Here is a 916,656-nt window from a genome sequence, read left to right on the forward strand (position 1 = left end):
TCGGCCTGGGCGCTCGGCGCCTTCGACTCCGAGCCGAAGAAGCAGGCCGCCGAGGACACCTGCCTCTGGACGCCGCAGGACGCCACGGCCAACACCAACCTCAAGGACGTGGGCACCCCGGCCACCACCGGGCTGCCCACCGAGGGCACCCGGACCATGACGGTCACCACCAACCAGGGCGGCCCGATCACGGCCGACCTGGACCTGGCCGCTGCTCCGTGCGGCGCCGCGAGCATCTCGTTCCTGGCCGGCAAGTCGTTCTACGACAACACCAAGTGCCACGAGATCACCACCGAGGGGGCGTTGCGCTGCGGCGACCCGAGCGGCAGCGGCATGGGCGGCCCGACCTACTCGTTCTACAACGAGAACGTCCCCACCACGCCGGAGGCCAGCCCGTCCGCCTCGCCGGCGCCGGCGCAGCCCCCGGCGTACCCGAAGGGCACGGTCGCCATGATCGGCAACCCGCCCGGCAGCAACGGCAGCCAGTTCCTGATCTTCTTCAAGGACTTCAACCCGGCCACGCCGGCGTACACCGTCGTCGGCAAGGTCACCGGCGGCCTCGACGTGGTGGAGAAGATCGGCGCCCTGCCGACCGTGGACAATGGGGGTGGGGCCAAGGTCAAGCCGAAGACGGACGTGGTGATCCAGAGCCTCACCGTCGGCGGGCCGAACGCCGCGCCGGCCGCCACGAGCGCGCCCGCGGCGAGCCCCAGCGCCGGCTGACCCGGCCGCCCCACCCTGAGCAGCGGCGAGCACCGCCGCACCCGAAAAGCATGTGAGGAGTGACCGTGACGTCCACGAGAGAGCGGCAGCGCGCGGCGGCGCGGGCCCGCCTCGAGCGGGAGATGGCCGAGCGTGCCGCCAAGGCCCGCAAGCGTCGGCAGACCCAGGCCATCGTCGGCGCCGCGGCCGTGCTGGTGCTCGTCGTGGCCGGCACCGTCTGGCTCGCCACCTCGCTCGGCGGTGACGACAAGAAGCAGAACACCGCCGGCGGCGGCGGGTTCTCCCAGTGCACCTACACGGAGGTCCCCAAGGAGGGGCGCCCGAAACAGATCAAGGACGTCGGGCTGCCCGCGACCCAGCAGGCCAACAAGGGCACCCAGACCATGACGATCGACACCAACCTGGGCCCGATCACCACGAAGCTCGACCGGAGCCTGGTGCCCTGCACCGCCGGCAGCTTCACCCACCTGGCCAGCAAGGGCTTCTTCGACAACACCAAGTGCCACCGGCTGGTCACCCAGGGCATCAAGGTGCTCCAGTGCGGCGACCCGAGCGCGACCGGCAAGGGCTGGCGGGAGACCGACGGCACCGGCGGCCCGAGCTACAACCTGGCCGAGGAGAACCTGCCCACCGACAAGCGGCCCCCCTACCCGGAGGGCGTCATCGCGATGGCCAACTCCGGCCAGCCGGGCAGCACGGGCAGCCAGTTCTTCATCGTCTACGGCGACTCCCAGCTCGACCCGAACTACACCGTGCTCGGCACCATCACCGGCGGCATGGACCTGGTGAAGCAGGTGGCCGCGGCCGGTGACGACGGCGCCTTCGCCCAGCAGGCCGGCGGCGGTCACCCGAAGAAGGAGATCGTCATCAACAAGCTGAGCATGAGCGACATCCAGGGCTGACAGCCCCCGCAACGGAAAGCGCCCGCCGGCTCGGAGCCGGCGGGCGCTTCTCGTCGTGCGGTCAGGCGCCGGAGGTGACCCGGTAGGCGTCGAAGACGCCGTCGACCTTGCGGACCGCGGCCAGCAGGTGCCCGAGGTGCTTCGGGTCGGCCATCTCGAAGCTGAACCGGCTCACCGCCACCCGGTCCCGGGTGGTGGTGACCGTCGCGGAGAGGATGTTGACCCGCTCGTCGGAGAGCACCCGGGTCACGTCCGCGAGGAGCTTGTGCCGGTCGAGGGCCTCCACCTGGATGGCCACCAGGAACGTGGAGGCGGAGGTGAGCTTCCAGCTGACCTCGACCACCCGCTCGCTCTGCGCGCGCAGGTCCTCCGCGTTGGCGCAGTCGTCCCGGTGCACGCTCACCCCGCCGGACCGGGTGACGAAGCCGAACACCGCGTCCGGCGGCACCGGCGTGCAGCAGCGCGCCAGCTTGATCCAGACGTCGCTGACGCCCCGGACCACCACGCCCGGGTCGCTGCTGCTCTGCCGGCTGCGCGGCGGCCGGGTGGCGACGGCGGTCTCGGCGATGTCCTCCGCCGCGCCCTCCTCGCCCCCGTACGCGGCCATCAGCTTCTGCACCACCGACTGGGCCGAGACCTGGCTGTCGCCGACCGCCGCGTAGAGCGAGGCCACGTCGGCCAGGTGCAGGTCCCGGGCGATCGCCATGAGCGCGTCCGAGGTCAGCATCCGCTGCAGCGGCATGCCCTGCTTGCGCATCGCCTTGACGATCGAGTCCTTGCCGGCCTCGATCGCCTCCTCGCGCCGCTCCTTGTTGAAGTACTGGCGGATCTTGGTGCGGGCGCGCGGGCTCTTGACGAAACCCAGCCAGTCCTGCGTCGGGCCGGCCGTGTCGGATTTCGAGGTGAAGATCTCGATCACGTCGCCGTTGGACAGCGTCGACTCGAGGGGCACCAGCTTGCCGTTGACCCGCGCGCCGATGCACTTGTGCCCGACCTCGGTGTGCACCGCGTACGCGAAGTCCACCGGCGTCGACCCGGTCGGCAGCGGGATGACGTCACCCTTCGGGGTGAAGACGTACACCTCCTGGCTGGACAGGTCGAACCGCAGCGCGTCGAGGAACTCGCTCGGGTCGGCCGCCTCCCGCTGCCAGTCCAGCAGCTGGCGCAGCCAGGTCATCTCGTCGATGTGCGCCGGCGGGCCGACCACCAGGGTGCCCTTGTGCTCCTTGTACTTCCAGTGCGCGGCGATGCCGAACTCGGCGGTGCGGTGCATCGCGTAGGTGCGGATCTGCATCTCCACCGGCTTGCCGGTGGGCCCGATGACCGTCGTGTGCAACGACTGGTACATGTTGAACTTGGGCATGGCGATGTAGTCCTTGAACCGGCCCGGCACCGGCTGCCAGTTGGCGTGGATGACGCCCAGCGCCGCGTAGCAGTCCCGCACCGTGTCGACCAGGATCCGCACCCCGACCAGGTCGTAGATGTCGTTGAAGTCGCGCCCCCGCACGATCATCTTCTGGTAGATCGAGTAGAGGTGCTTGGGCCGGCCGGTCGTCTCCGCCTTGATCTTGGCGGCCTTGAGGTCGGTGGACACCTTCTGGGTCACCTGGCGCAGCAGCGCCTCGCGCTGCGGCTGGTGCTCGCCGATCAGCCGGTTGATCTCCTCGAACCGCTTCGGGAACAGCGTGCCGAAGGCCAGGTCCTCCAGCTCCCACTTGATCGTGTTCATACCGAGGCGGTGGGCCAGCGGGGCGAGGATCTCCAGCGTCTCCTTGGCCTTCTGCTCCTGCTTCGGGCGGGGCAGGAAGGTCAGGGTGCGCATGTTGTGCAGCCGGTCGGCCAGCTTGATCACCAGGACCCGCGGGTCCTTCGCCATGGCCACGACCATCTTGCGGATCGTCTCCGCCTTGGCCGCATCGCCCAGCTTGACCTTGTCGAGCTTGGTGACGCCGTCGACCAGCAGGGCCACCTCGCCGCCGAAGTCGGCGCGCATCGCATCGAGGGTGTATTCCGTGTCCTCGATCGTGTCGTGCAGCAGCGCCGCCACCAGGGTGGTGGTGTCCATGCCGAGGTTGGCCAGGATGGTCGCCACCGCGAGGGGGTGGGTGATGTAGGGGTCACCGGACTTGCGGTACTGACCCGAGTGCCACCGCGCGGCCGTGTCGAAGGCGCGCTGGAGCAGGCGGGCGTCGGCCTTGGGGTGGTTCTCCCGGTGGGTGGCGATCAGCGGCTCCAGCACCTCGCTGACCTGCGAGGTCTGCCAGGGCGCGTTGAAGCGGGCCAGCCGGGCGCGCACCCTGCGGCCGGTCGGCGCGTTGGAAAGGGCGAAGCCGGCGCCGGGCGTGGGATCCGCCGCGCCGTCGGTCGGGAACGGCACGACGACCGCCCCGCCGTCCGCCTGCCCGTCGGGCACGGGGCCGGTCACTCGCGCCGGCGGGTTGCCGCTGCGCTCGGTCACCGAGCCGTCCGCGTCGCCTGTCGGGTGCACCGTGCCCTCCACCGGAGGGACGACATCGTGGGACACCGGCCTCCTCACCGCTCGCCGGGAAGCGCCGGCCGTCCGGCCGACGTCCTGTCCAACCGGCCGAGGGGCCGGAGTTGTTCCGCGCCGGGCATCGGAACCTCGCGGCCCCGGCAACCCCGCGCCGCCGGACGGTCACCCGCCCGGTCAAGCAAAGGGCAATGCTACCCGTACGCAGGGTACGCCGCCGCTCCGCCGGACGGACCGCGCCAGGACCGTCCGTCGGGCCGGCGGCGTCAAACGGTCAGCAGGGCATGGACCGGACGTGGAGCGAGCCGCTCCCGCCCCTTGAGGAAGCCCAGTTCCAGGAGGACCGTGAAGCCGACCACCGTGCCGCCGGCCCGCTCCACCAGGTCCAGGGTGGCCTCCGCGGTGCCGCCGGTGGCGAGCACGTCGTCCAGGACCAGGATCCGGTGGCCGGCCGTGAAGGCGTCCTGGTGCACCTCCAGGGTCGCCTCGCCGTACTCCAGCGCGTAGGAGGCCGAGTGGGTGGCCCGGGGCAGCTTGCCGGCCTTGCGCACCGGCACCACGCCGACCCCGGTGGCGTACGCGACCGCCGCGGCCAGCACGAACCCGCGCGCCTCGATGCCGACCACCGCGTCGAACGAGTCCCGCCCGTGGTACGCGATGATCCCGTCGACCACCTCGCGGAAGGCCGTGCCGTCGGCGAAGAGCGGCATCAGGTCCTTGAACATGACTCCGGGCTTCGGGAAGTCCGGCACGTCCAGCACCCGGCTGGCGACCAGTTGGGCGACCTCTGGGCCGCTGTCTCCCCGTACTCCGGTGGTGTGGGTCTCCGTCACGGTGCGTCCCATGTCCTCTCGAACGACGGCGGCGTCCGTCATGCCGCTTTCACAGCATGGCGGACGCCGCCGGGTCGATCCCTACCGGGTGGGCGGTCAGCGGCGCTTCGCGCCACCGGGCCGGTTGCCCCCGCCGCCGGCCGGACGCCCGCCGCGGGCGCCGCTGGGGCGCTTGCCGGCCGGGCGCGCGCCGACCTTCGGGGCGGCGCCGGCCAGGGCGGCCGCCTCGGGGTCGATGGCCTCGTCGGCGGTGGCCGCCGCGGCCCGCGGCGCGCCCTTCGGTGTGACCTCGCCACGGGCGATGGCGCCCCGGCGGGCCAGCACCCGCTTGTTGTGCGCGCTGATCCGCGGCTCCTGGTTCTTGAGCAGCACCAGCAGCGGGGTGGCCAGCAGGATCGAGGTCAGGAAGGCCACTGCCATACCGACGAAGAGCACCAGGCCCAGGTCCTTCAGGGTGCCCGCGCCCAGCAGGCCGGCGCCGATGAAGAGCAGGCCGCCGACCGGGAGCAGCGCGACCACCGAGGTGTTCAGCGACCGCATGAGGCTCTGGTTCAACGCCAGGTTGGCCGCCTCGCCGTAGGTCTGGTTGTTGTTGGCGGTGATGCCCCGGGTGTTCTCCTGGACCTTGTCGAAGACCACCACCACGTCGTAGAGCGCGAAGCCCAGGATGGTGAGGAAGCCGATGATCGTCGACGGGGTGACCTCGAAGCCGACCAGCGAGTAGATGCCGGCCGTGAGCACCAGGTTCGTGAACAGCGACGCGATCGCGGCGACCGCCATCCGCCACTCGAAGCGGAGGATCAGGTAGATCGCCACCACCGCCACGAAGATCACCAGGCCGAGCAGGGCGCGGGAGGTCACCTGACTGCCCCACGCCTCGGAGACCTGGCTGCCGCTGATCTGGTCGGTCTGGATGCCGAACGACTGCGCCATCTCGGTCTTGACCTGGTTGGCCTGCTCCGCGGTGAGCTGCCCGGTGCGCAGCTCGTAGTACTCGCCGCTGGTGCTGCCGACCTTCTGGGCGGTGACCACCTCGGCGCCGCCGCCCTTGGCCGCGAGGGCCGCGTCGACCTTCGCCTCGGCCTGCTCCAGCGTGCCGACGCTGGCCGGCACCTGGAACGAGTTGCCGCCGGCGAACTCGATGCCGAGCTTGAAGCCGCTGATCGCGAAGCTCAGCACGGCGATCAGCACCAGCACGCCGGCGACGCCGAACCAGAGCTTGCGCTTGCCGACGATGTTGAGATCGGCCTCGCCCCGGTAGAGCCGGGCGGCCAGACCACTCTTAGCCATCTCAGGCCTCCTTGACGCGCGGGTTGCGGCCGGTGCCGGCCTCGGCCGACCGGGCCGGGAGCGCCCGGCCCAGGCCGCTGACCCGCGGGGACAGGAACGCCCGGGTGCGGGCGAACATCGTCATGATCGGGTGGCGGAAGAGGAACACGACGACCAGGTCGAGGACGGTCGCCAGGCCGAGCGCGAAGGCGAAGCCCTTCACCGCGCCGACCGAGACGATGTAGAGCACCACGGCCGACATCAGGGTGATGGCGTTCGCCGAGATGATCGTCCGCCGCGCCCGGACCCACGCCCGCGGCACCGCGCTGCGGGGGCTGCGCCCCTCTCGGATCTCGTCCTTGAGTCGCTCGAAGTAGATGACGAACGAGTCCGCCGCCACACCGAGCGAGACGATCATGCCGGCGATGCCGGCGAGGGTGAGCGTGAACCCGATCGACCGGCCGAGCACCACGAGCGCGCCGAAGACCAGCAGCGCCGAGAGCACCAGGCTCAGGAAGATGACCGAGCCGAGCAGCCGGTAGTAGAAGAACGAGTAGATGATGACCAGCAGCATGCCGATGCCGGCCGCCAGCAGACCCGCCTTGAGGTGGCTGTCGCCCAGGGTCGCGGTGACGTTCTGCTGCTCCTGCGGCTCGAAGGTCACCGGCAGCGCGCCGTAGCGGAGCTGGCTGGCCAGCGCGTTGGCGCTCTTGTTGTCGAAGCTGCCGGTGATCTGCGAGTCACCGGTCAGCACGCCCTGGATCTCCGGGGACGAGACGATCTCGTTGTCCAGCACCACGGCGACCCGGCACTTGCCGTCCGAGCCGAGCGCGGTCTGGTCGCAGGCCTGACCCTCGTTGTTGAACGCCTCGCGGGTCAGCGCGGTCCACTTCTCCTGGCCCTTGCCGGTGAAGTTCAGGCTGACCACCCAGGAGCTGGTCTGGTCGAGCACGGCGTTGGCGTCGTCGACGTCGGTGCCCAGCACCTTGGCCTTGTCGAGCAGGTACTTGGCGCCGGACTCGCAGGCCACCGCCTGCTGGTTCTCGTCCTTGATCGACGCGGCCGGGCGGTTGTCGAGCTGGGCGCAGGTGATGGTCGGGACGTTGAACTGCATCCCGACCGGCAGCACCGCGACCTCCTGCGGGGAGAGGGTGCCGAACGGCTTGAGCTTGTCGGCCAGCGACGGGTCCGCGGTCAGGTCCGCCGGCGCCTGGAGGCCGGAGGCGGCGGCCCAGGCGGCCGCACCCACCTTCTGCTCGATGGCCTTGCGCTGCTGCTCGACGCTCTGCGGCACCGGCTCGGCGCTGGCGCTCGGGCTCGGCGCGGCGGCGCTGGGCGTCGCCGACGGGGTCGGGGCGGCGGCGCTGACGCTCGGCGTCGGGGCCATGCCGCCCTGCCCGCCGGCGCTCGGCGACGTGGTGGCCTTCGCCCCGGCGCTCGCGGTCACCTTCGGCGAGGCGCTGCCGGACGGGGCCGGGGTGGCGCTGCCCGACGGGGCCGGGGTGGCGCTGCCCGAGGGAGCCGGGGTGGCGCTGGCGGTCGGGGCCGGCGCGGCGGCGGCGCCGCTGCCGTCGGTGGCCTTGAGCACCTTGCGGAAGCGCAGCTCGGCGGCCTCACCGACGTTCGTCAGGTCGCGGTTCTGGCCGGGCAGGGAGATGACGATGTTCCGGTTGCCCTCGGTGACCACCTCGGCCTCGGCCACGCCGAAGGCGTTGACCCGGTTCTCGATGATCTGGCGCGCCTCCTCCAGGTTGGCGGAGGTCGGGGGCTTGCCGTCCACGGTGTTGGTGGCCTCGAGCGTCAGCCGGGTGCCGCCGACGAGGTCCAGGCCGAGCCGGGGCTCCAGCCGATCCTTCCAGCCACCGCTGGCGCCGCCCGAGAAGAACACCAAAAGATAGAGGACGACGAAGATGAACCCGAGAACGGCGAGCTGCCGTCCGGGGCGCATCTGTCCCTGAGGTGGTGCCACGGCTGTCCTGTCTCCCTGTACGGTCGCGCCGCTTCGACAGCGGCGGGATTGTCGGGCCGGGGGTGTCCGCCCGACTGCTCCGGGGGGCCGGCGCCGCCGGACGGCACGCCTCCCCTGCGCACGACGCGGCGGCGTCGCGCGGGGTTCCCCGCGTGCCGGCGTCGGACGCCGACCCAACTATCCACTTGTGTGAGTGAATCCGCTGCCCCGTCCGGGGCCGGTGTCACTCCTTGACCGACTCGGCTTCCTCGGAGATCGTCTCGGCCTCCGGAGCCTCGACCCGCTTGACCACGCGGGCGATCGCCGGGCGGGCGTACCGGGTCTGCACGCCCGGAGCCACCTCGATCAGGACGGTCTCGTCCTCGACCCCGGTCACCGTGCCGTAGAGCCCGCCGATGGTGACCACCTCGTCGCCCACGCCGAGCGCGGACTGCATCTGCTCGGCCTCACGGCGACGCTTCTGCTGGGGGCGGATCATCATGAAGTACATGACGCCGAAGAGCAGAGCGATCATGAGGATCGGCGTCAGACCGCCGGCCCCTCCGCCACCTGCTGCAAGGTTCTGCACGGTTGTCGACCTTCCCATTGGCCTCTGCTCCCCCCAATGGGGTGCCGGAGCGGAGGCGACTTCTCACGTCCTGTACAAACCGCGGCGAAGTCTAATCCCTGCACCTGAGAACACCGAATGCGGCACAGATCACGTTCGGATCACGGCTGATCGGTCTGAGCCGAGAACAGATCGGGCGCCGGAGGGGCATCCATGCCAAATGTACCATTCGGCGGCGTACGCCCCAGATGGTGCCAGGCAGCCGGGGTGGCCACGCGGCCGCGCGGAGTCCGTGCCAGCAGCCCGGCCCGGACCAGGAAGGGCTCGCACACCTCCTCGACCGTGTCCGGCTGCTCCCCCACCGCCACGGCGAGGGTGGAGAGCCCCACGGGGCCGCCCCGGAACGAGTCGACCAGGGCCGTGAGCACGGCACGGTCCAGCCGGTCCAGGCCGAGCGCGTCGACGTCGTAGACGGTCAGGGCGGCCCGGGCGGTCTCCAGGTTGACGACCCCCTCGGCGCGGACCTCGGCGAAGTCGCGGACCCGGCGCAGCAGCCGGTTGGCGATCCGGGGCGTGCCCCGGGACCGGCCGGCGATCTCCGCGGCCCCGTCGGCGGTGATCGGCACGCCGAGGATCCGCGCGGACCGGTGCAGCAGCGTCTCCAGGTCGGCCGGGGAGTAGAAGTCCAGATGCGCGACGAAGCCGAACCGGTCCCGCATGGGGCCGGTGAGCAGGCCGGACCGGGTGGTCGCACCGACCAGGGTGAACGGCTCCACGTCGAGCGGGATGGCGGTCGCCCCCGGCCCCTTGCCGACCACCACGTCGACCCGGAAGTCCTCCATGGCGCTGTAGAGCAGTTCCTCGGCGGGCTTGGCGATCCGGTGGATCTCGTCGATGAAGAGCACGTCGCCCTCGGCCAGGCCGGTCAGGATGGCGGCCAGGTCCCCGGAGCGCTCGATCGCCGGCCCGCTGGTCACCCGGATCCCCGAGCCCAGCTCGGCGGCCACGATGTTGGCCAGGCTGGTCTTACCGAGGCCGGGCGGTCCCGACAGGAGGATGTGGTCGGGCGGAGAGCCCCGCCGCATGGCGCCCTGGAGCAACAGATCGAGCTGGTCGCGGACCCGATCCTGGGCGATGAACTCGGAGAGGCGCTTCGGCCGGACGCTGGCCTCCGCGTCCCGTTCCGCGTCGCTGACGTACGCCGAGACCAGGTTCTCGCCAGTCATGAGCTGATCTTCGTTCGCGACTGCGGGGCTCGCAAACCCGACTCACGCCTCGCGCTCGTCATCGGGTGCGGCCCAGGAGGCGGATGGCCTGCTTGAGCAGGACCGGCACGGGCGGGGTCTCCCCGTCGACGGTCTCCGCGACGGCGGCCACCGCCTGCTCGGCCTGGGCGGCGGTCCAACCGAGCCCCACCAGGGCCTGGCGGACCTGGTCCGGCCAGGCGCCGGCGGTCACCCCGGCCGCCCCGTCGACGCCCACCGGCACCGGGCCGACCCGGTCGCGCAGTTCGAGGACGAGCCGCTCGGCGCCCTTCTTGCCGATGCCGGGCACCCGGGTGAGCGCGGCGGTGTCGGCGTTGGCGATGGCCTTGCGGACCGCGTCGGGGGTGTGCACGGCGAGCACCGCCTGGGCCAGCCGCGGCCCCACCCCGCTGGCGGTCTGGAGCAGCTCGAAGAGCTGCTTGGCGTCGTCGTCGGGGAAGCCGTAGAGGGTGAGCGAGTCCTCCCGCACCACCAGGCTGGTGGCCAGCCGGGCGGGCTGGCCGACCCGCAGGTCGGCGATGGTGCCGGGGGCGCACTGCACGGCCAGGCCGATGCCGCCCACCTCCACCACCGCGTGGTCCGGACCGGTCGCGGTCACCGTGCCGCGCACGCTGGCGATCATCGCGCTCCTCCTCGTCGTGCCCGCTCGGCGGCGGCGGCCAGCTTGGACCGGGTGCCCCCGCGCCAGATGTGGCAGATGGCCAGGGCCAGCGCGTCGGCGGCGTCGGCCGGGCGGGGCGGCTCGGGCAGCCGCAGCAGCCGGGTGACCATGGCGGTCATCTGCGCCTTGTCGGCCTGCCCGGAACCGGTCACCGCCGCCTTCACCTCGCTCGGCGTGTAGGTCTGCACGGGCAGGCCGGCCCGCGCCCCGGCGAGCACGGCGATCCCGCTGGCCTGGGCCGTGCCCATCACGGTGCGGACGTTGTGCTGACTGAAGACCCGCTCGACGGCCACGGCGTCGGGGCGGTGCTCGGCGACCAGGTCGGTGAGCGAGCGGTCCAGGTGCAGCAGGCGCAGCGGCAGGTCGTCGCCGGGGTCGGTGTAGACCACGTAGTAGGCGACCAGGGTGCAGGGACGGCCCGGCACGCCCTCGACCACGCCGACCCCGCACCGGGTCAGCCCCGGGTCGACGCCCAGCACGCGCACGCCGCCTCCTCCCCGAGCCACCGGCAGTACGTGTGTTCGACACCCTACTGGTGCGCCCCGACGCCCGGCCGGGCGGACACGCCGGCAGCGGCGGACACGATCCGCGCCACACACTGAAGCGGTCGAGTATGTGTCGCCGCCCCATGTGCCGCCGGCCACACAGCTCGTAACTTCTTGCGCCATGACGGCAGAACCCGTGGCGGTCCCCCACGTCGTGAACGTCGACCTCTCCGGTCGCGCCGCGCTGGTGACCGGTGGTGGCAGCGGCATCGGACGGGCCTGCGCCCTGCGCCTGGCGGCGGCCGGCGCGGCGGTGCTGGTGGTCGACCGCAACGTGGAGGCGGCCAAGGCGGTGGCCGCCGAGGCGGGCGGCCGGGCGGAGGGGGTGGACCTGGCCGACCCCGAGGCGGTGGACCGGCTCGACGTCGACGTGGACATCGTCGTCAACAACGCCGGCCTGCAGCACGTCGCGCCGGTGCAGGAGTTCCCCGTCGAGCGCTTCGAGTACATCCAGCGGGTGATGGTGGAGGCGCCGTTCCTGCTGATCCGCCGGGCACTGCCGCGGATGTACGCGAACGGGTGGGGCCGGATCGTCAACATCTCCTCGGTGCACGGACTGCGCGCCTCGCCGTTCAAGGCGGCGTACGTCTCGGCGAAGCACGCCCTGGAGGGGCTGTCGAAGGTGGTGGCGCTGGAGGGCGCCGCGCACGGGGTGACCGCCAACTGCATCAACCCGGCGTACGTGCGGACCGCGCTGGTGGAGAGCCAGATCGCCGACCAGGCGGCCAGCCACGGCATCGGCGAGGACGAGGTGGTCGAGAAGATCATGCTGGCCCGGGCGGCGATCAAGCGGCTGATCGAACCGGAGGAGGTGGCGGAGCTGGTCGCATACCTGTGCTCGCCGCCCGCCGCGTTCATCACCGGCGCGTCGATCGCCCTCGACGGGGGCTGGACGGCCAACTAGTGGCCTCGCGCACAATGTCGGTCATGTCGTCGCCGGTCGAGTTCCTGGAGCTGCTGGCGCGGGAGGCCGCCGCGGTCGAGTTCGAGGGCCCGCTGGTCGCCGCCCGCGCCGCCGGCCTGCCCGCCGAGCGCCTCGCCGAGCTGGAGCAGGCGAAGCTGGTGGCGTTGCGGGTCCGCGCGCTGCTGGAGCGGCGGCGCCGCCGGGAGATCGAGCTGTCCGGCCTGTACGACACGGCGAGCGACCTGGCCGGGCTGCGCGACCTGGACGACGTGCTGCGCGCCATCGTGCACCGGGCGCGGATCCTGCTCGGCACCGACGTGGCGTACATGACGCTCAACGACGACGAGCGCGGCGACACGTACATGCGGGTCACCGACGGCTCGATCTCGGCCCGGTTCCAGCGGCTGCGGCTGGAGATGGGCGACGGCCTGGGCGGCCTGGTGGCGCAGACCGGCACCCCGTACGTCACCTCGAACTACCAGGAGGACGACCGGTTCAAGCACACCGGGGAGATCGACGGCGGGGTGGGCGAGGAGGGCCTGGTGGCCATCCTGGGCGTGCCGCTGCGGTTGGGGTCGAGCGTGATCGGCGTGCTGTACGCGGCCAACCGCTCGGCCCGGCCGTTCGCCCGGGAGGAGGTGTCGCTGCTGGTCTCGCTGGCCGCGCACGCCGCGGTGGCGATCGACACGGCCCGGCTGCTGGCCGAGACCCGGTCGGCGCTGGAGGAGCTGTCGGCGGCGAACAGCACGATCCGGGCGCACAGCAGCTCGGTGGAGCGGGCGGCCGCCGCCCACGACCGGATGACCGCCCTGGTGGTGCGCGGCGGCGGGATGGAGGACGTGGCCGCGGCGGTCACCGAGGTGCTCGGCGGGGCGCTGCTGGCGCTGGACGCCGAGGGGCGGCGGCTGGCCCGGGTGGGTGAGATCGAGGAGCCGGACCGGGCGGACATCGTGGAGGCGGTGGCCGCGTCCCGCACCGAGGGGCGCAGCGTCCGCCGGGGTCCGCTCTGGTACGCGGCCGTGGTGGCCGGCGCCGAGAACCTGGGCGCCCTCGTGCTGCGCCCGGACGGCGAACTCGTCGACGCCGACCAGCGGATCCTGGAGCGGGCCGCGCTGGTCACGGCGTTGCTGCTGCTGTTCCGCCGGACGGTGGCCGAGGCGGAGGGTCGGGTCCGGGGCGAGCTGCTGGACGACCTGATCGCCCGGCCGCTGCGGGACACCGACGCGCTGCGCAGCCGGGCCCGCCGGCTCGGTGTCGACCTGGACTCCCCGCACGTGCTGGTGGCGGTCGGCGACGACGCGATCGCCGCCACCGGCTCGGCCCGGCAGCGGGTGCTCTCCTGGGCCACCACCTACGCGTCGACGCGCGGCGGTCTGGCCGCGGCGCGCGACGGGCGGGTGGTGCTCATGCTGCCCGGCCGGGACGCGGGCGGGGCGGCGCGGGCGGTGGCCCGGGACCTGTCCCGGGTGACCGGGCGTCCGGTGACCGCCGGGGCGAGCGGGCCGTCGACCGGCCCGGCCTCGCTGGCCACCACCTTCGCCGAGTCGGAACGGTGCCTGACCGCGCTGGGCGCGCTGGGCCGGGCCGGGCAGGGTGCGAGCACGGCCGAGCTGGGTTTCGTGGGGCTGCTGCTGGGCGCGGTCGGCGACTCGGGCGACCGGGACGTGGCGGGTTTCCTCACCGCGACGGTGGGGCCGGTGGTCGACTACGACGCGCGGCGGGGCACCGCGCTGGTGAAGACGCTGGAGGCGTACTTCGGGGTGGGTGGCAGCCTGGCCCGGGCGGCGGAGCTGCTGCACGTGCACGTCAACACGGTGACCCAGCGGCTGGAGCGGGTCGGGCAGCTGCTCGGCGCGGACTGGCAGAAGCCGGAGCGCGCCCTGGAGGTGCAGCTCGCCCTGCGCCTGCACCGCCTGCGCACCCCGGCCGCCTGACCCGGCCGGGATGCGTCAGCGGGCGCGGAGGCCTTCGAGGACGGCGTCCACGACCCGTTCGGGGAGGATCTGGTCGTCCAGCTCGGGGTGCCAGCGCAGCACCCGCTGGATCAGCATGGGGCCGGTCAGCAGCGCCATGGCCAGCTCGATGTCGACGTCGGCGCGGAGCTCGCCGCTGTCCACCCCGCGGCGCAGCACCTCCCGCATCAGCTTCCGGCGCGGCGCGACGATGTTCTGGTAGAGCTGGAAATGGTCGGGGCTGCGGTTCACCTCGGGCACCAGGCACGGCATGATCTTCGCGGCCCGCGGGTCGACATTGTGACCGACCGCGCCGACCAGCAGCACCAGGTCGTCGCGGACGGAACGCCCGGCCGGCTGGGGCGGCACCCCCTTGAGCCGGCCCAGCGCGTCCATCAGCAACGCGTCCTTGCCGGACCAGCGGCGGTAGATGGTGGCCTTGCCCACCCCGGCGCGGGCGGCGATCGCCTCGATGGAGAGCGCCTCGAGCGTGCTGCCCTCGGCGAGCAGGTCGAGGGTGGCCTCCACGATCGCCTCGTCCGCGCGGACACTCCGCGGTCGCCCGGGCGACCGCGGAGCATCAGCCATGGAAGTCATGTCAGACATTGTCGCCGAACCTACGCGGTCCCGGCCAACTCCGGCTCGGCGGCCGGCCGGGACTCGGTCTCGGCGACCGGGCGGCCCGGCATCCAGCGCAGCACGATGGCCATCCCGAGCAGCGCCACCAGCGCGGAGATCCCCGCCGCCCAGTGCATCGCCGAGACGAACGAGTCGTTCGCCGCGTCGATGAGCCGGGGTGCGCCGGTCCCGAGCCGGCCGGCGACCGCGTACGCCCCGGAGATCGACTCCTGGGCCGCGTCGCGGACGGGGGCGGGCAGGCCGGACAGGGTCGAGGCCACGTCGTTGCGGTAGACCGCGGAGAGCACCGAGCCGAGCACCGCCACGCCGAGCGCGCCGGCCACCTGGCGGACGGTGTTGCTCACGGCCGAGCCCACGCCGGCCTTCTCCCGAGGCAGCGCCGACATGATCGACTCGGTGGCCGGCGGCATGATGTTGGCCATCCCGGCGCCCTGGACGAAGCCCAGCGCCGAGAAGATCCAGATCGGGGTGTCGGCGTCGATGAGCACGAACGCGCCGAGCGCGGCGGCGGTGAGCAGCAGCCCGACACCGGCGACCGCCCGGCCACCGTAGCGGCGGACCATGGCGGCGCTGCGCGGCGCGAAGATCAGCTGCGCGGCGGCGAAGGGCAGGAAGAGCAGGCCGCTCTCCAGCGGGCTGTAGCCGCGGACCAGCTGGAGGTAGAACGCGCCGAAGAACATCACGCCCATGGCGGCGAAGAAGACCAGGCCGACCAGCGCCACCGGCGCGGCGAACCGGGGCACCCGGAACAGCCGGACGTCCAGCGACGGGTGGTCGCTGCGCAGCTCGTGGGCGACGAACCAGCCGAGCACCGCGAGCCCGCCGAGGATCGCGACCCACACCGGCGCCCGGTCGAAGCCGTGCTCCCCGCCGTCGATGATGCCGTAGGTGAGGGCGACGAGGCCGACCACGGACAGCAGCACGCCGAGCAGGTCGACCCGGCCCGGCCGGGGGTCGCGGGACTCCGGGACGAGGGCCGCGACGAGCACCACGCCGAGCACCACCACCGGCACGTTGATCAGGAAGACCGAGCCCCACCAGTAGTGCTCCAGCAGGGCGCCGCCCAGCACCGGGCCGATGGCCACGGCCAGGCCGACCGCGCCGGCCCAGACGCCGATCGCCTTGGCCCGCTCCCGCGGGTCGAAGACGTTGGAGATGATCGACAGGGTCACCGGCATGATGGCCGCGCCGCCGACGCCCATGAGGGCGCGGGTGGCGATGAGCTGGCCCGGGTCGTGGGCGTACGCGGAGAGCAGCGAGGCCAGCCCGAACAGGGCCAGGCCGACCATCAGGAAGCGCTTGCGGCCGAGGCGGTCGCCGAGGACGCCGAAGGTGAAGAGCAGCCCGGCGAAGACCAGGGTGTAGGAGTTGATCGCCCACTCCAGCTCGCCCTGGGTGGCCCCGAGGCCGTGCACCGGGTCGGCGAGGGTACGCAGGGCGACGTTGAGGATGGTGTTGTCGAGGACGACCACGAGGAGGCTGATCACCAGCACTCCCAGGATCGCCCACCTCCTCGGGTGTCCGGTGTTCTCATGCGGTTCCACTCGGGTTCTCCCCCCGGCTCACCCGCGTCAAAATACGATACGGGACAGACTCGTAACGGAGTCGAGCGTAGGTGAGAGTGTTTCGATACGGAACCGGTCCGTATCGTTTGTGTGCCAGGTCACCTCCCGGCGGGGAGGTCGGTCGACGGGGCCTCCGACCGTCCGGCACGTCGCCGGTGGAGCAGCCAGAGCGCGGCGAGCGCGAAGAGCACCAGCGCGGTCAGCGCGTAGGAGTCGACCGCGAACCACCGCGGCCACCCGTCCATGTGGCCGGACTTCCAGATCAGCCCCCGCGGGATGATCTCGCCGGTCCGGGTCGGGCCCGGCCAGAGGACGAAGGGCAGGATCGCCGCGACCGCCACCACGCCCGCGAGCACACGTGACACGCCCGTGGAGCGCCGCACGACGTCGATGAGCACCACCGCCATCGGAGCGGTCCAGAGCCAGTAGTGCGACCAGCTGACCGGCGAGACGAGGAGCATGGTGCAGGCGACGACCACCAGGGCCATCGCCTCCTCACCGGTGCGTTGCAGCGCGGTCGCGAGCGCGAGGCCGACCACCACCACGACGACCGCGGACAGCATCCACCAGCCCGTGTTCAACTCGTTGGTCTCCAACTGGCGGGCGACGAATCCCTGCAGGGACTGGTTGCCGGCGTACTGCGGGCCCGACCCGCCCAGCATCGGCTGGTTGTTGAACGCCCGACCGGTCACCCAGTAGTCGAACGAGTTGCCCGGTTGGATGACGGCGCCCAGCAGCGTGAGCCCGGCGAAGGTGCCCGCCGCGACGACGGCCGCGCGGATTCGTCGCGTCAGCAGCAGGTAGACCACGAAGAGAGCGGGCAGCAGCTTGGTCGCGGTCGCCGCCCCGATGCCCATCCCCTTGAACCGGCTCCGGTCGGGCAGGGCGAGATCGGCCACGACCAGCAGCATGACGAAGATGTTGATCTGACCCAGGTCGAAATTGCGCTGCAGGGGCTCGGTCCACACCAGCACCGCGAGCACCGCGGCGGCGAGACCCAGCCGACCCCGCCCTCCCTCGTAGCCGAGGATCCCGGTGGTGAACCACAGCGCGGCCAGCATCGCGAGCAGGCCCGCCACGCTCCACACGTACAGCGCGACGCGGTCGTCCAGCAGGGTCAACGGCGTCAGGAACGGCAGCGTGACCGGCGGATAGGTGTACGGCAGGTCCAGCCCGCCGTAGTTGACCTGGTAGACCGGTCGGCCGTCCAGGAACGCCCGGGCGGCGCCGAGGTACATGTTGAAGTCCGTGCCGTGCAGCGGCCGGTCCCGCAGGAAGGCGCCATACGCCCCGAGCGAGACGGCCAGCAACGCGAGGCCGGGAACGAGCAGCCACTTCGGCAGGGACACCCGCGGTTGAGCCGGCTGCTCCGCCGGCATCTGGAGAACGAGCCGGCGGAAATCGTGAATGATCATGGTGCCCGGATAATAGTCCGAACGCCGTCGCGGCGGGGTACCGCGCACCCGGCACCCCGCTCGCCGACCCGCGCCGAGCTATTCCCGCCGCCGCGGGCGCCGCCAGCGCAGCGCCAGAGCGGACCCGGTGCCCCAGATGCCGCGCCGGAACAGCAGCACCACGAGGACGAAGATGCCGCCGGTGACCAGGCCGATGGCCTCGAAGCCGGAGAACGACAGCCAGTCCTCCAGCCGGACCACCAGGGCCGCACCGAGCACGCCGCCCCAGAGGGTGCCGATGCCGCCGAGCACCACCACGATGACCGCCTTGCCGGAGGTGGTCCAGTGCAGCACGTCCAGCGAGACGAACCGGTGGCCGACCGCGAAGAGCCCGCCGCCGAGCCCGGCCAGGAAGCCGGAGAGGACGAACGCGGTCAGCTTGTAGCGGTGCACCGGGTAGCCGAGCGCGCGGGCCCGGGCCGGGTTGTCCCGGATGCCGACCAGCACCCGGCCGAACGGCGAGTGCACGATCCGCCAGGCGGCGAGCAGGCCGAGCAGCACGATCGGCAGGATCGCGTAGTAGAAGTAGTAGTCGTCGGAGAGGTCCGCGCCGAAGAACTCCCGGGGCACGCCCTGGAGGCCGTTCTCGCCCTGGGTGACCGACCGCCACTCGTTGGCCACGTAGTAGACCATCTGCGCGAACGCGAGGGTGACCATGGCGAAGTAGATGCCGGTGCGCTTGACCGCGAGGTAGCCGATCGGCAGCGCGAGCAGCGCCGCGGCCAGGGCGCCGGCCAGCACGGCCGCCGGGAAGGGCAGGCCGGCGTGGATCGCCACCAGGCCGGTCACGTACGCCGAGGTGCCCCAGAACGCGGCGTGCCCGAAGGACATCAGCCCGGTGAAGCCGAGCAGCAGGTCCACCGAGACGGCGAACAGCGCCCAGCAGAGGATGTCCACGGCCACCGCCGGGTAGAGCCCGTTCGGCAGCCAGAGGGCCACGACCAGGCCGGCGGCGAGCAGCGCGTACCGGACCCAGCCGGGCGCGCGGGCGACGGTGAGCAGCCCCGACGGCGGGGCCGGCCGGGCCGACTCCTCGGCAGGGGTGTCGACGGCACTGGTCATGCCGGTGCCTCCTCTCGGCCGAACAGGCCGGCCGGCCGCCAGAGCAGCACCGCGGCCATCACCACGAACACGACGGTCTGCGACACGATCGGGAAGTCCGACAGGTACGCCTCGCCCCAAGCCTGGATCAGGCCGATGCCGAAGCCGGCGGCCACCGAGCCGAAGATCGAGCCGAGCCCACCGATCACCACCACCGCGAAGACCACGATGATCAGGTCGGCGCCCATCAGCGGGTTCACCGCCCGCATCGGGGCGGCGAGCACCCCGGCCAGCCCGGCCAGCGCGATGCCGAAGCCGAACACCGGGGTGACCCACCTCCCCACGTCGATGCCGAAGGCCCGCGTCAGCTCGGGACGCTCGGTGGCGGCCCGGACCACCATGCCGACCCGGGTCCGGCCGAGCACCCACCAGACCGCGACGCAGAGCAGCACGGTGAACCCGAGGATGAAGACCCGGTAGGTGGGGAAGTCGAACAGGCCGAAGTCGACGGTCCCGCTCAGCTCGGTCGGGGTGGCGTACGGGCTGGACTGCACGCCGTACCGGGACTTCACCAGGTCCTGCAGGATCAGCGTGAGGCCGAAGGTGAGCAGGAAGTTGTAGAGCGGGTCGAGCCGGGTCAGGCGGTGGATCACCGCCCGCTCCAGCACCATGCCGAGCAGGCCCAGCGCCAGCGGCATGATCACCAACGCGGCCCAGAACGGCACGCCCGCCTCGGCGAGCAGCACGTACGCCCCGAAGGCGCCGAGCATGTAGAAGGCGCCGTGGGCGAAGTTCACCACCCGGAGCATGCCGAAGATGACCGCGAGCCCGAGGGCGAGCAGGGCGTAGAACGCCCCGCCCACCAGCCCGTTGAACGTGTTCTGCAGGAAACCTGACATCAGCCGGTCACATCTTGCAATCCGCCGACGGGGCGCGGAACGCCTCGGCCGCCGGGATGGTCTTGAGGATCTTCACGTAGTCCCACGGCTCACTCACCTCGGCCTGCGGCTTCACCTGGGCCAGGTACGCATCGTGGATGACCCGGTGGTCCTCCGCGCGGATCTTGCCGTTGCGCAGGAAGAGGTCGTTGACCTCCTTGCCCTCCAGGCCCTTGACCACGGTGTCCGCGTCGTCGGTGCCGGCGGCCTGCACGGCCTCCAGGTACTGCATGGCCGCCGAGTAGTTGGCCGCGTGGGCGAACGACGGCCGGGTGCCGGTCTCCTTCTGGAACCGGTCGGCCCACTCCCGGTTCTGCTGGTCGAAGTTCCAGTACCAGGCGTCGGTGTAGGTGGTGCCGGCGAGCGCGGCCGGGGTGAGCGAGTGGATGTCGGTGATGAACATCAGGCCGACGGCCAGCCCGACGCCCTTGTCCCGCAGCTTGAACTCGTTGTACTGCTTCACCACGTTGACCAGCTCGGCGCCGGCCTGCATGGTGCCGAGCACCTGCGGCTTCGGGTTCAGCGTGGGGGCCTTGAGCAGGAACGAGGAGTAGTCGCCGCTGGTGTTCGGGAACGGCGCGCCGTCCTTGCCGACCACCTGCCCGCCGGCGGCGGTGATGGCGGCGGAGAAGCTCTTCTCCATGTCCTGCCCGAACGCGTAGTTCGGGTAGAGGATGTACCAGTTCTTGCCGACCTGCTGGGTGGTCACCGTGCCGGTGCCGTGGGCCAGCATGTAGGTGTCGTACGCGTAGTGGAACGTGTACTTGTTGCAGCTCTTGCCGGTCAGGTCGGTGGTCGCCGCGCCGATGTTGAAGTAGAGCTTTTTCTTCTCCTTGGCCACGTCGGCGACCTTGAGGGCGGCCGAGGAGGTCGGCACGTCGAGGATGGCGTCGACGCCCTTGCGGTCGTACATCTCCTGGGCCTTGCTGTTGGCCACGTCCGGCTTGTTCTGGTGGTCGGCCGTCTCCACGCTGATGTTCTTGGTGACCGCCTTGTCGCCGTACTTGGCCTTGAAGTCGGCGATGGCCATCTCCACGGCCTTGACCGAGTTCCGCCCGGACAGCTCCGAGTAGGCACCGGACTGGTCGTTGAGGACACCCAGCACGATCTTGTCGCCGGTCAGCTTCTGGTCGCCGCCGGACTGCGGCCCACCACCGCCGCAACCGGCCACCAGCACCGCCGCCGCCGAGGCGGCGGCCACACCCACGCTCCTGCGCATGTCGAATCCTTCCCTGCCGCGCGGTCCGCGCGGGTCAGCCGTCGTATGTCAGATTCCGAGGTACGCGAGCAGCTCGCGCTCCCGCGAGCGCACCTCGGAGTTGTCCATCGCCTCCGCGATCCGTCCCTCGGCCAGCAGGTAGTGCCGGTCGGCGACGCCGGTGGCGAAGTGCAGGTTCTGCTCGACCAGCAGCACGGTCACGCCGTGCTTCTTGGCCTCGCGCAACAGGTCACCGACCTGCTGCACGAGCAGTGGGGACAGGCCCTCGGTGGGCTCGTCGCAGAGCAGCAGCCGGGCGCCCATGCGCAGCACCCGGGCCAGCGCGAGCATCTGCTGCTCGCCGCCGGAGAGCATGGTGGCCGCCGAGTCCCGCCGGCTGTAGAGGGCGGGGAACGCCTCGTAGACCCGTTCGAGGGGCCACGGGTCCGGGCCGACCCGGGGCGGCAGCGTCAGGTTCTCGGTGACGGTCAGCGTGGCGTACGCGCCCCGGTCGTCGGGGACCCAGCCGAGCCCCAGCCGTGCCCGCTTGTACGCGGGCAGCTTCGTGACGTCCCGGTCGGCGAAGCTGACCGTGCCGCGCTGGCCGGGGTGCAGTCCCATGACGCAGCGCAGCAGCGTGGACTTGCCGGCGCCGTTGCGCCCGACCAGGGTGACCACCTCGCCGGCGGCCACCTCCAGGCTCACCTCCCGCAGCACCTGGGCCTCGCCGTACCAGGCGGAGAGGTTCTCAATGCGCAGCATCCGCGGCTCCCAGGTAGGCGGTGATGACCCGCTCGTCGGCGCGGACCTGCTCGTACGGCCCCTCCACCAGGACCTTGCCGGCCTGCAGGACGGTGACCGTGTCGGCGAGTCGGCCGACCACGCTCATGTTGTGTTCGACCATGACCACGGTCCGGCCCGCGCGGACCCGGGCGATCAGGTCGACGGTGCGGTCCACGTCCTCCAGCCCCATCCCGGCGGTGGGCTCGTCGAGCAGCAGCACCTTCGGGTCGAGGGCGAGCGCGATGGCCAGCTCCAGGGCGCGCTTGCGTCCGTACGCGAGGGCCTCGGCCGGGGCCTCGGCCAGCTCGGCGAGGCCGACCATGGCGAGCAGCTCGTCGGCCCGGTCGCGGTAGCGGCGCATGAGCTTCGCCGAGCGCCAGAACCGCCACCCCAGCCCGCTGGGCGCCTGGAGGGCCAACTCGACGTGCTCCCGCGCGCCCAGCTGGGGAAACAGGCTGGTGATCTGGAAGGAGCGGGCCACGCCGAGCCGGGCGACCCGTTCCGGGGGCAGGCCGGTGACGTCCCGGCCGGCCAGCTCGATCCGCCCGGCGCTGGGCGGCAGGAAGCCGGTGAGCAGGTTGAACAGGGTGGTCTTGCCGGCACCGTTCGGCCCCACCAGGGCGTGCACGGTCTCCGGCGCCACGTCGAGGTCGACCCCGTCGACCGCCCGGAACCCCCGGAAGTCCCGGGTCAGCCCTCGGGCCGACAGGATCGCTTGGCCGGCCATCGCCTCACCCTCCGCAGGTCCACCACCATCGCGCCGGCCAGGTCGGTGACCGGGGTCACAGGGCCGACGCGTGCAGGAAACCTACGGCGCAGCAGCGGAGTCGAGCCATGTCGGTCCCCCACATATTCACCCCCGATGGGACGGGCCCGCTCCCCATAGGGGGCGGGCCCGTCCACCGCCATCCGAACGGATCGGCGGCCGTCGACATGTGGTGGCGCCACCGTCAGCGGGCGGCCGCGTACTCCGGCAGGTCGATCCCGTCGGCCTTGCTGAAGAAGAGCCGGGTGGCCAGCCCGCGCAGCGGGCGGGAGGTCATCGCCCGCATCGACAGGTCGCGCATCCGGATCGCGGCCCGGCTGGCCGGCAGGAAACCGGAGATGCCGCCGCCCGGCAGCTCCTGGCTGCGCGCCACGTGCGGGCGCAGCAGCTCCTCGTAGCGGCGGTAGGCCACCGCGTGGTCGCCCCGCGCCGCCGCCAGCTCGCCGGCCAGCAGGTACGCGCCGACCAGCGCGAGGCTGGTGCCCTGCCCGGTGAGCGGGGACGGGCACCAGGCGGCGTCGCCGAGCAGCGCCACCCGCCCGGCGCTCCACGAGTCCATCCGCACCTGGCCGTACCGGTCGAAGTAGAAGTCGCCGGCGGCCGGCGCGGCGGCCAGCAGGTCGGCGGCGCGCCAGCCGACACCGGCGAAACGCTCGGCGAGCAGCCGCTGCTGGGCGGCCCGGTCCCGGCGGTCCACGTCGAGTTCGCCCGAGCGGAAGCTGAAGAACGCGGCGGTCCGGCCGTCCCGGGTCGGGCGGGTGCCGACCACTCGGCCGCCCGGCGCGTTGTGCAGCAGGAACCATCCGGTCTCGTCCCGGTACGGCGTGGAGAAGTAGGCGAGGTACGCGCCGAGCGGCCGGACGTACGCCGACTCGGGGCCGAAGGCGAGCGCCCGGGTGCGGGAGTGCGAGCCGTCCGCGCCGATCACCAGGTCGACGGTGCGCGGGGCGGAGCGGGTGAAGGTGAGCCGCACCCCGTCCCCGGTCTGGTCCAGGGTCTCGATCGAGTCGTCGAAGACGTACTCGACGTCGTCCCGGGTGGCCTCGTAGAGCAGCCGGGCCAGGTCGCCGCGCTCGATCTCGATGTCGGCGACGATGCCCTCCCCACCGAAGGCGTGCACCGGCAGCCGGGCGCGCGTCCCGCCCCGCTCGTCGACGTACGCCATGCCCTGCTCCCGGACGGTCGCGGCCCGGATCCGGTCGGTCAGCCCCATCCGCTCGACCACCTGGCGGGCGGTCCCCCGCACGTCGACCGTCTGCCCGCCGGGACGCAGCCCGGGGGCGTTCTCCACCACGGTCACGGCGAAGCCGTGCCGGCGCAGCCAGAAGGCGAGGGCCGGGCCGGCCACGCCGGCGCCGGAGATGAGCACGGTCCTGTCGTTCATGGTGTTCTCCCGAGATCGCGTGTACACCGTCCACCCGGACCGGGCCGGGCGCTGCGCGTCACGCTAGGTCCGTGCGGCTCCGCGCGCCCCCGGCGACCTAGTACGCTGCCCGTTCCGGAGTGCCCGGCGGCGCGGGTGTACTAGTACGCTGCCGGGATGTCGCCGCACGGTCAGGGTCAGGAGCCGCCGTACCGGCGGATCGCCGCGGAGATCCGCCGCCGCATCGACCTGGGCGAGCTGCAACCCGGTGACCGGGTGCCCTCGGCCCGGCAGCTCACCCGCGAGCACGGGGTGGCCATCGCCACCGCGACCCGGGTGCTCGCCCTGCTCCGCGCCGAGGGACTGGTGCTGACCCGCCCGGGCGCCGGCACCGTCGTCGCCGCGTCCCGGCCCGAGCCGCGGCGGGCGGAGCCGGAGCTGAGCCGCGAACGGGTGCTGCGCACCGCGATCGCCCTCGCCGACGAGGGCGGCCTGGCGGCGGTGTCCATGCGCCAGATCGCCGCCGAGCTGGGCGTGGCCACCATGTCGCTCTACCGGCACGTACGCGGCCGGGACGAGCTGATCCTGGCGATGGCCGACGCGGTGCTGGCCGACGCTCCGCTGCCGGCCACCGAGCCGGCCGGCTGGCGCGCCCGGCTGGACGTGCTCGCCCGGGCCCAGTGGGCGGTCTACCGGCGGCACCGCTGGCTGCCGCACGTCATCTCGATCGCCCGGCCGCAGCCGCTGCCGCACGGCATGGCGCACACCGACATGGCCCTGCGGGCCACCGCCGGGCTGGGCCTGGACCGGCAGGCGCGCTGGCACGTGGCGATCACCCTGATGGCCTACGTGAAGGGCATCGCGACCAACCTGGAGATGGGCGCGCAGGCGGTGCAGGACACCGGCCTCACCCACGACCAGTGGGTGGACCGGCAGCAGGCCACGTTCCAGCAGGTGATGGCCGGTGGCGGGCTGGCCACCATGGACGCCCTGACCAGCGGCGGCGTCGACCTCGACCTGGAGACCGTGTTCGACTTCGGCCTGCGCCGCCTGCTCGACGGCGTCGCCACGTTGATTGCGGGCGACGTCAGTCCGGGAAGGTGACCACCCAGCGGGCGCCCTCGCCCCGGGCCAGCCGGTCCAGCGCCGCGGGCGCCTCGTCCAGGGGGATGGCGCCGCTGACCAGCGGCGCCAGGTCCAGACTGCCGTCGGCGAGCGCGACGGCCAGCTCCGGCACCTCCCGGTCCGGGTCCGAGGAGCCGTAGACCGAGGACCGCAGGGTGCGGGCCGAGTGGAAGATGTCCAGCGCCGACAGGCTGAGCAGGTCGTCCTTGGCGCCCATGCCGACCACGGTGACCGCTCCCCCGCGCCGCGTCGCCCGCCAGGCGGCCCGGATGGTGACGGACCGGCCGACGCACTCGAAGGCGTGGTCGACGCCGCGCCCCTCGGTGCGCGCCCGGATCTCCTTGGCGAGGGTGTCGTCGGACAGGAGGAAGTCGGTGGCCCCGGCGGCCAGGGCGAGCTCCCGCTTCGCCTCGGCCACGTCGACGGCGAGGATCGGCGCCGCGCCGGCCCGCCGGGCGGCGGTCAGCACGGCGAGGCCGACCCCACCGAGGCCGATCACCGCCACCGACTCGCCGGGAGCGACCCGGGCCGTGTTGCGGACCGCGCCCGTGCCGGTGAGCACCGCGCAGCCCAGCAGCGCGGCCTGCTCCGGCGGCAGGCCGGCCGGCACCTCGATGGCGGCCCGCTCGGGCACCACCACCTCCTCGGCGAGCGCGCCGAGCCCGAGCGTGACCTGGAGCGGCCCGCCGTCGGCGGTCTCGCCCCGGGCCACCGAGGCCCCGGTGTTGGCCGTGCAGAGCCAGGGCTCGCCGTGCCGGCAGTGCCAGCACGCGCGGCAGGCGGGGGCCCAGTTGAGCACCACGGGCGTGCCGACGGCCAGCCGCGTGCCGGGCCCGGCCTCGGCCACCACGCCGGTCGCCTCGTGCCCGAGCACCAGCGGGTACGCGGGCGCCACCGTGCCGTCCACCATGGCCAGGTCGGAGTGGCAGATGCCGGCGGCCCGGATCCGCACCCGCAGCTCGCCGGGACCGGGGTCGGGCAGGCGTACCTCCTCGACGGCCGGGGTGGCGCCCCGACCGCGGACCACGAGCGCCCTCACCGCTGGATCGCCTTCAGCTCGGTGAACTCCTCGATGCCGTGGCCGCCCAGTTCGCGGCCGAGGCCGGACTGCTTGTAGCCGCCGAACGGGGCGAGCGGGTTGAACGCCCCGCCGTTGACGTCCACCTGGCCGGTGCGCAGCCGGCGGGCCACGGCCAGCGCCGCCTCCTCTTCGGCGGACCAGACCGCGCCGGCCAGCCCGTACCGGGAGTTGTTGGCGATGGCGACGGCCTCGTCGGTGTCGGCGAACGGGATGACCGCGAGCACCGGGCCGAAGACCTCCTCCTGCGCGAGGTCGCTGTCCGGGTGCACGTCGGCGAACACGGTGGGGGCGACGAAGTGCCCGCGCGGCGGCAGCGGCGCGTCCGGGCCGCCGGCGACGAGGCGGGCGCCGTCCGCGAGCGCCCGGTCGACGTGGCCGCGGACCCGCTCGGCCTGGGCGGCGGAGACCAGCGGGCCGAGCCGGGTGGCCGGGTCGAACGGGTCGCCGGGCCGGTATCCGGCCACGGCCGCCGCGACCAGGTCCAGCGCCTCGGCGTACCGGTCGCGGTGGACCAGCATGCGGGTCCAGGCGGTGCAGGTCTGACCCGAGTTGAGCAGCGCGTTGCCGACCCCGACCTTCACGGCGGTGGGCAGGTCGGCGTCGGCGAGGATCACGTTGGCCGACTTGCCGCCGAGTTCCAGGGCGACCCGGGCGATCCGGTCGGCGGCCAGGTGGGCGATCCGCCGGCCGGTGGCGGTGGAGCCGGTGAACGAGACCAGGTCGACGTCGGGGTGGGCGGCCAGGGCCTCGCCGACCACCGGCCCGGTGCCGGGCACCAGGTTGACCACCCCGGGCGGCAGCCCGGCCTCGGTGATCGCGTCGAAGAGCAGGTACGCGGTGAGCGGCGTCAGCTCGCTGGGCTTGAGCACCACCGTGCAGCCGGCGGCGAGGGCCGGGGCCACCTTGGCGACCACCTGGTGCAGCGGGTAGTTCCACGGGGTGATCGCGCCGACCACGCCGACCGGCTCGCGGACCACGAGGGAGTTGCCGATGGTCTCCTCCGCCGGCGGGCGGGCGGCCAGGTCGACCATGCCGCGCAGCACCGCCAGCGGCAGGCCGGCCTGCACCCGGGTGGCGAGCTTGAGCGGGGTGCCCAGTTCGAGGGCCACCGTGCGGGCGATGTCGTCGGCCCGGGCGGCGAGCGCGGTGTGCAGCCGGTCGAGGTGGGCGGCCCGTTCGGCGGGGGCGGTGGCGGCCCAGCCGGGGAAGGCGGCCCGGGCGGCGGCCACGGCGCGGTCCACGTCGGCCGGGGTGCCGGCGGGAACCTGCCCGAGGACCTCCCCGGTGGCCGGGTTCTCGACCGGGATCGTCCCGCCGTCCGCCGGGTCGACCCAGTCCCCGGCGATGTGCAGATGGCGGCGGACCAGCAGGGCGGGGGGCGCGTCGGCGAGATCCATGGCGTCCCTTCGGGGGCGGGAAACTAGCAGTGGGAGTTTTGACGCTACCCCGGACCGGTCCCGCGTTCCAGGGGGGTCACGGTCCGGGCGTACTCGGCGGCGAGGCCGTGCAGCAGCGCGTCGAGGCCGAGGGTGAACGCGCCCTCGTCGACGCTGCGCTGGTGGCCGCGGAGCCGGTGGGCCTGGTTGAGGTGCGGGTGGGCCGCGTACAGCTCCGGGTCCTCGACGAAGCCGCGGGCGAACGAGCCGAGCGCCGAGCCGGCCACGAAGTACCGCATCGCGGCGCCGATGTGGGTGGCCCGGGCCGGCGGCCAGCCCGCCCGGACCAGGGCGCCGTAGACGGCGTCGGCCATGGCCAGCGCGGCCGGCCGGCGCCCCGGCCCCTGCGCCAGGTAGGGAACGATGTTCGGGTGGACGGTCAGGGCCTCGCGGTAGGACCGGGCCCAGCGGCGCAGCGCCTCGACCCAGTCGTACCGGTCGAAGACGCTGACGTCGACGGAGGCCGTGACGCTGTCCGCCACCGCGTCGAGGATCTCGTCCTTGGTGGCGAAGTGGTTGTAGAGCGACGGGCCCTGCACGTTCAGCGCGGCGGCCAGCCGGCGGGTGGAGAGCGCGCCGAGACCGTCGGCGTCGATCAGCGCGAGCGCGGTCGCGACGATCCGCTCGCGGTTCAGCAGGGCCTGGCGGGGACGGGGCACCTCAGCCCACCCACGCCGGGCTCGCGCCGCACGCCCCTCGCCGGTCGAATCCCGCCACGCCGCCTCCCCCGTCGGAACACCTGCTCACGCACCCTAACCGGGGCGGGGCCGGGGAGCCTCACCGCGACGGGCGGAGGAGGGGTCTGGACGGATGAAAACTTACACCGCTAGTTTAAAGGGCGACCACCGCCACCCGCGGCGGTCCACCGTCACGCCGACCGAGGGAGCATCGTGGACTTCGCACTGTCCGACGAGGAACGGGCCGTCCGGGACACCGTGCGCGCCTTCGTCACCCGCGAGGTGCTGCCGCTGGAGCAGGAGGTGCTGCGCCGCGAGCGCGCCCACCAGCCCGGCCTGGACCGTTCCGAGCTGCGCGAGTTGCAGCTCAAGGCGAAGAAGTTCGGCTTCTGGGGCCTGGCCACCCCCGAGGAGTACGGCGGGATGGACCTGCCCGCGGTGCTCCAGTCGCTGATCTGGACCGAGCTGGGCCGCTCCTTCGTGCCGTTCCGCTTCGGCGGCGAGGCGGACAACATCCTGTTCCACGCCACCGAGGAGCAGAAGCGGGAGTTCCTCCTCCCCACCATCGAGGGGGAACGGATCTCCTGCTTCGCGATCACCGAGCCGGGCGCTGGCTCGGACGCGGCGAACATCAAGCTGCGGGCCCGCCGCGACGGCGACGACTGGGTCCTCGACGGGGAGAAGACGTTCATCACCAACGGCAACGACGCCGACTTCGCCATCGTGGTGGCCGTGACCGACCCGGAGAAGGGCGCCCGCAAGGGCGGCGCGACCGCGTTCCTGGTGGACCGGGCGATGGGCTGGCGGTCGGAGTTCATCCAGACCATGGGCGAGGGCGGCCCGGCGTCGCTGATCTTCGACGGCGTACGCGTGCCGCACCGCAACATCCTCGGCGAGATCGGCCAGGGCTTCACGCTGGGCATGGAGTGGATCGGCAAGGGCCGCTACACCATCCCGTCGCACGCCATCGGGATCGCCGAGCGGGCCCTGCAGATGGCGATCGATTACGCCAACACCCGGGAGACCTTCGGCGCGAAGATCGGCACCAACCAGGCGATCCAGTGGATGATCGCCGACTCGGAGACCGAGCTGGAGGCGGCCCGCTGGCTGGTGCTGAAGTCGGCCTGGACGGTCGACCAGGGCCTGGACCCGCGGCACGCCTCGTCGATGGGCAAGCTCTACGGCGCCGGCATGGTCAACCGCGTGGTCGACCGGGTGCTGCAGATCCACGGCGGCATGGGCTACACCCGGGAGCTGCCGATCGAGCGCTGGTACCGGCAGGTCCGGCTGTACCGGATCTTCGAGGGCACCGACGAGATGCAGCGGCTCATCATCTCCCGCGACCTGCTGCGCGGTTACACGAAGATCGGCGGCCACCTGGCCTGAGCCGGCGCGGCTCCCGCCCGGTCCCGGGGCGGGAGCCACCGCCGCCGCGCCTCAGCCGGTCAGCGCCGCCAGGGCCAGGTCGACGTCCTCCTCGGTGGTGTAGAGGTGGAACGCGGCCCGGACCCGCCCGGCGCGGACCGCCGCCCGCACCCCGGCCCGGGCCAGCTTCTCCTGCGCCCCCGGCACCTCGACGGCCACGATCGCGCTGTCACCGGGCGGCCGGCCGAGCCCGGCGAGGAACCGGTTGGCCAGCGCCACGTCGTGGGCGTGCACGGCGGGCAACCCGATCTCGGCGAGCAGTTCCAGGGCGGGGGCGGCCCCCACGTAGCTGAACCAGGCCGGCGAGATGTCGAAGCGCCGCGCGTCGTCGGCCAGCCGCAGCGGGGGGCCGTAGTAGGAGGCGTGCGGGTCGGCGCCCGCGTACCAGCCGGCGGTGTCGGGCCGCAGCCGCTCGCGCAGCGCCGGGGCCAGGTAGCCGAAGGCCGCCCCGCGCGGCGCCATCAACCACTTGTACGCGGCCACCGCCACCACGTCGGCCAGTCCCGCGTCGAAGGGCAGCCAGCCGGCCGCCTGGGTGGCGTCCACGGCGACGAGGGCGCCGTGCGCCCGGGCCGCCGCCACGATCGTCTCGTACGGGGCCACGGCCCCGTCGGCGGACTGCACGAGACTGAACGCCACCAGGTCGGTGTCGCCGTCGATCGCGTCGACCAGGCCGGCGAGCGGCACGGTCCGGACCCGGACGCCCCGCTCCTGCTGCACCAGCCACGGGAACAGGTTGGAGGTGAACTCCACCTCCGGGACGACCACCGTCGCGCCGGCCGGCAGGGCGGCGGCCACCGGGGCGAGCAGTTGCGAGGCCGTGCTGCCGATCGTCACGTCCGCCGGGGCCACCCCGACCAGCCGGGCGAACCCGGCGCGGGCCCGCTCGGCGGCCTCGCCCCAGCCCTCCCAGGAGATCCGGCCCACCCGCCAGGCGGCCAGCGCGTCCTGCAACGCCTGCCAGGCCGGCTCGGGCGGCAGCCCGTAACTGGCGGTGTTCAGCCAGCCGGGCTCCGGCTGCCACAGTTTCTGTGCCTGCTCCACGTCCATGCCACCGACGCTAACGATCACCGCCGGCCACCGGGACGGCCAATCCCGGCCTCGTGGTCCCCTCCGGCCACGCCGGCCGGGACCATCGGCCACACCGCCAGGGGTACGCCGGACGGGCCTGCCGGACGGGGGGTCCGGCAGGCCCGGGGCGCGGGTCGGCTCAGGCCGTCCGGTCGGCCAGGGCGGCGGGGGTCCCGGCCGGCTCGACAGCCTCGTCGTCCGGGTCCTCGTCGTCGAGCATGGTCGCCTCGTCGAACGGGCGCTGCCCGCTGAGCACGGCCTGGGCCTGTGCCCGGTCGAACTCGCCGGTCCAGGTGCCGACCAGCACGGTGGCCACCGCGTTGCCGGCGAAGTTGGTCAGCGCCCGCGCCTCCGACATGAACCGGTCGATGCCGACGATCAACCCGACCCCGTCGACCAGGTCCGGCCGGTGCGACTGGAGACCGCCGGCCAGGGTGGCCAGGCCCGCGCCGGTCACCCCGGCGGCGCCCTTCGAAGCGATGATCATGAAGGCCAGCAGGCCGATCTGCTCGCCGATCGCCATGGGCTTGCCCAGGGCGTCGGCGATGAACAGCGCGGCCATCGTCAGGTACATCGCCGTGCCGTCGAGGTTGAAGGAGTAGCCGGTCGGCACGGTGATGCCGACGACCGGCTTGCTGATGCCGAAGTGCTCCATCTTGGCGATGAGCCGGGGCAGCGCCGACTCCGACGAGGAGGTGGAGAGGATGAGCAGGAACTCCCGGCCCAGGTACCGCAGCAGCGCGAAGATCGAGATACCCGACACCAGGCGCAGCAGCGTGCCGAGCACCACGATCACGAAGATCAGGCAGGTGGCGTAGAAGCCGAGCATGATCTGGGCGAGGCTGGTCAGCGCGTCCACGCCGGTCGCGCCGACCAGCGCGGCCATCGCGCCGAACGCGCCGATCGGTGCCACCCACATGATCATCGCGAGGACCTTGAAGACGAGGCGCTGGATGACCTCCACGACCCGCAGCACCGGCTCGCCGCGCCGCCCCATGGCCTGCACGGCGAAGCCGACCAGCAGGGCGACGAGCAGCGTCTGGAGCACCGAGCCCTCGGTCAGCGCGGAGAAGAGCGAGGTGGGGATGATGCCGAGCAGGAACTCGACGGTGTCGCCGCTCTCCCCGCCGGCCGCGGACTTGCCCGCGTCGGCCACCTCCGGGCCGAGGTTCAGGCCCGAGCCGGGGTGCACGATGTTGCCGACCACCAGGCCGATGGCGAGCGCCACCGTCGACATGAGCAGGAAGTAGCCGAGCGCGAGGCCGCCGACCTTGCCGACCCGGGCCGCCTGCCGCACGGACCCGACGCCCAGGACGATCGTGCAGAAGATGACCGGGCTGATCATCATCTTGATCAGGTTCACGAAGCCGGTGCCCAGCGGCTTCAGCTCCTTGCCGACCTCGGGCGCGGCGAGGCCGACCACGATGCCGGCGACGACGGCCAGGATGACCGCCAGGTAGAGGAACCGGGTCCGGTCCCGGCGGGCGGGCCGGGCGGCCGCGGGGGTGGGTGCGGTGGTGGTGTCCATGCCGACAATGTGAGGCCGGTCTCACCGCGAGGCACGCTTGCGTTCATTCTGTTCACCCGCGCAGCGCACGGCCGACAGCGCGCCGGGAGGGTGCGCCAGACTTGCCGACGACCGGCGGCGGGAGGAGGGGAACGTGGCCCGACGGCAGTGGAGCATCGCGGGGCAGCTCTTCGCCCTCCAGGCGGTGGTGGTGACGCTGCTCGTGCTGGCCGGCGCGGCCGGCGCCGTCTGGCTGGCCCGCAGCGACTCCCATCAGGCCGCGAAGGACGAGGTGCTGGCCGTGGCGCAGGCCGTCGCCGGCTCCCCCAACGTCCGCGCGGCCCTCACCAGCACCGACCCTCCGGCCACCCTCCAGCCGTACGCGGAGGCCACCCGGGTCGCCACCGAGACGGACTTCGTCGTGGTGATGGCACCGGACCGGACCCGTTACTCCCACCCGAGCCCGAACCTCATCGGGCAGCCGTTCATCGGCGACATCGGCCCGGCGCTCTCCGGCGAGCCGTTCACCGTCACCAACGTCGGCACGCTCGGCGAGTCGGTGCGCGCGGTCGTCCCGGTGTACGACGACCAGCGCCGGATCATCGGGCTGGTCTCGGTGGGCATCACCACCCGGGCGATCAACCGGAAGCTGCTCGCCCAGGTGCCGGTGCTGCTCGGCGCCGCCGCGCCCGCCCTGGCCCTCGCGGCCACCGGATCCTGGCTGCTCAGCCGCCGGCTCCGCCGGCAGACCCACGGCCTCGGGCCGAGCCAGATGACCCGGATGTACGAGTACTACGACGCGGTCCTGCACTCCGTCCGCGAGGGCCTGCTGGTGCTGACCCGGGACCGCCGGGTGGCGCTGGTCAACGACGAGGGGCGCCGCCTGCTCGGGCTGGCCGACGACGCGACCGTGACCGACCGGCCGGTCGCCGGGATCGACCTGCCCCCGGCGGTGGCCGAGCTGCTCGACTCCGGCCGGGACGCGCACGACGAGCCGATCCTGGCCGGCGACCGGGTGCTGGTGGCCAACCAGCGGACCACCCGCTTCGAGGGCGCGGTGCTCGGCACCGTGCTGACCCTGCGCGACCAGACGGAGCTGCGCAACCTGGCCAGCGAGCTGGACTCGGTCCGCGCCCTCACCGAGGCGTTGCAGGCGCAGACCCACGAGTCGGCGAACCGGCTGCACACCGTGCTCACCCTGGTCGAGCTGGGCCGCACCGACGAGGCCGTCCGGCTGGCCACCCGCGACCTGGCGCTCGCCCAGCAGCTCACCGACCGGGTGGTCGGTGCGGTGACCGAGCCGGCGCTGGCCGCCCTGCTGCTCGGCAAGTCGGCGCAGGCCGGTGAGCGCGGGGTGGACCTGGTGATCGAGCCGGACTGCCGGCTCGACGACAGCCCGCTGCCCACCACGGATCTGCTCACCGTCGTCGGCAACCTGCTCGACAACGCTCTGGAGGCGGTCGCCGGCGCCCCGCCGCCGCGCCGGGTCCGCGTCTTCGTCGGCACGGTCGACGACGAGCTGGTGGTCCGGGTCGGCGACAGCGGCCCCGGGCTGGACCCGGACCGGGTGGCCGACGCGTTCCGGCGCGGCTGGTCCACCAAGAGCGCCGGCCGGGGGCTGGGCCTGGCGCTGGTCGGGCAGGTGATCCGCCGGCACGGCGGCGCCGCGGAGGTCGTCCGCACCGACGACGGGGAGACCGTGTTCACCGTCCGGCTGCCGCTCCGGCGGGAGGCGCGATGAGCGACATCCGGGTGCTCGTCGTGGAGGACGAGCCGCTGCTGGCCGAGGCGCACCGGGCGTACACCGAACGGGTGCCCGGCTTCGTGGTGGTCGGCGTCGCGCACACGGCGCGCGACGCCATGGCGGCGCTGCGCCAGCACGGCGGCGCGGGCGTCGACCTGGTCCTGCTCGACTTCCGGCTGCCCGACCTGCACGGCCTGGACGTGTGCCGGGCCCTGCGGGCGGCCGGCAGCAGCGTGGACGTGCTGGCGGTGACCTCGGCGCGGGACCTCGCGGTGGTCCGCACCGCGGTGTCCCTCGGGGTGACCCACTACCTGCTCAAGCCGTTCACCTTCGCCGCGTTCCGCGACAAGCTGGAGCGGTACGCCGACTACCGGCGGCAGGCCCTCGCCGACGGCGAGGTGGCCGCCCAGTACGAGGTGGACCGCATGTTCGCCACCCTGCGCGGCACGACCCGGCACACCCTGCCCAAGGGCCTGGACGAGCAGACGCTGCACAACGTGCTGGCCGCCCTCGGCGACGGCGGGCTGTCCGCCACCGAGGTCGGCCGGCGCACCGGGATCTCCCGGGTGACGGCCCGGCGCTACCTGGAGTACCTGGTCTCCGCCGACCGCGCGGTCCGGGTGCCCCGCTACGGGACGCCGGGCCGCCCCGAGGTGGAGTACCGGCCGACCTGACGCGGCCCTGCCCGGGGCGACGGACGCGGGTGACCGGGCCGCGGGGCTGGATCCGGTGGTGCAGGATCACGACGGACAGCGTCAGCGTCGCATCCACTCCGGAGGTCGTCGATGATTCTCGAGATCCGCACCTATCGGCTGAGGCCCGGCACGGCCGACGAGTTCGTCCGGGTGATGAGGGAGGAAGCCGCGCCGCTGCTCGGTGACTTCGGCATCCGGGTGGTGGCCGCCGGGGCGTCCCTGGTCCGGGAGGACGGCCACGAGGAGGCGTACCTGATCCGGGGCTTCCCGTCCCTGGCGGTGCGGGACGAGCAGGAGGCGGCCTTCTACGGCAGCGACGCGTGGCGGGACGGCCCCCGCGACGCGATCCTGTCGCGCATCGAGAGCTACCACACGGTCGTGCTGGAGACCTCCGACGCCGCCGCCGACGTGCTGGGCGGCCACCGCCCCTGAAGCAGCGGGATCCGGGCAGCCACGGTTGCCCGGTCGGCCCGCACCCGCAGCGGCCGGGTGGGAGGGCACGGGACCGGCGCTCAGCTCACGTTGGCCGGGCCGAGGACGCTCTTCAGGTCGCCCATCAGCGCGGTGGTGGCCGCCACCCGGAACGGGCCCAGCCGCAGCGTGGTGGTCTTGCCGCCGTTGAGCAGCTTGACGTGCACCTCGGTGTCGCCCGGATGCAGCACCAGCGTCTCCTTGAGCTTCTCGACCAGCGGCGGCGTGCAGCGGTGCACCGGGATGGTGAGGGTGACCGGCTTGTTCGCCGGGTTGCTGCTGATGTCCGGCATGGACATGTCCATGGCCATGATCCGCGGTGTGTCGTCGCGGCGGTCCACCCGGCCCTTCACCACGACGATGGCGTCCTCGGCGATGTACTGCCCGATCACCTCGTAGGTGTTGGGGAAGAACAGGGTCTCCACCCCGCCGGCCAGGTCCTCCAGGGTGGCCGAGGCCCAGGCCCGGCCCTGCTTGGTGACCCGGCGCTGCACGCCGGAGAGGATGCCGGCCAGGGTGACCACCGCGCCGTCGGGCACGGTGCCCTCCTCGGAGAGCGCGGCGATGGTGGTGTCGGCCGCCGCGCCGAGCACGTGTTCCAGCCCGAAGAGCGGGTGGTCGGAGACGTAGAGGCCGAGCATCTCGCGCTCGAAGGCGAGCTTGTCCCGCTTGTCCCACTCGCTGTCGCCGATGACCGGCATCACCGTGGTGCTGCCGCCGGTGTCCGCGTCGCCGAAGCCGGCGCCGAACAGGTCGTACTGGCCGACGGCCTCCTTGCGCTTGACGTCGGCGTACGCGTCGATGGCGTCGGCGTGCACGGCGAGGAGGCCCTTGCGGCTGTGCCGCAGCGAGTCGAAGGCGCCCGCCTTGATCAGCGATTCGATGGTCTTCTTGTTGCAGGCGACCGCGTCCACCTTGGACAGGAAGTCGTAGAAGTCGGCGTACTCGCCCTTCTCCTCGCGGCACCGCATGATCGCCGCCACCACGTTCGCGCCGACGTTGCGCACGGCGGCCAGGCCGAACCGGATGTCCTCGCCGACCGGGGTGAACGGCCCGGCCGAGGTGTTGACGTCCGGCGGGAGGACCTGGATGCGCATCCGGCGGCACTCGGAGAGGTAGAGCGCCATCTTGTCCTTGTCGTCGCCGACCGAGGTGAGCAGCGCCGCCATGTATTCGGCCGGGTAGTGCGCCTTCAGGTACGCGGTCCAGTACGACACCAGGCCGTAGGCGGCGGAGTGCGCCTTGTTGAACGCGTAGCCGGCGAACGGGACGAGGACGTCCCACACCGCCTGGATGGCCTCGTCGGAGTATCCCCGCTCGCGGCAGCCGTCCCGGAACGGGACGAACTCCTTGTCGAGGATCTCCTTCTTCTTCTTGCCCATGGCCCGGCGGAGCAGGTCCGCCTGGCCGAGGGTGTAGCCGGCGAGGATCTGCGCGGCGCGCTGCACCTGCTCCTGGTAGACGATCAGGCCGTAGGTGGGGGCGAGGATCTCCCGCAGCGGCTCCTCCAGCTCCGGGTGGATCGGGGTGATCTCCTGGAGGCCGTTCTTGCGCAGCGCGTAGTTGGTGTGCGAGTCCACACCCATGGGGCCGGGCCGGTAGAGCGCCAGCACGGCGGAGATGTCCTCGAAGTTGTCCGGCTTCATGAGCCGCAGCAGCGAGCGCATCGGCCCGCCGTCGAGCTGGAACACGCCCAGGGTGTCGCCGCGCGCGAGCAGCTCGTAGGCCGCCTTGTCGTCCAGCGGCAGGCCCAGCAGGTCCAGCTCCTTGCCGTGGTTGAGCTGGATGTTCTTCACCGCGTCGTCGATGATCGTGAGGTTGCGCAGGCCGAGGAAGTCCATCTTCAGCAGCCCGAGCGACTCGCAGGTCGGGTAGTCGAACTGCGTGATGATGACGCCGTCGGCGTCACGCCGCATCAGCGGGATGTGCTCGATGATCGGCTCGGCGGACATGATGACGCCGGCGGCGTGCACACCGGTCTGGCGGATCAGGCCCTCGATGCCCTTCGCCGTCTCGATGACCTTCTTGACGTCCGGGTCGGACTCGTAGAGGCCGCGGATCTCCCCCGCCTCGGCGTAGCGCGGGTGCTTCGGGTCGAAGATGCCGGACAGCGGGATGTCCTTGCCCATGACGGCCGGGGGCATCGCCTTGGTGATCCGGTCACCCACGGCGTACGGGTAGCCGAGCACGCGGGCCGAGTCCTTGATCGCGGCCTTCGCCTTGATGGTGCCGAAGGTGGCGATCTGCGCGACCTTGTCCTCGCCCCACTTGTCGGTGACGTACCGGATCACCTCACCGCGCCGGCGCTCGTCGAAGTCGATGTCGACATCCGGCATCGAGATGCGCTCGGGGTTGAGGAACCGCTCGAAGATCAGGCCGTGCGGGATCGGGTCCAGGTCGGTGATGCCCAGGGCGTACGCGACCAGCGAGCCGGCGGCCGACCCGCGGCCCGGGCCGACCGCGATGCCCTGGCTCTTCGCCCACTGGATGAAGTCGGCGACCACGAGGAAGTAGGACGGGAAGCCCATCTGGATGATGACGCCCAGCTCGTACTCCGCCTGGACGACGTGGCCCTCCGGGATGCCGTTCGGGAACCGGCGCTTCAACCCCGCGAAGGTCTCCTTGCGGAACCAGGACTCCTCGGTCTCGCCCTCGGGGATCGGGAACCGCGGCATGAGGTTGTGGAACTCGAACATCCCGGCCGGGTCGACCTTCTCGGCCACGAGCAGGGTGTTGCGGCAGCCCTGCTGCCACAGCTCGGACGAGTCGACGGCGCGCATCTGCTCGGCCGACTTCACGAAGTAGCCGCCGCCCTCGAAGCGGAACCGGTTGGGGTCGGCCACGTTGCTGCCGGTCTGCACGCAGAGCAGCACGTCGTGCGCCTCGGCCTGCGCCTCGTGGGTGTAGTGCGAGTCGTTGGTGACCACCGGCGGGATGTCGAGCTTGCGCGCGATCTCGGTGAGCCCGTCCCGGACCCGGCGCTCGATGTCGAGGCCGTGGTCCATGATCTCCAGGAAGTAGTTGTCCTTGCCGAAGATGTCCTGGTAGGCGGCGGCGACCTTGAGCGCCTCGTCGAACTGGCCGAGCCGCAGCCGGGTCTGCACGGCGCCGGACGGGCAGCCGGTGGTGGCCATGATGCCCTCGGCGTGCTCGGCGATCAGCTCCATGTCCATCCGGGGCCACTTGACGTAGTGGCCCTCCATGGAGGCGCGCGAGTTGAGCTTGAACAGGTTGTGCAGGCCGTCCCGGTTCGCGGCCCACATGGTCATGTGGGTGATGGCGCCGTTGCCGGAGACGTCGTCGCTCTTCTGCTCCGGGCGACCCCACTTGACCCGCTGCTTGTGGAAGCGCGACTCCGGCGCCACGTACGCCTCGACGCCGAGGATCGGCTTGACCCCGGCGGCCATGGCCTGCTTGTAGAAGTCGTTCGCGCCGTGCATGTTGCCGTGGTCGGTGATCGCCACCGCCGGCATGCCGAGCCGCGCGGCCTCGGCGAACAGGTCCTTGAGCCGGGCCGCCCCGTCCAGCATCGAGTACTCGGTGTGTACGTGCAGATGCGCGAACGAATCGCCCATGCGTGGCGCCCCCCAGCTATGGATCTTGGGCGGTCGGAACCGACCGGGACCCACCCTACCGAGGTCAACTCCGCGGCTCCACCGGCCGCGCCGACGGTGGTCGGCGTCTCCCCCACACCGTTGCGCGCGACACGATGTTATAGGGCTGGACAACAGTGTGTGGCACACACTATCGTGTGATGCATGGTCACCGACGAGCTCCTCCGGACCCACCTCCAGGAACTGCGCCGGGGCACCGTCGTGGTGGCGAGCCTGGTCGCCCTGCGCCGTCCCGACTACGGCTACGCACTGCTCCAACGGCTCACCGGCCACGGCTTCCCGGTGGACGCCAACACGCTCTACCCGCTGCTGCGCCGCCTCGAGGAACAGGGGCTGCTGACCAGCGAGTGGAACACCGAGGAGAGCCGACCGCGCAAGTTCTACCGGACCAGCGACGAGGGCGAGGGTCTGCTCCGGCGACTCCTCGACGACCTGGCCGCCGTCCAGACCTCTCTCACCAGCCTGATCGAAGGAGTGGAGCGATGAGCTCGCTGACCGACCGTTACCTCGCCGCCACCCTCCGGACGGTGCCGGCCGCCCGGCGCGCCGAGATCGAGACCGAACTGCGGGGATCGATCGAGGACATGATCGACGGCCGCCGGGCCGACGGCCGGGACGCCGGCGCCGCCGAACGCGAGGTCCTCACCGAGCTGGGCAACCCGGCGCAGCTCGCCGCCCGGTACGCCGACCGGCGCCTCCAGCTCGTCGGCCCGACCTACTACCTGGCCTGGGAGCGGCTGATGAAGCTGCTGCTCAGCTTCATCCCGGCCACCGTGGGGATCATCGTCGGCCTGCTGGAGGCCACCGACGGGGGGAACCCCGGCGGCGCCGTCGGCGCGGGCGTCGCCACCGCCCTCGAGGTCGCGATCCAGATCGCCTTCTGGGTCACACTGGTCTTCGCGGTGCTCGAACGGACCAACACGTCGTTGCACCTGCCGGCGTGGAGCGTCGACCAACTCCCCGAGGTGCAGGCCAACCGCCAGATCACCCTGGTCGACGTCACCGCCGCGATCGGCTGGCTGGCCCTGGTCATCGCCTACCTGCCGATCCAGCACTTCCACTCGTTCGTGCCGAGCGGCGGCGGGGACAACCTGCCGATCCTCGACCCGGCGCTGTGGAGCTTCTGGCTGCCGTTCCTCATCGCCGTACTCGTCGCCACCGTCGGCCTGGAGATCGCCAAGTACCGGGCCGGGCGCTGGACCTGGCCGCTGGTCGCCGTGAACGCGGTGCTCGACCTGGCGTTCGCGGTGCCGGTCGTCTGGCTGATGTCGACAAACCGGCTGCTCAACCCCGACCTCGTCAACCGCTTCGCGTGGCTCGGGCGCGAGGAGAACCTGAACACCGTCGCCACGATCGTGGTGGCCGGCACCGTCCTGGTCGTGGTCTGGGACGTCGTCGACAGCGTGATCAAGGCGTACCGCAACCGCCGCTGATCTCCGATGACCGGCGTGGCCCGGCACCCACGGGGGTGCCGGGCCACGCCTGGTCAGGTGGTCGGGGTCCGGGCCCGCCACTCGCGGGCGAGCAGGGCGTACACCGCCTCGTCGGTCCACTCGCCCTTGACGAACTCGTTCTCCCGCAGGTGCGCCTCGCGGCGCATGCCGAGACGCTCCAGCACCCGGGCCGACGCGGTGTTGCGGGCGTCCAGCCGGCCGACGATCCGGTGCAGCCCGAGGCCGTCGAAGCCGAGCCGCAGCATCTCCCGGGCCGCCTCGGTGACGTACCCCCGGCCGGTGTGGTCGGGATGGGCGACATAGCCGATCTCGCCCTGCCGGTGCTCCCCGCTGGTCCAGCTGAGCAGCACGTCGCCCACGAACTCGCCGGTCTCCGCCAGGACGACGGCCAGGTTGAGCACGTCACCCGGCTGGCGCAGCGCCGTGCGGCGCACCATCCGGTCCGCCGCGGCCCGGGCGGCGGCGTCGGTGTAGGGCTCGTGGTAGAGGAACCGGGTCACCTCCGGCCGGCCGCGGTAGTCGCGGAGGACGGCCAGGTCGGCGAGGGTGAAGGCACGCAACAGCAGGCGCTCGGTGCGCAGCGGCAGGTCGGGAACGAGCATGCCGGCAGGGTACGGGGGCGCGGGCCGGCAGGTCAGCCCGGTTTCCCGGCGATCCCGTCGGACCCGGACACGCCGGCGACCGTGCGTCGGCTGCCGGACTCCTCGGGGGCCCCCGGGCGGCGGCGGGCATAGCCTGGAATCCCGGCCCACCGGCGAGCACTGGACGAGCTGATGCCTCTCCCCGACGGTACCGACGAGCTGGCGCGGTCAGCCGCGCGCGGCGACCCGGGAGCGCTCGACGCGCTGCTGGTCGCCGTGCGGCCCGAGGTGCTGCGCCAGTGCGCCCGCCTGCTGCCCCACCGCCAGGACGCCGAGGAGGCCTGCCAGGACGCGCTGCTCGCGCTGGCGCGAGGGATCACCCGGTTCGAGGAGCGCTCGTCGTTCCACACCTGGCTGTACCGGCTCACCGCCAACCGGGCGCGCTCCACCTACCGGGTGCTGCGCCGGCGCTGGCAACTGGAGGCCGACGGCGTGCCGCTGCCCGACCCGCCCGACCCCCGGCGGACCAGCGTGGTCGCCGGCACCCGGCTCGACCTGCTCGACGCGCTCGACGCGGTCGCGCCCGACCTCGCCGAGGCGGTGACCCTGCGGGACGTGCTCGGGCTCAGCTACCGCGAGATGGCCGGCCTGCTCGACGTGCCGGAGGGGACGGTCAAGTCCCGGATCCACGAGGCCCGCCGGCAGGTCCGGCGGCGGATGTCCGATGGGTGAACCGCCCCGCCGTGGCCGCCGGCGCCCCGCCGCGCTCGCCGTCCTCGCCGTCCTCGCGGGTGTGCCGGCCTGCGCCGCCGACCGCCCGGTCTCGCCGCTACCGGTCCGGCCGCCGACCCCGGCGACCAGCACCGTCGGCGCCGCCGCGCCGCCCACCCCCGCCGCACCGGCCCCGGAGCCGTCGACGGTCACGCCGCCGAGCCGGCGCCCCACGCCGCCCGCGCCGACCCGCAGCCGGACGGCCCGGCCGACCGCGTCGACCGCGCTGCCGGAAGCGTGTCTCGGCGCGGTCCGCTACGACCTGGTACTCGCCGAGACCGAGCTGGCGCTCCTGAAGTCGCTCTGCTTCGCCACCGGCGGGGTGCTGCGCATCCGGGGCATCGGGCCGGGTCAGGTCACCGTGGACCGGGAGGACCAGGTCTCGCGCAGCTACGAGGCCGGCGTCGTGGACATCCGGTTCGTGCGGACCGGCACCGTCGTGGTGACGATCCCGCAGGACGGCCGGACGTACCCGATCACGGTGGTGGTGGTCTGACCCGGCGGCCTACCCGACCCACACCCCCGCGAGCAGGACGTCGACGAACTCCGGGCCACTGCCCGGCGGCGGGGTGACCTGCACGTAGAGCAGGCCGGCCGCACCGGCGGCCCGGCCGGCGGCCTCGACGATCACCGGTCGGCCGGCGGGGCAGGCGAACGCGGCCACCACCCAGTCGACGTCGCCCTGCCGGGTACGCCGCACCGGCGCCGCGGCGCAGTCGGCGTGCGGCCGTTCGGCGAGGAAGCCCTCCGGGGTGGTGCGGCGGGCCGTGCCGGCGGAGAGGCCGACGAAGGCGCCGGGCACGCTCGAGTCCGCCGCCCAGCGGCCCGGGTCCGGGGACACCACCAGCGCCGGTTCCAGCTCGCCGTCGTCGCCGTACTGCCCGGTCCAGCCGGTGCCCTCGGCCCGCCAGCCGGCCGGGAGGGCGACGGCCAGCGGCCCGCTGCGGCCCATGGCGCCGGTCCGGGTGCGGCCGGCGGCGTCGCCCGCCGTCGCACCCGCGGCGGCGAGCACCACCGCGACCGCGCCCGAGACGGCGAGCCGCCGCCGGCGGAGCGGCGAGGCGGCGGGGCGGCCGGCGGCGGGCGCCGCGGCGGGCCCGGCGCGGGCCGTGGGTGCCAGCCCGCCGGCGGCCGGGGCGGCTCGCCGGAGGGCCGCCCGGAACGACGCCGCGTCCGGGTAGCGGTCGGCCGGCCGGACGGCGGTGGCGGTCCGGAGCACCGCGGCGACCGCGGGCGGCACGCCGGCCCGCAGTCTCGGCGGTGCCCGGCCGGGCCGGGAACCACCGGTCGGCGTGGCGTCACCGAGCAGCCGGAGCCCGAGGCGGCCCAGGCCGAACACGTCCGCGCGGGTGTCGACGACCGCGAACGGGTCGTCCTGCTCCGGCGCCATGTAGCCGGGGGTGCCCGCCCGGGCGGTCAACCCGGACGCGGCGGCGAGCGCCTTGGCCAACCCCAGGTCGGCGATGAGCACCCGCTCACGGCCCGGCCCCGACCGGAAGAGGATGTTGCCCGGCGTCAGGTCCCGGTGCACCACGCCGTGCCGGTGCAGCACCGCGACCCCTGCCGCGATCTCGTCGAGCAGCGTCACGGCCGCGGCCACCGGCAGCGGGCCCCGCGCCAGCCGGTCCCGGAGGCTGCCGCCGTCCGCCCAGGCCAGCACGGCGTACGGGCGGCCGTCGGGCAGTTCGCCCACGGCATGCACCCGGACCACGCGGTCGTGGTCCAGCCGGCGCAGCAGCCGGGCCTCGTCCAGGAAGCGTTCCCGCACCCGCAGGTCGTGGCTCCAGTTCTCGGCCAGCACCTTGACCGCCACCCGGCCGTCGAGCACCGGGTCGTACGCGAGCCAGACCGTGGCGAAGGACCCCGCCCCGAGCAGCCGCTCCACCCGGTAGGCCCCGATCCGCGTCGGCGCCGTCATCGCATCACCACCCCGGCCGCCGTTCCCTCGACGGTAGACGCCGTGACCGGCCGGGGGCACTCCCGACGGCCTCCCCCGGGGCGGTCGGGAACCCGACGAACCGAACCGGCCGGGCCGGAGACCAACAGGGCAGGAGAACCGAACAGAAGGAGAACCGCCATGAACCGTCTCTGGCCCACCATCCTCGCGGGGCTGCTGGCCCTCGCCACCGTCGCCCCGGTGACCGCCGCCCCGGCCTCGGCCGGTGTGCCGGCGGGCCGGGCGACCGCCGACCCCGCGCCGGCGGCCCCGGTGGGCGCGTCCGCCGCGGAGGTCGAGGTGCTCAGCGTCCGCGGCGCCGGGCCGTACCGGATCGGCGTCCGGCTGGACCGGCTCGCGGCGGCCGGCCTGATCGACTGGACGGCGGCCGGGTGCGCCGGGGTGCAATACGCCGGCGTCACCGGGGCCTGGGCCGGAAAGATCATGCTGGCCTTCCGGGACGGCCGGCTGGTGTCGGTGGGTACGGCCACCGTCCCGCCCCGCTCCCCGGCCGGCGCGTCGGTCGGCATGTCCTTCGCCGAACTGGAGCGCATCTACGGGCGGCGCGGGGCGCTGATCCGCAACGACGCCGGGGACGCCGAGGCGTACCTGGTCCGGTTCGGGTCCCGCGTCGAGCTGTTCACCGGTCACCCGATCCGCCCCGGAGTCGGGTTCTACGAGGCCGGCGTGGCGTCCCACGTCGAGCGGGCCTTCCGGCAGGGGACGTCCTGCTGACCGGGACCGGAGACGACTTCGCGCCGGGCGATCTGGTCGCCCGGCGCGAAGTGCGCGTACCTGCGGTGGAGGTCAGCCGACGGCGGCCATGACCTCGTCGGAGACGTCGAAGTTGGCGTAGACGTTCTGCACGTCGTCGCAGTCCTCGAGGACGTCGATCAGCTTGAAGATCTTGCGCGCGCCCTCCTCGTCCAGCGGCACGTTGACGCTGGGGATGAGGGAGGACTCGGCCGACTCGTACTCGATGCCGGCGTCCTGCAGGGCGGTGCGGACCGGGATGAGGTCGGTCGGCTCGGAGACCACCTCGAACGCCTCACCGAGGTCGTTGACCTCCTCGGCGCCCGCGTCGAGCACGGCCATCATCACGTCGTCCTCGGTGGTGCCCTCCTTGGGGACGATCACCACACCCTTGCGGGAGAACATGTACGACACCGAGCCGGCGTCGGCGAGCGAGCCGCCGTTGCGGGTCAGCGCGGTGCGCACCTCGGTGGCGGCACGGTTGCGGTTGTCGGTGAGGCACTCGATGAGCATCGCCACGCCGTTCGGGCCGTAGCCCTCGTACATGATGGTCTGCCAGTCGGCGCCGCCGGCCTCCAGGCCGGAGCCGCGCTTGACGGCGCGGTCGATGTTGTCGTTCGGCACCGAGCTCTTCTTCGCCTTCTGGATGGCGTCGTAGAGGGTCGGGTTACCGGCGGGGTCCCCGCCGCCGGTCCGGGCCGCGACCTCGACGTTCTTGATCAGCTTGGCGAACATCTTGCCGCGCTTGGCGTCGATGACGGCCTTCTTGTGCTTGGTGGTCGCCCACTTTGAGTGGCCGGACATCTCATACCTCCGTCTGTTGACCCACGCCTGCGTCGACTGTCCGCGCCCGCGCCGAACCGGGACCGCCGGGCGGTCGGCTGGGGGGCGGCGGCGGGCGGTGAGCCCTGCCGAACCGCCGCAATCCTACCGAGGTCGCGTCCCCGCATGTCACACCCGCACCGGGGGCGGTGCGGCGACAGCTCAGGCGGCGGCCCGGACGAGATCCACGAAGTAGCGGTGCAGCCGCAGGTCGCCGGTGAGTTCCGGGTGGAAGGAGGTGGCCAGCAGGTGGCCCTGCCGCACCGCGACGATCCGGTCGGCGGCCGGCCCGGACGACGGCTCCAGCTCGGCGCGTCGGACGCCACGCTGCGACCTGGAGTCGTCTTCGGTGACCCGGCCGAGCACCTCGACGCCCGCGCCGACCCGCTCGACCCACGGGGCGCGGATGAAGACCGCGTGGAACGGGGGTCCCCCGACCCCGGTGATCTCGACCGGCGCCTCGAACGAGTCGACCTGCCGGCCGAAGGCGTTGCGCCGGACGGTCATGTCGATGCCGGCGAAGCCGCGCTGGTCGGGGCGGCCGTCCAGCACCTCGGCGGCGAGCATGATCATGCCGGCGCAGGAGCCGTAGACCGGCATGCCGCCGGCGATCCGCTTGTCGATCGGCTCGCGCATCTCGAAGATGTCGGCGAGCTTGCTCATGGTGGTCGACTCGCCGCCCGGGACCACCAGGCCGTCGACCGCGTCCAGCTCGGCCGGGCGGCGCACCGGACGGGCGTCCGCGCCGGCACCGGCCAGGGCGGCGAGGTGCTCGCGCACGTCGCCCTGGAGGGCGAGCACACCGATGACGGGTGCGGTCACTCCGCGCTCCTTCCGCTCGTCGGACGGGACCCGGGCCGGGCCCCGTCCGGTCGCCGTCACCAGCCGCGCTCGGCCAGGCGGTGGGGCTGCGGGATCTCGTCGACGTTGATGCCGACCATCGCCTCGCCCAGGCCGCGGGAGACCTTGGCCAGCACGTCCGGGTCGTCGTGGAAGGTGGTGGCCTTCACGATCGCGGCGGCGCGCTGGGCCGGGTTGCCCGACTTGAAGATGCCCGAGCCGACGAAGACGCCCTCGGCGCCGAGCTGCATCATCATGGCCGCGTCGGCCGGGGTGGCGATGCCGCCCGCGGTGAACAGCACGACCGGCAGCTTGCCGGTCTCGGCGATCTCCTTGACCAGCTCGTACGGCGCCTGCAGCTCCTTGGCGGCCACGAACAGCTCGTCGGCCGGCAGCGACTGGAGCCGGCGGATCTCCTTGCGGATCTTCCGCATGTGGGTGGTGGCGTTGGAGACGTCGCCGGTGCCGGCCTCGCCCTTCGAGCGGATCATGGCGGCGCCCTCGGTGATCCGGCGCAGCGCCTCGCCCAGGTTGGTCGCGCCGCAGACGAAGGGGACGGTGAACGCCCACTTGTCGATGTGGTTCTCGTAGTCGGCCGGGGTCAGCACCTCGGACTCGTCGACGTAGTCGACACCGAGGGCCTGGAGGACCTGCGCCTCGACGAAGTGGCCGATCCGGGCCTTGGCCATGACGGGGATCGACACGGCGTTGATGATGCCGTCGATCATGTCCGGGTCGCTCATCCGGGAGACGCCGCCCTGGGCGCGGATGTCGGCGGGCACCCGCTCCAGCGCCATGACGGCGACGGCGCCGGCGTCCTCGGCGATCTTGGCCTGCTCGGGGGTGACCACGTCCATGATCACGCCGCCCTTGAGCATCTCGGCCATGCCCCGCTTGACGCGGGCGGTGCCGACGACCGGGTTGGCGTTGGTGTTCGGGGAGGTGGATTCGGGCACGGGTCATCGCTCCTTGGACGTGCTCGGGGGGTGGCTGCGCACAGGCTACGACGGTGTCAACGCCGGTCCGACAGCCAATCAGACCCCCGGTGGCCTGCTCTGTGGTCGGCGTCACCGGGGCTCGGGCCGCCGCCCGGCTCAGCCCGTGGTGACGTCCGCCTTCGAAGTGAGCGTCGGGTCGTCGACGTCGAAGTAGCGGGGCCACTCCCGCCCGCGTCCCATCCGCAGCAGGCGTACCAGCGGGCGGCCGCGGGCCGCCCGGGCGTCGCGGACCAGGTCGGTGTGCACCTGCCGGGCCAGGGCCAGCCGCCGGCTCGCCGCGATCACCGCCTCGCAGGCCGGGTCCGCCGGGTCCAGCTCCACCGTGCGCAGCTGCCGCGTGAGGTCGTTCTCCGCGGCCTCCCGCTCCTCGCCGACGGCGTCCAGGGCGATCCGGGCGGCCGAGTACAGCTCGACGCCGTAGCGCTGCTCGGCCAGCACCGCGGCGGCGGCCGCGCGGCGCAGCAGGTGCGCGTCGAGCGCCCGGGCCGCCGACTCGGCGCGGGCCTGCAGCCGCTCGACCCGGCCGGCGGTCCAGATCAGGTACGCCGAGACCAGCCCGAGCGCCAGCGCCCCGCCCACCACCCACCACATGCCCGGCATCGTAGTGCTGCCCCTCATCCCGCCCGGCCGGCGCGGGCACCGGTCGACGCGCTCGTCACAGCGGCCGCACCGGCCACCGGATTCAGCCCAGCCCCACCCATTCCTGGTCCATGACCCGACCGTCGGTGGCCTCGATCGCCGCTGCGTATACCTCCAGAACGCGCCGGGCAACCACGGGCCAGTCGAAATTCGCCACCACCTGGTCGCCGGCGGCGGTCAGCCCGGCCCGCTGCCCCGCGTCGTCGAGCAGTTCGCTCAGGGCGCCGCGCAGCGCCGCCGCGTCCCCGGTCGGGAAGAGCCGGCCGGCCCGCCCGCCGTCCAGCACCCGGCGGAACGCGTCCAGGTCGCTGGCCACCACGGTGGTGCCGGCGGCCAGCGCCTCGGTGAGGATCATCCCGAAGGACTCCCCGCCGGTGTTCGGTGCGACGTAGAGGTGCAGGCTGCGCAGCATGCGAGGTTTGTCGGCCTCGGAGACCATGCCGAGGAAGGTGACCCGGTCCCGCAGCTCGGCCGGGAACTGCCCGTACAGGTCCTCGGCGTCGCCCGGCCCGGCGACCAGCAGGCGCAGGCCCGGCCGGTGCGGGGCGAGCGCGACGAAGGCGTCCCGCAGGATCGGGAAGCCCTTGCGCGGCTCGGTGAACCGGCCGAGGAAGCCGAGCGTCCCGCCGGTGCCCGGCGCGCACTCCCCCGGCCAGCCGGGCAGCGGCTCGACACCGGCGAACTTCGCCACCGCCACCCCGTTGGGGATCTCCACGGCGCCGCCGTCCATGTGCTCCACCTGGACCTTGCGGGCCAGCGCGCTCACCGCGATCCGGGCGGTGAGCCGCTCCAGCAGGATCTGGAGCACCCCCTGCGCGGCGGAGAGCACGCGCGACCGGGTCATCGCGGTGTGGAAGGTGGCCACCACCGGGCCCCGGGCGCAGAGCACGGCGAGCATCGACAGGCTGGGGGTGAGCGGCTCGTGCACGTGCAGCACGTCGAAGTCGCCCCGGGTGATCCAGCGCCGCACCCGGGCCGTGGAGACCGGGCCGAAGGCGATCCGGGCCACCGAGCCGTTGTACGGCAGCGGCACGGCCCGGCCGGCCGACACCACGTACGGCGGCAGCGCCGCGTCCTCGTCGGCCGGGGCCAGCACGCTCACCTCGTGGCCGAGCCCGAGCAACGCCTCGGCCAGGTCCATGACGTGGTTCTGCACCCCGCCGGGGACGTCGAAGGAGTACGGGCACACGATGCCGATCCGCATTGCGCCCCGCTCCCTCAGATCGTCCCGGTGGTGGCCGGCGGCTGCGACATGGTGCCGGCGGTGCGCTGGTCCAGCCACATCCGCTGCAACATGTGCCAGTCTTCCGGATGCCGGGCGATGCCCGCCGCCAGACCGTCGGCAATCCGCTGGGTCACCGCGCGCACCCGGGCGTTCAGCGGGGCGCTGTCCTCCGCGGGCAGCTCCAGGGGGCCCTCGATGGCGGCGCGGGCGCCGTCCGGCTCGTACCACAGCGAGGCCACGTAGAGCGGCGCGCCGGTGCGGATGGCCAGCAGCGCCGGGCCGGGCGGCATCCGGGTGGGGCCGCCGAAGAACTCCACGTCCACGCCCCGGGCGGAGAGGTCCCGGTCGGCGAGCAGCGGCACCACGGCACCCGCCTGCAGCCGGTCCACCAGCACGTCGAACGCCGGCCGGTCACCCCCGGAGGTGGGCAGGATCTCCATGCCGAGGCTCTGCCGGAAGGCGAGGAAGCGCTTGTAGAGGCCCTCCCGCTTGAGCCGCTCGGCGACCGTGGTGATCGGCCAGCCGTTGGCCGCCACCCAGGCGCCGGCGGCGTCCCAGTTGCCGGCGTGCGGCAGCGCGACCACGGCCCCCCGGCCGGCCGCCACGTCGGCGGCGAGCTTCTCCTGGCCGTCGAGGTGGAACCCGGCGAGGATCTGCTGCCGGCTCAGGCTCGGCAGGCGGAACGCCTCCAGCCAGTACCGGGCGTACGACCGCAGGCCGTCGCGGACCAGCCGCTCCAGCTCCGCCTCGGGCAGGTCGGGGCCGACCACCCGGCGCAGGTTGGCGCGCAGCCGCCGCGTACCCCGGCCGTTGCCGCGGTGGGCGCGGTCGGCGCCCGCCCGGAAGGCGGCGGCGACCACGGGCCGGGGCAGCGCGCGGACCAGCCGCCAGCCGGCGACGTAGCCCGCCTCGGTGAGGTTCACTCCCGGCCGACCAGCTGCGCCTGCCGGTACACGTGGGCCATCCGCTGCCCGACCGTGAAGATCGAGACGGCGGCGAGCAGCCAGAGGGCGATCTCCAGGGCCGGGTCGACGCCGAGGCCGGTGAGGAGGCCGCCCACCCCGACGATCAGCAGCCGCTCCGTGCGCTCGGCGATGCCCACGTTGCAGGTCATCCCGAGCCCCTCGGCGCGCGCCTTGACGTAGGAGACCAGGCCGCCCGCGGCCAGGCAGAGCAGCGCGGCGGCCACCGCCGAGTAGTCGTGCTCGGTGGCCAGCCAGTAGGCGACCGCGCCGAAGACCGCGCTGTCGGCGATCCGGTCCATGCTCGAGTCGAGGAAGGCCCCGAACCGGGTGGAGCCGCCGCTCATCCGGGCCATCGTGCCGTCGAGGAGGTCGGTGAGCGCGAAGACCGTGACGATCAGCGCGCCGGCGACCAGATGACCGCGGGCGCCGAAGCCCAGGGCGCCGACGAGCACGCCGAGGGTTCCGGTCACGGTGACCGCGTTGGGGGACACACCGGCGCGGAGCAGGCCGCGCGCGACCGGCTCCACGACGCGGGTCATCCCCGCGCGGGCCGTCACTTGGAAGATCTTCGCCATGGCGGTCCCACGATAACGGCCGGCAGCGGTCGGGGACACAGCCGGTCGTCCCGACCCGCCTGGCGCTCTTGTGTCGGCCCGGTTGCCGGTGTGAGATCGAGCGTGGGAGGTGAGCCAGCTCACCGGACCACCCGTCCGCCTACCCGTCGTCCAGGAGATCACCGGAAGATATCGCCGCGGTGCCCGCCCCGGGCCGCTTCCCGTCGCGCGCGGCGGTCGCCACCACCACCGGTTGAGGGAGGTGCGCCGCGATGGCGCAGAAGAATCAGGAGAAGGGTGTCACCGGCGGCGCGCCGGTGGTGACCGAGCCCGGCAGGGTTCGCAACGTGGTGCTCGTCGGGCACTCCGGAGCGGGCAAGACCACCCTGGTCGAGGCGCTGCTCGCGGCCAGCGGCACGATCGGCCGGGCCGGCAGCGTCACCGAGGGCACCACCGTCTGCGACCACGATCCCGCCGCCGTGCGCCAGCAGCGCTCGGTGAGCCTGGCCTGCGCCCCGCTGCTGCACCGCGACGTCAAGGTCAACCTCCTGGACACCCCCGGGTACGGCGACTTCGTCGGCGAGCTGCGCGCCGGGCTGCGGGCCGCCGACGCGGCGCTGTTCGTGGTCTCCGCCGTCGACGGCATGGACGCCGCCACCGCCGCCCTCTGGGAGGAGTGCGCCGCGGTGGACATGCCCCGCGCCGTGGCGGTGACCCGGCTGGACCACCCGCGCGCCGACTTCGACGAGGCGGTGGCCCTCTGCCAGCGGGTCTTCGGCGACAACGTGCTCCCCCTCTACCTGCCGATGCTGGGCGACGACGGCGAGTCGGTCGCCGGCCTCATGGGGCTGATCACGCGGCGGGTCTTCGACTACTCCGCGGGCCTGCCGGCGGCGGTGCGCGAGCCGGACCCGGAGCACCTGCCGGCCATCCTGGAGTCCCGCAACGAGCTGATCGAGGGCGTCATCGCCGAGAGCGAGGACGAGACCCTCATGGACCGCTACCTCGGCGGCGAGGAGATCGACACCGAGGTGCTCATCACCGACCTGGAGACGGCGGTGGCCCGCGGCCACTTCTACCCGGTGGTGCCGGTCTGCGCGGAGACCGGCGTCGGGCTGGACGCGCTGCTGGACGGCCTCGTGGCGGCGTTCCCGTCACCGCTGGAGCACGAGCTGCCCGCGGTCACCGGGGTGGACGGCTCCCCCCGGCCCCCGCTGGCCTGCGACCCCGAAGGCCCGCTGGTCGCCGAGGTGGTCAAGACGACGGTGGACCGGCACGTCGGGCGGGTCTCCCTGGTCCGCGTCTTCTCGGGCACGCTCCGCCCGGACCAGGTGGTCCACGTGTCCGGTCACGGCATGGCCGAGCGCGGTCACCCCGACCACGACGCCGACGAGCGGGTCGGCCACATCTACAGCCCGCTGGGCGCGACGCTGCGGGAGGTGCCCACCGCGGTGGCCGGTGACATCTGCGCGATCACCAAGTCGGGCAGCGCGGAGACCGGCGACACGATCTCCGCCAAGGAGGAGCCGCTGCTCGTCGCCCCGTGGGAGATGCCGGAGCCGCTGCTGCCGGTGGCCATCGTGGCGAAGAGCCGGGCCGACGAGGACGCCCTGGCCCGCAACCTGGCCCGGCTGGTCGCCGGCGACCCGACGCTGCGGCTGGACCGCAACGCCGAGACCCACCAGCTGGTGCTCTGGTGCATGGGCGAGGCGCACGCCGACGTGGTGCTCGACCGGCTGCGCGCCGGCGGGGTGGAGCTGGAGACCGAGCCGGTCCGGGTGGAGCTGCGCGAGACGTTCACGGTCGCCGCCAAGGGCCACGGCCGGCACGTCAAGCAGTCCGGCGGCCACGGCCAGTACGCGGTCTGCGACATCGAGGTGACGCCGCTGCCCCGGGGCGCCGGCTTCGAGTTCGTGGACAAGGTGGTCGGCGGCGCGGTGCCGCACAACTACATCCCCTCGGTGGAGAAGGGTGTCCGGGCCCAGATGGAACGCGGCCTGGTCGGCGGCTACCCGGTGGTGGACCTGCGGGTGACCCTGTTCGACGGCAAGGCGCACAGCGTCGACTCCTCCGACGCGGCGTTCCAGACCGCGGGCGCGCTCGCCCTGCGGGACGCCGCCGAGAAGGGACAGCCGACGCTGCTGGAGCCCGTCGACGAGGTGACCGTGCGGGTGCCCGACGCGTCGGTGGGCGCCGTGATGGGCGACCTGTCCGGCCGGCGCGGCCGGGTGCTCGGCACCGAGCCCGACCCGGACGCCGAGGGTCGCACCCTGGTCCGCGCCGAGGTCCCCGCCACCGAACTGCTCCGGTACGCGGTCGAGCTGCGCTCGATGACCGCCGGCACCGGCACCTTCCGCCGCGAGTTCGCCCGCTACGAACCGATGCCCGCCCACCTCGCCGAGCAGGTCCGCAAGGAGGCCGGCGGGCGATCCTGACCACGCCACCACCCGGGCCGCCCGGGCCCGTCCCGGTCCGATCCGGGTGGGCGGCGGGTGCGGCGGGGCGGGCGGGTCAGGGGCGGGCGGCGGGGACGGGCGGCATCGGCCAGTGCGGGCGGTCGGCGTCGCGCAGGGCGGCCGCGCGCAGGGCCGCGAGCTGGCGCTCCACCTCGGCGAACTGGTCGGGGGCGAGCGGGCCGCGGTCCAGCGCGGCGGCGTTTTCCTCCACCTGCGCGACGGTGCGGGCGCCGGGGATCGGCACGGCCCGGCCGCTGCGCGCCCAGATCCAGCCGAGCGCGCCCTGGGCCAGGGTCCGGCCGTCGGCGGTCAGCGCGCCGCGGACGGCGGCGACCCGGCGCAGCCACTCCGGGGCGGGCCGGCCGCTGCGGAACCACTCCAGCCAGGTCGGCGCGGTGCCGCGCACGTCGTCGCGGGGCAGCGTGGACTCCGGGGTGTACTTGCCGGTGAGCAGCCCCATCCCGAGCGGCCCCCGGGCCAGGCTGGCCAGGTCGTGCTTCTCGCAGACGGCCAGCATGGCCGGGGCGTCCCGGAGCACCGACAGGCCGTGCTGCACGGCGGCGGCGCCCCGGGCGACCTGGGCGAAGGCGGCCGCCCGGTCGGCCCGGTCGGTGCTCCAGCCGTACGCCCGGACGAGGCCCTCGGCGACCAGGTCCTCACACGTGCCGATCAGCGCCTCGGCGCGGGGCAGCGGCAGGTCGGCGAGGTGCAGCTGGTAGAGGTCGATGCGGTCGGTGTCCAGTCGGCGCAGCGAGTCGACCACGGCCCGCCGCAGGTACTCCGGTGAGGCGTCCTCCCCGGTGGCCTGCCGCGCCCGCTCGTCGAAGGTGTAGCCCCACTTGGTGGCGATCACCGCCTCGTCGCGCCGGCCGGCGAGGGCCCGGCCGAGGATCCGCTCACCGTGCCCCGCGCCGTAGGTGTCGGCGGTGTCGAAGAGCGTCACCCCGAGGTCGAGGGCGCGGCGGACGGCCCGGATCGACTCCGCGTCGTCCACGACGCCCCAGCCCAGCGGCCGGGCACCCTCGGCCCACGGGCCGCCGATCGCCCAGCAGCCCATGCCGAGGGCGCTGACCGCGATGCCGCTGCGGCCCAACGGCCGCGTGCTGACTGCCATCGCCGCATCCTGCCACCTTCCCGGGACCCGTGGGCCGCTTCCTCACCCCGGGTGCCCGGCCGGCCGGCGGACGGTCAGCGGGCGTACGCCAGCAGCACCGGGTCGGCCTGTCCGGCCCAGGCGCCGGTCAACCGGGCCGGCGCCGGGGCGTCGGCCGGAGCCGGCCGGCGGACCAGGGCCAGCTCGACGTCGCCGGCCCGGATCAGCGTCGGGTCGCCGTCGACCACCTCGTCGACGGCGCCGAGCGCCGGCGCGGCGCCGGTCCGGGTGCCGGCCAGGGTCATGTTCGGGGCGCGCACCTCGCGCCGGCCGTCGACCTCGAAGTACTCCTCCGCCTGGCCGGCGTCGGCCAGGACGGCGGCGGCCAGGGCCGGCGCGTAGACCGGGTCGCCGCAGGCGTCGTACACCCAGCGCGGGCCGAGCGCGGAGTGGTCGGTGGTGCCGACCAGCCACCGGTCGGCGCCGGCCAGCGGCGCTCCGCGGTAGGTCAGCGGCACCTGGAGGACCGGCCCGTCGCCGGCCCGGACCAGCATGGTCTCGATGCCGACCTCGCCGGCCGGGTCGTCGAACCGGTAGGTCGCCACGCGGGTGACCTCGGCGCCGGGGGTGCCGGCGAACCAGGGCCGGCCGGGCAGCCAGGCGGCGAGCAGGTCGAGCTTCGAGGGGCGCAGTTCCGCGCGGTGCAGCAGGGCCATGCCCAAGATCGTACTGTCGGAGCCGGACCGGGGTCGCCCCCGGCCGTCAGGCCGGCCAGGCCTTGGCGAACAGGTCCCGGGTGTCGGCGAGGAGTTGCGGCAGCACCTTGGTGCGGCCGATCACCGGCATGAAGTTCGCGTCGCCGCCCCAGCGCGGCACCACGTGCTGGTGCAGGTGCGCGGCGATGCCCGCGCCGGCCACGCCGCCCTGGTTCATGCCCAGGTTGAACCCGTGCGCGCTGGAGACGTGCCGGACCACCCGCATCGCGTCCTTGGTGAACGCGGCCAGCTCGGCGGTCTCCGGCGCGTCCAGCTCGGTGTAGTCCGCCACGTGCCGGTAGGGGCACACCAGCAGGTGTCCCGGGTTGTAGGGGTAGAGGTTGAGCACGGCGAAGACGTGCTCGCCCCGGGCCACCACCAGGCTCTCGTCCGGCGGCAGGCCGGGGGCGAGGCAGAACGGGCAGCCGGTCGGCTTCTCGTACCCGCCCTCGGGCCGGTCCTCGCCCGAGATGTAGGTCATCCGGTGCGGCGTCCAGAGCCGCTCCAGCCCGTCCGCCAGACCGTTGTCGCCGCCGCTGCCGGCGCCGTCGAAGTGCCGTTCCGCCCCAGTCACACGCCGATCCTACGGTCACCGCGCCGGACCCCACCCGTCCGGACCAGCCGGGCGGGTGGGATCGCGACGGGCGGCTCAGGTGTTGGGCGTGCCCTCCGCCGACGGGCCGGAGTTGGTGCGGGACTTGACGACCTCCCGCACGTGGGCCACCGCCTCCTCGATCGGCACGCCGTTGCGCTGCGACCCGTCCCGGTAGCGGAAGGAGACCGTGCCGGCGGCCACGTCGTCGTCCCCGGCGATCACCATGAACGGGATCTTCTGCTGCTGGGCGTTGCGGATCTTCTTCTGCATCCGGTCGTCACCCGCGTCGACGTCGGCCCGGATGCCCTGCTTGCGCAGCGTGGTGACGAAGTCCTGGAGGTAGTCGGTGTGGTCCTCGCGGATCGGGATGCCGACCACCTGCACCGGGGCGAGCCAGGCCGGGAACGCGCCCGCGTAGTGCTCGGTGAGCACGCCGATGAACCGCTCGATCGACCCGAACTTGGCGCAGTGGATCATCACGGGCTGCTGCCGCGTGCCGTCGGCCGCCTGGTACTCCAGCCCGAAGCCCTTCGGCTGGTTGAAGTCGTACTGGATGGTCGACAGCTGCCAGGTGCGGCCGATGGCGTCCTTGGCCTGCACGGAGATCTTCGGGCCGTAGAAGGCCGCGCCGCCCGGGTCCGGCACCAGGTCGAGCCCGGTCTCCACCGCGCACTGCTCCAGCACGGCGGTGGCCGTGGCCCAGTCCTCGTCCGACCCGACGAACTTGTCCAGCCGGGCCTCGTCGCGGGTGGACAGCTCCAGGTAGAAGTCGTCGATGCCGAAGTCCTTGAGCAGGCTCAGCACGAAGTTGAGCAGGTGCTTGATCTCGGCCGGCGCCTGCTCCCGCGTGCAGTAGGAGTGCGAGTCGTCCTGGGTCAGGCCGCGGACCCGGGTCAGCCCGTGGACCACGCCCGACTTCTCGTACCGGTAGACCGACCCGAACTCGAACAGCCGCATCGGCAGCTCACGGTAGGACCGCCCGCGCGACCGGTAGATCAGGTTGTGCATGGGGCAGTTCATGGCCTTGAGGTAGTAGTCCGCGCCCTCGAGCTCCATGGGCGGGTACATCCCGTCGGCGTAGTACGGCAGGTGCCCGGAGGTGTGGAACAGGCCCTCCTTCGAGATGTGCGGGGTCCCGACGTACTGGAAGCCCTCCTCGATGTGGCGGGTGCGGACGTAGTCCTCCATCACCCGCTTGAGCACGCCGCCCTTGGGGTGGAAGACCGCCAGGCCGGAGCCGATCTCGTCGGGGAAGCTGAACAGGTCCAGGTCCGCGCCGAGCTTGCGGTGGTCGCGCCGGGCGGCCTCCTCCAACAGCCGCAGGTACGCCTTCAGCTCGTCCCGGGTCGGCCACGCGGTGCCGTAGACCCGCTGGAGCTGCGGGTTCTTCTCCGAGCCCCGCCAGTAGGCGGCGGCCGAGCGCATCAGCTTGAACGCGCCGATCAGCCGGGTGTTCGGCAGGTGCGGGCCGCGGCACAGGTCCGACCAGCAGACCTTGTCCTCGTTGGCGGCGAGGTTGTCGTAGATGGTCAGCTCGCCGCCGCCCACCTCCATCACCTCGGAGGAGTCCAGCCCCTCGCCCTTGACCTCGATCAGCTCCATCTTGAACGGCTCGGCGGCCAGCTCGCCGCGCGCCTCGTCGAGGCTGCTGAACCGGCGCCGACGGAACCGCTGGCCGGACTTGACGATCTCCTGCATCCGCTTCTCGAGCTTCGCCAGGTCGTCCGGCTGGAACGGCTTGGCCACCTGGAAGTCGTAGTAGAAGCCGTTCTCGATGGGCGGGCCGATGCCGAGCTTGGCCTCGGGGAACACGTCCTGCACGGCCTGGGCCAGCACGTGCGCGGTGGAGTGGCGCAGCACGTTCAGCCCGTCCGGGCTGTCGAGGGCGACCGGCTCGACGGCGATCTCCTCGGCCGGCTTCCAGTCGAGGTCGCGCAGCACGCCCTTGGGGTCGCGGACCACCACGATCGCCTTCGGGCCGCTCATCGGCAGCCCGGCCGCGGCCACCGCGTCGGCCGCCGTCGTCCCGGCGGCGACGACGACGGGGTCGGCCACGACGGGGGTACGGGGTGCGGACACGGTGACTCCTGTCGTCGAACGGGTGCGAATGTGCCGGGTACCGGCTCCTGCGATGCTATCGGTCGCCCGGACCCGCGCCGTCGGCGACGCCGTGCTCCCCCGTCCGAACAGTTCCGTCCCGCGTTGAACCTTTCCGCCGTCCCGCCCGAACTACCGGGTGGGGCCGGAGCCGGTTGCCGGCCGCGTCGACACGGATGGGGACGACCATGACGATGATCCGTCGGGGCCGGTGGTGGGCGGCCGCGCTGCTGGCCGCCACGGTCGGCGAGACGCTGGGCTGGCCCGGCGCCGCGAGCGCCGCCGAGGTGACCCTCACGACCTCACCCGCCCAGGTGCACCAGGGCGACGCCATCGAACTGGCCGTGGTGCTGCCCGAGGAGCGGGCCGGCAGCCGGACCAGCCGGATCGAGCTGCGGATGCCCGTGGACGCCCCGATCGGCGAGGTCTACCCGCTCTCCGTGCCCGACTGGGCACCCACCATCACCACCCGCACCCTGGACCAGCCGGTCGCCGGCATCCACTCCTCCGAGCTGAACCAGGTGACCGACGCGGTGTCCTGGATCCGCGTGCCCGGCACCACCAAGCCGGCCCGGCTCTCGCTCGGCATGGGCCCCATGCCGGCCACCGACAAGCTGACCTTCACGGTGATCCAGACGTACACCGACGGCACCGTGGTCCGCTGGGCCGACCCGCCCGGCGGCGCGCACCCCGCCCCGACGGTCACCCTGCTGCCCCCGGTGGCGGGTGCCGCCGCGCACGCCGGGCACGGCGAGCCGGTCGCCGAGGCCCCGGTCGAGGCGGCCGCCCCGGTACGGGCCGAGGACGACGGACCGAGCGCGGACCTGCTGCTGGGCGGCGGGCTGCTCGCCGGGCTGGCGGGCGGCGCGGCGATCGGCTGGCTGCTCAGCCGCCGCCGGCGCGACACCCTGGCGCTCCCGCCCGACTCCGCCACGCCGACCGACGGCACGCTCGCCCCGGCCGCCGGGGACGACCCTGCCGAACCCCGCCCCACCAGCACCGGCCCGGCGCCCCTGACCCCCACCGCCTCCCGCTGAGCACCGCGGGCGCGAGGCGGCCGGGCGGCACGTCAGGCGGAGGCGGTCAGCCAGGACGGGAGGGGTTCGCGGGCGGCGAGCCAGCCGTCCGGGACCCCGCCCGGGGTGCCGACCCCGGTGTGCGCGGCCACCACGCCGCCGGCGATCGCCGCCGTGGTGTCCACGTCCCCGCCCGCCTCGACGCAGGCGCGGATCGCCGCCGGATAGTCGTGCAGGTGGGTGGCGGCCACCCAGAGCGTGAAGGGAACGGTGTCCTGCGCGGTCACCCGGGAGCCGTTGCCCAGCGCCTCGGCGACCTCGCCGGCCGGGTGGCCGAGCAGCGCGGCGGCCCGGCGTACGCCCCGGTGCACCTCGCCGGCCGAATCGACGGCGCCGGCCACCACGGTGAGCAGCCGGGCCGGCTCGGGGCGGACCCCGTCCAGCCGGGCCCGCGCGGCCAGCGAGGCGGCCACCGCCACGGCGACCGCACCGGCGATCCCCTCCGGGTGCGCGTGGGTCACCTCGGCCGAGGCGCGGGCCTGGTCGGCGGCGCGCCGGGTGGAGTCGGCGTACCAGGCGCCGAGCGGGGCCACCCGCATGGCCGCGCCGTTGCCGCAGGAGCCCTGACCGTCGAACGCGGACGCGGCCGCCACCGGCCACGGCGTGCCGGCGCGGATCACTTCGAGCAGTTCCACGGCGCCGGCGCCGTAACGGCGGGCCGGGTCGTAGTGCGCCGCGAAGGCGAGCGCGAGGGCGTCCCGGTCCACCCGTCCGTGCGCGGCCAGCACGGTGAGCACCGAGCAGGCCATTTCGGTGTCGTCGCTCCACGGCCACGGGCCGTGCGGCAGCGCGTCGGCCCAGGCGGCGGCCGCGCTGCCCGGCACGAAGAACCGCGCGCCGAGGGCGTCGCCGACCGACAGGCCGGCCAGCGCGTCGCGCGCGAGCGTGAGGCGGGTGTCGGGGAAGAGAGTGAACGCCATCGTCGTCCCAGCTTGCCCGGTTCGCAGGAGCGCCGCAACGCGATCAACTTGCCACGCCGAGTACGGTGCTGACGTGGCAACCGTCCTCCTGGTCGAAGACGACCACGTCGTACGCGGTGCGATGTTGCGGTCCCTGACCGACCGGGGGCACGCGGTGCACGCCGTCGGCACGGCGCTGGACGCGCTGCGCCGGGTCGCCGCCGAGACACCCGACCTCGTGGTGCTCGACCTCGGCCTGCCCGACCTGGACGGCTCCGACGCGCTGCGGATGCTGCGCGGCATCACCGACGTGCCGATCATCATCGCGACCGCCCGGGACGACGAGCAGTCGGTGGTCCGGCTGCTGCGTGCGGGCGCCGACGACTACATGGTCAAGCCGTTCACCGGCGCCCACCTGGATGCCCGGATCACCACCGTGCTGCGCCGGGCCGGCCGGGCCAGCCGCACCGTCCAGCCGGCCGTGCACACGGTCGGCGGCCTGCGGGTGGACGTGGGCGAGCGCAGCGCCGTGCTGGACGGCGAACCCCTGGCCCTGACCCGCAAGGAATTCGACCTGCTGGCGTATCTCGCCGCACGTCCCGGCCGGGTAGTGTCCCGGCGGGAACTCTTGGAGGAGGTATGGCGGCAGCCCTCGGTCGGCGAGGACCAGACCATCGACGTTCACCTCTACTGGCTCCGCCGCAAAATGGGCGAGTCCGCGGCGAAGCCGCGTTACCTGCGCACCGTGCGGGGGGTCGGCTTCCGGCTGGTGGCGCCGGACTGAGGCACTCGCTGGCCTGGCTCACGGCCGGCATGTGCAGCCTCGTGGCGCTCGCCTTCCTGATCCCGCTCGGGATCACCCTGTCCGACCAGGCGCGGGAGGAGAAGCTGGCCGACGCGGCCCGGCGCAGCGCGCTGGTCACCGGGGCGCTCGCGGTCAGCACCGACCCGGAGATCGTCCGCCGGGCCGTGGCGGCCAGCGGCGACGACCCGGCGCTGCGGCCCGTCGTACACGGGATCGGGGTCGACGAGGGCGCGGGCCGTGCCGACGCGGCGGCGCTGGAACGGGCCGCCGCCGAGCGGCGTTCGGTGGTCAGCGACGTGCCCGGCGGCGTCCTCCGGCTGGACCCGGTGGTGCTCGGCGACCGCGTCGCCGTGGTGGAGGTCTTCGTACCGGACGAGGTGCTCGACGCCGGCGGCGGCGGGCGGTGGCTGCTGCTGCTCGCGGTGGCGCTGGCGCTGGTCGGCGCCGCGGTGATCGTGGTGGACCGGGTGGCCGCCCGGGCCGTCGACGCGACCGGCGAGCTGGTGAAGGCGGCCCTCGCGGTCGGCGACGGCGAGCTGGGCGTCCGGGTCGAGCCGACCGGGCCGCGGGAGCTGGCCGAGGCCGGGCACGCGTTCAACCGGATGGCGGAACGGCTGGTCGCGCTCCGCGCCGACGAGCGGGAACTCGTGGCCGACCTGTCGCACCGGCTGCGGACGCCGCTGACCGCGCTGCGCCTGGACGCCGAGGCGCTGGAGTCCGACGACACCAGCATCGGCACGTTCAGCGAGGCGGAGCTGGACCGCCGCCGGGGCATCCGGCGGATCCGGCAGGCCATCGTGACCCTGGAGGGCGAGGTCGACCAGCTGATCACGACCACCCGCAAGGCGGTCAGCCAGGAGACCGGGCCGGCGACCTGCGACGTCAGCGAGGTGGTCCGGGACCGGATGGTCTTCTGGTCGGCCCTCGCCGGCGACCAGAACCGGCCGCACCGGGTGGTGGGCGCGCAGCTGCGGATCCCGGCGCCGGTGCCCCGGGCCGAGCTGGCCGCCGCGCTGGACGCGGTCATCGGCAACGTCTTCCGCTACACCCCGCAGGGCACGGCGTTCGAGGTGGCGGTGAGCCGGCGCGACGGCTGGGTGGCGATCCGGATCGACGACGCCGGCCCGGGGATCACCGACCCGGACCGGGCGCTGCGCCGGGGCGCCAGCGACCAGGGCTCCACGGGCCTGGGGCTGGACATCGCCAAGCGGGTCGCGTTGCAGGCGAACGGTTCGGTGAGCATCGACCGGGCCCGGCTGGGCGGGGCCAGCGTGGTGATGCTGCTGGCCGATCCGGAGGCGACGCCCCGGCAGGTCAACCGGTTCGGCCTGGTCGGCCGGATGGCCCGCGACGCCCGGGAGCCGCGGGCCGGCCGGCGCTGGCCGCGCCCGCGCTGAACCGGTGGCTGTGGGCCGCCGCAAGTCTTCCTTAGGTGTCGGTTAACGACGGCCACGACGCCGGGTCGGGCTGTCAGGATCAGGACCGAACCCATCAGTTCCGCCGCCCGGGGACGCCCCGTAACACCTCCGGTCGGCGGAGCAGTGCGCGCGGCGGGAGTTCGGTCCCCCCACACCTCGCTCCCGCCGCGCGCCGCTTCTCCCGTCGAGCCGCACCCCGGGCGTGAGGTGACCGTGATGACGCCGACCGTCAGCCGCCTGCTCCGCTGGGCCGCCGTGATCGGCCTCGGCGTCGCCCTCACGCTCGCCGCCTGGCAGGACCCGGTGCACGCGGACGGCCCCGGCCGGTCCGCCGACGAGCTGCCCGGTGCCGCGGTCGCCCTGGCCGCGGTGGTGGGGTTCGGGCTGGCCCTGGCCGGGCGGCGCCGGCCGCTGCGGGTGTCCCGGCGGCCGGTGCCGTCCCGTCCGCTCAGCGCGTCGCGGCCGCCAGGTACGCGTCGATCTCGCCGCTGATCCGGGCCTGCTCCCCCGGCTCCAGGAACGCGGCCGTCACCGCGTCGCGGGCCAGCGCGGCCACCCCGGCCGGGTCGAGGCGCAGCAGCCGGGCGGCCACCGCGTACTCGTCGTTGAGCGTGGTGCCGAACATCGGCGGGTCGTCGGAGTTGACGGTGACCAGCACGCCGGCCTCGACGAGCTGCGGCAGCGGGTGCTCCTCGATGGTCGCCACGGCCCGGGTCCGCACGTTGGAGGTGGGGCACACCTCCAGCGGGATCCGCCGCTCGGCCAGGTGGGCGAGCAACGCCGGGTCGAGGGCGGCGGAGATGCCGTGCCCGATGCGCTCGGCGCCCAGCTCGCGCAGCGCGTCCCAGACGGTCTCCGGGCCGGTGGTCTCGCCGGCGTGCGGCACCGATCGCAGGCCGGCCGCCCGGGCCTGGTCGAAGTACGGCTTGAACTGCGGCCGCGGCACCCCGATCTCCGGGCCGCCCAGGCCGAAGCTGATCAGCCCGTCGGGCCGCTCGTCGAGGGCGATCCGCAGGGTCTGCTCGGCGGCCGGCAGCCCGGCCTCGCCGGGGATGTCGAAGCACCAGCGCAGCGCGATGCCGAAGTCTGCCTCGGCCCGCTTGCGGGCGTCCTCGATCGCCTCGCAGAAGGCCGGCGCCGGGATCCCCCGGTGCACGTGGGAGTACGGCGTGACGGTCAGCTCGGCGTACCGGACCTGCTGGCGGGCCAGCTCCCGGGCCACCTCGTGGGTGAGCAGCCAGACGTCGTCGGCGTCCCGGATGAGGTCCACCACGCTCAGGTAGACCTCGATGAAGTGGGCGAAGTCGCGGAACGCGAAGTAGTCGGCGAGCGCCTCCGGGTCGGCCGGGACGGGGGTGCGCCCCTCGTGCCGGGCGGCCAGCTCGGCCACGATCCGGGGCGAGGCGGAGCCGACGTGGTGCACGTGCAGCTCCACCTTGGGCAGTCCGGCGATGAAGGTGGGCAGGTCGGTCACAGGTTCTCCTCTGCGCGGGCGCCGGTGCGGGCCACCACGAAGATCCGGCGGAACGGGAAGTACACCTGACCCTGCCGCACCGGGTACGCCCCGGCGAGGCGTACCCCCAGCTCGGCGCGGAAGTCGGCCCAGCCGGCGGCGTCGAGCGCGGCGCGGACCGGGCGCAGCGCCGTCCCCTCCATCCAGCTCAGCACCGGGTGGTCGCCGCCGGCGGCCGGGAGCAGGTGCACGTAGGTAGTCTCCCAGGCGTCCACGGCGCAGCCGGCACCGACCAGCAGCGCGGCGTAGTCGACCGGGTCCTCGACGGGCGCCTCGCGCAGCAGCGGGGCGAGGGTGTCCCGCCACCGGTCCCGCCCGGCGACCTCCCGCAGCGCCCGGTGCGACGGGGCGGCGAAGTTCCCCGGCACCTGGAACGCCAGCCAGGCGCCGGCCGGCAGGGTGGCGGCCCAGCGGGTGAGCAGTTCCTGATGGCCGGGCACCCACTGGAGCACCGCGTTGCAGACGACCACGTCGACGTCGGGCTCCGGATGCCAGGACCGCACGTCGCCGACCGAGAAGGAGACCGGCTCGGCCAGGACGCCGGTCCCGGCCAGGCTGCGGACCCGGGCCAGGGCGCGGGCCCGTGCGATCATCTCGGCGGAGGAGTCCAGGCCGGCGATCCGGCTGTCCGGCCAGCGGCCGGCGAGGCTCGTGGTCAGGGTGCCCGGGCCGCAGCCGAGGTCGACGACCGCGCGGGGCCGCTCCGCCGGGACCCGGGCCAGCAGGTCGTGGAAGGGGCGGGAGCGCTCGTCGCCGTAGCGCAGGTAGGTGCTCGGGTCCCACATGACAGCCTCCAAACCGTACGTACGTCTTGCTAGACGGTACGGCCCGGCGGGCGTCCCGGCAAGCGGCTCACTAGGCTCGACCGGGTGGAACAGCGCAGCTTCGACCGGCTCGGCCGGCACGTCGGCATCATCGGACTCGGCGCCTGGCAGCTCGGCGCGGACTGGGGCGAGGTCAGCGAGAGCACCGCCCTCGACGTCCTGGGCGCCGCCGTCGACGCCGGGGTCACCTTCCTGGACACCGCCGACGTGTACGGCGACGGCCGCAGCGAGCAGCTCATCGGCCGGTTCCTGCGCGCGCGCCCCGGGCACGGGCTGACCGTGGCCACCAAGATGGGCCGGCGGGTGCCGCAGACGCCGGAGGCGTACACCCTGGACAACTTCCGGACCTGGACCGACCGGTCCCGGGCCAACCTCGGCGTGGACACCCTCGACCTGGTGCAGCTGCACTGCCCGCCCACCGCGGTCTTCGCCGACGACCGGGTCTTCGACGCCCTGGACACCCTGGTCGCCGAGGAACGGATCGCCGGGTACGGGGTCAGCGTCGAGACCACCGACCAGGCGCTCACCGCGATCGCCCGGCCGGGCGTGGCCAGCGTGCAGATCATCCTCAACGCGGTGCGGCACAAGCCCCTGGAGCGGGTGCTGCCCGAGGCCGCGAAGGCCGGCGTCGGCATCATCGCCCGGGTGCCGCTGGCCAGCGGCCTGCTCTCCGGCCGGTACGACGAGCACACCACCTTCGCGCCGGACGACCACCGCACCTTCAACCGGCACGGCGAGTCCTTCGACGTCGGCGAGACCTTCTCCGGCGTCGACTACGACCTCGGCCTGTCGGCGGTGCGCCGGCTCGCGCCGCTGGTCGGCGAGGGCCGGACGATGGCCCAGTTCGCGCTCCGCTGGATCCTCGACCAGCCCGGCGTCACCGTGGTCATCCCGGGCGCGCGCACCGCCGAGCAGGCCCGGCGCAACGCCGCCGCGGCCGACCTGCCGCCGCTGACCGAGGTGGAGCTGGCCGCCGTCCGCGCCACCTATGACGAGCTGATCCGCCCGCAGGTGCACGACCGGTGGTGACCCCGGACCGGCGGCCCGTCGGCGCGGCGTCGCCCCGGGCCGGCGGCCGCGGGCATGCTGGAGCCGGGCGTACGTCGGCGGAGGGGGCACGATGAGGGGCTGGTTCCGGCTCACCGTGGGGCTGCTGGCCGTGGTGCTCGGTGCCCTGTGGACCGTGACGGGCCTGGGCCGCGTCGAGGGCAGCGTCCTGACCGGTCACCGGATCTGGGCGGTCGCCGGCCCGGTGCTGGTCCTCATCGGACTCGTCGCGCTGTGGTTCGGGTTGCGGGCCCGGCGCCGGCGCGGCTGAGCCCCGGCGGGTCCACAGTGCGGAAAAGCCCCGCCTCCCGGAAGGGACGCGGGGCTTCTGCACACCGGCCGGCGCGGCCGGTGCTCCGACAGCTCAGATGGGGCGGACCTGCTCGGCCTGCGGACCCTTCTGACCCTGGGCGATCTCGAACTCCACCCGCTGGTTCTCCTCCAGCGTGCGGTAGCCGCTGGACTGGATGGCCGAGAAGTGGACGAACACGTCAGCACCCCCGCCGTCGACGGTGATGAAGCCGAAGCCCTTGTCAGCGTTGAACCACTTCACGGTTCCCTGCGCCATGTGTATCTCCTTCTAAAACTGGCGGCCGAGCACGCCGTGCGGCCGATTGGCCGTTTTCGAGCAGCGGCGCCTGAGGCGGCCCCCGGTGAAGGAGACTTCTCTCAACCCACGCGTCTCTCAACAGCGTGAGACAGCAAACCACGTACGCAAAAACTTCGCACAGCCTACCGGACGAAATTCTCCGACATGTGACCTGACGGATGCGGTAGATCCACTGGCCGGGCCGGTCGGGCCGTGCGAAAGGCCCCTGTCCATCGAGGTGGAAAGGGGCCTTTCGTGCGTATGGAATCAGTCGGGCCAGCGGCCGGTGAGCCGGCGTACGCCGACCGCCCCGCCCCGGTCCACGGCGGCCCGGACGACCGCGAAGATGGCCCCCTGCAACGCCGCGGCGGCGAGGATCTCGCCCCAGCGGCGGTCCTCGTCGGTCGCGATGGGCGCCTCGCCGTCGCCGGCCGTCATCTTCCAGACCTGCCGGAAGATGACACCGGCGACGGTGCCGGCGGCTAGACCCATCAGCACCCCGACCGGCTTGTAGACAACCCTGCCGATGCCCTTGCTCACCTGCGCCTCCCACGGACGATCAGCAGCACCACCGCGGTGGCCACCGCGCCGGCCGCGACGGCCGCCCACGGCACCGGGTTGCGCCCGACCGCCCCGCCCTTCTCGTACGCCTGCGCCCGGACCAGCCGGGCCTTCTCCGCCGCCTGCCCGCGCACCCGGGCCACGGTCAGCGCCGCCTGCTTGCGCATCCGCACCTTCGCCTGCTCGGCGGAGTGCCGCACCAGGGCCTTGACGTCGGCCCGGGCGGCGAGCAGTTCCATCGTCTCACCCAACTCCACCCGGGTCCGGCGGATCTCCTCCCGGAGTGCCGCCACGTCCCCGGTTCCGTTGCCGGTCATCCCCGCCTCCCGTCCTTCACCGCGGCGGTGACGGTGTCCACGTCCGCCCGGACGCTGCGGACCGTCGCCTCCGGCACCGGCGGGACGGCACGGCTGACCTGCTTCTTGCCGACCAGCGCCAGGACGCCGGCGAGCAGGAAGAGCGCCACCGCGACGATGAGCGCGGCGAGCCACGCCGGCATGACCAGATCCAGCAGCAGGATCACGGTGGCGACCAGCGCGCCGGCGCCGTAGAGGGCCATCACCCCGCCGCCGCCGAACAGACCGATCCCGATCCCGGCGTGCTTGCCCTTCTGGGTCAGTTCCGCCCGGGCCAGCGCCAGCTCGTCCCGCACCAGGCGGGTGACCTGTTCGGTGGCCCGCTGCACCAGTTCCGCGGTGGACGGCTCCTGCCCGGTCCGGGACGCGCTGCGACTCGCGACGTCAGCCATGCTGTCCTCCTTTCATCATCACCGCGCTGTATGCCCGGAGTCGCCGCCCGTCAATCCTGCGCGGAGCGGCCGGTCGACCCGGCCGCACACCATGTCCTCGCCCGGCCGCCGGGCGGCGGCCGGATCCGGGGCGTGCGCAGCAGGTCCCCCGGAACGGGCCGATCAAACCCGGTCGCGCCCACCTGCCTCCGCTCCACCGGCATCCGGCAGAGGCGCGGGCGGGCCGGGGCCGAGGTCACGAGCGGGGACCCGGGCACGGAACCCCCGGCGCCGCGCGGGGCCGGGGGTTCCGGGGGGTACGGGGTCAGCGGCGGGCGTCGGCGTGGTCCTCGCGGCCGACGAACGCCTCGCTGCGGGCCTCGCCGTCGTCGCTGCCGCCGAAGACCCGCGCGTCGTCGGGGACCTCGGTGTCGGGCCGCCGGCGGGCCGGCCGGCGCGGCTGCACCGCCTGCCAGGGCAGCGGGCCGCCGGTGTCGCCCACCTCGGCGCGCAGCCGGGGCAGCGCGGTCGGGCGCTGGTCGCGCACCCAGGCCACGAGGTGCTCGCGCACGAGGCAGCGCAGGTCCCACAGGCTGCCGGCGTCGGCCGCGCTGACCAGGGCCCGGACCTTGACCATGCCGCCGGTGGCGTCGGTGACCTGGAGTACGCAGACCCGGCCGTCCCAGAGCTCGGTGCCCTCGCAGAGCCGCCGCAGCTCCTCCCGCATGGCCTGCACCGGGATGGCCCAGTCCAGGTCGAACTCGGCGGTGCCGAGCACCGCCGCCTCGGTGCGGGTCCAGTTCTGGAACGGGGTGCTCGTGAAGTAGGAGGTGGGCAGGATCAGCCGGCGGTCGTCCCAGACCTGCACCACCACGTAGCTGAGGGTCAGCTCCTCGATCCGCCCCCACTCCCCCTCGACCACCACCACGTCGTCGAGGCGCACGGCGTCGCTGAAGGCGAGCTGGAGGCCGGCGAAGACGTTGCCCAGCAGGCTCTGCGCGGCCAGCGCGGCGACCACACCGACCACACCGGCGCTGGTCAGCACGCCGGCGCCGATGCCACGGACGGCGGGGAAGGTCATCAGCATCACGCCGAGGGCGAGCACCACGATCACCGCGATGGTGAGCCGGCGCAGCAGCACCACCTGGGTACGCACCCGGCGGGCGTGCCGGTTGTTCGGCACGTCCACCCGGAACCGGGCCAGCGCGGTGTCCTCCGCCACCACCAGGAGCGAGGCCACCAGCCAGGCGGTGGCGGCGATCAGGGCGAGCACCAGGACGTGCAGGACGAGCTGCCGCCACGGGCTGCCCACCGCGTACAGGGTGGTGAAGCGCACGGCGAGCTGCACGGCGAGCACGGTCGCGGCCACCTGGAACGAGCGGTGCGAGTGCTCGGTCAGCTCGGTCATCAGCAGCGAGCGCCGGCCCAGCCGCCGGGTGGCCCGGTGCACCACCTCGACCAGCAACAGCGCGACCGCCGCCGCGGCGAGCGCGGCGACGGCGGTCACGAGGTAGGTCTGCACGGTTCGTTGTCTCCCTCCGCCCGGGCGCGAATCGGGCAAAGGCCCAATGGTGCCCGGACTATCGCGTATCGACCAGGATCACACCCGGCGATACCGCGACTGGAGGAAGCAGTAGAGGCCGAAGGCGGCGATGCCGAGCGCCATGAGCGTGAGCAGCACCGGCCCGTACGACTGGTCGCGGAGGGTACGCAGGGCGGCGTCCAGGCCGCGGGCCTTCTCCGGGTCGTACGTCACGGCGGCGGTCACGATGAGCACACCGGCGATGGCGAAGACGGCGCCCCGGGCCGCGTACCCGGCCATGCCGAGGCGGCGGGCCAGGGTGTGCGTCTTCGGGCTCATCTCGCCGGTCTTCAGGTTGCGCTCGAACTTCTTCTTGAGCCCGTAGATCACCATGCCGATGCCGACCGCGGCGAGCACCAGGCCGGCCAGCCCGACCAGCCACCGGCCGCCCTCGGACGCCATGAGCTTCTCGGTGAACTGCTGCTGCTGGTCGGCGGCGTTGCTGCTGGCGTCCTGGAAGACCTTGATGGCGGTCCAGCCCAGCCAGACGAAGACGATCACGCGGACGACGGAGGCGATCCGCTCGAACAGCTTTTCCTTGCCACGCAGGAAGCGGTGGCCGATGACCGCCTCGAACGCCTGCCAGATCGCCATGGCGAAGAGCCCGACGGCGATGGCGACGAGGAGGAACTTGCCGAGCGGCTGGGCGCCCAGGGTGCGCAGGGCGCCGTTCTGGTTGCCCTCCTCCCCCGACTTGCCGAAGGCGATCTGCACGGCCAGCCAGGCGAAGAGGAGGTGCACGATCCCGTAGCCGATGAAGCCGGCCCGGGTCAACAGTTCGAGCCACCTGCTGTTCGCGGCCTGGGCGGCGGTGGCTCCGGCGTTCCGGGTGAGAGACATGGCGCCTCAATCTCCCGGTGCGAGGTTTTCCAAACGTCGGCCGCCACCGCCCGGCGCGGCGATCAGGCGTTCGGGTCGCGGGCCACCCGCACGACGACCTGCTGGTCGGTGACGCTGTCCAGGGTCACCGAGAAGCCGCCGGCCTGGGCGGCCTGCTGCCCGACGGTGAGCGAGAGCTGCTCCCCGGCCACCTCGACGGTGACCTGGTCGCCCTCGGCCCCGACCAGCTTCGCCTCGACGCCGAGGATGGTGGCGCTGGCGTCGACGCCGCGCTGGAAGGTGACGGTGCAGGCGTCCAGGCCGCAGTCGGTGGAGGCGTTCTCCGAACTGCACCCGGCCAGCAGCGCGGCGCCGAGCGCGAGGCCGGCGAGCAGGCCGGCGGCCCGGCGGGTGGGGGTCAGGGAGGGGGAAACGCGTCGGTTCGTCACCCCGCCAAGGGTACGAGACGACGACCACACCGCCACCCACCGGTTAGGAAGGGCCCCTTTACCCCCACCAGGCGTTAAGAAGGGGCCCTTCCTTGCGCGTTAGGGTCCCGGCATGCCCTTCGACATCGCCCGCACCCGGGCTGCCTACCCCGCCCTGACCGAGGGCTTCGCCCACTTCGACGGCGCCGGCGGCACCCAGACCGCCCGGTCGGTGATCGAGGCGGTCACCGCCGCCATGACCGCCGCCACCGGCAACCGGAGCACCGCGTTCGTCCCGGGCCGGCGGTCGCTGGACCTGGTGGCCGCGGCTCGTGCCGCGGTGGCCGACCTGCTCGGCGCGGAGCCGGGTGGCGTGGTGCTGGGCCCGAGCGCCACGGCGCTGACGTACACCCTGGCCCGGACGCTCGGCGCGGGCTGGCGGCCGGGCGACGAGGTGGTGGTCTCCCGGCTGGACCACGACGCCAACGTCCGGCCGTGGGTGCAGGCGGCCGAGGCCGCCGGGGCCACGGTGCGCTGGGCCGAGTTCGACCCGGCGACGGGCGAGCTGCCCGCCGGCCAGTACGCCGACCTGGTCACCGAGCGCACCCGGCTGGTGGCGGTGACCGCCGGCAGCAACGCGATCGGCACCGTGCCGGACGTGGCGGCGATCGCCAAGACAGCGCACGCGGCGGGCGCGCTGGTCTGCGTGGACGGGGTCCACGCGGTGCCGCACGGCCCCACCGACCTGGCCTCGCTCGGCGCGGACTTCCTGGTGACCAGCGCCTACAAGTGGTCCGGGCCGCACCTGGCCGCGATGGCCGCCGACCCGGCCCGCTGGGCGTCGCTGCGCCCGGCCAAGCTGCTCCCCTCCTCCGACGCGGTCCCGGACCGGTTCGAGTACGGCACCCCGAGCTTCCCGCTGCTGGCCGGCGTGGTCGCGGCGGTGGACCACCTGGCCACCCTGGATCCGGCCGCGACCGGCGACCGCCGGGACCGGGTCCGGGCCGGGCTGGCCGCCGCCCAGGCGCACGAGGAGGCCGTCTTCGAGCGACTGCTCGCCGGGCTGGCCGCCCGCCCCTTCGTCACCGTCTACGGCTCGCCGGCCCGGCGTTGCCCGACGGTGTCGTTCCGGGTGGCCGGGTCGACCCCGGCGGACACCGCGGCGGCGCTGGGCGCGGCCGGCGTCTGCCTCTCCTCCGGCGACTACTACGCCTACGAGTACTTCCGGACGATGGGCCTGCGGGACAGCGGCGGCGCGGTCCGCGCGAGCGTGTACCACTACAACACCGTCGAGGAGGTGGACCGCTTGCTGACCGAACTCGACCGGCTGGCCGCCGCCGGGGAGAGAATGGCCGGGTGAGCTTCCTGGTCGAGGAGAACCCCGCACGGCGCCGCTTCGAGATCCTGGTCGACGACGCGCTGGCCGGCTTCACCGAATACGTGCCGCGCGGTGAGGTGCTGGTCTTCACGCACACCCAGGTGGACGAGCGCTACCAGAACATGGGGGTGGGCTCGGCGCTGATCGGGGGCACGCTGGACCAGATCCGCGAGCGCGGCGGCCGCATCGTGACGCAGTGCGAGTTCATGACCCGGTTCATCCAGCGCCACTCCGAGTACGCCGACCTGGTGGTCGCCGAGCCCTGACCGGGCGCCGGCCGGCTGGGCTCAGCGGGGGCCGGCGAGCAGTTCGGCGGCGGCGAGGGCGGAGGCCCGGGTCGCGCCGTGGGTCGCCACGTGCACCGCCCCGGTGACTAGCTCGGGCACGCCCAGCTCGACCACCACCGCGTCCGGGCGGGCGGTCAGGGCGCGGGACACGGCGTCCCGCATCCAGTCGTGCCGGTGCAGGTCCCGCACCACCAGCACCAGCGGGCGGCCGGCCGCGGCGGCGGCCGGGTCGGCGGGGACCTCGTCCCGGGCGTACCGGGCGGTCGTGGTGCCGGGCGCCAGGTCGGTCAGGGGCGCCGCGATCCCCCACGGGGTCTCCTCGCCGATGGCGATGTTGCGGGGCGGGGCGAACTCCACCACGTGCGCCGGGCCGGCCAGCGGCAGCCCGCCCGCGGCGGCGACCACCCGCAGGGCCCGGCGGGCGGCGGCCAGGCCGACCGCCGAGCCGGCGTCGCCGGGCCGGGCGCCGGACCGGCCGGACCGGGCGGCGACCGTCCAGGCGGCGAGCTGCCCGACCCGCTTCGCCGCCTCGGCCAGCCGCTCCTCGGGCAGCTCGCCCGCGACGACCGCGGCCACGATGGCGTCCCGCAGCTCGCGGGCGTCGGCCTCGGTGGCCCGCTCGCCGCCGACGCAGATCGCGTCGGCCCCGGCGGCGAGCGCGCGGACCGCCGCCCCCGCGAAGCCGTACCGGTCGGCCACGGCCCGCATCTCCACCGCGTCGGTGACCACCACGCCGCCGAAGCCCAGCTCCTCGCGGAGCAGGCGGCCCAGGATGCGCGGGCTGAGGGTGGCCGGCAGCTCCGGGTCCAGGGCGGGCACCAGCAGGTGCCCGGTCATCACCGCCTGCGCCCCGGCCGCCACGGCGGCCCGGAACGGGGCCAGCTCGACGGCGTCCAGCCGGGCCCGGTCGCCACCGATGCGGGGCAGGTCGTGGTGGGAGTCGACCCGGGTGTCGCCGTGCCCGGGGAAGTGCTTGGCGCAGGCCGCGACGCCGCCGGCCTGCAGGCCGCGGACCCAGGCGGCGGTGTGCCGAGCGACGAGGGCCGGGTCGGCGCCGAACGAGCGCACCCCGATCACCGGGTTCTCCGGGTTGGAGTTGACGTCGGCGTCCGGGGCGTAGTTGAGCGTGACGCCGACGCCGGCCAGCTCGGCGCCCAGGTCGCGGGCGACCGCCTCGGTCAGGGCCGGGTCGTCGACCGCGCCGAGGGCCAGGTTGCCCGGCCGGGAACTGCCGCGGACCGACTCGATCCGGGTGACGTCGCCGGCCTCCTCGTCGATGGCCACGATCACGTCGGGCCGCTCGGCGCGCAGGGTCGCGGTCAGCGCGGCGACCTGCTCGTGGTCGACGACGTTGCGGGCGAAGAGGACCACCGACCCGAGCCCCTCGGCGAGCCAGCGGCAGACCCACGGCGGCGGTGTGGTGCCGACGAACCCCGGTTGCAGGACGGCGGCCGCCAGGGCCGCCAGGTCTCCGGTCGCTCCCACGGTCCGCTCACTCATGCGCTGTCGTACCCCCGTCTTCCCCACGGCCCGCCGCCCGGCGGTGCTGACATGGTCACACCGCGTCCCTAAATAGTCAACAATCCTTACTGTTAGCGGCTGGCACCGCCGGCGGGCCCGTGGGAGAGTGCGGACATGCCTCCCGCCCTGCTCGCCGACGCCACCAGCGCCGCGGACATCCCCGGCGTACGCCTGCTCGGCCTGGTGGTCGGCGGCCTGTTCCTGCTGATCGCCATCCGGGCGATGTTCCGCCGCTGACCCGCCGCGTTCGGATCCCGTCTCCCCGGGGTAGGGCTGCCGTTGTCCGTCGCGTGCGCCCGGCACGCGAATCCGGCGAGGGGGAACCATGAAGATCGGTTACTTTCTGTCCAGCGAGGAGTACACCCCGGCGGAGCTGCTGGAACAGGCGCGCGGCGCCGAGCGGGCCGGCTTCGAGGCACTGTGGATCTCCGACCACTACCACCCCTGGGTCGACGCGCAGGGCCAGAGCCCCTTCGTCTGGTCGACCATCGGCGCCCTCAGCCAGGTCTGCCGGCTGCCGGTGACCACCGCGGTCACCTGCCCGACCGTCCGCATCCACCCCGCGGTGATCGCCCAGGCCGCGGCCACCAGCGCGGTGCTGCACGAGGGACGGTTCGTGCTCGGGGTGGGCAGCGGCGAGGCGCTGAACGAGCACATCTTCGGCGACCCGTGGCCGCAGGCCGACGTCCGGCTGGAGATGCTGGAGGAGGCCGTCGAGGTGATCCGGGAGCTGTGGACCGGCGACTTCGTCAACCACCACGGCAAGCACTACACCGTGGAGCACGCCCGGATCTACACCCGCCCCGACACGCCCCCGCCGATCTACGTCTCCGGCTTCGGTGGGAAGTCGATCGAGCTGGCCGCCCGGATCGGCGACGGCTACGTGAGCACCATGCCCGACGCCAACATGGTGCGCCGGTTCCGCGACTCCGGCGGCGGCGACAAGCCCTGCCAGGCCGGGTTCAAGGCCGCGTACGCCGACAGCGAGGACGAGGGCGCGCGGATCGCGTACGAGCGGTGGCCCAACGCCGGCGTGCCGGGCGAGCTGTCCCAGGTGCTCCCGTCACCGCGCCACTTCGAGCAGGCCGCGCAGCTGGTCAAGCCCGAGATGATGAAGGAGTCGTTCGTCTGCGGCCGGGACGCCGACGCCCACCTGGAGATGATCGACAAGTACGCCAAGGCCGGCTTCGACGAGATCTACGTGGCCAACACCGGCCCGCACTGGCAGGGCCTGTTCGACCTCTACCAGCGCGACGTCCTCCCCCGGCTGCGCTGACGTCCGTGCCCCGGCGGCGGTGAGCCGGTGCTCCCTCGGGCTCCGCTCACCGCCCCGCAGGGTACGGATGTGACGGTCGGCGCGGCGCGGTTTCGGCGGTGATCGCCAGGGGTACCTGCGGCCACTGATGAGACTGACCACGCACTCCACGACCCTGCGCCGCGCGGCCAAGAGCCTCTTCGGCTGGACCGCCCTCCGGCCCAACCAGCTGGCCGCCATGCGGGCGGTCATGAAGCGCCGCGACGCCCTGGTGGTGCTGCCCACCGGCGCCGGCAAGTCGGCGATCTACCAGATCCCGGCCAGCCTGATCCCGGGCCCCACGGTGGTCATCTCCCCGCTGCTCGCCCTCCAGCAGGACCAGATCGCCGCGCTGAACGAGCGGCAACGGCCCGAGCTGCGGGCGGTCCGGATCAGCTCCGACGAGAGCGCGGCCCAGCAGGCCGAGGCGATCGAGGAGATCCGGGCGGGTCGCGCCGAGTTCCTGTTCATCACCCCGGAGGCGCTGAGCAACCCGGAGCGGCTGGCCGAGGTCCGCGCGCTCAAGCCGGCGCTCGTGGCGATCGACGAGGCGCACTGCATCTCCGCCTGGGGGCACGACTTCCGCCCGGACTACCTGGCGCTCGGCCACCTCATCGAGGGCATCGGCCGGCCGCCGGTGGTGGCGCTGACCGCCACCGCCTCCCCGCCGGTGCGCGACGACATCGTGGCCCGGCTGCGGCTGCGCGACCCCGAGGTGGTGGTGTCCGGGCTGGACCGGCCCAACCTCTTCCTGGAGGTGGCGCACTGCCCCACCGACGACTACCGGTGGCGGCGGCTGCTCGCCCTGCTCCGCGACGACGAGCGGCCCGGCATCATCTACGTGCCGACCCGGCGGGCGGCCGAGGAACTCGCCCAGCGGCTCACCGAGGCCGGCTTCCCGGCCCAGTACTACCACGGCGGGATGCCGACCGGCGCGCGCAACGAGCTGCACGAGGCCTTCCTCGCCGACCAGGTGCCGATCATGGTGGCGACCTCGGCGTTCGGCATGGGCATCGACAAGCCGAACATCGCCTGGGTGGTGCACATGGCACTGCCCGACTCGCCGGACAGCTACTTCCAGGAGATCGGCCGGGCCGGCCGGGACGGCGCGCCCGCCCGGGTGCTGCTGCTCTGGCGCGCCGAGGACGTCGGTCTCCAGCGCTACTTCAGCGGCGGCCTGCCCGACGAGAACGAGCTGGCCGAGCTCGCCGCCCTGCTGCGCAAGCAGCCCCGCACCAAGAAGGAACTGCGCGAGCTGACCGGCCTCGGGCCGCGCAAGCTCGGCCAGTACTTGTCCCTGCTGGAGCAGGTGGGCGCCGCGGAACCCCGGGCCCGCCAGCGGATCGCCGCCCCCCGGTACGCCCCGGCGGCCGCCGAGTCCGGCCGCGCCGCCCTGGCCGAGGCGGAGCGGCAGCAGACCGTGACCCGGTCGCGGACCGACATGATGCGCGCCTTCGCGGAGACCACGGGCTGCCGGGGGCAGGCGCTGCTGGCGTACTTCGGTGAGCAGATGAGCGAGGTCTGCGGGCACTGCGACAACTGCCACGCCGGCACGAGCGTCGCGTCCGAGGGCGCGGTGGGGCCGTTTCCCGTGCACAGCCAGGTGCGCCACCCCGAGTGGGGCACCGGCCTGGTGCTCAGCTACGAGGAGGACCGGATGACGGTGCTCTTCGACGAGGTGGGCTACAAGACGCTGTCCGTCCGCGTGGTGTCCGAACAGGGCCTACTGGAGCTGGACTAGCCTGACCCGGGCGCCGCGGTGACGGCGCCCGTCGACAACGACGACCACGGCGAAAGGGGCTTGATCGTGATCGAGCAGCCGGCGTACACCGGGTTCGGTTTCTCCGACGAGGAGTGGGGGCTGCTGGTCGGTCTGCCGCAGTCGGTCCTCGCGGCGGCCGCCGCGGCCGAGTCCGACGGCACCCGGCGCACCATGGCCGAGAACGCCGCCGGGCTGGAGACGATCGCCGCGGGCCGCGAGTCGGCCAGCCCGCTGGTGGCCGCCGTCGCCGGCGAGATCGTCTCCCGGGTGGGCGACCCCGAGGCCGGTGAGGAACTGCCGGTCATCACCCCCGACGACCCCCAGGCGATGATCGAGGACGTGCTCGGCCGGGCCGGGCAGGCATCCGTGCTGCTGTCCGCCAGGATCGACGAGGGACAGGCGGGCGCCTACCGCCACTGGCTCGTGGAGATCGCCGAGCAGGTGGTGGGCGCCGCGTCCACGGGCGGCATCCTGGGCCTCGGCGGCGACGTGGTGAGCGACTCGGAGCGGCGTTTCCGGGACCGGCTCGCCACCGTGCTCAACGACTGACCGGACTGTTAACAGAACATTTCACGTCCGTCAATGACGGATAGTTCACGCCCCACGGGTGCCAACTTCCGGCCTCGTGGGGCGTCCTGCTTCATGACGGCTGGACGAACCACCGGGGGTCGGGCATGGACACGGAACTCAGGCGGCAGGTCTTCGACACCGAACAGGTGCCCGCCGCCGACCGCTTCGGACTGTGGCTGGACATGCTCGCCAGCACGCCCGGGCTCATGCGGGTACGCACCGAGCACGCCGACAACTTCGTCGCCCGGTCGGAGTTCCTCGACCTGGGTCAGATGCAGCTCGTCCGCCACCGCTACCCCTCGCTGGACGGGACCCGGACCCGGAAGCTCATCCAACGCTCCGACGCGGACTACTACGTGCTCGCGCTGACCCTCGCCGGCACCGGCATCGCGGACCAGGACGGGCAGCGCGGCATCTGCACCGCCGGCGACTTCACCTTCTACGACTGTGCCCGGCCGCAGGAACTCAGCCACCACGGCGACGACGGGGACCAGCCCGTCAGCTCGATCGTGGCCTTCATCCCGTACGAGGCGCTGCCGCTGGCGAACCGCCGGCTCGCCCCCCTGTTCGCCGGCCGGATGTCCGGCGCCGAGGGGATCGCGGCCCTGCTGGCCGACTACCTCATCCGGCTCACCGACCATCCCGAGCAGTACCACGCGGCGGACGCGGAGCGGCTGGGCGGCATCGGGCTCGACCTGATCTCCACCATGCTGGGCCGGCACCTGGTCTCCGAGGACGCGGTGCCCACCGAGGTCCGCCGTCGGGCCCTGCTGGCCCAGGTGCGCTCGCACGTCCGCCAGCACCTCGGCGACGCCGCGCTGAGCCCGCAGTCGATCGCCGACGCGCACCACGTCTCGGTCCGGTCGCTGCACCGGCTCTTCGAGGCCGAGGAGACCACCGTGGCGGCGTACATCCGGGACGAGCGGCTGGAGCGGTGCCGCCGGGACCTCGCCGACCCGGCGCTGGCCGACCGGCCGATCCAGCTCGTCGCCGGCCGCTGGGGCTTCCGGGACAAGGCCCACTTCAGCCGGGCGTTCCGGGCCGCGTACGGGGAGACCCCGCAGGCGTACCGGGCGCGCCACCTGCATGCGGCACGGATCGTCAACACGGCGGCGTCCGCAGTCAACTCCGGCCGGACATACTGAGTGCGGGCCGGCAGCCGGGCGACCGGCACGGCCCACTGGTATCGGGGGCCGTGGCGAGGCGCCCGCGGCGGTTCCGTCGCGGGCGGCCGCCCGGTGGCGGCGCCCCGAACGACACGGGCCATCGGCGGCCACACCGGTTTCCGGCCCCGTCGTTCTTCCCCCCAGGACCGACGGCGGGGCCGGTCAGCCCGCCTCCTCCTCCAGCAGCACCAGAACGGCCTTCTCCACGGCCTCGCGCGGCATGTCCGGCTGCACCGGGGCCAGCACCCCGTCGTGATAGAGGTCGACGATCCGGGGGTCCACGTAGGACGTGCGGGCCACGGTGGGGGTGTTGCCGAGCAGCTCGGCGACCGCGCGCATCACCGCCGCCACCGCCCGCCGGCGGGCCGTCGTGGAGCGCTGCGGGCCGGCCGTGGCCAGCTCGGTCGCGGCCAGCACGGTGGCATGCCAGGTGCGGAAGTCCTTGGCCGTCATCTCCCCGCCGCTGGCCTCGCGCAGGTAGTCGTTGACCTCGTCGCTGCGCACGTCCCGCCAGGTCCGGCCGTCCCAGTAGCCGAACAGGCGCTCCTCGGCCCGCCGGCGGCGGCGCAGGTTGGTCAGCACCCGGCACAGCTCCGGGTCCTCGATCCGGCGGACCTGCTCGATGCCGCCCTTCGCCGGGAACTCGAAGACCACGCAGCCGCCGCGCGAGCGGGCGTGCTCGGGGCGCAGGGTGGAGACGCCGAAGGTCGCGTCCTCACCGGTGGCGTACTGGTCGCTGCCGACCCGGAACATGCCCATGTCGAGCAGGCGGGCGACGGTGGCCAGGATCCGCTCCCGCCGCAGGCCGCGCAGCGCCAGGTCGTGCTCGACCCGGTCACGCAGCACGGGCAGCCGGTGGGCCACCTCCAGCACGTGGTCGAACTTGGCCTCGTCCCGCTTCTCCCGCCACTTCGGGTGGTAGAGGTACTGCTTGCGGCCGGCCGCGTCGATCCCGGTGGCCTGGATGTGCCCGTTCGGGTGCGGCGAGATCCACACGTCCTGCCAGGCCGGCGGGATGACCAGCTCGCGCAGCCGGGCCAGCGCGTCGGGGTCGCGCACCGCCGCGCCCTTCGCGTCGACGAAGAGCCAGCCCTTGCCGCGCCGCCGGCGTCCGTAGCCCGGCCCGCCCGGATCACTACGCCGCAATCGCACCGGAGACCCGCACCGCCCGTTCCGCCTCGTCCACGGCGGCCACCACCTCGTCGACCTCGATGGCCGCCAACGTCGGGTGGGTTCCTACCCCGCCGGAACCGGCCCAATCCCGGTCGATCCCGTCGTGGGGCGGGAACCCGAGCACCCGGTGCCGGGGCCGGTCGGGCGGCGGGCCCCAGTGCGCCGGCGGCACCGGCCCGAAGAGGACCACCGAGGCGGTGCCGTAGCCGGTGGCCAGGTGCGCGATGCCGGTGTCCCCGCTGACCACCAGCCGGGCTTCGGCCACCAGCGCGGCCAGCTCGGCCAGGCCGGTCCGGCCGGCGAGCACCGCGTCCGGTGGCAGCCCCGCGTCCCGGGCCACCCGGGCGGCCAGGTCCCGCTCGTCGGTCGAGCCGGTGAGCACCACCCGGTGTCCCCGGGCGGTGAGGATCCGGGCCAGCGCGGCGAAGCGACCCGCCGGCCAGCGCTTCGCGGGGATCTTGCTGCCCGGGTGCAGCACGGTGGCCCGGGCCGGGTCGGCGGCGGCGGGCGGCCGGCGCAGCGCCAGGTCGCCGGGGTCGGCCGGGAGGCCGTACCAGTGCAGCAGCCGGCACCAGCGGCGCACCTCGTGCTCGTCGTCGTCCCAGGCCGGGCCGGTCAGGTGCCCGGCCTCGGCGTTGCGGTAGGCGAGCAACCGGCCCGGCCGGGCGGCGGCGAGCATCCGGTGCGAACCCGGCCCCCGCCCGTGCAGGTTGACCGCCACCTCCGGCGGCGGGCCGGGCCACGCCGCCCGGTCGGCCAGCCCGGTGGTCGGCAGCACCCGGTCGATCGCCCCGGTCAGCGCGGCCAGCGGCGCCAGCCAGGCCGGCGCGGCCAGCACCAGCTCCCGGCCCGGGAGGCCGGCGCGCAGGCCACGCAGCGCCGGGACCGCGGTGGCCAGGTCGCCGACCCCGAGCGCCCGCAGCACCAGGATCACGGGTACGACGACTCCTGCTGCGCGCAGACCACCATCTCGCGTACGGCACAGCCGGCCGGCTGGGAGAGGGCGAACATCACCGCGGCGGCGGTGTCGGCCGGCTCGTTGAGCACCGCGTCCGGCCCGGGGCGGTACTGGGCGTCCCGCTCGTCGAAGAAGGCGGTGCGCATGCCGCCGGGGATGAGCAGCGTGACCCCGACCGTGCCGGCCAGCTCGGCGGCGAGCGCCCGGGTGAAGCCGACCACCCCGAACTTCGCCGCGCAGTACGCGGTCGCGTCGCTGACCGCCTTCACCCCGAGCGTGGAGGCGACCGTCACGACGTTGCCCCGGGACGCCTCCAGGTAGGGCAGCGCGGCCCGGATCACCGCGGCGGTGGCGAGCAGGTCCACCGTGACGATCCGCTCCCAGGTCTCCGCCGGCACGTCGACGAGCTTGCCCGGCACGTCCATGCCGGCCGCCGTGACCACGGCGTCCAGGCCGCCGGAGCGTTCCGCGAGGTCCCGGGTGGCGGCCTCGGCGGCCCGGGTGTCGGCCAGGTCGCACTCCACCCAGGGCACGCCGTCGGCGGGCCGCTGCCGGTCCAGCACCAGGGGACGGCCGCCGGCCCGGGCCACGGCGGCGACCACGGCCGCGCCGAGCCCGCTCGACCCGCCGGTGACCAGGACGGTGGTACCGGTCCCGGGTGGACTGCCGCTCATGCCACCGCCTCCTCGCGGCCGGCGACGGCACGGGGCCGAGCCGCGCCGAGCCGGACGGTTCGCTCGCTGCGCACGCTCATCGTGCTCCCTCCGCCGTGGACCGGACGACCGTCTCCCGGGCGCGCCCGGTGGCCGCGGGCCGGCCGCGCCCCGCCCGGGCCGCCGCGATCATGTCGGTGGTGGACCGGCCGTCCAGGTACGGCACGACCACCGTGTGCCCGCCCCAGCGGGCGAGGATCTCCGCCTCCGGGAGGGTCTCCGCGCCGCCGCCGCTGGCGTAGTCGCCGCCCTTGACCCAGATGTCCGGGCGCAGCCAGGACAGCGCCGCGCGCGGGGTGGGCTCGTCGAAGATGAGCACGGCGTCGACGCAGCCCAGCGCGGCGAGCAGCCGGCCCCGGTCACCCTGCGGCACGACCGGTCGCTCCGGCCCCTTCAGCCCGGCCACGCTGGCGTCGGAGTTCAGGCAGACCACGAGGCAGTCGCCGAGCTGGCGGGCCGCCTGGAGGGTCGCCACGTGCCCGGCGTGCAGCAGGTCGAAGCAGCCGCCGGTGGCCACCACCGTGCCGCCGGCCGCGCGTACCCGGGACACCACCTCGCCGGCCGCGGCGGCGCCGATCCGGTCCCCGCCGCCGACCATCAGCGCCGGGGCGGCGGTCCGCACCGGGGCGGGCAGCGCGGCGGCCACTCCCCCGTCGGCCACGTACGCGGACGCCTCGGCCACCGCCTCCTGCACCGCCTCGGAGACCAGCGCACCCCCGGCCAGGGCCAGGGTGGCCGCCGCGGCGAACCGGTCGCCCGCGCCGCAGGTGTCCCCCTCGGCGGCCGGGGCGGGCACCACCAGCGGGGTGGAACCGGCGTGGCAGAGCAGCGCGCCGTCCCCGCCCAGGGTCACCGCCACGGCCCCGGCCTGCCAGCGCCGGCGCAGCGCCTGCGCGCCCCGGGACGCGGTGACCAGCCGGGACGCGCCCGGTGGCGCCTTGGCCAACTCCCGCGCCTCGGACTCGTTGGGGGTGGCCAGGCTCACCCCGGGCACCGCGGCCGGGCCGCGCGGGTGCGGGTCCCAGACCACCGGCGCCCGGGTCGCGGCGAGCGCGGCACGCAGGGCGGGATGCCGGGCGACACCCCGGCCGTAGTCGCTGACCAGCACGGCGGAGGCGGTGGCGAGCAGGCGCAGCACGGCCTCGCTCGGCTCGCCCGGCTCACCGGCCGGCCCGCCCCGGTCGTGGCGCAGCAGCACCCGGCCGCGGGCCCGCAGCCGGATCTTCTCCGGGGTGGCCCCGGCCAGCGGCAGCGCGTACAGCTGCACGCCGGCGGCGGCGAGCAGGGTGCCGAGCCGCGCCCCGCCGGCGTCGTCGGCGACCGCGGTGACCAGCGCGACCTCGGCGCCCTGCGCGGCGGCGAAGACGGCGGCGAGGCCGGCGCCGCCGGGGCGGTCGACGTGCGTGGTCTCCTCCAGCACCGGCACCGGGGAGTCCGGGCAGAGCCGGTTCACCACGCCCTCCACGTCCCGGTCCAGCAGGGTGTCACCGAGCACCACCACGGGTCCCGTCATGCTCGACCTCCTCATCGGGCCTGCACCTTCCCGTCCGGGCCGTCGCCGAGCACCACCTCGACGCCGGTGCGCACCGTGTCGGCCGGCGTCGTGCCCGCCGCGCGGGCGGCGAGCGCCGCCGGCAGCGCCCGGTCGACGTACTCGCAGAGCACGTGGGTGGCGACCAGGTGCAGCTCCTGGACCACCTGGCTGTCCGGCGAGTCGATGGCGAGGGTCTCGTGGCAGGTTCCGGCGAGCGGGTTGGGGGCGGGGCCGGTGAAGGCCCAGCAGCGTAGGCCGGTGTCGTGTGCGGCGCGGGCGGCGGTGAGCAGGTTGGTGCTGGTGCCGCTGGTGGACATGAGCAGGAGGATGTCGTCGGGTCGGCCGTGGGCGCGGACCTGGCGGGCGAAGACCTCGTCGTAGCCGTAGTCGTTGCCGATGGCGGTGAGGGCGGAGGTTTCGGCGTGCAGGGCGATGGCGGAGAGGGGTTCGCGGTCGTCGCGGAGTTTGCCGACGAGTTCGGCGGTGAGGTGTTGGGCCTCGGCGGCGCTGCCGCCGTTGCCGGCCACCAGCAACCGCCCGCCGGAGGCCAGCCGGTGCGCCAGCTCCCCGCCCCAGCGGGCCAGCAGCAGCTCGGCGTCGCGCAGCGGCAGCAGCGCGGCGGCCAGCCGGGTCAGGTGGTCCTCGAGGACCGTCCCGCCGGCGGCCGGCGTGGGCGCCGCCATCAGGCGACCACCCGGGTGGGCCGGCGCACGGTGGCCACCTCGGCGTACAGCTCGGCGAGCCGGTCGGCCGTGGTGGACCAGGAGTAGCGGGTGCGGGCCCGCTCCAGGGCCGCGGTGGCGTAGGCGAACCGGCGGATCCGGTCGCCGAGCAGCCCGCGGACCGCCGCGCCGAGAGCCGCCGGGTCGCGGGCGGGCACCAGGTCACCGGTCCGGCCGGGCACCACCGTGTCGATCAGCCCGCCGACGGCGGTGCCGATCACGGGTACGCCGCACCCCATCGCCTCCAGCGGCGTGAGCCCGAACGGCTCGTACCAGGGGGCGGCCACCAGCACGTCCGCCGACCGGTACCAGCGCCCCATCTCCTCCCGGGGCACCGCCCCGATCAGCTTCACCCGGTCGGCGATCCCGAGGGACGCGGCGAGCGCCCGCAGCCGCAGCGCGTACGGGTCGGTCTCCAGCAGCCCGGCCGGTGGGCCGCCGACCACCACGCACTCGGCGTCCGGCACCAGCGCGGTGGCCCGGACGACGTCCTGGAAGCCCTTGCGCTCGACCAGCCGCCCCACGGTGAGGATCCGGGGCCGGGTCCCGTCCCGGTCGGCGACCGGGCCGAGCGGCGCGAAGGTGGACAGGTTCACCCCGGACGGCACGACGGTCATCCGGGACCGGGGCACCCCCATCCGGACCAGCTCGGCGACCTCGTCCTGGCACTGGGCGACCACCCGGTCGACGGAGCGCCCCAGCCGGCGCTCGTGCGCGACCCGGCCCGGCGGGCTGGTGTCCTGCGCGCCCTGGTGCCGGCGCTTGACCGTGCCGAGCGCGTGGAAGGTCTGCACCACCGGCACCCCGGTGCGCCGCGCGGCGGCCAGCCCGGCCAGCCCGCTCATCCAGAAGTGCGCGTGCACCACCTCGGGCTGCCAGTCGCCGGTGCGCCACCGCTCGGCCAGCCACTCCCCGAACGCCGGCATGTACGGCAGCAGGTCGTCCTTCGCCACCGGCTCGGCCGGCCCGGCGGGCACGTGCACCACCTCGTACCCGTCCGGGGCGCGGACCGACACGGGCAGGTCCACCGCGTCGAGCCGGGTGTACACCCGGACGTCGTGGCCGGCGGCCGCGAGCGCGGCGGAGAGCTCCGCGACATGCGTGTTCTGGCCGCCGGCGTCCTCCCCGCCGAGGACGGCGAGCGGGCTGGCGTGCTCCGAGATCATCGCGATGCGCATACTTCCTCCTCCAGCAGCCGGTCCCAGTCGGCGAGGAAACGCTCCAGGCCGTAGCGGTCGCGGGCGGCGGTCCGGGCCGCGGCGCCCGCCCGGCGGGCCGCCGCCGGGTCGTCCAGCAGGCCCCGGGCCGCGTCGACCAGCGTGTCGACCCGGGTGGAGAGGGCGCCGGCGGCCGGCGGGACCGCCTCCACGGCCTCGGTGGTGGCCAGCGCGACCACCGGCATGCCCATGGTCATGGCCTCGACGAGGCTCAGCCCGAGCGAGGTCCACCGGCACAGGTGCAGGTACGCCCGCCGCTTCGCCAGCTCGGCGTGCATGGCGTGCTGGGGCACGTCGTCGTGGCTGGTCAGCCGGTCCGGGGGCAGGCCCAGGTGCTCGGCGAGCCCGGCCACCTTCATGCCGTAGACGTCCAGCGGGGCGAGGTCGGCGAAGCGGGCCAGCAGGTCGGTGCCGGTGACGCGCCAGCGGCGCACCGGCTCGTTGATGACCACGGCGAGGCGGTCCAGTTCGCCGGTCCACTCGACGGCCGGGGCGACCACCCCGTGCTCGACGACCGCGGTGCGGGTGCCCCCGTTGTCCCAGAACAGCTCGTTGAAGTGGGTCACGTGGGTGAGCAGCAGGTCGTCCCGGTCGGCCATCGGGTGGCGGGTGTTGGGCACGTCGCCCTTCGGGGTGTTGTGCTCGACGTAGATCGCCGGCACGTCCCGGCCGACGCGCCGGCCCAGCCACTCGCAGGCCAGGTCGAACTCCTCGGGCCGCTGGAGCAGCACGACGTCCACGTCGGCGCGGCGCAGCTCCGCCGGGGTCACCTCGACGGCGCTGTCCGGCCACGGATAGGTCCGCGCCCGGCCCAGCCCGTACGCGCCGCGCTCCGGGGTGACCGGCACCAGGTAGCGGTGCTTGCCGTGCACGAACGACGTGGTCCACGACCCGTGCACGTGCCAGACCAGGACGTTCATGCGACCACCCCGCCGGGGGCGCTGACCAGCGGCTCCGGCGCGTCGGCGGGCACCCCGAGCAGCCGCAGCGCCTCCAGCACCCGGCCCGGCTCGACGGCCGAGAGGCAGGGGTGGCCGGGGACCGGGCAGCGCGTGGCCCGGGTGTCCCGGCAGGCCGCCCCGGCGTCGCCGAGCCGGACGGTGGGCACCCGGTAGGGCCCCCACTGTCCGAACGGGACGGTCGGGGCGAAGAGGCTGACCACCGGCACGCCGAGCGCCGCCGCCAGGTGCGCCGGCCCGGTGTTGCCGACCACCAGCGCGCCGGCCCGGGCGACCACCGCGGCCAGTTCGCCGAGGCCGGTGCGCCCGCCCAGGTCGAGACCGCCCGCGGCGGCGACCTGCGCGGTCAGCTCCCGCTCGTCGGGCCCGCCGGTGACGACCACCCGGTAGCCGGCCGCGCTGAGCACCCGGACGATGCGGGTGGCCAGCTCGAAGGGGCAGGCCCGGGTCTCCGCGGAGGAACCCGGGTGCAGCACCACGTAGCCGGGCTCGCCGGCGGCCGGCGCGGGCGGCAGCCGGTCGGCGCGCAGCCGCAGCCCCGGCTCGTCGCCGGCGGCCAGCGCGAAGCCGGCCGCCGCGGCCAGCGACAGGGCCCGCTCCGGCTCGGGCACCCCGACGGGCACGCGGTGCCGCACGTCCAGCAGGGCGCCCGGGTAGTCGTCGCTGATCGCACTGATCCGCGGCACCCCGGCCATGCGCAGCAGCAGCGCCAGCGGCAGCGCCGACTGGTGGAAGGAGGTGAAGACGACCGCCTCCTCCGCGCCGACCGCCGCGAGCCGGTCGACCAGGGCGCGCATCCCGGCCGGGTCGACCGCCGGGGCCGGGGCGTCGATCCACGGCAGCGGCCACTCGATGATCTCGTCGACGCCGGGCAGCAGTTCCGCCGCCGCCCGGCCGCGTGGCCCGCAGAGCAGCACCACCCGTTCCGCCCCGGCCGCCACGGCGCGGATGCCGGGACCGGTGACCAGCACGTCGCCGGCCGCGTCGCTGCGCGCCACCAGCACGGTGCCTCGCCGGGGCGCCGGCTCCGGCGCGGCCACCAGCCGCATCCGGCCGAGGATGGTGCCCACGGCGTCCGGCAGGTCGGCGGCGACGGTCGGCGCGGCGGCCACCTCGGCGGCGCGCGTGGCCGGGGTGGGCACCATGATCCCGGCCGCTCCGGCCGCCGCGGCGGCGGCCATGTCGGCGCCGATGTCGCCGACCAGGACGCACCGGGCCGGTGTGGTGCCGAGCGCCCGGGCCGCGGCGTGCACCAGCCCGGGCGCCGGTTTGCGGCAGGCGCAGCGGTCCGGCTCGCCGTGCGGGCAGATCTGCCAGCAGTCGAAGGGGCCGAGCAGCTGCTCCACCCGGGCGTTCACCCGGCGCAGGTCGTCGGCCGTGAAGCAGCCCCGGGCCAGGCCGGACTGGTTGCTCACCACCGCCAGGCGCAGCCCGGCCGCGCGCAGCCGGTCCAGCGCCTCCCGGGCGCCGGGCAGCGGCCGGACCTTCTCCGGGTCGCCGTTGTAGGGCACGTCCTCGATCAGCGTGCCGTCCCGGTCCAGCAGCACCGCGTCGTACAGGCCGGACGGGAACCGGCCAGCACCCGGGTCAACCCGGGCTGACCTGCACTGATCCCGCTCGTGGTCCCGTCGCACGGGCGGCGGGTTCCCGACCCCCCGAGGAGTAAACATCAACTTCGGCGGGGCAGACCCCTCCGGCGCCGTACGCCGGTCCGCACCGCGCTGCCGCCGGCCCGGTCCGGCGTTACCCGCCGCCCCCGAGAAGCTAACCCGGCCGGTCGTTAGCGGAGGTCCGGGCGGGGGTATGGGATTGCGGTGGCGATTGTGGAGAAAGTGATCGACGCGTCCCCGCAGCAGGTGTTCGACGTGCTCGCCGACGGGTGGACGTACAGCGACTGGGTGGTGGGCACGGTGCACGTCCGGGACGTGGACGAGACCTGGCCCCGGGTGGGCAGCCGGCTGCACCACAAGGCCGGCCCGTGGCCGTTCTCGCTCCAGGACACCTCCACGGTGCTGGAGTGCGACGCCCCGCACAAGTTCGTCGTGCGGGCCGGGCTGTGGCCGGCCGGCGAGGCGATCGTGGTGTTCCGGCTCGAACCGCTGGCCGACGGCCGGACGCGGGTCACCATCGGCGAGGACTTCGCCGCCGGGCCGCTGCGGTGGGTCCGGAACAAGCTCAACGACCTGGTGCTGCACCAGCGCAACAAGGAGACGTTGACCCGGCTCGCCGACATCGCCACCCGACAGAAGGCGGACCGGTGACCCAGCGCGTGGTGATCACCGGGGCGAGCGCGGGCGTGGGGCGCGCGGTGGCCCGGGCGTACGCGGCCCGCGGCGCCCGGCTGGCCCTGCTGGCCCGGGGCGCGGCCGGGCTGGCCGCCGCCGAGCGGGACTGCCGCCGGCTCGGCGCCGCCGAGGTGCGCACCTACCGGCTGGACGTCGCCGACGCGGGCGCGGTGCAGGCGGCCGCCGACGACGTGGCGCACCACTACGACGGGCTCGACGTCTGGATCAACGACGCGATGGTGTCGGTCTTCGCGCCGGCCTGGGAGATCACCGCCGCCGAGTTCCGCCGGGTCACCGAGGTCAACTATCTGGGCACCGTGCACGGCACGCTGGCCGCGCTACGCCACATGCGCGGCCACCGGCGCGGGGCGATCGTGCAGGTCGGCTCCGCGCTGGCCTACCGGGGCATCCCCCTGCAGTCGGCGTACTGCGCGAGCAAGCACGCGGTGCAGGGCTTCAACGACTCGCTCCGGGCCGAACTGCTGCACGACTGCCCCGGTGTGAAGCTGTCGATGGTGCAGCTCCCAGCCCTCAACACCCCCCAGTTCTCCTGGGTACGCACCCGGCTGCCCCGGCATCCGCAGCCGGTGCCGCCGATCTTCGCGCCCGAGGTGGCCGCGCGGGCGGTGCTCTGGGCCGCCGACCACGGGCCGCGCGAGCTGAACGTGGGCGGCCCGACCTGGCGGGCCCGGCTGGGCAACGTCCTCTTCCCCGGGCTGCTCGACCGGAAGCTGGCCCGGGACGGCTACGACAGCCAGCAGACCGACGGCCCGATCGACCCGGCGACCTGGCGCGACAACCTGGACCGGCCGGGCGACGACGAGCGGGACCGGGGCGTCGAGGGTGTCTTCGCCGACTCGGCCCGCCGGCGCTCGGCGGCACTCTGGGTGAGCACGCACAAGCCCGCGGTGTCCGTGCTGGCGGTCGGCGCGCTGCTCACCGCGGCCGGCGGGCTGGCCCGCCGGTTACGCTGACCGCCCACGCCGGCGAACCGTCCGGAATCCTCCGCACGGGCGTCTGTGCGGACCGCGCGGAGGGTACTGGCTACCCTCTCAGGTGAACCTGTCGGCCGACCGAGGATGTCCGTGATGATCGAACCCGTGCAGTTGCCCTCCCCGTGGCGCGACGCACGCCTGACCGTCGTCGTTCCGACCTACAACGAGGCGGGCAACCTCCCGGTGCTGGTCGAGCGCCTCCTCGCGCTGCCGCTGCCCGGGTTGAAGGTGCTCGTCGCGGACGACAACTCCCCGGACGGCACCGGGGAGGTCGCCGACAAGTTGGCCATCGAGCACCCGGACCGGGTGCTCGTGGTGCACCGACCGGGCAAGGAGGGCCTCGGCCGGGCGTACGTGGACGGCATCGGGCGGGCGCTCGACGACGGCGCGGAGTACGTGGCGCAGATGGACGCCGACCTGTCGCACCCGCCGGAGGCGCTGCCCGGCATGCTCGGCGCGCTGCTGTCCACCCAGTCCGGCGTGGTCATCGGCTCGCGCTACGTGCCGGGCGGCGAGCTGGACGAGAACTGGCCGCTCTACCGGCGCGCGCTCAGCGGCTGGGCCAACCTCTACGTGCACACGTTGCTGCGGGTGCGGATCCGCGACCTGACCGCCGGCTTCAAGATCTGGCGGGCCGACGCGCTGCGCGACATCGGCCTGGAGCGGGTGCAGTCCAACGGCTACAGCTTCCAGGTGGAGATGCACTACCTGGCCACCAAGCTGGGGCACACCATCCTGGAGGTGCCGATCCGCTTCGAGGAGCGCCGTGAGGGCGCCTCGAAGATGACCACCGCCACCAAGATCGAGAGCGCGCTGATGCCGTTCAAGCTGCGCACCCGGCACCGCAACCTGGACACCTGACCCGCGTTCGCACGGACAGTGGCCTCACGCTGCGTCATGACGACGCAGCGTGAGGCTGTGCGCCAGGCCGGGTGGCCGGTCAGCGGTAGACGGCGCGGTGCGCCGCGCCGATCACGCCCGCGTACACGCCGCCGGTGAGCGCCCGGTCGCGGGCCAGGGCGGCCCGGGCCGCGTTCGCCCCGGGCGCGCCGTGCACCCCGCCGCCCGGGTGCGCCGAGGCGCTGGCCAGGTAGAGCCGGTCCACCGGGGTGTCCGCGCGGCCCAGGCCGGGGATCGGCCGCAGGAAGAGCTGCTGGTACGCGGCCGCGGTGCCGCCGCCCAGCGCGCCGCCGACCAGGCTCGGCTCGGCCGCCTCCAGGTCGCCGGGACCGGCCACGTGCCGCCCGACGATCAGCGAGCGGAAGCCCGGGGCGGCCTCCTCCAGCACCTCCTCCATCCGCTCCACGTGCCCGACGACGTCCTCGGTCCGCCAGTGCCGGCGGAACGGCAGGTGCGTGTAGGACCACAGCGACTCGGTGCCCGGCGGGGAGTGGCTCGGGTCGGCCACCGACATCTGCCCCACGAGCAGGAACGGATCCCGGGGCACCTCGCCGCGGGCCAGCGCCCCCGCGTACGCGGTGAGCCCGTCCAGGTCGGCACCGAGGTGCACGGTGCCCGCGCCGGCGACCGCCCGGTTCTTCCACGGCACCGGCGCCGAGAGCGCCCAGTCCACCTTGAGCGTGGAGCCGTCCCACCGGAAGTGCGCCAGGTCCTCGACCAGCCGGGGTGGCAGGGCGGCCGGGCCGACCAGGTCCAAATAGAGCGCCGGGGCGGGCACGTCGGCGAGCACCGCCCGCCGGGCCCGCCAGTCGGTGCCGCCGGCGGTGCGCACACCCATGGCGCGGCCCCGGGCGGTGAGCACCCGCTCGACCCGGGCGCCGTACTCGATGCGCCCGCCCCGCTCGACGAGCCGGGCGACCAGCGCGTCGGTGATCCGCTGCGCGCCGCCGACCGGCACCGGCCAGCCGACCTGCTGGCCGAGCATGGCGAGGAGCCAGCCGTACACGCCCGAGCCGGCCTCCTCGGGCGACAGGTCGGTGTGCAGGGCGCAGCCGGCCAGCAGCACCGGCCCGCCCTCGCCGGCGAAGAGTTCGTCGCCGAGCTTGCGCACCGGCACGACGAGCCGGCGGGCGAGCCGCAGCGCGCCGGAGACCTTCAGGCGGCGCAGCAGGGTTAGCCCGCCGCGCACCGGCGGGAACGGGCTCGTGATGGTGTCCAGCATCGGCTCGGCCACCTGGCACCAGTCGGCGTACGCGTGCCGCCACCGGTCGCCGTCGCCCGGCGCGAACGCCTCCAGCGAGGCGGCCGTGGCGTCCAGGTCCCGGTTGACCACGGCCGCGCGCCCGTCGGGCAGCAGGTGGGCCAGCACGTCCGGGGCGTGGGTCCAGGACAGACCGTGGCGCTCCAGGCCCAGGCCGCCCAGCACCGGCGAGGCGAAGCCGAGCGGGTAGAAGGAGCTGTAGAGGTCGCTGAGGTAGCCGGGGGCGGTCACCTCGGCGGAGCGCACCGCCCCGCCGGGGACCTGGGTCGCCTCCAGCACCAGTACGTCCCAGCCCGCGTCGGCCAGCAGGTTCGCGGCCACCAGCCCGTTGTGGCCGGCCCCGATGACAACGGCGTCCGCGGTGGAAATCATCCGACCCGCCTACCCGGCCGGTTACCGGGCGAAACGCGTTTGCCCGGGCCGGGTCGGGGCATCCACTGCCGCATGTACACGGTTGCACAGCTCATAGGTGGAGTGTGGGGTGCCGGGGGTTCGGGGGGCGAGCTGGTCGTACACGATCCGGCCGACGGCTCCCCGGTGACCACCGTGCCGGTGGCGACGGCGGACGAGGTGGCCAAGGCCGTCGAGGCGGCCCGGGGCGCGGCGGCGGAGTGGGCGGCGACCGCCCCGGCGGAACGGGCGGCGGCGCTGCACCGCGCGGCGGACGCGGTCGAGGCCGTCGCCGACGAGCTGGCGCGGGCCACCACGGCGGAGATGGGCAAGCCGCTGGACGACGCGCGCGGTGGCGTGGCGGCGGGCATCGGCACGCTGCGACAGTACGCCGAACTCGGCCCGGTACGGGGCGGCCGGACCCTGCACGGCGCCCCCTCCGCGCTGGACTTCATGGCGCCCGAGCCGCGCGGCGTGGTCGCCGCCATCACCCCGTGGAACGACCCGGTGGCGGTCTCCTGCGGCCTGCTCGGTGCGGCCCTGGTCACCGGCAACGTGGTGCTGCACAAGCCGAGCGAGCGCACCCCGGCGACCGGCTGGCTGCTGGCCCGCGCCCTGGACTCGGCGCTGCCGGCCGGGGTGCTGTCGCTGCTCACCGGCGGCCCCGAGGTCGGCGCGGCGCTGGCCGGGCAGGAGGTGGACGTGGTCGCCCACGTCGGTTCCACCGCGACCGGCCGGGCGATCGCCGCCGCCGGCGCGCGCACCGGCGCGAAGGTGCTGCTGGAGAACGGCGGCAGCGACCCCCTCGTGGTGGACGCGGACGTGGACCCGGTCTGGGCGGCCGAGCAGGCCGCGCTGGGGTGCTTCGCCAACGCCGGGCAGATCTGCGTCGCGGTGGAGCGGATCTACGTGCACCGGGATGTGGCCGAGGACTTCGTCGACGCGCTGGTGGAGCGGGCCGAGGCGCTCGTCGTGGGCCCGGGCCGGGACCCGGGGACCCAGCTCGGGCCGCTGGTCGACCGGCGGCACCGGGACCACGTGCACGGGCAGGTCACCGCGGCGGTGGCCGAGGGCGCACGGCTGCGCACCGGCGGCGGCCTGCCGGACGGGCCGGGGGCCTTCTACCCGGCGACGGTGGTCAGCGACTGCCGGCACGAGATGACGCTGGTCCGGGAGGAGACCTTCGGGCCGGTCGCCCCGGTGGTCGTGGTCGACTCGTTCAGCGAGGGGCTGCGCTGCGCGGCCGACTCCCCGTACGGGCTGGCCGCCACGGTGCTGACCGGCTCGATGAGCCACGCCCACCGGGCCTGGCGGGAGCTGCCGGTGGGCACCGTCAAGGTCAACGCGGTGTTCGGCGGCGCGCCGGGCGGCGCCGCGCAGCCGCGCCGCGGCAGCGGCCAGGGCTTCGGGTACGGCCCGGAGCTGCTCGACGAGTTCAGCACGGTGAAGGCCGTGCACATCGAGGCGCCGGGCGGCGGCCACTGGTGAGCGGCACGACGGGAGCCCGGGACCTGCCTGGTCCCGGGCTCCCGTGTCGTGGTCGGCCGGTCAGCGGCCGCCGCGGGCCTTGCGGGTGGCGTTGTTGTTCGCCTTCTCGATCGCCTTGACCAGCTCCGGCTTGGTCATCCGGGACCGGCCCGGCACGTCGAGCTTCTTGGCCACCTCCATGAGGTGCTCCTTCTTGGCGTTGGCGTCCACCCCGCCGGCCGTGGGGGCCCGCCGGGTCGGCCCGCCGCCGGCCGCCTGCCGGTCGCTCGGGCCCTTGCGCCCCTTCGGCTCCCAGTGGTCGCCGACCTTCTCGAACTCGTGCTTCACGGCGGCGAAGGCGGCGCGGTGCGCCCGCTCCCCCTCGCCGTACGTCTCGACCGCCGAGTCGTGTGTCTTCTCCCAGGTCCGCTGTGCCTTGTCCGGGGAGCGCTTCAGCGTGCTGGGCAGTACCTCGCGCCCGGGCATCTCGTCCTCCTCCGTCTCGGTGGGATCCTCTACCGATTCCCCCCGCCGTCCAGGACAAACCGGCACCGGTTTGCCGACTTCCCCCACCGGGTACCGCCCGGGCCACCTGCCGGGGGTGCGCCCGGTGCGGCGGAGGAGGCGGTCATGACGGCGACGACGGATGCGGCGGCCGGCGGCCGGCCCCGGGCCCGGATCCCCCGCCGGGTACGGCAGTTGAGCTGGGCCACCTGGCGCGGGGTGCTGGTCCGCGCCGGGCGCAGCTTCGTCAAGGACAACTGCGCCGACTGGGCCGCCGCGCTCACCTACTACGGGGTGCTGGCGCTCTTCCCCTCGACCATCGTGGTGGTCGCCCTGGTCGGGCTGGTCTCGGACGGGCCGCGCACCGTGGACACCGTGATCGACCTGGCCCGGGAGATCGGCGCCGGCTCGGTGGTCGGCAACGACGCCTTCGTGACCGTGGTGCGCGGCGTGGTGGAGCAGCAGGGCCCGGCGAAGGCGCTGCTCAGCTTCGGTCTGCTCGGCACGCTCTGGTCGGCCTCCGGCTTCATCGGCGCGTTCACCCGGGCCTCCAACGCGATCTACGGGGTCGAGGAGGGGCGGCCGTTCTACCGGCTGCGGCCGATGCAGATCGGGCTCGCCGCGGTGTCGCTGGTGCTGTTCGCCGTGGTGGCCCTGGCGCTGATCGTCAGCGGCCCCGTGACCGACTTCGTGGGTGACCGGCTGCACGCCGGCGGGCTCACCCGCCAGGTGTGGACGGTGGCGAAGTGGCCGGTCCTCGCGCTGGTGGCGATGACCCTGCTGTCCCTGCTGTTCTGGATCGCCCCGAACGTGCGCCAGCCCCGGTTCCGCTGGCTCACCCCGGGCGGCGCGCTGGCCCTGCTGGCGTGGGTGCTCGCCTCCTTCGGCTTCGGCCTCTACGTGGCCAACTTCGGCTCGTACGACGTGACCTACGGCAGCCTGGGCGCGGTCATCGCCTTCCTGGTGTGGCTCTACCTGTCCAACTGCGCGCTCATGCTCGGCGTCCAGGTCAACGCCGAGCTCCAGCGGGGCCGGGTGATGCAGGCGGGCGTCGACGACCCGAGCGAGCCCGTCCTGCCGCCGCGGGCTCCGGCCGACTCCTGACCGGCTTCGCCCGGTTCGGGGGCCGGTGACCGGCTCCACCGGCCGCCGCCGGTTTACCGGCGGCCCCCTCGGGCATGTCTGTCGGCATGGAACGTGGCAGCAGCAAGCACTCACCCAGGCTCGACGAGCAGATGAGCAGCGAGGTGAACGGCCTGATCCAGGGGCCGGGCACCGGCGGCTCCCGGGTGGAGGAGCACCGCGTGCCGGAACCGGCCGGGGAGGACCAGCCCGAGGCCACCACGGCCCCGGCGGGCGAGCTGCGCACCGGCGCCCCGAAGGGGATGAGTTCGGAGGACGTGGAGGGCCGCAGCCGCCTCGGCCGGTTCATCACGATGTCCGCTCTTCCGGGCGACCGGGAGGCGCTGGTGGCCAACGCCCGGGAGAACGAGGCGCCGGACGACATCGTGGCGGCGCTGCAGGGCCTGCCCGAGGGCACCCGGTACCAGACGGTGTCCGAGGTGTGGGCCGCCCTCGGGCACAAGAACGAGACGACGCGCTGGTGAGCGGACCGGCCCACGGTCCGCGAGCAGACACCGGCGGAACAGGAGGAACACCGAGATGAGCGGCGTCATGGAACACGTGGACGTGTCCGTCCCGATCCGCACCGCCTACGACCAGTGGACGCAGTTCGAGGAGTTTCCGCACTTCATGGAGGGCGTCCAGGAGGTCCGGCAGCTCTCCGACACGATGACCCACTGGACCGTGGAGATCGCCGGCGTGAAGCGCGAGTTCGACGCCGAGGTCACCGAGCAGCTGCCCGACGAGCGGGTGGCCTGGCGTTCCACCGGGGGCACCGAACAGGCCGGCGTGGTGACCTTCCACCGGCTGGACGAGGGGCACACCCGGGTCACACTGCAGCTGGAGTTCGAGCCGCACGGCGCGGTCGAGAAGGCCGGCGACAAGCTGGGCGTGGTGGACCGCCGGGCCAAGGGCGACCTGGCGCGGTTCAAGCAGTTCATCGAGCGGCGCGGTCAGGAGACCGGCGCCTGGCGCGGCAAGGTCGACCGGCCGGCCCCCTGAGTCGCCGACCCCCGGACAACGCGAACCCCGATGGCCGCCGGTGCTCCGGCGGCCATCGCCGCGTCCGGGGGCCGTTTGCGATCATCCGGCCCGGGTACCGCAGGGGAATGACCGACAACGACAGTCACGTGTGGCGCGACGAGGAACGCACGCCCCTGCGCGAGCTGGAGCGGGCGATGTCCGGGTCGACCCTCGACGGGCAGGCGGACGACGCCACCGGCAACGACGCCGGCGAGGAGGCCGCGTTCGGCCACGGGCCGGAGGCGGTGGACCGGGGCGCCGGCCCGGAGGCCGAGCGGCGGGAGATGACCGACGCGGACCGGGCGTACCGGCCGTCGACCACCGGACGGACCGGCCCGGACAACATCTGAGCCGCCCCCGGGGCGCCCGGAGTGCGCGCCCCGGGGTTCAGCCGGCCCGGGAGACCGGGGCGGCCTGGCGGGCGCCGGCGGCGTGCAGGGCGACGAGCGCCACCGCGAGCACCACCAGGGTCGGGCCGAGCGCCGCCACCGAGACCCGGGCCAGCAGCACCCCCACGGCGGCCGGCACCAGGGCGGCGCCCAGGCCGGCCGCGCCGATCTGCAGGCCGATGGTCCGGTCCGCGTGGTCGCGGCCCACCCGTTCCGCCGTGGTCAGGGTGAGCAGCGGGAACACCGGCGCCGCCGCGAAGCCCACCACCAGCAGGCCGGCCACGGTCACCCAGCCCGGGGCGGGCAGCGCGATGAGCACCGCTCCCCCGGCCATGCCGAGCAGGCTGCCGCGCAGCACCCGGGCGGTGCCCAGCCGCTCCGCCACCACCCCCTGGACCACCCGCCCCACGAAGAGGCTCCCCCAGTAGCCGGAGACGCAGAGCCCGGCCACCGCGGCGGAGAGCTTCCGCCCCTCGGTGAGCAGCAGGAACGCCCACAGGCCGGTGGACACCTCGATGGCCACGTAGACGGCGAAGGCGGCCCCGCCGAGCCACACGGCCGGCAGTCGCAGCGTCGCGCCGATCGAGGTCGGCCGCGCCGGCCCCGCGCCGGCCGGCTCGCCGGGCACCACCTGCGGTGCGACCGGGTCCGGCGGCAGGGCCGCGCCGGCCTGCGGGTCGCCGCGCCAGAGCCGCACCGTGAACGCGAACGCGGCGGCCAGGGTGAGCTGGGCGGCGGCCACCAGCGCGTACCCCCAGCGCCAGCTCAGTCCGGCGCCGAGCGCCGCGGTCATGATCAGCGGACCGATGGCCACGCCGAGCCCGAAGAACGCGTGCATCCAGTTCATGTGCCGGGGACCGAAGGCGGCGGCCGCGTACGCGTTGAGGCCGGCGTCGATCGCCCCGGAGCCGAGCCCGAGGACCAGCGCGAAGCCGACCATGACGGCGAGCGCGGGGGTGGACGCGTACCCGGTCAGGGCGGCGCCGGCCAGCAGGGTGCTGCCGGCGAGCAGCCAGCCGACGCCCAGCCGGGCCAGGGTGAACCCGGCGAGCACGCTGGAGGTCAGGTAGGCCACCGTGCCCGCCGTGAGCACGACCCCGACGGCCTCGGTGGGCACGCCCAGGTCCCGCCGGATGGACGGCCAGCCGACCCCGATCAGGCCGTCGGGCAGCCCGAGGCTGACGAAGGCCAGGTAGGCCAGGAGCAGCAGGGCGGGGCGGGGCGGAGCGGGGACGCGGGACACGAGGCCCCATCCTGCCCAGCCGCCGCCGGCCGGGACCGATCGGGGCTACCCGCCCGGCGAGGGTCATGCTCAGCCGAAACGACAAAAAGTGCGATACGGACGGTCGGGAAAACGGACAGCCCATCCAGAATCGGCCGAACGGCTGACGGCGATGCCCCTGCCCCGCGTAAGACTTTCGGGATGCAACAGGGCTCCGGTTTCCTCTCCCAGCGTCAGCGCCGCCTGGCATGGCTCGGCTTCCTGCTCGCCGCGGTTCAGGCCCCCGTCGCCGCCCGGCTCGTCGACGACAGCTCCTGGCTGTTCAGCCTCGTGGTGGCGCTCATGGTGGCGACTGTGATCATCGCCGACGACGGCGTACGCCGCACGGCGCAGGCCCGCTCCTCCGACTGATCAGCCCTCGGCGGGGCGCGCCTCGTGCCCCGGCCGTCCCGGGCTGCGGCGCCGTTCCTTCATCTCCGCCTCGTAGAGGTGCCGCCGGCCGCCGACGAGCTCGTCGCGGGCCCGCCGGTCCAGCTCCCGGAAGAGCGCGTAGTACCCGTCGTCGAAGTCCTCGACGATCTGGAAGGTCCAGCGTCCCGCGATGACGTTGCGCCCGAGCAGGTCCTCCTCGACGCGTGCGGCCAGTTCCGGGTGCCCGGCGGAGCGGAACAGCTCCACGGCGTCGTCGAGCATCAGGTCGGCATGCCCGATGAGCTGGTGCAGCGAGTAGAGGTGCCCCCGGGCCCGCTCGACGCACTCCAGCGCCTCGCTGAGCTTGCCCAGGGCCTCGACCGTGGCGTCACTCACGCCGGCCGGCCGGCGGTGCACCTGGTCCGGCCCGTCCACCTGCTGTCCCATTCCGTTCCTCCGCGGGGTCTGCTGGGCGGTCTGCGCGGTATCCCTTCTGCCCCGCGGCGCACGGCTCAATCCCGCCGGGCGGAGCGCCGCATCGCCCGGAGGACCCGGGCATCGGCCGGTCGGCCGAGGCCGCCCCGCTCCCGGCGGGGCTAGCCTCGGTCACCATGCGCGTGCCGAACAACCGGGTGGCGACCCGTTCCGCGGCGCTGGCCGCGAGGTCCAGCCTCACCACGCTCACCGCCGTCGTCGGCACCGCCGGCCTCGCCGCGGCTGCCGCCAACCCCGGCCTGCTGGCCGCAGTCGACCAGCACGCCGCCGGCGTACGCGACAGCCTGGACGGCGACCGCCGCCCGCTGACCGTGGCGGCGCTCGCCGGATACGCCGAGGGCGTGCGCGACGCGGCGCGGGAGCACGGCTGGGAGCCGCCGGTCGAGCCGGTCGACTGGTCCGAGCCGGACTGGGTGCTCACCCGCCTGCTCGCGGTCTGCCTGCTGACCCGCGCGCTGGACCCTCGCGACCTGGCCTGAGACACGGCGGAGGGTGCCCGCGATTCGCCCCGCGGACACCCTCGTCGCCCCGTTGTCGCTCAGCCGTTGGGCCGGCGGAACTGCTGGGTCTCGTCCCCGGCGCCGGAGCGGTACGTCCCCTGCGCCCCCGACATCGACGACTGCGGCGTGGCCGGGGCGGGCTGGCCGCCCCGATCGGCCATCTGCCGCTCGTAGTCGCTGCGACCGGCGCCCTGCGCCTGGCGCTGCTGCTGGATCGCCCGGGACTCCGCGGCGGCCCGGTCGAGCCACCGGTCCCAGCGGGCCTGCATGGGCTTCACCAGACCACCGCCCACGCCGACCACCAGGATGCCGGCGATGGTGCCGAGGAACGCGATGAGCACCGGCGTGGTGACCGTGGTGGCGATGCCCACCTGGTTGAGCGCGGCGATGACGCCGAGCGCCAGGACGAAGATCGCTGCCACGTCGGCCAGCACCCGGCCGTACGAGAGCCCACCGAGGGCGCCCGAGACCAGATCCCGCACCGCGTTGGCGATGGCGGCCGCGATGACCACGATGACGATCGCCACGAAGGCCCGCGGCAGCCAGGAGACCACCCCCCGGATCAGGTCACTGATCGCGTTGGGTCCCCACACCCCGAAGGCGAACTGCAGGGTGAACAGCAGGACCGCGTAGTAGGCCAGTTTGGCCAGGATGTCGCTGGCGTCGTATCTCGTGCGTTCGAGCGCGCGTTTGACGCCGCCGCGTTCGACGGCGCGGTCGAATCCCACCCGTTCCAGTGCCGCGTCCACGATTTTGAGGACGGCTCGGGCGATGAGCCAACCCACCACGAGGATCGCGATGAACGCGATGGCCCTCGGGATGAAGAGCAGGATCGACCTCCAGAAATCGGTCAGGGCGTCACCGATGTCGGCCTGCCCGACCGCGAGGGTTTTCGGCATGTTGTCCCTCCTGTCGCGTGAACTGCGCCGCCCGCATACCCGGTCGCGTCGGCAGCACGCCGGGCCGACCCGGGGCAATTTCCCGACATGGCCGGGCGAACTACCCCTGACCTGCACTAACCCCCGCGATCGGGCCGGTTTGGGGCCGACGCGCGCGCGTGCTCGAAACCTGACCGCCAGGCTCCGGTTAGGCTGCGGTCATGCCAGGCACCGTCGGGCGGGTCCCCACGCCATCAGCCCCCAACCCGGGAGCGAGCGCCGGACCGGGCGCGACCGGCGCGGCGACGGTCCTGGCCCACCCGTGGGCGGACACGCCACTCGGTCCGCCGGACGGCTGGGATCCGGCGGTCCGTGCCGTGGTCGACCTGGTGCTGGCCTCCCCGGTGCCGATGGCCCTGCTCTACGGCGAGGACCTGGTCCTGCTCTACAACGACGGGTACGCGGAGCTGATCGGCGACCGGCACCCGGCGGCGCTCGGGCAGCCGGCGGCGGAGGTGTTCGCCGACCTCTGGCACGACCCCGCCGCCGGGCAGGTGGTCACCCGGGTCTACCGGCGGGGCGAGCCCTACCTGGAGCGGGAGGCGGTGCTGCCGGTCGACCGGCACCAGGGGGGCCACGCCGAGCCCGCCGTGTTCACCCGCGGCTACTCCCCGGTCCGCGACTCGACCGGGCAGATCATCGGCGTGCTCACCGTGGCGGCCCAGACCACCCAGGTCACCCAGCAGCTGCAGAGCCTGAGCGACTTCGCGGCGGCGCTCTCCGGCACGCTCACCCTGGACGACGTCGCCCGGGTCACGCTGCGCTACTGCCTGCACTCCTTCGACGCCGACCGGGTCTCGTTCGTCGTCGACGAGGGCTCCGCCTGGCGGATGGTCCGCCGGGTCCGGGGTGAGCTGCTGGACGAGGCCGACGAGCGGCTGCCGCCGCTGTGGCGGCGGCTGCCCGCCGACTCGGCCGTGCCGAACGCGGTGACCGCTCGCAGCGGGGTGTCGTCCTTCGTGGGCGACGGCCAGCCGCTACGGGACAGCGCGGCGGACCGGCACGACGAGAAGATCCGGGCGATCGCCTCGCTGCCGCTGCGCTCGACCGTCATCCGCGGCGCGCTGACCGTCGGCTACCAGGCCGCGCACCCCTGGTCGCCGGCGGAACGGGCGTTGCTCGCCGCCTCGGCCGAGCTGGTCGGCCAGGCCGCCGAGCGGGCCCGCCGCTTCGAGACCCAGCACGGCACCGCCCAGCTGCTGCAGCGCAGCATGCTCCCGGAGCAGCTGCCCGACCTGCCCCGGCTGCGGATCGCCGCCCGCTACGACCCCGGCGTCGACGGCAACGCCGCCGGTGGCGACTTCTACGACGCGTTCGTGCTGCCCACCGGCGCGCTCGGCGTGGTGCTCGGCGACGTGGCCGGGCACGACGTGCAGGCCGCCGCCCGGATGGGCCAGGTACGCGCCGCGCTGCGCGCGCTGGCCCTCTCCGACCCCCGGCCGGACGCGGTGCTCGGCGGCCTGGACCGGCTGGTCGCCAGCCTGGGCACCGAGGGCGGCACGCACGAGCTCTTCGTGACCGTGGTGTTCGGCGTGATCGAGGCCGACCGGGAACGGGTCACCCTGGCCAGCGCGGGCCATCCCGCGCCGCTGATCCGGCGCTGCCCCGCCGAGGGCGACCCGGTCGCCGAGTACGTCGAGGTGCCGCCGGCGCCGCCGCTGGGTCTGGGCGGCCGCCCGCGGACGGTCACCGTGCCGTTCCGCCCCGGCGACACCCTGCTGCTGTTCAGCGACGGGGTGGTGGAGCGGCGCTGGCAGGACCTCACCGCCGGCCTGACCGGGCTGAGCGCGGCGGTGACCGCCGCGAGCAGCGGGGACCCGCGGGCGCTCTGCGCGGTGGCGACCGCCGCGGTTCCGGGCGCCACCGAGGACGACGTGGCTGTGCTGGCCGTCGAGCACGCGGTCAAGCCGAGCCGGTCGGCCCGCATGGAGGTGCCGGCCGAGCCGACCGCGCCGAGCCGGGTCCGGCACTGGCTGACCGCCCAGCTCACCGACTGGCAGGTGCCCGAGGCGGTGGTCGGCGCGGCGGTGCTCTGCACCAGCGAGCTGACCACCAACGCCCTGCTGCACGCCGGCACCGCCGCCCGGGTCGAGATCGACCTGAGCCCGGAACGCCTGCTGGTCTCGGTCGCGGACTCCGGCACACGGGGGCAGGTGACCCGGGCGCAGACCGACACGCTGAGCAGCCGGGGCCGCGGGCTGGGGCTCATCGAGGAGCTGAGCGACGCCTGGGGCACCGACCCCACGGTGCGGGGGTCGACGGTCTGGTTCGAAATCCTCATCCCACCCGGGTGAGTCGCGCGTCGGGGCCGGCCCGGACGGGTAGGAGGGGAGCCATGCCTGACGACAACCGCTGCGGCGTCCTCTTCGACGTGGACGGCACCCTGGTCGACACCACGTACCTGCACACGGTGAGCTGGTGGGAGGCGCTCCGCCAGGGCGACCACCGGGTGCCGATGGCGCGGATCCACCGGGCCATCGGGATGGGCTCGGACAAGCTCCTCGACCACCTGCTCGGCGCGGAACGGGACCGGGACGCGGACGGCAAGCTGCGCGACACGCACGACGCGCTGTACGCCGAGTACTGGGAGCGGCTGGTGCCGCTGCCCCGGGCGGTGGACCTGCTGCGCGCCTGCGCGGCCCGCGGGCTGCGGGTGGTGCTGGCCACGTCGGCGGCCGAGCACGAGGTGGCCGCCCTGCGGGCCGCCCTCGACGCCGACGACGTGATCGACACGGTGACCTCCTCGGCGGACGCGGAGGAGAGCAAGCCGGCTCCGGACATCCTGGCGGCCGCGCTGGCCCAGTCGGGGCTGGCCGCCGAGCGGGCGGTGTTCGTGGGCGACTCGGTCTGGGACGTCGCCGCCGCCGGCAAGCTGGACGTGCCCTGCATCGGGCTGACCTGTGGCGGCACCAGCCGCGGCGAGCTGGCGGGCTCGGGTGCGGTGGCCGTCTACGACGACCCGGCCGCCCTGCTGGACGGCCTCGCCGACAGCGCGATCGCCGCCCTCACCGACCCGGCCAGGTCGGTTCGCGCCCCGCGCCGGGCCGGCGACACGGTGACCGGTCCCACGGGCGAGAAGACGGACGCGGAGGCATAGCCGGTACCGCTTCGGGGCACTGGTGACCACCTGCCCGCACCGCCGGGCGGCGGAAGGGTGGTGCCGTGGAACCGGTCGATGTCGCGTTCGCCCTGCTGGGCGTCGGCGCCCTGCTGGCGGGGATCCTGCCCCGGGTGCTGGAACGCCGGCCGCTGTCGATGCCGATCGCGTTCCTCGGCCTCGGCATGCTGGTCTTCGTGCTGCCCACCGGGCTGCCGACCCCGGACCCGCTGCGCTGGCCGGAGCTGACCACCCACCTCACCGAGGTCGGCGTGATCGTCGCGCTCATGGGCGCCGGCCTCAAGATCGACCGGCCGTTGAGCTGGGCGCGCTGGTCGTCGACGTGGCGGCTGCTGGCCATCGCCATGCCGCTGTGCATCGCCGCGGTGGCGGTGTTGGGCTGGTGGTGGGCCGGCCTGGTGCCGGCCGCGGCGCTGCTGCTGGGCGCCGCGCTCGCCCCGACCGACCCGGTGCTCGCCTCCGACGTGCAGGTCGGCGAGCCGACCGACGTGGAGGACTCGGAGGACGAGGTGCGCTTCGCGCTCACCTCCGAGGCCGGGCTGAACGACGGCCTGGCCTTCCCCTTCGTCTACGCGGCCATCGCCATCGCCACCACCAGCCTCGCCCCGGCGGACTGGCTGGCCCACTGGCTCGCGGTCGACGTGCTCTACAAGCTCGCCGTCGGGGTGGGCGGCGGCCTGCTCGTCGGCTGGCTGCTCGGCAAGCTGTTCTTCCGGGCCCCGAGCAACCTGCGGCTGGCCCGGCACGCCGAGGGCTTCCTCGCCCTCGCCGCGACCTTCCTGGCGTACGGGCTGGTCGAGGTGGTCGGCGGGTACGGCTTCCTGGCCGTGTTCGTGGCGGCCCGGGCGATCCGCGCGGCCGAACGCACCCACGAGTTCCACTCCGTGCTGCACGACTTCGCCGAGCAGGTCGAGCGGCTGCTCACCGTGCTGTTGCTGCTGCTCTTCGGCGGCGCGGTGATCGGTGGGCTGCTCGCCCCGCTGACCTGGCCGGCGGCCCTGGTGGGGCTGGCCCTCGTGTTCGTGGTCCGGCCGCTGGCCGGCTGGCTGTCGCTGCGCGGCGCGCCGGGCCGTCCGGCCGAGCACTGGGTGATCTCGTTGTTCGGCATCCGCGGCGTCGGCTCGTTCTACTACCTGGCGTACGCCACCAGCAAGACGGAGTTTCCGCAGGCCGAGCTGATCTGGGCGACGGTCGGCCTGGTCGTGGTGATCTCGGTGGTGGTGCACGGGATCGCGGCCACCCCGGTCATGCAGCTGCTGGACCGGGCCGGCGAGCGGACCCGGGAGGCCTCAGAGCGGGGCCGGGCGGACGAACCCGCCCTGGACGGCGTCCGGGGCTGATCGGGGCGCCGGCACCAGCCGGGCGGCCGGCAGCTCCAGGTGCAGCCGCACCGTGGTCACCCCGTCGGCGACGTGCACGTCCACCAGGTCGCAGAGCCGGTGCACCAGCAGCAGCCCCCGGCCGCGCACGCCGGTCACCGGCGGCGGGATCCGGCCGGCCAGCGGGTCGGCCAGCTCGCCCGGGCCGCTCACCTCGCAGACGAGGTCGCCCGAGGCGGCCCAGCACCGGGCGATGGCCGGCCCGGCGCCGTGGGTCAGCGCGTTGGAGGCCAGCTCGGTGACGGCGATCCGCAGGTCGTCGACCCGTTCCGCGGCGAGCCCGGCGGCCTCGGCAACGGCGGCCACCGCCGCGCGCAGCGCCCCGAGGCCCTCCGGCCGGACCGGCTCCACGTGCGCGTCGTCGGGTGGCGAGGGCAGCGGACGGGCCAGCCGGCGCAGCACCGCCCGGGGCGGCCGGTAGCCGGCGCTGGGTCGGGCCACTCCCCCGCTGACCAGCCAGGGATGGGTCCGGGCGATGTCGACGAGCATCGCCGCCGGCAGCCGGGACCGGTCGAACAGGCAGCGCACGGTGAGCGGCCGCTCGGCGAGGCCCAGGTTGATCATCGCCTCGTGCTCGACGCAGTGCCGGTGGGTGGCCGGGCGCCGGCCGGGCCACAGCGACTCGGCCACGACGCGGACCCGGCGGCCGGGGAACCGGTCGGCGAAGTCGTTCAGCGTGGTGATGATGGCCGCCGGGTTGCGCCCCAGCACCGCCATGTCGGCCACGTCGACACCGTCGAGCGGGTCGAGCAGCGGCCGGACCAGGGGCAGCCGGTCGGTGGGCACGGCGACCAGCACCGGCTCGCCGGCGGCCCGTCCGGCCTCGACGAACCTGCCCACGGCGGCGCCGTAGTCCCGGTCGTCGGTGTAGAACAGGGCGTCGTGGCGCAGCCCGCCATCCGGGAACGGCGACCGGTCGACGCCGGTCCTGCCGTCCCGCGGCCGACCGCCGGCACCGCTCACTGCCCCTGCACCTCCCCGCCGAACGATACCCGTGGGTGACGGGCCGCCTGCGCGCAGTGGCACCGGTCAGCCACGGTCCGCGAGCAAGCGGGCGGCCAGGGCACGGCCCAGGTCCCGGCCGGAGCGCCAGGCGCCCTGTACCCGCGGCCGCCCGAAGGCGTCACCGGCGAGGCCGATCCCCTCGTCGTCCAGGTGGTAGGGGCCGTCCACGCGGGCGGCCGGTTTCGCGTACGTCCAGCGGTGCACGTGGGTCAGTTGGGCCGGCTCGGGCAGGCCGAACAGGTCGCGGACGGCCTGCTCGATGGCGGGGCCGGCGGAGGTGGGCTGGAGCAGGTGGCCGGAGGCGAACTCGGCCGTGGTGTGCGCGACCAGCACCGGGGCGCCGTCGCCGCGCCGGTCCCCGTCGTCACAGACCGAACTCAGCACCGGGTGCTCGTTGACGAACGCGCCCCGGAAGTCCGGCCAGCGGCGGGCCGGGAAGCGCAGCACCCCGGCCAGCGCGGAGGACCAGCGCTGGGCCGCCACCGCCCGGGTGGCCGCCGCCAGCGCGGGGTCGAGCAGCAGGGCGGCCTGCGGGCCCGGCATGGCCAGCACGACCGCCTCGGCGGCCCGCCCGTCCACGCGGGGACCCGGTTCGACGGTCATGACCAGCCGGTTGTGCGCCACCGGCAGGCCCTCGGCCAGGTGCTCCACGAGCGAGCGGAGCCCGCGCGGGGCGGCCCAGCGCACCGGACCGGCCACCTCCTCGCGCCCCCGCGGCCCGTACGCGACGAGCGTGTCGGTCCACTCCCGGGCCAGGCCGGCGGCCCGCCACCCCTCGACCACCGCGGCGAAGTCGGGGTCGTCGACGGTGAAGTAGGCGGCGCCCAGGTCGGCGGGGCGGCCCTCGAAGCGCTTGCTGGCCATCCGCCCGCCGGTCACCCGGGCGCGTTCCCGGACCTCCACCGGGATGCCGGCCCCCGCCAACTCGGCCGCGCAGGCCACCCCGGCGATGCCCGCGCCGACCACCACCACACCCGCCCGGTCCGCAGTCACGCGGATGATCGTAGGGGGGCGGCCGGCATGAAGACCGCGCGACGGGGGTAGTGGTACACCTGTTCGAGGAGAGGTGATCACCATGGCCGACCGCAGCAACGGCAGCAAGGACAACGTCAACCCGGACGCCGCCGTGAAGGACCCGGACGACTGGGTCACCGGCGACGAGCCGCCGACCGCGGCGCAGGAGTCGTACCTGCACACCCTGGCCCGGGAGGCGGGCGAGGAGGTGCCGGACGGGCTGACGAAGGCCGAGGCGTCCCGCCGGATCGACGAGCTCCAGGCGGAGACCGGCCGCGGCCGGTGATTCAGCGCGGGGGCAGGCGGTGCAGCTCGACCCCGTCGAGCCGTCCCGCCGCCACCCGCGCCGTCAGGTAGGTGGCGTGCGGCTGGGCCCGCCGGTCGGTGGGTGAGCCGGGGTTGAGCAGCCGCAGGCCGCCCGGGGCCACGCTGTCCCACGGGATGTGGGAGTGCCCGAACACCAGCAGGTCGCAGTCACCGAAGGCGGCGGCGGAGCGCTCCTCCCGGCGGGTCTTCGGCCCGGTCTCGTGCACCACGGCCACCCGCAGCCCGTCCAGCTCGACCCGGGCCACCTCCGGCAGCCGGGCGCGCAGGGCCGGCCCGTCGTTGTTGCCGTACACGCCGACCAGCCGGCGGGACCGGGCCTCCAGGGCGTCCAGCAGCGACACGTCCACCCAGTCGCCGGCGTGCAGCACCACGTCGGCGGCCTCGACCGCCGTCCAGAGCGCCGCGGGCAGGTCCCGCGCCCGCTTCGGCACGTGCGTGTCGGCCATGATGACCAGCTCCATCCCCCGATCCTGCCCTCCGGCGGTCCCGCTGTCGCGGTGGCGCCCGCACCGGACCCGGGCTCGGGCTCAGGCCCCCTGGTCCTCCATGAGGTCGGTCGGCGCGGCCGGCTGGCCGCCGTGCCGCCCGGCGGCCGCGGTGATCCGGCCCGCGGCGTTGATCAGGCCGATGTGGGAGAACGCCTGCGGGAAGTTGCCCAGCTGCTCACCGGTGGTGTCGTCGATCTGCTCGGCAAGGAGTCCGAGGTCGTTGACCTGTGCGGCGAGCTGCGCGAACAGCTGCCGCGCCCGGTCCAGCTCGCCGGCCTCGGCCAGGCAGGCCGCCAGCCAGAACGAGCAGATCAGGAAGCCCGCCGGGTCGTCGTTCCAGCGGCGTAGCAGGCCGTTGCGGGACAGCCGGCGCTCCAGCAGGTCGATCGTGGCGCGCATTCGCGTGTCCCCGGCGCGCAGGAAGCCGACCAGCGGCATGATCAGCACCGAGGCGTCCAGCTCGTCGGAATCGAAGGCGCCGGTGTACGCGCCGACCCGGTCGTTCCAGCCCCGGCGAAGCACCACGGCGCGCACCTCGTCGCGGGCGGCCGCCCAGCGCGCCACGTCGGCGGGTTCGCCGATGCGGGCGCCGAACCGGACGGCCCGGTCCAGCGCGGTCCAGCACTGCACCTTGGACGACAGGTAGTGCCGCTCGCCGTCGCGCGCCTCCCACATCCCGGCGTCGGGCCGGCGCCACTCCTCCACCGCCTGGTCGGCGAGGGCGTGCAGCAACTGCCGCACCTCGGCGGACATCGGGTCGAGGTAGTACCGCATCAGCCACGCCGCGTCGAGGACCTCGCCCAGCACGTCGGACTGCCGCTGCCGCCAGGCGTCGTTGCCGACCAGGACCGGCCGGCTGCCGGCGTATCCGGCGAGGTGGTCGAGGCGGTGCTCGGTGAGGTCCCGCTCGCCCTCGACGCCGTACATGATCGGCACCGGCTCGTCGCCGATCCGGCCCACGGCCCGGGCCACCCAGCTGAACTGCCGGTCCGCCTCGTCCGGGCAGGCGGCCAGCCAGAGCGCCTGGAGGGTGAGGCTGCAGTCGCGGAGCCAGACGAACCGGTAGTCGTAGTTGCGGTCACCGCCCAGCTCCTCCGGGATCGAGGTGGTGGCCGCCGCGACCACCGCCCCGCTGGGCGCGTAGGTCATCCCCTGCACCACCATGGCGCTGCGGCGGACCAGGTCGCGGTAGTCGCCCTGGTAGTCGTGCAGGGCGGCCCACGACCGCCAGCCGGCGACGGTGTCGGCCAGCACCCGGTCGGCGTCGGGCAGCGCCGGCGCGCCGCCCTGGTAGGTCGGGGCGGACCCGAGGGTGAAGTGGTGGGTGCTGCCGGGGCGGGCGGTGAACCGCCCGGACGCGGTGCCCTCGCCGCAGGTCAACGGCACGTTGGCGCGCAGCTCCAGCCGGCACGCGCCGCCGGTCGCCGCGATCACCCCGCCGGTGTCGATGAGGTAGCCGGTGACCCGGCCGTACTCGAAGCGCGGCGCGTAGTCGACCCGCATCGGCACCTCGCCGGTGAGCCCCTCCACCACCCGGGCGAGCACCCGCGGTGACCGCAGCCCGATCCGGTGCCCGCGCGCCCCGGGCTCCAGCGCCAGGGCGTCGGTGACGGCCGCCGTCCCGGTCTCGGTGGTGAAGACGGTACGCAGCACGAGCGTGTCGTCCAGGTAGGCCCGCGTGCTCGTGAACCCGCCCACGGGCCGGATGCTCCAGTGCCCGGCCGCGTCGTCGAGCAGCCGGCCGAACACCGACGGGGCGTCGAAGCGGGACGGGCACCACCAGTTGACCGCGCCGGCCCGGTCGACCAGGGCGGCGCTGTGCCCGTCGGCGAGGAAACCGTGCTCGCTGATCCGTCCGGTCCGCACGGGGTTGGCTACCCGGGCCGGCGGCCGCCATGCCCCGGCACCCGGTCCGGACGGCCGCGTTACCGCCCGACGGGGGCGGGAACGCGGCGGGTTGACGAAGGAGGATGCTCATGACCAGTTCCTCGAGTCCCACCGCGGCCTGGCGGCCCGGCCTGCCGGGCAGCGACAACCTCCCGTCCGGCCCGAGCGGCCGCCCGTCGCCGCCCAGCGGGGACGGACACGGGCCGCATGCCGGCCCGCCGACCGTCACGATCGGGTCGTACCCGGACTATCCGTCCGCGCAGCGGGTGGTGGACTATCTGGCCGACAACCGGTTCCCGGTGGAACGCACGGCGATCGTGGGGACGAACCTCACCCTGGTCGAGACCGTGATGGGCCGGTTGACCACGGGCCGCGCCGCCCTGGTCGGCGCGGGCACGGGCGCCTGGTTCGGCCTGTTCATCGGGTTGCTCTTCGGCATCTTCACCGCGGGGAACTGGCTCGCGGTGATCGTGGTGGGCCTGGTCATCGGCGCGATCTGGGGTGCCGTGTTCGGCGCGGTGGCCCACGCCATGACGGGGGGCCAGCGGGACTTCACCTCGGCCAGTTCGCTGCGGGCCAGCCAGTACGCGGTCACCGTGGACGCGGAGCTGGCCGACCAGGCCCGGCCGCTGCTCGGCCGGATGCACCTGACCCCGACCGGCGCCACCGCCCGCTGACCGGTCGGTCCCTGACGCCCCGGCGCACCGTCGCGCCGGGGCGTCACGCCGTCAGTGGTACGACCGCTCGCCGGCCCGGATCGGCACGTCGACCCGGTTCTCCGGTGGGGCCAGCGGGCAGGCCCACCGGTCGTCGTAGGCGCAGCTCGGGTTGTAGAGGTAGTTGGCGTCGAGCCGGACCCGGTTGCCGGGCAGCACGGTCAGGCCGCGCCCGAAGGTCCCCTTCACCGTGTCGGTGAGGTAGCGCCCACCGCCGTACGCCCCGGCGCCGCAGGTGGCGTCGCGCACCGGGAGGAACAGCCCGCCGCCGTACGCCTCGATCCACCACAGGGTGAGCGGCCCCCAGGGCGTCTCGGCGACCGCCACCCGCCGGTACCGCACCACCCCGTCGGGCCCGCCGGTGTCGATGCTCTCGGTGCCCGAGGCAGGGCGCAGGGGTGCCTCGACCACGGCCGACGGGTCGGGTGGGAACCAGCGCAGCCCGGTGAAGCCGGGCCGGTCGGCCGGGGGCAGAGGGCTGCTGGGGTGGCTGCGGAACAGCTCGTCCCGGGCGGCCCGGAAGCCGGCCAGGTCGAGGTCGGAGAGGTAGAGCCGCGCCACCCGTTCACGCCAGTCCTGCACGTCGAGATCATCCACCCTCCGACCCTAGCCCGGCACTGTGGTTCAGATTCAAAAATCACCGCCGTACGAGATCACTGTCGCGCGGGTCACCATGGCAGCAGCGGGCTTGTTTAAATTTTAAATAGTGCTACTGTCGTGGCCATGACGGAGAGCCTGGACCCCGAGCGGCTGGCCTGCTGGCGCGCCTACATCGAGGCGAGCCAGCGGCTGTTCACCCAGCTCGAGGACGACCTGCGCGCCGACAGCGAGCTGAGCTTCGCCGACTACCACGTGCTGGTGCTGCTCTCCGAGGCGCCCGGGCAGCGGCTGCGGATGGGCGAGCTGGCCGGCCGCCTGGTGTTCTCGCCCAGCCGGCTGACGTACCAGATCTCCTCCATGCAGAAGCGCGGCCTGGTGGCCCGGGAGTCGTGCCCGGACGACCGGCGCGGCAGCGAGGCGGTGCTCACCGCCGCCGGGCTGCTGACCCTGCGCGAGGCCGCGCCGCACCACCGGCGCTCCGCGCGCACCCACCTGATCGACGACCTCGACGACGCCGAGGTCGCCTGCCTCACCCGGGTCTTCGAGCGGCTCGGCCGGCGCCTCCGCGCCGACCGCGACGCGTCGTCCACCCCGGCCGACAAGTAAGGAGACCCGCGATGCCCGCGATCACCGTCGACGACGTCCTCGTCCTGCCCCGCCTGCCGGAGCTCGCCGAGTCCACCACCTACCGGCCGGTCCGCCGGCTGACCACCGCGCCCAGCGGCTACGAGGGCGAGGGCTTCCCGGTCCGCCGGGCCTTCGCCGGGGTCCCGATGACCGAGCTGGACCCGTTCATCCACCTCGACCAGATGGGCGAGGTCGACTACGCGCCGGGCGAGCCGAAGGGCACCCCGTGGCACCCGCACCGGGGCTTCGAGACGGTGACCTACATGATCGACGGGATCATGGACCACCAGGACTCGCAGGGCGGCGGCGGCACGATCACCGACGGCGACACCCAGTGGATGACGGCGGGTCGCGGCCTGCTGCACATCGAGGCGCCGCCGGAGCACCTGGTGATGAGCGGCGGCCTCTTCCACGGCCTCCAGCTCTGGGTCAACCTGCCCCGGGTGGCGAAGATGAACCCGCCGCGCTACCAGGACATCCGCGGCAAGGAGTCGGCGCTGCTGACCACGCCCGACGGCGGCGCGCTGATCCGGGTGATCGCCGGCGAGATCGCCGGGCACCAGGGCCCCGGCTCGACCCACACCCCGATCACCATCGCGCACGTGACGCTCCAGCCGGGGGCCGAACTGAACCTGCCCTGGCGGCCGGACTTCAACGCGCTCGTCTACGTGCTGGCCGGCCGGGGCACCGTGGGCACCGACCGGCGGCCGGTCCACCTGGGCCAGCTCGCCGTGCACGGGCCGGGCGACGCGCTGCGGGTCACCGCCGACGCGCGGCAGGACGCCAACACCCCGGCGCTGGAGCTCTACATCATGGGCGGCCAGCCGATCCGCGAGCCGGTGGCGCACTACGGCCCGTTCGTGATGAACACCCGCGCCGAGCTGGTCCAGGCGGTCGAGGACTACCAGGCCGGCCGGCTCGGAGTGATCCCGGCCGAGCGGCTGCCGCACAGCGGCGGCGAGGGCGACCGCCCCTGACCCGCTCCGTCCGACGGGCGTCCCGGTCCACCGGGGCGCCCGTCGCCGGTCTCAGGAGACGGCGAAGATCCCGGCCACCCCGAGGATCACCATCAACAGGACCGCCACCAGCGCACCCCGTTCACCCTCCACCGCCTGCTCGCGGTACTCGGTCACGGTGTTCGGCGTCTCGGCGGGCATGCTGTGGCCTCCTCGGTTTCGCGATCCAGGGGTCCGGCGCACCCCCACGCGAGCACCCGGCCGACCGGGGACGGTCGGCGTGCGGGGCCGTGCCGGGGGTCCTACCGTGAGGACGATGTCGACCTCGGGAGGCTGGAACGTGGCGATGCGGGACTGGTTCCTCTCCGCACAGGAACGCGCCAACCCACGGTCAGAGTTACCCGTCTGGACGAGCGGAAACCTCGTCGAGCCGTTGATTCACGGCAGCGCGTACTTCGACCGGCTGGTCAGTGAGGTGGAACACCTCCGGGCCGGTGACCACCTCTTCTTCACCGACTGGCGCGGCGACCCGGACGAGCGGATGCGGCCGGACGGGCCGACCGTCGTGCAGCTGTTCGCCCGGGCCGCCCAGCGCGGGGTGGTCGTCAAGGGGCTCATCTGGCGCTCCCACCTCGACGCGCTCTCCTACAGCGAGGAGGAGAACCGCGACCTCAGCGAGGCGATCTGCGCCGCCGGCGGGGAGGTGCTGCTCGACCAGCGGGTCCGCCGCGGCGGCTCACACCACCAGAAGCTGGTCGTGCTGCGCCGCCCCGGCGACCCGGAACGGGACATCGCCTTCGCCGGCGGGATCGACCTCTGCCACAGCCGGCGGGACGACGCGACGCACGGCGGCGACCCGCAGCCGGTCGCCATGTCCCCGCGGTACGGCCCGCACCCGCCCTGGCACGACGTCCAGGTCGCGCTCCGCGGCCCGGTCGTCGGCGCGCTGGACACCACCTTCCGGGAGCGGTGGACCGACCCGATGCCGCTGGACTCGGAGAACCCGATGGCCTACCTGCGGGACCGGCTGCGCGGCTCGGACCTGAGCCCGGACCCGCTGCCCGACCAGCCCGCCGACCCGCCGCCGTGCGGGCCGCACCACGTCCAGGTGCTGCGCACCTACCCGGCGGTACGCCCGCGCTACTCGTTCGCCCCGGACGGCGAGCGGACGGTGGCCCGGGGCTACACCAAGGCGGTCCACCGGGCCCGCCGGCTGATCTACCTGGAGGACCAGTACCTCTGGTCGACCGAGGTGGCCGACCTCTTCGCCCGGGCGCTGCGCGAGCAGCCGGAGCTGCATCTGGTGGCCGTGGTGCCCCGGCACCCGGACGTGGACGGCCGGTTGGCGCTGCCACCGAACATGGTCGGCCGCGCGCAGGCCCTCGAACTCTGCCACCGGGCCGCCCCGGACCGGGTGCACGTCTTCGACGTGGAGAACCACGAGGGCACCCCGGTCTACGTGCACGCGAAGGTCTGCGTGGTGGACGACGTCTGGGCCAGCGTGGGCAGCGACAACTTCAACCGCCGCTCCTGGACCCACGACAGCGAGCTGTCCTGCGCGGTGCTGGACGACACCCGGGACGAGCGGGCCCCGACCGACCCGGCGGGGCTGGGTGACGGGGCGCGGGTGTTCGCCCGGGACCTGCGCCTGCGGCTGTGGCGGGAGCACCTGGACCGGGACCCGGACGGCGGGGATGACCACGACCTGCTCGACCCGGCGGACGCGGTCGCGACGATCACCTCGGCGGCGGCGGAGCTGGAACGGTGGCACGACTCCGGGCGCACCGGGCCCCGCCCGCCGGGGCGGTTGCGGCCGCACCGGCCGGAGCGGCTGCCCTGGCGGACCCGGCTGTGGGCGCTGCCGGCGTACCGGCTGGTCTACGACCCGGACGGCAGGCCGCTGCGGGCCCGGCGCGCCGGCACCTGGTGAGCCGCCGCGACCGGGTCGCCGCCGGGCAGCGGCTCGTCCAGCGCGTTCGGCCGGGCCGGGTACGCGAACGACACCCGGGGCGAGTAGAAGCCCCAGCAGACCTGTAGCGGGTTGGCCGGCCGGAGCGCGTAGACCGGGTGCTCCGGGGCGAGGAACTCCACGGACTCGACCTCGAACGGCGACACCGGCTCGGCCACGTACGGGTAGTCCGCGACGATCAGCTCGCCGTCTCGGGCCGTGAGGTAGCGGTGGTGGCCGCTGTGCGCCTCGGTGCCGGTGTGCCCGACCCCGGCGGTCACCTGGATGAGCGGCCGCCCGTCGGCCCAGGTCTCGGCGGCGAGCCGCCCGCCCCGCACGTCGAGCAGGGTCTCTCCGGACGTGGCCGGGGCGCCCCGGGCGGAGGCGTACTGCCGGACCCGCGGGCTGGAGGCGAGGTAGTGCGTCCACCAGCCACCGGGCGTCCCGCCGTCGGGCGGGCCCATGTCCGCGAGTGAGACACCGAGGAAGGTGAGCGAGTACGCGCCGAACCCGGAGGTCTGGGTCTCGTCGTCCACCACGTACTGGCAGAGGAACACCTGGCGGTCGGGACGCGGGCGGAGACCGGCCGGGACGAGCGCCGCGACCGCGTCGGGGTCCGCCGGGAGCCAGCTGAACAGCAGGGTCCGGGCGTTGACGACGAGTTGCGGAGCGGCGGGATCCAGCACGGTGCCTCCGTAGACGTGTACACCCTGGACGCTACGGGCGGTCCCGTCTGCGGGACAACGACGGAAAGGCGACAGTGTGAGCCAACTGTCGGGTTTCACGTTGACCGGTCGGCCTCGGACATCGGCCGTCCGGTCAGTCGGGTCCGGCCGCCTCGTTCCACCGCACCGCCGGCCATCCGAGGGTTTCTGCCCCGGTTCAAGCCCTTCATGCCGGGACACGGCATAAGTACATCGTACTTTCGGCTAGATTTCCTCCGGCTGATCAGGCTAAGGTGACTTCCGAACGGCTTAACTGAAGCTAAACCGAAGCGTCACGTCTTTTTGTTTCGCGGACGAGGTGCAGGGAGGACCACCCATGACCGCGCACACGATCAGCGAGCCGGCGACGACAACACCGTCCACCTCCGAGAAGCTCGACCCGCGGGCGCTCACCGACAGCGCCGCGGACCTGCTCAACGCGATGGCGGCGCTCCCCGCCCACCACCCGTCGCGCGCCGCCCTGCGCGACCGGGCGATCGAGGCCTGGCTGCCTCTCGCCAACCACCTCGCCCACCGTTACAGCGGCCGGGGCGAGCCCACCGACGACTTGGCCCAGACCGCCGCGGTCGGCCTGATCAAGGCGATCGACAAGTTCGACCCGTCCCGCGGCGTCGACTTCGCCGGCTACGCCATCCCGACCATCATCGGCGAGCTGAAGCGCCACTTCCGCGACCGGACCTGGGACATCCGGGTGCCGCGCCGCCTCCAGGAACTGCGGCTGGCCATCTCCGACGCCAACAGCACGCTGCTCCAGACCCTGGGCCGCTCCCCGACGGTCGCCGACATCGCCACCCACCTCAACCTCACCGAGGAAGAGGTCCTGGAGGGCCTGAAGGGCGCCCGCGCCTACAACGCGGTGTCGCTGTCCACCCCGACCGGCGACGGCGACCGCGCCACCGAGCTGGGCGACATGCTCGGCGGCGAGGACGGCGAGTTCGAGCTGGCCGAGCTGCGAGTCGCCCTCGGGCCGGCGCTGGCCACGCTCGACGAGCGCGAGCAGAAGATCCTCACCCTGCGCTTCTACGGCAACCTGACCCAGTCGCAGATCGCCGAGCAGATCGGCGTCTCGCAGATGCACGTGTCCCGGCTGCTGGCCCGGGCGCTCACGAAGCTGCGCGGGCAGCTCGACGGAACGTACTAGGGGGTGGCGGCGGTGACCGGGTCGGCGGGCCCGGTCACCGTTGACGACCACTCGGGCCCGGCCGGCGGTGCGCCGGCCGGGCCGTTCCGTGTTCAGCGCAGCACCAGCAGGTCCAGCGCGTCGACCACCGGGGCGTGCGGGGTCCGCCGCGCCGCCGCGCGCAGCCGGCGCACCCCCCGCTCGTAGTCGGCGTCGTCGAGCAGCGCCAGCGGGGTGTGCGCGGCGCGCCGCAGCCCGTCGGCCGCCACCCGCAGCGAGCGGGCGCTGACCTGCGGCACCGGCTCCAACGCGACCGGGGCGAACCCGGCCGGCTCGAACGCCGCACACACCTCGGCCACCGAGGGATAGCCCTCCACCACCCGCAACGCCTCCGGGAACCAGCGGAACAGCGAGACGCCGCCGCCCCGGCCGGCGAAGACCGACCGGATCAGCACCGGCGCGCCGGGGCGCAGCACGCGGCGCAGCTCGGCGGCGACGACCGGCAGGTCGGGCAGGTGGTGCACCACCGTGGAGAGCCACGCGCCGTCCAGGCCGGCCGCCGCGAGCGGCAGTGCCTCCGCCCGTCCGGCCACCATCCCCGGGTACGCCGAGCGGGCCCGCATCGCCGCCGCCGGCTCGACCGCCACCACGTCCACCCCGTACCAGGCCCGGAAGGCGGCGGCCCACGTGCCGGTGCCCGCCCCCACGTCGAGCACCCGGTCGCCGGGCCCGACGGGCAGATGCCGGGACACCGCGGCGCGCCAGCTCGCCAGGCCGTCGGCCGGCAGGTGCCGGGTGGCCGCGAAGGCGGCCGCCGAGGCCTCGTCGTACGCCATCATCGCCATGACCGTCACTCCACGCGAGGAAGCGGTCACGGTCAATGTGAGATGTCGAACAGGGCCCCGCGCCGTCGGCCGGGCCGGGGGTGCGAGAGTGGGTCCGTGCTCTCCGACGTCTCCCTGGACCTGCCGGTCCGGCCGGTCCTGGCGGCGCTGGTCGAGGCGCTGGACGCGGCCGGCGCGGCGGTCCTGGTGGCGCCTCCCGGCACCGGCAAGACCACCCTGGCGCCGCTCGCGGTGGCCGACGAGGTTCCCGGCCGGGTGGTGATCGCCCAGCCCCGCCGGGTGGCCGCCCGGGCCGCCGCGCACCGGATGGCCGCCGTGCTCGGCGAGCGGGTCGGCGACCGGATCGGGTACGCGGTGCGCGGCGAGCGCCGGGTCGGTCCGCGGACCCGGGTCGAGGTGGTCACCACCGGCCTGCTGGTCCGCCGGCTGCACCACGACCCGGAGCTGCCCGGCGTCGACGCCGTGCTGCTCGACGAGTGCCACGAGCGGCAGCTCGACGCCGACCTGGCGCTGGCGTTCACAGTGGAGGCCCGTGGCACGCTCCGGCCCGACCTGCGGCTGCTGGCCATGTCGGCCACCCCGCGGGCGGACCGGTTCGCCGCGCTGCTCGGCGGGGCCGCTCCCGCGCCGGTGATCCGGGCCGAGGCCGCCCTGCACCCGGTGGAGCGGATCTGGACGCCACCGTCCCGCCCGGTCGCCGCCCCCGGCGCGGGCCGGGTCGACCCGGCGCTGCTGGACCACGTGGCGGCGACGGTGCGCCGCGCGCTGCGCGAGCGGGCCGGGGACGTGCTGGTCTTCCTGCCCGGTGCCGGCGAGATTGCCGCCGTCGCGGGCCGCCTGGCCGACCTGCGGGACGCGGTCGCCGTGCTGCCCCTGCACGGCCGGCTCCCCGGCGCCGCGCAGGACGCCGCGCTCGCGCCGCTGCCCGGTCGGCGCCGGGTGGTGCTGGCCACCGCCGTGGCGGAGAGCAGCCTGACCGTGCCCGGGGTCCGCGTCGTGGTGGACGCCGGGCTGAGCCGGGTGGCCCGCACCGACCTGGCCCGTGGGCTGGGCGCCCTGGTCACCGTGCCGGTGTCCCGGGCGGCCGCCACCCAGCGGGCCGGCCGGGCCGGGCGGGAGGCGCCGGGTGCGGTCTACCGGTGCTGGTCGGAGGCGACCCACGCCCGGCTGGCTCCGCAGCCCGAGCCGGAGATCGCCTCCGCCGACCTGACCGGGTTCGCGCTGGAGCTGGCCGCCTGGGGCACCCCGGACGGTGCCGGCCTGGCGCTGCCCGATCCCCCGCCGCCCGCCGCGCTGGCGGTCGCCCGGGACACGCTGACCACGCTCGGCGCGGTCGACGGGGACGGCCGGATCACCGCGCGCGGGCGGGCCATCGCGGCCGCCGGAGCCCATCCCCGGCTGGCCCGCGCGCTGCTCGACGGCGCGGAGCGGGTCGGCGCCGACCGGGCCGCCGAGGTGGTGGCACTGCTCGCCGAGGAGACACTCGGCGGCGCCGGGGACGACCTCACGGCGCTGTGGCGCCGGCTGCGCACCGGCGCCGACCCGGCGGCGACCGCCCGCTGGCGGACCGAGGTACGCCGCCTGCGCACCGCCCTGCCCGGCGGTCCGGGCTCCGGGCGCTCCGGGCGGGACCGCCGGCCCGGCGACCGGACCTCCGGGCGCGCCGCACCCGACCTGCCCGCCGACCGGGCTCCGGGGCGCTCCGGACAGGACCGCCTGCCCGATGACCTGGCCGCGGGGCTGCTGGTGGGGCTGGCGTACCCGGAGCGGTTGGCGCGGGTGCGGCGGGCCGGCGGGTCCGCGTACCTGATGGCCGGCGGGACCGCCGCGGAGCTGGCCGCCGGGTCGGGGCTGGCGGGCTCGGCGTGGCTGGCGATCGCGGTGGCCGACCGCTCCCCCGGCGCGCCGACCGCCCGGGTCCGGCTGGCCACCCCGGTCGACGAGGCGACCGCCCGGGAGGCCGGCGGGCCGCTGCTGCGGGCCGACCGCGAGGTCGGCTGGTCCGGCGGGGACGTGGTGGCGCGGGAGGTGGTCCGGCTCGGCGCGATCGAGCTGGTCGACCGGCCCCTCGCCGCGCCCGAGCCGGCGCGGCTCACCGAGGCGGTGCTCGCCGGGCTGCGCCAGGACGGCCTGACCCTGCTCACCTGGACGCCCGAGGCCACGGCCCTGCGCCGGCGGCTGGCCTTCTGCCGGCAGGCGCTCGGCGACGACTGGCCGGACGTCTCCGACGCCGCGCTGCTCGCCGCCGCACCGGCCTGGCTGGGCCCGGAGCTGTCCCGCGCCCGCCGCCGGGCCGACCTGGCCCGGATCGACGTGGCAGCGGCGCTGCGCCGGCTGCTGGACTGGCGGCAGGCGGCCCGGCTGGACGAGGTGGCACCCGAGCGGCTCCCGGTGCCGAGCGGTTCGCGGATCCGGCTGGACTACGCCGACCCGGCCGCCCCGGTGCTGGCGGTGAAGCTCCAGGAGACGTTCGGCTGGGCGGCCGCGCCCCGGATCGCCGACGGCCGGGTGCCGGTGCTGCTGCACCTGCTCTCCCCCGCCGGCCGGCCGGTGGCGGTCACCGCCGACCTGGCCTCGTTCTGGCGGACCGGCTACCCGCAGGTGCGGGCGGAGCTGCGCGGGCGCTATCCCCGCCACCCGTGGCCGGACGACCCGACCAGCGCCGAGCCCACCCGCCGCGCCAGCCCCCGCCGGCGCTGACCCCGGCTACTCCTCGACGACGTCGGCGATCACCACGGTGACGTTGTCCGGGCCGCCGGCCCGCAGCGCCAGGTCGATCAGCTTGGCCGCGCACGCCTCCCGCTCCGGGTAGCCGCCGAGCACCTCCGCGAGGGTGTCGGGGCGGACCACGTTGGAGAGCCCGTCGCTGCACAGCAACCAGCGGTCGCCGGCCCAGGGCACCATCGTCGCGTAGGTCGGGGAGACCTCGTCGCCCTGCAACGCCTGGGTGACCACGGCCCGGCGGGGGTGGCTGCTCGCCTGCTCGGCGGTGATCACGCCCTGGTCGACCAGCATCTGCACGAAGGTGTCGTCCCGGGTGACCTGCTTCAGCACGCCCTCCCGGAACAGGTAGGCCCGGGAGTCGCCGACGTGGGCCAGCGCCAGGCAGCTGCCGGTGCGGGCGAACAGCAGCGCCGTGAGGGTCGTGCCCATGCCCTGGCGTTCCGGGTCCTCCTCGACCGCCTGCCAGATCCGCGCGGTGGCCAGCTCGATGCTGCCCTGGAGGGCGGCGACCAGCGCGTCCTCCGGTGTCTCCACGTCCAGCGGCGCGAACGCGTCCATCGCGATGCGGCTGGCCAGGTCACCGGCGGCCATGCCGCCCATGCCGTCGGCGACGGCGACCAGCCAGTTGCCGGCGTGCTGGGCGTCCTGGTTGCCACTGCGGATCAGCCCACGGTCGCTCGCCCCGACGGAACGAAGCTTCAGGGTCATGGGACGCAGCCTGCCAGTTGTAGGGCTCGGTTGTCTCTAGGAGATCAGGACCATGCTACGTGGCGCGGCGAATCTCACTGTCGGCGGCGGCGCGCGGCCCATCGGACCGGATCGATTGACAGCGGGGGAACGCGCTGGAAACATCGGCCTGGTATTGGGAGCGCTCCCAGCTCCGACCCGTCCCCCTGCGCACGGAAGGAACCTCCGTGACCCCACCCCGACGTCGGCTCGCCGCCCTCGCCGCGGCCACCACCCTGGCGCTCACCGGCGGCACCGCCGGCCCGGCCCGCGCCGAGGTGCCGCCGGACGCCCCCGAACAACTGCGCAACGGCGACTTCAGCGCCGGCACGTCCCCCTGGTTCTCCTACGGCACCGGCGACCTCGGGGTGACCGACGGCCGGCTCTGCACGACCGTCCCCGGCGGCCTGGCGAACCCCTGGGACGCCGGCATCGGGCAGGACGCCGTGCCGCTGATCGCCGGCGCCGAGTACGAGCTCTCCTTCGACGTCTCCGCCACCCCCGGGGCCGCCGTCCGGGCGGTGCTCCAGCTCGGCAGCGCCCCCTACACGACCTACGCGAGCGTCGACGCCACCGCGAGCGCCGCCGCCCGCCACGTCACCACGACGTTCACCGCACCGGCCGACAACGCCGGAGCCCAACTGATCTTCCAGGTCGGTGGGAGCGTCGAGGCGCAGACGTTCTGCCTGGACGACGTCTCGCTGCGCGGCGGCGAGGCGGCCCCGCCGTACGAGCCGGACACCGGGCCGCGGGTGCGGGTCAACCAGGTGGGCTACCTGCCCGGCGGGCCGAAGAACGCCACCGTGGTCACCGACGCCGCCGAGGCGCTGCCCTGGCAGCTCCGCTCGGCCGCCGGGACCGTGGTGGCCGACGGGACCGCCACCCCGCGCGGCGTCGACCCGGCGTCGGGGCAGCGGGTGCAGACCGTCGACTTCTCCGCGTACCGCACCCCGGGCACCGGCTACACGCTTGTCGTCGACGGGGAGACCAGCCACCCGTTCGACATCACCGGCACCCTCTACGACCGGCTGCGCGCCGACTCGCTCCAGTTCTTCTACGCCCAGCGCAGCGGCGCCCCGATCGACGGCGACCTGATCGGCGCCGGCTACACCCGCCCGGCCGGCCACCTCGGCGTGGCGCCCAACCAGGGCGACACCGACGTGCCCTGCCAACCCGGCGTCTGCGACTACTCCCTCGACGTGCGCGGCGGCTGGTACGACGCCGGCGACCACGGCAAGTACGTGGTCAACGGCGGCATCGCCACCTACCAGCTGCTCAACGCCTTCGAACGCACCAGGACCGCCGAGAGCGCCGGCGGCGGGACGGCGCTGGGCGACGCCACCCTGCGGGTGCCCGAGCGGGGCAACCAGGTCCCGGACATCCTCGACGAGGCCCGCTGGGAGCTGGAGTTCCTGCTGCGCATGCAGGTGCCGGCCGGTCAACCGCTGGCCGGGATGGTCCACCACAAGATCCACGACCGGAACTGGACCGGGTTGCCGCTCGCCCCGCAGGACGACCCGCAGCCCCGCGAGCTGCACCCGCCGTCCACCGCCGCCACGCTCAACCTGGCCGCCGTGGCCGCCCAGTGCGCCCGCCTCTACGCCCCGTACGACGCCGCGTTCGCGGCCCGCTGCGGCGCCGCCGCCAGGACCGCGTACGCGGCGGCCAAGGCCCACCCGGCGGTCTACGCCTCGGCGTCCGACGGCACCGGCGGCGGCGCCTACGACGACACGAACGTGACCGACGAGTTCTACTGGGCGGCCGTCGAGCTGTGGCTGACCACCGGCGAGGCGGCGTACCTGACCGACCTCACCGCCTCGCCGCTGCACACCGCCGACGTCTTCGCCGCCGGCGGGGCGTTCGGCTGGCAGAGCGTGGCCGCGCTGGGCCGGCTCGACCTGGCCACCGTGCCCAACGGCCTGCCGGCCGCCGAGCGGACCCGGATCCGCGCCTCGGTCACCGCGGCGGCCGACCGCTACCTGGCCACCGTGCGGGACCAGGCGTACGGGCTGCCGCTGCCCGGCGCCGCCGACGCCTACGTCTGGGGCAGCAACAGCAACCTCGTCAACAACGCGGTCGTGCTGGCCACCGCGTTCGACCTGAGCCGGGACGCGAAGTACCGGGACGGGGCCGTGCAGAGCGCTGACTACCTGCTCGGCCGCAACGCGCTGAACATGTCCTACGTGACCGGCTGGGGCGAGCAGCACGCGCGCAACCAGCACAGCCGGATCTTCGCCCACCAGCTCGACCCCGACCTGCCGAACCCGCCGGCCGGTTCGCTGGCCGGCGGCCCCAACGCCGCCCTCCAGGACCCGTACGCGGCCAACCTGCTCGCCGACTGCGCGCCGATGCTCTGCTACGTCGACGACATCAACTCGTACGCGACCAACGAGGTGGCGATCAACTGGAACTCCGCGCTGGCGTGGCTGGCGTCGTTCCTCGCCGACCAGGGCGACGCGGCGGCCGTGCCGGCGCCGGCCTGCGCGGTCACGTACACCACCCACGGCAGCTGGCCGGACGGCTTCACCACCCAGGTCACCGTGAAGAACACCGGCAGCTCGGCGGTGAACGGATGGAGCCTCCGGTGGGCGTTCACCGGCGACCAGAAGGTGAGCGGCTACTGGTCGGCGAAGGTCACCCAGTCCGGCGCCACGGTCACCGCGAAGAACGAGTCGTGGAACGCGAGGATCGCCCCCGGCGGCACGGTCACCTTCGGGTTGAACGGCTCCACGTCCGGCGGCCCGAACCCCAACCCGAACCTGATCACCCTCAACGGCACCGCCTGCACCATCTCCTGACCGGTGCGGTGGCCTCCCGGTTCGACGGGAGGCCACCGCCGCCGGACGGGCGATCATGGAGGCATGGCCTACCTCTTCCTGCTCGGCGCGATCACCGCCGAGGTGATCGGCACCAGCCTGCTCAAGGCGACCGACGGCTTCACCCGGCTCTGGCCCACGCTCGGCGTCGCGATCGCGTACCTGTCGTCGTTCGGGCTGCTCTCCCTGACGGTCAGGGACATCCCGGTCGGCGTCGCGTACGCGGTCTGGTCCGGGCTCGGCACCGCCGCCATCATGGCGATCGGGGCGGCCTTCCTGGGTGAACCGCTCAGCGTCGCCAAGGTGATCGGCGCGGGCCTGGTGATCGCCGGAGTGGTCGTGCTGAATCTCGGCGGCACGCACTGACACCGAACCCGGTGGACGCCCGCGGCGCGCGTCCGCGAGGGTGGCGGCCATGGACGGGGATGGACTATCCGGCGCGGAGCGTCGGGTGTGGGCGGCGCTGATCTCCTGCCTGGCTACCGAGCGCCTGGTGCGGCCGTGAACGGTCTCGTGGTCCAGCGGATCCGGATCCGCTGGACCAGCCGGGACGCCGCCGCGGCCACCGTCCGGGGCCGGCTCCCTCAGGCGTACGCCCTGCCGCCCCTGCCGGCCGGCGGGCTCACCATGCACGAGGTGCTGCGGGACGAGGCCGCCGGCTACCGGCCGATGGAGGAGGTACGGGAGGGCGAGGCCGGGGCCCGCGAGGCGGGGCTCTGGATCGAATGGCGCGACGGCGTGGCGCTGGTCGACCGGCTGCCGAGCCATGCCTCGTTTCCGGTGCGGCGGGCCGACGCCCGCCTCTTCACCCTCGCCCCGGGCCAGCTCGGACGGTGGCGGGCGAACTTCCGTTTCACCGGCTGCCAGTGCTCCGCCCGCTGGTGGTACGAGCAGTGGACGGTGCACGTCGCCCACGCCCCGGCCCACGCCGACCCGTTCCGGGAGGCTCGCTGGTCACGGGACCGGGACGAGCGGGTGCACCTCTACGGCGGCCCGCGTCACGGCCGCCGCTGAGCCGGCGTCAGGACACCGGCCGCCGCATGGCGATCCGGTCGGCGGGGTCGAGCCCGAGCGCCGCCTCGGCGGCCAGCAGCGCGGCCAGCCCCGGGGTCACCTCGGCGCCGGTCAGCTCCTGGAACCCGCAACGCGCGTAGTACGGCCCGTTCCACGGCACGCTGCGGAACGTGGTCAGGGTCAGGGCCGGCAGTCCCGCCCCGGCGGCCCACCCGGCCACCTCGTCGAGCAACCCCCGGCCGATCCCCCGCCGGGCGTACGCCGGGTCGACGCTGAGCTGCTGGACGTGCGCGCAGCCGTCGACCAGGTCGACCACGGCGAAGGCCACGGGCCGGTCCGCGGCGTCGACCGCGACCCGGAGCCGGCCAGCCCCCTGGGCGGCGGCCAGCACGTCCAGTGGCAGCGGTGGCATGTCGGCCACGTCGGTCATGCCGATCTCCCGGAACGGGATGCCGGAGGCCACCTCGATCCGCTGCACCTCGGTCACCTCGTCGGCCCGGGCGGTCCTGCTGCGCTCCACGGCCCCGAGCCTGACAGAGCGGCACCCGGGCCCGCGAGCCGGTTTCGCGTCGCTACCTCCCCGACCCGGTGCCGGTCGGCTCGGCGGCGGTGTGACCGGGGTCGCGTGGCACGGGGCCGTCCACCCCGCGGCGCCAACCCTAGGGTCGAGGTCATGACCGTCAACGACGACGTCAGCGTCGACCTCGGCGCGGTGCGCGCCGCCGTCGCCCGACAGGCCGCGCGGGTGACCGAGGGTATCGCCGACATGGACCGCTACCTTGCGGCGCAGGTGGCTGACGAGTCGCACCGCGAGGTGACCGGGCCGTTGCTGGCGGGCGCCGGGGCGAGCGGCGTGATCCGCCACCGGGGCGAGGTGATCGACACCTGGGGCGACCCGGCGACGCCGGAGATGCTGTTCAGCGGCACGAAGGCCGTCGTCGCCACGGTTGCCGGGGTGGCCTTCGACCGGGGCCTGCTCGACCCGGCGGCGCGGGTGCTCGACACCGTCGAACACCCGTTCCTCGCCGGCCTCGCGGTCGAGGGGATCACCTGGGAGCACCTGCTCCAGCAGACCAGCGGCTGGAACGGCGAGCTCTGGGGCAAGCCCACCGGGGTGGACGCGCAGAGCCGCCGCGAGGGCTTCGAGCGGGAGGGCGCGCCCGGCACCGGGTGGGCCTACAACGACGTCCGGGTGAACCTGCTCTGCCTGGCGCTGACCCTGCTGTTCCGCCGGCCGCTCGGCGACGTGCTCCACGAGGCCGTGCTGGGTCCCCTCGGTGCCTCCTCTTCCTGGTCCTGGCACGGGTACGCGGACTCGCTGGTCGAGCTCGACGGGATCCGGGTGCCAGTGGTCAGCGGCGGCGCGCACTGGGGTGGAGGGCTCTGGATTCCGGCCACCGATCTGGCGCTGTTGGGCGAGGTCTACCGGGGCGGCGGGGCCTGGCGCGGCCGGCGGCTGCTCAGCGCGGAGTGGATCCGCCGCACGTGGGCGCCGTGCCCGCTCAACCCCGACTACGGCTACCTCTGGTGGCGCAACGACTCGGGTCGGGTGCAGCCGGGCGCGCCCCCGACGGGCCGCTGCGCGCGGGGTAACGGCGGCCGCCACCTGCTCTGGGTCGACCCTGCCCGCGAGCTGGTCATCGCCTCCCACTGGGGCGACCGCGTCGCCGAGCTGATCACCGAGGTCTCCGCGGTCCTGCCCGCACACCGCTGATGGGTCGGATCTCGCGGATCCCGCCGCCGGGCGCGCTGCGCACCCTCTCCCTGGCCACCCTGGCCAACACGGTGGGCTCCGGGCTCTGGCTGGCCGGCGGCGCCCTCTACCTGACCCGTGACGTCGGGCTCTCCCCCGCCGCGGTCGGCGCCGGCCTCACCGTCGCCTGGCTGGTCGGGCTCTCCGCCAGCGTGCCACTCGGCGCGCTGGCCGACCGACGTGACCCGCGGAGCCTCCGCGCCGCCATCCAGCTGGGCCAGGCGGTCGCGGCGGCGGCGTACCTGCTGGTGGGGTCGATGCCGGTGTTCCTCGCGGTCGCGATCCTCGAAACCCTGCTGGCCTCCGGCAACCTGGCGGTCCGCGCCACGCTCGTCGCCGCGGTCGCCGGCCCGCGGGGCCGGGTGCACGCCTTCGCCACCCTGCGCGCGGTGGCCAACCTGGGCATCGCGGTCGGCGCCGCGCTGGCCGGGTTCGCCCTGGCCGTGGACACCCACCGGGCGTACCAGGTGCTGGTGGTCGGGAACGCGGCCACCTACCTGCTGTCGGCGGTGCTGCTGATGCGACTCCCGGCCCACCGGCCGGCGCCCCGCGCTCCCACGGCCGGCCGACCGCGACGGGCGCGGGCGCTGCGGGACGGAAGGTTCCTCGCCGTGAGCGGCGCGTCGGCGGTGCTGGCCCTGCACCTGACCGTGCTCACGCTCGTGGTGCCGCTCTGGACGGTCACCCGGGCCGGCGCGCCGCCGCCGGTGGTGTCGGCGGTGCTGCTGACCAACACGGTGCTCACCGTGCTGCTGGCGGTCCGGCTGAGCCGGGGCGCGGACACCGCCGCTCCCGCCGCCCGGAAGCTGCGCCGGGCCGGCCTCGTGCTGGCGGCGGCGACGCCGCTCTACGCGGCCACCGCGGGCCTGCCCACCGTCCCGGCGGTCGTGCTGCTGCTGTTCGCCACGGCGGTCTGGACGTTCGGTGACCTGTGGCACGGCGCCGCCGGGGCGGGGCTCGCCTACGACCTGGCCCCGCCGGACGCCATCGGCGCCTACCAGGGGGCCGACGGGCTGCTCGCCGGACTGGCCCGGGCGGTCGGCCCGGCCCTGCTCACCCTGCTGGTGCTCGACGGCGGGGTGCCGGGCTGGCTGGCGCTCGGCGCGCTCTTCGCCGGCGTCGGCCTGGCCGCCCCGGCGCTGACCCGGTGGGCGCTGGCGAACCGGGAGCCGGCCCCGCCGCTGGCCGGCGATCGTCCGGCCGCGCCCGTGTAGCAGCATGGCGGCATGACGGACCAGCAGACCATCGCGATCCGCCCCGGCGGGCCGGACGACGCCGCCACCGTGCTGCGGCTGCTCGACAGCGCCACCGCGTGGCTGGCGGCGCGCGGCCGGACCGGCCAGTGGGGCACCGAGCCGGCCTCGACCGACCCGCGCCGGATCGCGCAGGCCGACGCGTGGGCGGGCGGCGGCGGGCTGTACCTGGCCCGGCTCGGCGAGGCCACGGTGGGCGCCCTCGTGGTGGGATCGGCCACCGCGTACGTGCCGCCGGCCACCGAACCGGAGCTGTTCGTCAACCTGCTCGTCACCGACCGGGCGTACGCGGGCCACGGGATCGGGGCGCGGCTGCTCGCGTACGCCGCGGAGCTGGCCCGGGACCGTGGCCTGGGGCTGCTCCGGGTGGACTGCTACGGCGGGGACGACCGGGCGCTGGTCCGGTTCTACGAGGGCTGCGGCTTCACGGCCACCGACCGGTTCACCGTCGAGCGCCCGGGCCGGCCGCCGTGGCCCGGGCAGGTGCTGGAACGCCGCCTGGGCTGAGCGGTCAGCCGATCTCCTCGTCGACGAAGCACCAGCGCCAGGTCTCGCCGGGCTGGACCGAGCGCATCACCGGGTGCCCGCTCGACTCGAAGTGCTTCGTGGCGTGCTGGTAGGGCGAGGAGTCGCAACAGCCCACGTGCCCGCAGGTCAGGCAGGCCCGCAGGTGCACCCAGTCGTCGTTGCCGATGGCCACGCAGTCGGGGCACTCGGTCGTGGTCGTCGGCTCGGCGTCGCCCGCCTCGGTCAGGTGCTGGCAGCTCACTCGTCGGTCTCCTGTCGCAGCAACGACTCCTCCAGGTCCAGGTCGCGGTAGGCGCGGACCAGCACCTCCTCCGGGATCTTCCCGGAGTCACGGGCGGCCCGGAACACCTCCCGCTCCGCGTCGATCATCTCCTGCCGCAGTCGACCGTACGCCCGCGAGGGGGTCTCCCGCTCCTCACCCCCGAGCCGTTCCCACGCCAGGTTGGTGCGGCTCTGCACCAGCCCGCGCAGCCGTTCCACGACAGCGTCCGGCGCCCCGCCCGCCAGCTCCTCCAGCCGTTCCCGGGCGGCCCGGCCGGCCTGCTGCTGCACGGCGGCGGCGGAGAGCGCGTCCTGCACCGGGTCGTCCGGCGGCAGTTTCGCCGCCCGCGCCACGGCCGGCAGGGTGGCGCCCTGCCCGACCAGCGTCACCACGATCACCGCGAACGCGAGCCAGATGAACAGCTGCCGCGGGTACGCCCGGTCGTTGGCCAGGGTGAGCGGCAGCGCGAGCGCGGCGGCGAGGGTGACCACGCCGCGCATCCCGGCCCAGCCGATGACGAACGGGACCTGCACCGGGGTCGGCGCCTCCCGGCGGCGGGCCTGCGGCACCAGCCGGGCCAGGTAGGTGGCGGGGACGAGCCAGACGAACCGGGCCAGCACGACGGCGGCCAGCACCGCGGCGGTGACCCCGACCAGCCGGCCGACCGGCTCGTCCAGGTCCCGGACCACCTCGGGCAACTGCAGGCCGACCAGCAGGAAGACCAGCCCCTCCAGCAGGAACTGGATCAGCCGCCAGAACGCACCCACCTGGAGCCGGGACGCGGCGGACATCAGCAGCGGCTGCTTGTGCCCGATGCCCAGCCCGGTGACCACCACGGCGACCACCCCGGAGGCGTGGATCTCCTCGGCGGCGAAGACCACCGCGAACGGCACGATCAGCGACAGCGCGTTGTCCAGCACCGGGTCGGTGATGCGCTTGTGCAGGGAGCCGAAGAGCACCACGCCGAGCAGCCCGACGAGGACGCCGCCGCCGGCGGACACCAGCACCTCCCAGGCCACCGCGCCGACCCCGACGTGACCGCCGGCCGCGGTGGCGGCGGCCACCGCCACCCGCAGCAGCACCAGCGCCGTGGCGTCGTTGACCAGGCTCTCCCCCTCCAGGATCGTCACGATCCGCCGGGGCAGGCCCACCCGCCGGGCCACCGCGGTGGCGGCGACCGCGTCGGGCGGCGCCACGACCGCGCCGAGCGCCAGGCAGATCGCGTACGGGACGCCGGGCAGGATCAGGTGGACGACGGTGCCCACCACGAACGCGGTGAAGAGCACCAGCCCGACGGCGAGCAGCAGGATCGGCCGGAGGTTGAGCCGGAACGCCGGCACCGACGTCTTCAGCGCGGCCACGTAGAGCAGCGGCGGCAGGATGCCCACCAGCACCAGTTCCGGGTCGAGGCGGACCTGGGGGAAGCCCGGCACGAAGGACAGCACGAGGCCGAGCACGACCAGCAGGATCGGCGCCAGCAGGCCGAGTCGCCGGGCCAGCGCCGCGCCGAAGGTCGCGATCGCGAGAAAGGCCACGACCTCGATCAGAGCTTCCATGGAGTACGAGCCTAGGCGGCCGGCGGCCCCGACGTGATCACGAGGCGGTACGGAGCTTCGGCAGCACCTCGGCCCCGAAGGTGTCGATGAAGGCGCGCTGCTCCTGCCCGACGTGGTGCAGGGCGATCTGGTCGAAGCCCAGGGCGAGGTACTCCTCCAGCCAGCCGACGTGCCGGCCCAGGTCGGCGGAGACGTTGACCACCGAGGTGACGCGCTCCATCGGCACGTTCTCGCTGACCGCGTCGAAGTGCTCGGCCAGTTCCAGATCCCAGCAGACCGGCGGGGCGAAGACGTTGCTGCGCCACTGGTCGTACGCGACGGCCTCGGCCTCGGCCTGCTCGGGCGCCCAGCTCACGTGCACCTGCAGGTGCAAAGGCCCGCGCCCGCCGGCGTCCCGGTAGGCGTCGATCATGCGCCGCAGGTGCGCCACCGGCGCGTTGACGGTGATCAGCCCGTCGGCCCACTCGGCGCACCAGCGGGCGGTCTCGACGCTGACCGCCGCGCCGATGAGCGCGGGCGGCTGCTCGGGCCGGGTCCACAGCTTCGCCCGGTCCACGGTGACCAGGCCGTCGTGGCTGACCTCCTCGCCGGAGAGGAGCGCCCGGATCACGTCCACGCACTCGCGCAGCCGGGCGGCGCGGACGTCCTTGCGCGGCCAGCCGGTGCCGGTGATGTGCTCGTTGCTCGCCTCGCCCGTGCCAAGCGCGGCCCAGAACCGGCCCGGGTACATGGCGGCCAGGGTGCCGATGGCCTGCGCGACGACGGCCGGGTGGTAGCGCTGGCCGGGCGCGTTGACCACGCCGAACGGCAGGTTGGTGGCCTGGAGCGCGGCGCCGAGCCAGGACCAGGCGAAGCCGGAGTGGCCCTGCCGGGCGCTCCACGGCGAGAAGTGGTCCGAGGACATGGCGGCGTCGAAGCCGGCCCGCTCGGCGTGGATCACCGCCGCCAGCAGTTGGGCCGGGTGGATCTGCTCGTGGGACGCGTGGAAGCCGAACACCGTCATGGGCGCACCTCCTACCCATGACGGCGTCCGGTCAATCGCGACTACTCCGAGTGCGCCCCGGCCCCGGCGCCGGCCTCCCCCTCGCCGACCCAGACGGTCTTGGTGTTGCAGAACTCCCGCATGCCCACGGCGGACAGCTCGCGCCCGTACCCGGAGTTCCGCACCCCGCCGAAGGGCAGCTCCGGGTACGACGTGGTCATGCCGTTGATGAAGACGTTGCCGGCGTCCAGGTCGACGGCGAAACGCTCCTGCTCGGCCGGGTCCTCGGTCCACGCGTTGGAGCCGAGGCCGAAGTTGGTGCCGTTCGCGATCTCGATGGCCTCCTCGTAGGAGTCGGCCCGGTAGAGGCCGGCGACCGGCCCGAACACCTCCTCGGACCACATCCGCATCCCCGGCCGCAGGTCGGTGACCACGGTCGGCGGGTAGTACCAGCCGTCGCCGGACGGCTTCTCCCCGCCGCACAGCACGGTGGCGCCGTTGTCGACCGCGTCCTGCACCTGGGCGTGGATCTCGTCCCGGCCGCTCTCGCTGGCCAGTGGGCCCACGTCGGTGTTCTCGTCCATCGGGTCGCCGACCCGCAGCGCCGACATCCGGGCGGCGAACTTCTCGGCGAAGGCGTCGAAGACGTCGGTGTGCACGATGAACCGCTTGGCGGCGATGCAGGACTGGCCGTTGTTCTGGCAGCGGGCCGTGGTGGCCACCTCCGCCGCCTTGTCCAGGTCGGCCGAGGGCATCACCACGAACGGGTCGCTGCCGCCGAGCTCCAGCACGGTCTTCTTGAGCTCCCGGCCGGCGATCTGGGCGATCGAGCGGCCGGCCCGCTCGCTGCCGGTGAGCGTGGCGGCCCGGACCCGGGGGTCGCTGAGGATGCGGTCCACCTTCTCGGAGCCGACCAGCAGGGTGGTGAAGGCGCCCTCCGGGAAGCCGGCCCGGCGGAACAGCTCCTCCAGGTAGAGGGCGGTCTGCGGGACGTTGGAGGCGTGCTTGAGCAGGCCGGTGTTGCCGGCCATGAGGGCCGGTGCGGCGAACCGCATCACCTGCCAGAGCGGGAAGTTCCACGGCATCACGGCCAGCACCGGGCCGAGCGGCTGGTGGCGGACGTACGCCCGCTTGGCCTTGACCGCGGCGGCGTCGGCGGGCTCGTCGGCGAGCATCTTCGGGGCGTTGGCGGCGTAGAAGCGGCAGGCCGTGGCGCACTTGGTCACCTCGGCCTTCGCCGCGGCGTAGGTCTTGCCCATCTCGGTGGTCATCAGCCGGGCGGTCTCGTCCCGCTCGGCCTCCAGCAGGTCGGCGGCGGCGATCATCCACCGGCCGCGCTCGGCGATCGTGGTCCCGTGCAGCTGGTGGAAGGCCAGGTCGGCCCGCTCGATCGCCGCGTCGATCTGCTCGTCCGACATGGGGTCGTACGTCTTGAGCACCTGTCCGGTGGCGGGATTGGTGGTGGCGATGGACATGTCGTACTCCTGTCACTCGAACAGCGAGTGCCGCACGCCCGGCTCCTCGCGGCGGCGCGCGGCGCGGCGGCGCTGGATGACGACGAGGTCGACCACGGCCACCACGGCGAGGATCGCGCAGACGACGCCCAGCCAGGTCACGCCGGCGGCGAACGCGAGCACCGCGAAGACGGTCATGACGACGAGGCCGAAGAGGGCGAGGGCGAGCCGCAGGTTCAGCGCGCTGTACGCGTGGCCGACCGTGCCGCGGGCACGGCGGGGCTGTGATCGCGTCATTCCCCCGGGCTACCCCGGCACGGCCCGGCCTAACCAGGTCCCCCCGGTCGTAACACGGGGATGTGAACGACGGTTGTCGATGCCGAAAAGGCGACAGTGCCCCCGTCCGGACGGCCGGGGCGCATAGGGTCGACGCGCCGCTTCTGCCGCCGGACGGGGGACGGTATGCCTCGACGTTGGATCGCCGCGCTGGCCTGCCTCGCGGCGCTGGTCGCGCTCGCCTGCGACGGCTCGGGCTCGGCGTCGCCCCGCCCGTCGGGCTCCGCGCCCCCGGGCACGGCGACGGTGCTGACCGCGCTCGGCGACTCGATCACCAGCGGCTTCGGCTCCTGCCTGGTGCTGGTGACCTGCGAGCGCAACTCCTGGTCCAGCGGGGACGGCCTGCGGGTGCGCAGCCTCTACCGGCGGCTGCACGAGGACGACCCGGCGCTGCGGGCCCACAACCGGGCGGTGCCGGGCGCCCGCGCGGCCGGCCTCACCGACCAGGCCCGTGCGGCGGTACGCGACCGGGCCGACCTGGTCACGGTGCTGATCGGGGCGAACGACGCCTGCCGGAACGACATCGACGACATGACCGCGCCGGCCACCTTCCGGAGACAGGTCGACGCGGCGCTGGCGGTGCTGCGCAGGGGCCGGCCGAAGGCCCGGGTGCTGGTGGTCAGCCTGCCCGACCTGCACCGGCTCTGGGAGCTCGGGCACACCGAGCCCCGCGCGGTGCGGGCCTGGTCACGTGGCGTCTGCCCGGCCCTGCTGGCCGACGCCACGTCGACCGCGCCGGCCGCGGTGGCCCGCCGGGTCCGGTTCCGGGAGCGGATCGACGCCTACGACGCGCAGCTGCGCGCCGCCTGCCGCGCGTACGGGTCGCGCTGCCGGTGGGACGGCGGCGCGGTGCACCGGACCCGGTTCGGCCTGGACGAGGTGAACGCGCTGGACTGGTTCCACCCGAACGCCGCCGGCCAGGATCGCCTCGCCGACGTCACCTGGGACGCCGCCGGCTGGGCCGGCTGACCCGGGGGCCGGCCGATGGCACCGCGCTGACCACCGCAGGCCGGCGCCCGCCCGCGGCGGTCAGGGCCGGCGCGGGCCGGGGAGCTGGCGCGGGCCGCCCCGGTAGAGGGCGCGGGCCCGGTCGGCGAGGTCCCGGGTGGCCGACGAGTTGGCCCAGGTGCCCAGGATGATCGCGGCGCCGGGGATCACCTTGGCGAACATCCGCTTGGCGGCCCGCACCCCGGCCATCCGGGCCAGCCGGACGCCGAGCTGGAGCATCACCCGGCCGAGCGGGCGCTGCCCGCCCATGCCGAACAGCGCGCCGGCCCGCTCCCGACCGGCGGCCACCCCGAGGGCGAGCCGGGCGCTCTCGGCGACCTTGTGCACCCGCTGAAGCACGAGCAGGTCGGTGGCCCGGTCGGGGTGGACCGCGTCGACCCCGTACGCGGCGGCCACGTGCAGCACGAGCCGGGCCTGGGTCCACGCGAGCACGCCCACGTCGATCACCGCGCCGGGCAGCCCGGCCGCGCCGGAGACCGCGCCGGAGAGCCGGGCGTGGTTGACGAACTTGCGCACCGCCTGGTCGGCCAGCTCGTCGGCGGGGACGTCCGGATGCTGCGCCCGCTCCCGCTCGGCCCACTGCGCCGCCTCCGCCCCGAGCCGGCGCACCGCCTCCAGGGCCAGGTGCTCCGGCGCGTACTGCGGGTCGTCCCGCATCCGGTCCCAGAGCCGGGCCGGGGGCCCCTCCGGCGCCTCCACCGGCGCGGTCGGCTTCGGGGGGTGGGTGGGTTCGCCGTCGACGGGGGCGGAGTCGGTCACGAGGGGGCTCCCGGGGGTCGTTGCTGCGGGGGCGGAGCGGTCAGCGTCGGCGGGACAACAGCCGGGTGGCGAGCTGCTTGAGCCTCGCCTGGTTCTCCGGCTTGGCCAGCTCGCGCCGGCCGCGGTCGACCAGCTGCTGACCGCGGGGCGATCGCAGGAAGGCGGTGAGTCGTTGCATCAGCGCCATGACGTCCTCCTGTCCGCGGCCCCCCTCATGTTGTACCCGGGACCGGCAAGTCCCTGGTACCCGGCCCGGCCCGGCGGCAACCCCGGCCGGGCGTCAGCCCAGGATCTCCTTGACCACCGTGTTGGCGCGCCACTCGTGCTGGGCGTACGCGTCGGGGAACGCGGAGACCTGGACGGCCTGGGCCGCGACGGTGAGCGGCAGGTCCTGCCAGCCGGGGATCTCCTCCAGGGCGGAGAGGAACGCCTTGGTGGCGTACTCCGGGTCCATCAGCTCCTCGACCGTGCCCCAGCCGCTGCTCGGCCGCTGCTGGAACAGCCCGACCGAGTCGTGGTCCCAGCCGATGGCCTGGTGCGGGTAGTTCTGCGACTCGGGCAGCACGGCGCTGGCGTAGTTGAGCAGGGTGCTCTCCTGCATGGCGGTGGCCACGGCGATGACCAGGCCGCGGCGCGGCACACCCATCTCCCGGCCGGCCTGCACGATCTTCTTGGCGTTGTTCATCTGGGTCTGGTCCAGGCCGGCGACCGGGACGATCCGGCGCGGCTTGGGCTTGGCCTTCGGCTTCGGCTTGGTGGTCGCCGACGGGCTGGCCGAGGGGGCGGCGCCGGGGGTGGCCGGTGCGGTGGTCTCCCGGGTCAGGCCGCGGGAGGCGGCGTCGACGGCCGCGCGCTGGGCGACCTCGGCCGAGGCGGCGGGGTTCGGGGTGTCACCGGCGGGGCGGGCGCCGATCTGGCTGAAGCCGCCGACCAGGCCGAGGCAGCAGACCGCGCCGGTGGCCACGGCCATCTTCGTCCGGCCGGGCCGGGCGGCGAGGGGGTTCAGCAGGGCGGTGAGGCGGGTACGCAGGGAACCGCGGGCAGTGGATGCCTCCGCGCAAGCGGTCAACTGATCGGTCGAGGGGGTATCGTCCGAACGGTCAGCCGAGCCGTCGAGGCCGTACTGGTCGTCGAGGGTGCCGTCGTCACGCATTCGACGAGGCTAGACAGGGCAAACCGGGATCACCCAGGCCCATGGGGTGGTCCTCGCCACAGTCTGCGCCCGCAGAACCGGACAGCCGTCGCCGCCCCGGGCCGGCCGGTGACGGACCTCGCGACCCGGGAAAACCTCCGGTGTGGCCCGGGTCGCACCGGCCCGGGCAGGAACCTCGCAGCCTTCCCGGGCCCGCCCAGTGATCGACTAACTCGTCCTTTCGGTGGACCCGCACCCGGACCGGGAGGAGGAGCGATCCCGGGCCGTCGCCGAATTGTGATCATCGGTCGGCCCGTAACGGAATGGACCACGGCGGCCGGTACGTTGGCCGAACGGGGTGCCCCGTGCGCGCGGCCCGCCCCGTACGCGTCGACAGGAAGGTCCGAACCGGTGCTCGACCCACACGAGCTCTACGAACTCAGCGACGATCTGCCCGATCTCGGCCAACCGGTGCTGATCCAGGCCCTCACCGGTTTCGTCGACGCCGGCAGCGCCACCCGGCTGGCCCGGGAGCAGCTGCTCACCTCCCTGGAGGCGCGGCCCATCGCCCGCTTCGACGTCGACCAGCTCTTCGACTACCGCTCCCGCCGGCCGGTGATGACCTTCGTCGAGGACCACTGGGCCGACTACGACGCCCCCGCGCTGGAGCTGCACCTGCTGCACGACGACGACGAGACCCCGTTCCTGCTGTTCACCGGCCCCGAGCCGGACGTCCAGTGGGAACGTTTCGTGGCCGCCGTGGCCGCGCTCTCCGCGCGGCTCGAGGTCCGGCTCACCGTCGGGCTCAACTCGATCCCGATGGCCGTCCCGCACACCCGGCCCACCGGCGTCACCGCGCACGCCACCCGGCGCGAGCTGATCTCCGGGTACGAGCCCTGGCTCCAGAAGGTCCAGGTACCCGCCGGCGTGGGCCACCTGCTGGAATATCGCCTCGGCGAGCGGGGTCGCGACGCCCTCGGCTTCGCCGCGCATGTGCCGCACTACGTCGCCCAGACCGAGTACCCGGCCGCCGCCGAGGCGCTGCTCGCCGCGGTGTCCCGCAGCACCGGGCTGCTGCTGCCCCGCGACGGCCTGCGCGCCGCCGCCGAGGTGGTGCGGGTGGAGATCGACCGCCAGGTCGCCCAGACCGAGGAGGCGGCCACCCTGGTCCAGGCCCTGGAGGAGCAGTACGACGCGTTCGCCCGCGGGCGCGGCGAGAAGAGCCTGCTCGCCCCGGAGACCGGCCCGCTGCCCACCGCCGACGAGCTGGGCGCCGAACTGGAACGCTTCCTCGCCGAGCAGACCCGGCCCGGGGACACCCCGGAACGCTGACCGGCGGCCGGGCCGGCGCGGCACCCGGGAAGCGACGGCGCGACACCCCGCGGGCTGACCCGGCGGGGTGACCGCCGATGCGGCAGGCTGGAGACATGCGCCTGGCGACCTGGAACGTCAACTCGGTGAAGGCCCGCCTCCCCCGCCTGCTCGATTGGCTGGCCACCACGAAGCCCGACGTCGTCTGCCTGCAGGAGACCAAGTGCCCCGACGGGGCCTTCCCGGTCGCCGAGGTGGGCGAGCTGGGCTACGAGGCGGCCAGCCACAGCGACGGCCGGTGGAACGGGGTGGCCGTCCTGTCCCGCGTGGGGCTGGCCGACGTGGCGGTCGGCTTCCCCGGCGAGCCGGGCTTCCCCCTGCCCGAGGCCCGGGCCATCTCGGCCACCTGCGCCGGCCTGCGGGTCTGGTCGGTGTACGTGCCGAACGGCCGCTCCCCCGACGACCCGCACTACGCGTACAAGCTGGCCTGGTTCGCCGCGCTGCGCGACGCCCTGGAGCCGGAGGTGGCCGGCGGGCTGCCCGTTGCCGTCTGCGGGGACTTCAACGTCGCCCCGACCGACGCCGACGTCTGGGACCCGAAGCTCTTCGTCACCTCCACCCACGTCACCCCGGCGGAGCGGGCCGCCCTGGCCGCGCTGCGCGACCTCGGCCTCAGCGACGTGGTGCCGACACCCATGAAGGGGCCGCACCCCTACACCTACTGGGACTACCGGGCCGGCATGTTCCACCAGAACAAGGGCATGCGGATCGACCTGGTCTACGCCACGGCGCCGTTCGCCCGCGCGGTCACCTCCGCGTACGTGGACCGGGAGGCCCGCAAGGGCAAGGGCCCCTCCGACCACGCCCCGATCGTGGTCGACGCCGACCTGGTGCCGGCCGTCGAGTCGTTCTGACCCGGCTCGTTAGGGTGGAGCCATGGCAGTCGTGAAGATCAACGCGATCGACGTCCCGCCGGGCGCCGGCGAGGAGCTGGAGAAGCGGTTCGCGGCCCGGGCCGGCGCGGTGGAGAACTCCCCCGGCTTCCTCGGCTTCGAACTGCTCCGCCCGGTCGGCGGGGAGAGCCGCTACTTCGTCTACACCCGCTGGGAGACCGAGGAGGCCTACCAGGCGTGGGCGCAGGGGCCGTCCCGGGCCGCGCACGCCGGCGGCCAGGGCGGCGAGCCGCGCAAGCCGGTGTCCACCGGCGCCACGCTGCTGGAGTTCGAGGTCGTCCAGCAGGTCCCCGCCAAGGGCTGAACCCTCCTACTTCCGAGATGGTCGACGCCACGTCGGCCATGAGCTTGAGGGCCCAGTCGAGCTGCGGGCAGGTGTCCTGATCGCGGCACTCCAGGCAGCCGCCGGCCCGCCAGGGCTGGTCGAGGGCCCCGGTCCAGTGCGTGTCGATGATCCGCATCATCGCGAACAACTCGTCGGCGGGCGTGATGTCGCCGTCATCCATCGGCATGGCCGACGCCTACCGACGCGTCGCCGACGACATCGAAGCCAAGATCCGTGCCGGCGAATACGGGCCTGGGCAGCAACTGCCGTCCGTGTCGGAGATCGGCGAGATCTACAACGTCGCCAGGTCGACGGCCTACCGGGCCGTCAAGGAGCTGCACGCGCGCAATCTCGTCTACGGCCAGCAGGGCCAGGGCGTCTTCGTCGCCGAGGCGGAGTAGCCGAACACTCCTGGCTTGAGTCGTTGCTGACGTCAGCACCCAGGGCGTCCGCGATGCACGCGTCGCTCGCCGCCCCCTCTCCAGCCCCTACGAACTTGATGCCGCAGGTGAATCACCCCGGCGCCGCTGCCGCCACGAGTGACTCATCTACGTCATCAAGTTCCTAGCGGCTCGTGGACCACCGCCGACCCGTCCACGGCGCCGCCGTCGCGGGTGCCCGGCGCGCGAGACCCGCGGTCTTCAGGGGTTGCCGGTGTCGAGGAGGGAGGCGAACGCGATCACGTTGTCCTGGTAGCCGGTGTGGCCGCCCACCCACTCGCCGCCGCAGGTGATCAGCCGCAGCTCGGCCGGCCCGGCGTCGCCGTACACCCGGTCGGCGGGGAGGTTGGCCTTGTCGAAGTACTCGACGGTGTCGACCTTGAAGGTCACCACGCTGTGGTCCGCCCGGGTCACCTCGATCCGGTCCCCCGGCTTCAGGTCGTGCAGCCGGTAGAAGACCGCCGGCCCGCTCTTGGTGTCCACGTGCCCGACGATGATCGCCCGGCCCGGGTCGCCGGGCACGGCTCCGCGGTCGTACCAGCCGGTCTGGTGGTGCTGGGTCAGCGGCGGGACCGCGATCGAGCCGTCCCGGGCCTGACCGACCGGGGTGACCGGGGCGGTGATCTTGATGGCCGGCACGGCGAGGCGGACCGGAAGGCTGGTCGGCTCCCGCGCCCGGGTCGGCTCGGCGGTGCGGTGGCTCGACCCGGTCGCCGCGTCGGCCCAGTCGAACGGCCCGGCGGTCCGGCCCAGCCCGGCGCCGGTGGCGAAGACCCCGACCAGCACCAGCAGCACGGCGAGCGGCACCGACCACGGGCTCCGGCCGGTGGCCCGGGGGCTGGGCTGGGGGGTGGGGTTCGCGGCCATGGCGGGGCTCAGCGCCGGGCGGCGCCACGGAGGGTACGGGGCTGCCGGCGGGACGCGGCCACGCCGACCACCGCGCCGGCCACGGTCAGCGCCAGCCCGACCGGCACGAGCAGCCCACCGCCGAGCCCGCCGCCGGCCGTGCCGCCGAAGCCGGTCGCCGGCCCCCGGCTGGGCTGCACCCGCTTGACGACCTGGAGCATGGTGGACGCCGTCTGCCCGCTGGGGCACTCCAGTTTCACCCGGTAGTTGCCGGGGCGGGTGCGGTCCCGGACCATCGGCGAGGCGGTGAGCAGGCCGCGCTGCGGCTGCACCTGGACCCGGCCGAACGCGTCGGACACCACGGTGGCCGGCACCGAATTGTCCCGGCAGCTCGCCCGGATGCCGACCAGGAAGCCGGCCTCGACGGTGCTCGGCGTGACCTCGACGAAGATCAGGTCGGTCGGGGGTTGCGTGCCGGGCTGGCCGGGCACCGGCTCGGCGGCGGGGGCGGCCGCTCGCACCGTCGCCGCGGCCGACCCCGGGGCGGCCTGGGCGGGCAGCGCGCCGACCAGCGGGGCGGTGCACGCGGCGGCCGCGACCAGCAGCGCCGCACGTCCCGTGACTGACACCATGCCCCCTCCCGGCGTCGGGGTCGGGCGGCGGGCCACCCGTCCTGCCGTACGGGATGAATCCTCTCACCCCGGGCCGCCCACCACATCCGATCCGCTCCGGCGGTCGCGTACGCTCGGATCGCTGTGACCTCCACCGACTTCAGCGCCGCGCCGCCGGCCCACGCCGCCCGTATCCGCACCTTCCACCCGCGTCGCGGGCGGATGAGCGACCGGCAGCGCGACGCGCTGGCCCGGCTCTGGCCCGCGTACGGCCTGGAGATCGACGACCTGGACGGGCCGTGCGATCCGGCGGCGCTGTTCGGACGGCGGGCGCCGCTGGTGCTGGAGATCGGTTCCGGCATGGGCGACGCCACCGCGGCGATGGCGGCCGCCGACCCGGACCGACACTATCTGGCGGTTGAGGTGCACACGCCCGGAATCGCCAACCTGCTCGACCTGGTCGAACGGCACGGGCTGGGCAACGTGCGGGTGGCCAAGGGCGACGCGCTGGACCTGGTGCGGGTCATGCCGGAGGGCTGCCTGGACGCGGTGCACGTCTTCTTCCCCGACCCGTGGCCGAAGGCCCGGCACCACAAGCGGCGGATCATCCAGCCGGGCCACGTGGCGCTGCTGCGCTCCCGGCTGGTCCCCGGCGGGACGCTGCACTGCGCGACCGACTGGGCCGAGTACGCCGAGTCGATGCGGGAGACGCTGACCGCCGACCCGGAGCTGGTCGACGTGCACGGCGGCTTCGCGCCCCGCCCGACGCACCGGCCGGTGACCAAGTTCGAGCGCCGGGCGCTGACCGCCGGGCGGGAGATCTTCGACCTGATCCACCGGCGGCGCTGAACCCGGTTGGCGCGGCGGCCCATGATCCAGGCACGATGGGAGCCGCCATGACTCTCACCGCCGCGCTGCCGAAGAGCGCCGACCCCGACACCCTCTACGACGCGTTCGCCGGCTGGGCGTCCGAGCGCGGTCTCGACCTCTACCCCCACCAGGAGGAGGCGGTCATCGAGATCGTCTCCGGCGCGAACGTGATCATGAATACGCCGACCGGCTCGGGCAAGAGCCTGGTGGCGATCGCGGCGCACTTCGCCGCGCTGGCCGACGACCGGACCACCTTCTACACGGCGCCGATCAAGGCGCTGGTCTCGGAGAAGTTCTTCGCCCTCTGCGAGGTCTTCGGCGCCGAGAACGTCGGCATGCTCACCGGCGACGCCAGCGTCAACGCCGACGCCCCGATCATCTGCTGCACGGCGGAGATCCTGGCCAACCTGGCGCTGCGCGAGGGCGCCCGCGCCGACGTCGGCCAGGTGGTCATGGACGAGTTCCACTTCTACGCCGAGCCGGACCGGGGCTGGGCCTGGCAGGTGCCGATCATCGAGCTGCCGCAGGCCCAGTTCGTCCTGATGTCCGCGACACTCGGCGACACCACCCGCTTCGTGGACGACCTGACCCGGCGCACCGGGCGGCCGACCGCCGTCGTCCGCTCGGCCGAGCGGCCGGTCCCGCTCCTCTTCTCGTACGCGATGACGCCGCTGCACGAGACCCTGGAGGAGCTGCTGGCGACCAAGCAGGCCCCGGTCTACGTCGTGCACTTCACCCAGGCCGCCGCGCTGGAACGCGCCCAGGCGCTGATGAGCGTCAACGTCTGCACCCGCGCGGAGAAGGACATGATCGCGCAGGCGATCGGGAACTTCCGGTTCACCTCGGGCTTCGGCAAGACGCTGTCCCGGCTCGTCCGCCACGGCATCGGCGTGCACCACGCCGGCATGCTGCCCAAGTACCGCCGCCTCGTGGAGACGCTGGCCCAGGCCGGGCTGCTCAAGGTCATCTGCGGCACCGACACCCTCGGCGTCGGCATCAACGTGCCGATCCGCACGGTGCTCTTCACCGGCCTGTCGAAGTACGACGGCACCCGGACCCGGCTGCTCAAGGCCCGCGAGTTCCACCAGATCGCCGGCCGGGCCGGCCGGGCCGGCTTCGACACCCTCGGCCGGGTCGTGGTGCAGGCTCCCGAGCACGTCATCGAGAACGAGAAGGCCCTCGCCAAGGCGGGCGACGACCCGAAGAAGCGCCGCAAGGTGGTGAAGAAGAAGCCGCCGGAGGGCTCCATCGGCTGGGGCGAGCCGACCTTCCAGCGCCTGGTCGAGGCCGAGCCGGAGCCGCTGACCTCCAGCTTCCAGGTCAGCCACTCGATGCTGCTCAACGTCATCGGCCGCCCCGGCGACGCGTTCGCCTCGATGCGGCACCTGCTCACCGACAACCACGAGGACCCGGCCGCCCAGCGCCGGCACATCCGCCGGGCCATCGCCATCTACCGGGCGCTGCGGGCCGGCGGCGTGGTCGAGGAGCTGCCCGAGCCCGACGAGCAGGGCCGCCGGGTGCGGCTGACCGTCGACCTCCAGCTCGACTTCGCGCTCAACCAGCCGCTCTCCCCGCTCGCCCTGGCCACCGTCGAACTGCTCGACCGGGAGTCCCCGTCGTACGCGCTGGACGTGCTCAGCGTGATCGAGTCGATCCTGGACGACCCGCGCCAGGTGCTCTCCGCGCAGCAGTTCAAGGCCCGCGGCGAGGCGGTCGCCGCCATGAAGGCCGAGGGCATCGAGTACGAGGCCCGGCTGGAACTCCTCGACGAGGTGACCTGGCCGAAGCCCCTCGCCGAGCTGCTCGAGTCGGCGTACGAGATGTACCGGCAGGGCCACCCGTGGGTCGCCGACCACCAGCTCTCCCCCAAGTCCGTGGTCCGGGACATGTACGAGCGGGCCATGACCTTCACCGAGTACGTCCAGTTCTACGGCCTGTCCCGCTCCGAGGGCCTGGTGCTGCGCTACCTCGCGGACGCGTACAAGACGCTGCGGCAGACCGTCCCCGAGGACGCCAAGACCGAGGAGCTGGTCGACCTCATCGAGTGGCTGGGCGAGCTGGTCCGCCAGGTCGACTCCAGCCTCATCGACGAGTGGGAGCGGCTGCGCAACCCGTCCGACGTGGCGGAGGTGGCCGCCTCGCTGGACGACCGGCCGCCGGCGGTCACCCGCAACGCCCGGGCGTTCCGGGTGCTGGTGCGCAACGCGCTGTTCCGCCGGGTCGAGCTGGCCGCGCTGCGCCGCTGGGACCTGCTCGGCGAGCTGGACGCCGAGCACGGCTGGCACGCGGACGCGTGGGCGGACGCGCTGGAGCCGTACTTCGAGGCGTACGACTCGATCGGGGTGGGGCCGGACGCGCGCGGGCCGGCGCTGCTCATGATCGAGCAGGGTCGGGAGCGGTGGACCGTACGCCAGATCCTGGACGACCCGGAGGGCGACCACGACTGGGGCATCAGCGCCGAGATCGACCTGTCCGCCTCCGACGAGGCGGGCGCCGCGGTCGTCCGGATCACCGACGTCGGGCAGCTCTAGATCGCTTCTCCCCCACCGGCCAGTTGGTCACCGAGCGGGCTGCGGCGATACAGCACGTGCCGTCCGTCCCGGGCGCGGGTGACCAACCCGGTCGCGTGGAGGACGCGCAGGTGTTGGGACACGGCGCTGGGCGTCACGGTGAGCCGGCGGGCGATCTCCACCGTCGCCAGGGGCTCGTCGAGGAGGCCCAGCAGTCCCGCTCTGGGCGCGCCGAGCAACGCGGTGAGGGCCCCGGCGTCCGTGGTGGGCGCCGGGAGCCACAGCGTGGCCACCCCGCGACAGGGGTAGGCCAGCAGCGGTGGTTCCTCCGCGCTGACCGGCGGGGCGGGCTTGTGGGCGAAGACGGACGGCACCAGCAGCAGCCCCCGGCCGGCGGCCGCGACCCGGTGCCGGCCGATCATCCTGTCGATGTGCAGCACGCCGTCGTGCCACCGCACGTTGGGGTGCATGTCGGCGAAGAGCAGGCGGGCGCCGCCGACGGCCAACTGCCGGGCGCGGTAGGTCATGTCGGCTTCCAGCACGAGTCGCATCTGGGGCCAGGTCGGCCTCACGGCGATCTCCCAGTAGGCCGCCAGGAGGCTGCAGACGGCCTCACGGAGCCGCACGATGTCCGCATCGCCGCCCGTGGTGACCTCGCTCAGGACGTCGGGCAGCCGGCGCCGCCCGTAGACGGCCAGCAGGTCGCGCCGCACCACGTCCGGCGGCGTCCGGCGTACCCGGGCCAGTTCCTCGTCGAAGGTCGGGGCGAAGCTCGCCGGCCGGGGGGTGAGGAAGTCCGGCACCGCGCGGTCCGGCCCGACCAGCGACATCAGCAGGGCGGTGTCGAGCCCGTCGAGCCGGCCGAGCACCGACCGGCGCCATGGCAGGTGCAGCGCGTACAGGCCCGGCTCGCGCAGCACCCGGAGGCTGAGGACGGTCTCGTGGATCGGTGAGATCCCGAACCGGGTGTCGGCGAGGTCCTCGACGCCGAGCTCAAAGCTGATCATTAAGCGATATGCTACATCTCTGGGCCGTGGTCGACGTGTGCGGTGGACTTCCGGGCATGACACCGCAGATCAACACGACGGACCACGGGAACCTGCAACGCACGGCGATCGTCACGGGTGCGGCAGGCGGCATCGGCGCCGGGGTTGCCAAGCGGCTGGCGCGCGACGGCCTCGCGGTCGCGGTGCTGGACCTGAGGGAGGAGGACTGCGCCGCCACCGTGGCAGCCATCACCCGCGACGGGGGGACGGCCGCGGCGTTCGCCGCCGACGTCAACGACGAGACCGCGGTGGCCACTGCCGTCGCCCGGATCGCTACCGCGCTGGGAGCGCCGACGGTGCTGGTCAACAACGCCGGCATCGGCGGGCCCAATGCCGGCGTCGAGGAGACGAGCACCGAGCAGTGGGACGCGGTCACCGGAGTGAGCCTGCGGGGCGCGTTCTTCCTCACCCGGGCCGTGGCTCCGCACATGATGGCGGCAGGCTGGGGACGGATCGTCAACATGTCGAGCATCTCCGCGCTCGGCGATTCCGGGCGCGTCGACTACGCGGCCGCCAAGGCGGGTCTGATCGGTTTCACCAAGTCGCTCGCGCTCCGGCTGGGACGGCACGGCGTGACCGCCAACGCCATCGGCCCGGGCTTCGTGGTGAGCGACATGACCAGGGTCGCGGCCCAGCGGCGCGGCCGCAGCTTCGAGGAGCACCAGCGGATCGTGGCGGAGACGATTCCGGTCGGCCGGGTCGGCCAGCCCGAGGACATCGCACACACCGCGTCGTACCTGGTGAGCGAGGGGGCGGGCTTCGTCTCCGGCCAGGTCATCTACGTCGCAGGCGGGCCGGTGGACTGACGTGGCCGACGATTCCGGGCCGGACGTCGGCCGATGAGCCGCCGACTGCTGGCACTCCTCACCCTCGCCTGCGGGGTGGCCGTCGGGAACATCTACTTCCCGCAGACCGTCGCCCCACTGATCGCCGCCGAACGGCACGTCTCCCCGGACTCGGCCGCGCTGGTGGTGACGGCCGTGCAGCTCGGGTACGCGGCGGGGATCTTCCTTCTGGTGCCGCTCGGCGACCGGCTCCCGCACCGGCCGCTCGTCGTCACCCTGCTCGGCCTGACCGGGCTGGGACTGCTCGCTGCCACCGTCGCCCCGGCGCATCCGCTCCTCGTGTCCGCGAACGCCCTCGTCGGGATCACCACCGTGGTCGCGCCGATCATCGGGCCGATGGCGGCCGGCCTGGTCCCCGCGGACCGGCGCGGGGCGGTCAGCGGCACGCTCCTGAGCGGCTCGATCGGTGGCATGCTGCTGTCCCGCACGGTTGCCGGAACCATCGGCGACTGGTGGGGCTGGCGGGCGCCCTACCTCACCGCGGCGGCGTCCGTGCTGCTCATCGCGGTCGTCATGGCCCGCGTACTGCCGGCGACGCGACCGGCGTCGGCGCACCCCTACCCGGCCCTGCTGGCCGAGTCGCTGCGCCTCCTGCGCCGGGAGCCCGAGCTGCGCCGATCCTGCTGGTACCAGGCGACGATCTTCGCCGGTTTCTCCGCGGTCTGGACCGCCCTGGCGCTGCTGCTGACCGGTCCGATCTACGGGCTGGGAGCCCCGGCGGTCGGGCTGCTGGCCCTGGTCAACGCGGCGACCATGGTCTGCACGCCGCTGGCCGGACGGCTGGTGGACCGGCACGGCAGCGACGCGGTCAACCTGGTGTGCATCCTCGGGGTCGACGCGGCGGCCGCGCTGCTCGCGTTCGCCCGGCTGGGCGGCGCGGCAGGGCTGGTGGCGCTGGTGGTGGGGACACTGCTGCTCGACGTGGCCATGCAGTCGGGGATGGTCGCCAACCAGGTACGCAACTACGCCCTGCGCGCGGATGCCCGCAGCAGGGTCAACACCGCCTACATGACCTGCGCCTACCTGGGCGGAAGTGCCGGGTCCTGGCTGGGCGTCCAGGCGTACACCCACGTCGGCTGGCTGGGGGTGTGCGGCCTGCTCGCCGTGCTCGCCGGAGTCGCGCTGGCCCGTTTTCCGCTGCCCTCAGTTCGCCGGCTTCCGCCCCTGGGCGATGTCAGACCCGTCGATTAGAATGTATGTACTAATCGAGCTTTTGACCTGGGAGGATGCTCGTGACTGCGCCCACCTCCGCCGCCCCTGTCACCCCCTACGCCACCCTCCTCGGGTTCACCCGCTACGTGGACCGCACCGGGCCCACCAAGGCCACCTTCGTGGGCGGCCTGCGCAAGCAGCGGGCGAGCCGGCACGGGTTCAACCCGCACGGCCAGTTCGTCAAGGCGCTCAAGGCCGACGTCGCCTTCCACACCGGCGGCACCCACCTGGCCCAGGTGGCCGACCTGGTCAAGCCGCGCTGGCGCCCGCTCTACGAGGCGCTGGTGCCGGGGGCGACCACCTGGCTGCACTCGCTCGGCGAACCGGCCGGCGTCGACCTGGCCCAGACCCGCGACGCGCTGGCCATGCTGGGTGACCTGCCCGTGAAGATCAACCCGCAGTTCGGGGTGCGCTACGCCGACGGTCGCGCCGAGGCGATCCGGCTGCACTTCGACGAGGCCCCGCCGAGCGAGGAGACCACCCTGGCGACCCTGCACCTGATGGCCCGGCACATGGACGCGGTCCTGCCGCACGCCGAGCCGGTGCTGGTCGACGTCCGGCGCGGCGAGTCCTACCGGATGCCGACCGACGTCAAGCCGGAGCAGGTCGAGCAGTGGCTGGCGGGCGAGGCCGCGGCGTTCCGCGCCATCTGGTCCACCGCCGCCTGACCCGGCCCGCCCCGACGAGCGGCCGCCCCTTCCCGGGCGGCCGCTCGTCCGTGTCCGCGGGTGGTCACCCGGCACGGGCAGCCCGGATGATCCCGTCTCCAACTGTTTCTCTCTCTTTCGGGGAGATGCGGGACGTATGCGAGCTGATGTCGGGAAGCTGAACTCGTGAGAGTTCCTCAGCGTGTGCCCGCCGCATGCCGGCAGGGCCCGCTGACGCCCCGGCGAGCCGCCGGACCGGGAACCCACTGGCAACGGCACCCGTGAATCCGAGGAGACGTGATGTTCACGCACATGAAGGACCTGCAGTTCGAGGCGAAGCCGGACGGGCCGGACGCCGCGTTCGCCCGCCGGCTGCAGGAGATCCTGGGCGGCAAGTGGGGCGAGATGACCGTGGCCAACCAGTACCTGTACCAGGGCTGGAACTGCCGGCTGCCCGGAAAGTACAAGGACCTGCTGCTCGACGTCGGCACCGAGGAGATGGGCCACGTCGAGATGATCGCCACGATGATCACCCGGCTGCTGGAGAAGGCGCCGCTGTCGCTCTCCGAGGCGGCCGAGGACAACCCGATGGTCGGCGCCATCTACGGCGGCTCGAACCCGGCGCACTTCATCCACGGTGGTGGCGGCGCCCTGCCGGTCGACAGCTCCGGCGTGCCGTGGAACGGCAACTTCATCACCGCCAGCGGCAACCTGATGGCCGACTTCCAGCTCAACGTCACCGCCGAGGCCCAGGGCCGGCTCCAGGTCTCCCGCCTGTTCAACATGACCGACGACCCGGGCGTCAAGCAGATGCTCCGCTTCCTGCTGGCCCGCGACACCATGCACCAGAACATGTGGATGGCGGCCATCGAGCAGCTCAAGGAGGACGGCCTGGAGGAGATGCCGGTGCCGGACGCCTTCACCGACTCGAAGGAGTTCACCGAGGAGTTCAGCTACACGTACCTGGACTTCTCACCGGGGCAGGACGCGGCCGAGGGCCGGTGGGCCTCCGGCCCCTCCCCCGACGGCAAGGGCGAGTTCCGCTACGACCACAGCCCGCGGGCGCACGCCCCCGAGCCGGTCCTGCCGCCGGGCGACCCCCGCCTGTACGGCACCAACCCGGGCATGGCCGGCAAGGTCGCCACCAAGGTCAAGAGCAAGGTCACCTGACGCCACCGGCGCCGGGCCGGTCGGGCGGCCGGCCCGGCGTCGCCTGATCCGGGAGGTGACATGTCCACCGCCAACCGCACCAAGCTGGCCGTCTTCGCCCTGCTCACGGTCGGCGCGGCGAGCGCCGGCACGGCCGCGCCGGCGGTCCTCGCGCTGGCCGCCGTCACGGCGCTCATCCCGGTCGCCGACGCGCTGGACCGGAAGCCCGCGGCACGGCCGGACCGCCGGCCGGCGCCCGAGCGCGAACCCGTCTGATCCGTCCGCCCCGCCGAGGAGCACACCGTGGTCACGAACGACCTCACCATCGCGTCACCGCTGCAGACCGCCCGTGCGCGGGGCCGGGTACGCGGCCGCCTCATCCTGCTCGGGCCGGCCTTCGTCGCCGCGGTCGCCTACGTCGACCCGGGCAACTTCGCCACGAACTCCACCGCCGGCGCGCGCTACGGCTACCTGCTGGTCTGGGTCGTCGTGGCGGCGAACCTGGCCGCCATGCTGGTGCAGACGCTCACCGCCAAGCTCGGCCTGGCGACCGGCCGCAGCCTGCCCGAGCTGTGCCGCGAGCACCTGCCTCGGCCGGTCAACCGGGTCATGTGGGTCCAGGCCGAACTGGTGGCCATGGCCACCGACCTGGCCGAGGTGATCGGCGGCGCCGTCGCCCTCTACCTGCTCTTCGGCATCCCGCTGCTGGCCGGCGGCCTGATCGTCGGCGCGGCCGCGTTCGCCGTCCTCGCGTTGCGCGCGCGGGGTTTCCGGGCGTTCGAGATCGCGATCGCCGTGCTGCTCGGCGTGATCGTCCTGGCCTTCGCCGTGAACCTGCTCAGCGCGCGGCCCGACGTGTCCGCCGCGGCCGGCGGGCTGCTGCCCCGGATGCAGGGCACCGACAGCATGATGCTGGCCGCCGGCATCCTCGGCGCGACGGTGATGCCACACGTCATCTACGTGCACTCCGCGCTGACCCCGAACCGCATCCCCGCGGCCGACGAGACCGAGCGGCGGATCGTGGCGAAGGGCCTGCGCACCGACGTGCTGCTCGCCCTGAGCGCCGCCGGCGCGGTCAACCTGGCCATGCTGCTCGTCGCGGCGTCCACCTTCCACGGCAGCGGGATCCCCGGCACCGACACCCTGGAGGGCGTCCACGCCGGTCTTGCCGGCAGCCTCGGCGCGGTGGCGGCGCTCGGCTTCGCGGTGGCGCTGCTGCTGTCCGGGCTGGCCTCGACCAGCGTCGGCACCTACGCCGGCGAGGTCATCATGCAGGGCTTCCTGCGCCGCCGCGTACCGCTGGTGGTGCGCCGGCTGGTCACCCTGGTGCCCGCGCTGCTGGTGCTCGCCGTCGGCGTCGACCCGACCCGGGCCCTCGTGCTGTCGCAGGTGGTGCTGAGCTTCGGCATCCCGTTCGCGCTGATCCCGGTGGTGGCCTTCACCCGCCGCCGGGACCTCATGGGGAGCCTGGTCAACCGCCCGGCCACGACCGCCGTCGCGTCGGTGATCACCGCGCTCGTGGTGGCGCTCAACCTGTTCCTGCTCTGGCAGCTGGTCGCCTGACCGGCCGGGCCGGGCCCGGCGCCGTCACCGGTGCCGGGCCGCCCGGTGCAGCCAGGTACGCGGTGACCAGGCCACCGGCCAGCACGGCCGCCGCCCCGGCCGTCTGCCCGGTCTCCAGCGCCACCCGGAAGGCGTCCCGGACCAGGACGCGCTCGCCGTCGGTGCCGGCGGCGGCCAGCGCGGCCGGGAACGAGCCGGCCCCGGCCAGCGCGGCGGGCAGCAGGGCGGCGAACCGCGCGTTGAGCACCGCGCCGAGCACGGCCACGCCCAGGCTGCCGCCGACCTCGGTCATGGTGCCGTCGACACCCGCCCCGGCGCCAGCCCGCTCCGGCGGCAGCGCGCTCACCACCGCCTCGACGATCGCCGGGTTGGCCAGCGCGCAGCCGGCGCCCATCAGCAGCAGGCCGCCGAGCAGCACCGGATAGCCGTCGCCCGGGGTGTACGTGACGGCCAGCAGCCCGACGGCGAGCAGCGCCATGCCGACGGCGACCGCGGCCGGCCGGCCCATGCGGCGGATCAGCGCGGCGGCCACCCCGGTGAGGTTGAGCACCACGATGGAGAGCGCGAACGGCGCCATCCGCAGCCCGGCCTCCCAGGCCGGGTAGCCGCGGACGAACTGCAGGTGCTGGGTGAGCAGGAACAGCGCGCCGGTCGCGCCGAAGGTGATCAGCACGACCCCGGAGACCGCGCCGGTGAAGCGGGGGTCGCGGAACAGCCCCATGTCCAGCATCGGGTCGGCGACCCGGTGTTCCCAGGCGACGAAGAGGCCGAGCAGCAGCACGCCGGCCACGGCCGCGGCGAGCACCGCCGGAGCGGCCCAGCCCTCCTCCGGCCCGGCCGTGATGGCCCAGACCACGCCGGTGAGCCCGGCCGTGGAGAGCAGCACGCCGGGCACGTCGAGGCGGCCGGTGACCGCCTTGCGGGACTCCGGCACGAGCAGCCGGACGGCCACCAGGCAGACCAGCACCACCGGCACGTTCACCAGGAAGATGGCCTGCCAGGGCAGGTGGGCGAGGATCGTCCCGCCGACCGGCGGTCCCACGGCGAAGCCCAGGGCGCTGGTCGCCGCCCAGACCCCGATGGCCCGCTGCCGCGCGGGCCCCTCGAAGACCTGCACGGCCACCGCGAGGGTGGCGGTGACCAGCAGTGCGCCGCCGACGCCCATCGCGGCCCGGGCCGCGATGAGCTGGCCGGTCGTGGTGGCCAGCCCGGCGGCCAGCGAGCCGGCCCCGAACAGCACCAGCCCGGCCAGCAGCATCCGCCGCCGGCCGTACCGGTCGGCCGCGCTGCCCGCGCTGATCAGCCGGCCGGACAGGACCAGGGCGTACGCGTTGATGATCCACTGGATGTCGCTGGTGCTGGCGCCCAGCTCGGTGGTGAGCACCGGCACCGCCACGGTGAGCACGGTGTTGTCCAGCACCACGGTCACCTGGGCCAGGCAGAGCACGGCCAGGATCCACCAGCGGTGCCGGAGAACCGCCGGCCCGACCGGGGCGGCCGGTGCGGCGAGGGCACTCACGGCCGCGGGGCGTACGGGGCGAGGGGGTTGGCCAGCGTCCCGACGAACTGGAGCGCCGCCGAAGGGTCCGCCAGGTCGACCATCTGCTGGTTGTTGCGCAGTTGCAGCCGGTTCAGACAGGACAGCGCGAACTCCGGGGCGAACAGGTCGTGCCGGTCGGCCAGGTGCGGCACCGACTCCGTGTACGCCCGGACGCACTCGGCCACGGTCCGCCAGAAGTCCTCCTCGTCGAGGATCCCCTCGGTGGTCAGGATGGCGTTGAGGTGGCGCAGGAACGAGTCGAACACGTCGGTGAAGACGGCGAGCACCTTCTCGTCCTCGGGCACGGCGGCCCGGATCCGGCTCACCGCCTCGGGCAGGTCGGCCGCCGGGTCCATCACCACGATCTCCTCGGCGATGTCCTTGAAGACCACCCGCTCGACCACGTCGTCGCGGAGCACCAGGATGACGTTCTCGCCGTGCGGCATGAACGCCAGGTCGTACGCGTGCAGCGCGTGCAGCACCGGCACGAGGTAGGCGTCCAGGTAGCGGCGCAGCCAGTCCGCGGGGGCCAGCCCGGAGCCGGCGATCAGCGCACCGGCGAACGAGCGGCCGGCCCGGTCGACGTGCAGCAGCGACGCCATGGTGGCCAGGCGCCGGCCGGGCTCCAGCCCGGGCACCGGGCTCTCCCGCCAGAGGGCGGCGAGCATCTTCCGGTACGGCGAGTACCGGTCGGTGGCCGCCTCGAACTGCCGGTGCCGGTAGCCGATCGCGGCCCGCTCCCGGATGATCGACAGCCCGGCCCGCGCGAACACCGGATCGGCGGCGATCAGGCCGGCCAGCCAGTCGTTGATGGCCGGGGTGTGCTCCATGTAGGCGGCGGACAGCCCGCGCATGAAGCCCATGTTGAGCACCGAGAGCGCGGTCTTCACGTAGTGCCGGTTCGGGTCGGTGACGTTGAAGAAGGTACGCACCGACTGCTGCGCCAGGTGCTCGTCCGGTCCCTCCCCCAGCGGCACCAGGTGGCGCCGGGCCACCTCGCCGGCGAAGGTGACGGCCAGCTTGTTCCACCACTGCCAGGGGTGCACCGGCAGCAGCAGGTAGTCGGCCGGGTCGAGGCCGAGCCCGGTGAGGGTACGGGCGAATGCCGCGAGGGTCTCCTCGCCGAGTTCGGCCCGGACGTGGGTGTCGTAGTCCAGGTCGGCGGCGCAGGTGAAGGTGGTGTGGTCGCGGTGGGCGGCGAGCCAGAGCAGGCGGACCGGCTGCCCGGCCTCCGGGGCGTACCGGTGGTGGTCGTGCACCCCCCAGCCGATCCGGCCGCTGTTGGCCACGAAGCACGGGTGACCCTCGGTCATCGCGGTCTCGATCCGCTGGAAGTCCGCCTCGACCAGCTCGGCCACCGTCAGCTCGGGCCGGGCCAGCTTGTAGGCCAGCCCGGCCAGGGTGGAGGTGATCTCCTCGAGGTAGACGGGCAGGACGGCGTCGGTGAGGCCGAGCGCGCCGCGCAGCTCCAGGCAGAGGTCGACCGCGTCGAGCGGGGCCTCCCGCCCGTCGACGTGCCGGGTCAGGCCGGCCGGGTCGATCCACCAGTGGTTCAGGGCGAGCTGCCGGGCCGCGAAGCGGTACTGGGCGCTGCCGTCGTCGCTGCGTACCCGGTAGTGGCCGGAGCCCTGGGGCTCGGGGGTGACGAGCCGTTCGTGGGCGAACTCGGCCAGGGCCTTGCGGACCAGGTGGCGGTTGGCGGCGGCCCACAGCTCGGGGGTGAGGTGGTCGACGGCGGCGGAGGGGGTGGTCACGCGGGTACCTCTCAACGGGTGGCGGCCAGGAACTGCGCGCGGGTGCAGACGCTCAGCAGGGCGGTCTTCTCGGGCTTGGCGATCGGGCCGACGACGGTGAAGCCGACGGCCGCGTTCAACGCGTGCACGGCGGTGTTGCGCACGTCGGGCTCGACCACCACCCGGCGGGTGGCCGGATCGGCGAAGAGCCAGTCCAGCACCGTGGTGAGCACGGCGAGGGTGAAGCCGTGCACCGGCGCCTCGGCGGGCGCGCAGAGGAAGTGCATCCCGACGTCGCCCTCGACCGGGTCGTAGAGGCCGACCAGCTCGACCTCGGCGGGGTCGTAGCGCTCGGCGAGGAAAGCCGGCCGGCCCTGCCAGAACCCGAGGTACGCGTCGTGGTGCGGGTGCGCGGCGATCCGTCGGTACTCCGCGGCCACCCGGGCGACGTCGGCGTCCTGCATCATCCAGAACACCGCCTTGGGGTGGGTGACCCAGCCGTGCAGCAGCGCGGCGTCGACGTCCGGGTCGAGCGGGCGGAGGCCGAACTCGCCGAGGCGCGGGTCCTGCCGGCGGTGGATGGCCACGGTCATGAGGCCACCCCGGCCGGTGCGCCGAACTCCTGGAACGCGATGCTCTTCTCGATCGGGTAGTGCTCGCGGCCGGTCAGCTCCCGGATGATCCAGGAGTTGCGGTAGGCGCCCATGCCCAGGTCCGGCGAGGTGACGCTGTGCGTGTGGGTGCCGGCGTTCTGCAGGAAGACGCCGCGTCCGGTGTGGTCGATGCTGTAGTTGCGGGCCACGTCGAAGCGGCCGTGTCCGTCAAAGCGGAGCCGGTCCCGGATCGGGTCGAGGAACGCGGGCACCCGGTAGCGGTAGCCGGTGGCCAGCACCAGCCCCTCGGTCTCCAGGGTGAAGTCGCGCCCCTGCTCGACGTGGTGCAGCCCCAGCGTGTACGTCCCCAGCGCCGGGTCGTGGGCGGCGTCGGTCAGCTCGGTGTTGGTGAGCAGCCGGGTGGGCACCGGGCCGCCCACGCTCTTCACGTAGAGCAGGTCGAAGATCGCGTTGATCAGCTCGGCGTCGATGCCCTTGAACAGGCCCTTCTGCTCCGCTTCGAGGCGGTAGCGGGTCGGCTCGGGCAGGGCGTGGAAGTAGTCCACGTAGTCCGGGGAGGTCATCTCCAGGGTGAGCTTGGTGTATTCGAGGGGGAAGAAGCGCGGCGAGCGGGTGACCCAGTTCAGCTGGTAGCCGTGGGTGTCGATGTCGGCGAGCAGGTCGTGGTAGATCTCGGCCGCGCTCTGCCCGCTGCCGACCACGGTGATGCTCCGCTTGCCGCGCAGTGCCGTCCGGTGCTCCCGGTACCGCGAGTTGTGGATCACGTCGCCGCCCAGCCGCGCGCACGCGGGCGGCACGTGCGGCGGGGTTCCGGTGCCGAGCACCAGCCGCCGCGCCCGGTGGGTGACCTCGCGGCCGTCCACCCGGACGTGCACCACGTACCGGTCGTCCGTCGGGTCGTACTCGATGGCGGTGACCTCGTGGCCGAACCGGACGCCGGGCAGCTTCGCGGCGGCCCACCGGCAGTACGCGTCGAACTCGCTGCGCAGCGGGAAGAAGTTCTCCCGGATGTAGAACGGGTAGAGCCGGCCGGTCTCCTTGAGGTAGCTGAGGAAGGAGAACGGGGAGGTCGGGTCGGCGAGCGTGACGAGGTCGGCGAGGAACGGGGTCTGCAGGTGGGCGCTCTCCAGCAGCATGCCGGGATGCCAGTCGACGTCGCCGCGGGCCTCCAGGAAGAGGCCGTCGAGGTCGGCGATCGGGGCGGTCAGGCAGGCCAGGCCGAGGTTGTACGGGCCCAGCCCGACGGCGATGAAGTCGTGGGTCGACATGGGGTTCTCCAGGGCGGGGCCGGTCAGCCGACCGGGCAGGACAGCTCGTCGGCGGTGCGGGTGCGGGCGTACCAGCCGGCGTGTTCGGCGATCAGGTCGAGCACCGCGGCGACGTCCTCCCCGGTGGTCTCGGGGTTGAGCAGGGTGAACTTCAGGTGGTGGGCGCCGTCGACCCGGGTGCCCGCGACGAGCGCGGCGCCGGAGGCGGCGAGCGCCTCGCGGGCGTACAGGTTGGCGTCGTCGACGAGGTCGGCGGCCAGTCCGGCGGGCCGCCAGCGGAACACCAGGGTGCTCAGCGTCGGCCGGGTCACCACCTCGAAGCGGGGGTCGGCGTCGAGCAGGCGCCAGGCCTCGTCGGCCCGGTCCACCACCTCGTCGAAGAGCGCGCCGACCGCGTCGGCGCCCATGATCCGCAGGGTGAGCCAGAGCTTGAGCGCGTCGAAGCGGCGGGTGGTCTGGAGGCTCTTGTCGACCTGGTTGGGGATGCGCTGCTCGACGGCGCGCGCCGGGTTGAGGTAGTCGGCGTGCCAGGTGGCGTGCCGCAGCGTCCGGCGGTCGCGCACCAGCACGGCGCTGGAGCTGACCGGCTGGAAGAAGGACTTGTGGTAGTCGACGGCCACCGAGTCGGCCCGCTCGATGCCGTCGAGCAGGTGCCGGCGGGTCGGCGAGACCAGCAGCCCGCAGCCGTACGCGGCGTCGACGTGCAGCCACACGCCGGCGGCCGCGCAGATGTCGGCGACCTGCGGCAGCGGGTCGATGCTGCCGAAGTCGGTGGTGCCGGCGGTGGCCACGACGGCCATGACCAGCTGCCCGTCCGCCCGGCAGCGGGCGATCTCCCGGGCCAGCGCGTCGGGACGCATCCGCCGCTGCGCGTCGGTGTCGACGGTGCGGACCGCGTCCGGGCCGAGACCGAGCAGCCGGGCCGCCTTCTGCACGCTGAAGTGGCCGGCGGCGGAGGTGAGCACCCGCAGCCGGGACAGCGCCTCCGGTCCGGGCCGCAGCCCGGCCCGTGCCCGCGTCTCCTCCCGGGCCAGCAGCAGCGCCTGGAGGTTGGAGTGGGTGCCGCCGCTGGTGAACACCCCGTCGGCGGCGGGCCCGAGGCCGATCCGCTCGGCCGTCCAGTCGATCAGGCGGCGCTCGATGAGGGTGCCGCCGGCGCTCTGGTCCCAGGTGTCCAGTGAGGAGTTGACCGCGCTGAGCACCGCCTCGCCGAGCAGCGCCGGGATCACCACCGGGCAGTTCAGGTGGGCCAGGTACCGGGGGTGGTGGAAGAACACGGCGTCGCGCAGGTAGACGTCGTGCAGTTCGTCGAGGGCCGCGCCGGTGTCGCCGAGCGGCCGGTCGAGGTCGACGGCCGCGACGCGCGGGGCCAGGTCGTCCGGGCCGACCCCGGTGAACGGCCGGTCGGCGCTCGCCACCCGGCGGGCCACCCGCTCGATCCCCTCGGCCAGCACACCCCGGTAGCGGTCCAGCGAGCGGGCGGTGAACAGGTGGTCCCGGGCGGCGGCCGGGCCGGCGCCGGCCGAGGGGGCCGGAACCGTTGCTCCGGACAGACTCATGGGCAGTCCTCAGTGGTCGGAATCGGACACGGCGGCGACGGCGCGACGGCGCCTCCGCGATCCCGCACGGTCCGGAAGTGATCGCGAAGTTAGGTTACCCTAACCTAACTCGCGGGGGTCAAGAGATCGGATGACGACACGCCGGCGCGGGTCACCTCTGCCGGTCCCGGCCCGGCCGGGAAGCGTCGCTGGTGGACCACGCCGGCCACCACGGCGAGGCCGACCAGCACGACGCAGCCGAGGGCGACCGCCGGATATCCCAGCCGGTCGGCCGCCGCCAGGCCGGCCGAGGCGGCCACGAACGAGCAGACCAGCCCGAACGAGGAGAGCACCGTGAAGTCGGTGCCGCCGGTGTCCGGCCGGGAGTAGCCCATGTTGACCGTGTAGAGCACCACGTTGGCCACCGTGTACGCCGCCAGGAACAGGCCGAGCGCGACCACCGTCCCGGCCAGCGGCGCGCGGCCGGTGAGCAGCGGCAGCAACAGCAGCGTGGACACCACCAGCGAGGCGCCGGCCACCACCAGCACGCGGGCGCGGCCGTACCGGCCGATGCCCAGCCCGGCCAGCAGGCCGGCCGCGATCGCGGGCACGCTGGTCACCACGCCGGTGACCACACCGATCCGCTGAAGCGACCAGCCGGCGTCCACCAGCGCCGGGCTGACCAGCGCGTACGCCGCACCGGCCCCGACATAGAGCAGCGGCACCACGCCGAAGGTCCACCACCGGCAGCCCGGCTGGGCGAACACGGACAGCAGCGCCCGGTACGCGTGCGCCGTGGAGAGCACCCGGTCGGTCCGGGGCGGCTCGCGGAACCGCCACACCACCAGCAGGCCGACCGCGGTCAGGGCGGCCAGCAGCAGGATCGCCGGCCGCCAGCCGTACCGGTCGTAGACCACCACGCAGGCGCCGCCGCCGAGCAGGTTGCCCAGGTAGCTCGCGGCGACCTGGATGCCGTTGCCGGTGCCCCGGGCGCCGGCCGGGAGCAGCCGCACGGCCACGGCGTCCACCGCGATGTCCTGGGTGGCGGAGAGCAGCACGTACGCGAGGCAGACCGCGACGACCGGGCCGAGCTGGTCGGCGGGGCGGTCGAAGGGCAGCAGCGCGGCCAGCGCCAGCACCAGCCCGGTCTGGAGCACCAGCAGCCAGGAGCGGTAGTGGCCGCGGTCGCGCGAGCCGTACCGGTCGAGGATCGGGGCCCAGAGGAACTTGACCGGCCACACGAGACCGACGATCTGCAGCAGCGCGAGGGTCTCCAGCGAGGTGCCGCCGTCGCGCAGGATCGCGGTCAGCCCGACGGTGATGAAGCCCACCCCGAGGTACTGGGTGACGTAGAGCGTGGTCAGCGTGCCCAGGCGGCCGGTCACCGGACGCTCCAGTAGCCCAGCGAGGTCACCTGGTGCTTCCCGACGCCGAGGGTGCGGCGCAGGTGCCGGGTGATGTCCCGGGTGCTGGCCGCCTCGGCGGCCACCCAGTAGTGCGCGTCGTCGGCGGCCGGCAGCGCGTCCCGGACGGTCTTCACGAGGCCCTCGCCGTCGGCGCCGCGCGGGATCCAGGTGACCTCGTGGTGCTCGCGGGCGCGCGGCTCCAGCGCCCGCTCGCCATCGTGGGCGTACTCGAGCCAGACCGTGGCCGGCACGTCGGCGGCGGCGTCGAGCAGGCTGTTCACCGCCGGCAGCGAGGCGGCGTCGCCGACCAGGTAGAGGTGGCGCGGGGCCGGCTCGGGCAGGGCGAAGGCGCTGCCCTGGACGGTGGCCTCGATGGTGTCGCCGGCGGCCGCGGTCTCCGCCCAGCGGGCGGCGCACCCGTCGTGGAGGGCGAACTCCAGGTGGAACCGGCCGGTGGCCGGGTCGGGATCGACCAGGGTGTACGCCCGCTGGTGCGGCTTGCCGTCGTTGTCGAACCAGAGCCGGATCCACATGGTGGGGTGCACGCTGCAGGCGTCCAGCAGGTCGCCGCCGTCCATCAGCAGCCGCCGGTACCGGTCGCCGACCGGCTCGGTGTCGAGCACGGTGAGCCGGAAGTTCCGCCCGCCCATGGCGCGCAGCACGAGCGCTTCCCAGTTCCGCTTCACGTGACGCCTCCAGTAAGGTCTGCCTTAGTTAGGGGAGGGTAACCTAAGTTGATGTTCACGATGTGGCCGGCCGGTGACGTGTCCGCGACGGCCGGCCCGTGACCGGCATCCGGCGTGACGCCTGGGGCGTGCCGCAGCTGTGGGGAGACACCGTCGAGGAGCTGGCCCGGCTCCAGGGCCGCGCGGCCGCGCTCGACCGGGCCTGGCAGATCGAGGTCGAACGGTGGCGCGCCGAGGGCCGGCTGGCCGAACACCTCGGCCCCGCCGAACTGGGCTGGGACCGGTTCGCCCGGCGGGCCCGCCTCGCCGACACCGCCGCCCGCTGCTTCCGGCGGCTCTCCCCCGCCACCCGCCGCTGGGTCACCGCGTACGTCGACGGGGTGAACGCCGGGCTCGCCGAGGGCGCGGCCGGTGCCCCCGAGTTCGCGGCGACCGGCTGCGCCCCCGGCCGGTGGCGGCCGTGGTCCCCGCTCGGCGTCTTCCTGGTCCAGCACGTCCTCTTCGGCACCTTCCCCAACAAGCTCTGGCGGGCCCACGTGGAGGCCACCCTCGGCCCGGCGGCGACCGGCCTGTTCGCGGTCGAGGGACCGGGCGGGTCGGGCAGCAACGCCTGGGTGCTGCCCGGCGACCCGGCCGCCGGCCGGGGGCCGGTGCTGGCCGGCGACCCGCACCGGGTGCTGGAGCTGCCCGGGATCTACCAGCAGGTCCGGCTGGCCTGCCCCGAGTTCGACGTGCTCGGGTTCGCCTTCCCCGGCGTGCCGGGACTGCCGCACTTCGGCCACGCCGGCGAGGTGGCCTGGGCGGTCACCAACGCGATGGCCGACTACCAGGACGTCTACCGCGAGCGATTGCGCCGCGAGGGCGGGCGGGTGCTGGTCCGGGACGCCGACGGCTGGCTGCCGGCCCGCCACCACGTCGAGCGGATCCGGGTCCGCGGCGCCGCCCCGGAGCCGGTCGAGGTGATCGAGACCCCGCGCGGCCCGGTGATCGACCACGACCGGCACACCGGCGAGGGGCTCAGCCTGCGGGTCCCGGCCCGGGTCGAGGCGGACCTCGGCTTCGACGCGCTGCTGCCGCTGCTGCGGGCGCGGACCGTGGACGACGTCACCGAGGCGCTGCGCGGCTGGGTCGAGCCGGTCAACAGCGTGCTGGTGGCCGACCGGCACGGCGGCGTGCGGCAGCTCGTCGCGGGACTGGTGCCGCTGCGCGACGACCGCTGCCGGTGGGTGCCGGTGCCCGGCTGGGAACCGCGCTACCGGTGGTCCGGCCGGTACGCCGAGGCCAAGCCGGTCGAGGTGGCCGGCGTGGCGGTCTGCGCCAACGACCGCCGCGACGACGTGGCCGACCTCGGGATCGACTTCGCGCCCCCGCACCGCGCCGCGCGGATCCGGGACCTGCTCGCCGCGGACGTACCCTCCGACGCCGTGCACGTGGACAGCCGGCTGGCGGCCGGCCCGCTGCGGGCGGTGCTCGACCGGCTCGACCCGGCGGCCCTCGACCCGGCCGCGCGGACGCTGCGGGACCGGCTGCGCGCCTGGGACGGCCGGATGGCCGCCGACAGCACCGACGCCGGCGCCTGGGCGGCCTGGCGGAGCGCGCTGGTCCGCCGGCTGCACGAGCATCCCCGGCTGCGCCCGCTGCGCACCCCGGCCCGGTACGACGCGCTGTTCGCGCCGTGGACCGACCCCCTCGCCCGGCTCGGGCACGCCCTCGACGGCCTGGTCGCCGGGGCGGACCGGCTCGGGGTGGACGTCGGCGCGGTCGCCGCGGCGGCGCTGGCCGAGGTGGCGGCCGCCGGCCCGGCCCCGGCGTGGGGCGCGCGGCACCGCCTGCACCCCGTGCACCTCGGCGCGGCCCCCGAGGTCGACGCCGCCGTGGCGGTGATGCGCGAGCGGGTGACCCTCGGCGGCGACACCGACTGCGTGCTCGCCACCTCCAGCGTCCCCGGGGTCTCCGACGCGTGCTGGCGCGGCCCGGTGGCCCGCTACGTCTGGGACCTCACCGACCGTTCGCGCAGCCGCTGGGTGGTGCCGTTCGGCGCCTCCGGCCGTGCCGGCGACCCGCACTTCGACGACCAACTGCCGCGCTGGGCGGCCGGCGAGCTGATCCCGGTGCCCGACGCGGACCTCACGCGAGAAGGAGACCCGTCATGACGTACCAGGAGAAGCTGCCCGGCCTCGGCGAGCTGCGGCTCGTCCCGGTCGAGCCGGCGACCGACGCGGCGCTGCTGCACGGCTGGGTGACCCAGCCGTGGGCCCGGTTCTGGGGCATGGGCGAGCACACCGAGGCGGAGGTGCGGGAGGTCTACGCGTTCCTCGACGGGCTGGCCACGCACCACGCGTACCTGATCACGCTGGACGGGACGCCGGTCGGCCTGTTCCAGACCTACCGGCCCGAGGCCGACCCGGTCGGCGAGCGCTACCCGGTCCGCACCGGCGACATCGGGATGCACCTGCTGCTCGTGCCCGGCCGGCAGCTCCCCGGCCTCACCTCGGCGGTCGGGCCGGCCCTGGCCCGCTTCCTCTTCAGCGACCCGACGCGGCAGCGCATCGTCGTCGAGCCGGACGTGCGCAACGAGCGCGCGCTGCGCCGGCTGGAACGGGAGGGCTTCACCTTCGACGCCGAGATCGACATGCCGGACAAGCGGGCCCAGCTCGCCTTCCTCACCCGGGACCGGTTCGAGGCCGACCACCCGCTCCCGGCCTGACGACGACAGCGCCCGCCCGGCACGGGGCCGGGCGGGCGCGGACGGTCGTCGGTGGCTCAGGCGGCCAGGTACTTCTCCAGGTCGTCCAGGATCTTGTTGGCGGCGCCGACACCGATGCCGGTCATCCAGACCTCGTCGGAGACCACGTGCGCCTTGCCCGCCTTCACCGCGGACAGGCCCTGCCACAGGCTGCCGGCCGTGACCTTCGTCTGCTCCGCGGCGGCCTTCTCGCCGTACGCGGTCACGAAGACCACGTCGCCGTCGACCTCGTTGACCCGCTCGGGGCTGACCAGGTCGAAGCGCTTGTCCTCCTTGCCCTCCAGCAGCTGCCGCGCAGGGCGGCCCAGGCCGGTGTCACCGACCACGATGCCGGAGAACGAGTCCGGGCCGTAGACCCGGATGTTGCCCGGGATGAACCGCACGATGGAAATCTTCCGCGACGAGGCGTCGCCGAGCTTCGCGCCGAAGTCCCTGGCCCGCTTCTCGTACGCGGCGAGCTGGTCCTTGGCCTGCTGCTCCTTGCCGAGCGCCTTGCCGTCGAGGAGGAAGTTCTCCTTCCAGGTGATGCCCACCTTCTCGGTGAACACCGTCGGGGCGATCGCGGACAGCTCGTCGTAGAACTTCTCCTGGCGGAACTTGCTGCCGAGGATCAGGTCCGGCTTGAGCGCGTTGATCGCCTCCAGGTCGGGCTCGGTGAGCACCCCGACCTCCTTGATGCCGGCCAGCTTGTCCGCGCCGAAGTAGGTGGGCCAGCTCTTCGCCTCGCCGGCGGTGGCCGCGCCGACCGGGGTGACGCCCAGCGAGAGCGCCGTGTCGATCTTGTCGGTGTCGAGCACCACGACGCGCTTCGGCTCGGCGGGCACCTTGGTGGTCCCCATGGCGTGGGTGATCTCCCGGGTCTCCCCGGCGCTGGTGCCGGAGACGGGATCGCTCTCCCCGCAGGCGGTGAGGCCCACGCCGAGGGCGAGGGCCGCGGTGAGAGCGACGGCGAGACGGCGCATCAAGGGTCCTTTCATGACGGGTACGGGCCGGCGCGCGGTCACGCGTCGCCGGCGGAGGCGCCGGCCGGGGCCGGCGTGGCGGCCGGAGCGGCCGAGGTGTGCGTCAGGGCCGGCACCACGAGCGGGGCGCCGGTGACCGGGCAGGGCACGACCACGCAGTCGAGCCCGAAGACGTCGCGGACCAGGTCGGCCGTGAGGATCTCGCGCGGCGGCCCGGCGGCGACCACCGCGCCGGCCCGCATGGCGACCAGGTGGTCGGCGTAGCGGGCGGCCTGGTTGAGGTCGTGCAGCACGGCGACCACCGTCCGGCCCCGCTCGGCGCGCAGCCGGTGCAGCAGGTCCAGCACCTCCACCTGGTGGGCCAGGTCGAGGAAGGTGGTCGGCTCGTCCAGCAGCAGCGCGTCGGTGTCCTGGGCCAGGGTCATGGCGATCCAGACCCGCTGCCGCTGGCCGCCGGAGAGGGTGTCCACCGGCCGGTCGGCCAGCTCGGCGACATCGGCCATGGCCATGGCCTCGTCGACGGCCCGGCCGTCCTCCGCGGACCACTGCCGCCACCACCGCTGGTAGGGCTGGCGGCCCCGGCCGACCAGGTCGGCGACGGTGATCCCCTCGGGCACCAGCGGGCTCTGCGGCAGCACGCCGAGCCGCCGGGCCACCTCGCGGGTGGGCACGTCACGGATCGCCGTGCCGTCCAGCAGCACCGCGCCGCGGCGCGGGGTGAGCAGCCGGGCCATGGTGCGCAGCAGGGTGGACTTGCCGCAGGCGTTCGGCCCGACGATCACCGTGAACGCGTCGGCGGGCAGGTCGAGGTCCAGCCCGTCGAGCACGGTCCGGGTCTCGTAGCCGACGACCAGGTCGCGGGTGGACAGCAGCGCGGTCACGACCGCCTCCCTCGGGTCCGCAGCAGCAGGAAGATCAGGTACGGGCCGCCGATCGCCGCGGTGAGCACGCCGCCCGGAAGCTGGGTGGGGGCGAACAGCCGGCGGCCCGCCAGGTCGGCCAGCACCAGCAGCAGCGCGCCGAGCAGGGCGGAGCAGAGCAGCGGCGGTCGCTCCGCCCGCACCAGCCGCCGGGCCACCTGCGGGGCGACCAGCGCCACGAAGTCCACCGCGCCGACCTGGGCCGTGACGGTGGCGGCGGCCAGCACACCGGTGGCGGCCAGCCCGACCCGGCGGGCCACCGGACGCAGCCCGATCCCCCGGGCCGTGTCGTCGTCCAGGGCGGTGCTGCGCAGGGCCCACCCCGCCCAGAGCAGGACGGGCAGCAGCGCGGCGAGCGTGCCGGCGATCCAGGCCGCCTCGGTCCAGCCCTTGCCGGCCAACGTGCCGATCAGCCAGAGCTGGGCGCGCAGCCCGTCGATCGGGTCGGCCGAGAGCATCACCACCTCGGTCAGCGCCCGGAGCGCGAACGCCACCGCCACGCCGGCCAGCACGAAGCGCTGCGCGGCCAGGCCGTGCCGCGCGCCGAGGGCGAACACCAGGACGGCCGCCACCAGGCCGCCGACCAGCGCGGCCGGCGCCACCAGGACCGCCGCGGCGCCGCTGGTCAGCGCCACCGTGGCGGCCAGGCCGGCGCCCTGGGTCACCCCGATGACGTCGGGGCTGGCCAGGGGGTTGCGGGCCACACTCTGGATCAGGGTGCCCGCCACGCCGAACGCCGCCCCGGCCAGCGCCGCGAGCACCGCGCGGGGCAGCCGCAGGTCGAGCACCACGAGGTCGTACGGGGTGCCGGCGCCGGAGAGCGCGCGCACCACGTCGGCCGGGGCCACGTACGGGGTGCCGAGCGAGAGGCTGAGCACCACGGCGGCGGCGAGCAGCAGGACGAGCGTGACGGCGACCAGCACCGGCCGGCGGCGCACCGGGACGGCCACCGGACCGACCCGCAGCAGCGACCGCCCCGCCAGGGCGCTGGACGTACTCAGCGCTTCCCTCGTTCGCGGCTGCGGGGCGCGCAGACCCGGCGCGCTCATGCCGTCACGACCTTGGCGCGGCGGACCAGGAAGGCGAGCAGCGGCGCGCCGACCAGCGCCGTGATGATCCCGGCCGGGACCTCGCCGGGCGGGGCGACGAGCCGGCCGGCCACATCGGCCCCGAGCACGAGGGTCGGCCCGAGCAGCGCGGCGACCAGCAGGGTCCACCGGTGGTCGGCGCCGACCAGGGCCCGGGCCAGGTGCGGCACGGCCAGCCCGACGAAGGCGATCGGCCCGGCGGCGGCCACCGCGGCGCCGGTGAGCAGCACCCCGCCGACCCCGGCGGCGAGGCGGACCAGGGCGATCCGGTGGCCGAGGCCGCGGGCGACGTCGTCGCCGAGGGCCAGCGCGTCCAGCCCGCGGGCGGCCAGCGCCGCGAGGACCGTGCCGGCCAGGACGAACGGGAGCACCTGCCCGGCGACGCCGACGTCCCGGCCGGTGAGGCCGCCGACCACCCAGAACCGGTACTCCTCGAAGGTGCGGGCGTCGATGCTGAGCAGCGCGTACACGACGGCGCCGAGACCGGCGTCGAGCGCCGCGCCGACCAGCGCGAGGGTGACCGGGCTGGCGCCCTCGCGGGTGCGGTTGGCGACGGCGAAGACCAGCAGCCCGGCGAGCAGCGCGCCGGCGATGCCGAACCAGACGTACCCGGTGAGCGTGCTCACGCCGAAGACGGCGATGGCCAGCACCACCCCGAACGACGCGCCCGCACTGACCCCGAGGATGCGCGGCTCGGCGAGGGGGTTGCGGGTGACGGCCTGGAAGAGCACCCCGGCCAGGGCCAGGGCGAGCCCGACGACCAGCCCCAGGGCGGTCCGCGGCAGCCGCAGCTCGCGGACCACGGTGGTGGCGTCGCCGCCGTCCGGGGCGACCAGGGCGTGCCACACCTGGTCGACGGGGAGGTGGCGGCTGCCGAGCGCCAGGCTGGCCAGCAGCGCGACGACGAGCAGGAGGGCCGCCGCCACGGTGACCGCGAGGCGGCGGGGTGTGCCGCGGCGGGTGGGGGCGTCGGCCCGGGCGGACCGGACGGCGACGGTGGTCACAGGGGGTGCTCGCCTCTCGGATTAGGTACGCCTTACCTTAACCGAGCTGGTTAGGCAGGCCTAACTCGGTGTCGTCGATGCGCGGTTGCGCCTCCACCGGGGGGAGGCGGCAGGGTGGGCGGCATGGACGGTGTGACGCGCTATTCGATCGGCGACCTGGCCCGGCGGACCGGGTTGCCGGTGAAGACCATCCGCTTCTGGTCCGACCGCGGGATCGTGCCGCCGACCGACCGCGGCCCGACCGGTCACCGCCGCTACGGCGGGGAGGCCCTGGCCCGCCTGGAACTGGTCCGGACGCTGCGTGAGCTGGGCGTGGACCTGCCGACGGTGCGCCGGGTGGTGGAGCGGGAGGTCGGGCTGGCCGAGGTCGCCGCGGCGCACGCCGACGCCCTGGCCACCCAGATCCGGGTGCTGCGGCTGCGCCGCGCGGTGCTCACCGTGGTCGCCCGGCGCGGGTCCACCGCCGCCCAGGCGGAACTCCTGCACCGGCTGGGCGGGCTGGCGGCGGCGGAACGGCGGCGGCTGGTCGACGAGTTCCTCGACGCCGCCTTCGCCGGCCTGACCGAGCCGGGATTCGCGGGGATCCGCCGCTCGCTCACCCCCGAGCTGCCCGACGACCCCACCGGCGAGCAGGTCGAGGCGTGGGTGGAGCTGGCGGAGCTGGCCCTGGACCCGGGCTTCCGGGCCGGGCTGCGGCGGCTGGCGGAGCAGCACGCGGCCGACCGGGCCGGCGCGCCGGGGGTCCGCCGGGACGCGGTGGCCCTGGTCCGGGAGGAGGTCACCCCGGCGCTGGCCGCCGGCGTCGACCCGGACTCGGCCGAAGCCGACCCGGTCGTCGCCGCGGCCGCGAGCCGGTACGCGCGGCTGTGCGGCCAACCGGACGGCGCCGACCTGCGGCGGCGGCTGCTGGACCGGCTGGAGGCGGCCGGCGACCCGCGCCGGGAGCGGTACCTGCGCCTGCTCTCGGTGGTCAACGGCTGGCCGCCGGTGGAGAGCCTGACCCCGGTGCTCGACTGGTCGATCCGGGCGCTGCGGGCCCGGCAGCCCCTACCCTGAGGGCATGCGATTCGACCAGCACACCGTGGTGCTCCTGGTCCGGCCGGACGACGCGCCCGACCTGCCTCAGGACGCGCTCGACCGGCTCCAGGACGCGCACCTGGCCCACCAGGCCGGGCTCGTGGAGCAGGGGGCGGTGCTCGCGGCCGGCCCCTTCCTCGGTGGTGACGACGAGCGGATCCGCGGGATCGCCGTGCTCTCGGTCGACCCGCAGATGGCCCGCGACCTCTACGCCAACGACCCGGCCGTCCGCGCCGGGCGGCTGGAGGCGCAGGTGCTGAGTTGGATGGTGCCGGAGGGCAACGTCCGCTTCGAGCAGGTGCCGGTGCCCCGCTCGATGCTGGAGGCGGCGGCCGGCGACTGACCGCCCGCCGCGGGCGCCCTCACTCGGCGCCCATCACCAGCCCCTCGATGGTGTGCTTCTGGCGGATCGGCACGAGGGTGTCGACCACGGGACAGTGCAGGTGCGCCCGGACCGGTTCCGGCAGGCCGGCCCAGTAGTCCCGGGTGACCGCCATGTCGTGGTGGGCGGCGTTACCCGCGCCCGGCGCGTCGACGCCGAGCACCAGCACGGGCCGGGCCAGCCGGCTGACGTTCGGGGTGCCCCGGTGGATGGTCAGCGCGGAGCGCGCCGAGATGTCGCCGCGCTTCGGGTACTTGCGGACCGCGCGGGCCTCGTAGCGGGGGTACCGGTCCTTCGACGGGAACATCTCGTGGTCGAAGTCGCGGCCGTCGTCCCACTGGGTGCCCGGAGCGATCTCGAACGGCCCCATCTCCTCCACGGTGTCCACCGTGGTCAGGTTGAACGCCAGCGAGGTGAGCCGGCGTCGCAGGCGGGTCTCCTCGGGCATCGGGAAGTCCCGGTGCCACGGCTGCGTCTTCGCGCCGGGGAACGGGATGTCGAACCCCAGCTCGACGATCTCGTAGTCGGGGCCGAGCACCGCGCGGCACACCGACACCACCCACGGGTGGGTGACCAGGTCGACGAAGCCGCGCAGCTGCTCCGGGTGGATCTCGACGTACCAGCGCTCCGGACCTCGGCCGACCGCGCCGCCGGGGCGGGCCCGGGCCTCCCGGAACGCGGCGTGGATGTCCTCGTCGACCCGCGCGACCCAGTCGACTCCGAAGGCGCCGCGGCACGCGGTGATGCCGTCGCGGTAGAGGTCACCGAGGGCCTCGACGGGGGTCTCGTCCTCGATCAGCTGCGATGTCATCGGGCCTCCTCGTCACGGGGACGCCCCGAGTATTACAACGTTGTAGAAGCCCCGCAAGACCGGCCGACGGCGCTCCTGTGAGCGGGCTCAGTCCTCGGCGGCCTGGCGGCTGCCCGGCACCACCGGCATCGGCCACACCCCGGTGCGCGGCGGCCCGACCGGCACCTCCACCTGGTGGTCCGACCAGACGTACGTCTCCGGCAGCAGGTCGGTCACCGGGACCGCGCGCAGCGCGTCCGGCGGGCCGACGATCACCCGGATCGACGGGAAGTAGTCGAGGAGCACCTGCCGGCACCGGCCGCACGGCGGGATGACGCCCCGGCCCCGGTCCCCCACCGCGACGATGGTCTCCAGGTCCCCCGCGCCCTGCGTGGCGGCGGCGCCGATGGCCACCACCTCGGCGCACGGGCCGCCGGTGAAGTGGTAGACGTTCACGCCGCTGAAGACCCGGCCGTCCGTGGTCCGCGCGGCCGCCGCGACGGTGTGGTTGTCGCTGCGGCAGCGCAGCTTGGCGACGGCCATCGCGGCCTGCACCAGCGCCCGGTCGGTGTCCCGCATGATCATCCTGTCCCGTCGTCGACCTCGCCTCGGCGGAAACTCTAGCCCGGCCACCCGCTGCCACCTGGGAGGGCGCGCGGGGGGCCGCGGTCGCCGGTAACCCGGGGGCGTTCCGCCGCACGCCTGCCTATCCTTGGCGACGTCATGCAGAATCCAGCCGCACCCGCCGTACCCGAGACCGCCCGCGACCTGCACCGCCGCCTCCCCGCCCTGATGTTCCGCGACCAGCGCCGGCTCCAGCGGCGGCTCGACGGGGTGCGGAAGCTGCGCGACCCGCAGCGGCGGGAATCGGCGCTGGCCGAGATCGCGGCCGACGTGGCCCGGGCCGAGGCGCGGCTGACCGCCCGGCGGGCCGCCGTGCCGACGATCACCTATCCGGCGCAGCTGCCGGTCAGCGAGCGCAAGGACGACATCGCCGCCGCCATCCGCGACCACCAGGTGGTGATCGTGGCCGGCGAGACGGGCTCCGGCAAGACCACCCAGCTGCCCAAGATCTGCCTGGAGCTGGGCCGCGGCGTCACCGGGCTGATCGGCCACACCCAGCCGCGCCGGCTCGCCGCCCGGACCGTGGCGGACCGGATCGCCGAGGAGCTCGGCACCGAGCTGGGCGACGTGGTCGGCTACAAGGTGCGCTTCACCGACCAGGTCGGCGACAACAGCCTGGTCAAGCTCATGACCGACGGCATCCTGCTGGCCGAGTTGCAGACCGACCGGATGCTGCGCCAGTACGACACGTTGATCATCGACGAGGCGCACGAGCGCAGCCTCAACATCGACTTCATCCTCGGCTACCTCCGCCAGCTGCTGCCCCGCCGCCCCGACCTCAAGGTGGTCATCACCTCGGCGACCATCGAGACCGACCGGTTCGCGAAGCACTTCGCCGACGCCGAGGGCAACCCCGCGCCGGTCGTCGAGGTGTCCGGCCGGACCTACCCGGTGGAGGTGCGCTACCGCCCGCTGGTCGAGGTCGTCGAGGGCGAGGAGGAGGACGACGGGGACGAGGAGAACGTCCGGGACCAGATCCAGGCCATCGGCGACGCGGTCGAGGAACTGGCCGCCGAGGGGCCCGGCGACATCCTGGTCTTCCTCAGCGGCGAGCGGGAGATCCGGGACACCGCCGACGCGCTCGGCAAGCTGGTGCAGAAGAAGCGCTCGCTGCTCGGCACCGAGATCCTCCCCCTCTACGCCCGGCTCTCCACGGCCGAGCAGCACCGGGTCTTCGCCCCGCACGCCGGGCGCCGGGTGGTGCTCGCCACCAACGTCGCGGAGACCTCGCTGACCGTCCCCGGCATCAAGTACGTGGTGGACCCCGGCACGGCCCGGATCTCCCGCTACTCCAGCCGGCTCAAGGTGCAGCGGCTGCCCATCGAGCCGGTCTCCCAGGCCTCGGCCAACCAGCGCAAGGGGCGCTGCGGGCGCACCTCGGACGGCATCTGCATCCGCCTCTACGACGAGTCGGACCTCACCTCCCGGCCCGAGTTCACCGACCCGGAGATCCTGCGCACCAACCTGGCCTCGGTCATCCTCCAGATGACCTCCATCGGGCTGGGCGACATCGCCGCCTTCCCGTTCATCGACCCGCCGGACCGGCGCAACGTCACCGACGGCGTGAACCTGCTGCACGAGCTGGGCGCGCTGGACCCGGCCGAGACCGACCCGGCGAAGCGGCTCACCCCGCTGGGCCGGCGGCTGGCCCAGCTCCCGGTCGACCCGCGGCTGGCCCGGATGGTCCTGGAGGGCGAGCGCAACGGCTGCGCCACCGAGGTCGTCGTGATCGCGGCGGCGCTGTCCATCCAGGACCCGCGCGAGCGGCCCGCCGACAAGCAGGCCCAGGCCGACCAGGCGCACGCCCGGTTCGCCGACAAGGAGTCGGACTTCGTCGCGTACCTGAACCTGTGGCGCTACCTGCGCGAGCAGCAGCGGGCCCTGTCCTCCAGCGCGTTCCGGCGGATGTGCAAGGCGGAATACCTGAACTACCTGCGGGTGCGCGAATGGCAGGACATCGTCAGCCAGCTGCGCCAGGTTCTGCGTACCTCGGACAAGGGTGACGGCCGGCGCGGGGCCGGCGCGGACCTGCCCGAGGAGATCGACACCCCGAAGGTGCACCAGTCGCTGCTGCCCGGCCTGCTCTCCCACCTCGGGCTCAAGGACGCGCAGAAGCACGAGTACCTGGGGGCGCGCGGGGCGAAGTTCGCGATCTTCCCCGGCTCGGCGCTGTTCAAGAAGCCGCCGCGCTGGGTGATGGCCGCCGAGCTGGTCGAGACCTCCCGGCTCTGGGGCCGGGTGGCCGGCCGGGTCGAGCCGGAGTGGGTCGAGCCGCTCGCCCAGCACCTCGTGAAGCGCAGCTACAGCGAGCCGCACTGGGAGAAGAAGCAGGCCGCCGTGATGGCCTACGAGAAGGTCACCCTCTACGGCATCCCGCTGGTCACCTCCCGCAAGGTCAACTTCGGCCGGATCGACCCGGTGCTGAGCCGGGAGCTGTTCCTCCGGCACGCCCTCGTGGAGGGCGACTGGCAGACCCACCACCAGTTCTGGGCGGACAACCAGCGGCTGCTGGCCGAGGTGGAGGAGCTGGAGAACCGGGCCCGCCGCCGGGACATCCTGGTCGACGACGAGACCATCTACCACTTCTACGACCAGCGGATCCCCGCCGACGTGGTGTCCGGCCGGCACTTCGACACCTGGTGGAAGAAGACCCGCCGGGAGCAGCCGGACCTGCTCACCTTCACCCGCGAGCTGCTGGTCAACTCCGGGCGGGGCGGGGTGGACGAGTCCGACTACCCGGACGAGTGGCGGGCCGACGGGGTCGCCCTGCCGCTGACGTACACCTTCGACCCGGGCACCCCCACCGACGGCGTCACCGTGGACATCCCGCTGCCGCTGCTCAACCAGGTGCCGGCGGAGAGCTTCGACTGGCAGGTGCCCGGCCTGCGCGAGGAACTCGTCATCGCGCTGATCCGGTCGCTGCCCAAGGCGATCCGGCGCAACTTCGTCCCGGTGCCCGACTACGCCCGGGCGGCCCTCGCCGCGATCACGCCCGGCGAGGAGCCGCTGCTCGCCGGGCTCACCCGGCAGCTGCGCCGGATGACCGGGGTGACCGTCCCGCCGGACGCCTGGGACCCGGGCAGGCTGCCGCCGCACCTGCGGGTCACCTTCCGGGTGCTCGGCGAGGACGACAAGCCGGTCGCCGAGGGCAAGGACCTGCCGGCCCTGCAACGCGAGCTGCGCCAGGAGGTACGCCAGCTCGTCGCCGCCGCCGCGCCGGACGTGGCCCGCACCGGCCTGACGGAGTGGTCCATCGGCACCCTGCCGCGCACCATCGAGCAGGTCCGCGCGGGCTACGCGGTGACCGCGTACCCGGCCCTGGTCGACGAGGGCACGACGGTCGGGGTGAAGGTGTTCGACTCCCCCGCCGAGCAGGAGGCCGCGCACTGGGCCGGCACCCGGCGGCTGCTCCGCCTGACCGTGCCCTCCCCGGCGAAGTTCCTGCAGGGGCGGCTGAGCAACGAGGCCAAGCTGGCGCTGTCCCGCAACCCGCACGGCGGGGTGCCGGCGCTGATCGAGGACGCGGCCGGCGCGGCCATCGACAAGCTGATGGCCGACGCGGGCGGCCCGGCCTGGGAGGCCGAGGGCTTCGCCGCCCTGCGGGAGCGGGTCCGCGCCGACCTGGTCGACACGGTGGTCGAGGTGATGGGCCGGGTCCGGCAGGTGCTGGCCGCCGCGTACGCGGTGGAGCAGCGACTGGGCGCCACCCGGAACCTGGCCGTCGTGGCCGCGCTGGCCGACATCCGCAACCAGCTCGGCGGCCTCGTGCACAAGGGCTTCATCACCGAGGCCGGGTACGCCCGCCTGCCCGACCTGCTGCGCTACCTGACCGCGATCGAGCGCCGGCTGGACCGGCTGGCCGGCAACCCGCAGCGGGACAAACAGCAGCAGGACCGGATCGCCGTGGTGCAGAAGGAGTACCAGGACCTGCTCGCCGCGCTGCCCCCGTCGAAGCGGCAGTCCGCCGCGGTCCGGCAGATCCGCTGGATGATCGAGGAGCTGCGGGTGAACGTCTTCGCCCAGGCGCTCGGCACCCCGTACCCGGTCTCCGAGCAGCGCATCTACCGCGCCATGGACGACGCCGAGGGCCGCTAGAGCGGCTCCACGCCGGCCGGGAGCTGGTCGGCGGCGGTGGCGTCGTGCACGTACTCCAGGAGGATGCGGCGCAGCTCGCGGCCGGCGTGGGTGGGCACCACGTCGCGGCGTCGGGCCACCGCGATGGTCCGGCGGACGCCGGGCGGGGCGAGCCGGGTGACCCGGATGCCCGGCCGGCGGGCGACCGCGATGCCGGGCACCAGCGCGGCGCCGAGGCCGGCCTCGACGAAGCTGAGCACGGCGTCCAGCTCGCCGCCGTCCACCGACAGGGTCGGCTCGAAGCCGGCCGCCCGGCACGCCTGGAGCGTGGCGTCGCGCAGGTCGTAGCCCTGGCGGAACATCACCAGCGGCTGATCGCGCAGGTCGGTGATGCGCACCTCGCCCCGGTCGGAGGCGGCCGGCAGCGGGTCGACCGAGGCGACCACGAGGCTCTCGCGCAGGATCGGGTCGGCGCGCAGCCCCGGGTCGGTGCCGGCGGACGGCATGATGATCAGCGCCAGGTCGAGGTCGCCGCGGAGCAGGTCGCGGACCAGGTCCTGCGAGCCGCCCTCCTCCACCCGGAGGTCCACCGTGGGGTGGGCGTCGCGGAACCGGCGCAGCACCGGGGGCGCCAGCGAGGTGGCCAGACTCGGGGTGGCGCCGAGCCGGACCCGGCCCCGGCGCAGCCCGACCAGCTCCTGCACCTCCCGGGTGGCGGTGTCGACGTCGGCGAGGATCCGCTTGGCCAACGGGAGCAGCACCTCGCCCGCCGCGGTGAGGGCGATGTTGCCCCTTACCCGCTCGAAGAGCGGGGCCCCCAGGTCGGTCTCCAGGGCGTGAATTTGCTTACTCAGCGAGGGCTGTGTGATGCCCACCAGATCGGCAGCTTGGGTGAAATGTCGTACTTCTGCGACCGCGACGAAGTACCGGAGCTGATGGAGCTGCATCTGTATAGCTTATGGCTATCAAGACTGCGAGGTCGATGCATTGGACGACTGATCAAACTGCTCCTAGCGTCGGTCACGTGGTAATCACGAAAACTCGGTCGCCCATCCGCTCGAACGTCGGCCTCAAGGCCGTCATGGCGGTGACGGGCATCATCCTCGTGCTGTTCCTGATCGCGCACATGCTCGGCAACCTGAAGATCTTCACGGGCGAGACCTCGTTCGACCACTACGCGCACTGGCTCCGCGAGATCGGAACGCCGCTGCTGCCGTCGACCTGGTACCTGTGGATCCAGCGCACCGTGCTCACCGTGGCGGTGGTGGCGCACATCGTCTCGGCCACCGTGCTCGCGATGCGCGCCCGGGCCGCCCGCCCGGTGGCGTACGCGCACCGCAGGAAGATCCACGTGAACTACGCGGCCCGCACGATGCGCTGGGGTGGTGTGATCATCCTGCTCTTCGTGATCTACCACATCCTGGACCTGACGACCGGTCACCTGAACCCGCAGGGCGACCCGGCCAACCCCTACGGCAACGTGGTCCAGGACTTCGCGGCGGACCGCTGGTACGTCACGCTCTTCTACACCCTGGCGATCGTCACGCTCGGCTTCCACCTGCGGCACGGCGCGTTCAGCGCGTTCCGCAGCCTCGGCCAGCAGACCCCGAAGGGCGAGCGCCGGGCGCGCGCCGCGGCCCTCGTCTTCGCCGTCGCCCTCTGCGTCGGCTACCTCGTGGTCCCGTTCGCCGTACTCACCGGATTGGTGGCCTGACATGGATCTCTTCACCACCGGCGACCCGATCGCCGACACCAAGGCACCCGACGGCCCCATCGAGACCCGCTGGGACCGCCACCGGTTCGAGATGAAGCTGGTCAACCCGGCCAACCGGCGGAAGCTGACCGTGATCGTGGTCGGCACCGGCCTGGCCGGCGGCTCCGCCGCGGCGACCCTGGCCGAGCAGGGCTATCACGTGAAGTCCTACTGCTACCAGGACAGCCCGCGCCGGGCCCACTCCATCGCCGCGCAGGGCGGCATCAACGCCGCCAAGAACTACCGCAACGACGGCGACTCGGTGCACCGGCTCTTCTACGACACCGTCAAGGGCGGCGACTTCCGCTCCCGCGAGTCGAACGTGCACCGGCTGGCCGAGGTCTCGGTCAACATCATCGACCAGTGCGTCGCCCAGGGCGTCCCGTTCGCCCGCGAGTACGGCGGCCTGCTCGACACCCGCTCCTTCGGCGGCGCGCAGGTGCAGCGCACCTTCTACGCCCGGGGCCAGACGGGTCAGCAGCTGCTGCTCGGGGCGTACCAGGCCCTCGAACGGCAGATCGGCCTGGGCAACGTGGAGATGAACGCCCGGCACGAGATGCTCGAACTGGTCGTCGTCGACGGCAAGGCCCGCGGCATCGTGGTCCGCGACCTGGTCACCGGCGAGATCAGCACCGAGATGGCCGACGCGGTCGTGCTCGCCTCCGGCGGCTACGGCAACGTCTTCTACCTCTCCACCAACGCCAAGGGCTGCAACGTCACCGCCTCCTGGCGGGCGCACCGCAAGGGCGCGTACTTCGCCAACCCCTGCTACACGCAGATCCACCCGACCTGCATCCCGGTCTCCGGCGACCACCAGTCGAAGCTGACCCTGATGAGCGAGTCGCTGCGCAACGACGGCCGGGTGTGGGTGCCCAAGGCCAAGGGCGACACCCGCAGCCCGAAGGACATCGGAGAGGACGAGCGGGACTACTACCTGGAGCGGATCTACCCCTCCTTCGGCAACCTGGTCCCCCGGGACATCGCCTCCCGCGCCGCCAAGAACGTCTGCGACGAGGGGCGCGGTGTCGGCCCCGGCGGGCTCGGCGTCTACCTCGACTTCGCCGACGCGATCAACCGGCTCGGCCGCAAGGCCATCGAGGCGAAGTACGGCAACCTCTTCGAGATGTACGAGCGGATCACCGGCGAGGACCCGTACGAGGTCCCCATGCGGATCTACCCCGCCGTGCACTACACGATGGGCGGCCTCTGGGTCGACTACGACCTCCAGTCGACCATCCCGGGCCTGTTCGTGATCGGCGAGGCGAACTTCTCCGACCACGGCGCGAACCGGCTCGGCGCCTCGGCGCTCATGCAGGGCCTGGCCGACGGCTACTTCGTGCTGCCGAACACCATCGCGAACTACCTGGCGTCCGGCGGGCTGGAGAAGGTCGACGCCAGCCACCCCGAGGCGGTGGCCGCGCGGACCGAGGTCGAGGAGCGGCTCCAGCGGCTGCTGGCGATCAACGGCGACCGCACGGTGGACTCGTTCCACCGGGAGCTGGGCCAGATCATGTGGGAGCACTGCGGCATGGAGCGCTCCGAGGCCGGGCTGCGCAAGGCGATCGACGAGATCCGCACCCTGCGCGACGAGTTCTGGCAGCGGGTCCGCGTCCCGGGCGACGGCGAGGGGCTCAACCAGTCGCTGGAGAAGGCCGGCCGGGTGGCCGACTTCTTCGAGCTGGCCGAGCTCATGTGCATCGACGCCCTGCACCGCGAGGAGTCCTGCGGCGGCCACTTCCGGGCCGAGCACCAGACCCCCGACGGTGAGGCGCAGCGCGACGACGACCGGTTCTCCTACGTGGCCGCCTGGGAGTACACCGGCACCGGTCAGCCCGTGCTGCACAAGGAAGACCTGACCTTCGAATACGTCCACCCCACGCAGCGGAGCTACAAGTGAACCTGACCCTGCGCATCTGGCGCCAGAAGGGCCCCGAGGACAAGGGTCAGATGGTGACCTACCCGGTGCAGGACGTGTCCCCGGACATGTCCTTCCTGGAGATGCTCGACGTGCTCAACGAGCGGCTGATCCTCGACGGCGAGGAGCCGGTCGCGTTCGACCACGACTGCCGCGAGGGCATCTGCGGCATGTGCAGCCTCATGATCAACGGTGAGGCGCACGGCCCGCAGCGCGGCACCACCGCCTGCCAGCTGCACATGCGGCAGTTCTCCGACGGGGACACGATCGACATCGAGCCGTGGCGGGCCCGGGCCTTCCCGGTCGTCAAGGACCTCGTGGTCAACCGCAACGCCTTCGACCAGATCATCGCCGCCGGCGGGTACGTCACGGCGCCGACCGGCAGCGCCCCGGAGGCGCACTCCACGCCGGTGGCCAAGGCCAACGCGGACGCGGCCTTCGAGTCGGCCGCCTGCATCGGCTGCGGCGCCTGCGTGGCGGCCTGCCCGAACGGCTCCGGCATGCTGTTCACCGCCGCCAAGATCACGCAGCTCTCGCTGCTGCCGCAGGGCCAGCCCGAGCGGTACACCCGGGTGATCGGCATGGTGGACGCGCACGACGAGGCCGGCTTCGGCGGCTGCACCAACATCGGCGAGTGCGCGGCGGCCTGCCCGAAGGGCATCCCGCTGAACACCATCGGCCGGCTCAACCGGGACTACCTCAAGGCGACGGCCAAGCGCGCCGGCACCCCGGGGTCCTGAGCCACCCGCCGTCCGACCCACCCGACCGCCGCGCCCCGCACCCGGGGCGCGGCGGTCGCCCTTTTCCGGGGGTACGCGGGCCGCCCCGCCGCCGGTTCAACCCCTCTCCCGCGGGTAGCAGTCCGATGGACGGCACGGAGGAGGGACATTCAGGCATGAAGGCACTGACCTGGCACGGCAAGCGTGACGTCCGCGTCGAGGACGTACCGGACCCCCGGATCGAGGAGCCGACCGACGCGGTCATCCGCGTCACCTCGACCGCCATCTGCGGCTCCGACCTGCACCTGTACGAGGTGCTCGGGCCGTACCTGAAGCCCGGCGACGTGCTCGGGCACGAGCCGATGGGCGTCGTCGAGGAGGTCGGGCCGGGCGTCACCCGGCTCAAGCCCGGCGACCGCGTGGTCGTCCCGTTCAACATCTCCTGTGGCTCGTGCTGGATGTGCGACCGCCAGCTCTACGCCCAGTGCGAGACCACCCAGGTGACCAGCCAGGGCAAGGGCGCCGCGCTGTTCGGCTACACCTCGCTCTACGGCTCGGTCCCCGGCGGGCAGGCCGAGTACCTGCGGGTGCCGCAGGCCCAGTTCGGCCCGATCAGGATCCCGGAGACCGGGCCCGACGAGCGCTGGCTCTACCTCTCCGACATCCTGCCCACCGCCTGGCAGGCCGTGAAGTACGCCGACACCCCGCGCGGCGGCACCCTGGCCGTGTTCGGCCTCGGCCCCGTCGGGCAGTTCTGCGCCCGCATCGGCCGGCACCTCGGCGCCGACCGGGTGATCGGGCTGGACCTGGTGCCGGAGCGGCTGGAGATGGCCCGCCGGCACGGCATCGAGGTGCTCGACGTCAGCGAACTGGACGACGTGCCCGGGGCGCTGATCGACCTGGTCGACGGGCGCGGCCCGGACGCGGTCATCGACGCCGTGGGCATGGAGGCGCACGGCGCGCCGCTGGGCAAGGTCGCCCAGGCGGCCGCCGGCCTGCTGCCGGACAAGCTGGCCCAGACCATGACCGACAAGGCCGGCGTGGACCGGCTCGTGGTGCTGCACGCCGCGCTCAAGGCGGTCCGCCGCGGCGGCACCGTGTCCGTCTCCGGCGTGTACGGCGGCGAGCAGGACCCCATGCCACTCATGGAGATGTTCGACCGGGGCGTCCAGCTGCGCCTGGGCCAGTGCCACGTGAAGCGCTGGGTCGACGAGATCATGCCGCTGCTCGCCGCCGACGACGACCCGCTCGGCGTCGAGGACCTGCGCACCCACCGGCTGCCCCTGGCGCGGGCGCCGCAGGCGTACGAGATGTTCCAGAAGAAGCAGGACGGCTGCGTCAAGGTCGTGCTCGAACCGTGAGCCGGACGGTGGTGATCACCGGCGCGACCAGCGGGGTCGGCCGAGCGGCGGCCCGGGAGTTCGCCGGCCGCGGGGACCGGCTGGTCCTCGCGTCCCGCTCCCCCGCCACCCTGGCGCAGGTACGCGACGAGTGCCGGGCGGCCGGCGTCGACGTCCTGGTCGTACCGGTGGACATCACCGCGCCCGGCGCGGTGGCCGCGCTCGCCGACCGGGCCGAGGCGGAGTTCGGCCGGATCGACGTCTGGGTGCACACCGCCGCTGTGATGGCCTACGGCCGCTTCGACGAGACCCCCGCCGAGGTCTTCGACCAGGTGATCCGCACCGACCTGCTGGCCGCGGCCGAGGTGGCCCGGGTGGCGCTGCGCCGCTTCAGGGACGCCTCGGCCGGCACCCTGGTCCTCACCGGCTCGGTCCTCGGGCACATCACCGCGCCGTACATGAGCGGTTACGTGGCGGCCAAGTGGGGCCTGCAGGGGCTCACCCGGGCGTTGCAGCAGGAGGCCCGGGAGACCCCCGGCGTGCGGATCTGCCTGGTCAACCCGGGCAGTGTCGACACGCCGGTCTACCGGCAGGCGGCCAACTACCTGGGCCGTATCGGGCGCCCGCCGCCGCCGATCACCACCCCCGAGCGGGTGGCCCGGGCCATGGTCGACTGCGTCGACCGGCCCCGCCGGGAGGTCTCGGTGGGGCGGCTCAACGTCGTCATGCGGTTCGGCTTCACCGTGCTCCCCGGCGTGTACGACGTGCTGGTGGGGCCGCTCATGCGGCTCGCCGGGCTGAGCGACCAGCCGGTCGCGCCGCACCCGGGCATCGTCTTCGCGCCCAACCCGGCCGGCGAGGCGGTCCGGGGCGGCTGGCTGCCCGACGTGTCGCGGGCGGTCCGGTCGGTGGGCGGGGTGACCGCGGCGGCCGGCTCGGCGCTGCTGCGCCGGCTGCGCTGAGCGGGGCGCCGGCCGGGTGCGTCGTCGCCCGCGCGGGGTGGCGGGCGGATGGCTACCGTGTACTGCGGGACACGGCGGAGGGACGGGACATGCGGGAAGCGGACCGGGAACTGGACCGGGCGGTCGGCGGGCGCCTGTGGCGGATGGCCGGGCTGGCCGCGGTGGCCGGGCTGGCCTGGGCGGCGCGGGACGTGCCCGCCCAACTCGGCGGCCGGCTCGCCGGCGCCCGCGCGGAACGGGCGGCCCGCTCGCCGCGCTTCCGGGACGGCACCTTCCACAACCCGTCGGGCACCCGCAGCACCATGGTCGCCGACCCGGGTCGCAACCTGGTCAAGGAGCTGATCTTCGGCAAGCAGAAGCGGCGACCGGGCAGCGCCGTGCCGGTGCTGCGCCCGGCCGACCCGGCACCGGCCGACCCGGCCCGCGAGCTGAACATCGTCTGGTACGGCCACGCCTCCACGCTGGTCGAGATCGAGGGGCACCGGGTGCTGCTCGACCCGGTCTGGAGCGACCGCTGCTCCCCGTCGGCGCTGGTCGGCCCGCGCCGCATCCACGAGCCGCCGGTCCGCCTCGAGGAGCTGCCCCGGCTCGACGCCATCCTCATCTCGCACGACCACTACGACCACCTCGACCTGGCGACCGTCCGCGGGCTGCTCGCCCACCAGTCCGCGCCGTTCCTGGTGCCGCTCGGCGTCGGCGCCCACCTGGACCGGTGGGGCGTGCCGGAGGACCGGATCGTCGAGCTGGACTGGTCGGAGAGCCACCGCGTCGGCGGGCTGACCCTCACCGCCACCGCCGCCCAGCACTTCTCCGGGCGGGGCCTGCGCCGCGACGGCACGCTCTGGAGCTCCTGGGTGGTGGCCGGCGCGCAGCGGAAGGTCTTCTACACCGGCGACTCCGGCTACTTCGACGGCTACGCCGAGATCGGCGCCGAGCACGGCCCGTTCGACGTGACGCTCATGCAGATCGGCGCGTACGACCGCGCCTGGCCGAGCATCCACATGTTCCCCGAGGAGGCCGTCGCCGCCCACCTCGACCTGCGTGGCGGGCTGTTCGTCCCGGTGCACTGGGCCACCTTCAACCTGGCCCTGCACGACTGGTCCGAGCCGGTGGACCGGCTCTGGGCCGAGGCGAAGGCCCGGGACGTCCGGCTGGCCGTGCCGCGTCCCGGCGAGCGGGTGGTGGTGGACGAGCCGCCGGCGGTGGACGGCTGGTGGCAGGCGGTCGCCTGAGCCACACCGAAAAATCGGATAACGCCTTCTTGTGTGGGATATGTGACTACTCTGTCCGCTGACGAATCAGCCGTCGGAGGACAAAGATGCAGATCCGCCTCTCCCCAGGCGTCGAAGAGTCCGCGACATTCTCCCGCCCCCGCCCGCCCGGCGGCGCCTTCGGCGCGGCCTTGAAGCGGGCGGTCGACCTCACCGTGGCGCTGGTCGCGCTGCTGGTGGCGGCGCCGGTGCTGGCCGCAGTGGCGATCGCGGTGCTGCTCACCATGGGCCGCCCCGTGCTGTTCCGGCAGGCGCGGATCGGGCGGAACGGCCGGGAGTTCACCATCCTCAAGTTCCGGTCGATGGCAGCCGGCGCCGACCGGTTCTCCACCGCCGACGACGCCATGCGGCTGACCCCGCTCGGACGCTGGCTGCGAGACACCAGCCTGGACGAGCTGCCGAGCCTCTGGAACATCGTCCGGGGCGACATGAGCCTGGTCGGCCCCCGTCCGCTGCCCACCAGCTACCGCTTCCGCTACACCCCCGAGCAGTTCCGCCGGCACGAGGTCCGACCCGGACTCACCGGGCTCGCCCAGGTCAACGGGCGCAACGAACTCGGTTGGGACGAGAAGTTCGCCTACGACGTCCGGTACGTCGACCACCACGGCCTCCTGCTCGACCTGCGCATTCTGGTCCGCACCGCGAGGGCCGTCCTGCGCCGGCAGGGGATCAGCGCGCCCGGCAGCGTCACCGCACACGAGTTCCGCGGCCTCACCGCGGAGCAGCCGATTCCGGCGACCGCCGGGAGTGGGGCCCGGTGAGGCTCGATCTCGTCGTCGTCGGCTGCGGCGGCCACGGCCGGGAGATCGCCCAGCTGGTGGCGGCGGTCAACGACAGCGCCGCCCGGCCGCCCTGGCGGCTCGTGGGCTTCGTCGACGACAACCCGTCGGAGCGCAACTGCAAGCTGGCCGAGGCGGGCGGCACGCCGTACCTCGGGACCCTGGCCGCGCTCGGCCAGCTGTCCCCGCAGGCCCACGTGGTGCTCGGTCTGGGCGACCCCCGGGTCCGCCGGGTGGTCGGCGCGCGGGTCGACGCGCTCGGCAGGCCCCCCGCCAGCCTGGTCCACCCGGACGCCACCGTCGGCGCCGACCTGGTCGCCGCCGAGGGTCTCGTGGTGTTCGCCGGCGGCCGGATCACCACCAACGTCGTCGCCGGCCGGCACCTGCACGTGAACCAGAACGCCACCCTGGCGCACGACTGCGTCGTCGGGGACTACGTCTCGCTGCACCCGCTCGCGGCCGTTTCCGGCGACTGCCGCCTGGACAGCGCCGCGTTGATCGGCGCGGGCGCCGTGGTCCTGCCCGGGCTGCGCGTCGGCGCCGGCGCGACGGTCGGCGCGGGCGCCTGCGTGGTGCGGGACGTGCCACCCGCCACCGTGGTCAAGGGCGTACCGGCCCGCTGACTCAGAGCACGAAGGCGTCCGTCCAGAGGGCGCCGGAGCGACCGGAGAGCGCGTCCAGCATCGCCACCGCCTGCCCGTCGGTGAGCTGCGCGACGAAGTCGACGATCGCCCGCCCCCGGGCCCGCCCGATCCGGTCCGGCGTACGCGGGTGCAGCTCCGCCTCGGCCAGCTCGACCAGGTCGTGCAGCCGGCGGGGCAGCCGGGACTCCTCCTCCGGGTCGAGCAGCCACTCCCACAGCGCCTCCACCAGCGTGCCGAGCAGCCGTGCCTGACCCCGTTGGTGCAGGGCCAGGTCCGGGCGGGCCAAGACGAACCGGTGGTGCACGAACTTGAGCACCTGCACCTCGTGCCACTGCGGCTTGGCCAGCAGCACGTACCCGGAGCGGACGTCCGGCTCCGGGGTCACCGTGATGGCGTCGACGAACCGGGTGGACCAGCGGGCGGAGAACCGGGCCACGTACTGCTCGGCCTCGATCGAGCCGTCGAAGGGCAGCGCCAGCAGCCCCTCCACCAGCTCCTCCCGGACGTGCTCCACGGCGGCGGCGAACGCCTCGTCGTCGGCGATCCAGGCGTCCTTGCGGTGCAACTGGCGGCGCAGCCGCTCGATGGCCGCACCCGGGCGCCGGCCCGCCGCGGCCAGCGCCGAGGAGGTGATCGCCCGGAAGTGCCCGCACTCGCGCTGCCAGGCCGACAGCTCGGCGGCCACCGCGCCCTGCTGGAGCACCCCGACCCGGTAGAAGTCCTCCACGTCGTGGATGGCGTACGCGATGTCGTCGGCGGTGTCCATGATCGACGCCTCGGGCGTCTGCTGCCAGTCCGGGATCCGCCCGGCGAACGGCTCCCGGGCCTGCCGCAGGTCGTCCAGCTCGGTCCGGTACGCGCCGAACTTCGCCGACCCGCTCTCCGGGTCGTCGGGCGGGCCGGCCGCGCCGCGCGGGGCCGGGTCCAGGTGCCGCGGGTGCGGGTCCGGGTGGTCCAGCCGGGTCCACGGGTACTTCAGCATCGCCGCCCGGACCGCCGCGGTCAGGTCCAGGCCGGTGGTCGCCGCACCGCGGATCTCGGTGCTGGTGACGATCCGGTACGACTGGGCGTTGCCCTCGAAGCCGTCGGCCAGCCCCAGCCGCTGCCGGGCCAGCCGGTCCAGCACCCGCTCCCCCAGGTGCCCGAACGGCGGGTGCCCGAGGTCGTGGGCGAGCGCGGCGGCCTCCACCACGTCCGGGTCGCAGCCGCCCAGCTTCTCCAGCAGGTCACGGTGCGCCGGGTCGGCGGTCAGCCGCTCGGCGACCGCCCGGGCCACCTGCGCCACCTTGAGGCTGTGGGTGAGCCGGTTGTGCACGAGCAGCCCCGACCCGCCCGGGCTGATCACCTGGGTCACCCCGTTCAGCCGGGCGAAGAAGGGTGACCCCACGATGCGGTCCCGGTCGGCCCGGAACGGGCTGGCCGCCAGGTCGCCGAGCGCCCGGGCGCTGCCGCCGAAGAGCCGCCGGGCCCGCGGATCCGCAGGTTGTTCCATGATCGCCACGCTAGCGCAGGGCACCGCGGGTCGCGATGCGCCGGATACCCTCTGGGGCCCTTGCGACGAATGGGGTCCGGCGGGTGCCGCGCGGCCGGCGGCGACGCGACCGGCACAATGACTGCCGAACCCACCCGAGAAGGCGGATCAGATCGTGACCCAGTCTGTGCACCAGCGGATCGCCGAGGAACTCGGCGTCGCCGAACGTCAGGTGCGGGCGGCCGTGGAGCTGCTCGACGGCGGCGCCACCGTGCCGTTCATCGCCCGCTACCGCAAGGAGGCCACCGGCCTGCTCGACGACGCGCAACTGCGCACCCTGGAGGAGCGGCTGCGCTACCTGCGGGAGCTGGACGAGCGGCGCGCCGCGGTGCTGGAGTCCATCCGCGGGCAGGGCAAGCTCGACGAGGCCCTGGAAGCGCAGATCATGGCGGCCGACTCGAAGTCCCGGCTGGAGGACATCTACCTGCCCTACAAGCCGAAGCGCCGGACCCGCGCGCAGATCGCCCGCGAGGCCGGGCTGGAGCCCCTCGCCGACACGCTCCTGGCCGACCCGACGCGGGACCCCCGCGCCACAGCCGCCGACTTCGTCGACGCCGACCGGGGGGTGGCCGACGCCGCCGCCGCGCTCGACGGCGCCCGGGCCATCCTCATCGAGCGGTTCGCCGAGGACGCCGACCTCATCGGCACGCTGCGCGAGCAGATGTGGTCGCGGGGCCGGCTGGTCTCCCGGGTACGCGAGGGCCAGGAGACGGCCGGCGCCAAGTTCGCCGACTACTTCGACTTCGCCGAGCCGTACACCAGGCTGCCCTCGCACCGGATCCTCGCCATGTTCCGCGGCGAGAAGGAGGGCGTGCTCGACCTGACCATGGACCCGGAGGCCGACGGCGACTCCGACGCCGTGGTCACCGGCCCCACCCGCTACGAGGCGGCCATCGCCGGCCGGTTCGGGGTCAACGACCAGGGACGGCCCGCCGACCGGTGGCTCACCGACACGGTGCGCTGGGCCTGGCGTACCCGGATCCTCATCCACCTCGGCGCCGACCTGCGGCTGCGGCTCTGGCAGGCGGCCGAGGAGGAGGCCGTCCGGGTCTTCGCCACCAACCTGCGCGACCTGCTGCTGGCCGCGCCGGCCGGCGCCCGCCCCACCATGGGCCTCGACCCGGGCCTGCGCACCGGCGTGAAGGTGGCGGTGGTCGACGCCACCGGCAAGGTGGTCGCCACGGACACCATCTACCCGCACGAGCCGCGCCGGCAGTGGGACGCCTCCGTGCACACGCTGGCGACCCTGGCCGCCGCGCACGGCGTCGAGCTGGTCGCCATCGGCAACGGCACGGCCAGCCGGGAGACGGACAAGCTCGCCGGCGACCTGATCAAGCGGCACCCCGAGCTGAAGCTCACCAAGGTGGTGGTCTCCGAGGCGGGCGCGTCGGTCTACTCCGCCTCCGCGTACGCCTCCCAGGAGCTGCCCGGGCTGGACGTCTCGCTGCGCGGCGCGGTCTCCATCGCCCGCCGCCTCCAGGACCCCCTCGCCGAGCTCGTGAAGATCGACCCGCGTTCGATCGGCGTCGGGCAGTACCAGCACGACCTGTCGGAGGTGAAGCTGTCCCGCTCCCTCGACGCGGTCGTCGAGGACTGCGTCAACGCGGTCGGCGTCGACGTGAACACCGCCTCCGCCCCGCTGCTCACCCGGGTCTCCGGCATCGGCGCCGGGCTGGCCGAGAACATCGTGCTGCACCGGGACGCCAACGGGCCGTTCCGCACCCGCGGCGAGCTGCGGAAGGTGCCCCGGCTCGGGCCGAAGGCGTTCGAGCAGTGCGCCGGCTTCCTGCGCATCCCCGGCGGCGACGACCCGCTCGACTCCTCCAGCGTGCACCCCGAGGCGTACCCGGTGGTGCGCCGGATCCTCGCCCACACCGGCCAGGACCTGCGCGCGCTGATCGGGAAGTCGACCATCCTGCGCGGGCTCCGGGCGACCGAGTTCGTCGACGACACCTTCGGCCTGCCCACCGTCACCGACATCCTCGCCGAGCTGGAGAAGCCCGGCCGCGACCCGCGGCCGGAGTTCCGCACCGCCACCTTCGCCGAAGGGGTGGAGAAGATCAGCGACCTCACCCCGGGCATGGTGCTGGAGGGCGTGGTCACCAACGTGGCCGCGTTCGGCGCGTTCGTCGACGTCGGGGTGCACCAGGACGGCCTGGTACACGTCTCGGCCCTGTCGCACACCTTCGTCAAGGACCCGCGCGACGTGGTGAAGTCCGGCGACGTGGTCCGGGTCCGGGTGCTCGACGTCGACGTGCCCCGCAAGCGGATCTCGCTGACCCTGCGGCTGGAGGACGAGGCACCGGCCGGACGCCCGCAGGGCGGCGACGGACGCCGCGACCGCGGCGGCCAGGGCGGCGGGCCGCGCGGCGGCCGTGACGATCGGGGCGGCCAGCGCGGCGACGGTCAGGGGGCTCGTGGCCAGGGCGGCGGTCCTCGCGGTGACCGGGGCGCCGGTGGCCAGGGCGGCGGCCCTCGCGGTGGCCAGGGTGCCGGTGGCCAGGGCGGTGGCCCTCGGGGTGACCGGGGCGGTTCGCGTGGCGGGCCGCAGCAGCGGCCGGGGCGCGGCGGAGGGGCTCCGGCACCGGAGAACAGCGCCATGGCGGACGCGCTCCGCCGCGCCGGCCTGGCCTGAGGTTGCGCGCGCTGTCGAGCTGGCGTCACGAACGACCCGGCTCGGCGGCGCACCCGCCTCGGGGCTGATCCGGGCGAGCGGTTGGCGCTTTTCAATCTTGGACAGTTGCCGTTCGCGGCGAACGGCAACTGTCCAGGATCCCTCGGACCATCGACATGGCGGGGCGAGGCGCGGCGCGTACCCTCGCGGGCGTGGGTGGGGACGACGGCCTGGAGTGGCGGGAGCGGCAGCGCCGCGCGGTGCGGGCACACGCGGCGGCCGACGCCCGGCAGCGCGCCGCCGAGCAGGGGCAGGCCGCGGAGTTGGTGGCCCGGTTCGCCGCCGAGGCGCTGCGGCGCGGGCTGCGCACCGAGCGGCTGACGGCGGCCGGCTACGACGGGCGGGGCCGCTACCGGACCCGGATCACCGGCTGGTACGTGGATCGGGCGCGCAGCCGAGCGGTGGACACCGAGGGCCGCTTCTACCTGCTCACCGTGCCGCCCAGCCTGCGGTCGCGCCTGTTCGGGGCGGACCCCGAGCCCGCCCCGGCGCCGCTGGTGGTCGGGCGGGGCGGCCGGGACGGCGAGTCGGTGCCCCTGGCGACGCTGCTCAACCTGCGTCTCGAGGCGGGCGACGACTGGCGCTGACCGAGCCCAGCCGATCGGCCCGCTGCCGCGGCACGCCCCGTGCCGACCGCCGCTGCACCCGCCGCCACCAGCAGAGTTGCACGACCAGGGTGAGCAGGCCGGCCAGCACGATGGCGGCCAAGTTGATGACGAGTTGGAGGGCTGAGCCGGCCGCCTCGTGCCAGACCCCGTAGGCCGCCGCGACCGCCACGTTCGCCGCCGCCGGCACGGTGGTCACCGAGATCAGCACGCCGACCAGGGAGCCGGACTTCTTCGAGGTCAGCGAGAGCATGCCGGCGACCCCGGCGAGTAGGCCGACCACCCAGGAGAGCGCGTCCGGGCGCCAGATGAAGTCGGTGAGCGGCCGGTCGGCCAGCAGCATGTCCCGACCGACCAGCCCGGTGGCGGTGAGTGCCCAGGTGCTCAGCACGGTGACCAGCATGGCGGCGAGGAAGCCGACCACCAGCGCCTGCACCGACCGGCCGATGATGCGCGGCTGCCGGCGCAGCAGCGCCACGCAGAGCGCGGCGAGCGGGCCGAACTCCGGGCCGACGACCATGGCGCCGACGATCAGGATGGGCTGGTCGAGCAGCACGCCGATGCCGGCGATCATGGTGGCGACGATGATCAGCGCGAGGAAGGTGCCGGTGAGCACCGTCTGCTCACCGGTCTTCGCGGCGATCTCGTCCCAGACCACGGCGTCCTCGCCGTGCCCGGGGGCGTCCTCGGCGGCCTTGTCCGCCGCCGCGGACAGGGTCAGCTCGACGTCGTCCGCGGCGATCGCCCCGTGCGCCTCGACGCCCAGTTCCTGGAGCCCGCGCAGGACGCCGTCGGCGCTCTCCCGCACCACGTCGCAGGTCACGTAGTCGCCGGCCGGCTGGCGGGCTGCCCCGGGGAGCACCACGAGGTGGGTGACGCCGGGATCGGCCGCCAGCAGGTCGACGACCGCGCTCGACTGGCCCGGCGGCGCGATCACCCTCAGGTGCAGCACCGGCCACCTCCCCCTGCCGTTGCGGCGGCCCAGCACCGCCGGCCGCCGCACTCTACTCGTCCCGCCGGAGACCGGGCCGGATCAGGTGGTTTGGGACGAGAGCCAGGGAGCGGCATTACCTAAGTGCCTTGTTGTCCGTTTTACCGGCCGTGACCAGTCGCAGCGATCACCGTTACCCACCGTCCCGGTCGGAGGCCCGATGAGCGGCCGTATCTACCTGTCGCCGCCCGACGTGGGGCCTCTGGAGGAGTCCTACGTCCTCCAGGCGCTCCGCTCCGGCTGGGTCGCCCCCCTCGGTCCCGAGGTCGAGGCATTCGAGCGGGAGATCGCGGAGCGCGTCGGGACCGGGCAGGCCCTGGCCGTCAACTCCGGCACGTCCGCCCTCCACCTGGCGCTGCTGTCCCTCGGGGCAGGGCCGGGCACCGTGGTGGTCGCACCGACGATGACCTTCGTCGCGACGGCCAACGCGGCGGTCTACACAGGTGCCGAGCCCGTCTTCGTCGACTGCGACCAGGCGAACGGCAACATGGACGTCGCCGCGCTGGAGGAGATGCTGCAGCGGTTGAGCCGGGCGGGCGAGACGGTCGCGGCGGTGCTCGTCGCGGACATGTTCGGCAGTTGCGCCGAGTACGACGACCTGCTGCCGGTCTGCGCCGCCGCCGGGGTGCCGGTCGTGGAGGACGCGGCGCAGGCCCTGGGTGCGACGTACCACGGACGTCCGGCCGCCTCGTTCGGCCGGCTCGGCGCCCTCTCGTTCAACGGCAACAAGATCATCACTACCTCCGGCGGCGGCATGCTGGTCTCCGACGACGCCGCGCTGCTCGCCCGCTGCCGGCACCTGGCCACCCAGGCGCGCGAGCCCGTGCCCCACTACGAGCACGCGGACGTCGGCTACAACTACCGGCTGAGCAATCTGCTCGCCGCGCTCGGGCGGGCGCAGCTGCACCGGCTGGACGGGATGATGCGCCGCCGCCGGCTGGTCCGGGAGCGGTACGCCAAGCTCTTCTCCACCGTTCCGGGCGTACGCCTGCTGGCGGACGGCGACGAGGGCTCGAACTGCTGGCTGACCAGCATCGTGGTCGACCCGGAGCGGTCGGGGTGGCGGGCGGCGGAACTCGGCACGCACCTCGGCGCGCAGGACATCGAGACCCGGCCGGTGTGGAAGCCCATGCACCTGCAGCCGGTCTTCGCGGGTTGCCGGGCGGTGATCACCGGAGCTGCGGAGAACCTGTTCGCGCAGGGCCTCACGCTGCCCAGCGGTTCCGTCCTGGACGACCGCCGGATGGCGCGGGTCGTCGGCGCCATCGAGGAGTTCCTGGACCGCCGGCGATGACGGGCACCGCCGCCGCGGAACGTTCCCGACCTGGACGACGAGGAGGTAGGCGTGCGACCACTGCGAATCGCCGTCCTGTTGAAGACCAACCAGGGCGGGCTCTGGATCATCCCCCAGGTGGAGGAACTCCGCCGTCGCGGGCACGAGGTGGTGATGATCCTCCCGCCCGGCGCGGGCCGGCTGACGGAGGAACTGCGGCGGAGTGGCTTCGAGGTGCGCGATTCACCGTTCGACTTCCGCTTCCGGCCCGGGATCGAAACGGTGCGCGGACTGTGGCGGCTCCGGCAGCTCGCCCGTCGGCTTCGCCTCGACGTACTGAACTACCACCTGTACGCGTCCGCGCTCGCCGCGCGCTTCGCCACCGTCGGCCTGCCGTTGCGGCGGGTGCACATGGTGGCCGGACCGCTCTACCTGGAGTCCCGGCTGATCCGGGCGGCGGAACGCCTTCTGTGGCGGCTGGACAGCGTGACCATCTGCGGCACGGGCTACACCTCCCGGCTTTACGGGGCGCTCGGGTGCCCGGCGGACCGGCGACCGGTGAAGTCCTACGGGGCACGGACCGCGCACTTCGCCGCCCTGGAGGGCTCGGCCGGTCGGGAGGAGACCCGCGCCAAGGCCCGCGCGGAACTCGGCATCGAGGAGGACGTGTTCGTCGTCATCATGGTGGCGTACGTCTATCCACCTCGGAAGATGGTCTTCCAGGGACGCGGCATCAAGGGCCACGACGTGCTGCTTACGGCGTGGCAGGCGTTCCACGAGCTGCACCCGCGCTCCCGGCTGCTGCTCGTGGGCGCCGGATTCTCGCCTGCCGGTGAGGCCCACCGGCAGGAACTGGTTCGGCAGTTCCACCTCGACCGGGACGACAGCGTCTCCTGGCTGACCTCGGTCGCGGACGTCCGCGACTGCTATCGGGCAGCCGATGTCAGCGTCAGCCCATCGCTCTCTGAGGGGCACGGCGCAGCCTGCGAGGCCAGCGCGTCGGGGGTGCCGTGCATCGTCAGCGATGCCGGTGGGTTGCCCGAGACGGTGGACGAGACGACCGGCTGGGTGGTGCCGCGGGGGGACGCGACGGCGCTGGGTGCTGCGTTGCGGAGCGCGTACCGCGAGTTCGTCGACGGCGACCTCCGGACGCGCGGTGAACGGGCACAGCGGTTCGCCATCCGGCACTTCGACAACCGGACGACGGCGGTCGGGGTCGCCGACATCGTTGAGGCCGCGTGCGGGACCACCGCCGGGAGGCCCTGATGCGGGTCGTCGTGACGTCGGAGTCCCGATTCAGTCGCACGCCGGACGGGCGGGTGTGGGTGGAGGCCGGCCCGGCCAACCCGGTCTGGCGCCGCTACCTGGTGGCCTTCGACCAGGTGCGGATCGCCGCCCGGGTCCGGGACGTGCCGGAGATACCGGAAGCCGCCGCCCGGGTGGATGGAGACGGGGTCGAGGTCTGGCCAATGCCCTACTACCTCGGCTTCCGCGGGTACCTGCGACGGCGGTGGGCCGTCGCCCGGGCGGTGACCGCCGCGGCGGACCGGCGAGACGCCGTGATCCTCCGGGTGCCCTCCCCGATCGGCTCGCTGCTGGCGGCGGCACGGGACCGCGCTCGCCTGCCGTACGCCCTGGAGGTCATCGGCGACCCGTACGACGTGCTCGCTCCCGGCGTGGTCCGGCATCCGCTGCGGCCGCTGCTGCAGGTCGCGTCGACCCGGCGGCTCCGCCGGCAGTGCCGCGCCGCCGCCGCCGTGGCGTACGAGACGGAGCGGCGCCTGCAGAGCCGGTATCCGACCCTGCCGACGACGCCGACCGCGGGCATCTCCAGCGTCGACCTGCCGCCTCCGGCGTTCGTGCCGCAGGCCCGTGCGGTCCGACCGCCACTGCGGGAGGCGACCCTGGTCTCGGTCGGGTCCCTGGAACAGCTCTACAAGGGCATCGACACGCTGATCGAAGCACTCGCGCTGATGCCCGCCGCCGGGCTCCACACGCGCCTGGTGCACGTGGGCGTGGGCGCCTACCGTCACCACCTTGAACAGCTCGCCGCCCGGCTGGGTGTCGCGGACCGGGTGACGTTCATCGGGCCGCTGCCCACCGTCGAGGCGGTCCGCCACCAGCTGGACGCCGGGGACCTCTTCGTGATGCCCTCGCGCACCGAGGGCCTGCCGCGAGCGCTCATCGAGGCGATGGCTCGGGCGCTTCCGGCGGTCGGCTCCACCGTGGGCGGCATACCGGAGCTGCTCGCCGCGGAACACCTGGTTCCGCCCGACGATCCCGCCGCTCTGGCCGCCGCCGTCACGGGCGTCCTGACCGATCCCGAAGCGCTGGCCGCCGCCTCGGCCCGCAACCTTGCCCGGGCCCGCGACTTCTCCGCCGAGACCCTCGACGCACGGCGGGCCGCGTACTACCGGGCGGTCGCCGAAGCCACCGAGCGGCGGCGGATGTACGCCGGCACGCCGGTGACTCTGTCCCCCTCCCGCTGACCCGGCCACGAAAGCGATGGGGCGTCCCGCACCGGTCGGCGCGGGACACCCCTTTTCGGCGACTACCGGCCGGCGGCTGCCCAGCGCCCCGCGACCTCGCGGAGGATCTCCAGGTAGCGGCCGAGCTGGTCCTCCCGGAACAAGCCCTCCAGTGCGTTGGGCGGCACAGCCGGGAGCCGGCCGGTGCGCTCCTTCACGGCGAGCCATTCCCGCAACTGGGCGGCGATGGCGTGCGGGTCGTTGCGGGTGACTCCCGCACCACGGTCCCGCAGCAGCTTCGCCGCCACGCCGCTCTCGTATCCGAGAAGGAGGATCGGGCGGTGCGCGTACAGATAGTCGAAGATCTTGCCGGTCATCGTGCCGACGTCCCTGGGGTCGTTCCACATCAGCAGAACGAGGGCGTCCGCGTCCGCCTGGATCCGCCAGGACTTCTCCGGGGACACCTGCCCGAGCAGGGTGACGGAGTCGGCCACCCCGGCACGCTCGACCGCAGCGCGCACTATCCCGTTGTCCTCCCCGGCGAAGATCACGTGTACCCGGGCGGCGTCGGGGCCGAGCAGGGCGATTGCGTCGAGCAGCGGACCGGCATCGCGCCTGCCCGGGTAGACATAACCGGTGTGGGCCAGGGTCAGTGTGGTCGCGGGCAGGTCATGGCCGACCGGACCGGGGTCGGCAGGCCCCGCGGGCGCCGGCACCGGCCTGCGATCGATGCCGTTCATGATCACGTGCGTGTCCACACCGAACGCTCGCCGCAGGGTCTCCGCCAGCGGCTCGGAGACGGTCACGCAGGCGGCGACCGACCGGAGCACCCGCCGTTCCAGCCTCCTGTCGACCGCCAGTCGCGGCGCCGACCGTACCCAGTACTCGTTTCCCACCGACCAGAGGTCACGGTAGTCGCCGACCCAGGGCACCCGGAGCCGGCGCGCGAGCGACGCTGCCACCGCGAAGCCGGAGAAGGGCGGACCGGACACCAGGATGACGTCCGGCCGCCAGTCGCCGGCGGTGTGGCGGAAGCCTCGGACAGCTGGCCGGATCCAGTTGAGCTGAGGGTCCGGCAGGAGCAGCTCCATCCCGGCCTTCACGACCAGGCGCCTCATGCCGCCGCGGACCCTGGCGAGCCCCGGGCTTGATCGCGCCGGTCCACCAGCGGCGCCGGGCGCCGCGGGTCGGTTGAGCCGCGGAAGTTTCGGCGACGGCGCGACCCGGATCACCCGCTCCTCGGGCACCGGCGTCGGCTCACCGCCCTGGTCCGCGCCGACGGCGGTCAGCACGCGGACGTCCCACCCCTGGCGCAGCGCCAGGGCCGCGAGCGCCGCCGGTCGGCGCGCGCCGACCGTCTCGGCGGGCGGGAAATGGTAGGAGACGACCAGCAGCCGCAGCGGTGTCTCGGGATTCCGTTGACTGTCGGTCACGGTCGGCCCCCGGACCATCCGCAGCATGAGCCCTGCATTGGGCCACACTCCTTCCTAGCCTGCTACGTGCACCAACGAGTTGTACCGACCGAAGACGTGGCAAAAGGGTTAGGTACGCGCGGGGAGCTGTCGCCGGCGGCGGCGCGAGCCGCCAACGCTCTGTCAGGTCGGCGTAGGCGCCGGATCGAGGAACGGCCGCAACGCCTCCGCCGCAGCCCTCCCGTCATGCCATCGCCGCACAAACCCCGGTCCCGACGCGGCCACTGCCGCATACCCATCCGGTGACGTCAGAATGTCATCGAGTACTGCCTCGAACTCGTCCGGTGCGGCGTTGACGATCGGTGGGCGTTCCGGCATCAACCCGGCCGTCTCCTCACCGACGAACCCGACGACCAGCCGGCCCGCTGCCATCGCCTCCACGGCAGCGACCCCGTAGCTGCCGGTGAGGATCTGGTCCACCACGACGTCAGCGCCCGCCACCAGCTCCGGCATCGCCGCGTTCGGCACGACACCTGGATCGACGTACCGGATGTGACCCTTGGCGTCCAGCCGGCGCAGCACCGGTTCGATGACCTCCGTGCCCTTGATGGGCGGGACGGTTCGGCTGGGCCGGTGCACCACTATCGGCACCCTCCCGGCCAGCGGTGGCCTCGACGCCACCCACCTGTCCGGGTTGATCGTCACCGGCAGCCACCGCGCCCAGTCAGCGTCGAGCAGCAAATCTGGGGTGGACACGAATAGCGGCGTCCCCAACTCCCGGGAGATCTGCCGGTTCGCGCGGGCCCGCTCCCCCGTCACCGTCACCCAGCCAGGCGGGGCCGACGCGAAATAGGAAAACGGGTAGCGGCGCATGTGCGCCTCCGGGTCCCGAAGATCAGTGCCGTGGGATATCAACGCCACCTGCAAACCCTCGCGGCGCAGCTGATCGAAGTCAGCGTCGATGTGCGCGACCCCGGGCCTGCTGTACACCGGCAGGAATGCATCCACCGCCAAGTGCGTCACCCCGCGCAACACCCGATGCCGCATCCACGCCGCTCTCGCCGGGCCGGGCAGCATCCGCGGGTGCGGCAGCCGTCGGTCGGTAGGAAACCGGAACCCACCCCGCTGAAACGGCATTCCCATGGGCAGGGCAAACGCTATGGAGGGTAGCCCGTGCGCCCGTTCCACCGCTCGGGCCCACTGGTGGGCCTGCCCGGCGTAGTTTGCCGGGCCAACCGCGAACCGGCGAGCCGTGACTCCTCTGTCCACCCCGCGCATCCCCTCTGATCAACCCGTCACCGTGGCCGCAAGACCCGCGACAGCCGCTTCCGGCCGTCGCCCGGGCATCTGCCGCCACAGCCAGCCAACGGCCCACGCGAGCAGTCCCACCGTCACCGCCGCCACCCCGACGGCGAACACCGCAACCGGGACGTGACCCTTCGCCCCCAACAAAACCGGGTAGCTCAGCGCGGCGGCGACGAGGAACGGTCCACGGCGCCGCAGCCACGCCCGCAGCGGCACCCCCGCCAGTTGCATCGACCACCGCACGTACCACAGGCTGATCGCGGTGCCGACTATCGCGTAGCTGGCCACTCCCACGAGCGGACCGCCACCAGCAACACCCGCGGCCAGCCCACCTACCCGCAGCACGGTTTCCACCCCTGACAACACCAACAGCCGCCGTAGTTGGTGCTTCACTGTCATGAGGGTGCTCAACGGGCTCGACACGAATGATGCGGCCAGCCACGGCGCGAGGACCGCCGCGAATAGGCCCGCCGGCCGCCAACGATCTCCGAATGCCATCGCGAACAACTCCGGGCCGGCTACCGCCACGAGCCCAAAACAAGGCACGGCCAACATCACCAGCCCAGCGGACACCCGTTCGACCGCGGTCCGCAGATCACCACCGTCCCGATCGAGTTGGGCGAGTTTCGGGTACAGCACCGCGCTGACGGCCTGCCCCACCAGCGCTGTGGGCAACGTGAGGATGCGGGCGGCGAACGCGAATAGCCCTGACACGGCCACCCCGTAGCAGGCCGCCACGATCGGCGCGACGGCGGCGACGCTCGCCGTGTTCAGCACCGCTGGCACAGTGGACAGTAGGCTGAACGACCGCCATCGGCGCGCAGTCGCCCACCAGGCCTGCCAGCCGCCTCGTGGCACACGGTCGAGCAGCAGCATCGCAGACCACAGCCGCCCGGCCAGGTAGCCTCCCGCCAAGCCGAGCGCCCCCCACCCGGCCAACCCACCCGCGACCTGGCCTGCGCCCTGCACCAACGACGACGAGACGGTGGACCGGGCCACCACCGTGAACCGGTCACGGCGGGACTGCACCATCCGGCCGACCGACGCCGCACCGGTCACTGCGGTCGCTACCGGCGCCAGCCACACGGCGAGCCCGACGCCGGTCGACAAAAGCAGCGCGTACACCGCCACCGCCACCGTAGCGGCCACCGACACCATGATCACCGAGGCGACCGCGGCGGACGCAACTGCGTCGGCTTCCTGATCATCTCGCGCCAATGGGACGGCCATCTCCAACCGCAACGTCGCCGCCGTCGCGGCGATCATCGAAACGGCGAGGAGGACGGCGAATTCACCGAACTCGCGAGGGGTGTAGAACCGGGCCAGCAGTATGGAGGTGACGACGGCGACGGCCTGGGACACGGCAGTGCCGGTAGCCAGGTGCGAGACATGCCGATAGAACCCGAGGCCGCGCACTTTCATCCCCGCGTGTGCTGGGCTGTGTCAGCGTAGCGGTGCAGCAGCCACCCCAACGCGGCAATCTGCCCCAACATCAGCCACCACCACGGCCAAGTGAGCACGCTGCTGCTGGCGAGGCTCGCCGCAACGAACCCGACCACGCTGAGCAGGATTACCATGCGAAGGTCGAACGCTGCCGCCCGCACGGTCGGAGGGACCCGGGTGAACAGAGCGGCGCGGCAGGCCACCACGAGCACGGCCAGCAGCGGCAACAGCAGCGGCAATCCGAACTCGGCGGCCGTCTCCAGAAGGGTGTTGTGAGGGTCGACCAGCCCCGCCAGCTCCAGCGTGTGAGTTCGCGCGGCGATCGACTCGAAAGCGCCGGCGCCTCGCCCAACGCCGTGGGATTCAGTGAAGATCTGCCACGCAAGGCGGGTCAGGTTGAGGCGGGCGTCGTCGGAATAGACGGTACTCGGGTCGGCAGCAAACGGTGACTTGTAGTCGGTGATGAGCTGCCGGCCCGGTCCGGTGCGGGAGAACAGCCACAGGGCGGAGCCGACGGCGATGGCGCTGTGCACGGCCATGACCGCGATGGGGCGTGCCCGGATCCGAGCGGCTCGGGCCAACCACACAACGACCAATGGCACGGCGATCAGGGCGCCAAGCAGCGCGGTTCGGCTCTGGGTGGCGACGGCGAGGACGAACCACAGCAGCAGGAGCGGCACATGAGCGTGGCGAGCCAGCACGGTTCGGGAGTCGATGGCACCCCACACCAGGAACGGCAGTGTGGACAGTAGGTAGCCGGCGTAATTGTTGGGGTTGTAGAAGGCACCAGTGACGAGATAGTCGCCGGTGACGGACCAAGGGCCCTCTACGAGATGTTGACGTGTGGCGAGTTCCCATACCGCAATGGCAGCGGTCATACAGAACCCGAGGACCCATCCACGTCGCATTGCCCGCAGGTGATCGGGATGCGCGCCGCAGAGACCGATGAGGCACAGCGACCCGGCGAGGGCAAGGGTCATGAACCAGACCTTCTGGTTGGCTGCTGCCCGATCGGGTGCCCATGTGGTGGTGAGTGGCGCCCATACGACCCAGACAGCGGTGAGGATGACCACCGCAGTGCGGGTCCCGGCCGGGTGTTGCGCTGTTCGAGTGATGGCCGCCAGCGCGGGGAGGATCGCCATGGCAACGAGCAACCAGTAGAAGTTGGGGAATAGGGATGGTCGGAGAGTGGGAGTGGCGAACATGCCGAGGGATCCGAGGGCGGGAAGTGCGCCGAGGGCCAGGCGACGTACATCGGCGGCGAGGGCGCTGGCGGTGAGTTCAGGGGCGGACTGCGGCAGGGGGACGCTGAGGGTGGCGTGATGCCGTCCGATCACCCTCGTTGAGGTGTCGATCATGGCCGTCTTGGGCCATCCTTCCGTGTGGGACCGCCAGGAGTGCCGTCCGTGAGGCGGGGTGTGATCCGGGCCGGTTCAGACCGCCCGGTCCGTGCGGTAACGGGCGAGGTTGCCGGGATCGAGGAACCACTCCACGGTCGCCTTCAGCCCGTCGTCGATGCCGGTGGCCGGCTGCCAGCCGGTGTGCGCCCGGAGCAGGCAGGCGTCGCCGACCAGGCGTTCCACCTCGGATTCCGCCGGACGCAGCCGAGAGTCCGTGACGACCACCTCCGGCTGGGCGCCGAACATGGCGGCGATCCGACGCACCAGCTCACCGATGGCGGTCTCCCGCCCCGTCGCCGCCTGGAACACCCGGCCCACGACCTCGTCGTGCGACGCGGTACCGACCGCCTGGAAGGCCGCCACGGTGTCCGTCACGTAGAGCAGATCGCGGGTGGTCCGCAAGGCGCCCAGCTCGACCATCCCGCTTCCCTTGGCGAGCTGGCTGATGATTGTCGGGATGACGGCACGGGTGGACTGCCGTGGTCCGTACGTGTTGAACGGCCGGAGCGTGACCACCGGCAGGCCGAAGCTGAGGTGGTAGCTCTCAGCGAGCTTGTCCGCCCCGATCTTCGAGGCCGCGTACGGGGACTGGCCCCGCAGCCGGTGGGCTTCCGTCATCGGCACCGTGGTCGCTGTTCCGTACACCTCGCTGGTGGAGGTCACCACCACTCGGCCCACGCCCGCCACCCTGGCGCTCTCCAGCACGTTGAGCGTGCCGGTGATGTTCGTGTCGATATAGGACTGGGGCGCCAGGTACGAGTACGGGATCCCGCCCAGGGCGGCGAGGTGGTAGACGACGGACGCGCCGTCGACCAGCCGTTGAACCATCCCCCGGTCCCGGATGTCCCCGGCGACCACCTCGACGCCCGCGAGCTGGTCCGGGCCGAACGTGTCCAGCCAGCCGTGCGAGCCGGCGCCGTTGTAGTGCACGAAGGCGCGCACCCGGTGGCCGGCGCCGACGAGAGCCTCGACCAGGTGGGACCCGATGAAGCCGCCGGCTCCGGTCACCACCACCGGCCCTTCGGGCGTGTGTGCCGTCATGTTCTCTGCTCCTCCACTGTGCCGGTCCAGCCGTGCCCGGTCCCGCGCCGGGACCGCCCGACATGGATCAATAGGACGCCGCCGGATCCGGAGCCGCCGCGTGCCAGATCCCCCGGACCGAGTCGTTCAGGTCGTGCCGGGGCGACCACCCCAGCACCGAGGTCACCCGCGTGAGGTCGGCCCGCATCCAGCCCACCTGGGCGGATCGCGGGGACGGCGAGCAGTCCTCGCGGATCCGGACCGTCGCGCACGCCTCCTCGACCAGGAGGCGGACCGCGGCTCGCACCGGCAGTGCGCGCCCGCTTCCGACGTTCAGGACGCGGGCCGCGGGAGCCCGTACCGTCAGGGCGTGCCGGACGGCCCTCGCCACGTCCCGCACGTCAACGAAGTCACGGTGGGCGTCCAGCGGACCCGTGCGCAGGTCTTCACCGGGGGCGAGCCGCGCGAGCCGCGCCGCCACCCGGCCAAGCAGGGTTGTCCGAGGCATGCCGGGGCCGATGGGATTGAACACACGCAGCACGACGGCGTCCACGAGTCCGGCCCGGGCCGCCAGGGCGGTGAGCCGGGTTGCGGCCGCCTGGCTCACGCCGTACTCGCTGACCGGCGCCGGCACCGTGTCCTCGCTGACCGAGGCGCCGAACGGCACAGGGCCGTACTCGGCGGCCGAGCCGAGGCGGACCAGCCGCGCTCCGGGCGCGGCGACGGCGACGGCGTCCAGCAGCTTCGCGGCGGCCAGCGTGTTCGACAGCACCAGCTCCTCGGCAGTGCCGGTCACCGCTCCCGCGCAGCACACGACCGCGTCGGGCCGTACGGCACCGATCAGTTCCCGGAGCGTCTCCCGCGTTGATCCGGCGAGGTCGCACTCGGCCCGCGAGAGGCACACGAGGTCCATGTCGGCTTCCAGCTCCCGGCGGACGTGGCCGCCGATGAAGCCGGAGGCGCCGACCAGCAGCACACGGGTCATACCGGCACCGGCGTGCCGGCCGGCAGGAGCATGTCCCGGACCTCGGCGAAGCATCTGTTCGCCTCGTCGTAGTCCTCGGGACGGCCGATGTCGAGCCAGTAGCCGTCGAACTCGTAGCCGGTCGGCGGCTCACCCCTGCCCAGGAGGTCCAGGACGAGTTGGTCGAACCCGAACGGTTGGCCCACCGGGTAGTGGGCGATGGTGCTCCGGGAGAGCCCGTAGACACCCATGCTGACCCGGTAGTGGAGGACGGGCTTCTCGGAGAACGAGGTCACCTTGTCCCCCGCCAGCTCCAGGACACCGAAGTCGATTTTCACGCTCCGCCGGTAGGTGGCGACCGTCAGCGGCGCGCCGGAGCCCGCGTGTCTGGCCAGCACGTCCGCGTAGTCGAGGTCGGTGAGGACGTCACCGTTCATCACGAGGAAGTGTTCCGGCAACCGTTCCCGGATGCCGAAGAGCGGACCGATGGTGGACAACGGCTGCTGTTCCTCGACGTAGTCGACGGCGAGGCCGAACCGGGAGCCGTCCCCGACGAAGGCCCGGATCAACGAACCCAGGTGGTTGATGGCCAGCGTTACGTGCGTGAACCCGCGGGCGGCGAGCTGGCGCAGAACGATCTCGAGGATGGCGTAGCTCTCCCCGATGGGCACCAGCGGCTTCGGCAGGGTCGAGGTGTACGGACGCAGCCGCACCCCGGCACCGCCCGCCATGATCACGACGTGCATCGGCTCTCCCGTTCGTCCCCCGCCATATCGCGCTGACCAACGAACGGAACCTTCTCGAGGGTACGGAGTTGACATGTCGGGCGGGCATGGCCGTGACCTGAATAAACATCGCAAACACGCCCGAACAACCCGTTCAAGGCGAAACCCTGACAAAAGTCCGCTCCTACCGGTAAGCAGGGAAGGGCAAGAGGCCGCCCTGGTGGGCGGCCCAAATGCGGGTGATCCAACAGGGGAGAACAGATGCCGCGGGAAACAACCACCGCCGAAAGCGCAGGCCGGGCCGGTAGACGGCGGAGGGCCGCCCAGCTGCTGGGCGCCGACACGGCGGCATGGCTCGGCGGGAGCGTGGCGGCCGTTTGGGCCCGGTACGAGTTCGATCTGACCCCGGACCAACTGGCCAAGGCGGTCGGGGTCGGCGTCGTCGCCGCCGCGCTGCACCTGGGTGGCATGGCCGTACGCCGCCGGTACGCGGGGCGCCACCCCCTCGGCAGCCTCGGTGAGATCCGCGGCCTCGCCGCGACCACCGCCGTCACCCTGGCCCTGCTGCTGCTCGCGCTCGCGCCGCTCCCCCAGCGCCCGGTTCCGGCCAGCACGCCGGTCGTCGGGGCGGCTCTGGCGCTGCTGCTGATGTTCGGCACCCGCTCCGTCTACCGCCACCAGCGGGACCGCGCCCTGCGCCCCCGGGCCGCCGACGCTCAGAAAGTGCTGCTCTTCGGCGCCGGTTCCGCGGGCGAGGGCCTGCTGCGCTCGATGGTGAGCGACCCGGCCAGCGCCTACCTCCCGGTCGGCCTGCTCGACGACGACCCGGGCAAGCGGGACCTGCGGATCTACGGGGTACGGGTGCTCGGCGGCCGGCACGACGTGGCGGACGCGGTGCGCCGGACCGGCGCGAGCACCCTCATCCTCTCGGTCGCCAACGCCGACGCGGACCTGGTCCGGCAGATCCGGGAGGCCACTCTGGCCACCGGCGCGGCGTTCAAGGTGGTCCCCCCGATGCGGGAACTGGTCAACCACCGGATCACCGTGAACGACGTGCGGGACCTGCAGATCAGCGACCTGCTCGGCCGGCGGCAGGTGGTCAGCGACCTGACGCTGGACCACGACGGGCTGCGGGGACGCCGGATCCTGGTCACCGGCGCGGGCGGATCGATCGGTTCGGAGCTCTGCCGGCAGATCATGCGGGCCGACCCGGGCGAGCTCATGATGCTGGACCGGGACGAGTCGGCGCTGCACGCCCTGCAGATGTCGCTCGCCGGCCGCGCCCTGCTCGACAGTCCCGACCTGATCCTCGCCGACCTGCGCGACGACGAGGCGATCCGGCGGATCTTCCAGGAGCGGCGGCCGGAGATCGTCTTCCACGCGGCGGCGCTCAAGCACCTCACGCTCCTTCAGCGGCACCCGGGCGAGGCGGTCAAGACGAACGTGTGGGGCACCCTGAACGTGCTCGACGCCTGCCGGGACGTGGCCCGGTTCGTGAACATCTCCACCGACAAGGCGGCCGATCCGATCAGCGTGCTCGGCTACTCGAAGCGGATCACCGAGCGGTTGACGGCGCACGCCGGCGCGAACCACCCCGGCACGTTCCTGAGCGTGCGCTTCGGCAATGTGCTGAGCAGCCGCGGATCGGTGGTGACGGCCTTCCAGCGGCAGATCGAGGCCGGACTGCCGGTGACCGTCACCCATCCCGACGTGACCCGCTACCTGATGACCGTCCAGGAGGCGGTGCAGCTGGTCCTGCAGGCCGCCGCCATCGGCCGCGACGGTGAGGCGCTCGTGCTGGACATGGGCGAGCCGGTCCGCATCCAGGACCTGGCCCGGGAGATGATCGACCGGGCCCAGAATCCCACCCCGATCGTCTTCACCGGACTCCGGCCGGGCGAGAAGCTGCACGAGGACCTGCTCGGCACCGGTGAGGTCGACGTCCGGCCGCTGCACCCGCTGATCTCCCACGTGCCGGTGCCGGTGCTGGACCCGATCGAGGTGGTTGGACTGGATCCGTTCGACGACCCGCAGAAGGTCATCGCGCACCTCGTCCAGCTGTGTGACCGGGCGGTCGACCCGGCGGACGACCGGCCGCTCGACGTCGAGCTGTCCCACTGACCGCGGTCCGCACGGCCCGCCCCGACACCGGGGCGGGCCGTCTCGCGTCCGCGACGCCTCGCCGCCCTCGGGGCCGGGGCATCCTGGCTCTCGGCGTCTTCCTGGACGGCGCCCGGGCGGGTGATCGGAACGGGTCGGTGGTCTCGGCGACCTCGCTCGAGACCACCGACCTGGGCGGCTGGACGGCGGCCGCGCCCCTGAGCGCGGGGCGGGCACGCCGACGGTGATCCCCCTGCCGGCGTGCCTGCCCGTACGCCCCGCCGACCGAGCCGGGATGTGGTGAGCTGTACGGGTGGCGGGGCTGGGTCTGGTGTTGCACCCCACCCGGGACGTCTCCGAGGTGGTCGGGATCATCGAGCGGTGGGCGTCGCGCCACCGCAAGACGCTGCTGGTCCGGGCCGAGGACGAGCACCGGGTGCCGTCCTGCGTCGAGCCGGTTCCCGCCGACGAGCTGGCCGTCCGCGCGGACGCGCTGATCAGCATCGGCGGCGACGGGACCATGTTGGGCGCGCTGCGCATGGCGGTGCGCGACCCGAAGCCGGTGCTGGGCGTGCACCTGGGCCGGCTCGGTTTCCTCGTGGAGGTGGAGCCGCCGGACCTGCCGAACGCGCTGAGCCGGCTGCTGGCGAAGGACTTCACCGTCGAGTCGCACGCCTGCCTCGCCTGCGACGTGTGCGGCGATGACGTGGTGGCCTTCAACGACATCGCTCTGGTCCGCCAGCCCGGCTCCGGGTTCGTCACGGCCACCCTCGCGGTGGACGGCCAGCGGTACGGCTACTACCGCTGCGACGCGCTGGTGGTCAGCACGCCGACCGGTTCGACCGCCTACAGCTACGCGGCGGGCGGGCCGCTGATCTCGCCGGCGGCGGACGCCGTGGTGGTGACCCCGTCGGCGCCGATGGCGGGCATCTCCCGGGCGGTGGTGCTCGCCCCGGAGGAGGGCATCCGGCTGGACCTTCAGCCGCACTCGGCGGCGGTCGCCGTCGAGATGGACGGGCTGGTGATCAAGGAGGCGGCGACCGAGGGGGCGGTGGAGATCCGCTACCGCCGGGACGCCGGCCTGGTGGTCCGCCTCGACCCGAAGCGCTACCAGGAGCGCAACCAGTTGAAGCTGAGCCTGCTCGACCTACCGTTCCTGCCCGACCAGCTCCGCGAGCTGCTCCCTGAGGAGCTGCGGCGCGAGCGCGACCAGCGGGAGCTGGAACCGCCCTGCTGACCGGCCCGGTCAGGCCTGTTGGAGCACCTCGGAGACCAGCGCCCGCGCCTCCTCCTGGATCCGGGTGAGGTGGTCCGGGCCCTGGAACGACTCGGCGTAGATCTTGTAGACGTCCTCGGTGCCGGACGGCCGGGCGGCGAACCAGCCCGAGGCGGTGGTCACCTTGAGCCCGCCGATCGGCGCCCCGTTGCCCGGCGCGGTGGTCAGGGTGGCGGTGATCGGCTCCCCGGCCAGCTCGGTCGCGGTCACCTGCTCGGGCGACAGCTTGGCCAGCACCGCCTTCTCCTCGCGGGTGGCCGGGGCGTCGATCCGGGCGTACGCGGGCGCGCCGAAGCGCTCGGCCAGGTCGGCCCAGTGCTCGCTCGGCGTCTTCCCGGTGGTGGCGACGATCTCCGAGGCGAGCAGGCAGAGCAGGATGCCGTCCTTGTCGGTGGTCCAGACGCCGCCGTCGCGGCGCAGGAAGGAGGCGCCGGCGCTCTCCTCGCCGCCGAAGCCGACCGCCCCGTCGAGCAGGCCGGGCACGAACCACTTGAAGCCGACCGGCACCTCCAGCAGGGGGCGGCCCAGGTCGGCGGCGACCCGGTCGATCATCGAGGAGGAGACCAGGGTCTTGCCGACGGCCGCCGCCGGCCCCCACTGCTCCCGGGTGCGGAACAGGTGGCCGATGGCCACGGCCAGGTAGTGGTTGGGGTTCATGAGGCCGCCGTCGGGCGTGACGATGCCGTGCCGGTCGGCGTCGGCGTCGTTGCCCGTGGAGATCTGGAACCGGTCGCGGGCCGCGATGAGCGAGGCCATGGCGTTCGGCGAGGAGCAGTCCATCCGGATCTTGCCGTCGCCGTCGAGGGTCATGAACCGCCAGGTCGGGTCGACGGTCGGGTTGATCACCGTGAGGTCGAGGCGGTGCCGTTCGGCGATCTCCCCCCAGTACGCCACGCTCGCCCCGCCCATCGGGTCGGCGCCGATGCGCACCCCGGCGTCCCGGATCGCGGCGATGTCCAGCGCGGCGGGCAGGTCGTCGACGTAGCGGGCGAGGAAGTCGTACTCCCCGGTGGTGTCGGCGGCGCGTGCCCGCGCGTACGGGATGCGCTTCACCTCCTTGAGCCCGGCGGCGAGGATGCTGTTCGCGCGGTCCTGGATCCACTTGGTGACGTCGCTGTCGGCGGGCCCGCCGTGGGTGGGGTTGTACTTGAAGCCGCCGTCGTCCGGCGGGTTGTGCGACGGCGTGATCACGATGCCGTCGGCGAGCCCGGCGGTGCGGCCCCGGTTGTGGGTGAGGACGGCGTGCGACAGCGCCGGCGTGGGGGTGTAGCCGTCGCGGCTGTCCACCAGCACGGTGACGTCGTTGGCGGCGAGCACCTCCAGCGCGCTGGCCTCGGCCGGGGCGGACAGCGCGTGGGTGTCCCGGGCCAGGAACAGCGGGCCGTCGAGGCCCTGCTCCCGCCGGTAGTCGCAGAGCGCCTGGGTGACGGCGAGGATGTGGTCCTCGTTGAAGGCGTTGCGCAGGCTCGACCCGCGGTGCCCGGACGTGCCGAAGGAGACCTGCTGCGCCGGGTCGCTCGGATCGGGGTGCCCGGCGTAGTAGGCGGTGACCAGGCGGGGCACGTCGACGAGGTCGGCGGGCTCGGCGGGCTGGCCGGCACGGGGGTGGGCCACGGTGGGAACCTCCTGGGACGGTGCGGGTGGATCAGGCTTCGACGCGCTGGCCCTTGCCGATGACGACGATGCCGTTGTCGGAGACGGTGTACCGCTGGCGGTCCTTCTCCAGGTCGACGCCGATCTCGGCGCCCTCCGGAACGTAGACGTTCTTGTCCAGGATCGCCCGGCGGACCACCGCGTGCCGGCCGATCTCGACACCCTCCATGAGCACCGCGCCGTCGACGTGCGCCCAGGAGTGCACCTTCACCTTCGGCGAGACGATCGAGTTCTCCACCAGCGAGCCCGAGACCACCGCGCCCGGCGAGACCATCGAGCCGACCGCGCGGCCGACCCGCTCGCCCCACTGGTGGACGAACTTCGCCGGGGGGTACGGCGGCTGCATGCTGTAGATCGGCCAGTCGAAGTTGTAGAGGTTGAACACCGGGTGGACGTTGATGAGGTCCATGTGGGCGTCGTAGAAGGAGTCGAGCGTCCCGACGTCCCGCCAGTAGCCGCGGTCCCGGTCGGTGCTGCCCGGCACCTCGTTGTCCTTGAAGTCGTAGACGTTGGCCTCGCCCCGCTCGACCAGCATGGGGATGATGCTGCCGCCCATGTCGTGCTTGCTGGTCTTGTCCTCGGCGTCGCGCTCGACCGCCTCGCAGAGCGCCTTGGTGCTGAAGACGTAGTTGCCCATGGAGGCGTAGATCTGGTCGGGCGCGTCGGGCAGCCCCACCGCGTCGGTGGGCTTCTCGCGGAACGCGCGGATCCGCCGGCCGTCCTCGCCGACCTCGATGACGCCGAACTGGTCGGCCATCGACAGCGGCTGCCGGATGCCGGCCACGGTGACCGCCGCGCCGGAGGCGATGTGGTCCTCGACCATCTGCCGCGGGTCCATCCGGTAGATGTGGTCCGCGCCGAAGACGATCACGTGGTCGGGCTGCTCGTCGTTGATGAGGTTGAAGCTCTGGTAGATCGCGTCGGCCGAACCGGCGAACCACCACGGGCCGCGGCGCTGCTGCGCCGGCACGGGGGTGACGTAGTTGCCGAGCATCGTCGACATCCGCCAGGTCTGGGTGATGTGGCGGTCCAGCGAGTGGGACTTGTACTGGGTCAGCACGACGATCTTGAGATAGCCGGCGTTGGCCAGGTTGGAGAGGACGAAGTCGACCATGCGGTACATCCCGCCGAAGGGGACGGCGGGCTTCGCCCGGTCGGTGGTGAGGGGCATCAGGCGCTTGCCCTCCCCGCCGGCAAGGACGATCGCGAGCACCTTGGCAGCCATGCCCAGACGCTATCCATACCGCACCGACTTCACCACTCGTACGGGCACGTTTCCGCACCCGGTGCCGGGCGGGAAAGCGCGCTAGGGTGCCGGTCATGAGCGATTCCGCACGGCTGCGCGTCGACCTGCTCACCCGGGAGTACCCGCCGGAGGTCTACGGCGGCGCCGGGGTGCACGTCGAGTACCTCGCGCGCGAGCTGCGCCGCCTCGCCGACGTGCGGGTGCACTGCTTCGGCGCGCCCCGCGACGAGCCGGGCGTCACCGCGTACGCCGAGCCCGCGGCGCTGGCCGGCGCGAACGCCGCGCTGCGCACCATGGGCGTCGACCTGGAGATGGCCGCCGGCACCGCGGGCGCCGACGTGGTGCACAGCCACACCTGGTACGCGAACCTGGCCGGGCACACCGCCAAGCTGCTGCACGGGGTGCCGCACGTGGTGACCGCGCACAGCCTGGAGCCGCTGCGCCCGTGGAAGGCCGAGCAGCTCGGCGGCGGGTACGCGCTCTCGTCGTGGTGCGAGCGGGTCGCGTTCGAGGCGGCCGACGCGATCGTCGCGGTGAGCGACGGCATGCGGCGGGACGTGCTGACCGCGTACCCGGAGGTCAACCCCGACAAGGTGCGCGTCGTCCACAACGGCATCGACACGGCGCAGTACACCCCGGACCCGGGCACCGACGTGGTGGAGCGGCTGGGCATCGACCCGACCCGGCCCAGCGTGGTCTACGTGGGCCGGATCACCCGGCAGAAGGGCCTGCCGTACCTGCTGCGGGCGGCCCGGGAACTGCCCGCCGACACCCAGCTCGTGCTGCTGGCCGGCGCCCCCGACACACCGGAGATCGCCGCCGAGGTGGAGGGGCTGGTCGCCGAGCTGCGGGCCGGCCGCTCGGGTGTGGTCTGGATCGCCGAGATGCTGCCCAAGCACGAGGTGATCCAGGTGCTCACCCACGCCACGATCTTCGTCTGCCCGTCCGTCTACGAGCCGATGGGCATCGTCAACCTGGAGGCCATGGCCTGCGAGACGGCCGTGGTGGCCACCGCCACCGGCGGCATCCCCGAGGTGGTCGCCGACGGCGAGACCGGGCTGCTCGTCCCGATCGAGCAGGCCGGCGACGGCAGCGGCCGGCCGCTGGACCCGGAGCGGTTCGTGGCCGACCTGGCGGCGACCATCAACGACCTGCTGGCCGACCCGAAGCGGGGCGAGGAATTCGGTCTGGCCGGCCGCCGCCGGGCCGTCGACCACTTCTCCTGGGACACCATCGCCCAGCGGACGCTGGAGGTGTACCGGTCGGTGGGCGCCGCCGGCTGACTTGAGCGCGAAGCGATCTCGGGCAGTAGGTTGAACCGGTGACTGGACGGTTCCCGATCGAAGACGTCTCCCCCGTCGTCTCCTGCGGTCGCTACCCGGCCAAGGCGGTGGTCGGCGAGATCGTGCCCGTGTCGGCCCGCGCCTACCGCGAGGGCCACGACGCGCTCGGCTGCGACGTGGTCTGGCTCGGCCCGGACGGCGCCGCCCGCCCGTTCACCCGGATGCGCCCCGGTGAGCCCGGCCAGGACCGATGGCACGCCACCATCCGCCCCGACGCGGTCGGCCTCTGGCGGTTCACCGTCGAGGCGTTCCAGGACCCGTACCTGACCTGGCAGAACGCGGTCACCAAGAAGGTCGCCGCCGGCCAGGGCCCGGCCGAGCTGGCCAACGACCTGGCCGAGGGCGCCCGGGTGCTGGAAGGCGCCCTCGACCTCGTGCCGGCCGCCGACCGGGAGCGGGTCCGGGCGGCGGTGACCGCGCTGCGCGACGAGGACGCCGAGCTGCCCCGCCGGGTCGGCCCGGCGCTCGACCTGGCCCCGCTGCTCTGGGACCATCCGGTCCGCGAGCTGGTCACCACCGGCGACGAGCACACCCTCTGGGTGGACCGGCCGCGGGCGCTCTTCTCCGCCTGGTACGAGTTCTTCCCCCGCTCCGAGGGCGCCATCCCGGCCACCGTCGACGCGCCCGCCCGGTCCGGCACCTTCGTCACCGCCCTGGACCGCCTGCCGGGCGTCGCGGCCATGGGTTTCGACGTGCTCTACCTGCCGCCGATCCACCCGATCGGCCGGGTCAACCGCAAGGGCCCCAACAACGCGCTCACCGCCGGGCCCGACGACGTCGGCTCGCCGTGGGCGATCGGCGCCGCCGAGGGCGGCCACGACGCCATCCACCCCGACCTGGGTACGCCGGAGGACTTCCGCGACTTCGTCGCCGCCGCCGCCGAGCAGGGCCTCGAGGTGGCCATGGACCTGGCGTTGCAGTGCGCCCCGGACCACCCGTGGGTGACCGAGCATCCGGAGTGGTTCACCACCCGGGCCGACGGCACCATCGCGTACGCGGAGAACCCGCCGAAGAAGTACCAGGACATCTACCCGCTGAACTTCGACAACGACCCGGAGGGCATCCGGGCGGAGATCCTGCGGGTGGTGCTGCACTGGGTCGGCGAGGGCATCCGGATCTTCCGGGTCGACAACCCGCACACCAAGCCGTTCGACTTCTGGCACTGGCTGATCTGGGAGGTCAAGAAGGTCGACCCGGACGTGCTGTTCCTGGCCGAGGCGTTCACCCGCCCGGCGATCATGCACGGGCTCGGGAAGATCGGCTTCACCCAGTCGTACACCTACTTCACCTGGCGCACCTCCGCGGCCGAGATGCGGGAGTACTGCGCGGAGCTGGTCGCGGCGGCCGACTACATGCGACCGAACTTCTGGCCCAACACCCCGGACATCCTGCACGAGTCGCTGCAGCACGGTGGTCCGCCGATGTTCAAGATCCGGGCGGTGCTGGCCGCGCTGCTCTCCCCCTCCTGGGGCATGTACGCGGGCTACGAACTGTTCGAGCACGTCGCCCGCCCCGGCGCCGAGGAGTACCTGGACAACGAGAAGTACGAGCTGCGCCCCCGCGACTGGGCCGGCGCGCAGGAGCAGGGCCGCTCGCTCGCCCCGTTCATCGCCACCCTCAACCGGGTCCGCCGGGACAACCCCGCCCTGCACCGGCTGCGCAACCTGCGCTTCCACGACATCGACAACCCGGCGCTGCTCTGCTGGTCCAAGCACGACCCGGACACCGGCAACACGGTGATCGTGGTCTGCTCGTTCGACTCCCGCGCCGTGCAGTGGGGCAACACCACCCTCGACATGCCGGCGCTCGGCTTCGACTGGCACGAGCGGTTCACCGTGCACGACGAGCTGACCGGCACCGACTACGACTGGGGGCAGCGCAACGCGGTGCGGCTCGACCCGTTCCTGCAGCCCGCGCACGTGTTCACGGTGCGGCGGCCCGCCGCGCCGGCCGAGCCCGACGCCGCGCCGCCGGCCCCCGCGGCGGCCGACCTGACCGTCGAAGACGTACCCGCCGACCTCTCCGGCGGCACCGCCCCGACCGCACCGGCCGCGAAGGACGACGCACGATGGAGCAGCTGATCGCCGGCCAGGCGCACGACCCCCACGCCGTGCTCGGCGCGCACCCCGCCGACGGGCGCACCACCATCCGGACCCTGCGCCGGGGCGCGGCCGACGTGGCCGTGCTCGCCGGCGACGAGCGGCACCCCATGAAGCGGGTGCACGACGCGGGCGTCTTCGAGGCCGTGCTGCCCGGCGAGGTGCTCGACTACCGGATCGAGGTGGACGGCGCGGCGCACGACGACCCGTACCGCTACCCGCCCACCCTCGGCGACCTGGACCTGCACCTCATCGCTGAGGGCCGGCACGAGCGGCTCTGGGAGGCGCTCGGCGCCCGCGTCTTCGACGAGGGCGTGGCGTTCACCGTCTGGGCGCCCAACGCCCGCGGCGTCCGCGTGGTCGGCGACTTCAGCGGCTGGGGGCCGGACGACGGCTGGCCGATGCGCTCGCTCGGGTCCAGCGGGGTGTGGGAGATCTTCGTGCCCGGCGCCACCGTCGGCAGCCGGTACAAGTACCGGATCCTCGGCGCCGACGGGCACTGGCGGGACAAGGCCGACCCGCTCGCGGCCCGCACCGAGGTGCCGCCGGCCACCGCCTCCGTGGTGCACCACTCCCGGTACGCCTGGGGCGACGCCGACTGGCTGACCCGCCGGGCCCGCCGGGCGCCGCACCAGGAACCCATGAGCGTGTACGAGGTGCACCTCGGCTCCTGGCGCCCCGGCCTCGGCTACCGGGAGCTGGCCGAGCAGCTCACCGCGTACGTCACCGAGCTGGGGTTCACCCACGTCGAGTTCCTGCCGGTCATGGAGCACCCGTTCGGCGGCTCCTGGGGCTACCAGGTCACCGGCTACTACGCCCCCACGGCCCGGTTCGGCGACCCCGACGAGTTCCGCCACCTCGTCGACCGGCTGCACCAGGCCGGCATCGGCGTCATCCTCGACTGGGTGCCGGCGCACTTCCCCAAGGACGAGTGGGCCCTGGCCCGCTTCGACGGCACCCCGCTCTACGAGCACCCCGACCCGCGCCGCGGCGAACACCCCGACTGGGGCACGTACGTCTTCGACTTCGGCCGCCGCGAGGTGCGCAACTTCCTGGTCGCCAACGCCCTCTACTGGCTGGACGAGTTCCACGTCGACGGGCTCCGGGTCGACGCGGTCGCCTCGATGCTCTACCTGGACTACAGCCGCCAGGAGGGCCAGTGGGCGCCCAACGTGCACGGCGGCCGGGAGAACCTGGAGGCCATCGCGTTCCTCCAGGAGGTCAACGCCACCGTCTACAAGCAGCACGCCGGGGTGGTGATGGTCGCCGAGGAGTCCACCGCCTGGCCGGGCGTCACCCGCCCCACCGCCGAGGGCGGGCTGGGCTTCGGCTTCAAGTGGAACATGGGCTGGATGCACGACACCCTGCTCTACACCTCCAAGGACCCGATCTACCGGCAGCACCACCACCACCAGCTCACCTTCTCCCTGGCGTACGCCTGGAGCGAGAACTACGTGCTGCCGATCAGCCACGACGAGGTGGTGCACGGCAAGGGCTCCCTGACCGGCAAGATGCCCGGCGACACGTGGCAGCGGCTGGCCAACGTGCGAGCGCTGCTCGCGTACATGTGGGCGCACCCCGGCAAGCAGTTGCTCTTCATGGGCTGTGAACTCGCCGACGACCGCGAGTGGAGCGAGGAGCGCGGCCTCGACTGGTACCTGCTGCACGACCCGGCGCGGGCCGGCGTGCACCGCCTCGTCGGGGACCTGAACCGGGTCTACCGGGAAACCCCGGCGCTCTGGGCGCAGGACACCGACCCGGCCGGCTTCCGCTGGATCGCCGGGGACGACGTCGCCAACAACACCGTCTCGTTCATTCGGATCGCCCCCGACGGGCAGACCCTGGTCTGCGTGGCCAACTTCTCCGCGACGCCGCTGGAGGGCTACCGGGTCGGCCTGCCGGCCGGCGGCACCTGGACCGAGGTGCTCAACACCGACGCCCACCACTACGGCGGGTCGGGGGTGGGCAACCTCGGGACGGTGCAGGCGGAGAGCGTGCCGTGGCACGGGATGCCGGCCTCGGCGGCGCTGCGGGTGCCGCCGCTCGGGGTGCTCTGGCTCCGCCCGGCCTGAGACCTGGACACCGCTGCCACCTTCGCGCCGCTCGCCGTTCGCCGTTCGCCGGCGCGCTGTTCGCCGCTCGCTGTTCGCGGTTCGCTGATCGCCGCTGGCTGTTCGCCGCTCGCTGCCTGCCGCTTGTTGCCTGACCTTGGCGAGTTGCCGTTCGTGGCGGACGGTAACTCACCAAGATCTGGGCGCCCTGCGCACGATCTGTGCGGAGAGTAGCGCCGGCACCCGTAATCCTTACGCTGCGTGGAGATGTCGCGCGAAGCCGCGATCGACCTGAACGGACGTGCATCACCCTCCGTACCGCTGATCGGATGTCGGAACCCGTGACGGACGAGGCGGAGGAGCTTCGATGGCGTGGAGCAGAGGCACAACCAGGCGACGGACGACGGTGAGCCCGTCCCGGAACCGGAAGATCGCGGGCGGGGTGGCCCTGGCACTGACGGCCGGGGCGGCGTTCGCGGTCGCGACCGGCACCGGCCAGGCCGCCGAGAACTGCCAGGGCCTGGACACCGCCCTGCGCAACAACCTGACCTTCATCGCCGACCAGCGCCGCAACCCGGACGCCAACTCGGCCGCCCGGATCGCCAACCGGCAGGCCGTGGTCGACCTCATCCAGCAGCGCCGGGCCACGGCCGGCTGCACCGGCACCGTCGAGGTCGCCGGTGCGGCCTGCCCGGAGGTGCCGTGGGAACAGGCGATGGGCACGCAGCTCGACCGGGCCTGGGCGATCACCGGACAGATGCGGGGCGAGCGCTCCGGCCAGCTCGTCGACCCGCGACTGACCGAAGCGCGGGTGAAACGGCTCGCCGGCCTCTTCAGCGGAGTCCGCGACATCGTGCAGGGCGCCCGGAAGGCACAGGCCGGCGGAGCCGAGGCGCCCGGGGCGGAGGCCGACGAGACCGCGGCTCCCGGGGCCGCTGCCGGCGGAGCCGAGGCCCCGGGGGCTGGGGCCGATCAGACCGGGGCTTCCGGGGCCGGTGCCGCTGAGGCCGGGGCTTCCGGTGCCGGTGAGGCCGGGGCTTCCGGTGCCGGTGAGGCCGGGGCCGGTGACGGCGGGGCCGGTGAGGGCGGGGCGGCCGGTGCCGGTGAGGCCGGTGGCGCGGCCGGTGGCGCCGAGCGGGCCGCCGACATCATCAACGCGATCGGCGGTGTGCTGCAGCAGATCGCCGCGATCATCCAGGCCGCCCAGCAGCAGGCGGACGGTGGCCAGCAGGCAGGCGACGCCCAGGACGACCAGCAGGCGGGTGGCGAGCAGGGTGCCGGCGGCCAGGAGGGCGCGGATCAGCAGAACGGCGACGCCGGCGCGGCAGCGGGCCAGCAGGGCGCGGCCGAGCAGCAGGACGATCAGGCGGCCGACGGGCAACAGGACGCCGGTCAGGCCGCGGGCGGTCAGCAGGCCGCAGACGGTGAGCAGGCCGCAGACGGGCAGCAGGGTGCCGCCGGTCAGCAGGCCGGGAAGCGGGTCGCGGACCGGCTTCAGCAGATCCGGGCGCGCATCCAGCAGCTCCGGGCGATAGTCAAGCAGATCCGTGCCGCCCGCCAGGTCGCGCGCGACCAGCGCGGCCAGGGCCAGGGCACCGGCCAGGCGGGCCGCGGCCAGGAGGCCGGCCAGGGTAAGAACGGCCAGGGCGGCCAGGGCGGCCAGGGCGGCCAAGGCGCGAACGACCAAGCAGGCCAGGGCATGGACGACCAGGCGGGCCAGGGCATGGAGGACCAGGCGGGCCAGGGCATGGACCAGGCCGGTCAGGGTGAGGTCTACATGGTGGCCGACCCGAGCGTGCCGGGCTGCGCCCCGGGCGACGCGGGCCAGGGCGCGGGCAACGCCGGGGCCGGAAAGCAGGACAAGGCGACCGGCGCCAACCAGCAGGAGGGCGACGGGGACCGCAAGGGCACGGACCCCGCCGACTCAGCCGACACCGGCGCCAACATGAAGGGCACCGGCGCTGCCGCCGGCACAGGCGACGCGGACATGAACGAGGCCGGCCCGAACACCAACTGACCACCAGCACCCAGCAGGTCGCGGACCCGGGAACCGGCGTGACCCACGAGCCACCGGCAGAACGGCGACCCGGCCAGACCGACCCCACAGCGCGGGTCGCCGTTCCTGCCACAGCCCCACCCTCCGGCGACCGCGTCCCCCGGCCGCCATCCAGAACCAACACCCATCCCGTCGATCATGAGGTTGGCGGCACAAAAAGAGATCAACTTCGCCGTCAACCTCATGATCGACCGCGAAGGCCGGCCGGGATGTCGGCCGAGACAGCCGGCCGGGAAGGCCGGCCGAGAAGGTCGGCCGAGAAGGTCGGCCGAGGCCGAGGGGGGACCGAGCTAGACCAGGCCGGCTTCGCGGAGGAGTTTCCAGAGGCCGGCGCCGTCGGGGGCGGCCAGCCACTTCTGGCCCACCGGGCCGGCGGCGGGGCGGCCCGCCGGGGTGGGCAGGCTGCCGGCGAGGACCGACTGGGTGGGTGAGAGCCGGCGGATGGCCACGCCGGCCACGTTGTCCGGGTGGGCGGCGGCGAACTCGCGGTAGATCTCCTGGTCGTGCTGGCCGTCGTCGCCGATGAGCAGCCAGCGGACGTCGGGGAACTCGCGGGCCAGCCGGGCCAGGGTGGCCCGCTTGTGTTCCCGGCCGCTGCGGAACCAGCGGTCGGCGGTCGGCCCCCAGTCGGTGAGCAGCAGCGGCCCGGCCGGGTAGAGGTGCCGGGAGAGGAACCGGGTCAGCGTCGGCGCGACGTTCCAGGCGCCGGTGGAGAGGTAGAAGACCGGGGCGCCGGGGTGGGCGGTGACCAGGCGTTCGTACAGCACGGCCATGCCGGGGACGGCGGCCCGGGCGTGCTCGTCGAGGACGAACGTGTTCCACGCGGCGAGCAGGGGCCGGGGCAGCGCGGTCACCATGACCGTGTCGTCGATGTCGGAGAGGATGCCGAACCGGACCTCCGGGTCGAGGATGCGGACCAGCGCCTCCACCGGTTCGGCGTCGGCCACGCTGAGGCGTACGCAGCCCCAGCCCGGGGTGAAGTCGGCCTTGACGACGGTGTCCACGAAGCCGCTGCGGTCCGCGGTCGCCTCCTGGCGTTCCCCGCCGGCCTCGATGGTGACCTTCGCGTACTTGGCGGGCAGGGTGGTGAAGCTGCGCCAGCCGCGGACCTTCTCCAGCCGGCCCCGCTGCCGGGTGTCGGGACGGCCGAGCAGCACCCGGCAGAGCACCCGCGCCCAACCGGGTGCGCCGTACCCGGCGTACGCGATGATGTTGGCCTGCCACCCGGTGCGCCGGAGCCGGCGTTCGACGAGGCCGTGCAGGGCGTCCTCGATGCGTGCGGCCCGGTGCAGCTGCGGCACGGCCAGTTGGTCCGGTGGTGTGGGTGGCACGCTGTCACCCTGCCACAACCCACGCGGGCCGGCCACGCGAGTGGTCTGCGCCGATCCACCCCGCCGCCCGGCACCTCCGTGACAGACTGCGGTCGAGGCGACGACGGGGGCGTTGGTCGTGTCGACACCAGAGCGGGACCCGGGACGGTGGCGTCCGGCGCTGGACCGGCCGGCGCTGGTGGCGCTGGTGCTCGGCGCGGCCGGGGTCGGCTACCGGCTGGTGCTGACGCTGCTCACGCTGCCCACCTCGAACAGCGACGAGGCGACCTTCGGCCTGGCGGCGCTGCACATCGCCACCGGCGACGAACGGCCGGTCTTCCTCTACGGCCAGCGCTACATGGGTGTGTTGGAGTCCTACCTGGCGGCCCCGCTGGTGGGCTGGGCGGGGGCGAGCTGGCCGTTGCTGCGGTTGCCGTTGCTGGCCCTGTTCGCGGTGTTCCTGTGGCTGGCGTACCGGTTGACCCGCCGGTTGTTCTCGCCGTGGCTGGCCGCCTTCGTGGTGGGCCTGCTGGCGCTCGGCTCGGAGCGCGTCGTCCGGGACCAGCTCACCGTGGTCGGCGGCCGGCCGGAGGTGAAGCCGGCGGTGCTGGCGATGCTGCTGATCGCGGTCGCCCTCGGCGAGCGCCGGGTCCGGCACCGCTGGCTGGCCACCGGCCTGTTCGGCCTGCTGGCCGGGCTGGCGCTGTGGTCGGACTGGCTGATCGTGCCCTACCTGGCGGTGGCGGGCCTACTGCTGGTCTGGGCCGCACCCCGGGATCTGGTGGGCTGGCCGGGGGTGCTGCTGGTGGCGGGCTTCGTGCTCGGTGTCGCACCGGTGGTGAAGGACAACCTGGTCGCCCCGGACGGGCAGGACTCGCTGTCGGTGTTCCGCGAGATCAGCACCAAGGACGGCGTGACGCCGTCGCTGTCCGAGCGGCTGCACGGCGGGCTGCTGGAGGGGGTGCCGCTGGCCTCCGGGCTCTGCCCGATGGACGGCTGCGCCCGCTGGGCGCAGTGGTTCGGGCTGATCTACCCGGTGTTGCTGGTGGCCGCCGCCGTGCTCGGGCTGGTCGCGTTCCGCCGGGCTGCGGATCCCGCCGCGCGGGTCCGGGCCGTGGCGATCCTCGCCCTGGTGGTCGGTGCGGCGTTGACCCTGCTGGCGTACGTGCGCAGCCCGCTCGCCGCGACCGATCCGCTGGGCAACTCCCGGTACCTGTCGGTGCTCCAGATCTCGCTGCCGGCGGTGCTGTGGCCGCTGTGGCGTGCCGCCGCGCACGCGGTCCGGGCCACGGCCGGCGCGGCGGCGCGGTCCGGCGGGGCGCTGGCCGGCCTGGTGCTGGTCGCGCTGGTGGCCGCCACGGTCGCGGGCACCGTGGCGTTCGTGCGGGACGCCCCGTCGCTGCGGGCCGAGGAGCGGCAGGCGCGGGAGCTGGCCGAGACGGTGCGCCGCGCCGGCCTGCGCGAGGTGTACGGGGACTACTGGACCTGCAACCGGCTGATCTTCAACACCGGCGAGGCGGTGGTCTGCGGGGTGCTCGACGGCGACCTGAGCCCCGGGCAGAACCGCTATCCGGCGTACTGGAAGCGGGTGGGGCGGGCGGCCCGGCCCGGCTACGTGGTGGCCGTCGGCTCGTCGGCGGAGCGCGCGCTGCGCCGGCTGCTCGGCGACCGGGCCGATGCGGCGGTGGTGGGCGAGGTGGGCGGCTATCGGGTGTACCACCCGGATGCCGCCGTGCGGCCGTGGCGCTGAACCCGCGCCGTACGCTGTGCCGATGCTCATCCTGCTGCCTCCGTCGGAGGGGAAGGCCGAGGCCGGCACCGGCCGGCGGCTGGACCTGTCGAAGCTCTCCCTGCCGGAGCTGAACCCGGCCCGGGAGGAGGTGCTGGCCGCCCTCGTCGACCTCTGCGCCGGCCCGGACGAGGCGGCGGCCCGCGACGCGCTGGGCCTGAGTGAGGGGCAGCGCGGCGAGCTGCGGCGCAACGCGCGGCTGCGGGCGGCGGCCACCGCGCCGGCCGGACGGATCTACACGGGCGTCCTCTACGAGGCCCTCGACCTGGCCACGCTGCCGCCGGCGGCGGAACGGCTGGCCCGCCGTGCGGTACTGGTCAGCTCGGGCCTCTGGGGCGCGGTCCGCCTCACCGACCGGATCCCGCCCTACCGCTGCCCGATCGGGGCGCGGCTGCCGGGGGTCGGGGCGCTGGCGGCGTACTGGCGCCGGGCGCTCGCGGAGGCCATGGCGACGGCCGCCGGGACCGGCCCGGTGCTGGACCTGCGCTCCGGCGCGTACGCGGCAACCTGGGCGCCGCGCGGGGCGGTGGCCGAGCGCACCGTGACGGTGCGGGTGCTGCACGAGCGCGAGGTGGACGGGGTGCCGACCCGGTCGGTGGTCAGCCATTTCAACAAGGCCACCAAGGGCCGGCTGGTCCGCGATCTGCTCACCGCCGGCGCCCGCCCGCGTACCGCCGACGCGCTGGTCGGGGCGCTGCGCGAGCTGAAGTATGCAGTTGAGGAGCAGCCGCGGGCGGCGGGCCGGCCCCGCCAGCTCGACGTGGTGGTCACCGAGCTCTGAGGGCGGGTTGCCGCAAATTTTGCTCAAGGCTCGGCCGCAGCGGTTTCGCGGCGCGGACGCCGGGGGTCACGGTTAGGGCACCCCGATTCCGACCAAGGAGCTGTTCCGATGGCCCCCGAGTCCACCACCCTGCTCGACCGGCCCCGCCAGCCGTGCCCGCCTCCGCCACTGGACTGGCTCACCCTGGCCGACGCCTTCGAGGTCGCCTGCCTGGTGCGCTGCACCCCACCCCCGGCCACCGACGCCCGCCGGGTCGACGCCGGCACGCACCGCGGCGGGATCGCCGAGTTCAACCGCCAGGACGCGGCGCAGCGGATGCGGCAGCTGCTGCAGCGGCTGGACGTGCCGGTGGAGCACGAGCTGACCACGGGCGGCCTGCGCCGCCGGTACGAGCTGCACCGGCTGTCGGTGCCCCGGGAGCACCGGTCGGCGTACGCGGCCCTGCTGGAGGCCGGCTGGCGGCAGGGTCGCCGGGAGCTGCTCGGCGGTCCCTTCCCGGGCGCCTCCACGGCCCGCCGGGTGTGGCGGCCCCGGCTGGCCGCCGCGGCGTGGCGGGCGGCGCTGCTGGCCGGCGGGCGGCACGTGCGCCGGCACAGCCTCGGCATCCGGCTGGCCGACCGGGACCTGGCCGCGGTGCTGGTCCGGGGCGCGGCGCTGCTGGAGGTCCCCGCGGTGCTCCGCCCCGGCGCGGGCTGCTTCCTGGTGAGCGTGGCCAACGGCGCGCACCGGGCGCGGATCGTGGACAGCGCGACCCTGGTCCCCGCGGCGACCGCCTCCTGAGCGGTACGCCCCGGCGGCAACGTGCCTGCAACACTGCCCGGATAAGGTCCAGACTGCCCGGATGGCGTCCGGTCGTGGCGCCGCGATCCCCGGGCAGTACGTCCACGGGAGTGTTGATCTGCGCTTGCCTCGCCCCATCGCCGACCATGTCGCCCCGTCCGCACCGGGGTGGCACACCGGCGACGTGGGCCAGCTGGCAACCCTGTTGCACGGGCACAGGATCGCGGCGCGGCTCAGCCAGGAGGCACTCGCCGAGGCGGCCGGGGTCGCCGTGCGGACCGTGCGCAACCTGGAGGGCGCCCGGATCGCCCGGCCGCGCCGCCGGACCGTGGAGGAGATTGCCAACGCCCTGGGCCTGACCGGTGAGCCGCGCGCCCGGTTGCTCCAGACCGTGCACGCGGCTGGTGCGGCACCGGCGTGGCAGCACAGCAGCCTTCCCCCGGTGGTGCCGGACTTCGTCGGTCGGCGGGCCGAGCTGGACCAGTTGATCGCGCAGGCACGGGGCCTCGCCGCCCGGTCGGGCAACGCCACCGTCGTGGTCAGCGGCCAGCCCGGGGTCGGCAAGACCAGCCTGGTGGTGCGGGCGGCACACCTCCTCGCGGCGGAGATCGCCGGCATCGCGTGCCACATCGACCTGCGCGGGACGGACCTGGAGCCGCTCTCGGCCGACCAGGCGATGGACCAACTGCTCGCGGCCCTACGCGGGACCGGGGGCGGATGGACACCGCACAGCCCGGGGGAACGGCTCGCGCTCTACCGGATGCTGACCGCCGACCGTACCGGGCTGCTGGTCCTCGACAACGCGGCCACCGAGACCCAGGTGCGACCGTTGCTCCCGACGGGCCCCGGCTGGCTGACGCTGGTGTCCAGCCGGTTCAACCTCGGCGGGCTGGACAGCACCTGCCGGCTGCGCCTGGAGGATCTCGACGAGGCCAGCGCGACGGGTCTGATCGAGGAGATCGTCGGGGCCGACCGGGTGTCGGCCGAGCCGGAAGCCACCCGCGAGCTCGTGCGGCTCTGCACCGGGCTGCCGCTCGCCCTGCGGGTGGCCGGGAACCGGCTCGCCTCCCGGCCGTCCTGGAGCGTCGGCTGGCTGGTCGAGCGGATCCGCGACGAGAGCCGCCGCCTCGACCTGCTGCATCCCGGGGACACCCGGGTCCGGGCCGGGCTGAGCCTGTCCTACGGGCAGCTGCCACAGCTCGCGCGGCAGACCCTGCGCCGGCTCGCGTTGTTGCCCTGGCCGGAGTACTCCGTCGCCGCCGTGGGCCAGTTGTTGGCGGTCGACGTCGACGAAGCCGAGGCGACGCTCGAGATGCTGGTCGACGCCAGCCTCCTGGCCCCGGCGGCGGCACCCGGCCGCTACGTGTTGCACGACCTGCTTCGCGTCTTCGCCGCCGAACGTCTCGCCGCCGAGGAGTCGCCGGCGGACCGCGACGAGGCCGCCGACCGGGTACGGGCCTGGCTGCTCGGGATGGTCGAGGTCGCCGGCAGGTGGCTCGACCCGGACCCCGGGCGGCAACCGGCCGCCGGCGCCGAGTTCGGCAGCGGCCAGGGCGCCATGGCCTGGCTCACCGCCGAGCGGCACGGCTGGTGGTGGGCTGTGCGGCAGGCCGGGGCGGCAGGGCGGCACCGGGACGTGATCGCGGCCGCCGAGGCGCTCTACTGGTACTCGGACCGCTACCACCACGTGATCGACTGGCCCGAACTCTTCGGCCTCGCCGTCGCCGCGGCGCAGGCCAGCGGCGACCCGGTGGCGGAGGCCGCGCAGCGCAACGCCCTGGGGTGGGCCCAGAGCGTGGTGCTCGGCCGGCCGGCGGACGCGGTCACGCAGCACCGCCGGGCCTACCGGCTGGCCGCCGCGGCGGGTGACCGGCGCACCCTCGGCTGGGCGTGTTTCTACCTCGTCGGGGTGCGCTACCGCGACGGAGACCTGGCCGGCGCCGCCGAGACCTGCGCCCGGGCGCTGCGGGAGTTGACCGAGGCGGGGGACCTGACCGGACGGCTGATCACGTCGTACAGCCTGGCCGACATCCGGCGGGAGCAGGGCGACGCGGCTGCGGCCGTGACCCACCTGCGGCGCGCGCTCGACGACTGGCGGGCCGCCTCGGCGGCCCAGCCGGCCAGCCGGCAGTTCGCCAGTCGTCCCCTGACGGGTTGGATCCGGCATCGGCTCGGGCGTGCCCACGCCGACCTCGGGCAGTGGACCGAGGCGATCGCGTCGATGGGGGCGGCGGCCGCCGACTTCACGGCCGGGGGCGACCCGTACGGTTCCGGCGAGGCGGCGCTGGGTCTCGCCGAGGTGCTGCTGCGGTCCGGTGACTCGCGAGGTAGGCGGGTCCTGCTGGACGCGATACGCGACTTCGAGGCCGACGGTGACCGGAGGCGGGCGGCCCGGGCCCGGAAGCTGCTCGGCTCCCTCTCGGACCTCGACACGTCAAATTGCCGGTGATCTTGCCTGGTTGACCGGCGTCGTCGCCCCTAGCGTCTCCCTGGGTGTCATCCGCCCGTTGCCGGGCGAGGAGAAGTCGCGGCCCGCCGAGGTTGGCGAACCGGACGGGTGGCGCCGGCACCTCCTCCGGATCGAGGGGTGCACCGATGCTTGGGAGCGCTCCCGAGCAGTAATTCTGGAAGGAGCCTCGTGGCTACGAGCACGAGTGGAACCCGTCGCCGAAGAGGACTGGCGATACCCCTGCTGGTCCTCACCCTGGTCGGCGGCGGGACGGTCGCCGCCGGGGGCACGGCGTCGGCAGCACCGGCGAACCCGGCCGGGGTGACGGACAGCGGCCTCGACTTCGGACGGACGAAGACCGGTGACCGGGTGGACCTGACCGGCGGGGCCGGCCGGTTCGACGCGGGCCGGACCGGGAGGTCCGAGCCGCAGCAGCAGAGCAGGCCCACCGGTCCCGCCCGATACGTCGTCGAGTTGGCCGAGGATCCGGTGACCACGTACACCGGCGGGATCTCGGGGCTGCCCCGGACCCGCCCGGCAGCCGGCAGGCGGCTGGAGCCCCAGTCCACGGCGGCCACGGCGTACCGGAAGCACCTGGGCACCCAGCGGAACGCCGTGGCCGAGGCGGCCAAGATCAAGGTCGACCAGGTCTACACCACCGCCTTCGACGGGTTCTCCGCCACGCTGACTCCCACCCAGGTCGACGCGCTGAAGCGGGACAAGCGGGTCCGCTCGGTCACCGAGTCCCGCAAGGTCAGCATCGACCGGGCGACAGCGGGCGAGGCCACGCCGACGCCCGCCGCGCCGACCGCCGCCGCGCCGACCGCCGCCGCGCCGACCGGCGACGCGGCAACGGGCGCCGAGGTGGCCGCCGCGCCGAAGCCCACCGGGCCGAAGCCGGGCAGCGGCACCGGCGCCGGGACCGTGATCGGCGTCCTGGACACCGGCATCTGGCCGGACAGCCCGTCGTTCGCCAGGGCCATGCCGGCCCCGGCGGGCTGGCACGGCACCTGCCAGACCGGGTACGCCTTCGCGGTCGAGCACTGCAACGGCAAGATCGTCGGCGCCCGGTACTTCGCCGACACGTATCTCGCGGCTGCGGGCGAGCTGCCGGAGGGCGAGGTCCTGTCCCCCCGGGACATGGTCGGGCACGGCACGCACACCGCTTCGACCGCGGCCGGACTGCCGGTCGGGGACGTCACCATCTCGGGGCGGCACTTCGGTCCGATCTCCGGCGTGGCGCCGGACGCTCAGATCGCCGTCTACAAGGTCCTGTGGGGCGGTTCCGGGTACGACGCCGATATCATCGCCGGCATCGACGCCGCGGTCGCCGACGGCGTCCAGGTGCTCAACTACTCGATCGGGAAGCAGTTGGGGGACTGGGAACCGAACACCCCCATCGGCACCGCCTTCCTCAACGCCACGCTCGCCGGGGTCTTCGTCTCGGCGTCCGCCGGCAACGACGGCTTCAGCGGCGCGATCAGCAACGCCCAGCCGTGGGTGACCACGGTCGGCGCGGCAGTGACCAACGTGAACGAGGGAACGGTCCAGGTCGGCAACGGCACCAGGATCGTGGGCGCCTCGCTGGACGTCCTTCCCGGTGGTAAGCCCCGCCCGCTGGTCTTCGGCGAGCAGGCCGGCACGTTGGAGGACGGCTCGGCGTACTGCTACGGCCTGGACCCGGCGAAGGTGAAGGACAAGGTGGTCGCCTGCGCGCTGGACCACCCGTACGACCAGGTGGCGGAGGCCAAGGCCAACGGTGCCGCGGCGGTCGTCCTCTTCGACCCCGTGGGCAACTTCCGGGTCAACTCGATCTACGACTTCCCGGTGCTCTACCTGAACACCAAGGAGCAGGCCGGCAAGATCTTCAACTACCTGATGCGCCACCCGACCGACGGCACCGCGCTGCTCACCTCCGGCGGTGACGGGTCCAGCGTCCCCGGCGTGCCGAGCGTCGCGGACTACTCGTCCACCGGGCCGGACAAGACGCACAACGGGCTCATGAAGCCCGACCTGGTCGCCCCCGGCAGCGACATCATCGCGGCCGTCTCCCCGCCCGGGAACTTCGGCCGGCAGTACGACGCGTACTCGGGCACCTCGATGGCGGCCCCGCACGTGGCCGGCGCGGCCGCGATCCTGCGGGCCGAGCACCCCGACTGGTCGCCCGGGGCGGTGGCCTCGGCACTGCGCACCACCGCCATCGACACGGTGGGCACCGACAACCCGCTGACCCAGGGCAGCGGCCTGCTGACCCTGGACCGGGCCGGCGACCCGGGGCTGGTCATCGAACCGGCCGCCGCCGACCTGGTCGCGTTCAGTACGGCGGCCCAGCCGGACGGCCGGGACCTGAACCTGCCGTCGATCTCCCTGCGCGAGTACGACGGGACCAGGCAGGTGACGCTGACCCGCAAGCTGACCAACGTCGGTGGCACGAAGGAGACGTACCGGGCCTCGGTCACCGGGCTGCCGGGCATGCAGGTCAGCGTGACGCCGACGGTGGTGACGATCCCAGCGGGCAGGACCGCCACGGTCACCATCAGGCTCCGGCGCGGCAGCGCCCCGTGGGACCGCTACGTCACCGGCGCGATCACCTGGCGCAGCGATGCCCACCAGGTGCGGATTCCGGTCGCCGCGCGCCCGTGGGGCATCTCCCCCAGGCCGTACGACGACAACCTGGAGGAGTTCGGCCGGATCGTCAACGGCGCCTACGGGCTGCTGGAGCCGGGCTTCACCGGCACGATCTCCGGCCGGTCGACCGGCTACGCCCCCATGCGGTGGGACTCGTACTCGATGCCGGCGGGCGTCAACGGCGGGGTCTTCGATCGGGAGGCCCTCGGGGTCCGGGCGCACACCTTCACGGTGCCGGCGGGCAGCGCCGGGATCGTGGTGCAGACCGCCGCCGACGACCCGAACACCAACCTCGACCTCTGGCTGTACAAGGGTGACAAGCTGGTGTACCGGAGTGCCAGCGCCTGGCACAGCAGCGAGCGGGCCTGGACCTTCATGCCGGAGGCCGGCACCTACACGGCGTACGTCTTCGCGCAGGCCTCCGGCAGCCCGGTCGTCGACTACCGGCTCGGCCACGTGATCCTCAGCCGCGACGGCCACTACGCCCCCGCCACGCTGGAGCTGCCGGCCAGGGTGGAGCGGGGTACGACCCCGTCGTACAAGCTCCGGCCGAACGCACCGCTGGAGGAGGACCTCGAGTACTGGGCGTACACCGAGTTGTCCACCAACGGGGCGGTGATCCCCGGGCAGCTGGTCTCCACCACGCAGTACTTCTGGCAGTGACCCACTGGTTCCGGGCTCGGGTGGGTGGAGCGCGCAGCTCCCCCACCCGGGGCCGGACCGGCCGGGTGGGCGCCGGATCGGCCGGGCTTGCGCGGCGGGTGCCCCACGGCGCAGAGTGCTGCCCGTGAGCCGACACTGGTCTGTGCGCGGCCGGCGCCGGACCGCCGCCCCGCTGGCGCTCCTCCTGCTGCTCGTGGCCGGTCTGTCCGGCTGCCGGGACGAGCCCACCGAGCCGGTCCGCATCCGGATCGCCACGGGTAGCCCCACGGCCGTCTACCACGCGTTCGGCCAGTCGCTGGCCGCGCTGCTCAACCGGGAGCTGCCCGGTGTGCAGGCCAGCGTGGAGATCACCGCGGCGTCCGCGCAGAACGTCCGGCTGGTCGGCTCCGGCCAGGCGGAGCTGGGCTTCACCCAGGCCGACGTGCTGCCGCCGCGTGCGCCGGAGCACCCCGCGGTGCTCGCCGTGGCCCGGGTCTACGACGACCTGCTGCACCTGGTCACCACGGCCGGTGGTCCGGTACGCACCCTGGCCGACCTGCGGGGCCGGCGGGTGTCGGTGGGCGCCGACGGCTCCGGCACCGAGGTCACCGCCAGCCGGCTGCTGGCCGTCGCCCAGCTCGGCGGCGACCGGGTCCACCAGGAGCATCTCGGCCTGGACGCCTCGGTGACGGCGCTGCGCGCCGGCCGGATCGACGCCTTCTTCTTCTCCGGCGGCCTGCCGGTGCGCGGCGTCACCGAGCTGGCCGGCAGCACGTCGTTGCGCATGGTCGACCTGGGCGACTGGACCGAGCCGCTGCGCCGCGGGTACGGGCAGGTCTACGTGACCCGGGACATCCCCCGCTCGGTCTACGGGGCGGACCCGGTCAGCACGGTGGCGAACCCGAACTACCTGATCGCCAGTGCCGGCCTGCCGGCGGCGCTGGTGCGCGAGGTGACAAGGCTGTTGATGGAGCGGCGGGAGGAGCTGGCCGCGGCGCACCCGGCGGCCGGCCGGATGAGTCCCCGGTCGGCGATCGTCACCACCCCGCTGCCGCTGCATCCGGGCGCGGCCGACTGGTACCGCGCCACCAAGCCCTGAGGCGGGCTCAGCGGCGCCCGGCGTCGGAGCCGACCGGTTCGACCGGGTCGTCGCCGAGCGCGGGAGCGGGTTCGTCCGGCTCGACGGGCTCGTCGTCCGGGGCTGGGAACCACACCTCGGCGACCAGCCCCCGCGGCTCGCCCTGACGCATGGTGAGCCGGCCGTCGGAGGCGTCGACCAGCACCGCGACGATGGTCAGCCCGAGCCCGGCGCCGTCGACGTTCTGCACGTCCGGTGCCCGCCAGAACCGCTCGGTGGCCTGGTCGAGCTGACCGGCCGTCATGCCGGGGCCGGTGTCCCGCACCTCCAGCGCGATGCCGCCGTCGGCCGGACGTACGGTCACCGTCACCGCTCCCCCGGCGCCGCTGAACTTGACCGCGTTGTCGATCAGCGCGTCGAGCGCCTGGTCGACGGCGGTCGGCACGGTCCGGGCGTAGGCCGGCGTGCCGGCGCCGTGGAGCGCGAGGGTGACCGACCGGTGGCGGGCGAGCGGCAGCCAGGCCGCCACCCGGGAGGCGGCGATCGCGGCGGCGTCCACGGTGACCCGCTGGTTCTCCTCCCGCTCGGCGCGGGCCAGGGTGAGCAGCGCGTCGAGCACGGTGGCCAGGCGGTCGGTCTCCTCCAGCGCCAGCTGGTGCTCGGCCCGGCCGTCGGGGTCGGTGAGGCTCGGCCCCAGCTCCTCCACCCGCAGCCGCAGCGCGGTGAGCGGGTTGCGCAGCTGGTGGCTGGCGTGCGCGACGAACGCCCGCTGCCGGTCCATCACGTCGGAGACGGCGTCGGCCATGGCGTTGAAGCTGGTGGCCAGCCGGCGCAGCTCCGGCGGGCCGAGGCGGGGGCGGACCCGGGCCCGCCGGTGTCCCTCGGCGATCTCGTGGGTGACCGCGTCCAGCTCGGTGACCGGGCGCAGCACCCAGCCGGCCAGCCCGAACGCGGTGGAGACGCAGGCCAGCACCGCGAGCAGGCCGATCCCGGCGAGCAGCAGCCACCAGGCCGTGACCGTGCGGCGCACCTTGGCCGCCGGGGTGGTGGTGACCACGGCGCCGAGCACCTCACCGCCGTCGTTGATCGGGACCGCCACCACCAGCGGCCCGCCCACCCACGGGCGGACCGCCTCCGGCCGGCTGAACTGCTGCCCGGCCAGCGCGGTGTCCAGGGCCAGGTCGGTGCCCGCGCCGAACTCCCAGCGCGTCGAGGCGACCACGGTCCGGCGGTCCCGGTCGACCACGGCCGCACCGATGCCGTAGAGGTCGTCGTAGGCGGCGAGTTCCGCGTCCAGCGGGCCGGGGGTGCCGCCACGCAGCGCCGGGCCGGCCAGCGAGGCGAACCGGGTGGCGTCGGCGAGCCGGTCGGCGCGGACCCGGTCGGTCTCCCGGGTGGCCAGGGTGGCCGCCAGCGGGGTCTCCAGGGCGAGCAGCACCAGCACCATCAGCAGCAGGTAGCTGATCACCAGCCGGCGACGCACGGCGGCCTCCTCACTTGCCGCGGAGCCGGTAGCCGACCCCGCGGACGGTTTCCACCAGCGTCGGGTCGCCGAGCTTGCCGCGCAGCGACCCGACGTGCACCTCCACGGTGTGCCGGTCGGCCCAGGTGGTGCCCCAGACGTCGAGCAGGATCCGGTCCCGCGGGACGGCGACCCCGGGCTGGCGGGCCAGGGAGAGCAGGATGTCGAACTCCTTGCGGGTGAGCGCCACGGGCCGGCCGGCGACGCTGACCGTCCGGCCGCCCACGTCGATGCGTACGGCGCCGGCCTCGATGAGACTGCGCTCCGGCGCGGTGTGCGCGGCCCGGCGCAGCACCGCCTCGATCCGCGCCTGGAGCTCCACCATGGAGAACGGTTTCACCACGTAGTCGTCGGCGCCCAGCCGCAGCCCGAGCACCCGGTCACGTTCCTCGCCTCGGGCGGTCACCGCGATGATGCCGAGCTGGCTGCTGCGCCGGCGCAGCTCCCGGCACAGGTCGGTGCCGTCCCCGTCGGGCAGGGTCAGGTCGAGCAGCACCAGGTCGCAGGGGGCGGCGGAGAGCGCGGCCTCGACGGTGGCGGCGTGCTCCACCTCGTACCCGCGCCGGGTGAGCGCCGACGACAGGGCGGCGGCCACCCGACGATCGTCCTCGACCAGGAGGATCCGCACCCGTGCCTCCATCCGCTCGACGTGCTGCCCTGCGAATGGTGGCAGACGACGCGGCGGGACGGGAGGCCCGGTGGGCTTCTAGGCTGCGGTGGTGATCTACAAGATTCTGGCCGACAGCGAGTGGGAGCAGGCGCGGGCGGACGGGCGGTTCGCCGGCACCGCGATGGACCGGCAGGACGGCTACATCCACCTGTCCGGGGCGGACCAGGTGGTGGAGACCGCCCGCCGGGTCTTCGCCGGGGCCACCGGCCTCACCGTCCTCGCCGTGGACGAGACGCGGCTCGGCGACGCCCTGCGCTGGGAGGTGTCCCGGGGCGGCGCGCTCTTCCCGCACCTCTACGCGGCGCTGCCGGTGGAGGCGGTGGTGGCCGCGCATCCCCTGCCCGCCGACCGGCCCGCCGCCGACGCGGTGGCCGAACTGGTGGCGTGACGGCTCGCTATGCTGCGACGTGCCCGCCCGCCGGCTCCGGGAGCCCGGCGCGGCCGGGTGGCCCTGGCCCGGCCGGGCGCGCGGCGGTCAGCCGGCGCGGCCGTCCGGCACCGACGGCGCGACGACGCGCCCTGCCACGATGCGAGTTGACATGACTGACACCAACGACCGGTCCGCCTCCGTCTTCGTCCACCCGACGGCCGACGTGGAGGACGGCGCCAAGGTCGGCGACGGCACCAAGGTCTGGCACCTGGCCCACATCCGGTCGAGCGCGCAGGTCGGCGCCGGCTGCGTCATCGGCCGCAACGTGTACGTCGACGCGCAGGTCACCGTCGGCGACCGGGTGAAGATCCAGAACAACGTGTCGGTCTACCAGGGCGTGACCATCGAGGACGAGGTCTTCGTCGGCCCCTGCGCCGTGTTCACCAACGACTTCCGCCCCCGCGCCCAGAACCCGGACTGGACCATCACCCCGACCATGGTCCGCCGGGGCGCCTCGATCGGCGCCAACGCGACCCTGGTCTGCGGCATCGAGGTGGGCGAGTACGCGATGATCGCCGCCGGCTCGGTGGTCACCCGGGACGTCAAGCCGTACCAGCTGGTGGCCGGCAACCCGGCCCGGCCGAAGGGCTGGGTGGACGAGAAGGGCGAGGTCGTCTCCCGGGACGTCGACAACCCGCCGCACCAGGGCTGAGCGCGCGGCGCCGCCGCGACGCGAGCGGGCCCCGGCCGTCACACGGCCGGGGCCCGGAATTCGCGGAAGGGTCAGCCGCCGATGACCACGCGGCGGACGCCGGCCCACCGCGCCGGGTCGGTGACCCGGCGGCCGTCGACCAGCACCGTCACGCCCGGCAGGTCGGCCGGGGTGAGGTTGCGGTACTCGGCGTGGTCGGCCTGGATGACCGCGGCGCCGACCGGCTCGCCCTCGTAGCCGGGCAGGCCGTGCGCGGCCAGCTCCTCGTTGGTGTACATCGGGTCGGCGACGTACGGGACGGCGCCCCGCGCGCGCAGCGCCTCGACGGTCGGGAAGACGCCGGAGAACGCGGTCTCCTTGACGCCGCCCCGGTAGGCCGCGCCGAGCACCAGCACGCCCACCCCGGTCAGATCCCCGTACGCGGCCGCGAGCAGATCGACGGCGTATTCCGGCATGGCGGCGTTGGCCTCGCGGGCCGAGCGGACCACGGTGGCCGCCGGGTCGTTCCACAGGTACATCCGCGGGTAGATCGGGATGCAGTGGCCGCCGACGGCGATGCCGGGCGAGTGGATGTGGCTGTACGGCTGGGTGTTGCAGGCCTCGATGACCTTGGTGACGTCGACGCCCACCGTGTCGGCGAAGCGGGCGAACTGGTTCGCCAGGCCGATGTTGACGTCGCGGTAGGTCGTCTCGGCGAGCTTGGCCAGCTCGGAGGCCTCGGCCGAGCCGAGGTCCCAGACGCCGTTCGGGCGGTCGAGGTCGGGCCGCTCGTCGAAGTCGAGCACCGCCTCGTAGAAGCGCACGCCGTGCTCGGCCGACGCCTCGTCGATGCCGCCGACGAGCTTGGGGTAGCGGCGCAGGTCGGCGAAGACCCGGCCGGTGAGCACCCGCTCCGGGCTGAACACCAGGTGGAAGTCCTGGCCGGCGGTGAGGCCGGAGCCCTCCTCCAGCATGGAGGCCCAGCGGTTGCGGGTGGTGCCGACCGGCAGGGTGGTCTCGTAGCTGACCAGGGTGCCGGGCTTGAGCCCGCGGGCGATGGCCCGGGTGGCGTCGTCCATCCAGCCGAAGTCCGGCACGCCCTCGGCGTCGACGAAGAGCGGCACGACCACGACGACGGCCTCGGACTCGGCGACCGCGGCGGCCGTGTCGGTGGTGGCCGACAGGAGCCCGGCGGCGACCGCCTCCTTCAGCTTGACGTCCAGGTCGGTCTCGCCGGGGAACGGCACGGCGCCGTCGTTGACCAGCTGGACGACCCGCTCGGAGACGTCGGCACCGATCACGCGGTGCCCCTTCGAGGCGAACTGCACGGCGAGCGGCAGACCGATCTTGCCGAGCGCGACGACGCAGATGTTCATGAAACTACTTTCCTCCAGAGGGCCACATTCGGCGCAGGCGGGCAAGGAACCGACCGGGGGTCACCGGCGTGATCGCGACGATCACCTGGCCCTTGTGATTGGTGGTGGGCGTGACGAGGTGGAGCCGGACGCCGCGCCGGGCCAGCCGCCGGGGCGCCGCGACGCGGCGGTCCGTCCGGAGCGGCGCCGAGGCGATCCCGCCCAGCGCGGTCACCTCGGCACGCACCACCCGACGCCCCCCGTTCGCCGCGGCGACCGCGAGCAGCCGGTCCACCGCGAAGTCCGTCCGTACGACGGTACCGGTGCCGTCGGGCGCGACCGACGTCACACCCGCCACCTCGCCCACGCTGACCCGGACCGCCCCGGGGGCCAGTTCGGACAGCACGGCCCAGGGGCTGCGCGCGGTGACCACCAGGGCGCGGGCGCCGGCGGCGTCCCGGCCCCAGGCCAGCCCGGTCGCGGTCAGCTTGGCCAGTACCTTGCCGGCCCGGTCGGTGACGTCGTACCAGTCGTCCGGGTAGCCGAACGCCGGGTCGCGGAAGCCGACGTGGTGGGCGTACCAGCGGCCGTCGGCGATGGTGACCTCGGGCAGCGCCTTGTCGGCCTGCTGCCCGATCAGCTCCCGGAGTTGCGCCAGGTCGCCGTCGCGCGCCACGGCGAGCCGCAGCCGCAGGTCGGGCGCCATCCGGGCCAGGACGCCCTCGGTCAGGTACGCCTCGGCGAGCTTGCGGATCCGGTCGTGGACGTGCTGCTGGACGTCCGGGGAGAGGCCCAGGAACTCCGTCCGGAGCAGCTTCGCGACCTCCCAGCTGAAGTGGCGCAGCAGCACCGCGTCCCGGTGCGGGCCCGGCTCGATGAGCCCGGCCACGAACCCGACGAGTTCCTCGGCGCAGCGCAGCCGCTCCTCGAAGCGGCTGGCGTAGGTGATGTTCTGCGCGTTCTCCCGCTTGACCGCGTAGTAGTACTCGTAGTCGGCGAGGACGGAGATCTTGTTCGCCCGGAAGCAGGCCTCCAGCGTGAACGGCTGGTCGCTGCCCATCGGCATGTCGGTGCGGAACCGCAGGCCGTGGCGCTCCACCAGGGCCCGCCGGAACAGCTTGGTGTTCGACAGCGACCAGGGCAGCGCGCTGTCGAAGAGGTCGAGCCGTTCCTGGGTGCTCCCGTAGACCGCCTGGTGCACGTAGCGCTTGTTGGTGCCGACCATCCGGCCGAGCACCACGTCGGAGTCCCAGCGGTCGGCGGCGGCCACCAGGCGCTCCAGCGCCTCGGGGCCGAGGTGGTCGTCGGAGCCGATGAAGAAGACGTACCGGCCGCGGGCGTGGTCCAGGCCGAGGTTGCTCGGTGCGGCCGGGCCGCCCGAGTTGGCCTGGTGCAGCACCCGGACCGTCTCCGGGTAGCGGGCGGCGTACCGGTCCAGCTCGGCGCCGCTGCCGTCGGTGGAGCCGTCGTCGACCGCCACGACCTCCAGCCGGTCCAGCCCGATGGTCTGCCCGACCAGCGACTCCAGGCAGGTGGTCAGGTACGGCATGGTGTTGTAGACGGCGACGACCACCGTCACGTCCGGCTGACGGCTCACGCGCCGACCCCCACCGAGGTCGGGAGCGGGTCGCCGGCCGGCCGGGACGAGGCGTCGGGCAGCAGCCGGGAGTAGACGGCGTCGAGCACCTGCGCCTGCGCCTCCCAGGTCCAGCCGGCCAGCAGACCCGGCCGGTCGTACGCGGCGCGGTAGCGCGCCGGGTCGGCGAGCACCGCGGTGACCGCCCGGACGAAGTCGGCCACGTCCTCGGCCGTGAACACCTCGCCCTGCCCGGTCTCCCGGACAGTGTCCGCCATCGTCCGCACGTCGGAGACGACCAGCGGGAGGCGGGCGTGTGAATACTCGAAGAACTTGGTGATCAGCGCGATCTCGTGGTTGGGCCAGTGCTGGATCGGGATGACGCCGACCTGCGCGCCGGACAGGAACCGGACCACCTGGTGGTGCGGGACGTAGGGCAGCAGGTGCACGCGGTCCGCCACGCCCAGCTCGCCGGCCCGGGTGACCAGACCCTTGACGTACGCCGAGGTGGGCTTGTTGACCACGAACGCGACGTGCGCGCCGGGCAGCCGGGGCAGCGCCTCGACCATCACCCCGAGGCCACGCTTGGCGGCGGCCACCCCGCTGTAGACCAGCAGCGGGGTGTCCGGGCCGATGCCGCAGAGCGCGCGGATGTCCGGAACCGGCTCGCCCGCGTCGGCCGGCAGCTCGTCCACGGCCGGGGCGTTGAGCACCACCGCCGGGCGCTCCGCCAGCCCGTGCTCGCGGCGCAGCAGGTCGGCCAGGCCGCCGGAGACGGTCATCGTGGCGTCCGCGTACGGCACGTACTCCCGCTCGTGCGCCACGTTGCCGGGCAGCCAGCGGGCGTTGTCCCGCCACGGCTGCACACCGGGCAGGTACTCGTGGGCGTCCCAGACCAGCGCGACCCGGCGGCCCTTGGCGGCGGCCCGGATCTTCGCGCGGGCGCCGACGCCGATCATCCGGAAGTCGTTGGCGTGGATCAGGTCCGGGGCCAGCTCGTCGACGACCGGGCCGTAGGCAAGCTCGTAGTCCCACAGCCCCGGTTCGAGGCGGCGCCACGCGCCGTCGCCGCGCAGCCGCTGCCAGAACAGCGTGTACGCCCGGTCCCAGGGACCGTCGAGCTTGCGGCTCTTGCGGGCCTGGTGGAGCTGCCGGTTGCGGAAGCCCACCCACTTGCGGGTCAGGCCGGCGAGCTTCTCCTCGGCCCGCAGCGCAGCCCAGGGCAGCCCGCCGGGCCGGCCGGCGCCGGACTCCCGGGCCGCGGTGGTCAGCGCCGCCCGCCGGACCGCCAGGTCGGCCCGCCAGGCCTTCACCGCCTGGGTGCGGTGGGCGGCGATGCCGGACGGCGGGTAGGCGAACGGCCGGCGCAGCCACACCCGCCGGAACTCGTGCCGGCGCTTGGCGAGCGGCTCGGGCATCGGGATCAGGCGGACCTCGGCGTCGCCGAGTCGCCAGCGCTGCGGCTGCCCGACGGGTGCGCGCCCGAGGAGGACGACGTCCCAGCCGGCCTCGGCCGCCGACCGTGCGGCCTTCTGCACCCGGGAGTCACCGATGACCCCGTTGTCCACCAGCATGACGACCCGTCCCCGGGTGGCCGCCGGGGCGGTCGTGCCGTCAGATCCCATTCCTGCCCGTCTCCGTTGTCACCAGCACCGCACCCGCGGACCCGAGCGAGTCTACGACAACGGGTCCGCGGAAACGCCCGCCGCCGTCGGCGGTCCGCGGCCTCCGGCGTCGATTGCTACCCTCCATGCTGTTCAACGACCGGCGACCTCGTCCGTTCGCGGGCCGGGCCGGCGTCGCGCCTCTCCGACGGGCCGCGCCCGCCGTCGGATCATCCCAGCTGAGCGCGGACAGGATCGCAGCATGGACGTGGTGACGACCAAGGAACCGAGCCGGCCGACGCCGGCACCGGAGCCGGGCCGCCCCGGCGCGGGCGGGCGGCTGTGGGCCGCCGCCCGGTACGCCCTGCCCGCGCTCGCGGTCTACGCCGTGATCCGCCTGGTCGGTGTGCTCAGCGTCTCCCTCTGGGCGCGCAACGTGGGCATGTCCCTGGGTGAACGGCTCACCCGGGCCGACGGCAACTGGTACCTCGCGATCGCCCAGCACGGGTACGACGGGTACGAGAAGACGCAGAGCAACATGGCGTTCTTCCCGCTCTATCCCGGTCTCACCGCGGGCCTGGACCGGATCTCCCCGTTCAGCCCGCGCGAAGCGGCGCTGATCGTGGCCTGGCTCGCCGCACTGGCGGCCGCCTGGGGGCTCTTCGCGATCGGCGCCCACCTGCACGACCGGCGCACCGGCGTCCTGCTCGCCGCGCTCTGGGCAGCCATGCCGCACGGCGTCGTGGAGTCGATGGGCTACAGCGAGAGCCTGTTCACCGCCCTGGCCGCCTGGACGCTGTACGCGCTGCTGCGCCGCCGGTGGCTCACCGCGGGTGTGGTCTGCCTGTTCGCCGGCCTGACCCGGCCGACCGCCTCGTCGCTGATCCCGGTGGTGGTGTTGGCCGCGCTGCTGGCGATCGTCCGGCGCCGCGACGGCTGGCGGCCCTGGGTCGCCCTGCTGCTGGCCCCGGCCGGCTGGCTGGCCTACCTGGCCTGGGTGGGCGCGCGGACCGGGCGGCCGGACGGCTGGTTCCACATCCAGTCGGCCGGCTGGGGCACCACCTTCGACTTCGGCGTCTACACGGTGGAGCGGGGGCAGCAGGCCCTGGTGCAGGTGGCCGCGCTGCCGCTGCTGGTGGTCACCGTCGTGGCGCTACTGTCGATCATGTTCTTCGTGCTGAGCGCGCTCGACCGGCAGCCCTGGCAACTGCTGCTCTACAGCGGGCTGCTGCTGCTCACCACGCTCGGCGCGGCCGGCTACTACCACTCCAAGGCGCGGTTCCTGCTGCCGGCGTTCCCGCTGCTGCTGCCGGCCGCCGTCGGCCTGGCCCGGGCCGGCTGGGCGCGGGCGGCCACGGTGCTGGTGACGCTGACCGCGTTCTCCGCCTACTTCGGCGGCTACCTGCTGCTGATCTGGACGAAGTCGCCCTGACAGGTCACCCGGTGACGGGCCGGACGGCCGTCACCGGGTGAACGGCCGGACGTCCCAGAGCCAGACGTCGTCGACCCGCTGCCCCGGGCCGTACAGCGCGTCGAGCACGGTCTTCAGGTCGTCGTGGCGGCGGGCTCCCCGATCGGGCAGCGCCACCGCGTCGGCCTTCCAGTACCGGACGTCGGCCCGCGCCTGGGCGATCTCGGCCGGGCCGACCGCGGTCCCCCGTTCGCCGAGCGAGACGGCGGTGAGCAGCTTGGCGGTCGGCTGGGGGTCGACGCCCCACCGGCCGGTGGCGTCGGTGGCGGAGACCGGCGCGAGGAAGTAGCCCTCCGGCACCGCGAAGCCGGCCACCGCCGCGGAGCTCCAGTAGAGCGACGTCATGCCGTTGACCGGCACCGGGACCAGGGTGCGACCAGGGGCCACGTGGTCGTGCCAGGCGCCGCTGGTGACGAAGTCCGGCACCGGGTTACGGCCGCGGGCCTCCAGCGGCATGGGCAGGATCGGCAGCAGCGCGGCGGCCACCGCCACGGCGCCCACCCGGGCCGCCAGGCGGCCGGACGGCTGGTCCCGGTGGGCGGCGAGCCGGTCCCCGGCGACGGCCAGCAGCACGCCGAGCGCCACCGTGGTGATCAACGCGAACCGGGACACCACCACGGAGTCGAACACCGGCAGGTTCTGCACCAGCGCGAACGGCGCCGGGATGTCGGTGCGGCGGGTGCCGGAGGTCCAGGTGGTGCCGATGGAGAACAGCGCCGAGACGAGGCCGACGGCCCCGAGCACCCGGACCGTGATCTCCCGGCGCAGCCACCAGAGCAGGCCGAACGCGACCACCAGCATCGACCATCCGTAGAAGCTCGCCTGCTCGGTGGTGTTCGGCGCCCAGCCGACCGCGCTGGTCGGGCCGCCGGCCACCGACTGGGTGGCGAACTTGACGAACGAGCCGAGCTTGAGGGCGTAGATGTCCGGGGTCCCCGGGTGACCGACCCGGTGCTGCGGTCCGGCGAACTGCATCCACAGCGGGTACGCGGCCGCGATCGACACCAGCACGGCGGTGATTGCGAGGCCGGGCAGCATCGGGCGCAGCCGGCGCACCGCGTCGCGGGGCCGGAAGGCCAGGTATGCCAGGACCAGCATCAGGCAGCCGAGCGCGGTGAGGAAGAGGATCTCCAGGCTGATGAAGAACTGGGCCACCACCAGGCCGCCCAACACGAGGCCGTCGCGGACCACCCGCCCGCCTCGGGACAGGGCGATCACCCGCCACACGATGAACGGCACCAGCCACTGCGCGGTGATGTGCGGGTGACCGTTGCTGTGTGAAACCAGCGCCGGCGCGAAGGCGCAGAACAGGCCGCCGATGAAGGCCGCTCCGCGGGACTCCACCACATGCCGGGAGAGCACGTAGTACCAGGCGTAGCCGGTGCCGGCCAGGTTCAGCGTGATGAACAGCAGGTAGGAGAAGGACGCGCCGAAGAGCAGGGTGACCGGGGTGAGCACGAGCCCGGGCAGCTGCATCCCGACGTTGGTCATCAGGTTCACGCCGGACGGGGCGTTCTGGAGCGTGGTGAAGAACGGGTTCTCCAGGTGGCTGACCGCGTGCGCCGCGTAGGCCAGCATCCACTCGTTGAAGCCCTGGTCGTTGGGGCGGCTGCCGAGCAGGCGCCCGTCGTAGTCCCGCCAGCCCCGGGCGGTGACCCAGAACGCGCCGGCCAGGTAGACCAGGGCGACCAGCGCGTCGACCCGCCGCCACCGGCCGCCGCCACGGCGGCCCTCGGCCGCCGCGTCCGGACCCGACCCGGTCGATGGCGCGGTCGCCGTCGGGCGCGGGGTGGACGACCCCGGATCGGACGAGTCGTCGCCCGCCGCCTCGGCACCGTCAGTGCGGACGGGCTCACGGTCGCGGGTGTCGGGCGCGGGCGAGGTCATGGCGTAGGAGTCTACGAAAGCCGTCGCTCCGGTCGGGGACCGGCCGAGGCGACGTCGTCGTGTCGCGGGCACCACGGGTGACCTGGGCCCCGGTGACCCGGGGCACGGTGCCCGGGCGGCCCGCCGGGCGGCGACAGGTCCGGCGCGCGGGACGGCGTTATTGTAGTGTCCGCACGCTGTCCGAGGGTCGTTACCTGGCCGTCGGCGGAGCAGGCACCGCATCCGGCCGATCCGTCCAGGTCGCGACGCGGCATCTCCCCACCTCCCCAGGATCGGAATCGATGAACAACGGGCGAACTCTCTGGGACTCGTTGAAACTCCCCCGGCCGCGACGGTCCGGGTCCCGACCGCACATGGTCTACCTCGCGATCGGCTTCCCGCCGGCGGCCAAGAGCTGCGCCTACCGCATGCGGGAGACGGCGAACCAGTTCGCCGCCGCGGGCTGGGACGTGACCGCGGTCACCATCGCGGACGAGGCCTGGGAGCGGGAGTACGGACTCGACCACACCCTCTCCCAGGGCCTGGACTCCCATGTCCGGGTGGTGAAGCTGCCGCTGTTCCGGGACGACCTGGAGACCGACATCCGCTCCTTCACGGAGCAGCGTGCCCTGGCGCACCTGGACTACCTGGCCAACCTGCGCAAGCAGAACCTGAAGGTCTTTCCCGAGCCGGTCTTCGGCGGCTGGCGCCCCGCGCTGGAGAAGGCGCTGCTCCAGATCCATCGGGAGCGGCACGTCGACCTGCTGGTGACGACCTGCGCCCCGTACGTCAACCTGGCCGCGACCTGGAAGCTGTGGGAGACCCACCGGGTGCCCTACGTGGTGGACTTCCGCGACGGCTGGTCCGTCGACGTGATCAACAACGGTGAGGCGTTCCCCAAGGAGTCGGTCTCCGGGCAGTGGGAGATCAAGCTGCTCACCGACGCCGTGGCCATCTGGAACGTGAACGAGCCGATCTCCCGCTGGTACCGCGAGCGCTACCCCGAGCTGGCGCACAAGATGCGGATCGTGCGCAACGGCTACGACGCGGCCAGCATCCCGGCCCAGGTCCGTCCCGCTCCCCCGGACCGCCCGCTGACCTTCGGTTACCTCGGCGCCCTGAACCTGCCCGTACCGCTGCTGAAGGCCGTACTCGAGGGCTGGCGGACGGCGCGCGCGGAGGACCCGGCACTGGCCGACGCCCGCTTCGAGGTGCGCGGCCACATCGGTGCCGCCTGGGCGCGCGGCGACAACGCGCACGCCGAGCTGCTCAAGGCCGCCGCCGCCGACGGCGTGCTGGTCGGCGGCTCGGTGCCCAAGGCCGAGGTGGTCGACCTCTACTCCCGCTGGGACGCGGTGGTACTCATGGTGACCGGCGGCCGGTACATGACCTCCGGCAAGGTCTACGAGTACATGGCGACCGGCCTGCCGGTGGTGTCGGCCCACGAGGCGGACCACGACGCCTCCACCGTGCTGTCCACCTATCCGCTCTGGACGGGGGCGGTCGGACTGGATCCGGCCGAGCTGGCCGGCGCCTTCCGGCGGGCCGCCGCGATGGCCCGCACCGCCGACGAGGCCGAGCGGGAGAAGGCCCGGGCCGAGGCGCGGCAGTACGCCCGCGAGGAGCAGCTCATCCCCGCCGTCCGGGAGGTCACCGAGCTGGTGCTGGGCGCCGGCGGACCGACCGGCACCCCGCAGGTGTCCCCCGCCGGCGCGCGCGTCCTGGCCCGAGAAGGTAGGTCATGATCGAGGTCCTGATGGTTATGGGAACCGTCCCCGGCCGGGTGGCGGTCCTGACCGACGCGCTGGAGCAGTTCCGCGCCAAGGGCGTCACGGTGCGGGTGGCCACCACCTTCGACCCGGTGGAGAAGATCCCGGCGGCGACGGAGCTGGCCGAGGTGCACCTGCTGCCCACCTCCACCGAGCTGGGCCCGCGGTTCGGCCGGATGGTCAAGCGGGCGAGCCCGGCCCGGCGGCCGTGGCTGCGCGCGCAGCGCGACCCGTGGGTCCGCCGGCACGCCAAGCGGGCCGACGTCCTGGTCGCCTTGGACGCCCAGGCGCTGCACACCGTGTGGCAGCTGGCGCAGCGGTACCGGCGGGCCGACGCGGTCTACGGCATCGCACCGGCACTGCGGGCGGTGGAGAAGCGGTCCGCGGAGCCGGCGCGCTACCGCCGGCCCCGGCTCACCACCGTCGGCCCCTCCCCGGCCGTACTGGCGAGTGCCACCCGCAGCCAGACCGTCGACCTGGCGAAGCGGGTGTTCGAGATGAGCACCGGCAAGAGGGCCATGAAGCTCAGCCCGGTGCGCTGGTTCTGGCAGGGGGCCGTCACGGCGCCCGGCCTGCCGGAGCGGCACCGGGGCAAGATCGCCCGGCGGGTCAGCGGCAGCATGCTCAAGACCGGGCACGGCGCCAGCGCGAAGCGGTTGGCGCTGGCGGCGCAGGGCCGCCTGACGAGCGCGACGACCAAGGGGCAGCTCCTCGGCCCGATCGTCGACGCGGAGCTGAGCCAGGGCAAGGTGCCCGAGCACCTCATGACCGTGGTGCGGGGCCAGCTCAAGCTGGCCGACGGCTTCCTCAAGAAGCGGAACCCGGGCAAGGCCGCGCCGCACGTGCTGCGCGCCTTCAACCTGATGTTCCACCGGATCGTGCAGTTCGACGGTCCCACCTCGCCGCTGGCCGAGGATCCGGAGAAGTTCCTCGCGCCGCTGCACAACAGCGAAGCCGGCAGGGCGATGGCGACACCGCGCGGCCGGCAGAGCCAGGCGGAGTTCCCGCCGGCCGGCCGGCCGCACCGGATGCTCTTCTTCACCGGGCTGAACGACAACTTCCTCGGGCCGATCCTCGAGCGCTACGAGGCGATGCCCGAGGTGGAGGTCCGCCGGCTGAACCTGATGGAGGAGTCGATCCTCCCGGTGCTCAGCAACGGCCGCACGAACGTGGTGCACCACATGCTCGCCGGCACCTCCAAGCGGGCCGGGGAGGTCCAGGAGGCGTGGGGCCCCCACCTCGCCTGGGCGGACACGGTCTTCGTGGACTGGTGCAACCTGGGTGCCGCGATGCTGACGATGATCGACCCGGGCACCACCCGGGTGATCGTCCGCCTGCACAGCTTCGAGGCGTTCAGCTGGTGGCCGCACCTGACCGACTGGTCCCGGGTGGACGATGTGGTCTTCGTCTCCGAGCACCTCCGCGACCTGGCGCTGGCTGCGGTGCCTCGGCTGCGCGCCCCGCAGGGGCCCCGGACGCACATGATCAGCAACGCCATGGAGCTGCACCGGTACGTGGCACCGAAGGTCTCCGCCGACAGCCGGTTCACCCTCGGGCTGGTCGGGTTGAGTTCGCTGGCCAAGGACCCGCGCTGGGCCCTGGCCGTGCTGCGGGAGCTGCGCCGGCGGGACGAGCGGTACCGCCTCAAGCTGATCGGCGACGACCTCAACCCCGAGCTCAGCCCGGCGATCGCGGCGTACGTCCGGGAGCTCGACGCCGAACTGGCCGAGCTGGAGGCGTCCGGCGCCGTGGTGCGGACCGGCCGCACGGATGATGTCCCCGGTGCGCTCACCGACGTCGGGGTCATCCTCAGCACCTCGCTGCGGGAGAGCTTCCACTGTGCACTCGTCGAGGGTGCGGCCAGCGGCGCCGTGCCGGTGGTGCGGGACTGGCCGTTCTTCGCCGGCCGGGCGCACAGCGCGCGGAGCCTCTTCCCCAGCGACTGGGTGGTGGGCACCCCCGAGGAGGCCGCCGAGCGGATCCTGGCCCTCACCGCGTCGGAGGAGGTCTGGCGCGAGGCGGGCCGGGCGGCGGCGTCACACGTGCTGAGCACCTGGGACTGGTCGGTCACGCAGAAGGACTTCGACCGACTGCTGCTGGAGCCGCCGGCCACCGCCGGCTGACCGCCGGATCCGCGGAAGACAATTCGGCCGGCTCCCGAGGGGAGCCGGCCGAACCGTTTGTCGGGTCAGGTGGTGCTCGCCGGCGTCCGCCCGTCCTCCGGCCGCCGCGCGGCCGGAGGACGTGCCCCGCCGTCCGCCGGAACGCCCAGCAGTGAGCTGTACACCTCGTCGAGGATCCGGGCCTGGGCCTCCCACGTCCAGGCCTCCAGCAGGCCGGGCTTGTCATAGGCGGCCCGATACCGCTCCGGGTCGGCGAGCACGGACCGCACGGCCCGGACGTAGTCGGTCAGGTCCTCGGCGGTGAACACCTCACCCTGGCCGGTGGCCCGGGCGGTCTGCGCCATGGTCTTCACGTCGCTGACCACGATGGGCAGCCGGGCGTGCGAATATTCCAGGAACTTGGTGATCAGCGCCAGCTCGTGGTTGGGCTTGTGGTGGATCGGGATGACGCCCGCGTCCGCCGCAGACAGGAACGGCACCACCTGCCAGTGCATCACGTACGGCAGCAGGTGCACCCGGTCCGCGACGCCCAGCTCGACGGCCCGCTCCCGCAACTCCTCGGAGAACTGGTTGTCGCCGTTCGGGTTCATCGTCACGAACGCGACGTGCACCTCGGGCAGCTCGGGCAGCGCCTCCACCATGATCTGGCAGCCGCGGCTCGGGTTCACCGCGCCCGAGTAGACGAGCACCGGCGTCCGGTCGTCCACGCCGCAGAGCGCTCGCAGGTCCGGCACGTCGCCGTCGGCCTCGGCCGGCGGGGCCATGGGCGCGTTGAGCACCACGGCCGGCCGGTCGGGCAGGCCGTGGGTCTCCTGGAGCAGGTCGGCGAGGGTGTCGGAGACCGTCACCACCGCGTCCGGGTAGGCGGCGTACTCGGCCGTGTAGGCGATCTGGGCCGGCAGCCAGCGCGGGTTGTCGGCCCGGCCGGTGATGCCGCCGACGAACTCGTGGGCGTCCCAGACCAGCTTGGTGTCCCGGCCGGCGGCCCGCGCCCGCAGCGTCGCCCGCGCCCCGATCCCGAGCATCCGGAAGTCGTTGGCGTGGATGATGTCCGGCTCCAGCTCGTCGATCGCCGTGCGGAAGGCCAGCTCGAAGTCCCACAGGCCCGGGTCCAGCCGGCGCCAGCTGCGGTTGCCCAGCAGGCTCTGCCAGAACCGGACGGGCAGCCGGTTGAGCAGCGCCTCCGGGTCGCCCTGGGCCTTGCGCAGGCGGCGGGTCTCCCCACTGCGGAACCGCACCCACCGGGCCAGTGCCGTGGCGGCGGCGCGGGACGGCATCTGGGCCGCCCGGCCCACGGCGGCGGGAAGCCGGCCGCCGAGTGCCTGGGCGCGGACCCGGCGCTCGTAGAGGTCGGCCTGCCAGGCCTTGATCTCCTGAACGCGATAGGCGGCCTTGGTGGTCGAGGCGTACGCCAGGGGCCGCCGCAGCGAGCGGCTGTAGTCCCGGGGCAGCCGGTGCAGCGGCTTCGGCACCCGGAGCAGCCGCACCTCGGCGTCGCCGATCCGCCAGTTGTCCGACTCGGAACGCGGGTTGCGGATGCCGAGGAGGACGACCTCCCAGCCGGCGTCGGCTGCCGACCGGGCGGCCTTCTGCACCCGGGAGTCGCCGTGCACGCCGTTGTCGACCAGCATCACCACCCGTCCCCGGGTCGGTCGGGCGTTGCTGTTCGGGCCTGCTTGCATCGGGTGCTTCTCCTGGTTGACGGGGTGGGGCACGGGCGGTCGGCGGGTCACCGGAGGAAGGCGTCGAAGGCCTCGGCGGTCCGTCGCCCGTCGTGGTGGTCACGGACGTATCGCGCGCCCTCCGCGGCGAGGGCGACCGCGGCGCGCCTGTCGTCGAGCAGCGACTCGATCGTCTTGACCAGCGTGCTGGGCGTGGCGTTGGCGATCGGCGGCTGGACGCCGGCCGCCCGGTGCGGCCCCTCGCTGACGTACGCCACCACGACCTTGCCGGCGGCCATCCCCTCGCAGGAGAAGGTGCCGTAACTGCCCATCACCAACTGGTCGACCACGATGTCGCAGTCCTGCACCAGGCGACGCATCTCGCTGTGCGGCAGACCCTCCACCAGGCGCAGTTCGATGATCCGTCGATCGTGCAGCTCCTGCAACTGGGGCAGGAGCCGGTCGGTGCCCTTGGTCCACCGCTTCGACGGCGCGTGCAGCACGACGGGCCGGGCGCGTTCCAGCACCGGGCGGTCACAGGACCAGCCGTCCACGTCGACGATCAGCGGTGCCCAGGTGGCGAACGGCAGGTCGTCCAGCAGGTCGGGGGTGGTCACGAAGATCGGCAGGCCGCTCTCCTCGGCGGTGCGCCGGTTCCGCTCGGTCACCGTGGTGAGCTGTTCGCGCAGTTCCTCCGGGGCGTCCCGGAACGCGGACTCGGCGTGCCGCTCCAGGTGCGCGCCCGGGTGGCGGATCTCGCTGCCGTGCGCCAGGAGCGCGACCTTGATCCGGGCGCGGCGCAGCGCGGGCAGGTCCGCGGAGATGTCGTCGCCGTTGACCCGGCCGAGCACCGGGCGGAAGGCGTCCACGATCAGGTGCGTGTACCAGCCGAGCACCCGCCGGGCCTGCTCCAGCTGCACGTCGAGCCGGTGTTCCCCGGGGTAGTGCAGGTACCGGTCGGCCGGGTAGCGGTACGTGGCCGGTGGCTTGGCCATCACCAGCTCGACGCCGACGTCCGCTCGCGCGGCGCTGATCGCCACCGCCAGGGCGGACAGCTGCCCGGCGTAGTTCGCGGTGCCCAGCCCCAGCCGGACCGGACCGGCGCCGAGTGCCCGCCAGGGACCCGGGGCGCCGGCCTCGATCGGCGCTGCCGGGGGTTCCACGGGTGCGGGCATCTCGTCGCCGCCGCGCTGCCAGGCCCGCTCCACCGCCTTCGCGAACGAGGGCAGCGAGCCGGGCGCGAAGAAGTCGCCGGCCTGGTGCCGGGCCAGATGCTCGCGGACCACCCGGTTGTCCGCCGCGACGACCCGCAGCCCGGCCGCGAGGAAGGTATCGAGCAGCGCGAGACCGGCGTCCGGTTCGAATCCGAAGACGGCCACGTCCGCCGAGGCGAGGAACGCGGCTGTCACCGTACGGGGGCGCGGCACCTCGTGGACCCGGCGCCGGGCCTTGCCGGCCCGGCGGATCAGGTCCTGGGCCGCCGCCCGCTCGGCTTCGCCGCAGACCAGCGCCAAGTGGAACTCGGGCAGCCGGGCCAGGGCGCGTACCACGCCGGCCAGGGCCCGGTCGCCCGCGATCCCGCCCGCGTGCACGAGCAGGGGCACGGTGGCGGGCAGCTCGCAGAGCTCACGTACCGAAGGGTTCTCCCAGGGCCGGTCGCCGGCGGCGGCCCGGCGGAGCGCGATGCGCCACCGCCGGGGGAGCCGCCGCTTCACCGCGGAGACCGTCCGCCGCACCGGCGCCGGGCTCATCGCAGTGCCGGCTCCACGTCACTGCCGCTGGACGCGACGGACACGACCTTGCCGTCCGAGGCGGACTCCAGCAGGCCGGCGGCGACCTGCACGGTACGCAGGCCCTGCCGCAGGGTGACGATGTCGCTCTGCTTGCCCTCGACCGCGTCGCGGAAGCGCTCGTGCTCGACCAGCAGCGGCTCGCGCTTCGGGATCGCGTACCGGACCATGTCGCCCTCGGCCACGCCGCGGAATGCGCGCAGCGCCTCCCACTCGGTGTCGATGGCGGCGTTGGCGTAGAAGGTCAGGTCGGCCGTGAGCGTGTCGGCGACGAAGCAGCCCTTGTCACCGGTGACCACGGTGGACCGCTCCTTGAGCGGGCTCAGCCAGTTGACCAGGTGGTTGACCATCGTGCCGTCGGCGAGCTGGCCGACCACGGCGACCATGTCCTCGTGCAGCCGGCCGCTGCGCGAGACCGTCCGGGCCGACACCGAGCGGTATTCGCTGCCGGTGACCCAGGCGGTCAGGTCGATGTCGTGGGTGGCCAGGTCCATCACCACGCCGACGTCGGCGATCCGGTGCGGGAACGGCCCCTGGCGCCGGGTGACGACCTGGAAGACCTCGCCCAGCTCGCCGGCCTCCAGCCGGGTGCGCAGGCTCTGCAGCGCCGGGTTGTAGCGCTCGATGTGCCCGACACCGGCGACCAGGCCGGCCGACTCGAACGCCTCCACCAGCTTCGTGGCGGCCTCGACGGACTGGGCCAGCGGCTTCTCGATCAGCGCGCAGACACCGTTGGCGGCCAGCTCCAGGCCGACCTGCTCGTGCAGGGCGGTCGGGCAGGCGACGACCGCGTAGTCGACACCCATGGCCAGCAGGTCACCCAGCGTGGGAACCACCGGCGCGCGCAGCGTGCCGGTCACGTCGCCGGCCGGGTCGACCACGCCGACCAGCTCGACGCCGTCGAGGTTGGACAGCACCCGAGCGTGGTTGCGCCCCATCGCGCCGAGGCCGATCAGGCCGGCGCGCAGCTTGCGGGCCTCGCTCATCGGGCACCCCCGGCGAGGTTCGCGCCCTCGGCGATCCGCTCCAGGTCGGCCGGGCTCAGCGACGGGTGCACCGGCAGCGAGACCACCTCGGCGGCGGCGCGCTCGGTCTCCGGCAGGTCCCACGGGCCCGGCTTGCCCTCGGAGTCGAGGTAGGGCTTGAGGCGGTGGATCGGGGTCGGGTAGTAGACCGCGTTGCCGATGCCCAGCTCGGTGAGGCGGGCCATGGCCGCGTCCCGGTTGCCCTGCACCCGCACGGTGTACTGGTGGTAGACGTGCTTCGCGGCGTCCGCCACGGGCGGGGTGACCATCCCGGTGATCTTCGAGTCGAGGAACTTGGCGTTGGCCCGGCGCTGCTCGGTCCACTCGGCGAGCTGGGTGAGCTGCACCCGGCCGATCGCGGCGGCCACGTCCGTCATCCGCATGTTGGCGCCGACGATCTCGTTGGCGTACCGCTGCTCCATGCCCTGGTTGCGCAGCAGCCGCAGCGTGCGGGCCAGCTCGGCGTCGGCGGTGGTGACCATGCCGCCCTCCAGGGCGTGCATGTTCTTCGTGGGGTAGAAGCTGAAGCAGCCCGCGGTGCCGAAGGCGCCGACCGGGGTGCCGTGCAGGGCGGCTCCGTGCGCCTGGGCGGCGTCCTCCACCACGGCGAGGCCGTGTCGCTCGGCGATGGCCATGATCTGGTCCATGGCCGCCGGGTGACCGTAGAGGTGCACCGGCATGATGGCGACGGTGCGGGGCGTGACGGCGGCGGCGACGGCCTCCGGGTCGACGCAGAAGCTGCCCGGCTCGATGTCCACGAAGACCGGCTCGGCGCCGACCAGCCGGACCGCGTTCGCGCTGGCGGCGAAGGAGAACGAGGGCACGATGACCTCGTCGCCCGGGCCGAAGCCGAGCGCCATCAGGGTGAGCTGGAGCGCGGAGGTCCCGGAGTTGACGGCCACGCAGTGCCGCCCGGCGACCAGCTCGCCGAACTCCTCCTCGAACGCCGCGACCTCGGGGCCCTGCACGACCCGGCCGCTCCGCAGCACCCGGACAGCCGCCTCGATCTCGGCCTCACCGATGATCGGTCGTGCTGGGGGAATGAACTCTGGATGCGGCCCGACCATGGGGCTTCCTCCTGTCGACAGGGTTCTCACGTGGGGGACGGTTTCGGGGGATGGTAGCGGTTGATGCTCAAAACAACCCGGTCGCACCCATTGTCCGACCAGTTGTTGTCCTGGTGTTCATGATCGACTGGCGGGCCGCGGACGGGGACCCGGGGGTCACACTTCCACCTCGCCGCGGACAGGCCCCAAGCATGCTACCCGGAGGGCCGCGACGATCGCGGAGGCCAGGCGGGGCACCTCGTCGAGATCCAACGGCGCCCGGGAGATGGCCATCCGCCAGTAGACCGGACCGACGATCAGGTCCACCGCGGCGCGCCGGTCGGTGTCCGGGGAGAGCTCACCCCGCTCGACGGCCCGGCCGATGAGGATCCGGCCGACGGCCTGCTGGTAGTCGTCCAGCGCCGCCTGGAGCTTCTCCGCGATCTGCGGATTGCGGGCAGCCTCGGCCAGCAGGTCCGGGATGATCTGCGAGGCCAGGCGGTGACGCAGCGCACGGGCCATCACGTGGAGCAGGATCTCCAGGTCGCCCAGGAGGCTCCCGGTGTCCAGCAGCGGCAGGTTGCGGCCCGCCGCCGCGGAGACCATGTCCAGCACGAGGTCGAGTTTCGAGCGCCAGCGGCGGTAGATCGCGGTCTTGCTGACCCCGGCCCGGCGGGCCACCGCCTCGATGGAGAGGCGGCCGTAGCCGACCTCGGCCAACTCCTGCATCACGGCGGCGCGGATGGCACTGGTGATCTCCCCGCGCAGCACCGCCGCGCCGGCCGGGGCACGCCTCTTCTCGGTCGTCACGTGGGACAATGTAGCGCAACGACGATACGGTTGCGTCCCGACGTGTTTTCGACTACCTTCCACGCATCAGCGAGGCACCTCCCCGCCCGGCCACGCTAGATTTCCACGCCGCGACACACATCTCCTGCTCCCCATCGGCACGAAAGATCGGAGCGCCTCACCATGGCCAACACCGCGGTGGCCGACCCCGAATCCGGGCTGACCCGGGCCCAGCTCGCCCAGCGGTACGGGCTCCGGGTCGCCGGGGAACGCCCGCCTCTGGCCGAGTACGCCCGCCGGCTGTGGGCGTACCGACACTTCATGACCGCGTACTCGCGGGCGAAGGTCGCCTCCTCGTTCAGCAACACTCAGCTCGGCCAGCTCTGGCAGGTGCTCACCCCGCTCACCAACGCGGCGGTCTACTACCTGATCTTCGGCGTGATCATCTCGCAGAACCGGCACGTGCCGAACTTCATCGCGTATCTCTGCACGGGTGTCTTCATCTTCACGTTCACCCAGAGCGCGGCACTCCAGGGCACCAGCGCGATCACCGGCAACCTGGGCCTGATCCGGGCGCTCCAGTTCCCGCGTGCCGCGCTGCCGATCACGGTCACCCTCGTGCAGCTCCAGCAGCTGCTCATGTCGATGGTGGTGCTGGCCGGGATCGTGCTGTTCACCGGCGAGCCGATCACCTTCCGCTGGCTGCTGATCGCGCCGATGCTGGTACTCCAGTCGATCTTCAACGTCGGGCTGACCATGATCATGGCCCGGATCGGCTCCAAGGTCACCGACCTCAAGCAGGTCATGCCGTTCGTGCTGCGGACCTGGCTCTACGGCTCCGGTGTGCTCTACAGCGTCAAGCTCTTCGAGGACCGGCTCCCTGGCTGGGCGGCGACCGCCCTGGAATCCAACCCGATCCTGGTCTACATCGAGCTGGCCCGGTACGCGCTGCTCGACTCGGCGTACCCGGCACACATCGCATCCTCGCCGCCGCGGCTGTGGACCCTCGCGGTGCTCTGGGCGGTGGTCTTCGGTGTCGGCGGATTCGTCTACTTCTGGCGCGGAGAGAAGGAGTACGGCCGTGGCTGACCTCACGCAGCCGGCGGGCAGCACCGCCGTGGAGGACTCGGGGCGCATTCCCACCGTGGTGGTGGACGACGTGCACGTGATCTACAAGATCCACAAGGGCGCCACCGGGGGCACCACCCCGGTCTCCGCGCTCAAGCGCATCGTGTCCCGCACCAACGCGCCGAACATCCGTGAGGTGCACGCGGTCAAGGGGGTGAGCTTCACCGCGTACGAGGGTGAGGCCATCGGCCTGATCGGCAGCAACGGCTCCGGCAAGTCCACCCTGCTGCGGGCCATCGCCGGCCTGCTCCCGCCGGCCCGGGGCGCGGTCTACACGCAGGGCCAGCCGTCCCTGCTCGGCGTGAACGCGGCGCTGCTCAACGACCTCTCCGGTGAGCGCAACGTGGTGCTCGGGTGCCTGGCCATGGGCATGTCGCCCGAGGAGGTCAAGCGGCTCGCGCCGGAGATCATCGAGTTCTCCGGGATCAACGAGCGCGGCGATTTCGCCTCGCTGCCGATGCGCACCTACTCCTCCGGCATGGGCGCCCGGCTGCGCTTCGCCATCTCCTCCGCGAAGAAGCACGACGTGCTGCTCATCGACGAGGCGTTGGCCACCGGTGACCGCAAGTTCCGGGCCCGCAGCGAGCAGCGGGTGCGGGAGCTGCGCGACAGCGCCGGCACCGTTTTCCTGGTCAGCCACTCCATCGGCTCGATCCGGGACACCTGCGAGCGCACCATCTGGCTGGAGAGCGGCGTCCTGAAGATGGACGGCCCCACCCAGGAGGTCTGCGACGCCTACGAGAACCAGAAGTAGCCGTCCGGGAGCGCACCGGTCCCGGGCTCGCCCGGGTCGGTGCGCTCCGTCGTACGCGTTAAGGTTTCCCTCGGCGCCGACCAAAATTCACCACCCGGTCACCGAACCCCAAACCCCCCGCAGAAGTGAGGAACGGCAATGACGCAGGACCGCACCCCCGCACCGGACGCCGCGCCGGCGAGCCCGGCTCCCTGGCGCCCCTCGCGGACGGTGGCCGTGATCCTCGCCGGGGGGACCGGGACACGTCTGGGGCTGGGCATCCCGAAGCAGCTGCTGAAGATCGCCGGCAAGCCGATCATCGAGCACACCCTGGCCGTGTTCGAGGCGGCACCGGAGATCGACGAGATCATCGTGCTGATGGCGGCCGGGCACGTGCCCGACGCGGAGCGGATCGTCGCCAACGCGGGCTTCCGCAAGGTCAGCAAGGTGATCGAGGGCGGTGACACCCGCAACGACACCACCCGGATCGCGCTGGACGCCGTCGGCGAGGGCGACGTCAACATCCTCTTCCACGACGCGGTGCGCCCGCTGGTCAGCGCCCGGATCGTGCGCGAGTGCGTGAACGCGCTCTGGAGCTACTCGGCGGTGGACGTGGCCATCCCGTCCGCCGACACGATCATCCAGGTCGACCAGGACGAGTGCATCACCGACATCCCGGTCCGCGCCACCCTGCGCCGCGGCCAGACCCCGCAGGCGTTCCGCTCCGGCATTATCCGTGAGGCGTACCGGCGGGCCGAGGGCGACCCGGACTTCGCCGCGACCGACGACTGCGGCGTGGTGCTGCGTTACCTGCCCGGCACGCCGATCAAGGTGATCGACGGCTCGGACGAGAACATCAAGGTCACCCACCCGGTCGACGTGCACCTGGCGGACAAGCTCTTCCAGCTCGCCGCCGCCCAGGTGCCCAAGGTCAGCGGCCACCGCGGCTACACCGAGGAGCTGACCGGCCGGACCATCGTGGTCTTCGGCGGCAGCTACGGCATCGGCCACGACCTCACCGAGCTGGCCCGCCGCTACGGCGCCCAGGTCTTCCCATTCAGCCGCTCCACCACCGGCACCCACGTCGAGCGGGCCGAGGACGTCTCGGCCGCGCTGAAGACCGCCTTCGAGGCGACCGGCCGGATCGACCACGTGGTGGTCACCGCCGGGATCCTGGAGAAGGGCGCCCTGGCGGAGATGGACGAGGAGACGATGGACCGCCTCCTGCACGTCAACTTCGTCGGCCCGGTCACCATCGCCCGGCAGTCGCTGCCCTACCTGCAGCAGACCAAGGGCCAGCTGCTCCTCTACACCTCCAGCTCCTACACCCGGGGCCGGGCCCGCTACGCGCTCTACTCGGCCACCAAGGCCGCCCTGGTCAACCTGACCCAGGCGCTCGCCGACGAGTGGGCCGAGTTCGGCGTACGGGTGAACTGCGTCAACCCGGAGCGCACCGCCACCCCGATGCGCACGAAGGCGTTCGGCGAGGAGCCGGAGCACACGCTGCTCTCCGCCGAGGCCGTCGCCCAGGCCTCCCTGGACGTGCTGATCTCCGAGCTGACCGGCCAGGTGATCGACGTGCGCCGGGCGCCCGGCGAGCCGGTGGTCGCGGTGCCCGCCCAATCGGGCGCGCAAGCGTCTGAGCAGATGCCCACCGGCATCGACGCCTGAGTCGCGGGACAGGACGAGCCAGATGCGCGGTGACCTGGTCCGGAAGCTGCTCGCCCGGGTGCTGACCACCGGGCTGGCAGTGCTGGCCTTCCTCGTCGTGGCGCTCACCGGGGCCACCGGCTGGGGCCTGACGGTCGCGGTCGCCGCGCTCGCCGCCGCCGCCTGGGAGCGCCGGGTCCGGCCGACCGCCGACGGCCTCGCCGAGTCGGTGCTGGTCGCCGCCGGCATCCTGGTCGGCTACGCCCGCCGGCTGGACGCCGGCTTCGACCCGGCGCTGGCGGCCACCGCGCTGGTCCTGCTCGGCCTGGTGCTGCTGGTCGGGCCGCTGCGCGACGCCGGCGCGCTGGAGATCCGGGCGGCCAACCTGCCGGTCCGGTCCTGGACGCCGATGGTCGCCGCCCGGCTCGGCGACGCGCTGCTGGTGCTGCTCGCCCTGGTGGCGCTCGCCGCCGGCCTGGCCCTGCCCGCCTGGGTGGCCCTGGTGGCCGCGCTGCTGGTGGGGGCGGGCTGCGGCGCGGTCGGCCTCGACCTGGCCCGGCGCCGGTTCCGGCCGCCGGCCGGCGGCGGCCCGGTGGGCCGGGCGCTGCGCCGGCACCAGCCCGAGTTCCTGCTCTACTTCTCCGCCCCGCCCGGCTCCGAGTACCAGGTCACCATGTGGCTGCCCTACCTGGAGCGGATCGGCCGGCCGTTCCTGGTGCTGCTGCGCGAGCCCGAGTTCCTCCCGACGGTGGCCGCGGCCACCAGCGCGCCCGTGGTCTTCTGCCCCACGCTGAAGACCATGGACGAGGCGCTGGTGCCGAGCCTGCGGGCGGCCTTCTACGTCAACCACGGCGCGAAGAACAGCCACTGCATCCGCTTCGCGCAGCTCACCCACGTGCAGCTGCACCACGGCGACAGCGACAAGGCGCCCAGCGCCAACCCGGTCTCGGCGATCTTCGACAAGATCTTCGTGGCCGGGCCGGCGGCCATCGAGCGGTACGCCCGGGCCGGCGTGGAGATCCCCGCCGAGAAGTTCGTCGTGGTGGGCCGGCCCCAGGTGGAGGCGATCGAGGTACGCCGGGAGCCGGTCACCGGGCTCGCCCACCCGACCGTGCTGTACACCCCCACCTGGACCGGGCACCACGCCGACGCCGACTACTGCTCGCTGCCGGTGGCCGAGACGCTGATCCGCCGGCTGCTCGACCGGGGGGCCACGGTGATCCTGCGGGCGCACCCGTACACCACCCAGAACCCGGCCTCGGCCCGGCAGTTGGCCCGCCTCACCGAGCTGCTCGCCGCCGACCGGGCCCGGACCGGGCGGGCGCACCTGTGGGGCGCGGCGGCCGCCCGCGAGCTGACCCTGACCGAGTGCGTCAACCGGGCCGACGCCCTGGTCTCGGACGTCTCCGGGGTGATCTCCGACTGGCTCTACTCGGGCAAGCCATACGCGGTCACCGACATGGGCGTCGACGGGGACGACTTCGTCGCGCGGTTCCCGCTGGCCGGCTCCGGCTACGTGCTGCGCCGGGACATGTCCAACGTGGACGAGGTGCTGACCGGGCTGCTGGACACCGACCCGAAGGCGGCGGCGCGCTGGGCCACCCGGGCCCGCTACCTGGGCGACTTCCCGGCCGAGTCGTACGCCGAGGTCTTCCTCGACGCCGCCCGCCGGCAGCTCGCGCCGGTCCCGACCGCGCCCGCCCCGCGCGACGGCTCCCCGGTCCCCTCCCCCGCCGCCTGACCCGACGGTCAGAGGTACGCGTCGAGCAGGGCGAGCACCGCCGCGGGGTCCTCGACGTGCGCGTTGTGGCCCAGGCCGGGCAGGGTGGCGACCGGGACGCCCAGTTCCTTGAGCTGCGCGTCGGTCACCATCGGGTCCTGCTCCCCGCGGGCCAGCAGCACGGGGACGTCGACGGCGGCGAGCAGCGCCGGCAGCCGGGGCTCCCCCACCGCGAAGGCGGCCGGATCCATGGCCAGCCGCCACCGGCCGTCCTCCCGGCGCAACCCCGCCTCCACCACGGGGTGGTCGGGGGCGAACAGCCCGGCCAGCCCGGAGACCCGCAGGTAGCGGCGGGCCGCCTCGTCCCGGGTGGCGAACCAGGTCACCGGACGGGCGGCCAGCTCGCTGGTCTTCTCCAGGTCGGCCGGGGACCAGACGGCCTTGATGCCGAGCCCGACCACCGCGTCGACCGGCAGCCGCCGCGACCGCGCGGCCAGCGCCAGCGCCACCACCCCGCCGAGCGAGTGGCCGAGCAGCACGAGCCGGTCCCGGGGGCCGAGCCGCTCGGCCACCGGGCCGAACCCCTCGACCACCCGCCGGGCCAGGGCCTCGAAGGAGTATTCCGGCAGCGGAGACGACCAGCCGTGCCCGGCCAGGTCGGGGGCGAGCCAGCGCCCCGCCCAGTGGCGCTCCAGCAGCGGCGCCCACGGCAGCCACACCTCACCGGTGGCGCCCATGCCGTGCAGCAGCAGCTGGCGGGTACCCGTCGTGTCGCCCATAGGGCGCAGTGTGCCACCGGACGGACACGACGCGCGAGAGCGGCCGGCACGACGACGTCGGGCACCGGCTCGGTGGAGCCGGTGCCCGACGGGGAAGGGTGCGATCAGGCGGAGTAGCCGCGGGTGGCCGCCCAGTTCGCCAGGTCGATGGTGCTGACCCAGTACGCGGGCAGCGCCGGGTTCGCCGAGTCGGCGATCCGGACGGTCCGGCCGTCGTTCTTGTAGCCGACCACGGCGATGTAGTGGCCGCCCGGGAACGAGTGCCAGCCGCCGTCGGTGTCGGTGGCGTCGCCGGCCACGTTGACCACCACGCCCCGGCCATCGGTGATCGCCTTGACCACGTCCGCCTGGAGCTGGTCCATCTCGGCCGGGCTCGCCGAGCCGCCGAACATGTGGGTCCGGTACGGGTTGCCCTTGACCATCTGGTTCAGGCCGCGGGTGGTGTCCTCGGCCGAGTTGGTGCCGCTCTCGGTGGTGCCGAGCGGGCCGGCCATCGCTTCCTGGGTGGTCTCGACGCCGCTCGCGCTGAGCGCGTTCCGCACCGCGGCCGGGCCGCAGTTCCAGTACTGGGTCTGCGCCTGGTACTCGTAGTCGAGGACCTTGGTCGACGGCGGCTTCGGCTTCGCCTTCCGGGTGGTGTCCGGGTCGGTGGTGGCCTTGGCGGCGGCCTTCGCGACCAACGGCGACGCGCTCGGCGAGGCGGACGGCGACGGGATGGCGACCCGGGCCTCGCCCCGGCTGGCGACCTCACCGAGCCGCGAGCCCAGCTCGGCGACCGCGGCGGTGTTCTCCCGGTGGACCGGGGCCTCGTCGGCGGCGGTGAGGGCGGCGCCGGCGCCGCCGGCCAGCACGAGCGCGGCGGCCGAGCCGGCGATGATCTGGTACGGGCGCTCGGTCACGAGACGCCGCAGCTGACGCTTCAGGTGATGCTTCACGGGTTCCTCCACGGGAGCGTGCGCGGCACACACCGGCCCCACGCGCGGAGGAGCTCACGCGCGCTGGCGGGGCGGCGGGTCGCCGCGGAAGGGGAGCGCCCGGGGGCCGGGCGGTCGGGGGGTGGCCGGGTCAGGTCGCCGTCAGGCGAGCGCCGGCACCACGATGCCGTGGAGGCGGGGGGACGAGCGGGGGGTGGTGAGCACGAGGAATGGCACTCCTTCCGTGACCGCCGACCGGGTTAGCTGACGGATTCGGGCGGGAAGTACGCCCTACCGCGAGCCGTGGCCCGCGGATTCACCCCGGTGTTGCTGTGGGTCCCCGGTTCGTGTGAGCACGATTAGGCGGGTCGGCGCGGCGTCGCCTCTTGCGATCGGAAACCGCTCCGGACGCGCCGACACTACCGGTGGGCACTCCTGCTGCCAAGCGCTCCCACCTGCGTAAACCTCGTGCACGACTACGGATACCGGAGCAGTCGTCACTCACTTCACTCAATGGGACGAGCAGTTACGGCGGCACCGCACGGCGGAAAGCGGACATTCGGTGGCGACCGGCGCGGAATTGCGGTCGTCGATCGGCCGCTCTGTCCTCGATGACCGTTTCCGGGATGCCCGTGATCGGGCTCACCACATTTCGGATAACAATTCGGTCGACGTCGCTCCGCCCGGGGCGGCACCGGTCGGGCCCGGCGTGCCGCCGTCCCGGGCGGTGTCCTCGCGAGTGGGTCCGGGTCAGCCGGCACGGGCGGGGCGCCAGCGGGCGCCGGGCACCGCGGCCGGCACCGGGACCGGGAGCCGGGTCGTCGCCGCGTCGTCACGGCCCTCCACCGCCGCGACCGGGTCCTCGGCACGGCCGGGACGGAGCGCGGTGGCCGCCGCGTAGGACTCGGCGGACAGGGTCCGCGCCGCCTCGGCCGCCAGCTCGGCGTCCCGCCAGGCCCGCCGCTCCCGCTCCGCGGCCGCCGCCCAGGCCGCCCGGCGGCTCTCGCGTACCGCTCGGGCCAGGACGATCTCCTGCTCGGCCGGGTGCCGGCGCGGGTCCCACCCGTTGCGGTGGGCCAGCACGTCGGCGAGCTGCCGCGCGCTCAGGTCGCCCCGCCAGTGCGCGGTCATCGCCGCGTGGTGCAGCCAGCGCTCCCGGGCCGCGTACTCGGCCGGGGTGCGCGGGGTGTGCGGCGCGGGCAGGGCCGCCGCGGGGGCCAGGCGGCGGGCGGCGGCCTCGGCCTCGTCGTACGCCCGCCAGGCCCGGTCGGCCTCGTCCTGGGCGGTGAGCCACTGCTCCCGGCGCCGCCGGGCGGTCTGCGCGGCGCCGGCGGCGGCCACCGCCACCTCGTCGGCGTAGCGGCGCAGGTCGGCCCGGCGGGCGGCCGCCTCCACGGCCGGGTCGGGGGCCGGATCGGAAGCGCCGTCCCGCTCCGGGCGGGCGACCAGCACGGCGAGCAGGCCGAGGGCGAGCAGGAGCAGGGCCGACCAGATGGCGGCGGCCTCGGGCACCTCGGTGAGGAAATGGTAGAGAACGGTCTGCGGCATGGTCGGCACCTCACGGGAGAGAACGTGGTGGAGAGGTGTCCGCACGACCGCGCAGGGCGGCGGGCGCGGCGGCAACGGGTGCCGCCGGGCCGCCCGGCGGGCGGGTGCGGGGGTGAGGTTCGGTGCGTGCGGCGGGCGCGGGCCGTCGGCCCGCGGGCGGGGTCAGCGGGCGGGCGGCGCCCGGGAGCCGACGGTGGCCGGGACCAGCCCGGCGAGGGCGAGCGACCGGTCCGCCGCGCGGGTCACGGCCCCGGGCGTCGCCGCCGGCCGGGGCTGACCCGCCGGCAGGGCCGGCGCGTCGACGGCTTGGCCCCGGACGTCCTGCCCGGTGCCGGGGGTGGCGGGGTCGGCTGCGGCCCGGAGCTGCCCGGCGGCGTCGGCGCGCAGGGACAGACCCTCGGCGGAGGCCACCACGGTGGCCGCCACCGGTGCGGTCGCGGGCCCGCCGAGCGGCAACGTGGCCGCGCCGAACGAGCAGGCGACGAGCACGGCCAGCGTGGCCAGCGTCCGGGCGGTCCAGCGCGCCACCCACCACACGGGACAGGTGAGCGCGATCGGCAGCACGGGTACAAACTACCGCCGATGACGCCACATCGCACCGTCGCGCGGGCGTGTCGCGGTGCCGCACCGGGCACTCGGCACCGGCCACGGTGGACAGGCGGCGGGTGCGAGAACCGGGCCGGCGGACGTGCCCGGCTCAGCCCGGGTCGCGCCGTCCGGCGTACTCGACGGGTCTGGTCGGGGTGCCGGGGGCCGCGCGCGGCGCGGGGATCCGCGGCGCCGGCGCCCGGCGGGCCCGGCGCGGCGGGCCGAGGCGGCGCATCAGGGGCATCTCCACCCACCGGTGCAGGGCGGCGGCGAGCAGGAGGTTGACCAGCAGGAAGGCGAGCACCGCGAGCGGGCCCGACCAGCCGCCCAGGCCCGTGCCCCAGTCGCCGGTGAGCCGCAGCACGGTCCTCATGACCAGCACGTGGACCAGGTAGAAGGCAAAGGAGACCTCGCCGAGCCAGACCATCGCGCGGGACCGCCACGGCGTGGGCCGGCCCCGCACGTCGGCGTCCGCCGCCGCCGTGATGACCAGCAGGTAGGCCGCCGCGAGCAGGGCCGCCCAGAACTCGGCGCGGATCCACAGCGCGGCCACCACCCAGGTGGCCACGAAGAGCAGGCTGGCCACGGTCAGGTTGGGGCCGCGCCAGCGGCCTCGGCGCAGCAGCTCGGCGGCCGCCACCCCCAGCCAGAACTCGAAGGAGCGGGTGACCGGGAAGATCTGGGTGAACCACCAGCGGCTCTCCTCCGGCACCAGCTGCTGCGCGGGCCAGAGGGCCAGGATGAGCAGCGGCACGGCGACCACGACCGCCCACAGCGCGCCGGTCCGGGCCCGGCGCAGCCACGGCAGCACCAGCGGCAGGCAGAGGTAGAAGGCCAGCTCGCAGGAGAGCGACCAGCTCACGTTGTTGACGCTGTAGAAGTAGCCGTCCAGGGGGATCCAGGCCTGCAGCAGGAAAAGGTTGCCGACCGCGGCCCACGGGGCGACCGGGTCGGCGAACCAGAGCGCGACGGCCAGCGCCACCACGAAGGTCACCAGGTGGTTCGGGTAGATCTTGGCGAGCCGCCGGCGCAGGAAGGTGCGGCGGGCCTCGCCGTCGCGGTACGACCAGACCAGCACGAATCCACTGAGGATGAAGAAGAACTCCACCCCGGAGAGGCCGAGGCCGAACGCCGTGCCCACGAAGGCCTTCAGGTCGGGCTGGGCGACGATCCCCATGGTGCCGACGTGGAAGGCGAAGACCAGCAGGGCGGCGATCCAGCGCAGCCCGGTCAGCGACGGCAGGCGGGTGGCGCGGGGGGCGGCCGGGGCACTCGTCACGCCGGGCACCCTACCGGGCGCCCGAGGTCGCGACCCCGAGCGCCGCCGGTCCTCGTACGCCTGTTCGAGAGCAGGGTAGGATCGGCCGCGTGTCCGACATCGCGTACCAGCCCTCGATGCTCGACTTCGCCGCCCAGGGTCCCACCCTGGGCCCGCTCGCCGGCCGGGTGCGCCGGCACGAGCTGAGCCGGGGCGCCTGGGTCGACCACCTGCCCGGCTGGGTGGCGGGCTCCGACGCGGTGCTCGACACGCTGCTGCACGAGGTGCCGTGGCGGGCCGAGCGCCGCACCATGTACGACGCCGAAATCGACGTCCCCCGCCTGCTCTGCTGGTACGCCGCCGGCCGGCGACTGCCGCATCCGGTGCTCACCACGGCGCGCGACACGCTCACCCGGCACTACGCGGCCGAGCTGGGCGAGCCGTTCGTGACGGCCGGGATGTGCCTCTACCGGGACGGCCGGGACAGCGTGGCCTGGCACGGCGACACCCTGGGCCGCTCCGCGCACACCGACACCCTGGTGGCCATCGTCTCGTTCGGGTCGCCCCGGCCGCTGCTGCTGCGCCCCCGCGGCGGAGGGGGGACCAGCCTGCGCTTCCCGCTCGGCCACGGCGACCTCGTGGTGATGGGCGGTTCCTGCCAGCGCACCTGGGAGCACGCCATCCCGAAGACCGCCCGGCCGGTCGGCCCCCGGGTCAGCGTCCAGTTCCGCCCGGCCGGCGTGGCCTGACGCCGAGCCGGCCCCGGGCCCGGACCGGCGCCGTGCTAGAAACAACTCTCAGGGTCGATCACGCCCCCGTCACCTGACGACGCGAAGGGCTGCCATGACCCAGTCCCCCACCACCTCCCGCTGGTCCCCCTGGACCCGGCACGGCGACGGCCGCTCCGTGACCCCCGGCGACGTGGTCCACCCCGGCGAGCGGCTGTCCTGGCCGCGCACCGTCGGAGTCGGCGTGCAGCACGTGGTCGCCATGTTCGGCGCCACCTTCACGGTGCCGCTGATCACCGGCTTCCCACCGGCCACCACGCTGTTCTTCTCCGGGCTGGGCACGCTGCTGTTCCTGCTGATCACCGGCAACCGGCTGCCCTCGTACCTGGGGTCGTCGTTCGCCTTCATCGCCCCGGTGCTGGCCGCGAAGACCGACGGCGGCATCGGCGCGGCGCTGGGCGGCATCGTGGTGGCCGGCGTCGCGCTGGCGCTGGTCGGCGTGGTGGTGCAACTGGCCGGGGCGCGCTGGATCGACGCCCTCATGCCGCCGGTGGTGACCGGCGCCATCGTGGCCCTCATCGGGCTCAATCTGGCCCCCGTGGCCTGGGACGGCGGCGGCAGCGGCACCGGCGTCAAGGCGCAGCCGCTGATCGCGGTGATCACCCTGGTCGCCATCCTGGTCGCCACGGTGCTCTTCCGCGGCTTCCTGGCCCGGCTGTCGATCCTGCTCGGCGTCGTGGTCGGCTGGGTGCTGGCCGCGCTGCTCGGCCAGCTCGACCCGACGGCGGTCACCACGCTGAAGGAGGCCGCCTGGGTGGGCCTGCCGCAGTTCCACGCCCCGAGCTTCGGCCTACGCGCCGTGGTGCTGGTCATCCCGGTGATCCTGGTGCTGATCGCGGAGAACGCGGGGCACGTCAAGGCGGTCGCCGCGATGACCGGGCGGAACCTGGACCGGGACATGGGGCGGGCGTTCCTCGGCGACGGCGTCGCCACCGTGCTGGCCGGCTCCGGGGGCGGCTCCGGCACCACCACGTACGCGGAGAACATCGGCGTGATGGCGGCGACCCGGGTCTACTCGACGGCGGCGTACTGGGTGGCCGGGTTCGCGGCGGTGCTGCTCGGGCTCTGCCCGAAGTTCGGCGCGCTGATCCTCACTGTGCCGGCCGGGGTGCTGGGCGGCGCCACCACGGCCCTGTACGGCCTGATCGCCGTGCTGGGCGCCCGCATCTGGATCGAGAACCGGGTGGACTTCCACGACCCGGTCAACCTCATGACGGCCGCGGTCGCCGTGATCGTCGGCGCCGCCAACTACACCCTGACCGCCGGCGACCTCTCGTTCAACGGCATCGCCCTGGGCACCGCCGCCGCCCTGGTGATCTACCACGGCATGCGCCTGATCGCCCACCTCCGCGGCACGACCCCCACGACCCGCCAAGGCCCCGAACCGGAACTCTGACCGCACCCCCGGATGTGGGAAGGGGCCGCGGCGGCAGCCGCGGCCCCTTCCTCCGTGGGGTCAGTCGCGGTCGATCTGGTGGCCGACCACCGTGGGGCCGAGCATCACCGCGAAGCCGGAGCCGTCGCGGCGGGGGTCGGCCGGGGGCAGCTCGACCGGGTCGCCGGTGGCGGTGGCGCCGACCGGGCGCGGGCCGATCCAGGCCACGGCCAGGTCCAGCTCACCCTTGAGCAACCGCTGGGCGCGCACGCCGCCGGTCGCCCGGCCCTTCGCCGGGTACGCCTTGAAGGGCGTCACCTTGACCGTGGCGCCGGTCGAGGTGACCACCATCGGCTCCCCGTGGCCCGGGTCGTCGGTGCGGATCGCGCCGAAGAAGACCACCCGCGCCCCGGCCGGCAGGTTGATGCCGGCCATGCCGCCGCCCTTGATGCCCTGCGGCCGGACCACCGACGCCGCGAAGCGCAGCAGCGACGCCTCCGAGGAGACGAACGCCAGGGTCTCCGCCCCGTCGGTGAGCCAGGTCGCCCCGACCACCTCGTCGCCGTCGCGCAGCGAGATCACCTCGAACTCGTCCGAGCGGACCGGCCACTCGGGCGCGCAGACCTTCACCACGCCGTGGCGGGTGCCGAGCGCCAGGCCGGGCGAGCCCTCGGCGGGCGGGCCGAGCGGGGCCAGCCCGACGACCGTCTCACCCTGCTCCAGCGGCACCAGCTCGGCGGCGGACATGCCGCCGCGCAGCGACACCGTGCCGGACTGCTCCGGCAGCACCGGCAGCGGGAGCACGTCGATCTTGAAGGCCCGCCCGGCGCTGGTCACCAGGAGCACCCGGCCGCGGGCGGTCGAGTGCACCACGGCGCGTACCGCGTCGTGCTTGACCCGGCCGCTGCGCCGGCGCGCCTCGGCGGCCTCCTCCGACTCGGCCGCCGTGCGGGCGACCAGCCCGGTGGCGGAGAGGATGACCTGGCAGGGATCGTCGGCGACCTCCAGCGGCCCGGCCGGCACGGAGGCCGCCAGGACCTCCTTGAGGTCGCCGTCGACCAGGGTGGTGCGGCGGTCGGCGCCGAACTGCTTGATCACGGCGGCCAGCTCGTCGGAGACCAGCTTCCGCAGCACCTTCGGGTCGTCGAGGATCTTCGACAGCTCGGCGATCTCGCCGCGCAGCTTCTCCTGCTCGGCCTCCAGCTCCAGCCGGTCGTACTTCGTGAGCCGGCGCAGCGGGGTGTCCAGGATGTAGGTGGCCTGGATCTCGGAGAGCTTGAACTTCTGCATGAGGCCGTCCTTGGCGGCCTGGGCGTCCTCGCTGGCCCGGATCAGCTTGACCACCTTGTCGATGTCGAGCAGGGCGATCAGCAGGCCGTCGACCAGGTGCAGCCGCTCCTCGCGCTTGCGCTTGCGGTACGCGCTGCGCCGGGTGACCACCTCGTAGCGGTGGGCGAGGAACACCTCCAGCAGCTGCTTGAGCCCCAGGGTCTGCGGCTGGCCGTCGACCAGGACCAGGTTGTTCACGCCGAAGGACTGCTCCAGCGGGGTGAGCCGCCAGAGATCGGCCAGCAGTGCCTGCGGGTTGACGCCGACCTTGCACTCGATGACCAGCCGGGTGCCGTTCTCCCGGTCGGTGAGGTCCTTGACGTCGGCGATGCCGGTCAACCGCTTGGTCTTGTTGACCTCGTTGGTGATGGCGGCGATGACCTTCTCGGCGCCCACCCCGTAGGGCAGCTCGGTGACCGTGATGGCCTGCCGGCCCCGGCTGCCCTCCAGCGGGCCGGTCTGCACCCGGGCCCGCATCCGCACCACGCCGCGCCCGGTCTCGTAGGCCCGGCGCACCTCGTCGAGGCCGAGCAGCAGCCCGCCGGTGGGCAGGTCGGGGCCGGGGACGAACTCCATGAGCTTGTCGAGCGTGGCGTCCGGGTGGTTGATCAGCCAGCGGGCGGCGTGGACGACCTCGGCCAGGTTGTGCGGGATCATGTTGGTGGCCATGCCGACCGCGATCCCGGACGCGCCGTTGACCAGCAGGTTCGGGAAGGCCGCCGGCAGCACGGTGGGCTGGGTCAGCGAGCCGTCGTAGTTGGGCTCGACGTCGACGGTGTCCTCGCCCAGCTCGCCGACCAGCAGCATGGCCTCGCGGGACATGCGCGCCTCGGTGTAGCGGGCGGCGGCCGGGCCGTCGTCGGGCGAGCCGAAGTTGCCGTGCCCGTCGATCAGCGGCACGTTGAGCGAGAAGTCCTGGGCGAGCCGGACCATCGCGTCGTAGATCGCCGTGTCGCCGTGCGGGTGGTACTTGCCCATGACGTCGCCGACGATCCGGGCCGACTTCACGTGCCCCCGGTCGGGGCGGTGGCCCTGCTCGTACATGGACCAGAGGATGCGCCGGTGCACCGGCTTGAGCCCGTCCCGGGCGTCGGGCAGGGCCCGGGAGTGGATGACCGAGAAGGCGTATTCCAGGTAGGAGTCCGACACCTCGGTGACCAGCGGGTTGTCGAAGACCCGGGCGCCGGCCTGGTCGAAGGCGGAGAGGTCCGCCTTGGCGCGGTCGTCCTTGCGGCGTGCCATGGTTCAGCTTTCCCTTCGAAGAACCCGGTGGTCAGGCGTCGATGGCGTCGCGGTCGACCCGGTCGGCCGAGTCGATGAGCCAGTTGCGGCGGGGCTCGACCTTCTCTCCCATGAGCAGTTCGAGGATCCGCTCGGCGGCCTCGACGTCGTCGAGGGTGATGCGGCGGACCGCCCGCGTTGCCGGGTTCATGGTCGTCTCCCACAGCTCGTCGGCGTCCATCTCACCGAGACCCTTGAACCGCGGGATGGGGGTCACGATCTGCTTGCCGGCCTTCTCCAGCTTGCGGACCGTCGCCTCCATCTCGGCCTGGGTGTAGGTGTAGACCGTCTGCGGGTTGCGCCCCTTGGTGGTGATCTTGTGCAGGGGCGGCATGGCCGCGTAGAGCCGGCCCGCCTCGATGAGCGGTCGCATGTAGCGGGCGAAGAGCGTGATGAGCAGGGTCCGGATGTGCGCCCCGTCCACGTCCGCGTCGGCCATGATGAGCACCCGGCCGTAGCGCAGCGCGGTGAGGTCGAAGGTGCGCCCCGAGCCGGCGCCGAGCACCTGCACGATCGCCGCGCACTCGGCGTTGTCCAGCACCTGCTGGAGGTTGGCCTTCTGCACGTTGAGGATCTTGCCGCGGATCGGCAGCAGGGCCTGGTATTCCGAGGAGCGGGCCATCCGGCTGGTGCCCAGGGCGCTGTCACCCTCCACGATGAACAGCTCGCTGCGGTCCACCCCGGTGGCCCGGCAGTCGACCAGCTTGGCCGGCATCGACGCGCCCTCCAGGGCGGTCTTGCGCCGGGCGGCGTCCTTCTGCTGCTTCTGGGTGAGCCGGACCCGGGCCGCGTCGACGATCTTCTGCAGCACCGTGCGGGCCTCGGCCTTGGTCCGCCGGTCCTCCAGCCAGGCCTTGAGGTGCGCCTCGACCAGCCCCTGGAGCACCTTGGTGATGCCCGCGGTGGACAGCTCGTCCTTGGTCTGCGAGGTGAACTGCGGCTCCGGGATCCGCACGTGGACCACCGCGGTCATGCCCTCCAGGACGTCGTCCAGGGTGGGCGCGTCCTCCTTGGGCTTGAGCAGGCCGCGGGTCGTGCGGGCGGCCTCGGCCAGGGTGCGCGCCAGGGCCCGCTCGAAGCCCTTGCGGTGGGTGCCGCCGTGGGCGTTGCGGATCGTGTTGGTGAAGCACTCGACGGTGCGCTCGTAGCCGGTGCCCCAGCGGAAAGCCACCTCGATCTCGGCCCGGCGCTGCACGTTGGACTGCATGACGCCGTTGGCGTCGGCGGCGTTCTCCCGGTAGGTCCCCTCGCCGGTGACCAGCAGAGTGCCGGAGACCGGGCGGTCGCCGGCCGGGGCAAGGTAGTCCACCATGTCGGTGAGGCCGTTGGGGAAGTGGAAGTTCTCCTCGACGGCCTTCTCGCCGGTCTCGTCGCGCAGCCGGTAGGCCACGCCGGGGACGAGGAAGGCGGTGTTGCGCAGCTTGAGCCGGACCGCCTCGGTGTCCAGCGCCGCGCCGGTCTCGAAGTAGCGCGGGTCGTGCCACCAGCGGATGGAGGTGCCGGTGCGCTGGCCGCGCTTCATGGCGCCGACGATCTGCAGACCGGGGCCGGGCGTGAACGGCGCCTCCGGGCCGTCGCCGTCGAAGATCCCGGGTACGCCGTGCCGGAACGACATCGAGTGGATCTTGCCGCCGCGGCGGACCGTGACGTCGAACCGCCGGGAGAGCGCGTTCACGGCCGAGGCGCCCACACCGTGCAGGCCGCCCGAGGTCTTGTAGCCGGACCCGCCGAACTTGCCGCCCGCGTGCAGCCGGGTCAGCACCAGCTCGACGCCCGAGATCCCGGACTTGGCGTGCACGTCGGTCGGGATGCCGCGGCCGTCGTCGTCGACCCGCACCGAGCCGTCGGCGTGCAGGATGACGTCGACCTTCGTGGCGTGACCCGCGACACCCTCGTCGGTCGAGTTGTCGAGGATCTCGTTGACGAGGTGACCCACGCCACGGCTGTCGGTCGAGCCGATGTACATGCCGGGGCGCTTCCGGACGGCGTCGAGGCCCTCCAGGTGCGTCAGGTCGTCGGCCCCGTACAGGGTCTCAGGCTGTGCGGTCAACTGGTCGTACTCCCAGGTCTCGGCGGTGTCGTGCCGTTCACCGTGCGATCCCCCACGTCGATCGCCGGGCGCGGCGCGCCGGAGCGAGCCTAGCCCGGCACTCCGACAGACCCGCGGCACCCGGTGCGGTGCGGCGCGGTCGGCCGGCGCCGCGGGGGCGAGGAGGCGTCCGTGCAGGACAACGACGTGCCCCGCCGGTGTCTTCCCGCCGGGCGCCGCGGGAGCGAACACCCGGGATGTCCATCCATTGACGTGCGTCACACGGCCGTGATCTGATCGCCTCCTCAGAGGATCTTTCACATTTCGATGTGTGAGGGGGTCGGCCCATGTCCCTGTTCCGTCGTGCCGCGCTCGCGGCGGCGTTGGCCGTGGCCGCGGTGGCGCTGCCGGCCGCCGTGGCGCCCGCCGGGCCCGCCGCGGCCGCCCTGCCCACCGCCGCCGTGGCGCTGGGCGACAGCTTCATCAGCGGCGAGGGCGCCGGGGCGTACGCGCCGGTCGTCGACGTCAACGGGGTGGCCCAGGGCTTCCCCGGCTGGTCGGCGCCGAACAGCAACGCCTACTTCTGCCACCGCTCGCCCAACGCCTCGCTGTTCCAGGCCGACCTGCCGGGCATCGCCGCCCGGTTCAACCTGGCCTGCTCGGGCGGGCAGCCCTACGACATCGCGGCCGCCTCGGCGAGCCGGACCAAGGGCCGGCAGGTCGGCGCCCAGCTCGACCAGCTCCGGGCGGTGGCACGCACCCACGACATCGACCTGGTGCTGGTGGGCCTCGGCTCGAACAACAGCTCGTTCACCTTCGGCAGCGTGGCGGAGAAGTGCGCCAACCGGTTCATCGCCGACGCCTGGACCGGCTGGTGGGAGTTCTGGGCGTACCTCGGCGGGCCGGTCGAGCAGGAGCCCTGCACGGACGCCGACCTGGCCACCGCCGCCCAGTTCGCCGCCGCGACCGCGGAGACCACCACGGCGGTCCGGCAACTCCTCACCACGCTCGACCAGATCGACGCCGACGGCCAGCACCGAGTGGTGCTCCAGGACTACACCAACCCGCTCCCCGCCGAGCTGGCCCCGGGCTACTGGAGCGAGGACGACCGGGACGACACCCGGGACAAGTTCCGCGCCCTCGGCGCCGAGCGGTACGCGGCCGGCTGCCCGATCCACCGCGGCAGTCTCGCCCCGGGCCAGCGCTTCTCGCAGGGTCTCGGCACCCTGGTCAGCTCGGTCCGGAGCACCCTGGCCGCCGAGTTCCCGCAGGACGACCTGGTCTACCTCAACGTGCAGCGCGCCTTCGACGGCGCCCGGCTCTGCGAGTCGGCGGGCAGCCCCGGCAACGCGCTGGCCACCCCGATCCGGCTCATGGACGGCCCGACCGGCGTCTTCGTGACCAGCCTCTCCGGTTACGACAAGCTCGACATCCAGCGGATCGCGAACGCCTGCGGCACCTACTTCCAGACCTGCCAGGAGTCGTGGCACCCGAGCGCCGCCGGCCACCGGGTGCTCGGCCGCTGCCTGGCCGGCGCCGCCACGACGGGCTCCCGGGCGGTCTCCTGCGTCCGCGCCCCGGACGGCACGATCACGGTGGGCTGACCGGCCACGACCGCGAGGCGTCCCGGCCCGGGGGCGCCTCGCGGTGGGTCAGGGGCGGACGGCCGCGCCGAGCACGTGCGGCGACGCCGGCCCCGGCATTCCGCTCGGCGGGAAACGGAACCGGTCCAGCTCGACCACGGTGAAGCCGGCGGCCTTGATCGCCGCCACGGTGTCCCGTCCGGTGTGGCAGCCGGCGCAGCACAGCGGCCAGAGCGTGGCGTCGGCGAAGCGCTGGGCCCGGCGCAGCCCGGGGGTCTCCGCCACGACGTGCTCGTAGAAGCGGAGCTGTCCGCCCGGGCGGAGCACCCGGCGCGCCTCGCGCAGCGCCACCGCCTGGTCCGGCACCGAGCAGAGCACCAGCGACAGCACCACCGCGTCGGCGCTCGCGTCGGCGACCGGCAGGGCCTCGGCCAGGCCGGCGGCCACGGTCACCGGCACGCGGGCGTCGGGCGCGGCGGCCCGGACGAGGGCGCGCAGCCGCGGCTCGGGCTCCACGGCGAGCACTCCGGTCACCGGCGGCGCATAGTGCGGGAGGTTCCGCCCGTTGCCGGCGCCCACCTCGACGACCCGGCCGCGCAGCCCGGCGACCAGGCGCCGCCGGTGCGCGGCGGCGCCGGCCCGGTCCATGGCGACGCTGGCGCGGGCGAAGACCCGGGCGAAGATCGGATGCGAGACCGCCATCAGGTGTGAACCACCGGAACGCCGAGGGTGAGCAGCAGCGGGCCGGCCGCGCCGTCGACCAGGTCGCCGAGGCGTACCCCGTCGAGCACGGCGAGGAAGGCGGCCTGGGCGCGGCGCAGTTCGCCCCGCAGCCGGCAGCCGGCGACCAGCGGGCACGCCGGCTGCTCACAGTTGACCACCTCGTCGCCGCCCTCGAAGGCCCGTACCACGTGGCCCACGGTCAGCTCCCCGGCGGGCTCGGCGAAGGCCACCCCGCCGGAGCGGCCCCGGGTGGTCACCAGCACGCCGAGCCGCTGCAGGCGCTGCACCACCTTGGCCACGTGGCTGCGCGGCAGCGCGAGCTGGGTGGCGAGTTCGTCCACGGTGGTCCGGGCCGGGGACGCGGCGGTCAGCATGGCGATCCGCAGGGCCATGTCGGTCGACCGGTTGAGCTTCACGCCTCGACCCTAGCCAGGGTGTGCACGCCGCGACACGGGCCGACCAGCCCGTTCGCGGCAGTGACGCCGGCCACGCGGCTCTCGGGACCTTCGGCCCTGAAGAGGCATCTGCCATTCCTGTTCAGTGGTGATCAACCCGTTCGACGCCCGAAGGAGTAGTCGTGCTCTCGGAATCCTCCGCAGCCGTGGTGACGGCGACGCTGCCCGCCGTGCAGGCACACGGCGAGACGATCACCGGCCGGTTCTACCAGCGGATGTTCGCCGCCCACCCGGAGCTGCTGAACATCTTCAACCGCAGCAACCAGGCCACCGGCACGCAGAAGGCGGCGCTCGCCGACGCCGTGGTCGCGTACGCCGAGCACCTGACCGGGGGCAGCGCGGTGCCGTGGGGGCCGGTCCTGGACCGGATCGCGCACAAGCACGTCTCCCTCGGGATCACCGCCACCCAGTACACCATCGTCGGCCGGCACCTGATGGCCGCCGTGGCCGAGGTGCTCGGCGAGGCGGTCACCCCGGAGGTCGCGGCCGCCTGGGACGAGGTGTACTGGCTGCTGGCCTGCGAGCTGATCGCCCGGGAGGCGCGCCTCTACACCGAGGCCGGGGTGCCGGAGAACGGCTCGGTGTGGCGCGAGTGGCGGGTCACGGCGAAGACCGCGGAGACCCCGGACGTGGTGTCGTTCACCCTGGTCCCCGCCGACGGCGGGCGGGTGCCCGGCTTCACCGCCGGCCGGTACACCTCGGTGGCGGTCGACCTGGACGGCGGTCGCGGCCAGCAGATCCGGCAGTACAGCCTCTCCGGCCGGCCCGGCGCCGACCACTGGCGGATCACGGTGAAGCGGGTACGCGGCACCGCCGGCACGCCCGACGGCATCGTCTCCGGTTTCCTGCACGAGCGGGTCGCCGTCGGCGACACGCTCCGGCTCAGCCCGCCGTTCGGTGAGGTCAGCGCGCTCGGCGACGGCCAGCCGCTGCTGCTGGTCAGCGCCGGCATCGGGCTGACCCCGGCCATGTCGGCACTCGCCTACCTGGCGGCCACCGAACCCGACCGGCCGGTGACGCTCGTGCACGCCGACCGGACCGGCGCCGCGCACGCGCTGCGCCACGAACTGCCGGCGCTCCAGGAGCGGCTGCCGAACCTCGCCGTCCACCTCTGGTACGAGGACACCGCCGGCGGCGACCTGGCCGGGGTGAAGGCGGAGATCACCGAGGGGCTCGTCGACCCGGCGCTGGTCCCGCTCGCCCCCGGCGCGTACGTGCACCTGTGCGGGCCGGTGCCGTTCATGGCCCTGGTCCGGGGCGGCCTGCTGCGCCGGGGGGTGCCGGCCGAGCGGATCGCGTACGAGGTGTTCGGGCCGGGCATGCTGCGCTGAGGCCCGCGGGAGGGGCCGGGCGCCGCTTTGCCCGGCTTCGCCGCTTACCGCCGCGCCGACCAGCGGCTTTGGTCCCGTGCAGGGGCGTCCACAACGGAGATTCGACTTCTCGGGAGAAGTCGATGATCTACAGGTTAGGTCGTGGTCGCCGGGGTAGGGACCACTCATGCGCGTCCTTGGAATCAACGCCATCTTCCATGACCCCGCGGCCGCCCTGGTGGTCGACGGCCGGGTGGTGGCCGCCGCCGAGGAGGAGCGGTTCAGCCGGCGCAAGCACGGCAAACGCCCGGTCCCCTTCTCCGCCTGGGAGCTGCCCGAACTGTCCGCCGCGTGGTGCCTGGCCAGCGCCGGGATCGACGTGGACAGCCTCGACGCGGTGGCGTACTCGTTCGACCCCGGCCTCTGCCGGGACGCGGCCGAGCTGGGCCTCAGCGACCCGTGGGACTGGCTGCGGGTCGACTACGCCCGGCGGGCCCCGCAGTTCCTCGCCGCCGCCCTGCCCGGCCTCGACCCGGACCGGGTGCGGTTCGTGCCGCACCACGTCGCGCACGCCGCCTCCGCCGGCCTGGCCGCCCCGCCGGCCGGGGACGACACCGCGGTGCTGGTGCTCGACGGCCGCGGCGAGGTGGCCAGCCACCTGGCCGGCGTCTACCGCGACGGCCGGCTGTCGCCGCTGTACTCCCAGCAGCTCCCCCACTCGCTCGGCCTGCTCTACGAGGACCTCACCCGGCACCTGGGCTTCCTGCACTCCAGCGACGAGTACAAGGTCATGGCGCTGGCCTCCTACGGCCGGCCGAAGCACCTGGGCCTGCTCCGCGACCTGGTCCGGGTCACCGACGACGGCGGCTTCCAGGTCGAGCGGATCGACTGGGCCGGCCTGGCCAAGACGGTCGCCGCCGGCGGCGAGCTGACCGAGGAGCACGCCGACCTGGCCGCCAGCGTCCAGGCGCGGCTGGAGGAGGTCATCCTGGACCTGTCCCGCTGGCTGTACGACGCCTCCGGCGGGGCCCGCACCCTGGCCATGGCCGGCGGCGTGGCGCTGAACTGCGTGGCCAACGCCCGGCTCGCCGCCGAGGGGCCGTACCGGGACGTCTGGGTGCAGCCGGCGGCCGGCGACGCGGGCACGGCGCTCGGCGCGGCGCTGCACGTGGCCGGCGAGCTGGGCGACCGGTCCACCCCGATGGCGGGCGCGGACCTGGGCCGGGGCTGGTCGGACGAGGAGCTGGAGGCGGAGCTGCGGCGGGCCGCGCTGCCGTACACCCGGCCGGCGTCGATCGCCGCCGAGGCCGCCCGGGTGCTCGCCGACAACGGCATCGTGGCCTGGTACCAGGGGCGCAGCGAGTACGGCCCGCGGGCGCTCGGCCACCGGTCGCTGCTGGCGCACCCCGGCGACCCGGACACCACCCGGCGGATGAACGACGTCAAGGGCCGGGAGCAGTTCCGGCCGATCGCCCCGATGGTCCGCGCGGAACGCTTCGCGGACCTGTTCGACGGGGTCTACCCCAGCCCGTACATGCTGTTCGTGCACCGGGTGAAGCCGGAGTGGCGGGACCGGATCCCGGCGGTCACCCACGTCGACGGGACCGCCCGGGTGCAGACCGTGCACCCGGAGACCGAGCCGCTGGTGGCCGAGCTGCTGGCCGAGTTCGAGCGGCGCACCCGGCTGCCGGTCGTGGTGAACACCTCGCTCAACACCGCCGGACGGCCCATGGTGGACACCCCGCGCGAGGCCATGGAGCTGTTCGGCTCCGCCCCGGTGGACCTGCTCGCCGTCGGCCCGTTCGCGGTGCACCGCCGCGCCCTGGGCGGTGGTGCCCGGTGATCAGTGTGGTCGTGCCCACGCTGGGGCGGCCGAGCCTGGCCACTCTGCTGGACGCCCTCGCCGGCCAGCTCGACGAGCTGCCCGGGGTCGAGGTGCTGCTGGTGGACGACCGGCGCGACGACACCGGGGAACTGGCGGTGCCGGGGGCGCTGGCCGCGTACACGAAGGTGCTGACCGGGCGCGGCGCGGGCCCGGCGGCCGCCCGCAACCTGGGCTGGCGGGCCGCCCGCGGCGAGTGGGTGGTCTTCCTCGACGACGACGTGGTGCCGGCGCCGGACTGGGCCCGGCGGCTGCGCGCCGACCTCGCGGTGGCCGGCCGGGTCGGCGGTGTGCAGGGCGTGGTGGAGGTGCCGCTGCCTGCGCACCGGCGCCCCACCGACTGGGAACGCGGCACCGCCGGCCTGGCCGAGGGGCGGTGGATCACGGCGGACATGGCCTACCGCCGGAGGGCTCTGGCCGCCGTCGGCGGGTTCGACGAACGCTTCCCGCGCGCCTACCGGGAGGACGCCGAGCTGGCCCACCGGGTCCGCCGCGCCGGCTGGGACCTGGTCCGCGGGCGGCGCCGGGTGACCCACCCGGTCCGCCCGGAGAGCCGCTGGGTCAGCCTGCGCACCCAGCGCGGCAACGCCGACGACGCGCTGCTGCGCCGGCTGTACGGCCCGGGCTGGCGGGCCGACCTCGACCTGCCGCCGGGGCGGCGGCCCCGGCACGTGGCGGTCGCCGCGGCCGGCGCCGTGGCGCTGGCCGCCGCGGCGCTGCGGGCCGCTCCCCCGCGTGCCGTCCGCGCCCGGCGGGCGGTCGGCGTGGCCGGCGGGCTCGCCGCGCTGGTCTGGGCGGCCGGCACCGCCGAGTTCACCCGGGCCCGCGTCGCCCCCGGCCCGCGCACCCCCGACGAGGTCGCCACGATGCTGGTGACCAGCGCGCTCATCCCGCCGCTCGCGGTCGTCCATTTTGTACGGGGCTGGTGGCGCGCCCGCGCCGTCCCCGCCGGGGCGCTGGTCACCGCGCGCGATCCCGGGGCGCGACGGTGATGTTTAGTTCCTTGCCCCAGGGCAATTGTCCGGCCATGAATCCGGCCGGTCCCGCCCTCTACGACGCGGTGCTGCTCGACCGGGACGGCACGCTGGTCGAGGACGTGCCCTACAACGGCGACCCGGAGAAGGTGCGGCCGCTGCCCGGTGCCCGGGCGGCGCTGGACCGGCTGCGCGCGGCCGGGCTCCGGCTGGCCGTGGTGACCAACCAGTCCGGGCTGGCCCGGGGACACTTCACCGAGCGGCAGATGCACGCCGTGCACGCCCGGATCGAGGAGCTGCTCGGCGCCTTCGACCACTGGGCGATCTGCCCGCACGACGACACCGACGGCTGCGCCTGCCGCAAGCCGGCCCCCGGACTCGTGCACGAGGCGGCCCGGGCGCTGGGCACCACGTCCCGGCGGTGCGTGCTGGTCGGCGACATCGGCCGCGACATGGCCGCCGCGCTGGCCGCCGGCGCCACCGGAATCCTCGTGCCCACCCCGGTCACCCGCCCCGAGGAGGTCGCCGAGGCGCCGGCCGTCGCCCGGGACCTGCCCGGCGCGGTGGCCGAGATCCTGCGCCGGGACCGGGCGGTACGACCGGAGGCGCCGCGCGCCGGGCGGGCCGGCACGGTGCTGGTGGTGCGCAGCGACTCGGCCGGCGACGTGCTGGTCACCGGCCCCGGCATCCGCGCCGTGGCGGCCGGGGCGGAACGGGTGGTGCTGCTCTGCGGGCCACGCGGCCGGGCAGCGGCGGAACTGCTGCCCGGCGTCGACGAGATCATCGAGTGGCCGCTGCCCTGGATCGACGGCTCCCCCGGGCCGGTCGACCCCGACGACATGCGCCGGCTCACCGGCCGGCTGGCCGCGGTGCGGGCCGACGAGGCGGTCGTCTTCACCTCGTTCCACCAGTCACCGCTCCCCCTCGCCCTGCTGCTGCGGATGGCCGGCGTCCCCCGGATCAGCGCCATCAGCGACGACTACCCCGGGTCCCTGCTCGACGTCCGGCACCGGGTGCCGGTCGGAGTGCCCGAACCGGAGCGGGCCCTGTCACTGGCCGCCGCGGCCGGCTTCGCGCTGCCCCCCGACGACGAACCGGGGCTGCGGCTCCGCGCCGACCTGCCCGCGCCGGCCGTCGACCTGCCCGCCGGCGACTACCTGGTGGTGCACCCCGGCTCGTCGGCGCCCGCCCGGGCCTGCCCGCCCGACCGCTGCGCCGAGATCGTGGCCGCCCTCGCGGCCGACGGGCACCGGGTGCTGGTCACCGGCGGGCCCGGCGAACGCGAGTTGACGGCCCACGTCGCCGCGGCCGGCGGCACCGACCTCGGTGGCGCCACCGACCTGGCCGGGCTCGCCCGGATCCTCGCCGGGGCCCGCTGCCTCGTCGTGGGCAACACCGGACCGGCCCACCTGGCCGCCGCCCTCGGCACCCCGGTGGTCAGCCTCTTCGCCCCGACCGTCCCGTTCGGACAGTGGGGGCCCTACCGGGTGCCCACCGTCCGGCTCGGCGACGCCGGGGCGGCCTGCCGGGACACCCGGGCCGCCGTCTGCCCGGTCGCCGGACACCCCTGCCTGAACAGCCTCGACCCGGCCCGGGTGGTCGCCGCCGTCCGCCGGCTCGTCCCCGGCTGAACCCACCGCCCGCCCCCGCACCGTCGCCGACGAGGAGAGAGATGAACGTTCTGCTGTGGCACGTGCACGGCTCCTGGACGACGTCCTTCGTGCACGGGAGACACCGGTACCTCGTGCCGGTCACGCCCGACCGCGGCCCGTACGGGCGGGGCCGGGCGCGGACCTACCCGTGGCCGGAGAACGCCGTCGAGGTGACCCCGGAGGAGCTGGGGCGGGCCGAGGTCGACCTGGTGCTCCTGCAACGGCCCGAGGAGCTGGACCTGGCCGAACGGTGGCTGGGCCGCCGGCCCGGCCGGGACGTGCCGGCGATCTACGTCGAGCACAACACCCCGAAGGGCGACGTGCCCAACACCCGCCACCCGATGGCCGACCGGGACGACCTGCTGCTCACCCACGTGACCCACTTCAACGAGCTGTTCTGGGACAACGGGGGCACCCGCACCGCGGTCGTCGAGCACGGCATCGTGCCGCCGGCCGTCGAGTGGATTGGCGAACTGGACCGCCTCGCCGTGGTCACCAACGAGCCGGTCCGCCGCTGGCGGGTCACCGGCACCGACCTGATGCCGCGCTTCGCCGCGGTCGCCCCGCTCGACGTCTTCGGCATGGGCGTGGCCGGGCTGCCCGACCGGCTCGGCCTGCCGGCGGACCGGCTCGCCGTCCACGACGACCCGCCGCAGCACCGGATGCACGCCGAGGTGGCGCAGCGGCGGGCGTACCTGCACCTGTGCCGCTGGACGTCGCTGGGGTTGAGCCTCATCGAGGCCATGACCATCGGCATGCCGGTGGTCGCGCTGGCCACCACCGAGGCCGTGGACGCCGTGCCACCCGACGCGGGGGTGCTCTCCACCCGGGTGGACACGCTCGTCGAGGCGGCCCGCTGGCTGACCGAGGACCGCGACGCCGCGTACCGGCTGGGGGCGCGGGCGCGCGAGGTGACGAAGGAACGCTTCGGGCTCGACCGGTTCCTCGCCGACTGGGACCGGCTCATGGAGGAGGAGACATGCGCATCGCGATGATTTCAGAGCACGCCAGCCCTCTCGCCGCCCTCGGCGAGGAGGACGCGGGCGGGCAGAACACCCACGTGGCGGAACTCGCGGCCGCGCTCGTCGGCGAGGGGCACGACGTCCGCGTCTACACCCGCCGGGACTCCGCCACGCTGGCCGAGGTGGTGTCCAGCCCGGACGGCTACCAGGTGTGCCACGTGCCGGCCGGCCCGGCGCAGCGGGTGCCGAAGGACGAGCTGCTGCCGTACATGGGCGAGTTCGGCAGCTGGCTGGCCGACTCGTGGCGGCGCGGCGGCTGGATCCCGGACGTGGCGCACGCGCACTTCTGGATGAGCGGCCTGGCCACCGTGCACGCCGGGCGGCGGACCGGGGTGCCGACGGTGCTGACGTACCACGCGCTCGGCACGGTCAAGCGCCGGCACCAGGGCGCGCGGGACACCAGTCCACCAGGGCGGATCGGCTACGAGCGGGCGCTCGGCCGGACCGTGGACCGCGTGATCGTGCAGTGCGAGGACGAGGTCGCCGAGCTGGTCCGGATGGGCGTGCCCCGGTCCCGGATGGCGCTGGTCCCGTCCGGCGTCAACCAGGCCGTGTTCCGCCCCGACGGCCCGGTCGCACCCCGCGACCCGGCCCGCCCCCGCGTCCTCACCGTCGGCCGGATGGTGGAGCGGAAGGGCTTCCTGGACGTGGTCCGGGCGCTGCCCGCCGTGCCGGACGCCGAGTGCGTGGTGGTCGGCGGCCCGCCGGCCGAGCTGCTCCCCGCCGACGCGTTCGCCCGGCGGCTGTCCGCCCTGGCCGAGTCCTGCGGCGTGGCCGACCGGGTGAAGCTGGTCGGCGCGGTGCCGCGCGAGGACATGCCCACCTGGTACCGCTCGGCGGACGTGCTGGTCGCCGCCCCCTGGTACGAGCCGTTCGGGCTCACGCCCCTGGAGGGGATGGCCTGCGGCGTGCCGGTGATCGGCACCAACGTGGGCGGCATCGCGGACAGCGTCGTGGACGGGCTGACCGGCGACCTCGTGCCGCCCCGCGATCCCCGCGCGCTCGGCACCGCGCTGCGCCGGCTCCTCGCCGACCGGGTCCGCCGTTTCGCGTACGCCACGGCGGCGCTGGACCGGATCCGCAGCCGGTACTCCTGGAAGCGCTGCGCCGAACAGCTCGGCGCGGTCTACGCCGCGCTGACCACGGCGTCCCGGCCGGCGTCGGCGGTGGCGTGATGACCCGCCACGACGCCCTCGACGCCCACCTCTCCGGGCTGGCCGCGGCACTCCTGCCGTACCGGCGGGAGGCCGAGCGGCTGGCGGGCTGGGGCACCGAGCTGGCCTGGACGCTGGCCCGGGGCGGGCGGTTGCTGGTGGCCGGCAACGGCGGCAGCGCCGCCGAGGCCCAACACCTCACCGCCGAACTCGTCGGCAAACTCCGCGACGACCGCGAACCCCTCTCCGCCATCGCCCTGCACGCCGAAACCTCCGCCCTCACCGCCATCGGCAACGACTACGGCTACGACGAGGTCTTCGCCCGCCAGGTCCGCGCCCACGGCCGACCCGACGACATCCTCCTGCTCATGTCCACCAGCGGCACCAGCACCAACCTGCTCACCGCCGCCCGCGCCGCACACGACACCGGCCTACGCTGCTGGGCCTTCACCGGCCCCGCCCCCAACCCGCTCGCCGAGGAGTGCCACGACGTGCTCGCCGTGCCGTCCCCGGACAGCCAGGTCGTGCAGGAGCTGCACCTGGTCTCCACGCACCTGCTCTGCGAGTACGTCGACCAGGCCCTGCCGCTGATCCGGCAGCTCCCCACGGCGCCCGTCCCCGCGCCGCGGCCGGGGGCCGTCGCCCGCTGGGCGGCCCCGTCCGTCCCCGCCGGAGGTGACCGGGACGGCGGTGACCGCCACCTGTTCGCCGGGGTGGGATCCGGGCCGCACCTGGGCGTCGGCCGGGCGCTGGACGGGCACGCCCGGGACGGGGCGCGCCGGTACCGCCCGACCGACGGCCACGGCGTCAACGGGCACAACGGACACTCCGCCGACGGGCACGGCAGCGCCGGGCAGCCGGCCGACGGGCACGGGTCCGCCGGCCCGGGGTCGGTGCGGTCGTGACCCGCCCGCTGGTCGTGGTCGGCGACGCGCTCCTGGACCGGGACGTCAGCGGCGTGGTCGGCCGGGTCGCCCCGGACGCGCCGGTGCCGGTGCTCGACGAACGGTCCGCCGCCGAGCGGCCGGGCGGGGCCGGGCTGGCCGCGCTGCTCGCCGCCGCGCAGGAGACCGAGGTGGCGCTGGTGACCGGGCTGGCCGACGACGCCGGCGGGGCCCGGCTGGCACAGCTGGTGACCGAGGCGGGCGTCGAGCTCTTTCCGGTCCGCCTGCCCGGCGCCACCGCCGAGAAGATCCGGCTCCGGGCCGGCGGGCAGACCCTGCTCCGGCTGGACCGGGGCGGTGACCCTCAGCCACCGGGCGAGCCGCCGGAGGCGGTGCTGGAGCTGCTGTCCCGGGCCCGGGCCATCCTGGTGAGCGACTACGGCCGCGGGCTGGTCCGGCAGCCGACGCTGCGCGCGGCGCTGGCCGACGCCACCGCCCCGGTGGTCTGGGACCCGCACCCGCGCGGCCCCGCCGCGGTGCCCGGGGCCCGACTGGCCACCCCGAACCTGGCCGAGCTGCGGCAGCTCACCGGCGACGCCGGCGCCGGTTCGGCGCTCTCCACGGCCACCCGGGCCGGGCAGGAGCTGCGTCGCCGGTGGCGGGTCGGTGCGGTCGCGGTGACCACGGGACCGGACGGGGCGGTGCTCTGCCACTCCGGCACCGCGCCGCTGGTCGTGCCGCCGCCGTCCACCGTGGCGCACGTCGAGGACACCTGCGGCGCCGGGGACCGGTTCGCCGCCACCGCCGCGCTGGCGCTGGCCGACGGCGCGTCGGTAGCCGAGGCCGTGCAGGCGGCGGTCGGTGCCGCGTCCGCGTACGTGGCGGCCGGCGGTGCGGCCGGCCTGCACCGGGAGCCGGAGCAGCCCGAGCACCGGGTCGCCGGCCGCACCGGCGAGGAACTCGTCGCGAAGGTACGCGCCGACGGCGGCACGGTGGTCGCCACCGGCGGCTGCTTCGACATCCTGCACGCCGGTCACCTGGCGACCCTCCAGGCGGCCCACCGCCTCGGCGACTGCCTCGTGGTCTGCCTCAACTCCGACCGGAGCGTCCGGGGCCTCAAGGGGCCGGAGCGCCCGGTCAACCCGGAACAGGACCGGGCCCGGCTGCTGGCCGCCCTGGACTGCGTCGACGCGGTGGTGGTCTTCGACGAGCCCACCCCGCACCAGGTGCTCGCCCGGCTGCGCCCGGACGTCTGGGTGAAGGGCGGCGACTACGCGGGCGACGGCGCGCCCGAGCTGCCCGAGGCGGAGTTGGTGCGCCGCTGGGGCGGGCGGGTGGTCACCGTGCCCTTCCTGGCCGGGCGGTCCACCACCGGCACCATCACGGCCGCGCGCCAGCGTGGTCTCCACCTCGTCAAAGGAGCGGTATGAGCAGGGATGTCAACGGACGGGCCGTCCTCGTGACCGGCGGGTCGAGCGGGCTCGGCGCGGCGGTGGTGGCCGCCGTGGCCAAGGCCGGCGGCCGGCCGTACGTGCTGGACCGGCGGGCGCCGGCCGACGGGGTGCCGTGGGTCGAGTGCGACCTGGCCGACACCCGGGCCGCCGAGGCGGCCACCCGGCAGATCGCCGAGCAGGCCGGGGGCCTCGACGGCCTGGTGACCGCCGCCGGCATGGATGTGCCCGGCCGGCTCGCCGACGTCGTCGGCGCGACCTGGGACCGGATCGTGACGATCAACCTGCTCGGCACCGCCGCGGTGATCCGGGCCGCGCTGCCGCACCTGGAGCGGGCGCACGGAACCGTGGTGACCGTGGCGTCCACGTTGGGCGTCAAGGCGGTCAGCGACGCGACCGCGTACTGCGCGGCGAAGTTCGGGGTGGTCGGCTTCACCCGGGCGCTCGCCGCCGAGCTGGCCGGCACGGTCGGGGTGACGCTGCTCATCCCGGGCGGGATGCGGACGGCGTTCTTCGACGACCGGGACGAGCGGTACAAGCCCGGCCCGGACGCGATCCTCAACGACCCGGCGGACACCGCCGAGGCGGTCATGTTCGCCCTGGCCCAGCCGCCCGGCTGCGCCGTACGCGAGCTGGTGGTCTGCGCCGAGCAGGAGTCCTCGTACCCGTGATCCTCGTGCTCCGGGCGCTCGGCGTCGGCGACCTCGCGACCGGGGTGCCGGCGCTGCGCGCGTTGCGTGCCGCGTATTCCGGCACCGAGCTGGCGCTCGTCGCGCCGCGCTGGCTGACCCCGCTGGTGGAACTGGCCGGGGTCGTGGACCGGCAGGTCTTCGCGGACGGGCTGGGCCGCCTCGGGTGGTCCGGCCCGCCGCCGGAGGTGGCGGTGAACCTGCACGGGCGGGGACCGCAGTCGCACCGGATGCTGGCCGCGGTCCGGCCGCGGCGGCTGCTGGCCTTCGCCAACGCCGACGCCGGGTGGCACGACGGTCCGCCGTGGCGGGCCGAGGAGCACGAGGTGGACCGGTGGTGCCGGATGCTCGGCTGGTACGGGATCCGCGCCGACCGCGGCGACCTGGCGCTGCGCCGCCCCGGGCCCGGCGGGCTGCCGACCAACGTGACGATCGTGCACCCGGGCGCCAAGGCGGCGCAGCGGCGCTGGCCGCCGGAGCGTTTCGCGGCGGTGGCGCGGGAGCTGGCCGGCCGGGGCCACCGGGTGGTGGTCACCGGCGGTCCCGGCGAACGGGACCTGGCCGCCGACGTGGCCCGCCGGGCGGGGTTGCCGGCCGACGCGGTGCTGGCCGGCACGACCGACGTCGGCGAGCTGGCCGCGCTGGTCGCCCACGCCCGCCTCGTGCTCTGCGGGGACACCGGCATCGGCCATCTGGCCACCGCCTACGCCACCCCGTCGGTGCTGCTCTTCGGCCCGGTGCCGCCCGCCTGGTGGGGGCCGCCGCCGGACCGGCCGTGGCACGAGGCGCTCTGGGCCGGTCCGCGCCCCGCCGGGGACGGCCCGGCGGTGCACCCGGCGCTGGCCGAGTCGGACGTGCCGGCGGTGCTGGCGGCGGTAGACCGGGTGACGGCGGCCGCCCGGACTCGGACGACGGCCGGGAGGCTGGTTCCGGGGCAGGCGGCGGCGCCCGAACCGGCGCGCTCCGGTGGCCGGCCCACCCTTGCTACCAGCCGGTAGCTTCGCGGCCGTACGCTGAGCCGGTGAGCGGGGACTACGCGCAGGAGTTCGTGGACGTCGACGGGGCGCGCATCGGCGTCCAGGTCTACCCGGAGCCGGACGGGCCGCCCGGCGCGCCCGTCGTGCTGATCTGGCCCGCCATGGGCGTCCGCGCCCGCTACTACCGGCCGTTCGCCGCCGCGCTGCGCGACGCCGGCCTGGCCGTCGTCGTGGCCGACCTGCGGGGCACCGGCGAGAGCACGCCGTCCCCCGCCCGCAGCTGCCGGTACGGCTACGCCGAGCTGGCCACCGACATCGGCGCGGTGCTCGACGCGCTCAAGCCCCGGCTGGACGGCCGGACCCGGCTGCTGCTCGGGCACTCGCTCGGCGGGCAGGCCGCGGTGCTGCACCAGGCGCTGCACGACGCCGAGCGGGTGGACGGGCTGGCCCTGGTGGCGGTCGGCATCCCCTGGTGGCGCGGGTACCCGGGGCTGCGCGGCTGGGGCGTGCTGCCGTACACCCAGGGCATCGCGGCGGTCGCCCGGCTGCTCGGTGTCTGGCCCGGCTGGGGGTTCGGCGGCCGGCAGGCGCGCGGGGTGATCCGGGACTGGGCGCACACCGCGCGGACCGGGCGCTTCCCGGTGCTGGACGGGGTCGACGCCGAGGCGGCCGTGCGGCGGGTCCGCACCCCGGTGCTCGCGGTCAGCGTGGACGACGACCAGTACACGCCGCACGAGACGATGGACCACCTCTGCGGCAAGCTCGTCGCCGCCCCGGTGACCCGGCACCGCTACACCGTCGCGGAGGCCGGTGCCCCGCTGGACCACTTCACCTGGGTCCGCGCCGCCGCCCCGCTGGCCGCCCGGGTCGCCGCGTTCGCCGCCGCACTGCCCCGCTGACCTCCGGCCGGCCCGGCGACCCGGCGGACGCGGCCGTGGCCGAAAACGGGTGCGTAGCCGCGCGAAAGGTGGGTAAGCCGCACCGCCCGAACACGGCGGAGGGGGATCACATGTCCGAACAGCACACCGCGTTGCGCTCGATGCACGACCTTGGCCTGGCGGCCTGGTTCGGCGGCTCACTGATGGGCGCGCTCGGCGTCAACGGCGCAGCGGCACGAATCGACGACTCGACCCAGCGGCTGCCGGTCGCCTCGGCCGGTTGGGCCCGGTGGACCCCGGTCAACGCGGCCGCGATCGGCGCGCACCTGGCCGGCGCGGTCGGCGAGCTGGTGACCGAGAGCCCACGGGTGGCCTGCCAGCCCGGGGTGGGAAGGATGAGCACGATCAAGACCGCGCTGACCGTGGGCGCGCTGGCGGTGACCGGCTACAGCCGGCTGCTCGGCATGCGGCTGCAGAAGGCGGGCGGACCGCCCGTCGAGGGGACCACCGAGCCGAATCACCAGACGCCGGCGAACGTCGCCTCCTGCCAGCGGCAGATGAAGCTGCTCCAGTGGGCCGTCCCGGCGCTGACCGGCGCCCTGGTCGTGGTGTCGTCCTACATGGGTGAGCAGCAGAAGACGGGGCCGATGTTCCGGGGCCTGCTCGGCCGCGCCGGAACGGGGCTGGGCCCGATGTCCATCGGCAAGGTCGTCGGGATGGCCGCGGCCAAGCGACCGATGGCCATGGCCGGCAAGTGACCCGCAGATGACCGACGCCCGGGGCGACCGCCCCGGGCGTCGACTCACCGGTCAGGAACCGGTGCCGTCCTCTTCCCCCGGCCGGCCCAGGGTCGACGGCTCGTTCTCCGGCACGGGTGGCTGGGCCACCGGGTGCCCGGTGTCGTCCACCAGGTCCGGGGCCATGCTGCCGCCATGCGCCTCCTCGGCCTCCCGGGTCGCCCGGGGATCCCGGCCGTCCCGGGTCAGGCCGCCGGGCTCGTCCCGTCGCTCGTCCACGCGTCCCCCTCGGTGTCGGTCCTCGGGACCGCCGGTACCCGGGAGGTGCCGGCGGAAACCTCAGGCGGGGGTGGTGGCGGGCGCGACGCCGAGCAGTCCGGCCAGCGCCCCGGCGTCCCGCTGGGCCTGGTCGCCACAGCAGTTGTTCAGCAGCACGTGCAGCTCGGCGCACTGGTCGGCGAGTTCCCGCAGCAGCACGGACCAGCGCCGCAGCTCCTCCTCGCCGTAGGCGTAGCGGAACCTCTCCTGCTTGTCGCCGCTCTCCCAGGCGGCGCTGTGCCCGTGGAACCGCACCACGGCCAGGTCGGCGGTGGCCACGAGGATCGGCGGCACCGAGGAGGCGTGCCCCTGGGGCATGTCCACGCAGACGTAGCCGAGCCCGTGCTCGCGCAGGAAGGTCACGGTCTCGACCACGGCGTCCTCGGTGAACCAGGAGGAGTGCCGCAGCTCGACGGTCACCGGCCAGGGCCGGCAGCGCCCCGCCGCGGACAGGATCCGCTGCCGGGCCGCCTCGCCGCGGGCCAGCCAGGGCGGGAACTGCAGCAGCACGGCGCCGAGCCGGTCGGCCGCCGCGAGCGGCGCCAGCGCCGCGTGGAACCGGTCCCACAGCGCGTCGTACGCCCCGGCGGACAGGTCCCGCCAGCGGATCCGGGTCGGGCCGCCGGCCGGGCGCAGGTCCCGGGGCAGCGCGTCGACCGGGGTGTGGTGGCCGGTGAAGAGGCGGAACGCCTTGACGTCGAAGGTGAAGCCCGGCGGGGTGGCCGCCGCCCAGCCCGCAGTGATCTCCGGCGCCGGGATCGCGTAGTACGAGGTGTCCACCTCGACCAGACCGAACCGCTCGGCGTACCAGCCGAGGCGGCCGGCCGGGGTGTTGACCGCCCGGGGATACCAGCCCGAGCGGACCAGCATCTGGTCGGCCCAGGAGGACGTGCCCACCTTGATGACACCCATGTAATTCAGTGCACCGCGATCCGGACGAAACGGCAACCCGGGGACGGTCCGGTGCGGAGCCGGAAAAGTGTCGCTGGATGGTCGTACGGTGTCCCCGGTCCTCACGCGAAAGGCGGGCGGCATGAGCGTCTCCGACCAGGTCCTCACCGGCGAGCGGGCCGATCTGCTCGCCGCCCTCCAGCGGCACCGCGGCTTCCTCCGGCAGACCGTGGCCGGGCTCGACGACGAGCAGGCCGCCAGGCGCAGCACGGCCAGCGAGCTCTGCCTCGGCGGCCTGATCAAGCACGTGGCCGGCACCGAGCACCGGTGGATGCGGTTCGCGGTGGGCGGTGCCGAGGCCATGCGGAGCGAGCCGATCGACTGGGCCGGCCAGTTCCGGATGACCGAGGGCGAGACGCTCGCCGGGCTGCTCGCCGAGTTCGACCGGGTGGCCGCCGAAACGGACGCCCTGGTCGGCACGCTCGACCTTGACGCCGCGCACCCGCTGCCGAGCGCACCCTGGTTCGAGCCGGGCGCCAGTTGGTCGGCGCGCCGGGTGCTGCTGCACCTCATCGCCGAGACCGCGCAGCACGCCGGGCACGCCGACATCATCCGGGAGTCGATCGACGGGACGAAGACCATGGGTTGACCGGCACGCGGTGACCGACATCACCCACCCGAACGGGGCGGGTGGCGGGTTCCGGTGTGACGCCACGACTGGGGGCGACGCTGAGGGACACGAGATGAACGGACACCGCATGGACCAGGAGACCGCCGAGCGCCTGCTCGTCGGCACCCTCACCGAGGCTCAGGACGGTCCGCAGGTGCTCGTCGGGTTCCTGGCGGCCGTCCGCGCCGATCCCCGCCCGCACGAACTCACCGGCGAGGGGGCGGCCCTCCAGGCGTTCCGGATGGCGCGGGCCGGGGGCGCGGTCCCCGTGGCGGTGTCCCGTCCCCCGCGACGGCTGCACGCCGGGCTGTTCGGCGCCAAGCTCGCCCTGGCCGCCCTGCTCGCCACCGCCACCGGTGGTGTGGCCCTGGCCGCCGTCACCGGCAACCTGCCGATCCCGCCGCGCGGGGGTGGTGGCGCCTCCCTCACGCCGTCCCCGCACCCGGGCACCGACGGGCAGGCCACGCCGACGGTCGACCCGGGTCGAGCGACCACCCCGGCCGCCCCTCCGTCCGGCCGGCCGGGCAGCCCCGCCGCCCTGGCCCGGCTCTGCACCGTCTACCGAGGGAAGAACGACGCGGACCGGGGCCGGGCGCTGGAGGCCCCGCCCTTCGCCGAACTGGTGGCGGCGGCCGGTGGTCGGGAGAAGGTTCCCGGCTACTGCGACGCGCTGCTCACCGGGAACGGCAAGCCGACCGCCTCCGGCGCTCATCCGAGACCGCCGCAGCCGAGCGCCGTCCCCACCACACGGCCCGGCGTCGGACCGACCGCCCGGGTCACCGGCCAGCCGGAGGCCACGCCCAGCACCCCGGGGACTCGGCTGGCGCCGACCACCCGCCCGGCCAAGCCGCCGGCGCAGAAGACCGCCTCGGTCCGCCCCTCGCGGCGCTGACCGGCCCCGGCGGATCCGCACCGGGCGGCAGCGAACGGGCGATCGCGCGGGCCGGTGGTCGGCACCGGACGTGCTGGTAGCGTGCGCCGGTGACTCCGCGGCGTCCCCGACTGGCGATCCCCTTCCGCCTGGCCGTCGTGCTCGGCGTGGTGGCCGGCATCGTGCTCACCGCGCTCGGCCCGGCCACGGTGACCGGCCTGCTGCCGTACTTCACCATCCAGAGCAACGTGGCGGTCGCCGTCTTCGCCGGGTACGCCGCCTGGCGCGCCGGGCAGGGCCGCCCGGAGCCGCCGAGCGCGGTCAAGGGCGCGGTGACCCTGTACATCACGATCACCGGCACCGTCTACCACCTGGTGCTGGCCAACCCGGCCAGCCCGTTCGCGATGGTCCAGCCGCACCGCGCGCCCGGCGAGTGGTGGGGCAACCAGCTCCTGCACACCGTGGTGCCGCTGCTCGCGATCGCCGACTGGGCGCTGTTCGACCGGCGCGGCCGGCTGCGCCCGCGGTACGCCGCGTGGTGGCTGGCGTTCCCGGTCGCGTACCTCGGCTTCGTCCTGGTGCGGGGGCTGGTCGTGCACCGCTACCCGTACCCGTTCCTCGACGTCGGCCGGCTCGGCTACGGGGGCGTGGGGTTCAGCGCGCTCGCCTTCGCTGTCGCGTTCTGGCTGCTCGGACTCCTCTTCGTCGGCATGGACCGGGGGCTCGCCGGGCGGGCCCGCGGCGTGCCGGCCGAGCCGGCGCCGGCCGTCGCGCCGGAGGAGAGCGCCGCCCGGCCCCGCTGACCGGCGACGCCGGAGCGGCCGCCGGTCACGCCTCGCCGAGCCGCTGATCGATCGCGCCGCCGACCCGGACCCGCCGCGCGGTGGTGCGGTCGCGGCCGTAGGCGTCCGCCCGCCCCCAGCGGCCCGGCACATCCAGCAGCTCGATGCGGCCGTAGCCGTCGGGGACGTACGGTTTCACCAGCAGGTTCTCCCCACACGGCTGCAGCCCGAGCATGGTGGCGAGCAGCATCAGCAGCCCGCCGGAGGACCACGACTGGGGCCGGCCGGCCACCGGCAGCTGGACCGGGTACTTGGTGACGTCGCGCGGGTAGCCGGCGATCACCTCCGGCACCGAGCCGCCGAGCGTCTCCACCGCGGCGAACATGCCGGCCGCGACCTGGGCCGCCTCGGCGTCGTACCCGTAGCGCCGCAGGCCGGCCGCGACGAGCGCGTTGTCCGACGGCCAGACCGCGCCGAGGTGCGCCCCGACGGGGTTGTACGGCCGCTGCCCGCTGGCGTAGGTGCGCACCCCCCAGCCGGAGAAGAGTTCGGGGCCGCACAGGTGCGCGGCCAGCGCGTCGGCCCGCTCCGGCTCGACGATGCCGCTCCAGAGCAGGTGCCCGAGATTGGAGGTGAGCGCGTCGACCGGCTCACCGTCCGGGGTCAGGGCCAGCGCGTAGTAGCCCCGGTGCGGCAGCCAGAAGTCCCGGTGGAACCGCTCGCGCAGCCGCGCGGCCTCGGCCTCCAGCCGGTCGGCGTAGCCGGGGTCGCCCCAGAACTCCCGGGCCAGCCGGGCGCCGCGGATCTTCGCGTCGTACGCGTACCCCTGCAGCTCGCAGGTCGCCCGCGGGTACGGCGGCGCGACGGCGTGCCGGTCGACGATGGCCTCCGGCGAGTTGCGCCAGGCCTGGTTGGCCACCCCGTTGACCGTGTTGCGCGGCTGGTAGCGCAGGTAGCCGTCGCCGCACAGGTCGCCGTACTCGTCGAGCCAGTCCAGCGCCATCCGGGCCGGATGACCCAGTTCCCGGACCAGGTCGGCGTCGCCGGACCAGCGCTCGTACTCGTCGAGCAGGATCACGAACAGCGGCGTGGTGTCGGCGGCGCCGTAGTAGAACGCGGTGGGCTGCGCACCGAAGGCGGCCGACTCGCCGTAGCGCAGCTCGGAAAGGATCTTCCCGGGCTCCTCGTCGTGGAAGTCGTCGAGCTGCCCGCCCTGGAGCAGGGCCAGCAGGCGCAGCGTCGCCGGGGTCAGCTCCGGGGTGAACGGCAGCGTCTCCAGGCAGGTGACGAGGGCGTCCCGGCCGTACACCGCCATGGCCCAGGGCAGCCCGCCCACCGGCACCCGATCGGTGAACGACAGCGGCGTGTACCGCAGCGAGGCCAGGTCGATCAGCGCCTGCTCGTAGGCCGCCGCCAGCGCGTCGCGCTCGGCGACGAGCTGCGGCGCGTGGTCGAACCACCGGGCCAGGTCCTCGCGCATGTCATGGTGGACCTGCCGGCGGTGGGACTCGAGGCTGGACCGCAGGTCCCGGCCCCCGGCGCCCTGGATGATCATCGCGACGTGCAGGTCGGTGTGCCAGGCTTCGTTCGGACCGATCCGGATCCGGAAGGTCATGCCCTGCTGGTCGACGTCCACGGGAGCGGTGCTGGAGACGATCGTCTCCCGGGTGAACCGGTCCCGCTCGTGGCAGATCCGCAGCTGCCGGTGCTCCGCGTCGGCGACCACCACCGGCCGGCGCGGTCCGGGCCGGAGGATCTCGGACGTGTCGGCGAAGTCGCTGCCTATCTCCATGCGCACGATGAACTCGGCGGGCTCGGCGGAGTGGTTGAGCACGGTGAGCCGCTCGTTGAAACTGCTGTCGATGGACCGGTGCCGGAGCACCGAGACGTCGGCGTCGACGTAGTGGCTGGCGGTGCCGGGGACCAGCACGAACCGGGTCTCGAAGTAGGCCAGCTCGTCCCGGGACAGGGCGTTCAGCCGCTGGCCGTCGACGGTGAGCACCCAGCGGGACAGGAAGCGGGTGTCGAACGAGAACAGGCCGATCGGTGCGTACGGCTCGACCTCGATGTCCCCGTGCGCGTCGCTGAGCGCGAACACGTTGCCGGCGAGGACACCCACCAGATCCTTCATCGCGTCCCCACCCTGGCGCAGCCCAGGTCGCGGGGGTGCCTCGCGTCGGGCGGCCCTGGGAAGATCCGCCGCAGCGACAGGAGCAGCCGCAGGTCGCCCTGGGCGGTGAGGTCGTTGCGCAGCAGCGCGGCGGCCACGTGCAGCCGGCCGGCGGCGATCCGGTCGAACACCTGCCGGTCGGCGCGGACCACCAGGTCGGCGTCCTCCGCGACGCGGGTCACCCGCACCTCCTGGCGCTCGATGGTCAGGTACCAGTGGTCGGTCCGCGGCCCTTCCCCCAGGTCCAGCCGGATCGTGCCGCAGGTGGTCTCCGGCAGGTCGGGGTGCCGGCCGGCCACCCGCCGGGCCAGGTACTCCGCCGCCGAGGCGCTCATGGGTCCTCCCCGTGTCGTCCTTCACGGCCGGTCGCCGGGCGGCTCCGCCCGCTCCCGCAGGGTCCCCACCGGTCGGGTGAGCCCAACTCACCCCGTCCGGGTGAGCCGGGCTGGTGCGCCGGGCCGGAGGTCGGGTACTGCGGAGGAATGGGGATGACCGGGGACGCCACGACCGACCGGGTGCTCGCCGCGCTGCTGACCATGCAGCGCCAGTCCTGGGAGCAGGGGGTGACCGGGCACGCCCTGCTCGACCTCGGGCTGGGCGAGCTGGCCCTGCTGGTCGCCGACGCCGCGGTGACCCGGCAGCACCCGGACGGGCGGCTCGGCGACGTGTCCGGCGAGGCCGGCGCGGTCAACGGCGCGGCCTGCGGCGAGGTGGTCCGCCACGCGGCCACCACGGACGGGGACCCGCGCTACGCCGCCGCGCTGGACGCGCAGCTCGACTGGCTGGTCACCCGGGCGCCCCGGGCCGCCGACGGCACCCTGTTCCACCTGCTCGACAGCCGCCAAGTGTGGGCGGACACGGTCTACATGGTGGTGCCGCTGCTCGCGCTTGCCGGCCGGACGGACCTGGCCGCCGGGCAGCTCGACGGGCACCGCCGCCGGTTGTTCGACCCGCGCACCGGCCTCTACGCGGCCCGCTGGGACGAGGACCGCGGCGAGCTGGCCCAGCCGTGCCCCTGGGGCACCGGCAACGGCTGGGTGGTGGCCGGGATCGCCCGGGCGCTGCGCCTCGCGCCGGACTGGCCGGACGGGTCCCGCGCCGAGCTGGCCGGGCACGCCCGCACGGTGCTGGACGCCTGCCTGGCGTACCGGACCGACGACGGGCTCTTCCCCGACGTGCTCGACGACCCGGGCTCGTTCCGGGAGGCGAACACCGCCCAGCTCCTCGCGTACGCGGCGCTGACCGGGGTGGCCGACGGCTGGCTGCCGCCGTCCTGGCTGGGCACCGGCGCGGATCTGCTGGCCGCCGCGGGCCGGCGGGTCGACCGCCACGGACGGGTGACCGGGGTCAGCGGCGCACCGGACTTCACCGCGCCGGGCACCTCCCCCGAGGCGCAGGCGTTCCACCTGCTCGGGCACGCGGCGCTGGGCCGCGCCCGGGCGGCGGTCAGCCGCCCTGGATGAGCCCCCGCACGTACGCGGCCTGGCCGGCGTGCTGGACGTCGTCGTCGAGCACGCTCACCAGCCGCACGCCGAGCGTGACGGGCGGGTCCCAGTTCTCGTCGACCACCCGGTCCAGGTCGGCCGGGCGCAGCCCGCGCAGGTACGCGCAGGTCCGGTCCACCACCGCCCGGTGGTAGTCCAGCAGCACCCCGCCGTTCTCCGGCCGCACGCGGGCGACCTGCTCCGGGCCGTGCCCGTAGCCGGTGTCGTCCGGGTCGGCGGTCAGCCCGCAGCGCCCCGCCCACTCGCCGCCGACCCAGAGCTGCTCCTCCCCCAGCACGTCGCTGACCTGCTGGTCCTGGATCCGGGTGAGATGCCAGACCAGCCAGCCCACCGGGTTCGCCCCGGCGGCCGGCGCCTGCCGCAGCTGTTCCGGGCTCAGCCCGTCCAGCGCCCCCGCCACCAGGTCGGGCAGCCGGCCGTACGCCTCGGTCAGCAGGTCGTTCACGTCCACGCGTCCCACGCTCCTCCGCCGTCGGTGCCACCGGAGGCAGTACCGCCCAGGACGGGCGGCAAACCTCGCCCCCTTAGGGTTGATCGCGTGGTCGCGGCGCTGGAGCTGTATCTCGACACCGACGCCACCCGGCGGATCCGGGTGCTCTGGGACGCGTTGGAGGCCGAGGGCGTGCAGAGCATGAGGTCGCTGCTGGAGCAGCGGCACCGGCCGCACGTCTCGCTGGCCGTCGCGCCGCGTCTCGACCCGCACCGGGTCGCCGAGGCGCTCACCGGGATGGTGGTGGCCGCCCCGCTGCGGCTGGAGTTCCAGCACGCCGGGCAGTTCGTCGGGCGGGTGCTCTGGCTCGGGCCGGCCCCCACGCCGGAGCTGCTGGCCCACCACGGCGCCGTGCACAAGCGGCTGACCCGGGCCGGCATCGGGCTGGTGGAGCACTACCAGCCGGGCCGGTGGGTGCCCCACTGCACGCTGTCCATGCGGGTGCCGAACACGCTGATGGCCGCGGCGGTGCGCCGCTGCCTGGAGGTGCTGCCGGTGACCGCCACCGTGGTCGGCGCCGCCGTCACCGACCACGCCCGGGGCATCTCCCACCCCCTCGGCTGACCCCGTCCCCTGCTGCCGGGACCCGGTTTTGCGCCATCTGTCGCCGCTGATGGCGATGCCGCCGGAACGACGCAAGCTGGTAAAAGAGCAGGTCAGAGCCGTCCTGGCCACCCGAGGACGTGCGGCCGGAGCGCCCGCGAGCACGCCTGGAGGCATCCCATGGCCGCACCCGTCATCCGTTCCGTCACCGCCGACCCGACCGTCCTGCTGCCCGGTCAGTCCACCACCGTCCGGGTGGACACCTACCATCCCGACTCGCGACTGCTGACCCTTTCCGGCCGGGTCAGCGACCCCACCGGCGCCGCCTGGGACAGCCCGGTCCGGGTGGATCTCAGCGTGCCGCTGACCGTCCAGCTCGGCAGCACCTCGCCCGGCGTGACCGTCACGCCGTATCCCGGCGACCCCACCCGTTTCACGGTCACCGTGCTGGGCGGCCGGGGCACGGTCACGCTGACCGCCACGGCCCGGGACGCCGCGGGCCGGACCGGCACGGCCGCCACCACCGTGACGGTGCCTTTGCTGGTGGGGATGAGCACGGAGAAGGGTGCGCCCACCCAGCGGGCGGTGGCCGCGTACCCGGGTATCCGCTACATGCGCGACTTCGGCGCGGACGGCGGCGACGCGGACGCCCTGCCGGAGCTGCCGCCGCTGAACGCCGGCAAGTTCGTCGACGCCCCGTCGGCCGTCATGCACGTGTCGTGGAAGGACGACGTCGAGCAGTTGACCGGCTGGCTGGACGGGCTGAGCCGGCCGATCTACCTGACCTGGTACCACGAGCCGATGGGCGACGTGGCGCCGGGGACGTACCGGACCACCGCCACCCGGGTGGCGCAGATCGTCGCCGCCCACCGGAACCGGCGCTGGGTCCTCGGGCACGGCCCGATCGTCACCCGCTACTGGCTGGACGAGGGGCGCGGCAACCCGACCGACTGGGGCTACCCCGGCATGACCCACTACGGCGTGGACTGCTACTCGCGGGACACGGCGACGTACTGGCCGGTGGCGCGGATGTTCGGGGTGGCGTTCGGCAAGGTGCGCGCCGCGTACCCGGGGATCCGGCTGCTGGTGCCCGAGTACGGGCTGAGCCGGACCACGGCCGACACCACCGGCGCGGGCCGGGCGCAGGCGATCCGCGACCACGTGACCTGGCTGCGGCAGCAGAACGACGTGGACGCGGTCGCCTACTGGAACAACTGGGCCGAGTTCGAGCTGGGCGACCCGCCACTGGAGTCGACCGCCTGGCGGAACCTCCAGCTCGTGTGACCCTCCCGCCCGGCCCGGTGGCGGCCCCGCCGGGCCGGGGTGGGGCGGCGGCCGAGAGGTGGCCGGGCGCCTAGTGGACCTAGACTGGCCGGGTGAGGGAGGCCGAGTGACCGGCGCGAGCGCGCCGTCGACGACGTACGGTCACGCGTGCCTGGTCTACGACGACCCGGCGGTCCTGGACGCCCGGGCGGTCGCCCACCTGGGTGCCGGCCTCGCGGCCGGCGAGCAGGCCTGGCTGGTCGCCCCCGGGGACCGTGACTCCCTGGCCCGCCGGCTGGACCGCCTCCCCGGTCTCGACGCCGCGCTGCGCCGGCGCGCGCTCCGGCTGCTCCCGGTCGAGGACGCCTACCGCCACGACGAGATCGTCGACCCGGCCAAGCAGGTCCGGGCGTACGCGGCGGCGACCGGCGATGCGCTGGCCGCCGGCTACACCGGCCTGCGGGTGGTGGCCGAGGCCACCACGCTGGTCCGCTCCCCCGCCCAGCGGGACGCCTTCGCCCGGTACGAGCACCTCATCGACCGCTGGATGCGGCACCAACCGATGTCGGCGGTGTGCGCCTACGACCGGCGCGAGCTGGGCGACGCGGCGATCGCCGAGCTGGCCTGCATGCACCCCGAGACGAACGCCGACGTGCTGTTCCGGCTGCACGCCGGTGGCGGCGACGCGATCGTCGAGCTGGGCGGCGAGCTGGACCCGTCCAACCACCGGCTCTTCGCCGCCGCGCTGGACCGGGCCGACCCGCGACCGGTGGACGGCCGGCTGGTGCTCGACGCCACCGGGCTGCGCTTCGTCGACCACCGCTGCCTGCTGCACCTGCGCGACCACGCCCGCCGGCACGACGGCAGCGCCGTGCTGCGCACCTCGCGCTCCGCCGCGGCCCGGCTGGTCGAGCTGCTCGACCTGGCCGAGGTAAGGGTGGAGGTGGTCCGGTGAGGACGGGCGCCGCCGCCGGCCACGTCGGCTACTACCACGAGGCGATCCTCTACGACTCGGACGAGCACCTGCTCGCCGTGGTGCTGCCGTTCCTGCTCGGCGGGGTCGAGGCCGGCGAGCCGACCGTGGTCGGCTTCGGCGGGCGCAACGCCGAGCTGGTCCGCCGCGCCCTCCCGGCCGGCTCCGGGGTCACCTTCCTGCCCGGCGGCGACGTCTACGCCCGCCCCACCTCGGCCATCCGCTCCTACCGCAGGCTGCTGGGCTCGTACGTGGCCGACGGCGCCCGCCAGATCCGGATCGTCGGCGAGCTGCCGCCGGCCGCGCTCGGATCCACCTGGGACTGGTGGGCCCGCTACGAGTCGGCCATCAACCACGCCTACGACGACTTTCCGCTGTGGAGCATGTGCGCGTACGACGCCCGGACCACGCCGGCTCGGGTGCTGGCGGACGTGGCGCGGACCCACCCCCGGGTGGCGCTGCCGGACGGCAGCCACGTGCCGACCGACGTCTACACCGAACCGGCGCGCTACCTGGCCGAGCAGCGCCCGATGCTCCCCGACCCGGTGCAGCGGACGGCGCCGGCGGTCGAGCTGGTCGACCCGGCCCCGGCCGAGGCGCGCGACGCGGTCCGCGCCGCCTACCGGGGGCAGTTCCCGGTCGACCACCTCGACGACCTGGTCGTGTCGGTCAGCGAGGTGGTGAGCAACGCGCTGCGGCACGGTGCGCCGCCGGTGCGGATGCGGCTGTGGAGCGCACCGGACCGGATGGTGGTGACCGTGGACGACCGGGGTCCCGGCCCCGGCGACCCCTACGCCGGCCTGCTGCCCGCGGGCAACGGCGCGGCGGGCGGCCTGGGCCTGTGGATCAGCCACCAGTCGTGCAACCACGTGGCGCTGCACCGGGACACCGACGGCTTCACCATCCGGCTGACCGCCGGAAATCCGTACTTCCCGGTCTGAGTCGGATCGCATTCGCGGTCGTGGGCGGGGCGGGGCGGAACCCGCGCGCCGACGGCGGTACCGTAGCGCCTCATCATGCCCTGCGGGGCGGTCATCCGCCGGCCTGGCGCTGGCGAACCGACGGAGGATGGCGCATGTCCAACGGCGAGGAACCGTTCGCACCCCACGACGACGTATCCGCGCGGCCGAGGTTCGACCAGGCGCTGCGCGGCTACGACAAACGCCAGGTGGACCGGTACGTCGAGCAGATGGACGGCGAGCTGACCGCCGTGACGGCCGACCGGGACCGCGCGTACGCCCAGATGCGGGAGCTGACCGCGCAGGCGCAGCGGGCGCAGACCGAGGCCGCCGAGCTGCGCCAGCGCCCCACGCAGGTGGACCGGGCGTCCTTCCGCGACCTCGGCCCGATGGTCGACCAGATCCTCGACCTGGCCGAGAAGCAGGCCGGGCAGATCACCGAGGCGGCCTCGAAGCGCGCGGCCGACCTCCAGGCGCAGGCGGAGAAGGTGCTGGCCGCCGCTCGGGACGAGGCGGAGCGGGAGCGGCGCGAGCTCGCCGAGGAGCTGTCCACCCGCCGGGCCGAGCAGGACCGGGCGGACGAGGAGCGGCACGCCGCCGCGCAGGCGGAGCTGACCGCGATCCGGGAGCTGACCGAGAAGCTGCGCGCCGAGGGGCAGGCCGCCCACGACCGCGCCCAGCAGGAGGCGAAGCGGCTCGCGGAGCAGAGCGCCCAGCAGGTCGAGCAGGCGCGCTCCGCGTCGGAGGCGCTGGTGAAGGCGGCCCGCACGCAGATCCAGCAGGAGGTGCAGGCCAACCGCAGCAAGGCCCAGCAGGAGCTGGCTCAGTGGCAGGCCACCATGGCCCGGGAGCTGGACGAGCAGCGGGCCGCGGCCGAGCAGGAGCTGGCCGACCGGGCCAGCGCCGCCGAGCGGGACATCGCCGCCCTGGTCGCCGAGGCCCAGCAGTACGCCACCGAGGTCCGCGAGCGGGCCGATGAGGAGAACGCGGCGCACCAGGAGCAGCTCGGTGCGGTGCAGCAGGAGATCCAGCAGCGGCAGGAGGCGCTCACCCAGCTCCAGGCCGAGCTGGAGACGGTCGGCCAGCAGCTGGAGCACACCCGCCGGGAGATCGCCACGGTCGAGCAGGAGGGCGCCGCGCTGGAGGAGCAGCTGGTCGCCGTACGCCGGGACCTGACGGCGGAGACCAAGCGGCTGGAGGACGCGCGCCGGGCGGCGGACCTGGCCGAGCAGCACGCGAAGGAGACGCGGGCCCGGGTGCAGCGGGAGGCCAAGCGGGTCGCCGACCTGGCCGCCGCGGCGGTGATGGCGGCCGCCGCGGGCGGTGTGGAGACGGCCGAGTACCCGATGGTCGCGCCGCGTCCGGCCGCGACGCCCGCGGAGGCCACCCCGGTGGTGGTGCCCGCACCGGCCCTGGTGGCCGTCCCCGTCGTGCCGGCCGCTCCCGCCGTGCCGGCCGACCCGGAGCCCGGCGAGCCGGCCGACGGCGACCGGCCTACCGCCGAGCCGTTCCTGGAGCGCGCCTCCCTGGACCGGCCGAGCTTCGACGCGTTCGCGGTGCGCACCCCGGTCCAGCGGTCCGCCCCCGAGGCGGAGGTCACCGGGGAACCGGCGGCCGGTCCGGAGGGTGGCGTCCCCGCCAACGCCTGACCCGTCCCCGCCGCCCGCGCTCAGGGAAGGGCGGCGGCGAGGTCGGCGAGGTGCCGGGCCACCGGCCCCACGGTGAGCACGCCGCTGCCGGCGCCGGCCAGCTCGTCGGCGGCGGGCAGCAGGGCGGCGTGCAGCCGCGCCATGGTGGGGCGGTCGTCGAGGGCGAGGGCGGCCCGGGCGGCGACGCAGAGCCGGGCCTCGCGCAGCAGGTCGTGCGGCGAGGGCGGCAGGGCGCGCAGCGCGGCGGCCGCCTCGTCCCGGCGCCCGGCCGCGAGCAGGGCCAGCGGCCGGACCCACGGCGCGTACGGGCCGTGGGCGGCGTCGGCCAGCGCCGGCCCGGGGTCGTCGCCGGTGGACAGTCGCAGGCAGAGCAGGGCGAACGGCAGCAGCCCGGCGGCCATGCCGGGCATCTGCCCGGCGTCGAGCCGCACGGCCGCCGCCCGGTACGCCGCCTCGGCCTCGGCGCCGCGTCCCGCGACGGCCAGCCGGAGGGCGGCGTACCAGTCGGTGAAGACGCCGACCAGGGGCAGCTCGTAGCGCGCGGCGAGGCGGTCGGCGGCGGCCGCGTGGGTGTCGGCGGCGGCCAGGTCGGCGCGGGCGCAGTGCGCCTGGAGCGCGACGAGGTGCCCGAGCACCTCGAAGGTGACCAGCCCGTGCCGGGCGGCCAGTTCGACCAGGTCGGCGCCGATGCGGGCGCGTTCCCGAGCCCGGCCGGCGCGGTCGAAGGTGTGCATGAACCGGGCGTTGAGCGCGAAGGCCAGCAGGGCCGGGTCGTCGAGGCGGCGGGCGATCTCCTCCGCCTCGGCCGCCGCCCGCCGGCCCCGGTCGCCGGTGTCGCCGCGCAGTTCCAGGGCCAGCGTGCAGAGCAGCCGGCCGCGCCGGGTGGCCTGGTCGGCGGGGAGCGCGGCGAGGGCGGCTTCGGCCGCGGTGACGATCCGGCGGGACAGCTCCTCGTCGTCGTTGCGGGTCCAGACGGCCGGCACGTCGAACGCGGCCAGCACGTCCGCGGTGAGCTCCGGGTCGGCGAGGCGTTCGACGGTGGCGACCGCCTCGGCCCGCAGCCGGCGGGTCCGGTCGAGGTGGCCGGTGACGGCGAGGGCGCGGCCCCAGCCGATGACCGCCGCGAGCCGCCCGCGTACGTCGTGCCCGCCGGCCCGGTCGTGGGCGGCGACGGCCTGCTGCCAGAGCCGGGCCGCCTCGTGCGGGTGGCAGCGCCGCTCGGCCCGTTCGGCTCCGGCCGTGGCGTACCGGGCGGCCCGGGTCGCGGCGTCCGGGCCGGGGGCCTGTCCGAAGTGGTGGGCCAGGGCGGCGACGTCGTCCGGCCGCAGGCGTTCGAGCACCGACCCGACGGCGGCGTGCCAGCGGGCCCGGCGTGGCGCCGACAGGTCGGTGTAGAGGGTGTCGCGGACCAGGATGTGGGCGAACCGGGTGCCGTCGGGGGTGAGGAACCCGGCCTGTGCGGCCCGCTCCACGGCGTCCAGTGTGGCCTCCTCACCGGCCAGCGCGGCCAGCACGTCGGCGTCGAGGTCGCGACCGAGCACGGCGGCCTGCGCCAGCACCGCCCGGGTCGGCTCGGGCAGCTGCGCCAGGCGGTGGCGGATGACGTCCCGCACGCCGGCCGGTACGCGTTCCAGCGCGGCGGCGCCCTCGGCGGCGAGCAGCCGGGCCAGTTCCCGGACGAAGAACGGGTTGCCGCCGCTCCGCCGGTGCAGCGCCCGGACGGTGTCGGGATCCGCCGCGCCGGCCACGGCCCGGACCAGGTCGCCCGTCTCCGCCTCGGTGAGCCCGCCCAGGTAGACGCGGACCGGTTCGGTGCGCGCCAGGCGGGCCAGGGCCCCGGTGAGCGCCGGAGTGATCCCGGTGGCCCGGTAGGTGCCGACCGCCAGCACCGGCCCGGTCACCGGCTCCGGGCCGGTGAACAGCGCGGTCAGCAGGTCGAGGGTGTCCTCGTCGGCCCGGTGCAGGTCGTCGAGGACGAGCAGCACGGGCCCGCGCCGCGCCGCCGCGCCGACCCGGGCGCCCGCGATCCGGTGCAGCCGGTAGCGGGCCACGGCCGGGTCGCCGCCGTCCGGGAGGGCCGGCCCGGCCGGCGGTTCCCCGGCTTCGGGCAGGGCGGCGGCGAGCTGCGTCCACGGCCACGCGGCCGGGGCGCCCTCGTACTCGGGGACCCGGCCGACGGCGCGGGTCCAGCCGGTGGCGGCGAGCCGGTCGGCCAGCGCCTCGACGAACGCGGTCTTGCCCGCGCCGGCGTCGCCGGAGACCAGCGCGAGGGCGGGCCGGCCGGCCCGGGCCACCTCCTCGGCCAGCCCCGTCAGGCTCGCCAGTTCGGCCGCGCGCCCCACGAACGGGCGCCGCTCCTCCCCCGCTCCTCCGGCCGGCGGCGGGGCGGCGGCCGGGTCGAGGTGCGGGGCCTGGGCGAGGATGTCGGCCTCCAGCCGGCGCAGCCGGGGGCCGGGATCCACCCCCAGCTCCCGGACCAGCACGCCCCGGGCCTCCCGCAGCGCGGCGAGCGCGTCGCCCTGCCGGCCGGCCCGGTAGAGGCCGGTCGCCAGCAGCCGCCAGGTCTCCTCCCGCAGCGGCTGCGCGGCGGCCTGGGCGCGCAGGTCGCCGGCGGCCTCGGCGGCCCGGCCCAGGGCCAGCAGCGCCTCGGCGCGCCGCTCGACGGCGAGCATCCGCAGCTCGTCCAGCCGGTCGATCTCCGCCCGTGCCCACGGCTCGTCGGCGAACTCCGCGTAGGCGGGGCCGTGCCAGAGGGCGAGCGCGCCGTCCAGGGCGGCCAGCGCCGGGCCGGCCCGCCCGGCCGCGAGCGACTCGCCCGCCGCACCGACCGCCGCCTCGAACCGCCCCGCGTCGACCGCCTCGGGGGCGGCCGCCAGCGCGTACCCGGGCGGGGCGGTGACCAGCAGCCGGGCCGGCTGCCGCGGGGGCCGGTCGGGCTCCAGGGCCCGGCGCAGGTCGGCCACGAAGGTCCGCACGGCCCCGACGGCGCCCTCCGGCGGCTCCGCCCACAGGTCGCCGACGAGCCGGCCGACCGGCACCACGCGGCCCCGGGCGACCAGCAGGCGGGCCAGCACGGCCCGCTGCCGGGGGCCCTTGAGCGCCACCGGGCCTCGCTCGCCGGCCGCGACCAGCGGCCCGAGCACCCCGAACGTCACTCCGGGTACGCGCGGCGGGCTGGTCACCCCGCCCACTCTAGGCAGGCCGGCGCGCGCGCACCGGCGGCCCGGCCAGGGCACTCATCCGATGCTGACCGGCCACTGACCGGCGCCAGGCAGGCTCGACGGGACCCGATCACACCCGGAGAGGACCACTCATGATCAACGGATTCGAGTCGCGCCGCGTCACCGTCGCCGACGGCGTCGCGCTGCACGCCGCAGTGGGCGGCAGCGGCCGCCCGGTCGTGCTGCTGCACGGCTTCCCGCAGACCCACCTGATGTGGCGGCACGTCGCCGCGGACCTGGCCGCCGACCACACGGTCATCTGCCCCGACCTGCGGGGGTACGGCGACAGCGACAAGCCCGCCGACACCGACGGCACCGCGTACGCCAAGCGGACCATGGCCGCCGACGTGGTGGCGCTGGCCCGGGCGCTGGGGCACGACCGGTTCGCCCTGGCCGGGCACGACCGGGGCGCTCTGGTGGCGATCCGCGCCGGCCTGGACCACCCCGGGACGGTCACCCACCTGGCCGCGCTGGACGTGCTGCCCACCCTCGACACCTGGGAGGTGATGCACGGCGTCACCGCCGCGGTCGGCTTCCACCTCTATCTGATGGCCCAGCCGCCGGGGCTGCCCGAGCGGCTGATCGGCGCCGCTCCGGACGAGTTCTTCGGCCACTTCCTCGACCTCTGGGCCGGCGACCCGGACGCGATCCCCGCCGACGTGCGGGCCGCGTACCTGCGGGCCTGCCGGGCGGCGGTGCCCTCGATCGTGGCGGACTACCGGGCCTCGGCCGGCGTCGACATCGCGCACGACGAGACGGACCGGGCGGCGGGCACCGTGCTGCGGATGCCGGTGACCGTGCTGCAGCAGGACTGGGGCGCGGCGCTCGGCTTCGACGCGGCGGCGCGCTGGCGGGCCTGGGCGCCGGACCTGCGGCACGTGCCGGTGTCGTACGGCCATTTCATGGCCGAGGAGGCCCCGGCCGAGGTGGTGAAGGAGCTTCGCGCGCTGCTGGCCCGCTGAGGCGCCCTTGCCCTCGACCGTGGAAGATGCAAATATTCAGATCACTGTACGTGTGGGGGTTCTCACGTTCGGGGGTTGATCGGCATGCGGAAGGTTTCCTCGATGGCGGCGGCGGTCGCGCTGACGCTGGGCTGCACCGGTGTGGCGGTGGTGAGCGCGGCGGGCCCGGCGAGCGCGACGTGCAGCCATTCGCACTCCAACATCGACACCAAGTTGGGCTCGCTCTTCAACGCCAGCAACGTCAACATCCGCTCCGGCCCGCACACGACCTGCGGCTCACTCGGCTACGGCCAGCTCAGCCACAGCGTCGACTTCCACTGCTACACCAACGGCGACCGGGTCAGCGCCAACGGCCACACCACCTACACCTGGACCTACCTGAGGGACAGCACGACCGGGGTGTCCGGCTGGGTGGCCGACGCCCTGCTCGACAACCTGGGCAGCAGCGTCGCCTGCTGACCGTCCCCGCACGACCCGCCCCGAGGGGGCAGGATGGTCCGGCATGACCGAGCCACGCCTGTACCCGCCCGTCGAGCCGTACGCCACCCACCGGATCGCCGTCGGTGACGGCCACGAGCTGTACGTGGAGGAGGTGGGGCGGCCGGACGGCGTACCCGTGGTCTTCCTGCACGGCGGGCCGGGCGGTGGCCTGGTGCCGGCGGCACGGCGGTTCTTCGACCCGCGGCGCTACCGCGCCGTGCTGTTCGACCAGCGCGGCGCGGGGCGCAGCACCCCGTTCGGTGAGCTGCGGGCCAACACCACCTGGCACCTCGTGGCCGACCTGGAGACGATCCGGGAACGGCTGGGGATCGACTCCTGGCTGGTGTTCGGCGGATCGTGGGGCGTCACCCTGGGCCTGGCGTACGCCCAGACCCACCCGGACCGCGTGACCGGGCTGATCCTGCGCGGGGTGCTGCTGCTGCGCCGCAGCGAGCGGGACTGGTTCTACCAGGGCGGCCTGCGCCACCTCCAGCCGGACGAGTGGGAGCGGTTCGTCGCCCCGATCCCCGCCGCCGAGCGCGACGACGTGCTGGCGGCGTACCACCGGCGGCTGCACGGGCCGGACGAGGCGCAGGCCCGGGCCTGCGCGGTCACCTGGGGGCGCTGGGAGGCGGTCAACTCCTCCCTGCGTCCCGACCCGGGGGTGCTCGCCCACTTCACCGCCGAGGAGCAGGCGCTGCCGATCGCCCGGATCCTCTCCCACTACGCCCTGCACGGCGGGTTCCTCACCGGGACGCAACTGCTCGACGGCGTGGACCGGATCCGCCACCTGCCCGCCGTGATCATCAACGGCCGCTACGACCTGTGCTGCCCGCCGGTGTCCGCGTACGACCTGGCTCGCCGCTGGCCGGAGGCCGACCTGCGGATCGTGCCCGACGCCGGCCACTCGGCCGCCGAGCCGGGCATCGCCCGGGAACTGCTCCGCGCCACCGACCGCTTCGCCGACCTGCTCGCCTGACCGTTCCGCGTCGGACCTCCGACACCGCCGCGTCCGCGCCTACCGGACGGGCGGCGGCGCTGGCAAGATCGGCCGGGTGACGGGTGCGCTGTTCGCGGTCAGTGACCTTCATGTGTCGTACGCCGAGAACCGCGCGGTGGTGGACGGCCTGCGGCCGGAGTCCCCGGACGACTGGCTGATCGTGGCGGGCGACGTCGGCGAGGTGTTCGCGGACGTCGAGCGGACGCTGCGGCAGCTCCGCGACCGGTTCGCCCGGGTCGTCTGGGTGCCCGGCAACCACGAGCTGTGGACCCACCCGGCCGACCCGGTGACCCTGCGCGGCCGGGCCCGGTACGACGCGCTGGTCGCGATGTGCCGCGACCTGGGCGTGCTCACTCCCGAGGACGACTATCCGGTGTGGCACGGCGCGGACGGGCCGGTCACCGTGGCGCCGCTGTTCCTGCTCTACGACTACTCGTTCCGCGCCCCCGGCACCGACACGAAGGAGGAGTCGCTGCGGGCGGCGTACGCGGCAGGGGTGGTGTGCACCGACGAGATGCTGCTGCACCCCGACCCGCACCCCGACCGGGAGTCCTGGTGCGGGGAGCGGATCGCCGCGACCGAGCGGCGGCTGGCCGCCGTCGACCCGGCGCTGCCGACCGTGCTGGTCAACCACTGGCCGCTGGTCCGCCAGCCCACCGACGTGCTCTGGTACCCGGAGTTCGCCCAGTGGTGCGGCACCGACCGCACGGCCGACTGGCACCTGCGGTACCGCACCGCCGTGGCGGTCTACGGGCACCTGCACATCCCCCGGACCACCCACTACGACGGGGTCCGCTTCGAGGAGGTCTCGCTGGGCTACCCGCGCGAGTGGGGCCGGCGGGGCGGCGAGCCCCGGCCGATGCGGCGCGTCCTCGGCGGCGCCGCGTGATCGAGGCGCTGCTCCCGCCGTCGGCGGTCGCCGTCGAGGCGTTCGCCGACGTCCCCGGCGAGGTTCCCCATCCCGGCGAGGCGGACCTGCTCGCCCGGGCCGTGGAGGCCCGCCGCCGCGAGTTCGTCACCGCCCGTCGTTGCGCCCGGGAGGCCCTGACCCGCCTCGGCTACGCCCCGGCGCCGATCCGCCCCGGCCCGAAGCGGGAGCCGCGGTGGCCGGCCGGCGTGGTGGGCAGCATCACGCACTGCGACGGTTACCGGGCCGCGGCCGTCGCCCGGGACACCGCGCTGGCCGGGCTCGGCATCGACGCCGAGCCGCACGAGCCGCTGCCCGACGGCGTGGCCGGGGTGGTCACCACGGCCGGCGAGCCGGCGTCGCTGGCCCGGCTGCGCGCCGCCCGGCCGGACGTGCACTGGGACCGGCTGCTGTTCAGCGCCAAGGAGTCGGTCTACAAGGCGTGGTACCCGCTGACCGGGCGCTGGCTCGGCTTCGACGACGCCGAACTGTTCGTCGACCCGGCCGGGGGGCGCTTCACGGCCCGGGTGCTGGTCGACGCCACCCGCGTCGACGGCGGCCCGCCGCTGGCCGAGCTGCACGGCCGGTGGCTGGTCGCCGACGGGCTGGTGGTCACGGCCGTGGCCGTGCCCCGGCAGCCCTGACGGGTCGCGGTTCTCGGGCCGGGAGCGAACGCTCCCGCCCGCCCGAGTGGTCCGCGTTTGCCCACCTGAGGCGAGGGTAGGGCCTTGAGGGCCTGGTCGTTTACCCCGCATGGAGGACAGGTCCTGATGGATTCCAGCAAGCCCGCCAAGGTCGTCAAGGACGTCGTGGAGGCCGCCGCCGGAAAGGTCGCCGACGTCCTGACCCCGGACGTGCCCGGCGCTCCGGGCAGCGTCCCACCGTCCTTCGAGGAGCCGACGACGCCGCACGGTCCGTTGCCGCCGAAGGAGGAACAGGGTGCCCCGGACACCCGCACCCCGACCGGCGCGGAGACCGGCGTGCCGAAGATTGCCAAGGGGCAGCAGGGCGCCTACCTCACCACCGCCAACGGTGCCCGGCTGCGCGACACGGACCACTCGCTCAAGGCCGGTCCGCGCGGCCCGGTGCTGCTCCAGGACCACCACCTGCGCGAGAAGATCACCCACTTCGACCACGAGCGCATCCCGGAGCGGGTGGTGCACGCGCGCGGCGCCGGGGCACACGGCGTCTTCGTCGGCTACGGCACGGGCGAGGAGGTGACCCGTGCGGGCTTCCTGAAGAAGGGCCGGGAGACGCCGGTCTTCGTCCGCTTCTCCACGGTGCTCGGCTCGCGCGGGTCGGCGGACACGGTCCGCGACACCCGCGGCTTCGCGACGAAGTTCTACACCGACGAGGGCACCTTCGACCTGGTCGCCAACAACATGCCGGTGTTCTTCATCCAGGACGCGATCAAGTTCCCGGACATCATCCACGCCGGCAAGCCGCACCCGGACCGGGAGATCCCGCAGGCGCAGAGCGCGCACGACACGTTCTGGGACTTCGTCTCCCTGCACACCGAGGCGCAGCACCACGCCATGTGGAACATGTCCGACCGCGGCATCCCCCGCTCCTACCGGACCATGGAGGGCTTCGGGGTCCACACGTTCCGGCTGGTCAACGAGGCCGGCGCGACGGTACTGGTCAAGTTCCACTGGAAGCCGAAGCTGGGTGTGCACTCCCTGACCTGGGAGGAGGCGCAGCTGATCAGCGGCATCGACCCGGACTTCCACCGCCGCGACCTCTACGACGCCATCGAGGCCGGCGCGTACCCGGAGTGGGAGCTGGGGATCCAGGTCTTCCCGGACACCCCGGAGGAGACCTTCGCCGGGATCGACCTGCTCGACCCCACGAAGATCGTGCCGGAGGAACTGGCGCCGGTGCAGCCGGTCGGCCGGCTCACCCTCAACCAGACCCCGCGGAACTTCTTCGCCGAGACCGAGCAGGTCGCCTTCCACCTCGGGCACCTGCCGCCGGGCATCGACGTCACCAACGACCCGCTGTTGCAGGGGCGGCTCTTCTCGTACCTCGACACGCAGCTCACCCGGCTGGGCGGGCCGAACTTCACCCAGATCCCGATCAACCGGCCGCACGCCGAGGTCAACGACATGCTCCGGGACGGCTTCCATCAGCACGCGGTGCACGCGGGCGTGGCGCCCTACCGGCCGAACTCACTCGACGGCGGCAACCCGTTCCCGGCCGGCGACCGCGAGAACGCGTTCGTCGACACGCCGGTCACGGTCGCGGAGGCCCCCAAGGTACGCGCGGCCCCGGCCTCGTTCGACGACCACTACAGCCAGGTACGGCTGTTCTGGCTGAGCATGTCGCCGGTGGAGAAGGAGCACATCATCCGGGCGTACACCTTCGAGCTGGGCAAGTGCCACCACCAGGCGATCAAGGAGCGCCAGCTCCAGTGCCTGGCCAACATCGACCCGGTGCTGTGCGAGCAGGTCGCCACGGGCCTGGGCCTGCCGGCGCCGAAGCCGACCGTGCCGCTGGCCGAGGTGCAGCCGAGCCCGGCCCTGTCGCAGGTCGGCCGGGAGTGGCCGGCGGACGGTCGGATGGTCGGCATCGTGGTGGACGCGGACAGCGACCTCGACGGGGTGGGCGAGGTCCGGCGGGCGGTGTTCGCCGCCGGCATGGTGCCGCTGCTGGTCGCCGCGCACGGCGGCACGGTCGGCGACCTGCCGGTGCAGCGCACCTTCGCCACCGGCCGGTCGGTGGAGTTCGACGCGGTCCTGCTGGCCGGGGCGCCGGCGCCCGCGCCGGACGCGCTGCCCGCCCGGGACGCCAAGGCGGGAGCGGCCGGCTCCGCCACCATCGACCCCCGGGTGCTGCTGCTGGTCGAGGAGGCCTGGCGGCACGCCAAGGCGATCGGCGCGTGGGGCGCCGGGGCCGAGGTGCTGCGCCAGGCCGGCGTGGCGGGCACGCCCGGTGTGGTCACCGGCGACTCCGCCGCCGAGGTCTTCGGGACGGTGCAGCAGCTGATGGCGGCGCACCGGGTCTGGGAGCGGTTCCCCGCCTCGGTCTCCTGAGCGACGCCGAGGGGCAGCCCCGATCCGGGGCCGCCCCTTCGGCGGTTTGGGACATCCCCGTTTGCGCCCCGGTTCGGCGGGAAGGCCGAGGGCCTCACACAGTCAGGAGCGGCGGATGAACGGACCCATGGGCGGCGAGCCGGTCGGCGACCTCGAACTCGTGCACACCTTCACCGGGCCGATGCCGACCGGGGTCAGCGTGTCGCACACCGGCCGGGTCTTCGTGAACTTCCCGCAGTGGGGGGACGAGGTGCCGGCGACCGTCGTCGAGCTGCGCGACGGCCGGGAGGCGCCCTTCCCGGACGAGTCCTGGAACAGCCCGTCCGGGGACGACGACGCGCACGCCTTCGTCTCGGTGCAGAGCATCGTGGTGGACCCGGCGGACCGGCTCTGGGTGGTGGACACCGGCAGCCCGATGTTCCAGCCGACGAAGCCGGGCGGGCCGAAGCTGGTGCGGGTCGACCTGGACACCGACACCGTCGGGCAGGTGATCACCTTCCCGACCGACGTGGTGCTGCCCACCACGTACCTCAACGACGTGCGCTTCGACCTGCGCCGGGGCGACGCCGGCCTCGCGTACCTCACCGATTCCTCCGACTCGGGGCCGAACGGGATCGTCGTGGTGGACCTGGCCACGGGCGCGTCGTGGCGGCGGCTGCACGACCACCCGTCCACGAAGGCGGAGCCGCTGGACTCGTTCCGGCCGGTCGTCGAGGGCCGGCCGTTCCTGGAGCGCCCCGCCGACGGGCCGCCGAAGCCGGTCGCCATGGGCTCGGACGGCATCGCCATCTCCGCCGACGGTTCCCGGCTGCACTACTGCCCGCTCGCCTCGCGCCGTTGGTACAGCGTGGCGACCGACGCGCTCGCCGACCGGACGCTGCGCGAGGAGCAGGTGGCGGCCACGGTCGTGGACGAGGGCGACAAGGGCGGCGGCTCGGACGGTCTGGAGACCGACGACTCGGGGGCGTTCTACCTGACCTCCTACGAGCACAACGCCGTGCTGCGCCGCCGGGCGGACGGCGAGTTCGAGACCGTGGTGCACGACCCGCGGCTGCTCTGGCCCGACACGATGTCGGTGGCCGCCGACGGCCACCTCTACGTCACCGCCAACCAGCTGCACCGGCAGGCGAAGTACCAGGGCGGCACCGACCTGCGGCGCAAGCCGTACGCCCTGTTCCGCGTGCGCATCGACGCCGGACCGGTACGCCTGCGCTGACTTTTCATCGATTTGTTTAAGTATTGCGATCGAGTGTCGCGCGCTGCCATGATGACCGTCAATTTCTTCCTTCCCCGAAGGAGCGGTCCTCATGGCGCTCACCCGCCGTACCCTCATCCGGTCCGTGGCGGCGGGGTCCGCCCTCGCCGCGCTCCCCGACCTGGCGCCCACCCTCACCCGGGCCGCCGCCGCGGCCAGCCCTCCCGGCGACGTGGTCGGCAAGGTCTCCGTCGGCTACCAGGGCTGGTTCAGCTGCCCCGGTGACGGCGCGCCGATCGGCGGCTGGTGGCACTGGAGCCGGGACCGGTTCCAGGCCCCCTCCCCGGCCAACACCACGATCGTGTCCTGGCCCGACATGCGGGAGTACGCCCGCGGCTACCCCACCGCCTACCCGAACCTGGGCAGCGGCCAGCCCGCCACGCTCTTCTCCTCCTACGACCAGCAGACCGTGGACACCCACTTCCGCTGGATGCAGGAGTACGGCTGCGACACCGCGGCGCTGCAACGGTTCAACCCGTTCGGCGACGAGGGACCGACCCGCGACGCGATGGCGGCGAAGGTCCGCTCCGCCGCCGAGCGGTTCGGCCGCAAGTTCTACGTCATGTACGACGTCACCGGCTGGACCGCGATGCAGTCCCAGCTCAAGGAGGACTGGACGACCCGGATGTCGGCGCACACCGCCTCACCGGCGTACGCGCGGCAGAACGGCCGGCCGGTGGTCTGCGTCTGGGGGTTCGGGTTCAACGACGACGGCCGCCCGTTCACCCCGGCGGCCTGCCTGGACGTCGTGCAGTGGCTCCGGGCGCAGGGATGCTACGTCATCGGCGGGGTGCCCACCTACTGGCGGCAGGGCATCAACGACTCCCGGCCCGGCTTCACCGACGTCTACCACGCCTTCCACATGCTCTCGCCGTGGATGGTCGGGCGCACCGGCACCCTCGACGGGCTGGACTGGTTCCACACCAACGTCAACGTCCCCGACCTGGCCGACTGCGTGGCGCACGGCATCGATTACCAGCCCTGCGTGATGCCCGGCGATCTGTCCGCCGGTCACCGCCGGCACGGCGACTTCTACTGGCGGCACCTCTACAACATGGTGCGGCTCGGCGCGCAGGGCCTCTACGTGTCGATGTTCGACGAGTTCAACGAGGGCAACCAGATCGCCAAGACCAGCGAGACGGCGGCGATGATCCCGGCCGGCGCCGGCATCCGGGCGCTCGACGAGGACGGCACCTTCTGTTCGGCCGACTACTACCTGCGGATCACCGCCGACGGCGGGCGGATGCTCAAGGGCCAGCTCGCGCTGACCGCGGTGCGGCCGACCCCGCCGGTCGCCGGGGGCGGCCAGCCGCCGGGCGGCAACCTGGCCGCCGGCCGCCCGGCATCCGCGAGCAGCCAGAACGGGCCGTTCGTCGCCGGCAACGCCGTCGACGCCGACCGGGGCAGCTACTGGGAGTCCGGCAGCAGCGCCTTCCCGCAGTGGTGGCAGGTGGACCTGGGCGCCGCCCACCCGGTGACCCGCCTGGTCCTCGCCGTGCCGCCGGGTTGGGAGGCGCGGACCCAGATGCTGTCGGTACAGGGCAGCACCGACGGCGCCACCTTCACCACCCTGGCCGCGTCGGCCGGCGTCCGGTTCGACCCGGCGTCCGGCAACACCGCCACCGTCACCGTGCCGGCCACCACGGCCCGCCACGTCCGGGTCACCGTCGCCGGCAACACCGCCTGGCCCGCCGCCCAACTCGCGCAGGTCGAGGTGTACGCGGCCACCGGCACGTCCACCCCGCCGACCGCCCCGGGCAGCCTGGCGGTGACCGGGCGGACCGCCACCAGCGTGTCGCTGGCCTGGGCCGCGGCCACCGACGCCGACGGGATAGCCGGCTACCAGGTACGCCAGGGCGGCGGCACGGTCGCCTCGGTCACCGGCACCGTGGCCACGGTCAGCGGGCTCACGCCGGCCACCACGTACACCTTCACGGTCGTCGCCCGGGACACCGCCGGCGCCGTCTCGGCGCCCTCGAACGCGGTCACGGTGACCACCGACCCGGCGGCGCCGACCGACCTGGCCCGGGGCCGGCCGACGACCGAGAGCAGCCACACCCAGAGCTACGGCAGCGGAAACGTGGTCGACGGCAACCCCGACACCTACTGGGAAAGCGCCAACAACGCCTTCCCGCAGTGGGTCCAGGTGGACCTCGGCGCGGCCACCCCGGTCGGGCGGGTCGTGCTCCGGCTCCCGCCGTCGGCGGTCTGGCAGGCGCGGACCCAGACCCTCTCGGTGCTGGGCAGCACGGACGGCGGAGGCTGGAGCACCCTGGTCGCCGCCGCCGGCCGGGTGTTCGACCCGGCGACCGGCAACCAGGTGACGCTGGCCTTCGCCGCCACCCCGGCCCGGTACGTGCAGGTCCGCTTCACCGGCAACACCGGCTGGCCGGCCGGCCAGCTCGCCCAGCTGGAGGTCCACTCCGGCTGAGCCATCGAAAGACATCGTTGACGACTTAGTTAATGTTCTTTAATATTTGGCCTACCTCGAGGAAGACCACCCCTGTCCGACCCGTACGTCCGGCCGGCGCCGGCCCCGACCGGCGCCGGCCGGGCGGTACGGCGCCCCCTGCACCGGGAAGGCCCTCGATGACCGCACCGCGCCCCCGCCGTTCCTCCGTGGCCGCCGGCCTGCTCGCGCTGGCCACCGCCACGGCGACGCTCGCCCTCACGCCGACCGCCGCCGAGGCCGTCGTCCTGCCGAACAACTTCAAGAGCGTCGGCTACATGCCGTCCTGGAGCGGCAGCGTCAACAGCATCCAGTACGGCAAGCTCACCCACATCAACTACGCGTTCGCGCTGCCCAACAACGACGGCAGCCTGCGCCCGGTGGAGAACCCCAGCAAGCTCTCCTCGCTGGTGTCGCTCGGGCACGCCAACAACGTCAAGGTGTCGATCGCGATCGGCGGCTGGAACGACGGCAACGACTCCGCGTTCGAGGCGCTCGCCGCGAACTCCGGCGCCCGCGGCGCCTTCGTCACCAACGTGGTCAACTTCGTCAACCAGTACAACCTCGACGGCGTCGACATCGACTGGGAGTACCCCGACCCGGGCGCCTCGGCCAACAACTACACCGCGCTCATGCAGCAGCTCGGCAGCGCGCTGCACAGCCGCGGCAAGCTGCTCACCGCCGCCGTGGTCTCCGAGGGCTACTACGTCGACGGTGTGCCGCCGGCGGTCTTCGGCTCGGTCGACTGGCTGAACATCATGGCGTACGACGGCGGCAGCCCGCACGCCAACTACGACTGGTCGATCAGCAGCGTCAACCTGTGGAAGTCGCGCGGCCTGCCCGCCGCCAAGGCGGTGCTCGGCGTGCCCTTCTACAGCCGGCCCGGCTACTACACCTATTCGGCGCTGGTCGGCATGGACCCGGCCAACGCCAACCGGGACTGCACCACGGTGAGCGGCGCCCAGCAGTGCTACAACGGCGTACCGACCGTGAAGCGCAAGACCCAGTGGGCGCTGGCCAACGCGGGCGGGATGATGAACTGGGAGCTGTCCCAGGACACCACCGGCGCGACCTCGCTGGTCAGCGCCATCTACGACACCGTCATGGGCGGCGGCACCCCGTCGCCGAGCGGGCGGACCGGGCCGATCACCGGCATCGGCGGCAAGTGCGTCGACGTCGCCGCGGCCGGCACGGCCAACGGCACCGCGATCCAGCTCTACACCTGCAACGGCACGGCCGCGCAGAGCTGGACGGTGGCCGGCGACGGCACCCTGCGGGCGCTGGGCAAGTGCGCCGACGTGACCAGCGGCTCCACGGCCAACGGGGCGAAGGTGCAGCTCTGGGACTGCAACGGCAGCGGCGCCCAGGTCTGGCAGGCGCAGTCCAACGGCACCCTGCGCAACCCGCAGTCGAACAAGTGCCTGGACGCCACCGACAACAGCTCCGCCAACGGCACCCGGCTGCAGATCTGGGACTGCTTCGGCGGCGCCAACCAGGTCTGGCGGCTGCCGGCCTGAGCACCGGCCGTGATCCCCGTCGCGCCGGCCCGGGCGCGGCGGGGATCCGCCGTCACCAGCGGTTGCGGGCCTCCTCCGCCCAGCCGACCAGGCCGTCGAGATCCACCCGCTCGCCGTCGTCGGTGGCGGCCCATCCGGAGAAGTGCCCGAAGCACTGGTGGGTCTCCCCGGCCAGCACGCCGAGGTTGGTGCGCGCCACGCGCTCGTGGAAGGGGTGGAACGTCACGTCGACCCGGTCGCCGGTGACGCGCCACGGCCGCAGCCAGTCGGCGCGGTCGTAGCTCCAGGCCAGGTCCGCGCCGATCTTGTGCAGCCGCCCGTCGAGGAACAGGGCGTTCTCCGTCACGCCGGTCCCGTCGGTCCACCGGCCACCGAGCTGGATGGCCCGGCCCGGCCCGCAGCCGGCGGCCCAGTTCCAGCTCACCGCGTACCGCCACTTGCCGCGACCGTGGTCGAGCACCGCGAACGACTCGCTGTCGACCGGGTACGCCGTGCCGTCCACCCGGAGCGTGCCGCGCACCGGTCGGCCGACGTCCTTGTGCGTGTACTGGAACCGCCGGGTGCTCCACGGCACCACCACGCCCAGCGACTCGTGCCCCGGCGGCAGGGGCACCACCAGGTCCACCTCGACGCCGGGCGCCGTGGCCCGGACGGTGCTGCCGTCGGGGCGCTGGTCGACCTCGACGACCAGACCACCGCCGCGGGCCCGCACGGCGCCCGCGCCGCTGACCGGCGGGAGCACCGCGCCGCGGGCGAACGGGACGACCGCCTCGATGGTCCGCTCGATCCCGCTGCGGCGGTCGAGCAGGTAGAGGCTGTGCACGCCGGCGTAGTCCAGCGACGACGCGACGAGGCCGACGATGTGCGTCGGGGTGACGACGCCCCAGTGCTCCCAGCGCTTGCCCCGCCCCCAGCCGCGCAGGTTGGCCCGGTGCAGCGGCCGGCGGCTCCAGCCCACCGCCGCCGGGTTCAACCGCCCGTCCGGCCGGCACAGGTCGACCGGCTCGGTGATCTCCCGCTCGTGCGTCATCGACGCAGGCTACCGGCACGGGCCGCGCCCGCGACTCGTCAGCCGACCCGGTTCAGGTTCGGCCGGCCGGTGCGGACCCGCTGCCGGTCCGCGGGAATCCGCGGGCCCTCCGCGGCGAGCAGCTGGTCGGCCGCCGCCAACCCGGTCAGCGCGGCGCCGTAGGCGGCCAGCTCGCGCTGGAAGTGCTCCACCTTGGCGTACCAGAACTTGAGCTCCGGGTTCAAAGCCTTGGCGTTGACGTAGCCGACGATGTCGGTCTCGGGGGTGATGCCCCGGCGCGCGTAGCGGCGGTCGAAACCGGCCTTGGTGCGCTCGTACCGCTCGCTCATCGCCGTGAGGCCGGCCTCGGCCTCCAGCAGCCGGTCGCGCAGGTACCGCACGTACATGGGCGGGACGCCGGCCGGTGGCGGGGTGGCCCTCCGGTGTCCGTCGGATCCGTTGGGATACGGCATGACCGCCCTCCTTCCCGCGGTCGAGATGCAGAGATGTCCTTCTACCCCCAATTCGGACGGATCATGCCGGTCCACGCACGTAAGTGATTGACGTCAATGCTTGATATCGATGCAGGTCGATATATAGGCTGGGCCGGTCCCCGCTCGACCCCGTCCCACAAGGAGAGTGAGCGATGCGTCTACCCAAGGTCACCCGGTTCTTCGCCACCGTCGCCACCGCGGCGCTGGCGGCGCTGGGCACCGTCACCGTCGACGCGGCGCCGGCCGCCGCCGCCGTCCGCAACGTCTGCTACAACACCAGCCAGGCCGGGCCGTTCGCCAGCTACGCCGTCCAGGCCGCCTCGATCTGGAACAACCGCACCAACAACATCAACATGGCGCAGTGCGGCTCGAACCTGATGATCTACTACACCTACGGCGGCGGCTCGTACGCCCAGCGCACGAGCCTCGGCAACGGCCGCGTCGTCATCGACTACTACCAGGCGCAGCAGTACTCGCCGCTGCGGATCGTGACCCACGAGATCGGGCACATCCTCGGCCTGCCCGACAACTACAACGGGAACTGCGCCATCCTGATGTCCGGCGGCAGCGCCGGCACCAGCTGCACCAACCCGTACCCGAGCTCGGCCGAGGCCGCACGGGTCGACCAGCTGTTCGGCTTCGCCGCCGCCCGCAGCGCGACGACGCCGCAGATCTTCACCGGCAGCTGGCCGGCTCCCGCCACGGCGGGCGCCCAGCGCTGACCCACCGCACCGAGGACGCCCGGCCTGGGCGGCGGAGAGCCGACCCGGCCGGGCTTTCCGCGCCGGGCGCGGGTCAGCGGCCCCGGGTGGCCTTGCAGATCTCCACCGGCAGGGCCGGCGCGCCGTCGACCGGCGCCGGGTCCTCCGGCGTGGCGGCGATCCCGCCGGCCGCGATGCGGTCCAGCGTGGCCAGCCCGGCCGCGTCGATCGAGCCGAAGACGGTGTAGTTGGGGCGCAGCGCCGAGTCGGACTGCACCAGGAAGAACTGGCTGCCGTTGGTGTCCGGGCCGGCGTTGGCCATGGCCAGGGTGCCCCGGGCGTAGAGGCGGCGGACCCCGGTCGGGTCGGTCGGCGCCGGCGGCAGGTCCGTGGGCAACTCGTCGGCGTACCGGTAGCCCGGCCCACCCTCGCCGGTGCCGGACGGGTCACCGCACTGGAGCACCGTCAGCGTCGGGTACGCGGTGAGCCGGTGGCAGGGCGTCCGGTCGTAGAACCGGTGCCGCGCCAGGTGCAGGAAGCTCTGCACGGTGCACGGGGCCTGCTCGCGGTCGAGGGTCAGCCCGATCGGCCCCTGGTTGGTCCGCAGCGTGACCCGGACGGTGCCCCGGTCCGGCGTGCGGCGGGGGTCCGGCGGCAGCGGCACCGGCCGGGCGGCCGGCTCGTCCGGCGTCGGCGTGTACGCGCACGGGCCCTTCGTGGGCGCCGGCTGGGCGGTCGCCGCCGAGGCGGCGACGCCACCGGTGGCGACCAGCGCGGCGGAGACCACCGCCACCCCGGCGAGACGGGCCAGCAGTGGTGATGCGACGTGCGGTCGGGTTTCGCTCGACACGTGGGTCCTCCCTGGACTCGTGGTACCAGAAAGACCGGAGTCTATGGAGGTGGCGACCGGATGTCGATGAGGGTCGACGCCGCATCGTCGCGATCGACGCGAACCCGCGCGCCACGGGCCGGCGACCGGCGCCCCGAAAGGTGGCATGATGGCGCCGACCAGGCCGGTGCCGGCGAGAGAGCGTGGCTGCCCATGGCGTCCTTCCAGGCGAGGACCTCCCGCGAGCCGGGACGGACGGTGGTCCGGCTGGCCGGCGAGTGCGACCTGGCCGCCCGGGACCGGCTGACCGGCACGCTGCTGGCCGCCGTGGACGACGCCCCGGTCGTGGTGGTCGACCTGGCCGCGGTGGAGTTCCTCGACTCCACCGGCATCCACGCGCTGGTGACGGCGCACCACCGGGCGCGGGCGACGGACGGCCGGCTCTACCTGGTCAACGCCACCGGACCGGTGGCCGCCCTGCTGGAGCTGACCGGCGTCGGCGACCTGCTCCGGCATCCCGGGGACACGACCGGCTGACCGCCGGCGCGCCGAGGACACCCGGTGCGCCGAGGACGTTCAGGGCAGCACGCGGACGGCCAGGGTGCAGGTGTCGTCGTCCGGGCTGGGCCGGTGCAGGGCGTCGCGCAGCCGGGCCAGGTGTCGCGGCCCCGGCCGGCCCGAGAACCCCGACAGGGCCGCACGCACCGCCGCCACCTGGTCCTCCGGGTTCCCGACGCGGCGTTCCGTCAGGCCGTCGGTGTAGAGCAGCAGCACGTCGTCACCGCGCAGCTCGGTGGTGAGCATCGGGTAGCGGGCGGCGGGGTCGGCGCCCAGCAGCATCCCGGCGGGCCGGCCCAGGTCGCCGGTCGTGCCCGCCCGGGACAGCATCGGCAGCGGGTGCCCGGCCCGCGCCCAGGCCAGGCGCCGGGTCGCCGGGTCGAAGACGGCGAGCACCGCCGTGGCGGTGATCTCCAGCTGGCCGCAGAGCCGGTTCATGTGCCCGAGCAGCGCCGCCGGGTCGCGGATGCCGATCGACAGCCAGGCGACCAGCGCGAAGCGCAGGTGGGCCATGCCGCTGGCCGCCTCCAGCCCGTGCCCGGCCACGTCGCCGACCGCCAGCACGACCGATCCGTCCGGCATCGTCTCGGCGTGGTACCAGTCGCCACCGACCCGCAGCGCGCTCTCCGCGGGCAGGTAGCCGACCAGCACCTCCAGGCCGGCCAGGGCGACCGGCTCGCGGGGCACCGGTTGGATGAGGTTCTGGAGCTGCCCGGCGAGGCGGTGCTCGGCCAGCGCGGTCGTCTCCCGGCTCCGCAGCTGGTCGCGGAGCTGCTCGATGGCGCTCCGCGAGTCCTCCCGCCCGGTCACGTCCTGGACCACCGCGTAGACCTTCACCGGCGTGCCGGCCTCGTCGCGGGCCACGTCCGACAGGATCCGCAGGTGCTTGACGGTCCCGCCCGCGCGGAACCGCACGGTGACGTCCGACGCCGCGCCGCTGTCCAGCGTCTGCCAGGCGGCCTCGCGCAGACCGTGGTCGGCGGGGAGGAGCGCGGCGCGCTGATCGGCCCGGGACAGCGGGCCCAGCGCCGGATCCCGCTCGAAGATGCGGTACATCCCCGGTGACCACTCGGTGCCGCCGGTGACCAGGTCGTACTCCGCCCAGCCCAGGCTGCCGAGCAGCTCGGTGCGGGCCAGCCGGAGCCGGTGCTCGTCCAGCCGCTGCCACCAGACCAGCAGGCCGCCCAGCACCCGGTGCACGCTCACGTCGAAGACCGAGTCGGCCACGACCCCCGCGCCGTGGCCGGCGTAGCGGAAGTCGGGCAGGTGGGCGGGCTCGCCGGTGGCCAGCACCTCCTGGTACGCCTGCCACAGCACGCCGGCGACCATCCCGGGATACAGCGTGCTCAGCGGTTGGCCGACCCGCCCGGCGCCCCGCCCGTGGACGTCGCGCCCCTGTGCGCTGACGGCGGCCACCACGAAGTCGACCACCGTGCCGTCCGGTGCCCGTACCGGCAGCAGCCAGGTGCAGCCCGCCGGGATCGTCGCCAGCACCTGCCGGACCGCCGCCACCACGGAGTCGGCGGTCGACGGGGCCGACGGCTCGGCGGTCGACAGTGCGGCCGGCTCGGCGGCCACGCGCGGCAGGGTGTCGTCTGCCATGCCGGCAGCCTAGCCAGCTCTCCCGGCGGATCCGAGCCCCGCCGTTCCGGGACCCGCCGGCGCGGCGTCTCAATGGGCCGGCGACGGCCGCTCCGGCGGGCGGCCGGCCGCGTTCCGGGCGTCGGCGACGGCGACGCCCAGCAGGACCAGCAGGGCCACGACCGCGGCGGCCAGCGTCGCGGCGAGGTACAGGGGTACCGCGGCGGCGGCCAGGGCCACGATGGCCCCGACGCGCCGGATCGAGAGCCGGTCGAACACCACCCGCTCCAGGCGGATGCGCCCGTACAGGAAGAGGGCCGGGCCGCCGAGGATCACGGCCAGCCAGGCCGGCTGGGGCCGCCCGGCGGGATGCTCCAGGACGACCTCGAAGCCGACGGCGGTGGCCACGATGCCGATCACCATGACGATGTGCGCGACACCGGTGGCGCGGCCGGCGGCCAGCCGGTCCCCCGCGGCGGCCACCGCCTCGGCCAGGACCTGGCCGGAGCGGTAGAAGTAGATGCGCCACAGGAGCACCGTCGAGACGTACGCGACCACCAGCGTGGCCGCGGTGTCCGGGCCGATCGGCTGGTCGGTGAAGGTGATGCCGACGGCGAGGACGGTCTCGCCGAGGGCGATCAACAGCAGCTGCTGGTAGCGCTCCGGCAGGTGGTGGCCGCTGTCCATGGCCCAGGCGCTGACCGGCGGACGGGCCATCCCGGGCACCGGCCACCGGAGCTGCGCGGCGACGATGTCCACGGTCACCGCGATCCCCCAGAGCGCGGCCCGGGCGCCGCCGCTGGCCAGCACTCCGGCGACCCAGATCACCGCGCCGCCGCCGCACCAGAGCAACGAGCGCAGGTAGAGCCGGCCGAGCGGGTGGCCGCGCACACTCGGCAGGAGCACGAGCGGCCGGCCGCAGAGCAGGATGACGTACGGCAGCACGAACGCCCAGCCACGGCCGATGAAGGCGGCCGGCAGGGACGCCGCCATGACCAGCAGGCCGAACGCGCTGACCAGCACCAGCCACTGGATCTTGCGGCGGCGGGGGTCGAACCAGCTGGTGATGTGCGCCGTGGTGATCCACAGCCAGACGAGCGGCATGGCCAGCACCAGCAGGTAGGTCAACGACCGCCAGCGGACGACCGGGTCGTCGGCGGTGATGTCGCGGACCACGCGGCGCACCACGCCCGACAGGGCGAACACCAGCACCAGGTCGACGAAGAGCTCCAGGAAGTTGGCCTGCCGCACGTCCTCGCGCCGTTCCAGCAGGTCCTGGCCACCTCCCGCCCGAAATCCCATGGGGTTCATCGTCGCCCGGACCGGGCCCGTCCACCGCCGGGATCGGCGCCCGCCACCCGCACGGACGCCGACGCGCGTCCCCGGCGGGGCATGGCCCGCGGGGCAGCGGGTACGGCGCCGGGATGGGACGCTACGACGACGAGGTGGCCGCGCTGGCGACCCCGCTGACCGGCCCGGGCAGCCTGGACGCGCTCCTGGACCGGGTCGGCGACGCCCGGGTGGTGATGCTCGGCGAGGCCACCCACGGCACGCACGAGTTCTACACCTGGCGGGCGGCCGTCACCCGCCGGCTCGTCGAGGAGCGGGGCTTCTCGTTCGTCGCCGTCGAGGGCGACTGGCCCGACTGCGACCGGGTGGACCGCAGCGTCCGCTGCCGCCCCGAGGCACCGGCCGACCCGCGCGCGGCGCTGGCCGCGTTCGAGCGCTGGCCGACCTGGATGTGGGCGAACGAGGAGGTCGCCGACTTCACCCGCTGGCTGCGGGACCACAACGCGCGGGTGGGCGAGGCCGAGCGGGTGGGTTTCCACGGCCTCGACGTCTACTCGCTCTGGGAGTCGCTCCGGGAGATCCTCACCTGGCTGCGGGAGCACGACCCCGACCAGGTGCCGGCCGCGCTGGCCGCGTACCGCTGCTTCGAGCCGTACGACGAGGATCCCCAGCGGTACGCCCTGGCCACCCGCCTGGTCCCGCACCGCTGTGAGGAGGAGGTCGTCGCGCTGCTGGCCGGGCTCCGCGAGCGGGCGGCGGCGGACGGGCCGGACCACTTCGGCGCCTGGCAGAACGCCGAGGTGGTGGCCGGCGCCGAGCGCTACTACCGGGCGATGGTCCGGGGCGGTCGGGAGTCGTGGAACGTCCGCGACCGGCACATGGACGACACCCTCGACCGGCTCCTGGACCACTACGGCCCGGGCGCCCGGGCCGTGGTCTGGGCGCACAACACCCACGTCGGTGACGCCCGGGCCACCGACATGGCCGACGCGGGCGAGGTCAACATCGGCCAGCTGGCCCGGGAGCGGTACGGGCCGGAGCAGGTGGTGCTGGTCGGGTTCGGCACCCACGCCGGCACGGTGACGGCCGGCCCGGCCTGGGGCGCGCCCATGGAGACGATGATGGTCCCGCCGGCACGCCGCCACACGCTGGAGGACGCCCTGCACGCCGCCGCACCGGACCGGGCGCTGCTGGTCTTCCCCCGCCACGGCCGGCCCGACCTGCTGACCCACGAGATCGACCACCGGGCCATCGGCGTGGTCTACCGGTCGGGGCGGGACAGTCCGGGCAACTACGTGCCCACCGTGCTCGGGGAGCGCTACGACGCCTTCTGCTGGTTCGACACCTCCCGGGCGGTCCGGCCACTGCCCACCCGGCCGGTGCCCGCCGAGGCCGAGAGCTGGCCGTCGGGCGTCTGACCGGCCGCGACGGGTGGTTTCGGCGGGACCGTCCCGGGCCGCGCCGCCGGCGGCGCCCGTCCGGCGGCGCCGGACGTTCGCCCGCCCGCCGCCCGGGTAACCGCGCCGGAGCCGACCGGGGGCCCGCACGGGCCCCTCGCCCGGTGTCGACCGCCGGGCGGTTCCGCACGCCGGAGGCCCGATGCTGCGTCCACCGCTCACCCCGATGCTCGCCGCGCCGGTCGCGGAGCTGCCCACCGGCCGGCAGCTGGCGTACGAGCCGAAGTGGGACGGCTGGCGGGCCCTGGCCTTCCGCGACGACTCCGGTGTGCGGCTGCAGTCCCGGGCCGGCCGGGACCTCACCGGCTACTTCCCGGACGTCGCCCGGACGCTCGGGTGGCTGCCCGCCGGCACCGTGCTCGACGGCGAGCTGATCGTGTGGGCGGAGGGCCGCACCGACTTCGCCCTGCTCCAGCGGCGCGTGACCGCCGGGCGTGGGCTGGCAGCGCTGGTCGACCGCCATCCCGCGCACTTCGTGGCCTTCGACCTGCTCAGCGGCCCGGACGGGGAGCCGCTGCTCGACGTCCCGCTGGCCGAGCGGCGCCGGCGGCTGGCGGCGCTGCTCGGCGACGCACCCGCGGGGCTCGTCCTCTGCCCGCAGACCGGCGACCCGGCCGAGGCCCGGGAGTGGCTCCGGACGTGGACCGACGCGGGCGTCGAGGGAATCGTCGTCAAGCGGTGCGACGGCCGGTACGAGCCGGGGCGGCGGGGCTGGCAGAAGGTCCGCGCCCACCACACCGTGGAGACCCTCGTCGGCGGGGTCACCGGCCCGGTGTCCGACCCGGACACCCTCCTGATAGGCCGGTGCGACGAGCGGGGCCGGCTGCGCTACCTGGGGCGGACCCACCCGCTGCGCCGGCAGCAGCGCCGCGAGCTGGCGGGGTTGCTCCAGCCGACCGCCGCGCCGGGTCACCCCTGGCCGCAGCCGCTGCCGGGTGGATGGACCGGCCAGCTCAACCCCGCGCCGCCGCTGCCGTACACGCCGGTGCGCCAGGACCTCGTCGTCGAGGTCGAGGCCGACACGGCGTACGAGCACGGGCGCTGGCGGCACCGGGTCCGGCACCTGCGACCCCGGCTCGACCTGGCCGCCGACGACCTCCCTCCGCTGACCGACGGCCCGGAGGCGCTGGGCGCCGGCGGGACGGACGGTGTAGCGACGGACCGGCCGGGTAGGCGCACCGGGTGAGCGACTGGCAGAGGCTGCTGGTGCCCGACACGCCGCTGTGGGAGATCGCGGTGCGGGGCACGGTCATCTACCTGGCGCTGTTCTTCCTGCTGCGGGTGCTGCTGAAGCGCGAGAGCGGCAGCACCGGCATGACCGACCTGCTGGTCATCGTGCTGATCGCCGACGCCGCGCAGAACGCCATGGCGGACGACTACACCTCGATCACGGACGGCGTGGCGCTGGTCGCGGTGATCATCGGATGGGCGTACCTGCTCGACCTGCTCGCGTACCGCTGGCCGGCCGTCGCCCGGATCATCCAACCGGGGTCCCTGGTGCTGGTGCGCGACTGGCGCATGCTGCGCCGGAACATGCGTCGCGAACTGGTCACCGAGGACGAGTTGTACGCCCAGATCCGGCAGCAGGGCATCGAGCACCTCACCGACGTCAAGGAGGTCCGGATGGAGTCCCAGGGCCAATTCAGCGTCATTCCTCGCGGCGGTCGGCGCAGCCGGGATTGAAGCCGTTTGTTACCGACCCGCCCGGGAAGCCGACGACGGAGTGGCGCGCGGAGCCGCCCGCGCCAGCCCACGGAGGGAGCTCGACATGGGTGACCGTGATCGATTGCACGAGCTGCGGCAGCAGGCCCACAGCGCGGGCATCGAGGGGAACTCCAAGATGACCGAGCAGCAGTTGCGCGACGCGCTGCGGCGGGTCGGCAAGGGTGAACAGCCGCAGATGGCGAAGCACCAGGCCCGGCGGTGACCGGGCGGGCGGGCGCCGGTACCCGACGGGTGCCGGCGCCCGCCCTCAGCTCAGGGTGATCCGGGCGCTCCCCTGCGTGAAATGAACGGCTGGTTAACGACTCGTCTCTTGACGGCCGGTTCACGCAGGTCATTGAATTTCGACGTGGTGAGCTGCCTCATCCGAGTGGCGTCCACACCGGCGGTCGGCGCGATCGCACCGGCTGAGCGACGCCGTGCCCGCACGGGTGCGCGCGACCGGCGGTCGGGGGCACGGTGGACGGTGGGATGAGAGAGCGCCGCCGCCGCACGCTGATCAGCGCGGCCCTCCACGCCGTCTCCCACTCGGTCGCCGTCGTCTACTGTCTCCTGACGCTCGGCGCGCCCAACCGGGACCTGATGCTCACGGCGTACGGCTGCGGCCTGGCGGCGGGTGTCCTCGGCACGTGGGCGGCCACCCGGGTGACCACCAAGGCGTCCAGCTACCGGCTCTCGTTCAGCCTCCTGATGCTCACGCTGGTGATGGCGGCGCTCGGCGCGTACTGGGACGGCGGCGTGACGTCACCGGCCGCGCTGGGGTTCGTGACCACGTCCGTGTTCGTCGCCGGCTACACACCGCACCTGCGGCTCATGGTGGGGCTGGAGGTGCTCACCGTCGGGGCGTACCTCGTCGTCGCCGTCGCCGGGCGGCCGGCCCCCGCCGGTCACGTGTTCGTCTACCTGGCCGGCATGCTGGTGCTGGCCTCGGTCTGCTCGACGCAGACCCGGGCCCTCGCCCGGCAGCGGTCCCAGCTGCGCGCCCTGGCGTCCCTGGACCCGCTCACCGGCGCGTTGAACCGGCGTGGCCTGGCCGAGCTGGCCACGTTCCTGTTCCACGCCGGCTGCCGTCCCGGCCCGTCGCTGCTCTGCCTGGACCTGGACGACTTCAAGCTCGTGAACGACCGCCTCGGGCACGCCGCCGGTGACGACCTGCTCCGCCGGGTGGTGGCGGCGACCCGGACCGTCCTGCGGGCCGAGGACGCCCTGGCCCGCATCGGCGGCGACGAGTTCGTGGTGGTGCTGTCCGACGCCGACCGGGAGTCGGCGCGGGCCGCGGCGGCCCGGATCGAGGCGGCCGTCCGGGGCCTGGCCGGCGTCAGCGTCGGCTCGGCCACCGCCCCCCACGACGGTGACACCCTCGACCGCCTGCTGCACGTCGCCGACCAGCGGCTCTACCTGGTGAAGCAGCAACGCCGCCGGACGGCGGGACGCCTGCTCGCGGACGGCACCGGTCGCGGCTGACCGGACCGGACGCCCCGGGCGGCCGGCCCGGCCGGATCCGCCGGGACGCCGGGCCCGGATACCGTTGCCGCGGCGCGGGTGGCCGCGCCGGGGCCGTCGAGCGGTGGGAGGGTCGGATGCGCCTGCACGTGGGCTGCGCCATGTGGACGCACAGGGCCTGGCCGGGGCGCTACCTGACGCACCCGCTGTCGGCCCACGAGCGGCTGCGCGCCTACGCCGAGTGGTGCACCGCGGTCGAGGGGAACACCACCTTCTACGCCACCCCGTCCCCGGAGACGGTGGCGTCCTGGGCGCGGCAGACCGAGCCCGACTTCCGCTTCGTGCCCAAGCTGCCGAAGGTCGTCACGCACGAGCGCCGGCTCACCGGCGCCGACGCGGAGCTGCGGGCCTTCCTGAACGCCGTCGAACCCCTCGGCCCGCGCGCGCACGCCCTCTGGGTGCAGCTGCCCGGCTCGTTCGGCCCCGGCGACGTGCCCACGCTGGCCCGCTTCCTGCGCGGCCTGCCCACCACCCACCGGTACGCCGTCGAGGTCCGCCACCCCGCGTTCTTCACCGACGCCGGCGCGGCGCGCGCCCTGGAGGACGCGCTCGCCCGGGTCGGCGCGGAGTGGATCCCGTTCGACACCACGGCGTTCTTCCGCACCCCGCCGACCAGCGACGCGGAACGGGAGGCGTGGCTGAAGAAGCCCCGCCTCCCGCTGCGGACCCGGGCGCTGACCGACCGGCCGATCGTCCGCTACCTCGGGCGCGACGACCCGGCACGCACGGTCGAGGGCTGGCAGCCGTGGCTCGACGTGGTGACCGGCTGGCTGCGCGAGGGCCGCTCCCCGACCGTGTTCGTGCACACCCCGGACAACGCCGACGCGCCCGACCTCGCCCGCCGCTTCCACGACCAGGTCCGGGCGCGCCTGCCCGGGGTCGCGCCGCTGCCCGAGCCGGCGCCGGTCGCCCCCTCGACGCTGTTCTGACCCGACCGCGCCCGGTCAGGCCGGCGTCAGCGGCAGCAGCACGACGAACCGCGTGTCGCCCGGCTCGGACCGCACCCGGATGTCCCCGTGGTGCTTGTTGACGACGATCCGGTAGGAGATGTCCAGCCCGAGGCCGGTGCCCTCACCGACGGGCTTCGTGGTGAAGAACGGCTCGAAGATGCGCGGCCGGATGTCCGGCGGGATGCCGCCGCCGGTGTCACCGATCTCCACGATCAACCGGTCCTCCTTGCGGCCGGTCCGGATCGTCAGCGTGCCGGCGTCACCCATCGCGCCGAGCGCGTTGTCGATGAGGTTCGTCCAGACCTGGTTCAGCTCGGCGGCGTACGCGGGAACGGCCGGCACCGTCCGGTCGTACTCCTTCACCACCCGCACCCCGGCCGGGATCTTGGCCTGGAGCATGACCAGGGTGGCGTCGAGCAGGTCGTGCACGTCGACCGTCTGGTAGGGCGCCCGGTCCAGCTGGGAGTACTGCTTCGCGGCGCCGACCAGCCCGGAGACCCGGGTGACCGCGTCGTCGATCTCGCCCATGAGCAGTTCGGTGTCGATGGTGTAGGTGATCCAGTGGATCGCCGACTCCAGGTCGTCGGCGCCGACCGCGGCGTCCACCTGGCTCAGCCAGCCGCTGTCGATGCCCCCGGCGACCAGCGTCGGGGCCAGCTCCCAGGCGCCCCGGACACCGTGCTCGTCGAGCCAGTCGGCCAGCTCGTCCTCGGCGTCGCTGGCCGCCAGCGGGGTCAGCGCGGGCGCGGCGGCGGCCCGCTTCACCGCCTCCTCCTGCAGGGAGACGAGGTCGTGCAGGCGCCGGCCGTCGAGCCGGCCGTCCGCGATCATGGCGAGCTTGTGCCGCATCTTGGCGACCCGGCCGCGCAGCGCCGAGGTGGCCCGCACCGCGGCCGCCGCCGGGTTGTTGAGCTCGTGGGTGAGCCCGGCCGAGAGGGCGCCCAGGGCCAGCAGCCGTTCCCGCTCGCCGACGATGGTCTGCGAGTTGCGCATCCCGATGAACAGCCCCTCCAGCAGGTGGGTCGCCATCGGGAACCAGCTGCGCATCGCCTCGGCGATGATCTGGGCCGGGAGCGCGAAGACCGCGCAGTCGGTCACCGCGAAGAGGCTGTTGAGATAGCGCTGCTCGGCCAGGTCGCCCACGTACGCCTGCATGGCGCCGCCGTAGACGCCGGGCTGGCTGGTCCGGCTGACCTCCATGTCGTCGCCCTGGACCCGGCGGTGCAGCGTCACCGTGCCGTGCAGCAGCACGTAGAAGCAGCTCGCCGGCTCGCCTTCCACGTAGACGGCCTCGCCGGCGCGGCGCCGCTCCACCCGGCCGTGCTCCGTCAGGTGCGCGAGCTGCTCCGGGGTGAGCGACTCGAAGAGGAAGAGGCGCCGCAGCTCGTCGGGCGTGAGCCGGTCGGTTTCGCTGGTCACTGGGCCTCCCTGGTTCGCGACTGCGGGGCTCGCAGACCCGGCTCACTCCTCGCGCTCACTGGGCCTCCAGGTAGCGGTGCACGAGCGAGACCGCCATGGCGCCCTCGCCAACGGCCGAGGCCACCCGCTTCACCGACTCGGCCCGCACGTCACCGGCGGCGAAGACGCCCGGCATGCTGGACTCCAGGTGGTACGGGTCGCGGGGCAGCGCCCAGCCGGCGGGCCGGCCGCCGCCCCGGGTCAGGTCCGGCCCGGTGAGGACGAAGCCCCGGCTGTCCCGGGCGACCGCGCCGTCGAGCCAGTCGGTGCCCGGCTCCGCGCCGATGAACACGAACAGCCACGAGGTGTCGACGCGCCGCGTCTCACCGGTGCGGGTGTCGCGCAGGGTCACCTCCTCGAGGTGCTCCTGGCCGGCGCCGCCGACCACCTCGGTGTGCGGGTGGACCTCGATGGTGTCGATCCGGGCGATCTGCTCGATCAGGTAGCTGGACATCGAGCGGGTCAGGTCGTCCCCGCGGATCAGCAGGTGCACCCGGCGGGCGTACCGGGAGAAGTGCACGGCGGCCTGGCCGGCGGAGTTCGCGCCACCGACGATGTAGACGTCCTCTCCCGAGCAGCTCGGCGCCTCGCTGGCCACCGAGCCGTAGAAGCAGCCCCGGCCGGTCAGCTCGGCCAGCCCGGGCGCGGGCAGCATCCGGTAGGAGACGCCGGTGGCCAGCACCACCGTGTGCGCGGCGACGCTGCTGCCGTCGGCGAACCGCAGGACCCGCGCCCCACCGGCGTCCTCCAGGGCCACCACCTCGCGGGCGCTGAGCAGCTCGGCGCCGAACCGCAGCGCCTGCCGGCGGGCCCGGTCGGTCAGCTGGGCCCCGGAGACGCCGTCCGGGAAGCCGAGGTAGTTCTCGATCCGGCTGCTCTGCCCGGCCTGGCCGCCGGTGGCCCGCCGCTCGATCAGCACCGTCCGCAGCCCCTCCGAGGCGCCGTAGACGGCCGCCCCGAGCCCGGCCGGACCGGCGCCGACCACCACCAGGTCGTAGAACTCCGCGGCCGGCGTCGTGGCCAGCCCGACCTGCGCGGCCAGGTCGGCCGTCGTCGGCTGCACCAGCGACTTGCCGTCGGCCGTCACGACCAGGGGTACGTCGTTCGCGGTCACCCCGGCCGCCGCGAGCAGCCCGGCGCCCTCCGGCTCGTCGGCGGGCACCCAGCGGAACGGCACCAGGTTGCGGGCCAGGAAGTCGCGCGCGGTGAACGACGGGGCCGACCAGCGGTGCCCGACCACGCGCAGCTCGGGGGCGGCCGTGGCCGCGCCGGCCGTCCACGACTCCAGCAGCTGGTCCAGCACCGGGTAGAGCTTCTCCTCCGGCGGGTGCCAGGGCTTGAGCAGGTAGTGGTCGAGGTCGACCACGTTGATCGCGTTGATCGCGGCGTCGGTGTCGGCGTACGCGGTGAGCAGCACCCGCCGCGCCGTGGGGAAGAGGTCCATGGCGGCCTCGAGGAACTCGATGCCGTTCATCTGCGGCATCCGGTAGTCGGCGATCAGCACCGCCACCTGCTCGCCGCGGAGTTTCAGCTCGCGCAGCGCCTCCAGCGCCGCCTCGGCGGAGTCGGCCCGCACCACCCGGTACCGGTCGCCGTAGCGGCGCCGCAGGTCGCGGGCGACCGCCCGGGAGACGGCCGGGTCGTCGTCGACGGTGAGGATCGCGGGGTTGGGCATGGCGTCTACTAAAGCACCATCGCCGGTCGACCCCCACCACGCGCCGTCGCCGTCCCGTTTCAACCGGGCCGGCCGCGCTCGCGGGGCGGCACCGGGTCGGCGTACGTCCCCGGCGGTCCGGCGTACCGCCGGCCGTGCGGGTAGGGCAGCGCGTTCGGCGTGCAGCCGTGCAGGCCCAGGGTCTGCTGCTGCATCACGGGCGCCGGCCGGCCCCGCCCCGGGCACCGCTCGTGCCCGTGGCCGAGCCGGTGGCCGACCTCGTGGTTGACCATGTACCGGCGGTAGGTGGCGAGTCCCGCGCCGTAGCCCGGCACCCCGCCGGCCCAGCGGGCGACGTTGAGCACCACCCGGTCGCCCCGGCGGCAGGAGGTGTAGCCGTCCGGCCGGTCCTGGCACAGCTCGTCCCGGGTGCCGGGGGTGGCGAGGTAGACGGTGAAGTCGGCCGGCTGGTCCCGCCCGACCCGGCGCAGGGTGAGGACCCCGTCCGCGGTCCAGCCCTGCGGGTCGCTCAGGGTGCGGGTGACCTCCGCGGCGAAGTCGGCCGGCGGCACCCCGCGGATGTCGCCCTCCACCGCGACGCGGTAACGCAGCAGCCGGCGCGTACCCGTCGGGGTCGCGGGCTCGCCGGCGGCGAACCGCCACCGGCCGTGGCCGTGGCCGGGATAGCCGATCCGGACCGGAGGCTGCCGGGCGGACGCCGGCGCCGCCGCCCGCGCGGTGGCGGCCGGAACGGCGGGCGGCGGGCCGGCGGCCCGGCCGGCCGCGGGCGGCGCGCAGCCGGACAGCAGCGTGGCCAGCAGTAGCATCGTCCCGCCACCGCGAGCCCGGTCCACGGTCCTCGTCATCGTCGGTCTCCCTCGCCGTCGCCGGGTGGTGCGCAGGGAGGAGGACGGGTGACCCGGTGACAAGGTTGATCCGGCGGGGACTCAACCTTTCACCCGCCTCACCCGTCCTGTACCAGGTGGGACGTGGAGAGGCTGGGCATGGCCCGGGGTGACGCGGAGTTCGTCGAGTTCGCGACGGCGGCGTCCGCGCGGCTGGTGCACGCCGCCTTCCTGATGACGGGCAACCATCACCAGGCCGAGGACGCGGCCCAGACCGCGCTGGTCCGCACCTACGCGTCGTGGTCGCGGGTCCGCAACGGCGACGCCTACGGCTACGCCCGGTCGGTGCTGGTGAACCATCTCGTGGACGCCTGGCGGCGGCCGATCCGGGAGTACCCCACCGAGGACCTCCCGGAGCCGCACGGCGGTGACGTGGCGGACGAGGTGGCGACCCGGCGCTGGCTGCTCGCCATCCTCGGCACGCTCACCCCGCGCGAGCGGGCCGTCGTCGTCCTGCGTCACTACTTCGACCTTCCGGAGGCCCAGGTGGCCCGCGAACTCGACGTCTCGGTGGGGACCGTCAAGAGCACCGCCTCCCGGGCCCTGGAGAAGCTGCGCGCCGCGGGCCTCACCGCGCGCGAGCCGGAGGGGACGCGGCGATGAACGAGGTGGACGAGCTGCGCCGCGCCATGCGGGCGACCGAGCGGGCCGACCGCAACGGTCCCGACCTCACCGGGATCATGCGGGAGGGCCGGCGGGTGCGCCGCCGCCGGCGGGTCGCCGGTACCGGCGCGGTGGCGGTGGCGGTGGCCGCGGTGGTTCTCGGCGTGGGTGGCGCCGTGGCGCGGACCCGCCCGCCGGAGCCTCTGGGGACCGGGCCGGCCGCCACCGCGCCCGTCGCGGCCCCCACGGCGACTGCCGTCCCCAGCCCGACGGCGACCGCCGACCCCGGCCCGGTGGAGCCCCGGCCCCGACCGGTCGGCGCCGTGGTGGGCAGCGGCATCCGGTACGGCGGTGACGAGCGGGTGTTCTACGTCGTTGCGGTCGACGTGCCCGAATTGCCCGGGGTGACGATCGGCCTGGCCGCCGGCCGGCGCTCCCCCGCCGGGGAGCTGACCACCGACTTCCTGGTCAACGACGTGTCCGGCAGCGATCGCCGGCCGGGGTTCCACCAGATCGGCTACGACTCGCAGGGCCCGGTGCCCGCCAACGCCCCCGTGCCCACCTTCGGGTACTTCGTCGGGCCGGCCGCCCGGATCGTCGGCACGGTCGACGGCCGCCACGTCGAGGCCCGGCTGGCCCGGTGGAGCGAGGACCCCCGACTGGTGATCTTCTGGTTCGACCCGGGGGCGCTCGCCCCCGGCGAACCCCTGGACGGGATCAGCGCCCGCGACGCCCGGGGCCGCAGGCTGTGACCGACCCCCGTGTCGTCGCCGGTCCGGGCGACGGCTCTAGGCTGGGTGGCAGCATCGGGCGTTGACCAGGGAGGATCGCCATGAGCCAGACCGAGCGGACCGACATCGCGGACGAGTGGAACGTGGCGGAGGACGACGGCGTCCTGGACGCCTCGGACACCCTCGACGACGACCGGACGGGCGACCCCCTCGACACCGGCATCGTCGCCGCCGACCACTGGAGCGCGGCGAACCGGTTCGGCACCACGCCCGCCGAGGAGCGGGCCGGCGAGTCCCTCGCGCAGCTGCTCGCCCAGGAGGAACCGGACCTCGACCCGTACGCCGAGGCGCCCGACGACGAGGACGAGCTGACCCGCCGGGGCTACGAGCGGGAGGCGCGCACCGGACGCCTGGTGGCCGACGACGAGGGCCTCGGCGAGGACGAGCAGGCGGACTCGGTCGCCTGGGACGCGGGCGTCGACGGGGGCGCGGCCAGCGCCGAGGAGGCCGCCATGCACCTGGTCGACGACCCGAACGGCCCCGGAGACGGCCCGCTGCGCTGACGCCGACGGTCGGAACGCCCTCGTTCCGTCGCACCGTCAGCAGTGCTCGCCGGTCTCCCAGTGCATCTTGCTGCCACCGAACGGCACCACGCCCGGCTTCAGCGTCCGCGGGATGCTCGCGCCGCCGGAGACCACGTACCAGGGCCCGCAGGTGTCCGGGGTGACCAGGTGCATGGTCCAGGTCGGCGACGACCGGTCGAGGTAGCGCACCTCGGACCGGTACAGCGTCGCGCCGCCGTCCGCGGTGCGGCGGTAGGTGGCCCAGAAGACCCGGATTCGCTCACCCGGGCAGAGCTGGTCGGACCACTCGCCGTCGGTCCGCGCCGCGACCTTCACCTCGCCGTCGGTGAACACCTGGACCACGTCCACCACCCCCGCCGGGGTGCAGCTCGGCCTCGGAGCACGGGTCGTCGCGCGGGGCCGCGGGGCGGCGCCGGTGGTCGACCGGGCCGGCGCGGGCCGCCGGGTCGGCGTCGACGCGCGGGCGGGCGTGTCCGTGGGGCTCGGCGGACCCGCCGGGACCGGAACGGTGCTCGGGGTGGTGGTCGCGGCGGTCGGCGACAGCGCGGTGGGCGCGGCGACGGGCCGGGCGGCCGGCGGCTCCGGATCGGGCCCGGTCACGGCGACCACGGCGAACGCCACGGCGAGGGCCGCGGCGAGCCCGGCGGCCGGCAGCAGCCAGCGCCGCCGGGGCCGACCGGTCCCGGGCACGTCGGTGGTGGCGTCCTGCGGCTCGGACATGGGGGCTCCGGAGAGGGCGGAGGCGAGGACTCTCACCAGGGTGCGTGGATCTTACGGCGTTGGCGCAACGCTCGCGTTCCGGACACGTCAGGTCCATCTGGCGCCAATAGCGTGCCACCGGCCAATCGTTCGGCGTCAGTCAGGTGGTGCTCTGTCATGGCAAGTGTGGACCGTCGAAATTTCCTGAAGATGATGAGTGCTCCGGTGGCGGCGGCCGCCCTGCCGGTGGACTTCAGCAAGGCCCTCGCCATCCCGGCTAACAACCGGACCGGTTCGATCGAGGACGTCGAGCACGTCATCTTCCTCATGCAGGAGAACCGCTCCTTCGACCACTTCTTCGGCACCCTGCGCGGGGTCCGGGGCTTCGCGGACCCGCACCCGGTGACGCTGCCCTCCGGCCGCAGCGTCTGGCACCAGCCGAACGGCTCGGCCGACCTGCTGCCGTTCCGGCCCGAGGTGCCGGACCTCGGGCAGACCTTCCTGCCGGACCCGCCGCACGGGTGGGCCGACACCCACGGCGCCTGGAACGGCGGCCGGTACGACCGGTGGGTGCCGAACAAGGGCGTGGTCACCATGACCCACCACACCCGCGGCGACCTGCCGTACCACTTCGCCCTCGCCGACGCCTTCACCGTCTGCGACAACTACCACTGCTCGGTGCTGGCCTCGACCGACCCCAACCGCTACCACATGTGGACCGGCTGGGTCGGCAACGACGGCAAGGGCGGCGGCCCGGTCATCGACAACGCCGAGGCCGGCTACGACTGGTCGACCTACCCGGAGCGGCTGGAGCGCGCCGGGGTCTCCTGGAAGGTCTACCAGGACGTCGGCCTGGGTCTGACCGCCGACGGTTACTGGGGCTGGACCGGGGACCCGTTCATCGGCAACTACGGGGACAACTCGCTGCTCTACTTCCACCAGTACCAGAACGCCCGGCCCGGCACCCCGCTGGCGGACCGGGCGAAGACCGGCACCGAGATCTCGAAGCAGGACCGCTCCCCCGAGGCGCTGCTGGCCGACTTCCGGCGGGACGTGGCGAACGGGACGCTGCCGCAGGTCTCCTGGATCGTCGCGCCGGAGGCCTACAGCGAGCACCCGAACTGGGGGCCGGACTACGGCGCCTGGTACATGTCGCAGGTCGTCGACATCCTGGCCAGCCACCCCGAGGTGTGGAGCAAGATGGCCCTGTTCGTCACGTACGACGAGGAGGGTGGCTTCTTCGACCACCTGGTGCCGCCGACGCCGCCGCAGAGTCGCGCCGAGGGCCTGTCCACCGTGCCCACCACCAACGAGATCTTCCCCGGCGACGGTCGGCGGGCCGCCGGCCCGTACGGCCTCGGCGTCCGGGTGCCGATGATCGTCGTCTCGCCGTGGACCCGGGGCGGCTGGGTCAACTCGCAGGTGTTCGACCACACCTCACTGATCCGCTTCCTGGAGGCCCGGTTCGCCAAGGGCCGGGCCGACCTGGTCGAGTCCAACATCACGCCGTGGCGGCGCGCGGTGGTCGGCGACCTGACCAGTGCGTTCGACTTCCGGACCCCGAACGCCTCGCCGCGGGTGACGCTGCCGGACACCGCCGATCTCAAGCCGGTCGACCTCACCCGTCAGCCCGACGAGGTGCCGGTGCCGCCGGCCGACCCGCGTCTGCCCGGCCAGGAGCGGGGGGTACGGCCCGCGCGGGCCCTCCCGTACACCCTGCACGTGGACGGGCGGGCCACCGGCACGTCGTTCCAGCTCGACTTCCGCAACTCCGGCGGCGTCGCCGGCGTCTTCGGAGTGCGCTCGGCCGACCCGGCGCAGGCACCCCGCACCTACACGGTCGAGCCGGGCAAGCAGGTGAGCGACACCTGGGACGCCACCGCCGGCTACGACCTCGAGGTGCACGGCCCCAACGGCTTCTTCCGCCGCTTCACCGGCGGCGCGGGCGCGGGCATCGACGTCCGGGCCCGCTACGACGAGCGCGACCACCACGTCGGCCTGACCCTGGTGAACCGCGGCGCGAAGCGGGTCGAGGTGGCCGTCGCGGACCGCTACTCGTCGCGGCGGACCCGGCTGTCGCTCAAGCCGGGCGAGGCGGCGTCGCCGTCGTGGTCGCTGTCGCGGGCGCACGGCTGGTACGACCTTCACTGTGACCGTCTCCGCGGACCCCGCGTTCACGGTCCGCTACGCCGGTCACGTCGAGAACGGCAAGCCCAGCATCAGCGACCCGGCCATGGGCGGCCTGATCTGATCCTCGTCGCATCGCGAGGTGACCGTCCACCCCGGGCGGGGCGGGCGGTCACCTCGGGCAGCGGTGCGGCGTCGCCTATCCGACGCGGGTGTTCCCTCGCCGGGCCGTCAGGTCGTTCACTGTCGCCACACCGCACCAGTGGAAGGGGCCCGCACATGACGATCAGCCACCTCACCGTCGGTCACGGGCCGCACCGGGTGCTGGCCCTGCACGGGTGGTTCGGCTCGGCGGAGGGCTGGGGCTGGCTGCCGGAGCTGATCGACGCCGAGCGCTTCACCTGGGCGTTCCCGGACTACCGGGGCTACGGCGCGCGCAGGGACGTGGCCGGCGAGCACACCATCGCCGAGATCGCCCGCGACGCCCTGGAGCTGGCCGACTCCCTCGGCTGGGACTCCTTCTCGGTGGTCGGGCACTCGATGGGCGGCAGCGCCGCCCAGCGGGTCCTCGCCGACGCCCCCGGGCGGGTGACCCGCCTCGTCGGCATCAGCCCGGTCCCGGCGAGCGGCGTGCCGTTCGACCTGCAGGGCTGGACGCTGTTCGACGGGGCGGCGACCAACCCGGCCAACCGGCGCGCGATCATCGACCTCACCACGGGCAACCGGCTGTCCGGCCGCTGGCTCGACGACATGGTGCGGTTCTCCCTGGCCCACTCCACCCCGAAGGCGTTCGGCGCGTACCTCACCGCGTGGGCGCGGACCGACTTCACCGACGAGGTGAAGGGCAACCCGGTGCCGGCGCTGGCCGTGGTCGGCGAGCACGACCCCGCGCTGGGCGCCGACACGATGCGCGAGACGTGGCTGCGCCACTACCCCAACGCCCGGCTCGAGGTGCTCGCCAACGCGGGCCACTACGCCATGTACGAGACCCCGGTGCGGCTGGTCACGGTGCTGGAGGAGTTCCTCGGGCGGTAGCGGCGGGACGGCGCTCACCGTGCCGCCGGCCGCCGTCCCCGGGTCGACACGAACTGGTACGACATCACGGCGAACCCCGGGTCCCGCAGCAGCCGGCGGAACGCCTCCATCTGACCGGGCGACAAACCGGCGTCGAGCAGCTCCGGCTCCAACTGCCGGGAGTTCGTCCCGTACAGCGACGCCCCGAGGGAGCCGCCGGGCCAGCTCTGCGCGTGGACGACCGTGTCCACCTCGACCAGCCCCGCCGCCACCAGTTCGCCGTGCACGTCCTGCGCCCAGGCCAGGTCGGCGCCGTGGTTCTGCAGGATGTCGAGCATCGCGTCGGTCACCTGGGCGAAGAGCTTCGCCGCGTCGTCGCTCGGCGCGGCCAGCACCCGCAGCGGCGCCGTGCAGTCGAACTCCTCGACGACCAGCCAGCCGCCGGGGGCCAGCGCGCCGGCCAGCGAGGCCAGCACGCGCCGCCGCTCCGGCAGGTGCAGCAGCACCAGCCGCGCGTGGATCAGGTCGAAGGCGTCGCCGGGCGGCGGCTCGGTACGCACGTCGTGCCGGCGTACGTCGAGGTTGCCGGCGGGGGTGAGGTGCGCGGTGTCGAGGTCGGTGGCCAGCACCCGGCCGCCCCGGCCGACCGCCCGGGCCAGGCTGCGGGCGACCGAACCGCCGCCGGCGCCGACCTCCCAGCACACGCCGTCGGGGGCGAGCACCGGCGGGGCGATCCGGCGCGCGGTGATCGGATCCAGGAAGGACTCCAGCGCCCGCATCTGGGGCACGGCGTCCGGGGCGCCGTTGTCGAAGGCGTAGTCGGTGTCGTGGACGTGGGTCGGCATCGTTCCTCATCCCTGTCGCTGCGGGTCGGGTCAGTGCCCGGCGTCGGACCAGAGCCCGGGCACCGGTCGGGGAGCCGACGGCTCCGGGACCGCGGCGACGCTGAGCATCGCCGCCAGGACGTCCGGGTCGGCCCGGACCTCGTGCACCGGCCGGTCGTAGACGACCCGGCCGTACTCCAGCACCGCGATCCGGTCCCCCACCTCGACGGCGTGCCGGAGCTGCTGTTCGACGAGCAGCACGGTCAGCCCGGTGCGGGCCAGCGTGCCGACGAGCTCCCGCACCCGGGCCGCCAGGTCGGGGGCCAGGCCCTCGCACGGCTCGTCCAGCAGGAGCAGCCGGGGCTGGCCGAGCAGGGCCCGGGCGATGGCCAGCATCTGCTGCTCGCCGCCGGACAGCTGGTCGCCGCGGTGGCGCAGCCGGTTCCCGAGTCGGGGCAGCAGCTCCAGGATCCGGGCCACCGTCCAGCCCTCGCCGCCGGGCGTCGCGGCCCGCCACGGCGCGGCCGCCAGGACCAGGTGCTCGGCCACGGTCAACCGGGAGAAGACCCGCCGGCCCTGCGGGACCAGGCCGACCCCGGACCGGGCGATGCGGTGCGGCTGCCGGCCGGCGACCTGCACGCCGCCGATCTCGATCCGGCCGGCGTACGGCCGCACCAGGCCGGCCACGCTGTGCACGAGCGTGCTCTTGCCCGCGCCGTTGCGCCCCACCACCGCCTGGACGGTGCCGGCGCGCACGTCGAGGCTCACCTCGTGCAGCACGGTGCCGCCCGCGTAGCCGGCGCACAGCCGGTCGATCCGCAGCATCAGGCCACCCCCTCGGCGTACGCCTCCCGGACCGGGCCGGAGGCGCGGATCTGGGCGGGCGTCCCGGTGGCCAGCGTCCGGCCGTCGCGCAGCACGGTCACCGTGTCGCAGAGCGCGTAGACCAGGTCCAGCCGGTGCTCGACCAGCAGCACGGCGACCGCGCGGGGCAGCGTCCGCAGGAACTCCGTGAGCCACCCGACCTCGACGGCGGACAGCCCGGCGGCCGGCTCGTCGAGCAGCAGCAGCCTGGGCCGGCCGGCCAGCCCCATGGCGATCTCCACCTGCCGGCGCTGCCCGTGCGCCAGGTGCCCGGCCGGGACCCCGGCGATCCCGGCGAGGCCCACCCGGGCCAGCAGCGCGTCCGCCGTCCGGGCGGCCGCCCGCCGCCGCGCCGACGGGTGCCACCGGCCGGGCCGCACCGCCCGCGGCAGCGCGGCGACCAGCACGTTCTCCCGTACGGTGAGCGTCGACCAGACGGCGGGGCGCTGGTGGATCCGGCCGATGCCCCGGCGGGCCCGGGCGGCCGGGCCCAGCCGGGTGACGTCCCGGCCGGCCAGCAGCACCCGGCCGCCGCCGGCCCGGGTGCGCCCGCCGAGCACGTCCAGCAACGTCGTCTTGCCGGCGCCGTTCGGCCCGATCAGCGCGTGCCGCTGGCCCGGCATGATCCGCAGGTCGACGCCGTCGAGTGCGGCCAGCGACCCGTACCGGACGGTGATGCCGTGGGCGGACAGCAGCGGGGTCATGCGCGCACTCCCGTCGGCGTCGGGCTCTCCGGGGCGGGACGGCGGGCCGGGACGGTCGGGAGCAGCCGGCCGCGCACCGGCGGCCGGCGCCCGCCGTCGGGGAGCAGGTAGACGGCGGCGACGAACGCCAGCCCGAGCACCAGGGGCGCCTGCCCGGGGAGCACGCCGAACAGCCAGTCCCGGGCGGCCACGACGAGCGCGGCGCCGACCAGCGCGCCGCCGACCGAGGCGGTGCCGCCGATCACCACGCCGAGCAGCAGCAGGGCGGAGGTGTCGAAACCGAAGTCGGCCGGGGAGACGAACTGCTGGGCCACGACGAGCAGGGAGCCGGCGGCGCCCGCCACCGCCCCGGCGGCGACGTGCACGCCGGCGACGTGCACGGCCACCCGGTGGCCGCCGGCCCGCAGCCGCGCCTCGTCGTCCCGGCCGGCCCGCAGCAGCAGCCCGACCCGGGTACGCAGGACCAGCAGCACCACGCCGACCAGCGCCGCGACGACCACCAGGGTGTAGAGGTAGCGCGCCCGGTCGGTGGCCAGCACCGGCAGCCCCCACAGTGGACGGGACGCCGCGACGCCGGCCAGCCCGTCGGTGCCGCCGGTCACCGACCGCCAGCGCCCCACGACGGTCACCGCGAGTTCGCCGACCGCCAGGGTGATCATCAGGAGCACCACGCCGCGTGCGGAGACCACCAGCGGCACGGTCACCGCGGCCAGCGCCGCCCCGGCCGCCGCCGCGACGGCCAGGTGCACCAGGCCGACGTCGGAGAGGTGGCTGCCGACGACCGCGCTGGCGTAGGCGCCCGCCGCGTAGGGGGCGGTCTGGCCGAGGGTGGGCAGCCCGGCGACGCCGGTGAGCAGCGCGACGCTCACCGCCACCAGGCCGAGCGCCAGGGTGCGGGCGAGCAGCGCGACGGTGTAGTCGTCGACCGTCCAGGGCGCCAGCACCAGGGCGGCCACCACCATCGCGGCGACGCCGCGGCGCAGCGCGCGGACGGCTCCCCGCCTCACGTCGCCCTCCGGGCCGTGGCCAGGCCCCGCGCCCGCACCGCCAGCACCGCCGCCATGGCGGCGAAGAGCAGGAACGGGGCGGCCGACGGGGCGAGCGCGACGCCCAGGGTCTGGATCTGCCCGACGGCCAGCGCGGCGAGCAGGGTGCCGGCCATCGAGCCGAGTCCACCGAGGACGACCACCACCAGGGACAGCAGCAGCACGGCGTCGGCGGTGTCCGGCCCGGGGCCGATGATCGGCGCGCCGAGCACCCCCGCCGCGCCGGCCAGCGCCCCGGCGGCCGCCAGCACGCCGACCCGGATCCGGGCCGGGCTCACCCCGAGCACGGCGACCATCTCGGCGTCGTCGACGGCCGCGCGGACCAGCATCCCGGCCCGGGTGCGGCGCACCACGAGGTGGAGCAGGCCGGCGAGCAGCGCCGCCACGACGATGAAGACCAGCCGGTACGCGGCGTAGCGGTGCCCGGCGACCGCCACCGACCCGTCCAGCGCGGCGGGGAGGCGCACCGGCGGATCGTCCGGCCCGAAGGCGCTCACGAGCAGGCTCCCGCCGGCCAGGGCCACCCCGAAGGTCAGCAGCGCCTGGGTGAGGTGGCTTCGCGCGGCGAGCCGGGTGAGCAGCCCGGCGACCAGCGCGCCGGACGCGGTGGCGGCCACCACCCCGACGGCCAGCGCGAGCGCCAGGCTCGGCCAGCCGCCGTCCAGCAGGGCGGCCGCCGTGTAGCCGCCGATCGCGTAGAGGGTGCCGTGCGCCAGGTTCAGGATGCCGGCGACGCCGAAGCAGAGCACCAGCCCCGCGGCGGCGACGAAGACCAGCAGGCCGTAGGCGACCCCGTCGAGGGCGGGGACGACGTACGGGTCGAACCGGATGCCGGCGGCCACCGCGGTCACCCGCCGACGGTGGCGAGGTCACCCACCACGGTGTTGGACAGCGCCCGGCCGTCCTGGCGCACCTGGCGCAGGTACCACTTCTGCACGGGCGCGTGGGTGGTCGGCGAGAACTGCCAGGTGCCGCGCGGGCTGGCGATCTGGCCGAGCTGGCCGATGGCCGCGTTGACGCGTTCCGGTGTCGCCTCGTCCCCGGCGGCCGCGATGGCCCGGTCCAGCACGGCCGCCGCGTCGTAGGAGGCCATGGCGTACGTCGTCGGGGAGCCGTCGTGCTCGGCCTTCCAGGCCGCCACGAAGGCGCGGTTCTCCGCGTTGTCGAGGTCCGGCGAGTAGTTGAGCACCGAGTAGATGTCGCGGGCGGCCTCGCCCTGGGCGTTGAGCACCCCGCCCTCGGTGAGGAACCCGGCGGCGTAGAGCGGCAGGTCCTTCACCTCCGACTGGGCGTACTGCTTCACGAAGTCGACGGCCGCGCTGCCGGCGTAGAACGTGTAGACGGCGTTCGCCCCGGACGCCTTGATCCGCGCGAAGTACGGGGTGAAGTTGGTGGTCGCCGGGAACGGGGTGAAGGTCGCCTTGCCGTCCGGGTTGGCCAGCCTGCCGCCGGCCTTGGCGAAGGCCTCGGTGAAGCCGCGCAGCTCGTCCCAGCCGCCCTGATAGTCGGGGCCGATGGCGTAGACGCTGCCCTTGACGTCGTCGCGCACGTGCTGCGCGATCGCCTCTCCCGGCTCGTCGGACAGGTAGGACGTGTGCCAGACCCGGGAGACGTCCTTCAGCTCGGGCCGGCCGTTGGAGCCGACGAACGGCACCTTCGTCTCGTTGAGCAGCGGGTAGACGGCGGCCACCGAGCCGCCGCCGACGACGCCGGTCAGCGCGACGACCCGGTCCTGCTTGAGCAGCTTCGTGGCGGCGGGCACCGCGGTCGCCGCTCCGTTGCCCTCGTCGGCGACCACGAGTTCCACCTCCCGGCCGCCCAGCTTGCCGTCGTGGCTGGACAGGTAGAGCTGGAAGCCGTCGCGGATGTCCTTGCCGACCGCCTGGTAGGTGCCGGAGAGCGACGCCAGCAGGCCGATCTTGACGGGTGCGCCGGGGCCGGCGCCGCCCTCGTCGTTCGCGCACGCGGGCGCCGCGAGCAGGACGAGGGCGAGCAGCGCCGCGGTGCGCGCGCGGCCGCGCCGGGACATGGTGAGGGACATGTGTGCTCCTACGTGAGGGGTGAGGTTCCGGCGTGGGGGCGCCGGGGTCAGCGGCTGCGGCTCAGGGCCGCGCGGGCCGCCGGGGTCAGGGCGTCGCCGATGCGGTTGGCCAGCTCGGTCATCTCGTAGGAGACCTTGCCGACGTCGCACTGCGGGTCGGCGAGCACGAGCAGCGAGGCGCCGTCGTTGAACGCCATGGAGAACATGAAGCCGCCTTCGAGCTGGGTGACGTTGGAGATCACGGCGCCGGCGTCGAAGAAGGCCGCCGCGCCGCGGAGCAGGCTCACCAGCCCGCTGCCGGTGGCCGCCAGCTGGTCGGCCCGATCGGGTGGGAGCCCCCGGGTGGCGGCCACCATGAGGCCGTCGCTGGAGATGGCGATGGCATGGCTGACCTCGGTCGCGCGCTCGGCGAAGGCGTCCAGCAGCCAGCCGAGATCCTGGTGGTCGGTCACGTGCACTCCCTGTCCGGTCAGTTGGTGATCAGGTTGGGCCGGCGGCCGGCGACCCCCCGTGCGTACGCGGCCATCGCGGTGGCCACCCGGGCCGGGTCGCGGTGCTCCGAGCGCTGCCGCGGCATCGTGACGCCGCCCGGCACCAAGTGCTGCTGCGGCTGCCGTTTGGGCAGGCCGGAGGTGGTGGTGCCGGCGACCTCGGGTGAGTCGGCCCGGGCCGCCGTACGCCAGGCGTCGTCGGCGGGGCTGGCCCACGGCGTGCCGTTGTCGCCGCCCGGGCGGTCGGCCTGGAACCAGTGGTTGAGCTGGTGGTAGATGACGAGTTCCTCGGCGGGCACGGTGCCGCGGTCCGGCGCGGTGGCGGGCTGGAACACGGGAGCCACCGGCAGCACCGGGTCGGCCGGCGGGCTGCCGGCCCACGGCTCGGGCGCCGCGCGGTAGGGCGGCGCGGCGGCGGTCCGCGCCGCCCGCCGGGACGGCCGGCCGGGCGTGAGCAGGAATTCCTCCGGGGGCAGCGGCCGGATCATCGACCCCGGCAGCGCCACCTCGGCGATGGTGCCGCGGCGCGGACCGGGACGGAGCTGCACGGCCACGCCCAGCCGCGTGGCGAGCTGCCCCACCACGACCAGCCCCATCGCCCGTACCGCGGCGACGTCGACGGCGGGCGGGCGGGCGAGCAGGTCGTTGAGCTGTTGCCGGCGCTGCGGGGACAGCCCCACGCCCTCGTCGCTGATCTGGACGATCACCCGGTCACCCAGGCTGCGGCCGGTCACCCAGGTCTCGGTCCCCGGCCGTGAGTAGCCGGTGGCGTTCTCCATGAGCTCGGCCAGCAGGTGCACGACCTCGTCGACGGACTCGGCGCTCACGGCGACGTCGCCGTCGACCAGGCCGAGGCGGATGCGGGCGTAGTGCTCGATCTGGCTCTGCGCCGCCTGCAGCACCTGTTGCAGCGGCACGTCGTGGTGGCGTACCCGCCCGACGCCGACCCCGCCGAGCACCAACAGGCTCGCGTTGATCCGCCCCATCCGGGTGGCCAGGTTGTCCAGTGTGTAGAGCTGGTGCAGCCGGTCGGGGTCGGTCTCGTCCCGCTCGACCTTGTCGACCTGGGCGAGCACCGCGTCGACGAGGCGCTGCTCCCGCCGGCTGAGGTGGATGAAGATCTCGGCGGTGTTGGCCCGCATCACCGCCTGTTCGGCCGCGGTGCGCACCGCCGCCCGGTGCACCGCGGTGAAGGCCTGCCCCACCTCGCCGATCTCGTCGTCGCTGGACGGCTCCAGCCCGTCGCCGGCCTGCCGCCGGGCCAGCTCGTCGGGGTCCACCGAGGAGCTGTCCGGATGCTCCAGCCGGGCCACCACCTGGGGCAACCGCTCGAAGGCGACGGCGTTCGCGGCGTCCCGCAGCCGGCGCAGCCGCCGGGTGATCTGCCGGGCCACCGCCCACGTGACCAGCGTGGTGAGCACCAGGGCCACCACGACGGCCGCCGCCTCCAGCACGGCGCGCCCCCGCTGCTCGGCGTGCGCGGCGCGGACGTCGTCGAGCACCACCGCGTCGACCCGCTGGCGCAGCTCGGCCAGCCGCACCGACCACTGGCGGGTGGCGGTGACCCAGGTGTCGAGGTCCAGCTCCAGCGGGCTGCCGGCGACGCTCCGCGACACCTGGTCCTGCATCCGTTGCAGCAGCAGCGCGCTCTCGCCGCTGGCGGCCTGCTCCCACCAGCCGCGCCAGGCGGGCCGGGCCAGCGCCAGGAAGGCGAGGCTCGACTCGGTGAAGCCGGCCCGGGCCGCGGTGATGTCCTGCTGCATGGCGGGGGTCAGCTGGTCGGCCGCGATCGCGCGCAGGACGGCGACCTGCTGCTGGCCGATCGCCTCGGCCACCTCGGACAGCGCCGAGGAGGCCCGGATGCCGTCCGCGATCCGGGCGTTGACCACGCCGAGCGTGACGCTCTCGCGGAGGCTGAGCAGGTCGGCGATGGCGATCCGGTAGCTGAAGGTCATCGCCGACACCGAGGCGCGCTCCGCCGTGCGCACCTGGGCGCGCAGCGGCGGCAGGCCGGCCAGCGCCGCGTCGATCCGCGGCAGGACGGCCCGGACGGCGGCGGAGTCGGCGGGCAGCCTCGCCCGCTGCCGCCGGTAGTGGGCGACGGCGGCGTCGGTGGCGGTGGTGGCGTCGGCGAAGGCGTCCTGCTGCTCCGGCGCGCCCCGGGTGAGCAGGTCGGCGGCGACGATGCGCTCGTTCTGCAGCCGGTGGGCCAGGTCGCCCGCCTCGGCACCGAGCTGCGCCAGGAGGCCGAGGTCGCTGGCGCGGGTGGTCTGGCGGGCGCTCTCGGTCAGCCCCAGGCCGGCGAAGCCCAGCACGGCGACCAGTGGAGCCGCGACGATGAGGCGCATCCGGGCGGCAATCTTCCAGCCGCGGCGGCGGGTCGGATAGGGTCGGGCCGCGTGGGATCTCGTGCTCGACGCCAAGGCTGACTCCCCGCACTCATCAACAACGGTCTATCTGCATTTGCGGATTGCACGTTTCATTGCGCCGGAAGCCGTGCGCTCAGACCAGCCCTGAGGGTGGTACAAACAGCCCGTACCAGCATCTGTACCCAGAGTTGGCAGCGCCGGCGGTGCGCGTCCGCCGGGCCTCCCGGCGTCAGCGCCGGGCGGGCGGTGCGGGCGGCGGCCCGTCGACCTCGGGCTGGCCGAGCACCTGGCCGATCAGCTCCCGCAACTCGTCGATGGCCGCCACCACCGCCTCCGGATCGCGCGCGTCGCGCCGGGCGGCCGGCGCCGGCTCCAGCCGCGCGACCTCGCCGAACCGGGGGCCGCGGCGGCCGTCCGCGGCCAGCTGCTCCGCCGCGACCTGGGGCCACAACGCCGCCAGCCGGCCACCGGTGCCGAGCACCTCGTCGCAGCGGACGGCGAACTCCTGGCTGCCGAACCGGCGGCCGGACTCGACCGCGGCGACCGTCTCCCGGCTGAACCGCACCCGCTCCGCCAGCGCGCGCTGGGTCAGCCCCTGCCGCGTCCGCCAGCGCCGCAACTCCGCGCGAAAGTGATGGCTGGCAGCGGAGTGAGCGGCGCTCGACGGGGGCGTGCGATCCATGTGCTCACCTTCGCGACGCCGGGTCGGCATCGACAGGAGATCGGGGCGGGGTGATGACTGGGCATTCGCAGGGGACAATTCTTAACCCATTCCCCGACGGGTGTGAAGACACGGCTCCGCTCCGTGACCGCCTCCGCAGGTCAGCGCCGGGCACGGCCACGCCGGTCAGGCCGCCGGACGCCGGACGGCGGGCACCGCCGTGTCGACCACGACCGGTAGGCCGCGGTACGCGCGGAACGCCACGTTGGGCTGGAACGACCGGCGGTGCCCCGGTGCCAGCCGCAGCCCGGGCACGGCCGCGGCGAGCCGGGTGAGGGCGAGCCCGGCCTCCAGCCGCGCCAGTGCCGCGCCGATGCAGAAGTGCGGCCCGCGCCCGAAGGAGAGGTGGTCGGAGCCGTCGGTCCGTCCCGGGTCGAACCGGTCCGGGTGGGCGAACACCGCCGGGTCCCGGTTCGCGGCCCCGATCAGCAGCAGGCACCGCGCCCCGGCCGGGATGGTGACGCCGCCCAGCGTGACCGGCCGGTGGGTCACCCGCAGCCAGCCGTCGATGGCGGGTGCGAAGCGCAGCGTCTCGGTGAGGAACCCGGGCACCCGTTGCGGCTCGGCGGCGAACGCCCGCCACCGGTCGGGGTCGGCGAGCGCCCGCTCCAGCGCGTGGGCGAGCAGCCCGGCCGTGGTCTCGTGCCCGGCGACCAGGAGGTTGAACACGATGCTCGACACCTCGGCGATCGTGAGCACCTCGTCGTCGCCGTTCCGGTACGCGATCAGCTGGTCGACGTAGCCGTCGCCGGGCCGGTCGCTGTCGAGCCGGTCGCGCACGAGGCCCTGGCAGTAGCGCCAGAACTCCAGCAGCCCCCGGGCGAGGCGGACCTGTTCCGCGGGCTCCGGCCGCCCCCAGACGAGGGCGATCTGACCGTCCGCCCAGGCCCGGACCCAGGCGATGTCCCGCTCCGGCACACCGAGGAGGTCCAGCAGGACCAGCAGGGGCAGCTCGGTGGTGAACTCGCGCACGAGGTCGACCTGCTGGCCGGCACGGGCGGCGAGGCGGGCGACCAGCTCGTCGACCCGGCGCCGGACGATCGCGCCGTACCGCTGCTCGACCCGGTCGGCGGTGTTGGCGAAGGTGGCCCGCAGCGCGCGGCGGGTCCGCGGGTGCACCGGCGGGTCGGCGGCGGCCGTGGTCGGCGGGGCGTCGATCTGCGTGATGACGGCCATCGCCTCCGGGCAGACGTCGTAGACCGGCGCGAGCGTGAGGGCGTTGCCGAAGGTCTCGGTGTCACCGAGCGCCCGGCGCACGTCGGCGTGCCGGGTGATCAGCCACAGCCCGAGGTCCTCGTCGTGGTGCACCCCGCCCGGGGAGTCGAGGAGTTCCCGCCAGACCCGCGCCGGGTCGGCGAGGTACGCGCCGGCGAACGGATTCCACCGCATGACCGCCTCCTGAAATGGCGACCCGGCGACCCGTCGGGTGCCGGCGCCTTTCACGGTGCACTCCCCGACGATTCACGTCAAGATTTGTCGGCGTCAATGAAATTGGCTTGGGAATTGCGTTACAACGGCCTTGCGAATTCCTTGCCGGCCTGCAATTTGCGGCCCGCCCGTTGCGCAAATACACCCGCGATGAGCAGCGCGAACGACCTTACCCTGCGAGCCGGCAAAAGGGGGATTCCGCACCGCTCACCCATTGACCGCCCATCACGAAATCGGATTGTCGACGGGGTCGGACAGGAGCCGGCGCAGCAGCGCGACCAGCGTCGCCGCGTGGCGGCCGTCCGGATCCAGGTCCGGGCGAAAGTCGGCGATGCTCACGCCGAGCAACCGGGGCGAGGCGAACAGCGGCGCCAGCAGGTCGGCGAGCTGGCCGGGGGTCGGGCCACCGGGCTCCGGGTAGCTGACGGCCGGCAGGTCCGCCGGATCCAGGACGTCGCAGTCGACGTGCAGCCAGACGCCGCCGTCGATGTCGGCGAGCATCGCCGCGGCCCGCTCGCCGCACCGGCGCGGCGCGTCGACGACCGCCGGGGCGTCGAACCGCCGGATGCTGTCGGGCAGCCGGGCCACCTCCGCGGCGGCCTCCGGGTCGAGATCACGGGTACGGTGGCCGACCAGCACCACGTCGTCGGGCGCGACGAGCGGCGCGGTCACCCCGGCGGGCGCGGTGAGCTGCTCGGGACCGGCGCCCGTGAGGAGGGCCAGGTCCAGGTCGGCCGTCTCCCCCGTCGGCGAGGAGGCGCCGTCGAGAAAGTCGGGATGCCCGTCGACGAACCAGAGCCCCACCCGGCTGCGGCTCCGGCGCAGCCAGGGCAGCACCCCGAGCAGCAGGCTGCAGTCACCACCGACCACCAGCGGCCGGCCGCCGGGCCGGCGCCGGGCGGCGTCGTCGAGCCCGTCGGCCAGCACCCGCGCCGCCCGGGCGGTCTGTCGCAGCGCACGGACGCCGGTCGCCTCGTCCCGCCGGGCATCGTCGATGACGATCGGCGCGTCCCCGGCGTCGTCGGGGACGAGATCGGACAGCCCGGCCGCGCGCAGGGCAGCCGGCGCGAGCCGCTCACCCCGACCGAGCGCCGAGCAGTCCCACGGCGCCCCCACCAGATACCAGCCCGGCGCTGTCACGCTCACATCGTGGCACCCGTCGCCCGCGGGAGCGGCGGTATGCGCCGGCTCACCCACCAGGGCAGGATCTGGGCGAGGCCGAACGCCACCTCGACGGCGAGGAACAGCCACAGCAGCCGCGTGGCGCCGTGGGCCATCGCGTACGCCTGCCAGGTCGCGAAGAGGGCGCGCGCGACGGCGTCGTACCGGCCGTGCACGGGCTGCGGCCGGACGAGGCGCAGGAGCGCCCACACCACCACGACCGAGCCCATCAGGTTCGCGTACAGAATCTGGATCGGGTCGAGGGCGGGCAGGCCGCCCAGTCCGAGTGCGCCGCCCAGCCGCGACAGCGCGCTGTGCAGCAGCGCGTAGGTCCACGGCGTCGCGAAGCCGGCCGTGACCACAAGGTCGTATCCGGCACTCACGCGGACGAGGCGGAGGTAGGCGGGGTGGGAGGGGGTGGGAAGGCGGATCACGACGAGGGCTCCTGCGGGTCTGGCTGCGGGACGCCCGACGCTAAACCCTGGAGTACGCTCCAAGGTCAAGTCCACGAGCCGGCGGGGTGTCTCATGCGTATCGGGGAGCTGGCCGCGCAGGCGGGGATCAGCACGGACACCGTCCGGTACTACGAGAAGGTCGGTCTGGTCTCCGGTCGGCGGCTGCCGAACGGCTACCGCGACTTCCCGCCCGAGACCGTGGCGTGGCTGCACTACATCCGCACCGCGCAGGCGCTCGGCTTCTCGCTGGCGGAGATCTCGGGCAACTGCGCGAAGCTGCGCGCCGCGCCCGACACCGCGACGGCGCTGTCGGCGCTGTTCGAGGAGAAGATCACCGTCATCGACGCCCGGATGGCCGAACTCGCCGAGCTCCGGGCCGACCTTGCCGCCCGCGTCGGCACGGGGTGCCCGTTGCGGGCGGCCGCGTCACCGCCGTGAGCCCGGGCCCGGCCGCCGGCCGGGCGGGCGGCGTGTGAGGATGCCGAACATGCGTGCCGTGATCTTCGACGAGTTCGGTGCCCGGCCCGAGGTCCGCGACGTCCCCGACCCGGTGGCGCCGCCCGACGGCGCGGTCATCCGGGTCGAGGCGACCGGGTTGTGTCGCAGCGACTGGCACGGCTGGCAGGGGCACGATCCCGACATCCGCCCGCCGCACGTGCCCGGGCACGAGTTCGCCGGTGTCGTGGCGGCGGTCGGCGCGGGCGTCCGCGACTGGCGGGCCGGCGACCGGGTCACCGCGCCCTTCGTCTGCGCCTGCGGGCGGTGCCCCACCTGCCTGGCCGGCGACCAGCAGGTCTGCGAGCGGCAGACGCAGCCCGGCTTCACCCACTGGGGCTCGTTCGCCGAGTACGTGGTGGTGCGCCACGCCGACGTCAACCTGATCCGGCTCCCCGACGAGCTGGACCACCCGACCGCGGCGGCGCTCGGCTGCCGCTTCGCCACGGCCTTCCGGGCCGTGGTGAGCCAGGGACGGGTGGCCGCGGGCGAGTGGGTGGCCGTGCACGGCTGCGGCGGCGTGGGCCTGTCGGCCGTCATGATCGCGGCGGCCTGCGGCGCGCGGGTGGTGGCCGTCGACATCTCCCCCGGCGCGCTGGACCTCGCCCGGCGCTGCGGGGCGACGGTCTGTCTGGACGGCGGTGCGCTCACCGGCCCCGGCGCGGTGGCCGCGGCCGTCCGGGAGGCGACCGGCGGCGGCGCCCACCTGTCCCTCGACGCGCTGGGCAGTCACGCCACCTGCGCGGCGTCCATCGAGGGCCTGCGGCGGCGCGGCCGGCACGTGCAGGTCGGCCTCCTCCCGGCCGCGCAGGGTCGTCCGGCGCTGCCCATGGAGCTCGTGATCGCGTACGAGCTGGAGCTGCGGGGCAGCCACGGCATGGCGGCGCACGCCTACCCGGAGCTGCTCCGGCTGGTCACGGCCGGGGTGCTGCGCCCCGGCGAGCTGATCACCCGGACCATCGGCCTCGACGAGGTGCCCGACGCACTGTCCACGATGGACGGCCCCGCCGCGGGCGGGATGTGCCTCATCGCCCCGCGCTGAGCCGGCGTCGGACCGCCGGGGCTGCGGTGGGCCGCGCCGCCTGCCAGAGTGAGGGCATGTCGGAGATCGGCACCAGCGATTCGAGCGACGGCAACGCGTCCGTGCACATCGAGCCCTACGACGACCGATGGCCGCAGCGCTTCACCGCGGAGGCCGCTCTGATCAGCCGGACCATCGATCCCTGGATCACCGGCGGCATCCACCACATCGGCAGCACCGCCGTACCGGGGCTCGCCGCCAAGCCGGTCATCGACATCATGGTCGGCGTCGCGGACCTGGCTTCGTCGCGTCCCTGCATCGAGCGGTTGGAGCCCCTGGCGTACTGCTACTGGCCCTACCGCGCCGAGGTCATGCACTGGTTCTGCAAGCCACGCCCCAGCCACCGGACCCACCACCTGCACCTGGTGCCGACGGGCTCACCGCGCTACCTCGACGTCCTGGCGTTCCGGGACCACCTTCGCGCCCGTCCCGACGCCCGCGCTGACTACGAAGCGCTGAAGCGGGACCTGGCACGCCGCCACCCGAACGACCGGGAGGCGTACACCGAGGGCAAGACGGACCTGATCGGGCAGCTGACGGAGGCGGCCCGGGCGTACGGCCGCGGACCGGTCCGGCGTCGGGACTGAAGCGATTCCCGACCCTGGACCGGTCCGCGACCGATCGGCTCAGCTGACGGTCACCGAGACGGTCCGCGGCGGCTGCTGCACCTGCCCGTACGTGTCGACGCCCCGGATCGAGACCGTGTAGGTGCCCGCCGGGATCGCCGGCGAGGTGTACGCGAAGTTCGACCCCGGGGAGCCCGGGCTGGTGAGGAAGGACGCGATCCACGGGAAGTTGCCCGGGGTGCCCGGCGTGCTGAACGTGCCGGCCGCGTTCATCCCCTGACCCGCGCTGTTGGAGATCTGGATCTCCACGCGGAGCATCCCGACGTCGTCGACGGCGCGGCCGGTGACCACGATCCGGCCGCCGGTGTAGGCCTCGCCCTCCACCGGGGTGATGCTCGGCTCCAGCCGCGGGTCGAGGTCACCCGGGTAGACCAGGTACCGGGCGGTGGCCCCGGAGGTCGAGCCGTCCTGCTGGCCCGCGGTGTCGACGGCCCACGCCTCGACGCTGTACTCGCCCTTGGTCGGCAGGTCGATCGACAGGGTGAACGCGGTGCTCGTCGCGCCCGGCGCGGCCAGCGTGGCGTTCACGGTGGCGAAGGCGGCGGCCACGGTGCCGTTCGGCTGCACGTACCGGCCGGTGTCCAGGTCGCGCAGGGCCACGCGGACGCTCTGCACGCCCTTGTCGTCGGTCGCCGTGCCGGCCAGGTTGAGGTGCAGCTGGTCGACGTTCTGGTCGACGCCGGTGACGCTCAACCGGCCGTCCGGGAAGGCGTCGCCGGGCACCTGCGCCGTGATGCTGAGCCGGCCCTGGCTGCTGCCCGAGGTCGTCAGGCCCAGGCTGTCGGTGGCGCGTACCCGGAAGTCGTAGACGCCCGGGGTGAGCGGCACGCTGGTGAACGACCAGGCGTACGACGCGGCGTTGAGGTTGGTCGGGGAGATCCGGTAGTAGGCCGCCACCGAGTCGGCGCCCCACGTGCCGTCGGCGGCCAGCGCCTCCCGCGTGGTGTTGTTGCGCAGGTAGATCTCGACCGACCGGACGGCGTCGTCGTCCTGGGCGGTGCCGGCGAAGGTGACGGTGCCGCCCGGCCCGACGGTGACCGGCGCGGCCGCGGTCGGCGGGGTCATCGCCACGGGCGCGGTGATGGCGACGGTCGGCGGGACGCCGGTCGACGAGACGGTCCAGTCCCGGGTGTCGCCGCGCAGGTCGCTCTGGCCCGCGGTGTCGGTGGCCGTGGCGGTCATCTTCCACTGGCCCTCGATCGGCAGGGCCACCTCGAACTGCCAGGTGGTCGACAGCGCGCCGATCACGTCCGGCTCGCCGCGGAAGGTGTTGTAGACCGGCGCCACCGATCCGTCGTCCTGGAGGTACCGGTTGTCGGGGGTGCGGAACGAGTAGGTCAGCGCGCTGACGCCCTTGTCGTCGGTGGCCGTGCCGGTGGCGACGAAGGTCTTCGTGGCGAGCAGCCCGCCGGGCGGCGAGTCGATCCGCGTCGACGGCGGCAGGTCGTCGAACCGGAACGTCTCGATCTTCTTGGCCGCCTTCGTGGGGTCGCTGGTGCTGTTGCGGCCGAAGGTCTTCGCCTGGATCTGGTAGGCGCCGGAGGGCAGCGACACCGGGAGCGTCCACGTGGTCGAGGTGGCGTTCACGGCGGCGACCGTGGCGTTGATGCTGTTGGCCGCGCCCCACGTCGTCAGGTTGTCCTGGAGGTACTGGCTGGTGTTCCGGTTCTGTATCTCGATCTGGACCCGGGTGACGCCGGCCGGGGCGAGCGCCTGGCCGCCGAGCGTGAACGACTCGTTGGCCGGCTTCACCGCACCCTCGATGGGGGTGACGATGGTGGTGTCGACCGCCGCCGGCGCCGGCACCGTGTTCAGGTCGAAGAAGCCGACCCGGCCGACGGTCTTGCCGCCCTTGACGTTGCCGTCGCCGCCGACGATGAGGCCGCGCGCGGTGGCCAGCATGGCCTTCTCGCCCTCGTAGGAGTTGGAGCCGGGGTTCCACTCCAGCGCCGTGCCGGTCGTCGGGTCGAGCGCGCCGAGGTGGTCGCGGCGGACCACCTGGTCGCCGAGGCCGTAGCCGCTCAGACCCTGGCCGGTGCCGTACCCGACGTTGTCCAGACCCGGCCAGGGGACGTTGGAGGTCGGCGACTCCTGCCAGCTGAAGTGGCCGCCCACGTACACGGCGGTGGCGGTGATGGCGACCGAGTAGACGCTGTCGAAGTGCCGCGACACCCAGAGCGGCTGGACGTTGTCGGTCCCGGTGAGCGGGTACGCGATGGCGGTGTCGTTGATCGGCGGGCGGTCGCCGCCCGAGCCGCTGGTGACGACGAAGTAGGAGTCGTCCGGCGCGATGTCACCGGCGAACACCCGCTGGATGCCGCCGACGAAGGAGAGGTTGTCCTCCCAGAGCCGGGTACGCCACGGCAGCAGGGCCTTGGTGGCCGTGTTGACCAGCGCGACGCCGTAGCGGTCCTGGCCGGCGATCTGCCGGCCGGTGTGGACGACGAGCAGCTTGCTGCGGTCGTGGGTCAGCTTGAGCTGCTGCACGGTGAGCATGCCACCGACCCCGATGCCGCCGGTGAGCGGCAGGTTGAAGCCGGTGTCCACGGCGCCCGTGGTCGGGTTGAGCGCGACGAGGCCGCTGCGGCTCACCCCGTTGACCGTGTTGAACTGGCCGCCCACGTAGACCGCGGTGGTGCTCACGGCCAGCGCGGTCGCGCGGGCGTTCGCGGTCGCGGTGAACGCCGCGACCGGCGCACCGGTGGTCGGGTTGAGCTTCACGATCTTCCGCTTCGTGACGCCGCCGACGGTGTTGAAGGATCCCGCGACGTAGAGCGCCGACCCGTCCGGCGAGGCCTCGACGGCCTCGACGGACCCGTCGAACGTCGGCTTGAAGCCGGTGTCGACCTTCCCGGTGTCCAGGTTGTACGAGGCCAGCGACTTCTGCGCGATGGCCGTCCCGCCGACGTTGGCGATCGACGTGAAGGTGCCGGCGATGAAGACCCGGTTGCCGATCACCTCCAGGTCCTTGATCTCGCCGTTGGTGATCCGCGGCGTGTCGGTACGCGGCGCCGTCGGCACCAGCCGGGTGTCCCCCGGCACCACCTGCGCCGCCGTGGCGACCGTGCGCGCCGCGCCGAGCGCGGCGCCGCCGCCCGTCGCCGCCGCGCCGGTCTTCGCGACGGTTCCGGCGCCCGTGGCGGTGAGCTTGGTCGCCACGGTGCCCGCGACCGCCGGTACGCCCATCACCACGACGGCCCCGGCGACCAGACCCGCGACGGTGCGACTCCAGACCTGCATCCAGTCAACTCCCTGTGAACGCCCGAGACGGCACCACCGGGTCGGTCCCCGGCAACGTCCACCCGCCCGCGTGCCGGACGTCACCGTAGAAGGCAGGGTCCTCTCGCGGTACCGCGCCGCACCCGGATTCCACCGCACGGCCTCAATTCCGGCCACACCGGCGTGCCACCCCACCTTCCGATACCGGCCCGCTCCCCCGATCGGATGGCGGGGCCCTGCTCACCGGAGCCCTCGCCGCCTGATCGGCGGATCAACCGGCCGGATCGACGTGGTCGCGCCAGGAGTGTCGCGGCTCGTAGCCCAGCACCCGGCGGGCCTTGTCGATGCTCAGCAGCGTCTCGTGTTCGCCGAGTTCCCCGCGGATCTCGACGTCCGGGTAGACCTCGGCCATCAGGGCGGCGCTGGACCTGGTCATCACGGTGTCGGCGTTGGCGATGATGAAGACGTCGGCGCCGGGGCGGTTGTGGGCGAGCGCCCGCTCGACGGCCCGGGCGCCGTCGCGGGCGTCGATGTAGCCCCAGAGGTTCCAGCGGCGCAACCGCGGGTCGGCCTGGAAGGCGGGGAATCCCGCGTAGTCCTCGACGTCCATCACGTTGGAGAAGCGCAGGCCGACCATGACCAGCTCGGGGTCCCAGCGGCAGAAGTGCCGCGCCATCTCCTCCTCGAGGGTCTTGTTCAGCGAGTAGGTCGACTCCGGGCGCGGCGGGTACTCCTCGTCCACCGGCGCGTACGGCGGCGGGGTGTCGAACGGCAGGCCCAGCACGGTCTCGCTCGACGCCCACACGACCCGCTTGATCCCGGCCGCCCGGGCGGCGGCGAAGACGTTGTACGTCGCGGCCGAGTTGTTCGCGAAGGTCACCGCGTTGGGCAGCAGCCCGGGCGCCGGGACCGCCGCCAGGTGCACCACCGCCCCCACACCGCCGGCGTGCTCGTCGGCGCCGCCGGTGAACGCCTCCACCACCTGCCCGTAGTCGGTGAGGTCGACCAGGAGGAACTCGCCGTCGACGTCACGCGGGTCGCGCCCGCCGGCGCGGTCGACCGCGAGCACGTCGACGCCCGCCGCGCGCAGGTGCGCGACCACGGCGCGACCGAGCTTTCCGGCCGCGCCGGTGACGACGACACGCCGGGGAACTTCTGCTTCGAGACCACTCATGGTCACATCCTCCCCCGCGCCCAGGACCGGTCATGCGGTGCGATCCCGTGACCACGTGACGGCGCCTCCGCGTCCCGCCCGCCACTGCCTCAATTCATCACCGAACTGCCGGAAATGCTCATTGCGCGCCCGTCCCGGGAAATCGCCGCCGGCCGCCCTGTTCACCACAACCGGCGCCTGCCTCAAGTCGACATAGGAGAGGCACAGCCGCATAGAGAGGATATGGCCGTGCGCATCCGACCAAAACCGCGCCGACAGGACAGCCACGGCCCGGAGTCGGATTGTCAACAGTGGCGCCCGCAAGCCGCGACAGGGCCGGAGGCACCGCCCTCCGAGCCAGCCCGGGGAGGTCAAATCCCCTGGTACGGGCCGTGCCGCGCCGTCGCGGAGGCGACGTCGACGGGCCCGTGCAGTCGCCTAGGTTACCGCCGCCGAAAAAATAGACGAACGTGCGAGGCCGTCGGCCGAACGCATCGACGGCCGTCCGATCCGGGGATCCCGCCGAAGATCACGGCTGCCGATGATGTGGACAGGAAATTCCTATCGAGGGATCTGCACCTGTCTTATGAAAACACTGATCACAAGGGTCGAGGCCGGCAATTTTCTGGCCGATGCGGCCCCTGCTCCAGCCTCCGCCGCGCAACGCCAGATGTGGCAGCTGAGCCGCCTCGACCCGGGGACGACCACCTACCTCGTGCCGCTGGCGTACCGGCTGCACGGCCCCCTGGACGTGCCGGCTCTGTCGGCCACACTCGACGACCTGGTCGCCCGGCACGCCGCCCTGCGCACCACCCTCGCCCCGGCCGCGGACGGTACGCCCGGCGACGACGCCGCGGCGGTGCGCCTGGTCCAGGTGGTCCACGAGGCGCGTCCCGGGCTCCTGCGGGTGCACGACCTGAGCGGGCTGCCCACCTGGCAGCGCGACCAGGAGCTGCGGGCCCGGACGCACGCCGAGGCGCACAGCCCGATGGACCTGGAACGCGGCCCCGTGGTGCGCGCCCTCCTGCTGCGCTGCGCCCCGCAGGAGCACGTCCTGCTGCTGACGTTCCACCACGTCGCGGTCGACGAGTGGTCGCTGGGCATCCTCCACGACGAGTGGGAGCGGCTCTACGCCGCGCACCGCGCGGGGCGGCCGGCGCACCTCGACCCGGTCGACACCGACTGCCGCGACCACGCGGCCCGGCAACGGGACTGGCTGCACGGTCCGGAGGCGGCTGCCCAGCTCGACCACTGGCGCGAGCAGCTCACCGACGCGCCGGCCGTGCTGGAGCTGCCCACCCGCGGGCCGCGGCCCGCCGTGCCCTCCAGCGCGGGCGCCACCCTGTCCGTGCCGCTGGACGTCCCCGGCGAGACGCTCGCTGCGCTCTGCCGGCGGATGCGGGTCTCCCCGTACATGGTCATGCTGGCCGCGCTGCCCGTGCTGCTGGCCCGCTGGACGGGGCAGCGCGACATCGTGGTGGGCACGCCCGTGGCCAACCGGCGGCGGCCCGACACGCAACGGCTCGTCGGGCTGCTGCTGAACACCGTGGCCGTCCGGGCCCGGCTGGACGACAACCCGTCGTTCGAGACGCTGCTCGGGCGCGTGCGCACCGCCGCCCTGGACGGCCTGAGCCGGGAGGAGCTGCCCTTCGGGACCGTGCTGGAGGCGCTGCGCCCGCCCCGCCGGCCCGGCTTCACCCCGCTGTTCCAGGTGATGTTCGTCTACGGCCGCGAGGCGACGCCCCCGCGCCTGGACGACCTCGAGGTCACCCCGGTCGAGGTGCCGATCGACACCGCCAAGTTCGACCTCACCGTCTCGGTCCGGGAGAACGTCGACGGCCTGCGCACCGCGCTGGAGTACCGCACCGAGCTGTTCGACCGCGACGCCATGGCCCGCCTCGCCGGGCACTTCCAGACGCTGCTGCGGTCGCTGCTGGCCGACCCGGGCGCGCCGGTCGGCGCGGCCGCCATGCTCACCCCGGACGAGCTCCGGCAGCTCGTCGGCGAGTGGAACCGCACCGCCACCCCCGCCGAGCCCGACGAGCTGGTCCACCTGCTGATCGAACGGCAGGCGCGGGAGACGCCGACCGCCGTGGCGGTGACCGACGGCGACGCGGCGCTGAGCTACCAGGAGCTGCACGCCCGGGCCGAGGCGCTGGCCGAGACGTTGCGCGGGCGGGGCGTCGGCATCGGCAGCCTGGTAGGGGTGCTCCTGCCCCGCGCCGTCCCGTTCGCGGTGGCGGTCCTCGCCGTGCTGCGGACCGGCGCGGCCTACGTACCCATGGATCCGGCCAACCCGCCGGCCCGGCTGCGGCACCTCATCGCGGACGCCGCCGCCCCGGTCGTGCTCACCTGCGCCGAGCTGGCGCACCTGGTGCCCGACGGCACGGCGCTGCCGGTGCCGGGTCCCGACACGCCGGTCCCGGCCACCGAACCGGCTCGGGCTGCCGGCCCGCGGCGGCGTGCCCGCCGCCCCCGGCAGCCGTCGGCGGACGACCTGGCGTACGTCATCCACACCTCCGGCTCCACCGGCCGCCCCAAGGGCGTCATGGTCACCCACCGCGGCGTCTGCAACTACGTGCGCTGGGCGGCCCAGGCCTACCGGCTGCGGCCCGGCGACGTCGTCCCGCTGCACTCGTCGATCGGGTTCGACCTGACCGTGACGAGCCTGCTGGTCCCTCTGGTCAGCGGGGCCACCGTGCGGATGATCGGCGAGCACCTCGGCCCCGAGGCGCTGGGCGAGGCGCTGCGCGAGCAGCGGACGCCGTTCGGGCTCGTCAAGATCACTCCGGCGCAGCTCGACCTGGTCCGCCACCAGCTCCGCCCCGCCGAGCTGGCCGGCCGCACCCGGTGCTTCGTGATCGGCGGCGAGAACCTGCGCGCCGACCAGGTGGCGCCGTGGCGGGCCCACGCGCCCGGCACCGCGCTGGTCAACGAGTACGGGCCGACGGAGACCGTGGTCGGCTGCGCCGCGTACGAGGTCGACCCGACCTCGCCGGACGACGGCTCCGTCCCCATCGGCCGGCCGATCGCCAACACCCGGTTGTACGTGCTCGACGGGTGGCAGAACCCGGTCCCGGCGGGCGCGGTCGGCGAGCTGTACGTCGGCGGGACCGGTGTGGCCCGGGGTTACCTGCACCAGCCGGGGTTGACGGCCGAGCGGTTCGTCCCGGATCCGTTCTCGGCCGTCCCCGGCGCGCGGCTCTACCGCACCGGCGACCTCGTCCGCCTGCGCCCCGACGGGCACCTCGAGTACCTCGGCCGCACCGACCGCCAGGTCAAGCTGCGCGGCTACCGGGTGGAGTGCGGCGAGGTCGAGGCGGCCGTCCGGCGCTGCCGGCCGGACCTCGACGTGACGGTGCACCTGCGCCGGGACGACCCCGACGACCCGCGGCTCGTCGCGTACCTCGCGGGCGCGGCGGAGGCCGACGTCGCGGACCTCCGGGCGGCGCTCGCCGCCGACCTGCCGTCCTACCTGGTGCCCTCCGCGTTCGTCCGGCTCGACGCGTTGCCGCTGACCGGCAACGGCAAGGTGGACGTCGACGCGCTGCCCGCGCCCGGCCGCGCGGCGGACGTGCCCCGGCCGCGGCCCGCGCCCGAGCCCGTGGCCCCGGAACCGCCAGCGCCGGCGTCCGCGCCCGGCCCGGCCCGGTGGGACGCGACCCGGGTACGCCTGGAGCGGCTCGTCGTGGACGTGTGGCGCGACGTCCTCGGCGTCGACCGGATCGGGCCGCGGGACAGCTTCTTCGACCTCGGCGGCCACTCGATGCGGCTGCTGGCCGTCCTCGAACGGCTGCGCGACCGGCTCGGCGACGTCGTCACGGTCACCGACCTGTTCCGGCACCCCACGGTCGACGCGCTGGCCACGTTCCTCACCACCGCCACCACCGGGGCGACCGCGCCGGCCGTCGCGCCGGCCCGGATCGTCCGGCCCCGCGCCGGCGCGACCGCGGACACCGGGCAGCCGACCGGCCTGGTCGCGGTCGTCGGCATGGCCTGCCGCTTCCCCGGCGCCCGGACCGTCGACGAGTACTGGCACAACATCCGCACCGGGGTGGAGTCGGTCCGGGAGTTCAGCGTCGAGGAGATGCTCGCCGACGGGGCCGACCCCGGCCGGCTGGACGACCCGGCGTACGTGCGGGCCGGGACCTGGCTGCCCGGGATCGACGAGTTCGACGCCGCCTTCTTCGGAATCACGCCCCGGGAGGCGCAGACCCTCGACCCCCAGCACCGGCTGCTGCTGGAGTGCGCCTGGCACGCGCTGGAGCACGCCGGTCACGACCCGTCCGGCCACCCGGGCCGGATCGGCCTCTTCGCCGGGTCGGGCCGCAGCAGCTACCTGCTCGACCACCTCAGCAGCCACCCGGAGCTGGCCGGCGCCGTCGGCGAGCACCAGCTCTCCATCGGCAACGACAAGGACTTCCTGCTCAGCCGGGTCGCCTACAAGCTCGACCTCACCGGCCCGGCCGTCACGGTCGCCACGGCCTGCTCGACCTCGCTGGTGGCCGTGCACCTCGGCCGGCAGAGCCTGCTGACCGGCGAGTCCGACCTGGTCCTGGCCGGCGGGGTCAGCATCTTCCCGGCGCAGCGCCGGGGCTACCTCTACCACGACGGCGGGATCTACTCCCCCGACGGGCACTGCCGCCCGTTCAGCGCCGACGCGCGCGGCAGCATCGAGTCCAGCGGGGTCGGCATCGTCGCGCTGAAGCGGCTGGAGGACGCGGTCGCGGACGGCGACACGGTCTACGCGGTGATCCGCGGTTCCGCGATCAACAACGACGGGGCCCGCCGCACCGGCTACACGGCGCCGGGCGTCGCGGGTCAGGTCGAGGTGGTCAGCAGCGCGCTGGCCACGGCCGGCGTGGACCCCCGCTCGGTGAGCTACGTCGAGGCGCACGGGACGGGCACCAGCCTCGGCGACCCCATCGAGGTGGCCGCGCTCACCGAGGCGTTCCGGCGCGGCACCGACGAGCGCGGCTTCTGCGCCCTCGGCTCGGTCAAGGCCAACATCGGGCACACCGACGCCGCCGCCGGTGTGGCCGGTCTCATCAAGACGGTCATGGCCCTGTGGAGCCGTACGCTGCCGCCGACGATCAACGTGAGCCGGCCCAACCCGGCGATCGACTTCGCGGGCAGCCCGTTCTACCTCACCGACAGCGCCCGCCCGTGGGTCGCCGACGGCCCGCGCCGGGCCGGGGTCAGCTCGTTCGGAATGGGCGGCACCAACGCGCACGTGGTGCTGGAGGAGCCGCCGGCCACACCGGTGCGGGCGACCGCCGCGCCGGCCGCGGGGCCGCACCTGCTGGTCGTGTCGGCGCGCACCGGCGAGGCGCTGGACGGGCAGGCCCGCCAGCTCCGCGACTGGCTCGCCGGGCGTCCCGACGTGGACCTCGCCGACGTCGCGGCCAACCTGGGTCGCCGCCAGCCCATGACCCACCGGCGGTTCCTCGTCGCGGCGGACCGGGCCGACGCGCTGGCCGCCCTCGACGCGCCGGAGCGCCAGTTCAGCGGCGTCCACCCCGGCGGCCGGCGCCCGCTGGTGTTCGCGTTCCCCGGGCACGGCGCGCAGCACGTGGCGATGGGCGCGGGCCTGCACCGCGCCGAGCCGACCTACCGGGCCGTGGTGGACGAGTGCGCCGAGCTGGTCCGCGACGACCTGGGGCTGGACCTGCGTACGCTGCTCTGCCCGGCGCCGGACGGCCACGCGGAGGCCGAGCGGCTGCTCGCCCGGCCCCGGCTCGTCCAGCCCGCGCTCTTCGTGAGCGAGTACGCGCTCGCCCGGTCGCTGCTCGCCCGGGGCGTGACCCCGGACCTCATGATGGGGCACAGCCTCGGCGAGTACGTCGCCGCCTGCCTGGCCGGCGTCTTCTCCCTGCCCGACGCGCTGCGCCTGGTCTGCGCCCGCGGCGCCCTGGTCGAGCGGACCCCGGCCGGGGCGATGCTCGCCGTGAGCCTGCCCGAGGCCGCGGTGGCCGAGCTGCTGGACGACCGGGTGTCGCTGGCCGCCGTCAACGCCCCGGAGCTGTGCGTGCTCTCCGGCGACCCCGAGGCCATCGGGGCGCTGCGGGAGCGGCTGACCGGCGACGGGGTCGACTGCCGGCCGCTGCGGGTCGCCCGCGGCTACCACTCCGCCCTGCTCGACCCGGTGCTGGACGAGTTCGCCGACCACGCCACCCGGGTCACCCTCCACGAGCCCGAGCGCCCCTACCTGAGCAACCTGACCGGCGGCCCGGTCAGCCCCGGGCAGGTCACCGACCCGGCGTACTGGGTGCGGCACATGCGCGAGCCGGTGCGGTTCGCCGAGTCGGCCGCGCTCCTCGCCGAGCAGGACGTGGTCCTCGCGGAGCTGGGCCCCGGGCACGCCCTCGGCGGCCTGACCCGGCTGGCCGGCCTGCGACCGGGCCAGGCCGTCGCGGCGATGCGGCATCCGCGCTCCGACGCCGACGACCTCAGCACGCTGCTCGACGCCGTGGGCCGGCTGTGGCTGGCCGGCGCATCGGTCGACTGGGCCCGGTTCCACGGGGGCGGGCGCCGCCGGCTGGCCCTGCCCGGCTACCCGTTCGAGCGGCAGCGGTACTGGGTGGACGCCGCCCCGCGCACCGGCGCGGCGGCCCTCCCCGCTGCCACCGCGCCGGAGGCGCCGGCCGCCCCCGAGCCCGTCGACGCCGGCAACCGGCCGACCCTGAGCACCGCCTACGTGGCGCCGGGCACGCCGACGCAGGAGCGCGTGGCGGAGATCTGGTCCGAGCTGCTCGGCATCCGGCCGATCGGGGCGCACGACAACTTCTTCGAGCTGGGCGGGCACTCGCTGCTCGCCACCCAGGTCGTGGTGCGGCTGCGGGCCCGGCTGGGCGTGGCGCTGCCGCTGGAGACGGTCTTCGCGCAGCCGACCGTCGCCGGGATCGCGGCGGCGCTGCCGGCGACCGTCGACGCACCGGCCGCGCCGGCCGCGGTCGAGCCGGCCCCCGCCGCGCCGGCCGAGCCGACCATCCCCCGCGCCGACCCCGGCGCCGGACCGGCGCCGCTCTCCTCCGGCCAGCACCGGCTCTGGTTCCTCGACCAGGCGTACGCGCAGAACGCGTACACGGTCAGCACGGCGCTGCTGCTCGACGGCGACCTCGACCTCGACGCGCTGCGCGGGGCGCTGGCCGGCCTGGTCCGGCGGCACGAGTCGCTGCGTACCGTCTTCCCGCTCGGCCCCGACGGCGACCCGGTGCAGGAGGTACGGCCGGCCGGGCCGGTCGACCTGCCGGTGGTGACCGCGCCGGACGACGCGGACGACGCGGCGCCCCGCAGCATCGTGGAGTCGGCGGTCGCCGACGCGGTGCCCGGGTGGGTGCACGCGGCCCTCGCCGCCGACGTCCGGCGCCCGTTCGACCTGGCCGGCGGGCCGCTGTTCCGGGCCGTGCTGCTGCGGGTCGCCGCCGACCGGCACGTGCTCTCGCTGACCATGCACCACAACGTCTCCGACGGCTGGTCGCTCGGCATCATCGCGGGTGAACTCGCCACGCTCTACGACGCCGCCCGCGCGGGCCGCCCCGCGCCGCTGCCCGACCTGGCCGTCCAGTACGGCGACTACGCGCGCTGGCAGCGCGGCCGGCTGGCCGACCCGGACAGCGACGACCTGCGCTGGTGGCGCCGGCAGCTCGACGGGGTGGCGAACGTGCTGGAGGTGCCCACCGACCGGCCCCGGCCGCCGGTGCAGACCTTCGACGGCGCGGTCAGCACCCGGGTCCTGCCGCCGGAGGCCGCCGACGAGCTGCGCCGGTTCAGCCAGGCCCGGGGCGCCACCCTGGCCATGACCGTGCTGGCCGCGCTGAAGGCCCTGCTCTGGCGCTACACCGGCCAGCGGGACATCTGCGTCGGCACGCCGGTGGCCGGCCGGGTCCGCGCCGAACTCGAACCGATGGTCGGCTTCTTCGTCAACATGCTGCCGCTGCGCACCGTGCTCGACGGCGACTGGACCTTCGCGGAACTGCTCGGCGAGGTGCGGCGCACGGCCCTGGGCGCGTACGACCACCAGGAGGTGCCGTTCGAGCGGCTCGTGGACCTCGTCGACGCGCCCCGCGACCTCAGCCGGAACCCGCTGTTCCAGGTGATGTTCAACCTGCTCAACGTGCCCGAACAGCGGGACCTGGGCACGGCCGGCCTGCGGATGGTGCCGTTCGCCGTCGAGCCGGGCATCGCCCAGCAGGACCTGGCGCTGTACGCCTACGAGGTGGCCGAGGGGCTGCGGTTCCGGCTGGAGTACAACACCGCGCTGTACGACGCCGAGACCGCCGAGCGGATGATGGGGCACCTGGAGACGCTGCTCGCCGCGGCCGTCGCCGACCCCGGCGTCCGGCTGGCGGACCTGGCAGTGCTCACCCCCGCCGAGCGGGACCGGGTCGCCGCGTGGAACGACACCGCCACCGAGCCGGGCTGGGCGGTGCCGGGCCGGCCGACCCTGGTCGAGCTGATCGCCCACCAGGTCGCGACGCGGCCCGACCGGCCCGCCGTGACCTTCGGGTCCACCACGCTCCGCTACGCCGAGCTGAACGCCCGGGCGAACCGGCTCGCGCACCGGCTCCGCCGGGCCGGCGTCGGCCCGGACGTGACGGTGGCCGTCTGCCTGCACCGCTCGGCCGAACTGCCGGTCACCCTGCTCGGCGTGCTCAAGGCCGGCGGCGCGTACGTCCCGGTGGACCCGGACTACCCGGTCGAGCGGCAGCGGTATGTGCTGACCCACAGCGACGCCCGGGTGCTGGTCACCGAGGCGGGCCTGGCCGACCGGTTCGCCGGCTTCGCGGGCGAGGTGGTGTGCGGGGGCGCGGCGCTGGACGCCGAGCCGGACACCGACCCCGAGCCGTCGGCCGGGCCGGACGACGTCGCGTACGTCATCTACACGTCCGGCTCGACGGGCCGCCCGAAGGGTGTCCGGGTGAGCCACGCCGCCGTGGTGAACACCCTGGCCACCATGCGCGAACGGCCGGGCCTGACCGCCGACGGCACCATGCTCGCGATGGCGAGCTTCGCCTTCGACATGTCGGTGCCGGAGCTGTTCCTGCCCCTGGTGGTCGGCGCCCGGATGCTGCTGGTGGGCCGCGACGTCGCCTACGACGCGCCGCGGCTGGCCGAGCTGCTGCGGGCGGAGCGGGTCACCCTGGCCCAGGGCACGCCGGCGACCTGGCGGCTGCTCGTCGAGTCCGGCTGGACGGGCACCCCCGGCCTGACCGCCGTGTGCGGCGGCGAGGCGGTGTCCGCGCCGCTGGCCCGGCAGCTCGCCGAACGGGTGGAGGCGCTGTGGAACCTCTACGGCCCGACGGAGGCCGCCGTCTGGTGCGCCATGGACCGGATCGAGCCGGGCTTCACGCACCTCACCGTCGGCCGGCCGATCGGCAACATGCGCGTCCACGTGCTCGACGCGCGGCTCTCCCCCACGCCGGTCGGCGTGCTCGGTGAGCTGTACCTCGGCGGCGCCGGGCTGGCCCGCGACTACCACGGCGACCCGGCGCTGACCGCCCAGCGGTTCGTGCCGGACCCGGGCGGCGGCGGCCGGCTCTACCGCACCGGCGACCTGGGCCGGCGCCTGGCCGACGGCCGCATCGAGTTCGCCGGCCGCAGCGACTCGCAGGTCAAGGTGCGCGGGTTCCGCATCGAGCTGGGCGAGATCGAGGCGGTGCTGCGCCGCCACGAGTCGGTCCGCGACACCGCCGTGGTGGTCCGCGAGGACGGCGCCGAGAAGTCGATCGTGGCGTACCTGACGCTGGCCGGACCCGGTGGGGACGCCGACCCGGAGCAGTCGGAGGTCACCGCCGACTTCGACGTCGACCCGGCGCCGTGGCGGGCCTTCGCCCGCACCTACCTGCCGGACTACATGGTGCCGTCGGCGTTCGTGGTGCTCGACCGGATGCCCCTCAACGCCAACCGCAAGGTCGACCGGGCGGCGCTGCCCGCACCCCGCCGCGGGGGCGGCGCCGTCGGCGCCACCCCGCCGGACACCCCGCTGCGGAAGGCGCTGGCGCAGCGGTGGGCGGCGGTGCTCGGGTACGACAGCGTCGGCATCGACGACGACTTCTTCGACCTCGGCGGCGACTCGTTCAAGGCCATCAAGGCCCTGGCCGGCAGCGACCCGGCGATCAGCGTCCTCGACCTGTTCCGCCACCCGACGATCCGCGGCCTGACCGAGCACCTGGAGGCGACCGGAGGCTCCGTCGGGCGCCTGCTGCACGAGCTGACCCCGGCGCGGCCGGGCACGCCGACGACGCTGACGCTGGTCTGCGTACCGTTCGGCGGCGGCAGCGCCATCACCTTCCAACCCCTCGCCGACGCACTCCCGCCGGGCGTCGCGCTGTACGCGCTCGAACGCCCCGGCCACGACGTGAACCGCCCGGACGAGCCCCTGCTCGACCTGGACGAACTGGTGGACGGCTGCGTGGTCGAGGTGGTCGAGGGGATCACCGGCCCGGTGGCCGTGTACGGGCACTGCGTGGGCGGCGCCGAGGCGGTCGAGCTGGCCCGCCGGCTGGAGGCGGCCGGCGTCGAGGTGACCGGCTTGGTCATCGGCGCCCACTTCCCCGCCCCTCGGTTGCCCGGCCGGCTGTTCGGCTGGCTGCGGCGGTGGTTCCCGGTGGAGCGCTGGACGTCGAAGCGGCGCACGCTTGAGTCGCTGCGCGCCATGGGCTTCTTCACCGAGGTCTTCGACGAGAACGAGAAGGACTTCGTGATGCGCGTGGTCCTGGCCGACGCGGCGCGGGGCGAGGACTACTACACCGACGCCTACGCCGAGGGCCTGCCCCGGAAGCTGTCCGCGCCGCTGGTCAGCGTCGTGGGCAGCGGCGACCGCGCCACGGAGTTGTACCAGGAGCGGTACCTGGAGTGGGAGTTCTTCGCCGACCGGGTGTCGCTGGAGGTCATCGAGGGCGCCGGGCACTACTTCGCCAAGCACCAGCCCGCCGAGCTGGCGGACATCATCCTGGCGCACTGCGCCGCGCCTCCCGCGGAGCCGGCGGCCGAGCGCGAGCCCGCGCCCGCGCCCGAGCCGCCCCGCGAGGAGCCGGCGGCCCCGCGCCGCGCCATGCCCAGCCTGGCGGTGTTCTACCTGATCGCGATCGGCCAGCTCGTCTCGCTCATCGGCAGCGGGCTGACCGGCTTCGGCATGAGCCTCTGGGTCTACCAGCGGACCGGGTCGGTGTCGCTGTTCGCCACGGCCACGGTGCTGGCGCTGCTGCCCGCCGTGGTCCTCTCCCCCGTCGCCGGCGCGCTCGCCGACCGGTGGGACCGAAGACGGATCATGATCCTCGCGGACTGCCTGGCCGCCACCGGCACGGTGAGTCTCGCGCTGCTGCTCTGGCTGGGGCAGCTCCAGCTCTGGCACGTGTTCACGGCGATCACCGTCACGGCGGTGGCCACCGCCTTCCAGCAACCCGCCTACCTGGCGGCCGTCACGCAACTGGTGCCGAAGCGGTACTACGGGCGGGCCAACGGCATCGTCTCCCTCGCCACGGCGACCAGCACGGTGCTCGCGCCGCTGGTCGGTGGCGCGCTGGTGCTCGCGGTCGGGCTGCGCGGGATCGTCGTCATCGACCTGCTCACCTTCGCCGTCGCGGTGCTCGTCACCCTGTCGGTCCGCTTCCCGGACACGCTGTTCGTCAAGCGGGAGGAGCCGTTCCGGCGGGAGGTCCTGGGCGGCTGGCGGTTCATCGTCCGCCGGCACGGCCTGGTCGCCCTGGTCGTGCTGGTCGCGTCGCTGAACTACTTCTTCGCCATGGTCGAGGTCCTGGTCACCCCGCTGACCCTGTCCTTCGGCGACCCGGCGGTCCTCGGCCGGGTGCTCGCCGCGAGCGGCGTGGGCATGCTGGTCGGCTCGGTGCTCATGGGCGTGTGGGGCGGCACGGCCCGGCGGACCACCGGCATCCTGGCCAGCGTCGTGCTGCTGGGCGCCTCGCTACTCACCGTCGGGCTGCGCCCCAGCCCGCTGTTCCCGGCGGTCGGCCTGTTCGGCATGGGCCTGGCCACGGCGCTCGTGAACACGCACTGGCTGGCCATCGTGCAGGCCAAGGTGGGGCTCGAACTCCAGGGCCGGGTGCTGTCCATGGGGCAGATGCTGTCCTGGCTGATGGTGCCGGCCGGCTTCCTGAGCGCCGGCCCGCTCGCCGAGCACGTCTTCGCCCCGCTGGTGACCCCCGGCGGGCTGCTGGCCGGCGTCGTGGGCGCCGGGCCGGGGCGGGGCATGGCCCTCGCGGCGATCGTGGCCGGGCTCTGCGCACTCGGCCTGGCCGCCGTCGGCATCGCGTACCGGCCGATCCGCGACGTGGAGGACGAACTGCCCGACAACGACCCCGGCACGGTCATCCTCGCCGACAAGGACCGGCTCCAGGAGGAGGCCGACCGGCGGCTCGCGCTGCTCCGCAGCGGGGGGTCCCGCCGGTGAGCGCCCCCACCCGACCCGGCCCGACCCGCCGGAGCGCCGGCCGGCGCACGACCGGCGGCCCGGCCACCGTCGACTGTCTGCACCGGATGGTGGCCGCGCAGGCCGCCCGCACCCCGGACGCCGAGGCGGTCCGGCACGGCGACCACGCGCTGTCCTACCGGGAGCTGGACGAGGCGGCCAACCGGCTGGCCCGGGTGCTGCTGCGGCACGGGGTGACCCGGGAGGACCGGGTGGGCGTCTGCCTGCCGCGTACCCCCGAGCTGGTGGTCGCCCTGCTCGCCGTGCTCAAGGCCGGCACCGCCTACGTGCCGCTGGATCCGGCGTACCCGCCGGCCCGGGTGGCGTTCATGACCGCCGACTCCGGGGTGCGGCTGGTGCTGACCCGCGCCGACCTCGCCGGCCGCTTCCCCGACACGGCGGTCCCGGTCGACCGGCTCGACCCGGTGGGGGACGGCACCGACCCGGGGGTGCCGGCCACGCCGGCGGACCTGGCCTACGTCATCTACACCTCCGGCTCGACCGGGCGCCCCAAGGGCGTGGCCATCGAGCACCGCTCCGCCTCGGTGCTCATGCACTGGGTCCGGCAGACCTTCGACGACGCGGAACTGGGCGGCCTCCTCGCCGCCACCTCGGTCTGCTTCGACCTGTCGGTCTTCGAGATCTTCGGCCCGCTCTGCTGGGGCGGCCGGGTGCTGCTGGTCGACGACGTGCTGGCGCTCGCCGCGCCGGGCGCGGACCGGCTGCCGGTCACCCTGGTCAACACCGTGCCCTCCGCGATGGGAGAGCTGCTCACCGCGTCGGCCCTGCCGGCGAGCGTGCGGACGGTCTGCCTGGCCGGCGAGCCGCTGACCGCCGCGCTGGCCGCCCGGGTCTGGGCCCGCCCGCACGTCCGCCGGCTCTGCAACCTCTACGGCCCGTCGGAGGACACCACCTACTCGACCTGGGCGGAGGTGCCGCCGGACAGCGGGGAGCCGCCGATCGGCCGGCCGCTGCCGCAGACCCGCGCCTACGTCCTCGACCCGGACGGCCGGCCGGTCCCGCCCGGCGAGCCGGGCGAGCTGCACCTGGCCGGGGCGGGCCTGGCCCGGGGCTATCTCGACCGGCCGGAGGAGACCGCCGCCCGGTTCCGGCCCGACCCGTTCCGGCCCGGCGAGCGGATGTACCGCACCGGCGACCGGGTCCGGCTGCGGCCGGACGGGCAGCTCGCGTACCTGGGCCGGCTCGACGACCAGGTGAAGCTGCGGGGCTACCGGATCGAGCTGGGCGAGGTGGCGGCCCGCCTCGCCGCCCTGCCCGGCGTACGCGAGGCGACCGCCGCCGTGCGGCCCGGACCGAGCGGGGACCCGCTGCTGGTCGGCTACCTGGTGGGCGAGCGGCGCGACGACGTCCGGGCCCGGCTCGCCGAGGCGCTGCCCGCCCCGCTGGTCCCCGCGACCGTGGTCTGGCTCGACCGGCTGCCCACCCTGCCCAACGGCAAGGTGGACCGGGCGGCCCTGCCCGTACCCACCCTGGGCGACGGCACCGCTGCGCACACCACACTCGACGGCACGGCCGGGACGGTCGCCGCGGTCTGGCGGGAGCTGCTCGGGGTGCCGGTGACCGGTGCCGACGCCGACTTCCTCGCCCTCGGCGGCGACTCCCTGCTCGCCGTCCGCTGCGCCACCCGACTGGCCGCCGCCACCGGCCGGCCGGTCCGGCCGGCCGACCTCTTCGCCCACCCGACCGTCGCCGCGCTGGCCGCCCACCTCGACGGGCTGGCCGCCGACCCGGATCCGGTCGCCGAGCCGCCCGGTGTCGCGCCGGCCCGTCCCGCCCCGCTCTCCGCCGCGCAGGCCCGGCTCTGGTTCCTGCACCGGCTCGACCCGGCCGACACCTCGTACCTGCTGGCCTTCGCGGTCCGGTTCGGCACGCCGCTGGACCCGGACCGGCTGGCCCGCGCGGTGCGCCGGGTGGTGGACCGGCATCCGGCCCTGCGCACGGTCTTCCCGTCCGGACCCGACGGGCCGGTGCAGCACGCCCGCCCCGCCGCCCACGGCACGCCGGTCGTCGCGCCGGCCGACCCGGGCACACCGCTCGACGCCCGGCTGCGCCGGCTCGCCGCCGAGGCCACCCGGATGCCCATGGACCTGGCCACCGGTCCGCTGCTCCGCACCCACCTCGTGCCGGACGGTGCCGGCCGCGCGCTGGCGCTGCTGCTGGTCGTGCACCACATCGTCTGCGACGACTGGTCGTTCGGCGTGCTGGTGCGGGACCTGGCGCGGGCGTACGACACCGAGGGCGACCCCGCGGCGGCGCCCGCACCGCCGGCGGCCGGCCCGGCGACGTTCGCCCTGGCCCAGCGGGACTGGCTGGCCGGGCCGGCGGGGCGGCGGGCCGTCACCGAGGTGCTGGACGAGCTGCGCGGCGCACCGGACCTGCTCGACCTGCCCGCCACCCCACCCCGGCGCGGCTGGACCGCTCCGGCCCGGCCGGGTCCGCCGCCCGGCGACGGCCGGCCGGCCGGTGCCGCGCTGCGGACCACCGTGGACGCCGCCACCGCCGCAGCGGCCCGCGAGCTGGCCCGGGCCGGGCGGGCCAGCCTGCACATGGTCGGGCTGGCCGCGTTCGCCACCCTGCTCGGCGCCGCCACCGGCCGGCGTGACCTACTCGTCGGCGTCGCCTTCGCCGGCCGGACCAGCGTCGCCGCCGAGCAGAGCGTCGGCTGCCACGTCAACACGCTCCCGCTGCGGCTGCGGCCGGCGCCCGACCGCGGCTTCGCCGACCTGCTCGCCGAGGCCCGCCGGGTCACCCTGTTCGCCGCCGCCCACCAGGACGTCCCCTTCGACCTCCTGGTGCAGCGGCTGCGGCCCACCCGGCGGCCGCGGCGCAACCCGCTGGTCCAGGTCGCCTTCGGGGTGCAGAACGCCCCGCCGGCCCGGCACCGCGGCGCGGCCGGGGTCGAGTTCACCGGCATGGAACTCACCCCGGACACCGCCCGGCTCGACCTGACGCTCTGGCTCGACGAGCGGCGGGACGGGCTGGCGGCGCTCTGGACCTACCGCACCGACCTGTTCGACCACGACGGCGTGGCCGCGTGGCACCGCCGGTTCGGCGCGGTGCTGCGTACCGCCGCCGCCGACCCCCGGCGCAGTCTCGCCGACTGCGCCGACACCGCTGGGAGTGAGAGAGATGAGTGAGCAGAACCGGGTCGCGCGGACCATCCCCCGCCGCGGCCGCGAGCGGAACCTGGTGGACGTGCGCCCCGACTGGCCGGGCGGGCCGCTGCCGGCGCTGGTGCGCGCCAACGTGCCCGACGTCGACCTGACCGGCTGGCTGGCCGGCCACCGCGACGAGGTCGACGAGCTGGCCCGGCGCGCCGGAGCCGTGCTGTTCCGCGGCTTCGCCGTGGCCGGCGCCGACGACTTCCGCGCCGTCATGGCGGCCCTCTCCGGCGACGTGCTCTCCTACGGCGAACGTTCCTCACCGCGCAGCCAGGTTACCGAGGGGGTGTACACCTCCACCGAGCACCCGGCCGACCAGCCGATCGTGCTGCACAACGAGCAGTCGTACACGGTGAACTGGCCACTGCGGATCGTCTTCCACTGCGAGGTCGAGCCGGCCGCCGGCGGGCGCACCCCCCTCGCGGACAGCCGCCGGGTGCTGGCCCGCCTCCGCCCGGAGACGGTCGCCGGGTTCGAGCGGCGCGGGGTGCTCTACCGGCGCAACTACCTGCCCGGCATCAGCCTCTCCTGGCAGACCGCGTTCCAGACCGAGCGGCGCGAGGAGGTCGAGGCGTACTGCGCCCGGGCGCTCATCGACGTGGAGTGGGTGGGCGACCGGCAGCTGCGGACCCGGCAGGTCCGGCCGGCGGTGCGCCGGCACCCGGTCACCGGGGAGCGGACCTGGTTCAACCACGCGCTGTTCTTCCACGTCACCTCGCTGCCCGACGACGTCAGCGCCGGCCTGCGGGCCGCCCTCGGCGAGGAGGACCTGCCCTACCAGACCGCGTACGGGGACGGCACACCCATCCCCGACGACGTGCTGGCCGAGCTGCGGGCCGCGTACGCCGCGGAGACCCGCTCCTTCGCCTGGCAGCGCGGCGACGTGCTGCTGGTGGAGAACATGCTGGCCGCGCACGCCCGGGATCCGTTCACCCCGCCCCGGCGCATCCTCACCGCGATGTCCGACCCGGTCGCCGCACCCGAGCTGGCCGAGGCGCTGCGGGCCGGCACCGTGGCCGCCCCGGCGGGAGGCCCGGCATGAGCGGGCCGGCGCCCCGGCGGCGCTCCACCGGCACGGTCACCGCACCGGTGACCCGGCGGGTGCTCGTGGACGAGGAGTTCGTGCTGCTCGTCGAGGCCGCCGTGCCCGACCTCGACCTGGCCGGCTGGCTCGCCGGCCGCCGCGACGAGCTGCTGGCCGACCTGGACCGCCACGGCGCGGTGTTCTTCCGCGGCTTCGAGGTACGCACCCCCGACGACTTCAGCCTGGCCGCCCGGGCGGTCAGCCCGGACCTGCTCGGCTACCTGGAGCGGGCCGCGCCCCGGCACGAGGTCGCCGACCGGGTGTTCACCTCCACGGAGTTCAACGCCGAGCAGTGGATCCCGCTGCACCACGAGATGTCGTACTCGCACAACTGGCCGACGCACCTCTACTTCTGGTGCGCGCAGCCGGCCACGGGCAGCGGCGGCGCCACCCCGCTGGCCAGCGAGCGGGTCATCACGCCGCTGATCCCGGCCGACGTGCGGGAGCCGTTCCTCCGCGCCGGCGTGAGCTACGTGCGCAACTACGGCCCGCACCTGGACCTGCCCTGGCAGGAGGCGTTCCAGACCAGCGACCGGGCGGAGGTGGAGGCGTACTGCGCCGCCTCGGCGACCGAGTTCACCTGGCTGGGCTCCGACGGGCTGCGGACCCGGGCCCGCCGGCAGGCGGTGGCCACGCACCCGCGTACCGGGGAGACGGTCTGGTTCAACCACGCCCACCTGTTCCACGTCTCCAACATGCCGGCCGAGGTGTCCGGCGCGCTACTGCGCGAGTACGGCCCGGACGGGCTGCCCCGCAACGCCTACTACGGCGACGGCGAGCCGATCCCCGACGAGGTGGTCACCGGCATCCGCGAGCTGTACCGGCAGCACGCCGTCTCGGTGCCCTGGCAGCGCGGCGACGTGCTGGTGGTGGACAACTTCCTGGCCACCCACGGCCGGGAACCCTTCCGCGGCGACCGGCAGATCCTGGTCGCCATGTCCGACCTCTACGTGAACCGGAGTGTGGTGTGAACGGATACCGTCTGTCGCCGATCCAGCGCCTGGCCTGGGCCGGCAAGCAGGACCTGGTCCGGGCGCGGGTCCGGCTCGACCGGCCGCTGGACCGGGCCCGGTTGCAGGCCGCCGTCGACACGGTGGTGGCCCGGCACGAGGCGCTGCGGCTCACCCTGGTGCACCACCCCGGGCTGCGGGTGCCGTTGCAGGACGTGGACGACGCCCGCGCCGTGACGGTCGGGGCGCAGGGCGACCTGTCGGTCACGCTGACCGACGACGCGCTGGAGGTGGCCGCCACCCCGCTGATCGCCGACCCGGCCAGCCTGCGGCTGCTCCTCGCCGACCTGGCGCGGGCCTACGCCGGCGAGGCGCTGCCGGAGGACCCGGAGGCGTTGCAGTTCCTGGACGTGGCCGAGTGGCAGCTGGAGGAGCGGGAGCAGGCCCCGGCCGCCGAGCCGGCCGCACCGGCCGCCCGGCTGGTCACCCCGCACGGCGACGACCCGAGCGCGGTCGTCACCGCCACGGTGCCCGCCACCGTGCTGGCCGACGCCGCGCGGGACGGGGGCGTCGCGCCGGGCACCGTGCTGCTGGCCGCCTGGGCCGTCGCCGTGTCCCGCCGGGCCGAGGCGCCGGACGGGGCCGACGAGGCGGACCTGGTGCTGGCCCGGTGGAGCGACGGCCGGCAGGCCGACGGCACCGCCGGGGTGGTGGGCCCGCTGGGCGGCTACGGCCCGCTGCGGCTGCCCCTGCCGCTGCCGGCCTCCGCCGCGGACCTGCTCACGCTGGTCGGTGCCGCCGAGGCCGCGGCCGACGAGACGTTCCACCTGGTCGACCCGGTGGACGAGCAGTCCGGTGCGGTCGCCGGCTTCGCGCTGCGCCCCGCCGTGGGTCCGTCCACCGTGGCCGGTCTCGGCGGGACCACGGTGACCGTCGCCGACCCGGCGTCGGCCACCGGCCCGCAACTCACCGCGCTGTCCGACGGCGACCTCGTCACCCTGCGGGTGGTCGGCGGGCAGTGGCTGCTCGACGCGCTGCTGGCGGTCCTGCGCACCCTGCCCGCCGCGCTCACCGGGGACGCCCCGCTGTCCCTGCTCGGCGACGCGGAGGCCGGCTGGCTGGCCGACGCGGCGGGGACCCCGTCCGAGGCGCCCGGCCGCACCCTCGTTGACCTTCTGGACGCGGGCCTGGCCGGGATGGCCGGGGACGCTCCGGCGGTGGTCGCCGCCGACGGCGCGTACACCGCCGGTGAGCTGCGCGACCGGGCCGCGCGGGTGGCCGGCGCCCTCGCGGCGCGCGGCCTGGCCGGCGTGCCGGTCGGGGTGCTCGCCGCCCGGTCCCGGGACACCGTGGTGGCCTTCCTCGGCGTGCTGCGGGCCGGGGCGGTGTTCGTGCCGCTGGACCCGGACGCCCCGCCGGCGCGCCTCGCCGCCCAGCTCCGGGCAGTCGGCGCGGAGGTCGTGATCGGCGCCGGCGGCCCGGCGACCGTGAGCGTCGCGGACCTGGTCGCGGCCGGCGGCCCGCCGCCGGCCACGGCGCCGGTCCCGGCCGACCCGGCCTACGTGATCTTCACGTCCGGCTCCACGGGGACGCCCCGCCCGGTGCGGGTGTCCCACCGCGCTGCGGCGCACCTCGCCGGCGCGCTGGAGCAGACGGTGTACGCGGGCAGCCGCCCCGGCCTGCGCGTCGCGGTCAACGCCCCGCTCACCTTCGACGCCTCGGTCAAGCAGCTCGTGCAGCTCGGCCACGGGCGCGGCCTCTACCTGGTGCCCGAGGAGGTCCGCCGGGACGGCGCGGCGCTGGCCGCCGCACTGGCCGACCAGCGCGTCGACGTGCTCGACCTGACCCCCGCCCAGCTGCGCATCCTGCTCGCCGGCGCCGGCGACACCCCGCTGCCCGGCCTGCTGCTGCTCGGCGGCGAGGCGGTCCCGCCGGACCTGTGGGAGGCGGTGGCGGCGCTGCCCGGCGTCCGCGCGGTCAACCTGTACGGCCCGACCGAGTGCACGGTGGACACCAGCGCCGCGGAGATCCGCGCCGGGGACGCCCCGAGCATCGGCCGGCCGCTGCCCGGCGTCGCGGTCTGGGTGCTCGACGAGCGGCTACGGCCGGTGCCGCCGGGCGTGGCCGGGGAGCTCTGCGTCAGCGGCCCGCAGCTCGCCGACGGGTACCTGGGCGACCCGGAGACCACGGCCCGGCGGTTCGTGGAGGTGGCCCTGCCGACCGGGCGCACCGCGCGGGTGTACCGGACCGGCGACCGGGTCCGCTTCGACGCCGGCCGGCGGCTGCGCTACCTGGGCCGCCTGGACGACCAGGTGAAGATCCACGGGTTCCGGGTGGAGCCGGGCGAGGTGGCGGCCGTCCTGCGCGGGCACCCCGAGGTCGCCGACGCCGCCGTGGTGGCCCGCGACGACGACGGGTACGGCGACCGCCTCGTCGCCTACGTCCGGCCCGGCGCCGGCCCGGCCCCGACCGTCGACGTCGACCGGATCGCCGGGGTCAACCCGCACGAGACCCGCTACCTGTACGACGAGATCTTCGTCCAGCAGGTCTACCTGCGCGACGGCATCGTGCTGCGGCCCGGGGCGACCGTGCTCGACGTGGGCGCGAACATCGGCATGTTCTCGCTCTTCGTCCACGCCGTCTGCCCGGACGCGACCATCCACGCGTTCGAGCCGGTGCCGTCGGTGGTCGACGTGCTGCGGCGCAACGTCGCCGAGTTCGGCGTGCCGGCCACGGTGCACGGGTTCGGGCTGTCCCGGGCGGCCGGGGAGGTCTCCTTCACCTACTACCCGGGCTACTCGATGATGTCCGGCCACGCCGCGTACGCCGACCCGGCCGCCGAGGTGGCGGTGATCAAGCGGTACCTGACCAACGAGCGGGACGCGGGCGCGGGCGAGCGGGACGTCCTGCTCGGCCGGGTCGACGAGCTGCTCGCCGAGCGCTTCGCCGGCCGGCGGCTCACCGTGCCGGTCCGGCCGCTCTCGGCCGTCCTGGACGAGCTCGCCCCGGAGCGGATCGACCTGCTGAAGATCGACGTGCAGCGGGCCGAGGCGGACGTGCTGGCCGGGCTGGAGGACCGGCACTGGCCGCTGATCGCGCAGGTCGCCATGGAGGTGCACGACGCGCCCGGCACCGACACCGCGGGCCGGCTGGCCGAGCTGGTCGCGATCTTCGAGGCGCGCGGCTTCACCGTGGTCACCCGGCAGGACGACCTGCTGGCCGGCACCGACCGGCACACCCTGCACGCCGTGCGCCCCGCGTACGCCGCCGACCCGCGCCCGCCCGTGGTCACACCGGCCGCGCCGGCGGCCGGCCCGCTGTCCGAGCGGCTGCCCGGCTGGCTGGCCGACCGGCTCCCCGCCCACCTGCTCCCGGCCGCCGTGGTGCTCCTCGACGAGCTGCCGCTGACCCGCAACGGCAAGCTCGACCGGGCGGCGCTGCCCGCGCCGCGCCTCGGCCGGCCCGGCGCCGGCGGGGGCGTCCCGCCCGCCAACCGGGCCGAGGAGATCCTGGTCGAGGCGTGGCGCGAGGTGCTCGGGGTGGCGGACTTCGGGGTGACCGACAGCTTCTTCGCCCTCGGCGGCGACTCGATCCGCAGCATCCAGATGCAGGTGGCGGCGCAGAAGCGCGGGCTGTCCTTCCAGCTCAACGACATCTTCACGCACCAGACGATCCGGGAGCTGGTCGCGCACGGGCAGCTCACCCTCGACGGCGTCGAGACGGCGCCCGGCGGGGCGGAGACCGGCCGCTTCGCCCTGGTGGCCGCCGCCGACCGGGAGCGGCTGCCGGACGGGCTCGCGGACGCGTACCCGATGACCGCCCTCCAGCAGGGCATGGTCTACCACGGCGAGCTGACCGGCGACCCGGCCATGTACCACAACGTCACGGCGCACCGGATCGCCGCGCCGCTGGACGCGGCGGCGCTGCGCCGCGCGCTGGCCGGGCTGGTGGCCGCCCACCCGGTGCTGCGGACCGGGTTCGCGCTGGGCGCGTACTCGGAGCCGTTGCAGCTCGTGCACGCAGACGTGCCGGTCGAGGTGCCGGTGACCGACCTGGCCGCCGCCGACCCGCAGGCCCGGCGGGCGCGGATCGACGACCTGATGGCCGAGGAGCGGGTACGCCCCTTCGACTGGACCCGCCCGCCGCTGCTGCGGCTGCACGCCGTGCGGGAGGACGCCGACGCGTTCACGCTGGTCGTCGCGGAGTACCACGGCATCCTCGACGGCTGGAGCCTGCACCGGTTCCTCACCGACCTGCTGGCCGCGTACGACGCCGAACGGGCCGGCCGGGCGCGCCCGGCCGACCCCGGCCTGCCGTTCCGGGAGTACGTGGCGGCCGAGCGGCGCGCCCTGGCCGACCCGGCCACCCGCCGGTTCTGGCTGGACGGCGCCGGCGCGGCGCGGCCGCTGCTGCTCGGCGGGGCGCAGCCCCGGACCACCACCACCCAGCGGGTGCCGCTGAAGGCGGGCACCACCGAGGTCGTCGCCGCGGCGGCCCGGGCCGCCGGGGTGCCGGTCAAGTCCTGGCTGCTCGCCGCCCACCTCCGACTGATCGGCGAGCTGGCCGGCCGGGACGACGTGGTCAGCGGCCTGGTGGTCGGGGGCCGGCCGGAGGGCGAGGGCAGCGACGCCACCCTCGGGCTGTTCCTCAACACCCTGCCGGTGAGCGTGGCGCTGGGCACCCGGTCGCCGGCCGAGCTGGCCGCCGAGGTGTGGCGGGCCGAGCGGGAGCTGATGGGGCACCACCGCTTCCCGCTCGCCGAGATCGTCCGCGCCGGCGGGGGCGTCCCCCGCTTCGACCACTTCTTCAACTGGACCCACTTCCCGCCCGGTCCGGCCGGCGGCGGCAGCCGCATCGCGGACAGCCGGGGCATCACCGTCGACGTGGCGTTCAGCCTCGCCGTCGACGCCGAACTGGACGCCGGGACCGGACGGCTGGCCCTCACCGTCCAGTACGACCACCGGCACGTGCCCGCGGAGCGGGTGGACGCGCTCGCCGACGGCTTCCGCCGGCTGCTCGCCGCCGATCCGGCCGCACCGCTGCCGCCCGTCGCCGACGCCGGGCCGGCCGGCGACGCGCGCGGCGAGTGGGCCGCCCGGGTGGCGGGGGCCTGGCGGGAGGTGCTCGGGACCGCGCCGCGCGACCCCGCCACCGACTTCCGGGCCGCCGGCGGGGACTCGCTGCGCGCCCTGCGGCTGGTCACCGTGCTGCGGCAGCGCCACGGCAGCGACCTCACGCTGCCCGAGTTCACGGCGCTCGGCAGCTACGGCGCGCTGGTGGACCGGGTGGCGCGCTCGTGACCGGTTTCAGCACGGCCGCCGTGCACGGCGACGACGGTCTGGTCCCCGGTGGGGCGGTGGCGCCGCCCATCGTGCAGAGCGCGACGTTCAGCGCCGAGTCCGACGAGCGGTTCACCGAGATCGCCACCGAGGCCCGGGGCAGCGCCTTCTACACCCGCTACGGCAACCCCAACCACGCGCAGGTGGCCGCCGTGGTGGCCGAGCTGGAGGGGGCGGAGACGGGCCTGGTCACCGCCTCCGGCATGGGCGCGATCAGCACGGTCGCCCTGGCACTGCTCTCGGCCGGCGACCACGTGGTGGTGCAGCGCAGCACGTACGGCGGCACCACCTCGCTCGCCACCGGCCTGCTGGCGCGCTTCGGGGTGTCCTGCACCCAGGTCGACCAGACCGACAGCGGAGCCTTCGAGCGGGCGCTGCGCCCGGAGACCCGCCTGGTGCTCGTCGAGACGCCGAGCAATCCGCTGCTGGAGCTGACCGACCTGGCGGCGGTGGTCGCCTCGGCCCACGCGGCGGGCGCGCTCGTGGTGGTCGACAACACCTTCGCCACGCCGGTCAACCAGCGCCCGCTGAGCGCCGGGGCGGACCTGGTCTGGCACAGCGGCACCAAGTTCCTCGGCGGTCACTCGGATCTGTCCGCCGGGGTGGTCGTCGGCCCGGCCGGGCTGGTCGAGCGGGTGTGGCGGACGGCGATCGTCACGGGCAGCACGCTCGGTCCGGTGGACGCGTGGCTGCTGCTGCGGGGCATCCGGACGCTGCCGCTGCGGGTGCAGCGGCACAACGACAACGCCCTCGCCCTGGCCCGGGCGCTGGAGGGGCACCCGGCGGTCGCCCGGGTCCGCTATCCGGGGCTGCCGTCGCACCCCCAGCACGATCTCGCGCGCCGGCAGATGACCGGGTTCGGCGGGGTGCTCGGTGTCGAGCTGGCGGCGGGCCGGGCGGGGGCGGCCGCCCTGCTGGCCGGGCTGGGGCTGGCGAAGCGCGCGGCCAGCCTGGGCAGCGTCAGCACGCTCGTGGTGCATCCCCGGTCGATGTGGGCGGGGATCGTGGACGCCGGGCAGCTCGCCGCCACCGGCATCGGGGAGGGGCTGGTCCGCGTCTCCGCCGGCATCGAGGACACCGCCGACCTGGTGGCCGACTTCCTGGCGGCGCTGGACGGGGCGCCGACCTGACGCGGGGCGGACGTCGGCGCATGGTCCGGGCCGCAACGGGAATCGGAGTGCCGCCAGCAGCACCGACGGACGCCAGGAGCCACGCCATGACGGACCTCTCGCCCACCGGGCCGCCGCGGGCCGGCGACGGCGGCTTCGCCGTCGTGGAGATGTTCACCTCGCAGGGCTGCGAGAGCTGCCCACCCGCCGAGGAGGTGCTCACCGAGATCGAGCGGGACGCCCGCACGCGGGGCGAGCCGGTCTTCGCCCTGGGCTTCCACGTCGACTACTGGGACCACCTGGGCTGGCCCGACCCGTACGCCGCGGCGGCGTACACCGCCCGGCAGGAGGCGTACGCCCGGGCCTTCGGCACCGGACACCTGTACACCCCGCAGATGGTCGTCAACGGCACGGCCGAGTTCGTCGGCTCCGACCGGCGGCGGGCCGCCGAGGCCATCACGTCCGCGCTGTCGGCGCCGGCCACCACGCCGCTCGCCCTGTCGGTCGGCGACGCGGGCGGTGGGCACGTGGTGGTGGACTACCGGGTTGAGCGGCCGCCCGCGCACGGCATGCTGCACGTGGCGGTCGTCGAGCGGGGCCTGGAGAACGACGTCCCCCGGGGCGAGAACGCCGGCCGCCGGCTGCGGCAGGACAACGTGGTGCGCGCCTTCACGTCGGTCGGCCTGGGCGCCGAGGAGGGCCGGGTGGACCTGGCGGTGCCGCCGGATCTCGACCCCGCGCAGGCGTCGGTGGTCGGCTACGTGCAGCAGGAGGGTGAGCGGGCCGTGGTCGGCGCCGCGGCCGTGGACGTGTCCGCCTGAACCCGCCCGCGCGCCGCCCACCCGAGGAGCACGCCCGATGAGCACCGCTGAGCCGAGGCGCCCCGCATCGAGGGCCGCCCTGTTCCTGCTCGCCTCGATCATCGTGTCCTTCGTCGCCGCGTCGACGGCCCCCAGCCCGCTGTACCCGATCTACCAGTCGCGCTGGCACTTCTCGCCGATCACCACCACGCTGGTGTTCGCCGTCTACGCCGTCGCGGTGCTGGCCGCCCTGCTCACCGTGGGCAAGCTCTCCGACCATGTCGGGCGGCGCCCCGTCCTGCTCGCCGCGATCGCGGTCCAGGTCGTCTCGCTGGTCATCTTCGTCCTCGCCGGCGGCGTACCGGCGCTGGTGGCCGCCCGTGTCGTGCAGGGCGTCGCGGCCGGCGCCGCCACCGGCGCGGCGGCCGCCGCCATGCTCGACATCGACCGTGCCCGCGGCACGCTCGCGAACTCGATCGCCCCCGGCATCGGAACCGGGGTCGGTGCCCTGCTCTCCGCGCTGCTCGTCCAGTACCTGCCCGCGCCGACGCGCCTGGTGTACGTCGTCCTGGTCGTGGTCCTGCTCATCCAGGGCGTCGGGGTCGCGCTGATGGCGGAGACGGTCACGCCCATGTCGGGGGCGCTGCGGAGCCTGCGGCCGGAGATCCGGCTGCCCCGCGCGGTACGCGGGCCGCTGCTGGTCGTCGCGCCGGTCGCCTTCGCCGTCTGGGCCCTCGCCGGGTTCTTCGCCGCGCTCGGCCCGGCGCTCGTGCGTGCGCTCATGAACTCCTCGACCGTGGCCGGAGGCCTGAGCATCTTCGTCTTCGCCGTCTTCGGGTCGGCCGCCATCCTCGTGCTGCGCGACCGGTCCGCGCGGACCGTCATGCTCACCGGCATCGCCGCGCTCGTGGTCGGCATGATCATCACGCTGGTGTCGGTCTCCGCCGACTCCATCGCCGGCTTCTTCGTCGGCCTCGCGTTCGGGGGCGTCGGCTTCGGGGGCGGCTTCCAGGGCAGCCTCAAGACCCTCACGCCGCTGGTCGAGGCGCACGAGCGCGCCAGCGTGCTCTCCCTGCTCTACATCGTCTCCTACGTCGGCTTCGGCCTGCCCACGGTGATCGCCGGCTTCCTCGTGGTCCACGGCGGCGGCCTGCGCCGGACCGCCGAGGAGTACGCCGTCGCCGTCATCGTGCTCGCCGTGGTCGCCCTGCTCGGGCTGCGCGGGACGACCCGGACGGCCCCGGCGGGCCCGCGATAGCGTCGAGGGTGATGCTCAACCCGTCCGGACCGGCCGCCCTGACCACGGCCGAACGCGCCATCGACACCCGCTCGCGCGCGATTCTCGCCCGGCTGCCCCGGCACGGGCCGGCCGGCTGGCTCATCGAGTTCGCGGTCTTCGGGCTCAAACAGGCCTGGGCCTGCGTCTTCGGCGGGGCGATGCTGGCGGTCATCTTCGCGGCGCATCTCTGGTATCCGCGGGACCCGGCGTTCGCCCGCAACGACTTCCTGACGCTCGCGGCCGTCGCCATCCAGGTCGCGATGGTGGCCGGCCGCCTGGAGACCCTGCGCGAGCTGCGGGTGGTGGTGCTGTTCCACCTCGTCGGCACGGCCATGGAGTTGTTCAAAACCGAGGTCGGCTCCTGGTCCTACGCGTCCGACGGCCTGCTGAGGGTCGGCGCGGTGCCCCTGTTCAGCGGCTTCATGTACGCCGCGGTCGGCTCCTACCTGGCCCGGGTGAACCGGCTGTTCGACCTGCGTTTCACCCGCTACCCGAGGCGCTGGGTGACGGCGGTGCTGGCCGCGGCGATCTATGCCAACTTCTTCACCAACCACTACGTCGTCGACGTGCGGTGGCTGCTCATCGCCGCCGTCGCGCTCGTGTTCGGCCGCTGCGTCATGCAGTTCCGCATCTTCCGGTTCCGGTGGCGCATGCCGCTGCTGCTGGCCTTCCTCCTCGTCGCCTTCTTCATCTGGCTCGCCGAGAACATCGCGACCTGGTCGAACGCCTGGCTCTACCCCAGCCAGCTGGGCGGTTGGCACCTGGTCTCGCCGGCGAAGCTCGCCTCGTGGTTCCTCCTCATGATCATCTCGGTGGTGCTGGTCACCTGGATCTCACCGCCCCAGCCGCCCGACCCGCCGCAGCCGCCCGACGACCCGGGGCCGGCCACGGCGGCGGGCCCCGGTGCGGCCGACGTACCGGGCGGGGCGCCTCCCGCCACCGTCACGCGACGGACGCCGGTGCGCTGAGCCCGCCCTCGTTGCCGCTGCGGTCCAGCCCGGAGACGCAGTAGGTGAGGGGTGCGCCGGCCGGAGCGGCCGGATCCACCCAGTCCCGACCACGGGTGGTGCCGACGAGCCGGGCCGTGCCGCCGTCCACCCGGTAGACGGCGAAGCCCACGGCGTCGTCGCCGCGCCAGGTCAGCGCCACACCGCCGGTGTCCTGACGCCGCACGCCGGTGAGGGCGGGTGCGGGCGGCGGCGCCGCCGGCAGCTGGGCCATCGTGGGCAGCAGCGCGGGGGCGGCGTAGTGCGCCCGGCTGTACCGGCTGACCGCCCCGAGCCGGTCGGCGCGCACCTGGCGGGCGCTGAAGTGCACGCTCCCGCTCACCCCGTGCCGCCGGTTCAACGCGAGCTGCCGGTCCAGCTCGGCCGGATCCCGCCAGGCGCCGCGCTCGCCGACCCGGTAGTCGGCCTGGCCGATGTAGAGCTGCACCCGGGTGCCGCGCACCGTGGCCGCCCACCACGGCAGCAGCTTGGCGTAGTCGGCCTTGCCGAATCCGATGTGCCAGTAGAGCTGCGGCACGACGTAGTCCAGCCACTGCCGCCGTACCCACAGCCGGGTGTCGGCGTAGATGTCGTCGTAGCTCTGCAGGCCGGCGGTGGGTGAGCCGGCCGGGTCGGTGCGCTTGTTGCGCCAGATGCCGAACGGGCTGATGCCGAACTTCACCCACGGCTTGATCGCCTTGATCCGCTCGCTCATCTCCCGCACGAGGGTGTTCACGTTGTCCCGGCGCCAGGCGTGCCGGTCGGCGAACCGCCCGCCGTAGCGGGCGAACGCCGCGTCGTCCGGGAAGTCCTGCCCGGCCTCCGGATAGGGGTAGAAGAAGTCGTCGAAGTGCACCCCGTCGACGTCGTACCGCTGGACCGCCTCCAGCATCGCGTCCTCGACGAACCGGCGCGCCTCGGGGATGCCGGGGTTGAAGTAGAGGCGGCTGCCGGGCTTGTCCGCGCTGGGATAGGTCACCACCCAGTCGCGGTGCCGCCGCAGCGGGTGGGTCGGCGCGAGCTGGTCCAGGTGGGGGCCCGGTCCGCCCACGGTGGCCGGTTGGCCGCCGCGGTAGGGGTTGAACCAGGCGTGGAACTCCAGGTTGCGGGCGTGCGCCTCGGCGACCATGAACTCCATCGGGTCCCAGCCCGGGTCGCGGCCGTCGCGGCGCCCGGTCAGCCACTCCGACCAGGGCGCGTAGTTCGACGGCCAGAGCGCGTCCCCGCTCGGCCGCACGTGCACGAAGACCGCGTTGTGGTGGCGCCGCACCGCCAGGTCCAGCCACCCGCGGAACTCGGCCCGGGCGGCGTCGGCCGGCAGCCCGCGCCGGCTCGGCCAGTCGATGTTGTTCACCGTCGTGATCCACATGCCGCGCAGCTCGCGGGTCGCCCGGGCCGGCCGGCCCGCGCAGTCCCGGCCACCGCCCGCCGGGCCGGCGACCGCGGCCACCCCACCCGGTGCCGCCGCGCCACCGTCGCCGGCGACCCGGTCGCGCAGTGCCCAGGCGCCGACCCCGCCCACCACGGCGAGCGCGACGGCCACCGCGACGAGCGCCCGGGTGCGGCGGCGGGGCACGGGCGGCGAAGTCGTCTCGGCGGAGGGCATCGCCCCAGTCTGCCAGCGCCGCCCGGCGGGTGAACCGGCCGGAACCGCTTCTTGACGGCCGCCCAAGGCGCCGGCGTGGGCCGGTCCCGGATGGACCGGCCCACGCTGTTCGGTTCCGCGGTACGCCGGCGTTGCGGCGTCGGGGCCTCAGCCCTGGATGAGCGAGGCGCCGTAGTAGGTCAGCGACCCGATCTGGGCGTCACCCACGGGCCGCAGCAGCGGGGCGTACCAGACGGTCCGCGAGCCGTTGGGGCTCACGCCCGGGCAGGTCGCCGTGCCGAGCACGCCGGCGGAGACCGTGCCGCGCGCGTCGACCCGGCCGTCCGACCGGTACGAGTACACCGGTCCGCCGCTGTCGCCCGGCGCGGCGGCGCAGCCCCCGGCGACGATGTGGTTGGCCTGCGTCACCGGCCCGATCACGTACCCGATGTTGACGAACTGGTTGACCACGTCGACCCGCAGGCTGCAGTGCTCACCGCTGGAGGAACCACCGGTGCAGACGTAGTTGCCGACGTAGTCCGAGGCGGCGCCGCCGACACCGATGCTGGTGGCCGCGTTGTACGGCCCCGTGTAGATCCGGCCGCCGGCCGCGACCCTGATCATCAAAGTGTCCCGCGGGTTCCAGTCGTTGATGATCGGGCCCATGGTGTTGGTGGGGCCACCACCGTCGTACGCGACCTGGCCGTTCGCGCCGCAGTGCCCGGCACTGAGGATCTGCCGGGCGTCGTTCCAGTACACCCCGAAGCCCGTGGTGCAGCCGCCGCCGGCGTAGTAGCGCGCCCCGCCCCAGTAGGGGGCGAAGTCGTTCTGGCGGTTGAGCGGCGTGGCGCTCGGCGTGGTGCTCACGCTGAGCGGCAGCCGCGCGGTACGCAGGACGTCCCGCCTGCCCGACGCCAGCGCCTTCCCGGAGACGGTCACCGCGAGCCCGCTGCCGTCGACCTTGGCTGCCACCGAGACGGCCCGCGGGTCGGCGGCGAGCCGCTGCGCCTCGGCGACCATCTCGCGCTGGTGGAACCGGGCCGGCTTGAACGTCACCGGCACGGAGAGCCGCCGGGCCAGGTCACGGACCGACCCGGGCACCCGACCCTTCCAGTAGACGGTGAGCCTCCGGGCCTCGGGCGCGGCGACCACGCCGGCGAAGCCCTCGCCGCGGGCGGCCGTGATCTCGCCGGCCGCCGCGTTGAGCCGGTCCTGCTCGGCGAACAGCGCACGCCAACTGGCGAACCCGCCCGGCACGGCCTCGGCCGGCTGGGTCGACGGTGTGACGGGTTTGCCGTCGGCCATGGCCGGCGCCCCGAGGGCGCCGGTGGCGACGATCGCGGCGGCCAACGCGAAAAGGGTACGGCGCATGACCGTCCCCCCGCGTCCGCCCGATGTCATTGGACTCATGCGGTGTTACCTCCTGAAGATGAGAGCCGCCGGGTCGACAATTCCCCCGGTCGCCCTCGAATTCTGCGGCGCTGAATTTCCTTCACCAGGCTCCTGCTACCAAACAGACTCAGCCATTTACCCCGAGGGGGTCGGCGTGCGACCATTGCCGGTTCTCTCCGCACTGGCGATACCTGGGCCATGAGCAGGGGAAATACCGTGCCTCCACTGCTGTTCGGCAATTCCGGAACACTGTCGGAAAAGCGCTTCCACATTGGTTGGCTGTTCACTTTCCGCGGGGCCGTCGCGCACCTGTCACCCGCATTTCACAAAGCTCCTTCCCGTCCTCATTTCGAGCCGATCTCGCCATGTCGCAAGGCCGACAAAGGAGACCGGAGCGCCACTTCCACCGGGGGCCGGGTCCGCTCGACTTCTGCCCTGAGGCGATTTCGTTGTGGAGCGGCGCCCCGGTCGTGTCGGGTGGGCCCATGCCCCCGGACGCCGTGCCGCCCCGCTTTCCGCGATCCTCGCCCTACTGGCCGGTGGTGAGTCATCCGCTGCTGCGCCGGGTCCTGCCCGGGCTGGCGGTGTCCGCCCTGGGTGACGGCATGGCCCTGGTCGCGGTGACCTGGCTGGCGTTGCAGCTCGCGCCCCAGGGTCAGCGCGGCACGTGGACGGCCGTCGCGCTGGCGGCGTACACCCTGCCCAGCGCCGCCGGCACCATCGCCTTCGGCCGGCTCCTGGCCGGTCGGAGCGGGGCGCAGCTCGCCGGCTGGGACGCCGTCCTGCGCGCCGGCGCCCTCGCCGCCATCCCCGCCGCCCACCTCGCCGGGGCACTCAGCATCGGCGTGTACGTGGCCCTGCTCGCCGCGTCCTCGCTGCTGCACTCGTGGGGCTCCGCCGGACGCTTCACGCTGATCGCCGAGCTGCTGCCCGAACGGGATCACCTGCCGGCCAACGCGGTGTTCGCCATCCTGGGCCAGGCCGCCACCATCGCCGGCCCGCCGCTGGCGGGCCTCCTGATCGGCGTGGCCGGGCCGGTGTGGGTCCTCGCGCTCGACGCGCTCAGCTTCGCCGTGCTGGCCCTCACCTACCGCCTCGTCGTTCCCGCCGGCAGGCGCGCGGCGCCGACGGAGGCGATCCCGTCCCGCACGGCCGGCTTCGGCGTCATCCGCGAGCACCGGGCCCTGCGCGGCCTGCTGGCCGTGACCTTCGGGTTCTTCCTGCTCTTCGGCCCGTTCTACGTGGCCATGCCCGTCCTGGTCACCGAAGAGCTGCGCGGCTCCGCGACGACCCTCGGGCTGTACTACACGGCGTTCGGCGCCGGTTCCCTCCTCGGCGGTCTCGCCACCGGCCACCTGCGCCGCTGGCCGCTGTGGCCCACCATCATCGGCATCGTGGTCGGGTTCGGCGCCGCCATGCTGCCGCTCGGCCTGGACGTGCCCGTCGGCCTCTCGCTGCCGGCCTTCGCCCTGGCCGGCCTCCTCTGGGCTCCCTACACGTCCACGTCGATGGCGCTGTTCCAGCGCAGCGTCACCGGCGCGAGGCTCCCGCAGGCCCTGGCCGCCCACGGCGCGGTGGTCGTCCTGGCGGTGCCACTCGGCACCATGCTCGGCGGCCCCCTGACGGCCGCGCTCGGCGCCCGGCACACCCTGCTGCTGTGCGCCGCCGCGACGATCGCTCTCGGCGCGGTCGCCGCCGGGCTCGCCCGCCCGCACCGCGGGCCGCCCCCGACCGGCGACGAGCCGGACGGGACCGGCCCGGCGCCCGAGCGGCGACTCCGACCGGACGACGCCGTGGGCTCGGGCACCCCCTGAGCCCAGCGCCCGACCGGGGTAGGAGGGTGGGGCTATGGTCGGGCGGTGGATGAGCTGTTCGAGCCGGCAGGGACGCTGCGCTCGGCGTACCGCGAGGTGGACTGGGCGTCCACGTCACTGGGCCCGGTGCGCGACTGGAGCCCGACGTTGCGTGCGGCCGTCGACCTCACCCTGCACTCCCGGTTCCCGGTGACGCTGTTCTGGGGCCCGGAGTTCGTCATGGTCTACAACCAGGCCTACGTCGAGTTGATCGGGCAGAAGCATCCGGCCGCGCTCGGCGCCCCCGCGGCGCGGGTGTTCGCCGAGATCTGGGACGTCATCGGGCCGATGCTCCGCTCGGTGCGGTCGACCGGGCGCGCGACCTGGACGCGGGACATGCGGCTGCTCATGGACCGGCGCGGCTATCCCGAGGAGTGCTTCTTCACGTTCTCCTACTCCGCGGTCCGCGGCCCGGACGGCCGGGCCGAGGGCGTGATCGACATCGCGACGGAGACCACCACGCAGGTGCTGTCCCAGCGGCGGCTGATCATGCTGGTCGGGCTCAGCGACGCCCTCAGCGGCCTCGAGGACCCGGCGGAGATCCTCGACCGGGCTCTGCGGGTGCTGCGCACCGATCCGCAGGACCTGCCGGACGTCGACATCCTCGTCGCAGACGCCGCCGGCGACGCCGGTCGCCCACCGCTGCCCGCGCTGTCGTCGACGATCCTCCGCGACGGGGACTTCGCGCTGGAGACGACGGCCGACGTCCCCGTGATGCGGATGCGCCTGCCGGGCCCGGCACCGTCCGCGGAGACGGTCCTGGTGGCACGGCTGAGCCAGCACCTCCCCCTCGACGACGGCTACGTGGGGTTCGTGCGGCTGCTGGGCGCGACGGTGGCACAGGCGCTGCAGCGGGCCCAGGCGCGCCAGGCCGAGCGGCGGGTCGCGATCCTGGAACGGGACCTCTCCGAGCGGCTGCAACGCAGCCTGCTGACCCCACCCGCCCAGCCGCCCGGGACCGAGGTGGCGGTCCGCTACCAGCCCGCGGCGGAACGCGCGCGGATCGGCGGCGACTGGTACGACGCGTTCCTGCTGCCCGACGGCGCCCTCACCCTGGTAATCGGGGACGTGGCGGGCCACGACCAGCAGGCCGCCGCGGCCATGGCGCAGATCCGCAACGTGCTGCGCGGGGTCGCGTACACGGCGGGGAAGCCGCCGGGCGGGGTGCTGGAGGGCCTGGAGGCGACGACGCGGGGCCTGGGCGTGAACGTGTTGGCGACCGCGGTCCTGGCCCGGCTGGAGCAGGCCGGCAACGGCGTACACACCCTGTCGTGGTCCAACGCCGGGCACCCGCCGCCGGTCCTGGTCGCCCCCGACGGGACCGCGACCCTGCTGCGCACGCCGCCGGAGATGCTGCTGGGCGTCCAGGCCGGCGTCGCGCGCGGCGACCACCGGGTCACCCTCGCGCCCGGCAGCGCCGTCGTCCTGTACACCGACGGCCTGATCGACCGGCGCGACGCGATCATCGACGACGGGTTGGCGGAGCTGGTGCGGAGCCTCACCGGCCGGCACGGGTCGACCGCCGAGCAGCTCTGCGACGAGTTGCTGGCCCGGTTCGCCGCCAGCAGCGACGACGACATCGCCCTGCTCGTGCTGCGGATCCCGCCGGAGCCCGCCGGCACACCGGGGTAGGGCGGCCGGGCCGGGGTGAGGCGGGCGGATAAGCGGAATGCAGGTAGCCTCTTTTCCCATGGGCGGTTCCGGACCGCCGGCCGACATCAACTCCACGGGGGCCGGGCACGCGCGAGGGGAGACGTCGTCTCTGCTCTCCCGGGCCTTCACGGCGGCCACCATCACGGAGCTGCGGCATGCCGTCGCCGCGGCCCTCGCGGCGGCGGGGCTGGCGGGCGAGCCCGCCGAGGACTTCGTCCTGGCGGTCCACGAGCTGGCCACCAACGCCGTACGCCACGGCGGCGGCGCGGGCCAGCTGCACCTGCGGCGGCAGGGCGACCTCCTGCTCTGCGACGTCGTCGATCATGGGGCGGGCGTCGACGCGCCGCCGATCCGGCAGGTCGCCGGGGACGCGGCGGGCGGCCGGGGCCTCTGGCTGGCGGACCACCTGGCCGACTCGCTGAGCCTGCACCGCCGCGTCGACGGCCTGACCGCCACGGTCACCATCGCGCTGCGCTGACCGGATCGGTGCGGGACCGGCACCCTCAGTCGACGTCGACCCAGTCGAGGGTGCGGCCGACCGCCTTCTTCCACCGGGCGTAGCCGGTCTCGCGCTGCTCCGGCGACCAGGTCGGCTGCCAGCGCCGGCTCTCGTTCCAGTTCTCGCGCAGTTCGTCGGTGCTCTTCCAGAACCCGACGGCGAGCCCGGCCGCGTAGGCGGCGCCCAGGGCGGTGGTCTCGGCGACCACCGGGCGGCTGACCGGCACACCGAGGATGTCCGCCTGGAGCTGCATGCAGAGGTCGTTGACCGTGACGCCGCCGTCGACCTTCAGGCACTCCAGGGGCACCCCGCAGTCCTGCTCCATGGCCTCGGCCACGTCGCGGCTCTGGTAGCAGATCGACTCCAGGGTGGCCCGGGCGATGTGCGCGTCGGTGTTGAACCGGGACAGTCCGACGATCGCGCCGCGGGCGTCGGAGCGCCAGTACGGGGCGAACAGCCCGGAGAACGCCGGCACGAAGTACACGCCGCCGTTGTCCTCGACCTGACGGGCCAGGATCTCGCTCTGCGCGGCGCTGCTGATGATCTTGAGCTGGTCGCGCAGCCACTGCACGGCCGAGCCGGTGACCGCGATCGAACCCTCCAGCGCGTAGACCGGCGCCTCGTCGCCGAACTGGTAGCAGACCGTGGTGAGCAGCCCGGCCGTGGACCGCACGATGTCGGTGCCGGTGTTGACCAGCATGAAGTTGCCCGTGCCGTACGTGTTCTTCGCCTCGCCCGGCGCGAAGCAGACCTGCCCCACCGTGGCGGCCTGCTGGTCGCCCAGGTCACCGGTGATCCGGACGGGGCTGCTGAACGGCCCGTGCGGCACCGTGCTGCCGTAGGAGCGCGGGTCGGAGGACGGCCGGATCTCGGGCAGCATGGCCCGCGGGATGCCGAAGAACGACAGCATCTCGTCGTCCCAGTCGAGCGTCTCCAGGTTCATGAGCATCGTGCGGCTGGCGTTGGTGGGGTCGGTGACATGCACGCCGCCCTCGGTGCCGCCGGTCAGGTTCCACAGCAGCCAGGTGTCGGTGTTGCCGAAGACGGCCTCGCCCCGCTCGGCCGCCTCCCGGACCCCGTCGACGTTCTCCAGGATCCACTGGATCTTCCCGCCGGAGAAGTACGTCGCCGGCGGCAGCCCCGCCCGGCTCCGGATGACGTCGCCCCGGCCCTCGCGTTCCAGCGCCGAGGCGATCCGGTCGGTGCGGGTGTCCTGCCAGACGATCGCGTTGTAGTAGGGCCGGCCGGTCCGGCGGTTCCACACCACCGTGGTCTCACGCTGGTTGGTGATGCCGAGCGCGGCGAGGTCGGAGCCGGCCAGGCCGTGCTCGTTCATCGCGGTCTGGACCACCGTCTGGGTCCGTTCCCAGATCTCCAGAGGGTTGTGCTCGACCCAGCCCGCCCGCGGCAGGATCTGCTGGTGTTCGAGCTGGTGGCGGCCGACCTCGTTGCCGCCATGGTCGAAGATCATGAAACGGGTGCTGGTGGTGCCCTGGTCCACGGCGCCGACGAAGTCAGCCATGCGGGGGTCTCCTCACTACGGGCGGCGCGGGTGTCATCGTGACGTGAACCGTAGGAAAGGTCGCGAGGCCGGGTCAACGAAACCCCCCTCACACGAGCCGCGCCATGCGCACCGACGGCCGCTCACCCCGCAGATGCCGCTCCTGATGCTGCGCACCGCCCCAGGTTCCGCACGGGTGGCGGGAGATCGTGGGATCAGTCGGTCGGCAGGAGTGGGCGCATGAAGGTGCGTTCGTAGCGCAGGACGCAGCCCGACTCGTCGCGGATCCGGTCGGCCGCCACGAACTCCGGGTCGTCGCCGAACCGTGCGCGGTAGCGCTCGTACGCCGCCAGGCTCTCGAAGCTGAACAAAGCCTCGGCCCGGTCGCTGGCTCCCTCGGCGGGCAGGAAGTAGCCGTGGTGCACGCCGCCGTGCTTGGCCACCAGCCGCATCCACTCGCGGGCGAAGCGTTCGAACGCCTCGATCTGCGCGGGGTCGACGGTGTAGTGCACGACGCAGGTGATCACGACGCCCACCCTACGGGCCGCCGTGCCGGCGCTCCCGCGGCGGGAGCGCCGGCACGGCCGGGACAGGGAGTGTCAGCCGCAGCCCAACGCCTGGTCGTAGCCGCGCGGCACGTCCCCGGCGACGACCTTGTCCGCGGTCTCCCAGAACACCTCCGGCCAGTCGCCCTCGTCCTTCATCTGGTGCAGCACCTTCCAGTTGTGGCTGCTGCGCAGCGCGTCGGCGGCCCGCCGGAGGGCGGCGTCGTCGCCGGCCCGCTTGGCGCGCTGCCATTCGGCGATCCAGGCGCAGCCGATCCGGGACGTCACCTGGGCACCGAACTGGTACGCGTCGTTGGTCCCGAGGCCGGCCAGCGCGGCCTTGTCGAAGTCCGGCGGCAGGGGAATGTCGGCGAGCACGACGGTGGCCCGCTCCTCCACGCGGGCCGGCGTGACGATCTCCGGCGGGAGCGCGGCCAGCCAGGTCCGCACGTCAACGCGGACGACGTGGGTGAGGGTCCGGTCGAACTCGGTCCGGTTCCCGCCGCCGGCGCGGAGTTCGACGAAGACGCCGTCGCGGGGGCGGAGCATGACCGCGAAGTCGTCCGAGCTGTAGCGGAACAGGTCACCGTCCCACCCGTCTACCTTCACCGCCTCCGGTGCGCTGACGTGGCGCCGGTCCGCGTGGTAGCCGTCGTACTGGTCGGCCGGGTACCAGTTCATGTCGAACTGCCGTCCGCCCTTGCCGAACGCGATGGTGCCCTGCTTCTCGGCGAACCCGTAGACGGTGATCACCCGCCAGCCGGGCTCGTCGATCAACAGTCGGGGGTTCTGCTCGGCGGCCTTCAACGCCACCGGCGAGTAGACGACGGAGGTGGCCGGCCCGGCGGTCGGCCCGGCGGAGGTGCCCCCCGGGGCGGCCTGGCGGTCGCCCGGCGGCGCGCCGAACATCGTGGACACGGCGATGAGGCCGACGAGCGCCGCGGCCGCGGTCAGCGGGCCGGCGAGGCGGCGGACCAGGCCGCGACGCGCCCGGGAGCGGGGCTGCGGTGCTTCGGCGACGCGGTCGAGCGTCGGTTCGGACATGATTTCCTCCAGGAGGGCCTGCTTCGCCCCTTCGAGGCGCCCGATGACATCGGGTCGGTAAGGGTCGGCGTCTCGGACCATCCGGTCGAGGTGCTCCTCGGTCATCTGCCCTCCTTCGGGGCGGGTGCGGTCACGACGTCGAGTACATGTCCGGGTCGTCCGAGGTCGTCACCGACGAGTTCGCGGAGCCGGGCCCGCGCCCGCGAGAGGCGGGTACGCACGGCGGCCGGGCTCACCCGGAGGACCTCGGCCGCCTCGCGCGGTTCGAGTCCCTCCCAGACGGTGAGCAGCAGCACCTCCCGGTCCAGCTCCCCCAGCCGGGTCAGCGCGGCCCGGATGGCGAGCCGTTCCGGCACCTCGCTGCCCGGGTCGCCGCCGATCACCGCGGTGATCCGTTGGCGTAGCCGCTCCCCCAGCCGCTGCCGGCGTACGCCGCCGCGGTGGTGGTTGGCGAGCACGCGGCGGGCGACGCCGTACAGCCAGAGCCGGGCCTCGCCGTCGGCCGGCAGGTCCCGTCTTCGGCGCCAGGCGACCAGGAAGGTCTCGGCGACGACGTCGGCCGCGTCCTCGGGCTGCGCGACGCGGCGCAGGGCGTACGCCAGCAGCGGCCCGAAGTCGGCCGCGTAGACGCGTCGGAAGCGTTCCTCGTGCTCGGTCCCGGAGCTCACGTCCGTCCCATGTCCGGTCGGGCCCCCATCGTGACAGGGAATCCGTCAGCCGGGATGCAGGTGCGTGCGCCGGGTCTTGCGTCCCGCCTCGTACGCCGCCCGGGCGGCCCGCCCCTCCACGGTGGTGGAGACCTCGGCGACCGGCACGTCCCACCAGGCGCCGGCGTCCGGTCCGGCCTCGAACCGGTCGGTCCGCACGTGCACCACGGTGGTCCGGGTGACCGCCTTCGCCGTCGCCAGCGCCGCGCGGAGCTGCGCCATGGTGGACACCCGGATCAGGTCGGCGCCGAGGCTCGCCGCGTTGGCGCCGAGGTCGATCGGCAGCGGCTCCCCGGACCGGTCGGCGTAGGCGGTGCCGAGCCGGTGCGCGCCGACGCTCTCCGAGAGCCGGCCGATCGAGGCGAAGCCGGAGTTGTCGACCAGCACCACGACCAGCTTGACGCCCTCGGCGACCGCGGTGGCCAGCTCGCTGGGCAGCATGAGGTAGGAGCCGTCGCCGACCAGCACGAACACCTCGCGCTCCGGCGCGGCCAGCTTCACCCCGATCCCGCCGGCGATCTCGTAGCCCATGCAGGAGTAGCCGTACTCGACGTGGTAGCTCTTGGGGTCCTCGCTGCGCCACAGCCGGTGCAGGTCGCCGGGCATCGACCCGGCGGCGCACACCACCACGCCGCGCGGGCCGGCGGCGTCGTTGACGGCGCCGATCACCGCGGTCTGGGTGGGCGGCGCGTCCGGGTCGGCGTGCCGGGCGCGGTCCGCGACGGCCGTCCACCGCTCGCGCAGCCGGGTCACCGACTCCCGGTACGCCGGCTCGGTGGCCCAGCCGGCGCAGGCCTCGCCGAGGACCGTGAGGCTCTCCCGCGCGTCGCCGACGACCTGCGTGCCGGACAGTTTCGCCGCGTCGAAGCGGGTGACGTTGAGGTTGACGAACCGCGTGCCGTCGCCGAACAGGGTGCCGGAGGCGGTGGTGAAGTCGCTGTAGCGGGTGCCCACCCCGATCACCACGTCCGCGCCGGCCGCGATCTCGTTGGCGGCGGTGGTGCCGGTGACGCCGACCGCGCCGAGGGCGAGCGGATGGTCGTGCCGCAGCGCGCCGGTGCCGGCCTGGGACTCGGCGACCGGCACGCCGTGCTCCTCGGCGAACCGGCGCAGCGCCTCGGTCGCCCCGCTGTAGATCACCCCGCCGCCGGCCACCAGCAGCGGCCGGCGGGCCGCCCGCACGATCCCGGCCGCGCGGGCCAGCGCCGCCTCGTCGGCGCGGGGCCGCGGCACGTGCCAGACCCGTTCGGCGAACAGCTCGTCCGGCCAGTCGTACGCCTCGGCCTGCACGTCCTGCGGCAGGGCGAGGGTGACCGCGCCGGTCTCCGCCGGGTCGGTGAGCACCCGCATGGCGGCGAGCAGCGCCACGGGCAGCTGCTCGGGCCGGTTGATCCGGTCCCAGTAGCGGGAGACCGGCCGCAGCGCGTCGGTGACGCTCACGTCGTAGGAGCGCGGGTCCTCCAGCTCCTGGAGCACCGGGTTGGCGACCCGGGTGGCGAAGATGTCGCCGGGCAGGAGCAGCACCGGCAGCCGGTTGATGGTGGCGCCGGCGGCGCCGGTGACCAGGTTCGTGGCGCCGGGGCCGATCGAGGTGGTGCAGGCCAGGGTGCTGAGCCGGTCGGTCATCCGGGCGTACGCCGCGGCCGTGTGCACCATGCCCTGCTCGGTGCGGCAGAGGTGGTACGGCAGGTCGGCGCCGGCGGTGGCCAGGGCCTCGCCGAGCCCGGCGACGTTGCCGTGGCCGAAGATGCCGAAGCAGGCCGGGACGAGCCGCTGCCGCCGCCCGTCGCGCTCGGAGAACTGCCGGGCCAGGAACGTCACGACCGCCTGCGCCACCGTCAACCTGGGCATCACGCCTCCTTCGTCCCGGGCCGGGTCAGCGGCAGCCGCGGGTCCACCGGTTGGCCGACCCAGCTGCCCCGGATCCAGCCGTGCCGGGGATCGTCCACACAGGCCATGGTCCGGGCGGCGCCGGGTCCGGCCAGCACGTTCAGGTAGTAGAGGTCGTAGCCCGGGGCGGCCATCGACGGCCCGTGGTAGCCGTAGGGGACGAGCACCACGTCGCCGGTGCGCACCTCGGCCAGCACGTCGATGGGCCGGTCGGCGGTGCCGTAGACCCGCTGGTAGCCCACCGGCCCCTCGCCGGGCGCACCGCCGGCCACCTCGAAGTAGTAGACCTCCTCCAGCGCGGCCTCGACCCGCCCGTCGTCGTACGCCCGCTCCTGCTCGTGCTTGTGCGGCGGGTACGACGACCAGTTGCCGCCGGGCGTGAGCACCTCCACGGCGACCAGCCGGTCGCAGTCGAAGGCGTCCGGCGCGCAGAAGTTGTTGACCTGCCGGCTGGCCGGGCCGGCGCCGCGCAGTTCCACCGGCACGTCGCGGGCCGCGCCGTAGCGGGGCGACAGCCGGCGGGTGGCCCGCGCCGACGGCAGCGCGAAGCGTCCCGCGCCGCGGATCGTCACGTCGGCGTCCCGAGGCAGGTAGGCGAAGTCGGTGACCGCGGCGAACACCGACTCGCGCCCGGTCAGCGCGAGCCGTAGCCCGTCGCAGTGCACGGTGGCGGCGCCGGCCAGCGGCAGGACCAGCATCTCCTCGTCGCCGGTGGTGAAGCTGACCTCGCCGCCGGCGGGCAGGGTGAGCACCCGCAGCCCGGCGTAGGTCCAGCCGGCTCGCTCGGGGGTGACCTCCAGCGCCCACGGCGCGCGGGCCGTGCCGCCCCAGGGCAGGTGCGCGTCGGGGGTCCTCACGCGTCCTGCCCGGTGGGCAGCAGCGACCCGGCCAGGTCCACGGCGGCGGCCACGTCGTCGGCGGGCGGGTAGAGCAGCGCCCGGCCGACCACCAGGCCGCGCACGCCGGGCAGCCGCAACGCCCGCGCCCACCGGGCGTACACGACGTCCGGCGCCTCCACCGGGTCGCCGCCGAGGAGCAGGACCGGCAGCGTGGTCGCGGCCATCACCCGCTCCATCTCGTCGACGGCCGGCAGCTTCAACCAGGTGTACGCGCTGGTCGCGCCGAGCGCCTGCCCGACGCTGACACCCTTGATGACCGCCTCCGGGCGCAGGTCGGCGCTGACCCGGCCGCCGTCGCGGGCCACCCACAGCGGTTCGACGAGCGCCACGGTGCGGTGCGCGGCGAGGGCGGTGACCGCCTGGGCGCAGGCCTGGAGGGTGGAGGCGGTGGCCGGGTCGTCCGGGTCGATCCGGCAGAGCATCTTGCCGCCGTCGTAGCGCATCGCGGCGATGCTGTCGGCGTCGTAGGCGGTGAACCGGTCGTCGAGTTCGAAGGTGGCGCCGGAGAGGCCGCCGCGGTTCATCGAGCCGATGGCCAGGCGGTTCTCCAGCGCCCCGAGCAGCAGCAGGTCCTCCAGGATGTCCGGGGTGCCGAGCACGCCGTCGACGCCGGGCCGGGACAGCGCCACGCGCAACCGGTCGAGCAGGTCCACCCGCCCGGCCATGGCCATCGGCCGATCGCGTACGCCGAGGGCGCCGCGGGCCGGGTGGTCGGCGGCGATGATGAACAGCGGCCGGCCGGGTTCGGGCCAGGGCCGGCGGGTACGGCGGGCGGCGGCTTCGGCGATCGCCTGCGGCCGGTGCGCGCGGGTGCGGGTCAGCGCGTCGTACTCGGTGCTCACCGGTCTTCTCCTGTCAGGGCGGCGGTCGACGGCGCCGGACGCGGTGTGGCGTCCCCGGCCAGCGCCGCCGTCTCGGCGTAGTCGGGCATGGCGGCGGAGCAGGCCAGTCGGGAGGCGACGATCGCGCCGGCGGCGTTGGCGAAGCGCATGGTCCGCTCCAGCGGCCAGCCGCGCAGCAGCCCCAGGCAGAGCGCGCCGCCGAAGGCGTCGCCGGCGCCCAGCCCGTTGACCACGTCCACCGGCACCGGCGGCACCCGTACGCTCTGCTCGGCGGTGCGGGCCAGCACGCCCTCCGGGCCGAGCTTGACCACGGCGAGCCGGGGCCCGCGTTCGAGCAGCAGCGCGGCGGCCCGGTCCGGGTCGCGGGTGCCGACCGCGATCTCCACCTCGTCGAGGTTGCCGACGGCGACGGTGACCCGGGGCAGCGCCTCGGCGACGGCCGCGGTCGCGGCCGCCGGGTCGGGCCAGAACATCGGCCGGTAGTCGAGGTCCAGCACGGTGTGCGGGCGACCGGCGCGGGCGGCGAGCGCGGCGGTGTGCGCGTCCCGGCTGGGCTGCTGGCACAGGCCGGTGCCGGTGAGCCAGAAGACGCGGGCCGAGGTGACGGCGTCGAGGTCCAGCTCCTCGGGCCGGATCTGGAGGTCGGGGGCCGTGGGCGTGCGGTAGAACCACAGCGGGAAGTGGTCCGGCGGGAAGATCTCGCAGAAGGTGATCGGGGTGGGCAGCCCGTCGACCGGGCGGACCTGGCTGTCGTCCACACCGAACTCGCGCAGCGCCCGGTGCACGTAGCCGGCGAAGGCGTCGGCGCCGGTGCGGGTGATCAACCCGGCGCGCAGGCCCTGCCGGCTGGCCGCGACCGCCACGTTGGTGGGGCTGCCGCCGAGGAACCTGCCGAACGTCTCGACCTCGGCCAGCGGCGTGGCGACCTGCAACGGATAGATGTCCACCCCGACCCGGCCGATGGTGAGCACATCGAGCATGCGGCGCCCTCCGTCCCGGCCGGCGTCGGCGTGTCCGCCAGCTCGATTCCGTCCCTGATTGGTAACAGTGCCTACGAGTTGTGTCAATGTGTTGTCATGACAACCGTGCTCTGCGCTCCGTGATCGCTTCGGTACAGTGACGCGCATCAGCACGCCGATCCCGCGCAGCCGCAGCGAGGAGGATTCCGTGACCGGCCCCGAGATCGCGGTCGACCGCAGCAGCCCGGTCCCGCTCTACTTCCAGGTCGCGCAGCAGTTCGCCGCGGCGATCCAGCGCGGTGAGCTGGCCCCGGGTGACCGCCTGGACAGCGAGTTGCAGCTGGCCGACCGGCTGGGCCTGTCCCGGCCCACCGTGCGGCAGGCCATCCAGCACCTGGTCGACAAGGGACTGATCGTCCGCCGGCGGGGCGTGGGCACCCAGGTGGTGCGGGGCGAGGTCCGCCGGGCCGTCGAGCTGACCAGCCTGCACGACGACCTGGTCCGCGCCGGCCAACGGCCGTCCACCTCGGTGCTGGAGCTGGCCACCGTGGCCTGCCCGCCGGCGGTCGCCGCCGCCCTCGGCGTGCCACCCGGCGGCGAGGTGCAGCACCTGCGCCGGCTGCGGTTCTCCGACGGGGAACCGCTCGCGCTCATGGAGAACTGGCTGCCGGTCGACCAGCCGCGGCTCACCATGGCGGCCCTGCAGGCCGACGGCCTCTACGCGATCCTGCGTGCCGGCGGGCGGCGGATCCGCGGCGCCCAGCAGCGGATCGGGGCGCGGGCCGCCACGGCCGCCGAGGCACAGATGCTGGGCGAGCGGCGTGGCGCGCCCGTGCTCACCATGACCCGCACCGCGTACGACGACCAGGGCCGCTACGTCGAGCACGGCGCCCACATCTACCGCGCCAGCCGCTACTCCCTCGAGGTGACCGTCGCCGAGCGGTGACGGTGGATGTTTCGCGCTCATTTCACTGACAGGTATTTACGTCGTCAGGCTGTCATGACATTGTGGCCGCAAGCACCGCCGGCGGCGGACGTGCGGCCGGTGGGGCGACCCCGCGAGTCTCTTCGAAGTTCCTCCTTGCGAAGGGAAACAGCCCATGTCAGCCAAGCCGAGACGCGCCGCCGGCGTGCTCGCCGCCTTCACCGCCGTCGCCCTCGCCGCCACGGCCTGCGGCGGCTCGGACGAGCCCGCCGGTAAGGACGCCAAGAACATCACCCTCACCATCTCCGCCAATTCCATCGTCGGCGGCAAGAACTCCGCCGGCGCGGAGTGGATCGAGAAGTGGGTCATCCCCAAGTTCGTCGAGGCGCAGAAGGCCAAGGGCGTCACCGCCAAGGTGACGTTCGTGCCCAGTGGCGTCGACGACGAGCAGTACAAGACCAAGCTGGCCCTGGACCTGCGCTCCAAGGGCGGCGCCGACGTGATCGCCGTGGACGGCATCTGGGTCGGCGAGTTCGTCCAGGCCGGCTACCTCAAGCCGCTGTCCGAGGTGGCCGGTGACCAGGTCGAATCCTGGGAGGGCTGGTCCCAGATCCCGGAGACCGTGCAGGGCCTCGGCTCGTTCGAGAACAAGCGCTACGCCATCCCGCTCGGCACCGACGGCCGGGTCCTCTACTACAACAAGAAGCTCTTCGCCCGGGCCGGCCTGCCCGCCGACTGGCAGCCGAAGAGCTGGCAGGAGATCCTCGACGCCGGCGCCAAGCTCAAGGCGCTGCCCGGGGTGACGCCGATCCAGATCAACGCCGGCACCGCGATGGGCGAGGCCACCTCCATGCAGGGCGCACTGCCGCTCCTGGTCGGCGCGGGCGGCGAGATCTACAAGGACGGCAAGTGGTCCGGCGCCACCCAGCCGGTCAAGGACATGCTCGACTTCTACGGCAAGGTCTACGGCGGCGGCCTGGGCGACCCGAAGCTCCAGCAGGAGGCCAAGGGCCGCGACAAGTCGTTCGCCGAGTTCGCCGCCGGCAAGATCGGCATCCTCGCCGAGGGCGACTACTTCTGGCGCAGCGTCGTCAACCCGAAAACCGGCATCGCCAAGATGGCCGACCGGGACACCACCGTCGGCTACGCGATGATCCCGGCCAAGCAGCCCGGCGCCGGCATCCGGGGCCAGGACTTCGTCAGCATGTCCGGTGGCGGTGTGCGGACGCTCAACCCCAACTCGAAGTTCCCCTCGCAGGCGTGGGAGCTGCTGTCGTTCATGCACTCGGCCGAGGCGGTCAAGGCCGAACTCGCCGGCGAGGCCCGCATCACCGCGCGGCAGGACGTCAACAAGGAGGTCCTCGCGGGCGACCCGATGCTGAGCTTCGTGACCGAGAAGGTGCTGCCGGTGACCGCGTACCGGCCGCCGCTGGCGGTGTACCCGCAGGTGTCGGTGGCGCTGCAGGAGGCCACCGCCGCCGCCACGGCCGGCAAGAGCGCCGACGAGGCGGCCGCCGAGTACCAGAAGAAGGTCGAAGGGTTCGTCGGTGGTCCAGGTAACGTCACCTCCTGACGAGGTGGTCGAGGGAGTGCGCCCGGTCACGGGCGCCTCCCCGGCCCCCGACGCCGCCGGGCTCGGCCGGGCCCGGGCCACCGGGTTCCTCGTCCCGGCCATGGTGCTCATCCTGGTCTTCCTCGTGGTGCCAGCCGCCTGGACGATCTACCTGGGCGTGACCAACTACCGGCTCACCGGCCTGGCCGCCGCCCACCCCGAGGTCGTCGGCCTGGACAACTACACCCAGGCCCTCGGTGACGAGCGGTTCCGCACCTCCCTGCTGCTGACCCTGCAGTTCGTCCTCGGCTCGGCGGTGATCGGCCAGGCCGGTCTCGGCTTCGCCATCGCGTTCGCGCTGCGCGACCGCCGCGGCCCGCTGCGCCGGGTGGTCGAAGGGTTCGTGCTGCTCTCCTGGATCCTGCCCAGCTCGGTGGTCGCCTTCCTCTGGATCGCCCTGCTCGACCGGGACGCCGGCACGCTCAACGCGCTGCTCGGCATCCCCGGGACGGCCTGGCTGCTGGACCACCCGATGCTGTCGATCATCGTTTTCAACACCTGGCGCGGCACCGCCTTCTCGATGATGCTCTACGCCGCCGCGCTGGAGAACGTCCCCCGCTCGCACCTGGAGACCGCCCGGCTGGCCGGCGCCTCGACCTGGCAGCAGCTGCGCGACGTGGTCTTCCCCCGCATCCGCGGGCACGTGCTGACCAACCTGCTGCTGATCAGCCTCTGGACGTTCAACGACTTCGCGCCGTTCCTGATCACCGCCGGCGGGCCCGAGCAGCGCTCGGAGATCCTGCCGGTCTACGTCTACAAGGTGGCGCTCTCCGGCGGCGAACTCGGCTTCGGCGCGGCCATCTCGTTCATCATGCTGCTGATCAACCTGGTCATCGCGCTGGTCTACCTGCGGATGCTGGGCCGGCGGAAGGAGGCGGCGTGACCACCGACACGGCGACCGCGCCCACCACCGAGTCGACCCGGCCCACGGTCGCGGTACGCCACCTGCTCGCCCAGATCGGCCGCTACACGTTCCTCTGCGCCGTGCTGGGCTTCTTCGCGCTGCCGCTGCTGTGGCTGGCCACCGCCCCGTTCGACGACACCCCGACCGTCACCGCCTCGCTGCCGCGGTTCACCCTGGACAACTTCCGCGCCCTGCTGGACAACCCGTACGCGCTGAGCTCGCTGCTCAACTCGGTCTACCTGGCCGCCGGCACGGCGGCGCTGGTGGTGACCTTCGCGGCCCTCGCCGCGTACGCGCTGAGCCGGGTCCGGGTGCCCGGCCGCGACGCCCTGCTCTACGGCCTGCTGCTGCTGTCCTCGATCGTCACCGGCACCGCCACCATGGTGCCGCTGTTCGAGCTGGCCTTCCGGCTCAACCTGATCGACTCCCGGCTCGGCGTCATCCTGATCCTCAGCGGCGGGCTGCTGCCCGCGGCCATCTTCATCCTCAAGGACTTCATGGACTCCACCCCGACGTCCTACGAGGAGTCGGCCCGGGTCTTCGGCGCCAGCCCGTTGCAGATCATGCGGCACATCGTGGTGCCGCTGGTCCGTCCCGGCCTGGCCACCGTCGGTGTGTGGGCGGTGGCCAACGTCTGGGGCAACTTCCTGGTGCCGTTCCTGCTGCTGCGCGGGCCGGACAAGGCCCCCGCCGCGGTGATCATGTACACCCTCTACACCGAGGGCGGGCAGGCCGACCTGCGGCTGCTCTCCACCTTCTCGCTGCTCTACTCGCTGCCGGTGGCGCTCATGTTCGTCTTCGTCAGCAGCCGATACGGGTTCCGCTTCCACGGAGGGATCAAGCGCTGATGTCCGCCATCACCATGCGCGAGCTGACCAAGGTCTACCCCGGTGGGGTACGTGCCCTGGACGCCCTCGACCTGGAGATCGCCGACGGGGAGTTCTTCGCCCTGCTCGGCCCGTCCGGCTGCGGCAAGACCACCCTGCTGCGCACGATCGCCGGCCTGGAGGTCGCCTCCGGCGGCAGCGTGCGGATCGGCGAGCGGGACGTCACCAACCTGCCGCCGGGCAAGCGCGACGTGGCCATGGTCTTCCAGGACTACGCGCTGTTCCCGCACATGACCGTGCGGGACAACATCGCCTACCCGCTGCGGATCAAGAAGGTCGACCGGCGCAGCCGCGGCAGCAAGGCCGCCGACACGGCCGACGAGCTCGGCCTGTCCGGGCTGCTGGAACGCCGCCCCGGGCAGCTCTCCGGCGGCCAGCAGCAGCGCGTCGCCCTGGCCCGGGCGATGGCCTGCCACCCGCAGGTGTTCCTGCTCGACGAGCCGCTGTCCAACCTCGACGCCCGGCTGCGGCTGGAGGCCCGGACCTTCCTCAAGCGCCTCCAGCGGGAGCTGGGCGTCACCACCGTCTTCGTCACCCACGACCAGGCCGAGGCACTGGCCCTGGCCGACCGGATCGCGGTGATGGAGGGCGGCCGGATCCGCCAGGTCGGCACCCCCACCGAGGTGTTCCGCCGCCCCGCCAACACCTTCGTCGCCGGCTTCATCGGCTCCACCCCCATGAATCTGATCGACGCGCGGGTGCGGGGCGACGAGCTGGCCGTGGCCCGCGCCCGGCTACCGCTGCCCGACGACGCCCGCGACCGGGTCGCCGACGGCGAGCGGCTGGTCTACGGCATCCGCCCCGAATACCTCGACTACTCCCCCACCGCGGTCCCCGGCGCGCTGACCGGCGAGGTCGTCGTCGTGGAGAACCTCGGCAGCGTCTCCCTGGTCTCGCTGGACGTGCCCACCGACGACGCCGAGGCGGGCGACGCGGCCGGCGACCCGGGCCGGACCAGCGTGCAGGTCGTGGTGCCCGAGGGCGGCGAACCGGAACCGGGCGACACCGGCTGGGCCGTGCCCCGCCCCGGCCGGTCACTGCTCTACCGGGACGGCAACCTGGTCACCGCCGCCGCCGGTGTGCCCGCCCCCCGGGCCGACGCGGCCGTCCGGAGCTGACCGTGGTCGTGCACCGCGGCAGGTGGACCCTGCAGGACCGGGCCGACGACGTGCTGCGCGCCCTGCCGGTCACCGTCGCACCCGGCACCGCCGCGCTCACCGTCCGGCTGGACTATCCCCGCGAGGCCGGGGTGCTCGACCTGGGCTGCGTCGGTCCGGACGGCTTCCGCGGCTGGTCCGGCGGCGCCCGCGACGGCTACACCGTGGCCGCCGACTGGGCCACCCCCGGCTACCTGCCGGGCGAGCTGGAACCCGGCGAGTGGCAGGTGCTGCTGCGGTTGCACCGCATCCCACCGGACGGGCTGGACTACGAGGTCACCGCCACCACCACCAGCACGCCGCCGCCGGCGCCGCCCGCACCGGCGGCGCCACCGCGCCCCGACCGCCCGCCCCGCCGCGACCTGCCCACCGTCGACGGCCGGCGGTGGCTCGCCGGTGACCTGCACGCGCACACCGTGCACAGCGACGGCAGCCAGACCATCGACGAGCTGGCCGCGCTGGCCGCCGCCCGCGGCCTGGACTTCCTCGCCGTCACCGACCACAACACCGTCAGCCACCACCCGTGGCTGCCGGACGCCTCCGCCCGCTACGGCATCAGCCTGCTGCCCGGCCAGGAGGTGACCACCGACCGGGGGCACGCCAACGTGTTCGGGCCGGTGGGCTGGATCGACTTCCGCCGCCCGCCGGACGAGTGGCTCGCCGCCGCCCGGCGCGGCGGCGGGCTCATGTCGGTCAACCACCCCCTGGGCGGCGACTGCGCCTGGCGCCAACCCCTGGCCGACCGCACCCAGCTGGTCGAGGTGTGGCACTCCGGCTGGTGGGACCGCACCTGGGGCGCCCCCCTCGCCTGGGCGCGGGCCTGGCGGCCGGACGTCGTGGCGGTGGGCGGCAGCGACTTCCACCGCCCGGGCGACGACGCGCCGCCCGGCTCCCCCACCACCTGGGTGCTCGCCGACCCCGACCGCGCACCCGGCGACGCCGTGCTGGACGCGCTGCGCGGCGGCCGTACCGCCGTCTCCGCCGACCCAGGCGGGCCGCTGCTGCTGCGCCTCGGCGACGAGCTGCTGGCGCTCGACGCCGACGGCGCGCTGCTGGCCGACCCGGACGGCCGGCACCGGGTGGTCCGCGGCGACCGGTGCCTGCTGCCGGCCGGCGACGGGCTGCACGTCCTGGAGTCCCACCGCATGGAGGTGATCGCACTGTGCAGCTGACCGCACGCACGCGGGTGGCCGGCGCCCCCGTCAACTACGGCATCTACCAGCCCACCGGCGCACCCGTCGACCCCGAGGACCTGCTCGCGGCACTGGCCCGCGACGGCTACACCGGGGTGGACTCCGGCCCGATCGGCTACCTCGGCACCGGCGAGACCCTGGCGCGCCGGCTGACCGCGGCCGGCATCGGGCTGGCCGGCGGCTGGGTCGACCTGCGGTTCGCCGACCCGGCCGGCTTCGCCGAGGACCTGACCCAGCTCGACGCCGCGCTCGACGTGTTCACCGCCGCGCCGGTCGACGACCCCCGGTTCGCGCCCCGGCCGACCCTGGCCTGCCCCGGCAACCCGGGCCGGATGGCCCGGCCGGGCGTCCCGACCGACCTGGCGTCGGCGCTGCCCGCCGCGGCCTGGCCCGACTTCGCCGCCCGGGTGCAGCAGGCCGCCGACCGGTGCCGCGACCGTGGCCTGGAGCCGGTGTTCCACTACCACCTCGGCACCGACGTGGAGACCGAGGCGGAGGCCGACCGACTGCTCGAACTGACCGACATCGCCATCTGCCTGGACACCGGGCACCTGGCGCTGGCCGGGGGCGACCCGGTGGCCGCCGCGCGCCGCTGGGCCGGCCGGATCGGCCAGGTGCACCTGAAGGACGCCGACCTCGCCGCCCACGCCCGGGCCCGGGCGGCCGGCGGGGGCCTCATGGACGTGGTCGCGGCCGGCGGGTTCTGCGCCCTGGGCCGCGGCGACGTCGACCTCGCCGGGGTGTTCGCGGCGCTCGACGACACCGGCTACACGGGCTGGCTGGTGGTCGAGCAGGACGCCCCCGAGGACGGCCGGGACCTCGACCGGATCCGCGCCGACCAGCACGCCAACCGGCGGTGGCTCGAGGAGGCGCTGCGATGACCGAGCCCGGCAAGCGGATCCGGATCGCGGTGGCCGGGCTGGGCGTCATCGCCCGCACCGTGCACCTGCCGCTGCTGCAACGCCGCGCCGACCTGTTCGAGATCGTCGCGCTGGCCGACCTGTCCCCGTCCCGGCTGACCGAGCTGGGTGAGCGGTACGGCGTCGAGCCCGCCCGCCGCTACACCGACGCGGCCCGCATGGTCACCGACGGCGGCTGCGACGCCGTGCTGCTGGCCACCTCCGGCTCGCACGGCGACCTGGCCGCGCTGGCGCTGCGCGCCGGCCTGCCCGTGCTGTGCGAGAAGCCGCTGGCCTACACCCTGCGCGAGACGGCCCGGCTGGCCGAGCTGGGCGCCGGCAGCCCGGCGCTGATGGTCGGCTACATGAAGCAGTACGACCCGGCGGTGGCCGAGGCCGCGCGGCTGCTGGCGGACCTCGGCGGCGCGGAGCGGGTGCATGCCGTGGAGGTGACCGTGCTGCACGCCGGCGGCGACCGGCAGCTGCGCTTCGCCAACCTGCCGCCGGCCGCCGGCGACGTGCCGGCCGAGGAGGTGGCCCGGCTGTCCGCCGCCGACCGGGCGCTGCTCGACACCGCCGTCGGCGCCGACCCGGGCGCCCGCGCCCTCTACCAGATCCTGATCAACAGCATCTCGCACGACCTGTCCCTGCTGCGCCTGTTCACCGGGGCGCCGGCCACCGTGGAGCAGGTCGCCACCTGGCCGCTGCGCCCCGACGGCCCCGTGGAGCCGTCGGTGGAGATCAGCGGGCGGCTGCCGGGCGGGGCACGCTACGGCATCCGGTGGCTCAACCTGCCGGACTACCCCGCCTACCGGGAGACGGTCACCCTGCACCACGCCCGCGGCTCGCTGGAGCTGGTGTTCCCCTCGCCGTACCTGCTGAACGCGCCGACCACGCTGACCGTGGTGGACGAGCACGGCGGCGGCGAGCGGCGGGCCGCGTACCGGTCGGTGACCGAGGCGTTCGAGCAGGAACTGGTCGCGTTCCACGCGATGGTCACGGCGGGTGCCGCGCCGCTGACCGGCATCGCCGAGGGCGCGGCCGACGTACGGACCAGCCAGCAGGTGGTACGCCGCTACGGGGAGCTGACCGGGGCGGCGATCGGCGGAGAGGCGGCGAGCTGATGACGCGACCGACCGAGATCATCGTGGTCCCGCACACCCACTGGGACCGGGAGTGGTACGAGCCGTTCCAGCGGTTCCGGCTGCGGCTGGTGGCGCTGCTGGACGACGTGTTCGACCGGATGGAGCGCGACCCGCGGCAGCGGTTCACGCTCGACGGGCAGCTCGCCGCGGTCGACGACTACCTGGAGGTGCGCCCCGAGCGGCGGGAGCAGGTGATCGACCTGGTCCGGGCCGGCCGGCTGTCGGTGGGCCCCTGGCAGATCCTGCTCGACGAGTTCCTCTGCTCCGGGGAGAACATCGTCCGCAACCTGGAACGCGGGCTGGCGCGCAGCGCCGACCTGGGCGGCGCCATGCCGGTCGGCTACCTGCCCGACATGTTCGGCCACATCGCCCAGATGCCGCAGATCCTGGCCGGCGCCGGGCTGGCGCACGCCTGCGTGTTCCGGGGTGTGCCCGAGCGGGTGCACACTCACGCCTTCGCCTGGCAGGCGCCCGACGGCACCACGGTCCGCACCCAGTACCTGCCCGGCGGCTACGGCAGCGCGGCCGGTCTCATGGAGGACGCCGCGCAGGTCACCCGCCGGGCCGGCGACCTGGCCGACCGGCTCGCCGGGTGGCGCCCGGCCGGCGACGACACCCCGGTGCTGGCCATGTACGGCACCGACCACGCGGCGCCGGCGCCGGACGCCCCCGACCTGCTGGCCACCGCCGACGTCGCGGGCACCCGGCTGCGGCTGGGCACCCTCGCCGAGTACTTCGCCACCCAGCCGGCCACGGTCGACGGCCTGCCCGTGGTGCGCGGCGAGCTGCGCTCGCACGCCCGGGCCAACATCCTGCCCGGCGTGATCTCCGTCCGGGCGCACCTGAAGCAGGCGATGAACCGCGCCGAGCGGCGCGTCGAACGGTACGCCGAACCGCTCGCCGCGCTCACCCACGACGGGTCCGTGCAGCGCTTCCTCGACATGGCCTGGACCCGGCTGATCGACGCGAGCTGCCACGACTCGGTGACCGGCTGCGGCTGCGACGAGACCGCCGAGCAGGTCGCCGCCCGGCTCGCCGAGGCCGACCAGCTCGGCCGGGCGGTCTGCGACCTGGTCGGCACGCGGCTGTCGACCGCCGTGCCCCGGGACGGCTACCTGCTGTTCAATCCCACTCCGGCGGCGCGTACCGCGCTGGTGTGCCTGGACGTGGAGACGCCGGCCGACGGCGCCGTGGCGCTCGCCGACGCCGCCGGCCGCCGCGTGGCCACCCAGGTGCTCGACCGCAACCGCACGCTGCTCGCCGACGACGTCGTGCCGGCGGCCGACCTGCCGGCCGTGCTCACCCGGGTGCACGGTCGGGAGCTGTACGGCCAGGAGGTCACGGCCTGGTCCGTCTCACCCGACGACGCCACCCTCACCTTCCAGGTGGCCCGCCACGGCGACCCGGCCTTCGACGTGGAGGACGTCCGCCTGGCGCTCGCCGCCGCCGCGCAGCCCGACCGGTGGCGGGTACGGATCCTCGCCGCTCCCCGGGCCACCGTGGCCGCCCTGGTCGACGTGCCCCCGCTGGGGCGCGCCGCGGTCCGGCCGGCGCCGCTGCCGGCGACCGCGACGCCCGCGTCCGACCCGGTCACGGTGGCCGGCCGCAGCCTCGACAACGGCCTGCTCCGGGTCGACGTCGCCGAGGACGGCACCCTGGCGCTGTCCACCCCGGACGGGGTGACCGTGGACGGGGTCGGCCGGATCGTCGACGGCGGCGACGTGGGCGACAGCTACAACTACGCCCCGCCGGCCGCCGACGAACTGGTCGACAAGCCGCGGGCCGTGCGGACCGTCGTGCGCCACGACGGTCCGCTGGTGGCCGTCCTGGAGGTGGTACGCGAGTACCGCTGGCCGGTGGCCGCGGACGTCGACGCCGGCTCCCGCGCCGTGGACCGGGAACCCGTCACCGTGACCACCCGGGTCGAGCTGCGGCGCGGCGAGGGCTTCGTCCGGCTGCGCGTCGAGTTCGACAACCGTTGCGACGACCACCGGGTGCGGCTGCACCTGCCACTGCCGTCACCGGCCGACACCTCGTACGCCGAGGGCCAGTTCGCCGTCGTGGCGCGCGGCCTGACGGCCGAGGGCGGTGGCGGCGAGGTGCCACTACCCACCTTCCCGGCCAACGGGTTCGTCGCGGCCGGCGGGCCGGACGGCGCGCTCGCCGTGCTGCTGACCCAACCCACCGAGTACGAGCTGACCGACGCGGGCCGCGAGCTGGCGGTCACCGTGCTGCGGTCGATCGGGATGCTGTCGCGCAACCGGCACGCGCTGCGCGACGAGCCCGCCGGGCCGCAGCTGCCCACACCTCAGGCGCAGTGCCGGGGCACCCGCACGGTCGAGCTGGCGGTGCTGCCGTACCGGGGCGCCTGGCACGAGGCGGGGGTGCTGGCGGCGGCCGAGGCGTACCGGCACGAGGTGCTGGCGTTCCCGGGCACCGCCGACCCGGCCACCGCGCTGCCCGCGCCGACGGTCGGGCTCTCCGTCGACGGTCCGGGCGTCGCGGTGACCAGCGTCCGGGACCGGGCGGGCCGCACCGAGGTGCGCCTGGCGGCGCAGACCCCGGTCGACACCACCGCCGTGCTCGGCGGCGCGCCGGTCCGCGGGGCGTGGCGGGCGGACCTGCTCGGCCGGACCGGCGAGCCGCTCGCCGTCGGCGGGGACGGGCTGGTCCGGTTGCCGCTGCGGGCCTGGGAGATCGCCACGGTGCAGCTCGATCTGACCTGACGCCGCCGGGGCGTGGCCGCGCCGGGCTCAGTCTCGGCGCGGCACGGCGTTGTCGACATCGAGCAGTCCGGCGGCGACCACGGCCCGGCTCAGCGGCCGGGTCAGCTCGGCGAGGCGGGCGCACCCGTCGGCGCCGAGCACCGCGTACGCGGGCGTGGCGAGCCGGTCGGTGGCCGCCTCGATCCACGCGCGCTGCGCCCGTCCGCTGTCGGTCAGCGCGGGCTCGTCGCCCTCGACCAGCCCGCGCCCGCGCAGCCGGTCGATGGCGTCCGCCCACTGCTCGCCGGTCCAGCCCCGCGTGCGGCGCAGGAAGCGGACCGACACCTCGCCGGAGGCGGCGTGCAGCACCAGCGCCTCCAGCCCGGTCAGGCCGGCGAGCACCAGGGCGGCCACGTGCCCGTCGCCACGGAACTCCCGCAGGAGCGTCTGGGCCTGCCAGAGGATCAGGTGCGGCTGGTCCGGCCAGGGCAGCGCGGCGTGGGCGGCGAACAGCGGCCGCCCCTCGGGGTACGCGGTGGCGGACTCGGCGGCGCGCCGGGCCAGTTCGGCGGCCTCGACCAGCTCCGGGGACCGCACGGCGTCGTCCAGCGCCCGGGTGAGGGCCGCGTCGGCGGCGTCCCGCCGGGCGGCCAGCACGGCGGCCGGCGCCGCCCGCTCCCAGGCGGCCGGCAGCACTCGGGCCACGAGGTCCGGGTTGAAGTTGAAGAAGCTGGCCACCACCGGGCCGGGCCCGACCGGCCCCAGGGCGGCCGCGCGGGAGGCGAAGTAGCCGGCCGGCGCGGGCAGGCCGAGGGCGGCGTACCGCTCGTGCGCCTCGGGCACGAAGTAGATCATCGCGTGCAGGGGCTCGGTCACCCGCCAGGCGCGGCGCACGGCGGCCGGGTCGAGGGCCGCCGGCTGCTGCCCGCCCGGATCCGTCAGCGCTGTCAGGTCCGCCATCTCACTGCCTTCCGCCGGGAACGTTACCGACCGGTAGGTTCCCATGCCGGCGGCGGCGTGTCACCCGCCGGGTGCGCAGGCGGCCCGATGGGGCCTTTTGCTCAGGTCAGCGGCGTGTTCTCATACCGGAACGACGACAACCTGCTGGCGGCCGCGTCCGTCCATCCAGGTCGGTGACACCATCCCGGCGAAAGGTGCAACGATGCACAGAAGACCAACCTTCCAGCTGGCGGTCCTGACCGCCACCGCGGCGACATTCCTGGGGGCCGGCGGAGCATCCGCGGCGGCGGGCACGGCAGTGTCCGCGACCGCCTCCGCGGGCGTGACGGCGTGCGCCCCGGGCGACGGGCACGGCGCGGCGCGGGTGAGCGAGGGCGCCACCGCCCAGGAGCCCGAGCTGTATTCCAAGAACGAGGCGAACGCCTACGGCGTGATCAAGGATTCGCCGCGCCTGCCCAACGGCAGCGTCACCGTGCCCACGGTCTTCCACATGGTCTCCGACCACGCCCTCAGCGCGGCGGAGACCACCAGGTGGAAGACCCTGATCGCGGCGCAGATGACCGTGCTCAACGACTCGTACGCCGGCCGCACCGCGGCGGACGCCTCCGACACCCCGTTCCGGTTCTCGCTCGTCGGGACGACGTGGACGGTGAACAGCGACTGGTACACGGTCGTGCCCGGCAAGAACGAGCGCGACATGAAGAAGGCGCTGTACACGGGCGACGCCCGCACGTTGAACGTGTACGCGGCCAACATCGGCGGCGGCCTGCTCGGCTGGGCGTACTTCCCCAAGGGCTACAACAACGGCCGGGACTACATCGACGGCGTGGTGATGCTCGACGAGTCGATGCCCGGCGGGACGGCGGGCAAGTACGCCCTGGGTGACACGCTGACGCACGAGGTCGGGCACTGGCTGATGCTGGAGCACACCTTCGCGCACGGGTGCTCGGCCTCGGGCGACTTCGTGGCGGACACCCCGCGGGAGGCGGCGCCGCAGTTCAACTGCCCGATCGGCGCGGACACCTGCACCGCACCCGGGCTGGACCCGATCCACAACTTCATGGACTACACGCAGGACTCCTGCATGAACATGTTCACCGCCGGACAGGCGGACCGGATGAGTGACGCCTGGGTGGCGTTCCGGTCCGGCGGCGTCAAGTAGCACCAGGTAGCGGGGGTCGACGGACCGCTTGTCGCGGCCCGTCGACCCCTTCCGGGTACGACACCGCGAATTGCCGCCCGGCGTGCGTGTCCCGCCGGGGTCGGTGCCGGATGCTGGGACCGTGCCAGAACCCGCCCGCACGCCGGGAACCTCGTCACCGTTCGGCATCGAGCGGAATCCGTCCCGGGTCGTCGCGTTCACCGACGCGGTCCTCGCCATCGCCGTCACGCTGCTCGTCCTGGAGATCCGCCCGCCGCAGGACAGCCGGCACCTGCTGCACGGCCTCGTCACGCTCTGGCCGTCCTACCTGGCCTACGCCGTCACGTTCATGTTGATCGGGCAGGTGTGGGCCAATCACCACGTCATGTTCGACCAGATCCGCACCGCCGACCGGACGGTGCTGTTCCTCAACACCGTGCTGCTCATGGACATCGCATTCCTGCCCTTCGCCGCCTCGGTGCTGGCCCAGGCGTTCCGCGAGGGGCACGGTGAGCGCGTCGCCGTCGTCCTCCACGGCCTCACGTTCGAACTGGCGGCGGTCCTGTTCAACGCCATCTGGGCGTACGCGCGCCGCCGTCCCCGGCTGCTCGTGGCCACCCTCGACGCCGCCGGCGCCAGGGCCATCGGCGGGCGCTTCCGGCTCGCCCTCACCTGGATCGCCGCCGGCACCCTGCTGGGCGCCCTCGTTCCCGCCCTCGGCGTCACGGTGATCGCCGCGTTCATTCCCTTCTACTGGCTGCCGATCCGGGGCGAGAACCGCCCGGCGGGCGCCCGCCGTGGTCGGGCCGATCCGGTGTGACCGCGGGGGCCGGAACGGCAACCGGACGGACTCACCCGGGCGGTGGCGAAGTTCCCGAAACGTCCCGATCGGCCGGTCTGGCGCCCTCATCATGACAACGAGACAGAACGCGAGCGTCAGGAGGCAAGGACATGAAGCGTCGACGGAGCAGGCGGCGGTCACTGCTGCAGGCAGCGATGATCACAGTGACGGCGATGGTGGCGGCGGCAGCGGTGGTCCGCGCCGGGCGCCGGCACGCCGCGGGAGACACCCCGGCGGGCATCCTTCCGGTCCGCGGCGGTGACGGCACGGAAGCGAAGATCCCCGCGGCGCCGCTCGGCGCGTCGCCGCTCCTCACCCGCTCAGCGGACTGAGGGAGCCGCTACTTCACCTTGCGGGTCGAGCGGGCCACGATGTCGTCGTACTCGGGGTGCTTCTCCAGCCAGCCGGCCAGGAAGGGGCAGATGGGCACCACGGTCCGTCCGTTGGCCCGCGCGTCGTCCATGACCGCCCGGGCCAGGAGCGAGCCGACGCCGTGCCCCTCGAACTCCGGGACGACCTCGGTGTGGGTGTAGGCGATGATGTTGCCGGTCAGCTGATAGGTGACCAGCCCGGCCATCGTGCCCGTCTCGTCCCGCGCCTCGAACCGGTCCCGCTCGGGCACGTCCGTCACCGTGAAACCCATCCCGCCATCCAACCACGGTGCGCCGGGATCCACCGCCGGAAGTGACCGCCGCGACACGGCGTCCTGGACAGTTACAGTTAACAAACCTAATAATTGTGCATCCGTCGATGTCTCCGACGGCCCACCCCGTATCGGGAGGACCGGATGCACCGCACCGCCCGTACCCCGTTCCTGGCCGCTCTCGCGGCACTCGCCACCGCTGCCGCGACCGTGGTGCTCGCCGCCCCGGCGCTGGCCGCCGGGCCCACCGCCGCCTTCACCAAGACCTCCGACTGGGGCACCGGTTGGGAGGGCAGGTACACGATCACCAACGGCGGCGCCAGCACCATCACCGGCTGGCAGGTGGCCTTCACCCTGCCGGCGGGCACCACCCTCGGCTCGTACTGGGACGCCACGGTCAGCAGCGTCGGCCAGCGGCACACGTTCACGAACCGGTCCTGGAACGGCACCATCGCGCCCGGCGCCTCGGTGTCGTTCGGCTTCCTCGCCACCGGATCCGGCTCGCCCACCGACTGCACCCTCAACGGCGCCCCGTGCGGCGGCGGCACCCCGACCAGCCCGCCGACGACCACCGCGCCGCCGACGACCAGCCCGCCGCCCACCACGACCCCGCCGACCACCACGCCACCGACCACCACGCCACCGCCGACGGACCCGCCGGCCGGCGGGCTGCCGAAGCACGCGTTGATCGGCTACCTGCACGCCAGCTTCGCCAACGGCTCCGGCTACCTGCGGATGGCCGACGTCCCCCCCGACTGGGACATCGTGAACCTGGCCTTCGGCGAGCCCACCTCGGTGACCTCCGGGGACATCCGCTTCCAGCTCTGCCCCGTCGCCGAGTGCCCCAACATCGAGACCGAGGCGGAGTTCACCGCCGCCGTCCGGGCCAAGCAGCAGCAGGGCAAGAAGGTGCTGCTGTCCATCGGCGGCCAGAACGGGCAGGTCCAGCTCACCACGCCCGCCGCCCGGGACACCTTCGTCCGGTCGGTGTCCGCGATCATCGACCGGTACGGCCTCGACGGCCTGGACATCGACTTCGAGGGCCACTCCCTCTACCTGAACCCGGGCGACACCGACTTCCGCAACCCCACCACCCCGGTGGTCGTCAACCTGATCGCGGCGATCCGGGCCCTGAAGCAGCGCTACGGCGCCGGGTTCGTCCTCACGATGGCTCCGGAGACGTTCTTCGTCCAGCTCGGCTACCAGTTCTACGGACCGGGCCCGTGGGGCGGGCAGGATCCCCGCGCCGGCTCGTACCTGCCCGTGATCCACGCCCTGCGCGACATCCTCACGGTGCTGCACGTGCAGGACTACAACTCCGGCCCGATCGTCGGGCTGGACAACCAGTACCACACCATGGGCGGAGCGGACTTCCACATCACGATGACCGACATGCTGCTCGCCGGCTTCCCGGTCGCCGGGAACGCCACCGCCGTGTTCCCGGCGCTACGGGAGGACCAGGTGGCCTTCGGCGCACCGTCGTCGACCAGCGCCGGCAACGGCTACGTCGCTCCGGCGGGCGTGCAGCAGGCGGTCACCTGCCTGGTCAAGGGGCAGAGCTGCGGCGGCTACACGCCGCGCAGCGGCACCAACCCGGGCTTCCGCGGCCTGATGACGTGGTCGATCAACTGGGACCGGTACTACGGCGGAGAGTTCCGGCTCCAGCACGGCCCGTTCCTGAAGGCGCTGCCCTGACCCCGCGCCGGCGCCCCGGGTCGCACCGACCGGGCCCGGGGCGTCCGGCCGGCGGTCGTCCGTGGACACGAAAAAAGGGAGCATCTGCTCCCTGCCACTTTCAACATATATCGCACCGGGGGGCTTGCGGCAAGACCCCGGTGGTGCCGCAGAATCACCGGCCGAAGCCAGCTACCTGCGGAAACGGGGTGGCGGAACGGCGCCGGTGACCCCGTGGCGCCGCCGCGGCCCCAGATCGGAAACGGTGCGTTGAATCCCCAGACCAGCAGCGTGTTCGACCTTCCCGACCGCCTCTCGCTCAAGGCCGACCCGACCCTGATCGCCCGCGACGAGGAGCACTTCGCGGCCATGGCGGAGAGCCTCGAGCGGCTGTCCGCCGACCTGTCCGACCGCCTGGACGCCGCGCGCCGCGCGCCCGGCGGCAAGGGCCGGCAGGCGTCGGACCGGGACGAGGAGGTCCGCCGCCTGACCGCCCGGCTGCGCAGCCTGCACCGGTACGGCGTGGACCTGTGCCTCGGGCGCATGGTCGGCGCCGACGGCAGCGAGCCCGTGTACGTCGGCCGGCGTGGCCTCACGGACAGCGCGGGCCGCCGGCTGCTGCTCGACTGGCGCTCCCCCGCGGCCGAGCCGTTCTTCGGCGCGACCCACGCCAACCCCATGGGTCTGGCGAGCCGCCGCCGGTACCGCTGGACGCAGGGCCGGATCACCGACTACTGGGACGAGGTGTTCACCTCCGACGGCTGGGAAGGGCACGCCGCGCTCGACGACCAGTCGGCCTTCATCGCCAGCCTGGGCGGCAGCCGGTCGAACCGGATGCGGGACGTGCTCGGCACCATCCAGGCCGACCAGGACGCCATCATCCGGGCGGGATCCCGCGGCGCTCTCGTCGTGGACGGCGGTCCGGGCACCGGGAAGACCGTCGTGGCCCTGCACCGCACCGCGTACCTCCTCTACGCCGACCCGCACCTCGGTCACCGCCGGGGCGGCGTGCTGTTCGTCGGTCCGCACCAGCCCTACCTCGCGTACGTCGGCGACGTCCTTCCCAGCCTCGGCGAGGAGGAGGTGCAGACCTGCACCCTGCGCGACCTCGTCCCCGAGGGCGCCACGGCAACCGTCGAGGCCGACCGGGACGTGGCGCTGCTGAAGTCGTCCGCGAGGCTCGTCACGGCGATCGACGCGGCCGTCCGGTTCTACGAGGAGCCGCCGGTCAGGGGGATGACGGTCGCGACCGACGAGTCCGAGATCTGGCTGAGCGCCGACGACTGGGCCGCCGCGTTCGACGCGCCGGATCCCGGCACCCCGCACAACGAGGCACGCGACCAGGTCTGGGAGGAGCTGCTCACGATCCTGACCGACAGGCACGACGGCGACGAGCCGGCCGACCAGCTCCGCCGGTCCCTGCTGCGCAACCGGGAGCTGCGGACGGCCTTCCACCGCGCGTGGCCGCTGCTCGAAGCGACCGACCTCGTCGGGGACCTGTGGTCGGTCCCCGCCTACCTGCGCAGGTGCGCCCCCTGGCTCAGCCCCGACGAGGTCCGGCGGTTGCAGCGTGCCGACGCCCGGGCCTGGACGGTATCCGACCTGCCGTTCCTGGACGCGGCACGGCAGCGTCTCGGCGACCCCGGGGCGTCCGGGCGCCGGCGCCGGCACGACGCCACGGTGGCGGCCGAACGCGCGCGCATGGCCACGGTCGTCGACGAACTGATCGAGGCCCACGCCTATGACGACGGTGAGGGTGTGCTGTCGAGCCTGCGTCAACTCGATCTCCAGGATGCCCTGGTCGACGAGGCCGGTCTGCCCGGCGCCGACCCGGACCTGCTCGCCGGCCCGTTCGCGCACATCGTCGTGGACGAGGCGCAGGAACTGACCGACGCGGAGTGGCAGATGCTCCTGCTCCGCTGCCCGTCCCGGAGCTTCACCATCGTCGGGGACCGCGCCCAGGCCCGGCACGGGTTCACCGAGTCGTGGCAGGAACGGCTCGAACGGATCGGTCTCGACAAGATCCGCCTGGCCACCCTGAGCATCAACTACCGGACACCGAAGGAGGTCATGGCGGAAGCCGAGCCGGTCATCCGGGCCGTGCTCCCGGACGCCAACGTGCCGACCTCCATCCGCGGCGGCGTCCCCGTCGTACACGGATCCGCTTCCGATCTCGGCTCGATCCTCGACACCTGGCTCGCCGCGCACGCCGAGGGGGTCGCCTGCGTCATCGGCGACCCCACGTTCCGGGAGACGTCCCGGGTCCGGTCGCTGACCCCGGAGCTGTCGAAGGGCCTCGAGTTCGACCTGGTCGTCCTCGTCGACCCGGGGGCGTTCGGCGACGGCATCGAGGGCGCGGTGGACCGCTACGTCGCGATGACCCGGGCGACCCAGCAGCTCGTCATCCTCACCAGCACCGGACCGGCGGTCGCCACGCGACGATCATGAGCGCCGCGGGAGATGTCACCGCACGGCCCGCTCGCCGGTCGTACCGGGTGAAGTGATGACACGGGAGGGGACGATGTGGACCCACAGCAACAGATCAGACAGGTGTACGCCACCTCGGCGGCCCGCCTCGTCGCGCAGGTGTACGCGATGACCGGCGACTACGCCGAGGCGCAGGACGTGGTGCAGGAGGCGTTCGTCCGGGCGCTGGCCCGGCCGGGGCGCTTCCGCGAGGTGACCAACCCGGAGGCCTGGCTGCGGACGGTGGCGTTGAACGTCGCCCGGTCCCGGCACCGCCGCCGGGTGCTGCTGCACGGGCTGGTCCGCTCCGGTCGCCTCGACCCGGCGCGGCCCAGCGCTCCGGCGCTGTCCCCGGATCACGTCGCGCTGGTGGCGGCGTTGCAGAAGCTGCCGCGGACGGCCCGGGAGACCGTCGTGCTGCATCACCTCGCGGACCTGCCCGTCACCGAGGTGGCGTCCACCATGGGCTGCTCGGTGGAGGCGGTGAAGACCCGGCTGGTCCGGGCCCGCCGCGCCCTTGCCGAGCATCTCGGCGAGGACGACCCGGCCCCGCTGGTGCCGGCGGCCTCCCACGGTGTCCCGACCCGCCCCGACCGGAAGGCCCGCCATGCCTGAGCTGAACTTCGCCAGCCTCAACGCCGCCGCCCAGGCCGGGTTCAAGCCGCACTTCGAGCAGGTCGTCGCCTCGGCGCGCCGGCGCCGTCGCCGGCGTCAGGTGGTGACCGTCGCCACGGTCGCGCTGCTGCTCGCCGGCTCCGGGGCCTCCGTGGCGGCCCGGTCCGGCGACTCGGGCCCGCCGGTGGGCCGGTTCGCCACCGACCGTACGCCGGAGTTCATCCCCACCCCGGGTGGCACACCGACCCCGGGCGCCGGCCCGCAGATCGCCACCGGCCGGCCTGCCGCCGGCGACCTGACCCACGTCTACCTGCGCTGGACCGAGTGCCGGGGCTGTCCCCCGAAGTGGGCGGGCACCGACGACGGCGGCCGGCACTGGCGCACCGGTCCGCTACCCGTGCCGGCCGACGCCATGGTGGACCTGCGGGCGGCCGGACCGCGCACCGTGGTGGCCCACTACGTGCCGCGGTCGGCCCCGGACAGCAGGTCCGGCCGGTGGATCGCCAGCGCCGACGGCGGGACCACCTGGCGCGAGGTGACCGTGCGGCCGGTGGATGCCCTACCGGCCGGCTGGCGGGTCCTCGGCCGCCAGCCCGGCCCCACGCAGGACCCGATCATCGCCGCCGACCCGGCCACCGGCGACCTGGCGCAGCTCACCCGGCCGTCGACCCTGCGCAATGCGGCGGTGGTCGAGACCGTGCCCGCCGGGGCCGGGCTGTGGGTCAGCGGGTTCACCGGTGAGCGCATCGCGCACGACGACCGGATCATCGGCACCGGCGGTGCCGTCGAGGTGAGCCGCGACGGCGGTCGGACCTGGTCCCGGCACGAGTTCCCGGACGACCTCGCGGCCTCCGACGACGTCGGTGGCCCGGCGGTCGCCACCCGGGACGGCCGCACCGTCTACGCGCTCGGCCGGGTGCGCGGCTCCCTGGTGGTCTGGCGCAGCACGGACGGCGGCGGCACCTGGACGCGGACCGCCGCGACGGCCCGGGTCGGCGACCGCACCATCCGCGCCGCGGTGCGGCCCGACGGTGTCCTGGCGGTGCAGGCCGGCATCTCCGCCCGGGAGGACCCGCTGATGTTCGCCAGCTCCGACGCCGGCGCGACGCTGCGCCCGGCGCCGCTGGGGCCCGGCGCCGACGCCCGCCCCGTGCCGGACGGGTACGTGCAGACCGGCTGGCCGGACAGCAAGGGCGCCTGGCTCTCCACCGACGGCGTCACCTGGACGTGGCTCGACCCGCCCGAGCTGCCTTGAGCGGAGCGGGTGCTCCCGGCGGTCCGACCGCCGGGAGCACCCGCCGGGTGTACGCCGGCGCAGAACGGGTAATCCCGGGCGCTCAACCGCCGTGTCGATGCGCCAGGGGGACGTGTGTTCGCCAATCCCGAGGAACTGCTGCGCTACCTCACCAACGAGGACGTGAAGTTCGTCGACGTACGTTTCTGTGACCTGCCCGGCGTGATGCAGCACTTCAACCTGCCGGTCGAGTCCGTCGACGACAGCCTGTTCACCGACGGCCTCGCGTTCGACGGTTCGTCGATCCGCGGCTTCCAGACGATCCACGAGTCGGACATGCTGCTGCTGCCCGACGTCGCGTCGGCGTTCATCGACCCGTTCCGGGCGCAGAAGACCCTCGCGTTGAACTTCTTCATCCACGACCCGTTCACCCGCGAGGCCTACTCCCGGGACCCGCGCAACGTGGCCAAGAAGGCCGAGGCGTTCCTCGCCGCCAGCGGCATCGCCGACACCGCCTACTTCGGCGCCGAAGCCGAGTTCTACATCTTCGACTCCATCCGCCACGAGACCTCCGCCCACCAGTCGTTCTACTACATCGACTCGATCGAGGGCGCCTGGAACTCCGGCCGGGAGGAGGAAGGCGGCAACCGCGGCTACAAGACCGCGTACAAGGGTGGCTACTTCCCCGTCCCGCCGGTGGATCACTACGCCGACCTGCGCGACAGCATCGTGCGCCGCCTGGTCGACACCGGCTTCACCGTGGAGCGTTCGCACCACGAGGTCGGCACCGCCGGCCAATCGGAGATCAACTACAAGTTCTCCACCCTGCTGCACTCCGCCGACCAACTGCAGCTGTTCAAGTACATCGTGAAGAACGAGGCCTGGGCCAACGGCAAGACCGCCACCTTCATGCCCAAACCCCTGTTCGGCGACAACGGCTCCGGCATGCACACCCACCAGAGCCTGTGGCTGAACGGCGAACCCCTGTTCTACGACGAGACCGGCTACGCCGGCCTGTCCGACACCGCCCGCTGGTACATCGGCGGCCTGCTGCACCACGCCCCGTCGCTGCTGGCCTTCACCAACCCCACGATCAACTCCTACCGGCGGCTCGTGCCCGGCTTCGAAGCGCCGGTCAACCTCGTCTACTCGCAGCGCAACCGCTCCGCCTGCACCCGGATCCCGGTCACGGGTAGCAACCCGAAGGCCAAGCGGGTCGAGTTCCGGGTGCCCGACCCGTCCAGCAACCCCTACCTGGCGTTCTCGGCGATGATGATGGCCGGTCTCGACGGCATCAAGAACAAGACCGAACCGCCGGCGCCGATCGACAAGGACCTGTACGACCTGCCCCCGGAGGAGTGGGGCGACGTCAAGCAGGTGCCGGGCTCGCTGCCGGAGGTGCTCGACGCCCTCGAGGCCGACCACGACTACCTCCTCGACGGCGGCGTGTTCACCCCCGACCTCATCTCCACCTGGGTGTCCTACAAGCGGGCCAACGAGGTCGACCCGGTGCGCCTGCGCCCCACCCCGCACGAGTTCGCCCTGTACTTCGACTGCTGACGGCGCCCGCCCGGGTCAACGGATGCCGTGGGACTGGAGCCAGAGTTCCAGCAGACCGAGCTGCCAGAGCTTGTTACTGCCGGCGGCCGCCTGCGCCCGGTCCGGTTCGGCGAGCAGCTCGGCGACGTATTCCGGCCGGAACAGGCGGCGTTCACGGGCGGCCGGGGCGGCGAGGGCCTCCGTGACGAGGTGCCGCACCGGCCCGTCGACGTTGCGCAGGGCGGGCACCGGAAAGTAGCCCTTCGGCCGGTCGATCACCTCCGCGGGCAGCGTCTCCCGGGCCACCTCCTTGAGGATCCCCTTGCCGCCCTGCGCCACCTTGTGCTCCGGTGGGCAGGCGGCCGCGAGGGCGACGAGGTCCTGGTCCAGGAACGGGGTACGCACCTCCAGCCCCCACGCCATGCTCATGTTGTCCACCCGCTTCACCGGGTCGTCGGGCAGCATCAGGTGCGTGTCCAGGCGCAGCACCGCGTCGAGCGCGGTGTGCGCCCTGGGCGCGGCCAAATGCGCGGCGAGCAGCTCGCGGCTGGCGTCGTGGTCGCAGGCGTACGCGGGGTCGACCACCAGGTCCAGCTCCGCGTGGCTCCGGTCGAAGAAGGCGTCGGCGAACGCCTCGGCGGCGTCCTCCCGGGGCACCTCCGTGAGCGGCTGGTGGTAGCCGTAGCCGGCGAACACCTCGTCGGCGCCCTGGCCGGACTGCGCCACCTTGACGTGCCGGGCCACCTGCTCGGAGAGCAGGTGGAAGGCGACGACGTCGTGGCTGCCCATCGGCTCGCTCATCGCCACGATCGTCCGCCGGACCGCGGGCTCCAGGTCGTCGTTGCTCAGCTGGATGCGGTGGTGGTCGGTGCCGAAGGTACGGGCGACCAGGTCCGAGTAGTGGAACTCGTCGCCGCTCTCGCCGCCCCGGCTGTCGAAGCCGATGCTGAACGTCTGCAGGTGGTGCTGCCCGGCCTCGGCGAGCAGGGCCACGATCATGCTGGAGTCCAGCCCGCCGGAGAGCAGCACCCCGACCGGCACGTCGGCCACGAGCCGCCGCCGCACCGCCGTGCGCAGCGCGTCGCCGATCGCGGCCCGCCAGTCCCGCGCCGCCGTGCCGACGTGCGCCGGGTCCCGCTGGTAGTCGGGTCGCCAGTAGACACGCTCGCGGCTGCGCCCGTCGGCCTCCACCACCCGCACGGTGGCCGGCGGCAGTTTGCGTATCCCCCGCAGGACGGTCCGGGGCGCGGGCACGATCGAGTGCCAGGACAGGTAGTGGTGCAGCGCCACCGGGTCGATGCCCGTGTCGACGTCGCCGGCCGCCAGCAGCGCCGGCAGGGTGGAGGCGAACCGCAACCGCCCCGGGGACTCGGCGAGGTAGAGGGGCTTGATGCCGAGCCGGTCCCGCGCGAGCACCAGCCGGCGCCGCTGCCGGTCGACCAGCACGACCGCGAACATCCCGACGAGGTGGTGGACGAAGTCCTCACCCCACTGGGCGTACGCCACGAGGATGACCTCGGTGTCGCTGGTCGAGCGGAAGGTGTGCCCGGCCTGCCGCAGCTCGTCCCGCAGCTGCGGGTAGTTGTAGATGCAACCGTTGAACACCAGCGCCAGACCCAGGTCCTCGCGGACCATCGGCTGCGCTCCGGCGTCGGAGAGATCGATGATGGTCAGCCGGCGGTGGCCGAGGGTGATCCATCCGTCGTTCCACAGGCCCTCCCCGTCGGGACCCCGGGACCGCATCGCCTCGCTCATCCGGGTCACCGCGCGGCCGTCCGGCACCGAGCCGTCGAACCGGGCCTCCCCGCTGATCCCACACATCCTCGGGGCACCTCCTCTGGCCTGCCGGTAGACACGAACATCGCTTGCCCGTCACCGCCGGACCGGTGGCACGGCCCATGAGAGGCCGCGACTACCCGTTGGGCGGGTGGCGAAACCGGCGGGGCGGGTGGGGGCACACCCGCCCGATCAATTCCGGAGCTGGGATATCATCGCCCTGTGGCGATCGATTCCTGTGCGGCATCAGCCCCGGCCGTGGCGCTGTTCCGCTCCCTCGGTGACCCGACCCGGCTGGCCATCCTGCGCCGGATCGCGACCGGCGAGGCGCGCGTGGTGGACCTGACCGGCGAGCTGGGCCTGGCGCAGTCGAGCGTGTCGAAGCACCTGGCCTGTCTCCGGGACTGCGGCCTCGTCGACTACCGGGTCGACGGCCGCCAGTCGTTCTACTTCCTGACCCGGCCGGAGCTGCTCGACCTGCTGCGTTCCGCCGAGCAACTCCTGGCCGCCACGGGCGAGGCCGTGGCGTTGTGCCCGGTCTACGGGTCGGCGGCCGAGTCGCGGGCGGCGGTGACGCGGTGAACGTGTCGCTGCTGCCCCCGGAGCGCCGGGCGGCGCTGTCCCGGCGCAGCCTGTGGCTGGCCTACGCCACCGCCGGCTACAACCTCCTGGAAGGCCTGGTCGCCCTCGCGGCCGGCACGGCGGCCTCCTCCACGGCGCTGATCGGGTTCGGCCTGGACTCCTTCGTCGAGGTGTCCAGCGCCGCCGTCGTCATCTGGCAGTTCCGCTCGCGGGTCCCCGAGGAGCGGGAACGCGTCGCGCTGCGGCTCATCGGCGTGTCCTTCTTCGCCCTGGCCGCGTGGGTGACCGTCGACGCCGCGCGCTCGCTGCTGGCCGGAGGCGACGCGGACGCCAGCCCGGTCGGCATCGGCCTGGCCGTCGCGTCGCTGGTCGTGATGCCGCTGCTCGTCGCGGCCAAGCGGCACACCGGCCGGGAACTCGGCTCGGCGACGGTCCTGGCCGACTCCACGCAGACCATGCTGTGCACCTACCTGTCCGCGGTGCTGCTCGCCGGCCTGGTTCTCAACGCCCTGTGGGGCTGGTCGTGGGCCGACCCGATCGCCGCGCTCGTCATCGCCGGGGTGGCGGTCAAGGAGGGTGTGGCGGCCTGGCGCGGCGAGCACTGTGACGACTGCGCGTCCCTGCCCGTGTCCGACGCCCCCGGCGGGCGCGGGAGCTGCGCGGACGGTTGCTGCGCCGACGAGACGGTGTGAAGCGGCGCGCCGTGACCTTCCCGGAGGCCGCCGCTGGCGCTCTCATCGTGGCTCGCCGCTGACTTTCCCGCTCCGGCATCCCCACGGCTACGTGCGCAAACGGCAGTTCTCGCAGGTGGTGGGGCCGTAGGCTGCAATCGGGCGGGGGCAGGGGCATGAGCGATGGCATCGAGGCGTTCTTCGTGGCACTACCGGCGCGGAGGCGGGCCATGCTGCCACCGCGCGTTCGCGGGACGCTGCGCGTGGACCTGGTGACCCACGGCTCGACCGACCACTGGTACGTCGACCTCCGCGCGACGGATCAGGTGGTGGTGAACCGGAACGCCGGGACGGCCGACGCGGTGCTGACGACGACGCCCGCGGTGTTCGCCCAGCTCGTGCGGGGCGAGTCCCCCGCCACGGCCGTGCTGCTGCGCAACGACGCCACCCTGGTCGGCGACTCCCGGCTGGTCCTGGCCTTCCGGCGGTACTTCCCGCCCCCGGGCGGCACCGGCGATCCCCGGGAGGGCGCGCAGCGGCGGGCTCCCCACGGGCAGGCGTGGCGCGAGCGCCTGCGAGCCGGGATGGGTTGACGGCATGCCGATGCGGAAGTCGATCAGCATCCTGGACGGGAACACCTTCCTGGTCTGCGACGACCGTGGCGACGTGGATCCGTCGCCCAGCGTGCCGACCGGGCTGTTCTCCTACGACACCCGATTCCTGTCCACCTGGCGGTTGAGCGTGAACGGGGAACGGCTGCACGCGTTGTCGGTGGACGACATCCGGTACTTCGAGAGCCGCTTCTTCCTCGTGCCGGGCGAACCGACCCACTACGTCGACGCGACGGTGTCGGTGATCCGCGACCGCAGCATCGGCGGCAGCTTCACCGAGAACCTCGCGGTGCTCAACCACACCGACACGGAGACGACCCTGACGGTACGCGTCGACATGGCCTCCGACTTCGCCGACATCTTCGAGGTCAAGAACCCGCAGGGCAAGAAGGCGCCGGTACAGGCGATCGTGGAGGAGGGGCAGCTGCGGCTGCGCTACCGCCGGGACAGCTTCCACCGGGAGACCGTCATCTCCAGCTCCGCACCCGCCCGCGTCGACCCGGAGGGCATGACGTTCGAGGTGCGCGTACCGGCGCAGTCGGAGTGGCAGACCCGGTTGCACGTACGCACGCTGGTCCTGGGCGCCCACGAGCGCGACTTCCGCGACAGCCTTGAGCTGCGCCAGGCCCGGTCCCCGGCCGAGCTGGACGAGCAGCTGCGGCAGTGGACGGCGACCGCGCCGCGGCTGAAGTGCGACAGCTCGTCCATCACCACCGCCTACCGCCGCAGCCTCGTGGACCTGGCCGCGCTGCGCTACACCTCCATCACGATGGCGGAGGAACTGGTCGCCGCCGGGCTGCCGTGGTTCATGACCGTGTTCGGCCGGGACAGCATTTTCACCTGCCTGCAGGCCCTGCCGTTCACCCCGCAGCTCGTGCCCGCCACCCTGGGCACGCTGGCCTACGGGCAGGGCAGCCGCCTCGACGACTTCCGGGACGAGGAGCCCGGCAAGATCCTGCACGAGCTGCGCTACGGCGAGTCCGCCGGATTCGAGGAACAACCCCACTCGCCGTACTACGGCGCCGCCGACACCACTCCCCTGTTCGTCGTCCTGCTCGACGAGTACGAACGCTGGACCGGCGACGGCGCGGTGGTGCGGGCCTACGAGTTCGAGGCCCGCGCCGCTCTCGACTGGATCGACACCTACGGCGACCTGCTCGGCACCGGCTACGTCTGGTACGAGACCCGCAACCGCGACAACGGCCTGGTCAACCAGTGCTGGAAGGACTCTCCGGACTCGATCTGCCACCGCGACGGGCGCCTGCCCCCGTTTCCCCGCGCGACCTGCGAACAACAGGGCTACGCCTACGACGCCAAGATCCGGGGCGCGCGTCTGGCGCGCCTGTTCTGGAACGATCCCGCCTACGCCGACCGCCTCGAACGGGAGGCCGCGGAGCTGAAGGCCCGGTTCAACGAGGAGTTCTGGATCGCCGACGGCGAGTACTACGCCCTCGCGCTGGACGCGGAGGGAAACCAGGTCGACGCGCTGTCCTCGAACATCGGGCACCTGCTGTGGAGCGGCATCGTCGAGGAGTCCCGGGCCGGTCGGGTCGCCGAGCTGCTGCTCGGCGACCGGCTCTTCTCCGGCTGGGGCGTGCGCACCCTGGCCACCGACTGCGCCCGCTACAACCCGCTCGGCTACCACGTGGGCACCGTGTGGCCGTTCGACAACTCGATCATCGCCTGGGGTCTCTGGCGCTACGGCTACCGCCGCGAGGCGGCCACCATCTGCCAGGCCATGTTCGACGCCGCCGACTACTTCCAGGGCCGGCTGCCCGAGGCCTTCGCCGGATACCCCCGGGCCCGCACCACCTACCCCGTGGAGTACCCGACCGCGTGCAGCCCGCAGGCCTGGTCGGCGGGAACCCCGCTGCTCCTGCTGCGGGTGATCCTCGGCCTGCAACCCCACGACGAGCACCTCATCATCGACCCGGTGCTCCCACCGGGGCTGGGCCGGCTGGAACTGCTCGACATCCCCGGACGGTGGGGCCGGATCGACGCCCTGGGGCGCAGCCGCACGGCGGCCGACGGGGTCCCGCCGGGCTCGGGTGGCCAGCCGGCCCCCGGGGTGTGGTGAGGCCGGCGCTCCGCGGTCAGGGGTGGTCGGAGAGGACCGCGCCCACCGCCCGCTGGGCGAGCGCGTACATGGCGGGGTTGGTCTCCCGGTAGTAGGTCAGCGCGCTGATGAAGGTCAACGCCCAGCCCTTGCCGCGCGCCCAGGTCGCGTCGTCGAACCCCGCCGTCTCGCGGAAGACGTCGCGCGCGTCGGGGTCGAGGAGGGTCCACGCCGCCATCGCGTCGCAGGCCGGGTCGCCGACGCCCGCCGCGCCGAAATCGATCAGGCCGCGGAGGCGGCCGTCGCGGACGAGCACGTTGCCGGGGAGCAGGTCGCCGTGGGTCCAGACCGGCGGACCGTGCCAGACCGGCGCAGCCAGCGCCTCCTCCCAGATCGCCAGGACCGCGTCGACATCGACCATGCCGCGGGCGGCCTCGGTCCACTCCCGCAGGTACGCGTCACGGCCGCGCAGCGGACCGCTGCGGTATCCGGCACGGGCGCCGGCGGTGTCCGCCCGCCGCAGGCCCGCCACCAGATCGCCGAGGTCGGCGGCGAAGCCCCGCGGGTCGGTGTTGCCCTCGGTCGGGTGGTCGCCGTCGACCCAGCGGTGGACCGCCCACGGCCACGGGTACCCGTCGGCCGGCCGGCCGACGGCGCACGGCTGCGGCACGGCCACCGGCAGGTGCTTCGCGAGGACCGGTAGCCACTCGTGTTCGAACGCGACCTGCTTGACCGCGCTTTCGATGCGCGGCAGCCGGACCGTGAGCGCGTCGCCGAGCCGGTAGATCGCGTTGTCCGTGCCGCCGGAGGGCACCGGCGTGACCGGTCGGTCCGCCCACTGCGGGAACTGTCCGGCGATCAGCCGTCGGACCAGGGCGGCGTCCGTGCGTACCTCGTCCTTGTGCATCTGGCCGCCGGCCAATTCGAACCCTCCCCGTACGCGGTGTCCGTGGAGGTTAACCGCCCGCGCCGTCGGTGTCCCCGGGATTTCGGCAGCGCCGCCGCCGGTCGCGGTAGGTTGCTCAGTCATGGCCACGACCGCCGACGTCCGTCACGATCTCGCCAGCCTCGCCGACCCACGACGGGTGGCGGCACTGAGCCGGTTCCTCCAGATCACCCCGGGCGGGTACGGCGAGGGCGACCGGACCATCGGCGTGCCGGTGCCGGAGCAGCGCAGGGTGGCCGCCCGGTACTGGCGCGACCTCTCCCTGGCCGAGACGGCGGAACTGCTGGCCAGCGGCGTTCACGAGGAGAGGCTGACGTCGCTGTTCATCCTGGTGCGCAAGTTCGCCAGGGCCGACGAGGAGGAACGGGGCCGGATCTTCCGCCTCGTCCTGGCCAACACGGCCCGCATCAACAACTGGGACCTGGTGGACTCGTCCGCTCCGTACATCGTCGGGCCCTGGTTGGTCGACAAGGACCGCGGCGTCCTGGACCGGCTGGCCGGGTCGAGCCTGGTGTGGGACCGGCGCATCGCCGTCATGGCGACCTTCGCCTTCATCCGGGCCGGCGACTTCCACTGGACCTTCCGCCTCGGTGATCGGCTCCTGGCCGACCCGCATGAGCTGGTGCAGAAGGCGGTGGGCTGGATGCTGCGCGAGGTGGGCAACCGGGACCGGGCGGCGGAGGAGGAGTTCCTGGCCGGACGGTACCGGGCCATGCCCCGGGTCATGCTGCGGTACGCGATCGAGAAGTTCGAACCGCAGCGACGTCGGGAGTACCTGTCCGGCACGGCCCGTCAGTGAGCGCGCCAGCCGGAGGCGAAGGTCCTCCTGGTCGGACTGGCGGTCATCGATCGGGAGGACACGGACATGCACGATCTTTCTCGTCGCAAGCTGCTCAAGGCGAAGTACGACCCCCACAACGTCTTCCAGTACGAGCAGAGCATCCCGCCCGCGGCATGCTGACCTACGAGGCCGTCCGTACCCAGGTCGGCGTCCAGACCTCGCTGTCGGGTGTCTCCGCCCGCCTGGAGGCCAGGTGATCGCGAAGTGTGGTGAGCGCGGGATGCCGGTTGTCGTCGCGCCAGATCAGTGACATCGGGTACACCGGTGCGGGGCCCCGCACCGGTATACGCCGCAGGTCATAGCTGTCCGGCCACAGGTATCGCGTGCGCTCCCCGGCCAGCGTCGCCAGTTCCGGGGAGTCGGCGAGCTCGGCCAGCAGCGCCTCGTTTCCGAAGGCCGGCCCGGCCCGGTCGATGGTGAGGCCGAACGCGGCGGCGAGCTCGTCGTAATAGTCGGCCCATTCGGTACCGGCGGCCATTCCCGGCATCCAGATGCGGTGCTCGGCGAGCTGGGCGGGCGTGACGGCGCGGGCGTCGGCGAGCGCGTGGCGGGGCCCGACGAGAAGCTCGTGGTGCTCGTCGATCACGCGGGCGGCCCGGATCGCGCCGGGCAGGTGGCGCGCGGCGACGGTGACGGCGTGGAAGGTGGCGTCGACCGTCCCCGCCTCGACCGCGGCGATCGCGGCGTGGACGTCGGCGTCCAGGGTCACGACATCCAGCTCGATCCGCGGATGGGTGCGGTGGAAGTCCTGGAGGAGCACGGCCGGCGCGGTCCGCCGGCTGTGCACGTCGACGCGGAGGGCGCGCCGGCCGGGACGCACCGACGCGTCGGCCCGGTCCGCCACCCGGAGGAGCTCCCGGGCGTGCGGCAGGAACGCCTGGCCGTCGACCGTGAGCCGCACCCCCCGGGGCGTACGGGTGAACAGGCGCACGGCCAGGTCCCGCTCCAACCCGGCGACCCGCTTGGAGACGGCCTGCTGCGTGATCGACAGCGCGGTGGCCGCCACCTGGAACTGGCCGGCGTCGGCGGCGGCGACGAAGGTGCGCACGGCGTCGAGATCCACCCGCCGACCCTAGTCGCACAACGAACCGTTGTGGCTCGCCGCCGGCCCGGTTGTTTGATCCCGCCTCCCCGACCCTGCTGTGATCACGGCCGTCAACGGCACGGGGCCGAGGCGGGAGGTGCGAGCCTGGTGGTCAGACGATCCCTCGGCCGGCAGTTCGGCTGGCTCTGGGCGGCCTACGCGGTGAGCGCCTACGGCTCGGCGCTGGGTTTCGGTGCGATGCCGCTGATCGCCCTGCTGGCGCTGGACGCCAGCCCCGCTCAGGTGTCCGCGCTGTCCGCGGTGGGGCCGGCCGTCGGCGCCCTGATCGCCGTGCCGCTCGGACCCTGGGTGGAGTTCCGCCGCAAGCGACCCGTGATGATCGGGATGGACCTGGCCCGCTTCGCGGTCCTCATGACGATCCCGGTCGCCTACGCCGCCGGCCGGCTCAGTTTCGTCCAGTTGCTGATCGTCTCGGCCGTGGTCGCCGCCGCCAAGATCACCTTCCAGGCGGCCGGCGGCGCCTGTCTCAAGGCCCTCGTCCGGCCGGACGACCTGCTCGTGGCCAACGCGAGGTTCGAGTCGACCACGTGGAGCGCCATCGCCGTCGGGCCACCGCTCGGCGGCGCGGCCGTCGGCCTCTTCGGGCCGGTGACCACCGTGGTGGCCGACGCGCTCAGCTACCTGTTGTCCGCGCTGGGCATCACGGCGATTCGCGGCCGGGAGGACCACCGGCGGCGAGCCGACCGGCAGCCGGTCCGGGCCGGCGAGCTGCTCGACGGCTGGCGCCACCTCCTGACCCACCCCGGCCTGCGCGCGCTCTACCTCAACCAACTGCTCGTCGGCGGGCTGATCATGGCCACCGAGCCGCTGCTCGCCGTGCTCCTGCTCGGCCAGCTCGGGTTCCCGCCCTGGCAGTACGGCCTCGCCTTCGCCGCCCCGTGCGTCGGCGGCCTCATCGGCTCACGGCTCGCTCGCCAGGTCGTGGCGCGGTACGGCCAGCACCGGGTGATCCGGACGGTCGGCACGCTGCGCGCCGTCTGGCTGATCGGCCTCGCGTTCGTCCAGCCCGGCATCGCCGGCCTCGCGACGGTGATCGCCGTCGAGCTGGCGATCATCATCAGCATGAGCCTGTACAACCCGGTGCTCGCCACCTACCGGCTCGAACACACACCCGGCGACCGCACCGCCCGCACCCTGTCGGCCTGGTCGATCAGCAGCAGCGCCTCGATCGCCATCCTCAGCGCGCTCGGCGGACTGCTCGCCAACGCCACCAGCCCCCGCGCGGCGATCGCGATCGCGGGCCTGCTGATCCTCGCCAGCCCGCTGCTGCTGCCCCGCCGCCAGGACCCTCCGGTCGTGCCCGAGCGTGAGCCGGCGACGGCGCACGCCGGATCGTCGGCGGCCCCGTCGCGCGGGGCCGACGCCCCCGGTGCCCTCAGGCCAGGAGCGTCTCCCGCATCGTCGCCCCCGGGTTGATCCGGCCGACGACCCGGGGGCCGTTCGGGTCGTACACGTCCAGGGTGTTGTTGCGGCGCATCAGCTCGCGAACGGCGGGCGGCAGCCGGGGCGGGTCGTCCATGGCCGCGAGGACCTGCCCGGCGGTCGAGATGAGTCGAGCGGCCAGGGCCGCGGAGTCGGCGTCGATCCGCACCCGGCCGTACTCCCAGCCGGCGGTGGTGAGGTCGAGCAGCTCGAACACGCGGGTCACGACCGGGGTCGGGTCGGTCACCCGGTCGAGCCGGGTCGCCCCGCCGCCGACCACCGCGACGGCGGCGGCCACCTGCGCGTACGGGTGGAAGCCGCACGGGAGCGCGTACAGCGGCCACCGCAACCCGCGGCCGGCCTCCTTCCACAGCGGCCGGTAGTTCCGGCGGTGCACCAGGAGCCGCCGGCCCGTCCGACGGTGGACGTCGTGAGCCTGGGCCCGCAGGTCGTCGTGGGCCTCGTCGGCGACCTCGCCCACGATCCGGGCCGCCACCACGAGGCCGTCGTCACCGTCCAGCATCCGGGTGACGGCGTCCACCTGGTCGGCGAACCGGATCTGCGCGTGTGCACCGTACCGGTGCCGGACCTCGGCCAGCAGCGTCTGCTGCCGCTCCGGATCGAGCTGGACCCGCCCGCCACCCAGCAACCGCCGGAGCCACCGCATGTCGCCTCGTTTCAGCAGAGCCGTCCCGGACCGCGGCAATGCTATGCGTCGGACCGCCCTCGTATGGTGATGGGGTGGCAGACAGATCCCTGACCTTGATGGCGGTGCACGCGCACCCCGACGACGAGGCGACGAGCACCGGCGGCATCCTCGCCCGCTACGCGGCCGAGGGGGTCACGACGGTCCTCGTGACCTGCACCGACGGGGGGTGCGGCGACGGCCCCGGTGGCAGCAAGCCGGGCGACCCGGGGCACGACCCGGCGGCCGTGGCGGCGATGCGCCGGGCCGAGCTGGAGGCCAGCTGCGAGGCGTTGAAGGTCACGCACCTGGAGACGCTCGGCTACGCCGACTCCGGGATGATGGGCTGGGCGACCAACGACCTGCCCGACGCGTTCTGGAACACGCCGGTGGCGGAGGCGGCCGACCGGCTGGCCGAGTTGATCCGGCGCTACCGGCCCGACGTCGTGGTCACCTACGACGAGAACGGCTTCTACGGCCACCCGGACCACATCCAGGCGCACCGCATCACGATGGCCGCCGTCGAGCGGACGGGCATCCCCGCGAAGGTCTACTGGACGACCGTGCCGCGCAGCGCCTTCCAGGAGTTCGGCCGCGTCATGAAGGAGATCGGCGTCGAGTTCCCCGAGCCGGACGGGCCGGCGGAGGAGATGCCGCAGCTCGGCCTGCCCGACGACGAGATCACCACGTGGGTGGACACGAGCGCCTACGGCGCGCAGAAGTTCGCGTCGTTGGCCGCGCACGCCAGCCAGGCCGAGAACATCTTCTTCCTGCAACTGGGGCAGGACCGGTTCACCGAGCTGATGGGCGTGGAGACGTTCGTCCGGGTTCACGACACCACCGGCGCGCCGGCACGCGAGGACGACCTGTTCGCCGGGCTGCGCTGAGCACACCGGCGGCCCTGGCCGGTCCCAGCGGCGGCTCCCGCCGTGTCACAGTTCGCCGCGGGCCAGCCGGATCAGCCGGTCGAGGACCCGGCCGCCGCTGACCCGCAGACCGTCGTGCTCGTACTCGTTGGTGACCCAGGTGCGCAGGCCGCGCACCGCGCGGGCGGTGGCGAGCGAGTCGTCGGCGTCGACGTACATGTCGTCGTGGTAGACGGCCGCGGCCACGGGGACCTCGTTGCGCGCCAGTTGCCCGGGGTCGTACAGGTCGGGCCAGTCCTCCCGCTGGGCGAGCAGGTCCGCCACCTCGTCCAGCGGGGCCAGCGCCGGGTCGGTGGCGAACATCCAGGGATAGATCATCTCGCCGGTCAGCAGCACCGGCACGCCGTCGGCCAGGGCCCGGTCGACGTCGAACCGCGGGAACTCCGGGCGTACCGACTGGGCCGCCCATCCGGTGCCGCACGGCGACACCGACCGCTGTCCGTAGATCGACTCGTGCAGGACGGCGTAGAGCGGCCGGCCGGCGAACGACAGGTGGCCCTCGACCTGGGCGAGGAACGGGTCGGAGAGCCGGCGATCGAGCGGGACAGCGTCCTCGAGCAGGTAGTGCAGCGTGTGTGAGCCGCTGCCGGTGCCCAGCATGATGCCGAGCGCCTGGAACGCCTCGGCGGTCAGCAGCCCGCCACCGGGCAGCCGTACCTCCTGCTCCCGCAGGTGCCGCACGAGGGCGCGGACGGTTTCGACGTCCTCCGGGTAGCGGGCGTAGTGCGCCTCGACCTTGCGCCGCACCCGGGGGTAGGCGGCCCGGTAGACGGCCTCGGGCGCGCTGCGCAGGCCCGGGAGACCTCCGGTCACGAAGGCCTCGCGGACGCCCTCCGGCGCGTACGACAGGTAGGTGAGGGTGCAGAAGCCGCCGTAGCTCTGGCCCAGGAGGCTCCACCGCCCGGCCTCGCCGAGGAGTTCCCGGCGGATCAGTTCGCAGTCCCGGACGATCGAGTCGGCCCGGAAGTGCGCCAGATACCGGGCCTGCGCGGCCACGTCACCCCGCAGCGGCAGCGTGTGCCGGTCGGCGGGCGTGGAGCGGCCGGTGCCACGCTGGTCCAGCAGCAGCACCCGGTAGTCGTCCAACGCCCGGTCCAGCCAGCTGTCGCGGCCCACCGGGCGCGGTGACCGGCCACCCGGCCCGCCCTGCAGGAACAGCAGCCACGGCAGTGACTCCCGTTCCCGGCCGGCGGCGACGACCTCGCGGGCGTACACCTCGATCCGCTCGCCGGCCGGATCCGCGTGGTCGAGTGGGACCCGGAAGGTGTGGTCGGTGATGACGGTGCCCGGCTGGCGGTAGGTCGGCACGCGGTTCTCCCTCCCACGCCGGGCGGCGCACTCGTCGACTCTAGTGGCGGACGCGGCATCGATGCGGTCAGAGTGGGCATAGCGGGAGGAAGCCGGGACGCGGTTCGCGACAGTGTTTCCCGGTGAGGCCCCGGGCGGTAAGAAAATTCCGCCCGGGGTCGACCGAGCGCAGGAAGGGCCCTCCGCACCCCACGAGGGGTGCGGAGGGCCCTTCCTTCTTGGCTGTGCCGCCGCGAGACCTAGCGGTGCCGCATCTCCCCGGCGGCCTCCCGCGTCTCGTCCTGCATCTGGTGTGCGGTCGATCGGCCCTGGTCACGGACCGCCGATGCGCCCTGCGCGGCGGTGGACCGCACCGACTGGGCCGCCTGCTGCGCGGGCTCGCGCATCTGGTCCCGGAGCTGGTTACCGACCTGGCTGGCCTGCTGGCGCAGCCCGGCGGAGTGCTCCCCGACCATGCCCCGGGCCTGGCCGGCCCATTGCCGCTCGGGGCGGCTGGGCGGGATCAGGGAGGAGACCAGCAGCCCGGCGCCGAAGGCGATCAGGCCGGCCGCGAGCGGGTTGCCCTGCGTCTGTGCCCGGGACTGCTGCCCGAGCGACCGCGCCTCGTCCCGGACCGAACCGGCAGTCTGCGACATCCGCTGGCCGGCGCCGTGCCCGTCCATCTGCGCGCCCATCACCTTCTCCTTGACTCGGGTCAGCGCGCCGCGAGCCTGCCCGACACGCTCACCGGCGATCCGACGCGGGTTCATCTTGTCGGTCAGAGCATCCACGTCGCTGCTCAACTCGCTCCGGGTGCTCTCGATCTCTGATCGGATCCGATCCGGATCGGTGGACATGATCCGCTCCCTCCTGGCGCGGTCACCGGCCTCGCATGGCGTGCGGCATCTCCCGCGCGGTCTGTTTCGTCCGCGGCAGGACCTCACGGAGCTGCCGCATCTTGGTCCGGGCGTTGGCGAGCAGGATGGCGGCGACGACCGCCCAGATGACCGCCACGATCAGTGCGGCCCATCCCTCGTCCATCACGTTCGACAGGCCCCACCACACCGCGTACGACACGAACAGCACGGCCAGGAAACCGGCCAGCGCCGCCCCGCCGAACATGCCACCGGCCTTTCCGGCCTGGCTCGCCTCCTCGCGCAGCTCGGCCTTGGCCAGCTCGACCTCCTTGCGGACCAGCGTGGAGAGATCCCGGGTCACGTCGCCCAGCAGCTCACCGACTGAGGACTGCGTCCGCTCCTTCTCCGGGGCGCTCACGGCGCCACCCCGCCCGGGATGTCCGGCTCCGGCCGGCCGGCCGGCGACACGTTCTGCACCCGGGCCACCCCGGTGTAGGGCTGCTCTCCGGTGTACGGCGCCTCGACCGGCCGCTCGGACGACGGCGCCACCGGCTGCGCGGGCTGGGCCGGCGCGGCGCCGGAGCCCGACCAGTCGGAGGCGGTCAGGTTCCGGGTGAGCCGGCCGACGAGCAGGCCCGCCACCACGGCACCGGCGAGGAACGTCCCGGGATGCTGCCGGGCGTACCCTCGCACCTCGTCCAGAACGTCGCCCGGCTCCCGCTGGTCGAGCCACCCGGCGGCGCGCTGCGCCGCGTCGGCCGCCCGGCGGACCGCCTCGCCGGCCATCCCCGACTCCCCGCTCTGCTCGGCCATGGAGCCGAGCCCACGGCCCAGGTCGCGCAGCCCTTCGGCGGCCCTGTGCTGCTGCGTCCGCGCCTGGTCCCGCAGTTGCGTGGTGGCCTGGCCGGTCAGGTTCCGTGCCTGCTGCGCCGCCTCCGCGGCCACCTGCCCGCCCTGCTCGGTCGCGGCGTGCGCGACCTGTCCACCCGTCTGCATCGCGTGTTGCCCGACCCGGGACGCCTGCTGCCGGGCCTGCTCCCCCGTGCCGCCGGGGGGCCGGCTCTGGTTGGTTGCCGTCATGGCCCTACTTCCTCCCTCGCGACGGGCCGGCGAAGCTTCTGCTCCGCCCGCCCGGTCACAGCAGATCGGCCGCCAATTGCGGGAGCGCCATCCGGATGAACCGCGAAACCAGCTGTCTTTCGTCGAGATGCGCCTTGCAGTGCGGCCGTGGACTACTGCACGCTTCGGCCTCTCCCGTCTCCGGCAGGTGAGTGCCCACCGGACCTGCCGTTATGCCCGCCCACCCGAACCCAGGTGAACGGCCGGGACCACGTCGGTCAGACCGGCTGAGGCGGCGAGACCCGACTGTCCGTTCCGACCCGCGCTCAGCCCACCCCGGCGGTCGCGACGGGTTCGAACGGTTTGTCCGCGGGCGTGATGGACCGCGCCATCCGAGGGTCGCGGGGCGGGTTGCGTGCTGTGCGCGTGCCGGGACCGGTGAAGAAGACGATCGGGTCGCCGTGCGTGCCGACCGAGGTCACCGGACCACCTCGTAGTGGAGGTGGGTCACGCCGGGGGCCGGGACGGCCTCGACGAGGCGGAGCCGCACGTGCGCGGGAAGCGACTGGAAGTAGGGCCGGCCGCCGCCGAGCAGGACCGGCACCTGGTGCAGGATCACCTCGTCGACCAGTCCCGCGGCGAGGGCCGCCGTCGCGACGCCGCCGCCCATGAGGGCGACATCCTTGTCGCCGGCGGCCTCCCGCGCGACCGCGACCGCGTCCTCGATCCCGGTGGTGACCAGCGTCTGACGGTCGTCGCTCATACCCGGCACCGGCCGGTTGCTGAGCACGATCAGCGGCGCCGTCGGGTGCGGCGTCCCGCCGTGCACCCACCCGGAGTAGTCGTACGTGTTGCGGCCGGCCAGGCTCGCGCCGACGCGCCCGGCCACGGCGTCGAGCACCCGGGCACTGGGCTCGCTCAGGTGGAACCCGTCGAACACCTGGCTGGGGGTGTCACCGTCGAAGAACCAGTCGAACAGCATCGTCCCGTCGCCCAGCCCTCGCCCGGCGCCGGGGTCGCGTCCGGTGATGTATCCGTCGACCGAGACCGACAACGCGATGAACACCTTGCTCATGCCGTACCCCCTCCTCAGTTCCTTCAAGAGACTCCGCGACCGTAACAGCTCAAGTTCCTTAAGGGAACTCAAATTGCTACACTGGCCCCATGCAGCGCACGAACTTCGGCGAGATGGCCTGCTCGATCGCCCGCACGCTCGACGTGATCGGCGAGCCCTGGTCGCCGCTGGTCCTGCGTGACGTGTACGCCGGGCTCACCCGGTTCGAGCAGATCCAGGCGGACCTCGGCATCTCGCGCAAGGTCCTGACCGAGCGGCTGAACCACCTCGTCGACCAGGGGGTGCTCGAGCGCCGGCCCTACGACCAGCGACCCCGGTTCGAGTACGTCCTCACCGAGAAGGGCACCGAGCTGGTCGACCTACTCATGGTCATGGTCCGCTGGGGCGACAAGTGGCTCGCCGGTCCGGCCGGCCCGCCGGTCCTGTACCGCCACCACGCGTGTGGCGAGGTCAGCAGCGTCGACCTGCGCTGTGCACACTGCGGCGAGCCGATGCACGCCGGCGACGTCGACCTGCTTCCCGGCCCCGGTGCGGCGAACTGACGCCGTCCCGGCCACCGCCCCGTCACTGACCGGCGTGCCACGGGCCGCTCAGCGCCCCGCCGCCGGAGCCGGTCGAGGGGCTGACGACGCGCTGGCCGTGGCCCGCCACCAGCGCGGCCAGCCCGGCGCCGGTGGTGTTGAGCAGCACGTCGTGGATGGAGGACACCCGGTCCAGCCGCAGCACATACTGCGCGACCTCGACCAGGACCGAGCAGCCCGCCCAAATCTACCGGGCCCTGGGCCGGGCAGGAGGCGGGCGAATTCACCGTGCGGCGCCCGGCTCCGGCCGAGCGCCGCCGTCGTACTCCGCCGCCTCGCACGGCGAGAGGCCGCCGGCGGCGATGATCGACAGGCGGTCGTCGGAGACCTGGCCCACGCGCCACCGAACTCGGTGCCGCGGCCCGGGCACTAACCCGTACCGGTGCGGCGCGTCGTGCTGAACCGACGCTGGTACGCGGCGGGGCTGATCGACAGTTTCCGGGCGAAGACCCGTCGCATGCTCTCGTAGCTGGGGAACCCGGCCAGGGTCGCGGCCTGCGTCGCGCTGTGCCCCTGGTCGAGCAGTGCCCGGGCCATGTCGAATCGGATGTTCTCCACGTAGCGGGCCGGTGTGGTGGACAGCTCGTCATGGAAGAGCCGGGTGAGGTGCCGGGTGCTCACGTTGAGGTGTTTCGCGAGCTCACCGAGCGAGTGGTCCCCGCGCGGGTTCGCCGTCACCAGGTCGGTGATCGTGCGCAGAGCCGGCGACCGGGGCGGCGGTCCCTGCAGCGGCGCCGAGAACTGGGACTGGCCGCCCGCGCGCTGCATGTACACCACCAGGGCGCGGGCGACCTCGCGCGCCACGTCGGGCCCGTGATCCTCCTCGACGAGCGCGAGCGCCAGGTCGATCCCGGCCGTGACCCCTGCCGACGTGTACGTCGTGCCGTCGCGAACGTAGATCGCGTCGGGCTCGACGCGGGACGTCGGATGCCGCGCGGCCAGCTCGTGCGCGACCTTCCAGTGCGTGGTCGCGCGCTTGCCGTCGAGGAGGCCGGCGGCGGCGAGGACGAACGCCCCGGTGCAGATCGACGCGACCCGACCGGCCGCGGCCGCCGGTGTGCGTACGGCGTCGGCCAGGTCGGCGGGGACACGGTCGCGCGGAAAGCGGTCGGACCCGGCCACCAGCAGCGTGTCGAAAGCCGGCTCCGACGAGACGGCGCCGTCGACCGCGATCCGGACGCCGAGGTTCGTCGTGACGTCCGCACCGGTCGGCGACAGCAACACGATGCGGTAGTCGGCGCCGAACCGGTTCGCCTCCTTGAACACCTCCGCGGGACCGGCGACGTCCAGCAACGTCACCCCGTCGTAGACGAGCATCGCGACGCGATGGGTGCCGCCGGTCACCACTGCGGTCCCTTCCCGGCCGGAGCCGCGTCGGGTCGGCCGGACGCCGGCGGCACCGACCGCCGTCGGGTCGGCGCAGCGGGAGGCTCGGACACCGCTCATTGGTAGCACGCCGGCACCGGAGACGGCGGGCTCTTCGTGGTCAAGATCGCTCACGGTGTGACGTCCAGGTAGCCGATCTCTCCGTGATCTTGAGCCGCTCACACGCTGTCCGGATATGAGGGATTCCTGGCCGGACGAAGGCGGCGCCGTACGACGATCGGTGGGCAGCATGGAGGCCGGAGACAGCAAGCGCGAACATTTCCGGAAGGTCAGAGATCATGCCAGAGGTCATCGCGGGGTTGGAGATTCCGGAGACAGCGGCGGTCGCCGAGGCGACCAGGCGCATCCAGGAGACGACCAGCCCGCTCATCTACCACCATTCCCGACGGGTCTTCTTCTTCGGCCTGATCCACGCGGACCGGCTCGGCATGAAACCGGACCCGGAGCTGCTCTACCTGGCGGCCATGTTCCACGACACCGGCCTCCTGACCCCCTTCTCCGACGTCGAGCAGCGCTTCGAAGTCGACGGGGCCGACCACGCGCGCAAGTTCCTCCTGGACCGGGGTTTCCCGACCGCCGCCGCGGAGACCGTCTGGACGGCGATCGCGCTGCACACCACCCCGGGCATCCCGGACCGGATGGCCCCGGAGATCGCGACCACGTACCTCGGTGTCCTGACCGACGTGCTCGGCCTCGGCCTGGACGGACTGGTACGCGATCAGCTGGACGAGATCCTCGCCGTCCATCCGCGAGGCGACTTCAAGAACGAGTTTCTGCGGACCTACGTCGACGGTCTGAAGGACCGGCCCGAGACCACGAACGGCACCGTGAACTCCGACGTGCTCGAACACTTCATCCCAGGCTTCCGCCGGGTGACGACGGTCGAGCGCATGCTCGGTTCGCCCTGGCCGAGCTGATCGGGCACACGACCACCCCGCACCGACGAACATCCTGGAGAGGATTCGAGCATGCGAGCGATCACCGTACGCGACCGTGAGGCGGGTGTCGGCGGGCTCACCCTGACCGACATGCCCTACCCGCACGCCGCAGAGAACGACGTCATCGTGCGCGTACACGCCGCGGGCTTCACCCCCGGCGAGCTCGACTGGCCGGCAACGTGGACCGATCGCGCCGGTCGCGACCGGACACCCAGCATCCCCGGGCACGAGGTGTCCGGAGTGGTGGTCGAGCTCGGCTACGGAACGACCGGCCTCACCGTCGGCCAGCGGGTGTTCGGGCTGACCGACTGGGCCCGCAACGGCTCCCTGGCCGAATACACCGCGGTGGAGGCCCGCAACCTCGCTCCCCTCGCGGCCGACATCGACCACACCGTGGCCGCCGCGTTGCCCATCTCCGGGCTGACCGCATGGCAGGGGCTGTTCGACCACGGCCACCTCACGACCGGCCAGACCGTCCTCATCCACGGCGCGGCGGGCGGTGTCGGCTCGCTCGCCGTCCAGCTCGCGCGGGAGGTGGGCGCCCGCGTGATCGGGACCGGCCGGGCCGGGGACCGCGATGTCGCGCTCGGCCTCGGTGCGCACACCTTCCTCGACCTGGACGCCGACGAGCTGCCGCACGCCGGCGAGGTGGACCTGGTGCTGGACGTCATCGGCGGCGACATCCTCGCCCGATCGACCGAACTGGTTCGGCCGGGCGGCACCGTCGTCACCATCGCCGCGCCGCCCACCGTGCAGCCGAAGGGCGGGCGAGCCGTCTTCTTCGTCGTCGAGCCTGATCGCGTCCGGCTGGCCGACCTCGCCCAACGCGTGCGGACCGGGCGGCTCAACCCCATCGTCGGCGCCGTGCGCCCGCTCTCCGAGGCGACCTCCGCGTTCGCCCGCCGCCGCCGCACGCCGGGCAGGACGATCATCCAGGTCGCGGACGACCAGGGCACGCCGCAGTCGTGATCAGTGCGCGGATGCCAGCGGCTCGCCGGCGCAGCTTCGGCGAATCGCGACGGTGGGCGCCCTCGCCACCGGTGGGGTGCTGACGTTCGTCGCGCCGGCCCCGGCTTCCGCGCCGTCGATGCGGCCGGCGGCAAGCCCGCCGTCCGTCCGTCGCGAACTACGACGGGCGAGTGAGGCGTCACCGAGCTCCCGGACCATGGCACACCGCTCGGCGTCCTGACCTGATGATTCTCCGCGACCAGGGACGACATGAGGCCGGCAGCCGTCGCACGGCGGAGGTCCCGTCAAAAAGTCTTCTGGCATAGCGTCGGATCCGGAGCGAGTCGTTCGTAGAACAGGTGAGAGGCGGCCGGAGGAGGCCGCCGGGACAAGGGAGTCATGGGATGACGCGGTACTTGATCTCGTTCAATGCCGGCGCGATGGACCACATCCCCGACGAGGAGATTCCCGACGTGGCCAAGGCCTCGCACGCGGTGGTCCAGGAGGCCGTGAACGCCGGCGTGTGGGTGTTCGGCGCCGGACTGCAGAGCCAGCAGGCGAGCGTCGTTGCCACGGACGGGATGGTCACCGACGGCCCTTACCCCGAGACCAAGGAGGTCATCGGCGGGTTCTCGATCGTGGAGGTGGACTCACGCGAGGAGGCGCTGGCGTGGGCTGCCAAGATCGCCGCCTCGTGCCGCTGCGCGCAGGAGGTCCGGCAGCTCATGCCCGACCCCGAACAGGACGCGATGCTCCGCCAGGCCGACAGGCGATGGTGAGGTGCGTGGCCGCGGACCTGAGCCGGCAACAATGATCACCCAGGCATGAGCAGCCGGCCTTCAGCTGTTGTCTGCGCTGCTGGCCGGTAGGTCGAGATAGGCCAGCAACCGCAGAACGCCGGGGAGGTGTTGGAGGACGACAGGGCTTTGCCGCGTCATCGACATCTCACGCTGTCTTGTGCCCCATCTGCCGTTTTGCCAGGGTGGCAGCGAGATAGGCGTTGCGACGTGCGATGAGGCGTTGCAGGTACGGCCGCAGGATGAGGCTCGCCACCAGGCGGCCGACGGGTCCCATCGGCGCGGTGAAATCGATGACATCGCGCATGACGGTCGCCGAGGAGTCGGCCAGGTGTGGCGTGAAGCTGTGCTCGTGGTGCCATCGGCCGAACGGACCGCTGATCTGCTCATCCGTGAAGCCGTGCGGCCGCCGGTAGTCGGTGATCCGAACGGTCATCCTCCAGGGGAGGCCGAAGTGTCTGGCTTCCCACGTGACGGCGTCGCCGGCCTTCAACCGGCCGGCCGTCACGCCGCCGACCGCCCGTTCGGCGCTGGTTCCCATGGACTCGGTGTGCATACCGACGTCGAGGCAGGCATCGAAGACAGCCTCCGGGACTGCCCGGACGTCCGTGGTCAGCTCGATGCGTGGCACCCCGTCACCGTAGGCGCTGGTCGCGCCGCGTACGGCAGCAGGACGACCGCCCCCCGAAGTACCGCTCCCGCTGCCACCCGGCCGCCGATCGCAACCGTCAGGGGCGGGCGACCTCGATCTGGAACTCGTGCACCCAGTTCACCGGGTTCTCCGGGTCGAACTCGAGGCAGACCTCGCGGGCGTACCCGACCGGCGTGTAGCCGTTGTCGTCGATCCACCGGGCCAGGATCTGCATGCTGCGGAACGCCTCGTCCATCGGGCCCCGGTGCACGATCGTGGCGGCGGACCGGAGCCCGGGCAGGTTGAGGATGTCGAGCGTGCCATCGCCGGTAGGCGTGTCAGCGGCCACCTCGACGGCCGCGTGCACCCGAACCTCCTGGCCGTCGCCGTCCCCGCCGGGTTCCGGCACGTAGTAGGCGATCGGCGGACCGGTCACCGTCGCGCCGGTCTGATTCAGCCGCCGCCACACCTCCTGGTACAGCGGCCCGATCACCGGCCCGATGTCCGGCCCTTCGTAGCTGGCGGCCACCGCCGAAAGCTCGGCGACGCGCGCCTGCGGGATGCGCTTCAACACGACGTCTTCGGTGCTCATGTGCCCCTCCTGTTCGATCATGCGCAGCCGCGCCTCGATGCCGGCCAGTCGGGCGGCATCGGCGCTGAGCTGCTCCTCCAGTTGTGCGCGCCGCAGCCGGAGCATGCCGTGCAGCTCCTCGACGGTGACCTTGTCGTCGAGGATGTCGGCAACCTGCGCGAGCGTGAGTCCCAGGTCCTTCAGCGCGATGATCCGGTTGAGCCGGCGCAGCTGGTCGGCGCGGTAGTAGCGGTACCCGCTGACCGGATCCGTCGCGGCGGGCCGCAGGAGGCCGATCGCGTCGTAGTGGCGCAGCATGCGCACCGACACGCGGCCGAGTGCGGCGAAGTCTCCGATGCTGAACACCGCCTCATCCTGCGGCCTGACACGGTGTCAGGGTCAACACCGGACACGAGGGAGCGCCGGCAGCGGGTACGCGGTGAACCGGCGGTTGACCATCACAGCCCGCGCTCGCAGACGTCGGTCCGAGCCGCCGTCACCACCCGGATGGCCGGAAGTGCCGCCCACGTCTTGAGACTGATCCGGCACGGACGTCCTGAGACCCGACGTTCGCCGGCAGCCGGCTGTCCTGCCGGGTGAGGGTCGCCGCGTCGTGGAACAGGGCGTGGTCGAGAATCACGCCCGTGAGCGACTTCTACGTCTCCCTCATCCCTACCGACGTCAACTGGCAGCCAACGAAGGAGGCCGCGACCGAGGTTGAAACGTACGTCCGGCGGGTGTTTCCCGACCCGGACGGCGTCCAGCAGGACGTGACGGTCGAGTTCTACGACCGGATCACCGTCGTCGACGCCGGCGAGAACATCCGGCAGATCACGTGCCCACGCTGCGACCAGAACATCCCGCTGGACTGGTACGGGGACCTCGTCGAGGAGACCGAGGGCGAGTTCGACAGCCTGATCGTGACGGTTCCATGCTGCGAGACGGCGGTCGCGCTGGACACCCTGACGTTCGACTGGCCCAGCGGCTTCGCCCGCTTCGAGATCGCCGTCGCCAACCCGGCTCGCACGGAGTACACGTTCACCCGCGACGAAATCAGCGCGGTCGAGGCGATCCTTGGCCATCAACTCCGGCAGATCGTCGCGCACATCTAGCCGGCGTGCGGCAGCCGCCTGCCAACTGGCCCACAACGCCCGACCTCGTCGTCCTGGCCACGTACGCGTCCTGCTGCTCAGCGCCCGAGGACGTCCACCAGTTGCTGCCCCAGGCCGGTGCAGGCCTCCATGTCCAGCCGGTAGGTCACGTAGCGGCCGCGGCGCGCCGGGATCAGCAGCCCGGCCGCCTTCAGCACCGCGAGGTGCCTGGACACCTCCGGCGCCGTCACCCGCCACAAGTCGGCCAGCTCGCCGGTCGTGTGCGGGCCTCGGGCGAGCGTGCGACAGAAACGTAGCCGCAGCGGGTGCGCCAGCGCGGTCAGCCGAGCATCCAGCTCGTCCACCCGCAACACCGGGCGCGGGTCCCAGCCCGGTGCCGGGTACTGCAGCACGGGCAACCAGCCGGGCGCGTACACGACGGTCATATGCGGTGCGCCGTACGCGCTCGGGATAAGCGTCATCCCGCCGCCGCGACCGTCTGCCGTCTGGTCCTGCAGCTTGTCGATCGTCAGAATGCCGCGCTCGGTGTCGACCCCGATCGCGTGCGAGATCCGGCCGAGGGCGCCGATACCCTCGCGGGCCAGGTCGAAGCGTCGACGGTCGGCTTCCTCGGCGAGCGCTGGGCGGACGCGGTTCCAGACCGCGCCGAAGAAGGCGGACTCGCAGGCGAGCAGAAAGCGTCGTACCCGCTCGCGCTCGGCGGCCGGATCGGCGAGCACCCGCTCGGCCCACGCCGCCTGCCGCGGCCCTCGGGCGCGGGCCGCGGCCAGCGCCCGCTGCCGCACGATCGGGTCACGCAGCGGCGACCACACCCGCGGCGCCGGTGAGACGGCTCGATGCGCGGCGAGCGCCGCGGCGACCCACCGCTCGTCGTCCAGGCGGTCGACGTCGTCCAGTTCCTCGCGCAGGCTCGGCCGTGGATCGGACGGGAACAGGAAGTCGGCCCGGCCGGAGTGCCAGAGCAGACCGAATTCCTCGAGGTCCGGCGCCAGCTCCGCGGGAAGGGCCGCCGCCATCATCGCCACCGCCGCGGCGGTGTCCGGATGATGCTGCGGCTCCGCGAGCACGTGCAGCACCGCGCCGAGCTCCGCGAGCGGCGACGGCGTTATCCGGATCCGATCGGCTGGTACGCCGGCGATGTCGACCGAGGTAACCACAGTACCGATCATGGCAGGGGTCCGCGCCCGGGCAGACCGATTGACGACGTTTGTCAATCGACGGGGCATGGATTGACGAGGCTGGGCAACCCGGGTCGCTTCGCCGCCGTACGGCCGGACGATCGGAGCCGTGACGACCACCCGTACGACGCTTCGTGAGCTGGTCCGCATCCCGGGCGGCGGCCGCTACGCGCTCAGCGCCACAGTCGAGGCAGCGACCTCCGGGATGCTGCGCCCGTTCATCGTGATCTACGCCGTGCTGATCGGGCTCGGCGCGCGGCAGGCCGGTATGACGCTGACCGTGGGCATGCTGGCCGGCCTCGGCGCCGTCCCGCTCGCCGGATGGTGGATCGACCGCGGAGCGCGGCGGGCCCCCGCCGTCGCCGCGCTACTGGTGCGGGCGGTGGGGTCGCTGCTGCTTGCCCTGGTGCCCGGCATCGCAGGATTCGCCATGGGTGCGGTGCTCATCGGCGTCGGCACGCAGATCGCTCCACCCACCAGTTCCGCGCTGATCGCGGCGCTCGCCGGCCCGGCCCAGCGTGCGGCGGCGCTGGCCGCGGGACGCTCACTGCGCAACGCCGGCCTGGGCGCCGGCGCCCTGCTCGGCACGGTTCTGGTCGCGACCGGGCCGGAGGTGCTCCGCTGGCTCGCGCTGGCGACGGCGCTCGGGTGCGCGTTCGGCGCGGCGGTGATCGCCCGGGTGCCGCTGCCCCGTCACGATGTTCCGGCCCCCGCCCCGACTACGGCAACGAAGGAAACGGGCGGTGCTGGCCTACGCACCGTCACCGTCCTGGCCCTGGCCGGCATTCCGTACGCCTTCTACGCCGACATCCTCGAGATCGCCCTGCCGCTGCTGCTGGTGCAGGGCCTGCACGCGTCCCTGGCGTGGCCCTCGGGCATCTTCGTCGCCAACACCGTCATGGTGATTGCGCTGCAACTGGTCGTGGTGGTGCGCCTCGCGAAGTGGCCGCACCGTACCGTGCTCTTCTGGTCCGGCCTGTTGCTCGCCGCCTCCTACCTCGCCTTCTGGCTCGGCGGGGCGACGGGCGGCGGCCCCGGCACGGTGCTCGTCGCGCTGGTCATCGTGCCTTACACGCTGGGTGAAATTCTCTACACCAGCAGCAGCGTGCCGCTGGTGATCGAGTCGGCACCGCCGCACCTGATGGGGCGCGCGCTCGCCCGCTGGCAGCTCAGCTTCGGCCTGGCCCGGGCCGTCGACCCCGTCATCATCACCGGTCTGCTCAGCCTGGGCGCGGCGGCGCTGTGGCTGCCGCTGGCCGCCGCGACCCTGGTGGGCGCAGCGACGGTGCGCCTGGGCACGCGACGGCGTCGTCTGCACCGTTCGCCTGGGCAGTCGATGAGTCATGCCGCAGATGCCGGGAGCCCGGCCGTCGGTGGCCGGCCCGGTTGGACCCACCCGTTGCTCAACTCCGCTCAAATCGACTGGTCAGCTCGGTCACGATCTCTTCTGTTGCGCGGGCGGCGTCGACGTTGATCAAGAGACCCGCGGCGCGGTAGTGGGCCAGGACGGGCGCGCTGTGCTCGTGGTAGACGCTCAATTGACGGGCGACGGCGGCCGGGGCGTCGTCGTCACGAAGGAACAGTTTGCTACCGCACCGGTCGCAGACACCGTGGACGAAAGTCGGTAGCGACTCGATGTGCCAGATCTTCCCGCAGCCCCGGCACGTGCGGCGTCCCGTCAAGCGCCGCGTTGCCTCGGCATCGACCAGGACCAGCTCGACCGCTTGAATCCCCAAGGTCTCCAGCGAACGCATCACCGACAGCGTCGGGAACTCCGTCCAGTACACGAAGCCGTCGACCGCGTCGGGTTCGCCAAGCCGGCGCTGCACGATCGCGGCGATGAGCTCGGGCGGTGGCAGCTGCTCGGCGTTCATGAACCGACGCAGATCGTCGCCGAGCTCCGATCCCGCACGCACCGCTGACTGAATCGCGTCCCGAATGGAGATCGAGGGAAGTCCGAGCCGGGCGGCGAGATGATCGGCCACCGCAGCCGTCTCCGCACCGGGTGACCCGATCAGGACCAGCCTGGCCCCCGCCAATGCCACGACTCGATCCTATTCCGCTGGAGTCGATGGCACTCCGCCAGCTTGGCTACTCGCCAGGGTCGCGGACCTCTCGATGTCGCAGCCGGATCTGTCAGACCGCAACGGCGGCCATCTGGGTGCACGAGTCGGCGCATCGGCGGCACTGCTCGGCGCAGCGCATCATCTGGTCGTCCCCGCTGAACTGCGCGCAGTCGACCGCGCACGCCTGGCAGATCTGAGCACAGATACGCGAGATCTCCGCGTTGAACCGCGACCCACGCCCCATGAACGCGGCCGCCGTCCGGCATATCTCCGCGCAGTCCACCATCAGCTTGAGGTGCTCGGCCTCGACGTGCCGGCCACCTTGACGCAGGCAGTAGGCCAACGTCTCTTCACAGATCCGCGAACACTCCAACGCGTCGGTGATCGCCCGGTCCATCACGTCACTGCTCATGCCCTGCGCCGCCATCTCGACACCAACCTCCCCCACACGTCTCGTCGGCGCTGCGGGTACCCGCCATGGCTCTGGCTAACCGGGACCGACGCCTACCGCCGCCATCCCGCGGAACTGGGCCGATGTGGTCGCCAGTAGTACCAGTCGGGCCAGCACCGTCGGACCCGCCGTACATAGGCTCCGACCGTGCATGGGTTCACCGACGTCGACCACCAGTCCGACCCGACCTCGTGGGTTGCCGTCCTGGACCGCCTCGGCGAGGAGCCGTTCTACCAGGCATACCAGCGGCGGGTACGCGAGTTGCTCAGTTCGTCGCCTGGTCGCCATTATCTCGAAGTAGGCGCCGGGACAGGGGCAAGCGCGGTCCGTCTGAGGGATGACCATGGCGTCAGCGTGGCCACGGTCGACCACGCCCGGACGATGTCCGATGCGATGCGAACCCGCGGCTTGACCGAGTGCGTTGTTGCCGACGCCCATCACCTGCCGTTTCTCAGCCGCTCCTTCCATGGCGCATGGGCCGATCGCACCCTGCAGCACGTTGCCGATCCCCACGCCGCGATCAGAGAGCTCGTCCGCGTCGTCCGGCCGGGTGGCCGCGTCGTTCTCGCAGACCCCGATTACGACACTCAGGTACTCGACATCGCCGACCAGAGCCTGGCTCGGAGCGTCCTGCGCTTCCGGGCTGATGCCCTCCTCCGCAACGGCACCCTGGCTCATCAACAGGCCGGCCTCCTCGCCGCACAAGGCCTGGTCGACATCAACGTCGAAGCCCGAACCCTCGTGGTGCGCAGCCCGACCGCCGTCGACAACGTGCTCGGCCTCCGAAGCTGGGCCGCCACAGCTGCCGAATGGGGCGCGCTCGACCCCGCCGAGGCGCGTGCCTTCACGGAGCAGTTCGACGATGCCGTCGCCGCGCACCGGTTCACCTACGCAGTCACGTTCTTCCTCACCGCCGCCACCGTCAACTGACCCGAGCACCCCGCCGGGCGCGAGCCTTGACACCCAGACGCGGCCACTGCCGCACCGACGAGTCTTCACATCTTGGCAGCGGCGCGCGCCTCCGCTACCGTCCATGGGAACGCTCCCATACACTTAGACGCATCTATGCGACCAGGAGGAAACACGTCGTGGCTATCCTCTCCCCCCGGCGCCGCAGATCGGCGGCCATCAGTGCGGCGGCAATCGCGGGCACGGCCGCCGCAGGCGTCTGCCTCGCCGTCGGCGGCGCGTCCGCCGGCACCGTGTCCGGATCGCTCTACCGCGACCCGAGTTCCGCCGTTGTCCGCTGGGTCGCCGCCAACTCCGGCGACTCGCGTGCCGCCATCATCCGGGACAAGATCGCGAGTCAGCCGCAGGCCCGCTGGTTCGCCAATTTCAACCCGTCGACCGTGCAGTCCGAGGTCTCCGGGCTCATCGGTGCCGCCAACGCGGCGCAGCAGATCCCGGTGCTGTCGGTGTACGAGATCACCAACCGGGACTGCGGCGGGGCCAGCGCAGGTGGGGCGCCGGACCTCAACCAGTACCAGACGTGGGTGTCCAACTTCGCCAGAGGACTCGGCAACCAGACGGTCATGATCATCCTGGAAACCGACTCGCTCGCCCTGCAGACGTGCCTGAGCAGCGGCGAGATCAGCGCGCGAAACCAGGCGATCACGGCGGCCACCCAGACCATCAAGTCGGCCAACCCCAACGCCAAGGTGTACCTCGACGGCGGCCACTCCACCTGGAACAGCGCGGGCGAGCAGGCCAACCGGCTCCGGGCGGCCGGCGTGCAGTACGCCGACGGCTTCTTCACCAACGTGTCGAACTTCAACTCCACCTCCGGCGAGGCGAACTTCGGCCGGGCGATCATCTCCGCCCTCAACGGCATGGGCATCCCGGGCAAGCGGCAGGTCATCGACACCAGCCGCAACGGGGGTGCCAGCGGGGACTGGTGCGCCGACGACAACACCGACCGGCGCATCGGGCTGTACCCGACGACCGGCACCGGCGACGCCAACATCGACGCGTACCTCTGGGTGAAGCCGCCGGGGGAGGCGGACGGCTGCCGCTACACGGCCGGTTCGTTCCAGCCCGACCTGGCCTACAGCCTGGCCAGCGGTGCGCCCAATCCGCCCACCACCGCGCCGCCGACGACCACGCCGCCGACCACCGCTCCCCCGACCACGACGCCGCCGACGACCGCGCCGCCGACCACGGCTCCCCCCACCAGCACGCCGCCGACCGGTAACGGCTGCTCCGCGTCGGTGACGGTCAACCAGTGGTCCGGCGGCTTCACCGCGAGCGTGACGGTCACCGCCGGCTCCGCGGACATCAACGGCTGGTCCGTGACCATCACGCTGCCCGGCGGCGCCGCGGTCACCGGCGCTTGGAACGCCCAGGCCAGCGGCACCAGCGGAACCGTCCGGTTCACCAACGCGAGCTACAACGGACACGTCGGCGCCCAGCAGTCGACCAACTTCGGCTTCCAGGGCACCGGCACCGGCCCGGGCGCGACGGCCACCTGCGCGGCCGGCTGACCCCACCCGATCCCCGGGCCCGGCGCGGAGGACCACTCTCCGCGCCGGGCCCGTCCCCGTCCTGCGGTACGGGCCGGACCGGCCGGCGCCGGAATGACGGTGAGCGAACGTCGCCGTACGGCGGCCAGGACGACGGCCGCGACGCACCCGATCGGGAAGGCGATGCTTCCTCGCACATCGTGCCCGGGGTATCTGCCGACGACGGCGGCACGCCGGCGTAGCCGCTCCTGCGGGACTGGGGTGGATGGTCACGGCAGTTGTTCCAGCGCCACCCGCCGCGGGCGCGTGACCAACGCCGTCGCGGGAAGGCCCGGGTCGCTCTCGATGTGTACGCCTCACCGGCCAGGAACCAGTCAGGCCCCGTCCTCAGACGGCCGGCCGACACAGGCGCAACGCGGATGCGGTCAGGACCGAGGTGAACTGCGGACTGTCACTGCGCACCCCCGACGGAGCGCTTCCCACGATAGATAAGTTAGCAACGATGTTGCCCGAGCGGTATCGGGCGGACGACCGACTGCGCAGGTCAGCGGGGATGGCTAAATTCGCCCGATGCCCATCGACATGATCACTGCGGGGTCCGCAGGCACCTGGATGCTCGGCGACCTGACCGTCAACCGGATCGGATTCGGCGCCATGCGCCTGACACACAACGGCAGCGCGGCAAGCGACCGCGACCGGGTCATCGGCGTGCTGCGCCGGGCGGTCGAGCTCGGCGTGAACCACATCGACACGGCCGCGTTCTACTTCTCGCCGCTCCGGTCGGCGAACGAGTTGATCAACACGGCCTTGTCGCCGTACGCCGACGACCTGGTCATCACCACGAAGGTCGGTCCGGGCCGCGACCCCTCGGGCGAGTGGCTGCCGCTGGCCCGGCCGGACCAGCTGCGCGGGCAGGTCGAGGAGAACCTGCGCCAACTCGGCCGCGACCACCTCGACGTCGTGAACCTGCGCCAGCACGGGCTGGACTCGGTCGCGGAGCACTTCGGCGCGCTGGCCGACCTGCGCGACGCCGGCCTTATCCGGCATCTGGGTCTGGCGAACATCCGCCCGCACCACCTCGCGCAGGCACAGGCGATCGCCCCGGTGGTGTGCGTGCAGAACCCGTACGGCGTCGACACCCGACGCATGCACGACCAGTTCGTGCGCACCTGCGGCGAGCAGGGCGTCGCGTTCGTGCCGTTCTTCGCGATCGCCGGCGACGGACGTGAGGCCGGCGGCGTGGCCACCAACGAGGCGGTGGAGGTGATCGCCCGCACACACGGCGTGACCCCAGCGCAGGTGCGGATCGCGTGGACCCTCAGCCGCGGGCCGCACCTGCTGGCCATCCCCGGCACCGGCAACCCCGATCACCTGGTCGAGAACGTCGCCGCCGGGGCGCTGCGCCTGTCTCCCGAGGAGTTGGCGACCCTCGAGTAGCGGCGCCCGACAGGGCGCAGCCCTGCCACAAGTCCACCATCGTCGACGAGAGGCCCCCGTCACTTTGCAGGCAGCGACAACGTCCATTCCCATCCCGCCGCCGAACAGCTCATGGCTCGTTGCCCGAGGACTCATCCCCCCTCACGGCCCCCGGCGCGTCCTCGCCGTCGCCACCTTCGTCAACATGCTCGGAAGTGGCATCTTCATGGCCAGTGCCGTGCTCTTCTTCACCCGCTCCGTCGGGCTCCCCCTCACCCAGGTCGCTCTGGGCATGGGCATCGCCGCACTCGTCGGGATGCTCGCCGGGATTCCGATCGGGCATCTCGCCGATCGGCGGGGCCCGCGCGAGATCTATCTGCTGACTCTGGTCATCCGAGCCGCCACGATGGGGGCGCTGGCCTTCGTCCACACGTTCTGGCTGTTCGTCGTCCTGGTCTGCCTGACCCAGCTCGCTCACTCAGCCGGCGGGGCCTCCCGCGGCCCGCTGGTGCGTGGGTTCGGCGGCACAAACCTGGCCCGGTACCGTGCCTATCTTCGTTCGGTGGCCAACCTCGCCGGAGCTTGCGGTGCCCTCGTGGCCGGCGCCGCGGTGCAACTGGACACCCGCGCCGCCTACCTCGCCCTGGTCGTCGGCAACGCCACCAGCTTCGTGGCATGCGCCGCCATCATCACCCGGCTGCCCTCACTGCCGCCGATCCCCGCACCCCAGACGACCGGGCGTTGGATCGCACTGAAGGACAAGCCCTATCTGGCCGTCACCGTGCTCGACGCCATCATGGGAATTCAGGGCCAGGTACTGGTCTTCGCACTTCCGGTGTGGATCATCTCGCAGACCAACGCGCCGCGCTGGTTCGTCGGGGTAGCCGTGCTGGTCAACACCGCCCTCGTCGCGGCGCTCCAGGTCAGAGCCAGCCGGGGCATCGACACCAGCCCAGCGGCAGGTCGAGCCATGCGCCGCTCCGGAATCGCGTTCCTGATCGGGATGGCCCTGATCGCCGCCACCTCGTCGATTCCCGGGTGGCTCGCCGTCACGGTGATGACGCTGGGGGTCGCCGCGCACACCGTCGGCGAGCTGTGGCACGCGGCCGGCTCACTCGAGCTGCAATTCCGACTCGCGCCTCCACACGCGCAGGGGCAGTACACGGGAGTCTCCGGGCTCGGCACAGGCCTGGCCAACGTCGCCGCCCCCTCCATCCTGGGCCTGCTCTGCATCGCCTGGGGAGCCCCCGGCTGGCTGCTGATGGGCGGCATCTTCGTCGCGGTCGGGCTCGCCGCCCCGGCAGTCGTCCGTTGGGGCGAGCGAACACGCCCAGATCCGGCGCACGCCGTCTAGCTCGGCGGTTTCGTCGCTGCGTCACCGCCAATCGTGCGCCACCGCCCGCCTCGACTTGCTCGCCAGTGACGCTTGAGGGGCTGCAGAAGACACCCGCACCAGGCGAGCCATGGTTCATTCGGCCGCCCGGTTCAGGTTGCCGAGTGGACCGGCGTGTGGGCGGCCCACCGGACCGACGGCCATCGCCACTGGGCCAAAACCCGGGGCCTCTCGTCAGGTGGGTGCCCGTAGCGGTACGTCCGACTCCTTGATCAGCCGGCAGGGCGGTGGGAGCCTGCCACCCAGTAGCAGCCGCCGGCCCGCCTACCGGGTCGGCCACCAAGGCCGAGCGCCCTGCTCCCAATCGGCTCCCAACTTAAGGGGCAAGACGGCAGAAGCCCGTTACCGGAGGTTCCGGTGACGGGCTTCTGACCTGTACATACGGTGGGCGATTCTGGGATCGAACCAGTGACCTCTTCGGCGCCTCTCTGTGTCAAGAGAAAGTCCCGAACGAGGTGTTGGCGTCCTAGAGCAGGGTTCGATAGACCACGTCGGCGAGGCGGCGCTTCAAGCAGCGTAGTGCTTCTCGGTGACTCTTCCCGGCTTGTCGTTTGCGCTGGTAGTAGGCCCTGCCTGCGGTGTCGCCGCGGATTTGGGTGATGGCGATGACGTGCAGGGCACGGTTGAGTTGGCGGTCCCCTGCCCGGGAGAGTCGGTGGCGCACGACGTCGCCGGAAGAGACTTCGATCGGGGCGACGCCGGCGAAGGACGCGAAGTGCGCTGAGGAGGCGAACCGGCTGACCGAGCCGGTGCGCGCGAGCACGATGGCGGCGACGATGTCGCCGACGCCGTAGAGACGGGTCAGGGTGCTGCCGGCTGCGGCGACGGCAGCGGCGATGGCGTCACCGGCCGCGCTGATGCGCCGGTCGAGGCGTCGGATCTCGGCGACGAGGTCGACGGCGATCTGGCGCTGCGTGCGGGCCAGCAGCTCGCGGGGACGCACGGTTCGCAGCAGGGCCGCCGCGCCGTCGGCCGTGAGGTTGGCTGCGGCGCCGGCGGGCAGCAGCTGAGCGAGCAGGACGTGCAGCCGGTTGACGGTCTGGGTGCGGGTGCGCGCACCAGGTCCTCACGGTGCTCGGTCAACGCCCGCAGCGCCGCTGTGGTCTGGTCTGTCTCAACGCTACGCAGGCCTTGCGCGGTCAGCGCGGCGACCGCGACGGAGACGGCGTCCGCCTGATCGGTCTTCCGGTTGTGGCCGGTGGACAGCAGGCGCACCCGGGCGGCGAGCTTGGCTGGCACGTCGACGGCGCGTATGTCATCGGCTGCCAGCCGCGTCACCAGCGGCGCACCCAGTCCACCAGCACCCTCAATCGCCCACACCGAACGAGGGAATCGGCGGGCGAAGCGGCGCAGTTGCTGGTAGCCGTCGCGATTAACCTCTACACGCACCACAGCCAGCACCCGCTGCGAGCTGTCGACCGCCGCCGCGGTCCAGCTCGCCTTGTGCGGATCGACGCCGATGACGACCTTGCCAGCCATCCGTATCCTCTCCTCGTCCGTAACCTGTGACGAGCGAGGAGGGCACACCGACTTTCAGCACCACAGGCCTCTCTCAAGCCACTCCCCGCCAGCGGCGATGGCCGGGACGCAGGCCGAAGAAAAGCCAGCCCACAGGCGGCAGGTGTGAAGCGAGCGACCCCGACCACCGCCTCGAAGATCCTGGCTGCAGACCGTGATCTCCGGCCACCATGAAACAAGTCGGTGTGAACTCTCGGCGAGCGGGCCGGATCGGGCTTGATACGAGGTCAGATGGCCTGCTGGGGCTCTTCTCGGCTCGGTTTGGCTGGCACGGTTGCTGTACTTCACTGCTGTACTGCTGGCATCACACGAGGCGCTGAATGCGGACCTTCGGGCGCTCGTTCTTGAGGTGGCCTTGCTTGTGCTGGCGTACTTGCTCGTCCCAGACCTCCTGGTCGTAGTCGGGGTCCGGCGGGATCCACCTGTGGGAGCTGTCGCTGTAGTGGAACTTCTCGTCGCCGGGTCGCAGGATGCTCATCGGGTCCAGCCGAGGAACCGCCGATGCAGCGTGCCGGCGGGTGCCCAGGTCAGGTCGGCGGTGGCGCGGACAAGCTGCGCCCCCATGTAGAGGGAGAGGGACACCGGGGCGTCCTCGAACTCTGCTCGCAGTTCCCGGCGTCGGGTCACGCATGGCCATGGTGCGCCACAGCCACCGCAACTCCAGATCGGCAGCACCGGCCCGTGGGCGGTCACTCGTCACGTCCCGCGAGCCGATCCCGGTCGTGGTCAAGCGGCCCACTGTCCGCCGTCGGTTGATGCTCCGCACCTCGCGCCTGATCCAGAAGCCGCCGCCGGGCCGCTTCCTGCTCCCCGGCCTGGGTGCGCTGACCGATTCCCGGCACAGCCGGCGTCGAGGGGAGGCACCGGCCGCTGATCAGTCTCAGAAGTCCGACAGTCACCGTCACGTCCGGCCCCTCCCTGTTAAGGGAGCGCAGGTCACCGGCCGATGTGCCGTGTCCGCGCTCCGATGCAGTGAGGACCAGAGTCGCGCCGCAAACGTCGTCGATCCAGACGGTGATCGTCCGCTAACCGGTTGTGCTGTCCGCTGATTGCCGGCGTCGGGGGGCGTACTCGGCGCACAGTTCACGTAAGGCCGCCGCCTCCGGCACCCCGGCCTGCTCCACCTTCGCCAGCAGTTCCGTCGCTCGCCACCAGTTCGACGGCACCACCCGCCCGGACACGACAGCCTCCGTCCCGAGAGCGACCGCCTCGTCCGGCTGCCCGGAGGCAACCAGGGCAAGACCGAGGTCGAGACGCGCCGACGCAGAGCGGCGTGGCCGTGCACCTCCGTCGCCGTCGGGGTCCAGGTCGGCCAGCACCGCCCTTGCCACCTGCTCGGCGCCCGGGTCGCCCGCCCATGACAGGGTCGTTGCCGTGTACGCGGCAGCCTTGGCCGGGTCGTAGCGATAGTGGTGCTCGGCACGCTCTGGAACCGGCAGGTTGGCCGTCAGCTGCTCCACGCGGTCCAACGCTCGTCTGGTCTCACCGACGTCACCCATCCGCGCCCAGGCGCGCGCCTCCTGGGCAGTGGCCTGAATGTAGGCGGAGCTGCCTTGCGGGGCGATCCGTTGGGCCTGTCGGGAAAGGTCGAGCGCTGCCTGGTAGTCGCCCTGGGTCAGCACGTCCCAGGCGCGGGTCTCCAGGCACCATCCCCGGATCTCCGCATGCTCCGCGTGCTCGGCGAGGTCATGAGCAGCCCGCAGATGGGCAGCTGCCGCGGCCCGCTGTCTCAGGTCGATGTGCACGGTGGCCCGCAGCACCGCGAGCCACCCGCCGGCCACCAGCAGCCGGCGTTGCTGCGCAAGCGTGACGCGTCCGTCCAGCAGCCGGCCCACATATGCCAGATGCCGCCGTACCAGCGGCAGGAGATCAGCCGGGGCCGTCGTCGGATAGGCACTGGCCAGATCATCGACGCCCTGCTCGATACGGTCGAGCACATCCTTGCCGACGTCGCTGGCCATGACCCTCGCACGCAGCTCGCCGGCCTCAGCAGCATGGTCGATCGGCGCATCGACCATGCCAGCGAGCACGCCTCCGGCATCGAGAACCCGATCCAGGTGGCGCGCGGTGTCGGCGGTCGGAGCCTTGACCCCCGTCTCCAGCTCGTGCAGGTGGCTCTTACTCCGATGGGCGAGCTGCCCGAGCGACCGAAGCGACAGACCCCGTCGCTCCCGAAACCCACGCAGAGCTACGCCGAAGCGCGGGTCGACGAATGAAGCCATACGCCGCTCCAAGCTGAAGGGTCAGGCGGACTCACCCGGCCGCAATACGGCAAGCCACCGATGTCGACGGTACCCCGATAGCCAGCGCACCGATGACCCCTCGCTTGTAAGTTCTGGGCGCTCCGCCCGGCGGAGTCCGTACACGTCCGCGACCTCGGGCAAGTGTCCGCGCTCGGCAGCCGGCGACTGCCCTCGTCCCGGCCAGTTGCTGTCAGCACTGCTGTCGGCGCTGCTGCCGCACACGGCTCTATCTGGTCGCCGCCACACGGCCCAGGCGGCCTAGATTCGGTCCAGTGGGGGATTCCCGTGTCGGCCAGCGACCGTCGGCATGGAAGGTGCTTCGACCTTTGGATAGGTCCTTGCGGCGGTGTTAGGAGCCGCCTGAGTCCTCTCCGCCGAAGTGGGGGCGCCCGCTGATGCCGCCTGTCGTAGTCCCTCGTTGACTCGTCCAGCAAGCGCGCCTCAGCCCTGGCGTCGCGTCCGTCATCACTGGCGGCTCGTTCTATGATGAAGTGGGACTTAAGGCGGACTCCGCACGTCGCGGTGTCGGTCTCTGCCGATGATCGCTGACCAGCGAATCTGCAGGTCGCTGACAGCGGTGACGGATCAAAGGTGCCCAGGGATGACCTAGACCGGGGAAGCGGAATCACCTATGATTCGAGCTTTAGACAAGCGGTCTTGGAGCTTTGGATGACTCAGGTAGCCGCCGATGACTGGGAAGCTGAGTATCGCGCCGCACGCGGCACATACGAAGCATTCAGCTTACGCCTTCAATCTCTGATTATTGATCTACTTGAAGACGCTAAAATTGATGTTATTCAAGTCGAGGCTCGCGCCAAGGACGTGGATAGCTTCGTCGAGAAGATTGGACGGAAGGGTGCAAAGTACGAGAATCCAATTGAGGAAATTACGGATCTCGTCGGCCTGAGGATCATCACCTATTACCTTGAAGATGTTGTCCGAGTAGGTGAAATTCTTAAGGCCCAGTTTGTGATTGACGAGTCAAACTCGGTCGACAAGGCCGCAGGATTCGATCCCGACCGATTCGGCTACACCTCGGTACATTACGTGCTAGGACTTGCTCCTGCCCGTGGCGAGTTAGCTGAATGGCGACCGTTCAAGGGAATCCGTGCTGAGATTCAGGTTCGAACCGCGCTACAGCACGCTTGGGCAGCCGTCAACCATAAGCTTGATTATAAATCGACAACCGAAGCCCCGGCAAAGCTTAGGCGGCGGCTGTTTCGCCTCAGTGCACTGTTTGAGCTTGCCGATGAGCAGTTTTCTGAGCTGCGCGATGAGCGCGAGCGGATTTCGTCTCAGTATGAGGGTGAGGTGCGCGAAGGGCACCTGGAGATTCCTCTCAATGAAGCATCCCTGCTCGCCTATCTAAGCGACAGTGATACTATTAGCGCGTTCACTGAACGGCTTCGTCAGCTAGAAGCAACCGTCAGGATGCATGACGAAAAGCGGATGGCAAGAGACCGCAGGGATCTCCTTGAGGTCCTGGATCTTTATAACATTGAAACCGTGGCCGAACTTGACAAGTACATCAAGTCTGACATCTTTCCCCATATGAGCATACCTCCCTACACTGGATATGCAACCAGCGTGCCAGACTGGCTGACGGCATACATCCTCATAGACAAGAAAGCAAGCAAAGAAACCGTTGTTGCTATCTACACCGAGGCGGTCTGGGACAAGCTTTCGAGAGCCGGAAAGATTTGGCACGAAAAGAAGCGGCAGAACGTCACCCGGAAAGCTGCACGGCCATCCCGTATGCCATCGACCCGCCCTCCTGGGGAGCGGGCCGCCGCCCGACCCGCCACGTCAAGCGGACATTGACGCCCGTACGGGCGCTGGCGGGTCGGGCGGTGGTCTGCTCGGCTTGCCCGGGTCGATGGCAGGCGGGATGGCTCACCGCAACCACCTACGGCCTCCGGCAAGGTCCGCTGGGTGCCGCCCGTGCGGGTGTCCCACGGCAAGGTCGCCGAAGTGCAGCGCCGGGCCGCGGTGCACTTCCACGTTCTGCTACGCCTCGACGGCGTCGACCCCGACGACCCGGACGCTCTCGTGCCGCCGCCGGCCGGCACCACCGTCGACGACCTGGAAGGGGCGGTCCGCGTCGCCGCCCGGCAGATCACGGTCACCACGCCCTCGCACTCCGACCAGCCCGAAGGGTGGCTGATCGCCTGGGGCGAGCAGGTTGACGTCCGGCGCATCAACACCGCCGACGGCGAGCTGACCGACGACAAGGTCGCCTCCTACCTCGCCAAGTACGCCACCAAGGCCACCGAAGCCACCGGCCAGTGCTCCACCCGGCTCACCCCGGCCACGATCGACGACTACGCCGACCCCGAAGGCGACCACCTCGCCCGCCTCATCGACGCCTGCGGGCACCTCGGCAGGCCCACCCACACTGACACGGCCAGCGGCGCCGCAACCGCCGACGACCGTCAAGACAGCCTTGACACCAAACCCAACATCTACGGCGGCTTGCGCCGCTGGGCGCACATGCTCGGCTACGGCGGCCACTTCCTCACCAAAGCCCGCCGCTACTCCGTCACCTTCGCACTGCTCCGCGACACCCCCGCCAATTACCGCCGCACCGACGATGACGAAAGCGCCGACACGATCACTGTCGGCACCCGGACCTACATCGGGTCCGGCTGGCTCACCGAAGGTGATGCCCTGCTCGCGAACACCGCCGCCCGACAGCGACGTGAGAGCAGGCGCATCGGTCGGGAAGAACTCGCCTACGAAGCGTGGCTTGCCGGGGCCGCCGCATGAGCCGAGACCTCACCCCGCGCCGGTACTCGCCCGCCGAGGTCGCCGCTCTGCTCGGCTTCGGTATTTCCAAGGTCAAGGTGAAGATCGCCACCGGCGAGCTGCGCTCCATCAAGGATGGCAAGTACCGCCGCATCCTTCCCGAATGGGTCGACGACTACATCCGCGAACAGGTCGAACGTCAGGAGGCTGCCTGATGCCCGGACGCGCACGAGCCAACGGCGAAGGCTCCATCTTCCCCTACCGCAACGGCTACGCCGCCTACGTCTGGGTCACCAAGCCCGACGGCAAGCGCACCCGCAAGTACGTCTACGGCAAGACCCGCGAAGCCGTCTACGACAAGTGGATCAAGCTGCACCAGCAGGCCAAGGCCGGACCCGTGGCGACCAGCGTCCCGACGGTCGGCAGCTTGCTCACCTGGTGGCTGGCCGAGATCATCCAGCCGAACCGGGCACCCTTGACGTACGCGACCTACGAGACGTTCGTCCGCCGCTACATTGCCCCCTTTCTCGGGGCCAAGCGGCTCGACCGCCTCCAGTCGCGCGACGTGCAGACCTGGATCAACCAGGTGGCCCGCACCTGCCAGTGCTGCGCCTAGGGCAAGGACGCCGCCCGGCCGAAGCACAAGCGGCGCTGCTGTGCGGTCGGCCGCTGCTGCCAGGCCGTCCCGTCGATGCGGACGGTCAGCGACATCCGGGCTGCGCTGCGGGCCGCCCTCACCCACGCCCAGGCCGAAGACCTCATCGCCAAGAATCCGGCCGTGCCGGTCACTCTGGCCACGGTCCGCCGCCGCCGGGGCAAGTCCTGGTCTAGCGACGAGGCGCGGAAGGTCCTGGAGTCCGCCAGAGCAGACGAGGACCCCTCTACGCCGCCTACGCCCTGGTCCTCGTCACCGGCCTACGCAAGGGCGAGGCCCTCGGACTGACGTGGGAAGACGTCGACCTCGACGCCGGAGAGCTGACCATCGGCCGGCAACTGCAACGCGTGCGCGGGCAACTCCTGCACCGCGACACCAAGACCCAGGCGTCCGACGCCACCCTCCCCGCCCGACATATGCCTGACCGCCCTCAAGCTGCGACAAGAACAACGTGACGAGGCCCGAGCAACAGCCGGCAACGCGTGGCACGAAACCGGACTTGTATTCACCACCCGCTATGGCACACCCATCGAGCCGCGCAACTTCCAGCGCTCCTGGCAGACGCGGTGCGACAAGGCGGGGGTCAAGCCAATCACGGTGCACGACGCCCGCCGTACCTGCGCCACGCTCCTGGCCGACCTCGACGTCCACCCCAGAGTCGCCATGCAGGTGCTCCGGCACGCCCGGTTCTCGGTAACGATGGAGATCTACACCCAGGTCTCATCGAAGGCGACGAGAGAAGCATTGAAGCGTCTCGGCGATTCACTCGGCCATTGAGCACCGCTGCTGTACTTAGCTGCAGTACGACAGCAGAAAGGCCACCTCCCGAAGCCGGGAAGTGGCCTTTGACATGCGTGGGCGATACTGGGATCGAACCAGTGACCTCTTCGGTGTGAACGAAGCGCTCTCCCGCTGAGCTAATCGCCCTCAGCGCCGATGACTCTACCTGATCGAGACCGCGGACCAAAAACCGGGTCTCAGTGCGTCGCGAGGTAGTGCAGGGCCCGCGCCACGAGGTCGATCCCGAGGCTGTACTTGAGCGACAGCCACAGCACGACCGACACGAACACCAGCCCGGCGGCCCCCAGGGCGCACCGCACCGGCAGTGACCGGCTGGTCGCCCAGCGCGTCCAGGCGTTGACGTGGCGGCGGGTGAAGGCGAGCAGCCGCCGCGCCCAGTGGAACTCGACGGCCCAGACGCCGAGGCCGGCGATCACCAGCAGCCAGCCGGGGCCGGGCAGTGGGATGAGGGCGATGCCGATGGTGACGACGATGGCGCCGAGCAGGCCGATGAAGATCTTGAGGGCGACCCGGCCGGTGGGGTTGGCCCGGATCAGTTCGAGGGTGGTGTGCAGGCGCCCTCGCCATCCGGTGTGGCGCCGCTCGGCGAGAGCGGTCCTCGGACCCCCTTCGACAGGCACCTCGTACCCCCGCCTTTTGGCTGCTCGGGCCGCACCTTTCGGTGGGCCGGCCGTGGTCCTCGCTTCCACCGAGGAACCCCTCGTGACCATTTCCACCCCCAGTGTCGCCCGGGACCGTCACCCCTGCTGAGGACTGGACGTTACCGGAGTAAGTCGACGACTGAACCACCCGTTGCCGGGCGGGATGACGGATCGGGCGGAAGCGGAAATCCTACAAGAATTTTCATGTTCTCGAAGGCTTTCCGACCCCCTTCCCACCACTGGGTGAAGTCAGCGTATGGCGGAGCGTAGCCAGGAGCAGCACCTGAGTATGGGAAAAGCGGGACACGCGCGTTCCGCAGCGGTGCCGGGGGGAGAACGTCCATGAGTGTCATCCGACCGACGACCGTAGAGGTCGAGACGTCGCTAAGGCTCGTCGCGCCTGACGCCACCGCCTTGCCGGTGCGTGCCAGTCTGCGTTACGACCCTGCTGACCCGTATGCGGTCCATGTCCTGTTCCACGCCGAATCCGCCGGCGGCGAGGCGGTGAGCTGGTCGTTCGCGCGCGAACTGCTGGTCACCGGTCTCGACGAGCCGGCCGGCATCGGCGATGTCCGGGTCTGGCCGTGGGCCACCCCGCGCGGCGACTTCGTCGCGCTCGCGCTGTCGTCGCCGGACGGCAACGCCCTCTTCGAGGTCCCGCGCAGCGTGCTCGTGCGCTTCCTGCGCCGGACCTACGTCGTCGTCCCGCGCGGCCGCGAGGCCGAGCACCTGGACGTCGACACGGCGGTGAACCGGCTGCTCGCCGGTCGCTGACACGGCACACCCGGGGCCGCGCGGATCTGCCGAGTCCGCGCGGCCCCGGGCCGTCAGTTCCCGGGTACGCCTCAGCCGTGCGTGGTGATCCCACCGTCGACCGGGATCACCGCCCCGGTCAGGTACGCGCCGGCGCGCGACGACAGGTAGATCGCCGTGCCCGCCATGTCCTCGGGGCGGCCGATCCGGCCCAGCGGCACCTGCTGCTCGATGGCGGACCGGGAGGCCGGGTCGTGCAGCGCGAAGGCCATCATCTTGCTCTCGAACGGCCCGGGCGCGATGGCGTTGACGGTGATCTGCTCGCCGGCGAGCTGGTGGGCGAGGCTGCGGGTGAGCATGTGCACGGCCGCCTTGGTCGCCGAGTAGGCGTACACCTCCATCCAGGGCACCCGGATGCCGTCGATCGAGCCGATGTTGATCACACGGGCCGGGTCGTCGGGGGTCGCCGCGGCGCGCAGCGCGGGCAGCAGCGCGGTGGTGAGCCGGAAGACGGCCTTGACGTTGACCGCCCACAGCTTGTCGAACGCGGCCTCCGGGTAGGACTCCAGCGGCGCGCCCCAGGTGGCGCCGGCGTTGTTGACCAGCACGTCGAGCCGGTCGGTGCGGTCCCGCACGGCCTGCGCCAGCCCGAGCGCGCCCTCGTCGTGGCCCAGGTCGGCGGGGATAGCCTCGCAGTGCCCCTCGGCGGAGAGCTCCTTGGCCACGGTCTCGCAGACGTCGGCCTTGCGCGAGGAGATGATGACCTTCGCGCCGGCCCGCACGAAACCCCGGGCGATCATCAGGCCGATACCCCGTGAGCCGCCGGTGACCAGCACCGTCTTGCCTTCGACCGAGAACAGATCCGTCATGCCCATCCCATCGCCGGTGTGCGGGGCCGCGGGTCGGTCGGGCGACCCCGGCGCTACCGATCGGTAACCTAACCGTCCCTGGTCAGTGCCGACAAGCCGGCCGAAACCGTCGAGATGCAACGTGCGCGCCGGGCGGTTACCGTCGGGACGATGGTCACTACCGGTCAGCCCTCCCCGGCAACCCGCACCGACCTGTCCGCTCGCGTGGACGCCGACGAGATCGTCACCGGTGCGCTCGCCGACCTGGCGCCCGCGTCCGGCTGGTCCCGGCCGGTCCTGCTCGACGCCGACCTGCTGATCCTGGTCACCCATGGGCACGGCACCGCCGAGCTGGACTTCCGCGCGCTGCCCTGCCGCCCTGGCACGCTGCTGCGGGCCCGCCCCGGTCAGGTGCTGCGCTGCCTCGGTCCGCAGCTCGACGCGACGGTGGTGCGGTGGGGTCCGGAGACGCTACGCGGCCTGGACGTCGACCCCGACGCGGTGCCGGCGTACCGGCAGCTCGCCGGCGAGGACGAGGACGCGGTGATCAGCGAGGTGACCCAGCTGGCGGTGGACGCCGACCGGCACGCCGGCATCCCGGCCGCGGTGGCGCTGCTGCGCCACCAGCTCGCCGTGCTGCTGCTGCGGTTGAGCCTGCTGCCCGGCACCGGGGAGCGCGCGACGCCGCGGGCCGAGACGGAGACCTTCCGCCGGCTGTGCCGGGAGGTGGAACGCGGCTACCGGCACACCCGGCGGGTGGAGGACTACGCCGCCCAGCTCGGCTGCTCGGTTCGTACCCTCACCCGGGCCTGCCTGGCGGTGACCGGCCGCAGCGCCAAGCAGGTGATCGACGAGCGGGTGGCGTTGCAGGCCAGCCGGCTGCTCGCCGCCACCGACGAGCCGATCGCCCGGATCGGCCGGCGGCTCGGCTTCCCCGAGCCGACCAACTTCGGTCGGTTCTTCACCCGGGAGGTGGGGGTGAGCCCCGGTGCCTTCCGGGCCGCCCGGGAGCAACCACTGCCCGTCCGCATGGTGCGCCCTCGCCCGCCCGCCGACTCCCCCGCCCCCGCCGGGCGGGCATGATGGCAGTGTGCAGATCTCCGCGCGCGGCGACTACGCGGTCCGGGCCGCTCTGAGCCTGGCCACCGCGTACCCCACCCTGGTGTCCACCCAGGCCATCGCGGCCGAGCAGGACATGCCCCGCAAGTTTCTCGAGGCGGTCCTGGCCGACCTGCGCCGGGCCGGCGTCGTCCGGGCCCAGCGCGGCGCCGAGGGCGGCTACACTCTGGCCCGCCCGCCGCGCGACATCACCATCGGGCAGATCCTGCGCGCCGTCGACGGCCCCCTCGCCGGGGTGCGCGGGCTGCGCCCCGAGGAGACGCATTACGAGGGCGCGGCGGAGAACCTGCCCCGGCTCTGGGTGGCCGTCCGGGCCGCCGTCCGGCAGGTGGTGGACGAGGTGAGCCTGGCCGAGATGGCCAGCGGGAAGCTCCCGGGGCACGTCCGCAAGCTGATCGCCCGCCCCGACGCCTGGGAGCCCCGCTGACGCCTCAGAGGGTGCGGACCGCCTCGGCGTAGTCGAGCCGGGGCAGCCGCTCCCGCCAGGCGTCCGGCGCCGGCCGGCCGATGTTCATGAGCAGCAGCACCCGGTGCCGGCCGTCCGGAAAGAAATCCCGCTCCACTCCGGCCGTGTCGAACCCGGCCATCGGTCCGGCGGCCAGCCCGGCCGCGCGCACCCCGACCAGCAGGTAGCCGATCTGCAGCGCGGCGTTGAGCCGGGCCTGCGCCTCCCGGCCGGCCGGGTCGCCGGTGAACCAGTCGCGCGCGCCGGGCCGGTGCGGGAACAGCTCGGGCAGCCGGTCGTGCCAGTCCACGTCGGCGGCGAGCACCGCGGTCAGCGGGGCGGCGGCCGTCTTGTCCCGGTTACCGGAGCTGACGTACGGCAGCAGCCGGGCCCGGGCCGGCGCGGAACGCAGCAGCAGCACCCGCAGCGGCTGGGCGTTCAGCGCGGTCGGGCCGTTGCGGACCAGGTCGTGGATGGCCCGGACCTGCTCCTCGTCGACCGGTTCGTCGGTGAACGCGTTGGCCGTGCGGGCCGCCCGGAACAGCAGGTCCTGGGCGGCCCGGTCGAGCGCGAGCAGCTTGGTGGCGGGTGCGTTCACCACGTCTCCGGCCAGCCCCCGAGGGTGGTGGTGTACCCGCCGCGGTGGTGCACCAGCGGGTCGCCGTCCTCGCCCGCGCCGAGCGCCAGGGGCTCGGCGAGCACGAGGGTGTGGTCACCGGCCTCGATCCGGCGGACCACCCGGCAGAGCAGCAGGGCCAGGGCGTCGCCGATCAGCGGCACCCCGAACGGTCCGGTCTCCCAGCCGGGGTGGGCGGCGAACCGGTCGATCCCGCTGGTGGCGAAGATCTTCGCGACCTCCTGCTGCCCGGAGGCGAGCAGGTGCACGGCCACGTGCTCGGCGTGGGCCACGGTCGGCCAGCTCGACGACTCCCGGCCCAGGCAGAACGACACCAGCGGCGGGTCCAGCGACACCGAGGTGAACGAGGTGGCGGTGAAACCGGCCGGGGGCAGCGACGGCAGGCGGCGGCCGGGGTGCAGGCCGGGGGTGGTGACCACGGTGACCGTGGACGCCTGCCGGCGCAGCAGGCCACGGAACGTGCCGGTGTCGACCGGACGCAGCTCGACGGTGCCGGCCCCGGGCCGGTCCACGGTGGTCACGCGCCCACCAGCTCGCGGTCGGCCCAGGTGCTGGCCGGGCGGGCCAGGCCGTAGTGCTCGCGCAGGGTCCGGCCGGTGTACTCGTGCCGGAACAGGCCGCGCCGGCGCAGCAGCGGTACGACGTGGTCCACGAAGGCCTCCAGTCCGTGGGGCAGCAGGGGTGGCATGACGTTGAAGCCGTCGGCGGCGCCCTGGGTGAACCAGAGCTCGATCTCGTCGGCGATCTGCTCGGGGGTGCCGGCGACGACGCGGTGCCCGCGACCGCCCCCGAGCCGGCCGATGAGCTGCCGGATGGTGAGCTTCTCCCGCCGGGCCAGGTCTACGACGAGCTGGTAGCGGCTCTGGTGCGACTGCACGGCGGTGGCGTCGGGCAAATCGGGCAGCGGCCCGTCCAGCGGCAGTCCGGCGAGATCGAGACCGGTCATGCCGGAGAGCTGGGCGAGGGCGTGCTCGGGCACGATCAGCGCCTCCAGCTCGTCGGCGAGGGCACGGGCCTCGGACTCCGTACCCCCGATCACCGGCGCGATTCCCGGCAGCACCTTCACCCCGTCGGGGTCGCGGCCGGCGGCGGCGGTCGCCCGCCGCAGCTCGGCGCGGAACGCCTGGCCGTCGGCGAAGGTCTGCTGGGCGGTGAACACGGCCTCGGCGTAGCGGGCGGCGAACGCGACGCCGTCGGCGGACGAGCCCGCCTGGACCAGCAGCGGCCGGCCCTGCGGTGGCCGGGGGGTGTTCAGCGGACCGTGCACCTGGAACCGGTCGCCGCGGTGCGCGATGTCGTGCACCCGGTCGGTGTCGGCGAAGACGCCGGCCGCGGTGTCGAGGACCAGCGCGCCGTCCTCCCAGCTGTCCCAGAGCTTGATCGCCACGTCGACGAACTCGGCGGCCCGGCGGTACCGCTCGGCGTGCGCCGGGTGGTCGTCGAGGTTGAAGTTGCGGGCCTCCCGGGCCTGTGCCGAGGTGACGATGTTCCAGCCGGCCCGGCCGCCGCTGAGGTGGTCCAGCGAGGCGAACGCGCGGGCCAGGTTGAACGGCTCGTTGTAGGTGGTGGAGGCCGTGGCGATCAGGCCGATGTGCTCGGTGACGGTGGCCAGCGCGGCGAGCAGGGTGAGCGGCTCGAAGACGGCCTGGATGTTGTGCCGGACGGCCGGGCCGACGGCGAGCGAGTCGGCGAGGAACACCGAGTCGAGCGTGCCCCGCTCGGCGATGCGGGCCAGCTCCTGGAAGTGCGTGACGTCGGCGATCCGGCGCGGGTCGGTGCGGGGGTGCCGCCAGGCCGCCTCGTGGTGGCCGACACCCATCAGGAACGCGTTGAGGTGCAGGGTTCGGGACATGGGGGGTCCTCTCAGGCGGTGACGTCGACGCGCCAGGTGGAGAAGCGGCGTTCCCCGGCGACGAGGAGTTGGTTGACGACCAGGCCGATGGCGGAGATCGTGATGATCCCGGCGTACATGTCGGGGATCGCGAAGTTGTACTGCGCGTAGTTGATGAGGTAGCCGAGGCCGGCCTTCGCGCCGACCATCTCGGCGGCGACCAGCACGAGGATCGAGTACGCCCCGGCGAGCCGGACGCCGGTGAAGATGGTCGGCACGGCCGCCGGCAGGATCACCTTCTGGAACAGGCGCAGGTGGTTGAGCCCCATCGAGCGGGCCGAGCGGACCAGCAGCGGGTCCACTCCCTTCACCCCGGCGATGGTGTTCAGCAGGATCGGCCAGGAGCAGGCGTAGACCACCAGGGCGATCTTGGAGGTCTCGCCCAGGCCGAGGATGAGCACGAAGACCGGCAGCAGCGCCAGCGCGGCGGTGTTGCGGAACACCTCCAGCAGCGGGCTGAGCAGGTCGGCGAGCGGCCGGTACCAGCCGATCAGCAGGCCCAGCGGGATGGCGGCGGCCACCGCCAGGGCCAGCCCGGTGAGCGAGCGGGTCAGGCTCGCGCCGACGTGGTCGGCGAGCTGCCCGGTGCGCAGCAGCGTCCACCAGGCGGTGAGCACCTCGGACAGCGGGGGCAGGAAGACCCGGTCGACCAGCCCGGCCCGGGGCGCGGTCTCCCAGATCCCGGCCAGGGCCAGCAGCGCGACGCCGCGGTGCAGGGCCCGACCGCCGAACCCGAGCAGCCGCCCGGGCAGGGTGGGCGCGGCGGCGGGGGCCGCCGGGGGCCCGGCGGGCCGGGCCGCCGGTGCTGGGGGCGCTGCGGGCCGGCCCGCCGCCCCCGCAGGCCGTTCGGCGATGTCAACCAACGCGGGCCTCCTCCCGTACGGCGGACTGGGCGGCACGCACCTCGTCGCGCAGCAGCGTCCAGATCTGGTGCCGGTGGTGCCGGAACGCGTCGGAGGAGCGCAGGTCCTCCTCCGCCTCCCGGTCGCCCAGTTCGATGTCGATGACCTCCTTGATCCGCCCCGGGCGGGAGGTCATCACGGCGACCCGCTGACCGAGGTGGACGGCCTCGTCGATGCCGTGGGTGATGAAGACGACCGTCTTGCCGGTGGCCTGCCAGATCCGGACCAGCTCGTCCTGGAGCGAGTCGCGGGTCTGCGCGTCGAGCGCCGCGAACGGCTCGTCCATGAGCAGCACGTCGGGGTCGTACGCGAGACTGCGGGCGATGGCCACCCGCTGCTTCATGCCGCCGGACAGCTCGTGCGGGTAGCGGTCGGCGAACCCGGCGAGCCCGACCAGGTCGAGGTGGTGGGCGATCAGGTCGGCGGGGTGGGCGCGCGGCACGCCCTTGGCCTCCAGTCCGAACGCGACGTTGCCGGCGGCGGTGCGCCAGGGCAGCAGCGCGTACTGCTGGAAGACGATGCCCCGGTCCAGGCCGGGCCCGGTGACCGGGCGACCGTCGACCAGCACCTGCCCGCCGGTGGGGGCGGAGAGCCCGCCCAACAGGTCGAGCAGGGTGGACTTGCCGCAGCCGCTGGGGCCGACGACGACCAGGAACTCGCCGGGGCGTACGCCGAGGGTCAGCTCGTCGAGCGCGGTGACCGCGCCGCCGCTGCCCCGCCGGCCCGGGAAGACCTTCGTCACCCGGTCGAAGAGGATCTTGTCGGTGCTCACGCGCCACCCCCACCGGCGGCGAACTCGTTGAACCGGTTCGTGTAGAGGTCGGCGGGCTTCGGCCGGGCGCCCTTCAGCTCGCCCGAGTCGGCCAGCCAGTCGATCCAGGTGCCGAACTCGCGGTCTCTGATCACGCCGCCCGTGCCGGCGACGCCGGTGGACTTCCAGTACCGCACCAGCGAGGGGTCCTCGTTGCGGCCGCGCTTCGCGATGATCGCCTCCAGCCGGGCCACGACGGTCTCGCGGGGCTGGGTGCGGGCCCACTCGACGGCCTTGCCCACCGCGCTGACGAACGCCCGGACGGTGGCCGGGTTGCGCCTCATGAAGTCGTCCCGGAAGACGTAGCTGCCCCCGCTGAACGCGCCGAGCAGCTCGTAGTCGGTGAAGACGGTGCGGACGCCGCCGGCCGCGACCGCCTTGTCGCGGATGACGCCGCCGAGCACGGCGACGTCGATCTGCTTCTGCCGCAGCGACTGCTCGGTGTTGACCGGGGGCAGCGCGACCAGTTCGACCTTGGCGATCTCGGCGGGGGTCAGTCCGCCCTTGACGAGCCAGGTCTTGAGCACCGCCTCGGCGTGCGCGCCGAGCGTGTTCATGCCGACCTTCTTCCCGATCAGGTCGCGGGGGCCGCGGATCGGGCTGTCCTGCAGCACGTAGTAGCCCTGGAAGGTCTGCGCGTCGGAGCCGTAGTAGGCCACCACGGCGGTGATCGGCGCGTGCGCGGCCCGGAGCTTGACGATGGCGCCGTTGAAGGCGCCGCCGAAGTCGGTCTGGCCGGTGGCGGTGGCCTGGATGTCGGCGGGGCCGCCGGTGACGTTGCCGATCCAGTCGAGCCTGACGTCGCCGAGGTAGCCGAGGTCGGCGGCGAGTTCGGGAAGGGTCACCTGGCCGACCGAGCCCTGGTAGCGCAGCTCGGTGGTCTGCCGGCCGCCGGCGCCGTCGGCGCCGCAGCCCGCGGCGGCGGTGAGGGCGAGCAGGGTGACGGCGGCGGCGAGGGTACGCCGCGGCGACTGACGGGTCGAGGGCATGGAGAGGTCTCCTGATCTGTCCACGATGCGGTGGCGAGGGCCCGCGAGGGGCGCGAGAGCACGCCGCTGCCGGCCGGGCCACGATGCGCCGGCGACGGGAGCGGACGGGCGGAGGAGATGCGACGACCGGAAGCGGTCAGCTCAACAGAGCGCGCTCGCGTGCCGGACCAGGTCGACGTGCACGCGAGCGGTGAGGAGAAGCTCGTCCCGCTGCGACATGACCTCATGCTGCCGACCGTTCTCTGCGCCGGTCAACGCCCTTCCACAGAGTGAGACTTGCGTCGCTGGCTTTGTTAACACCCGTTGCGACCAGCATTTACCGCCCCTTAACACCTACCCGTTGGATAGAGATTGTGACGGGTGGGACAGGCACCGTCCAGACCGGATCGGAGCGGGTTTCGCGAACCGCCGTTTCGGGCATGTTCGATCCCGCAGACGCAGGGAGACAAAGGAGGACCCCATGGGCATCCAGTTCCGCAAGCGCAAGAAGTACGGTCCGGTGATCCTCCACTTCACGGAGAACGGCTTCTCGTCCTGGAGCCTCAAGATCGGCCGGTGGTCGTGGAACTCCAACACCCGCGCCCACCGCGTGGACCTGCCGGGGCCGCTCTCCTGGAAGCAGGACAAGACCCGGGCGTGACCTCCCGAGGTCGCGCGGGGTGCCGGTGTTTCACCGGCACCCCGCTCGGCGTCGGGCGGGCTTCCCCGTTCGGCCGACGGGAATGCCGCCACGGCGGAGAATCGCGGGGTGGCGGACCAGTCCTTCCGGCGGGAGCGGCGGCGGGCCGCGGCGGCCGTCGCGCTGCTGCTGCTCGCCTACTTCGTGGTCCCCGTCGAGCCGGACCCGAACGGCCTGCGCCTCGCCCTGCGTTCCGCCGGCACCCTGATCCTCGTGCTCGTGGTCGCGTTCCTGGTCACCGGCCAGGTACGCCGCCAGCTCGCCGCCACCCCACCGACGGGTGACGCGGAGACCCGGGCGCTGATCCGGCTCACCGTCGCCCTGATCGCCGGGCTGCTGGTCTTCGCCCTGGCCGACTACGTGGTGGCGAACAGCCGACCGGCCGAGTTCAGCGGCCTGCGCACCCGGATCGACGCGCTCTACTTCGCGCTCGCCACGCTCACCACGGTCGGCTACGGCGACGTCAACGCCGAGGGGCAGATCGCCCGGGTGGTGGTCTGCGCGCAGATGGTGTTCAGCATCGGGGTGATCGCCACCGGGGCGTCCATGGTGGTCAGGCAGATGTCCCAGCGGCCCCGCCCGACACGGCGCTGATCAGCACGTCCCCGCCGAGCCGGCCGTGTTCGGGGTCGCGGGACACCGCGCCGGCGGCGAGCAGCGAGGCGAGCGCCCGGTTGGCGTCGGCGGCCCGGTAGACCGTCGAGGTGGCGGCGAAGCGGCGCAGCTCGGTCACCGTACGCGGGCCGGAGCGGGCGAGTTCGGCCAGCAGTTCACGGCGCAGCGGGCCGGGTTCCGGGTCGAGGCTGATGTCGAGCAGCCGCCCCGCCGGGTCGGCCGGGTCGCGGTAGCGCACCCCCGCGTACTCGTCGACCGCCCAGAGCGCGTCCTTGACCGCCTCCAGACCCCGGTCGGAGCCGGTCGCGTAGCCGAACAGCCGGGCCGGCCCGCCGTCGGCCGGCACCAGCTCGACCTCGGTGACCAGCGGGAAGCCGGCCCCGGTCAGCGCCGCGCGCAGCGACCGGCCGGGCGCGGTGACCAGCAGCACCTCGGCCGGGCGGCCGGACGCGGCGGCAGCCAGCAGGGCCCGGTCGGGCTCGCCGCCGTCGACCACGGTGAACAGCGGGGCGCCCGCCGCGCCGGCCGCCTTGAGCGCCACCGGCAGCCGGTCCGGCCGGCCCGGCACCACGTGCACGGCGACGTCCGCGGGCAGGGCGGCCTCGGCCGCGCCCAGCCGGGCGGGCAGCTCCGCGCCGCCGTCGGCGACCACGAGCACGGTCAGCCGCCGGCCGCGCAACCGGTCGGCGAACTCGGCCACCACCCGCAGCGCGGCCTCCGCGCCACCGACGTCACTCCCGGCGTACGCGAGGGCGAGGGTGGCCCGCCGCGAACGGTGCAGCGCGGCGGGCAACCAGTGGTCGAGTTGCCGGACGAGCAGCTCGCGCAGGACGGCGTCGGTCGACATGCTGCCGTTCTACCGCATGGACGGTCAGGCCGGAACGGAGATCCCCACGCCGCCGCGGGTCTGGCCGCCGTAGCGCTGCCGCTCGCGGTCCAGGTCGAGCCGGCCGATCCGCTTGCGGGCGGCGAGGGCCGCGTCGTCGAGCAGGGCGGCCGGAACGATCCACACGATCTCGAACTCCAGCCCGTCGGGGTCGCGGCCGTAGAGGCTCTTGGTGGTCCCGTGGTCCGAGGTGCCCACCAGGGCGCCGGCGGCGGCCAGCCGCTCGGCGGTGGCGGCCAGCTCGTCCAGGGTGTCCAACTCCCAGGCGAGGTGGTAGAGGCCGACGGTGGCCCGGCCGGCCGGCGAGGGTCCGGCGGCCGCGCCGATCTCGAACAGCCCGAGGTCGTGGTCGTTGGTGGAGTCGGGCGCCTGGAGGAACGCGGCGCCCCGGAAGCCGTCCGGCGTCATCGGCACCGGGCGGAAGCCGAGCACGTCGCGGTAGAAGGCGACGCTGCGGTCGAGGTCACGGACGTAGAGGACGGCGTGGTTGAGGCGGTGGATTCCCATGACACCGACCGTAGCGCGGTTTTGTTGAGCGTTCAACAACTTGCGGTATGATGGCCGTCATGACCCGGTGGCTGGACCCCGACGAGCAGCGGACCTGGCGGGCGTTCCTCACCGCCTCCCGCGCGCTGATGGACACCCTCGACCGCGAGCTGCAACGCGACGCCGGGATGCCGCACGCCTACTACGAGATCCTGGTCCGGCTCTCCGAGGCCCCCGACCGGCGGCTGCGGATGAGCGACCTGGCCGACGCCACCGGCTCCTCCCGCAGCCGCCTCTCGCACGCCGCCGCCCGCCTGGAGGCCGCCGGGTGGATCCGCCGGGAGGAGTGCCCTACCGACCGGCGCGGCCAGCTCGCCGTCCTCACCGACGCGGGCTTCGCCACCCTGGCCGCCGCCGCGCCCGGCCACGTCGCCGGGGTACGCCGGCACCTGTTCGACGCGCTCAGCCCGGCCCAGGTCGACCAGCTCCGGCGGATCAGCGAGACCCTCGCCGACCACCTGACCGGATCGCGACCAAACTGATCCACAGCGGGGGTTGTACTTACCGTCGTCGGATGAGCACGATGGGGCGTGTCCTCCGGCTTCGCTGACCTGACTGTCCAGGCGCACCACCTGGTGTCCGAAGGCGACCTCACCGGTGCCCAGCAACTGCTCGCCGACGCCCTGAGCGACGCCGATCCCCGCCCCGCCAACGCCTCCGCCGAGCTGGCCGAGGCCGCCGGCCTGCAGGCCCGGGTGCTCGTGGCGCTCGGCGAACCGCACTCCGCGCGCGGCTGGGCCGCGTTCGCGTACGCGGCGACCACCCGGCTGTTCGGGCGCTCCGACGATCGCACGGTCACCGCCGCCGCGACCCTGGCCGCCGTGCTGCACCGGGTCGGCAGCGACGCCCGCGCCGCGCGGCTCTACTCCGACGTCATCATCGAGCTGACCGCCCGCGACGGGCCGGAGTCGCAGCGGGTGCTGGCCGCGCACGCCGACCTGGCCACCGTGGAATACGCCCGCGGCCAGTGCGACGTGGCCCGCGACCGGTTGCAGGACGCCTGGGAGCTGCACCACGAGGTCTACGGCGACGGCCACCCCAGCGGCATCAAGATGCTGGCCAAGCTCGGCGCCATGGAACGCGACTGCGGCCGCTATGCCGAGTCCCACGAGCACCTGACCCTCGCCGAGGAGCTGTGCCGGGAGCACCTGGCCGCGGACGACCCGCTGTGCACCCAGGTCGCCGGGCTGGTCCGGGCCGCCGCCGACCCGGACCACGTCTGCGGCGCGGCGGAGCCACCGCCCCGGGAGACCCCGGTGGTGCCGGCCGCCCGCGTCCCCCCGCCCGCCGAGGGGCCACCCGACCTGCCGCCCTACCAGCCGCCGACGCTCGACGACCCGGTCGAGACGCCGCTCTACCGCCCGCCGGACCGGGCCGAGGGCCCGCACGTGCCGACGCCCCGCACCCCGCCCGACGCGGACGACGAGGCGTTCGCCGACTACCCGTGGCCGCCGGACGAGCCGGCCGACGAGCCCTGGCGGCCCGGGGAGAGCGCGCTGCCGCCGACCGTGGTCGGGCTGACCGACTCCGAGCCGGCGGGCGTACGCCGGGTGTCCCCGGCCGCCGAGCCCGAGGCGCCGTCGCGCTACCTGCCGGTGCACGTGCCCCGGCCGCCCACCGCCGAGCGCCGGAACACGCCGTGGCTGCCACTCGTGGTGGCCGGGGTGGTGGTGGCGCTGCTGCTCGGCACCATCGCGGTGATCGCCGGGGTGTCCCGGGTGGACGGCGGGCGGGACAGCCCGGCGCCCGCGCCGACCGGGCGGGCCTCCTCGGCGGGTCCCACCGCCGGCACGCCGATCGCCGCGCCGGCCGCCACGCCGGGCACCCCGCCCGGGCAGCTCGCCCTGACCGACCGGCGGGACAGCATCGTGCTGAGCTGGACCTACCCGGCCGGGGCCGAGGGGCCCGTGGTGATCGCCGGTGGTCGCTCCGGGCAGCCGCAGCGCACCTTCCTGACCCTGCCCGCCGGCTCCGTCGACTACATCGCCTACGGCCTCGACCGCACCACCGACTACTGCTTCACGGTCGCGCTGGTCTGGTCCACCGACAGCGTCGCGCGGACCGGCCCGGTCTGCACGAAACGGCGCCGCTGACCGTCGGGTTGTGCCGTATCGGCGGTGCGCCCGCCGTGGGTCTGTGACCCTGTCGTCGTGGACACCGGACCGGGGGGCGACACCGTCGAGCTGAGGGTGCACGGGGTGTCCGGCGGGACCGCGGAGAAGATCCTCGACCATCCGATCGTGGACCGGGTCGCCGGGGACGGCCACGCCGGGTTCTACCGGCCCCGGCCCGGAGCCGGGCCGGCGGGCGGGGCCACCGCCGGGATCGCCGTCGAGGCGTACCGCTGGGGTGCGCTGACGGCCGGCACCGCCGTGCGGACGGCCTCCATGCTGTTGCTCCTGCCGTTCATGCTGAGCAACCTCGCGATCCGGTTGCGCCCGGCATCGACCGACCGGTCCGCCCTGTTCGCGGTGCTGTGCCGGCTGCTGGCCGGAACCCTCACGGCCGCGTTCGTGCTCTCCCTCATCGGGGTGACGCTGGACCTCGTCGCCTGGCAGTGCGTGCCCTACCACCGGTGCCGCGAAGGCCGCCCCTACCTGTCCTGGCTGCACGCCCTGCCGATGGGCCCCCGGCTGGCCCTGCTCGCGCTCGTCCCGCTGTTCGCGCTGCGCGTCATCTGGAGCCTGGGCGCCCGCTCGGCGCGGGCGTTCGAGGGGTTCGGCACACCGCCGTCCCGCCCCCGGCCCTTCCTGGTCGACGAGAGCCTCAGCCTGCCGGGATTCTGGGACGACGAGCGGACGCCGGCGTGGCTTCGGCGGATCCACGTGGCGATCGGCGCCGGCACGCTGGATGCCAGCCTGCTCGCCGGGATCTCCTCCGCGGACGGCGTGGCCGGCCCGATCCTGTTCGGCGCGGCCCTCGGCCTGCTCGCCTGCTGCGCGGTGCTGCTCTGCCTGCCCGTGCCGACCACCCCGCGGACGGTCCGCCGCGTGCTGCGCGCGTTGTCGGCAGCGACCGCCGCGGTGACCCTCCTGAGCCTCGGCTACGCCGCCCTGGCCCGCGACATCCGTCCGCTGCCCGGGCAACTGCCCGGCTACGAGGGGACGGTCGGTGGCCTGATCGCGGCGCAGGGCCTCCTCCTGGTGGCGCTCGCCCTCGTCACGGCGGCGCCCCGGGCGACCGGCAGCCGGCCCTTCCTGGCCGGGCTCGGCATGCCGGTCGTGGCGGCGGCCTCGGTGACGGTCGCCGGCGCCCTCGCCGCCGCCCTGGTCTTCCGGGTCGCCGACTTCCTCGACCGTGCCTCCGTCCCCGGCCCGATCCGGCCCGACCCGTCGGACACCGCTCCCCTGGACCCGCCGGTCGCCTACTGGTGGGCCGCGCTGGCCGGCCTCGCCGCACTGGTGATCGCCACCGCCTCCGCCTCCCTCACGCTCCTGGCCACCCGCCGCAGGAGGCGGCGCCGCGCCGCGCAGATCGTGGAGCGGGACTACCCGGAGGTCCCGGCCCGGGAAACGAACAGGCGCGAGGAGGTCCGGGAGACCATCGCCAGATCCCGGGTGGCCGAGGAACTGGGGCCCATCCTCATCACGTTCCTCGTGATGTCCTCGCTCGGCCTGGCCACCATCGCGTTCGACGTGATCGGCATCGGGCCCACCCAGCTCGTCGGCAGGCTCACCGCGGAACCGGAGCACGCGACCCTGCTGACCGCGTACGTCACCGACGGCGGGGTCTGGCTCATCAGCCTGCTCGTCATCGGCCTCATGATCCTCGCCTTCCGCTCCTACCGGTCGGCGCAGACGCGGCGCACCGTGGCCGCCCTGTGGGACCTCGGCGACTTCTGGCCCCGTACCGTCCACCCCTTCGCGCCGCCCTGCTACGCCGCCCGGGCCGTGCCCGAACTCGCCAAACGGGTGTCCGCGCTCGGCGCGCACGGCAAGGTGGTCATCTCGGGACACAGCCACGGCTCCGTCCTGGCCGCGGCCACGATCCTGCAACTGCCGCCGGACGTCCTGCGCCGCGTGGCGCTGCTGACCCACGGGTCCCCGCTGAGCCGTCTCTACACGCGCCTCTACCCCGCCTACCTCGGCCCGCGGACACTGTGCGCCCTGGGCGACCGGCTCGACTGGCGGTGGCGCAACCTGTGGCGCGACACGGACCCGGTCGGCGGGCCCATCTTCGACCCGTCCGAGGGCGGGCCCGCGGCCTGCGGGGTGCCGGAGACGCGGTCCGTCGACGTCCGGCTCCGCGATCCGAGCAGCCTCACCATCGATCCGGCGGACACCGTGCCGCCACCGCTGGAGCGGCACTGGCCGTACCACACCCGCACGGCGTACCAGACCGCCGTACGGGACCTCGCCGCCCGGATCGGCTGACGCCGGGGCGTTCAGTCCACCTCCGGGTCGGCCAGCGCCGGCAGCCGTACCGTCACGCGCAGCCCCGGGGCGGCCGCCGCCGGCTCGGCGTCGGCCAGCTCGACGGCGCCACCGGCCCGGCGGACCAGCTCCCGCACGATGGCCAGGCCGAGGCCGGCGCCGCCGGCGTCGCGCGCCCGGGCGTCGTCCAGCCGGGTGAAGCGGGCGAAGACCCGCTCCCGGTCCGCCGCCGGGATGCCCGGCCCGTCGTCGGTCACCGTGACCAGGTGGTACGCCGAACCGCCCCGCTGCCGGGGCACCGGCGGGTCGGCGTGCGGGCCGGTGACCGCGAGCCGCACCTCGCCGTGCGCGTGCCGCAGCGCGTTCTCCACGAGGTTGACCAGCACCCGACGCAGCTCCCCCGGGTCCCCCTCGGTCCAGAGCGGCCCGACCGGCGGGGTGTGGCGCAGCGGCGGGGACGGATAGCGCTCCGCCACCCCGCGCAGCAGCTCCCCCAGCTCCACCGGGCCGACCGCGTGCGGCGCGGGACGGTCCGGCCGGGCGGCCTGCTCGTCGAGGCGGGCCAGCAGCAGCAGGTCGTCGACGAGCCGGCTGAGCCGCTCGGTGTCGGCGAGCAGGTTCTCCGCCACGGCCGGCCAGTCCGGGTCGCCCAGCCGCCGGGCCACCTCCAGCTCGGTGCGCATGTTCGTGAGGGGGCTGCGCAGCTCGTGCGCGGCGTCGGCGACGAACGCCCGCTGCCGGTCCCGGGACGCGGCCAGCCGGTCCAGCATGTCGTTGAGGGTGACCGCCAGCCGCTGGATCTCGTCCCGCCCGGCCGGCACGGGCAGCCGCTCCGCCCCGGCCCGGCCGGTGATCTCGGCAGCCCCGCTGCGCAGCGCCTCCACCGGGCGCAGGGTCGCCCCCACCACCCGCCAGGCCACCACGGCCAGCCCGGCCACCAGCAGCGGGAAGCCGACCAGCAGCAGGTTCCGGACCACGTGCAGGCTGTGCCGGACGTCGGACATCGACTTCGCCACCAGCACGGTGCGCGGCTCGTCCGGCGTGCCCGCCGGCACGGTCACCACCCGCACCGGCCCGGTGAGGCCGACCCGCCGCCCGTCCACCACCAGCCGCTGGCGCTCCCCGGCGCGCAGCTGGTCGGCCCCGAGCATCGGCACCAGCCGGTCGGCGTCGATGGAGGCGGCCCGGATCCGGCCCTGGCCGTCGATCACCTGGACGCGGAGCTGCCCGCCGGCCACCGGCAGCGGATCGGGCAGGGCGTCCTCGGCGGCGAGCAGCGCGACGGCGTCCGCGGTGCGGAGCGCCTCGGCGTCGACGGAGCGCTGCAACGTCCAGCCGAGCGCGCCGAGCAGCAGCGCCCCGCCGAGCGCGAACCCGAGGACCAGCCCGAGCACCCCGAGCGCGAGCAGCCGGGACCGCAGCCCGAGGTCCGGCAGGAGCGCGCTGAGCCGGCGCCTCATGTGGCGAGCCGGTAGCCGGCGCCGCGGACCGTCTCCAGCCGGTCCCGGCCGATCTTGCGCCGCAGGTAGCCGACGTAGACCTCGACCGCGTTCGGCGCGGTCTCCACCGAGGCGTCCCAGACGTGGTCCAGCAGCTCGGTCTTGGAGACCACCTCGCCGGGGCGGCGCATCAGGTAGGCGAGCAGGGCGTACTCGCGGGCGGTCAGGGCCACCTCGGCCTCGGACCGGGTCACCCGCCGCCGCGCCGGATCCAACCGCAGGTCACCGACCGCGAGCACGGCCGGGCGCTCCGGCGCGCCGCGGCGCAGCAGCGCCCGCAGCCGAGCCAGCAGCACCACGTACGAGAAGGGCTTGGTGAGGTAGTCGTCGGCCCCGCAGTCCAGACCGTCGGCCTGGTCGTACTCACCGTCCTTGGCCGAGAGCATCAGCACCGGCAGCCAGCGCTCCTCGGCGCGCAGCCGGCGCACCACCTCGTACCCGGACAGCCCGGGAAGCATCACGTCGAGGATCATCGCGTCGTAGTCGCCGTGCCGGGCGGCGTCCAGCCCGCCGGGGCCGGTGGGCTCGACGTCGACCACGAAGCCCTCCGCCTGCAGACCCCGCCGCAGCGACGCGGCCAGCCGCGTCTCGTCCTCCACCACCAGCAACCGCACGGGTCAAGGGTGCCATCAGGTGACACCCCCTAGGGAATCTCCTCAGCGCTCTCACAGCGGCGCTGGTGCAGCATCTACCGTCAGGAGGTGCACATCATGTCCGTACTGAAGAACCACACCGTGCTCCGCTGGCTGGTCCCGGTGACCGCGGGGGTCGCCGTGATCGGGGGCGGCGCCGCCGTCGGCACGTTCGCGGCGGGCGCCGACCCGGCGCTGCCGCCGCGCACCGCCGCCCAACTCCTGGAGGACCTGCGGACGTCCCGCCTCGACGGGCTCTCCGGCACCGTCGTGCAGCGCGCCGACCTCGGGCTGCCTCCGATCGCCGGGCTGGTCGGGCAGGCCGCCGGTAACGATCTGGCCAGCCTGGTCAGCGGCACGCACACGCTGCGGGTCTGGTACGCCGGCCCGGAGCGGCAGCGGCTCGCCCTGGTCGACACGCTGGGCGAGCGGGACGTGGTGCGCGACGGGCGCGACGTCTGGACCTGGGACAGCCGGGCCAACACGGCGTCCCACCGGAAGCTGCCGGCGGACGCCAAGGACCTCGAGTCGGCGCCGGCCACGCCGGCCGACGCCGCCGACCGGGCGCTCGAGGCGATCGACCCGAGCACCGCGGTCACCGTGGGCCGCTCCGCCACCGTCGCCGGGCGCAGCGTGTACGAGCTGGTGCTGACCCCGCGCGACCGGGACTCGCTGGTGCACCAGGTGCGGATCGCGCTGGACGCGAAGGAGCACGTGCCGCTGCGCTTCGAGGTGCTCGCCGACGGCGTGGACGAGCCGGCGTTCGAGGTGGCCTTCACGCAGGTCGACTTCCGCACCCCGGACGCCGACCAGTTCCGGTTCAACCCGCCGCCCGGCGTGACGGTCAAGGAGGAGCCGGCGGGTGACGAGCGCGGGCCGGCCGGCCGGCAGCGCCCCGAGCGGGGCAAGGCCGACCCGGACGTGCGTACCGTGGGGACCGGCTGGACCACCGTGCTGGTGGCGAAGCTCGACGCGGCCGGCGCCGCGGGAGCGGCCGGCGGAAAGCCGGGTGCGAAGCCGGGTGAGGCGGCCGGGCCGGACGTCGACATGATGGCGAAGGTGCTCGGCGGGCTGCAGCGGGTGAGCGGCGACTGGGGCAGCGGCCGGCTGCTCACCGGCAAGCTGTTCAGCGTGCTGCTCACCGACGACGGCCGGGTGCTGGCCGGTCTCGTGCGGCCGGAGCGGCTGTACCAGGCGGCGAAGGGCTGAGATCCGCAAGGGGACTCTTCGGGGTCCGGTCGGCGTGCGCCGGCCGGGCCCCGCTTTCGTGTGCGAGCCTGCGGGTGTGACGTGGTCGCGGGTGCCGGCGGGGCTTGGTCCAGCGGCCGGCCGCGCGGTATCTTTCTCAGTTCAAACACAAAAAGGAATGGCTCCGAAAGCCATTCCTGCCGCAATTCTAGGCAATGAGGAGCCGGCTTGTCAACGCACTCCGACGTGTCGGGTGAACTGGACCAGGACGACGAGATCGGTCGCGAACAGACGTACGTCTCGATGCTCTACGACCGGTTGGACGACAAGCGGGACCAGGCCGCCCGGCGGCTCACCGAGGAGCTGCGCGCCACCGGCGGCACGAAGCAGGCCCGGTCGCAACGCGACCACGCCGTGCGGATGTACGCCGACCAGGTCGAGCAGCTCTCCGCGGTGGAGAGCGGCCTCTGCTTCGGCCGCCTCGACGGCGACGACGACTCGTGCCGCTACATCGGCCGGATCGGCATCTTCGACACCTCCGGCGACTACGACCCGCTGCTGATCGACTGGCGCGCTCCGGCCGCCCGCGCCTTCTACCTGGCGACCGCCGCCAACCCCCAGGGGGTCCGCCGGCGGCGGCACCTGCGTACCCGGGAGCGGAAGGTCACCGGGCTCAACGACGAGGTGCTGGACATCGCCGCCGCCTCCCCCACCGCCCACGAGGAGGTGACGGGCGAGGCGTCGCTGCTCGCCGCGCTGAACGCCGGGCGTACCGGCCAGATGCGCGACATCGTCGAGACCATCCAGGCCGAGCAGGACCAGATCATCCGGGCCGACCTGCCGGGCGTCATGGTGGTGCAGGGCGGGCCGGGCACCGGGAAGACCGCGGTGGCGCTGCACCGGGCCGCGTACCTGCTCTACACCCACCGCCAGCAGCTCTCCACCCGGGGCGTGCTGCTGGTCGGCCCGAACCCCACCTTCCTGCGGTACATCTCCCAGGTGCTGCCGGCGCTGGCCGAGACGGGCGTGCTGCTGCGCACCCAGGCCGATCTCTTCCCCGGCGTGCACGCCCGGCGCACCGAGCCGGCGGCCACCGCGGCGCTGAAGGGCCGTGCCGTGCTGGCCGAGGTGCTGGCCAACGCGGTGCGGGACCGGCAGTGGGTGCCGGACGAGCCGCTGGAGATCGAACTGCCCCAGCGGGAGATCCTCACCCTCGACCCGGAGACCGTGCGCCAGGCGCGGGAGCGGGTCCGCCGCACCGACCGCCCGCACAACCTCGCCCGGGCGCTGTTCGACATCGAGATCGTGCACGCGCTCGCCGACCAGGTGGCCGAGCGGATCGGCGCCGACCCGCTCGGCGGGGAGAACCTGCTCTCCGAGGCCGACCGGGCGGAGATCCGCCGGGAGCTGCGCGACGAGCCGGGGATCCGGGCCGCGCTGGACGAGCTGTGGCCGGTGCTCACCCCGCAGCGGCTGCTCGCCGACCTGTTCGAGTCGCCGGAGCGGATCGCCGCCGCCGCGCCGATGCTCACCGACGCGGAGCGGGCCGCGCTGCACCGCGAGCCGGGCGGCTGGACGCCGGCCGACGTGCCGCTGCTGGACGAGGCGGCCGAACTGCTCGGCGAGGACGAGCGCGCCGCCGCCGCCCGCCGGGAGCGGATCCGCGCCCTGGAACGCGAGTACGCCGAGGGCGTGCTGGAGATCTGGCGGGGTTCGCGCTCGATCGACGTGGAGGACGAGGCGGACGGCGGCGAGATCCTCGGTGTCACCGACCTGATCGACGCCGACCGGCTCTCCGAGCGGCAGGAGGAGGCCGACCGGCTCACCACCGCGCAGCGTGCCGCCGCCGACCGCACGTGGGCGTTCGGGCACGTGATCGTCGACGAGGCGCAGGAGCTGTCGCCGATGGCCTGGCGCCTGCTCATGCGCCGGTGCCCGAGCCGGTCGATGACGATCGTGGGGGACGTGGCACAGACCGGGGCGCTCGCCGGCACGCCGTCCTGGCAGGAGGCGCTGGCCCCGTACGTGGCGGACCGGTGGCGGCTGGAGGAGCTGACCGTCAGCTACCGCACCCCGGCCGAGATCATGGCGGTCGCCGCCGAGGTGCTGGCCGAGATCGACCCGGCGCTGCGCCCACCCCGCTCCGTACGCGCCAGCGGCGTGCCGCCGTGGGACCGCACGGTGCCGGCGGACCGGCTCGCCGCCGAGCTGGTCGAGGCGACCGCGCGGGAGGCCGCCCGGCTGACCGACGGCCGGCTCGGGGTGATCGTGCCGGCCGGCAAGGTGGACGAGCTGGGGGCGGCGGTCGTCGCGGCGCTGCCCGAGGCGACGGTCGGCGAGCAGCCGGAGCTGGCGAACCGGGTGGTGGTGCTCACCACCGAGCAGGCCAAGGGCCTGGAGTTCGACTCGGTACTGGTGGTGGACCCGGACGAAATCGTCGCCGAGTCCCCCCGCGGCCACAGCGACCTCTACGTGGCCCTGACCCGAGCCACCCAACGCCTGGGCATCCTCCGCGCCCCCTGACCCCCCCGGCCCCCCACCCCGGCGATCATGAGGTTGGCGGCGAAAACGGAGATCCACACCGCCGTCAACCTCATGATCGACGCAGGCGGGAGGGGCGGGCGGGTGCCGGCCCGGTGGGCGCGCGCGGAGGGGGCGGCCAAGGCCGCCCCCTCCGCCTCTTTGTGCCGGGTGTCAGCCGGGGTTGGCCTGGTCGTTGGTGAAGTTGCCGACCTGGCTGCCGGTCGACGAGGCGTCGCTGGTGGAGCCGCCGGCCGGGGTGCTCAGGCCGCCGGTGGTGGCGTCGCCCGTGGTCGTCGGCGCCACCGTGCCCCGGTGCTGCTCCGGCTGGCGAGCCACCCGGCGGACGCTGGCCGGACCGGCGGTGCCGCCGGTCGTGGTGACCGCGCCCTGGCCCCGGGTCGGGCCGCCGTCGCGCAACATGTTCGGGTCGACCGGGGCGTGCGCCGGGTCGTCCGGATCCTCCTCCTGGATGACCCGCAGCACGTCGGTCTGCGGCACGGTGACCTCGTCGAGCGCGCCCTCGCCGTAGACGCCGCCGGCGACCCGCTCCTCGGCCCGCCGGGCGGCCTGCTGCCGCATGTCGTCCTCACGCACGTGAACCACCTCGCAGATTTCTCGGGATCTTCCTTGCGTGCCCGACGACCGCAGGCTGAAACCGGCCGGCCCCCGACTGCGCCGGCTATCCGCCCGGATGTCCGTTTCCCGGCATCGCCCCGGCGTCCTGGCGCCTGCGCTCCTATTCGGCCGGGAGGTGGCGTTACCTCACCGGGGCCAGGGGTAGACGGTGGGTGCCCCCGCCACAGTGCGCGAACCGTGCCGTGGCCGACCTGCGGCAGCGGGGCGGGTGGTGTGCAGAGAACGACTCATCAAATCCTGAGGAGGACAGATGAGCACGCAGGCTGCATCCGCCAGGCCGACGAACCGGCCGGCACAGGACATGTCCAACCGGGCCGCCATGCAGGAGACGCCGACCCGCCCCATGCCGATGATGCACGACGGGCACCGGGAGCAGGCGATCGCGGCGCCGGGCACCGAGACCAAGCCGTCGCTCCGGACGACCGAATTCTGGGTCTACATCGCGTCCGTGGTGGCCGTGCTGGCGGCGTCCTTCCTGGTCGGCAAGAACTCGGTCGGGGTGGACATCTTCCGCGCCAACCAGGCCTGGTTCTTCATCACGCTGCTGACCATCGGTTACCTGGGTAGCCGTGGTCTGGCCAAGGCCGGAAGCAACTTCCGCAGCGGCGAGGAGCGCAAGGCCCGGCACTGACCGGAGCCACTCCTGAGACGATGCCCCCGGGGAACTCCCCGGGGGCATCGTCGCGTGTGGTCACTCTCCGCCGAAATCGCCGAAATCGCCGAAATCGCCCTCGAAGGCGTCCTCGATCAGCTCACCGGCGACCAGGCCGCCCGCCACGCCCAGCGCGGCGCCGGCCACCATGCCGCCCATCCCCGCGCCGCGGTGGCCGTGGTGCCCGCGCGGCGCGCCGAAGCCCTGCGCGCGCAGGTTGCCGTAGCGCGAGGTGGTCTCCCGCAGCCAGCCGTCGACCACCTGCACCCAGTCGGTGCGGCCCGCGTCGCTGTGCGGGACGGCGTAGCGGCCGAAGGCGTCGTGCCCGGGGGTGAGGAAGCCGCCGCGCTTGTCGCACTCCAGGATCACCTCGACGCCGTGCTGGCTGGTCACGAAGGTCAGCTCGACCTCGTTTGTGACCCGGGCGTACTGGGGCGCGGCGAAGAACTCGATCTCCTGGTAGAAGGGCAGCGTCTGCTGCACCCCACGGATGTGGCCGCGCTCCAGGTCGGCGTGCTTGAAGCGGAAGCCGAGCGCCTGGAAGGCGTCGAGGATGCGTTCGTGGATCGGCAGCGGGTGCACCGCCACCTGGTCCAGGTCGGACTTGTCCACGGCCCGGGCCACCGCCAGCTCGGTGCGCAGACCCATGGTCATGCCGTGCAGCCGCTGGCCGTACACGTCGGTGACCGGGGTCTCCCACGGCACCGGGAGCTGGAACGGGATGGACAGCTGCTGCTTCGGGGCCAGCTGCAGCGGCCCGCTCACCGACATCCGGTGGAACTCCATGACGCCGGCGTACTCGGTGTCACCGCTCTCGATCTCGACCCGGGTGACGAGGCCGACGGTGATCTGCTCGATGCTCGCCGGCGCGTCGCCGCCGACCAGGTTGACGTGCCCGTCCAGGGTCAGGCCCGGCCGGGTGTTGGGGTTGGTCAGCACGGTGTCGACGCTCGGGCCGCCCACGCCGAACGCGCTCAACATCTTCTTGAAGACCATGCTCACCCCTGCGGGACGGCGCTCTCTGAAGAGCGTCGGACGCTTGCTCGCGGCAGCCTAAACCCGCCCGCTGTGAGATGCCTGTGAGCGACCCCAGCCCTAACCGTCCGACAGGCCTTCGGGCTCGCGACTCGACGGCTCGCGGTCTCCGTCCGCCCGCTGCGCCGGTATGGCCGGATTCGATGGCCAATCCTGCTGGTCGACACGGTTCCTGACGCAGGCGGGCGGGCGGGTCTCCCGAACGTGTCCGGTGTAGTCGATCCGGTCGAAGGCATCGGCCGCGAAGGTGAGTTGACGCACTGCGGCGATGAGGGCGGCAACAGCTCTCGACCCCGACAGCCCGGCCCGGGTGCCCTGCCGGATCAGTTCCTTGGCTAGTGCGGCGTGCCACTGCCAGTGCCACTGCTCGGTCGTCATCTGCAACGCCTCGGCGCGAACGTAGCTCGGCAGTTTGTCGACCACCTGGCCGACGAACGCATCGACCGGGTCCGCATTGATGGCCGGTTGCACGGATCGAGCCGGCGCGCACAGTCCATCGAGATAGGCCGACACCTCGGCCGTATCCGACCACTGCAGTGGCGCGGCGCCTGCTCGCCGCACCGACAACACGAGATCGACCACCAGCCGGGCAGCGTCGACCGCCCAATGGTTCGGCCCGTACATGGACGCGTCCACCAACACCGGTCGGCTGTCCGGACTCGGATACACGAGGACGTTCGTGGAATGAAGGTCTCCGAATGCGTCAATGAAGACCGTCTTCCCTTCGGGTTTCCGGCCACCCGGCAGCGCGCCCTGGTCGACGAACGCGCTGAGGATCTCGCGGTGCTCGGCCTCATCCGACGCCTGCTCCTCACTTCCCCATACCGCTGCCAGGATTTCCTCGTAGAGATTGAGTGTCTCGCGGAGGCGCAGGCGAAGCACTGGCGTGGCCACGAGCCACTCGGCGAAGGACCTTGTCTCCCGCTGCCCGGGTTCGAACAGCTTGGTGAGCTGAGCCCCGAACAGGATGTCGGCGACACTCTCGGCCTGCCGGCCTGGCGGGCCGGACAACCACTCAGCGAGCGTCACCGCTCCAGTGGCGAGGCGGGCGGCGACGGCATGATAGCCGGAGGTCCGATGTGTGCGAATTTGCCCGGAGAAACCCACCAGGTCACCCGCTCCGAGCAGATGCAACGCCCGCTCGTTGGCGCTGAGCTCGAATTCGAGCGCGCGCCGATCCAGCCCGATTTTGAGTACGTAGGAGGTGATGGACCTGCCCTCCATGTGATCGACCCGGCACACATGCGCTCCGGATCGACCAGACGCGAGGTAGCTGACCGCCAGGGTCGTCGCGTCCGGCCGGTAGTTCGGAGCGAGACAGTCGATGGCAAGGCTGCGGACGATGCTCTTTCCGATGGCCACCGAATCAACTCCTGGCGGATTCGGACTGCCAATGGTGTGCAGGGTGGACTCCAGTGCCAGGTCGCCGTCGGTGAACGTCACCTTCAGACCGTCGAAGTCGCGCTTGCGTGCCAGGTGCAGGCGGATTCTGTTCGCGAGAGCCCGAAAGGTCATGCCGCCCTGGCGTCCCATGTTGAGGACGAACCGGATGACCGCGTCGTCCGCGCCTGCCCGGAGTGCCTCGTCCCGGAAGTTCGGGTATTTGTTTCCCAGACCGGTGATGACCAGCACGTACGTGTTTCCGCCTCGAGCCCGGATCGCCTCGACTACTGCAATCCCACTCTGCTGCCCTTCACCGAGCCCGTAGTCGACGATGGCGAAATCGAACGGAGGGCTGTCACGGATGGTCTTTCTTGCCGAGGTCGCATCCGGCAGGACGGTCCAGCCGACCTTCATCCCGATATCCTCGAACTCCAGGTCCATGGAGCCGCGGATGATAGGGGTGTTGGGTGCCTCGTCGTCGACGAGCAGTCCGCGGATCTCCAGCGTCATGTCGACAACCTCCACCGTTCGAATCTGGCCTCGACACAGAAGCTGGCCCACTCCACCGGGGGCCGGACCGGCTGGAGATCAGCGCCGAACGCGGTGAGCTCGTCCGCGAGGGAACTCAGTCCTCGGCCTCCTCCCCTACCCGACGGCCGGCTGCCATCGTTGCGAACCGAAACCGTCACATACCCGGGCGCGCGGTCCTCAACGACAACCTCGATGCGCTGGTCGCCGCCGCCGACCCGATGCACCTTGACCGCGTTCATCTGAATGTGGGTGAACACGTCCTTGACGATGCGCTCACTGCAGAAGACCAAGAGGTGCTCCTCCGATCCGGCGTGTACCTGCTGATCCGGAAAGGTGCTGCGGAGAATCCTCAGCAGATCCGTGGGGCACCGGTCGACAACCTGGTGGATCCCCGCCCCGTTCGCCGGCAGGAAGAAGTCGTTCCACCACTGCAGGTCGCGAAGCAGTTGATCCACATCGTGCGGGGCCCTCCCCGCACTCGCGCGCACCCGCTCGATCAGGGCGTCGAGCTGCACTGTCGTTTCGTCCAGCGCGCTGCGCCCCGGAGCGGCGTTGAGCACCTCGGCGAAGCGGTCCGCATCATCTCTGCCCAATCTTGCGGCGGCGTCGCGGTTCAACAGAGCGTTGCGCAGCAGATAGATGTTGGGCAACACGTCGAGGTTGAGGAAGTTGCTGCACACCGCCCAGTCTTCGCGCATGCCATCCAGGTCCTCTGGGCGCCGGCCCCGGCCGATCAGCGCGACGCTCTGGATGACCCGCCACATGGCGTTCTCGTAATCGTGGTCGGCGACCGACCGCCGGTGTTCACGCAGCGCAGCCCAGGCTGTCTGTCGATCGGCCGGCTCGGGCGCGACCGTGCGCTGCCCGTGGGAAAGGACGTAGCGCACCAGGTTGCGACTCAGCACGACAGTTTCCCCAGCGCTGTCTGCCCGCGAGCCACGCAGCTCGTCCTCGAGCCGGACTAGCCGCTGCACGATCGGATGGATCACCAGATCGCGGGAGTACCGGTTCGGGGAACGCGTGGCAGCCACCAGCCGCAGGGCCTCCAGCATCGCCTGCAACACCACCGGCTCGTCGTGCCTGTTCTCGTTCAGGATACGACTGAGCTGATCGGCGAACGTGATCGCCGAGACCCGCGCCAAGAGGATCACCGCCTGCACCCGCAGCATCGCATCGGCAGCCGGCGCGGAATCGCCGACCAGCAACAACAGCGCCAGATCCGCGACGGTTGACTGGCACTCGGGGAACCAGAGCGGAGCCGAGCGCAGCCAGTGCGCCTCGGCCACCAGCAGCCGCACCAATGCGTCCCGGACGACCGGCTGCTGGCGGGCACTGGCCAGTTTGTGGGTGACCTCAAGCCGCTGGAGCGTGTCCAGGTCGGCCTCGCGCAGCTCGTAGCGCCAGCGTAGGTACTCCGTGCAGTCTTTGGGGCCGACGTGCGCGCCGAAGAGATCGGTGGCCTGCTCCTCGAAGGCCGCGCGCTTGGATCGCGGCTCCAACAGCCGCAGCAGCCAGTCCCGGTGCGCCTCCAACACGACGGGAATGGGCACGAGCATGGCCAATCCCTGATAGGCATCGCGTAACTTGCAGATGTCGCACCCCTGGCGGCTGCGGCCGCTCATAGCGGTCCGGGCGACGTAGTGCAAAGCGACAGGAATCGAATCGCGCCGGGGGCCGTGGTTCGACCGGGCAATGGTCGTTGTCTGGTGCAACACCAGTGCGTCGTCACCGGTCAAGCCGTTGAGCAGGAGGAATCCGCTGATGGCAGCGATATCGCCGGTGGCCGCTATCCGTTGCAGGTGACCGATGGTACGGGTGCTGCCGGTGCCGGCGTCGACAATGACCGCATGCCGCGCCCCGGCGGGCAGGGTCACTGAACCGGGGTACCGCCACCATTCACGTAGCGGAGCGCGCGGAATGCCCAGAGTGGCGATCACCGGGATGCGGGCGCTGACCAGGGCAGTGCCCAGCGCCTCAGCAACCCGCGGCAGGTCGTCCAGCGTCCCCTCGGGATAGAGCACACAGGCCGCGACGGCTTCGGCGTCGCCGCCGAAAGTGGCATGGTGCATCTCGGTGACCCGTTTGGTCAACAGGCGGGTCACCAGCTCGGCCCAGTCGCGCTGGCGAAACAGGCGGGTCGGGTCGACGTATGCGGTGTAGTGCCGATCGGCTGGCCGCTCGATGTGACCGAGGCGGGCGGCGCTGGAGCGCTCCATGGCGGCGACGTAGGCCCGCTGCGTCACGAGAGCCTTCGGTATCGTGCGCGTACCCGTCCTGGGCTGGCGGAGCACCGGATCGATCGGGTCCGGCTGACGGTTGAGGGGTGGCTCCACCCGCACGTCGACATCGGCGAGCTTGATCATTGGCACCCGACGGTTGAGGAAGAGAACCTCTCCGGGCTCGCTCGTGTCGTCGGCGGTGCCGGTGTCGACTCCGGCGGCAACCGCGAGGGGCACCATGTCCCGGTCGACGATCTGCAGCAGCGCGTGCTTGAGCGTACGGCGGCTGGACGCCAGGTCGGTGACCAGCAGGACCTGGGCCGCGCCCTCGGCTCCCCGGCGGGCGCGCTCCAACCGCACGTCCTCCAGCGAGTCGGCGTAGCTGTCGTGACCGGTGAATGACCGCGCGAATGCTGCGACCATGGCGTGCGGCGCGTCGCCGACCCGGACGACCAGCGGAGCTGCTGCCCGGTCGAATCGACCGATGCGGTCCTCCATCCGAGCGGCGAGGGCGTAGCCTGCCAGGCTACCGAGGTTCAGGCCGGCCAGGATCCGGCTGAGATCGCACCAGCGGCTGGCCACCTCCAGGTTCGGAGTGAGGAAGACGCCCTCCTCGACGCCCTCGGTCGTGCTGTTCTCAATCGCGTTCTGCAGCTCGTGGCCGACGTAGCTGGCCAGCGCGCTCATCGCGTCCTGCGGCTTGATCCGCAAGTGGATCGCATCGTTCTCGGCGTGCAGCACCCCCGTCCGGTCCTGCAGTTCGCGAACGGCGGGTAGCGCGTCAGCGGGGTTACGACCGCTGGTGGCGAGGTCGTGCAGATGCACCGGATGCTGCGCCGCGGACAGCCGCCGCAGGATCTCCCGCCCGCCTGCGGTGCCGCCGACCCAGAAGTGTCGGTTGTCCGGGCCGAGAGCCAGAACCGGAGCCCGCATGTCAGGGGGAACATCGGCCGATCGCGGCCCGCACTCGGCGTTGAGGAACTCCACCGCAACCGACATCATCTGGCGGCTGACGCCAGGAAGGGCGATCACCACCGTGGCCAGATCGTCCGGAGCGTTGGCTATGCGCAGCACCTGTGCGATCGCGGTGCCGATGTCGACGTCGTCAGGACGAACGTCGCGGTCCAGTGCGGTGATCGCGACGACCAGGCCACCCGTGGCCGTCGGACGTCGACCCAACTGCCGACGGATACGGAGCAGGTCCGCCTCGGTCAGCCCGCATCGACGACGCAACGAGACCGCCACGCAATCCAGGTCAGGTCGCCCGTCCTCGCGGCCGGTGGTCCGTGGTGGCGTGATCACTTCCTCCGCCCCGAGCTGCGCCTCGTCGTCCGGCTGCAGGAGCAGGTCGCACTCGACGATCGTGCCCGCTGTGACCACGGTGCAAGCCCGAGCCGTGTCGTGCGGATCCGGCGATTGCCCGAAGACGCGGGTGATCAGCTGTCCACTCGAGGTGATCAGGAGGCCACCCTGGTAGCCGCGCGCGAGACGGGCCACCTTCCACAGCCCTCGGGCATGATGATCAGTCAGCGCGGTCGGCTTGCGGGCTGGCGGCCGGCGGTCCAGCGCGGCCAGGATCGCCTGCTGCGCCTCGCCCGGGTCGAGGTCGACCTCCACCGGATTGGCCGTCGCAAACGCTCTGATCATGCCGCGGCCGGCATCTGCGACCACGAGGCGGACCAGCGGGCTGGGCACCTTGGCCGCCCACTTGACCAGATCGCGGATGCTCTCGTCGAGATCGTCGCCGCGGTCCTTGTACGTCTCCGGCGGCACGATGACACCGCCAAGGAGGATCCGCTGCCGGCCCGGACTTCCACTGCCGCCGCCGTCGCGCAGGCCGGAATGCTCGGCGGCGTTCTCCAGGAGTTCGGCGATGATGCCGGTGCCGATCGCAGCGGCCTGCTCGTCGGACAGCCCGAGGTCCTTCAGGTCGGCCACCCACCGGAAGGCTTCGTCGGACTCGGTCAGACCGCGTGCTTCACCGACGCCGACCCAGCGGTATGGCAGGATTCGGCGACGTCGCTTCGGCAGCTGACCGCCTTCACCACCGCCGTCCGAGCGGCGCGGAACGTCGGTGACGGGTGAGAGTCGTCCCACGCCGTCCGGCGCCACGAACTCGACCTTCCCGTCCATGTCGGCGTAGGCGGCCTGGAAGCCGGTCTGCTCGAGGTAGAGCTGACAGTTGCGCCGGGCCAGCCGCCGCACCCCGGTGGCGGCCTCCTGTGGCGACTCGTGCGCCAATGCGTCCGGCTGGGGCGACACCACGGAGAACTGCGCGCCCGCGTCGGTCACCGCTCGCAGGAAGATAAGCAGGTGGCCCAGCGTCACAAAATCGGCGAACCCGACCTCGGACAGGTCGACGACAATGTGCTGGCCCGCGAACTCTCCGGGAGCGAACGTGGTGTCGGCAAAATACTCGGCGTGGGCGCTCAGGGCGTCCATCCAGGATCGGGCGTTGAGACGAATGCCGAAATTGAGGAGAATCATGCCGCATCCCCGCTCGATCGCTCGTGTGGAGACTTGTCTGCCAATCACGCTACCGAGTGAAATCGATATCGCAAGCCGCTGTTCCTCGGGCCGTGCGAACGGCGCGGGGGTCCCTGCCGATCGAAGGACGAGCCGTGACCGATATTGACGTCCAAGGAGCATTGGCCGAGTACCAGTCACTCCGCGCGGAGATAGATTCGCGGGCCAAGTTTCAGCAGCAGATTGTCGGCTTACAGCTGACCCTGACCAGCGCTATCATCGCTTTCGGACTGTCTCGTCCGGGTTTCCTGGCGGTGTTGCTGATTGTGCCGCTGAGCTCCTATCTGCTATGTGGGCGCTATGTCGGGCAGCGCACGGCGATGCGCTGGACGACGAGATACATCGATGAGGAACTCGCTCCGCGGGTGCCGGGCGGACTCGGCTGGGGGGCCTGGTCAACGGCCAACCGGCGGCCGGCCCGACTCCTGGACTGGTTCCTACCACTGCTGATCTGCTTTCCCGGGGCGAGCCTGCTGACGCTGGGGTGGACCGTACGGCTCATGTTCGCGCACCAGGCTTGGTACACGACGGCCGGCTTTGTCATCGTCTGGTTGGTCGGTTTCCTCACCACCGGCATCTCGGTCTACCTACTCGTGGATGTGCTCCACCGCTCGGCTCCGGTGCAGGCACCGGTCTCCCGGAACGCGGGCCTGCCCTCGGCACCGGCTACTCGCCCCACACGTCCGGGTGCCCCCGAACCGATGTCGTCAGCACCACCGGCACCCGGGGAGCACGTGCCGCCGGTTCGATAGGCGCGAGCGGTACGACCGGGTGTGATCACGCACCGAACGCGAGTCCGTTTCCCGACAAAGCGCCGGGCGCCGTTACCCACCCACCGCACGGGGTGCCGTGCCGCAGCCGCGTAACCTCCACCCCCGCCGCGCGTAGGGCGTGTTTCAGAACTTGTCGCGGGGGCGGGCTTGCGGTCGTCCGGGGTAGCCGCGAGCGGCTAGCCAGATGGTGAGGTCGGTGGCGATGCGGCTGACGTCGGTAGCGGTAGTGAGGTCGTGCTCGCGCCAGCGGGGGTCGCGGCGTTCAACCTCGTAGCTGCCGTCGTCGAGTAGGGATATCGAGGCGTACCAGTCGCTGTCGTCGGCCGGGGTGATGGTGACGAAGGTGTTGTCCGGGTGGCCCAGCTGATTGATCAGCATGAACAGGGCATCTTCGGATGGGTCGTCGATGTGGTCGCCGTTTTCGGTGTCGGCGGCGTGGTACTCGGCGGTCATCGGCACCCCCTCGTCCCGGTTGGAGATCAACGGGTTGAGCATCTCACGGTCCGCGGTCACAGCCACTCGTTGATCGCGGCGATGTGCAGGACGGCATCGAACCGCACGGCGAGCTTGTCGTAGCGGGTGGCTACCGCCCGGTACCGCTTGAGCCGGTTGATCCCGCACTCCACGGCAAGTCGGTCTTGTAGTCCTCCCGATCGAAGCGGGCGGCCGTCCACCGCCGCGGCCGCGGTTGCGGCGGTGGGCGGCCTGATCGGCCGGTTCGGCGAGGGCCGCGCGGATGCCGTGCCGGCGCAGGAACTGCCGATTGGCCCGGATGAGTAGGCCTTGTCCGCCCGCACCGGTCGCGGGCGCCACCGCGGCCGTCCCGGCCCGAGCCGCGGTACCCGGATCGCCTGCAGCACGGGGAGGAACTGCGGGCTATCCCCGCACTGCCCGGCGGTGATCAGCAGTGACAACGGCTTCTGCCGCTGCTCACAGGCGAGGTGGGTCTTCGTAGTCAGGCCACCACGCGAGCGGTCCAACGCATGATCTGTCGGCTCCACACTCGTACCACCGGGAGGTTCCACCTGCGCATCACCGTTGCGGCGCGCCCTGGCGGCGCAACTTATGAAACACGTCCTAGTCGACGTCGACCACGATGAGCTCACCGACCTGCTCGCCGATCTGCTGGCGCCCCTCCGGCGGCAGCCCGCCGTCGGTGACGAGCACGTCGGCCGCCTCCAGCGGCGCGATGGTGGCGATGCCGATGGTCTCCCACTTGGTGTGGTCGGCGAGCACCACGAGCCGCCGGGCCGCGCCGATCAGCCGCCGGTTGACGGCGGCCTCCAGCAGGTTCGGGGTGGTGAACCCGGTGCGCGGGCTCATCCCGTGCACGCCGAGGAAGAGCAGGTCGACGTTGAGCGCCGCGATGGCCGCCTCGGCCACCGGCCCGGTCAGCGCGTCCGAGGGGGTACGGATGCCGCCGGTGAGCACGACGGTCTGGTCGGCCCGCGGGTTCTGGTAGAGGGCGTCGGCGACCGGGATCGAGTTGGTGACCACGGTCAGCCCCCGGACGTCGGCCAGCCGGGCGGCCAGGGCGGCGGTGGTGGTGCCGGCGGAGAGCGCGATGGCCATGCCGGGCTCGACCAGGTCGGCGGCCCGCTCGACGATGGCCCGCTTCTCGGCCTGCTGCCGGATCGACTTGGCCGCGAAGCCCGGCTCCTCGGCGGAGCCGGGGCCGGCCAACGTCGCTCCCCCGTGGACCTTGTCGACCAGGCCCCGCTCGGCGAGCACCTCCAGGTCCCGCCGGATGGTCATGTCCGACACCCCGAAGCGGCTGACCAGGTGGCTGACCCGGACGCCGCCGCGCTGGCGGATCAGCTCCAGGATGGCGCTCTGCCGTTGCTGGGCGAGCATCGGACCTCCTTCAGGCGCGGCACGGTACGCGGGATCAGGCGACCTCGGGACGGCCCGAGGCTTCCTCGCGGACCACCGCCACCTCCCCCGCGCCGATGACCAGCTCACCGTCGCACCGGCCGCCGTCGAGCAGCTCGGCTCCGGTGACCGCCAGCCGGGCGTCGGCGTCGGTGTGGTTGATGACGAACAGCCAGCTCCGGTCGCCGGCCCGGCGGCGGACCACCTCCACCCCCTCGGGCGCGCTGACCGGCGGCCGGACGTCGGCCTCGGCGAGCAGCCGGGCGACCAGCCGGTCGGTGGCCGCCTGGTCGAGCCGGGTGCCGAGGTACCAGGCCGCGCCCGCGCCGACCGCGTGCCGGGTCAGCGCCGGCACGCCCGGCAACGGCCCGTCGGCGTACGCGGCGAGCACCTCGGCGCCCTCGGCGTGCAGCCATTCGGTCCACACGTCGGCGGTCGAGCCGTCGTCGAGGCGTACCGACTCGCCGGACCGGAGCGGGAAGAACTCCTCGGTGCGGACGCCGAGCAGGTCGCGGAACGCGCCCGGGTAGCCGCCGAGCCGGATGTGGTCGTGCTCGTCGACGATGCCGCTGAAGTAGGTGACCAGCGCGGTCCCGCCGGCCTCGACGTACCGGCGCAGCGCGGCGGCGTCGGCGTCGCGGACCAGGTAGAGGGTGGGCGCCAGGACCAGCCGGTAGCGGGACAGGTCGGTGGACGGGTGCACCACGTCGGCGGTGACCCCGGCCCGCCAGAGCGCGCCGTGCAGCGCGGTGAGCCGGTCGACGTAGGTGACGTCGACGCTGGGGTGGGAGTCGAGTTCGGCGCCCCACCAGGCCTCGTAGTCGAAGAGGATGGCCACGTCGGCGTCGACCCGGCTGCCGCGCACCTCGGCCAGGGCCCGCAGGTCGGCGCCGAGCCGGCAGACCTCGCGGAACACCTTGGTCTCCGGGCCGGCGTGCGGGACGAGCGCGGAGTGGAACTTCTCGGCGCCGGCCCGGGACGCCCGCCACTGGAAGAACAGCACCCCGTCGGCGCCGCGCGCCACGTGGGCGAGGCTGTTGCGGCGCAGCTGGCCGGGGGTCTTGGCGACGTTGCGCGGCTGCCAGTTCACCGCGCTGGTGGAGTGCTCCATGAGCAGCCACGGGTCGCCGCCGGCGACGCCCCGGGTGTGGTCGGCGGCCAGCGCCAGGCCGACCTGCGGCTGCGGGTCGGCGGCGGTGAGGTAGTGGTCGTTGGCGACCAGGTCCACGTCGGCGGCCCAGGAGTGGTAGTCGAGGTACTTGATGCCGGTGCCGATCATGAAGTTCGTGGTGACCGGCTGGGTGGTGAGCCCGGTCAGCAGCTCCCGCTCGGCGCGCAGCTGGGCGCGCTGCTCGTCGGAGGAGAAGCGCAGGAAGTCCAGCTGCTGGGTGGGGTTGGCGAAGGTCGGGGCGGTCCGCGGCGGGTTGACCTCGGCCCAGTCGTGGTAGCGCTGGCTCCAGAACGCGGTGCCCCAGGCGGCGTTGAGCGTGTCGAGGTCGCCGTAGCGGTCGCGCAGCCAGGTTCGGAACGCCTCGGCGCTGACGTCGCAGTAGCAGTGCACGTTGTGGCAGCCCAGCTCGTTGGAGACGTGCCACATGACGACGGCCGGGTGGTCGGCGTACCGGCTTGCGACGGCCTCGACCAGGGCGAGCGAGCGCTCGCGGAACACCGGCGAGCTGGGGCAGTACGCCTGCCGCCCGCCGGGCCAGAGGATCGTGCCGTCGGCGCGGCGGGGCAGCGTCTCCGGGTGCCGGTGGGCCAGCCAGGGCGGCGGGCTGGCCGTGGCGGTGGCGAGGTCGACGCTGATCCCGCCGGTGTGCAGCAGGTCGAGCGCGCGGTCCAGCCAGCCGAACTCGAAGCGGCCGGGGGCGGGTTCCAGCAGGGCCCAGGAGAAGATCCCGACCGAGACGAGGTTGACCCCGGCACGGCGCATCAGCTCGACGTCCTCGGCCCAGGTCTCCTCGGGCCACTGCTCCGGGTTGTAGTCCGCGCCGTACCAGATCTGCTCGCCGTGCCAGTTCCGCATGACAGCAGAGCGTGCCGCCGAACGCCACCCAAGTCAACACTTTCCAACATCGACAGAAATTCCAACGTTTACCTTCTCCCGCCGTTGTCACAACTGGGTTATCGCTGTCCTTCTGCCCTCTTGACAGCGCCGAAGCAAGGGGTAGCTTCAACCGCCACCGGCTGTTTGTGTTCGGACGTGTGGATTCTCGGTGGATCTATGCCGGCCGGCACGAACACCTATCCCCGCCACCCATCACGGCCCTTGGGCGCAGCGCACCTCTTCCACGCAGGAGGCACAATGTCCCGTCCCCGTACCGAAGCCGAGTACCTCGCTCGACTCGTACCCCCGTCCGTCGCCGGCCTGAACCGCCGCTCGCTGCTCGCCGGCGCGGCCGGCACGGGCGCGCTGCTCGGCACGGGACTGCTCGCCGGCTGCGGCTCCGACTCCGACTCCGGCGCGGACTCGAAGACCGTGTCGATCGGCTCGAACGCCTCGGACCCCACGCCGAAGGACGTCCTCGCCAAGCTGGCGGCCGGCTTCCAGACCAAGTCCGGGGTGACCGCCAACATCAACACGGTCGACCACAACACGTTCCAGGAGAACATCAACAACTACCTGCAGGGCAAGCCGGACGACGTGTTCACCTGGTTCGCCGGCTACCGGATGCGGTTCTTCGCCGCCAAGGGCCTGGCCGGCGACGTCAGCGACGTCTGGGGCAAGCTCTCCGGATTCTCCGACGCGTTCAAGAAGGCGTCGACCGGCGACGACGGCAAGCAGTACTTCGTTCCGGCGTCCTACTACCCGTGGGCGGTCTTCTACCGCAAGTCGGTGTGGCAGCAGCGCGGCTACCAGGTGCCGAAGACGCTCGACGACTTCACCACGCTCGGCACGCAGATGAAGAAGGACGGCTTGAACCCGATCGCCTTCGCCGACAAGGACGGCTGGCCGGCGATGGGCACCTTCGACATCCTCAACCTGCGGATCAACGGCTACCAGTTCCACGTCGACCTGATGGCCGGCAAGGAGGCGTGGACCTCCGACAAGGTGAAGAAGGTCTTCGACACCTGGGCGGGGCTGCTGCCGCTGCACCAGCCGGACGCCCTGGGCCGGACCTGGCAGGAGGCGGCCCAGTCGCTGCAGCAGAAGAAGAGCGGCATGTACCTGCTCGGCCTCTTCGTCGCCCAGCAGTTCAACGAGAACGAGCAGGACGACATCGACTTCTTCACCTTCCCGGAGATCGACTCCACCATCGGGGCCAAGGCCCTGGACGCGCCGATCGACGGCTACATGATGGCCCGCAAGCCGAAGTCCGAGGCCAACGCCAAGAAGCTCCTGGAGTACATCGGCGGCGTCGACGCTGCGAACATCATGGTGAAGGGCGACCCCGGCACCCTGGTCGCCAACACCGGCGGGGACACCAGCGGCTACACCGCGCTGAAGAAGAAGGCCGCCGAGCTGGTCGGCTCCGCCACCGAGATCGCCCAGTTCCTCGACCGGGACACCCGGCCGGACTTCGCCTCGACCGTGATGATCCCGGCGTTGCAGCAGTTCATCAAGGACCCGAAGGACATCGGCGGGCTGCTCACCAGCATCGAGAACCAGAAAAAGTCGATCTTCACCAGCTGACGGCGGAAGGGGGAGGACAGCCATGTCCGACCTGCCCCTGATCCAAGCGGATCGCGCCGTGCCGCCGCCGGCCGCGACCACCACCACGCGTGGTCGCGGCCGCCGGCTACGGCTCCTGTCCGGCACCGACCGCGTGGTGATCACGCTGATGGTGCTGGTGCCCCTGCTGCTCGTCGTCGGCCTGGTCTGGCTGCCGGCGGGAGCGACCGTGCTGCTCTCCGGCACCAACTGGGACGGCATCGGCCCGCTGGGCGAGATCGACTGGGTCGGCCTGAAGAACTACGACGACGTGGTGAACATCTACCCGCCGTTCGTGCCGGCCGTGCAGAACAACCTGCTCTGGCTGGCCGCGCTGTTCGTGGTGGCCACCCCGTTCGGGATGTTCCTCGCCGTGCTGCTGGACAAGGAGATCCGCGGCAGCCGGTTCTACCAGACCGCGCTCTACCTGCCGGTGGTGCTGTCGCTGGCGCTGATCGGCTTCGTCTGGCAGCTCATCTACAGCCGCGACCAGGGCCTGCTCAACGCGCTGCTCGGCACCCAGACCGACTGGTACGGCGACCCGAACGTCAACATCTGGGCGGTGCTCCTCGCCGCCGGCTGGCGGCACGTCGGCTACATCATGCTGCTCTACCTGGCCGGCCTGAAGGGCGTCGACCCGTCGTTGCGCGAGGCCGCCGCCGTGGACGGCTCCTCCGAGGCCAGCACGTTCTTCCGGGTCGTCTTCCCGGTGATGCGACCCATCAACATCATCGTGCTGGTTGTGACGGTGATCGAGTCACTGCGCGCCTTCGACCTGGTCTGGGTCATCAACAAGGGCCGCAACGGCCTGGAGCTGATCAGCGCCCTGGTCACCCAGAACGTGGTGGGCGAGGCGAGCCGGATCGGCTTCGGCTCGGCGCTGGCGACCATCATGCTGGTCGTCTCCCTGGTCTTCATCACCCTCTACCTGTTCACCGTGATGCGGGAGGACCGGCGATGAGCAGCGCGACCCTGACCCGTGCGGCCGACACCGCGCCGCCGCCCGCCCGCCGCCGGCCGCTGCGGCCGGCCCGCGTGGTCCTGCACGTCTTCCTCGCCGCGGTGGCGGTCGGCTGGCTCTTCCCGATCCTCTGGGCGGTGCTGACCTCGCTGCGCTCCTACGAGTACACCGCCACCCACGGCTACGTCTCGCTCGGCGGCTGGACCCTCGACAACTACCTCACCGCCTGGCGGACCGCCGAGTTCGGCAAGCACTTCCTGAACTCGGTCTACATCACCGTCCCGGCGGTGCTGCTGACCCTCTTCCTCGCCTCGTGCGTGGCGTTCGTGATCGCCCGGTTCAGCTGGAAGTTCAATATCGCGCTGCTCGGCCTCTTCACCGCGGCGAACCTCCTGCCGCAGCAGGCCCTGCTCATCCCGCTGTTCCGGATGTTCACCGAGATCCCGCTGCCGGCCTGGATGAGCGACTCGGAGCTGCTCTACGACAGCTACTGGGGGCTGATCCTGGTCAACGTCGCCTTCCAGTGCGGCTTCTGCGTCTTCGTGCTGAGCAACTACATGAAGGCCCTGCCGCACGAGCTGTACGAGGCGGCCATGGTGGACGGTGCGAGCGTCTGGCGGCAGTACTGGCAGGTGACCATGCCGCTGTGCCGGCCGGCCCTGGCCGCGCTGGCGACGCTCGAGGTGACCTGGATCTACAACGAGTTCTTCTGGGCCACCGTGCTCATGCGCACCGGCGACAAGTTCCCGGTGACCAGCTCGCTGAACAACCTGCGCGGCGAGTTCTTCACCGACAACAACCTCGTCTCGGCCGGCTCGGTGCTGGTCGCCATCCCCACCCTGGTCATCTTCTTCCTGTTGCAGAAGCAGTTCGTCCGGGGCCTCACCCTGGGAGCTTCCAAGGGATGACCATCGTTCACCTGCGCCGCGCGCGGACCAGCCTGGTGCTCGACGCGCGCGGCCACGGCCTGCCCCGGGTCGTGCACTGGGGTGCCGACCTCGGTCCGCTGCCGACCGCCGACCTGCCCGCGCTGGTCGACGCCACCGTCCCGCCGGTGGTGCCGAGCAGCTTCGACGCGCCGACCGTGCTGTCGCTGCTGCCCGAACCGAGCGCCGGCTGGAGCGGCCGCCCCGGCCTGGCCGGGCACCGGGACGGCCGGGACTGGTCGACCGCCTTCCAGCTCACCGGGCTGGACGTCGTTGACGACGGCGGGCTCGGCCCGGAACCGAGCCGCGTGGCGGCGGGTGGGGACGCGGTGCGCGTATCCGGGCAGGAGCGGGACCACGGCGGCGTCGGGGCCGCGCGGGTGACCGTGCGGGCCGCGGACCCGGGCGCCGGGCTGTCCCTGACCGTCGAGATCACCCTGACCACCGCGGGGCTGCTGACCGTGCGGCACCGGCTGCGCAACGACGGCGACCGGCCCTACGAGGTACGCGAGCTGACGCCGGTGCTGCCGGTGCCGGCGGTCGCCACCGAACTGCTCGACCTGACCGGGCGTTGGTGCCGGGAGCGCGCGCCGCAGCGGCACCCGTGGCCGATGGGCGCCTGGGTACGCGAGGGGCGGCACGGCCGGACCGGGCACGACGCCACCCTGCTGCTGGTCGCCGGCACCGCCGGGTTCGGCTTCGGGCACGGCGAGGTGTGGGCGGTGCACACCGCGTGGAGCGGCGACCACGTCACGGTCGCCGAGCGCCGGCCGACCGGGGAGGCCACCCTCGGCGGCGGTGAGCTGCTCGCCCCCGGGGAGATCCGGCTCGGGCCGGGCGAGGAGTACGCCACTCCCCTGCTCTACGCGGTGCACTCCGCCGCCGGGCTGGACGGGCTCAGCGACGTGCTGCACACCCACCTGCGGGCCCGTCCGGAGCACCCGCGCGGCCCGCGCCCGGTGACCTTGAACGTCTGGGAGGCGGTCTACTTCGACCACGACCTGGACCGGCTCCGGGGTCTCGCCGACCGGGCCGCCGAGGTGGGCGTCGAACGCTTCGTGCTGGACGACGGCTGGTTCCGCGGCCGGCGGCACGACCGGGCCGGCCTCGGCGACTGGTGGGTGGACGACGAGGTGTGGCCGGGCGGGCTGCAACCGCTCATCGACCACGTCCGCGGGCACGGCATGCAGTTCGGGCTCTGGGTCGAGCCGGAGATGGTCAACCCGGACTCGGACCTGTTCCGCGCACACCCGGACTGGGTGCTCCAGGCCCCCGGCCGGCTGCCGCCGGAATGGCGGCACCAGCAGGTGCTCGACCTCGCGCACCCGGACGCGTACGCCCACCTGCTCGGCCGGCTGGACGCCGTGCTGAGCGAGCACGACGGGATCGCGTACCTGAAGTGGGACCACAACCGGGACCTCACCGAGGCCGGGCACGGCGGGCGGCCCGGCGTGCACGCGCAGACCGTGGCCGTCTATCGGCTCCTCGACGACCTGCGCGCCCGGCACCCCGGCCTGGAGATCGAGAGCTGCTCCTCCGGTGGCGCCCGGGTCGACCTGGAGATCCTGCGCCGCACCGAGCGGGTCTGGGCCAGCGACTGCAACGACGCCCTGGAGCGGCTGTCCATCCAGCGCTGGACCGGCCTGCTGCTGCCGCCCGAGCTCATCGGCACCCACATCGGACCGGAGCGCTCGCACACCACCCACCGCGTGCACGACCTGGGCTTCCGGGCGGTCACCGCGCTCTTCGGCCACCACGGCATCGAGTGGGACATCAGCGGGATCGGCGCGGCCGAACGGGCCGAACTCGCCGCCTGGGTGGCGCTGCACAAGCGGCTCCGCCCGCTGCTGCACGGAGGCCGGGTGGTCCGGGTCGACCACCCGGATCCGGCCGTCCAGGCCCACGGCGTGGTCGCCCACGACGGCTCCCACGCGGTGTACGCGGTGTCCCGGTTGGCCACCTCGGCGGCGCAGGTGCCCGGCATGGTGCGGCTGCCGGGCCTGGACCCGGGCCGGCGCTACCGGGTCCGGCCGCCCGCGGGGGTTCCCGAGCCGGCACTGCTGGAACTGGCGCCGCCGGCCTGGCTGGCCACGGGCGGCGGGGTGACGCTGAGCGGGTCGGTGCTGGGTTCCGTGGGACTTCAGCTGCCCGCCCTGCACCCGGAGCAGGCGCTGCTGCTGGAGGTCGACACGGCCGGCTGAGGACGGCTCCGGGGAGCGATCGGAACAGGCTCGAAACTTCCGGGCTGACGGTCCGGTGCGAGCGCGGTCGGTCACCGCCTGTCCCGGCTCGGACGGCGCGTGGGACTTCCGGAAATTCTTGACTCCGCATCGGCGGTGGGCCAATACTTGCGCCGCCCGCCGGACCTCGATGGCTGTCGATGTGAGGACCGGCAACCCGCCACCACGAGGAGGGCTCAGCCGCATGTGGAGCAGAACACCGTCGAAGCGATCCCTGGCCGCGGGATTCGCCGCGGCCGCGCTGGTCGCGGCGAGCAGCCTGGCCGTCACGCTCACCGTGGCGGCCGCCCCGGCCCGGGCCGCCGCCTGCAACGGGTACGTCGGGCTCACGTTCGACGACGGCCCGTCCAACGACCACACCCCCGCCCTGCTCAACGCGCTGCGGCAGAACGGGCTGCGGGCCACGATGTTCAACGAGGGCCAGTACGCGGCCGCCTACCCCGCCCAGGTGCGGGCGCAGCGCCGGCATGTGGGTCGGTAACCACAGCTACACGCATCCGCACCTGATCCAGCAGAGCCAGTCGCAGATCGACTCCGAGGTATCCCGGACCCAGCAGGCCATCGCCAACGCCGGCGGCGGCACACCCCGGCTGTTCCGTCCGCCGTACGGCGAGACCAACTCGACCCTGCAGTCGGTCCTGGCGAGGTACGGCCTGACCCAGATCATCTGGGATGTCGACTCGCAGGACTGGAACGGGGCGAGCGTCGACGCGATCGTGCAGGCCAACGCCCGGCTGGCCAACGGCCAGATCATCCTCATGCACGAGTGGTCCGCCAACACGCTGGCGGCGATCCCCCGTATCGCGCAGGGGCTGGCCAGCCGCGGCCTGTGCGCCGGCATGATCTCCCCGCAGACCGGCAGCGCCGTGGCGCCGGACGGTGGCGGTGGTGGCGGTGGCGGTGGCGGTGGGGGCAGTTGCACCGCGACGCTCTCGGCCGGGCAGCAGTGGAGCGACCGCTACAACCCCAACGTCTCGGTGTCCGGGTCCAACACCTGGACGGTCACCATGAACATCCCCACCCCCGCGAAGGTCATCGCCACCTGGAACGTCAACGCCACCTGGCCCAACGCCCAGACGATGGTCGGCCGGCCGAACGGCAGCGGGAACACCTTCGGGGTCACCATCCAGCACAACGGAAACCGGACCTGGCCGACCGTCTCCTGCGCGGCCGGCTGACGCCGGAAATTTCTTCTGGACGGATGTCGAGGGGCGGGGTGGCAGCTTCTACCGGAGGGTGGAAGCATCGACAATCGGTGCTCGGGCGTGAGGAGCCAATCGTGAAGTACATGCTGCTGATGCAGTTCAGCGCCGCCGGGACCGACTTCCCCTCGATCGACACCTGGACGCCGGAGGAGATCCGGGCGCACATCGGGTTCATGGGGGAGGTCAACGCGAAGCTCGTCGCCGACGGGGAGTTCGTGCAGGCCGAGGGCCTGGGCGGGCCGCAGCAGGCGCGGATCGTCCGGGCCGGCGAGACCGGCGCGCCGGTGGTCACCGAGGGGCCGTTCGCCGAGACCAAGGAGTTCCTCGCCGGCTGGTGGATCGTGGACTGCGAGACGCCGCAGCGGGCCGTCGAGATCGCCGCGCACATCTCCACCGCGCCCGGGCCGGGCGGTCGTCCCCTCAACATGCCCATCGAGGTGCACCCCGTCATGTCGGCGCCGTCCCAGGATCTGTGACCCCTGGGCGTCCCGGACCACACCGTCGAGGACCTGCTGCGCGAGCTGGCGCCGCAGGTCCTCGGCGTGCTCGCCCGCCGGTTCGGTGACTTCGCCACGGCCGAGGACGCCGTGCAGGAGGCGCTGCTGGCCGCGGCCACCCAGTGGCCCGTCGAGGGGCTGCCCGACCATCCGCGCGGCTGGCTGGTGCAGGTCGCGTACCGCCGGATGATCGAGCTGGTCCGCGGTGAGGCGGCCCGCCGGGACCGGGAGGACCGGGCCGCCCGGCGCGGCGGTGACGACCGGCGGACCGCGCCGGCCGCCGACGAGCCGCTGACCGCGGACCGGGACGACACCCTGGTGCTGCTCTTCCTCTGCTGCCACCCGACGCTTTCCACGGCGTCGGCGATCGCGCTGACGCTGCGCGCGGTCGGCGGGCTCAGCACCGCCGAGATCGCCCGCGCCTTCCTCGTCCCCGAGGCCACGATGGCGCAGCGGATCAGCCGGGCCAAGCAGCGCATCAGATCCTCCGGCCTGCCGTTCCGGATGCCGGCGGAGGAGGAACGGCAGGCCCGGCTGGCCGCCGTGCTGCACGTGCTCTACCTGATCTTCACCGAGGGGCACACGGCGAGCCTCGGCGACGACCTGCGCCGGGTCGACCTCTCCGAGGAGGCGATCCGGCTGACCCACGCCATGCACGCGCTGCTGCCCGACGACAGCGAGGTGGCCGGGCTGCTCGCCCTGATGCTGCTCACCGAGGCCCGGGCGGCCGCCCGCACCGGCCCGTCCGGTGAGCTGATCTCCCTGGCCGAGCAGGACCGTTCCCGGTGGGACGCCGCCGCGATCGCCGAGGGGACCGCGCTGGTCACCCGCGCCATGGCCCGGGGACCGGTCGGGCCGTACCAGATCCAGGCCGCCATCGCGGCCCTGCACGACGAGGCGCCGACCGCCGAGCGGACCGACTGGCCGCAGATCCTCGCCCTCTACCAGGTGCTGGAGCGGCTGGCGGAGAGCCCGGTGGTGGCGCTCAACAGGGCGGTGGCGACCGCCATGGTGCACGGCCCGGCCGCCGGGCTGGCGGCCCTGGCCGCACTGGCCGCCGATCCCCGGCTCACCGAACACCACCGGCTCGACGCGGCCCGGGCCCACCTGCACGAGATGGCCGGCGACCGGGACGCGGCGGTGGCGCACTACCGGGCCGCCGCCGGCCGCACCACCAGCCGCCCCGAACAGGAGTACCTCCGGATGCGGGCGGCGCGGCTGGCCACCAGCCGTCCAGGCGGCGGCGGGCAGTCAGGCCCACTCGAGGGCTCGACGTCACACCAGCCGGATGCGGGTACGACAAACGGTCCCTCTGGTGCAGAGGGACCGTGAGACGAGGTGATCAGGCCAGCGTCCGCTTGCCGTTACCGCTGGTTGTTCTGGTTGTGCCGGAGGGCTTCTTCGAGTTGGTCCTCGAGAATGATGATCCGGCAGGCGGCTTCCAGGGCGGTGCCCTGATCGACCATCTCCCGAGCCCGCGCGGCAAGGCGGAGCTGGTAACGGGAGTATCGGCGATGGCCACCGGCCGACCGGACCGGGGTGATCAACTTTGCCTCGTCGAGGCGACGCAGAAAGTCCTGCGATGCGCCGGTGATCTCCGCGGCGCGACCCATCGTGTATGCGGGGTAGTCGTCGTCACCGAACATGTCGTCGGGTTGGGCCATACACGTACCTCTTCATGGACGAGGGCCCCGGCGCTTCTCAGCGCCGGGGCCCGGGGTTACGGGTCAAAACACCATCTACCGGCAGGTTCGTCGGGTTGTCGTATCCGCACCTACCGCCGTCGGCGGCTTGGGGTGCGAGGATCGCATAAGCGTGACCGGAGACCACCTCTCGTTCGATGGAAACTGCGGTGTCCGGCTCCAGCGTTGAACTGCCTTCTGGAGACGGGCGATCCAACGGTGTTCGGGCCCTCCCTTTCCTCTGCTTCCGATTTCTGTGGTGCTTGTCGTGCTGCCCGCCGGCGCCGGAGCCCCACTCGACTTCATGGCCCCGCGCACGTGCGACGGACTGTCCTGCCAGGCGAGCCCTGAACCAGCATCGGCCCGCCTGTCCGCCCTGACCTGGAATGACGTCAGGGTCTTCACTGCTTCGTCCGCGTCTTCAACGACCTCTGCTGTCAACGACAGGAACACTAGCCAGCTACGGCGAGAATGTCTAGCGCTTCGGACCTAGATTTTCTGGGCCGCCGCGCCTGCTTTCGGCGGACGACACCAAAGGGTGGTGGCCGGGTCCGCGCGGACCCGGCCACCGGTGGTGCCTCAGCTCGCCGTGCAGGTCACCGCGGGGATCGGGTTGCTGCCGTTCCAGCTGCCGATGAAGCCGAACGAGGTGCTGGCCCCGGCGCCGAGCCGGCCGTTGTAGTCGACGTTGCGGGCGGTGTACGCCGAGCCGCTGCCGCTGACCGTGGCATTCCACGACTGGCTGACGGTCTGGCCGTTGGCGAGCGTCCACCTCGCCGTCCAGCCGGTGATCGCCGCCGCGCCCGCGGTCACCCTGACCTCACCCTGGAAGCCGCCCTGCCAGGAGTTGACGATCGTGTAGCTGGCGGTGCAGCCACCGGGCGGCGGCGCGGTCGTCGGGCTGGTCGTCGGGCTCGGGCTGGTGGTCGGGCTCGTCGTGGGGCTCGTGGTCGGGCTCGGTGACGTGCCGGCGTAGACCGAGGCCTCGCGGGCGGTGGCCCGGATGCCGTTCGCCCCGTTGAAGATCCGCTGGCCCCAGGTGGTCAGCTGGTTCGGGTCGAAGTTGGTGACCATGTCGAGGTACTCGACGCCGCCGCCGTTGCCGCTCCACGACCAGCCGAGGTAGCCGATCCCGTTGGCCTGGCTGTAGGCCAGGATGGTGTCCTCGTCGGGGTTGCCGTCGGAGTGGTTGAAGCCGAACTCGCCGACCACGATCGGCAGGCCGGCGGTGCGGAAGCGGCCCAGGTAGTCGGTGATCTCGGCGGCGGTGTCGAAGACGCCGTACATGTGGATCGAGAAGACGGTGTTCTTCTGCGGGTCGGCGGCGAAGACCGACGCGGCGTTGTCGCGCATGGTGAAGGACCAGTCCTGGCCCCAGTTCGGGGCGTCCACCATGATCGTGTGGGTCAGGCCGCCGGCGCGCAGCCGCTTGACGGCGTTGGCCGTGTCGGTGGCCCAGGTGCTGTAGTCCTGGTTGCCGTACGGCTCGTTGCCGATGTTGACGATGACGTACTTCTCCTGGCCCTGGAGCGCGCTCGCGATGCTGAGCCAGTAGTCCACCGCCCGGTCCAGGGTGATGGCGCCGCTCTGCTCGCCGTACCCGGTGGTGTCGTGCACCTCCAGGACGCAGATGAGCCGGTTGGCCCTGCAGAGCGAGATGACGTTGGTGACGTCGGCGGCGCTGTTCTTCGGCCAGCGGTCGCCGCTGGCCAGCACCACCCGCACGGTGTTCGCGCCGAGCGCCTTGATGTTGGCGAACGAGGTGGTCTGCTGCGGGTACCAGGTGTGCGCGTGGTTGACCCCGCGCATGACGAACTCGGTGCCGTTGGCGTCGTAGAGCCGGCCGTTCGCGACGGAGAAGCCGGCGGCGGCGTGGGCCGGCTGCCCGAAGGCGAAGACGGCGGCCAGGACCGTCAGCAGGGCGGCGCCCGCGACGGAGAGCAACTTCTTCATGGCTGTCCTCAGGGAGGTCTGCCCCGTGCCCAGGTGGGGGTGCGGTGATGGTGACGAGGGCGTGGCGGCTGAGCCCGGCAGCCGCCGCCCGACTCCGGCGGACGCACGCATCAGCGTAGGCCGATGGAATGGGGAAGGCAACCGGTTAAGCAGGTCGGTCGGGCGACCCAAAAGCCTGCGGCGGCCCATGTCGCCACGGGCCGCCGCAGGGGCGGTCATCCCCACCACAGGATGGTGCGCCACCGGAGTCTGAACCGGTTAAGCCGGACTGTAGGCAGCATCCCCACCGGCGTCAAGACGCCCGGCCGCCGAAGCGGACACCAGGGTTGACCGTCGCCGCGCGGGGTATCCGGTGACGATCCCGCCCGGAAGGAGAGGTGTCATGGTCAACGTCGGCTACACCCTCATGTGCGAGCAGGCCGGCCCCAAGCAGCTGGTCGACCACGCCGTCCGCGCCGAGGCCGCCGGCTTCGACCACCTCGTCACGTCCGACCACTACTACCCCTGGCTCGACTCGCAGGGCCACTCCCCGTACGCCTGGTCGGTGCTCGGCGCGGTCGCCCACGCCACCAGCCGGGCCGAGCTGCTCTCCTTCGTGACCTGCCCGATCCGGCGCTACCACCCGGCGGTGGTGGCGCAGAAGGCCAGCACGATCGGGGTCCTCTCGGACGGGCGGTTCACCCTCGGCCTCGGCGCCGGGGAGAACCTCAACGAGCACGTGGTGGGCGGGTGGCCGCACGTGCAGCAGCGGCACGAGATGTTCGAGGAGGCGCTGCAGATCATCCGGCCGCTGCTCAACGGCGAGACGCTGACCTTCTCCGGCAACCACTTCGACGTGCCGGACGCCTACGTCTGGGACCGGCCGGAACGGCCGGTGCCGATGGCCGTGGCCGCCTCGGGCCGGCAGTCCGCCACCCTCGCCGCCGACTACGCCGACGCCATGATCGCCACCGACCCGCTGCCGCACCTGGTCGAGATGTACGAGGAGGCCGGCGGAGCGGGCCGCCCCCGGTACGGGCAGGTGGCCATCTGCTACGGCCCGGACGAGGCCGAGTGCCGCAAGATCGTGCACGACCAGTTCCGCTGGTTCGGCATGGGGTGGAAGGTCAACGCCGACCTGCCCGGCCCGGACGCCTTCGCCGCGGCCACCCAGTTCGTCCGCGAGGAGGACGTGGCCGAGGGCATCTCCTGCGGGCCGGACGTGGACCGGCACGTCGAGGCGTTCAAGAAGTTCGTCGACGCGGGGTTCACCCACGTGGCGCTGGTCCAGGTCGGCGGGGACAGCCAGCCGATGTTCCTGGACTGGGCGCAGGAGGAGCTGCTGCCCCGGCTCCGCGAGCTGTGACCGGTCGCGGCGTCCAGCTCACGCCACCGGGACGCTTCGGGCCGGCGGAGCTGCGGCTGGCCCTGGCCGCGCCCCACCCGGCCGCGGGCCTGACCAGCGAGTTCCGGCTGGTCGACGGCCTGCGGACGCACACCCGCCGGTCGGCCGACCCGGGCGGCGACGGGCCGCCCGTCGTGCTGGTGCACGGCCTGGCCGTCTCGCACCGCTACCTCACCCCGCTGGCGGTGGCCCTGTCGGCTACCCATCCCGTGTACGTGCCGGACCTGCCCGGCTTCGGGCTGACCGAGCGCCCCGGCACGGCGTACGACGTGCCCCGGCACGCCGCGTTCCTGGCGGACTGGCTGGCCGCGTACCGGCTGGGGCCGGTCTGCCTGCTCGGCCACTCGTTCGGCGCGGAGGTGGCCGCGGCGCTCGCCGCCCGCCGCCCCGACCTGGTGAGCGCGCTGGTGCTGGCCGGCCCGACCAGCGACCCGGCCGCCCGTTCCCGGCGCGGTCAGGTCGGGCGGTGGCTGCTGGACACCCTGCGGGAGGCGAAGTGGCAGGCACCGATCCTGCTGCGCGACGTCCTCGACGCCCGTCCCTGGCGGGTGTTCGCCACCCTGTCCCACTCGGTGCGCAACTCGATCGAGGCGGACCTGGTCCGGGTCACCGCGCCGACGCTGGTGCTGACCGGCAGCCGGGACCCGGTGGTTCCGGCCGGCTGGCGCGTGGAGGCGGCCCGCCTGGTCCCGGGCGGCCGGACCGCCGCCGTGCCGGGAGCCGCGCACAACGTCGCCACCACCGCCCCCGGCCAGGTCGCCGACGCGATCCGCGACCTGCTGGCGCCCGTCCTGCGAAGGTGAGTCCATGCGCATCGGAAACACGGAGATCCGGCCCCTCGGCGGCGGTCTCGGCTGCCTGCTGATGATCCTCTTCTCGATCGTCGCCTCGGTCGTGCTGACGGTGCTGCTGAACCTGCTCGTCTGAACCCGCCCCGCACCGCGACGGGCCTCCGCAGAATGCGGCCGCGGACCTGCGGAGCGTGCTGCCGCCGGCGACCGTGCTGACCGGCGGGTGCGGTCAGCACGGCGCCAGCGCCAGGTCGGCGACGACCGGGTAGTGGTCCGAGGCGCTGTCCGCGTCGCCGCCGCGGACCACCCGGACCGCGCGTGCCGTCGCGGCCAGCGCCGGGGTGGCGAGCAGGTAGTCCAGCCGCATCCCGGCGAACTCGGCCCCGCCGTGCCGGGTCGGCACGGTCAGCCCGGCCGGCTCGCCCCCGCCGGTGTGCGGCCAGAGGTCGACCAGGCCCGCGTCGAGCAGCCGGGCCACCGCGCGGGTGTCGACGGTATGGCCGTCGCGGCGCAGGTGACGCCGCCGGTGCAGGGGGTCCAGGCCGGCGAGCCGGGTGCGGTGGTCGACGGCCGGTTCCAGGGTGTTCAGGTCACCGGCGAGCAGGGTCAGGCCTCCCCCGGCCCGCCGCACGGCCACCGCCAGCCAGTCGGCCTCCATGCGCCGCCGCCCACCGGAGTACGGGTCCAGGTGGGCGCTGAACACGGTCAGCGGGCCGTCCGCCGTGGCCACCTCGACCCGGGCCGCGGCGTGGTGGAACGGGCGGCGTACCCGGCCCGCGCGGAGCACCCGCAGCGGCGGGCGGACCAGCACCGCCACCGGCTGCCCGAAGCAGGACCGGGCGAGGTGCGGCACCATGCCCATCCGCTGCGCCAGTTCGGCCAGCCGGCCGTCCCGGTGCAGACCGCGCAGCTCCTGCAGGGCCAGCAGGTCGGGGCGCTGGTCGGCGACCACCGCGACGATCCGGTCCCGGCGGTCGGTGCCGTCGCGGTCCCGCCCGCCGGTCCGGATGTTCCAGGTCATCGCCCGCAGCATCGGCGCCCGATCACTCCTCGCGGCCGGCCCGGGCCAGCTCGTCGTCCAGCTCGTGCACCTGCTCCGACTCGATGGCCGGCCGGTTGCCGTCGCGCACGTCCGCGTTGGGGCGCACCACCCACCAGAGCAGCGTGAGCCAGAGCGCGCCGAGCAGGATCGCGCCCATGAAGTCGGTGGGGTGGTGCATGCCCCGGTACATCCGGGAGGTGGCCACCCCGACCGGCATGATCACGGCGAGGGCCACGAACAGCCAGCGCCACCAGCGGTCGGTGCGGGGCAGCACGATGATCGCCATGGCGGTCCAGAGGCAGATGGTCGCCGCGATGTGCCCGGACGGGAACGACGAGGTGGGCATCTGCCCGTCCAGGTTCTCCACCGGCGGGCGCGGCCGCTCGACCACCCGGGCGCTGGCCAGGAACAGGCTCAGTTCGCCGAACATCGCCAGCACCACGAACAGCACCGGTCGCCATCGCCGCCAGATCGCCAGCACGATCGGGCAGAACACCAGGGAGACCAGCAGGATGGCGTGGGTGTCGCCGAACTTGCTCCACCACCAGCTCAGGTCGGTGAGCGCGTCGGTGCGCCGGTCGGCGAACCAGTGCGGCACCTCGGTGTCCAGGGTGTCGAAGACGGTGCCCTTGGCGTGGTAGCTCACGTACATGCCGAACGCGTAGAGGGCGCCGAAGACGAGCACCCAGCCGACCAGCAGTTCGGCCACCGACGAGCGGGGATGCTCCAGCACGTGCTCCTCGGCCGGGGCGGGCGTGATCTCCTCCCCCGCCTCCGGCTCCAGGCCCTCGGTCAGCGGCGGCACCGGCCGGCCCCGCTCGCGCCGCCACAGCCGGAAGGCGTACGCGGTGACGCCCAGCCAGGCCGCGCCGAGCAGCCAGCCGCCCAGCACGTCCGAGACGAAGTGCACGCCCAGCGCGATCCGGGTCAGCCCGATCAGGACGACCAGCAGGCCGGCGACGGCAATGGCCGGTTTACGCCAGCGCGGCGCGACCGCCGGCAGGAACACCAGCAGCAGCGCCCCGTACGCGACGAACGAGCCGAGCGCGTGCCCGCTCGGGAAGCTGTTGCCGGGGGCGCTGGCCACCGGCACGTCCACCACCGGGCGCAGCCGGCCGACCAGCGCCTTGAGCGACGGGTCGAGGATCAGCCCACCCACCCCGGTGATGATCAGGTAGACGGCCAGCCGGGACTGGCGGCGGATCAGCAGGCCGACCACCGCGATGGTGACCAGCCAGATCAGCACGGGCCGCCCGCCCAGGTCGGTGACCGCCTGGAGCACGGTGACCAGCGGGTGGTGCGGCGCCACGAGGCCGTTGAACCATTCGGCCGCCTCGTGGTCGGCGTGGTAGAGCGGGCCCCAGTGGAACCGGACGAGCATGAGCAGCACGCCGAACCCGACGCCCGCGCCGGCCACGACGAGCAGCCCCGCCACGCTCCGCTCGGCGAAATGGCCGAGCGGGCGGCGCGTCGCCTCCTTGACCGCGGTCACCCCGCACCTCCCTTGTCTTCTGCGAGGCGCGCTGTACCCGATTCCCGCCCCGCGTACACGCCCGGGCGGGTCGGCGCGGCGTCAGAGGGCGGTCATGTCCCCGGTGTCGACGAGCTCCTCGCGCTCGGCCTCCGGCTGCCAGAGGTCGGGCTGGGCGGGCTCCTCCACGCCGATCCGCATCGCCTCCAGCTGGGCGGCGAACGCCAGCCCGCCGAAGAGCGCCACCCCGGTCAGGTTGGCCCAGAGCAGCAGGGCCATCATCCCGGTCAGGGCGCCGTACGTCTGCCCGAATCCGCCGCTGTACTTCACGTAGGCGGCGAGCAGCAGGCTGGCCAGCCACCAGAGCGCCGTGGCGATGCCGGCGCCGAAGAAGAGCCAGGACAGGCCGGGCTGCTTGCGCCGGGGCGCGTGCCGGAACAGCACCGCGACGGCGAGCACGGTCAGGCCGAGGCTGAGCGGCCAGCGGATCACGTCCCAGGCCGCGTGGGCGAAGTCGCCCCACTCGTAGTGCCGCCGTACCGAGTCGCCCATGGCCCGGCCGCCCACCAGGATCAGGAACCCGGCCAGCGCGGGCACGCCGGCGACCAGCGCGAGGACCGCCGCGCGCAGGTACTTGAACAGGGCGGGGCGGTCCCGCTCGACGCCGTAGATCCGGTTCGCGCCCCGCTCGATCTGGGCCATGGTGGTGGTGAGCGCGACCAGGCCGGTCAGCAGGCCGAGGGTCAGCGCCAGCTCACCGGCGTCCTCGGTGCGCTCGGTGTCGGCCAGCAGTTCCTGCACCATCGACTCGCTCTGGCCCGGCGTGATCGCCAGCACGGTGTCGGCGACCACCTTGCCGCCCTCGTCGACGCCGAGGTCGGTGATCAGGCCGGTGAGCGCGATGAGGAACGGCACCACGGCGAGGCAGAGCTGCAGGGCGAAGGCCCGCGAGTGGCTGAAGCCGTCGCCGTAGCGGAACCGGATGAAGGCGTCCCGGAGCAGGCACCAGCCGCCGTGGCGGCGCAGCGTGTGCCAGGCGTCGTCGGCGGAGAGTTCCTCCTGCGCCATGAGCCGGGTCTCGGGGACGAGCTTGGTGCTACTCATGGCGGACCTCCTCGACCAGCCGTTCGCCCCGCTGGGCGGCGGCGTCGGCGTCGACCGACAGGTCCGGGTGGCCCGCCGGCCGCGGCACGCAGAGCCAGAGCGACCCGGGCCGGATCTCGGCCTTGAGCGACCGGCCGGGCTCGATGAGGTCGCCGTCGAGCTGCCGCGGCTGGGCCCGGTTGCTGGTGATCTCGACCCTGCGGCCGCGGAACACCTCCATCCGGGGCACGCTGCCCCGCCGCCGCAGCACCGCCCAGCCGAGGGCGAGCCAGTGGCCGAGGGTCCGCGGGGTCAGCACCGCCACGTCGAGCCAGCCGTCGTCCGGCTCGGCGTCGGTGAGCAGGCGTACCCCGCCCTGGAGCCGGCCGACGTTGCCGACCAGGACCGAGCGGGCCCGCCGGCGCAGCGGCGGCCCGCCGTCGATCCGGATGGAGACCCGCATGGGTCGGTCCCGCAGGTGCTTGGCCGCTCCCACCACGTAGGCCGGCCAGCCGAACCGCTTCTTGGTCGTCTCGGAGGTGGAGTCGAGCATCTGCGCGTCGAAGCCCATCCCGGCCATCACGGCGAAGCACCGGTCGCCGACCGCGCCCACGTCGAGCCGGCGGACGCCCCGCTCGACGGCGACCTCCAGCCCGGCGGCGAGGTCGCCGGAGAGGCCGAGGTTGGCGGCGAGCAGGTTGCCGGTGCCCTGGGGCAGCACGGCGAGGGCCACGTCGGTGCCGGCCAGCGCGGTCACGCAGGCCATCACGGTGCCGTCCCCGCCGCAGGCGAAGACCACCTCGGCGCCGCCCTCGACGGCCGCCTCGGTCTGGCCCCGCCCCGGGTCCTCCACCGTCGTCTCGTACCAGGCGGGCTCCGGCCAGCCGGCGGCGGCGAGGGCGTCGTCCACCGTCCGGCGGAACTCGTCGAGATCGGTCACCTTGACCGGGTTGACCACCACGGCCGAGCGTGGTGCCTTGTTGTCCGCGGTCAACGGGCGCTTCTCGTCTCCACCGTCCACGGCGCAAGTGTGCAGCAACCGGGGCGGCTGGGCGACCCGACGGCGGCGGACGTCGCGAGGACCGCAATCAGGTTTGAACCGGGCCGGCCCCGTGGCAGCGGCCGGCCGGCGCCGGTCAGGCCGCCGTGCGCAGCGCCGCCTCCACCCGCCGGCGCAGGTCGTCGAGGTCCGCACCGGCCTCGGTGAGCACCAGCGCGGCCAGCCCGTTGCCCTCCCGGAGCAGGCCGAGCAGGATGTGCTCGGTGCCGATGTGGTGGTGGCGCAGCCGCACCGCCTCCCGCAGGGACAGCTCCAGCACCTTCTTGGCCCGCGGTGAGAACCGGCCGTCGTCGGGGCGGCGCCCCCACCAGCGGCGCGGCGCGGGGGCCGCCTCGCGCAGCGCGTCCGGGCCGAAGGACTCCTCGATCCGGGCGACGATCGCGGCGAGGTCGATGCCGATCTCGCGCAGCGCCGCCGCGTCCGCCTCGCTGAGGCCGTCGACCCCGTGCGCCGTGTGCCGGGTCACCGCGGCGCGCAGGTCCTCGGCCCGGATGCCGCCGGCCGACAGCACCCGGACGGCCAGGTTGTCGCCGTCGGCGAGCACGCCGAGCAGCAGGTGCTCGGTGCCGACCGGGCGCCGGCCCTCGGTGCGCGCCTCGTCGACCGCGTGGTGCACCACCGCGCGGGCCCGGTCGGTGAATCGTTCGAACATCACGCCTCCCAGCTTCCGCGGACCGCCGGTCGCCCGGCGTGCTTCTTGTGGACCGCCTGCCGGCTGACCTCGAGGGCGTCGGCGATCTCCTGCCAGGACCAGCCCTGCCGTCGGGCGTTGTCCACCTGGACCACCTCCAGCCGTTCGAGCAGCCGGCGCAGGGCGAGCACGGCCCGCAGCCCGACCTTCGGGTCGGTGCTGCCGGCCGCCGCCGCGAGTTCCGTCGCCTGACTCATGCTGTCAACGTAGGTTGACGCGGCCCGTTTGTCAACCCCGGTTGACAAGCCGACACGTCGCCGCGACCTGCCGATCCCCGGCCCGCACCGGTGCTACGGTCCGCAGGTGTTCCGCCGCCGCCCGCTGGATCAGCCCGTCCAGGCCACCCGCCGGCTGACCGTCGGCCGGCTCACCCTGGAGATCGCCGGGGGCAGCGTGGTCGGGCACCGCTACGCGGAGAACTTCGACGTGCTGCACGTCGACCCGGAGCTGCCGCTGGCCGCGGTCGCCGACGGCATGGGCGACGGCGAGGGCAGCCGGGTCGCCGGCACCACTGCCATGACCACCTTCGTGGCGCAGGTCCGCGCCGGCTGGCCGGCCGTCGACGCCGCCCGCCTGCGCGCCGCGACGGCCGAGACCCAGCTCCGGGTGCGCCGGGCCGGGGCGGGACTCGCCGGGCTGACCGGCTGCACGCTCACCGCCCTGATCGCCGAGCCCGACGGCGGGCAGGGCTGGCTGGTCCAGCTCGGCGACTCGCGGGCGTACCGGCTGCGCGACGGCCTGCTGGAACTGGTGACCGTCGACCACACCATGGCCTGGCTCGGCCTGCTGCACGGGTGGTGGCCGCCCGACTCGCCGGAGGCGGCCCGGGCCCGCTACCAGTTGCTGCGCTACGTCGGCCACCCGGACAAGCCCGAGCCGGACCTGCTCGCCGTGCCGCTGCGCAGCGGGGACACCTGGCTGCTCTGCACCGACGGGGTGAGCGACCAGCTCGGCTACCACCGGCTGCGCGACCTGCTCTCCGCACGCCGCGACCCGGCCCGGACCGCGCAGGCCCTGCTCGCCGCCAGCCTGACCGAGGGCGGCGAGGACAACGCCACCGCCGTGATCGTCCGCGTCCATCCCACCCTGCCCGGTCCCCGCTGACCGTTCCCGCCGGCGCCAGTTCCGCCGACCCGCTCCGGGCGGGCGCCCGCCCGACTACCGTGGGTGAGGAGATCGCGGTCGGGAGGTGAGCCGGGATGCCCGCACCCACCCACGGCGCGGTGGTGGTCGGCGTGGGCAGCTCGGCGGAGGACCTCCAGCTGGTCCGGACGGCCGCCGGGGAGGCCGCCGCGCACGACCGGCCGCTGCACCTGCTGCACGCCTTCAACTGGGCGGCGGCCCTGGAGTCGTTCTCGGTGAGCGGCCCGCGCGCCGCCGCCGAGGACCTGCTGGAAAAGGCCGCGCGGGTCGCCGCCGAGGCCGCGCCCGCGGTGCCGGTGACCGACGAGATCGTCGAGGGCGACCCGATCGAGGCGCTGGTCCGGGCCTCCGACTCGGCGTTCCTGCTGGCGGTCGGTGACGGCGGCGTGGCCGGATGCCCGTCCTGCGTACCGGCCAACGCGCCGTCCGTGCAGCTCGCCGCCCGGGCCGGCTGCCCGGTGCTGGTCGGCCGGGCCGAGCCGCCCCCGCAGGGGCCGCTGCTGGTCGGGTTCGACGGGTCGGAGAGCTCCCGCGCCACCCTGGCGTACGCCCTCGACTGCGCCGAGGGCCGGGGCGCCCGGCTGCTCGCCATCCGGGTGCTGGAGCCCGACGAGCACCCCGACGGCGACGACGGCCTGCTCGACGAGGCCGTCGCCCGGTACGGCAGCCGGCATCCCCGGGTGGCCGTCGAGTGCCACACGATCCGCGGCGACCCCGGTGCCGTCCTCGTCGAACAGTCCCGTTCGGCACAGGTGGCGCTGGTCGGGGCGCGCGGCGACGAGCCGCTGCGGGGCATGCTGGGCGCGGTCAGCCAGACGTTGCTCTACCACTCGCCGGCCCCGGTGATCGTCGTTCGTGGACTCGACCCGGACGACGAGGACGGGCCGTGACGCCCGCCCGGCCCGGGACCTACGGCCCTGCTCGACCCGCCGGCCCATGGACGAGGCTGGACGTGCCGGAGGCGGCCGATCCGCTCCCGGGTGGCAGAAGACCCCGAGCCGCGAGAGGCTAACGCAGCATGGACACCGCGCTGGACGTGCACAGCCCACTGACCGAGGACGAGCTGCGCCGGCTCGACGCCTACTGGCGGGCGGCGAACTACCTCACCGTCGGGCAGATCTACCTGCTCGACAACCCGCTGCTACGTGAGCCCCTGAAGCCCGAGCACATCAAGCCTCGGCTGCTGGGGCACTGGGGCACGAGCCCCGGCCTCAACCTCCTCTACACGCACCTCAACCGGATCATCGTCGGCCGCGACCTGTCCGCCATCTTCATCACCGGCCCGGGCCACGGCGGCCCCGCCCTGGTGGCGAACACCTGGCTGGAGGGCACCTACAGCGAGCTCTACCACCACATCGCCCGCGACGAGACCGGCATGCAGCGGCTGTTCCGCCAGTTCTCCTTCCCCGGCGGCATCCCCAGCCACGTGGCGCCGGAGGTGCCGGGTTCCATCCACGAGGGCGGCGAGCTCGGCTACTCGCTGAGCCACGCGTACGGCGCCGCGTTCGACAATCCGGACCTGCTGGTCGCCTGTGTGATCGGCGACGGCGAGGCGGAGACCGGGCCGCTGGCCGGGAGCTGGCTGTCCAACGTCTTCCTCAACCCGGCCCGGGACGGGGCGGTGCTGCCGATCCTGCACCTCAACGGCTACAAGATCGCCAACCCGACGGTGCTCGACCGGATCCCCGCCGAGGACCTGCTCGACCAGATGCGCGGCTTCGGCTACCAGCCGTACGTCGTCGAGGGCGACGACCCGGCCCGGGTGCACCAGGCCCTCGCCGCCACGCTGGACCGGGCGGTCGACGAGATCGCCGAGATCCAGCGCCGGGCCCGCTCCGGCGGCGAGGTCGAGCGCCCCCGCTGGCCCATGATCATCCTCCGTACGCCGAAGGGCTGGACCGGGCCGGCGGACGTCGACGGCAAGCAGGTCGAGGGCACGTTCCGCGCCCACCAGGTGCCGATCGACGGGGTCCGCGACAACCCGGCACACCTGGCCGAGCTGGAGCGGTGGCTGCGCAGCTACCGGCCGGAGGAGCTGTTCGACGCCACCGGCGCGCCGGTCGCCGAGCTGGTCGACCTGCCGCCGCGGGGCGACCGGCGGATGAGCGCCAACCCGGTGGCCAACGGCGGGCTCCTGCTGCGCGACCTGGAGCTGCCGGACTTCCGCGACTACGCGGTCGACGTCAAGGAGCCGGGCTCGCCGATGGCCGGCGCCACCGGCGCGCTGGGCCCGTGGATCCGGGACGTGATCACCCGCAACCCGCAGTCCTTCCGCCTGTTCGGCCCCGACGAGATCGCCTCGAACCGGCTGGGCGCCGCCTTCGAGGTCACCGACCGCGCGTTCGTCGGCAGCCGGCTCCCCGGCGACGACCACCTCTCCCCCGACGGCCGGGTCATGGAGGTGCTCTCCGAGCACCTGTGCCAGGGCTGGCTGGAGGGCTACCTGCTGACCGGGCGGCACGGCATCTTCACCAGCTACGAGGCGTTCATCCACATCGTCGACTCGATGGTCAACCAGCACGCCAAGTGGCTCAAGGTGACCCGGCAGATCCCGTGGCGGGCCCCGGTGGCCTCGCTGAACTACCTGCTCTCCAGCCACGTCTGGCGGCAGGACCACAACGGCTTCTCCCACCAGGACCCCGGCTTCATCGACCACGTGGTCAACAAGAAGGCCGAGGTGGTGCGGGTCTACCTGCCGCCGGACGGCAACACCCTGCTCTCCACCATGGACCACTGCCTGCGCAGCCGGCAGTACATCAACGTCGTGGTGGCCGGGAAGCAGCCGGCGCCCAACTGGCTGACCATGGACGAGGCGATCCAGCACACCCGCCGCGGGCTGGGCATCTGGGACTGGGCCAGCACCGACGACGGCAGCGAGCCCGACGTGGTGCTCGCCTGCGCCGGCGACGTGCCGACCCTGGAGACCCTGGCCACGGCCGACCTGCTCCGCCAGCACCTGCCCGACCTGAAGGTCCGGGTGGTCAACGTGGTCGACCTGATGCGCCTGCAGCCGCCCTCGGAACACCCGCACGGCCTGCCGGACAGCGAGTTCGACACGATCTTCACCCGCGACAAGCCGGTCATCTTCGCCTACCACGGCTACCCGTGGCTGATCCACCGGCTCACCTACCGCCGCACCAACCACGACAACCTGCACGTCCGCGGCTACAAGGAGGAGGGCACCACCACCACGCCGTTCGACATGGTGATGCTCAACGACCTGGACCGCTTCCACCTGGTCATCGACGTCATCGACCGGCTGCCCGGGCTGCGCTCGCGGGCCGCCCACCTGCGCCAGGAGATGGTGGACCTCCGGCAGTCCTGCCGCGACTACACCCGCCAGCACGGCGAGGACGACCCCCGGGTCGCCGAGTGGCGCTGGATCCGGGAGACCGAACCAGGTATGCGGGGTGGACAGTGAGCGTGCGGTGTGAGCCTGCGAGCCCCGCAGTCGCGAACGAAAGGCCGGCACCGTGAGCGGCGACGAGATCCTGGTCGGCTACGACGGCTCCGCCGACGCGTCCGTGGCCCTGGACTGGGCGCTGGACGAGGCGGGCCGCTCGGGCCGGCCGGTGCGGCTCGCGTACGTCTTCGAGTGGTTGACGGTGGCCGGCTGGATCGGGCCCGGGGTCGCCCCCGGGGTCTGGCCCGACGAGACCGCCCGGCGGCAGGTCGAGGAACTGGTCCATCGGGCGGCGGCGGACGCTGCCGCCGACCGGCCCGGGCTGACCGTGCGGGGCGAGGTGTTCGACGGCCCGCCCGCGCTGGTCCTCCAGGAGCGCTCCGCCGAGGTGGCCATGCTGGTGCTGGGCAGCCGGGGCCACGGCGGGTTCGGCGGGCTGCTCGCCGGCTCCACCGCCGTGTCCGTCAGTGCCCACGCGCACTGCCCGGTCATCGTGGTCCGGGACGGCCGGCCCGTCACCTCCGGGCCCGTGGTGGTCGGCGCGGACGGCTCGGCGTCCTCGGTGCAGGCGCTCGGCTTCGCGGTGGAACGGGCCGCGCAGCGGGACGTGCCCGTGCGGGCGCTGCGGGTGTGGGAGCCGCCCGCCGAGGGGCGGGTGCCGCCGGGCTTCGACCCGGAGGAGGCCGCCGCCACCGAGCGGGCGGCCGTCGAGGCCGACCTGGCCCCCTGGCGGGAGTCCTTCCCGGACGTGCCGGTCGAGGTGCTGGCGAACCCGGGCAACCCCGCCGCGCTGCTGGTGGAGGAGAGCCGGACGGCGCAGCTCGTGGTGGTCGGCAGCCGGGGCCGGGGCGGGCTGCGCGGGATGCTGCTCGGCTCGGTCAGCCAGCAGCTCATCCACCACGCCCAGTGCCCGGTCGCCGTGGTCCGCGAACGCTGACGACGCGTGCGACCGCCGCGGACATGGTCGAGGATGGAGCGGGCAAGCCCACCCGGACGACCCGGGCCTGGGGCACGATGGGGGAAACAGGAGAGGTCGTGACGATGAGCCACGAGACGCCGGCTACGGACCGTCCGCTGACCACCGCGCTCGCGGAGGCCGCCGGGATGGCCGGCCACGCTCCCTCGGTGCACAACACGCAGCCGTGGCACTGGACGGTGCTGCCCGACGCGCTGGAGCTGCGCGTGGTCCGGGAGCGTCACCTCAGCGCCCTGGACCCGGAGGGCCGGCTGCTGGTGCTGAGCTGTGGCGTCGCCCTGCACCACGCCCGGGTGGCACTGGCCGCCGAGGGGTGGACGCCGGTGGTGGAGCGCCTGCCCGATCCCGGCCAGCCCGAGCTGCTCGCCCGGCTGACCGGATTCAAGCCCACCGGCAGCGATCCGGACGCCATGCGCACGGTCCAGTGCATGCAGGTCCGGCACACCGACCGCCGGCCGGTCAGCGACGAGCCGGTCCCGACCGACGTGCTGGGCGAGATCGACCGGGCGGCCACCCGGGAGGGCGTCAACCTGCAGGTGCTGGACGACGACCAGAAGATCGAGCTGGCCGCCGCCGCGCAGCGGGCCGCCGCGGTCGAGAAGGGCAACCCGGACCTGCAGGAGGAGCTGGCCTACTGGACCAGCCGGGCCGCCGCCGGCACCGGGCTGCCGCCGGAGGTGCTGCCGGAGCGGGCCCCCCAGACCACCGTTCCGGCCCGCGACTTCGGCCCCGGCGGCACCCTCCCGGTGGGTGAGGGGCATGACCGGGCCGCCGTCTACGGGATCCTCTGGGGCACCGACGACGAGCCGGACAGCTGGCTGCGCGCCGGCGAGGCGCTCTCCGCCGCCTGGCTCACCGCCACCCGGCACGGCGTGTCCGTGGTGCCGCTGTCCGGCGTGGTGGAGGTCGAGAGCACCCGCCAGACGCTCCGGCAGATGCTGTCCGGCCTCGGCTTCCCGTACATCTCGATGCGCCTCGGCCTGGCCGACCCGACGCACGCCGGCCCCCCGCACACCCCGCGGCTGGAGATCGCGCAGACCGTCGACACCTCCGCGGTGCGCGACCAGCTCTCCTGACGGATCTCGGCCCCGCGGCCACCGGGCGATAGCATCGCCCGGTGGCCAGCGCACCGAACCCCCGCTCCGAGCACGGCACCCCGTCGCTCGGGCTGACCCCGCTGTCGCGGGTGCGGCTCGACGAGCTGCTCCAGGAGATGCTGGACCGGGTCGGTGAGGTGGTCACCAACCGGGAACGGCTCCGCGCCCTGCTCGACGCGGTGGTCGGCATCGGCTCCGACCTCGACCTGCGCAGCACCCTCCAGCGGATCGTGGCGTCGGCCTGCGAGCTGGCCGGCGCCCGCTACGGCGCGCTCGGCGTGATCGGCGCCGACCGGCTGCTGCACGACTTCATCGTCCACGGCATCAGCCCCGAGCTGCACGCCGAGATCGGTGACCTGCCGCACGGGCGGGGCGTGCTCGGCCTGCTCATCGACGACCCCCGCCCGCTGCGGATGCCGGACATCACCCGCCACCCGCAGTCCTACGGCTTCCCGCCGAACCACCCGCCGATGCACAGCTTCCTCGGCGTTCCGGTGCGCATCCGCGACCACGTCTTCGGCAACCTCTACCTCGCCGAGAAGCAGGGGGCCGCCGAGTTCACCGAGGACGACGAGGAGATCGTGGTCGCGCTCGCCGCGGCGGCCGGCGTGGCCATCGAGAACGCCCGCCTCTACGCCCTGGCCCACCGGCGGGAACGCTGGCTCGCCGCGACCGCCGAGATCACCTCGGTGCTGCTCGGCGAGGTACGCCGCACCGACGCGCTGACCCTGGTCGCCCGGCGGGCCCGGGAGGTCGCCGGGGCCGAGCTGGCCCTCGTGCTGCTCTACGACGAGGACGAGCGCCAGTTCACCGTCGAGGTGGTCGACGGCGCCGACGACGACGCCGCCCGGAAGCTGGTCGGCGCGGTGCTCCCGGCCGACGACACCACCTTCGTCGGCTCGGTCACCGAGCGCCGCCACGAGCTGCTGGAGAACCTCGCCGAGTCGGCGCCCTGGGCGCACCCGGTCGTGGCCGGGCCGGCGGTGGTCTCCCCGCTCGCCGCGGCGGACACCCTGCACGGCGTGCTGGTCATCGCGCACGGGCCCGACCACGGTCCCGCGGCCGAGGACGACGTGGCCCTGCTGGGCAGCTTCGCCGGCCAGGCCGCGCTGGCCATGGAACGGGCCCGGGGCCAGGAGGAACGGGAGCTGCTCGTGGTCCTGGAGGACCGCGAGCGGATCGCCCGCGACCTGCACGACGTGGTGATCCAGCGGCTGTTCGCCACCGGCCTGCAGCTGCAGAGCGGGGCCATGAACGCCCGCCCCGAGGTGGCGAAGCGGATCAACCAGGCGGTCGACGACCTGGACGCCACCATCCGCGACATCCGCCGCACCATCTTCGAGCTGCGCACGCCGATGAGCGCCGCGCTGCGCACGGAGATCCGCGAGGCGATCGAGGTGGCCGCCGAGTCGCTGGGCCACCGGCCCGACCTGGAGCTGGTCGGCCCGATCGACAGCGCCGTCCCGGACCAGCTCCGCCCCGAACTCACCGCCGTGCTCCGCGAGGCGCTGTCCAACGCGGTACGCCACGCGCACGCCGACCGGGTGTCGGTGCTGGTGCGGGTCGACGCCGGCTGGGTGAGCGTCACGGTCACCGACGACGGGGTGGGCTGCGACCCGGAGCAGGCCCGCAGCGGCCTGGTGAACCTGCGCGAGCGGGCCGAACGGCTGGGCGGCGACTTCCAGCTCGGCCGGGTCACGCCGCACGGCACCGAGCTGCGCTGGAGCGTCCCGCTGCGCGACTGAGCGGGTGTGGCGGCCCCCGCCTCAGTGGCTCTTGCCGAGCAGCCGGGTGGCCAGCACCGCGGCCTGCGTACGCCGCTCCAGGCCGAGCTTGGCGAGCACGCTGGAGACGTAGTTCTTCACCGTCTTCTCGGCGAGGAACATCTTGCCGGCGATCTCCCGGTTGGTGAGACCCTCCGCCACGTACTCCAGGATCCGCCGTTCCTGCTCGGTGAGGGACTTCAGCTCCCGCGGCTGCTCGACGCCGCTGCGGATCCGCTCCAGCACCCGGGTGGTGATCGCCGGGTCGAGCAGGGACTGCCCGGCCGCCACCCGCCGGACCGCGTCCACCAGGTCGGTGCCGCGGATCTGCTTGAGCACGTAGCCGGCGGCGCCGGCCATGATCGCCGCGAAGAGCGCCTCGTCGTCCTCGTACGAGGTGAGGATCAACCCCTTGATCGACGAGTCCACGGCACGGATGTCCCGGCAGACGTCGATGCCGTTGCCGTCGGGCAGCCGCGCGTCGAGGATCGCCACGTCGGGGCGGAGCGCCGGGATGCGGCGCGACGCCTCCTGCGCGGAGCCGGACTCGCCGACCACCTCGATGTCGCCGCTGCTCTGCAGCAGGTCGGCCAAGCCACGACGGACGACCTCGTGGTCGTCGAGCAGGAACACCCGGATCATCCGTCCTTTCTACCCTCCCGCCGGGAGGTCCCGCACGGGCCGAAGGTCCCGACCGTCACGCGCCGGCGGCGGGCAGAGGGACCCGCCCAGGTGGGGACCTCCGGCCCTGCTCACCGCCCCGCCCGCTGACGGACGGTGGGGGTGGACCGGCCGGCCGGGCGGCCCGCACGGAGGGAGCAACGCCATGACCACGGGCTACACCGTCGACCAGCTGCGGGCCGCCATCTCGGACGCGGTACGCGCGCCGTCGCTGCACAACACCCAGCCGTGGCGGTTCCGGCTCGTCGACGGCGGGATCGAACTCGCCGTCGACCCGCTGCGCCGGCTGCCGGCCACCGACCCGAGCGGCTGGGGCGCCCGCATCGCCTGCGGGGCGGCCCTGTTCAACCTGCGGCTGGCCCTTGCCGTGGCGGGCACGCCCGCCTCGGTCCGGCTCCGCCCGTACCCCGGTGACCCGGACGTGGTGGCCCGGCTCGTCCCCGACGTGCCGCGCCGCCCCACCCCGACCGAGCAGAGCCTGCGCGGCGCCATCGCCCGCCGGTTCAGCAACCGGGCGCCCTTCTGGCCCGACCCGGTGCCCGCCGACGCGCGCTGGCGTCTCGGCGAGGCCGCCCGCGCCGAGCAGTGCTGGCTGGAACTGGTCATCGGCACCACCGCGGTCAACGCCTTCGCCGAGATCGCCCGCAGCGCCCACCGGGTGCTGGAGCGCGACCCCGCGTACGTCACCGAGCGCACCCGGTGGATCCGCTCCGAGCCGTCCCCCGACGGCGTGCCGACCGCTGCCGGCGGACCGCAGAGCGAACCGCAGGACCTGCTGCCGCAGCGCGGCTTCGGCGGCCGCGACCGCGCCCCCGGCCGCGACTTCGAACCGGAACCGCTGGTCGCCGTGCTCGGCTCGACCGGCAACACCGCCACCGACCAGGTCGTCGCCGGGCAGGCCCTGCAACGGGTGCTGCTCACCGCCACCGACGCCGGGCTGGCCGTGTCGATGCTCTCCCAGCCGATCGAGGTGCCCGGGGCGCGGGAGGCCCTGCGGCTGTCCCTGGGCCGGTTCGGCACCCCGCAGATGGTGATGCGGATCGGGTTCGGCCAGCCCGGCCGCACCACCCCGCGCCGCCCCGTCGACGAGGTGCTCGACCTGCCGGTGGTGCACTGACGGCCGGCGTCGGGTCGGCGGTCGTCGCGCCGGCGGTCAGGCCGGTAGCGCGGCCAGGAGGGCCGCCTCCCGCTCCGGGGCCAGACCGACCGCCGCCCGCGCCGGGCGTCCCGCCCGGGCCGGCACCCGGCCGACCTCGCGCAGCCAGCGCCAGGTGTCCGCGACCGTCTCGACCGCCGGCCGGCAGGCCAGACCCGCCGCGTGCGCCCGCTCGACGTCCCGCTCCTGCAACCAGCGGTACTCGTGCCCGAGCGGGACCCAGATCGGCAGGTCGTTCCACGGCTCGACGCCCGCCGCCAGGAGCGCGTCCGGCTCCGTCCAGCGCGGCGTCGCGTCCGCGCCGGTCACCGCCACGGCCGCGTCGAGCAGCTCGCCCATCGTCGTGTGCCCGGTCCGACTGACCACGTTGTACGCCCCACCGGCGCCCTCGACCCCCCGGTCCAGCAGCCAGATCGCCAGGTCCCGCGCATCGACGTACTGCACCGGCAGGTCGCGCGGGCCGGGAGCGAGCACCTCCCCACCCCGGGCGACCCGGTGCAGCCACCAGGGCAGCCGCCCGATGTCCTCGCCCGGGCCGAGGATCAGCCCGGCCCGCACCAGCAGCGCCCGGTCACCGAACACCGCCACGGCGGCCCGCTCACCGCCCGCCTTGTTCTGCGGGTAGTCCCCGTCGGCCGCGTCCGCCTCGGCCGCGACGACCGGCGCGTCCTCGCCCGTGCCCAGCCCGACCGGCGGCGCGTAGACCGAGCCGCTGGAGACGTAGACGTAGTGCGGCACGGCACCGGTCAGGGCGCGCGCCGCGTCCCGGACCGCCCGGGGCGCCCCGTCCCAGGTGTCCACCACCAGGTCCCACTCGCCGCCCGCGAGGGCCGCCAGCCCGTCCGGCGAGGTGCGGTCACCCCGCAACCGGTGTACGCCCTCCGGCACGTCGCCGTGCAGCCCCCGGTTGAACACCGTCACCGACCAGCCGCGGCGTACCGCCTCGGTCACCACGGCCCCGCCGACGAATCCGGTACCACCGAGCATCAGAAGTCTCATGCGTCCCACCCTGCCGCCTGGCGTCCGCTCCGGTGAACGCTGTTCACGGTGAGCGGATCTGCCCAGGGCAGAAGCCCGGCCACCTGCCGCCCTCGCGGGTCGGTTCTGGGGGTGTATGTCCGTTCCCGCGCTGGCCGGAGCCCAGTGAGTGGAACGCTGTGGGTGTCTCCGGTGCCGGGATACACCCATACCGTTCCACCGACCGTCCCGCCTTGGGTGTGGTGTCCGGTTCGGGGAGTGACCGGCGGCATCCCGGCGGTGGAATGGCCGGCGGGTGGGCGTCGTTATACCCGGTGCATGACCGAGGACCACGCCCCGCCCGACGGGGTGCCCGGTCCCGCTACCCGCCCGCCGAGGCGGAACTCCCCGAGCGGGACTGCCCGCCGAGGCGGGTGCCCGGCCGCCGGGAATGATGGTGGCTGGCCGGTCGTTGCACATGGTCCCGGCGCGACGAAGAGGCCCCCGCCCCGTCCGCTGGATGATCCCCCTGAGACTTTCTTGAGCGCCTGACGGTGCTTGCGCCCACCAGCTAAGAGCCGACCCCCCCGTCGGTGTGGTGGTGCGCCAACCCCCGAATGGAGCCATCCCCCATGAACACGATGCTGCGTAAGAGCGTGCTGGGTATTGCTGGTCTGGCCTTCACCGGTGGTGTCTTCGCCGGTCCGGTCGCCGCCCACGCCGACGCCCGCCCCGTGCAGGGCAAGCCGGCCGCCGTGGCGACCGTGCAGGGCGCCCAGTCGCACATCGACCTGAACGACGAGCAGCTCGCGAACGCGAAGGCGATCATCGCGGCGACGAAGAAGGCCGGTCTGCCCGAGCGGGCCGCGGTGATCTCGATCGCCACGAGCCTGCAGGAGTCGAAGCTGGAGAACCTCGGCCACCTCGGCGACGCCAACGACCATGACTCGCTGGGCCTGTTCCAGCAGCGCCCGAGCTCGGGTTGGGGCACGCCGGAGCAGATCACCAACCCCGAGTACGCCACCCTGGCCTTCGAGAAGGGTCTGAAGCAGGTCGACGGCTGGGAGACCATGCCGCTGACCGAGGCCGCGCAGACCGTGCAGGTGTCGGCCTACCCGGACGCCTACGCCCAGTGGGAGCAGCAGGCCACCGACATCGTCGCCCAGCACTGGAACAGCTGACCCGAACAACACGACCACTGGCCGGCACCCCCAACACCGGGGTGCCGGCCAGCGGCGTATCCGGGTCAGGCCGGGCGCAGGACGAACGTCCAGGTCGTGGTCGTCGTGCTGGCCGCCGCGCCCACCGCGGCGAGGCCGCCGTAGGTGCCGGCCGGCACGCTGCTGCCCGAGTCGGCGAGGAGCGCGGTCACCCGTCCGCCACCCGTCTGGGAGCTGTTGCTGCGCACCTCCACGCCGGCCGGCGGGGTCAGCGCCGTGGACGCCCCGTCGCCGTGCAGCCAGTACGACACGGCCCAGCTCTGCTCGGCGGTCACCGGGACGTACGGGGTGATGCGGGTGGCGGTGCTGGCCGGGTCGGTGGCCCGGGCGAAGACCGGCGCGCTCGGGGCGGCACCCCGGTACGCGGCCACCACCAGGTTGCCCTTGGCCTGGCTGTCGAGGGCGACGCGTACCGCCGTTCCGGCGTCGCCGGCGGCGGCGACCTTCCACCAGGCGGTCGTGGTGGCGAAGCCTCCGTCGAGCCGGTCGAGGCGGGTCCAGCCGGTGACCCCGGTGGGCTCGCCGGTGCCGGTGTGGGTGTTCTGGCTGAGCAGGAGCAGCAGCGTGTCGCCCGGCTGGACGGTCGGCGGCACGGTCACCGTGTGGCTGGTCCAGTTGGCGTTCGCGGTGGCCTGGCCGACGAAGGCGATCCGTTCGGGCACCGGCGCGACGGTGACGTCGACCGTGACCGTGCCGGTGGCGCCCCGGTCGTCGGTGACCGTGAGGGTGACCGGGTAGGTGCCAGCCGTCGCGTACGTGTGCGAGGTGGTCGGCACGGAGACGGTGTCGGTGGTGGACCCGTCGCCGAAGGCCCAGTGGTGGCCCTGGATCGCGCCGTCGGCGTCGGTGGACCCGGCCGCGGAGAAGGTGCAGACCAGCCCGGAGCAGGACGGGACGAGCTGCGCCACCGGCGGCTGGTTGACGGGACCGCCCGAGCCCTTGAGGATCTTCACGTAGTCGATGTCACCGGCGAAGTAGTCGCAGGTGACCTCCACCCCGTCGCACTGGCTCTTGCCGCCGATGGAGAGCTGCTTGGTGTTCGCGATGGTGCCGGTCGGCCCGTTCAGGCGGCTGGTCCGCACCCCGTCGACGTACATCTCCACGTAGCTGGCCGTGCGGTTGCAGGTGACCGTGTGCCACTGCCCGTCGGAGATGGGCACGTCGGTGTAGCCGGTGCGAGAGGCGCCGTCGCCGCCACGGAACAGGCACTTCGGCTTGCCGCCCGGGGCCTCGAACTTCCAGTAGCCGCCGACGGTCGCGCCCTGTCCCTTCTGGAGGATGTTCCCGAAGGAGTACGTGGTCCGGTAGCGGATGGTGAGGGAGAAGTCCCCGGCGTCCGGGTTGAAGTCGGTGGTGTGCGGCACCACGTTCACGTGGCCCGGGACGTACTCCTGGTCGGTGGGCAGGTGGGTGGCGAACCGGTGCCCGGTCGCGCCGGCGTAGAGGGCGCCCGTGACGACCTCGGCCCCGATGGCGCCGTTGCGGCCGTTGCCACTGCTGTCCTTGAGCACGGTCGCCCTGGCGGGTTCGTCCATGCTCCAGAACGCGACGGTCCGGGTGGCGGTCGCCTGCGCGGGCGCGGCGCCCAGCGCCACCCCGGTGGCCACGAACAGGGCGGCCACGCCCAGCCGGGCGGCTGTGCGCCGCCACCGTCCCTGCCTGACTGACCGCATACGATCGCCTCCCAGCTCCACGGGCCACCACCCTGTCACGCTGCGGGCCAGCGGTTCCATAACCCGTTGGGCGGATCCGTACCAGTTCCTCCGTGCGGCCGAGCGACCGATGTGGCCAGTGGCCGGCGACCCGGCGGACCGCGGGCGGCGGCGACCGGCGGCGCGATCCGCCCGATGTCGGCGGTCGATGGCACGATGGCCACCACCGCCCGTACCCCTCGGAGCCAGACGTGATCCTCGTTCGACGTCCCCGTGCGGCGCCGGCCGCCGCGAGGACAGCCGGCGCGTGACCGGGGATCCGGCCGCCCCGGGTGCGCAAGGGAGAAGGCCCGCCACCGCGTGCGGTGACGAGCCTTCGTGCTGTTCGGACAGCTGGTGGGCGATACTGGGTTTGAACCAGTGACCTCTTCCGTGTCAAGGAAGCGCGCTCCCACTGCGCCAATCGCCCGGGCACCCGCCGGATCACCGGCGACGGTCGGCCCGCGAGGGGGCGGATCGCGAGCGGACGACGGGATTCGAACCCGCGACCCTCACCTTGGCAAGGTGATGCGCTACCAGCTGCGCTACGTCCGCGTTGTCACCGGCTCGCGCCGGCGACGGCTGCAACTGTACCCGATGACAAGATCGCCGCGCGGCAGGGCCCCGGCGCGCCCCGGGTCGACGATCGGGTGACCGCCGTCACGGCCTGGTGGTTGCGCCGCTCGTCGCGGGGGTACTGACTGCTGCGACAGCACAACAATCCCCTGAAGGAGGCTGTCGTGGGTATCGGAACGAGCATCTTCCTGATCGCGGTCGGCGCGATCCTCACGTTCGCGCTGAACGCCAGCGTCGGCGGGGTCGACCTGGACGTCGTCGGCTGGATCCTCATGGCGGCCGGCGTCCTGGGTCTGATCATGACGTCCCTGGTGTGGGGCCGTCGCCGCCGCGAGGTGGTCACCACGGCCGAGCCGGTCGAGTACCGCCGGGTCGAGGAGCGCCGGGACGTCGCCCCGCCGCTGTGACCCGCCGGGGCCGACGGAGCTGATCTGTCCCTGATCGGGTGTGACGGGGGCGCCGCCGTGCGCCCCCGTTCCGCGTACCCGGTCAGCGCATCAGCTCGTTCAGCGTGCCGTAGTCGAGCGCGTCGGCCAGCGCGCCGTACGTCCCGGCGGTGAACGCCTCCTCGGCGGCTCGCCGGGCCACCGCGTACGCGGCCTCGGCGACCGCGGAACCGAGGCTGACCCGGGCCACCCCGAGCTTCGCCAGCGCCGCCACCGGCGGGGCGCCCGGCCCGGCCAGCACGTTCAGCGGCGCCGGGATGGCGGCGACCAGCGCGGCCACCGTGTCCGGGTCGACCACCCCGGGCACGAAGATCCCGTCCGCGCCGGCGGCCAGGTACGCCCCGGCCCGCGCCACGGTCTCCTCGATCCCGCCGGCCCCGCGGAGGAAGGTGTCGACGCGCGCGTTGACATACAGCGGGATGCCGGCCCGGTCGGCGGCGGACCGGACGGCGGCCAGCCGGGCGGCCTGCTCCTCGACCGGGCGCAGTGGCGCACCGCCGTCGTGGCGGGCGTCCTCGACGTTCACCCCGACGGCGCCGGCCGACAGCACCGCGGTCACCGTCTCGGCGACCTCGTCGGCGCTGTCGCCGTACCCGGACTCGATGTCGGCGGTGACCGGCAGCGGCACCGCGGCGGCGACGCGGCGGACGACGTCGACGGCGGTCTCGCGGCCGAGGGCGTCGCCGTCGGGTACGCCGCGGCTCCAGGCGACGCCCGCGCTCGTGGTGGCCACGGCGCGGGCGCCGGCCGCGGCGACGATCCGGGCGCTCGCCGCGTCCCAGGCGTTGACCAGGACCAGCGGCTCGCCGGGGACGTGCAGGGATCGGAGGTGCAGGGCTCGGGTGTGCTGTTCGTTCACCCGCCCAGTCTCGGGCGGCGGCGCCGGCCGTCGTAATGTTTCAGTCCTGGCTGAAACGACGGGGGGCGGCGTGGTCGCGATCGGGCTGTCGGCGGGCGGGGTGGCCCGGGTCCGCTTCGCGCTCTCCTGCCTCTGGGAGGTGATGGCCGGCGTCCGGGTGCTCCGCGACCCGGGCCGGCACGCGCTCCACCTGCCCTGGGCCAACCGGGTCCGGCCGCGGCTCGCCGAGGCGGGGCTGCTCGACCCGGACACCGGCCTGCTCGGGCACCTGGTCCCGCCCGCGCCGGGCTACCTGCCGGACTTCCTCACCCCGCCGCCGGCCGGCCTCACGCCGGACCTGGACCAGGAACTGGCCGTGCTCCGCGCCACCCCGTCGGACACGGTCCGCGCCCAGCTCGACCTCTGTCCCGGGCCGCGGCCCGCGGCGGTGGCCGCCCTGTACGCCGACCCGGAGGCCGGGCTGCGCCGGCTCGCCGACGAGATCGCGGCGTACTGGCGGGTGGCCGTGGCCCGCGACTGGCCCCGGATCCGGGCGGTCCTCGACGCCGAGGTGTTCCACCGGGCCCGCCGGCTGGCCGAGGACGGCGCGGCGGGGCTCCTCAACGACCTGCACGAGCGGGTCCGCTGGGAGGGTGACGCCCTGCTGATCAGCCAGCGCCACTGCGCCGCGCCGGACGTGCCGGACGGCCGCGGGCTGGTTCTGGTGCCCTCGGTGTTCGTCTGGCCGTCGGTGCTCAGCATCGCGGCCGGCGACGTCCCGCAGCTGGCCTACCCGGCGCGGGGGATCGGTGGGCTGTGGGAGTGCCCGGCGGAGGCGCCGGACGCGCTGGGCGCGGTGCTCGGGCGGGGCCGGGCGCGGCTGCTCGCCGCCCTGGACGCGCCGCGGTCGACCACCGAGCTGGCCCGGTGCACCGGGCTGTCCCCGGCCGGGGTGTCGCAGCATCTCACCGCGTTGCGGGCGGCCGGCCTGGTGGTGACGCACCGGCAGGGGCGGTCGCTGCTGAGCAGCCGGACGGCCGTGGCGGAGGCGCTGCTGGGCGCCTCGGCGTGACGGAGAAACAGGAAAGGCCGTGTCGAATGATCGACACGACCTTTTCCGCTGGTGGGCGATACTGGGTTTGAACCAGTGACCTCTTCCGTGTCAAGGAAGCGCGCTCCCACTGCGCCAATCGCCCTCGTCAACTGCCGAGGTGGAGACGGGATTTGAACCCGTGTACACGGCTTTGCAGGCCGTTGCCTCGCCTCTCGGCCACTCCACCGAGGTTGCCCCCGACATGCGTGGCGGCAGCTCCGAGCGGACGACGGGATTCGAACCCGCGACCCTCACCTTGGCAAGGTGATGCGCTACCAGCTGCGCTACGTCCGCGTGCCCCCGGTGTTATCCGGTGACGGATGAGAACTTTAGCCGAGCCCGGGAACGGTTGCCAAATCGGGTCCCGCTTCCGGGCGCGTCCGGGTGACGGAGTTCCGGCCGCCCGAAGCTTCCTAGGAGCCTGGGTGGAAGACGATCAAGCGTGGTGCAGGGCGCGGACCTGGGGATTGTCGCCCCGGACGCACTGTCCGGAAGCCGACTGTCGGGCGCCCGACCAGCCGCCTCGGTAACTCCTCGTGGTCACTCGGATGGGCTACGGTAACGGCGTGACGAGACGTGCCGCCGAGATCCGCCTGGACGCGCTGCTGCGCACGGCCTGTGAGGTGATCGCGGAACGGGGACTCGCCAACACCCGCACGGCTGACGTGGCCGAGGCCGCCGGGGTCAGCCAGGCCCTGGTCTTCTACCACTTCGCCACGAAGGACCGGCTGCTCGCGCAGGCGTTCGCCTACGCCGTCGAGCAGGATCTCAACCGGCTCGACACGGTGATCCGCTCCAGCGCCCCGCCGCTGGCCAAGCTGCGCCGGATGCTCCGCCTCTACGCCCCGACCGGCCGGTCGACCTCCTGGTCCATGTGGATCGACGGGTGGGCCGAGTCGCTGCGCACCCCCGAGCTGGAGAAGCTGTCGCGCCGGCTGGACCTGCGGTGGCGGCGGGACCTGGCCGCGGTCATCGCCGACGGGGTGGCCGACGGCACCTTCGACTGCCCCGACCCGGCCGGCGCGGCGTGGCGGATCAGCGCCGTGATGGACGGCCTGGCCGTGCAGCTCGCGGTGCACGAGCGGGTGATCACCCGCCGGCAGATCGCCGAGTGGGTCCGCCTCGTCGCGGCGCGGGAGCTGGGCCTGGAGCCGGCTCAACTGGACTGAACGGGCCGGGCGCGGGCGGTGTCGCGCCGCCGCAGCCGGTCCCGGGCCGGCGGATGCACGTTGGCCAGCTCCGGGTCACCGCCGTAGTGGGCGAGCACCCGGTGGTCCATGACCCGCCGCCAGACCGGCGGCAGCAGCGCGGCGACGACCATGGTGGCGTAGCCGGCCGGCAACTGCGGGGAGGCGTCGAAGCTGCGCAGCGTCTGGTAGCGGCGCAGCGGGTTGGCGTGGTGGTCGCTGTGTCGCTGGAGCTGGAAGAGGAAGACGTTGGTGACCGTCCGGTCGCTGTTCCAGCTGTGCCGGGGATCGACCTTCTCGTAGCGGCCGGCGGCGGTGCGCTGCCGGGCCAGCCCGTAGTGCTCCAGGTAGTTGACCACCTCCAGCAGCGAGAAGCCGACCACCGCCTGGAGCGCGAGGAAGACCAGCACCCCGGGGCCGAAGGCGACCGCGAGCACGGCGTAGAGCAGCACGGTCATCGCCCAGGCGTTGAGCACGTCGTTGCGCCAGGTCCACGGGCTGCGGCCCCGCAGGCGCAGGCGGCTGCTCTCCAGCCGCCAGGCCGAGCGCAGGCTGCCCCAGACCGTACGCGGCCAGAACGCCCAGAACGTCTCGCCCAGCCGGGAGCTGGCCGGGTCCTCGGGGGTGGCCACCCGGGTGTGGTGCCCCCGGTTGTGCTCGACGTGGAAGTGCCCGTACCCGGCCGGCGCGAGGGCGATCCGGGACAGCCAGCGTTCCGCCGCCTCCCGCTTGTGGCCCAGCTCGTGGGCCGTGTTGATGGCGATGCCGTCGACCACCCCGATGGTGGCGACCAGGCCCGCGGCGGCCGCCCAGGACAGCCCGCCGTGGGTCCACACGGCGCAGCAGAGCACCAGGGCCGCGTACTGGGCCGGCAGGTAGAGGTAGGTGAGCCAGCGGTAGTAGCCGTCGGCCTGGAGCGCCGGCACCAGCTCCTCCGGCGGGTTCTCCCGGTCGTCGCCGATGAGCAGGTCGACCACGGGGATGACGCCGAAGACGACGGCCGGGGTGAGCCACCAGGCCCAGCCGGCGCCGGTCGCGTGCCAGACCCACCAGCCGAGGAAGGGCAGCGCGGGCACGAGCAGGGCGAGCGGCCAGAGCGGCTTGCGGGTGTCCCGCCAGGGGACGGTGTCGGTGCCCATCGTCAGCCTCCGATCCGTGAACTCCTGCCCAGACTGTGGCAGCGGTCACGCCGTTTTATAAGAGGCAGACTTTTGTAAAGTGCGATTACCAGCCCCCGCGGGCGGGCCGCTCGAACTGCGGCGCCTCGCGGGCGGGGCGCAGCAGGCGCCGCATCCGCAGCAGCAGGCCCGCGCCGAGGAAGACCAGCAGCCCGCCGAGCAGGAAGGCGACCTGGACCACGCCGAAGCCGCCCGAGGTGGCGACCGGCCGGCCCGCCGCGCCGGGCGGCGGGGGCTCGACCACCGCCGCCTCGCTCGACGGCTCCTCCGCCGCCGGCTCCCCGGTGGCCGGGTCGGTCGGCTCGGCGCTGCGCTCCGTGGGCTCCGGCGTCGCCTCGGTCGGTGCGACCGTCGCCTCCTCCCCCACCACCGGGCGGTCGGCGGTCCGCCGGGCCAGCAGGCGCAACCCCGGGTCGTACGCCTCGGCGGCGAAGCTCACCTGCCCCCGGGCCACGTCCTCGGCGAAGGCCACCCGGTAGCGGGCCGTGACGGTGCGGCCCGGGCACAGCAGCCCCGGGTCCAGGTCACGGTCGGTCAGCCGGGCCGTGTCCCCGTCGGTGCGGATCTCCAGCGGGAACGAGCCGTTGTCCTCGACGCGGTCCACCTTGACCTGGTCCAGCCGCAGGCCCTGCACCCGCAGCAGCATCGACCAGCGCACCTTGACGCAGCCGCCCCCGTCGATGCGGGACACCACGGCGGACAGGGTCTCCACCCGGTCGCCGGCGGTGAACTCGTCCGGCAGGCCGCTCAGCTCGGTCGAGAAGGCCGCCGCCGCTCCGGCCGGCGCGGCCGCGCCGAGCCCGGCCCCCGCCAGGCAGCCCAGCACCACCCCGATCCGCAGCGCGTACCGCCACCCGCTCACCACCGTCTCCTCCCGTCGGCCGCGTCCACCCCGAAACGCTAGGAGCGCCACGGGCGACCCGGTAGACGGGCGTGTTCGCACGCACCGCCAACACCGGGGGCCCTTCTCACCGAGCGTGGTGAACCGGTCACGCCGCCGCGGCGACACGCCCGGGATCGCCCGCCGGCCGCCTCCGGGCGTACGACAGAATCACCCGGTGTCCGACCTGTCCGCGGCCTTCGTCCGGCTGCACGCCCGGCTCACCCCGGTCGCCTTCGTCCCGGAGGTGCGGCTGCACCAGGCCGACGAGCCGATCGGCCTCTGGGAGCTGACCGAGGGCGAGTTCCACAGCGCCCAACCGCCGCCGTTCTGGGCGTTCGCCTGGGCCGGCGGCCAGGCCCTCGCCCGCTACGTCACCGACCACCCCGACCTGGTCGCCGGCCGGCGGGTGCTCGACCTCGCCTCCGGCTCCGGCCTGGTCGCCATCGCCGCCGCCCGGTGCGGCGCGGCCGCCGTCCGGGCCGTCGAGGTGGACGAGCGGGCCGTCGCGGCCGTCGCGCTCAACGCCGAGGCCAACGGGGTACGCGTCGACGCCGAACTCGGGGACATCCTGGACGGCGACGCCGGGGACGCCGAGGTGGTGCTGGCCGGCGACGTGTTCTACAGCGAGGCGATGGCCCGGCGGGTGCTGCGCTTCCTGCTCCGGGCGGCCCGGTCCGGGGCCCGGGTGCTGGTCGGCGACCCCGGCCGGGCGTTCCTGCCCCGCGAACGCTTCCACGAGCTGGCCGCCTACGAGGTGCCGGTGCCCGAGGCGCTGGAGAGCGTACGGGTGAAGCACACCACCGTGTGGGAGCTGGACCCGGCTCCGCCGGGAGCCGCCCGCTAGCGTGGCGCCGTGCTGTTCCGGGGCTGGGGCGAGTCCGTCGACGGACCGTGGCCCGACGCGGCCACCGTGGTCGACCACGTCGGCGTGCCGCACCTCGTGGTGACCCGGCACGCCCTGGTCCGGCGGCTGCTCACCGACCCGGCGACGTTCCGGCCGGACAACGCCCTCGACGCGGTGACCCCGATCCCGGTGTCCGCGCTGCGGGTGCTCGCCGGGCACCGGTTCCGGCTGCCCCCGACGCTCGCGAACAACGCGGCGGCCAGCCACCCGGAGATCCGCGCGATCGTCGCCGACGCGCTGCACCCCGACCGGGTGGCCGCCCAGCAGCCCTGGCTGACCGGCCTGGTGCGGGAGCGGGTCACCCGGCTGGCGGCCGCCCTCGCCGCGAGCGGGCCGGTCGACCTGTACGCCGAACTCGCCGCCGACCTGCCGCTGCTGGTGCTGGCCCGGCTGGTCGAGCTGCCGGACGCCCCGGTCGGCGCGGTCAAGGACTTCGCCCGGGCCGCCCTGGAACTGTTCTGGGCGCCGCTCGACTCCGCGCGCCAGCTCGCCCTCGCCGCCGAGGTGGGCCGGTTCCACACGGTGCTCCGCGCGTTCGCCGCCACCGGGGGCGGGCTGGCCGCCCGGCTGCGCGACGCCGGGCACTCCCCCGACGTGGTGGTCGGCGCGCTCTTCTTCCTGCTGGTCGCCGGCCAGGAGACCACCTCCCAGTTCCTCACCCTGCTGCTGCACCGGCTGGCCGGCGAACCGGCGGTGCGGGCCGGCCTGCGCGCGGGCGAGGTCGCGGTGGCCGACGTGGTCGAGGAGGGGCTGCGGCTGGAACCGCCGATCGTCACCTGGCGGCGGGTGGCCGCGGTGGACACCACCCTGGGCGAGGTCGCCGTGCCGGCGGGCACCAGCATCGTGGCCTGGCTGGCCCGGGCCGGCCGGGACCCGGCCGTGGTGGCCGCCCCCGGCGAGTTCCGGCCGGGGCAGCGGGGCTCCCGCCGGCACCTGGCCTTCGGGGCGGGCCCGCACCGGTGCGTCGGGGCGCAGCTGGCCCGGATGGAGGCGGCCGTGGTGGTGGCCGAGGCGGCGCGGCTGCTCGACGGGGTGACCGTGGTCCGGCCGCCGTGGTGCCCCGACAATCTCACCTTCCGGATGCCCGACGCGTTCGTGGTCCGCCGGACCTGACGAAAGTCAGGGTGGGGCGGTGCCGTTCGGTGGCGGTGCGCCACCCGCTCCGCTGCCTACCGTCGGCGCATGATCACACTTCGTGCGTTGACGAAACGGTTCGGCGCGGCCACCGCGGTCGACGACCTGACCGTCGAGATAGGACCGGGGCAGGTGACCGGCTTCCTCGGCCCGAACGGCGCGGGCAAGTCCACCACCATGCGGATGGTGCTCGGGCTGGACCGGCCGACCGCCGGGCAGGCCCTGGTGAACGGCCGCCCCTACCGGCAGTTGCGGTACCCGCTCCACGAGGTCGGCGCGCTGCTCGACGCCACCGGCGTGCACCCGGCCCGCTCCGGGCGGGCGCACCTGCGGGCGATGGCCCGCAGCAACGGCATCCCGGCGCGCCGGGTGGACGAGGTACTCGACCTCGTCGGGCTGGACGAGCGCGCCGCCGACAAGCCGGGACGCGCCCTGTCGCTGGGCATGGGCCAGCGGCTCGGCATCGCCGGGGCGCTGCTCGGCGACCCGCCGGTGCTGCTGCTCGACGAGCCGGTGAACGGGCTCGACCCCGACGGGGTGCGGTGGATCCGCCGGTTCACCCGCGGCCTCGCCGACGAGGGGCGGACCGTGCTCATCTCCAGCCACCTCATGAGCGAGATGCAGCAGACCGCCGACCGGGTGGTGGTGCTCGGGCGGGGCCGACTCGTCGCCGACGCGCCGCTCGCCGACCTGATCGCCGCCCGCCCGGCCAGCTCCGTCCGGGTACGCGGACCCGAGTCGGCCGGCCTGGCGACGCTCGGGGCGCGGCTGGCCGCCGAGGGCGCGACGGTCAGCCCGGACGACGGCGGGCTGACCGTCACCGGCGTCCCGGCCGGCCGGGTCGGTGACCTCGCGTACGAGCTGAGGGTGCGGCTGCACGAGCTGACCCCGGTGGCCGCCTCCCTGGAGGAGGCGTTCCTGGAACTGACCGCCGGCAGCGTGGAGTTCGCGGCCGGCCCGACCGGAGGCGAGATCCGATGACCGCCCTGTCCACCGTCACCCCGACCCGCCCGGCGTCCCGGCCCGCCCCGACCAGCGGCCCCTTCACCGGGGCGGTGGCCGCCGAGTGGACCAAGCTCTGGTCGGTCCGCTCCACCTGGTGGACGCTGCTGGCCGCCGTGCTCACCATGGCGGCCACCGCCGGCCAGCTCGCCATCTACGCGGTGAACGCGAACACCGACGACGACCCGACCGTGAACCCGGGGATCGTCGGCGTCGGCGAGATCGTCACCGGCGCGCTGGAACTCACCCAGTACGTCGTACTGGCCCTCGGCCTCTTCGCGATCACCAGCGAGTACGCCACCGGCACCATCCGGACGACGCTGCGCTGCACCCCGTCGCGGGGACGGGTGCTGGCGGCCAAGGCGGTCGTGGTGGGCGGCGTGACGTTCCTGACCGGGCTGCTCATCGGGGCGGTCGGCGCGGCCGTCGCCTGGCCGGTGCTCGGCGAGTGGGGCCGGGCCCCGCTCGGCGGCACCGTGGCCGACGTGGTCGCCTCGGCCGCGTACCTGGCGCTGCTGGGCGTGCTGGCGCTGGGCCTGGCGGCGGCGCTGCGCGGCGCGGTGCTCACCCTGACCGTGCTGTTCGCGCTGCTGATGATCGTGCCGCTGTCCCTCCAGGAGCCGGGGATCACCGTGCTCACCCGGATCGCCGACGCGTTCCCCGGTGTGGCCGGCAACCACTTCCTCGCCGGGGACACCGAGCCGTACCCGGCGGCGGTCGGGCTGCTGGTGCTCGCCGGCTGGGCCGTCGCCGCGCTGGCGCTGGGCCGCTGGGCGCTGCGCCGCCGGGACGCCTGAGCGGGGCGGGGCTGGTCAGCCGGTGGGCGGGACCAGCCCCGCCTCGTACGCGAGGATCGCCGCCTGCACCCGGTTGCGCACGTCCAGCCGGGTGAAGATGCTGGTCAGGTAGCTCTTCACGGTGCCCTCCACGAGGTGCAGCCGGCGGGCGATCTCGGCGTTGGACAGCCCCGCCCCGACCAGGGCGAGCACCTCCCGCTCCCGGTCGGTGAGCCCGGCCAGCCGGTCCCGCGCGTACGGGCCGCGGGCCAGCCGGCCGCTGCTGAGCGCGATGACCCGGCGCGCCACCCGCGGCGACAGGTACGCGCCGCCGTCGGCCACCGCCCGCAGGCCGGCGAGCAGTTCCCGCGGGTCGCCGGACTTGAGCAGGAATCCACTCGCACCGTGACCGAGCGCCCGGGCGATCAGGTCGTCGTCGCCGAACGTGGTGAGCATGACCGTGGCGGTCTCCGGCACCAGCCGCCGGATCTCCGCCGCCGCGGCCAGCCCGTCCTGCCGGGGCATCCGGATGTCCAGCAGCGCCACCCGGGGCCGGTGCGCCCGGACCAGTTCCACGGCCGCGTGACCGTCGCCCGCCTCGCCGACCACCTCGATGCCCGGGTCGGCGGCCAGGATGGCCCGCACCCCGGCGCGCACCATCGCCTCGTCGTCGGCGAGCACCACCCGCAGGGGGTGCCCGTGGTCGTCGTTCACTGCGCGATCCGCTCCTTGCTGACCAGCCGGCCGTCGGTGAAGCAGAGCCGCCAGGTCGGCTCCGCGAACGGGAAGTTCCCGTCGGTGTAGTACTCGCAGCCGGCGGTCGCGCCCTCGGCCGGCGGGTCGGCCCGCCGGCGGGGCAGCCCGAGGGCGTCCCGCTCCTCGCCGAGGCGCAGCCGCTCGTACCCGGACCGGTCGAGGACCGCGCCCGCCGTGGCGAGCGGGTAGTAGACCAGCGCGAGCACCAGGGCGAGGCCGGCCGGGGCGCCGAACGCCACCAGCAGGCTGCGGCGGGCCCGCCGCCGGGCCTCCCGCAGCCGCCGCGCCGCCTCCGCGGGCCGGCCGTCCGCGGTCCCACCGGGCCGGGGATCACCCGCGCCGCCGTCCTCGGGCCCGCCGGACCATGCCACGCTCCGGGCCGGGTCATCCGCCGGCCCGTCCTCGACCTGCCCACGGATCAGGCCGTCCCCGACCAGCACCCCGCTCGGCCCGTGACCGCCCGTTGCCCGGCTCGGTTGGTGACCGACCGGCGCCCGGGTCGGCTCGTGACCGACCGGCGCCCGGGTCGGCTCGTGACCGACCGGTGCCGGGGCGGTGATGATCGGCAGGCGGGCCGTGACGGCGAACCCGGCGTCGCGGGGGCCGGCGTCGAGCACGCCCCCGGCCAGGCGGACCCGCTCGCGCAGGGCGAGCAGCCCCGAGCCGTGCGACGCCGGCCCCGGCAGCGGTCCGGCCGGCGGCCGCCCGTTGACGACCGACACCGCCACCTCCCCGCCGGCCCGGTCGACGGTGACGGTCAGCGGGGCGCCCGGGGCGTAGCGGGCGGCGTTGGTCAGCGCCTCGCGGACCACCCGGTGCACGGCGTGCGCGACCAGCGGCGGCAGGTCCCCGCCGTCCGGGCCGGCGCGCAGCTCCACCGCCATCCCGGCGTCGCGGGCACCGTCGACCAGCTCCGCCACCGTCTCGCCGGCCGGCCGCAGCGACCCGGACCGCTCCTCCCGGAGCACGCCGATGATGTCGTGCAGCCGTTCGGTGGCGGCGGACACGCTGGCCCGCAGCTCCCCGGCCGCGCTCCGGTGGGCGGGCGGCAGGTCGGCGGCCAGTTCCAGCGCGGCGGCGCGCAGCGCGATGAGGCTCAGGTCGTGCCCCAGCGAGTCGTGCATGTCCTGCGCGATCCGGGCCCGCTCGCGCAGCCGTACCCGCTCCACGGCGGCCCGCCGCTCCCGCTCCTCGGCCTCGGCGTGCCGCTCCCCGGCCTCGGCGAGCGCCCGCTGCTGCCGGCGCAGCCGCCCGAGCAGCCAGGGGAAGACCCCGGCGAACAGCAGCACCGAGGCGAGCAGGAACCAGGTGCCCGGGTTGGTGCCGAACAGCCCGAGGTTGAGCGCGGTGCCGGCGACCGCGATGGCGCCGAAGACGGCGGCCACCCGGCCGGCGCCGGCGCTGCGCCGGCCGGCCAGGTAGCTGAACACCGGGATGCCGAAGACGAAGTTGCCGTCGACCAGCGAGCCGAGCACCACGGCCAGCAGCGCCGCGAGGGGCCAGCGGCGGCCGAACGCCACCGCGAGGCCGAGCAGCGCCAGCGAGGCGGCCAGCAGCGGCACGGCGTGGCGCGGCCAGGGCGGGGTCAGCCCGGCGTACGCCACCGGGGCGGCGAGAACGGCCCAGAGCAGCAGGTCACCGGCCCGGCGCCGGGCGGGCGGCAAGGTTCGCGGCGCTTCCACGGCGGCCAGGCTACCCACGGCCGGCCGGGTGGCACACCGACGAAAGTCAGGTGCTCAGCTGATCTCCTCGGCCCAGGCGCGCCAGTCGTCGAGCACGCCGTAGAGGGCCGGGGTGAGCCAGCCCGGTGCGGACCGGCGGAACACCCCCGGATCCATCCCGCCGGCGCCCATCGGCACCGCGCCCAGCAGGTTCGGTACCAGGTCGGACAGGTTGAGCCAGTGCACCAGCTCCGGTTCGCCCGGCCAGGCGCCGATCACCACGCCGGCCGGGACGGCCCGCCGTTCCAGCGCCTCCAGGGTGAGCGCCGTGTGGTTGAGGGTGCCCAGCCCGGCGCGGGCCACCACCACGGCCGGGGCGCCCAGCGACACGGCCAGGTCGGCCACCGTCCACGGCTCGCCCGACGGGCGCAGCCCCATGGGTACGAGCAGCCCGCCGGCCCCCTCGACGAGCACCAGGTCGTGCTTGTCGGTCTCCTCGCGGATGGCGTCGACCGCGGCGTAGAGCTCCAGCGGCTCCAGCTCGGCGACCCGGGCGGCGGCGAGCGGGGCGAGCGGGTCCGGGTAGCTGGCCAGGGTCCGGCCGGTGAGCGGGGCGGCCAGCCGGGTCACCGAGTCGACGTCGCCGGGCTCCCCGGTGGCCGTACCCGTCTGGCCGGGCTTGACCACCGCCACCCGCAGCCCGGCGGCCTGCGCGGCGGCGGCGATCGCCGCGGTCACCACGGTCTTGCCCACCTCGGTGTCCGTGCCGGTCACCAGCACCGGCCCGGTCCAGCCGTTGCCGTTGCTCATGGTGCACACTCCACGATCACGTCCAGCGCCCGTTCGAAGTCGGCCCGGTCGACCCCCGCGCTGATGGTCAGCCGGAGCCGGGACCGGCTGTCCGGGGTGGACGGCGGCCGGAAGCAGCCCACCGCGACGCCCCGGTCCCGGCAGTCGGCCGCCCAGGCGGTCGCCGCCTCCGGGCCGGGGGCGGTCACCGAGACCACCGCCCCGTCGGGCGCGGAGACCTCCAGGCCCGCCCCGCCCAGCCGGCGCACCGCGAGGGCGGCCCGCTCGGCCAGCTCGGCGCGCAGGCCGTCGCCGGAGCGGGCCAGCCGCACCGCGACGCGTACCCCGGCCACCACGGCGGGCGGTGGCGCGGTGTCGAAGATGAAGGTGCGGCCGGTCTCCACCAGGTGCCGGACGAACTCGGCCGGCCCGGCCACCACCCCGCCGGCGCCGCCGAGCGCCTTGGACAGGGTGGCGGTCACCACCACGTCCGGCTCGCCGGCCAGCCCGGCCGCGGCCACCCCGCCGGCGCCGGCCGGCCCGGTGACGCCGAGCCCGTGCGCGTCGTCGACCAGCAGCAGCGCGCCGTGCCGGCGGGCCACGGCGTGCAGCGCCGCGAGGGGGGCGAGGTCGCCGTCGACGGAGAACATCGACTCGGTCACCACGACGGCCGGGCGGCCCGGGGCGGCGGCCAGCGCGGCGGCCACCGCGTCGACGTCGGCGTGCGGAGTGACGATCGTCTCGGCGCCGGAGATCCGGCAGCCGTCGATCAGCGAAGCGTGGTTGTGGGCGTCGGAGACGAGCAGCGTACGCGGCTGCACCAGGCCCCGGACGGCGGCGAGGTTGGCCAGGTAGCCGGAGGAGAAGACCAGCGCCCGGTCGACGCCGAGCCAGCCGGCCAGATCGTCCTCGAGGGCGTGGTGCAGATCCGTGGAGCCGCGCACCAGCCGCGACCCGGTGGCGCCCAGCCCGTACGCCGACAGCGCCCGCCCGGCGGCGGCCGTGACCTCCGGGTGGGTGGCCAGGCCGAGGTAGTCGTTGCCGGCCAGGTCGACCACGGCGTCGGCGGCGGCGCGCGGGCGCAGGGTGCGGGTGAGCCCCGCCTTGGCCCGCAGCTCGGCGCGGCGGTCGAGGGCCGCCAGCCAGTCCGCCACCGTCACGTTCCTTCCCCAGACCCCGTCGCCCACCGGGCGCTTCCGCGGGGCGAAGTTACCACCCGGCCGGAGAGCCCCGGCGTGGCGCTGTCCGGCTCGCCGGGCCTGCTCGCGGGGCCCGACGCGGCCGTTTCCCGGGCTCGGGGCGGCCTTGTAGGGTACGAGCCATGCCAGAGATCCTCGACCAGGCCCGGACCCAGGTGCTGGAGAACGGCGTCGGCCTCGACGAGGCCGGTGTCCTCGCCGTGCTGAACCTGCCCGACGAGCACCTGCCCGCCGCCCTCCAGCTCGCCCACGAGGTGCGGATGCGCTGGTGCGGCCCGGAGGTCGAGGTCGAGGGCATCGTCTCGCTGAAGACCGGCGGCTGCCCGGAGGACTGCCACTTCTGCTCGCAGTCCGGCCTGTTCACCTCGCCGGTCCGCTCGGTCTGGCTGGACATCCCCGCGCTCGTCGAGGCCGCGAAGCAGACCGCGGCGACCGGGGCGACCGAGTTCTGCATCGTGGCCGCCGTGCGCGGCCCGGACGCGCGGCTCATGAAGCAGATGCGCGAGGGTGTGGCCGCCATCCGGGCGGAGGTGGACATCCAGGTCGCCGCCTCGCTCGGCATGCTCACCCAGGAGCAGGTCGACGAGCTGGTCGAGATGGGCGTGCACCGCTACAACCACAACCTGGAGACCTGCCGCTCCTACTTCCCGAACGTGGTCACCACGCACTCCTTCGAGGAGCGCTGGGAGACGTTGAAGATGGTCCGCGAGTCCGGCATGGAGGTCTGCTGCGGCGGCATCCTCGGCCTCGGCGAGACGGTGGAGCAGCGCGCCGAGTTCGCCGCGCAGCTCGCCGAGCTGGACCCGCACGAGGTGCCGCTGAACTTCCTGAACCCCCGCCCGGGCACCCCGCTCGCCGACCGCCCGGTGGTCGAGGGCAAGGACGCGCTGCGCGCCATCGCCGCGTTCCGGCTGGCCATGCCGCGCACCATCCTCCGCTACGCGGGCGGCCGGGAGCTGACCCTCGGCGACCTGGGCACCCGCGACGGCCTGCTCGGCGGCATCAACGCGGTGATCGTCGGCAACTACCTGACCACGCTGGGCCGGCCGGCGACCGCCGACCTGCAGCTGCTGGACGACCTGAAGATGCCGGTGAAGGCGCTCTCCGCCACCCTGTGAGGACGACGTGACCGAGCTTGTCGAGCCCGCCGCCGGCCCGCTTCGCCCCCGCGGCGCGGGACACCCGGGCGACCAGCGCGGGCCCGCCGCGGCGCCACGCTGGTGCGACCGCTGCGGCGAGTCCGTGGCGGCGGGCCCGCACGAGGCGTGCGCGGCGGCCCGGGCGCTGGAGCCGCCGCGCTGGTGCGCGCACTGCCGGCGGCGGATGAAGGTGCAGGTCGTGCCGACCGGCTGGTCGGCGGTCTGCGTCGAGCACGGCGAGATCCGGGGCTGACCGTGCTGCGGGGGCGGGCGGTGACGTTGCGGCCGGCGACCGACGCCGACGTGCCGGCCCTCGCGGCGATCCGGGCCGCCCCGGAGGTCCGCCACTGGTGGCGGGGCGGGGACGACCTGGCAGAGGCGGTCCGCGCCGACCTGGCCGACGGCGACCTCACCACCTACGCCGTCGAGCACGACGGCCGGCTGATCGGCGCCATCCAGTGGTACGCGGAGACCGACCCCGACTACCGCCACGCCAGCCTCGACATCTTCCTCGACCCGGCGGCCCGCGGCGCCGGCCTCGGCGGGGACGCCATCCGCACCCTGGTCCGGCACCTCGTCGACGAGTACGGCCACCACCGGTTCACCATCGACCCGGCGGCGGCCAACACCGCGGCGATCCGGGCGTACGCGAAGGTGGGGTTCCGGCCGGTCGGCATCATGCGCCGCTACGAGCGGGGCGCGGACGGCCGCTGGCACGACGCCCTGCTCATGGACCTGCTCGCCGACGAACTCGCCGACTGAGCCGGCCGGGATCGCCGCGTTCAGCGGGTCTGGATCCAGTAGCGCCGGAGCCGGCCCAGCTCGGTGTCCCGCACGTCTTCCAGCACGCCGCCGTGCCGCTCGATGGTCCGCGCCGACGCGGTGTTGTCGACGTCGCAGGTGACCAGGACGGGGTCGATGCCCCGCCGGGCCGCCTCGGCGAGCGTCTCGCCGAGCGCGAAGGTCGCCAGCCCGCGCCGGCGGGCCGCGGGCCGCACCCCGTAGCCGATGTGGCCGCCGGCCTGGAGCAGGAAGTCGTTGAGGCGCAGCCGCAGGGTGACGGCGCCCAGCACCTCGTCGCCCTCGACGATCCACCAGTAGAGCGCCGGGACCAGCCCCGCCGGCAGCCGGGACTCGTCCGTTCCGTCCTGGAGCTGGCGTACCCAGGTCGCGAAGCCCTCCGGCGAGTCGACGTCGTCGCTCGGCCTCAGTCCGCTGCCGTCCTGGTGGACGCCCCGCCCCCAATCGTCCCTGGCGGCCAGCCAGGACCGGTGCAGGCGGGTGGTCGGGGTGATCAGCTCCGGCATGCGGGCAGGCTAGCGGCGTGATCCGTGGCTCGGCCACCGTGTTTCCGGCGCTCAGCCGTCCCAGAGCAGGTGGCCGTCGGGGAGGCGGCGGGCGCCCTCGGCGGGGCGGTGTGGGCTGAGCCGGCCGTCGGGCATGAGGTGCGCCACCGGCACCCCGCGACCGAGCACCGCCACGTCGGCGATCAGCCGCCGGTGGCAGCGCCACCACACGCTCTCGCTGCACATCACCGCGGTGGTCCGGCGTTCCGCGTCGGCGAGCACCTCGTCCAGGGCCGCGTCGAACTCCGGCGTGCGGGTGTACGCGGCATACGCCCGGAACGCGGCGACGGTCCACCAGGTGTCCGGCTCCGGCTCCCCGGCGCGGACGTGCCGGCGGCCGCCGAGGCGGGGCTCCCAGCGATAGTCGATCCCCCGCTCAGGCAGCCAGTGTTCCAGCGCTTCGCGCCGGACGTCCGCGTTGGTCCGGCTGGCCGGATACCGCCGCACGTCCACGACGAGCGCCACCCCGGCACCGGCCAGCAGCTCCCCCAACCGCTCCCGATCCGCCGCCCCGTGGCCCACCGTCACCAACACGCCCCCAGGTTTCCCCCGAATCTTGGCGACTTACCGTCCGCCACGAACCGTAAGTCGCCAAGATCGCTGTGGGTCAGGAGACGGTGCAGGGGGAGCCGTTGAGGGTGAAGGTGGTGGGTCGCGGGTTGGTGCCGGTGTGGGTGCCGTTGAAGCCGAAGCTGGTCGACGCGCCCGGCGCCAGCGTCCCGTTGTAGGAGACGTTCGTCGCGGTCACCGCCGTCCCGCTCTGGGTGACGTTGGCCGACCAGCCCTGGCCCACCTTCTGCCCGCTGCTCGGAAACGTGAAGGCGAGGCTCCACCCGGTGATGGTGCTGGTCCCGGTGTTGGCGATCGTGATGTTCGCGGTGAACCCGGTGTCCCAGCCGCTCGTCGTCCAGGTCACCGCGCAGCCACCCGTGGCCGGGGGGTCGGCGGTGGTGACGGTCAGGGCCGGTGAAGACGCCGACCGGTTGCCGGCGCCGTCGCGGGCGCGCACTGTGAACTGGTACGTCCGCTCGGGCAGCAGCCCCGTCACCGCGAGGGTGTTGGTGGTGGCCTCGGTCAGCACGAGCGCGTCGCTGCCGGCCTGCGCCCGGGTGACCTCGTAGCCGGCCAGGCCGCTGCCGCCGGTGTCGGTGGCGGCGGGCCAGGTCAGGGTGAGGCCGGTGGCGGTGACGGCCGAGGCGACGGGGGCGCCGGGCACGGTTGGCGCCGTGGTGTCCGGGGTGGCCGGTCCGGGCTCCTCGCCCCAGACCCGCGTCCCGCCGGAGTAGAGCGGCACCTTCCGGTTCGGGCCGGCGGTGGCCTGGTACGACGGGTCGTTGGTCGGGTCCCAGGTGCCGCCCTCCGGCACGCCGACCTTGAACTGCACCTCCATCCGGTGCTGCGACTGCCCGGCGGGCGCGATGGTCCAGCCGGTGCAGTCGACCTCGACGTACCAGATGTCGGCGGAGAACTGCCTGGCCGTGGTGGGTGACGGGCAGCCCTGGGTGTAGCCGGGGGTCACCTGGACGGGGCCGGCGCCGTCGGGGCGGAAGTAGTAGCGGAACTTCCCGGTGGTCCGTGCCCGGGCCGGGAAGGCGGACTTGTTGTAGATGATCGCCTTGAGCCCGGTGGCCCGCGGCTCGGCCTGCATCACCGTGGTCTCGACGGTCAGCTCGTCGAGGTCGGGCTGCTCGGCGGTCGGGAAGCCGGCGAGCGGGCTGCCGCCGTACTCGCTGGTCAGCCGGGCCAGGGCGGAGGTGAAGCCGGCGTTGTAGTCGGTGGCGACCTCGTTCATGACGTAGTCGGAGCGGCTGTCGGTGTAGGCGTCGTTGGCCGAGGACGGGCCGCCGACCAGCGCGCCGTAGAGCACGTGCCGGGTCTCGGTGGGCACGGTCTGGCTGTCCCACCAGGAGCCGTGGGCGGTGCGGTGGTGCGGGTTCTTCGGTGAGTTGGCCCCGAAGCCGATCACGTAGCTGGAGCTGCGCGGGTTGTCGCCGAGCGCGTAGTTGATCTGCCGGACGGCGAAGTCGTGGTACCGCGCCTTGCGGGTGGTGTCGCTGGTCCGGTCGCTGTAGACCAGCGCGGCGAAGGCGGTGTTGGCGGCATAGCGCAGGGCGCCCCAGGAGTCGAGGACGGCCATGCCGCCGGGCGAGTAGGGCACCCGCTGTCCGTTGACGCCGACGGTCCAGTAGTCGAGCCAGCGGTTGGCGTCGTCGACGTACTTCTGCTTGCCGGTCAGGTTGGCCAGCAGCACGTACGCGCCGAACTGCTTGTTGTCCCAGGCGATGGTCCACTTGTAGGAGCGGGTGGTGGACTGCGGCTCGGTGCCGAGCCTGTCGTACTCGCTCTCGGCCTTGGCCAGGTAGGTGGCGTCGCCGGTGGCCCGGTACAGCCAGACCGCGCCCCAGACCAGCTCGTCCTGCCACCCGCTCCACGACCGGTAGAAGCTGGTCGCGTCGGTGATGCACTCGTGGTAGCTCTTCCGCACCGTGTCGGCGAAGGTGTAGAGCTGCTTCGCGTGGCCGAGCAGCTTGTCGGCGTAGGCGGCGTCGGTGGGGCGGAAGACCATCGACGAGGCGGCCATGGCGGCCGCCGTCTCCCCCGCCAGGTCCGCCCCGCCACAGCTCGCATCGATCCGGTACGCGGCCCGCGCCATCGGCAGCACCTCGGCCGGTCCCCACCACTTGTGGTCGTCGTCGCCCTTGCCGACCTGTCCGTAGAGGACGTTCGGCGCGGGGTGCGCCTTCACGAAGTAGTCGTTCACCCAGCGCAGGTTGTTCAGCAGGTGCGGGAGCTGCCCGGAGGTGGCGTAGCCGTCGCGGTACTCGACGGCGCCCCAGGCCAGCATGGTGGCGCTGAACGCCATCGGGAAGCCGAACTTCACGTGGTCGCCGGCGTCGTACCAGCCGCCGGTGAGGTCGAGGCCCACGTCGGCGCCGTCGGTGAGCGCCGAGTCGCCCCGCCAGGAGACCCGGTTCCAGGCCGGCTTCTTCCCGGACTGCTGGGCCTCGTAGAAGAACAGCGACTTCTGCAACGCCTCCGGATAGTTGAACGCGGGCGCGGCCAGCGCGCTTCCGGTCCGCGCTCCGGCCGCGGCGGGGACCGAGCCGTCGTTGACGGCGGGGGCCGCGGCGGCCGGTGGTGGCGCGACGGCGACGGTCGCGGCCAGGCCGGCGGCGAGCGCGGCGCCGGCGGCGAGCAGCCGGCGGAGCCGGGGCCGGCCACGGGGTGGCGGGGTCGGACGGGGCATGGCGAGCTCCTGTCGGTGGCGCCGCGCGGCAGCCCGGACCGGACGGGATGGCGGTCCGGGCTGCCGGCGACGGTGGTGGTGGGGGGCGACCGAGGGGCGCGGGAGCGCTCCCATGGATAGTCGACAATGTAGTGGCGGTAGCGACGCTTGGGAAGACGGCGCCCGGCAGCGAGGGTGGCGGAGCGCCGAGCGGTCATTCGGCGTTACGCCGACACGCCTGGAAAGTGGCCCCATTTCCGCCTCGGCACGAACGTCTTCGCAGCTCAGGTCGCTCGTCCGATCTCGACTAAAGCGGATCGACGTGTGATCATGTGGCGTCCCCTCTCCCGATCTCGGAGGATTCCTCATGCCACAGCGTCGGCACGTGGCGCGCGCTGCCCTCACCGCAGCCGCCGCCACGGCCATGCTCGGGCTGGTGGCCGCCCCGGCGTGGGCCACCGGCAAACCGCACAACCCCAAGGGCGACAACGGCACCGTCAAGATCGACGGCGCCCCCTTCTCCGACAAGGTCGACAACCAGCCGCACGTCACCTGCGACTTCGAGCTGGAGTTCTTCAACTTCGACCAGGACCAGAAGGCGAACATCACCCTCTGGGCGCAGGCACCGTCGGCCACCCCCAAGGACACGGTCGTCTGGTCCAAGAAGGACGTGGTGATCAGCACCGACCCGGCCTCCGGCGCGGAGAACGACCACGACGAGGTCATCCGGCTCTCCGCCGCGGACCTCGACCTGGCCGGGCTGAAGCTGCACCCGAAGCAGGGCTACCACCTCAAGCTCGACGTGGACCTGACCGACGGCAAGGCGTTCGACGACAAGCACAAGGTCTTCTGGCTGAAGCCGTGCGAGTCGCCGGAGAGCCCGACGCCGACCCCGTCCACCCCGGGCGAGGAGACGCCGACCCCGACACCGGGTGGCTCGGAGAACCCGTCGGGCACCCCGGCGCCCGGCACCTCGGTCGGCGGCGGCCAGGGCGGCGGCAGCGGCACCGAGGGCGGCCTGCCGCTCACCGGCGTGGCCGCGACCAGCATCTCGCTCACCGGCCTCGCCCTGATCGGCGGCGGTGTCCTCCTGATGGTGCTGCGGCGCCGCCGGGACCGGATCACCTTCACGAGTTGAGCCGGCTCGGGAACCGGCCGTCGGACCCCGGTCCGGCGGCCGGTTCCGCCGTTCGGGATCGCCCGGGCGGCCCCGCGCCGATATGATCTTGGGGTGGACGCTCTCGACCCGACCCGTACCGCCGTCGTCCTGATCGACCTCCAGCGTCGCATCGTGGACCTGCCGACCGCCCCGCACACCGGCCCGGAGGTGGTCGCGCGCTGCCTCGCCCTCGCCGAGGCGGCCCGCGCCGCCGGCGCCACCGTCGTGGTGGTCCGCGTCGACCGGCCCGGCCCCGATCCGCAGCCACCGGGAAGCGAACTGCTGCCCGAGGTGGCGCCCCGCGAGGGCGACGTGGCGGTGGTCAAGCACACCTGGGGCGCCTTCCACGAGACCGGCCTGGACGCCGCCCTGCGGGCACGCGGGGTGGACACCCTGGTGATCGGCGGGATCGCCACCAACTTCGGCGTGGAGCAGACCGCCCGCATCGGCGACGAGATCGGCTACCGGGTGGTGCTGCCGCACGACGCGATGTCCGGGCTGGACGCGTACGCCCACGAGTTCGCCGTCGACTACGTCTTCCGCCGGCTCGGCACGGTGTGCACGACCGCGGAGGCGATCGCCGCGCTGGGCGGTTGAACCGGTCGAGGCACTGATCCGTACTGACGGGTAACCCGGTCGACGCCGCCCGGAGCTGGATCACATAATCGACAACACTCTATATGCTTCCCGCGTACCCCCAGGTCACGCCGCTGATGGTCGGGCCGCGACGCGTCGCGGCGGCCGGCCGGGCGTCCTGGCATACGAGCGTACGGTTGCCCGCCCGCTCGGCCACGCGGGACAGTACGCGACACCAGCGGTGCCATCGACGCCGCCGCTCCCCCGGACAACCCTGAGGAGAACGCGATGGCTCTCAGACTCGCCGACGGCACCTCCTGGTCCGACACCCTCGCCCGCGCGGTGGCCGCCACGCCGGAGGCCTTCGGCACCGCACCCGACGGCACCGCCACCCTGCACAACCTGGTCGAGGGCGGGTGGCGGGCGGTCGGCGCGCCGACCCCGGTGCGCACCCCCGTCGACAACACCGTGCTGGTCAACCTGGCCCGCCTCGACGCCGAGGCGGCACGCGCCGCGGTCGCACACGCCGCCGCCGCGCACCGCGAGTGGGCGCAGACCCCGCTGGTCGAACGCAAGGCCCGGGTCGACGACGCCCTGGACGCGCTCACCGCCCACCGCGACCTGCTCGCCCTGCTGCTGGTCTGGGAGATCGGCAAGCCGTGGCGGCTGGCCTGCGCCGACGTCGACCGCGCGCTCGACGGCGTCCGGTGGTACGTGCAGGAGATCGACCGGATGCTCGCCGACGGCCGCGAGCCGCTGCCCGGCCCGGTCAGCAACATCGCCTCCTGGAACTACCCGATGAGCGTGCTCGTGCACGCCGAGCTGGTGCAGTTGCTCGCCGGCAATGCGGTGATCGCCAAGACCCCGTCCCAGGGTGGGGCGGTCTGCCTCACCGTGGCGCACGCGCTGATGCGCCGCGCCGGGCTGCCCGCCACCCTGCTCTCCGGCAGCGGCGAGGAGCTCTCCGAGGTGCTGGTCCGGGCCCCGGAGATCGGCGCGGTGGCGTTCGTCGGCGGCCGCTCCAACGGCGGCAAGGTGGCCGCGGCGCTGCTCGACTCCGACAAGCGGCACTTCATCGAGCAGGAGGGCCTCAACGCCTGGGGCATCTGGAACTTCTCCCGGTGGGACCTGCTCGCCGCGCACCTCAAGAAGGGCTTCGAGTACGGCAAGCAGCGCTGCACGGCGTACCCGCGGTTCGTGGTCCAACGCGACCTGGTCGACGAGTTCCTCGACATGTACCTGCCGGTGGTGCGCTCCGTCCGGTTCGGACACCCGCTCGCCGTGGGTGACGACTGGTCGGCCGGTGATCCGCTGCCCGAGCTGGACTTCGGCCCGCTGATCAGCGCGGCCAAGGCCGAGGAGCTGCGCCGCAAGGTCGACGAGGCGGTCCGCGGCGGCGCGGTGCCGCTGCAGCGGGGCAAGCTGGACGGCGCGCCGTTCCTCGACGGGCAGGACACCTCGGCGTACGTGGCGCCGGCGGTGCTGCTCGCCCCGCCCGGCCGGTCCCGGCTCATGCACGCCGAGCCGTTCGGCCCGGTGGACACCATCGTCGTGGTGGACACCACCGACGAGCTGCTGGCCCAGATGAACGCGTCCAACGGCGCGCTGGTCGCCTCCCTGGCCTGCGACGACGAGGAGCTGGCCGGCAAGCTCGCGGTCGACCTCCAGGCGTTCAAGGTGGGCATCAACAAGCCCCGCTCCCGGGGCGACCGGGACGAGCCGTTCGGCGGCCGGGGCGCGTCCTGGAAGGGCGCGTTCGTCGGCGGCGACCTGCTGGTGCAGGCGGTCACCGTGGGCGGCGACGGCCGGCTCTACGGCAACTTCCCGGACTACAGCAGCTACCCGGCGACCTGATCGGGGCGGGCCCGGACACGGTCAGGGCCCCCGCACCGGGGGCCCTGCCCGCGTCAGTGCGACCGGCGTGCCCGCGCGGTCGCGTCAGCCGGCCGGAGCGGCGCGACCGGTCGGGGTGCCAGCGGCACCGTCACGGTCAGCACGGCGCCGTCGCGCTCCACCGAGGTGGGCCGGTCCACCCCGCGCACGGTGCGCAGCATCGGGGTGTTCTCGGCCTGCACGTGCAGCAGGACTGCCGCGTAGCCGGCCCGGTCGGCGTGCCCGAGCAGGCGCCGCAGCAGGGCCGAGCCGAGACCCCGGCGCTGCCAGTCGTCCCGCACCAGCAGCGCCGCCTCCGCCTCGTCCCCCTCGCCCAGCAGGTTGGCCATGGCCACCACCGTCGCCGCCGTCCCGGCGGGGCCGGCCGTGGCGACCAGGGTCAGCCCCCGCGCCGGTTCGAGCAGCCGGCGCAGCCGGGCCGGCGCCGGGTGGCCCGCCCCGCTCAGGTAGCGCCGCTGGCGGCTCCGGTGCGAGCACCCGGCGTGCAGCTCCAGCACGCCCGCCAGATCCTCGGCGGTGGCCGGCCGGACCAGCACCTCGGCCGCGTCGGGCAGCACGAGGGTGACCCGGTCGGCGTCCCGGCGGGCCACCGTGGCGGCCAGCTCGACCAGGGCCTGGGCGCGGGCGTACTCGGCCGGGGTGAAGCTCGGCTCCCGCCGCCGCAGCTCGTACGAGCCGCCGGCCGGGTCGGCCAGCAGCATGGTGGTCCCGTCCACGCCGCCCGGCGCGGCGGCCGGCGTCGGCCGCCAGGTCACCGCGTCCGCGCCGAGCAGGACGCGCAGTGTCTCGCCGGCCGCGTCCGGGTCCCGGACCAGCCGGCCGGCCAGGCCGAGCACCCGGGTGGGCTGGTCGGCCAGCCCGCGCGCCTCGCTGCGCGCGACCCAGCAGTTCCGGCCCCGTCCCCGTTCGACGGCCGCCCGCAGGTCGGCCTCGGTGAGCCGGTCCGGCGCGTCGACCAGGAAATCGTCGACCGCCCCCAGCTCGGTGGTGTGCACCTGCACGGCGAGGATGTTGACCCCACGCAACGCGAGGCTCGCCGTGAGCACCGACAGGTAGCCCGGCCGGTCGTCCACGGTGGCACGGATCCGCCACAGCGCCATGGTTCGCTCCCTTCCTCACCACCGACCCTGCCGGCCGCCTGTTGCGCCCCCGTTGCCCACCGGTGAAACGGCGGGACCGGTCAGGTGACGGTGGTCACGGGCGGAACGCCGACCAGGTCGAGCCGGTCACCGAGGATCACCGCGCCGGCCCGGACCAGCTGGGCGAGCCGGTCCACCTCCGTCGAGTGGAACCCGGCCGCGGCGAGCGGTTCGCTGTGCTCGCGGGCCACCACCAGCACCAGGCCGGCCCGGCCGAACGGCGCGACCGCGTAGTGGTGCCCGTCCGGCGTGGTCATGGCGCGGGCACGCAGCGGGGTCACCTCGGGCAGCCGGGGCGGGACCGGGGCCCGCCAGCTCGCGTGCCCGACCGTCGCCCCGCCGGTGCCGGCGCCGCGCGCGGCCCAGTCCAGCGGGACCACCGCGGCCACCGCCCAGTCCGCGGCGAGCAGCCCGGGCACCGCGTCGACCAGGGTGGCCACCCCGTCGGTCGGGTTCGCCGCGACCTGGGCGAGCAGTTCGGCGTCCTGGCCCGTGGTGGTCGGTGCGCCGATCGCCCGCCACACCCCGTCCACGCGGACGCCGGGGATCGCGGCCAGGCCGGCGAGCAGGCGCTCCACCCGTGCCGCGCCCGGCCAGACCACGGTGAAGTCGTCGACCGCCCGGCCACCGAGCCGCTCCAGCACCACCACCTGGACGATGTCGGCGCCGGAGACGCCGAGCGTCCGGGCCACCTGGCCGAGGGTGCCCGGTCGGTCCGGCAGCGTCACCCGAACTCTCAGCAGCATGTCTGGTCCCTCCGCTCGGCGGGCCGGCCGTCGCGGCCGGCAGGCTGGGCCCCAGCCTGCCGGTTGACCATTTCGCCCCCGTTGCAGCGGCATGTCCCGCCGGGAACATCCCACCTTGACAACAAAGCTGAGCTGCCATCAACTAACCGGATGACCGATCCGGCCGTCGACGCACCGCAGACCCCGACCGGTTCGGCCCCGCGCGGGCTCGACCTCGACCGGCTCGCCGCGTACCTGGCCGCGCACCGGCCCGAACTGGCCGGGCCGCTGTCGGCGCGGTTGATCGCCGGAGGCAAGTCCAACCTGACCTACCTGCTGCGCGCCGGCGACCGCGAGGTGGTGCTGCGCCGGCCGCCGCTCGGGCACGTGCTGGCCACCGCCCACGACATGGCCCGCGAGTACCGGGTGATCTCCGCGCTCGCCCCCACCGCGGTGCCGGTCCCCGAGGCGCTGCTGCTCTGCCCCGACCCGGACGTGCTCGGCGCGCCGTTCTACCTCATGGAGCGGGTCGACGGCGAGGTCTACCGGCGGCGGGAGCAGACCGACGCGCTCAGCACCGGCCAGCGGCGCGACCTGGCCATGGCGATGATGGACACCCTCGCCGGTCTGCACATGGTCGAGCCGGCCGCCGTCGGGCTGGCCGACTTCGGCCGCCCCGAGGGCTACCTGGCCCGGCAGGTGCGCCGCTGGGCCGGCCAGCTCGACCGCTCCCGCAGCCGCCCGCTGCCCGGCATCGACGAGCTGTGCGACGCGCTCGCCGGCAGCGTGCCGGAGGGCGCGAACGCCGGGCGGATCGTGCACGGCGACTACCGGCTGGACAACCTGCTCGCCACGGTGGAGCCGGTGGCGGTGCGGGCGGTGCTCGACTGGGAGATGGCCACCCTCGGCGATCCCCTCGCCGATTTGGGGCTGCTGCTGACCTACTGGGACGTGCTGGGCGACAGCGACAGCGCCGAGGGCAACCCGGTCGCCGACGGCATCGGCCCGCGGGCCGGCTTCCCCACCGGCGCCGAGCTGATCGACCGGTACGCCGGCCGCAGCGACGTCGACGTGGGCCCGCTGCACTGGCACGTGGCGCTCGGCTGCTTCAAGCTCGCGGTGATCTGCGAGGGCATCCACTACCGGCACACCCTCGGGCAGACGCTCGGCGGGGGCTTCGACCGGATCGGCGACATGGTGGCGCCGCTGGTCGAGCACGGTCTGCACGCGGTGAGGGAGAAGTAGTGGACTTCGCGTACGACGCCCGGACGGTCGAGCTGCGTGAGCGGGTCGAGGCGTTCCTCACCGAGTGCGTCTACCCGGCCGAGCCGGTGCACCACGAGCAGGTGCTCGCGGCCGGTGACCCGTGGGCCCGCCCGCCGGTGCTGGACGAGCTGAAGGCCGAGGCCCGCGAGCGAGGCCTGTGGAACCTGTTCCTGCCCGACCCGCGCTACGGCGCCGGGCTGACCAACCTCCAGTACGCCCCGCTGGCCGAGCTGACCGGGCGCAGCCCGCACCTGGCCCCGGAGGCGCTGAACTGCGCCGCCCCGGACACCGGCAACATGGAACTGCTGGCCGAGTTCGGCTCCGACGCGCAGCGCGACCGCTGGCTGAAGCCGCTGCTGGCCGGGGAGATCCGGTCGGCGTTCTGCATGACCGAGCCCGAGGTGGCCTCCTCCGACGCCACGAACATCGGCACCCGCATCGCGCGGGACGGCGACGCGTACGTAATCAACGGCCGCAAGTGGTGGTCGTCCGGGGCCATGGACCCGCGCTGCGAGATCTTCATCGTGATGGGCAAGACCGACCCCGGTGCCGACCGGCACCGCCAGCAGAGCATGATCCTGGTCCCCCGGGACACCCCGGGCGTGACGGTGCGCCGGGGCATGACGGTCTTCGGCTACAGCGACGCCCCGCACGGCGGGCACGCCGAGATCGACTTCACCGACGTCCGGGTGCCGGCGGAGAACCTGGTCGGCGCCGAGGGCGCCGGCTTCGCCATCGCCCAGGCGCGGCTCGGCCCGGGGCGGATCCACCACTGCATGCGGCTGATCGGCATGGCCGAGCGGGCCCTGGAGCTGCTCTGCAGGCGGGCCCTGACCCGGGTCGCGTTCGGCCGCCCCCTCGCCGAGCAGGGCGTCATCCGGGAGTGGATCGCCGAATCCCGGGTGCGCATCGAGCAGGCCCGGCTGCTGGTGCTCAAGACCGCCTGGCTCATGGACACCGTGGGCAACCGGGGCGCGCACACCGAGATCCAGGCCATCAAGATCGCCACGCCGGCGATGGCCGAGTGGGTGATCGACAAGGCCATCCAGGCGCACGGCGGGGCCGGCGTCAGCCAGGACACCCCGCTCGCCGCCCTCTGGGCGCAGGCCCGCACCCTCCGCCTGGCCGACGGGCCCGACGAGGTGCACCGGGCGTCGCTGGCCAAGCGGGAACTGCGCCGCTGGGCCTGAGCGCGCCTCAGGCGGAGGCGCGGTGGATGAGCTTGGTGTCCAGCAGCACGTGTGGGCTGGGCAGCTCCTCGCCGCGGATCCGGGAGACCAGCAGCCGGGCCATCTGGCGGCCCATCTCCTCAACCGGCTGGAAGACCGTGGTCAGCGGCGGCTCGGCCTGCCGGGCGATCGGGGCGTCGTCGAAGCCGATCACCGCCACGTCCTCGGGCACCCGGCGGCCGGCCTCGCGCAGCGCGCGCAGGGCGCCGAAGGCCATGAGGTCGGAGGCCACGAAGACCGCGTCCAGCTCCGGGCAGACCTCCAGCAGCCGGCGCATGCAGGCCGTCCCGCTGCCCTCGCTGAAGTCCCCGTACGCGATGAGGTCCGGGTTGAGGTCGACGCCCGCCGCCCGGACCGCCTCCTTGTAGCCGGACAACCGGGCCAGGCCGGCGCCCATGTCCTGGGTGCCGGCGATGGTGGCGACCCGCCGCCGGCCGCGGGCGAAGAGGTGCTCCACCGCCTGCCGGGCGCCACCGACGTTGTCCACGTCGACGAACCAGGCCGGCTGGGCGTTCGGGTGCAGCATCCGGGCCGGCCGGCCGCCGAGGACGGTGGGCAGGCCGCGCTCCTCCAGCAGGGTGGGCAGCGGGTCCGCGTCGTGCAGCGAGAGCAGCAGCACGCCGTCCACGTGCTGGTTGGTCAGGTGGTGCTCCACCCGTTCCCGTTCGATCTGCGACTGCGCCATGGCCAGCCAGAGCTGCATGGGGGTTTCCAGCAGCGCGGAGCTGACGCCCCGCACGATCCCGGCGAAGAACGGCTCGGTGAACACCCGCTCCCCCGACTCGGAGACCACCAGCGCCACCGAGTCGGTCCGCTGGGTGACCAGCGCCCGGGCCGCGCGGTTGGGCACGTAGCCCAGCTCGGCGATGGCCGCCTGGACGGCGGCGCGGGCCTCGGGGCTGACCTGCGGCGAACCGTTGACCACGCGGGAGACCGTGCCGCGCCCCACGCCGGCGCGGGCCGCGACCGCGTCGAGGGTCGGGCGCCCGAGCGACCGTGTGCGCTGGGTTGTCATCGTCTGTGCTCCTCCGACATCGGGCGGGCCCGGCACCTGTCGAGGCGCCGGCGCCGGGCCGCCCGTCACTGGCTGGCTCAGCCTATTGTGCGGCCAGGCCGTTGCGTCGGATCACATCGGCGTACCACCTGGCGCTGGACTTCGGGATCCGGCCCTGGCTGTCGTAGTCGACGTAGACCATGCCGAAGCGCTTCGTGTAGCCCCACGCCCACTCGAAGTTGTCCATGAGTGACCAGGCGAAGTATCCCTTCAGGGGCACCCCGGCGCTGATCGCGGCGTGCGCGGCGCGCAGGTGCGCGTCGAAGTACGCCAGCCGGTCCGGGTCGTCGACCCGGCCGTCGACCACCGCGTCGACGAACGCGGAGCCGTTCTCGGTCACGTAGAGCGGCAGGTCGGTGTACTCCTTGTGCACCCGCTCCAGCGTCTCCACCAGGCCGGGCGCGTCGATCTCCCAGCCCATGTCGGTCACCGGGACGCCCCGGGTGACGAACTGGACGTCCTGGCTGCCCGGCCAGCACGAGGGCGCCCGCCAGTAGGCCTCCGCCGGCGGGGTCTCCGCCGGCGCGGCCACCACGTACCGGCTGTAGTAGTTGACCCCCACCATGTCCAGCGGGGTCGAGATCACCGCCAGGTCGCCGTCCCGGACGTGCCCGAAGTCGGTGACCTCGCGCAGGTCGGCGGCCAGGTCGGCCGGGTACGCCCCGCGCAGCACCGGGTCGAGGAAGAACCGGTTGGCCAGCGCGTCGATCCGGCGGGCGGCGTCGGCGTCCTCCGGGGACCCGCTGGCCGGGGTGACCGGGTAGAGGTTGACCGTGATGCCGAGCTGCGCGTCCGGGCGGGACGCCCGCAGCGCCTGCACGGCCAGCCCGTGCCCGAGCATGAGGTGGTGCCCGGCCCGGACCGCGTCCGCCCCGTCCGACCGGCCGGGCGCGTGCGCGCCGGAGCCGTAGCCGAGGAAGGCCGAGCACCACGGCTCGTTGAACGTGGTGAAGTACTTGACCCGGTCGCCGAGGGCGTCGGCGACCAGCTGGGCGTAGTCGGCGAAGCGGGCGGCCGTGTCCCGGGCCGGCCAGCCGCCCGCGTCCTCCAGCGGCTGCGGCAGGTCCCAGTGGTAGAGGGTCAGCCAGGGCTCGATGCCGTGGCCCAGCAGCTCGTCCACCAGGCGGCGGTAGAAGTCCATCCCCTCGGGGTTGACCGCCCCGGCGCCGCCGGGCTGCACGCGCGGCCAGGAGACGGAGAAGCGGTAGGACTTCAGCCCGAGGTCGGCCATCAGCCGCACGTCGTCGGGCATCCGGTGGTAGTGGTCGCAGGCCACGTCGCCGGTGTGCCCGGCCACCGTCCGCCCCTCGGTGTGGCTGAAGGTGTCCCAGATCGACGGCGTGCGGCCGCCCTCGGTCGCCGCGCCCTCGATCTGGTACGCGGCGGTCGCCGCGCCCCAGAGGAAGCCGGGCGGGAAGGTGGCTGCCGCACCCTCGTCGAGGACGCCGACGGCGGGCGGGCTGGCTGGGTTGCTCACGACTTGACGGCGCCTTCCATGATTCCGCCGATGATCTGGCGGCCGAAGATGATGAACACGATCAACAGTGGCAGGGTCGCCAGTGCGGTGCCAGCGAACAGTGCCACGTAATCTGTCTGGTAGAGCCCGGACGAGAGGATCTTCAGGGAGTACTGCACCGTCGGGGTGTCCGGGGTGAGCACGATGAACGGCCAGAGGAACTCGTTCCAGGTCTGCATGAAGGTCAGCAGGCCGAGCACCGCCGCCGCCGGCCGCAGTGCGGGCAGCACGACGTTCCAGTAGATCCGCCAGGTGGAGCAGCCGTCGAGCCGGGCCGCCTCGATCAACTCGTCGCTGATCGCGGACATCGCGTACTGGCGCATCATGAACACGCCGAAGCCCTGCACCAGGAACGGCACGATGACCGCCTGCAGGGTGCCCGTCCAGCCGAGCTCCACCATCATCAGGTAGAGCGGGATGACACCGAGTTGGGTCGGCACCATCATGGTCAGGATGATGATCAGCAGCAGCGCGTTGCTGCCCCGGAACTTGAGCTTGGCGAAGGCGAAGCCGGCCAGGCTGGAGAAAAAGATCACCGAGATGGTGACGACGGTCGACACCACGGCCGAGTTGACCAGACCGTAGAGGAACGCGGCGTCCTCGTTGGCGAGCATCCGGTCGACGTTGGTGAACAGCTGGTCGCCGGGGGTCGGCGGCATCTCGTAGACCGCACTGTTGTCTCGCGAGGCGATGATGAACGACCAGATGATCGGGAAGATCGACAGCACGCCGCCGAGGATCAGCGCGAGGTAGGTCAGCGGACTGGCCTGCCAGAGCTGGGCGCCGGGCAGCCGACCGCGGCCGCGGCGGCGGGGCGCCGGCGGGAGCGGGGCGACCGAGCGGGGCAGGGTCTGGGTGGTGGTCACTTCTTGTCCCCCTTCACCGACCGGCGCACCAGCACGAAGTTGATCAGCGCGAAGATGATGATCATCATGAAGAGCAACCAGGACATCGCGGCGCCGTACCCGTACTCGGAGTTCCCGGTGAAGGTCTTCTCGTAGATGTACATGGCCAGGGTCTGGAACTGGTGGTCCACGCCACCGCGGACCAGCCCGTTGCCGTACATGAGGGGCTCGGTGAAGATCTGGAAGCCACCGATGGTGGAGATGATGACCGTGAAGAGGATGGTCGGCCGGATCAGCGGCACGGTGATCGTCCAGAACTGTCGCCAGGTCGAGGCACCGTCCAGCGACGCCGACTCGTACAGGTCCTTCGGGATGGCCTGCATGGCGCCGAGGTAGATCAGCGCGTTGTAGCCGGTCCACCGCCAGTCGACCATGAAGGCGATGGCGAACCAGGAGGCGAAGCGGTTGTCCCGCCAGGCGATGGGATCGAAGCCCACCGTGCCGAGCAACCAGTTGATGAGGCCGTACCGGTCCGCGAAGATCAGCGCGAAGATGATGCCGACCGCGGCCACCGAGGTGATGTTCGGAATGACCACACCCATCCGCAGCAGCGTGCGGGCCCTCATCTGCCGGTTCAGCAGGTTGGCGAGCATCAGCGCCACGATGAGCTGCGGCACGGTGCTGAGTAGGAAGATGCCGAGGGTGTTGTAGGCCGCATTCCAGAACTGGGCGTCCTGCATCAGGAGGCGGTAGTTCTCCAGCCCCGCGTACTCCTTGGTTCCGCTCAGCAGTTCGTAGTCGAAGAGCGAGACGTAGACCGTGTAGAGGACCGGGAAGAGGCCGAAGACCCCGAAGAGGACGAAGAACGGGGTCACATACAGGTACGGGGAGTACTTGAGGTCCCAGCGGCCGAGCCGGTACGACCGGCGGCGGTGCAGCGGGGCGGACGGGGGCGGCGAAGCGGCACGCGTTGGTGGTACCGCGCCGACAGTAGAACTCATTGCGGGTCCTTCCGGGAGGTGGGGCGGCGGCGACCTCGACGCGGCGCCCACAACCCTGGGGCGGGTGTGGGCGCCGCCGCCGAGCCCACGGGCAGCGAATCCCCGTGGGCTCGGCCGGTCACCGGCGACTCAGCTGGTCGCCTTCTTGGCCTCGTCCACCGCCTTCTTCCAGGCGGCATCCGAACTGAGCCGGTTGCGCTCCGCCGCCTGCATCTGCGGCTCGAAGATGGTCTCCCAGACCTGCTGGTGCTTGGCGCCGAGGAAGACGGGCTTCATGTTCTTGACGCTCTCACCGAAGATCTTGCCGATGGGGGCGCCGCTGAAGTACTCGCTCGTCTTGTCCTTGAACGCCGGGTCGTCGAGGGCGGCGATGTCGGACGGCATCGCGCCCGCCTCCTTGAACGCCGCCAGGTGGCCCTCCTTGCTGGTCAGGTACTTGGCCAGCTCGTACGCCTCCTTGGGGTGCTTGCTCTGCGCCGGGACGGCCAGGTAGGAACCGCCCCAGTTGCCGCCGCCGCCGGGGATGTTGGCGATGTCCCACTTGCCGGAGTTCGCCGGGCCGGACTTCTGGGCGATGACACCCTCGGTCATCCAGGACGGGCAGGGGAGGGTGGCGAACGCGGAGTTCTTGAAAGCCCCGTCCCAGTCGGCGCTCCACCGCTGCGTCTTGGCGGTCAGCCCGTCCTTCGCCATCTGCAGGCCCAGGTCCCAGGTCTGCTTGACGACCGGGTTGGTGTCGCCGATGAACTTGTTGTCCTTGTCGAAGAAGAAGGTCTGCGAGTTCTGCATGACGTACGGCTGCATCAGGCTGGTCGCGCTGTCGAGCCAGGCGGCCTTGACCTTGCCGCTGGCCTTGAACTCCTTGCCCAGCGCGATGTAGTCCTGCCAGGTGGTCATCCGCTTCGAGACCTCGTCCCGGTCGGTGGGCAGACCGGCCTTCTCGAACATGTCCTTGCGGTAGCACATGGCCAGGCCGCCGACGTCGGTGCCGAGCGCGATCAGCTTCTTGCCGTCCGGCGTCATGGCGTTGTTCCACTTCCACTCGGGGAAGTTGGCCTTCAGCTCGCCGGCGCCCAGGTCGAGCAGGTTGGCGAACTTGTCGGGGTTCTGGACGTACCCGAACAGGACGCCCTCCTCCAGACCGACCACGTCGCCGGCGCCGCTGCCGGCGGCGAGCCACTGCACCAGCTTCGGCTGGAAGTCGCGCAGCTCGCCCATCTTCTGGTGCTCGACCTTGATGTTCGGGTGCGCCGCCTCGAAGTCCTTGATGGCCTGGTCGTAGCCGAAGTTCTGGAAGGTCTGCAGGACCAGCTTGATCTGGCCGCCCTCGCCGGTGGACCCCTCGTCGTCGTTCTTCTTGCTGCACCCGGCGCTGCCGAGAGCAACGCCCGCGGCGAGCACGGCGGCCGCAGCAATCCGGAGCCGGCGCCTCATGACGCTCATCCCTGACCCCTCTCAGGTGGGTAACTCGTGTGGTGGGTTCTGACTCGCGCCCGCCCGTCGGCCGGGCAGGTCGCGTGGTGAGGCCTTGGTTCTGGGGCGCCGCCGCGACGAGCGATGTGGCTTGAGACACACGTCCGGGAGCGCTCCCATGAGATTGCCGGGAGGTGTCAGGGGTGTCAATAGACCGCTGGGAGCGTTCCCAGATCGTTACCGCGTTGCTCCCGGGCGCACGCCTGGAGGCGCGGTCAGCAGAAGCGGCGCAGCAGGGTCGTGGCCCGGTCGGCGGCGAAGAACTCCGGCGCGAAGCCCGGGCCGGCCCACTCCCGCATCATCCGGTGCTCGGCGTGCCCCGGGTCGGCCAGCGCGGCCAGCAGGACCGCGTACCCGGTCGGGCCGCCCACGTCCTCGGGCGGGCAGGCGCGCTCCCCCTCGACGCAGGCCGGGTAGCGCTCGTCCGGATCGGCCGTGCACACGTCCTCGACCAGCAGGTCGTGCTCCCACCAGTCGCCGAAGTCGTAGGTGTAGTGGAACCGGTCGCCCTTGCCCACCACCGCGTCCAGCCGGACGTCCAGCTCGTCGCGGAGCGCCAGCTCGCCGTCCGGATCGGGCTCCCCGTACTGGCGGCCGTCGATGTCGAACGAGTGCAGGTGACAGTCCCGCCAGCCCATCGCGTGCTGGATCACCCGGTGCAGCCGGTCCAGGGTGTAGCCGCCGGGCACCAGCACCCGCCGCCACACCGGCGGGCGGACCCCGGCGAGGGAGACCTTCAGCTGGAAGATCTGACGCGGCATGCTGTCCCATCCTTCCTCGGCATAGGCTGCCCACATGATCTGCCGAGCCTGCCGGGAGCGGCGGCACGACGAGTGTCCAGGCCGGAAGTGGTGCGACTGCCAGCACCGTACCCCCGAACCCACCCCGCCGGTCACCGGTCCGGCCGGCGAATGAGCGTCGGAACCCCGATCGAACGGGTCTGGCCGACGCCCGGCACCGGGCCGCTGACCGACCCGGAGCTGACCGCGCTCTACGGCCGCGCGCCCGGTCCCCACCTGCGGGTGAACTTCGTGGCCAGCGCCGACGGCGCGGTCACCCTGGACGGCTACTCCGCCGGGCTCTCCGGCGAGCCGGACAAGCGCGTCTTCGGCCTGTTGCGGATGCTCTGCGACGGGCTCGTGGTGGCCGCCGGCACGCTGCGCCACGAGGGCTACCGGGCGGTCCGGCTCGGCGAGGCGCGCCGCGCCTGGCGACGCGAGCAGGGCCTGGCCGAATACCCGACCCTGGTGGTGGTCTCCGGCTCGCTCGACCTCGACCCGGCCCAGGCGTGCTTCGCCGACGCGCCGGTCCGGCCGCTGGTGCTCACCCACGCGGCCGCCGACCCGCCGCCCGGGCTCACCGACGTGGCCGAGCTGGTCCGCTGCGGCACGGAACAGGTCGACCTGGCCGCCGGCCTGGCCGAGCTGCGCCGGCGCGGGCTCGGCCAGCTGCTCTGCGAGGGCGGTCCGCACCTGTTCGGCGCGCTCACCGCGGCCGACCTGGTCGACGAGCTGTGCCTGACCGTGGCACCGCTGCTCGCCGGGGCCGGCCCGGGCCGGATCACCGCCGGGGCCGGCAGCGCGCCGCGGCACCTGCCGCTGCGCCACGTGCTGGCCGCCGCCGACGGCGTGCTGATGCTGCGCTACGCCCGCGAGGCCGACGGGGCGCCGCCCGCCGGCGCCGCGCCGGCCGCCTGACCGAGGGCGCCGCGCCCGTTCCACGACCGGAGGGGGTACGCGGACAGCCGGCCACGGCGGAGCGGACGGGCCCGCGCCGTAGCCCGGCCGGCTCGGCCCGCACCGCGTTGCGGGCAGGGGTCAGCGGGCCGGCGGCAGGGAGTCCGGCAGCCCGAACGCCGCGACCTGTGCCGCGCCCACGAACGAGGTGATCCCCGCGATCCGGTCACCCCGCAGCGTCAGCACGTCGACCGACCACGGCAGGTACCGGCCGGTCCCGCCCCGGCGCAGGTAGCCGGCGACCGCGGGCTGGCCGTTCGCGGCGGCGGGCAGGTGCCGCCAGCTGCCGCAGGGGCCGAGCGGCGCCGACCGAGCGAAGTCCAGCACGGCCGCGACGCCCCGGTACCAGTGCGGCATCGGCGGCATGGACCAGGTGACGTCCTCGGTGAGCAGGGCGACGAGGGCGTCCGCGTCACCGTTCTCCAGGGCGGTGGCGTAGCCGGTGACCACCTCGCGCAGCCGGACGTCGTCCAGCATCCGCAGGGTGCGCTGCTGGGTCGCGGCGGGCACCCGCTCGGCCAGCACCCGGCGGGCCCGGGCGAGGGCCGAGTTCACCGACGTGGTCGAGGCGCCCAGCATGGCGCCGATCTCCGCGGCGGAGTAGCCGAGGACGTCGAAGAGCAGCAGCGCGGCCCGCTGGTTGCCCGGCAGGTGCTGCACCGCGGCCACGAAGGCCAGCTCGACCGCCTCACGCTGCTCGTACCGCGCGCCGGGGGCCACCGGGCCGGGCGCGAGGCCGCTGTCCGGGTACGGGCCGAGCCAGGCGACGTCATGGACCGGGCGGTTGTCGGGCACGGCGCGGTCGCTGGCCGGGCCGAGGTCGACCGGCAACGCCCGGCGGGCCCGGCCGGCGATGGCGTCGAGGCACACCCGGGTCGTCACGGTGTAGAGCCACGAGCGCAGCGAGCCGTGCCCGGCGAAGGTCGGCAGCCCGCGCCACGCCCGCAGCAGCGCGTCCTGGAGGGCGTCGTCGGCGTCGTGGACCGACCCGAGCATCCGGTAGCAGTGGGCGTGCAGCTCCCGGCGCAGCGGCGCGACGAGCGCGGTGAAGGCGGCCTCGTCGACCGGGGCCCGGTCGGAAGACCCGGCGGCGGCCGGGGAACTGACGCTCACGACCGACGATTCTGCCGCAGCACCGGAGTCAGGAAGGTGAACGGCTCGCCCGTCACGACCCTGGAGGACCCGATGAGCAGCATGTCCACCGCGCCCGTCACCACCGGCACCCTGGCGGTGCCCGACGGGCGGCTGTACTACGAGGTGCGCGGCCGGGGCCCGCTCGTGGCCCTGGTCGCCGCCCCCATGGACGCCGACGCCTTCGCGCCGCTGGCCGACCTGCTGGCCGCCGAGCACACCGTGCTGACCACCGACCCGCGCGGAATCCGCCGCAGCGTCCTGCACGACCCGCACCAGGACTCGACCCCCGAACTGCGCGCCGACGACGTCGCCCGGCTCCTCGCCCACGTCGACGCCGGTCCGGCCGCCGTGCTCGGGTCCAGCGGCGGCGCGGTGACCGTCCTGGCCCTGGCCCAGGCGGGACCCGCGCTGGCGCACACGGTCGTCGCGCACGAACCGCCGCTGCTCGGCCTGCTGCCCGACCGCGCGGACCTGCTGGCCCGCGAGGACGACATGATCGCCACCTACCGCGCCGGGGACCGGCTCGGCGCCGGGCGCAAGTTCCTCGCCAGCGCGAACATCCACCTGCCGGAGGAGGTGGTGCTGGGCATGTTCGGCGGTGAGCCGGACCCGCAGGCGGCGGCCGACGAGCACTTCCAGTACCTGCACATGATCCGGGGGACCACCCGCTTCCGCCCCGACGTCGACGCCCTGCGCGACGGCCCGACCCGCGTCGTCGTCGGTCTCGGGGAGCGGTCGACCGGCGAGGTCTGCGACCGCGCCTCCCGGGCGCTCGCGGCGGCGCTGGACACGTCGCCGACGATGTTCCCGGGCGGGCACATCGGCTTCGCCGAGGACCCGCCGGCCTTCGCCGCCCGGCTGCGCGCGGTGCTCGCCGACGGCTGAGGCAACGACGCGGGGCGCGGCTTCCGGCACCGGAACCGCGCCCCGCCGGGTCGGGCTGCGCCGTCTCGCGAACCCGCCGTTGATCAGCGCCGTAACCTCGGGGAATGCGTACACCGCAGGCGACCGGGACGGCGCCGGAGCGGACCGATCGCCCGGTCCTCGCCGGTGGGCTGCTGGTCGCCACCGGCCTGGTCGACATGCTGGCCGCGTACGGCATGCTCCGGTCCGGGGTCTTCGTGGTGCTGGGCGAGGGCGGCATGCACCAGGTCGACCTCACCTTCTGGGCGTGGCTGCAGCTGACGGTCGGGGCCGCGGTCGCGGTCGCCGGGCTGGTGGCGGTCACCGGCCGGCGGGGCGCCGCCACCGTCGCGATCGGCTGCGCCGCGCTGGCGATCGCCCTGGACCTGCTCATGCTGCCGTACGCGCCGATCCGGTTGCTCATCGTGGCGGCCGTCGACGCGGCGGCGATCCGGCTGCTGCTCCGGCACCGCCGGATCGCCGGCCGGGCGGGGTGAGGCCGCCGGTCAGCGGGGCTCGCAGATCCGGCCGGTGAAGGCCGGGTCGCCCTCCCGGGCGGCCGCCCACACCGGGTTGAGGGCCAACGGCAGCGGTGGGGCCTGCCAGGCGGCGCCCAGCCGCTGGAACAGGCGGTACTCCCGGCGCGGCTCGTCGACCCGGTCGCCGGCGAGGAAGTCGACCAGCCGTTCCTGGGCGAGCCGCTCGCCGATCAGCCCTCCGTGCAGGGCGGGCATCTGGAACACCGGGATCCGGCTGTACTCGCCGGGCGGCGCCTCCGCCGCGCTGACCGTGGGCAGGAAGGCGATCATGCGGACGCCGGCCACCGGGCAGAGCGTGCGGTTGCGGTAGAAGGGCGCGTTGACCAGCACCGAGCGGACGAAGGGCTCGTCCGGGGTGCTCTTCACCTCGCGGCCCAGGTTGGCCAGCCAGAAGATCCCCCGCAGCTCCCAGCCGGCGGCCACGCCCCACCCGCGGTAACCCGGGGGTGGGTAGTAGGCCCGGCCGGGCTGGATGAGCGGGCTGAACAGCAGCACCGCCTCCACCGGTAGGGGCTGCGCCCACCGGTCCAGGTAGGTCCGCGCCACCATGGCCCCCTCACTGAACCCGAGCAGGGCGATCGGCCGGCCGGTCCGGCGGTGCAACTCGTCGATCTGCGCGGCCAGCAGCACCGCGCTGGAGTCGAGGGACTGGTGGGTGTCCTGCGGCCGGTAGGGCAACGGACGCTTCTGCCGGTCGAGACCCCGGTAGGAGAAGCGCTCCACCCGAGGGTCCGCCGGTTGCCGGCCGTTCCACTGCGAGTCGTGTCCGGCGATGGCGATCACCGCGTGCGGCACCCGGTCGGGTAGCCGCTCGGTGAGCAGCGGGGGCAGCCACTCCGGCGGTGGACCCGTCGCCAGGCCGACGAGGGACTGCGACCCGACGGCGGCGGCCATGGTGAGGGCGATGGCCACCGGCGCGACCGGGGCCCGGGCCAGGCGGATCCGGGCCGGCAGCACGGCCGCCGACACGGTGCGCTGCCAGAGCAGGCCGTTGGCCAGGCCGGCCAGCGCGGCCACCGGGACGCCCCACCAGCCCGACGTGCTGGAGATGACCGCGCCCGCGACGGTGAGCACCACGAAGTTGAGCACGGACCAGCCGAGCAGCTCGATGGTGGGCAGGCCGCGCCACCAGTTCCCGACCACGCCGGCGCGCTGGAGGAACGGGGCGAGCACCAGCATCGGGGCGAGCGAGGCGAACAGGTAGAGCGAGAGCGCGACCGCCGAGAAGGCGACCGAGATGGCGGCCCACGGCGAGATGATGACCAGCGCGAGGGCGGCCACCTCCAGGTTCCGCCGCAGCAGCCAGCCGAACGGTGGGCGCGCCACCCGCGCGGGCCAGGCCAGCGCGGTCAGCCCGGCGGAGAGCAGCCCGCGGAACACGGTGAGTACCACCAGGCCGAGCCCGAAGTTCCACCAGGAGTCGTGGTAGACCAGCAGCCACCGCAGGTCGTGGAACGAGTCGTAGGGCCAGACCGCGGTCACCTGGGGCGCCAGCCCCCGGGCGCCGTGGAAGCCGATGCCCACCACCACCGTTTCCTGCAGAACCGGCGGCAGCACGGCGAGCGCCAGCAGCAACGCGGTCCGGTTCCGGACTGCTTCCACCGCCGCTCCTCGTGCCTTCCGTCCTCCGGCCCCTTGCAGGATCCCCCGGGAGACGACCCGGTGGTGCCGGAATGGCCGACCGGGGCGTACGGAGAGTCAGCGGGTGGCGTCTCTGCGCACGGTCGGCGGACCGGCGAGGTGGCGTCCGCCGCGTCGCGTGGCAACCTGTCGCATCCCTCGGGCAGGATGCACGACGTGCGCCGCGAACGGGACGACCAGCCGACCGGAGACCGCCGATGACCGACGACCTGCTCGACGGCCCCGGCGACGGGGTCGGCCGGGTGCTCGGCACCGCCGACGCCACCCCGCTCACCTTCTGGACGGCGGTCGCCCCGGGCAGCTACCTCCAGCTCGACGACGTCGTGGTGACCCGCCGCGAGCTGCCCGACCGGGAGCCGGTCACCATCGCCGGGGTCGTCACCCAGGTCCGCGCCCGCCACGAGGGCGCGCAGTTCGACTCCGACGTGTTCGCCATCGCCGACGGCACCCTGCCGGCCCAGGTCCAGGAGGCCGCCGAGATCACCACCACCCGCGTCGACCCCGAGTTCTACGTGCCGCCCACCCCGGGCGCCGTGGTGCACCGGGCCGAGGGCGACGCGCGGGCCCGGGCGCTGCACTTCGACCGGATGGAGCGGCGCATCCCGATGGGCATGGGTCGCGACGGTGTGCCGGTCTACCTCAACGCCGACTTCCTCGACGGCACCCGGGGCGCGCACGTGTCCATCTCCGGCATCTCCGGCGTGGCCACCAAGACCAGCTTCGCCACCTTCCTGCTCTACTCGGTCTTCCGCTCCGGCGTGCTCGGCGGCGACGCGGTCAACGCCAAGGCGCTGATCTTCAACGTCAAGGGCGAGGACCTGCTCTTCCTCGACCACCCCAACACCCGGCTCGACGACGCCACCCGGGCCGGCTACGCGAAGCTCGGGCTCGACGCGGGCGCCTTCCCCGACGTCCGGGTCTACGCGCCGCCCCGGGTCGGCGACTCCTCCGGCACGCCGGACGTGAGCAGCCGGCTCACCGGGGTGGACAGCTTCTACTGGACGCTGAGCGAGTTCTGCGCCGACCGCCTGCTGCCCTACGTCTTCGCCGACGCCGACGACGAGCGCCAGCAGTACACGATGGTGGTGCACTCGGTCGCCGCCCACCTGGCCCGATACGCCCAGCCGGCCGACGGCGGGGTGAGCATCGACGGGGTGCGGCTGGGGTCCTACGCCGACCTGGTCGACCACGTCGTCGGGCAGCTCAACGACGACGAGACCCGCAGCGAGTGGGCGGGCAGCGCGGTGGGCCTCGGCACGGTCAACGCGTTCGCGCGTCGGCTGATCGGCAGCAAGAAGGACCTCGCCCGGCTCATCCGGGGCGACCTCGCCACCCGCCGGCCGCACTCGATCAACACGGCCGAGTCCGCCCAGGTCACCGTGGTCGACCTGCACAACCTCCCGGACCGGGCGCAGCGCTTCGTGGTCGGCGTGACGCTCAAGAGCGAGTTCGAGCGCAAGGAGAAGGCGGGCACCGCGAAGCCGCTGCTCTTCGTGGTCCTCGACGAGCTCAACAAGTACGCGCCCCGGGAGGGCTCCTCCCCGATCAAGGAGGTGCTGCTCGACATCGCCGAGCGGGGCCGCTCGCTCGGGGTGATCCTGGTCGGCGCCCAGCAGACCGCCAGCGAGGTGGAACGGCGGATCGTCACCAACTCGGCGGTCCGGGTGGTCGGGCGGCTCGACCCGGCCGAGGCGTCCCGACCGGAATACGGCTTCCTCCCGCCCGCCCAGCGCCAGCGGGCGCTGCTGGCCAAGCCGGGCACCATGTTCGTCAACCAGCCCGACATCCCGGTCCCGCTCTGCCTGGAGTTCCCCTTCCCGGCCTGGGCCACCCGGGTCTCCGAGGCCGGCCGGGCGCCCTCGGAGACGCTGCGCTCGATCACCCAGGCGGCCGACCCGTTCGCGGTGGTCGGCTCCGGGACCTCCGACGACGACATCCCGTTCTAGAGGGCTGACCATGAAGATCCTGCACACCTCCGACTGGCACGTCGGCAAGGTCCTCAAGGGGCAGTCCCGGGCCGAGGAGCACAAGCAGGTCCTCGCCCAGGTGATCGAGATCGCCCGGGTCGAGCGGCCCGACCTGGTGATCGTGGCCGGCGACCTCTACGACACGGCGGCGCCCACCCCGGAGGCGACCCGGCTGGTCACCCGGGCGCTGACCGCGCTGCGCCGCACCGGCGCGGACGTGGTGGCGATCGGCGGCAACCACGACAACGGCGCGGCGCTCGACGCGCTGCGCCCCTGGGCCGAGGCCGCCGGGATCACGCTGCGGGGCAGCGTCCGGGAAAACCCGGCCGAGCACGTCATCGACGGCGCCACCCGCGACGGCGAGCGCTGGCAGGTCGCCGCGCTGCCCTTCCTCTCCCAGCGCTACGCCGTCCGCGCCGTGGAGATGTACGACCTGACCCCCGCCGAGGCCAACCAGACCTACGCCGACCACCTCGGGCGGGTGCTCGCCCGGCTGGCCGAGGGGTTCACCGAGCCGGACCGGGTGCACCTGGTCACCGCCCACCTCACCGTGGTCGGTGCGAGCACCGGCGGTGGCGAGCGGGACGCGCACACGGTGCTCGGCTACGCGGTGCCGGCGACCGTGTTCCCCGGCAACGCGCACTACGTGGCGCTGGGCCACCTGCACCGCTCGCAGCGGGTGATCGGCCCCTGCCCGGTCCGCTACAGCGGCAGCCCGCTCGCCGTCGACTTCGGCGAGCAGGAGAACGTCGCGTCGGTGACGATCGTCGAGGTGACCGCGACGACCGCCGCGCAGATCCGGGAGGTGCCGGTGCCCGGCGCCGTCCCGCTGCGCACGGTCCGCGGCACCCTGGCCCAGCTCGCCGAGATCGACGCGCCCGACGGCTGGCTGCGGGTCTACGTCCGCGAGCAGCCCCGCGCCGGGCTGCGGGAGGAGGTGCAGGAGCTGCTCCCCCGGGCGCTGGAGATCCGGATCGACCCGGAGCTGGTGCCCGCACCGGGCAGCGGCACCCGCACCGCCCAGCGGGCCGGGCGCTCGCCGCGCGAGCTGTTCGCCGACTACCTGGGCAGCCGGGGCCACGCCGACGAGGATGTCCGGCACCTCTTCGACGAGCTGCTCGAGGAGATTGATCACTGATGCGGCCGATGCGGCTGGACATGGCGGGCTTCACCGTCTTCCGCGAGGAGACCACCGTCGACTTCACCGACGCGGATTTCTTCGCGCTGGTCGGGCCGACCGGCTCGGGCAAGTCGACGGTGCTCGACGCGATCTGCTTCGCCCTCTACGGCACGGTCCCCCGCTGGGGCGGCACGCGTGGTCTGGCCAACGCCCTGGCCCCGTCCGCCACCGAGGCGCGGGTGCGGCTGGTCTTCGAGTCCGCCGGCGACCGGTACGTGGCCACCCGGGTGGTCCGCCGGGACGGGCGGGGCACGGTGAAGACGGCCAACGCCGGGCTCCAGCTCATGCCGCCCGGGTTCGACGTCACCAAGCTCGACACCGGGCTCAGCCCGGAGGACCTCGGCGAGGTGGTGGCCGGCACCCCGGCCGAGATGGAGCAGGCGGTGCTCGATGCGGTCGGGCTGCCGTACGAGCAGTTCACCAGTTGCGTGGTGCTGCCGCAGGGGCAGTTCGCCGACTTCCTCCACGCCAAGCCGGCCACCCGGCAGCAGATCCTCGTCAACCTCCTCGGTCTGGGCATCTACGAGGAGGTGCAGAAGAAGGCCACCGAGCGCGCCGGGCAGGCCGAGGCGAAGCTGGAGGCGGTCGACAAGGTGCTCGGCGGGCTCGCCGACGTCGACGACGGGAGCCTGGCCGCCGCCCGGGAGCGGGTCGACCGGATGCGGGAGCTGGCCGGGGCGGTCGCGGCGGCCGTACCGGAGCTGGAGCGGGTGCGGGCGACGGCGCGCGAGCAGGCGGCGGCGCTCGCGGCGCTCGACGCCGAGCTGACCGTGCTGGCCGGGGTCCGGCCGCCGGACGGGATCGCCGAGCTGGCCCGGGCGGTGTCCGCCGCGCGGGCGGCCGCCGACGAGGCGGCCGCCGCCGTCGGGCTGGCCGAGGAGCGCGAGGAGAAGCTGCGCGGCGAGCTGACCGCGGCCGGCGACGAGAGTGCGCTGCGTCTCCAGCTGAAGGCCCATGCCGACCGGGAGCGGCTGACCGGCGAGACGGCCGCGGTCCGCGCGGCGGTGGACGCGGCGCAGGCCGAGCACGACGCGGCGGCCGGGGCGCTCGCCGCGGCCCGGGCCGAGGCCGAGCGGGCCGAGGCGCAGCTGGAGGCGGCGTTCCGGGCGCACGAGGAGGCGAAGGCCGTCGACCAGGCGGTGGCGCTGCGGGCGCACCTGGTCGACGGCGCGCCCTGCCCGGTCTGTGAGCAGCCGGTCGCGCGGGTGCCGGCCGTGCCGAAGGGGTCGGCGGTGACCCGGGCGCTCGCGGCCGGCAAGGCGGCCCGGGCGGCCAGCGAGGCCGCCAAGCGGGTGGTGCAGGAGCGCGACGCGGCCGCCCGCGAGCTGGACCGGGTGCTGCTGCGCGCCCGGGCCGAGCACGACCAGCTGGGGGCCCGGCTGGCCGAGCTGGACGGCCAGCTCGCCGGCGCCGCCACCCCGGAGGCGCTGCGCGGCGCCCTGGCCGAGCACGCCCGGTTGCGCCGGGCGCTGGAGGAGGCGGCGGGTGCGGTCCGCGCGGGCCGCGACGCCGCGCGCCGGGCCCGCAGCTCGCTCGACGGGGCGCAGGAGCGGCTGCGCCGGGCCTGGCGCGACTTCGACACGGTCCGCGACGGGCTGGCCCGGTTCGGCCCGCCGGCGGCGGACCGCGACGACGTGGCCGCCGCCTGGGGTGTCCTCGCCGAGTGGGCCGGCGAGCAGGCCGGCCGGCGGCGCGGCGACCGGGACGGGCTGGCCGCCGCCGTCGACGCCGCCGAGGCGGCGGCGGGCGAGGTCGCGGAGCGGATCGGCGGGCTCTTCGACGCCGCCGGGCTGCCCGCCCCGCGGGACGCGCAGCGCGACGCCGCGGTGGCGGTGGAGCGGGCCGAGGCGGAGCTGCGCCGGCTGGAGGAGCGCCGCGAGCAGGCCGCCGAGCTGCGCGAGCAGCGGGCCGGCCACGAGCGGGAGGCCCGGGTGGCCCGCGCCCTCGCCGGGCACCTACGGGCCAACAACTTCGAGCGCTGGCTGCTGGCCGAGGCGCTGGACCTGCTGGTCGACGGCGCCTCGCGGATCCTGCGCGAGCTCTCCGGCGGCCAGTACGACCTGGTGCACGACAAGGGCGAGTTCTTCGTGGTCGACCACCACGACGCCGGGCTGCGGCGCGGGGTGCGCACGCTCTCCGGCGGGGAGACCTTCCAGGCGTCGCTGGCGCTGGCGCTGGCCCTCTCCGAGCAGCTCGCCGGGATGTCCACGAGCGCGGCCAGCCTGGAGTCGATCGTCCTGGACGAGGGCTTCGGCACGCTGGACGCGGCGACCCTCGACACGGTGGCGGCCACTCTGGAGAACCTGGCCGCCCGGGGCGACCGGATGGTCGGCGTGGTCACCCACGTGCCGGCGCTCGCCGAGCGGATCCCGGTCCGCTTCGAGGTCCGCAAGGACGCCCGCACGGCCCGCGTCGAACGCACCGGCCTGTGAGCGCGGGAAGGGCGGCCCGGTGACGAGGTTCTTCGTCGACGCGTGGGACCCGGCCTACGGGGCGTCGTTCGAGGCGGGTGGGGGCGGCCCGGCGGCGCCGAGCAGCGCCCAGGTCGACGCCGACGTCGAGCTGCCCGCCACCGACTGGCGGGCCGTCGACGTGCGGCGCGACGTCGCCGCCCCGGACGTGGTACTGCTGGTCGACGGGGTACGCCGGATCGACGCCAGCGTCTGGACGGCGGAGGACGACGGCGGGTCGTTCCCGGGCATCGCCGCCTCGTACGCGGCGGGGGTGGTCCGCTGCGACCTGGAGCGGGGCGTGGCGGAACTGGCCGGGTCGCGGGTGGACCGGGGCCTGTTCACGGCCAGCCCGTCGGCGCAGGACGTGGTGGCCGGCGCGATCCACTACCCGGTGCACCGGGTGAGCGGCACGGGCGAGCTGAGCAAGCTCCCCGCCGCCGTGCAGGGCCCGCTGACCGCCCTGGAGGTGGCGGTCTCCGACGCCGTGCGGGCCGACGGCGACCTGCTGGTGGTGGACGGGCCGCTGCGCAGCCGGCGGAACCTGCCCCGCACCCTCGGCTACATCAAGACCCAGCACAGCCAGTACCTGGACGGGCGGCTCACCGCCGTGGTCACCGGGCTGGCGCCGGGGCAGCGCTGCCCGGTGTTCCGGCTGGGCACCGCATGGGGTGGCTACTCGTGGTATCTGCGGCTGCCGGTGGCCGGCGGCGCCCCGTGGGCCGGCATCGTGCGGGTCGAGTGCTCCGCCGAGCTGACCGAGACCGAGGCCATCGGGCTGGCCGACCTGTCCCTGGTCACGCTGCCCCGGTTCGCCTCCAGCCCGTACAAGGATCCCCGCGCCCCGCAGAACCTCATCCCCATCGCCGGCCTGGAGCGGCGGCTGCGCGGGATGCTCGGCGACGCCCGCCTGCTGCACCGGGTGCTCACCGCGGCGGCCCGGGGGATCCGGCGCTGATGGGCCGCCGACGCGGCGCGGACCGGGCGGTCACGCAGGTCGACACCGGCCAGGCCGAGCTGGTGCCGGACCCGGACCGGCCGGGCTCCTGGACGCTGCTGCTCGACGGGGCCCCGCAGTCCCATGTGGACCTCACCGACCCCACCCACCTGGAGTTCGAGTACGTCCGGCGGCTGGCCGCCGCCATCGACCTGGTCGCGCCGGCGGGCGCGCCGCTGCGGGTGCTGCACCTGGGCGGCGGCGCGCTCACCCTCCCCCGCTACGTGCAGGCCACCCGTCCCGGCTCCACGCAGCGGGTGTCCGAGGTGGACGGCGCGCTGGTGGAGCTGGTGCGGCGGGAGCTGCCCTGGCCGGCCGACCCCCGGCTGCGGGTCCGGGTCGCCGACGCCCGGGCCACCCTGGCGTCGAGCCGGGACGGCAGCTACGACGTGGTGGTCGCGGACGTCTTCGCCGGCGCCCGCACCCCCGCCCACCTGACCTCGGCCGAGTACGCCGCCGAGGTGGCCCGGGTGCTCCGGCCCGACGGCTGCTACCTGGCGAACATCGCCGACGGCCCGCCGCTGCGGCACGCCCGCGGGCAGGTCGCCACGGTGCGCACCGTGCTGCCCCGCGCCTGCCTGGTCGGCGACGCGGCGGTGCTGCGCGGCCGGCGCTACGGCAACCTCGTGCTCGTCGCGTCCCGGGTGGAGCCGCCGGTGCCGGAGCTGACCCGGCGGGCCGCCGGCGACTGGTTCCCCGGCCGGGTGCTGTCCGGCGCCGAGCTGGACCGCTTCGCCGGGGGCGCCCCGGTGGTCCACGACGCCGACGCCACCGACTCCACACCGCCCCCGCCCGGAATTTTTTCCGTCCGGCGTTGATCCGCCCGGCGGGCCGATCCGTATCACCGGGCGGCCATGCCCGTGGGGGGTCGGCTGAGTCATTGGACACCGGAGGTCTTGCATGCACGCGGTGGCGGCCGGCTGGCACGGCGAGGTGGCGAGGCCCGAGTGGATGTTCGCCCGGGCACAGCCCCGGTCGCGCGCGTCGAGGTCGGGTCGAGGGGTCGACGCCTGTCCCTCGGATCGCCAGAATGACCCGGTGACGCCGCGACCGGCGCCCGGACGCCACCAGGCCACGTCCACCGAGGCGAGCCACTCCGACCAGCTGATCCGCCTGCTCTACGCCGAGCACGCCGGGCCCCTGCTGATGTTCGTGATGCGGCTGACCGGCGGTGACCGGCAGCGCGCCGAGGACATCGTGCAGGAGACGCTGCTGCGGGCCTGGCGCAACGCGCACCGGCTGGGCACCCATGGTCAGGGCTCGCTGCGCCCCTGGCTCGTCACGGTGGCCCGGCGCATCGCCATCGACGAGCACCGCAGCGAACAGGCCCGCCCCGCGGAGACGTACGACCGGGACCTGACCGCGTTCGCCGAGGCGGACAGCACCGACCGGGTGCTGCGCACGATGACCGTGGCGGACGCGCTGCGTACGCTGAGCCAGTCCCACCGGGAGATCCTGGTGGCGACGTACTTCCGGGGGCGTACCGTGCCCGAGGCGGCCGAGGAGCTGGGCCTTCCGCTCGGCACCGCGAAGTCGCGGGTCTACTACGCGCTGCGCGCGCTGCGCACGGCCCTGCAGGAGAGGGGGGTGACGGAATGAGCCGCGCGGACCACATGGACGTCGCCGCGTACGCGCTGGGCGTGCTGGACCCGCAGGACGCGGAGCGGTTCGAGGAGCACCTCGCCACCTGCTGGGCGTGCGCGGCGGAGCTGGAGACGATGGTCCCGGTGGTGGGGATGCTGTCCGGCATCGACGGCGAGGCGATGGCCGCGCTGGAGCAGACGCACACCGACCCGGCGCTGCTGGACCGCACCCTGGTGGCGGTCCGCCGGGACCGGCGGCGCACCCGGATGCGGCAGGTCTTCGCCGCCGCGGCGGCGGTCGTGGTGTTCGGCGGCCTGAGCGGCGTCGGCATGGCCGGGGTGTTCGGCGGCGACGACAAGCCTCTGCCGCAGGCCGAGCCGACCCTCACGGCGCCCGTCACGGCCCCGCCGGCCAGCGAGCCGTCGGACCCCAACGACCCGAACGTCGGCGGCAACGAGCAGGAGGGCGACCAGCACAACGCCGTCGACCCGGGCACCGGCGTGAAGACCACCATGTGGCTGGCGTCGAAGGAGTACGGCACGCAGATCGACCTCCAGCTCACCCGCCTGCCCGGGCCGCGCACCTGCCGGCTGGTCGTGGTCCGGAAGAACGCCACCAGCGAGGTGATCGGCACCTGGTCGGTGCCGGGCGGCGGCTACGGCACGAACACCAACCAGCTGCCGCTGGAGCTGAGCGCGTCCACCTCGGCCCCGCTCAAGGACATCGAGAAGATCCAGGTGCAGTCGGTCGACGTCAACGGCATCGCCAGCCCGCTGGTGACGGTGAGCGACCTCTGATCCCGCCGGACCGCCGGCGCCGGGCAGCGACACCGCCCGGCGCCGTTCCGTCGTGCCCGGCCACGCCGATCCCGACGTGCTCCCCCACGCGCCGCCGGCCGGATCGGTTCAACGGATCCACTGTGAAATGGAGCACCCTTTTCTCTTCAACCTTGACAGCGCACCGCCCGTACTACTCGGCGAACTGCCAAGAACGAGGAGGGCACGTGGCAAACCTGAAGCGGACGACCGTCATCGTCGCGAGCGCGATGGTCGCACTAACGGCCTGCGCCCCCGCGGGCTACGACGGGGCGAACTCGAGCGCGGCCGAGCCGGTCGCCGTCGCCGCGGCCGAACCCACCGCGTCGGCCGAACCGGAAGCCTCCGCGTCTCCGGACGCGCCGGCCGACAAGGCTCCCCCGTCCGACGTGCAACTCACCGACGAACTGGTCGGCAAGAAGCTGCCCCGGATGGGCAAGGTCGTCACCGACCAGGACGGCTGGGTGCTGTACCGGTTCGACAAGGACTCGGCCGACCCACCGCAGTCCAACTGCGTGGACAAGTGCGCCCAGGTCTGGCCGCCCGCGCTGACCGACGGCAACCCGCAGCTCCAGGGCGTCTCCGACGACAAGGTCAGCACGGTCACCCGGCAGGACGGTACCCGGCAGATCACCATCGGGGGCTGGCCGGTCTACCGCTACATCGGGGACAAGAAGCCCGGCCAGTGGAAGGGCCAGGGCGTCGGCGGCACCTGGTTCGTGGTCGACCCGAACGGCAAGAAGAACCTCACCTGCCTGCCCTCCGGCACCCCCAAGGCGGTCGCCCCGCCGGCGTCGGGCGACTCGGGCGGCGACTCGGGCTACTCCTACTGACGGACCCCGGACACGGTGGCCGGTCGCAGCCGGGGAGGGCGCGGCCGGCCACCGTCGTGGTTCCGGGACGACGGCTATCCGGCAGCCCCGCGTCCCGACGCGGCGCCGGCCCGATGCGGGCCGGCGCCGCACCCCACACGCCGGACCCCCGAGACACATACGGGCCGGCGCCGCACCCCACACGCCGGACCCCCGAGACACATACGGGCCGGCGCCGCACCCCACACGCCGGACCCCGAACACATGCGGGCCGGCGGCGCGCCGTGTTCCGCGCAGGTCATGGCAGAGTGGCGGGGTGACCTCCCCCGCCGCCCGCCGCACGCTGCGCCCCCCGGCCGGCTACCGGCTGGCCGCCTCGGTCCGCGCGCTCACCTTCAGCCCCTACGACCCGTGCGCCCGGATCGCCGCCGGCAGCTTCTGGTGGGCCACCCGCACCCCGGCCGGACCGGCCACCCTCGCGCTGCGCCCCGAGGCGGGCGACCTGGTCGCCGAGGGCTACGGCCCAGGGGCGGACTGGGTGGTCGAGCGGGCCGACGCGGTGGCCGGGCTCCGCGACGACCTCACCGGGTTCGCCGCGCTGGCCGGCGCGCACCCGCTGGTGGCCCGGCTGGCCCGCGAGCACCACGGGCTGCGGATGCCCGCCACCGGCCAGGTCTTCCCCCGGCTGCTGCGCGCCGTCTTCGAGCAGAAGGTCACCGGCAAGGAGGCGTACCGGGCGTACTCCGCGACCGTGCGGCACTTCCGGGAGCCGGCGCCGGGCCCGCTGCAGCCGCTGCTGCTGCCGCCCGACGCCGCCGCGGTGGCGGCCACGCCGTACTGGGTCTTCCACCCGTTCGGGGTGGAGCAGCGGCGCGCCGACACGCTGCGCCGCGCGGCCGCTGTCGCGGACCGGCTGGAACGCTGCGCCGACGCCGCCGAGGCCACCCGCCGGCTCACCGCGATCGCCGGCATCGGGCCGTGGACCGCCGCCGAAGTGGTCCGGATCGCGTACGGGGACCCGGACGCGGTCAGCGTCGGCGACTACCACGTCCCGAACACGGTGGCCTGGGCCCTGGCCGGGGAGCCGCGCGGCGACGACGCCCGGATGCTGGCCCTGCTGGAACCGTTCCGGGGCCACCGCGGCCGGGTCTGCGTGCTGCTGGAGGCCGCCGGCATCCAGGCGCCGAAGTACGGGCCGCGCGCCCCGATCCGCTCCTTCGCCGGCTACTGACCCCGGGCGGTCGCCTGATGGCCGGCGCAGAGCCGGCGCAGGGTCCGGCCGAGCCACCAGGCGTACGCCCGCTGGACGGCCCGGGTGAGCGGCCCGGCGGCGCGCACGTACCAGCGGGCCGGCCGGCTGAACGCGGTCACCTCGAACCAGACCCCGCCGGCGGTCCGGGTGACCAGGAACGCCTCCTCGCCGATCTCCGGGTGCCCGGGCAGGGTGCCGTAGCCGAACCCGGCCCGGTCCGGCTCGTCGACCGTCCAGACCACCTCGGTCGGGCCCCAGACCCGCAGCGGGCCGACGCCCAGCCCCGGGGTGACCCGCACGCCGGGGGCGGCACGCGGCGCGTCGGTCCGCATGACGACGCCGGCGGCCCGGTGCAGCCGCCAGCCGAGCACCGCGTCCGCCGCGGTCGGGAAGCCGCCGTCGGGCAGCCGGACCCGGTGGCGCAGGTGGTCGTAGCCGGCCGGCAGGCGCCCGTCGCGGGTCGCGCCCACCTCGGGGTACGTCAGCTCGGGCACGTCGGCCTCCTCCTCGCGGAAACCCCGCCAGCGTACGGCCGGGCGGGGTGGCCCGCCCGGCGCCGGTGCGGCGGGCTGTGGTGGGCTTGTCGGGTGACCGACCAGCTGACCGTCGCCCCGGCCGGTGTCGCGGACGCCGGCGAGATCCTCACGGTGCAGCGCGCCGCGTACCTGGTGGAGGCGCAGCGCTACCGCGACCTGTTCCTGCCGCCGCTGACCGAGACCCTGGACGAGGTGCGCGCCGCCCTGGCCGGGCCCACCGTGGTGCTGGCCGCCCGGCTCGGGCCCCGCCTCGTCGGCTCGGTACGCGCCCGCGTCGACGGCGACACCGCCCACGTCGGCCGGCTCTCGGTCGCCCCGGACCAGCAGGGACGGGGCATCGGTGGCCGGCTGCTGACCGCGGTGGAGGCCGCGTGCGCCGGTCGGGTGGCCCGGTTCGCCCTGTTCACCGGCGCGGAGAGCGCCGAGAACCTGGGCCTGTACGCGCGGCGCGGCTACCGGGTCGTCACGCACCGGCCGGACGAGAACGGCAACCGCCTGGCGGTGCTGGAGAAGGTGGTCGCGCCCGGCGGGGTCAGCCCTGCTCGCAGCGGCGCCTGAGCCCGTCGGCCTCCTGCCGCAGGTAGCGGCGGATGGTCCGGCCGGCGAGCAGCCCGACGAGCCCGGCCAGCGGGCCGGTCTGGGCCATCACCAGCTCGGCGCGGACCCGCCCGTCGGCCAGCGGGACGAGCCGGTGCTCGCCGCGGCTGTGCACGCCCGGGCTGTCGGACTCCCAGACGAAGAGGTGCGGCGGGTCGAACTCGGTGACCCGCCAGACCGCCGGGCGTAGCCGGGGCTGCGCCAGCCGGGCCGTCGCCCCGAGGGTGAGCGGCCCGGGCTCCTGCCGCCGGGCGGAGGTCACCGAGGGGGTCCACTCCGGCCAGCGCTCCACGTCGGTCTGCACCGCCCAGACCCGGTCGACGTCGGCGGCGATCTCGACGGACTCGACGAAGCGCATGCCGCTCCCCTCCCTGACGTGATCAGGGTCAGGCTACGCCGGGGATCGACCGCGGGTGATCCCGGTCAGGCCGCCTCGCGGAGGTCGGCCAGGCCGACCGGGGCGTACCGGCGGAGCAGCAGCTCCAGCTCGGCCACGGAGGCCACCTCGCCGACGACGTTCGCGCCGCCGCCGTGCTCGGCCGGGTAGCGGTGCACGAGCCGGTAGCGGTAGCGCCCGCGGATCAGCTCCACGCTGACCCGCCAGCGACCGCAGCATCCGCAGCTCCACTCCGGCACGCCGCGACCGTAGCGCTGACCTGCGGTTTCACCATCCGGGCGCGGGTGACGAACGGGACCGGGACGGGACACGCCGCCCGGCGGCGCCGGTGATCCGGCTCACCACCGTCGGTGGGGTCTGATTGACTGGTCGCCGTGGACCTGCCGATCAATCCGCCGGTCGAGCCGATGCTGGCGAAGAGCGTGCCCCAACTGCCCACCGATCCCGGCCTGACCTACGAACCCAAGTGGGACGGCTTCCGCTGCATCATCTTCCGCGACGGCGACGAGGTCGAGTTGGCCAGCCGCGGCGGCAAGACGATGACCCGCTACTTCCCGGAGGTGGTCGAGCAGGCGCGCCGCCAGCTCCCGGAGCGGTGCGCGGTCGACGGCGAGCTGATCGTGATCCGCCGGGACGGCCCCGGCGGCAAGCCTCGGCTCGACTTCGAGCTGCTCGCCCAGCGGATCCACCCGGCCGCCTCCCGGGTGAAGCTGCTCGCCGAGACCACCCCGGCCGACTTCGTCGCCTTCGACCTGCTCGCCCTCGACGACGAGCTGCTGACCGACCGGCCCTACCCGGAGCGCCGGGGCCGCCTGGAGAAGGCGCTGGCCAAGGTCCGCCCGCCGGTGCACGTCACCCAGGTGACCACCGACCCGGAGACGGCCCGGCGCTGGTTCGACGTGTTCGAGGGGGCGGGGCTGGACGGGCTCATCGTCAAGCCGGCCGACCTGCCCTACGAGCCGGGCAAGCGGCTGATGTTCAAGGTCAAGCACGCGCGCACCGCCGACGCCGTGGTGGCCGGGTTCCGCTGGCACAAGTCCGGCCCGGTGGTCGGCTCGCTGCTGCTCGGCCTCTACGACGACGCCGGGGTGCTGCACCACATCGGGGTCAGCTCCTCGTTCACGGCGGCCCGCCGCAAGGAGTTGCTGGACGAGCTGGAGCCCTACCGGGAGGTCGGCGGCGACCACCCGTGGGTGCACGGCGACCACGAGCGGGGGCAGCGCATCCCGGGCGGGGTGAGCCGGTGGACCGGCGGCAAGAACCTGGAGTGGGAGCCGCTACGCCCGGAGCTGGTGGTCGAGGTGGGCTACGACGCCATGGAGGGCGACCGGCTGCGGCACACCGCCCAGTTCGTCCGCTGGCGTCCCGACCGCGATCCCCGCTCCTGCACCTACGAGCAGCTGGAGCGCCCGATCCGCTACGACGTCGACGAGGTGCTCCGGGGGGACCCGGCGGCAACCGCCGGCGAGGGGACGGGCCGGGCGTAGCCTGGCGGTCCACACGATCATGGAGGGCTCCCACGTGACCCGCTTCTCCGTCCGGCTCCGCCGCCGGCCCACCCTGGCCGGGTTCCTCGCGGCGCTGGTGCTCACGGCCGGCTGCACGCTGCCGGCGTTCGCCCCGCGGGCCGAGAGCCAGGGCGAGGCGGCCGCGCCGGGCAGCGCGCCGACCTGGCGGCCCTGCCCGGAGGTGCCGGACGAGCTGGTCGGGCGGGGCGCGACGGGCATGCGCTACGACTGCGCCCGGATCGCCGTCCCCCGCAACTGGGGCACCGGCGCGACGACCGGCGCGACCGCCGGTCCGGGCGCCGGGGAGACCTTCGAGATCGCCTTGATCCGCATCCGGTCGGACAAGCAGCGCGACCGGATCGGGTCGCTGGTGGTGAACCCGGGCGGGCCCGGCGCGTCGGGCGTGGACACCGCGGTCTACCTGTCCTTCGGGCCGGGGTTCGGCGGGCTGCCGGCCGAGGTGACCGACCGGTTCGACATCGTCGGCTTCGACCCGCGCGGGGTGGCCCGGTCCAGCCCGGTGAAGTGCATCTCCGACGCCGACCTGGACGCCAGCTTCGGCTACGACCCCGACCCGGAGAGCCAGGCGTCCTTCGACGGCTTCGTGGACCTCAACCGGCGGATCGGCCAGCGGTGCGGCGCGAAGTACGGCGCCCAGCTCCCGCTCTACGGCACCGAGCAGGCCGCGCGGGACATGGACGCGGTGCGCGCGGCCGTCGGCGACGACAAGCTGACCTACCTCGGCTACTCCTACGGCACCCTGCTCGGCGCGACCTACGCCCAGCTCTACCCGCAGCGGGTGCGGGCGCTGGTGCTCGACGGGGCGGTGGATCCGCGGCAGAAGCTCATGGCCGGCTCGGAGAGTCAGGCGAAGGGCTTCGAGCGGGCGTTCGACAACTTCGCCCGCTGGTGCGCGGCGAACGCCGGTCGCTGCCCGATCGCGCCCGACGCGCGGGCCGCCGTGACCACGGCCATCGACAAGGCCAGGGTCTCTCCGGTGCGCGGCCGGGACGGGCGGGAGGCCACCGCCGGCTGGGTGTTCTACGCGGTCATCTCCTCCCTCTACACCGAGCAGGGCTGGCAGGAGCTGGCCCGGTCGGTCGACGCGTTGCAGGGCGGCGACCCGAGCGGCGTGTTCAAGCTGGCCGACGCGTACGCGGGCCGCGAGGACGACGGGCACTACTCCAACATGTTCGACGCGAACATGGCGGTGAACTGCGCCGACGAGACCGAGAAGCCGACCCGGGAGCGGATCCGGTCGGTCCAGTCGCAGTGGCGGCAGAAGTACCCGCTGTTCGGCCCGGCGCTGGCGGTCGGGATGCTCGGCTGCGTGGAGTGGCCCGGCGGGCGGGACCCGTACCCGACCGGGAAGGCGGCGGGTGCCCCGCCGATCCTGGTGGTCGGCACCACCGGCGACCCGGCCACGCCCTACGAGCAGACCGCCGCGCTGGCCTCGATGCTGGGCGTCGGCCGGGTGCTCACCTGGGAGGGCGAGGGGCACACGGCCTATCCGCAGACCGCCTGCGTGACGGGGGCCGTCGACGCCTACCTGGTCTCGCTCACCGTCCCCCGGGAGGGGCTGCGCTGCCCCGCCCGGTGACGGTGCGCGGGCCGGTCAGCCGGCCGCCGGGGGCGTCCAGTCGAGCGGCAGGTGCCCGATGCGGACCCGCTGCGGGTGGTCGCCGACCGGCACGCTGGCCACCTTCTGCCCGGTGGCGAAGCTGATCGCGGTGACCCGGTCGGCGCCGGACTCGGAGATGACGCAGTCCCGGCCGTCCCCGCTGACCGTGGCCCAGTACGGCTTGCTGGCCGGCACCAGGGTCCCCTCGCGCAGGGTGGCCCGGTCGACGACGGTGGCGTAGTCGTCCATGGTGCCGGCGACGCAGAGCCGGGCGCCGTCCGGGCTGACCGACAGGCCGTGGTGCCGCGAGTCGTTCACCCAGGTGGTGCGGTCCTCGCTGGTGGCGGGGTTCTTCGGCAGGGTGGCGACCCGGGTGACGCGGTCGGTGGCGACGTCGTACTCGACCAGGCCGTTGAAGAACGAGACCTGGAAGTAGAGCCGGCTCCCGTCCGGGGTGAAGACCGCCGGGCGGACCGCGTCGGAGAGGTCGCGGCGACCGGCGGCATCCAGCCGCGACCGCATGTCGATCACCTTCACCACGCCGAAGGTGGTGGTGTCGGCGACGGTGATCCGCCGGTCGCCCTTGGTCCAGTCGAGCCAGGGGGCGTCCAGGTCGGTGTTCACCTCGCCGATGGACATGTTCCACAGCAGCCGGCCGCCGTCGGTGAAGATGTTCTCGTGCGGCTTGTCCCCGGTGGGGAAGGAGCCGACCTGCTGGCCGGTGCGGATGTCGAGCACGTGCACGGTGTTGCCGGTGGAGGCCGACACGGCCACCCGGCTGCCGTCCGGTGACACGGCCATGTGGTCGGCGCGGTAGCCGGAGACCGCGAAGCGCCAGCGGATCTGGCCGGTGGCCAGGTCGATGGAGACGACGTCGGCGAAGCTGGGCCGGGACACCACCAGGGCGGTGCCGTCCGGCGTGGTGTACATGTCGTCGACGAGCTGGTCGTGGCCCTCCCCCGGGCCCTGCCGGATGCCGAGGAAGAACGCCAGCCGGATCGGGTTCAGGTAGATCTCGCGCAGCCGCTCGGTCCGGTCCGGGACCACGTTGATCCGGCCGAGCCGCGCGTAGTCGCCGCGGGACCGGATGACGTCGGCCGTGCCCTCCCAGTTGTTGCCGACGAACATCACCTCCTGCAGGCCGGCGGCGGCCGCGGCGGGGCGGGGTGCCGCCGCCGGGGCCGGCACGGCCAGGGCGAGGGCGGCCAGCGCCGCGAGGGCGGCGCGGCGGCCGCGGCGACGGGGCGGGCGGGTCGGGGCGGGAGTCATGGACGCCTCCTGGTGGCGGGTTGCGACATCAACGTTTCTCTCTGCGCCGGGCGGTGTTACCTTGCGGTAACAATCAGGAGAGCAACCCGCCGGCCGCACCGGATAGGGACCGGACGCCAACGCCCGGCCGGCCCGGTTGTGCCGCGACGACAACGGGAGGCGGCGGAAGCCGATGACCCGGACCGGGAGCGCACCTTCCTTCGGCGCGCTGCTGCGCGACCTGGCCGCCGACCCGGTCGCCGTAGGGGAGGTGGTCGGGGCCGCCCGCGCGCACTCCCCCGAGGTGGCCCGGCTCCCGCCCGCGGAGGTCCACCGCCAGGTTGTCCTCCTGCTCACCAGCGGGCTCGGCGCGCTGGAGCGGCGGGAGGACCCGGGTGAGCGCGACTTCACCGAGGCGCGCCGACTGGGCGCCGACCGGGCCGCGCAGGGTGTCTCCGTGGCGGGGCTGCTGTGCGGCGTGCAGGGCGGTCGGGACCGGGCCGTGGAGCTGGTGGTCCGGCACGGGCGGGCGGCGGGGATCCCCGACGAGGTGCTGCTGGAGGGGCTGCTCACCATCGGCCGGTACGCCGCGGCCGTGGAACGCGCCGTGGTCGACGGTCACCGGGCGGCCGAGCGCGAGCTGGCCGCCACCGGCGCGCCGGCCCGCGCCCGGCTGCTGCGCCGGCTGCTGCTGGGCGGGCCGGCGGGCGTGCCGCCGGCCGAGCTGGCCCGGTTCGGGCTGCGCCCGGACGGGCGCTACCACTGCCTCGTGGCCGAGCAGCCCGACCCGGTCCGGGCGCACGCGCTGCACCGGCAGTTCGCCGGGTGCGGCGGGGTGCTCGGCACGGTCGAGGACCGGCTGGCCGGTCTCACCCCCCGGCTCCCGGCCGCCGGCCCGGTCGACCTGCTGGTGGTGGTCGCCCCGGTCCGGCCGCTGGACCGGACCCCGGCCATGTACGCGCTCTGCGCGGCCGCCCTGCGCACGGCGGCGCACCGGCGGCTGCGCGGCCTGCACCTGGTGACGGACCTCGCCGTCCCGACCGCGCTGGCCGCCCAGCCGGCCCTCGCCGAGCTGCTCCGGGGCGTGCTGCTCGGCGGCCTCGACCCGGCCGACGAGTTCCACCGGGAGCTGGCCACGACCGCGCTGGCCTGGCTGGACCACGGCCAGCGGCTGGACCAGACCGCCGCCGGACTGCACGTCCACCCGAACACCGTGCGCTACCGGCTGCGCCGGCTGCGGGAGCTCACCGGCGGGCCGCCGGTCGAGGAGGGCGCGCGGTGCCCGGTACCGGAGACCGTCCGCTGGTGGTGGGCGCTGCGTACCTGGCTCGACCGGCCCTGACGGCCGGCCGTGCTCACCGGGTCCGGCGGCGCCGGCGCCGTCGTTCCCAGGGCGGGGTCGGGCTGGCCGGTTCGGGGCGTCCCAGCTCGGGCACCTCGATGCCCTGCCGGGCGGCCATCTCCTCCACCAGCGCCCGCAGGCGCCGCACGTCCGCCTTCAGCTCCTCCTGCTCGGCGTGCTCGAAGGCGTCGTCGTCCACGATCAGCCGGCTGGCGAAGTGTGCGGTGATCAGCGGGATGACCAGCAGCACCATGGTGGAGATGAGCAGCGCGGCGAGGAAGCGCCCGGCGAGGGAGGTCGGGGAGATGTCGCCGTAGCCGACGGTGGACGCGGTCACCACGGCCCACCAGATCGAGTCCGCCGCGTTCTTGTGCTCGGCCTGGCTGTACAGCACGCCGGCCACCATGATCATGAGCAGGTACGAGGTGATCAGCGTGCGGGGCGAGTTGGCGAACCAGACCAGGCCCCGGTAGATCCACCGGAACGGCAGCAGCAGGTCGTCCATGGCGCACATGCTGCCCGGTGCCGGCAACCGGCGCGACCGCATCGCCGGGCGTGACTGTGCGAGGCTGCCCGGCATGACCGACGTGATCTTCCGGGAGGCCGTCCGGGCCGACCTGCCCGCCGTCATCGCCCTGCTCGCCGACGACGTGCTCGGCAAGGCCCGCGACTTCACCGAGGTGGACGAGGCGTACGAGCGGGCGTTCGCCGCCATCGACGCCGACCCGCGCAACCACCTGGTCGTCGCGGAGACCGGCGGCGAACTGGTCGGCTGCATGCAGATCACCTACATCCCGGGGCTGGGCCGGCACGGCGCCGAGCGGTCCCTCATCGAGTCGGTCCGGGTCCGCTCCGACCTGCGCGGCCGGGGGCTGGGCCGGGAGATGATGGTGTGGGCGATCGACCGGGCCCGGGAGCGGGGCTGCGCGCTGGTGCAGCTCACCACCGACAAGAGCCGCGCCGACGCGCACCGCTTCTACCGCAACCTCGGCTTCGTGGCCAGCCACGAGGGCATGAAGCTGGCCCTCTGACGAGGTAGCTTGGCGGCGATGGCCACATTCGGTGCTCCGTTGTCCCGCCGACGGCGGCTCGGGGCCGCCCTGCTCGGCGCCGGCCTGCTCGCCGTCCTCACCACCGCGGCGTTCCCGGCCTGGCACACCGTCTACCCGGACCGGGTCGCGCTGCGGCCCGGTTCGCAGCTGCTGTGGATCGCGCTGCCCTGGGCGCTGGTGTGCGGGCTGGTCGCCGTGGTCTCGCTGGCCCGGGTGGGCCCGTCCCGCTCGCTGTGGCGCGATGTCAGCCGCGGGCTCCTGATCTCGACCGTGCTCGGCGGCGGCGCCCTCACCGCCGCCTGGTGGTACCTGTCCGCCACCGATTCGTACCGGATCGAGGACGGGATGTTGTCGACAGGCCCCGGCGCGGGGACGCTGTTGGCCCTGCTCGGCTGCCTGCTTGTCCCGTTGGCGGGAGCGCTGCCGGACGATCCCTCCCCGGCTCGGGGGAGCTGATTCCCCGGTCGGGGGGAGGACCCGGGCCGGACCGCTCGGCAGGCTGGAGGGCAGTTTCCAGCACCGGGAGGTCAGATGACCAGCGCCACCGTGTCCGGCACCGTCCACTGTCCCGCGGGCCGGCCCGTGCCGGCCTGGGCGGTTCGCGTCGCCCACCTGATCCCGTTGGTCGTGCTGCCGTCCGGGCTGTGGCGGATCGCCCTGGTCGCCGGCCTGCCGATCGGCGCGTCGGTCGATCCCGGCCTCGGTGAGAGCCTCTACATCGTCTCGCTGAGCCTGGTCTCGGAGGGGTTGGCGCTTCTCGCGCTCGGCCTGGTCCGCCCGTGGGGCGAGGTGTTCGCGAGCTGGCTACCGCTGGTCGGGGGCCGGCGGGTGCCGCCCCGGTTCGCGGTCACGGCCGCTACCACCGGCGCCACCGCGCTCACGCTGATCTGGGGCTACGCCGCCTGGGGCGTGGTCGTGCAGGGCAACGACCTCGCCTTCACCACACCCGGCTTCACCCTCCTGCTGGCGTGCTATTCCCCCCTCCTCCTCTGGGGCCCCCTCCTCCTGGCCCTCACCTGGTCCTACCACCGCCGCCACCCCGCCCCACCCCGTCGATCATGAGATTGGCGGCGCGACACGCCGTGTCCGACTGCCGTCAACCTCATGATCAACGAGGCGCGGGGTGGGTCAGTCCGGGAGGAGGCGGCCGTCGCGGAGGGTCAGGGTGCGGTCGGCCATGTCGATCAGGGCCGGGTCGTGGGTGGCGACCAGGGCGGTCATGCCGCGGGCGTGCACCACCGCCCGGAGCAGGTCCATGATGGACCGGCCGGTCTCCGAGTCGAGCTGGCCGGTCGGCTCGTCGGCGATGAGCAGGTCCGGCTCGTTGGCCAGCGCCCGGGCCACCGCCACCCGCTGCTGCTGGCCACCGGACAGCTCGTACGGGCGCTGCGCGGCGTGCCCGCCCAGGCCGACCAGCTCCAGCAGCACAGCCACCCGCTGCTCCCGCTCGGCGGCCGGCAGCTTGGCCAGCCGCAGCGGCACCCCGACGTTCTCCGCCGCCGACAGGATCGGCACCAGGCCGAAGGTCTGGAAGATGAACCCGACGGTGCCCCGGCGCAGCGCCAGCAGCTCCCGCTCGCTCGCGGTCGTGACCTCGTGGCCGGCCACCCGCACCCGCCCGCTGTCCGGCCGGTCCAACCCGCCGACCAGGTTCAGCAGGGTGGTCTTGCCGGCGCCGGAGCGGCCCCGGACCGCGACCAGCTCACCCCGGCCGGCCACGAAGGAGACGTCCCGTACGGCGTGGACGGCGTGCTCGCCCCTGCCGAAGGTGCGGCTCACCCTCTCCACCCGGACCACCTCGTCGACGGCGACGCGGGCCGGCGCCACGGTCAGCTGCTCGGTCATCACTCACTCTCCTCGTCGTGCGCCCGGTCGCCCGGCCGCACCTGGACGTGGTCGGGTTCCAGGTTGAGCCGGACCCGGTCGCGCAGGGACAGGCTGTCCACGAAGGACGCCGGCAGCTGCATGCGGCCGGTCCGGTCGAGCACCGCGTACTCCTCGCTGACCAGCTCCGTGCTGCCGTCGGCGGCGACCCGGGCGGTGCGGCGTACCTCGGAGGCGGTCCGGCCGTCGCGGATGGCGACCGTGCGGCGGACCTGACCGGCCACGGCCTGGTCGTGGGTGACCACCACGATGGTGACGCCCAGCTCGGCGTTGATGGTGCGCAGCGCGGCGAAGACCTCGGCGCCGGTGGCCTCGTCCAGCTCACCGGTCGGCTCGTCGGCGAAGAGCACCTCCGGGTCGTTGGCCACCGCCACGGCCACCGCGCAGCGCTGCTGCTCGCCGCCGCTCAGCTGGCCCGGCCGGCGGTCCGCGCAGTAGCCGACCCCGACCATGTCGAGCAGCTGGCGGGCCCGTTCCCGCCGGGCCCGCCGGGAACGGCCACCGGCCAGCTTCATCGGCAGCTCGACGTTCTCCAGCGCGGTCAGGTACGGCAGCAGGTTCCGGCCGGTCTGCTGCCAGACGAAGCCGACCATCTGGCGCCGGTAGGCGAGCCGGCGCCGGTTCGACAGGGCGAGCAGGTCGTATTCGGCGACCCGGGCGATGCCGGCGGTCGGGGTGTCCAGCCCGGAGAGGATGTTCAGCAGGGTGGACTTGCCGGACCCGGAGGCGCCGACGATCGCCACCAGCTCACCCCGGTCGATGACCAGGTCGAGGCCCTGGAGGGCGACGACCTCCACCCCCTCGGTCTTGAAGATGCGGACCAGCCCGTCGCAGACGATGTGCCCGCGCAGCCGGTCCCGCCCGCCGGCCCGTTCGGCGGCGCGCTCCGCGGCGCGCTGCTGAAGGGCAGCCAGGTCCGGTACGGCCGACGCCTCGGCGATCGCGGTCATCTCAGCTCTCCTCTCCGAGCCGGAGCGCCTCGCCGAGGCGCATCCGACGGTTGTTCAGGGTCTCGACGGCGACGGCGAAGCCGAGGGCCACCACGGCGAGGCCCAGCACCCCGGCCACCAGGCCGGGTTCGAAACGTGCCCGCACGGCCATCCCGCCGGTGAAGGCGGACAGGCCGAGCACGGGGGTGAGCAGCACCGGCAGCAGCGCGCCGACCACCGCGCCGGTGAGCACGGAGACCAGCACGAGCGGGGTCAGCTCCACCAGCAGCAGACCGCGCCACTGCCGGCGGGACAGGCCCATGGTGCGCAGCCGGGACAGCACCTGACCGCGTCCGCGCGCCCCGGCCAGCACCGCGAAGGCCAGCGCGAACAGGCCCAGCACGGCCCCGCCGGCCGCGCCGATGGTGAAGCCGAAGACGAGCAGCCCGTTCACCCCGCTGCCGCCCAGCTCGGCGCGGACCGCCGACCGGGTGGTGACGGTGGGCTGGGTGGGTCGCTCCCCGCCGGTCACCACCCCGGTGCGCTGGTAGCGCTCCTGCCCCTCGGTGGCCACCCGGGCCACCGAGGCCGGGTCGACCCGGTCGCCAGCCAGCAGGAAGCCGGTGGGCGCGAGCGGGTGCAGAGCGTCCGCGGGCAGCGCCGGCCAGGGCAGCACCACGAACCGGGTCACGCTCCGGTCGACCAGCACGAACTCGTCGACGGTCGCGGCGGTGCGCACGGGGAACCGGTTGCCCTGCACGTCCAGCCAGGCGGGGCGCCGGCCGGCCGGGTCGGCCAGCCCGGCGTCGGTGAGCTCGTCGGCGAGCGCCGGGGAGACCAGCGCCGGCAGCGGGGTGGTGCCGTCGCCGGTGGCGCGCAGCGGGTCGGGGACGGTCACCGGGACGCCCGCGCGGCGGGCCACCTCGGCGAACCGGGCGCCGTCGACCAGCAGCACCCGGGCGTCGCCCACTTCGGCGAACCGGCCGGCCTGGTCGGCGTACGGGCGCTGGCCGGCCTCGACCAGCAGCGGGGTGACCGCGCGGACGCCGGGCAGCGCGGCGAGCGCGTCGGTGGTGTCCGGGGCGAACCGGTCCCCGTCGACCCGGACGTCCCCGGGCACGGCGGCCGCGGCGGCGCGGTCCCGGCCGTTCTCGATGCCGGTGGCGACCACCCCGCAGAACGCGGCGGTCGCCACGGACAGCACCACCACGACCAGCGGGCCGGTGGCGGCGGCCCGGCCGGCGCGGGCCGTGCCGAGGAACGCGACGCTCCCCCGGGCGCGGGCGGCGGCCCGGCTGAGCAGCCGCAACGGCCACGGGTAGGCGCGCAGCGCGACCAGCGCGGCGGCGACGGCCAGCAGCACCGGCACCGAGACGAGCAGCGGGTCCACCGTCCCGTCGAGGGTGAGGCCCCGCCGGCGCACCAGGAACGCGCCGAGCGCGGCGACCGCCAGCACGGTCCCCTCGACGGTGAGCCGCACGGCCGGGGACCGGGCGCCGACCAGGTCGCTCCGGCCGCCACCGCCGCGGCCGGCGGTGAGCGCGGCGAGCGGCGGGACCAGGGTGGCCAGCAGCGTGGCGAGCAGCACCCAGCGCAGCTCGGCGCCGCCACCGGGGACCAGCCCGCCGACCAGCCAGCCCACGCCGGCGGCGAGGGGCAGCACCAGCAGCGACTCGGCGAGGCCGCGGCCCAGCACCGCGGTCGTCGCGCCGCCCCGGGCGCGCAGCAGCGCGTACTCGCCCTGGCGGCGGCGGGCGGCGAGGCGGGCGGCGAGCAGGATCAGACCGGCCAGGGTGGCGAGCAGCCCGGCCGCGATGACGGCGAGCAGCGTACGGGCGGCGGCGAGCGACTCGGCGAAGCGGCGCAGCGGGATGTCGACGCCCTGGGTCAGGGTGAGCCCGGCGGGCCGGGTCCGTTCCATCGCGGCGAGCCCGGCCACGGCGGCGGGGAGCTGCCCCGGGCTGAACCGGTCGGGGGCCACCCGGTAGCGCCAGCTGAAGCTGACCGGCCAGCCGGAGGTGGCCGCCGCGTCGAAGGCGGCCTCGGAGGTGTACGCGACGGACAGGAACGGCTTCCCGTCGCCGGTGGGCGCGGCGAGCCGCAGCATCGACGGCAGCGCGTCCCAGATCCCGCCGTGCGGGTCGGTGGGCCGGAAAACGCCGACCAGGGCCACCCGGATGCTCCGCACCGGCTTGCCGCGCTCGTCGAGGACGGACAGGGCGAAGGTGCTGCCGGCGCGGATCCCGAGCCGACCGGCCACGGTGTCGGCGAGGGCCATCTCGACGGTGGCGCCGGCGCCACCGGCCGGCCAGCGCCCGTCGACCAGGGTGGCCGCCTCGGGCAGGCCGGTCACGCTGCGCAGGCTGACGTCGATCAGGCCCTTGTCGGCGCTCAGGGTCGGCCCGGTCAACCGGGTGAACCCGGTCTCCGCGGCGTACCACCGCTCGCCGATGACCTCCCGCACGGCCGTAGGCATGCGCGCCTCGAGGGCGTCCAGCTCGGCGGCGCGGGTGGCGGCGACCCGGGAGGCGGTCCGGGGCACGATCATCTGCTCGGTGCTGTAGGTCAGGTCTCGCCGGGCCACCGGCTGGGCGGCCACGTGCTCCCGCAGCCCCTGCCCGGTGAGCCGGTCGACGACCCGGGGCAGGGCGGTGATCAGCAGCGCGGTGACCAGGGTCAGGACGGCGAGCAGCAGGAAGTGCCCCCCGTACGCCCGGACCCGCCGCGGCGCACCTGACGGACTCATCGTTCTCCCCCGATCCGGAGCTGTGCGGCGGCCACCCGGCGGCGGATGCCGGTGGTGATGAGGGCGGCGAAGGCCAGCGCGGCCAGCAGCAGCCCGACGGCGGTCAGCCCGACGGGCGACCACGGCACCGTGAACACCGCCTCGGGCACCGGCCGGCCGGCGGCCGGGGTGAGGATCACCAACGGCACCATGGTGGCCGCGACGCCGGCCCCGACCAGCAGCCCGACGCCGACGCCGATGCCGGCCAGGAACGCCTGTTCGGCGAGGAGCGCGCGGGCCAGGAGCCGGGCGTTCGCGCCGAGCGTGTGCAGCACCGCGAACTCGGTGAGCCGGTGCCGGGTGGTGGCCCAGACGTCGACGGCCAGGCCGACCAGGGCGAGCAGCACGGAGCCGAGCGCGGCGGCGAGCAGCCCGGTGCGGGCGCCCCGCCAGTACGGGTCGCGGGCCGCCTCCGCGGCGACCTGCCGCCGGTCCAGCAGCGTGGTGCCGGGGAACCCGGCCAGCTGCTCCGCCGCGGCGGCGTGCCCGCCGGCGTCGGTGCGCAGCCACCACTCGGCCACCGGCCGGACGGTGCCCTGCTGGCGGAGCAGCAGGTTGGTGGCGGCGGGCAGGTCGAGCAGCACGCCGTCGCCGGCGGTGCCGGGCACGGCGGTCACCTGGCCGACCACCCTCACCGGCAGCGACACCCCGGACAGCTGCAGGGGAACGGTGTCGCCGGTGTGGATGTTCAGCGCCGCGGCGACGCCGGGGGTGACCAGGGCGGGCACCGGCGGGTCGTCGGCGGCGGGCACCACGGCGAACCGGGAGGACGGCTGGCGGGCGAACTCCAGGGCCCCGTCCGGCAGGTCGATCTTGTGGGTGGCGTCGACGGTGGTCGGAGCGACCCGGGCCGGGTCGTGCGGTCCCTGCGCGGTGTCGGTGACCCGCCAGTCCCCGGCGAGGGGCAGCGGCAGCGCCGCACCGGCGGCGTCGGTGAGCCGGAGCCCGTCGATCTTCAGCCGGTAGGTGAAGCCGACCGCCTCCCCGCCGTCGGCCTCGAACCCGGCCAGCCGCAGCGGTGCGCCCCCGGTCGCCGGCAGTGGCACCGCGAAACGCACCGGGTGACCGTCGCCTCCGGCGATGCCGAGCGGCACCCGCCAGGCGGCGCCGGCATCGGTGGCGAGCAGCGCGGACACGGTCAGTTGCGGGTTCGCGAACGGGGTGTCGACCGGGGCACGGACGGTGCCGGCGAGGGCGTGCGCGCCGGCCGGCAGGACCACCCCGGCGGGCGCAGCCCGCCCCTTGACCAGCCGGTCCAGCAGCGCGGCGGTGGACGCCCCGCCGGTCGCGTCATCGAGGGTGAGCATCCCGGTCGCGGCGGCGGCGTCGAGGCTCACCACGCTGGCCGGCCGGTCGTCGCGGCCGAGCCGGACATCGTCCCGCCAGGCCGGCAGCACCCGGTCCAGCCCGGCCGTGGCGGCCAACCGGCCGGCCCGGTCGGTGGGCGCGGCCCCGCTCCGCTCGACCAGCCGCAGGTCCGCGCCGACGGTGTGCCGCGCCTGGTCGCTCTGCGACCGTTCCCAGGAGGCGACCAGCGACCAGGCCAGCGTGCTGCCGCCGACGGCGAGGGCGAGCAGCAGCACCGGGCCGGCGTGCGGCCGGCGGCCGGCCTGCCACATGCCGAACATGGTGGCCGTCCACGGCCGCCGGTCCACGAAGCGTTCGGCGACCCGGGTGGCCGGGGGCAGCAGCCGCAGCGCGATCACCGCGCCGGCCAGCACGCCGATGATGGGCGCGGTGGCGAGCAGCGGGTCGATGCCGAGCCGCCCGCCGGCCCCGGCCAGCGGCGAGGAGTACTGCCGCAACTGGGTCCAGGCGAGCACGGCCAACGCGACCAGGGCCACGTCGACGCTGGCCCGCTGCACGGCCGCGCCCCGGGTGGGACGGGAGCGGGCCGCCATGTCCGCGACGTAGGTGCCGGCCCGGCGCAGCGCCGGCAGCACCATGGCGAGCAGGCAGCCGATCGCGGCGGCCACGGCGACCAGCCAGATCCGGGCCACCCCGCCGTCGGCCAGCCGCAGGTCCCCGCCGAGCCGGTGCACGGCCTGCCCGGTCAGCGCCGGGGCGAGCAGCACGGCCGGGGCCACCACCAGGGTCGCCTCGCGGACGGCGAGTCCGGCGAGCTGGCCGCGGGCGGCGCCACGGGCGCGCAGCAGGGCGGTCTGCCCGCGGCGGTCCTCGTTCAGCAGCGCGGCGACGAGCACCAGCGCGTACCCGCCGAGCACCATGATCAGCAGCAGCGGAGTGAGCAGGGCGGACCGGCCCACCAGGTCCGCCCGGCCGAGCCGGTCGACCAGCCGGTCCAGGTGGCTCACGGTCTGCGTGGAGGAGCCGAGGCCGGTGGCGTCGGGGATCTCCTCGACGACGGTGGCGAGGGCCGCCGTCACCCCGGTCAGCCGGCTCGGCTCGACCACGGCGAGGTCGGGGGCGACCAGCCAGGCGCCCGAGGTCGAACCCGGAAAGGTGCGCGCGAAGTCGGCCGGGTCCAGCGCGAACGGCCCGTACGAGTCGCTCGCCGCGTCGCCCTGGCTGTCGCCCACGCCCGGAGCGAGACGCCAGTACGCGTCGCCCGGATCGCGGGCCCGCCAGGTGCCGGACAGCACCACGGCCCCGGCCCGCTCGGCGCTGCGGTCGTAGAGCGGCACCCGCTCACCGACCCGCAGGCCGAGCTGGCCGGCGATCTTCTCGGGGAGGGTGACCTGCAACGGCGACGCGCCGGGCGCCGGCCACGACCCGCCGGTCAGCTCGGCGTGCGCCGGCAGGTCGGCCAGCGTGGCGAGGTTGGCGAACATCGGGTCGTCGTCGGTGCGGGCCGGCCCGAGGTCCCCGGTCAGCTCCCGACCGGTGCCGTAGCGGGCCGCGGCCACCGAGACCGGGACGCCACCGAGGCCGTCGGCGAACTGGGCGCGGACCGCCCGGTCCCGGTCGGCGTACGCGTTGGCGTCCCGCCCGCCGGAGCCGCTGATCAGCAGGCTGCGCTCCTCGGCCGGGGCGGCGTCCAGCACCGCCCGGGCGCCGGCGCCGACCGCCCGGCGGTTGTAGTCGGAGAGCCCGGTGACCAACGCGACCGCGACCAGGGCCGCGACAGCGGCGGCGAGCAGCAGTCCACGAGCCTCGACCGCCCGCCTCCACACCAGCTTCATCCGACATCCTCCCCTGGCCCCGGTGGGCCGACGACCAGGTAGACCAGTCAGGGGGCGGGAAAGGTTCGCGCGCGTTACGTGATCGTTATCCGCGCCGCTCGCGCCGATCTGCTTCGCTGATCGTCATGGTGACCGAGATCCTGCTCGTCGCGGTCCTGCTGCTGCTCGCCGGTCAGCTGGCCGCGGGCCGTCGGCCCGGCCCCGAGGAATACCGGCTGGCGGAGATCGAGCGGCGGCTGGACCTGGTGATGAGACATCTGGGCGTGACCGACCCCGGCCGCCAGCTGCCCGAGGTGCACGCGCACCTGGCCCGGGGCGAGAAGATCAAGGCGATCGCGGCGTACCGCCGGGCGACCGGCGCGGACCTGCGCACCGCCAAGGCGGCGGTGGAGGCGCTCGCCGGCCGCTGACCGCTCAGGCGCGCGGCCGGTCCCGGTCCTTGGAGGGCTGCACCCGCTTCGGCTCGCCGGGCATCTTCGGGTATTCCGGTGGGTAGGGCATGTCGCCCTGCCCGGCCGCGGCGTCCCGCTCGGCCCACTCCAGCAACGGGGTGATGTCCCACGGGGCGTCGTCGATGCCGGCGTGCGGGTCGCCTCGCTCGGCGAAGCGGGCCGGGACGCTGCCCAGGTGGAGGTCGTCCGGGTCGACGTCGGGCAGCTCGGCCCACTCGACGGGGGTGGAGACGGTGGCCCGCCCGTTGGCCCGCAGCGAGTAGGCGCAGGCGATGGTGCGGTCGCGGGCCATCTGGTTGAAGTCCACGAAGACCCGGGTGCCCCGCTCCTCCTTCCACCAGGCGGTGGTCACCAGCTCGGGGCGGCGCCGTTCCAGCTCGCGGGCCAGCGCGATGGTGGCGCGGCGCACCTCGACGAACGTCCAGCGCGGCTGGATGCGCAGGTAGACGTGCACGCCCCGGCCGCCGGAGGTCTTCGGCCAGCCGGTCACGCCCAGCTCGTCGAGCAGCCCGTGCAGCTCACCGGCGGCGGTGGCCGCGTGGGTGAAGTCGGTGCCGGGCTGCGGGTCCAGGTCGATGCGCAGCTCGTCGGGACGGTCGACGTCGGCGGCGCGCACCGGCCACGGGTGGAACACCACGGTGCCCATCTGCGCGGCCCAGGCCACGTGCGCCAGGTCGGCGGGGCACAGCTCGGCGGCCTTCCGGCCGCTGGGGAAGCTGATCTCCGCGGTGGACACCCACGGGGGTACGCCCCGGGCCGGCACCCGCTTCTGGAAGAACGCCTCCCCCTCGATGCCCTCCGGAAAGCGCTGCAGGGTGGTGGGCCGGTCGCGCAGGGCCCGCATGATCCCCTCGCCGACCGACAGGTAGTAGTGGAAGACGTCCGCCTTGGTGAAGCCGCGCTGCGGGAAGATCACCCGGTCGGGGCTGCTCAGCCGTACGGTGTGCCCGGCGACCTCGATCTCCTCGACTGCGGCCTTGCTGCCAGCCATTGGGCGACCCTATGCGATGCCACCGACGGCCGACGTACCGTTGACCGGTGAGTCTTTCCGACAATGAACTGCCCCGCACCGAGGACGAGTGGCGGGTCCGGCTGAGCCCGGAGGAGTTCCGGGTGCTCCGCGAGGCCGGCACCGAGCGGCCCTGGACCGGCGAATACGTCGACACGAAGACCCCCGGCGTCTACCACTGCCGGGCCTGCGGAGCCGAGCTGTTCCGCAGTGAGGACAAGTTCGACTCGCACTGCGGCTGGCCGAGCTTCGACGACGCCATCCCCGGTGCGGTCAAGGAGATCCCCGACAACACCCTCGGGATGCGGCGGGTCGAGATCCGCTGCGCCCGCTGCGACAGCCACCTGGGGCACGTCTTCGAGGGCGAGGGCTTCACCCCGAAGGACACCCGGCACTGCGTGAACTCGATCTCGGTCCGGCTGGAGCCGAAGGGCTCCTGAGACGGCCGTTTGCCCGGCCACGCTACTGATGGGGTCATGCCCCATCTCGACGTACGGCGGCTCGCCGCCGTGGACATGTACGGCTCGGTCGGCTCGCCGGTCCGGCGTTGGGTGATCCTGGCGGAGTTCGTGGTCGGCGTGGTGGGCTGCGTCGCGCTCGGACTCTGGGCGGCGCACGGGGGCGGTCCGGTCCGGACCGCCCTCGGCGTCTACCTGGCGCTGGTCGGCCTGAACTACGTGCCGCTGGCGCTGCACGCGGTCACCCTGAGCCGCCGGGGCGCGCTGGCGCGGGAACTGGCCGGCGTCGACGTCCCCGCCGAACTGCGCCACTACACGCCGCGCCAGCTGTGGATCTTCGTCCCGCTGCTGCCGCTCGTGCTCGCGGTCCGGCAGGCCCGCGGCCGCTGACGGCCGGTCAGAGCCGGAGGGTGCCGCCCCGGTCGTCGACGTGGTCGGCGGACTCGTCGTCCAGCCAGACGCCGCCGGTGGCCAGGTAGCGGAAGCGGTACTCCCCCGGGCCGAGCCGCACCGTCACCGTGCGGGTGCCGTCCCGGCGGGCGACCAGCTCGTGCCGGCCGGGCTGCCAGTCGTTGAAGCAGCCCACGACGCTGACCGTGCCGGGCGGGGTGTCCCGGGGCAGGCAGAAGGTGACCCGGGTCTGGTTGCCGAAGAGCCTGTTGCGCTTGATCAAGGGGGTTCCTCCGAGGTTCGAGGCGGTCACCAGGTCTAACGCGCGACACGCCGGGGGCGACTCGCCGTCGAGCCGGATCAGGTTCGCCGGTTTCGGTTGCCGGGACGTGTCCGCTCGCCGACCCTGGGATGACGGGTCCGTTTTCGGGAGGTTTCGTATGGCTACCTGTGAGGTCTGCGGCAACGACTACTGGATGGCGTTCGAGGTGCGCACGGTCAACGGGGCCACGCACACCTTCGACTCCTTCGAGTGCGCCATCCACAAGATGGCGCCGATCTGCGAGCACTGCCAGATCAAGATCGTCGGGCACGGCGTCGAGGTCTCCGGCCGCTTCTTCTGCAGCGCCCACTGCGCCCGCGCGGTCGAGGGCGACCAGGGCGCCGAGATCCGCGACGCGGTCGGCGCCCGCCCCGCGTAAGCGCTCCGGGGGCGGGCCTACCATCGCGGAATGCCTACCGAGTCCCACCTGGCCGCCTTCGCCGAGCTGGACGCGCGCACCTTCCACGACCTGCTGCGGCTGCGCATCGACGTGTTCGTGGTCGAGCAGGCCTGCCCGTACCCGGAGCTGGACGGCCGCGACGTCGAACCCGGCACCCGGCACCTCTGGCTGACCCGGGACGGCGACGTGGTGGCGTACCTGCGGATCCTGGCCGACCCGGGTGGGGTGGCGCGGATCGGCCGGGTGGTGGTGGCGCCGGCGGCCCGCGGCGCGGGCCTGGCCGGCGCGCTCATGACCGAGGCCCTGGCGGTGGTGGGCGACCGCCCGTGCGTGCTGGAGGCGCAGACCCACCTGGTCGGCTTCTACGCCGGCCACGGCTTCACGGTCAGCGGCCCCGGCTACGTCGAGGACGGGATCCCGCACACGCCGATGCGGCGGGAGGGCCGGGCCGCCGCCTGAGCGGACATTGACGGATACCGCTTTCCTGTGGCAGCGTGCCAACGGAGCCGCCACGCGAGCCGCGGGAGGGGGCAACTCCCGCACCGTCCGGGCGTCGTGCAACCGACATCCCCACCCGGAGGCTCACCATGTCCACTCCGCACCGCCGCCGCGTCCCGATCGTGGCGGCGATCCTGAGCGTCTGCGCGGTCGTCGCGGCGCTGCTCACCACCGCCCTGTCCGGCCCGGCCTCGGCGCACGGGTCGGTGGTCGACCCGGCCTCGCGCAACTACGGCTGCTGGCAGCGCTGGGGTAGCGACTTCCAGAACCCGGCGATGGCCACCCAGGACCCGATGTGCTGGCAGGCCTGGCAGGCCGACCCGAACGCCATGTGGAACTGGAACGGCCTGTTCCGGGAGGGCGTCGCCGGCAACCACCAGGCCGCCATCCCGGACGGCCAGCTGTGCAGCGGCGGGCGCACCGCCAGCGGGCGCTACAACGCCCTCGACACGGTCGGCGCCTGGAAGACCTCGCCGGTGACCACCAACTTCCGGATCAAGCTCTACGACCAGGCCAGCCACGGCGCCGACTACATCCGGGTGTACGTGACGAAGCAGGGCTACAACGCGCTCACCACGCCGCTGCGCTGGAGCGACCTGGAGCTGGTCGGCCAGATCGGCAACACCCCGGCCAGCCAGTGGACGCCGGAGACGCAGGGCGTGTCGATCCAGGTGCCGGCGAACGCGCCGGGCCGGACCGGCCGGCACGTCGTCTACACCATCTGGCAGGCCAGCCACCTGGACCAGTCCTACTACCTGTGCAGCGACGTGGACTTCGGCGGCGGCTCGACCACCCCGCCGACGACGCCGCCGCCCACCACCACCCCGCCCACGACGCCGCCCCCGACCACGACCCCGCCGACGACCACCCCGCCCACGACGCCGAACCCGGCCGGCGCCTGCACGGCGACCTACCGGATCACCGGGCAGTGGAGCGGCGGCTTCCAGGCCGAGGTGCAGGTGACCAACGGCGGTTCACCGGTCCGCGGCTGGTCCGTGAGCTGGAACTACGCCAACGGCCAGCAGGTCAGCTCGGCGTGGAACGCCACGGTGAGCACCAACGGGACGCTGGTCACCGCCCGCAACGTCGCCTACAACGGCACCCTCGCCGCGGGAGCGAGCACCACGTTCGGCTTCGTCGGCTCGTCGGGCGCGAGCAACCCGGTGCCCGGGATCGACTCCTGCACCACGGTCGCCTGACCGCCGTCCGGCCGGGGTCGCCGCTCGCGGCCCCGGCCGGGCACGGTCAGACCAGGCAGGTCACGAAGTCGGCGATCGAGCGGCGGCGGCCCGTGTAGAAGGGGATCTCCTCGCGCACGTGCCGGCGGGCCCCGGAGGCGCGCAGGTCCCGCATCAGGTCGACGATCCGGTGCAGCTCGTCGGCCTCGAAGGCGAGCATCCACTCGTAGTCGCCCAGCGCGAACGAGGCGACCGTGTTGGCCCGCACGTCCGGGTAGCCCCGGGCCATCTTGCCGTGCTCGGCCAGCAGCTCGCGCCGCTCGGCGTCGGGCAGCAGGTACCACTCGTACGACCGGACGAATGGGTAGACGCAGAGGTAGGCGCGGGCCTCCTCGTTGGCCAGGAACGCCGGGATGTGGCTCTTGTTGAACTCGGCCGGCCGGTGCAGCGCCATCTGCGACCAGACGGGGGTCAGCGCCCGGCCCAGCGTCGTGCGCCGGAACCGCAGGTAGGCGTCCTGCAGGGCGTCGCTGGAGGACGAGTGCCACCAGATCATCAGGTCCGCGTCGGCCCGCAGGCCCGCCACGTCGTACGTGCCGCGGATGGTCACGTCCTTGCCGGCCAACTCCTCGAAGAGCGACTCGACCTCGGCCACGACGTTCTCGCGCAGCGACGGGAGGGGGCTGGTGGCCCGGTAGACCGACCACATGGTGTAGCGGATGGTGTCGTTGAGCTCCCGCAGCCGGGCCGCGTTGGTCTGCTCCGTCATGCTGCCGATCCTCCCAGTGCAGTGATGATCTCTTCGGCCGCCGTCTCGCCGGAGCGGACGCAGACCGGGATGCCGACGCCGTCGTAGCCGGCCCCGGCCAGGGCCAGCGTCGGCTGGGCGGCCCGCAGGGCCGCCCGGACCGCCGCCACCCGGCCGAGGTGGCCGGGGGTGTACTGCGGCAGGGCGCCGCCCCACCGCTGCACGTGCTGGGCCGCCGGCGCGGGCAGCGGCGTGCCGAGCACCTTCGACAGCTCCCGGTGCACGGTGGCGACCAGGTCCTCGTCGGTGAGCTGGAGCGAGGCCTCCTCGCCGTACCGGCCCACCGAGGCGCGGACCAGGGCGAGCCCGTCCGGCCGGCGCAGGTGCCCCCACTTCGTGGTGAAGAACGTGGACGCCTTGATGAGCAGCCCCTCGGTGGCGGGCACCAGGAAGCCGGACAGCTCGGGCAGCTCCGGCTCGGGCAGGGCCATGGTGACCAGCGCGACGCTGGCGTAGTCCAGCCCGCCGACGGTCGCCGCGACCTCCGGGGCCGGGCCGGCGAGCAGCCGGGCGGCGGGGCGGGCCGGCACGGCGAGCAGCACGGCGTCGGCCTCGACGACCTCCGCGTCGCGGGTGGGGCCGACGGTGAGGCGCCAGCCGGTCGGGGTGCGGTGCAGCTCGCGCACGGCGGCGTCCCGGCGGATCGTCGCCCCGCTCTCCCGCGCCGCCGCGTCGACCAGCGTGCTCAGCCCGCCGGCCAGGGTGCCGAAGACCGGGGCACCGGGGGCGCGGGGCGCGGCGGCCTGCGCGGCGCGGACGGCACCGACCAGGGTGTGCTCGACCCGGGCCGCGCGGGCCAGCGCCGGCATGGTGGTGACCAGCGACAGGTCGTCGGCCCGGCCGGCGTAGACGCCGCCGAGCATGGGGTCGACCAGCCGGTCCACCACCTCGTCGCCGAACCGGTCGCGGACCAGCGCGCCGACCGACACGTCGGCGTCCGGCGGGAGCAGCGGCGCGCCGCCGTCCCGGTCGGCCGCCGCGGCCGGCCGCGCCACGGCCGCCACCCGGTCCAGATCCCCGGGTACGCCCACCAGGGTGCCGCCCGGGACCGGGCGCAGCCCGCCGTCGACCAGCAGAGCCGCCTGCCCGACGGTGGGGTGGACGATCGCGCCGGCCAGGCCGAGCCGGCGGACCAGGGTCACCACGGCCGACTCCCCGCCGGCCGGGTCGCGCATCAGGAACGACTCGGCGCCGAACTCGACCGGCCCGCCGGCCAGCTCACCGGTGCGCAGCTTGCCGCCGAGGCGGCCGGACTGCTCGTACACGGTGATCTCGGTGCCGGCGGGGGCGCGGTCGCGCAACCGGACGGCGGCGGCCAGCCCGGTGATCCCGCCACCGACGATCGCCACCCGCCACGGTCGCGCCATGGTCGTCCCCTCCCTACGCGGCCGGCCGCGCGGACAGCTCGTGCACCAGCGCGACCACCCGGGTCAGCACGTCGGGGTCGGTCTCCGGCAGCACGCCGTGACCGAGGTTGAACACGTGGCCGGGGGCGGCCCGCCCCTCGTCGAGGATCCGGCGCACCTCGGCCTCCACCACCGGCCACGGTGCGAGCAGCACGGCCGGGTCGAGGTTGCCCTGCACGGCCCGGTCCGGGCCGATCCGGCGGGTCGCCACGTCCAGCGGCGTACGCCAGTCCACGCCGACCACGTCGGCGCCGGCCTCGCCCATCGCGCCGAGCAGCTCCGCCGTGCCCACCCCGAAGTGGATGCGGGGCACGCCCGCGTCGGCCAGGCCGGCGAGCACGTACGCCGAGTGCGGCAGCACGTAGCGGCGGTAGTCCGCCTCGGAGAGCGCCCCGGCCCAGGAGTCGAAGAGCTGCACCGCGGAGACCCCGGCGTCGACCTGCACCCGCAGGAACGCCAGCGTCACCTCGGCGAGCCGATCGCAGAGCGCGTGCCACAGCCCCGGGTCGCCGTACATCAGCGCCTTGGTCTTCGCGTGGGTCCGCGACGGGCCGCCCTCGACCAGGTAGCTGGCCAGGGTGAACGGCGCGCCCGCGAAGCCGATCAGCGGGGTGTCGCCCAGCTCGGCGACGAGCAGCCGCACGGCCTCGTCCACGTACGACACCTCGTCGCGGCCGATCGGGTTGATCCGCTCGACGTCGGCGGCGGTGCGGACCGGTTCGGCCACCACCGGGCCGGTGCCGGGCACGATGTCCAGGTCGACCCCGGCGGCGGCCACCGGCACCACGATGTCGCTGAAGAGGATGGCCGCGTCGACGCCGTGCCGGCGGACCGGCTGGAGGGTGATCTCCCGGACCAGCTCGGGGCGGCGGCAGGAGTCCAGCATCGGCACGTTGGCCCGGATGTCGCGGTACTCCGGCAGCGACCGGCCGGCCTGGCGCATGAACCAGACCGGGGTGTGCGGGCCCGGCTCGCGCCGGCAGGCGCGGACGAAGGGCGAGTCGGCCGGCCCGCCGCGGCGGGATTCTCCGTCTCGGGCGGCAGTGCCCGTGGTGTCGGTGGTCATCGCGGCAATCGTGCCACGCGCCCGGACACCCCCCGCCACCACCGCCGCCTTTTGTGACGTGAAAGGAAGAGGCCCTTGGTGACGCCTGCGGCAGCGACGTGTCCCCTTCTCACGCGATCCCGGCGCAAGATCGGGATGACCGCCCGGCGTGCCGTCACACGGGGCGGCGCGGGGCGGCATAGGCTGCCGTCATGGCCCCCCCGATCGCGCTCCCGGAAGTCTTCGCCCGCGCGGTCGCGGGGCTGCGATCGGTGACATGCCGCCCGGAGATCGTGCTCGAGGAGGTCGGCGCCCCGCAGCGCCTGGCCCCCTACGCGTTCGCGCTCTCCGCCGGCGTGCTGCGCGACGGCGACGAGGTGGCCACCGGACGGCTCATCCTGCTGCACGACCCGGCCGGGCACGAGGCGTGGCAGGGCACCCTGCGGCTGGTCACCTACGTGACCGCCGAGCTGGAGGTCGACCTGGCCAGCGACCCGCTGCTGCCCGGCGTGGGCTGGACCTGGCTGACCGACGCCCTCGACGCGCAGGAGGCGCGTTACCGGGCCATCGGCGGCACCGTCACCCAGACGCTCTCCACCCGGTTCGGCGAGCTGGCCGGGCCGCCCGCCGCGGGCGACATCGAGATCCGCGCCTCCTGGACGCCGCTCGGCGCCGACCTGGCCCCGCACCTGCTCGGCTGGTGCACCCTGCTCGCCTCGACGGCCGGCCTCCCCCCACCCGGCGTCACGGCGCTCCACACCCGCCGCCCCGCCGGCGCCGCCTGACCCCGCGCCCGCCGCGATCGTCGTGCCCGGGCACGACGAGGGCCGCCCCGACCGGTCGGAGCGGCCCGTCGTGAACCCCGGTCAGAGGTAGTTCTCGGCCTCGTCGCAGACCTTGTCCAACCCCTTGTTGGCGGCGTCGAAGGCCGCCTTGTCACCCCGGGACGCCGCCGCGATGGCCGCGGTCAGCTTGTCCAGGCAGTTCCCGATGACCTTCTTCTGGCGGGCCTGCTCGTCCCGGTCGTTCTTGGTGCCGGTCAGGTCCTGCTCGGTGTCGGCGAGCCGGTCGCGGACCGTCTGGAGGTCACCCTTGAGCTTGTCGATCTCCTGCCGGTTCGCGGTGATCGTGCCGTCCCGCTGGCTGACCTGCTGCTCGGCCTTGTGCAGCTTGCCGTTGGTGGTGACGTAGAGGCCGGTCATCACGCCGCCGAGGACCAGGAGCAGCCCGGCGACGATGCCCAGGATCAGGGCGGCCCGCCCCTTGCCGCCACCCGCCGCGGGCGCCCCGTAGGGCGGCGCCGAGCCGGGCGGGGCCGACATGGGGTAACCCGGCGGGGCGGACATGGGCTGCGGGTAGCCGGGCGGGGCCGACATCCGCTGCGGGTAGCCGGGTGCCGAGCCGGCGCCGGAGACCGGCGGGACGGAGGTCGGCGGGGCGGACATGGGCTGCGGGTAGCCCGGCGGGGCCGACATCGGCTGCGGGTAGCCGGGTGCCGAGCCGGCGCCGGAGACCGGCGGGACGGAGGTCGGCGGGGCCGACATGGGCTGCGGGTGGCCCGGCGCGGAGAACGGGGCGCCCGGCGGCCGGACCGGGGCGGCGCCCGGCGCGTACTGCCCGGGCACCGGGGCGGTGGGCTGCGGCAGGGTGGGTTCGGGCTGGGCCGCCTCGTGCTGCGGGGGCTCCGGCTGCGCCCCGTACGGGCTGCCGTAGACGGTGCCCCCCGGCGGCTGGGGCGGGTAGCCGCCCGCTCCGGTCGGTGGCTGGGACATGGTTCTTCCTCCAGGTTTGCTGGTCCCCCGCGGGGTGGCCCGTAGGGCCGGGGTCTGCGGTCGGCGTGGTCGGGGCCACGCCTCGACGGTGCGGTACGCGGTCAAGCCGCCGGCGGCGCGCCGGTCAGCAGAGCTTGAACCGGTCGCACGCGGTCTTGATCGGCACCGCCAGGCCGATGCCCTCGGCGTCCCGGGCCTTGGCGGTGGCGATCCCCACGACCTCCTTCGAGCCGTTGATCACCGGCCCGCCGGAGTTGCCGGGGTTGATCGGCGCGTCGAACTGGATCACCGGACCGGAGCCGCCCTCGTCCTTGCGGAACGCGCTCACCACGCCGGTGGTCACACTGTCCTGGAGGCCGAGCGGTGCGCCGACCACCACGATCTGCTGCCCGGACTTGACCGGGGTACGCGCCGCCACCAGGCCGGTGAACTTCGCGGTGGTGCGCAGGTGGGCGAGGTCCTTGTCCTTGTCGACCTCGACGATGGTCGCCTCGAACCGCTGGTCGGTGCGCTCCAGGAAGACCTTGCGGTCGCCCGCGGTGAACACCGCCTCCACCACGTGGAAGTTGGTGAGCAGCGTGGTGCCGCCGCCGGAGGGAGCCTTGCCGATGGCGAAGGCCGTGCCGGTGAACTGGCCGGCCCGGACCCGGAACACGCTGGGCAGCACCGCGCTCGCCACGGCCTCCGGGTTGAACGCCGACCCGGCCTGCTTCTCCAGGACGCCCGCCCGCTCCTCCAGGCCGTCGAGCCGGCCGGCGGCCGCGCCCTGCGCCTCGGCCAGCCGCCGGTCGGTGGCGGCGAGCCGGTCGTCCAGCCGGTGGATCTGGTACGCCTGCAGGCCCGCCACCAGCGCCAGGATCCCGGCCAGGACGAGCGCCACCACCGGCAGCCGCCGCCCCTGCCCGGACCGCTCGGGCTGCCCGGCGGGCGGCACCGGCAGCGGCCCGCCGGAAGCCTGCCCGGGGTACGCCGGGCCGGACGTGGGCTGACCCGGGTACGCCGGACCGGACGTGGGCTGCCCGGGGTACGCCGGGCCGGACGTGGGCCGACCCGGGTAGGCCGGGCCGGACGTGGGCTGGCCGGGGTAGGCCGGGCCGGACGCCGGGGCCGGTTGTGCGGCGACGTCGGGCTGGCCGGCGAACTGCGCCGGAACGGCGCCCGGCGGTGCGGGCGGCCAGCCGCCGGGGGTGCGCGGAGTCGGTGCGGCCGGGCCGCCCCACTGGCCGCTGTTCGGCGCCGCCGACCACGTGGCCCCGGCACCCGGCTGGCCGGCGCCCGGCGCGCCGGGCGCCGCGCCGAAGCCAGGGGACGCGGAGCCGGAGGCCGCGGGTGCGGAGGCTGCGGGTGCGGGCGCGGAGCCGAAACCGGCGGGCGCGGGACCGGAGGCGGCCGGCGGGGAGCCGAAGCCCGCGCCGGGGGCGGCGGGCGGGGAGCCGTAGGCCGCCCCGGGCCCGGTCGGCGGGAAGCCGTCGGCGGGCGCGCCCGGGAGGCCCGGGGTCGGCGCGGCGGGGTGCCCGGTCGGCTGGCCGGGAACGGTGGCGTGGCCGGTCGGTGGGACGATGCGCGGCGGCAGCGGCCCCGGCCGGTCGGTCCCGGCCCGCTCCGGGGCTGCGGTCTCGTCGCCCCGCGCCGGCACGCCGTCCCCGGCCCCGTAGACGCCCGTCATGATCGCCCTGTCCTCCCCCGTGGCCGCACCGCCGCCCGGCAACCCCTCGCGGCCCGCGGCTCGATGGACCGTACCTGCGTGAACGGGGTTTGTCTCCCCCGGTGTCCGACCCTGCCACCCCGGCGCAACCCGACCCGGTCACGACACCTGTGGGACATCCCCCCGACACGCGCCCGACCGGCTGCGCACACCGGATCGCCCGGCGCACTAGGGTTGTCAGGTGACCGACGAACCACCCCTGCGCCGTCGGGCCGCCGAAAGCCGTACGGAAGAGGCGTCGCCGCATCCGTCCTCGGCCACGCCGGAGCCGGCGGACGCGGGGACCGAACCCATCGCCGGCGGGCCCGTCCCGCTGACCGCCCCGCGCGAGGGCACGCCCGCGCCGGTGGCCACTCCGAGCGAGCTCGACGAGGTCGTGGCCCGCTTCGCGGCCGGCACCGGCCCGGTGGCCCTGGACGCCGAGCGCGCCTCCGGCTACCGCTACAGCCAGCGCGCCTACCTGGTGCAGCTGCGCCGGGCGGGCTCCGGCACGGCGTTGATCGACCCGCTGCCGCTGCCCGACCTGACCCCCCTCGACGGTGTGATCGCCGGGGCGGAGTGGGTGCTGCACGCCGCCAGTCAGGATCTCGCCTGCCTCGCCGAGCTGGGCCTGCGCCCGCGCCGGCTGTTCGACACCGAGCTGGCCGCCCGGCTGGCCGGCTTCGAGCGGGTGGGTCTGGCCGCGCTGACCGAGCAGGTGCTCGGCTACAGCCTGGAGAAGCACCACTCCGCGGCGGACTGGTCGAGCCGGCCGCTGCCGGAGTCCTGGCTGACCTACGCGGCACTGGACGTGGAGCTGCTGGTCGACCTGCGCGACGCGCTCGACGAGGAGTTGACCAAGCAGGGCAAGTCGGGGTGGGCTGCGGAGGAGTTCGCCGCGCTGGTGCGCAACGGCGCCCGCCCGCCCCGGGTGCGCGCCGAGCCGTGGCGCCGCACCTCGGGCATCCACCGGGTGCGTGGCGCGCGGGCCCAGGCCCGGGTGCGCTCGCTCTGGTACGCGCGGGACCAGATCGCCGCACGGCGGGACGCCGCACCGGGCCGGGTGCTGCCCGACTCGGCCATCGTGGCGGCCGCGGAGCTGGACCCGAAGGACGAGAAGACCCTGCTGACCCTTCCCGGTTTCGGTGGCCGTTCGGTGCGCCGGCTGGCGCGTACCTGGCTGGCGGCCCTGGACGACGCGCGTCAGCTGCCGGACGACGCCCTGCCGGTGAACCCGGTGGTGGAGGGTCCGCCGCCGCCGCACCGGTGGGCGGAGCGGGATCCGGTGGCGGCCGGCCGGCTGGCCCGCTGCCGGGAGGTGGTGGTCGGCACGGCCGGTGCCCACAACCTGCCGCCGGAGAACCTGATCGCCCCGGACTTCATCCGCCGCCTGGCCTGGCAGCCCCCCGAGGAGATCACCGACGACACGGTCGCGGAGACCCTGCGCACCTTCGGCGCCCGCGAATGGCAGATCACCCTCCTCCTCCCCGCCCTGACCGAGGCCCTCCACCTCCCGACCTCCTGACGCCCGACCCCAGCGTCGATCATGAAGTTGGCGGCAGTTTCGGAGATCGACATCGCCGCCAACTTCATGATCGACCGGGCGGGTGCGCTCGCGGGGTGTGTGGGGTTGACCACACGGGGGGTGGTGTCGGCGGTGGTTACTGGCGAGTAGCATCCGGGGAAACGCCAGTGCCGGCTAGGAGGCTCCAAGTGCCCCGTGAAGTTCGCGATGTCGTCTTCGTCGACGGCGTCCGCACCCCGTTCGGCAAGGCGGGTGGCATGTACGCCAACACCCGCGCCGACGACCTGGTGATCCGCTGCATCCGCGAGCTGATGCGGCGCAACCCGCAGCTGCCGCCGGAGAAGGTGGAGGAGGTCGCCATCGCGGCCACCACCCAGATCGGCGACCAGGGCCTGACCATCGGCCGCACCGCCGCCCTGCTGGCCGGCCTGCCCAAGACGGTGCCCGGCTTCGCCATCGACCGCATGTGCGCCGGCGCGATGACCGCCGTCACCACCGTGGCCAGCGGCATCGCCGTGGGCGCGTACGACGTGGCCATCGCCGGCGGTGTCGAGCACATGGGCCGGCACCCGATGGGCGAGGGCGTCGACCCCAACCCGCGGATCATCGCGGAGAAGCTGGTCGACCCGTCCGCGCTGGTCATGGGCGCCACCGCGGAGAACCTGCACGACCGGGTCCCGCACATCACCAAGGAGCGCACCGACGCGTTCGCGCTCGCCTCGCAGCAGAAGACCGCCAAGGCGTACGCCAACGGCAAGCTCCAGGGCGACCTGGTGCCGGTGGCGATCCGCGACCCGGAGGCCGGCTGGGGCCTGGCCACCACCGACGAGGCTCCCCGGGAGACCTCGCTGGAGAAGCTCGCCACCCTCAAGACCCCGTTCCGCCCGCACGGCAAGGTCACCGCGGGCAACGCGGCCGGCCTGAACGACGGCGCCACCGCGGCCCTGCTCGTCGCCGAGGAGACCGCCCGCGAGCTGGGCCTGCCGATCGGCATGCGGCTGGTGTCGTACGGCTTCGTCGGCGTCGAGCCCGAGGTCATGGGCGTCGGCCCGATCCCGTCGACCGAGAAGGCGCTGCGCATCGCCGGCCTGAGCATCGACGACATCGGCCTGTTCGAGCTGAACGAGGCCTTCGCGGTGCAGGTGCTCGCCTTCCTCGACCACTTCGGCATCGCCGACGACGACCCGCGGGTCAACCCGTGGGGCGGTGCGATCGCCATCGGTCACCCGCTCGCCTCCTCCGGCGTCCGGCTGATGACCCAGCTCGCCCGGCAGTTCGCCGAGCACCCCGAGGTCCGCTACGGCCTCACCGCCATGTGCATCGGCATCGGCATGGGCGGCACCGTCATCTGGGAGAACCCGCACTGGGAGGGTGGAGACAAGTGAGCCTCGCCGCACCGAACGAGGTCGTCACCAAGGCGCTGCTGCGCCAGGTGAACGTACCGGGGCTGGACCGTCCCGCCGCCCTCATCACCCTGGACAACGGCTTCGACCACACCAAGCCGAACAGCTTCGGCCCGGGCGGCCTGACCAGCCTGGACGAGGCGATCACCGCCGCCCTGGCGGCGGACCCCGCGTTCATCGCGGTCACCGGCAAGCCGTACATCTTCTGCGTCGGCGCGGACATCACCAGCCTGCCGGCGCTGGAGAACCGCGAGCAGGCGCTGGAGGTCGGCCGGCTCGGCCACCGGGTCTTCGCCCGGCTCAAGGACAGCACCGTCCCCACCTTCGCCTTCGTGAACGGCGCGGCGATGGGCGGCGGCCTGGAGCTGGCCCTGCACTGCCACTACCGGACCCTGTCGGCGGGCGCGGCGGCCCTGGCGCTGCCCGAGGTCTCGCTCGGTCTGGTCCCCGGCTGGGGCGGCACCCAGCTCCTGCCGAACCTGATCGGCATCCCGGCCGCGACGCAGGTGATCCTGCAGAACCCGCTGATGCAGAACAAGATGCTCAAGCCGAAGCAGGCGGCGGAGATGGGCATCGCCGACGTGCTGCTGGAGCCGGCCGACTTCCTGGAGCGGTCGCTGGAGTGGGCCGCCGGCGTCGTCCGGGGCGAGGTCACCGTGACCCGTCCCGAGGTCGACAAGGACATGTGGGCGGGCGTGCTCTACTTCGCCCGGCAGACCCTGGACCAGCGGCTCCACGGCGCGGTCCCGGCCGCGTACAAGGCGCTGGACCTGCTGGAGACCGCGAAGGACGCCGACTTCGCGGCCGGCACCGCGGCCGAGGACGAGGCGCTGGCCGACCTGGTCTTCTCCGAGGAGCTGCGCAGCGGCCTGTACGCCTTCGACCTGGTGCAGCGGCGGGCCAAGCGGCCGGCCGGCGCGCCGGACAAGGGCCTGGCCCGGCCGGTCACCAAGGTGGGCATCGTGGGCGCCGGCCTGATGGCCAGCCAGCTCGCCCTGCTCTTCGCCCGCCGCCTCCAGGTGCCGGTCGTCATGACCGACCTGGACCAGTCCCGGGTGGACAAGGGCGTCGGCTACGTGCACACCCAGATCGAGAAGGCCGTCACCAAGGGCCGGATGGACAAGGGCACCGCGGCCAAGCTGTACGGGCTGGTCAGCGGCTCGGTCGACAAGTCCGTCTTCGCCGACGCCGACTTCGTCATCGAGGCGGTGTTCGAGGACCTCAACGTCAAGAAGCAGGTCTGGGCCGAGCTGGAGAAGATCGTCAAGCCGGAGGCGGTGCTCGCCACCAACACCTCCAGCCTGTCGATCACCGAGATGGCCGCCGACCTGGAGCACCCGGAGCGGGTGGTCGGCTTCCACTTCTTCAACCCGGTCGCCGTGCTGCCGCTGCTGGAGATCGTCCGCGGCGAGCGGACCGACGACGTCACCCTCGCGACCGCGTTCGCGGTCGGCAAGCAGCTGAAGAAGTCCAGCGTGCTGGTCAAGGACGCCCCGGCGTTCGTGGTCAACCGGCTGCTGACCCGCTTCCTCGGCACCGTCTTCGCCGCCGTCGACCAGGGCACCCCGCTGGACGTGGCGAACAGCGCGCTGGACCCGCTGGGCCTGCCGATGCGCCCGCTCGCCCTGCTCCAGCTGGTCGGCCCGGCCGTGGCCTACCACGTGGGCGGCACCCTGCACACCGCGTTCCCGGACCGTTTCGGCGTCAGCGAGAACCTCAAGCGGATCGCCGACTCGGGCCAGCCGATCGTGGTCGACGACCAGGTCAACGAGGAGGTCGCCAAGCTGCTCGTGGTCGGCGATCAGCCGCTCACCGCCGAGCAGGTCCGGCAGAACGCGCTGGACGCGCTCGCCGAGGAGATCCGGCTGATGCTCGACGAGGGCGTCGTCTCCGAGGCGCAGGACATCGACCTGTGCATGATTCTCGGCGCCGGCTGGCCGTTCCACCTGGGCGGCGTCACGCCGTACCTGGACCGGACCGGCACCGCCGAGCGGGTCACCGGCCGGCGTTTCCTCCCGCGCGGGGTCGCCAGCCTGCGCGGCTGATCCCCACCGCCGCTCCCCCACGATCGCGGTGGCCGACCGTCCCCCCGGGACGGTCCGGCCACCGCGATCGGTCGTTTCCGGATCGGAAACCGGCCACCGGCCGGACACCCCGCGGACACCGGGCGGCCGGCGCGGTCACGACCCGGTTCCGGTTTCGTCACGTCGTCGGTGGCCGGACGGTGCGCTGTCGGTGCGGCTGGCTACGATCACGCGTCCGCACTTCTCAGCAGGAGCTGCCAAAACATGTCCCAGCCGCCGTCCAATCCCTACCCCGGTTCCTACCCCCCGCCCCCGCAGCAGCCCGGCGGCTACCAGCCGCCGCCGCAGCAGCAGCCCCAGTACGGCGGCGGTTACCCGCCGGCTCCCCAGCAGCAGCCCCAGTACGGCGGCGGCTACCCGGAGAGCGGCCAGCCCGGCCAGCAGTACGGCGGCTACCCGGAGGCCGGTCAGCCCGGCTACGGCGCCCCGGCCCCGCTGCCGCCGAAGAAGAAGTCGAGCGTCGGCAAGATCCTGCTCATCGTGCTGGCCGTCGTGCTGGTGCTGTGCGTGGGCGGCGGCGTCGCCATCTGGTTCGCCGCCAAGGACGAGGTCGGTGAGGTCGTCCAGGCGACCAAGACCCGCCTGGTCGAGCCCCCCACGCTGGCCGGTCGGGCCAAGGTGAACGACCCGGCTCTCCAGACGGCCGCCACCCAGATGAAGTCCGAGATCGCCAAGGACGTCCCGAACGCCACCAGCACGGCCGGCGCGTTCTACGGCGATCCGAAGAAGAAGGACCTGGTCATGATCGCCGGCGCGTCCGGTGTCATTGCCGACCCGCAGAAGGAGATGGCGGACGCCACCACGGCGATCACGCCGCAGCTCGGCACCAAGGAGTTCAAGACGGTCGACGCCGGCCCGTTGGGCGGCGAGGCCAAGTGTGGCGACGGCACGGCCGAGGGCGTCCCGGTGGCCGTGTGCCTCTGGGTCGACAAGGGCAGCCTGGGCATGGTGGTGGTCTACTTCAAGTCCGCGACCGAGATCCAGCAGGAGTTCGTGACCATGCGCGGCGAGATCGAGAAGCGGGACTAGTCCCCGCCGACCCGGTGCACCGGGCCCCCGCCGGCCGGCGGGGGCCCGGTTTCCGTTTCACCGGTCAGGCCGAGGCGGCCCGCTCGGCGGGGCTGCGGCAGACGCAGAACTCGTTGCCCTCGGGGTCGGCGAGGACCACCCAGCCGGTGCCGTCCGGCCGGCGCCGGTCGTCGACCAGGGTGGCCCCGAGGTCGCGCAGGCGGGCCACCTCCTCGTCCCGGGTTCCCTCGGCCGCGTGCACGTCGAGGTGGAACGCGCCCTTGCCGTGCCGCTCGCCCACGGAGACGAAGAGCAGGTCGGGGCCGTGGCCGTCGGGGGCGGCGAGGACCGCCTCCGGGTCGCCCGGGTGGTCGTCGTCGTTCAGCTTCCGGTCGAGCGCCCGCGCCCACCAGCTGGCCAGGACGTACGGGTCGTCGCTCTCGACGGTGACGCAGTGGATCTGTGCACTCACGGTGCTTCCTCCTGGATCGGAGTGCGCCCCGCCGGAGTGAGGACGGTCAGCGGGGACTGCGGGGCGCGGGACTGTTCATGGTGGACATCGGCCGCACCCCCTTCCACACCTCGGCTGACGCCGCTGATCATGTCATCACCCGGCGGCGGGGACAAGGCCGGCCCGGCCCCGCGTGGCGGGGCCGGGCCGGATGGGGGGCCCGGGGTCACGGGCCGACGAAGACCGCCTTCGCCCGCCAGTCGACGCCGTCCACGGCCGGGCCGCTGCGCACGGTGAACGCCGCGGCCGGCGCACCGTCCGCCCAGTCGGTGGCCGACAGCTCGCCGGTGCCGCGGTTGACCTTGTAGAGGGTGCCGCCGGCCAGGAAGACCGAGCCGGCGTCGGCGAAGCCGCTCGCCCCGGTGACGGTGAACTTCTCCGCGCCCACCACGCCGCTGTCCGGGGTGAACCAGCGCCAGAACAGGCCGCCCTGCCCGGCGAGGGTGTAGTAGAGCCGGCCGCCGCTGTAGAACATGCCGGTGACGTTGGGGATCTCGGGATAGAAGTTGCTGGTCACCCCGGCGTACGTCTGACCGGCCGGGCCGGAGTCCGTCTCCACCGCGTCCCAGTAGGCGTCGTGGTACGGGTCGACGGCCGACGCGGCGCCGAAGGTGGACCCGTCGAAGGTGCGCCGCCACAGCGACCCGTTCATCCCGTAGAAGAGCGTGCCGCCGACCCAGAACGCACCCCGCGCGGTGGACCAGGCGGTGCCGTCCGGCACGGCCACCGGGGCGGCCGCGCCGACCGTGGCGACCCCGTCGTACGACCGGAGCTGCACCTCGTTGCCGGTGCCGGCGGGCGGGGCGCCGGTCTTGACGATCTCGATGCCGTCGACCAGCGGGTTCTCCACCACGTGCTGGAAGTCGACGCCGACCGAGCCGTCGCTGACCACGGTGAACGCCCGCATGGTGCCCACGTTGTGGCCCACCGCGGCGGACAGGTCGAGGTCGTCCAGGACGGTCGCGCCCTCCACGGCGACGTCGAAGACCCGGGAGCCGGGGGCGGCCGTGCCGTCGTACCGGTTGGCCAGGTAGAGCCGGACCTGCACCTCGGTGCCCGTGGGCACCGGGAACTGCCAGCTCATCTCCGCGTCGCCGGCCGGGTCCCAGCGTTCGTCGCTGTAGAGCGCGGCGGGGGTGCCGGCCGGCACGGTGGCGTCGACGCCGCCGACCGGCGCGAAGCCGGCGGTGCTGCTGCCGGCGTTGTGGTACGGGCTGGGGCTGCCGCCGTCGTCGGCCGCCCAGTCCGGTCCGGTGTCCGTCGAGGCGACGAGGGGACCACCCGCGTTGACCCGGTACAGCACGTTCGTCGGCGCCGGGACCCCGGCCTGGTACACGTTCCCGGGGAGGGTGGCCGTGGTGGTCGGGTGCGGCGCCGCGCCGCCGGTCAGCGGGAAGAACGCGATCCGCTCCCGCCGGTACTGGAAGTTGCCGATCCACGAGGTGTCCGAGCCGACCCAGAGGCCGGCCGGGGTGACCAGAATCTCGGAGGCGCCGATGCCGCGCGGGTGCCGGCCGGGGTTCCAGGACAGCGGCAGCCCGGTGCGCGGGTCGAGGGCCGCGATGCTGGGCCGGCCCACGGCGCCGGCCTGGGCGGAGTCGCCGCCGAAGCTGTTGTTCAACCAGCGGAAGTGGCCGCCGACGTAGACCGCCTGCTCGCTGATGCCGACGGAGAGGTAGGTGTCGCCGCCGGTGTAGTCGACCCAGGTGGGCTGGAGGTCCGTGCCGGTGGCGCCGGCCTCCCAGCGGGCGGCGGCGTCGCAGAGCGTGCCGCCGTTGGGCGCGCCGGTGGTCACCACCACGAAGTAGCTGCCGTCCGGGGCGAACGCGAGGTCCCGCATGTACGAGTCGAACGCCCACCAGGCGCAGCGCGGGGTGTACCGGCTGGTGTTCCAGTCGGCCACGGTGGCCGCCGTGGCGCCGAGGTCCAGCTTGACGATCTGGTCGTGCAGCACCCCGTCGGCCTTCTTGAAGTTGCCGATCACCACGAGCTTCGTGCCGTCCGGTGAGACGGCCAGCTTCTCGGCCCCGACGCCGGCGTTGGAGCCGCTGACCCCGTCGTAGTTGTGGTGCTCGGTGAGCGTCGTGGTGAGGTAGCCGTCCACCGCGCCGGTGCTCGCGTTGAGCGAGGCGAGGCCGCCGCGCGGGTTGGGGTTGCCGGCCGTGGTGAAGATGCCGCCCACCAGCAGCCGCCCGCCGACCAGGGCGATGTCGTTGACCAGCCCGTTGAACGCCGGCCCGGCGAAGCTGGTGACCACCGCGCCGGTGGCGACGTTGAGCAGGGCCACCTTGCGCCGGGTCACCCCGTTGACGGTGTTGAACTTGCCGGCGACGAAGACCGTCCCGGCGGTGGGCCCGGCGACCACCGCGTACACCTCGTTGTCGACGGTCGGCGCGAAGGCCGTGTCCACCGTGCCGGTGGCCTTGTCGAAGGCGAGCAGGTAGTTGCGGGTGATGTCGGCGTCGGACCCGCGGTTCTGCACCCGGGTGAACGAGCCGGCCACGATGATCTTGGAGCCGGCGTCGTGGATGGCGTCGACCGTGCCGTCCATGATGTCCGGCGAGGCGGTGGAGGGCGTCGCTCTGACCAGCGTGGTGTGGCCGGGCGCGGCGGCGGCGGGACCGGCCGGAGCCAGTCCGGCGGCGGTGAGCGCGACGGCGGCGAGGGCCACGAGCACACGGCGCGTGAGGGCCGAGGGTGGGGTCACTGGCAGCTCCGGAGACTGGTGTGGACAGGCGTGAGGCAGCACTCACCCTGGGCCACCCGCCACGCGCCGTCCAGCACCGGCCACGCTTTCTGCCCGACCACCGCGCCGCTCCCGCCCGACCACCCGGCGCGACCGTCGGGACAGCCGGGCCGCCCGCACGAACAGGTGGCCGCGGATGGTGGTTCGGCGGGCGGCGGCCGTCAGGTCGGCGGTCCGGCGCGTACCGTCGGTCGGCCGCGCGGGCGCCGATCGGCTCCTAGGTGGCCGCGGGCGCGTCGGCCGACGGGAGGGTGACGGTCACCTCCAGGCCGCCGCCCGGCTGGGCGACCGCCTTCACCGTGCCGCCGTGCGCGTCGCAGACGGCGCGCACGATGGACAGTCCGAGGCCCGAGCCGCGGGCGCCGGTGCGCTCCTGCCCGCCGCGCCGGAACGGCTCGAACAGCCCCGGCACGTCGGCGGGGGCGACCTCGAAGCCGGTGTTGCCGACCACGAGCCAGGACCGCTGCCCGTCGGTGCCGGTGCGCACCCAGAGCCGGCCGTGCAGGTGGTTGTAGCGGACCGCGTTCTCCACGAGGTTGCCGGCGAGCCGGTCGAGCAGGCCCGGGTCGCCGACCACCGGCGCGGCCCGCAGCGAGGTGTGCACCTTGAGGCCGATCCGCTCCACCTCGCGGGCCATCGCGGAGAGCGCGTTGGCGGTGCCCACGGCGAGGTCGAACTCGCTGCGCCGGGCCAGCCGGCCGCCCGTCTGCGCCTCGCTGCGGGCCAGCACCAGCAGCGCGTCGACCAGCCCGTTGGCGCGTTCCGAGGCGTCCCGCACCACGCTGGCCATCCGGCGGTACTCGGCGAGATCCGCCTCGTCGTCGCTGAGCGTCACGTCGATCTCGGTGCGCATCACCGCGAGCGGGGTCCGCAGCTCGTGCGAGGCGTTGGCCACGAACCGCTTCTGCGCCTCGAACGCGGCGCCGATCCGGTCCAGCATGGCGTCGAAGGTCTCGGCCAGCTCGGCCACCTCGTCGTTCGCGCCGGACCAGCCGATCCGCTCGTCGAGGGTGGTCTCGCCGAGCCGGCGCGCGGTGGCGGTGACCTGGTGCAGCGGGCGCAGCGCCCGGCCGGCCACCGCGTACGCGCCGGCGATCCCGACCATGCCGATCGCCACCAGCGCCACCAGGGCCTTGACCAGCAGCTCGCGGGACGCGGCGTCGACCAGTTCCCGCTGCCAGTGCCCGGCGTCGAGGGTGCGGCCGTCGGCGAGCACCACCGTGGTGCCGGGCAACAGCTCGTCGGTGGGGCGCAGCGCGTCCCGGACCAGCAGCCAGGCCAGCAGCACCAGGACCGCGCCGGCCCCGACCAGCAGCACCCCGTTGAGCAGGGTGAGCCGCAGTCGCAGGGTGGGCCGCGGCCGGGACCGGGCCGTCATGAGCTGGCCTCGCCGATCCGGTAGCCCGCGCCGACCACCGTGTCGATCAACGGCGGGTCGCCGAGCTTCTTGCGCAGTGTCATCACGGTGACCCGGACGATGGTGGTGAACGGGTCGGTGTTCGCATCCCAGACCCGCTCCAGCAGTTCCTCGCTGGAGACCACCGCGCCGCGCGCCTTGAGCAGCTCGGCCAGCACGCCGAACTCCTTGTTGGTCAGGTCGACCGGCTCGCCGCCGCGGGTGACCACCCGTCGGGCCGGGTCGAGCACCAGGTCGGCCACCTCCAGCACCGGCGGGGCGGCCGGGGTGGCCCGCCGCCCCAGCGCCTGCACCCGGGCGACCAGCTCGTCGAAGGCGAACGGCTTGGGCAGGTAGTCGTCGGCGCCGAGCCGCAACCCCTCCACCCGGTCGGCGACCGTGACGCTCGCGGTCAGCATCAGCACCCGGGTCAGCGCGCCGGAGGCGGCCAGGTCGGCGCAGATCCGGTCGCCGTGCACGCCGGGCAGGTCCCGGTCCAGGATCACCACGTCGTAGCGGGTCACGAAGGCGGCCTCGTGCCCGGCGTCGCCGTCGTAGGCGACGTCCACGGCCATCCCGCGCTTGCGCAGCCCGCGCGCGATCGCGTCAGCGAGGTTCCGCTCGTCCTCGACCACCAGTACCCGCATCCCGGCCTCCCACCTCGTGACCTCCCACAACCTAGTGCGGGCCGCCAAGCGTCCCTCGCGCGCCGTCATTGCAAAAAATCTTCAGGTACGCGATGCTGCCCGGCAGCGAGCGACAAGCGCCCCGGCCACCGGGCCCGGGCCCGAGCCCGACGGGAGCCCGCATGACCGCTGTCGACCCCGGCCGGGACGTGACGTACCACCGCTTCCGCTTCCCGGCGGACCTGCGCCTCGGCACCGCCGACGGGGTGGCCGCCGGCCCGGACGGGCTGGTGCTGGCCACGCCGGCCGATCGCCTGGACCACACCGACCCGCACTCCGGCGACACGGCCGGGTACGACGCGGCGACCTGGACCTCCCCGGTGGTGCCGGTCGGCTTCGCCGTCGCCGAGCTGGTGCCCTCCTGGACCGCCGACGCCCCGCCCGGCTGCTGGCTGCGGGTGGAGCTGCGCGGCTTCGCCGGGGACGCCGCCGCCACCGGCTGGTACGAGCTGGGCCGGTGGGCCGCCGACGACACGGCCATCCACCGTTCCTCGGTGCCGGGCCAGGCGGACGACGCGGCCTCGGTCGCGGCCGACACCCTGCGCGTGACGGGCGCGACCGTCACCGGCTGGCAGGTCCGGGTCACCCTGCTCCGGCGCCCCGACGCCCCGGCCGGCCCGGTGCTGCGCACGGTCGGCGTGGTCGCCTCGACGGGTGCCAGCGCCGGCACGCCGGCGACCCGCGCGGGTGGCGCGCCGGACGGCGGGCCGGTCCCGACGCCGGCCCGGGTCGACACGGCAGCCGGCGAGGCGCGGGGCCGGGTGCTCGACGTGCCCCGCTACGCGCAGCGGCTGCACGCCGGCGGCGAGACCCGCTGGGGTGGCGGCGGGGACTCCTGGTGCAGCCCCACCTGCGTCTCGATGGTGCTCGACTTCTGGGGCGCCGGCCCCACCCCGGACCGGTACGCCTGGGTCGCCCCGCCCGGCCCTCGACCGGTGGTGGTGCACGCCGCCCGGCACTGCTACGACCACGCGTACGCGGGGGCCGGGAACTGGGCGTTCAACACCGCGTACGCGGGGCTGCACGGGGTGGACGCGTTCGTCACCCGGCTGCGCTCGCTGGCCGAGGCGGAACGGTTCGTGGCCGCCGGCATCCCGCTGATCGTCTCGGCGGCCTTCACCCGGGGGCAGGTGCCCGGGCTGGACTACGACACCCGGGGGCACCTCATCGTGCTGGTCGGCTTCACGGCCGACGGCGACCCGGTGCTCAACGACCCGTACGCCCCCGACGACGAGGGGGTGCGCCGGACGGTGCCCCGGTCGGCGTTCGAGGCGGCCTGGCAGGGCGGCAGCGGCGGCGTCGTCTACGTGGTGCGACCCGAGTCGGTGCCGCTGCCGCCGGCGCCCGCGCAGGCCAACTGGTAGGTCAGGGCCCCACCGGCCAGATCATCAGCCCGCCGGACGGGCGCAGGCAGACCAGCGCGGTGCCGGAGTCGGCGCACTCGTTCCAGGAGCCGGGCAGCACGGCCCGGGTCCGGACCTCGCCGGCCGCGACGTCCAGCGCGCCGACCAGCGTCCGGTCGCCGGGCAGCCGACGCAGCCCGAGCAGCCGGATCGGATCGCTCCCGAAGCCCGTGGGCCGCCAGCGCCCGAGCCGGGTGACGGGGTGGCCGGTGGCCGGGTCGAGCACCGACAGTTCCTCCGGCCCGACGCCGAGCAGCCGGCCGCCGATCGGTGCCAGACCGAGCCAGCTGTCGTCCACCCAGCTCAGCCGGCCGGTGGCAGGGTCGAGGGCGCGAACCCCGCCGACCTGGTCGCGGACGCACACCATCCCGGCGCACTCGACGAACCAGACCCCGCCGGGGGGCTCCAGCGGCATGCTCCAGCGCCGGTCCAGCTGGTCCAGCCCGTACGCCGTGACCGTGCCCGGCGCGCCGTCGACCAGCAGCAGGTCGGCCACCACCTGGGTGAACCGGTAGGAGAGCCGGTCCGTGGCCGGCGGCACCCGGCCGGCGTGGACCAGCGCGCCGGAGTCCGCGTCGTGCACCTCCACCCGGCCGTCCGGGGCGACCAGCACGATCTGCGTCGGCCCCCCGTCGTCCATCCGGTACGACACCCCGTTGGTGGGCAGCGGCAGCGACCAGCGCACCGCGCCGGAGGCCGGGTCGACGGCCAGGACCGTGCCCTTCCCGGACGCCCGCGGGGTCTCGAAGAGAACCCCGCCGGACGCGGTCGACACCGGGTAGCCGGTCTGCCGCCAGCGCACCACGCCGGTCACCGGATCCAGCAGGGTCGACACGGTGTCGCCGGCCCCGGCGGGGCTGCTCGTCACCAGCAGCCCACCGGCCAGCGCGTCCAGCCCGAGCACGTGGTCGCCGGCCGGCAGGATGAACCGCCACACCGGCTCGCCGCCGGGCAGCCGGTGCCCGGTGACCACCCGGCCGCCCTGGCCGACCGCTCCCGGGCCGTCGGCCACCACGAGCCGGCCCGCCAGGACCAGGAAGACCGCGCCCTGCGGGGCGGCCACCCGGACCCCCGCGGGCGGCCGGGCCGGCGAGGTCGCGCCGGCCAGGGTGAGCAGCGCGACGCAGCAGACCGCCGCCACCCGGGCGAGCCGGCCCGGTGGCCGGAGCGGCGCCCGCGCCAGCTCGTCGGCCTCGTCGCCGTGCCGCATCTCCCCCAGCTCGATGACCGGGCTCACGGCAGCCGCCACAGCCCGAACCCGCCGTCCGCGCGGCGGCAGACGAGCAGCTCCGCACCCATCCGGCAGTCGCCGACGGCGCCGACCAGCACCTCGCGCACCTCGGGGCTGCCGCGGGCCGGGTCCAGCTCGGCGAGGAGCAGGCGGCCGCCCTCGGTCCGCCGGACGCCGAACAGCCGCCCCTCGAACTCGTCCTGCGGGACCACACCCCACACGCCGAGGTCGGCGACCAGCCGACCGGTGGCCTCCTCGACCACCGCCAGGGCACTTCCGCTGGCCGTGTCCACCCCGACCAGGAGCCGGCCGCCGGTGGCCGCCAGCGTCCCGGTCCACCGGTCGTCGGTCCACCGCACGGCGCCGGTGGCGGGGTCGAGCGCCCACATGCCGCCGGTCAGCCGGACGGCGCAGAGCAGGCTGCCGCACCGCTCGGCGAAGCCGACCAGCGGGAGCACCGCGGTCCAGCGCCGCTGCAACGTGTCCAGGTCGTAGGCGGTGACGCTGCCGCCGTCCTCCTTGATGACCAGCAGCATCCCGGCGCCGAGCAGGGTCCACCGCCGGGTGGGCCGGTCACCGGGAGCCAGGTCGCGGGCGGCGAGCCGGCTGCCGTCGGCCGCGTCGTACACGACGGTCTCGCCGGCGGGCGGCAGGTGCACCAGCCGGTCCACACCGGACGGGCCGAAGCTGAGCTCGACGTTGTCCGGCGTGCCCGGGACCGACCAGAGGGTCCGGCCGTCGCTCACCGCCACCCGGCGGACCGCCTCCCGGCCCGCCATCTCGGGCACCTGCAGGAGCAGTGCCCCGCCGGCCGGGAAGCCCACCCCCGGCTGGAGCCAGCTCACCCGGCCGGTGCGGGCGTCGAGGCCGATCGTCTCCCACCCGGAGTCGCCGGCGGTCCGCCCGACGAGCAGCACGGTGCCGTCCTGTTCCCACACCGTGGTGGCGACGCCCGTCCCGGGCACCAGCGTCCGCCAGAGTGTCCGGGGTGGACCGCCGGCGACCCGGTAGGCGACGAGTTGCCGGCCCACGCCGCGCTGCGGGTCGGGCGGCCGCACCACGTACACCCGGTCGCCGGAGACGAACGCGGCGGCCGCGGGGCCGCCCGGCAGGGTGCGCGCGGCGGGCCGCGACGGCGGGGCGGCCGCGGCGAGCGTGACCAGCGCCACCAGGAGCACCACGACGCTCCGGAACGGACGGCCGACGGCGCGCGGCCGCCGTGCCGGCGGACCGGGTGCGGTGTCGTCGTGCAGCTCACCCAGATCGATGACGGCCACGACCACCCCCTCTCCACGCCGCCGCAACGGCGGCCCGGCCGTGACCGGCGCGACGGCGTGCCGCCTGTACGATGGCCCGTCGTGGCTGTGCCGGTGGTGGACCCCTCGCTGAACTCCTCGCCCGTCGAGGCCGAGGCCGTCGTGGCGGACCCGCCGCGTCGGCCCCGACGCCGGCCGGCCCGCGCCGACGTGCTGGCCATCGGAGCCTATGCGGTGCTCGGCGTTCTCGTCTGCCTCAACTATTGGGGCGACGTGCAACACCGGGTCTCCTCGCACCTGCCGACCGACCACAGCTGGTTCGAGTGGCTCTTCGCGCACGGCGCGTACTCGCTCCGGCACCTGGAGAACCCGCTCTTCACCGCCCGGCAGAACGCGCCGGACGGGGTGAATATGATGGCGAACACCTCGCTGCTCGGGGTCACCCTGCCGCTGGCACCGCTCACCCTGCTGCTCGGCCCGCAGGTGATGTACGCGCTCTACCTCGGCGCGGCGCTCTCGGCCACCGCGGCCACCTCCTACTGGGTGCTGTCCCGGCACCTGGTGCGTTCGCGCGGGGCGGCCTTCGTCGGTGGCGCCTTCCTCGGCTTCGCCCCGGGCATCGTGCACCACGCCAACGGGCAGCCGAACTTCGTCTCCAACTTCCTGCTCCCGCTGATCGTGGCCCGGGTGCTGCGCCTCGGCGAACCGGGCCGCTGGCGGCGCAACGGGATCGCGCTGGGCCTGCTGGTGGCGTACCAGATCTTCATCAACGAGGAGATGCTGCTGCTCACCGCGCTGGCCTGCCTGGTGGTCGTGCTGGCCTGGGTGGTGCAGCGGCCGCGCGCGGCGCGCGAGCGGGCCGGCGCGTTCCTCGCCGCCGCCGGGGTGGGCGGCGGGCTGGCCCTGCTGCTGACCGCGTACCCGATCTGGTTCCAGTTCAACGGGCCGCAGTCCTACCGGGGCCTGCAGGGCGGGGTCTTCCACAACTGGGGCGAGGACCTGATGGCCTTCGTCACCTTCGCCCGGGACACCGTCGCCGGGAACGAGGCGGTGGAGCAGACCATCGGGCTGACCGAGCAGAACACCTGGTTCGGCTGGCCGCTGGTGCTCGTCGTGCTGGTCGCGCTGGTACTGCTGGTACGCCGCTCGCTGCCGGCCCGGATCCTGGCCGTGCTCGTGGTGGTCTTCTCGGTCGCCGCGATCGGCCCGAAGGTGCGGTTCGACGGCGTGGAGACCACCGTCGACGGCCCCTGGGCGTACGTGCCGGACGACCTGCCGCTGGTCGAGATGATGATGCCGACCCGGCTCAGCCTGGTGGTGGCCGCCGCGGTCGGCGTGCTGCTCGCGCTGGCCTGGGACGCCCTGTCCGGCCGCGGCCGGCCGCCGGTGCCCGCCCAGCGCACCGGCTCCGCCGCTCCCGTGCCGCGCCCACGCTGGCTGCGTCCCATCGGGTACGCGGCCGTCGTGGCCGCCCTGCTCCCGCTGTTCCCCCGCCCGCTGCCGGCCCAGCAGATCGACCCGCCGCCGCACTTCATCACGGCGGGCGGCTGGCGGCCCTACGTGCCGGACGGCCGCACCCTGGTGCCGGTGCCGATCCCGAGCAACGTGCACGGCCTGCCCACGCTGCGCTGGAGCGCGCTCACCGAGCAGGCGTTCCCCATCCCCGGCGGCTACTTCATCGGGCCGAACGAGGCGGGCGAGGGGGTCTTCGGCGCGCCGAACCGGCCGACGAGCACCCTCATCTACGCCACGATGGACGCGAACAAGGTGCCGCCGCTCACCGGGGAGAACCGCCGCCAGGCCCTCGACGACCTGCGCTTCTGGAAGGCGTCCGTGGTGGTGCTCGGCGCGAACCCCCGCGAGGCGGTCCTCCGCGACCTCATGACGGCCCTCCTCGGGCCGCCGCAGCGCGTGGACGACGTCTGGCTCTGGGACGTCCGCGACCGCGTCTGAGCCGGCGGCGGCCCGATGTCGGCGGCGGCCCGCCGCGACTGGTCGGGGACAACGTCGCACCGCCTACGACCGTGATGTCGTGGACGACTCACCGCCGGGGAGCGGGTCAGCCGGTCATTAGGCGGACGTCCCACAGGTGGGCGCCGGGGACGTCGCGGCCGGGGCCGACCAGGGCGTCCACCGTGGCGCGGACCGGGTCGCCCGGCGTCGAGTCGGCCTGCACCAGCACGGCCGCCCGCCAGTGCCGCAGGTCCGCGACGGCCTGGCGGCGTTCCGCGTCGCCGATCGGCGGCACCTGGCCGGTCTCGGCGGCCCGCCGCAGCAGCAGCGACGTGGGTCGGTCGGGCGCACCCCAGTGCGCGGTGGGGTTGTCGGCGGAGCGGGGGCCGATGAAGTAGCCGCCCGGCGCGGCGAAGGCCAGCCCGGCGCGCGCCGACCAGAACATGGCCGGGCTGACCCCGGACCCGGTGACCGGCGGCACCGGCACGAGCGTCCGCCCCGGCGGCACGTACGCCCGCCAGTCGCCGTCGGTCACGAAGGCCGGCACCGGCATGGCCGGCACGGTGCGGATCGGGGTCGGGGTGAGCGGCAGCAGCGCGGCGGCGACCGCGCCCGCCCACGGCGCCCAGGTCCGGGCCGCGCGGCGCCGGACCCGGTCCAGGGCGAGGGCCAGCAGCACCCCGAGCGCCGGTACGCACACCAGCGCGAACCGGGCCGGCACCACGAGGTCGAGCAGCGGTACCCCGGCGAGCAGCCGGTACGGCCCGGGCAGCCCGGTGTCGTGCCGGTTCACCACGACCGTGGTGCCGAGGGAGAGCAGCGCGAAGAGCAGCCCGCAGGCCGCGAGGGCCCGGACCAGGGGCCGCCGCCACAGCCGGACCACGATGAGCACGGCCAGCAGCGGCAGGAACGGCCCGAAGAAGGAGTTCTCCTCGGTGGGGTTCGGCGAGAGCAGCCCGGCGTGGTAGCCGTCGCCGGCGACGGTCTGCCGGGCGGCGCCGGCGTAGGAGGCCAGGTCCAGCCGGTAGCCCCGCGTGTAGAAGGGCATCCCGCGGTAGTGCCCGGCGCCGTGGAACTGCACCCACAGCGGGTACGCCAGCAGCGCCCCGGCGACCAGCGCGCCGATGCCGAGCCGGCGCGCCACCACGGGCGCCAGCCGGCGCGCGCCGGCCCGGTCCGCGAGCGCGTACGCCCCGGCGAGCACCCCGGCCGCGAGGGCCAGGAAGACCAGCACCTCCTCGCCGAGGAAGACCTGGTACGCGACGGCCAGCCCGAGCAGGATCCCGTCCCGGCGGACCCGGTCGGCGGCCGGCCGGAACACCAGCCCGAGGATCACCGGGACCAGGAACTGGGCCGCCATGTGCAGGTGCGCCCCGGCCTGCGACACCAGGCCCGGGGCGAAGCCGCAGAACAGCCCGCCCACCGCCGCGGCGGCCCGGGAGCGGACCAGCCGGCGGGCGAGCAGCGCGTACCAGGCGGTGGCGGTGCCGGCGAGGCAGAGCACCACGGCGACGAGGAAGGCCACCTGCGAGCCGAACAGCGCGGTGACCGGGGTGAGCGGAACGCCCAGCCCGAGCACCGAGGTGTTGGCCATCAGGTTGACGCCGTCCGGCACGTTCAACGCGGTGCTGTGCAGCGGGTTCTCCCCGCCGGTCACCGCCCGGGCGGCGCGGGCCAGCATCCACTCGAAGAGCATCTGGTCGCCGGCCTGGTGGAACAGCCGGTCGGGCCGGCCCCACTGGCCGGCGGTGAGCAGCACGGCCAGGCCCAGGTAGCCGGCGACCACGAGCGCGTCGACCGGGCGCGGCCGCCACCGGCGCCGGGGCGCGGGGTCGGGGCGGTCCGGGCCGGTCAGGCGGACTGGCTGGTCAGTGTCCGGACGTCCCACAACCACACGTCCAACTCCTGCCGGGCGGGCCCGACCAGCTGCTCCACGGTGCGGCGCAGCGGTTCGGCGTTCTGCTCGTTCAGCGGCAGCACCACGATGGCGGCGCGCCAGTGTCGCAGCTCGTCGAGGAAGCGGCGGCGCTGCCGGTCGTCGAGCTTCGGCGTACGCCCGGTGGCCTCGACCTCGGCGAGCAGCTCGCCGATGCCGCTGGGCCGGCCGCCGAAGCGGCCCGGGTCGCCGGTGACCCCGTTGCGGGGGGCCAGGAAGTAGCCCCCGGGGATCTTGAAGGCCAGGTCGGTGCTGGCCGCCCAGCGCATCGGGTCGGTGTTGCCCATGGCCGGCACCGGCACGGAGACCAGCGTCTGGTCCGGGCCGACGTACTGCCGCCACCGGTCGGCCGTGATGAACGTCGGCACGGCCGGGCGGGTGGTGACCCGCAACGGCATGGGCGCGATCGGCAGCAGCGCGAACACCAGGCCGGCGGCGGTCAGGGTACGCATGGTGCGCCGCTCCACGACCCCCAGCGCGGCGGCCCGCTGGACGGCCAGGGCCAGCAGCACCCCGACGACCACGGTGGTGATGAGGCCGAACCGGGTGGGCACCACGGCGTCCAAAAGCGGCAACTTGACCAGCAGCTCCCACGGGCCGGTGACCAGGTCCCGGTCCCACCAGGAGATCCGCTCGCCGAGGGAGAGCACGGCGAAGAACAGCCCGGTCGCGGCGAGCGCCCGGACCACCACCTCCCGGCGCAGCCAGACCACGATGCCGACGGCCAGCAGCGACAGGCTCCAGCCGAAGAAGGCGTTCTCCTCCGAGTAGTTCGGGGCCAGGTTCACGTTGGCCCGCTCGTTGCCGCCGAGGGTCGGCGAGCCGGGGGTGAAGAACGCCGCGATGTCGTTGCCGTAGTCGCGGACCGTGTCGCTGAGCCCGTGGTACGCCATCGGCCCGGCGAACTGCACCCACAGGGGGTACGCCAGCAGCGCACCAGCGAGCACCGCGCAGACGGCCAGCCCGACGCCGAGCGGCCGCCGGGCGGCGGCCCACCGCTCGCGCTGCTGCACCACGACGGCGAACAGGAACACCCCGCAGGCCAGCGCCGTGAAGAGCAGAATCTCCTCGTTGACGAACGCCTGAGCGGTGACCAGCAGGGCGAGCAGCGCGCCGTCGCGGACCGGCCGGGTGGAGCGGGTCAGCACCAGCACCCGCCACACGATGAACGGCAGCAGGAACTGGCTGATGATGTTCGGATGCCAGTTGGCGTGCGACAGCATGGCCGGCGAGAACCCGCAGAACCAGCCGCCCACGGCGGCGGCCAGCCGGTGGCGCACCAGGTGCCGGGAGAGCACCCGGTACCAGGCGGCGGCCGTGCCGGCGAGGCCCAGCGTGACCAGGGTGACGAAGGAGACCGCCGGTCCGAACAGGAGGGTCACCGGCACCATCGGGATGCCGAGGGCCAGGATGGCGGTGTTCGCCATCAGGTTGACCCCGTCGGGATAGTTGAACTGGTCGGTGTAGAACGGATACTCGCCGTGCAGCACGACCCGCACCGAATGGGCCAGGAAGAACTGCACCTGCGCCGGGTCGCTGCTGTAGAGCGCGGCCACCCGGCCGGCCGGGTCGGCCCAGATCCCGCTGGTCACCCAGAGCGCCGCGAGCAGGAACACCCCGTACACGGCCAGGTCCAGCCGGCGCCGCGTCCACCGCCACCGCCGGCGGGCGGCCGGCGCGGCCGGTTCCGGGTCGCGGGCGATGACCGAGCGTTCGTCCACCATGACGGAGAGCGGTCCGCCCGAGGCGTCGGCGTCCGGCGTCGAGTCGCCACGGGGCTCGGCAGGCGTCACAGTCGGCGGAGTCTACCGGAGCAGGAGAATGGCGTACGAATCGCACGCCCCACCGTCCTCAATGGTCATCGGCCGAAAGGGTGAGCCGCGCGCGGCCGGGTGACGGGTCGTCTCGTACCATGTGGGCTTCCGGACACGACCACGATGGGATAACAGGGGGCGTACAGGGTGGCTTCAGTCCGCCGACGCGGCACGACGGCCACCGCGCTGCTGGCCCTGCTGCTGACCGGCTGTGGCCCGGTCGCCGGGCGGCAGCCCGCGGCGCTACCGGTCGGCTACGACAGCCTGGACGGCGCCCTGAAGGTCTGGCCGGCGCGGGGCAGCCTGACCCGCGACGCCGCCGCGACCGCGGGGATCACCGCCGCCGTCCGCGACTGGCGCTCCCCCGTCGACGACCGCGCCCACCTGTCCTCCTCCGGCATCCTCTTCTCGGGCGAGGTCGCCGGGTCGCCGCTGGCCCTGGTCGCCGCCGACGTGCCCGGCGAGGCCGCTTCCTGGCTGCTGCAACTCGACCGCGACGGGCAGCGCTGGCGGGTGGCCCACGCCACCGAGTACACCGACCCCGGCTACCTGGTCTACTCCGACGTGCTGCCGGTCCAGCAGCCCACCGGCCGCCGCTACCTGACCTCCGCCCGGGTGGAACGGCTGCTCGGCCCCGACGGCAAGGTGCTCCCCGCGGCCGACGGCATCACCGAGCCGGTCGCCGTCCCCGCCTGCCAGGCCGTGGCGGTGACCGCGACGCTGCGGCCCACCCGCTCGCTGCCGCGCGGCCGGGCCGCCGACCGCGTCCTCGACCTGGGTACGGCGACCGCGGCGCCTCGTTATCCCCTGGTGCGCGACGAGACGGGTTCGGGCAAGCGTGCGCTGACCGGGCTGGACACGTGCGTGCTCGCCGGCGAACGGGGGCCGTTCGGGAGCGTGCCGCGGCGGATCGGCGACCGGCAGGCGCCGCGCTCGGCGCCGGAGTCCTGGCCGATGGCGAAGATCGCGGTGCGGTCGCTGGGCTCGGTGACGCTGGGTGGCGGCGAGCCGGGTGAGCTGGAGCAGCTGACCTGGGAGAGCGCCACCGGGACGATGACGGCGGTGGTCTACCGGCCGGCGGGTGGCGGCGCTCCCGTGGTCTCCCCCGCCGACCGGTCCACGACCCTGCAGGCCTACTACCTGCCGGTGCCGGGGCAGCCGCTTGCCGTGCTGAGCTGGCGGACCCGGGATGCCTCGTTCGCGGCGCCGCCGGGGACCACGCGGCTGGTGGACCGGCCGGGACTCGTGGTCGTGGCGCAGCCGGACCGGAAGCAGACGTTCAGCCTGGCGGGCACCGAGAAGACCTGGTACCGGTCCGTGGGCGGGCGCTGAGCCGTCGGCCCGGCTCCCTTGCCGGCGTTTCCCGCCAGCCGAAGGGCCCACCCACCGCCATACGCGCACCGTATTGACACCCTCACCCACCGGGAGCAGATTCCGGGGTGCACCCGGCCGGCCACGGCCGGGGCGTCCCGGAAGGACGGTCGCCATGCACCGGATCAGGTCCACCGGTAAGGCCCGACTCGCCTCGGCGGTGGCGCTGCTCGCGCCGTCGCTCGTCCTCGTGGCCGGGCCGACGCCCGCGCACGCCGCGGACACCACCACCCGGATCCTCCGGGCCCCGCTGGACCTCTCCGTCGTCCTGCCCTGCGCCAACGGCGGCCTCGGTGAGGTCGTCGACTTCGACGGCACGATCAGCGAGGTCTACCACGTGACCGTCGACGGCACCGGCGGGTTCCACGTGCACATCGTGGAGACCCAGTCGAACGTGCACGGCACCGGCGCGACGACCGGCGACCGGTACGTCAGCACCCGGGTCAATCTCTTCGTCTACAACCAGGGCTCCGGCGGGCTGCCCATCACCTCCACCCAGCAACTGGTGTTCAAGATCGTGGGGCCCGGACCGGGCAACGACGCCGTGCTCAGGATCACGAACCACACGACCCTCAACGCCGACGGCACCGTGACGGTCGCCTTCGACACGTTCACGGCGGAGTGCGAGCCGACCGCACCGTGACGCCCCGCCGCGTGCTGCGGTGGGGTTTCGTCCGCAGGCGGCGACTTCGTTCGCCCCTGGGCGATCTTGGTAGGAAATGGCCCCTGTAGGGCCTTTTCCTACCAAGATCGTCCCGGTGGTACTTCGTGCGCTTCTGGAACGTGTCGGTCCTGGTTGCCGACGTCGCTAGCCTCGGGAGGCAACCTCGGCAGGTGAAAACGGAGGAGGCCATGGCCCTGCGGTTCGAGCATCGCGACACCGAGATCGACGTGAGCCTCGTCGACCGCGTGTGGCGCACCCGCTCTGACACGGAGGAGACGATGACGTCCGCAGCACGCACCTGCTGGCATCTGATTCTCTCGCGGGCGCAGGGACGCCTGCTCGCCAGCCTGCGCGGTCCGGAGACCAGGGCCACCACGGCACCGGTCCCGCCGGGCAGCGAGTTCCTCGGAATCCGGTTCGCATTCGGCGCGGTTCTCCGGCCGCATCCGGCAGCCTCGATCGTCGATGGATACGTACCGTTCCCCGTGACGGAATCGGGCCGGATCGTCATCGGCGGCGAGGGCTGGGAGGCACCGACGTTTGAGAACGTCGAGCACTTCGTCCGCCGATTGCAGGACGCGGGTCTGCTGGTGCGCTCGCATCTCGGGGACGAGGAGCAGGTCGCCGAGCATCCCGAAGCCAGTCCGACCGAGCGCACCCGGCAGCGTCGCTACCGAGCGATCACTGGACTGTCGCAGACCGCCGTACGGCAGATCGACCGCGCGAACGCCGCAGCCACGATGCTGCGCGACGGCCAGGACTGGCGCACAGTCGTCGAGACGTTGGGATACTTCGACCAGGCCCACCTCGCCCATGCGCTGCGTCGCTACGTCGGGCAGACCGCACGCGAGCTGCAGGCGGGCCGCTCTGCCGCGATGTCGTTCCTGTACAAGACCCACCCTGGGCCCGGCAGCTAGCGTCCGTCTGCCAGCCAACCCTGGCCGGCTGACCGCGACCCGAAGCCCGAGGAGAACCGTGCTGCTCAGCGTCAACACCTTCGTCAGTCTCGACGGAGTCATGCAAGGACCCGGAGCCCCCGACGAGGACCGCTCCGGCGGCTTCGACCGCGGCGGGTGGCTCGTTCCGCACGCCTCCACGCACACCAACGAGGCCGTCGAGAGCTGGTTCCGTGAGGCCGACGCGTTCCTCTTCGGCCGCACCAGCTTCGGCCTGCTCGGCGGGTACTGGCCGAAGGTCACCGAACCTGACGACCTGATCGCCACCAAGCTCAACACGCTGCCGAAGTATGTCGTCAGCTCTACGCTGACCGACGATGAAGCCGATTGGACCCCGACGACTGTCCTACGCGGTGACGTGGCCGACGAGGTACGCCGCCTCAAGGAGCTTCCCGGCAAGGAACTCCAGGTTCACGGAAGCTGGAAACTCGTGCAGACGCTGCACCGGACGGGACTCGTCGATGTCTACCGGTTGCTCCAGTATCCGGTCATCGTCGGCACGGGGAAGCGCCTGTTCCCGGACGGATCGACGCCCGCAACGTTCGCAACCGTCGACGAGAGCTCGCGCGTACTGCCCGGCGGCGTCGTCTCGCTGACCCTCCGCCCCACGAGCCTCGGCGCGATCTCCGCAGGCGCGTACACGGTGGACGAAGGGCGCTCGGCGACGGTCCTCGACTGACAAGCGGGCACGGCCGGCTTCGAGGCCCTGATCTCGGCTAGACGAGGCGTCGGAGGCGGACCTTCGGGCGTTCGTTTCTCAGGTGGGCCTGCTTGTGTTGGCGGACCTGTTCGTCCCAGGTCTCCTGGTCGTAGTCCGGATCGGGTGGGATCCACCGGTGGGAGCCGTCGCTGTAGTGGAACTTCTCGTCTCCGGGCCGCAGGATGCTCATCTTGTCCAGCCGAGGAATCGGTGGTGCAGGTGGCCGGCGGAGACCTGAGGCAGGTGCCGGGTGGCGTCGACGAGCTGGGCGGCCAGATAGAGGGCGAGGGACACCGGGGCTCCGTCGTATTCGGCCAGCAGCTCCTGACGGCGGCTCGGGCAGGGCCAGTCGGCACCGCAGCCTCCGCACACCCAGGCCGGAGTGATCGGGAGGTGGGTCGTCATCGGGGGTCGTCCTGGCTGGGCCAGTGGCCGCGGTTGATCGGGATGAGGTGGCGGCTCCGGCATGGCAGGTCGGCTCCGCAGCGGCAGACGCGCCGCCAGTGCCGCCACGACCAGACGGGCCGGTGCCGGCGAGCCAGGGTCAGCGCCACCGCCAGGAGATATTCGTCGTAGGAGACGCGCCGCACCTGTTCTCCCTCGTCCCTCAGGATTGAGAGGGACACGGCGACCAGGCACTCCCGCACCGCCCACCGCTTCCCGTGACGAGGAAGCTACGGAGCGTTGCGAGGTGGAACGGGTAGGGTTCGTACCCCTAGATCAAGAGACGAGGCCGACCTTCAGCGCGAGGTCGTGGACGTCGTTCCGCCCCGAACGCGGCCCGTCGAGCAGATCCAGCGTGATCTGCCGTGCATAGCCGTTGAAGCGGATCGTCTCCGGCGCCGACTCGTACGCCTGTCGAAGTGCCGCCAGGGTCATCTCGTTGTCACCCTTGCCGTAGTGACCACGAGCGACCTCGATGAGGTGGCGAGCACGACGCGGCCTCGACGGGATCGTTGCGGCGTCGACGCGGCGGGCCTGCCGCAGCGCCTCGCCGGGCTTCTGCAACTCGACGGCCACGGTGACGGCGTGGGCGCCCATGATGACCCGCGAGAAGGACGTCTGCGGCTGATAGAAGTCCTTCGGCAGGCGCTGCGCCACCCGGTCCGCGCGGTCCCAGTACCGCCAGGCCCGGCCCTCCTCACCAGCCCGGGCGGCGGTGTAGGCGGCTTCGAAGTTCAGCGCCCCCCAGAGCGCGAGAAGGTTGGCGTCCGCGTCGGCCGTCCGCGCTTCCAGGTTCGAGACAACGTCGAGCGTCACCGCCATGGCAGTGTCCCAGTCGCCGGCATCCCGGTGCACCTGGCACAGGAACCATCCCGCGCAGGCCAGCGCCTCGGGCTCCCCGGACTCCTGGGCGGCGACCATCGCCCGGTCGGCGACGCGCCAGAGGAGTTCGGCGGCCGGCTGATACGCGAGGAACATCTGCGCCAGCCCGAGCACCTCGGCCAGCAGAGCCTGGGCCTGCCGACGCTCGTCGCCCTCATTAGTCAGTGCGGCATGTTGGGCATCGCGAACCAGGCCCGGAAGCAGTCCACCGAGCACGGTGCGGTGGTCCGATGCCTGATGGCGTGCCCGCCAAGCTGCCGCCAGGCGTTCCCTGAGCTGGTCCAACGGCACCGGCGGAACGTCGCTGGACAGCGGGAACCGGTTCACGGCGTCGCGGACCGCGGCCAGGGCCGGATGCTCCGGGCCGTTGACGACGGCGGACCGGTCGCTCAACTCTCCGACCAGAGCGGACACGTCGACCTTGAGGGCGCGAGCGATCCGATCCAGCATGTGCACGCGCGGGGGCAGGATGCGATCGGTCTCCACCGCCTTGACCCACTCGGCGCTACGACCGACCAGGCCGCCGAGCACGGCTCGGGTCTTGCCCGAGCGCTCGCGGTAGACCTTGAGGCGCTGCCCGAAGGTCAGCTCCGGCATGGAGTCCATCCCGAACCTCCTCGTAGCGCGGGATGTGTCGCCGGCCCGCAGGCCGCCGCCCTGCCTACCGTACTCAGGACGTCTCACCCTGATAACCCCGAAATGCCGACGGTGGCGCGGCAAGTGCTCATCGTCCGCCACGTCGGACTAGCGTCTACGTCGAAGCTTTCGTGAGCGAAGGATTCACGAGCACAGGGACGGGCAGATGAGTGAGGACCCGAACGCCGCCGGAGCGGTGAGCTTCATCTTCGAAGCCGGCGTCCTCAAGCGCGCCGCCCGCACCGGCTGGTGGTTCGCCGGCGTCAAGCACCCCGAGTCCATCGCCGAACACTCGTTCCGCACCGCGCTCATCGGCATGATGCTCGCCGCCATGGAAGGCGCCGACCCGGCCCGCGTGTCCATGCTCTGCGTGCTGCACGACACCCAGGAAACCCGGATCACCGACATCCCGCACATCGCCAAGCGCTATCTCACCGCCGTATCGAACACAGCCGTCACCGCCGACCAGGTGGCCGACTGCCCACCGGCCGTCGTTGACGTCATCACCGCCGCCGTCGCCGAGTACGAAGCCGGCGAGACTCTCGAAGCGGTGGTCGCCCGCGACGCCGACAAGCTCGAATGCCTGGTCCAAGCGGTCGAGTACCGCCACCAGGGCATCGACAACGTCCAGCGCTGGATCGACAGCTCGCGCGCGGCGCTCAAGACGGCCTCCGCTCACCGCCTCGCCGACGCCGCTCTCAGCGGACAGCCACTCGCCTGGCTCACCCCGCCCACGCAGCCGGCGTAGACAGGCAGCGAGCGCAGCACCCAGATGCCGAACGGGCGGCCCTGCAGGAAGCAGGACCGCCCGTTTCGACGTAGCTGAGGTCAGTTCTTCGCGGTCGCCTCGTCGGCGGCCGGCTCGACCGACTGCGCGTCCAGCCCCGAGATCCAACCGGTGACGTTCCGCGCCACGTCCTGAGCCGTCAGCCCCAGGTCGGCGAGGATCTGCGCCCGCGTCCCGTGCGGGTGCCAGTCCGCCGGCACCCCCAGGTCCTTCACCGGCACCCGAACATCGGCGTCCCGCATGGCCTGGGCCAGCGCGGACCCCACGCCACCCACCCGGACCCCGTCCTCGACGGTGACGACGAGCCGGTGCCCGGCCGCCAGCTCGACCAGCTCAGCCGGCACGGGCCGCACCCAGCGGGGGTCGACCACGGTCACCCCGTACCCCTGCTCGGCGACCCGGGTGGCGACCTCCATGCCGAGGCCGGCGAAGGAGCCGACCGCGACGAGCAGCACGTCGGTACGCGCCGACTCGGCCAGCACGTCGACCGGGCCGACCCGGCGGACGGCCGGCACGTCGGCGGCCACGGTGCCGGTCGGGAAGCGCAGGATGGTGGGGCCGTCGTCCACGGCGACCGCCTCGCGCAGCTCCTCCCGGAGGGTGGCCGAGTCGCGGGGCGCGGCGATGCGCAGGCCGGGCACCACGCCGAACACCGACATGTCCCAGATGCCGTAGTGGCTGGGCCCGTCGGGGCCGGTGATGCCGGCGCGGTCCAGCACGAAGGTGACCGGCAGCTTGTGCATGGCCACGTCGAGCAGGACCTGGTCGAAGGCGCGGTTCAGGAAGGTGGCGTAGACGGCGACGACCGGGTGCAGACCGCCCATGGCCAGGCCGGCCGCCGAGGTGGCGGCGTGCTGCTCGGCGATGCCCACGTCGTACACCCGGTTGGGGTACTTGCGGGCCAGGGTGGCGATGCCGGTGGGCTCGGCCATGGCGGCGGTGACGCCGACGACGTCGGGGCGCTCGTCGGCGATGGTGACCAGCTCGTCGGCGAAGACGTTGGTCCACTTCACCGACGGCGCGGCGACCAGCCTGCCGGTCTCGGCGTCGAACGCGCCCGGGCCGTGGAAGCAGTCCGCCTCGTCCTCCTCGGCCGGGCGGTAGCCGTAGCCCTTGCGGGTGACCGCATGCACTATCACCGGGCCGCCGAAGTTCTTCGCGGCGCGCAGCGCCGACTCGACGGCGGGGACGTCGTGGCCGTCGACCGGGCCGACGTACTTGATGCCGAGGTCCTCGAACATGGCCTGCGGGGCGACCGCGTCCTTGATGCCCTTCTTGACCGCGTGCAGCACCTCGTACATCGGCTTGCCGACCAGCGGGGTCGAGCCGAGGGCGTCCTTGACGGTGTCGAGCACCTTCTCGTAGCCGGGGTTGAGCCGCAGCGACGACAGGTGGTCGGCGAGGCCGCCGATGGTCGGCGAGTAGGACCGGCCGTTGTCGTTGACGACGATCACGAGCGGGTTGCCGGCGGTGGCGATGTTGTTCAACGCCTCCCAGCACATGCCGCCGGTGAGCGCGCCGTCGCCGACCACGGCCACCACGGCGCGCTTCTCGCCGCGCAGCGCGTACGCCTTGGCGAGCCCGTCGGCGTAGGACAGGGCGGTGGAGGCGTGCGAGTTCTCGATGAGGTCGTGCTCGCTCTCCGCCTGGTTCGGGTAGCCGGAGAGGCCACCGCGCTGGCGGAGCTGGTCGAAGCCCTCCTGCCGGCCGGTGACGATCTTGTGTACGTAGGCCTGGTGGCCGGTGTCGAACAGGAGCCGGTCGCGCGGCGAGTCGAAGACCCGGTGCATGGCCAGGGTCAGCTCGACCACGCCCAGGTTGGGGCCGATGTGCCCGCCGGTGCGGGAGACCTTGGCGATCAGGAAGTCCCGGATCTCGGCGGCGAGGATGTCCAGCTGCTCGGCCGTCATCCGCTTCACGTCCTGCGGGCCGCGGACCGTGCCCAGCAGCCGACCGTGGTTGGCCGTGCCCTCTTCAACACTCATGACCGAAGAGTCTATCGGCCACCCGACAGCCCGCAGCGCGGCCGTGGATCTTCCCAGGTCAGGTCCCCGATCAGGGGACGACGACCAACCGGCGCGGCGGATCCGCCGGGGTGGCCGCCCAAGCCGGGCCGGCGGGGGTCCAGGAGCCCAGCACGGCGGCCCGGGACGCCCCGGTGACCGAGGGGAGGGCCCCCGGCAGCCCGTGCCAGGAGAGCCACCCCAGCAGGGCGAACGCGTACGCCTCCTTGGCCTGCGTCGGCACCCCCAGCTCGTCGGTGGTGCGCAGCCGCCAGCGCCCCGCCCCGAGGGCGGCGAGCCGGGCCCGGAGTGTGGGATTGCGCACTCCCCCGCCGGCGGCGATGACCTCGGTCACCCCGTGCCGGTCGCAGGCGTCCGCGACCGTCCGGGCGGTCAGTTCGGTGAGCGTGGCGAGCACGTCGTCGGCGGCCACCGGCTCGCCCAGGGCGGCCAGCCGGTCGTCCAGGTAGCCGGCGTGGAACAGCTCCTTGCCGGTCGACTTGGGCGGGGACGCGGCGTAGTAGGGCTCGGCGAGCAGCAGCGCCAGCAGCCCGTCGTGCACCCGGCCGGCCGCCGCCCAGGCCCCGTCGGTGTCGCAGGGGCGGTCCAGGAAGCGCCGGGCCGCGGCGTCCAGGAGGGCGTTCGCCGGGCCCACGTCGTACCCGAGGACCGGCGCCCCGGGGGCGACCACGGTGAGGTTGGCGATCCCGCCCAGGTTGAGCGCCGCCCGCGGCCCGGCGGCCGCGTCGAGCAGCAGGGCGTCGAACGCCGGAACCAGCGGCGCGCCCTGGCCGCCGGCCGCCACGTCCGCCGACCGCAGGTCGTGCAACACGGGTACGCCCACCCGGGCGGCCACCCGGGCCGGCGCGCCGAGCTGGAGGGTGCCCCGCACCCGGCCCGCCTCGACCCAGTGGAAGACGGTCTGCCCGGGCGAGACCACCGCGTCGACCGCGCCACCGGCCAGCTCGACGCCGGCCGCCGCCGCCTCGGCGAAGACCTCGCCGAGGCGGTTGTCCAGCCGGCAGACCGCCTCGATGCTGGTGGCCGCCGGGGGCAGCAGCCCGCCGATCTCGGCCCGCAGGTCGTCGGGGTAGTCCAGGCTGCGATGCCCGAGCGGCCGCAGGGTCAGCGTCTCCCCGTCCCGGCCGAACTCGGCCGCCACCACGTCCACCCCGTCGTACGAGGTGCCCGACATCAGCCCGACGATCTTCATCGCGCCAGGCTAGTCAGTCCGACGGCTCCAGGTCGTGGCGCGGCGTCAGACGCGCCGAGCTGGAGTCGTCGCAGGGCGGTAGGAACAGGCCGACCAGCTCGACGTGCTGGGTCATCGGGAACAGGTCGAAGCCGCGCAGCGCGGCGAGCCGCCAGCCGGCCCCGATGAAGGTGCGCACGTCCCGGGCGAAGGCCGCCGGGTCGCACGCCACGTAGGCGACCGCGCGCGGGTGGGCCGTGACGATGTCCCGCACCACCGGGGCGCCCGCGCCGGAGCGCGGCGGGTCGAGCACCACGAGGTCGACCGGGCCGGTGACCCGGCGGCGGGCCAGCGCGGTCTCGACCCGGGCGGCGACCACCTCGACCCGGGGCAGGTCGGCCAGGTTGGCCCGGGCCGCGTCCACCCCGCTCTGGCTCGACTCGACAAGGGTGACCCGGGCGTCGCCGACCCGGCCGGCGAGGGCCGCGGCGAACAGCCCGGCGCCGCCGTAGAGGTCCCAGGCGGTCTCGCCGGGGCGCGGGTCGAGCAGGTCGAGCACCGCGCCGACCAGGGTGTCCGCGGCGGCCGGGTGCACCTGCCAGAAGCCGGACGCGGGCAGCGTCCAGTCCCGGTCGGCGGCCACCTCGCGCACCTCGGCCGGGCCGCTGACCGGGGTGGGGACCCCCTCGGCGTACGCGACGACGCTGACGTCGCCGCCGGTGGAGGCGACCGTCTCGACCGCGTCGGCGTCCGGCCAGCGGGCCCCGCTGGGGGCCAGCACCGGCAGCTCCTGGAGGGCCGGGTGGGCGATCAGGCAGCGGTCGACCGGCACCACCTCGTGCGAGCGGTGCTTGAGCAGCCCGGCCCGGCCGGCGGCGTCGACCGCGTAGCGGACCCGGGAGCGCCAGCCGAGCGGGCCGCCGGGCAGCGCCTCGACCCGGACGCCCAGCACGTCGACCTGGTCGTCGGTGAGCCCGCCCAGCCGGGTGAGCTGCTCGCGCACCACGGCGAGCTTCCAGTCGAGCTGGGCGGCCGGGGTGACGTGCTGGAGGTCGCAGCCGCCGCACCGGCCCGGCTTCGCGTACGGGCAGGGTTGCTCGACCCGGTCCGGTGAGGGGGTGAGGATCTCCACGGCGTCGGCGCGGGCGAAGCCGCGGTGCAGCTCGGTCACCTCGGCCACCACCCGCTCGCCGGGCAGCGCGTGCCGGACGAAGACCACCTGACCGTCGACCCGGGCCACGCAGTGCCCGCCCGGAGCGACGGCGTCCACGGTCAGCTCGACCCGCTGCGCCTCTTCCAGCCCGCTGCGGGCCGGCGCGGTCACGGGCGCTCCCCCGCACCGGTCTCGCCGGGCGGCGCGGACACCACCGGCGGGACGCTGGGCGGCAGGGTGCTGCGCGGGGCGACCCGGGGGCCGCGCGCCGGGCCACGGGTGAGCGTGGCGTCCAGCCGGTCCAGGTTCTTGCCGGCGGTCGAGGCGAGCTGCCAGGGCACGCTGGTGACCATCACGCCCGGTTCGAAGAGCAGCCGGCCCTTGAGCCGCAACGCGCTCTGGTTGTGCAGCAGGTTCTCCCACCAGCGGCCCACCACGTACTCCGGGATGAAGACGGTGACCACGTCGCGGGGCGACTCCCGCCGGGTCGACGCGACGAAGTTGAGGATCGGCCGGGTGATCTCCCGGTACGGGGAGTCGATCACGGTCAGCGGCACCGGCAGCTCCCGCCGCTCCCAGTCGGCCTGGAGGTCCCGGGTGTCCTTGTCGTCCACGTTCACCGTCACGGCGGTGAGCGTGTCCGGCCGGGTGGCCCGCGCGTACGCGATGGCCCGCAGGGTGGGCTGGTGCAGCTTGCTGACCAGCACGATGGCGTGGTTGCGGGCGGGCAGCACGGCGCGCTGCTCGGTGGGCTCCAGCTCGGCGGCGATCCGGTCGTAGTGCCGGCGGATGGCCAGCATGACCAGGTAGATCATCGCCATGGCGGCGATCGCGATCCAGGCGCCGAGCAGGAACTTGGTGAGCAGCACGATGATCAGCACCACGCCGGTCATCGCCATGCCGAACGCGTTGATCGCCCGGGAGCGGACCATCCGCCGCCGCGCCTCCGGGTCGCGCTCGGTGCGCAGGTGCCGGTTCCAGTGCCGGATCATGCCGGCCTGGGACAGGGTGAACGAGACGAACACCCCGACGATGTAGAGCTGGATGAGCCGGGTCACCTCGGCCTGGAAGCCGATGATCAGCACGACCGCGGAGACGGCCAGGAAGACGATGCCGTTGGAGAAGGCCAGCCGGTCGCCCCGGGTGTGGAACTGCCGGGGCAGGTAGCGGTCCTGCGCCAGGATCGAGCCGAGCACCGGGAAGCCGTTGAAGGCGGTGTTCGCGGCCAGGAACAGGATCAGCGCGGTCATCCCGGCCACCACGTAGAGCAGCACCGAGCCGTCGCCGAAGACGGTCTGGCCGAGCTGGGTGGTGACGGTCTTCTGCACGTAGCCGTCCGGCCCGGAGACGATCTGCGCCGGGTCCTCGACGAACTGGAGGCGGGTCAGCTTGGCCAGCCAGATGATGCCGACCAGCATGCTGACCGCGATGGTGCCGAGCAGCAGCAGGGTGGTCGCCGCGTTCTTCGACTTGGGGGCCTTGAACGCGGGCACGCCGTTGGAGATCGCCTCGACGCCGGTGAGCGCCGCGCAGCCGGAGGAGAAGGTGCGCAGCAACAGGAAGATCAACGCGAAGCCGGTCACGCTGTGCTCGGCGTGGATCTCCAGGCCGGCGCTCGGCGCCCGCAGGTCGTGACCGAGGATGAAGATCCGGACCAGCCCGGTCAGCAGCATGCCGCCGATGACGATCACGAAGCCGTAGGTGGGGATGGCGAACGCGGTGCCCGACTCGCGCAGGCCGCGCAGGTTCATGGCGGTCAGCAGCACCACGGCGCTGACCGCGATGAGCACCTTGTGGGTGGCCACGAACGGCACCACCGAGCCGAGGTTCGCGACGCCCGAGGAGACCGACACCGCCACGGTCAGCACGTAGTCGACCAGCAGCGCGCTGGCCACCGCAAGCCCGGCCCGCGGCCCCAGGTTGACCGTCGCCACCTCGTAGTCCCCGCCGCCGGAGGGGTAGGCGTGCACGTTCTGCCGGTAGCTGGCCACCACGGTGAGCATCACCACGACGACCGCGAGCGCGATCCACGGCGAGAAGAAGAAGGCCGACGCGCCCGCGATGGAGAGCGTCAGCAGGATCTCGTCGGGGGCGTAGGCGACGCTGGAGAGCGCGTCGGAGGCGAAGACCGGCAGCGCGATGCGCTTCGGCAGGAGAGTGTGCTGGAGACGGTCGGACCGGAACGGTCGACCGAGGAGGAGTCGCTTCAGCAGCGAGGTGGGTCTGGCCACAAGCGCCAAGAGTACGACCACCCCGGTCGGGCGGTGGGGGTGGCCAATCGCCCGCGGGGTACGGTCGGTCCCCCGCCGGGCGCGGGGACGTGGCAGGCTCGCAATCGACGGGCCAGCGTGCGGCACCGTGGGAGGAGCGGACACCGTGCATGTCGTGATCATGGGCTGCGGCCGGGTCGGGTCGACCCTGGCGCAAAGCCTGGAGTCCCGGGGGCACTCGGTGGCGGTGATTGACCAGGACGCGGACGCGTTCCGCCGTCTCGGGCCGGACTTCGCCGGCATCACGGTCACCGGCGCCGGCTTCGACGGCGAGGTGCTGCGGCAGGCCGGCATCGAGCGCGCCGACGCCTTCGCCGCGGTGTCCAGCGGCGACAACTCCAACATCATCTCGGCCCGGCTGGCCCGGGAGACCTTCGGTGTGTCCCGGGTGGCCGCGCGCATCTACGACCAGCGCCGCGCCCAGGTCTACGAGCGCCTCGGCATCCCCACCGTGGCCACCGTGCGGTGGACGGCCGAGCGGATGCTGCGCCACCTGGTCCCCGAGGGCAACGTCGAGATGTTCCGCGACCCCACCAGCACCGTGTCGATCATCGAGGTGCCGGTGCACAAGGACTGGATCGGCCGGTCGCTGCGGCAGCTCGAGGAGGCCACCGGAGCCCGCGTGGCCTACCTGATCCGGTTCGGGATCGGCACGCTGCCCACCGCCTCCACCGTGGTGCAGGAGGGCGACCAGGTCTTCATGCTGGTGACCGACGACATCGCCGCCTCGGTCACCTCGGTGGCGGCGGCGCCGCCCGAAGGGGGGCAGTGAGCATGCGCATCGCCATCGCCGGCGCCGGCAACGTGGGCCGGTCGATCGCCCAGGAGCTGATCGACAACGGCCACCAGGTGATGCTGATCGAGCGGCAGCCCAAGATGCTCCGCCCCGACCGGGTGCCGGCCGCCGACTGGGTGCTCGCCGACGCCTGCGAGCTGGCCAGCCTGGAGGAGGCCAACCTGGCCGGCTGCGATGTGGTCGTGGCCGCCACGGGCGACGACAAGGTCAACCTCGTGGTGTCCCTGCTGGCCAAGACCGAGTTCGCGGTGCCCCGCGTGGTGGCCCGGGTCAACCGGGCCGAGAACGAGTGGCTCTTCACCGAGCAGTGGGGCGTCGACGTCGCGGTGAGCAAGCCGCGGGTGATGGCCGCGCTGGTCGAGGAGGCGGTCACCGTCGGCGACCTGGTCCGGCTCATGACCTTCCGCCAGGGCGAGGCGAACCTGGTCGAGATCACCCTGCCGCCCACGGCGCCCTACGTCGGGCAGCCCATCCACGCGGTGCCTATCCCCCGGGACGCGGCGCTGGTGGCGATCCTGCGCGGCAAGCGGGTGCTGGTGCCCAGCCCCGACGACCCCATCGAGGCCGGCGACGAGCTGATCTTCGTGTGCACGGCCGCCGTGGAGAACGAGGTCCGGGCGGTGATCCTCGGCCCGGACAGCGTCGACCGCAAGCGGGAGCGGTCCTGACCGGCGGGCGCCGGGGGCTCAGGCCCCCGGCAGCGGTTCCGGCGCGGGCTCCCGGGTCACCCGGCGCACCACCCAGACGGTGATCAGCAGCAGCAGGGCATACGGCGGGTAGCCCAGGGCCAGCCGGGCCACGCCCAGCGCGGTGTCCTGGTGGGCCAGGTAGAGCCCGGCCTGCACGCCCACCTTGGCCAGCCACACCACGCCCCACAGCACGGTGAGCTGGGTGAAGGTGCGCACCAGCCGCGGGTCGTCCCGCCACTCGGAGCGGCCCTTGGCCACCAGCACCGACCAGATCCAGCCGACCAGCGGCTGCCGGATGGCCGCCGAGAGCAGCAGGGCCAGGCCGTAGCCGATGCCGTAGAGGATGCCGGGCAGGTAGAAGTCGCGCTCGTCGCCGGTGCGCCAGGCGATGGCCGCGCCGATGGCGATGCCGAACAGGCCGTTGACCGCGTGCCGCACCGGCCGGCGCTGGGCCAGCCGCAGCCCGGCGATCAGCAGGGCCACGGCCACCGAGGCGATCACCGCGGGGCGCAGGTCGCCCACCACGTTGGCGATCACGAAAACCACCACGGGGATGCTCGACTCGACCAGGCCCCGCCAGCCGCCCAGCTGGTCGGCCATCTGCTCGGCCATGCTGGGCAGCCGCTCGTCCTCCGGCCCGAGCTCCGGCTCGGTGTGCTGTCCGGTCGTCACTTCGGCGACTCCAGCTCGTAGTACGGGTTGTAGATCACCTTGCGGTCGTCCCGTACGGCGACCCGGCCGCGGGCGGTCAGGTGCCGGCCCGGCTCGATCCCGGCGATGTGGCGCCGGCCCAGCCAGACCAGGGTGACCACGTCGCTGCCGTCGTAGAGGTCGGCCTCCAGCGTGGGCAGGTTGGTCCGGGGCGTGTAGACCACCGTGCGCAGCCGCCCGGCCACCGACACCACCTGGCCGCGCATGCACTGGTGGGCCGGCATGCCGCCGGACTCGGCGCTCTCCCGGCGCAGCTCCTGCGCCTCGATCTCGGCCTCGCTCGCGGTGAGCCGTTGCAGGAGCCGCCGCAGCGACACCCGGCTCTCGTCGGTCGTCATGACCTCCGCGTCACCTCTCCACCTCGGCCGGCCCGCGCCGGCGCCCTGGATCGGCCGGCCGCGCCGGCGCGGCCCCGCAGGTGGCGGAACCTTCCCGCCAGCGTACGCCGATCCGGTCCGCCGGCGGGACCGGCGTCGGGGCGTACCGCTGCCGGGTCCGGACGCGCGACGGGCCCGGCGTCGCCGGCGTCACGCCGACTCGACCGGGCCCGGATCGGGGTGCTCAGACCTCGCGCTGCTGGGGCGCGCCTTCCTGCCCGGCCTGCTGCTCGGCCACCTCGCGGGGCAGCCGCAGCGGCAGCGGCTCACGGACCGGCTTGGCCTCCTGGCCGCGGTCGACGACCAGGCCGTCCAGGCAGGCCGCGAGCGGACCGGCGGCGTCGGGGTTGGTGGCGGCGGCGCCCTGGAACACCCCGCGCACCATCCAGCGCGGCCCGTCGATGCCGACGAAGCGCAGGTCGGTGATGCCGTCCGGGGTGCGGACCCGGGCGCGCAGCTCGGTGCCGTACTCCCCCTGGACCTCCTGGGCGGCGGCGCCGTCGTTGAACAGCGACTGCCGGATCTCCTCGCGCACCTCGTCCCAGATGCCCTCGGAGCGGGGTGCCGCGAAGACGCCGAGCTGGAGGGCGTTCTCGCCGTGCACCAGCACCACCTGCTGGATGACGCCCTGCGGGTCGGCCTGCACCCGCACCTCGACCTCGGGCACCGCCGGGATCTGCAGGCTGCCCAGGTCGAGCCGGGGCGCGTCGGGCGCCTCGGCCAGGTCGTAGGGGCCGCGGGCCGGCGCCTGCGGGGTCTCCTCGGCGTCGAGGACGCCGCTGTCCCGCTCGTCACGCGCGTGCCGCGCGCCCTCGGCCCGCTTACGGGAGAAGATCACTGCGCCCACCCTCCGCTGTTCGCACTCACCCTGCCACCTCTTCCGTCCGCCCGCCCGCCGGAGCCGGGACCAGCCCGGCGTGCCCGCCGGTGGAGCCGTGCCCGCCGGTCCCGCGCCGGGACGCGGGCAGCTCGACCACCGGCTGGAACTCGGCCCGGGCGACCCGCTGGACCACGAGCTGCGCGATCCGGTCACCCCGGCTGATCTTCGCCGGCGTCTCCCGATCATGATTGATCAGGTTGACCAGGATCTCACCCCGGTAGCCGGCGTCGACCGTACCGGGCGCGTTGAGCACCGTCACGCCGAGCCTCGCCGCCAGCCCCGATCGGGGATGCACCAGGCCGACGTACCCCTCCGGCAACGCGATGGCCACGCCGGTCGGCACCAGGGCGCGCCCGCCGGGCGGCAGCTCCACATCCGCGGCGGCCACCAGGTCCGCGCCCGCGTCGCCGGGATGGGCGTACGCCGGAAGCGGCAGTTCCGGGTCGAGTTGCCGCACGGGCACGGGTACGACGTCTGTCACGGTCATCCTCTTCCGTCCGGTCCTTGCGGGGTGACCCTGCCATCCTGCCGGTTCCGCGGCCGTCCGCGCGCCGTACCCTCTGCACTGTGCGTCAGTCGTCATCCCCGGCCGCCCCGGTGACCGCCGCTCCGGACTACTCGGAGCGCCTCGGCCTGCCCTGGTGGGCGTGGCCGATCGGCCTGGCCCTCGCCGGGCTGCTCGCCGCCGAGCTGTGGATGGGCGCGACCGGCGTCCGGGCCTGGTTGCCGTTCGTGCTGCTGATCCCGGCGGCGGCGGCCACGCTCTGGTGGCTGGGCCGGATCCGGATCACGGTGCGGGCCGGGGAGCTGCGGGTCGACGACGCGCACCTGCCGGTGCGTCACGTCGCGGACGCGGTGCCGCTGGACGCGGCCGGCCGGCGCGAGGTGCTCGGTGTCGGCGCCGACCCGCTCGCCTTCGTGGTGCAGCGCCCCTGGGTGGGCGGCGCCGTGCAGGTGGTGCTCGACGACCCCGACGACCCCACCCCGTTCTGGGTGGTCAGCTCCCGCCACCCGGTCGAGCTGGCCGCGGCCCTGATCGCCGCCCGCGACGCCGCCTGACCCGCCCGCCCGGTCGGGTCAGGACCACTTGCCGCCGGCAAACGCGTGCGCCTGGTGCCGGAGGTCCTTGCGGAGCTGGTCGGCCAGGTTCTTAGTGGACCGGCGGTTGAGGTAGCCGGCCACCGCGGCGCCGGTCAGGAACGGGCCGAGCGTGGTGAGGTTGCGGCCGAAGCGGCGCAGCAGGCTGTCCCGCAGTTCCCGGCGGGCGGCGGTGCCGAGCACCGCGCTCACCCCGGCCCCCGGGATCATCGGGTTGATCCCCCGCTGGGTGGCCCAGGAGTGCAGCAGGGACACGGCCCGCTGGGCGCCACCGGGGGGCAGCGGCACCCGGTAGACCTCGTGCAGCTCGCCGATCAGCTTCAGTTCGACGGCCACCACCGCGACCGTCTCGGCGGCCAGCAGCACCGGCGCGGAGAGCAGGGTCGGCGTGACCGCCCACTCCACCGCGGCCACGCCGCCGCCGGCCGCGCCGACCCCGGCCGTGGTCCGGGCCGCGTTGCGGACCAGCCGCTCGGCGAGCGCCTCGTCGTCCAGGCCGGGGAAGTGCCTCCGGAGGGTCGCCAGGTCGCGGATCGGCACGCGCGGGGCGACCTCGGCGACGGTGTCCGTCATCCAGCGGATCGCCGCCTTCGGCTTGTACAGGTCGGTGATGCCGCGGGCGCGGGTCTGGGCGACCAGCCGGGTGAGCAGCTGCCGCCGGCGGCCGGGGCCGATGTCGTCCTCGGTCAGCGCCGCGACGGTCGCGCCGAGCTGCGCGGCGTCGGCGTCGGGCTGCTCCGGCCGCGCGCCGTCCGGCCGGCCGGCGTCGGCACCCCCGCCGGGCAGGATCGATTTCTTCTCGGTCGGTCGGTCCGCGCCGGTCCCCTCGGCGCCCGGCCCGTCGGCCCGCTCGCTGCGCTCGCTCACCCGTCCGCCCCCTTGCTCCGCACGGCGTCACCCCCGCCGGTACGAGTCAAGCAGCTTCCGGCCACCGCCGCACGGCGGCTCGATAAGCGGCGGCCCCGTCGAGGAGGCCGCCGCCGGTGTCTCGGGTCGGGGTCAGACGCACTCGCGGCAGATCAGCTCGCCGTTGCGCTCGACCGCCAGCTGGCTGCGGTGGTGGACCAGGAAGCAGCGGGCGCACCGGAACTCGTCCTGCTGCATCGGTAGCACCTTGACCGTGAGCTCCTCGTCGGCCAGGTCGGCGCCGGGCAGCTCGAAGCTCTCGGCCACCTCGGCCTCGTCGACGTCCACGGCGCCCGACTGTGTGTCGACGCGCCGGGCCTTGAGCTCTTCCAGGCTGTCCTCGCCGAGGTCGACCTCGTCGCGACGCGGGGCGTCGTAGTCGGTGGCCATCGGTTTCACTCTCCCATATCGATATGGTCGCTTCCGGTTGTAACGCCGGACGACGCTGTTTCGGTTCCGCTGGCCGGCCACCAAAAGTGTCGGGCACCCGACCCGACCGTCGTGGGGCCGGGACCGCCAGGAAGGAACTCCCCCAGCGAGCGCGGAACCTTACCCCCCCTTTGGGCGAGGCATGTATACCGCCCTCGTGGCAGAGATGTACGCCCCGGCGCCCGAAGTTGTTCCCAATGTGACTCAGGCGACACGAAGATAGGGGTAGTAGTACCCGTTCCCCCGGTGGCGCGCCGGCATGTCGGACTGTTTCCACGCGACGGCCGGACAAGCGTTAACCTCAGCGGCGTACTCGACGGCCGGCGGGGCGGACCGACCGCCGGCGGTCGCCGCCACCCAATCACGTCCGGGGAGCGCCCAGAATGAGTTTTGCGCGAGTGCGGGCACTCGTTGTCGTCGGACTGCTGGCGGCCATCGCCCTGGTCTTCGTCGTCGTCGCGCTGGTCCGCGACACACAGAGCAAGGCCGGCACCGCCGCAGACTGCCCGGAGGGCTGGCCGATCGCCGACGTTCGCCTGCGCGAGCAGAAGGACGTCAAGATCAACGTCTACAACGGCACCGACGAGGCCGGGCTGGCCGGCAGCGTCGCGGACGACTTCCGCAACCGCAAGTTCCAGGTCAAGAAGGAGGCCAACGCCCCCAAGGCCGTGGACGGCGTGGTGGTGCTGCGCTACGGCCCCAAGGGTGTCGGCTCCGCGCACCTGCTGCGGGCCTACTTCCTCAACGAAGCCAAGCTGGACCCCGACCTGAAGCGCAAGGACGACACGGTCGACGTGATCCTCGGCAACGGTTTCCAGCAGTTGGCCACCACCACCGAGGTCAACCAGTCCCTGGGCGACCTCGGCTCGCCGCAGGCGCCGACCGGCACCTGCCCCGGCCCGGTGAAGTAGCCCGGCCGTTCGGTCGACCCGTCAGCGCGAAAGAGTGGCCTCCCCCCGGCGGGGTGGCCACTCTTTCCGTACGTGCGGACGGGACCGGTCACGGGCCGCCGGAGGCGTCCAGGGCGGCGAGCCGGGTGTGCAGTGGCTCGTAGAGCGCCGGCGGCGCGGCGAGCACCAGGTCCGGACCGGCCGGCCGGCCCGACAGCCCGGTCACCAGCAGCCCGGCCTCCCGCGCGACCAGCCCGCCCGCGGCGAGGTCCCAGGCGGCCAGCCCCTTCTCGTAGTAGGCGTCCACCCGGCCCTCGGCGGCCAGACACAGGTCGAGGGCGGCGGCGCCCATCCGGCGGATGTCCCGCACCTGCGGGATCAGTTCGGCGACCACCCGCGCCTGGTGCGCCCGGCGGCCGGCGTCGTAGCCGAACCCGGTCGCGATCAGCGCCTGCCCGAGGTCGGTCTCGGCGGAGCAGCTCAGCCGCTGCCCGTCCCGCCACGCGCCGCCGCCCGCGGTGGCGGTCCACTCCTCGCCGGTGGCCACGTTGCGCACCACCCCGGCGACGACCTCGCCGGCCACCTCCGCGGCCAGGGACACCGCGCAGTACGGCAGCCCGTAGAGGTAGTTGACGGTCCCGTCGATGGGGTCGACGATCCAGCGCACCCCGTCCTCGGCGGCCGGGCCGGTCTCGCCCGCGCCGTACTCCTCGCCCAGCACGGCGTCGCCGGGCCGCAGTGCCCGCAGCGCCTCCAGCACCTGCCGCTCCACCGCCCGGTCGGCGGCGGTGACCACATCGGTGACCGTGCTCTTGGTCGCGGCGACCGAGACCCCCTCGGCCCGCATCCGGTGCGCGGTGGCCGCGGCGTCCCGCGCCACCTCGACGGCGATCGTGAGCAATTCCTGCGGCGTGGGTGCCGAGGCGATCATGTTCGTCCCCTTCCGGCACGACGCGGACCTGCCGCTTCGTGCGCGGGTATCATCCTTACAAAGTCCACAACTGCGCCTGATCGGTGGTCCGTACGGCCGGTCCGCCGTGCGGCGCAGGATGATCGCGGCAGACGGCGTTACAATTCACCCTGCCCACGCGCCACGGACCGCCACCGACCGGCCGGCCCGGGACACGGGGGTCCCTCAACGACATCGCCCGACACCGCGTTCCTTGCCGTGCCGGACGACCCGGCCGTGCTCGCTCTTCGCCTCCGGAAGGTCATTCGTGACAGAACCCCGCCAGCCCGGCGCCGACGTTCGTTCGCTCACCGACACCCTGATCGCCCACGCGCAGAGCGCCGGCGGCCAGCTCACGTCGGCCCAGCTCGCGCGCACCGTCGAGTCCGCTGAGGTGACCCCGGCTCAGGCCAAGAAGATCCTCCGTGCGCTCTCCGAGGCGGGCGTGACGGTGGTCGTGGACGGCTCCGCGAGCACCCGCCGCCGGGTGGCCGCCGCCCGGTCCGCCACCCCGGCCTCCCGGGCCACCACCGCCAAGACCACCAAGAAGGCCGCCGCGCCCGCCCCGAAGCAGGCTCCGGCCGCCGAGGAGTCGCCGGCCCCGGCCCCGCGGAAGGCGACGGCCCGCAAGGCCGCCGGCGCCACCGGCACCACCGCCGAGGTGGCCGCCACGGCCGCCGCCCCGGCGAAGGCCACCAAGACGACCCGGGCCACCAAGGCCACCGTGGCCGCCAAGAACGCCGCCGCGAAGCCGGCCAAGGACGCCCCGAAGGGCGAGGGCCCCGAGGGCGAGATCGATCCGGAGGAACTCGCCGCCGAGATCGAGGACGTGGTGGTCGAGGAGCCGGCCGAGCTGACCAAGGCCGCCGAGGCCGACGCGGCCAGCTCCGCCACCGACAACGACTTCGAGTGGGACGACGAGGAGTCCGAGGCGCTGAAGCAGGCGCGCCGGGACGCCGAGCTGACCGCCTCCGCCGACTCCGTGCGGGCGTACCTGAAGCAGATCGGCAAGGTGCCGCTGCTCAACGCCGAGCAGGAGGTCGAGCTCGCCAAGCGGATCGAGGCCGGCCTCTACGCCGCCGAGCGGCTGCGCGCCGCCGACGAGGGCGAGGAGAAGCTCACCCGCGACATGCAGCGCGACCTGATGTGGATCTCCCGGGACGGCGAGCGGGCCAAGAACCACCTGCTGGAGGCCAACCTCCGGCTGGTCGTCTCGCTGGCCAAGCGCTACACCGGTCGCGGGATGGCGTTCCTCGACCTCATCCAGGAGGGCAACCTCGGCCTGATCCGCGCGGTCGAGAAGTTCGACTACACCAAGGGCTACAAGTTCTCCACGTACGCCACCTGGTGGATCCGCCAGGCCATCACCCGCGCCATGGCCGACCAGGCCCGCACCATCCGCATCCCGGTGCACATGGTCGAAGTGATCAACAAGCTTGGTCGGATCCAGCGCGAGCTGCTCCAGGACCTGGGCCGCGAGCCCACCCCGGAGGAGCTGGCGAAGGAGATGGACATCACACCGGAGAAGGTGCTGGAGATCCAGCAGTACGCCCGGGAGCCCATCTCGCTCGACCAGACCATCGGTGACGAGGGCGACAGCCAGCTCGGCGACTTCATCGAGGACTCCGAGGCGGTCGTCGCGGTCGACGCGGTGTCGTTCTCGCTGCTGCAGGACCAGCTCCAGCAGGTCCTCCAGACGCTGTCCGAGCGCGAGGCGGGCGTGGTACGCCTGCGCTTCGGTCTCACCGACGGCCAGCCGCGCACCCTGGACGAGATCGGCCAGGTGTACGGCGTGACCCGGGAGCGCATCCGGCAGATCGAATCCAAGACCATGTCCAAGTTGCGGCACCCCTCGCGTTCCCAGGTGCTCCGCGACTACCTGGACTGACCGGCACGCGTCAACCAGACGTGTCGGTTTGATCACCAGCCGTAGAACACTCTCCGGTGACCTGACGGTTGCCCGTTTGTGATCGTTGACGTGGCACCCTTGGTGCACGGCACACTGTCTCCCACGCCAGGTGTGACCTCCGTCCCCGACGGGCACACAGGGAAGGCAGGGCCCGAGAAGGGTGTTGCACGATAGGTGAGCAACCGAAGAGAGTGTTCATCGGTGACGACCAGAGGAGGAAGGCGATGACCCCGACCCTCACGCCGCCGCCCGAGACGGTGAGCCCCCCGGCCGCCGATGAACGGTGCGACCGCTGCAATGCTGCCGGCAAGCTCCGGATCACTCTGGCGGGTGGGAGTGAGCTGGTGTTCTGTGGGCACCACGCGAACAAGTACGCGGAGGATCTCGTGAAGATCACCGTGCGCTACGCGTCGGACCCCGAGTTCAGCTGGCGTGGCGCCGATCTGATGGCGAACTGAGTACGAGGAATCCGCAGCTCGACATAAAGCCGGCCGGAGGTCCCCAGGGACCTCCGGCCGGCTTTTGCGTACCCCCGTCCCCACCTACCCCGAACCCGGTTGATCATGAGGTTTGCGGCAGTATCGGCGATCCACTTCGCCGCTAACCTCATGATCACCCGGACGGGGTGAGGGGGCGGGGGGGTCAGAGGGTCTGGACGGTGGCTATGCGCTCTTCCAGTTGCTCGATCGTTGCCTGGGCGCTGGGTGGGCCGCCGCAGAGGCGGCGGAGTTCGGCGTGGATCTTGCCGTGCGGCTGGCCGGTGCGGTGGTGGCGGGCGGCCACCAGGGCGTTCAGCTGCCGCCGGAGGGCCACCCGGCGCTGGGCGGCACTCATGGGAGGCGGGGCCGCCGACGGGGCCGCAGGGGCCGGCTCAGCGGTCCGCTGGGTGGCCCGGCGGCGCTGCGCGGCGAGCTGCTCGGCCTGCCGCTTGGTGAGCAGCATCGAGACCTGGTCGGCGGTGAGCAGCCCGGGCAGGCCGAGGTATTCCTCCTCCTCCGGGGTGCCCGCCTGGGCGGCCGTGCCGAACGAGGCGCCGTCGAAGATCACCTGGTCCAGCTCGGCGGTCGCGGACAGCGCGGCGAACCGCTTCTCCAGCTCGCCGCTGGCCTGGTCGTCCCGCTGGGCACGCTCCAGCAGGTCGTCGTCGAGGCCGTCGGAGTCCTTCGGCTTGCCCAGCACGTGGTCCCGCTCGGCCTCCATCTCGCTGGCCAGACCGAGCAGGTGCGGCACGCTGGGCAGGAAGACCGAGGCGGTCTCGCCGGGGCGGCGGGCCCGAACGAACCGGCCGATCGCCTGCGCGAAGTAGAGCGGGGTGCTGGCGCTGGTCGCGTAGACGCCGACGGCCAGCCGGGGGATGTCGACGCCCTCGGACACCATCCGCACCGCGACCAGCCAGCGCTGTTCGGAGGCCGCGAACGTCGCGATCCGCGCGGAGGCGCCCTGGTCGTCGGAGAGCACCACGGCGGCCTTCTCACCGGTCACCTGCTCCAGCAGCTTGGCGTACGAGCGGGCCACCTGCTGGTCGCTGGCGATCACCAGACCGCCCGCGTCGGGCATGCCGTTGTTGCGCAGCACGGTCAACCGGGCGTCGGCGGCGCGCAGCACCTGCGGCATCCAGTCGCCGGCCGGATCCAGCGCGGTCCGCCAGGCCTGCGCGATGAGGTCCTGGGTCATCGGCTCGCCGAGCCGGGCGGCCAGCTCCTCGCCGGCGTTGGTGCGCCACCGGGTCTCCCCCGAGTACGCCAGGAAGAGCACCGGCCGGACCACGCCCTCGCGCAGCGCGTCGGAGTAGCCGTAGACCGAGTCGGCGCGGGAGCGGAGCAGCCCGTCCCCGCCCCGCTCGTAGCTGACGAACGGGATCGGGTTGTCGTCGGAGCGGAACGGGGTGCCGGTGAGCATGAGCCGGCGTACGGCGGGCTCGAAGGCCGCCTTGACGCCGTCGCCCCAGGTCCGCGAGTCACCCGCGTGGTGGATCTCGTCGAGGATCACCAGGGTGCGCCGGGTCATGGTGCGCCGCCGGTGCACCTGCGGTGCCATCCCGACCTGGGCGTACGTGACGACCGCGCCGTGGAAGTCGGCCGCGGAGTGCAGGTCGGCGTTGCGGAAGGCGGCGTCGAGCTGGATGCCGACGCGGGCGGCGGACTCCGCCCACTGGGTCTTCAGGTGTTCGGTCGGCGCGACCACGGTGACCGCCTCGACGGTGCCGTCGTTCAGCAGCTCGGCGGCGATCCGCAGGGCGAACGTGGTCTTGCCGGCGCCGGGCGTGGCGACCGCCGTGAAGTCGTCGGTGCGGCGGCGCAGGTACTCCACCATCGCCTTGCGTTGCCAGGCACGCAGGGGTGGGAATGTGTCGAGCGCCGGCAACCGCGGTGCCACGTAGCTCCTCTCCGACCGCACGACGGCGGACCCCGGCCGAGGGCCACGGGTGCGGCCGCCCATGAAAAGGCCCTCGCGCATCGGGTGCCGCGAAGGCCGACTCAGCATAACCAGCGGGGGCCGTCCGCCCCACTCGACGCCACGCTGGTCACATCCGCCCACCCCGGGGCGCCGGGCTCAGACCTGTGGTCCCCGGGCGCCGGTGCGCGGCGGCCGCAGCGCCGGCACCGGGGCGGACCAGCGCCGCCGCAGCGCGATCAGCCGCAGCGCGAAGACGAGGACCGCCGCGGCGGTCAGGGGCCCCGCGGTCGCCGCGCCGTACGTCGACAGCAGCGCCACGGCGATCGACCCGGCGAGCGCCGCCACGGCGTAGATCTCCCGGCGCAGCACCACCGGGATCTCGCCGGTGAGCAGGTCGCGCCCCAGCCCGCCGCCGATGGCCGTGAGCATGCCGATCATGCAGGCGCCGACGGCCGGCACGTGGGCGTCGAGGGCCTTGAGCGTGCCGGTGACGGTGAACAGGGCGAGACCGGCCGCGTCGAGCACCAGCACGGTGGTGCGCAGCCGGGCGAACTGGGGATGCAGCCAGAAGATGGCGGCGGCGGTGACCGCCGCGGTGACCGCGTACCGCCAGTCGGCGAAGGCCAGCGGCGGCACCTCGTCGATGACCAGGTCGCGGAAGATCCCGCCGCCGAGGGCGGCGACGACGCCGACGAAGACCACCCCGAAGAGGTCGAGCCGTTTGGCCACCGCCGCGGAGGCGCCGGAGGCCGCGAAGACCGCCACGCCGGTGAGGTCGGCGAGGAGGAGCGGGGTGGAGGTGGTCACCGCCGCAGGTTACGCGGGCGGCCGGGAGGGCCGCCCGGGATCACTCGGCGTACGAGTCGTAGATCTCCTTGCACTTCGGGCAGACCGGGGAACCGGGCTTGGCGGCCTTGGTCACCGGGAAGGTCTCGCCGCAGAGCGCCACGACGAAGGTGCCCATGACGGCACTCTCCGCGATCTTCTCCTTGCGGACGTAGTGGAACATCTCCGGGCCGGTGTCGGCGTCCTTCAGCTCGGGACGCTCGAGAACCTCTGTACTCACGACTACACCTCCAACGGTCCAGTTTTGCAGGTCGATCCCGCCCGGTCCACCTGGGCCCGCGCCGGAGGCGGCCCGTACCGTAGCCGAAGTGACCAACTTTCACATCAGTCTCGGCACCGAGGTGGCCGACGCCCTGCGCGACGGGCGTCCGGTCGTCGCCCTGGAGAGCACCATCGTCTCCCACGGCCTGCCCCGACCGGACAATCTTCGCGTCGCGCGTCAGATCGAGCAGGCGGTCCGGGACGCGGGAGCCGTTCCGGCCACCATCGGCATGGTCGCCGGTGAGCTGATCGTGGGTCTGGACGACGCCCAGCTCACCCGGCTCGCCACGGTCGACGGGGTGAGCAAGCTCTCGGTGCGCGACCTGGCCGTGGCGGCGGCCACCGGCGCGGACGGCGCCACCACCGTGGCGGCGACCAGCGCGGTGGCCGCGGTGGCCGGGATCGGGGTCTTCGCCACCGGCGGCCTGGGCGGGGTGCACCGGGAGGCCGCGCAGACCTTCGACGAGTCCGCCGACCTGGTCACCCTGGCCCGGACCCCGATCGCGGTGGTCTGCGCCGGGGTGAAGTCGATCCTGGACGTGGGCGCCACCCTGGAGCGGCTGGAGACCCTCGGGGTCAGCGTCGTCGGCTACCGCACCCGCCGCTTCCCCGGCTTCTACCTCACCGACGCCGGCTTCGACCTGGACTGGTCGGTGGAGTCGCCGGAACAGGCGGCCGACGTGCTGGCCGCGCGCCGGGAGCAGGGCGTGCACTCCGGTGGGCTGATCGTGGCGAACCCGCTGCCGGTGGACGAGCAGCTCGACCCGGCGCTGCACGACCGCACCCTGGCCACGGGGCTGGCCATGCTGGCCCGCGACGGGGTGACCGGCAAGGCGGTGACCCCGTTCCTGCTGGCCCACTTCCACTCCGCCACCGAGGGCGCCAGCCTGGCGGTGAACGTGCGGATCATCCTGCGCAACGCCGACCTGGCGGCACGGATCGCGGTCGCCGCGGCGGCCCGCCGCACCGCCGCACCGGCATGAGCCTCGCACCCCGCATCGTCGTCGTCGGAGACGTCATCACCGACGTGCTCGCGGTGCTCTCCGGCCCCCTCGCCACCGGCTCGGACACCGCGGCCGGAATCCGGTTCAGCGGCGGCGGCCAGGCGGCGAACACCGCGGCCTGGCTCGCCGGCCAGGGTGCGGCCGTCACACTGGTCGCGGCGGTGGGCGACGACGAGACGGGCCGGGAGCGGGTCACCGAACTGGAGCGGGTCGGGGTGACCTGCGCCGTGGAGCGGCACGAGGGCTACCCCACCGGCACGGTCATCGTGCTCACCCACGACGGGGAGCGGACCATGGTCAGCCAGCGGGGGGCGAACCTGCGGCTGACCACGGAGCACGTCGACCGGACCATCGCGGCCGCGCCCGACGCCGGGCACCTGCACCTGTCCGCGTACACGCTGCTGGACGTCGGGTCGCGGGGCGCGGGCCTGCGCGCGCTGGCCGCCGCCCGCGAGCGCGGGCTCACCACCAGCGTCGACGCGGCCTCCGCGGCCCCGCTGCGGCGGGTCGGCACGGCCTTCCTGACCTGGGTACGCGACGTCGACCTGCTGCTGGTCAACACGGACGAGGCGACGGTGCTGGCCGGCGGGCTGGACCCGGCGGCGCAGGCCCGGGCGCTGACCTCGGTGGCCCACCGGGTGGTGGTGAAACGGGGCGCGGCCGGCGCGGTCTGGGTGGACCGGACCGGGCTGGTCGAGACGGCCCCGGCGCCCGGGGTGGCCGTGGTGGACGTGACCGGGGCGGGCGACGCCTTCGCCGCCGGCCTGCTCACCGCGTGGCTGGCCGGCGCGGACCCGCGCGCGGCGCTGTCCCGGGCCGGCGATCTCGGCGCGCTTGCGGTCACCACCGTCGGCGCGCGGCCCCAGCCCTGACGGCGGACCGGTCCGGGCGGCCGCCGCCCGGGCCGGTCAGGGCTCGGCGTCGATGACCTTGTGCGGACGCTCCTCGGCGGCGAGCGCCATGGGCGGGGTCTCGTCCCGGTGGCGGGGCTGGAACTTCCCCGCCATCCGGTGCTGCTCCTTGGGCGGACGATCGTTGGCCAGCAGCACGGCCAGCCAGGGGATGAGCACCATCCCGAGGGCGCAGAGCGGCAGCCACAGCCAGAGCAGTGGTGCCTTGACGCCGACCAGGACCGCACCGAGCACCAGGCACGCGACCCGGATTCCCATCATCAGCACGTAGCGCTTCTGCCGGCTGGTGAGCTGGTCGTCCTGGCTGCGCGAGGCGTCGGTGATCAGGATCGGCTGGTACGCCTGACGCTTCACCACGGACCTCCTCGAGGGATTACGACCCATCCTGTCACCCTCGACGGTTGATCGGCGAAAATCGTGACAAGGGCGGCGCGTGTTACGTGCGTGGTACGCTCCGTTCGTGGGCAACCGGTTCAGCTTCACCGACGAGGCGTTGGCCAACCTGCGGGTCTACGACGTCACGCCCGGGGAAGTCTGGGAAGCCCTGCACAGCACGCGGCGGGTCATCCGGCACCTCGGCGACGACGTCATGGTGGTCTACGCGACCGACCACCGGGGTCGACGCCTCGCGGTGCTGCTGGCCGAGGCCGACGGCAGCGACAACGACTGGGACATCCTCTCCGCCCGCGAACTGAGCGACGTCGAGGCCAAGCGCTACGACGACGCGGTGCGGAGGTCACGCCGACGAGGAGGCGGTCACGATGCACCGTAACGAGGCGACCAAGCGGTTCCACGACGCCGGCGACGCGCTCGCCGACCTGATCGACGAGACCCAGCCCGCGGAGCTGCCCACCCCCGACACCGACGTGCCGATGGTCAGCCGCTCGGTGCGCCTCCCGCTGGAGACGTACGACCGGGTCCGGGCGGCCGCCGAGGCGCGCGGCATCGGGGTGACCACGCTCATGCGGCAGTGGATCGAGGCGGGCCTGGCCGACCTCGACGAGTCCGCCACGGTCTCCCTGGCCGACGTGCGCCGGGCCCTGGCCGCGCTGTCCCGCCCCACCGCCGCCTGAGCCTCAGGCGTCCGGGCCGCTGCTCTCCGGCCCCGTCCGCCCGAGCGGGGAGGCCGACATCTCCGGCGGGCGACCCCGGCTGCGCAGCGCGTCCGCCAGCGCCACCGCGGCCAGCACAACGGCCACCAGGGAGAGGGCCCGCACGGCGGGACCGTGCGCGAGCAGCGGGACGAGCAGGAGCAGCGCGCTCGCGCCGAGGATCCGGGGCAGCGAGACCCGGCCGAAGATCTCGTACTCGAAGCGGGCCCGGGCGGCCAGGAAGAGCAGCGGCCCGCCCACCACGAAGAGCAGCAGGCCCGGGTCGGACCGGTGGAACGGCTCGGCGATGACCACCTCGTAGCCGACCGCAGCGGTGAGCACGCCGAGCACGATGACCAGGTGGGTGATCGTGGCCGACGTGCCGAGCCGGCCCGGCACGGGTGCCAGCCGCAGCGCCTCGGCCAGCAGGTGCCCGGCCCGGTGGAAGTAGATCCGCCAGAGCAGCGCGGTGGTGACGAAGGCGACCACGAAGGCGCCCGCGCCGTCGCCGGAGAACTTCTCGCCGCTGAAAGTCACTCCGATGACCAGGATCGACTCGCCGAGCGCGATGAGGAAGATCTGCTGGTAGCGCTCGGCGAGGTGCTCGCCGGCGATCCGCCAGCCCCCGGTCGGCGCGGATCCGATCCGGGGCAGCGGCCACCCGGCGAAGAGCGCGACGTAGTCCACGGTCAGCGCGAGGGCCCAGAGCGGCAGGCGCAGATCGTCGGGGCCCACCGCCCCCGCCAGCCAGAGCGGCGCGGTCGCCGCCGCCCAGGCGGCCAACCGGAGCGGGACCAGCCGCCGGGGGTGGCCGTGCAGTGCGGCGGCGACGACCAGGGGCCGGCCGAGCATCACGGCGACGTACGCGAGGGCGAACGGCAGCGCCCGCTCCTCCAGGGCCCGCGGCAGCGCCACCGCCATCACCAGGCTGGCGAACATCGTGCCGACCACGACGGCCTGGATGACCGTCTGCTCCGGCTCGTACCGGCTGGTCACCCAGACGGTGATCGTCCAGACCAGCCACAACACCAGGAACAGCAGCACGGTACGGCCGACCGCGGCGGCCAGCGTCCACCCGGTGGCCGGCAGGCTGTTGATCAGCCGCTGGGAGACCCGGGTCAGCGCGAAGACGAAGACCAGGTCGAAGAAGAGTTCCAGGAAGGTGGCACGCGTGGCGCTCTCCGGCGGGCGCAGCAGCGCGGCACCGCGTTCCGCCACCGTGTCACCCCCGTCCGCCGCCCTGGCTCCCAACGACCGGGCCGCCGCGCCGGTTGCGTGTCGGGGGCCGGCGGCTCACATCGGCGAGGCGGGGCGTTCCGGCGGGCGGCCCCGGGCCCGGAGCGCGTCGGCCACGGCCATCCCGGTCAGCACCGCCGTGACGCCGACGGCCATGCCGATCAGCGGCAGCCGGCTCAGCAGCGGCACGCCGAGGACCAGGAGCAGCAGGCCGACCAGGCGGGAGAGGGAGACCCGGCCGAAGACCTCGTACTCGAAGCGGGAGCGGCCGACCACGAAGAGCGCCGGGCCTCCGACGATGGCCGCCACCCGGACCACGTCGGCGTGTCCCCCGGGCTCGGAGATGGCCACCTCGTAACCGACCGCCGTGGTGACGATGCCGGCGATCATCGTGAGGTGCGTCCAGGTGGCCGACTGACCGAGCCGGGCCGGCTGCCGGGCCTGGGCCACCGCCTCGGCCAGCACCGAGCCCGCCCGGTGGAAGTAGATCCGCCAGAGCAGCACCGTGGTGGCGAAGGCGTCCACGAGCGCGATCCAGCGCAGCAGCGTGAAGTCGCTGCCGCTGAACCCGACGCCCGCCACGAAGATCATCTCGCCGAGCGCGATGATGGTGAACTGCTGGTACCGCTCGGCCAGGTGCTCGCCGGTCACCGTCCACGCCGTGGCCGCCGCCCGGCCCAGCCGGGGCACCGGCCACCCGATGACCACGCCCACGTAGTCGATCACCAGGGCCACCGCCCAGCAGAGCAGCCGCGCGTCGTCGCCGACCAGGCCACCGCCCAGCCAGAACACGGCCGAGACGCCCGACCAGACCAGGATCCGGCCGGACAGGTGACGCTGGGAGTGCCGGCGCAGCGCCACGGTCAGGTAGATCGAGCGGCCGAGCTGGATGGCGACGTACCCGGCGGCGAAGCTCAACCCGTGCGGGCCGTACGCGGCCGGCACCGACACGGCCATCACCAGGCTGCCGAACATGGACCCGACCATCACCGCCTGGATGGGCGGTCGCTCCGGGTCGTAGTGGCTCGTGGCCCAGGCGGTGAGCGACCAGACCATCCAGAGCGCGAGCAGCAGCACCAGGGTCTGCGTCAGCTCCAGCGGGAGGCGACCGCCGCCCGCCGTCACGTCGTCGATGAGGCGCTGCGAGACCCGGGTGAAGGCGAAGACGAAGACGACGTCGAGGAAGAGCTCCAGGAAGGTCGCGCGGTGACTGCCCCCGCCGCCGCGCAGGAGTTCCGCCCCCCGCTCGTCCGCCATCACCCGCCCGTCGCCACCGCCTTGACGATCATGACAACGAGCCAGCGCGGGCGCGGGTTGCGTCAGGCCTTCGCGGCCTTGGCCTCCGCCTTCATCCGCTGCTTGAACTCCCGGACCCGGCGCAGCGACTCGGGGTCGGTCACGTCGGCCACCGACCGGTACGCGTCCGCGTCGCCGTAGCCGCCGGCCGCCTCGCGCCAGCCGTCCGGGGTGATCCCGAACCGCTTGCCGAGCAGGGCCACGAAGATCTGCGCCTTCTGCCGGCCGAAGCCGGGCAGCTCGCCGACCCGGCGCAGCAGGTCCCTGCCGTCGGCCGCCTCCGACCAGAGCCGGGCCGGGTCGCCGTCGTAGCGCTCGACCAGGGCCCGGCAGACCTCCTGCACCCGGGCCGCCATGGCCTTGGGGAACCGGTGCAGGGCCGGCGGCGTGGCGAACAGCTCGACCAGGGCCTCCGGGGAGTATCCGGCCAGCTCCCGGGCGTCCGGCTCGTGGCCGAGCCGCTGCGCCAGCACGTACGGGGAGGAGAACGCCTTCTCCATCGGCACCTGCTGGTCCAGCACCATGCCGAGGAGCAGGGCCAGCGGGCTGCGCGCCAGCAGCTCGTTGGCCTGCGGGTCGATGGGCAGCGAGAGCGTCATGCCCCCATCCTGCCCCGCCCGCCGCCGCCCGCCACGCCGACTCCCCGCGAAACGCGCGGCACGGCCCGGTGGACAGGGGTGGGGTCCACCGGGCCGTGTGGCCGCGCGACGGCGTCAGTTGACGACGAAGAGCAGCCGGTTCGGCGAGCCGGAGCCGGGGTTGGTCACCTTGCCGGTGGTGGCGTTGGTGGTCAGGTAGCTGGTCACCTGCGCCGGGGTGTACGACGGGTTGGCGCCGAGCACCAGCGCCGCCGCGCCGGCCACGTGCGGCGACGCCATCGAGGTGCCGCTCAGCGTGCTGCTGGCGGTGTCGCTGGTCCGGTACGCGGAGACGATGCTCGACCCGGGGGCGAAGATGTCCACGCAGGAGCCGTAGTTGGAGAAGGACGAGCGCGCGTCGCTGCTGGTGGTGGAGCCGACGGTGATCGCGGCGGCGGCCCGCGCCGGCGAGGAGTTGCAGGCGTTGGCGCTGGAGTTGCCGGCCGCGACCGCGTAGGTGACGCCGGAGTTGACCGAGCTGGTCACCGCGTTGTCGATCGAGCTGCTGACGCCGCCGCCGAGGCTCATGTTGGCCACGGCCGGCTTCACGGCGTTCGAGGTGACCCAGTTGATGCCGCTCACCACGCCGGTGGTGCTGCCGCTGCCGGAGCAGTTGAGCACCTTCACCGCGATGAGGCGGACGCCCTTGGCCACGCCGTACCGGGTGCCGCCGACGGTGCCGGCCACGTGGGTGCCGTGGCCGTTGCAGTCGGTGTTGTTGCTGTCGACGGTGTTGGTGCCCCAGGTGGCCCGGCCACCGAAGTCGGTGTGGGTGGTCCGGATGCCGGTGTCGATGATGTACGCCCGGACGTTCGAGGCCGTGTTCGGGTAGGTGTAGCTGGAGTTCAACGGCAGGCTGCGCTGGTCGATCCGGTCCAGGCCCCAGGACGGCGGGTTGGTCTGGGTGGCCTGGGTGGTGACCACCCGGTCCTGCTCGACGTACGCGACGGCCGGGTCGGCGGCCAGCCGGCGGGCCTGCGCCGGGCTCATCGTCGCGCTGTAGCCGGTGAGGGCGGCGCTCCACACCGTGCCGACGCTGCCGCCGTAGCGCTTGGCCAGGCCGGCGGCCCGGTCCGGCACGGCGGTGCGGGCGGTGCGGCTGTTCGCGGCGCCGACCGCGTCGTCCTTCAGCACCACGAGGTAGCTGCCGCTGATGGCGTCGGGGGCGGAGGCGTAGCGGACGTCGCCGGTCGGTGCGGCGAGGGCGGGGGTGGAGGCGGCGGCGGTGAGGGCCGCGGCGGCGGCCGTGACGGCGAGCGCGCGCAACGCGCGTCGCCGGGGAACGGACACGTCGGACATCGTCTGGCTCCCTACCGGGCGCACCCGGGCTCTCGGACACCGGGGACGCCCATCGGCGGATGTTGGGGCAGATGGTAGCCATACATCGATGAACATAAAAGAGATAACAGTCGATACCCTGAGCTGGTGATATGGATCCGCCGGGTGCCGGCCGGGAGAGCGGCCGGGGAGGGCAGGATGACGACGTGGACCGTCACGACATGCTGCTCTCCCCCGCCGGCGTCGACGCGCTGCGCACCGCGCTGACCCGGGCGGGCTTCACCGCCAACGGCATCGCCGACCGGCTCGGCCCGCAGGCCACCGGCGCGGTGGCCCGCAACGACTTCCGCGCCGCGCTGCGCGCCACCGAGGACCGCGACCCGCTCGCCACGCTGATCCGGGTCTTCATCTGCGACCAGACCGAGCCGGAGCCGGCCGTGGCCGCCGCGCTCGCCCCGTTGACCGTCGAGGAGGCGCTGGCCGGGGGCCTGGTCGAGCGGCACGGCGACGGCCTGCGCGCCGGGGTCGACCTGGAGCCGTACGGGGACGACTGGTTCGTGCTCGCCGACGTGCCGGCCAGCGCCCGCCCCGGCCGCCCGCTGCACGCCCAGCACGTGCTGGGCATCGGCGGGGCCACCCAGACGCTGATCGGCGCGACCGTGCGCCGGCCGGTGGAGACCGCGCTGGACCTGGGCACCGGCTCGGGCGTCCAGGCCCTGCACCTGTCCACCCACGCCCGCCGGATCACCGTCACCGACGTCTCCGAACGGGCGCTGCGCTTCGCCGCCACCACCGCCGCCCTCAACGGTCAGGACTGGGAGCTGCTCCGCGGCGACCTCGTCGCCCCGGTGGCCGGCCGCCACTTCGACCTGGTGGTCAGCAACCCGCCGTTCGTGGTCGGGCCCGGCACCACCACGCACGTCTACCGCGACTCCGGCCGGGTCGGCGACGCGATCGGCGCCGAGCTGGCCGCCGCCGCACCGCACCTGCTCACCGAGGGCGGGACGATGCAGTACCTGGCCAACTGGGTGCACGTCACCGGCGAGGACTGGGCCGAGCGGGTGACCGGCTGGTTCGCCGGCACCGGGCTGGACGCCTGGGTGATCCAGCGCGAGGTGGCCGACCCGATGGCGTACGTCAACCTGTGGCTCACCGACGTCGGCGAGACGGCCGACCCCCAGCGGATGGCGGCCTGGCTGGACTGGTTCGACGCGCACAAGGTGGAGGCCATCGGGTTCGGCATCGTCTCGCTGCGCCGGGCCGGCCACGACGAGCCGGTCGTCCGGGTGGAGGACCTGCGCCAGCGGGTGGAGCCACCGCTGGGCGACCGGGTGGCCGAGTGGTTCGACCGGCAGGACTGGCTGCGCGCCCGGGGCGCCGACGGCCTGCTGGCCGCCCGCTACCGGGCCGCCGACGGGCTCCAGCTGCGCCAGGAGGCCACCATGGGCGAGGAGGGCTGGGCCGTGGACCGGCAGGTCCTCGCCATGCCGCACGGGCTGCGCTGGTCCGAGGAGATCGACCCCCTGGTGCTCGCCCTGGTGGGCGGTGCGGACGGCCGGCTGCCGCTGCGCGACCAGCTCGCCCTGCTCGCCGCCGCGCACGACGTCGCACCCGACGAGCTGGCCGAGGCGGCCGGGCCGATCGTGGCGCACCTGGTCGAGCGCGGCCTGATCGAGCCGGTCGCGGACTGATGCGGGCGGTGGTGCAGACGGTGGGCCGGGCCGCCGTGACGGTCGACGGGGAGGTGGTCGGCGCGATCACCGACGGGCTGCTGGTGCTGCTCGGCGTCACCCACACCGACACCCCGCAGGTGGCGGCCACCATGGCCCGCAAGGTCCACGAGCTGCGCATCCTGGACGACGAGCGCAGCGCCGCCGACACCGGCGCGCCGATCCTGGTGGTCAGCCAGTTCACCCTCTACGGCGACGCCCGCAAGGGCCGGCGCCCGAGCTGGACCGCCGCCGCCCCCGCGGAACTGGCGGAACCCCTGGTGGAGGCGGTGGTGCGAGAGCTACGCCAGCGCGGCGCCAAGGTCGAGACCGGCCGCTTCCGCACCCACATGCTGGTGGACAGCGTCAACGTGGGCCCCCGCACCCTCCTCCTGGACCTGTGACCGCCGGGGACGGCCGATAACCGCCCGCGACGGTCAGAAGAAGAGGCCGCGGCGGGACAGGGACTGGCGCAGCCAGCCGTCGAGCTGGGCGGCCCAGTCGGTGCGGTCCGCCGTCGCGTGGTCGACCGTGAAGCGGCCGAAGGCGTCGTGGCCCTCGGTGAAGAGGCCGCCGCGCTTGTCCAGCTCCAGCACCACCTGCACCTGCTGCGGGTCGGTGACGAAGGTCAGTTCGAGCTGGTTCATGGCGCGCGCGTACTGCGGCGCCGGGTGGAACTCGATCTCCTGGTAGAACGGCAGGCTCTGCCGTACGCCGTAGAGGTGGCCGCGCTCGACGTCGGCCCGGGCGAACCGGAAGCCCAGCCGCAGCAACGCCTCCAGCAGCCGCTCCTGAGCGGGCAGCGGGTGCACCGCCACGGCGTCCAGGTCGCCCTTGTCGACCGCCCGGGCCACCTCCAGCTCGGTCCGCAGCCCCATGGTCATCCCGTGCAGGTGCTGGCCGTACAGGTCGGTGAGCGGGGTCTCCCAGGGCACCTGGAAGCGGAACGGCACCTCGTACCGCTGCCCCGGGTCCAGCCGGAACGCGCCGGTCACCTGCGCGCGGCCGAACTCCTGGGTGGTGTCGTACTCCGAGTCGCCGCTCTCCACCTCGACCCGGGTGACCAGGCCGAGCGCGACGTAGCTCACATCCACCGGGTGGTCCCCGCCGACCACCTGGACGCGGCCCTCCACCTGTCCGCCGGGGCGGCAGTTCGGGTTGGCCAGCACCGTCTCCACCGACGGTCCACCCACACCCATCGCCTGCATGAGCCGCTTGAAGACCACCACGTCCTCCGATCGCCTGTGCGTCGCCCGGCCTCGCTGGCCGGCCGCTGGCACGGTAACCGGGCCCGACAAGGCACAGCCGCCGTTCCGCCCGGATTGCTGTCGGGTCCCCGATCGCCTCACTCCCGTTTCACGCCCCGCCCGCCAAGCTGTTCATCACCGGCAACACCGCGCCGGCGGACGGCACGGAACCGGTACGGCACGACGGACACGGGGAGAGACCGAGATGGCCCAGCAGATGATCGAGCACCAGGACATGGACGTCACCATGACCGATCTGGACGCCACCGACGAGCGCGGCGTCTCCACGGACCTGGTCCGGGCGTACCTGAACGGCATCGGCCGCACCAAGCTGCTCACCGCGGCGCAGGAGGTCGAGCTGAGCAAGCGGATCGAGGCCGGCCTGTTCGCCGAGGAGAAGCTCTCCACCTGCACCCCGGTCTCCGGTGAGCTGCGCGCCGACCTGGAGCTGATCGCGGCCGAGGGCCGCGCCGCCAAGGACCACCTGCTGGAGGCCAACCTGCGGCTGGTGGTGAGCATCGCCAAGCGCTACACCGGTCGCGGGATGGCGTTCCTCGACCTCATCCAGGAGGGCAACCTCGGCCTGATCCGCGCGGTCGAGAAGTTCGACTACACCAAGGGCTACAAGTTCTCCACCTACGCCACCTGGTGGATCCGCCAGGCCATCACCCGCGCCATGGCCGACCAGGCCCGCACCATCCGCATCCCGGTGCACATGGTCGAGCAGGTCAACCGGATGGTCCGGGTCCGCCGCGAGCTGTCGGTCACGCTGGGCCGGGAGCCCACCGTCGCCGAGGTGGCCACCGCGCTGGAGATCCCGGAGTACCAGGTGATCGAGCTGATCTCGTACGACCGGGAGCCGGTGAGCCTGGACCAGACGGTCGGCGAGGACGGCGAGAGCGCGCTGGGCGACTTCGTGGCCGCCGTCGACCCCAACGCCGAGCCGGGCGAGGCCGCCGGCGACGGCGAGCTGCGCAACGAGGTACGCATCGTGCTCGCCACCCTCTCCCAGCGGGAGCAGGCGGTGATCCGGCTCCGGTTCGGCCTGGACGACGGCCGGCAGCGCACCCTCGACGAGGTGGGTCGCGAGTTCGGGCTGTCCCGGGAGCGGATCCGGCAGATCGAGAAGGTGACGCTGCTGAAGCTGCGCGCCCCGGAGCGGGCCAACCGGCTGGAGGCGTACGCCTGCTGAGCTGACCGACGCGACAGGCCCCGGCGGTGCGCCGGGGCCTGTCGCGCTTGAAGCGGCGGCCGACAACGACCACCCTGGGGCGATGAACTGGACACTGGAAGTAGTGGTCGTGCCGGTCTCCGATGTGGACCGGGCCAAGAGCTTCTACGCCGAGCGGCTCGGGTTCGCCGTCGACCACGACACCGACCTGGGGGGCCTCGGGCGGATCGTCCAGCTCACGCCCCCGGGCTCCGGCTGCTCGATCGTCCTCGGCCGGGGCGTCGTGCCCGAGATGCCGCCGGGCTCGCTCAAGGGGCTGCAGCTGGTCGTGCCCGACCTGGAGAAGGCCCACGCGGAGCTGGTCGAGCGGGGCGTGGCGGTCAGCGAGATCCAGGTGGTCGGGCAGAACCCGGGCCCGGTGCCGCAGCCGCTGGACAACGTCGGCTTCGTCTTCTTCACCGACCCGGACGGCAACGCCTGGGCCGTGCAGCAGATCTCCAGCCGGGCCTGAGCGTTAGGAGGGGGCCCCTCCTATGCAGCAGGCGTTAAGAAGGGGCCCTTCCTTACAAGCGGCGCGGGCCGGTGTCCGGACGGGGCGCCTCGGCGCCGGTGCGGACGGTGGCGTGCAGCACCGAGATGCCGTCCGGCCGGGCCAGCACCGGGTTGAGGGTGAGCGACCGGACCCGGGGCTGCTCGTCGGCGAGCCGCCCGACCCGCAGCAGCAGGTCGACCAGGGCGGCCCGGTCCACCGGCGCGGCGCCTCGGTGACCGCGCAGCAGCGGCGCGGCGCGGGGCTCGTCGACCAGCTCGGCGGCGTCCCGGTCGGTCAGCGGGACCGCCCGCCACGCCCGGTCGCCGAGCAGTTCGGTGGCCACGCCACCCAGGCCGAAGCCGACCACCGGCCCGAACGCCGGATCCTCCACCAGCTCCACCACGCAGGCCACCCCGGGCGGAACCATCGGCTGGACCAGCACGTCCGCGCCGAAGACCGGCGCCATCTCGTCGTACGCGCGGCGCAGCGCGGCGGCGTCGGGCAGGTCGAGCCGGACCGCACCCAGGTCGAGGCGGTGCCGCAGCCCGGGGGCGGCCGCCTTGAGCGCGACGGGCCAGCCGAGCCGTTCCGCCGCCGCCACCGCCTCCCCGGCCGAGTGCGCCGGCGCCGACTCCACCACGTCGATGCCGTACGCCCGCAGCAGCGCCGCCGGGTCGGCGCCGTCCGGGCGCAGCGCGGACTGCCCGGCCGTCCGGTCCACCCGCTCCAGCTCGGACAGCACGCCGGGCGGGCGGCGCAGCCAGTCGGCGTACGTGGTGACCCGGGCCAGGGCCCGGACGGCCTCCTCCACGCTCGGATAGGCGGGTACCCCGGTGGGCACCCGGCCGGCGAGGAAGGTGGCCACCACCGGTTTGCCGGTGGCCCGCGCGTCGGGCAGCGCGGCGGTGAAGTCGGCTTCCGGGTCGGTGAGCTGGCCGGGCAGCGGCGGGGCGAACACCGCCACCACGGCGTCCACCCGCTCGTCGGCGGCGGACGCGGCGAGCGCGGCGGCGTACTCGGCGGCGGTGGCCCGTGGGCCCACGTCGTGCGGGTAGCCGTCGGCCACGGTGAGGCCCTGGGCCGCGCAGGCGGTGGCGGCCAGCCCGGTCAGCGCCGAGGAATTGCCGACCACGGCGACCCGGCGGCCGGCCGGCAGCGGCTGGTGGGCCAGGAGCACGCCGACGTCGAGCAGCTCGGCGACGGTGTCCACCCGGACCACCCCGGACTGGGCGAAGAGCGCGCTCACCGCGGCGGCGTCCAGGGCCGGCGCGTCCCCGACCCCCGGCGGGCGGGCCAGCGAGGCGAGCGCCACGACCGGCTTGCTCCGGCCGATCCGCCGGGCCAGCCGGGCGAACTTGCGCGGGTTGCCGAACGTCTCCAGGTAGAGCGTGATGACGTCGGTGCCCGGATCGTCCTGCCAGTACTGAAGCAGGTCGTTGCCGGAGACGTCGGCCCGGTTGCCGGCGGAGACGAAGCTGGACAGGCCGAGCCCCCGCCGGGACGCCTCGGCGAGCAGGGCCACCCCGAACGCGCCGGACTGGCTGAAGACGCCGACCCGGCCCGGGGCGGGCAGCACGGGGGCCAGGGTGGCGTTGAGGCGTACCGCCCGGTCGGTGTTGGCGACACCCAGGCAGTTCGGGCCGACCACCCGCATGCCGGCCAGGTGGGCGGCGCGGACCAGGGCGCGCTGGGCCGCCGCCCCCGCCGGGCCGGACTCGGCGAACCCGGCGGAGATCACCACCAGGCCGTGCGCGCCGGCCCGCGCGGCGTCGGCCACCACCTCGGTCACCGCCTCGGGGGCGACGGCCACCACGGCCAGGTCCACGTCCTCGCCGGCGTCGACCGCCGACGGGTACGCGGGCAGCCCGGCCACGGTCGCCGCGGTCGGGTGCACGGGGACGATCGCGCCGGTGAACCCGCCGTCGCGCAGGTGCCCGAGCAGGGCCGCGCCGACGCCCTGGCCGGTGGTGCTGGCGCCGTAGACGGCGATGCCGCGCGGGGCGAGCAGCCGGGCGATCGAGCGGGCCTCGGTGCGGTGCTCCCGGCCGCGCTGCACCTCCAGCGTCGCCTCGGTGGGTGCGATCGGGAAGTTCAGGTGCACGACCCCGTCGGCGTACTGGCGCTGGATCTGGTAGCCGAAGTCGGAGAAGACCCGCAGCATCGTCCCGTTGGCCGGCAGCACCTCGGCGACGAAGTGCACGATGCCGTAGCGCCGCGCCGCGTCGGCCAGGTGCTCCAGCAGCACCGAGCCGATGCCCCGGCCCTGGTACGCGTCCTCCACCACGAAGGCCACCTCGGCCTCGGGCGAGCCGGGGCCGAGCCGCTCGTAGCGGCCGACGGCGACGATCCGCTCGCCGGCCAGCACCACGAACGCCTCCCGGTCGCGGTGGTCGACGGTGACGAACCGCTGCAGGTCCCGCTCGGGGATGCGCGGGTACGGCGAGAAGTAGCGCAGATAGCGGGTGCGCTCGGAGAAGCGTGCGTGCATGGCCACGATGGCCGCGGCGTCGTCCGGGCGGATCTGCCGCAGCTGGACGGTCGTGCCGTCGCTGAGCAGCACGTCCACCGGTTGCTCGACGGTGGTCACCGGTCAGTCGCGGGGATCGTGCGGGTCGAGCCCGTGCAGCGGGAAGACCGCCTTGCGGGTCGCCGCGATGGCCCGGTCCACGGCGGTCGGCTCGCCGCTGGGCTGCCACGGCTGGTACGACGGGTCGACGTCGTCGGTCATCCGCAGCGGCACCTCCTGCCCGGGCCGCCGTCGCGCCGCCAGTTCCCGCCAGCCCGGCGGGGTCAGGGTGGCCGGGTCGAGCGGCTCCCCGGTGGCCACCGCGAGCAGGTGCGTCCAGGCCCGCGGCACCACCTCGACCAGCGCGTACCCGCCGCCGCCGAGGGCCACCCAGCGGCCGTCGCAGAGCTCGTCGGCGAGCGCCCGCAGCGCCCGGTAGGTGGCCCGCTGCCCGTCGACGGAGAGGTGCAGGTCGGCCAGGGGGTCGAGCCGGTGCGCGTCCGCCCCGCACTGGGTGACCAGCACCTGCGGCCGGAACGCCCGCAGCACCGCCGGCACGATCGCGTGGAACGCGCGCTGCCACCCCGGGTCGCCGATCCCCGGCGGCAGCGGCACGTTGACCGCCGACCCCTCCGCGCCCGGGCCGCCGGTCTCGTCGGGGAACCCCGTGCCGGGGAAGAGCGCGAGCGGGGTCTCGTGCAGGCTGACCGTGAGCACCCGCGGGTCCCGGTAGAAGATCTCCTGCACCCCGTCGCCGTGGTGCACGTCCACGTCCACGTACGCGACGCGCTCCGCGCCCAGGTCGAGCAGGCGGGCGATGGCCACCGCCGGGTCGTTGTAGACGCAGAAGCCGGAGGCCCGGGCCGGCATGGCGTGGTGCAGCCCGCCGGCCACGTTGACCGCCCGCCGGGCGTCGCCGCGCCAGACCGCCTCGGCGGCGGCCACGCTCGCCCCGGCGATCAGCGCGCTCGACTCGTGCATGCCGTCGAAGACCGGGTTGTCGGAGGTGCCGAGGCCGAAGCCGGCGAAGAGCGGGTCGCGGGGCGCGGCCCGGACCGCCTCCAGGTAGCGCGGGTCGTGCACCCGGGTGAGCAGGGCGTCGTCGGCCGGCTCCGGCTTCACCAGCCGGACCCCGGGCCGGTCCAGCACCCCCAGCTCGCGGGCGAGCGCCATGGTCAACTCGACCCGCACCGGGTCGAGGGGATGGTCGCCCATGTCGTACCCGAGCAGGGCCTCGTCCCACACCACCACCGTGTCGTCGGCCATGGGGCCATCGTCGCACGCGGGCCGGGGCCGGCTCATCACACGCGCGCCGCGGCGGCCCGGCTGGCTACCCGGTGGCGACCGGACGGTCCGGGTCGGCCACCCAGTCGCTCCACGAGCCGACGTACAGGGCGGCGTCCGGGCGGCCGGCCAGGTGCAGCGCCAGGACCGCCTGGGCGGCGGTCACCCCCGATCCGCAGTACGCGCCGACCGGCGCCTCCGGGGTCACCCCGGCGGCGGCGAACCGCTCACGCAGCGCCTCGGCGGCCGGGAAGCGCCCCTCGGTGACGTACTCCGGGGCGGGCAGGTTGACCGCGCCCGGGACGTGCCCGGCGACCGGGTCGATCGGCTCGGTCTCGCCCCGGTAGCGCGGGGCGCCCCGCACGTCGAGCAGCACCCCGGCGTCGGCCGCGGCCAGCCGGGCGGCCTCCCCCGCGTCCAGCACCGGCAGCTCGCCGGGGCGGACCGTGACGTCGCCGGGCGCGGGCGCGGGCGCGTCGGTCGAGACGGGTCCGCCGGCCGCGACCCAGGCCGGGAAGCCGCCGTGCAGCACCCGGACCGCCCGGTGGCAGGCCCAGCGCAGGGTCCACCAGGCGCGGGCGGCCGACAGGCCGTCGCCGCCGTCGTACACCACGACGGGATGCCCGGCGCGGACGCCGGCGGCCCGCAGCGCGGTCTGGAGTGCGGCGGGGTCGGGCAGCGGGTGTCGGCCGGCGGCGCCCGGCCGGCCGCACAGCTCGGTGTCCAGGTCCACGAAGACCGCGCCGGGCAGGTGACCGGCCGTGTAGTCCTCCCGGCCGGGCGGCCCGGCGAGCCGCCAGCGGACGTCCAGGAGGGTGGGCGGATCGGCGCGGTCGAGCTCGGTGGCGAGCCGGTCGGGCTCGACGAGCAGGTCTTCGGTTCCGGACATGCGGTCCAGTCAACACCATCCGGGCAGCGACCTCCCGGTTCGGCGTCCCTGCATCGTCGGGGGTCCGGGGTAGCATCGAACGCCGGAGGGACGCTGACGTGAAGCATGACCTGGTCGACACGACCGAGATGTACCTGCGCACCATCCTCGAGCTGGAGGAGGAGGGGGTGCCGCCGCTGCGTGCGCGGATCGCGGAGCGGTTGAAGCAGAGCGGTCCCACCGTCAGCCAGACCGTCGCCCGGATGGAGCGGGACGGCCTGCTCACCGTCGAGGGCGACCGCCACCTGATGCTCACCGCGCAGGGCCGCGGCACGGCGGTGTCGGTCATGCGCAAGCACCGGCTCGCCGAGCTGCTGCTCGTCAACGTGATCGGGATGCCCTACGAGGAGGCCCACGACGAGGCCTGCCGCTGGGAGCACGTGATGAGCGACGCGGTGGAGAAGCGGGTCTACGACCTGCTCAACCGCCCGACCCGCTCCCCCTACGGCAACCCGATCCCGGGCCTGGAGGAGCTGGGCGAACCGGGTCTGCGCGAGGTCGAGACCGCGGAGGGCGAGCGGAACCTGGCCTTCCCGGGCCTGTCCGGGCCGGTCGTGGTGCGGCGGATCTGCGAGAGCGTGCAGACCGACGCCGACGTCCTCCGGCAGCTGCACGCGGCGGGCGTCGACCCGGGCGCCACGGTGACCGTGGCCCAGGAACGCGACGGCGTCTCCATCGACCGCTCCGGCGACCGGGTCCGGCTGCCCCGCGAGGTGGCCTCCCGGGTGTTCGTCGCGGCCCGCTGACCCCCCCAGCCCGCTGCCGAGCCCGGCTGTCAGAGCTGCCGGGTGTCGATCACCTTGGCGAGGTTGACCAGCTTGCCGGCCGCCTTGTCGGCCTCGGCCGTGGCGGTGCCACGCGGGCTGGTCCAGCGCAGCGTGGCCAGCCGCCCCTCGCCGGCCAGCCAGCCCACCTCCGCCGCCGGGCCGCTCTTCGCGGTCTTCGGCAGCGTGTGCCGGTAGGCGATCTTCCCGAGCTTGGTCACCTTCTTGGCGCCCCGGGGCAGCACGTCGAGGGTGAAGGTCGACGTGTCGATCGACGTGTCGGTCACCGTCAGGGTCAGCTCCGGCAGCACGGCCCGCTCGGCCCGGACCACGCAGGTGTGTGTGTCGCCCTTGTCCATGGCGGCGGCCACGTCGAACCTGCCGCCCGTGTGCTTGGCGATCACCGCGAAGTCGAGCAGCCGGCACGCCCCGCCGGACGAGGCGGCGGACACCTCGACCGCCCTCGGCTCCCCCGCCGGCACCTCGACCGGTGTGGCCTCGGCGGCGCAGCCGGCGGTCAGCAGTACGGCCGAAGCGGCCAGCCAGGTACGGGCGCGCACGTGGAGACCTCCGCAGTCGTCGGCGGGGGCCGCCCGCCGGATGTCCGTCGGCCACCGTACGGGCAACCCTGCCGGGACGGAAGTCCTCAATCGTCCACGTACGGACAGTGCCGGCATCCTCGCCCGCAGCACGTGCCCCGGCGGGCCAGGAAACCGGCGCTGAGCACGAACAGTCCGGTCGCCGGGTCCAGGTAGCCGGCCTCACCGGCGGCCAGGGCGGCGTCGTGCGCGGCCAGGATCCGCGCCCGGTCCGCGTGGTCGGGCGACAGCCGCGACGGGTGCGGCTCGGTCAACGGCCGGTCCGCCAGGGGTCGTCGCTCTCCGGTCACCCGGCGAGTGTAAGGAAGGGCCCCTTGTTAACGCCTTCTGCCTAGCAGGGGCCCCCTCCTAACGCGGGGGTGGCGCTCAGCCGTGCCGGTCGAACGCCGTGGCGACCGCCGCCCGGTCCGCGCCGGAGGCCAGGAGCAGCCGGAGCAGCACCTTCGCCTTGTACGGGTCGAGCAGCCCACCGCGGATCAGCCCGCGCCGCCGCAGGTCGGTCTCGGAGCCGACCGCGCCGTAGGTGTTCCGCAGCACCGACCCGGCCCCCGTCCGGGAGGCGAGCACCACCGGCATCCGCGCGGCCAGCTCGCCCAGCGCCGGGGCGAAGTCGGGCGGCACGTGCCCCACCCCGAAGCCGGCCACCACCAGGCCGTCCAGGCCCGGGGCGACCGCGTCGAGCAGCGCCGGGTCGTCGTCGAGGGTGACGGTGTGCAGCGCCACCCGGGTGGCGGCCAGCCGGTCGCGGTCCACCGGCGGCAGCGGGGTGTGCCGGGGCGGGCGGGTCAGCAGCCGTACCTCCCCCTCGATGACGTGCCCGAGCGGGCCCGCGTTCGGTGCGGCGAAGGTCGCCGTGCTGGTGCTGTGGGTCTTGCGGACGAAGCGGGCCGCGTGGATCTCGTCGTTGAACGCCACCAGCACCCCGAGGTCCCGCGCGGCCGGCGCGGCGGCGACCCGGGCGGCGGCGAGCAGGTTGGCCGGGCCGTCCGGGCCGGCGAGGGTGGGGTTCCGCATCGCACCGGTGAACACCAGCGGCGCCGGGTGCGGCCAGACCAGGTCGGCCAGGAAGGCGGTCTCCTCCAGAGTGTCGGTGCCCTGGGTCACCACCACGCCGGCCGCCCCGTCGGCGACCGCCGCGCCCGCCGCGTCCACCAGGTCCAGGATCTGCCGGTACGCCAGGGCGGCGCTGGGCACCGCCTCGACGTCCCGCACGTCGAGCGGGATGTCGGCCAGCCCCGGTACGGCGGCCGTGAGGTCGGCGCCGGTGAGCCGGCTGACCACGCCCTGCGCTCGGGTGCCGGCCATGGCGATCGTGCCGCCCAGGGTGAAGAGCGCGACGGTCACCGGTCGGCCTTCCGGGCGAGCAGGAACGCCTGCGGCCCCCGGTCGAGCTCCTCCGCTTCGCGGACCAGCGTGGCGTGCACCGCGAATCCGGCCGCGGTGAGCTGTTCGGCCAGCCGTTCCGGCGGCAGCCAGTACACGTCGTACGAGACGGTGTGGCCGTACGCCTGCTCCAGCCGGATCCGCTGGTCGCCGGCCTTGACCGCGACCAGCAGGTGACCGCCCGGGGCGAGCACCCGGTGGAACTCGGCGAACACCCCGGGCAGCAGGTCCGGCGGCAGGTGGATGATCGAGTACCAGGCCACGAGGCCGGCCAGCGCCGCGTCGGGGATGTCCAGCGCGGTCATCGAGCCGACCTCGAAGCGCAGCTCCGGATAGTTCCGGCGGGCCACCTCGAGCATGCCCGGGGAGAGGTCGACCCCGGAGATGTCGAGCCCGAGACCGCGCAGGTGGGCGGTGATCCGGCCGGTCCCGCAGCCTGCCTCCAGCACCGGCCGGCCGGGCCCCACCAGCTCCGCGAACGCGGTCAGCATCCCCCGGTCGAGCGGGCCCTCCAGCACGTCGGGGATCAGCCGCGCGTAGTCCACGGCCACCGTGTCGTAGGCGGCGCGCGTCTCGGTGAGCCAGTTCGGTTCGATCATGAAAGACGACCCTAGTCGCCGGCCGGCCCCGCGTCCGCCCGCACCCGGCCCGGCTCGGCGACGAACGTCTCCGGCCGGGGGAAATGCCGCGCCCCGCAGCGGCCCGACGGGATACCGTGCCGGGTCGCACACCCGCGACCTCGACGGACAGGCCCGAGCAGTGACCCAGCAACTGACGCCCCCGACCACCGGCACCCGCACCTCGCTGTGGCGGAGCCGGGACTTCCTGCTGCTCTGGAGCGGCCAGACGGTCAGCGAGGTGGGCACCCGGGTCTCCGGGGTGGCGGTGCCGCTGCTCGCCGCGGACGTGCTCGACGCCACCGTCTTCCAGGTCTCCCTGCTCACCTTCCTGGCCTGGCTGCCGTACCTCTTCTTCTCGCTGCCGGCCGGGATGCTGGCCGACCGGGTCGACCAGCGGCGGCTGATGGTCGCGTGCGACCTGGGCCGGGCGGCGCTGCTGCTGTCGGTGCCGGTGGTCGCCCTGGCCGGCCACCTCACGCTGGCCTTCCTGTATGCGGTGGTCGGGCTCTCCGGCGTGCTGACCGTCGTGTTCACGGTGGCGTACCGGAGCCTGCTGCCCGCGCTCGTGCCGGCGGAGGACCTCACCTCGGCCAACGCGCGGCTGGAGGTGAGCGAGAACCTGGCCCAGCTGGCCGGGCCGAGTGCCGGCGGCGTGCTCGTCGGCCTGCTCGGCGCGGCCCGGACCTTCGTCGCCGACGCCGCCAGCTTCCTGGCCAGCGCCGTCACGCTGCTGCTGGTCCGGCACCGCCCGGCGCCACGCACCGAGGGCCGGGTGCCGGTCCGGGCGGCGCTGACCGAGGGGCTCGGCTTCATCCGCCGGCAGCGGATCCTCGCCCTGGTGCTCGCCTGCACCGCCACCTCGAACTTCTTCGTCATGGCCGCCAAGGCGATCGAGGTGCCGTACCTGCTGCGCGTGCTGCACGCCGCCCCGGCCACCATCGGCCTCTTGTTCAGCCTGGGTTCGGTGGGCGGGCTGCTGGCCGGTGTGCTCGCCGGGCGGGTGGCCGCGCTGCTCGGCGGCGCCCGGACCATCTGGGTGTCGATGGCCGCGCCCGGCCCGCTCTACCTGCTGATGCCGCTGGCCCGGCCCGGCTGGGGCGCCCTGCTCTACGCGATCGGCACGGCGGCGTTCGCGGCCAACGCGGTGCTGTTCAACGTGGCGGCCATGTCCTACCGGCAGCGGGTCACCCCGGCCGGGCTGCTCGGCCGGGTCAACGCCGCGTTCCTGTGGATCTGCTACGGCGTGATCCCGCTGGGCGCCCTGCTCGGCGGCGCCCTCGGCACCCGGCTCGGGCTGCGCCCGGCGCTGCTGGTCTGCGTGCTCGGCATGTGGAGCGCGGCGCTGTTCGTGGTTTTCTCGCCGCTGCGGCGGATGCGGGACTTCGCGGCGTCCTGAAAAGAGGCAGGATTTTTCCCGGACCGCTGTCGAATCCGGCCGCGCCCGTCCGTCGGTGAGACGGAAGAGGGAAACGACAACCCCCAAGGAGAGACCGATGGCCCAGTACGCAGTCCTCGTCTACTCGCCCGCGCCGGCCGACCCGATGGACCTGACCCCCGACTACGTGGCCCTGCTGGAGCGCTACGGCGACCAGGTCGCCGAGCTGGGCGGGCAGATCCTCACCGGGTTCGCGCTCCAGCCGAGCACCACGGCCACGGCGATCCGCGGCGACGTGGTGACCGACGGCCCGTTCATCGAGGCCAAGGAGGTCGTCGCCGGGTTCTTCATCCTGGAGGCGCCCGACCTGGACGTGGCCCTGAAGATCGCCAAGCTGAACCCGGCCACCATCGACGGCGGCGTCGAGGTCCGGCCGCTCTTCCAGCCGCCGGCCGAGTGAGCGACGCCGCCACGGTCGCCGCCGAACGGGCGGTGGCGGACGCGCACCGTCGCGAGTGGGCCTTCGTGCTCGCCGCGACGGCGCGCGTCGCCGGCGACCTCGACGTGGCCGAGGAGTGCGTGCAGGACGCGTACGTGGCCGCCCTGGCCGCGTGGGCGCGCGACGGCGTACCCGACAAGCCGGGCGCCTGGCTGACCGCCACGGCGAAGCGCAAGGCGCTCGACGTGCTGCGCCGGGAGAAGGTGTTCCGGTCGAAGATGCCCCTGCTCGTCGAGCCGGCGGAGGCCGAGATGGTGGAGGAGCCCGGCGGGGACCCGGTCCCCGACGACCGGCTGCGGCTGGTCTTCACCTGCTGCCACCCGGCGCTGGCCCGGGAGGCCCAGGTGGCGCTGACCCTGCGCCTGGTCTGCGGGGTGGCCACCGGCGACATCGCCCGCGCGTTCCTGGTCACCGAGACGACCATGGCGGCCCGGGTGACCCGGGCCAAGAAGAAGATCGCCGCCGCTCGGATCCCCTACCGGGTTCCGGAGGCCGCCGAGCTGCCCGAACGGCTCGACGCGGTGCTCACCGTGATCCATCTGCTCTTCACCGCCGGGCACACCGCGCCGACCGGCGCCGACCTGGTCCGCGCCGACCTGGTCGACCGCGCCGTGCACCTGACCCGGATGCTGCTCGCCCTGATGCCCGACGAGCCGGAGGTCCGGGGCCTGCTCGCCCTGCTGCTGCTCACCGACGCCCGCCGGGCCACCCGTACCGACGCCGCCGGGCGGCTGCTGGTGCTGGAGGAACAGGACCGGTCCCGCTGGGACCGGGCCGCCATGGCGGAGGGCAACCAGCTGGTCCTGGGCGCGTTCCGCACCGGCCGGGTCGGCCGGTACGCCCTCCAGGCCGCCATCGCCTCGCTGCACGCGGTCGCCCCCAGCTACGCCGCCACCGACTGGCCGCAGGTCGTCCGCCTCTACGACGAGCTGCTCAAGCGCTGGCCGTCCCCGGTGGTGGCGCTGAACCGGGCGGTCGCCGTGTCCATGGTCGACGGGCCCGCCGCGGCCCTCGCGGAGGTCGACGCACTGGCGGCCGATCCGCACCTGGCCGGCTACCACTACCTCCCGGCCATCCGCGCCGACCTGCTCCGCCGCCTCGACCGGCCTGCCGAGGCCGCCGACGCCTACCGCGAGGCGCTGAAGCTGGTCGACAACGACGCCGAACGCGCCTTCCTCACCACCCGCCTCACCGAGGTTGGCGCGACGCATCGATCATGAAGTTGTTGCCCCCCGCTCCGGCGTGTCGGGACAACACCTTCGTGATCACCGCCGGTGGGCCCGGCGTACCGTGCGGCGGGCGTCGCGCCAGGCGATCAGGGCGGTGCGGAGGCGGGGTGAGGCAACCCGCTCGCCCCGACGCCGGGCCGCGAGCTGACCGATCAGCCAGGCCGGGGCGTCGGCCGCCTCGACCGCCGCGGTCTTGGTGAGCAGGTCGCCGTGGCGCAGCGCGTGCCGGCCGCGGGCCATCGAGCTGAGGCCGAGGTCGGCGAGGGCGGGATCCAGCCACAACCACGGACGCCGGGCCGCCCAGGCCCAGTAGCCGGTGAGTTCGGCGCGGGCGGCGGCCCGCACGTCGTCGTCGCTCACCGGCGGGAACACCTCGCCGGGCGGGCGGCCGAGGACGGCGTACCCGTGGCGGACGAGCTCCGCCCGGGTGATGCCGGACAGGATGCGCTGGACGAGCTGCCCGTGCGTCCACGTCGGATGCTTCCGGTGGACGTCCGCGATGGTGGCGCTGTCGACGTAGACGCAGCCCAGGTGCAGCCCGGCGGCGCTGTCCGCGTCGAGGCGGCGGTGCACGGCGACGAGCGCGGCCTCCCGCGCGTCGTCGACCGGCCCGTCGGTCAGCGCGACCAGGTCGAGGTCGCTCACGCCGGGCCGGTGGTCGCCCGTCGCCAACGACCCGGCGACCAGCAGGTCGCTGACCCAGCCGAGCGCCGCCACGTCGGCGGCGAACTCCTCCACGGCCGGCGGCGTCACCATGGCCTCAGTCTAGGAACGGTCCATGCGCTCCCGGCGGAGCCGCCGCCGTCCGGCACTCGGCCGTCGATCCTGGAGACTTACCGTTCCCCGCGAACGGAAACTGCCCAGGAATCACCGTGTCGCGCCCGGCGGCAGGGCACGAAGGCTCTCTGCGAACCAGGTGAGGGACTGGCCGTGGCCGCGGGTCCAGGCCAGCGGCGTCCCGTCCAGCGCCAGCACGTTGTGGAACCCGTCTGGCGGCGGCTCCGGCAGCGCGGGGTAGCGCAGCACGTCGGGGTCCTCGTTGGCGATCCAGTGCCCGGGCAGCCCGCGTACGACCTCGGCGAACGCATCCCGCCGGGGTGGCGGCACCTGGTACAGCACCGCGGTGTGGAACACCACCAGGGTCGCGTCCCGGGGTGCCCGCGCGGCCAGCGCCGGCAGGTCGTCCACCAGGTCGCCCCGGACCAGCCGCGGCGGCTCGGCCCGGGCGACGGCCGCCGCGGCCCGCAGCCGCTCGCGGCGGTGCCCGTGCTCCGGCCAGATGAGCGCGTCCAGCCACGCCACGTCGGCCGGGTCGCACACGTCGAGCGGATTGAGGTCCAGGCCGGCCCGCCACACCACCTCCGGCCGGCGGGCCGGGGGCACGGTCCCGCCGATCGCGCAGTCGAGGACCGGTTCTCCCGTGCCGAGCGGGTGGTCGCCGTAGCGGTAGGCATACCGGTCGGGGTAGAGATTCAGGCCAGCGGAGGCGCCGACCTCCAGCAGGGCGAGCGGCTGCGGCAGCGACGCCAGCACCGGCAGGAGTACGGCACACCGGCCCGGCTCGTTGGTCTGCGTGGCCCGGACCCGCATCTCCGCCTCGACGGCCGGCCAGTTCGCCAGCGCGTACCCGCGGAAGGCGGACGGATCCGTGACGGGGCCGCCGAGCAGCCGGACCACGGCGAAGAGCAGGTTCGGCTGGCGCTTGGCCGGCGGGAGGGTCTCGATCCGGGCCAGCAGCTCGTCGTCGCGGGAAACCGCCTCCGACAGCCGCTCGTACGCCGGCGACACCCCGCGCGCCTCCCGGGCGAAGGTGGCGTAGCGGTCAGCGGTGGTCATGGCCCGAGCATTCCAGCCGGCTGCGGTGACGGGCGACGTGTGTCCCGTCACGGAAAAGCCGCGAGCGCGGCAGGGAGGCCCCTGCCGCGCTCGCGAGCGGTCGTACGTCAGCTGCAGCCGCTGGTGGAGCCGCAGCCCTCGCAGACGTAGCAGCTGCCGGCCGGCCGCATCTTCGTGCCGCAGGTGAAGCAGAGCGGCGCGTCCGCGGCCTTGCCGATCACGGCCTCCAGCAGTTCGGTGCTGGAGCCCACCGACGGCGCCGGCTTGGCGGCGGCGACGTCCGCGACCTCCTGCTTCGGCTGGGCGACCGCCTTCGGCTCGGGCGCTTCGACCGGGGCGGAGGCGGCCATCGCGGTGAGGTCCGCACCGCTCGCCTCCGCCTCCGCCTCGGCCGCGAGCTGGGCGGCCCGCTCCTTGGCCGTGAAGATGCCCAGCTCCGCGCGGCGCTCGTACGGCAGGAAGTCCAGGGCCAGGCGACGGAAGATGTAGTCCATCACCGAGGCCGCCATCCGCACGTCCGGGTCGTCGGTCATGCCGGCCGGCTCGAAGCGCATGTTGGTGAACTTGCTGACGTACGTCTCCAGCGGGACGCCGTACTGGAGACCGATGGAGATGGCCACCGAGAAGGCGTCCATCACGCCGGCCAGGGTCGAGCCCTGCTTCGACATCTTGAGGAAGACCTCACCGAGGCCGTCGTCCGGGTACGACGAGGCGGTGAGGTAGCCCTCGGCGCCGCCGACCGAGAAGGAGATGGTCTCCGACGGGCGCTTCTTCGGCAGCCGCTTGCGCACCGGCCGGTACTCGACGACCTTCTCCACGACCTTCTCGACCGCGGCGGCCGGAGGCTGGGTCTCGGCGGCGGTCTTGTTCGACTTGGCCACCGAGAGCGGCTGGCCGACCTTGCAGTTGTCCCGGTAGATCGCCAGCGCCTTGAGGCCGAGCTTCCAGCCCTCGAAGTAGATCTTCTCGACGTCCTCGACGGTGGCCTGCTCCGGCATGTTGACCGTCTTGGAGATGGCGCCGGAGACGAACGGCTGGATCGCCGCCATCATCCGCACGTGGCCCATCGGGGCGATCGACCGCTCACCCATGGCGCAGTCGAAGACCGGGTAGTGCTCCGGCTTGAGACCCGGGGCGTCCACCACGTGTCCGTGGTCGGCGATGTGCTCGATGATCGCCTCGACCTGCTCCTCGGGGTAGCCGAGGCTGCGCAGCGCGCGCGGCACGGTCTGGTTGACGATCTGCATCGAGCCGCCGCCGACCAGCTTCTTGAACTTGACCAGCGCCAGGTCCGGCTCCACGCCGGTGGTGTCGCAGTCCATCATGAAGCCGATGGTGCCGGTCGGCGCGAGGACGCTGGCCTGCGAGTTACGCCAGCCGTTCTTGTCGCCGATCTTGTTGCCCAGCGTCCACTGCCTGGTCGCCTCGCGGACGATCGCGGTGGCCACCGTGCCGGTCGGCTTGATCTCGTCGTTGGCGGCGGCGTGCTTGCGCATGACCCGCTTGTGCGGCTCGGCGTTGCGGGCGTAGCCGTCGTACGGGCCAACGACGCCGGCCAGCTCCGCGGAGCGGCGGTAGGCGGTGCCGGTCATCAGCGAGGTGATCGCCGCGGCGACCTCCCGGCCCTGCTCCGAGTCGTACGGCAGGCCGGAGGCCATCAGCAGCGCGCCCAGGTTGGCGTAGCCGATGCCGAGCTGCCGGTAGGCGCGGCTGGTCTCACCGATCTTCTCGGTCGGGAAGTCGGCGAAGCAGATCGAGATGTCCATCGCGGTGATGACGAACTCGACCGACTTGACGAACTTCTCCACCTCGAAGCCGCCGTCGGCGCGCATGAACTTCATGAGGTTCAGCGAGGCCAGGTTGCACGAGGAGTTGTCCAGGTGCAGGTACTCCGAGCACGGGTTCGACGCGGTGATCCGCCCGGTCTCCGGGCAGGTGTGCCAGTCGTTGATGGTGTCGTCGTACTGCAGGCCGGGGTCGGCGCACTCCCAGGCCGCCTGGGAGATGCTGCGGAACAGCTTCTTGGCGTCGATCGTCTCGATGACCTGGCCGTCGAGCCGGCCGCGCAGGTCGAAGCCGCCGCCGTTCTGCACCGCGGTCATGAACTCGTCCGAGACCCGGACCGAGTTGTTGGCGTTCTGGTACTGCACGCTGACGATGTCGGCGCCGCCCAGGTCCATGTCGAAGCCGGCGTCCCGCAGCGCGCGGATCTTGTCCTCCTCGCGCGCCTTGGTGACCACGAACTCCTGGATGTCCGGGTGGTCCACGTCGAGGATGACCATCTTGGCCGCCCGCCGGGTGGCGCCGCCGGACTTGATGGTGCCGGCGGAGGCGTCCGCGCCGCGCATGAAGCTGACCGGGCCGGAGGCGTTGCCGCCGGAGGAGAGCAGCTCCCGGGAGGAGCGGATCCGGGACAGGTTGACGCCGGAGCCGGAGCCACCCTTGAAGATCAGCCCCTCCTCCTTGTACCAGTCGAGGATCGAGTCCATCGAGTCGTCGACGGCCAGGATGAAGCAGGCGCTGACCTGCTGCGGCGACGGCGTGCCGACGTTGAACCAGACCGGCGAGTTGAAGCTGAACACCTGGTGCAGCAGCATCCAGGTCAGCTCGTGCGCGAACACCTCGGCGTCGGCCGGGGTGGCGAAGTAGCCGTACTCCTCACCGGCGGTGCGGTAGGTGCCGACCACCCGGTCGATGAGCTGCTTGAGCGACCACTCCCGCTCCGGGGTCCCCACCGCGCCCCGGAAGTACTTGGTGGTCACGATGTTGGCCGCGTTGACCGACCAGGACTCGGGGAACTCCACCCCGCGCTGCTCGAAGTTGATCGAACCGTCCCGCCAGTTCGTCATGACGACGTCGCGGCGCTCCCAGGTGACCTCGTCGTAGGGATGCACCCCCTCGGTCGTCCAGACGCGCTCGATCTTCAGCCCGGCCCCGGCCTTGTTCCGTGACTTGCTGGTCGTCACGCCCTCGCCCCCCTCGTCAGCGCGGTCACCCACCGCGCATCGTCAAACTGTCAGAAATCCGTGAAACTCAACTGGTCGCGCCGGCGCCCTCGCGGGCACGCGCGGCGGCCCGCAACGTCTCGATCTCGCGCTCGAAGTCGGCGAGCGAGTCGAAGGAGCGGTAGACGCTCGCGAACCGCAGGTAGGCCACCTCGTCGAGGTCGCGCAGCGGCCCGAGGATGGCCAGCCCGACCTCGTGGCTGGGGATCTCGGCGGCCCCCTTGGCCCGGACGGTCTCCTCGACCTTCTGCGCGAGCAGCGCGATGGAGTCGTCGTCGACCGGCCGGCCCTGGCACGCCTTGCGCACCCCGCCGATGATCTTGGTGCGGCTGAACGGCTCGGTCACCCCGCTGCGCTTGACCACCGCGAGCACCGCCTCCTCGACGGTGGTGAACCGCTTGCCGCACTCCGGGCAGGACCGCCGCCGTCGGATGAGCTGGCCGTCGTCGGCCTCCCGCGAGTCGACCACCCGGGAGTCGGCGTGCCGGCAGTACGGACACCGCATCGCCTTACCTCCTTCATCGACCGCGGCCCGCCGCCCGCCTCCGGGCACGCGTCACCACGGCGGCACCATCTCTCGATGGCCGCCGCCGGGTCGGCGGTGCAGGAGTGCGGTCGGTAACCGGACCCAACCTGTAGGCGACTTACGCCCATGTAACCACAACATCTAGGGGTCGACCGTATGCCGTCGCACTAGCGAGGTCAAGTTGAGCGGCGTGTCCGGCGAGTCGCCAGAATCACGCACCCGTGCCACCCCGTCCCCGGCGCACCGAGGAGCCCAACGGCCGGCGGCCGCCGGGGTCACGGGGCGCCGGGATAGAACATTCGTTCGACAGCGACGTACCATTTATCAGAACAGGCGTTCGGAAATCCAGGATTTTGGCACGACACGCCGACAACAGGTCGTACAGATGTTTGAAAATGGCCGATCTCACCTATACGGTCAACAACGACCGGGCGCGGCGGATTGCGGCGGGCCGGTCGACAGCACCACCTGAGCACGCACCACGAGCCGACGAGGCACCCAGCGCCGACCAGGGAGGACGGACGTGACCGAGGACCGGGCCAGCCGGCAGAAGAACCCGCAGCCGATCGACGGGGCGGGTCCGCCGGCGACCCGCCGACCCCGCACCGCGCGCACCCGGGCGGCCCAGTCCGCCGTGCGTCCGGTCACCCCGGTGGTCAGCAGCTTCCCCGATCCGACGACGGTCGACCTCACCGCTCGGCAGCGCCGGATCCTGGAGTTCATCCGCACGTGGGTCGAGCGCCACGGCTACCCGCCGAGCGTGCGCGAGATCGGCGAGGCCGTCGGCCTGGTCTCCCCGTCGAGCGTCGCCTACCAGCTCAAGGAGCTGGAAAAGAAGGGCTTCCTGCGCCGCGACCCCAACCGGCCGCGCGCCGTGGACGTCCGGGCGCCCGGCGACGTCGACGACGAGGCGGCCCGCGCCCAGCGCCCCACCCCCGCCTACGTGCCGATGCTGGGTCGGATCGCCGCCGGTGGCCCGATCCTCGCCGAGCAGGCGGTGGAGGACATCTTCCCCCTCCCCCGCGAGCTGGTCGGTGAGGGCGAGGTCTTCATGCTCCAGGTCAAGGGCGACTCGATGCTCGACGCGGCGATCTGCGACGGCGACTGGGTGGTGGTCCGGCAGCAGCCGACCGCCGAGGTGGGCGACATCGTGGCGGCCATGCTCGACGGCGAGGCGACCGTGAAGACCTACCGGCGGCGCGACGGGCACGTCTGGCTGATGCCGCAGAACCCGGCCTTCGACCCGATCCCCGGCGACGACGCCACCATCATGGGGCGCGTGGTCGCCGTGCTCCGCCGCATCTGAGACGACGAAAACGGGGGGTGACCGTTGGTCACCCCCCGTTTTCCTGCGCTCAGTAGCGGTCGCCCCGGAACTCCCGGCCACCGCCGGGGACCTGGCCGTACTGCTGGCCACCGCCGCCGTAGCGGCCGTCACGCGGGTCCCGGCGGTCGGGCTCGCGGCGCGGCGGCTCGGCCCGACCCGGGCCGTAACCTCCGCCCCCACCGGGCCGGCCGCCGCCGTAGCCGCCGCCACCCGGGGAGCCGCCGTAGACCCCGCCACCCGGCGGGCGGCCACCGCCCTGGGGACCGCCACCGCCCGATGGGCCGCCGCCGTAGACCGCGCCACCACGGCCACCACCCTGCGGACGGCCACCGCCGTAGACCCCGCCGCCCGGCCGCCCGCCGTTCACCGGGGCGCCGCCGTAGACCCCGCCCGGGCCGCCACCGCCGCCGTAGACCCCGCCCTGCGGCGGGGCGTCGGGCCGGTTGCCCGGCGGATAGGCGGAGTTGCCCGGGAAATCGTCGCCGCGCTCGTCGGTCGGCTCGGCGGGTGCCGGCTTGCGCCGGGCCCGGAGGATGCCGAAGATGCCCGCGCCGACCATGAGCGCGCCGAGCACGCCGACCGCCGCGATGAGGTACGTGATCTCGTCGAGGCTGAGCCCTTCGATCCAGGACTTCTGCGCGGCCGGCTTGGTGTCGGTCTTACCGGCGTTGGGCAGCGCCTCGACGCCGGTGGTGGCCGGCGTGTAGCTGAGGATGTCGATCGGGTCCGTGGCGTCGAGCAGGCCGCCGTCGGAGACGGTGAGGAAGGATTTGCCGTCCGGCGTGTAGGAGATGGCCTCGCCGAACGGGTCGGCGAGGGGGGTGACCCGGGGCTTGCCGGTGGTCAGCGCGGCGACGATGTTGCCGCCGGTCACGTCGAACTCGAAGGCGTCGCCGTACGTGCGCAGCACCACCTTGCTGCCGTCGGGCGAGCGGGCCGCGCCGGTGACCAGCAGGCGGCCGGGGCCGCCCAGCTTGTTCTCGGTGTTGGTCTTGGGCAGGGTGACCTCGCCGACCTTCTTCATCGGGATCGGCTCGGTGTCCGCAGTGCTCTTCAGCTTGGCCGTCGGCGTGAAGATCTCCGACTTGCCGGACAGGTCCTTCGTGATGACCAGCGGCAGGTTGTCGTCGCCGACGAGCAGCGCCTCGGCGTCGTGCGGCTCCTTGCCCGGGTAGGCGAGCCGGTGCAGCACCGGCTGCTTCGACCCGCTCAGCGGCATGGTCCAGACCGCGACCCGCTCCCGCCGGGTCTTGGCCTCGACGTTGTCACCCGTGTCGGCGATGAAGAGCGTCTTCCTGTCCGGCCCGACGGCCAGGTCCTCGGTGTCGTAGGGACCGGAGCCCGTGTATCGGACGGGGTTCTCGATCTCGCACTTCGTGTCGAGGAAGAAGACCCGTTTGCGGCTCTCGTCCTCGGTGCCGTCGTTGATCACGACGTAGCCGGTGCTGGTGGCGACCAGGCCGGACAGCTCCCGGAGCCGCTTGTCGTCGACGGTGCACTTCTTCTTGGGAGCCGCAGCCAGCACGGGGGCCGCGGCGGGAGCCGCCAGGGCGAGCCCGGCCGGTGCCACGACCGCGCCGACGAGGCTCAGCGCGATCGTGACCGAGGAGACAGCGTGCCGCATGGCGCCAAGTGTCGCACGGCCCGCGTTTCCGGCGGGTGACGCCGGACGGCTCACCGCCCGGCGGCCACCGGCTCGTCGCTGGTGAGCCGGTCTCCAGCCCGGTACGGCACGAGCTCGGCGGCCAGCGCCTCGCCCACCCGGACGTGCAGCAGCGTGCCCTCGGGCAGGTGCGCGGTGCTGAGCACCTCGCCCTGCCGGTGCACCCGGGCCACCAGGTCGCCCCGGTCGTACGGGAGCACCGCCCGGACCTCGACGGCCGGCCGCGGGAGCCGCTGCTCGACGGCCTCGCGCAGCCCGTCGAGCCCGCGCCCGCTGTGCGCGGAGACGAGGACCGCCTCCGGCCAGAGCCGCTTGAGGCGCAGCAGCGTCTCCTCGTCGGCGGCGTCGACCTTGTTGACCACCAGCAGCTCGGGCAGCCGGTCGGCGCCCACCTCGGCGAGCACCTCGCGGACCGCCCGGACCTGCTCCTCCGGGTCCGGGTGGGTGCCGTCGACCACGTGCACCACCAGGTCGGCGTCGGCGACCTCCTCCAGCGTCGAGCGGAACGCCTCGACGATCTGGTGCGGAAGGTGCCGGACGAACCCGACCGTGTCGGAGAGGGTGTAGAGCCGGCCGTCGGAGGCCGTGGCCCGGCGGGTGGTCGGGTCCAGGGTGGCGAACAGCGCGTTCTCCACCAGCACGCCCGCCCCGGTGAGGCGGTTGAGCAGGCTGGACTTGCCGGCGTTGGTGTAGCCGGCGATGGCCACCGCGGGCACCGCGTTGCGGGAGCGGCGGGCACGCTTGGTCTGCCGTACCGTCGTCATGCCCTTGATCTCGCGGCGCAGCCGCGCGATGCGGTGCCGGATCCGGCGCCGGTCGGTCTCGAGCTTGGTCTCACCCGGACCGCGCAGGCCCACGCCGCCGCCGGCGCCGCCGCCGCGACCGCTACCACCGGTCTGCCGGGAGAGGGTCTCACCCCAACCGCGCAGTCTCGGCAGCAGGTATTCGAGCTGGGCCAGCTCGACCTGCGCCTTACCCTCGCGGCTCTTGGCGTGCTGGGCGAAGATGTCGAGGATCAGGGCGGTGCGGTCGACCACCTTGACCTTGGTGCGCTGCTCCAGGTTGCGCAGCTGCGACGGGGACAGCTCACCGTCGCAGATGACCGTGTCGGCACCGGTGGCGAGCACCACCGCGCTCAGGTCGTCGACCTTGCCCCGACCGATGTAGGTCGCCGGGTCGGGCCGGTTGCGCCGCTGGATCAGCCCCTCGAGCACCTGCGAGCCGGCCGTCTCGGCCAGCGCCGCCAGCTCGGTGAGGCTGTTGTCGGCGTCGGCCTGGGTCCCCTCGGTCCAGACGCCCACGAGGACGACCCGCTCCAGCCGCAGCTGGCGGTATTCGACCTCGGTGATGTCGCTGAGTTCGGTGGAGAGGCCGGGGACCCGCCGCAGCGCCTGCCGCTCCGACAGCTCGAACTCGCCGGTGGTGGCGTCGAGCTCGTCGTCCTCGTAGGGAAGGAAGGTCTCCTGGTCTCGCAAACCGCGACTCCTGTCCGTTATGTCTCTTGCCGGGGCATTTCCGGTGTGCATGAGCATCCTGACATGTACCAACGTCCGACGCACCCGCTATATGCCCGTGACCCTACTAACCGGTAGCGGGGTCGGATGCCGGCCGACCTGGGCGGGCGAGTAGAAATGCCAGGCGAGCCGCTCAGCGTCGACGGAGGAGTAATTCGTGGCCAACACCCGACTGCCGAGTGCCGGATTCTCGATCACGATCCGGATCGCGGTACCCGCGGACGCCTCCTCCATCGGGCGGCTGACCACCGCGGCGGGCGAGGCCGGCGCCATCGTCACCGCGCTGGACGTGGTCGACTCCGACCCGACGAACGTGATCGTCGACCTCACCTGCGACACCGCCGACGCCGGCCACGCCGACCAGGTGGTCGACGCGCTGACCGCGCTCGACGGGGTGGACGTCCGCAAGGTCTCCGACCGGACGTTCCTGCTCCACCTGGGCGGCAAGATCGAGGTCAACTCGAAGGTCGCGCTGCGCAACCGGGACGAGCTGTCCCGCGCGTACACGCCGGGGGTGGCCCGGGTCTGCATGGCGATCGCCGAGAACCCGGCCGACGCCCGCCGGCTGACCATCAAGCGCAACACCGTCGCCGTGGTCAGCGACGGCTCGGCCGTGCTCGGCCTGGGCAACCTCGGCCCGGCCGCCTCGCTGCCGGTGATGGAGGGCAAGGCGGCGCTGTTCAAGCGCTTCGGCGGGGTGGACGCCTGGCCGGTGGTGCTGGACACCCAGGACACCGACGAGATCGTGCAGATCGTCAAGGCGATCGCGCCCGCGTACGGGGGCATCAACCTGGAGGACATCGCCGCGCCGCGCTGCTTCGAGATCGAGGCCCGGCTGCGCGAGGCGCTGGACATCCCGGTCTTCCACGACGACCAGCACGGGACCGCGATCTGCGTGCTGGCCGCGCTCACCAACGCGCTGCGGGTGGTGGGCAAGAACCTCTCGGACGTCCGCGTCGTCGTCTCCGGCGCCGGCGCGGCCGGCACCGCGATCATGAAGCTGCTGCTGCGGCAGGGCGTGGGCGACATCATCGCGTACGACCGGCAGGGCGCCCTGCACCGCGACCTGCCCGACCTCAACCCGGCCTGGCGGTGGCTGGCCGAGAACACCAACAAGGAGAACTACGCCGGCGACCTGCCCGGCGCGGTCCGGGGCGCGGACGTCTTCATCGGGGTGAGCGCGCCGAACCTGCTCACCGGCGACGACATCGCCACCATGGCGAAGGACGCGATCGTCTTCGCGCTGGCCAACCCCGACCCGGAGGTGGACCCGCGGGAGGCCCGCAAGCACGCCGCCGTGGTCGCCACCGGCCGGTCCGACCAGCCGAACCAGATCAACAACGTGCTCGCCTTCCCGGGGGTCTTCCGCGGCATGCTCGACGCGCACGCCGAGGAGTTCACCGAGGAGATGGCGATCGCGGCGGCCCGGGCCATCGCGGACGTGGTCGGCGAGGACAAGATCAACCCGACGGTGATCGTGCCGAGCGTCTTCGACTCGCGGGTCGCCCCGGCCGTCGCCGCCGCCGTGCGCGCCGCCGCCCAGAACCCGGCCGCGACGCCCCCGCCGGCCGCCGACCCGGGCCCGGCCGACCTCCCGGAGATCGCCGCCAACGCCAGCGCCACCCCCTGACGGCGCCTTCCGGGTGCATCTGCTGTCGCGCCAGCAACCACAGATGCACCCAAACCCGGGCAGGGGCCAGCGCCTTCCGGCCTTGATCAAGGAGTTTGCGTCGGGAACGGGGCCGTTTCCGACGCGAACTCCTTGATCAACTCTGCGGGGCGGTGGTTACGCCGGCAGGGCGGGGAGGGTGATCTCGCCGGTGGCGACCAGGACGGCGGGGCCGGAGAGCCAGCAGGTGTCCTCGGTGATCGTGATCGTCAGGCGGCCGCCGGGGACGTCGACGGTCATGATGCCGCTCTCCCGGCCGGCGTCGCGCAGCGCCACGGCGGCCACCGCGCAGGCGCCGGTGCCGCAGGAGAGCGTCTCGGCCGAACCCCGCTCGTAGACCCGCATGAGCACGTGCCCGTCGGTGCCCTCGACCGGCTCACCCGGGCTGGTGAACTCGACGTTCACCCCGGCCGGGAAGACGGACGGGTCGACGTCGGGCGCCCGGGTGAGGTCCAGGCCGCCGAGGTCCAGGCTGCCGGGCAGCGCGCAGACCAGGTGCGGGTTGCCCACGTCCACGGCCGCGCCGGTCAGGGTGAGCCCGCCCAGGGTGGCGGTGGCCGTGTCGTACAGCCGGGGACGGCGCATCTCGACGGCGACGTCGGCCCCCTCGACCCGGGCGCGGACCAGGCCGGCCCGGGTGGCCAGCGGAACGGTCCCGCCGGACGGGGTGGCCAGGCCGGTCTCCAGCAGGTAGCGGACGAAGACCCGGGCGCCGTTGCCGCACATCTCGGCGAACGAGCCGTCGGAGTTCCAGTAGTCCATGAACCACTCGGCATCGCCGGCCAGCGCGGCGCCGTCCGGGTGCTTGGCGGCGCGTACCACGCGCAGCACACCGTCGCCGCCCAGGCCGCGCCGCCGGTCGCAGAGCGCGGCGACCAGGCCGGGCGTCAGGTCGAGCGCCCCGTCCGGGTCGGGCAGGATGACGAAGTCGTTGCCGGTGCCGTGGCCCTTGGTGAACTCCACGCCCCAATCATCCCCGATGCTCGGTGACCACCCGCAGCGCAGTGTCGAGAAACTCCGGGGAGGCCGAGTCCAGCCAGTGGACCCGCGGGTCGCGCCGGAACCAGGAGCGCTGCCGGCGGACGAACCGGCGCGTGGCCCGGACGGTCTCCTCGTGCGCCTGCGCCTCGGTCAGCTCACCGGCCAGGAAGCGCAGCACCTGCTGGTAGCCGAGCGCCCGGCTGGCCGTCCGACCCTCGGGCAGGCCCTGCCCGACCAGGGTCCGCGTCTCGTCGACCAGGCCGTCGGCCCACATGCGGTCCACCCGCCGCGCGATCCGCTCGTCCAGCAGCGCGGTGTCCAGGTCGACGCCGAGCTGCACCGACGGGTAGTACGGCGTCGGCGCGGGCAGCGACGCGGTGAACGGCGCGCCGGTCAGCTCGACGACCTCCAGGGCCCGGACGATGCGCCGGCCGTTGCTCGGCAGGATGCCCGCGGCGGCCACCGGGTCGGCCTCGGCCAGCCGGGCGTGCAGCGGGGCGGGACCGACCTCCGCCAGCTCCGCCTCCAGCCGCTCCCGCACGGCCGGGTCGGTGCCGGGGAACTCGAACTGCTCCAGCACCGCCCGGATGTACAGCCCGGAGCCGCCCACCAGCAGCGGCACCCGCCCCCGGGCCAGGATGTCGTCGACCGCCGCGCGGGCCAGCTTCTGGTATTCGGCGACGCTGGCCGGCTCGGTCACCGGCCAGATGTCGAGCAGGTGGTGCGGCACGCCGTCCCGCTCGGCCGGGGTCAGCTTGGCGGTGCCGATGTCCATGCCCCGGTAGAGCTGCATCGAGTCGGCGTTGACCACCTCGCCGTCGAGGGCGTGCGCCAGGGCGATGCTCAGCGCCGACTTGCCCGCCGCGGTCGGCCCGACCACGGCGACGACAGTCATGCCTTCTCCCAGTTGGCCACGAAGTAGGCAACGCCGTAGGGGGCCTCCTGGTAGCTGACGTCGCCGCGCCAGTCGCCGCCCGCCGCGCGGACGGCCCCGGCCAGCACCTGCCACGGCGCCCGCCCGGCGGCCCTCAGCTCCGCCGACAGCGCCGGGTCCAGGCCGAGCAGGGCGTCGGTGTCCGCGCCGGCCAGGGCCGCGGCGACCCCCTCGTCGTACGCGGGCGCGCGCGGATCGTCGTAGCCGGGCGCCTGGACGCCCCGGCAGGCCGACCCGTCACCGAGCACCAGCAGGGCGATCCGCTCGCCGGCCGCGGCAACCAGCTCCGCGCCGAGGGCCGCGCACTCGGCCGGGGAGGCGTCGGCGGCGACCGCCCGGGCCAGCCGGGGCAGCTCGGTGCCGGACCGGTTGACCAGCCAGGCGCCGATGGTCAGGCTCAGCGGCAGCCGGTCGCTCCCGGCGCAGTTGACCTTCCAGAGCCGGACGTGCCGGTCCAGCCCGAAGGGGCGCAGTGAGCCGTGATCGGCGCTGCCGAACCGCTCGGTCTCCGGCCCGCCGCCGAGCAGCAGGATCACCTCGGGGTCGGCGGCGAGCAGCCGGGCCACGGCCGCGTCGGCGGCGGCGCGGAGGTCGTCCAGCTCGGGCGCGGCGGCGCCGGCCAGCTCCGGCACGATCAGGGGCGGGTGGGGGCAGACGGCGGCGGCGACCAGGGGCACCGGTCCAACCTATCCGTATCCCCCGGTGCGTCCCCGCGCCGATCCGGTCATCGAGGCGCAACGACACCGTATGGTCACGGTCGACGACAGGCGCTCGACACGGACCGGGTCGGACCTGTGACAATGCCGGGAGAAACTTCGCTGCGCGATGGCGGCGTTCGCGGGAGGTGTCCCTCGACGCCGGGAGAACGAGGATGGGCACATGAGCGACTGGACTGCCTTCGGACGGGTGGACGAGGACGGCACCGTCTACGTCAAGACCGCCGAGGGTGAGCGGGTGGTCGGATCCTGGCAGGCGGGGGCACCGGAAGAAGGGCTCGCCCATTTCGCCCGGCGCTTCGCCGACCTGGTGACGGAGGTCGACCTGACCGAGGCCCGACTCAACTCGGGCGCGGCGGACGCCGGCCACTCGCTGACCACGATCCGGCGGATCCGCGCGTCGCTGGCCGAGGCGCACGTCGTCGGTGACATCGACGCTCTGGCCGCCCGCCTGGACAAGCTCGCCACGGTGGCCGAGGAGAAGGCCGGCGAGGCCCGCGCCGCCCGCGACGCCGCCCGCGGCGAGGCCCTCGCGCGCAAGACCGCCCTGGTCGAGGAGGCGGAGAAGCTGGCCGCCGAGTCGACCGGCTGGAAGACCGCCGGCGACCGGCTCAAGGAGATCCTCGACGAGTGGAAGACCATCCGCGGGGTCGACAAGAAGGCCGACGGTGAGCTGTGGAAGCGGTTCGCCGCCGCGCGGGACGGCTTCACCCGCCGCCGGGGCGCCCACTTCGCCTCCCTGGACCAGCAGCGCAAGCAGGCACAGGGGATCAAGGAGGAGCTGGTCGCCGAGGCCGAGAAGCTCAAGGAGTCGACCGACTGGGGCGCCACGGCCAACCAGCTCAAGGACCTGATGGCCCAGTGGAAGGCCGCGCCGCGCGCCTCCAAGGAGGCGGAGCAGAAGCTCTGGGAACGGTTCCGGGCGGCGCAGGACGACTTCTTCACCCGGCGCAGCGAGGTCTTCTCGGCGCGGGACAACGAGCAGCGCGCCAACCTGGAGCGCAAGCAGGCCCTGCTCGCCGAGGCCGAGGCGCTCGACGTCGACGGCGACCCGAAGGGCGCCCAGGCGAAGCTGCGGGAGATCCAGGCCCAGTGGCACGAGGCCGGCCGGGTGCCGCGCGAGGCGGCCGCCGGGCTGGAGCGCCGGCTGCGGGCCGTCGACGACAAGGTCCGCGAGGTCATGGACTCGGCGTGGCGGCGGACCTCCAAGGAGGACAACCCGCTCCTGGCCCAGATGCGGGCCCAGGTCGCCGAGGCCGAGGACCGGCTGGCCCGGGCCCAGGCGGCCGGCGACGCCCGCCGGATCAAGGAGGCCGAGCAGGCGCTCGCCTCGAAGCGGCAGTTCCTCCAGCTCGCCGAGCAGGCCGGCTGACCTGACGCGTCCCGGAAGCCCCCGGTCCCGCCACGGGACCGGGGGCTTCCGTCTGTCGCGTCGGGCCCGTGCTCCGGGTCGGGAACGGGCGGCGGTGTGCGCCGTCGGTTGACGGCATCGAGCCCGGCTGATCAGAATGGGCGGCGGAGCCAGGTTCCGACACCGGCACGAGGGCACCGACGGCCGATCCGGCCGTCGACGGTCGCCGGTGCTCCCCCGCGGGTGGCCGTCCACGTGACACGGCCCGGCGCGCGCTGTCCGCGTACTCGATGACGAGCGGGCCGTCTCCCTCCTGGTCTTCCCGCTCGCGGCGCTCGCGCGGCGCGGGCATCCGAAGTGGAGCTCGCCATGCACCGACCCACCGCCCTCGGCGGCGCCCTCGCGGCGCTCGCCACCGCCGCGGCCGGCGTCCTCGTCGCCGCCGCCGTCAGCACCACCCCGGCCGCCGCCGCGACCGCCGGGACCGGCACCGGCTACCTGCACACCAGCGGCAACAAGATCGTCGACAGTACGGAGGCCACGGTCCGGCTCACCGGCATCAACTGGTTCGGCATGGAGACCGACAACAAGACCTTCCACGGTCTGTGGTCGAGCAACCCGTGGCGCGGCCAGCTCGACACCATGGCCCGGCTCGGCTACAACACGCTGCGCATCCCCTACTCGAACGACGCCCTGAAGCCGGGCGCGACGGCCACCGGCATCAACGACTTCGTCAACCCGGACCTGGTCGGCCTCTCCCCGCTGCAGATCCTCGACAAGGTGATCGACTACGCGGGCAGCAAGGGGATGCGGGTCATCCTGGACCGGCACCGGCCCACCTCGGCCGGACAGTCGCCGCTCTGGTACACCTCGACGGTCTCCGAGGCGACCTGGATCGCCGACTGGAAGATGCTCGCCCAGCGGTACGCCAACAACACCACGGTGATCGGCGCGGACCTGCACAACGAGCCGCACGCCGAGGGCACCAACCCGGCCGCCACCGGCGCCTGCTGGGGCTGCGGCGACACCGCCCGGGACTGGCGGCTCGCCGCCGAGCGGGCCGGCAACGCGATCCTCGGGGTGCAGCCGAACTGGCTGATCTTCGTGGAGGGGGTGAGCTGCCCGAGCGGCGGCCTGTCGAACGTCTGGGACAACGACCCGAGCAACGACGAGGACTGCGGCTGGTGGGGCGGCAACCTGTCGAAGGCCGGCCAGTTCCCGGTGCGGCTGAACGTGGCCAACCGGCTGGTCTACTCCCCGCACGAGTACGCCACCTCGGTCTACCACCAGACCTGGTTCGACGACCCGAGCTACCCGGCGAACCTGCCGGCCATCTGGGACAAGTACTGGGGCTACCTCTACAAGCAGAACCTCGCGCCGATCATGATGGGCGAGTTCGGCAGCACGCTGCAGGACCCGAAGGACAAGGTCTGGCTGCAGAACCTGATGGCGTACACCGGGACCGGCGTGACCGGGATGTCCTTCACCTACTGGTCGTGGAACCCGAACTCGGGTGACACCGGCGGCATCGCCAACGACGACTGGACCACCATCAACCAGGCCAAGCAGGACATCCTCCAGCCGTACCTGATCCCGCCGGCGGGTGGGGGCACCACCAGCCCGTCGCCGACGGGCACCCCGAACACGTCGCCGAGCCCGACCACGCCGGCCCCGAGCGGCGGCTGCACGGCCACCTACAAGCAGGTCAACGCGTGGCAGGGTGGCTTCCAGGGCGAGCTGACCGTGAAGAACACCGGCACCGCGGCGGTCAACCCGTGGTCGGCGACCTGGACCTGGCCGTCCGGGGTGACGCTGGCCAGCGGCTGGAACGCCACCGTCACCCAGTCCGGCACCACGGTCACCGCGGCCGCCCCGACCTGGGCGGCGTCGCTCGCGCCGGGCGCGTCGGTGACCGTCGGCTTCACGGCCAACGGCACGGCCGCCGCGCCGGGCGCCGTGAAGCTCAACGGCACCGCCTGCTGAACAGGCGACGGCCGGGGCCGCCACGGGGCGGTCCCGGCCGTCGGCGGTCGCTCAGTGCGCGGCGCAGCCGCCGGTGGGGGCGGGCGCCGCGGCCGGCGCGCCGATCGTCGGCAGCCCGAGCAGCACCCCGGGGGTACGCGGGGCGCGCCCCGCCTCGGCCGCGTCGCCGGCCCGGGTGCGCCGGTGCGACAGCGGCTCCCCGTCGGCGTTGAGGTGATGCGGGGCGGCGTAGGTGACCGTGGTGTGCACGATGTCGCCCGGGCGGATCCGACCGGCCAGCGACCCGCCGTCGAAGTGCACGAGCCGGCCGTCCCGGGCGCGGCCGGACAGCCGGCCGGTGCGCTCGTCCTTGCGCCCCTCGCCGACCGCGACCAGCACCTCGACGGTCTCCCCGACCAGCCTGCGGTTCTCCGCCCAGGTGATCTCCTCGACCGTGGCGATCAACCGCTCGTACCGCTCCTGCACGACCTGCTTGGGCAGCTGGCCGTCCATGGTCGCGGCCGGGGTGCCGGGGCGCTTCGAGTACTGGAACGTGAACGCCGACGAGAAGCGGGCCTCGCGGACCACGTCGAGGGTCTTCTCGAAGTCGGCGTCGGTCTCGCCGGGGAAGCCGACGATGATGTCGGTGGTGATCGCCGCGTCGGGCATCGCGGCCCGGACCTTCTCGATGATCCCCAGGTACTTCTCCGACCGGTACGAGCGGCGCATGGCCCGCAGCACGTCGTCGGAGCCGGACTGCAGCGGCATGTGCAGCGAGTGGCAGACGTTGGGCGTCTCGGCCATCGCGGCGATCACGTCGTCGGTGAAGTCCTTCGGGTGCGGGCTGGTGAACCGCACCCGCTCCAGGCCGTCGATGTCGCCGCAGGCGCGCAGCAGCTTGCCGAAGGCGTACCGGTCGCCGAACTCCACGCCGTAGGAGTTGACGTTTTGCCCGAGCAGGGTCACCTCCAGCACGCCCTCGTCGACCAGGGCGCGCACCTCGGAGAGGATGTCGCCGGGGCGGCGGTCCTTCTCCTTGCCGCGCAGGGAGGGCACGATGCAGAACGTGCAGGTGTTGTTGCAGCCCACCGAGATCGACACCCAGCCGGCGTACGTCGACTCGCGCCGGGTCGGCAGCGTGGACGGGAAGACGTCGAGGGATTCGAGGATCTCCACCTCGGCGGCGGTGTTGTGCCGCGCGCGTTCCAGCAGCACCGGCAGCGAGCCGATGTTGTGCGTGCCGAAGACCACGTCCACCCAGGGCGCCTTGCGGACGATCTCGCCGCGGTCCTTCTGGGCCAGGCAGCCGCCGACGGCGATCTGCATCCCGGGGTGCTTGTCCTTCACGGGGCGCAGATGACCCAGGTTGCCGTAGAGCCGGTTGTCGGCGTTCTCCCGGACGGCGCAGGTGTTGAACACCACCACGTCGGGCTGCTCGTCGGCCTCGGCGGCACGCACGTAGCCGGCCTGTTCGAGCAGGCCGGAAATGCGCTCGGAGTCGTGCACGTTCATCTGGCAGCCGTACGTGCGCACCTGGTAGGTGCGCGGGCTGCCCGCGGCTGCGGTAGTCATGACCCGGACAGCGTATCCGGGTGGAGCTGGTCGGACCGAACGAGGAGGAGCGTCCCTCGCGGCCGGCGACGCGGCGGATGCCGGGCCGGGGCGGGGTCACCCCCCGCCGCCGGTCAGGCGGCGGCGAGGGCCGGGGCGACCGAGTCGGGGGCCCACCGGGAGCGGTGGCACTGCGACCAGCCCCGGCAGCGGGGGTCCGCCACGGTGCAGAGCCGCTGGTCGCTGAGGACCTCGCCGTCGTCGGTCTCGACCACGTCGAAGTGCACCGGGCGGATCGTGCCGTCCGGGGCGACCAGCAGGTGCCGCCCGGCGTCGAGGGTGTCGTCGCGCATCAGGCAGTTGCGGTCCAGCAGCCGGGCCAGCGCCGCGATGCTGGGCAGCTCGGGCAGGCGCTCGGACACCCCGTAGCAGTCGACCACGGTCCCGTACGCCCCGGGCGCCTCCCAGACATCGCAGACCACCGCGTACGCGGGGAGTCGGGCCGGGTCGGCGACGGCGAGGGGCATCACCACCCGGCCGAGCGCCTCGGCCAGCGCCGGGTAGACCTCCACCGGCGCCGCGCCGTCGATTCTCCAGTTCCACAGCTCGGTCATGCCGCCTCCTCGCTGCGCTCGTCCCACCGGCCTCCGGATCGGGCCTTACTCACGATGGTGGGGTGCATTTGACCTCAGCCGGGTGCAAGTTACCGGTCTGTGACCATTCCGGGCAAAATTTCCTCGGGCGACCTTGCCCGGAGTAGCGGGAAGGTGACAGTTTATCGGGTATGGTGCCGCGTCCGCGACGCGAACCACCGGGGTGTGGTGACGGATCAGCGAATGCCGGCGGGCGCCTTCAGCGCACCCGGATCAGGTGGTCGCTCGCCGGCAACAGCTCGCCGACCACCGTGCCGCCCGGCACCTCGCCCGCCACCAGCAGCCCACCCGAGGTCTGCGCGTCGGCCAGCAGCAGCCGCTCCCCCTCGTCGGCCGCGCCGAAGTCGGTCCAGGGGCTCACCCAGTCCAGGTTGCGCCGGGTGCCGCCACTGACGAAGCCCTCGCGCAACGCCTCCCGGGCGCCGGGCAGGTAGGGCACCGCGGCCGCGTCGATCGCCACGGTGAGCCGGCTGGCCCGGGCCAGCTTCGAGGCGTGCCCGAGCAGCCCGAACCCGGTCACGTCGGTGCCGCAGCGGATCCCGGCCGCGACGGCCGCCCGGGCCGCGTCCCGGTTCAGCCGGGCCATCGAGGCGACCGCTTCCGGGAACCGCTCCCCGGTGCGCTTGTGCCGGGTGTTCAACACCCCGACGCCGAGCGGCTTGGTCAGCGACAGCGGCAGGCCGGCGCGGCCGGCGTCCAGGGTGATCAGCTCCTCGGGCCGGACCACCCCGGTGACGGCCAGGCCGTACTTCGGGCCGTCGTCGTCCACGCTGTGCCCGCCGGCCAGGTGGCAGCCGGCCTCCCGGGCCACGTCCTGACCGCCGCGCAGCACCTCTCGGGCCAGCTCCAGCGGCAGCACCTCCCGGGGCCAGCAGAGCAGGTTCAGCGCGACCAGCGGGGTGCCGCCCATGGCGTACACGTCGGAGAGGGCGTTGGCGGCGGCGATGCGCCCCCAGTCGTAGGCGTCGTCCACCACCGGGGTGAAGAAGTCGGCGGTGGTGACCAGGCCGGTGCGTTCGTCCAGCCGGACCACCGCGGCGTCGTCGCCGTGCTCCAGACCGACCAGCAGCTCGGCGGCGCCGACGGCCGGGGCCAGCCCGGCCACCATCGTCTCCAGCTCACCCGGAGGGATCTTGCAGGCGCACCCGCCGCCGCGGGCGTAATCGGTCAGCCGGAGGACGTCTGTCATCCCCACATGATCGCCGTCGACGCGCGTGGCCGCCACCGGGACGCCCCGCTCCGTGACGGAATTCGGACGCACGGGTACGGCGGTGACCGGTGTTACCGCTCCGTGACCATTCGAGTTGCGTTCTGCCACATCACGCCGCCTACAGTGGCCCAACCAGGGGTCTCGCGACCCCGCTTTTCCGTACGGACGACAGGGACGGTGAACGACGTGACGACGGGCGAACCGCTGATCGTGCTGGACGGGGTGAACAAGTGGTTCGGCCCGCTGCACGTGCTGGACGACGTCTCGCTCTCCGTCGGCAGGGGCGAGGTGGTCGTGGTCATCGGCCCGTCCGGCTCCGGCAAGTCGACGCTCTGCCGGGCGATCAACCGGCTGGAGCCGATCAACTCGGGCACCATCACCTTCGACGGCACCCCGCTGCCGGCCGAGGGCAAGGCGCTGGCCAAGCTGCGCAGCGAGGTCGGCATGGTGTTCCAGTCGTTCAACCTCTTCGCGCACAAGACCATCCTGGAGAACGTCACCCTCGGCCCGGTGAAGGTGCGCCGCGAGAAGCCGGCCGCCGCCCGCGAGCGCGGCCTGGCCCTGCTCGACCGGGTGGGCATCGCCAACCAGGCGGACAAGTACCCGGCGCAGCTCTCCGGCGGCCAGCAGCAGCGGGCGGCCATCGCCCGCGCGCTGGCCATGCAGCCCAAGGCGATGCTCTTCGACGAGCCCACCAGCGCGCTCGACCCGGAGATGGTCGGCGAGGTGCTGGAGGTGATGACCTCGCTGGCCAGCGACGGCATGACCATGGTCGTGGTCACCCACGAGATGGGCTTCGCCCGGCACGCGGCCAACCGGGTCATCTTCATGGCCGACGGCAAGCTCGTCGAGGACGCGCCGCCGGCGGAGTTCTTCGCCAACCCGCGCAGCGAGCGGGCCAAGGACTTCCTCTCCAAGATCCTCACGCACTGAGCGTCCGTAGTGGAGCGCGCCGTCCCCCGGCGGCTCCGTCGAAGAAGGAGATGAGTATGCGTATGAAGCGCGTGGCGGCAGTCGCCGCGGCGGCAACCTTGGCGCTCGGCATGAGCGCCTGTGGCGGCGACGGGGACGGGGGCTCCGGCAGCAGCGGGGCCAAGGGCATCATCGGCAAGGCGCAGAACCAGAAGAAGCTGGTCATCGGCGTGAAGGCCGACCAGCCGGGCCTGGGCATCCAGACCGGCAGCCAGTACGAGGGCTTCGACATCGAGATCGCCAAGATCGTGGCCAAGGGCCTCGGTGTGGACGCGAACAACATCGAGTGGAAGACCACCGTCTCGGCCAACCGCGAGCCCTTCATCCAGCAGGGCACCGTCGACCTGGTGGTGGCGACCTACACCATCAACGACGAGCGCAAGCAGAAGGTCAACTTCGCCGGCCCGTACTTCATCGCCGGTCAGGACCTGCTGGTGAAGGCCGACTCCACGATCACCGGGCCGGAGGGGCTGGACGGCAAGAAGGTCTGCTCGGCGCAGGGTTCCACCCCGGCCAAGCGGATCCAGACCGACTACCCGAAGGCCAAGCTCCAGCAGTTCGACGCGTACTCGAAGTGCATCAACGCTCTCGAGACCGGCACGGTCGACGCGGTGAGCACCGACGACATCATCCTCGCCGGCTACGCCGCGCAGTCCCAGTACGCCGGCAAGTTCAAGGTGGTCGGCAAGACCTTCTCCACCGAGCCCTACGGCATCGGCCTGAAGAAGGACGACAAGGACGGCTGCGAGAAGGTCAACGAGATCCTCAAGGCCGCCGCCGCGGACGGCACCTACAAGGCCGCCTGGGACGCCACCCTGGGCAAGAGCGGCAAGGCCGCGCCCGAGCTGGACACCACCAAGCTGACCAACTGCGGCAGCGTCTGACCGGTTCCGGGGCCGGCATCCGTGAGGGTGCCGGCCCCGGCCTGTCGCGACGCCGACGACGTGCCCCGGGAGTCGACGCATGCACGTATTCGCTGATCCGACCAACCTCGACGCCTACCTGTCGGGCTTTCTCTGGATCCTCAAGCTGACCGGCGCGTCGGCGGTCCTCGCGCTGGTGCTCGGCGTGTTCCTCGCCGCGTTCCGGGTCTCCCCGGTGCCGGTGCTGCGGGGCTTCGGCACGGCCTGGGTCAACATCTTCCGCAACACGCCGCTCACGCTGATCATCTTCTTCTGCTACTTCGGCCTCTACTCGACGCTGGGCGTGAACCTCTCCGAAGACCTGGACCTGAACAACTTCTGGCTCGGGGTGATCGGCCTGTCGGTCTACACCGCCGCGTTCGTCTGCGAGGCGGTCCGCTCCGGCGTCAACACCGTCCCGGCCGGTCAGGCGGAGGCGGCCCGGGCGATCGGGCTGACCTTCTTCCAGACCCTGCGCATCGTGATCCTGCCGCAGGCCGGGCGGGCCGTGGTGGCCCCGCTGGGCAGCGTGCTCATCGCGCTGTGCAAGAACGCCACGATCGTCGGCACCATCGGCGTGATCGAGGCCTCCAGCGTGATGAAGCAGCTGATCAACGACAACGGCGACGCCGTGATCCCGATCTTCCTGGTGTTCGCCGGCACCTTCGCCGCGATCCTCGTCCCGACCGGCTACTTCTTCGGCTGGCTGGCCAACCGACTGGCGGTGAAGCGCTGATGAGCATGACCACCACGGTTCTCTACGACCACCCGGGGCCGCGGGCCCGCGTGCGCAACGCGGTGCTCAGCGTCGTCTTCGGCGTCGGCCTGGCCGCGCTGCTCTGGTGGGTCTACGCCAAGTTCGACCAGGCCGGGCAGTGGGAGGGCAGCCTCTGGAAGCCGTTCGCCGAGGCGCCGACCTGGACCCAGTTCATCCTGCCCGGCCTGCGCCAGACGCTGCTCGCCGCGGCCACCGGCATGGTGCTGTCGCTGGCCTTCGGCATCCTGTTCGCCGTCGGCCGGCTCTCCGACCACCGGTGGGTCCGGATCCCGGCCGGCGTGGTGGTGGAGTTCTTCCGCGCCGTCCCACTGCTCTTGATGATCTTCTTCATCTTCTACGGCGTGCCGTTCCTCATCCAGGGGCCGGTCTCGGCGTTCTGGTCGGTGGTCGTCGGCCTCACCCTCTACAACGGGTCGGTGCTGGCCGAGGCGTTCCGCGCCGGCATCCGCTCGATCCCCGGCGGGCAGGGCGAGGCCGCATACGCCGTGGGCATGCGGAAGAGCCAGGTGATGCGGCTGATCCTGGTGCCGCAGGCCGCCCGGGCCATGCTGCCGGTGATCGTCAGCCAGCTCGTCGTCCTGCTCAAGGACACCGCCCTGGGCTACATCGTGGCCTTCCCCGAGCTGCTCCAGCGCGGCGTCAACGACCTGTCGGCCAACCGGGGCAACGTGGTGGCCGCCGCCATCGTGGTGGCCGCCATCTACATCCTCATCAACTCGCTGCTGACCACGCTGGCGAACTGGCTGGACCGACGTACCCGGCGGCGGGGCTTCCGGATCCCGAGGCAGACCGCGGCGCCGGACTCGACCCCGGCCGGCGGCGCCACCGTGGCGGAGCCGCAGGGCTGACCGCCCGCCCGTCCACACCACGAAGCCCTGCCACCTCCGCGAGGTGGCAGGGCTTCGTCGTGACGCCGAGCCCGGTCAGCGGGCGATCTCGGTGACCCGGGACTCGCGGACCACGGTCACCCGGATCTGACCGGGATAGGTCAGCTCCTCCTCGATCTGCTTGGCCACGTCCCGGGCCAGGACCGCCGCGCCGATGTCGTCGACGTCCTCGGGCTTGACCATCACCCGGATCTCCCGGCCGGCCTGCATGGCGAAGACCTTGTCGACGCCGAGCTTGCCGGCCGCGATCTCCTCGATCCGCTCCAGCCGCTTGACGTACGCCTCCAGGCTCTCCCGCCGCGCTCCCGGCCGCCCGCCCGAACAGGCGTCCGAGGCCTGGGTGAGCACTGCCTCGATGGTCTGCGGGGGCACCTCGTTGTGGTGCGCCTCGATGGCGTGCACCACGTCCTCGCTCTCCCCGTACTTGCGGGCCAGGTCGGCGCCGATGATGGCGTGGCTGCCCTCCACCTCGTGGGTGAGCGCCTTGCCGATGTCGTGCAGGAACGCGCAGCGCTTGATGGTCGGCACGTCCAGCCGCAGCTCGGCGGCCATGATCCCGGCGATATGGGCGGTCTCCACCAGGTGCTTGAGCACGTTCTGCCCGTACGACGTCCGGTAGCGCAGCCGGCCGAGCAGGGTGACCAGCTCCGGGTGGATCTCGGTGATGCCGACCTCGACCAGGGCGTCCTCGGCGGCCCGGTGGCAGAGCTCCTCCACCTCGTGCCGGGCCAGGTCGTAGACCTCCTCGATCCGGTGCGGGTGGATCCGGCCGTCGAGCACCAGCTTCTCCAGCGTGAGCCGGCCGACCTCCCGGCGCACCGGGTCGAAGCAGGAGAGCAGGACCGCCTCGGGGGTGTCGTCGATGATCAGGTTGACCCCGGTGACCGACTCGAAGGCGCGGATGTTGCGGCCCTCCCGCCCGATGATCCGCCCCTTCATCTCGTCCCCGGGCAGGTGCAGGACGCTGACGACGCTCTCCGCGGTCTGCTCGCTGGCCACCCGCTGGATGGCGTCGACCACGATGTGCCGGGCGCGCTGCTCGGCGGTGCCCCGCGCGTCGGCCTCGATCTCCCGGACCAGCAGCGCGGCTTCCCGCTTGGCCTGCCCCTCGATCGCCTCGACCAGCTCGGCCCGGGCCGCGTCGGCGGTCAGGCCGGCGACCCGCTCCAGCTCGCGGCGGCGCTGCTCCTCGGCCTCGGTGAGCGCCTGCTCCCGCTCCACCAGGGCGGCCTCCCGGGCGGCGAGCGCGGCGCTGGCGGCGGTGAGCTGCCGCTCCCGCTCCGCGAGCCGCTCCACCTCCTCGGTGTGCAGCCGTTCCCGCTCGTCCATCCGGGCGGCCCGCCGCTCGACCTCGGCGGCCTGTTCCCGGGTGGTCGCGGCGAGCACCGCCACCTCCCGCTCGCCGCTGCGCCGGGCGGCGGCGCGGAGCTGATCGGCGTCCGCCTCGGCCTGCTTGTGCGCCCGCTCCAGCACCGTGTCGGCCTCGGCCCGGGCGTCGTCGAGCACCCGCCGGGCCTCGGCCCGGGCCGCCTTCGCCTCGGCCTTGGCGGCGGCCGCCTCGGTGCGGGCGGCGGCGGCGGCCGACTTGGCCACGTCGATGGTGCTGTTCGCCTCGTCGGCGGCGTTGCGCAGGGCCGCCAGGGACTGCTCCTGGCGGTCCTTCTCGGCGATGAAGGCCGGATCCTCGGGGGCGGGTGCCAGACTGAGCCGGCGCATGGTGCGCACGCCGAACAGGACGGCGCCGACCACCACCACGACGAGCAGCAGCACCACCGCCAGGATGACGACGTCGAAGGCGCTCATGCGGCCCCTCCGAGCCGGTGGGCGCCCGCTCCGACCCGGCCCGGGCAGCCGCCCGGCGAGGAGCGGCCCGCCGCGTCTGGAAGACCGCCGGTGAACCTGTGCCGCCCCGCCATGGCCGCCTCCCCTGAACGTCGGCACCGCAGGCGGCGTGCGGACGGCACGCACCTGCGGCTCTGGACGCCCGACCGGAGCGGCTGGCTGTGGGTAGCTTTCCGTCGGCGGTGCCCCCTTCGGGGCATCGCCGGCGGCCGGTTGCAGTTGTCGGTCGGCTCCGGACCGACCGTCCGGAGCTGCCGTCAAGGGCCGGTGAAGCTGGCCAAAGTGATGCTGTTCTGTTACGCGATCTATGTTGTGCGCTTAGCCTGCGCTGGTCGGGCAAAGTGAGCCTGTATGGCGAGGCTAGGTCTCCAGGGGCCGTTCGGTCAAGAACTCATGATCAAACCACCCGGACGGAGAGAAGTTGGAGCGTTACCCAGCGCTGTCCAGATGCCGGACACGGCCGGACAAACCTCGCCGGTCGTGACCTCCCCGGTCGCGTTCCGGACCTGCTCAGGGCCGCCACACGGCCGTTCTGGGGCGCCGCGCCGGGTGACCTGTCGCCGGCTCCGGCGAGATCACCACTTTTCGCGAGAGTGACCCACGTTTCACGGCCCGGCCCGGCCCGGCCCGGCGCCGGCGCCCGACTCAGATCGCGCCGAGGGTGCGGGCCGCCGTCACCAGCGCGAGGTTGTCCGGGGCCACGCCGCCGTCCGGCAGGACCAGGGTGTCCTCCAGACCGATCCGGGTGTGCAGGCCACGGCGGACGGCTTCGGCGAACACGGGCCAGGTCGCCGGGCCCTCGCCGTGCAGCAGCACGGGCGGGCGGTCGGCGGGCAGCGCGGCCAGGATGGCGGCGGCGTCGGCGAGGGCCACGTCGACCGGCTCGGCCAGGCACTCGACGAGGACCCGCCCGGTCGGCGCCGGCCAGCGGCGCCAGGCGTCGACCGCGGCCACCGTCCAGAGGCCGGCCTCGACCATGACACCCCGCTCGTGCAGGGCGGCCGCGACGGCCGCCGCGCCCGGTTCGTGGGCGTTGACGGAGGCGAAGTCGGGCAGCACCGTCCAGGCGCGTACGGCGGCGACCCGGTCGGCGGGCTCGGGGGCGATCCAGGCGCCGGTGCTCACCCCGACGGGCAGGCCGGGCCGGGCGGCCCGGATCGCGGTGACCGCCGCGGCGATCACGGCCGGGTCGAGCGACTCGGCGCCGTCGGCGCCGCGCGGGTGCACGTGCACGGCCGCCGCGCACCTGACCGCGTCGGCCGCCAGCTCGTCGGGCGTCACCGGCACCGCCGGATGCTCCGGTCGGCGCCGCCCGCCGTTCAGACACGCCTTCAACACGCCGCACACCTTCCTCAGGAGTGGATCCGGACGTCGTCCCGGCCGGGGTCAGTCGAGGGGGCGGGAGGCGGGGTCGAGGTCGTGCTCGGCGTCGGCCAGGGCGTCCGCGTCGATGTGCTCGGCGAACTCGGCCGCCTCGGCGCTCTGCGCGGCCAGCGCGTCCTTGACCGCCCGGATGGCCACGCCGGCCGGGTAGCCCTTGCGAGCCAGCATGCCGACCAGGCGGCGGAACACCGCGTCGGGCTCACCCCGGGTCGCGCGCAGCTTCCGGTCCACCAGGGCGCGGGCGGTCTCCGCCTCGGTCTCCTCGTCCAGCTCGTCGAGGGCCTCGCTGGCCACCTCACCGTCGACGCCGCGCTGGCGCAGCTCGTTGGCGAGCGCCCGGCGGGCCAGCCCGCGGCCGTTGTGCCGGCTGCTCACCCAGGCGCGGGCGAAGGCGGCGTCGTCGACGATGCCGACCTCGTCGTAGCGGTCGAGGACCTGGTCGGCGACCTCCTCGGAGATGCCCCGCTTCGCCAGGGCGCCGGCCAGCTCGGCACGGGTGCGCGGCCGGACCGCGAGCTGCCGCAGGCAGATCTCCCGGGCCACTTCGGCCTCGTCGCGGGGCGGCGTGGGGGTCGCCTCGGCATCGGGCTCCTCGGCCCGGCCCCGGCGGCCGCGGCGCGGCCGGGGTGGAGTGGTGGCGTCACCCGTGCGGGGCGGGCTGGCATCCCAGCCCCGCCCCGTACGGGCGCGTCGTCCTGCCACGGGTCAGCCGGGGATCAGAAGTCGACCGGCGGCAGCTCCGGGCCGCCGGCGGCATCGCCCGCGCCGGTGCCGACGCCGAGCTTCTCCAGGATCTTCTTCTCGATCTCGGCCGCCACGTCCGGGTTCTCCCGGAGGAACTCGCGGGCCTTCTCCTTGCCCTGGCCGAGCTGGTCGCCGTCGTACGTGTACCAGGCGCCGGACTTGCGGATGATCGCCTGCTCCACGCCGACGTCGATCAGCGAGCCCTCGCGGGAGATGCCCTTGCCGTACATGATGTCGAACTCGGCCTGCTTGAACGGCGCGGCGACCTTGTTCTTCACGACCTTGACGCGGGTGCGGTTGCCGACCACGTCGGTGCCGTCCTTGAGGCTCTCGATGCGGCGCACGTCGAGCCGGACCGAGGCGTAGAACTTCAGCGCGCGACCACCGGTCGTGGTCTCCGGGCTGCCGAACATCACGCCGATCTTCTCGCGGAGCTGGTTGATGAAGATCGCCGTGGTGCCGGTGTTGTTGAGCACACCGGTGATCTTCCGCAGCGCCTGGCTCATCAGCCGGGCCTGCAGACCCACGTGGCTGTCGCCCATCTCGCCCTCGATCTCGGCGCGCGGCACCAGGGCCGCGACCGAGTCGATCACGATGATGTCGATCGCGCCGGAGCGGACCAGCATGTCGGCGATCTCCAGCGCCTGCTCGCCGGTGTCCGGCTGGGAGACCAGCAGGGCGTCGGTGTCGACGCCGAGGGCCTTCGCGTATTCCGGGTCGAGCGCGTGCTCGGCGTCGATGAAGGCGGCGATGCCGCCGGCCCGCTGCGCGTTGGCCACCGCGTGCAGGGCCACCGTGGTCTTACCGCTGGACTCGGGACCGTAGATCTCGACGACCCGGCCGCGGGGCAGACCGCCCACGCCGAGCGCCACGTCGAGCGCGATGGAGCTGGTCGGAATGACCGCCGTCTGGACGACAGGCCGCTCCCCCAGGCGCATCACCGAACCCTTGCCGAACTGCTTGTCGATCTGAGCGAGAGCAAGGTCGAGTGCCTTCTCCCGGTCGGGCCCTGCCGCCATCGTTGCCACCCCTGCCTTCGCCGGCGTCTTTCCTGAGCTTCGCGTCACGCGGACACGCTAGGCGCTGGGTCCGACAGAAAACCAGCCGACGGGCCGCGAGCTGTGGACGAGCACCCCGCTGTGGACAATAGCCGAACAGGTGTACGACTCGACAAGCGACACGCGGAACCGGCGAAAAGGCTGCTCAGCGTAGTCGCGCGGGTACCCGGTCGGGATACGCGGCGACGACCGCGCGCCACACCACGTGCGTCTCCATCCCCGCCGCCAGGGCCTGCTCGATGGTCCGCCCGCCGAGCTGGGACAGCACCTGGTCGCTGGCGATGCTGGCCGCGTAGCCCGGCCCGAACGCCTCCGCCAGTCGCGTCCAGAAGTCGGTCAGCCGCACGTGTCACTCCTCCTTGTCGGGCAGGTCGTCCGAAGGGCGCCGGAGCTCGTCCGGCGCCTCGACCGGCGCCGGACGCAACGCTAGCGCCACCAGCGGCACCACCGCGATCGCCGCCAGCAGGGTCAGCGTCGGATAACCCACGGCCCGCATGACAAACCCGCTCGCCGCCGCCGCGCCCGCCCCGGCCAGCCCCATGACCAGGTCGGACAGGCCCTGCACGCCGGGCCGGTCGGCGGTGGGCACCGACTCCGACAGCAGGGTCGAGCCGGCCACCATGGTGCCCGACCAGCCCAGCCCGAGCAGGGCCAGACCCACCGAGAGCAGCGGGGTGTGGTGCCCGGCGGTGCCGGCGACCGCGCAGGCGGCCAGCAGCAGGGCCACCCCGCCGAGGATCACCGGGCGCCGGCCCAGCCGGTCGGTGAGCCAGCCGACCAGCGGGGAGAGCGCGTACATGCCGGCGATGTGCAGGCTGAGCACGATGCCGACCACCCGGAGCACGTCGGCGTCGGAGTGCGACTCGCCGAGGCGTACCGGGGTCATCGACATCACGGCGACCATCACGAGGTGGCCCACGGCCACGGCGGCGATGCCGAGGCGGGCGGCGGGCCGGCCGCGTACCGTGCGCCACGCCCCGACCATGCCCGCGCGGCGCCGGGCGGTCCCACCCGGCGCCGGGACCGGGTCGGCCGGGGTCTCGGCCGCCGCCAGCCGGCGGGCGGTGAGCAGCGGGTCCGGCCGGAGCAGGACGGCCAGTACGACGGCGGCCAGCACGAACGCGGCGGCGCTGAAGGCGAACGGGCCGGCCAGCGCCGGCAGGCCCCAGCCGCGGGTGGTGGCGTCGGCGAGCGCGGCGAAGTTCGGCGCGGCCACCGCACCGATGGTGGTGGCCCAGACGACCAGCGAGAGCTGGCGCCCCCGGCGGGCCGGCTCGGCCAGGTCCACGGCCGTGTAGCGGGCCTGGAGGTTGGCCGCGGTCCCGCCGCCGAAGAGCAGCATGCCGAGGAAGAGCAGCGGCACCACGTGCACCACGGTGGAGACCACCACGAGCACGCCCCCGACCGCCCCGACCAGGTACGCGGTGACCAGCCCCGGCCGGCGCCCCCGGGCCGCCATGATCCGGGTGACCGGCACGGCGAGCAGCGCGGCGCCGACCACCCCGGCGCTCTGCGCCACCCCGGCCAGGGCGGTGCCGGCGACCCGGGCGGCGAGCAGCGCGCCGACCGAGATGCCGATGGTGACGCCGATGCCGCCGATGATCTGGGTGAGGAAGAGCAGCCGGACGGTGCGCCGCTGGATCGGGGCGACGTCGAGCCGGCTCGGTGCCGGCGCGGTCAGGTCGGTGGCCATGGCGGATGCTCCTGGGGGTAAGGGGTGACCATCCTCCCGCACCCGACCCGGTCGGGGGCACCCGGTTTCGCTACAGGCCGAGCCCCCGGCCGATGATCTCCTTCATGATCTCGGTGGTGCCGCCGTAGATGGTCTGCACCCGGCTGTCCAGCCAGGCCTTCGCCACCGGGTACTCCAGCATGAAGCCGTAGCCGCCGTGCAGCTGCACGCAGCGGTCGGCCACCCGGTTCTGCAGCTCGGTGGTCCACCACTTGGCCTTCGCCGCGTCGGTCACCGAGAGCCGGCCGGCGTTGTACTCGGCCACGCAGTGGTTGACGAACGTCCGCGCGATGGTGACCTCGGTGTCCAGCTCGGCCAGGAGGAACCGGTTGTGCTGGAACCGCCCGATCGGCCGGCCGAACGCCTCCCGGGAGCGGGCGTAGTCGAGGGTGAGCGCGAGCAGCTTCTCCGCGGCGGCCACCGCGGCGACCGCGATGCTGAGCCGCTCCCGGGGCAGGTTGGCCATCAGGTGGTAGAAGCCGTGGTTCTCGGTGCCGACCAGGTTCTCCGCCGGCACCCGGCAGTCGTCGAAGAACAGCTCGGCCGTGTCGTTGGCCTTCAGGCCGACCTTGGCCAGCCGCCGGCCCCGGGTGAAGCCGGGCGTGCCGGTCTCCACCACGATCAGGCTCACCCCGTGCGCGCCCTGGTCGGGGGCGGTCTTGGCGACCACCACCACGAGGTCGGCCAGCTCGCCGTTGGTGATGAACGTCTTCTGCCCGTTGAGCACCCAGCTGTCGCCGTCGCGGACCGCGCTCGTGCGGATGCCGGCCAGGTCGCTGCCCGCACCCGGCTCGCTCATCGCGATGGCGGTGACCAGGTCGCCGGAGCAGAAGCCCGGGAGCCAGCGCTTGCGCTGGTCGTCGGTGGTCAGCTCGGTCAGGTACGGGGCCACCACGTCGTTGTGCAGCCCGAAGCCCAGGCCGCTGCAGCCGGCCGCGACGATCTCCTCGTCGAGCACCGCGTTGAACCGGAAGTCGCGCTGCCCGCCGCCGCCGTGCTCGGGGTCCACGTCCATGCCGAGCAGCCCGGCCGCGCCCGCCCGGCGCCACACCTCCCGGTCGACGATCCCGTCGGCCTCCCAGCGCTCGTGGTGCGGGACGGCCTCGCGGGCGAGGAACTGCCGGCACAGGTCCCGGAACTCCTGGTGGACGGGCTCGTAGAGATGCTGCTCCATGGCGGCCAGTCTGGCACCGCCCGCCCCCGCTGCCCAGAGGTGATCCGCGGTCAACCCCACCAGGTGGCGTCGGTGACCGGGACGAAGCCGAGCGAGGCGTAGAGCGGGCGGCCGGCGCGGGCCGCGGTGAGCGTCATCGGCACGTCGCCGAGCCGGCCGAGGACGCCGCGCAGCAGGGCCCGCCCCACGCCCCGGGAGCGGTGCTCCGGCAGGCTGGTCATCCAGTAGAGGCCGACACCCTCCTCCCGGACGGTCAGGCAGGCGCCGGCGGGCGCGCCGTCCCGGTGGACCAGGAAGAACCGCACCTCGGGGCGGGCCAGGAGGGCGGCCGGGAACGCCTCGCCGGGGCGGCGCGGCCGGAAGTGGTCCAGGGGGAAGCCGCGCACCACCACGTCCTCGGCGGTGTCGAGCTGGTCGGGGCGCTCGACCGGGGTCACCGGCAGGGACGGGTCGGGCAGCGCCGCCGGGCGGCGGACCATCACCGGCATGCTGCGCGGGCTGAGGCCGAGGTCGGTGAGGTCCACCGAGGCGTACTGGTCCTCGACGGTGACCGGGCCGGTGCGCCGGCGGACCAGGTCGGCCAGCGCGGCCCGGTCGTCCGGGGCCGGGTCCGGGTCGCGCAGCAGGATCCGCAGCCCGGCGCGGTGGTCGCCGATCACCGCGAGGAAGCCGGGCCGGTGCAGCAACGTGTGGCCCCGCGCGTCGGCCAGCGCCGTCCAGAGGGCGGCGGCGTTGCGCACGGACAGGTCGAGGTCGGCGGTGGTGGCGGTCATGCCGCCGACGCTACGGCCCGGGCCGCCCGCCGCGCAGGTCCATTCCCCCGCCGTGGCACTGGTCCAAAACCCCGGGGTACGCCAGCATGGCGGGATGAGCACCCTGACCGGAGCGCAGATCGCCGACGCCGCCCTGGACGGGTGGACCTACCTGCTCGGCGCGCTGCACACCCGCATCCGCACGCCGGACTTCGCCGCCGGGCTGTCGCTCGTGGACGCCATCGGCGCGGAGGCCGAGCGGCGGGACCACCATCCCGACCTGGACCTGCGTTACACCCATGTGGACGTGCGGCTCTGGTCGCACGATGTGGGCGGGGTCACCGACCGCGACATCCGGCTCGCCCGGGCCATCTCCGCGCTCGCCGCCGAGGCCGGCCTGTCGCCGGCGCACACCGGCGTGGCCCGGCTCGAACTCGCCCTGGACAGCCCGGATTCCGCCGCCGTGCTGCCGTTCTGGCAGGCGGTGCTGGCGGTGCCGCACCGGGCCGGGCCGGGGGCGGGTGACGAGGTACGCGATCCGGCCGGCGCGCTGCCCACGGTGTGGTTCCAGGAGTCGGGACGCGAGGAGCCCCGCCAGCGCTGGCACCCCGACGTGTGGGTGGACCCGGCGGAGGTGCGGCCGCGCATCGAGGCCGCGCTCGCCGCCGGGGGGACGCTGGTGAGCGACGAGGCGGCACCGCACTTCTGGGTGCTCGCCGACCCGGACGGCAACCGCGTCTGCCTCTGCACGTCACAGGGCCGCGACTGAGCCGCCGCCCGAGGTGTATGACGGGAGCCCGGACCCGTCAGGAGGGCCCCCTCCGTCACCGCAGCGCGCGGGCGGCGACCTTGAGGTCCGCGACGAGCCCGTCGTACGCGACGTCGTGGTTGTCGGCGCGCAGCACCGCGGAGGGGTGGATGGTGGCCAGCAGCCGGGTCTCCGGTGCGTCGGCGACGGCGCCGGCGCTGTCCACCGGGACCCGGGTGAAGTCCTCGGGGTGCTGGGCGGCGGCCGGCCAGGGCAGCAGCTCGCCGCGTTGCTTCGTGACCCGGAAGGTCGGGCCGAGGAGGGCCTTGGCGGCGGTGGCGCCGAGCACCACCACGATCTCCGGGTGCAGCCGGGCGAACTCGGCGACCAGCCACGGCCGGCAGGCGGTGATGTGCACCCGGTCGGGTGTCTGGTGGATGCGCCGCTTGCCGCGCAGTTCGAAGCGGAAGTGCTTGACGGCGTTGGTGAGGTAGATGTGGCCGGGGTCGATGCCGGCGTCGTCCACGGCCTTGCGCAGCAGCCGGCCGGCCGGACCGACGAACGGCAGGCCCTTCTGGTCCTCCATGTCGCCGGGCTGCTCGCCGACGAGCACCACCCGGGCGCTCTCGTCGCCGCGGCCGAACACGGTCTGCGAGGCGTTCCGGTAGAGCTCGCAGCCCCGGCAGCCGGTCGCGGCGGCCCGCAGCTCGTCGATGGTGTCCGCCTGCGGCGGGATGAACTCCTGCGCTCCGGGGGCGTTCTCGGTCTCGGCCATGCCAGCTTTATATACCGGTTTCGGCATCGACGCCGGGTGCGCCCGCGTCAGTATCCGGAGCCGCCGCCACCGCCGCGCGAGGCCAGCGCGATCGCGATGATCACCAGAATGATCACCACCACCGCCACGCCGATCCAGAGTCCGGTCCGGGACCTGTTCGAAGCCATGACACCCACCTCCCGGCCGCGGTTACCCACGGGACGCCGGGCCATGCCGCGGCTCAGGTGGTGAAGCCGGTGGCCGCCGGCCGGACGGCGCGGGCCACCGCGTCGGCGAGCGGGCCGAGGTCGGCCTCGTCGAGCCGGCTGACGGTGATCCGCACGCCGGGTGCGGCGGCGATCCGGTTCAGCGCGCCGGGGGCCACCGACCAGCCGGCGTCCCGCAGGGCGGTGACCGCGACGGTCTCGTCCGGCACCGGCACCCAGACGTTGATGCCGGTCCGGCCGTGGGCGGCCAGCCCCCGCGCCGCGAGGGCGTCGACCAGGCCGTCGCGCCGCCGGTCGTAGCTCTCCGCCGCGCGGCCCACCAGGTCGGCGGTGGCCGGGTCCCGCCACAGCGCCAGGACCAGGCGTTGCAGCACGGTAGAGACCCAGCCGGCGCCGACCCGGGCCCGGCCGGCCACCCGCGCCACGGTGGCGTCGTCGCCGGCGAGCACCGCGAGCCGCAGGTCGGGGCCGTAGGGCTTGCTCACCGACCGGACGAAGGCCCACGCCGGGGTCGCCCCGGCGAGCGGGTGCAGGGGTACGCGGGCCAGCTCGGCGGCGTGGTCGTCCTCGATGAGCAGCAGGTCGGTGCGGCCGGCGAGGAGCGTCCGCAGCTCGGCGGCCCGGCCGGCGGAGACGGCGGCGCCGGTGGGGTTCTGGGCGCGGCTGGTGACGATCAGCGCGCGGGCGCCGGCGGCCAGCGCGGCGCCGACCCCCGGCGCGGTGGGGCCGTCGTCGTCCACCGGCACCCCGATGGCGCGCAGCCCGAGCGCGGCGAGCAGGTCGAGCAGGTTGGCCCAGCCGGGGTCCTCGACGGCGACCGCGTCGCCGGGGCGCAGGTGGGCGGCGAGCAGACGTTCGATGCCGTCGAGCGCGCCGCCGGTGACGGTGAGATGGTCGGCCGGCACCCCGTCGGCGGCGAGCCGGTCCCGGGCGGCGGCGGCCAGCTCGGGCAGGACGGCGGTTGCCGCGTACCCGCCGGGGGACCCGAGCTCGGCGGCGAGCGCGGCCAGGTGCGGGCCGAGCGGCGGCAGCAACCGGCTGTCGGGATTGCCGGCGGAGAGGTTGCGGCTGCCGGGCAGCGGCGGGGGCATCAGCGCGGAGCGGCGGCTCGCCACCGGCGGGCGGGGGCGGACCCGGGTGCCGTGCCGGCCGGCGGTGACGACCAGGCCGCGCTGCCGCAGCTCCTGGTACGCCTTCGCCACGGTGGCCGGGCTGACGCCCAGCTCGACGGCGAGGGCGCGGACGGCGGGCAGGGCGTCGCCCGGGGCGAGGTCACCGGCCCGGATGCCGGTTTCCACGCTCGCCGAAATCGCCGCCGAGGACGAGCCGCTGATCTGATAACGTGCTGCCACAGTTCCGAGATTGTACTAGCACGAAGGTGGGATGTCGCATGTACCCCCCGACCGGACGCACCACGGCCAGCCGCTACCGGGACCGGATGCACTACGACCGGGAGACCGTCCACGCCCTGATCGACGAGGCGTACCACTGCGCGCTCGGGTTCACCGTGGACGGCGAGCCGCGCGTCCTGCCCACCCTTGTCGTGCGGGTCGACGACACGCTCTACGTGCACGGCTCCACCGGCAGCCGGCCGCTGCTCGCCGCCCGCGACGGGGCCGGGCTTCCGGTCTGCGTCGCGGTCACCCACCTCGACGGGCTGGTCTTCGGCCGCTCCCAGTTCCACCACAGCGCCAACTACCGGTCCGTGGTGGCGCACGGCACCGCCCGGCTGGTCACCGACGAGCAGGAGAAGGCCCGGGTGCTCACCGCGCTGGTGGAGAAGCTGGGCGCGGGGCGCAGCGCCGACAGCCGGCCGCCGACCCGCCGGGAGCTGGCCGAGACGGCCGTGCTGGCGCTTCCGCTGCGTGAGGTGTCGGTCCGGATCCGGGCCGCCGGGGTGAGCGACGAGCCCGCCGACTACGACCTGCCGTACTGGGCCGGCGTGGTGCCGCTGCGGGTCACCCGGGGCCTGCCCGAGCCGGACGCCGGGGTGACCGCGCCGGTGCCTGCGTACCTGCGGCCGGCACCGTCGCCCTGGCTGGAGCCGGTGGTGCTGCGCGGCGAGCACGTGGTACTGGAGCCGCTCGACGAGTCCCACGCCGAGGAGCTGTACGCCGCCCTCGACGACGAGGAGGTCTGGCGGTACGTCGGCAGCCCGCGCCCGGGCGGCGTCGACGAGATGGCGGCGAACATCCGGTCCGCGCTGGACGCCCACCGGCGCGGGGTGCGCATGCCCTGGGTGCAGCGCTGCGCGGTGACCGGCGCGATGGTCGGCACCACCTCCTACTACCAGCCCGACGAGGAGCTGCGGACCGTGGAGATCGGCTACACCCAGCTCGGCCGGCCCTGGTGGCGCACCGGGATCAACACCGAGGCCAAGCTGCTGCTGCTCACCCGGGCCTTCGAGGAGCTGGACGCCGTCCGGGTGACCTGGCAGACCAGCTCGCTCAACGAACGCTCGCAGCGGGCCATCGCACGGCTCGGCGCCGTCCGGGAGGGGACCCTGCGGTCCAACCGGCGGCGCGCCGACGGCACCTGGCGGGAGTCCGCGCTCTACTCGATGCTCGACTCGGAGTGGCCGAACGCACAGGCCACGCTGCGGGAACGGCTTCGCCGGGCGGCACCCGTGGCGTCATGATGACCGGCGTGCTGGGGATCACCGACATCGGGACGTACGTGCTGGGCACCGTGGCGATCGTGCTGCTGCCCGGGCCGAACTCGCTCTTCGTGCTGTCCACGGCGGCGCGGCGCGGGGTGGCGGCCGGCTACCGGGCCGCCGGGGGCGTGTTCGTCGGCGACTCGGTGCTGATGATCCTCTCCGCCGCCGGGGTGGCGTCGCTGCTCCGGGCGTACCCGGCCCTCTTCCTCGTGATCAAGTACGCCGGCGCCGCGTACCTCGGGTGGTTGGGGTTGACCATGCTGCGCGGCGCCTGGCGGCGATGGCGCGACCGCAACGACCCCACCACGCCGCGGCTCATCGACGCGGCGGAGCCGGCGGCGGTGCGTGACCCCTTCCGGCGGGCGCTGGTGATCAGCCTGCTCAACCCGAAGGCGATCCTCTTCTTCATCTCGTTCTTCATCCAGTTCGTCGACCCGGGCTACGCCTGGCCGGCGCTGTCGTTCCTGCTGCTCGGGCTGATCGCGCAGGTGACCAGCGCGCTCTACCTGACCGCGCTGATCCTCACCGGCACCTTCCTGGCCGCCCAGTTCCACCGCCGGCGGCGGCTCGCCGCGACCGGCACCACGGCCATCGCCGTGCTCTTCCTCGGCTTCAGCCTGAAGCTCGCCACCGCCTCGGTGTAAGGAGGGGCCCCCTGTTAACGCCTGAGGTATAGCAGGGGCCCCCTGCTAACACCGTGACCCGGCGCGGGCCCGGCCCCGAACCGGTCGCGGCCGCCGGTCAGGTGCCGTCGCTGCCTCCGCCGCCGCCCACGCCCGCGCCGCCGGCGGTGCCGCCGAGGCCGTAGCCGGGGGCGACCGGCTCGTCCGGCGGGCGGCTCACGTGCGCGGACTCGCGGACCGTGGCGGACCAGTCGGCGTTCGCGGCGGCCGCGGCGTGCCGGTCGATGGCGTGCCGCAGCCAGCCGTCGACGGTGGCCACCCAGTCCCGCCGGTCGGCGCCCGCGTGCCAGACCCGGAACCGGCTGATGCTCTGGTGGGTCACCCCGGCCAGGGACAGCCGGCGGTCCATCCAGAGCAGCACTTCCAGCCCCGCCGCGTTGGTCACGAAGATCACCTCCAGTTCGGTGATCGGGCCGGCGTAGAGCGGGGCCACCCAGAACCCCAGCCGCTCGTGGAGCGGGAGCGCCTGGTCCACCCCGGGCAGCCGCCCGTGCTGGAGGCCGGCCTGGCGCATGACGAAGCCGAGGGTGTCCAGCGCGGCGAGGATGTGCTGCTGGGTGGGAAGCGGATGCACGAGGACCGGCACCATGGCCCCCTGGTCCAGGTCCGGGTCGACGGACACCTCGGTACGCAGCCCGGTGCGCAGGCTCATCAGCGGCACCCCGCCGAACATGGTCACCGGGGTCTCCCAGGGCAGCGGCATCGCGAAGTCGACCGCCCGCCGCCGCCCGGCCGGCACCACGAACCGGCCGGCGATCGGCACCTGGTGGTACTGGAGCAGCCGGTGGGGCGACTCCGGGTCCTCCGGCTCGACCTGGGCGACCAGCCCCAGCCGGATGTGCCGGACGGCGACGTCGGCGCCGCCGGCGGTCAGCATGACCCGGCCGGGCAGGCGCAGGCCGGGGCGGGTGCTCGGGTTTTGCAGCGTGGTGCTCACCGACAGCCCGGTCCACACGGACTCCGACGACACCCCGGTCAGCCGCATGCCGCCGGTTTCCCGCTGCCCGCTCCCCCATGCGCCCGCCGCGCCGATCCGGGTGCGCCCGCCGTCGGGAGAACGACGGCGGGCGCATCCGGAAAAGTCAGCGCATCCGGCGGCCGCGCGGCACCGGGTCGGTCTCGTCGTCGAACTCGCCGATGACCTCCTCGAGAAGGTCCTCCAGCGCGACGAAGCCGATCGGCCGGGTCGGGCCGCCGCCGTTGCGGACCAGCGCCAGCTGGGCCTGCCGGCCCCGCATGGCCGCCACCGCCTCGGTGACCGACGCCTCGCCGGGCAGGGTGAACGCCGGGGTCATGAGCTCCTCGGCGGTCGCCGGCCGGCCGGTGGTGACCGCCCGGACCGCCTCGCGCACGTGAACCAGGCCGCAGACCTCGCCGCCGGTGTCGACCACGGCGAGCCGGGACCGGCCGCTGTCGCGGGAGACCTGCTCGATCCGCTCGGCGGCGTCGTCCCGGCGGACCGTGACGATCCGGTCGAACGGCTCCATCACCTGCGCCACGGTGGTGCCCTGCAACTCCAGCATGCTGGTCAGCATCTGGTGCTGCTCGGCGCCGAGCAGCCCGTGCTCGCGGGACTGCTCCAGCAGGATGCGCAGCTCGTCCGGGCCGTGCACCTGGGCGAGCTGGTCCTGCTGCTGGACGCCGACCAGCCGCAGCACGGCGTTGGCCAGCGCGTTGAGCGCGGACAGCACCGGGCGGGCGACCCGGGCGAAGGCCCGGAACGGCAGCGCCAGCAGCATGGCCGAGCGCTCCGCGTCGGTGATCGCCCAGGACTTCGGGGCCATCTCGCCCACCACGAGGTGCAGGAACGTCACCAGGGCCAGGGCGAACAGCAGCCCGACCAGGTGGCTGACCGCGTCCGGCAGCCCGACCGCGTGCAGCAGCGGGCTGAGCAGGTGCTCGATGGCCGGCTCGGCCAGCGCGCCGAGACCCAGGGTGCACAGGGTGATGCCGAGCTGGGCGCCGGCCAGCATGAGGCTCAGCTCGCGGACGCCGTCCAGCGCCGCGCGGGCCGCCCGGCCGCCGCCGGCCGCCGACTGCTCCAGGCGGTACCGCTTGGCCGCGACCAGCGCGAACTCGGCCGCCACGAAGAAGCCGTTGAGCGCCAGCAGCACCACCGAGAAGAAGAGCGCGAACCCGGGGCTCATGCGGCCTCCTCCCCGTGCGCGGCGGCGGTGGTCCGCAGCCGGACGGAGTCGGCCACGTGCCGGTCCACGGCGAGCACCTCGACCAGGGCGCGGGGCTCGGTGTCCGGCTCGTCGCCGTCGACGGCGAGCGCGATCTCCAGCCGGTCGCCGACCTCGGGCACCCGCCCCAGCTCGCGCATGACCAGGCCGGAGAGCGTGTCGTACTCGGGGGCCTCGGGCAGCGCGATGCCGGTGCTGTCGGCCACCTCGTCGATCCGCCAGCGAGCCGGCACCACCCAGGAGCCGTCCTCCTGCCGGGCGGGGGCCCGCTCCGGCGGGTCGTCCTCGTCGCGGATCGGCCCGACCAGCTCCTCGGCGATGTCCTCCAGCGTGATCACACCGGCGAAGCCGCCGTACTCGTCGACCACGCAGGCGAGCTGGCGGTGCCCGACCCGGAGCCGGTCCAGCACGGTCGGCAGCGGCAGCGTCTCCGGCACCAGCAGCGGGGGTACGGCCACCGCGGCCACCCGGGTGCTGGCCCGCTCGGCCGGCGGCACGCCGAGCACGTCGGCGATCCCGATCACGCCGATCAGGTCGTCGACGCCCTCGGCGCCGCGCACCGGGAACCGGGAGTGGCCGGTGTCGAGCATCTCGACGACCCGGCTGACCGGCTCGTCGGCCCGTACGGTGTGCACGTCGACCCGGGGGACCATGGCCTCCCCGGCGGTGAGCTCCCGGAAGTCGAGACCCCGGTCGAGCAGGTCGGACATCTCGGCGTCGAGGTGCCCCTCCTCCCGGGACTCGGCGATGATCTGCTCCAGGTCCTCCGGGGTGGCGCCGCTGGGCAGCTCCTCGATCGGCTCGATGCCGACCCGGCGGAGCAGCCGCACGGCGGCGCGGTCGAAGAGGGTGATCACCGGTCCGGCGATCCGCAGGTACATGAGGGTGGACCGGGCGAGTGCCCGGGCGAGCGGCACGGCACGGGCGATGGCCAGGTTCTTGGGGGCCAGCTCACCGAGGACCATCTGCACGACGGTGGCGATGAGCAGGGCGAGCGCCACCGACAGCGGCAGCGCCACGGCGTCGGAGACGCCGGCCAGGCCGAGCAGGTCGGCCAGCCCGGCGCCCAGGTACGGCTGGGCGGCGTAACCGACCAGCAGGGCGGTCACGGTGATGCCGAGCTGGGCGCCGGAGAGCATGAACGAGAGCCGGCCGGTCACCTCCAGGGCCCGGGCGGCGGCGGCGTCGCCGCCGTCGGCGAGCTGCTTGAGCTTGCCCCGGTCCACGGCGACGTAACCGAACTCCTGGGCCACGAAATAACCGGTGGCGGCGGTGAGCACGATGATGAGGACGAGTCCGACGAGGATCAGCACGGGAGGGTCAGGGCTCCCGGGGCCGTCGGGTCCAGAGGTTGCCGGGCACGACCCGGCTGGCTACTGCTGCCCTCCTGGGCAGAGGAGTCGATCATGCCGCCATTTTATCGGCGCCGGCTGGGCGTTCGCTGAGGGTGCCGGAAGCCTCCCCGCTGTCCGGTTCACCGGCCGGACAGCTCGTCGACGTCCAGCAGTTCCCGGTCGATCCGCCCCGAACGGTAGGCCGCCCGCCCGATCATCTGCGCGGCGACCGGCGCGGTGGCCAGCTGGAACACCGCCACCAGGGCGATCATGCCGAGGTCCGACAGCGTACGCAGGCGCAGCGCGAGGCCGACGAGGAGCAGCAGCACGCCGAGCACCTGCGGCTTGGTGGCGGCGTGCATCCGGGCCAGCGTGTCCGGGAAGCGCAGCACGCCGATCCCGGCGACCAGGCTGAGCAGCGCCCCGGCCAGCAGGCAGAGGCCGCCGAGCCAGTCGGCGATCAGGATCACACCGCACCGCCCGTCGTCCGCGACCGCGCGGCTCGCCGGCCCGGCTCACTCCTCGCGCTCACACTTCCTCCCGGACCGCGAACCGCACCAGGGACACCGACCCGACGAAGCCGAGCAGGGAGAGCACCACGAGCACGGGCAGCGTGGTGGCGTGCCCGTTCACCGCCGCCTCCGCGCCGACCGCGCCGAGCATGGTGGAGAGCAGCAGGTCGGCGGCGACCACCCGGTCGAGCAGGGACGGGCCCCGGTAGATCCGGGCCAGGGCGAGCAGCGCGGTGACCGAGAGCAGCACGGTCAGCGCGAGGGCGAGGAGCGCGGTCACGGGTGGTCCCTCCGATCGGCGGGTTCGAAATCGAGCTGGCGTACCTCGGCGGGGGAGCCCACGGCGCGGACGATGCGACGTTCGACGGCGAGGGTGCGCTCCCGGCCGGCGGTCAGGTCCTCCGGGCCGCGGACGTCGAGCACGTGCACGTAGAGCACCCCGCGGTCGCGGTCCACCTCGAGGATCAGGGTCCCCGGCACCAGCGAGATCACCTCGGCGGTGAGCGCCAGGTTGAGATCGGTGCGGACCCGCAGCGGCACCGCGATGACCGCTCCGCGCGGGCGGTAGCCGGGACGCACCGCCACGGCGGCGACGTGGAGGCTCGCGGTGACCAGTTCGCCGGCGAAGGTCACCGCGAGGACCAGCAGGGCGCCGGGGCGCAGCCGCCCGCCGAAGGTGACCGGCGGGAGCGGGAAGAAGAGCAGCACGGCCACGCCGAGCACCAGGCCGGCGAGCACGTTGCCCCAGGACAGGTCGCCCCAGAGCAGCACCCAGATGGCGACCAGCCAGCCGAGCGCGATGGCCTGGTCGCGCCGCCGCCCGCCCCGGCCCACAGCGGGCGCGGGGGCGTCGGGCGCCGATCCGGTCGGTGGCAGCCCGCCCGGCGGTTCCCCGCCGTCGGCCGGCCGGCCCGCGGGCAGGCTGTCGGTCACGGCAGGTCCGCCGGCAGGACGGCCCGGACGTACGGGGTGCGCTGGCGCAGGTCGGTGGCCGCGTCCGAGGTGACCCGGAACAGCGGCCCGGCGGCCGCGGTGAGCACCAGCCCGAGCACCACGAGGGCCGCGGTGGCCCCGACCATCAGCCCGGGCAGCCGGACGGGCGGGCCGGCGGTGGCCAGCCGGGGCGCCCGCCAGAACGCGATGTTCCACACCCGGGAGGCGGCGTAGAGGGTGAGCAGGCTGGTCAGGGTGCCGGCCCCGACGAGCACGGCGGGCAGCGTCCCGCCGGCCGCCACGCCGGCCTGGAGCAGGCCGAGCTTGCCGAGGAAGCCGGAGAACGGCGGGATGCCGGCCAGGTTCATGGCCGGGACGAAGAAGAGCACGGCGAGCAGCGGGGCGAGGCGGGCCAGCCCGCCGAGCCGGCGCAGGTCGGTGCTGCCGGCGCGCTCCTCGACCAGGCCGGCGACCAGGAAGAGGGTGGTCTGGATGGTGATGTGGTGCACCACGTAGAAGATCGCCCCGGCCAGGCCCGCGACGCTGCTCAACGCCACCCCGAAGATCATGTAGCCGATGTGGCTGACCAGCGTGAAGGAGAAGATCCGCTTCAGGTCGGACTGGGCCGCCGCGCCCAGGATGCCGACCACCATGGTCAGCCCGGCCACCACCATGAGCAGGCCGGAGACCTGCCCGCCGGGGAAGAGCAGGGTCTCGGTGCGGATGATCGCGTAGACGCCGACCTTGGTGAGCAGGCCGGCGAAGACCGCGGTGACCGGGGCGGGCGCGGTCGGGTAGCTGTCCGGCAGCCAGGCCGAGACCGGGAAGACCGCCGCCTTGATGGCGAAGGCGAGCAGCAGGGTGAGCTGCAACGCCAGGCGTACGCCGGACGGCAGGGCGTCCAACCGGCCGGCGAGCTGCGCCATGTTGAGGGTGCCGGTGGCCGCGTACACGAGCCCCACCGCGGCCAGGAAGATCATCGACGACAGGACGCTGACCACCACGTACGTCGAACCGGTGCGGATCCGCACCTCCGTGCCGCCGAGGGTGATCAGCACGAAGCTCGCGGCCAGCAGGATCTCGAAGCCGACGAACAGGTTGAACAGGTCTCCGGCGAGGAAGGCGTTCGTCACGCCGGCGATCAGCACGAGGTAGGTGGGGTGGTAGATGCTCACCGGCGCGGACTCGCTGGTCTCCCCCCGCCCCTGACCGATCGAGTAGAGCAGCACGCACAGGGTGACCGCCGAGGAGACCACCAGCATGAGCGCGGCCAACTGGTCGGCGACCAGCACGATGCCGACCGGAGGCGGCCAGCCGCCCACCCGGACCACCAGCGGACCGTGCCGGTACGCCTCGACCAGCAGCACCATCGCCACCACCAGGGTCGTGGTCAGCCCGATCACGCTGACCGACCGCTGCAACCGGGGCCGGTTGGTGAGGATCAGGGTGAGCGCCGCGCCGAGCAACGGCACCACCACCGGCAGCGGCACGAGAGCGGTCATCCCTCCTCCCTCCGCTGGCGCAGGCGGCGCAGCGCCGGCTCCGGGTCCACCTGCTCCGGGTCGTTGTCCGGCCCCTCGCCGCCGAGGTCCGCGGTGGGCACCTCGTTGCTCCTGGCGAGCCGGACGACCTGCCGGTCCTCCAGGTCGTCCTGCACCTCGTCGTCGCCGGTCAGGTACCAGCTCCGGTAGGCGACGGCGAGCAGGAACGCGGTCAGCCCGAAGGTGATCACCACGGCGGTGAGCACCATGGCCTGCGGCAGCGCGTCGCTCATGGCCGACGCCGGCGCGGTGCCCGCCAGCGGCGCGGCCCCGGACCGGCCGCCGAGCAGGATCAGCAGGTTCACCCCGTTGCCGAGCAGGATGACGCCGAGCAGGATCCGGGTCAGGCTCCGCTCCAGCAGCAGCGTGACCCCGGTGGCCACGAGCACGCCGACGGCGATCACCAGCACCAGGGTCGGCCCGGCCGCGCCCCGGGTCACCGGGGCACCCCCGGACGGGACCGGGACCCTCGCGGCGGCGCGCTCACGGCGCCTCCCCCTCGTGCTGCACGGCGAGCCCGCGGGCCGGTTCGCCGGCCGCCTCGACGTGCCGGTCCACCTCGGCGCCGAGGCTGCGCAGGATGTCCAGCACGAGCCCGACCACGACCAGGTAGACGCCGATGTCGAAGAAGAGCGACGTGACCAGGTAGAAGTCGCCGACCAGCGGCAGCCAGAGGTTGACCTTCACGCTCTCCAGCACCTGGTCGGCGAGGAGCAGCCCGACCGCGCCGCCGCCCACCGAGAGGGCCAGGCCCGCGCCGAGCACGGTGCCGGCGCCGACCGGCGCCGCCTCGGCCAGCTCGTACCGGCCGCCGGCCAGGTAGCGGACGGTCAGCGCGAGGCCGGCGACCAGGCCGCCGGAGAAGCCGCCGCCCGGAGAGTTGTGCCCGGAGAAGAGCAGGAACAGCGAGAAGAGCAGCACCGTGTGGAAGATCAGCCGGGTGACCACCTCGAAGACGATCGAGCGGCGGCGCGCGTGCAGGGTCGCCCCGCCGCGCAGCCAGACCGTCCCCCGGTCCGGGCCGGACCGGACCGGGGCGGGTCGGCGCGGCCGGGGCCCGGTGCGGGACCGCTCGAAGATCAGGCTGGCCACCCCGGTCGCGGTCACCACCAGCACGGCCATCTCCCCCATGGTGTCCCAGGCCCGGATGTCGACCAGGGTCACGTTGACCACGTTGCGGCCGTAGCCCTCCGCCACGGCCAGGTCGGGGAACGCGGCCGAGATCGACGGGGTCCGCCGCGCACCCGCCGCGGCCAGCGCCAGGCCGGCCGTCACCAGACCGGCGGCCAGCCCGATGCCCCGGCGGACCCAGCGGCTGCGGCGCAGCGGGCGGGCCGAGAAGCGGTCCGGGAGCCGGCGCAGCACCAGCACGAAGACGGCGATGGTGGCGGTCTCCACGAGGAACTGGGTGAGCGCCACGTCGGGCGCGCCGTAGAGGACGAACATCATCGCGGTGCCGTAGCCGGTGACGCCCACCAGCAGCATCGCGGTGAGCCGGCGCCGGGCGCCCACCGCGAGCAGCGCGGCCACCGCGATCACCACGCAGACCACGAGCTGGGTCGGGTTGTCCCAGACCGCGATCTCCGTGCGCCAGGGCCGGGTGGCCAGCATGGCGCCGCCCGGCACCAGCACCAGGGAGACCAGCACGGTGCCCAGGTACTGCGGCAGGGCGCCGCGCTGGGTCGCGCCGGTGACCTCGATGGCGAACCGGTCGAACCAGTGGGTGATCCACTCGTACCCCTGGTTGCCGCCGACCGGCGCCCGCAGCCGGGTCAGCGCCGGGGTGAGCGGGCCGCGGACCAGGTGCAGCACGAAGCCGCCGGCCAGCACGACGGCGGAGAGGCCGAGCGCCGCGGTCGGTCCGTGCCAGAGCGCCAGCTTCTCCTCGACCGGGCCGAACAGCTCGGCGTACGGGCGGAGGAGGCCGCCCAGCCAGCCGGCGGCCGGGCCGGCGGCGAACCCGGCGACGGCGAGCAGGGCCGGGGGTACGAGCATCGCGGCGGGCGGCCGCGCCACGTCGGTGACCGGCACGCCCGGCCGCGACGCGAAGGCACCCCAGAGGAACCGGATGCTGTACGCGACGGTCAGCGCGCTTCCGACCACCAGCCCGGCGAGCACCACGGGCCGCCCGGTGAACGCCCCGAGCACCGCCTCCTTCGCCACGAACCCGAGCAGCGGCGGCACGCCGGCCATCGAGGCGGCGGCCAGCGTGGCGACCGTGGCGAGCACCGGGGCGCCGCGTCCCACGCCGGACAGGTCGCGCAGGTCCCGGCTGCCGGCGCTGTGGTCGAGGATGCCGACGACGAGGAAGAGCGCCGCCTTGAACAGCGCGTGCGCCAGCAGCATGGCGACGCCGGCGAGGGCCGCCTTCGGGGTGCCCGCCCCGAGCACCACGGTGAGCAGGCCGAGCTGGCTGACCGTCCCGTACGCCAGCAGCAGCTTGAGGTCGGTCTGCCGCAGCGCCGCCCAGCCCCCGGCGACCAGCGTGACCAGCCCGGCGACCACGGTGACCGGACGCCACGGCCCGGCCGGCGCGAGCGCCGGGCCGAGCAGCCCGATGAGGAACACCCCGGCCTTCACCATGGCCGCCGCGTGCAGGTAGGCGCTGACCGGGGTGGGCGCCGCCATCGCCACCGGCAGCCACGAGGTGAACGGGAACACCGCGGACTTCGCGAGCGCGCCGGCGAGGACGAGCACCACGGCGACCACCAGGTAACCGCCGCCGGGCAGCGGCGCGGCCGTGACGACGGACCAGCGGTAGCTGCCGACGTGGTGGCCGAGCAGCAGGAAGCCGACCAGCATGGCCAGCCCGCCCAGGGTGGTGACGGTCAGCGCCTGGGCCGCGGCCCAGCGGCTGGACCGCCGCTCGGTGCTGTGCCCGATGAGCAGGTAGGAGAAGACCGTGGTCAGCTCCCAGAAGACGTAGAGCAGCAGCAGGTCGTCGGAGACGACCAGGCCGAGCATCGCCCCCGCGAAGGCGACCATGACGGCCGCGAACCGGGCCAGGCCCGCCGAGCCGGCGTGGAAGTAGCGGGCGGAGTAGACCAGCACCAGCGCGCCGACGCCGCCGACCAGCAACAGCATCAGCCAGGACAGGGTGGTGACCCGCAGCGCCACGTCGAGCTGGAGCTCCGCGACCCACGGGTACGTCTCGACCACCGCTTCGCCCGCGTGGACCGCCCCGGTGTGCGCCACCGCCCACCCGAAGGTGGCGGCCGGGGCGAGCGCGAGCAGCAGGCAGGCGCGGGGGCCCCACCGGCGGACCAGCAGCGGGGCGGACAGGGCCGCCACCAGGTGCAGGATCAGCAGGACGAGCACGCGCACTCCCGGTCGAGGTGACAGCGCGCCCAGGCACGCTGCGGCCACGACCGATCAGACGCTACATTCCCGCCCGACCGGGCGGTTTTCGGGAAACCGGCCCGGCGCCCGGCGCCCCCGCTCAGCGCAGGGCGGGGTCGGGGGCGGAGCGGTCCCGGCGGGGCGCCTCGACGAGCAGGTCGGTGCGGCCGAGCTGGCGGACCGCCTTGTTGACGACCCGCTGCGCGGCGGCCAGGGAGCGCACCGGCAGCAGCTTGCCGCGGCTCTCCCGGCGCAGCACGAAGTAGTGCACGGCGGCGCGGACGAGCCCCCGGTCGGCGGCGCTGGAGTGGGCGGTGGCGACGACCAGCTCGCGCAGGCAGCGGGCCAGTTCCTCGGCCAGCTCCAGCTCGGGGCCGTGCAGGCCGGTGCGCAGTGTGGCGAGGTGACTGTCGACCTTGCGGATGAGCACGTCGGTGCCGGACCCGGACCCTCGCCCCTGCACGGTCATCCAAGCCCCTCCACCCCACGCTGCGTTGCGAGTGAAGTTACTTTATGTTGCGCAGTGCAAGCAAGCAGTTAAGTAAGACTTAACGCGTCCAAGGCCGCATCCGTCGCTTAAAGCACCGTCCCGGACAGATCAGCGTCTCGCGAGGACCGGTTGTCACACGGTCGAGGCAGGATGGAGGGCGTGGCGGACGAGGTGACCCGGGGCGCGGCGGTCCTGGCGGGGTTCGGCGCGGCGACCCGGGAGTGGTTCGCCGCGGCCTTCGCGGCGCCCACCCCCGCCCAGGAAGGCGCCTGGCGGTCGGTCGCCGCCGGCCGCAACGCGCTGGTCGTCGCCCCGACCGGCTCCGGCAAGACCCTTGCGGCGTTCCTCTGGTCGCTCGACCGGCTGGCCAAGGAGCCACCGCCCGCCGAGGCGCGGCAGCGCTGCCGGGTCCTCTACGTCAGCCCGCTCAAGGCGCTCGCCGTCGACGTCGAACGGAACCTGCGCGCCCCGCTCACCGGCATCCGGCAGGCCGCCACCCGGCTCGGCCTCACCCCGCCCGACATCACCGTGGGCATGCGCACCGGTGACACCCCCTCCGACGAGCGGCGGGCCTTCGCCCGCACCCCGCCGGACATCCTCATCACCACGCCCGAGTCGCTGTTCCTGCTGCTCACCTCCGCCGCCCGCGACTCGCTGCGCGGGGTGCGCACGGTGATCGTCGACGAGGTGCACGCGGTCGCCGGGACGAAGCGCGGCGCCCACCTGGCGCTCTCCCTGGAACGCCTCGACGCGCTGCTGGAGACCCCGGCGCAGCGCATCGGGCTCTCCGCCACCGTCCGGCCGATCGACGTCTGCGCCCGCTTCCTCGGCGGCGCCCGCCCGGTCGACGTGGTGCAGCCGCCCACCAGCAAGACCATCGAGGTCAGCGTCCAGGTCCCGGTCGAGGACATGACCCGCCTCGACGAGCAGGAGCCGCCGGAGGACGCGCTGGGTGGCGTCGGGCCGCGCCGGGCGTCGATCTGGCCCGCCGTCGAGGAACGGGTCTTCGCGTTGATCCGGTCGCACCGGTCGACCATCGTGTTCACCAACTCGCGGCGCAGCGCCGAGCGGCTCTGCGCCCGGCTCAACGAGCTGGCCGCCGAGGAGCTGGAGGCCGCGGCCGCCCCGGACGGCGGTCGCGTGGCCCGGGGCGGGGAGCCGGTGCGCGTATCCGAGCTGCTGCCCGGGGGCGGCGGCCCGCCGGACGACGGTCCTGGACAAGGCCCCGGCCTGGCGGCCGGCGACGTCGGTCCGGAGGGTGGCGTCGGCCCGGCGCGGCGGCGCGGCGCCGACGCGTTCGGCGGGCCGGTCGGGCCGCTGCGCGCGCCCCGGCAGCCGGCCGAGGTGATGGCACAGTCCGGGGCGGCGGCCGGGGCGCCACCGGTGATCGCCCGCGCCCACCACGGCAGCGTCTCCCGGGAGGAGCGCAAGCACATCGAGGAGGCGCTCAAGTCCGGGCAGCTCCCGGCCGTGGTCGCCACCTCCAGCCTGGAGCTGGGCATCGACATGGGCGCGGTCGACCTGGTCGTGCAGATCGAGGCCCCGCCGAGCGTCGCCGCCGGCCTGCAGCGCGTCGGCCGGGCCGGGCACCAGGTCGGCGCGGTCTCCCGGGGCGTGGTCTTCCCGAAGCACCGCGGCGACCTGCTCTCCTGCACCGTGGTCGCCGAGCGGATGGGCGAGGGCGCGATCGAGGAGCTGCACTACCCGCGCAACCCGCTCGACGTGCTGGCCCAGCAGATCGTGGCGATGGTGGCCCTGGAGCCGTGGCGGCTGGGCGACCTGGCCGTGCTGGTCCGCCGGGCCGCGCCCTTCGCCGAGCTGCCCGACTCGGCGCTGCACGCGGTGCTCGACATGCTGTCCGGGCGCTACCCGTCGACCGCCTTCGCCGAGCTGCGCCCCCGACTGGTCTGGGACCGGGCCGCCGACGTGCTCACCGGCCGGCCCGGCGCGCAGCGGCTCGCCGTCACCAGCGGCGGCACCATCCCCGACCGGGGGCTGTTCGGGGTCTTCCTGGCCGGCGCCGAGCGGGCCGCCCGCGTGGGCGAGCTGGACGAGGAGATGGTCTACGAGTCCCGGGTCGGCGACGTGTTCCTGCTCGGCTCGTCGTCCTGGCGGATCGAGGAGATCACGCCCGACCGGGTGCTGGTCTCCCCCGCGCCCGGGCAGGCCGCCCGGATGCCGTTCTGGAAGGGCGACCAGCTCGGCCGGCCGGTCGAGCTGGGCCGGGCCATCGGCGCGCGGGTCCGGGCGCTGCTGCGGCAGTCCGACACCGACGCGGTGGCCGCGCTGCGCGCCGGCGGGCTGGACGACTGGGCCGCCGGCAACCTGATGGCCTACCTGCGCGAGCAGAAGGAGGCCACCCGGTCGTTGCCCGACGACCGCACGGTCGTGGTCGAGCGGTTCCGCGACGAGCTGGGCGACTGGCGGCTCGCCGTGCACTCGGTGCTCGGCGCCCGGGTCAACGGCCCGTGGGCGCTGGCCATCGGCCGGCGGCTGGCCGAGCGCTACGGGGTGGACGCCCAGGTGATGCCCTCCGACGACGGGATCGTCGTCCGGCTGCCGGACACCGCCGAGGAGCCGCCCGGCGCCGACGTGGTGGTCTTCGACCCCGAGGAGATCGCCCAGCTGGTCGAGGAGTCCGTCGGCACCTCGGCGCTGTTCGCCTCCCGGTTCCGCGAGTGCGCGGCCCGGTCGCTGCTGCTGCCCCGCCGCGACCCGCGCCGCCGGCAGCCGCTCTGGCAACAGCGCCAGCGCGCCGCCCAGCTCCTCGACGTGGCCCGCGAGTACGCCGACTTCCCGGTCACTCTGGAGGCCGCCCGGGAGTGCCTCCAGGACGTCTTCGACCAGCCGGCGCTTGCCGAGCTGATGCGCGACCTGGGCGCCCGCAAGGTCCGCCTGGTCGAGGTGGAGTCCGAGCGCCCGTCGCCGTTCGCCCGCTCCCTGCTCTTCGGCTACGTGGGCGCGTTCCTCTACGAGGGCGACGCGCCGCTGGCCGAACGGCGGGCCGCCGCCCTGGCCCTCGACTCCGCGCTCCTCGGCGAGCTGCTCGGCCGGGTCGACCTGCGGGAGCTGCTCGACCCCGCGGTGCTGGCCGAGACCGAGCGGCAACTGCGCTGGCGCACCGAGCAGCGCCGCGCCCGCGACGCCGAGGACGTGGTCGAGCTGCTCCGGGTGGTCGGCGACCTGAGCGAGGCCGAGCTGGCCGAGCGGGGCGTACCGGCGGGGTGGCTGGGCGAGCTGGAGGCGGCCCGCCGGGCGTTGCGCGTGCGGATCGCCGGCGAGGACCGCTGGGTGGTGGTCGAGGACGCCGCCCGGCTGCGCGACGCGCTCGGCGTGGCGCTGCCCGTCGGGGTGGCCGAGGCCTACCTGGAGCCGGTGGCCGACCCGCTCGGTGACCTGGTCGCCCGCTACGCCCGCACCCACGGCCCGTTCGCGGCGGCCACCTGCGCCGCCCGCTTCGGGCTCGGGGTGTTCGTCGTCGAGCAGGCGCTGCGCCGGCTCGCCGCCACCGGGCGGGTGGTCTCCGGCGAGTTCGCCCCGGACAGCGTCGGCACCCAGTGGTGCGACGCCGAGGTGCTGCGGCTGCTGCGCCGCCGGTCCCTCGCCGCGCTGCGCCGGGAGATCGAGCCGGTGCCGCCCCGGGCGCTCGCCGCGTTCCTGCCCCGCTGGCAGCAGGTCGGCTCCTCGGCCCGTGGCGTGGAGGCGGTCGCCGCCACCGTCGAGCAGTTGCAGGGTGCGGCCGTGCCGGCGTCCGCGCTGGAACGTCTCGTGCTGCCCGCCCGCATCGCCGACTACTCCCCCGCCCAGCTCGACGAGCTCTGTGCCAGCGGGGAGGTGGTCTGGGCCGGGTCCGGGGCGATCTCCGGCGGCGACGGCTGGGTCACCCTCGCGTACGCGGACGTCGCGCCGCTGCTGCTCCCCCCGCCGGACGAGGCGCTGGCCGTCACCCCGCTGCACGAGGCCGTGCTCGACGCGCTGGCCGACGGGCAGGCGCTGTTCTTCCGCTCCCTGTCCGACCGGATCGGCGCCACCGACGACACGGCCCTGGCGGCCGCGGTGTGGGACCTGGTCTGGGCCGGGCACCTCACCAACGACACCCTGGCCCCGCTCCGGGCGGCGCTCGGCGGCGGCGGGGCGCACCGCAGCCGGCCGACCGCCCCGCGCACCCGCTACCGCCGCCCGGGCCGGGTGGCCCTGCCCAGCCGCGGTGGCCCGCCCACCGTGGCCGGCCGCTGGTCCCGGCTGCCCGAGCGCGACCTCGACCCCACCCGGCGGGCCGCCGCCCTGGCCGACCTCCTGCTCGAACGGCACGGGGTGGTCACCCGGGGCGCGGTCATGGCCGAGCAGGTGACCGGCGGTTTCGCGGCGGTCTACCCGGTGCTGTCCGCGCTGGAGGAACGCGGGGCGGCCCGGCGCGGCTACTTCGTCGAGGGGCTGGGCGCGGCCCAGTTCGCCGTGCCCGGTGCGGTCGACCGGATCCGCGCCCTCGCCGACCCCGCCGACGACCGTCGGGGCCGGGGCGGGCCCACCGTGGTGCTCGCCGCCACCGACCCGGCCAACCCCTACGGCGCGGCCCTGCCCTGGCCCGACCGGGTGGTCGACTCCGGTGACGGGGCGGCCCCGGCCACCGGGCACCGGGCCGGGCGCAAGGCCGGGGCGCTGGTCGTGCTGGTCGGCGGCGACCTGGTGCTCTACGTCGAGCGGGGCGGGCGGACCATCCTCTCCTTCACTGACGACACCGACGCGCTGGCCGCGGCCGGCAAGGCACTCGCCGACGCGGTGCACTCCGGCGCGCTGGGCGCCATCTCGGTGGAACGCGCCGACGGCGAGGCCGTGCACTCCTCGCCGCTGCGCGACGCGCTCACCGCGGCGGGCTTCCGCGCCACCCCCCGCGGCCTCCGCCTCCGAGGCTGACCTCCCGCAGCGGCAGCGGGCCACGTGAGATCTTGGACGGAAATGGCCCCTATAGGGGCCGTTTGCTACCAAGATCTTGTCGGCGTTCCAGCGGCCCGCTCGCTACGTTTTGCTCCGCACACGACGAGGGGGACGACATGACCTCGATCCAGGTACGACCCGCCGGGCCGGGCGACCACGCCGACCTCGCGGCCCTGCACGAGCGGGAGTGGGGCGGCCCGCACGTGGTGGTCCACGACACCCGCTACGACCTGCGGGAACTACCCGCCCTGGTGGCCGTGGACGGCGCGGGCGGGTTCGCCGGGGCGCTGGTGCACCGGCTCGCCGACGGCGGGCTGGAGGTGGTCAGCCTGGCCGCGACGACCCCGGGCAATGGCGCCGGCAGCGCCCTCCTGGCCGCCGCCGAGGCGGTTGCCACGGCCGCCGGTGCCGACCGGCTCTGGCTGGTCACCACCAACGACAACCTCCGGGCGCTCCGCTTCTACCAGCGCCGGGGGCTGCGGATCGTGGCGGTGGACGCGGGCGCGGTGGACCGGGCCCGGACCGTCAAGCCGACCATCCCGTACCTCGGCGAGGACGACATCCCGCTCCACGACGAGCTGCGGCTGGAGCGGCGGTTCCCGGCGCCGGCGGCCGGGTCGTGACGGGCCGCGACGGAGGGCCGGCCGGCGGCCCCTGGATCTCGCTGACCACCGACTACGGGTTGGCCGACGGCTTCGTGGCGGCCTGCCACGGGGTGCTCGCCCGGCTCGCCCCGGCCGCCCGGGTGATCGACGTGACCCACCTGGTGCCGCCGGCCGACGTACGCCGGGGCGCGGCCGTTCTCGCCCAGACGGTGCCGTACCTGCCGGTGGGGGTGCACGTGGCGGTGGTCGACCCGGGTGTGGGCACGGCGCGGCGCGGTGTCGCCCTGGCCGCTCCGGGCGGGCTGCTGGTCGGCCCGGACAACGGGCTGCTGCTGGACGCCGCCGAGGCCCTGGGCGGGATCACCGGGGCGGTCGAGCTGACCAATCCGGCCTGGCTCGCCCCGACGGTCTCCCGCACCTTCCACGGGCGGGACGTGTTCGCGCCGGTCGCCGCGCGGCTGGCGCTCGGCACGCCGCTGGCCGAGGCGGGCCCGGCCGTGGACCCGGCGACGCTGGTCCGGCTGCCGGCGCCGGTGGTCCGCGCCGACGACGCGGGCTTCACCGCCGAGGTGCTGACCGTCGACCACTTCGGCAACGTCCAGCTCGCCGCCCCCGGCGCCCTGCTGGCCGCGCTGCCGGAGCGGGTGCGGGTGGCCGGGCGGGCGGCGGTGCGCGGGCGGACCTTCGGCGACGCCCCGGCCGGCGGGCTGGTCACGTACGTGGACTCGGCCGGGCTGGTGGCGCTGGCGGTCAACACCGGCCGCGCGGTCGACCTGCTCGGCGTGCGCCCCGGCGACGTGGTGACGGTCACCGGCGACTGACCCGGCCCACCCTGCAGATCCGGCCGGGCGAGGGAGGATGGAGGGGTGCCCGAAGGCGACACCGTCTGGAACACCGCCCGCGTCCTCCAGCGCGCCCTGGCCGGCGCCCGGCTCACCGGCTCGGACTTCCGCGTGCCGCAGCTCGCCGCGACCGACCTGACCGGCTGGACCGTGCGCGAGTCGGCCAGCCGGGGCAAGCACCTGCTGCTCCGCCTCACCGCGCCGCCCGACGCCGCCGCACGAGCTACCGCCGCGCCGCCCGACGCCGCCGCGCGAGCCACCGCCGCGCTGCCCGGGGCCGGCACCCCCGCGCCGCCCGACGCCGCCGGCGACGGGGGCGGGGGCGAAGGCGGGCGGGACTGGACCCTGCACTCGCACCTGCGGATGGACGGCGCCTGGCGGGCGTACGCGCCGGGCGAGCGGTGGGCGGCCCGGCCGGCGCACCTGATCCGGGTGGTGCTCCGCTCCCCCGGGGCGGTCGCCGTCGGCTACCACCTGCACGAGCTGGCCCTGATCCCGACCGCCGAGGAGGAGTCGCTGGTCGGCCACCTCGGCCCGGACCTGCTCGGCCCCGACTGGGACCCGGAGGAGGCGGTGCGTCGGCTGTCCGCCCACCCGGACGAGACGATCGGCGAGGCGCTGCTGGACCAGCGCAACCTGGCCGGGGTGGGCAACCTCTACAAGTGCGAGGTGCTGTTCCTGCGTGGGGTCAACCCGTGGACTCCGGTCCGCGCGGTGCCCGACCTGCCGGGCACGGTCACGCTCGCGCAGCGGCTGCTCGCCGCCAACCGGGGCCGCTGGGCGCAGAGCACCACCGGGTCGCTGCACCGCGGTCAGACCAGCTACGTCTACGGCCGGCGGGCCCAGCCGTGCCGGCGCTGCGGCACCGCCATCCGTAAGGAGGAGCTGGGCGAGCGGGTCACGTACTGGTGCCCGGCCTGCCAACCGGCCCGCCCCTGACGCGTCCACTTTGTAGGCTGGTGGCCGTCGATCATGGGGAGGGTCTCGTGCGGACCATCAGGACGAGCCGGTTCGGCGCGGTCGCGCTGGCCACGGCGATGACGGTGACGGGGTGCGGCGTCTTCCGCGCCTCGGACGCCTCGGACGACGGGAAGGCCACGGCGAGCGCGGGGGTCGCGGACCTCGGCGCGGTCGTCGCCACCCGGGACGTCCAGATCAGCAAGGGCGGCCTGTTCCCGGTACGGGTCGAGCTGTACCAGCTCCGCCGCCGGGACGGCTTCGTCACGGTCAACGTGAAGCTGACCCGCACCGACGCCGGCGGAACGGACAGCTGGCAGGTGGGCGACACCTTCCAGGGCGACACCATCTCGCTCACGTTCGCCGGGGTGACCATGGTGGACCGGAAGAACCGCAAGCGCCACCTGGTCGCCCGGGTGGATCCGAGCGCCGCACCGGACGGGCGGGACGCCCGGTACCTCGCGTCGTCGGGCCTCTCCTCGGTGTTCGTGAAGCCGGGCCAGTCGATCTGGCTGTACGCCACCTTCGGCGCTCCGCCGGCCGACGTCAGCGCCGTCGACGTGGTCGTACCCCGGGTGCCGGTGTTCGAGAATGTCCCGCTCGGCTGAGCGGGCGGCGGCGCTGGCCGCCGTCGTCGCCCTCGTCGTGCCGGCCGGACCGGCGCTGGCGGCCGCACCGGCGTCGCCGCCGCCGGAGCCGGTCGTGGTGCCCGGGCCGAGCCTCCCCGCGGGCGCGGTGGTGCGGGCTCCGGTGCTCGACCTCGACGCCCCGGCGCAGGACATCCTCGTCCCGGTCGAGGACCTGACCGACGGCAGCATCACGGCCGAGTCCCGTTCCCGGGTGGAGCTGACCCTCGCCGCCGACGTGCTCTTCGCCTTCGGGCGGGCCGAGCTGTCACCGGCCGCGCGCACCCGGCTGGCCGGGATCGCGGAGCAGGTGCGCGCCCAGGCCCGGGGCACCGTCCGCATCGACGGGCACACCGACTCGGTCGGCGACGAGCGGAGCAACCTCACGCTGTCGCGGCGGCGGGCGGAGGCGGTGCGGGCCGAGCTGACGCGGCTGCTCGGGCCGGGGGTCGCCGTCGCGGTCGCGGGTCACGGCGAGGCCCGGCCGGTGGCGCCCAACCAGGTGGACGGTGCGGACAACCCGGCGGGCCGGGCGCGCAACCGGCGGGTGGAGATCCGCTTCGACCGCTAGCCGGGGACCGGCGCGTGGAACTTCCACGAACCATCCAAGATCGCCCGAGATACGGACGATTGGGTAGTTCCCTCCCGCACCTTCGGCGTCGCATGCTGCGGTGGAGTGCTCACCGATCGTCAGCAGCGCGTACGCCCGCCACGTCGGGGTGACGGCAGGCGCGCCCCGACCCCGGGGAGAGCCATGGTGCTGTTCCGCAGACTCCGGCCGGGATGGGCGGACCGCTTCGCCCGGACCGCCGAGGACCACGCGCCGACGGTGCCCGCCGCCCGCGCCACCGACGAGGAAACCGGCCCCACGCCGGCCAGTCTCGACCCGGCCGCCGTGCCGCGCCTGTTCGGCCCGGTGCCGAACTTCGCCGCCAGCCCGCTGCCCGTGCTCGACCGGGCCGGCCGGCCGCTGCCCGGCACCGGCATCCGCAAGTTCGTCGACCCGCTGCCGGTGCCCGGCCCGCTCGCCACCGCCGGCCTCGGCGCCCGCCTGCCCGTCGCGGTCCCCGACACGATCACGTGGCCGGGCTGCGACTACTACGAGATCGGCCTCCAGGAGTACGCGCAACGCCTGCACCGCGACCTGCCGGCCACCCGGCTGCGCGGCTACCGCCAGCTCAACCTGGGCACCGACGCGGCCGGCCACAACACGGTGGTCCCGCCCGACCGGCCGTGGCACCTCGGCCCGATGATCGTCGCCCGGCGCGGCCGGCCGGTGCGGATCAAGTTCATCAACCAACTGCCCACCGGCCGGGCCGGCGAACTGTTCCTGCCGGTCGACGAGACGGTCGACGGGGCCGGGACCGGGCCGCTGGACGGGCCCGCGCCGTACCCGCAGAACCGGGCGGTGCCGCACCTGGCCGGAGCGCAGACGGCCTGGATCAGCGCCGGCAACCCGTGGCAGTGGGTCACCCCGGCCGGCGAGATCACCCCGTACCCGACCGGGGTGGGGGTGACCCCGGTGCCGGACATGCCGCCGCCCGGCGCGGGCGCCACCACGCTCTACTTCCCCAACGAGCAGAGCGGCCGGCTCATGTGGCTGCACGACAACATCCTCGGCCTGTCCCGGCTCACCGTCTACTCCGGGCAGCTCGCGCTCTACCTGCTGACCGACCCGGCCGAGGAGCGGCTGGTCGACGACGGGGTGCTTCCCGCCGACCAGCTGCCCCTGGTGATCGAGGACAAGACCTTCGTGCCGGACGACGCCCAGCTCGCCGCCCAGGATCCCACCTGGGACCGGGACCGCTGGGGCGCGAAGGGCAGCCTCTGGCACCCGCACGTCTACCAGCCCCGGCAGAATCCGTACCGCAGCAGCGGCGGGAACCCGACCGGCCGCTGGGACTACGGCCCGTGGACGCACGACCCGGACGGCGGGGCCAGCCCCTGGGTCGCCCCGGTGCCGAACCCGCACCACGATCCCGTCGCCGAGCCGGACGAGCCGCCCCTCGCGCCGGGCGTGCCGCACCCGTCGGCGGTGCCCGAGGCGTACGGGGACACCCCGCTGGTCAACGGGGTGGCGTACCCCTACCTGGAGGTCGCGCCGCGGGCGTACCGGTTCCGGATCCTCAACGCCTGCCCGGACCGCACGCTCAACCTCCAGCTCTACCGGGCCCGCTCCGACCAGCCGATGTGGACCGGGACCGGCGCGCCGGGCGACCCGCGCGCCGGCGAGGTGCCGATGGTCGACGCGGTCCGGGCGGCCGCGCGGCCGGCGCACTGGCCGGTCGACGGGCGCGAGGGCGGGGTGCCCGATCCGGCCGCCGCCGGCCCGGAGCTGATCCAGATCGGCAACGAGGGTGGTCTGCTGCCCGCCCCCGTGGTGCTGGCCCACCGCCCGATCGGCTACCGGTACGACCGCCAGGACCCCACCGCGCTCAACGTGGACGGGCACACCCTGCTGCTCGCCCCCGGCGAGCGGGCCGACGTGGTGGTCGACTTCGCGACCGTCCCGCCGGGCAGCACCCTGATCCTCTACAACGACTGCCCGGCGCCGCTGCCCCGGTTCGACCCCCGCTACGACCACCACACCGACGCGCCGGACCGCACCGCCACGGGCGGCCTGCCCGCCACCCGCCCCGGCTACGGCCCGAACACCCGGACCCTCCTCCAGATCCGGGTGACCGGCACCCCGGCCGAGCCGTACGACCGGGACCGGCTCGCCGCCCGGCTTCCCGGCGCGTACGCGGAGAGCCAGCGACCGCCGATCGTGCCGCAGCCGGCCTACGACGCGGCCTTCGGCATCCGCACGGCCGGCGCCACGCTGGTGCCGGTGCGTGCCACCTCGGTGACCTTCACCCCGGCCGGCGCGGCCGCCCCGGTCACGCTGCCGCTGGCCGTGAAGTCGGTCGGGCAGGTCTTCGAGTCCCGGCACGGCCGGGCCGTGGGGCGGCTCGGGGTCGCCCACCCGAACGCCGGGCACCGGACCCCGGCCGCCCTGCCGCTCGGCCCGGCCGACCCGGCCACCGAGGTGCTGTACGCGACCGACCCGACCGTGCCGGTGGGCGGCCCGGCCGACGGCACCCAGCTGTGGCGGATCGTCGGCGACGCACCCCGCACCCACCCGGTGCACGTCGAGGGCTGCGACGTGCAACTGGTCAACCGGGTCGGCTGGGACGGCACGGTCCGCCCGCCGGACGCCAACGAGCTGGGCTGGAAGGACACCGTCCGGGTCAACCCGCGGGAGGACGTGATCGTGGCCCTGCGCCCGGTCCCGCCCACCCTCCCCTTCAAGATCGGCGACAGCGTACGGCTGCTCGACCCGACCCGGCCGGCCGGCGCCCGGCTGGACGCCAGCCCGGTCAGCCCGGTCGACGGCCGGCCCGCCACGGTGGTCAACCAGCTGGTCAACCTCGGGTGGGAGTACCGCTGGCAGACCCGCTCGGCGGGGCTGCGCGACCAGGGCATGAGCCGGCCGCTCGTGCTGCGGATGGCGCCCAAGGCGCCGACCGGGCTGACCGCCACCCCGGCGCCCGGCTCGGCCACCGCGCTGCCCGCCATCGCGCTGACCTGGACCGGCAACGGCAGCCGCCCGCCGGCCAGCAGCCACCGGCTGCAACGTGCCACCGACGCGGCCTTCACGGCCGGGCTCACCGAGCTCACCGTGGCCGCCGCGGCCACCCGGTACACCGACGCGACCGTCACCCCCGGGGTCACCTACCACTACCGGATCCGGGCCGAGAACGCGGTGAGCTGCTCGGCCTGGTCGAACAGCATCCCCGCCGCGGTGCAGCTCACCGCGCCGGCCAGGCTGGCCGCCGTGATCCCGCCGGCCGCGCCGCTGCGGATCGCGCTGCGCTGGGCGAACCGTTCCTTCGCGACCGGCGTGGACGTGCAGCGGGCCACCAACCCGACGTTCACGAGCGGGCCGGGGACCACGGCCATCGCCGTGGGCGAGGCCCACCTCGACCCGGCGGTCGCCCCGGACACCACCTACTACTACCGGGTTCGCACCACCTACCTGGGCGCCGCGTCACCGTGGTCGACGGTGGCCACGGTGACGACGCCACCCCGGCCCGGAGTGCCGACCGGGGTGCTTGCCACCGCCACCGCGCCCGCCCCGGACACCGCCACGGTGATCCTCAGCTGGTCGGCCAGCACGCCCACCGGGACGGGCGCGGGGTTCGTGGTGCAGCGCGCCACCGACGCGGCCTTCACCCACGACCTGGCCACGTTCAGCGTGACCGGCCGCGGCTTCACGAACACCGGCCTGACCCGGGGCGCGACGTACCACTACCGCATCCGCTCGGTCAACGTCGTCGGCACCTCGGCCTGGACCGCCCCCACCCGGGTCACCACCCCCGACTGACGCGGGGAGGCGGTGGGTCAGGGGGTGCGGAGGGGCGCGTGCGCGGTGCGGAGTTCGGCCAGGGCGGACGCGACGCCGTGCAGCAGGTCGGTGGCCTCGGTGAGGCGGGCCGCCGAAGGATCGTGGGTGCCGGGGTGGGCGTCCTCGGCCACGTAGCCGGCGGCGGCCACCACCAGCCGCTCGTACGCGGCCACTCCACTCTCCAACTGGTCGACCAGGGTGGCGTGCGCCTCGGCGAGCGACCCGCGCGCCTCGGCGGGGGCGAGCTTCAGGGCGCGTTCCACGCCGGCCACCCGGTTGGCCAGGTCACGCAGGGAGCGGTCGGCCTCGGCCGCCTCGCGGACCGCCGGCTCGGCCAGCCCGGTGAGCCGCCCGGCCAGCCCGGCCAGGGTCAGCGCGGCCCGGTCCAGCCGGGCCCACGCCTCGGCGGCGGTGGTGCCGCGCAGCGCGAGGCGGGAGCGGACGCGGCGTACCTCGGCGAGGACGCCGGGGCCCACGGGCAGCCGCTCGACGGCGGCGACCAGCCGGGCGCGGGAGCGGGCGGCGGCCTCGGCCGGGTCGAGGGCCGGCGGGGCCGGCGCGGCGGCGAGGACCCTCAGGTCGGCCCAGCGCCAGACCGCGACGGCGATGGCGCTGCCGGCGGCTCCGGCCCAGGCCGCGTCGGGCAGGCCCAGCCCGGCGTACGGGGTCAGCACGGCGGCGGCGCCGCCCAGCCCACCGGCCAGGACGCTCCAGCGCCGCGCGGACCGGCGCAACCTGCGCAGCCGGCGGAAGTGCCGTGCCCGCTCGTCGACCATCGGTCTCCCCCGTCCCCTAGCTCGTGGTGCTCTCCCCGGTGCCGCGCTCCCGGCTCATGTTGGCCCGGATCTCGTCGAGCCGGGCGGCGGCCGCCGGGTCGGCGGGCTGCCCCACCGCGGGGCGTTCCTGCCGGCTGCCGAGCTGCTCGCCGGCCATGCTCGACCGGATCTGCTCCAGTCTCGCCGACCCGGCCGAGTCGAGGCTCGCCTTCTGGATCTCCAGCATCCGGCCCTCGACGGAGTTGCCGGCCAGCTCGGCCCGGCCCATCGCGTCGGCGTAGCGGCGCTCGATCCGGTCGCGGACCTCGTTGAGCGACGGGGTGGTGCCGGGGGCGGTGAGCGCGGACATCGACTCCAGCGAGCGGGCCACGGTCTCCTGCATCTTGGCCTGCTCGAGCTGGCTGAGCAGCTTGCTGCGCTCGGCCAGCTTCTGCTGGAGGATCATCGAGTTGTTCTCGACCGCCTTGCGGGCCTGCGCGGCCGCGCCGAGCGCCTGGTCGTGCAGGGTCTTGAGGTCCTCCATCGCCTGCTCGGCGGAGACCAGCTGGCTGGCGAGCAGCTGCGCGGACTGCTCGTAGCGCCCGGCCTCGGTCTCGTCGCCGCGGCCCCGGGACTGGTCGGCCAGGACCAGGGCCTGCCGGGCGTTGGCCTGGAGCTGCTCGACCTCGGTCATCTGCCGGGACAGCTTCATCTCCAGCTGGCGCTGGTTGCCGATCACGGCGGCCGCCTGCTGAACCAGCGCCTGGTGCTGCCGCTGGGCCTCCTCGATGGCCTGCTGGATCTGCACCTTCGGATCGGCGTGCTCGTCGATCTTCGCGCCGAAGAGCGCCATCAGGTATTTCCAACCCTTGACGAACGGGTTCGCCATCTCCGCCTTGTCCCCTCAGTAGCGTCGCGTCGCCCGACCGGGGTCGACCGGCGAGCCGCGCGGTGTGCCTTCATGGTCCCAGTCGGACGCCAACCCGGCACCCCGTACGACCCTGATCAACACTACGACGCGGTCGCCACCGGCGGCCACGGCGCGACGGGCGGGATCAGGCGGCGCAGACCACGTCCCGGTCCGCGGGGCGGACCCGGGTGGTGCGCAGCGTCGCCTTGAGCGGCGAGTCCTGGCGGACCTGCACGGCCACCGAGCCGTCGGAGGTGACCTGGCGGACCCCCCGGTTGGTGGCCTTGCGCACGGCCGGCGTCGGCTCGATCGACTCGTCGGTCACCGGCACCAGCACACCGGGCATCTGCTCGGCCAGCGCGACGGTGTCGCTGACCTCGCGGAGCAGCTCGGAGAGGCGGGCGCCGAGCGCGTCGCAGATCGCGGCCAGCAGCTCGCTGGACGGCTCCTTCTGGCCGCGCTCGATCTCGGAGAGGTAGCCGAGGCTCACGTTGGCGGCGGAGGAGACCTCGCGGAGGGTGCGGTGCTGCCCCTGCCGGCGCGCCCGCAGTGCGTCACCGATCACCCGGCGTAGCAGAACCATCGCACCTCCCCCTGAACGGGAACCACCATCTCCGGCCGGGCGTGCCGCGCCAGGCGCGGCGGACCGCCCCGGCGCCGGCGTCGTCCGCCGGAGCCTTCCCGCAACCGTACCCGTTGGTCGCCCCGACGACATCCCACCCCGCCTCTCCAATCCTGCCGGACCGATCTCGCGGGCCGGTCGGCGGCCCCGGGCCGGCGCGGCCGCGGTCGGGCGTGTCGCGGACCGGGTCACCGCTGGCCGGCTCCGGCCCGGTCGGCGCCCTCCGCCTCGTCGGCGGACTGCGCCTCGTCGGCTTGGGCGGCGGCGTGGATCTGCTCGGCGAGCAGCCGCAACGCCTCGATCACCGCGGCCGATCGGACGTGGTCCCGGCCACCGTCGAGTTGCAGCTCACGCACCTCGCCGCGGCCGCCGGGCCCGGCCGCGGCCACGTAGACCAGGCCGACCGGCTTGCCGTCCTGCGGCTCCGGCCCCGCCACGCCGGTGGTGGCCAGGCCCCAGTCGGCGCCGCACCGCCGCCGCCCGCCCTCGGCGAGGGCGGCGGCCACGTCCGGATCGACCGGCCCGCGCTCGGCCAGCAGGTCCTCCGGTACGCCGGCCAGCTCCGACTTCAACTCGGTGGCGTAGACCACCAGGCCGCCCCGGAAGACCCCGCTGACCCCGGCGATCTCCACGATCGACGCGGAGAGCAGCCCGCCGGTCAGCGACTCGACGGTGGCCAGCGTCTCCTTGCGCTCGTGCAGGCTGTGCACTACCGAGGCCGCCGGACTACCGGCGGGCCGCTCGTAGTTCGCATCCGTCCCCATGCCGGCCCTCTCTTCCCGTCCCGCGGCGACCTACTCATCCTGCGCACCGATTCGCCGATCATGACGTTGTGGGCGGCGACGCGCCGGCCGGGATCAGCGGGTGGGACGGCGCAGGCGCAGCGCCTGGGCGATGTAGTCGAAGCCGGTTACCACGGTGACCACCACGGCCGCGCCCATGATCCAGGGACCGACCGGGGCCAGCGCCTCGGGCATCGGCCAGAGGTACCAGGTGATCGCCAGGATCTGCAGCGCGGTCTTGACCTTCCCACCCCGGCTCGCCGCGATGACGCCGTGCCGGATCACCCAGAACCGCAGCGCGGTGATGCCCAACTCGCGGGCGAGGATGACCGCGGTCACCCACCAGGGCAGCCGGTCGTACCAGGAGAGCAGCACCAGGGCGGCGCCGGTGAGTGCCTTGTCGGCGATCGGGTCGGCCACCTTGCCCAGCGAGGTGACCAGCCCGAACCGGCGGGCGATCCAGCCGTCCACCAGGTCGGTCGCCGAGGCCACCACGAAGATCACGCAGGCCGCCATCCGCCAGCCGGCGTGGCTCATGGCGGAGGCGACCACGGTGACCGCGAAGACCGGGACCAGCACCAGCCGCACCGCGGTCAGCACGTTCGCCGCGTTGAGCAGGGGCACCGGGGCCGCCACCGTCGACTCCGCTCCGGTCATGTCCGGCACCGCCCCACGTGGCTTCCCCGTTCCGTCCGGGCCCGCCGTCACCGTGCCGCGCCGGGCGCCGCCGAGATCATCTCATCCGGTACGGCGATCAGGTCCACTCCCTCGGTCGCGGTGACCGTGGCCCGGACCAGGTCGCCGGGGCGCAGCGCGGCCAGGTCCACCCCGCCGCCCCGCGGGGCGACCAGCGTGGTCGAGCCGTCGACCTCGGGAGCCTGGTGGGCGGCCCGCCCCTCGACCACGCCGTCGGCGACCGAGTCGACAAGCACCTCCACGGTCGAGCCGAGCCGCTCCTCGGCCCGCTGGGAGCAGAGCTCGTCGGCGAGCGCGGCGAGCCGGTCGTAGCGCCGCTTGATCGTCGCGGCGGAGACCTTGCCGGGCAGGCCGGCGGCCTCGGTGCCGTCCTCGTCGCTGTAGTCGAACACCCCGATGGCGTCGAGGCGCGCCTCGGTCAGGAACCGGACCAGCTCGGCCACGTCCTGCCGGGTCTCGCCCGGGAAGCCGACGATGAAGTTGCTGCGCGCGCCGGCCGCCGGGGCCAGCTCGCGGGCGGACGCGAGCAGCTCCAGGAACCGGTCGGTGGAGCCGAAACGGCGCATCCGGCGCAGCACCGGCTCGCTGGAGTGCTGGAACGACAGGTCGAAGTACGCGGCCACGCCCGGCGTGGTGGCGATCACCTCGACCAGGCCGGGGCGGGTCTCGGCGGGCTGGAGGTAGCTGGCCCGCACCCGCACGATGCCGTCGATCGCGGCGAGCTGCGGCAGCAGCTTCTCCAGCGCCCGGGGGTCGCCCAGGTCCTTGCCGTACGAGGTGGAGTTCTCGCTGACCAGCACCAGCTCGCGGACGCCGGTCTTGGCCAGCCACTCCGCCTCGGCGAGCAGCTCGTCCGGGGTACGCGAGACGAACGCCCCGCGGAACGCCGGGATGGCGCAGAACGCGCAGCGCCGGTCGCAGCCGCTGGCCAGCTTGAGCGACGCCACCGGCCCGCTGTCGAGCCGGTGCCGCAGCACCTGCCGCAGGTGCGCCGGGGTGTGCTCGTCGGCCTCGGTGGCCACCCGGGTCGGGGTGCCGTGACCGGGCAGCGACACGGCCGCCTCGCGGCGCTTCACCGGGGTGAGGGGCAGCAGCTCCCGCCGGTCGCGCGGGGTGTGCGCGCCCAGCGTCTCGCCGGCCACCACGGCGTCCAGCCGGGCGGCGATGTCCGGGTAGTCGTCGAAGCTGAGCACCGCCTGCGCCTCGGGGAGGCTGTCGGCCAGCTCGCGGCCGTAGCGCTCGGCCATGCAGCCGGCGGCGACCACCTTGGCGCCGGTGTCGGCGGCGGCCAGCAGCGTCTGGATCGAGTCCTGCTTGGCCTTCTCCACGAAACCGCAGGTGTTCACCACCACCACGTCGGCGCCCTCGCCGTCGGTGGTCACCTGCCAGCCGTCGGCGTGCAGCCGGGCGGCCAACTCCTCCGAGTCGACCTCGTTACGGGCGCAGCCCAGGGTCAGCAGGGCGACGCGACGGCCGGCAGCAGGAGAGGGGGAGGTGGCAGACACCATCCGAGGGTACCGGGCCGGGCCGGGAACCCCACGACGGCCGGCCGGGGGCATCGGCCGGCTCACACCGGGCCGCGGATCAGCGGGCCGCCGCCCCGACCCGCGCCAGCCGGTCGAGCAGGAAGACCTCCGTGCCGGCCAGGCCCGTGGAGCAGAAGACCGAGATCTGGTCCGCGCCGGTCCGCCCCGGGTCCGCCCCGGCCAGGACCGCGCCCAGGTCGCGCAGCCGGTCCCCGTACGGCTCGACGGCGGCGAGCATCGGCGGGGCGTACGCGGCCGCCTGGGCCGGCGAGTCGGTGACCAGCAGGTCGGCGGCGGCCAGCAGGTCCGGCCCGAACTCGTGCCGGTCGACCTGTTTGAAGCCGACCGCGTTGACGTGGGTGCCGGGGGCCAGGTCGGCGGCGGCCAGCACGGGGCAGGTGCTGGTGGTGGCGAGCACCACGAGGTCCCGGTCGCGCACCGCCGCGGCGGCCGAGCCGACCGCGCGGGCCGGCACGCCCAGCTCGGCGCGGACCCGGGCGGCGAACGCCTCCCGGCGGGCCGCCGAGCGGCTGTGCACGGTCACCTCGCGCAGCGGGCGGACCGCGGCGGCGGCCCAGACCTGGGTCCACGCCTGGCGGCCCGAGCCGACCACGCCGAGGGTGGCCGCGTCGGGGCGGGCCAGCGCGTCCACGGCCACCCCGCCCAGTCCCCCGGTGCGCCGCGAGCCCAGCTCCTCGCCGACTGCGATGGCGCGTACCGCGCCGGTGGTGGCGTCGTGCAGCACCACGAGCTGCCCGCTCTCCGGGTGCCCGAACGTGTCGTACGAGCGGAAGCCGTACCACTCGCCGGTGAGGTGCCCGGCCGTGAGCACCATCCGGCCGCCGCCGAGCGGGGCGGAGGCCCGGGGCGGGGCGATCAGCCGTCCCTCGTACGCGGCCAGCAGCGCGTCCCGCATGGCGGCGACGGTGAGCGGGGCGTCCAGGGCGGCGGCGACGTCCTCGTCGGAGAAGAGCACGGTCATGCGGACCATCGTGCAACCTGAAGTTCGCGTGAACTCCAGCGATGGTGGGGTTCGTCACCGTGCCGGACCGCCGACCCCGGCGGTGCTAGCGTCGGATCCGGCGGCCCCCGTGCCGCCCCGGACGAGTGGTGGGCGTACCCGGTCAGGCCAAGACGCCCCGCGTGACCGCCCGTCCCGGCCCCGGTGGCCGGGCCCGTCCCGTCAGAGGTGACCCATGGCCTGGCTCGTGCTGGTGCTCTCCGGACTGCTGGAGACCGCCTGGGCGATCGCGCTGGACCGCAGCGCCGGCTTCACCCGCCCGCTCCCCTCCCTGGTCTTCGCCGTGTCGCTGGTGGCCAGCATGGCCGGCCTGGCGTACGCGCTGCGCGACATCCCGGTGGGCACCGGTTACGCGGTGTGGGTCGGCATCGGCGCGGTCGGCACCGCGCTGGTCGGCATGGTGGCGCTGGGCGAGTCGGCCAGCCTGCCCCGGATCGCCTGCCTGCTGCTGGTCGTCGCCGGCGTGGTCGGCCTCAAGCTCTTCCACTGAGCGCCGACCCGCCGGCGTCCCGTTTGGACGTGCTGCCGTCCGGGGTATCCCCTCCTCGCTTCACCCGAGAGGGAACCCACCGACGGAGGACATCATGGCCGACATGCCCGCCAGCACCCGCCCGCGCAGCAACGCCGCCCGGATCTGCACGATCATCGGTTTCGTCTTCGCCGTCATCGCCATCTTCGTGCCGTTCCTCGGCCTGGTCGGGCTGATCCTCGGCATCGTGGGCGCGGTGCTCGGCGACAAGCCGCTCGGCTGGTACGCCGCCGCCGCGAACGTCGTGGGCGCCATCCTCGGCATGGTGCTCGCCGCCGCGCTGACTTCCTGACCCCGTCAGCAGCACGACGAGGGCCCGCCGGATCCCGGCGGGCCCTCGTCGCGTGACACGTCCGGGCTACTCCTCGCCGCCGCGCAGGCCGGCCAGGACCTCCTCCAGCTCGTCGGGCTTGACCAGCACGTCGCGGGCCTTGGACCCCTCGGACGGGCCGACCACGCCCCGGGTCTCCATGAGGTCCATGAGCCGGCCCGCCTTGGCGAAGCCGACCCGCAGCTTGCGCTGCAGCATCGAGGTCGAGCCGAACTGCGAGGTGACCACCAGCTCCACCGCCTGCACCAGCAGGTCCAGGTCGTCGCCGATGTCCTCGTCGACCTTCTTCTTGCTGTCCTGCGCGGGGGCCAGCACGTCCGGGCGGAAGTCCGGCTCACGCTGGTCCTTGCAGAACTTCACCACGTCGTGGATCTCGCGCTCGGTCACCCAGGCGCCCTGGATGCGGATCGGCTTCGACGCGCCCATGGGCAGGAACAGCCCGTCGCCACGGCCGAGCAGCTTCTCCGCGCCGGGCTGGTCGAGGATGACCCGGGAGTCGGCCAGCGAGGAGGTGGCGAAGGCGAGCCGGGACGGCACGTTCGCCTTGATCAGGCCGGTGACCACGTCGACCGAGGGGCGCTGGGTGGCCAGCACCAGGTGGATGCCGGCGGCCCGGGCCAGCTGGGTGATCCGGACGATGGAGTCCTCCACGTCGCGCGGCGCGACCATCATGAGGTCGGCCAGCTCGTCCACGATCACCAGCAGGTACGGGTAGGGCCGCATCTCCCGCTCGCTGCCCGGCGGCGCCTTGATCTCGCCGTTGCGCACCTTGCGGTTGAAGTCGTCGATGTGCCGGACCCCGTTGGCGGCGAGGTCGTCGTAACGCATGTCCATCTCGCGGACGACCCACTCCAGCGAGTCGGCCGCCTTCTTCGGGTTGGTCACGATCGGGGTGACCAGGTGCGGGATGCCCTCGTAGCCGGTCATCTCGACCCGCTTCGGGTCGATCAGCAGCAGCCGCACCTCGTCCGGGGTGGCCCGGGTGAGGACGGACACCAGCAGCGAGTTCAGGCAGGACGACTTGCCCGCGCCGGTGGCGCCGGCGATCAGGATGTGCGGCATCTTGGCCAGGTTGGCCACCACGTAGCCGCCCTCGATGTCCTTGCCGAGCGCGACCACCATCGGGTGGTGGTCGCTGGTGGCCGCCCGCGAGCGCAGCACGTCGCCGAGCGCCACGTTCTCCGGGTCGGTGTTCGGGATCTCCACGCCGACCGCGCTCTTGCCCGGGATGGGGCTGAGGATCCGCACGTCCGGGGACTTCACGGCGTAGGCGATGTTGCGGGAGAGCTGGGTGATCCGCTCGACCTTGACGCCCGGCCCCAGCTCGACCTCGTAGCGGGTGACCGTCGGGCCGCGGGTGAAGCCGGTGACCGCGGCGTCCACGTCGAACTGTTCGAAGACGCCGGTCAGCGCGGCGATGACCTCGTCGTTGGCCTTGCTCCGGGTCTTCGGCGCGGCCCCGCTGCCCAGCATGTTGGCCGGCGGCAGGGTGTAGTCGCCGGCCAGCCCGGTGAGCGCGAGCTGCTCGGCGCGGGTGGGCAGCGGGGAGTGCTCCGGCGGCTCGACCGGTTTGCGGCTGGCCGGCACCCTCTTGCGCGGCAGCACCAGGGTGTCCTGGAGGTCGACGCCGTCGAGGTCGTCGTCCGGGTCCAGCGGGTCCAGCGGCGGCGGGAGGCGCTTGGCCGCCCGCTTGCGGGCCGGCTTCGCCGCCGCCTCGGGCTCCTCGGCCTCCTCGGCCTCGGGCGGCGGCACGGGACCGCCGCGCAGGCCGAGCCGCTCCGGGATCTTGTTGATCGGGGTCGCGGTGATGACCAGCAGCCCGAAGACCAGCAGCAGGAGCAGCAGCGGCATGGCCACCCAGGCGGTGACCGCCGACTTGAGCAGGTCACCCACACCGGCGCCCAGCAGGCCGCCCGCGTAGTCACGCTGGACCTCGTCGACCGGGTCCTGTCCGATGTGCAGCATGGCCGCCGTGGCGAGCAGCATCGAGCCCCAGCCGACCAGGCCGCGCCCCCGGTGCGCGGGATCGGCCGGCGTGCGCATGAGCCGCCAGGCGCCCACCATGAGCAGCACCGGCACCACGATGGCGATCGCGCCGATGAAGAGGCGGGCGGTGTCCGCGAGGTGCCGGCCAACCGGCCCCGCCCCGCCGGACCAGATGCCCACCGCGCTGAGGATGGCCAGGCCGAACAGGAGCAGCCCGGCCCCGTCGCGGCGGTGCTCCGGGTCCAGCTCGCGGGTGGTGGCGGCCTGCCGGCCGGCGGCCCGGAACGCCCAACCCACGCTGTGCGCCAGACCCATCCACAGCGCACCCAGCGCGCGGCCCGCGAACGCGGCCGGGCTCGGCCCGCGCGCCGGGCGCCGCCGGGCGGTCGCCCTCGTGGCCTTCTTGGCCGGCTGGCGGGCACGACTGTTCGTGGTTCCGCGCGGCGACGCGCCGCGCCGCCGGCTCGCCTGAGAGGTACGGCCCGCCATACAGTCACCGTAACGGCGGGACCCGGCAGATCGCCGCTTTTCCGGGTCGTGTCCGCGCGTCGCGGCAGGGATCCGCCGCGCTTTGTGTTATTCGCCTCAGAAGGGATGCCCTCATGGCGTCGCCCGAGATCGAGGACGGTCCGGACGGCCCCCTGGCCGGACACCCGCAGACGTTACGGCCGCTGACCGGCGAGCTGATCGCCGCCGTGCTGGCCAACCGGGGGTACGCGGTGACCGAGGACGCCGACGGCGACCTGGTGGGCCGCTGGGGCGACAGCCTCATCTGGTTCTTCCGGCGCGGCACCGCCGGGGAGCTGCTCCAGGTGCGCACCGTCACGGCGCACCGGTTCGGCATCGAGACGGTGCCCGACCTGCACGCCTTCTGCAACGCCTGGAACCACGACCGGCTCTGGCCCAAGGCGTTCGTGCACGTCGCCGACGACGGGCTGGCCCAGGTGTGCGGCGAGGTGACGACCGACCTGGAACGCGGGGTCACCCCGCACCAGCTCGACCAGCTCGTCGACTGCGGCGTCACCACCGGCTGCCAGCTCGCCGCCGCCGTGGCGGACCTGCCCGGCGGGACACTGCGATGACCACCTTCCGGGACCGGGGGCTCGCCGACGCGCTCGCCGACGCCCGGGACCTGCCCGACGGCGAGGCCCGCTGCGCCGAGCTGGAACGCATCGCCGCCCGCGCGGACGCCACCGGCGACCCGCGCACCGCGCTGGCGGCACGGTTCGCGCTGGTCGAGGCGTACCTGCACCTGGGCGAGCGGTGGCGGACCGTGGAGCCGGTACGCCGCTGCCTGGCCACCGTGGACCGGCAGCCGGAGCTGCTCGACGGCCCCGGCGGGGCCGAGCGGCTGCGCCGGCACCAGCGGCAGGCCGTCGAGGCCCTCTTCGGCACCCCCCGGGTGGCCCTGGACCAGGCCCGCTCCCTGTTGGACGACCTCGCCGACCGGCTGGGCCCCGGCGCCGGGCCGGTGGCCGAGCTGCGCTGCCGGCTCGCCGACCACCTCGGGGACGAGCCGACCGCCCGCCGCGAGTACGACCGCTGGTCCGCCGGCGACGCCGCCGACCCGGTGGCCGGCTGCGCGGGCTGCGCCCCGGCCCGCCGGGCCGAGCTGCTGGCCGGCTGGGGCGAGCCGGCGGCCGCGCTGGCCGCGCTGGAGCCGGTGCTCGACGGCGAGCCGGGCTGCACCGACCAGCCGGAGCGGGCCCTCGCCGCGGGGCTGCTGCCCTGGCTGCGCACCGGCGAGGCGGAGCGCGCCGCCCGGGCACACGTGCGGGCGTACCGGCGGCACCGCCGCGAGCGGGCGGCCTTCCCGCAGCTCGCCGCGCACCTGCGGTTCTGCGCGCTGGGCGGGCACCTGGCGCACGGGCTGGACGTCCTGGCCGAGCAGCTGCCCCACCTCGACCACCCGGCCGACGACCTGTCCGCCATGGAGTTCGCGGCGGCGGGCGCGCTGCTCTGCGGGCTGGCCACCGAGGCCGGTCTGGGCGGGCGGCGGATCCACCGGCCCGGGCACGGGCCCCGGCCAGCCGCCGAGGTGGACGTGTCCACGCTCGCCGGTCAGCTCCAGGCCCTCGCCACCACGCTTGCCGGCAGCTTCGACGCCCGCAACGGCACCGGCCACCAGTCCGGCCGGATCGCGTCCTGGCTGGCCGAGCGGCCGCTCGCCGAGCCGGTGCCGCTGCCGGCCGAGGACGACATCCCCGACGACGACCCGGCCGAGCCGGGCCCGCCCGGCGCGGAGGAACCCGCCCCGCTGAGCCTCCGGATGCTCACCGCCGCCCTCGACGCGCGCGGCGACGCGTACACGGTGGAGCCCGACGGCACTGTGGTGGGGCGCTGGGGCGAGGCCGTGGTCCAGTTCCGGCGGCTCGGGCCGCAGGGCGAGGTGCTGCACGCCCGGGCCGTGGCGCTGCGCCGGCTGCCGGCCGCCCGCCGCGCCGAGGCGTACGCGTTCTGCAACGCCTGGAACCACGACCGGCTGCTGCCGGCGGCGTACGTGCACGACCCGGGCGACGGGACGCTGCTGCTGGCCGCCGACGTCACCACCGACCTGGCGTACGGGGTGGCCCGTTCACAGCTCGTCGTGCTGATCACGGCGGCGGTCAGCACCGGGGCCGCGTACGCCGAGGCGGTCGCCGCGCTGCCCTGAGCCCGGCACCCGCGGGCCCGGACGCGGCGCGACCCCCGGCCACCGGGCGGTGGTGGACGGGGGCCGCGGTCCGGTGCCGCCGGGGTCGACCCGGCGGCGGCTCAGCGGGCGGAGAACGCCAGGGTGTACTCGCCGGCGCCGGCCAGCCCGACCACCCGGTAGCGGTAGGCGCCGGCGGGGGTCTCGGCGGTCAGCCGGGCGAGCCCGTCGGCGCTGCCGGCGCGGGCCACGGTGCGGAACGTGGTGCCGGTGAAGCGTTGCAGCTCCAGCACCACGCGGGCGCCTGCCGGGGCGGACACGCACCCCTCCTGGGCGCCGCCGGACACCCGGAAGAAGCGGCCGTCGGGCTGGACCTGCGCCCGGCCGGCGGCGATCCGGCCGGTCCGGCTCACCTGCCCGGTGCAGTCCGTGGCGTCGCCGGCCGGCGGGGTGACCGGCGCGGTGCTCTCCGGCGGCGCGGTGGCCCCGCCCCCGGCGGGCGGCGCGGAGGGCTGGGCGCCCGCCGTGACCAGGGTCAGGTTGTTGCGCTGGAGGATCTCGTTGACCGGCTGGAAGAAGGTCACGCCGCCCCGCGTGCAGTCGCCGGAGCCACCGGAGGTGACCCCCTGCGCCTGGTCGCCGGAGAGCCACGCGCCACCCGAGTCGCCCGGCTCGGCGCAGACGTTCGTCCGGGTCAGCCCGGTGACCGTCCCCTCCGGATAGTTCACCGTGGCGTTCTTGGCCTGGATGACCCCGCACCGGGTGCCGGTGGTCGAGCCGGAGCGGCACACCGAGGCGCCGACCGGAGCCTCGGTGGAGCCGTTCACCGGCACCGTGCCACCGTTGAAGTCGTTCACCACGCCCTGCGGCGTCCACTGGCCGTTGACCTCGACGACGGCCCAGTCGTCGCCCGGGAACGAGGAGGCCGCGAAGGTGCCCTGGGCCACCCGGTTCGCGCCGGCGGTCCGGTCCCCGGGACGGCCGCAGTGCCCGGCCGTGACGAAGCCGCCGACCACCGAGAAGCCGACCGAGCAGCGACCGGCGTTGTTGATGAAGTACGCGTCGCCGCCCCGCACGTCGAACAGCGGGCGGGGCGCCTCGTCGGCGGTCCTCACCCGCACCGCGCCGGCCGGCACCCCGCTGGCCTCGGCGAACCGGCGGCCGGCCGCCTCCGCGCCAGGCTGGGCGACCACCACGACCGAGTTGGTGGCCACGTCGACGTACCAGCCGGCGACGTCCGGGGTGGCCTCCCCGCCGGCCGCGTCGAGCCGTGTCTTCACCGCGTCCAGCTCGGCGACCCCGCGGTCGACCCGCTTCGGCACCGCGCCCGCGGCGGTCACCCGGGCCGCCTGCGCGGGATCGGCCACCGCCACGTTCAGCGTCGTCCCGTCCGCCCCCAGCCAACTGCCGCCGTAGTCAGCGCCCAGTTCGCCACGGAGTTTCGTGACCGTGCCGGACGCCCACCGCTCGGTCTTGAGCCGCCGGGCCGCCTGGTCCCGGGTGAGCGACAGGTCGCGGCTCAGCGCGTCCAGCACCTCGGGCGCGACACCGTCGGACGCCACCGGTGCGGTCCGCCGGGTCGGGTTCTCGCCGGCGAACGACGGCAGGGTCACCGCCGCCGCCGTGCCCGCCGCCGCCACCAGTACACCGATGGCTGTCATCCGTCTGCGGTCCATCCGCCACGCTCCTCCCGGCCGGCGCGGGTACGCCTGCCGGAGCGGAGTACGGAGACGGGCGCCGATCGGTTGAACGCGACGGCCGGGATTCGACCCAGCGTGTCCGGACGGCTCCGGGGCGTACCCGGAGACGGCGACGCCGGCCCACCGCGGACGGTGGGCCGGCGTGCGGAACGTGCGGCGGTCAGACCTCGACGACCGTCGGCACGATCATCGGCCGGCGGCGGTACGCGTCGTTGACCCAGCGCCCGACGGTGCGCCGGACGATCTGCTGGAGCTGGTGCGGGTCGGTGATGCCGTCCGCGGCGGCCCGGTTCAGCGCCTCGGTGACCAGCGGGATCACCGGGCTGAACGCCTCCGGGTCCTCGGAGAAGCCCTTCGCCGAGAGGGTCGGCCCGCCGACCACCTTGCCGGTGACCGAGTCGACCACCACGGTGGTGGCGATGAAACCGCCGTCGCCGAGGATCCGGCGCTCGGTGAGCAGCGACTCGCTGACGTCGCCCACGGCGAGACCGTCGACGTAGACGTATCGGCTCTTCACGTGGCCGACCAGGCTGGCCCGCCCGTCGACCAGGTCCACCACGTCGCCGTCCTCGCAGAGCACCACCCGGTCCGGCTCGACGCCGGACTCGATGCCGAGGCGGGCGTGCGCCCGCAGGTGCCGCCACTCGCCGTGCACCGGCAGGAGGTTGCTCGGCCGGGTGACGTTGAGCAGGTAGAGCAGCTCGCCGGCGGGGGCGTGACCGGAGACGTGCACCTTGGCCACGTCCTTGTGGATCACCGTCGCGCCGGCCCGGGCCAGCCGGTTGATCACCCGGTAGACCGAGGTCTCGTTGCCCGGCACCAGCGAGGAGGCGAGCACCACGGTGTCGCCGGGCGCGATGGTGATGTGCCGGTGGTCGCCGCTGGCCATCCGGCCCAGCGCGCTCATCGGCTCGCCCTGCGAGCCGGTGGACATGAGCACGATCTGCTCGGGCGGCAGCGCGGTGGCCTCCTCCAGCCCGACCACCAGGCCCGGCGGGATGTTGAGCAGGCCCAGGTCGCGGGCGATGCCCATGTTGCGCACCATCGACCGGCCGATCAGCGCCACCTTGCGGCCGTGCTCGACGGCCGAGTCGAAGACCTGCTGCACCCGGTGCACGTGGGAGGCGAACGAGGCCACGATGATGCGGCCGCGCGCCTTGGCGAAGATCGAGTCGAGCACCGGCCCGATCTCCCGCTCCGGGGTGACGAAGCCGGGGATCTCCGCGTTGGTGGAGTCGGAGAGCAGCAGGTCCACGCCCTCGGCGCCGAGCCGGGCGAAGCCGGCCAGGTCGGTGATCCGGCCGTCCAGCGGGAGCTGGTCCATCTTGAAGTCGCCGGTGTGCAGCACCAGGCCGGCGCCGGTGCGGATGGCCACGGCGAGCGCGTCGGGGATCGAGTGGTTCACCGCGAAGAACTCGCACTCGAACGGGCCGAGCCGCTCGCGCCGCCCCTCCGCGACGGTGAGCGTGTAGGGCTGGATCCGCCGCTCGGCCAGCTTCGCCTCGACCAGGGCCAGGGTGAACTGCGAGCCGACCAGCGGAATGTCCGGCTTGTGGGCGAGCAGGTACGGCACCGCGCCGATGTGGTCCTCGTGGCCGTGGGTGAGCACGATCGCCTGCACGTCGCCGAGCCGGTCCAGGATCGGACCGAAGTCGGGCAGGATCAAGTCCACGCCCGGCTGCTCGACGTCGGGGAAGAGCACCCCGCAGTCGACGATCAGCAGCTTGCCGTCGTACTCGAAGACCGTCATGTTCCGGCCGATGGCGCCGAGTCCGCCGAGCGGGATGATCCGCAGGCCGCCCTCCGGCAGCGGCGGGGGCAGCTCACCCTCGATGTGCGCCTCGGTCACGCGTCACCTCATTCTGCGACGCCGTCGCGCGGCGTCCGTCGTGTCGTTCGATCATTCGGGTAGGGGAAGGCCCGCCGCGGCGCAGTCCGCGCGCAGCTGGGCCAGTTCGTCGCCGGTGGCGTCCACCAGCGGCGGGCGCACCGGGCCGGCCGGCAGGCCCTTGGCCGCCAGACCCGCCTTCACCAGGATCACGCCCTGGCTCCGGAAGATGCCGGTGAACAGCGGCAGCAGCCGCCGGTGCAGGGTGAGCGCGGTGGCCATGTCGCCCGCCTCGAACGCCTCGATCAGCTGCTTGGTCTGCACCCCGGTGAAGTGCGTGGAGGTGCCGACCACGCCGACCGAGCCGACCGCCAGGGCGGGCAGGGTCAGCGCGTCCTCGCCGCTGTAGAAGGCCAGATCGCTGCGGGCCAGCACCCAGGAGGTGGCGGTGAGGTCGCCCTTGGCGTCCTTGACCGCCACGATCCGGCCGTGCTCGGCCATCGTGACCAGCGTGTCCGTGGCGATCGCCGTGCCGGTGCGGTGCGGGATGTCGTACACCATGATCGGCAGTCCGCTGGCGTCGGCGACCGCGGTGAAGTGGCGCAGCAGCCCGGCCTGCGGCGGCTTGTTGTAGTACGGCGTCACCACCAGCAGGCCGTGCGCGCCGGCCTTCTCCGCCTGCGCGGCCAGCTCGATGGTGTGCCGCGTGTCGTTGGTGCCCACACCGGCCACGATCCGGGCCCGGTCACCGACCGCCTCCACGACGGCGCGGATCAGGGTCTCCTTCTCCGCGTCGGTGGTGGTCGGGGACTCGCCGGTGGTGCCGTTGAGCACCAGCGCGTCGTTGCCCTGCTCGTCGACGAGGTGGCTGGCGAGCCGTACGGCGCCGTCGAGGTCGAGCGACCCGTCGGCGGTGAACGGCGTCACCATGGCCGTGATCAGTCGCCCGAACGGGCGCGACGCGCCCCGGTTCGGGACGGCAGGGAGGTCGTGCGTCATGTTCACAACCTAGCGGACGACCACCGGGCCCCCGGCGGCGAAGGGCGAGGACTCACTCGGCGTGCGGAGACGCCGCCACCTCGGTGCCGTCCGGCAGCGTGGAGATCACGAAGTCGGCGAAGACGTTCGGCGCGACCCCCTGGAGCTGCCGCAGGCACTCGACGGCCAGCTCGCGGATCTCCACGTCGGCGTGCTCGGTGGCGCGCATCTTGATGAAATGCCGCCACGCCCGGTAGTTGCCGGTGACCACGATCCGGGTCTCGGTGGCGTTGGGCAGCACCGCCCGGGCCGCCTGCCGGGCCTGCTTGCGGCGCAGCGTCGGGTTGGGCTCGTCGGTGAAGCGGGCCTCCAGGCCCTCCAGCAGCTCGGTGTACGCCCGGACGGCCGCCTCGCTCGCCTCGACGAACTTCTTGTGCAGCTCCGGGTCCTCGGCGATCACCGCGGGCTCGACCATGGCGGCGTCCCGCTCCGGGACGTAGCGCTGGGAGAGCTGCGAGTAGGAGAAGTGCCGGTGCCGGATCAGCTCGTGGGTGAACGACCGGGACACCCCGCTGAAGTAGAAGCTCACCGAGCCGTGCTCCAGCACGGACAGGTGCCCCACGTCCAGGATGTGCGCCAGGTAGCCGGCGTTGGTCGCGGTGGCCGGGTTCGGCTTCTTCCAGCTCTGGTAGCAGGCCCGCCCGGCGAACTCGGCGAGCGCCTGACCACCCTCCGCGTCGGTCGACCACGGCACGTCGTCCGGGGCCTGGAACTGGGTCCACGCGATCAGCTTGACCTGGGGCTGCACCATCTCCGGCATTCCTGCGACTGTAGTGGCCGGTGCGGCTCGCGCGAAAGTTGGGCGCGCGGACGTGAACCAGCGCACCAGCGGCGAATCCCGGACACTTCCGTTCGCACCTGACGGCACGTGTCCAAGATCTCGGCGGTCAGACGTAGAGCGAGGTGAACGGGGCCCAGGGCAGGTTGCGCGCCACCGAGAAGGCGAACCAGAGGGCCAGGAAGCCGCCGATCACCTTGGGGCTGATCCGCAGCTCCGGCAGCCGCCAGCCGAACGCCCGGTTTCCCGCCCAGCTCGCGAAGAGCCAGGCCAGGAACGGCAGCGAGAAGACGAAGAGGAAGTGGTGCCGGGCGGCGGCGGGGAGGTCGGCGTGCAGCACGTACCAGAGGGCGCGGGTGCCGCCGCAGCCCGGGCAGTCCAGCCCCGTGGTGAGCTTGAGCAGGCAGGTCGGGCGCGCGTCCGGGTCGCTGTGGGTGGGGTCGCTGAGCAGCGCGTAGCCCATGCCCAGGCCGACGCAGCCGAGGGCCGCGAGGGGGACCGCCCAGCGCGGGGCGCGGGCGTGCAGCCGCAGCACCAGGCGGGTGAACCGGTCCGGCTCGACCGGCGGGTAGCCCACCCCGGCGGGCCAGGCCACGGGCCCGGCAGCGTGCTCCGCGGGCGGGACCGGGTGCGGGTCGGGCGCGGCGGCCGGCCGGTCAACGCTCGTCACGCGCTCACCGTACACCGGCCACGCCCACCAGGGCGGCGGCCAGTGGGGCGGCCAGGTCGCCGGCGGCGGGCGGGGCGACCGCGTCGAGGCCGAGCCAGCCGGCGAGCCGGTAGAGCTCCGCGGCGAGCGCCACGGCGGTCTCCCCCGGGTCGGCGCCGGGCTCGACCCAGGCGGCCGGCACCAGCAGGACCCCGGCCTTCCGGTCGGCCTTGAGGTCGACCCGGGCGGTGAACCGCTCGCCCTGCAGGAAGGGGAGCACGTAGTAGCCGTAGACCCGCTGCGGCGCGGGCACGTAGATCTCGATCCGGTAGGTGAAGTCGAACAGCCGCTCGGTGCGCGCCCGCTCCCAGACCAGCGGGTCGAACGGGCTGACCAGCGTGTTGCCGCGCACCCAGCGGGGCAGCCGCGCCTGCGCGTGCAGGTAGCCCGGCTGCCGCCAGCCCGCCACGGTGACCGGGGTCAGCTCGCCCGCCTCTACCAGCTCGGCGATCGCCTGCCGGGCGCCGGCCACCGGCAGCCGGAAGTAGTCCCGCAGCTCCGGCTCGGCGGCCACGCCCAGCGACCGGGCGGCGATCGCCACGAGGGTGCGGTGGGCGTCGGCGTCCTTCGGGGTGGGCGCGTCGAGCACGGCGGCCGGCAGCACCCGCTCGGGCAGGTCGTAGCGGCGGGCGAACGAGGTGGTGCGCTCGGCCGCGGTGACCTCGCCGGCCCAGAACAGGAACTCCAGCGCCCGCTTGACGGTGGACCAGTTCCACCCCCAGTTGCCGGTCTCCCGGGGCGCGTCGTGCTCGATCTCGGCGGCCGTGAGCGGGCCCCGGGCGGCCACCTCGTCGCGCACCCAGGCGACCAGCTCGGGCTGCTCCTGGGCGATCCGGCGCATCCCGCCCCACGCCTCGTCGTGGGCCTTGGCCATCCGCCAGCGCAGCGCCGGGTGCAGCCCCACCGGGACCAGCGACGCCTCGTGCGCCCAGTATTCGAACAGGTCCCGGGGGCGCCGGTAGGCGGCCGTGTCGAGCAGGCTGGTCGGGTAGGGGCCGAGCCGGCTGTAGAGCGGCAGGTAGTGTGCCCGTTGCAGGACGTTGACCGAGTCCATCTGAATCAGCCCGACCCGGTCGAGCACCCGGCGCAGGTGCCGGCGGGTGGGCACGCCGGCGGGCGCCGGGTCGGCGAAGCCCTGGGCGGCCAGGGCGATCCGGCGGGCCTGGGCGAGCGAGAGCGATTCCGGTACGGCCATCGTCGGCGACCTTATTCCACCGGTACGACACAGGTGCGGCGGCTGGACCGATCGCCCTGCGCGGCATAGAACGGACGGGTGCGCACCATCCGCCGGGAGGAACCGGACGACGCCGAGGCGATAGCCCGGGTGCACATCCGCGGCTGGCAGGCCGGGTACGCCGGGATCATGCCGGCCGAGGTGCTCGACCGGCTGAACCCGGCCGCCTGGGCGCAGCGCCGCCGGGATCTCGGCACGGCCGACCCGGAGCACCCGTTCACCACGCTGGTCGCCGAGGTCGACGGCACGATCGAGGGGTTCACCACCTTCGGGCCGTACCGGAACAACCAGGACCGCGGCGACCTCGACCCGGCGTACGGGGAGATCCTGGCGATCTACCTGGACCCGTCCCGGTGGGGCGGCGGGAGCGCCCAGGCGCTGCTCGCGGCAGCCCGGGCCGGCCTCGCGGAGCGGGGCCTCGCGGAGTACCGGCTCTGGGTGCTCGCCGACAACGCCCGGGCCCGCCGCTTCTACGAGCGGGCCGGGCTGTCACCGGACGGGGAGGAGTCCACCTACGCGGTGCCGCTGCACGGCGGGCGGGACCCGGTCCGGCTCCTCGAGCTGCGCTACACCGCCCGGCTCGACGGCTGACCCGGCCGGCCCGCCCGGTTCGACCGGACCGCCGCCGGTCGGCGTGGCCCAGCGCCGGATCGGCAGGGCCAGCAGCAGCGCGAGGCTGATCCAGACGTACGTGTTGCTGCCCAGGAACCCGCCCACCCCGGTGAAGTCCTTCTCCCAGGCCCAGACGATGCGGCTGATGAGGAAGGCGTACCCGACGAGGGCGCCGGCCAGCAGCAGGCGGCGGCGGAGGCTGCGGGCGGGCGCGGCCATGCCGTTGTCGACCAGCAGGATCAGCCCCGGCAGCAGCCAGACCAGGTGGTGCACCCAGGTCACCGGGCTGACCAGGCACATGGTGGCGCCGGTCAGCGCCAGGCCGGTGGCCTCGTCGCCGGCGGCCACCGCGGCCCGGGAGCGCCAGCCCCAGACGACCAGGGTGGCGAGGACCAGCGCCAGCCAGGCGACGGTGCTCGGGTGTTCCGGATGGAGCCGGGCCACCACCCCGCGCAGCGACTGGTTGGAGACGAAGGCCAGCTCGCCCACCCGGTCGGTGTTCCACAGCGCCTCGGTCCAGAACTCCCGGGAGGCGTCCGGGAAGAGCGCGGCGGCGACCAGGGTGGCCGCCGCGGCCGCGCCGATGGCGGTGAACGCGGCCCGCCAGCGGCCGGTCACCAGCAGGTAGACGATGAAGATGCCCGGGGTCAGCTTGATCGCGGTGGCCAGCCCGATGCCCACCCCGGCCCACCGGCTGCGCGCCGGCAGCAGCCGGAGCAGGTCCACCGCCACGAGGAACAGCAGCAGCATGTTGACCTGGCCGAAGTTGACCGTCTCGCGCATCGGCTCGTACGCGGCGGCCAGGCAGAGCGCCACCGCCAGGGCGAACCAGCGGGTCCAGCCGGCGCGCCGGGCGACCGGGTCGAGCAGCCACCAGATCACCACGGCGCTGACCACCACGGTGGCCGCCACGCTCACGGTGATCGCCGCCCACCAGGGCAGGTACGCCATCGGCAGCATGACCAGTGCCGCGAACGGCGGGTAGGTGAAGCCGTACTGGGTGCCGCCCTTGAGGAAGTCGTAGATCTCTCCGCCGTCGTGCACCCAGAAGGTCAGCGCGCCGTAGTAGACCTTGAGGTCGAAGAAGCCGTGCCGCACGGCGGCCACGGACAGGAAGGCGGTCACCGCTCCGGCGAGCGCCACCACGGCGACGACCTGCGCGATCGTCCGCCTGGCACCCTGCGCCACCGTCGCCCTCCTCGCCCTGCGTAGGCTCACGTGCCATGGCTCTCGGGTACGTCCGCCCCGCGCGTCCGGAGGACGCCGGCGAGATCGCACGCCTCCAGCTCGCCACGTGGCGGGTCGCGTACCGCCGGATCCTGCCCCGGCACGTGCTCGACAACCTGGACGAGGCGTATCTCGCCCGGCGGTGGAGCGCCGCGGTGCAGGAGCCGCCCTCGGGCGCGCACCGCGTGCTGGTCGCCGTCGAACAGGCCGAGCAATCGTATCTGGTGGGGTTCGCCGCCTCCGGTCCGGCCGATGCCGAGGCGCTCGCGCCGGGCGAGCCGGCCGACGCGCTCGCCGACGGCGTGGTGGCGGTGACCGACCTGCTGGTCGAGCCGCGCTGGGGCCGGCGCGGGCACGGCAGCCGGCTGCTCGCCGCCATGGTCGACCACTGGCGGGAGGACGGCTTCACCCGGGCGGTGGCCTGGGCGTTCGACGCCGACGAGGCGACCCGCGGGTTCCTCACCTCGACCGGTTGGGAGCCGGACGGCGCGGGCCGCGCGCTGGACGTGGACGACATGCTGGTCCCCCAGGTCCGCCTGCACGTCGGCGTCCCCGCCGAGCCGGCCGCTTCCTGAGTACGGGCTGTCGGGGGCACCGCCTACCGTGGGCGGTATGACGACCGCACCGGCGCCCGCTCCCCCCGACCTGGAGCCGTTCCGGGTCGAGCTGACCGGCTACGCGTACCGGATGCTCGGCTCGGTGTTCGACGCCGAGGACGCGGTGCAGGAGACCCTGCTGCGGGCCTGGCGCGGCCGCGACGGCTTCGACGGCCGGTCCAGCCTGCGCACCTGGCTCTACCGGATCGCCACCAACGTCTGCCTGGACCTGCTGCGCGGGCGCAGCCGGCGGGCCCTGCCGGTCAATCTGGACGGGCCGGCCGCGCCGGTGGCCGGGTCGCTCGGCACGCCGGCCGGCGACTGGGTCGAGCCGGTGCCGGACTCGGCGGTCCTTCCGGCCGACCCGGCGGAGCTGGCGGTGGCCCGGGAGTCGGTGCGGCTGGCGTTCGTGGCCGCGCTCCAGCACCTGCCTCCCCGGCAGCGCGCCGTGCTGATCCTGCGGGACGTGCTGCGCTGGCGCGCCGACGAGGTCGCCGACCTGCTCGACGCCACCGTGCCGGCGGTCAACAGCGCGCTGCAGCGGGCCCGGGCGACCCTGGCCGGGGTGCGCGCCGAGCGGCGCGCCGGGCCGGATCTCGACCCGGTCGACCGCGACCTGCTCGACCGCTACGTGGACGCCTTCGCCCGCTACGACGTCGACGCCCTGGTGGCGCTGCTGCGCGCGGACGCCGTGCAGAGCATGCCGCCCTACCGGATGTGGCTGCGCGGCGCCGCGGACATCGGCCGCTGGCTGCGCGGGCCGGGGGCCGGCTGCCGGGGCTCCCGGCTGGTGCGGGTGGCCGCGAACGGCGGCCCGGCCGTGGCCCAGTACCGGGTCGACCCGGCCGGCGGTCACCGGGCCTTCTCGATCACGGTGCTGGAGGCCGCCGGGGGGCGGATCGCCCGGCTCAACCACTTCCTGGAGCCCCGGCTCTTCCCGCGTTTCGGACTGCCGACCCGGCTCGATCCCCGACGCGCCGATGAGTTCGGGCCCCCTGGACCGTCCACCCCTGGTAGGCACGACGGAGGCGACGCGCCGGCGGAGTGAGGAGCGGGTCATGTTCAGGGACACGAAGGCGTTCAGCGGGTTCTCGGTGGACGACCCGGACCGCGCGGAGCGGTTCTACACCGACGTCCTGGGGTTGCGGGTGTCCCGGGACGACGCCATGGGGGGCCTGCTGACCCTGCACCTGGCCGGGGACCGGCCGGTGCTGGTCTACCCGAAGGCCGACCACCGGCCGGCCACCTACACGGTGCTCAACTTCCCGGTGCCCGACATCGACCGGGCGGTGGACGAGCTGACCTCGCGCGGGGTGCGGTTCGCGCGCTACGAGGGCATGCCGCAGGACGAGAAGGGGGTCATGCGGGGCAACGGCCCGTCGATCGCCTGGTTCACCGACCCGGCCGGCAACGTGTTCTCGGTGCTCCAGGAGGGCTGAACCGGGGGCGGCGGTCCCGGCACGGGGCGGGACCGCCGGCCACCGGTCAGCCCTTGTCGGCGCCCTCGTTGGCGCCGCGCACGAAGTAGCGCTGGAAGACCATGAAGAGCACCGCCACCGGGATGGTGGCGAGCAGCGCCGCGCCCAGCTTGAGCGGATACTGGGTGCCCTTGCCCAGCGACCCGCTGACCAGGTCGGCCAAGCCCCGGGGCAGGGTGAACAGGTGCGGGTCCTGCACCGAGACGAGGCTGTGCGGGAACTCGTTCCAGGAGCCCTGGAACGACAGGATGGTCAGCGTGATCAGCGCCGGCCGCGCCATCGGCAGCACCACCGACCAGAAGGTGCGGAACACGCCCGCGCCGTCGATCCGGGCCGCCTCCTCGACGCTGACCGGCACCGACTCGAAGAACTGCTTCATGATGAAGACGCCGGCCGCGTCGGCGAGCAGGGGCACCACGAGGCCCGCGTAGCTGTCGTAGAGGCCGAGCTGCTTGAGCACCAGGAACTTCGGGATGAGCAGCACCACGCCGGGCACCGCCATGACCGCGATGACCGCGGCGAACAGCCCGGCCCGGCCCCGGAAGCGCAGCCGTGCCAGCGCGTAGCCGGCGAGCGAGTCGAAGAAGACCCGGCCGAGGGTGACCAGCACGGTGACCAGCAGCGAGTTGCCGAGCCAGAGCGGGAAGTTGGTGCCGGCGAAGATCCGCTCGAAGCCGGCCAGGGTCAGCGCGTCGGGGATCGGCGAGAGCGGGTTCGCCGCCGCGTCGGGCTCGGTCTTGAGCGAGTTGCCGAGCTGGATGACGAACGGGTAGAGGAAGACCAGCCCGAAGGCGATCAGGACCGCGTACCCGAGGATGCGGTTGACCCGGGCGCGGGGCCCGCGGTCGGCGCGGCGCGTGACGGGGGCCGCCGGCCGGTCGGTGAGCACGGCCATGTCAGGACCCCTCCGGTACGCGTCGCCGCCACCACCGGGCCCGCCGGGGCTCGTCCCGGTCGGCCATCACCCGGCGCTGGAGCAGGGTCAACAGGATGATGATCAGGAACAGCACGAAGGAGATGGCCGCGCCGGAGCCGTAGTCGAAGTCCCGGAAGGCGGTCCGGTACGACAGGTACGCCGGGGTGAGCGTGGTCTTGGCGGGGTCGCCCTGGCTCATGACGTACACCTGGTCGAAGACCTGCCAGGAGCCGATCAGGCCGAGGGTGAGCACCAGGAACATGGTCGGCTTGATCAGCGGCAGGGTGACGTGCCGGAAGCGCTGCCACCGGGTCGCCCCGTCGAGGGTGCTGGCCTCGTCGAGCGCCACCGGCACGTTCTGCAACGCGGCCAGGAACATCAGCATGAAGGTGCCCGAGGTGGTCCAGATGACCAGGCTGATGATCGACACCATGGCCACGCTCGGACCGGCGAGCCAGTCCCACCAGGTCAGGCCGAACGGGCCGCCGGAGGTGAGCGCGCCGGGCGGGGTGTCCACCCCGACGGCGCCGAGCAGCAGGTGCAGCACGCCCCGGGAGTCGGCGAACCACTCCGGCCCGTTGATGCCGAGGAGGCCGAGCAGCCTGTTGACCGCGCCGGAGTTGGCGAACAGGAACAGGAACACCACGCTGATCGCCACCGAGCTGGTGACCGAGGGGAAGTAGAAGGCGCTGCGGAAGAAGCCCTTCCCCTTGAGCATGCGGTTGTTGACCACGAGGGCGAGGCCGAGGGCGAGCGCGGTCTGCACCGGCACGACGATGCCCACGTAGTACATGTTGTTGCGGATGCTGGTCATGAAGTCCCGGCGGTCGAGGCCGTCGTCGGCGAACAGCCGGGTGTAGTTGTCGCCGCCCACGAACGGCACGTCGCCGGTGAACGGGCTGCCCTGGCCGTTCCAGTCGGTGAGGCTCACCCACAGCGCCATGAGGATCGGCAGCAGCAGGAAGAGCCCGAGGATCACGATCACCGGCGCGACGAAGAGCCAGCCGGCGATGTTCTCGTTGCCGCGGATGCCGCCGCCGCGACGGCGAGGCGGCTTCGCCGGCGTGGTCGCCGGGGCGCGCAACGCTTCGGTTGCCATCTCGTCCCTCCCTCCTGTCGGGGGGTGAAGGAGGGGCCCCCTCTTATCACCCGTCTGTTAACAAGGGGCCCCTCCTTGCACCTCAGCCGCCGAGCGCCGCCTTGGCGTTCTTGTCGAAGTTGCTCAGGACCGTCTTCGGGTCACCGGTGGCCAGCCCCTGGAGGCCGGCCTCCAGGTCCCGCAGGACGCTGTCCATCTTCGGGGCGTTCACCGGGCCCTGCGCGTACGCGGCGGCGTCGATGAACGGCTTGTCCGCCGGGAAGGCGCTGGCGTACTGGTCGCGGACGGACTGCCGCGACGGCATCACGCCGAACGCCTTGGCGAAGCTCACCTGCTGGTCGCCCGCGGTCATCGCCTCGACGAACTTGATCGCCTGGTCCTTGTACTTCGACTTGGCCGCGATGCCCCAGCACTGGGTGAAGGAGAGGGTGCCCTGCCCCTTCGGGCCGGTCGGCAGCGGCACGACCTTGTACTTCACGTTCGGGAAGTCGTTCTGCAGGGCGCCCTTGATCCAGTTGCCCTCGATGGTCATGACGGCCTTGCCCCTGCCGAACGCCTCCCCGGACCAGCCGGCGTCGAGCTGCTTCGGGAACTTCGCGTAGCCGTTGGTGAGCAGGGACTTCACGTACTGGAGGGCCTGGAGGTTCTCCGGGGTGTCGGCGGTGGGCTGCTTGCCGTCCTTGCTCATGAGCCAGCCGCCGTTCTGCACCATGAACGCGCCGATCCGGTCGCGGGTGTCGCCGAGGGCGAGCGCCACCATCTTCTTCGCCTTGATCTTCTGGCTGACGGCGGTGAGCTGGTCCCAGGTGGTCGGCACGTCGGCGTCGGTCAGGCCGGCCTTCGCCCAGAGGTCGGTGTTGATCTCCAGGGCGAGGGTGGAGAAGTCCTTCGGCGCGCAGTAGAGCTTGCCGTCGTAGGTGAACGTGGTGCGCAGGCTCTCGTAGAAGTCGTCCTTGTTGCTGACCTTGTCGCCGTACGGCTCCAGGGCGCCGACACTGGCGTAGTCGGCGAAGCGGGTCGCGTCGACGTAGAAGACGTCGGGCGGGGTGCCGCCGGCGAGGGCCTGGCCGAGCTGCTGGGTGAGGTCCTGGGCCGGGGTGACGGTGGCCGTGTTGCCACTGGCGGACGCCCACTTGGCGGCGGCCTCCTGCACCGCCTTGGTCTCGGCCTCGCCGGACGAGCCGATCATGATCTGCAGGCTCGCCGGGCCGCTGGACTGCTTGGTGTCGTTCGCGGAGTCGTCGAAGCCGCTGCCGCACGCGGCGGAGCCGAACAGGGCGACGGCGGCGAAGCCGGCCACCGCCGCCCGGGTGAGGGTGCGAGGTGTCATCTGACTCTCCTGGATGGGGGATGGGGTCACGCCGTCTGCCGGAGCACGAGCGTGGGAGTGAGCAGCACATGGTGATCGGTGGGCTGGCCGTCGAGCAGGTCGGTGAGCAGGTCGACGCAGCGGGCGGCGGCCGCGGCGAGCGGCTGGCTGACGCTGCTCAGGCCGACCGCGGCGGCCACCGGGGTGTCGTCGAAGCCGACGACGGCGACCGGCGCGGCGGCGTGGCGCGCGGCCTGGAGCGCGCCGAGGGCGAGCGAGTCGCTGGCGCAGACCACCGCGGTCGGCGGCACGTCGCGGGCGAGCAGGTCCCGCAGTTCCCGCTCGCCCTCGGCGATGCCGTCCTCGCTCTCCCGGCGCAGGCCGGCCACGTCGTGGCCGGCCGCCGCCATGGTGGTACGCCAGCCGGCGCACCGGTCGTCGCCGACGCCGGAGCCGGCCGGCCAGCCGAGGAAGGCGATCCGGTGGTGGCCGGCGTCGAGCAGGTGCCGGGTGACCTGGGCGGTGCCGGCGGCGCCGTCCACGTCGACCCACGGGTGCGCGTCGAGGGCGTCCCACGGCCGGCCGAAGGTCACGAACGGCACCTCGCGCGCGGCCAGCCACGCGGTGCGCGGGTCGCCGTGCTTGGTGCCGGTGAGCACGAACGCGTCCAGGTCGTACGCGCCGAGCAGGTCGTCGTAGGTGGCGATCTCCTGGTCGTCGTCGCGGGCCGTGTAGAGCATGACCCGGTAGCCGGCGGCGTCGGCGGTCTCGGTGAGCCCGTGCAGGAAGCGGTCGAGCACCGAGCCGTTGATCCCGTCGCGGGTGGGCTCGATGCGGACGGCGATGAGGCGGGAGCGGCCGGTCCGCATCTGCCGGGCGGCCTGGTTGGCCCGGTAGCCGAGCGCGCTGATCGCCTCCTGCACCCGCCGCCGGGTCTCCTCGCGGACGATGTGCGGCGCGTTGAGCACGTTGGAGACCGTCTGCCGGCTCACCTGGGCATGCCGGGCCACCGTCGCGATGGTCACCTTTTCAGCCACTTGATCCCTCTCGCCGCCTTGAACGATCCAACTCCGATGAGGCAGGATTAGATCGTTCAAAGTTTCTGGAATGTTTCGCACTGTGGCACCGGCCGGAGCCATCTGTCAAGACGTCGCCGGCCCACCGATCAGCACCGGGAGTTCCCCTTGTCCGAACGCCACCTGCAACCGCTGCTGCACGACCTGGTCGGCGTGGTGCACGCCCCCACGAGCGCGCTGGGCGACGCGGCGGGTCAGATCCGGCCGCACGGCGTCCAGGGCGTCTTCCACGCCGACGCCCGGGTGCTCTCCCGCGCCGAGCTGCGCCTCGACGACCGGGAGCCGGAGGCGCTGACCCGCGGGCCGGCGGGGCCGCACGGCGCCCGCTTCGTCGCCCTGGCCCGCTGGCTCGGCGACCCCACCCCCGACCCGACCGTCCGGGTCGAGCGCACCCGGCAGGCCGGCCCGCACGGCGTCACCGAGGAACTCGTCGTCTCGTCCACCGCCGCCGACCCGGTCCACACCACGGTCAGCGTCGACCTCGGCTGCGACCTCGCGCCCATCGAGCTGGTCAAGTCCGGCGGGAGCGGCGCGCCGCTGGAGGCGAAGGCCGGCGAGCCGGGCCGGGTCCAGTGGGCCGCCGAGGGGCTCACCGTGACCGTCACCGGCGAGGCGGCCACCGTGGACGCCGCCGGTGACCGGGCCACCGCACCCCGGCTGAGCTGGCCCGTCACGCTCGCCCCCGGCGAGTCCGCGACGCTGCGCTGGCGGCTGGCCGTCACCGACCCGAAGGCGGTGGTGACCGCCGCCCCGCCCGGCCCCGGCTGGTCCGAGCCGGCCGTACGCGCCGACGACCGCCGCCTGGTCCGGCTCCTCGACCGCGCCCTGGCCGACCTGCGCGCGCTGCGCCTGGCCGAGCCGGCCCACCCGGAGGACGTCTTCCTCGGCGCCGGCGTGCCCTGGTTCCTCACCCTCTTCGGCCGGGACAGTCTCTGGGCCGCCCGGATGATGCTGCCGCTCGGCACCGACCTGGCCGCCGGCACGCTGCGCGTGCTGGCCCGCCGGCAGGGCACCCGGGTCGACCCGGCCACCGGCGAGGCGCCCGGCAAGATCCTGCACGAGCTGCGCCGGCACGAGGTCGCCCTGGCCGACGGCGGGCTACGGCTGCCGCCCGCCTACTACGGCACGGTCGACGCGACCATGCTCTGGGTCGGGCTGCTGCACGACGCCTGGCGCTGGGGGCTCCCCGCCGACCAGGTCGAGCCGCTGCTCCCCCACCTGGAGGCGGCGCTCGGCTGGCTCGGCGAGCACGCCGACGCCGACGGCGACGGCTTCATCGAGTACGTCGACACCACCGGCCACGGCCTGGCCAACCAGGGCTGGAAGGACTCCGGCGACGCGGTGCGCTTCCGGGACGGCCGGCTGGCCGCGCCGCCCATCGTGCTGGCCGAGGTGCAGGGGTACGCGTACCAGGCCGCCGTGAACGGGGCCGACCTGCTCGACGCCTTCGGCCGCCCCGGCGCCGACCGCTGGCGCGGGTACGCCGACCGGCTCGCCACCCGCTTCCGTGCCGCGTTCTGGGTCGACGGCCCGCACGGCCCACAGCCCGCCCTGGCGCTCGACCGGGACAAGCGCCCGGTGGACTCGCTGACCAGCAACATCGGCCACCTGCTCGGCACCGGGCTGCTCTCGGACGCCGAGTCGGCGCAGGTCGCCGCCCTGCTCTCGACCGAGGCCCTCGCGGGCGGCTTCGGCCTGCGCACCATGTCCACCGACGACGCCGGGTTCAGCCCGCTGTCGTACCACTGCGGGTCGATCTGGGCGCACGACACGGCCGTCGTGCTCGGTGGGCTGGCCCGGGACGGCCACCGCGCGCCGGCGCTCCGGCTCGCCGACGGCCTGCTGGCGGCCGCCGAGGCCTTCGACTACCGCCTCCCCGAGCTGTACGGCGGGGACGACCGGGCGGCGCTCGGCCGGCCGGTGCCGTACCCGGCGGCGTGCCACCCCCAGGCCTGGTCGGCCGCGGCGGCCGTGCTGCTCCTCCAGGCGGCGCTCGGCCTCTATCCCGACGTGCCCGCCGGCCGCGTCGACCTCCGCCCCCTGGCCGGCCCCGAACTCGGCGCCCTCGCGGCGGACGGCCTGCGAATCGCCGGCACCCCGATCAAGATCACGGTCAACCACACCGGCCACCCCACCCTCACCGGCCTCCCCCACTCCCTGCACATCCCCACCCCCCGCCCGGCCCCCAACCCCACCCACTCCCCCGCCTGACTCCCAAGTTGATCAAGAAGTTTGCGTCGGGAACCGGCTGCTCCACGACGCAAACTTCTTGATCAACGGGTTGGGGCGGGCGCGGCGGGTCAGGCCGGGGTGAGTTCGGCGATGAGTTCGTCGTCCTCCATGGCGCCGGTCGGGTGGAAGCCCAGGGAGCCGTAGAGGGTGGCGGCGGCGGTGTTGTCGGGGCGGTAGCTGAGGCGGATCGGTTGTCCGGCCTTGCTGAGCCAGTCGGTGAGGGTCTTCACGGCGGCGCGACCGATGCCCCGGTCCTGCTCGCCGGCGTCGATGACCATGCCGCCGATCCAGCGGGAGCCGTCGTCGTCCACTCCCCACATGACGTGCCCGACCACCGTCTCGTCCGCACACACGGCGAGCGAGGTCCACACGTCCGAGCGCATGGTCAGCACCAGGTAGCGGGCCGCCAGCGCCGGCACGAACGTGCGCTGGTCGTCGCGGGGCGCGACGTCGGCCACCGCCCGCCAGTTGTCGTCGCCCACCGGCCGCAGGGTCACCCGGCGGCCGACGCGGTCACACAGCCCGGAATCGATCATGACGGTCAGCCTAGGACCGGCCCGCCCGCCGGGCCATCGCTTTCGCCGGAGCCGAAGCCACCGCACCGGGCCGTGCCCGACGACCCGGCACGTCGACGGCGACCGTCGGCCTTGATCGGCACCGGTACCGCCGAGGTGGCGGTGTCGGACACCGCCACCTCGGCGAGCCGGGCCGGCCAGCGCGGGTCAGCCGGCCGCGGTGGTCGCGGCGGCGTCCAGGTACGGGCGGGGGTCGCCGGCGCCCAGGTCGGTGATCCCGGCGCTGTGCAGGGCGCCGATGGCCAGGGTGCGGCGCACGGCGGCGAAGGTGATCACGTGGCCGATGGTGCCGCCCAGGGTGTGGGTGGTCGGCGGCGTGCAGGTGGTGTCGACGAAGGTGTCCGCCAGGGTGCCGGCGTCGAGCGTCCGGGCCACGAAGGCCCGCCAGTCGCGGCCGGCGACCGCGTGCCGGGCGGCCAGCCCGGACACGGACCGGTCGCTCTCGTCGGGCCACTCGCCGCCGCGCAGCGCCGACAGCCAGTGCTCCTCCTGGGTGACCATGGCGTTGATCAACGAGCGGAGCGTCGGCTGCTCGTCGATGGTCTCCACGGACACGGTGACGGGCCGGTCGAGCACCTCGTCGCCGAGGGTGCCCGCGCGCTCGATGATCGCGGTGAGGGTCTGGACGTGGTGGTCGACCAGGTGCTGGAGGACGTTCATCGGAGTCTCCTGACGTGTCGCGGGCAGCCGCAGGCCGCCGGGCGGTTGGAAGTGGACGCCGCTGGGGCAGGGCAGCTCCAGCTCGCGGAAGGTCAGCGGCGGGCGGCGTCGGAGCAGGGTGGGTGCGGTGCCGTACGACCGCTGGAAGGCGCGGGTGAACGCCTCGTGCGAGCCGTACCCGGCCTCGACGGCGATGTCGAGGACGGTCCGGTCGCTGGTGATGAGCCGGTGCGCGGCGCGCTCCAGGAGCAGGCGGCGGCGCAGTGCGCCCGGCGGTTCCCCGGTGGCCGCGGCGACCAACCGGTCGAAGTGGAACCGGGACAGGTGGGCCCGGGCGGCCAGATCCGCCGGCCCGGTCTCCGGGTCGTCCAGGGCTTCCTGGAGCCAGTCGAGGAGGCCGGTGAGTCCGTCCGTCTGGGTCATGTGCACAGCGTGCACCCGGCCGGGGCCGTGCCGCTTGATCGCCGTTGCGCACCCGCGCCGGGCGGGAGGCCGCCGTCCGGGGTACGGCCGGCCGCGGGTGCGGGGAGGTCAGTCGAGCAGGGCGTCCAGGCCCACGGTGAGGCCCGGCCGGCGGCGCACCTCGCGCACCGCCAGCAGCACGCCGGGCATGAACGAGGCCCGGTCGTACGAGTCGTGCCGGATGGTCAGCGTCTCGCCGGTGGTGCCGAAGAGCACCTCCTGGTGGGCGACCAGACCGGTGGCGCGGACGGCGTGGACGCGTACCCCGTCGATGTCGGCGCCGCGGGCGCCGGGCACCTCGTCCCTGGTGGCGTCGGGGGTGGGGCCGAGACCGGCCTCGGCGCGGGCCTGCGCGACGAGCCGGGCCGTGTGGGTGGCGGTGCCGCTGGGGGCGTCCAGCTTGCGGGGGTGGTGCTGCTCGATGATCTCGACCGACTCGAAGTGCCGGGCCGCGCGGGCGGCGAACTGCATCATGAGCACCGCGCCGATGCCGAAGTTGGGCGCGATCACCACGCCGACGCCGGGCTTGCCGGCGAGCCAGCCGCGCACCTGGTCGAGGCGCTGCTCGGTGAAGCCGGTGGTGCCGACGACCGCGTGGATGCCCTGGTCGATGCACCAGCGCAGGTTGTCCATGACGACGTCGGGGGTGGTGAAGTCGACGACCACGTCGGCGCCGGAGGCGGCGGACAGGTCGTCGCCCTGGTCGACGGTGGCCACCAGGTCGAGGTCGCCGGCCGCGTCGACGGCCTTGCAGACCTCCATGCCCATCCGGCCGTGGGCACCCAGCACGCCGACCTGGGTCTTCTCCTGCTCGTCACTCACGGGGCACAACCTATCCCAATCGGGACGCGGCCACCCCGACGGACCGGCAAGCGGGACGGTCAGCGCGCGGCGAAGGCGGACTCGTCGAACGGGCCCACCACGGCGAGGGACATCGGCCGGGCGAGCAGGTCGGCGGCGAGGCCGTTCACGTCGTCCAGCGTCACCGCGTCGACCCGGGCCAGCAGCTCGTCGACCGGCATGAGGTTGCCGTAGAGCAGCTCGCCCTTGGCCAGCCGGCTCATCCGGGAGCCGGTGTCCTCCAGGCCGAGGACGAAGGAGCCCTTGCTCATCCCCTTGCCCCGGGCCAGCTCGGCCTCGCTGATCCCCGTGGCGGCCACCCGCTGGAGTTCGGCGCGGGTCAGGTCCAGCACCTCGTCCACCTTGCCCGGCGCGCAGCCGGCGTAGACGGCGAACAGGCCGCTGTCGGCGTACTGGCTGGCGTAGGAGTAGACCGAGTAGGCCAGGCCGCGCTGCTCGCGGATCTCCTGGAACAGCCGGCTGGACATGCCGCCGCCGAGCACGTTGTTGAGCACCCCGAGGGCGAAGCGCCGCTCGTCGGTGCGGTCGATGCCGGGGCAGCCGAGGATGACGTGCGCCTGCTCGGTCTCCTTCGGCTCGACCAGGGTGGCGGCCGGCTTGGTGCGTACCGCCGGGGTGGCCGGCCGGTGCGCGGCCGGCGCGGCCGGGTCGGTGTCCAGCGGGGTGCCGCGCAGCGCCTGCCGGACCAGCTTCACCACGGCGGTGTGATCGAGGTTGCCGGCGGCGGCGATGACGATCTGCGGCGCCGCGTAGCGGCGGCGGTAGAAGCTCTGGATCTGCCGCCGGGTCATCGGCGTGACCGTCTCCTCGGTGCCGGAGATCAGCCGGCCGAGGGGGTGGTCGCCGTAGACGGCGCGGGCGAACAGGTCGTGCACCTCGTCGCCGGGCTCGTCGTCGTGCATGGCGATCTCTTCGAGGATCACCCCGCGTTCGGTCTCCACGTCGGGCGCGGCCAGCACCGAGTCGGCCACCAGGTCACACATGACGTCGATGGCCAGCGGCAGGTCCTCGTCCAGCACGCGGGCGTAGTAGCAGGTGTATTCCTTCGTGGTGAAGGCGTTGGTCTCGCCGCCCACCGCCTCGATCTCCGAGGAGATCTCCAGCGCGCTGCGCTTGTTGGTGCCCTTGAAAAGCAGGTGCTCCAGGAAGTGCGCGGCGCCGGCCTGCGGCCCGGTCTCGTCGCGGGAGCCCACCGCCACCCAGATGCCGAACGAGACGCTGCGCATGGCCGGGATCGCCTCGGTGAGCACGCGCAGGCCGCTGGGGAGCACGGTGCGGCGGACGGTGCCGCCCAGCGGGTCGTCGCTGAGGGTGCGGGTGATCGCCCGGGCGGCTCCGCCCGCGGGGCGCGCGACCCCGGGCGACGTGACCCCCCGTCGAGCCGCCGGGGAGGACGAACGCCGGGTCCGACTCACGAGGAACCTGCTCTCAGTTCGACGAGGGGTGGGTGGTGCGGTGATGACGAACGAAGCCGGCCGGGTGACGCCGTGGGCGTCACCCGGCCGGTCGGTGGATCAGCTGTGCCGGGTGCGGCGCCGCGGACGGCCGTCGCCGCCGCCCTCGCCGCCGCCCTCGCCGCGCTCCGGGCCCCGGCCGCCGCGGTCGCCACCGCGCTCACGGTCGCCGCGGTCCCGGGGGCCACGGTCGCCGCCGCGGTCCCGGCCGGCCGGACGCTCCTCACCCGCGGCCTCGCCGGCGGCCGGCGCCTCGGCGCCCTCCGGGCGGACCTTGTCCAGGTAGATCTTGCCGCGGGCGTCGATGTCGGCGATCTCGACCTCGACGCGGTCGCCGACGTTGAGGAAGTCCTCGACCTTCTCGACCCGCTTGCCGTCGCCCACCTTGGAGATGTGCAGCAGGCCGTCGCGGCCCGGGAGCAGCGAGATGAAGGCGCCGAACGCGGCGGTCTTCACCACGGTGCCGAGGAACCGGTCGCCGACCTTCGGCAGCGTCGGGTTGGCGATCGCGTTGATCCGCTCGACCGCGGCCTGGGCCGACGGGCCGTTGGTCGCGCCGACGTAGATGGTGCCGTCGTCCTCGATCGAGATCTCGGCGCCGGTCTCGTCCTGGATGGCGTTGATGGTCTGGCCCTTCGGGCCGATCACCATGCCGATCTTGTCGACCGGGATCTTCACGGTGGTGACCCGCGGAGCGTAGTCCGACATCTCGGCCGGCGCCTCGATGGCCCGCTGCATCACGTCGAGGATGGTCTGCCGGGCCTCGTACGCCTGCTGCAGCGCGGCGGCCAGCACGTCCGACGGGATGCCGTCGAGCTTGGTGTCGAGCTGCAGCGCGGTGACGAACTCCCGCGTGCCGGCGACCTTGAAGTCCATGTCACCGAACGCGTCCTCGGCGCCGAGGATGTCGGTCAGCGTCACGTACTGGGTCTTGCCGTCCACCTCGTCGGAGATGAGGCCCATGGCGATGCCGGCGACCGGCGCCTTCAGCGGCACACCGGCCGAGAGCAGGCCCAGCGTCGAGGCGCAGACCGAGCCCATCGAGGTGGAGCCGTTGGAGCCGAGCGCCTCGGAGACCTGCCGGATGGCGTACGGGAACTCCTCGCGCGACGGCAGCACCGGGATCAGCGCGCGCTCGGCGAGAGCGCCGTGGCCGATCTCGCGCCGCTTCGGCGAGCCGACCCGGCCGGTCTCACCGGTCGAGTACGGCGGGAAGTTGTAGTTGTGCATGTAGCGCTTGCGGTTCTCGGGGGACAGCGTGTCCACCATCTGCTCCATGCGCAGCATGTTCAGCGTGGTGACGCCCAGGATCTGGGTCTCGCCGCGCTCGAACAGCGCCGAGCCGTGCACCCGCGGCAGCACGCCGACCTCGGCGGTCAGCGGGCGGATGTCCCGCGGGCCGCGGCCGTCGATGCGGACCTGCTCGCGCAGCACCCGGTTGCGGACCTCGGACTTGGTCAGCGACCGGAAGGCGGCGGAGAGCTCCTTCTCGCGGCCCTCGAACCGGCCGCCGAGCTCCTCGGCGACCTTGGCCTTCACCCGGTCCAGGGCCTCCTCGCGGTCCGCCTTGCCGGCGATCTTGAGGGCCTCGGCGACCTCGGCGCGGGCCACCTCGGCCACGGCCTCGTACGCATCGTCGGAGTAGTCCAGGAAGACCGGGAACTCGGCGACCGGCTTGGCGGCCACCTCGGCCAGCTCGCTCTGCGCGCGGCACAGCTCACGGATCGCCGGCTTGGCGGCCTCCAGGCCGCTGGCCACGATCTCCTCGGTCGGCGCGGTGGCGCCGTCCGAGATCAGGGCCACGGCGTGCGGCGTCGCCTCGGCCTCGACCATCATGATCGCGACGTCGCCGTCCGGCAGCGCCCGGCCGGCCACGACCATGTCGAAGGTGGCCCGGGCCAGCTCCTCCAGGGTCGGGAAGGCGACCCACTGGCCGTCGACGTGCGCGACGCGGGTCGCGCCGATCGGGCCGGAGAACGGCAGGCCGGAGAGCTTGGTCGACATCGAGGCGGCGTTGATGGCCACCACGTCGTACGGGTGCTGCGGGTCGAGGGCCAGCACGGTCTCGACGACCTGGACCTCGTTGCGCAGGCCCTTGACGAACGACGGGCGCAGCGGCCGGTCGATCAGCCGGCAGGTGAGGATGGCGTCCTCGCTGGGCCGGCCCTCGCGGCGGAAGAACGAGCCGGGGATCCGGCCCGCGGCGTACATCCGCTCCTCGACGTCGACGGTCAGCGGGAAGAAGTCGAACTGCTCCCGGGGCTGCTTGCCGGCGGTGGTGGCGGAGAGGACGACCGTCTCGCCGAGCTGGGCGATGACGGAGCCGGCGGCCTGACGGGCCAGCCGGCCGGTGGAGAAGGTGATCTCGCGGGTGCCGAAGGACCCGTTGTCGATCACAGCGGTGCGGGATTCGGTGCCGAGGTTGGTCTCGGTCATGTGCTGTGGTGCTCCTTCGCGTCGTCGGCTCACGACACGGGGAACTGCTCAGGCGGCCGGTCTTCGATCGAAGCGCCCGGGTGGCCGGCATGATGCCGGGGTGCCCGGGGGCCACTACCGGAGACCGGTGCGCTGACCGGTTCCCTCTCGGTCGGTCGTGTGGCCGGGTTCTTCTGGTGGTACCGAAACGGGGGAGCGGCCGCGTGGCCACTCCCCCGTCACGTCATCGGCGCAGGCCGAGCCGCTCGATGAGCGACCGGTAGCGGTTGATGTCCTTCTTCTGGACGTAGTTGAGCAGCCGGCGGCGACGGCCGACCAGCAGCAGCAGCCCGCGGCGGCTGTGGTGGTCGTGCTTGTGCACCTTCAGGTGCTCGGTGAGCTCGGCGATCCGCTTGGTGAGGACCGCGACCTGCACCTCCGGCGAACCGGTGTCGCCCTCGGCGGTCGCGTACTCCGCACGGATCTTGGCCTTGGCTTCCTGGTCGAGCGCCATGTTCTCCCTGTTTCGTGGAACGTTAGATGAGGTCCGGATCGGTCGGAGTGACCGGGAAACGGACCGGTTCCTCGCACCCGCGGCGTCGTGCAGGCACGCGAGGCCCCACGTCGGTCAGCCGACGTCCCCGCCAGCCTACCAGCCCGGCCGGGAACCGCCCGGTGAAGGGCCGCGAAGCGGCCGGTCGGCGCGCTCAGCCGACCGCCCGGCGGGTCCGCTCCACGTCCTCGGCCATCTGGGCCACCAACGGCTCGATCGCGTCGTACCTCCGTTGTTCCCGCAGGTGCGCCACGAAGTCCAGGGCTAGCCGCTCGCCGTAGAGGTCGCCGCTGAAGTCCAGCGCGTACGCCTCCACCCGGCGCTCCCGGCCGGAGAAGGTCGGGTTGGTGCCGATGGAGACCGCCGCCGCGAGTGGCTCCCCGCCCCGGCGGACCAGCCGGGCCGCGTACACCCCGTCGGCGGGGATGGCCGCGTACCGGTGGGTCAGCAGGTTGGCCGTCGGGTAGCCCAGCTCACGCCCGCGCTGGTCACCACGGACCACCACGCCCTCGACCCGGTGCGGGCGGCCCAGCGCGGCGGCCGCCGCGGCCACGTCGCCCGCGTCGACGCAGGAGCGGATGTACGTGGAGGAGAACACCGTGCCCGCCTCGGCGACCAGCGGGGCGCCCTCCACCCCGAAGCCGAAGGTGCGACCCAGCCGCTCCAGCAGCGCCACGTCCCCGGCCGCGCGGTGCCCGAACCGGAAGTTGTCGCCGACCACCACGAGCGCGGCGTGCAGGTGCTCGACCAGGACGTCGTGCACGAACGCCTCGGCCGGCAGCCGGGAGAACTCCGGGGTGAACGGCACCACACAGAGCACGTCGACGCCGAGCGCCTCGATCAACTCGGCCTTGCGGGCCGGCTCGGTGAGCACGGCCGGGTGCGAGCCGGGGCGCACCACCTCGGCCGGGTGCGGGTCGAAGGTCACCACCACCGACTTGACGCCCAGCTCGCGGGCGCGCGCCACGGCGTGCCCGATGGTGGCCTGGTGGCCCTTGTGCACGCCGTCGAAGACGCCGATGGTGACCACCGAACGTCCCCAGCCGCCGGGCGCCGCCTCGTACCCCCGCCACCGCTGCATGCCGCTCCTCCCCTGTCCGCCCGCGCCGTCAGGCGGGGGCCAGCACGATCTCCGCGCGGGCCCGGCCGTCCCGCTCGCTGACGATAGCGATCAACCCGCCGCCCGGGCCGAAGACCGCGTACGGCCCGGCGATGCCCGCCGGGTCCAGCGGCCCGCCGTGGGAGAGCACCCTGGCCTCCTCGGGCGTGGCGTCCCGGCGCGGGAAGAACCGGCCGGCGGCCGCGTCCAGCGGCAGGTTCACCACGTCCGGCGCGCGCTGCTCCAGCGCGTCGAGGGTGGCCGCCTCGGCCAGGGTGAACCCGCCGACCGCGGTGCGGCGCAGCGCGGTGAGATGGCCGCCGACCCCGAGCGCCAGGCCCGCGTCCCGGGCGATGGCCCGGATGTACGTCCCGGACGAGCAGGTGACGTCCACGTCCACGTCCACCACGTCCGGGGCGTCCCGGCGGATCGCCAGCACGTCCAGCCGGGAGATGGTCACCCGGCGGGCCGGCAGCTCGACGCTCTCCCCCTCGCGGACCCGCTTGTACGCCCGCTGCCCGTCGATCTTGATGGCGCTGACCGCGCTGGGCACCTGGTCGACCTCGCCGGTGAGCGCCTCGAGCGCGGCGCGGACCGCGTCGTCGGTCACCGTGCCGGCCGGGGTGGTGGCGATCACGTCGCCCTCGGCGTCGTCGGTGACCGTCGCCTGGCCGAGCCGGATGGTCGCGGTGTAGCTCTTGCCGGCGCCGATCACGTAGGTGAGCAGGCGGGTGGCCCGGCCCACGCCGATCACCAGCACGCCGGTGGCCATCGGGTCCAGCGTGCCGCCGTGCCCCACCCGCCGGGTCCGGGCCAGCCGCCGGATCCGGGCGACCACGTCGTGCGACGTCATGCCGCCGGGCTTGTCGACCACGATCAGACCGTCTGCGCTCACGACGGCCAAGCCTGCCAGACGGCGGTGATCGGCCCTGCGGGGGATACCGCCCCGATCGAGCCGGGTGTCAAGATCATGCGCCCCTCACCCCCCTCCTGTCCGGGAAGCACGATGAGCAGCGACGACTTCACCCCCGAGCCACCGCGGCCCGGCCGCCCCTCCGGGGGCGGCCCCGAGGAGATCCCGGACTGGGTACGCCAACTGGAGCGGGAGATCCGGCTCGGCCCGGCCGCCCGGCTGCGCATCTGGCTCGGCCGGCACGCCCGCGGCCTGCGCCTCGGTGTCGGCGCGGTGCTGGTGCTCGCGCTGCTCGCGTACCTCGGCGCGGCCGGATACCGCTATGTCCAGCGCCCGGCCGACCCGCCTCGCGCGTACCCGACGGTGCGCCCGCCCGCCGGCATCGAGGCAACCACCTCGGCGTCGCCGCCCCCGTCCGCCGGCCCCTTCGACGGCACCCCCGCGAGCGCCTTCCCGGAGGGCGCGGCCGGGATCACGCTGCCCGCGGCGAAGGCGACCGGCGGCTTCACCGCGAAGCAGGTGTCCGCCGCGCTCACGAAGATCCGGACCGCGCTGGTGACCGCCCGGCTCGACCGCGCCTTCATGACGGCGAAGGACCGGGAGCGCCTGGTGCGCCAGTTCGCCCCGGACGCCCGCCAGCACGTCCGCGAGGAACTCAGTGACGCGGAGTTCGTCAGCCTGGCCACCCGGCTCGCGCCCGGTGCCCGGCTGCTGCCGGACCAGCCCCGGGTGCAGGGCCGGGTCACCTACCGGGCGACCCGGGACGGGCAGGGTTTCCGGGTACTCCGGGTGACCACCAACTTCGTCTGGGCGTACGCCTTCCAAGGCCCGCGAGTCGTGCCCGGCGACGGGGTGGTGGTCGTGCACGACACCCTGGTCTGGGAGGTCCCCCACCCGGACGACGTCCGGTCCCGGGACAACGGTCTCTGGGTCACGGACATTCGCTCATACGTCGCGAACGTCGACTGCGCGGCCATCCACAAGGGGCTCCTCGACCTGGGCAAGGGGGGCGACGGGAAGCCGGTCGCCACCCCCACGCCGGACGCCGACTCCCTGTACGACCCCGACCGCTCGCTGGACATCCCCGACACCTGCTGACCCGGCACGTCCGGCTGCCGGCCCGCCCGTCCCCCACCTCCATGAACCGCCGGGAACCGAGATGACCTACCACCCCCCGACCCCCGAACCCCGCCGCCCCGACCAGGCGTACCCGCCCGCCGACGGGCTGGGGACGGTTCCCGACTGGCTCCGCCAGCCGGCCGTGGCGGCCGAGCCGGACCGCTCCGGCCGGTGGCGCATCCGGCTGAGCCACCACTCGGGCAGGCTGATCGGCGGCGTGGCGGCCCTGCTGGTGCTCGCCTTCTTCGGGCTGGTCGTCACGGGCGGCTACCTGGGCGTCCAGCGCTGGGCGGCGACGCCGACGGCGTACCCGACGATCAGCCAGCCGGTCGGCGAGCAGGTCCTCTCGTCCGCGTCACCGCCCCCGGCGGCCGGCGCCTTCGACGGCACCCCGGCCGCCCACTTCCCGGAGGGGGCGGCCGGGATCGCCCTGCCCGCCGCGAAGCGGACCGGGCCGTTCACGGAGAAGCAGGTGGCCGCCGCGCTGACCAAGGTCCGCAAGGCACTGGTCACCAGCCGGCTGGACCGGAGGTTCATCACCTCGAAGGATCCGGACCGGCTGCTGCGGCAGTTCGCCCCGGACGCGCGGGCCGACCTGCGCGAGGACTTCACCTCCGACGCCTTCGCCACCTACGCCACCCGGCTGGCGCCCGGCGCGCGGATCACCACGGACCAGCCGCGGGTGAAGGGGCGGATCAGCTACCGGGCCACGAAGGACGCCCAGGGCATCCGCATCCTGGAGATCACCAGCAACTTCGTGTGGGCGTACGCCTTCCGGACCAGCGGTGGGCTGCCCGGCGACGGGGTGGTCGTGGTGCACGACACGGTGGTCTGGAGCGTGCCGCACCCCGGCGACGTGCGGAGCGGCTCCAACGGGCTCTGGATCGAGAAGTCCGACTCGTACGGCTCCAACATCGACTGCGCCGCGTTCGACAAGGGACTGCTCGACGTGGGCAGCCCCACCTTCGGCGGCCCGGAGGACCCGGACCCGGACGCCGTCTTCGACCCGGACCGCACCCTCGACGTCCCGGACACCTGCTGACTCGAACCCCGGGCACGGGGTCGCGGCGCCGACCCCGTTCCGGCAGACTGCCGCCGCCCTCGTCACCCCCACCTGCAAGGAGCCCTCGCATGAGCACCACCCCGCCGTCGCACGAGCACCGCCCACGGGTCGACCTGCCCGAGTGGATGCGGAACCCGGAGCCGCCGCGGCGCACCCTCGGCCGCCGCCTCTCGGACTTCGTCGACGGCGCGCCTCCGCTGGCGGCGGCACGCCGCCGGCTCTGGGCATGGCGGGACCGCACCCGGTTCAGCGAGCGGCACCCCGCACTGTCCGCGATCGTGTCCTTCGTGGTGGTGGGCGTGGTGGCCACCGCCCTGGTGGTCGGCACGCTCTACCTGTTCAACAAGATCACGCACCACGAGATCTGACCCGCGGGGAGCGCATCCGGCTCGTGTGGTCCCGGGAGCGCGGCAAGCGCCACGTCGCCTACGTCGTGCTGCTGGCGCTGGCACTCCTCGGCGCCACGGCCACGCTCGGTCACGTGGGTCGACCGGGTCCGGGCCGGCACCGCACAGCCGACGGCCTCTCCCACGCCGTCTCCGGTGCCACTGAGCCGGGTCGGCGAACCGCGGGACCTCTTCGCACGGAGCGCAGCGGCGACTTCGCGGTCGGCGAGGAGGCGCTCACGCTGTCCCGGGCCACCGCTACCGGACCGTTCACCGCTGCGGAGGTGGCCTGAGGGAGCCGAGGGCTACCGCATCGGGCGACAAGGTGGGACACTCGGTGACATCTCGCCCACTCCTGACCGGGGGCCGCGATGACCGACGATCGGCCGGACTCCGCACCACCGCGCCAGCCCGCCGCACCACCGCGCCAGCCCGCCGCGCCGCCGGGCCACCGGCCCGGACCGCCGGCGGGGCCGGAGTGGCAGCGCTGGTCGCCGCCCGTCGCGGGTGATCCAGGCCGCGACGGCGGGCTGCGGGGCTGGCGCAGGCGGCACCCCGGCTCGCTGCTGACCGGCGTGACGGCGCTGCTCGTGCTCGCCTTCGTCGGGGTGGTGGGCGGCGCCATCCTGGTGTCGATGCCGTCCGCGCGCGGGCGGCCGGTGGTGTTCCCGACGTTCGGCCCGCCGGCCGCCACGTCCGCGGCGCCGGTCGCCACGTCCGCCGCGCCACCGCGGGCGTCCGGCCCGTTCGACGGCACCCCGGCCGCCGGGTTCGCGCAGGGACAGGCGGGGATCGTGCTGCCGGCGGCGAAGCGGACCGGACCGTTCAGCGAGAAGCAGGTGGCGGCCGCGCTGGCGAAGGTCCGGCCGGTCCTGGTGACGGCGCGACTGGACCGCCGGTTCATGACCACGGACGATCCGGAGCCGCTGATCCGGCAGTTCGCCCCCGACGCCCGCGCCGGCCTGCGCAAGAGCTTCGCGTCCGACGCCTTCGCCGCGTACGCCACCCGGCTGGCACCCGGCGCTCGGCTCACCGCCGACCGGCCCCGGGTGAAGGGCCGGATCAGCTACCGGGCCACCACGGACGCCGACGGCGTCCGGATCCTGGCGGTGACCACCAACTTCGTCTGGGCGTACGCCTTCCAGACCAGCGGCACCGCACCGGGCGACGGGCTGGTCGTCGTGCACGACACCGTGGTCTGGAGCATGCCGCATCCCGACGACGTCAAGCGCGGCTCGGAGGGACTGTGGGTCGAGGACGCGAACTCGTACACCGCCAACGTCGACTGCGCGGCCTTCGACAGGGGACTGCTCGGCCCGGGCACGCGCGGCTTCGGCGGCCCGGACGGTCCGGACCCGGACGCGGTCTTCGACCCCGCCGCGACGCTGGACCTCCCGGACACCTGCTGAGCCGGTCGACCCGGGACCGCCATCGCGGGGCCGCGATGATCCGGAGAGCGGTCAGCGGACCGCGCCGACCACCGCCCAGCCGCCGGAGCGCAGCCGCAGCAGCAGGGCGACCAGCCGGAGCACCACGAACAGGGTCAGCCCCGCCCAGATGCCGCCCAGCCCGAGGTCGAGCCCGTAGGCCAGCCAGATGGCCGGCAGGAAGCCGCCCAGCGCCGCCACGATGGTCAGGTTGCGCAGGTAGCGCACATCCCCCGCGCCGATCAGCACGCCGTCGAGCGCGAACACCACGCCGCCGATCGGCTGGAGCGCCACGAACCAGGGCCAGGCCACCATGGCCTGCTCGCGTACCTGCGGATCGGAGCTGAACCACGACGGCACCAGGCCGGCGCCGGCGGCGATGAGCACCGCGAACGCCACGCCGCAGAGCCCGCCGAGCAGGGCGATCCGCCGGGCGAGGGCGCGGGCCGCCACAGCGTCGCCGGCGCCGAGCGCCGCGCCGATCAGGGACTGCGCGGCGATCGCCAGGGCGTCCAGCACCAGGGCGGTGAAGAACCAGAGCTGCACGGCGATCTGGTGCGCGCCGACCGCGGCAGCCCCGAACCGGGCGGCCACGGCGGTCGCGGACAGGAAGCTGGCCTGGAAGGCGACCCCCCGGATGAGCAGGTCCCGGCTGAGCGCCAGCTGCTGGCCGATCAGCCGGGGCCGGGGGCGCAGCGGGAGCCGCTCGCGGACCAGGGCCGCCGCGAACAGGCTGCCGGAGATGGTCTGCGCCACCGCGTTCGCCACGGCCGAACCGGCCAGGCCGAGCCCGGCCGGGTAGACCAGCAGCGGGCAGAGCAGCGCGGAGAGCAGGTTGGGGCCGAGCACGAAGAGCAGCGGGCGGCGGGTGTCCTGGATGCCGCGCAGCCAACCGTTGCCGGCCGCCGCCAGCAGCAGGCCGGGCGCGCCGAGGGCCGCGATCCGCAGCCAGGTCGCGGCGGCGTCGGCCACGTCGCCGGGGCCACCGGCGAGGGTACGCGCCAACCACCCGCCGCCGACCTGCATGGCGAGCGCCACCAGCACCCCGACGCCCAGGGCGAGCCAGGACGCCTGCACGCCCTCGGCCACCGCGGCGGCCCGGTCGCCCGCGCCGAACCGCCGGGCCGACCGCCCCGTGGTCCCGTACGCCACGACGGTGCCCAGCCAGGCGGTCAGCGTCAGCACGGTGCCGCCGATGGCGAGCGCGGCGAGGGGAACGCGGCCCAGGTGCCCGACCACGGCCGTGTCGACCAGCACGTAGAGCGGCTCGGCCGCGAGGACCACGAGGGCCGGCAGGGCGAGCGCGGCGATCCGCCGGGCCGTGGCGGACGGGACGGCGGGCGCGACTGTCTGACTCATCGCCGCCGATCCTGGCACGCCCCCCGTAAGGCCCGCAACCCTGCCCACTACTTACCGGCCGACTCCCCCGCGACGATCATGAAGTTAGGGGCGGTGTCGATCTCCGAAACTGCCGCCAACCTCATGATCAACCCGGTGGGGTGGGGCGCGGTGTGGCCAGTGGCGGTGCAGCACCCGGACGAGGCAGCGCAGCCGGGTGGGTCGCAGAGCACCAGGAGATCGGCGGCGGGGCAGGCCGAGATTGAGGGCGTGGCGGCGTAGTTGCCGTCCATCGCCCGGGCCGGGCGGCGGCGAGTGCGGCGGCGTCGGCGCGGAAGTCGGCCTCCCCTGCGGGCACCCAGCCGGGGCGACAGTAATGCCGGTCGAGGTGGATCAGCGGCAGGTCGAGCCGGCGGGCGACCTCCCGGGCGAGCGTGCTCGTGCCGGCGCCCGCGCTGCCGACGATCAGGATCCGGCGCACCGCGTGACGGTAGCGCCGTGCGGGGCGCAGGGGCGACCGGAGCGGCGGTGACGTCGTGGCTACGGCGTCACCGCCGGGCGGCCACCGTCACTGACGGGTGTCCATCGAGGTCTGCAGTGCGCGGCGCATCTGCTCGCGCGCCTCGTCGGTCGTGTTCTCGGTCTGCGGCTTGCGCTTGGTCGCCATGGGAGTTCCCTTCCCGGGTGCGGACCGCCGAGCACGGCGGCCCTCATGGGCGCCGACGGTCCCACCCGGCGCGACCTCCGCCGCGCCGCGACGTGGAGTCGTCGGCCTGCTGAGCGCCGGCGGTGCGGTCCGGGATCACCGGAGCGGCTCGCTGGCAGCGTGTGCCCGGGTCGGTCTGACCCTGGAGGGAGGCGGCACCGGGTGTGGCACCACCGCCCCGTGACCTGCGCCGAAGCACCGGCCCTCACCCAAATTAACGTTCACTTTCCACATGTTGCCCACTGTTCCCGCAATGCGGACAGCAGAGAATGCGGACCGGCGGCGCGCGTCAGCGGGCCAGGAAGTGCCAGCCCAGCCACCACCAGAACCCGAACAGGCCGATCCGCCCGACCGGCACCGGCCCGACCTCGTAGCGCATCACGAAGGCGCAGACGTCGGCCAGGGACGGGATGCGCGAGCCCTCCCGCCGGGCGGCCCACTCGACGGCCGCGAAGAGCAGCAGCGCGGCCAGGAATCCGCCGATCGCCACGGTGCGCATCATCGGCGGACCAGGCCCCAGAACGCGGTCAGCCAGGCGAACCAGGCCGCCGAGCGGACCAGATGGTCCTCCAGCATCGGGTCGGCCAGCCGGGAGAACGTGGGGAACTCGTCCCCCACCGACAGCACGAAGGTCGTGCCCTCCAGGACGCCGAAGACGGTGACCGGCAGCAGCCACCAGAGCGCGCCGGCCGGCAGCCGCCGCGGCGCCGGCCGTCGGGGCGGAACCCGGTTGCTCAGGCCGACCCAGATCAACGCCCCACCGGTGCCCAGGGTGTAGAGGTTGGCCGCGGCGGAGAAGGACGGCAACTGCCCGCCGACCAGGGAGAGGCAGACCAGCACCGGCACGGAGACGACCGGGCGGTCCCAGGCCCGGGGCGCCTCGACGGTGAGCTCACGGGGGTGATCCATCACCCGATTGTCCCCAGCGTCACGGAACGCGGAAAGACCGGCAGGCGTGGGAGTCCGTCCCCCGGCTCCCGCCGTCGGGGTGGGTCAGGCGGCCAGCAGCGCGCCGGGCAGCTCCACCCGGATGCGCTCGACCACCTCGTCGACCGCGCCCCGCCCGGTGAATCCGGCGGCGAACCGGTGCCCGCCGCCCCCGAGCGCCATCGCGACCCGGCTCACGTCCACCGCACCCTTGCTGCGCAGGGAGACCGCCCACTCGGCGTCGCCGGACTGCTTGACCACGCAGCTCACGTCCGCCTCGGCGGTGCAGCGCACCGAGTCGATCAGGGCCTCCAGCACGTACGCCGGCTGGTCGTGCCGGGCCAGGTCCTCGCGGGTGGCGTAGGTCCAGACCAGCCCGCGCCCGGCGGCGGCCGCCGGCTCCAGCCGGGCCCGGCCCATCACCTCGCCGAAGAGGCGGACGGCCCCGAACGGCCGGGTGTCGAAGACCTGCCGGGAGATCTCCCCCGGCCGGATCCCGGTGGCCAGCAGCCGGGCCGCCATCTCGTGCACGGCCGGCGTGGTGGCCTCGAAGCGGAACGAGCCGGTGTCGGTGCTCAGCGCCACGTAGAGGCCGGCCGCGATCTCCGCGTCCAGCGCCACCTCGAGCCGGTCCAGCAGCCCCAACGCCACCACCGAGGTGGCCGCCGCGTGCGGGTCCACCAGCTGGATGGTGCCGAACCCGGTGTTCGAGGCGTGGTGGTCCAGCACCAGCGCCGCGCCCGCCTTGTCCAGCCGGCCGACCAGGTCGCCCAGGCGCGACTCGCTTGCCGCGTCGAAGCAGATCACCAGGTCCGGATCCGGGTACGCGTCGTCCTGCGCGACCAGCAGCTCGGACCCGGGCAGCCAGCGGAACGGCTCCGGCACCTCCGGCGGCCCGGGGAAGGTCGCCTGGAGCTGCCGCACGCCGAGCCGGCGCAGGCCCAGCCCGAACCCGAGCATGCTGCCCAGCGCGTCGCCGTCCGGGTTGACGTGGCAGATGAGCAGCACCCGCGCGGTGGCGGGGAGCCCGCGTACCGCCGCGACGGCGGCCGCCCAGTCGGTGTCGGTCGGGCCGGCCGGCGGGCCGCCCTCGGCGGGACCGGTCACCGGCGGTCGCCGCCGCGCGGCTCCTCGTCCCCGGTCTCCTCGACCTCGGCGTCCCCGGTGTCGGCGTCCTCGTCCTCGTCCTCGACCCGGTACGGCTGGGCCTCGCCCGCATACTCGGCCTTGGCGGCCAGGCGCTGCACCTCGGCGTCGGCGTTGCGGGCCGCCGCGAGCAGGTCGTCGATGTGCTTGACCTGGTCCTGCACGTCGTCGAGGACGAAGGTCAGGGTCGGCGAGTGGCGCAGCCCGAGCGCCTTGCCCACGGTGCTGCGCAGCAGGCCCTTGGCGCTCTCCAGCGCGGCGGCGGTGCTGGCCTGGGCCGCCGCGTCGCCGAGCACCGTGTAGAAGACCGTGGCGTCGCGCAGATCGGCGGTGATCCGGGCGTCGGTGATGGTGATCATGCCGAGCCGGGGGTCCTTGATCTGGCTCCGCACCACCGAAGCGACCAGTTCACGGACGCGCTCCGCGTGCCGGCGAACCTTGGCCGGATCCGTCATGTCCCCCACCTCCAGGGCTTCCTGCTTCCTACGACGGCTCCCGCTCGGCGCGCCTGACGGCGCTGCCGCGACCTGGAGCCGTCGGCCGGGGACGACGGCGCGGCGCCGCCGGTCCGACCGCTCAACATCCCGAACATTACCCGCGCGATCGCCGCCCCCGCGCGGGGCCGTCGCCGGCCGGCGACCGGCAGGGTCAGTCCTCCTCGCCGTGCAGGCGGCGGTGGACCGACAGCAGCTCGACCTCCGGCCGGGCGGCCACCAGCCGCTCGCAGGAGTCGAGCACCTCACGGACGTGCGGCGGCTCGGCGGCCACCACGGCCACCCCGATCTGGGTACGGCCGTGCAGGTCGAGCGCCCCCACCTCGGCGGCGGACACCTCGAGCCGGCGCAGCGCCGCGACGATCGGCCGGACGTACGACCGCTTGGCCTTCAGGGACCGGGAGTCCCCCGGCAGCAACAGGTCGAATTGCGCGGTTCCGGTATACACGGCGAGCAACGGTACGGCAGAGCACTCCTCCGGTCACCCGCTCTCCGGCGACGGCTCCCGGTCACCGCGCGCCGTCAGACGAGCCGCGCGGGAGTGGTCGCCGCGGCCACCGCCACCAGCACGTCCCGCTCGATCGCCTGGTCGACCCGGTGCGCGAGGTCCCGCCAGCCGGGCCCGTCCACCACCCGCAGGCCGGCGTCGGCCAGCACGGACTCGGCCGCGGCCCGCGGGGCCACGAGCGTGTTCCAGGACAGCCCCAGGGCCCCGCCCGGGCGCAGCAGCTCCCGCCAGACCGGCACGGCGGCCGTGAGCAGGTCCAGCGGGCTGCGGGACAGGCCGGTCCCGGTGCGGCTGCCGTGCGCCACCCCGTACGGGGCGTCGGTGACGATCACGTCGGCGCAGTGGGGGCGGAGCACCTCGCGGGCCCGGGTGGTGTCGGCGTGCAGCACGGTGACCCGCTGGGTCGCCCCGGCCCGGTGCGCGTCCCGGGACGGCGCGACGACCGCCTCGAAGCGCCGGCCCACGAGCCGGCGGTCCCGCCGCACCGGCACCGTCTCGGTCGTGTGCTTGAGGCGCTTGCGGCGCAGCCAGGTACGCAGGAACGCCGCGTAGGCGTCCACGTCCTTGCCGTCGTGTTCCACGCCGATGCCGTCGTAGCCGTACATGAGCGCCTGGTTGAGCGTGGTGCCCCGCCCGCAGAGCGGGTCGAGCACCACGACCGGCCCGTCCAGCATCCGGGGCGCCGACGCCGACGCGAGCAGGGTGACGTTGAGCAGCAGCCGGGTGAACTGCTCGTTGGTCTTGCCGACGTACTTGGGGATGGTGACCAGGTCGGAGTCGTACCGGGCCAGGGGGTGCAGCGGCACCGGCCGTAGGAGGTCGTCGCCCACCCGCTCGAACAGCGCGTACGCCGCCGACAGGTTCGCCAGGTGGGCCAGGTCGCGGGTGCCGAGGCCGGGCGCCGGGGCCGAGAAGGTCAGGTACTCCACCCCGCCGATCCGCTCCACGGCGGCGTCGGCCGGCGCCGCGTCGAGCACCCCCGACCCGGCGAACACGGCCAGCTCCGCGCGGGCCAGCCGGCCGGCGGCGTCGGCGTAGACGCGGTTGGCGGAGGGGGCGAGGAGCAGCGCGTACCTGGGCACGCCCGAGATTGTCGCAGCCTGCGGAAACGGCGACGGCCGGGACCCGCAGGGCCCCGGCCGTCGCCGTCGTTCACACCGCTCAGGCGCGCGGCTTCTCCCGCATCTCGAAGGTCTCGATGATGTCGCCGACCTGGACGTTGTTGAAACCGCCCAGCGTCAGACCACACTCGAAGCCTTCGCGGACCTCGGTCGCGTCGTCCTTGAACCGCTTGAGGGAGCTGATCGTGAGGTTGTCCGCCACGACCGCCCCGTCCCGCAGCAGCCGCGCCTTGGCGTTGCGGCGGATGAGGCCGGACCGGACGATACAGCCGGAGATGTTGCCGATCTTGGACGAGCGGAAGACGTCGCGGATCTCCGCGGTGCCCAGCTCGACCTCCTCGTACTCCGGCTTGAGCAGACCCTTGAGCGCGGCGTCGATCTCCTCGATGGCCTGGTAGATGACCGTGTAGTACCGGATCTCCACGCCCTCGCGGTCGGCGATCTCGCGGACCTTGTTGGCGGCCCGCACGTTGAAGCCGATGATCGTGACCGCCTCGGACGAGGCGCTCGCGAGCATGACGTCGCTCTCGGTGATCGCACCCACGCCCCGGTGGATGATCCGAAGCTGGACCTCCTCCGGGATGTCGAGGTTGAACAGCGCGTCCTCGAGGGCCTCCACGGAACCGGAGACGTCGCCCTTGAGCACCAGGTTGAGCGAGGTCTTCTCGCCCTCCTTGAGCTGCTCCATGAGCGTCTCGAGAGTCGCCCGGCCGCGGGAGTTGGCGAAGGACGCCGCCCGCCGCCGTGCCTGCCGCTGCTCGGCGATCTGCCGCACGGTCCGGTCGTCCTCGGCGGCCAGGAAGGTGTCACCCGCACCCGGCACCGTGGTCAGACCCAGCACCATGACCGGACGCGCCGGCCCGGCCTCGTCGACCGGCTTGCCGTTCTCGTCCAGCATGGCCCGGACCCGGCCGTGCGCCCCACCGGCGACGATCGAGTCGCCGGCCCGGAGGGTGCCCTTCTGCACCAGCACGGTCGCCACCGCGCCACGGCCCTTGTCCAGGTGCGCCTCGATGGCGACACCCTGCGCCGGCCCGTCGATCGGAGCGGTCAGCTCCAGCGACGCGTCGGCGGTCAGCAGCACGGCCTCGAGAAGCTCCTCGATGCCGATGCCGGGCTTGGCCGCCACGTTGACGAACATGGTCTCGCCGCCGTACTCCTCGGCGACCAGGCCGTACTCGGTCAGCTGCTGGCGGACCTTGTCCGGGTTCGCCTCGGGCTTGTCGACCTTGTTGACCGCGACCACGATCGGCACGTCCGCAGCCTTGGCGTGGTTGAGCGCCTCGATGGTCTGCGGCATGACGCCGTCGTCGGCCGCCACCACCAGGATCACGATGTCCGTCACCTGGGCACCACGGGCACGCATGGCGGTGAACGCCTCGTGACCCGGGGTGTCGATGAAGGTCACCGCGCGGTCCTCGCCCTCGTGCGGGACGTGGACCTGGTAGGCGCCGATGTGCTGGGTGATGCCACCCGCCTCGCCGGCCACGACGTTCGCCTTGCGGATCGCGTCGAGCAGCTTGGTCTTACCGTGGTCGACGTGACCCATGACGGTCACGACCGGCGCACGGCTGACCAGCCGCTCGGCCGCCACCTCGGCGTCGAGGTCGATGTTGAACTGCGCGAGCAGTTCACGGTCCTCGTCCTCGGGGCTGACGATCTGCACGTCGAAGCCGAGGTGCTCACCCAGCAGCAGCAGGGTGTCGTCGGAGCAGGACTGGGTCGCGGTCACCATCTCGCCCAGGTTGAACATCTCCTGGACCAGCGAACCCGGGTTGGCGTTGATCTTGTCGGCGAAGTCCGACAGCGAGGCGCCACGGGACAACCGGACGACCTGACCCTGACCCCGGGGAGCACCCGAGGACATGGTCGGGGCCGACAGGTTGTCGAACTCCTGTCTGCGCTGCTTCTTCGACTTGCGGCCACGGGTCGGCCGGCCACCGGGACGCCCGAAGGCACCCGCGGCGCCACCGCCACGGCCACGACCGCCACCACCCGGACGGCCACCGCCGCCGGCCGGGGCACCCGGGCGGAAACCGCCACCGGGAGCGCCACCGCCGCCACCGGGACCGCCGCGGTAACCACCGCCGCCGCCACCGCCACCGGGACCGCCGCGGTAACCACCGCCGCCGCCACCGCCACCGGGACCGCCGCGGAAGCCGCCGCCGCCACCACCGGGACGACCCGCGCCGCCACCGGGACCGCCACGACCGCCACCGGGACCGCCGGGGCGACCCGTGGTCGGCCGCTGGCTCGGCATGGAAGCCGGGCTGGGCCGGGGCGGCATGGAGGCCGGGCTGGGCCGCGGCGGCATGCCCGCCGGGCTCGGCCGCGGACCGCCGGCACCGGCGGCCGGGGGCCGCTGCTGCTGGCCACCCTGGATGCCGAACGGGTTGTTGCCGGCGCCGCGCGCCGGCGGACGACCGCCCGGCCGGGCACCCGGGCCCGGGGTCGGACCACCGGGACGGCCGGCGGCCGGGGCACCCGGACGCGGCGGCGCCGCGTTCGGGCCCGGACGCGGCCCCGGACGGGGACCACCCTCGGTCGGGGGCTCGCGGCGGACGTTCTCCCGCTGCTGCTGGCGGGCGGCCTGCGCGGCCTTGACCGCGGCCTCCTGCTCAGCCTTGAGGGCAGCGGCGCGCGCCTCGGCGGCCGCCACCTCGATGTCGTGCGCGCTCGCCGGCTTGGCGACCGGGGTCGCCGGCTGCGGCGGGCCGGGGACCGGGCCCTTGGGCTTCGGTCCAGGGGTCGGCGCGGCCGGCCGCCGCGGCGGCATCGGCTTGGCCGAGACCCGGGGGGCGCCCGGGGTCGGGGTCGGCGTCGGGGTCGCCGCCGGGCTCGGGGCGGCCGCCGAGGGGGCGGCCGGCGCCGAGGAACCACCGGCGGAAGCGACGAATGCGCCACGCAGCCGTCGGGCGACGGGCGCCTCGACGGTGCTGGACGCGGACTTGACGAACTCGCCCATCTCCTTGAGCTTGGCGAGAACGGTCTTACTCTCGACCCCGAGCTCCTTGGCGAGCTCGTGTACGCGGGCCTTTCCTGCCACTGCACTCCTCACTCCGAGGTCGTGCGGGCAGCACCCGCAGCGACCTCACTCGTGCACTTGAAGCCTGGTCATTTCAGGGACTTCATCGTGTGCTCATGTCGGTCGTCCTACCTTGCTAGCGACCCTCGACCGGTCGGGCTGACCGGTCGTCGGGGTTTGCGCGTCAACGTGCTCCGCGAGCGCACCGTGGTCGGGGACCCCGGTGATGCGCAGTGCCCGCCCGAAGGCGCGGCGCCGCACCGCCTGCGCGAAGCAGGCCGGATCCGGGTGCATGTTCGCTCCCCGACCCGGCAGTCTGCGAGCCGGATCAGGCCGGAGGCTGTAATGACCAGCCTCGTCACCGATCGCGACGATTCGCAGCAACTCGCTGGCCGGCGCTCGCTTACGGCAGCCCACACAGGTGCGCTCCGGCAGCGCGCGTCGTGCCACTGGAGGAAGTCTACCCCTAGCTGCTCGAGATCGCGCCGCCCGCCTCGGGAACGTGATCAGCTCCGCCCCGTCCGGGCGTGCCGCTCTGCTCCGCGTCGGAGCGGATGTCGATCCGCCAACCGGTCAACCGGGCCGCGAGCCGGGCGTTCTGCCCTTCCCGCCCGATCGCCAGCGAGAGCTGGAAGTCCGGCACGGTCACCCGGGCCGTCCGGCTGGCCAGGTCGACCACCTCCACCCGCAGCGCCTTGGCCGGGGAGAGCGCGTTGCCGACGAAGGTGGCCGGGTCGTCCGACCAGTCGATGATGTCGATCTTCTCGCCGTGCAGCTCGCTCATCACGGCCCGGACCCGCTGGCCCATCGGGCCGATGCAGGCGCCCTTGGCGTTGACCCCCTGAGCGGTCGAGCGCACCGCGATCTTCGTGCGGTGACCTGCCTCACGCGCGATGGCACCGATCTCCACGGTGCCGTCGGCGATCTCCGGCACCTCCAGGGCGAAGAGCTTCTTCACCAGGGCCGGGTGCGACCGGGACAGGGTGATCTGCGGACCGCGCATGCCCTTGGCGACGTGCACCACGACGCAGCGGATCCGCTCGCCGTGCGCGTACCGCTCACCGGGGACCTGCTCGGACTGGGGCAGGACGCCCTCCAGCTTGCCCAGGTCGACGCTGACGATGCCCTTCTCGGACCGCGCCTCGTGCGCCTGCACCACGCCGGTGACCAGGTCCCCGTCGCGGCCGACGTACTCGCCGAAGTGCACCTCGTCGGTGGCCTCCCGCAGCCGCTGGAGGATCACCTGCTTGGCGGTCATGGCCGCGATCCGGCCGAAGTCGTGCGGGGTGTCGTCCCACTCCCGGACCACGCTGCCGTCGGCGTCCACCTCCTGGGCGTACACCGAGGCGGCCCCGGTCTTGCGGTCGATCTCCACCCGGGCGTGCGGCTCGGCGCCGTCGGTGTGCCGGTAGGCGGTCAGCAGCGCGGTCTCGATCGCCGCGAGGATCGTGTCGAACGGGATCTCCCGCTCGCGCTCCAGGGCGCGCAGCGCCGCGAGGTCGATGTTCACCTCTCCTCGTCCTCCAGATCTTCGTCGTCGTCGATGTCGGTGTCGTCACCGAAGTCCTCGTCGGCCACCTCGTCCAGGCGAGTGAACTCCACCTGGACCCGGCCGGGGCCGAGCTCGGCGTACGGGTGCTCCGCACGGCCGGCGTCGGTCTCCAGCGCCACGCGCTCGTCGTCGGCGGCGGCGATCCGGCCGGTGACCTGCCGGTCCCCCTCGGCCCCGTGGACCGTCACCTTGACCAGCCGGCCGGCGTTGCGCCGCCAGTGCCGGGGCAGGGTGAGCGGGCGGTCCACGCCGGGCGAGCTGACCTCGAGCTGGTACTCGCCGGCCACGATGTCGCCGCCGGCCTCCTCGGCGGCGTCCAGCGCCGCCGAGACCGCCCGCGAGACGTCCGCGACGGCGTCCAGGTTGATCCCGCCGTCGGCGTCCACGATCACCCGGACCACGTGGCGGCGGCCGGCGCGGGACACGGAGAGGTCCTCCAGGTCGTAGCCGGCGGCGGTGACCACCGGCTCGATCACCTCGCGCAGCCGGGCCCGGCGGGCGTTCAGGTCGCCGCGGGGTGCGCCGCTCCGGTCCGCGCCACGGGGGCCGTCGGACCGGCGGGGGCGCCCCGAGGGTCCGGTCGGCCGGGTGGCACGGCCACGCTGCGTCATTGGGCGCACCTCTCTGCTGTTGCCGCGGGCCCGGGGGTCCGTCGTGTCACTGCTCGGGCGGACCGGTCGGGCCGCCATGCCGGCACGCCACCGGGGCGTTCGCGCCCGGTGGCTGCGCAGAGCGTAACGCGCGGGCCGGGCGGCGGCCCGGGCGGCGCACCGACGCCACTGGCCCACAGGGCGGCGGAGATGGTGTTGACTTGTCCGGTGGCGACCGGCAGAACGACATCGGATCAGGACGCACCGGGGCATTCCCGGCGGGCGCTGCTGCGCGCCGGGGCGCTGGTGGCGCTCGGCGGCGCGGCCGTGCCGCTGACCGGCTGTGATCTTTTCGACCGCGGCGACGAGTCCCGGCCCCCCGACCCGCTGGAGCCGCTCGCGGCCGAGGCCACCGCGCTGGAGGCCCGCTACCGGGCCGCCGCCACGGCCGTCCCGGCGCTGGCCGAGCGGTTCACCGCGATCGCCGACGCGCACCGGGCGCACGCCGAGGAGTTGCGCAAGGTCATCGGCCGGCCGGCACCGTCCGGCAGCCCCGCCGTCACCCCGTCCGAGGCCGCCGCCGACCCGGACACGGTCCGGACCGAGCTCCGGCAGGCCGAGCAGGAGGGGCGGGACAACGCCGCGAAGGCGTGCGCCGCCGCGCCCGCCGAGCGGGCCGCGCTGCTCGGGTCGATAGCGGCGGCCCGGGCGACCCACCTGGAGGCGTTGAAGTGAGCCCGACCAGCGGCCCGGCCCAGGCCCTCGGCGACGCGCTCGCCGCCGAGTACGCGGCGATCTGGGCGTACGGGGTGATCGGCGTGCACCTGACCGAGGCGGCCCGCTCCGCCGCCCGCGCCGCCGAGGCGGCACACCGGTCCCGCCGCGACGCGCTCGTCCTCCAGCTCAGCTCGGGCGGCGGTCAGATCCCCGCCGACCGGGCCGGCTACGCGCTGCCGTACCCGGTGACCGACCGGGCGAGCGCGCTCAAGCTGGCCGTCGAGGTCGAGGAGCGGACCGCCGGCCACTGGCGGGCGGCGCTGGCGCACACCACCGGGGCGGACCGGAACCGGGCGCTCGCCGCGCTCACCGACTGCGCGCTGCGGGCCACCCGCTGGCGGCGTACCGCCGGGGTGACCCCGGTCACCGTGCCGTTCCCCGGCCGGCAGGCCTGAGCGGAGGCGCCGGTCACCCGGCGGAACCCTGCGGTTGCGGACCGCATACCAGGTATGCATACTCCACGCCATGTCCATCCGCCACGGCCTGCTCGCCCTGCTGGAGCGCGGCCAGATGTACGGCTACCAGCTCCGCTCCGCGTTCGAGGAGTCGACCGGGTCGACCTGGCCGCTGAACATCGGGCAGGTGTACACCACCCTGGCCCGGCTGGAGCGCGACGGCCTGGTCCGCTCCCTGCCGGAGAGCGACGGCGGGCAGCGGCCGTACGAGATCACCGACGCCGGGCGGGCGGACCTGGCGCTCTGGTTCGCCACCCCGATCAGCCGGGCGGACCGCCCCCGGGACGAGCTGTCGATCAAGCTGGCCCTGGCCCTCACCACCCCCGGCGTGGATGTCCGCTCGGTGGTGCAGACCCAGCGCAGCGCCACCATGCGGGCCCTGCAGGAGTTCACCCGGTTGAAGTACGCCAGTGACAAGCCGGAGGATCTGCCCTGGCGCCTGGTGCTGGACGCGATGATCTTCCAGGCGGAGGCCGAGGTGCGCTGGCTCGACCACTGCGAGACCAGCCTGGTCCGCCACCGTCCGGCGCCGAGCCGCCCGGCCAGCCAGCCGGAGGCGGTGGACCGGGCCGACGAGACGGCCCGCCGGTGACGGCAGGAGGTGGGCTCATGAGGGGCGTGCTGGAGCTGCGGGGCGTGCACCGGACCCACGGCGCCGGCGAGGCGGCCGTGCACGCGTTGCGCGGGGTGAGCCTCACCGTGTCGGCCGGCGAGCTGGTGGCGGTGATGGGGCCCTCCGGCTCCGGCAAGTCCACCCTGCTCGCGCTCGCCGGCGGGCTGGACCGGCCGACCGGCGGGGACGTGGTGGTCGAGGGCGAGTCCCTCGGCGGCCTGTCGGCCCGCGACCTGGCCCGGCTGCGCCGCCGCCGGATCGGCTACGTCTTCCAGGACCTGAACCTGCTCGGCAGCCTCACCGCCGTGGAGAACGTGGCGCTCCCCCTCGAACTGGACGGCGTCGGCGTCCGGGCGGCGCGCCGGTCGGCCCTGGCCGCGCTCGCCGAGGTGGACGTGGCCGGGCTGGCGGACCGGTTCCCCGACCAGATGTCCGGCGGCCAGCAGCAGCGGGTGGCGATCGCCCGGGCCCTGGTCGGCGAGCGCCGCCTGGTCCTCGCCGACGAGCCCACCGGCGCGCTCGACTCGCAGGCCGGCGAGGCCGTGCTGCAGCTGCTGCGCCGCCGGGTGGACGCCGGCGCGGCCGGGGTGCTGGTCACCCACGAGGCGCGGCACGCCGGCTGGGCCGACCGCGTGGTGTTCCTCCGCGACGGGGTGCTGGTGGACTCGACGGCACCGCTCGTCGGCGTGGAGCACCTGCTCAGCGGCAGCGGTCGGTGAACCGGGGCCGGGTCGCCGCCGCGCTCGGGTCGTGGCGGACCGCGCTGCGGATCGCCCGGCGGGAGGCCCGCCGGGCGCGCCGGCGTACCGCGCTGGTGCTCGTGATGATCGCGCTGCCGGTGCTCGGGCTGACCTTCGCCGCGGTGAGCTACGACATGGCCGAGCTGACCCGGGCCGAACGGATGGACCGGCAACTCGGCGCGGCCGACGCGATGCTGCGCTGGATCGACCTGAACGCCATCGCCCAGGACGCCTGGGGCGAGGGCTCCTGGCCGGTCGGGGGTGATTCGGTGCCGCCGACCCGCCCGGTGACCACCGACGAGGTGCGCGCGCTGCTGCCCGCCGGCAGCCGGCTCACCCGGGTGCGCCTGTGGGTGCCGTTCGAGGTGCGGATCGACGGGAAGACCACGTCGTTCGACGCCCGCGCCGTCGACCTGACCGACCCGCTCGCCCGGCCGCTGGCCACCCTCCGCGAGGGCCGGCGGCCCAGCCGGCCGGACGAGATCGCGGTGAGCCCGGCCGCCCTGCGCCGGCTGGGCGCCCGGCTCGACGAGCCGGTGCGGACCGTCGACGGCACGACCTACCGGGTGGTCGGGGTGGTGGAGTTCCCGGACAACCTGCGGGAGGTGGTCGCGCTGCGGCCGGAGATCCCGCCCGGTCCTCCCGGCACGATCGACGAGAACTGGTTGGTGGATCTGCCCGGGCCTCTGGACGCGGCGCTGGCCGACCGGTTGAACGCCCACGGGATCCTGGTGTCCGCCCGGACCCCGCTGCCGGGCCGGGAGGAGATGGCCACCGGACCGGACCTGCCCGACGCCGAGGAGACCGGCAACACGGTCCTGGTCGGCGGGCTCGGCCTGCTGGAGGTGGTGCTGCTGGTCGGCCCGGCCTTCGCGGTCGGCGTCCGCCGCCGGCGGCGGGACCTCGCCCTCGTCGCGGTGGCCGGTGGGGACGCCGCGCACCTGCGCCGGATCGTGCTCGCCGACGGGGTGGTGCTCGGGGCGGCCGGGGCGGGCGTCGGGCTGCTGCTCGGCATCGGCGCCGCGTTCGTGGGCCGCCCGCTGGTCGAGCAGTACCTGATGCAGGCGCGCCTCGGGGCGTACCGGGTCTTCCCGACGGCGCTGGTGGCGATCGTCGCGGTGGCGGTGCTGGCGGGCGTGCTGGCCGCGCTCGCCCCGGCGTGGACGGCGGCCCGGCAGGACGTGATGGCCGGGCTGGCCGGCCGGCGGGAGCCGCCGCCGCCGGGGCGCCGCTGGCTGGTGCTCGGGCTGCTGCTCACCGTGGCCGGGGCCGCCCTGGCCGCGTACGGCGCCACCCGGACCGCGCCGACCGGGGTGCTGGCCGGGGTGGTCCTGGGCGAGCTGGGGCTGGTCTTCTGCACGCCGACGCTGATCGGGTTGCTGGCCCGGACCGGCCGGCTGCTGCCGCTGACACCCCGGCTGGCGCTGCGGGACGCGAGCCGCAACCGCTCGTCGGCCGCGCCGGCCATCTCCGCCGTGATGGCGGCGGTGGCCGGCAGCGTGGCACTCGGCGCCTACGTGGCCAGCGACGACGCCCGGCAGCGGGCGGCCTGGCAGCCCGGCCTGCCCCCGGGGCACGTGCTGCTCCAGCGCACCGACGGGCCGGCCACCGGCGCGCTGCCCGCGGCAGCGGAGGTGACCGAGCGGGTCCGGGCCGTGCTGCCGGGCGCCACCGTGGTCCCGCTCGCCGCCCCCGAGTGCGCCCGACCGGCGGACCCGGAGGACTACTGCGTCGCCACGGCAGTGCGCCCGCCCGAGCAGCGCTGCCCGTACGACCCGATGGATGCCGGTCCCGCGGCGGCGCGGACCGACCCGCGCTGCGTCCGGCCGTTCCGCGAGCCGAGTGACCTCTACCTGCCGGCCATCGTGGACGACGGGACGGTGCTTCCCGCGCTCACCGGCGCCCCGGCCGAGGAGGTGGCGGCGGCCCGCCGGACGCTGGGGGCGGGCGGGGTGGTGGTCACCGACCCGGGGCAGGTGGTGGACGGCCGGGTGCGGGTGGAGGTCAGCCACGGCTCCGGCGAGCTGACGGCCGGGGGCACGCTGCCCGGGTACGCGCTGCGCCGCGGCCTCCCGGTGGACCGGCTGGTGATCTCCCCGGCGGCGGCCGCCACGCTCGGCCTCGTGCCGGCGCCGCTCGGCTACCTGGTCGACACCGCCGACGCGCCGACCGACCGCCAGCGCGACGCCCTGGCCGCCGAGCTGAGCGGGATCGCCCCGCTGGCGGTCCAGGTGGCGGCGGCCGGACCGCCGTCCGACCAGCGCCCCCTGCTGCTCCTGCTGGCCGGCGCCGCCGGCATGATCACGCTGGGCGCGGCCGCGGTGGCCACCGGCCTCGCCGCCGCCGAGGGCCGCCGGGACCTGTCCACGCTCGCCGCGGTCGGCGCCGATCCCCGGGTACGCCGGCTGCTGTCGCTCTGCCAGGCCGGGGTGATCGCGGTGCTCGGGTCGGTCCTCGGCATCCTCGCCGGCCTCGGCTCGGCGGCCATCATCCTCATCTCACTCAACCGCCGGTACGCCCAGTCCTGGCCGGTGGAGCCGCCGTACCCGCTCGTGGTTCCCGGGTCGACGCTGACCGTGCTGGTGGTGGTGCCGCTGGTGGCCATGGTGGGCGCGGCCCTGCTCACCCGGTCGCGGCTGCCCGTCGAGCGCCGGCTGGACTGACCGCCCTCGATCCGGTCGGGGGGTGTCGCGGGCCGGATGCGGGCGGCACACTGGGCGGGTGTCCGCCGTGCAGTCCCTCACCCGTCGTCTCGGTCACCAGCGGTGGTTCGCCGCCACCATGCGCCTGCTCGTCCCCGCCGACCGGCTGGTCGGCCGGCTCACGAAGGGGCGGGTGGTCGCCTTCGGGCTGGTGCCCTCGCTGGTCCTCACCACCACCGGCCGCCGCTCCGGCAAGCCGCGCAGCAACCCTCTGCTCTACGTCCCGGACGGCGACGCCTTCGTGGTGATCGGCTCGAACTGGGGGCAGCAGCACCAGCCCGCCTGGTCGCTGAACCTGCTCGCCCAGCCGGCCGCCGAGGTGGCCGTCAAGGGGCGTCGCGTCCCGGTGCGCGCCGAGCCGATCAGCGGCGCGGAGCGGGAGCGGCTGTTCGCCCGGCTGGTCGAGGAGTGGCCGGCCTACCGCACCTATGTGGAGCGGGCCGGCGGCCGGGAGATCCGGGTGTTCCGGCTGGTCCCGGTGGGCGAGCGGGCCGCCTGACCGTCGGGCGCGGCGTGCCGGCGGGGCCGGTGCGGCTGGCTAGGGTGGTGGTCGGTCGACGCGTGCCGGGCCGCCGCCGGGCGGGCCGCGCGCGGAACGGAGGTGGACCGTGGAAGCCGGCGGCGCCGAGCTGGACACCGACCGCTACCTGGACGATCCCCGCTGGCGGGTCGCCGAACGGGTGAGCGACGCGGCGCTGCGCCGGTTCCCGGCGGACGTCCTCGCCGTCGCCGTGCACGGCCCGCTCGCGCACGGCGACGACGACGGCGGCGGCAGCGGCGAGGTGGGGCTGCTGGTGGCCACCTACCGGCCGGGCGGCGGGCCGTCGCCGGCCACCCGCCGGGTGGACGGGGTGCTTGTCGACCTCACGGTGGCCGGGGCCGACGACTACCTGCGGCAGGCCACGGCGATCACCGCGCTCTGGCCGCTCACCGCCGACCGGTACGTGACCACCCGCGCCCTGCACGATCCGACCGGCTGGCTGCGCACCCTCCGCGACGAGCACCTGGCCCGGCTGGCCCGGGCGCGGCCGGCCGAGTTCACCGCCGCGGCCCGCCAGGCCTGGTACCGGGGCAGCGCGGCGCACGCCCGGGCGCTGCGGCTGGCGGAATGGTACGAGACGGACCCGGCGCTGCTCATGCTCGGCGAGGCCCGGCTGGCCGCGGCCACCGTGCAGGGGCTGCTGAGCCGCACCTACTTCCGCGACCCGGGCGACGCGGTGCGGCGCACCGGCCTGGCCGGCGCGGACATGACCGAGGTGGGCACGGTGCTGGCCCGCCAGGCCGAGGAGCTCGCCGCCCGGGGCCGCCCGGTCGACGGCACGGTGGACGACCTGCTCGGCGGCTAGGCCGGCCCGGTGCCGGTCAGCCGATCCCGCCCTGGATGCCGATCAGGGCGCCGACCAGGTAGGTGGCGCCGGCCGCGAGGGAGCCGAGCAGCAGCTGCCGCAGCCCGCTGGTCCACCACGTGCGGTTGGTGAACCGGGCCACGATCGCACCGGCCACGAAGAGCCCCACCCCGCCGACGGCGAGCGCCAGCGCGAGGCTCGTGAAGCCGAGCAGGTAGGTGACCAGCGGCACCAGCGCGCCCACCGAGAAGCACAGGAACGAGGAGATCGCCGCCGCCCACGGGCTGGGCTGCTCGTCGGGGTCGACGCCCAGCTCCTCCCGGACGTGCACCCGCAGCGCCTCCTCCGGGTTGCGCCGGACCGCCTCGGCGACCTGGGTGGCCAGGTCCCGCGGCAGCCCCCGGGCCACCCACGCGTCGGCCAGCTCGCGGGCCTCCGCCTCGGGGTGCCGCTCCAGCTCGCGCCGCTCCTTGGCCACCTCGGCGGCCACCTGCTCGTTGGCCGAGCGGACGCTGGTGTATTCGCCCAGCCCCATCGAGATGGCGCCGGCCACCAGCCCGGCCGCGCCGGTGAGGACGACGCTGCGCGGCGACACCCCGCCGCCGCCGACGCCGGCGATCAGCGCGATGTTGGTGACCAGCCCGTCCATCGCCCCGAACACGGCCGGGCGGAGCCAGCCGCCGGACACGTCCGCGTGGTGCGCCTCGCGCAGCGCCGCCGGGGTGTCGGTCACGGCAGCGTGAGGATCTCGTGGCCGTCGTCGGTCACGACGATGGTGTGCTCGAACTGGGCCGTCCACCGGCGGTCCTTGGTGACCACGGTCCAGCCGTCGTCCCACATGTCGTACTGGTAGGTGCCGAGGGTGATCATCGGCTCGATCGTGAAGGTCATCCCGGGCTCCATCACGTCGGTGGGGCGCGGGCTGTCGTAGTGCGGCACGTAGAGGCCGCTGTGGAAGGACTCGCCGATGCCGTGGCCGGTGAAGTCGCGCACCACGCCGTAGCCGAACCGCTTGGCGTACGACTCGATGACCCGGCCGATCACGTTGATCTGCCGGCCCGGCGCGACCGCCTTGATGCCGCGCATCATCGCCTCGTGGGTCCGCTCGACCAGCAGGCGGGCCTCCTCGCTCACCTCGCCCACGCAGAAGGTGGCGTCGGTGTCGCCGTGCACCCCGCCGATGTACGCCGTCACGTCGACGTTGATGATGTCGCCGTCCTCGAGCACGGTGGAGTCCGGGATGCCGTGGCAGATGACCTCGTTGAGGCTGGTGCAGCAGGACTTCGGGAAGCCCTTGTAGCCGAGCGTCGACGGGTAGGCGCCGTGGTCGCAGAGGAACTCGTGGACCACCTTGTCGATCTCGTCGGTGGTCACCCCCGGCTTGCAGTGCTCCCCGGCCAGTTGGGTGGCCTGGGCGGCGAGCCGGCAGGCCAGGCGCATCTTCTCGATGGTCTCCGGCGTCTGCACGTGCGAGCCGCGCCACTCCTGGGGACGCTTCTTGCCGACGTACTCGGGACGCGGGATGTCAGCGGGAACCGCTCGCCACGGGGAGAGCGTGCCGGGGGTCAGCGGCGCACGGACGGTCATGGCGCAAGCCTATCGCCGCGCACCCGGTGACCTCCGCCACGGCCCGCTGGCCCGGGTTGTTGCCGCACCGCAAGGGCTGTGCCATTGTTGCTCCGTGGATCAAGGGGGCGCGCCGCCTGTCTTCTCCGCGACTGCGGAGATCGACGGTGATCAACTGCGCGTCCAGGTCGCCGGCGAGGTCGACATGGCGACCGCCGACACCATGTACCAGACGGTCCTGCGGGAGTCCGCCCGCCACGTCACGCTCGACCTGCGGGCGGTGACCTTCTTCGACTCGGCGGCGATCCACGCCGTGGTCCGGCTCGCCCAGCAGCTCCCCGGCGCGCTCACCGTGCTGCCGTCCCGGCAGGTGCGGCGGGTGCTGGAGATCTCGGGCCTGGGCGAGCAGGACTGGCTCACGCAGGCCTGAGCCGCCCCCGCCGCGCCCTCAGTCCGCCAGCCGGCGGCGCAGGACCAGCTCGGTGCCCGCGTCCGTGCGGGTCACGGTCATCTCGCCGAGCGCCTGGATCAGCGCCAGTCCCCGACCCCGGAAGGTCGAGCCGGTGGACTCCTTCCACCGGCCGCTGTCCCGGACCGTCGCGGTCACCGTCCGGTCCTCGATGGTCACCTCGACGCCGATCGTCGGCTCCGCCGGCGCGACCGGGTGCTCGATGGCGTTGGCGGCGGCCTCGGAGATGGCCACCGTGAGGTCGAACAGGTCGGTCTCGCCGACGTGGTGGGCGATGAGGAAGTCCTCCAGCCGCTTGCGCAGCACGCTGAGCCGGGTCGGGTCGGCCGGCAGCCGCAGCGCGAAGCGGTTCAGCTCGGTCGCCTCCAGCGCCAGCACGGCCACGTCGTCGTGCCGGGTCCGCCCGGCGACCCGCTCGACCACCGCGTCGACCAGGTCGGCCACGTGCTCGCCCCGGGTGATCGCGTCCGCCCGGAGCTGGCCGAGCCCGGCGTCGATGCCGGCCCGCCGGTCCTCGATCAGCCCGTCGGTGTAGAGCAGCAGCCGGCCGCCGGGGGCCAGCGCGGCGTCGACGGTCCGGTACACCGTGCCGGGGATGGCCCCGACCGGCGGCCCCAGCGCGCGATCGTGCAGGAACACCGCGTGGCCCCGGCGGATCAGCAGTGGCGGCGGGTGGCCCGCGCTCGCGTACCGCAGCCGGCCGGTGCGCGGGGAGAAGCGGAGGCAGACCACGGTGGCGAACGAGCCGCCCTCGGTGGAGCCGACCAGCCGGTTGAGCCGGGTCAGCGCCTCACCCGGGTCGTAGCCCTCCAGCACGTACGCCCGCAGCGCGTTGCGGAGCTGGCCCATCGCGGCGGCGGCCCGCACCCCCTTGCCGACGACGTCGCCGATCACCAGCACCAGCTCGTCGTCGGGGGTGCCGATCACGTCGTACCAGTCGCCGCCGATCTCGACCTCGGCGCTGCCCGGCAGGTAGCGGCTGGCCACCACGGCCCCCGGGAGCTGCGGCAGCGTACGCGGCAGCAGGCTGTGCTGGAGGGTCGTGGCGATCCGGTGCTCGGCCTCGTAGAGCCGGGCGTTCTCCAGCCGCACGCCGACCAGCCGGGCCAGCTCGGTGAGTGCCGCCTGCTCGGTGCTGCCGCCCTCCCGATGCCAGACCCGCAGCTCGCCGAGCTGCTCGTCGGTGGTGCCGGTCAGCGGCAGCACCACCGAGGGCTCCGCGGAGGAGTCCCCGCCGCCGTCCGCCTCGTAGCGGGCGCCGGTGGCCGTGACCACCACCCGGGCGGCCTCGGCCACGCCGAGCGCGTGCCGCGCGGCGACCCGCACCACCTCGGCGGTGGACCGGGCGGTGTTGATCGCCACCGCGGCGTCGGCGAGCGCCCGCAGCCGGCGGATGATCTGGCCGCGGAGCTGGCCCAGCTCCACGTTGGCCCGGACCCGGGCGATCAGCTCCTGGCTGGAGAAGGGCTTGGTGAGGTAGTCGTCCGCGCCGACCGAGAGCCCGGCGACCTCCTCGGCCGCGCCGGCCCGGGCGGAGAGCAGCACGATCGGCACTCCTCGGGTGGCCGGGTTGGCGCGCAGCGCGGTGACCAGCCCGAAGCCGTCCAGCCGGGGCATCATGACGTCGGTCAGCACCAGGTCGAACGGGGAGTCGAGGGCCAGCCGCAGCGCCTCCACGCCGTCCGGCACGGTGACCACCTCGTACGCCGGGGAGAGCAGCCGGCTCACGTGCTCCCGCAGGTCGGCGTTGTCGTCGGCGACCAGGATCCGGCCCGCGCCGCCCGGCGCCTCCACCGGCTCCGGCAGCCCGCCCGGCCGCGCCACCTCGTCGGTCCAGAGGGCGGTCTCGGCGACGTACAGCCGGGCCTGCTCGGGCTCGGTCAGCGGCACCGGGTCGAGGGTGGCCACCCGCTCGGCGGGCAGGTGCGCGTACCCGAACGGCACCCGCACCGTGAAGGTGCTCCCCCGGTCGACGACGCTGTGCGCCTCGGCCGTGCCGCCGTGCATCTCGACCAGTTCGCGGACCAGGGCGAGGCCGATGCCGGTGCCCTCGTGGGTACGGGACCGGGCCCCGGGCACCCGGTGGAACCGCTCGAACACCTGGGGCAGCTCCTCCGGCGCGATGCCCACCCCGGTGTCGGTGACCTCCAGCACGGCGGCGCCGTCGCGGGCCTCGGCCCGGACCCGGATCTCGCCGTCGAAGGTGAACTTGACCGCGTTCGACACCAGGTTGAGGACGATCTTCTCCCACATGTCCCGGTCGACGTAGACCGGCGCGGGCAGCGGCGGGCAGTCCACCACCAGGCGCAGCCCGGCCCGCTCGGTGACCGAGCGGAAGGTGCTGGCCAGCCGGGCGGTGTAGTCGGCCAGATCGGTGGGCTGGTAGCGGGCGGCCAGCCGGCCGGACTCCAGCCGGGAGAAGTCGAGCACGGTGTTGACCAGCTTGAGCAGCCGCAGCGCGTTGCGGTGCATCATGGCCAACCGGTCGAGGTACGCGTCGGGCAGGGCGCGGTCGGCGAGGAGGTCCTCCAGCGGCCCGAGCACCAGGGTGAGCGGGGTGCGGAACTCGTGGCTGACGTTGGCGAAGAAGTTGGTCTTGGCGCGGTCGAGGGCGGCCAGCTCGGCGGCCCGGGCCCGCTCCTGCTCGTACGCCCGCTGCTTGCCGACGGCCCGGGAGATCTGGGCGGCGACCAGGTCGGCGAAGTGGCGGTAGTCGTCGGTGAAGGGCAGCCGGCGGGCCACCCCGAGCAGCAGCACACCGGCCGGCTCGTTGACGGCGGTGAGCGGCAGCAGCAGCGCCCGGTCGGCCGCGTCCGGCGGCACCACACCGAGCAGGTCCGCGGTGGAGACCCAGCGGGCCTCGTCCGGGGTCTCGCCGGAGCGGAGCGCCGGCGGTCCGCCGGTGACCCGGCCCGGGTCCAGCCCCCCGCAGCCGGCCAGTACCGCGGTGCCGGCCTCGTCGTGCAGCCAGACGGCGCTGAACGGCACGTCGGCCCGGTGCGAGTCGAGCACCCGGGCGGCGGCCCGGCCCAGCTCCACGGTGCTGCGCACGTCGGCCAGCTCGGTGCCCAGCTCGGCCAGCGCCCGCAGCCGCCGCTCGCCGACCACCCGCCCGGTGGTCTCGTTGACGAAGCAGAACACCCCGCTGACGCTGCCGTCGGCGTCCCGGATCGGGTCGTACGAGATGTCGAAGTAGACGTCCTCCAGGAAGCCGTGCCGGTTGAGCACGAAGGGGTGATTCTCGCCACGGTAGGGCGTCCCGGTGCCGTGCACGCCCTCGAGCAGCGGCCCGAGCACGTCCCAGGTCTCCGCCCAGTGCTGGCGCGCGGACTGGCCGAGGACCGCCGGGTGCTTGTCGCCGATGGTGGGCCGGTAGGCGTCGTTGTAGAAGGCCAGGTGGTCCGGGCCCCAGAACAGCACGATCTGGGCCCGCGAGGAGAGCATCGTGCTGACCGCGTGGCTGAGCGCGGGCGGCCAGGCGTGCGGGGCACCGAGCGGGGAGCCGGACCAGTCGAAGCCGCGCAGCCGCTCCCCCATCTCGCCGCCGGCGGCGAACGCCGCGGTCAGCAGTGGAGGAAGGTGCGCCTCCCCGGTCCCCGAGGACGAACGATCGACGTCCCCGCCCCCCTGGGCCGAGCCCATGCAGCCTCCCGCGCCGGCCATGTCCACGACGACCGGCGCGATCACGCCGGTCGTCCCCGCCTACTACCCCGACGGATGAGCAACGTAACGCATGCCGCCAGTCAGACGCTGGTTACCTACGCCTCATCCTGACGCAACCGGTGGCCGGCGGCGAGTCGAGCGGGCGCGGGGGCGGCCGAGGCGGCGCCGGACGCCGCGCAGACCAGGGCGGCCACCGGTCGGGGATCGGCGTCGTTCTCCGGGTGCCACTGCACACCGAGCAGGAAGCGCCGCGCCGGATCCTCGACGGCCTCCACCACCCCGTCGTCGGCCCAGCCGGTCACGGCCAGGCCGCCCGGGTCGGCCACTCCCTGATGGTGGTACGAGTTGACCCGGTCCACCCCGGCCATCACGGCCCCGGCCAGGCTGCCGGCGGCGAACCGGACCGGATGCGACCCGTACACCCCGGGGGCGGGGCGGTGGCCGTCGTGCCCCACCACGTCGGGGAGGTGCTGGTGCAGCGTGCCGCCGTAGGCCACCGCGAGCAGCTGCATGCCCCGGCACACGCCGAGCACCGGCAGGTCGGCGGCGAGCGCGGCGGTCAGCAGCGCCAGCTCGCCGGCGTCCCGGTCCGGCCGGCTCTCGGTGCGCGGGTCGGGCGTGGCGGCGTACCGGTCCGGGCCGATGTCGGCGCCACCGGCCAGCAGCAGCCCGTCCAGCACCCGCAGCACCTCGGCGTCGGCGTCGTCCGGCGGCAGCACCACGGCCCGGCCGCCGGCCGCGGTCACCGCCCGGACGTACGCCTGCGGCACCAGCGTCGCCGGCACGTCCCGCCACACCGCCCAGCCGGCCGGCTCGACATACGCGGTGACGCCGATCAGCGGCCGCCGGCTCATAGCGGTGTCACGTAGGCGCCGGTGATCCCGCCGTCCACCACGAACTGCGCGGCGGTCATGAACGAGGCGTCGTCGCTGGCCAGGAACGCCACCGCGGCGGCGATCTCCTCGGGATTGCCGAACCGGCCCATCGGCACGTGGACGAGGCGGCGGGCGGCCCGCTCCGGGTCCTTGGCGAACAGCTCCAGCAGCAGCGGGGTGGCCACCGGGCCGGGGCAGAGCGCGTTGACCCGGATGCCCTCCCGGGCGAACTGCACGCCCAGCTCCCGGGTCATCGCCAGCACCCCGCCCTTGCTCGCCGTGTACGCGATCTGCGACGTCGCCGCCCCCATCAGCGCCACGAACGAGGCGGTGTTGATGATCGAACCCTTGCCCTGCCGGCGCATGTGCGGGATGGCGTACTTGCAGCACAGGTAGACGCTGGTGGTGTTGACCCGCAGCACCCGCTCCCAGGCGTCCAGCCCGGTCTCCAGGATCGAGTCGTCGTCCGGCGGCGAGATGCCGGCGTTGTTGAACGCCACGTCCACCCGGCCGTGCCGCTCGGCCACCCCGTCGAAGAGCTCCCGGACGGCCGCCTCGTCGGCCACGTCGGCGGCGACGAACTCGCCGGCCACCTCGTCGGCGGCCCGCTTGCCCGCCTCGGCGTCGATGTCCACGCAGACCACCCGGGCCCCCTCGGCGGCGAACCGCCGCACGGTGGCCAGGCCGATGCCGCTGCCCGCCCCGGTCACCACGGCGACCCGGTCCTGAAGCCGTCCCTGCATCTCACTCCTCCGTGCTGATGAACACGTTCTTGACGTCGGTGAAGGCGTGCAGCGCGTCCGGACCCAGCTCCCGGCCCAGGCCGGAGCGCTTCATCCCGCCGAACGGGGTCCAGTAGCGCACCGAGGAGTGCGAGTTGACGCTGAGGTTGCCGGACTCGACGGCCCGGGCCACCCGGACCGCGCGGCCCACGTCCCGGGTCCAGATCGAGCCGGAGAGGCCGTACTCGGTGTCGTTGGCCAGGCGGATCGCGTCCGCCTCGTCGTCGAACGGGAGCACCGAGACCACCGGGCCGAAGATCTCCTCCCGCCAGTGCCGGTCGGCCGGGGAGTCGGCGAGCAGCACGGTCGGGGCGTACCAGAAACCGGCGCCGTCGGGGCGGTCGCCCGTGAAGGCCACCTTCGCCCCGTCGACGTACCCGGCGACCCGGTCCCGGTGCCCGGCGGAGATCAGCGGGCCCATCTCGGCGCTCTCGGCGGCCGGGTCCCCGACCCGGAACCCGCGCACGGCCGGTTCGAGCAGTTCCAGGAAGCCGTCGTACACCGGGCGCTGGACCAGGATGCGGGAGCGGGCGCAGCAGTCCTGGCCCGCGTTGTCGAAGACCGCGGCCGGCGCGGTGGCCGCCGCCTTCGCCAGGTCGGCGTCGGCGAAGACGAGGTTGGCGGACTTCCCGCCCAGCTCCAGCGTCACCCGCTTCACCTGGGCCGCGCAGCCCGCCATGATCCGGGTGCCGACCTCGGTGGAGCCGGTGAAGCAGACCTTGCGGACCGCCGGGTGGGTGACGAACCGCTCGCCCACCACGCCGCCCTGACCGGGCAGCACCGTGAACACGCCCTCCGGCAGGCCGGCGTCGAGGGCCAGCTCGGCCAGGCGGAGCGCGGTCAACGGGGTCAGCTCGGCCGGTTTGAGCACCACCGTGTTGCCGGCGGCGAGCGCGGGGGCGAAGCCCCAACCCGCGATGGGCATGGGGAAGTTCCAGGGCACGATCACGCCGACCACGCCGAGCGGCTCGTGGAAGGTGACGTCGAGCCCGCCGGGAACCGGGATCTGGTGTCCGGTCAGCCGCTCCGGCGCGCCCGCGTAGTAGTCGAGCACGTCCCGGACGTTGCCGGCCTCCCAGCGCGCGTTGCCGATCGTGTGGCCGGCGTTGCGCACCTCCAGCAGCGCCAGCTCCTCCCGGTGCGCGTCGACCACGGCGGCGAACCGCCGCAGCAACCGCGCCCGGTCCCCCGGCGCCACCGCGCGCCACGTCTCGAAGGCCGCGGCCGCCCGCTCGATGGCCGCGTCCGTCTCCGCGAGCGAGGTGGCCGGCACCTCGCGCAGCGGCTCACCGGTCGCCGGATTGATCACCTGGGTCACACGCCCACCCTTCCCCTGGCGGCGCCCCGAGCGCAAGGTCAGAGGCGTTCGAAGCCACGCACCAGCTCCCAGTCGGTGACGGCGGCGTCGAAGGCGGCCAGCTCCACCCGCGCGTTGTTGGCGTAGTGGTCGACCACCTCGGCGCCGAACGCCTCCCGGGCCGTCTCCGAGGACTCCCACAGCCCGAGGGCGTCGCGAAGCGTGCCGGGCACCCGCTCGGCCCCGGCGTCGTCGTACGCGTTGCCGCCGCACTCCTCGCCCAGCTCCAGCTCCCGCTCGATGCCGTGCACCGCCCCGGCGACCAGCGCGGCGATCGCCAGGTACGGGTTGACGTCCGCGCCGGGCACCCGGTTCTCCACCCGCATCCCCTGGCCGTGCCCGACCAGCCGCAGCGCGCAGGTGCGGTTGTCGGTGCCCCAGCGCAGGGCGGTCGGGGCGAACGAGCCGGGCTGGTAACGCTTGTAGGAGTTGATGTTGGGGGCGAACAGCAGGCTGAACTGGCGCATGGTGGCGAGCAGCCCGGCCAGCACCCGCTGCCCGGTGACCGACAGGTGCGCCGGCCCGTCGCCGAGCATGGCCGAGCGGCCGTCGGCGCCGCGCAGCGAGAAGTGGATGTGGCAGGAGTTGCCCTCCCGCGCGTTCGGCTTGGCCATGAAGGTGATCGACATGCCCTCCTGGGCGGCGATCTCCTTCGCCCCGTTCTTGTAGATGACGTGGTGGTCCGCGCAGGCCACCGCCTCGTCGTAGCGGAAGGCGATCTCGTGCTGGCCGAGGTTGCACTCACCCTTGGCGCTCTCCGGGGTCAGCCCGGCGCCGGCCATCTCGGTGCGGATCCGGCGCAGCAGCGGCTCCACCCGCGCGGTGCCGAGCAGGGAGTAGTCCACGTTGTACTGGTTGGCCGGGGTCAGCTCGCGGTAACCGCGCCGCCAGGCCTCCTCGTACGAGTCGCGGAACAGCACGAACTCCAGCTCGGTGCCGGCGTACGCGGTCAGCCCGTGTGCGGCCAGCCGGTCGAGCTGCCGGCGCAGGATCTGCCGGGGCGAGGCGACCACGGGACCCGAGCCGTCCAGCCACTCCAGGTCGGCCAGCAGCATCACGGTGCCGGGCTGCCAGGGCACCCGGCGCAGCGTGTCCAGGTCGGGTCGCATGGCGAAGTCGCCGTAGCCGCGTTCCCAGCTCGACATGGCGTAGCCGTCGACGGTGTTCATGTCGACGTCCACGGCGAGCAGGTAGTTGCAGCCCTCGCTGCCGTGCGCGACCACCTGGTCGAGGAAGTAGGGAGCGTGGAAGCGCTTGCCCTGGAGGCGGCCCTGCATGTCGGTCAGCGCGAGCACCACCGTGTCGATCTCGCCCTCGGCGACCGCGACGCGCAGTTGTTCCAGCGTGAGCGGAGCTTTCCTCATCAGCGCGTCTCCATCCCCAAGGTCTACTGCCAGAACCGGATCACCGTCAATGCCCGTTCCGGACACCATGGCAAACGCAATCGGGCGAGGGTGGAAGCCGGGTCAGTCGCGGGCGCGCGCCCGGGCGAGGAAGCGGTGGTGCAGGTCCGGGACGTGGTCCGGAGTGAGCCCGGCCAACTGCTCCGTGGCCTCGGTCGTCAGCCCGCCGAGGTAGACCAGCAGCCCGGTCCGATTTCCCCGGTACTCGACGAGCAGCGCGAGCCGGGCCGGCTGGCAGGGCAGTCAACCGACCCCCGTGGGCTGATCCCTCACCGCAGCAGCGATCGTGGCAACGGTCAGGAGACCGCGGCCTTCACCAGCGCGACGACCTTCTTCTCCACCGCGGGGCTCCACTTCTGGAGCGCGTACGACACCGGCCACAGATCCCCGTCGTCGAGGTTGGCCGCGTCCTGGAAGCCCAGGGTCGAGTACCGGTAGTTGAACTTGCCCGAGTCCTGGAAGAAGACGACCACCTTGCCGTCCGCGTTCGCGTAGGCCGGCATCCCGTACCAGGTCTTCGGCGACAGCTCCGGGGCCGCAGCCGTGACGGTCGCGTGCACGCGCTCGGCGAGCGCACGGTCCTCGGGCGCCATCTGCGCGATCCGATCGAGGAGCGCCTGCAGGTCGTCGGCCTTCTTGGCGCCCTTCTTGCCCTCGGCGCGCAGCTCGGCGGCGCGCTCCTTCATCGCGGCGCGCTCCTCAGCGCTGAAGCCATCGGCCGTGGTGTGGGAATTCTTCGCGGACATTCTCGGGCTCCCATTCGCTGTTCAGGCTCGTCGTCCTGCCGGCTGCCTGGGAGAAGGCTAGGCCCACCGGCACCCGGGAGCTTCTCGATTCCTGATCGGTTCGCAGGCCCCGCTCGCTGGGCGCAGGGCCACGTCAGACTGACGGCATGAGGGACCACGACACTCGTCAACCAGACCGTCACGCACGTCTACCGCTTCGTCGATCACCTCGTCGCGGAGATGGAGATCCTTGAGTGACGGCGGACGTTGCCCGGCTCCCGGGCGGCCTCCTCCGGCGCCGTCACCTCACTGCGCCGTGCCCGCGAGAAGCCACCGTCGGACGGGAATCTCCAGCAGTACCCGGTCACCCTCCTGACTGACCGGCTCCGTGACGTCCCATCCCCCGTACTTGCTGGCGAACGCCTCCACGACCTCGGTGGGAAAGTCGCCGCGGCGCAGATGGGCGACGCCCTCGGCGACGACGGGAGCGGCCCCGTCCTCCAGGGCCAGGGACACCCTCGGGTCGGCCGCGACGTTCCGGGCCTTGACGCTGCGGCCGTCGCAGCCGATCCACCAGACGCCGTCGGCGTAGACGAACCAGACGGGTGTCACGTGGGGAGAGCCGTCGCGCCGCAGGGTGCACAGCCACACGTTCGGCTCGTGGGCCAGTCGGGCCTCGACGTCGGTCGGCAGTGGTGTCGAGCGAGGGGAGGTCACCCACGCAGTGGATCACATCCGTCACCTCCCCGGTCAGGTCTCGGTCACCAGCCGGTTCTCCCAGGCCCAGGCGGCGATCTCGGTGCGGTTCCGCAGTTGCAGCTTGTCCTGGATGTTGGCCACGTGGGCCTTCACCGTGCTCAGCGAGATGAACAGCTCCTGCGCGATCTCCTGATTGGTGCGTCCCCGGGCGAGGCGCCTGATCAGCTCGATCTCCCGCTCGGTCAGCGGCGGGGCAGGCGGGCGCGGCGAACGGACCGCGATCGGCCCGAACTGCTTCAGCAGCCGCATCGTGACCGACGGCGAGATCATCGCGTCACCGGCGTGCGCCGCCCGCACCGCCTCGGCCAGCAGGGCCGGCCCGGAATCCTTGAGGATGAATCCGACCGCTCCCGCCCGGAGCGCGCCGTACACGTACTCGTCCAGGTCGAAGGTTGTGATGATGACGACCCGCATCGGGTCGCGTACGGCGGCGCCGGCGAGCGCGCGGGTCACGTCGACGCCGTCCAGTCGTGGCATCTGGAGGTCCACCAGGCAGACGTCCGGGCGGAGGTCCCGGGCGAGGCTGATGGCCTCCGGGCCGTCACCGGCCTCGCCGACCACCGTGATGTCGGGCTGGCTCTCCAGCAGCAGCCGGAGGCCTCGGCGGACGATCGCCTGGTCCTCGGCGATGAGCACGCGGATGGTCATGACCCTCCCGGTGCGGGGATGGTGGCCTCGACCGTCCAGCCGGCCGGTGTGCCCGGACCGGCGCTCAGCTCACCGCCGAGGGCGGCGGTTCGCTCGCGCATGCCGACCAGGCCGTGACCGGCGGGGCGGATGACGCGGCCGGGCTGTCCGTCGTCGGCGACGCGGAGCCGGATGGTCCGCCCGTCGTGGGCGAGCGTCACGGTGACGGTACGGGCGTCGCGCGCGTGCCGGGCCACATTGGTCAGCGACTCCTGCACGATCCGGTAGATGCCGACCGTGGTCTCCGACGGCCAGTCGGCCGGCACGGGGCCGTCCGGCAGGTGGAGGTTCGCGCGGATGCCGGTGCCGTCGAATCGCTCGACGAGCTCGGCCAGCGAACCGGGCACGGGCGCGATCTCCGGCTCGTCGTCCCGCAGCAGCCGCACGACCTGCCGCAGGGAGGCGAGCGCCTGCGCGCCGGCCGTCTCGATCCCGGTGAGGGTGGCCCGGGTCGTGGGCGGGTCGGCGTCGGTGGCGAGCTGCGCGACCTGAGCCTGGATGATCAGGCCGGTGAGGTGATGGGCCGCGACGTCGTGCAGGTCCCGGGCGAGGGCCAGCCGTTCGGTGCGCCGTATCCCGTCGACCAGGGCCCGACGCCGCGCGTCGCCGAGCCGCCGCCACAGGCCCACCGCTACCGCGACCGCCCAGCCGGCCACCGCGACCTTCGTGGCCGTTGTCGCGTTCGGGATGTCCTGGGCCAGGTAGGTGGCGTACCTCTCGATGGTGCCGGCGGCGACCACCCCGGAGCCGGCGGCGACCGCGACGCCGCCCGGACCGGGCAGGTGACGCACCGCGGAGGCGACCACCACCAGGAGCGCGAGGCAGGCGATCGGGGCGGGTTGGCCCTGCCGGCCGTGCCGCCAGTCGACCAGCTCGGCGACGGCGCACAGGCCGATCGCCACCGCCGCCGCCCGACCGGGGAACCGTCGTCGCAGCAGCGCCGCCCCGCACACCGCTGCCGTGACCAGCAGGAACACGGCACCCACCGGCCAGGCCGGGCGGCGACTCAGCACCGCCGCCGTCTCAAGGGCGACACCGGCGGCGAGCAGGACGCCGAACGCGGCCTCGACCAGCACGCCCGGCAGGCCGGGCCGGCGCAGGGCGCTGCGCCTGCCAGCGAGAATCATGATGCCTCTCATGCCGGGTCCGCCGCGGCGCCTCGTCGTCGGGAACGCCGCAGCGGCGGCCGCTGCCACCACGTCACCCCACGCCACAGCCACTCGACCGGCCCCTGGTGGCACCGGCGCAGCCAGACTACCGACCAGCCCCACTGGACGACGAGGACCGCAGCGGCGACCGCGACCACCGCGCCGACCGGCCAGCGGTCCGCGTCGCCGACCACACCGGAGATCGCCAGCACGAGGACCGTCGCGGTCAGGTAGTTCGTCAGCGCCATCCGTCCGAGCGGCCGGAACACGGCGGTCAACGGCCCGGCCAGCCGAGTCCTGAGCAGCAGCAACAGCCCGCACACGTAGGCGCCGGCGGTCAGCAGCCCGGCCGCCGGGTAGGCGATCCTCGCCGCGGTGCTGTCCGTGTCCGCGCGCAACTGGATCACCGTCGCGGGCACGGCGGCGAGAGCGAGGACCAACCCGCACACCGCCGTGGTACGGGGACCGGAGCCGATCCTTCTGACCACCCCGTACCTGGTCAGCGCCGAACCGAGCAGGAACAGGCCGGGGACCACCGTGTACCCGCCGCCGAGCAGGGTCACCGACAGCACGATGAGGACCCCGGCGGCGATCGCCACCACGCGTCGGGGCAGCCACGTGGAGGGCAGCAGGACCAGCAGGCCGAGCACCGCGTACACGGTGAGGATGTCGCCCTTCCACAACAGCACGAAGTGGAGCAGACCCACGGCCAGCAGCGCCAGCATCCGGCGCAGCAGCACCACCCGCGGCTGCCGGGCCCGCGCCCGCGCCGACTCCAGCAACAGCGCGAAGCCGACGCCGAACAGCAGCGAGAAGATCGGAAAGAATCGCTGGTCGACCAGCAGATGCAGCACCGTCGCCGCCGTCGTCTCCGGCAGGTGCGCGGTGCCGAGTTCGCCGCCGCGGTGGGCGATCGGCTTCACGTTCGCCAGCAGGATCCCGCACAGGGCGAAGCCCCGGAGCACATCGAGCGCCACGATGCGCTGCCGCGCCCGGGGCGCGGCGGGTCGTGGCCGATTGCCGTCGATCGTGCCGACGTCTCCCACACCGTTCCATGACATGCCCCGAGCCTGGCCGCGCGACCGTCCCGGCCCCTCGGCCACAAGTCCACACCGGCGCCCGAGCCGTCGTACTTTCGGCCATTCCCACGGGGTCGGGACCGGGATGATTGGACCTGGTTGACCCGCAACTCTTCGCAGGTCAGGGGTGCGGCAGCCCCGACCCCCGGCGCTCCCCGCCGGCGCCGGGTGATCCGGCGCCGGCGGGGAGGGGTCAGGCCGGTTCGTCGGCCGGCGCTGGGCGCTGTTCCGGCACGTCGACGGTGCGGCGGGGGCCGGTGAACCACTTCCGGGCCGAGGCGTACCACCAGACGGCCACGCCGAGCAGCACCCCGCCGATGGCGAGCGGCGCGTAGTTCACGGCCGTCCAGGTGAAGTCCGCGTTCCCGGGCACGCCGGCCGGCACGATCGGCAGCACGAAGTAGACACTGATGATCGCGATCTCGATCACCGCGACCCAGCCGAGCAGCTTGTACCGCCGGCCCAGCGTCCACGGGCCGGGGACGAACCGGTCCCCCAGGCGCAGCCGCAGGAAGATCGGGATGAGGAACGACAGGTAGAGGCCGATCACCGCGACCGAGACCACCGCGTAGAAGGCGACCGGCACGCCGGCCTTCTGGTAGAGCGCGGGTAGGGTGAGCACCAGGCCGGCCACGGTGGCCGCGATGATCGCGTTGACCGGGGTGCCGTTGCGGTTCACCCGCGACCAGAGCCGCCAGCCCGGCACGGCGCGGTCCCGGCTGAACGCGTACGCCATCCGGGACATCGAGGTCACGCAGCTCATCCCGCAGAAGAACTGGCCGATGGTGGAGATGATGATGACGGCCTTGAAGAAGAACGGGGTCAGCGCGGACTCGAAGATGGCGCCGGAGAAGCCGCCGGCGGAGTTGATCGCGTCCACGTCGGTGGCGGCGAAGAGGAACGCGAGCAGCAGGATCCACCCGCCGACCGCGGAGTAGAAGATGGACCGCCAGAGGCCCTGGGCTGCGGCCTTCGAGGCGCCGCGGGTCTCCTCCGAGACATGCGCGCAGGCGTCGAAGCCGGTGATCGTGTACTGGGTGAGCAGGAAGCCCAACGGCAGCACGTAGAACCAGAAGGTGAGCCCGCCGGTGTCGCCGTCGCCGAAGCCGGAGTTGTTGAACCGCTCGGTGAAGACGAACCTGAAGCTCTGGTGGTCGTCGGGGACCAGGAGCAGGATGAGCACCACCGCGGCCGCGCCGGCCACGTGCCACCAGACCGAGACGTTCTGGAGTACGTCGATGATGTGGTGCCCGTAGATGTTGATCAGCCCGTGCAGGGCGAGGATCACCACGAACAGGCCGAAGGTCTGGTGCGCCGTGCCGGCCCAGCCGTCGAAGAGCGCCGACAGGGTCAGGTTGAGGAAGGTGGCGCAGCCGTAGTCGACCGAGGCGGTCACGGCCACCAGGCCGATCAGGTTGAGCCACCCGGTGAACCAGCCGTGCACCGGCCGACCCATCGTGGCGGCCCACCAGTAGATGCCCCCGGCGGTCGGGTAGGCCGACACCAGCTCCGCCATGCAGAAGCCGATGATCAGGATGAACATCGAGATGATCGGCCAGCCCCAGGAGATGGCCACCGGACCGCCGTTGTTCCACGCCTGGCCGAAGGTGGTGAAACAGCCGGCCAGGATCGAGATGATCGAGAACGAGATGGCGAAGTTGGAGAAGCCGCTCCACTTGCGGTGCAGCTCCTGTTTGTAGCCGAGCTCGGCGAGCCGTCGGGCGTCGTCGTCCATCGGTTGCTCGGCGGTCGGCGCGGGCGTCGTGGCCACTGCACACCTCCTCGAGGTGGATTCCCCGGTGCGAGTGGGCAAAGTGTGATCCCGCCGATCAAGGCGGTCAATACGGCAGCCGTGGGAATCTCACGGCCGGCACGGCTAATTGCGTTGCCGCGCCGGCCCGTTCCGGGGCATCCTTGAGCCCGTGACCAGGCCCGATCGCGACGGGCCGACCGCCGGGCGCTCGGCACCGCCCGGCCCGCGACGGCGCGCGGCGTCCACCTCTCTCTCACTGAAGTACGGCGGTTCGCCGTACCCCCGGACGCCCGCGCCGTCGCTCCCTACCTCCCGACCGGGAGCACCAGGCCCGGCACGGCGACGTCCACCGGCCCGGCGTACCCTCGCCGCGCCGCCGCGACCGCCTCCGCCGGGTCGGTACCGGGCCAGAGGTGGGTGAGCAGCACGCGCCGCGCCCCGGCCTCAGCCGCATACCGGCCCACCTCGGCGGCGCTGGACAGGTTGTCGACGTGCCGGTCCGGGATCTCCACCGGATACGTCGCCTCGGCGATCAGCAGGTCCGCGTCCCGGGCCAGCTCGACGAGGTCGGGGCTGCTGCCCGTGTCCCCGGTGTAGGCCAGCACCGCGTCCCGGCCGGTGAACCGGGCGCCGACGTTGGGCACCCAGTGCGGCAGCGACCAGGTGTCCACCCGGAACGGCCCGAGGTCAAACGCCTCGCCTGGCACGAGGGCGGCCAACCGGTACGCCCCGTCGACCAGGCCCGGTTCGTCCACGGCGAGCAGGCGGTCCAGGGCCCCGGCGGGCGCGTACACGGGCAGCGGCGGGCCGGCCCGGTCGGCGAGCACCCGGGCCCGCAGCAGCGGTTGCAGGTCGGCGCAGTGGTCCGGGTGGCCGTGGCTGACGTACACGGCGTCGACCTGCGCCGCGGGGATGCGCGCCAGCAGCGGTTGCACGGTCGCGTACCCGGGGTCGACCAGCAGCCGGAAGCCCGCGTGTTCGACCAGGAAGCCGGAGCACGACTGCTCGGCGGTGGGCCAGGCGCCGAGCCCACCGAGGACGGTGATCCGCACGCGTACGACCCTAGCCGGCGGAAGCGGCGGAACACCGCCCCGAGCCGCTCAGGTCAACAGCAGCCCGGCCACCCAGAGCACGGCGATGACGAGCCCGGCCAGGAACTCGACCAGCATGGACAGCCCGGCCGCCTTGAGCGCCTGCACGGTGGCCGGCCAGGCGAGCTGGTTGCTGCCCAGCCGCAGCCGTTCCGCGCCCCAGATCCCGCCGACGAAGCCGATCGGCAGGCCGACCACCGGGATGACGAAGAAGCCGACCAGGCCGAGCAGACCGCCGGCCAGCAGCGACGAGGTGGGCACGCCGGTGCGTTTCAGGTTCCGCCCCGGCCAGAGGTACTTGACCACGCCCCCGCCCACGGCGACCACGGTGGCGGCGGCCAGCACCGCCCAGCGGCCCGGCCCGGCGTCGCCGAAGAGCGCCCACACCAGCACGCCGCCCCAGCAGAGCGGCAGCGCCGGCAGCCCGGGCACCAGCACCCCGGCCAGCCCGGCCAGGATGGCCAGCGCGGCCACCACCGACACCACCGCCTGCGAATCGCTCAGGCTCACCGCGTCTCCTCCCCGGCCGCGCGGAGCCGCGCCCGCCCCGCCCGCTGCTCCGGAAGGTGAGAAGGGGACCCTTCTCTACCTGAGGCGTTAAGAAGGGGCCCCTCCTTCTCAGCCAGGCGGGCGCGGATGTCGGCCGCGGGCATCGGCGAGCCGAACCAGCGGCCCTGCCCGGTGTCGCAGCGCAGCGACCGCAGCCGCTCGGCCTGCTCCTCGGTCTCCACCGCCTCGGCGGTCACCCACAGCTCCAGCGCGTGGGCCAGCCGGACCAGCGCGTCCACGATCCGCTCGTCGCGGTGGTCGGCAACAACGTCCGTGCCGTCGCCCCGGATCCCCTCGACGAACGGGCCGGCCAGCTTCAGGCAGTGGATCGGCAGCCGCCGCAGGTACGCCAGGTTCGAGTAGCCGGTGCCGAAGTCGTCGATGGCCAGCCGGATCCCGAGGTCGGCGAGCTGGTGCAGGGCACGCAGCGGTTCCCCGGCGGTGCCCATCACGGCGCTCTCGGTCAGCTCCAGCTGCAGCAGCTCGGCGGGGAGCCCGGTGTGCTGCAACGCCTCGGCGACGGTCTCCACGATGGCCGGGTCGTCGGCCTGCCGGGCGGCCAGGTTGACGTTGACCATGAGCCGCGCCTCCGGGTACGCCCGCCGCCAGCTCTCGGCGTCCCGGCACGCCTGGCGGAGCACCCAGGCGCCGAGCCGGACGATCAGGCCGGTCTCCTCGGCCAGCCCGATGAACCGGTCCGGCCCGAGCAGCCCCAGCTCCGGGTGCTGCCAGCGGACCAGCGCCTCCACCGCCACCATGGCGCCGTCGACCAGCGAGACGATCGGCTGGTAGTGCAGCACGAACTCGCCCCGGTCCAGCGCGGCGGGCAGGTTGGAGGCCAGCGCCGACCGGGCGATGTCGGCGGCGCTGCGCTCCGGGTCGTAGACGGCCCAACGACCCCGCCCCTCGGCCTTGGCCCAGTAGAGCGTGGTGTCGGCGGCCTTCATCAGCTCGGAGACGCTGGTCTCGGCGGCCGGGCACTCCACGATGCCGATGCTGGCCGACACGGCCAGCTGCTGGTCGCCGACGTGCACCGGGGCGGAGACGGCGGCCAGGGCCAGCTCGGCCACCTCCACCGCGTCGTCGAGACCGCCGTCGGAGTCGACCAGGATGACGAACTCGTCGCCGCCCATCCGGGCGACCAGGTGGCCGCGGCCCGACACGCAGTCGGCCAGCCGGCGGCCGATCACCTTGAGCAACCGGTCCCCCAGGTCGTGGCCGAGGCTGTCGTTGATCGCCTTGAAGCCGTCCAGGTCGATGAAGCAGAGCCCGACCCGCTGCTCCGCTTCGGCGGTCTCGAAGACCTGCCCGAGCGTCTCGAAGAAGAGCGTCCGGTTGGGCAGGCCGGTGAGCGGGTCGTGCAGCGCCTGGAAGCGCAGCCGCTGCTGGAGCTGGTAGCGCTCGGTGATGTCCTCGATCATCGCCACGGTGAACCGGGGGCGTCCGTCGTCGTGGCGGATCAGCGAGACGGCCAGGTCGGTCCAGACCACGCTGGCGTCCTTGCGGTAGTAGCGCTTCTCCACCCGGACGCTGTCCCGTTTGCCCACGACCAGCTCCTGGTAGAGCTCCCACATGCCGGCGGCGTCGTCGGGGTGGAACAGCCCGTCGACGGTCAGCTCCCGCAGCTCGGCGGCCGTGTAGCCGAGCATGTCCGCGAAGGACTGGTTGACCTCGATGATCCGCCCGTCCACACCGGCGATGCCGATGCCGATCGCCGCGCCGGTGAAGACCGCCCGGAACCGCGCCTCACTGTCCCGCAGCGCCTGCTCCACCGCGTCCCGGGCCTGCCACGCCGAGCGGGCGATCCGCTCCTGCTGGCTGAACACCCGGTCGCGCAGCGCCCGGCCGAAACCGGCGGCGAACGCGCCCTGCATGGCCGCGATCCGCTCCCGCACCTCCGGCAGCTCCACCTGGGCGGGCAGCACCCAGGACAGGAAGCGGTCGCCGAGCGCCCGCACCGACCAGTCGAGCACCCCGGGCTCGGTGAGGTGCGCCTCGACCAGGGCCCGCCCGACGTCCTCCGCCGGCTGGGCGGAGAACGTCGGGGCGAGCAGCGCCCGACCGAGGCGGACGGTGTGCACGAGCAGCAGCCGCTCGGTCTCGGCGGCGCTCAGCGGGACGAACCCGATGCGCCGTACCGACCGGGCCCACTCGGCGGCGTACGCCGCGGCGCCCGGCCGGCTGAGGTCGCCCCCGTCGGGGTCCGGGGCGCGCATGTCGGGTCAGCCGGCCGTCCGGTCGTGCCGGGCGACGCCGCCGAACGCCCCGAACCGCTCGGGGTGCTCGTCCACGTCCGACGGCGAGTCGGGCCGCCACAGCGGCATGTGCACGACGCCCGGTTCGAGCACCGTCCAGTCGCCGAAGAAACCGGTGATCTCGGCGCGCGAGCGCAGGGTGATCTCGGTGGCGGTACGCGCCGACAGCCGCTGCGCGTCGAGCATCTCCTGCGGCTGGTCCTCGAAGGTCGAGTGCGAGATGACCAGGAAGCTGCCGGGCGCCGCGGCGGCCCGCAGGGTGGCCAGGATGTCGCCCGGCCGGTCCTCGTCGGGGATGAAGTGCACCACCCCGGCGAGCAGGATGCCGACCGGCCGGTCGAAGTCGATCAGGCCGCTGGCCCGGGCCTGGTCGAGGATCAGCTTCGGCTCCCGCAGGTCGGCCAGGAGGGCGGTGGCCCGCTCGTTGCCGGCGAGCAGCTCCCGGCTGTGCGCCACGGCCACCGGGTCGATGTCGACGTAGACGATCCGGGCCTCCGGGTTGGCCGCCTGGGCCACCTCGTGCACGTTGCCGACCGTGGGGATCCCCGAGCCGATGTCGAGGAACTGGTCGATGCCGGCGTCGAGCAGCACCCGGACGGCCCGGCGCAGGAACTCCCGCCCGGAACGCATGGTGGCCGCCAGGTTCGGCGTCATGGCGGCGATCTGCTCGGCGAGCTGCCGGTCGATCTCGAAGTTGTGCGCGCCGCCGAGGAAGTAGTCGTAGACCCGGGCGGCGCTGGGCCGGCTCAGGTCGATCTCGGCGGGAAGTCCGTCCGGCGTCTGCATCGCTCGGTCCCCCAGGTCGTCGCCGCGCGGGCAGCCCGGCGACCGGGCCGACCCGCGGCATGGTGTGGTCCACACCACTCTAGGCGGGCACACCCGCGAGCGGGAGATCCACTTTCGACCGTGGGCCCGCCCGCCGTCAGCCCGCCGACTCCAGCAGCAGCGAGATGCCCTGCCCGACGCCGATGCACATGGTCGCCAGGGCCCGCCGGCCACCTCGGCGGCGCAGCTCCAGCGCGGCGGTGAGGGCCAGCCGGGCGCCGCTGGCGCCGAGCGGGTGGCCCAGCGCGATGGCCCCGCCGTTCGGGTTGACGTGCTCGGCGTCCTCGGGCAGCCCCAGCTCGCGCAGCACCGCCACCGACTGGGCGGAGAACGCCTCGTTCAGCTCGATCACGTCCACCTCGGCCAGGCCGAGGCCCTGCCGGTCGAGCAGCTTGCGGGTGGCCGGGACCGGCCCGATGCCCATGATCCGCGGCGGCACGCCGGCCGCCGCCGCCCCGCGTACCCGGGCCAGCGGGCTGAGGCCGTAGCGCTCGACGGCCGCCGCGGAGGCGACCAGCAGGGCCACCGCGCCGTCGTTGACGCCGGAGGAGTTGCCGGCCGTCACCGTGCCGCCCTCGCGGAACGGGGTGGGCAGCGCGGCGAGCTTCTCCAGCGAGGTCTCCCGGGGGTGCTCGTCGGCCTCGACCAGCTTCGTCTCCCGCTTGCCGGCCGGCACGGTCACCGGCACGATCTCCTCGGCCAGCCGGCCGTCGGCCTGCGCCTTGGCGGCCCGCTGCTGGGAGCGGAACGCGAACTCGTCCTGCGCGGCCCGGTCGACACCGAAGTCCGCGGCGACGTTCTCGGCCGTCTCCGGCATCGAGTCGATGCCCCACCCCTTCTTCATGAGCGGGTTCACCAGCCGCCAGCCGATCGTGGTGTCGTAGACCTCGGCGGTGCGGGCGTACGGGGTGGTCGCCTTCGGCATCACGAACGGCGCCCGGCTCATGCTCTCCACCCCGCCGGCGACCAGCAGGTCGGCCTCCCCGGCCACGACGGCGCGGGCGGCGGTGGCGAGGGCGTCCAGACCGGAGCCGCAGAGCCGGTTGACCGTGCTGCCCGGCACCTCCTCGGGCAGCCCGCCGAGCAGCGCCGCCATCCGGGCCACGTTGCGGTTGTCCTCGCCGGCCTGGTTGGCGCAGCCCAGGATCACGTCGTCGGTGCGGGCCCAGTCCACCGAGGGGTGGCGGGCGACCAGCTCGCGGATCACGTGCGCGGCCAGGTCGTCGGGGCGGACCCCGGCGAGGGCGCCGGCGTACCGGCCGATCGGGGTGCGGACACCGGCCACGAGGTATGCGACGGTCATCGGCGCTCAGTCCTTCGGGGGTGGACGGGGGTGGTGAGGGGTCGCCCGCCGGGTCGCGGGGACGCCCGGCGCCAGGATATCCGCGCCCGGAACGGATAGGTTGGCCGCATGGCCCGGGCCCAGTTCAGCGCAGAGACCGCCGGCGGCGGTGCGTTCGTCCGCCAGCCCAACCGGTTCACCGGTCGGGTCACCCCGCACTCCACCTCCCCCGAGGGCGGCGGCCCCGACGACCTGGGCCGCTGGCCGCTGGAGGCGGGCCGCTACCGGCTGGTCTGGTGCCGGGCCTGCCCGTGGGCGCACCGGGCCCGGATCGTGCGCGGCCTGCTCGGTCTCGACGAGGTGATCTCGCTGGGCACGGTCGACCCGATCCGGGACGAGCGGGGCTGGCGGTTCAGCCTCGACCAGGACGGCTTCGACCCGGTGCTCGGCATCGGGTTCCTCAGCGACGCGTATCTGGCCACCGACCCCGACTACACCGGCCGGGTGACCGTGCCGGCGCTGGTCGACACGCTGACCGGCCGGGTGGTCACCAACGACTACCCGCAGCTCACCCTCGACTTCTCCACCGAGTGGCGGCGGTTCCACAAGCCGGGCGCGCCGGACCTCTACCCGGTCGAGCTGCGCCCCGAGATGGACGCGCTCATGGCGGAGATCCACCGGGACGTCAACAACGGCGTCTACCGGTGCGGCTTCGCCACCTCCCAGGAGGCCTACGACGAGGCGTACACGGCGCTGTTCGCCCGCCTGGACGCGCTGTCGGAGCGGCTGTCCGGGCAGCGCTACCTCATGGGCGGGCAGCTCACCGAGGCCGACGTGCGGCTGTTCACCACGCTGGTCCGCTTCGACGTGGCGTACCACGGGCACTTCAAGTGCAACCGGCAGAAGCTGACCGAGATGCCGGTGCTCTGGGCGTACGCCCGGGACCTGTTCCAGACCCCGGGGTTCGGCGAGACGGTCGACTTCGACCACATCAAGCGGCACTACTACGCCACCCACGAGATGATCAACCCGACCCGGATCGTGCCGCTCGGTCCCGACCTGTCCGGCTGGACCACGCCGCACGGGCGTGGCTGACCCCGGCGTCCTCCGGGCCGCCGCGGCGTCCGCCGCCGTCGGCTGCACCCTGGCCGGGGTGGTCGCCGTGACGGTCGCCGTGGCCGCCGGTCCCGGCCCGGGCCTGGCCGGGTACGTCAGCGAGGCCGGCGTCACCGACGGCGCGTACGCCGGGGCGTACCGGATCGGGGTGTTCGCCCTGGCGGCGGCGCTGCTGCTGCTCGCCGCGGCGCTGTCCCCGGCGCTGCGGGCCGCGGCCGGGCTGCTCGTGGCCGGCGCGGCCGGCACGGCGCTCTCCGGGGCGGTGACCTGCTCCACCGGCTGCCCGCTGCCGCCGTTCGAGGCCGCCACGGTGGCCGACCTGGTGCACGGCGGGGCGAGCATCGGGGCCACCGCCGCCGTGGTCTTCGCCATGCTGGCGGTGTTCCTGCAGCCGGCGGCGGGGCGGGCGCTGCGCCGGGTCGCCGGCGTGGGCGCGGCCCTGGCGCTGCCGCTGTCCGGGGCGGTCGGGCTGGCCATGCTGCTGGTCGGGCGCGGCGGCCTGGTCGGGGTGCTGGAGCGGCTGCTGCTCGCCGTGGCCGCCGGGTGGGGTCTGGCCACCGCCGCGGTGCTGGGCCTCCGCAGGTAAGGAAGGGCCCCTTGTTAACGGATTCGGTATAGCAGGGGGCCCCTCCTAACCGGGCCTGTAAGGAGCGTCACGCCGGTCGGTCCTTCCGGCTGGGAGCCGGCTGGGAGTAGCGTCGGCAGGCGATGACCAACGTCTGGCACCTCACCGTGCGCCTGTATGTCGACCTCCGACTGCAGGCCAGCGGCATCTGTCCGGCGCAGCCGCTCTCCTGACGCTGCCCCGTTCACTCCGCCAGACCTTTGGACAGATCCCCATGGCTTCCGCCCTGCGCAAGTTCCCCTTCTCCGTGCAGATCCTGCTCGGCCTCGTTCTCGGCGTGGCGCTCGGCTTCCTCGCCCGCGCCAACGACCTCGCCTGGCTGACCAGCACCCTCGACACCGTCGGCGGACTCTTCGTCCAGCTGCTCAAGCTGGCCGTGCCGCCGCTCGTCTTCACCGCCATCGTGGTCAGCGTGGTCAGCCTGCGCGGCGTGGCCAACGCCGCCCGGCTGGCGCTCAAGACGCTGCTCTGGTTCGGCATCACGGCGCTCGTCTCGGTCGGCATCGGCATCGGCCTCGGCCTGCTGACCAACCCGGGCAAGGGCGTCACCCTCGACCTGGCCGGCGCCACCGCCCCGAAGAAGACCGGCTCCTGGACCGACTTCCTCACCGGCATCGTGCCCACCAACCCGGTCGGCGCGTTCGTCGAGGGCAACGTCCTCCAGATCGTCTTCCTCGCCCTGGTGATCGGCGCCGCCGCGCTGCTCCTCGGTGAGGCGGCCGAACCGTTCGTCAGCCTCAACCGCTCGGTGCTGGCCATCGTGCAGAAGGCGCTCTGGTGGGTCATCCGGCTCGCCCCGATCGGCACCCTCGGCCTCATCGGCAACGCCGTCGCCTCGTACGGCTGGGACCTGCTGGCCCCGCTCGCGAAGTTCACCACCGCCGTCTACGTCGGCTGCGCCATCGTGCTGTTCGTGGTCTACCCGGTGGTGCTCATCGCCGCCGGCCGGCTCAACCCGCTGCGCTTCTTCGCCGGCGCCTGGCCCGCCATCGAGCTGGCCTTCGTGTCCCGTTCCTCGGTGGGCACCATGCCGGTGACCCAGCGCTCGGTCGAGCGCCTCGGCGTCCCCCGCGAGTACGCCTCCTTCGCCGTGCCGTTCGGCGCCACCACGAAGATGGACGGCTGCGCAGCCATCTACCCGGCCCTCGCCGCGATCTTCGTGGCGCAGGTCTTCGGCGTGCACCTGGGCGTCACCGACTACCTGCTGATCGCCTTCGTCTCGGTCGTCGGCTCCGCCGCCACGGCCGGCCTGACCGGCGCCATCGTCATGCTGACCCTGACCCTCAGCACGCTGGGCCTGCCGCTGGCCGGCGCCGGCCTGCTGCTGGCCATCGACCCGATCCTGGACATGATCCGCACCGCCACCAACGTGGCCGGCCAGGCCCTGGTGCCGACCGTCGTGGCCGCCCGCGAGGGCACCCTGGACCGGACCGCGTACGAGTCGGCCGGCAAGCGCGACCTCATCGAGGCTCCGGAGAGTGAGCAGCTCACCCCCGTGGCCGCCTGAGCATCCGATCTCGGGGGGAGGGCTTCGGCCCCCCCCCCGACGCCTGTTGAAGGATGACCGTATGAGTGCCCTGTTCACCCCGCTCACCCTGCGCGGCGTCACCCTGCCCAACCGGGTGGCGCTCGCCCCCATGTGCCAGTACAGCGCCGGGCCGGACGGCCTGCCCACCGACTGGCACCGCGTCCACCTCGGCTCCCGCGCGGTCGGCGGCGCCGGACTGATCATCACCGAGGCGACCGCCGTGGTCCCCGAGGGGCGGATCAGCCCCCAGGACACCGGGCTGTGGTCCGACGCGCACGTCGACGCGTGGCGGCCGATCACCGCGTTCATCACCGCGCAGGGGTCGGTGCCGGCCGTGCAGCTCGCGCACGCCGGGTTCAAGGCGTCCACGTACCGGCCGTGGGCCGAGCGCCGGGGCGGCGTCCCGGACGCCGAGGGCGGCTGGACCCCGGTCGGCCCCGGCGCCGAGCCGTTCCTGCCCGACTACCGCACCCCCACCGCGCTCGACGAGGCCGGCATCGCCGCGGTGGTCGAGGCGTTCGCCGCCGCCGCGCGCCGGGCCCTCGACGCAGGCTTCGCCGCCGTGGAGATCCACGCCGCGCACGGCTACCTGCTGCACGAGTTCCTCTACCCGCTCACCAACCACCGCACCGACGGCTACGGCGGCGATCGCGCCGGCCGGATGCGGCTGACCCTGGAGGTGGCCCGGGCGGTCCGCGCCGCGGTCGGCGAGGCCGTGCCGGTACTCACCCGGATCTCCGCCACCGACTGGGTCGACGGCGGCTGGACCGTCGAGGACAGCGTGGTGCTCGCCGGCGAGCTGGCCGCCGCCGGCGTCGACCTGGTGGACGCCTCCTCCGGCGGCGCCGCCGCCCGGGCGAGCGTCCCGGTCGGCCCCGGCTACCAGGTGCCCCTCGCGGCCCGGATCCGCCGCGACGCGGGCGTGCCGACCGGCGCCGTCGGCCTGATCGTCGAGCCCGAGCAGGCCGAGCAGATCGTCGCCGGCGGCGAGGCCGACCTGGTCCTCCTCGGCCGCGAACTCCTCCGCGACCCGTACTGGCCCCACCGCGCCGCCGCCAAACTGACCCAGACCCCCACCTGGCCCCACCAGTACACCCGCGCCTTCTAACCCGCGCACCCGCCGCACGCCGCGCGCCACCCGCCGCGCGTCACCGCGTTGATCATGAAGTTGGCGGTGACATCCGCCCGATTTGTCGCCGCTAACTTCATGATCGTCGGGGCGGGTGGCGGCGCAGCAGGTGCACGGCGGGCCACGCCGCCGGTCGCCCGAGGCGGGCCAGTCCGGCGACGAGCCCGTCCGGGATCAGCCGGCCAGGTGGCCCCAGCGGGGCTCCAGGTCCGGCCACGGTCCCTGGGCCGCCACCGTGCCGTCGACCAGCACCACCACGTGGTCCGCGCGCACCAGCGCCGCCCGCTTCGCGGTCGAGCCGACCACGGTCACCCCGTGCTCGCGCAGCGCCGCCCAGAGCGCCAGCTCCGTCGTCACGTCCAGCGCGGACGAGACGTCGTCGGCGACCAGCAGTTCGGTACGCGGCGCGAGCGCCCGGGCCAGCGCCAGCCGCTGGAGCTGCCCGCCGGAGAGGCGGGTGCCCTTGTGCCCGATGAGCAGCCCGAGCCCGCCCCCGGCGGCCGCCAGGTCGTGGTCGAGCTGGGCGGTCGACACCGCGCCGGCGGCGTCCACCTGGTGCCCGAGCGCGATGTTGTCGGCCACCGTGCCGGAGAGCACCCGAGGCAGCTGCCCCACGTACCCGACCTGGTTGGGGCGGAGGAACAGCTCCGGCTCGGTGACCGGCTCGCCGTTCCAGCGCAGCGTGCCGGTGTGGTGGACGATCCCGGCGAGGGCCCGCAGCAGCGACGACTTGCCCGCGCCGACCGGCCCGACCACCAGCACCAGCTGCCCGCGCTCGACGGTCAGGTCGACGTCGCGGACGGCGAGGGTGCCGTCGGAGTGCAGCGCGCCGAAGCCGGTCAGCTCCAGCCGGCGCAGCGGGTGCCGCGGCGGCGGTTCCGGCGCCGGGGCGGTGCCGGCGGCCAGGTCCAGCCCGGGCACGGACGCCGAGTAGGTGGCCACTCCGGTCATCGCGACGGTCCGCCTGGTCCACACCCGGGCCGACGGGTAGTGCGACACCAGCGACGCGGTGGTCCAGGCGAACCAGCGGGCCGCGCCGAGGGTGGAGACGGCGACCAGGGTCGCACCGGCGGAGAGACCGCCGGTCAGGTAGAGCGCCCACGCCCCGATCGGCAGCAGGCCGCTGGCGATCGACGGGGTGGACCGGGCCCACACCTGCATGGCGATCTCCCGCCGCTGCCGGTCGCTGCGCACGGTGTCCAGCTTCGCGAGGTGGTGCAGCACCGGGCAGGTGGCGCCGGCGAGCTTCACCGTGCGGGCGGCGGACAGCGAGGAGACCAGGGCGGTGGCGAAGGCGGCGCGGGCCTTGACGGTGCCGCCGGCCGTGCGTTCCAGCCGCGGCCCGAACAGGGTCGCCGCCAGCCCGGAGACCACCATGGTCCCGACGAAGAACAGCGCGGGTACGACACTGCCGGTCACCAGGGTCATGGTGATCACGATGGCCAGCGAGATGAACTGGTCCATGAGGTTGTCGGCGAGCTGCACCACCCGGTCGGTGTCGCCGCCCTGGGCCACGACCTCGGCCGGGGTGTGCCCGCTGACCCGGCGCGCCCCGGTCTGCCCGTGCACCAGCCGTGCGCTGATGCGCAGCATCTGCCGGATCCACCACTGCGGGAACCAGAGGTTGGTCAGGAACGGCAGCGGCAGCACCACCAGCAGCGCGGCGACGATGCCCAACGCCGGCAGCCACGGGTCTCCCCCGCCGACGACCTCGGCCCAGAGCCACGGCAGCACCGAGCCGTCCAGCCCGAGCAGGGTCATCACGACGAACAGGCCGACGGAGACCAGCCCGTACCGCGGGTCGTTGGTGCCGAGCCGCAGGATCTCCCGCAGGGTCCGGGCGGGCGGTGGGGCGGGCAGCGGCGGCGGGTCGGTGCGCGGCACCGCGACCTGGCGCGGCGCGGTGGTCGGGACCGTCGTCTCGGCCGGCTCGTCGGGCCACCCGTCGGGGCCGTCCAGCAGCTCCACCCCGCCGCGGCGGGCACCGGCGCCCGCGTAGGCGCTGGCGTGGCTGGTGGCCAGCAGCTCGGCGAAGCGGGCCGACTCGCGCAGCGGGCCGGCCTCCAGCACCGCGCCGTCGGCCATCACCACGACCTCGTCGCAGCGGCGCACCGAGGAGAGCCGGTGCGCGATGACGATGCCGATCCGGTCGGTGAGCAGCCGTTCGGTGGCCTGGCGTACCCGGTTCTCGGTGACCGGGTCGAGCCGGGCGGTGGCCTCGTCGAGGATGACCACGTGCGGGTCGCGGACCAGGATGCGGGCGAACGCGACGAGCTGCTCCTGCCCGGCGGAGAGCACGTGCCCGCCCTCGCCGAGCCGGGTGTGCACCCCGTCGGGGAGTTCGGCGATCCAGCCGGCCAGCCCGAGTTCCGCCAGCGCCCGGGTGGCGTCGTCGAGCAGATCCGGGTCGAAGAGCGCGACGTTCTCGGCGAGCGTGCCGGCCAGGATCTCGGTGCGCTGCGGCACCACGGCGATCCACCGGCGCAGGGCCTCGATGTCCAGGTCGACCAGGTCGGTGTCGCCGAGGAGGACGGTGCCGCGGGGCACGTCCACGGCCCGGGTGAGCACCTTGGCCAGCGTCGACTTGCCGGATCCGGTGCGGCCGACCAGGGCGTAGGACCGGCCGCGGGCGAAGGTGAGGTTGACGTCGCGCAGCGCCGGGCCGCGGTCCTCGCCGGTGGCGGGGTAGCGGAAGGTGAGCCCGCGGACGGTCAGGTCACCGTCGACCGGGGCGGCGCCGCCGATCGGCTCCTGCCGGGAGTCGGCGAGCAGCTGCACCCGCGCCCACGCGCCCAGCGCCTGTTGCAGGTGCGGCACCCAGCGGGCGATGTGCTCGACGGTCGCGCCGAAGGCCAGGGCGAGCAGCCAGATCGCGGTGAGCCGGGCGGCGTCGACCCGGCCGGTGGCCAGCGCCCACGCCCCGGCCAGGACCACGGCGGCGATGCCGACCCGCACGCCGCCGGCGGCCAGCGCCGTGACCCGGGCGGACAGCCGGAAGACCCGGCCGCCCCGGGCGATCACCTCGGCGGCGCGCCGGGCGTAGAGGCGCAGCACGTACGGGCGGGCCAGGCTGGTGCGCACGTCGTCCTGGCCGTGCACCGCCTCCTCCATCACGGCGGCCAGGTCGGACCAGGCCTCCTCCTCGACCATCCGGGCCGGGGCGATCCGGGCGGTGGGACCGCGCAGCGCCACGCCGAGCAGCGCGGTGAGCAGGATCATCCCGACGCCGGCCGGCCACCAGACGACCAGCGCGCTGACCGTGGCGAGCAGGCAGACGGCGACGCCCTGCACGAGCCGTACGCCGGTGTTCCGCATCTCGGCGGCGACCTGGTAGACGTCGTTGTCGATCCGGTCGAGCAGCTCGCCGACCGGGGTGGTCTCCAGGGTGGGCAGGTCCTGGCCGAGCGCGACCCGGCAGAGGCGGCGGCGGACGTCGGCGGACCAGTCGGCGGTGAGGCCGGCCATCAGCAGACCGATGAGCAGGTCGCTGACCACGGCGGCGACCAGCGCCACGGCCAGCGCCGTGAACCAGCCGGACGAGCGGTGCACCAGCACCGGCCCGGCCAGCGCCGAGGCGGCGGCCTGGCCGCCGGCGGCGAGCAGGATCAACAGCAGGACGACCGCCATCCGACGCGGTGCGGTGGCCCAGAGGTCGCGGAGCAGGCGCATGGAAAGTCCTCCGGACTCGGGTCGGTGGGGGCGGTGCCCCCAGCCTCACCCGGACGGCCGGGCCGTTCAAACGATTTACCGCCGCGGTGTCACGTCTGGGCGACCCGGCGGACGATGCCGAGCAGCGCCTCCTGCACGTCCTCGATGGGCCGGTCGGGCTGGAAGACCAGCCAGTCCACGGCCACCACCAGCCCGACGCCGAACAGCGCCGAGCTGGCCGTGCGCACGTCCAGGTCGGCGGGGAGGTCGCCGCTGGCCACCCCGGCGCGGACGGTCTCCGCGATCACCTCGATGGCCTCGCCGCGCAGCAGCCGCAGGGTCTGCTGCCACTCCCGGTTGGTCCGCCACATCTCCGACAGCAGGAGCTGGGCGAAGGCCCGGTAGCGGCGGATGTAGTCCAGCTCGGCGCGGACCAGCGCGGCCAGCGCCTCGCGGGGCGGCAGCCCGGCGACGGCGGCCCGGAACTCGGCGGTGAGCAGGCCGATGCCGTGCCGCAGCAGCTCCTCGAAGAGGACCGTCTTGGACTCGAAGTTGTAGTAGACGGTCCCCTTGGCCACGCCGGCCCGGGTCGCGATGTCGTCGACCGTGGTGTCCGAGAAGCCCTGTTCGGCGATGAGCTCGACCGCCGCCACGAAGAGGCGCTGCCGGGTGTCCTCCCGCCGGCGGGTCCGTCCGTCCGTCACCCGCCCATCCTCACATGGTCAGTTCGGGGTGCAGTTTGGCCGGGGTGAGGCGGCGGGACCGGCGGGCCGCGCCGACGGTGAGCGCCAGGGCGCCCGCACCGAACGCGAGCAGGACGAGCGCCCCGGTGACCACCGGCCCGGCCGGCCCGCCGTTGATCGTGTGCCGCAGGCCGCCCACCACGTACGTCATGGGCAGCCACGGGTGGATGGCCTGGAAGAAACCGGGCGAGGTCTGCACCGGGTAGGTGCCGCCGGAGGAGGTGAGCTGGAGCATGAGCAGGGCCAGCGCGGCGAGCCGGCCGGCCGGGCCGAGCGCGACGCCGAGCAGTTGCATGATCGCGGTGAACGCCAGCGAGGTGAGCGCGAGCAGCCCGAAGGTCGCCGGCCCGTGCCGCGGGTCGAGGCCCAGCGCCAGGGTGACCACGGTGTAGAGCACCGCGACCTGGGCCAGCCCGATCGCCGCGGCGGGCAGCCAGCCGGCGAGTACGACCCGCCAGCCGGGCGCGCCGGACATCACGTGCCGCCGGTTCACCGGCCGCAGCAGCATGTACGTGATCATCGCGCCGACCCAGAGCGCCAGGGCCAGGAAGTACGGGGCGAAGCCCACCCCGTACGAGCCGGCCGGGTGGTCGGAGTGGCGGATCAGCCCGACCGGGTCGCCGAGGACGTCGGCCCGGCTGCCCGCGTCGTCGTACCCGGGCAGTTTCCTCTCCCCGGCGGCGAGCCCGTCGGCGAGGTCGCCGGCGCCGCCCTCCAGTTTGGTCAGCCCGTCGGCGAGCCGGTTGCTGCCGGTGCTGAGCTGGGCCAGGCCGCCGTCGAGCTGGCGAGCCCCGGTGGCCAGCCGGTAGAGGCCGCCCCGGAGCTGGTCGGCGCCGTCCGCGGCGTCGCCGAGCCCGTCGCGGAGCTTCGCGCTGCCCTGGGCCAGGGTGGTGAGCCCGGTGGCGAGCTGGTCGACCTTGGCGCGGGCCGTGGCCACGTCGTCGGCCAGGTGCGGCGCGGCGGCGGCCACCTCCCGGGCGGTCTGCGCGACCTCGGTCATCTGCTTCCTCAGCGCGGCGAGGTCGGTCTTGTCCAGCGCGGAAACCATCGCCCGGGCCGCCGTCACGGCCTGGTCGGCGGCCTTCCGCGCGGCGACCAGGTTCGGGTCGTCGGCCAGTTCCGGGTGCTCCTCGACCAGCGCGTCGAGCCGGTCGCGCACCTTCTCCGCCTGGCCGACCACCTCGTCGGCCCGGGCCGGCAGCGCGTCGAGGCCGTCGGCGAGCGCCTGCGCACCCTCGGCGACCAGCGTGGCGGCCCGCTGGATGTCGGTGGCGTTCCTGCGGAGCAGCGGCTCGTACCTGTCCGCCGCGGCGTCGACCTGTTGGGCGGCGGCGCGGGTCTCGGTGGCCGCCCGGTTGGCGCCGTCGGCGATCTGCGCCGCCCCGGTGTAGAGCTGGTCCAGGCCGGTGGCCAGCTTGGTCGCCCCCTGCACGGAGGTGTTCAGCCCGCCGGCGAGCTGCCCGGCGCCGTCCTCGGCGGTGCCCAGCCCGTCGGCGAGCTGCCCGGCGCCCTGCTGGGAGGTGCCGAGGCCGTCGTGGATCTGGTCGGCGCCGTCGGCGGCCCGGCCGGTCTCGGCCTTGGCGTCGGTGAAGCCGATGAGCATCTTGTCGAAGTACGACGCGGCGGTGCTCTCGGCGGCGGCGGCCCGGATCTCGCTGAACGCGGAGCGGGCGAGCAGCCCGGAGAGGTAGTTGGTGGCGTCGTCGTTGACCACCTTCAGCTCGCCCCGGCGGGCCGGCCGGTCGGGCTCGGGGCTGGCGGCCAGGGTGGCGGAGAAGTCGGCCGGAATGGAGAAGACCAGGTGGTAGCGGCCGTCGTGGAGCCCCTCGGTGGCGTCGGCCTGGTCGGTCACCGTCCAGCCGAAGACCTTCCGGTCGAGCAGTTCGTCGGTGAGGTCCCGGCCGGCGTGCACCTCGCTGCCGTCGCTCGCCTTCGCGGGCCGGTCGGCGTTGACCAGGGCCACCGGGATCCGGTCGAGGTTCCCGTAGGGGTCCCAGAAGGCGTAGAGGTAGAGGGCGCCGTAGAGCAGCGGGATGACGGTGAGGACGGCGAGCGCGGCGCGCGGCAGCCGCCCCCGGGTCATCCGGCGCAGCTCGAACAGCGCGAGTCGTACGACACTCATGCGGTCACCTCGGAGGTCAGGGCCGGGCCGGGCAGGGTCGGGTCGCCGATCCGGTGCGCGACGGCGGTCACGCCCGGCTCGACGGCGCGGGCGCTGGCGACCACGGCGTACCCCTGGTCGGCGAGGCGGGCCAGCGCGTCCCAGATCCACGCCCGTTCGGGCGCGTCGGCGCCGGCGTCCACGTCGTCGGCGACGATCAGGCTCGGGCCGCTCAGGCTGGCCAGCACCAGCCCGAGGACCTGCCGCTCCACGGGGGTGAGGTCGCGGCCGTACCGGTCGGGGTCGAGCGGGGCGTCGGTGAAGCCGGCGCCGGCGAGGGCGGCGGCGAGGGCGTCGCGGCGGTAGGCCCGCCGGGCCCGCACGGCGGCGACCGGGACGAGCTGCCGGCGGCGGCGCGGCACCGGCCCGAGCAGCAGCAGCCGTTCCTGGATGTGCTCGGCGACGGTGAGCGTGGGGTCGGGCTCGTGCACCCCGGCGACCTGCCCGAGCGCGGCCGGACCCCAGCGGCGCAGCTCGCCGTGGGTGTGCGGGAAGCGCCCGGCCAGGGCGAGCAGCAGCGAGGTACGCCCGCTGCCCGGTGGGCCGGTGACGGCGTGCAGCTCCCCGGCCTCGGCCGTGAGGTCGACCTCGCGGTAGACCCAGCCGCGGCGGGTGCGCAGCCCCAGCCCGCTGGCTTCGACGATCTTCATCGCACCGTTCCCGACTTCTGAACTGACCAGTCAGTACAAAAACAAGGTCAGCATAGCGTCGACTGTCCGGTTCGGCGCAAGGTGGAGCGACGTGATCCCGGCCATGCGACCGGGGTCGACGTCAGAACAGCACGGTGGCGAGCGTGCCGACCGGGCGGAAGCCGCAGCGCTCGTAGACCCGGCGGGCGGGCAGGTTGAAGTCGTTCACGTAGAGGCTCACCGAGGGGGCCACCCGCTCCAGCGCGTCGCGCATCACGGCCGCCATGGCCGCGGTCGCGATGCCCCGGCCCCGCCACTCCGGCGCGACCCAGACCCCCTGCACCTGCGCGGTGCGCCGGGTGACCACGGCCAGCTCGGCCTTGAAGACCACCTTGCCGTCCACGAACCGGGCGTAGGCCCGGCCCGCGCGGACCAGGTCGCTCACCCGCCGCCGGTAGGCGCGCCCGCCGTCCTCGGCCAGCGGCGACACCCCGACCTCCTCGGTGTACATGGCCACCGCCGCCGGGAAGAGCCGGTCGACCTCACCGCCGCGCACCCGGCGCACCTCCGGGTCGGGCGCCACGGTGGGCAGCGCCTCCGTGGCCAGCAGGGGCTGGTTGGGGCGTACGTCCCGGGCCGGCCCCCAGTGGGCGGAGAGGCGGTCCCACAGCCCGAGCACGGCGTCGGCCCGGCCCACGATCGACGAGCAGAGCCGCTCCTCGGTGCTCAACTGCTCGGCGAAGGCGGCCACCGCCGACTCCGAGGCGAGCACCGGGGTCAGGTTGCCGCCGAGCCAGCAGATGGACTCCAGGTTGCGGCGCGAGCCGTAGCCCAGGATCCGCCCCTCGGCCCGCCACCAGGCCAGCCCCCGCGCCGCCACCCGCTCGGCGACCTGCGCGCCCGCGTACGGGTCGAGGTCGAGCAGCCGCTCGACCGCGCGGCGCTCCGACTCCCCGAGTTGGCGTACCGGCACCGTGAGCACGAATACCAGCCTGCCAGATGCACCCGGGCCCGCGCGGGTCGACCTGAGGACGCCGGACGATCGGTGGTGAGTGGCGGCTCAGCCGACCGGAACGCCCGCCGGCTCCGGCACGGCGGGCCGGGTCCGGGCGGCCCAGCGCACCACCGGCGGCACCAGCGCACCGAGCACCAGGAACAGCCCGCCGAGCAGCAGCCAGCCCGGCACGCCCCAGCCGACCGCCAGGGTCGTCACCACCACCGGGGCGACCATCGAGCCGAGTTGCATGCCCATCCCGTAGGCGCCCTGGTACTGGCCCTGCGCGTGGGCGGGGGCGAGCCCGAAGGAGACGCCCCAGCCGGCCGCCGCGTGCCACAACTCCCCCACCACGTGCACCAGCGCGCCGCCGAGCAGCAGCGGCACCGCCACCGCGACCGGCACGCCGCCGCCGGCGGCGAAGAGCGCGCAGGCGACCGCGATCACCGCGCCGGCCCGGCGGGCCGCCCGAGCGGCCCCGGCGAGGTCCTCGGTGCCCCGCGAGGCGCGGACCTGGAAGAGCACCACCACCACGGTGTTGACCAGCAGGCAGGCGGAGATCAGCCAGCGCGGCGCGGTGGTGTGCCCGGCGATCCACAGCGGCAGGGCGATGTTGATGAGGCTGAAGTGCATCGACATGAGCCCGTCGAGCACCGTGAAGGCGAGGAACGGCCGGTCCCGCAGGGCGATGAGCCGCGGCCCGTGGGTCGGCGCCGGCACCGGCGGCACGGGTGGCAGCCGGAGCAGCACCGCCGCGGCCACCAGGTAGGTCGCGCAGTCGAGCAGGATCAGCGACACGTACGCGGTCCGGGTGTCGGCGGCCAGGCCGAAGCCGGCCAGCACGGTGCCCACCGAGATCCCGACGTTGGTGACCGCGCGCAGGTAGGCCCGGGTGCGCACGCGCTGGTCCGGCGGCACCGCGCCGGCGATCAGCGCGCCCCGGGCGCCCCGGGTCGCGGAGTCGGCGACCGCCATCAGCACGCCGACCACCAGGAACCCGGCGAAGGAGCGGACGGCCACCAGGGCGGCGGTGAACCCGGCGGAGGCGAGCAGCGCGGCGATCTGGAGCCCGCGGGGGCCGAGCCGGTCGGCCAGGTAGCCCATCGGCGTGCTGGTCACGAGGCTCACCAGCGCCGTGAGGGTGAGGCCGACGCCGACCTGGGCCACGGTGAGCCCGACCGAGCGGGTGAGGAAGAGCGCGCTGACGGTGAGCCAGGTGCCCCGGCCAACGGTGTTGATCAGGGTGGACAGGGCGAGGGTCCGGGACGGGCCCGGTTCGGGAAGCAGGCGCACACCCAAGACCCTAGCAAGACGTACGTACGGTTTGGGGACCCGTCCCAGATTCGGCTTGTCGGCGATGCATTGCCGATATATCGTTGATGCATCAGTGATAGGACGGACAGAAGGAGAGCCCGATGGGTTTCCACCGACGGATGCACGCCGTGCACGACGAGATGCGGATGCGGGGCTTCGGCTTCCCGCCCGTACCCCCGGGACCACCGCCGTTCCCGCCCGGACCGCACGGCCACGGCCGGGGTGGGCGGGGCCGTGGGCGCGGCCGCCGGCCCAACGTGCGCGGCGCCGTGCTGGCGCTGCTCACCGAGCGGCCGATGCACGGCTACGAGATGATCCAGGAGATCGACTCCCGGACCGGCGGGGCCTGGCGCCCCAGCCCCGGCTCGATCTACCCGACCCTGCAGCTGCTGGAGGACGAGGGCGTCGTCGCGGCGGCCGCCGACTCCGACGGCGGGCGGAAGCGGTTCGCCCTCACCGAGCAGGGGCAGGCCGAGGCCGCCGAGGCGGCGCAGACCCCGCCCTGGGGTGAGTTCGCCGAGCAGACCGTGAACAGCTGGCACGACATCCGCGACGCCGGAGCGCAGGCCATGAACGCCCTGCGGCAGGTCATGATGACCGGCACCGACGACCAGCGGGCGCGCGCCGCCCAGGTGCTCGACGAGACCCGGCGCAAGCTGTACGCGATCCTCGCCGAATCCGAGTGAGTCGCCGCAGACGGTTCGCCGGCCGGGGTGGTCACGGGACCGCCACCCCGGCCGGCGCCGCCGTCAGCCCCGCCGCCGGGCCGTGACCAGCAGGTACTCCCAGCGCATCACCCCGGCCTCGGTGTGCCGCCGGGCCAGGTCCGCGAGGTCGCCGTCGAGCGCGGCGACCCGCTCGGGGTCCTCGGCGTTGGCCCGGTACACCGCGATCGTCGGCCCGTAGTGGGCCTTGAAGTAGTCGCGGAAGTCCTCGGGAGCGGCGAACCGGTCCACGGTGACCACCTCGCGGCGCAGCACGAGATCGGTGACCCGGTCACCGAGCAGGGCGCGGACGTGCTCCTCGTCGCCCCACAGCGGCGGCGGCTGCGCGCCGGGCGGCGGCGGGGGCGCGTACGGCCTCATGGTGGCGAACAACTGCCCGATGAAACCCTCCGGAGTCCAGTTGACCAGGCCGATCGTGCCGCCCGGCCGGCAGACCCGGACCAGTTCGTCGGCGGCGGCCCGGTGCCGGGGCGCGAACATCACCCCCACACAGGACAGCACCCGGTCGAACTCCCCGTCGGCGTACGGCAGCGCCTCGGCGTCGGCCTCCTGCCAGTCCAGCTCCACGCCACGCTCCGCGGCCAGCGCCCGCCCGATCTCCAGCAGCTCCGGGGTCAGGTCGCTGGCCACCACCTCCGCCCCGGCGAGGGCCGCCGGGACGGCCGCGTTACCGGTGCCGGCGGCCACGTCCAGCACCCGGTCGCCGGGCCCCACCCCGGCCGCCTGCACCAGGGCCGTCCCCAGCTCGGGGATGACCTCCGCGGCGACCGTGGCATAGCTGCCGAGAGCCCACATCCGCCGGTGCCCGGCCTTCACGGCCCGGTCCTGCTCCATCTCGTCGATCATGTCCCGCTCCTCCGTCTCGTCCTGCAAGGGACGCTAGGCAGCGGAGGAGCGGCCACCCAGTACGAGATGTGTACCGCTCCCGACAGGTTCCTGGCCGGGCCCTTCCCGGCGGCGTAGCGTGCCGCCCATGGGGACCTCCTACCACCAGTTCTGCCCCGTGGCGAAGGCCATGGAGCTGCTCGACGAGCGGTGGACGCTGCTCGTCGTCCGGGAACTGGTGAGCGGGTCCGAGCGCTTCAACGAACTGCGCCGTGGCCTGCCCCGGATGTCGCCCACCCTGCTGTCCCGGCGGCTGCACCAGCTCGTCCGCGCCGGCGTGGTCGAGCGGCACGTCGCCGGCGCCGACGTGCGCTACGTCCCGACCCAGGCCGGCCGCGAGCTGCGGCCCGTGCTCGAGGCGCTCGGCGCCTGGGGGGTGCGCTGGATCGGTGAGCTGGGCGACGCCGACCTGGACCCGAAGCTCCTGCTGTGGGACATGCACCGGCACGTCGACCACGAGGCGGTGCCGCCCGGACGTACCGTCGTGCACTTCCGCTTCCGGGACGTGCCCACGGCGCTGCGCGACTGGTGGCTGGTCATCGCCACCGGGGAGGCCGACGTCTGCGACGTGGACCCCGGGCACGACGTGACCGTGACGGTGACCGCGAGCCTGCGCGCCCTCGTCCAGGTGTGGCTGGGCGACCTGGACTGGCCGGCCGCGCTGCGCGGCGGCGCCGTCGAGGTGGCCGGGCCGGAGGCGCTCCGCCGCGCCCTGCCCCGGTGGTTCACCCTGTCCGAGTTCGCCGCCGTGCCGCGGCCGGTGGCGCGGGCCTGAAACCGCGCGTGCGGCCGCCCCCGGTGGGGACGGCCGCACGTCGTCGGCGGTGCGGCGATCAGTGCACGGTCACCGTGGCGCCCGGCACCAGGCCGCGCAGCTCCTCGGGGATCTCGGCGCCCATCTCGTCGGCGATCCGCAGCGCCTCCTCGATCAGCGTCTCCACGATCTGGCCCTCGGGCACGGTCTTGACCACCTGGCCCTTGACGAAGATCTGGCCCTTGCCGTTGCCGGAGGCGACACCGAGGTCGGCCTCGCGGGCCTCGCCCGGGCCGTTCACCACGCAGCCCATGACGGCCACGCGCAGCGGCACCGGCAGCCCCTCCAGGCCGGCGGTGACCTCCTCGGCCAGCTTGTAGACGTCGACCTGGGCGCGGCCGCAGGACGGGCAGGAGACGATCTCCAGGCCCCGCTCGCGCAGGCCCAGCGACTCCAGGATCGCGGTGCCGACCTTGATCTCCTCGACCGGCGGGGCGGAGAGCGAGACCCGGATGGTGTCGCCGATCCCCTCGGCCAGCAGCGCGCCGAACGCCACCGCGGACTTGATGGTGCCCTGGAACGCCGGGCCCGCCTCGGTCACGCCCAGGTGCAGCGGGTAGTCGCACTTCTCGGCGAGCTGCCGGTACGCCCGGATCATCACCACCGGGTCGTTGTGCTTCACCGAGATCTTGATGTCCCGGAAGCCGTGCTCCTCGAACAGCGAGCACTCCCAGAGCGCCGACTCGACGAGCGCCTCGGCGGTGGCCTTGCCGTACTTGGCCAGGAGGCGCTTGTCCAGCGAGCCGGCGTTCACGCCGATCCGGATCGGCACGCCCGCGTCGCCGGCCGCCCGGGCGATCTCCTTGACCTTGTCGTCGAACTGCCGGATGTTGCCCGGGTTCACCCGGACCGCGGCGCAGCCGGCGTCGATCGCCGCGAAGACGTACTTCGGCTGGAAGTGGATGTCGGCGATCACCGGGATCTGCGACTTCCTGGCGATCGCGGGCAGCGCCTCGACGTCGTCCTGGGACGGCACGGCCACCCGGACGATCTGGCAGCCGGACGCGGTCAGCTCGGCGATCTGCTGGAGGGTGGCGTTCACGTCGGCGGTCAGGGTGGTGGTCATGGACTGCACCGAGACCGGCGCGCCTCCACCGACCGGCACCGAACCGACCATGATCTGGCGGCTGGCCCGGCGCGGGGCGAGCGGCGGCGGCGGTACGGGGGGCATACCGAGACTGACAGCGGTCACTTCAGGCACTCACCTTGGGAAGAGCGTGATCGGGTTGACCACGTCCGCGGTGATGGTCAGCAGCGTGAACACGCCACCGATGAGGATCACCGCGTACGTGAGGGGCATGAGCTTGAGGTAGTCGACCCGGCCCGGGTCGGCCCGGCCGAGGCGGGCGTAGAGCCAGGAGCGGGCCCGCTCGAACCAGATGATGGCGATGTGCCCGCCGTCCACCGGGAGCAGCGGCAGCAGGTTGAACACGCCGATGAAGAAGTTCAGCGAGACGAAGAGCATGAAGAACACCAGCCAGGCGTTGTTCTCCACGGCCTCGCCGCCCAGCCGGCTGGCGCCGACCACGCTGATCGGGGTGTCCACGTCCCGCTCGCCGCCGGTGACGGCGCTCCACAGGGCGGGGACCTTCTGCGGGATCCGCTGCATGGCGTGCAGGGTCTGCACCGCCATGTTGCCGGTGAAGTCGGCGGTCGCGCCGAACGCGGCGACCGGACCGTACTGGACCCGGGTGGGTGTGCTCGGCTGGAGCGCGACGCCGAGGGCGGACACCGCCGAGGTGGCGCCCTTCGGGTCGCCCAGCGGCGGGCGCTGCACGGCGGCCAGGTCGACCGTGGCGGTGGCCGGGCGGCCGTCGCGGACGTAGTCGACGGTGGCCGCGCCGGGCTTCGTGGCGCGGACCACGTCCAGCATGTCGCCCCAGGTGGAGACCGGCCGGCCGTTGACCGCGGTGATCCGGTCGCCGTCCTGGAGCTGGGCCTTCGCGGCCGGACTGGCCGGGTCGCCGGCCTGGCAGGCCCGGCCGGCGTTCTCCACCACCACGCACGGGGCCAGGGCGATCACGGCCGGCTCGGCCTTGAAGCCATCCTCCGTGCTCGGGAACTCCGGGTTGGGCAGGCCGGCGGAGACCGCGAGGATCCAGAGGGTCACCAGGGCCAGGGCGAAGTGGGTGATGGAGCCCGCGGACATCACGATCGTCCGCTTCCACACCGGGTAGCGCCACATGGCGCGCTTCTCGTCGCCCGGTTCGACGTCGTCGTCCTGCGGGGTCATCCCGACGATCTTGCAGAAGCCGCCGAGCGGGATGCCCTTGACGCCGTACTCGGTCTCGCCGCGCTTGAACGACCAGAGCGTCGGCCCGAAGCCGACGAAGAAGCGGGTGACCTTCATCCCGAACGCCTTGGCGGTGAGCATGTGCCCCGCCTCGTGCAGGCTCACCGAGATGAGGATCGCCAGGGCAAACAGCGCCACCCCGAGCAGGTAACTCATCAAGCTCCTTCCAGCGACCCGGCGATGATCGCCTGGGCGTGCCCCCGTGCCCACGACTCGGCGGCGAGCACGTCCTCGACGGTACCTGGTTCGTCGAAGTCCGGAGCGTCCTCCAACACCCGTTCCAGGGTGTCGACGATGCCGAGGAAGGGCAGCCGGCCCGCCACGAAGGCCGCCACGCACTCCTCGTTCGCCGCGTTGTAGATCGCCGGCCGGCAGCGCCCGGCCGCGCCGGCCGCCTTGGCCAGCGCGACCGCCGGGAACGCGGCGTCGTCGAGCGGAAAGAACTCCCAGGTGTGGGCCTTCGTCCAGTCGACCGCGGCGGCGGCACCGGGCACCCGGTCCGGCCAGCCGAGGCCGAGGGCGATGGGCAGCCGCATGTCCGGCGGGCTGGCCTGGGCGAGCGTCGAGCCGTCGGTGAACTCGACCATCGAGTGGATCACCGACTGCGGGTGGACCACCACCTCGATGTCGGCGTAGGGCACGTCGAACAGCTCGTGCGCCTCGATCACCTCCAGGGCCTTGTTGACCATGGTGGCGGAGTTGATCGTCACGACCGGCCCCATGTTCCAGGTGGGGTGCGCCAGCGCCTGCTCCGGCGTGACCTCGGTCAACTCGTCGCGCCGGCGGCCCCGGAACGGCCCGCCGCTGGCGGTCACCACGAGCCGGCGCACCTCGCCGCGGGTGCCGCCGCGCAGGCACTGCGCCAGCGCCGAGTGCTCGGAGTCGACCGGGACGATCTGCCCCGGCCGCTTCACCGCCGCCCTGACCAGCGGCCCGCCGGCGACGAGGGACTCCTTGTTGGCCAGCGCGAGGGTACGCCCGGCGTTCAGCGCGGCCAGGGTCGGCGCGAGCCCGAGCGAGCCGACCACCCCGTTGAGCACCACGTCGCAGGGCCACCCGGCCAGCTCGGTCATCGCGTCCGGCCCGGCCACGATCTTGGGCAGCTTGAAGTCGCCGGTGGCCCAGCCACGCCGGCTCGCCTCGGCGTAGAACGCGAGCTGGAGGTCCTGGGCGGCGGACGCCTTGGCCACCCCGACCGCCTCCACGCCCAGCTCCAGCGCCTGCGCGGCGAGCAGCTCCACGTTGCCGCCGCCGGCGCCGAGGGCCACCACCCGGAACCGGTCCGGGTTGCGCCGGACGATGTCGACGGCCTGGGTGCCGACCGAACCGGTGGAGCCGAGCAGGACGAGGGCGCGGGAAGACGTCACCCGCCCATTCTTCCCCAGCCCTCCTGAGCGCCCGCTGGGAGCCTCACTCCCCCGCGCCGGACTCCTCCTCGGGCGCCTCCTCGTCGAGCAGGTCGGCCGGGTCGACGCTGAACTCGAACGGCTGGCGCATGACGAAGGTGGCGCCGGCCCCAGCCGCGGCGAGCGGGCGGTACTCGCCCTCGACCAGCTCGTAGAGAGCCAGTGCCGGCACCCGGTTGCGCAGATCCACCCGGAGGAAGAACGGCACTCCGGCAGCGGCGTACTCCCGCGGCCGGTCGATCACGTCCTTGCGCCGGTTTCCGGGCGACACGATCTCCCCGAGCAGGACCGCCTGGCTCACGTCGACCGCGGACCGGCCACCGCCGGAGGACCGCAACACGGCGATGTCCGGGATGAACAGGTCCTTGCCGCAGATCAGATTGATCTCGGGATAGACCCAGAGTCCCGCCCGGCGGGCGGGACGGTGCAACAGGTAGGGCAGTTCCCGTTCGACCGACTGGTGATCGATTCCCGCGTGTGGTGTCGCGATCACGCTTCCGCTCAGGACCTCGACCTTCGGGCCGTTGGTCTCCGGCAACAGATCGAGAGCGAGCTGCGCGGTCCACGGTTCGTCGTGCCACCGGAGCACGTCGAAGGACGGCTCGGCAGGCTGCGGCGCCGGCTCCGGCGTGAATGCGGCCTGGGCCATCGGGCTCACCCCCTCCGCGGGACACCGTGCTACCGCCCACCCTAGCGGCGCTGCCCCTGATCACCCGGGATCGCACAACCTGTCCGGTGCCGACGAGTTCAGGCGACCGCCCGGCCGGCGAGCAGGCCTCGGTCACGTCCGAGACGTACCGCAGGCCGCCGAGATTCGGCCCGCCCTACCCGACGGGGGCGATGCGACGGGTGGCCTCCTCCGGTGACCGGCCGAGCAGGCCCCGGGCGTGCAGGAAGGCGAGCAATTCGTCGCGCTGGTCCGCGTCCAGCCCGTCGACCCTGGCCGGCAGCACCTGGTACCGGCCGATCCGGAAGATCAGGTGGTACGGAACCGGCTCGACCCGTTCCACCGCGGGCCAGCGGACCAGACAGTCCACCAGTTCGCCGTCGTAACGCACCCCCTCGTCGCCGACGGACCAGACGATGGGTCGACCGTAGAGCTTCCAGTTCATGCTGACCGTCCGGTGGCCGGCCCACCAGGCGACCAGCGCGAGCGCGACGGCGCCGGCACTTCCGGCCACCACCCCGGCGGTATCACCCGCGTACCACGCCAGGAGGGCCAGCAGCGCCATCACGCCGGCGCAGATCCAGTACGACATCAGGGCCCGGCGGAAGGCCCGGCGCAGCGCGAAGCCGAGCAGCCGCCGGTTGGGCTCCGTCGTGAAGGTGATCGACACGAGCGGAGACGATACGTCCGTCGTCCGCCGGATGATCTCCGCCGAACGGCTACGCCGGGCTGGCCAGGACGAACGTTTCGAGCTCGGCGCCCGCGTACCAGTCGGTGCGGGTGCCGACGTGGGTCATGCCGAGCCGCCGGGCCACCGCCATCGACGGCTCGTTGCCGGCCATCACCACCGCGTGGACCTGGCGGGTGCCGGCGGCGAACTCGCGCTCCAGCACGGCCCGGGCCGCCTCGGTGGCGTAGCCGTGCCCCTGCGCGTCGGGGTGCAGGTGCCAGCCGACCTCGATGTCGTCGGTGGGCGTGACCCCGTCCCGCCCGGGCAGCGGCTTGAGCAGGACGCTGCCGGCCGCCCGACCGGTGCCGCGCGGCGCGATCGCCCAGATTCCCCAGCGGCCGGCGTACGGCGCGTAGCGCTCGCGCCAGGAGTGCAGGCGCTCGCGGGCCTCGGCCGGGTCGGTCATCCGCCCCGCGCCGCCGCCCAGCCAGCGCATCACCTCGTCGCGGGAGTAGATGTCGTAGATCCGGGCCAGGTCGTCCGGCGACTCCGTCCAGTCCCGGACCACCAACCGCTCGGTCGAGGTGATCACACGCCGGATCGTAATGCGTGCCGGGGCGTCCCACGGGGAACGAGGTGGCGATGGGTGCGGGATGGCAGTGGGCGAAGCGGATCACCGGCGTCGCGTTCCGGCCGGTACGCGGCCGCGACCTCTCGCTGCACGCCGCCGCGATCACCTTCTACGGGGCGATCGCCGTGGTGCCGGTGGCGCTGCTGGCGATCTGGCTGACCGGGCTGGTGGCCGGGGACGACCGCGTGCGCCGGCTCACCTCGTACGCGATCAACACGCTGCCCACCGACATCGGCGCCAACCGGGCGGTGGCCGCGCTGGTGGAGGCCGGGTTGGGGTTGACCCCGCTGCTGGCGCTGGCCTCGCTGCTGCCGGCGTCGCTCTACGGCGAGGGGCTGCGCCGGGCGTTCGTCTCCGTCGCCATCCCCCGCGGCCAGGCCGGGTCCCTGGTCGGCTGGCGGGGCCGGCTGCTGCTGCTTCCGCTGCTGGCCCCCGCCCCGGCGCTGCTGCTGGCGGTGCTGCTCGCGCTGCCGCTCACCACCCACCTGGTCCGGCAGGGCGGCTGGCTGGGGGCGCTGGGCGTGGTGCTCTCCTTCCTGGCCACCTGGCTGGTGCTCACGCCGGTGCTGGTCTGGCTGTTCCGGGTGGTCGGGCCGGCCGCCCCGGACTGGCTCGCCACGCTGGGCCTGGGCTCGTTCACCGCGGCGAACCTGTCCGGGTTCCTGCACGGCTTCGTGCTGTTCTGCTCGCTGCCGCTGGACCTGGGGGCGCCGTTCGGCGGGTTCGACGAGATCGGCGGCGGGGTCGCCGTGCTGCTCTGGCTCTACCTGTTCCACGTGATCGTGCTGGCCGGCTACTCGGCCACCCTGGCACTCTCCCGTTGGCGGGCCGCCCGGGCGGCCGCCCGCGCCTGATCGCCGGCCCCGGTTCCGCGTACGCTCCGCCGACCCCTCCCCGGGCGGGGCTCCGCGCCGCTAGGCTGCCCGGGCATGAGCGATGCGAGTGAGCTGCCGTCCCGCGCCGACGTCGTCGTGGTCGGCTCCGGACACAACGGGCTGGTCTCGGCGATCCTGCTGGCCCGCGCCGGCCTCGACGTGCTGGTGCTGGAGGCGGCCGAGGTGATCGGCGGGGCCACCCGCACCGAGAACCCGTTCCCCAAGGTGCCCGGGCTGCGGCACTCCACCGGGTCGTACCTGCTCGGGTTGATGCCGCCGGAACTGCTCGCCACCCTCGACGTGACGATCCCGGTGCTGCGCCGCGACCCGCACTACTTTCTGCCCACCCCGGGCGGGCTCGGCTCGCCGTACCTGCTCTTCGGCAGTGACACGGCGAGCACCCGGCGGCAGCTCGCCGAGTTCTTCTCGCCCGCCGACGTGGCCGCCGACGACGCGCTCCAGGCCGAGCTGGCCCAGCTCCGGGAGGACCTGGCGCCGGCCTGGCTGGCCGAGCCGCTGCCGGTGGCGGACACCGCCGAACGGTACGTCCGGCCCGCCCTCCGGCAGGTCTTCGTCGACCTGGTCCGCGGGTCGGTCGCCGACTACCTGGCGCGCTTCGACTTCCGCTCCGAGCTGCTGGTCAGCATGTACGCGGTCACCGACGGCCTCTCCGGGCTCAACGCCGGCCCGGACGACCCGGGCACCGGGCACAACTTCCTGGTGCACAACATGTGCCGGCTGCCCGGCTCCGACGGCACCTGGATGATCGCCCAGGGCGGGATGGGCACGGTCTCCCGGACCTTCGCCGACGCCGCCCGCGCGGCCGGCGCCCGCATCGTCACCGGCACGCCGGTCACCGCCGTCACCCTCGACGGCGGCGCGGCGGGCGGTGTGGTGCTGGCCGACGGGCGGGAGGTGGCCGCGTCCGTGGTACTCGGCGCCTGCGACCCGTACCGGCTGATGGAGCTGCTGCCCGACGGCGCGCTCCCGGCGGAGCTGGGCGCGCGGATGGCGGCGGTCCGCCGGCCGGGCACCACGCTGAAGCTCAACCTGGCGCTCACCGGCCTGCCCCGCTTCTCCTGCCTGCCGGCGGACGCGCCGAGCCCGTTCGGGTCCACCATCCACCTGCTCCCCGGCTCGGCGTCGCTGGTCGGCGCCGGTGGCGAGGCGCCGATGGCCGCGCTGCGCGGCATGTGGGCGGACGTGCAGGCCGGGCGGCTGCCCGAGGAGCCGACCATCGAGTGGTACCTGCACACCACGGTCGACCCGTCGCTCTCCGACGGCGCCGGGCACCACTCGTCGGCGCTCTTCGTCCAGTCGGTCCCCTACGAGCTGGCCGGCACCACCTGGGACGCGGCGCTGCCCGGCTACGTCGACCGGCTGATCGACATCTGCGAGCGGTACGCGCCGGGCACCCGCGACCTGATCGCCGACGCCGTGCCGCTGCCCCCGCCGGGCATCGAGGCGCACTTCGGCATCACCGGCGGGCACATCCACCACGTGGACAACACCGTCTCGTTCACCGACCGGATGCCCTACGCCACCGGGGTCGACGGCGTCTACGCGGGCAGCGCCGGCTGCCACCCGGCCGGCAGCGTGATCGGCGCGGCCGGGCACAACGCCGCCCAGCGGATCCTCAGCGACCTCGGCCGCTGACCTCGCCGGCGCGGGGCAGGTCGCCGGGACGGCGGACGAGGGAGAGACCGACGAGCAGCAGCAGGTAGAGGAGCAGGCTGAGGATCGGGTCGACGAAGACGAAGGCGAAGGCGACCGTGTAGAGCAGCGGACGCACCACCAGCCGCCGCGAGACCGCTCCGGCCAGTTGCGGGTCCAGATCGGGGTGGAGCAGGTGGTGCCGCCGGGCCCACCACCAGCTCAGGTTGAAGAAGAACGACTCCCCCAGCACGGTGCCGAGGTAGAGGACGGCGGTCAGCCGCTGCTCGGTCCCGCTGCCGCGCAGGTTGTCCGCCAACAGGTCGGCGGTGAACGGGATCGCCGCCACGAAGAGCAGCACGAGCAGGTTGAACATGAGCAGCACCTGGTCGACCCGGACCACGTACCGCCACATGTTGTGGTGGCCGAGCCAGATCTGGCCGGCGATCCCGAAGGTGATCACGTAGGCCAGGTAGGCCGGCCAGGCCTGGACGAGGGCGTCGGGGAGCTGTCGCCCGGGATCCCGGGCCGGGCCGTTCTGGAGCAGTTCGACGGCCATCACCGTCAGCACGACCGCGAAGACGCCGTCGCTGAACGTCTCCACCCGGGAGGCGTCCCGGGTCATCTCCCGGTCACGCCGGTAGCGGTAGTCCCTCTCCCTCGCGTCCGCGTCCGTCACGCCGCCCCCTTCCCGACCTGATGGTCACCCGGCGGGGGCGGCGTGCGGGGGGAAACTCAGCTGACTGCCTCGCCCGCGGGGGCCGGGGTGTCGGCGTCCGCCCGGTGGGCGCGGATCTTGTGGCCGACGCTGGTGAGGCAGCGGCCGCTCGCCATGTCGAACTTCCACCCGTGCAGCTGGCAGGTGAGCTGGTCGCCCTCCACGATGCCGAACCGGCTCAGGTCCGCCTTCAGGTGCGGGCAGCGGCGCTGCACCACCCAGCCGTCGAGGGTGATGTCCTCGGCGTCGACGGCCCGCTCGTGCTCGTCGTACCAGCCCTCGGCGTACTGGAGGCGCTCCTCCGAGAGGCACTTGAAGAACGCGTAGACGAACTCGTTGTACTGGCCGATCCGGGCCGCCGAGAACCGGCAGGAGAGGAAGAGCGAGTTGACCCAGTCGACCTCGCCGATGTGCAGCAGGTGCTCGACAAGGGCCCGCTCGGTGCGGAACCGGTAGCGGACCTTCTCGTCCGCGTACGGCCGGACCTCCTTGCCCGGGAAGTCCACCACGATTGATTCGACCGATTCCCCGTCGTAGCCGACGAGGTCGAAGCGCACCGGACCGCCGACACCCTTGGCCAGGTAGATCGACTCGTCCAGCAGCGGCTCGATCCGGCGCTTCATCTCGCCGAGCACGTCCACCTCGGGGTGCCGCCACGACGCCTTCTCGGCCTCGATGATCGGGCGCTTGCGCTCCCGCATCTCCTCCAGGTGGGCGCGCTTGTTCGCGAAGAACTCCTCGACGGGCACCGGGTGGGTGGTCGTCGCGCCCTCGGTGGTGACCTCCGCGACGCTGCCCGGCAGCAGGACGATGCCGTTGGTCCCGCCGACCTTGGCGTACTCGGACAGGAACACCGACTGGTCGGGGAAGATGTTCCCCTCGTCGCCGAAGATGTCGTTGAACTGGAACAGCTCGTCGTCGAGGAAGCAGGGCGGGCCGGCGATCGGGAAGACGTGGTCGGCCTTCAGGTCGTCGATGTAGCGCCAGGTGCGGTCGAACTGCCGCTCCCGCTTCTGCTTGCCGAACGCGGTCTTCGCCGCCTGGGGCAGCTCGTAGACCATCGGGTACCAGATCGCGCCGGAGAACTGGAGCAGGTGCGCGTGCACGTGGCCCAGCTCGGCGAAGACGGTCAGGTCGGTGGGCCGGGCGTCGTTCTGGTTGAGCAGCCGGACCCCGTCGTACTCCACCCAGAGCGAGGAGTCGCCGATCGGGCCGTCGGTCGGGCTGGTCAACGCCTGGATCATGATCTTCAGGCCGCCGGGCAGCTCCACGACCTGCTCGTTCGGGGCCTTGAGGAACTTGGTGAAGCCCAACTCCCGCAGCTCGTCCTCCATCTCCGAGGTGGGGAACTCGGGGAGCAGGACGGTGGCGTCCTTGGAGATGTGATCCCGCAGGTGCCGGGCGTCGAAGTGGTCCCGGTGCAGGTGCGACACGTACAGGTAGTCGCACTGGCCGAGGGTCGCCCAGTCGAGCTGGGAGTTGTCCGGGAAGGGGAACCAGGAGGCGAAGTAGGCGGGATTGACCCACGGGTCGCACAGGATGCTGCCCGCGGCCGTGTCGATCCGCATGCTGGCATGGCCCGTACCGGTCACTCGCACCGCAATCCCCCTCGAAAAGACATCAGGCGTACGTCACGACGCTACCGGAGGCAGTGTGGTCGCCGTTCCGCGACGCCGGTAGTGGTCTTCCGCCCCGGCGGGCAGGTCCAACGGCCCGAGCGGGGTCAACCCTCGACCGTCCCGGTCCAGTTCCGCCGCTGCGGGGCGGCCGCGCACCAGGCGTCCAACAGCCCGACGATGCGGTCCACCGGCGCCGCCAGATGCACCCGCTGCCCGCCGCCGACCTGGTGGTCGCGGTCCTGGTGCACGGTCCCCTCGCTGCAGCAGGCGCACAGAACCCGCACGCCGCTGGCCGGCTCCGCCGCGTACCCGTGCTCGTCGAAGAGCGTGGCCAGCGCGCCGACGTCCTCCGGCGTGCCGGCGACCACGTCAACGGTGGTGGTCGGCAACTCCGAGGCCCGGAACAGCAGCAGCTCGTCGAAGACCGGATACGTCCGGCCGTCCACCGTCCGCTCACCGTTGGGCGCCCCGTCGTGCACCACGACCTCGCCGAAGCGCCGGCCGGACCCGGGCGTCGGCACACTGAGCACCCGGGCGCGGGTGGGGCAGAGTCGCCGGGCCCAGACCACTTCGCCGCCGCCGAGGCGGATCGGGGTGACGCCGAAGTCCGCCTCGATCTCACCCTCGCCGTCCGGAACGTCCAGCCCGTACCCCGACCAGGCGTCCCGCGCCGTCGCCCAGTCCTGCATGATCGTCGCCGCGATGCCCAGGTTCCAGAACGCGGGGTCCCCGCTGCCGCGCGTCGACCGGGCGGCCGCCTCCCGCCCCAGGTCGTACGCCTTCGCCCAGTTCCGCAGGAACTTGTACGCCAGCGCGGCGTTGTACCACCACGACTCGGCGGCGGGGATGTCCGGGTGCCGGCGCGCCAAGCGCTCCCACAGCTCCCCGGCGACCGGCCAGTCTTCGGCGCCCCACGCCTGCTGGGCCCGCTCGTACAACTCGCGGTCGTCCTCGTGGGTCATGTGTCCCTCATCCGGTCGGACCCCGCACCGGGGCCGCCACGGGGCGTGCCAGACTAACCGGAGATCCGATCGCGAGGGAAGGACCGACAGTGGCAGGAAGCGAGCCGGTAACCGCGCCCGACCAGCACCGGCCGGGGCACCGCAAGTCCGGACGGATCGGCGCGGTGCTGTCGGCGGCGGTGTTGGTGCTCATGGCGCTCTGCGGCAACCACGAGGGCAACGTCGAGAACATCTGGCTGTTCGGCCTCGCGGCGCTGCTGCTGGCCATCGTCATCGGCGACGCCGTGCTGCGCCGCAACGGCCTGCGGTCCTGACCGGCCCGCACCCGGCCCATACGCACGAGGGCCCGCCCCCGATCGGGGACGGGCCCTTCGTCGTCGTCGGCGGGGTCAGCGGCCTAGCAGGATGTCCTGCACGTCCTTGAGGGCGGCGTCGACCTCGGCCTCGAAGTAGCCGCCGGGCACCAGCCCGAAGCGCAGGGTGTCCAGGTCCTTCGGGTTCACCGGCATCGGGTTGCGGCCCTGCATGCCGCCGAGCAGCGTCTCGAAGAACCGGTCGACCTGGTCCGGGTCGTATCCGCTGCCGAAGCGGCGCACCTGGAAGCTGCGGCGGATCTGGTCCACCCGGTACAGGTCGCTGCCGGGCGGGCCGGCCATCGGCGGGCCCACCATCGGCGGGCCACCGACCGGCGGACCGGCCATCGGCGGGCCGGACATGCCGGGACCGCCGCCGTAGCCCTGGTCCGGGCCGCCGTAACCCGGGTCCGGGCCGTAGCCCTGGTCCGGGCCGTAGCCCTGGTCCGGGCCGTAGCCCTGTTGCGGCAGCTGCGGCGGGCCGGCCGGGCCACGACCGCGCGGGTCACGCAGATCCCGCTCGGGCATCCGGATCTCGGCGGTCATGTCGGCGCGGCCGTGGCGGCCGGCCTCGAAGCCGTCGAAGCGCTCGTCCTGGCCGTAGCCGCCCGGGCCGGGGGGCAGACCGCGGGAGGGCGGGCCGCCGTGTCCCATCGGGGCGCCGGGACCCATCGGGCCGGGACCGCCCGGGCCGCGGGGTGCGTCGTAGCCGCCACGCGGGCCGTCGTACCCGCCGGCGAAGGCGCCGGTCGGCTCGTCGTAGCGGTTGCCGTAGCGGTCGGCGGGCGGGCCGGCCTGCGCGGGCATCGGCCGGGGTGGCATCGGGGGCTGCGGCACCGGGGAGAGGCCACGCTCGTCGCGCATCGGCGGGCCCAGCCGGTCGGCCATCCGGGGATCGCCACCGCGCCCGCCGGGGGCGCCACCGCGCTCCTCCAGCTCGGCGAGCTGCCGCTCGACCCGGTCCAGGTGCAGGTCGACCTGCCACTCGTCGTAGCCGTTGAACCGGACCCGGAAGACGACGTCGTGGACCTCCTGGGAGGCCACGGGCGCGCCGACCGGCTGGCCGGCGAGTGTCGCCTCCACCCGGTCCAGGAAGGCGTCCACCTCGTCGACCTTGTATCCCCGGCGGAGCGCCTTACGCCGGAAACGCTGACCCTGACTCGCCACTATGTCTCCTGGTCTCTACCGCTACGCCGTCACGCCGTTGCGGCGCGTGGGTCGCTGTCCCTGTCCTCGGCGGCGGCGAGCTGCCCACACGCCCCGTCGATCTCGCGACCCCGGGTGTCCCGCACCGTGGTGGACACCCCGGCGTCGCGCAACCGCCGGACGAACTCCCGCTCGACCGGCTTCGGGCTGGCGTCCCAGCGGCTGCCCGGAGTCGGGTTGAGCGGGATCAGGTTCACGTGGGCCAGCTTGCCGGCCAGCAGCCGCCCGAGCAGATCGGCTCTCCACGGCTGGTCGTTCACGTCCTTGATCATCGCGTATTCGATGGACACGCGACGCCCCGTCGTGTCCGCGTAGTCCCACGCCGCGTCCAGCACCTCGGACACCTTCCAGCGCTGGTTGACCGGCACGAGTTCGTCGCGCAGCTCATCATCGGGGGCGTGCAGCGACAACGCAAGGGTCACTGAGAGGTCTTCGCTGGCCAGTCGGCGGATGGCCGGAACCAGCCCGACCGTGGAAACGGTGATGTGCCGCTGGGACAGGCCGAGCCCCTCCGGGGCCGGGGCGACCAGCCGGCGGATCGCCGCCACCACCCGCGCGTAGTTGGCCAGCGGCTCGCCCATGCCCATGAACACCACGTGCGACAGGCGCGGCGGGGAACCGGCCACCGCCCCCGAGGCGGCCACGCCGGCCAGGTAGACGGCCTGGTCGACGATCTCGGCGGTGGAGAGGTTGCGGGTCAGCCCGGCCTGGCCGGTGGCGCAGAACGGGCAGGCCATGCCGCAGCCCGCCTGGCTGGAGATGCAGACGGTGACCCGGTCCGGGTAGCCCATCAGCACGCTCTCCACCAGCGAGCCGTCGTGCAGCCGCCAGAGTGCCTTGCGCGTGGCGCCGTCGTCGCAGGCCATCTCGCGCACCGGGGTGAGCAGGGTGGGCAGCAGCGTGCCCGCCAACCGCTCACGGGTCGCCGCCGGCAGATCGGTCATCCGTGCCGGGTCGCGGACCAGACGGCCGAAGTAGTGGTTCGAGACCTGCTTGGCGCGGAACGCCGGCTCCCCCAGCTCGGTGACGAGCGCCTGCCGGCCCGGCAGGTCCAGGTCGGCGAGGTGACGGGGTGGCATCGCGGGCCGGCGGCCGCGGGCGTCGGGGTCTACGGAGATCAGTGGGAGGCTCGTCATGGCGCGTCCAGTCTGACACGCCGAACGGGGGACGCACCTGTCCGTGGGTGCCGAATCGGCCCCGGCCGGCCGGCCGGGACGACGCCACCCGCGTGATTCACGCCTCAGCCCGCCATCGGCACGAAGATCGCCAGCAGCAGGTAGGCGGTCGGCACCGCGAACAGGATCGAGTCGAGGCGGTCCATCAGGCCGCCGTGCCCGGGGAGCAGGTTGCTCATGTCCTTGACCCCGAGATCGCGCTTGATCATGGACTCGGCGAGGTCGCCGAGCACCGCCGCGCCGGAGATCGCCACCCCGAAGACGGCGCCCCACCACGGGGCCACGTCGAGCAGCAGCCAGAGCAGCAGGGCGCTGCCCGCGGCCGCCGCGGTCACCGAGCCGGCGAAGCCCTCCCAGGACTTCTTCGGGCTGATCGTGGGGGCCATCGGGTGCTTGCCGAAGGCGACACCGGCCGCGTAGCCGCCGGTGTCGGAGAGCACCACGGCGACCAGGGTGACCAGCACCCGCAGGTGACCGTCGTCGGGGGCGGCCGCCAGCATCGCCGCGAAACCGCCGAGGAAGGGCACGTAGACCGCGATCAGGGTGGCCGCGGTGAGGTCCCGCTGGTAGTTGCCGGGGCCGTCGCCCAGCCGCCAGATCATCGTGCCCAGCACGGTGACCAGCAGGCCGAGGCAGAGCGCGTCCGGGCCGGCGAACCAGGCCAGTCCGATGGTGATGACGCCACCGGCGACCAGCGGCACCAGCGGCGGGTGGGCGCCGCTGCGGCGGACCGCGCGGGCCATCTCCCAGGAGCCGATCGCCACCGCGGCGGTGATCACGGCGAGGAACGCCGGCAGGTAGAAGAAGAGCGGCACCACGATGGCCGCGCCGAGGGCCAGCCCGACGCCGATCGCGGCCGGCAGGTTGCGGCCCGCCCGGGACGCCTTCGGCTGGGCGGTCGGCGGGCGGTCCGCGCCGGCCCGGCGCCGGCCCTTCGACCGGCGGGCCGGCGGCTCCGGCTCCGGTCCGGGCTCGTCGCGCACCACCGGCAGGTGGCTGGTCGGCTCGTCGCGTACCGGAGCGATCTGGGCCGTCGGGTACTCCTCGTCGGGCCGGTCGTAGCTCCGGCCCCGCGGGGTCGCGTCGTAGCGGTCCCTCGGGTCGGCGCCCCGGCCCCGGTCCCGGGGGTCGTGGTCCCACAGGTCCCGGTCCGCGGTCCCGTAACCGCCGGGGCCGGTGTCCCGGCGACCCGCGTCCGCGTGGCCGGGGCCGCGGGGCACCGGGTCGTCGCGCCAGCCGCGCTCGGGGGCCGGCGGTCCGTCGTACGGCCGGCGGCCGCGCGGCGCGTCGTAGCCGTCATCGGGTCGGGCGTGCGGGTCGGCGGCGGGCCGGCCGGGCGGACGGGCGTACGCCTCCGGGCCGGCATCCGGCCGGCGCCAGGGCCCGGGCTCCAGGTCGGTCTCCGGCCAGGGCAGCGGGGCCGGGCGGTCCCAGCCGCGCGGCTCGGCGTTGCCGTAGGGGTCGGGGTGGGACATCACGCACCGGCAGGCGGTACGGGAGCCACCACATGACGCAAGACCAAGACCATCCCCTACAGCCGCGAGCAGTTCCGGTTGACCGGCCCGACGGCCGGCCGACTCCCGCCGTTCACCCGGGGGTGGGTGGGAATCGTGCCGAGCCTACTGCACCCGGGAAGCCCGCACGGCGGACGTGGGCCGGCACGACGACGGCACCGGGCCGCCACCCGTGACGGGGCGGCGGCACACCGGTGCCGTGGCGGTACGCGGGCGCTCAGACCTCGAGCAGCTCGTTCTCCTTGTGCTTGACCAGCTCGTCGACGGTGGCGACGAAGCGCTGGGTCAGGTCGTCCAGCTCCTTCTCCGCGCGCCGGCCCTCGTCCTCGCCGACCTCGCCGTCCTTCACCAGGCGGTCCAGCTCTTCCTTGCCCTTGCGGCGGATGTTGCGGACGGCCACCTTGGCCTCCTCGCCCTTGTGCCGGGCGACCTTGATCATCTCGCGGCGCCGCTCCTCGGTCATCTGCGGGAGCACGATGCGCAGCTGGTTGCCCTCGTTGTTCGGGTTGACCCCGAGATCCGAATCGCGGATCGCCTTTTCCATGGCGTTGATCTGCGAGTTGTCGTACGCCTTGATGATCACCATGCGTGGCTCCGGCACGGCGATGGACGCCATCTGCGGCAGCGGGGTCGGGCTGCCGTAGTAGTCGATGACGATCCGGGAGAACATGGCGGCGTTGGCGCGACCGGTGCGGATCCCGCCGAACTCCTCCTTGGCGTGCTCGATGGCCCGCTCCATCTTCTCCTCTGCCTCGAGGAGGGTGTCGTCGATCACCGGTCTCCTCGCCTCCTTCTGTCGCTCGTCGTGGGCTGTGCTGGTGCTGCTGTTGTCGGAGGACCGCTGCCGGACCGGCGGTGCCGGTCAGGCGGTGATCAGCGTGCCGATCTTCTCACCGCCGACGGCACGGACGATCGTGTCGTCGCCCTGGGCGCCGAAGACCAGCATCGGCAGGCCGTTCTCCATGCAGAGGCTGAACGCCGCGGCGTCGGCCACCCGCAGGTTGCGGCGCAGCACCTCGGAGAAGGTGATCGAGTCGAGCTTGCTCGCCGTCGGGTCGATCCGGGGGTCGGCGGTGTAGACGGCGTCCACACCGTTCTTGCTCATCAGCACCACGTCGGCGCGGATCTCCAGCGCCCGCTGAGCGGCCACCGTGTCGGTGGAGAAGTAGGGCATCCCGGCGCCCGCGCCGAAGATGACCACGCGGCCCTTCTCCAGGTGCCGGATCGCCCGCAGCGGGATGTACGGCTCGGCGACCTGGGCCATCGTGATGGCGCTCTGCACCCGGGTCTCGATGCCCTCCTTCTCCAGGAAGTCCTGGAGGGCGAGGCAGTTCATCACCGTGCCCAGCATGCCCATGTAGTCGGCGCGGGCCCGGTCCATGCCCCGCTTCTGCAGCTCGGCGCCGCGGAAGAAGTTGCCGCCGCCGACCACCACGGAAACCTGCACGCCGCGGCGCACCACGGTGGCGATCTGCCGGGCGATGGCCTGCACGACGTCGGGGTCGACGCCGATCGCGCCGCCGCCGAAGACCTCGCCGGAGAGCTTCAGCACCACCCGGCGGGCCCGACCGGGCGGCGGGGCGGTCGGGTCATCCGCCGCCAGGCTCCGGTCACTCACAACCTGCGTCATCCGACCCGCCCCTTCCGTCGCGCACCTCGTGGGCGCCGCGTACCGCGTACCTGCCGCTGCCGACCCTATGTGACGAGGAGGCCGCGGTGCCTGTCACGTACACCGGCGGCCTCCTCGTCGAAGTTTTCCCTGTGCCCGGGCGCGTCAAGCGCCCGTGCGGCGGCTCAGGCCTGACCGACCTCGAACCGCACGAAGCGGGTCACCTCGATGCCGGCGTCGGCCAGCAGCTGCTTCACCGTCTTCTTGTTGTCGGCGACCGAGGCCTGCTCCAGCAGGACGAAGTCCTTGAAGAAGGCGTTGACCCGGCCCTCGACGATCTTCGGCAGCGCCGCCTCGGGCTTGTTCTCCTCGCGGGCGGTCTGCTCGGCGATGCGCCGCTCGGACTCGACGGTCTCGGCCGGGACCTCGTCGCGGGTCAGGTACTTCGGCCGCATGGCGGCGATCTGCATGGCCACGCCGCGGGCGTCCGCGTCGCCGGCCTCGTCAGCCTTGCCGGAGTACTGCACCAGCACGCCGACCGCCGGGGGCAGGTCCTGGCTCTTGCGGTGCAGGTAGACCGCGGTGGTGCCGTCGAGCTTGGCGAAGCGGTTGAGCACCAGCTTCTCGCCGATCTTGGCGGACTGCTCCTGGATCAGGTCGGCCACGCTCTTGCCGTCGATGGTGCTGGCGAGCAGCTCCTCGGCGTTGGTCGCGCCGCTGGCCACACCGTGCTCGACCAGCTGCTGGGCCAGCGCGATGAAGGCGTCGTTCTTGGCGACGAAGTCGGTCTCGCAGTTGAGCTCGAGCAGCGCCTGGCCGGCGTGGGCGATGAGGCCGTTGGCGGCCGTGCGACCGGCCCGCTTGCCGACGTCCTTGGCGCCCTTGACGCGCAGGATCTCGATGGCCTTGTCGAAGTCGCCCTCGGCCTCGGTCAGCGCCTTCTTGGAGTCCATCATGCCGGCGCCGGTGAGGTCGCGGAGCTTCTTGACGTCCGCGGCGGTGAAGTTGGACATGACTCTCTCTTCGGTGTTTGAGACTGCGTTCGAATGTCTGGCTGCCGGTTACCCGGATCCGGGCCGGTTCTGCCCGGCGTACCCGTCGCGCCCCACCGACCGCGAAAACGGACGGTGGGGACGCGACGGCGAGATCACTCCGCGGCGGCGGTCGCCGGCTGCTCGGCGGTCGCGGGCTGCTCGGCGGCGGGCGCCGGCTGCTCGGCGGTGGCGGGCTGCTCGTCGGCCTTCTTCGGCTCCTCGAGCAGCTCGCGCTCCCACTCGGCCAGCGGCTCGTCGGCGCCGACCTGGCCCGGCTCCGGCTTCTCGTCGCCGCCACGGCCACGGCCGGAGCGGGCGATCAGACCGTCGGCCACGGCGGCGGCGACGACCTTGGTCAGCAGCTCGGCCGAGCGGATCGCGTCGTCGTTGCCCGGGATCGGGAAGTCGACCTCGTCCGGGTCGCAGTTGGTGTCGAGCACGGCGATCACCGGGATGCCCAGCTTGCGGGCCTCGTCGACGGCGATGTGCTCCTTCTTGGTGTCGACGATCCAGACCGCGGCCGGGAGCTTCTGCATGTCGCGGAGGCCACCGAGGGTCTTGGTCAGCTTCACCTTCTCGCGGGAGAGCTGCAGGGTCTCCTTCTTGGTGTAACCGGCGGCGGTGCCGCTCAGGTCACCCAGGGCCTCCAGCTCCTTCATCCGCTGCAGCCGCTTGTACACCGTCTGGAAGTTGGTCAGCATGCCGCCGAGCCAGCGGTGGTTCACGTACGGCTGGCCGACCCGGGTCGCCTGCTCGGCGATGGCCTCCTGGGCCTGCTTCTTGGTGCCGACGAAGAGGATGCTGCCGCCCCCGGCCACCGTGGTGCGCACGAACTCGTACGCCTTCTCGATGTAGTCGAGGGTCTGGCGCAGGTCGATGATGTAGATACCGTTGCGCTCGGTGAAGATGAAGCGCTTCATCTTCGGGTTCCAGCGCCGGGTCTGGTGCCCGAAGTGGACACCGCTCTCCAGCAGCTGACGCATGGTCACGACGGCCATGGTGGGTACTCCCTGTTTGTCCCTGGTTGTCCCGTCCGGCCGGCGGCCGGACGCCTGGCGCCCGGTCGCCGGCCATGATGGGCCCGATCAGGGATCGGGACCAGGGAGGCCGCCGCCCCACGAGATCCGTGGAGAGGGCGCGCGAGGTCGACCGCGCAAGGCGGTCGCCAGTCGACCAGTGTACGCCCCTTTCCCGCCCCCCGGTCCCGGGGTTCGGGAACGCCCATCCGGTCCCTTTTCGGGCACGCTTCGCACGGCGTGCCCGAGCCCTGCTGCCGAGGGCCACACGCGGACCGCCAGGCCGGCCGCCGGGGCCGGTCAGCGGGCGGCGAGGGCGGCGGCGAGGAAGAGCACCAGTCCGACGGTCAGGTAGGCGGTCGGCGGGCGGAGCCAGCCGCGGCTGCCGTCGGCGAGCGCCAGCCCTCCGGTGCGCAGCCCGTACAGGCCGGTGCCGAAGATCGGCAACCCGACCACCAGGAACGTGCCCACCACGACGTGCGAGGTGGAGACCGGGTCACCGACCAGGCCGCGCAGCAGCACCCGCAGCGCGGGGACCTCCAGGACCAGCACCATCACCGCGAGCAGCACCGCGAGGGCCGGGCGGCGGGTCCGGTAGACGCCGTCGCCGGGCGGCGGGCCGTCGGGCCGGGGTACGACCGACGGCATGGGGCCGGTCGGCATCTCCAGCGGGTGCGGCGTCGACGCGACCGCCGCCTCCGGCGCGGGGCCGCCCGGGCGCTCCCCGACGATCAACGGGGTCGCGCCGCCGGGGGTGGGCCGGTCCCCCACCGTGATCGGCGTCGGGCCGGCCTGGGCCGGCCCGGCCGGCCGGGCCGACTCGACGACCGGGTAGCCACCCACCGGGCCGGAACGCAACGGGTCGGCGGCGAGCGGACCGGCGGCGCGGTCCGCGGCGAGCGGACCGGCGGAGTCGCGGGCCGGGTAGGCGCCCACCGGGTCCGAACGCAGCGGGTCGGCGGGGCGGTCAGCGGCGAGCGGACCGGCGGACTCGCGGGCCGGGTAGCCGCCCACCGGGTCCGAACGGAGCGGGTCGGCGGTGCGGTCGGCGCCGAGCGGGTCGACGGACTCGCGGGCCGCCCGGCGGCCGCCGCGCTCCCCCGGTAGCTCGCCGGAGGTCTCCACCGGGTCGTCCAGCCGGTGCGGCCGCCAGCCGCCCGTGTCGTCGCCCAGCGGGTCGGCCGACCCGAACCGGGCCGGGTCGCCGTACCGGTTCTCGCCCGTGCGCTGCTCCGGCGCCGGGAAGTCGTCGTCGCGGTAGCGCGGTTCGCCGGTGGCGCGCCAGTCCGGCTCGTACCCGCGGTCGCTCCAGTGCGACCCCTGCTGATCGTCGGGAAAGCTCCGTCGTCCGTCCACGACCGGCACGGTATTCGACCGGCACCACGCGCGCCATCCGGGTCACTCGTCGCATCGCCGCTGGTCACGGACGACATAGCCGGTCATCACGGGCACTCCGTGCAGCGGCGCCCCGTGCGGCCTAGCACAGCGGCAGCATGATCGTGCGTCCGTCCACAGGGGCACCCGCCCTCCACAGGCCGCCCCGCTCGGAACCCACCGCCGGCCCGCCGGCCCGCACGCTGGCCGGCATGACGAAGCGGAACCAGGCCGTCGGGGCGTACGGCGAGCGGTGCGCGGTCCGGCACCTGATCGCGGCGGGGCTGCGCCCGGTCGCCCGGAACTGGCGGTGCCCCGAGGGGGAGATCGACATCATCGCCTGGGAGGGGCCGGTGCTCGCCTTCTGCGAGGTGAAGACCCGGCGTACGGAGGACTTCGGCAGCCCGGCCGAGGCGGTGGTGCGGGCCAAGGCGCGCCGGCTGCGCGGGCTGGCGGCGCGCTGGCTCGCCGCGACGGGCACCACGGCCGAGGAGGTCCGCTTCGACGTCCTGGCGGTCCGGCTGCCGGTCGCCGGGCCGGCCCGGGTCGAGCACCTGAGGGGCGCGTTCTGACCATGAGCTATGCGAAAGTGCTCTGCGTCGGCCTGGTCGGGATGGCCGGGCACGTGGTCGAGGTGGAGGCCGACCTGGCCCCCGGCCTGCCGGGCGTGGTGATCTCGGGCCTGCCCGACACCGCGCTGCACGAGGCCCGGGACCGGGTCCGCGCGGCCATCGTCAACTCGGGCCAGAAGTGGCCGAACCGCCGGATCACCCTCAACCTGCTGCCGGCCACCCTGCCGAAGTACGGCTCCGCCTTCGACCTGGCCATCGCCGTGGCCGTGCTCGGCGGCTCGGGTGAGCTGCCGCTCGTGCCGCTGGACGCCACGGTGGTCCTCGGCGAGCTGGGCCTCGACGGCACCGTCCGTCCGGTCCGCGGCGTGCTGCCGATGGTGGCCGCCGCGGCACGGGCCGGATTCACCCACGTCGTGGTGCCGGCCGGCAACGCCGCCGAGGCGGCGGTGATCCCCGGCGTCCACGTCCGCGCCGTCGACACCCTGCACCGGCTGGTCGCCTTCGTCCGGGACGGCACGCCGCTGCTCACCCCGCCGGCCGACGCGCCCACTCCGGTGACCGGCGGGCCGGATCTCGCCGACGTGGCGGGGCAGCGGCTCGGCCGCCGGGCGCTGGAGGTGGCGGCGGCCGGCGGGCACCACCTCGCGCTGCTCGGCCCGCCGGGCGCCGGCAAGACCATGCTCGCCGAGCGGCTGCCGTCGGTCCTGCCGGAGCTCGACGACGACGCCGCCCTGGAGGTCACCGCCCTGCACTCGATCGCCGGCCTGCTGCCGCCCGGTGGCCGACTGCTCCGCCGGCCCCCGTTCCAGGCCCCACACCACACCGCCACCGTGCCGGCGCTGGTGGGCGGCGGGTCCGGGCTGGCCCGGCCCGGGGCGGTGTCGCTGGCCCACCGGGGCGTCCTCTTCCTCGACGAGGCCGCCGAGTTCAGCAAGGGTGCACTGGAGGCGTTGCGCCAGCCGCTGGAGAACGGCCGGGTCCAGGTCGCCCGGTCCCAGGGCTCCACCGAATACCCGGCCCGCACGCAGCTGGTGCTGGCCGCCAACCCGTGTCCCTGCGCGAAGCCGTCGGGCGACGTCGACTGCCAGTGCACGCCACTGGCTCGGCGGCGTTATCTGGGCCGGCTCTCCGGCCCGCTGCTCGACCGGGTCGACGTGCAGGTGCGGCTGCCCCCGGTCCGCGCGGCGGAGCTGATGCAGACCGGCACTCCCAACGAGTCGTCCGCGACGGTCGCGGCCCGGGTCGCCGAGGCGCGCCGGGCCGCCGCCGACCGCTGGGCCTCGACCGGCCGGCGGCTCAACGCCGAGATCCCCGGCCCGTACCTGCGCCGGCCGCCGTGGCGCCTGCCCGGGCGGGACACCGGGGAGCTGCGGAAGCGGCTCGACACCGGTTCGCTGTCGGCGCGCGGCTTCGACCGGGTCATCCGGCTCGCCTGGACCATCGCCGACCTCGACGGGCGGGGCCGCCCCGACGGCGGGGACATCGCGGAGGCCATCCAACTGAGGACGGGAGAGGGCTCATGAGCGACACCGAGGACCGCCTGCTGGCGCGGGTGGCGCTGACCTGGCTCGCCGAGCCCGGCACCCGGTCGGTGCACCGGCTGGTCGACCAGCTCGGCCCGGTCGCGGCACTCGACCTGCTCCTGGACGGCGGCGCGCCGGACTCGGCGCTCCGGTCCGCCGTGGCGGCCCGCACCACTGCAGGTGACGCGCGAGCGGTGGCGGAGCAGGCGCTGCGCCGCACCGAGCGGCTCGGCGCGCGGATGGTGACCCCCGAGGACGGGGAGTGGCCGGCCCGGGTGGCGGACCTGCGCGCGCTCCACCTGTCCGGGACCGGCCGCCGGGTCGACCTGGAGACCGCCCCACCGCTCTGCTTCTGGGTACGCGGGGCGTGGCCGCTGGACGAGGCGTTGGCGCGATCGGTCGCCGTGGTGGGCGCCCGGGCGGCCACCCCGTACGGCACGCACGTCGCCACCGAGCTGGGCTACGGGCTGGCCGACCGGGACTGGACGGTGGTCTCCGGCGGGGCGTTCGGCATCGACTCCGCCGCGCACCGAGGCGCGCTGACCGCCGGCGGGCTCACGGTCGCCGTGCTGGCCTGCGGGCTGGACCGCCCGTACCCGATGGGCAACGCCGCGCTGTTCGACCGGATCGCCGAGAGTGGCCTGCTCCTGAGCGAGTGGATGCCCGGGGCGGAACCGCTGCGGCCCCGGTTCCTCATCCGCAACCGGGTGATCGCGGCGGCGACCGTGGGCACGGTGCTCGTCGAGGCGTCGGCCCGCAGCGGCGCCACCCAGACGCTCAACCGCGCGATCGGCGTGGGGCGGCCGGCGATGGTGGTGCCGGGGCCGGTCACCTCGGCCATGTCGGTGGGCGCACACGAGGTGCTCCGCGAGCAGCCCAACGCCCGGCTCGTGACCGGCACCGCCCACGTGCTGGAGGAGGTGGGCCGGATCGGGCACGACCTGGCACCGCCCGCCCGCGCGCCGGAACGCCCCCGGGACCGGCTCGACGACGAGGCGGCCCAGGTGCTGGAGGCGCTGCCCCGGCGGAAGGCGATCGGCCTGGAGCGCGTCGCCGCGCGCGCCGGGGTGGACCTGCGCACCGCGATGCGCAAGCTCTCCATGTTGGAGGAACTGGCCATGGTGGTGCGCCGCGACGACGGCTACGCCCTCGCGCCGCCGCCGGAGCGCGGGACCGGGGGCGGCCGGGCGCCGACGGGCGTCGGCCCGGGGCCGTCCGCCGCTCCCCGGGGCTGACCCCGCCCGAGCCTGTCCATGCGCTCAGTCGCCCTCGAACCGGATCTCGGCGTCGCGACTGCTCAGGCAGCGCCGGGCCAGAAGGGCCAGCCGGCGGACCTGGTCGACCTCCGCCGGCGCCCGGGCCACCTCGGCCAGGCAGCGCAGCTCGGCCAGCAGTTGCGGCACCCCCTCGACGTCCACCACCAGCTCACCGAGCGGGTCGACCCGGTCCAGCAGCGGCGTGCGACCGCCGCCCCGCACCCGCTTGAGCAGGTCCAGCAGGACATCCTGCGGGTCCGCCACCACCTCGGTCGAGACGTACGACGGCCGGCGGCGAACGGGCCCGGCCCGCACCTGCCGGTAGAGGACGGCATCCACCCCCACGCTCGGTCCCTCCTCCCGCCGGCGTCACCACCCCGGGGACGCCCGTTCCGATCGGTCTCGCGAATCACCCTTCCGCGCCGCCACCACGCCGGACGCCCCAGCGCCCGGCCGCCCGCCGTGACGGGGTGTCGGCACCCGTGGGCAACGCCGCCGTTCGCCCGACGCGACCCGGGAACGTTGCCACTGTCCTGTTCGTAGGAACAGTTTCCCCTGTCCAGGCCCAGGTCAGCCACCCCGAACGGCGCGCCGCGTCAGGTCCGGTTTCCGGCGCGCTGCCGACCGGACCGCCCGCCCCGCCGACCGTCGATGCGCTCCGGCGCCGGGGCGGGTGGTCGGCCGCCACGGGCCCGCCGCTCTCACGCCCGGCGGCGCTCGGCCGCCACCAGCCCGCCGCTCTCACGCCGGAGCGGCGGTGGGACGCCACCGGCCGGCCGCACTGGCGCCGGAGCGCTGGTGGGCCGCCACCGGCCCGCGCCCGTACGCTGAACCGGTGTCTCCCGACCGCCCGTCCACCACGCCGGAGCGCCCCGGGTGCCCCCGGTGCCGGCCAGCCCGCCGGAGTCCCCGATGACGGACCGCCGGCGGGGCACGCGGGCGGTCCACGAGGCGCTCCCGGCCCCCATGCGGGAGGCGGTGGACGACTTCGCCGACCACCTGGCCCGGGTGCGCAACCGGTCCGCGCACACCGTGCGGGCGTACGTGACCGACCTCGTGTCGCTGCTCGACCACGCGGTGCGGATGGGGTGCACCGACCTGTCCGAGCTGGACCTGACCGTGCTGCGGAGCTGGCTGGCGAAGCAGCGGACGGTTGGCGCGGCCCGGACGTCGCTGGCCCGGCGGGCCGCCGCCGCCCGCACGTTCAGCGCCTGGGCGCACCGGGCCGGCCTGCTGGCCGGCGACGTGGCCGCGCCGCTGGCCAGTCCTCGGGCGCACCGCGAGCTGCCCACCGTCCTGCGGGCCGACCAGGCCGCCGCGCTCATGGACGCCCCGGACCGGAGCCGGACCCCCACGCCGACCGACGCCGGACACCCCCGCGACAGGGACGAGACCGGGCCCGGGAGCGGGCACGCCACGCCGACCCGGGACCGGGTCGACGCGCCGCCCGGTAGCGGAGACAGCAGTCCGGCCGGGGACGAGCACCACGCGCGGCCCCGGGAAGACGACGTCGCACCGGCCGCCGGCCGGAACGTCGCGACGGCGGGCCGTGCCAGCGTGCCGGCTGCTGCCGGCGAGCCCGATCCGGTGCTGCTGCGGGACCGCCTGCTGCTGGAACTGCTCTACGGCACCGGGGTACGGATCAGCGAGGCTTGCGGCCTGGATGTCACCGACGTCGACCAGGGCCGCCGGGTGGTACGCGTGCTCGGCAAGGGCGGGCGCGAACGGGCCGTGCCCTACGGGGTGCCCGCGCAGCGGGCCCTGGACGCCTGGCTCACCCAGGGCCGGCCCGCCCTGGCGGCGCCCCGCTCGGACCGCGCGCTGCTGCTCGGGGCCCGGGGCGGCCGGCTCAACCCGACCACGGCACGCCGGATCGTCGCCGGGTACGCCGAGGCCGCCGGCCTGCCGCGGGTGACCCCGCACGGGCTGCGGCACTCGGCCGCCACCCACCTGCTGGAGGGCGGCGCGGACCTGCGCGCCGTGCAGGAGCTGCTGGGGCACTCCTCGCTGGCCAGCACACAGATCTACACCCACGTGTCGGTGGAGCGGCTGCGGGCGGCGTACCGGCAGGCGCATCCGCGAGCCTGACCGCCTCTTCAGCGGCGACACGGGCCGGCCGACGGCCGGCGTGGGCCCGCGCCTGGGCGGAAGCGGCGGGCTGATGATCCACGGCGGGCTACGATCGCCCGATGACGGTTCCGCAGCCGCCCGAGCCGATCCCCGGGGCTCGGCTGCTCTTCTCCCTCGACCCGTCGGTCAGCCACCTCAACCACGGATCGTTCGGCGCCGTCCCGATCGCCGTGCAGCGCGCCCAGCAGCGCCTGCGCGACGAGATGGAGGCCAACCCGCTCCGCTTCTTCACCCAGGGTCTGGTGGACCGGATCGCCCACACCCGGCGGCACCTCGCCGCCTTCCTCGGCGCGGATCCGGAGGGCACGGCCCTGGTCGGCAACGCCACCGCGGGCGCCGCCATCGTGCTCCAGTCGCTCGGGCTGGGTCCCGGCGACGAGGTGGTGACCACCGATCACGGGTACGGGGCGGTCGGCTTCTCGGTGGAGCGGGAGTGTGCCCGGACCGGGGCGGTGTCGCGGGTGCTGCCCGTGCCGCTGACCGCGACCGACGAGGAGGTGGTGGAGATCGTCCGGGCCGGGCTGCGCCCGGGGCGGACCAAGCTGCTGATCGTCGACCAGATCACCTCGCCGACGGCCCGGCTCTTCCCGACCGCGGCGATCGTCGGGGTGGCCCGGGAGCACGGGGTGCCGGTGCTGGTCGACGCCGCGCACGCCCCGGGCATGCTGCCGACCACGGTGGCCTCGGTCGGCGCCGACTTCTGGGTCGGCAACCTGCACAAGTGGGCGTACGCGCCGCGCGGCACCGCCGCGCTGGTGGTGGCCGAGCGGTGGCGGGAGCGGATCCAACCGCTGGTCGTCTCCTGGGAGCAGGGCAGCGGGTTCCCCACCCGGGTGGAGTGGCAGGCGACCCTCGACTACACCGGCTGGCTGGCCGCCCCGGTCGGCCTGTTCACGCTGCGCAGCCTCGGCCTGGACCGGGTGCGGGCGCACAACGCGGCGCTGGCCGCGTACGGGCAACGGGTGGTCGGGGACGCGCTCGGGGTGGCGCCCGAAGACCTGCCGGAGCCCGGCGGACCGACGGTCGCCATGCGGCTGATCCCGCTGCCGCCCGGCCTCGCCACGACGATCGACGCGGCGCGGGACCTGCGGGCCCGCATCGCCGACCGGCTCTCGGTCGAGGTGTCCACGGCCGGCTGGAACGGTCGTGGCTACCTGCGCCTGTGCGGCCAGGTCTACAACACGCCGGACGAGTACGACCGGCTGGCCCTCCGGCTGCCTACGCTGCTCGCCCAGGGCTGAGCGGCGGGCCCGGCGGGCGGCGGATCGAGCGGGAGCAGCCGGACCGGGCCGAGCCCGAGCAGGGCGAGCGGGTCCAGGTACTCCTCGCCCCGGCGCAGCCCCCAGTGCAGGCACGCCGCCGCCACGCAGCCGGGGTGCCCCGCGGTCAGCAGGCCGATCGGGGTGCCGGCGGCGACGCGGGCGCCGGCCGCCGGGCCGGGGAGGACCGGCTCGTAGGTGGTGCGCAGCCCGTCGGCGTGCCCGACGGTGACCACCGGCCGTCCGGCCACCATGCCGGCGAAGAGGACCACCCCGGCGCCCGCCGAGCGGACCTCGGCGCCCGAGGTGGCGGCCAGGTCCACGCCCCGGTGCCCGGGCAGCCAGGGCTCCGGCGGCGGGTCGAACCGGCGCGCGACGCGCGGCGTGCCGGCCAGCGGCCAGCGGAACCGCCCCGCCGGCACCCCGGCCACCGAGGCCCCGGACCGGCCCGGCGACGGCACCGCGGCAGGTCGCGCCACCGCACCCATCCCCGGGCCGGAGGACGGCGACACGGCAGTCGGCCGGACCACCGCCACCACACCGGAACCGGCCGGTGACACGGCAGGCGGCCGGGCCGCCGCCATCACAGCGGCACCGGACGGCGCCGGACGAGAGGCCGGCAGGGTCGAGGCCACGAGCAGCACGATCACGAGGGCCACGCGGCGCCGGTTCGACAGGTTCGACACACCACGGCACTCTGCCGGCCCCGCTCCACGCCCGCGACCACACGACGACCGCCACTGTGGACAGCGAGCCACCTGTGGACACACCCCCACCGTCGGGACAGATCTGCTACCGGCGTGCCCCCTATGCTGGCCGCGTGACGAAGGACTGGTACGCCTGGCACACCGACTACGACCAGCCCGATTCCTCCCTGTCCCGGCGGCTCGCCGAGCTGCGGGACCGCATCGCCGACGCGCTGGACGGCGCGCCGCCCGGTCCGCTGCGGGCGATCAGCCTGTGCGCCGGGCAGGGGCGGGACCTGATCCCGGTGCTCGCCGACCATCCGCGCGGCCGGGACGTGACGGCCCGCTTCGTGGAGCTGGACCCGCGCAACGCCGAGGTGGCCCGGCGCGCCGCCGCCGAGGCGGGCCTGACCGGCGTGGAGGTGGTCGTCGGGGACGCCGCGTCGCCCGACCGGTACGCCGACCTCGTGCCGGCGGACCTCGTCCTGGTCTGCGGCGTCTTCGGCAACATCACCGACGCCGACATCCGGGCCACCGTGCGGCACTGCGCCTCGCTCTGCGCCACCGGCGGCACGGTCTTCTGGACCCGGCACCGCGGCGAACCGGACCTGGTGCCCGCCATCTGCGACTGGTTCGCCGAGGAGGGCTTCACGCCGGTCGCGGTGACCAGCCCGGCCGACCGGGTCGGCGTCGGCGTGCACCGCTTCAACGGCCGGCCCCGCCCGCTGGAGCGCGGCGCAGCGATGTTCGAGTTCATCGGCTACGACCGCCTCACCCACCCCTGACCAGGCCGAGGAGCTGCGAGATGACCACCGTGGACGACGTGAGCCGGCCCTCCCGGGTCGCCGGCCCGGACGAGGCGATCAGCGCCGAGGAACTCCAGTTGGCCGCGCGCAACCACGGCATCCCGCTGGAGGCACTGCGCTACGACGTGACCCCGGCCGGGCTGCACTACCTGCTCATCCACTACGACATCCCGGACGTCGACCCGGCGGCGCACGCGCTGACGGTGGGCGGCGCGGTCGCGCGTCCGCTCCGCCTCGACCTGGCGGCGCTGCGGGAGCGGCCCCGGGTCACCCACCGGGTGACGCTGGAGTGCGCGGGGAACGGCCGGGCGCTGCTGCACCCCCGCCCGGTCAGCCAGCCGTGGCTGGTGGAGGCGGTGGGCAACGCCGAGTGGACCGGCACCCCGCTGGCCCCGCTGCTCCGCGAGGCCGGGTTGGCGGCCGACGCGGTGGACGTGGTCTTCACCGGCGCGGACCACGGGGTGGAGCGCGGCGTCGAGCAGGACTACCAGCGGGCGCTGCCGGTCGCGGACGCGCTGCGCGAGGAGGTGCTGCTGGCGTACGAGATGAACGGGCTCCCCTGTTGCCGCAGCACGGTGCGCCGCTGCGGCTGATCGTGCCGGGCTGGTACGGCATGGCGCACGTCAAGTGGCTGCGCGACATCCGGGTACTGACCGAGCCGTTCGACGGCTACCAGAACGCGGTGGCGTACCGGCTGCGGCAGGACGCCGACGACCCCGGCGTGCCGGTGACCCGGATCGAGCCCCGCGCGCTGGTCCGCCCGCCGGGCTTCCCTGACTTCATGTCGCGCACCCGGGTGCTGCGGCCCGGGCCGTGCACGGTGGACGGTCGGGCCTGGTCGGGGCACGCCCCGGTGACGGCGGTCGAGGTGACCTTCGACGGGGGCACGACGTGGGTGCCGGCGACCCTGGACGAGCCCACCGGGGGTGAGTGGGCGTGGCGGCGGTGGCAGGTGTCGTGGCGGGCGACGCCGGGGCGGCACGTGCTGGGTGCCCGGGCGGTCGACGCCTCCCGGCGGACCCAGCCGGTGGAGCAGCCGTGGAACCGGGGCGGGTTCGCGAACAACCTGGTGCAGCGGGTCGAGGTGGTCGTGCTGGCGGAGTGATCCGCCTCGGGCGGTCGGCCGGGCCTTCGGGCCCGCCGGCCGCCGGGAGGGCTGGTGTCAGCCGCCGAATCCGGAATCTGCGGGAAGCGAGATGTCGGGCTTTTCGAGCTCTTCCACATTGACGTCCTTGAACGTCATCACGCGGACATTCTTGACGAAACGGGCGGGGCGGTACATGTCCCACACCCACGCGTCGTGCATCTCGACCTCGAAGTAGACCTCGCCGTCCGAGTTACGCACGTGCAGGTCGACCTGGTTCGCCAGGTAGAAGCGGCGCTCGGTCTCCACCACGTAGGAGAATTGGCGGACAATGTCGCGGTACTCCCGATAGAGCTGCAGCTCCATCTCGGTTTCATACTTCTCGAGATCTTCCGCGCTCATCGCACTCCGCCTTCCATGACCACATCTTCCCCCACCGACGCCGGAGGTCGCGGCTGCTCGCCCAACGCCACGCCGACGGTACCCCCTGCCGCGTCGGAGCGCTCCATCGGCTCGTCCGGACCGTCGTCGAACGCCCCGTCCGGAGCGCCGAAGAGCACCTCGTCCGGGCTGCCGGCAGCCGGCCGGCGGGACCGGGGCGGCCGGCCGTCCCGCCCCGACACCGTGGCCACGTTCACATACGAGAAGCGGTGCTCCCGGCAGGGCCCCCGCTCGCGCAGCGCGGCGCTGTGCTCGGGAGTGATGTAGCCCTTGTGCTCGGCGAAGCCGTAGCCCGGGTGCCGCTCGTCCAGTTCCACCATGATCCGGTCCCGGGTGACCTTGGCGAGCACGCTCGCCGCCGCCACGCAGGCGGCCACCCGGTCCCCCTTCCAGACCGCCAGACCGGGCACGTCCAGCCCGTCCACGCCGAAGCCGTCGGTCAGCACGTATTCCGGGCGGGTGGTCAGCGAGGCGAGCGCCCGGCGCATGGCGGCCAGGTTGCACACGTGCAGCCCGCGCGCGTCGACCTCCTCGGCGGGGATGACCACCACCGCGTACGCCAGGGCCCGCGCCACGACCTCCTCGTAGACCCGTTCCCGGGCCGCCGGGGTGAGCAGCTTGGAGTCGGCCAGCTCGTCGATCTCGCCGCGCCGCCCCTCGGGCAGCACCGCGGCGGCGGCCACCAGCGGCCCGGCGCAGGCCCCCCGGCCGGCCTCGTCGGCGCCGGCCACGTGCCGGAAGCCGCGGCGTTGCAGCGCCCGCTCCAGCGCGTAGAGGCCGCCGTCGCGGCGCACCACGGTGCGCGGCGGGGTCAGCACGGGACACCCCCGGCGAGCGCCCGGGCGAGCCGGTCCGCCAGGTCCGGCGGGTAGTAGCGCTCGGTCGTGGCGGCCAGCTCGCCGGCCGACCACCAGCGGTGGCCGTGCACGCTGACCTGCTCGACCTCGTCGAAGCCGGCCGTGTCGACCGCCCAGGTCGGCACCCGGAACAGGAAGAACTCCTGCTCCTGCCGGTACCAGACCCCGTCGAACGGGAACTCGACCGTCTCCGCCCAGACCGGGGCGCCCAGCTCGGCCGGGGCGAGCCGCAGCCCGGTCTCCTCGGCCAACTCCCGTGCCGCGCCCTCGGCCGGGCTCTCCCCCGGGTCGAGGCCGCCGCCGGGGGTGAACCAGTAGCGGTGATCCGGCCGGGCCGGGTCACTGCCCTCGAACAGCAGCACCCGGTCGGACGCGTCGACGAGCAGCACCCGGGCCGCGCGACGAGGGGTGTAGACGGTCACCGCACAAGCCTGCCAGACGCCTCCGACGAACGCCCACGCCCTCCGGCTCTCCGGGGGCGGGCGTGCTCACCGTGGCGGGCCGACAAGTCAGGGGTTGGGGATGCCGTCGAACTGGTCCGGCACGCTGAGCCAGGTCGCCCGGCCGACCGGCCAGAAGATCGTGAAGGCCCGCCCGATCACCTGGTCCTCCGGGATGGTGGCCTCGGTGATGTCCTCGCCGGACTGCTGCCAGTGCTCCAGCGAGTCCCCCGAGGCCTCCCGGTGGTCACCCATCACCCAGAGCCGGCCCTTCGGCACGGTGACGTCGAAATCCTGGTCGGCGGGCTTGTTGCCGGGGAAGATGAACGGCTCGTCGATCGGCTTGCCGTTGATGATCAGCCGCTCCTGCGGGCCGGTGCGGTCGCAGCAGACCACGTGGTCCCCGCCGACACCGATCACACGCTTGATGAAGTCCTCGCCCTGCGGGTTGCCGCTCCACTCGGTGGGCGCCTTGAACACGATCACCTCGCCGCGGTGCGGCGAGCGGAAGTCGTACACCAGCTTGTTGACCAGCACCCGATCGTCGATTTTGAGGGTGTTCTCCATCGACGGCGAGGGGATGAAGAAGGTCTGCAGCACGAAGGCACGAACCAGCACTGCGACCAGGATCGCCACGCCCAGGAGGATGGGCAGCTCCTTCCAGAAGGAACTGCGCGGCTTCTCGGTCTGCTCGTCAATCACGGGTGGAGCCTACGTCCCCGGCCCCGGCGCAGTCGCCCCGAACGCGCGAGAACGGAGAGCGCGGCCGTGACCGGGAGGATCAGCACGACGCCGCCCACCGGGTCGGGATCCACCGGGCCCGGCCCGGCCGGCGCGGCGGTCGGCTGCGGCAGGTCGTCGAAGGTGCCCGGGACCGGCAGCGTGGTCCACCGCTGGGACGGCCAGACGATCATGAAGGCCCGGCCGACCACGTTGTCGATCGGCACCGGGCCCTGGCACCGGGCGTCCTGGGAGACCAGCCGGTGGTCGCCCATCACGAAGATCTGCCCCGGCGGCACGACGATCTCGGTGAACTGCCGGGAGCGGCACTCCTTCGGGTTCGGCGGCAGCTCGACCGGCGAGTCCTCGGAGACGTAGCCCTGCTCCTCCAGCGGCACGCCGTTGACCACGACCCGGCCCTTGTCGCAGCACCAGACCCGGTCACCGGGCACCCCGATGACCCGCTTGATGAAGTCCTTCTCGCCGGGCCGGCTGATGCCGACCAGGTCACCGAGGGTGCGGCCGACCTTGCCGGCGAAGTTCGTCGGCGGGGCGGGCGCCTCCTGGGCGACCCACCGGTCGGTGCCCCGGAACACGACCACCTCGCCGCGGACCGGGTCGCGGACGTCGTAGACGACCTTGTTGACCAGCACCCGGTCGCCGACGAGCAGGGTGTTCTCCATCGACCCGGACGGGATGAAGAACGCCTGGAGCAGGAAGGTGCGGATCAGCACCGCGAGGCAGAAGGCGACGACGAGGAGCAGGGGCAGTTCCTGCCACAGCGGCATCTGCCGGCGGGTGCGCCGCCGTCTGCGCCACGGGTCGACGGTGCCGTCCTCGTCAAGCATCTGCACCATGCCACTCTCCGGTCCGCGGAAACGACACTACCGCCCGGGAGTCTCCTGTAGAGACCCCACGGGCGGTAGTGGACCGCTGTGACACCGCGTCGAGTGGGCGCGGCGCGCCGTCCCCCGGCGCCCGTACGACCAGGGTAATGCGCTCCGGTCGATACGACATCCGCACAGGTCAGGCGGCGTGGCGAGGGGAAATTCAGCTCGCCGGCTGCTTCTCGCGCAGCTCCTTGATCTTGGCCTTCTTGCCCCGCAGCTCACGCAGGTAGTAGAGCTTGGCGCGCCGCACGTCACCGCGGGTCACGACCTCGATCCGGTCGAGGGCCGGGCTGTTCAGCGGGTAGGTGCGCTCCACACCCACACCGAAGCTGATCTTGCGGACCGAGAAGGTCTCGCGCAGACCGTCACCCTGGCGGCGGATGACGACGCCCTGGAAGATCTGGACCCGGGACCGGTTGCCCTCGACGACCCGCGCGTGCACCTTCACGGTGTCACCGGCGCGGAAGTCGGGCAGGTCAACGCGCTTCGACTGGGCGTCAAGGGCGTCCAGGATGTTCATCGCTGCGTCCTCGTGAGGCTCACGGCGCATCGTCAGTCGATGCGCGGATGGGTGATTCTGACCCCCTGGTGGTGGCCGGCGACGCCGACCCCGGTCGAGGGTCCTCGCATCCGTCCACGGCGTGGACGGAAGCGGCAACCCCTCTACTTTGCCACATCACCCGGCCGGGGCTGAAATCCACCCCGGTCCAGGACCGCCCGGTCCCGCTTGTCCAGGCTCTCCGGCGGCAGCGCGGCGATCATGTCGGGGCGGCGGGCCGCCGTCCGCAGCAGCGCCTCGTCGCGCCGCCAGCGGGCGATCTTCCCGTGGTCGCCGGAGCGGAGCACCTCGGGCACCTCGTGCCCGCGCCACTCCGCCGGCTTCGTGTACATGGGGGCTTCCAGCAGCCCGTGGGCGTGCGACTCCTCGTCCAGCGAGCCGGCGTTGCCGAGCACCCCGGGCAGCAGCCGGGTGACCGCCTCCAGGATGACCAGCACGGCCACCTCGCCGCCGAAGAGCACGTAGTCGCCCAGCGAGACCTCGGTCACCCGCATCCGGGTCGCCGCGTGGTCGAGCACCCGCTGGTCGATGCCCTCGTAGCGGCCGCAGGCGAACAGCAGGTGCGACTCGGCGGCCAGCTCGTGGGCCATGGCCTGGGTGAACGGGACGCCCGCCGGCGACGGGACGAGCAGCCGGGGCAGGGTGTGCCCGTCCGGGCTCAGCTCGTCGGGGGCCAGGGCGTCGAGGGCCTCGCCCCACGGCTCCGGCCGCATCACCATGCCGGGACCGCCGCCGTAGGGGGTGTCGTCGACCGTGCGGTGCACGTCGTGGGTCCAGGTCCGCAGATCGTGTACGGCCAGCCGCAGCATGCCGCCCGCGCGTGCCTTGCCGATCAGCGACAGGTCCAGCGGGGCGAAGTACTCGGGGAAGATCGACACGATGTCGACGCGCATGAGGGGGTGGCTCCAGTCAGAGGTCGAGCAGCCCGGCGGGCAGCTCCACCACCACGCGTCCGCCCGCGACGTCGACCTCGGGGACGATCGCCTTGACGAACGGGATGAGCGCGGTGCGGCCCTCGGGGCGCCGCAGCACCAGCAGGTCGGAGGCGGGGGCGTGGTCGATCCGGGCCACCTCGCCCAGCCGCTCGCCGGCCGGGGTCACCACGGCGAGCCCGACCAGCTGGTGGTCGAGGAACTCCTCCGGGTCCTCCGGCGGAGCGACGTCGGCGCTGTCCACGCCGAGCAGGGTGCCGCGCAGCGCCTCGGCGACGTCGCGGTCCAGCACGCCCTCGAAGACGACCAGCAGCCGTTCCTGGTGCCAGCGGGCGGACTCGACTGTCAACTCCGCCGGCACCCGGTAGGCGCCGGGCTCCGGGGGCGCGACCGCCCCGGGTTCGGTGCGCAGCACCGCCCCCGGGGCGAATCGTGCTTCGGGCTCATCGGTCCGCACCTCCACGGTGACCTCACCGCGGATGCCGTGCGGCTTGCCGATCCGGCCGACGATGAGAAGCATCAGTACGAGTCGACGATGTCGACGCGCACCCCGCGCCCACCGATGGAGCCGATCACCTGGCGCAGCGCCTTGGCGGTCCGGCCGGACCGCCCGATCACCGTGCCGAGGTCCTCCGGGTGCACGCGGACCTCGAGCCGCTTGCCCCGGCGGGAGTCGACCATGCGCACCCGGACGTCGTCCGGGTGGTCGACGATCCCCTTGACCAGGTGCTCCAGGGCCGGACGCAGTGCCATGTCAGGCCTGCTCGCCGGACTCGGCACCGGTCTGCTCCTCGGCCTTCGGCGCCTCGGCGGCCGGGGCCTGGGCCTTGGCGGCCTTCTTGGCCGGGGCCGGGGTGTCCGCCACGCCGGCGGCGGCCTTCGCCTCGGCCTCGTACGCCGCCTTGCGGTCGGCCCGCTCCGCGGCGACCTTCAGCGGCGGCGGGGCCGGCAGGCCCTTGAACTTCTGCCAGTCACCGGTCAGCTCCAGCAGGCGCTGCACGGCCTCGCTCGGCTGCGCGCCGACCGACAGCCAGTACTGGACCCGCTCCGACTTGACCTCGATCACCGAAGGGTCTTCCTTCGGCTGGTACACACCGACGAACTCGATGGCGCGACCGTCACGCTTGGTGCGCGAGTCGGCGACGACGATGCGGTACTGCGGGTTGCGGATCTTGCCCATCCGCAGGAGCCGGATCTTTACGGCCACAGTTGTTTCGCTCCTGTTGCGATTTCACCGGCCCGGTACGGGCGGTGTGGCGGGTGAGCGCCGCCCGGCACAGTGGGGTTGGGCCGGAGACTGCTCGGTTAACTGGCGACGCGCCCGGGTTAGAGGGCGCCGGACGCGCGCCGGATACCAGCGACCCATTCTGCCAGATCCAACCCGGATCTCTCACACCGGACCCGGACAGCTCGCCCGGGTCGCCCACGCCGGTGACGAACGACACAGGCTCAGCGGACCGGCGGCCGGTCCCAGCCGGGCGGCAGTTCGTCCGGTACGCCCCAGTCGGCGGGCGGGGTGAAGTCGCACCAGGTGCCGTCGAAGGGGAACTCGCCGGCCTCGGCGATCCGGATCACCCGCTCCCCCTCGGCCCGGACCGCCTTCTCGTCCGGCACCCAGTAGTGCTGCGGGAAGGCCAGGCGCTCGGCGAACTCGTCCTCGTCCTTCCATTCCCAGCTCAGGTCCGGGTGGACCACCACGTCGAGGTCCTGGTCGACCATGTCGACCCCGGCCACCGTGCCGTCGTCCCAGCGGATGCCGGGCTCCTCCAGGTTCACGTACCAGTTCTTGAACCGGCCGCGGTCGTCCCGGAACCACCAGACCGAATGGGCGGCGCCGGCGGGCAGGAACTTCAACACCGGCGGCCCGTTCCAGCGCCCCTGGGCGAGCCGGTAGGACGAGGTGATCCACTCGGCGAACGGCATGGCCCGCATCCCCAGCCCCGCCTCGGTCACCTCGTGCGCCACCGGGGTGGTCCGGGCCACCCAGAGCAGCAGCCCCCGGTCGTCGTCGAGGACCACGCGGGCCGACCGGACCCAGCCGATCCGGCCGTGCCGCACGTTGCGGTGCATGATCAGCCGACCCGGTTCGAAGCGCACGTCACCACCCAGTGCTGTTAGCAGGGGCCCCCTGCTCTACCGGAGGCGTTAAGAGGGGGCCCTTCCTTACACCTCAGTAGGCGCGGGCCAGGATGGCGACCAGGTCGGGCTCGTCCTCGGAGTCCGGTACCGACCCGTCGGCCCGGAGCAGGCACCGGACGGTGACGCCCTGGCCGTTCGCCTCGGCCTCACCCTGGACGCCGACCTCCGACCACGGCACCTTGGCCCAGCCGGTGGCGGCCGCCTCGATGGCCTCGGCCAGCGTGCCGACCTCGACGGTCCGGGACTGCCGGAACGCCAGCGCCTGGTCGTGCAGCGCCTGCTGGTCCGCCTCCAGCGCGGCGAGCACCGCGCCCACCACGTCGGCGACCGGGACCGGTGCCTTCGAGCCGTCCGTACGCCGGACCACCACCGCGTTCCCGGCGGCCAGGTCGCGGGGGCCGAGCTCGACGCGCACCGGGTAGCCGCGCAGCTCGGCGTCGACCGCGCGGCGGCCGAACGCCGTGTCGGTGCGGTCGTCCAGCGCGACCCGGACGCCGGCGTCGCGCAGCGCGTCGCACAGCTTGGTCGCCGCCTCGCCGACGCCCTCGCCGTCCTTGACGATCATCACGTACGCCTGGACCGGCGCCAGCTTCGGCGGCACCCGCAGCCCGTTGTCGTCACCGTGGGCCATGATCAGGCCACCGAGCATCCGGGTCGAGGTGCCCCAGGAGGTGGTCCAGGCGTGCTCCCGGCCGCCCTCGGCCGAGGAGTAGCTGATGTCGAACGCCTTGGCGAAGTTCTGGCCCAGCTCGTGGCTGGTGCCCAGCTGGAGCGCCTTGCCGTCGCCCATCATGCCTTCGCACGTGTAGGTGGCGGTCGCGCCGGCGAAGCGCTCGCGGGCGGTCTTCAGGCCCACCACCACGGGGATGCCGAGCACGTTGACCATCAGGTCCTCGTACGCCTCGTGCAGGATCCGGCGGGCGTAGGCCCGGGCGTCCTCCCGGGTGGCGTGCGCGGTGTGGCCCTCCTGCCAGAGGAACTCGCTGGTGCGGAGGAAGATCCGGGGGCGCAGCTCCCAACGGACCACGTTCGCCCACTGGTTGAGCAGCAGCGGCAGGTCCCGGTAGGAGTCGATCCACTTGGCCATGAACTCGCCGATCACCGTCTCGCTGGTGGGGCGGACCACCACCGGCTCGGCGAGCTGCTTGCCACCACCGTGGGTGACGACGGCCAGCTCCGGCGAGAAGCCCTCGACGTGCTCGGCCTCGCGCTTGAGGTAGCTCTCGGGGATGAAGAGCGGGAAGTACGCGTTCTCCGCGCCGGCCGCCTTGATCCGGGCGTCCATCTCGGCCTGCATCCGCTCCCAGATGGCGTAGCCCGCCGGTCGGATGACCATGGTGCCCCGCACCGGGCCGTTGTCGGCCAGCTTCGCCTTGGCGATCAGGTCCTGGTACCAGCGGGGAAAGTCCTCCGCACGGGGAGTGAGCACGCGTGCCATGACCGCACATCCTATGCGCCGGGCGGGCCGCCGCTGCGCCCGGGCGTCGGCGCGCGCCGTGTCGCGCCGCCCGACCGTAGACTTCGACCACGATGGGTGAGCTTCCAGACGCCGGCGCCGGACCGCCGCGCCACGCGAAACGCGCCGAGCCGGAGGTGTCGCGCGACGGGTCACGGCGCGGCGCGGGGCACGCCGACCCGGAGGTGTCGACGCCGCGGCTGCGGGACGCGATCGTGGACGCCGCCCGCGCGCAGACGATCGCCGCGGGCTGGGACGGCGTCCGCATGGGCGGGGTGGCGCAGGCCGCCGGGGTGAGCCGGCAGACCGTCTACAACGAGTTCGGCAGCAAGGCCGGCCTGGCCGAGGCGCTCGCCCGGCGCGAGGTGGACCGCTTCGTCGGGGAGGTCCGCGCCGCCCTCGACGCGCACGGCGCCGACGTGCGGGCCGCGGCGTACGCGGCCATCCGGCACACACTCGCCGCCGCCGCGGACAACCCGCTGGTCAAGGCGATCCTGACCAGCGCCCGGGGCGGCTCCGACGAGTTGCTGCCCTACCTGACCACCCGGTCCGAGCTGGTGCTCGCCGAGTCGTCCGCGGCCCTGCTGGAGTGGGCCGACCGGCACCTGCCGGACGGCGATCGTGCGGCCCGGGCCTTCGCCGCCGACACGATCGTCCGCCTGGTGGTCAGCCACATCGTGCTCCCCCGGTCGCCGGTCGACGACACCGCCGACCAACTGGCGACCCTGGCCCTCCACCTCTTCCGCAGCGCCGCCACCCGCCCAGCGGGTTGATCAAGAGGTTTGCGTCAGGAATGCCCGGTCCGCTGACGCAAACTTCTTGATCAACGAGGAGAGCGAGTAGAGCGCAGGCGCTCAGCGCAGGACGCGGCCGCGCAGGACGATGCGGGACGGGGCGCGGACCACACGCAGGTCGCGGCGGGGGTCCTCCGGGTAGACGGTCAGGTCGGCCAGGCCGCCCTCGACCAGGCCGGGGAAGCCGAGCCACTCGCGGGCCCGCCAGGAGGCGGCGGCGAGCACGTCCTCGGCGGACATCCCGGCCTGCTCGTGCAGGAGCAGCATCTCCTCGGCGGCCAGCCCGTGGTCGATGCCGCCGCCCGCGTCGGTGCCCACGTAGATCGGCACCCCCGCCTCGTGCGCGGCGCGGACCACCTCGGGGAACCGGTCGCGCAGGGCGAGCATGTGGTCGGCGTACCCGGGGAACTTCGCGCGGGCCTGCTCGGCGATGTGACCGAAGGTACGGATGTTGATCATCGTGGGCACCAGCGCGGTGCCCTGCCGGGCCATCAGGTCGACGAGGTCGAGGCTCAGCCCGGTGCCGTGCTCCACCGAGTCCACCCCGGCCCGCACCATGATCTCCACGGCCGACTCGGAGAAGGTGTGCACGGCCGCGCGCGCACCGGCGGCGTGCGCCGCGGCGACCGCGGCGGTCATCGTGTCGGCGTCCCAGGCCGGCGCCAGGTCACCGACCCCGCGGTCGATCCAGTCGCCGACCAGCTTGACCCAGCCGTTGCCGGCGGCGGCCTGCGCGGCCACCGTCGCGGCCACCTCGGCCGCGCCGACCTCCACCCCGATGTCGCGCAGGTAGCGCTTCGGCGGCGCGACGTGCCGGCCGGCGCGGGCCAGTCGCGGCAGGTCCGGCTCGTCGTCGAGTTCCGGGTACGGGTAGGGCGAACCGGCGTCACGGATGGCCAGCACGCCGGCGTCCCGGTCGGTGCGGGCCAGCTCGCGGGCCTGGCCGAGGGAGGTGATCGGGGCGCCGCCGCGGGCGATGCCGATGTGGCAGTGGGCGTCGGTCAGGCCGGGCAGCACGAAGCCGCCGTCGACGACCGTCTCGGCGCCGGGCACCGGTTCGAAGGTGACCCGGTCGCCGACCAACCAGACGTCCCGGACCTCGTCGTCCGGCAGGAGCACACCGCGCACATGCAGAGCCATGTGCACAGTCCTACCCGATCACTCCCGCGAGCGCGTCACGAGCCCGCCGCGATACGCCGACGGCCCCGCCCCCGGGAGGGGACGGGACCGTCACCGACACGCGTCAGCGCGGGCCCTTGTCGCCGCCCTTGCCGAGCTTGTTGAAGTCGATCTTCGGCAGCTTGAAGCCCGGCGGCAGGCCCTGGCCGCCGGCCAGGTCGCCCGGGTCGAGGCCCGGCGGGAGCTGCGGCATGCCGCCCGGGAAGCCGCCCGGCACCCCGGCGCCGGTGCGCGGCCGCCCGCCGCCCTTGGTGCCCTTGCGCTTGTTCTTCGGCGACTTGGTCGCCTTGCGCCGGCCGCCGCCGGGCAGGCCCATCATGCCGCCCATCTGCTTCATCATCTTCTGCGCTTCGACGAAGCGGTTGAGCAGCTGGTTGACGTCCATCACGGTGACGCCGGAGCCGTTGGCGATGCGGGCGCGGCGGGAACCGTTGATGATCTTCGGGGTGGTGCGCTCGGCCGGGGTCATCGACCGGATGATCGCGGTGACCCGGTCGAAGTGCTTGTCGTCCAGCTCGGCGAGCTGGTCCTTCATCTGCCCCATGCCGGGCATCATGGCCAGCACGTTGGCAATCGGGCCCATCCGCCGGACCGCGATGAGCTGATCGAGGAAGTCCTCCAGGGTGAACTGCTCGCCGCCCATCAGCTTGGCGGTCATCTTCTCCTTCTGATCGGCGTCGAAGGCCTGTTCGGCCTGCTCGATCAGAGTGAGGACGTCGCCCATGCCGAGGATCCGGCTGGCCATCCGGTCCGGGTGGAAGACGTCGAAGTCCTCCAGCTTCTCGCCGGTGGAGGCGAACAGGATCGGCTGCCCGGTGACCTCCCGGACGGACAGGGCGGCGCCACCGCGGGCGTCGCCGTCGAGCTTGGAGAGGACCACGCCGCTGATGCCGACGCCGTCGCGGAACGCCTCGGCCGTGCGGACCGCGTCCTGGCCGACCATGGCGTCGATGACGAAGATGACCTCGTCGGGCTGGACCGCGTCGCGGATGTCGGCGGCCTGCTGCATCATCTCGGTGTCGATGCCGAGGCGGCCGGCCGTGTCGACGATGACGATGTCCCGGGCCGCCCGCCGGGCGTGCTCGATCGAGTCGCGCGCGACCTGCACCGGGTTGCCGACGCCGTTGCCGGGCTCCGGGGCGTACACCTCGACGCCGGCGCGGCCACCGAGCACCTGGAGCTGCCCGACGGCGTTGGGGCGCTGGAGGTCGGCGGCGACCAGCAGCGGCTGGTGGCCCTGGGCCTTGAGCCAGCGGGCCAGCTTGCCGGCGAGGGTGGTCTTACCGGAACCCTGGAGGCCGGCCAGCATGATCACGGTCGGCGGGTGCTTGGCGAACTGGAGCCGCCGTCCCTCACCGCCGAGGACGTTGATCAGCTCCTCGTTGACGATCTTGATGATCTGCTGGGCCGGGTTGAGCGCCTGGGAGACCTCGGCGCTGCGCGCCCGCTCCTTGACGTTCGCGATGAAGCCCTTGACCACCGGCAGGGCGACGTCGGCCTCCAGCAGCGCCATGCGGATCTCGCGCGCGGTGGCGTCGATGTCGGCGTCGGTGAGCCGACCCTTGCCGCGGAGCTTGGTGAAGATCCCGGACAGGCGGTCACTCAAGGTGTCAAACACGCGAACATCCCGTTTGTCGTTTTCGGCAGGCACAGGGCGGCCGGGCAGGTGTCCAGCCCACCGCTAGGGTAGCCCGCCACTCGCACCCCCGCTCCGGGCCGCCCAGCCCACCACCGCACACCGAGCCTCCGCCGTGCCGCCCGCCCGCCGGCCCGCCGGCCCGGCGCGGCCGGCCGCCGAGATCTTGGACGGAAATGGCCCCCATAGGGGCCGTTTCGTACCAAGTCTTCCGGAATCCCAATTTCCGACCCCCTGGTCTTGAGGAGTGGGAGGCGGCAGCGAGACAGGCGGAACCCGACCGGCGTGCGGTTCAACGGCCGGCGACCACGCAGCCGTCCGCCTCGTGGCGGTGGGTCACGACGCGACCAGGCCCGACTGGTACGCGAAGACCACCAGCTGGGCCCGGTCCCGGGCGCCGAGCTTGACCATGGCGCGGCTGACGTGGGTCCGCGCGGTCGCCGGGCTGACCACCAGCCGCTCGGCGATCTCGACGTTGCTCAGCCCCTCGCCGACCAGCCCCACCACCTCGCGTTCCCGGTCGGTGAGCGCGTCGAGCCGGGGGTGCGGGCGGGGCACCCGGGCCGGCCGGGTGGCGAACTCCCGGACCACGCGCCGGGTCACCGACGGGGAGAGCAGCGCCTCCCCCTCGGCGACCAGCCGGATGGCCCGTAGCAGCTCGGCCGGGCGGGTGTCCTTCGTGAGGAAGCCGCTGGCGCCGTGCCGGAGCGCGTCGAAGACGTACTCGTCCAGCTCGAAGGTGGTCAGCACGACCACCCGGGTGCCGGCCAGCGTGGGGTCGGCGACGATCCGGCGGGTCGCCTCGATGCCGTCGACGCCGGGCATCCGGACGTCCATCAGCACCACGTCGGGGCGTTCCCGGTGGGCCGCCTCGACGGCGGCGAGCCCGTCCGCGGCCTCCCCGACCACGGTGAGGTCGTCCTCGCTCTCCACCAGGGCACGCAGGCCGATCCGGACCAGGTCCTGGTCGTCGGCGAGCAGCACACGGATCATGTGACCTCCTCCACGGGCAGTGTGGCGGACACCCGGAAGCCGCCGGCGGAGGCGGGGCCGGCCGTGAAGACGCCGCCCAGGGCGGTGACCCGCTCCCGCATGCCGGCCAACCCGTAGCCGGGCCCGTTCGCCGGGGTGGCCGCGCCGCGGCCGGTGTCGGTGACCTCCACGGCGACCTCGGTCGGCGCGTACCGGATCCGGACGGTGGCGGTTGCCGGTCCGGCGTGCCGCAGCACGTTGGTCAGCGCCTCCTGCACCACCCGGTAGGCGGCCAGGTCCACGGCGACCGGGAGCGGGCGCGGCGCCCCGTCCACCTCGACGGTGACCGGGAGCCCCGCGCCGGCCAGCCGCTCGCGCAACTGCGGGAGCTGGGCCAGCCCGGGCGTGGGGGCGCGCTCGTCGGCGGCCTCGTCGCGGCGCACCACGGTCAGCGTGACCCGCAGCTCGTCGAGCGCCTCCTTGCTGGTGCGGCTGATCGCGCTGAGCGCCGCCTCGGCCTGCTCGGGCTTGCGGGCCAGCAGGTGCAGGGCGATCTCGGCCTGGAGGTGGATCGCGGCGAGCCCGTGGCCGACCACGTCGTGCACCTCCCGGGCCACCCGCAGCCGCTCGGCGTCGGCCAGCCGGCGTGCCTCGTCGGTGCGGCTGCGCGCCGCGTTCTCCCGGCCGAGCCGCACGGTGACGCCCACCGCGAACGGCACCACGATCCAGGCGGCGGCCGGCATGAGCCCCACCACGCCGGGCGGGCGCACCCCGACGAAGACGTGCGTGAGCAGCACGAGCAGGGCCGCCCCGTTGGCCACCGCCGCCACCCGCAGCGGCCGGTACGCGGCCACCGTGTAGACCGCCACGAAGAACGACAGCAGGATCGGCCCGTACGGGTAGCCGAGCGCCAGGTAGGCGGTGCTCGCCGCGGTGACCACCGCGAGGGTGGCCAGCGGCCAGCGCCGGCGGACGGCCACCGCGAGCGCGGCCACCACGACCAGCGGGTAGGTGACCCGGCCGGTGTCCACGCCCTGGTTGTGGCCGGCCGGCGCGGTGCCGGCCAGCCCGATCACCAGCAGGGCCAGGGCGACGAGGCCGTCCAGGATGCGGGGGCCCCAGTCGCCACGCTCGCGGTCCACGTCCCCTCCCCCGCCCCGCCTCAGCCGATGTCCCGGCGGCGCAGCAGCACCGCGCCGACCGCCGCGAACCCGACCAGGTACGCGGCCACCACCAGGGCCGCCTGCCCGCCGCCGACGGTGGCCGCCACCCCCGGGGTGTCACCCGGCGCGCCGAGCGCGGCCGCCAGGGACCCGGCGTTCGGCCCGGGCAGCCCCTCCTGCGCCTTCGCCACCCAGTCGACCAGCGGCGCGGCGATCGCGGCGAGCAGGTTCTGCACGGCGAGCATCCACACCAGGCCCAACCCGACCGGTAGTGCCACGGCGCGCAGCGCGACGGCCAGCACGGCACCGAGCATGGCCCACATCGTCGCGATGAGCCACCCCGCTCCGATACCGGTGAGCAGCTCGCCGACCGACGGCCAGGTCACCGGCTGCGCCTCGGCGGACGCGATGAGCAGGCTGGCGACCGCGCCGACCGCGAAGACGGCCAGCACCACGGCCAGCGCGGCGGCGGCGAGGGCGAGCAGCTTGCCCGCGTACACCTCCAGCCGGCTCGGGCCCTGGGTGAGCACGGTCTTCCAGGTGCCCCAGCCGTACTCGCCGCCGACCGTCAGCACGCCGAGGATCAGCAGGATCGAGCCGAGGAAGACCGGCAGGCCGCCGAGGGAGTTGCCGACCAGCTGGTCGGGGAGCAGCGCGGGCAGGGCGCGGCCGGTGTTCGGCCCGTCGGTGCCGCCCGCGACGCCCGCGTACGGGAAGACGTAGGTGAAGATCAGCGAGAGCACCAGCGTGATGGCCAGCAGCAGCCAGCTCGCCGGCCGCCGGACCAGCTTGACCGTCTCGGCGCGGAAGCTACGCGACATCGGCCGTTCCCCTCTCCACGAGGTCGAAGAAGACCTGCTCCAGGTCCCGTTCCCGGGGACGCAGCTCGCGCACGGCGAGCCCCGCCCCGACCAGCTCGGTGTTGAGCCAGGCGGCGCGGTCCGGCTCGACGGCCAGCTCCAGCCCGCCGTCGACCACCCGGACCCGCTCGGCCCCGACCAGTTCCCGTGCCCGGGCGGCCGCCGCGTCCAGCGGGTCGGCGAGCAGCCGCAGCCCGGCCGCGCCGCGCAGCTCGGCGACGCTGCCCTCGGCGACCAGCCGGCCGCGGGCGATCACGCCGACCCGGTCGCACACCTGCTCGACCTCGCCGAGCAGGTGGCTGGAGACCAGCACCGTGCAGCCGGCCGCGCCGAGCCGGCGGATCAGCGTGCGCATGTCCGCCATGCCGGCCGGGTCGAGGCCGTTGGTCGGCTCGTCCAGGATGAGCAGGCGGGGATCCTTCAGCAGCGCGGCGGCTACACCGAGCCGCTGCTTCATGCCCAACGAGTAGCCGGCGTAGCGGTCGCCGGCCCGGTCGGTGAGGTCGACCAGGTCGAGCACGAGCGCGACCCGGTCGGCGCCGACCCCGGCGTAGCGGGCCAGCACCCGCAGGTTGTCCCGGCCGGAGAGGTACGGGTAGAACGCCGGCCCCTCGATCAGCGCCCCGACCCCGGTGAGCCGGCCGGTGCCGGGTGGCCGGCCGAGGAGGCGGACCGTGCCGGCGGTGGGCCGGACCAGCCCGAGCAGCATGCGCAGGGTGGTGGTCTTGCCGGCGCCGTTGGGGCCGAGAAAGCCGTACACCTCGCCGGCCCGGACGGTCAGCTGGAGGTCCTGCACGGCGGTCAGGCCGCCGTACCGTTTGGTGAGCCCTTCGGTGTGCACTGGCAGGTTCATGCCACCGAGCGTCCCGCCGGGCGGCCCCGGCGGCGTCGTGCGTGCGGCGGCTCCGCGGCTACGTCACCCGACGTATCGCGCGCCCGCCGCTGTTAACAGGGGGCCCCTGCTCTACCGGAGACGTTAAGAAGGGGCCCTTCCTTACACGGCGGCGAGCACGGCGGCCTCGATGCGGTCGCGGTCCTCCGGCGGGGGCCAGCCGCCGATCAGGTAGAAGGCGTCGACCACGTCGCCGCCGAGGGTGGAGATCCGGGCGGCCCGCACCTGGGCGCCGGCCTCGTCGAGGGCGCACGTGACCCGGTAGAGCAGCCCGGCCGCGTCGGCGGCGCGCAGCTCCAGCAGCACCGCGTCGGTGGCGGCCGCGCGGTGCCAGACCACCCGGGGCGCGGCGGTCCCCCGGGCCCGCGCGGAGAGGGCCCGGCCGCGCAGCCGCTGGGTGACCGAGACGTCGCCGGTGACCGCGCGGCGCAGGTCGGCGGTGAGCGCGATCGGGTCGGGGGCCAGGCCGTAGCGCGGCTGCACCCGGCACTGCACCAGGGCCCGGTCGTCGACGGTGGCGGCGTCCGCGGAGATCACCTCCAGCCGGTGCAGGGCCAGGCAGCCGGCCACCGTGGCGAGCAGCCCCCGCCGGTCGGCCGCGGCCACCGACACCAGGTCCTCCCCCACGTGTACGACCGGCAGCGGCCCGGCGACCAGCGCCGGGTCGGGGGCCGGCGGGGCGGGCACCACGCCGGTGTCCAGGGCGGTCCGCACCCGGGCGACCAGTTCGGCGACCAGCCGCCCCTTCCAGCCCGACCAGGCGGCCGGCCCGGTGGCCGCGGCGTCGGCCCGGACCAGGCCGTGCAGCAGGTCCAGGGTGGTGGTGTCGCCGACCCGCTCGGCGACCCCGGCGACGGTCTTCGGGTCGGAGAGGTCCCGCCGGGTGGCCACGTCGGGCAGCAGCAGGTGCAGCCGGACCAGCTTGGCGATCAGCGCCGCCTCGTCCGCGGGCAGCCCGATCCGCTCGGCCACCGCCTCGGCGAGGGGCGCGCCCACCGTGCTGTGGTCACCGGCCAGCCCCTTGCCGATGTCGTGCAGGAACGCGCCGAGCAGCAGCAGGTCCGGCCGGTCCACGTCCCGGGTGTGCCGGCTCGCCTCGTACGCGGCCTGCACCAGGTGCCGGTCCAGGGTGAACCGGTGCACCGGGTTGTGCTGGGGCAGGCTGCGCAGCCGGGTCCACTCGGGCAGCCAGCCGTCGATCAGCCCGTACCGGTCGCAGGTCTCCCAGGCCGGCACCAGGCCGGGACCGGCCCCGAGCAGGGTGATCAGCGCGGCCCGGGCGGCCGGCGGCCAGGGCGCGGGCAGCGGCGGGCAGTACGCGGCCAGCCACTCGCAGGTGGCCCGGGCGATGGGCAGCCGGGTGGTGGCCGCCGCGGCGGCGACCCGCAACGACAGGCTCGGGTCGGGGCGGGCGCCGATCGCCGTGCGGGCGAGGACCAGCTCGCCGTCCTGCTCGACCACGTCCCGGGCGACCGGGCGGCGCAGCGGCCGGCCGGCGGCGCTCCGGTGCCGGCCGGCGCGGAGCCGGTCGGCGGCCCGCCAGGCGTCGTCGAGGGCGTGGCTGACGGTCCGGGCGTCCCCGGCCACCCGGCGCAGCAGCGCGTCGCCCTCCTCCAGCAGGAGCAGCTTCGCGACGCCGTCGCGTTCCTGGGCGACCAGCCGGTCGACCCGGCGGCCGACCTGCTGGTGCAGGGCGTCCCGGGTGTCCAGCAGCCGCCGGTGCGCGGCGTGCACGGCGGGGCGGAGGGCGTCGGTGATGCCGGCGGTGGCGATGGCCCGCAGGAGGCCGACGTCGCGCAGCCCGCCGGCGGCCTCCTTGAGGTCGCCTTCGAGCAGGAAGGCCAGCTCGCCGTGGGCCTCCCAGCGGGCGGTGGTGATCTCCCGCAGCTTCGGGAGCTGGCGGACGGCGGTGCGCCGCCAGTGGTCGGCGGCGGTGCGGACGAGCTGGTCGGCCAGCACCGGGTCGCCGGCCACGTGCCGGGCGTCGAGCAGGCCGAGGGCGACCTTGACGTCGTCCTGGGCCACCGACAGCGCCTCGGCGACCGTGCGCACCGAGTGGTCCAGCCGCAGCCCGGCGTCCCAGATCGGATACCAGAGGGAGGCGGCCAGCTCGTCGGTGCCGGGGACCCCGGCGTGCAGCAGCACCAGGTCGAGGTCGCCGTGCGGCGCGCACTGGCGGCGCCCCAGCCCGCCGACCGCGACCAGCGCGATGCCCTCCCGGTGGGGGAAGATGCCGCGCAGCCACGCGTCCAGGGCGTCGGCCCGGGCCGCGCGGGCCGCGGCGCCGATCCCTCCGGGTACGCCGGCGACCTCGTTGACCAGGGGCGGGCCGTCCCCGATGGGGCCGGTCTGCGTGGTCAACGAGGTCACGTCGGTCGGATCCGGCGTCAGAGGGCGTCGAGCCCGCGCTCGCCGGTACGTACCCGGACGACCTCCTCGACGCCGGTCACCCAGACCTTGCCGTCGCCGATCTTGCCGGTTCGGGCGGCGCCCACGATGGCGTCGACGATCTTGTCGACGTCCATCTCGTCGGTGAGCACCTCGACCCGGATCTTGGGCAGGAACTCGACCGTGTACTCGGCACCCCGGTAGACCTCGGTGTGCCCCTTCTGCCGGCCGTAGCCCTGGACCTCGCTGACGGTCAGGCCGGCCACGCCGAGGGCGTGCAGGGCCTCCTTCACCGCGTCCAGCTGGTACGGCTTGACGACCGCGGTCACCAGCTTCATGTCCAACCCCTCCATCCCAGGAACGTTAACCGGCGACCTTCTCGCTGACCGGCTCGGCGGGCTCCTCCGCCGGGTCGGTGGGTTCCGGGGCCGGCCTGCTCGCGCCGATCCCGGCCATGGCGAACGCGCCCCCGGCGCTGCCGCCCGTGGTGGGCGACAGGTCGTACGCGCTCTCCGCGTGCTCGGCGACGTCGATGCCGTCGACCTCCGCCTCGGCGGAGATCCGGAACCCGATCGTCTTGTCGATCACGAAGCCGAGGGCGTACGCGATGACGAAGGAGTAGACCGTGACGATCAGCGCGCCCAGCGCCTGCTTGCCCAGCAGGGTGGCGTCACCGCCGACCAGCAGGCCGTCGCTGGCGACCAGCGAGCTGACCGAGGCGGTACCGAACAGGCCGATCCACAGGCAGCCGATCCACCCGCCGACGAAGTGCACGCCGACCACGTCGAGGGAGTCGTCGTAGCCGAGCCGGTACTTCAGGCCCACGGCCAGGGCGCAGACCGCACCGGCGACCAGACCCAGCAGCACCGCCGCGGCCGGGGTGACGAAGGCGCACGCCGGGGTGATGGCGACCAGACCGGCCACCGCACCCGAGGAGGCGCCCACCAGGGTCGGCTTGCCGTCGCGCACCCACTCCACCACGATCCAGCCGAGCAGCGCGGCGGCGGTGGCGACCTGGGTGTTCACGAAGGCCAGCGCGGTGACCCCGTCGGCGGTCAACTCGGAGCCGGCGTTGAAGCCGAACCAGCCGAACCAGAGCAGACCGGCACCGAGCGCGACCAGCGGGATGTTGTGCGGCTTGGCGCTCTCCCGGGGCCAGCCGACCCGCTTGCCGAGGACCAGCACGAGGGCGAGCGCCGCCGCGCCGGCGTTGATGTGCACCGCCGTGCCACCGGCGAAGTCCAGGGCGCCGATGTCACCGCCGATCAGGCCGCCGCCCCACACCATGTGGGCGACCGGGAAGTAGACCAGGGTGGCCCAGCCGGCCGCGAACACCAGCCAGCCGGCGAACTTCGTCCGGTCGGACAGCGCCCCGCTGATCAGCGCGACCGTGATGACGGCGAACATCATCTGGAAGGCGATGAAGACGTAGAGCGGGATACCGGTCTCGCCCCACACGTCGCTCTCACCGACGAACGTCTTGGTGCCCAGGTACTGGCCCAGGTCACCGATGAACTTGCCGCCCTCGCCGAAGGCGACGGTGAAGCCGTAGAAAAGCCACAGGATGCTGACGAGCCCGATGGACGAGAAGCTCATCATCATCATGTTCAGCATGCCCTTGGAACGGTTCAGCCCGCCGTAGAACAGGGCCAGACCGGGCGTCATGAGCAGCACGAGCGCAGTCGAAACAAGCAGCCAGGCAGTGTTCCCGGTATCGATCTCCACGCTGCCTCCTCTCGGTGTCGTATTCCTCCCTCCGACTGAGACCTGGCAGCATCGCCCGTCAGCCGGTTGCGCGGAAGCTTGCTCGGCGGCTGTTTCCTTCACCGACACCGCTCGATTTCCGGCGCGTGACGCGTTGTTTCCGGCGTGTGAAGAAAGACGATCATGCCTGGGGACAGCCCCGGGGGGACACCGGCGTGTGCGCGGGTCAGCGCAGCGCGTACTCCAGGGCGTGCCGCTCGTAGTCGAGCAGCCGCAGGTCGCGCATCGGCCGGCGCAGGTGGCCCTTGTGCACGATCCGGACGAACGCCGGCTCGCCGGCCGCAGCCATCCGCCGGATGCCCTCGACATGGTCGACGATCCGCTTGCGGATGGTCCGGATCAGCCGGTGCCGGTCCCGGGGGATCAGCCCGTACGCGTCGGCGAAGAGGCGCAGCCGGCGCGGCCGGTCCGGGTGCTTCCAGCCGAGGGTGATCGAGTCCCGGTCGGAGAAGATCGGCACCCAGGTCCAGGCCGCGTACGCCACGTCGTAGATCCGGGCGCCGGGCGAGGCCAGGTCGAAGTCGATCAGCCCGAGGGTGCCGTCGGGCCGCCAGATCACGTTGTGCGGGGCGGCGTCGTGGTGGCAGATCACCTCGGTGTCCGGCGGGGGCGGGCCGAACGAGCGCCAGACCGCCCCCGGCGGCGGGGTGAAGCCGTACTGGGCGTCGTGGAACATCCGCAGCATGGTCGCCACGGTGACCAGGGCCTCGTCGGTGACCCAGTGCGGGGCCAGCGGGTACTCCCCGCACTCCCCCTCCAGGTACGACAGGACCTCCCGGTTGCGCTCGTCCATGCCGAGGGCGCGGGGTGCGCCGGTGAAGCCGACGTACTCCAGATGGCGCAGCAGCGCGTGGACCGAGGGGGTCCACGGGCCGGCGTTGCGCCGGACGGTGTCGCCCACGCGGACCACGGTGCTCACGTTCCCGCCGTGGAGCGGGATCTCCTGCGAAGTCACGTACGGTCTCCCGAGGCGTGGCGACGGGTGGCTGGGGTCGCGCCATCCTGCGTAGGCGCGATCGTCAGTCGTCACAACGAGGCTACGCGTCCCGGGCGAGCGGCTCGGTGCCGAGCAGCGCGTCGACGAACTGCGCCGGGTCGAACGGGGCCAGATCGTCCGGGCCCTCGCCGAGGCCGACCAGCTTGACCGGGATGCCCAGCTTGCGCTGCACGGCGATCACGATGCCCCCCTTGGCGGTGCCGTCGAGCTTGGTCAGCACCACGCCGGTCACGTTGACCACCTCGGTGAAGACCCGGGCCTGCTCCAGGCCGTTCTGGCCGGTGGTGGCGTCGAGCACCAGCAGGGTCTCGTCGATCGGGCCGTGCTTCTCGACCACCCGCTTGACCTTGCCCAGCTCGTCCATCAGGCCGACCTTGTTCTGCAGCCGGCCCGCGGTGTCCACCAGCACCGTGTCGACCCTCGTGTCGATGCCGCGCTTGACCGCGTCGAAGGCGACGCTGGCCGGGTCGGCGGCCTCGGGGCCGCGGACGGTCTCCGCGCCCACCCGGCCGCCCCAGGTCTCCAGCTGGTCGGCGGCGGCGGCCCGGAAGGTGTCGGCCGCGCCGAGCAGCACGGTCCGGCCGTCCGCGATGAGCACCCGGGCGATCTTGCCGCAGGTGGTGGTCTTGCCGGCGCCGTTGACCCCGACCACGAGCAGCACCGCCGGCACGCCCTCCTTGGGTGTGGTCTTCAGCGACCGGTCGAGCGTCGGGTCGAGCGCGTTGACCAGCTCGGTGGCGAGCAGGGTGCGCAGCTCGCCGACCGAGCGGGTGCCGAGCACCCGGGTCCGCTCGCGCAGCCGGTCGACGATCTCGCGGGTGGAGTCGACGCCGACGTCGGCGGTGATCAGGCTGTCCTCGATCTCCTCCCAGGTGTCCTCGTCGAGGCGGTCCCGGCTGAGCAGGCCGAGCAGGCCCTTGCCGAAGACGTTCTGCGAGCGGGACAGCCGGGAGCGCAGCCGCACCAGCCGGCCGGCGGTGGGCTCGGGGACCTCGATGGTGGGCAGCGGCGGCGCCTCGACCACGGGCGGCGGCTCGACCAGCACGCCGGTGCGCAGGTCCGACTCGGCCGCCTCGACCGGTGGCCCGGCCAGGTCCTCCTCGGCCCGGGTGTCGACCTCCGTCTCCGGCAGCGGCGGCTCGGGGCGCCGGCGCAACCGGGGCACCACGAGGCTGAGGCCGCCGAGGATCAGCACGCCGAGCAGGGCGAGTGCGACGAGGAGGTATTCCTTCATGCCCGAAATCCTGTCAGATGCCGGCGACGGCGTCCCACTCACCGCCTCGGCACGTGAACGAGCTGCGGGTACGCTCGCGGCTGGAAGGCGTACCGCAACCGCCGGCCGGGTAGGAAAGGAATGATGATCTTCCTCGGAGGTGCGCCGTGACCGGTTCCCGTCTGCTCATCGGCCCACTGCTGCGTCGGGTCGTCGGCACGCGGGCCACGGTCTGGGTGGAGACCAGTGCCCCCGCCGTGGTCACCGTCCGCACGGCCGACGGCGCCACCGGCAGCGCGCCCACCTTCTCGGCGTACGACCACCACTACGCGATCGTGGTGGTCTCGGGGCTGACGGCGGACAGCAGCACCACCTACGAGGTGCTGATCGACGACGAGGTGGCCTGGCCGGTGCCGGACAGCGGCTTCCCGGCCAGCGTGATCCGGACCCGGGCGGAGGACGACCGGGACCAGCCGGTGAACCTGCTCTTCGGCTCCTGCCGGGAGACCACCCAGCACGCCACCGCCCGCCGGCTGCCCCCGGACGCGCTGGACGCGTACGCCCGGCGGCTCATCGCCGATCCCGACCCGGACGCCCTGCCCGACCTGCTGGTGCTCCTGGGCGACCAGGTCTACGCCGACGTCACCTCGCCGACCGTGCGCCGGCTGCTGAAGCGGCGGCGCCGCCGGCCGAAGGGCGCCCCGGCCGCCCAGGTGGTGAGCTTCGACGAGTACACCAAGCTCTACCTGGAGTCCTGGCGCGACCCGGAGATCCGCTGGCTGCTCTCGACCGTGCCGAGCGTGATGATCTTCGACGACCACGAGATCATCGACGACTGGAACACCTCGGCCTCCTGGCGGGCGGACATGCGCGCCCAGCCCTGGTGGGCGGAGCGCATCCGCAGCGGCCTGGCCTCCTACTGGGTCTACCAGCACCTGGGCAACCTGTCGCCGGACGAGATCGCCGCCGACCCGGTCTTCGCCAAGGTGGCCGCCGCCGAGGACGCCACGAGCGTGCTGCACGAGTTCGGCGAGCGGGTCGACTCCGAGGCCGACGTGGCGCACGACACCGAGCGCTGGCGCGCCGTGCAGTACCAGTGGAGCTACGCGCTGGACCTGGGGCGGACCCGCCTGGTCATGCTGGACAACCGTTCCAGCCGGGTGCTGGACGGCGGAAACCGGGCCATGCTGCCGCCGGGCGAGTGGTCCTGGTTCCTGGACCGGGCGCACGGCGTCTACGACCACCTGGTGGTCGGCGCCTCGCTGCCCTGGCTGCTGCCCCCGGGCATCCACCACGTCGAGTCCTGGAACGAGCGGCTCGCCGACTCCCGCCGGCCCTGGGTGGCGCAGGTCTCCGAGCGGATGCGCCGGGCCTGGGACCTGGAGCACTGGGCCTCGTTCCGGCGCTCGTTCGAGGCCCTCGGCGAGCTGTTCGCCCGGCTGGGCAGCGGCACCGCGCCGCGCGAGGGGGCCCGGATCGGCGCCGGCCCGGCATACTCGCGGCCGGCCTCGATCAGCGTGCTCTCCGGGGACGTGCACCACTCGTACGTGGCCCGGGCCCGGTTCGCCGACCGGAGCGTGCGCACCCCGGTGCACCAGCTCACCTGCTCGCCGATCCACAACCAGGTGCCGGCCGGGATGCGCCCGCTCATGCGCCTCGGCTGGAACCCGGGGCCGGCCGGCGCGGCCCGCGCGCTGGCCCGCTCGGCCGGGGTGCGCCGCCCGCCGGTGCGCTGGAAGAAGCTGGCCGGGCCCTACTTCGGCAACGCGGTGGCGACGCTCACCCACCGGGGTCGGGCGGCTGAGGTCGTGATCGAGGGCACCACGAGCGACGGGCACCTGCGCACGGTGGCACGGCAGCGGCTCAGCGACGAGGTGTGAGTACCCTCTCAGCGTGGACGAGAGCCTGCGCGCCGTGGAGCACGAACTGACCGCACTGCTGCGGCGTGGGCGCGCGCTGTCCTGGGAGATCGCCCGCGAGGTCCATCCCAACCTGGAGCCGAACGCCTACGGGCTGCTGCTCTGGCTGCGCCGTTCCGGCTCGATCCGGCTCACCGACCTGGCCGTCAAGCTGGGCATCGGCAAGGGCACGTTGAGCCGGCAGATCGGCGGCCTCGAGGCGCTGGGGCTGGTCCGCCGCGACCCGGACCCGACCGACCGGCGGGCCGCCCAGCTCAGCCTCACCGAGGAGGGCACCCGCCGGTTCGACGCGGCGCGGGCGGCGCGACTCGGACAGATCCGGCGGTCGCTCGAATCCTGGCCGATTCAGGACGTCGAGGACTTCGCCCGGCTCATGCACCGGTTCAACGAGACCTTCTGACCGGATCCGCCCTGGAATAAGACGTACGCCACGTGCGGTTGTTGCTTGAGGCAACCAAGCCATACGGTTGCCCGAAGCAACTCTCCCCCCGTCTTCTCCGGAGGCATTCCACGATGACGCAGGCGACAGCGCCCACCCGGGCGACCGCCGTCGACATGTCCCACCGGCAGATCCTGGAGGCCCTCTCCGGCCTGCTGCTGGGCATGTTCGTCGCGATCCTCTCCTCCACGGTCGTCTCGAACGCGCTGCCGCGGATCATCACCGAGCTGCACGGCGGCCAGTCCGCGTACACCTGGGTGGTGACCTCGACGCTGCTGGCGACCACGGCGACCACGCCGATCTGGGGCAAGCTCTCCGACCTGGCCAGCAAGAAGCTCCTGGTCCAGCTCGCCCTCACGACCTTCGTGCTGGGCTCGGTGCTGGCCGGCCTCTCCCAGTCCACCGGCCAGCTCATCGCCTGCCGGGTGCTCCAGGGCGTCGGCGCGGGCGGTCTCACCGCCCTGGCCCAGGTGATCATGGCGACGATGATCGCCCCGCGTGAGCGCGGCCGGTACAGCGGCTACCTCGGCGCCGTGATGGCCGTGGGCACCATCGGCGGCCCGCTGATCGGCGGCGTCATCGTCGACACCGACTGGCTCGGCTGGCGCTGGTGCTTCTACGTGGGCGTGCCGTTCGCCGTCCTCGCCCTGATCGTGCTCCAGAAGACCCTGCACCTGCCGGTGGTCAAGCGGGAGGCGAAGATCGACTGGTGGGGCGCCACCCTCATCACGGCGGCCGTGTCGCTGCTGCTGATCTGGGTCACCCTGGCCGGCGACAAGTACGACTGGCTGTCCTGGCAGACCGCCGTCATGGTGGCCGGCGCCGTGCTCCTCGGCGCGCTCGCCCTCCGGGTGGAGAACCGGGCCGCCGAGCCGATGATCCCGCCGCGCCTGTTCCGCAACCGCACCATCACCCTCGCGGTGATCGCCAGCATCGCGGTCGGCGTGGGCATGTTCGGCGCCTCCGTCTTCCTCGGCCAGTACTTCCAGATCAGCCGCGGCGAGAGCCCGACCATGTCCGGCCTCATGACGCTGCCGATGATCCTCGGCCTGCTGATCGCCTCCACGGTGGTCGGCCGCATCATCACCAACACCGGCCGCTGGAAGCGCTACCTGGTCCTCGGCTCGGCGCTGCTCACCGCCGGCTTCGCGCTGATGGGCACCATGCGGGCGGACACCCCGTACTGGCGGCTCGCCGTCTTCATGGCGCTGATCGGCCTCGGCCTGGGCATGACCATGCAGAACCTGGTCCTCGCCGTGCAGAACACCGTCGGCCCGCACGAGCTCGGCGCGGCCAGCTCCGTGGTCGCCTTCTTCCGCAGCCTGGGCGGCGCCATCGGGGTGAGCGCGCTCGGCGCGATCCTCGGCCACAAGGTCAAGGACTACCTCGCCGACGGGCTCGCCGGACTCGGCATCCCGGCGTCCAGCTCCGGCGGCGGCGGTACCCTGCCGAATGTGCACACCCTGCCCGCCCCGATCCGCGCGGTCGTCGAGGCCGCGTACGGGCACGGCGCCGGGGACATCTTCCTGGCCGCCGCCCCGTTCGGGCTGATCGCCCTGATCGCGGTGGTGTTCATCAAGGAGGTGCCGCTGCGCCGCACCAACAGCGACGCGATCTCCACCGAGGTCGAGCGGGAGTCGACCATCGCGGCCGGCGGCGGCGCCGCGGTGGTGCGCACCGGCGGACGGGACTGACCCGATGGACGCCCCCGAGCGTGAGAAGTACGGCCCGGAGGCCCGGCCGCTGCCGTTCGAACGCGGCACGGACGGGCCCCGGGTGGTGCTGGTCGGCGTCGACGGCAGCCGCACCTCGCTGCGCGCCGCCTCGTACGCGGCCGGGCTGGCCCGCCGGCAGGGCGCCGGGCTCGTGGTGGTCTTCGTCAGCTCGCCGCCGCCCTACACCGCGATCATGTCCGGTGTGGTGGCCGGAGCCGTCCAGCAGACCCAGGACGAGCTGGCCGCCGAGCTGCGCGAGGAGTGCCGGCGCGGCGCCGAGGAGCTGGGCCTGCCGGTGACCTTCCTGTGCCGGCGCGGCGACGCGTACGCCGAGCTGGCCAGGGCGGCCGACGAGCACCGCGCCGACCTGGTGGTCGTCGGGTCGTCCGAGCAGGCCGGCCACAAGCTGGTCGGCTCGGTCGCCACCCGACTCGTCCGCACCGGCCGCTGGCCGGTCGTGGTGGTGCCCTGAAATCCGGTCGCGGCTGTCGTACCCGGGCCGGAGGATGGCCGGATGACCTGGAGAGCACCCGAGATCGACCGCAGCCACGAGCCCTACGTCGCTGACGAGCGCACCATGCTGGAAGGCTGGCTCGACTACCACCGCGACACCCTGCTGCACAAGTGCGCGGGCCTGACCGCCGAGCAGCTCCGGACGGCGAGCGTCGAGCCGTCCGGCCTGACCCTGCTCGGCCTGGTCCGCCACATGGCCGACGTGGAGCGCTGGTGGTTCCGGATCCGCGCCGCGGGGGAGGACATCCGCGGCCTCTACGACGGCGCCGAGGACCCGGACGCGGACTTGAACGCCGTGGCGGACGCCGACCCGGCGGAGGCCTTCGCCACCTTCCGCGCCGAGGTCGAGGCGGCCCGCAAGGCCGCCGCCGGCCTGTCGCTGGACCACACCTTCCGGCGCCCCCGGCGCGACGGCAGCGCCGACGAGATGAACGTCCGCTGGGTCTACGTGCACATGATCGAGGAGTACGCCCGGCACAACGGCCACGCCGACCTGATCCGCGAGCGCATCGACGGCGTCACCGGCGACTGATCCTCCCCCCTATCGGCGAACGACGCCGACCGAACGGCCGCCCTCCGGCTCCGATCTTCCGCCATTGACGATCTTCGGCAACGCGCCGCAGACTTGGCCCGTCTTACAGCTGAACGGGTTGTGGCCGGATCCGTTCCCGCCACCGACGCGCCCCCTCGACGGCCGCCGCGCGGATCACCTGGGCCGCGTACACGGGGAGCGGGATCATGGTTGGCGGGGTCGGGATCGGGCATACCCGGAGAAGGACGCTGGGCATCCTCGGCGCAGTCGGGGCGGTGATGCTGGACTCGGGCTCTCAGGCGCGCCCGCCGTCCGGCACCGCCCCGCGCGTCGACCACCACTACGCGGGTGATCCGACCGGACCGGGCCCGGCCACCGCGCCCCTGCCCGCCGCCGGGTCGTCGCCGGTCGTCGTGGAGAACGCTCGGCCCGGCGCCATCCGTTTCCGCCTGACCGGGCACCGGTTCGCCACAGACCGGGGCGGCGAGATCGCCGGCTACGTCCACGCCACCAGCGTCGCGCCCGGGGAGGAGCTGCGGTTCCAGGTCTCGGTCGCCCGGCCCCAGCGGTACCGGATCACCGTCTTCCGCGTCGGCCACTACGACGGTCGCGGAGCCCGGCAGGTGGCGGTAAGCCCGTGGCTAGACGGGTCCCCACAGGCCGCACCGACGGTCGACCCGGCGACCGGCGCGGTGCGGTGCGGGTGGCGCACGGAGTGGCGACCGACCGTGGCACTGGACTGGACGAGCGGCCTCTACCTGGCACTGCTCGCCAGCGCCACCGACCATCACCAGTGGATCCCGTTCGTGGTACGCGAGCCGAGGCGCGCGGGCGGTGCGCTCCTGGTCCTTCCCACCAGCACCTGGCAGGCGTACAACCGCTGGCCGGAGGACGGGCGGACGGGGGCCAGCCTCTACTACGGCTTCGACAGCGCGGGGCACCGCAGCGCGGCGCACCGGGCCCGGGCGGTCAGCCACGACCGGCCGTACGCCGGCAACGGGGTCCCGGCGCTGGCCGACCGCGACATCGGCTTCGTCCAGTGGGTGGAGGGGCAGGGCATCGACCTGGCCTACGCCACCAGCGAGGACCTGCACACCGGGCGGGTGGACCCGGCCCGGTACCGGGCGGTCGTCTTCCCGGGTCATGACGAGTACTGGTCGGTGCCCATGCGCGAGGCGGTCCTCACGGCCCGCAACAGCGGTACCAGCCTGGTCTTCCTCGGCGCCAACAACTGCTACTGGCGGATCGGTTACGGCGCGGACGGTCAGGACGACCGGTTGGTCCGGTGCGTCAAGGAGAAGACGCCGGCGTCCGGCCCGCTACCGCTCACCATCAGGTGGCGGTCGGCGGGCCATGCGGAGCAGCAGTTCATCGGGGCGCAGTACGTCAGCGTGGTTGACGGGCACGCCCCGCTGGTGGTCCGCGGCGCCCGGCATTGGTTCTGGGCGGGCACGGGCGTCCAGGACGGCGACCTGATTCCCGAGGTCGTGTGGGGCGAGGCCGACCAGTGCATGCCCGGCTTCCCCGAGCCCACGGCGGCCGAACGCACGCTGCTGGCCGAATCCCCCTACTGGCACGACGGCGCACCGCAGCGTCAGCAGAGCCAGCTCTACCGGGCCACGTCCGGGGCCTGGGTGTTCGCCGCCGGCTCGCTGGGCTGGACCCGGGTGCTCGCCGACCCGGCGGCAGCCGACCCGCGGCTGGCCCGGGCCACTGTCAACCTGCTGAGGCGGGTGGTCAACGGCGAGCCGCGCGCCGCGACGTACTGACGCCCACGCTCGGGCCGGCTCGGGGCCCGGCTCGCGCAGATGCTCGGGTGACCCGCCGACTCAGTACGCCAGCGCGGCGCGCAGGTAGCGCAGGTCGGCCCGGCCGCTCCAGCGGTGCGCGGAGAGCCCGGCCACCCGCGCGCCGGCCACCGCCCGGTCCTCGTCGTCGACGAACAGCACCCGGGCCGGCGGCGTCGCCAGCGCCTCGCAGGCCGCCTGGAAGTATTCCTTCGCCGGCTTGTGCACCCCGATCACCGAGGAGTTGACCACGACGTCCAGCTCGTCGGTGAGGTCCAGCGCGGCCAGGTCGGCGTCGAGCACGTCGGTGGCGTTGGTGCCCAGCCCGACCCGCACGCCGGCCGCCCGGACCTCCCGGATGAACGCGAGCACCTCGGGGTCGACCTCGCCCCGGTAGCTCTGCCACGCGTCCACGGCGGCCCGGGCCCGCCCCGGGTCGCCGACCGAGGGGGTGAGGGCGTCGGCCACGCTGGTCATCCACTCGGCGTGGCTGACCTTGCCGGTGAGCACCGGCTGGAGCAGCCCCCAGGACATGGCGATCTCGCCGAGGACGCCCTCGGTCAGCCCGTACTCCCGCTCGACCCGGGCGGCGACCGCCGGGTCCCAGCGGCGCAGCACGCCGTCGAAATCCACCAGGAGCGCCGTGGCGCGTTCCCGACTCACTCGCTGTTCCCCTGCCCCTCGTCGTCGGCCCGGTTGAGCCGCTGGCTGATCACCTGGGTGACGCCGCTGCGCATGGTCACGCCGTAGAGCGCGTCGGCGATCTCCATGGTGCGCTTCTGGTGGGTGATCACGATGAGCTGGCTCTTCTCGCGGAGCTGGGCCAGCAGCGTGATCAGGCGGCCCAGGTTGACGTCGTCGAGGGCCGCCTCCACCTCGTCCATGATGTAGAACGGACTGGGCCGCGCGCGGAAGATCGCCACAAGCATGGCCACCGCGGTCAGCGAGCGCTCGCCGCCGGACAGCAGCGAGAGCCGCTTGATCTTCTTGCCGGGCGGCCGGGCCTCGACCTCGACGCCGGTGGTGAGCAGATCCTCCGGGTCGGTGAGCACCAGCCGCCCCTCGCCACCCGGGAAGAGCACGGTGAACACCTGCTCGAACTCCCGCGCCGTGTCCTCGAACGCGCTGGCGAAGACCTCCAGGATCCGGTCATCGACGTCCTTGACCACGGTGAGCAGGTCCCGGCGGGTGGCCTTCAGGTCCTCCAGCTGCTCGGAGAGGAACTTGAAGCGCTCCTCCAGCGCGGCGAACTCCTCCAGCGCCAGCGGGTTGACCTTGCCGAGCAGGGCCAGCTCCCGCTCCGCCTTGGCGGCCCGCTTCTCCTGCACCGGCCGCTCGTAGCGGACCGGCTCGGGCACCGGCGTGCCGTCCTTCTCCGCCGCCGCGAGGTCCGCGTCGGTGGGCGGGACGAGCTGGTCGGGGCCGTACTCGGCGACGAGGGTGGCCACGTCGAGGCCGAAGTCCTCGGCCGCCTTCGCCTCCAACTGCTCGATGCGCAGCCGCTGCTCGGCGCGGGCCACCTCGTCCCGGTGCACCTGGCTGGTGAGCCGCTCCAGCTCGGCGCCGAGCCGCTTGGCCGCGCCGCGTACCTCGGACAGCTCGGCCTCGCGGGCGGCGCGCTCGCGGGCCACCTCGTCGCGGTGCTCCTCGGCGCGGGCGATCGAGACGCTGAGCCGGGTGAGCGCCTCGCGGGCGCCGCCGACCACGGCCCGGGCGATCTCCGCGCCGCGGGTGCGGGCCGCGCGCCGGGCGGCCGCGCGCTCCCGCGCGGCCCGCTCGGCGGTCGCCTGCCGGGCCAGCGAGTCGGCCCGGCCGGCGATCGAGGAGACGCGCTCCTCGGCGGTACGCACGGCGAGCCGGACCTCCATCTCGTTCTGCCGGGCCTGCGGCACCATGGCGGCGAGCTGGTCACGTTCCTCGGTGGACGGTTCGGCGTCGAGCGGGGTGGCCTCGGCCAGCCGGAGCCGTTCCTCCAGCTCGGCGAGGGCCTGCAGGTCGCGCTCCCGGGCCGCCTCGGCGCGGGCCCGGGACTCGCCGAGCCGGTCGGTCTCCGCCTTGGCGGACCGGGCGGCCGCGCCCAGTTCGGCGAGGCGGCGGGCGGCGGCGTTGCGGTGGCTCTCCGCCTCCCGCTTGGCGGCGGCCGCGTGTTGCACGGCCTCCTTGGCGGTGGCCACCTCGGCTCGCGCCTCGACCAGTTGGTCGCGCAGCTCCGCGCTGGTCCGCTCGGCGGTGGCCCGGTTGGCCCGGGCCTCCTCGACGGCCGCCTGCACCTCGATGTAGCTGGGCGCCTTGGCCGACCCGCCGGCCGCCGCGTACGCCCCGACCACGTCGCCGTCGGGGGTGACCGCGCGCAGCTCCGGGTTGCCGGCGACCAGCTCGGCGGCCGCGGCCAGGTCGTCGACCAGCACCACGTCGCGCAGCGCCCGGTGCACCGCCGGGCGGATCTCGGCGGAGCACTCCACCAGGTCAGGGGCCCAGCGGGCACCGTCGGGCAGCTTCGGGCGCAGCGCGTCGGCGGAGCCCGCCATGCCGGGGCCGGCGGGGCTGCCGACCAGCAGGCCGGCCCGGCCGGCGTCGGAGATCTTGAGCAGCCGCATCGCCTCGACGGCCTCGTCCACGCCGCTGACCGCGACCGCGTCGGCGAGCCCGCCGAGCGCGGCGGCGAGCGCCGCCTCGTTGCCCGGGGCCACGGTGAGCAGCCCGGCGAGGCTGCCGAGCAGGCCGGGCACCTGGTCGGCGCGGGCCAGCAGGGCACCGGCGCCGTCCTTGCGGCGCAGGCCGAGGGCGAGCGCCTCCTCACGGGCCTTCCAGGTCGCCGCGTCCTTCTCGGCGGCCCGCTCGGCGTCGGCGAGGCTGCGCACGGCGGCCTGGGCCTGCTCGTGCACGGCGACCGCCTCGGCGTGCCGGGCGTCCAGGTCGGCGTTGTCCCGGTCGGCCTCGGTGGACTGTTCGGCGACCGCGTCGACCTCACCCTGGGCCTTCTCGGCGCGGGTCAGGGCGTCGGTGTGCGCGGCGGCGAGCCGTTCGATCTCCTCGCCGGCGCTGGTGGTCCGGGCCCGGGCGGAGTTGACCTGGCCGGTCAGCCGGGCCAGCCCCTCGCGCCGGTCGGCGATGGCCTTGGCGGCGGCCACCAGTTCCCGCTCGGCGGCGGCGAGCTGCCGCTCCAACTCCTGCCGATGCTCGACCGCCTCGGCGAGCCGGATCTGGTCGTCGGTGAGCGCGGCCCGCAGCTCCTCCTCCTGCTCCCGGACCCGCCGGGACTCGGCCTCCAGCTGGTCCGGGTCGCGGCCGGGGCGCTCGTCGTCCCCGGTGGCGCTGAGGTGGCGCAGCCGTTCCCGGGCGAGCTGCTCGATCGAGCGGAACCGCTCCTGGAGCGCGGAGAGCTTGTACCAGGCGTCCTGGGCCGCGGCGAGCAGCGGCGCGTCCTCGGCCAGCGCCGCCTCCAGCTCGCCGAGGCGGCCCTGCACCTCACCGTGCTCGGCCTCGATCTGCTCGCGCCGCTCGCGCAGCGCGGTCTCGTCGGCGATCTCCCGGTCCAGTGTGGTGCGCAGGGTGTGCAGGTCGTCGGCGAGCAGCCGCAACCGGGCGTCGCGCAGGTTGGCCTGGATGGCGGCGGCCCGGCGGGCCACCTCGGCCTGCCGGCCCAGCGGCTTGAGCTGGCGGCGCAGCTCGGCGGTGAGGTCGGTGAGCCGGTTGAGGTTGGTCTGCATCGCGTCGAGCTTCCGCAGCGCCTTCTCCTTGCGCTTGCGGTGCTTGAGGACGCCGGCCGCCTCCTCGATGAACGCCCGCCGGTCCTCCGGCTTGGCGTGCAGCATGCCGTCGAGCCGGCCCTGCCCGACGATGATGTGCATCTCCCGGCCGATGCCGGAGTCCGAGAGCAGCTCCTGGATGTCCAGCAGCCGGCAGGAGTCGCCGTTGATCTCGTACTCGCTCTCGCCGGAGCGGAACATCCGGCGGGTGATGGAGACCTCGGTGTACTCGATCGGCAGCGCGCCGTCGGTGTTGTCGATGGTGAGGGTGACCTCGGCCCGGCCCAGCGGCGCCCGCCCGGCCGTGCCGGCGAAGATGACGTCCTCCATCTTGCCGCCGCGCAGCGCCTTGGCGCCCTGCTCGCCGAGGACCCAGGCGATGGCGTCGACGACGTTGGACTTGCCGGAGCCGTTCGGGCCGACCACGCAGGTGATCCCGGGCTCCAGCTTCAGTGTCGTCGCGGAGGCGAAGGACTTGAAGCCCTTCACCGTCAGGCTCTTGAGATGCACCTTCTCGATCCTCGTCCGGTGGCCGCCGTACCGTCGCCGGCTGCGCGGACCTGGCGAACCCGCAGACTAACCCGCGGCCGGGGAGAGCCTGGTACGCGACCCACCCGGTGCCGGAGGTGTCCGCTTTCCGGCGGTGTGGCGTACGCCACGGAAAAGTGCAAGATCAGAATTGCGGGGCGCAATTCCGGTGGCGGCCCGCAAGATCGCGAAATGGGGTCCCCGGAAACAAAAAGCTGCGCGCCGGCACTGGGGTGTCGGCGCGCGTTTTCTTTGTGGTGCGATTCAGTTTTCCGACGACCGGAGATCAGGTCAGCGCGGGCTCGGCCAGTCGGAGGAGGTCGTCTGCCTCCGCCGCTGCCGCCGCAAGCCGATCGTTGTCGGCGCGCAGACGCGTGATCTCGAACTCCAGTGCCTGAACCCTGGCACGCAGTCGGGTGACCTCGTCGAGCAGACGCCGGTCGGGCGCTGCACCTACGTGGCCGTAGAGGGCCTTCGCCATGCTGACTCCTTGATATGCGCTGCCGGAAAGGCCGGCCAACGCGCGCCCATGATGTTCGCGGCTGCCATCCCCGCGAAATCCGGGCATGGCTGGGCGCGACTGGCGACACCTATATATTGAGCCGAACCCCCCTCCTTCGTCAAGTTCCCGCAGGCCGTAGATCATCTCCACGTCCACCGGTCCACTTGTCGGGGGGTTGCCACAAGGCGCGGACACGCTCTGTCCGGACGCCTTTACTGTACGCCCGGGAATGTGTGAACGCCTCACCCTTGCCGTCCGGTTCCCCTTAACTCTTTCTTAGCCACGTTGCCGCAGCTCGCGGCCCGCCCGTAGCGTCACTGCGGCCCGCAACCGACCCGTGGAGGGGACAGGCGTGTACCGCTGGACCGACCCGATCGACCCGGACGGCGTCTCCCGACGCCCCGAGCCACCGACCGACGAAGGGCCGGCCTGGCTCACCGACCGGCCCGAACCGCGGTCGTCCTACCTCTTCGGGGACGAGCCGGGGCAGCCCGGCCCGACCCGGTCCGAGACGCCGACCGGCGCCTGGCCGGCCGACACCCCGGCCACACCGTGGCGGGACGACCACACTCCCGAGCGCACCGGCCACCTCCCCGCGGCCGGCGCCGGGGCGCACGGGTGGGCCGACGCCGGGCGGTACGCCGACGACTCGACCGGGTACCCCCCGGCCGCCGAGTCCCCGGCGTACGGCCCGGCGGCCCACCCGGGCGCCCCGATGTCCCCCTACGAGCCGGCACCCGGCTGGCACCCCGAGCAGCGGCCCGCCGCCGCCTGGCAGCCGGCCGCCGACGAGCGGCCCACCGCCGCGTGGCAGCCCACCGCCGCGTGGCAGCCCGCCGCCGCCTGGCAGCCGGCCACCGACGCCGCGGACGAGGACACCGGCCGGCACCGGCGGCGCCGCCGCCTGCCGCGTCCCCTCCTGATCGGTGGGGCCGCCGCCGCGGCGACCCTCGTGGTGAGCCTCGGCGTGGGCGCCCTGGTGCTGCCCGGCGGCGACCAGCCGACCGAGCGGACCGCTGCCGACGCCCCGGTGGCCGCCGCCCCGCTCGCCTCCGAGGGCACCGAGGCGGCCCCGGGCGACGCGCTCGCGCCGGAGTCGACCAGCCCGAGCGCCGCGCCGACCAGCGCCCGGCCGACCCCGACGAAGAAGGCGACCCCGAAGCCGAGCCGGACCACCGCCCCGTCCCGGCAGCTGTCGCGCAGCCCCGCACCGCGCACCACGGGCGCCACGACGGCCTCGGCCAAGGGGCTCAGCGCCGAGCTGCGGGAGGTCGTCGACCTGGTCAACCAGGAGCGGGCCAAGGCCGGCTGCAAGGCGCTGACCGTCGACGACAAGCTGACGCTCGCCGCCCAGCGGCACAGCCAGGACCAGGCCGACCACAAGACCATGTCGCACGACGGGAGCGACGGCAGCGACGTGGGCGACCGGCTCGACCGGGTCGGCTACGCCTGGCGGTCGTACGGCGAGAACGTCGCCTGGAACCAGCAGAGCCCCGCCGCGGTGATGGACGCCTGGATGAACTCCCCGGGGCACCGGGCCAACATCCTGAACTGCTCGTTCACCGAGATCGGCGTGGGCGTGGCGCGGAGCAACGGGCCGTACTGGACGCAGGACTTCGGTACCCCGCGCTGACCGGCGCGTCGTGACCGGGCCCGCGCTCGTTGACCGGGTGAGGTACGCCGGGGACGCCTGAGCCGTGCCGGCCCCGCGGCCGGCGCACCGGGGCCGCCGGAGACGTACCGGCAGGGGCGGGGTGCCGCCCGCGACCCGGGAGCTGTCGATGCGGATCCGGCCGGCGTGGGCCGTGTCGCCCCGGCCGGTCCGCGTCCGCCGACGTGGGCCGCGCCGGGGCTTCGCGGTGGTGCTGACGGTGCTGCTGCTCGCCCCGGCGGCGGCCTGCCGGGAGCCGCTCGTCCCGCCCGGTGCGCCCACCCCGTGGCCGACCGCGCAGGCCCGGCAGTGGCAGTGGCAGTGGCAGCTCACCGGTCCGGTGGACGTCACCGTCGAGGCCGACGTCTTCCTGCTCGACCCGGTGCGCACCACCGCCGCCGAGACGGGTGCGCTGCGCGCCCGCCACCGCCGCCTGGTGTGCCAGGTCCGGGTCGGCACCTACGTGACCGGTGACCCGGACGCCAGCCGCTTCCCGGCGGCGGTACGCGGGGCGGCGGTACCGGGCCGGCCGGACAGCCGGTGGCTGGACGTCCGCCGGTGGGACTCGCTGGAACCGGTGCTGGCCGACCGGTTCCGGCTCTGCCGGGGCAAGGGCTTCGGCGCGGTGGCGCTCGACGACGCCGACGGCTACCTGCACCGCCCCGGCTTCCCGCTCACCTTCGACGACCAGCTGGTGTTCAACCGCCGTGTCGCCGCACTGGCCCGACGGCTGGACCTCTCCCCCGGGCTGGTCGACGACCTGCCGCAGGTGGCGGCGCTCGCCCCCGACTTCGACTTCGCGGTCAACCAGGAGTGCGTCCGCCGGGGCGGGTGCGACAAGCTGCTCCCGTTCGTCGACGCGGACAAGCCGGTCTTCCACGTCGAGTACACCGGCGACCCGGCCGAGTTCTGCGTCACCACGGTCGGCTACGGCTTCGCCTCGATCCTCAAGGACCGCACCCTCGACGCGTGGCGCGAACCCTGCGCGCTGCCCTGAGCCGGCGTCGCACGATCCCGGAGCGGGCGGTACGCCCCCGGCGCAGCTATGCCGCCGCGTCCGGCTTCCAGTCCCGGGCGAGGAGCCCGAGCAGCACCTCGTCGAGGAACTCGCCCAGCACCCAGGCGGCGCAGCGCAGGACGCCCTCGCGGACGAAGCCGTTGCGCTCGGCGGAGCGCAGCATCGCGGTGTTGTCCGCCAGCGTCTCGATCTGCAGCCGCTGGAGGCCGCGCACGACGAATCCGTAATGGCACAGCACCGCGACCACGTCCGTGCCGTAGCCCTTCCCGCGCGCGGACGGGAGCAGTCCGAGGCCGATGTGCGCCGACCGGTTGTGGGTGTCGATGCCCCACAGGGTGGCGGTGCCGACCAGCGTGCCGCCGGCCAGCTCCACCACGGAGAACGGGACGTGCCCCTGCGCCGTGTCGTCCACCACGAGCCGCGGGTCCTTCGAGCCGGGGGTGATCGGTCGCCACGGCCCACCCTCGGACCGCGAAGCGTTGACCACGTCGTCGTAGAGCTCGGCGCGCAGGGTCGGGATGTCGTCCTCGTGCCGGGCCCTGAGCCCGACCTTGTTGCCCCTCAGCATGCGAGGTTCCTACCCGACCGGATCGGCCCTCGGCAAACCGGTGAGACGCCGGAGCGCCGGCCCGATCGGACCGGTGGGCGAGGACGACAGCGTCGCCGCCGCTCAGCCGCCGACGTGGCGGAGCACGGCCAGGACCCGGCGGTTGTCGCTGTCCGAGGACGGTAGACCGAGTTTCGCGAAGATGTTCGCCACGTGCTTCTCCACGACTCCGGGCGTGATGACGAGAGCCGCCGCGATCCCGGCGTTGGATCGTCCCTCGGCCATCAGCGCGAGCACCTCGCGCTCCCGCGGGGTCAGCGACGCCACCCCGGCCGTGTCCTGCCCGGCCCGCATCAGGTGGCCGACCACCTCCGGATCGAGCGCGGTGCCACCGGATGCCACCCGGGTCAGCGCGTCCACGAAATCGGCGACGTCGGCGACGCGGTCCTTGAGCAGGTATCCGACGCCGCTCGGCCGATCGGCGAGCAGGCGGGTCGCGTAGCGGGTCTCCACGTACTGCGAGAACACCAGCACACCGACTCCGGGATGGTCGCGCCGGATGTCGATCGCGGCGCGCAGCCCCTCGTCGGTGTGCGTCGGTGGCATCCGGATGTCGATGATGGCCACGTCCGGTACGGCGGCGGCGACCGCGGACCGCAACGCCTCCGCGTCGGCCACCGCCGCGCACACCTCGAACCCGCGGTCGGTGAGCAGCCGGACCAGGCCTTCTCGCATCATCGCGGCATCCTCCGCGATCACCACCCGCATGTCGTCGCCTCCGTTCACGCGTGGGTGGGCAGCTCGATGCCGACCCGGGTCGGACCGCCGGGCGGACTGTGCACGCGCATCCGGCCGTCCACGACGGCGATGCGGCGGGCCAGGCCGGACAGGCCGGGGCCGTCCGGGTCCGCCCCGCCGACGCCGTCGTCCTCGACGGTCAGCGTCAGGCGCTCGCCGGATCCGGCGACGGCGAGCCCGACGCGGGTCGCCCGGCTGTGTTTGGCCGCGTTCGCGAGCAGCTCGGCGGCGCAGAAGTAGGCGATGGTCTCGATGGCGGGTGCCGGGCGGTCGGGCAGGTCGACCGTCACCGCGACCGGGATGGCGCTGCTCGTCGCGAGCGTCGCCAGGGCGTCGCCGAGACCGTTGTCGAGGACCGGCGGGTGGATCCCGCGCACCAGGTCGCGCAGGTCGCCGAGGGCGTCCTTCGCTCCCCGGTGGGCGAGCGCGACCAGCTCGCGGGCCTGGGCGAGGTCGGGTGGCGGGCCGTCGACACCGAGCTTCTCGGTCGCCATGCCCAGGTTCATCGCCAGCGTGGCGAGCCGGATCTGCGCGCCGTCGTGCAGGTCCCGTTCCAGCCTGCGCATCATCGTGGCCGCGTCGTCGATCGCGCGGGCCCGGGTGACCTGCAGTTCGCGTACCCGCTCGGCGAGCCGGCGCGGACCGAGCAGCCGGCGCAGCGCGGCGAGGTCCGCCGTCGTACCGGCCCGCATCAGCCACGGCGCGACCAGCAGCATGGCGAGGCCGGCCGCGGCGATGAGGAACGTCCCGGCGAACGTCCGCGCGCCGATGGTGCCGAACGGCGTGAGCGCCCACACCGGCCCGAGCCGCGTTCCGGCCGGGTGGTTGCGGAACAGCGGCCACCACACCGGGTAGCTGAGGTTGACCAGGCCGAACACGTAGCAGAACGCGCCGTAGCCCTCGGGGATGGCCAGTGGCACCTTGAGCAGGCCGTACCCGACGGCGCGCCAGCCCGGTCCGTCGGCGACCACGGCGCCGATCCGCTTCGAGACCCGGGGCGGCGGGGCGTCCACGCGCACGTCGAGCAGCCGGTCCGCGAGTGAGCGGTGCACGGCTCCCATCGCGCGCCCGATCGGGGCGGCCAGCCCGACCAGGAGCGCGACGGTGAGCGGGAACAGGACCAGGAACATCGGTGCGACGGCCGGTGCGGGCCGGTCGGACAGGGCGCCGGTCGCCCAGAGGACGAGGACGCCCAGGGCCGGCACGATCGCCGGTGCGGTCAGGATCGCGGCCGCGCTGACCACGCCGGCGACGCAGAACACCGCCCGGCGCAGGGCCAGCGTGGTGAACGGGGCGCGCAACGCGGTCATCGGCCCATTGTCACCGGTCACGCGTCGTCACCGGTCACGCGTCGCGCCAGCGGAGCAGCACGCCCCCGCACACGATCACCACCGCCGCGTACCCGCACATCAGCAGCACGCTGATCCAGCCGGCGAACAACCCGGGTATGGGCGAGGTCACCGCGATCGAGTTGAGCAGCATCAGCAGCGGGACGAAGCGGCCGACCGCGATTCCGCTCTCGCCGAACAGGCCGGCCACGATCATCGGGACGAACATCAGACCGAACAGCGTGCCGATCGCGGCGCCCGAGTGCCGCACGATCGCCCCGATGCCGACCCCGATCAGCGCGGTGGCGCCCAGGTACACGCCGGTCAGCACGACGGCGCGCAGGATCGGCGGGTCGCCGAGGGAGGCGGCCGGGATGGCGGTGCCGCGGATCGCGAGCTGCCCGCCCAGATAGCCGGCGAAGCTCGCGATCAGGCCGACGGTGAGCGCCGCGCCGCCGCACACGGCGACCTTCGCGGCCAGGACGCTCCGCCGCCGCGGGACGGCGGCGAACGTCGAGCGGATCATCCCGCTGCCGTATTCGCCGGTCACCATCAGGACGCCGAGCGCGCCGAGGAGCAACTGGGCCAGAATGGCGCCGCCGAGGCTGTTGTTCAGGATCTGGGCGGCCGTGGCGACCGGGGTGTGCGATCGGTACCCGAGCCCCACCCCGACCCCGGCCGCGGCCATCGAGACCACCGACGCGATCGCCAGCCACCACGTCGACCGGACACTCCGCAGCTTGATCCGCTCCATCCGGGCCACGTGCCGGAATCCGTAACCGTTCATGACGCTCCCACTCCGCGATAGTCGGTGGCCTGCGAGGTGAGCCGGAAGAAGGCGTCCTCCAGGCTGTCGTCGCCGGCCGCGAGTTCGGCGACGGTCGTCTCGACCAGCAGCCGCCCACGGCCGATGACCACCAGCCGGTCCGCGGTCAGCGCCATCTCGGCGATCAGGTGGCTGGACACGAACACCGTCCGGCCTTCGGCGGCGAGTCCGCGCAGCAGGTCCCGGATCCAGCGGATGCCCTCCGGATCCAGTCCGTTGACCGGCTCGTCGAGCAGGAGGACGCCCGGGTCGCCGAGCAGGGCCACCGCGACGCCGAGCCGCTGGCGCATGCCGAGCGAGTACGTGCCGGCGCGCCGCGTCGCCGCGTCGGCGAGACCGACGATGCGCAGCACCTGCTCCACCCGGGAACCGGGGATGTCGTTGCTCGCGGCCAGGGCGGTCAGGTGCGCCCGGGCGCTGCGGCCGGGATGGAACGCTCCGGCGTCGAGGAGCGCGCCGACCGTCCTCAACGGCCAGCTCAGGTTCCGGTACCGGACGCCACCGATCAGTGCCTCGCCACGGTCCGGGGCGTCCAGGCCGAGGATCATCCGCATCGTCGTCGACTTGCCGGATCCGTTGGGGCCGAGGAACCCGGTCACCACCCCCGGCTGGACCCGGACGCTCAACCCGTCGACGGCGACCCGGCCGCCATAGCGTTTGGTCAGTTCACGTAGTTCGATCACATGGTCGACGCTAGGCAGTCCCGCGGGCGGTCAGAAGCCGGAAACCATCCGACTCCGCCCGGGGGTTTTCCACCCCCCCCACGGGACGGCGGACGTGCGGCGCCGGGACGCCGACAGCCCTGAACAAGCGGCACCGCCCCCGGCCCGGACGGGCGGGGGCGGTGCCGGGGGGAGCGGCGGTCGTCAGCCGGGGGCGCCGCCGGTGACCGGGGCGGGAGCGCCGGCGCCGCGCTGCGCCGGGACGCCGGCGTGCTCGGCGCTGAGCGGGGTGGCCAGTTCCTCCAGGGACTTCCCCTCGGCCCTCACGCCGAGGGTCAGCTCCACGAGGCCACCGATGATCATGACGGCGGCGCCGACCACGAACGCGACCACCGTGTCGCCGACCTTGCCGGTGCCGACCAGCTTGGCGAAGAGCAGCGGGCCGGTGATGCCGCCGGCGGCGGTGCCGATCGCGTAGAAGAACGCGATGGCCATGGCCCGGGTCTCCATGGGGAAGATCTCGCTGACCGTCAGGTACGCGGCGCTGGCGCCGGCGGAGGCGAAGAACAGCACCACGCACCAGCAGGCGGTCATGGTGACCGCGGTGAGCACGCCCGAGTGGAACAGCCAGGCGGTGCCCAGCAGCAGCACGCCCGAGCCGATGTACGAGCCGGCGATCATCGGCACCCGGCCGACGGTGTCGAAGAGCCTGCCCAGCAGCAGCGGGCCGAGCAGGTTGCCGACCGCGATCACCGCGAAGTAGTAGCCGCTGTTGCCCGGCGGGACGTCGAAGAACGTCTGCAGGATCTGCGCGAAGCCGAAGGTGATCGCGTTGTAGAGGAACGCCTGCCCGATGAAGAGCGCGAAGCCCAGCGTGGCGCGCTTCGGGTAGCGGGCGAACAGGGTCCTGGCGATCTCCAGGAAGTTGGTGCTCTTCCGCTGCTTGATCTCGATCCAGTTGTCCGCCTCGGTGAGGTCCTTGCCGGTCTCCCGCTTCACCTCCGCCTCGACCGAGTCGACGAGATGGTTCGCCTCGTCGGCCCGGCCGTGGATGAACAACCACCGGGGGCTCTCCGGGACGTGCCGGCGGACCAGCAGGATCACCACGCCGAGCACGGCGCCCAGCCCGAACGCCACCCGCCAGCCGAGGTTGGTCGGCAGGCCGTTGAGCAGCGGCACGGTCAGCAGCGCGCCGAGCGCCGCGCCGAGCCAGAAGGTGCCGTTGATGATGATGTCGATGCGGCCGCGGTGCCGCGCCGGGATCAGCTCGTCGATCGCCGAGTTGATGGCCGCGTACTCGCCGCCGATGCCCATGCCGGTGAGGAACCGGAACAGGAAGAACCACCAGGTGTCGAACGCGAGCGCGGTCATCGCGGTGGCGACCAGGTAGAGCCCGAGGGTCAGCAGGAACAGCTTCTTGCGCCCGAACCGGTCGGTGAGCCAGCCGAAGAAGAGCGCGCCGGTGCAGGCGCCCGCCACGTAGAGCGCGGCGGCCAGGCCGGTGACCTGGCTCTGGGTGATGCTCAGGCCGCTGCCCGGCTCGGCCAGCTTGCCGGACAGGTTGCCGACGATGGTCACCTCGAGGCCGTCGAGGATCCACACCGTGCCGAGGCCGATCACGATCATCCAGTGCCAGCGGGACCACGGCAGCCGGTCCAGGCGGGCCGGGACGTTGGTCCGTACGGTGCCGGTCCGCACGTCGGTGCTCATGACGCGCTCCCGGTGACTGCGGTGGCCGGGGCGCGACGACGGGCCGCCGGCGTGAGCTGTTCGTCCATGGCGGCCCAGATGCCCCGCCGCCGCGGCCGTTAATCCTGCCGTGACACCTCCGTCACAGGGGGAAGGGCGGACCGGACCGGCCCGCCCTCCCCCGTCCCCCCGGACTCAGCGGGCGCCGACCAGCTCCGGTGCGGGCGCGGGCGGCTCGGCCGGCGGGGTCGCCGCTCGGCCGCGCAGGAACCGCGGCGCCCACCAGTTCGCGTCGCCAAGCAGGGTCATCAGCGAGGGCAGCACCACCGCCCGGATGATCGTGGCGTCCAGCAGGATCGCCGCGGCCAGCCCGATGCCGAGCTGCTTGAAGTCGATGGTGCTCAGCGTCGCGAAGATCGAGAACACCCCGACCATGACGATCGCCGCGCTGGTCACCACGCCCGCCGACGACGTGATCCCGTACGCCACCGCGTCCTTGTTCGACATCCCCTGGCGGATGCCCTCCCGGATCCGGCTGACCACGAACACGTGGTAGTCCATGGAGAGCCCGAACAGCACCACGAACAGGAACATCGGCAGCCAGGTGACGATCGCGTCCATCGACGTGAAGCCGAGCAGCCCCTCCGCCCAGTCGCCCTGGAAGACCAGCACCAGCAGGCCGTACGCGGCCCCGGCGGAGAGCAGGTTCAGCAGGATCGAGGTGAGCGCCACCACCACCGAGCGGAACGTCCACGCCATCACGAGGAAGGTCAGCGCCAGCACGAAGGCCGCCACCAGGGGCAGCTTCGCCCAGATGTGGTCCGCGTAGTCCTCGCTGGCCGCCACGCCGCCGCCGACCGCGTACTCGACGCCGGGGATGCCGCCCAGCGCGGCCGGGACGAGGTCCTGGCGCAGCTCGTGCAGGGAGCGGGACGCCTCGTCGGTGCGGCTGGCGTACGGGGTGGCCACCTCCAGCACCGACACCCGCCGGTCGGCCGACACCTGGATCTTCGGGCCGTCCCCCTCGGCCGGCGCGAAGAGCGGGTCGGCGGCGGCCCGGCCGGCCAGGCCGGTGAGCGCGGCCTTCACCCGGTCGGCCTGCTCGGCGGGCGCCCGCACCGCCACGGTGTGGCTGGTGCCGTTGCTCGGGAAGGCCGCGGTGAGCCGGTCGTACGCCTGCATGGCCGCGGTGGTGCGGGGCACGTCCTCCATGCCGGGGAACTTCAGCTTCATGCCGAGCGCCGGGGCGGCCAGGGCGAGCAGCAGCCCGACCGAGACCACCAGGGTGGCCAGTGGCGCGCGGAGCGCCGGCTTCAGCACGGCCGGCCAGAACCGGGGCCGGGCCGGCTGGCCGTGCCGCCCGACGCGCGGGGCGGTGAGGCGCCACAGCAGCGGCACCCGGGGCCGGTCGACCCAGCGGCCCAGCCGGGCCAGGAGCGCCGGCAGCACGGTCAGCGAGCCGATCACGGCGACCGCGACCACCAGGATGGAGCCGACGGCCAGCGACGAGAAGATGGCGTCCTGGGCGAGCAGCAGCCCGGCCATCGAGATGATCACGGCGGTGCCGGAGACCACCACGGCGTGCCCGGAGGTCTCCGCCGCGATCTCCACGGCGTCCAGCCCGGAGCGCCCCTTGGCCCGTTCCTCGCGTTCCCGGCGGACGTAGAACAGCGAGTAGTCCACGCCGACCGCCATGCCGATCAGCAGGATGACGCTGGCCGTCGTGTCGGTGGCCGGCACCAGGTGCGAGGCGAGGGTGGAGAGGCCCATGGCGGCGGCCACCGAGGAGAGCGCGAGCAGCACCGGCACGCCGGCCGCGATGAGCGCGCCGAACGCGATGATCAGGATGGCCAGGGTGACCGGCAGGCTGAGCAGCTCGGCCCGCTTGAAGTCCTTGCCGAGGGTGTCATCGAGCGCCTGGCCGATCGACGGGCCGCCGACCTGCTCGACCCGCAGCGCCGGGTGCGACTCCTGGACCTTCGCGGTGGTGTCGCGCAGCGGCTGCACCCGGTCGGAGGCGGTCTCCGGGTCGCCCGACATGGTGATCGGCACGAGCACGGCGTTGCCGTCCCGGGACGGCATGGGCGCGCCCACCGAGGCCACCCCGTCGACCTGCCGGAGCCGGGCCGCCGCGTCGTCGGCGGCGGCCTTCGCGGCGGCCGGGTCCAGCGTGCCCGAGCGGGGCGTGATCAGCACGTTCTCGGTGGCCGGCTCGTGGAAGCCGCCACTGTCGACGATCAGCTGGGCCCGCCCGAACTCGCCGATCGCCTGGTCGTCGTCGGTCGCCTCGTTCAGGCCGGCGGCGTTGCCGCCGACGAAGCACACCGCCACGAACACCACCCAGAGCGCGATGGCGCGCCACGGGTGCTCCGCACTCCACCGTGCCAGCCGCACGGTCACCGGTCGCCTGCCCATACCTGGGACCCCCTCCAGACGTCGGCCCTGTGCCGACCCCTGCTGACGGTAGGGAGCGGCGCGGGACCGGACATCGGGGAACGGCCCCCGCTCGTCCCCCATCCGGCAGGCTCCGGCCGGGCGGCCGGAACCGGGTCGGCCAACCGGACAGAACGGGATTTTCAGGGTACGGCCCGGGGACCCGCCGGGCCGTGCCCGGCGAGGCACACGGGCGCAACCCCGAGCCGGCTCGGGGTCATCCCCGGAGGGTCCCCCGGGGGCGGGGCTGGCAGCGCGGGCAACTGTAGGACGACCGGTTCATGAACGCCTCGCGCCGGATCGGCGCCCCGCACCGCGGGCAGGGCTCCCCCTCCCGGCCGTACGCGTTCAGCGACCGGTCGAAGTAGCCGCTCTCGCCGTTGACGTTCACGTACAGCTCGTCGAAGCTGGTCCCGCCCTGCTTGATCGCCTCGCCGAGCACGTCCCGGACGTGGCCGAGCAGCCGGGTGGCCGCCGGGGCGCTCAGCGCGTCGGTCGGCCGGGCGCCGTGCAGCTTGGCCCGCCAGAGCGCCTCGTCGGCGTAGATGTTGCCGACGCCGGAGATCAGCGTCTGGTCGAGCAGCGCCCGCTTCACCTCGGTGCGCCGCTTCCGCAGCGCGGCCACGAAGCCGGCGTCGGAGAACTCCGGGTCCATGGGGTCCCGGGCGATGTGCGCGATCTCGGCCGGCAGCTCCGCCCCGCCCTCCGAGACCGACAGCCCGCCGAACGTGCGCTGGTCGACGAAGCGCAGCTCCGGGCCGTCGTCGGCGAACCGGAACCGGACCCGCAGGTGCAGCTCGTCGGCCGCACCGACCGGCTGGAGCAGCAGCTGGCCGGACATGCCGAGGTGCCCGATGATGGCGTCCCCGCTGTCCAGCGGCAGCCACAGGTACTTGCCCCGGCGCCGCACGTCGGTGATCGTCCGGCCGGTCAGCACGTCGGCGAAGTGCTCGCCGCCCGGCTCGTGCCGGCGGACCGCCCGGGGGTGGCGCACCTCGACGGCGCTGATCCGCCGGCCGACGACCCACTGGGCCAGCCCCTGCCGGACGGTCTCGACCTCGGGCAGCTCAGGCACGGCCGGCGCCCGACTCGGCGGGGTCGCCCACCTCCGCCTCGGCGGCGGACTTCGCGGCGGCCTCCGCCTCGGCCTGCTCGGTCAGCATCCGCCAGGCCGACTCGGCGGCCCGCTGCTCGGCCTCCTTCTTGCTGCGCCCCTCCGCGCCGCCGTAGCGGTTGCCGGCCACCACCACCCAGGCCGTGAAGGTCTTGAGGTGGTCCGGGCCGGTGCCCTCGATCCGGTACTCCGGAACGCCCAGCCCCAGCGCGGCGGTCAGCTCCTGGAGGCTGGTCTTCCAGTCCAGCGCCGCGCCCCGGCCGGCCGACTCGGCCATCAGCGGGTCGAACAGGCGGTGGATCACGAGGGCCGCGGTGTCCAGGCCGTACTGGAGGTAGATCGCGCCGAGCAGCGCCTCCAGGGTGTCGGCCAGGATGCTGGCCTTGTCCCGGCCGCCGGTGGCCTCCTCGCCCTTGCCCAGCAGCAGGTACGCACCCAGCCCGTCCGGGCCGAGGCCGCGCGCCACGTCGGCGAGGGCGCGCATGTTGACCACGCTGGCCCGCAACTTGGCGAGCTGCCCCTCGGGCAGGTCCGGGTGGTTGTGGAAGAGCGCCGTGGTGATCACCACGCCGAGGACCGAGTCGCCGAGGAACTCCAGCCGCTCGTTGGTGGGCAGGCCGCCGTTCTCGTACGCGTACGACCGGTGGGTCAGCGCGCGCTCCAGCAGTTCCGGGTCGAGCGACACCCCGAAGGCCGCCTCCAGGTGGCCGACGGGAGCACGCCGCCGCTTGTCGTTGGTCATGGTGCTACCTCGGTGTCGTTTCGGTCAGGTGCGGGATCGTGCGGGACAGCGTCGAGCAGGGTCGAGACGGTGTCGGTGGCGCCCCGGCGCCACAGGTGGGCGGCCAGGGCGATGCCGGAGGCGACGTCGTCGGGCCGGGCCGCGCCGTGGCAGACCACCACGGTGCCGGCCACCCCGAGCAGGGCCGCCGCGCGGGGAGCGCCGCCGCTCGCCGGGGGCCCGCCGGCCATCGCGTACGCGCCCTCGATGGCCTTGAGCAGCACGTTGCCGGTGAAACCGTCGGTCACCACCACGTCGGCGCGGGTGCCCAGGGAGACGTCGTACCCCTCGACCAGGCCGATGTAGCGGGCGCCGCAGGGCAGCGGCACGGCGGCGAGGGCGGGGGCGGCGGAGCGGCGCAGCCGGTCGCCCTTGCCCGCCTCGGTGCCGACGGAGAGCAGCCCGACCCGGGGCGCGGTGACACCGTGCGCCACGGCCGCGTAGGCGGCGCCCAGCACGGCGTGCCGGGCCAGGGTGGCGGGTCCGGGCTCCAGGGTGCCGCCGACGTCCAGCAGCACCACCGGCCCGTCGACGGCCGGCAGGGTGGCCACCAGGGCGGGCCGGCGTACGCCGGTCCAGCGTCCGAGGCCGAGGGCGGCGGCGGTGACGGTGGCGCCGGTCGAACCGGCGGAGACGAGCGCGTCGGCGAACCCGTCGCGGACGGCGTGTACGGCCGCGCGGACGGTGCTCTCCCCGCGCGCGGCGGTGGGGTGGTCGGCCATGCCGACGACCGTCCGCACCGGGCGGACGGTGACCCGGGCACGCTGCTCCGGGTCGAGCGCACCGATCAGCCCGTCGGCGACCTCGGTCGGTCCGACGAGCAGCAGGTGCAGGTCAGGGTCGGTACGCACGGCCCGCAGAGCGCCGTCAACCACGACGGCGGGAGCATCGTCCCCGCCGAGGAGGTCGACGGCGATCCGCGCGGTGCCCGGCTCCGCGGGCGCGCCGGCCGGGGAACGGCCGGCGGCGGTGGGAGCCGGGGCACCGGGCGAGAGCCTTGGTGCGTGCGCCACCCGACCGGTGGTCGGGGACGTCACTAGGCGGTCAGACCTCGAGGACCTGACGGCCGTTGTAGGTGCCGCAGACGGAGCAGGCGGCGTGCGGCAGCTTGGCCGACTTGCACTGCGGGCAGGCCACGGTCGCCACAACCGCGGCCTTCCAGTTCGCCCGGCGGGCGCGGGTGTTGCTGCGCGACATCTTGCGCTTGGGGACGGCCACGGTTCTTACTCCTCTGTACGGGTCAGTTGCGACAGGCCCGCCCAACGCGGGTCGACCTGCTGGTGACTGTGGTCGGCCGGCAGCTCGTCCCAGTGCACCCCACACTCGGGGCACAACCCTGGGCAGTCCTCCCGGCAGAGCGGGTTGGTCGGCAGCGCGAGCACCACCGCATCCCGCAGCGCCGGCTCCAGGTCGATCAGATCGCCCTGCATCCGGCCCACCTCGTCCTCGTCGGTCGTGTCGTCCGTGGTGCTGTTCTCGTACGCGTACAGCTCCTGGATCGTCACGGCCACCGAGTCGTCGATCTCGCGCAGGCAGCGCCCGCACTCGCCCTTGACGGGACCGGTGACGGTCCCGGAGACGAGCACGCCCTCGGACACCGACTCCAACCTCAGGTCGAGGTCGAGGTCCGCGCCCTCCGGAACGGTGATCAACTCCACGCCGAGGTCCGCCGGTGCCGGCACGACTTGCCGATGCGTACGCAACGCGCCAGGCCGTCGCGGCAGTTCCCTCGTGTCGAGGACCAGCGGCGACCTGGGGTCGAGTTGGCTTGGCGAGTGTTTGGGCATAGTTAGACTCCGGCCGGTGAGAGGCCGACAAAAAAGGTTACCTGGGCGACCGCCGCACCGTCGAACCGGGGGCGTCGCCGCCCCGGCCCGGCGGCTGCCGGCTGTCGGCCGCCGGCCCGCGTGCCGCTCAGAAGGGTAGCGGGCGATCCGCCTCGTCCCCAGCGAAGGTGCCGATCTCCCGCAGCGCGTGCATCTTGTCCCGGCCGCGCTCTATCGAGGCGAGCGCCCGGGTCAGGAACTGCTCGAAGTTGGCCAGCGCGGTGTCGACGTAGTCGTCGACCTCGTCGCGCAGGCGCTGCGCCTCGGCCCGGGCCTCGGCGATGATGCGGGCGCCCTCGTGCTCGGCGGAGACGGTGATCTCGTTCACCGAGACCAGGCGGGCGTGTTCCGCCTCACCCTCGCTGATGATCCGGTCGGCCTCGCGCTTGCCGGCCTCCATGATCTTGTCCCGCTCCTCCAGCAGCGCGGCGGCCCGGCGGAGGTCGGCGGGCAGCTCCACGCGCAGCTCGTCCAGGGCGGCGATCATCTCGCCCCGGTCGACCATGCAGTTGTTGCGCGACATCGGCACGGAGCGGGCCTGCTCCACCATGGCGATCAGTTCGTCGATGCGATCGAGCGGGTCCACCGGTACCTCACTCCTGTCGTTCGTCGGCCGACCTACATGATGCGGCCTGCGCCCGGGTTCGGCGCTGAACACATCATGTCGCGCATCGGCCACCGCCGCGCCACCCGCCCCCGCCCGGCGCGTCGCCCGGGGGGCCCGGCGCGGCCGGTCAGCGCCGCAGCCGGGCGACCAGCTCCTCGCGGACCACGTCCGGGACGTGCGCGGAAATGTCCCCGCCCCACTTGGCGACGTCCTTGACCAGGCTGGAGGAGAGGAACGAGTAGAGCGGGTTGGTCGGCATGAAGAGCGTCTCCACGCCGGCCAGGCCGATGTTCATCTGGGCCATCTGGAGCTCGTAGTCGAAGTCGCTGACCGCGCGCAGGCCCTTGATCAGCACGCTCGCGTGCTGGGCGCGGCAGAAGTCGACCAGCAGCCCTCGGAACGACTCGACCCGCACGTTGTCGTACGAGGAGGTCACCTCGCGGAGCATGTCGATCCGCTCCTCGACCGTGAACAGTCCCTGCTTCGACTGGTTGACCAGCACGCCGACGATCACCTCGTCGAAGAGCCGGCTCGCCCGGCCGATGATGTCGAGGTGTCCGTTGGTGACCGGGTCGAACGAGCCGGGACAGACCGCACGTCTCATGATCGGCGACCGTACCAAAGGGTGGTCTCGCCGTAACGGCGGCTGCGCTCGCCAGTGACGCCTTCCACCCACTCGACCGGTCCGGTGCGGCTGGAGCGCTCGACGACCACCAGGGCGTCCGGGGCCAGCCAGCCGCCGCCGACCAGCGCGGCCAGCATCGCGGTGATCTCGCTGTCGGGCACGGCGTAGGGCGGGTCGGCGAAGACCAGGTCGTAGGGCCCGCCGTCCGGGCCGGCGGCGAGCACGGTCGCCACCCTGCCGGTGACCAGGCGGGCGGCCGGGGCGGCCCGGAGCGCGGCGACGTTCTCCCGGATCACCCGGGCGGCCCGGGCGTCGGACTCGACGAGCAGCACGTGGGCGGCGCCCCGGGACAGCGCCTCCAGCCCGACCGCGCCGGAGCCGGCGTAGAGGTCGGCAACGCGCGCCCCGTCGAGGTCGAGTTCGGCCTGCACGGCGCTGAACAGCGCCTCCCGGACCCGGTCGGAGGTCGGCCGGGTGCCGGCGCCGGGCGGGGCGGCGAGCCGCCGGCCGCCGAGCGTCCCGCCCACGATCCGGGTCACCGTCGCTCCCTGCGCATGCCCCGACGCTACGCGATGTCCGGATCGGGGCGCGCGGACCACCCCGCGGCCACGGCTCGTCACGACTCGTACATCAATGATCTCAAATCTATACCGGACCCTTTACGACCCGTCGGTTGCGGTAACGCCCGTGCTGTCGATCTCGCTAGGGTCTGCCCGATTGTCGTGCGGACGCGTGGCTCCGGTCCGTCCGCCGCATTCCCCCATCCTCCCCTCACCAGGAGTAGGCGTGAACCGTCTCCACCTCCGGCGTGCCGCCGTCCTCACCGCCGGCACGCTGATCGGCCTCGTGGGCGTGGCCACCGTCGCCGGCCCCGCCGCGGCCCACCACCCCGAGCCGTCGGGCAGCTACTGCGCCACCAAGGACGGCAAGGTCACCGTCAACTGGTCGGTGATCAGCAGCGAGACCGACATCTCCGGTCGCATCACCAAGCTGGAGTCCACCGTGCCCGGCCCCGTCACCGGCGCGCTGGCCGTCGGCGCGGAACTGAAGAAGCAGGGCGACGGGCCGCTCACCGGGACCCAGACCCACACCTTCCAGGGCGCCATCCCCAAGCTGGAGCTGACCGTCGGCGCGCACTGGGAGCGGGGCCAGCAGTCCCACGACGGGGAGCGCACCGTCGTGGCCCAGCCCAGCCGGAACTGCGAGGCGGAGGAGACCCCGTCGCCGTCGCCCAGCTCGCCGTCGCCGAGCGCCACGCCCGAGCCGAGCAGGTCGCCGGAGCCCACCCCGTCGCCGTCCGTCTCCAACCCGCCGAGCCCGTCCGCTCCGGCTGAGCCGGCCGAGCCGATCTTCAAGCTGGACCAGGACTGCGACACGATGACCTTCATCGTGGAGAACCCGGCGAAGGGCATCCCCTTCACCGCCACGCTGACCACCGAGAAGGGCCTCACCAAGAAGCTCGCCTCCCAGCCGGGCGGGACCGCCTCGGCCGAGTTCGACGCCTACCAGGGCCTCAAGGTCACCGTGAAGTACGACGTGGTCGAGGACTCCGAGACCATCCCCTACACCCAGCCGCGGGACTGCTCCGGCCAGGGTGGCGGACTGCCCGTCACCGGTCCGGCCGCGGGCGCCATCGCCGGTGGCGCCGCCGTGCTGCTCGCCGCCGGTGCGGCGCTGTTCGTGACGGCCCGCCGTCGCCGGATCCGCTTCACCGCCTGATCCACCGCATCGCCCGAGGGCGCGCCGACCAGCCGGCCGGCGCGCCCTCGGCTCATTCCAGCTCCGCCTTCAGCAGGGCGGGGTCGATCTCCGCCTGGTTGGTCAGCACCACCAGACGCCGGTCGGAGTCGGGGAACCAGCCCGCGAAGGCCTTGTAGCCACCGTTGTCCCCGGAGTGGTGGATCGCCCGCTCCCCGGCCAGCGTGCCGACGAACCAGCCGTAGCCGTACGACTCGCCGGGGCGGCCGGTGGGCGCGTGCGGGGCGGTCATGGCGGCCGCCGCGGCGGGCTCGAGCAGCCGACCCCGGCGGGGCACGTCCAGCCAGGTGAGCAGGTCCGCCCCCGTGCACCACACGTCCCCGGCGCCCATGCTCACCGTGTCCAGGTCCCAGGACGGCACCGGCCGGCCGCCCTCGTGCCCGGTCGCCACGTCGTCCCGCCCGTCGGCGGCACCGGCGAAGCTGCCCGTCATGCCGAGCGGCGCGAACACCTCGTCGGCCAGGAACGCGGCGTACGGCCGGTCGGCCGCGCGCTCGACGGCCCGGGCCAGCAGGACGTAGCCGGGGCTGCTGTAGTGCCAGGTGGCGCCCGGGGCGGACAGCGGCGGCAGGCTGGCGAAGATTCCCAGCAGCTCGTCCGGCTCGGCGGGCGCGGCCAGGTCGATCATCGGGTAGTCCTCCCAGTGGCCGAGCCCGGAGGTGTGGGTGAGCAGGTGGTGCAGAGTGATCCCGGACCAGGCCGGCTGGGGGTGCGGCAGCCAGCGGTTGACCGGGTCGGTCAGGCGCAGCGCGCCCCGCCCGGCGAGGAGCTGCACGGCGGCGGCCGCCATCTGCTTGCTGATGGACGCGATCTGGAACCGGGTCGCGGGCGTGCAGGGCGACGCGGTGGCCGCGTCGGCCGCGCCGGTGACCCGGGACATCAGGATGTCGTCGCCCTGTGCCAGCAGGAGCACGCCGCGGTCGAGAGAGGGTTTCGGCATCGGACGAGCCTAGGCCGGGATGGCCGCCCGGTGGGATCAGCCCTTCTCCAGGTATTCGGCGCGTTCGGAGTCGACCAGGGCGGCCACCGACGCGGCCAGCGCCGGATGGCGGGCCAGCTCCGGATCCTCCTCGACCAGGGTGATCGCCTCGGCCCGGGCGTCGCGGATCAGGTCGGTGTCGCGCAGCAGCGACAGCAGGCGCAGGTGGGACCGGCGGCCGGACTGGGTGGCGCCCAGCACGTCGCCCTCCCGGCGCTGCTCCAGGTCCAGCTCGGCGAGCTTGAACCCGTCGGTGGTGGAGGCGACCGCGTCGAGCCGTTCCCGGGCGGAGGAGCCCTCCATCGCCTCGCTGACCAGCAGGCAGAGGCCGGCGGCCGAGCCCCGGCCCACCCGGCCGCGCAGCTGGTGCAGCTGGGAGACGCCGAACCGGTCGGCGTCCAGCACGATCATCACGGTGGCGTTGGGCACGTTGACGCCCACCTCGACCACCGTGGTCGCCACCAGCACGTCCAGGTCGCCGGCGGCGAACGAGCGCATCACCGAGTCCTTCTCGTCGGCCGGCAGCCGCCCGTGCAGCACCCCGATCCGCAGGCCGTGCAGCGGCCCCTCGGCGAGCAGCGGGGCCACCTCGGTCACCGCGAGGGGCGGCCGACGACCGTTGTCGTCCTCTCGGGGTGCCTCCTCGTCCGACGCGGGACCGTCACCGATCCGCGGGCACACCACGTACGCCTGGTGTCCCTTGGCGACCTCCTCGCGCAGCCGGCGCCAGGCCCGGTCGAGGAAGGCCGGCTTCTCGGCGGCCGGCACCACGTGCGAGGCGATCGGCGAGCGACCCTGCGGCAGCTGCGACAGCGTGGAGATCTCCAGGTCGCCGTAGACGGTCATGGCGACCGTGCGCGGGATCGGGGTGGCCGTCATGACGAGCACGTGCGGCGGCTGGTCGGCCTTGGCCCGCAGCGCGTCCCGCTGCTCCACGCCGAACCGGTGCTGCTCGTCGACCACCACGAGCCCCAGGTCGGAGAAGTCGACACCCTCGTAGAGCAGGGCGTGGGTGCCGAGCACGATGCCGGCCCGCCCCTCGGCCACCTCGGTGAGGGCCCGCCGGCGGGCGGCCGCGCCCAGCGAACCGGTGACCAGCTCCACCCGGGTGGCGTCGTCGGCGGCGCCCAGCTCCCCGGCCTGCGCGAGCGGGCCGAGCAGGTCGAGCATGCCCCGGTGGTGCTGGGCGGCGAGCACCTCGGTCGGGGCGAGCAGCGCGGCCTGCCCGCCGGCGTCGACCACCTGGAGCATGGCCCGCAGCGCCACCACGGTCTTGCCGCTGCCCACCTCGCCCTGGAGCAGCCGGTGCATCGGGTGCGCGGTGGCCAGGTCGGCGGCGATCTCCCGGCCGACGGCCTGCTGGCCGGACGTCAGCTCGTAGGGCAGTCGGGCGTCGAACGCGTCGAGCAGCCCGCCGCGCTTCGCCGGCCGGGCCTTCGCCGGCCACGCCGCGGCCCGGTGCTTGCGCTGCACCAGGGTGAGCTGCACGGCGAACGCCTCGTCCCACTTGAGCCGGCGGCGCGCTTTGTAGAGCTCCTCCTTGCTGGTGGGCCGGTGGATCTCGCGCAGCGCGGCGCCGATGCCGACCAGGTTGCGGCTGGCCCGCACGGTGGCCGGCAGCGGGTCGTCCGGCGGGGTGAAGGTGTCCAGCACCACCCGGACGCAGCGGGCGATCACCCAGGTCGGCACGGCCGCCGCGGCCGGGTAGACCGGGATGAGCGCCCCGGCGAACTCCTCGACCTCCTCGTTGGCCGCCGCCTCGCCGTCGCCGCCCTCGCCGAGCAGCACGTATTCCGGGCCGTTGAGCTGCCGCTTGCCCCGGAACTCGGTCACCTTGCCGGCGAACAGCCCCCAGCGGCCGGGGCGCAGCTCCCGCTCCCGCCACGCCTGGTTGCCGAAGAAGGTGCAGGTGAGCACCCCGCCGGAGCCGTCACCGACGGTGACCTCCAGCAGGTTGCCCCGGCGCTGCCGCATCGGCCGGACCGCGGTGCGCTGCACCTGCGCCAGCACGGTGACCTGCTCCCCCACGTCCAGCGAGCGGATGTCGGTGTGCTCGCCGCGCTCGTCGTAGCGGCGGGGGAAGTGGTAGATCAGGTCGCCGGCGGTGTGCAGGTCGAGGTGGCTCGCCAGGGCCTTGGCGGTGCGCTCCCCGACCAGCTTCTTGAGCGGCGTGTCCACCGTGGCCGGTTCGCTCGTCATTCGACCCCCAGCAGGAGCGGATAGTGCGGCTGCCCGCCCTCGTACGCCTGCACCTCGACGAACGGCCAGGACCGCTCGACGTGCTCGCGTACGCGGTCGGCCAGCCCGGCCGGGGCGTCCGCCCCGCAGAGCAGGGTGACCAGCTCGCCACCACCGCCGAGCATCCGGTCGACCACGGCGGTGCAGGTGCCGAGGAGGTCGGCGCCGATGAGGTGCACCTCCCCCTCGACCAGCGCCAGCACGTCGCCCGGCCGGCACGGCCCGGCCACGGTGAGCGCCTCTCTGCTCGCGTGGCAGACCTCGGCGTAGCGGCAGGCGCCGGCAGCCTCGGCCATGGCGATGACGTCGTCCTCGAAGCGCCGCTGCGGGTCCCGCACGGCGAGGGCGGCGAGGGCCTGCACCGGCGACCGGGTGGGCACGACGCTCACCTTCACCCCGAGCCCGTGCGCCTCCCGGGCGGCGGCGCTCGCCACCGACTGGGTGTTGGGGTCGTTGGGCAGCACCACGACCCGGGCGGCGCGCGTGGCCCGGATGGCGTCGAGCAGCTCGCCGGTGGACGGGTTGGCCGGCACCACGGTGGCGCCCTCGGCGCCGAACAGCTCGGCGATGCCGGCGCCGGTGGCGACCACCACGGCGGCCCGGCCGTCGGGCCGCGCCGCCGGAGGCGACGGTGCCGGGGCCGGGGCCGCCTGGTCGGCGAACCGGGTCACCGTGATCCGGTGCGGCCGGCCGGCCACCACGCCGGCCTCGACGGCCGCCCCGACGTCATTGACGTGCACGTGCACGTTCCACGTGCCTCGGTCGCCGACGATCACCAGGGAGTCGCCGAGGGTGTCCAGCTCGCCGCGCAGCCGGGCCACCGCCTCGTCGGTGGCGTCGAGCAGGTACTGCACCTCGTAGGCGTACGCCGGGGAGCCGGTCTCGCGGACGGCGGTGGCGGGCGCGTGGGCCGCGGGCGGCGCGGGCGCCGGCTGCCGTGGGCTCTCCCCGGTGACCACCTCGACCAGCGCGTCGAGCAGCAGGCAGAGGCCGCGCCCGCCGGCGTCGACGACGCCGGCCCGGGCGAGCGCGGGCAACTGCTCGGGGGTACGCGCCAGCGCGCGGGTCGCCTCGCCGGCCGCCGCCCGGGCCACCGCACACAGGTCGTCGGTGTCCGCCTGCTCGGCCGCGCGGGCGGCGGCGGCGACCACGCTGAGCAGGGTGCCCTCGACCGGGTGGGCGACCGCGGCGTAGGCGGCGGTGGTGGCGTCGGCCAGCGCGGCGGCGAGCTGCCGGCCGCGGACCGCCGGTGCGGCGGAGAGCGCGTCGGCGAAGCCGCGCAGGATCTGCGAGACGATCACCCCGGAGTTGCCCCGCGCCCCGAGCAGCGCGCCCCGGGCCATCAGCCGCAGGGCGTGGCCGTGCGGGGTGTGCCCGTCTTCGGGGAGGGTCTCCAGGTCCATGGCGAGGGCCTGCTGGGCCGAGGTGAGGGTGAGCACCAGGTTGGTGCCGGTGTCGCCGTCGGGGACCGGGTAGACGTTGAGCTCGTCGATCTCGCCCTGGTGGCGCTGGAGGGCGGCCAGCCCGCTCGCGCACCAGCGGCGCACCGCGGCGGCGTCGAGGGTGTCCAGCACGTCGGGAAGCCTACTGGCGCGCACCGACACCCGCCGGGGCCGGCCGCTCCCGCCCGGCGTGTCCGGGACGGCCCGGGCACCCGCCCGTCGCTCGCCGGCCGTGCCCGCCGGTACGCTGGGCCGGTCCCGACCGGGCCGGTTGGGCGTCTGGGCGTGTCATCGGGTAACCTGGCCAGGTTGCCCGGGCTGCGCCTGGCGGCGACCTCATGAACGTTTCAATCCCAGGAGTATCCCGTGGCTAGCGTGTGCGACGTCTGTGGCAAGGGACCGGGCTTCGGCCACAACGTGTCCCACTCGCACCGGCGGACCAACCGCCGCTGGAACCCGAACATCCAGTCGGTGCGTACCCCGGCCGGTGGCGGCAACACCAAGAAGTTGCAGGTCTGCACCTCGTGCATCAAGGCCGGCAAGGTCACCCGCGCCTGACGCGGTAGCACCGCCTTCATCGCTTCGCCGGATGCCGGCGGACCCCTCGGGTCCGCCGGCATCTGTCGTGTCCGCACACCTCCGCTGACGCGTCGCCGACCGTCCGGCGACCGGCCGCGCCGGCCCGGTTAAGGTGCTGCTGCGCCGGCCGTCCGTTCCGGCGTCAGGCGTGGGGAGGTACGACCCGTGGAGCTGGACCTGGGGCGGGAGCAGCTGGTGGTGATCGGCGGGTCGTTCGGCTCGCTGCGCTGGTTCGACCAGGAGCTG

General features: G+C 74.1%; 818 protein-coding genes, 6 tRNA genes, 11 pseudogenes and 2 riboswitches (2 of these 837 running past the window's edge). Of the genes and pseudogenes, 373 read left to right on the plus strand and 462 right to left on the minus strand.

The genetic code is table 11. The features are described from left to right. Positions 1–723, plus strand: partial view of a peptidylprolyl isomerase gene (locus tag RMN56_RS00550; protein WP_313721813.1) — the 3' portion only. The gene continues 147 nt to the left of window position 1, outside the view; only the last 723 of its 870 coding nucleotides appear in the window; the start codon falls outside the window, past its left edge; it ends in the stop codon at positions 721–723. A 65-nt stretch (positions 724–788) separates the two neighbouring features. Then, positions 789–1,625: a peptidylprolyl isomerase gene (locus tag RMN56_RS00555; protein WP_313721815.1), complete on the plus strand. Its 837-nt coding sequence runs from the start codon at positions 789–791 to the stop codon at positions 1,623–1,625. Between the two features lie 61 nt (positions 1,626–1,686). On the opposite strand, the gene RMN56_RS00560 is transcribed toward RMN56_RS00555, so the two are convergent. The 8 genes from RMN56_RS00560 to ruvC all read right to left on the minus strand — a co-directional run bounded on the left by RMN56_RS00560 (position 1,687) and on the right by ruvC (position 11,145). Further along, positions 1,687–4,125 carry a RelA/SpoT family protein gene (locus tag RMN56_RS00560; RefSeq protein ID WP_313724618.1) on the minus strand — a complete coding sequence of 813 codons (2,439 nt, stop codon included), beginning with the start codon at positions 4,123–4,125 and terminating at the stop codon, positions 1,687–1,689. 257 nt (positions 4,126–4,382) lie between these two features. Next, complete coding sequence (locus RMN56_RS00565; RefSeq protein ID WP_313721816.1) at positions 4,383–4,949, minus strand: adenine phosphoribosyltransferase; 567 nt, start codon at positions 4,947–4,949, stop codon at positions 4,383–4,385. A 96-nt stretch (positions 4,950–5,045) separates the two neighbouring features. Further along, positions 5,046–6,239, minus strand: a complete 1,194-nt coding sequence (gene secF, locus RMN56_RS00570) for a protein translocase subunit SecF (RefSeq protein ID WP_313721817.1) — start codon at positions 6,237–6,239, stop codon at positions 5,046–5,048. 1 nt (position 6,240) lies between these two features. Beyond that, complete coding sequence (secD, locus tag RMN56_RS00575) at positions 6,241–8,187, minus strand: protein translocase subunit SecD (RefSeq protein ID WP_313721818.1); 1,947 nt, start codon at positions 8,185–8,187, stop codon at positions 6,241–6,243. A gap of 223 nt (positions 8,188–8,410) precedes the next feature. Beyond that, positions 8,411–8,701, minus strand: coding sequence for a preprotein translocase subunit YajC (yajC, locus tag RMN56_RS00580; protein WP_376787256.1), 291 nt, complete (start codon positions 8,699–8,701; stop codon positions 8,411–8,413). Positions 8,702–8,895: 194 nt separating this feature from the next. Then, entirely contained in the window at positions 8,896–9,960 is a 1,065-nt protein-coding gene (gene ruvB, locus RMN56_RS00585) for a Holliday junction branch migration DNA helicase RuvB (protein WP_313721820.1), read from the minus strand. Positions 9,961–10,018: 58 nt separating this feature from the next. Further along, entirely contained in the window at positions 10,019–10,621 is a 603-nt protein-coding gene (gene ruvA, locus RMN56_RS00590) for a Holliday junction branch migration protein RuvA (protein ID WP_313721821.1), read from the minus strand. After that, a complete protein-coding gene (gene ruvC, locus RMN56_RS00595; protein ID WP_151461880.1) occupies positions 10,618–11,145 on the minus strand; it encodes a crossover junction endodeoxyribonuclease RuvC in 528 nt (175 codons plus the stop codon). The genes ruvA and ruvC overlap by 4 nt, the downstream gene beginning before the upstream one ends. 181 nt (positions 11,146–11,326) lie before the next feature. Between ruvC and RMN56_RS00600 the strand changes: the two genes are divergently transcribed. Continuing rightward, positions 11,327–12,109, plus strand: a complete 783-nt coding sequence (locus tag RMN56_RS00600) for a 3-hydroxybutyrate dehydrogenase (RefSeq protein ID WP_262283821.1) — start codon at positions 11,327–11,329, stop codon at positions 12,107–12,109. Positions 12,110–12,123: 14 nt separating this feature from the next. After that, on the plus strand, positions 12,124–14,043 hold the full coding sequence (locus tag RMN56_RS00605) for a helix-turn-helix domain-containing protein (protein WP_313721822.1): 1,920 nt from the start codon (positions 12,124–12,126) through the stop codon (positions 14,041–14,043). Positions 14,044–14,058: 15 nt separating this feature from the next. Here the strand turns inward: RMN56_RS00605 and RMN56_RS00610 are convergent, their stop codons facing one another. The 9 genes from RMN56_RS00610 to RMN56_RS00650 all read right to left on the minus strand — a co-directional run bounded on the left by RMN56_RS00610 (position 14,059) and on the right by RMN56_RS00650 (position 23,829). After that, the gene (locus RMN56_RS00610; protein WP_313721823.1) at positions 14,059–14,667 is read right to left on the minus strand and encodes a TetR/AcrR family transcriptional regulator; all 609 of its coding nucleotides are present in this window, start codon (positions 14,665–14,667) and stop codon (positions 14,059–14,061) included. Positions 14,668–14,678: 11 nt separating this feature from the next. Continuing rightward, positions 14,679–16,244 (minus strand): MFS transporter, encoded by a 1,566-nt coding sequence (locus tag RMN56_RS00615; RefSeq protein ID WP_313721824.1) that lies wholly within the window; start codon positions 16,242–16,244, stop codon positions 14,679–14,681. 119 nt (positions 16,245–16,363) lie between these two features. Beyond that, positions 16,364–17,680, minus strand: coding sequence for a glycosyltransferase 87 family protein (locus tag RMN56_RS00620; RefSeq protein ID WP_313721825.1), 1,317 nt, complete (start codon positions 17,678–17,680; stop codon positions 16,364–16,366). 78 nt (positions 17,681–17,758) lie between these two features. Beyond that, positions 17,759–18,781, minus strand: coding sequence for a branched-chain amino acid ABC transporter permease (locus tag RMN56_RS00625; protein ID WP_313721826.1), 1,023 nt, complete (start codon positions 18,779–18,781; stop codon positions 17,759–17,761). Continuing rightward, positions 18,778–19,659 (minus strand): branched-chain amino acid ABC transporter permease, encoded by an 882-nt coding sequence (locus RMN56_RS00630; protein WP_313721827.1) that lies wholly within the window; start codon positions 19,657–19,659, stop codon positions 18,778–18,780. The genes RMN56_RS00625 and RMN56_RS00630 overlap by 4 nt, the downstream gene beginning before the upstream one ends. 7 nt (positions 19,660–19,666) lie before the next feature. Beyond that, positions 19,667–20,917, minus strand: a complete 1,251-nt coding sequence (locus tag RMN56_RS00635) for an ABC transporter substrate-binding protein (RefSeq protein ID WP_313721828.1) — start codon at positions 20,915–20,917, stop codon at positions 19,667–19,669. 48 nt (positions 20,918–20,965) lie between these two features. Continuing rightward, complete coding sequence (locus RMN56_RS00640) at positions 20,966–21,658, minus strand: ABC transporter ATP-binding protein (protein ID WP_313721829.1); 693 nt, start codon at positions 21,656–21,658, stop codon at positions 20,966–20,968. Then, positions 21,645–22,406 (minus strand): ABC transporter ATP-binding protein, encoded by a 762-nt coding sequence (locus RMN56_RS00645; RefSeq protein ID WP_262283812.1) that lies wholly within the window; start codon positions 22,404–22,406, stop codon positions 21,645–21,647. The genes RMN56_RS00640 and RMN56_RS00645 overlap by 14 nt, the downstream gene beginning before the upstream one ends. 223 nt (positions 22,407–22,629) lie before the next feature. Beyond that, positions 22,630–23,829, minus strand: a complete 1,200-nt coding sequence (locus tag RMN56_RS00650; RefSeq protein ID WP_313721830.1) for an FAD-dependent monooxygenase — start codon at positions 23,827–23,829, stop codon at positions 22,630–22,632. A gap of 156 nt (positions 23,830–23,985) precedes the next feature. On the opposite strand from RMN56_RS00650, the gene RMN56_RS00655 reads away from it, so the two are divergent. Continuing rightward, the gene (locus RMN56_RS00655; protein WP_313721831.1) at positions 23,986–24,912 is read left to right on the plus strand and encodes a TetR/AcrR family transcriptional regulator C-terminal domain-containing protein; all 927 of its coding nucleotides are present in this window, start codon (positions 23,986–23,988) and stop codon (positions 24,910–24,912) included. On the opposite strand, the gene RMN56_RS00660 is transcribed toward RMN56_RS00655, so the two are convergent. Genes RMN56_RS00660 through RMN56_RS00670 form a run of 3 tightly spaced genes read right to left on the minus strand, consistent with a single transcriptional unit; the run spans position 24,896 to position 28,109 of the window. Beyond that, a complete protein-coding gene (locus RMN56_RS00660) occupies positions 24,896–25,972 on the minus strand; it encodes an alcohol dehydrogenase catalytic domain-containing protein (protein WP_313721833.1) in 1,077 nt (358 codons plus the stop codon). The two genes, RMN56_RS00655 and RMN56_RS00660, sit on opposite strands and share 17 nt — an antisense overlap. Beyond that, positions 25,969–27,411 (minus strand): aldehyde dehydrogenase family protein, encoded by a 1,443-nt coding sequence (locus tag RMN56_RS00665; RefSeq protein ID WP_313721834.1) that lies wholly within the window; start codon positions 27,409–27,411, stop codon positions 25,969–25,971. Before RMN56_RS00665 ends, RMN56_RS00660 begins: the two co-directional genes overlap by 4 nt. Positions 27,412–27,455: 44 nt before the next feature. Next, the gene (locus RMN56_RS00670) at positions 27,456–28,109 is read right to left on the minus strand and encodes a TetR/AcrR family transcriptional regulator (RefSeq protein WP_313721835.1); all 654 of its coding nucleotides are present in this window, start codon (positions 28,107–28,109) and stop codon (positions 27,456–27,458) included. Between the two features lie 231 nt (positions 28,110–28,340). On the opposite strand from RMN56_RS00670, the gene RMN56_RS00675 reads away from it, so the two are divergent. Further along, on the plus strand, positions 28,341–29,513 hold the full coding sequence (locus RMN56_RS00675) for an acyl-CoA dehydrogenase family protein (protein ID WP_313721837.1): 1,173 nt from the start codon (positions 28,341–28,343) through the stop codon (positions 29,511–29,513). Positions 29,514–29,564: 51 nt separating this feature from the next. Here the strand turns inward: RMN56_RS00675 and RMN56_RS00680 are convergent, their stop codons facing one another. Both RMN56_RS00680 and RMN56_RS00685 read right to left on the minus strand, forming a co-directional pair. Then, entirely contained in the window at positions 29,565–30,602 is a 1,038-nt protein-coding gene (locus RMN56_RS00680) for an aminotransferase class V-fold PLP-dependent enzyme (RefSeq protein WP_313721839.1), read from the minus strand. A 160-nt stretch (positions 30,603–30,762) separates the two neighbouring features. After that, entirely contained in the window at positions 30,763–32,151 is a 1,389-nt protein-coding gene (locus tag RMN56_RS00685; RefSeq protein ID WP_313721841.1) for a cation:dicarboxylate symporter family transporter, read from the minus strand. A 133-nt stretch (positions 32,152–32,284) separates the two neighbouring features. Here RMN56_RS00685 and RMN56_RS00690 point away from each other — a divergent pair, with 133 nt between their 5' ends. The 3 genes from RMN56_RS00690 (at position 32,285) to RMN56_RS00700 (ending at position 35,001) form a co-directional block, all read left to right on the plus strand. Further along, entirely contained in the window at positions 32,285–33,871 is a 1,587-nt protein-coding gene (locus tag RMN56_RS00690) for an ATP-binding protein (RefSeq protein ID WP_313721842.1), read from the plus strand. Next, positions 33,868–34,548, plus strand: coding sequence for a response regulator (locus RMN56_RS00695; protein ID WP_313721843.1), 681 nt, complete (start codon positions 33,868–33,870; stop codon positions 34,546–34,548). The genes RMN56_RS00690 and RMN56_RS00695 overlap by 4 nt, the downstream gene beginning before the upstream one ends. A 111-nt stretch (positions 34,549–34,659) precedes the next feature. Further along, entirely contained in the window at positions 34,660–35,001 is a 342-nt protein-coding gene (locus tag RMN56_RS00700; protein ID WP_313721844.1) for an NIPSNAP family protein, read from the plus strand. An 80-nt stretch (positions 35,002–35,081) separates the two neighbouring features. Here the strand turns inward: RMN56_RS00700 and dnaE are convergent, their stop codons facing one another. Further along, positions 35,082–38,615: a DNA polymerase III subunit alpha gene (gene dnaE, locus RMN56_RS00705; protein WP_313721845.1), complete on the minus strand. Its 3,534-nt coding sequence runs from the start codon at positions 38,613–38,615 to the stop codon at positions 35,082–35,084. A gap of 183 nt (positions 38,616–38,798) precedes the next feature. Here dnaE and RMN56_RS00710 point away from each other — a divergent pair, with 183 nt between their 5' ends. Together RMN56_RS00710 and RMN56_RS00715 are read left to right on the plus strand one after the other, a co-directional pair. Further along, positions 38,799–39,140 (plus strand): PadR family transcriptional regulator, encoded by a 342-nt coding sequence (locus tag RMN56_RS00710; protein ID WP_313721846.1) that lies wholly within the window; start codon positions 38,799–38,801, stop codon positions 39,138–39,140. Then, positions 39,137–40,087, plus strand: a complete 951-nt coding sequence (locus tag RMN56_RS00715) for a permease prefix domain 1-containing protein (RefSeq protein ID WP_313721847.1) — start codon at positions 39,137–39,139, stop codon at positions 40,085–40,087. Before RMN56_RS00710 ends, RMN56_RS00715 begins: the two co-directional genes overlap by 4 nt. Before the next feature lie 53 nt (positions 40,088–40,140). Here RMN56_RS00715 and RMN56_RS00720 read toward each other — a convergent pair whose 3' ends face one another. Further along, complete coding sequence (locus RMN56_RS00720) at positions 40,141–40,710, minus strand: GNAT family N-acetyltransferase (protein ID WP_313721848.1); 570 nt, start codon at positions 40,708–40,710, stop codon at positions 40,141–40,143. Between the two features lie 171 nt (positions 40,711–40,881). Here RMN56_RS00720 and RMN56_RS00725 point away from each other — a divergent pair, with 171 nt between their 5' ends. Both RMN56_RS00725 and RMN56_RS00730 read left to right on the plus strand, forming a co-directional pair. After that, positions 40,882–41,421: an RNA polymerase sigma factor gene (locus tag RMN56_RS00725; RefSeq protein ID WP_313721849.1), complete on the plus strand. Its 540-nt coding sequence runs from the start codon at positions 40,882–40,884 to the stop codon at positions 41,419–41,421. After that, positions 41,414–41,956: a hypothetical protein gene (locus RMN56_RS00730; protein ID WP_313721851.1), complete on the plus strand. Its 543-nt coding sequence runs from the start codon at positions 41,414–41,416 to the stop codon at positions 41,954–41,956. The genes RMN56_RS00725 and RMN56_RS00730 overlap by 8 nt, the downstream gene beginning before the upstream one ends. Positions 41,957–41,965: 9 nt before the next feature. Here RMN56_RS00730 and RMN56_RS00735 read toward each other — a convergent pair whose 3' ends face one another. After that, positions 41,966–43,378, minus strand: coding sequence for a serine/threonine-protein kinase (locus RMN56_RS00735; protein ID WP_313721853.1), 1,413 nt, complete (start codon positions 43,376–43,378; stop codon positions 41,966–41,968). A gap of 159 nt (positions 43,379–43,537) precedes the next feature. On the opposite strand from RMN56_RS00735, the gene RMN56_RS00740 reads away from it, so the two are divergent. Beyond that, positions 43,538–44,131: a hypothetical protein gene (locus RMN56_RS00740; RefSeq protein ID WP_313721855.1), complete on the plus strand. Its 594-nt coding sequence runs from the start codon at positions 43,538–43,540 to the stop codon at positions 44,129–44,131. A gap of 72 nt (positions 44,132–44,203) precedes the next feature. On the opposite strand, the gene RMN56_RS00745 is transcribed toward RMN56_RS00740, so the two are convergent. From RMN56_RS00745 to pgsA (RMN56_RS00775), 7 genes are all read right to left on the minus strand, one after another. Continuing rightward, the gene (locus tag RMN56_RS00745) at positions 44,204–44,953 is read right to left on the minus strand and encodes a YebC/PmpR family DNA-binding transcriptional regulator (RefSeq protein WP_151464323.1); all 750 of its coding nucleotides are present in this window, start codon (positions 44,951–44,953) and stop codon (positions 44,204–44,206) included. A 180-nt stretch (positions 44,954–45,133) separates the two neighbouring features. Then, positions 45,134–45,793: a pyridoxal 5'-phosphate synthase glutaminase subunit PdxT gene (pdxT, locus tag RMN56_RS00750; RefSeq protein ID WP_313721858.1), complete on the minus strand. Its 660-nt coding sequence runs from the start codon at positions 45,791–45,793 to the stop codon at positions 45,134–45,136. A 56-nt stretch (positions 45,794–45,849) separates the two neighbouring features. Further along, positions 45,850–46,767 carry a pyridoxal 5'-phosphate synthase lyase subunit PdxS gene (gene pdxS / locus RMN56_RS00755; RefSeq protein WP_313721859.1) on the minus strand — a complete coding sequence of 306 codons (918 nt, stop codon included), beginning with the start codon at positions 46,765–46,767 and terminating at the stop codon, positions 45,850–45,852. 138 nt (positions 46,768–46,905) lie between these two features. After that, positions 46,906–47,409: a hypothetical protein gene (locus RMN56_RS00760; protein WP_313721861.1), complete on the minus strand. Its 504-nt coding sequence runs from the start codon at positions 47,407–47,409 to the stop codon at positions 46,906–46,908. Positions 47,410–47,491: 82 nt separating this feature from the next. Next, the gene (locus tag RMN56_RS00765; protein ID WP_313721863.1) at positions 47,492–48,652 is read right to left on the minus strand and encodes a glycosyltransferase family 4 protein; all 1,161 of its coding nucleotides are present in this window, start codon (positions 48,650–48,652) and stop codon (positions 47,492–47,494) included. Positions 48,653–48,666: 14 nt separating this feature from the next. Beyond that, positions 48,667–49,596 carry a phosphatidylinositol mannoside acyltransferase gene (locus RMN56_RS00770; protein WP_313721865.1) on the minus strand — a complete coding sequence of 310 codons (930 nt, stop codon included), beginning with the start codon at positions 49,594–49,596 and terminating at the stop codon, positions 48,667–48,669. Next, positions 49,593–50,213, minus strand: coding sequence for a phosphatidylinositol phosphate synthase (pgsA, locus tag RMN56_RS00775; protein ID WP_313721867.1), 621 nt, complete (start codon positions 50,211–50,213; stop codon positions 49,593–49,595). The genes RMN56_RS00770 and pgsA (RMN56_RS00775) overlap by 4 nt, the downstream gene beginning before the upstream one ends. 251 nt (positions 50,214–50,464) lie before the next feature. On the opposite strand from pgsA (RMN56_RS00775), the gene RMN56_RS00780 reads away from it, so the two are divergent. Further along, on the plus strand, positions 50,465–52,627 hold the full coding sequence (locus RMN56_RS00780) for an elongation factor G-like protein EF-G2 (RefSeq protein ID WP_313721868.1): 2,163 nt from the start codon (positions 50,465–50,467) through the stop codon (positions 52,625–52,627). Positions 52,628–52,703: 76 nt separating this feature from the next. Here RMN56_RS00780 and RMN56_RS00785 read toward each other — a convergent pair whose 3' ends face one another. The 4 genes from RMN56_RS00785 to thrS form a co-directional block, all read right to left on the minus strand. Next, positions 52,704–53,762, minus strand: coding sequence for an aldo/keto reductase (locus RMN56_RS00785; RefSeq protein WP_313721869.1), 1,059 nt, complete (start codon positions 53,760–53,762; stop codon positions 52,704–52,706). Between the two features lie 74 nt (positions 53,763–53,836). Continuing rightward, positions 53,837–54,457: a CG0192-related protein gene (locus RMN56_RS00790; protein ID WP_313721870.1), complete on the minus strand. Its 621-nt coding sequence runs from the start codon at positions 54,455–54,457 to the stop codon at positions 53,837–53,839. 46 nt (positions 54,458–54,503) lie between these two features. Next, entirely contained in the window at positions 54,504–55,070 is a 567-nt protein-coding gene (locus RMN56_RS00795; protein ID WP_376787257.1) for an HIT family protein, read from the minus strand. Between the two features lie 75 nt (positions 55,071–55,145). Beyond that, positions 55,146–57,170, minus strand: coding sequence for a threonine--tRNA ligase (gene thrS, locus RMN56_RS00800; RefSeq protein ID WP_313721871.1), 2,025 nt, complete (start codon positions 57,168–57,170; stop codon positions 55,146–55,148). A gap of 206 nt (positions 57,171–57,376) precedes the next feature. Between thrS and RMN56_RS00805 the strand changes: the two genes are divergently transcribed. Then, entirely contained in the window at positions 57,377–58,225 is an 849-nt protein-coding gene (locus RMN56_RS00805) for a DUF1775 domain-containing protein (protein ID WP_313721873.1), read from the plus strand. Positions 58,226–58,257: 32 nt separating this feature from the next. Here RMN56_RS00805 and RMN56_RS00810 read toward each other — a convergent pair whose 3' ends face one another. Beyond that, positions 58,258–59,184, minus strand: coding sequence for an ADP-ribosylglycohydrolase family protein (locus tag RMN56_RS00810; RefSeq protein ID WP_313721874.1), 927 nt, complete (start codon positions 59,182–59,184; stop codon positions 58,258–58,260). Positions 59,185–59,257: 73 nt separating this feature from the next. Between RMN56_RS00810 and RMN56_RS00815 the strand changes: the two genes are divergently transcribed. The 3 genes from RMN56_RS00815 to RMN56_RS00825 all read left to right on the plus strand — a co-directional run bounded on the left by RMN56_RS00815 (position 59,258) and on the right by RMN56_RS00825 (position 61,878). Continuing rightward, positions 59,258–59,947: a response regulator transcription factor gene (locus RMN56_RS00815; protein WP_089155714.1), complete on the plus strand. Its 690-nt coding sequence runs from the start codon at positions 59,258–59,260 to the stop codon at positions 59,945–59,947. A 29-nt stretch (positions 59,948–59,976) separates the two neighbouring features. Beyond that, on the plus strand, positions 59,977–61,365 hold the full coding sequence (locus RMN56_RS00820) for a HAMP domain-containing sensor histidine kinase (RefSeq protein ID WP_313721875.1): 1,389 nt from the start codon (positions 59,977–59,979) through the stop codon (positions 61,363–61,365). Positions 61,366–61,602: 237 nt separating this feature from the next. Then, complete coding sequence (locus tag RMN56_RS00825) at positions 61,603–61,878, plus strand: hypothetical protein (RefSeq protein WP_313721876.1); 276 nt, start codon at positions 61,603–61,605, stop codon at positions 61,876–61,878. On the opposite strand, the gene RMN56_RS00830 is transcribed toward RMN56_RS00825, so the two are convergent. Both RMN56_RS00830 and RMN56_RS00835 read right to left on the minus strand, forming a co-directional pair. Beyond that, the gene (locus tag RMN56_RS00830) at positions 61,835–62,860 is read right to left on the minus strand and encodes an adenosine deaminase (RefSeq protein ID WP_313721877.1); all 1,026 of its coding nucleotides are present in this window, start codon (positions 62,858–62,860) and stop codon (positions 61,835–61,837) included. The genes RMN56_RS00825 and RMN56_RS00830 overlap by 44 nt on opposite strands. After that, the gene (locus RMN56_RS00835) at positions 62,857–63,684 is read right to left on the minus strand and encodes a trans-aconitate 2-methyltransferase (protein ID WP_313721878.1); all 828 of its coding nucleotides are present in this window, start codon (positions 63,682–63,684) and stop codon (positions 62,857–62,859) included. The genes RMN56_RS00830 and RMN56_RS00835 overlap by 4 nt, the downstream gene beginning before the upstream one ends. An 84-nt stretch (positions 63,685–63,768) precedes the next feature. On the opposite strand from RMN56_RS00835, the gene RMN56_RS00840 reads away from it, so the two are divergent. Continuing rightward, positions 63,769–64,752 carry an aldo/keto reductase gene (locus RMN56_RS00840; protein ID WP_313721879.1) on the plus strand — a complete coding sequence of 328 codons (984 nt, stop codon included), beginning with the start codon at positions 63,769–63,771 and terminating at the stop codon, positions 64,750–64,752. Positions 64,753–64,843: 91 nt separating this feature from the next. Further along, positions 64,844–65,041 (plus strand): hypothetical protein, encoded by a 198-nt coding sequence (locus RMN56_RS00845; protein WP_313721880.1) that lies wholly within the window; start codon positions 64,844–64,846, stop codon positions 65,039–65,041. 93 nt (positions 65,042–65,134) lie between these two features. On the opposite strand, the gene RMN56_RS00850 is transcribed toward RMN56_RS00845, so the two are convergent. From RMN56_RS00850 to RMN56_RS00880, 7 genes are all read right to left on the minus strand, one after another. Beyond that, positions 65,135–65,338 carry a cold-shock protein gene (locus RMN56_RS00850; RefSeq protein ID WP_091424054.1) on the minus strand — a complete coding sequence of 68 codons (204 nt, stop codon included), beginning with the start codon at positions 65,336–65,338 and terminating at the stop codon, positions 65,135–65,137. 288 nt (positions 65,339–65,626) lie between these two features. Continuing rightward, a complete protein-coding gene (locus RMN56_RS00855) occupies positions 65,627–65,899 on the minus strand; it encodes a DUF4235 domain-containing protein (RefSeq protein ID WP_313721882.1) in 273 nt (90 codons plus the stop codon). Then, positions 65,896–66,237: a DUF3618 domain-containing protein gene (locus tag RMN56_RS00860; RefSeq protein ID WP_313721883.1), complete on the minus strand. Its 342-nt coding sequence runs from the start codon at positions 66,235–66,237 to the stop codon at positions 65,896–65,898. The genes RMN56_RS00855 and RMN56_RS00860 overlap by 4 nt, the downstream gene beginning before the upstream one ends. Beyond that, positions 66,234–66,668: a phage holin family protein gene (locus RMN56_RS00865; protein ID WP_262283774.1), complete on the minus strand. Its 435-nt coding sequence runs from the start codon at positions 66,666–66,668 to the stop codon at positions 66,234–66,236. The genes RMN56_RS00860 and RMN56_RS00865 overlap by 4 nt, the downstream gene beginning before the upstream one ends. 304 nt (positions 66,669–66,972) lie before the next feature. Further along, positions 66,973–68,169 carry a mechanosensitive ion channel family protein gene (locus RMN56_RS00870; RefSeq protein WP_313721884.1) on the minus strand — a complete coding sequence of 399 codons (1,197 nt, stop codon included), beginning with the start codon at positions 68,167–68,169 and terminating at the stop codon, positions 66,973–66,975. A gap of 78 nt (positions 68,170–68,247) precedes the next feature. Next, positions 68,248–69,069, minus strand: a complete 822-nt coding sequence (locus RMN56_RS00875; RefSeq protein ID WP_313721885.1) for a DUF1206 domain-containing protein — start codon at positions 69,067–69,069, stop codon at positions 68,248–68,250. A gap of 62 nt (positions 69,070–69,131) precedes the next feature. Beyond that, positions 69,132–69,497, minus strand: coding sequence for a hypothetical protein (locus RMN56_RS00880; protein ID WP_313721887.1), 366 nt, complete (start codon positions 69,495–69,497; stop codon positions 69,132–69,134). 112 nt (positions 69,498–69,609) lie between these two features. Between RMN56_RS00880 and RMN56_RS00885 the strand changes: the two genes are divergently transcribed. Then, a complete protein-coding gene (locus RMN56_RS00885) occupies positions 69,610–70,836 on the plus strand; it encodes a cysteine desulfurase-like protein (RefSeq protein ID WP_313721889.1) in 1,227 nt (408 codons plus the stop codon). Next, positions 70,833–71,120: a GNAT family N-acetyltransferase gene (locus RMN56_RS00890; RefSeq protein WP_313721890.1), complete on the plus strand. Its 288-nt coding sequence runs from the start codon at positions 70,833–70,835 to the stop codon at positions 71,118–71,120. The genes RMN56_RS00885 and RMN56_RS00890 overlap by 4 nt, the downstream gene beginning before the upstream one ends. 21 nt (positions 71,121–71,141) lie before the next feature. Here RMN56_RS00890 and RMN56_RS00895 read toward each other — a convergent pair whose 3' ends face one another. Beyond that, positions 71,142–72,641 (minus strand): glycoside hydrolase family 3 protein, encoded by a 1,500-nt coding sequence (locus tag RMN56_RS00895; RefSeq protein WP_313721891.1) that lies wholly within the window; start codon positions 72,639–72,641, stop codon positions 71,142–71,144. Between the two features lie 135 nt (positions 72,642–72,776). Here RMN56_RS00895 and RMN56_RS00900 point away from each other — a divergent pair, with 135 nt between their 5' ends. From RMN56_RS00900 to RMN56_RS00920, 5 genes are all read left to right on the plus strand, one after another. Next, the gene (locus tag RMN56_RS00900) at positions 72,777–72,899 is read left to right on the plus strand and encodes a hypothetical protein (protein ID WP_255474570.1); all 123 of its coding nucleotides are present in this window, start codon (positions 72,777–72,779) and stop codon (positions 72,897–72,899) included. A gap of 88 nt (positions 72,900–72,987) precedes the next feature. Continuing rightward, on the plus strand, positions 72,988–73,938 hold the full coding sequence (locus RMN56_RS00905; protein WP_313721892.1) for a TIGR03557 family F420-dependent LLM class oxidoreductase: 951 nt from the start codon (positions 72,988–72,990) through the stop codon (positions 73,936–73,938). Between the two features lie 127 nt (positions 73,939–74,065). After that, on the plus strand, positions 74,066–75,697 hold the full coding sequence (locus RMN56_RS00910) for a RecQ family ATP-dependent DNA helicase (RefSeq protein ID WP_313721893.1): 1,632 nt from the start codon (positions 74,066–74,068) through the stop codon (positions 75,695–75,697). Between the two features lie 66 nt (positions 75,698–75,763). Continuing rightward, on the plus strand, positions 75,764–76,267 hold the full coding sequence (locus RMN56_RS00915) for a hypothetical protein (RefSeq protein ID WP_313721894.1): 504 nt from the start codon (positions 75,764–75,766) through the stop codon (positions 76,265–76,267). A gap of 125 nt (positions 76,268–76,392) precedes the next feature. Further along, on the plus strand, positions 76,393–77,433 hold the full coding sequence (locus tag RMN56_RS00920; protein WP_313721895.1) for a helix-turn-helix domain-containing protein: 1,041 nt from the start codon (positions 76,393–76,395) through the stop codon (positions 77,431–77,433). Between the two features lie 183 nt (positions 77,434–77,616). On the opposite strand, the gene RMN56_RS00925 is transcribed toward RMN56_RS00920, so the two are convergent. The 8 genes from RMN56_RS00925 to RMN56_RS00960 form a co-directional block, all read right to left on the minus strand. Continuing rightward, complete coding sequence (locus RMN56_RS00925) at positions 77,617–78,606, minus strand: DNA topoisomerase IB (protein WP_313721896.1); 990 nt, start codon at positions 78,604–78,606, stop codon at positions 77,617–77,619. Beyond that, a complete protein-coding gene (locus tag RMN56_RS00930) occupies positions 78,590–79,561 on the minus strand; it encodes a glycosyltransferase family 9 protein (RefSeq protein WP_313721897.1) in 972 nt (323 codons plus the stop codon). The genes RMN56_RS00925 and RMN56_RS00930 overlap by 17 nt, the downstream gene beginning before the upstream one ends. Then, positions 79,558–80,259, minus strand: a complete 702-nt coding sequence (locus RMN56_RS00935) for an SDR family oxidoreductase (protein ID WP_313721898.1) — start codon at positions 80,257–80,259, stop codon at positions 79,558–79,560. The genes RMN56_RS00930 and RMN56_RS00935 overlap by 4 nt, the downstream gene beginning before the upstream one ends. Before the next feature lie 76 nt (positions 80,260–80,335). Continuing rightward, complete coding sequence (locus RMN56_RS00940; protein ID WP_313721899.1) at positions 80,336–81,811, minus strand: PfkB family carbohydrate kinase; 1,476 nt, start codon at positions 81,809–81,811, stop codon at positions 80,336–80,338. An 11-nt stretch (positions 81,812–81,822) separates the two neighbouring features. After that, positions 81,823–82,515, minus strand: coding sequence for a D-sedoheptulose-7-phosphate isomerase (locus RMN56_RS00945; protein ID WP_313721900.1), 693 nt, complete (start codon positions 82,513–82,515; stop codon positions 81,823–81,825). Further along, complete coding sequence (locus RMN56_RS00950; protein WP_313721901.1) at positions 82,515–83,732, minus strand: glycosyltransferase; 1,218 nt, start codon at positions 83,730–83,732, stop codon at positions 82,515–82,517. The genes RMN56_RS00945 and RMN56_RS00950 overlap by 1 nt, the downstream gene beginning before the upstream one ends. Then, positions 83,717–84,691 carry a glycosyltransferase gene (locus RMN56_RS00955; protein ID WP_313721903.1) on the minus strand — a complete coding sequence of 325 codons (975 nt, stop codon included), beginning with the start codon at positions 84,689–84,691 and terminating at the stop codon, positions 83,717–83,719. Before RMN56_RS00955 ends, RMN56_RS00950 begins: the two co-directional genes overlap by 16 nt. Next, positions 84,688–86,364, minus strand: a complete 1,677-nt coding sequence (locus tag RMN56_RS00960; RefSeq protein WP_376787258.1) for an HAD-IIIA family hydrolase — start codon at positions 86,362–86,364, stop codon at positions 84,688–84,690. The genes RMN56_RS00955 and RMN56_RS00960 overlap by 4 nt, the downstream gene beginning before the upstream one ends. 189 nt (positions 86,365–86,553) lie before the next feature. On the opposite strand from RMN56_RS00960, the gene RMN56_RS00965 reads away from it, so the two are divergent. From RMN56_RS00965 to RMN56_RS00975, 3 genes are all read left to right on the plus strand, one after another. Next, positions 86,554–86,991 carry an SRPBCC family protein gene (locus RMN56_RS00965; protein WP_313721904.1) on the plus strand — a complete coding sequence of 146 codons (438 nt, stop codon included), beginning with the start codon at positions 86,554–86,556 and terminating at the stop codon, positions 86,989–86,991. Beyond that, positions 86,988–87,989, plus strand: a complete 1,002-nt coding sequence (locus RMN56_RS00970) for an SDR family oxidoreductase (RefSeq protein WP_313721905.1) — start codon at positions 86,988–86,990, stop codon at positions 87,987–87,989. The genes RMN56_RS00965 and RMN56_RS00970 overlap by 4 nt, the downstream gene beginning before the upstream one ends. Positions 87,990–88,103: 114 nt before the next feature. Beyond that, positions 88,104–88,871, plus strand: coding sequence for a polyprenol monophosphomannose synthase (locus RMN56_RS00975; RefSeq protein ID WP_262283754.1), 768 nt, complete (start codon positions 88,104–88,106; stop codon positions 88,869–88,871). 79 nt (positions 88,872–88,950) lie between these two features. Here the strand turns inward: RMN56_RS00975 and RMN56_RS00980 are convergent, their stop codons facing one another. After that, positions 88,951–90,543, minus strand: coding sequence for a phytoene desaturase family protein (locus RMN56_RS00980; RefSeq protein WP_313721906.1), 1,593 nt, complete (start codon positions 90,541–90,543; stop codon positions 88,951–88,953). Between the two features lie 72 nt (positions 90,544–90,615). Between RMN56_RS00980 and RMN56_RS00985 the strand changes: the two genes are divergently transcribed. Next, complete coding sequence (locus tag RMN56_RS00985; RefSeq protein ID WP_313721907.1) at positions 90,616–92,049, plus strand: aldehyde dehydrogenase family protein; 1,434 nt, start codon at positions 90,616–90,618, stop codon at positions 92,047–92,049. A gap of 60 nt (positions 92,050–92,109) precedes the next feature. Here RMN56_RS00985 and RMN56_RS00990 read toward each other — a convergent pair whose 3' ends face one another. Continuing rightward, positions 92,110–92,514 (minus strand): ChaB family protein, encoded by a 405-nt coding sequence (locus RMN56_RS00990; RefSeq protein WP_313721908.1) that lies wholly within the window; start codon positions 92,512–92,514, stop codon positions 92,110–92,112. Positions 92,515–92,658: 144 nt separating this feature from the next. Between RMN56_RS00990 and RMN56_RS00995 the strand changes: the two genes are divergently transcribed. The 4 genes from RMN56_RS00995 (at position 92,659) to RMN56_RS01010 (ending at position 95,027) form a co-directional block, all read left to right on the plus strand. Further along, positions 92,659–93,636 carry a YihY/virulence factor BrkB family protein gene (locus RMN56_RS00995; RefSeq protein WP_313721909.1) on the plus strand — a complete coding sequence of 326 codons (978 nt, stop codon included), beginning with the start codon at positions 92,659–92,661 and terminating at the stop codon, positions 93,634–93,636. 86 nt (positions 93,637–93,722) lie between these two features. Beyond that, positions 93,723–94,139: a DUF2795 domain-containing protein gene (locus RMN56_RS01000; RefSeq protein WP_313721910.1), complete on the plus strand. Its 417-nt coding sequence runs from the start codon at positions 93,723–93,725 to the stop codon at positions 94,137–94,139. A gap of 55 nt (positions 94,140–94,194) precedes the next feature. Beyond that, positions 94,195–94,656 (plus strand): SRPBCC family protein, encoded by a 462-nt coding sequence (locus RMN56_RS01005; protein WP_313721911.1) that lies wholly within the window; start codon positions 94,195–94,197, stop codon positions 94,654–94,656. Between the two features lie 107 nt (positions 94,657–94,763). Next, positions 94,764–95,027 carry a hypothetical protein gene (locus tag RMN56_RS01010; protein ID WP_313721912.1) on the plus strand — a complete coding sequence of 88 codons (264 nt, stop codon included), beginning with the start codon at positions 94,764–94,766 and terminating at the stop codon, positions 95,025–95,027. A 37-nt stretch (positions 95,028–95,064) separates the two neighbouring features. On the opposite strand, the gene RMN56_RS01015 is transcribed toward RMN56_RS01010, so the two are convergent. Beyond that, positions 95,065–96,309 (minus strand): MFS transporter, encoded by a 1,245-nt coding sequence (locus RMN56_RS01015; RefSeq protein WP_313721913.1) that lies wholly within the window; start codon positions 96,307–96,309, stop codon positions 95,065–95,067. Positions 96,310–96,489: 180 nt separating this feature from the next. Here RMN56_RS01015 and RMN56_RS01020 point away from each other — a divergent pair, with 180 nt between their 5' ends. After that, on the plus strand, positions 96,490–96,699 hold the full coding sequence (locus tag RMN56_RS01020) for a hypothetical protein (protein WP_262283745.1): 210 nt from the start codon (positions 96,490–96,492) through the stop codon (positions 96,697–96,699). On the opposite strand, the gene RMN56_RS01025 is transcribed toward RMN56_RS01020, so the two are convergent. Continuing rightward, positions 96,700–97,146 carry a hypothetical protein gene (locus RMN56_RS01025; protein WP_313721914.1) on the minus strand — a complete coding sequence of 149 codons (447 nt, stop codon included), beginning with the start codon at positions 97,144–97,146 and terminating at the stop codon, positions 96,700–96,702. A 164-nt stretch (positions 97,147–97,310) separates the two neighbouring features. Here RMN56_RS01025 and RMN56_RS01030 point away from each other — a divergent pair, with 164 nt between their 5' ends. Then, positions 97,311–97,673 (plus strand): DUF6401 family natural product biosynthesis protein, encoded by a 363-nt coding sequence (locus RMN56_RS01030; RefSeq protein WP_313721915.1) that lies wholly within the window; start codon positions 97,311–97,313, stop codon positions 97,671–97,673. Positions 97,674–97,732: 59 nt separating this feature from the next. On the opposite strand, the gene RMN56_RS01035 is transcribed toward RMN56_RS01030, so the two are convergent. Then, a complete protein-coding gene (locus RMN56_RS01035; protein WP_313721916.1) occupies positions 97,733–98,593 on the minus strand; it encodes a mechanosensitive ion channel family protein in 861 nt (286 codons plus the stop codon). Between the two features lie 200 nt (positions 98,594–98,793). Between RMN56_RS01035 and RMN56_RS01040 the strand changes: the two genes are divergently transcribed. The 3 genes from RMN56_RS01040 to RMN56_RS01050 all read left to right on the plus strand — a co-directional run bounded on the left by RMN56_RS01040 (position 98,794) and on the right by RMN56_RS01050 (position 103,090). After that, positions 98,794–100,926: an ATP-binding SpoIIE family protein phosphatase gene (locus RMN56_RS01040; protein ID WP_313721917.1), complete on the plus strand. Its 2,133-nt coding sequence runs from the start codon at positions 98,794–98,796 to the stop codon at positions 100,924–100,926. A gap of 41 nt (positions 100,927–100,967) precedes the next feature. Beyond that, a complete protein-coding gene (locus RMN56_RS01045) occupies positions 100,968–101,729 on the plus strand; it encodes an HAD family hydrolase (protein WP_313721918.1) in 762 nt (253 codons plus the stop codon). A gap of 65 nt (positions 101,730–101,794) precedes the next feature. Further along, positions 101,795–103,090 carry a cation:proton antiporter gene (locus RMN56_RS01050; RefSeq protein ID WP_313721919.1) on the plus strand — a complete coding sequence of 432 codons (1,296 nt, stop codon included), beginning with the start codon at positions 101,795–101,797 and terminating at the stop codon, positions 103,088–103,090. On the opposite strand, the gene RMN56_RS01055 is transcribed toward RMN56_RS01050, so the two are convergent. Both RMN56_RS01055 and RMN56_RS01060 read right to left on the minus strand, forming a co-directional pair. Then, on the minus strand, positions 103,040–104,092 hold the full coding sequence (locus RMN56_RS01055) for an anti-sigma factor RsbA family regulatory protein (protein ID WP_313721920.1): 1,053 nt from the start codon (positions 104,090–104,092) through the stop codon (positions 103,040–103,042). The genes RMN56_RS01050 and RMN56_RS01055 overlap by 51 nt on opposite strands. 66 nt (positions 104,093–104,158) lie before the next feature. After that, the gene (locus RMN56_RS01060; RefSeq protein WP_376787302.1) at positions 104,159–105,106 is read right to left on the minus strand and encodes an NAD(P)/FAD-dependent oxidoreductase; all 948 of its coding nucleotides are present in this window, start codon (positions 105,104–105,106) and stop codon (positions 104,159–104,161) included. Between the two features lie 103 nt (positions 105,107–105,209). Here RMN56_RS01060 and RMN56_RS01065 point away from each other — a divergent pair, with 103 nt between their 5' ends. After that, positions 105,210–105,434 carry a DUF3072 domain-containing protein gene (locus RMN56_RS01065; RefSeq protein ID WP_313721922.1) on the plus strand — a complete coding sequence of 75 codons (225 nt, stop codon included), beginning with the start codon at positions 105,210–105,212 and terminating at the stop codon, positions 105,432–105,434. Position 105,435: 1 nt separating this feature from the next. Here RMN56_RS01065 and RMN56_RS01070 read toward each other — a convergent pair whose 3' ends face one another. After that, positions 105,436–105,936 carry a metallophosphoesterase family protein gene (locus RMN56_RS01070; RefSeq protein ID WP_313721923.1) on the minus strand — a complete coding sequence of 167 codons (501 nt, stop codon included), beginning with the start codon at positions 105,934–105,936 and terminating at the stop codon, positions 105,436–105,438. Between the two features lie 66 nt (positions 105,937–106,002). After that, positions 106,003–107,829, minus strand: coding sequence for a glycoside hydrolase family 15 protein (locus RMN56_RS01075; RefSeq protein ID WP_313721925.1), 1,827 nt, complete (start codon positions 107,827–107,829; stop codon positions 106,003–106,005). 110 nt (positions 107,830–107,939) lie between these two features. On the opposite strand from RMN56_RS01075, the gene RMN56_RS01080 reads away from it, so the two are divergent. Further along, a complete protein-coding gene (locus RMN56_RS01080) occupies positions 107,940–108,527 on the plus strand; it encodes a general stress protein (protein WP_313721926.1) in 588 nt (195 codons plus the stop codon). Between the two features lie 51 nt (positions 108,528–108,578). On the opposite strand, the gene RMN56_RS01085 is transcribed toward RMN56_RS01080, so the two are convergent. Then, complete coding sequence (locus RMN56_RS01085) at positions 108,579–109,163, minus strand: DUF1684 domain-containing protein (RefSeq protein ID WP_313721927.1); 585 nt, start codon at positions 109,161–109,163, stop codon at positions 108,579–108,581. Between the two features lie 126 nt (positions 109,164–109,289). Between RMN56_RS01085 and RMN56_RS01090 the strand changes: the two genes are divergently transcribed. Then, positions 109,290–109,772, plus strand: coding sequence for a MarR family winged helix-turn-helix transcriptional regulator (locus RMN56_RS01090; protein ID WP_313721928.1), 483 nt, complete (start codon positions 109,290–109,292; stop codon positions 109,770–109,772). A gap of 11 nt (positions 109,773–109,783) precedes the next feature. Next, entirely contained in the window at positions 109,784–110,770 is a 987-nt protein-coding gene (locus RMN56_RS01095) for a pirin family protein (protein ID WP_262283730.1), read from the plus strand. Positions 110,771–110,821: 51 nt separating this feature from the next. Here RMN56_RS01095 and RMN56_RS01100 read toward each other — a convergent pair whose 3' ends face one another. Beyond that, on the minus strand, positions 110,822–110,950 hold the full coding sequence (locus tag RMN56_RS01100) for a hypothetical protein (protein WP_255474581.1): 129 nt from the start codon (positions 110,948–110,950) through the stop codon (positions 110,822–110,824). Positions 110,951–111,089: 139 nt separating this feature from the next. Between RMN56_RS01100 and RMN56_RS01105 the strand changes: the two genes are divergently transcribed. Next, the gene (locus RMN56_RS01105; RefSeq protein WP_313724621.1) at positions 111,090–112,679 is read left to right on the plus strand and encodes a phospholipase D family protein; all 1,590 of its coding nucleotides are present in this window, start codon (positions 111,090–111,092) and stop codon (positions 112,677–112,679) included. On the opposite strand, the gene RMN56_RS01110 is transcribed toward RMN56_RS01105, so the two are convergent. Beyond that, positions 112,628–113,383 carry a hypothetical protein gene (locus tag RMN56_RS01110; protein WP_313721929.1) on the minus strand — a complete coding sequence of 252 codons (756 nt, stop codon included), beginning with the start codon at positions 113,381–113,383 and terminating at the stop codon, positions 112,628–112,630. The two genes, RMN56_RS01105 and RMN56_RS01110, sit on opposite strands and share 52 nt — an antisense overlap. Before the next feature lie 355 nt (positions 113,384–113,738). Between RMN56_RS01110 and RMN56_RS01115 the strand changes: the two genes are divergently transcribed. Next, positions 113,739–114,563, plus strand: a complete 825-nt coding sequence (locus RMN56_RS01115; RefSeq protein WP_313721930.1) for an RNA polymerase sigma factor SigF — start codon at positions 113,739–113,741, stop codon at positions 114,561–114,563. Positions 114,564–114,655: 92 nt separating this feature from the next. Here the strand turns inward: RMN56_RS01115 and RMN56_RS01120 are convergent, their stop codons facing one another. Next, positions 114,656–115,387: a class I SAM-dependent methyltransferase gene (locus RMN56_RS01120; protein ID WP_313721931.1), complete on the minus strand. Its 732-nt coding sequence runs from the start codon at positions 115,385–115,387 to the stop codon at positions 114,656–114,658. 96 nt (positions 115,388–115,483) lie between these two features. On the opposite strand from RMN56_RS01120, the gene hrpB reads away from it, so the two are divergent. Beyond that, on the plus strand, positions 115,484–118,087 hold the full coding sequence (gene hrpB / locus RMN56_RS01125; protein ID WP_313721932.1) for an ATP-dependent helicase HrpB: 2,604 nt from the start codon (positions 115,484–115,486) through the stop codon (positions 118,085–118,087). 6 nt (positions 118,088–118,093) lie between these two features. Here the strand turns inward: hrpB and RMN56_RS01130 are convergent, their stop codons facing one another. Beyond that, positions 118,094–118,819, minus strand: a complete 726-nt coding sequence (locus RMN56_RS01130) for a PP2C family protein-serine/threonine phosphatase (RefSeq protein WP_313721933.1) — start codon at positions 118,817–118,819, stop codon at positions 118,094–118,096. Between the two features lie 206 nt (positions 118,820–119,025). Here RMN56_RS01130 and RMN56_RS01135 point away from each other — a divergent pair, with 206 nt between their 5' ends. The 3 genes from RMN56_RS01135 to RMN56_RS01145 all read left to right on the plus strand — a co-directional run bounded on the left by RMN56_RS01135 (position 119,026) and on the right by RMN56_RS01145 (position 122,667). Next, the gene (locus RMN56_RS01135) at positions 119,026–121,635 is read left to right on the plus strand and encodes a glycoside hydrolase family 9 protein (protein WP_313721934.1); all 2,610 of its coding nucleotides are present in this window, start codon (positions 119,026–119,028) and stop codon (positions 121,633–121,635) included. Positions 121,636–121,698: 63 nt separating this feature from the next. Next, complete coding sequence (locus RMN56_RS01140; protein WP_313721935.1) at positions 121,699–122,019, plus strand: DMT family transporter; 321 nt, start codon at positions 121,699–121,701, stop codon at positions 122,017–122,019. 135 nt (positions 122,020–122,154) lie between these two features. Then, a complete protein-coding gene (locus RMN56_RS01145) occupies positions 122,155–122,667 on the plus strand; it encodes a hypothetical protein (protein ID WP_313721936.1) in 513 nt (170 codons plus the stop codon). 7 nt (positions 122,668–122,674) lie between these two features. On the opposite strand, the gene RMN56_RS01150 is transcribed toward RMN56_RS01145, so the two are convergent. Beyond that, positions 122,675–123,187 carry a GNAT family N-acetyltransferase gene (locus tag RMN56_RS01150; protein ID WP_313721937.1) on the minus strand — a complete coding sequence of 171 codons (513 nt, stop codon included), beginning with the start codon at positions 123,185–123,187 and terminating at the stop codon, positions 122,675–122,677. 153 nt (positions 123,188–123,340) lie between these two features. Here RMN56_RS01150 and RMN56_RS01155 point away from each other — a divergent pair, with 153 nt between their 5' ends. The 3 genes from RMN56_RS01155 to RMN56_RS01165 are packed head-to-tail and all read left to right on the plus strand — an operon-like array spanning position 123,341 to position 126,180. Beyond that, positions 123,341–124,381, plus strand: coding sequence for a serine hydrolase domain-containing protein (locus RMN56_RS01155; protein ID WP_313721938.1), 1,041 nt, complete (start codon positions 123,341–123,343; stop codon positions 124,379–124,381). Further along, entirely contained in the window at positions 124,381–125,634 is a 1,254-nt protein-coding gene (locus RMN56_RS01160) for an MFS transporter (RefSeq protein WP_313721939.1), read from the plus strand. Before RMN56_RS01155 ends, RMN56_RS01160 begins: the two co-directional genes overlap by 1 nt. Positions 125,635–125,646: 12 nt before the next feature. Then, on the plus strand, positions 125,647–126,180 hold the full coding sequence (locus tag RMN56_RS01165) for a GNAT family N-acetyltransferase (RefSeq protein ID WP_313721940.1): 534 nt from the start codon (positions 125,647–125,649) through the stop codon (positions 126,178–126,180). Between the two features lie 4 nt (positions 126,181–126,184). Here the strand turns inward: RMN56_RS01165 and RMN56_RS01170 are convergent, their stop codons facing one another. From RMN56_RS01170 to RMN56_RS01190, 5 genes are read right to left on the minus strand one after another with little or no spacing between them, the layout of a single operon-like run. Then, positions 126,185–126,442, minus strand: a complete 258-nt coding sequence (locus RMN56_RS01170) for a UBP-type zinc finger domain-containing protein (protein ID WP_313721941.1) — start codon at positions 126,440–126,442, stop codon at positions 126,185–126,187. Next, entirely contained in the window at positions 126,439–128,019 is a 1,581-nt protein-coding gene (locus RMN56_RS01175) for a Na+/H+ antiporter (RefSeq protein WP_313721942.1), read from the minus strand. Before RMN56_RS01175 ends, RMN56_RS01170 begins: the two co-directional genes overlap by 4 nt. Before the next feature lie 37 nt (positions 128,020–128,056). Next, positions 128,057–129,022, minus strand: a complete 966-nt coding sequence (locus RMN56_RS01180) for a TIGR03885 family FMN-dependent LLM class oxidoreductase (RefSeq protein WP_313721943.1) — start codon at positions 129,020–129,022, stop codon at positions 128,057–128,059. A 41-nt stretch (positions 129,023–129,063) separates the two neighbouring features. Beyond that, entirely contained in the window at positions 129,064–130,476 is a 1,413-nt protein-coding gene (locus RMN56_RS01185) for an NADP-dependent succinic semialdehyde dehydrogenase (protein WP_313721944.1), read from the minus strand. A 12-nt stretch (positions 130,477–130,488) separates the two neighbouring features. Further along, positions 130,489–130,752 carry a DUF6343 family protein gene (locus tag RMN56_RS01190; RefSeq protein ID WP_313721945.1) on the minus strand — a complete coding sequence of 88 codons (264 nt, stop codon included), beginning with the start codon at positions 130,750–130,752 and terminating at the stop codon, positions 130,489–130,491. A 165-nt stretch (positions 130,753–130,917) separates the two neighbouring features. On the opposite strand from RMN56_RS01190, the gene RMN56_RS01195 reads away from it, so the two are divergent. Continuing rightward, the gene (locus tag RMN56_RS01195) at positions 130,918–131,760 is read left to right on the plus strand and encodes a GDSL-type esterase/lipase family protein (protein WP_313721946.1); all 843 of its coding nucleotides are present in this window, start codon (positions 130,918–130,920) and stop codon (positions 131,758–131,760) included. Between the two features lie 60 nt (positions 131,761–131,820). On the opposite strand, the gene RMN56_RS01200 is transcribed toward RMN56_RS01195, so the two are convergent. From RMN56_RS01200 to RMN56_RS01210, 3 genes are all read right to left on the minus strand, one after another. Then, positions 131,821–132,558 carry an EcsC family protein gene (locus tag RMN56_RS01200; protein WP_313721947.1) on the minus strand — a complete coding sequence of 246 codons (738 nt, stop codon included), beginning with the start codon at positions 132,556–132,558 and terminating at the stop codon, positions 131,821–131,823. Positions 132,559–132,598: 40 nt separating this feature from the next. Beyond that, entirely contained in the window at positions 132,599–132,745 is a 147-nt protein-coding gene (locus RMN56_RS01205) for a hypothetical protein (protein WP_313721948.1), read from the minus strand. 93 nt (positions 132,746–132,838) lie between these two features. Then, a complete protein-coding gene (locus tag RMN56_RS01210; protein WP_313721949.1) occupies positions 132,839–133,711 on the minus strand; it encodes a peptidase M23 in 873 nt (290 codons plus the stop codon). Between the two features lie 390 nt (positions 133,712–134,101). Between RMN56_RS01210 and RMN56_RS01215 the strand changes: the two genes are divergently transcribed. The 4 genes from RMN56_RS01215 to RMN56_RS01230 all read left to right on the plus strand — a co-directional run bounded on the left by RMN56_RS01215 (position 134,102) and on the right by RMN56_RS01230 (position 136,680). Then, the gene (locus RMN56_RS01215) at positions 134,102–135,022 is read left to right on the plus strand and encodes a proteasome assembly chaperone family protein (protein ID WP_313721950.1); all 921 of its coding nucleotides are present in this window, start codon (positions 134,102–134,104) and stop codon (positions 135,020–135,022) included. A 95-nt stretch (positions 135,023–135,117) separates the two neighbouring features. Further along, a complete protein-coding gene (locus RMN56_RS01220; RefSeq protein ID WP_313721952.1) occupies positions 135,118–135,915 on the plus strand; it encodes an exodeoxyribonuclease III in 798 nt (265 codons plus the stop codon). Positions 135,916–135,937: 22 nt separating this feature from the next. Further along, positions 135,938–136,258 carry an antibiotic biosynthesis monooxygenase family protein gene (locus tag RMN56_RS01225; RefSeq protein WP_262283707.1) on the plus strand — a complete coding sequence of 107 codons (321 nt, stop codon included), beginning with the start codon at positions 135,938–135,940 and terminating at the stop codon, positions 136,256–136,258. 146 nt (positions 136,259–136,404) lie between these two features. Continuing rightward, positions 136,405–136,680: a GntR family transcriptional regulator gene (locus RMN56_RS01230; RefSeq protein ID WP_313721954.1), complete on the plus strand. Its 276-nt coding sequence runs from the start codon at positions 136,405–136,407 to the stop codon at positions 136,678–136,680. A gap of 240 nt (positions 136,681–136,920) precedes the next feature. Here RMN56_RS01230 and RMN56_RS01235 read toward each other — a convergent pair whose 3' ends face one another. Together RMN56_RS01235 and RMN56_RS01240 are read right to left on the minus strand one after the other, a co-directional pair. Beyond that, positions 136,921–137,586, minus strand: a complete 666-nt coding sequence (locus RMN56_RS01235; RefSeq protein ID WP_313721956.1) for a class F sortase — start codon at positions 137,584–137,586, stop codon at positions 136,921–136,923. An 8-nt stretch (positions 137,587–137,594) separates the two neighbouring features. Beyond that, a complete protein-coding gene (locus RMN56_RS01240) occupies positions 137,595–138,197 on the minus strand; it encodes a hypothetical protein (RefSeq protein ID WP_313721957.1) in 603 nt (200 codons plus the stop codon). Positions 138,198–138,320: 123 nt separating this feature from the next. Here RMN56_RS01240 and trmB point away from each other — a divergent pair, with 123 nt between their 5' ends. Continuing rightward, a complete protein-coding gene (trmB, locus tag RMN56_RS01245) occupies positions 138,321–139,025 on the plus strand; it encodes a tRNA (guanosine(46)-N7)-methyltransferase TrmB (RefSeq protein ID WP_313721958.1) in 705 nt (234 codons plus the stop codon). Positions 139,026–139,072: 47 nt separating this feature from the next. Further along, entirely contained in the window at positions 139,073–141,577 is a 2,505-nt protein-coding gene (locus RMN56_RS01250; RefSeq protein ID WP_313721959.1) for a DEAD/DEAH box helicase, read from the plus strand. Here RMN56_RS01250 and RMN56_RS01255 read toward each other — a convergent pair. Further along, the gene (locus RMN56_RS01255; RefSeq protein WP_313721961.1) at positions 141,574–142,563 is read right to left on the minus strand and encodes an ArsR/SmtB family transcription factor; all 990 of its coding nucleotides are present in this window, start codon (positions 142,561–142,563) and stop codon (positions 141,574–141,576) included. The two genes, RMN56_RS01250 and RMN56_RS01255, sit on opposite strands and share 4 nt — an antisense overlap. Before the next feature lie 56 nt (positions 142,564–142,619). Between RMN56_RS01255 and RMN56_RS01260 the strand changes: the two genes are divergently transcribed. The 6 genes from RMN56_RS01260 (at position 142,620) to RMN56_RS01285 (ending at position 148,018) form a co-directional block, all read left to right on the plus strand. Then, a complete protein-coding gene (locus RMN56_RS01260; protein ID WP_313721963.1) occupies positions 142,620–143,408 on the plus strand; it encodes an SDR family oxidoreductase in 789 nt (262 codons plus the stop codon). 33 nt (positions 143,409–143,441) lie between these two features. Further along, positions 143,442–144,638, plus strand: coding sequence for an MFS transporter (locus RMN56_RS01265; protein ID WP_313721964.1), 1,197 nt, complete (start codon positions 143,442–143,444; stop codon positions 144,636–144,638). 41 nt (positions 144,639–144,679) lie between these two features. Then, entirely contained in the window at positions 144,680–145,327 is a 648-nt protein-coding gene (locus RMN56_RS01270; protein WP_313721965.1) for a hypothetical protein, read from the plus strand. A gap of 279 nt (positions 145,328–145,606) precedes the next feature. After that, complete coding sequence (locus RMN56_RS01275; RefSeq protein ID WP_313721966.1) at positions 145,607–146,476, plus strand: manganese catalase; 870 nt, start codon at positions 145,607–145,609, stop codon at positions 146,474–146,476. Between the two features lie 60 nt (positions 146,477–146,536). Then, a complete protein-coding gene (locus RMN56_RS01280) occupies positions 146,537–146,731 on the plus strand; it encodes a hypothetical protein (RefSeq protein ID WP_313721967.1) in 195 nt (64 codons plus the stop codon). 27 nt (positions 146,732–146,758) lie between these two features. Further along, positions 146,759–148,018, plus strand: coding sequence for an Nramp family divalent metal transporter (locus tag RMN56_RS01285; RefSeq protein ID WP_313721968.1), 1,260 nt, complete (start codon positions 146,759–146,761; stop codon positions 148,016–148,018). On the opposite strand, the gene RMN56_RS01290 is transcribed toward RMN56_RS01285, so the two are convergent. The 7 genes from RMN56_RS01290 to RMN56_RS01320 form a co-directional block, all read right to left on the minus strand. After that, positions 147,984–149,537, minus strand: coding sequence for an MFS transporter (locus tag RMN56_RS01290; RefSeq protein ID WP_313721969.1), 1,554 nt, complete (start codon positions 149,535–149,537; stop codon positions 147,984–147,986). The genes RMN56_RS01285 and RMN56_RS01290 overlap by 35 nt on opposite strands. Next, the gene (locus RMN56_RS01295; protein ID WP_313721971.1) at positions 149,534–151,312 is read right to left on the minus strand and encodes an IucA/IucC family protein; all 1,779 of its coding nucleotides are present in this window, start codon (positions 151,310–151,312) and stop codon (positions 149,534–149,536) included. The genes RMN56_RS01290 and RMN56_RS01295 overlap by 4 nt, the downstream gene beginning before the upstream one ends. 11 nt (positions 151,313–151,323) lie before the next feature. Next, positions 151,324–151,884, minus strand: a complete 561-nt coding sequence (locus tag RMN56_RS01300; protein WP_376787259.1) for a GNAT family N-acetyltransferase — start codon at positions 151,882–151,884, stop codon at positions 151,324–151,326. Further along, positions 151,881–153,173 carry a lysine N(6)-hydroxylase/L-ornithine N(5)-oxygenase family protein gene (locus RMN56_RS01305; protein ID WP_313721973.1) on the minus strand — a complete coding sequence of 431 codons (1,293 nt, stop codon included), beginning with the start codon at positions 153,171–153,173 and terminating at the stop codon, positions 151,881–151,883. The genes RMN56_RS01300 and RMN56_RS01305 overlap by 4 nt, the downstream gene beginning before the upstream one ends. A gap of 23 nt (positions 153,174–153,196) precedes the next feature. Then, positions 153,197–154,732: a pyridoxal phosphate-dependent decarboxylase family protein gene (locus RMN56_RS01310; protein WP_313721975.1), complete on the minus strand. Its 1,536-nt coding sequence runs from the start codon at positions 154,730–154,732 to the stop codon at positions 153,197–153,199. A 104-nt stretch (positions 154,733–154,836) separates the two neighbouring features. Continuing rightward, positions 154,837–156,096, minus strand: coding sequence for an MFS transporter (locus tag RMN56_RS01315; protein ID WP_313721976.1), 1,260 nt, complete (start codon positions 156,094–156,096; stop codon positions 154,837–154,839). Continuing rightward, positions 156,093–156,803 carry a siderophore-interacting protein gene (locus RMN56_RS01320; RefSeq protein WP_313721977.1) on the minus strand — a complete coding sequence of 237 codons (711 nt, stop codon included), beginning with the start codon at positions 156,801–156,803 and terminating at the stop codon, positions 156,093–156,095. The genes RMN56_RS01315 and RMN56_RS01320 overlap by 4 nt, the downstream gene beginning before the upstream one ends. A 98-nt stretch (positions 156,804–156,901) precedes the next feature. Here RMN56_RS01320 and RMN56_RS01325 point away from each other — a divergent pair, with 98 nt between their 5' ends. Further along, entirely contained in the window at positions 156,902–158,956 is a 2,055-nt protein-coding gene (locus tag RMN56_RS01325; protein WP_313721978.1) for a penicillin acylase family protein, read from the plus strand. Continuing rightward, entirely contained in the window at positions 158,953–159,510 is a 558-nt protein-coding gene (locus tag RMN56_RS01330; RefSeq protein ID WP_313721980.1) for a GNAT family N-acetyltransferase, read from the plus strand. Before RMN56_RS01325 ends, RMN56_RS01330 begins: the two co-directional genes overlap by 4 nt. Before the next feature lie 56 nt (positions 159,511–159,566). On the opposite strand, the gene RMN56_RS01335 is transcribed toward RMN56_RS01330, so the two are convergent. Genes RMN56_RS01335 through RMN56_RS01350 form a run of 4 tightly spaced genes read right to left on the minus strand, consistent with a single transcriptional unit; the run spans position 159,567 to position 163,523 of the window. Further along, positions 159,567–160,511 (minus strand): ABC transporter substrate-binding protein, encoded by a 945-nt coding sequence (locus RMN56_RS01335; RefSeq protein ID WP_313721981.1) that lies wholly within the window; start codon positions 160,509–160,511, stop codon positions 159,567–159,569. A gap of 38 nt (positions 160,512–160,549) precedes the next feature. Beyond that, entirely contained in the window at positions 160,550–161,392 is an 843-nt protein-coding gene (locus RMN56_RS01340; protein ID WP_313721983.1) for an ABC transporter ATP-binding protein, read from the minus strand. Further along, the gene (locus tag RMN56_RS01345) at positions 161,389–162,480 is read right to left on the minus strand and encodes a FecCD family ABC transporter permease (protein WP_313721984.1); all 1,092 of its coding nucleotides are present in this window, start codon (positions 162,478–162,480) and stop codon (positions 161,389–161,391) included. The genes RMN56_RS01340 and RMN56_RS01345 overlap by 4 nt, the downstream gene beginning before the upstream one ends. Beyond that, positions 162,477–163,523: a FecCD family ABC transporter permease gene (locus RMN56_RS01350; protein WP_313721985.1), complete on the minus strand. Its 1,047-nt coding sequence runs from the start codon at positions 163,521–163,523 to the stop codon at positions 162,477–162,479. The genes RMN56_RS01345 and RMN56_RS01350 overlap by 4 nt, the downstream gene beginning before the upstream one ends. A 123-nt stretch (positions 163,524–163,646) precedes the next feature. Between RMN56_RS01350 and RMN56_RS01355 the strand changes: the two genes are divergently transcribed. Together RMN56_RS01355 and RMN56_RS01360 are read left to right on the plus strand one after the other, a co-directional pair. Beyond that, positions 163,647–164,579, plus strand: coding sequence for a MerR family transcriptional regulator (locus RMN56_RS01355; protein ID WP_313721987.1), 933 nt, complete (start codon positions 163,647–163,649; stop codon positions 164,577–164,579). A 4-nt stretch (positions 164,580–164,583) separates the two neighbouring features. After that, positions 164,584–164,943, plus strand: a complete 360-nt coding sequence (locus RMN56_RS01360; RefSeq protein ID WP_262283686.1) for a YciI family protein — start codon at positions 164,584–164,586, stop codon at positions 164,941–164,943. Between the two features lie 19 nt (positions 164,944–164,962). On the opposite strand, the gene RMN56_RS01365 is transcribed toward RMN56_RS01360, so the two are convergent. Together RMN56_RS01365 and RMN56_RS01370 are read right to left on the minus strand one after the other, a co-directional pair. Continuing rightward, complete coding sequence (locus RMN56_RS01365) at positions 164,963–165,793, minus strand: phytanoyl-CoA dioxygenase family protein (protein WP_313721989.1); 831 nt, start codon at positions 165,791–165,793, stop codon at positions 164,963–164,965. Between the two features lie 87 nt (positions 165,794–165,880). Then, entirely contained in the window at positions 165,881–166,351 is a 471-nt protein-coding gene (locus RMN56_RS01370; protein ID WP_244167727.1) for a cytidine deaminase family protein, read from the minus strand. Positions 166,352–166,495: 144 nt separating this feature from the next. On the opposite strand from RMN56_RS01370, the gene hrpA reads away from it, so the two are divergent. Continuing rightward, the gene (gene hrpA / locus RMN56_RS01375) at positions 166,496–170,491 is read left to right on the plus strand and encodes an ATP-dependent RNA helicase HrpA (RefSeq protein ID WP_313721992.1); all 3,996 of its coding nucleotides are present in this window, start codon (positions 166,496–166,498) and stop codon (positions 170,489–170,491) included. On the opposite strand, the gene RMN56_RS01380 is transcribed toward hrpA, so the two are convergent. Beyond that, the gene (locus RMN56_RS01380; RefSeq protein WP_313724623.1) at positions 170,488–171,423 is read right to left on the minus strand and encodes a LysR family transcriptional regulator; all 936 of its coding nucleotides are present in this window, start codon (positions 171,421–171,423) and stop codon (positions 170,488–170,490) included. The two genes, hrpA and RMN56_RS01380, sit on opposite strands and share 4 nt — an antisense overlap. 29 nt (positions 171,424–171,452) lie before the next feature. Here RMN56_RS01380 and RMN56_RS01385 point away from each other — a divergent pair, with 29 nt between their 5' ends. The 8 genes from RMN56_RS01385 to RMN56_RS01420 all read left to right on the plus strand — a co-directional run bounded on the left by RMN56_RS01385 (position 171,453) and on the right by RMN56_RS01420 (position 179,832). Further along, positions 171,453–172,184 (plus strand): succinate dehydrogenase cytochrome b subunit, encoded by a 732-nt coding sequence (locus tag RMN56_RS01385; protein ID WP_313721994.1) that lies wholly within the window; start codon positions 171,453–171,455, stop codon positions 172,182–172,184. A 1-nt stretch (position 172,185) separates the two neighbouring features. Beyond that, positions 172,186–174,120, plus strand: a complete 1,935-nt coding sequence (locus RMN56_RS01390; RefSeq protein WP_313721996.1) for a fumarate reductase/succinate dehydrogenase flavoprotein subunit — start codon at positions 172,186–172,188, stop codon at positions 174,118–174,120. Further along, positions 174,117–174,878: a succinate dehydrogenase/fumarate reductase iron-sulfur subunit gene (locus RMN56_RS01395; RefSeq protein ID WP_091263420.1), complete on the plus strand. Its 762-nt coding sequence runs from the start codon at positions 174,117–174,119 to the stop codon at positions 174,876–174,878. Before RMN56_RS01390 ends, RMN56_RS01395 begins: the two co-directional genes overlap by 4 nt. A 155-nt stretch (positions 174,879–175,033) precedes the next feature. Continuing rightward, complete coding sequence (locus RMN56_RS01400; protein WP_313721997.1) at positions 175,034–176,218, plus strand: zinc-dependent alcohol dehydrogenase; 1,185 nt, start codon at positions 175,034–175,036, stop codon at positions 176,216–176,218. Further along, the gene (locus RMN56_RS01405) at positions 176,215–177,159 is read left to right on the plus strand and encodes an SDR family NAD(P)-dependent oxidoreductase (protein ID WP_313721998.1); all 945 of its coding nucleotides are present in this window, start codon (positions 176,215–176,217) and stop codon (positions 177,157–177,159) included. Before RMN56_RS01400 ends, RMN56_RS01405 begins: the two co-directional genes overlap by 4 nt. 89 nt (positions 177,160–177,248) lie before the next feature. Continuing rightward, positions 177,249–178,391, plus strand: a complete 1,143-nt coding sequence (locus RMN56_RS01410; RefSeq protein WP_313721999.1) for an MBL fold metallo-hydrolase — start codon at positions 177,249–177,251, stop codon at positions 178,389–178,391. Positions 178,392–178,477: 86 nt separating this feature from the next. Then, positions 178,478–179,191: a sugar transferase gene (locus tag RMN56_RS01415; protein ID WP_313722000.1), complete on the plus strand. Its 714-nt coding sequence runs from the start codon at positions 178,478–178,480 to the stop codon at positions 179,189–179,191. Next, positions 179,188–179,832, plus strand: coding sequence for a NeuD/PglB/VioB family sugar acetyltransferase (locus tag RMN56_RS01420; RefSeq protein WP_313722001.1), 645 nt, complete (start codon positions 179,188–179,190; stop codon positions 179,830–179,832). The genes RMN56_RS01415 and RMN56_RS01420 overlap by 4 nt, the downstream gene beginning before the upstream one ends. Position 179,833: 1 nt before the next feature. Here RMN56_RS01420 and RMN56_RS01425 read toward each other — a convergent pair whose 3' ends face one another. Continuing rightward, complete coding sequence (locus RMN56_RS01425) at positions 179,834–181,345, minus strand: deoxyguanosinetriphosphate triphosphohydrolase family protein (protein WP_313722002.1); 1,512 nt, start codon at positions 181,343–181,345, stop codon at positions 179,834–179,836. A 154-nt stretch (positions 181,346–181,499) separates the two neighbouring features. On the opposite strand from RMN56_RS01425, the gene RMN56_RS01430 reads away from it, so the two are divergent. Together RMN56_RS01430 and RMN56_RS01435 are read left to right on the plus strand one after the other, a co-directional pair. After that, entirely contained in the window at positions 181,500–184,019 is a 2,520-nt protein-coding gene (locus RMN56_RS01430) for a Tex family protein (protein WP_313722004.1), read from the plus strand. A 155-nt stretch (positions 184,020–184,174) separates the two neighbouring features. After that, entirely contained in the window at positions 184,175–184,645 is a 471-nt protein-coding gene (locus RMN56_RS01435; RefSeq protein ID WP_376787260.1) for a hypothetical protein, read from the plus strand. Here the strand turns inward: RMN56_RS01435 and RMN56_RS01440 are convergent. After that, positions 184,608–185,615, minus strand: coding sequence for a DUF389 domain-containing protein (locus RMN56_RS01440; RefSeq protein WP_313722006.1), 1,008 nt, complete (start codon positions 185,613–185,615; stop codon positions 184,608–184,610). The two genes, RMN56_RS01435 and RMN56_RS01440, sit on opposite strands and share 38 nt — an antisense overlap. Positions 185,616–185,814: 199 nt before the next feature. On the opposite strand from RMN56_RS01440, the gene RMN56_RS01445 reads away from it, so the two are divergent. From RMN56_RS01445 to RMN56_RS01455, 3 genes are read left to right on the plus strand one after another with little or no spacing between them, the layout of a single operon-like run. After that, on the plus strand, positions 185,815–186,948 hold the full coding sequence (locus RMN56_RS01445; protein ID WP_313722007.1) for a DegT/DnrJ/EryC1/StrS family aminotransferase: 1,134 nt from the start codon (positions 185,815–185,817) through the stop codon (positions 186,946–186,948). Between the two features lie 51 nt (positions 186,949–186,999). Continuing rightward, entirely contained in the window at positions 187,000–188,193 is a 1,194-nt protein-coding gene (locus RMN56_RS01450; protein ID WP_313722008.1) for a glycosyltransferase family 4 protein, read from the plus strand. Beyond that, the gene (locus RMN56_RS01455) at positions 188,193–189,416 is read left to right on the plus strand and encodes a glycosyltransferase (RefSeq protein ID WP_313722009.1); all 1,224 of its coding nucleotides are present in this window, start codon (positions 188,193–188,195) and stop codon (positions 189,414–189,416) included. The genes RMN56_RS01450 and RMN56_RS01455 overlap by 1 nt, the downstream gene beginning before the upstream one ends. Before the next feature lie 62 nt (positions 189,417–189,478). Here RMN56_RS01455 and RMN56_RS01460 read toward each other — a convergent pair whose 3' ends face one another. From RMN56_RS01460 to RMN56_RS01490, 7 genes are all read right to left on the minus strand, one after another. Further along, positions 189,479–190,828 carry a glycosyltransferase gene (locus RMN56_RS01460; RefSeq protein WP_313722011.1) on the minus strand — a complete coding sequence of 450 codons (1,350 nt, stop codon included), beginning with the start codon at positions 190,826–190,828 and terminating at the stop codon, positions 189,479–189,481. 162 nt (positions 190,829–190,990) lie between these two features. After that, positions 190,991–191,815, minus strand: a complete 825-nt coding sequence (locus RMN56_RS01465) for a glycosyltransferase family protein (protein WP_313722012.1) — start codon at positions 191,813–191,815, stop codon at positions 190,991–190,993. 279 nt (positions 191,816–192,094) lie between these two features. Further along, positions 192,095–193,474: an oligosaccharide flippase family protein gene (locus RMN56_RS01470; protein ID WP_313722013.1), complete on the minus strand. Its 1,380-nt coding sequence runs from the start codon at positions 193,472–193,474 to the stop codon at positions 192,095–192,097. Positions 193,475–193,530: 56 nt separating this feature from the next. Next, on the minus strand, positions 193,531–194,913 hold the full coding sequence (locus RMN56_RS01475) for an O-antigen ligase family protein (protein ID WP_313722014.1): 1,383 nt from the start codon (positions 194,911–194,913) through the stop codon (positions 193,531–193,533). Between the two features lie 75 nt (positions 194,914–194,988). Continuing rightward, positions 194,989–195,996 carry an SDR family NAD(P)-dependent oxidoreductase gene (locus tag RMN56_RS01480; protein WP_313722015.1) on the minus strand — a complete coding sequence of 336 codons (1,008 nt, stop codon included), beginning with the start codon at positions 195,994–195,996 and terminating at the stop codon, positions 194,989–194,991. A 67-nt stretch (positions 195,997–196,063) separates the two neighbouring features. After that, positions 196,064–196,960: an NAD-dependent epimerase/dehydratase family protein gene (locus RMN56_RS01485; protein ID WP_313722016.1), complete on the minus strand. Its 897-nt coding sequence runs from the start codon at positions 196,958–196,960 to the stop codon at positions 196,064–196,066. Further along, positions 196,957–197,685, minus strand: a complete 729-nt coding sequence (locus tag RMN56_RS01490) for a sugar phosphate nucleotidyltransferase (RefSeq protein WP_313722018.1) — start codon at positions 197,683–197,685, stop codon at positions 196,957–196,959. Before RMN56_RS01490 ends, RMN56_RS01485 begins: the two co-directional genes overlap by 4 nt. Positions 197,686–197,925: 240 nt before the next feature. Here RMN56_RS01490 and RMN56_RS01495 point away from each other — a divergent pair, with 240 nt between their 5' ends. Further along, positions 197,926–199,785 carry a polysaccharide biosynthesis protein gene (locus RMN56_RS01495; RefSeq protein WP_376787261.1) on the plus strand — a complete coding sequence of 620 codons (1,860 nt, stop codon included), beginning with the start codon at positions 197,926–197,928 and terminating at the stop codon, positions 199,783–199,785. A 292-nt stretch (positions 199,786–200,077) separates the two neighbouring features. Next, positions 200,078–201,001 carry an NAD(+)/NADH kinase gene (locus tag RMN56_RS01500; RefSeq protein WP_313722020.1) on the plus strand — a complete coding sequence of 308 codons (924 nt, stop codon included), beginning with the start codon at positions 200,078–200,080 and terminating at the stop codon, positions 200,999–201,001. Positions 201,002–201,010: 9 nt separating this feature from the next. Here RMN56_RS01500 and pgm read toward each other — a convergent pair whose 3' ends face one another. Together pgm and glgC are read right to left on the minus strand one after the other, a co-directional pair. Beyond that, positions 201,011–202,654: a phosphoglucomutase (alpha-D-glucose-1,6-bisphosphate-dependent) gene (pgm, locus tag RMN56_RS01505; RefSeq protein WP_313722021.1), complete on the minus strand. Its 1,644-nt coding sequence runs from the start codon at positions 202,652–202,654 to the stop codon at positions 201,011–201,013. Positions 202,655–202,685: 31 nt separating this feature from the next. Beyond that, positions 202,686–203,918: a glucose-1-phosphate adenylyltransferase gene (glgC, locus tag RMN56_RS01510; protein ID WP_313722022.1), complete on the minus strand. Its 1,233-nt coding sequence runs from the start codon at positions 203,916–203,918 to the stop codon at positions 202,686–202,688. Between the two features lie 95 nt (positions 203,919–204,013). Between glgC and glgA the strand changes: the two genes are divergently transcribed. From glgA to RMN56_RS01530, 4 genes are all read left to right on the plus strand, one after another. Beyond that, entirely contained in the window at positions 204,014–205,222 is a 1,209-nt protein-coding gene (glgA, locus tag RMN56_RS01515; RefSeq protein ID WP_313722024.1) for a glycogen synthase, read from the plus strand. A gap of 38 nt (positions 205,223–205,260) precedes the next feature. Then, on the plus strand, positions 205,261–207,363 hold the full coding sequence (locus RMN56_RS01520; protein WP_313722025.1) for an alpha-1,4-glucan--maltose-1-phosphate maltosyltransferase: 2,103 nt from the start codon (positions 205,261–205,263) through the stop codon (positions 207,361–207,363). Further along, a complete protein-coding gene (gene glgB, locus RMN56_RS01525) occupies positions 207,351–209,453 on the plus strand; it encodes a 1,4-alpha-glucan branching protein GlgB (protein ID WP_313722026.1) in 2,103 nt (700 codons plus the stop codon). Before RMN56_RS01520 ends, glgB begins: the two co-directional genes overlap by 13 nt. 385 nt (positions 209,454–209,838) lie before the next feature. Continuing rightward, entirely contained in the window at positions 209,839–211,449 is a 1,611-nt protein-coding gene (locus RMN56_RS01530) for a hypothetical protein (RefSeq protein WP_313722027.1), read from the plus strand. 329 nt (positions 211,450–211,778) lie between these two features. On the opposite strand, the gene RMN56_RS01535 is transcribed toward RMN56_RS01530, so the two are convergent. Further along, positions 211,779–212,855: an App1 family protein phosphatidate phosphatase gene (locus RMN56_RS01535; protein WP_376787262.1), complete on the minus strand. Its 1,077-nt coding sequence runs from the start codon at positions 212,853–212,855 to the stop codon at positions 211,779–211,781. Between the two features lie 82 nt (positions 212,856–212,937). Here RMN56_RS01535 and RMN56_RS01540 point away from each other — a divergent pair, with 82 nt between their 5' ends. From RMN56_RS01540 to RMN56_RS01565, 6 genes are all read left to right on the plus strand, one after another. Continuing rightward, positions 212,938–214,548, plus strand: coding sequence for a hypothetical protein (locus RMN56_RS01540; RefSeq protein ID WP_313722029.1), 1,611 nt, complete (start codon positions 212,938–212,940; stop codon positions 214,546–214,548). A 22-nt stretch (positions 214,549–214,570) separates the two neighbouring features. Beyond that, positions 214,571–215,368, plus strand: a complete 798-nt coding sequence (yaaA, locus tag RMN56_RS01545; RefSeq protein WP_313722030.1) for a peroxide stress protein YaaA — start codon at positions 214,571–214,573, stop codon at positions 215,366–215,368. A gap of 108 nt (positions 215,369–215,476) precedes the next feature. Continuing rightward, the gene (locus tag RMN56_RS01550) at positions 215,477–216,148 is read left to right on the plus strand and encodes a hypothetical protein (protein ID WP_313722032.1); all 672 of its coding nucleotides are present in this window, start codon (positions 215,477–215,479) and stop codon (positions 216,146–216,148) included. Positions 216,149–216,332: 184 nt separating this feature from the next. Beyond that, entirely contained in the window at positions 216,333–218,597 is a 2,265-nt protein-coding gene (locus RMN56_RS01555; protein WP_313722033.1) for a helix-turn-helix domain-containing protein, read from the plus strand. Between the two features lie 189 nt (positions 218,598–218,786). Next, a complete protein-coding gene (locus RMN56_RS01560) occupies positions 218,787–221,888 on the plus strand; it encodes a S8 family serine peptidase (RefSeq protein ID WP_313722034.1) in 3,102 nt (1,033 codons plus the stop codon). Between the two features lie 124 nt (positions 221,889–222,012). After that, positions 222,013–222,966, plus strand: coding sequence for a TAXI family TRAP transporter solute-binding subunit (locus tag RMN56_RS01565; protein WP_313722035.1), 954 nt, complete (start codon positions 222,013–222,015; stop codon positions 222,964–222,966). A gap of 7 nt (positions 222,967–222,973) precedes the next feature. On the opposite strand, the gene RMN56_RS01570 is transcribed toward RMN56_RS01565, so the two are convergent. Then, positions 222,974–224,428: a sensor histidine kinase gene (locus RMN56_RS01570; RefSeq protein WP_313722036.1), complete on the minus strand. Its 1,455-nt coding sequence runs from the start codon at positions 224,426–224,428 to the stop codon at positions 222,974–222,976. Between the two features lie 10 nt (positions 224,429–224,438). Further along, positions 224,439–225,107, minus strand: a complete 669-nt coding sequence (locus RMN56_RS01575) for a response regulator transcription factor (protein ID WP_313722037.1) — start codon at positions 225,105–225,107, stop codon at positions 224,439–224,441. Between the two features lie 79 nt (positions 225,108–225,186). Between RMN56_RS01575 and RMN56_RS01580 the strand changes: the two genes are divergently transcribed. After that, positions 225,187–225,525: a DUF952 domain-containing protein gene (locus tag RMN56_RS01580; RefSeq protein ID WP_313722038.1), complete on the plus strand. Its 339-nt coding sequence runs from the start codon at positions 225,187–225,189 to the stop codon at positions 225,523–225,525. 151 nt (positions 225,526–225,676) lie between these two features. Further along, the gene (locus tag RMN56_RS01585) at positions 225,677–226,219 is read left to right on the plus strand and encodes an acyltransferase (protein WP_313722039.1); all 543 of its coding nucleotides are present in this window, start codon (positions 225,677–225,679) and stop codon (positions 226,217–226,219) included. Between the two features lie 71 nt (positions 226,220–226,290). Here the strand turns inward: RMN56_RS01585 and RMN56_RS01590 are convergent, their stop codons facing one another. The 3 genes from RMN56_RS01590 to RMN56_RS01600 are packed head-to-tail and all read right to left on the minus strand — an operon-like array spanning position 226,291 to position 230,754. Next, positions 226,291–227,574: a nucleotide sugar dehydrogenase gene (locus RMN56_RS01590; protein ID WP_313722041.1), complete on the minus strand. Its 1,284-nt coding sequence runs from the start codon at positions 227,572–227,574 to the stop codon at positions 226,291–226,293. A gap of 4 nt (positions 227,575–227,578) precedes the next feature. Then, positions 227,579–229,102 (minus strand): glycosyltransferase, encoded by a 1,524-nt coding sequence (locus RMN56_RS01595; RefSeq protein WP_376787303.1) that lies wholly within the window; start codon positions 229,100–229,102, stop codon positions 227,579–227,581. Positions 229,103–229,146: 44 nt separating this feature from the next. After that, positions 229,147–230,754, minus strand: a complete 1,608-nt coding sequence (locus RMN56_RS01600) for a glycosyltransferase family 4 protein (protein WP_376787263.1) — start codon at positions 230,752–230,754, stop codon at positions 229,147–229,149. 241 nt (positions 230,755–230,995) lie between these two features. Between RMN56_RS01600 and RMN56_RS01605 the strand changes: the two genes are divergently transcribed. Then, a complete protein-coding gene (locus RMN56_RS01605; protein ID WP_313722044.1) occupies positions 230,996–232,165 on the plus strand; it encodes a putative hexosyltransferase in 1,170 nt (389 codons plus the stop codon). A 30-nt stretch (positions 232,166–232,195) separates the two neighbouring features. Here the strand turns inward: RMN56_RS01605 and RMN56_RS01610 are convergent, their stop codons facing one another. Continuing rightward, complete coding sequence (locus tag RMN56_RS01610) at positions 232,196–234,091, minus strand: DUF6311 domain-containing protein (RefSeq protein ID WP_313722045.1); 1,896 nt, start codon at positions 234,089–234,091, stop codon at positions 232,196–232,198. A 353-nt stretch (positions 234,092–234,444) separates the two neighbouring features. Between RMN56_RS01610 and RMN56_RS01615 the strand changes: the two genes are divergently transcribed. Then, a complete protein-coding gene (locus RMN56_RS01615) occupies positions 234,445–235,815 on the plus strand; it encodes a glycosyltransferase (RefSeq protein WP_313722046.1) in 1,371 nt (456 codons plus the stop codon). Then, positions 235,812–237,962: a glycosyltransferase family protein gene (locus tag RMN56_RS01620; RefSeq protein ID WP_313722047.1), complete on the plus strand. Its 2,151-nt coding sequence runs from the start codon at positions 235,812–235,814 to the stop codon at positions 237,960–237,962. Before RMN56_RS01615 ends, RMN56_RS01620 begins: the two co-directional genes overlap by 4 nt. A 65-nt stretch (positions 237,963–238,027) precedes the next feature. Here RMN56_RS01620 and RMN56_RS01625 read toward each other — a convergent pair whose 3' ends face one another. The 5 genes from RMN56_RS01625 to RMN56_RS01645 all read right to left on the minus strand — a co-directional run bounded on the left by RMN56_RS01625 (position 238,028) and on the right by RMN56_RS01645 (position 244,294). After that, positions 238,028–239,644 (minus strand): glycosyltransferase family 4 protein, encoded by a 1,617-nt coding sequence (locus tag RMN56_RS01625; protein WP_313722049.1) that lies wholly within the window; start codon positions 239,642–239,644, stop codon positions 238,028–238,030. Positions 239,645–239,691: 47 nt separating this feature from the next. After that, positions 239,692–241,374, minus strand: a complete 1,683-nt coding sequence (locus RMN56_RS01630) for a glycosyltransferase family protein (RefSeq protein WP_313722050.1) — start codon at positions 241,372–241,374, stop codon at positions 239,692–239,694. After that, positions 241,371–242,399, minus strand: coding sequence for a Gfo/Idh/MocA family protein (locus tag RMN56_RS01635; RefSeq protein ID WP_313722051.1), 1,029 nt, complete (start codon positions 242,397–242,399; stop codon positions 241,371–241,373). Before RMN56_RS01635 ends, RMN56_RS01630 begins: the two co-directional genes overlap by 4 nt. After that, positions 242,396–243,505, minus strand: a complete 1,110-nt coding sequence (locus tag RMN56_RS01640) for a DegT/DnrJ/EryC1/StrS family aminotransferase (protein WP_262283640.1) — start codon at positions 243,503–243,505, stop codon at positions 242,396–242,398. Before RMN56_RS01640 ends, RMN56_RS01635 begins: the two co-directional genes overlap by 4 nt. Before the next feature lie 156 nt (positions 243,506–243,661). Further along, complete coding sequence (locus tag RMN56_RS01645; protein WP_313722053.1) at positions 243,662–244,294, minus strand: TetR/AcrR family transcriptional regulator; 633 nt, start codon at positions 244,292–244,294, stop codon at positions 243,662–243,664. Positions 244,295–244,456: 162 nt separating this feature from the next. On the opposite strand from RMN56_RS01645, the gene RMN56_RS01650 reads away from it, so the two are divergent. The 4 genes from RMN56_RS01650 (at position 244,457) to RMN56_RS01665 (ending at position 249,525) form a co-directional block, all read left to right on the plus strand. Continuing rightward, positions 244,457–245,362: an ABC transporter permease gene (locus RMN56_RS01650; protein WP_313722055.1), complete on the plus strand. Its 906-nt coding sequence runs from the start codon at positions 244,457–244,459 to the stop codon at positions 245,360–245,362. Further along, positions 245,355–246,155 carry an ABC transporter ATP-binding protein gene (locus tag RMN56_RS01655; protein ID WP_313722057.1) on the plus strand — a complete coding sequence of 267 codons (801 nt, stop codon included), beginning with the start codon at positions 245,355–245,357 and terminating at the stop codon, positions 246,153–246,155. Before RMN56_RS01650 ends, RMN56_RS01655 begins: the two co-directional genes overlap by 8 nt. Positions 246,156–246,293: 138 nt before the next feature. Beyond that, positions 246,294–247,805, plus strand: a complete 1,512-nt coding sequence (locus RMN56_RS01660) for a D-ribitol-5-phosphate cytidylyltransferase (RefSeq protein ID WP_313722059.1) — start codon at positions 246,294–246,296, stop codon at positions 247,803–247,805. 22 nt (positions 247,806–247,827) lie between these two features. Further along, positions 247,828–249,525, plus strand: coding sequence for a CDP-glycerol glycerophosphotransferase family protein (locus RMN56_RS01665; protein ID WP_313722061.1), 1,698 nt, complete (start codon positions 247,828–247,830; stop codon positions 249,523–249,525). A gap of 8 nt (positions 249,526–249,533) precedes the next feature. On the opposite strand, the gene RMN56_RS01670 is transcribed toward RMN56_RS01665, so the two are convergent. The 5 genes from RMN56_RS01670 to RMN56_RS01690 all read right to left on the minus strand — a co-directional run bounded on the left by RMN56_RS01670 (position 249,534) and on the right by RMN56_RS01690 (position 254,612). Then, positions 249,534–250,283, minus strand: coding sequence for an alpha/beta fold hydrolase (locus tag RMN56_RS01670; RefSeq protein WP_313722063.1), 750 nt, complete (start codon positions 250,281–250,283; stop codon positions 249,534–249,536). Positions 250,284–250,387: 104 nt separating this feature from the next. Next, a complete protein-coding gene (locus RMN56_RS01675; RefSeq protein ID WP_313722065.1) occupies positions 250,388–251,230 on the minus strand; it encodes a C39 family peptidase in 843 nt (280 codons plus the stop codon). Positions 251,231–251,431: 201 nt separating this feature from the next. Next, a riboswitch (cyclic di-AMP (ydaO/yuaA leader) is annotated at positions 251,432–251,573 on the minus strand. Positions 251,574–251,947: 374 nt separating this feature from the next. Further along, positions 251,948–252,745 (minus strand): hypothetical protein, encoded by a 798-nt coding sequence (locus tag RMN56_RS01680; RefSeq protein ID WP_313722067.1) that lies wholly within the window; start codon positions 252,743–252,745, stop codon positions 251,948–251,950. Positions 252,746–252,907: 162 nt separating this feature from the next. Next, on the minus strand, positions 252,908–253,309 hold the full coding sequence (locus tag RMN56_RS01685; RefSeq protein ID WP_313722068.1) for a hypothetical protein: 402 nt from the start codon (positions 253,307–253,309) through the stop codon (positions 252,908–252,910). Positions 253,310–253,442: 133 nt separating this feature from the next. Continuing rightward, the gene (locus tag RMN56_RS01690) at positions 253,443–254,612 is read right to left on the minus strand and encodes an acyltransferase family protein (RefSeq protein WP_313722069.1); all 1,170 of its coding nucleotides are present in this window, start codon (positions 254,610–254,612) and stop codon (positions 253,443–253,445) included. A gap of 89 nt (positions 254,613–254,701) precedes the next feature. Between RMN56_RS01690 and RMN56_RS01695 the strand changes: the two genes are divergently transcribed. Continuing rightward, positions 254,702–255,340, plus strand: coding sequence for an alpha-ketoglutarate-dependent dioxygenase AlkB (locus RMN56_RS01695; RefSeq protein WP_313722070.1), 639 nt, complete (start codon positions 254,702–254,704; stop codon positions 255,338–255,340). Positions 255,341–255,434: 94 nt separating this feature from the next. Further along, on the plus strand, positions 255,435–256,775 hold the full coding sequence (locus RMN56_RS01700; protein WP_313722072.1) for a uracil-xanthine permease family protein: 1,341 nt from the start codon (positions 255,435–255,437) through the stop codon (positions 256,773–256,775). Between the two features lie 60 nt (positions 256,776–256,835). Here the strand turns inward: RMN56_RS01700 and RMN56_RS01705 are convergent, their stop codons facing one another. Together RMN56_RS01705 and RMN56_RS01710 are read right to left on the minus strand one after the other, a co-directional pair. Then, the gene (locus RMN56_RS01705) at positions 256,836–259,325 is read right to left on the minus strand and encodes a DNA gyrase/topoisomerase IV subunit A (protein WP_313722074.1); all 2,490 of its coding nucleotides are present in this window, start codon (positions 259,323–259,325) and stop codon (positions 256,836–256,838) included. A gap of 31 nt (positions 259,326–259,356) precedes the next feature. Continuing rightward, positions 259,357–261,414: a DNA gyrase/topoisomerase IV subunit B gene (locus RMN56_RS01710; RefSeq protein ID WP_376787264.1), complete on the minus strand. Its 2,058-nt coding sequence runs from the start codon at positions 261,412–261,414 to the stop codon at positions 259,357–259,359. Between the two features lie 326 nt (positions 261,415–261,740). On the opposite strand from RMN56_RS01710, the gene RMN56_RS01715 reads away from it, so the two are divergent. Beyond that, on the plus strand, positions 261,741–262,997 hold the full coding sequence (locus tag RMN56_RS01715) for an SGNH/GDSL hydrolase family protein (protein ID WP_313722076.1): 1,257 nt from the start codon (positions 261,741–261,743) through the stop codon (positions 262,995–262,997). Positions 262,998–263,045: 48 nt separating this feature from the next. Here RMN56_RS01715 and RMN56_RS01720 read toward each other — a convergent pair whose 3' ends face one another. Together RMN56_RS01720 and RMN56_RS01725 are read right to left on the minus strand one after the other, a co-directional pair. Next, positions 263,046–263,678: a class I SAM-dependent methyltransferase gene (locus RMN56_RS01720; protein ID WP_313722077.1), complete on the minus strand. Its 633-nt coding sequence runs from the start codon at positions 263,676–263,678 to the stop codon at positions 263,046–263,048. Then, positions 263,678–264,115 (minus strand): RrF2 family transcriptional regulator, encoded by a 438-nt coding sequence (locus RMN56_RS01725; protein ID WP_313722078.1) that lies wholly within the window; start codon positions 264,113–264,115, stop codon positions 263,678–263,680. The genes RMN56_RS01720 and RMN56_RS01725 overlap by 1 nt, the downstream gene beginning before the upstream one ends. Positions 264,116–264,276: 161 nt before the next feature. On the opposite strand from RMN56_RS01725, the gene RMN56_RS01730 reads away from it, so the two are divergent. The 12 genes and pseudogenes from RMN56_RS01730 to RMN56_RS01785 all read left to right on the plus strand — a co-directional run bounded on the left by RMN56_RS01730 (position 264,277) and on the right by RMN56_RS01785 (position 277,785). Beyond that, positions 264,277–265,485, plus strand: coding sequence for a globin domain-containing protein (locus RMN56_RS01730; RefSeq protein ID WP_313722079.1), 1,209 nt, complete (start codon positions 264,277–264,279; stop codon positions 265,483–265,485). 166 nt (positions 265,486–265,651) lie between these two features. Beyond that, positions 265,652–267,307, plus strand: coding sequence for a carbamoyltransferase family protein (locus RMN56_RS01735; protein ID WP_313722080.1), 1,656 nt, complete (start codon positions 265,652–265,654; stop codon positions 267,305–267,307). Next, a complete protein-coding gene (locus RMN56_RS01740; protein WP_313722081.1) occupies positions 267,304–268,338 on the plus strand; it encodes a glycosyltransferase family 2 protein in 1,035 nt (344 codons plus the stop codon). The genes RMN56_RS01735 and RMN56_RS01740 overlap by 4 nt, the downstream gene beginning before the upstream one ends. 35 nt (positions 268,339–268,373) lie before the next feature. Beyond that, positions 268,374–269,951, plus strand: coding sequence for an HAD-IIIA family hydrolase (locus tag RMN56_RS01745; RefSeq protein WP_313722082.1), 1,578 nt, complete (start codon positions 268,374–268,376; stop codon positions 269,949–269,951). Between the two features lie 41 nt (positions 269,952–269,992). Then, positions 269,993–270,967: a glycosyltransferase gene (locus RMN56_RS01750; RefSeq protein WP_313722083.1), complete on the plus strand. Its 975-nt coding sequence runs from the start codon at positions 269,993–269,995 to the stop codon at positions 270,965–270,967. Continuing rightward, positions 270,952–272,169, plus strand: coding sequence for a glycosyltransferase (locus RMN56_RS01755; RefSeq protein WP_313722084.1), 1,218 nt, complete (start codon positions 270,952–270,954; stop codon positions 272,167–272,169). The genes RMN56_RS01750 and RMN56_RS01755 overlap by 16 nt, the downstream gene beginning before the upstream one ends. Next, a pseudogene (locus RMN56_RS01760) lies at positions 272,169–272,786 on the plus strand (D-sedoheptulose-7-phosphate isomerase); the annotation flags it as partial. The gene RMN56_RS01755 and the pseudogene RMN56_RS01760, both read left to right, overlap by 1 nt. Positions 272,787–273,049: 263 nt before the next feature. Continuing rightward, the gene (locus RMN56_RS01765) at positions 273,050–274,462 is read left to right on the plus strand and encodes a PfkB family carbohydrate kinase (protein WP_313722085.1); all 1,413 of its coding nucleotides are present in this window, start codon (positions 273,050–273,052) and stop codon (positions 274,460–274,462) included. Further along, entirely contained in the window at positions 274,459–275,154 is a 696-nt protein-coding gene (locus tag RMN56_RS01770) for an SDR family oxidoreductase (protein ID WP_313722086.1), read from the plus strand. Before RMN56_RS01765 ends, RMN56_RS01770 begins: the two co-directional genes overlap by 4 nt. Continuing rightward, a complete protein-coding gene (locus RMN56_RS01775) occupies positions 275,151–276,170 on the plus strand; it encodes a glycosyltransferase family 9 protein (RefSeq protein WP_313722087.1) in 1,020 nt (339 codons plus the stop codon). The genes RMN56_RS01770 and RMN56_RS01775 overlap by 4 nt, the downstream gene beginning before the upstream one ends. A 23-nt stretch (positions 276,171–276,193) precedes the next feature. Further along, positions 276,194–277,048 (plus strand): alpha/beta hydrolase family protein, encoded by an 855-nt coding sequence (locus tag RMN56_RS01780; protein WP_313722088.1) that lies wholly within the window; start codon positions 276,194–276,196, stop codon positions 277,046–277,048. Positions 277,049–277,158: 110 nt separating this feature from the next. After that, on the plus strand, positions 277,159–277,785 hold the full coding sequence (locus RMN56_RS01785) for a hypothetical protein (RefSeq protein ID WP_313722089.1): 627 nt from the start codon (positions 277,159–277,161) through the stop codon (positions 277,783–277,785). Between the two features lie 51 nt (positions 277,786–277,836). On the opposite strand, the gene RMN56_RS01790 is transcribed toward RMN56_RS01785, so the two are convergent. Beyond that, entirely contained in the window at positions 277,837–278,043 is a 207-nt protein-coding gene (locus RMN56_RS01790) for a GTPase activator (protein WP_313722090.1), read from the minus strand. A gap of 60 nt (positions 278,044–278,103) precedes the next feature. Then, positions 278,104–278,994 (minus strand): DUF72 domain-containing protein, encoded by an 891-nt coding sequence (locus RMN56_RS01795; protein WP_313722091.1) that lies wholly within the window; start codon positions 278,992–278,994, stop codon positions 278,104–278,106. Positions 278,995–279,115: 121 nt separating this feature from the next. On the opposite strand from RMN56_RS01795, the gene RMN56_RS01800 reads away from it, so the two are divergent. The 3 genes from RMN56_RS01800 to RMN56_RS01810 all read left to right on the plus strand — a co-directional run bounded on the left by RMN56_RS01800 (position 279,116) and on the right by RMN56_RS01810 (position 281,317). Then, positions 279,116–279,622, plus strand: coding sequence for a DinB family protein (locus RMN56_RS01800; protein WP_313722092.1), 507 nt, complete (start codon positions 279,116–279,118; stop codon positions 279,620–279,622). A 94-nt stretch (positions 279,623–279,716) separates the two neighbouring features. Continuing rightward, on the plus strand, positions 279,717–280,535 hold the full coding sequence (locus RMN56_RS01805) for a hypothetical protein (protein ID WP_313722093.1): 819 nt from the start codon (positions 279,717–279,719) through the stop codon (positions 280,533–280,535). A gap of 89 nt (positions 280,536–280,624) precedes the next feature. Continuing rightward, on the plus strand, positions 280,625–281,317 hold the full coding sequence (locus RMN56_RS01810; RefSeq protein WP_313722094.1) for a Pr6Pr family membrane protein: 693 nt from the start codon (positions 280,625–280,627) through the stop codon (positions 281,315–281,317). A gap of 25 nt (positions 281,318–281,342) precedes the next feature. On the opposite strand, the gene RMN56_RS01815 is transcribed toward RMN56_RS01810, so the two are convergent. Both RMN56_RS01815 and RMN56_RS01820 read right to left on the minus strand, forming a co-directional pair. After that, on the minus strand, positions 281,343–283,427 hold the full coding sequence (locus RMN56_RS01815; protein ID WP_313722095.1) for an amylo-alpha-1,6-glucosidase: 2,085 nt from the start codon (positions 283,425–283,427) through the stop codon (positions 281,343–281,345). Further along, a complete protein-coding gene (locus tag RMN56_RS01820; protein ID WP_313722096.1) occupies positions 283,424–283,801 on the minus strand; it encodes an SCP2 sterol-binding domain-containing protein in 378 nt (125 codons plus the stop codon). Before RMN56_RS01820 ends, RMN56_RS01815 begins: the two co-directional genes overlap by 4 nt. A 153-nt stretch (positions 283,802–283,954) precedes the next feature. On the opposite strand from RMN56_RS01820, the gene RMN56_RS01825 reads away from it, so the two are divergent. Further along, positions 283,955–284,929: a glycoside hydrolase family 88 protein gene (locus RMN56_RS01825; RefSeq protein WP_313722097.1), complete on the plus strand. Its 975-nt coding sequence runs from the start codon at positions 283,955–283,957 to the stop codon at positions 284,927–284,929. Here the strand turns inward: RMN56_RS01825 and RMN56_RS01830 are convergent. Next, positions 284,913–285,422: a mycothiol transferase gene (locus tag RMN56_RS01830; RefSeq protein ID WP_313722098.1), complete on the minus strand. Its 510-nt coding sequence runs from the start codon at positions 285,420–285,422 to the stop codon at positions 284,913–284,915. The genes RMN56_RS01825 and RMN56_RS01830 overlap by 17 nt on opposite strands. A gap of 87 nt (positions 285,423–285,509) precedes the next feature. Here RMN56_RS01830 and RMN56_RS01835 point away from each other — a divergent pair, with 87 nt between their 5' ends. The 5 genes from RMN56_RS01835 to RMN56_RS01855 all read left to right on the plus strand — a co-directional run bounded on the left by RMN56_RS01835 (position 285,510) and on the right by RMN56_RS01855 (position 290,848). Then, positions 285,510–286,025 (plus strand): 2'-5' RNA ligase family protein, encoded by a 516-nt coding sequence (locus RMN56_RS01835; RefSeq protein WP_313722099.1) that lies wholly within the window; start codon positions 285,510–285,512, stop codon positions 286,023–286,025. 159 nt (positions 286,026–286,184) lie between these two features. Continuing rightward, complete coding sequence (locus RMN56_RS01840) at positions 286,185–287,288, plus strand: hypothetical protein (RefSeq protein WP_313722100.1); 1,104 nt, start codon at positions 286,185–286,187, stop codon at positions 287,286–287,288. Positions 287,289–287,394: 106 nt separating this feature from the next. Further along, positions 287,395–288,222 carry an MEDS and STAS domain-containing protein gene (locus RMN56_RS01845; protein WP_313722101.1) on the plus strand — a complete coding sequence of 276 codons (828 nt, stop codon included), beginning with the start codon at positions 287,395–287,397 and terminating at the stop codon, positions 288,220–288,222. Continuing rightward, positions 288,219–289,181 carry an anti-sigma factor RsbA family regulatory protein gene (locus RMN56_RS01850; protein WP_313722102.1) on the plus strand — a complete coding sequence of 321 codons (963 nt, stop codon included), beginning with the start codon at positions 288,219–288,221 and terminating at the stop codon, positions 289,179–289,181. The genes RMN56_RS01845 and RMN56_RS01850 overlap by 4 nt, the downstream gene beginning before the upstream one ends. A gap of 134 nt (positions 289,182–289,315) precedes the next feature. Continuing rightward, positions 289,316–290,848 carry a coiled-coil domain-containing protein gene (locus tag RMN56_RS01855; RefSeq protein ID WP_313722103.1) on the plus strand — a complete coding sequence of 511 codons (1,533 nt, stop codon included), beginning with the start codon at positions 289,316–289,318 and terminating at the stop codon, positions 290,846–290,848. 20 nt (positions 290,849–290,868) lie between these two features. Here the strand turns inward: RMN56_RS01855 and RMN56_RS01860 are convergent, their stop codons facing one another. Continuing rightward, positions 290,869–294,030 (minus strand): ATP-binding protein, encoded by a 3,162-nt coding sequence (locus tag RMN56_RS01860; protein ID WP_313722104.1) that lies wholly within the window; start codon positions 294,028–294,030, stop codon positions 290,869–290,871. Between the two features lie 131 nt (positions 294,031–294,161). Between RMN56_RS01860 and RMN56_RS01865 the strand changes: the two genes are divergently transcribed. The 9 genes from RMN56_RS01865 to RMN56_RS01905 all read left to right on the plus strand — a co-directional run bounded on the left by RMN56_RS01865 (position 294,162) and on the right by RMN56_RS01905 (position 305,671). Then, a complete protein-coding gene (locus tag RMN56_RS01865; RefSeq protein WP_313722105.1) occupies positions 294,162–295,031 on the plus strand; it encodes an alpha/beta fold hydrolase in 870 nt (289 codons plus the stop codon). 84 nt (positions 295,032–295,115) lie between these two features. Next, entirely contained in the window at positions 295,116–295,490 is a 375-nt protein-coding gene (locus tag RMN56_RS01870) for a hypothetical protein (RefSeq protein WP_313722107.1), read from the plus strand. Positions 295,491–295,533: 43 nt separating this feature from the next. After that, positions 295,534–296,490, plus strand: a complete 957-nt coding sequence (pip, locus tag RMN56_RS01875; protein WP_313722109.1) for a prolyl aminopeptidase — start codon at positions 295,534–295,536, stop codon at positions 296,488–296,490. Between the two features lie 76 nt (positions 296,491–296,566). Next, complete coding sequence (locus tag RMN56_RS01880) at positions 296,567–297,400, plus strand: metallophosphoesterase family protein (protein ID WP_313722111.1); 834 nt, start codon at positions 296,567–296,569, stop codon at positions 297,398–297,400. Next, positions 297,397–298,062, plus strand: a complete 666-nt coding sequence (locus RMN56_RS01885; RefSeq protein ID WP_313722113.1) for a 4'-phosphopantetheinyl transferase family protein — start codon at positions 297,397–297,399, stop codon at positions 298,060–298,062. Before RMN56_RS01880 ends, RMN56_RS01885 begins: the two co-directional genes overlap by 4 nt. A gap of 126 nt (positions 298,063–298,188) precedes the next feature. Continuing rightward, the gene (locus RMN56_RS01890) at positions 298,189–300,450 is read left to right on the plus strand and encodes a catalase (protein ID WP_313722115.1); all 2,262 of its coding nucleotides are present in this window, start codon (positions 298,189–298,191) and stop codon (positions 300,448–300,450) included. Positions 300,451–300,565: 115 nt separating this feature from the next. Continuing rightward, positions 300,566–301,666, plus strand: a complete 1,101-nt coding sequence (locus tag RMN56_RS01895) for an L-dopachrome tautomerase-related protein (RefSeq protein ID WP_313722117.1) — start codon at positions 300,566–300,568, stop codon at positions 301,664–301,666. 91 nt (positions 301,667–301,757) lie between these two features. Then, on the plus strand, positions 301,758–304,136 hold the full coding sequence (locus RMN56_RS01900) for a galactose-binding domain-containing protein (RefSeq protein WP_313722119.1): 2,379 nt from the start codon (positions 301,758–301,760) through the stop codon (positions 304,134–304,136). Between the two features lie 158 nt (positions 304,137–304,294). Next, positions 304,295–305,671, plus strand: coding sequence for a glycosyl hydrolase family 18 protein (locus tag RMN56_RS01905; protein ID WP_313722121.1), 1,377 nt, complete (start codon positions 304,295–304,297; stop codon positions 305,669–305,671). Positions 305,672–305,723: 52 nt separating this feature from the next. Here RMN56_RS01905 and RMN56_RS01910 read toward each other — a convergent pair whose 3' ends face one another. Continuing rightward, complete coding sequence (locus RMN56_RS01910; protein WP_313722123.1) at positions 305,724–306,701, minus strand: DUF2804 domain-containing protein; 978 nt, start codon at positions 306,699–306,701, stop codon at positions 305,724–305,726. A 38-nt stretch (positions 306,702–306,739) separates the two neighbouring features. Continuing rightward, positions 306,740–307,153 carry a hypothetical protein gene (locus RMN56_RS01915; protein ID WP_313722125.1) on the minus strand — a complete coding sequence of 138 codons (414 nt, stop codon included), beginning with the start codon at positions 307,151–307,153 and terminating at the stop codon, positions 306,740–306,742. Positions 307,154–307,326: 173 nt separating this feature from the next. Here RMN56_RS01915 and RMN56_RS01920 point away from each other — a divergent pair, with 173 nt between their 5' ends. Then, on the plus strand, positions 307,327–307,896 hold the full coding sequence (locus tag RMN56_RS01920; RefSeq protein WP_313722127.1) for a snapalysin family zinc-dependent metalloprotease: 570 nt from the start codon (positions 307,327–307,329) through the stop codon (positions 307,894–307,896). Between the two features lie 73 nt (positions 307,897–307,969). On the opposite strand, the gene RMN56_RS01925 is transcribed toward RMN56_RS01920, so the two are convergent. Beyond that, positions 307,970–308,725: a peptidylprolyl isomerase gene (locus tag RMN56_RS01925; protein WP_313722128.1), complete on the minus strand. Its 756-nt coding sequence runs from the start codon at positions 308,723–308,725 to the stop codon at positions 307,970–307,972. Between the two features lie 192 nt (positions 308,726–308,917). Between RMN56_RS01925 and RMN56_RS01930 the strand changes: the two genes are divergently transcribed. Next, the gene (locus RMN56_RS01930; RefSeq protein ID WP_313722130.1) at positions 308,918–309,241 is read left to right on the plus strand and encodes an STAS domain-containing protein; all 324 of its coding nucleotides are present in this window, start codon (positions 308,918–308,920) and stop codon (positions 309,239–309,241) included. Between the two features lie 39 nt (positions 309,242–309,280). Here RMN56_RS01930 and RMN56_RS01935 read toward each other — a convergent pair whose 3' ends face one another. Further along, positions 309,281–310,864 (minus strand): PP2C family protein-serine/threonine phosphatase, encoded by a 1,584-nt coding sequence (locus RMN56_RS01935; RefSeq protein ID WP_313722132.1) that lies wholly within the window; start codon positions 310,862–310,864, stop codon positions 309,281–309,283. Positions 310,865–310,933: 69 nt separating this feature from the next. Further along, on the minus strand, positions 310,934–312,145 hold the full coding sequence (locus RMN56_RS01940; RefSeq protein ID WP_313722134.1) for a low temperature requirement protein A: 1,212 nt from the start codon (positions 312,143–312,145) through the stop codon (positions 310,934–310,936). Between the two features lie 122 nt (positions 312,146–312,267). Between RMN56_RS01940 and RMN56_RS01945 the strand changes: the two genes are divergently transcribed. The 6 genes from RMN56_RS01945 to RMN56_RS01970 all read left to right on the plus strand — a co-directional run bounded on the left by RMN56_RS01945 (position 312,268) and on the right by RMN56_RS01970 (position 317,744). Next, positions 312,268–313,551 carry an erythromycin esterase family protein gene (locus RMN56_RS01945; protein ID WP_376787265.1) on the plus strand — a complete coding sequence of 428 codons (1,284 nt, stop codon included), beginning with the start codon at positions 312,268–312,270 and terminating at the stop codon, positions 313,549–313,551. 181 nt (positions 313,552–313,732) lie between these two features. Then, positions 313,733–314,776 carry an ATP-dependent DNA ligase gene (locus RMN56_RS01950; protein WP_313722135.1) on the plus strand — a complete coding sequence of 348 codons (1,044 nt, stop codon included), beginning with the start codon at positions 313,733–313,735 and terminating at the stop codon, positions 314,774–314,776. Continuing rightward, positions 314,773–315,273 carry a DUF421 domain-containing protein gene (locus RMN56_RS01955; protein ID WP_313722136.1) on the plus strand — a complete coding sequence of 167 codons (501 nt, stop codon included), beginning with the start codon at positions 314,773–314,775 and terminating at the stop codon, positions 315,271–315,273. The genes RMN56_RS01950 and RMN56_RS01955 overlap by 4 nt, the downstream gene beginning before the upstream one ends. A gap of 85 nt (positions 315,274–315,358) precedes the next feature. Then, positions 315,359–315,517, plus strand: coding sequence for a hypothetical protein (locus tag RMN56_RS01960; RefSeq protein WP_313722137.1), 159 nt, complete (start codon positions 315,359–315,361; stop codon positions 315,515–315,517). A 266-nt stretch (positions 315,518–315,783) separates the two neighbouring features. Beyond that, a complete protein-coding gene (locus RMN56_RS01965; RefSeq protein ID WP_313722138.1) occupies positions 315,784–316,776 on the plus strand; it encodes a GGDEF domain-containing protein in 993 nt (330 codons plus the stop codon). A 116-nt stretch (positions 316,777–316,892) separates the two neighbouring features. Continuing rightward, on the plus strand, positions 316,893–317,744 hold the full coding sequence (locus RMN56_RS01970; RefSeq protein ID WP_512699743.1) for a DUF72 domain-containing protein: 852 nt from the start codon (positions 316,893–316,895) through the stop codon (positions 317,742–317,744). A 15-nt stretch (positions 317,745–317,759) separates the two neighbouring features. On the opposite strand, the gene RMN56_RS01975 is transcribed toward RMN56_RS01970, so the two are convergent. The 3 genes from RMN56_RS01975 to RMN56_RS01985 are packed head-to-tail and all read right to left on the minus strand — an operon-like array spanning position 317,760 to position 321,743. Further along, positions 317,760–319,184, minus strand: a complete 1,425-nt coding sequence (locus RMN56_RS01975; RefSeq protein ID WP_313722139.1) for an ATP-binding protein — start codon at positions 319,182–319,184, stop codon at positions 317,760–317,762. Between the two features lie 55 nt (positions 319,185–319,239). Then, entirely contained in the window at positions 319,240–320,898 is a 1,659-nt protein-coding gene (locus RMN56_RS01980; protein ID WP_313722140.1) for an NAD(P)/FAD-dependent oxidoreductase, read from the minus strand. Between the two features lie 59 nt (positions 320,899–320,957). Beyond that, positions 320,958–321,743, minus strand: a complete 786-nt coding sequence (locus RMN56_RS01985; protein ID WP_313722141.1) for a DUF3152 domain-containing protein — start codon at positions 321,741–321,743, stop codon at positions 320,958–320,960. 123 nt (positions 321,744–321,866) lie between these two features. Here RMN56_RS01985 and RMN56_RS01990 point away from each other — a divergent pair, with 123 nt between their 5' ends. From RMN56_RS01990 to RMN56_RS02000, 3 genes are all read left to right on the plus strand, one after another. Continuing rightward, entirely contained in the window at positions 321,867–322,385 is a 519-nt protein-coding gene (locus RMN56_RS01990; RefSeq protein ID WP_313722142.1) for a SigE family RNA polymerase sigma factor, read from the plus strand. Beyond that, positions 322,382–323,137 carry a hypothetical protein gene (locus tag RMN56_RS01995; protein WP_313722143.1) on the plus strand — a complete coding sequence of 252 codons (756 nt, stop codon included), beginning with the start codon at positions 322,382–322,384 and terminating at the stop codon, positions 323,135–323,137. Before RMN56_RS01990 ends, RMN56_RS01995 begins: the two co-directional genes overlap by 4 nt. 80 nt (positions 323,138–323,217) lie before the next feature. After that, the gene (locus RMN56_RS02000; RefSeq protein WP_313722145.1) at positions 323,218–323,679 is read left to right on the plus strand and encodes a DUF5709 domain-containing protein; all 462 of its coding nucleotides are present in this window, start codon (positions 323,218–323,220) and stop codon (positions 323,677–323,679) included. Positions 323,680–323,715: 36 nt separating this feature from the next. Here RMN56_RS02000 and RMN56_RS02005 read toward each other — a convergent pair whose 3' ends face one another. Continuing rightward, on the minus strand, positions 323,716–324,420 hold the full coding sequence (locus tag RMN56_RS02005; RefSeq protein WP_313722146.1) for a hypothetical protein: 705 nt from the start codon (positions 324,418–324,420) through the stop codon (positions 323,716–323,718). Between the two features lie 156 nt (positions 324,421–324,576). On the opposite strand from RMN56_RS02005, the gene RMN56_RS02010 reads away from it, so the two are divergent. Next, positions 324,577–327,561, plus strand: coding sequence for a phosphocholine-specific phospholipase C (locus RMN56_RS02010; protein WP_313722147.1), 2,985 nt, complete (start codon positions 324,577–324,579; stop codon positions 327,559–327,561). A 14-nt stretch (positions 327,562–327,575) separates the two neighbouring features. Here RMN56_RS02010 and RMN56_RS02015 read toward each other — a convergent pair whose 3' ends face one another. The 12 genes from RMN56_RS02015 to RMN56_RS02070 form a co-directional block, all read right to left on the minus strand. Then, positions 327,576–328,385 (minus strand): class I SAM-dependent methyltransferase, encoded by an 810-nt coding sequence (locus tag RMN56_RS02015; RefSeq protein WP_313722148.1) that lies wholly within the window; start codon positions 328,383–328,385, stop codon positions 327,576–327,578. Positions 328,386–328,415: 30 nt separating this feature from the next. Further along, positions 328,416–329,189: an ABC transporter ATP-binding protein gene (locus RMN56_RS02020; RefSeq protein WP_313722149.1), complete on the minus strand. Its 774-nt coding sequence runs from the start codon at positions 329,187–329,189 to the stop codon at positions 328,416–328,418. Then, on the minus strand, positions 329,189–329,932 hold the full coding sequence (locus RMN56_RS02025) for an ABC transporter ATP-binding protein (RefSeq protein ID WP_313722150.1): 744 nt from the start codon (positions 329,930–329,932) through the stop codon (positions 329,189–329,191). Before RMN56_RS02025 ends, RMN56_RS02020 begins: the two co-directional genes overlap by 1 nt. Beyond that, positions 329,929–330,939: a branched-chain amino acid ABC transporter permease gene (locus tag RMN56_RS02030; RefSeq protein WP_313722151.1), complete on the minus strand. Its 1,011-nt coding sequence runs from the start codon at positions 330,937–330,939 to the stop codon at positions 329,929–329,931. The genes RMN56_RS02025 and RMN56_RS02030 overlap by 4 nt, the downstream gene beginning before the upstream one ends. Next, complete coding sequence (locus RMN56_RS02035) at positions 330,936–331,829, minus strand: branched-chain amino acid ABC transporter permease (RefSeq protein WP_313722152.1); 894 nt, start codon at positions 331,827–331,829, stop codon at positions 330,936–330,938. The genes RMN56_RS02030 and RMN56_RS02035 overlap by 4 nt, the downstream gene beginning before the upstream one ends. Beyond that, positions 331,826–333,019 (minus strand): ABC transporter substrate-binding protein, encoded by a 1,194-nt coding sequence (locus RMN56_RS02040; RefSeq protein ID WP_313722153.1) that lies wholly within the window; start codon positions 333,017–333,019, stop codon positions 331,826–331,828. Before RMN56_RS02040 ends, RMN56_RS02035 begins: the two co-directional genes overlap by 4 nt. A 47-nt stretch (positions 333,020–333,066) precedes the next feature. Next, positions 333,067–333,471 carry a roadblock/LC7 domain-containing protein gene (locus RMN56_RS02045; protein ID WP_121398599.1) on the minus strand — a complete coding sequence of 135 codons (405 nt, stop codon included), beginning with the start codon at positions 333,469–333,471 and terminating at the stop codon, positions 333,067–333,069. A gap of 17 nt (positions 333,472–333,488) precedes the next feature. Continuing rightward, a complete protein-coding gene (locus tag RMN56_RS02050; RefSeq protein WP_313722154.1) occupies positions 333,489–335,858 on the minus strand; it encodes a sensor histidine kinase in 2,370 nt (789 codons plus the stop codon). A 250-nt stretch (positions 335,859–336,108) separates the two neighbouring features. Then, a complete protein-coding gene (locus RMN56_RS02055; protein ID WP_313722155.1) occupies positions 336,109–336,561 on the minus strand; it encodes a helix-turn-helix transcriptional regulator in 453 nt (150 codons plus the stop codon). Positions 336,562–336,726: 165 nt separating this feature from the next. Further along, a complete protein-coding gene (locus tag RMN56_RS02060) occupies positions 336,727–337,989 on the minus strand; it encodes a cytochrome P450 (protein WP_313722156.1) in 1,263 nt (420 codons plus the stop codon). A gap of 264 nt (positions 337,990–338,253) precedes the next feature. Then, positions 338,254–339,168: an arginase family protein gene (locus RMN56_RS02065; protein ID WP_313722157.1), complete on the minus strand. Its 915-nt coding sequence runs from the start codon at positions 339,166–339,168 to the stop codon at positions 338,254–338,256. A 2-nt stretch (positions 339,169–339,170) separates the two neighbouring features. Next, a complete protein-coding gene (locus RMN56_RS02070; protein WP_313722158.1) occupies positions 339,171–339,623 on the minus strand; it encodes a hypothetical protein in 453 nt (150 codons plus the stop codon). A gap of 93 nt (positions 339,624–339,716) precedes the next feature. Between RMN56_RS02070 and RMN56_RS02075 the strand changes: the two genes are divergently transcribed. From RMN56_RS02075 to RMN56_RS02085, 3 genes are read left to right on the plus strand one after another with little or no spacing between them, the layout of a single operon-like run. Further along, entirely contained in the window at positions 339,717–340,082 is a 366-nt protein-coding gene (locus RMN56_RS02075; protein ID WP_313722159.1) for a MerR family transcriptional regulator, read from the plus strand. A gap of 49 nt (positions 340,083–340,131) precedes the next feature. Then, positions 340,132–341,181, plus strand: a complete 1,050-nt coding sequence (locus RMN56_RS02080) for a zinc-dependent alcohol dehydrogenase family protein (protein ID WP_313722160.1) — start codon at positions 340,132–340,134, stop codon at positions 341,179–341,181. Positions 341,182–341,237: 56 nt separating this feature from the next. Continuing rightward, positions 341,238–341,807 carry a GrpB family protein gene (locus tag RMN56_RS02085; RefSeq protein WP_313722161.1) on the plus strand — a complete coding sequence of 190 codons (570 nt, stop codon included), beginning with the start codon at positions 341,238–341,240 and terminating at the stop codon, positions 341,805–341,807. Positions 341,808–341,846: 39 nt separating this feature from the next. On the opposite strand, the gene RMN56_RS02090 is transcribed toward RMN56_RS02085, so the two are convergent. Next, positions 341,847–345,086, minus strand: a complete 3,240-nt coding sequence (locus tag RMN56_RS02090) for a phage tail protein (RefSeq protein WP_313722162.1) — start codon at positions 345,084–345,086, stop codon at positions 341,847–341,849. Positions 345,087–345,336: 250 nt separating this feature from the next. Next, positions 345,337–346,239 (minus strand): NAD-dependent epimerase/dehydratase family protein, encoded by a 903-nt coding sequence (locus RMN56_RS02095; protein ID WP_313722163.1) that lies wholly within the window; start codon positions 346,237–346,239, stop codon positions 345,337–345,339. 565 nt (positions 346,240–346,804) lie between these two features. Here RMN56_RS02095 and RMN56_RS02100 point away from each other — a divergent pair. The 9 genes from RMN56_RS02100 (at position 346,805) to RMN56_RS02140 (ending at position 373,359) form a co-directional block, all read left to right on the plus strand. After that, positions 346,805–358,630 (plus strand): non-ribosomal peptide synthetase/type I polyketide synthase, encoded by an 11,826-nt coding sequence (locus RMN56_RS02100; protein ID WP_313722164.1) that lies wholly within the window; start codon positions 346,805–346,807, stop codon positions 358,628–358,630. Next, positions 358,627–361,806: a non-ribosomal peptide synthetase gene (locus RMN56_RS02105; protein ID WP_313722165.1), complete on the plus strand. Its 3,180-nt coding sequence runs from the start codon at positions 358,627–358,629 to the stop codon at positions 361,804–361,806. Before RMN56_RS02100 ends, RMN56_RS02105 begins: the two co-directional genes overlap by 4 nt. After that, entirely contained in the window at positions 361,799–362,872 is a 1,074-nt protein-coding gene (locus RMN56_RS02110) for a TauD/TfdA family dioxygenase (protein ID WP_313722166.1), read from the plus strand. Before RMN56_RS02105 ends, RMN56_RS02110 begins: the two co-directional genes overlap by 8 nt. After that, complete coding sequence (locus RMN56_RS02115; RefSeq protein WP_313722167.1) at positions 362,869–363,885, plus strand: TauD/TfdA family dioxygenase; 1,017 nt, start codon at positions 362,869–362,871, stop codon at positions 363,883–363,885. The genes RMN56_RS02110 and RMN56_RS02115 overlap by 4 nt, the downstream gene beginning before the upstream one ends. Beyond that, a complete protein-coding gene (locus RMN56_RS02120) occupies positions 363,882–369,164 on the plus strand; it encodes a non-ribosomal peptide synthetase (protein ID WP_313722168.1) in 5,283 nt (1,760 codons plus the stop codon). Before RMN56_RS02115 ends, RMN56_RS02120 begins: the two co-directional genes overlap by 4 nt. After that, positions 369,161–370,333: a trans-sulfuration enzyme family protein gene (locus RMN56_RS02125; protein WP_313722169.1), complete on the plus strand. Its 1,173-nt coding sequence runs from the start codon at positions 369,161–369,163 to the stop codon at positions 370,331–370,333. Before RMN56_RS02120 ends, RMN56_RS02125 begins: the two co-directional genes overlap by 4 nt. Before the next feature lie 86 nt (positions 370,334–370,419). Next, positions 370,420–371,133: a DUF1223 domain-containing protein gene (locus RMN56_RS02130; RefSeq protein WP_313722170.1), complete on the plus strand. Its 714-nt coding sequence runs from the start codon at positions 370,420–370,422 to the stop codon at positions 371,131–371,133. Positions 371,134–371,170: 37 nt separating this feature from the next. Beyond that, complete coding sequence (locus RMN56_RS02135) at positions 371,171–372,370, plus strand: MFS transporter (protein ID WP_313722171.1); 1,200 nt, start codon at positions 371,171–371,173, stop codon at positions 372,368–372,370. A gap of 11 nt (positions 372,371–372,381) precedes the next feature. Beyond that, positions 372,382–373,359 (plus strand): DUF817 domain-containing protein, encoded by a 978-nt coding sequence (locus RMN56_RS02140; protein ID WP_313722172.1) that lies wholly within the window; start codon positions 372,382–372,384, stop codon positions 373,357–373,359. Here the strand turns inward: RMN56_RS02140 and RMN56_RS02145 are convergent. Further along, a complete protein-coding gene (locus RMN56_RS02145; protein WP_313722173.1) occupies positions 373,334–374,983 on the minus strand; it encodes a glycoside hydrolase family 10-like protein in 1,650 nt (549 codons plus the stop codon). The genes RMN56_RS02140 and RMN56_RS02145 overlap by 26 nt on opposite strands. A 147-nt stretch (positions 374,984–375,130) precedes the next feature. Continuing rightward, on the minus strand, positions 375,131–376,333 hold the full coding sequence (locus RMN56_RS02150) for a S1 family peptidase (RefSeq protein ID WP_313722174.1): 1,203 nt from the start codon (positions 376,331–376,333) through the stop codon (positions 375,131–375,133). Positions 376,334–376,839: 506 nt separating this feature from the next. Between RMN56_RS02150 and RMN56_RS02155 the strand changes: the two genes are divergently transcribed. From RMN56_RS02155 to RMN56_RS02165, 3 genes are read left to right on the plus strand one after another with little or no spacing between them, the layout of a single operon-like run. After that, the gene (locus RMN56_RS02155; protein WP_313722175.1) at positions 376,840–378,168 is read left to right on the plus strand and encodes an MFS transporter; all 1,329 of its coding nucleotides are present in this window, start codon (positions 376,840–376,842) and stop codon (positions 378,166–378,168) included. Positions 378,169–378,213: 45 nt separating this feature from the next. Next, positions 378,214–379,839 (plus strand): PP2C family protein-serine/threonine phosphatase, encoded by a 1,626-nt coding sequence (locus RMN56_RS02160; protein ID WP_313722176.1) that lies wholly within the window; start codon positions 378,214–378,216, stop codon positions 379,837–379,839. Positions 379,840–379,897: 58 nt separating this feature from the next. Beyond that, positions 379,898–380,338, plus strand: coding sequence for an ATP-binding protein (locus RMN56_RS02165; protein ID WP_313722177.1), 441 nt, complete (start codon positions 379,898–379,900; stop codon positions 380,336–380,338). 25 nt (positions 380,339–380,363) lie between these two features. On the opposite strand, the gene glpK is transcribed toward RMN56_RS02165, so the two are convergent. The 8 genes from glpK to iolC form a co-directional block, all read right to left on the minus strand. Next, the gene (gene glpK, locus RMN56_RS02170) at positions 380,364–381,881 is read right to left on the minus strand and encodes a glycerol kinase GlpK (protein WP_313722178.1); all 1,518 of its coding nucleotides are present in this window, start codon (positions 381,879–381,881) and stop codon (positions 380,364–380,366) included. 194 nt (positions 381,882–382,075) lie between these two features. Then, positions 382,076–382,387: an NIPSNAP family protein gene (locus tag RMN56_RS02175; RefSeq protein ID WP_313722179.1), complete on the minus strand. Its 312-nt coding sequence runs from the start codon at positions 382,385–382,387 to the stop codon at positions 382,076–382,078. 72 nt (positions 382,388–382,459) lie between these two features. Continuing rightward, a complete protein-coding gene (locus RMN56_RS02180) occupies positions 382,460–383,554 on the minus strand; it encodes a hypothetical protein (protein WP_313722180.1) in 1,095 nt (364 codons plus the stop codon). Next, positions 383,551–384,117, minus strand: coding sequence for an RNA polymerase sigma factor (locus RMN56_RS02185; protein WP_313722182.1), 567 nt, complete (start codon positions 384,115–384,117; stop codon positions 383,551–383,553). The genes RMN56_RS02180 and RMN56_RS02185 overlap by 4 nt, the downstream gene beginning before the upstream one ends. 45 nt (positions 384,118–384,162) lie before the next feature. Continuing rightward, positions 384,163–386,007 (minus strand): 3D-(3,5/4)-trihydroxycyclohexane-1,2-dione acylhydrolase (decyclizing), encoded by a 1,845-nt coding sequence (gene iolD / locus RMN56_RS02190; protein ID WP_313722183.1) that lies wholly within the window; start codon positions 386,005–386,007, stop codon positions 384,163–384,165. Next, the gene (gene iolB, locus RMN56_RS02195; protein ID WP_313722184.1) at positions 386,007–386,903 is read right to left on the minus strand and encodes a 5-deoxy-glucuronate isomerase; all 897 of its coding nucleotides are present in this window, start codon (positions 386,901–386,903) and stop codon (positions 386,007–386,009) included. The genes iolD and iolB overlap by 1 nt, the downstream gene beginning before the upstream one ends. Beyond that, positions 386,900–387,787, minus strand: coding sequence for a Cgl0159 family (beta/alpha)8-fold protein (locus RMN56_RS02200; RefSeq protein ID WP_313722185.1), 888 nt, complete (start codon positions 387,785–387,787; stop codon positions 386,900–386,902). The genes iolB and RMN56_RS02200 overlap by 4 nt, the downstream gene beginning before the upstream one ends. Further along, complete coding sequence (gene iolC, locus RMN56_RS02205) at positions 387,784–388,767, minus strand: 5-dehydro-2-deoxygluconokinase (RefSeq protein ID WP_313722186.1); 984 nt, start codon at positions 388,765–388,767, stop codon at positions 387,784–387,786. Before iolC ends, RMN56_RS02200 begins: the two co-directional genes overlap by 4 nt. Positions 388,768–388,954: 187 nt before the next feature. Here iolC and RMN56_RS02210 point away from each other — a divergent pair, with 187 nt between their 5' ends. The 9 genes from RMN56_RS02210 (at position 388,955) to RMN56_RS02250 (ending at position 400,194) form a co-directional block, all read left to right on the plus strand. Further along, on the plus strand, positions 388,955–389,692 hold the full coding sequence (locus RMN56_RS02210) for a GntR family transcriptional regulator (protein WP_313722187.1): 738 nt from the start codon (positions 388,955–388,957) through the stop codon (positions 389,690–389,692). 154 nt (positions 389,693–389,846) lie between these two features. After that, complete coding sequence (locus RMN56_RS02215; RefSeq protein ID WP_313722188.1) at positions 389,847–391,244, plus strand: extracellular solute-binding protein; 1,398 nt, start codon at positions 389,847–389,849, stop codon at positions 391,242–391,244. Further along, the gene (locus RMN56_RS02220; RefSeq protein ID WP_313722189.1) at positions 391,219–392,166 is read left to right on the plus strand and encodes a carbohydrate ABC transporter permease; all 948 of its coding nucleotides are present in this window, start codon (positions 391,219–391,221) and stop codon (positions 392,164–392,166) included. The genes RMN56_RS02215 and RMN56_RS02220 overlap by 26 nt, the downstream gene beginning before the upstream one ends. Further along, entirely contained in the window at positions 392,163–393,035 is an 873-nt protein-coding gene (locus RMN56_RS02225; protein ID WP_313722191.1) for a carbohydrate ABC transporter permease, read from the plus strand. Before RMN56_RS02220 ends, RMN56_RS02225 begins: the two co-directional genes overlap by 4 nt. Then, positions 393,035–394,192, plus strand: coding sequence for an ABC transporter ATP-binding protein (locus tag RMN56_RS02230; RefSeq protein ID WP_313722192.1), 1,158 nt, complete (start codon positions 393,035–393,037; stop codon positions 394,190–394,192). The genes RMN56_RS02225 and RMN56_RS02230 overlap by 1 nt, the downstream gene beginning before the upstream one ends. A 2-nt stretch (positions 394,193–394,194) precedes the next feature. Further along, the gene (locus RMN56_RS02235; protein WP_313722193.1) at positions 394,195–395,403 is read left to right on the plus strand and encodes a CehA/McbA family metallohydrolase; all 1,209 of its coding nucleotides are present in this window, start codon (positions 394,195–394,197) and stop codon (positions 395,401–395,403) included. Continuing rightward, positions 395,394–396,305, plus strand: a complete 912-nt coding sequence (locus RMN56_RS02240) for a sugar phosphate isomerase/epimerase family protein (RefSeq protein WP_313722194.1) — start codon at positions 395,394–395,396, stop codon at positions 396,303–396,305. The genes RMN56_RS02235 and RMN56_RS02240 overlap by 10 nt, the downstream gene beginning before the upstream one ends. Then, positions 396,302–397,447 (plus strand): Gfo/Idh/MocA family protein, encoded by a 1,146-nt coding sequence (locus RMN56_RS02245; RefSeq protein WP_313722195.1) that lies wholly within the window; start codon positions 396,302–396,304, stop codon positions 397,445–397,447. The genes RMN56_RS02240 and RMN56_RS02245 overlap by 4 nt, the downstream gene beginning before the upstream one ends. After that, positions 397,447–400,194: a glycoside hydrolase family 38 N-terminal domain-containing protein gene (locus RMN56_RS02250; protein ID WP_313722196.1), complete on the plus strand. Its 2,748-nt coding sequence runs from the start codon at positions 397,447–397,449 to the stop codon at positions 400,192–400,194. The genes RMN56_RS02245 and RMN56_RS02250 overlap by 1 nt, the downstream gene beginning before the upstream one ends. Positions 400,195–400,221: 27 nt before the next feature. Here RMN56_RS02250 and RMN56_RS02255 read toward each other — a convergent pair whose 3' ends face one another. Next, positions 400,222–401,133: an SCO6745 family protein gene (locus RMN56_RS02255; protein WP_313722198.1), complete on the minus strand. Its 912-nt coding sequence runs from the start codon at positions 401,131–401,133 to the stop codon at positions 400,222–400,224. 202 nt (positions 401,134–401,335) lie between these two features. On the opposite strand from RMN56_RS02255, the gene RMN56_RS02260 reads away from it, so the two are divergent. The 3 genes from RMN56_RS02260 to RMN56_RS02270 all read left to right on the plus strand — a co-directional run bounded on the left by RMN56_RS02260 (position 401,336) and on the right by RMN56_RS02270 (position 403,447). Then, on the plus strand, positions 401,336–402,295 hold the full coding sequence (locus RMN56_RS02260; RefSeq protein WP_313722200.1) for a zinc metalloprotease: 960 nt from the start codon (positions 401,336–401,338) through the stop codon (positions 402,293–402,295). Between the two features lie 121 nt (positions 402,296–402,416). Further along, a complete protein-coding gene (locus RMN56_RS02265) occupies positions 402,417–403,094 on the plus strand; it encodes a TMEM175 family protein (protein WP_313722202.1) in 678 nt (225 codons plus the stop codon). Between the two features lie 176 nt (positions 403,095–403,270). Continuing rightward, positions 403,271–403,447 (plus strand): hypothetical protein, encoded by a 177-nt coding sequence (locus RMN56_RS02270; RefSeq protein ID WP_313722203.1) that lies wholly within the window; start codon positions 403,271–403,273, stop codon positions 403,445–403,447. An 8-nt stretch (positions 403,448–403,455) separates the two neighbouring features. Here RMN56_RS02270 and RMN56_RS02275 read toward each other — a convergent pair whose 3' ends face one another. Further along, entirely contained in the window at positions 403,456–403,758 is a 303-nt protein-coding gene (locus RMN56_RS02275; protein WP_313722204.1) for a GNAT family N-acetyltransferase, read from the minus strand. A gap of 144 nt (positions 403,759–403,902) precedes the next feature. On the opposite strand from RMN56_RS02275, the gene RMN56_RS02280 reads away from it, so the two are divergent. The 5 genes from RMN56_RS02280 to glnA all read left to right on the plus strand — a co-directional run bounded on the left by RMN56_RS02280 (position 403,903) and on the right by glnA (position 411,307). Continuing rightward, positions 403,903–405,453, plus strand: a complete 1,551-nt coding sequence (locus RMN56_RS02280) for a chitinase (RefSeq protein ID WP_313722205.1) — start codon at positions 403,903–403,905, stop codon at positions 405,451–405,453. 270 nt (positions 405,454–405,723) lie between these two features. Continuing rightward, positions 405,724–407,880 carry an RNA polymerase recycling motor ATPase HelR gene (gene helR / locus RMN56_RS02285; RefSeq protein ID WP_313722206.1) on the plus strand — a complete coding sequence of 719 codons (2,157 nt, stop codon included), beginning with the start codon at positions 405,724–405,726 and terminating at the stop codon, positions 407,878–407,880. Between the two features lie 75 nt (positions 407,881–407,955). Further along, positions 407,956–408,513, plus strand: coding sequence for an RNA polymerase sigma factor (locus RMN56_RS02290; RefSeq protein WP_313722207.1), 558 nt, complete (start codon positions 407,956–407,958; stop codon positions 408,511–408,513). Beyond that, positions 408,506–409,768 (plus strand): WD40/YVTN/BNR-like repeat-containing protein, encoded by a 1,263-nt coding sequence (locus tag RMN56_RS02295; protein WP_313722208.1) that lies wholly within the window; start codon positions 408,506–408,508, stop codon positions 409,766–409,768. The genes RMN56_RS02290 and RMN56_RS02295 overlap by 8 nt, the downstream gene beginning before the upstream one ends. Before the next feature lie 114 nt (positions 409,769–409,882). Then, on the plus strand, positions 409,883–411,307 hold the full coding sequence (gene glnA / locus RMN56_RS02300) for a type I glutamate--ammonia ligase (RefSeq protein WP_313722209.1): 1,425 nt from the start codon (positions 409,883–409,885) through the stop codon (positions 411,305–411,307). Between the two features lie 15 nt (positions 411,308–411,322). Here glnA and RMN56_RS02305 read toward each other — a convergent pair whose 3' ends face one another. Then, entirely contained in the window at positions 411,323–413,107 is a 1,785-nt protein-coding gene (locus RMN56_RS02305; RefSeq protein WP_313722210.1) for an N-acetylglutaminylglutamine amidotransferase, read from the minus strand. A 177-nt stretch (positions 413,108–413,284) separates the two neighbouring features. Between RMN56_RS02305 and RMN56_RS02310 the strand changes: the two genes are divergently transcribed. From RMN56_RS02310 to RMN56_RS02325, 4 genes are all read left to right on the plus strand, one after another. After that, positions 413,285–413,644 carry an ArsR/SmtB family transcription factor gene (locus tag RMN56_RS02310; RefSeq protein WP_313722211.1) on the plus strand — a complete coding sequence of 120 codons (360 nt, stop codon included), beginning with the start codon at positions 413,285–413,287 and terminating at the stop codon, positions 413,642–413,644. Beyond that, positions 413,641–414,336 (plus strand): cation efflux transmembrane domain-containing protein, encoded by a 696-nt coding sequence (locus RMN56_RS02315; RefSeq protein ID WP_313722212.1) that lies wholly within the window; start codon positions 413,641–413,643, stop codon positions 414,334–414,336. The genes RMN56_RS02310 and RMN56_RS02315 overlap by 4 nt, the downstream gene beginning before the upstream one ends. Before the next feature lie 155 nt (positions 414,337–414,491). Next, entirely contained in the window at positions 414,492–414,908 is a 417-nt protein-coding gene (locus RMN56_RS02320) for an SCP2 sterol-binding domain-containing protein (protein WP_313722213.1), read from the plus strand. Positions 414,909–414,912: 4 nt separating this feature from the next. Further along, on the plus strand, positions 414,913–417,003 hold the full coding sequence (locus tag RMN56_RS02325) for an amylo-alpha-1,6-glucosidase (protein ID WP_446685812.1): 2,091 nt from the start codon (positions 414,913–414,915) through the stop codon (positions 417,001–417,003). Between the two features lie 16 nt (positions 417,004–417,019). On the opposite strand, the gene RMN56_RS02330 is transcribed toward RMN56_RS02325, so the two are convergent. Continuing rightward, positions 417,020–417,889: an aminoglycoside phosphotransferase family protein gene (locus tag RMN56_RS02330; protein ID WP_313722214.1), complete on the minus strand. Its 870-nt coding sequence runs from the start codon at positions 417,887–417,889 to the stop codon at positions 417,020–417,022. 121 nt (positions 417,890–418,010) lie between these two features. Here RMN56_RS02330 and RMN56_RS02335 point away from each other — a divergent pair, with 121 nt between their 5' ends. Both RMN56_RS02335 and RMN56_RS02340 read left to right on the plus strand, forming a co-directional pair. After that, entirely contained in the window at positions 418,011–418,727 is a 717-nt protein-coding gene (locus tag RMN56_RS02335) for a DNA alkylation repair protein (RefSeq protein WP_313722215.1), read from the plus strand. A gap of 66 nt (positions 418,728–418,793) precedes the next feature. Further along, a complete protein-coding gene (locus RMN56_RS02340) occupies positions 418,794–418,889 on the plus strand; it encodes a BBE domain-containing protein (protein ID WP_313722216.1) in 96 nt (31 codons plus the stop codon). A gap of 1 nt (position 418,890) precedes the next feature. On the opposite strand, the gene RMN56_RS02345 is transcribed toward RMN56_RS02340, so the two are convergent. Further along, positions 418,891–419,832, minus strand: a complete 942-nt coding sequence (locus RMN56_RS02345) for a LysR family transcriptional regulator (protein WP_313722217.1) — start codon at positions 419,830–419,832, stop codon at positions 418,891–418,893. Between the two features lie 129 nt (positions 419,833–419,961). On the opposite strand from RMN56_RS02345, the gene RMN56_RS02350 reads away from it, so the two are divergent. After that, on the plus strand, positions 419,962–421,290 hold the full coding sequence (locus RMN56_RS02350; protein WP_313722218.1) for an MFS transporter: 1,329 nt from the start codon (positions 419,962–419,964) through the stop codon (positions 421,288–421,290). Here RMN56_RS02350 and RMN56_RS02355 read toward each other — a convergent pair. Continuing rightward, positions 421,250–421,963 carry a hypothetical protein gene (locus tag RMN56_RS02355; RefSeq protein ID WP_313722219.1) on the minus strand — a complete coding sequence of 238 codons (714 nt, stop codon included), beginning with the start codon at positions 421,961–421,963 and terminating at the stop codon, positions 421,250–421,252. The two genes, RMN56_RS02350 and RMN56_RS02355, sit on opposite strands and share 41 nt — an antisense overlap. Positions 421,964–422,037: 74 nt before the next feature. Here RMN56_RS02355 and RMN56_RS02360 point away from each other — a divergent pair, with 74 nt between their 5' ends. Then, on the plus strand, positions 422,038–422,868 hold the full coding sequence (locus tag RMN56_RS02360) for a PIG-L family deacetylase (RefSeq protein WP_313722220.1): 831 nt from the start codon (positions 422,038–422,040) through the stop codon (positions 422,866–422,868). A gap of 45 nt (positions 422,869–422,913) precedes the next feature. Here RMN56_RS02360 and RMN56_RS02365 read toward each other — a convergent pair whose 3' ends face one another. The 6 genes from RMN56_RS02365 to RMN56_RS02390 all read right to left on the minus strand — a co-directional run bounded on the left by RMN56_RS02365 (position 422,914) and on the right by RMN56_RS02390 (position 427,185). Beyond that, complete coding sequence (locus RMN56_RS02365; protein WP_313722221.1) at positions 422,914–424,215, minus strand: alpha/beta fold hydrolase; 1,302 nt, start codon at positions 424,213–424,215, stop codon at positions 422,914–422,916. A gap of 239 nt (positions 424,216–424,454) precedes the next feature. Further along, complete coding sequence (locus RMN56_RS02370; protein ID WP_313722222.1) at positions 424,455–425,051, minus strand: DUF3618 domain-containing protein; 597 nt, start codon at positions 425,049–425,051, stop codon at positions 424,455–424,457. Positions 425,052–425,073: 22 nt separating this feature from the next. Then, positions 425,074–425,469 carry a phage holin family protein gene (locus RMN56_RS02375; protein WP_313722223.1) on the minus strand — a complete coding sequence of 132 codons (396 nt, stop codon included), beginning with the start codon at positions 425,467–425,469 and terminating at the stop codon, positions 425,074–425,076. Next, positions 425,466–426,131: a hypothetical protein gene (locus RMN56_RS02380; protein ID WP_313722224.1), complete on the minus strand. Its 666-nt coding sequence runs from the start codon at positions 426,129–426,131 to the stop codon at positions 425,466–425,468. Before RMN56_RS02380 ends, RMN56_RS02375 begins: the two co-directional genes overlap by 4 nt. 305 nt (positions 426,132–426,436) lie before the next feature. After that, positions 426,437–426,592, minus strand: a complete 156-nt coding sequence (locus RMN56_RS02385; protein WP_313722225.1) for a pyridoxamine 5'-phosphate oxidase family protein — start codon at positions 426,590–426,592, stop codon at positions 426,437–426,439. Beyond that, positions 426,589–427,185, minus strand: coding sequence for a dihydrofolate reductase family protein (locus tag RMN56_RS02390; protein WP_313722226.1), 597 nt, complete (start codon positions 427,183–427,185; stop codon positions 426,589–426,591). Before RMN56_RS02390 ends, RMN56_RS02385 begins: the two co-directional genes overlap by 4 nt. Before the next feature lie 89 nt (positions 427,186–427,274). Between RMN56_RS02390 and RMN56_RS02395 the strand changes: the two genes are divergently transcribed. Continuing rightward, positions 427,275–427,727 (plus strand): winged helix-turn-helix transcriptional regulator, encoded by a 453-nt coding sequence (locus RMN56_RS02395; RefSeq protein ID WP_313722227.1) that lies wholly within the window; start codon positions 427,275–427,277, stop codon positions 427,725–427,727. Between the two features lie 22 nt (positions 427,728–427,749). Here the strand turns inward: RMN56_RS02395 and RMN56_RS02400 are convergent, their stop codons facing one another. Together RMN56_RS02400 and RMN56_RS02405 are read right to left on the minus strand one after the other, a co-directional pair. Further along, positions 427,750–427,953 (minus strand): VanZ family protein, encoded by a 204-nt coding sequence (locus RMN56_RS02400; RefSeq protein WP_376787304.1) that lies wholly within the window; start codon positions 427,951–427,953, stop codon positions 427,750–427,752. Positions 427,954–428,135: 182 nt separating this feature from the next. Continuing rightward, a complete protein-coding gene (locus RMN56_RS02405) occupies positions 428,136–429,266 on the minus strand; it encodes a GlxA family transcriptional regulator (protein WP_313722229.1) in 1,131 nt (376 codons plus the stop codon). Between the two features lie 164 nt (positions 429,267–429,430). Between RMN56_RS02405 and RMN56_RS02410 the strand changes: the two genes are divergently transcribed. From RMN56_RS02410 to RMN56_RS02420, 3 genes are all read left to right on the plus strand, one after another. Beyond that, a complete protein-coding gene (locus RMN56_RS02410) occupies positions 429,431–430,069 on the plus strand; it encodes an HD domain-containing protein (RefSeq protein ID WP_313722230.1) in 639 nt (212 codons plus the stop codon). 51 nt (positions 430,070–430,120) lie between these two features. Continuing rightward, on the plus strand, positions 430,121–431,059 hold the full coding sequence (locus tag RMN56_RS02415; RefSeq protein ID WP_313722231.1) for an NADP-dependent oxidoreductase: 939 nt from the start codon (positions 430,121–430,123) through the stop codon (positions 431,057–431,059). A gap of 383 nt (positions 431,060–431,442) precedes the next feature. Further along, the gene (locus RMN56_RS02420) at positions 431,443–431,817 is read left to right on the plus strand and encodes a YciI family protein (protein ID WP_313722232.1); all 375 of its coding nucleotides are present in this window, start codon (positions 431,443–431,445) and stop codon (positions 431,815–431,817) included. Between the two features lie 166 nt (positions 431,818–431,983). On the opposite strand, the gene RMN56_RS02425 is transcribed toward RMN56_RS02420, so the two are convergent. Both RMN56_RS02425 and RMN56_RS02430 read right to left on the minus strand, forming a co-directional pair. Then, positions 431,984–432,466 (minus strand): SRPBCC family protein, encoded by a 483-nt coding sequence (locus RMN56_RS02425; protein WP_313722233.1) that lies wholly within the window; start codon positions 432,464–432,466, stop codon positions 431,984–431,986. 97 nt (positions 432,467–432,563) lie between these two features. Further along, positions 432,564–433,403: a MerR family transcriptional regulator gene (locus RMN56_RS02430; protein ID WP_313722234.1), complete on the minus strand. Its 840-nt coding sequence runs from the start codon at positions 433,401–433,403 to the stop codon at positions 432,564–432,566. 278 nt (positions 433,404–433,681) lie between these two features. Between RMN56_RS02430 and RMN56_RS02435 the strand changes: the two genes are divergently transcribed. Continuing rightward, positions 433,682–434,149 (plus strand): hypothetical protein, encoded by a 468-nt coding sequence (locus RMN56_RS02435; RefSeq protein WP_313722235.1) that lies wholly within the window; start codon positions 433,682–433,684, stop codon positions 434,147–434,149. A gap of 77 nt (positions 434,150–434,226) precedes the next feature. Here RMN56_RS02435 and RMN56_RS02440 read toward each other — a convergent pair whose 3' ends face one another. Further along, positions 434,227–435,447, minus strand: a complete 1,221-nt coding sequence (locus RMN56_RS02440) for a DUF5937 family protein (protein WP_313722236.1) — start codon at positions 435,445–435,447, stop codon at positions 434,227–434,229. Between RMN56_RS02440 and RMN56_RS02445 the strand changes: the two genes are divergently transcribed. After that, positions 435,437–436,801, plus strand: a complete 1,365-nt coding sequence (locus RMN56_RS02445) for an MFS transporter (RefSeq protein WP_313722237.1) — start codon at positions 435,437–435,439, stop codon at positions 436,799–436,801. The two genes, RMN56_RS02440 and RMN56_RS02445, sit on opposite strands and share 11 nt — an antisense overlap. On the opposite strand, the gene RMN56_RS02450 is transcribed toward RMN56_RS02445, so the two are convergent. Both RMN56_RS02450 and RMN56_RS02455 read right to left on the minus strand, forming a co-directional pair. After that, positions 436,731–437,372, minus strand: coding sequence for an adenylate kinase family protein (locus RMN56_RS02450; RefSeq protein WP_313722238.1), 642 nt, complete (start codon positions 437,370–437,372; stop codon positions 436,731–436,733). The genes RMN56_RS02445 and RMN56_RS02450 overlap by 71 nt on opposite strands. 91 nt (positions 437,373–437,463) lie before the next feature. Further along, a complete protein-coding gene (locus RMN56_RS02455; protein ID WP_313722239.1) occupies positions 437,464–437,805 on the minus strand; it encodes a four-helix bundle copper-binding protein in 342 nt (113 codons plus the stop codon). 186 nt (positions 437,806–437,991) lie between these two features. Between RMN56_RS02455 and RMN56_RS02460 the strand changes: the two genes are divergently transcribed. From RMN56_RS02460 to RMN56_RS02475, 4 genes are all read left to right on the plus strand, one after another. Beyond that, a complete protein-coding gene (locus RMN56_RS02460) occupies positions 437,992–438,774 on the plus strand; it encodes a methyltransferase domain-containing protein (protein WP_313722240.1) in 783 nt (260 codons plus the stop codon). Positions 438,775–438,932: 158 nt separating this feature from the next. Next, positions 438,933–440,324: a glycoside hydrolase family 6 protein gene (locus tag RMN56_RS02465; protein WP_313722241.1), complete on the plus strand. Its 1,392-nt coding sequence runs from the start codon at positions 438,933–438,935 to the stop codon at positions 440,322–440,324. A gap of 549 nt (positions 440,325–440,873) precedes the next feature. Continuing rightward, on the plus strand, positions 440,874–441,740 hold the full coding sequence (locus tag RMN56_RS02470) for an aldo/keto reductase (RefSeq protein ID WP_313722242.1): 867 nt from the start codon (positions 440,874–440,876) through the stop codon (positions 441,738–441,740). 184 nt (positions 441,741–441,924) lie between these two features. Beyond that, on the plus strand, positions 441,925–443,073 hold the full coding sequence (locus RMN56_RS02475; protein ID WP_313722243.1) for an MFS transporter: 1,149 nt from the start codon (positions 441,925–441,927) through the stop codon (positions 443,071–443,073). A 505-nt stretch (positions 443,074–443,578) separates the two neighbouring features. Here the strand turns inward: RMN56_RS02475 and RMN56_RS02480 are convergent. From RMN56_RS02480 to RMN56_RS02500, 5 genes and pseudogenes are all read right to left on the minus strand, one after another. Continuing rightward, positions 443,579–444,055 (minus strand): transposase, encoded by a 477-nt coding sequence (locus tag RMN56_RS02480; RefSeq protein ID WP_313722244.1) that lies wholly within the window; start codon positions 444,053–444,055, stop codon positions 443,579–443,581. Between the two features lie 170 nt (positions 444,056–444,225). Further along, positions 444,226–444,591, minus strand: a pseudogene (locus RMN56_RS32585) (IS110 family transposase); the annotation flags it as partial. 343 nt (positions 444,592–444,934) lie between these two features. Further along, entirely contained in the window at positions 444,935–445,108 is a 174-nt protein-coding gene (locus tag RMN56_RS02490; RefSeq protein WP_313722246.1) for a hypothetical protein, read from the minus strand. Beyond that, positions 445,105–445,257 (minus strand): hypothetical protein, encoded by a 153-nt coding sequence (locus RMN56_RS02495; protein ID WP_231605389.1) that lies wholly within the window; start codon positions 445,255–445,257, stop codon positions 445,105–445,107. Before RMN56_RS02495 ends, RMN56_RS02490 begins: the two co-directional genes overlap by 4 nt. A 398-nt stretch (positions 445,258–445,655) precedes the next feature. Beyond that, positions 445,656–446,852 carry a helix-turn-helix domain-containing protein gene (locus RMN56_RS02500; protein ID WP_313722247.1) on the minus strand — a complete coding sequence of 399 codons (1,197 nt, stop codon included), beginning with the start codon at positions 446,850–446,852 and terminating at the stop codon, positions 445,656–445,658. Between the two features lie 690 nt (positions 446,853–447,542). On the opposite strand from RMN56_RS02500, the gene RMN56_RS02505 reads away from it, so the two are divergent. From RMN56_RS02505 to RMN56_RS02520, 4 genes and pseudogenes are all read left to right on the plus strand, one after another. Beyond that, on the plus strand, positions 447,543–448,694 hold the full coding sequence (locus RMN56_RS02505) for a GTP pyrophosphokinase (protein WP_313722248.1): 1,152 nt from the start codon (positions 447,543–447,545) through the stop codon (positions 448,692–448,694). Positions 448,695–448,733: 39 nt separating this feature from the next. After that, positions 448,734–449,639, plus strand: a pseudogene (locus RMN56_RS02510) (replication initiator); the annotation flags it as partial. Then, on the plus strand, positions 449,636–449,833 hold the full coding sequence (locus RMN56_RS02515) for a helix-turn-helix domain-containing protein (RefSeq protein ID WP_313722249.1): 198 nt from the start codon (positions 449,636–449,638) through the stop codon (positions 449,831–449,833). The pseudogene RMN56_RS02510 and the gene RMN56_RS02515, both read left to right, overlap by 4 nt. Then, positions 449,833–451,050: pseudogene (locus RMN56_RS02520) on the plus strand (tyrosine-type recombinase/integrase). The gene RMN56_RS02515 and the pseudogene RMN56_RS02520 overlap by 1 nt, the downstream one beginning before the upstream one ends. 78 nt (positions 451,051–451,128) lie before the next feature. On the opposite strand, the gene RMN56_RS02525 reads toward RMN56_RS02520, so the two are convergent. Both RMN56_RS02525 and RMN56_RS02530 read right to left on the minus strand, forming a co-directional pair. Continuing rightward, positions 451,129–451,200, minus strand: a tRNA-Val gene (locus tag RMN56_RS02525). Between the two features lie 50 nt (positions 451,201–451,250). Then, entirely contained in the window at positions 451,251–451,784 is a 534-nt protein-coding gene (locus RMN56_RS02530) for a TIGR02611 family protein (protein ID WP_313722250.1), read from the minus strand. Between the two features lie 273 nt (positions 451,785–452,057). Here RMN56_RS02530 and RMN56_RS02535 point away from each other — a divergent pair, with 273 nt between their 5' ends. After that, positions 452,058–452,489 carry an SsgA family sporulation/cell division regulator gene (locus RMN56_RS02535; RefSeq protein ID WP_007457244.1) on the plus strand — a complete coding sequence of 144 codons (432 nt, stop codon included), beginning with the start codon at positions 452,058–452,060 and terminating at the stop codon, positions 452,487–452,489. Positions 452,490–452,560: 71 nt separating this feature from the next. Here the strand turns inward: RMN56_RS02535 and RMN56_RS02540 are convergent, their stop codons facing one another. After that, on the minus strand, positions 452,561–453,337 hold the full coding sequence (locus tag RMN56_RS02540; RefSeq protein WP_313722251.1) for an SDR family oxidoreductase: 777 nt from the start codon (positions 453,335–453,337) through the stop codon (positions 452,561–452,563). Between the two features lie 150 nt (positions 453,338–453,487). Here RMN56_RS02540 and RMN56_RS02545 point away from each other — a divergent pair, with 150 nt between their 5' ends. Both RMN56_RS02545 and RMN56_RS02550 read left to right on the plus strand, forming a co-directional pair. Continuing rightward, positions 453,488–454,399 (plus strand): helix-turn-helix transcriptional regulator, encoded by a 912-nt coding sequence (locus tag RMN56_RS02545; protein ID WP_313722252.1) that lies wholly within the window; start codon positions 453,488–453,490, stop codon positions 454,397–454,399. A 7-nt stretch (positions 454,400–454,406) separates the two neighbouring features. Next, on the plus strand, positions 454,407–454,862 hold the full coding sequence (locus RMN56_RS02550; protein WP_313722253.1) for an RrF2 family transcriptional regulator: 456 nt from the start codon (positions 454,407–454,409) through the stop codon (positions 454,860–454,862). Between the two features lie 4 nt (positions 454,863–454,866). Here RMN56_RS02550 and RMN56_RS02555 read toward each other — a convergent pair whose 3' ends face one another. The 7 genes from RMN56_RS02555 to RMN56_RS32590 form a co-directional block, all read right to left on the minus strand. Beyond that, the gene (locus RMN56_RS02555) at positions 454,867–455,478 is read right to left on the minus strand and encodes a malonic semialdehyde reductase (RefSeq protein WP_313722254.1); all 612 of its coding nucleotides are present in this window, start codon (positions 455,476–455,478) and stop codon (positions 454,867–454,869) included. Beyond that, positions 455,475–456,038 (minus strand): flavin reductase family protein, encoded by a 564-nt coding sequence (locus RMN56_RS02560; RefSeq protein ID WP_313722255.1) that lies wholly within the window; start codon positions 456,036–456,038, stop codon positions 455,475–455,477. The genes RMN56_RS02555 and RMN56_RS02560 overlap by 4 nt, the downstream gene beginning before the upstream one ends. After that, the gene (locus tag RMN56_RS02565; RefSeq protein ID WP_313722256.1) at positions 456,035–457,369 is read right to left on the minus strand and encodes an LLM class flavin-dependent oxidoreductase; all 1,335 of its coding nucleotides are present in this window, start codon (positions 457,367–457,369) and stop codon (positions 456,035–456,037) included. The genes RMN56_RS02560 and RMN56_RS02565 overlap by 4 nt, the downstream gene beginning before the upstream one ends. An 11-nt stretch (positions 457,370–457,380) precedes the next feature. Beyond that, entirely contained in the window at positions 457,381–458,271 is an 891-nt protein-coding gene (locus RMN56_RS02570) for an ABC transporter permease (RefSeq protein ID WP_313722257.1), read from the minus strand. Continuing rightward, complete coding sequence (locus tag RMN56_RS02575; RefSeq protein WP_313722258.1) at positions 458,264–459,082, minus strand: ABC transporter ATP-binding protein; 819 nt, start codon at positions 459,080–459,082, stop codon at positions 458,264–458,266. The genes RMN56_RS02570 and RMN56_RS02575 overlap by 8 nt, the downstream gene beginning before the upstream one ends. Further along, the gene (locus RMN56_RS02580) at positions 459,079–460,110 is read right to left on the minus strand and encodes an ABC transporter substrate-binding protein (RefSeq protein ID WP_313722259.1); all 1,032 of its coding nucleotides are present in this window, start codon (positions 460,108–460,110) and stop codon (positions 459,079–459,081) included. Before RMN56_RS02580 ends, RMN56_RS02575 begins: the two co-directional genes overlap by 4 nt. A 141-nt stretch (positions 460,111–460,251) precedes the next feature. Then, entirely contained in the window at positions 460,252–460,329 is a 78-nt protein-coding gene (locus RMN56_RS32590) for a putative leader peptide (RefSeq protein WP_349881247.1), read from the minus strand. 241 nt (positions 460,330–460,570) lie between these two features. Here RMN56_RS32590 and RMN56_RS02585 point away from each other — a divergent pair, with 241 nt between their 5' ends. Beyond that, positions 460,571–460,750 carry a DUF4236 domain-containing protein gene (locus RMN56_RS02585; protein ID WP_262284374.1) on the plus strand — a complete coding sequence of 60 codons (180 nt, stop codon included), beginning with the start codon at positions 460,571–460,573 and terminating at the stop codon, positions 460,748–460,750. A gap of 108 nt (positions 460,751–460,858) precedes the next feature. After that, positions 460,859–461,383, plus strand: a complete 525-nt coding sequence (locus tag RMN56_RS02590) for a potassium channel family protein (RefSeq protein WP_313722260.1) — start codon at positions 460,859–460,861, stop codon at positions 461,381–461,383. Here RMN56_RS02590 and RMN56_RS02595 read toward each other — a convergent pair. Continuing rightward, positions 461,343–462,251: a hypothetical protein gene (locus RMN56_RS02595; protein WP_313722261.1), complete on the minus strand. Its 909-nt coding sequence runs from the start codon at positions 462,249–462,251 to the stop codon at positions 461,343–461,345. The genes RMN56_RS02590 and RMN56_RS02595 overlap by 41 nt on opposite strands. A 24-nt stretch (positions 462,252–462,275) precedes the next feature. Then, positions 462,276–462,797 (minus strand): VOC family protein, encoded by a 522-nt coding sequence (locus RMN56_RS02600; RefSeq protein WP_262284377.1) that lies wholly within the window; start codon positions 462,795–462,797, stop codon positions 462,276–462,278. A gap of 50 nt (positions 462,798–462,847) precedes the next feature. Between RMN56_RS02600 and RMN56_RS02605 the strand changes: the two genes are divergently transcribed. Genes RMN56_RS02605 through RMN56_RS02615 form a run of 3 tightly spaced genes read left to right on the plus strand, consistent with a single transcriptional unit; the run spans position 462,848 to position 467,209 of the window. Then, positions 462,848–463,318, plus strand: a complete 471-nt coding sequence (locus RMN56_RS02605; RefSeq protein WP_313722262.1) for a MarR family winged helix-turn-helix transcriptional regulator — start codon at positions 462,848–462,850, stop codon at positions 463,316–463,318. A gap of 48 nt (positions 463,319–463,366) precedes the next feature. Continuing rightward, positions 463,367–464,929, plus strand: coding sequence for a tetratricopeptide repeat protein (locus tag RMN56_RS02610; protein ID WP_313722263.1), 1,563 nt, complete (start codon positions 463,367–463,369; stop codon positions 464,927–464,929). 57 nt (positions 464,930–464,986) lie between these two features. Beyond that, the gene (locus tag RMN56_RS02615) at positions 464,987–467,209 is read left to right on the plus strand and encodes a hypothetical protein (protein ID WP_313722264.1); all 2,223 of its coding nucleotides are present in this window, start codon (positions 464,987–464,989) and stop codon (positions 467,207–467,209) included. An 11-nt stretch (positions 467,210–467,220) separates the two neighbouring features. Here RMN56_RS02615 and RMN56_RS02620 read toward each other — a convergent pair whose 3' ends face one another. Both RMN56_RS02620 and RMN56_RS02625 read right to left on the minus strand, forming a co-directional pair. Continuing rightward, entirely contained in the window at positions 467,221–468,669 is a 1,449-nt protein-coding gene (locus RMN56_RS02620) for a sensor histidine kinase (protein WP_313722265.1), read from the minus strand. Further along, positions 468,666–469,322, minus strand: coding sequence for a response regulator transcription factor (locus tag RMN56_RS02625; RefSeq protein ID WP_313722266.1), 657 nt, complete (start codon positions 469,320–469,322; stop codon positions 468,666–468,668). Before RMN56_RS02625 ends, RMN56_RS02620 begins: the two co-directional genes overlap by 4 nt. 96 nt (positions 469,323–469,418) lie before the next feature. Between RMN56_RS02625 and RMN56_RS02630 the strand changes: the two genes are divergently transcribed. Further along, positions 469,419–470,549 (plus strand): LolA family protein, encoded by a 1,131-nt coding sequence (locus RMN56_RS02630; protein WP_313722267.1) that lies wholly within the window; start codon positions 469,419–469,421, stop codon positions 470,547–470,549. A 207-nt stretch (positions 470,550–470,756) separates the two neighbouring features. Beyond that, complete coding sequence (locus RMN56_RS02635; RefSeq protein ID WP_512699744.1) at positions 470,757–473,051, plus strand: HelD family protein; 2,295 nt, start codon at positions 470,757–470,759, stop codon at positions 473,049–473,051. Positions 473,052–473,222: 171 nt separating this feature from the next. On the opposite strand, the gene RMN56_RS02640 is transcribed toward RMN56_RS02635, so the two are convergent. Then, positions 473,223–473,645 carry a hypothetical protein gene (locus RMN56_RS02640; RefSeq protein ID WP_313722268.1) on the minus strand — a complete coding sequence of 141 codons (423 nt, stop codon included), beginning with the start codon at positions 473,643–473,645 and terminating at the stop codon, positions 473,223–473,225. 292 nt (positions 473,646–473,937) lie between these two features. On the opposite strand from RMN56_RS02640, the gene RMN56_RS02645 reads away from it, so the two are divergent. Beyond that, a complete protein-coding gene (locus RMN56_RS02645; RefSeq protein ID WP_313722269.1) occupies positions 473,938–474,318 on the plus strand; it encodes a hypothetical protein in 381 nt (126 codons plus the stop codon). 60 nt (positions 474,319–474,378) lie between these two features. Here the strand turns inward: RMN56_RS02645 and RMN56_RS02650 are convergent, their stop codons facing one another. From RMN56_RS02650 to RMN56_RS02660, 3 genes are all read right to left on the minus strand, one after another. Next, positions 474,379–475,335: a sporulation protein gene (locus tag RMN56_RS02650; protein WP_313722270.1), complete on the minus strand. Its 957-nt coding sequence runs from the start codon at positions 475,333–475,335 to the stop codon at positions 474,379–474,381. 99 nt (positions 475,336–475,434) lie between these two features. Then, positions 475,435–477,267, minus strand: a complete 1,833-nt coding sequence (locus RMN56_RS02655) for a response regulator transcription factor (protein ID WP_313722271.1) — start codon at positions 477,265–477,267, stop codon at positions 475,435–475,437. Beyond that, positions 477,264–481,994: an STAS domain-containing protein gene (locus tag RMN56_RS02660; protein ID WP_313722272.1), complete on the minus strand. Its 4,731-nt coding sequence runs from the start codon at positions 481,992–481,994 to the stop codon at positions 477,264–477,266. The genes RMN56_RS02655 and RMN56_RS02660 overlap by 4 nt, the downstream gene beginning before the upstream one ends. A 134-nt stretch (positions 481,995–482,128) precedes the next feature. On the opposite strand from RMN56_RS02660, the gene RMN56_RS02665 reads away from it, so the two are divergent. Beyond that, positions 482,129–482,785 carry a hypothetical protein gene (locus RMN56_RS02665; RefSeq protein ID WP_313722273.1) on the plus strand — a complete coding sequence of 219 codons (657 nt, stop codon included), beginning with the start codon at positions 482,129–482,131 and terminating at the stop codon, positions 482,783–482,785. Between the two features lie 144 nt (positions 482,786–482,929). On the opposite strand, the gene RMN56_RS02670 is transcribed toward RMN56_RS02665, so the two are convergent. The 4 genes and pseudogenes from RMN56_RS02670 to RMN56_RS02685 form a co-directional block, all read right to left on the minus strand. Further along, a complete protein-coding gene (locus RMN56_RS02670; RefSeq protein ID WP_313722274.1) occupies positions 482,930–483,319 on the minus strand; it encodes a hypothetical protein in 390 nt (129 codons plus the stop codon). 260 nt (positions 483,320–483,579) lie between these two features. Next, positions 483,580–483,912, minus strand: a pseudogene (locus tag RMN56_RS32595) (transposase); the annotation flags it as partial. Further along, on the minus strand, positions 483,884–484,660 hold the full coding sequence (locus RMN56_RS02680) for a DeoR/GlpR family DNA-binding transcription regulator (protein WP_313722275.1): 777 nt from the start codon (positions 484,658–484,660) through the stop codon (positions 483,884–483,886). The pseudogene RMN56_RS32595 and the gene RMN56_RS02680, both read right to left, overlap by 29 nt. Before the next feature lie 34 nt (positions 484,661–484,694). Continuing rightward, positions 484,695–486,704 (minus strand): beta-galactosidase, encoded by a 2,010-nt coding sequence (locus tag RMN56_RS02685; protein WP_313722276.1) that lies wholly within the window; start codon positions 486,702–486,704, stop codon positions 484,695–484,697. 279 nt (positions 486,705–486,983) lie between these two features. Between RMN56_RS02685 and RMN56_RS02690 the strand changes: the two genes are divergently transcribed. From RMN56_RS02690 to RMN56_RS02720, 7 genes and pseudogenes are all read left to right on the plus strand, one after another. Further along, entirely contained in the window at positions 486,984–488,312 is a 1,329-nt protein-coding gene (locus RMN56_RS02690; RefSeq protein WP_313722277.1) for an ABC transporter substrate-binding protein, read from the plus strand. Positions 488,313–488,334: 22 nt separating this feature from the next. Further along, positions 488,335–489,291, plus strand: a complete 957-nt coding sequence (locus tag RMN56_RS02695) for a carbohydrate ABC transporter permease (protein ID WP_262284389.1) — start codon at positions 488,335–488,337, stop codon at positions 489,289–489,291. After that, positions 489,288–490,199, plus strand: a complete 912-nt coding sequence (locus RMN56_RS02700) for a carbohydrate ABC transporter permease (protein WP_313722278.1) — start codon at positions 489,288–489,290, stop codon at positions 490,197–490,199. The genes RMN56_RS02695 and RMN56_RS02700 overlap by 4 nt, the downstream gene beginning before the upstream one ends. Further along, a complete protein-coding gene (locus tag RMN56_RS02705) occupies positions 490,196–492,418 on the plus strand; it encodes an alpha-galactosidase (protein ID WP_313722279.1) in 2,223 nt (740 codons plus the stop codon). Before RMN56_RS02700 ends, RMN56_RS02705 begins: the two co-directional genes overlap by 4 nt. Before the next feature lie 223 nt (positions 492,419–492,641). Further along, a pseudogene (locus RMN56_RS02710) lies at positions 492,642–493,635 on the plus strand (polysaccharide deacetylase family protein). A 110-nt stretch (positions 493,636–493,745) separates the two neighbouring features. Next, on the plus strand, positions 493,746–494,138 hold the full coding sequence (locus RMN56_RS02715; protein ID WP_313724629.1) for a YciI family protein: 393 nt from the start codon (positions 493,746–493,748) through the stop codon (positions 494,136–494,138). 66 nt (positions 494,139–494,204) lie between these two features. After that, positions 494,205–495,491 carry an RNA polymerase sigma factor gene (locus tag RMN56_RS02720; RefSeq protein WP_376787266.1) on the plus strand — a complete coding sequence of 429 codons (1,287 nt, stop codon included), beginning with the start codon at positions 494,205–494,207 and terminating at the stop codon, positions 495,489–495,491. 32 nt (positions 495,492–495,523) lie between these two features. Here the strand turns inward: RMN56_RS02720 and RMN56_RS02725 are convergent, their stop codons facing one another. Both RMN56_RS02725 and RMN56_RS02730 read right to left on the minus strand, forming a co-directional pair. Continuing rightward, complete coding sequence (locus RMN56_RS02725; protein WP_313722280.1) at positions 495,524–495,823, minus strand: MerR family transcriptional regulator; 300 nt, start codon at positions 495,821–495,823, stop codon at positions 495,524–495,526. Between the two features lie 597 nt (positions 495,824–496,420). Continuing rightward, positions 496,421–497,794 (minus strand): cellulase family glycosylhydrolase, encoded by a 1,374-nt coding sequence (locus RMN56_RS02730; protein ID WP_313722281.1) that lies wholly within the window; start codon positions 497,792–497,794, stop codon positions 496,421–496,423. A gap of 382 nt (positions 497,795–498,176) precedes the next feature. Here RMN56_RS02730 and RMN56_RS02735 point away from each other — a divergent pair, with 382 nt between their 5' ends. Both RMN56_RS02735 and RMN56_RS02740 read left to right on the plus strand, forming a co-directional pair. After that, positions 498,177–499,139 (plus strand): TIGR03557 family F420-dependent LLM class oxidoreductase, encoded by a 963-nt coding sequence (locus RMN56_RS02735; RefSeq protein WP_313722282.1) that lies wholly within the window; start codon positions 498,177–498,179, stop codon positions 499,137–499,139. After that, complete coding sequence (locus tag RMN56_RS02740; protein WP_313722283.1) at positions 499,136–499,981, plus strand: alpha/beta fold hydrolase; 846 nt, start codon at positions 499,136–499,138, stop codon at positions 499,979–499,981. The genes RMN56_RS02735 and RMN56_RS02740 overlap by 4 nt, the downstream gene beginning before the upstream one ends. A 217-nt stretch (positions 499,982–500,198) precedes the next feature. Here RMN56_RS02740 and RMN56_RS02745 read toward each other — a convergent pair whose 3' ends face one another. The 7 genes and pseudogenes from RMN56_RS02745 to RMN56_RS02770 all read right to left on the minus strand — a co-directional run bounded on the left by RMN56_RS02745 (position 500,199) and on the right by RMN56_RS02770 (position 505,513). Further along, complete coding sequence (locus tag RMN56_RS02745; protein ID WP_313722284.1) at positions 500,199–501,002, minus strand: endonuclease/exonuclease/phosphatase family protein; 804 nt, start codon at positions 501,000–501,002, stop codon at positions 500,199–500,201. 10 nt (positions 501,003–501,012) lie between these two features. After that, positions 501,013–502,503 (minus strand): phosphatase PAP2 family protein, encoded by a 1,491-nt coding sequence (locus RMN56_RS02750; protein WP_313722285.1) that lies wholly within the window; start codon positions 502,501–502,503, stop codon positions 501,013–501,015. 81 nt (positions 502,504–502,584) lie between these two features. Continuing rightward, a complete protein-coding gene (locus RMN56_RS02755) occupies positions 502,585–503,586 on the minus strand; it encodes a YihY/virulence factor BrkB family protein (RefSeq protein WP_313722286.1) in 1,002 nt (333 codons plus the stop codon). Further along, positions 503,579–504,586 (minus strand): diacylglycerol/lipid kinase family protein, encoded by a 1,008-nt coding sequence (locus RMN56_RS02760; RefSeq protein ID WP_313722287.1) that lies wholly within the window; start codon positions 504,584–504,586, stop codon positions 503,579–503,581. The genes RMN56_RS02755 and RMN56_RS02760 overlap by 8 nt, the downstream gene beginning before the upstream one ends. Before the next feature lie 115 nt (positions 504,587–504,701). Next, positions 504,702–504,905, minus strand: a pseudogene (locus RMN56_RS32840) (Clp protease N-terminal domain-containing protein); the annotation flags it as partial. A gap of 168 nt (positions 504,906–505,073) precedes the next feature. Beyond that, positions 505,074–505,277 (minus strand): annotated as a pseudogene (locus tag RMN56_RS32845) (Clp protease N-terminal domain-containing protein); the annotation flags it as partial. After that, positions 505,277–505,513: an HTH domain-containing protein gene (locus RMN56_RS02770; protein WP_089010418.1), complete on the minus strand. Its 237-nt coding sequence runs from the start codon at positions 505,511–505,513 to the stop codon at positions 505,277–505,279. The pseudogene RMN56_RS32845 and the gene RMN56_RS02770, both read right to left, overlap by 1 nt. Positions 505,514–505,619: 106 nt before the next feature. Between RMN56_RS02770 and RMN56_RS02775 the strand changes: the two genes are divergently transcribed. The 6 genes from RMN56_RS02775 to RMN56_RS02800 all read left to right on the plus strand — a co-directional run bounded on the left by RMN56_RS02775 (position 505,620) and on the right by RMN56_RS02800 (position 513,680). Next, positions 505,620–506,420 (plus strand): PP2C family protein-serine/threonine phosphatase, encoded by an 801-nt coding sequence (locus RMN56_RS02775; protein WP_313722289.1) that lies wholly within the window; start codon positions 505,620–505,622, stop codon positions 506,418–506,420. Positions 506,421–506,515: 95 nt separating this feature from the next. Further along, complete coding sequence (locus RMN56_RS02780) at positions 506,516–507,349, plus strand: universal stress protein (RefSeq protein ID WP_313722290.1); 834 nt, start codon at positions 506,516–506,518, stop codon at positions 507,347–507,349. 128 nt (positions 507,350–507,477) lie between these two features. Next, a complete protein-coding gene (locus tag RMN56_RS02785; RefSeq protein WP_313722291.1) occupies positions 507,478–509,880 on the plus strand; it encodes a phosphoketolase family protein in 2,403 nt (800 codons plus the stop codon). A 52-nt stretch (positions 509,881–509,932) separates the two neighbouring features. Continuing rightward, complete coding sequence (locus RMN56_RS02790) at positions 509,933–510,799, plus strand: universal stress protein (protein ID WP_313722292.1); 867 nt, start codon at positions 509,933–509,935, stop codon at positions 510,797–510,799. Positions 510,800–510,903: 104 nt separating this feature from the next. Then, positions 510,904–511,914 (plus strand): Acg family FMN-binding oxidoreductase, encoded by a 1,011-nt coding sequence (locus RMN56_RS02795; RefSeq protein WP_313724631.1) that lies wholly within the window; start codon positions 510,904–510,906, stop codon positions 511,912–511,914. Between the two features lie 92 nt (positions 511,915–512,006). After that, a complete protein-coding gene (locus tag RMN56_RS02800; RefSeq protein ID WP_313724632.1) occupies positions 512,007–513,680 on the plus strand; it encodes a sensor histidine kinase in 1,674 nt (557 codons plus the stop codon). Between the two features lie 21 nt (positions 513,681–513,701). Here the strand turns inward: RMN56_RS02800 and RMN56_RS02805 are convergent, their stop codons facing one another. After that, positions 513,702–514,340, minus strand: a complete 639-nt coding sequence (locus RMN56_RS02805; RefSeq protein WP_262284406.1) for a response regulator — start codon at positions 514,338–514,340, stop codon at positions 513,702–513,704. A gap of 184 nt (positions 514,341–514,524) precedes the next feature. On the opposite strand from RMN56_RS02805, the gene RMN56_RS02810 reads away from it, so the two are divergent. Next, a complete protein-coding gene (locus tag RMN56_RS02810) occupies positions 514,525–515,496 on the plus strand; it encodes an Acg family FMN-binding oxidoreductase (RefSeq protein WP_313722293.1) in 972 nt (323 codons plus the stop codon). A 36-nt stretch (positions 515,497–515,532) separates the two neighbouring features. Here RMN56_RS02810 and RMN56_RS02815 read toward each other — a convergent pair whose 3' ends face one another. Continuing rightward, on the minus strand, positions 515,533–516,534 hold the full coding sequence (locus RMN56_RS02815; protein ID WP_313722294.1) for an NAD-dependent epimerase/dehydratase family protein: 1,002 nt from the start codon (positions 516,532–516,534) through the stop codon (positions 515,533–515,535). Between the two features lie 590 nt (positions 516,535–517,124). Between RMN56_RS02815 and RMN56_RS02820 the strand changes: the two genes are divergently transcribed. Beyond that, entirely contained in the window at positions 517,125–517,673 is a 549-nt protein-coding gene (locus RMN56_RS02820) for a hypothetical protein (RefSeq protein ID WP_313722295.1), read from the plus strand. Positions 517,674–517,738: 65 nt separating this feature from the next. On the opposite strand, the gene RMN56_RS02825 is transcribed toward RMN56_RS02820, so the two are convergent. The 3 genes from RMN56_RS02825 to RMN56_RS02835 all read right to left on the minus strand — a co-directional run bounded on the left by RMN56_RS02825 (position 517,739) and on the right by RMN56_RS02835 (position 519,958). Continuing rightward, a complete protein-coding gene (locus RMN56_RS02825) occupies positions 517,739–519,385 on the minus strand; it encodes a PKD domain-containing protein (RefSeq protein WP_313722296.1) in 1,647 nt (548 codons plus the stop codon). Between the two features lie 373 nt (positions 519,386–519,758). Beyond that, a tRNA-Val gene (locus RMN56_RS02830) sits at positions 519,759–519,833 on the minus strand. A gap of 52 nt (positions 519,834–519,885) precedes the next feature. Next, a tRNA-Gly gene (locus RMN56_RS02835) sits at positions 519,886–519,958 on the minus strand. 185 nt (positions 519,959–520,143) lie between these two features. Here RMN56_RS02835 and RMN56_RS02840 point away from each other — a divergent pair. After that, positions 520,144–520,386, plus strand: coding sequence for a DUF6458 family protein (locus tag RMN56_RS02840; RefSeq protein WP_262284413.1), 243 nt, complete (start codon positions 520,144–520,146; stop codon positions 520,384–520,386). Positions 520,387–520,468: 82 nt separating this feature from the next. On the opposite strand, the gene RMN56_RS02845 is transcribed toward RMN56_RS02840, so the two are convergent. Beyond that, a complete protein-coding gene (locus RMN56_RS02845; protein ID WP_313722297.1) occupies positions 520,469–521,284 on the minus strand; it encodes an isocitrate lyase/PEP mutase family protein in 816 nt (271 codons plus the stop codon). A 70-nt stretch (positions 521,285–521,354) separates the two neighbouring features. On the opposite strand from RMN56_RS02845, the gene RMN56_RS02850 reads away from it, so the two are divergent. Further along, complete coding sequence (locus RMN56_RS02850; RefSeq protein WP_313722298.1) at positions 521,355–522,335, plus strand: ArsR/SmtB family transcription factor; 981 nt, start codon at positions 521,355–521,357, stop codon at positions 522,333–522,335. Positions 522,336–522,384: 49 nt separating this feature from the next. Here RMN56_RS02850 and RMN56_RS02855 read toward each other — a convergent pair. The 3 genes from RMN56_RS02855 to RMN56_RS02865 all read right to left on the minus strand — a co-directional run bounded on the left by RMN56_RS02855 (position 522,385) and on the right by RMN56_RS02865 (position 522,650). Continuing rightward, a tRNA-Val gene (locus RMN56_RS02855) sits at positions 522,385–522,459 on the minus strand. 13 nt (positions 522,460–522,472) lie between these two features. Continuing rightward, positions 522,473–522,543 (minus strand) — tRNA-Cys (locus RMN56_RS02860). Between the two features lie 34 nt (positions 522,544–522,577). Next, positions 522,578–522,650: transfer RNA gene (locus RMN56_RS02865), tRNA-Gly, on the minus strand. A gap of 272 nt (positions 522,651–522,922) precedes the next feature. Here RMN56_RS02865 and RMN56_RS02870 point away from each other — a divergent pair. Next, positions 522,923–523,525, plus strand: a complete 603-nt coding sequence (locus RMN56_RS02870; protein ID WP_151462959.1) for a TetR/AcrR family transcriptional regulator — start codon at positions 522,923–522,925, stop codon at positions 523,523–523,525. Here the strand turns inward: RMN56_RS02870 and RMN56_RS02875 are convergent. Beyond that, complete coding sequence (locus tag RMN56_RS02875) at positions 523,513–524,682, minus strand: alkane 1-monooxygenase (protein ID WP_313722299.1); 1,170 nt, start codon at positions 524,680–524,682, stop codon at positions 523,513–523,515. The two genes, RMN56_RS02870 and RMN56_RS02875, sit on opposite strands and share 13 nt — an antisense overlap. Before the next feature lie 85 nt (positions 524,683–524,767). Beyond that, positions 524,768–525,583: a hypothetical protein gene (locus RMN56_RS02880; protein WP_313722300.1), complete on the minus strand. Its 816-nt coding sequence runs from the start codon at positions 525,581–525,583 to the stop codon at positions 524,768–524,770. 196 nt (positions 525,584–525,779) lie between these two features. Between RMN56_RS02880 and RMN56_RS02885 the strand changes: the two genes are divergently transcribed. The 4 genes from RMN56_RS02885 (at position 525,780) to RMN56_RS02900 (ending at position 529,441) form a co-directional block, all read left to right on the plus strand. Continuing rightward, positions 525,780–526,448 carry a class I SAM-dependent methyltransferase gene (locus RMN56_RS02885; RefSeq protein ID WP_313722301.1) on the plus strand — a complete coding sequence of 223 codons (669 nt, stop codon included), beginning with the start codon at positions 525,780–525,782 and terminating at the stop codon, positions 526,446–526,448. Between the two features lie 9 nt (positions 526,449–526,457). Continuing rightward, positions 526,458–527,621, plus strand: coding sequence for a cytochrome P450 (locus tag RMN56_RS02890; protein ID WP_376787267.1), 1,164 nt, complete (start codon positions 526,458–526,460; stop codon positions 527,619–527,621). Positions 527,622–527,690: 69 nt separating this feature from the next. After that, positions 527,691–528,623: an ABC transporter ATP-binding protein gene (locus RMN56_RS02895; protein WP_313722302.1), complete on the plus strand. Its 933-nt coding sequence runs from the start codon at positions 527,691–527,693 to the stop codon at positions 528,621–528,623. Further along, positions 528,620–529,441, plus strand: coding sequence for an ABC transporter permease (locus RMN56_RS02900; RefSeq protein ID WP_313722303.1), 822 nt, complete (start codon positions 528,620–528,622; stop codon positions 529,439–529,441). The genes RMN56_RS02895 and RMN56_RS02900 overlap by 4 nt, the downstream gene beginning before the upstream one ends. A gap of 15 nt (positions 529,442–529,456) precedes the next feature. On the opposite strand, the gene RMN56_RS02905 is transcribed toward RMN56_RS02900, so the two are convergent. Genes RMN56_RS02905 through RMN56_RS02920 form a run of 4 tightly spaced genes read right to left on the minus strand, consistent with a single transcriptional unit; the run spans position 529,457 to position 533,780 of the window. Then, positions 529,457–530,134, minus strand: a complete 678-nt coding sequence (locus RMN56_RS02905; RefSeq protein ID WP_313722304.1) for a response regulator — start codon at positions 530,132–530,134, stop codon at positions 529,457–529,459. Then, the gene (locus RMN56_RS02910) at positions 530,131–531,858 is read right to left on the minus strand and encodes a sensor histidine kinase (protein ID WP_313722305.1); all 1,728 of its coding nucleotides are present in this window, start codon (positions 531,856–531,858) and stop codon (positions 530,131–530,133) included. Before RMN56_RS02910 ends, RMN56_RS02905 begins: the two co-directional genes overlap by 4 nt. A 54-nt stretch (positions 531,859–531,912) precedes the next feature. After that, positions 531,913–532,647 (minus strand): dethiobiotin synthase, encoded by a 735-nt coding sequence (bioD, locus tag RMN56_RS02915; protein ID WP_313722306.1) that lies wholly within the window; start codon positions 532,645–532,647, stop codon positions 531,913–531,915. Further along, complete coding sequence (locus tag RMN56_RS02920) at positions 532,644–533,780, minus strand: 8-amino-7-oxononanoate synthase (protein ID WP_313722307.1); 1,137 nt, start codon at positions 533,778–533,780, stop codon at positions 532,644–532,646. The genes bioD and RMN56_RS02920 overlap by 4 nt, the downstream gene beginning before the upstream one ends. A gap of 167 nt (positions 533,781–533,947) precedes the next feature. On the opposite strand from RMN56_RS02920, the gene bioB reads away from it, so the two are divergent. Genes bioB through RMN56_RS02935 form a run of 3 tightly spaced genes read left to right on the plus strand, consistent with a single transcriptional unit; the run spans position 533,948 to position 535,726 of the window. After that, the gene (gene bioB, locus RMN56_RS02925) at positions 533,948–534,943 is read left to right on the plus strand and encodes a biotin synthase BioB (RefSeq protein ID WP_091269293.1); all 996 of its coding nucleotides are present in this window, start codon (positions 533,948–533,950) and stop codon (positions 534,941–534,943) included. 7 nt (positions 534,944–534,950) lie between these two features. Continuing rightward, entirely contained in the window at positions 534,951–535,217 is a 267-nt protein-coding gene (gene bsaP, locus RMN56_RS02930) for a biotin synthase auxiliary protein BsaP (protein ID WP_313724920.1), read from the plus strand. Between the two features lie 2 nt (positions 535,218–535,219). Continuing rightward, complete coding sequence (locus RMN56_RS02935) at positions 535,220–535,726, plus strand: GNAT family N-acetyltransferase (protein ID WP_313722308.1); 507 nt, start codon at positions 535,220–535,222, stop codon at positions 535,724–535,726. 20 nt (positions 535,727–535,746) lie between these two features. Here RMN56_RS02935 and RMN56_RS02940 read toward each other — a convergent pair whose 3' ends face one another. The 3 genes from RMN56_RS02940 to RMN56_RS02950 all read right to left on the minus strand — a co-directional run bounded on the left by RMN56_RS02940 (position 535,747) and on the right by RMN56_RS02950 (position 539,557). Continuing rightward, complete coding sequence (locus RMN56_RS02940; protein ID WP_313722309.1) at positions 535,747–536,271, minus strand: GNAT family N-acetyltransferase; 525 nt, start codon at positions 536,269–536,271, stop codon at positions 535,747–535,749. Positions 536,272–536,322: 51 nt separating this feature from the next. Then, a complete protein-coding gene (locus tag RMN56_RS02945) occupies positions 536,323–536,844 on the minus strand; it encodes a DUF488 domain-containing protein (protein WP_313722310.1) in 522 nt (173 codons plus the stop codon). Between the two features lie 73 nt (positions 536,845–536,917). Then, the gene (locus RMN56_RS02950) at positions 536,918–539,557 is read right to left on the minus strand and encodes a glycoside hydrolase family 9 protein (protein ID WP_313722311.1); all 2,640 of its coding nucleotides are present in this window, start codon (positions 539,555–539,557) and stop codon (positions 536,918–536,920) included. Between the two features lie 346 nt (positions 539,558–539,903). On the opposite strand from RMN56_RS02950, the gene RMN56_RS02955 reads away from it, so the two are divergent. The 3 genes from RMN56_RS02955 (at position 539,904) to RMN56_RS02965 (ending at position 543,125) form a co-directional block, all read left to right on the plus strand. Continuing rightward, entirely contained in the window at positions 539,904–540,674 is a 771-nt protein-coding gene (locus RMN56_RS02955; protein ID WP_313722312.1) for an LPXTG cell wall anchor domain-containing protein, read from the plus strand. Positions 540,675–540,767: 93 nt separating this feature from the next. Further along, positions 540,768–541,292, plus strand: coding sequence for an isochorismatase family protein (locus RMN56_RS02960; protein WP_313722313.1), 525 nt, complete (start codon positions 540,768–540,770; stop codon positions 541,290–541,292). A 267-nt stretch (positions 541,293–541,559) separates the two neighbouring features. Beyond that, positions 541,560–543,125, plus strand: a complete 1,566-nt coding sequence (locus RMN56_RS02965; protein ID WP_313722314.1) for an aldehyde dehydrogenase family protein — start codon at positions 541,560–541,562, stop codon at positions 543,123–543,125. Between the two features lie 53 nt (positions 543,126–543,178). On the opposite strand, the gene RMN56_RS02970 is transcribed toward RMN56_RS02965, so the two are convergent. After that, the gene (locus tag RMN56_RS02970) at positions 543,179–544,264 is read right to left on the minus strand and encodes a GNAT family N-acetyltransferase (RefSeq protein ID WP_313722315.1); all 1,086 of its coding nucleotides are present in this window, start codon (positions 544,262–544,264) and stop codon (positions 543,179–543,181) included. 80 nt (positions 544,265–544,344) lie between these two features. Then, positions 544,345–545,049, minus strand: coding sequence for an ACT domain-containing protein (locus RMN56_RS02975; RefSeq protein WP_313722316.1), 705 nt, complete (start codon positions 545,047–545,049; stop codon positions 544,345–544,347). 150 nt (positions 545,050–545,199) lie between these two features. Between RMN56_RS02975 and RMN56_RS02980 the strand changes: the two genes are divergently transcribed. Together RMN56_RS02980 and RMN56_RS02985 are read left to right on the plus strand one after the other, a co-directional pair. After that, positions 545,200–546,273: a phosphotransferase family protein gene (locus RMN56_RS02980; protein ID WP_313722317.1), complete on the plus strand. Its 1,074-nt coding sequence runs from the start codon at positions 545,200–545,202 to the stop codon at positions 546,271–546,273. Continuing rightward, entirely contained in the window at positions 546,273–547,484 is a 1,212-nt protein-coding gene (locus tag RMN56_RS02985) for an acyl-CoA dehydrogenase family protein (protein ID WP_313722318.1), read from the plus strand. Before RMN56_RS02980 ends, RMN56_RS02985 begins: the two co-directional genes overlap by 1 nt. Positions 547,485–547,491: 7 nt before the next feature. On the opposite strand, the gene RMN56_RS02990 is transcribed toward RMN56_RS02985, so the two are convergent. The 6 genes from RMN56_RS02990 to RMN56_RS03015 form a co-directional block, all read right to left on the minus strand. Continuing rightward, positions 547,492–548,538 carry a LacI family DNA-binding transcriptional regulator gene (locus RMN56_RS02990; RefSeq protein WP_313722319.1) on the minus strand — a complete coding sequence of 349 codons (1,047 nt, stop codon included), beginning with the start codon at positions 548,536–548,538 and terminating at the stop codon, positions 547,492–547,494. Between the two features lie 82 nt (positions 548,539–548,620). Then, positions 548,621–550,054 carry a GH1 family beta-glucosidase gene (locus RMN56_RS02995; protein WP_313722320.1) on the minus strand — a complete coding sequence of 478 codons (1,434 nt, stop codon included), beginning with the start codon at positions 550,052–550,054 and terminating at the stop codon, positions 548,621–548,623. Continuing rightward, positions 550,051–550,884, minus strand: coding sequence for a carbohydrate ABC transporter permease (locus RMN56_RS03000; protein ID WP_313724634.1), 834 nt, complete (start codon positions 550,882–550,884; stop codon positions 550,051–550,053). The genes RMN56_RS02995 and RMN56_RS03000 overlap by 4 nt, the downstream gene beginning before the upstream one ends. A gap of 71 nt (positions 550,885–550,955) precedes the next feature. Next, entirely contained in the window at positions 550,956–551,939 is a 984-nt protein-coding gene (locus RMN56_RS03005; protein WP_313722321.1) for a carbohydrate ABC transporter permease, read from the minus strand. A gap of 129 nt (positions 551,940–552,068) precedes the next feature. Further along, entirely contained in the window at positions 552,069–553,373 is a 1,305-nt protein-coding gene (locus tag RMN56_RS03010) for an ABC transporter substrate-binding protein (protein WP_313722322.1), read from the minus strand. Positions 553,374–553,627: 254 nt separating this feature from the next. Continuing rightward, positions 553,628–554,173 (minus strand): plasmid pRiA4b ORF-3 family protein, encoded by a 546-nt coding sequence (locus tag RMN56_RS03015; protein ID WP_313722323.1) that lies wholly within the window; start codon positions 554,171–554,173, stop codon positions 553,628–553,630. A 150-nt stretch (positions 554,174–554,323) separates the two neighbouring features. On the opposite strand from RMN56_RS03015, the gene RMN56_RS03020 reads away from it, so the two are divergent. Then, a complete protein-coding gene (locus tag RMN56_RS03020; RefSeq protein WP_313722324.1) occupies positions 554,324–555,109 on the plus strand; it encodes a pyrimidine reductase family protein in 786 nt (261 codons plus the stop codon). A 120-nt stretch (positions 555,110–555,229) separates the two neighbouring features. Here RMN56_RS03020 and RMN56_RS03025 read toward each other — a convergent pair whose 3' ends face one another. Beyond that, complete coding sequence (locus RMN56_RS03025) at positions 555,230–556,261, minus strand: sigma-70 family RNA polymerase sigma factor (protein ID WP_313722325.1); 1,032 nt, start codon at positions 556,259–556,261, stop codon at positions 555,230–555,232. A 72-nt stretch (positions 556,262–556,333) separates the two neighbouring features. On the opposite strand from RMN56_RS03025, the gene RMN56_RS03030 reads away from it, so the two are divergent. Next, positions 556,334–557,167 carry an alpha/beta fold hydrolase gene (locus RMN56_RS03030; protein WP_313722326.1) on the plus strand — a complete coding sequence of 278 codons (834 nt, stop codon included), beginning with the start codon at positions 556,334–556,336 and terminating at the stop codon, positions 557,165–557,167. Between the two features lie 104 nt (positions 557,168–557,271). After that, on the plus strand, positions 557,272–557,682 hold the full coding sequence (locus tag RMN56_RS03035; protein ID WP_313722327.1) for a DUF7144 family membrane protein: 411 nt from the start codon (positions 557,272–557,274) through the stop codon (positions 557,680–557,682). Positions 557,683–557,691: 9 nt separating this feature from the next. On the opposite strand, the gene RMN56_RS03040 is transcribed toward RMN56_RS03035, so the two are convergent. Continuing rightward, on the minus strand, positions 557,692–559,326 hold the full coding sequence (locus RMN56_RS03040; RefSeq protein WP_313722328.1) for a lipase family protein: 1,635 nt from the start codon (positions 559,324–559,326) through the stop codon (positions 557,692–557,694). A gap of 236 nt (positions 559,327–559,562) precedes the next feature. Here RMN56_RS03040 and RMN56_RS03045 point away from each other — a divergent pair, with 236 nt between their 5' ends. From RMN56_RS03045 to RMN56_RS03085, 9 genes are all read left to right on the plus strand, one after another. Then, the gene (locus RMN56_RS03045) at positions 559,563–561,311 is read left to right on the plus strand and encodes an ATP-binding protein (RefSeq protein ID WP_313722329.1); all 1,749 of its coding nucleotides are present in this window, start codon (positions 559,563–559,565) and stop codon (positions 561,309–561,311) included. A 10-nt stretch (positions 561,312–561,321) separates the two neighbouring features. Further along, positions 561,322–562,470, plus strand: a complete 1,149-nt coding sequence (locus tag RMN56_RS03050) for an exonuclease SbcCD subunit D (protein ID WP_313722330.1) — start codon at positions 561,322–561,324, stop codon at positions 562,468–562,470. Next, positions 562,470–564,944: an AAA family ATPase gene (locus tag RMN56_RS03055; RefSeq protein ID WP_313722331.1), complete on the plus strand. Its 2,475-nt coding sequence runs from the start codon at positions 562,470–562,472 to the stop codon at positions 564,942–564,944. Before RMN56_RS03050 ends, RMN56_RS03055 begins: the two co-directional genes overlap by 1 nt. Before the next feature lie 19 nt (positions 564,945–564,963). Continuing rightward, positions 564,964–565,920 carry a hypothetical protein gene (locus RMN56_RS03060; protein WP_313722332.1) on the plus strand — a complete coding sequence of 319 codons (957 nt, stop codon included), beginning with the start codon at positions 564,964–564,966 and terminating at the stop codon, positions 565,918–565,920. Beyond that, positions 565,920–566,777, plus strand: coding sequence for a spermidine synthase (locus tag RMN56_RS03065; protein ID WP_313722333.1), 858 nt, complete (start codon positions 565,920–565,922; stop codon positions 566,775–566,777). Before RMN56_RS03060 ends, RMN56_RS03065 begins: the two co-directional genes overlap by 1 nt. Before the next feature lie 82 nt (positions 566,778–566,859). Beyond that, positions 566,860–567,558, plus strand: a complete 699-nt coding sequence (locus RMN56_RS03070) for a sigma-70 family RNA polymerase sigma factor (protein ID WP_151465193.1) — start codon at positions 566,860–566,862, stop codon at positions 567,556–567,558. Then, positions 567,555–568,340 carry an anti-sigma factor family protein gene (locus RMN56_RS03075; protein WP_313722334.1) on the plus strand — a complete coding sequence of 262 codons (786 nt, stop codon included), beginning with the start codon at positions 567,555–567,557 and terminating at the stop codon, positions 568,338–568,340. Before RMN56_RS03070 ends, RMN56_RS03075 begins: the two co-directional genes overlap by 4 nt. Positions 568,341–568,546: 206 nt before the next feature. Continuing rightward, positions 568,547–569,191, plus strand: a complete 645-nt coding sequence (locus RMN56_RS03080; protein ID WP_313722335.1) for a hypothetical protein — start codon at positions 568,547–568,549, stop codon at positions 569,189–569,191. Between the two features lie 295 nt (positions 569,192–569,486). Further along, on the plus strand, positions 569,487–570,401 hold the full coding sequence (locus tag RMN56_RS03085; RefSeq protein WP_313722336.1) for a DNA-3-methyladenine glycosylase family protein: 915 nt from the start codon (positions 569,487–569,489) through the stop codon (positions 570,399–570,401). Here RMN56_RS03085 and RMN56_RS03090 read toward each other — a convergent pair. Continuing rightward, entirely contained in the window at positions 570,395–570,916 is a 522-nt protein-coding gene (locus tag RMN56_RS03090; protein WP_313722337.1) for a DUF1990 domain-containing protein, read from the minus strand. The genes RMN56_RS03085 and RMN56_RS03090 overlap by 7 nt on opposite strands. A gap of 93 nt (positions 570,917–571,009) precedes the next feature. Between RMN56_RS03090 and RMN56_RS03095 the strand changes: the two genes are divergently transcribed. Then, positions 571,010–571,516, plus strand: a complete 507-nt coding sequence (locus RMN56_RS03095; RefSeq protein ID WP_313722338.1) for a GNAT family N-acetyltransferase — start codon at positions 571,010–571,012, stop codon at positions 571,514–571,516. On the opposite strand, the gene RMN56_RS03100 is transcribed toward RMN56_RS03095, so the two are convergent. Then, positions 571,491–571,913, minus strand: a complete 423-nt coding sequence (locus RMN56_RS03100) for an SRPBCC family protein (protein ID WP_313722339.1) — start codon at positions 571,911–571,913, stop codon at positions 571,491–571,493. The two genes, RMN56_RS03095 and RMN56_RS03100, sit on opposite strands and share 26 nt — an antisense overlap. Before the next feature lie 65 nt (positions 571,914–571,978). Further along, entirely contained in the window at positions 571,979–572,191 is a 213-nt protein-coding gene (locus RMN56_RS03105; RefSeq protein ID WP_091311643.1) for a hypothetical protein, read from the minus strand. Between the two features lie 135 nt (positions 572,192–572,326). Between RMN56_RS03105 and RMN56_RS03110 the strand changes: the two genes are divergently transcribed. Beyond that, positions 572,327–573,439, plus strand: a complete 1,113-nt coding sequence (locus tag RMN56_RS03110; protein ID WP_313722340.1) for an ATP-dependent DNA ligase — start codon at positions 572,327–572,329, stop codon at positions 573,437–573,439. Positions 573,440–573,473: 34 nt separating this feature from the next. Next, complete coding sequence (locus tag RMN56_RS03115; protein WP_313722341.1) at positions 573,474–575,060, plus strand: alpha/beta hydrolase; 1,587 nt, start codon at positions 573,474–573,476, stop codon at positions 575,058–575,060. A gap of 15 nt (positions 575,061–575,075) precedes the next feature. On the opposite strand, the gene RMN56_RS03120 is transcribed toward RMN56_RS03115, so the two are convergent. Beyond that, a complete protein-coding gene (locus tag RMN56_RS03120; RefSeq protein WP_313722342.1) occupies positions 575,076–576,350 on the minus strand; it encodes a YncE family protein in 1,275 nt (424 codons plus the stop codon). Between the two features lie 172 nt (positions 576,351–576,522). Between RMN56_RS03120 and RMN56_RS03125 the strand changes: the two genes are divergently transcribed. After that, positions 576,523–577,671 (plus strand): RsbRD N-terminal domain-containing protein, encoded by a 1,149-nt coding sequence (locus tag RMN56_RS03125; RefSeq protein WP_313722343.1) that lies wholly within the window; start codon positions 576,523–576,525, stop codon positions 577,669–577,671. A 13-nt stretch (positions 577,672–577,684) separates the two neighbouring features. Here the strand turns inward: RMN56_RS03125 and RMN56_RS03130 are convergent, their stop codons facing one another. Then, the gene (locus RMN56_RS03130) at positions 577,685–578,176 is read right to left on the minus strand and encodes a potassium channel family protein (protein ID WP_313722344.1); all 492 of its coding nucleotides are present in this window, start codon (positions 578,174–578,176) and stop codon (positions 577,685–577,687) included. 73 nt (positions 578,177–578,249) lie between these two features. On the opposite strand from RMN56_RS03130, the gene RMN56_RS03135 reads away from it, so the two are divergent. From RMN56_RS03135 to RMN56_RS03145, 3 genes are all read left to right on the plus strand, one after another. Then, positions 578,250–578,702 carry a GNAT family N-acetyltransferase gene (locus RMN56_RS03135; protein WP_313722345.1) on the plus strand — a complete coding sequence of 151 codons (453 nt, stop codon included), beginning with the start codon at positions 578,250–578,252 and terminating at the stop codon, positions 578,700–578,702. A gap of 18 nt (positions 578,703–578,720) precedes the next feature. Then, positions 578,721–579,179: a hypothetical protein gene (locus tag RMN56_RS03140; protein ID WP_313722346.1), complete on the plus strand. Its 459-nt coding sequence runs from the start codon at positions 578,721–578,723 to the stop codon at positions 579,177–579,179. Positions 579,180–579,254: 75 nt separating this feature from the next. After that, positions 579,255–579,785 carry a hypothetical protein gene (locus tag RMN56_RS03145; RefSeq protein WP_313722347.1) on the plus strand — a complete coding sequence of 177 codons (531 nt, stop codon included), beginning with the start codon at positions 579,255–579,257 and terminating at the stop codon, positions 579,783–579,785. Positions 579,786–579,851: 66 nt separating this feature from the next. Here the strand turns inward: RMN56_RS03145 and RMN56_RS03150 are convergent, their stop codons facing one another. The 4 genes from RMN56_RS03150 to RMN56_RS03165 are packed head-to-tail and all read right to left on the minus strand — an operon-like array spanning position 579,852 to position 587,464. Then, entirely contained in the window at positions 579,852–580,568 is a 717-nt protein-coding gene (locus RMN56_RS03150) for an ABC transporter ATP-binding protein (RefSeq protein ID WP_313722348.1), read from the minus strand. Beyond that, positions 580,568–581,557 (minus strand): ABC transporter ATP-binding protein, encoded by a 990-nt coding sequence (locus RMN56_RS03155; protein WP_313722349.1) that lies wholly within the window; start codon positions 581,555–581,557, stop codon positions 580,568–580,570. The genes RMN56_RS03150 and RMN56_RS03155 overlap by 1 nt, the downstream gene beginning before the upstream one ends. A 1-nt stretch (position 581,558) precedes the next feature. Beyond that, positions 581,559–584,282, minus strand: coding sequence for an FtsX-like permease family protein (locus RMN56_RS03160; protein WP_313722350.1), 2,724 nt, complete (start codon positions 584,280–584,282; stop codon positions 581,559–581,561). After that, a complete protein-coding gene (locus RMN56_RS03165) occupies positions 584,279–587,464 on the minus strand; it encodes an FtsX-like permease family protein (RefSeq protein ID WP_313722351.1) in 3,186 nt (1,061 codons plus the stop codon). The genes RMN56_RS03160 and RMN56_RS03165 overlap by 4 nt, the downstream gene beginning before the upstream one ends. A 125-nt stretch (positions 587,465–587,589) precedes the next feature. Here RMN56_RS03165 and RMN56_RS03170 point away from each other — a divergent pair, with 125 nt between their 5' ends. After that, the gene (locus RMN56_RS03170) at positions 587,590–587,874 is read left to right on the plus strand and encodes a hypothetical protein (protein ID WP_313722352.1); all 285 of its coding nucleotides are present in this window, start codon (positions 587,590–587,592) and stop codon (positions 587,872–587,874) included. A 4-nt stretch (positions 587,875–587,878) separates the two neighbouring features. On the opposite strand, the gene ligD is transcribed toward RMN56_RS03170, so the two are convergent. Further along, complete coding sequence (gene ligD / locus RMN56_RS03175; protein ID WP_313722353.1) at positions 587,879–588,907, minus strand: non-homologous end-joining DNA ligase; 1,029 nt, start codon at positions 588,905–588,907, stop codon at positions 587,879–587,881. Positions 588,908–588,954: 47 nt separating this feature from the next. On the opposite strand from ligD, the gene msrB reads away from it, so the two are divergent. Beyond that, the gene (msrB, locus tag RMN56_RS03180; RefSeq protein ID WP_313722354.1) at positions 588,955–589,365 is read left to right on the plus strand and encodes a peptide-methionine (R)-S-oxide reductase MsrB; all 411 of its coding nucleotides are present in this window, start codon (positions 588,955–588,957) and stop codon (positions 589,363–589,365) included. Between the two features lie 36 nt (positions 589,366–589,401). Further along, positions 589,402–589,773, plus strand: a complete 372-nt coding sequence (locus tag RMN56_RS03185; protein ID WP_313722355.1) for a hypothetical protein — start codon at positions 589,402–589,404, stop codon at positions 589,771–589,773. Between the two features lie 7 nt (positions 589,774–589,780). On the opposite strand, the gene RMN56_RS03190 is transcribed toward RMN56_RS03185, so the two are convergent. Further along, entirely contained in the window at positions 589,781–590,056 is a 276-nt protein-coding gene (locus RMN56_RS03190) for an isoamylase early set domain-containing protein (protein WP_313722356.1), read from the minus strand. Between the two features lie 157 nt (positions 590,057–590,213). Between RMN56_RS03190 and RMN56_RS03195 the strand changes: the two genes are divergently transcribed. The 3 genes from RMN56_RS03195 to RMN56_RS03205 all read left to right on the plus strand — a co-directional run bounded on the left by RMN56_RS03195 (position 590,214) and on the right by RMN56_RS03205 (position 592,192). Next, the gene (locus RMN56_RS03195) at positions 590,214–590,474 is read left to right on the plus strand and encodes a metallothionein (protein WP_313722357.1); all 261 of its coding nucleotides are present in this window, start codon (positions 590,214–590,216) and stop codon (positions 590,472–590,474) included. Positions 590,475–590,504: 30 nt separating this feature from the next. Continuing rightward, the gene (locus RMN56_RS03200) at positions 590,505–590,954 is read left to right on the plus strand and encodes a GNAT family N-acetyltransferase (RefSeq protein WP_313722358.1); all 450 of its coding nucleotides are present in this window, start codon (positions 590,505–590,507) and stop codon (positions 590,952–590,954) included. A 128-nt stretch (positions 590,955–591,082) separates the two neighbouring features. Next, the gene (locus RMN56_RS03205) at positions 591,083–592,192 is read left to right on the plus strand and encodes a lytic polysaccharide monooxygenase auxiliary activity family 9 protein (RefSeq protein ID WP_313722359.1); all 1,110 of its coding nucleotides are present in this window, start codon (positions 591,083–591,085) and stop codon (positions 592,190–592,192) included. Between the two features lie 46 nt (positions 592,193–592,238). On the opposite strand, the gene hemQ is transcribed toward RMN56_RS03205, so the two are convergent. Genes hemQ through hemE form a run of 3 tightly spaced genes read right to left on the minus strand, consistent with a single transcriptional unit; the run spans position 592,239 to position 595,451 of the window. Next, complete coding sequence (gene hemQ, locus RMN56_RS03210) at positions 592,239–592,940, minus strand: hydrogen peroxide-dependent heme synthase (RefSeq protein WP_313722360.1); 702 nt, start codon at positions 592,938–592,940, stop codon at positions 592,239–592,241. Next, on the minus strand, positions 592,937–594,346 hold the full coding sequence (gene hemG / locus RMN56_RS03215; protein ID WP_313722361.1) for a protoporphyrinogen oxidase: 1,410 nt from the start codon (positions 594,344–594,346) through the stop codon (positions 592,937–592,939). Before hemG ends, hemQ begins: the two co-directional genes overlap by 4 nt. Positions 594,347–594,359: 13 nt before the next feature. Next, the gene (gene hemE / locus RMN56_RS03220; RefSeq protein ID WP_313722362.1) at positions 594,360–595,451 is read right to left on the minus strand and encodes a uroporphyrinogen decarboxylase; all 1,092 of its coding nucleotides are present in this window, start codon (positions 595,449–595,451) and stop codon (positions 594,360–594,362) included. Between the two features lie 191 nt (positions 595,452–595,642). On the opposite strand from hemE, the gene RMN56_RS03225 reads away from it, so the two are divergent. Then, a complete protein-coding gene (locus RMN56_RS03225) occupies positions 595,643–596,215 on the plus strand; it encodes a DUF3000 domain-containing protein (RefSeq protein WP_313722363.1) in 573 nt (190 codons plus the stop codon). An 81-nt stretch (positions 596,216–596,296) separates the two neighbouring features. Here the strand turns inward: RMN56_RS03225 and RMN56_RS03230 are convergent, their stop codons facing one another. Both RMN56_RS03230 and RMN56_RS32600 read right to left on the minus strand, forming a co-directional pair. After that, positions 596,297–597,202: a hypothetical protein gene (locus RMN56_RS03230; protein ID WP_313722364.1), complete on the minus strand. Its 906-nt coding sequence runs from the start codon at positions 597,200–597,202 to the stop codon at positions 596,297–596,299. A 124-nt stretch (positions 597,203–597,326) separates the two neighbouring features. Next, on the minus strand, positions 597,327–598,868 hold the full coding sequence (locus RMN56_RS32600) for a S1C family serine protease (RefSeq protein ID WP_376787268.1): 1,542 nt from the start codon (positions 598,866–598,868) through the stop codon (positions 597,327–597,329). Between the two features lie 220 nt (positions 598,869–599,088). On the opposite strand from RMN56_RS32600, the gene RMN56_RS03240 reads away from it, so the two are divergent. The 4 genes from RMN56_RS03240 (at position 599,089) to RMN56_RS03255 (ending at position 604,927) form a co-directional block, all read left to right on the plus strand. After that, positions 599,089–600,411, plus strand: coding sequence for a ribonuclease D (locus RMN56_RS03240; RefSeq protein WP_313722365.1), 1,323 nt, complete (start codon positions 599,089–599,091; stop codon positions 600,409–600,411). A 188-nt stretch (positions 600,412–600,599) separates the two neighbouring features. After that, positions 600,600–601,796, plus strand: a complete 1,197-nt coding sequence (locus RMN56_RS03245; RefSeq protein WP_313722366.1) for a thiolase family protein — start codon at positions 600,600–600,602, stop codon at positions 601,794–601,796. Further along, entirely contained in the window at positions 601,793–603,859 is a 2,067-nt protein-coding gene (locus tag RMN56_RS03250; protein ID WP_313722367.1) for a 3-hydroxyacyl-CoA dehydrogenase NAD-binding domain-containing protein, read from the plus strand. Before RMN56_RS03245 ends, RMN56_RS03250 begins: the two co-directional genes overlap by 4 nt. 243 nt (positions 603,860–604,102) lie before the next feature. Next, entirely contained in the window at positions 604,103–604,927 is an 825-nt protein-coding gene (locus tag RMN56_RS03255; protein ID WP_313722368.1) for a hypothetical protein, read from the plus strand. A gap of 64 nt (positions 604,928–604,991) precedes the next feature. On the opposite strand, the gene RMN56_RS03260 is transcribed toward RMN56_RS03255, so the two are convergent. From RMN56_RS03260 to RMN56_RS03275, 4 genes are all read right to left on the minus strand, one after another. Continuing rightward, positions 604,992–605,378 (minus strand): VOC family protein, encoded by a 387-nt coding sequence (locus RMN56_RS03260; protein ID WP_151465015.1) that lies wholly within the window; start codon positions 605,376–605,378, stop codon positions 604,992–604,994. A gap of 205 nt (positions 605,379–605,583) precedes the next feature. After that, positions 605,584–608,124, minus strand: coding sequence for a malectin domain-containing carbohydrate-binding protein (locus RMN56_RS03265; RefSeq protein ID WP_313722369.1), 2,541 nt, complete (start codon positions 608,122–608,124; stop codon positions 605,584–605,586). 256 nt (positions 608,125–608,380) lie between these two features. Then, positions 608,381–609,541: a sensor histidine kinase gene (locus RMN56_RS03270; protein ID WP_313722370.1), complete on the minus strand. Its 1,161-nt coding sequence runs from the start codon at positions 609,539–609,541 to the stop codon at positions 608,381–608,383. After that, a complete protein-coding gene (locus RMN56_RS03275) occupies positions 609,538–610,206 on the minus strand; it encodes a response regulator transcription factor (RefSeq protein WP_313722371.1) in 669 nt (222 codons plus the stop codon). Before RMN56_RS03275 ends, RMN56_RS03270 begins: the two co-directional genes overlap by 4 nt. A 161-nt stretch (positions 610,207–610,367) precedes the next feature. On the opposite strand from RMN56_RS03275, the gene RMN56_RS03280 reads away from it, so the two are divergent. Continuing rightward, positions 610,368–611,609: a C39 family peptidase gene (locus tag RMN56_RS03280; RefSeq protein WP_313722372.1), complete on the plus strand. Its 1,242-nt coding sequence runs from the start codon at positions 610,368–610,370 to the stop codon at positions 611,607–611,609. 1 nt (position 611,610) lies between these two features. Here RMN56_RS03280 and RMN56_RS03285 read toward each other — a convergent pair whose 3' ends face one another. Together RMN56_RS03285 and RMN56_RS03290 are read right to left on the minus strand one after the other, a co-directional pair. Continuing rightward, positions 611,611–612,897 (minus strand): outer membrane protein assembly factor BamB family protein, encoded by a 1,287-nt coding sequence (locus RMN56_RS03285; RefSeq protein ID WP_313722373.1) that lies wholly within the window; start codon positions 612,895–612,897, stop codon positions 611,611–611,613. After that, positions 612,882–614,156, minus strand: a complete 1,275-nt coding sequence (locus RMN56_RS03290) for a PQQ-binding-like beta-propeller repeat protein (RefSeq protein WP_313722374.1) — start codon at positions 614,154–614,156, stop codon at positions 612,882–612,884. Before RMN56_RS03290 ends, RMN56_RS03285 begins: the two co-directional genes overlap by 16 nt. A 96-nt stretch (positions 614,157–614,252) precedes the next feature. Between RMN56_RS03290 and RMN56_RS03295 the strand changes: the two genes are divergently transcribed. Continuing rightward, entirely contained in the window at positions 614,253–616,088 is a 1,836-nt protein-coding gene (locus tag RMN56_RS03295; protein WP_313724635.1) for a DUF6311 domain-containing protein, read from the plus strand. A gap of 106 nt (positions 616,089–616,194) precedes the next feature. On the opposite strand, the gene RMN56_RS03300 is transcribed toward RMN56_RS03295, so the two are convergent. Both RMN56_RS03300 and RMN56_RS03305 read right to left on the minus strand, forming a co-directional pair. Then, a complete protein-coding gene (locus tag RMN56_RS03300) occupies positions 616,195–617,982 on the minus strand; it encodes a DUF6311 domain-containing protein (protein ID WP_313722375.1) in 1,788 nt (595 codons plus the stop codon). Continuing rightward, positions 617,940–619,817, minus strand: coding sequence for a DUF6311 domain-containing protein (locus RMN56_RS03305; protein WP_376787269.1), 1,878 nt, complete (start codon positions 619,815–619,817; stop codon positions 617,940–617,942). Before RMN56_RS03305 ends, RMN56_RS03300 begins: the two co-directional genes overlap by 43 nt. Before the next feature lie 168 nt (positions 619,818–619,985). Here RMN56_RS03305 and RMN56_RS03310 point away from each other — a divergent pair, with 168 nt between their 5' ends. The 4 genes from RMN56_RS03310 (at position 619,986) to RMN56_RS03325 (ending at position 623,508) form a co-directional block, all read left to right on the plus strand. Further along, positions 619,986–621,170: a hypothetical protein gene (locus tag RMN56_RS03310; RefSeq protein ID WP_313722376.1), complete on the plus strand. Its 1,185-nt coding sequence runs from the start codon at positions 619,986–619,988 to the stop codon at positions 621,168–621,170. A 154-nt stretch (positions 621,171–621,324) separates the two neighbouring features. After that, on the plus strand, positions 621,325–621,852 hold the full coding sequence (locus RMN56_RS03315; protein ID WP_313722377.1) for a hypothetical protein: 528 nt from the start codon (positions 621,325–621,327) through the stop codon (positions 621,850–621,852). A gap of 191 nt (positions 621,853–622,043) precedes the next feature. Next, positions 622,044–622,790, plus strand: a complete 747-nt coding sequence (locus RMN56_RS03320) for a helix-turn-helix transcriptional regulator (RefSeq protein WP_313722378.1) — start codon at positions 622,044–622,046, stop codon at positions 622,788–622,790. Positions 622,791–622,848: 58 nt separating this feature from the next. Then, the gene (locus RMN56_RS03325; protein ID WP_313722379.1) at positions 622,849–623,508 is read left to right on the plus strand and encodes a dihydrofolate reductase family protein; all 660 of its coding nucleotides are present in this window, start codon (positions 622,849–622,851) and stop codon (positions 623,506–623,508) included. A gap of 37 nt (positions 623,509–623,545) precedes the next feature. Here RMN56_RS03325 and RMN56_RS03330 read toward each other — a convergent pair whose 3' ends face one another. From RMN56_RS03330 to RMN56_RS03345, 4 genes are all read right to left on the minus strand, one after another. After that, positions 623,546–623,719 carry a hypothetical protein gene (locus tag RMN56_RS03330; protein WP_313722380.1) on the minus strand — a complete coding sequence of 58 codons (174 nt, stop codon included), beginning with the start codon at positions 623,717–623,719 and terminating at the stop codon, positions 623,546–623,548. Next, a complete protein-coding gene (locus tag RMN56_RS03335; protein WP_313722381.1) occupies positions 623,716–623,934 on the minus strand; it encodes a flavin reductase in 219 nt (72 codons plus the stop codon). The genes RMN56_RS03330 and RMN56_RS03335 overlap by 4 nt, the downstream gene beginning before the upstream one ends. Then, positions 623,931–624,119 (minus strand): hypothetical protein, encoded by a 189-nt coding sequence (locus tag RMN56_RS03340; RefSeq protein WP_313722382.1) that lies wholly within the window; start codon positions 624,117–624,119, stop codon positions 623,931–623,933. Before RMN56_RS03340 ends, RMN56_RS03335 begins: the two co-directional genes overlap by 4 nt. A gap of 130 nt (positions 624,120–624,249) precedes the next feature. Then, on the minus strand, positions 624,250–625,461 hold the full coding sequence (locus RMN56_RS03345) for a helix-turn-helix domain-containing protein (RefSeq protein ID WP_313722383.1): 1,212 nt from the start codon (positions 625,459–625,461) through the stop codon (positions 624,250–624,252). A gap of 196 nt (positions 625,462–625,657) precedes the next feature. On the opposite strand from RMN56_RS03345, the gene RMN56_RS03350 reads away from it, so the two are divergent. Continuing rightward, positions 625,658–626,239, plus strand: a complete 582-nt coding sequence (locus RMN56_RS03350) for an HD domain-containing protein (RefSeq protein WP_313722384.1) — start codon at positions 625,658–625,660, stop codon at positions 626,237–626,239. An 80-nt stretch (positions 626,240–626,319) separates the two neighbouring features. Here RMN56_RS03350 and dxs read toward each other — a convergent pair whose 3' ends face one another. The 4 genes from dxs to RMN56_RS03370 form a co-directional block, all read right to left on the minus strand. Then, positions 626,320–628,263, minus strand: a complete 1,944-nt coding sequence (gene dxs, locus RMN56_RS03355) for a 1-deoxy-D-xylulose-5-phosphate synthase (protein WP_313722385.1) — start codon at positions 628,261–628,263, stop codon at positions 626,320–626,322. Positions 628,264–628,333: 70 nt separating this feature from the next. After that, the gene (locus tag RMN56_RS03360; RefSeq protein WP_313722386.1) at positions 628,334–629,494 is read right to left on the minus strand and encodes an anhydro-N-acetylmuramic acid kinase; all 1,161 of its coding nucleotides are present in this window, start codon (positions 629,492–629,494) and stop codon (positions 628,334–628,336) included. Between the two features lie 13 nt (positions 629,495–629,507). Next, positions 629,508–630,797 (minus strand): class I SAM-dependent RNA methyltransferase, encoded by a 1,290-nt coding sequence (locus RMN56_RS03365; RefSeq protein WP_313722387.1) that lies wholly within the window; start codon positions 630,795–630,797, stop codon positions 629,508–629,510. Then, positions 630,794–632,857, minus strand: coding sequence for an APC family permease (locus tag RMN56_RS03370; RefSeq protein WP_313722388.1), 2,064 nt, complete (start codon positions 632,855–632,857; stop codon positions 630,794–630,796). Before RMN56_RS03370 ends, RMN56_RS03365 begins: the two co-directional genes overlap by 4 nt. Before the next feature lie 145 nt (positions 632,858–633,002). On the opposite strand from RMN56_RS03370, the gene RMN56_RS03375 reads away from it, so the two are divergent. Together RMN56_RS03375 and RMN56_RS03380 are read left to right on the plus strand one after the other, a co-directional pair. After that, complete coding sequence (locus tag RMN56_RS03375) at positions 633,003–633,668, plus strand: potassium channel family protein (protein WP_262284501.1); 666 nt, start codon at positions 633,003–633,005, stop codon at positions 633,666–633,668. Positions 633,669–633,670: 2 nt separating this feature from the next. Next, on the plus strand, positions 633,671–634,360 hold the full coding sequence (locus RMN56_RS03380) for a potassium channel family protein (RefSeq protein ID WP_313724637.1): 690 nt from the start codon (positions 633,671–633,673) through the stop codon (positions 634,358–634,360). An 18-nt stretch (positions 634,361–634,378) separates the two neighbouring features. Here the strand turns inward: RMN56_RS03380 and RMN56_RS03385 are convergent, their stop codons facing one another. The 4 genes from RMN56_RS03385 to dut form a co-directional block, all read right to left on the minus strand. Then, on the minus strand, positions 634,379–635,053 hold the full coding sequence (locus RMN56_RS03385) for a DUF3159 domain-containing protein (RefSeq protein WP_376787270.1): 675 nt from the start codon (positions 635,051–635,053) through the stop codon (positions 634,379–634,381). Next, positions 635,050–635,430 carry an OB-fold nucleic acid binding domain-containing protein gene (locus RMN56_RS03390; RefSeq protein WP_313722389.1) on the minus strand — a complete coding sequence of 127 codons (381 nt, stop codon included), beginning with the start codon at positions 635,428–635,430 and terminating at the stop codon, positions 635,050–635,052. Before RMN56_RS03390 ends, RMN56_RS03385 begins: the two co-directional genes overlap by 4 nt. A gap of 223 nt (positions 635,431–635,653) precedes the next feature. Continuing rightward, positions 635,654–636,307 (minus strand): DUF3710 domain-containing protein, encoded by a 654-nt coding sequence (locus RMN56_RS03395; protein WP_313722390.1) that lies wholly within the window; start codon positions 636,305–636,307, stop codon positions 635,654–635,656. A gap of 25 nt (positions 636,308–636,332) precedes the next feature. Beyond that, a complete protein-coding gene (gene dut / locus RMN56_RS03400; RefSeq protein ID WP_208602929.1) occupies positions 636,333–636,830 on the minus strand; it encodes a dUTP diphosphatase in 498 nt (165 codons plus the stop codon). Between the two features lie 86 nt (positions 636,831–636,916). Here dut and RMN56_RS03405 point away from each other — a divergent pair, with 86 nt between their 5' ends. Beyond that, positions 636,917–637,408 carry a DUF3093 domain-containing protein gene (locus tag RMN56_RS03405; RefSeq protein ID WP_313722391.1) on the plus strand — a complete coding sequence of 164 codons (492 nt, stop codon included), beginning with the start codon at positions 636,917–636,919 and terminating at the stop codon, positions 637,406–637,408. An 18-nt stretch (positions 637,409–637,426) separates the two neighbouring features. Here RMN56_RS03405 and RMN56_RS03410 read toward each other — a convergent pair whose 3' ends face one another. Then, positions 637,427–638,233 (minus strand): hypothetical protein, encoded by an 807-nt coding sequence (locus RMN56_RS03410; protein WP_376787305.1) that lies wholly within the window; start codon positions 638,231–638,233, stop codon positions 637,427–637,429. 213 nt (positions 638,234–638,446) lie between these two features. Then, complete coding sequence (locus RMN56_RS03415; protein WP_091269374.1) at positions 638,447–638,743, minus strand: DUF4193 domain-containing protein; 297 nt, start codon at positions 638,741–638,743, stop codon at positions 638,447–638,449. A 437-nt stretch (positions 638,744–639,180) separates the two neighbouring features. Here RMN56_RS03415 and RMN56_RS03420 point away from each other — a divergent pair, with 437 nt between their 5' ends. Continuing rightward, the gene (locus RMN56_RS03420; RefSeq protein WP_313724639.1) at positions 639,181–639,693 is read left to right on the plus strand and encodes a LytR C-terminal domain-containing protein; all 513 of its coding nucleotides are present in this window, start codon (positions 639,181–639,183) and stop codon (positions 639,691–639,693) included. Positions 639,694–639,781: 88 nt separating this feature from the next. Here the strand turns inward: RMN56_RS03420 and RMN56_RS03425 are convergent, their stop codons facing one another. Further along, entirely contained in the window at positions 639,782–640,603 is an 822-nt protein-coding gene (locus tag RMN56_RS03425; RefSeq protein WP_313722392.1) for an inositol monophosphatase family protein, read from the minus strand. Between the two features lie 286 nt (positions 640,604–640,889). Here RMN56_RS03425 and RMN56_RS03430 point away from each other — a divergent pair, with 286 nt between their 5' ends. Then, positions 640,890–642,509, plus strand: a complete 1,620-nt coding sequence (locus tag RMN56_RS03430; protein ID WP_313722393.1) for an RNA polymerase sigma factor — start codon at positions 640,890–640,892, stop codon at positions 642,507–642,509. A 245-nt stretch (positions 642,510–642,754) separates the two neighbouring features. Further along, positions 642,755–642,988, plus strand: coding sequence for a DUF7455 domain-containing protein (locus RMN56_RS03435; RefSeq protein ID WP_013284786.1), 234 nt, complete (start codon positions 642,755–642,757; stop codon positions 642,986–642,988). Positions 642,989–643,172: 184 nt separating this feature from the next. On the opposite strand, the gene RMN56_RS03440 is transcribed toward RMN56_RS03435, so the two are convergent. The 3 genes from RMN56_RS03440 to RMN56_RS03450 all read right to left on the minus strand — a co-directional run bounded on the left by RMN56_RS03440 (position 643,173) and on the right by RMN56_RS03450 (position 645,993). Further along, a complete protein-coding gene (locus tag RMN56_RS03440; RefSeq protein ID WP_313722394.1) occupies positions 643,173–644,906 on the minus strand; it encodes a DEAD/DEAH box helicase in 1,734 nt (577 codons plus the stop codon). A 177-nt stretch (positions 644,907–645,083) separates the two neighbouring features. Next, positions 645,084–645,734, minus strand: a complete 651-nt coding sequence (locus RMN56_RS03445; protein ID WP_313722395.1) for a trimeric intracellular cation channel family protein — start codon at positions 645,732–645,734, stop codon at positions 645,084–645,086. Positions 645,735–645,774: 40 nt separating this feature from the next. Beyond that, on the minus strand, positions 645,775–645,993 hold the full coding sequence (locus tag RMN56_RS03450) for a DUF3039 domain-containing protein (RefSeq protein ID WP_030502976.1): 219 nt from the start codon (positions 645,991–645,993) through the stop codon (positions 645,775–645,777). 88 nt (positions 645,994–646,081) lie between these two features. Between RMN56_RS03450 and RMN56_RS03455 the strand changes: the two genes are divergently transcribed. Next, entirely contained in the window at positions 646,082–647,017 is a 936-nt protein-coding gene (locus RMN56_RS03455; protein WP_313722396.1) for a pseudouridine-5'-phosphate glycosidase, read from the plus strand. Beyond that, entirely contained in the window at positions 647,014–647,910 is an 897-nt protein-coding gene (locus RMN56_RS03460; protein ID WP_313722397.1) for a carbohydrate kinase family protein, read from the plus strand. Before RMN56_RS03455 ends, RMN56_RS03460 begins: the two co-directional genes overlap by 4 nt. 36 nt (positions 647,911–647,946) lie before the next feature. Here RMN56_RS03460 and RMN56_RS03465 read toward each other — a convergent pair whose 3' ends face one another. After that, on the minus strand, positions 647,947–648,303 hold the full coding sequence (locus RMN56_RS03465; protein ID WP_313722398.1) for a DUF3099 domain-containing protein: 357 nt from the start codon (positions 648,301–648,303) through the stop codon (positions 647,947–647,949). A gap of 106 nt (positions 648,304–648,409) precedes the next feature. Between RMN56_RS03465 and RMN56_RS03470 the strand changes: the two genes are divergently transcribed. Beyond that, positions 648,410–648,721 (plus strand): hypothetical protein, encoded by a 312-nt coding sequence (locus tag RMN56_RS03470; protein WP_212837393.1) that lies wholly within the window; start codon positions 648,410–648,412, stop codon positions 648,719–648,721. Beyond that, positions 648,711–649,022 carry a YlcI/YnfO family protein gene (locus RMN56_RS03475; RefSeq protein ID WP_262284514.1) on the plus strand — a complete coding sequence of 104 codons (312 nt, stop codon included), beginning with the start codon at positions 648,711–648,713 and terminating at the stop codon, positions 649,020–649,022. Before RMN56_RS03470 ends, RMN56_RS03475 begins: the two co-directional genes overlap by 11 nt. 3 nt (positions 649,023–649,025) lie before the next feature. Here RMN56_RS03475 and RMN56_RS03480 read toward each other — a convergent pair whose 3' ends face one another. The 4 genes and pseudogenes from RMN56_RS03480 to RMN56_RS03495 form a co-directional block, all read right to left on the minus strand. Next, on the minus strand, positions 649,026–650,258 hold the full coding sequence (locus RMN56_RS03480; RefSeq protein WP_313722399.1) for a low temperature requirement protein A: 1,233 nt from the start codon (positions 650,256–650,258) through the stop codon (positions 649,026–649,028). 75 nt (positions 650,259–650,333) lie between these two features. Beyond that, positions 650,334–651,533 (minus strand): low temperature requirement protein A, encoded by a 1,200-nt coding sequence (locus tag RMN56_RS03485; protein ID WP_313722400.1) that lies wholly within the window; start codon positions 651,531–651,533, stop codon positions 650,334–650,336. Between the two features lie 62 nt (positions 651,534–651,595). Further along, positions 651,596–652,171 (minus strand): HhH-GPD-type base excision DNA repair protein, encoded by a 576-nt coding sequence (locus RMN56_RS03490; RefSeq protein ID WP_313722401.1) that lies wholly within the window; start codon positions 652,169–652,171, stop codon positions 651,596–651,598. Positions 652,172–652,294: 123 nt separating this feature from the next. Next, a pseudogene (locus RMN56_RS03495) lies at positions 652,295–653,509 on the minus strand (S8 family peptidase); the annotation flags it as partial. A gap of 185 nt (positions 653,510–653,694) precedes the next feature. Here RMN56_RS03495 and RMN56_RS03500 point away from each other — a divergent pair. Both RMN56_RS03500 and dtd read left to right on the plus strand, forming a co-directional pair. Beyond that, positions 653,695–655,179, plus strand: a complete 1,485-nt coding sequence (locus tag RMN56_RS03500) for a DUF7782 domain-containing protein (RefSeq protein ID WP_313722403.1) — start codon at positions 653,695–653,697, stop codon at positions 655,177–655,179. Then, positions 655,179–655,601: a D-aminoacyl-tRNA deacylase gene (gene dtd / locus RMN56_RS03505; protein WP_262284519.1), complete on the plus strand. Its 423-nt coding sequence runs from the start codon at positions 655,179–655,181 to the stop codon at positions 655,599–655,601. The genes RMN56_RS03500 and dtd overlap by 1 nt, the downstream gene beginning before the upstream one ends. A 33-nt stretch (positions 655,602–655,634) precedes the next feature. On the opposite strand, the gene RMN56_RS03510 is transcribed toward dtd, so the two are convergent. Then, positions 655,635–656,423 (minus strand): sporulation protein, encoded by a 789-nt coding sequence (locus RMN56_RS03510; protein WP_313722404.1) that lies wholly within the window; start codon positions 656,421–656,423, stop codon positions 655,635–655,637. A 226-nt stretch (positions 656,424–656,649) separates the two neighbouring features. On the opposite strand from RMN56_RS03510, the gene sigB reads away from it, so the two are divergent. Both sigB and RMN56_RS03520 read left to right on the plus strand, forming a co-directional pair. Beyond that, positions 656,650–657,636 carry an RNA polymerase sigma factor SigB gene (sigB, locus tag RMN56_RS03515; protein WP_262284520.1) on the plus strand — a complete coding sequence of 329 codons (987 nt, stop codon included), beginning with the start codon at positions 656,650–656,652 and terminating at the stop codon, positions 657,634–657,636. Between the two features lie 82 nt (positions 657,637–657,718). Further along, positions 657,719–658,126, plus strand: coding sequence for a VOC family protein (locus RMN56_RS03520; RefSeq protein ID WP_313722405.1), 408 nt, complete (start codon positions 657,719–657,721; stop codon positions 658,124–658,126). Between the two features lie 52 nt (positions 658,127–658,178). On the opposite strand, the gene RMN56_RS03525 is transcribed toward RMN56_RS03520, so the two are convergent. From RMN56_RS03525 to RMN56_RS03535, 3 genes are all read right to left on the minus strand, one after another. Further along, positions 658,179–660,734: a bifunctional acetate--CoA ligase family protein/GNAT family N-acetyltransferase gene (locus RMN56_RS03525; protein ID WP_313722406.1), complete on the minus strand. Its 2,556-nt coding sequence runs from the start codon at positions 660,732–660,734 to the stop codon at positions 658,179–658,181. 3 nt (positions 660,735–660,737) lie between these two features. After that, on the minus strand, positions 660,738–661,919 hold the full coding sequence (locus tag RMN56_RS03530) for an acetoin utilization protein AcuC (protein ID WP_313722407.1): 1,182 nt from the start codon (positions 661,917–661,919) through the stop codon (positions 660,738–660,740). 64 nt (positions 661,920–661,983) lie between these two features. Continuing rightward, positions 661,984–662,826 carry a sulfurtransferase gene (locus RMN56_RS03535; protein WP_313722408.1) on the minus strand — a complete coding sequence of 281 codons (843 nt, stop codon included), beginning with the start codon at positions 662,824–662,826 and terminating at the stop codon, positions 661,984–661,986. Between the two features lie 98 nt (positions 662,827–662,924). Between RMN56_RS03535 and RMN56_RS03540 the strand changes: the two genes are divergently transcribed. Then, on the plus strand, positions 662,925–663,611 hold the full coding sequence (locus RMN56_RS03540) for an iron-dependent transcriptional repressor DtxR (protein WP_313722409.1): 687 nt from the start codon (positions 662,925–662,927) through the stop codon (positions 663,609–663,611). 29 nt (positions 663,612–663,640) lie between these two features. Here RMN56_RS03540 and RMN56_RS03545 read toward each other — a convergent pair whose 3' ends face one another. From RMN56_RS03545 to RMN56_RS03560, 4 genes are all read right to left on the minus strand, one after another. Beyond that, entirely contained in the window at positions 663,641–664,189 is a 549-nt protein-coding gene (locus RMN56_RS03545) for a hypothetical protein (RefSeq protein ID WP_313722410.1), read from the minus strand. 86 nt (positions 664,190–664,275) lie between these two features. Beyond that, on the minus strand, positions 664,276–664,518 hold the full coding sequence (locus RMN56_RS03550) for a DUF5522 domain-containing protein (RefSeq protein ID WP_313722411.1): 243 nt from the start codon (positions 664,516–664,518) through the stop codon (positions 664,276–664,278). Between the two features lie 76 nt (positions 664,519–664,594). Then, positions 664,595–665,572, minus strand: coding sequence for an asparaginase (locus RMN56_RS03555; RefSeq protein ID WP_313722412.1), 978 nt, complete (start codon positions 665,570–665,572; stop codon positions 664,595–664,597). Continuing rightward, positions 665,569–666,210, minus strand: coding sequence for a class I SAM-dependent DNA methyltransferase (locus tag RMN56_RS03560; RefSeq protein WP_313722413.1), 642 nt, complete (start codon positions 666,208–666,210; stop codon positions 665,569–665,571). The genes RMN56_RS03555 and RMN56_RS03560 overlap by 4 nt, the downstream gene beginning before the upstream one ends. Positions 666,211–666,370: 160 nt before the next feature. On the opposite strand from RMN56_RS03560, the gene RMN56_RS03565 reads away from it, so the two are divergent. The 3 genes from RMN56_RS03565 (at position 666,371) to RMN56_RS03575 (ending at position 669,325) form a co-directional block, all read left to right on the plus strand. Then, positions 666,371–667,627 (plus strand): MFS transporter, encoded by a 1,257-nt coding sequence (locus tag RMN56_RS03565; protein WP_313722414.1) that lies wholly within the window; start codon positions 666,371–666,373, stop codon positions 667,625–667,627. A gap of 97 nt (positions 667,628–667,724) precedes the next feature. Then, positions 667,725–668,066 carry a YciI family protein gene (locus RMN56_RS03570; protein WP_262284531.1) on the plus strand — a complete coding sequence of 114 codons (342 nt, stop codon included), beginning with the start codon at positions 667,725–667,727 and terminating at the stop codon, positions 668,064–668,066. A gap of 65 nt (positions 668,067–668,131) precedes the next feature. Next, positions 668,132–669,325 (plus strand): RNA polymerase sigma factor, encoded by a 1,194-nt coding sequence (locus RMN56_RS03575; protein WP_313724640.1) that lies wholly within the window; start codon positions 668,132–668,134, stop codon positions 669,323–669,325. Between the two features lie 45 nt (positions 669,326–669,370). Here the strand turns inward: RMN56_RS03575 and RMN56_RS03580 are convergent, their stop codons facing one another. The 4 genes from RMN56_RS03580 to nrdR form a co-directional block, all read right to left on the minus strand. After that, on the minus strand, positions 669,371–670,090 hold the full coding sequence (locus RMN56_RS03580; RefSeq protein WP_313722415.1) for a nucleotidyltransferase domain-containing protein: 720 nt from the start codon (positions 670,088–670,090) through the stop codon (positions 669,371–669,373). Between the two features lie 111 nt (positions 670,091–670,201). Then, entirely contained in the window at positions 670,202–671,170 is a 969-nt protein-coding gene (locus tag RMN56_RS03585) for a DUF2332 domain-containing protein (protein WP_313722416.1), read from the minus strand. A gap of 107 nt (positions 671,171–671,277) precedes the next feature. After that, positions 671,278–674,169 carry a vitamin B12-dependent ribonucleotide reductase gene (locus RMN56_RS03590; RefSeq protein WP_313722417.1) on the minus strand — a complete coding sequence of 964 codons (2,892 nt, stop codon included), beginning with the start codon at positions 674,167–674,169 and terminating at the stop codon, positions 671,278–671,280. Between the two features lie 34 nt (positions 674,170–674,203). After that, entirely contained in the window at positions 674,204–674,680 is a 477-nt protein-coding gene (gene nrdR / locus RMN56_RS03595; RefSeq protein WP_313722418.1) for a transcriptional regulator NrdR, read from the minus strand. A 544-nt stretch (positions 674,681–675,224) separates the two neighbouring features. Between nrdR and lexA the strand changes: the two genes are divergently transcribed. Next, positions 675,225–676,007 (plus strand): transcriptional repressor LexA, encoded by a 783-nt coding sequence (lexA, locus tag RMN56_RS03600; RefSeq protein ID WP_313722419.1) that lies wholly within the window; start codon positions 675,225–675,227, stop codon positions 676,005–676,007. A gap of 49 nt (positions 676,008–676,056) precedes the next feature. Here the strand turns inward: lexA and RMN56_RS03605 are convergent, their stop codons facing one another. After that, on the minus strand, positions 676,057–677,652 hold the full coding sequence (locus RMN56_RS03605) for a hypothetical protein (protein ID WP_313722420.1): 1,596 nt from the start codon (positions 677,650–677,652) through the stop codon (positions 676,057–676,059). 50 nt (positions 677,653–677,702) lie between these two features. Continuing rightward, positions 677,703–679,166, minus strand: coding sequence for a GTPase HflX (gene hflX, locus RMN56_RS03610; RefSeq protein ID WP_376787271.1), 1,464 nt, complete (start codon positions 679,164–679,166; stop codon positions 677,703–677,705). 196 nt (positions 679,167–679,362) lie between these two features. Here hflX and RMN56_RS03615 point away from each other — a divergent pair, with 196 nt between their 5' ends. Beyond that, positions 679,363–680,835 (plus strand): NAD-dependent malic enzyme, encoded by a 1,473-nt coding sequence (locus tag RMN56_RS03615; RefSeq protein ID WP_313722422.1) that lies wholly within the window; start codon positions 679,363–679,365, stop codon positions 680,833–680,835. A 156-nt stretch (positions 680,836–680,991) separates the two neighbouring features. On the opposite strand, the gene dapF is transcribed toward RMN56_RS03615, so the two are convergent. From dapF to RMN56_RS03630, 3 genes are read right to left on the minus strand one after another with little or no spacing between them, the layout of a single operon-like run. Next, positions 680,992–681,837 (minus strand): diaminopimelate epimerase, encoded by an 846-nt coding sequence (gene dapF / locus RMN56_RS03620; RefSeq protein WP_313722423.1) that lies wholly within the window; start codon positions 681,835–681,837, stop codon positions 680,992–680,994. Positions 681,838–681,844: 7 nt separating this feature from the next. Beyond that, on the minus strand, positions 681,845–682,750 hold the full coding sequence (miaA, locus tag RMN56_RS03625; protein ID WP_313722424.1) for a tRNA (adenosine(37)-N6)-dimethylallyltransferase MiaA: 906 nt from the start codon (positions 682,748–682,750) through the stop codon (positions 681,845–681,847). Then, a complete protein-coding gene (locus RMN56_RS03630) occupies positions 682,747–683,466 on the minus strand; it encodes a class III extradiol dioxygenase subunit B-like domain-containing protein (RefSeq protein ID WP_313722425.1) in 720 nt (239 codons plus the stop codon). The genes miaA and RMN56_RS03630 overlap by 4 nt, the downstream gene beginning before the upstream one ends. A 202-nt stretch (positions 683,467–683,668) precedes the next feature. On the opposite strand from RMN56_RS03630, the gene RMN56_RS03635 reads away from it, so the two are divergent. Both RMN56_RS03635 and RMN56_RS03640 read left to right on the plus strand, forming a co-directional pair. Beyond that, on the plus strand, positions 683,669–684,877 hold the full coding sequence (locus RMN56_RS03635) for a DUF349 domain-containing protein (RefSeq protein ID WP_313722426.1): 1,209 nt from the start codon (positions 683,669–683,671) through the stop codon (positions 684,875–684,877). Positions 684,878–685,225: 348 nt separating this feature from the next. Then, positions 685,226–686,839, plus strand: a complete 1,614-nt coding sequence (locus RMN56_RS03640; protein ID WP_313722427.1) for a cellulase family glycosylhydrolase — start codon at positions 685,226–685,228, stop codon at positions 686,837–686,839. A gap of 51 nt (positions 686,840–686,890) precedes the next feature. Here the strand turns inward: RMN56_RS03640 and miaB are convergent, their stop codons facing one another. The 3 genes from miaB to selD all read right to left on the minus strand — a co-directional run bounded on the left by miaB (position 686,891) and on the right by selD (position 690,211). After that, positions 686,891–688,390, minus strand: a complete 1,500-nt coding sequence (gene miaB / locus RMN56_RS03645) for a tRNA (N6-isopentenyl adenosine(37)-C2)-methylthiotransferase MiaB (protein WP_313722428.1) — start codon at positions 688,388–688,390, stop codon at positions 686,891–686,893. 113 nt (positions 688,391–688,503) lie between these two features. After that, positions 688,504–688,983, minus strand: a complete 480-nt coding sequence (locus RMN56_RS03650) for a hypothetical protein (protein ID WP_313722429.1) — start codon at positions 688,981–688,983, stop codon at positions 688,504–688,506. Between the two features lie 238 nt (positions 688,984–689,221). Next, positions 689,222–690,211, minus strand: a complete 990-nt coding sequence (gene selD, locus RMN56_RS03655) for a selenide, water dikinase SelD (RefSeq protein ID WP_313722430.1) — start codon at positions 690,209–690,211, stop codon at positions 689,222–689,224. A 198-nt stretch (positions 690,212–690,409) separates the two neighbouring features. Here selD and RMN56_RS03660 point away from each other — a divergent pair, with 198 nt between their 5' ends. From RMN56_RS03660 to RMN56_RS03675, 4 genes are all read left to right on the plus strand, one after another. Beyond that, positions 690,410–691,165 carry an amino acid ABC transporter ATP-binding protein gene (locus RMN56_RS03660; protein ID WP_313722431.1) on the plus strand — a complete coding sequence of 252 codons (756 nt, stop codon included), beginning with the start codon at positions 690,410–690,412 and terminating at the stop codon, positions 691,163–691,165. A 56-nt stretch (positions 691,166–691,221) separates the two neighbouring features. Next, complete coding sequence (locus RMN56_RS03665; protein WP_313722432.1) at positions 691,222–692,088, plus strand: glutamate ABC transporter substrate-binding protein; 867 nt, start codon at positions 691,222–691,224, stop codon at positions 692,086–692,088. Between the two features lie 79 nt (positions 692,089–692,167). Further along, a complete protein-coding gene (locus RMN56_RS03670) occupies positions 692,168–692,842 on the plus strand; it encodes an amino acid ABC transporter permease (RefSeq protein ID WP_313722433.1) in 675 nt (224 codons plus the stop codon). Continuing rightward, on the plus strand, positions 692,842–693,732 hold the full coding sequence (locus RMN56_RS03675) for an amino acid ABC transporter permease (protein WP_313722434.1): 891 nt from the start codon (positions 692,842–692,844) through the stop codon (positions 693,730–693,732). The genes RMN56_RS03670 and RMN56_RS03675 overlap by 1 nt, the downstream gene beginning before the upstream one ends. A gap of 75 nt (positions 693,733–693,807) precedes the next feature. Here RMN56_RS03675 and rny read toward each other — a convergent pair whose 3' ends face one another. The 8 genes from rny to RMN56_RS03715 all read right to left on the minus strand — a co-directional run bounded on the left by rny (position 693,808) and on the right by RMN56_RS03715 (position 702,477). After that, the gene (gene rny / locus RMN56_RS03680) at positions 693,808–695,574 is read right to left on the minus strand and encodes a ribonuclease Y (protein ID WP_313722435.1); all 1,767 of its coding nucleotides are present in this window, start codon (positions 695,572–695,574) and stop codon (positions 693,808–693,810) included. A 684-nt stretch (positions 695,575–696,258) separates the two neighbouring features. Continuing rightward, positions 696,259–696,960 carry a 3-keto-5-aminohexanoate cleavage protein gene (locus tag RMN56_RS03685; RefSeq protein ID WP_313722436.1) on the minus strand — a complete coding sequence of 234 codons (702 nt, stop codon included), beginning with the start codon at positions 696,958–696,960 and terminating at the stop codon, positions 696,259–696,261. Between the two features lie 39 nt (positions 696,961–696,999). After that, the gene (locus RMN56_RS03690; RefSeq protein WP_313722437.1) at positions 697,000–697,698 is read right to left on the minus strand and encodes a regulatory protein RecX; all 699 of its coding nucleotides are present in this window, start codon (positions 697,696–697,698) and stop codon (positions 697,000–697,002) included. A gap of 14 nt (positions 697,699–697,712) precedes the next feature. Then, a complete protein-coding gene (gene recA, locus RMN56_RS03695) occupies positions 697,713–698,759 on the minus strand; it encodes a recombinase RecA (RefSeq protein WP_091269420.1) in 1,047 nt (348 codons plus the stop codon). A 184-nt stretch (positions 698,760–698,943) separates the two neighbouring features. After that, complete coding sequence (locus RMN56_RS03700) at positions 698,944–699,144, minus strand: DUF3046 domain-containing protein (RefSeq protein ID WP_313722438.1); 201 nt, start codon at positions 699,142–699,144, stop codon at positions 698,944–698,946. 3 nt (positions 699,145–699,147) lie between these two features. Next, positions 699,148–700,491 carry an MFS transporter gene (locus RMN56_RS03705; RefSeq protein ID WP_313722439.1) on the minus strand — a complete coding sequence of 448 codons (1,344 nt, stop codon included), beginning with the start codon at positions 700,489–700,491 and terminating at the stop codon, positions 699,148–699,150. A 70-nt stretch (positions 700,492–700,561) separates the two neighbouring features. Beyond that, the gene (locus RMN56_RS03710) at positions 700,562–701,704 is read right to left on the minus strand and encodes an acyl-CoA dehydrogenase family protein (protein WP_313722440.1); all 1,143 of its coding nucleotides are present in this window, start codon (positions 701,702–701,704) and stop codon (positions 700,562–700,564) included. Between the two features lie 50 nt (positions 701,705–701,754). Beyond that, positions 701,755–702,477: a GNAT family N-acetyltransferase gene (locus RMN56_RS03715; protein WP_313722441.1), complete on the minus strand. Its 723-nt coding sequence runs from the start codon at positions 702,475–702,477 to the stop codon at positions 701,755–701,757. A 94-nt stretch (positions 702,478–702,571) separates the two neighbouring features. Between RMN56_RS03715 and RMN56_RS03720 the strand changes: the two genes are divergently transcribed. After that, positions 702,572–703,225 (plus strand): 4a-hydroxytetrahydrobiopterin dehydratase, encoded by a 654-nt coding sequence (locus RMN56_RS03720; protein WP_313722442.1) that lies wholly within the window; start codon positions 702,572–702,574, stop codon positions 703,223–703,225. A 55-nt stretch (positions 703,226–703,280) separates the two neighbouring features. Here the strand turns inward: RMN56_RS03720 and RMN56_RS03725 are convergent, their stop codons facing one another. Together RMN56_RS03725 and RMN56_RS03730 are read right to left on the minus strand one after the other, a co-directional pair. Beyond that, positions 703,281–703,979, minus strand: coding sequence for a UdgX family uracil-DNA binding protein (locus RMN56_RS03725; RefSeq protein ID WP_262284560.1), 699 nt, complete (start codon positions 703,977–703,979; stop codon positions 703,281–703,283). A gap of 220 nt (positions 703,980–704,199) precedes the next feature. Beyond that, a complete protein-coding gene (locus RMN56_RS03730; protein WP_313722443.1) occupies positions 704,200–705,537 on the minus strand; it encodes an aminotransferase class I/II-fold pyridoxal phosphate-dependent enzyme in 1,338 nt (445 codons plus the stop codon). Between the two features lie 38 nt (positions 705,538–705,575). On the opposite strand from RMN56_RS03730, the gene RMN56_RS03735 reads away from it, so the two are divergent. Next, a complete protein-coding gene (locus RMN56_RS03735) occupies positions 705,576–706,823 on the plus strand; it encodes a bifunctional pyridoxamine 5'-phosphate oxidase family protein/GNAT family N-acetyltransferase (RefSeq protein ID WP_313722444.1) in 1,248 nt (415 codons plus the stop codon). After that, the gene (gene leuE, locus RMN56_RS03740; RefSeq protein ID WP_313722445.1) at positions 706,820–707,488 is read left to right on the plus strand and encodes a leucine efflux protein LeuE; all 669 of its coding nucleotides are present in this window, start codon (positions 706,820–706,822) and stop codon (positions 707,486–707,488) included. The genes RMN56_RS03735 and leuE overlap by 4 nt, the downstream gene beginning before the upstream one ends. Before the next feature lie 97 nt (positions 707,489–707,585). Here the strand turns inward: leuE and RMN56_RS03745 are convergent, their stop codons facing one another. From RMN56_RS03745 to RMN56_RS03790, 10 genes are all read right to left on the minus strand, one after another. Beyond that, a complete protein-coding gene (locus RMN56_RS03745) occupies positions 707,586–708,512 on the minus strand; it encodes a sporulation protein (protein WP_313722446.1) in 927 nt (308 codons plus the stop codon). A 97-nt stretch (positions 708,513–708,609) separates the two neighbouring features. Then, positions 708,610–709,674: a hemolysin family protein gene (locus RMN56_RS03750; RefSeq protein WP_313722447.1), complete on the minus strand. Its 1,065-nt coding sequence runs from the start codon at positions 709,672–709,674 to the stop codon at positions 708,610–708,612. Further along, entirely contained in the window at positions 709,671–711,026 is a 1,356-nt protein-coding gene (locus tag RMN56_RS03755) for a hemolysin family protein (RefSeq protein WP_313722448.1), read from the minus strand. Before RMN56_RS03755 ends, RMN56_RS03750 begins: the two co-directional genes overlap by 4 nt. Positions 711,027–711,187: 161 nt before the next feature. Next, the gene (gene mnhG / locus RMN56_RS03760) at positions 711,188–711,517 is read right to left on the minus strand and encodes a monovalent cation/H(+) antiporter subunit G (RefSeq protein ID WP_313722449.1); all 330 of its coding nucleotides are present in this window, start codon (positions 711,515–711,517) and stop codon (positions 711,188–711,190) included. 58 nt (positions 711,518–711,575) lie between these two features. After that, on the minus strand, positions 711,576–711,839 hold the full coding sequence (locus tag RMN56_RS03765) for an MrpF/PhaF family protein (protein ID WP_151462720.1): 264 nt from the start codon (positions 711,837–711,839) through the stop codon (positions 711,576–711,578). Further along, positions 711,836–712,492: a Na+/H+ antiporter subunit E gene (locus RMN56_RS03770; protein ID WP_376787272.1), complete on the minus strand. Its 657-nt coding sequence runs from the start codon at positions 712,490–712,492 to the stop codon at positions 711,836–711,838. The genes RMN56_RS03765 and RMN56_RS03770 overlap by 4 nt, the downstream gene beginning before the upstream one ends. After that, complete coding sequence (locus RMN56_RS03775) at positions 712,489–713,994, minus strand: Na+/H+ antiporter subunit D (RefSeq protein ID WP_313722450.1); 1,506 nt, start codon at positions 713,992–713,994, stop codon at positions 712,489–712,491. The genes RMN56_RS03770 and RMN56_RS03775 overlap by 4 nt, the downstream gene beginning before the upstream one ends. Beyond that, positions 713,991–714,473, minus strand: a complete 483-nt coding sequence (locus tag RMN56_RS03780) for a Na(+)/H(+) antiporter subunit C (RefSeq protein ID WP_313722451.1) — start codon at positions 714,471–714,473, stop codon at positions 713,991–713,993. The genes RMN56_RS03775 and RMN56_RS03780 overlap by 4 nt, the downstream gene beginning before the upstream one ends. 43 nt (positions 714,474–714,516) lie before the next feature. Further along, positions 714,517–717,351, minus strand: coding sequence for a Na+/H+ antiporter subunit A (locus RMN56_RS03785; RefSeq protein WP_313722452.1), 2,835 nt, complete (start codon positions 717,349–717,351; stop codon positions 714,517–714,519). 121 nt (positions 717,352–717,472) lie between these two features. Then, entirely contained in the window at positions 717,473–717,841 is a 369-nt protein-coding gene (locus tag RMN56_RS03790) for a hypothetical protein (RefSeq protein ID WP_313722453.1), read from the minus strand. 171 nt (positions 717,842–718,012) lie between these two features. On the opposite strand from RMN56_RS03790, the gene RMN56_RS03795 reads away from it, so the two are divergent. The 7 genes from RMN56_RS03795 to RMN56_RS03825 all read left to right on the plus strand — a co-directional run bounded on the left by RMN56_RS03795 (position 718,013) and on the right by RMN56_RS03825 (position 730,193). Beyond that, positions 718,013–722,776 carry an Lhr family helicase gene (locus tag RMN56_RS03795; protein WP_376787273.1) on the plus strand — a complete coding sequence of 1,588 codons (4,764 nt, stop codon included), beginning with the start codon at positions 718,013–718,015 and terminating at the stop codon, positions 722,774–722,776. A gap of 137 nt (positions 722,777–722,913) precedes the next feature. Beyond that, positions 722,914–723,420, plus strand: a complete 507-nt coding sequence (locus RMN56_RS03800; RefSeq protein WP_313722455.1) for a GNAT family N-acetyltransferase — start codon at positions 722,914–722,916, stop codon at positions 723,418–723,420. Continuing rightward, complete coding sequence (locus RMN56_RS03805) at positions 723,417–724,223, plus strand: SAM hydrolase/SAM-dependent halogenase family protein (protein WP_313722456.1); 807 nt, start codon at positions 723,417–723,419, stop codon at positions 724,221–724,223. The genes RMN56_RS03800 and RMN56_RS03805 overlap by 4 nt, the downstream gene beginning before the upstream one ends. 45 nt (positions 724,224–724,268) lie before the next feature. After that, positions 724,269–725,183, plus strand: coding sequence for a zinc finger domain-containing protein (locus RMN56_RS03810; RefSeq protein ID WP_313722457.1), 915 nt, complete (start codon positions 724,269–724,271; stop codon positions 725,181–725,183). 47 nt (positions 725,184–725,230) lie between these two features. Next, positions 725,231–725,809, plus strand: a complete 579-nt coding sequence (locus RMN56_RS03815) for a hypothetical protein (protein WP_313722458.1) — start codon at positions 725,231–725,233, stop codon at positions 725,807–725,809. After that, entirely contained in the window at positions 725,793–726,398 is a 606-nt protein-coding gene (locus RMN56_RS03820) for an OmpA family protein (RefSeq protein WP_313722459.1), read from the plus strand. Before RMN56_RS03815 ends, RMN56_RS03820 begins: the two co-directional genes overlap by 17 nt. 183 nt (positions 726,399–726,581) lie before the next feature. Beyond that, positions 726,582–730,193, plus strand: coding sequence for a multicopper oxidase domain-containing protein (locus RMN56_RS03825; RefSeq protein WP_313722460.1), 3,612 nt, complete (start codon positions 726,582–726,584; stop codon positions 730,191–730,193). 17 nt (positions 730,194–730,210) lie between these two features. Here the strand turns inward: RMN56_RS03825 and pspM are convergent, their stop codons facing one another. The 7 genes from pspM to RMN56_RS03860 all read right to left on the minus strand — a co-directional run bounded on the left by pspM (position 730,211) and on the right by RMN56_RS03860 (position 736,487). Further along, positions 730,211–730,990: a phage shock envelope stress response protein PspM gene (gene pspM, locus RMN56_RS03830; RefSeq protein ID WP_313722461.1), complete on the minus strand. Its 780-nt coding sequence runs from the start codon at positions 730,988–730,990 to the stop codon at positions 730,211–730,213. A 16-nt stretch (positions 730,991–731,006) separates the two neighbouring features. Further along, complete coding sequence (locus RMN56_RS03835; RefSeq protein WP_313722462.1) at positions 731,007–731,858, minus strand: PspA/IM30 family protein; 852 nt, start codon at positions 731,856–731,858, stop codon at positions 731,007–731,009. Between the two features lie 166 nt (positions 731,859–732,024). Beyond that, positions 732,025–732,462, minus strand: a complete 438-nt coding sequence (locus RMN56_RS03840) for a helix-turn-helix domain-containing protein (protein WP_262287400.1) — start codon at positions 732,460–732,462, stop codon at positions 732,025–732,027. A gap of 227 nt (positions 732,463–732,689) precedes the next feature. Next, a complete protein-coding gene (locus tag RMN56_RS03845) occupies positions 732,690–733,265 on the minus strand; it encodes a CinA family protein (protein ID WP_313722463.1) in 576 nt (191 codons plus the stop codon). A gap of 93 nt (positions 733,266–733,358) precedes the next feature. Beyond that, on the minus strand, positions 733,359–733,940 hold the full coding sequence (pgsA, locus tag RMN56_RS03850; RefSeq protein WP_313722464.1) for a CDP-diacylglycerol--glycerol-3-phosphate 3-phosphatidyltransferase: 582 nt from the start codon (positions 733,938–733,940) through the stop codon (positions 733,359–733,361). Between the two features lie 47 nt (positions 733,941–733,987). Beyond that, entirely contained in the window at positions 733,988–735,487 is a 1,500-nt protein-coding gene (gene rimO, locus RMN56_RS03855; RefSeq protein ID WP_313722465.1) for a 30S ribosomal protein S12 methylthiotransferase RimO, read from the minus strand. Positions 735,488–735,563: 76 nt separating this feature from the next. After that, complete coding sequence (locus RMN56_RS03860; RefSeq protein WP_313724642.1) at positions 735,564–736,487, minus strand: ornithine cyclodeaminase family protein; 924 nt, start codon at positions 736,485–736,487, stop codon at positions 735,564–735,566. Between the two features lie 95 nt (positions 736,488–736,582). Beyond that, positions 736,583–736,649: riboswitch (guanidine-III (ykkC-III) riboswitch) on the plus strand. 52 nt (positions 736,650–736,701) lie between these two features. Here RMN56_RS03860 and RMN56_RS03865 point away from each other — a divergent pair. Together RMN56_RS03865 and RMN56_RS03870 are read left to right on the plus strand one after the other, a co-directional pair. Next, positions 736,702–737,016, plus strand: coding sequence for a DMT family transporter (locus RMN56_RS03865; protein WP_313722466.1), 315 nt, complete (start codon positions 736,702–736,704; stop codon positions 737,014–737,016). 94 nt (positions 737,017–737,110) lie between these two features. Then, on the plus strand, positions 737,111–737,347 hold the full coding sequence (locus RMN56_RS03870; RefSeq protein WP_313722467.1) for a hypothetical protein: 237 nt from the start codon (positions 737,111–737,113) through the stop codon (positions 737,345–737,347). A gap of 66 nt (positions 737,348–737,413) precedes the next feature. Here RMN56_RS03870 and RMN56_RS03875 read toward each other — a convergent pair whose 3' ends face one another. Then, positions 737,414–739,861: a DNA translocase FtsK gene (locus RMN56_RS03875; protein ID WP_313722468.1), complete on the minus strand. Its 2,448-nt coding sequence runs from the start codon at positions 739,859–739,861 to the stop codon at positions 737,414–737,416. 113 nt (positions 739,862–739,974) lie between these two features. Here RMN56_RS03875 and RMN56_RS03880 point away from each other — a divergent pair, with 113 nt between their 5' ends. Beyond that, complete coding sequence (locus RMN56_RS03880; RefSeq protein WP_313722469.1) at positions 739,975–740,454, plus strand: type III secretion system chaperone family protein; 480 nt, start codon at positions 739,975–739,977, stop codon at positions 740,452–740,454. Continuing rightward, positions 740,451–742,025 (plus strand): YbjN domain-containing protein, encoded by a 1,575-nt coding sequence (locus RMN56_RS03885; RefSeq protein WP_313722470.1) that lies wholly within the window; start codon positions 740,451–740,453, stop codon positions 742,023–742,025. Before RMN56_RS03880 ends, RMN56_RS03885 begins: the two co-directional genes overlap by 4 nt. Positions 742,026–742,126: 101 nt before the next feature. Here the strand turns inward: RMN56_RS03885 and RMN56_RS03890 are convergent, their stop codons facing one another. The 6 genes from RMN56_RS03890 to RMN56_RS03915 all read right to left on the minus strand — a co-directional run bounded on the left by RMN56_RS03890 (position 742,127) and on the right by RMN56_RS03915 (position 749,252). Further along, positions 742,127–743,680, minus strand: coding sequence for a S1 family peptidase (locus RMN56_RS03890; RefSeq protein WP_313722471.1), 1,554 nt, complete (start codon positions 743,678–743,680; stop codon positions 742,127–742,129). A gap of 184 nt (positions 743,681–743,864) precedes the next feature. Further along, positions 743,865–745,553, minus strand: coding sequence for a ribonuclease J (locus RMN56_RS03895; RefSeq protein WP_313722472.1), 1,689 nt, complete (start codon positions 745,551–745,553; stop codon positions 743,865–743,867). 51 nt (positions 745,554–745,604) lie between these two features. Then, on the minus strand, positions 745,605–746,531 hold the full coding sequence (gene dapA / locus RMN56_RS03900; RefSeq protein WP_313722473.1) for a 4-hydroxy-tetrahydrodipicolinate synthase: 927 nt from the start codon (positions 746,529–746,531) through the stop codon (positions 745,605–745,607). A 52-nt stretch (positions 746,532–746,583) separates the two neighbouring features. Next, complete coding sequence (gene thyX, locus RMN56_RS03905) at positions 746,584–747,321, minus strand: FAD-dependent thymidylate synthase (protein WP_091269003.1); 738 nt, start codon at positions 747,319–747,321, stop codon at positions 746,584–746,586. Positions 747,322–747,457: 136 nt separating this feature from the next. Then, positions 747,458–748,033, minus strand: coding sequence for a DUF2752 domain-containing protein (locus tag RMN56_RS03910; RefSeq protein WP_376787274.1), 576 nt, complete (start codon positions 748,031–748,033; stop codon positions 747,458–747,460). Further along, positions 748,023–749,252: a winged helix-turn-helix domain-containing protein gene (locus RMN56_RS03915; protein WP_313722475.1), complete on the minus strand. Its 1,230-nt coding sequence runs from the start codon at positions 749,250–749,252 to the stop codon at positions 748,023–748,025. The genes RMN56_RS03910 and RMN56_RS03915 overlap by 11 nt, the downstream gene beginning before the upstream one ends. 78 nt (positions 749,253–749,330) lie before the next feature. Between RMN56_RS03915 and RMN56_RS03920 the strand changes: the two genes are divergently transcribed. Then, entirely contained in the window at positions 749,331–749,882 is a 552-nt protein-coding gene (locus tag RMN56_RS03920) for a GNAT family N-acetyltransferase (protein WP_313722476.1), read from the plus strand. Here the strand turns inward: RMN56_RS03920 and RMN56_RS03925 are convergent. After that, positions 749,781–751,091, minus strand: a complete 1,311-nt coding sequence (locus RMN56_RS03925) for a glycosyltransferase family 87 protein (protein ID WP_313722477.1) — start codon at positions 751,089–751,091, stop codon at positions 749,781–749,783. The two genes, RMN56_RS03920 and RMN56_RS03925, sit on opposite strands and share 102 nt — an antisense overlap. 35 nt (positions 751,092–751,126) lie before the next feature. Here RMN56_RS03925 and RMN56_RS03930 point away from each other — a divergent pair, with 35 nt between their 5' ends. From RMN56_RS03930 to RMN56_RS03940, 3 genes are read left to right on the plus strand one after another with little or no spacing between them, the layout of a single operon-like run. Continuing rightward, positions 751,127–751,705, plus strand: coding sequence for a GNAT family N-acetyltransferase (locus RMN56_RS03930; protein ID WP_313722478.1), 579 nt, complete (start codon positions 751,127–751,129; stop codon positions 751,703–751,705). A 37-nt stretch (positions 751,706–751,742) separates the two neighbouring features. Continuing rightward, complete coding sequence (locus RMN56_RS03935) at positions 751,743–752,774, plus strand: sigma-70 family RNA polymerase sigma factor (protein WP_313722479.1); 1,032 nt, start codon at positions 751,743–751,745, stop codon at positions 752,772–752,774. A 10-nt stretch (positions 752,775–752,784) separates the two neighbouring features. Then, positions 752,785–753,165 (plus strand): VOC family protein, encoded by a 381-nt coding sequence (locus RMN56_RS03940; RefSeq protein WP_313722480.1) that lies wholly within the window; start codon positions 752,785–752,787, stop codon positions 753,163–753,165. A gap of 46 nt (positions 753,166–753,211) precedes the next feature. Here RMN56_RS03940 and RMN56_RS03945 read toward each other — a convergent pair whose 3' ends face one another. The 4 genes from RMN56_RS03945 to RMN56_RS03960 form a co-directional block, all read right to left on the minus strand. Then, positions 753,212–754,099 carry a carbohydrate ABC transporter permease gene (locus RMN56_RS03945; protein WP_313722481.1) on the minus strand — a complete coding sequence of 296 codons (888 nt, stop codon included), beginning with the start codon at positions 754,097–754,099 and terminating at the stop codon, positions 753,212–753,214. A 1-nt stretch (position 754,100) separates the two neighbouring features. After that, positions 754,101–755,219 carry a carbohydrate ABC transporter permease gene (locus RMN56_RS03950; protein ID WP_313722482.1) on the minus strand — a complete coding sequence of 373 codons (1,119 nt, stop codon included), beginning with the start codon at positions 755,217–755,219 and terminating at the stop codon, positions 754,101–754,103. An 82-nt stretch (positions 755,220–755,301) separates the two neighbouring features. Continuing rightward, the gene (locus RMN56_RS03955) at positions 755,302–756,549 is read right to left on the minus strand and encodes a sugar ABC transporter substrate-binding protein (protein WP_313722483.1); all 1,248 of its coding nucleotides are present in this window, start codon (positions 756,547–756,549) and stop codon (positions 755,302–755,304) included. A gap of 26 nt (positions 756,550–756,575) precedes the next feature. Next, positions 756,576–757,553: a LacI family DNA-binding transcriptional regulator gene (locus tag RMN56_RS03960; protein ID WP_313722484.1), complete on the minus strand. Its 978-nt coding sequence runs from the start codon at positions 757,551–757,553 to the stop codon at positions 756,576–756,578. Positions 757,554–757,712: 159 nt separating this feature from the next. On the opposite strand from RMN56_RS03960, the gene RMN56_RS03965 reads away from it, so the two are divergent. Then, on the plus strand, positions 757,713–759,815 hold the full coding sequence (locus tag RMN56_RS03965; protein WP_313722485.1) for an amylo-alpha-1,6-glucosidase: 2,103 nt from the start codon (positions 757,713–757,715) through the stop codon (positions 759,813–759,815). A gap of 89 nt (positions 759,816–759,904) precedes the next feature. On the opposite strand, the gene RMN56_RS03970 is transcribed toward RMN56_RS03965, so the two are convergent. The 8 genes from RMN56_RS03970 to truB all read right to left on the minus strand — a co-directional run bounded on the left by RMN56_RS03970 (position 759,905) and on the right by truB (position 768,810). After that, a complete protein-coding gene (locus RMN56_RS03970) occupies positions 759,905–760,372 on the minus strand; it encodes a GNAT family N-acetyltransferase (RefSeq protein WP_313722486.1) in 468 nt (155 codons plus the stop codon). 186 nt (positions 760,373–760,558) lie between these two features. Continuing rightward, positions 760,559–761,494 carry a helix-turn-helix domain-containing protein gene (locus RMN56_RS03975; RefSeq protein ID WP_313722487.1) on the minus strand — a complete coding sequence of 312 codons (936 nt, stop codon included), beginning with the start codon at positions 761,492–761,494 and terminating at the stop codon, positions 760,559–760,561. Positions 761,495–761,602: 108 nt separating this feature from the next. Further along, positions 761,603–762,355, minus strand: a complete 753-nt coding sequence (gene dapB / locus RMN56_RS03980) for a 4-hydroxy-tetrahydrodipicolinate reductase (RefSeq protein WP_313722488.1) — start codon at positions 762,353–762,355, stop codon at positions 761,603–761,605. A gap of 59 nt (positions 762,356–762,414) precedes the next feature. Beyond that, positions 762,415–763,809: a M16 family metallopeptidase gene (locus tag RMN56_RS03985; RefSeq protein ID WP_313722489.1), complete on the minus strand. Its 1,395-nt coding sequence runs from the start codon at positions 763,807–763,809 to the stop codon at positions 762,415–762,417. Between the two features lie 99 nt (positions 763,810–763,908). After that, positions 763,909–766,284, minus strand: coding sequence for a polyribonucleotide nucleotidyltransferase (locus RMN56_RS03990; protein ID WP_313722490.1), 2,376 nt, complete (start codon positions 766,282–766,284; stop codon positions 763,909–763,911). A 223-nt stretch (positions 766,285–766,507) separates the two neighbouring features. Further along, positions 766,508–766,777: a 30S ribosomal protein S15 gene (gene rpsO / locus RMN56_RS03995; RefSeq protein ID WP_043962418.1), complete on the minus strand. Its 270-nt coding sequence runs from the start codon at positions 766,775–766,777 to the stop codon at positions 766,508–766,510. Positions 766,778–766,970: 193 nt separating this feature from the next. Continuing rightward, on the minus strand, positions 766,971–767,897 hold the full coding sequence (locus RMN56_RS04000; protein ID WP_262287275.1) for a bifunctional riboflavin kinase/FAD synthetase: 927 nt from the start codon (positions 767,895–767,897) through the stop codon (positions 766,971–766,973). Positions 767,898–767,925: 28 nt separating this feature from the next. After that, on the minus strand, positions 767,926–768,810 hold the full coding sequence (gene truB / locus RMN56_RS04005; RefSeq protein WP_313722491.1) for a tRNA pseudouridine(55) synthase TruB: 885 nt from the start codon (positions 768,808–768,810) through the stop codon (positions 767,926–767,928). 111 nt (positions 768,811–768,921) lie between these two features. Between truB and RMN56_RS04010 the strand changes: the two genes are divergently transcribed. The 5 genes from RMN56_RS04010 to RMN56_RS04030 all read left to right on the plus strand — a co-directional run bounded on the left by RMN56_RS04010 (position 768,922) and on the right by RMN56_RS04030 (position 772,805). Then, the gene (locus RMN56_RS04010) at positions 768,922–769,926 is read left to right on the plus strand and encodes a hypothetical protein (RefSeq protein ID WP_313722492.1); all 1,005 of its coding nucleotides are present in this window, start codon (positions 768,922–768,924) and stop codon (positions 769,924–769,926) included. A gap of 61 nt (positions 769,927–769,987) precedes the next feature. Next, a complete protein-coding gene (locus tag RMN56_RS04015; RefSeq protein ID WP_313722493.1) occupies positions 769,988–770,989 on the plus strand; it encodes a hypothetical protein in 1,002 nt (333 codons plus the stop codon). A gap of 89 nt (positions 770,990–771,078) precedes the next feature. Beyond that, positions 771,079–771,378, plus strand: coding sequence for a hypothetical protein (locus RMN56_RS04020; RefSeq protein ID WP_313722494.1), 300 nt, complete (start codon positions 771,079–771,081; stop codon positions 771,376–771,378). Between the two features lie 23 nt (positions 771,379–771,401). After that, complete coding sequence (locus tag RMN56_RS04025; protein ID WP_313722495.1) at positions 771,402–771,689, plus strand: hypothetical protein; 288 nt, start codon at positions 771,402–771,404, stop codon at positions 771,687–771,689. A 78-nt stretch (positions 771,690–771,767) separates the two neighbouring features. Then, positions 771,768–772,805, plus strand: a complete 1,038-nt coding sequence (locus RMN56_RS04030; protein ID WP_313722496.1) for a hypothetical protein — start codon at positions 771,768–771,770, stop codon at positions 772,803–772,805. A gap of 51 nt (positions 772,806–772,856) precedes the next feature. On the opposite strand, the gene RMN56_RS04035 is transcribed toward RMN56_RS04030, so the two are convergent. The 11 genes from RMN56_RS04035 to rimP all read right to left on the minus strand — a co-directional run bounded on the left by RMN56_RS04035 (position 772,857) and on the right by rimP (position 784,251). Continuing rightward, positions 772,857–774,182 carry an MATE family efflux transporter gene (locus tag RMN56_RS04035; protein WP_313722497.1) on the minus strand — a complete coding sequence of 442 codons (1,326 nt, stop codon included), beginning with the start codon at positions 774,180–774,182 and terminating at the stop codon, positions 772,857–772,859. Between the two features lie 974 nt (positions 774,183–775,156). Beyond that, complete coding sequence (locus tag RMN56_RS04040) at positions 775,157–775,366, minus strand: DUF6186 family protein (RefSeq protein ID WP_262287322.1); 210 nt, start codon at positions 775,364–775,366, stop codon at positions 775,157–775,159. Continuing rightward, positions 775,366–775,776: a hypothetical protein gene (locus RMN56_RS04045; protein ID WP_313722498.1), complete on the minus strand. Its 411-nt coding sequence runs from the start codon at positions 775,774–775,776 to the stop codon at positions 775,366–775,368. Before RMN56_RS04045 ends, RMN56_RS04040 begins: the two co-directional genes overlap by 1 nt. An 84-nt stretch (positions 775,777–775,860) precedes the next feature. Beyond that, entirely contained in the window at positions 775,861–776,901 is a 1,041-nt protein-coding gene (locus tag RMN56_RS04050; protein WP_313722499.1) for a DHH family phosphoesterase, read from the minus strand. Further along, entirely contained in the window at positions 776,898–777,395 is a 498-nt protein-coding gene (gene rbfA, locus RMN56_RS04055) for a 30S ribosome-binding factor RbfA (protein WP_313722500.1), read from the minus strand. The genes RMN56_RS04050 and rbfA overlap by 4 nt, the downstream gene beginning before the upstream one ends. Before the next feature lie 193 nt (positions 777,396–777,588). Continuing rightward, positions 777,589–777,882: a DUF503 domain-containing protein gene (locus RMN56_RS04060; RefSeq protein WP_313722501.1), complete on the minus strand. Its 294-nt coding sequence runs from the start codon at positions 777,880–777,882 to the stop codon at positions 777,589–777,591. A 74-nt stretch (positions 777,883–777,956) separates the two neighbouring features. After that, positions 777,957–779,024: a TRM11 family SAM-dependent methyltransferase gene (locus RMN56_RS04065; protein WP_313722502.1), complete on the minus strand. Its 1,068-nt coding sequence runs from the start codon at positions 779,022–779,024 to the stop codon at positions 777,957–777,959. Positions 779,025–779,103: 79 nt separating this feature from the next. Beyond that, positions 779,104–782,109 (minus strand): translation initiation factor IF-2, encoded by a 3,006-nt coding sequence (infB, locus tag RMN56_RS04070; RefSeq protein ID WP_313722503.1) that lies wholly within the window; start codon positions 782,107–782,109, stop codon positions 779,104–779,106. 93 nt (positions 782,110–782,202) lie between these two features. Beyond that, positions 782,203–782,538: a YlxR family protein gene (locus RMN56_RS04075; RefSeq protein ID WP_091268548.1), complete on the minus strand. Its 336-nt coding sequence runs from the start codon at positions 782,536–782,538 to the stop codon at positions 782,203–782,205. Between the two features lie 16 nt (positions 782,539–782,554). Then, positions 782,555–783,598, minus strand: a complete 1,044-nt coding sequence (gene nusA, locus RMN56_RS04080) for a transcription termination factor NusA (RefSeq protein WP_313722504.1) — start codon at positions 783,596–783,598, stop codon at positions 782,555–782,557. After that, complete coding sequence (rimP, locus tag RMN56_RS04085) at positions 783,595–784,251, minus strand: ribosome maturation factor RimP (protein WP_313722505.1); 657 nt, start codon at positions 784,249–784,251, stop codon at positions 783,595–783,597. The genes nusA and rimP overlap by 4 nt, the downstream gene beginning before the upstream one ends. A gap of 264 nt (positions 784,252–784,515) precedes the next feature. On the opposite strand from rimP, the gene RMN56_RS04090 reads away from it, so the two are divergent. The 7 genes from RMN56_RS04090 (at position 784,516) to RMN56_RS04120 (ending at position 790,863) form a co-directional block, all read left to right on the plus strand. Continuing rightward, the gene (locus RMN56_RS04090; protein WP_313724643.1) at positions 784,516–784,965 is read left to right on the plus strand and encodes a hypothetical protein; all 450 of its coding nucleotides are present in this window, start codon (positions 784,516–784,518) and stop codon (positions 784,963–784,965) included. After that, a complete protein-coding gene (locus RMN56_RS04095; RefSeq protein WP_313722506.1) occupies positions 784,962–785,402 on the plus strand; it encodes a ferritin-like domain-containing protein in 441 nt (146 codons plus the stop codon). The genes RMN56_RS04090 and RMN56_RS04095 overlap by 4 nt, the downstream gene beginning before the upstream one ends. Positions 785,403–785,472: 70 nt before the next feature. Further along, on the plus strand, positions 785,473–786,054 hold the full coding sequence (locus RMN56_RS04100; RefSeq protein ID WP_313722507.1) for a PadR family transcriptional regulator: 582 nt from the start codon (positions 785,473–785,475) through the stop codon (positions 786,052–786,054). A 17-nt stretch (positions 786,055–786,071) separates the two neighbouring features. After that, positions 786,072–786,794, plus strand: a complete 723-nt coding sequence (locus RMN56_RS04105) for an ABC transporter ATP-binding protein (RefSeq protein WP_313722508.1) — start codon at positions 786,072–786,074, stop codon at positions 786,792–786,794. Further along, positions 786,791–789,478 carry an FtsX-like permease family protein gene (locus tag RMN56_RS04110; protein WP_313722509.1) on the plus strand — a complete coding sequence of 896 codons (2,688 nt, stop codon included), beginning with the start codon at positions 786,791–786,793 and terminating at the stop codon, positions 789,476–789,478. Before RMN56_RS04105 ends, RMN56_RS04110 begins: the two co-directional genes overlap by 4 nt. A 58-nt stretch (positions 789,479–789,536) precedes the next feature. Continuing rightward, positions 789,537–790,016 carry a nitroreductase family deazaflavin-dependent oxidoreductase gene (locus RMN56_RS04115; protein ID WP_313722510.1) on the plus strand — a complete coding sequence of 160 codons (480 nt, stop codon included), beginning with the start codon at positions 789,537–789,539 and terminating at the stop codon, positions 790,014–790,016. 109 nt (positions 790,017–790,125) lie between these two features. Then, positions 790,126–790,863: a nucleotidyltransferase domain-containing protein gene (locus RMN56_RS04120; RefSeq protein ID WP_313722511.1), complete on the plus strand. Its 738-nt coding sequence runs from the start codon at positions 790,126–790,128 to the stop codon at positions 790,861–790,863. Between the two features lie 16 nt (positions 790,864–790,879). On the opposite strand, the gene RMN56_RS04125 is transcribed toward RMN56_RS04120, so the two are convergent. Both RMN56_RS04125 and map read right to left on the minus strand, forming a co-directional pair. Beyond that, positions 790,880–791,596, minus strand: a complete 717-nt coding sequence (locus RMN56_RS04125; protein WP_313722512.1) for a VIT1/CCC1 transporter family protein — start codon at positions 791,594–791,596, stop codon at positions 790,880–790,882. Next, positions 791,593–792,450, minus strand: a complete 858-nt coding sequence (gene map / locus RMN56_RS04130; RefSeq protein ID WP_313722513.1) for a type I methionyl aminopeptidase — start codon at positions 792,448–792,450, stop codon at positions 791,593–791,595. The genes RMN56_RS04125 and map overlap by 4 nt, the downstream gene beginning before the upstream one ends. A 94-nt stretch (positions 792,451–792,544) precedes the next feature. On the opposite strand from map, the gene RMN56_RS04135 reads away from it, so the two are divergent. Then, positions 792,545–792,859 (plus strand): STAS domain-containing protein, encoded by a 315-nt coding sequence (locus RMN56_RS04135; protein ID WP_313722514.1) that lies wholly within the window; start codon positions 792,545–792,547, stop codon positions 792,857–792,859. An 18-nt stretch (positions 792,860–792,877) separates the two neighbouring features. Here the strand turns inward: RMN56_RS04135 and RMN56_RS04140 are convergent, their stop codons facing one another. From RMN56_RS04140 to pcaF, 16 genes and pseudogenes are all read right to left on the minus strand, one after another. Continuing rightward, positions 792,878–796,540: a SpoIIE family protein phosphatase gene (locus RMN56_RS04140; RefSeq protein ID WP_313724644.1), complete on the minus strand. Its 3,663-nt coding sequence runs from the start codon at positions 796,538–796,540 to the stop codon at positions 792,878–792,880. A 116-nt stretch (positions 796,541–796,656) separates the two neighbouring features. Continuing rightward, positions 796,657–797,415 (minus strand): gamma-glutamyl-gamma-aminobutyrate hydrolase family protein, encoded by a 759-nt coding sequence (locus RMN56_RS04145; protein ID WP_313722515.1) that lies wholly within the window; start codon positions 797,413–797,415, stop codon positions 796,657–796,659. After that, positions 797,412–798,179, minus strand: a complete 768-nt coding sequence (locus RMN56_RS04150; protein ID WP_313722516.1) for a 3-oxoacyl-ACP reductase — start codon at positions 798,177–798,179, stop codon at positions 797,412–797,414. Before RMN56_RS04150 ends, RMN56_RS04145 begins: the two co-directional genes overlap by 4 nt. Position 798,180: 1 nt before the next feature. Further along, the gene (locus RMN56_RS04155; protein WP_313722517.1) at positions 798,181–799,536 is read right to left on the minus strand and encodes an aldehyde dehydrogenase family protein; all 1,356 of its coding nucleotides are present in this window, start codon (positions 799,534–799,536) and stop codon (positions 798,181–798,183) included. A gap of 38 nt (positions 799,537–799,574) precedes the next feature. Further along, positions 799,575–800,939: a glutamine synthetase family protein gene (locus RMN56_RS04160; protein ID WP_313722518.1), complete on the minus strand. Its 1,365-nt coding sequence runs from the start codon at positions 800,937–800,939 to the stop codon at positions 799,575–799,577. A 335-nt stretch (positions 800,940–801,274) separates the two neighbouring features. Next, positions 801,275–801,724, minus strand: coding sequence for an iron chaperone (locus tag RMN56_RS04165; RefSeq protein ID WP_313722519.1), 450 nt, complete (start codon positions 801,722–801,724; stop codon positions 801,275–801,277). Positions 801,725–802,009: 285 nt separating this feature from the next. Further along, on the minus strand, positions 802,010–802,420 hold the full coding sequence (locus tag RMN56_RS04170) for a pyridoxamine 5'-phosphate oxidase family protein (RefSeq protein WP_313722520.1): 411 nt from the start codon (positions 802,418–802,420) through the stop codon (positions 802,010–802,012). A 33-nt stretch (positions 802,421–802,453) separates the two neighbouring features. After that, positions 802,454–803,110, minus strand: a complete 657-nt coding sequence (locus tag RMN56_RS04175; protein ID WP_313722521.1) for a response regulator — start codon at positions 803,108–803,110, stop codon at positions 802,454–802,456. Beyond that, positions 803,107–804,276, minus strand: a complete 1,170-nt coding sequence (locus RMN56_RS04180; RefSeq protein ID WP_313722522.1) for a sensor histidine kinase — start codon at positions 804,274–804,276, stop codon at positions 803,107–803,109. Before RMN56_RS04180 ends, RMN56_RS04175 begins: the two co-directional genes overlap by 4 nt. Before the next feature lie 8 nt (positions 804,277–804,284). Beyond that, positions 804,285–805,358, minus strand: a complete 1,074-nt coding sequence (locus RMN56_RS04185; RefSeq protein WP_313722523.1) for a DUF418 domain-containing protein — start codon at positions 805,356–805,358, stop codon at positions 804,285–804,287. Positions 805,359–805,569: 211 nt separating this feature from the next. Then, positions 805,570–807,147 (minus strand): amino acid permease, encoded by a 1,578-nt coding sequence (locus RMN56_RS04190; RefSeq protein WP_313722524.1) that lies wholly within the window; start codon positions 807,145–807,147, stop codon positions 805,570–805,572. 287 nt (positions 807,148–807,434) lie between these two features. Beyond that, entirely contained in the window at positions 807,435–808,181 is a 747-nt protein-coding gene (locus RMN56_RS04195) for an MBL fold metallo-hydrolase (protein ID WP_313722525.1), read from the minus strand. Between the two features lie 48 nt (positions 808,182–808,229). Beyond that, positions 808,230–808,730, minus strand: coding sequence for a DUF456 domain-containing protein (locus RMN56_RS04200; protein WP_313722526.1), 501 nt, complete (start codon positions 808,728–808,730; stop codon positions 808,230–808,232). Positions 808,731–808,843: 113 nt separating this feature from the next. Beyond that, positions 808,844–810,985 (minus strand): annotated as a pseudogene (locus tag RMN56_RS04205) (putative bifunctional diguanylate cyclase/phosphodiesterase); the annotation flags it as partial. 6 nt (positions 810,986–810,991) lie between these two features. Beyond that, positions 810,992–811,810 carry an SAM-dependent methyltransferase gene (locus RMN56_RS04210; RefSeq protein WP_313722527.1) on the minus strand — a complete coding sequence of 273 codons (819 nt, stop codon included), beginning with the start codon at positions 811,808–811,810 and terminating at the stop codon, positions 810,992–810,994. 136 nt (positions 811,811–811,946) lie between these two features. Further along, positions 811,947–813,152: a 3-oxoadipyl-CoA thiolase gene (gene pcaF / locus RMN56_RS04215; protein ID WP_313722528.1), complete on the minus strand. Its 1,206-nt coding sequence runs from the start codon at positions 813,150–813,152 to the stop codon at positions 811,947–811,949. A gap of 108 nt (positions 813,153–813,260) precedes the next feature. Here pcaF and RMN56_RS04220 point away from each other — a divergent pair, with 108 nt between their 5' ends. The 4 genes from RMN56_RS04220 to RMN56_RS04235 all read left to right on the plus strand — a co-directional run bounded on the left by RMN56_RS04220 (position 813,261) and on the right by RMN56_RS04235 (position 817,508). Continuing rightward, positions 813,261–814,226 (plus strand): glutathione S-transferase family protein, encoded by a 966-nt coding sequence (locus RMN56_RS04220; RefSeq protein ID WP_313722529.1) that lies wholly within the window; start codon positions 813,261–813,263, stop codon positions 814,224–814,226. Further along, positions 814,219–814,833, plus strand: a complete 615-nt coding sequence (locus RMN56_RS04225) for a DUF998 domain-containing protein (protein WP_313722530.1) — start codon at positions 814,219–814,221, stop codon at positions 814,831–814,833. The genes RMN56_RS04220 and RMN56_RS04225 overlap by 8 nt, the downstream gene beginning before the upstream one ends. A 265-nt stretch (positions 814,834–815,098) precedes the next feature. Continuing rightward, positions 815,099–816,379 (plus strand): dicarboxylate/amino acid:cation symporter, encoded by a 1,281-nt coding sequence (locus RMN56_RS04230; protein ID WP_313724645.1) that lies wholly within the window; start codon positions 815,099–815,101, stop codon positions 816,377–816,379. A 61-nt stretch (positions 816,380–816,440) separates the two neighbouring features. Continuing rightward, positions 816,441–817,508, plus strand: coding sequence for an NADH:flavin oxidoreductase/NADH oxidase (locus RMN56_RS04235; RefSeq protein WP_313722531.1), 1,068 nt, complete (start codon positions 816,441–816,443; stop codon positions 817,506–817,508). Between the two features lie 195 nt (positions 817,509–817,703). On the opposite strand, the gene RMN56_RS04240 is transcribed toward RMN56_RS04235, so the two are convergent. The 6 genes from RMN56_RS04240 to RMN56_RS04265 all read right to left on the minus strand — a co-directional run bounded on the left by RMN56_RS04240 (position 817,704) and on the right by RMN56_RS04265 (position 826,997). Further along, the gene (locus RMN56_RS04240) at positions 817,704–821,198 is read right to left on the minus strand and encodes an ATP-binding cassette domain-containing protein (RefSeq protein WP_313722532.1); all 3,495 of its coding nucleotides are present in this window, start codon (positions 821,196–821,198) and stop codon (positions 817,704–817,706) included. Between the two features lie 89 nt (positions 821,199–821,287). Further along, positions 821,288–821,881, minus strand: a complete 594-nt coding sequence (locus tag RMN56_RS04245; RefSeq protein ID WP_313722533.1) for a TetR/AcrR family transcriptional regulator — start codon at positions 821,879–821,881, stop codon at positions 821,288–821,290. 10 nt (positions 821,882–821,891) lie between these two features. Beyond that, positions 821,892–824,042 carry a YhgE/Pip family protein gene (locus RMN56_RS04250; protein ID WP_313722534.1) on the minus strand — a complete coding sequence of 717 codons (2,151 nt, stop codon included), beginning with the start codon at positions 824,040–824,042 and terminating at the stop codon, positions 821,892–821,894. Continuing rightward, on the minus strand, positions 824,039–824,731 hold the full coding sequence (locus RMN56_RS04255; protein ID WP_313722535.1) for an ATP-binding cassette domain-containing protein: 693 nt from the start codon (positions 824,729–824,731) through the stop codon (positions 824,039–824,041). The genes RMN56_RS04250 and RMN56_RS04255 overlap by 4 nt, the downstream gene beginning before the upstream one ends. Positions 824,732–824,852: 121 nt before the next feature. Continuing rightward, positions 824,853–825,692, minus strand: a complete 840-nt coding sequence (locus RMN56_RS04260; protein WP_313722536.1) for a GNAT family N-acetyltransferase — start codon at positions 825,690–825,692, stop codon at positions 824,853–824,855. Between the two features lie 78 nt (positions 825,693–825,770). Further along, positions 825,771–826,997, minus strand: coding sequence for an MFS transporter (locus tag RMN56_RS04265; protein WP_313722537.1), 1,227 nt, complete (start codon positions 826,995–826,997; stop codon positions 825,771–825,773). Between the two features lie 122 nt (positions 826,998–827,119). On the opposite strand from RMN56_RS04265, the gene RMN56_RS04270 reads away from it, so the two are divergent. Beyond that, positions 827,120–827,704, plus strand: coding sequence for a PadR family transcriptional regulator (locus RMN56_RS04270; RefSeq protein ID WP_262281381.1), 585 nt, complete (start codon positions 827,120–827,122; stop codon positions 827,702–827,704). A 63-nt stretch (positions 827,705–827,767) separates the two neighbouring features. On the opposite strand, the gene RMN56_RS04275 is transcribed toward RMN56_RS04270, so the two are convergent. After that, positions 827,768–828,589 carry a class I SAM-dependent methyltransferase gene (locus RMN56_RS04275; protein WP_313722538.1) on the minus strand — a complete coding sequence of 274 codons (822 nt, stop codon included), beginning with the start codon at positions 828,587–828,589 and terminating at the stop codon, positions 827,768–827,770. A 127-nt stretch (positions 828,590–828,716) separates the two neighbouring features. Between RMN56_RS04275 and RMN56_RS04280 the strand changes: the two genes are divergently transcribed. Beyond that, the gene (locus RMN56_RS04280; protein WP_313722539.1) at positions 828,717–829,403 is read left to right on the plus strand and encodes a winged helix-turn-helix transcriptional regulator; all 687 of its coding nucleotides are present in this window, start codon (positions 828,717–828,719) and stop codon (positions 829,401–829,403) included. A gap of 58 nt (positions 829,404–829,461) precedes the next feature. On the opposite strand, the gene ispG is transcribed toward RMN56_RS04280, so the two are convergent. From ispG to RMN56_RS04310, 6 genes are all read right to left on the minus strand, one after another. Continuing rightward, on the minus strand, positions 829,462–830,634 hold the full coding sequence (gene ispG, locus RMN56_RS04285) for a flavodoxin-dependent (E)-4-hydroxy-3-methylbut-2-enyl-diphosphate synthase (protein WP_313722540.1): 1,173 nt from the start codon (positions 830,632–830,634) through the stop codon (positions 829,462–829,464). Between the two features lie 9 nt (positions 830,635–830,643). Continuing rightward, entirely contained in the window at positions 830,644–831,891 is a 1,248-nt protein-coding gene (locus RMN56_RS04290; RefSeq protein ID WP_313722541.1) for a M50 family metallopeptidase, read from the minus strand. Next, on the minus strand, positions 831,891–833,102 hold the full coding sequence (gene dxr, locus RMN56_RS04295; protein ID WP_313722542.1) for a 1-deoxy-D-xylulose-5-phosphate reductoisomerase: 1,212 nt from the start codon (positions 833,100–833,102) through the stop codon (positions 831,891–831,893). The genes RMN56_RS04290 and dxr overlap by 1 nt, the downstream gene beginning before the upstream one ends. Positions 833,103–833,145: 43 nt before the next feature. After that, complete coding sequence (locus RMN56_RS04300) at positions 833,146–833,790, minus strand: Uma2 family endonuclease (RefSeq protein WP_313722543.1); 645 nt, start codon at positions 833,788–833,790, stop codon at positions 833,146–833,148. 175 nt (positions 833,791–833,965) lie between these two features. Then, on the minus strand, positions 833,966–834,478 hold the full coding sequence (locus RMN56_RS04305) for a YcxB family protein (protein WP_313722544.1): 513 nt from the start codon (positions 834,476–834,478) through the stop codon (positions 833,966–833,968). A 49-nt stretch (positions 834,479–834,527) separates the two neighbouring features. Then, on the minus strand, positions 834,528–835,070 hold the full coding sequence (locus RMN56_RS04310; RefSeq protein WP_313722545.1) for a GNAT family N-acetyltransferase: 543 nt from the start codon (positions 835,068–835,070) through the stop codon (positions 834,528–834,530). Positions 835,071–835,120: 50 nt separating this feature from the next. On the opposite strand from RMN56_RS04310, the gene RMN56_RS04315 reads away from it, so the two are divergent. After that, on the plus strand, positions 835,121–835,963 hold the full coding sequence (locus RMN56_RS04315) for a YhjD/YihY/BrkB family envelope integrity protein (RefSeq protein WP_313722546.1): 843 nt from the start codon (positions 835,121–835,123) through the stop codon (positions 835,961–835,963). A gap of 75 nt (positions 835,964–836,038) precedes the next feature. Beyond that, positions 836,039–837,640: a phytoene desaturase family protein gene (locus RMN56_RS04320; RefSeq protein ID WP_313722547.1), complete on the plus strand. Its 1,602-nt coding sequence runs from the start codon at positions 836,039–836,041 to the stop codon at positions 837,638–837,640. Here the strand turns inward: RMN56_RS04320 and RMN56_RS04325 are convergent. The 3 genes from RMN56_RS04325 to RMN56_RS04335 form a co-directional block, all read right to left on the minus strand. Continuing rightward, the gene (locus RMN56_RS04325; RefSeq protein ID WP_313724646.1) at positions 837,621–838,262 is read right to left on the minus strand and encodes a TMEM175 family protein; all 642 of its coding nucleotides are present in this window, start codon (positions 838,260–838,262) and stop codon (positions 837,621–837,623) included. The two genes, RMN56_RS04320 and RMN56_RS04325, sit on opposite strands and share 20 nt — an antisense overlap. Before the next feature lie 110 nt (positions 838,263–838,372). Continuing rightward, the gene (locus RMN56_RS04330; protein ID WP_313722548.1) at positions 838,373–839,953 is read right to left on the minus strand and encodes a Rieske 2Fe-2S domain-containing protein; all 1,581 of its coding nucleotides are present in this window, start codon (positions 839,951–839,953) and stop codon (positions 838,373–838,375) included. 125 nt (positions 839,954–840,078) lie between these two features. Continuing rightward, complete coding sequence (locus tag RMN56_RS04335) at positions 840,079–840,936, minus strand: tetratricopeptide repeat protein (protein ID WP_313722549.1); 858 nt, start codon at positions 840,934–840,936, stop codon at positions 840,079–840,081. 89 nt (positions 840,937–841,025) lie between these two features. Here RMN56_RS04335 and RMN56_RS04340 point away from each other — a divergent pair, with 89 nt between their 5' ends. Then, a complete protein-coding gene (locus tag RMN56_RS04340) occupies positions 841,026–841,250 on the plus strand; it encodes a DUF2631 domain-containing protein (RefSeq protein ID WP_262281393.1) in 225 nt (74 codons plus the stop codon). A gap of 75 nt (positions 841,251–841,325) precedes the next feature. On the opposite strand, the gene RMN56_RS04345 is transcribed toward RMN56_RS04340, so the two are convergent. The 8 genes from RMN56_RS04345 to RMN56_RS04380 all read right to left on the minus strand — a co-directional run bounded on the left by RMN56_RS04345 (position 841,326) and on the right by RMN56_RS04380 (position 850,208). Next, positions 841,326–842,456, minus strand: coding sequence for a DivIVA domain-containing protein (locus RMN56_RS04345; RefSeq protein ID WP_313722550.1), 1,131 nt, complete (start codon positions 842,454–842,456; stop codon positions 841,326–841,328). Positions 842,457–842,485: 29 nt separating this feature from the next. After that, positions 842,486–843,631, minus strand: a complete 1,146-nt coding sequence (rlmN, locus tag RMN56_RS04350; protein WP_313722551.1) for a dual-specificity RNA methyltransferase RlmN — start codon at positions 843,629–843,631, stop codon at positions 842,486–842,488. Between the two features lie 104 nt (positions 843,632–843,735). Beyond that, complete coding sequence (locus RMN56_RS04355) at positions 843,736–845,145, minus strand: phosphatidate cytidylyltransferase (protein ID WP_313722552.1); 1,410 nt, start codon at positions 845,143–845,145, stop codon at positions 843,736–843,738. A gap of 256 nt (positions 845,146–845,401) precedes the next feature. After that, a complete protein-coding gene (gene frr / locus RMN56_RS04360; RefSeq protein WP_313722553.1) occupies positions 845,402–845,959 on the minus strand; it encodes a ribosome recycling factor in 558 nt (185 codons plus the stop codon). 87 nt (positions 845,960–846,046) lie between these two features. Beyond that, the gene (pyrH, locus tag RMN56_RS04365) at positions 846,047–846,814 is read right to left on the minus strand and encodes a UMP kinase (RefSeq protein ID WP_091268664.1); all 768 of its coding nucleotides are present in this window, start codon (positions 846,812–846,814) and stop codon (positions 846,047–846,049) included. A 164-nt stretch (positions 846,815–846,978) separates the two neighbouring features. Beyond that, positions 846,979–847,806: a translation elongation factor Ts gene (gene tsf, locus RMN56_RS04370; protein WP_107079213.1), complete on the minus strand. Its 828-nt coding sequence runs from the start codon at positions 847,804–847,806 to the stop codon at positions 846,979–846,981. A 134-nt stretch (positions 847,807–847,940) separates the two neighbouring features. Next, complete coding sequence (gene rpsB / locus RMN56_RS04375; protein WP_313722554.1) at positions 847,941–848,825, minus strand: 30S ribosomal protein S2; 885 nt, start codon at positions 848,823–848,825, stop codon at positions 847,941–847,943. Between the two features lie 318 nt (positions 848,826–849,143). Then, entirely contained in the window at positions 849,144–850,208 is a 1,065-nt protein-coding gene (locus tag RMN56_RS04380) for a hypothetical protein (protein ID WP_376787275.1), read from the minus strand. Between the two features lie 221 nt (positions 850,209–850,429). Between RMN56_RS04380 and RMN56_RS04385 the strand changes: the two genes are divergently transcribed. Genes RMN56_RS04385 through RMN56_RS04395 form a run of 3 tightly spaced genes read left to right on the plus strand, consistent with a single transcriptional unit; the run spans position 850,430 to position 853,547 of the window. Then, positions 850,430–850,789 (plus strand): YraN family protein, encoded by a 360-nt coding sequence (locus RMN56_RS04385; RefSeq protein WP_313722556.1) that lies wholly within the window; start codon positions 850,430–850,432, stop codon positions 850,787–850,789. A 2-nt stretch (positions 850,790–850,791) separates the two neighbouring features. Continuing rightward, positions 850,792–852,312, plus strand: coding sequence for a YifB family Mg chelatase-like AAA ATPase (locus tag RMN56_RS04390; protein WP_313722557.1), 1,521 nt, complete (start codon positions 850,792–850,794; stop codon positions 852,310–852,312). Further along, a complete protein-coding gene (locus RMN56_RS04395; protein ID WP_313722558.1) occupies positions 852,309–853,547 on the plus strand; it encodes a DNA-processing protein DprA in 1,239 nt (412 codons plus the stop codon). Before RMN56_RS04390 ends, RMN56_RS04395 begins: the two co-directional genes overlap by 4 nt. A 24-nt stretch (positions 853,548–853,571) precedes the next feature. On the opposite strand, the gene RMN56_RS04400 is transcribed toward RMN56_RS04395, so the two are convergent. Further along, the gene (locus tag RMN56_RS04400) at positions 853,572–853,913 is read right to left on the minus strand and encodes a hypothetical protein (protein ID WP_313722559.1); all 342 of its coding nucleotides are present in this window, start codon (positions 853,911–853,913) and stop codon (positions 853,572–853,574) included. A 567-nt stretch (positions 853,914–854,480) separates the two neighbouring features. On the opposite strand from RMN56_RS04400, the gene RMN56_RS04405 reads away from it, so the two are divergent. Both RMN56_RS04405 and RMN56_RS04410 read left to right on the plus strand, forming a co-directional pair. Next, complete coding sequence (locus tag RMN56_RS04405; RefSeq protein WP_313722560.1) at positions 854,481–855,656, plus strand: tyrosine-type recombinase/integrase; 1,176 nt, start codon at positions 854,481–854,483, stop codon at positions 855,654–855,656. Between the two features lie 101 nt (positions 855,657–855,757). Further along, the gene (locus tag RMN56_RS04410) at positions 855,758–856,939 is read left to right on the plus strand and encodes an aminotransferase class V-fold PLP-dependent enzyme (protein ID WP_313722561.1); all 1,182 of its coding nucleotides are present in this window, start codon (positions 855,758–855,760) and stop codon (positions 856,937–856,939) included. Here RMN56_RS04410 and RMN56_RS04415 read toward each other — a convergent pair. Beyond that, positions 856,873–857,541 carry a murein hydrolase activator EnvC family protein gene (locus tag RMN56_RS04415; protein ID WP_313724647.1) on the minus strand — a complete coding sequence of 223 codons (669 nt, stop codon included), beginning with the start codon at positions 857,539–857,541 and terminating at the stop codon, positions 856,873–856,875. The genes RMN56_RS04410 and RMN56_RS04415 overlap by 67 nt on opposite strands. Before the next feature lie 236 nt (positions 857,542–857,777). On the opposite strand from RMN56_RS04415, the gene RMN56_RS04420 reads away from it, so the two are divergent. The 3 genes and pseudogenes from RMN56_RS04420 (at position 857,778) to RMN56_RS04430 (ending at position 859,554) form a co-directional block, all read left to right on the plus strand. Then, positions 857,778–858,428, plus strand: coding sequence for a methyltransferase (locus RMN56_RS04420; RefSeq protein ID WP_313722562.1), 651 nt, complete (start codon positions 857,778–857,780; stop codon positions 858,426–858,428). Between the two features lie 20 nt (positions 858,429–858,448). Next, positions 858,449–859,062: pseudogene (locus RMN56_RS04425) on the plus strand (molybdopterin-dependent oxidoreductase); the annotation flags it as partial. Positions 859,063–859,230: 168 nt separating this feature from the next. Then, a complete protein-coding gene (locus tag RMN56_RS04430; RefSeq protein ID WP_313724648.1) occupies positions 859,231–859,554 on the plus strand; it encodes a molybdopterin-binding protein in 324 nt (107 codons plus the stop codon). A gap of 57 nt (positions 859,555–859,611) precedes the next feature. On the opposite strand, the gene RMN56_RS04435 is transcribed toward RMN56_RS04430, so the two are convergent. From RMN56_RS04435 to proS, 12 genes are all read right to left on the minus strand, one after another. After that, positions 859,612–859,935, minus strand: coding sequence for a DUF2469 domain-containing protein (locus RMN56_RS04435; protein ID WP_007075222.1), 324 nt, complete (start codon positions 859,933–859,935; stop codon positions 859,612–859,614). Further along, positions 859,932–860,792 (minus strand): ribonuclease HII, encoded by an 861-nt coding sequence (locus RMN56_RS04440; protein WP_313722563.1) that lies wholly within the window; start codon positions 860,790–860,792, stop codon positions 859,932–859,934. Before RMN56_RS04440 ends, RMN56_RS04435 begins: the two co-directional genes overlap by 4 nt. Then, positions 860,786–861,253 carry an NUDIX hydrolase gene (locus RMN56_RS04445; RefSeq protein ID WP_313722564.1) on the minus strand — a complete coding sequence of 156 codons (468 nt, stop codon included), beginning with the start codon at positions 861,251–861,253 and terminating at the stop codon, positions 860,786–860,788. Before RMN56_RS04445 ends, RMN56_RS04440 begins: the two co-directional genes overlap by 7 nt. Before the next feature lie 87 nt (positions 861,254–861,340). After that, on the minus strand, positions 861,341–861,973 hold the full coding sequence (gene lepB / locus RMN56_RS04450) for a signal peptidase I (RefSeq protein WP_313722565.1): 633 nt from the start codon (positions 861,971–861,973) through the stop codon (positions 861,341–861,343). Continuing rightward, the gene (lepB, locus tag RMN56_RS04455; RefSeq protein WP_313722566.1) at positions 861,970–862,848 is read right to left on the minus strand and encodes a signal peptidase I; all 879 of its coding nucleotides are present in this window, start codon (positions 862,846–862,848) and stop codon (positions 861,970–861,972) included. Before lepB (RMN56_RS04455) ends, lepB (RMN56_RS04450) begins: the two co-directional genes overlap by 4 nt. Positions 862,849–863,041: 193 nt before the next feature. Continuing rightward, positions 863,042–863,401: a 50S ribosomal protein L19 gene (rplS, locus tag RMN56_RS04460; protein ID WP_262281412.1), complete on the minus strand. Its 360-nt coding sequence runs from the start codon at positions 863,399–863,401 to the stop codon at positions 863,042–863,044. Positions 863,402–863,544: 143 nt separating this feature from the next. Further along, positions 863,545–864,333 (minus strand): tRNA (guanosine(37)-N1)-methyltransferase TrmD, encoded by a 789-nt coding sequence (trmD, locus tag RMN56_RS04465; protein ID WP_313722567.1) that lies wholly within the window; start codon positions 864,331–864,333, stop codon positions 863,545–863,547. Between the two features lie 16 nt (positions 864,334–864,349). Next, positions 864,350–864,892 (minus strand): ribosome maturation factor RimM, encoded by a 543-nt coding sequence (rimM, locus tag RMN56_RS04470; protein WP_313722568.1) that lies wholly within the window; start codon positions 864,890–864,892, stop codon positions 864,350–864,352. Further along, a complete protein-coding gene (locus tag RMN56_RS04475) occupies positions 864,892–865,152 on the minus strand; it encodes an RNA-binding protein (protein ID WP_030500803.1) in 261 nt (86 codons plus the stop codon). Before RMN56_RS04475 ends, rimM begins: the two co-directional genes overlap by 1 nt. Continuing rightward, positions 865,127–865,579, minus strand: a complete 453-nt coding sequence (rpsP, locus tag RMN56_RS04480) for a 30S ribosomal protein S16 (RefSeq protein WP_313722569.1) — start codon at positions 865,577–865,579, stop codon at positions 865,127–865,129. Before rpsP ends, RMN56_RS04475 begins: the two co-directional genes overlap by 26 nt. A 242-nt stretch (positions 865,580–865,821) precedes the next feature. Further along, a complete protein-coding gene (locus RMN56_RS04485; RefSeq protein ID WP_313722570.1) occupies positions 865,822–866,469 on the minus strand; it encodes a ribonuclease FAU-1 family protein in 648 nt (215 codons plus the stop codon). Between the two features lie 73 nt (positions 866,470–866,542). Further along, on the minus strand, positions 866,543–867,949 hold the full coding sequence (gene proS, locus RMN56_RS04490) for a proline--tRNA ligase (protein ID WP_313722571.1): 1,407 nt from the start codon (positions 867,947–867,949) through the stop codon (positions 866,543–866,545). A 92-nt stretch (positions 867,950–868,041) separates the two neighbouring features. Between proS and RMN56_RS04495 the strand changes: the two genes are divergently transcribed. Further along, positions 868,042–868,740: a TetR/AcrR family transcriptional regulator gene (locus RMN56_RS04495; RefSeq protein WP_313722572.1), complete on the plus strand. Its 699-nt coding sequence runs from the start codon at positions 868,042–868,044 to the stop codon at positions 868,738–868,740. An 81-nt stretch (positions 868,741–868,821) separates the two neighbouring features. Here RMN56_RS04495 and RMN56_RS04500 read toward each other — a convergent pair whose 3' ends face one another. From RMN56_RS04500 to ftsY, 11 genes are all read right to left on the minus strand, one after another. After that, positions 868,822–869,901 (minus strand): amidohydrolase family protein, encoded by a 1,080-nt coding sequence (locus RMN56_RS04500; protein ID WP_313722573.1) that lies wholly within the window; start codon positions 869,899–869,901, stop codon positions 868,822–868,824. A gap of 103 nt (positions 869,902–870,004) precedes the next feature. Beyond that, positions 870,005–871,558, minus strand: coding sequence for a signal recognition particle protein (gene ffh / locus RMN56_RS04505; protein WP_313722574.1), 1,554 nt, complete (start codon positions 871,556–871,558; stop codon positions 870,005–870,007). Between the two features lie 354 nt (positions 871,559–871,912). Then, the gene (locus tag RMN56_RS04510) at positions 871,913–872,569 is read right to left on the minus strand and encodes a response regulator transcription factor (RefSeq protein WP_313722575.1); all 657 of its coding nucleotides are present in this window, start codon (positions 872,567–872,569) and stop codon (positions 871,913–871,915) included. Then, positions 872,566–873,690: a sensor histidine kinase gene (locus RMN56_RS04515; protein ID WP_313722576.1), complete on the minus strand. Its 1,125-nt coding sequence runs from the start codon at positions 873,688–873,690 to the stop codon at positions 872,566–872,568. The genes RMN56_RS04510 and RMN56_RS04515 overlap by 4 nt, the downstream gene beginning before the upstream one ends. Before the next feature lie 20 nt (positions 873,691–873,710). Continuing rightward, a complete protein-coding gene (locus RMN56_RS04520) occupies positions 873,711–874,532 on the minus strand; it encodes an ABC transporter permease (RefSeq protein ID WP_313722577.1) in 822 nt (273 codons plus the stop codon). Beyond that, on the minus strand, positions 874,522–875,424 hold the full coding sequence (locus RMN56_RS04525) for an ABC transporter ATP-binding protein (RefSeq protein ID WP_313722578.1): 903 nt from the start codon (positions 875,422–875,424) through the stop codon (positions 874,522–874,524). Before RMN56_RS04525 ends, RMN56_RS04520 begins: the two co-directional genes overlap by 11 nt. 141 nt (positions 875,425–875,565) lie before the next feature. Then, positions 875,566–877,833 carry a [protein-PII] uridylyltransferase gene (locus RMN56_RS04530; protein WP_313722579.1) on the minus strand — a complete coding sequence of 756 codons (2,268 nt, stop codon included), beginning with the start codon at positions 877,831–877,833 and terminating at the stop codon, positions 875,566–875,568. Between the two features lie 17 nt (positions 877,834–877,850). Beyond that, positions 877,851–878,189 (minus strand): P-II family nitrogen regulator, encoded by a 339-nt coding sequence (locus RMN56_RS04535; RefSeq protein WP_313724649.1) that lies wholly within the window; start codon positions 878,187–878,189, stop codon positions 877,851–877,853. Positions 878,190–878,214: 25 nt separating this feature from the next. Further along, positions 878,215–879,576, minus strand: coding sequence for an ammonium transporter (locus tag RMN56_RS04540; protein WP_313722580.1), 1,362 nt, complete (start codon positions 879,574–879,576; stop codon positions 878,215–878,217). Positions 879,577–879,781: 205 nt separating this feature from the next. Next, positions 879,782–880,645, minus strand: a complete 864-nt coding sequence (locus RMN56_RS04545) for a phosphotransferase (protein ID WP_313722581.1) — start codon at positions 880,643–880,645, stop codon at positions 879,782–879,784. A gap of 7 nt (positions 880,646–880,652) precedes the next feature. Continuing rightward, the gene (ftsY, locus tag RMN56_RS04550; protein WP_313722582.1) at positions 880,653–881,846 is read right to left on the minus strand and encodes a signal recognition particle-docking protein FtsY; all 1,194 of its coding nucleotides are present in this window, start codon (positions 881,844–881,846) and stop codon (positions 880,653–880,655) included. A 146-nt stretch (positions 881,847–881,992) separates the two neighbouring features. Between ftsY and RMN56_RS04555 the strand changes: the two genes are divergently transcribed. The 6 genes from RMN56_RS04555 to RMN56_RS04580 all read left to right on the plus strand — a co-directional run bounded on the left by RMN56_RS04555 (position 881,993) and on the right by RMN56_RS04580 (position 888,712). After that, a complete protein-coding gene (locus RMN56_RS04555; protein ID WP_313722583.1) occupies positions 881,993–883,705 on the plus strand; it encodes an alkaline phosphatase D family protein in 1,713 nt (570 codons plus the stop codon). A gap of 13 nt (positions 883,706–883,718) precedes the next feature. Next, the gene (locus RMN56_RS04560; protein ID WP_262281429.1) at positions 883,719–884,144 is read left to right on the plus strand and encodes a MarR family winged helix-turn-helix transcriptional regulator; all 426 of its coding nucleotides are present in this window, start codon (positions 883,719–883,721) and stop codon (positions 884,142–884,144) included. Between the two features lie 113 nt (positions 884,145–884,257). Then, positions 884,258–885,877, plus strand: a complete 1,620-nt coding sequence (locus RMN56_RS04565) for an MDR family MFS transporter (protein WP_313722584.1) — start codon at positions 884,258–884,260, stop codon at positions 885,875–885,877. A 4-nt stretch (positions 885,878–885,881) separates the two neighbouring features. Next, on the plus strand, positions 885,882–886,370 hold the full coding sequence (locus tag RMN56_RS04570) for a universal stress protein (RefSeq protein WP_313722585.1): 489 nt from the start codon (positions 885,882–885,884) through the stop codon (positions 886,368–886,370). Positions 886,371–886,412: 42 nt separating this feature from the next. Then, on the plus strand, positions 886,413–886,943 hold the full coding sequence (locus tag RMN56_RS04575; RefSeq protein ID WP_313722586.1) for a DinB family protein: 531 nt from the start codon (positions 886,413–886,415) through the stop codon (positions 886,941–886,943). 206 nt (positions 886,944–887,149) lie between these two features. Further along, on the plus strand, positions 887,150–888,712 hold the full coding sequence (locus RMN56_RS04580; protein WP_313722587.1) for a N,N-dimethylformamidase beta subunit family domain-containing protein: 1,563 nt from the start codon (positions 887,150–887,152) through the stop codon (positions 888,710–888,712). Between the two features lie 60 nt (positions 888,713–888,772). Here RMN56_RS04580 and RMN56_RS04585 read toward each other — a convergent pair whose 3' ends face one another. The 3 genes from RMN56_RS04585 to RMN56_RS04595 form a co-directional block, all read right to left on the minus strand. Then, positions 888,773–889,393 (minus strand): HAD-IA family hydrolase, encoded by a 621-nt coding sequence (locus tag RMN56_RS04585; RefSeq protein WP_313722588.1) that lies wholly within the window; start codon positions 889,391–889,393, stop codon positions 888,773–888,775. Further along, on the minus strand, positions 889,390–892,989 hold the full coding sequence (smc, locus tag RMN56_RS04590; protein ID WP_313722589.1) for a chromosome segregation protein SMC: 3,600 nt from the start codon (positions 892,987–892,989) through the stop codon (positions 889,390–889,392). The genes RMN56_RS04585 and smc overlap by 4 nt, the downstream gene beginning before the upstream one ends. A 304-nt stretch (positions 892,990–893,293) precedes the next feature. Next, on the minus strand, positions 893,294–893,488 hold the full coding sequence (locus RMN56_RS04595) for a hypothetical protein (protein ID WP_007456482.1): 195 nt from the start codon (positions 893,486–893,488) through the stop codon (positions 893,294–893,296). A gap of 373 nt (positions 893,489–893,861) precedes the next feature. Here RMN56_RS04595 and RMN56_RS04600 point away from each other — a divergent pair, with 373 nt between their 5' ends. Then, a complete protein-coding gene (locus RMN56_RS04600) occupies positions 893,862–895,142 on the plus strand; it encodes a CAP domain-containing protein (RefSeq protein WP_313722590.1) in 1,281 nt (426 codons plus the stop codon). 148 nt (positions 895,143–895,290) lie between these two features. Beyond that, a complete protein-coding gene (locus tag RMN56_RS04605) occupies positions 895,291–896,157 on the plus strand; it encodes an endo alpha-1,4 polygalactosaminidase (RefSeq protein ID WP_313722591.1) in 867 nt (288 codons plus the stop codon). Positions 896,158–896,203: 46 nt separating this feature from the next. Here RMN56_RS04605 and RMN56_RS04610 read toward each other — a convergent pair whose 3' ends face one another. The 15 genes from RMN56_RS04610 to rsmD form a co-directional block, all read right to left on the minus strand. Next, positions 896,204–896,746 (minus strand): GNAT family N-acetyltransferase, encoded by a 543-nt coding sequence (locus tag RMN56_RS04610; protein WP_313722592.1) that lies wholly within the window; start codon positions 896,744–896,746, stop codon positions 896,204–896,206. Between the two features lie 102 nt (positions 896,747–896,848). Next, on the minus strand, positions 896,849–897,493 hold the full coding sequence (locus RMN56_RS04615) for a LuxR C-terminal-related transcriptional regulator (protein ID WP_313722593.1): 645 nt from the start codon (positions 897,491–897,493) through the stop codon (positions 896,849–896,851). 14 nt (positions 897,494–897,507) lie between these two features. Continuing rightward, positions 897,508–898,833 carry a sensor histidine kinase gene (locus tag RMN56_RS04620; protein WP_313722594.1) on the minus strand — a complete coding sequence of 442 codons (1,326 nt, stop codon included), beginning with the start codon at positions 898,831–898,833 and terminating at the stop codon, positions 897,508–897,510. A gap of 34 nt (positions 898,834–898,867) precedes the next feature. Next, positions 898,868–899,638 (minus strand): ABC-2 transporter permease, encoded by a 771-nt coding sequence (locus RMN56_RS04625; protein WP_313722595.1) that lies wholly within the window; start codon positions 899,636–899,638, stop codon positions 898,868–898,870. Beyond that, positions 899,635–900,360, minus strand: coding sequence for an ABC transporter ATP-binding protein (locus RMN56_RS04630; protein ID WP_313722596.1), 726 nt, complete (start codon positions 900,358–900,360; stop codon positions 899,635–899,637). Before RMN56_RS04630 ends, RMN56_RS04625 begins: the two co-directional genes overlap by 4 nt. Positions 900,361–900,543: 183 nt before the next feature. After that, entirely contained in the window at positions 900,544–902,049 is a 1,506-nt protein-coding gene (locus tag RMN56_RS04635) for an MFS transporter (RefSeq protein WP_313722597.1), read from the minus strand. A 174-nt stretch (positions 902,050–902,223) separates the two neighbouring features. Further along, positions 902,224–904,443: an MMPL family transporter gene (locus tag RMN56_RS04640; protein ID WP_313722598.1), complete on the minus strand. Its 2,220-nt coding sequence runs from the start codon at positions 904,441–904,443 to the stop codon at positions 902,224–902,226. Positions 904,444–904,678: 235 nt separating this feature from the next. After that, positions 904,679–905,536: a bifunctional DNA-formamidopyrimidine glycosylase/DNA-(apurinic or apyrimidinic site) lyase gene (mutM, locus tag RMN56_RS04645; protein WP_313722599.1), complete on the minus strand. Its 858-nt coding sequence runs from the start codon at positions 905,534–905,536 to the stop codon at positions 904,679–904,681. Continuing rightward, positions 905,529–906,317, minus strand: a complete 789-nt coding sequence (gene rnc / locus RMN56_RS04650; RefSeq protein ID WP_313722600.1) for a ribonuclease III — start codon at positions 906,315–906,317, stop codon at positions 905,529–905,531. The genes mutM and rnc overlap by 8 nt, the downstream gene beginning before the upstream one ends. Continuing rightward, positions 906,314–907,273: a phosphate acyltransferase PlsX gene (locus tag RMN56_RS04655; protein WP_313724650.1), complete on the minus strand. Its 960-nt coding sequence runs from the start codon at positions 907,271–907,273 to the stop codon at positions 906,314–906,316. Before RMN56_RS04655 ends, rnc begins: the two co-directional genes overlap by 4 nt. A 127-nt stretch (positions 907,274–907,400) precedes the next feature. Continuing rightward, positions 907,401–907,574 carry a 50S ribosomal protein L32 gene (gene rpmF, locus RMN56_RS04660; RefSeq protein WP_091096818.1) on the minus strand — a complete coding sequence of 58 codons (174 nt, stop codon included), beginning with the start codon at positions 907,572–907,574 and terminating at the stop codon, positions 907,401–907,403. Between the two features lie 5 nt (positions 907,575–907,579). Further along, positions 907,580–908,143 (minus strand): YceD family protein, encoded by a 564-nt coding sequence (locus RMN56_RS04665; protein ID WP_313722601.1) that lies wholly within the window; start codon positions 908,141–908,143, stop codon positions 907,580–907,582. 127 nt (positions 908,144–908,270) lie between these two features. Further along, on the minus strand, positions 908,271–908,768 hold the full coding sequence (locus tag RMN56_RS04670) for an SPFH domain-containing protein (protein ID WP_091269033.1): 498 nt from the start codon (positions 908,766–908,768) through the stop codon (positions 908,271–908,273). A gap of 148 nt (positions 908,769–908,916) precedes the next feature. Beyond that, positions 908,917–909,393 (minus strand): pantetheine-phosphate adenylyltransferase, encoded by a 477-nt coding sequence (coaD, locus tag RMN56_RS04675; protein ID WP_313722602.1) that lies wholly within the window; start codon positions 909,391–909,393, stop codon positions 908,917–908,919. After that, positions 909,390–909,953: a 16S rRNA (guanine(966)-N(2))-methyltransferase RsmD gene (gene rsmD, locus RMN56_RS04680; protein ID WP_313722603.1), complete on the minus strand. Its 564-nt coding sequence runs from the start codon at positions 909,951–909,953 to the stop codon at positions 909,390–909,392. Before rsmD ends, coaD begins: the two co-directional genes overlap by 4 nt. Before the next feature lie 247 nt (positions 909,954–910,200). Between rsmD and RMN56_RS04685 the strand changes: the two genes are divergently transcribed. Beyond that, positions 910,201–911,133: a cell wall anchor protein gene (locus tag RMN56_RS04685; RefSeq protein WP_313722604.1), complete on the plus strand. Its 933-nt coding sequence runs from the start codon at positions 910,201–910,203 to the stop codon at positions 911,131–911,133. A gap of 52 nt (positions 911,134–911,185) precedes the next feature. On the opposite strand, the gene RMN56_RS04690 is transcribed toward RMN56_RS04685, so the two are convergent. The 3 genes from RMN56_RS04690 to RMN56_RS04700 are packed head-to-tail and all read right to left on the minus strand — an operon-like array spanning position 911,186 to position 915,963. Next, positions 911,186–912,112, minus strand: a complete 927-nt coding sequence (locus RMN56_RS04690) for a serine hydrolase domain-containing protein (protein WP_313722605.1) — start codon at positions 912,110–912,112, stop codon at positions 911,186–911,188. A 36-nt stretch (positions 912,113–912,148) separates the two neighbouring features. After that, entirely contained in the window at positions 912,149–914,350 is a 2,202-nt protein-coding gene (gene recG / locus RMN56_RS04695) for an ATP-dependent DNA helicase RecG (protein WP_313722606.1), read from the minus strand. After that, on the minus strand, positions 914,347–915,963 hold the full coding sequence (locus tag RMN56_RS04700) for a fatty acid kinase ATP-binding subunit FakA (RefSeq protein ID WP_313722607.1): 1,617 nt from the start codon (positions 915,961–915,963) through the stop codon (positions 914,347–914,349). The genes recG and RMN56_RS04700 overlap by 4 nt, the downstream gene beginning before the upstream one ends. Positions 915,964–916,197: 234 nt before the next feature. On the opposite strand from RMN56_RS04700, the gene rpmB reads away from it, so the two are divergent. Both rpmB and RMN56_RS04710 read left to right on the plus strand, forming a co-directional pair. After that, positions 916,198–916,389, plus strand: coding sequence for a 50S ribosomal protein L28 (gene rpmB / locus RMN56_RS04705; RefSeq protein ID WP_007456456.1), 192 nt, complete (start codon positions 916,198–916,200; stop codon positions 916,387–916,389). Positions 916,390–916,575: 186 nt separating this feature from the next. Then, positions 916,576–916,656, plus strand: partial view of an ATP-grasp domain-containing protein gene (locus tag RMN56_RS04710; protein ID WP_313722608.1) — the 5' end (the start) only. It continues 1,176 nt past the right edge of the window; only the first 81 of its 1,257 coding nucleotides appear in the window; its start codon is at positions 916,576–916,578; the stop codon falls past the right edge of the window.

Origin of the sequence: Micromonospora halotolerans (assembly GCF_032108445.1) — a bacterium.
Classification (GTDB): domain Bacteria; phylum Actinomycetota; class Actinomycetes; order Mycobacteriales; family Micromonosporaceae; genus Micromonospora; species Micromonospora halotolerans.

Coding starts and splice junctions, on each gene's coding strand:
- RMN56_RS03930 (WP_313722478.1), top strand. CDS start 751,127: ATGGCTCTCGGGTACGTCCGCCCCGCGCGTCCGGAGGACGCCGGCGAG.
- RMN56_RS04160 (WP_313722518.1), bottom strand. CDS start 800,939: ATGAGGAAAGCTCCGCTCACGCTGGAACAACTGCGCGTCGCGGTCGCC.
- RMN56_RS01650 (WP_313722055.1), top strand. CDS start 244,457: ATGGCCAACACCGCGGTGGCCGACCCCGAATCCGGGCTGACCCGGGCC.
- RMN56_RS02810 (WP_313722293.1), top strand. CDS start 514,525: ATGACCACGGGCTACACCGTCGACCAGCTGCGGGCCGCCATCTCGGAC.
- RMN56_RS01265 (WP_313721964.1), top strand. CDS start 143,442: ATGAGCCGCCGACTGCTGGCACTCCTCACCCTCGCCTGCGGGGTGGCC.
- rimM (WP_313722568.1), bottom strand. CDS start 864,892: ATGCTTCTCATCGTCGGCCGGATCGGCAAGCCGCACGGCATCCGCGGT.
- RMN56_RS01445 (WP_313722007.1), top strand. CDS start 185,815: ATGAGCGGCCGTATCTACCTGTCGCCGCCCGACGTGGGGCCTCTGGAG.
- RMN56_RS01805 (WP_313722093.1), top strand. CDS start 279,717: ATGAACGGACACCGCATGGACCAGGAGACCGCCGAGCGCCTGCTCGTC.
- RMN56_RS02135 (WP_313722171.1), top strand. CDS start 371,171: ATGAGCACCGCTGAGCCGAGGCGCCCCGCATCGAGGGCCGCCCTGTTC.
- RMN56_RS03345 (WP_313722383.1), bottom strand. CDS start 625,461: ATGGACTCCATGCCGGAGCTGACCTTCGGGCAGCGCCTCAAGGTCTAC.
- RMN56_RS03635 (WP_313722426.1), top strand. CDS start 683,669: ATGAGCGACTGGACTGCCTTCGGACGGGTGGACGAGGACGGCACCGTC.
- RMN56_RS01195 (WP_313721946.1), top strand. CDS start 130,918: ATGCCTCGACGTTGGATCGCCGCGCTGGCCTGCCTCGCGGCGCTGGTC.
- RMN56_RS04175 (WP_313722521.1), bottom strand. CDS start 803,110: ATGACCATCCGCGTGCTCATCGCCGAGGACCAGGCGATCGTCCGCCGA.
- rlmN (WP_313722551.1), bottom strand. CDS start 843,631: ATGACGAGCCTCCCACTGATCTCCGTAGACCCCGACGCCCGCGGCCGC.
- RMN56_RS00950 (WP_313721901.1), bottom strand. CDS start 83,732: ATGCGCATCGCGATGATCTCGGAGCACGCCAGCCCGCTCGCCGTCCTC.
- RMN56_RS04615 (WP_313722593.1), bottom strand. CDS start 897,493: ATGCGGGTGGTGATCGCGGAGGATGCCGCGATGATGCGAGAAGGCCTG.
- RMN56_RS00720 (WP_313721848.1), bottom strand. CDS start 40,710: ATGCTCGTTCCCGACCTGCCGCTGCGCACCGAGCGCCTGCTGTTGCGT.
- RMN56_RS04020 (WP_313722494.1), top strand. CDS start 771,079: ATGAGCACCACCCCGCCGTCGCACGAGCACCGCCCACGGGTCGACCTG.
- RMN56_RS02025 (WP_313722150.1), bottom strand. CDS start 329,932: ATGACCCCGCTGCTGTCCGCCCACGGCATCACCGTCCGGTACGGGTCG.
- rbfA (WP_313722500.1), bottom strand. CDS start 777,395: ATGACGGATCCGGCCAAGGTTCGCCGGCACGCGGAGCGCGTCCGTGAA.
- RMN56_RS01410 (WP_313721999.1), top strand. CDS start 177,249: ATGCGGGAAGCGGACCGGGAACTGGACCGGGCGGTCGGCGGGCGCCTG.
- RMN56_RS01140 (WP_313721935.1), top strand. CDS start 121,699: ATGGCCTACCTCTTCCTGCTCGGCGCGATCACCGCCGAGGTGATCGGC.
- RMN56_RS01735 (WP_313722080.1), top strand. CDS start 265,652: ATGCGCGTCCTTGGAATCAACGCCATCTTCCATGACCCCGCGGCCGCC.
- RMN56_RS01985 (WP_313722141.1), bottom strand. CDS start 321,743: ATGACGAGGACCGTGGACCGGGCTCGCGGTGGCGGGACGATGCTACTG.
- RMN56_RS01160 (WP_313721939.1), top strand. CDS start 124,381: ATGGGTCGGATCTCGCGGATCCCGCCGCCGGGCGCGCTGCGCACCCTC.
- RMN56_RS02415 (WP_313722231.1), top strand. CDS start 430,121: ATGCGAGCGATCACCGTACGCGACCGTGAGGCGGGTGTCGGCGGGCTC.
- trmD (WP_313722567.1), bottom strand. CDS start 864,333: ATGCGCGTCGACATCGTGTCGATCTTCCCCGAGTACTTCGCCCCGCTG.
- RMN56_RS00725 (WP_313721849.1), top strand. CDS start 40,882: ATGCCTCTCCCCGACGGTACCGACGAGCTGGCGCGGTCAGCCGCGCGC.
- RMN56_RS02680 (WP_313722275.1), bottom strand. CDS start 484,660: ATGCTCGCCCAGCAACGGCAGAGCGCCATCCTGGAGCTGATCCGCCAG.
- RMN56_RS03270 (WP_313722370.1), bottom strand. CDS start 609,541: ATGACGGCCCGGTCCCGGCCGCGGCCCACCCTGCGACTGCGGCTCACC.
- RMN56_RS01720 (WP_313722077.1), bottom strand. CDS start 263,678: ATGGCGGTCTCGCATCCGATCTTCGCCCGGGTCTTCGCCCGCGCCAGC.
- RMN56_RS03870 (WP_313722467.1), top strand. CDS start 737,111: ATGGCCGACATGCCCGCCAGCACCCGCCCGCGCAGCAACGCCGCCCGG.
- RMN56_RS02145 (WP_313722173.1), bottom strand. CDS start 374,983: ATGCCCTCCGCCGAGACGACTTCGCCGCCCGTGCCCCGCCGCCGCACC.
- RMN56_RS01745 (WP_313722082.1), top strand. CDS start 268,374: ATGAATCCGGCCGGTCCCGCCCTCTACGACGCGGTGCTGCTCGACCGG.
- RMN56_RS00910 (WP_313721893.1), top strand. CDS start 74,066: ATGAGACTGACCACGCACTCCACGACCCTGCGCCGCGCGGCCAAGAGC.
- RMN56_RS01815 (WP_313722095.1), bottom strand. CDS start 283,427: ATGAAGGATCTGGTGGGTGTCCTCGCCGGCAACGTGTTCGCGCTCAGC.
- RMN56_RS02805 (WP_262284406.1), bottom strand. CDS start 514,340: ATGATCCGGGTGTTCCTGCTCGACGACCACGAGGTCGTCCGTCGTGGC.
- RMN56_RS03790 (WP_313722453.1), bottom strand. CDS start 717,841: ATGACCGTGCAGGGGCGAGGGTCCGGGTCCGGCACCGACGTGCTCATC.
- RMN56_RS03750 (WP_313722447.1), bottom strand. CDS start 709,674: ATGAGCCCCGGGTTCGCGCTCTTCTTCTCGGTGGTGCTGCTGGCGCTC.
- RMN56_RS02955 (WP_313722312.1), top strand. CDS start 539,904: ATGCCACAGCGTCGGCACGTGGCGCGCGCTGCCCTCACCGCAGCCGCC.
- RMN56_RS04030 (WP_313722496.1), top strand. CDS start 771,768: ATGACCGACGATCGGCCGGACTCCGCACCACCGCGCCAGCCCGCCGCA.
- RMN56_RS03650 (WP_313722429.1), bottom strand. CDS start 688,983: ATGACCGAGCTGTGGAACTGGAGAATCGACGGCGCGGCGCCGGTGGAG.
- pip (WP_313722109.1), top strand. CDS start 295,534: ATGACCGAGCCACGCCTGTACCCGCCCGTCGAGCCGTACGCCACCCAC.
- RMN56_RS03275 (WP_313722371.1), bottom strand. CDS start 610,206: ATGCGGGTACTGGTGGTCGAGGACGAGCGGAACCTCGCTGACGCGATC.
- miaB (WP_313722428.1), bottom strand. CDS start 688,390: ATGACTACCGCAGCCGCGGGCAGCCCGCGCACCTACCAGGTGCGCACG.
- RMN56_RS01795 (WP_313722091.1), bottom strand. CDS start 278,994: ATGGGTGTCATCAAGGTGGGCACGTCCTCCTGGGCCGACCAGATGCTG.
- RMN56_RS01490 (WP_313722018.1), bottom strand. CDS start 197,685: ATGCACGTCGTGATCATGGCGGGCGGTGCCGGGGTGCGGCTGCGTCCG.
- rplS (WP_262281412.1), bottom strand. CDS start 863,401: ATGAACATCCTGGACGCCCTTGACGCCCAGTCGAAGCGCGTTGACCTG.
- RMN56_RS02515 (WP_313722249.1), top strand. CDS start 449,636: ATGAGCCGAGACCTCACCCCGCGCCGGTACTCGCCCGCCGAGGTCGCC.
- RMN56_RS01045 (WP_313721918.1), top strand. CDS start 100,968: ATGCCTGACGACAACCGCTGCGGCGTCCTCTTCGACGTGGACGGCACC.
- RMN56_RS00760 (WP_313721861.1), bottom strand. CDS start 47,409: ATGCCGGGCATGTGGTGGGTGGTGGGCGGGGCGCTGGCGCTCGGGCTG.
- RMN56_RS01550 (WP_313722032.1), top strand. CDS start 215,477: ATGGCCCCCGAGTCCACCACCCTGCTCGACCGGCCCCGCCAGCCGTGC.
- RMN56_RS02305 (WP_313722210.1), bottom strand. CDS start 413,107: ATGTGTGGGATCAGCGGGGAGGCCCGGTTCGACGGCTCGGTGCCGGAC.
- RMN56_RS04335 (WP_313722549.1), bottom strand. CDS start 840,936: ATGACCCACGAGGACGACCGCGAGTTGTACGAGCGGGCCCAGCAGGCG.
- RMN56_RS03475 (WP_262284514.1), top strand. CDS start 648,711: ATGCACCGTAACGAGGCGACCAAGCGGTTCCACGACGCCGGCGACGCG.
- dapA (WP_313722473.1), bottom strand. CDS start 746,531: ATGACGCACGACCTCCCTGCCGTCCCGAACCGGGGCGCGTCGCGCCCG.
- RMN56_RS00700 (WP_313721844.1), top strand. CDS start 34,660: ATGATTCTCGAGATCCGCACCTATCGGCTGAGGCCCGGCACGGCCGAC.
- RMN56_RS03795 (WP_376787273.1), top strand. CDS start 718,013: ATGGAGGGCGTGGCGGACGAGGTGACCCGGGGCGCGGCGGTCCTGGCG.
- RMN56_RS00835 (WP_313721878.1), bottom strand. CDS start 63,684: ATGTGGGACCCGAGCACCTACCTGCGCTACGGCGACGAGCGCTCCCGC.
- RMN56_RS04040 (WP_262287322.1), bottom strand. CDS start 775,366: ATGCGCACCGTGGCGATCGGCGGATTCCTGGCCGCGCTGCTGCTCTTC.
- RMN56_RS04395 (WP_313722558.1), top strand. CDS start 852,309: ATGAGCGACACCGAGGACCGCCTGCTGGCGCGGGTGGCGCTGACCTGG.
- RMN56_RS04150 (WP_313722516.1), bottom strand. CDS start 798,179: ATGCAGGGACGGCTTCAGGACCGGGTCGCCGTGGTGACCGGGGCGGGC.
- RMN56_RS03005 (WP_313722321.1), bottom strand. CDS start 551,939: ATGAGTTCTACTGTCGGCGCGGTACCACCAACGCGTGCCGCTTCGCCG.
- RMN56_RS01400 (WP_313721997.1), top strand. CDS start 175,034: ATGAAGGCACTGACCTGGCACGGCAAGCGTGACGTCCGCGTCGAGGAC.
- RMN56_RS01480 (WP_313722015.1), bottom strand. CDS start 195,996: ATGACGGCACACACGCCCGAAGGGCCGGTGGTGGTGACCGGAGCCGGC.
- RMN56_RS00825 (WP_313721876.1), top strand. CDS start 61,603: ATGACGCCGACCGTCAGCCGCCTGCTCCGCTGGGCCGCCGTGATCGGC.
- RMN56_RS03280 (WP_313722372.1), top strand. CDS start 610,368: ATGACCGCTGTCGACCCCGGCCGGGACGTGACGTACCACCGCTTCCGC.
- RMN56_RS02700 (WP_313722278.1), top strand. CDS start 489,288: ATGAGCAGCGCGACCCTGACCCGTGCGGCCGACACCGCGCCGCCGCCC.
- RMN56_RS02595 (WP_313722261.1), bottom strand. CDS start 462,251: ATGTCGACCGACGCCGTCCTGCGCGAGCTGCTCGTCCGGCAACTCGAC.
- RMN56_RS03350 (WP_313722384.1), top strand. CDS start 625,658: ATGAGTGAGGACCCGAACGCCGCCGGAGCGGTGAGCTTCATCTTCGAA.
- RMN56_RS01130 (WP_313721933.1), bottom strand. CDS start 118,819: ATGACCCTGAAGCTTCGTTCCGTCGGGGCGAGCGACCGTGGGCTGATC.
- RMN56_RS02390 (WP_313722226.1), bottom strand. CDS start 427,185: ATGAGCAAGGTGTTCATCGCGTTGTCGGTCTCGGTCGACGGATACATC.
- RMN56_RS01345 (WP_313721984.1), bottom strand. CDS start 162,480: ATGAGCGCGCCGGGTCTGCGCGCCCCGCAGCCGCGAACGAGGGAAGCG.
- RMN56_RS02565 (WP_313722256.1), bottom strand. CDS start 457,369: ATGTCCCGAACCCTGCACCTCAACGCGTTCCTGATGGGTGTCGGCCAC.
- RMN56_RS04390 (WP_313722557.1), top strand. CDS start 850,792: ATGAGCTATGCGAAAGTGCTCTGCGTCGGCCTGGTCGGGATGGCCGGG.
- RMN56_RS02040 (WP_313722153.1), bottom strand. CDS start 333,019: ATGTCCCTCACCATGTCCCGGCGCGGCCGCGCGCGCACCGCGGCGCTG.
- RMN56_RS02650 (WP_313722270.1), bottom strand. CDS start 475,335: ATGGTCTTCAAGAAGATGTTGAGCGCGTTCGGCGTGGGCGGCCCGAGC.
- RMN56_RS01610 (WP_313722045.1), bottom strand. CDS start 234,091: ATGACCTCGCCCGCGCCCGACACCCGCGACCGTGAGCCCGTCCGCACT.
- RMN56_RS03425 (WP_313722392.1), bottom strand. CDS start 640,603: ATGATCGCCTCGGCACCCACGCCGCAGGAATTGCTCACGATCGCCGTC.
- RMN56_RS04320 (WP_313722547.1), top strand. CDS start 836,039: ATGAGCGATGCGAGTGAGCTGCCGTCCCGCGCCGACGTCGTCGTGGTC.
- lepB (WP_313722566.1), bottom strand. CDS start 862,848: ATGGTGCAGATGCTTGACGAGGACGGCACCGTCGACCCGTGGCGCAGA.
- RMN56_RS02395 (WP_313722227.1), top strand. CDS start 427,275: ATGCAGCGCACGAACTTCGGCGAGATGGCCTGCTCGATCGCCCGCACG.
- RMN56_RS01275 (WP_313721966.1), top strand. CDS start 145,607: ATGTTCACGCACATGAAGGACCTGCAGTTCGAGGCGAAGCCGGACGGG.
- RMN56_RS00765 (WP_313721863.1), bottom strand. CDS start 48,652: ATGCGGATCGGCATCGTGTGCCCGTACTCCTTCGACGTCCCCGGCGGG.
- RMN56_RS01230 (WP_313721954.1), top strand. CDS start 136,405: ATGATCCGCATCATCGCGAACAACTCGTCGGCGGGCGTGATGTCGCCG.
- RMN56_RS02580 (WP_313722259.1), bottom strand. CDS start 460,110: ATGCCCTCGACCCGTCAGTCGCCGCGGCGTACCCTCGCCGCCGCCGTC.
- RMN56_RS04210 (WP_313722527.1), bottom strand. CDS start 811,810: ATGCAGACGCCGGACGGACTTCCCGCCGAGATCGACCTGAGCCGGCCC.
- RMN56_RS00955 (WP_313721903.1), bottom strand. CDS start 84,691: ATGAACGTCCTGGTCTGGCACGTGCACGGGTCGTGGACCACGTCGTTC.
- RMN56_RS01820 (WP_313722096.1), bottom strand. CDS start 283,801: ATGAGCGCCTCGGCGGCGGAGTACCTGGCCCGGCGGGTGGCCGGCCGG.
- RMN56_RS02335 (WP_313722215.1), top strand. CDS start 418,011: ATGGCCACGACCGCCGACGTCCGTCACGATCTCGCCAGCCTCGCCGAC.
- RMN56_RS02475 (WP_313722243.1), top strand. CDS start 441,925: ATGCTCGGAAGTGGCATCTTCATGGCCAGTGCCGTGCTCTTCTTCACC.
- RMN56_RS01595 (WP_376787303.1), bottom strand. CDS start 229,102: ATGCCGTACCTGACCACCTGCCTGGAGTCGCTGGTCGGGCAGACCATC.
- RMN56_RS03460 (WP_313722397.1), top strand. CDS start 647,014: ATGAGCCTCGCACCCCGCATCGTCGTCGTCGGAGACGTCATCACCGAC.
- RMN56_RS02250 (WP_313722196.1), top strand. CDS start 397,447: ATGACGCGACCGACCGAGATCATCGTGGTCCCGCACACCCACTGGGAC.
- rimO (WP_313722465.1), bottom strand. CDS start 735,487: ATGGTGTCTGCCACCTCCCCCTCTCCTGCTGCCGGCCGTCGCGTCGCC.
- RMN56_RS03335 (WP_313722381.1), bottom strand. CDS start 623,934: ATGACGACCCACCTCCCGATCACTCCGGCCTGGGTGTGCGGAGGCTGC.
- RMN56_RS03230 (WP_313722364.1), bottom strand. CDS start 597,202: ATGTCCCAGCCACCGACCGGAGCGGGCGGCTACCCGCCCCAGCCGCCG.
- RMN56_RS02090 (WP_313722162.1), bottom strand. CDS start 345,086: ATGCAGGTCTGGAGTCGCACCGTCGCGGGTCTGGTCGCCGGGGCCGTC.
- RMN56_RS03570 (WP_262284531.1), top strand. CDS start 667,725: ATGGCCCAGTACGCAGTCCTCGTCTACTCGCCCGCGCCGGCCGACCCG.
- RMN56_RS04405 (WP_313722560.1), top strand. CDS start 854,481: ATGACGGACCGCCGGCGGGGCACGCGGGCGGTCCACGAGGCGCTCCCG.
- ftsY (WP_313722582.1), bottom strand. CDS start 881,846: ATGAAGGAATACCTCCTCGTCGCACTCGCCCTGCTCGGCGTGCTGATC.
- RMN56_RS02140 (WP_313722172.1), top strand. CDS start 372,382: ATGCTCAACCCGTCCGGACCGGCCGCCCTGACCACGGCCGAACGCGCC.
- RMN56_RS01700 (WP_313722072.1), top strand. CDS start 255,435: ATGACCCAGTCCCCCACCACCTCCCGCTGGTCCCCCTGGACCCGGCAC.
- RMN56_RS01715 (WP_313722076.1), top strand. CDS start 261,741: ATGTCCCTGTTCCGTCGTGCCGCGCTCGCGGCGGCGTTGGCCGTGGCC.
- RMN56_RS03200 (WP_313722358.1), top strand. CDS start 590,505: ATGCCTACCGAGTCCCACCTGGCCGCCTTCGCCGAGCTGGACGCGCGC.
- RMN56_RS04100 (WP_313722507.1), top strand. CDS start 785,473: ATGTCCATCCGCCACGGCCTGCTCGCCCTGCTGGAGCGCGGCCAGATG.
- RMN56_RS04495 (WP_313722572.1), top strand. CDS start 868,042: ATGGGTGAGCTTCCAGACGCCGGCGCCGGACCGCCGCGCCACGCGAAA.
- glpK (WP_313722178.1), bottom strand. CDS start 381,881: ATGGCTGACTTCGTCGGCGCCGTGGACCAGGGCACCACCAGCACCCGT.
- RMN56_RS03075 (WP_313722334.1), top strand. CDS start 567,555: ATGAGCCGCGCGGACCACATGGACGTCGCCGCGTACGCGCTGGGCGTG.
- RMN56_RS03800 (WP_313722455.1), top strand. CDS start 722,914: ATGACCTCGATCCAGGTACGACCCGCCGGGCCGGGCGACCACGCCGAC.
- RMN56_RS01330 (WP_313721980.1), top strand. CDS start 158,953: ATGACGTACCAGGAGAAGCTGCCCGGCCTCGGCGAGCTGCGGCTCGTC.
- RMN56_RS03490 (WP_313722401.1), bottom strand. CDS start 652,171: ATGACGCTCTCGCTGCCCATCGACCCGCAGGCCAACGAGCTGCTGGCG.
- RMN56_RS04570 (WP_313722585.1), top strand. CDS start 885,882: ATGGACGCCCCCGAGCGTGAGAAGTACGGCCCGGAGGCCCGGCCGCTG.
- RMN56_RS04255 (WP_313722535.1), bottom strand. CDS start 824,731: ATGAAGATCGTCGAAGCCAGCGGGCTGGGGCTGCGCACCCGCCGCGGC.
- RMN56_RS02005 (WP_313722146.1), bottom strand. CDS start 324,420: ATGTCCGAGCCGCAGGACGCCACCACCGACGTGCCCGGGACCGGTCGG.
- RMN56_RS04625 (WP_313722595.1), bottom strand. CDS start 899,638: ATGAACGGTTACGGATTCCGGCACGTGGCCCGGATGGAGCGGATCAAG.
- RMN56_RS01255 (WP_313721961.1), bottom strand. CDS start 142,563: ATGATCAGCTTTGAGCTCGGCGTCGAGGACCTCGCCGACACCCGGTTC.
- RMN56_RS01600 (WP_376787263.1), bottom strand. CDS start 230,754: ATGGGATCTGACGGCACGACCGCCCCGGCGGCCACCCGGGGACGGGTC.
- hrpA (WP_313721992.1), top strand. CDS start 166,496: ATGCAGAATCCAGCCGCACCCGCCGTACCCGAGACCGCCCGCGACCTG.
- RMN56_RS03100 (WP_313722339.1), bottom strand. CDS start 571,913: ATGCGCTTCGTCGAGTCCGTCGAGATCGCCGCCGACGTCGACCGGGTC.
- RMN56_RS02280 (WP_313722205.1), top strand. CDS start 403,903: ATGCACCGCACCGCCCGTACCCCGTTCCTGGCCGCTCTCGCGGCACTC.
- RMN56_RS01785 (WP_313722089.1), top strand. CDS start 277,159: ATGTCCGAACAGCACACCGCGTTGCGCTCGATGCACGACCTTGGCCTG.
- RMN56_RS04575 (WP_313722586.1), top strand. CDS start 886,413: ATGACCTGGAGAGCACCCGAGATCGACCGCAGCCACGAGCCCTACGTC.
- RMN56_RS03195 (WP_313722357.1), top strand. CDS start 590,214: ATGGCTACCTGTGAGGTCTGCGGCAACGACTACTGGATGGCGTTCGAG.
- RMN56_RS00780 (WP_313721868.1), top strand. CDS start 50,465: ATGGCGCAGAAGAATCAGGAGAAGGGTGTCACCGGCGGCGCGCCGGTG.
- RMN56_RS01005 (WP_313721911.1), top strand. CDS start 94,195: ATGAGCGGCGTCATGGAACACGTGGACGTGTCCGTCCCGATCCGCACC.
- RMN56_RS01250 (WP_313721959.1), top strand. CDS start 139,073: ATGACTCTCACCGCCGCGCTGCCGAAGAGCGCCGACCCCGACACCCTC.
- RMN56_RS01840 (WP_313722100.1), top strand. CDS start 286,185: ATGGCCGCACCCGTCATCCGTTCCGTCACCGCCGACCCGACCGTCCTG.
- RMN56_RS02815 (WP_313722294.1), bottom strand. CDS start 516,534: ATGAGACTTCTGATGCTCGGTGGTACCGGATTCGTCGGCGGGGCCGTG.
- hemE (WP_313722362.1), bottom strand. CDS start 595,451: ATGACCACCGACACCACGGGCACTGCCGCCCGAGACGGAGAATCCCGC.
- RMN56_RS00610 (WP_313721823.1), bottom strand. CDS start 14,667: ATGTCTGACATGACTTCCATGGCTGATGCTCCGCGGTCGCCCGGGCGA.
- RMN56_RS04235 (WP_313722531.1), top strand. CDS start 816,441: ATGAGTGCCCTGTTCACCCCGCTCACCCTGCGCGGCGTCACCCTGCCC.
- RMN56_RS02505 (WP_313722248.1), top strand. CDS start 447,543: ATGACTCAGGTAGCCGCCGATGACTGGGAAGCTGAGTATCGCGCCGCA.
- RMN56_RS03890 (WP_313722471.1), bottom strand. CDS start 743,680: ATGGACCGCAGACGGATGACAGCCATCGGTGTACTGGTGGCGGCGGCG.
- RMN56_RS03135 (WP_313722345.1), top strand. CDS start 578,250: ATGACCGACGTGATCTTCCGGGAGGCCGTCCGGGCCGACCTGCCCGCC.
- RMN56_RS03360 (WP_313722386.1), bottom strand. CDS start 629,494: ATGAAGATCGTCGGGCTGATGTCGGGCACCTCGTACGACGGGGTGGAC.
- RMN56_RS02410 (WP_313722230.1), top strand. CDS start 429,431: ATGCCAGAGGTCATCGCGGGGTTGGAGATTCCGGAGACAGCGGCGGTC.
- RMN56_RS02770 (WP_089010418.1), bottom strand. CDS start 505,513: ATGAGTCAGGCGACGGAACTCGCGGCGGCGGCCGGCAGCACCGACCCG.
- RMN56_RS00680 (WP_313721839.1), bottom strand. CDS start 30,602: ATGGACGTGGAGCAGGCACAGAAACTGTGGCAGCCGGAGCCCGGCTGG.
- RMN56_RS04035 (WP_313722497.1), bottom strand. CDS start 774,182: ATGAGTCAGACAGTCGCGCCCGCCGTCCCGTCCGCCACGGCCCGGCGG.
- RMN56_RS02685 (WP_313722276.1), bottom strand. CDS start 486,704: ATGCGGAACTGGCACGGCGAGCAGATCTGGTACGGCGCGGACTACAAC.
- RMN56_RS03145 (WP_313722347.1), top strand. CDS start 579,255: ATGACCAGCGCCACCGTGTCCGGCACCGTCCACTGTCCCGCGGGCCGG.
- RMN56_RS00730 (WP_313721851.1), top strand. CDS start 41,414: ATGGGTGAACCGCCCCGCCGTGGCCGCCGGCGCCCCGCCGCGCTCGCC.
- map (WP_313722513.1), bottom strand. CDS start 792,450: ATGACCGTCCGTGCGCCGCTGACCCCCGGCACGCTCTCCCCGTGGCGA.
- RMN56_RS03020 (WP_313722324.1), top strand. CDS start 554,324: ATGAGCGTCGGAACCCCGATCGAACGGGTCTGGCCGACGCCCGGCACC.
- RMN56_RS00875 (WP_313721885.1), bottom strand. CDS start 69,069: ATGTCTCTCACCCGGAACGCCGGAGCCACCGCCGCCCAGGCCGCGAAC.
- RMN56_RS00630 (WP_313721827.1), bottom strand. CDS start 19,659: ATGTCAGGTTTCCTGCAGAACACGTTCAACGGGCTGGTGGGCGGGGCG.
- RMN56_RS01635 (WP_313722051.1), bottom strand. CDS start 242,399: ATGAGCGAGGCCCGCAAGCTGCGCGCCGGCCTGATCGGCCTCGGCGCG.
- RMN56_RS02320 (WP_313722213.1), top strand. CDS start 414,492: ATGAGCGATGGCATCGAGGCGTTCTTCGTGGCACTACCGGCGCGGAGG.
- RMN56_RS03225 (WP_313722363.1), top strand. CDS start 595,643: ATGGCCCCCCCGATCGCGCTCCCGGAAGTCTTCGCCCGCGCGGTCGCG.
- RMN56_RS00650 (WP_313721830.1), bottom strand. CDS start 23,829: ATGAACGACAGGACCGTGCTCATCTCCGGCGCCGGCGTGGCCGGCCCG.
- RMN56_RS03530 (WP_313722407.1), bottom strand. CDS start 661,919: ATGGCCGACGACACGGTGGTGGTGTGGGACGAGGCCCTGCTCGGGTAC.
- RMN56_RS01455 (WP_313722009.1), top strand. CDS start 188,193: ATGCGGGTCGTCGTGACGTCGGAGTCCCGATTCAGTCGCACGCCGGAC.
- RMN56_RS00655 (WP_313721831.1), top strand. CDS start 23,986: ATGTCGCCGCACGGTCAGGGTCAGGAGCCGCCGTACCGGCGGATCGCC.
- RMN56_RS01800 (WP_313722092.1), top strand. CDS start 279,116: ATGAGCGTCTCCGACCAGGTCCTCACCGGCGAGCGGGCCGATCTGCTC.
- RMN56_RS02260 (WP_313722200.1), top strand. CDS start 401,336: ATGCACAGAAGACCAACCTTCCAGCTGGCGGTCCTGACCGCCACCGCG.
- RMN56_RS02500 (WP_313722247.1), bottom strand. CDS start 446,852: ATGGCTTCATTCGTCGACCCGCGCTTCGGCGTAGCTCTGCGTGGGTTT.
- RMN56_RS03165 (WP_313722351.1), bottom strand. CDS start 587,464: ATGAAGCTGGTGTGGAGGCGGGCGGTCGAGGCTCGTGGACTGCTGCTC.
- RMN56_RS03990 (WP_313722490.1), bottom strand. CDS start 766,284: ATGACCGAGACCAACCTCGGCACCGAATCCCGCACCGCTGTGATCGAC.
- RMN56_RS01665 (WP_313722061.1), top strand. CDS start 247,828: ATGCGCGGTGACCTGGTCCGGAAGCTGCTCGCCCGGGTGCTGACCACC.
- RMN56_RS03045 (WP_313722329.1), top strand. CDS start 559,563: ATGACCGACGACCTGCTCGACGGCCCCGGCGACGGGGTCGGCCGGGTG.
- RMN56_RS03330 (WP_313722380.1), bottom strand. CDS start 623,719: ATGAGCATCCTGCGGCCCGGAGACGAGAAGTTCCACTACAGCGACGGC.
- RMN56_RS02055 (WP_313722155.1), bottom strand. CDS start 336,561: ATGGATCGCACGCCCCCGTCGAGCGCCGCTCACTCCGCTGCCAGCCAT.
- RMN56_RS01365 (WP_313721989.1), bottom strand. CDS start 165,793: ATGACATCGCAGCTGATCGAGGACGAGACCCCCGTCGAGGCCCTCGGT.
- RMN56_RS03775 (WP_313722450.1), bottom strand. CDS start 713,994: ATGACCGCTCTCGTGCCGCTGCCGGTGGTGGTGCCGTTGCTCGGCGCG.
- RMN56_RS02660 (WP_313722272.1), bottom strand. CDS start 481,994: ATGATTCTCCTCAATTTCGGCATTCGTCTCAACGCCCGATCCTGGATG.
- RMN56_RS02875 (WP_313722299.1), bottom strand. CDS start 524,682: ATGGGCACCGACACCGTCCCCTGGCGGGACACCCGCAAGCCGCTCTGG.
- RMN56_RS02085 (WP_313722161.1), top strand. CDS start 341,238: ATGTCGGAGATCGGCACCAGCGATTCGAGCGACGGCAACGCGTCCGTG.
- miaA (WP_313722424.1), bottom strand. CDS start 682,750: ATGACTGTCGTCGCCGTGGTCGGGCCGACCGCGGCGGGCAAGTCGGCG.
- dxs (WP_313722385.1), bottom strand. CDS start 628,263: ATGAGTGTTGAAGAGGGCACGGCCAACCACGGTCGGCTGCTGGGCACG.
- RMN56_RS00850 (WP_091424054.1), bottom strand. CDS start 65,338: ATGGCGCAGGGAACCGTGAAGTGGTTCAACGCTGACAAGGGCTTCGGC.
- RMN56_RS02230 (WP_313722192.1), top strand. CDS start 393,035: ATGTCCGCCATCACCATGCGCGAGCTGACCAAGGTCTACCCCGGTGGG.
- RMN56_RS01030 (WP_313721915.1), top strand. CDS start 97,311: ATGCGCGTGCCGAACAACCGGGTGGCGACCCGTTCCGCGGCGCTGGCC.
- RMN56_RS00740 (WP_313721855.1), top strand. CDS start 43,538: ATGAACCGTCTCTGGCCCACCATCCTCGCGGGGCTGCTGGCCCTCGCC.
- RMN56_RS02730 (WP_313722281.1), bottom strand. CDS start 497,794: ATGAAGAAGTTGCTCTCCGTCGCGGGCGCCGCCCTGCTGACGGTCCTG.
- RMN56_RS00820 (WP_313721875.1), top strand. CDS start 59,977: ATGTGCAGCCTCGTGGCGCTCGCCTTCCTGATCCCGCTCGGGATCACC.
- RMN56_RS04180 (WP_313722522.1), bottom strand. CDS start 804,276: ATGATTCTCGCTGGCAGGCGCAGCGCCCTGCGCCGGCCCGGCCTGCCG.
- RMN56_RS01300 (WP_376787259.1), bottom strand. CDS start 151,884: ATGACCGTGGCCATCCACCGCCGGCAGGACCCGCGCCTCGGCGAGTTC.
- RMN56_RS01965 (WP_313722138.1), top strand. CDS start 315,784: ATGAGAGAGCGCCGCCGCCGCACGCTGATCAGCGCGGCCCTCCACGCC.
- RMN56_RS03185 (WP_313722355.1), top strand. CDS start 589,402: ATGCCCCATCTCGACGTACGGCGGCTCGCCGCCGTGGACATGTACGGC.
- RMN56_RS04605 (WP_313722591.1), top strand. CDS start 895,291: ATGCGGATCCGGCCGGCGTGGGCCGTGTCGCCCCGGCCGGTCCGCGTC.
- pgsA (WP_313721867.1), bottom strand. CDS start 50,213: ATGGCGAAGATCTTCCAAGTGACGGCCCGCGCGGGGATGACCCGCGTC.
- RMN56_RS03715 (WP_313722441.1), bottom strand. CDS start 702,477: ATGACCGCCACCACCGCCGACCTCGACCTGTCCGTGCGCAACGCCGCC.
- RMN56_RS01575 (WP_313722037.1), bottom strand. CDS start 225,107: ATGGAGGCACGGGTGCGGATCCTCCTGGTCGAGGACGATCGTCGGGTG.
- RMN56_RS01940 (WP_313722134.1), bottom strand. CDS start 312,145: ATGGGATTTCGGGCGGGAGGTGGCCAGGACCTGCTGGAACGGCGCGAG.
- RMN56_RS03915 (WP_313722475.1), bottom strand. CDS start 749,252: ATGGCCGTACCGGAATCGCTCTCGCTCGCCCAGGCCCGCCGGATCGCC.
- RMN56_RS02900 (WP_313722303.1), top strand. CDS start 528,620: ATGACCGCCCTGTCCACCGTCACCCCGACCCGCCCGGCGTCCCGGCCC.
- RMN56_RS03155 (WP_313722349.1), bottom strand. CDS start 581,557: ATGACCGCGATCGCCGAGGCGTCGGCCGTACCGGACCTGGCTGCCCTT.
- RMN56_RS02780 (WP_313722290.1), top strand. CDS start 506,516: ATGCCCGCACCCACCCACGGCGCGGTGGTGGTCGGCGTGGGCAGCTCG.
- selD (WP_313722430.1), bottom strand. CDS start 690,211: ATGACAGACGTCCTCCGGCTGACCGATTACGCCCGCGGCGGCGGGTGC.
- RMN56_RS00790 (WP_313721870.1), bottom strand. CDS start 54,457: ATGGCCCTGCTGCACCGCGCGGAACTGCGCCCCTCGAAGCTCGACCTG.
- RMN56_RS02060 (WP_313722156.1), bottom strand. CDS start 337,989: ATGCGGTGGAATCCGTTCGCCGGCGCGTACCTCGCCGACCCGGCGCGG.
- RMN56_RS00665 (WP_313721834.1), bottom strand. CDS start 27,411: ATGGATCTCGCCGACGCGCCCCCCGCCCTGCTGGTCCGCCGCCATCTG.
- RMN56_RS02655 (WP_313722271.1), bottom strand. CDS start 477,267: ATGACGCTGGAGATCCGCGGACTGCTCGTCGACGACGAGGCACCCAAC.
- RMN56_RS02075 (WP_313722159.1), top strand. CDS start 339,717: ATGCGTATCGGGGAGCTGGCCGCGCAGGCGGGGATCAGCACGGACACC.
- RMN56_RS01260 (WP_313721963.1), top strand. CDS start 142,620: ATGACACCGCAGATCAACACGACGGACCACGGGAACCTGCAACGCACG.
- RMN56_RS32600 (WP_376787268.1), bottom strand. CDS start 598,868: ATGACGGGCGTCTACGGGGCCGGGGACGGCGTGCCGGCGCGGGGCGAC.
- RMN56_RS01705 (WP_313722074.1), bottom strand. CDS start 259,325: ATGGCACGCCGCAAGGACGACCGCGCCAAGGCGGACCTCTCCGCCTTC.
- hemG (WP_313722361.1), bottom strand. CDS start 594,346: ATGGCGCGACCGTGGCGGGTGGCGATCGTCGGTGGCGGGATCACCGGG.
- RMN56_RS02825 (WP_313722296.1), bottom strand. CDS start 519,385: ATGCGGTCAGTCAGGCAGGGACGGTGGCGGCGCACAGCCGCCCGGCTG.
- RMN56_RS01175 (WP_313721942.1), bottom strand. CDS start 128,019: ATGGAAGCTCTGATCGAGGTCGTGGCCTTTCTCGCGATCGCGACCTTC.
- bioB (WP_091269293.1), top strand. CDS start 533,948: ATGCCAGAGATCCTCGACCAGGCCCGGACCCAGGTGCTGGAGAACGGC.
- RMN56_RS04045 (WP_313722498.1), bottom strand. CDS start 775,776: ATGGATCACCCCCGTGAGCTCACCGTCGAGGCGCCCCGGGCCTGGGAC.
- RMN56_RS00935 (WP_313721898.1), bottom strand. CDS start 80,259: ATGAGCGGCAGTCCACCCGGGACCGGTACCACCGTCCTGGTCACCGGC.
- RMN56_RS02965 (WP_313722314.1), top strand. CDS start 541,560: ATGGCTCTCAGACTCGCCGACGGCACCTCCTGGTCCGACACCCTCGCC.
- RMN56_RS01980 (WP_313722140.1), bottom strand. CDS start 320,898: ATGCCCAACCCCGCGATCCTCACCGTCGACGACGACCCGGCCGTCTCC.
- RMN56_RS03015 (WP_313722323.1), bottom strand. CDS start 554,173: ATGCCGCGTCAGATCTTCCAGCTGAAGGTCTCCCTCGCCGGGGTCCGC.
- RMN56_RS00600 (WP_262283821.1), top strand. CDS start 11,327: ATGACGGCAGAACCCGTGGCGGTCCCCCACGTCGTGAACGTCGACCTC.
- RMN56_RS03710 (WP_313722440.1), bottom strand. CDS start 701,704: ATGGAGCAGCATCTCTACGAGCCCGTCCACCAGGAGTTCCGGGACCTG.
- RMN56_RS01090 (WP_313721928.1), top strand. CDS start 109,290: ATGACGGAGAGCCTGGACCCCGAGCGGCTGGCCTGCTGGCGCGCCTAC.
- RMN56_RS02470 (WP_313722242.1), top strand. CDS start 440,874: ATGCCCATCGACATGATCACTGCGGGGTCCGCAGGCACCTGGATGCTC.
- RMN56_RS04355 (WP_313722552.1), bottom strand. CDS start 845,145: ATGTCCCACCCCGACCCCTACGGCAACGCCGAGCCGCGCGGCTGGGAC.
- RMN56_RS03860 (WP_313724642.1), bottom strand. CDS start 736,487: ATGACCGTGCTCTTCTCCGACGAGGACGTCGCCGCCGCCCTGGACGCC.
- RMN56_RS03820 (WP_313722459.1), top strand. CDS start 725,793: ATGTCCCGCTCGGCTGAGCGGGCGGCGGCGCTGGCCGCCGTCGTCGCC.
- RMN56_RS01930 (WP_313722130.1), top strand. CDS start 308,918: ATGGCGTCCTTCCAGGCGAGGACCTCCCGCGAGCCGGGACGGACGGTG.
- RMN56_RS01425 (WP_313722002.1), bottom strand. CDS start 181,345: ATGGAACAACCTGCGGATCCGCGGGCCCGGCGGCTCTTCGGCGGCAGC.
- RMN56_RS00885 (WP_313721889.1), top strand. CDS start 69,610: ATGCCCTTCGACATCGCCCGCACCCGGGCTGCCTACCCCGCCCTGACC.
- yajC (WP_376787256.1), bottom strand. CDS start 8,701: ATGATCGCTCTGCTCTTCGGCGTCATGTACTTCATGATGATCCGCCCC.
- RMN56_RS01585 (WP_313722039.1), top strand. CDS start 225,677: ATGACTGACACCAACGACCGGTCCGCCTCCGTCTTCGTCCACCCGACG.
- RMN56_RS02755 (WP_313722286.1), bottom strand. CDS start 503,586: ATGAGTAGCACCAAGCTCGTCCCCGAGACCCGGCTCATGGCGCAGGAG.
- RMN56_RS03380 (WP_313724637.1), top strand. CDS start 633,671: ATGCGCATCGCCATCGCCGGCGCCGGCAACGTGGGCCGGTCGATCGCC.
- RMN56_RS01065 (WP_313721922.1), top strand. CDS start 105,210: ATGGCCGACCGCAGCAACGGCAGCAAGGACAACGTCAACCCGGACGCC.
- RMN56_RS03070 (WP_151465193.1), top strand. CDS start 566,860: ATGCACGCGGTGGCGGCCGGCTGGCACGGCGAGGTGGCGAGGCCCGAG.
- RMN56_RS02455 (WP_313722239.1), bottom strand. CDS start 437,805: ATGAGCAGTGACGTGATGGACCGGGCGATCACCGACGCGTTGGAGTGT.
- RMN56_RS04525 (WP_313722578.1), bottom strand. CDS start 875,424: ATGAACCTGCCAGTGCACACCGAAGGGCTCACCAAACGGTACGGCGGC.
- RMN56_RS01945 (WP_376787265.1), top strand. CDS start 312,268: ATGGGACGCTACGACGACGAGGTGGCCGCGCTGGCGACCCCGCTGACC.
- RMN56_RS04535 (WP_313724649.1), bottom strand. CDS start 878,189: ATGAAGCTGGTGACCGCGGTCGTCAAGCCGTACCAGCTGGACGCGGTG.
- RMN56_RS02010 (WP_313722147.1), top strand. CDS start 324,577: ATGGCAAGTGTGGACCGTCGAAATTTCCTGAAGATGATGAGTGCTCCG.
- RMN56_RS01890 (WP_313722115.1), top strand. CDS start 298,189: ATGGATTCCAGCAAGCCCGCCAAGGTCGTCAAGGACGTCGTGGAGGCC.
- pgsA (WP_313722464.1), bottom strand. CDS start 733,940: ATGACCGGAGCGGAGTCGACGGTGGCGGCCCCGGTGCCCCTGCTCAAC.
- secF (WP_313721817.1), bottom strand. CDS start 6,239: ATGGCTAAGAGTGGTCTGGCCGCCCGGCTCTACCGGGGCGAGGCCGAT.
- RMN56_RS01165 (WP_313721940.1), top strand. CDS start 125,647: ATGACGGACCAGCAGACCATCGCGATCCGCCCCGGCGGGCCGGACGAC.
- RMN56_RS02605 (WP_313722262.1), top strand. CDS start 462,848: ATGGCCGTCATGACCCGGTGGCTGGACCCCGACGAGCAGCGGACCTGG.
- RMN56_RS02245 (WP_313722195.1), top strand. CDS start 396,302: ATGACCGAGCCCGGCAAGCGGATCCGGATCGCGGTGGCCGGGCTGGGC.
- pcaF (WP_313722528.1), bottom strand. CDS start 813,152: ATGACCGTCGCATACCTCGTGGCCGGTGTCCGCACCCCGATCGGCCGG.
- RMN56_RS04270 (WP_262281381.1), top strand. CDS start 827,120: ATGGGTTTCCACCGACGGATGCACGCCGTGCACGACGAGATGCGGATG.
- RMN56_RS01625 (WP_313722049.1), bottom strand. CDS start 239,644: ATGCAAGCAGGCCCGAACAGCAACGCCCGACCGACCCGGGGACGGGTG.
- RMN56_RS01205 (WP_313721948.1), bottom strand. CDS start 132,745: ATGGCGCTGATGCAACGACTCACCGCCTTCCTGCGATCGCCCCGCGGT.
- RMN56_RS02545 (WP_313722252.1), top strand. CDS start 453,488: ATGGTCACTACCGGTCAGCCCTCCCCGGCAACCCGCACCGACCTGTCC.
- RMN56_RS01905 (WP_313722121.1), top strand. CDS start 304,295: ATGACCGCACCGCGCCCCCGCCGTTCCTCCGTGGCCGCCGGCCTGCTC.
- RMN56_RS02695 (WP_262284389.1), top strand. CDS start 488,335: ATGTCCGACCTGCCCCTGATCCAAGCGGATCGCGCCGTGCCGCCGCCG.
- RMN56_RS01640 (WP_262283640.1), bottom strand. CDS start 243,505: ATGGTCGGGCCGCATCCAGAGTTCATTCCCCCAGCACGACCGATCATC.
- glgB (WP_313722026.1), top strand. CDS start 207,351: ATGGAGCAGCTGATCGCCGGCCAGGCGCACGACCCCCACGCCGTGCTC.
- ligD (WP_313722353.1), bottom strand. CDS start 588,907: ATGGCTGGCAGCAAGGCCGCAGTCGAGGAGATCGAGGTCGCCGGGCAC.
- RMN56_RS03875 (WP_313722468.1), bottom strand. CDS start 739,861: ATGGCGGGCCGTACCTCTCAGGCGAGCCGGCGGCGCGGCGCGTCGCCG.
- RMN56_RS01590 (WP_313722041.1), bottom strand. CDS start 227,574: ATGAACATCTGCGTCGTCGCGCTCGGCAAGATCGGTCTGCCGCTCGCC.
- RMN56_RS03945 (WP_313722481.1), bottom strand. CDS start 754,099: ATGGCCGTGCTCACCGACCGGCCGGCGGCCCCCGTCACGCGCCGCGCC.
- RMN56_RS01960 (WP_313722137.1), top strand. CDS start 315,359: ATGGGTGACCGTGATCGATTGCACGAGCTGCGGCAGCAGGCCCACAGC.
- RMN56_RS02950 (WP_313722311.1), bottom strand. CDS start 539,557: ATGCCCCGTCCGACCCCGCCACCCCGTGGCCGGCCCCGGCTCCGCCGG.
- RMN56_RS04520 (WP_313722577.1), bottom strand. CDS start 874,532: ATGTCGCGTAGCTTCCGCGCCGAGACGGTCAAGCTGGTCCGGCGGCCG.
- RMN56_RS01770 (WP_313722086.1), top strand. CDS start 274,459: ATGAGCAGGGATGTCAACGGACGGGCCGTCCTCGTGACCGGCGGGTCG.
- RMN56_RS00785 (WP_313721869.1), bottom strand. CDS start 53,762: ATGGCAGTCAGCACGCGGCCGTTGGGCCGCAGCGGCATCGCGGTCAGC.
- sigB (WP_262284520.1), top strand. CDS start 656,650: ATGGCCCAGCAGATGATCGAGCACCAGGACATGGACGTCACCATGACC.
- RMN56_RS01010 (WP_313721912.1), top strand. CDS start 94,764: ATGACCGACAACGACAGTCACGTGTGGCGCGACGAGGAACGCACGCCC.
- RMN56_RS01155 (WP_313721938.1), top strand. CDS start 123,341: ATGACCGTCAACGACGACGTCAGCGTCGACCTCGGCGCGGTGCGCGCC.
- RMN56_RS00635 (WP_313721828.1), bottom strand. CDS start 20,917: ATGCGCAGGAGCGTGGGTGTGGCCGCCGCCTCGGCGGCGGCGGTGCTG.
- RMN56_RS04640 (WP_313722598.1), bottom strand. CDS start 904,443: ATGGGCAGGCGACCGGTGACCGTGCGGCTGGCACGGTGGAGTGCGGAG.
- RMN56_RS02725 (WP_313722280.1), bottom strand. CDS start 495,823: ATGGCCCAACCCGACGACATGTTCGGTGACGACGACTACCCCGCATAC.
- RMN56_RS01895 (WP_313722117.1), top strand. CDS start 300,566: ATGAACGGACCCATGGGCGGCGAGCCGGTCGGCGACCTCGAACTCGTG.
- RMN56_RS01475 (WP_313722014.1), bottom strand. CDS start 194,913: ATGATCGACACCTCAACGAGGGTGATCGGACGGCATCACGCCACCCTC.
- rpsB (WP_313722554.1), bottom strand. CDS start 848,825: ATGGCCGTCGTGACCATGCGTCAGCTGCTGGAGAGCGGTGTCCACTTC.
- RMN56_RS01915 (WP_313722125.1), bottom strand. CDS start 307,153: ATGCCGTATCCCAACGGATCCGACGGACACCGGAGGGCCACCCCGCCA.
- RMN56_RS03935 (WP_313722479.1), top strand. CDS start 751,743: ATGACGACCGCACCGGCGCCCGCTCCCCCCGACCTGGAGCCGTTCCGG.
- rnc (WP_313722600.1), bottom strand. CDS start 906,317: ATGACCAACGACAAGCGGCGGCGTGCTCCCGTCGGCCACCTGGAGGCG.
- RMN56_RS02990 (WP_313722319.1), bottom strand. CDS start 548,538: ATGACAACCCAGCGCACACGGTCGCTCGGGCGCCCGACCCTCGACGCG.
- RMN56_RS00810 (WP_313721874.1), bottom strand. CDS start 59,184: ATGGCGTTCACTCTCTTCCCCGACACCCGCCTCACGCTCGCGCGCGAC.
- proS (WP_313722571.1), bottom strand. CDS start 867,949: ATGGCACGCGTGCTCACTCCCCGTGCGGAGGACTTTCCCCGCTGGTAC.
- bioD (WP_313722306.1), bottom strand. CDS start 532,647: ATGAGCAACGGCAACGGCTGGACCGGGCCGGTGCTGGTGACCGGCACG.
- RMN56_RS00995 (WP_313721909.1), top strand. CDS start 92,659: ATGACGGCGACGACGGATGCGGCGGCCGGCGGCCGGCCCCGGGCCCGG.
- ruvB (WP_313721820.1), bottom strand. CDS start 9,960: ATGACTGGCGAGAACCTGGTCTCGGCGTACGTCAGCGACGCGGAACGG.
- RMN56_RS02340 (WP_313722216.1), top strand. CDS start 418,794: ATGCACGATCTTTCTCGTCGCAAGCTGCTCAAGGCGAAGTACGACCCC.
- RMN56_RS03050 (WP_313722330.1), top strand. CDS start 561,322: ATGAAGATCCTGCACACCTCCGACTGGCACGTCGGCAAGGTCCTCAAG.
- RMN56_RS02270 (WP_313722203.1), top strand. CDS start 403,271: ATGATCACAGTGACGGCGATGGTGGCGGCGGCAGCGGTGGTCCGCGCC.
- RMN56_RS00710 (WP_313721846.1), top strand. CDS start 38,799: ATGGTCACCGACGAGCTCCTCCGGACCCACCTCCAGGAACTGCGCCGG.
- RMN56_RS02330 (WP_313722214.1), bottom strand. CDS start 417,889: ATGCACAAGGACGAGGTACGCACGGACGCCGCCCTGGTCCGACGGCTG.
- RMN56_RS01180 (WP_313721943.1), bottom strand. CDS start 129,022: ATGACGGTGTTCGGCTTCCACGCGTCCCACGAGCAGATCCACCCGGCC.
- RMN56_RS04325 (WP_313724646.1), bottom strand. CDS start 838,262: ATGACCCGGGACGCCTCCCGGGTGGAGACGTTCAGCGACGGCGTCTTC.
- recG (WP_313722606.1), bottom strand. CDS start 914,350: ATGACGAGCGAACCGGCCACGGTGGACACGCCGCTCAAGAAGCTGGTC.
- RMN56_RS04500 (WP_313722573.1), bottom strand. CDS start 869,901: ATGGCTCTGCATGTGCGCGGTGTGCTCCTGCCGGACGACGAGGTCCGG.
- RMN56_RS02020 (WP_313722149.1), bottom strand. CDS start 329,189: ATGCTGCGGATCGACCGGCTGTGCGCCGGCTACGCGGGCGGCACCGTG.
- RMN56_RS00645 (WP_262283812.1), bottom strand. CDS start 22,406: ATGGCCGGCCAAGCGATCCTGTCGGCCCGAGGGCTGACCCGGGACTTC.
- RMN56_RS01825 (WP_313722097.1), top strand. CDS start 283,955: ATGACCGGGGACGCCACGACCGACCGGGTGCTCGCCGCGCTGCTGACC.
- RMN56_RS02630 (WP_313722267.1), top strand. CDS start 469,419: ATGTCCGTACTGAAGAACCACACCGTGCTCCGCTGGCTGGTCCCGGTG.
- RMN56_RS03130 (WP_313722344.1), bottom strand. CDS start 578,176: ATGGACGACCTGCTGCTGCCGTTCCGGTGGATCTACCGGGGCCTGGTC.
- RMN56_RS02795 (WP_313724631.1), top strand. CDS start 510,904: ATGAGCCACGAGACGCCGGCTACGGACCGTCCGCTGACCACCGCGCTC.
- RMN56_RS03010 (WP_313722322.1), bottom strand. CDS start 553,373: ATGAGGCGCCGGCTCCGGATTGCTGCGGCCGCCGTGCTCGCCGCGGGC.
- RMN56_RS00715 (WP_313721847.1), top strand. CDS start 39,137: ATGAGCTCGCTGACCGACCGTTACCTCGCCGCCACCCTCCGGACGGTG.
- RMN56_RS32590 (WP_349881247.1), bottom strand. CDS start 460,329: ATGTCGCAGCGGGACGAGCTTCTCCTCACCGCTCGCGTGCACGTCGAC.
- RMN56_RS03435 (WP_013284786.1), top strand. CDS start 642,755: ATGACCCCGACCCTCACGCCGCCGCCCGAGACGGTGAGCCCCCCGGCC.
- RMN56_RS02050 (WP_313722154.1), bottom strand. CDS start 335,858: ATGCGCCTCATCGTCGCGGCTCCACTGGTCGCCGTGCTGGGCTTCGCC.
- RMN56_RS02600 (WP_262284377.1), bottom strand. CDS start 462,797: ATGGGAATCCACCGCCTCAACCACGCCGTCCTCTACGTCCGTGACCTC.
- RMN56_RS03675 (WP_313722434.1), top strand. CDS start 692,842: ATGAGCATGACCACCACGGTTCTCTACGACCACCCGGGGCCGCGGGCC.
- RMN56_RS03705 (WP_313722439.1), bottom strand. CDS start 700,491: ATGGCCACCGACCTGACCGCGCCGGCACCGAGCCGGCTCGACGTCGCC.
- RMN56_RS01100 (WP_255474581.1), bottom strand. CDS start 110,950: ATGCCCGCCGAGACGCCGAACACCGTGACCGAGTACCGCGAGCAGGCG.
- RMN56_RS01185 (WP_313721944.1), bottom strand. CDS start 130,476: ATGTCCATCGCCACCACCAATCCCGCCACCGGACAGGTGCTCAAGACG.
- RMN56_RS01680 (WP_313722067.1), bottom strand. CDS start 252,745: ATGCCGCAGACCGTTCTCTACCATTTCCTCACCGAGGTGCCCGAGGCC.
- RMN56_RS01115 (WP_313721930.1), top strand. CDS start 113,739: ATGACCGCGCACACGATCAGCGAGCCGGCGACGACAACACCGTCCACC.
- RMN56_RS04580 (WP_313722587.1), top strand. CDS start 887,150: ATGGTTGGCGGGGTCGGGATCGGGCATACCCGGAGAAGGACGCTGGGC.
- dtd (WP_262284519.1), top strand. CDS start 655,179: ATGCGGGCGGTGGTGCAGACGGTGGGCCGGGCCGCCGTGACGGTCGAC.
- RMN56_RS01305 (WP_313721973.1), bottom strand. CDS start 153,173: ATGTCGACCCACGACTTCATCGCCGTCGGGCTGGGCCCGTACAACCTC.
- RMN56_RS03520 (WP_313722405.1), top strand. CDS start 657,719: ATGAACTGGACACTGGAAGTAGTGGTCGTGCCGGTCTCCGATGTGGAC.
- RMN56_RS01435 (WP_376787260.1), top strand. CDS start 184,175: ATGGCGGGGCGAGGCGCGGCGCGTACCCTCGCGGGCGTGGGTGGGGAC.
- RMN56_RS04105 (WP_313722508.1), top strand. CDS start 786,072: ATGAGGGGCGTGCTGGAGCTGCGGGGCGTGCACCGGACCCACGGCGCC.
- RMN56_RS03880 (WP_313722469.1), top strand. CDS start 739,975: ATGGCGTCGCCCGAGATCGAGGACGGTCCGGACGGCCCCCTGGCCGGA.
- RMN56_RS03975 (WP_313722487.1), bottom strand. CDS start 761,494: ATGACCCAGACGGACGGACTCACCGGCCTCCTCGACTGGCTCCAGGAA.
- RMN56_RS01235 (WP_313721956.1), bottom strand. CDS start 137,586: ATGGCCGCGAACCCCACCCCCCAGCCCAGCCCCCGGGCCACCGGCCGG.
- RMN56_RS01755 (WP_313722084.1), top strand. CDS start 270,952: ATGCGCATCGCGATGATTTCAGAGCACGCCAGCCCTCTCGCCGCCCTC.
- RMN56_RS01225 (WP_262283707.1), top strand. CDS start 135,938: ATGGCAGTCGTGAAGATCAACGCGATCGACGTCCCGCCGGGCGCCGGC.
- RMN56_RS03055 (WP_313722331.1), top strand. CDS start 562,470: ATGCGGCCGATGCGGCTGGACATGGCGGGCTTCACCGTCTTCCGCGAG.
- RMN56_RS00860 (WP_313721883.1), bottom strand. CDS start 66,237: ATGACCGGCAACGGAACCGGGGACGTGGCGGCACTCCGGGAGGAGATC.
- RMN56_RS00605 (WP_313721822.1), top strand. CDS start 12,124: ATGTCGGTCATGTCGTCGCCGGTCGAGTTCCTGGAGCTGCTGGCGCGG.
- RMN56_RS04280 (WP_313722539.1), top strand. CDS start 828,717: ATGGGGACCTCCTACCACCAGTTCTGCCCCGTGGCGAAGGCCATGGAG.
- RMN56_RS04250 (WP_313722534.1), bottom strand. CDS start 824,042: ATGAGTGTCGTACGACTCGCGCTGTTCGAGCTGCGCCGGATGACCCGG.
- RMN56_RS03315 (WP_313722377.1), top strand. CDS start 621,325: ATGCACCGGATCAGGTCCACCGGTAAGGCCCGACTCGCCTCGGCGGTG.
- RMN56_RS03840 (WP_262287400.1), bottom strand. CDS start 732,462: ATGGTTCTGCTACGCCGGGTGATCGGTGACGCACTGCGGGCGCGCCGG.
- RMN56_RS00945 (WP_313721900.1), bottom strand. CDS start 82,515: ATGGCGGCGCCCACGCCGGCCGCCGGCGGGACGGTCCTCGAGGACCAC.
- RMN56_RS00990 (WP_313721908.1), bottom strand. CDS start 92,514: ATGCCCGGGCGCGAGGTACTGCCCAGCACGCTGAAGCGCTCCCCGGAC.
- RMN56_RS01080 (WP_313721926.1), top strand. CDS start 107,940: ATGACCAGTTCCTCGAGTCCCACCGCGGCCTGGCGGCCCGGCCTGCCG.
- RMN56_RS03485 (WP_313722400.1), bottom strand. CDS start 651,533: ATGGCGGACGAGCGGGGGGCGGAACTCCTGCGCGGCGGCGGGGGCAGT.
- RMN56_RS02295 (WP_313722208.1), top strand. CDS start 408,506: ATGCCTGAGCTGAACTTCGCCAGCCTCAACGCCGCCGCCCAGGCCGGG.
- RMN56_RS01970 (WP_512699743.1), top strand. CDS start 316,893: ATGCGCCTGCACGTGGGCTGCGCCATGTGGACGCACAGGGCCTGGCCG.
- pyrH (WP_091268664.1), bottom strand. CDS start 846,814: ATGACGCAGGTTGTGAGTGACCGGAGCCTGGCGGCGGATGACCCGACC.
- RMN56_RS01040 (WP_313721917.1), top strand. CDS start 98,794: ATGCCAGGCACCGTCGGGCGGGTCCCCACGCCATCAGCCCCCAACCCG.
- RMN56_RS02690 (WP_313722277.1), top strand. CDS start 486,984: ATGTCCCGTCCCCGTACCGAAGCCGAGTACCTCGCTCGACTCGTACCC.
- tsf (WP_107079213.1), bottom strand. CDS start 847,806: ATGTCCAACTTCACCGCCGCGGACGTCAAGAAGCTCCGCGACCTCACC.
- RMN56_RS03415 (WP_091269374.1), bottom strand. CDS start 638,743: ATGGCCACCGACTACGACGCCCCGCGTCGCGACGAGGTCGACCTCGGC.
- RMN56_RS01615 (WP_313722046.1), top strand. CDS start 234,445: ATGGTCTACCTCGCGATCGGCTTCCCGCCGGCGGCCAAGAGCTGCGCC.
- RMN56_RS04435 (WP_007075222.1), bottom strand. CDS start 859,935: ATGAGCGCGGAAGATCTCGAGAAGTATGAAACCGAGATGGAGCTGCAG.
- RMN56_RS02745 (WP_313722284.1), bottom strand. CDS start 501,002: ATGCTGCGGGCGATGACCTGGAACATCCGGACCGGCGGGCGGGACCGC.
- RMN56_RS01415 (WP_313722000.1), top strand. CDS start 178,478: ATGCAGATCCGCCTCTCCCCAGGCGTCGAAGAGTCCGCGACATTCTCC.
- RMN56_RS01210 (WP_313721949.1), bottom strand. CDS start 133,711: ATGCGTGACGACGGCACCCTCGACGACCAGTACGGCCTCGACGGCTCG.
- RMN56_RS02970 (WP_313722315.1), bottom strand. CDS start 544,264: ATGGCGCTGTGGCGGATCCGTGCCACCGTGGACGACCGGCCGGGCTAC.
- RMN56_RS00685 (WP_313721841.1), bottom strand. CDS start 32,151: ATGGACACCACCACCGCACCCACCCCCGCGGCCGCCCGGCCCGCCCGC.
- dnaE (WP_313721845.1), bottom strand. CDS start 38,615: ATGGGCGATTCGTTCGCGCATCTGCACGTACACACCGAGTACTCGATG.
- RMN56_RS04665 (WP_313722601.1), bottom strand. CDS start 908,143: ATGCCCAAACACTCGCCAAGCCAACTCGACCCCAGGTCGCCGCTGGTC.
- RMN56_RS02275 (WP_313722204.1), bottom strand. CDS start 403,758: ATGGGTTTCACGGTGACGGACGTGCCCGAGCGGGACCGGTTCGAGGCG.
- RMN56_RS02150 (WP_313722174.1), bottom strand. CDS start 376,333: ATGCGCCGTACCCTTTTCGCGTTGGCCGCCGCGATCGTCGCCACCGGC.
- RMN56_RS01670 (WP_313722063.1), bottom strand. CDS start 250,283: ATGGGCGACACGACGGGTACCCGCCAGCTGCTGCTGCACGGCATGGGC.
- RMN56_RS04240 (WP_313722532.1), bottom strand. CDS start 821,198: ATGCGCCTGCTCCGCGACCTCTGGGCCACCGCACCGCGTCGGATGGCG.
- RMN56_RS04510 (WP_313722575.1), bottom strand. CDS start 872,569: ATGATCCGTGTGCTGCTCGCCGACGACCAGGACCTGGTCCGGATCGGC.
- RMN56_RS02735 (WP_313722282.1), top strand. CDS start 498,177: ATGGTCAACGTCGGCTACACCCTCATGTGCGAGCAGGCCGGCCCCAAG.
- RMN56_RS01020 (WP_262283745.1), top strand. CDS start 96,490: ATGCAACAGGGCTCCGGTTTCCTCTCCCAGCGTCAGCGCCGCCTGGCA.
- RMN56_RS03030 (WP_313722326.1), top strand. CDS start 556,334: ATGAGCAGCATGTCCACCGCGCCCGTCACCACCGGCACCCTGGCGGTG.
- coaD (WP_313722602.1), bottom strand. CDS start 909,393: ATGAGACGTGCGGTCTGTCCCGGCTCGTTCGACCCGGTCACCAACGGA.
- RMN56_RS02095 (WP_313722163.1), bottom strand. CDS start 346,239: ATGAGTGGTCTCGAAGCAGAAGTTCCCCGGCGTGTCGTCGTCACCGGC.
- RMN56_RS04690 (WP_313722605.1), bottom strand. CDS start 912,112: ATGCCGAAACCCTCTCTCGACCGCGGCGTGCTCCTGCTGGCACAGGGC.
- pspM (WP_313722461.1), bottom strand. CDS start 730,990: ATGGTCGACGAGCGGGCACGGCACTTCCGCCGGCTGCGCAGGTTGCGC.
- RMN56_RS04185 (WP_313722523.1), bottom strand. CDS start 805,358: ATGTCATGGAACGGTGTGGGAGACGTCGGCACGATCGACGGCAATCGG.
- iolC (WP_313722186.1), bottom strand. CDS start 388,767: ATGCTCGATGTGCTCACCATCGGCCGGGTCGGGGTGGACATCTATCCG.
- RMN56_RS01335 (WP_313721981.1), bottom strand. CDS start 160,511: ATGCGCCGTCTCGCCGTCGCTCTCACCGCGGCCCTCGCCCTCGGCGTG.
- RMN56_RS01310 (WP_313721975.1), bottom strand. CDS start 154,732: ATGAGTCTGTCCGGAGCAACGGTTCCGGCCCCCTCGGCCGGCGCCGGC.
- RMN56_RS04010 (WP_313722492.1), top strand. CDS start 768,922: ATGAGCAGCGACGACTTCACCCCCGAGCCACCGCGGCCCGGCCGCCCC.
- yaaA (WP_313722030.1), top strand. CDS start 214,571: ATGCTCATCCTGCTGCCTCCGTCGGAGGGGAAGGCCGAGGCCGGCACC.
- RMN56_RS02000 (WP_313722145.1), top strand. CDS start 323,218: ATGAGCCAGACCGAGCGGACCGACATCGCGGACGAGTGGAACGTGGCG.
- RMN56_RS03205 (WP_313722359.1), top strand. CDS start 591,083: ATGTCCACTCCGCACCGCCGCCGCGTCCCGATCGTGGCGGCGATCCTG.
- RMN56_RS01485 (WP_313722016.1), bottom strand. CDS start 196,960: ATGACCCGTGTGCTGCTGGTCGGCGCCTCCGGCTTCATCGGCGGCCAC.
- recA (WP_091269420.1), bottom strand. CDS start 698,759: ATGGCGGCAGGGCCCGACCGGGAGAAGGCACTCGACCTTGCTCTCGCT.
- glgC (WP_313722022.1), bottom strand. CDS start 203,918: ATGGCTGCCAAGGTGCTCGCGATCGTCCTTGCCGGCGGGGAGGGCAAG.
- RMN56_RS04165 (WP_313722519.1), bottom strand. CDS start 801,724: ATGTCCGCGAAGAATTCCCACACCACGGCCGATGGCTTCAGCGCTGAG.
- RMN56_RS01910 (WP_313722123.1), bottom strand. CDS start 306,701: ATGACGCACGAGCGGGAGATCACCGAGCCGGTCGACCTGTGCCGGCCG.
- RMN56_RS01370 (WP_244167727.1), bottom strand. CDS start 166,351: ATGCGGGACACCGACCGGGCGCTGGTGCAGGCCGCGATGGCCGTCGCC.
- RMN56_RS00845 (WP_313721880.1), top strand. CDS start 64,844: ATGAGGGGCTGGTTCCGGCTCACCGTGGGGCTGCTGGCCGTGGTGCTC.
- hemQ (WP_313722360.1), bottom strand. CDS start 592,940: ATGACGGAGCAGACCAACGCGGCCCGGCTGCGGGAGCTCAACGACACC.
- RMN56_RS01360 (WP_262283686.1), top strand. CDS start 164,584: ATGCGATTCGACCAGCACACCGTGGTGCTCCTGGTCCGGCCGGACGAC.
- RMN56_RS01000 (WP_313721910.1), top strand. CDS start 93,723: ATGGAACGTGGCAGCAGCAAGCACTCACCCAGGCTCGACGAGCAGATG.
- rimP (WP_313722505.1), bottom strand. CDS start 784,251: ATGACGCAGCGTGGCCGTGCCACCCGGCCGACCGGACCCTCGGGGCGC.
- RMN56_RS03665 (WP_313722432.1), top strand. CDS start 691,222: ATGCGTATGAAGCGCGTGGCGGCAGTCGCCGCGGCGGCAACCTTGGCG.
- glgA (WP_313722024.1), top strand. CDS start 204,014: ATGAGCGATTCCGCACGGCTGCGCGTCGACCTGCTCACCCGGGAGTAC.
- RMN56_RS03170 (WP_313722352.1), top strand. CDS start 587,590: ATGGTGACCGAGATCCTGCTCGTCGCGGTCCTGCTGCTGCTCGCCGGT.
- RMN56_RS00980 (WP_313721906.1), bottom strand. CDS start 90,543: ATGATTTCCACCGCGGACGCCGTTGTCATCGGGGCCGGCCACAACGGG.
- RMN56_RS01025 (WP_313721914.1), bottom strand. CDS start 97,146: ATGGGACAGCAGGTGGACGGGCCGGACCAGGTGCACCGCCGGCCGGCC.
- RMN56_RS00865 (WP_262283774.1), bottom strand. CDS start 66,668: ATGGCTGACGTCGCGAGTCGCAGCGCGTCCCGGACCGGGCAGGAGCCG.
- RMN56_RS03955 (WP_313722483.1), bottom strand. CDS start 756,549: ATGACACCTCGCACCCTCACCCGGGCGGCGGTGGCCGGCTTCGCCGCC.
- RMN56_RS01240 (WP_313721957.1), bottom strand. CDS start 138,197: ATGGTGTCAGTCACGGGACGTGCGGCGCTGCTGGTCGCGGCCGCCGCG.
- RMN56_RS02785 (WP_313722291.1), top strand. CDS start 507,478: ATGGACACCGCGCTGGACGTGCACAGCCCACTGACCGAGGACGAGCTG.
- RMN56_RS04635 (WP_313722597.1), bottom strand. CDS start 902,049: ATGAGCACCGACGTGCGGACCGGCACCGTACGGACCAACGTCCCGGCC.
- RMN56_RS02585 (WP_262284374.1), top strand. CDS start 460,571: ATGGGCATCCAGTTCCGCAAGCGCAAGAAGTACGGTCCGGTGATCCTC.
- RMN56_RS04620 (WP_313722594.1), bottom strand. CDS start 898,833: ATGACCGCGTTGCGCGCCCCGTTCACCACGCTGGCCCTGCGCCGGGCG.
- RMN56_RS04000 (WP_262287275.1), bottom strand. CDS start 767,897: ATGCAGCGGTGGCGGGGGTACGAGGCGGCGCCCGGCGGCTGGGGACGT.
- RMN56_RS02115 (WP_313722167.1), top strand. CDS start 362,869: ATGAGCGGGCCGGCGCCCCGGCGGCGCTCCACCGGCACGGTCACCGCA.
- RMN56_RS00745 (WP_151464323.1), bottom strand. CDS start 44,953: ATGTCCGGCCACTCAAAGTGGGCGACCACCAAGCACAAGAAGGCCGTC.
- RMN56_RS02705 (WP_313722279.1), top strand. CDS start 490,196: ATGACCATCGTTCACCTGCGCCGCGCGCGGACCAGCCTGGTGCTCGAC.
- RMN56_RS04145 (WP_313722515.1), bottom strand. CDS start 797,415: ATGAGCCGGCGGCCGCTGATCGGCGTCACCGCGTATGTCGAGCCGGCC.
- RMN56_RS01865 (WP_313722105.1), top strand. CDS start 294,162: ATGATCAACGGATTCGAGTCGCGCCGCGTCACCGTCGCCGACGGCGTC.
- RMN56_RS03835 (WP_313722462.1), bottom strand. CDS start 731,858: ATGGCGAACCCGTTCGTCAAGGGTTGGAAATACCTGATGGCGCTCTTC.
- RMN56_RS00625 (WP_313721826.1), bottom strand. CDS start 18,781: ATGACCAGTGCCGTCGACACCCCTGCCGAGGAGTCGGCCCGGCCGGCC.
- RMN56_RS02490 (WP_313722246.1), bottom strand. CDS start 445,108: ATGAGCATCCTGCGACCCGGCGACGAGAAGTTCCACTACAGCGACAGC.
- RMN56_RS01605 (WP_313722044.1), top strand. CDS start 230,996: ATGGACGTGGTGACGACCAAGGAACCGAGCCGGCCGACGCCGGCACCG.
- RMN56_RS03885 (WP_313722470.1), top strand. CDS start 740,451: ATGACCACCTTCCGGGACCGGGGGCTCGCCGACGCGCTCGCCGACGCC.
- RMN56_RS02645 (WP_313722269.1), top strand. CDS start 473,938: ATGAGCACGCAGGCTGCATCCGCCAGGCCGACGAACCGGCCGGCACAG.
- RMN56_RS03390 (WP_313722389.1), bottom strand. CDS start 635,430: ATGACGACCGACGAGAGCCGGGTGTCGCTGCGGCGGCTCCTGCAACGG.
- RMN56_RS03255 (WP_313722368.1), top strand. CDS start 604,103: ATGTCCCAGCCGCCGTCCAATCCCTACCCCGGTTCCTACCCCCCGCCC.
- RMN56_RS01920 (WP_313722127.1), top strand. CDS start 307,327: ATGCGTCTACCCAAGGTCACCCGGTTCTTCGCCACCGTCGCCACCGCG.
- RMN56_RS04410 (WP_313722561.1), top strand. CDS start 855,758: ATGACGGTTCCGCAGCCGCCCGAGCCGATCCCCGGGGCTCGGCTGCTC.
- RMN56_RS03035 (WP_313722327.1), top strand. CDS start 557,272: ATGCGTACACCGCAGGCGACCGGGACGGCGCCGGAGCGGACCGATCGC.
- RMN56_RS01870 (WP_313722107.1), top strand. CDS start 295,116: ATGCGGAAGGTTTCCTCGATGGCGGCGGCGGTCGCGCTGACGCTGGGC.
- RMN56_RS03725 (WP_262284560.1), bottom strand. CDS start 703,979: ATGGCCGAGACCGAGAACGCCCCCGGAGCGCAGGAGTTCATCCCGCCG.
- RMN56_RS03140 (WP_313722346.1), top strand. CDS start 578,721: ATGGCCACATTCGGTGCTCCGTTGTCCCGCCGACGGCGGCTCGGGGCC.
- RMN56_RS02165 (WP_313722177.1), top strand. CDS start 379,898: ATGGGCGGTTCCGGACCGCCGGCCGACATCAACTCCACGGGGGCCGGG.
- RMN56_RS02620 (WP_313722265.1), bottom strand. CDS start 468,669: ATGAGGCGCCGGCTCAGCGCGCTCCTGCCGGACCTCGGGCTGCGGTCC.
- RMN56_RS02530 (WP_313722250.1), bottom strand. CDS start 451,784: ATGGTCACGAGGGGTTCCTCGGTGGAAGCGAGGACCACGGCCGGCCCA.
- RMN56_RS03745 (WP_313722446.1), bottom strand. CDS start 708,512: ATGCGGCTGACCGGGGTGTCGTCGGAGTCCGTGTGGACCGGGCTGTCG.
- RMN56_RS02380 (WP_313722224.1), bottom strand. CDS start 426,131: ATGACGGCAACCAACCAGAGCCGGCCCCCCGGCGGCACGGGGGAGCAG.
- RMN56_RS03940 (WP_313722480.1), top strand. CDS start 752,785: ATGTTCAGGGACACGAAGGCGTTCAGCGGGTTCTCGGTGGACGACCCG.
- RMN56_RS02255 (WP_313722198.1), bottom strand. CDS start 401,133: ATGGCGGACCTGACAGCGCTGACGGATCCGGGCGGGCAGCAGCCGGCG.
- RMN56_RS01220 (WP_313721952.1), top strand. CDS start 135,118: ATGCGCCTGGCGACCTGGAACGTCAACTCGGTGAAGGCCCGCCTCCCC.
- RMN56_RS02535 (WP_007457244.1), top strand. CDS start 452,058: ATGAGTGTCATCCGACCGACGACCGTAGAGGTCGAGACGTCGCTAAGG.
- iolD (WP_313722183.1), bottom strand. CDS start 386,007: ATGCCCAGGTTGACGGTGGCGCAGGCGGTCGTGACGTTCCTGGCCCGG.
- RMN56_RS02895 (WP_313722302.1), top strand. CDS start 527,691: ATGATCACACTTCGTGCGTTGACGAAACGGTTCGGCGCGGCCACCGCG.
- RMN56_RS03065 (WP_313722333.1), top strand. CDS start 565,920: ATGGGCCGCCGACGCGGCGCGGACCGGGCGGTCACGCAGGTCGACACC.
- RMN56_RS00900 (WP_255474570.1), top strand. CDS start 72,777: ATGCCTCCCGCCCTGCTCGCCGACGCCACCAGCGCCGCGGACATCCCC.
- RMN56_RS03735 (WP_313722444.1), top strand. CDS start 705,576: ATGTACCCCCCGACCGGACGCACCACGGCCAGCCGCTACCGGGACCGG.
- RMN56_RS03640 (WP_313722427.1), top strand. CDS start 685,226: ATGCACCGACCCACCGCCCTCGGCGGCGCCCTCGCGGCGCTCGCCACC.
- RMN56_RS02080 (WP_313722160.1), top strand. CDS start 340,132: ATGCGTGCCGTGATCTTCGACGAGTTCGGTGCCCGGCCCGAGGTCCGC.
- RMN56_RS03535 (WP_313722408.1), bottom strand. CDS start 662,826: ATGTCCGGAACCGAAGACCTGCTCGTCGAGCCCGACCGGCTCGCCACC.
- RMN56_RS01935 (WP_313722132.1), bottom strand. CDS start 310,864: ATGGCAGACGACACCCTGCCGCGCGTGGCCGCCGAGCCGGCCGCACTG.
- RMN56_RS02355 (WP_313722219.1), bottom strand. CDS start 421,963: ATGCGGTGGCTCCGGCGGTTGCTGGGTGGCGGGCGGGTCCAGCTCGAT.
- RMN56_RS02980 (WP_313722317.1), top strand. CDS start 545,200: ATGACCGATCCGGCCGTCGACGCACCGCAGACCCCGACCGGTTCGGCC.
- RMN56_RS03125 (WP_313722343.1), top strand. CDS start 576,523: ATGACCCGGACCGGGAGCGCACCTTCCTTCGGCGCGCTGCTGCGCGAC.
- RMN56_RS04610 (WP_313722592.1), bottom strand. CDS start 896,746: ATGCTGAGGGGCAACAAGGTCGGGCTCAGGGCCCGGCACGAGGACGAC.
- RMN56_RS04385 (WP_313722556.1), top strand. CDS start 850,430: ATGACGAAGCGGAACCAGGCCGTCGGGGCGTACGGCGAGCGGTGCGCG.
- RMN56_RS04595 (WP_007456482.1), bottom strand. CDS start 893,488: ATGGCGAAGGCCCTCTACGGCCACGTAGGTGCAGCGCCCGACCGGCGT.
- RMN56_RS03845 (WP_313722463.1), bottom strand. CDS start 733,265: ATGGGGACGGATGCGAACTACGAGCGGCCCGCCGGTAGTCCGGCGGCC.
- RMN56_RS00895 (WP_313721891.1), bottom strand. CDS start 72,641: ATGAGTGAGCGGACCGTGGGAGCGACCGGAGACCTGGCGGCCCTGGCG.
- RMN56_RS02100 (WP_313722164.1), top strand. CDS start 346,805: ATGAAAACACTGATCACAAGGGTCGAGGCCGGCAATTTTCTGGCCGAT.
- RMN56_RS03720 (WP_313722442.1), top strand. CDS start 702,572: ATGAGCACCCTGACCGGAGCGCAGATCGCCGACGCCGCCCTGGACGGG.
- nrdR (WP_313722418.1), bottom strand. CDS start 674,680: ATGCGGTGTCCGTACTGCCGGCACGCCGACTCCCGGGTGGTCGACTCG.
- RMN56_RS02325 (WP_446685812.1), top strand. CDS start 414,913: ATGCCGATGCGGAAGTCGATCAGCATCCTGGACGGGAACACCTTCCTG.
- RMN56_RS04315 (WP_313722546.1), top strand. CDS start 835,121: ATGGGTGCGGGATGGCAGTGGGCGAAGCGGATCACCGGCGTCGCGTTC.
- RMN56_RS02370 (WP_313722222.1), bottom strand. CDS start 425,051: ATGTCCACCGATCCGGATCGGATCCGATCAGAGATCGAGAGCACCCGG.
- RMN56_RS01750 (WP_313722083.1), top strand. CDS start 269,993: ATGAACGTTCTGCTGTGGCACGTGCACGGCTCCTGGACGACGTCCTTC.
- RMN56_RS04565 (WP_313722584.1), top strand. CDS start 884,258: ATGACGCAGGCGACAGCGCCCACCCGGGCGACCGCCGTCGACATGTCC.
- RMN56_RS03825 (WP_313722460.1), top strand. CDS start 726,582: ATGGTGCTGTTCCGCAGACTCCGGCCGGGATGGGCGGACCGCTTCGCC.
- RMN56_RS00735 (WP_313721853.1), bottom strand. CDS start 43,378: ATGACGGCGCCGACGCGGATCGGGGCCTACCGGGTGGAGCGGCTGCTC.
- RMN56_RS04275 (WP_313722538.1), bottom strand. CDS start 828,589: ATGATCGACGAGATGGAGCAGGACCGGGCCGTGAAGGCCGGGCACCGG.
- RMN56_RS00985 (WP_313721907.1), top strand. CDS start 90,616: ATGTACACGGTTGCACAGCTCATAGGTGGAGTGTGGGGTGCCGGGGGT.
- RMN56_RS01950 (WP_313722135.1), top strand. CDS start 313,733: ATGCTGCGTCCACCGCTCACCCCGATGCTCGCCGCGCCGGTCGCGGAG.
- RMN56_RS01385 (WP_313721994.1), top strand. CDS start 171,453: ATGCATTGGACGACTGATCAAACTGCTCCTAGCGTCGGTCACGTGGTA.
- RMN56_RS04220 (WP_313722529.1), top strand. CDS start 813,261: ATGGCCCGGGCCCAGTTCAGCGCAGAGACCGCCGGCGGCGGTGCGTTC.
- RMN56_RS02015 (WP_313722148.1), bottom strand. CDS start 328,385: ATGCCGACCCACGTCCACGACACCGACTACGCCTTCGACAACGGCGCC.
- RMN56_RS03605 (WP_313722420.1), bottom strand. CDS start 677,652: ATGCGGCACGCTGTCTCCTCGGTCACGATCGCGCTGAGCCTCGTCGGC.
- RMN56_RS01390 (WP_313721996.1), top strand. CDS start 172,186: ATGGATCTCTTCACCACCGGCGACCCGATCGCCGACACCAAGGCACCC.
- RMN56_RS02975 (WP_313722316.1), bottom strand. CDS start 545,049: ATGCTGCTGAGAGTTCGGGTGACGCTGCCGGACCGACCGGGCACCCTC.
- RMN56_RS01630 (WP_313722050.1), bottom strand. CDS start 241,374: ATGAGCCCGGCGCCGGTGCGGCGGACGGTCTCCGCGGTGAAGCGGCGG.
- RMN56_RS03865 (WP_313722466.1), top strand. CDS start 736,702: ATGGCCTGGCTCGTGCTGGTGCTCTCCGGACTGCTGGAGACCGCCTGG.
- RMN56_RS03670 (WP_313722433.1), top strand. CDS start 692,168: ATGCACGTATTCGCTGATCCGACCAACCTCGACGCCTACCTGTCGGGC.
- RMN56_RS02420 (WP_313722232.1), top strand. CDS start 431,443: ATGACGCGGTACTTGATCTCGTTCAATGCCGGCGCGATGGACCACATC.
- RMN56_RS02940 (WP_313722309.1), bottom strand. CDS start 536,271: ATGCCGGAGCTGATCACCCCGACCACCCGCCTGCACCGGTCCTGGCTG.
- RMN56_RS02540 (WP_313722251.1), bottom strand. CDS start 453,337: ATGACGGATCTGTTCTCGGTCGAAGGCAAGACGGTGCTGGTCACCGGC.
- RMN56_RS00905 (WP_313721892.1), top strand. CDS start 72,988: ATGAAGATCGGTTACTTTCTGTCCAGCGAGGAGTACACCCCGGCGGAG.
- RMN56_RS01900 (WP_313722119.1), top strand. CDS start 301,758: ATGGCGCTCACCCGCCGTACCCTCATCCGGTCCGTGGCGGCGGGGTCC.
- RMN56_RS01855 (WP_313722103.1), top strand. CDS start 289,316: ATGTCCAACGGCGAGGAACCGTTCGCACCCCACGACGACGTATCCGCG.
- rpsO (WP_043962418.1), bottom strand. CDS start 766,777: ATGGCGCTCGACCAGGAAGCCAAGGCCAAGATCCGTGCGGAGTACGCG.
- RMN56_RS01190 (WP_313721945.1), bottom strand. CDS start 130,752: ATGACGCGATCACAGCCCCGCCGTGCCCGCGGCACGGTCGGCCACGCG.
- RMN56_RS01495 (WP_376787261.1), top strand. CDS start 197,926: ATGCCGCGGGAAACAACCACCGCCGAAAGCGCAGGCCGGGCCGGTAGA.
- RMN56_RS02155 (WP_313722175.1), top strand. CDS start 376,840: ATGCCCCCGGACGCCGTGCCGCCCCGCTTTCCGCGATCCTCGCCCTAC.
- RMN56_RS02820 (WP_313722295.1), top strand. CDS start 517,125: ATGAACACGATGCTGCGTAAGAGCGTGCTGGGTATTGCTGGTCTGGCC.
- RMN56_RS00620 (WP_313721825.1), bottom strand. CDS start 17,680: ATGATCATTCACGATTTCCGCCGGCTCGTTCTCCAGATGCCGGCGGAG.
- thyX (WP_091269003.1), bottom strand. CDS start 747,321: ATGGTGCAGCCCCAGGTCAAGCTGATCGCGTGGACCCAGTTCCAGGCC.
- RMN56_RS01355 (WP_313721987.1), top strand. CDS start 163,647: ATGGACGGTGTGACGCGCTATTCGATCGGCGACCTGGCCCGGCGGACC.
- RMN56_RS03580 (WP_313722415.1), bottom strand. CDS start 670,090: ATGGTGACGCCGCCGGCCGTGGAGGAGTTCGCCGCCGACGTGGCGGCG.
- RMN56_RS00920 (WP_313721895.1), top strand. CDS start 76,393: ATGGACACGGAACTCAGGCGGCAGGTCTTCGACACCGAACAGGTGCCC.
- RMN56_RS04015 (WP_313722493.1), top strand. CDS start 769,988: ATGACCTACCACCCCCCGACCCCCGAACCCCGCCGCCCCGACCAGGCG.
- RMN56_RS01620 (WP_313722047.1), top strand. CDS start 235,812: ATGATCGAGGTCCTGATGGTTATGGGAACCGTCCCCGGCCGGGTGGCG.
- RMN56_RS02715 (WP_313724629.1), top strand. CDS start 493,746: ATGCTGCTGATGCAGTTCAGCGCCGCCGGGACCGACTTCCCCTCGATC.
- RMN56_RS01995 (WP_313722143.1), top strand. CDS start 322,382: ATGAACGAGGTGGACGAGCTGCGCCGCGCCATGCGGGCGACCGAGCGG.
- RMN56_RS02130 (WP_313722170.1), top strand. CDS start 370,420: ATGACGGACCTCTCGCCCACCGGGCCGCCGCGGGCCGGCGACGGCGGC.
- leuE (WP_313722445.1), top strand. CDS start 706,820: ATGATGACCGGCGTGCTGGGGATCACCGACATCGGGACGTACGTGCTG.
- RMN56_RS01660 (WP_313722059.1), top strand. CDS start 246,294: ATGACGCAGGACCGCACCCCCGCACCGGACGCCGCGCCGGCGAGCCCG.
- RMN56_RS02110 (WP_313722166.1), top strand. CDS start 361,799: ATGAGTGAGCAGAACCGGGTCGCGCGGACCATCCCCCGCCGCGGCCGC.
- RMN56_RS01120 (WP_313721931.1), bottom strand. CDS start 115,387: ATGGCGATGATGGCGTACGACGAGGCCTCGGCGGCCGCCTTCGCGGCC.
- RMN56_RS00805 (WP_313721873.1), top strand. CDS start 57,377: ATGACGATGATCCGTCGGGGCCGGTGGTGGGCGGCCGCGCTGCTGGCC.
- rny (WP_313722435.1), bottom strand. CDS start 695,574: ATGAGCGCCTTCGACGTCGTCATCCTGGCGGTGGTGCTGCTGCTCGTC.
- RMN56_RS03160 (WP_313722350.1), bottom strand. CDS start 584,282: ATGAGTCCGTCAGGTGCGCCGCGGCGGGTCCGGGCGTACGGGGGGCAC.
- RMN56_RS00695 (WP_313721843.1), top strand. CDS start 33,868: ATGAGCGACATCCGGGTGCTCGTCGTGGAGGACGAGCCGCTGCTGGCC.
- RMN56_RS01095 (WP_262283730.1), top strand. CDS start 109,784: ATGCCCGCGATCACCGTCGACGACGTCCTCGTCCTGCCCCGCCTGCCG.
- RMN56_RS01280 (WP_313721967.1), top strand. CDS start 146,537: ATGTCCACCGCCAACCGCACCAAGCTGGCCGTCTTCGCCCTGCTCACG.
- RMN56_RS04430 (WP_313724648.1), top strand. CDS start 859,231: ATGTCGCGCACCCGGGTGCTGCGGCCCGGGCCGTGCACGGTGGACGGT.
- RMN56_RS01070 (WP_313721923.1), bottom strand. CDS start 105,936: ATGGAGCTGGTCATCATGGCCGACACGCACGTGCCGAAGCGGGCGCGG.
- RMN56_RS04140 (WP_313724644.1), bottom strand. CDS start 796,540: ATGGGCTCGGCCCAGGGGGGCGGGGACGTCGATCGTTCGTCCTCGGGG.
- RMN56_RS03970 (WP_313722486.1), bottom strand. CDS start 760,372: ATGATCGATTCCGGGCTGTGTGACCGCGTCGGCCGCCGGGTGACCCTG.
- RMN56_RS04300 (WP_313722543.1), bottom strand. CDS start 833,790: ATGGCCCAGGCCGCATTCACGCCGGAGCCGGCGCCGCAGCCTGCCGAG.
- RMN56_RS02215 (WP_313722188.1), top strand. CDS start 389,847: ATGTCAGCCAAGCCGAGACGCGCCGCCGGCGTGCTCGCCGCCTTCACC.
- RMN56_RS03560 (WP_313722413.1), bottom strand. CDS start 666,210: ATGATCGAACCGAACTGGCTCACCGAGACGCGCGCCGCCTACGACACG.
- RMN56_RS03150 (WP_313722348.1), bottom strand. CDS start 580,568: ATGACCGAGCAGCTGACCGTGGCGCCGGCCCGCGTCGCCGTCGACGAG.
- RMN56_RS00640 (WP_313721829.1), bottom strand. CDS start 21,658: ATGCTGCGCATTGAGAACCTCTCCGCCTGGTACGGCGAGGCCCAGGTG.
- RMN56_RS04290 (WP_313722541.1), bottom strand. CDS start 831,891: ATGAGTTACCTGCTCGGGGTGGCGCTGTTTGCCCTGGCGATCCTCATC.
- RMN56_RS00975 (WP_262283754.1), top strand. CDS start 88,104: ATGATCGAACCCGTGCAGTTGCCCTCCCCGTGGCGCGACGCACGCCTG.
- RMN56_RS01035 (WP_313721916.1), bottom strand. CDS start 98,593: ATGCCGAAAACCCTCGCGGTCGGGCAGGCCGACATCGGTGACGCCCTG.
- RMN56_RS00940 (WP_313721899.1), bottom strand. CDS start 81,811: ATGACGGGACCCGTGGTGGTGCTCGGTGACACCCTGCTGGACCGGGAC.
- RMN56_RS03120 (WP_313722342.1), bottom strand. CDS start 576,350: ATGACTCCCGCCCCGACCCGCCCGCCCCGTCGCCGCGGCCGCCGCGCC.
- RMN56_RS03950 (WP_313722482.1), bottom strand. CDS start 755,219: ATGGCAACCGAAGCGTTGCGCGCCCCGGCGACCACGCCGGCGAAGCCG.
- ruvA (WP_313721821.1), bottom strand. CDS start 10,621: ATGATCGCCAGCGTGCGCGGCACGGTGACCGCGACCGGTCCGGACCAC.
- RMN56_RS04415 (WP_313724647.1), bottom strand. CDS start 857,541: ATGGCGGCGGCCCGGCCGCCTGCCGTGTCACCGGCCGGTTCCGGTGTG.
- RMN56_RS03585 (WP_313722416.1), bottom strand. CDS start 671,170: ATGACCACCGCTGACCGCTACGCCACCTTCGCCCGGGAGGCGCGCGGG.
- RMN56_RS02180 (WP_313722180.1), bottom strand. CDS start 383,554: ATGACCGAGGAGCACCTCGACCGGATGGTCCGAGACGCCGACCCTTAC.